Here is a 674,803-nt window from a genome sequence, read left to right as displayed (position 1 = left end):
CCTTGCGGTAGGTCGGGGTATCAACATATCTGGCGTTGACTTTTGGCACGCTGTTGAGTTCTCAAGGAACGGACGCTTCCTTTGTACTCACCCTCGCGGGCTTTCCTCCGGGCTTCCCTTCGGTCTTGCGTTTCCGACTCTATCAGACTCTTTCGTGTCCGATTCCCCGTCGGAGCGGGGTTGCCTTCCGGTTCTTCGCTTTCGCGTTTCCCTTTCCGGCGATTCCGACTCTATCAGATCCTTTCGGGCCTGATTCCCAGTCAGAGTGGGTTGCCGTCCCGGCCCTTCGGCCGTTCCGACGAGTGAGACTTTAGCGGAATCCTCGGCCCCGACGCTAATCGGGGCCGCGTCCCTTCGAACGCGGATTCCTCATTCGCAAAGACACACGCAAAACAATGCGACCAGCAGTCGCTCGCTTGTAGTGGGTCTTGCGGAATGACTGTCCGGGGACCGGCCGGGGCCGGTGCTCACGTCGGACAGCTCGGAGAACATTACGGATCCGTGTTTGGCGTGTCAACTCGGTGGTTCGGCCGCTAGTCTGAGGCCCATGACAACGCATGCGTGCATCCTTCAGTGGTGGGCCGCCTGACGGCGGCCGCCACATACGTATGCACTCAACGGCCGCCGCTTCGGCGGCCGTTCGTGTTTCTCCCCTCGGGAGCCGGCCGCTGGAAGCGGCGGCTCCGATCAGGAGGGTGAGTAGAGATGACACGGATCTTCAGTGGGATCAAGCCGACCGGGCATCTGACGCTGGGCAACTACCTCGGGGCTGTTCGGAGGTGGGCCGAGGTCGATCAGCACCGGGCCGACGCTCTGTTCAGCGTGGTGGATCTGCATGCCCTGACCGTCGAACACGATCCGGCTCGCGTGCGCAGACTCAGTCGGCAGGCCGCCACGCTGATGCTGGCGGCCGGACTCGACCCCGCTCTCTGCACCGTATTCGTACAGAGCCATGTGGATGAACATGCGCGGCTCTCGTATCTGCTGGAGTGCACGGCCACGGACGGGGAACTGCGGCGCATGATCCAGTACAAGGAGAAGAGCGCGCGGGCCCAGCTGTCCGGCGAGAGCGTGCGGTTCTCGCTGCTGTCGTATCCGGTGCTGATGGCCGCGGACATCCTGGCGTACCGCACCGACGAGGTGCCGGTCGGCGACGACCAGACGCAGCATGTGGAGCTGACCAGGGATCTCGCGGTGCGGTTCAACCAGCGCTACGGACACACGTTCACCGTGCCCAGGGCCACCCGCCCGCCGGTGGCCGCACGGGTCATGGATCTTCAGGACCCGACGTCGAAGATGGGGAAGTCGCACGAGGCCGGCGCCGGGATCGTGTATCTGCTGGACGACGCCGATGTGGTGCGGAAAAAGATCATGCGGGCGGTCACCGACAGCGGGCGGGAGGTCGAGTACGACCGTGAGGCGAAGCCGGGGGTGGCGAATCTGCTGGAGATTCTCGCGGCGTGCGGGAACGGGAACCCGGACGAGCTGGCCGGTGTATATGAGTCGTACGGCGCGCTGAAACGGGACACCGCGGAGGCTGTGGTCGAGCTGCTACGGCCCTTGCGGGAGCGGCATGCGGCGTTGGCCGCGGATCCGGGTTATGTGGACGGAGTACTGAAGGAGGGAGCGGAGCGGGCCAGGGGGATGGCCCGGCCGGTGGTCGACGCGGCCTATCGGGCCGTGGGGCTGCTCCCGGCCGGCTGAGCCGCCGGGGCGGAGGCGGCGCAGTGGGTGCTCGGGTTTCCGGCAGCGGCTCCGGGGTCAGCCGTTGCCGGAGGCGAGGGCGCGGCTGCGGTCGCGGGCCGCTTCGATGGCGGCGATGAGGGCGGCTCGTACGCCGTGGTTCTCCAGTTCCCGGATGGCGCTGATGGTGGTGCCGGCCGGGGACGTCACGGCCTCGCGGAGTTTCACCGGGTGTTCGCCGCTGTCGCGCAGCATGACGGCGGCGCCGATGGCGGCCTGGACGATCAGGTCGGCTGCCTGGGCGCGGGGCAGGCCGAGGAGGATGCCGGCGTCGGTCATCGCCTCGACGAGGTAGTAGAAGTACGCCGGGCCCGAGCCGGAGAGCGCGGTGGCCGCGTCCTGCTGGGATTCGGGGACGCGGAGGGTCTTGCCGACGCCGCCGAAGATCTCGTCGGCGTGGGCCAGATGGACAGCGAGGGCATGGCTGCCGGCCGAGATGACGGACATGCCCTCATCGACCAGGACGGGGGTGTTGGGCATGACGCGTACGACCGGGGTGCCGACGGCGAGGCGTTCCTCTATGAAGGCGGTGGTGATACCGGCGGCCGCGCTGATGATCAGGCGGTCCGGGGTGATGTGGGGGTGGAGCTCGTCGAGCAGCTTGCCCATGTCCTGCGGCTTGACGGCGAGGATGAGGATATCGGCGCGCTTGGCGGCGTCGGCGTTGGTGACGGTCTCGACGCCGTAGCGGTTGCGGAGCTCCTCGGCGCGGTCTTCGCGGCGGGTGGTGACCAGGAGGTCGGCGGGGCGCCAGCCGGCCCGGATCATGCCGCTGAGCAGGGCCTCGCCGATCTTGCCGGTGCCGAGGACTGCGACTGTCAGGGTCATTCGGGGTCACCTCGCCGGTGGGTGGTGCAGTTGTCGTCCGTAACCCATCCTCGCACCGGGGGCGGGCGGTGGGCCTGAGGTGTCCGAGGGGCGGGATCCCTGGCCAGAGGTTCAGGCCGTACGGCGGCGGAGGGTCGCTGCGCCCAGGGCGAGGACGAGGACGGCGCAGCCGGCGACGACCAGCGTGTCGCGGATGAAGTCGCCGGTGATGTCCGGGTTGCGCAGGACTTCGTTCATGCCGTCGACGGCGTAGGACATGGGCAGGGCGTTGGAGATCGCCTCCAGGACGGGCTGCATGGTCGGGCGCGGGGCGAACAGTCCGCAGAGGAGGAGCTGGGGGAAGATCACCGCCGGCATGAACTGCACCGCCTGGAACTCGGACGCGGCGAAGGCCGAGACGAAGAGGCCGAGGGCCGTGCCGAGCAGGGCGTCGAGGAGCGCGACCAGCAGGAGCAGCCAGGGCGATCCGACGACATCCAGGCCGAGGGTCCAGACCGCGAGGCCCGTGGCGAGGGCGGATTGGACGATGGCGAGCAGGCCGAACGCCAGGGCGTAGCCGGCGATCAGGTCGGCCTTGCCCAGGGGCATGGCGAGCAGGCGTTCCAGGGTGCCGGAGGTGCGTTCGCGCAGGGTGGCGATCGAGGTGACCAGGAACATCGTGATCAGCGGAAAGATGCCGAGGAGGGAGGCGCCGATGTTGTCGAAGGTGCGTGCGCTGCCGTCGAAGACGTAGCGCAGGAGGACGAGCATCACGCACGGGACCAGGATCATCAGGGCGATGGAGCGCGGGTCGTGGCGCAGTTGGCGGAGCACGCGGGCGGCGGTGGCCAGGGTCCTGGCGGGGGAGACGGGGGCCGTGGTGGTCATCGGGCGCTCTCCTGGAGTGCGTTGGCCTCGTCGACCAGGTGGAGGAAGGCCGCCTCGACGGTTTCCGAGTGGGTGCGGCTGCGGAGGGCGTCCGGGGTGTCGTCGGCGAGGATCTCGCCTTCGCGCATGAGGAGCAGCCGGTGGCAGCGCTCGGCCTCGTCCATGACATGGGAGGAGACGAGGATCGTCGCGGCGCGTTCGGCGGCGATGCGGTGGAAGAGGTTCCACAGGTCGCGGCGCAGGACGGGGTCGAGGCCGACGGTCGGCTCGTCGAGGACGAGGAGTTCGGGGGTGCCGAGGAGGGCTACGGCGAGGGAGACGCGGCCCCGCTGGCCGCCGGAGAGTCTGCCCGCGAGCGAGTCGGCGTGGGAGGTGAGGTCGACGTCGGTGATGGCGCGGTCGACCGTTTCCCGGCGTGCGGCGCGGCGGGACCGGCCCGGGTCGAGCACGGCGGCGAAGTAGTCGAGGTTCTGCCGGACCGTCAGGTCGTCGTAGACGGAGGGCGCCTGGGTGACATAGCCGATGCGGGCGCGCAGGGCGGCGTCGCCGGCGGGCCGGCCGAGGACGTCGAGGGTGCCGGTGACCTTGGCCTGGGTGCCGACGACGGCGCGCATCAGGGTCGACTTGCCGCAGCCCGAGGGGCCGAGGAGGCCGGTGATCCGGCCGGGCGGTACGGCGAAGTCGAGGCCGCGCAGGACGGTGCGGTCACCTCGCAGGACGGTGAGGCCGTGGGCGCGGATGGCGGCCCCGGAGTAATTCATCATGTGATGAATAATGTGTGGCCGCCGATGGCTCCGTCAAGAGGTGGACGGGCCGGGGGCGCGCAGTGTCACCGTCAGCTCGACGACATACGGCTCGTCGACGGTCCCGTCGGGGAAGAGGGTGAGCAGTTCGGTACGTTCCCGCGCGAGAACGGCGGCGGTGGCCTGTTCGTCCAGGGCCCGGAAGACGGAGTGGCTGCCGAGATTGGCGAGGTGGGTGTCGAGGGTGACGCTCCGGGTCCAGGGCACGCGGCGCTCCGTGCGGACCAGTTCCTCCGGCAGCTTGCGGCCGCGGCCGGTGGCGCTGTGGGCACCGCCGGCGAGTTGGCCGCGGAGGCGCTCGTCCTGGGCGGCGACCCAGGGGACGCCGGCATCGGAGACGTTCCACCAGAGGGCGAGCGCGCCGCCGGGCCTGAGCACGCGCAGGGCCTCGGGGACGGAGCGGGCCGGGTCGGTCCAGTGCCAGGCCTGGGCGTAGGTGACGAGGTCGGCGCAGCCGTCGGCCAGCGGCAGGGCGTCGCCGAGGCCCCGGACGAGCGGGATGCCGGGAAGAGAACGACGCAGCCGGGCCGCCATGCCGGGGCCCGGCTCCACGGCGGTGACCCGGGCGCCGCGCTCGCGCAGCAGGCGGGTGGCGATTCCGGTGCCGGCGCCGACGTCGATGACCCGGGAGCCCTTGAGGGGGCGGCCGGTCAGTTCCTCGATGGCGTCGAAGAGGGCGGGCGGATAGCCGGGGCGGGCCGTGTCGTACTGGTCGGCGACGGCATCGAAGGAGAGAGCGCGACGGGTCATGCGTCTCATCCTGACGGCAGAGGTCCGCTCGGGGCCCTCGCCGTCCGGGGTTGCCCCGGCCAGGACCTGGGCGGCTGCCGTCCTACCTGCGCTTGCCCTTGCTGCCACGGCGGGCGGCGGGGTTGCCGGCGCGGGCGCTGCGGCGGCGCTCGTACTGGGTGACGGCCGTCTCGTACTCGCCCCGGCGCAGCCCCTCCCCCGGGGCCTCGACGAGAGAGCGCAGGAAGTAGGCGATCAGCGAGCCGATGAAGCCGATCATCTTGACGGTGCGCAGTGACTCCTCGCGGCCGGGATCGGCCGGGCGGCGGGTGAAGCCGCTCCAGGTGCTGCGGAAGGCCATGGCACCGCAGACCGCGAACATCACGACGATCAGCCCGCCGACGAAGGAGCCCACGTCCGCGATCTCCACGCCCTGATAGGCGAAGCGGAGCAGGAAGCAACTGGCGAAGGCCGTGGCGAGCGAGCCGACGGCGACCGCGACACGCCGCAGTCCGTAACCCCCGTCATGACTGACCCAGGTCGTACCGAAGAACCGGATGGCTTCGGGCTCCGGCCCACCGCGACCACGACCGCTGTCAGCGGTGGCCGTGGTCGCGGCGGAGTGCTCATCGTGTTCAAGGTGCTCGGGGTGCTCGCTCACAGAGTCGATTATCCCCCTGCGCGTACGAGCCTCCCGCTAGGCCCTGTCCGGCGTACGGAGCCGGGTCAGCCGCAGCGCACGGCGACGTACCCGTCACTGCCCGTCTGGACGTACGAGTCCGAGATGAACTGTCCGTTGGCGATGTTGTCCCAGATGTTGGATGTCCCGTAAGGACCGGAGACCGACTCCCCCGGCTTCTGACAGTTGATCGGCACGCTGGCCCCGTACGGGAGCACCCTGACGACCTGGTAGTTCGTACCCGGACCGCTGCGGACATTCACCCGGTAGCCCGGAGCGACCGGGTACACCTTGGCCGCCAGCATCTCGGCAGCGGCCCCCTCCACGACATCCCCCGCGGTGCTCTCAACCTCTTCGATCGACATTCGGTCCTCCCCCATTGAAGGTGCGCACTCTGCGCCGCGCAGGCTAGCAAGCCATGGCTGGATCGCACGCATCATCGACTAGGCTCCGTGCGGCGCGCTCGCGCACGAAGACACGGGGGTGGGCAATGCCACCACTGCGCAATACCGGGCCGGCCCCGGAAGCCGAGCGTCCGGATTACGCCGGTCGTTATCTACTCGAATCAGACCTGGGCTCCGGCGGAATGGGTGTGGTCCATCTGGCCACGTCCGCTTCGGGGTTGCGTCTTGCCGTCAAGGTCATCCATGCCAACCACGCCTCGGATCCGGAGTTCAGGGCCCGGTTCCGGCAGGAGATCGCGGCCGCCCGCCGGGTGAGCGGGGCCTTCACCGCGCCCGTCGTGGATGCCGACCCCGAGGCTGACCGGCCGTGGATGGCCACGCTGTTCATCGACGGTCCCACCCTGTCCGAGCGGGTGAAGCGGAACGGTCCGCTGGGAACCGATGAGTTGATCCAGCTGGGTGCGGGACTGGCCGAGGGGCTGCGGGACATTCACCGGGCCGGGGTGGTGCACCGCGATCTCAAGCCGAGCAATGTCCTGTTGGCGGCGGACGGTCCCAAAGTCATCGACTTCGGCATCTCGCGTCCCACCGACAGCGATCTGCGGACGGAGACGGGCAAGCTGATCGGCACACCGCCGTTCATGGCGCCGGAGCAGTTCCAGCGGCCGCGTGAAGTCGGCCCCGCCGCCGATGTGTTCGCCATGGGCGCGGTGCTGGTCCACGCGGCGACCGGGCGCGGTCCGTTCGACTCGGACAGCCCGTACATCGTCGCGTACCAAGTCGTGCACAACGAGCCGGAATTGGCCGGGGTACCCGAGAAGCTCCTCCCCCTGATCACACGTTGCCTGGCGAAGGAGCCGGCCGACCGACCGACGACGGACGAGCTGATGACCGCGCTGCGCCCGTCGCCGCACGGCGCGAGGTCCCTCGTACCGGCGCAGCGGAAGCCGCCCTCCGCGGCGGCCGGGGATCCGACGCCCACCACCCACCCCCGGGCGGCACGGCTTCACGACGACCCACCGGAGGCCGTCCGGTCCGAGGCCGCCCCGGACCGGCCGGCCCGGCCCCGGACCGGCCGTCGCCGGCAGGTCCGCCGGGCGGCGATGGGCGTGGCGCTGGCGGCCCTGGCCGTGGCCGGATTCGTCGCGATGCGTGCCACGGGGGACGACGGCAGCCCCGGTACGGCGGCCACGAAGGCCGGCTCGGGCAGTCAGGACGAAACGTTCCACCCGTGGCACACCCAGCTGCGGGGCCGTAAGAGCGCGGGCGGTCCTCCCGCCTGTTCGACCGGCGGTTCGGCCGTCTTCTGCAGTGCCCCGGGGGTGGGAACGGCCCGTCTCGACCCGGCCGACGGCGGCATCGACTGGACCGCGAAGGGCGCGAGTGCCTCGAAAACCGTCGAAGAGGGCGCGGCGCCCGTCCCTTCCGGCGGACTGCTGCACGTCGTCGTACCGGGAGAGCGGCTGGAAGCCCTCGACCCGGTGTCGGGTGACCTCCGTTGGGACATCGACATCTCGCCGTACTCCTCCGTCCGCCATGCCGGCGACTCGGTGCTGCTCGTGACCGAGCAGGGGCGGGTGCGATCCGTGGACGGTGCGACAGGGGCGGAGCGCTGGACACGGCAGGAGACCGGGACCGGATCGCAGTGGGCGGCCGCGAGTGGCGAGGACGGCCCGCTGTTCGCCATTACTCCGTCGGAGGACGGCACGGCCACGGAGGTGACCGGGATCGACCCCGGAACCGGAGACCTCCTGTGGAAGAAGCGGGTGACCGGATGGCTGACCCCGGTGCAGGCCACCGACGACGCGCTGTTCCTGCTCTCCCGCAACAACCAGGACGCCATGGACGCTGTCGTACGGATCGATTCCGCGAGCCGGACCGTACGCCGCGTTCCGCTGGCCTTTCCGGTCGATCAGGCACAGGCCACCGTGGCCGGGGACACGGTCTACGTCCTCGGGTACGCCGGATCGCTGCTCGCGATCGACACGCGCGAAAGCGGCACCGCGCAACAGGCCGAGCGCTGGCGGCTGGAGACATCGGTGACCCGGACGTCGAGCCCCGTGGCCGTGGGGGGCCGGATCTACATGAGTGCGGCCGACGGGCGCCTGCTCGCCGTCGACAGTGAGCGCGGAGTGCTCCTGGGGCAGACGAAGCCGCGCATGGCCGAGAGGACCGACACGCTCGTCGCCACGCTGCCCGCCCCCGTCGTCGCCTCCGGCAAGGTCTTCGCCGGCGCGCCCGACGGGTCCGTCTTCGCCGTCGACAGCGAGGACCCTGCCCGCTGGTGACCCGCCGACAGCGCCGGCCCCGTGGTCCCGTTGAGGACCGCGGGGCCGGTGGCCGTACGGATACGGAGGAGCAGAGGCGTCAGCCCAGGCGGGAGATGTCCCGCACCGCGCCCTTGTCCGCGCTCGTCGCCATCGCCGCGTAGGCGCGCAGCGCCACCGAGACCTTGCGTTCGCGGTCGGCGGGGGCGTACACCCCGTTCAGAGCCGCGCGACGGGTCGCCAGCTCCTCGTCGGACACGAGGAGTTCGATCGTACGGGCGGGGATGTCGATCCGGATCCGGTCGCCGTCGTGGACCAGCGCGATCGTGCCGCCCGAGGCCGCTTCCGGCGAGGCGTGGCCGATCGACAGGCCCGACGTACCGCCGGAGAAGCGGCCGTCGGTGATCAGGGCGCAGGACTTACCGAGACCGCGGCCCTTCAAGTACGAGGTGGGGTAGAGCATCTCCTGCATGCCGGGGCCGCCGCGCGGGCCCTCGTAGCGGATGACGATGACATCGCCCTCGGCGATCTCCTTACGGAGGATCTTCTCCACGGCCTGTTCCTGCGATTCGCAGACGACGGCCGGGCCCTCGAAGGTCCAGATCGACTCGTCGACGCCGGCCGTCTTCACCACACAGCCGTCGAGGGCGAGGTTGCCCTTCAGCACCGCCAGGCCGCCGTCCTTGGAGTAGGCGTGGGCGACATCGCGGATGCAGCCGTTCGCGGCGTCCGTGTCGAGCGTCGCCCAGCGCTCGGACTGCGAGAATGCCTCGGCGGAGCGGACGCAGCCGGGGGCCGCGTGCCACAGCTCGACGGCCTCGTCGGACGGTGAGCCGCCGCGCACGTCCCAGGTTTCCAGCCAGGACTTGATGCTCGGCGAGTGGACGGTGTGCACGTCCTCGTTGAGCATCCCGCCGCGGTACAGCTCGCCCAGGATGGCGGGGATGCCGCCGGCCCGGTGGATGTCCTCCATGTAGTACGTGCCGCCTGGGGCGACGTTCGGCGCGACCTTGGCCAGGCAGGGGACACGGCGGGAGACGGCGTCGATGTCGCCGAGGCCGTAGTCCAGCTCGGCTTCCTGGGCGGCGGCCAGCAGATGCAGGATCGTGTTGGTGGAGCCGCCCATGGCGATGTCGAGCGCCATCGCGTTGTCGAAGGACGCGCGGGTGGCGATATTGCGCGGCAGGACACTCTCGTCGTCCTGCTCGTAGTGGCGCTTGGTGATCTCGACGACCGTGCGGCCCGCGTTCTCGTACAGAGCCCTACGAGCGGTGTGCGTGGCCAGCACCGAGCCGTTGCCGGGCAAGGAGAGGCCGATGGCCTCGGTCAGGCAGTTCATCGAGTTGGCCGTGAACATGCCGGAACAGGAGCCGCAGGTCGGACAGGCGTTCTCCTCGATACGGAGGATGTCCTCGTCCGAGACGTTCTCGTTGACCGCGTCCGAGATCGCGTTGATCAGGTCGAGCTTGCGGACCGTGCCGTCCACCAGCGTCGCCTTGCCGGCCTCCATCGGGCCGCCGGAGACGAAGACCGTGGGGATGTTGAGGCGCAGGGCGGCCATCAGCATGCCCGGGGTGATCTTGTCGCAGTTGGAGATGCAGATCAGCGCGTCCGCGCAGTGCGCCTCGACCATGTACTCGACGGAGTCGGCGATCAGATCGCGGGACGGCAGGGAGTACAGCATTCCGCCGTGGCCCATCGCGATGCCGTCGTCGACGGCGATGGTGTTGAACTCGCGCGGCACGGCGCCCGCGGCCTTGATCGCTTCGGAGACGATCCGGCCGACCGGCGCGAGATGGGTGTGACCGGGCACGAACTCGGTGAAGGAGTTGGCCACCGCGATGATCGGCTTGCCGATGTCCTCACTCGCTACGCCCGATGCCCGCATCAGGGCGCGCGCGCCCGCCATATTGCGGCCGTGGGTGACAGTGCGGGACCTCAGCTCGGGCATCGTCGCTCGCTCCTTCAGCAGAAAATGACTGTCTACGAGCGTACGCCCGCACTCCAAGATCTGGACACAACGTCCGGCATACGGGACTGTCGTTCAGCTTTCGGTCAGGTAGCGCTGGAGCGTCGGCGCCACCATCGCGACGATCTCCTCGGTGTCCACGGAGGCCAGCGGTTCCGCCTTGATCACATACCGGAGGAACGCGATCCCGAGCATGTGGGAGGCGGCCAGCTCGGCGCGGAACGTCGGATCCGGTACGTCGAGCTCCTCCGCGATCCGCTCCAGCAGCCGGCGCAGCACGAACGTGCGCAGCACCGCGGCCGCCGCCTCGTGCGTCAGCGCGGAACGGATGACGGCCAGCAGCGGGGCCCGGGTCACCGGGTTCTCCCAGACGCCGATGAAGTAGCGGGCGAGCCGCTCGCCGATGCCGTCGGGACCGCCGGCCAGCAGCCCGGGCACCACCAGCGCCGGTTCGAAGGAGACCTCGATGGCGGCCGCGAAGACCTCGTCCTTCGTACCGAAGTAGTGGTGGACGAGCGCCGGGTCCACGCCGGCGGCCTTGGCGATGCCCCGGACGGACGTCTTGTCGTAGCCGCGCTCGGCGAATTCCGTACGGGCCTCCCGCAGGATCTTCTCCCGGGCGCCGGGGCCCGTGTCCGCGTCCTTGCGGGCGGGGCGGCCGCGGCGGCGCGGAGCCGTGCCGGTCATGACGGACGCGCTCCCGACGAGCCGGAGGAACCGGACGCACCGGACGCTCCAGGGGCTCCTGAGGTACGGCGCGCGCTCCCCGTACGGCCCACGGAGGACGTTCGGGGCGCCCGCGCGGCGGACGGAGGCGCGGGCGGCGCGGAGGCCAGATGCAGCCGTGCGAAGGCCAGCGCCTCCGCCAGATCGGCTTCGCGCTCGGCCGCGGACATCGCGCGCCGGGTGTTGACCTCGATCACGACATGGCCCTCGAACCCGCCGCCGGCCAGCCGTTCCAGCAGCTCGGCGCAGGGCTGCGTGCCCCGTCCCGGCACGAGGTGCTCGTCCTTAGCCGATCCCCTGCCGTCCGCGAGATGGACGTGCCCCAGCCGGTCGCCCATCCGGTCGATCATGGCCATGGCGTCGGTGCGGGCGGTCGCGGTGTGCGAGAGATCGACGGTGAAGTGCCGGTAGTCGTCCTTGGTGACGTCCCAGTCGGGTGCGTACGCGAGCATCTCGCGGTCCCGGTAGCGCCACGGGTACATGTTCTCGACGGCGAACCGTACGTCCGTCTCCCCCGCCATCCGCCAGATGCCGGTGACGAAGTCGCGCGAGTACTGCCGCTGCCAGCGGAACGGCGGGTGCACGACCACGGTGGAGGCGCCGAGCCTCTCGGCCGCGGCCCGTGCCCGCTTGAGCTTCACCCACGGGTCGGTCGACCAGACCCGCTGGGTGATCAGCAGACAGGGCGCGTGGACGGCGAGTATCGGCACCTCGTGATAGTCGGAGAGCCGGCGCAGCGCCTCGATGTCCTGGCTGACGGGATCGGTCCAGACCATGACCTCGACGCCGTCGTACCCCAGGCGCGCGGCGATCTCGAAGGCCGTCGCCGTGGACTCCGGATAGACCGAAGCCGTCGAGAGAGCGACCTTCGCATCCGGGACGCGCACCACTGGTTCTGCCACGGAGACAGCGTACGGGCCGCGCCTACGTGGTCGGGAGCTGGTCGAGGCGGCGCAGGATGACGCCCTCGCGCAGCGCCCAGGGGCAGATCTCCAGCGTCTCGACCCCGAACAGGTCCATCGCCCCCTCCGCGACCAGCGCTCCTGCCAGCAGCTGGGAGGACCGGCCCTCGGAGACACCGGGGAGTCCGGCGCGCTGGAGCGCGTTCATCGCGGCCAGCTTGGGCACCCACTCCTCCAGTGACGTACGACTCAGTTCGCGCTGCACGTACAGGCCCTCGGCGGAGCGCGCGGCCCCGGCGAGCCGCGCCAGCTGCTTGAAGGTCTTGGAGGTCGCCACCACATGGTCCGGGCTGCCGAACCGGGCGAACTCGCCGACCGTACGGGCGATCTGCGCGCGCACATGGCGGCGCAGCGCCTTCACATCGACCGGGTCGGGCGGATCGCCGGGCAGCCAGCCGGCCGTGAGGCGGCCGGCTCCCAGGGGCAGGGACGAGGCGGCGTCCGGCGCCTCGTCGATTCCGTACGCGATCTCCAGCGAGCCGCCGCCGATGTCCAGGACCAGCAGTTTCCCGGCCGACCAGCCGAACCAGCGGCGGGCCGCGAGGAAGGTGAGCCGGGCCTCCTGCTCGCCGGTGAGGACTTCGAGATCGACCCCGGTCTCGCTCTTGACCCGCGCGAGGACCCGGTCGGCGTTGCTGGCTTCCCGTACGGCGGAGGTCGCGAACGGCAGCACGTCCTCGCAGCCCTTGTCCTCGGCGGCCTGGAGCGCGTCGGCGAGGGTCGCCACCAGCCGGTCGACGCCGTCGGATCCGATCGCGCCGTCCTCGTCGAGGAGCTCGGCGAGTCGCAGCTCCGCCTTGTACGAATACGCGGGCAGCGGACGGGCGCCGCGGTGGGCGTCGACCGCCAGCAGATGCACCGTGTTCGAACCGACGTCGAGGACTCCGAGTCTCATGAGCGGAACGCTACTGCGACCGCGCGCATACGCTGGACCCGTGCCAAAGACGAAAAAGGCGAAACCGGGCAAAGCCAAGGGCCCGAATGTGCAGGATCAGGGGCAGGAGGCTCGAACGGCCCCTGACACGGCGCAGGGCAAGGCCCCGCGCAGGACCAAGAGCGCTCCCCGGACGCGTGGCGTTCCTGACGAGAAGGGCCTGGACTTCGCCCGCGCGTGGGTCGAATTCCCCGACCCCGCCGACGACGAGCAGGTCTTCCGCTGCGATCTGACCTGGCTCACCTCACGGTGGGCCTGCATCTTCGGCAGCGGCTGCCAGGGCATCCAGGCGGGCCGCGCCGACGACGGGTGCTGCACGCTGGGCGCGCACTTCTCCGACAAGGACGACGAGAAACGGGTCGCCGGGCATGTCGCACGTCTCACCCCGGAGCTGTGGCAGTTCCACGAGGAGGGGACGGCCACGGGCTGGACGCAGACCGACGAGGACGGCGAGCGGCAGACGCGGCGCTGGGAGGGCTCCTGCATCTTCCAGAACCGCCCCGGCTTCGCGGCGGGCGCCGGCTGCTCGCTCCACATCCTGGCGCTGCGCGAGGGGCGCGAGCCGCTGGAGACGAAGCCGGACGTCTGCTGGCAGCTCCCGGTCAGGCGTACGTACGACTGGATCGAGCGGCCCGACGACACGCGCGTGCTCCAGGTGTCGATCGGGGAGTACGACCGGCGCGGCTGGGGGTCGGGCGGCCACGATCTGCACTGGTGGTGCACCTCGGCGACCTCGGCGCACGGCGCAGGCGACCCGGTGTACAAGACGTACCGGCCGGAGCTGACCGAGCTGATGGGCAAGGAGGGGTACGACCGGCTGGTCGAGCTGTGCGAACAGCGCATGGCGAGCGAGCTTCCGCTGGTGGCCCCGCATCCGGCGGACCCCACCACGGCCTGACGCGCCGGCCGGACGAGACATGGGTCCTGTAGGACCTGGGCCTAGTCCACGGGGGCCGGGTACGACGGCTCGGACGGCTCCGGCACGGAGGGATCCGGGTAGGACGGGTCCGGATCCGGGTCCTCCGGGTCCGGATCACCGGGGCCGGGGCCCGGGTCCGTGGGGCCGGGACCGCTCGGATCCGGTGGTCCCGGCTCGGTGGGTCCTGGTGAGCCGGGGTCCGAGGGGCCCGGCGGCGTCGGGCTGCCGGGGCCCGGGTGTCCGGGATGGCCGGAGTGTCCTGGGTGTCCCGGGCGCGGTGGACGGTCCGGGGACGGCGGCCTGGAGCCGTAGCCGTCGATCTTCACCACCGATCCCGAGGGATACAGCGCGATCCGCGCGCTCCAGGGCCCGGCCGGCTCGTACCGGTGGTCGACGAAGACGCGGATCGTGATCGACTCGCCGGGTTGGAGCGTGCCGTCAGCGCTGCTCAGCAGCAGCCAGCGGGCGCCGGTCCTGGCGGACCAGGAGACCGGCGCTCCGCCGGAGGCCCTGAGCGTGATCATCGTCGTGTCACCGGCGGACCGGGCCTCGACCGTGAGACGGCCGGGGGCCGGCTGCCCCGGGCGTGACGGCGGCGCGGGCGTGCTGTCGCTGATGACCTCGACCGAGACATCGGGCGTGCGGCCGCCCGCGGTGAAGCGGGCGCCGGGCCTGTACTGGGCATTGCCCGCGTTCTCGTAGTGGTCGTAGGGCCGCCCGTCGGCGCCGGGCGGCCCTTGGCCCTCGCCCGCGCTGATCGAGGAGCCGTCGTGGCCCTCCCCGGTCAGCGGTGCGCCCCGGTACGCCGCCCAGAGGGCGAGCACGGGAGCGGCGACGACCGTCGCCACGACGGTCGTCGTCACGGCGCGCGCCCGCAGCCGCCGCCGGCGGGCCGCACGGTCCTTGGGATCCACGGGGAAGCCGTTGCGGCCGAAGCGCGGGGCCGACCCCCGGGCGCGCGGGACCTGGGTCATCGCGGTGTACGCGGCGGCCCTCGGCGCCTCGACGAGCGGCAGGACGTCGAGCGAGGTGCGCGCGACGGACGGCGCGGGCGTGCCGGGCGAGGAGGGCGACCCCGGCCACGGGCCGACCGCCCCCGCGCGCTCGGCGGCGCGGCGGCAGCGGGGGCAGTCGTCGACGTGCCGGACCAGTTCACGCCGGAGCGCGGCCGAGAGCAGTACGTGGCTGTCGCCGGTGAGCCGGGCGACGGACGGGCAGTCGCCGGTCTCGACGACGGCGAGCGCGGCGCGGGTGCGATCCACCTCGCAGGCGGCGGAGGCGAGCAGTTCCCGGGCCGCGGGCAGCTCCATGGACAGCACGGCGGCGACCTCGCGCGGGCCGAGCTGATGGCGTACGGCCAGCTCCAGGATCTCGCGCTGCTCGGGTGTCGTACCGGCGGCCTCGGGCCAGGCCAGCGCGGCGAGTTCCCGCCGGTGGCGCTCAGCGGTCTCCGCCTCTGCGGCGGTCTCCGGCTCGGCGGCGACCGCCGGTGCGGACGCCGTGGCGGCCGCGGGGGCCCGCTCTCGGCGGCCCGAATGCGCCCCCTGTCGCTGCCGGCGCAGTTCGGTGAGCCTGCGCAGACACGCCCAGCGGGCGAGTGCGTACAGCCAGGCCTTCCGCTCCCCGGCGCCCGAGGGACAACGGCCGTACTGGCGCTCGGAGATGGACAGGACGTCACCGAGCACCTCGGTCGCCGCGCCGTGGTCGCACAGCACGGAGAGGCAGTAGGTGAACAGGCCGTCCAGATAGGGCTCGTCACGCGCGGGCGGGCGCTGCGCCGCCGAACGGGGCGCACGGCGGGACGCGCGGTGTGCGCCGGTGGTGTGCGGGGAGGTTTCGGGACTGCTGCTGGTCACCCGGCGACGGTAGACAAGGCACCCCGCGCCCTTCACTCTCCTTGAGCACATTTACTTCTTACGGGTGAAGTTATCCCTCAAAAGGGGACACGAGCGTCCGATTTCCCGGCCGGAGCGACCGTCGCCGTGGTCGGGGCTGTCAGTGGACACCTATACGGTGACGCCATGGCTGCCCGTACGAAATCCGCCAAGGACAGGCCGTCCTACCGCTGCACCGAGTGCGGCTGGACGACCGCCAAGTGGCTCGGCCGCTGCCCCGAGTGCCAGGCATGGGGGACGGTCGAGGAGTACGGCGCCCCCGCGGTGCGGACCACCGCGGCCGGCCGGGTCTCCACCGCCGCGCTCCCCATCGGCCAGGTCGACGTCCGCACGGCCACCGCGCGCTCCACCGGGGTCGACGAGCTGGACCGCGTGCTCGGCGGCGGGCTCGTGCCCGGTGCCGTCGTGCTGATCGCGGGCGAGCCGGGCGTCGGCAAGTCCACGCTGCTGCTCGATGTCGCGGCGAAGGCGGCGAGCGACGAGCACCGCACGCTCTATGTGACGGGCGAGGAGTCCACCAGCCAGGTACGGCTGCGCGCCGACCGGATCAAGGCCATCAACGACCATCTCTATCTCGCCGCCGAGACGGACCTCTCCGCGGTCCTCGGCCATCTCGACGCGGTCAAGCCCTCGCTGCTCATCCTGGACTCCGTACAGACCGTGGCGTCGCCCGAGATCGACGGGGCGCCGGGCGGCATGGCCCAGGTCCGGGAGGTCGCGGGCGCGCTCATCCGGGTCTCCAAGGAGCGGGGCATGTCCACCCTGCTGGTGGGCCATGTCACCAAGGACGGCGCCATCGCGGGCCCCCGGCTGCTCGAACACCTGGTGGATGTCGTGCTGTCCTTCGAGGGCGACCGGCACGCCCGGCTGCGGCTCGTCCGGGGCATCAAGAACCGCTACGGAGCGACCGACGAGGTCGGCTGCTTCGAACTGCACGACGAGGGGATCACGGGGCTGACGGACCCGTCGGGGCTGTTCCTCACCCGCCGTGACGAGCCGGTGCCCGGCACCTGCCTCACCGTCACCCTCGAAGGCCGCCGCCCGCTCGTCGCCGAGGTGCAGGCGCTGACGGTCGACTCGCAGATCCCCTCGCCCCGGCGCACCACCTCCGGTCTGGAGACCTCCCGGGTCTCGATGATGCTGGCCGTGCTGGAGCAGCGCGGCCGGATCAGCTCGCTCGGCAAGCGCGACATCTACAGCGCGACGGTCGGCGGCGTAAAGCTCTCCGAGCCCGCCGCGGATCTGGCCATCGCCCTCGCGCTGGCCTCCGCGGCCAGCGACACCCCGCTGCCGAAGAACCTGGTCGCGATCGGCGAAGTCGGGCTCGCGGGCGAGGTCAGACGGGTCACGGGCGTGCAGCGCAGGCTTGCCGAGGCGCACCGTCTCGGCTTCACCCAGGCCCTTGTCCCGACCGATCCGGGGAAGATCCCCGCCGGTATGAAGGTCACAGAAGTCGCCGATATGGGGGACGCGCTACGTGTGCTGCCACGGCGGGGTCGTGCGGACGCCCCACGGGAGGACAACGCGCGCCGGTAGACTTTGCCCTGGTCTCGCCCATCCGTACGAGCCGGAGGAGTGCAGTGGCAGCCAACGACCGGGCATCAGCGCCCGGAAAGTCCGGCGCGGGCTCCGGCAACGAAGCGCTGATGCGCGCCTCCCTGAGCGCTGTGGCGCCGGGGATGGCACTGCGCGACGGGCTGGAGCGGATCCTGCGCGGCAACACCGGCGGTCTGATCGTCCTCGGCATGGACAAGACCGTCGAATCGATGTGCACGGGCGGCTTCGTGCTGGACGTGGAGTTCACCGCTACCCGGCTGCGCGAGCTGTGCAAGCTGGACGGCGCGCTCATCCTCGACAAGGACATGACCAAGATTCTGCGGGCCGGTGTCCAATTGGTCCCGGAATCCTCCATCCCCACCGAGGAAACCGGCACCCGCCACCGCACGGCGGACCGGGTGTCCAAGCAGTGCGGCTTCCCGGTGGTCTCCGTATCGCAGTCGATGCGGTTGATCGCGCTGTACGTGAACGGGGAGCGCCGGGTCCTGGAGGAGTCGGCGGCGATCCTCTCCCGGGCGAACCAGGCGCTGGCCACGCTCGAGCGGTACAAGCTCCGCCTCGACGAGGTCGCGGGCACCCTGTCCGCCCTGGAGATCGAGGACCTGGTGACGGTCCGGGACGTGTCGGCGGTGGCGCAGCGTCTTGAGATGGTGCGCCGGATCGCCACGGAGATCGCCGAGTACGTGGTCGAGCTGGGCACCGACGGCCGGCTTCTCTCGCTCCAGCTGGACGAGTTGATCGCGGGCGTGGAGCCGGAGCGGGATCTGGTCGCGCGCGACTATGTCCCCGAGCCGACCGCGAAGCGGTCCCGTACGGTCGGCGAGGCGCTCGGCGAGCTGGACTCGCTGAGCCACGCGGAGCTGCTGGAACTGGCCGTGGTGGCACGGGCGCTGGGGTACAGCGGTTCGCCCGAGACGCTCGACTCCGCGGTATCGCCGCGTGGTTACCGGCTGCTGGCCAAGGTGCCGCGGCTGCCGGGCGCCATCATCGAGCGGCTGGTCGAGCACTTCGGCGGGCTGCAGAAGCTGCTGGCGGCGAGCGTCGACGACCTGCAGACGGTGGACGGCGTCGGCGAGGCGCGGGCCCGCAGTGTGCGGGAGGGCCTGTCGCGGCTGGCGGAGTCGTCGATCCTGGAGCGTTACGTCTAGGCCATAGCGGCTGATACGACGACGGAGAACGCCCCGGCCATCAGGCCGGGGCGTTCTCCGTCGTACCGTTCTGCCGACCCGTTGCTCAGTCCTTCTCCAGGCGAATGGACTTCTGGCCCTGCTTCACCGACGCGCCCGACGCCTTGGCCTCCACCAGATACGTACCGGGGCCGACCGGGGCCGCCGGCGGGGTGGCGCACTGCGGCGCGCTCTGCTTGCGGTCCCACGGGATGGTGCGCGTGATGCTCCCGCCCGCCGGGACCTCGAACAGCAGCGCGCCGGTCTTCGGGCAGTCCTGGGAGGACCAGACCTCGTCGTCCTCGGCGTTGGTGACCGTCAGCACCACGGCCTTCGGTCCGAAGTCCGCCTTGCAGGTGGTGTTCGAGGTGTTCGTGGCGATCAGGCGGAACGCGGGCTTCTCGCCCGGGTCGTAGGCGACCTTCGTGGTGTCGAGCCGCAGGGTGAGGGAGTTCGGGGCGCAGTTGGGAAGGGTGGAGCCGGCCGGCACCTGCTGGCCCGAACTGCTGCCGCCACCACTGCCCGTACCACCGATACCGGCGCCACCGCCGCTCGCCGCGCCGCCCGTGCCGCCCGAGCCCGCGCCGCCCACGTCTCCGCTGCCGGCGGTGTCACCGTTCTTTCCGCCGTCGCCGCCGGCGTCCGTACCGCCGTTCCCGCCGTTCGCGCCCGACTCGTCACGGCCGCCCGGCTGTTCGCTGATGGCGGGCCCCGACCCGGAGGGCCCGGGGGTGATGGAGGTCGCGGGATTGGCGCCGTCGGAGGTGTCGCCGCCCTTCTTGCCGCCACCCCCACGGGACGTGACGACCCATACGACCAGCAGCGAGAGCAGCGCGATGAGCGTCGCCGCTACTGCCCTCCGTCGCCAGTAGATGGTGGAGGGAAGCGGCCCGACCGGATTGCGCAAAGATCCCACGGCGCAAACTCTACGAGAGATCGGCGCCAACTCCCGCCCCACATGCCGTCCGTCTCCGCAAGTTTTACGGATCATCATCCTGGGCGGGCGATGACGGCTGCGCCTCTTACCGGCTCACGGGCCTTGGCCCTGGCGGTACTTGCCCCGTTCGCGACCGCCTTCGCCCGGCTCACGACCGCCTTCGCCCAGGTCCGCGGTGAACCGCCGGTGACGCTCCTGAGGGGCGCTCCCCCGGATCTTCATCGTGCGACAACCTCCGCCATGCCCCCGCTCGCTGCACCGTCCGCCCGCCGGAACGTGCCAGGATCGGTGGTGCCATGACTGCTACCTCCGCGAATTCCGCGACTCCAACGTCTGCCGGCGATCCGGCCGCCCTGCACACCCCCGTCATCGCGTGGTTCGAGGCGAACGCCCGCGATCTGCCCTGGCGCCGTCCCGAGGCCGGCGCCTGGGGTGTGATGGTCAGCGAGTTCATGCTCCAGCAGACCCCGGTGAGCCGGGTGCTCCCCGTGTACGAGCAGTGGCTCGCCCGCTGGCCCCGCCCCGCCGATCTGGCCGCCGAGGCGCCCGGCGAGGCGGTCCGCGCCTGGGGCCGGCTCGGCTATCCGCGCCGTGCGCTGCGCCTGCACGGGGCCGCGCAGGCGATAACGGAGCGCTACGGCGGCGACGTACCCCGCGAGCACGCGCAGCTGCTCGCGCTGCCCGGGATCGGCGAGTACACGGCCGCGGCGGTGGCCTCGTTCGCGTACGGACAGCGGCACGCCGTCCTCGACACGAATGTGCGCCGCGTCTTCGCGCGCGCCGTGACCGGCATCCAGTACCCGCCGAACGCGACCACCGCCGCCGAGCGGAAGCTGGCCCGCTCGCTGCTGCCCGCGGACGAGCCGACCGCGGCGCGCTGGGCCGCGTCCTCCATGGAGCTGGGCGCCCTGATCTGCACGGCGAAGAACGAGGGCTGCGCACGCTGTCCGATCGCCACGCGGTGCGCCTGGCGGCTGGCCGGGAAGCCGGCGCACGAAGGTCCGGCGCGGCGCGGCCAGACGTACGCGGGCACCGACCGCCAGGTGCGCGGCAGACTGCTCGCCGTCCTGCGCGAGGCGGTCGGGCCGGTGCCGCAGGCCGTCCTGGACGCGGTGTGGGAGGAGCCGGTGCAGCGGGCCAGAGCGCTGGACGGCCTGGTCGCCGACGGGCTGGTCGAGCCCATGGAGAGCGGGGTCTACCGGCTGCCGCTGAGCTGACCGACGGCTCGCGCCCGCCGCGCGAGCCGTCTCGGCGGCCGTTACACAACCGATGGGCAGCCGTGCGTCCGCCGACGTCTGTCCCGCACACCTCCGTGACAACCGCTCCGTAATTTCAGTGCCGTACACGAACGGCATGGATCATCACGGGGTCGGAGGCGGTTGGCATGGCGCAGGGCGAGGTGCTCGGATTCGAGGAGTACGTGCGTACCCGGCAGGAGGCCCTGCTGCGGAGCGCCCGGCGCCTCGTGCCCGACCCCGTCGACGCGCAGGACCTGCTGCAGACCGCCCTGGCGCGTACGTACCGCCGCTGGGACGGCATCGCGGACAAGTCCCTCGCCGATGCCTATCTGCGCCGCGTCATGATCAACACCCGTACGGAGTGGTGGCGCGCGCGCAAGCTCGAAGAGGTCCCCACCGAGCAGCTGCCCGACGCCAGCGTCGAGGACGGCACGGAGCAGCGCGCCGACCGTGCCCTGCTGATGGACGTGCTCGGGGTGCTGGCTCCCAAGCAGCGCAGTGTCGTCGTGCTGCGACACTGGGAGCAGATGAGTACGGAAGAGACGGCCGCGGCGCTCGGAATGTCGGCGGGTACGGTCAAGAGCACGCTGCACCGCGCGCTGGCCCGGCTCCGTCAGGAGCTGGAGAGCCGGGAGCGGGAAAGCCGGGAACGGGGGCGGGAGAGGTGCGCGGCCTGACAGGCCCTGACCGGCCGGGGGGCAGATCATTCGCGGCGAGCTGTACGGCCTTGGCCGGGCTCGCCGCCTTCTGCGTGCTCGCGGCCGGCTGTTCGACGGGCGGTACGGGGACGAGGGACGAGGGCGCGGCGGTGACCTCGCCGGTCGAGCGGGGCGGGCCCACCGCCAGCGTGTCGGCGCCGCCGCCCGCCACGACGGTGGACGCGGTGTCGTTGCTCAAGCACGACCCCAAGGTCGGCGTGCGGATCAAGGCCGATCTCAAGCCGTGCGCCGAGGACACGTACCCGGTGGACACCTCGTACGGAGAGCTCACCGGCGGCACCGCTCCCGATGTCGTGGTCAACGTGATGACCTGCGGCGATTCGGTCGGCATCGGGACCTACGTGTACCGCGAGACGAACGAGCACTACGAGAACGTCTTCGCGGCCGAGGAGCCGGCGGTCTACGCCACGATCGACCGCGGCGAGCTGGTCGTCACCCAGCAGGTGTACGCGAAGGGCGATCCGGTGTCGTATCCGTCCGGCGAGGACGTGGTGACCTACAGCTGGTCCGGCACCAAGTTCACCGAGCGCTACCGGGTGCGCAACAACTACAGCAAAGCGGTGGGCAACGGAGACGGGTACGCCCCCGAGCCGACCACGCCGAGCGAGAACTGAGAGCCGCGGGATGGCCGAGACCCATGTCCTGTTCGTCGAGGACGACGACGTGATCCGCGAAGCCACCCAGCTCGCGCTGGAGCGCGACGGCTTCGTGGTCACCGCCATGCCGGACGGACTCTCCGGTCTTGAGGCGTTCCGCGCCGACCAGCCGGACATCGCCCTGCTCGATGTGATGGTGCCGGGCCTGGACGGCGTCAGCCTCTGCCGGCGTATCCGGGACGAGTCGACCGTGCCCGTGATCATGCTGTCGGCGCGCGCCGACTCGATCGACGTGGTACTGGGCCTGGAGGCCGGCGCCGACGACTACGTGACCAAGCCCTTCGACGGGGCGGTGCTGGTCGCACGGATCCGGGCCGTCCTGCGCCGCTTCGGGCACGCCGGTGAGCCGGGCGGGCAGGACGGGCCCGACGAGCGCGGTGTGCTGTCCTTCGGCGATCTGGAGATCGACACGGAGGGGATGGAGGTGCGCAGGGGCGGCGCGCCGGTGTCGCTGACGCCGACGGAGATGCGGCTGCTGCTGGAGTTCTCGTCCGCGCCCGGCACCGTGCTCTCCCGCGACAAGCTGCTGGAGCGGGTCTGGGACTACGGCTGGGGCGGTGACACCCGGGTGGTGGACGTCCATGTCCAGCGGCTGCGCACCAAGATCGGACAGGACCGGATCGATACGGTCCGCGGCTTCGGATACAAGCTCAAGGCATGAAGCGGCTCGCTCTGCGCACCGGTGTCCGGTGGAAGATCAGCATCGCCATCGCGGCCGTCGGGGCGCTGGTCGTGGTGGCGCTGAGCCTTGTGGTGCACAACGCGGCCCGGGTCTCGATGCTGGACAACGCGCGCGAGGTGCAGCTGGAGCGGCTGCTGTTCGCGGAGCGGATGTACGAATCGACCAAGGAGCCCAAGTTCGGCACGAAGCTCAATGACCCCTCGCTCCCGCCCGACCTGCGGATCAAGATGAAGCAGGGCCGGCGGGCGACGTATGTGCAGGAGACTTCGCACGGGGTGCCCGATGTCTGGGCGGCCGTCCCGCTGGGCAACGGCACGGTGCTCTCGATGCACAACAAGTTCGCCGACCGCAGCACGACGATCATGAAGGATCTGGACCGTGCCCTGATCATCGGCTCGGTCTCGGTGGTGTTCGGGGGCTGCGCCCTGGGTGTGCTGATCGGCGGGCAGCTCTCGCGTCGGCTGCGCCGGGCCGCGGCGGCCGCGGGCAAGGTCGCGCAGGGCAATACGGAGGTACGGGTCGGGGACGCCATCGGCGGAGTCGTACGCGACGAGACGGATGAGCTGGCCCGCGCCGTGGACGCCCTGACCGACGCGCTGAACGCGCGGATCGAGGCGGAGCGCCGGGTCACCGCGGATATCGCCCATGAGCTGCGTACGCCGGTGACGGGACTGCTCACCGCGGCCGAGCTGCTGCCGCCCGGCCGCCCCACCGAGCTCGTACGGGACCGGGCCCGGGCGATGCGGACGCTGGTCGAGGACGTCCTTGAGGTGGCCAGGCTCGACAGCGCGTCGGAGCGCGCCGAGCTCCAGGAGATCGCGCTCGGCGAATTCGTCGAGCGGCGGGTGGCGGTGCTGAACCCGGCCATCAAGATCCAGGTGGTGCACGAGTCCTGGGTCAGTACGGATCCCCGGCGGCTGGAACGCATCCTGGGCAATCTGCTGGCCAACGCCGCGAAGCACGGCGGGACGCCGGTCGAGGTCACGGTCGAGGGCCGGGTGGTACGGGTACGCGACCACGGGCCCGGCTTCCCCGAGGCGCTGCTGCGTGAGGGCCCGAGCCGGTTCCGTACGGGCGCGAGCGACCGCGCGGGCCAGGGCCACGGCCTGGGCCTGACCATCGCGGCCGGCCAGGCGCGCGTCCTCGGCGCGCGGCTCACCTTCCGGAACGCGATGCCGGAGGGCGCGGCGGACCGAGAGGGCACGGGCGGCGCCATCGCGGTCCTCTGGCTCCCGGAACACGCCCCGACGACCACCGGCAGCTTCCCGATCCTCAGCCTCCCGGACCACGCCTGAGTCCTGTCCGGCACGCACCACTGACAACGGCCCCCAGCGCGCGCCGGGGGCCGTTGTCAGTGGTGCGTGGGCACCAGTCACTCGGTGGGGATCAGGCGGACTGCGGGACCTTGCTGTCGACGTCGGGCGCCGCGTCGGAGGCGGGCGCGGGGCCGCCGCCCCGCAGCGGGACCTCCTTGACGAAGAAGGCCGCGACGAAGCCGAGCACCGCGATGGCCGCGCCCAGCGTGAAGGCCGCGTGCGTACCGGACGACACCGCCTGCTGGTACGCCTCACGCATCGCCTCCGGCAGCTTCGCCAGGCTCGCGGCGTCCAGCTGGGCGGACTGCAGGGGCGCGGCGCCGGACCCGGCCTGAGCGGCCATCTCGTCCTGCACCCGGCTGGTGAACAGCGCACCCATGATCGCGACGCCGAAGGAGCTGCCGAGCGTACGGAAGAGGGTGGCCGAGGACGAGGCGACGCCCATGTCCTTCAGCTCGACGCTGTTCTGCGCGACGAGCATGGTGATCTGCATCAGGAAGCCCATGCCGGCGCCGAGCACCGCCATGTAGATGCCCGAGGTCAGCTGCGACGTGCCGGTGTCCATCTGCGCGAGCAGGAAGAGGCCAACGACCATCAGCCCGCCGCCCATGATCGGGAAGATCTTGTACTTGCCGCTGTTGGTGGTGACGCGGCCCGCGATCAGCGAGACGACCATCATCGACAGCAGCATCGGCAGGAGCAGCAGACCGGAGTTGGTGGCCGAGGCGCCCTGGACGGACTGCTGGTACAGCGGCAGGAAGAGCACGGCGCCGAACATCACGAAGCCGGTCAGGAAGCCGATCACGGACATCAGCGTGAAGTTGCGGTTGCGGAAGATGTGCAGCGGCATGATCGGCTCGGGCGCCTTGGTCTGCACGACGACGAAGCCGACGAGCGCGGCGACACCGATCGCGATGAGCTCCATGATCATCGCGGAGCCCCAGGCGTACTCCGTACCGCCCCAGGTGGTGACCAGCACGATCGAGGTGATGCCGACGGTCAGCAGCGCGGCACCGAGATAGTCGACCTTGGCCTGCGACCGGTCCTTGGCGGGCAGGTGCAGTACGGCCGTGATCATCACCAGCGCCAGCGCGCCCAGCGGCAGGTTGATGTAGAAGCTCCAGCGCCAGCCGAGGTGGTCGGTGATGGTGCCGCCGACCAGCGGTCCGCCGATCATGGCGAGCGCCATGACGCCGGCCATCATGCCCTGGTACCTGCCACGCTCCCGGGGCGGGATGAGGTCACCGATGATCGCCATGACGCCGACCATCAGACCGCCCGCGCCCAGACCCTGGACGGCCCGGAAGCCGATCAGCTGGCTCATGTCCTGGGCCATACCGCTGAGAACCGATCCGATCAGGAAGATCACGATCGAGGTGAGGAAGACGCCCTTGCGGCCGTACAGGTCGCCGAGCTTGCCCCAGATCGGCGTCGAGGCGGCGGTCGCCAGGGTGTACGCGGTCACCACCCAGGACAGATGCGCGAGTCCGCCCAGCTCACCGACGATCGTCGGCATCGCGGTACCGATGATCATGTTGTCCAGCATGGCCAGCAGCATCGCGATCATCAGCGCCAGCAGAACCACGCGCACGCTGCGCGGCTGCGGCTCCGCCTTCTTGACCAGGTCGGGCTTTTCGGCCGTATCGGCTCTCTCGGCCGCCCCGGCCACGTCGCCCTTCCCCGTCTGGTTACCGGTCGGACTCATATTCCCCACTCCCTGCACTCCCCTGGCACTTACTTGCCGCCCGGCAAGTTGACTACACTTGGGGAAGGTAGACCCTCACTTGCCGGGCGTCAAGTAAGTCATTTCTCAGGAGAGCAGCATGGGCAGCACACAGCACCCGCGGCGGGGCGACACCCGCCAGCGCATCCAGGACATCGCCCTGGAGCTCTTCGCCGAACAGGGGTACGAGAAGACCTCACTGCGGGAGATCGCCGAGCGGCTGGACGTCACGAAGGCGGCGCTCTACTACCACTTCAAGACCAAGGAAGACATCCTGATCAGCATCTTCCAGGACCTGACGCGGCCGATCGACGACCTGGTCGCCTGGGGCAGGACACAGCCGCACACCCTGGAGACCAAGACGGAGATCCTGCGCCGCTACAGCGTGGCGCTGGCGAGCGCGGCCCCGCTCTTCCGCTTCATGCAGGAGAACCAGGCGACGGTCCGCGACCTCAGCGTCGGCGAGTCGTTCAAGAGCCGGATGCTGGGGATGCTCGATCTGATCCAGGACCCGGACGCGTCCCTGAAGAACCGGGTCCGCTGCGTCAGCGCGCTCTTCACCATGCACGCCGGTCATTTCGCCCTCAGGGACATAGAAGGAGACCCCGAGGCGAAGCGCGAAGCCATCCTCGAGGTCTCCATCGATCTGATGAGCCAGGCTCATCGGGTCACACCTTGACGCCCTTGGCGTGCAGGAAGGGCACCGGGTTTATCGCCGAACCGTAGTTCGCGGTCGTACGGATCTCGAAGTGCAGGTGCGGGCCGCTCGAGTTTCCGGTGTTACCGGACAGGGCGATCTTCTGGTCCGTCGTGACGTGCTGGCCCACGTGCACCTTGATCTTCGACAGGTGCGCGTACTGCGAGTACGTACCGTTCTGGTGCTTGATCACGATCGCGTTGCCGTACGCGGGTCCGTCACCGGCGCCGTTGGGGCCGGCCTTGACGACGGTGCCGCTGTGGGCGGCGTGGACCGTCGTGCCGACCGGCACCGCGAAGTCCTGGCCGGAATGCTTGTGGGCCCACATGTTGCCGCCGCGGCCGAAGCTCGCGCTCAGCTCGTAGCGGTTGACCGGATCGGTCCAGGAGGCGGCCTTCGTGACGTTCGCCTTGGCCTTCGCCACGGCCTTGGCATGTTTCGCCTTCGCGAGCTTCGCCTTGGCGTCCTGAGCCTTGTCGGCGGCCTTGGCCTGGGCCGTGGCCTGCTTCTGGACGGCACTGGCGGCCGAGGTGGCGGCCGGGCCGGCGGTCACGCCGGCGCCATCGGTCGCGGCGAACGCGGCCCCGGCGCCACACGCCATCGACACTCCCAGGCCGGCGGCCACGATGCCGGCACGGCTGCGCAGGACGGACGGGCGGGACAGACGGAACTGGTTGCGCTGCGACATACGGGACACCTCCGGGCATGAATGGACCCGACACACATGCGCCGGGCTGGCCACACCTTGATAACCCGGACCCCATCCCATACCAAAACGCCCATCTACGACATCACATCGTAGGGATCTTCACACCGAACCATCCCTGGATAGCCCACTAGAGCCCGATATCGACCGAGCGAAATGCACCGATTCCATCCTGTTTAAGGCCACGTGAGGCGGTACGCGAACCCCCAGCCGACCAGGCCGACCGGCTCAGGGGCCCCCGCGGCACCGAAAGCCCCGACGGCGCCCCGGCCGAAGGCCCCCGCCGACGCCCCGCTTTGCCACTATTCCTACTAGTAGGGTCGGAAGCGCCTGTGCGCCTTGTCACGCCCACCGGGCCGGAATGCCTTCCGATTCGGGACCAACGGCCCGATTGACCGACGCGCTCCGATCCAGCGGCGGTCCACGCCCGTCCGACCGTCCTCGCGTGCGCGGCACGCGAAAAGGGGCTGCCCCGGACCGTACGAAACGGTCCGGGGCAGCCCCTTCAGTCACTCAGCCCGGGGGCGTGAGCCTCATACGTCCTTCGTCAGGTTCGGACCGGCGCCGCCGGCCGCCTGCTCGATGGGAGGAGCATCCGGCAGAGCCGACTTCTCCTCGCCGCGGAAGGTGAACTTCTTCTCCTCACCCTCGCCCTCGGCGTCCACGACCACGATGTGACCGGGGCGCAGCTCACCGAAGAGGATCTTCTCGGAGAGGACGTCCTCGATCTCGCGCTGGATCGTCCGGCGCAGCGGCCGGGCGCCCAGGACCGGGTCGTAGCCCTTCTTGGCGAGGAGCGACTTGGCGTTCGGGCTGAGCTCGAGGCCCATGTCCCGGTCCTTCAGCCGCTCGTCCACCTTGTCGACCATGAGGTCGACGATCTGGATGATGTCTTCCTCGGTGAGCTGGTGGAAGACCACCGTGTCGTCGACACGGTTGAGGAACTCGGGCCTGAAGTGCTGCTTGAGCTCTTCGTTGACCTTGTTCTTCATCCGCTCGTAGTTGCTCTTGGTGTCGCCCTGGGCGGCGAAGCCCAGGTTGAACCCCTTGGAGATGTCCCTGGTCCCGAGGTTGGTCGTCATGATGATGACCGTGTTCTTGAAGTCCACGACGCGGCCCTGGGAGTCGGTCAGCCGACCGTCCTCCAGGATCTGCAGCAGGGAATTGAAGATATCGGGGTGGGCCTTCTCGACCTCGTCGAACAGGACGACGGAGAACGGCTTCCTGCGCACCTTCTCGGTGAGCTGGCCGCCCTCTTCGTAACCCACGTATCCGGGGGGAGAACCGAAGAGGCGGGAAACCGTGTGCTTCTCGCTGAACTCCGACATGTCGAGAGCGATCAGCGCGTCCTCGTCACCGAAGAGGAATTCGGCGAGCGTCTTGGAGAGCTCCGTCTTACCGACGCCGGACGGGCCGGCGAAGATGAACGAGCCACCGGGACGCTTGGGGTCCTTCAGACCCGCTCGCGTACGACGGATCGCCTGCGACAGCGCCTTGATGGCGTCCTTCTGGCCGATGACGCGCTTGTGGAGCTCGTCCTCCATGCGGAGCAGCCGCGAGGACTCCTCCTCGGTGAGCTTGAAGACCGGGATGCCCGTGGCGGTCGCCAGGACCTCGGCGATCAGCTCCTCGTCCACCTCGGCGACGACGTCCATGTCGCCGGCCTTCCACTCCTTCTCCCGCTTGGTCTTCGCGGCCAGCAGCTGCTTCTCCTTGTCGCGGAGAGAGGCTGCCTTCTCGAAGTCCTGGGAGTCGATCGCCGACTCCTTGTCGCGGCGGACGCCCGCGATCTTCTCGTCGAACTCACGGAGGTCCGGCGGCGCGGTCATCCGGCGGATGCGCATCCGGGAACCGGCCTCGTCGATCAGGTCGATCGCCTTGTCCGGCAGGAAGCGGTCCGAGATGTAGCGGTCGGCGAGCGTCGCGGCAGCGACCAGCGCGGAGTCCGTGATGGACACGCGGTGGTGCGCCTCGTAACGGTCGCGCAGGCCCTTCAGGATCTCGATCGTGTGCGGCAGCGACGGCTCCGCGACCTGGATGGGCTGGAAGCGGCGCTCAAGGGCCGCGTCCTTCTCCAGGTGCTTGCGGTACTCGTCGAGCGTCGTCGCACCGATGGTCTGCAGCTCGCCACGGGCCAGCATCGGCTTCAGGATGCTCGCCGCGTCGATCGCGCCCTCGGCGGCGCCCGCACCCACGAGGGTGTGGAGCTCGTCGATGAACAGGATGATGTCGCCGCGGGTGCGGATCTCCTTCAGGACCTTCTTCAGACGCTCCTCGAAGTCACCGCGGTAGCGGGAGCCGGCGACGAGCGCACCGAGGTCGAGGGTGTAGAGGTGCTTGTCCTTGAGGGTCTCGGGCACCTCGCCCTTGACGATGGCCTGGGCCAGTCCCTCGACGACCGCCGTCTTGCCGACGCCGGGCTCGCCGATGAGGACCGGGTTGTTCTTCGTACGGCGGGACAGCACCTGCATGACCCGCTCGATCTCCTTCTCGCGCCCGATGACGGGGTCGAGTTTGGATTCACGAGCGGCCTGGGTGAGATTCCGGCCGAACTGGTCGAGGACCAGGGACGTGGAGGGCGTGCCCTCGGCAGGACCGCCCGCTGTGGCGGCCTCCTTGCCCTGGTATCCGGAGAGCAGCTGGATGACCTGCTGCCGCACCCGGTTGAGATCGGCGCCCAGCTTCACGAGGACCTGGGCGGCGACGCCCTCACCCTCGCGGATCAGGCCGAGCAGGATGTGCTCCGTGCCGATGTAGTTGTGGCCCAGCTGAAGGGCCTCGCGGAGCGACAGCTCCAGGACCTTCTTGGCACGGGGGGTGAAGGGGATGTGCCCGGACGGAGCCTGCTGGCCCTGCCCGATGATCTCCTCCACCTGCTGGCGGACCGCCTCGAGCGAAATCCCGAGGCTCTCCAGGGCCTTAGCGGCGACACCCTCACCCTCGTGGATCAGGCCCAGGAGGATGTGCTCGGTGCCGATGTAGTTGTGGTTGAGCATCCGGGCTTCTTCCTGAGCCAGGACGACAACCCGCCGCGCGCGGTCGGTGAACCTCTCGAACATCGTTAATCGCTCCTCAGAGCGGTCAGGCAGTAAAGGGGTCGGTCCCCTCCCTGTCCTTCCGCAGCTTAGTCCCGCAAGCGGGGACCGCTCATTCCAACTGCCGACACAGTCCCAGGCCTCCAGCCCCGAACTCCGACAACAGCTCCAACCCGATGGTGCGAGACGATGTTCCCGCAGGCCAGGCAGATACCCTCACCATCAGTACGCCGATGGCGAACGTGAGACGCCCGAAACCGCGTGTCGCCCCTCCCCACTAGGAATGTCTTACCCGTAAGGAGTGACACTCCATGCGGCGCACCCCGGTTCCCTCCGCTACGGGCGAACACCCTTGCGCTCCCTCACGCGCCCGCACGCCCCCAGGACGGAGACTCTGTGCGATCGGGGGCGGACTCAGCGTAACTCCGCGTGCGGATCGGGAGTTGCTCGGGGCATGGCCTTCACTGTCCCGCTTCCCCGCGTCGCACTCGAAGACGGTTCCGCGCAGTGGTACGAGAGCGAACTCGACTGGGCCACGGCGGCCGGGCCTCCGGTCCAGCTGGTGACCGGGCTCCGCTTCGACGTACTGGAATTGCCGGCGGACGCCGGTGCGGCCGTGCTGCGGCGAATCGGCCCGACGGGGCCGGTGGCGCTCCGCGGGACGCGCATGGGCCTGCTGGTGGCCGCGGGAAGCGCGGACGAGCTGCCGGGGCTGCTCGACTGGCTGGAGTGGGGCGGGATCGCCCTCGGGCTGACCGCCGTCGGTGCGGGCGGGCGGATGACAGCCCCCGCACCACCGCGGTGGCCCCGCGCCGCTGCGCAGGGGGCCGCCGTATGGCTGCGGCCCCCCGAGCCTGGACGCGAGGTGGAGCCGACGCTGCCGGCGCTCGCCCCTTTCGGGCACGGAACGGACAGCGGGGGCAGTGGTGGGGATGCCCCCGATCTCGTACGGCTCGTGGACGCGGCGGCGACTGAGTGCCACCGGGCCCGGTTGCTGCGCAGAAATACGCTCCGTACGAATGCTCAGCCGTTGGCCTTCTCGTAGGCTTCGCGGATCTCGGCGGGAACACGGCCGCGGTCGTTGACGCTGTAGCCGTTCTCCTTCGCCCACTTGCGGATTTCCGCGGTGTCCTTGTTCCCGCCCGCTGCGACACGGCCCTTGCCGCGGCTGCCCGCGCCACGGCCACCGGTACGCCGGCCACTCTTGGCGTACGGATCGAGCAGACCCCGGAGCTTGTCCGCATTGGCGGTAGTGAGGTCGATCTCGTAGGTCTTGCCATCCAGAGCGAACGTCACGGTCTCGTCCGCTTCGCCGCCGTCGAGGTCATCGACAAGAAGGACCTGAACCTTCTGTGCCACCGGATTTCCTTTCATCGAAAATGCAGTACGCGGAAAGGAAACCGCTTTTCTCAGGAAAACACAAACCCCCGGCAGAGGTTCACTGTCGCAAGAACACGGGAAACGTGCGCGATTCGGACATAGGGATCGGGGTGGCTTCCGGCGATCACAGGTGCAGAAGCATCCGGCTGTTGCCCAAGGTGTTCGGCTTCACCCGTTCGAGACCGAGGAACTCCGCAACACCCTCGTCATAGGAACGGAGCAGCTCCCGGTACACATCTCCGTCGACCGGTGTCTCACCGATCTCCACGAAGCCGCGCTTCGTGAAGAACTCGACTTCGAAGGTGAGGCAGAATACGCGGCTCACTCCGAGCCAGCGTGCGGTCTCCAGCAGCTTGGAGAGCAGTTGATGTCCGGCGCCGGCGCCCCTGACCGTGGGATCCACGGCGAGTGTGCGCACTTCGGCGAGGTCTTCCCACATCACGTGCAAGGCGCCGCAGCCGATGACGCTCGCGTCCTCGTCGCGTTCCGCCACCCAGAACTCCTGGATGTCCTCGTAAAGCGTCACCGGCGCTTTGTCGAGCAGGATGCCTTCGCTCACGTAAGGGTCGACGAGACGGCGGATCGCCGCCACATCCCTGGTCCTGGCCCGCCGGACGGTGATGGCATTTGCTGTGGCATTGGGAAGCGGAAGGGCTGAGGACATGACTGGACGCTATCGCCCCGCGTCGCGCCCGCCGTCGGCGCCCTCGGCGGCGTCTTCCGTACGGTCGTCTTCCGGGCGCTCGTCCTGCCCGCGGCCGCCTTCCGGGCGGTCGCCTTCGGACCGTTCATCTTCCGCGGGGTCACCTTCCTGACGGTCCGTTCGAACCATACGGATGGCGTCCTCCAGTGACCGGCGCTGCTCGGCCGACATCATGCCGAAGAAGGCGACAAGTGCGGCCGCCGGGTTGTCACTCTTCGACCACGCTTCGTTCATCAGTGCCGCCGCGTAGGCGGCGCGGGTGGAGACCGCCGTATATCGATAGGCGCGGCCCTCGACTTCCCTGCGCACCCAGCCCTTCTGATGGAGATTGTCCATTACGGTCATGACGGTGGTGTAGGCGATGGACCGTTCCTGCTGAAGGTCTTCGAGGACTTCCCGGACGGTGACCGGACGGTTCCATTGCCAGACGCGTGTCATGACGGCGTCTTCCAGGTCTCCCAATTGACGGGGCACAGCTCCACGATAGTGCGAGATGTCCGAATGGTCGGTTATTGACCGTAACAAAAAGGACGTACGACTGATCAACAGTCGTACGTCCAGGTCATACGCCGGTCATGCGTCGGCGATACGTCAAAGGCGGTACGGGCCTACCGCTGGGCGGATTCCGCGCGGGCGAGCGCCGCGTCGACGGCGGCGTCCTCCTTGGCCTTGTTCGAGCCGCCCTGGCTCTTGACGATCGTCCTGACCAGGCCGATGAAGAAGGCGGCCATCACCACGGGAGGCAGCAGCGCGGATACGTAGTCCATGGCGACCAGAGTAGCTATCCGGCGGCGCGTTCTTCCGGCGGGGGCGCGGGTCGGCGGCGGGGCGGGAAGACCTCGGACGGCTTGGGCATGGGCCGGTCGGTCGCCGGGCGCTGCGGCGGGGCGGGCTTCCTGGGCTCCCGGGGCTCCCGCTCGGGCTTCGGCTTCGGCGGGTCGTCGGCGGCGCGGCCGCCGGGGAGCGCGTGGAGCCGGGTACGGGGGGCGGGGGCCGTAGCGGCCACGCGTCCGGTGAGACGGGCCCGCGCCGACTGCTCGGCGAGCCGCCTGCCGCGGTCGAGCAGGGCCGCCGCGACCGGATTGCCGCGCAGGGCGCCCAGCGCCGCGAGATCGCCGGGCCGCAGGACGTAGCCGGCGGCCAGGGCGTCCTGGAGCAGCTCCAGATAGCCGGTGAGGGAGCCGGGGAGCGCTTCGCGGTACCGCCCGAGGTCGGCCAGCAGAAAGGCCCGCAGCCGCCCGGCTTCCCGTACCGCCTCGTCCACGGACTCGGCGAGCCGCAGGCAGGCCTGGACGTCCTCGTCGGGGAGCGGGGCGGGATGAAGGGCAACAGCGAGGGCACGTCGGAGCACACTCAGCTCGTCAGCGCCGAACGCCATGCCGCCGCGGGATCCGTATGGCGTGGGCATGCGGCGACACTACGCGCCAAAGGGACAAAATCCGCTTAATCCCCCTCCCCGGGCGCGGCCCTCCCGCCCCGCGTCACATACGCGAGACGTTTCGCTCGTACACCAGTCGCAGGCCGATCAAGGTCAGCCAGGGCTCGTGCTCGTCTATGACGGAGGCCTCGCCGAGGACCATGGGGGCGAGACCGCCGGTCGCGATCACCGTCACGTCTTCCGGGTCGTCGGCCAGCTCCCTGGCCATGCGGGCCACCACGCCGTCGACCTGGCCCGCGAAGCCGTACAGGATGCCCGACTGCATCGCCTCGACCGTGTTCTTGCCGATCACGCTGCGCGGGCGGGCCAGTTCGATCTTGCGGAGCTGGGCGCCCTTGATGCCGAGCGCCTCGACCGAGATCTCGATGCCGGGGGCGATGACACCGCCCGCGTACTCACCGCGCGCGCTGACCGCGTCGAAGGTCGTCGCCGTACCGAAGTCGACGACGATCGCCGGGCCGCCGTACAGCTCGACCGCCGCGACCGCGTTGATGATGCGGTCCGCGCCGACCTCCTTCGGGTTGTCCATCAGGATCGGCACGCCCGTCTTGATGCCCGGCTCCACGAGCACAGCGGGGACGTCTCCGTAGTAGCGGCGGGTCACCTCGCGCAGCTCGTGCAGGACGGACGGGACCGTCGAGCAGATCGCGATGCCGTCGATGCCGTCGCCCAGCTCGTCGCCGAGCAGCGGGTGCATCCCCATCAAGCCCTGGAGGAGGACGGCGAGTTCGTCGGCGGTACGGCGGGCGTCGGTGGAGATGCGCCAGTGCTCGACGATCTCCTCACCGTCGAACAGGCCCAGGACGGTCTGGGTGTTGCCGACATCAATGGTGAGCAGCATCAGGCGGCGACCTCTCGCAGATCCAGTCCGATGTCGAGGATCGGGGAGGAGTGGGTGAGCGCCCCGACCGCGAGGAAGTCGACGCCCGTCTCCGCGTACGCGCGTGCGGTGTCGAGGGCGAGCCGGCCGGAGGACTCCAGGACCGCGCGGCCCGCGACGAGGGCCACGGCCTCCGCCGTCTCGCCGGGTGTGAAGTTGTCCAGCAGGATCAGGTCGGCGCCGGCGTCCAGGACTTCGCGTACCTGGTGGAGGGTGTCGACCTCCACCTCGATCGGCAGGTCGGGGAACCGGTCGCGCACGGCCTTGAAGGCCTCGGCCACCCCGCCCGCCGCGACGACGTGGTTGTCCTTCACCAGGGCGGCGTCGGAGAGCGACATCCGGTGGTTGACGCCGCCGCCGCAGCGCACCGCGTACTTCTCCAGGGCGCGCAGCCCCGGCGTGGTCTTGCGGGTGTCGCGGACCTTGGCCCCGGTGCCTTCGAGCAGATCGGCCCAGGCGCGGGTGGCGGTCGCGATGCCGGACAGCCGGCACAGCAGGTTGAGCGCGCTGCGCTCGGCGGTGAGCAGGTCGCGGGTACGGGACGTGACGCTCAGCAGCTTCTGGCCGGCCTCGACGCGGTCGCCGTCCGCGACATGCCGCTCGACCTCGAACTCCTCGGTACAGACGAGGGAGAGGACGGCTTCGGCGATGTGCAGGCCCGCGACCGTGCCGCTCTCGCGGGCGGTGAAGTCGCCGGTGGCGACGGCGTCTTCGGGGACGGTCGCGACGGTCGTCACGTCCACGCCGTGGTCGAGGTCCTCCTCGACGGCGACATGCGCGATGTCCTCGACCTGGACGGGGTCCAGGCCCGCGTCGGCGAGGAGCTGTGCGAGGGCGGGGTCGAGGCCGCACTCCAGGTCGTCGGGGTCGTACCCGTCCGCGCCGCCGGAGCAGCCGCAGCCGTCACCGCAGCCGCCCCCGGCCGGGGCGCCGATCTGGATCAGCGGTACGTCCACGGGTTCGGGGCGCGGATTGTCTTCGGGCGTGCTCACGGTTACGGCTCCCTGGGGGCGTCGGGGTCTGCGGGGACGGATACGAGTACGGGATCCACGGGCGGGAAGTCGGCCGTTTCGGTACGCCGGAGCGCCAGCCCGCGGTCGGGCAGCAGGCGCACGACGAGATGGCGGCGCCAGTCGGTGTCGTCGCGCTCGGGCCGGTCCTCGCGCCAGTGGCAGCCCCGCGTCTCCTCGCGCTCCACCGCGCCGGCCACCAGTACGCGGGCGACACAGAGGAGGTTCGACGTCTCCCAGGAGTCGACGCCGGGCACGGCCGCCTTGCCGGGGCCCTCGTGGTCCAGGGCGGTGGCCCGAAGGGCGTTCAGATGGACGGCCTCCAGCGCCCGGGCCGCTTCCGTCAGGCTCCGGGCCGACCTGAGCACGCCCGCGCCCGCGGACATGATCCGCTGGATCTCGGTCCGCGCGTCGGGTGTTATCAGCGGCAGCGGCGAGGCAGCGGTGGACGCGGCGACCGGGACGGCGGCGGGCGCCTCGGAATCGCCACGCGGCTCCGCCGGGTCCGCCGCGTCCGCCGCGATGTCCGCGGCGATGCGCTCCGCGAAGACCAGGCCCTCCAGCAGGGAGTTGGAGGCCAGCCGGTTCGCGCCGTGGACGCCCGTGCAGGCGACCTCACCGCACGCGTACAGCCCCGGCACGGTCGTCCGGCCGCGCAGGTCCGTACGGACTCCGCCCGACGCGTAGTGGGCGGCGGGGGCCACCGGGATCGGCTCCGTGACCGGGTCGATGCCATGGGCGCGGCAGGCCGCGAGGATCGTCGGGAAACGGCTCTCCCACATCGGGGCGCCGAAGTGCCTGGCGTCCAGATACATGTGCTCGGCGCCCTGTTCCCCCATCCGCCGCATGATCGCCTTGGCGACGATGTCGCGGGGCGCCAGCTCCGCCAGTTCGTGCTGGTCGAGCATGAAGCGGACGCCGTCGGCGTCGACGAGATGGGCGCCCTCGCCCCGTACCGCCTCGGAGACCAGGGGCTGCTGGCCCTCCGCCCCGGCGCCCAGGAAAAGCACTGTCGGGTGGAACTGCACGAACTCCAGGTCCGAGACCTCGGCGCCCGCCCGCAGGGCCAGCGCCACCCCGTCCCCCGTGGAGACCGCGGGGTTGGTCGTCGCGGAGAAGACCTGGCCCATGCCGCCGGTGGCCAGGACCACCGCGGGGGCGTGGACCGCGCCGACGCCGTCGTGCTGGCCCTCGCCCATCACATGGAGGGTGACACCGGACGTACGGCCCTGTTCGTCCGTCAGCAGATCGAGGACCAGCGCGTTCTCGACGGTACGGAGCGCGGCGGCGCGCACCGCTTCGACCAGGGCGCGGGAGATCTCGGCGCCCGTCGCGTCGCCTCCCGCGTGGGCGATACGGCGGCGGTGGTGGCCGCCCTCGCGGGTGAGCTGGAGCTCGCCGCCGGCGGAGGTGTCGAAGTGCGCGCCGGTGTCGATCAGCCGGCGGACGGCCGCGGGGCCCTCGGTGACCAAAACGCGGACCGCGGCCTCGTCGCACAGGCCCGCGCCCGCGACGAGCGTGTCGGCCAGATGCTGTTCGGGGGTGTCGCCCTCGCCGAGCGCCGCGGCGATGCCGCCCTGGGCCCAGCGCGTGGAGCCGTCGTCGAGACGGGCCTTGGTGACGACGACCGTACGGAGCCCGGCGGCCGTGCAGCGCAGGGCCGTGGTGAGGCCGGCGACGCCGGAGCCGACCACGACGACATCGGCGTCGACGGCCCAGCCGGGTGCGGGGGCGGTCAGCCGTATTCCGGTTCCGGTCACTTGGGGGCTCCGAAGGTCAGGGGGATGTTGTCGATCAGCCGGGTGGAGCCGACTCTCGCGGCGACGGCGAGGATCGCTTCGCCGGTGTGGTCGTCGGGGATCTCGGTGAAGTCGGCGGGGTCGACCAGGGCCAGATAGTCGAGGCGGAGGGGCGGCGCGGCCCGGGCGGCCTCGTCGAGGACGGCGCGGGCGGCGGTCCGTACGGCGTCGGCTCCGCAGAGACGCGCGGGCGCGGCGGGTGCCCAGGCGGCCGCCACCGCGTGGGCGTCGGCCGCCGCACGGGTCTCGCCGAGGGCGGAGAGCGCGGCGGCGCGGGTGCCGGTCGCGGGGGCGGACTCGGCGCGGGCGCGCAGGGCGTGCTGGGCGCCGAGGCGGTCGCGGGCGGCGAACAGCGCGCGGGAGAGGACAAGGGCGGTACGGCGCTCGGGCGGGGACAGATAGCGGTTACGGCTGGAGAGCGCGAGGCCGTCCTCCTCGCGGACCGTCGGTACGCCCACGATTTCGGCCCGGAAGTTCAGATCGCGGGCCATCCGGCGGACCAGGGCGAGCTGCTGGGCGTCCTTGCGGCCGAAGAAGGCGGCGTCGGCCCGGGTGAGGTGCAGCAGCTTGGCGACGACGGTGAGCATGCCGTCGAAGTGCCCCGGGCGGGAGGCGCCTTCGAGCCGCTCGCCCATGGGTCCTGCGGCGATCCTGACCTGGGGGGCGCCGCCGGGGTAGACCTCGTCGGCGGCCGGGGCGAAGACGGCGTCGGCGCCCGCCTCCTGCGCGGTCTTCAGGTCGGTGTCGAGCGTGCGGGGATAGCGGGCGAGGTCCTCGCCCACGCCGAACTGGAGCGGGTTGACGAAGACGGTGACCACGACGAAGCCGTCCGGTCCGACCCGGGCGCGGGCGGCGCGTACGAGGCTCGCGTGCCCGTCGTGGAGCGCGCCCATGGTCATCACCACGGCGATACGGCCGCCGGCGGTGCGCCGCTCCAGGAGGCGGTCGAGGTCTGCGCGCGTGGGGGCGAGTTCGAAGCTCATCGGGCGCCCCCGGCGCCGCCCCCGAGGCGGTCCCCGTCTGCGAGGACACCGAGGAGGTCCTCCGCCAGCTCCGGCTTGAGCAGGCCGTGCGCCAGCGCCCGGTCCGCGGTCGTGCGGGCCATCGCGAGGTATCCCGCGACGGCGCCGGGCGCGTGCTTGCGCAACTCCGCGACATGCGCGGCGACCGTGCCGGCGTCGCCGCGTGCCACCGGGCCCGTGAGGGCCGCGTCACCGGAGCGCAGGGCGTTGTCGAGGGCCGCGCCCAGCAGCGGGCCGAGCATCCGGTCGGGGGCGGTGACCCCGGCCGTACGGAGCAGCTCCATCGACTGCGCCACCAGCGTGACCAGGTGGTTCGCGCCCAGCGCCAGGGCCGCGTGGTAGAGCGGACGGGACTCCTCGGCGATCCACTCGGGCTCGCCGCCCATCTCGATGACCAGCGCCTCCGCCGCCAGCCGCAGCTCCTCGGGCGCGGTGACCCCGAAGGAGCAGCCGGCCAGCCGCTGGACGTCCACGGAGGTGCCGGTGAAGGTCATGGCGGGGTGCAGGGCGAGTGGCAGGGCGCCCGCGCGCAGGGCGGGGTCCAGGACCTTGGCGCCGTAACGCCCCGACGTGTGGACGAGCAGCTGTCCCGGCCGTACGGCGCCGGTCTCGGCGAGCCCCTCGACCAGTCCGGGCAGAGCGTCGTCAGGAACGGTCAGCAGCACCAGATCGGCGCGGGCGAGGACCTCGGCGGCGGTGACCAGCGGGACGTCGGGAAGCAGCGCGGCCGCCCTCCGTACGGAGGCGTCCGAGACGCCCGAGACGGCGACCGGACGGTGTCCGGCGAGCTGCAGGGAGGCGGCGAGGGCGGGGCCGACACGGCCGGCCCCGACGACACCGACGGTGAGCCGGGCGGGGCGGTCCCGGGGATCGAAGGGTTCCTGTGCTGCTGGGTTCACGCGAATCGGGGCCTTCCGTTCCAGTCCGCGGGGGGTACCGGACGATTTCTCGCCATGCTACGCCAGCGATTCGCCCGCCCACCTGGTTGTCCACAGGCTGTGGGCGGGGGATGGCGGGTGAGCGATGATCGACGCATGGGAGAGATGAGCGAACAGGTCGACGAGGTGTCCGGCGCGACGACGGCGGAGGTACCGGCGCAGCCCGCCGCGTCGCTGCGGCCGGCCGCACGGGCATCCGCACCGGCAGCCGCATCGGCATCCGCATCGGTGTCGGCGCAGGACGAGCGGCGGCGCCGGCTGGCCGCGTGGCGGGCGTCCGAGCGGGTGCTGTCCCGGACGTCGGCGGACCAGCGCATGGGCGAGCGGCTCGCCGCCCTCGCGGCGGACGCGGGATCGGTCTACGACCTGGACGAATGGACCGATGTGTACGGGGACGGGGTCGTCGCGGAGCTGGAGCGGCGGGTGGCCGCCACGCTCGGTTTCCCGGCCGCGGTCTTCTTCCCCACGGGCACGATGGCCCAGCAGGTGGCGCTGCGCTGCTGGGCGGGGCGCACGGGAAACCGGACGGTGGCCCTCCATCCGCTCGCGCATCCCGTGGTCCACGAGGGCGGCGCGCTGTCGTCCGTCAGCGGGCTGCATACGGTCCATCCGACGACGGAGCCGCGCCTTCCGACCGCCGAGGAGATCCACGAGCTGGCCGAGCCCTTCGGCACGCTGATGCTGGAACTGCCGCTCAGGGACGCGGGCTTCGTCCTGCCGTCCTGGGACGAGCTCACCGCGACCGTGGCCGCGGCGCGTGAACGGGACGCGGTGGTGCACTTCGACGGCGCGCGGCTGTGGGAGTGCGCCCCTCACTTCGGGCGCCCGCTGGCCGAGATCGCGGGTCTCGCGGACAGCGTGTACGTGTCCTTCTACAAGTCGCTCGACGGCCTGTCGGGCGCGGTGCTCGCCGGCTCCCCCGAGCTGGTGGAGGAGGCGCGGATCTGGCGCCACCGGTACGGGGGCCAGCTCTTCCAGCAGTACCCGGCGGCCCTGTCGGCCCTGCTGGGCCTGGAGCGTGAGCTGCCGCGGCTGCCCTCGTACGTGACGCACGCGCGCGTGGTGGCGACGGCGCTCGCCGAGGGGTTCGCGGCGTCCGCGGTCCCGTGGTTCCGCGTCCACCCGGAGCCACCGCACACGCACCAGTTCCAGGTGTGGCTGCCGTACGCACCGCAGGTGCTGAACGAAGCGGCGCTCCGGCAGTCGGAGGAGACGAAGGTGACGCTGTTCCGCCGCTGGTTCGCCTCGGGCTCCGGCCCTCCTGGCGTCTCCCTCACCGAGGTCACGGTGGCGGAATCGGGCCTGGAGTGGACGGCGGACGACGTGCGGGCGGCGGTCGGCGCGTTCGTGGCCCTGCTGGTGGAGTGCCAGGAGCGGGCGGAGTCCGCCTGACGCGCACCGGATCGGGACCGGCCGCGGGGTGTGGCTCTCCCGCGTCAGGCGCCGCCGCCGGCCCGCACCAGCCCCGTCTCGTAGGCGAGGACGACCACCTGCACCCGGTCGCGCAGACCGAGCTTGGTGAGGATCCGGCCGACATGGGTCTTCACGGTCGCCTCGGAGAGCACCAGCCGCCCCGCGATCTCGCCGTTCGACAGACCCTGCGCGACCAGCAGCATCACTTCGCGCTCACGGCCGGTCAGCCGCTCCAGCTCCTTGTTCTGCGGCTTGCCCGCACTCGGCAGCAGCGGGGAGAAGCGGTCGAGCAGCCGTCGCGTCGTGGACGGCGCGACGACGGCGTCCCCGCTGTGGACCGAGCGGATCGCGCTCAGCAGCTCACTCGGCGGCACGTCCTTCAGCATGAAGCCGCTGGCCCCGGCCTTCAGCCCGGAGAAGGCGTACTCGTCCAGGTCGAAGGTGGTCAGGATGAGCACCTTCGGGGCGTCGGGGGCGCCGCAGATCCGGCGGGTCGCCTCGACGCCGTCCAGCCGGGGCATGCGTACGTCCATCAGCACGACGTCCACGGCGGTGGAGCGGAGGTTCTCGATCGCCTCGGCGCCGTCCCCGGCCTCCGCGACGACCTCCATGTCCGGCTGCGCGGCCAGCACCATACGGAAGCCGGTGCGCAGCAGCATCTGATCGTCGACGAGCATGACGCGGATCGACATCTGCGGGTTCCTTGTCCAGTAGGCGGATCGGGCGGGCGGTGGGCCGGAAGGCCGGGCGGGGCGGGCTCCGGTACGTCCTAGTGCGCGGGCTTCAGCGGGAGCAGCGCGCTGATCCGGAAGCCGCCGCCCGGCCGCGGCCCGGCGTCCAGCGTGCCGCCGACCATACCGACCCGCTCCCGCATACCGATGAGCCCATGGCCTCGGCCGTCGGCCCCGCCGTCCTCGTACAGCTCATGGGCGGCGCCCCGGCCGTCGTCCTCGACGAGCAGCCCGAGCCCGTCGTCGAAGTAGACCAGCCGCACGCTGGCGCCGACGTCCGGGCCACCGTGCTTACGGCTGTTGGTGAGGGCCTCCTGCACGATGCGGTACGCGGTGAGCTCCACCCCGCTGGGCAGCGACCGCGGAGTGCCCTCGATCTTGAAGTCCACGGTGATGCCCGCGCGCCGCACCTGCTCGACCAGATCCTCGATCTGGTCGACATCGGGCTGCGGCACGTACTCCCCGGTCTCCTTGGCATCTCCGGTGCGCAGCACCCCGAGCAGCCGGCGCATCTCGGCGAGGGCCTGGCGGCCGGTGCTCGAAATGGTCTCCAGGGCCTGCTTGGCCTGGTCGGGCGCGGCGTCCAGCACATAGGCCGCGCCGTCCGCCTGCACCACCATCACGGAGACGTTGTGCGCGACGACGTCGTGCAGCTCACGGGCGATCCTGGCCCGTTCGGCGGCGACCGCGACCTTGGCCTGTGCCTCGCGCTCCTTCTCCAGCCGGGTGGCGCGCTCCTCCAGCTGGTCGAAGTAGGCGCGGCGGGTGCGCATGGAATCGCCCAGCACCCAGGCGAGGACGAACGGCACGCTCATGACGGCGGTGAAGAAGATCCGGCCCGCGGTGCCGGCTCCCTCCACGTGCCAGCGCACCTGCGATATCGGAGCGGCGAGCAGTCCGCCGACCAGCCCCAGCATGGAGGCCCAGCGCGGGCCGCCCTGCGCGGCGACGGTGTAGATGACGACCAGCATCGCGAAGTCGGCGGGATTGACCTGCACGTCCAGCGCGACCTGGGCGACGCCCAGGGCCACCACGAGCAGCAGCGTCTTCTCGGGTGCGACCCGGCGCAGCGCGACGGAAAGACTGAGCAGCAGGACGACCCCGATGGCCACCAGCCGCGGCACGACGCCGGAGTTCTCCCCGACCGCCCACAACAAGGAGAACCCGAAGAGCAGGACAGCCCAGAAGCTGTCGACGCCCGTCGGGTGTCTGCGGAGAAAGTCGTAGAAGCGCTGCACGTAACCCAGCGTAGGGAGGCGGAAAAGGGAGAGAGGTCAACCGGAGGGTCGATCCGGTCGCCGGAAGCGTACTCCCCAAGGTGGAGACTTGACGCCGTGACGGATGAGACGTGTAAGTCGCAGGGGTCGCGGGGCGGGCGGTGCGAGCCCGGTCCGCAGCGGTGGCGTACGGCCGCGGAGGCCGCGCTGTACGGCCCCGAGGGCTTCTATCTGCGGCCCGAGGGACCTGCCGGGCACTTCCGCACCTCGGTGCACGCCTCCCCCCTGTTCGCCGGCGCCGTCGCCCTGCTGCTGGCCGGCACCGCCCGGGCGCTGGGGACGGACGAGGTGGCGCTCGTCGACATCGGCGCGGGCCGCGGCGAGTTGCTGACCGGCATCCTGGCCGCGGTCCCTGACGGGCTCGCGGTACGGCCGTACGCCGTCGAGCGCGCCCCGCGGCCCGCGGGCCTGGACCCGCGTATCGAGTGGCGCGCGGAGCCGCCGGCCGGGGTCAGCGGGCTGCTCTTCGCGAACGAATGGCTGGACAACGTCCCCGTCGATGTCGCCGAGACCGATCCGGACGGGGTCGTGCGGTATGTCCTCGTACGGCCGGACGGCTCGGAGGAGCTGGGCGAACCGGTCGACGGCCCTGACGCGGAGTGGCTCGCCCGCTGGTGGCCGCCCGCCGGTCCCGGCACCAGGGCGGAGATCGGCCGGCCGCGCGACGAGGCGTGGGCGGCTGCCGTCGGCACGCTGGAGCGGGGGCTCGCGGTCGCCGTCGACTACGCGCATGTACGGGCCGCCCGGCCGCCCTTCGGTACGCTGACCGGCTTCCTGGCCGGCCGGGAGGTGCGTCCCGTACCGGACGGGAGCTGCGATCTCACCGCCCATGTGGCGCTGGACGCCTGCGCGCTGCCGGGCGCGGAGCTGACCGGCCAGCGCGCGGCGCTGCACCGTCTGGGGGTGAGCGGGGAGCGTCCGCCGCTGTCCCTCGCCTCCACCGACCCCGCGGCGTACGTACGGGCGCTCGCGGCCGCCGGGGAGGCGGCGGAGCTGACGGCGCGGGGCGGGCTCGGCGAGTTCGGCTGGCTGACGCAGCCCGTGGGCATCGCGCCGGCGGATCCCTTCACGGCTCCTGACGGCGTGGGCACCGCGCCGGGCGACCCCGGCACCGCTAGTAATGCCCCCGGCATCGCTCTGAGAGACTGTCGCCCATGACGGAGACCACCCGGACGACGGTCGGCATCGGCGGCGCGGCGGAGAGCACCGACATGGTGCTCAACATCGGGCCCCAGCACCCTTCCACGCACGGTGTGCTCCGCCTCCGCCTCGTGCTCGACGGCGAGGTCATCCGGCACGCGGAACCGGTCATCGGCTATATGCACCGCGGCGCCGAGAAGCTCTTCGAGGCGCGCGACTACCGGCAGATCGTGATGCTCGCCAACCGCCACGACTGGCTGTCGGCGTTCTCCAACGAGCTGGGTGTGGTGCTGGCCGTCGAGCGGATGCTCGGCATGGAGGTGCCCGAGCGCGCCGTATGGACCAGGACGCTGCTCGCCGAGCTGAACCGTGTGCTCAACCATCTGATGTTCCTCGGGTCGTACCCCCTCGAACTGGGCGGTATCACCCCGGTGTTCTACGCCTTCCGGGAGCGCGAGGAGCTGCAAGCCGTGATGGAGGAGGTCTCCGGCGGCCGGATGCACTACATGTTCAACCGGGTCGGCGGCCTCAAGGAGGACCTGCCGGCCGGCTGGCAGGGCCGGGCCAGGCACGCGGTCGCCGAGGTCCGCTCGCGGATGGATGTGTACGACCGGCTGGTGCTCGGCAACGAGATCTTCCGGGCCCGAACCCGCGGTGTCGGGGTGCTGTCGCCGGAGGCGGTCCACGCCTACGGGGTGTCGGGGCCGATCGCCCGCGCCTCCGGGGTCGACTTCGACCTGCGCCGCGACGAGCCGTATCTGGCCTACGGCGAACTGCGGGACACGCTGAAGGTCGTCACCCGCGAGGACGGCGACTGTCTGGCGCGTTTCGAATGCCTGCTGGAGCAGACGCACAACGCGCTGGCTCTGGCGGACGCCTGTCTGGACCGGATCGCGGAGCTGCCGCCCGGTCCGATCAACCAGCGGCTGCCGAAGGTGCTGAAGGCGCCCGAGGGGCACACGTACGCCTGGACCGAGAACCCGCTCGGCATCAACGGCTATTACCTGGTCTCGAAGGGCGAGAAGACGCCGTACCGGCTGAAGCTCCGCTCCGCCTCGTTCAACAACATCCAGGCGCTGACCGAATTGCTGCCCGGGACGCAGGTCGCCGACATGGTCGCGATCCTGGGATCACTGTTCTTCGTTGTCGGCGACATCGACAAGTAGCGGGCAGCCGCCGTCACGTCGCGATCAGGAACCGATCGCGTTGCGCAGCCCGCCGAGGTCGAGCTGTTCCGTCTCGTCGTGCGCGGTCAGATCGATGACCTGACCGACGGCGCGGCCCTCGGCCCTCCGCCGCTCGGCGAGGACCTCTTCGCCCACCACATCGGCGAGGTCCTCGCGCTCCACCCGGGCCAGCCGCGCGGCCGGTGCGGGCTCGTCCGCGTCGGCTTCTTCCTTGTGCCGGCTCTGCGCGGCCTCTGCGGCCTGCGCGGCCTGCGCGCCGAAGAAGTCGAATCCGCCTTCGGGCCGCCGCACCGGGCGGCGCAGCGGGGCGTACGGAACGATCGCGGACGCGGCGGGCACCCGGGTGGCGGGGAGAGCGGACGACGGACGGCTGTGCTGCTCTCCTTGGGCGGCCGCCGCGTGCTTCCCCTGCGGCTCGTCCGCCTCCGCCGCCCGCTCGGCCAGATCGCGCCGGCGGGCCGCGTCGACGGTCCGCTTCACCTGCTGGGTCACACCGTTGCGCGGCAGATTCTCCAGGGCGCGGGCGGCACCGGCGTACGCCGACGCCGTGGGCGTGCTGCCCGCGGCGGGCAGGGCCTTGGGTTCTGCGGCCGCCTCCAGGGCGAGCTGACGCCGGCCCTCCAGTGCGGTGGCGCGCTCGGTCTCCGCCGTCGCGTACCGCCGCAGCAGCGCGGCGTGTTCGCCCCGCAGCGCGGCCAGCTCGACCCGCTTCGCGCGCAGCTTGGCGTCGAGCTTGAGGCGCAGCTCGCGCGACTCCTCCACGTCAGCCTCGAGTTCGGCTACGCGTTCCTCGGTCTTCCACTGGTCGCTCTCCCGCCCGCGCGTCAGCTCCGCGACGCGCCGGCCGGCGCTCCGGTCCCAACCGCGCATGAACACAGCGCCGCTCACGGCCGCCGCGGCCGTCACGGCGACCAGACCGCGGAGCATCACCGGTTCCGAGAGAAACCAGGCGCCCGCGGCGCAGAGAACCGCGGCTCCGGCGACCGCCGACGGCGGCAGAAGCTTGTGGAGGGGTGGGGAATGGCGGTGGCGTCCACGTGGCATGGCCTGAAATTTACCGTGCGTGGAGACCGAATGGGGGGCCGGTCGGACAATCTTTCCCGGCCCGTTGCCGACTCCCCTCCCCTTCCTCTCCAGAACTCCGTTTTGCCTGCCGTCACTTACGACCTGGGCGCCGGCTCGCGGCTACTTCTTGACCAGACCTTTGGACTCCAGATACTCCTTCGCGACATCCTCGGGCTTCGCCCGCTCGGCATCGACCTTGAGGTTCAGCTTCGCGAGGTCGTCCGTGGTCAGCGCGTCGGTCAGCTTGCCGAGGACATCGGCTATCTCCTGCGAACCTGCGTCCTTGGCATTGACCACCGGCAGTACGTTGTCGGCGTTCTGGAGTCCCTTGTCGTCCTCCAGCACCACCAGTCCGAAGCTGTCCAGCGTGCCGTCGGTCGTGGTGCTCAGGACCACCTGGTCCACGCCGTCCTTGACAGCCTGCTTGGACTGCGGGGTTCCTACGCCCTTCGGGTCGATGCCCGTCACATTGATGCCGTAGGTCTTCTTCAGACCGGGCAGGCAGAACGGCCGCACCTCGCACTCGTCGCCCGCCGCGATCTTCACTTTGATCTTCGACTTGCCAAGATCGGAAAGCGTCTTGAGCTTGTTCTTCTCGGCGAATTCCTTGGTGACCGCGAAGGCATTCTGGTCGACGGCCTTGCCGACGGGCAGTGCCTTCAGCCCGAGCGGCCCGGCGAGCTTCTCCAGCTCGGCGAAGGTCGCGGCGGCGTCGCCGGAGGCGAGGGGCTTCGCCTCGGCCTCCTTGGCGCCGTTCACCTTGGCGTTCAGGAATTCGGTGATCGTAGCGGCGTATTCCGGTACGACGTCGATCTCGCCCTTCTCCAGGGAGGGTTCGTACAGCTCACGGTTCTTCACCGTGGTGACGGAGGTCGAGTATCCGGCGTCGCCCAGGATCTGGGCGTACAGCTCCGCCAGCACCTTGGACTCCGTGAAGGCCGCCGCGCCGATGACGAGCGTGCCCTTCTTTCCGGTGTCGGAGCCGGACGCGGCGGTGCCGCTCTTGTCCTTCTCCAGACTGTCGCCGCCGCACGCGGCGAGCGACGCGGTCAGAGCCACCGCTCCGAGTACCGCACCCGCGATGCGCGAGGTCTTGCTCATGAGGTTCACCATCTCCAAGAGGGCCAAAAGATCCGTCGTCACACGGTCGTGCGCGAGGGGGTCCTGTCGCGGGGGGAGTTCTTGCCGGCCGAATCGCCGGACGCGTCGGGTACATCGGATGCGTCGGACACGTCGGTGACACCGGAGGCGAGGGACGGAGCCGGGTCGATCACCCGGTCCAGCGCCACGAGCGCGCCTTCGACGAGCAGCGCGAGCAGCGCGACGAGGATGGCGCCCGCGACCACCTGCGCGGTGTCGTACGTGTTGAAACCGGCGGTGATGATCCGGCCGAGGCCGCCCTGTCCCACCATCGCCGCGATGGTGGCCGTGGCCACCACCTGAACGGAGGCCGACCGGAGCCCGGTCATGATCAGCGGGTACGCGAGGGGCAGTTCCACCCGGACGAAGAGCTGGGGCCCGGACATACCCATCCCCCGGGCGGCCTCCACCACCGCGCTGTCGACCTCCCGCATCCCGACATAGGCGTTGGTCAGCAGGGGCGGTACGGCGAAGAGCACCAGGGCGATGATCGTGGGGACGTAGCCCGCGTTGCGCAGCGGCGAGACCATGAACAGGGCGAGGACGGCGAAGACGGGGATCGCCCGGCCCACGTTGGAGATATTGATCGCGAGCGCGCCGCCCTTGCCGATATGTCCCAGCAAGAGGGCGATCGGCAGGGCGATGGCGCAGGCCAGCGCGAGCGCCACCCCGCTGACGTACACATGCTCCCCGAGCCGGTGCCACACACCGCCGTCGCCGGACCAGTTGGCACCGGTCGTCAGCCACGTCCAGGCCTCTCCGAGGACACCCATGGTCAGCTCACCGCCTTCGCCGGGCGGGCCGGGCCGGCCGCCGGGGCTTTACGGCGCGGCTCGCGCGACGTCCGTATCCGGGTCCAGGGCGTCAGCAGTCGCTGCGCCCCGAGGAGCAGCAGATCGGCGACGACCGCCAGCAGCACACACAGCACGGACGCCGTCAGCACCTGCGCCTTGAAGAAGCTCGGCAGCGCGTCCTCGATGAGATTGCCGAGCCCGCCGCGGCCGACGATCGAACCGACCGTCGTCAGGGCGATCGTCGACACCGTCGCTATGCGCAGCCCGGCCATCAGCGCGGGAAGCGCCAGCGGCAGTTCGACCTCCCAGAGCAGCCGCCCCGGTCCGTACCCCATCCCGCGGGCCGCTTCCCTGGCCTCTTCCGGCACCGATTCCAGCCCCGCCATGATGTTCCGCACAAGAATGGTCAGTGAATACAGCACCAGGCCGGTGATCACGAGGCCAGCGGACAGCCCGAAGAGCGGCAGCAGCAGCGAGAACATCGCCAGCGAGGGAATCGTGTAGAGGAGGGTGGTCAGGCCCAGCACGGGTCCGGCGAAAGAAGGCTTGCTCCGCGCCAGCAGCGCCAGCGGAAAGGCCACCACCAGCCCGATGACGACCGAGACCACGGTGATCCACACGTGCTGGACCGTGGCGTCGGTCAACTCCTGGCTACGGGAGCGGAGATATTCCCCGCAGATCCAGTCGTTCGCCGCGAGGCATCCTTGCGTGTTCATCCATCCTCGCCTCCCCCGTCTTCCCGAACGTATGTCTGCCGTATGTCTGAAACCCGATGTTCTGGCGACCCTATCCCCGACCACTGACATTCGCGGAAGTCCGCCACATTCCAGCAACATGGCCTTCACACAACACGCCGCACAATGGGGAACCATGATCCGATTCGAGCACGTCACCAAGCGGTACCCGGACGGCACGACCGCTGTCGACGACCTGTCCTTCGAGGTCTCCCAGGGCGAGCTGGTCACGCTCGTCGGACCCTCCGGCTGCGGCAAGACCACCACCATGAAAATGGTCAACCGCCTCATCGAGCCGACCGAGGGGCGGATATTCCTCGACGGGGACGACATTTCCGCCATCGACCCCGTCGAACTCCGGCGCCGTATCGGCTATGTCATCCAGCAGGTCGGCCTGTTCCCGCACAAAACGGTCCTGGAGAACACCGCGACCGTCCCGCATCTCCTCGGCTGGAAGCGCGCCAAGGGCCGTGAGCGCGCCGCCGAACTCCTCGATCTGGTCGGCCTCGACCCGTCCGTCTACGGCGACCGCTACCCCGAGCAGCTCTCCGGCGGCCAGCGCCAGCGCGTCGGCGTGGCCCGTGCCCTGGCGGCCGACCCGCCGGTCCTGCTGATGGACGAGCCGTTCGGCGCGGTCGACCCCGTGGTACGCGACCACCTGCAGAGCGAGTTCCTCAAGCTCCAGGCGGCGGTCCGCAAGACCGTGCTCTTCGTCACGCACGACATCGAGGAGGCCGTCCGTCTCGGCGACCGTATCGCCGTCTACGGGCAGGGCAGGATCGAGCAGTTCGACGCCCCGGCCGCCGTGCTCGGCACGCCCGCCACCCCGTACGTCGCGGACTTCGTCGGTGCCGACCGCGGTCTCAAGCGCCTCTCCGTCACCCCCATCGAGGAGGGCGATCTGGAGCAGCCGCCCGTCCTCCATCTCGACGACCCGCTGCGCCGCGCCGCGGCGAAGCTCGCCGAGGAGGGCGCGCGCTGGGCCGTCGTCCTGGACTCCGACGACAATCTGCACGGCTGGATCTCCACCGAGCAGACCGGTGCGTCGGGGACGGTGCGGGAGCACGCCCGCCGGATGGAGGCGTGGCTGCCCGTCGGTGCCTCGCTCAAGCAGGCGTTCGCCACGATGCTCCAGCACGACGCGGGCTGGATCGCGGTCATCGACAAGGAGGAGACGGGACGGTTCCTGGGGGTCCTCACCCCCGCCCGGCTGCACGAGGCGCTGCGCCGGTCGATCGACGCGGACGCCCAGGCCATCCCCCGTACCGAAGTGGAGCTGGAGACCATCAGCAAGGTCAGTTAGGGCTGAGCCGTCCGCCCATCCACTCCAGCACCGGCGCGACCTCCCGCCGCCAGGTGTTGAAGTTGTGCCCGCCGCTGTCGAGGATGATCGACGACACCCGTGCGGGCGCCCTGACCTTGCCGATGAACTTCCGCGTGGCCTTCAGGTTCCCCTCGCCCTTCTTGGAGCTGGTCACGAGGAGGGACGACGCGCCCTGGGGCAGGTGGTCCAGGCTCCACAGCAGGTCGGCCCGGTTGCGCAGCTGCTGGTCGCCGTGGAAGAGGTCACCGGTGGTCGGGTCGACGGCCGCCTTGTAGTACGCGGAGAGCCCGGCGCCCGCCGAGAACCGCTCGGGGTGGTGCAGGGCGATCTTCAGCGCGCAGTAACCGCCGGTGGAGTTGCCGATGAAGCCCCAGTTCCGCGGCGCGGTCCCCACCCGGTATGTCTGTGACACCGCCGTGGGCAGATCCTTGGCGAAGAAGGTCTCCGTCTGCGGGCCGTCGGGGATGTCCACGCATTCGGTGTCCCGAGGCGGCGCCACGGTGGGCCGCAGCATCACCAGGATCATCGGCTGCATCTTGCCGTCCCTGGCCAGCTGCCAGGCCGTCTTCGGATACTGCAGTCCGGTGATCAGGTTTTCCGCCGTGCCCGGATAGCCGGTGAGCACCACGGCCGCCGGGAAGGTCTTGCGCGCGTACTGCGGCCGGAAGTACTCGGGCGGCAGATAGACGAGGGCCGAGCTGTCGATCCCCGACTTCTCACCGCCCACCGCGATCTTGTGGATCTGCCCGCCCGCCGTGGGCTGCGAACCGCCCGGCACGGGCGGCGACTGCTTCTCCACCACCGTGAGCTGCCTGCCGCCGGCCGAGTGGTCGAGGACCGCGCCCAGATCCTGCTTCCTGCCGAGGAGGTCCGCCCAGGAACCGTAGAAGAGGAAGGAGTGGTTGGCGGCGAGACCGACCGCGGCGAATACCGCCAGTTGGGTGGCGAACAGCAGCCCGACCCGGCCGAGCACGGCACGCGGGGTGCGCGGCGACAGCCGTGGCCAGAGCCAGACGGTGGCCACGAACAGCAGGACGGCCAGCAGGACGGCCAAGGCCAGGACTTTGCGGCTGGTAAGACCCATGTCGACCGAGCTTTCTCCTATGAGATTTTCCTGAACGCGGAGGAACCCGCTCCCCCAAAGCCCCGTCCTAGAGGTCGCAAAATGTCCGGCGCCGCGGAGAAGAAGCGGGCATGGGCACCACGATCTCTCACAGAGCCACGGGAAGCGATGTCTGTGACGCTAGATGGGGATAAATCGGTATCGGTTCCTGATCGGGCGGGGCGGTCCCCGGGGATACCTCCGATCCGGCTGACACGCCGTCTGCTCCATGGCATCCAGCGTCTGTTCCACGGGCCCCGCCCCGCATCCGTACCCGCGCTGGTCGGTACCGCCTGCTCCCTCATCGGCCTGATCGACATCGCCGCCGGCGTCTTCCCGCGCTTCCGGCACAGCAGGATGCACAGCTTCGCCGAAGTGCTGCCGGGCGCACTCGGCCCCTTCGCCGCCGCGCTCTCACTGAGCGCCGGCGTCCTCCTGCTGCTGCTCGCCCATGGCCTCAAACGTCGTAAGCGCCGGGCCTGGCGCGCCGCCGTCTTCCTGCTGCCCGTGGGCGCGGTGGCGCAGTTCGGTTACCGGCACTCGCTCCTCGGCGCCGTCCTCCCGTTGGCGCTGCTCGCCCTCCTGCTGCGTCACCGCGGGGAGTTCGCGGCCCTGCCCGACCCCCGCAGCCGCTGGAAGGCGCTGGCGAACTTCGTCCTGATGGGCGCGGGGTCCATCGGTCTCGGCCTGATCATCGTGAGCGCCCACCCGCACCGGACCATCGGCAGCCCCGGCCTGACCGACCGGCTCGAACATGTGCTGTACGGACTCTTCGGCTTCGCGGGCCCCGTCAGCTACAGCGGCAGCGTGGCCGGCACCGTCGGCTACTCCCTCGGCGCGCTCGGCCTGCTCACCGCGCTCACCACCAGCTATCTCGCCTTCCGCCCCGAACACCCGGCCGCCCGCCTCACCGAGGAGGACGAGCGACGGCTGCGCGCCCTGCTCGCGCTCCACGGCGGCCGTGACTCCCTCGGGCACTTCGCGCTCCGCCGCGACAAGGGCGTCGTCTTCTCCCCCAGCGGCAAGGCGGCCGTCTGTTACCGCGTCATCTCCGGGGTGATGCTCGCCAGCGGCGACCCCATCGGCGATGTCGAGGCCTGGCCCGGGGCCATCGAACGCTTCATGGACGAGGCCAAGGCCCACTCCTGGACACCCGCCGTGATGGGCTGCAGCGAGACCGGCGGTCAGGTCTGGACCCGCGAGACCGGCCTCGACGCGCTGGAGCTGGGGGACGAAGCGGTGGTGGATGTGCCGGATTTCTCCCTGCACGGACGCGCCATGCGGAACGTACGCCAGATGGTGAAGCGCATCGAGCGCGCCGGCTACGAAACGCGGGTACGGCGCGTCCGTGACCTCTCCGACGGCGAGCTGGAACGGATCCGCCGCGCCGCCGCCGACTGGCGCGGCACCAGCACCGAACGCGGCTTCTCCATGGCCCTCGGCCGGATCGGCGATCCCGCCGACGGCGACTCGGTGATCGCCACCGCCCACAAGCCCGGCGAGGACGCGCCCGGCCCCTACGGCGACCTGAAGGCCGTCCTCCACTTCGTTCCGTGGGGTGCGCATGGCATGTCCCTGGATCTGATGCGCCGCGACCGGTCCGCCGACCCCGGTATGAACGAACTGCTGATCGTCGCCGCGCTGCGGGCCGCGTCCGGGCTGGGGGTGGAGCGGGTCTCCCTCAACTTCGCGATGTTCCGCTCGGCGCTCGCCCGGGGTGAACGACTGGGCGCGGGCCCCGTGCTGCGCGGCTGGCGGGGCCTGCTGGTCTTTCTCTCCCGCTGGTTCCAGATCGAGTCGCTGTACCGCTTCAACGCCAAGTTCCAGCCACGCTGGGAGCCGCGTTACGTGGTCTTCCGCAGCACCGGGGAACTGCCCCGGATCGGCTTCGCCGCGATGCAGGCGGAGGGCTTCGTCACGATGTCCCTGCCCCGCCCCCTGCGCCGCCTGGCCCGGGGCCGCCGCCCCCGCCCGTGCGCGCACGGCGTCCGCGCCACGGCCGACCGCGAGGTCCGCACGGCGTAGGGCTTCCCCGGTCAGGACCTAGGGTGGGACGTATGAGTACGTTGCGCGGACGAGGCACGGTTGAGGGGCTGCCGGAGTGGGACCGCTGTGCGGTCATGGGCGTCATCAATGTGACGCCCGATTCCTTCTCCGACGGCGGCCGCTGGTTCGACACCACCTCCGCCGTCAAGCGCGGCCTCGATCTGGTCACCGCCGGTGCGGACCTGGTCGATGTCGGCGGTGAGTCGACCCGGCCGGGCGCCTCCCGGGTCGATGAGGACGAGGAACTGAGGCGGGTCGTCCCTGTCGTACGCGGCCTGGCGGCCGAAGGCGTCACCGTCTCCGTCGACACCATGCGCGCCTCCGTCGCCGAGCAGGCGGTCGCGGCCGGCGCCGTCCTGGTCAACGACGTCAGCGGCGGCCTCGCCGATCCGGCCATGGTGCCCACCGTCGCCGCCGCCCGGGTGCCCTTCGTGGTGATGCACTGGCGCGGCTTCAGTCAGGAGATGAACAGCCGCGCGGTCTACACGGACGTCGTCGCGGAGGTCGTCGCCGAGCTGCGTGAGCGGATGGAAGCGGTGATCGCGGGCGGAATCACCCCCGACCGCCTGGTCATCGACCCCGGCCTCGGCTTCGCCAAGCAGGCCGAGCACGACCTGAAGCTCCTCGCGCACCTCGCCGAGCTGCGCGCCCTGGGCCGTCCACTGCTGGTCGCCGCCTCCCGCAAGCGGTTCCTCGGCCATGTCCTCTCGAAAGGCGACGGCCCCCCGCCGCCCGCCCGCGAACGCGACGCGGCCAGCGCCGCGGTCTCCGCCATCGCCGCCCACCAGGGCGCCTGGGCGGTCCGGGTCCATGAGGTACGGGCCACGGCGGACGCGGTCCGCGTGGCGCGCGCGGTCGAGGGCGCCCAGTGACCGCGCGTACGGACAATGAGCAGGTCGAGCTGGCCAACACCACGTTCTACGAGGCGATGGAGAGCGGCGACTTCGATTCGCTGTCCGGGCTCTGGCTGGACGGCGACGACGACGGGATCTCCTGCGTCCACCCGGGCTGGCCCGTGCTCACCGGCCGCGGCGAGGTCCTGCGTTCGTACGCCCTGATCATGGCGAACACGGAGTACATCCAGTTCTTCCTCACCGATGTGGTGGTGGCCGTCTCCGCCGACACCGCGCTGGTGACCTGCACCGAGAACATCCTCAGCGGCGGCCCGGCCGAGGAGAGCGGCGAGCTGGGACCGCTCGTCGGCCAGCTCGTCGTCGCCACCAATGTGTTCCGGCGGACCGCCGAGGGCTGGAAGATGTGGTCGCACCACGGTTCACCCGTTCTGGCCGAAACCGATGAGGAACCGGACGACGACACACCCGCATGAGTGGGTAAACCGCCCTTGTGGATTGCTTCGTGGGACCTGCGGGTAGGGGGGGTCACCAGTCGTGCGGCACCCTGTCCACAGGCCCCACAGGAGAGCAGTGTCGGTGCCCGCGGGTAGATTCGAGTGAGGGCACCGTGCCGCCCGCACGCGGCTGGGTGCCCTGACGACCAACGACAGCAGGAGTGATTCGCGTGGATCGTGTCGCGCTGCGCGGCCTCAAGGCCCGTGGGCACCATGGCGTCTTCCCCCGGGAGCGCGAAGAGGGCCAGACCTTCATCGTGGATCTGGTGCTCGGCCTCGATACCCGCCCCGCGGCCGCCGACGACGACCTGGCGAAGACCGTGCACTACGGGATCGTGGCCGAGGAGGTCGTGGAGGTCGTCCAGGGAGAGCCGGTCGACCTGATCGAGACGCTCGCCGAGCGCATCGCCCAGCGGTGCCTGAAGCACGACGGCGTCGAAGAGGTCGAGGTGATCGTCCACAAGCCCGATGCCCCGATCACCGTGCCGTTCGACGACGTGACCATCACCATCACCCGGAGCCGAGTATGACTGTGTTTTCTACAGACGGGCCGCAGAGCGACCCGACCGTACAGCCGGTGCCCGCCTCCGTGGTCGCGCAGGTGGACGCGGCGGATATCACGCTGTCCAACCCGAAACAGGCCGTGGTCTCGCTCGGTTCCAATCTCGGCAACCGGCTGGAGACGATCCAGGGCGCCATCGATGCCCTGGAGGACACCCCGGGCCTGCGCGTCAAAGCGGTCTCTCCGGTGTACGAGACGGAGCCCTGGGGCGTCGAGCCCGGCTCCCAGCCGTCGTACTTCAACGCGGTGGTCGTGATCAAGACAACCCTGCCCCCGTCCTCTCTGCTGGAGCGCGGACAGGCCATCGAGGAGGCCTTCGACCGGGTCCGCGACGAGCGCTGGGGGCCGCGCACCATCGACGTGGACATCCTGGCGTACGCGGACGTCGTCTCGGACGACCCGCTGCTCACCCTTCCTCATCCCCGGGCCCATCAGCGCGCCTTCGTGCTCGCTCCATGGCATGACGTGGAGCCGGAGGCCCAGGTCCCGGGCCACGGCCGCGTCGCCGAGCTGCTGGCGGATGTCGGCCGGAGCGGCGTCCAGCCCCGGGCCGACCTGGAACTCCGCCTGCCCGAGTAGTCGTTAGGCTCTGCGGACCGGCACCGCGTGGATCTGTACGACGCAGGACGGTACGGCGCGGGTGAGTACAGCGAGGCGAAGGGCGGCTTTCTCGGTGAAGCAGTTGCGGATCGGCGTCCTGGCCGGCCTGTTTGTGGTGGCTGGTGTGCTTTCGTGGGCCGGCGCCCGTCTCTGGGACGCGGTGGGCACGCTGCCGAGCGTGCCGCTCGCCGCGCCCATCGTGCTCGTGGTGATCGCCGTCGTGCTCACCGCCACCGCGCTCTCGCTCCGCTCGCGGCTCCGGGCCCAGCGGGAGCGGCGCCGGGACGCGAAGGGCGTGGATCCGCTGATGGCGGCCCGCGCGGTGGTCTTCGGCCAGGCCAGCGCGCTGGTGGCGGCCCTCGTCTCCGGTATGTACGGCGGGACGGGCGTCTTTCTGCTCGGCTCTCTCGACATGCCCGCCCGCCGCGACCAGGCCATCTACGCGGGCTTCTCCGTGCTGGCCGGCATCGCGGTGATCGTCGCGGCCTTCTTCCTGGAGCGGGTGTGCAAGCTCCCGGAGGGCCCGGACGACGACAAGGACGGCACCGCCCCGGCCGGACCCGTCTGACTGACCGCCCGTACCACCACGTTCACGACCTCACAGGCCGGCACCTCATATGCCGCGACGGCCGTCACCTGAGTGACGGCCGTCCGCGTATCCCGCGCGACTAGGTCCTGTCCGGTCGATCTTCGTGGATCAGCCCGCGGCGTCCGGTGCGGTACATCGCAAGGCGGAGGATCGTCCTCGTACTGGACGTACTTGGACGACTCCGACAACGCGGCGAGGTGCCGTGCCGGGCGTCGCGGGCCCGCGAAGATCGACCGGACAGGGCCTACCGAGCCAGTATCAGACTCATCGCCTCGGCGCGGGTCGTGGCGTTGCGCAACTGCCCGCGCACCGCCGAGGTGATCGTCTTCGCCCCCGGCTTGCGCACCCCGCGCATCGACATGCACATGTGCTCGCACTCGATGACGACGATGACACCGCGCGGCTCCAGGATCTCCATCAGGGAGTCGGCGACCTGGGTCGTCAGCCGCTCCTGGACCTGGGGGCGGCGGGCATAGACGTCCACGAGGCGGGCCAGCTTCGACAGTCCGGTGATCTTCCCGTCCGACGACGGGATGTAGCCGACATGCGCCACCCCGACGAACGGCACCAGATGATGTTCACAGGTACTGGTGACTTCGATGTCCTTCACCATGACCATCTCGTCATGGCCGAGATCGAACGTGGTCGTCAGCACGTCCTCGGGGTTCTGCCACAGCCCCGCGAAGATCTCCCTGTACGCACGCGCCACCCGGCCAGGAGTCGCCAGCAGACCTTCGCGGTCCGGGTCCTCCCCGACCGCGATCAGCAGCTCACGCACCGCATTCTCGGCCCGCTTCTCATCGAATTCGCGGACCTGGGTCTCCCCGTCCAGCGTCACCGGGTCGGTCATGTGTGCCTCGTTCCTGTGCCGTCCTTGTGGGCGGGCATACGAATGCCGCGCTCCCACAGGCTAAAACCTGGGAAGCGCGGCATCCATTCCGGGCCGGATGAGGCGCCCGGGATCAGCTCTCGGGACGGTCCTCGGGAACCGCCTCGGTAGGCGTGTCACCGGTCGTCCCGGCGGGCAGCCCGCCGTTGTTCGAACCGATCGCGCCATTGGTCAGCGCCAGTTCCTTGGGCGAGAGCACCGGCGGCCGCGTCGAAGGCGTACGACGCGAGGAGCCGGTCCAGGCCGGACGGGACGGACGCTTGACGATCGTCGAGAAGACCTCGGCGATCTGCTCCTTGTTGAGCGTCTCCTTCTCCAGGAGCGCGAGGACCAGGTTGTCGAGAACGTCACGGTTCTCGACGAGGATCTCCCAGGCCTCGTTGTGCGCGGTCTCGATGAGCTTCTTGACCTCTTCGTCGACCAGCGCGGCGACCTCTTCCGAGTAGTCGCGCTGATGGCCCATCTCACGGCCCACGAACGGCTCGGTGTTGTCCCCGCCGAACTTGATCGCCCCGAGCCGCTCGGTCATGCCGTACTGCGTGACCATCGCCCGGGCCGTGGCCGTGGCCTTCTCGATGTCGTTGGCCGCACCCGTGGTCGGGTCGTGGAAGACCAGCTCCTCGGCCGCGCGCCCGCCCAGCATGTAGGCCAGCTGGTCGAGCATCTCGTTGCGCGTGGTCGAGTACTTGTCCTCGTCGGGCAGGACCATGGTGTAGCCCAGGGCCCGGCCGCGCGACAGGATCGTGATCTTGTGGACCGGGTCGGAGTTCGGAGACGCCGCCGCGACCAGGGCGTGTCCGCCCTCGTGGTACGCGGTGATCTTCTTTTCCTTCTCGGACATGATCCGGGTCCGCTTCTGCGGGCCCGCCACGACGCGGTCGATCGCCTCGTCCAGGGCGTGGTTGTCGACCAGCTTCTTGTCGCCGCGCGCCGTCAGGAGCGCCGCTTCGTTCAGCACGTTCGCCAGATCCGCGCCGGTGAAGCCGGGCGTACGACGGGCGACCGCGCCCAGGTCGACGTCCGGGGCGACCGGCTTGCCCTTCTGGTGGACCTTGAGGATCTCCAGCCGTCCCTGCATGTCCGGGCGGTCGACGGCGATCTGCCGGTCGAAGCGGCCCGGGCGCAGCAGCGCCGGGTCGAGGATGTCGGGCCGGTTCGTGGCGGCGATCAGAATGACGCCGCCCTTCACGTCGAAGCCGTCCATCTCGACGAGCAGCTGATTCAGCGTCTGCTCGCGCTCGTCGTGGCCACCGCCGAGACCCGCACCGCGGTGCCGGCCGACGGCGTCGATCTCGTCGACGAAGACGATCGCCGGGGCGTTCGCCTTGGCCTGCTCGAAGAGGTCACGCACCCGGGAGGCACCGACACCGACGAACATCTCGACGAAGTCGGAACCGGAGATCGAGTAGAACGGGACGCCGGCCTCACCCGCGACAGCGCGGGCGAGCAGGGTCTTGCCCGTACCGGGCGGGCCGTAGAGCAGCACACCCTTCGGGATCTTGGCGCCGACGGCCTGGAACTTCGCCGGCTCCTGGAGGAACTCCTTGATCTCGTGGAGCTCCTCGACCGCCTCGTCGGACCCCGCCACATCGGAGAAGGTCGTCTTGGGGGTGTCCTTGGTGATGAGCTTGGCCTTGGACTTCCCGAACTGCATGACGCGGGAGCCGCCGCCCTGCATCTGATTCATCAGGAACAGGAAGACCACGATGATCAGGACGAAGGGCAGCAGCGAGAGCAGCACCGAGACGAACGGGCTCTGCTTCGACGGCGAGACCGTGTAGCCCTTGGTGATGTCGCCGTTCTGGAACTTGGTCTGCAGCGTCGAGGCCAGGCTGGCGCCTTGGTCACCGATGTAGCTGGCCTGGATCTTGTCACTGCCATTGATCTTCTGGCCGCCCTTGAGGTCGACCTTGATGATCTGTTCGTCGCCGGTGGTCAGCTTGACCTGCTCGGCCTGGTTCTTGTCGATCGCCTGGACAACTTGACCGGTGTCCACCGTCTTGTAGCCGCCCGACGAGCCGACGACCTGCATCAACACGACCACGGCGAGGACGGCCAGCACGATCCACATGACCGGCCCACGGAAGTATCGCTTCACGTCCATCCATACGGAGCGAGTTCGCCCCGTCCCTCCTGCCCGTAGGTAAATGCTGCTGTGAGAAAAGACTGTTCTTCGGACGGTACCCCAGCATTGTCACGTGCGATGGCACGGGACGGGCGGGAACCCGTCTTCCCATGCTCCAACGCCGGAAGTGGGGCGGTGGTTCCCGGCAACGGCGAAGCCTTTCCCGATGCTTCGCCGTCGCGCGGGGCCTCAGCCGCCGTAGACGTGCGGTGCGAGCGTCCCGACAAAAGGCATGTTCCGGTACTTCTCTGAGTAATCCAGGCCATATCCGACGACAAACTCATTGGGAATGTCGAAGCCGATCCATTTGACGTCGATCGCGACCTTTGCGGCATCCGGCTTACGGAGCAGAGTGCAGACCTCGAGCGAGGCCGGCTCCCTCGAACCGAGGTTGGACAGCAGCCACGACAGCGTCAGACCCGAGTCGATGATGTCCTCGACGATCAGGACGTGCTTGCCCTTGATGTCGGTGTCCAGGTCCTTGAGAATCCGGACCACACCGGAGGACTGGGTGCCCGCCCCGTACGAGGAGACGGCCATCCAGTCCATCGTCACGGGGGTGGACAGGGCCCGCGCCAGGTCCGCCATCACCATCACGGCGCCCTTGAGGACCCCGACAAGAAGCAGATCCTTGCCTGCGTACTCCGCGTCGATCTTCGCGGCCAGATCGGCCAGCTTCGCGTCGATCTCTTCCTTGGTAATGAGCACCGACTGAAGGTCGCTGCCCATGTCCTTGTCGTCCACCCGCATCACTTTCGTTGTCGGCCAGGGGTCAGGGGCTTGCGGCCCTGGAGACACAGCCGTAGTGCTTGAGACCAGCGCTTCAGCCCTGCCGGATGACCAGTCTGCCACCCTGCCTCCTGGCCTCCACGCGGCCGGGCAGGTTGATGGCTCCCTGGCCGCGCCAGCCCGTGATCAGGCGGTCGACCTCTTCGATGTGCCGGGCGAACAGCGAACCCGCGGGGGCGCCCGCGGTAATGGCCGCCCGGCGCAGCACCCGGCGGCGGACGGCGGGCGGCAGGGCGTAGAGCTTGGCGCATTCCAGCTGTCCCGCCTCGTCCCGTACGGAGAGCTCCGCGTCGGCGGCCCAGGTGTCCAGGGCGTCGGCGTCGTCACGGGAGAGCTGCGCCGTACGGGCCAGGGCCTCGACGACGCCCTTGCCGAGCGCCTTCTCCAGGGCGGGCAGACCCTCATGACGCAGCCGCGAGCGGGTGTACGCGGGATCGGCGTTGTGGGGGTCGTCCCAGACCGGGATCGACTGGACCAGGCAGGCCTTGCGGGCGGTCTGCCGGTCGAGTTGGAGGAAGGGACGGCGATAACGGCCGGCCGCCCCCGAGACGGCCGCCATTCCGGACAGGGAGCGGGTGCCCGAGCCGCGCGCGAGACCGAGCAGCACCGTCTCGGCCTGGTCGTCCCGGGTATGGCCGAGCAGGACGGCGGCGGCGCGGTGCCGCTCCGCCGCGGAGTCGAGGGCGGCGTAGCGGGCTTCCCGCGCGGCGGCTTCAGGCCCGCCTTCGCGGCCGACGGTCACGGCGACGGATTCGACGGGTTCGAGCCGCATGGCGCCGAGCCGGGCGACGACTTCGGCGGCGCGGATGTCGGAGCCGTCTTGAAGACCGTGATCGACGGTGACGGCACCGGCCCGGACGGAGAGTTTGGGGGCCTCGAAGGCGAGGGCGGACGCGAGCGCCATGGAGTCGGCGCCGCCGGAGCAGGCGACCAGCACGATCGGCCGGCCCCCGGCGCCGGCCGGGGAGGTGTCGGAGCGGTCGGTCAGGACGTCGTGGAGTACGCGGCGGACCGCCAGGCGTATCGCCGCGACCGCAGGATGGGGACCCATATCCGGTGCCCTTCGTGATGTTTTTTTGGGGGGTGCCTCGGTCGGTGTCAGGACGGGGAGTGTCACTCAGAGTGCGTCGATGGTGACAGAACCGAGCCATTAACCGAGCATTGCACGCCTATCCCTTACTCACGGTCCCTCGGATGGGTGATACCTGAGCCGATCTTCTCCGGTGAACCTGATCAAGCTCAGGAATCTGCCTTACGGTGCACCCTCGCGATCCAGTCCGCCGGCTGGGCGATCTCCGCCTTGGTGGGGAGGGTGTTCGGCGAGGTCCAGACCCGGTTGAAGCCGTCCATGCCGACGTCCTGGACCACGGCCCGTACGAACCGCTCCCCGTCCCGGTACTGGCGCAGCTTGGCGTCCAGCCCGAGCAGCTTGCGCAGCGCCTGGTCGAGACGGCTGGCGCCGCGGGCCCTGCGCTGCTGGAACTTCTCCCGGATCTCGGCGACGGTCGGCACGACCTGTGGCCCGACGCCGTCCATCACATAGTCGGCGTGGCCTTCGAGCAGGGACATCACGGCGGTGAGCCGGCTGAGGATCTCGCGCTGGCCGGGGGTCTGCACCAGCTCGACGATGCTCCGGCCGCCGTCGTCCTCCTCGCCCTCGGGGCGGCCGCCCGCGAGGGACTGGGCGGCCTCGCGGAGCCGTTCGAGAACGGTCATCGGGTCGACCTCGGTCTCGTCCAGGAATGACTGGATCTCGCCCTGCAGATGGTCCCGCAGCCAGGGCACGCCGGTGAACTGCGTGCGGTGGGTCTCCTCGTGGAGCGCGACCCAGAGCCTGAAGTCGTGGGGATCGACGTCCAGTTCACGTTCGACATGGACGATGTTGGGGGCGACGAGGAGGAGCCGGCCGCCGCCGGCCGCGGACGCCGGGAGATCGCGGGTGGCGGGAGCGAACGTCTCGTACTGGCCGAGGACCCGGGACGCCATGAAGGACAGCAGCATGCCCAGCTCCACGCCGGTCACCTTGCCGCCGACCGCGCCGAGCACGGCGCCGCCGGGGGTGGCCGAGCGGCGTTCCTGCATCTTCTCGAACAGCGGCTTGAGCAGTTCGCGGAATCCGGCGACATTCGCCTTCACCCAGCCGGCCCGGTCGACGACGAGGACGGGGGTGTCCGGGGGCTCATGGCCCTCGGGGATCAGCCGCGTGTACGCGCGGACGTGCTCCTCCGAGGCCCTGGCATGCCGCCGCAGCTCGGCGACGATCTCGCGCGCCTCGTCGCGGGTCACTTCTGGCCCGGGCCGCACGAGGCGGGTCGCGGTCGCCACCGCGAGATTCCAGTCGACCATCTCGGCACCACCGATGCTCGTCATGCGTCAACCGTACGTGGTCGGACCGGGGTACGGAGAGTTGTCGAGGGGCCGGTTCTTCCCGTATCCCGTCCCCCAGGGGAGGGGATACGGCCCGGAATCAGGCCGCGGGACCGGCCGGGACACCGGTCCCGGATCAGGTTGCGCCGTCAGGGGACCAGGGCGGCGGAAAGCCGGTCCAGGGCGTGCTGAGCGGCTTCGGGGGCCGGGGTGGAGCCCGCCATGAAGGCGAAGGCCAGCAGTCGGCCCTCCGCGTCGACCACCGTGCCGGCCAGCGTGTTCACCCCGGTGAGCGTGCCGGTCTTCGCCCGGACGAGTCCGGCGGCGGGCGCGGCGTCCGCGTACCGGCTCTGGAGGGTGCCGCTGAATCCGGCGACCGGCAGTCCGGTGAGGACGGGGCGCAGCTCCGGGTGGGCCGGGTCGGCGGCGCGGGTCAGCAGGGCGGTGAGCAGGGACGCGCTGACCCTGTCCTGCCGGTTGAGGCCGCTGCCGTCGGCGAAACGCGCCCCGTTGACCGGCAGTTCGAGCTTCTTGAGCTGGGCGCTGACGGCCCGTCCCGCGCCGGCGAAGCTCGCGGGCTCGCCCGCCGCGATAGCCGTCTGGCGGGCCAGGGACTCCGCGATGTCGTTGTCGCTCTCGGTCAGCGCCCGTTCGACCAGGGCGGACAGGGGCTTGGAGAAGGTCCTCGCGAGGGGCTTGGAGCCCTTGGCGGGCTTGCCCGCCGCGGGGGCCGCGGAGGTCTTGATACCGCGGTCCCCCAACAGCGCGACGAAGGCCTGGGCGGCGGCGCCCGCCGGATCGCCGCCGCGCGGCGCGGGCCCGCTGGTGGACTTGTCGAGACGGCTCTGCCCGGCCATCAGGGCGGTGACGGGGGCGATGTTGTCGTTGGCGCCGATGGGGTGGTCACGGGGGCCCGAATAGAGGGAGATGTCGTAGCCGACCGCGACCGTGGTGACCCCGCGGTCGCGCAGCGCGCGGGCGGTGTCGTCGGCCAGGGCCCGCAGCCCCGACCTGTCGAGCGTGGCGTCCCCGCCGCCGACCAGGGTGAGTCTTCGTCCGTCGGGGGTGGCCACGACCGTGGTGGCGATGCGGTGGTCGGGGCCGAGCGCGGACAGCGCGGCGACCATCGTCGCGATCTTGACGGTGGAGGCCGGGGTCATGGCGGTGCCCTCGCCCCTCCCGTACAGCCGCTTGCCGGTCGCGACATCGACGACCGACGCCGTACGCGTCCGTCCGAGCGCGGGGTCGTCCAGCAGCGGTCCGAGCTTCTCCTTGAGGTCCGCGGGGCCGGCGACGGAGGTGCCGAGCGCGGAGAGCACCCCGGCGGCGCTGGGAGCGGGCGCCGGGGTGCGGGATCCGGTCACGCCGTGATCTGCGCCACCCGTACGGCTCTGGGCCACCGCCCACTCCCGCTCGGCCTTACGCTGACCGGAGTCCCAGGGGCCGGCCGCGGCCACCGCGACGGCGGCGAGCGTCAGGCCGACAACGACGGAACCCGCCGTGAGCTGCCACACTTTCGGCTCAAGCACGGCTGACCAGCCCCTTTCGCGATCACACAGCTGCGTGGGGGACACTTAATCACTGCGCCTTGCCGCGAGCATGGCACCCCGGCCACATAGCCGCCTGTCAGGCGGGGTCCGGGAGCCCTCCTCCGTGGGGACGCAGCACCACCGACCTATGTGTTGATCATGGAGGAGCCACCCGTGGAGTTCGACGTCACCATCGAGATCCCTAAGGGTTCGCGGAACAAGTACGAGGTGGACCACGAGACCGGTCGGATCCGACTTGACCGTCGTCTCTTCACCTCGACCAGCTACCCGGCCGACTACGGCTTCGTGGAGAACACCCTGGGCGAGGACGGCGACCCGCTGGACGCGCTGGTCATCCTGGACGAGCCGACCTTCCCGGGCTGCCTCATCAAGTGCCGTGCCATCGGCATGTTCCGGATGACCGACGAGGCCGGCGGCGACGACAAGCTGCTGTGTGTACCGGCGTCCGACCCCCGGGTGGAGCACCTGCGCGACATCCACCACGTCTCGGAGTTCGACCGCCTGGAGATCCAGCACTTCTTCGAGGTCTACAAGGACCTGGAGCCCGGCAAGTCCGTCGAGGGCGCCGACTGGGTCGGCCGCGCCGAGGCCGAGGCCGAGATCGAGGCCTCGTACAAGCGGCTCGAGGCGCAGGGCGGCGCGCACTGACCGCGCACTCCTCCGTGTGACCGGCGGACAGCCGGACGGACGACGGGCGGCGTACCCCTCGGGGTGCGCCGCCCGTTCGCGTGCCGCCGCCCATGTCCGTGCCCATACTGGGCAGACGCGGAGCGGGACGAACATCAGAGGGCCGCGGGACAGCCGGGACGACGGAACGGCGGCGCATACGACAGGGAGTGAGGGCGTGGACAGTGGTGGCCGAGCCGGACGGTCCTGAGGACCGAAAGCCTCCGTCGGACGAGGCGCACAGCGCCTTCACTCCGCCGCACGGGGTGGAGCAGCCGCCGGTTCCCGAAGAAGACCACCCGACGTCGGAGTTCGCGCTTCCCGACGGGCTGAGTACGGAGGCGGCGGCCGAGCCCGAGGGCTCGGCCTTCGATCTGCCGGGGCGCCTTCCCGGCGGTAGGGCGGGATCCTACGGCGGCCGGCACGCGCCGCCGGCCTTCACTCCCGCGCACGGCATCCCCATGGTCAGGCTGAGCAAGGAGGCGCCCTGGCAGGACCGGATGCGCACCCTGCTGCGGATGCCGGCCGCCGAGCGCCCCGTGCCGGAGACGGTGCAGCGCCACGACGACCAAGGGCCCGCCGTGCCCCGCGTGCTGGACCTGACGCTGCGTATCGGTGAGCTGCTGCTGGCCGGCGGCGAGGGCGCGGAGGACGTCGAGGCCGCGATGTTCGCGGTCAGCCGCGCGTACGGACTGGACCGCTGCGAGCCGACCGTGACCTTCACCCTGCTGTCGATCTCCCATCAGCCCTCACTGGTGGACGACCCGGTGACGGCCAGTCGGACGGTACGCAGGCGGGGCACCGACTACACCCGGCTGTCCGCCGTCTACACGCTCATCGACGACATCACCACCGAGGACACGGACGTCACGCTGGAGGAGGCGTACCGGCGGCTCGCCGAGATCCGCCGTAACCGGCACCCGTACCCCGGATGGGCGCTGACCGCGTCGAGCGGGCTGCTGGCCGGCGCCGCGTCCGTACTGGTCGGTGGTGGTCTGCTGGTGTTCGTGGCCGCGGCGCTCGGCGCGATGCTCGGCGACCGGCTGGCCTGGCTGTGCGCGGGCCGCGGCCTGCCGGAGTTCTACCAGTTCGTGGTGGCCGCGATGCCGCCCGCCGGGATGGGGGTGGCGCTGACCCTTCTGAGTTCGTCCGTGGAATGGGAGGGCAGGCCCTCGGCCGTGATCACCGGTGGGCTCTTCGCGCTGCTGCCGGGACGAGCCCTGGTGGCGGGGGTGCAGGACGGTCTGACGGGCTACTACATCACCGCGTCGGCGCGGCTGCTCGAAGTCATGTACTTCTTCATCGCGATCGTCACCGGTGTGCTGATCGTGCTCTATCTGGGGGTTCAGCTGGACGCCCAGCTGAACCCGGACGCGGCGCTGCACACGGCCGAACGGCCGGTGGTGCAGATCCTCGCGTCGGTGGTGCTGAGTTTCTCCTTCGCGATCCTGCTCCAGCAGGAACGTTCGACCGTGCTGATGGTGTCCCTCAACGGCGGCATCGCGTGGGTCGTCTACGCGGCGCTGCACGACACGGGCGACATCTCGCCGGTGGCCGCGACGGCGGTCGCGGCCGGGCTGGTGGGACTGTTCGGGCAGCTCTTCTCCCGCTACCAGTTCGCCTCCGCGCTGCCCTATGTCACCGCGGCGATCGGGCCGCTGCTGCCGGGCTCCGCGACCTACTTCGGACTGCTGGGCATCGCACAGAACAACCTGGACCGCGGGCTCGCGTCGCTCTCCAAGGCGGCGGCGCTGGCGCTGGCCATCGCCGTCGGGGTGAACCTCGGAGGGGAGATCTCCCGGCTGTTCCTGAAGGTGCCCGGGGCGGGACGGGCATCGAGCCGCCGCGCGGCCAAGCGGACGCGCGGCTTCTAGGCCGTGTCCGACCTAGCCCGGCTCAGCGCTTGGCGTGGCGGCCACGCGAGCCGGTACCGGGGGTGCCCGGGTCCTCCGTGGTGGCCGCACCGGAACCGCCGCCGCCCGTCCGCCCGGCCTTCTTGGACTTGGAGCGGGCCCGCATGAACTCGATCACGATCGGCAGCACCGAGAGCACCACGATGGCGATCAGGATCATCTCGATGTTCTTGTGCACGAACTCGATCTTGCCGAGCGCGGCCCCCAGCAGCGTGACACCCGCACCCCAGAGCGTGCCGCCGATGACGTTGAAGATGATGAACGAGCGGTAGTTCATCCGGCTCACACCGGCGATGATCGGCGTGAACGTCCGGACGACGGGCACGAAGCGCGCCAGGACCAGCGACTTGGGGCCGTACTTCTCGAAGAACTCGTGCGCCTTCTCGACATTCTCCTGCTTGAAGAGCTTGGAGTCCGGGCGCTTGAAGAGGGACGGGCCGACCTTCCGGCCGAAGAGATAGCCGACCTGGTCGCCGACGATCGCCGCGATCACCACCAGGGTGCAGACGAGCCACAGCGGGGTGTCCAGGGTGCCGGACGTCACCAGCAGCCCGGTGGTGAAGAGCAGCGAGTCACCCGGCAGGAAGAAGCCGATGAGAAGGCCGGACTCGGCGAAGACGATGACCAGGACACCGATCAGCCCGAAGGTTCCGATCAGATAGTCCGGGTCCAGCCAGCTGGGGCCGAGTGCAAGGGTGGTCACGGGTTCCGGACTCCTGTGTCATTAGTCGGTCGATCGTCGATTCGGCGTGGTCGGCCGCGCACAAGCTATCAACGCCTGCCCGCTCCTCCAGGTTCCACCCGGCCCCCCGAAATGCACATCGGACATAGCGGCATAAAGCTGTGGCCACAAGGGCTTCGAGGAAGGCGGACACAGATGAGCATCGACGATTACGGCGGCGGACAGCGGTCCGGGGCCGACATCCTGGTCGTCACGACGAACGACGTGCCCGGTCATCAGGTGCAGAAAGTGATCGGCGAGGTGTTCGGTCTCACGGTCCGCTCACGGCATCTGGGCAGCCAGATCGGCGCCGGGCTGAAGTCGATGATCGGCGGCGAGCTCAAGGGGCTCACGAAGACACTCGTGGAGACCCGCAACCAGGCGATGGGCCGCCTCGTCGAGCAGGCGCGCTCACGCGGCGCCAACGCCGTGCTGATGATGCGCTTCGATGTCACGGAGGCGGCCGACGTGGGGACGGAAGTGTGCGCGTACGGCACGGCCGTCGTGATCAGCGAGCTGTAGCGCGCCGAGGCGGACGGCGCCGGCCCTGATCACTCCCGGCGGGGGTCCGGCGCCGGACCCCTGTGCCGCTTTTGTACGGTTACGGTGAGTGCGTGGCCACCGACCCTCCGTCCGCCGCTTTCTCCCTCTCGGCGCGCGCACTGCTGCCCCTGGTCGCGCCCTCCCTGGCGGTCGGAGTCGCCGCGGCCCTCGTGCTCGTAGGGGTGAGCACCGTCGCGGACGAGCTCAAGGACGTGCTCTGGAAGACACTGCCCGGCGCCCTCGGCATCGGTGCCTACTCCTCGCTCTGGGTGATCGTCATGCTCACGGCCACCGGGCTGGCGGTCGGGGTCGTCGTACGCCAGGTGCACGGACACGCGGGTCCGGATCCGGCCACCACGGGACTGGTCGACGAGCCGATGCCCGCCGGGGTGGTACCGGGGCTGCTGGTGGTCACCGGACTGGCGCTGGCCGGCGGGGTGAGCCTCGGCCCGGAGAATCCGATCACCGCGTCCAATATCGCGCTCGCCTACTGGCTCGGCCGCAAGGTGGCGCCCACCGTCCCGGCCGCTCTCTGGGTCGCCCTGGCCGCCGCGGGCACGATCGGGGCGCTGTTCGGAACGCCCGTGGCCGCCGCGCTGGTCCTCTCCGAGACCCTTGCCACCAGACCGGGCCCCGGCTCGCTCTGGGACAAGCTGTTCGGCCCGTTGATCGCGGCCGGCGCGGGCGCCCTCACCACGGTGCTGCTCGACCGTCCGACCTTCGATCTCGACCTGCCGCCGTACCCGGGCAACAGCTGGGGCGATCTCCTGGCGGCACTCGTGATCGCCCCGGTCGCGGCGGCCCTGGGCATGGCCGCCGTATACACGCTCCCGTACGCGCACGCCCTCTTCCGGCGCATCGGGCATCCCGTGCCGGCCCTGACCGCGGGCGGGCTGGTGCTCGGCCTGCTGGGGACGCTCGGCGGGCAGCTGACCCTCTTCAAGGGGTTGGACCAGGTGAAGACGCTGGCCGCCGATCCTGACGGCTGGTCGGCCGGGTCGTTCGCGCTGATGACGGTGGTGAAGCTGGCCGCGATGACGACCGCGGCGGCCTGCGGGTTCCGGGGCGGGCGGATCTTCCCGGCCGTCTTCGTCGGGGTCGCCCTCGGACTGTGCGCCCACGCGCTCGTCCCGGCCGTCCAGCCCACCCTGGGGGTGGTCTGCGGGGTGCTAGGCGTCCTGCTCGCCCTCACCCGGCAGGGCTGGCTCAGCCTGTTCACGGCGGCGGTCCTGGCCGCCGACGTGAATGTGCTCCCCCTGCTCTGTGTGGCCGCGCTCCCGGCCTGGCTGATCGTCACCGGCCGCCCCCAGATGCAGCTTCACCAGGACGGCACCTCCCTGCGCTGAAGCCGCGCCGAACAGCCGTCCCACCCGCGCCGGACCGGCACCGCACCGCTTGCTCCCCCTCTCCCGCCCGGCGAGCCGAACGCCGCATTTGTCCGTATCGTCGTCGCCGGAAGACCCGAAGACCCGAAGACCCGTCGCTGACCGAAGACCCGTCACTGAAGGCGGAGCGGGTCGTGTCCGACGCGCACCGACGGAAGACAGGGAAGCCGATGCCACTCCACCGAGGCGGGGACCGCAGAGCGGGCGGGCCGGCCGACGCGTCCCCGAACGACCAGGCCGAGCTGCGCCGACTCTCACTCAACCCCTTCTACGGGGAGGCCGATCCGGTCGGCGAGATGAACTCCGCCCCGCCCACGCAGCGGCTCCCCGACGGCCCGATCCCGCCCGCGACGGCGTATCAGCTGGTCCATGACGAGCTGATGCTCGACGGCAACTCCCGCCTCAACCTCGCCACCTTCGTCACCACCTGGATGGAGCCGCAGGCCGGGGTGCTGATGGGAGAGTGCCGGGACAAGAACATGATCGACAAGGATGAGTACCCGCGCACCGCCGAGCTGGAGCGGCGCTGTGTGGCGATGCTCGCCGACCTCTGGAACGCCCCCGACCCGACGACGACCGTGGGCTGCTCGACCACCGGGTCCAGCGAGGCCTGCATGCTCGCCGGAATGGCGCTCAAGCGCCGCTGGGCCCTGCGCAACGCGTCGCGCTATCCGGCGACCGCCCGGCCGAATCTCGTCATGGGCATCAACGTCCAGGTCTGCTGGGAGAAGTTCTGCGCCTTCTGGGAGGTCGAGGCCCGGACGGTGCCCATGGAGGGCGACCGCTTCCATCTCGACCCGCAGGCCGCCGCCGAACTCTGCGACGAGAACACCATCGGGGTCGTGGCCGTGCTCGGCTCCACCTTCGACGGCTCGTACGAACCGGTCACCGAGCTGTGCGCGGCGCTGGACGCCGTCCAGGAACGCACGGGCCTCGACATCCCCGTCCATGTCGACGGGGCCTCGGGGGCCATGGTCGCTCCCTTCCTCGACGAGGATCTGGTCTGGGACTTCCGGCTCCCGCGCGTCTCCTCCATCAACACCTCCGGGCACAAATACGGGCTGGTCTACCCGGGCGTCGGCTGGGCGCTGTGGCGCTCGCCCGCCGAGCTCCCCGAGGAGCTGGTCTTCCGCGTGAACTACCTGGGCGGCGACATGCCCACCTTCGCGCTGAACTTCTCCCGGCCGGGCGCGCAGGTGGTCGCGCAGTACTACACCTTCCTGCGGCTGGGCAGGGACGGCTACCGGGCCGTCCAGCAGACGGCGCGGGACATCGCCATGAAGCTGGCGGGACGGATCGAGGCGATGGGCGACTTCTGGCTCCTGACCCGGGGCGACGAGCTGCCCGTGTTCGCCTTCACCACCGCCCCCGGCCTGAAGAGCTTCGATGTCTTCGACGTCTCGCGCCGGCTGCGCGAGCACGGCTGGCTGGTGCCCGCGTACACCTTCCCCGCCAACCGCGAGGATCTGTCCGTCCTGCGGGTGGTCTGCCGCAACGGCTTCTCGGCCGACCTGGCCGCGCTGCTGGTGACCGACCTGGAGCTGGTGCTGCCGGAACTGCGCCGCCAGGCCCATCCGCTGGACCGCGACAGGTCGATCGCCACGGCCTTCCACCACTGAGAGCGCCGTCGCGCCCCGCCCGTACCCGTCCCCGTACTCATCCCTGCTCATCCGCTCCCCCGATCCGCGCTCTCCTGCATACGCGCTGTCCTGCATACGCGCTCTCCTGAATACGCGCCGTCCCGTCCGCACCGTCCGACCGGCTGCCCCCCGGCGGCCGGTCGGACGCTGTTGTCTCTGATACACCGCTGCCCCGCCCCGGGTTCCACTCCGGGGCGGGGTTTTTGCGGGCGCACCACTCAGTGGCTGAGCCGGGCGAACCGCCGGACCGCCAACGGGAAGAACACCGCGAGCAGCACCACCGGCCACACCACCGCCAGCAGCCCTGCGTGCTCCGCCGCCCAGGAGCCGCCCACCGCGCCCGGGTTGCCGAACAGGTCACGTACCGCCGTGGCCGTCGCCGACATCGGGTTCCACTCCACGACCGCGCCCAGCCACCCCGGCATGGACTCCGGCGTCGCGAACGCGTTGGAGAGGAAGCCGATCGGCCAGACCAGGATCTGCACCGCCTGCACCATCTCGGGACGGCCCGCCACCATCGCCAGCTGGATGCCGAGCCAGAGCATCGCGAACCGGAACAGGAGCAGCAGTCCGACCGCGCCGAGGAAAGCCGCGGGACCGTCGTGCCACCGCCAGCCGATCGCGTACCCGACGCCGATCAGCACCACCAGGCTCAGCGCCGACTGGAACATGTCCGCGACGCTCCGCCCCACCAGGACCGCGGACGACGCCATGGGCATCGAGCGGAAGCGGTCGACGACGCCCTTGTTCAGGTCCTGGGTGACGGCGAGCATCGTCGACTCGAGACCGAAGGCCATGGTCAGGGCGAGCATGCCAGGGACGAGGAATTCGACGTACTCCCCGGCGATCCCCCGTCCGCCGCCGATCAGATAGCCGAACATCAGCAGCAACATCACCGGGAAGACCAGGCCGACGACGACCTGGACCGGCTGCCGCGCCCAGCGGGCGAGTTCGCGCCGGGTCATGGTCCAGGAGTCGGCGAGCGCCCAGCCGAGGCCGCCGGTGCCGCTGCCGACCGTGGGCCCTGGCGCCGGCGCCGTACCGTTCACGAGCGTCATGCGGACACCCCTCGCCGCTCGTGACGGGCGGAGCCGTCCCGTTCCTCACCGGTGAGCCGGAGGAACACCTCGTCCAGCGTCGGCCCGCGCAGCGCGATGTCCTCCGCCTCGATCCCCTCCGCGTGCAGCGCCCGTACCGTCTCGGTGAGTGCCGCCATCCGGTCCGTCACCGGCGCGCTGAGCAGCCGCCGGTCCATATCCGTGCTGACGGTGTACGGACCGGCCGCTTCCGCCAGCACCCGCGCCCCGTCCGCCAGCCGGTCCGCGTCGCGCAGGACGACATCGATCCGGTCGCCGCCGATCCTGGCCTTGAGTGCGTCCGGCGTGCCCTCCGCGATGACCCGGCCGCTGTCCACCAGCGAGATCCGGCCGGCCAGTTGGTCGGCCTCCTCCAGATACTGCGTCGTCAGCAGTACGGTCGTCCCGCCGCCGACCAGCGAGCGCACCGCGCTCCATACTTCCGCCCGGCCGCGCGGATCGAGCCCGGTCGTGGGCTCGTCCAGGAAGAGCACCTCGGGATCGGTGATCAGGGACGCCGCCAGGTCGAGCCGGCGCCGCATTCCGCCGCTGTACTGCTTCACGGCCTTGCGCCCGGTGTCCAGCAGGCCGAACCGCTCCAGCAGTTCGTCCGCCCGGACCCCCGCGCGCCGCGCGCCGAGGTGGTAGAGCCGTCCGAACATCTCCAGGTTCTGCCGGCCGCTGAGATCCTCGTCGAGCGCCGCGTGCTGGCCCAGCAGCCCGATCCGCCGCCGTACCTCGCCGGCCCGCGTCCGTACGTCGAAGCCGGCCACCCGCACCAGCCCCTCGTCGGGCCGCAGCAGCGTGGTCAGGACCCGTACCGCCGTGGTCTTGCCCGCGCCGTTCGGCCCGAGCACTCCGTGCACCGTGCCGCGTTCCACCGTCAGATCGAACCCGTCCAGGGCCCGCTTCCCGCCGTACCGCTTGCGTACGCCCTCCGCCACGATCGCGTCCGTCGCGTCACTCAATGCCTTCTCCTCCGGCCGCCGACGACCCATGTAGTCAAACTTGACTACATGGCCGGAAGAATAGCCTTGGCCCCGCAATTGGTCAAACTTGATTAGTAGCGATCTCCGTCATCGGGGATCCCTGTCGCGTACGGGTTCTCCTCGCCCTCGGCGAGCACTCCCACGAAGGGCTCGCCCTCCCCGGAGAAGGTGTACGCCCCGCCCTCGATCCGCTTGATCAGGCCCCGCGTCCACTCCGCCCCCGCGTCCGCCGAGTGGACCCACAGGTTCATGATCTCGCCGATGTGGCCGAGCTGCTCCGGGCCCTCTTCCGGTACGTAGTGCTCAGTGACCGAGGCCCGCCAGGCCTCGATCGTGCGCACCCGCTCCTTGAGCAGGTCCACGGCCTCGGCGCGCGGCAGGTCGACGATGAAGCCGAGCGCCGCCGAGAGCACGTCCATCTTCTGGTCGTACGCGGTCAGCGACCCACGCAGCAGTTTGAAGTACTCCTCGCGGCCCGCGTCCGTGATCTCGTACTCGGTCCGCGGCGGCCCGCCCGCCGTGCTCGGCGCGACCTCGTGCGCCAGCAGCACGCCCTGCTTCGCCATCTGCTTCAGGGCGTGATAGATCGAGCCGGGCTTGGCGTGGGACCACTCGTGGGCGCCCCAGTACTCCAGGTCGTTGCGGACCTGGTAGCCGTGGGCCCGCCCGTGCTGGCGGACCGCGCCGAGCACGAGCAAACGGATCGCTGACATTGCTCCAGGTTAGGACCCCCGCAGCGCGGTCTCAGCTCCGGTGTGGTCCCAGGCCCGGTGTGGTCCCAGCCCCGGTCGTCGCCGAATCAGCGGCGACGGGGCCTCAGAAGCGGAACTCCGTACGGCCGTGCTGCACCGAGATCCACTTCTGCGTCGTGAACGCCTCCACCGTCGAGTCGCCGTTGAGCCGGCCGACGCCCGAGAACTTCTCCCCGCCGAAGGCCACCAGCGGCTCGTCCTGCACGGTCGAGTCGTTGACATGCATCATGCCGGTGACGATCTGCTTGGCGAACGCGACGCCCCGCTCCACATTCGACGTGTGCACGGCGCCGCTCAGTCCGTACGGCGTGTTGTTCGTGAGCCGTACCGCCTCGTCCTCCCCGTCGAAGGGGATCAGCAGCACCACCGGCCCGAAGATCTCCTGCTGCATCAGCGGCGAGTCCTCCGACAGCCCCGACAGCACCGTCGGCTCCACGAGATTGCCGCGGGTACGGCCCCGTACGAGCGCGGTCGCGCCCTCCGCGAGCGCCTGGTCCACCAGCGCCGACAGGGCGTCCGCCTGGAAGGTGTTGATGACGGGACCGATCTGGGTCTCCGGATCGCGCGGGTCGCCGGTCCTGAGGGCCGCCACCTTCGCCACGAACTTCTCGGTGAACTCCCGCTCGATGCTGCGGTCCACCAGGATCCGGTTGGCGGCCATACAGACCTGGCCCTGATAGACGAACCGGCTGGCCACCGCCGCGTCCACCGCGTAGTCGATCCCCGCCTCGTCGAGATCGTCGAGGACGACCAGGGCGCTGTTGCCGCTCAGTTCGAGTATGGCCCGCTTGAAATTGCTGCCCGCGACCGCGCCGACATGGCGGCCGACCCGGTCGGAGCCCGCGAACGAGATCACCTTCGGGACGGGGTGCTCGATCAGCGCGTCGCCGATCTCCGCGACGTCCGTCACCAGAACGTTGAGCAGTCCGGCCGGCAGCTCCGCGTCCTCGAAGAGCTTGGCTATGAGCCCGCCGCCGACGACGGGCGCGTTCTGGTTGGGCTTGACCACGACGGCATTGCCGAGCGCCAGCGCGGGCGCCACCGACTTGATCGTCACCAGGAAGGGGTAGTTGAATGGACTGATCACGCCGATGACGCCGACCGGCAGTCGGTAGACGCGGTTCTCCCTGCCATCCACCGGGGAGGGCAGGATCCGGCCTTCGGGGCGCACCGCCAGCTGTATCGCCTCGCGCAGGAACTCCTGCGCGGCCCGGACCTCGTACACCGCCTTGAGCCGCGTACCACCCAGCTCGTCGATGATCGCCTCGACGATGTCGTCCTTGCGCTCCTCGACCAGCCTGAGCACGCGCTCGAAGACCAGCCTGCGGGTGTACGGATTCGTCTCGGCCCAGGTCCGCTGGGCACGCTCCGCCGCGCGGTACGCCTCGTCGACCTCCGCGGCCGTGGCGATCGTGATGGCGGCGAGCTTCTCCCCGTTGTACGGGTTGAAGTCGATGATGTCCCACGAGCCGCTGCCGGTCCGCCACTCGCCATCGATGTACTGGTGGGCCAGGTCGGTGAAGTAGGACATGCGATCCCTTACTGCAGGTGCAAACTCCTGATGTGTTGTCATCGTACTGATGCCTCAGATCAGTTGGAGCAGTCCACGGAGGACATCTCGGCTCTCCTCCGGTCCCGGGCTGTCCTCCTGTAGTCGCGCCATCACCCGTTCGTACTGGGCGACCTCCTCGCGCTTGTCCAGATACAGCGCACTGGTCAGCTGCTCCAGATAGACGACGTCGGAGAGATCCGACTCGGGGAAGCTCAGCATGGTGAAGGCGCCGCTCTCGCCGGCATGGCCGCCGAAGCTGAACGGCATCACCTGGAGGGTGATGTTCGGCTGCTCCGAGATCTCGATCAGATGCCTCAACTGGCCCTGCATCACCGAGCGCTCGCCGTACGGGCGGCGCAGCGCCGCCTCGTCGAGGATCGCGTGGAAGCGGGGCGCCCGCTCGGACACGAGGACCTTCTGCCGCTCCAGCCGGAGGGCGACACGGCGGTCGACCTCGGAGTGGTGCGCGTCCGGAATGCCCCGGGTGACGACGGCGTGCGCGTACGCCTCGGTCTGCAACAGACCGTGCACGAACTGCACTTCGTAGATACGGATCAGCGAGGCGGCACCTTCGAGACCGATGTAGGTCTGGAACCAGCCGGGCAGCACATCGCCGTAGCTGTGCCACCAACCCGCGACATTGGCCTCACGGGCGAGGCCGAGAAGGGCCCCGCGTTCGCCTTCGTCGGCGACACCGTAGAGGGTCAGCAGGTCCTCGATGTCTCTGGCCTTGAAGCTCACCCGTCCCAACTCCATACGGCTGATCTTGGACTCGGATGCGCGGATCGAGTAGCCGGCGGCTTCACGTGTGATGCCGCGCGTCTCGCGCAGCCGCCTCAGCTGTGAGCCCAGCAGGATGCGCCGCACCACGGAACCGCCCGATTCGGCTGCGGTCACGTCTCCAACCCTCCCCATCACATGTGGTTTTCCAGGAGCACCCCCGAACCCCAAGTGCCGGATTCTGCCACCAAAACGCTTCAGCCCGTACTCATTCGATTACGGAAATAAGAAGGCTTTGCGGAGAGGGCGAAACTGGTCACAGGGAGAAATGGGAGGGAACCAGCACGGTACGGGACAGGACTGGCACGTGCACGTGCATCTGCCCTTGCATCTGCCGTACGCATTCGGAACCATGGTCCCCGCGCACCTGCGTGCTCGTTCGTGATTGACGTGTTGTGACGCTGGACCACCGCAGTATCGCTACGGCCGCGAATCCCGGGAGTGCCTCGCATGGGGACGAATGGATCGACCATGCTCGAGCCGTTAAGGCAGGGGCTTCCCCCCATCGATCCCGCAGGGGCCGCCAGCTCGGCGTCGTGCGCGTTGCCTCCCCGCTACGAGGCGGTGCGCGGGGCACGCCAGTTCACCCGGACCACGCTGGGACAATGGGAGCTGAGCGACCGCTTCGACGATGTCGCGCTGGTCGTCTCCGAACTCGTCACCAACGCGCTGCGGCACGCTCTGCCCGGCGACACGCCGCGGGAGCCGCAGGACCATCCCGTACGGCTGCATCTGATGCGGTGGACGTCGCGGCTGGTGTGCGCGGTACGGGATCCCAGCCATGCGAGCCCTGAGGCGCGGGAGAAGGACGAGAACTGCGCGGCGGAGTCCGGCCGCGGGCTGTTCCTGGTGGACTCGTTCAGCGACACCTGGGGCTGGCACCCGCTGGCGGGGTCGCTGAACGGCAAAGTGGTCTGGGCGCTGTTCCAGTTGCCGGGTGACTGAATCTCGCCGTTACCGGTCAGTGCCGAGCGGCGAGGGCGCCGATTGGTGTGTACCTAACCGGCCATGAGCTCGTGGAGATTGGCCGGAACTGATGGGTGCGGTGGGGTCGGTCCGGCGGCCGACCCCCTACTGAGGCCGAGCGAGGCGGCTGAATCTGTTCGCTCGGCGCTCAGCCGCCCGCCGTCAGATGATCGAACTCCCCGTCCTTGACGCCCAGCAGCAGGGCCTCTATCTCGGCGGGGGTGTACACCAGCGCGGGTCCGTCGGGGTGGCGTGAGTTCCGTACCGCCACCTCCCCGCCCGGCAGCTTGGCGAACTCCACGCAGGATCCCTGGGAGTTGCTGTGCCTGCTCTTCTGCCAGACAACTCCGTGAAGCTCTGTGGCCGTTATGCCGTTGTACACGTGGTGCACAGGTCGCTCCCCGAGTTGCAAGGTGCAGGTGTCAACTTTCCCGGATCATAGCTGTGTTTCACGTGCTGATGCATGAGCATATGCACGTGCACGCGGGGTGTTCCCTTGGTTACAGACGCTCAACTGGACCCGGCCGAACGGGTCGGCTCCCCCTCGCTACAGGAAGAGACGCATTCCGCGGCCATCTGGCTCCACAGTGTCCAAGAATTGGTCCAGTCCTCCACAACGGGGGCCTGCTCTTGATCGTCTCAGCCGACGCGGCCGGCTCGGTCTCCGTGGCCGGCGCTCCCCACGGCGGGTGGGCATCAGGCCTCCAGGAGGGAGTCGAAGGCGGGCGGAAGGCGCTTCCATGCCAGGCGGCCCGCGGCGTACTCGGCGTCGGTCAGCAGACAGGAGTCGAGCAGCAGCTCGATCTGCTCCCGGTCGAGGCCCGGCGAGGTGAAGACGAGGTGCTGGCAGCGGTCGCCGTGTTCCGGGTGCCAGTCCAGGGCGACGGCGACCCGGCGCAGCGGCGGGACCGTCTCCCAGGCGGCGTCCGGCAGCGATGCCAGCCACGGTCCCGCGCTCTCCACGCAGAGCGCGCCGCCCGCCGCGTCCCAGGCCAGCAGGGTGTCGGGACGGTCGGCGAGCCAGAATCGGCCTCGGCTGCGGGCCGCGGCGCAGGTCAGGTCCTCCAGCGCCCGATAGAGCCGCTCCGGATGGAAGGGACGGGCGCGGTGCCAGACGTACGTACCGACTCCGCATGCGTCCGCCTCCTGCGGCAGCAGGGCGCAGGCCGGGTGCTGACGGGCGGCGGCCTCGTCGACGTCGAAGCCGGCGAGCGCGGCGGCGGCCAGTTCCCCGGCGGACGCCGCGCCGCCGTCGATCCGTACCTGCCGTGCGGTCGGGTGCAGCTGGGCCAGCAGCGCGCGGTCCTCGTCGTCCGCGAGCGGGCTGTCGGCCACGGCGAGCACCGGCGCGTACTCCAGCTGCCGCGCCCAGGTGTCGGCGATCGTCCGCCGGTCGGAGGCGGCGGCCGCGAGCCCGGCGGCCGACAGATCGTCACCGTTGCCGAGGTACGGCAGCAGCAGCGCCGGGTCGACGGCGGTCAGCACCGACGTGACGACCAGGCGCTCGCCGTGCGCCGCGACGGCCTCGGCCACCGCCCGGGGTTCGACCGAGTCCCACAGCTCGACGATCGCGAGCCGGGTCGGCCCGCCGTCCGCGAGCCGTTCCAGCTCGGGTACGAGGTCTTCGCGCAGCGCGCAGCAGGCGCAGTCGTTGACCAGCGGCGCCTCGCCACGGGAGAGCGGCCCGGTGGCGTCGCGGACCGTGCGTACGACGGTGCCGCGCCCGGCCGTCGACAGGTCGTGGTGGAGCGCGACGCTGCCGGGCACGGTGGCGAGCAGCTGCCGCACGGCAGCCCGGCGGGCGTCGGCGTGCAGCCCGCAGACGATCGCGACGGCGAGCCTGCCGTCGGTGTCGTACGCACGCCCGTCGTACGAGTCCTTGCCGTACGAGTCGTACGAGTCGTACGAGTCGTCCCGGCCGGCCATCAACGGGCCTCGGGCCGGCGGCCGTAGCGGCGCTCGAAGCGCTCCACGCGGCCGGCGGTGTCCAGGACGCGGGCGGTGCCCGTATAGAAGGGGTGACTCGCCGAGGAGATCTCCACGTCGATGACGGGATAGGTGGCGCCGTCCTCCCACTCGATCGTCTTCACGCCGGTGGCGGTCGAGCGAGTCAGGAACGCGAAGCCGGCGGCCTTGTCGCGGAAGACGACGGGCTGGTACGCGGGGTGGATCGAGGGCTTCATCTCGTTCTCTCTGTCCTCTTCTGTTCTGGTCTGCTCTTGTCTGTTCTTCTCTTCCGCCGGTCAGCGCTCTTCGCGGAAGACGACGTGCCGGCCGACGACCGGGTCGTACTTGCGGAGCGTCATGCGGTCGGGGTCGTTCCGGCGGTTCTTGCGGGTCACGTACGTGTAGCCGGTCCCCGCCGTGGACCGGAGCTTGATGATCGGGCGTAGTTCGTTGCGAGCCATGGGGTTAGTATATGGAAATGGTTTCCATTTCCAAAAAGTCCAGCGCAAGCGCTACTGGCTGGCGAGCGAGGGCAGGCATGTCCGGCTCACGCTCAGCGCGAAGGCGATCAAGACCGTCGACACCATCGGCATCGAGGCCGCCGTCGCCCGGATCCGTGCGCGCGGGGTGAAGGTCTGATGGCCAAGAAGAGCAAGATCGTCCGCAATGAGCGGCGCAAGGAGATCGTCGAGTGGTACGCGGTGCGCCGCGCCGAACTGAAGGAGCTCCTGCGCCGCCCCGGCACCCCCGAAGATCAAAGAATCGCGGCGCGGGAGGAGTTGCGACGTCAGCCCCGCGACGCGAGCGCCACGCGCGTGAGGAACCGGGACAGCGTGGACGGACGGCCGCGCGGACACCTCAGGAAGTTCGGGTTGTCGAGGGTCCGGCTGCGCGAGCAGGCCCATGCCGGATTCCTTCCCGGGGTGCGCAAGTCCTCCTGGTAGCTTGGCGCGGTCCGGCAACCGACCAGGGGGACTTGACCGTGCACAAGCTCATACGAACCAGCGTCGCCGCGGCCGGGCTGGCCGCCGCACTCGTCCTCACGGGCTGTGGCGGCGACAGCGACAGCGGTAGCGACTCGGGCAAGGACAAGGGCGGCGCCGCCGCGTCGAGCGGGACGGCCAGCGGTGACGCGGGTTCCGGTTCGGACGCCGGTTCGGACTCGGGCTCCGGCGGAGACGCGTCGGGCGGCAGCATCGAGGGAACGTGGGCCGGGCTGTCCGACGGGAAGGCCGTCGCGCTGTCCGTCAAGGCCGGCAAGGTGGCTCTCGTCGCCGACCAGCATGTCTGCCAGGGCACGGTCGAGGACATGGGCGAGCCGATGCTCTCCCTCAAGTGCGCCGACGGCAACACCGACCGCACCATGGGGACGATCGAGTCGAACGACGGCAAGACCCTGGTGATCTCCTGGGACGCGGGCAAGAAGGACACGTTGGCGAAGGCCGAGGACGGCAAGCTGCCCGGCGGGCTGCCGACGAGCCTTCCGACGTCTTGATGATGTCCCGGTGACGTCCTGACAGGCCGGCGGACGGGCCCGGCCCTGACGTGGGCGGAGCGGGCGGGAGAGCGGGCGGATCCGCCTCGCGCGGGCGCCGCGCTCAGCGCGCGGGGCGGATCCGGCCCCGGCGGTCCCGCGCGCCCCCACCGCCGGGCACGTGCGCCGCGTCCGCCGCCGAGGTGCCATGGGTCCAGCCCTCGGCGTCCGTCACCCCGCGCACTCTTGTCGCCACCGTCTCGGGGAACATCCGGTCCGCACGGTCCGCCACCGCCACGTCCCGCGCCGCGAGGACGGGCAACAGGCCTCCGCCGTTCGCCGCCGCGTCCGCCTGCCCTGTCGCCTGCTCCGTCGCCTGCTCCGTCGCCATCGCCAGGCGTTCGCCGATGCGGTGGGCGTACGCCATCAGGAACGACTGGCGAAACGTCTTCGTCCGCTTGCGCCCCGCCGCTCGCTGCGCGGCCTCCGCGCGCGTCATCGCCGCAGTGCCCTGCACCAGCAGGGAGGTGTGGAGCAGTTCGACCGCCTCCAGATCGGGTTCGAAGCCGACGACCGTCGAGAAGCCGTACGCGCTGTTCCACACCGCGCGGCAGCGGTTCGCGGACGCGACGGCATCGAGCAGCATCGCCTTCGCCGTCTCGTACGGAGCGTCCACCCCGATCCGGCACGCGCCGGGCACATCACCCCGGTGGGTCCGGTCGGCGAGCAGCGCCTCGTCGATGCTGTGCCGCGCCATCAGCTCCTGCGCCTTGGCGGTGAGCGCCTCCGCCTCCTGCGGATAACCGGTCGCTTCCGCCTTGGCGAGGAGCGCCCGGATCCGGGTGAGCATGCGCGGCTCGCCGTCCGCGGGGGGCAGATGTACGGGCGTACCGGGCACCGGCCCCACCGGCTCGATCGCGGGCAGCCGGACGAGGAGCAGATACAGCTCCAGTACGGCGGTGGCGTACGAGAAGCGGTCGGCCCGGTAAGGCTTCAGCTCCGCGTCCGGCTCCGGGTCGAGCTCCGTGAGCTGGGCGGCCCAGCGGGGCGTCAGCCGCTCGTACCGCCGCGCCTCCGCCGTGATCAGCTCAGTGACGAGCCGCACATGCGGCTCGTCGAGGTCCCGGCGGACGAGGCGTACGACATCGGCCGGCTGCCAGCCGCGCTCCCAGGCGAGCCGTACGAACTGTTCACCGCGCCGTCGCAGTTCTCCATCGGCCGTCGGATCGGCGGCGAGCAGGGACGCACCTGTGTCGAGCCCTTCGCTGCTGGTCGTGGAAAGCACGGCGGCGAGGGCCCGCTCGACGGTACGCGCGCCGGAGTCCGTGGCGCCCGCGTCACTCATGCCGCAGCCCGCGTGTGCTCTATGACCATGCCTGTGCCTCCTCGGACCTGCTCCCCGGCGCGTCCTCGATGGTCGCAGGTCCGTACGGGAGGTCCGCACCGTCCCCGAGGGGTGGCCGCCCATTTACTGTCCACAGGGTGTGGACAGTGGACTTACCGTTGCTGTCGTTGGCGGAGGAGACGGAAGGACATCCATGGGCGAGAACAAACGGCGCATGCTGGCCGGGGAGTGGTACCTCCCGGACGACGAGGAACTGGGCACGGACACCGAGCGCCGGATCGCGCTCTGCGCGGCGTACAACGCGGACGGCGGCGCCGCGCCGGCCGACCGCGCCAAGATCCTGGCAGAGCTGCTCGGGTCGGTCGGTGAGGACGTCCGCATCCGCGCGCCGTTCCTCTGCGACTACGGCAGCTACATCAGTATCGGCGCCCGTACCTTCATCAACTTCAACGCGGTCTTCCTCGACGCGGCGCCGATCACCATCGGTTCCGACGTCCAGATCGGCCCGAACGTCCAGCTCCTTACCCCCGCCCACGAACTCGACACGGAACGCCGTCGCGCGGGCTGGGAGAAGGCCCTCCCGGTGACGATCGGCGACAACGTCTGGCTGGGCGGCGGGGTGATCGTCTGCCCCGGAGTGACGATCGGCGAGAACACCGTGGTCGGCGCGGGATCGGTCGTGACGAAGGACCTTCCGGCGGGCGTACTGGCGGTGGGAAATCCCGCGCGGGTGATCCGCGAGCCGGCGGGCTGAGGACGTCACCGCCCCCAGGAGGGCCGTATCAAGGGGTGATCACCACGTCGAGGGGTGATCACCGCATCAAGGGTGACCGCCGTATCAAGGGGTGATCACCAGCTTTCCACTCGCGTGGCCGCCCTCGCTCGCCTCCTGCGCCTTCGCCGCGTCCGCGAGCGGGAACGTCCGCGCGACCCGCAGCCGCAGCGCGCCCTCCCCGGCCAGACGGACGTTCTCGGCCAGGCCGGAGCGCTTCCCGTCCGACGCGCCGCCGCCCGAGAAGGTCACCCCGTACTCCGCGGCCTTCGGGTCGGCGATGGTGACGATCCGGTCCGTCGTACCGCCGCGCAGCTCGATCGAGTCGGGCAGCGCGCCCTTGCCCGCCACGTCGAAGACCGCGTCCACGCCCTGGGGCGCGGCAGCGCGGACGCGTTCGACGAGACCGTCTCCGTACGCCACGGGGATCGCGCCCAGCGAGCGTACGTACTCGTGGTTGGCCGGGGACGCCGTGCCGATCACGGTCGCGCCGCGGGCCACCGCGAGCTGGGTGGCGACCGAACCGACCGCGCCCGCCGCGCCGTGCACCAGCAGGGTCTCGCCGTCCCGCAGACCGAGCAGGTCGAGCACCCGCCGGGACGTCTCTCCCGCGACCGGGATCGCCGCCGCCTCCGCCCACCCCAGGGCGGCCGGCTTGCGTACGAGCGTCTCGGCCAGGGCGTACTGGGCGTAGGCACCGGTCGCGGTCCAGCCCAGAACGTCGTCGCCGACGGAAACGTCCGTGACTCCCTCACCGATCTCGTCGACGACCCCGGCGAACTCCAGACCGGGCACGGCGGGCAGCGGCGTGCGGAACGCCTGCTCCATCCATCCGTGACGGATCTTGTAGTCCACCGGATTGACGCCCGCCGCCCGTACCGCCACCCGGACCTCACCGGGGCCCGCGTGCGGTTCGTCGACGTCCTTGACGTGCAGCACGTCGGCCGCGCCGAACTCCTCGAAAACGATGCCTTGCATGTCAGCCTCCATACGGTGCACAGGTGGACAGGCCGGGGCTCCGGCCGGAACTCCGTTCCTGGCTCTGATTTCGATCCTCCCGGTGCCGGGCCCGGCCCGCCTTTCGAACGCGCCGCCGCCTGTGCTCAGCGGTGGCGAGCGGCGCGTGCCGGGCCGTTGTCAGACCCTCCTGCCAGACTCACCACCATGACCGAACGATGGGCTCTGGCCCCGGCGGACGGCGGCGGCGCGCTGCTGGCTCCGCTGGGCACGGACGGGCACCCGGCCGGGCCCGTGCTGCGGGAGCCCGATCTCGTCGGGGCGGTCAGGGCGCGGCTGCCGGACGTCGCGCGGTGGGTGTGGCGCTCCACCGCCGAGCTGTATCCGCGACTGCTCGCGGCGGGGGTGCGGATCGAGCGGTGCTACGACATCGAGGTCGCGGAGCTGCTGCTGCTCGGCCACGAAGGCCGGCTCGGGGAGCCCCGGTCGGCCGCCGCGGCCCTGGCCCGGCTGCGGAACGCGCCGGTGCCGCCCGATCCGCCGCCACGATCGGCGGCGCCGGGCTCGCAGTCCTCGCTGTTCGAGCCGCAGGCGGGGGCGGACGTGCCGTTCGAAGGGCTGCTGGAGGTGTACGCGCGGCAGCAGCGTCGGCATGCGTCCGCCGAGCACCCCGGACGGATGCGGCTGCTCACCGCGTCCGAATCGGCGGGAATGCTGGTGGCCGCCGAGATGCACCGCGCCGGGCTGCCGTGGCGCGCGGATGTGCACCGGGAGGTGCTGCGTGAACTGCTCGGCGAGCGGTACGCGGGCGGGGGCGAACCACGACGGCTGGCCGAGCTGGCGGACGAGGTGTCGGAGGCGTTCGGGCGACGGGTGCGGCCGGATCTGCCGGCGGATGTGATGAAGGCGTTCGCGCAGGCCGGCATCAAGGTGAAATCGACCCGGCGCTGGGAGCTGGCGGAGATCGGCCATCCGGCGGTGGAGCCGCTGATCGCATACAAGAAGCTGTACCGGATCTGGACGGCGCACGGCTGGAGCTGGCTCCAGGACTGGGTGCGGGAGGGACGGTTCCGGCCGGAGTACCAGCCGGGCGGTACGGTCTCCGGGCGCTGGACGACCAATGGCGGCGGCGCCCTGCAGATCCCCCGGGTGATACGGCGGGCGGTCGTCGCCGACGAGGGCTGGCGGCTGGTGGTGGCGGACGCCGATCAGATGGAGCCACGGGTGCTGGCCGCGATCTCCCGCGACCCCGGGCTGATGGAAGTGGCCGGACACGACGGCGATCTGTACACGGCACTGTCCGACCGGGCGTTCTCCGGTGACCGCGAGCACGCGAAGATCGCACTGCTGGGGGCGATCTACGGTCAGACGTCCGGCGACGGGCTGAAGAATCTGGCGGCGCTGCGCCGGAGATTCCCGCTGGCCGTCGCGTATGTGGACGACGCCGCACGGGCGGGCGAGGAGGGCAGGCTCGTACGGACGTGGCTGGGGCGCACCAGTCCGCGGGCGGCCGAGGACGAGGACGACGGCGAGCCCGGGATTCCGCAGGAGTCGCCGGCCGGGACGGATCAGGCGATGGACGGGTCGTCCACCTCCGGCGGTGAGTTCACCCCTGGCTACGCGTCGTCGAACGACCGAGCCCGCGGCCGTTTCACGCGGAACTTCGTCGTCCAGGGCAGCGCGGCCGACTGGGCCTTGGTGATGCTGGCCGCGCTGCGGCAGGCGACCGCGGGGATGCGGGCGGAGCTGGTCTTCTTCCAGCACGACGAGGTGATCGTGCACTGTCCCGAGCAAGAGACCGGGGACGTGACGAAGGCGATCCGCGCGGCTGGGGAGCTGGCCGGGCGGATCACTTTCGGGGAGACACCGGTGCGGTTTCCTTTCACGACGGCGACGGTGGAGCGGTACTCCGACGCGAAGTGACCACGGCCCCCGCCGGCCGGGCCGGACTACGAGCAGGGCGGCTTCGAGCAGGACGGCCACGAACAGGACGACTACGAGTAGGACAGCCACCGCTCGCTGGTCGCGATCGAGGTGAGCTGCTCCATGGTCAGCGCGGGGGTTTCGCGGGTGGCCGCGCCGTGCTGTGTGCCGGAGTTGAAGGCGGAGATCACGACACGCAGTCCGTCCGGCCGCACGGTGTCGACGGTCCACATCACCACGCCCTTACCGCCCTTCTCGCCCGGCCCCTTCTCCGTTTTCAGCTTCGTACGGTCCGGCAGGGTGGTGGCGTCCTCCCCGAAGATCACATCGGCGGACATACCGGGCTGCACATTGATCTGGACGAGGCTCCGGCCCCGGCCGTCGTCCACCACGACGTACGCGTACTCCTCCTGGTAGCCCTCACCGCTCACCTTCAGTCCGGAGGGAAGCAGGGAGACCAACGCGTTGCGGACATCCCAGCCGCTCACGATGCCCGCACCGCCGCCCTCCTTTCCGGTGCGGTCCTCTCCGGGCCGGGTCGTCGGCAGCTGGCTCAGCGGCCTGCGCCACGCGTCCGATGTCACCAGCTCCTTCAACTGCTGCGGATCCAGCGGCGGATCGGTACGGGACGGCGTGCTGCCCCTCACCATCGGGGCGTTGTACACATGGGCGTCGATCAGAAACCCGTCGGCCGTGGACAGCACGGCCCGCCGGCTCCTGGTGTCCTGGGGTCGGTCCGGGTACGCGTACCCCTGGTAGATCATGAGCCGTGAGCCGTCGGCCAGCGTGGTGCCGGTGCAGCTCTCGTAGGAGACGAGGGCCTTGTCAGGACAGGTCACCTGACCGGTCGCCTCCGCGCCGCTCACGCGGAACAGACCGACCGACACGGCGGCTCTGCCCATTCCGTCGTCGATGACCCCCGACACGCTCGGGCCGCCCCGTTCATGGGTTCCGCGTGCCTGAGTGTCGATCAGCTCTCCGACGGGGACCAACCGCTCCAGAATCCCGATCATGTCCTTGTCCGTGACGACGCCGTCCGCGCCACCGGTAACCGACCATGTGGGCGCGGCCACCGACGATTCGCCGTCGCCCGAAGCACCCAGCAGTCCGCCGCCGTACGCACCGCCGATCCCCACGGCGGCCAGGGCGAGCACGCTCCCCGTCACCGCTGCGGCGCGCCGCCGGGCCAGCCGACGGCGGCCGCGGGCCACCGCGCCGTCCACCAGTTCGCCCCGGTCCATGGGTTCGAAGAAGTCCCCGGCGCGGCGCAGCACCTCGCCGAGTTCGTCCTCGAAGGGCTCTTCGCCTGGCTTGTCCAGGAGCATGTTTACCTCACTTTCTGATCATTTATCGGACAGAATTGATCTGATGGCTCCGCCTCGCGGCCTCAGCGCACGACCTCGACGCACAACCTCAGCCCAGGGCTTCAGCGGCCGGCGAACTCGGCGAACTGGCCGCCCAGTTGCGCGCGCAGCTTCGCGAGCGCCCGCACCGACCTGGTACGTACGGCGGCGGAACTGACGTTCATCGCGTCGGCGGTCTCCTCGATGCTGCGGTCCTCCCAGTACCGCAGCACCACCACCGCCCGGTCCTTGGGCGCCAACTGCCCGAGCGCATCGAGAAGCGCGATGCGCAGGGCGGGATCGTCGCCCGAGTACGGGGCCGAATCGGGAAGTTCCCCGAGGGGCCGTTCGGTGGCGGAGCGCCGCCGCTGATGGGTGAGAAAGGTGCGGACCAGCACGGTCTGGGCGTACCCCGCGGGGTTCCCGATCCGGGAGACGCGTCCCCACAGCGCGTACATCCGGCCGAGCGTCTCCTGCACCAGATCCTCGGCGAGATGGGTATCGCCGCTGGTCAGCAGGCATGCGGAGCGGAAGAGATGGTTCGTACGGCCGACCGCGAACTCCCTGAAGTCATCCGTTCTGGATGCTCGCGACCCCTCCCTGCCCGTACGCCCCATCAGCCCCATGCGCGCCATGGTTTCCCCGTCCGCCCCGCCCCGCCGGCTCCTCACCCCTACACCCCACTGACGCGCTGGGCGGGCGGAAATGTTTCAGTCAGCTTTATTTGATCTTCGAGGCGATGGTCCTGACGAACTCGGGGAGCACGTTGTCCCGCCAGGTCCAGGGGGCCGGCGCCTCCTCACCGTCGAACGCCACGGTGGTCTGCCCGCCCACGGTGAACAACAGCGGCCCCTTGTGGCAGATCCAGCTCCCCTCGGCCGTCCCGGCGACGACACACCGATCCGCTCCCATCGCCCCCTTCCTGGGGTCGCCCCCCGATGCGAAGCGCTCGTAGTAACGGGCGATCAGCTCAGGATCGGCCACGGCCTCGATGCGCAACCAGAACTGGGTGGCGGGGTTCTTCTCGCCCGGCAGCCGCATGCTGTAGAGGCACTGGCCGGCCTCGGATCTGTCGCTCTCCCGCCACGAGGAGTCCGCGCCGAACTCCTTGATCGAAGGGGTGTAGATCCGGCGGCGCTCCTCGGTGATGTCCTTGGCGCCGGGGAAGATCGCCTCGATCTCCTCGCGGCTCACGAGCGAGCACGCGTCCGGCCACCGGTTCGCCGCCAGGACAGCGCCACCCGTGAGCGCGGGAAGCTCGGCGGTCGCACCTTTGGGCACGGCCCTGCCCACCGAGGCATCCCCCTCGGACGAGGCGTGGCTACTGATCAGCACCGTCACCAGGACGACATTGGTGATCAGCAGGATGCCCGCCAGCGTGAGCGCCTTGGATCTGTTCTTCCGCATGGCGGCCAATTCTTCCCGATCACACCCTCCGACCAGGTCCGGCGCGTCGCCGAAGTACCGGGGGCCTCGGTTTTCGACCTTGATCTCCGGGCGGGGAAGTCGGGCGGATGATGTGGCCCATGACCGGCAGACATTGCCGTACCCGTGCCAAACTATGAATGCGACGGGGCAACCACCGGCGGCTCCGGCATTCTCCGCGAACATGGTGTGCCGGGAACGGGTACGGGGGTGCCGTCGTTTTGTCATTGTTTTCGGAGGGGATCTTCACTCCGCACACACTTCTGGACGAACGCGCGATCGATATTCTCTCGGCGGCAACCCAGCGCTGCTCGGGGACGGTCCGCCCGAGTGACATCCTTTACACCGCAATCGACTCCGGTGACCAGGGAGTTCTGTCGGTACTCGCGCTCACGCTCGCCGAAGGTGCCCAGCCACGGCATCTGCTGGAAACCATCGCGGTGTACAACCCGGGGAGCCAGGACGGGCAGTATTTCGATTTCGACGGAAGGCGTGAGCGCTTCACAGCGGAGACACTGGCCGCCCTCGACCGCTTCGCCGCGGAGTTCGCCCAGGACCAGGACCGGCTGCGCCCGGTCTGCCTCGAACTGCTCATCGCCTGTGTCCTGGACCATCCCGACCCCGGTGACCGGCAGTTCCTGCGGATTCTCGACACGGCGGCCGCCGCGCGGACCCTGCGGGACCAGGTACGCGTCAGCACCGAGCCGCCGCCCGCCCTGCTGGACGACACCGGTCGGCTGCGCTCCGAGGAGTTCTCGGCGGACGCCTGGGCGGTTCTGGAGCAGGCGGCGGGGCGCGCGGGTGAGCTGGGGTACGACCGCCTGCTGCCACCGCACTGTTTCCTCGCCCTGCTCGGCGAGACGGAAGGGCTGACCGAGCGGCTCGTCCGCCTCCAGATCCCGCCGCAGCTGGGCCTGGCGAAGGTCGCGGAGATGCTGAGCGGCGCCTTCCGGCTGTCGCAGCAGGGAAAGGACGCGCCGCCGCTGCACCGTGACGGCCTGGGAGAGCCGCTGATCGCCCTGCTCCAGCGGGCCCAGCGGGCCGCCGTGGTCTGGGGTGCCGAGCTGGTCGACACCCCGCATCTGCTCGATGCCCTGCTGGAGGATCCACCGCCGAGGCTGGCGTCGGTGTTCCAGGCGGAGCCGCTCCGGGTGGACCTCGCCCGCATGCGTGAGCTGCTCGCCCAGGCCGTCAGAGAGGCGCGCACCGCGGGACCGCGCGAGGTCTCCTTCCGGTTACCACCGGAATCACCGCCCGCCGAGGACCTCACCTGGCTGGCGCGTACCCAGGGGATCGCGCCCGCCCGGCACCTGGAGCGCTACTTCGACGCCCTGGGCCGGGCCCTGCACCGTACGACCGACAACCATGTGCTGATCACCGGGCCCGCCGGGGTCGGCACCACCAGCCTGGTGCGTGAACTGGCCAGGCGCGCGGCGGCCGGAGAGCTGCCCTTCCTGCGCCGCAAGCGCCTACTGCGCGTCGACTGCCGTGACGTACCGGACTCCGAGAGCGGTGCCAAACTCGCCAGGATCATCGCCCATGTCGCCGGGCGTACCGATCTCATCGTGTGCCTGGACGGGCTCGGAGCCATGCTCCGCGGCCCCCGGGGCACGGACCACGTACAGGCCCTGCGCAGCGCGTTGAAGGAGCGCCGGATCCACCTCATCGGGGTGCTGTCCGACCAGGAGTACGACGACCTGCTGGCCGCCGACCATGCCCTGCGCGAACTCACCACCCGTATCGAGATGACCGAGCCGGACCGGGCCTCCGCGCGGGACATGGTCCGTCAGGCGGCGGACGCGCTGGAAGCGGAGTTCAGGACCGAGGTCGACGACCGGGCCGTCGACCGGGCGGTCGTGATGTCGGGGGACTACATCCTCAACCAGCGGCTGCCGCTCGCCGCCGTCAAGGTGCTCCGCCGGGCCTGCGAGGACCTGGACTACCGCCGTACACAGCTCGGCGACGCCCGAGCCGTCGTGACCACCGAGGACGTGGTGCGGGTCATCGCCGAGGTGTCGGGCGTGCCCGCCGCGCAGATCGCCGGCACGGGCGGCGAGCGGACCGACTACGAACAGGCGCTGGGCGGCTCCGTCTTCGGTCAGGAGGAAGCGGTCGAGGTCGTCGCGAGCGAGCTGCGCCGCATCAAGTCGGGCCTGGCCGGGGCGAGCGGCGGCCCCGCCTCGGTGATGCTCTTCGCCGGGCTGACCGGGACGGGCAAGACCGAGCTGGCGAAGACCGTCGCGGGTTTCTACTCCTCCTCCAAACGCCTGCAGACCTACCCCATGGAGAACTTCTCCGAGGCGCACAGCGTGTCGGGCATCATCGGCTCCCCACCGGGATACATCGGCTTCGAGCGCGGCGGGCGCCTCATCAACGAGCTGAACGCGGACCCGTACTGCGTCTTCCTGCTCGACGAGGCGGAAAAGGCACACCCCGAGGTCTGGCGGCCCTTCCTCAACCTCTTCGACGAGGGCTGGATCGTCGACCAGCGTGGCGTCAAGGCCCACGGCGACCGGGCGATATTCATCCTCACCAGCAACGCGGGCCAGGAGATCATTTCCCGGATGACCCGGGAGGGCCGGTCCGACGAGGCGATCGTCGCCCGGGTGAAAGAGGAATTGCTCCAGATCGGGAACCGTGCGCGGGGCGGGCCTGTCTTCTCTCCCGAGTTCGTGGCGCGCATCCGCCGGATCATCGTGTTCCGCCCGCTGGATCTGGACGCGATGACCGGAATCTGCCGCAAGCTGGTCGACCGGCAGTGCGAATTCTGGCTGGACAAAAGGGAAAAGCAGCTGATCGTCCCCGAGGCGCTGATCCATTACGCCGCCGGGCGCGGACATCTGCTGAACGAGAAGTCGGGCGGCAAAGAGGGCGGTCGCATCATCGCGAAAATCCTGTCGGACCTGATCGAGAATCCCATCCTTCTCGAACAGGAGCGCCGGGAGGAGGAGTTCCGGAAGTGCGCCCGCATCGAACTCAACTTCCACCGCGTCGGGCCCGGCGAACCCCGGACGGACGTCCGCTTCCGCCCCGCTCCTGACACGAGGACGGCAGAGGAGGCAGGACCGGGCCATGAGTGACGACGGAGCCGGGACCGACCTGCGGGCGTTCGAGGGCCGGGTGATCAACGACCGCTATCTGCTCACCAAGTGGATCGGTGGCGGTGCCTTCGGCGCGGTCTTCCTCAGCGAGCAGCGCATCCTCGGCCGCCCCGTCCGGCGGGTCGCCTGCAAGATCTCCAAGGAGACGGGGATGACCGAGGCGGACGCCCAGGAGCGGTTCGCCGACATCCTGCGGCTGGCCGAGGCGATGGACGGGATGACCGACGCCGAGGCACGCCGCCACCTCGTCCATGTGTACGACGGCGGGCTGGCCCAGGACGCCGGCGGCCGGGCCTTCCTGGTGATGGAGTACGTACAGGGCACCACGCTCGCCGCCCAGTTCGAGACCTTGAAGACGGTCCCCGCCAAGCTGCTGTTCGGCTGGGCGCGGCAGATCTGCGTGGCACTGCGCGGACTGCACGCCCTGGACCAGCCGTTGCTGCACCGGGACCTCAAGCCGGACAACGTCCTGCTGGGCTCGGACCTGACCGTACGGCTGATCGACTTCGGCCTCGCCGCCAGGCTGCTGGCGTCCGGGACCGTACCCGGAGTCGCCGGCACTCTGACGTACATGGCCCCCGAGACCTCCCAGGGCCAGAGCATGCCCGCCTCCGATCTGTACTCGCTCGGGGTGCTGATGTACGAGGGGCTGACCGGCCGGCTTCCCTTCGCGCACCTCATACCGCCCCCCGGCCTGCCCGACACGCTGCACGGCGACTGGCTGTACCAGCAGAAGAAGGAGGGCCGCGCGGCCGCCCCGCCGTCACGGCTGAACAACACGGTGACGCGAGAGACCGATGCCGTCGTCCTGCGCTGCCTGGAGTTCGAGCCCGCGAGGCGCTTCCGCAGCGCGGCGGAACTCCTGGACGCGCTGGCCGGGGCCGAGAGCGGGGCCCACCGCCCGCCGCCCGGCGAACGCGCGCTGGAGCAGGCCCGCAAGCAGGCCGCCGCCGGCGATCCGGCCGGCGCGTGCCACACCCTGCGAAAGTGCCTGGACTCCGGCTCGGGGGATCTCCCGGCCGCCGACCGGCTGGCGCTGCTGAACGAACTCGCCCGCCTGCTCGACGCGCAGGGCGACCCGGCCACCTCGGCGCGGCAGCTCGCCGAGGCCTGGCAGCTGGTGCGCAACAGCGCCCTCCTGCGGACCCGGAAGGAGCGTTGCGCCCTGCTGTCGCGTGCGGCCGACGCCTACCGGCGGGCCGGGAACGCCTTCCAGGCAACCCACTTCGAAGACCTCCTGCGCCGCGAGAGGGACAGGGGGTGAGCACCGCGGTATGAGTCCGCCCTCATCCATCGGCGACCTCCTCACCCCCTCGGGGCGGCTGCGCAGGCAGTGGATCGCGGCCGTCGAAGACCCTGACCCGCACAGCGGCCTGGCGCGGCTGCGCGAGGTCTGCGTACGGATGGAGAAGCGCCCCGAGACGACCGCTCCGCTATGGACCGACTTCTTACGGTCCGTGGTCGGCCGGCCGTTCCGGCCGTTGCTCACCGACGCCGATTTCGAAGCGCTGGAGAGGATCGGCCTGCGTGTCGCCGAGACCGGTGACATCCCTCTCGATCAGGCGGTCCGGCCGCTGGTCAAGGCGCGCCTCGGGCGCGGCGAGGGGCAGCAGGCCAACGAGCTGCTGACCCGGCTGTACTGGAAGGTGCCGGAGCAGGATCCGGTCAGGGCCGCACTGGCGGACGACCTGGCCCGGTCCGGCCAGCGGGACGACGCCCGGCTGACCATCTATGCGGACCTTCTGGGCAGGCCCGGGCCACGGCCCCCGGCGGTCGTCGCGCTGGCCGCCGATGTGCTGCGGGTGGACTTCTCCTCGGACCCGGCACAGCTGCGTGCGGCGAACGAGCTGGCGGCGACCGGGCTCCCGGGCGCGGACCGCGCGGCCGGGCTCTACCGGTTGTCGGTCACCGCGGAACTCGACACAGCCCGGGACTGCTTCCGTGCGGCCTGCACGGCGGACCCCCGTGACGGGACCGCACTCCTCGGGTTCCTGGCCACGTATGTACGGGCCGGTCAGGCCGCGAGCATCCCCGAGTGGGCGTTCGACGCGGCCCGTGAAGCGGCGGCCGACGTCGCCGCGATGGGCGAACTCGGCAGGGTGCTGGCCTGGTTCGACTCCGACACCGACACGCCTCCCCCGGCCGCCCACCGGCTGACCGCGGTCGACCTGACCCGTGAGGCGGGCCTCTGGTCCGCCTACGCCCGCGGCCGCCTGCACCTCCTGGACGGTGACGCCGCGCGGGCCCGCGACCTCCTCGTACCCCTGGCGAAGAGCGACTCCTCCTTCCCGCAGTGGCGTTACCACGCCGCCTGGTCGCAGCTGCTCTGCGGCGGCCGCACCAAACTCCGGCTGCGCATCGGCACGATGACCCGGCACTCGGACGACTGGGCGCTCGCCTGCCTCCTGCTGGACGCCGAGCCGGACGCGGTGCCCGGCACCGACGCGGAACACGCGGCAGCGGCGCCCCCGCCCGGCTACGAGCGGATCGCCCAGGTCCGCCGTGACCTGGCTGCGGGCAGGCGGCCGCCCGGCGCCGCGGACCGGCCCCCGCCCGGCCTGCCGGTGGCAGGCGGCGGCGCACCGGAGTGCCTGGAGGGGTTGCGTACGGCGCTGGGCGAAGCGTACGGCCGGGCGAGCGCGGAAGAGATGGCGGCGCTGCTGAGGGAGCCGCTGTACCGGCGGCTGCCGCGGGCCGACCGGTTGTTGTGGTCCGGGCTGCTGGCGCTGCGCGAGGAGCCGGAGGAGGGGCGGCGGCTGCTCGGGGCGGCCCTGGCGCTCGGGCACGAGCGGGCGGCGCTGGTGCTGGCCGCGCACCACCTGGAGGGGCGCCGTCCGGCCAGGGCGCACCGGCTGCTCGCCGGGCGGAGCGGCGCGAAGGCAGAGGTACTGAGCGTGTGGGCCGAGGCGGCCGGGGGCGGGTCGGACGAGGCGATCGAGGACCGGCTGGAGCGGCTGGCGGCCCGCGAACTGCCGCAGGTGCCGTACGTGCTCGGCGCGGTCTGGCTGCACCAACTGGCCGGGGAGGGCGCGACCTTGGATCCCGAGGACGCCCCGTACCACGCGCGGCGGGCGGCCAGGGATCTCCACAGAGCCGTCGCCGCCGGGCCGGGCGCCGTACCCCCGGACGCCCCTGTACTGCTGCGGGCCGCCAAGACGGTCGCCCACGGGACCGCCCCCGGCCCGGGCAACGAGCCGGCCGGGCTGTCGCCCTCCGTACGGGAGCACCCCTGGGCGGAATGGGTCTTGGGACTCGTACTGCTGGCCGAGGATCCGGAAGCCGCCGACCCGGAGCTGTGCGGCCGGCTGGCCGCCCTGGTCGAGGAAGCCGACGAGCCGCCCCCGCACGCCGTGACCGGGCTGGCCGCCGCGCTCGCCCGTGCGGGCATGCTCAGCAAGGACCCCTACCGCCGGGACGCCCTCGCCCGGCTGGTGCGCGGTCTCGCGGACCGGCACGCCTTGCCGGAGGTGCACGCGCTGGCCGGTCGGGTCACGGCTGCGGCGATGGCACTGCCGGCTGTCGGACGCCCACCGGTCCAGGCAGCGCAGCCGTCCGGCGTCATGCAGCCGGTGCCGGCGCTGGCCGCCGCCGTACGTAACCTCTCGCGGGGCGACCGGGTCGCCGCCGTACGGCAGTTGAGGGCCGCCCCGGCGGACAGCGCCGTGTGCGCCGTGCTCGCCGACGTCCTGGACGGCCGCCCGCCGGGAGCGCCTGTGCCCGACGGCACCGGGGAGCAGGCCGCGCTGGTCCGGGTCGTCCATGCGGCGGGGCTCGTCGAGAGCGATCCGCGGCGGTGCCTGGAGCTGCTCTCCGCAGCGGCCGCCGACTGCGATCTGGCCGCCGTCACCGACATCGCCCGGCTGCTTCCCGCGCTTCTCGCGCGCGGCGGCGGCAAGCCCGGCAACAACGGCAGGTCCGCCAACTCCGGTGGCGCCAAACGCCGTCCCGGCGAAGCCCACCCGCTGGCCGTCGTCATCAGGCGGCTGACCGACGACGGTGCGCCCGGATTCGACCCGGCGATCCTGGCTGGCTGCGCGACCGCCGTCGGGGACTACGAGCTGGCGGAAGAGCAGTGGATGCTCGCGTACTACGCGGCGGACCAGGAGGGGCACGACTCCGGCGCCGTCCGTGCGCAGTACGCCCGGTTGCTCTACTACAAGGCCGTGACCGCCCGTAACGCGGAGGATCCGCTGCGGGGCGCGAAGCTGCTGCGCCAGGCCGCCGACCTGCAACCGGCGGCGGGGCCCGCGCTGAAGCGCGTCCCGTCCCGCGGCAGAGCCGAATCGCTCGCGCGCGGCCTGGAACTCGACGTCTACGTCAGCCGCCTGCTGGACCAGCTCTTCCCCGGCGCCGAGCAGGAGCAGGTCCCCTGGGAGCGGCCCGGCCGTTACGCGGCCCTGGAGGCGGCCATCATGGCCGACCGGGGGCTGTTCCGCGTCCTGCGGGCCGACAAGGCCGGCAGGGTCGAACGGAGCTGGGCGGACTGCCTGAAGACCCTGGAGTACGACGTACGGCTCCACCACACCCTGGCCCTGCTGTACCGAAGCATGGCGCTCAGCGGGCCCGCGCCCACCGCGCGAGCGGGCGGGCACCTCGCCCGCGCGACCGTGCTGTGGACCCTTCTGCTGGCCTCAGGGGGATTCTGGGAGCAGCACGGCGAGGTGCCCGCCGGGCCCGACGCGGAGACGCGGCTGCGCGACACCGTCTGCCGGGAACTGTTCGGCATGCACCGCAAGCTCGGCGCCGAGGCCCTTCAGGCAGGTGAGCGGGACACCGCCCGGCTGCACCTGCTGGTGCTGGAGGCGGCCCGTAAAGGGGAGTCCGCCGTCCGCGGCCTCCTGCGGGACTTCGGCATCCCGTGGTCTCCCGCGGTCGACGCGCGGCGCTGGGCCGAGATCTCCGCTCTGGCCGGTTCGGTCACCGACGCGTGGTGCGCCGAGGTCATCGAGACCGCCGAGAAGGCGGTCAAGGACCCGGCCGCCATCGCGAAACTGGCCGAGGGAATCGACAAGGACTACGAATCCGGCATCCGCAAGCTGGAACCGCTGATCGGTCTCGATATTCCGCTGCCCCGCCTTCTGCAGACCGGACTCGATTGGTACAATGGGCTGCAGTCCTGCCTTTACCAAATGCGCAGGACCGAGGAACTGCGGAAAGTGGTCGGAAAAGCGCGCACATTCGCCGACGCGCTCGTCCCGCTCTGCACTCCGGGCAAGGGGCATCTCCCGGGCAACCGCGCGCTCGGCGAGCATTTCGTGGACCGCGGACTGTTCGTCGCGCAGGACAACCGCGCCGCCGTCGTGTTGTACGAGGCGGCGCAGAAGTGGGATCCCGGCAACGTCAACGCCGCCCAACTGCTCGCCCAGACCAGGTACGGCGCCCAGCTGGACCGTGTCGTCGCCGCGCTGGAGGCGAAGGACTATCCCCGCGCGCTGACCGCGGCGAGGGAGGCGTACGAATCGGCCGGCAACGACGCGGACCGTTCGGTGGCCCTGACCTACCAGGCCATGAGTCACAACAGCCCCGAAAAGCTGCCCGAGGCCCTTTCGTTGTTGAAACGGGCCATGACTCTCAATCCCTCCAACGATACGGCCCTCTCGCTCTACAACCTCTTACGCTACAAACAGTGAAAGGAGACTGATGAAGCCAAATCCCTTCCATATCCTCGGGCTTCCCGTGTCGGCGAGCGACGAGGACGTGGCCGAGCGCTTCCAGGAACTCGCCGTGATCGGAACCCAGGACGCGGGCGCGCTCGCCGAATGGGCCAAGGACGAGTTGATGGGCCTCCCGGAGAGGCGGGAGTTGCACGTACTGCTGGAGGCGCCGGGCGCGGAATACCGCGGCGAGCGGTGGGAGGACTTCGCCAGGCAGTACGGGCGCCGTCCCGACGCGTTCGACGGGCCGTCCGGGCGGCCGGAGGCGCCACGGGCGTCGGACTTCGACCTCGCCGCCGTGGCGCGGCTGCTGCTGGACGGGATGCTGACGCCGCCCACCGTCGACGTCCGTCCCGCCCTGGACAACGCGCCGGCGCCGCTGCGCCTGGAGCGGCCGCCGCTGGAGGTGCGTGATGTCCTCTTCGGCTGAGTTCCGCCCGAGCGGGACCGGGACCGGGACCGGGACCGGGACCGACTGGGACGAGTTCGAGGAGCGCCCGGTGCCGGAAGGGCTGGGCGGGCCGGAGCAGCCGGACCCCGTCAGCCCGGGCCGTGAGATGGCCGCCCTGCTCCAGCGGTACTGGTCCGACCTCCAGGACGAGAGCAACAGGGTGCAGAAGGAGACGGCGGCCGCGCGCAAGGTCCTCACCGAACTGGCCGTCCACGTAGCGCGGTTGGACGGCCTGCTGCGGGAGGCGGCCGGTCCGCTGGAGGCGGCGGGCGCCAAGTCGCTGAGCCGCCGTCTGCAGGTGGCCAGAAAACAGGTCCTCGAACCGCTGCACGCGATGGACATCACCACGCAGGACCCCACCGGCAAGCCCTACGAATCGGTCGCGGACGTCGTCGACATCACCGGGTGGCGTTACGGGCCCGAGTTCACCGCCGAGGTGGTCACGGAGACCGTGGAGCCGATCGTGCTCGACGGCGGCACGGTCGTACGGCTGGGACAAGTGATCATGGGCGCCCCGTCGAGCGCCGGACCGGAGGACAACGCATGACGCAGTACGTGAGCAAGGCCGTCGGGATCGACCTGGGGACCACCAACAGCGCCGTGGCGGTGATGAACCCGACGGACACCGACATCGTGATCCACCAGGACGGCATGAACGCCCGCACGACGCCGAGCTGCGTGTGGCGCAACCCGCGCAACGGCGAACTGGTCGTCGGGCGCAAAGCGTTCGCGAGGGTGGGCAGCGAGCCGGAGCCGATCACCTCCGTCAAACGCCTCATGGGATCACGCAGGACGGTGACCCTGGCGGGCGAGGAGCGCACCCCCGTCGAGATCTCGGCCGAGATCCTGCGGGAGATGAAGCGGCAGATCGAGCAGAGCGTGGCGGAATTCGACACCCCGGACGTGCGCTGGGTGGTCGACCGCGCTGTCGTCACCGTACCCGCGTACTTCGACCAGCCGCAGATCGACGCCACCCGCAAGGCCGCGGAGAGCGCCGGCCTGCGGGTGGTGGACCTGCTGCACGAACCGACGGCCGCCGCGAGCTACTACTGCTGGCGGACCGGCACCCGGGACGGCACCTTCCTGGTCTACGACCTCGGCGGCGGTACCTTCGACGTGAGCGTGGTGCGCTGCAAGGCGGCCGACTTCAAGGTGCTCGGGATCAGCGGCAACACCATGCTCGGCGGGGACGACATCGACACCGCGCTCGCCCGCAATCTCCAGCAGCTGATCCAGGACGACGACTGGGCGATGGACCTGGACCTGGAGAACGACGCGGAGGACCGGCTGCGTTTCCGGCGCCTGAAGTCCCTCGCGGAGTCCGTGAAGAAGGGGCTGTCGGACCGTACGGAGTTCATGCTCCGCGACTCCGGAGGGCTGACCGACAAGGACGGGCAGCGGGTCGTCATCGACACCGTGATGGAGCGCGCGCAGCTGGAGAAGATCGCCCGGCCCATTCTGGAGCGCACCTTCCAGTACTGCGACGAGGCGCTCGAACAGGCGACCGCGGAGGCCGGGGTCACCCTGGCCGACGTGGACCAGATCATCCTGGCCGGCGGGTCCACCCACCTGCCGCTGGTCCAGGAGATGGTGAAGAGCCGGTTCTGCTCGCCCGCCCTCGGCTCCCCCGACCCCGGCTCGCCGCGCGCCAAGTGCACCGAACCGGTGTACGAGCAGGTGGACACGGTCGTCGCGCTGGGCGCCGCCGTGCGTGCGTCGGCGGTGGGCGGCCTGGACATCTTCAACGAGGAGCGGACGGTCCGGGTGGGCTTCCGCGGCACCGTGGTCACGGCCTCGGACCGTACGGTGGTCGGCGGGACGGTCGAGGCGCTCGACCCCGACCTCGATCTCACCGGCGGCTCGGTGCGGCTCAGTACGGAGGAGTACGAGGACGAGGCGCAGCTCAAGCCGGGCGGCAGCTTCGCGTTCACCCGCATTCCCGTACAGCCGGACGCGCAGAGCCTGCTCACCGTCGAGGTGCTCGACGCCGACGGGGAGTTGCTGGCGACCGTAGGACGCACGGTCGTCCACGACCGTGCCGCCGCGGACAGGCCGGGACGCAGTACGACCAGCGCGTCCATCAACGCCAAGCCGATCCTGCTGGAGGTGAACCGCGAGGGGCGGACGCAGCGCGACGTGCTGATCCCCGCGCTGCGGCCGCTGCCGTTCAAGGAGCGCTACGACTTCAGCCACCCCGGTGACACCGCCACCGTGGAGTTCCGGCTGTACCAGCAGGCCCGCCAGATCCAGGTCATCAAGGTGCCGGTGCCGTCCTCCACCCCCAGGGGCACGGTCATCGACCTCGATGTGGAGATGGACGTACACGCGCTCATCACGGTGCGCGGCTCCATCGGAGACCATCCGTTCGAGGCACTCGTCGAGGTGCCGCCGGAGGCCGAACTGCCGGGCGAGGCACAGGTGGCCGAGCTGATGCGCCGCTTCGAGCAGGGCGTCGAGTTCCTGCCGGTGGGCGAGCGGAACGTGAAGACGACCAGGATGGAGATGGCGCAGGGGGCCTTCACCGAGGCGCTCGAACGGGGCGAGAAAGCAGTCGCGAGCCACGAGTTCGAGCAGATGCAGGCGATCGTCGACTCCGTCGGCCGGCACCAGCCGGGCGATCTGCAGCCGCCCAGGGCGGACTTCGAGAAGCTCGTCAAGGACTGCGTGGAGCTCAACCGGTACGTGGCCACGTTCAGCGCCGAGGCCGAAGCCCCGCACGACGAACGGGAGATCGCCCAGGCCATCGAAGTCCAGCGGGACCAGGGCGAACGGACCTTGAGCGCCGGTGATCAGCGCTCGTACGCGGAGGTCATCACCCAGCTGCAGCACATCTTCGACCACCTCAGGACCCTGGCGTACCGGCAGCATCAGAAGGACCAGGGGCCGGTCGACGAGACCGAGATGGCCGTATCCCGGCTGCAGAGCGCCCAGGAGATGCTGAGCCAGGTACGTACGCAGGTCCAGGCATCCCGCACCGCCACGTCCGAACACCGCCAGGAGGTGGAGGACATCGGGCAGCGGCTCGCCGGCCTGCAGGTCCTCATCGCCCAGGACCCGCACCGGGTCCAGCAGGAGGCGGGGCAGGAACGCCAGCGTCTGATCCGGCTGAAGAACATCCTGATGGGTTCGCCCGACGACTCGGACGGCCCCGGCATCCCCGTGGCCGTCAAATGACGGCCGCGACGATGCCCGTCCGCTGCCCGGTGGCCCTGTGCCGCAAGGAGAACGCGTACGGGACGGAGGTCTGCGCGAGCTGCCGGACGCCCCTGTCCGGCTATGCGCGGCTGCACACCTACCCCGCGCACCTGTTCAACCAGGGGCTTGCCGCGGCGCGCGAGGGCCGCCTCTCCACCGCACGGGACTGCTTCGCCGCAGTGGTGCACTGGTGCCCCGGCGACACCGAGGCGCGCAACGCGCTGGCCCTGGCCGGCTTCCGGCTCGGTGACCGCGACGAGGCACACCGGCAGTGGACGGAGGTGCTGGACCGCAGACCGGGCGATCCGAAGGCGGCCCGGGGGCTCGCTCGGCTCGCGGAACTCGCAGAGCTCGCGGAACAGGCAGAGCTCGCCGAACCGGATGGGACCAGCGAGGTCAGCGAGCCCGGTGAGCCCGGCGAGCCCGGCCCAGGGCCCTGATGAGCAGTTCGGGGTCGACCCCGAGCTTCCGCATCAGCTCGCGCCCCGACGACTCCTCGTCCTCGAGCAGGGCGAGGAGGATCGCGGTCTCGCCGACCCGACCGGACGAGGTGCGCCCGGCCGCGGTGCGCAGACGGGCCCGGTCCAGTACGTCGTGGACACGAGGGGACAGGTCACGGCGCCGGGGGGTGAGCATCCCGGAGAGCCGCTGGAAGGCGCGCTCCCCGGCCGCCCCCTGCTCGTGCATGCCGCGGCGCAGCACTTCGCTGCCCATCGCGCCGAAGGCGAGCAGGAGCGTATAGGTGCCGATGACCTCGCCGCGCGTTTCGGCCAGCAGATTCGCGAGCCGCACGATGCCCACGGCGCTGCGGCTCAGGTCATCCATCGACAGCCGCTCGTCGCCGTTCAGCGCCGCGGTGTCCGAGGCCGTGATGTCCTGGTCAGAGGAGTCCTGGTCAGAGGCTTCCGTCCCGGTGTCCGGCAGCAGCCGGGCCAGCGGAACCCCGCACAGTTCCAGCAGCCGGGCGGAGACGCCGCCGCCCACGGCGACGAAGGCCGCAGTGATGTCGGCCGTGGTGATGGTGTTCCTGCCGTCCGCGGCGGCGCGGGCGGCCGCGTCCGCGAACACGCGGTTGACGGTGTCGGACAGGACGCTGGCGCGTGCCGTACCAGTGCCGGAACCGCCCCCGTCCGTACCGGAGCCACCGTCTGTGCCGGGACTGCCGCTGAGGACCTGGTGGATCACCTGGTCGAGAGCTTCCATGGCGTCCGCCCCGATGCTCTCCTCGATCCGCTGCCGGATGTCCGCCTCGCCGAGCAGCCCTTGCAGCAGATCGACCGAGGCGACCCCGCCCCGGTCGGCGGCGGATGCGCGCACCCGCCGCATCAGCTTCTGAGCGTCGGGGGCGAGAGCGATCGTCAGGTCGTCGTCGGGCGGTTCAGGCGGCTGAGGGTGCCCCGTTGCCGCGTCCTTGGTGATGCCCGCGGCCGGGTCGCCGTACAGGATGAAGGACGCCCAGGCGGCGTCCGGCCGTTCACGGAGCGCGGTGCGGGCCGCCCGGACCGCGGCGCCGGCCGGCTCGCCCGCGAGCAGCCGTCCGTAGAACTCGGCGGCGAACTGCCAGGCGCCCTCGTCGGCCACATCGGTACGGGTACCGACAACGGTCTTCGCGCCCAGGACCATGAAGGACATGCACATGTTGGCCACTTCGCCCCCACCGGCGGAGGCGCAGCCGTTGATGAAGGCCACCGGCGGCGCGCCACGCGACGAGAGGGTCTGCAGGACGACCTCACCGAGCAGTTGACGGCCGTGCATCATCAGCCCGGTCGTGCCGGAGCCGGTCGCCACATGACCGCAGAAATGGAAGAGATCGTACGGCGTCTCCTCCGAGGCCAGTTCCGTGACGACGTCGAGCAGGGTGGCCTCCTGCCCCAGCAGTACCGTGCACTCGATGCCACGGCCGCGCAGCCACGCCGCGACCTTGGCCACCTCCTCGCGTGCGGAGGCGAGGTCGCCGAGGGTGTCGCCCACGATGAGCGCGCGGCCGACCCGGCTGATGCTGCGCCCGCCGACGACGGGGCGCTTGCCCATCAACCGGCGCCCGAGGTCATGCTTGAGGCCGAGGAAGTCCCCACCGTCGTGCAGCAGTTCCCACGGGACCTCCTGCTCGTTCGTACGCACCAGGATGGGGCCGGCCGACGCGCGCAGCCGGGTCACCAGCTCGGCCACATTGCCCTGTACACGCGGGAACAGATGCTCGTAGAGCAGCTTGCCCCACTTGGCCAGCTCCTTGACCAGGCCAGGGTCCGGGCCCGATTCCCCGGCAGCCGCCTTCGTCAGGGCCTCGTCGATCCGGGTGCGGCAGCCCTTCACCAGTCCCGGGTCGACCTCGACCGTGTACTCCATTTCGAGCGGAGGACTGTCGCCGACGGTGCTGCCGATCCGCAGATCGTATTCATAGCGAACGGTCATGCCTTGTGCGGTGACCCGGACATTCAGCGTGGCCGCCTCGCTCATGACGGCGGACTGTGCCGCCGGACGAACGCCTCGACGAGCCGCTCCTCGGCGGCGGTGGAGGGCTGGATGATCTCCACCTGGTCGTCCCCCATGATCACCGTGATCGAAGTGACACCGCCGGCCCCGTCTGCCGTGCCCGTCCCGCTTCCTGACGGTGCGTTACGTTCCCCGGTCAGCCAGCCCCGGATCGTGTCGATGATCAGGACCAGGGTTCCGGCCGAGGTCACCATGAGGGTGGCCACCTCGACAACACCGCCCGAGCGCCGTCCGGGCGCGGGCCGTGCGGCATAGACCGGCACAACCCGCGCGGCCCCGTCCTCGAACAGCTTCCGGCCCAGAGCGGCAGGCGCATCCGCTCGTACATCCCCGTTGAGGACCAGTTCGCACGCGAACCCTCCGTCGGGCTTCCGCTCCACCACGCACGACCTCCATCTTCTGCCCACAACCCTATGACGCACCGTCGCTGTACGGGAGTTCTTCGCCCACATGCGCCCCAGCCGAAAGAGCAAGCCCGCCCCCCGACCACCGACTCGTACGTCCGCTACAAAAGAGCAGGTCACAGCCGCGTAGCGCACTCCGGCGACACCCAGTCAACCTCAACCTACGCATTGCGACACATAAAGCCCTGGTGTCCGTTCAGCTCGAATCCCAAGGCCAACAAAAAGAAAGAAACCCCAGGTCACGGCGAGTGAGTCCTGGGGTTTCTCTGAGCCGCCTTCGGGATTCGAACCCGAGACCTACGCATTACGAGTGCGTTGCTCTGGCCAACTGAGCTAAGGCGGCGCGCTGTGTGCACCATGGTGCGATCAGCGGCGCGGCCAAGTCTACACAGTTTCCGGGGGTGCTCCGTACACGCCCGGCGTGGGGGGTTTCTCGCAGGTCAGGAGCACTTCTTGCCGTCGGTGGGGGGTGTGCCCCCGAGGAGGTAGGTGTTGATCGCCGTGTCGATGCAGTCGCTGCCGCGGCCGTAGGCCGTGTGGCCGTCGCCGTTGTAGGTGAGGAGCGTGCCGGTGGAGAGCTGGCCGGCCAGGGACCGGGCCCATTTGTAGGGGGTTGCCGGGTCGCGAGTGGTGCCGACCACGACGATCGGGGCCGCGCCCTTCGCCTCGATGCGGTGGGGGGAGCCGGTGGCCTTGGTGGGCCAGTAGGCGCAGTTCAGGGAGGCCCAGGCGAGGCCCTTGCCGAAGACCGGGGATGCCTGCTCGAAGGAGGGGAGCGCGGCGGTGACATCGGAGGTGGTGGTGAAGGCGGGCGGGAGGTCCAGGCAGTTCACGGCGGAGTTGGCGAACATCAGGTTCGCGTACGAGCCGTCACTCTCGCGTTCGTAGTACGAGTCGGCGAGGGCGAGGAGGCCGGCGCCGTCGCCGTCCATCGCGCTGGTGAGGGCCTCGCGGAGCTGGGACCAGGCGGACTCGTCGTACATCGCGGCGATCACGCCGGTCGTGGCGAGGGACTCGCCCAGTGGGCGGGTCTCGCCGGTCGGGACGGGCTGGGCGTCCAGGTCCGTGAAGAAGGCCTTCATACGGGTGGAGATGTCGGCGGGGGATTTCGTGCCGAGGGGGCAGTCGGCGCGCTTGACGCAGTCCGCGGCGAAGGACTGGAAGGCGGTCTCGAAGCCGGCGGTCTGGTCGCGGTTCAGTTCGCGCGCCGGGAGGGAGGGGTCCATCGCGCCGTCGAGGACGAGGCGGCCGGTGCGCTTGGGGAACAGCTCGGCGTATGTGGCGCCGAGGAAGGTGCCGTACGACGCACCGACGTACGACAGCTTCTTGTCGCCCAGCACGGCGCGGAAGATGTCCATGTCGCGGGCCGTGTCGACCGTGGAGACATGTGGAAGGATCACGCCGGACCGCTTCTGGCAGCCCTGGGCGAACTTCTTGAAGGACGCCGCCAGCCGCGAGGTCTCGGCTTGGTCGTCGGGTGTCTGGTCGACCTGGGTGTAGGCGTCCATGTCCTTGCCGCTGAGGCACTCGACCGGCTCACTGCGGGCCACGCCGCGCGGGTCGATGGCCGCCATGTCGTACTGGGCGCGGACCGGGGCCGGGTAACCGATGGCCGCGTACCCCTGGAGGTAGCCGATGGCCGAGCCGCCGGGGCCGCCCGGGTTGACGAGGAGGGAGCCGAGGCGCTTGCCCGGGCCGGTGGCCTTCTTGCGGGCGACGGCCAGTTCGATCTCCGTCCCGTCAGGCTTCGCGTAGTCGAGCGGGGCCTTCATCGTGGCGCACTGGAAGTCGGGGCCTCCGCACGCGCGCCATCTGAGCTTTTGGCCGTAGTACTTCTTCAGGGCGGCCGGATCCGCAGACACCGAGTCCGAAGCCGACGCGTCGGACGACGAACCGCCTGAGCTGCAGCCGGAGATCATCAGACCGGCCGCCACGAACGCGGTGGCGGAGATACGGAACAGGCGCCTGGTGTCCATTCAGGGAGCGTAGCCGCCGGATTGCGTGTGCCGCCCGTCCGTACTCGTATGGGTGAGTCAGCGCCGGATCAGCCCGCCCGCAGCGACACCGCCATCGACTCCACCGCCAGCAGCGGCGCCACATTGCGGTCCAGCGCCTGGCGGCAGGCGACGATCGCCTCTATCCGGCGCAGCGTCCGCTCCGGCGTCGAGGCACCGGCGATCCGGTCGAGCGCGTCCCGTACGTCCCCATTGGCGAGCGCGACCCGCGAGCCCAGCTGGAGGGCCAGTACGTCGCGGTAGAAGCCGGTCAGATCGGTCAGGGCGAGATCGAGGCTGTCCCGCTGCGTACGGGTGGAGCGGCGCTTCTGACGGTCGGCCAGCTCCTTCATCACACCCGCTGTGCCGCGCGGCATCCGGCCGCCGGCCGACGCGCCGAGGGCGGCCTTCATGTCCTCGGTCTCCTTGACGTCGACGTCCTCGGCGACCTGCTTGGCGTCTTCCGTCGCGGCGTCGATCAGCTCCTGCGCCGCCTTGAGACAGCCGCCGATGTCGTCCACCCGCAGCGGCATCTTGAGAACGGTGGCACGGCGGGCCCGGGCCCGTTCGTCGGTGGCGAGGCGGCGGGCCCGGCCGATGTGTCCCTGGGTGGCGCGGGCGGCGGCGTGGGCCGCGTCGGGCTCGATGCCGTCACGCCGGATCAGGACGTCGGCCACGGCCTCCATGGACGGAGTGCTCAGGACGAGATGGCGGCATCGGGAGCGGATCGTGGGCAGGACGTCCTCCAGAGAGGGCGCGCAGAGCAGCCAGACCGTACGGGGCGCGGGCTCCTCCACCGCCTTCAGCAGGACATTCCCGGCGCCCTCGGTGAGGCGGTCGGCATCCTCCAGCACGATGACCTGCCACCGGCCGACGGCCGGGGAGAGCTGGGCGCGGCGGACCAGCTCACGGGTCTCCTTGACGCCGATGGAGAGCAGATCCGTGCGGATCACGTCGACGTCGGCATGCGTACCGATCAGGCTCGTGTGGCAGCCGTCACAGAATCCGCAGCCCGGCTCGCCGCCGAGCGCGCGGTCCGGGCTGGTGCACTGCAGGGCGGCGGCGAAGGCGCGGGCCGCGGTGGAACGGCCGGAGCCCGGCGGGCCGGTGAACAGCCAGGCGTGCGTCATCTTCGACGCCTCGGGCGGGGCGGTACCCGAGGACGTGGCCGTCACGAGCGCGTCGGCGTCACGGGCGGCGGCGGAGAGCGTCAGCTGAATACGATCCTGTCCGACCAGGTCGTCCCATACGGTCATGCGCCGTCACCGCCTCCGTGCTCAGTTGATCCCCTGTGTGCGGATCCCGCCCGTGGATCCCATTGTGGGGCCGGGGTCTGACAGTCCGGCCCCACCGGCGCACACACGCCACACCGGACGGATCTAGCGACGGCGCCTCGCGTTGCCGTTGCCGTTGTCGTCGCCGTCGTCGTGCGGTCCCAGCAGTTCGTCCGCCAGGCTCGGGAGGTCGTCCAGCGGAGTCTCCTCGGCCCAGTCAGAGCGGCGGCGCGGGCGCTCCTGTTCACGCTCCGGCTCACGCTCGGGGTTGACCTGCGGCATCTCCCGGGTGCGGTCGTTGCCGCCACCCGCGGGCGGGGCCTGGGGAGCCTGGGCGTCCTCGCGGAAGAAACCCGGAGGCACACGGTCGGCCGGATCGGCGTTCCGTACGGGCGGGAGTACGGCGGTCTCGTCGGCCGCGCGTGTGTCCTTGGGATTCCCGCCACCGGAACCGGCGCCGGAACCGCCGCCGGAACGGTCGTCGTGCCGGTCCTCGTCCCGTACCGGCCGAAGCACCGTCGTCTCGTCGGTCGCGCGGTCGGGCACCTGCGGAATGACCGCCGTCCTGTCCGCCTCGGATTCCTCGCTCGGCCGCCGCTCGTCGGGGCGTACCGCGGGAACCTCCTGCGTCACATCGTCCGGAACAGCCGTCGGCTGCTGGACCGGCGTGGCGACCGTGATCTCGTTCGGCGAGAACGCCGGAGCAGCGGAAGCGCCCGCCGACTCCTCCGCGAGACGACGCGCCTCCTCGGCGCGGACCAGCGCCGCCTCCGCCTTGCGCTGCTTCTCGCGCCGCCGCTCCTCCGCCTCGGCGCGGAGCCTGGCCTCTTCCTGGGCCTGCCGCCTGAGGCGTGCCTGCTCCGCCTCGTGCGCCTGGTCCTCGGCCTCGCGCCGCCTGCGCTCCTCCTCGGCCAGCCGGCGTGCTTCCTCGGCCCGCTGCCTGGCCTCTTCCGCCTGCCGGTCGGCCTCGCGCTGCTGCGCCTCCTCCAGCTCGCGGCGCTTGCGGTCCTCCTCCTCGGCGCGGAGCTTGGCGAGCTGCGCCTCACGCTCGCGCTCCAGCCGCTCCTCCTCCGCCTTGCGCGCGGCCTCTTCCTCAGCCTTGCGGCGCGCTTCCTCGATGGCGGCCTTCCGCGCCTCTTCCTGGGCCCTCACTTCGTTTTCGGAGAGCGGCAGCAGCTGGTCGAGCCGGTGCCGTACGACCGTTGTGACCGCCTCCGGCTCCTGTCCGGCGTCCACGACGAGGTAGCGGGCGGGGTCGCCGGCGGCGAGGGTGAGGAAGCCGGACCGTACCCGCTGATGGAATTCCGCGGGCTCGGACTCCAGCCGGTCCGGAGCCTCGGTGAAGCGCTCGCGCGCCGTCTCCGGGGAGACGTCCAGCAGCACGGTGAGGTGCGGTACGAGACCGTCCGTCGCCCAGCGCGAGATACGGGCGATCTCGGTCGGCGAGAGATCGCGGCCCGCACCCTGGTACGCCACGGACGAGTCGATGTAGCGGTCGGAGATGACGATCGCGCCGCGCTCCAGCGCCGGACGTACCACCGAGTCGACGTGCTCGGCGCGGTCCGCGGCGTACAGCAGGGCCTCGGCGCGGTTCGACAGACCCGCACTCGACACATCCAGCAGGATCGAACGGAGCCGCTTGCCGACCGGGGTGGCGCCCGGCTCGCGGGTGACAACGACTTCGTGGCCTTTGGCACGAATCCAGTCCGCCAGGGCCTCGACCTGGGTGGACTTGCCGGCGCCGTCGCCGCCTTCTATCGCGAGGAAGAAGCCGGTGCCGGCCGGGGCCTGCGCCGGGTCGGCTCCGCCGCGCAGGGCGTCGCGCAGGTCGCGGCGCAGCGGTACGCCGGAACGGTCGTCCGTCTTGGCGAGGACGACCGCCGCGACCGGCAGCAACAGCGCGCCGACCAGCATCAGCGTGAAGGCCGCGCCGTCGTGCGCGAAGACGAAGTCCCCGTTGGCGAGGCGGTGCGGGCCGATGGCCGCGGCGACGAGGGGGGCGACGACGGCACCGAGGGCGACAAAGACCGTGACAACCGCGTGGAGGTGTTCCGTGACTCGGTCACGACGGTACTCCTCGGTCTCCAGGTCGATAAGAGAGTGTCCGGTACTCGCCGCGACCCCGGCCGTGAAGCCGGCGAACAGCGCGAGGAACAGTACGGTCGCCGTGTCCGGTACGAGGCCCATGGCGAGCAGCGCGATGCCGGTGACCGCGATGGCCAGCGCGAGCAGGCGTCGGCGGGACAGGGCGGGCAGCACCTTCGCGGCGCGGCGGATGCCGAGTCCCGTGCCCCCGGTCAGGGCGAGGACGAGCAGGGCGAAGGCGACGGGGCCGCCGCCGAGGTCCTTGGCCTGGAGTACGGAGACGGCCACGGCGGACGTGATCGCCGCGGCGATGGCGGCGCAGGCGAGGACGAGCAGCGGCACCGCGCCCGTACGGCCCTTGTCGCGGCCACCACTGCCGCCGCTGTCGGCGGACGGCCGGCGCAGGCCCGCGAGCGGTGAACGCGGACGGGGCGTGTGACCGTCGGGCAGTTCGAGGAAGTACAGGGTGGAGACGGACGCGGCGAACAGCCCGGCCGCGACGTACGAGCCGAGGGCGGCCTGGTGCAGCGAGAACCACGGGATGCCCGTACCGAGCAGGTTCCCGATCAGGGTGGCCACGAGCAGGACCGCGGCCGCGGCGGGTACGGCGACGAAGGCCGTACGCAGCGAGAGGCGGCGCAGCGCGTCCAGGTGGTCGGGCAGCGGGCGTACCGCCGCGCCTTCCAGCGGCGGGGGCGGGAGCAGGGCCGGAGCGGCGCTCTCCCTCGCGACCGTCCAGAAGCGCTCGGCGACGCCGACGACGAAGACCGTGCTGAGGAGGATCGGGAGGGCGCGGTCAGGGGTCCAGTCGAGCCACAGCGGCGCGACGATGAGGAGCGCGAGGCGGAGTACGTCCGCGACGATCATCGTCCAGCGGCGGTCCAGGGGACCGCCGTCCTTGCCCGGCTTCTTGGACGCTTTGGCCGTCTTGGACGCGTTGGCCGTCGTGGCGCCCGCGGCGTCGGCGTCGCTCGTCGTTTCCCCGGCCGCCCCGGCTCCGGCACCGGCCCCGGTGCCTGCACGCCTGCTACTCCCGGCGCTGGGCGCCATCAGCGCCGACAGCGGGCCGAGAAGTACGGCTCCGAACAGCAGCCCGGCAAGAATCCGGGCGCCGAACACCGCGGCGACGGCGAACGCCACTCCCCGGTATCCAGCACCGAATGAGCCCTCGGCAATCGCAGCCTGCAACGAAAGGAGCAGAAGCACGAGAACGGCGAGTACATCGCCGATGCCGCCGACGAGCTGGGCTCCCCACAACCGCCGCAGCGGAGGGAGGCGCAACAGAGATCGTACGGCGCGCTCTCGTGAGTCTGCGGCAAGTGCGTCGGAGTCGGAGGTGGCGCTCACGACCGTTGGCTGCTCGGCTCGCGTCATTCGCCCAGCCTATCCGGAGCTGTTGGCTCCCTGGAGGCCCCGTCCGAACATACGGGCGCATGACGCCTGCGGCGGATGGGGCGGGGTTCGAACGGAGTGATGGACGCGTCGGTCCAGCACCACGTCAGGACCACCGCACCCACACTCCCTGAGGAAGGTCGGGCTGGTCAGCACCGCGTTCGGCGGTGCCTTCCACGGGGGCGCGTTCCCCGCCCCTACTCGTCTACTCGTCCGACTTCGCCGACGCCGCCGACTTCTTCGCGGTCGTCTTCTTGGCCGTCGTCGACTTGGCCGCCGTCTTCTTCGCCGTCGTCGTCTTCTTGGCCGTCGTCTTCTTCGCGACGGCCTTCTTCGCCGTCGTCGCCTTCTTCGCCGGGGCCTTCTTCGCCGTCTTCTTGGCCGGGGCCTTGGCGCGCTTCTCCGCGAGCAGCTCGTAACCCCGCTCCGGCGTGATCTCCTCGACGCTGTCGTCCGTCCGCAGTGTCGCGTTCGTCTCGCCGTCCGTGACATACGGACCGAAACGGCCGTCCTTCACCACGACCGGGCGCTCGCTCACCGGGTCCGTGCCCAGTTCCTTCAGCGGCGGCTTGGCCGCGGCCCGGCCACGCTGCTTGGGCTGGGCGTAGATCGCCAGCGCCTCGTCCAGCGTGATGTTGAAGAGCTGGTCCTCGGTCTCCAGCGACCGCGAGTCCGTGCCCTTCTTCAGATACGGGCCGTACCGGCCGTTCTGCGCGGTGATCTCCACGCCTTCGGCGTCCGCGCCGACCACACGCGGCAGTGACATCAGCTTGAGTGCGTCCGCGAGGGTGACCGTGTCCAGGGACATGGACTTGAAGAGGGAGGCGGTACGCGGCTTGACCGCGTTCTTGCCGGTCTTCGGGGTGCCGTCCGGGAGGATCTCGGTGACGTACGGTCCGTAGCGGCCGTCCTTCGCCACGATCTGGTTGCCGCTCTCCGGATCCGCGCCGAGCTCGAAGTCGCCGCTCGGCTTGGCCAGCAGCTCCTCCGCGTACTCGACGGTCAGCTCGTCGGGCGCCAGGTCCTCCGGCACATCGGCGCGCTGGTGGCCCTCTTCGTCCTTCTCACCGCGCTCGACGTACGGCCCGTACCGGCCGACGCGCAGCATGATGCCGTCCCCGACGGGGAACGAGGAGATCTCGCGCGCGTCGATCGCGCCGAGGTCCGTGACCAGTTCCTTGAGGCCCCCGAGGTGGTCGCCGTCGCCGTTCCCCGCGCCCGACGCGGCGCCCGCGTTGTCGTCGCCCTCGCCGAAGTAGAAACGCCTCAGCCACGGCACGGCCTTGGCCTCGCCCCGCGCGATGCGGTCGAGGTCGTCCTCCATCCTGGCCGTGAAGTCGTAGTCGACCAGTCGGCCGAAGTGCGTCTCCAGCAGATTGACCACGGCGAAGGAGAGGAAGGACGGCACGAGCGCCGTGCCCTTCTTGAAGACATAGCCGCGGTCGAGGATGGTGCCGATGATCGAGGCGTACGTCGACGGACGGCCGATCTCGCGCTCTTCCAGCTCCTTGACCAGCGAGGCTTCGGTGTAGCGAGCGGGCGGCTTGGTGGCGTGGCCGTCGACCGAGAGCTCCTCGGCGGAGAGCGCGTCGCCCTCGGCGACCTGCGGCAGCCGGCGCTCGCGGTCGTCCAGCTCCGCGTTCGGGTCGTCCGCGCCTTCGACGTACGCCTTCATGAAGCCGTGGAAGGTGATCGTCTTGCCGGAGGCGGAGAATTCCGCGTCCCGCCCGTCGGCGGAGCGGCCGCCGATCTTGACGGTGACGCTGTTGCCGACCGCGTCCTTCATCTGGGAGGCGACGGTCCGCTTCCAGATCAGCTCGTAGAGCCTGAACTGGTCGCCGGTCAGACCGGTCTCCGCCGGAGTGCGGAAACGATCGCCCGAGGGACGGATCGCCTCGTGCGCCTCCTGCGCGTTCTTGACCTTGCCGGCGTACGTGCGCGGCTTGTCCGGCAGATAGCTCGCGCCGTACAACTGCGTGACCTGCGCCCGGGCCGCCGAGACCGCGGTGTCCGAGAGGGTGGTCGAGTCCGTACGCATGTAGGTGATGAAGCCGTTCTCGTACAGCTTCTGCGCGACCTGCATCGTGGACTTCGCCCCGAAGCCCAGCTTGCGCGCGGCCTCCTGCTGGAGGGTCGTCGTACGGAAGGGGGCGTACGGGGAGCGGCGGTACGGCTTGGACTCGACCGAGCGTACGGAGAAGGAAGCGTTCTCCAGAGCGGCGGCGAGGGCCCGTGCGGCGGCTTCGTCCAGGTGCAGCACCTGGTCGGACTTGAGCCGGCCGTCGGAGCCGAAGTCGCGGCCCTGGGCGACACGGCGGCCGTCGACCGAGTTCAGCCGGGCGACCAGCGAGGACGGGTCGGAGGCGTCACCGGCGCGGCCGGTGGAGAACGTGCCGGTCAGGTCCCAGTACTCGGCGGAGCGGAAGGCGATGCGCTCGCGCTCCCGCTCGACGACGAGACGGGTGGCGACGGACTGGACGCGGCCGGCGGAGAGGCCACGCATGACCTTCTTCCACAGGACCGGCGAGACCTCGTAGCCGTACAGGCGGTCGAGGATACGGCGGGTTTCCTGGGCGTCGACCATGCGCGTGTTGAGCTCGCGCGGGTTGGCGACGGCGGCCCGGATCGCGTCCTTGGTGATCTCGTGGAAGACCATCCGGTGGACCGGGACCTTGGGCTTGAGGACTTCCTGCAGATGCCACGCGATGGCTTCGCCCTCGCGGTCCTCATCGGTGGCGAGGTAGAGCTCGTCGGATTCGGCCAGCAGCTCCTTGAGCTTTCTGACCTGGGCCTTCTTATCGGCGTTGACGACATAGATCGGCTGGAAGTCGTGTTCGACATCCACACCCAGGCGACGGACCTCGCCGGTGTACTTCTCGGGCACCTCGGCGGCGCCGTTCGGGAGGTCGCGGATGTGCCCGACGCTCGCCTCGACGACGTAACCAGGGCCGAGATAGCCCTTGATCGTCTTCGCCTTGGCGGGCGACTCGACGATGACGAGTCGGCGGCCGCCGTGTGCGGTCTCGCTGGTCGGGGACAACTTCGCTCTTCTCTCCGGTCGACGCTCGGTGGGCCCGTACGGCAGTACGGCACGGCACGGCGGGGCGCGGTACGGCCCAGCGGTGACGCTGCTTCGCTGCGGAGTGTGACGGTACAACCCGCCCCCGTGTCAAACGGCAAAAGCCCGCAACGGCCACTCGAACGGTAACCCGACTCCAGGCATTCCTGCCGCCCGGACCCCTGTGCCCGCCGCGTCGGACCGGGCCCGCGGTGATTCCGCCAGGGGCGCGGAGATGGCCGGGCGGCGGGGCCCCTCGACGCGTCCGCCGCAGGTCCCGGCGGGTGTGGGGCGCCGTGCGGAGGCCCGGTCGATCATGGCCCGGGGTTCCGGTCCGGCCTCGGGAAGCGCGAATCAGATACGACCGAAGCACCAGATGCCGAGAGCGAGAAAGACCACGCCCGAGAGTGTCGCGAGCGTGATGGACGCCGCGGGCCGCACTCCGTGGGCCACCGGGGCGCGGTGCAGGACACGCGCTCCCGTCCACAGCAGCAGCCCGGCACCGAACAGCGCGAACGCCGTGCCCGCGAAGATCGCTGGTCCGCTCTCCATGCCCGTACCTCGTCCATTCCGTGGCACCCGTTCCGGGGCGCCGAGAATTCAGGAGGCCGAGGCTGGCACCTCGGGGCGTCACCAGCGCGAATTCCGGGTTAACGCCGCGCACGGGTTCACCCGCGCACCTTCGCCCGCGCACCGAACCGGAGCAACGTCCCGCCGGCCGCTCCGATGCCCGCGGTCACCGCGCGGCGGGCACCGGTTCCAGGAAGCCCTCCTCCACCAGCAGCCGGATCGCCTGCGGCGTGCGGTCGCGGAGCAGCACCGGGTCCTCCCCCATCAGTTGGCCGATCGCGTCCAGGATCCGCCCGGCGCTCAGCGTCCCGTCGCAGACCCCCGCGAACCCCGCGCCGACCGTGTCGACCTTCGTGGCCCGCCGCATGCCGCGGTTCTGACGGAGCACCACATGCTCCGGGTCCTCCGCGCCCGGCAGTCCGACCTGCTCCTGGACGACCTCCGGAGCCAGGACGAAATGGTCGGCGAGGAGCGCCGCGTCGTCGTGCGTGCGCAGATAGTCCTGCCGGTCGAAGTGGGCCCGTACGGTCTCGCCGAGCGGCTGTTCCACCGGATGCGGCCACTCCTCCACGACGATCGACGGCTGTCCGGCGGCCGACTTCCTGAGCGTGATCCAGCCAAAGCCGACCGCCTTGGTCTTACGGGCCTCGAACTCGTCCAGCCATGCTTCGTACCGCGCGGCGTACGTCTCCGGGTCGGTCCGGTGGTCACCGCTGTCCCGCAGCCACAGCTCGGCGTACTGCGTCACGTCCTGGACCTCACGCTGCACGATCCAGGCGTCGCACCCCTGCGGCACCCACGAGCGCAGCCGCTCCTGCCACTCCTCCCCCTCCACGTGCTGCCAGTTGGCGAGGAAATGCGCGAACCCGCCCTCGTTGAGCCGCTGCCCCGCCTGCTGGACGAGCGTGCGGCACAGATCGTCGCCGCCCATCCCGCCGTCCCGGTAGGTGAGCCGGGCAGTGGGCGAGATGACGAACGGCGGGTTGGAGACGATCAGGTCGTACGTCTCGTCCCCCACCGGCTCGAAGAGCGAGCCCTCGTGCAGCTCGGCCGCGGGCACATCGGAGAGGGCCAGGGTCAGCCGGGTGAAGTCGAGCGCCCGCGGATTCAGATCGGTGGCGGTGACCCGCGTGGCGTTCTCGGCGGCGTGCAGCGCCTGGATGCCGGAACCGGTGCCGAGATCGAGCGCCGTCCCGACGGGCGTACGTACGGTGATCCCGGCCAGGGTCATCGAGGCCCCGCCGATGCCGAGCACCACCCCCTCGTCATGGCCGCTCGCGCCTCCGGCACCGCCGACGGCGCAGCCCAGGTCGGAGACGATGAACCAGTCCTGCCCCTCGGGGCCCCCGAACGGCCGTACATCCACCGTCGCGCGGACCTCCTCGCCGTCCCGCTCGACCCAGCCGTCGGCCAGCGCCTCGTCCAGCGGCAGGGCTGTTCCCGCCCGCTCGTGCGGGACCGGCCGCTGGAGCAGGAAGAGCCGTACGAGCGTTTCGAGCGGGGTGTCGCCGCGGGTGGCGCGCAGGGCGGGCACGGTCTCGCTGCGGGCCAGCGCGGCGTAGGCGGGTGCGCCGAGCAGGTCGAGCAGGCCGTCGGCGGTGAAGTCCGCGGCGAGCAGGGCCGCACGGAGTCGGGGCGAGTGGTCGGGCGCGGGAAGGCTGGTCGTACTCACCTGCCCATTGTGGGGGCTCCCACTGACAACGGCCTGCGGCCCGGTACCCGTTTCGGGGTATCGGGCCGCAGTACCGCGTTCGAGAGCGTCCGAGAGCGGATGCCGTGGATCGCCACGCCGGGCGACGGCAACGGTTACGGCACAGAGCCGTCGGGTGCTGCCGGACCCGTCACGATCAGCTGCCGGCCGACGGGGTAGCGGCCGCGCCGCCCGCCGACTGCGGCGGCTTCTGGCAGCCGGTCTGCTTCGCCATCGCCTTGCCGACGTCCCCTGACTGGAGCTTCTGGAGTGCCTGGTCACCGCTCTTGCTGAGCTTGTCCAGCTCGTCCGCGACGCCCTTGAGTCCGTCGGCGAACTTCGCCTGGTCCTTGGTGTCGAGCGCGTCCACCTTCGACTTGAGGTCCGCGTACGACGCCGCCGTGGAGTTGAGCTCCTTGACCGCCTCCTGCTGGGTCTTCTCGCCCTCAGTGACGGGCGGCGCCCCCGCGCTGTCCACGGCGGAACCCAGCGCCTTGTAGGCGCCGGAAATGGACTGGAAGGCCGCGGAGTCGGTCTCCTGGACCGCAGCGGGCTTGCTGCTGTCCGAGGTCGCCTGCTGGATGGAGGTATTGGCGCCCGCGATCTTCGTCAGCTCGGGCTGGACCTGGTCACAGACCTTCTTGGCCCAGTCGTTCACTCGGCTGTTGCTGTCATCGCCGCTGCAGCCAGACAGCGCCATGAGCAGTACGGCACCGCCGGACAGCGCGGCCACAAGCTTCTTGTTCACCGGATTGGTCCCTTCCAAGGCTCTCGGCCCCGGAACATACACGCCAAGTGGGCGACAACCGTGCGCGGGACGTCCGGTTCATGGGCTATTGAAGCCATTTGCACCAAGGGAGAGACACCTCACGCTCGCCTCGCGACGCCTTGAGCCCGCCGCGCGACCCCTGGAGCACCGGCGAGCGGGCGGCGCGTCGATCCACGCCGCCCACCCCCGCTGTCACGGATTCCGGCCTGCCGTCAGGAAGCCACCACCGGGTCGGGCGACTCCTTGGTCCCGCCGCCGGAATCGTCTCCTCCGTCGTCGCCTCCGCCGTCCACGGTGACCGAGCGCCGTTTGGAGACGTACACCGCGCCGATGATGACGACCAGGGCGAGCACCGCCACCAGCGCGCGGAGGCCGGCGCTGGCGTCCCTCCCGTAGCTGAACTGCACGACCGCCGGGGCGATGAGCAGCGCGACCAGGTTCATCACCTTCAGCAGCGGGTTGATGGCGGGGCCCGCCGTGTCCTTGAACGGGTCGCCGACGGTGTCGCCGATGATCGTGGCGGCATGGGCCTCGCTGCCCTTGCCGCCGTGGTGACCGTCCTCGACCAGCTTCTTGGCGTTGTCCCAGGCGCCTCCGGAGTTGGCGAGGAAGACCGCCATCAGAGTCCCGGTGGCGATGGCTCCGGCGAGGAACGAACCGAGCGCTCCGACACCGAGCGCGAAGCCCACCGCGATCGGCGTGAGAACGGCGAGCAGACCCGGGGTGGCCAGCTCACGCAGCGCGTCCTTGGTACAGATGTCGACGACACGGCCGTACTCCGGCTTCTCGGTGTAGTCCATGATCCCGGGGTGCTCGCGGAACTGCCGCCGCACCTCGTAGACCACAGCGCCTGCCGACCGCGAGACCGCGTTGATCGCCAGCCCCGAGAAGAGGAAGACGACCGCGGAGCCGAGGATCAGCCCCACCAGATTGTTGGGCTGGGAGATGTCCAGACTGAGCGTCAGCCCGTTGGCCCTGGTTCCCACGTCCGCGACGGCCGTGGCGATGGCGTCGCGGTACGAGCCGAAGAGCGCCGCCGCGGCGAGTACGGCCGTAGCGATGGCGATGCCCTTGGTGATGGCTTTCGTCGTGTTGCCGACGGCGTCGAGGTCGGTGAGCACCTGGGCGCCCGCGCCCTGGACGTCGCCGGACATCTCGGCGATGCCCTGGGCGTTGTCGGAGACCGGGCCGAAGGTGTCCATGGCAACGATGACGCCGACAGTGGTCAGCAGGCCGGTACCCGCCAGGGCCACCGCGAAGAGGGCGAGCATGATCGACGTACCGCCGAGCAGGAACGCCCCGTACACCGCGAGGCCGATCAGCAGCGCGGTGTAGACCGCGGACTCCAGACCGATGGCGACGCCCGCGAGGACGACGGTGGCGGGGCCGGTCAGGGCGGACTTGCCGATGTCCCTGACCGGGCGCCGGGTGGTCTCGGTGAAGTAGCCGGTGAGCTGCTGGATCAGGGCCGCGAGCACGATCCCGATGGCGACCGCGAGCAGCGCGAGCACCCTCGGGTCACCGCCGTGCGTGAGGATCGACTCCTCGGTGACCCCGTCCAGCTCGGCGTACGAGGACGGCAGGTAGACGAAGGCCGCCACGGCCACCAGGGCGAGCGAGATCACCGCGGAGATGAAGAATCCGCGGTTGATGGCGCTCATCCCGCTGCGGTCGGCGCGTCGCGGGGCGACCGCGAAGATGCCGATCATCGCGGTGACCACACCGATCGCGGGAACGATCAGCGGGAACGCGAGTCCGAAGTCCCCGAACGCCGCCTTGCCGAGGATCAGCGCGGCGACGAGCGTCACGGCGTACGACTCGAAGAGGTCGGCCGCCATGCCCGCGCAGTCGCCGACGTTGTCGCCCACGTTGTCGGCGATGGTCGCGGCGTTGCGCGGGTCGTCCTCGGGGATGCCCTTCTCCACCTTGCCGACCAGGTCGGCGCCGACGTCGGCGGCCTTGGTGAAGATGCCGCCGCCGACACGCATGAACATGGCGATCAGCGCGGCGCCGAGCCCGAAGCCCTCCAGGACCTTGGGGGCGTCGGCGGCGTAGACGAGGACCACACAGGAGGCACCGAGCAGGCCGAGGCCCACCGTGAACATGCCGACCACGCCACCCGTACGGAATGCGATCTTCATGGCCTTGTGCGCGGCGAGCATTGAGCCGGCCCGGCCGTCGGGGGCCGTCAGATCCTTTTCCTGGCCGCCTTCCGCCGACGTCGCCTCGCGCGCGGCCGCGGCCACTCGCACATTGCTGCGTACGGCCAGACGCATGCCGATGTAACCGGTGGCCGCCGAGAAAAGCGCACCCACCAGGAAAAACAGCGAACGTCCGGCGCGCTGCGACCAGTTGTCGGCCGGAAGCAGCATCAGCAGGAAGAACACCACGACGGCAAAGACGCCGAGGGTGCGCAACTGCCTGGCCAGATAGGCATTCGCCCCTTCCTGTACGGCTGCCGCGATCTCCTTCATGGAATCGGTGCCCTCGTCGGCCGCCAGTACCTGACGCACCAGCAGCTGGGCGACGAGCAGCGCCGCCAGCGCGACGACCGCGATGACGATCACGATCAGCCGGTTGCCGTCCGTGAGTATCGCGGCCGCGAGAGAAGTGGGGTGCTCGGACAGTTGTGGATGGAAGTATCCCGCCATTCGTCCTCCTTGACGCTCAGCGCTCAAGATGGACGGATTGTAGGGAGCGAAACCTGATCAAAACAGAGCACGCCACATGTAATTGACCTTGACTTATTGGTCAGCAAATGATCGCACCCTGAAAATCATTCCGGAAATGACCTCGGAATGAGTAATGGGATAAACACATTGATAGGTGATCGACGATCTACGGAAATAAGAAAGGCCCTGCTCAGCAGGGCCTTTCTTAAAAATTGATCACCCGTTTACGGGCCACCGGCCGAGGGGGGCCGATCGACGCGGGTCAGGGCAGCGCGACGGCCTGCGCCGTCGGCCAGCTCATGCGGATAACGCCACCGTCGTCGCCCGAGGTGACTTGGACATCGTCGACGAGCCCGCTGATGACCGCGAGACCCATTTCGTCCTCACCCTCGGGGTCGCTGTCGTAGAGATCGCCCGTGGGCGCTCCCTCGCGCTCCGGGGTGCCGGCACCACTGCCCGCACCCGGCACTCCGTCGCCGACCTCGATGGAGAAGTTCTTCTCCTCCTCGGTCAGCACGACTCTCACCGGGGCGGTGATGCCATGACTGCGGTGCAGCCCGACGGCTCGGCTGCATGCTTCACCGACCGCGAGTCTGACCTCGTCCAACACAGCTTCATCGACGCCGGCCCGGCGTGCCACGGCGGCCGCCACCAGACGGGCCGTCCTGACATGTTCGGGCTGGGCGCTGAAGCGGAGTTCAACGGTGGCCATGCGATCCCCCTCGAACGAACGTACGAGCGTGCATACTCACGGACCCGAGCACCCGGGCATGACGCCCGGTGCCCCTGCCCTTTCCTCCGGAAGGCTGCGGGCCGACCTCAGTCGGTGGCCGCCACGGCCTCGTCGACCGTGGTGTGGATCGGGAACACCTTGGTCAGACCGGTGATCCGGAAGATCTTGAGAATGCGCTCCTGGTTGCAGACGAGACGCAGCGAACCCTCATGGGCGCGCACACGCTTCAGGCCGCCCACAAGCACGCCGAGGCCGGTCGAGTCCAGGAAGTCCACGCCTTCCATGTCGACAACCAGGTGGTAGCTGCCGTCATTCACCAACTCGACCAACTGCTCGCGCAGCTTGGGCGCGGTATAAACATCAATCTCGCCACCGACCTCGACGACCGTACGGTCGCCACCAGGGCCGGACACATTGCGAGTCGACAGGGACAGGTCCACGGATCCTCCAGCACCTTGCTATCGAGCGGTCGCCCCTCGGGTCTCCCCGACGGAGCCAGGGGACGTATCGCCAGCCGCGATGGCATTCAATCACTTACCGACGGCCGTGCACGACGCCTTGGGACCATTGTCCGTCACGCCAGTGACAGACTCGATGCCGATGGCCCGGAATCACCGCCCCAGTGGACCCCCCGACATCGGGGGCGACCGCCCCTCTCCCGGCACGGTCCTCGACCGGCTCGCCGCAGGGGCGGGCCGTGCTGCGCGCATCACCCATACGGAGCACCTGCCCCCGCGTGCGGGCCGTCATGCGGTCTGGCCCGATCGCATTCGCGGAGAAGTGATCAATGCCATTCAGCAGGCCGGGATCGACCATCCGTGGGCCCACCAGGCAGCCGCCGCCGAGCACGCCCTGGACGGCGAGTCGGTCGTCATCGCCACCGGCACCGCCTCCGGCAAGTCCCTCGCCTACCTCGCTCCCGTACTGTCCACGCTCCTCGACGGCTCCGAGGCACCCAACGGCCGGGGCACGACCGCGCTCTACCTCGCCCCGACGAAGGCCCTCGCCGCCGACCAGCGCCGCGCCGTCAAGGCGCTCGCCGCCCCGCTCGGCACCCGGGTACGCCCCGCGGTCTACGACGGCGACACCCCCGTCGAAGAGCGTGAATGGGTCCGCCAGTACGCCAACTACGTGCTGACCAACCCGGACATGCTGCACCGGGGCATACTCCCGTCCCACCCCCGCTGGGCCTCCTTCCTGCGCTCCCTGCGCTATGTCGTCATCGACGAGTGCCACACCTACCGCGGCGTCTTCGGCTCGCATGTGGCCCAGGTACTGCGCCGGCTCCGCCGCGTATGCGCCCGCTACGGTGCGAATCCGGTCTTCCTGCTCGCCTCCGCCACCGCCGCGGAACCCGCGCTGGCCGCCGGCCGGCTCACCGGTCTGCCCGTCCACGAGGTCGCCGACGACGCCTCCCCGCGCGGCGAACTGGTCTTCGCCCTCTGGGAGCCCCCGCTCACCGACCTCCATGCCGAGAAGGGCGCGCCCGTGCGCCGTACCGCCACCGCCGAGACCGCCGATCTCCTCACCGACCTGACCCTCCAGGGTGTCCGCACGGTCGCCTTCGTACGCTCCCGTCGCGGCGCCGAACTCGTCTCCGTCATCGCCCAGGAACGCCTGGCCGAGGTGGACCGCTCCCTGGCCCGCCGGGTCGCCGCCTACCGCGGCGGCTACCTCCCCGAGGAACGCCGCGCCCTGGAGAACGCCCTGCACTCCGGCGAGCTTCTCGGCCTCGCCGCCACCACCGCCCTGGAACTCGGCATCGATGTCTCCGGCCTGGACGCCGTCGTGATCGCCGGCTACCCGGGCACCCGCGCCTCCCTGTGGCAGCAGGCGGGCCGGGCCGGCCGCTCCGGGCAGGGAGCCCTGGCCGTCCTGGTCGCCAGGGACGACCCGCTGGACACCTTCCTGGTCCACCACCCCGAGGCGCTGTTCCAGCAGCCCGTCGAGTCCACCGTGCTCGACCCGGACAACCCGTACGTCCTCGCCCCCCATCTGTGCGCGGCCGCCGCCGAACTCCCGCTCACCGAAGCCGATCTGACGCTCTTCGGCCCGGCCGCTCCCGACCTGCTCCCGCAGCTGGAGACCGCGGGGCTGCTGCGGCGCCGCGCCTCCGGCTGGTACTGGACCCGCCGCGAACGGGCCGCCGACCTCACCGACATCCGGGGCGAGGGCGGCCGTCCCGTCCAGATCGTCGAGGCGGCGACCGGCCGGCTGCTGGGCACCGTCGACGAACCGGCCGCCCACACCGCCGTCCACGACGGAGCCGTCCATCTGCACCAGGGCCGCACCTATCTGGTGAAGCGGCTGGATCTCGCGGACTCGGTCGCTCTCGTCGAGGAGGCCAATCCGCCGTACTCCACCACCGCCCGCGACACCACCGCCATCTCCGTCCTCGAAACCGACACCGAAATCCCCTGGGGCGACGGACGCCTCTGCTACGGCTCCGTCGAAGTCACCAACCAGGTCGTCTCCTTCCTGCGTCGCAGACTCATCACCGGCGAGGTGCTCGGCGAGAGCAAACTCGATCTGCCACCGCGGACACTCCGCACCCGGGCCGTGTGGTGGACGGTCACCGAGGACCAGCTGGACGCCGCCCGCGTCAACCCTGAGCAGCTGGCGGGCGCGCTGCACGCCGCCGAGCACGCCTCCATCGGGATGCTCCCGCTCTTCGCCACCTGCGACCGCTGGGACATCGGCGGCGTGTCCGTGCCGCTCCACCCGGACACCCTGCTGCCGACCGTCTTCGTGTACGACGGCCATCCCGGCGGCGCGGGATTCGCCGAGCGGGCCTTCCACACGGCCCGCGAGTGGCTCACGGCCACCCGCGAGGCCATCGCCTCCTGCGAGTGCGACGCCGGCTGCCCGTCCTGCATCCAGTCCCCCAAGTGCGGCAACGGGAACGATCCCCTGCACAAGCGAGGCGCCGTACGGCTCCTGGCCGAGCTGCTCAGATGCGCGCCGGACCCGGCGCAAACGCCGGTCGCACCCCCGGTGGGCTAGGCCCTGTCCGGTCGATCTTCGCGGGCCCGCGACGCCCGGCACGGCACCTCGCCGCGTTGTCGGAGTCGTCCAAGTACGTCCAGTACGAGGACGATCCTCCGCCTTGCGATCCACCGCACCGGACGCCGCGGGCTGATCCACGAAGATCGACCGGACAGGACCTAGGCATCGTCACTTCATGGCGCGGCCTCCACTTCACGGCATGGCCTCCGTCGGCGCCGGGCCGGGCGGCGGGAGCGGCGGCCCCGCCCGTGCCCTGACCGTGGGGGCGTACGGTCCGAAGCGGGCCCGCGCCGTCACATCCGCCATCTCCCCGCTCAGCGCGCACCGCACCACCTCCGCCCCCTGCGCCGCCGCCACCTCGGCCGCTCCGCGGCAGGCCTCCGCCGGGCCCCGGAGCGCATGGTCCGCCGCGGCGAGGGCCGCCAGGTCCGCGGCCGCGCCCGCCCGGTGACGGGCGACGACCGCCTGGCCCATGGCGAGCACCACCGCGAACACCACACATATCGTCGTCGCCGCCATGGCCACCCATACCGTCGCCGAGCCCCGGTCCCTGGTCATGGCGCCGCCTGGGCCGGGCCCGGCCCTCCGGCGGCGTCCGCCACCGGGGCATCCTCCGCCGAGGCGGCCGCCTCGGCGGTGAGCGTCAGGGCCAGCCCGCCCGGCCCCGGTGTAGGGGCCTCCACCCGCACACGCCACAGATCGTCCGTACGCCCCAGCGTGACCCTGGCCCCCTTCGGAGCGGCCGAGCGGGCGGCGTCCAGCGCCGCGGCCCGTGGCTCGGACCTGGCGGCCGCCCGCGCCCCCGCACGCGCCGCGTCCACGCACTGGATCTGGGCGGAGGCCGCTGTCAGAGCCCAGACCAGGGCCAGGGCGAATACCACCAGCGCCGGCACCGCCACAGCCGCCTCCGCCGTCACGGACCCACGATCGCGCCCGTGGCCCCTGCTGCCTCGGTCTCCCCGCTCAGTGCAGCCGGGGGCCGCGCCGACGGCCTCAGAACTGCGCATTGAGTGCCTTCGCGATCAGCGATTCCAACGCGTCCGACACGGGACCGCTCGTAACCACCTTGTAGAGCACCGCCGCGAACGCGCAGGCCGCGATCGTCCCCACCGCGTACTCGGACGTCGTCATCCCCGAATCCGTACGCATCCGACGCAGCCATACCCGCCGGATTTTTCGCATTTGTCGCATCATTTTCCACATGCTTGTCTCCCCGTAGAAATCATTGGAAATCAAGAGCAATCGCTCGGCGAAAACGATCTGCCGACCGACGTCAGTTGCCGCTCAGCAGCCCGCTCGCCAGGCCGATGACCACCGGCGCCACCCCGACCGCCAGAAAGGCGGGCAGAAAGCACAGCCCGACCGGCGCGGTGATCAGCACCTGGGCCCGCTGCGCCTTGGCCACGGCGACTCGGGACCGCTCCGCCCTGAAGCCGTCGGCCAGCCGGGACACCGGCTCCGCCGCGGGCGCTCCCGTGGCCCCGGCCCGTTCCAGACAGCGGGCCAGTCCCGCCGCGCCCGGTATCGCCCCGAACCGCCCCCACGCCTCGGCCGGTTCGCCGCCGAGCCGGATCTCTGCCGCCGTCCGGGCCAGCCGGTCGCCGACGGGCCCGCCCAGCGACTCACCGACCGCCTCGGCCGCGTCACGCGGTCCTGCTCCGGCGGCGACGCAGGCGGCCAGCAGGTCGGCGGCGAGCGGAAGCTGACGCGCCGTCTCCTCGGTCCGGACACGGCCGTCCGGCTTCCTGGTACGCAGCCACCTCCGGACGCCGTACGCCACGGCGAACCCCACCGCCCAGCCGGCTACCCCGCCGACCAGGACATAGCCGGTGACGAGCGCGCCGAGCGGCGGGCCCCACCGCCGCGCCCACGCCGTGGCCTCCGGCCTCTGACGCCGTCGGCCGCGGTCGACCACCAGCAGGGCCGCGAGCCGCCCCCGCACTCGCCGTTCACGCCGCCCCGCCGCCACCGCGAAGGCCAGGCACCCGACGGCGGCGAGCACCGCCACCGTCACCCACAGCCCGTGAGCGAACTCCCCGGTCATGACGCCTCCCCCGCCCGTACGATCCGGGCGGCCCACCACAGGCCCGCGCCCTCCAGAAGTGCGCCCGCCGCAAGACATCCCAGGCCGGCCGGGGTGTGCAGCAGCACGCGCAACGGGTCGGCGCCGAGCGCCCAGCCCATCACCAGACCCACCACCGGAAGCAGCGCGAGCACCACGACCGTCGACCAGGCCCCCGCCAACTGGGCTCGCAGTCCTTCCCGCTGATCCCTCTCCGCCCGCAGCGCTGCCTCCAGGCGGTCCAGCCCGGCGGCAAGGCCCGCTCCACCGTCCACGGCGACCCGCCAGCAGGCCGCGAGCCCCGCCAGGCCGTCCGCCCCCGGCTCACGCGCCGCCCGCCGGAGCGCATCGGGTACATCGCCGCCGAACCGCGCAGCGGCCAGCACAGCGGCCTCCGCGCCTCCCAGGCCACCGGTGGGCCCTGCGGCGGCCAGCAGCGCCTGCAGCGGCTGCTGACCGGCTCGCAGCTCGCCCGCCGCCGCGCCGCACAGCGCGACGACTCCATCGGCCCGCCGCTCCTGTGCCCTCCTCCGCTCCCTGGACCGCAGTCGCCGTCCCACCAGCGGCACCGCCAGCGCACCCCCGATCAGCGGCAACACGGACTCGCCCAGCACGGCGAGCACCACCGCCACCGGCAGACAGAGCCACTCCCCGCGCAGCCCCCTCGCCCACCCGCGAGCCCGCGGCAGCCATCGCTCCCACGGCGGCGCCCCCGGTACCTCGCCGTCCGCCCGGCCGAGATCCGTGAGCAGCAGCCTGGCCCTTCGCAGCCCACGTTCATGACCGACTGTCAGCCAGGCCGCCGTCCCCGCGCACACCGCCGCCGCACACGCGACGAACGACATGAAGGCCGTCGTCACAGCGCACCCCCGATCAGCGACCGCAGCCGCGGCCAGCCCTGCTCGTACGCAAACGCCTCCACGCCCCAGCGCAGCGCGGGCACCGGCACCACCAGCCCCGCGGCGTCCCGCTCCAGCACATGCACCTCGGCGATCCGTCGCCGCCCGCTCCGGTCCCGTACGAGATGGATCACGACCGACAGGGCGGCGGCCAGCTGACTGTGCAGCGCCGCCCGGTCGAGACCCGCCGCCGTCCCGAGGGCCTCCAGGCGCGCGGGGACGTCCGCCGCCGTATTGGCGTGCACGGTCCCGCAGCCGCCTTCGTGCCCCGTGTTCAGAGCGGCGAGCAGTTCGGTGACCTCGGAACCGCGCACCTCTCCGACGACCAGCCGGTCCGGCCGCATCCGCAGCGCCTGCCGGACCAGGTCCCGCAGGGTCACCAGGCCCGCTCCCTCCTGGTTCGCCGGCCGTCCTTCCAGCCGCACCACATGCGGGTGGTCGGGCCTCAACTCCGCCGAATCCTCGGCCAGTACGATCCGTTCGCGCTTCCCGACCAGCCCGAGGAGGGTGGACAGGAGCGTTGTCTTCCCGGTGCCCGTACCTCCACTGATCAGGAACGACAGCCGGGCCTCGATCAGCGCTCGCAGCACCCGTTCCCCGCCCGGCGGTACTGTCCCGGCCGCGGTCAGCTCCGCCGGTGAGAACGCCTTCGTACGCACCACCCGCAGCGACAGACAGGTCGAGCCGACCGCCACCGGCGGCAGCACGGCGTGCATCCGCGTCCCGTCGGGCAGCCGGGCGTCCACCCAGGGTCTGGCGTCGTCCAGCCGCCGCCCGGCCACGGCGGCGAGTCGCTGCGCCAGCCTCCGTACGGACGCGGCGTCGGCGAACGACACAGTGGTGAGCTCAAGGCCGCCGCCTCGGTCCACCCACACCCGGTCGGGTGCGGAGACCAGCACATCCGTCACCGACGGGTCGGCGAGCAATGGCTCCAGCGGCCCCGTCCCCACCAGCTCACACCGCAACTCCTCGGCGGCGCCGAGCACTTCCGTGTCGCCGAGCAGCCGCCCCTGAGCCCGTAACGCCGCCGCCACGCGCGCCGGTGTCGGATCCGCCCCGCTCTCCGCGAGCCGCTGCCGTACGGCATCGAGCAGCCCGCCGGCAGCCGTCGCGGCGGTCATGACGTCACGCTCCCGTCGCCGGCCAACGCCCGCTCCCAGAAGGCCGTACAGAACGCGGCCAGCGGTCCGCGCGAACGGGATCCCGGCGGCGCCCCGCCGTCCTGAGCCTCCGAGAGGCCCGCCTCCAGGGGAAGTTCGCCGGCCAGCGGGAGCCCGAGCGCAGCGGCGATCCACTGCTCGTCCAGCCCGGCCGCATACGGACCGCGGACCACCGCCCGCAGATCCCGCAGCACCATGCCCACCATCGAGGCCACCCGTCCGGCCGCCGCGACGGCCCGCAGCTCGGCGGGGACCACCAACAGCCCCATATCCAGCTGTGCCAGGGCCTCCGCCACGGCCTCGTCGACCCGACGGGGAAGATCCACGACCACAACGCCACCGCGTCTGCGGGCGGCGGCGAGCACCGACCGCATCGCTTCCGGCTGGACCACCACCGAATCTCCACGATCCCAGCTGAGCACCCGCAGCTCATGCAGCCGGGGCAGCGACTCCTCCAGCGCACCGCCCGCGACCCGCCCCTTGGAAGCTGCGAAATCCGGCCACCGTCTGCCCTCCGCCTGCTCTCCCCCGAGCAGCACATCGAGCCCGCCACCGAGCGGATCGCCGTCAATGAGCATCGTGCGCCGACCGGCACGCGCCGCGGTGACGGCCAGGGCACAGGCCAGCGTCGAGGCCCCTGCGCCGCCCCGCCCGCCGATCACGCCGACGGTGAGCGCCGGCCGGCCCACGCCCTCGGCGGCATCCGCGATCCGGTCGACGAGCCAGCTCTCCGCGTCGGGCAGCCGCAGCACACAGTCGGCGCCGATCTCCACCGCCCGCCGCCACACGCCCGGGTCGTCCTGGTCCCGCCCGACGAGCATCACGCCCCGCCTTCGGGTGGCGCCACGGCAGCGAGCCGCCGCGTCGTCCCCGACGAGGACCATCGGCGCGTCCTCCCAGCTCCCCTTCCGCTCCGGCACCGAGTGGTGCACTTCCGGCTCGGCGCCCGCCGCGGCACACAGCCGCAGCAGATCGTCGAGCAGCTCCACATCCTCCGTGAGGATCAGCGGTCCCGCCCGGCGTCCTTCGGCGACCCGCGACCGATCGGATGTCATGGATCCAGCCACGATCTCCGCCCCCTATCCCTGCTTCGATCCGTGATCTGCGAGCGCTTCTCTGCGCGATCTCGCACTGATCCGGTATCTGCGATTCCGGCTTCCGCGAACTTCGCGGCTGGAATCACCGTGCAGTGGAACGGGAAATCGTGTGGATCTTGCTTGAAAACTGTGGACAACTCAGCGGTTGTGGATATCCGGCTCGCTCATACCAGTGACTTCCGGAGAGCGGCGCGTCCGCCACGCACGGTGACGGGTATCAATGGTGCGAGGCCCTCGCACACGGGGCCGTCAGGGGGGAGCACACCTTGATTCAAGACCGAAAACGCGTCCGGACATGCGACGACCCCCGCCGGGGGGGAGAGCGGGGGTCGTCCCCACGGCCGACTCGGGGGGGGAGGAGCCGGACCGGGTTAGCACGGTCGCGAACGATCCGTGACTTCCATGGTGTACCCGAGAGCCTTCTCAGGCAAACCCACGCGCCCGAGCTTACGCCGAATGGTGGGCGCATATGCTCGACCTCGTGGAAAACCACTCCTTGCCGCGTGCAGCAGCCTTCTTCGACCTGGACAAGACGGTCATTGCGAAGTCATCGACGTTGACCTTCAGCAAGTCCTTCTACCAAGGCGGCCTGATCAACCGCCGTGCCGTACTGCGCACCGCATACGTGCAGTTCGTCTTCCTCGCCGGAGGTGCCGATCACGACCAGATGGAGCGAATGCGGGAGTACCTCTCCGCACTCTGCAAGGGCTGGAACGTCCAACAGGTCAAAGAGATCGTCGCCGAGACACTGCACGACCTGATCGACCCGATCATCTACGACGAGGCCGCGTCCCTCATCGAGGATCACCACACCGCAGGACGCGATGTGGTGATCGTCTCCACCTCGGGCGCGGAGGTCGTCGAACCGATCGGCGAGCTGCTCGGCGCCGACCGGGTGGTGGCCACCCGGATGGCCGTCGGCGCCGACGGCTGCTTCACGGGCGAGGTCGAGTACTACGCGTACGGGCCGACCAAGGCCGAGGCGGTCAAGGCACTCGCCGAGTCCGAGGGATACGACCTGTCCCGCTGCTACGCCTACAGCGACTCCATCACCGATGTGCCGATGCTCCAGTCGGTCGGCCACCCCTACGCGGTCAACCCGGACCGTGGGCTGCGGCGCGAGGCGACGGCGCGCGGATGGCCGATTCTCGTCTTCAACCGGCCCGTCCGGCTCAAGCGGCGCCTGCCCGCCTTCTCCATGCCGCCCCGCCCGGCACTGGTCGCGGCAGCAGCGGTGGGCGCGGCGGCCGCGACGGCCGGACTGGTCTGGTACGCCAGCCGACGCCGGCAGACCACACCGGTCTGACCGGCACCCGCCGCTCCCCGGCCCCAACCGTCAACAAGTGACCGTTTCACCCCTATTTGAACCTGAAAGTAAAGAAGTGCAGCCAGGGGTTCCGCATCCCTGTGGACAGGAGTACAAAGGATTCAACGGCCCGCGAGACCAAGGACGTCCGAGAGGACTACCTGTTAACGCATCAGGCCCCACGGACCGAGCATGGACACGGAGCACCCACGCGACGTCGACCCGTCGAATACGGGCCAGCCGCACCAGGTGACGGGCAAAGCACCCGACCTGATGGGCAACATTACGAGGACGCTTGGTAACCCCGTGGACATGCCAGCGGCGGCACCCAACAAGGTGCCGCCGCAACCCTGTTCAGGCCGCGCCGCGCTGAAGCGCCTCGCAGACGGCCGTTGATTCCCTCACACCCAGCTCGACCGCGCGTCCGCAGTGGGTGATCCACGCCGCCATACCGTCCGGGGTTCCCGACAGATAGCCGTCGAACGCCGCCGCGTACGCCGCGCGCCCCAGCTCCGCATGGCCGACCTCCGCCGGGCAGACCGACTTGGGGTCGAGGCCGCTGCCGATCAGCACGACGCGTTCCGCCGCCCGTGCCACCAAGCCGTTGTACGAGCCGAAGGGGCGCAGCGCCAGCAGTTCACCGTGCACCACCGCCGCAGTCACCAGCGCCGGCGCCACACTCGCCGCGATCACCAGCCCCGACAGTCCGTCCAGCCGTCCCGCCACCTCGTCCGCACCCGGCAGCGGAGCCTCGATCAGCGGTCCGGCCACGTCGGCCCCCGGCACCTCGGTGACCGGTTCGCCCGCCAGCCGGGGCCGCCCCACCGTCTCGTCAGGGACACCCGCGCCACCCGCGGCCACCAGATGCAGCCTGGCCAGTACACGCACCGGCGACTGCCCCCAGATGGACAGGAGTTGACCGGCCTCGGCGGTCAGCCTCAACGCCGCGCCGACCGTTCGGGCCTCCGCCTCCGAACCGAAGTCGCTGCGCCGGCGCACCTCTTCGAGTGCCCAGTCGGCGCCGGACAGCGCCGCGGAGCCGCGCGCGGCGCGCAAGGCCGCTTCCGAAGTGACCTCGTTGCTGCGCCGCCTCATCACGCGGTGGCCGTAGACGCGGTCGACGGCCTTACGTACGGAATCCACCGCGTCGGGGACGCCCGGCAGGGAGGCCAGCGCGGCCAAGGGGTCCTCGGGCCGAGGCGCGAAGGAGCCGTCAGAGACAGTCGTACTCATAAGTAGGGAGGCTACGCGCCCACGGCGCGCGCCCCACCTTGGAGTGGTCTTCCTCACGCAATCCCATCACTTTGAGCAAGTATTCCACTACCCTATGTGAACATGAAGATCGCTTTCGTGGGCAAGGGCGGTAGCGGCAAAACGACGCTGTCCTCGCTCTTCATCCGCCATCTGACCGCCAATGAGGCCCCCGTCATCGCGGTGGACGCCGACATCAACCAGCATCTGGGCGCCGCGCTCGGCCTCGACGAGGCGCAGGCCGCCGCGCTGCCGGCGATGGGTGCGCACCTCCCGCTGATCAAGGACTACCTGCGGGGCAACAACCCGCGGATCGCCTCCGCCGAGGCGATGATCAAGACCACTCCGCCGGGCGAGGGATCCCGGCTGCTCCGGGTCCGCGAGGACAATCCGGTGTACGAGGCCTGCGCCCGCCCCCTCCAGCTCGACGACGGTGAGATCCGGCTGATGGCCACCGGTCCCTTCACCGAGTCCGATCTCGGGGTGGCCTGCTACCACTCCAAGGTGGGCGCGGTCGAGCTGTGCCTCAACCATCTGGTCGACGGCCCCGACGAGTATGTGGTCGTCGATATGACGGCGGGCTCGGATTCCTTCGCCTCGGGGATGTTCACCCGGTTCGACATGACGTTCCTGGTGGCCGAGCCCACTCGCAAGGGCGTGTCCGTCTACCGCCAGTACAAGGAGTACGCACGGGACTTCGGCGTCTCGCTGAAGGTCGTCGGCAACAAGGTCCAGGGCCAGGACGACCTGGACTTCCTCCGCGAGGAGGTGGGTGACGACCTGCTCGTCACCGTGGGCCACTCGGACTGGGTCCGCAGGATGGAGAAGGGCCGTCCGTCCCGCTTCGAACTCCTGGAGGCGGACAACCGCTGCGCGCTGCAGACGCTCCAGGACGCGGCGGAGGACTCGTACGAGCGCCGCGACTGGGAGCGGTACATGCAGCAGATGGTCCACTTCCATCTCCGGAACGCGGAGAGCTGGGGCAATGCGAAGACGGGCGTCGACCTGGCGGCGCAGATCGACCCCGCCTTCGTCCTCAGCGAAGAACTCGCCGTACCGCAACCGTCCTGACGTAAGGCCCCGGCCTCGCCGTCGGGCAGCGGGAATCCGCCTCAGCTGACCGGCCTCAGCCTCGCCCCCGCGAGGCCGCGGCCGGTGCTGTCAGTGCTTTTCGGGGTGGGCCGCCGGGTGGCCCGACGGGCTCGCGGAAGAGTTCGGGCCGGCTTGCGCGGTGCCCGTGTACTGCGCCCAGCCGCCCTTGGGCGCCTGGCCGATGTCGAGTCCACGCAGCTTTTCCAGCATCACCGGGTCCTGCACGTCCAGCCAGTCGGCGAGCTGACGGAACGACACGCACCGCACCTCCTTCTGGACGCAGACCCTCTTGATCGTCTCCTCGATGGCGCGCATGTACGTGCCGCCGTTCCAGGATTCGAAGTGGTTGCCGATGATCAGCGGGGCGCGGTTCTTCTTGTACGAGCGGTCGAAGGCCTGGAGCAGGCCGTCACGCATCTGATTGCCCCAGAACGTGTGCTGGGACGGATCACCCTTGACTGTTCCCGACTGGTTGAACATGAAGTTGTAGTCCATCGAGAGCGTCTCGAAATCGCGGCCCGGCACCGGCACCAGCTGCAGCGGGAGGTCCCACAGGCCCTCCTTCTTCTTCGGCCAGACCTGGTCGCCGACGCCGCTGGAGTCGTAGCGGAACCCCATCGTCCGCGCGGCCAGCATCATGTTCTTCTGCCCTTCCAGGCAGGGCGTGCGGGCGCCGATCATTTCCTTGTCGTAGTCGAACGGCAGCGGGGCCTCGTTCTTCAGCCCGGCATTCGTCTTCCAGCCCTTCACAAAGGACTTGGCCTGGTTGATCTCGCTCTTCCACTCGTCGACGGACCAGGTACCGACGCCCCCGTCCGCGCCGCAGAAGTGGCCGTTGAAGTGGGTGCCGATCTCATTGCCCTCATTCCAGGCGCCACGCAGTTCCCGCAGCGTGTCCTTGATTCCCTGGGTGTCGTTGAAGCCGATGTCCGAGCTGCCGGCCTCGTGCTGGGGCGGGTCGTACAGCGCCGCCTTCTCCTCGGGAAGCAGATATACGCCGCTCAGGAAGTACGTCATGGTCGTCTTGTACTTCTTGGCCACGCCGCGGAAGTGGGAGAAGAGCTTCTGGCTGTCCTCGCCGGCGCCGTCCCAGGAGAACACCACGAACTGCGGGGGCCGCTGACCCGGCTTCAGGCGCTGCGGCCTGGCCAAATTGGGCTGGGCGCCGGTGAACGCGGTCGAGCCGTCGCCGATGAGCCGCATGACGCTCTTGGGGGCTCCGGGCCCCTTCTTGGCTCCGGGGTCGCCCTTCTGGACGCCCCCCTTGCCTCCTGACGCACCGGAACATCCGGCAAGACCGACGGCAAACGCCATGACGGCGGCACCGAAGGCGACTCTCTTTGTGGCGGCCAGCATCCGCCCACCTCTTCCTTCAGGTTTCAGTACCGGGGTGCCGAGCGGCGACGTACCGGCACGGCGCCGAGCGCCGACAACGTCGCACTGCGAAGGAAGAGGAGGAGAGGCGACAAGCCGTACAAAATCACTATTCACCAGACCGAGTGAAGCTCTGCCCCATATGCCCGGAAAATCACATCCTGGCCTTTACTCTCCATTACGATCTGTTTACCGAGAGTTGAGTTACGCATCCCGCCGCTGCATGCCGTCCCACGGCCGCGACCCCACGTTCCGCGACCGCGCTGCCCCGGAAAAGACGGGAAAAAAAATATGCCTGCCTGCGTCCCCACTCACACCGATCACACTTCTCACACCACCCGCGCCAAAGCCGCATCCCGCTTCTCACGCTTCCGGCGGCCACACAGCCCACCTCCGGGCGGCAGCGGGTTCCGGATCGCGGGAGCCGATCTGTCCGCTTCGATCTCCGTCTTCCTGATCGCGCTGCCTCTTTCCCTGGGCATCGCGCTCGCCACCGGCGCACCGCTCCAGGCGGGCCTGGTGGCCGCCGCGGTCGGCGGCCTGGTCGTCGGCCGACTGGGCGGGGCGCCGCTCCAGGTCAGTGGCCCCGCGGCCGGTCTCACCGTCGTCACGGCCGACCTCATCCAGCTGTACGGCTGGCGCACCACCTGCGCCCTCACCATCTGCGCCGGCCTCGCTCAACTCGCACTCGCGGCGTTGCGAGTGGCCCGCTCGGCGCTCGCCGTCAGCCCGGCGATCGTGCACGGCATGCTCGCCGGCATCGGCGTCACGATCGCCCTCGCCCAACTCCATATCGTTCTCGGCGGCACGCCGCAGAGCTCTGCCGTCAACAATGTGCGCGGCCTGCCCGCCCAGTTGGCCAACCTGCACCCGGGCGCTCTCACGGTGAGCGCCGTGACGATCGCGGTGCTGCTCGCCTGGCCACGGATTCCCGGCCGCGCGGGCCGGATCGTACGCAAACTCCCGGCCACGCTGGCCGGGGTGGCCGTCGCGACCGCCGTGGCGGTCGTCGCCGGAATGAATCCCGCGCGGGTCGACCTGCCCTCCTGGCGCAGCCATGCGATGCCCGAGCTGCCCGAAGGACCGATGCTCGGACTGCTCGCCGCCGTGCTCACCGTCACCCTGGTCGCCAGCGTCGAATCGCTGCTCTCCGCCGTCGCGGTGGACAAGCTGGTGGCCGCGAGGAAGGAGCCTCGCGTCCAGATCCCACGGGCCCGTCTCGACCGGGAACTGGCGGGGCAGGGCGCGGGGAATGTCGTCTCCGGTGCGCTCGGGGGGCTGCCCATCACCGGGGTCGCCGTACGCAGCGCCGCCAATGTGTCCGCGGGCGGCGTGAGCCGGCACTCGACGATGCTGCACGGTCTGTGGGTCGCAATCGCGGCCCTGCTGCTGGTGCCCGTGCTCGATCTGATCCCCCTGGCGGCCCTGGCCGCGCTGGTGATGGTCGTCGGCGTCCAGATGGTGAACCTCGTGCATCTGCGCAGCGTGCAGCGGAACCGCGAAATGCTGGTGTACGCGGTGACGGTCACCGCCGTGGTGTTCACCGGCGTGCTGGAAGGTGTCGTCCTCGGGATCGCGATGGCGGTCGCGGTCGCGCTGCACCGGCTGACCAGGACGCGCATCACCGTGGAGGAGGAGGACGGGGTCCATCGTGTCCGGGCCCGCGGTCAGTTGACGTTCCTCGCCGTGCCGAGGCTCAGCCGGATACTGCATCAGGTGCCGCAGGACGCCGACTGTGTCGTCGAGCTGGACGGGTCCTTCATGGATCACGCGGCGTACGAGGCCCTGCACGACTGGCAGATCGCGCATATCGCCCAGGGCGGTACGGCCGAGTTCACCGGCCGGGCGGGCGGCCGGATCGCCGAGCCTGCCGACGAGTCGCATGCCTGCTGCCGGCCCTGGACGCCGTGGCGTAACCACCACTGCGGCGAACACCCCGCCGCGGAGTATGCGGACCGCGGTCGGTCCGGAGCCATGGAGTCCGGATCCGGACCACCAGGATCCCGGCCGTCAGGCCCGGGATCATCGGGCGCCGGATCTTCGGGCACGGGGCAGCCAGGCACAGGGCCGTCAGGCGCCGGCCCGACCGACGGCGCGCACGCCCACGGCACGCACCCCGACGGCTGGGAGTCCTGCGGCTGGGAGTCGGGTGGCTCGCAGTCGGACGGCGGTCAGCCGGGCTCAGGACCGGGGGCCGGCGGAGCGGGCCGTACGTCGAGCAGTCGCCAACTGGCCAGCGGGCTCAGCTCTTTCCAGCGCAACACGGCTCCGCTGGTGCGCGGTGAGCTGGCGCGGCTGGCCCGCGAAGGTCAGCGGCCCTCGCAGCTCTTCCTCACCTGCGCCGACTCCCGGCTGGTCACGAGCATGATCACATCCAGCGGACCGGGCGATCTCTTCACCGTACGCAATGTCGGCAATCTGGTGCCGCTGCCGGAAGCGGACGGCGCGGACGACTCGGTGGCCGCGGCGATCGAGTACGCCGTCGAGGTCCTTCAGGTGGAGTCCATCACCATCTGCGGGCATTCGGGATGCGGGGCGATGCAGGCCCTGCTGAACACACCCGCCCTCCTGAACACACCCGCCGATCCGGACGAGCCCCAGACACCGTTGCGGCGCTGGCTGCGGCACGGGCTGCCCAGCCTGGAGCGGATGAGGAGCAGGCACCACTCCTGGGCCAGGATCGCCGGGCGGCTACCCGCCGACGCGGTGGAGCAGCTCTGTCTGACCAATGTGGTCCAGCAGTTGGAGCATCTGCGGGCCCACGACGCGGTGGCACGCGGGCTCGCCGAGGGCCGGCTCGAACTGCACGGGATGTACTTCCATGTCGGCGAGGCCCAGGCGTATCTGCTGGCGGGCGGCGTCGCGCCCGGCCACGGGGGCGGCGACGAGGAGGTGTTCAACCGGGTGGCCCCGACCTCGCTCGCGGCGTCGCGTGCCTGAACCATCCCCGTACCGCATCCGTGAGAGTGTGTGGCCCCCTTCCCCACTGCCCCGGGGAGGAGGGCCATTTCTCCGGAGCGCACGGATCACTCCGTCCGGAGCATGCCCGCACAGGTCTAAACCAATTTCCGGCTGGCCCTTGTCACCCGGGCATCCGCCTGATGAGCTAGGCCCGGGACACATAGGACGCCCCTGGGAAAGGGAGATGTCGTGAGCAACGAAAGCCTGGCCAACCTGCTCAAGGAGGAGCGGCGGTTCGCACCGCCGGTCGAGCTGGCCGCGCACGCCAATGTGACGGCGGAGGCGTACGAGCGGGCCGAGGCGGACAGGCTTGGCTTCTGGGCCGAGCAGGCGAGGCGACTCACCTGGGTCACCGAGCCGACCGAGACACTGGACTGGTCGAACCCACCCTTCGCGAAGTGGTTCGCGGACGGTGAGCTGAATGTCGCCTACAACTGTGTCGACCGTCATGTGGAGGCCGGCCACGGCGACCGCGTGGCGATCCACTTCGAGGGCGAGCCCGGCGACAGCCGTGCGATCACCTACGCGGAGCTGAAGGACGAGGTCTCCCGCGCCGCGAACGCGCTGACCGAACTGGGCGTGCGCAAGGGCGACCGGGTCGCCGTATACCTGCCGATGATCCCCGAGGCCGCGGTCGCCATGCTGGCCTGCGCCCGGATCGGAGCCGCGCACTCCGTGGTGTTCGGCGGCTTCTCCGCCGACGCGGTCGCCTCCCGTATCCAGGACGCGGACGCCAAGCTGGTCATCACCTCGGACGGCGGCTACCGCCGTGGCAAGCCGTCCGCGCTCAAGCCGGCGATCGACGAGGCCGTGGCCAAGTGCCCGCAGGTCGAGCACGTGCTGGTGGTCCGCCGTACCGGCCAGGACACCGCCTTCGACGACTCCCGGGACGTCTGGTGGCACGACATCGTGGGCCGGCAGTCGCCGGAGCACACCCCCGAGGCGTTCGACGCCGAGCACCCGCTCTTCATCCTCTACACCTCGGGGACCACGGGTAAGCCGAAGGGCATCCTGCACACCTCGGGCGGCTATCTCACCCAGACGGCCTACACCCATCACGCCGTCTTCGACCTCAAGCCCGAGTCGGACGTGTACTGGTGCACGGCCGACATCGGCTGGGTGACCGGCCACTCGTACATCGTGTACGGGCCGCTGGCCAACGGCGCCACCCAGGTCATGTACGAGGGCACCCCCGACACGCCCCATCAGGGCCGCTTCTGGGAGATCATCCAGAAATACGGGGTGACGATCCTCTACACCGCGCCCACCGCGATCCGTACGTTCATGAAGTGGGGGGACGACATCCCCGCCAAGTTCGACCTGAGCTCATTGCGTGTGCTGGGCTCGGTCGGCGAGCCGATCAACCCCGAAGCCTGGATCTGGTACCGCGAGCACATCGGCGCGGGCAAGACACCCATCGTGGACACCTGGTGGCAGACCGAGACCGGCGCCATGATGATCTCCCCGCTGCCGGGCGTCACCGAGACCAAGCCGGGCTCCGCCCAGCGGGCCCTGCCCGGAATCTCCGCGACCGTCGTCGACGACGAGGCCCGCGAGGTCCCCAACGGGGGCGGCGGCTATCTCGTCCTGACCGCGCCGTGGCCATCGATGCTGCGCACCATCTGGGGCGATGACCAGCGGTTCATCGACACCTACTGGTCACGCTTCGAAGGCAAGTACTTCGCCGGCGACGGCGCCAAGAAGGACGACGACGGGGACATCTGGCTGCTGGGCCGGGTGGACGACGTCATGCTGGTCTCCGGCCACAACATCTCCACCACCGAGGTCGAATCCGCCCTCGTCTCGCACCCCAAGGTGGCGGAGGCGGCCGTCGTCGGCGCCGCCGACGAGACCACCGGCCAGGCCATCGTCGCCTTCGTCATCCTGCGTGGCACCGCCACCGAGGACGCGGGCCTCGTGGCCGAGCTGCGCAACCACGTGGGCACCACGCTCGGCCCGATCGCCAAGCCCAAGCGGGTCCTCCCGGTCGCGGAGCTGCCGAAGACCCGTTCCGGCAAGATCATGCGGCGCCTTCTGCGCGACATCGCGGAAAACCGTCAGCTCGGTGACGTCACGACGCTCACGGACTCCTCCGTCATGGACCTCATCCAGAGCCAGCTTCCCGCAGCCGCCTCCGAGGACTGAGCGGCACCCGCACACCCACAGCGGGACGCTCGGAAGTGTGTGCCGGGCGTCCCGCTCTGCGTTGCCCCGCGCGCCCCGGGTAAAGTAGGCGCCCCGTCAACAACACAACAAGGGATTCTGGGTGCGCCGGGAAGTCTGGTCGGCATGTGCTTCGTCATGTCCGCCGAACCGACCCGGAGGTCCCACCCGTGGCCGCGCCCAGCCCCACCCCTCGTAAGTTCCTCGGACGCCTCCCGCTGCCCGAGCGGAACTACCTCGCGGACGCGCTGCGCACCGAGACCGTCGGCGGCGTACTGCTGCTCGTCGCCGCCGTCGCCGCACTGATCTGGGCGAACACCCCGCTGAGCGGCGGCTACGACTCCGTACGCGCATTCCACTTCGGACCCGCCGCCGTCGGCCTCGATCTCTCCGTCGAGCACTGGGCGGCCGAGGGCCTGCTCGCCGTCTTCTTCTTCGTCGCCGGCGTCGAACTCAAGCGCGAGCTGGTGGCGGGGGAGCTGCGTGACCCCAGGGCCGCCGCGCTTCCCGTCATCGCCGCGCTCTCCGGCATGATCATGCCCGCGCTGGTATATGTGCTGGTCAACGGGGTCAGCGGCGGTTCGCTCAGCGGTTGGGCCGTCCCCACCGCCACCGATATCGCGTTCGCGCTCGCCGTCCTCGCGGTCATCGGCACCTCGCTGCCCTCCGCGCTTCGCGCCTTCCTCCTGACCCTCGCCGTGGTCGACGACCTCTTCGCGATCCTGATCATCGCCGTCTTCTTCACCAGCGAACTGAACTTCGCGGCGCTCGGCGGTGCGGTCGTCGGTCTCGTCGTCTTCTGGGTGCTGCTGAGGAAGGGCGTACACGGCTGGTACGTGTACGTCCCGCTGGCCCTGGTCATCTGGGGCCTGATGTACAACAGCGGCGTCCACGCCACCATCGCCGGAGTCGCGATGGGCCTGATGCTGCGCTGCACCCGGCGCGAGGGCGAGGAGCACTCCCCCGGCGAGCACATCGAGCATCTGGTGCGCCCGCTCTCGGCCGGTCTGGCCGTGCCACTGTTCGCGCTGTTCTCGGCCGGCGTCTCGCTGTCCGGAGGCGCGCTCCGCGATGTCTTCACCCAGCCCGAGACCCTGGGGGTCGTCCTGGGGCTGGTGGTCGGCAAGGCGGTCGGCATCTTCGGCGGTACGTGGCTGGCCGCACGCTTCACCAAGGCCGAGCTGAACGAGGACCTGGCCTGGCCCGATGTCTTCGCAGTCGCCGCACTCGCCGGAATCGGCTTCACGGTCTCGCTGCTCATCGGCGAGCTGGCGTTCTCGACGGACCCGGTCCTCACCGACGAGGTGAAGGCCGCGGTGCTGACGGGCTCCGTGATCGCCGCCGTGATCGCCGGCATTCTGCTGAAGCTGCGGGTCCGCACCTACCGCGCGCTGTACGAGGCCGAGGAGCGCGACGAGGACCAGGACGGCATCCCTGACATCTATGAACAGGACGATCCGGGGTATCACCTGCGCATGGCCGCGCTCTACGAGGCGAAGGCCGAGGAACACCGTCGGCTGGCGGAACACGCGGGGGCAACGCGCGAGGACGGCGACAGTCCGGCATGATCTGACAACGGATCCGTATCTGGCAACGGATTCGTGGACGAGAAGAGCGAGAAGAGGGAGTCACCGATGAGCGACCCCGGCAAGCAAGTCGCCGACACTGTCCGGACCGGCACCGTGATCGAAGTCGTCAGCGCCGACCGCAGCATCGGTCAGCTGGTCGCCTCGGCGACCGCCGAGATGTCCGCGCTGATGCACGACGAGATCGCCCTGGCCAAGGCCGAGATCCGACAGGACGTCAAGCGCGGGGCGATCGGCGGCGGCGCCATCACCATCGCGGGAGTGTTCGCCCTGTTCTCCCTGCCGGTGCTGAGCTTCGCCGCCGCGTACGGGATCCACAATCTGGGCCTCGCCCTCGTCTGGTCGTTCCTGATCGTGGGCGGAGCGTTTCTGGTGCTCGCCGGGCTGCTCGCCGGGCTCGCCATACTGAAGTTCAAGAAGGTCAAGCCACCGGAGAAGTCCATCGCCTCGGCCAAGGAGACGGCAGCCGTACTGCAGAACGTGAAGCCCCACCCCCGCGAGGTCGGGGCGCGCAACAAGTCTGTGGCACGCTCGTCTGCATGACCGCCCCTGATTCCGACCCCGGCAAGACCGCTGGCAAGACCTCTGGTTCGACCCCCGGCAGGACCCCTGGCAGGACCCCCGGCTCGACTCCTGGTGCGCCGCCGTCCTCCGCCGTACGTCTTGATGGTCCCTGGACCCACCGCGACGTGGCGGCCAATGGTGCGCGCTTCCATATCGCCGAGATGGGCGACGGACCGCTGGTGTTGCTGCTCCATGGCTTCCCGCAGTTCTGGTGGACCTGGCGGCATCAGCTGACGGCCCTCGCGGACGCCGGTTACCGCGCCGTGGCCATGGATCTCCGGGGTGTGGGCGGCAGCGACCGTACGCCGCGGGGTTACGACCCCGCCAACCTGGCCCTCGACATCACCGGGGTGGTTCGCTCCCTCGGTGAGCCCGACGCCGCGCTCGTCGGCCATGACCTGGGCGGCTACCTCGCCTGGACCGCGGCGGTGATGCGGCCCAAGCTGGTGCGCCGGCTCGCGGTGTCCTCCATGCCGCACCCGCGCCGCTGGCGCTCGGCGATGCTCTCCGACTTCGCGCAGAGCCGGGCCGGCTCGTACATCTGGGGCTTTCAGCGGCCGTGGCTGCCGGAACGTCAACTCGTGGCGGACGACGCGGCGCTGGTGGGGCAGCTGATCCGGGACTGGTCCGGGCCGCGCCCGCCCGACGACGAGGCGATCGAGATCTACCGGCGTGCGATGACGATCCCGTCGACGGCGCACTGCTCGATCGAGCCGTACCGCTGGATGGTGCGGTCGATGGCGCGTCCTGACGGCATCCAGTTCAACCGGCGGATGAAGCGGCCGGTGCGGGTGCCGACGCTGCAGCTGCACGGCTCGCTCGATCCGGCGATGCGGACGCGCAGCACGGCGGGGTCCGCCGAGTATGTGGAAGCGCCCTACCGTTGGCGGCTGTTCGATGGTCTGGGGCACTTCCCGCACGAGGAGGACCCGGCGGCGTTCTCCGCGGAGCTCATCAACTGGCTCAAGGACCCGGAGCCCGACCGCTGACCGCTGAGCGTGACCACGCCCTGAACGCACCCCGCTTGGATCGCTGACCGCACCCGGTAGAACCGCTGCCCCGATCGGCTGATCCCGACCGCTGTCACCGGCACGCGTGGCCGCCCCGTGAACGCTTGTCCTACGAACAGCCAATTGCCTGCCGCATAGGCCAATTGGCCGTCTTCCGCGCGATTACCGACCATGGGGCACGGGCAGACGTCGGGGTATGGGCTGGACGCACGACTACGGTGACGCACCACGCAACCGCCGCTCGGCCTCTGTGCCGATCACCCACGAGAGGGGTGGACCGGAACATCAGGGCCATGATCCCCGGCTCGGTATTTCCCTCATTCTCCGCCGCAGGGCCCGCTGGGTCTCGGCCCGGCTGCGCCATCAACGCACCTAGAAGCTAGGGCCTGCCCGGTCGGACAAGACCCGGTCGGACAAGCTGGTCGGACAAGACCGGGTTGGACAGGACGCGAGGCCAGGGTCGAAACCCCTGGCCTCGGCCCTCGCTTCCCGTCATTCCCCGGCCCCCGTTCCGTGGCCGGAAACACCCGCTTACAGCGCGCACTGCTGGCTGTCGACCTCCTGGTTGGCGGTCCGGCCGAGCGCGATGTCGTCGCGAATCTCGTCGGCCGTCAGGGCATAACCGGTCTGCTGGTCGTCGAGCGACCTGGCGAAGATGACTCCGTACACCTTGCCCTCGGGAGTGAGGAGCGGGCCTCCGGAGTTGCCCTGCCGTACGGTCGCGAAGAGCGAGTACACATCGCGCTGGACCTCGCCGCGGCGGTAGATGTCGGGGCCGTTGGCGTCGATACGGCCCCGGACCCGCGCGGAGCGTACGTCGTACGCGCCGTTCTCCGGGAAGCCCGCGACGATCGCGCTGTCGCCGCTCTCGGCGTCCGACTCGGTGAACTGGAGCGGGGTCGCCCGAAGGTCCGGCACGTCCAGTACGGCGATGTCGCGCCGCCAGTCGTAGAGGACGACCTTGGCGTCGTACAGCCGCCCCTTGCCGCCTATCTGGACCGTGGGCTCCTCCACGCCGCCGACCACATGCGCGTTGGTCATCACCCGGCGGTCGTCGAAGACGAAACCGGACCCTTCGAGGACCTTGCCACAGCTGGGGGCCGTACCGACCACCTTGACGATGGACTGCTGGGCACGGGCCGCGACCGGACTGCCCGCGAGCGCCGGGTCGGGCGGCTGGACATCGGTGATCGGCTCATTGGCGAACGGGCTGAAGACTTGCGGGAGACCGTTCTGGGCGAGCACGGACGAGAAGTCCGTGAACCATGACGACGCCTGAGTGGGCAGCACCCGGGAGACCCCGAGCAGCACCTTGGAGCTGCGGACCTCCTTGCCGAGCGTCGGCAGCGAGGTCCCGGCGAGCGCGGAGCCGATCAGCCAGGCCACCAGCAGCATGGCCACGACATTGACCAGCGCCCCGCCGGTGGCGTCCAGGGCGCGGGCGGGCGACCACGTGATGTAGCGGCGGAGCTTACTGCCGAGGTGGGTGGTGAAGGCCTGGCCGACCGAGGCGCAGACGATCACTATGACGACCGCGACGACAGCGGCCGTGGTGGAGACCTCCGAGCCGCGGGTGAGCTTGGCCCACACCACGGGAAGCAGATAGACCGCGACGAGACCGCCGCCGAGGAAGCCGATCACCGACAGGATGCCGACGACGAAACCCTGGCGGTAACCGATGATCGCGAACCACACGGCGGCGACCAGCAGCAGGATGTCCAGCACGTTCACCGTCAGTAGCCTCGCTCGCCTCGCAGATCCGGCCGCCCCGCCTGGCCGGCGGCACGGGGGCTCCAGGGGCACGGGAGCCCCCGCGACCCGCGGCGGAGCCGCAATTGTCACAGCCCCCGCAAGGGCACAGCACTGGGTCAGCCTGTCATGCGCGCCAGTCGAGCGGGACCTGCTTGGAGCGGTCCCACGGCAGCTCCCAGCCCGCGAAATGCAAGATCCGGTCGATCACTCCGGCGGTAAAACCCCAGACCAGGGCAGATGCGACAAGAAAGGCCGGCCCGTGATGACCGCTGGGGTGCATGGCGGTCGCACGGTTGGCCGGATCCGTGAGATCCGCCACGGGCGCGGTGAAGACCCGGGCCGTCTCCGCGGGGTCGACGACCCCGACGGGGGTGGGTCTGCGCCACCAGCCGAGGACGGGCGTCACCACGAAGCCGCTCACCGGGATGTAGAGCTTGGGGAGCACGCCGAAGAGCTGGACCCCCGAGGGATCGAGACCGGTCTCCTCCTCGGCCTCGCGCAGCGCCGCCCGCAGCGGTCCCGTGGTGGCCGGATCCCCGTCCGCGGGATCGAGGGCGCCGCCGGGGAACGAGGGCTGTCCCGGATGCGAGCGCAGGCTGCTGGCCCGCTCCATGAGCAGTAGCTCCGGCCCCTGATCGCCTTCGCCGAAGAGGACGAGCACGGCCGACTGCCGCCCGCTGCCGCTCTTCGGCGGCAGAAAGCGGCTGAGCTGCTCGGGCGCCACGGTCTGTGCGGCGCGCGCGACGGGCGCGAGCCAGTCCGGCAGCCCGTCGGTGGTGACGGCGATCCCGGTCATCGGGTCGTCGCAGGTCTCTTCCGTACGTGTCATAGGCACCCCTGTCGTTGCTACGCCGGCCGCCGGCCGGATCGTTCCGCCCTGCTGTCTCATACGGGGCCCGGTGCGGCGCCCAGCAGCGGGGCCGGCTTGCCCGGGTAGTCGGCGGGCGGGTTCAGCCGCTGGCCCGGATAGCCGCCCAGCTCGTACTTGAGGAGCTTCTTCGCCTTCTCGGGGTCCGTCTCACCCTCGCCGTACGAGGGGCAGAGGTGCGCGATCTGACAGGCGCCGCAGGCCGGCTTGCGGGAGTGGCACACCCGGCGGCCGTGGAAGATCACGCGGTGCGACAGCATCGTCCACTCGCTCTTGGGGAAGATCGCGGCGATCTCCGCCTCGATCTTCTCGGGGTCCTCCTGCTCGGTCCACTTCCAGCGACGGACCAGCCGGCCGAAGTGCGTGTCGACCGTCAGACCGGGGACACCGAAGGCATTGCCGAGGACCACGTTCGCCGTCTTGCGGCCCACGCCGGGCAGCGTCACCAGATCCTCCAGCCGGCCGGGGACCTCGCCGCCGAAGCGATCACGGAGGGCGATGGACAGGCCGATGAGGGACCGCGTCTTGGCGCGGAAGAAACCGGTGGGCCGGATCACTTCCTCCAGCTCCTCCGGCACGGCCGCGGCCATGTCCTCGGGCGTGGGGTACTTCGCGAAGAGAGCCGGCGTGGTCTGGTTGACCCGGAGATCGGTCGTCTGGGCGGACAGGACCGTGGCGACCAGCAGCTCGAACGGGTTCCGGAAATCCAGCTCGGGATGGGCGTACGGATAGAGGTCGGCCAGCTCGCGGTTTATCCGGCGGGCGCGGCGGACCATCGCCAGTCTCGATTCCGGTTTGGGGCCGGATTTGCGCGCGCCCTTGCTGTCGGCCCCGGACGCGGACGTGCCGTCGCCCTGGGACGCGGATGTGCTGTCAGCCTCGGGCTTCACCTTCGACGCTGACCCTTTTGCGGCTTTTTTCGGTTTCGCCGAAGGCTGTTCGCCCACAGCGGAATTACGCTCCGCGGACACTCTTCCAGCCCCCTTGGCCTGTGCTGTCACCGGCGAGTTGGACACCCAGCCAGCCTAAAGCCCTGCAGTGACATCCGCCCCGGCCACGGCCGATCACCACCCGAATCGGCCCCCTGGGCACGGTGGGGTACACCCGTACGTCAAACTTGTGACTGATCGCACGGTTTCGAACAAGCGGAATTCGGCACAGGGCGTAAAAGCCCAGGATGCCGAGCCACCCGAGAAGAAGCAGCACGTACGGCATCATGGGGACCACGGTCCCGGGCAGGTGGGGACCACGGTTCCCTGAGCAGGTCGACAAGGAGAGAACACGTGGACGACGTTCTGCGGCGTGCCCCGCTCTTCGCGGCGCTCGATGACGAGCAGGCAGCGGAGCTCCGCGCCTCGATGAGTGAAGCGACGCTCGCCCGCGGCGATGCGCTTTTCCACGAGGGCGACCCCGGCGACCGCCTCTACGTGGTCACGGAGGGCAAGGTCAAGCTTCACCGCACCTCCCCCGACGGCCGCGAGAACATGCTGGCCGTGCTCGGCCCCGGCGAGCTGATCGGCGAGCTGTCCCTCTTCGACCCGGGCCCGCGCACCGCCACCGCGAGCGCGCTCACCGAGGTCAAGCTCCTCGGTTTGGGCCACGGCGACCTTCAGCCCTGGCTGAACGCCCGCCCGGAAGTGGCCACGGCTCTGCTGCGCGCCGTCGCCCGACGGCTGCGCAAGACCAATGACCAGATGTCCGACCTGGTCTTCTCCGATGTCCCCGGCCGCGTGGCCCGTGCGCTCCTCGACCTGTCGCGCCGGTTCGGCGTGCAGTCGGAGGAGGGCATCCATGTCGTCCACGACCTGACCCAGGAAGAGCTGGCCCAGCTGGTCGGCGCCTCCCGCGAGACGGTCAACAAGGCGCTCGCCGACTTCGCGCAGCGCGGCTGGCTGCGGCTTGAGGCGCGTGCGGTGATCCTGCTGGACGTGGAGCGCCTCGCGAAGCGCTCGCGCTGACCGTCCGGTCGTCCGACCGACCGGACGGCCGGACGCCCCTCACCGATGACGGGCCGGCCCGAGGACCGGCCGGCCCGGTCCGGCGAGCAATGCCGGTCGGGAGAGTAATGCCGGCCCGGTGACCGATGGAGGCCCGGTGACCGATGCTGTCGCCGGGCCGGGGTGCCCGCCCGGCGTCCCGGGCACTCAGATCAGGCCGTGTTCCCTCAGGTATTCGAGCTGGGCGCGTACCGACAGCTCGGCCGCCGGCCACAGCGACCTGTCCACGCCCGCGTACACCCGAGCCACCACCTCGGACGGCGTGCGGAAGCCGTTCTCGACCGCCGTCTCGACCTGGGCGAGCCGACTGGCGCGATGGGCAAGATAGAACTCGACCGCGCCTTGGGCGTCGTCCAGTACGGGACCGTGGCCCGGCAGCACCGTATCGACACCGTCATCGACCGTGAGCGAGCGCAGTCGGCGGAGCGAGTCGAGGTAGTCGCCGAGCCGGCCGTCCGGGTGCGCGACGAGCGTCGTACCGCGGCCGAGGATCGTATCGCCGGTCAGCACCGCGCGGTCGGCGGGCAGATGGAAGCAGAGCGAGTCCGCGGTGTGGCCCGGGGTGGGCACGACGCGCATCTCGAGACCGCCGGTGGTGATGACGTTCCCGGCCGCCAGCCCCTCGTCCCCGAGGCGCAGCGCCGGGTCCAGGGCCCGGACAGGGGTGCGGGTCAGCGCGGCGAAGCGCGCCGCGCCCTCCGCGTGGTCCGGATGGCCATGGGTGAGGAGGGTCAGCGCGACCCGCTTCCCCGCCTTCTCCGCGGTGGTGATGACGGCCTTGAGGTGCATGTCGTCGAGCGGGCCCGGGTCGATGACGACCGCCAGCTCCGAGTCCGGCTCCGAGACGATCCACGTGTTGGTGCCGTCAAGGGTCATCGCGGACGCGTTCGGGGCCAGGACATTGATGGCGCGTGCGGTGGCGGGGCCGGACAGCGCCCCGCCGCGCGGCTGGCCGGGAAGAGCGGCGGCGTCGGTCATCGGGGCCCCTTCTCGACACGGCCCACGCGGCTCACGGGGTCGGCAGGGTCGACGGGGTCGGCAGGGTCGACGGGGTCGACGCGCTTGGTGAACTCGTCATGCCCCGGCCAGCTGAGCACCAGTTCCCCGCCCTCCAGCCGGGCAGTGGCCAGGACGGGCGTCAGATCGCAGCCGCCCGCGCCGGCGAGCGCCTCGGCGGCCGTCCCGTACGAACGGAGCTGACGCAGGGTCGAGACGGTCGGCGGCATCATCAGCAGCTCACCCCTGTCGTACGCCTCCGTCGCCTCGGCCGGGCTGATCCACACCGTACGGTCGGCCTCGGTCGAAGCGTTCCTGGTGCGCTGGCCGGTCGGCAGCGCGGCCACGAAGAACCAGGTGTCGTAGCGGCGCGGTTCGAACTCCGGGGTGATCCAGCGGGCCCACGCACCGAGCAGATCGCTGCGCAGCACCAGCCCGCGCCGGTCCAGGAAGTCCGCGAAGGACAGCTCGCGGTCGACGAGAGCGGCGCGGTCGGCCTCCCATTCGTCGCCTGTGGTGTCACCGACGACGGTGTCCGCGGTCTCCCCGGCGAGCAGGACCCCGGCCTCCTCGTACGTCTCCCGGACGGCGGCGCAGACGATGGCCTGCGCGGACGCCGCGTCCACGCCGAGCCGCCGCGCCCATACGTCCCGTCCCGGCCCGGCCCAGCCGACGAGCCGGTCGTCGTCCCGCGGGTCGACGCCGCCGCCGGGGTACGCGTACGCGCCGGCCGCGAAGGCCATGGAGGTCCGGCGCCGCAGCATGTGCACGGCCGGTCCGCCGGGATCGTCGCGCAGGAGCATCACGGTCGCGGCCCGCCGCGGAGTCACCGCCGTGATCTCACCGGCGGCGAGGGAACGAATCCGCTCGGGCCATTCGGGCGGGTACCACTGACCATTGGGCATGGCCGGATGCTATGCGCTGGCGCGGGGATGTTCGAGGGGCATTCGAGGGAGCATGTGGTCCAGCCCCATAGACAGAAAGACCCCGCCCGGTGCGCACACATATCCGCACCAAGCAGGATCTTCGGCGTACCACCGGCCCTCAGGCCGCTACCCTCAGGCCGCTGCGGAGGCCGCTCAGACCTCGGTCAGCTCGACCTGGATCTCGACCTCGACCGGTGCGTCCAGCGGCAGCACCGCCACGCCCACCGCGCTGCGCGCGTGCACGCCCTTGTCACCGAGGACCTGGCCGAGCAGTTCGCTGGCGCCGTTGAGGACGGCCGGCTGACCCGTGAAGTCCGTAGCCGAGGCGACAAATCCGACGACCTTCACGACGCGCGCGATGCGGTCCAGGTCGCCGGTGACCGACTTCACAGCGGCCAGCGCGTTCAGCGCACAGATACGGGCGAGCTCCTTGGCCTCCTCCGGGGTGACCTCGGCGCCGACCTTGCCGGTGACCGGAAGCTTGCCCTCCACCATCGGGAGCTGGCCCGCGGTGTAGACGTACGCACCCGACCGCACGGCCGGCTGGTACGCGGCCAGCGGCGGTACGACCTCGGGCAGGCTCAGGCCCAGCTCGGCGAGGGCAGCCTCGACTGCTCCGCTCATGCGGATTTCTCCCGCTTCAGATAAGCCACCAGCTGCTCGGGGTTGTTCGGCCCGGGAACGACCTGGACGAGCTCCCAGCCGTCCTCGCCCCAGGTGTCCAGAATCTGCTTGGTCGCGTGCACGAGAAGGGGCACGGTCGCGTATTCCCACTTGGTCATGGAGGCGACTGTAGTCGTACCGCAGGGAAGCCTCGTGCGTAGCCTGCGGCCTTACTGGTTAGGCTCGAATATGTGAGCAGGCTCCAGGTCGTCAGCGGCAAGGGCGGTACCGGTAAGACCACGGTCGCCGCCGCACTCGCGCTCGCCCTCGCGACCGAGGGCAAACGCACTCTCCTCGTCGAGGTCGAGGGCAGACAGGGCATCGCACAGCTTTTCGAGACGGAAGCCCTTCCGTACGAAGAGCGGAAGATCGCCGTCGCCTCGGGCGGCGGCGAGGTGTACGCGCTGGCCATAGACGCCGAGCGCGCCCTCCTCGACTACCTCCAGATGTTCTACAAACTCGGCAGCGCGGGCCGGGCACTCAAGAAGATCGGCGCGATCGACTTCGCGACGACGATCGCGCCCGGGGTCAGGGACGTACTGCTGACGGGCAAGGCGTGCGAGGCCGTGCGCCGACGGGACAAGCAGGGCCGGTTCGCCTACGACTACGTGGTGATGGACGCCCCGCCCACCGGCCGCATCACCCGCTTCCTGAATGTGAACGACGAGGTGGCGGGGCTGGCGAAGATCGGGCCGATACACAATCAGGCGCAGGCCGTGATGCGTGTCCTGAAGTCGCCGGAGACGGCCGTGCACCTGGTGACGCTGCTGGAGGAGATGCCGGTCCAGGAGACCGCGGACGGCATCTCCGAGCTGAGGGGCGCCGACCTGCAGGTCGGCAAGGTGATCGTGAACATGGTGCGGCCGCACCTCCTCGACGAGGCGGCCGTCCGCGCCGCGGCCGGCGACCGCCGCAAGGAGGTCGCCAAGGCGCTCGCCATGGCCGGCGTGAGCGCGCCCACGAAGCTGGTCGGGCCGCTCCTCGAACAGGCCGCGGAGCACGCCCAGCGCGTCGAGCTGGAGCGCGAGCAGCGGGCCGTCCTGGCGAAGCTGGGGCTGCCCACGTACGAACTTCCCCTGATCGGCGAGGGAATGGACCTCGCCGGTCTCTACCGGCTGGCAGGGGAGCTACGGCAACTAGGGGAGGTCTTCTCATGACCCTGAACCCGGCGGCTGCCCCGCTCGAGGTCGATCCGCTGCTCGACGACCCGGCCACCCGCATCATCGTGTGCTGCGGCTCGGGCGGGGTCGGCAAGACGACGACCGCGGCGGCTCTCGGCGTACGGGCGGCGGAGCGCGGCAGGAAGGTGGTCGTCCTCACCATCGATCCGGCCCGCCGGCTGGCCCAGTCCATGGGGATCGACTCGCTCGACAACACGCCACGGCAGGTGAAGGGCGTCGAGGGCCCCGGCGAACTGCACGCCATGATGCTCGACATGAAGCGGACCTTCGACGAGATCGTCGAGGCGCACGCGGACGGCGACCGGTCCCGCGCCATCCTGGAGAATCCCTTCTACCAGTCTCTGTCGGCCGGCTTCGCGGGCACGCAGGAGTACATGGCGATGGAGAAGCTGGGCCAGCTGCGGGCCCGCGACGAATGGGATCTGATCGTCGTCGACACGCCGCCGTCGCGATCCGCTCTGGACTTCCTGGACGCGCCGAAGCGGCTCGGGTCCTTCCTCGACGGAAAGTTCATCAGGCTGCTGATGGCCCCGGCGAAGATGGGCGGCCGGGCGGGAATGAAGTTCCTGAACGCGGGGATGTCGATGATGACGGGCACGCTCGGGAAGCTGCTCGGCGGTCAACTCCTGCGTGATGTGCAGACGTTCGTGGCGGCGATGGACACGATGTTCGGCGGGTTCCGTACCCGAGCGGATGCGACGTACCGACTGCTGCAGGCGCCGGGGACGGCCTTTCTGGTGGTCGCGGCGCCCGAGCGGGACGCGCTGCGGGAGGCGGCGTACTTCGTAGAGCGGCTGGCCGCCGAGGAGATGCCGCTGGCCGGCCTGGTCCTCAACCGGGTCCATGGCAGCGGCGCCGCCCGGCTGTCGGCCGAGCGGGCGCGGGCCGCCGCAGAAAATCTTGAAGAGGGCCGCATTGTGGATCAGGAGCGCGGGAAGGCTGATGGTCGTGGCACTGCTGCCCCGGAAGGCTCTTCTCCCGAAGCCTCCGAGGCGCATGAGGCCCCCGACGCCGTAGTTCCGCAGAGCCGCCCCACCTCGACCCTGTCCGACCCCCCACCTCCGGCTGACTCCTCGCCCCTGTCCGAGTCCTCACCCCTGCCCGGGTCGTCCACATCTGCGCCCGCGTCAGATTCCATGTCCGCGTCCGCTTCTGTCACAACTGTGGAACAGCTGACGGCGGGTCTGCTGCGTCTGCACGCCGAGCGAATGCAGGTGCTCGCGCGTGAACAGCGCACGCGGGATCGCTTCACCGCGCTGCACCCCGAAGTGGCGGTGACGGAGGTGGGCGCCCTGCCCGGCGATGTTCATGACCTCGCTGGACTCAGGGCCATCGGTGAACGCCTCGCGGCGGGTGACGCCACGGCCTGAGCCGCGAAGAGGCGGGTGGTGGGTGGCGGTACGGCAACGCGAGCTGCGGAGACAGTGGTGGCCGCAGGCGGTGGTGGCGGTGGTGGCCGCGGACAGTGGTAGCCGCGGACAGTGGTGGCCGCAGGCAGCAAGACATAGCCGCGCGCCCCGGCCGGGGCGGAGAAACGCTTCGACCTGCGCCGACGCGCTGCGCTCCCACCCCATCGCCGAGTCGCGGCCGACCTGCCGCCCGAGGGCTGACGGCCCCCGGGGCACGGCCCGAGGGCTACCCGACCGCCGCGTACGTCTCGTACGTCTCGTCGTCCTCCAAGCCCACGGGCAGAAGGCCCGCGCTGCGCTCGTATTCCGTGCGCGCGGTCTCGAGCAGCCGCCGCCACGAGGTGACGGTCGGGCGCCTGCGCAGCAGTGCGCGGCGCTCCCGCTCGGTCATTCCCCCCCACACGCCGAATTCGACGCGGTTGTCCAGCGCGTCCGCCAGGCATTCGGTCCGCACCGGGCATCCGGTGCACACCGCCTTGGCCCTGTTCTGCGCTGCACCCTGCACGAACAGTTCATCCGGATCGGTAGTGCGGCAAGCTGCCTGCGCACTCCAGTCGGTTACCCAGCCCATCCCGGCGCCGTCCTCTCCCGAATCGAGGCTCCCCCACGGCGACAGCGGCATATTCACCGCTGCCAGTTGAGGACGTTACGGAAGGTGGGCACAGCGCAACACCCCCTTCGGGCCCAATCTTGAATGGCCCGAACGGACTATGCGTACGCGGCAGATCACCCAGGGGAGTGACCCAAGGGCATAACCGACCAACCCGGCAAAGTCGGGCATTTCAGTTGAGTCACAACGGACACCGCATACCTGATGGGGCGTATTCGGACACGGTTTCCCGCGTTTCGGGTTCACGGGAAGTTCATGTCGGAGGCTTGATGCACGACCACACTGCTGTGACAGTTGAGGACAGCTTAGGCCAGAGCCTTGACGCGTGTCCGGCGATTGAGAACGTAGGCTGCCCTCATGCCAAAGAAGCGCTCGGGCGGGGGTCTGACCCGGACCCAGCAGGCCGCCAAGTTCCTCGGTGTCAGCGTGCTCGCGGGAGCGGTGCTGGCCGGAATCGCTCTGCCGGCCTTCGGCGCGCTGGGGCTCGCGGCCAAGGGGACGGTCGAGGGATTCGACGAGATCCCCGCCAACCTCAAGACGCCGCCGCTGAGTCAGCGCACCACGATCCTGGACTCCCAGGGCGGCCGCATCGCCACGGTCTACTCCCGTGACCGCACCGTCGTAGAGCTCAAGGACATCTCCCCGTACATGCAGAAGGCGATCGTCGCGATCGAGGACTCGCGCTTCTACGAGCACGGGGCGATCGACCTCAAGGGTGTGCTGCGCGCGGTCAACCGCAACGCGCAGTCGGGCGGCGTCGCCCAGGGGGCCTCGACCCTGACCCAGCAGTACGTGAAGAACGTGTTCGTCGAGGAAGCCGGCGACGACGCCGAGAAGGTCGCCCAGGCCACCCAGCAGACCCTGGGCCGCAAAATCCAGGAGCTGAAGTACGCGATCCAGGTCGAGGAGGAGCTGGGCAAGAAGAAGATCCTCGAGAACTATCTGAACATCACCTTCTTCGGGCAGCAGGCGTACGGCATCGAGGCGGCCGCGCACCGCTACTTCTCCAAGCCCGCCAAGGACCTGAAGGTGCAGGAGGCGGCGATGCTCGCGGGCATCGTCCAGTCGCCGAGCCGGTACGACCCCGTCAACGACGAGGAGGAGGCCACCAAGCGGCGCAACACCGTGCTGCAGCGGATGGCCGACGTCCGCGACATCTCCCAGTCGGAGGCCGACCGCGCCAAGGCCACGCCGATCGAGCTCAAGGTGAGCCGTCCCAAGAACGGCTGCATCACGGCCGCCAGCGGAGCCGGCTTCTTCTGTGACTACGTACGCGAGGTCTTCCTCACCGACCCGGTCTTCGGCAAGAGCCGCGAGGAGCGGGCCAAGGTCTGGAACCAGGGCGGCCTGACGATCCGTACGACACTCGACCCGCAGGCTCAGGACTCGGCGCAGGAGTCGATCAAGGACCACGTCTTCCAGAGCGACCCGGTCGCGACGGCGATGACCGTCGTCGAGCCGGGGACCGGCAAGATCCTGGCGATGGGGCAGTCGAGGCCGTACGGCTTCGGGAAGAACGAGACCCAGATCAATCTGTCCGTCGACCAGAAGATGGGCGGCGGCGCGGGCTACCAGCCGGGGTCGACCTTCAAGCCCATCGTCGCGGCGGCCGCGCTGGAGCGGGGCATTCCGGCGACGCAGTCGTTCCCGTCCCCGTACAAGATGACGTACCCGACCCCGGTGCAGACCTGCGACGGTCCCTGGGCCGACGAGAACGTCCCGGTCGAGAACGAGAACGAGACCGAGGTCGGTCCGTACGGGATGAAGGAAGCGACCGCCAAGTCGGTCAACACCTACTACGTCCAGCTGATCAGCCAGATCGGCGTCTGCCCGGTGACCGACCTGGCCGGGAAGATGGGCGTCAAGCGGGCCGACGGGAAGAAGATCCAGCAGGTCCCGTCGATCACGCTGGGCACCCAGGAGGTGTCGCCGCTCACCATGGCCTCGGCGTACGCGACCTTCGCCAGCCGTGGCACGTACTGCGCGCCGATCGCCATCGCGGCGATCACCGGCCCCGACAAGAAGCCGATGACGGTGCCGAAGTCGAAGTGCGAGCGCGCGATGTCCGAGACGACCGCCGACACCATAAACACACTGCTCAAGGGCGTGGTGGAGGACGGTACGGGTCAGGAAGCGGGCCTCGGTCCCAACCGGCCGAGCGCGGGCAAGACCGGTACGACCGACTTCCGTTACGCGGCCTGGTTCGTGGGCTACACGCCCAACATGTCGGGCGCGGTGTGGGTCGGTGACCCGCGGCACGCCAAGAAGATGGTCGACATCACCATCGGCGGCGAGTACAACGAAAAGGTCTTCGGTGGCGAGGTCCCCGGGCCGATCTGGAAGGACGCCATGTCCGGCGCGCTGGAAGGCAAGCCGGCCCCGGGCTTCAACGAGGTCAGCATCCCGGACGCGCCGAAGGGCAGGGACGGGGATCCGAACAAGCCGGGTGGCGACACCGGCCAGCCCGACGGGAAGCCCGGTGACACCGCCGGGAACGCGAACGGCGGGACCGCCGACGGCGGCCAGGGTCCGTTCCCCGGCCTGATCGGCGGCGGGACCGACGGCGGAACCGGGAACGGCGGAAACGGGAACGGCGCGAACGGCGGCGGGACCGACGGCGGCCAGGACGGCGGCGGGAACTTCCCGTAGTCCCGGTCCGCGCGATCAGCTCGCGAGAACGACGAAGGGGTGCTCCGTACGGAGCACCCCTTCGATCTTTTGGTCCTGGACCTGGTCACCTGTTTCCAAGCGACCGGCACCTGTTTCCAAGCGATCCGGCGTTTGTTTCCAAGAGGCCCGGCGTTACGTGATCAACCGGCGAGCGACTGCTTCACCAGGGCAGCGACCCGGCCGCCCTCGGCGCGGCCGGCCACCTTCGGGTTCACGATCTTCATCACGGCGCCCATGGCGCGCGGACCCTCGGCTCCGGCCGCCTTCGCCTCCCCGACGGCCTGCGCGACGATCTCGCCGAGCTCCTCGTCGGTCAGCTGCTTCGGCAGATACGCGTCGAGGAGCACGCCCTCGGCCTTCTCCCGCTCGGCCTGCTCGGCGCGGCCGCCCTGTGCGAAGGCCTCCGCCGCCTCACGGCGCTTCTTCGCCTCCTTGGCGATCACCTTCTGCACTTCGTCGTCGGAGAGCTCGCGCGCCGACGTGCCCGAGACCTCCTCCTTGGTGATCGCGGTGAGGGTCAGCCGGAGCGTGGCGGAGCGCAGCTCGTCGCGCGCCCTGATGGCCGCGGTGAGGTCTTCCTTCAGCTTGGACTTGAGGCTGGTCATGCGGCCAGTGTGGCAGGTGCCGCGCGGTGCCCGCCCGCGATTTCACACCCGTACGGTGTCTGCGACCATGGGCGCATGCGCGCACGCTACGGAGTACCCCTGGGAATCACGGCAGTCGGCGCCGCCGGCCTTGTCTATGCCGTTGGCTTCGAACCCCGCTCGTTCCGGCTGCGGAGGATCTCCGTACCGGTGCTGCCGCCCGGGATGCGTGATCTTCGTGTGCTCCAGGTCTCCGACATCCACATGGTGAGCGGACAGCGCAAGAAGCAGCGCTGGCTCCAGTCGCTGGCCGGGCTGCGCCCCGATTTCGTCGTCAACACCGGCGACAACCTCTCCGACCCGGAGGGCGTTCCCGAGGTGCTCGACGCGCTGGGCCCGCTGATGGAGTTCCCGGGCGTCTATGTCTTCGGTTCGAACGACTATTACGGCCCGAAGCTCCGCAACCCGGCCCGTTACCTCTTCGAGAAGGCCCAGGGGCGCCACGGCCTGAACGGCAACGCCCCGGCCGTCGCCGCGGTGCACAACCCCTGGGAGCCGATGCGCGACGCCTTCGACGCGGCGGGCTGGGTGAACCTCACCAACACCCGCGGCCGGCTCAAGATCGACGGCCACGAGATCGCCTTCACCGGCCTCGACGACCCCCACATCAAGCGGGACAGGTACGAGCGGGTCGCGGGCGGTCCCGAGGCCGACGCGGACCTCTCGCTCGGCGTGGTCCACGCCCCCTACCTGCGCTCCCTCGACGCCTTCACCGCCGACGGCTACCCCCTGGTCCTGGCCGGTCACACCCACGGCGGCCAGCTCTGTATCCCCTTCTACGGAGCACTGGTCACCAACTGCGACCTGGACACGGACCGCGTCAAGGGCCTCTCCACCCACAGCTCCGCCGGCCACACCTCCTACCTCCACGTCTCCGCCGGCTGCGGCACCAACCGCTACACCCCCGTCCGCTTCGCCTGCCCCCCCGAGGCCACCCTGCTGACCCTGACGTCCCGCCCCTGAGACCACGAAACCGGATTTCGTCTCCGGCCAGCGGTGGGCTAAAGTAAGCGATGTCGCCGCGACACGGGCGACATCGGGGTGTAGCGCAGCTTGGCAGCGCGCTTCGTTCGGGACGAAGAGGTCGTGGGTTCAAATCCCGCCACCCCGACAGCAAAACGCCAGGTCAGGGCCGGTTTCCTTCACAGGAAACCGGCCCTGACGGCATTCGGAGACGAATTTGCTGCCAAACCGGACATTGCGATTCTCTGGCCTGCCCCGACATTCGGCAAAGCACCGGGTCAAAACGCCTAAGGCGGGTGGGGTGCGCGGGTGTCGCGTCGCTCGGGACACCTTTCATACACGTCTCCAGACTTCTCCGTCCTTCAAGATCACACCCGGTTCACACCCAGATTCCGCATAAGTACGTGAGAAGTCTGCCCAGGTCAGGGGGTGTGCAACGCGACCGCCCACCCCCGGAACTGGGTGCCACACCCGGACTCCGGCGCCCCTGGGGACCGTACGCAAAGGCGCGGCCACCCCCCGGGGGGGTGGCCGCGCCGGTCCAGCAGCAGGCAGCTAGGCGACCGTCTCCTCCGCCGACGAGGGACGGCGAGCCACCTCAGAGGGACGGCCTCTCCGGATCACCGCGGCGGCCGGGGAGACCGTGAGCCGGAGGGCCCCGGACACGGGATCATCACAAGATCCGAACTCATGCGCTCTTGCGTACAACCGTTCACCCCCACCATCAGTCATGTCATCGCCGAACGCGGCGGCGTCACCCAGGCAAACTCCCGGTGTACGCCAGCGTTCCGCGAACCCATTGACTGGGGGCGCCCCTTCGCGGGCGCCCCCGCATGCCGCAGGAGAATCCCGCATGCGTATGCACCTTCGTACGGCCCTGGCCACCGCTGTGGCCGCCACGCTGACCGGTGGGCTGCTGGTCGCCGGTCAGGGCATGGCCACCGCCGCGCCCTCCGGGCTCCAGGGCGACTTCAACGGCGACGGCTACCGCGACCTCGCCATCAGCGCCGCGCGCGCCACCGTGAACGGAAAGGCCGAGGCGGGCGCGGTCAGCGTTTTCTACGGATCGGCCTCCGGCGCGGGCGCGGCCAGAATCCAGACGATCACCCAGGAGACCGCCGGTATCCCCGGCAGCGCCGAGAAGGGTGACGTCTTTGGCGGGCACACCGCCGTGGGTGACTTCAACGACGACGGTTACGCCGACCTCGCGATCGGTGTGGCGAGCGAGGACGTCGGCACGGACGTGGACGGTGGCACCGCCATCGTCGTCTTCGGCGCCGCGGGCGGCCTGTCCGGCGCCGCGACGGTCTCCGACCCGTCCCCTTCCAGCCACGACAAATTCGGCCGTGCCCTGGCCGCCGGCGACTTCAACGGCGACGGCAAGGACGACCTGGCCGTCGCCTCCGACATCAACAAGATTGACATCTTCAAGGGCGGCTTCACCAAGACCGGCGGAAACGGAGGCCGTTACACGGTGACCCCGGCCATCCTCGCCGTTCCGGGACCGGACATCTTCAACCTCACCGCCGGCAACGTCAACGGTGACGCCCGTACGGACCTGATCGTCGACGGGTACGAGGGCGACAGCAGCGGCGACTACTCCTGGAACGCCAACTACTACCTGCCGGGCAGCGCCTCCGGCATCACCACCACCGGCTCCCTCAAGCTGCCCGCCGGCATCATCACCGACATCGGTGACACCAACGGCGACGGCTACGGCGACATCGTCGTCGGCAACAGCTGGGACGTGTCCGCCGACAGCCCCGGCCGTTCCAAGGGCGGCGCGGTCGACGTCGTCTACGGCACGCCCAGCGGCCCCACCGGGGGCGTGTTCACCATCGACCAGAATTCCCCGGGCGTCCCCGGCAGCAACGAGACGGGTGACAGCTTCGGCCACGAGCTGTCGCTGGGCGACATCAACGGCGACGGTCTCCAGGACCTCGCCATCGGCTCGCCCGGCGAGGACATCGGCGCCGTCAAGGACGCCGGCATGGTCTCGGTGCTCTACGGCACTCCGAACGGGTTCTTCTCGGCGACCGGGCTGGCGATCGAGCAGGAGACCACGGGTGTACCCGGTAGCGGCGAGACCGGCGACGGGTTCGGCGGCGAGGTGTTCCTGTCCGACGTGACCGGCGACGGCAGGGCCGACCTCACCGTCGGCGTCCCGGGCGAGAACGCCTTCGACGGCAACGTGGTCGCGTTCCGCTCGAACGGCTCCACCATGTCCACCACCGGTATCGCATACGGCCTCACCGCCACGAAGATCTCCTCGGCGGGCCAGCCGATGCTGGGCATCAACATCTCGGGCTGATCCCCCTCCGGCGGGCGAAGCCCCGCCGGACACCCGCCCAAGCCCCGTCCGGGCCCACGAGGATCGCCCGGACGGGGCACGAGCGGGGATACAGTCCACGAGCTGCTTGAGCCGCTTGCCGAACTCCTCCTCGCCATCCGGGGTGAACCTCGCGAGCGCGACGAACGGTCACGGGCTGGCAGGATTGGTCCTTTCGCCGCGTGTCGCGCAGTGCCTGCTGAGGAACGCTAGTTCCATCTCCGCGTCGCTCAGCGGAAGGTCGAACTGCTCGCCGCAGTCGGCCTCGGCGAACACAGCGCGAAGGCCGGGCTCCGCGGCCCCTGGCTGAGGTCACGCTGGGAGCCATCTGGGAGCCAACCCGCTCCCCAACGCCCTTCGAGACCACCCGAGACCACGGCAGCCCGACGCTGTGACCAGGTCAAACGTCATCGGCGCTGGCAAGATCAGCGACCGAACCTCACTCGGGACGAAGAGGTCGTGGGTTCAAATCCCGCCACCCCGACAGTGAAGTACCAGGTCAGGGCCACCTACTCACGTGAGTAGGTGGCCCTGATTCGTTGTGCGTGACTATCTGTGTGACTATCGGTCCGGATCGGCCTTGAAGATGCCGTCCATCGCGACCGCGCCGGTCTGGATCACGGGGCGGATCTGCTTCCGGTAGACCTCCTCCGTGACGGCCGTCCCGGAGTGCCCGACCAACCGGGAGATCTCTTCGAGCGGGACACCGCTATCGGAGAACAGCGAGACGAAGCTGTGCCGCAGCTCACGCGGCGTCCACTCGGCCGCGTTCACCCCCTCTGCCTTGTCGATGGCCGCGCGGAAGGCTCGCCGCACGTTGGTGGAGTCCAGCTCCTTGCCGACAGCAGAGGGGAACACCAGGCCGTGTTCCTCCCAGTCGTCGCCAGCGGTAAGCCGGTCCCAGCCCTGGTCTTCCCACTGCTGCCAGAGCACTTCAACGCACCGGGCAGGCAGGGCGAGCGTGCGCCTGGACTTCCGGGTCTTGGTGTCCCCGCCGGAACGGACCGACCGCCACACCGCGACGTACGGCGGGATAGGCGGACTCGCGTCCGGCTCGCCCTTCAAGAAGACGTGGGTTCCACGTGAGCGCCCGCAGTTCCTCCGTGCGTGCAACGGTGAGTAGAGCCAGCACGATGTACGCGTGCATGGATGCGCCGGCCGCAACTTCGAGGACAGCCTCGGCCTGAGCGAACGTCAACGCCTTTGACGGCCGCCCTGGTTGACCCTTGTGGATGGAGCACAGTTCCACCACGTTGCGCTTGACCTTGTCGCGGGCCATGGCCCGCTTGACCGCCCGGTTCAAGCACGAATGGATGCCCTGCAAGGTGCGGGTACTGAGCGACTTGGCCTTAGCCGCGAGCCACTTATCCACGTCCTCAGCACTCAGATCGCGGAGCTTCCGAGCTCCGATCGCCGGGATCACGTGCGTGCGGCTGAGGATGGTGCAGGCATCCAAGGTGACCTTGTCCCGACCAGCCAGCCCGTACGTGCCCCAGTCGTTCACCGGGTTCTCCACCGTGTAGCCCGTGGGCGCGATGGCAAGCCCGTCCTCGTGATCCCGCAGAACCTCCTTGAGCTTGTTCTTGGCCTCAGTCTTGGTCGTGCGCCGCTGCCGCGCTTCACGATGCGCTTGCCGCTCGGGTAGTAACCCAGGCCGGCCGTCGCACCAGACGAAATGACGTGGCAGAGCCTGCTCGCCCGCCTGGTGGTGATGGTGCGGGATGTGAGGGCCTGGGCCGCTCGCGCGGCGGGTCCACCAGCAAGCTCCACCTGAGCGCGGACGGCCGAAGATCCGCGTCCCACGGCCCGGCCGGGGACGCCCTCGCAGCAGACCCGGCAGCCTCACGGCCGACAGGGCATACAGGGCATACAGCAACGGGTCTTGCCGTGAGTACCCGCGACGTCGAGGCATCCAGCACGTCATCCCGGAGAAGGCCGGCAGCCAGGCCGCCCACCCGCGCAAAGGCGCACAAGGCGGACGGCCACCCGGCTTCGGCGAAGAGCGGTACAAGGAACGCAACACCGTCGAGCGAGCCATCAACCGGCTCAAGCACGCACGAGCCGTCGCCACTCGCTATGACAAGCGCGGATACGTCTTCCTCGGCACCGTCACCGCCGACACCCTCGTCATCCGGCTCCGGACATGATCGGCCGGACAAGTCCTCACCGGGCCTCGGATAACCGAGCCTTGGACCGGATCTACATTCAGCTGGTGATCTTGAATGTGTCCGGTGAATCGTTCCGCTGCGCCACCTGCCCCGGGAGCAGGTTCTGGATCTTGTTGCCCGTGAACTTCCCCGTGCCGGTGACTCCCGAATTGATCCAGATTCCCTGCTTCGCCGGACGGTCGATCGTATTGTTCGTCAACGTTACATTGACGCGCGTGCGATCGATGCTGAGTCCTGCGGTGAGGGATCCGCGGATGATGTTGTCGCTCATGGTGACGTTCGTGAAAGCGTTCGGGAACTGCGAGGTGGCCCCTGGCGAACCAATGTGGACACCGTGCCGGACGCCGTTCCAGCCGCCGCCGCCCTGGAGGACGTTTCCGGTCACCGTGGCGGACTCCAGGGGGTGCCCCGAATCGCCGAACACGCTGATATCCATGGCATTGTTGGATGACACGCTGTTCACCACATTGTCCCGGACTTCAACGTTCCTTCCGCCGGCGATCCGGATTCCGTTGGCCCACCAGGGTGCGATCGCCGTGTTGTTCAGGATCTTCGCCCCGGACACCTGGCCGTTGTTTCCGGCGGGGCCGGCGTCCGAGTACGTCGCGAAGGAATCGTCACCGGTGTTCCGGGCGAAGTTGTTCCGAACCGTGATGTTGAGGCCGAGCTTCTCTGCGTTCGGCGAATTGCCGTTGTTGATGTTGTAGCCGTCGCCGTAGCTGTCGGCGGTCCGGCTGTTCTGAACGACACCGTTGGTGCCCGACAGCCAGTTGGCGTCGATGTGCCGCGTCCAGAGCCGGTCGATCACCCAGCCCGTACCGCCCGCGTTGACTCCGTAGTCCGAACCGCCGGTGCCACCGACCCCCCGCCACCTGGCGTTGGTGTCGATCTGAAGGTCTGTCACCGTGGTATTCGCGCCCACCGTGATCTGCGAGCGCCATGAGTTGGCCGGGATCGGAACCTTGCGGTACAGGGTGGTGTACCACATGCCGGCGCCCTGCACCTTCACGCCGCTGAAGTCCAGCCCCCTGGAGACCAGGCTGTTCGTCAGGTACTTGCCCTGCGGGATCCACACCGACTTGCCCTGCGAGCGGGCGGCGTTGACCGTGTTCTGGATGGCTACGGTCGAATCGTTCTGGAAGTTCGGGTCCGCGCCGTTGCTGACTACCGAGATCGAGTTCGCCGGCTGAGCCAGTGCGGCACCGACGTTCTCCAGGTCGACGGAGTCGATGTCGTAGACGGCGGCCGTGTTGCCGGCGTCCTTCTTGAGCTGGATGGTGCTACCCGGGACGATCGCCGCACCCGTCACCCGCAGGGGGAATTCGTTGTAGAAGCGGTAGGCCTCGCCTCCGGCGCCGGGGTCGTCCGGATTGGTGGTCGCACCGCGGTAGTTCCACGCCTGCTGAGAGCTGAGGGAGATCGCCTGGCGGAAGGTGCCGTTCACGTACAGGTTCAGCGTCGCGTTGATCCCGCCGCCCCCGGCCGAATCCGGAATCGAGGCGCGGACCACGAGGCTATTGGCGTTCTTCCCCGTGTTGTTCGTCAACGTCACGGAATCGCCATTGGCCTTCAATTCGACCAGCGAATAGCCCGAGGCTTCGCCCTCCAGGGTGGCCTTGGTCGGGGGCGTCGTGCCCGGGCTGATGGAGCGGACACGGGCGCCGCCGCCGAGCGTCCCGGATTCGGCTTCGACCGTCACGAAGGGAGTGGTGGCCCCGGCCGCGGCGACGATCTGAGCTTCGGACTTGGCAGCCGGCTGGGCAGCGGCGGCCACGGCAACGTTGTCAGGGCGCGCGTCGCTGCTCTGGACGGACACCGCGCCCGCAGCAAGCAACGCGACGCCGCATAGGCCGGGCATGATTCTGCGGTACATGTTTCACCCCTTGATGGGATTGGCAATTGTGCGGGAACCGCCAAACCGCGAGCGGCTACTTGCCCGAGGATGCTCGGACGCCAGGGAGGTCGGGACGTTCCGCCTTCTGCGCCGGCAGTTTGACCATACGGGCGAGATTGAACTGCCGAACTCACGACTCGTCAACGGTCCTAGCTCCCATTTCCGATACATCACGCTATGGAAAATTTGCAGTGCGATGTGTAGTGCGGGAGGGTAAGATCTCGCCATATGCATTGGATGGTCGCTGATATCACGTGGCGTATCAGAGATTTCGCGCCATAAAAAGGCGCAAACTTCACGGCACGACGGGCGCCGGGACTCGTGGGGCCGATGTGAGCCGCCCATGGTCGCATACCACCCCCTCGGGGCAGATGGCACACACCGTCAGCTGTGGTTCGCACCTGTGCGCCGAGCGGCGGCAAACCGCCTTCGGCGTTGAGCCGGTTACGGATGCGCTCCAGGGCGGTCCAGAGCCGCTGCGGTCCGCCCTGATGGACTTCCGGCGGGCCCCAGAACGGCGGGCGCAAACCGACGGTCGAGACGATGCGTTCGTACGTGCCCGGTACATGCTCGGTGGTTATGCAGCTGCGCGTGAGGGCTTACCTTGCCTGAAGGCGCTATCAAGCTGATGTGATCGGCTGGACGTGCCCTATAGACACCCGTGCCAGGTTTTGGTGATCATGTCATGCCCGAATCTATCCGCTTCCAGGCGAGCGCGGCCAGTCCCGTAGACGACATCTTGGTCGTCGGTAGCACCGCGAACGGGTCCACGCACCGTCTGTCCATTGGTGTGCGCCGCCGCCCGAAGCTCGTGGTGAGCGAGGAATCCTCGAGAATCCTCGATCCAACTTCTCGATTCCAATGTCACTACTGCTGTGGACAAATGGCCTCAGCTGAAGTGTCGCCGCTGGGGTCTGGCGCCAGCGGTCTTTCCCTCGTGCGTTCCAGCACACGAGCTCGGGCGCCCGGCCATCATGGCCCACTCCGTAGACTCACTGCTCAAGTGCCCGAGTCGCGGATCCGGCCATGCCGCACCGAGAGCGACTCCTCACGGTTGGGGATGCGGGCCGGAAGCGAAGCCACTGAAAACGGCCGTCTCCCGCGAAGCTCTTGACGGGCTTCGGTGGATTCTTGTTTTCCCCTACGCCACTACGGCGTGTCGATGGCGTCGAGGTGGTGGCGCAGGACGGCCCTGATCTCTTCGGTGCCGCCTGTAGAAGGCAAGGGCGACGGGGTGTCTTCGCCATTTGCCATGGCGAGGCTACTGGCGAAGCGGACGAGGTGCGGGGCGGGGGCGAAGGAGTCGCGGAGCCATATGGCGAAGACGGCGGCTTCGTCGGCGGTCACATCGGTGAGGGTGATGTAGGAGTAGTCGGATCTGGGCATCGCCGCCGTTCCGTCCACCCATACGTCCGGAGCCAACTCGACCTCGAAATCGAGCACTGTCATGTGGTGGATTCCGGATTTCCGGTATTCCACGGTGGGTTCGGGAAACCCCTGCCTCAAGGCCCTCTCCAGGGATTCGAGGGTGGCGTGCCAGGCTCCGCCCTCCTCGGGCGGGTAGAAGGCGAAGTTGGTCCGGAGGTTCCGCTCAGCGGTCACTGTCTTCCTCGGTCTCAGGGTACGTATCGCGTCGAGCCGGGCGTACCCGTCATCGCCATCATGGACTGCCAGTACGCGGCGTTGTCCCGCCCATTCGTGACGATCTCCAGGCCCCGGATCTCACCGTTCGCGGGATTGGCCATGGCCTGTTTGTAGCGGACGAGTTCCTTCTCGTCGCCCCCGTACATGGCGTCGACGACCGGATCCCACGCGATCTCTCCCTTGTTGTTCACTTTGACAGGCTTGGCCAGTGTGCCTTCGACACGGTCGAGGGAGCGGAAACTCTTCTTCTTGCAGTCCGGATCCCGCACATGCTTCGCCTCGACAAGGTATCCATCGGCGGGGCGTATGCCGTCCACCATCAATCCTCTCTTCTTCCCTGCCAGTGGCACCTCCCGCTCCGGATAGCCTGCGATGCGGAGTTGGTACGCGTTGTCCGGGTCACTCGGGCCGCCGCTGCCCGCCAGCCCTCCCCGGTTGAGCGAGTTCATTCAGGTGCGGAACTGTTGCTGTTCGGCAGCGGTGAGCAGGCGGGCCCGGCGCCGGCGGAATGGGGTCCGCGACGGGAATGCCTGGATCCACGGGATTGGCCAAGGGCAGAAGAGCCGGTGTCTGTCCTCGGTATGACGCGAGCGCGAACGGCACCGGGACGGGCACGCGGATCAGAGGAGGCAGAAACGGCATTCCGGGGCTCCGCGGGTCGTCCGAACCGTGCGGAAGTTTTACGCGTGCCTCCGACGCGTCCGTATCCGTTCCCGCCGAACATCGGCTGATCCCAGGGCATGTCCATCTCGAACAGATCCATCTGCTGCTGAAGGATCTTCTCCTTGGCGGCTTCGACGTGGTCGGCGTACCGGTCGCACGCCTTGGCGAGTTGAGTACAGGCCGCCACCAGGTTCACCACGAGAGGCTCATCCTGCTGGGCCCGATCCGAAGGGCACGTCGTGCCCACGCAGTTCTTGAAGTACGTCCGGAAGGAATCCGCTGCCTCGCCCGAGTGGGCCTTATCCGCCGTCGACGCGTAGGTCTGGGCATCTTCGAGGCGCATTGGCCTTCGTCCGCATTGCGGGTCGGGCCCCTGAGTCGTTTCCGGTGATCGTTGGAGAGAAATCAGGGGGAAGATCTTGGTCATGGTGCTGACAAGATCCCCAGATGCAGACGGATGCGTGGCTCAACCAGGACGACCACTTCGCGCCGGGCCGGGTGTTGTTCCGCTCTGATCGGGCGTTCAAGGTCTGGGCCTATTCACTCAGTCACAGCCAGCTCCTGCTGCGCAGCGCGCCCGTCGACGGTGGGCCGAGGATCGATGTGCTCTTCAAGCCCGTCGAGGCGATACGAACAGGGATGGTCTACGACGGCCTCGTCATCCGGTGCGCCACGGACGAGGAGCGCGCCCGCATCGTGGCGGATACCGGCAAGTCCGGCCGCAACAAGCGCGTCCACTTTCTGGAGACCTCGGACGGCCGCACGGACTATGTGATCTCCGGCGCCGTCGGCTGGGCCACCGACAACGAAGACCCTCGCGCCCCGAGCCGCCTCGCCTCCTTTGCCCCAGCCACCGATCCGGCGCGCATCCTGCCGACGGACGCGTCGTGACCGATCTCCCTCAGGCGCTGACCGCCTGGTTCGCCGAGCACGCGGCGGATCTCAAGGCGGAGGAAGGGATCAGCTGCGACCTCGGCAGGTCCCCGGAGGACGGCCGCAACAAGGCCAGCGTCTGGCTGACCCTGGAGTCCGAGACCCGCCAGGCCGCGATCACGGTCTGGGACAGCGGCGAAGCGGAAGTGGACTATGCCGACGTCGCAAGTGGTCAGGTCCACCCTGAGCACCGCGACCTACGTACCCACGCAGATCTCGCCGACGCGATGGCAGCGCTCGTGGACTGGATGCGACCGCCGAAGTCCGTGTGACTCGCCGCATCGCGCCCACGCCCGCCGGCCAGTTCAGGGGGTGGGGTGGCGTTGGGTGCGTAGGGTTTCCAGGAGGCGGAGCCAGGTCTCGCTTGCGGTGGGGTAGCTGGGGACGACGTGCCAGAGCGTGGGCACCGGGATGCGCGCGACGATGGCCATCGTCGCGGAGTGGACGAGCTCCGCGATGCCGGCTCCGGCGAATGTCGCTCCCACGATGGTGTCCGTCGCCCGGTCGACGACCAGCTTGGCGCGGCCGGTGTAGTCGTCGCTCAGTACGTACGTGCCGGCGAGCGCGGCCATGTCGTACTCGACCGTCTCGACGTCGATACCCGCGGCGCGCGCTTGCGCCTCGGTCAGGCCTGCCGAGCCGACCTCCGGATCCGTGAAGGTCACCTGCGGCAGACCGCGGTGCCCGTCCGCGGCGTTCAGCCAGCTCTCGTCCCCGCCGGGCGGCGGCAGTCCCGTGGCGTGCGCCGCGATCACCTCGCCCGCCACCCGCGCCTGGTACTTGCCCATGTGGGTCAGCAGCGCCCGCCCGCAGACGTCGCCGACGGCGTAGAGCCACTGCCCGTCCACGCCGCGCACGCACTGCTGGTCGTCGACCTCTACGTACCCGCCGTCGGGACAGCCCACGGAGGACAGGCCGATGTTCTCGGTGTGCGGCTTACGCCCGGTGGCCACGACCAACTCGTCGGCGAGCAGGGTGGTGCCGTCGTCCAGCAGCGCGGTGATCTCTCCGCCGTGCGGCAGCCCGACCCCCGTCTCCCGAGGGTCGTTCCGTTGTACGCGGGTGATCGTCCTGCCCGCGAACAGGCGTACGCCCGCGGCCTGGAGGCGGTCGCCGACCAGCTGTCCGGCGAACGGTTCGGAATGGGGCAGCAGTTGCTCGCGCCGGTACACCAGGTCCACTTCCTCGACGCCCAGTCCGCGGAGCCAGGTCGCCGACTCGCAGGCGACCACTCCCCCGCCCAGGATGATCACGCGTCGTGGCACCTGATGCAGGTTGGTGACGTCGCGGGAGGTCCAGGGGAGTGCATCGGCCAGACCCTGGATCGGCGGAATCATGGTGGAGGACCCGGTGTCGATCACCACCGCCTGCCCGGCCGTCAGGGTCCGCGTACGGCCCTCGGCCGTGGCCACCTCCACGGTCCGCTCGCCCGCGAGCCGCCCGTACCCACGCACCACGTCGATCCCCGTGTCGAGCGCCCACCGCATCTGCGAGGTGTCGTCCAGGCCGTTCACGACGACGTCCCGCCTGGCCAGCGCGGCCGGTACGTCGAGTCCCGCGCCCTCGACCAGGGAGGCCACCCCGGGCGCGTGACGTGCGCTGCCGAGGACTTCGACGGGGCGCAGCAGAGCCTTGCTGGGCATACAGGCCCAGTACGAGCATTCGCCGCCCAGCAATTGCGCCTCGACCAGGACCGCGTCCAGCCCTGAGAACTGTGTCGCGTACTGGGCCACATTCTCGCCCGCCGCGGCGCCGCCCAGGACAATGACGTCCCATTCCGAGCGGTCGGGATCAACAGACGCCGTCATCAGCCCCAGCCCTTTCCGTCAGCGAGCCTTGGGGAAGGCGGTCAGCGCACCCGGCCCATGAAGTCGCGGATGTAGTCGCTGATTTCTTCCCCGTGGGTCTCCAGCGCGAAATGCCCGGTGTCGAGCAGGTGGAATTCGCCTTCCGGCAGGTCACGTCGGTACGCCTCGGCCCCTGCCGCGCTGAATATTTCGTCGTTCTTGCCCCAGGTGACGAGCAGCGGAGGCTGGTGCTTCCTGAAGTACTCCTGGAATACGGGGTAACCGTCCAGATTGAACTGGTAGTCCCAGAAGAGCTGCAGTTGGATCGCGTCGTTGCCCGGCCTGTCCAAGCCCGCCTGGTCCATGAGCCACGCATCGGGTGCGATCCGGTCGAGCCGGTCTGCGGGCACGCCGTGGGTGTACTGCCAGCGCGTCGTATCGAGCGTGAAGACCTTACGGACTGCCTCTTCGTTCGCCGCACGGTCCTTGGCGTGCGCGAACAGGAGATCCCAGAAGGGAGTGAAGCCCTCCATGTAGGCGTTTCCGCTCTGGGTTATCAGTGCGGTCACGCGTTCGGGATGACGGCTGGCGATGCGCAGACCGATCGGGGCCCCGTAGTCGTGGATATAGAGAGCAAAATGATCGATCCCGAGCTGGTCTATGAGTCCTTCGGTGATCTGCGTCAGCCTGTCGAAGCTGTATTCGAACTCAGTGACCGAGGGCATGGCCGACAGACCGAAACCGATGTGATCCGGCGCTATCAGGTGATACCGGTCCCCCAAGGAGGCCAGCAGCTGACGGAACATGTGCGAACTGGAAGGAAATCCGTGCAGCAGCAGGATGGTCGGGGCGGACGGGTCGCCGGCTTCGCGGTAGAAGACTTCCAGGCCTTCGACGGTCGCCGTCCTGTAGTGAGTGACGGAATTACTCATGGTGCCTCACCTTGCGAGAACGTCGCGGGCGGATCGCCGGGGAATACCCCTCTGAGCAGGCACAACCGGCTCATGTACAGCGCAATTCCAACGGCATTCCAGCCTGCGCCTCAATCTCGCGGGCCGCAAGCCGACCCTGTTCAGTCCTGGAGCGCGGCGAAGAGGAGATTGAGCCCCTCGCTCATGGTGGGGTGCGTGATGATCATGTCTCGTAGCGCCGTGTAGGGCAGATCCGCGAGCATGGCGGTCTGTACGGTGGTCAGCGTCTCGCCCGCCTCGGCCCCGAGGAGCGCCACGCCGAGGATCCGCTCGGTGTCCCGGTCGACGACCGCCTTCCAGATCCCCTCCGTCTCCAGCGTCGTGCGGGCCCGCGGAATGGCGGCCACAGGCAGCTTGGCGACGCGCACGTCGTATCCCGCCGCCCTCGCCTCCGTCTCCGTCATACCGACCCGGGCGAGTTCAGGGCTGAGGAACGTGGTGTGCGGGATGAGCCGGTCCCTGGTGGAGCGGAAATCCCCGGCGAGATTGGCCTTGAGGATCCGGTAGTCGTCCAGGGAGACATGCGTGAACTGCGGACTTCCCGCGACATCGCCCGCCGCCCAGGTGTGCGGGACTCCCGTGGAGAGGTGTTCGTCGACCAGGATGAATCCCGTTTCGGTCGTACGGACACCTGCGGCGGCGAGATTCAGGCCGGCGGTCACAGGGTGACGGCCCACCGCCACCAGCACGTCGTCGCCCATCAGCGCGGTGCCGTCGGACAGCATGACGGCAGCCCGCCCGTCCGCGTCACGCTCGACGGAGGCGACGTGCCGGCCGGTATGGACTTCGACGCCTGAGGCGGTCAGCTGGGCGGTGACCGCCTCGGCGATGTCCTCGTCCTCGGCGGGCAGCAGCCGCGGCCCCGGTACGGTCACGCTGACCCGGCTGCCGAACGCCGCGAACATGTCGGCGAACTCCAGACCGACCGGGCCTCCCCCGATCACGACCAGACTCTCCGGCAGCCGGTCGAGACGCAGCAGGGTGTCACTGGTGAGCGCGCCGGCGTCGGCCAGGCCGGGGATGGCCGGTACGAGCGGCCGGGTACCGGTGTCGATGACCGTCTCGTCGCCGCGCAGCGTGCGGGAGCCGCCGTCGTCCAGCGTCACCTCGACCGTACGGTGCGCGGTGAACCGGGCTTCTCCGAGGACCAGTTCCATTCCGGAGTCGCGGAACTGCTTCCGGTTGGTCTTGACCATGCCGTCGACCACGCCGGTCTCGTGCTCCCGCAGCAACTCGACGTCGGCCCGGGGGACTTCGGCCAGCCCGAGCCGATGCGCACGACGCAGCGTGCGCAGCGCCCGGGCACTGGCCACCAGTGCTTTGGTCGGGATGCAGGCGACGTTGACGCACGAGCCGCCGATCATGCCGCGTTCGACCATGGCCACCCGCTTGCCCGACGTCGCCCAGTCCATGGCGAGCGTCTTGCCCGCCTTGCCCCCGCCCACCACAAGCAGGTCGAAGTCCTCCACCGATCGTCCTCCCCTGATCCGTGGGTGGATGCTGACACCGAGCGATCACACTCTCAAGCCGACCCACCGGCGGCCGGTCATAAGCCACCACCACGAGCCGTACGAAGATCCCAACGGCCCGATCGGAGTCGGGCTCCGAACGCCCCGATCGGAGTCGGCCCTGCCCGGACCAGTCGAATTCAGCTTCCCTCCCCCTTTACGTGAGCCGGCGGCGTGGTCAGTCTGGACATCCGAGTACATCGGGGGGAGTTGGATTGAATCTCAGCAGGGGTGACCGGGTTCTCCAAAAGCGCTACGAGCTAATCGAACGCGCTTTCCGGGATCGCGAAAGCGAAGACAGGGAACAAAGCGAGGACAGGGAACTGGGGGGCGCGCAGACCTGGCTGGCGCTCGGGGAGTATCAGCAGGAGTATCTGCTGAAGGTCTGGCCGCACAGCAAGGACGACCCCGACGCCTCGGACATGAACCGGGCCCTCTGGGACGCCGAGCTGCGGACGCTGTACCGGGCGTGCAGTTCACCGGGGGCCGAGCGGTCCCTGATGGTGCTCAGAGAGGCCGGCGTGGACAAGGAGGCCGGACTGCTGGTGATGGCTCTGGAGGCGCCGGGCTACTCCTGTCTGGCCGTCGAGCTGGCAGAGCGTCGCAGTTCCTATCACTGGCTCACCAACGAGAACGCGGAGTCGCGGCGCACTCTGTGGAACGGCCTCAAGGGTCTGGCGGACGGCCTCCATCTCCTCCACGAGCAGCAGGTGCTGCACACGGGAGTGGCTGCGGAGAGTGTCTTCCTGGACCCGTCCCAAGGAGCGGAATCACTGCGTCTTGGCGGATTCGAATGGAGCATGCGGGTCGGGTCGGGCTCCGTTCGCCCGATCTCCGCGCACTGGGGGACTCCGCCGGAGACCACGGGCGGTCCCCATCAGGTATTCGGACCGGACGGGGACTGGTTCGGATTCGGCATCCTGGCCGCGCGCTGCCTGCTCCCCATTGAACACTTGGGCAACAACTCCCCCACTCCGCAGGCGCGCTATCGACAGGTCCTCAACAAGATCGAGAAATCGAAGAATCTGCTGACCGATATCGAAAGGGAATTCCTGCTGCGGCTGGTGGCCGAATCCCCTCTCGAACGGATGACGCGCCACGAGGACATCGCGGCGGGCATCGAGGACATCGTGAGCAGGCTCAGCCGGTCCTCGGTGCCCAGCGAATGGGACGACCGGTATGTCCTCATGATCGACCCGAAGAACACCCAGGTGGTCGAGGCGGCGATGGCCGCGGGGCTCCGTAAGACGCTCGAACTCGGCCCCACCACGATGTTCAACCCGCGCGACAACAGGCATGTGGCCGCGCTGACCGGCTTCGTACAGCAGGACCTCAACAGCCAGGGCGCGCGGCTGTATCCGGTGCGCAATCAGCAGTTCCTCCTGTTGCTCGGCGACCAGCTCCAGTTACGCATCGGCCAGTACCGGGACCGCGGTGCGGGCGAGACGGAACCGACCTGGCGGCACGCCAAGGTCATGGGTACGGGCGAACTGCGCGGGGCGTCGGACGATGCCATCACCACGTTCCCGACCGGCAGCATCACCGTCCTGAACATCCTTCAGAACCTCCGCAGGACCGAGCCCACCCTCCTCCAGAACGCCTCCAGCTGGGAGCGCCGGCTGCCCAAGGTCGACAAGGCCGCGGAGCAGCGCGCGGAGCTGGAGAAGTTCTGCGCCTTCGTACGCGTAACGAACCAGATCGAACTGCTCTTCAGGGACGCCGAGCTGTTCGCCTATCGGGTGGTGGAGCGCACCGGCACCGACGGGGGCAAGGAAGAGATCACCATCGAGGAGCTGGAGCGCGAACGGGAGGTGCTCGGCTTCCTGCGGGTCGACGGCGGGCTGGTGGAGTTCCTCCAGCGGGAGCGGGAGAACTCCCTCAAGACCGACGCCGGACTCGTCGTACTGACCGGCCTGGGGCAGGAGTCGCTGAGCTCGCCGCCGGAGGAGCTCGCCTCCACCTGGTCGGTGACCCAGGTGGACGTCGCCCGCCGGCAGGCCAGGCTGACCCGGACGGACGTGGCGGCGCGGGTCACCACGGCGCCCGACCACGGCATCCTGCGCAGCCACGGCATGGACGGGCAGATCAAGCTGATCAGGCGGCGCAAGGAGGCGATCGACAGGCTGCGGAGTCACACCTACCTGCTGCGCAGTCTGGCCAATCCCGGCGAGGTCTACATGGATACGGGGAAGGTCGATCTGCCGGTCCACCTCGACCCCAAGAAGGTCGACGGTTCCAAACGGGCCGTCATCCAGGACGTGCTGCGCGTCCGTCCGATCTACGCGCTCCAGGGCCCGCCGGGTACGGGGAAGACCACCATGGTCGCCTGGCTGCTGCGGCAGATCCTCGCCGAGGACCCGGTGGCACAGATCCTGATCACGGCTCAGGCGCACGGCGCGGTCGACGTGCTGTGGTCCAAGGTCAAGGAAGAGGCGTTCAACGGCGTTCCCGAGGACCGCAGGCCGCTCGCGGTCCGGCTGGGGCGGAGGTCCGCCGAGGGGAACGCGCACCAGGAAGGGTCGGTCGACGAGGTCGTCGCCCAGATCCTCGGCAGCGCGATGGGCCGGCTGGAGTCACAGCCGGCGCGCAGTGACCTCCAGGATGCCTGGCTCGACGCGTGCCGTGTGATGAACGCGGAGCGGACGTCCCTGGACCAGGGGGCCCTTCTTCCGGACTTCCGGCAGCTGGTCAAGCGCGGGGCCAATCTGACGTTCTGCACCACCAGCGCCGGCGAGCTGGAGGGGCTCTCCTCCGAGTTGAGCTTCGACTGGTCGATCGTCGAGGAGTCCGGGAAGGTGCACGGCTTCGATCTGGCCCTGCCGCTCCAGGCGGGTCACCGGTGGCTCCTGATCGGTGACCAGAAGCAGCTTCCGCCGTACCGCGACAAGGACTACCTCGACGCGGTCAACAGTCTCGACCAGGTCGTCGAAGCGCTCGACTCGCTCCCCGACGGAGCCGCGCGGCTGCTGGACCGGGACTTCATACGAATGTGGCGGGACTGGGACGAGAGCGAGCGCAAGGAGTTCATCGACTACTCCAAGCACTGGCTCAAGGTGTTCGAGAGGATCTTCGAGAACTGCGGTTACGCGCTGGGGGGACGCAGCGAGAACGAGCTCGTGCTGACCGGGATGTCGCAGCGGGATCCCGAGGGTGTCGCCGACAGGTCGGAGCAGGGCTCCATGGCCGGCATGCTCGCGGTGCAGCACCGGATGCACCCGGACATCGGCACGCTGATCTCCGAGGCCTACTACGGCGGCAACCTCACCAACTCCACCCGGACGGAGTCGCCGCTCGCGGAGATCCCGGCGCGTCTCACCCATCCCTTCGTGTCGCCCGAAGACATCCGCGGCAAGGCCATCGTCTGGATCGACACCCCGTGGAGCACGGCCGGCGAGAAAGCCGGCGAATGGGGGGCGCCCACGAGCGGGAAGCAGGTGCCGCGGTACATCAACCCGGCCGAAGCGCACGCGTTGTTCCGCTTCGTCGAGCAGTTGCGGATCGACCCGGCCGCGGGACACGGGGATCTGAAACTGACCGTGCTGTCTCCCTACAGTCAGCAGGTCGGCTATCTGGAGCGGAACCTCTCCACCTGCCGGCTCCCGACGGGCATCCGATTCGCGGAGCGAGCACGGCAGCGGGCCGATCAGCGGCCCCGCTCCGGAGCGTTCACGGTGGATTCGTTCCAGGGCGACCAGTCGGACATCATCGCGGTCAGTCTGGTACGCAACAACCAGGCGCCCGGCCATCTGCGCGGTCAGGGCATGGGCTTTCTCCAGGACGCCCCGCGGCTGAACGTGCTGCTGTCGAGAGCGGAGCGACTGCTCGTGCTCGTCGGGTCCTGGGACTTCTTCCAGCACCACACCGAACTGGTCGATCTGGAGCGGCCCGAGAAGGAGCTCTGGCACTGGAAGAAGGTGTTGACCATGCTCGACGCCTGGGAAAAGGCGGGGCGGATACTGCGGCTGCCCGCCGATCTCACCACCTACCGCGAGCCGACCGTACGGGAAGTCCTCGGCAGCCGCCGCCACGGAGGTGCGCGATGATCCTGCTTCTGCCGGTGAGCCGGTTCCGTGTCACGTACGAGGTGGGAGCGGGACGGCCCTATTCGCGGCTGGAGGAGCTGGTCTGCCGCATGATCGCGGAGGCCGCGCAGCCCGTGACTCTCGCACAGCTGCGCGAGACCTTCCGGGTGCACGACCGGCTGCTGATCGAAAGTGTGGTCACCCTGGTCCGGGCGGGCTGGGCGGCCATGAACCTGGGCGAGGGCCTCGCCATCACGGAACAGGGCAGGCAGACGCTGAGTACGGGCAAGAGGCCGCAGGCCACCGTCGTCCACAAGGTGCACACCAGCCTCTATATGGAGCGCGTGGGCGGACTCCTGGAGCGGGAGACACAGTCCGGACTGAACGTGCGGACACTCAGGGAGCTCAAGGATCTCAAAATGAGCCCCGCCGATCTGGAGCGGTCGACCTTGGCCGTGCGCAACCCGCGTAACAGCCTGTCCATCGGTCAGGCCCAGGGGTTACTGCCGCACAGGGCGGGCGAATGGATCCGCTGGGTCGGGGAACCCCGCATGCACACCAAGGCCAGCGAGTTCGTGCCCGTGCACGTGGACCTCGAGTCCCGCACGGTGACCGGCCTCCCCCGTACCTGGGAACCGCTGCTCACCGAGGTCCTGCTCGGGGCGGCGCGGGAACGGGAGGAGGAGATGCGGCAGTTCACGGAGGAGGAGATCGGCCGGCTGATCACCCGCCGCCCCGGGGCCAGGGCTGTGACGTCCCGGGCCGACCGCATGGCGGCTGTACCGCTGCTTCCCGGAAGCGCCCTCCTCGTCCCCGGTGAGGCGGAGTTCCGGTCGGTGGCGCGGCGGACCATCGAGGACGCGGAGACGTCTGTGCTCCTCATGGTCTCCGCGATCGACGCGGTCTCGGTGAAATCCTGGGAGCCTCAACTGAAGGGCGCGCTCAGCCGCGGCGTGCGGGTCGATGTGCTGTGGGGCGAGGCGAACGCGGACGGCGACGGGGTCGCCGAACTGAAGCGAATCGCCTCCCAGAGCGCGGCCGGCTCGGTCCGCTCCCTGCGGTTCAACGCCCGCCCGGCCGGCACGGTCAGCCAGATCGTGGTCGCGGACCGCCGAGCCGACGGCGGCGCCGGCACGGCGACGGCGGTCCTGGGTGGCGCTCCGCTGATGCACGCGGATACCGGACCCGGCCGGGCTCTTCCCGCGCTGGTCGTCTCCGACGCCTTCGTGGTCGCGCAGATCGCGCGGGCTGCCGCCGGATGGTGGGCGGAGACGGCCGGCGAGGACTTCTCCGCCGCGGTCGACCGGTGGCGGCGCCTGGCATCGGGGTGGGAGGAGAGCATCCAGTCGTCCGGGGTTCCGCGGCCCGCCCCCGCACTTCCCGGGGCCGGTAGCCCGGATACGGCGCTGGTCGTCCTGGATGCCGACTGCGCCCTTCTGGAGTCGGCGGCGGATCAGGTCGACGGTTTGATCGTGCGCGCGTACCGGACCCAGGCGGTGGAAAACGGCGGGCCTGTGGTGCGCGGAGCCGTGGCCGTACATCTGCGCGGGCCGTCGTGGGCGGGCCGCTCCGACCCGATCACCGAGGCAACGGCGGGCGCGGACTGAGGGAGCGCGGGGGCCGGGCGGGGGCGGGGCGGGAGATGTGGGGGGGGGTCAGAGGCGTGTGGGCGTGGAGACTCCGAGTGCCTTCTTGATGGAGCGGTAGCGCGCCAGCAGCACCGGCCTCGTCCAGCGCAGGGCCGCGGGGAAGTGGCTCACCATCTCCGCGTACGCCGGCGTGCGGTCCGGGTCCTCCAGGAGGCCGAGCACCAGGTGGGGGCTCGTACGCGTGACTCCCTGGACGATCGACTTCCGCAGCCGCAGGATGTCGCGGTCCGGCACGCGCGGGAACAGCTCCAGCAGCACCGGCTCCTCCTCGTCGAACTGCTTGATCAGGATGGCCTGGACCCGCTGCGCCGACGGCAGCCCGTACAGGGCCGCCTGGCCGACGATCACCAGGGACGCGGGGTGCGGCCCCACGCCCTCCGGGGTGGCTATCGCATCGAGCGCCCTGGCCAGAGCGTGCAACTCGGCGTCGAGTGCCTGATGCTCGATGGTCAGCTCGTCGATTTCAGCGACCGAGTCGGGAAACAGGTCGCGCAGCACCGGCCAGAAGAGCACGTCCTCACCCGCGTGATGGCGGTGAACGAACTCGATCAGCCAGCGGGACGTGGCCACCAGCGCCCTGGCGTCGACGGGCTCACCGTCGACCAGGCGCGCGAACGACTCGCAGACCAGGGCGGCGCCCCGGCGCATGACCGTGTGAACGGCCAGCAACTCCTCGTACATGCGTGCACCCTCGGCCCGAAGCGTGGGTGAAGCAGTCATCATCTATCCCTCGAATTCGGGTAATACCATGAGCAACGAAATCAAGTTTACTGCGCCCAATGTCTGTCATAAAATGCCCTTATGTCCGGTGTCCGGCCATACCACTCCCCGCGCCGCGCCCTCACTGCGGCAGCGACCCGGCGCGACATCATGGACGCTGCGCGACGGCTCTTCCTGAAGCGCGGCTACGCGCGAGTGACCGTCGCCGATATCGCCCGCGAGGCCGGGACCGCGGTCAAGACGGTCTATGTGAGCGCCGGCGGCAGGCTGGAAATCCTGCGGGAGACCGTGCACCGAGCCGTCAAGAACTCGGGCGCTCAGGAGACCGTGAAACAGGTACGGCGCACGACGGACGCCGTCGACGCCATCGCCTTGCTGGCACACCGCACGCGCCTCGACAACGAGGAACACCGCGAGTCCATTGCCATCCTCTACAGTGCTCTACCCGTCCATGAGGCTGCGGAAGCACTCTGGGACGAGGGCACTGCCTTGTATAACTCCGCCCTGCGCGAAATCGCAGCACATCTGGACAATCTCGACGCACTCAGGCCCGGCACGACCGTCGACCGGTGCGCGGATGTGCTGTGGTTCTGCTTCGGCCTGGGCGCGTGGCGCACTCTTATCGACGACTGCGGCTGGAGCTGGGACCAGGCCGAGGCGGAGCTTGCCTCCATGGCCACGAAGATGCTGATCGAGGACCGATAGCGGACCGAGCTTCCGGAGTTGTCCACAGGCTGAGGGGGACGCCGACGGAATGTCAGGGGCCGGGCGCAGAATGGGGTCATGACTGAGATCACCGGTTCGACGCCGGACTCCATGCCGGAGTGGGAGAAGCGCTTCCGGGCGCCGCGGGTTTCGCTGCCCGACTGGGCGGAGGACGCGCCCGACCGGGCGCTGTTCGTGTCCAACGCGACAGGGACGTACGAGCTGTACGCGTGGGATCGCGCGACCGGCGAGCAGCGCCAGGCGACCGACCGGCCGAACGGGACGACGGACGGGGTGCTCTCGCTCGACGGCGAGTGGATCTGGTGGTTCTCGGACACGGACGGGGACGAATTCGGGGTCTGGATGCGGCAGCCGTTCACCCCTGGAGCGGACAAGCCCGCCGGACCGGACCAGCAGGGCGGTCCGGACCAGCAGGGCGGACGGGACGGCGCCGGTGCCCCCGGCCTCGACGAGCCCGCGGCGCCGGGGCTCGATCCCTCCTATCCGGCCGGGCTCGCGCTCGGGCGGGACGGCACGGCGGTCGTCGGGCGGTCGACCGACGACGACGGATCGACGGTCCATGTCGTACGGCCGGGGGAGGCGCCCGTCGAGATCTACCGGCACCGGGAGTCGGCCGGCGTCGGAGATCTGTCGTACGACGGCGAGCTGCTCGCCATCGAGCACACCGAGCACGGGGACGCGATGCACTCGGCGGTCCGGGTGCTGCGGCTGGACGGCTCGTTGGTGGCCAACCTGGACGACACCGAGGGCGGCACGCGCGAGCTGGGCCTTGAGGTGCTGGGCTTCGCGCCGGTGGACGGGGACAGCCGGCTGCTCATCGGCCATCAGCGGCGGGGCCGTTGGGAGCCGATGATCTGGGATCCGCTGACCGGCAAGGAAACCGATCTCGCGATCGAGCTGCCCGGTGATGTCAACGCCGAGTGGTATCCGGACGGCTCGGGGCTGCTGGTCGCTCACAGCTTCGAGGCCCGTAGCGAGCTCTGGCGGTACGACTTCGCCAAGGGCGCGCTGATCGCGGTGGACACCCCGGCCGGGACGGTATCGGGGGCGACGGCCAGGCCGGACGGGAGCGTGGAGTATCTGTGGTCGTCGGCCGCGCGGCCGCCGGTGGTGCGTTCCACGGCCGGCCGGGTGGTGCTCGACCCGCCGGGGCCGAAGGCGCCCGCCTCGGTGCCGGTGGAGGACGCGTGGGTCGAGGGCCCGGGCGGCCGTGTCCACGCGCTGGTGCAGCGGCCCGCGGGTGAAGGCCCGTTCCCGACGGTCTTCGAGATCCACGGCGGGCCGACGTGGCACGACAGCGACGCGTTCGCGGCGGGCCCTGCCGCGTGGGTCGACCACGGGTACGCGGTCGTACGGGTCAACTACCGCGGCTCCACCGGGTACGGACGGGAGTGGACGGACGCGCTCAAGCACCGGGTCGGGCTGATCGAGCTGGAGGACATCGCGGCGGTCCGCGAGTGGGCGGTGACCTCCGGGCTGGCCGACCCGGCGAAGCTGGTCCTCGCGGGCGGGTCCTGGGGCGGCTATCTGACCCTGCTCGGCCTCGGCACCCAGCCGGAGGCCTGGGCCCTGGGGCTCGCGGCGGTGCCGGTCGCCGACTACGTGACGGCGTACCACGACGAGATGGAAGCCCTCAAGGCGATGGACCGCACCCTGCTGGGCGGCACACCGGAGGAGGTGCCCGAGCGCTTCGAGGCGTCGTCCCCCCTGACGTACGTCGACGCGGTGCGGGCCCCGGTCTATATCTCGGCCGGTGTGAACGACCCCCGTTGCCCGATCCGCCAGGTGGAGAACTACGTGGAGCGCCTGACGGCCCGGGGCGCGACGCACGAGGTGTACAGGTACGACGCGGGCCACGGCTCGCTGGTGGTGGAGGAGCGCATCAAGCAGGTCCGGCTGGAGCTGGACTTCGCGACGAGACACCTGGGCTGAACGAGGCACCTGGGTCAGACCGGGCGTCTGACCCAGGGCGGCAGCTGAGGGAGGAGGGGCGGGCCGGGGCCCCGCGGCCGAGTCGCGGGGCCGCGTTCCGTACCGTGGAGGGGTGTACCGGTTCCTGGTGACTCCACGCTGGTGGGGGATCAATGTCTTCGTCGTGCTGGCGATTCCCTTTTGCATCTTGATGGGGACGTGGCAGCTCGGGCGCTTCGAGGACCGTGTCGACTCGCACAAGGCCGCCGAGGAGCGGCCGGATCCGGGGAAGCGGGCCGCGGTGGCGGTGGAGACCCTGCTCCCGGTCGATCAGGAGACATCCGGGCGGCACGCGACGGCGAGCGGCCGGTACGGCGATCAGTTTCTGGTGCCCGACCGGGAGCTGGACGGCAAGAACGGCTCGTATGTCCTGACCATGCTGCGTACCGACGGCGGCCAGGCGCTGCCGGTGGTGCGCGGATGGCTGGCCCCCGGCAAGAAGGTACCCGCGCCGCCCACGGGCGAGGTCACCGTGACCGGATCCCTTCAGGCGTCCGAGTCCACCGGGTCCGACGGGGTGCGGGCGGGCGGCGGGCTGCCGCAGGGGCAGCTGGGCATGATCAGCGCGGCGTCGCTGGTCAACCTCGTGCCGTACGGGGTGTACGACGCCTGGATCACCGTCAGCGAGGCGTCGGACGGGCTGCGCGCCGTGCCCGCGGCCGCGCCGCAGAACACCGGGCTCGACCTCAAGGCGTTCCAGAACCTCGGTTACACCGGTGAGTGGTTCGTCTTCGCCGGCTTCGTGGTCTTCATGTGGTTCCGGCTGTACCGGCGCGAGGCCGAAGCGGTCAAGGACCGGGCACTGGGACTGGAGACCGCCGCCTAGGCCCGGTCCATACCCTGGGGCGGGCACCTTCGGCCCCCGCCCCGCCCCGCTACAGCGCCTCGCTACGACGCGCTGAGGACGCCCGTCCGGTAGATCGTTCCCGCGCAGGCGTTGGGGATCGTGGCCTGTGCGTTCGGCGCGCCCGGCTCCGCCGTGTGCGACACCGAGACGCTGCCGTCGGCCGTGCCTCCGTCATTCACGAGCTGGGTTTCCGCGTTCGACGCGCCGGAGCCGGAGCCCGAGCCGGAGCCCGCGCCCGCATCCGGGCCGGACCCGCCGCCGCTCACACCCGACGAGCCGTCGTCGGTGGCCGTGGGGTCGGGCGAGGGGCCCACCGACGGACAGCTGTCCGTCGGCACCCAGGCGAACTGCACCTCGTACGCACTGTTCGGCCCCAGGACCACCGCGTTGGTCTCCAGCGACGGATCGGGCAGCCCGCTCGCCGCGTCACCCGCCGTGTGCGCCACGACGCTGATCTTGGTGGCGTCGGCCGCGCCCGCCGCCTGGAAGTTGATCGAACCGCTGCCGTTGACCGAGCAGTCGGCGCCCGAGACATTGGCGACGCGGAAGGTGCCGTACACCTTGCCGTCGGAGCCGGGTGAACCCGCCTCGGCCGTGGTGACCTGCAGCTGGCTCGCGTCGCAGGTGGGCGACGAGGCGGTGTAGGTGTCACCAGGGCTGGCCGTGCCGCCCGGGACACCGTTCGGCGACCCCGACGCGTCCGCACCGGGCTCGCCGGTCTTACCGGGGTCGCCCTCGTCGGCGGACACCTTGTCGGACGGCAGGCCCGAGTCCTGCTCGGTGCCGTCGCCGCCCTTGCCGCCGCCGCCCTTGCCGCCCTGCTGCTGGCCATGACCGGCGTTGACGGGGTTCCCGTCGGACAGACCGCCGGAGTTGGCGACATGGACGAAGGCGGGGACCGCCGTGCCGAACAGGAGCGCCGCGGCCGCCATCCCGACGATCGCCTGCCGCTTTCTGGCCCGCCGGGTCGGCACCGCCTTGCGCAGATGGTCGAGTACGCCGTCGGCCGGCTCCAAGTCCTGCACGGCGTTGTGCAGCATCCGGCGCAGCGCCAGCTCGTCCCCGCCGAAGCTCCCGCTCAGGTCGCCGCCGAAGCTCCCGCTCAGATCACCGCTCAGGCCGCCGCGCAGGTCACCTTGCAGGTCGCCCAGCCAGTCACCGCCCGGGTCGCCGCTCGGGCCGCCGCCCGGGTCGCCGCCCGGGTCGCCGCCCGAACCGCTCGCCCTTCCGCTGTCGCTTCCCTTGCCGCTTCCGCTGCCGGCACCCGTACCGCCGAGGCCGCTCAGCTCGTTATCCGGCCCGTTCTTCACAATTCCGTTTCCAGTCAGGTCGTCCATCGGCGCGTCCGGACCGGTCTGCTCGTTCTCACGGCCTTCTGCCCGGCCGAATCCACGCCGGTCCTTCCACCCACTCATGACGTGGCCTCCATCGCGACGCGCAGCGCCGCGATGCCCCGCGAGCCGTACGCCTTCACCGAGCCCAGGGAGACCCCCAGCGTCTCGGCGACCTGCGCCTCGGTCATGTCCGCGAAGTAGCGCAGGACCAGCACCTCGCGCTGCCGGCGCTGCAACCCTCGCATCGCCTTGATCAGCGCGTCCCGCTCCAGCAGGTCGTACGCACCCTCCTCGGCACTCGCCATGTCGGGCATCGGCTTCGAGAGGAGCTTGAGGCCGAGGATGCGCCGGCGCAGCGCGGACCGGGAAAGGTTCACGACAGTCTGCCGCAGGTACGCGAGCGTCTTCTCCGGCTCACGTACGCGATTGCGCGCGGAGTGCACGCGGATGAAGGCTTCCTGGACGACGTCCTCGCAGGAGGCGGTGTCGTCCAGCAGAAGGGCCGCGAGACCGAGCAGCGACCGGTAATGGGCGCGATAGGTCTCGGTGAGGTGGTCGACGGTGGTACCCGCTGTCATCGTGTCGTCAGCGCCGTCGCGCTGGGACGGGATGCGGGTCGGCCGCGCAGCGGGCATGGGAGCGATCACCGGCATGCCGCCGGCCGTGCGCGGTCGCCGGAGGGGGCGCACTGCAACGCCGCGCACCGGGACAATCCCTGTGATGTCGAGAACCTCTGCCACGCCTGTTGGACACGCTTCCCCCCGTCAGGGTTGTACGCGCACGCCAGCCCATTTGACGGTGCACCAATTGCCCTCATACGTACCGAATCTCCCCCAATGCCCCAATTTTTTGCGACGCACAGGGGCGACCGCAGAGACGCTTTCCGGTCGGCCGGCGGTTGCAGTGCCTCCGCAGAAAGACGGATCCACATCGTCGGACATGACAACGCCCAGCTCAAGCGGTACAGACCTTCGACTTGATCACAGGACGTTCACAGACCCTACAAAGATTTAAGGATCGGGGGCGCCTGGTTTTCCGCCGACTGCCTCCGCACAGCCCGGAGTTAGGGCCGCGCGCGGCCGGGCACGACACCGCCCGTCACCGCTTCGACAGCTCCACCGCGATGGCCTCGGCGATCTGCGCGGTGTTCAGCGCGGCGCCCTTACGGAGGTTGTCGCCGCAGACGAACAGCTCCAGCGCCCTGGGATCGTCCAGCGAGCGCCGTACGCGCCCCACCCAGGTGGGGTCCGTGCCCACCACATCCGCCGGCGTCGGGAAGTCACCCATCGCCGGATTGTCGAAGAGCACCACCCCCGGCGAGGTCGCCAGGATCTCGTGCGCCCGGTCGACCGTGATCTCGTGCTCGAAGCGCGCGTGCACGGCCAGCGAGTGCGTGGTGATCACGGGGACATGGACACACGTCGCCGTCACCCGCAGCGTGGGCAGATCCAGGATCTTCCTGGTCTCCTCACGGATCGCCATCTCCTCCGAGGACCAGCCGCCCTCCCGGAGCGAACCGGACCACGGCACGACGTTGAGCGCCAGCGGGGCGGCGAAGGGCCCGGTGGTGTCGCCCACGGCGCGGCGCACATCGCCCGGATGCGTGCCCAGTTCCGTACCGGCGACCATGGAGAGCTGATCGCGCAGAGCGCTGACGCCGTCCTGGCCGGCGGCGCTGACCGCCTGGTACGAGGAGACCACCAGCTCCCGCACGCCGAACTCGGCATGCAGCGCGCCCACCGCGACGATCATCGACAGCGTGGCACAGCCCGGACTCGCGACAATGCCGCGCGGACGGGCCCGTACGGCATGGGGATTCAGCTCGGGAACGACCAGCGGGACATCGGGATCCATCCGGAAAGCGGCCGAATTGTCCACGACCACCGCGCCCTTGGCCGCGGCGATCGGTGCCCACTGGGCGGACACCTCGTCCGGTACGAGGAACAGCGCGACGTCCACGCCGTCGAGGGCCTCCTCGGAGAGCCCGACGACCTCGGTCTCCTCGCCGCGTACGGACAGCTTGCGGCCGTCCGTACGGGGCGAGGCGATCAGCCGGATCTCGCCCCAGACGTCGGCGTGCTGCGACAGGATCTGGAGCATGACGGCGCCGACGGCCCCGGTCGCACCCACGACCGCGAGCGTCGGCCTGCCGTTCATCGTGCGCTGCTTCCGCTTCTACGCCCGGCGTACGCGCGCCCGAAGCCCGCGTACGCACCGGCCCGGGTCATCGTCCCGTGCCCCCGTAGACCACGGCCTCGTCGGAGTCGCTGTCGAGCCCGAAGGCGGTGTGCACGGCGCGCACGGCCTCGTTGACCTCGTCCGAACGGGTGACCACCGAGATACGGATCTCACTGGTCGAGATCAGCTCGATGTTCACGCCCGCGTCCGACAGCGCCTCGAAGAAGCTGGCCGTGACCCCCGGGTTGGTCTTCATACCCGCGCCGACCAGCGAGATCTTGGCGATCTGGTCGTCGTAGCGCAGCGACTCGAACCCGATCGTCGACTTCGTCTTCTCCAGTGCGTCTATGGCCTTGCGGCCCTCGGTCTTCGGCAGCGTGAAGGAGATGTCGGTCAGACCGGTCGACGCGGCGGAGACGTTCTGCACCACCATGTCGATGTTGATCTGGTTGTCGGCGATGGCCCGGAAGATCGTGGCGGCCTCACCGGGCTTGTCGGGGACACCGACGACCGTGATCTTCGCCTCGGAGGTGTCATGGGCGACACCGGAGATGATGGCCTGCTCCACCTTGCGTGCCCCTTGTGGCTCGTTGCTGACCCATGTGCCCTGCAGCCCCGAGAAGGACGAGCGGACATGGATCGGAATGTTGTAGCGGCGTGCGTACTCCACGCAGCGGTGCAGCAGCACCTTGGAGCCGGAGCTGGCGAGCTCCAGCATGTCCTCGAAGGAGATCCAGTCGATCTTCTGGGCCTTCTTCACGACCCGCGGGTCAGCGGTGAAGACACCGTCCACATCGGTGTAGATCTCACACACCTCGGCCTCCAGCGCGGCCGCGAGCGCGACAGCGGTGGTGTCCGAGCCGCCACGCCCCAGGGTAGTGATGTCCTTCTTGTCCTGGGACACCCCCTGGAAACCGGCGACGATGGCGATATTGCCCTCGTCCAGCGCGGTACGGATCCGGCCCGGCGTGACATCGATGATGCGCGCTTTGTTGTGGACCGAGTCGGTGATGACGCCCGCCTGGCTACCGGTGAACGACTGGGCCTCGTGGCCCAGGTTTTTGATCGCCATCGCCAGCAGGGCCATGGAGATCCGCTCTCCGGCGGTCAGCAGCATGTCGAACTCACGCCCGGCAGGGATCGGGGATACCTGTCCGGCGAGATCGATCAACTCGTCCGTCGTGTCGCCCATCGCCGAAACCACGACGACCACCTGGTGGCCGTTCTTCTTGGCATCGACGATTCGCTTGGCGACCCGCTTGATGCCCTCGGCATCGGCTACGGAGGAGCCTCCGTACTTCTGCACGACAAGGCCCACGTGCGCTCCTCGCTCAGTCCATTACTACTGTCGGCTCAGTTTAACGAGCGGCCGCGCGATGCCTGGGCTATACCACATCGTGAGATGTCCCGCTCACTTCATGATTACCAGGAGACGTAGCCGCCCGCTCGGTGAGAATGCATGCCCCCGATGACTGACGACACGCAGAAACGTGGGGTGCGTCACACGAGCGGGACTCAGGTCGCTGGGTGCTGGGTGCGTCCGAGGGCGCCGTGTAGGGGCTGGGGGATCGTCCGTGCCTTCAGGCCGGCCGCGGCGCGGGCCTCTGATGCCCGGCGGGCGACGTCCACCTGGGCGGGGACGGCGCGGAAGGTGTCGGGGATCGCGTCGATGACCACCCCGGCCTCCTCCGCCACGTCGTAGGCCGTCATCTCCTCGCGACAGTCGACGCATACGCCCCTGATCAGCAACGTTGTCGTCTCGGGTACGTCGCAGGTCATGCAGACCGTCACGGCACGGGTGATGTACGAGGGCTCGCTGACCGGTTCGGGCGGCATCTTGTTCTCCAGTCGGGTACGGGCAATCGCACCGGGACTGTGCAGCGGATGCGGCAGCCCGGCGGTCAGGGAACGGGTGAGGTGATCCGGCGTCGCACCACGCGCCAGCCACGTCGCGGCCAGCCCTTCGAGCGCGGCGCACTCGGCGGCGGACAGCGTCATACGGGGCTCGGTACGGCCGAGACGGGCGAGGACGCGGTACGCGTCGGAGGGTGCGGGGGCCGCCGGGGCGGGCCGCGGCTCGGGTTGCGGTCGCGGTTGCGGTTCCGGTTGCGGTTCCGGCTCGGCGGCGGGCTCGGGTGCGGGCCCGGGGTTCGACTCGGCGGCCGCCTTGGCCCGCCTTTCCGCCTCGGTGAGGTCGACCCCGCGAAGGCCGCCCACGAACGCCTTCCACCAGTCGTCGTCCCTGGCCGTACGGGAGAAGTACGTACGCGTCACCCAGCGGAAGCTGCTGTCCTCCAGCGCCAGGTGTTCCTTCACCCGGCGCAGGTGGCCGGCGTCCGAGAGGAAGTTCAGCGCCTTGCCGCACGCCTGCTGTCCGTAGTCGGCGACGTTCGCGGCGAGGGCCTTGTAGCCGATCGCCGTGCCCTCGGGCAGGCGATCGATGTACGCGGCGATGGCCGCTTCCCTCGTGCGCAGATGTGCGAAGTCGGCTTTGCCGCGCGGGCATTGGTCGGGCGCACAGCGCTTGCCGTAGCCGGGATTGGCCAGGGGATGTGCGGGCGCGGGCAGGGCAGCACTAAGGTCTTGGGAAACCACGATCGATCCGTTTCGATCCGTCGGTCAGGCCCCGGACTCGGTGTTGGCGCACCGACCGGGGCTGCTTAATGCTGCGAACGCTAAACGGTCACCACGCTGTGGCGCAAGCCGACCACGGAAAGTCATCTCCGCTAGTCAGGCAGGGACTTGGGTGGGAGGTTGGTTTCCCTCAACCGCCCACTCCATTGGGAAGAGCTCGGAACCCGAGGCCCGGAGCCCGAGGCTTGAGCTCCGGAACGACCTGCGGTTTCTCAGGCGCGACGGCTCGCGTACGAGACGAACGCGCCCCACGCATCGGCGGGCACGGCCAGCTCGGGACCGGCGGTGAACTTGGAGTCCCGAATGTGGACGGCGGCGGGGCAGGCGGCAACCTCGACGCAGTTGCCACCTTCGGCGTCGCTGTACGTGGACTTGCTCCAGGACAGGGCGACTTCGACGCAGGCGCCGCCCTCAGAATCGCTGTAGCTGGACTTGAACCACTGTCGCTGATCGCTCACAGCTCACCCACTATCCGCTCGATGGAACAGGCAGACTCCTCAACGCTGAGGGCCTGCATGCGAATCATGCTATGACGCTCAGTCAGCGAACTCACCACGTCCGGATCGGGCGTCAGCTCCGTTGCGGGTTGGCCTTCCGCGTATGCGAGTCGGTCGTGGTCGCGTGTTTCCATCAGCACCATCTGCCCCATGAGTGCGGCAGGGATGGCGCGGTCGAATGGCATGACCTGGAGCGATACGTGGCGCAGCCGACCCATCTCCAGCAAATGGAGCAGCTGACGTCGGTGGACTTCGAGGCCCCCTACCGGGGTGCGCAGCACGGCCTCGAAAAGCACAAAACTGAAGACCACTGGGGGCTTGCGAGCAAAGATCGACTGACGCTCAATACGAGCGGTGACGCGCTCCTCAACTGTCTCGTCGTCGAATGGCGGACAGTGGTTGCCGATCAGGGCTCGGGCGTAGTCCTCTGTCTGCAAAAGCCCCGGCACCAGGGCAAGTTCGTACCACCACAGACTGATCGCCTCACGCTCGTGGAGCATGTAGTCGTGTGCTCGCACGGGAAACCGCTCCCGCCGCAAATACTGCTTCGCGGCGCTCAGTAACCCCTCCGCCCGCAGCAAGTCGTCCGCCGCGTCCAGCAGCTTCGGCGTCGGCATCCGTACGCCCTGTTCCATCGACTTGATCGTGTCCGGAGCGTAGTTCGACGCCGTGCCCAACTCCTCACGGCTCACCCCCGCCTTTGTCCGCCACCTCTTCAACTGGTCGCCGGCGTAACGCCACGCGACCGGTGGCTGCGGGTCCTGGAGTGACACAGCTCGCACCTCCGATTGATACGCCAAGCCGCGTATCTACTCAGTCACTTCCGAGCGTAGCCAGTCCTGACCAGCCTGTGAGCATGAACAACGCAATCCGACCCGACCGGGTCGAGGGGTGACCACGACCATGCTCACCACATCGATGCGGTTCGACCGCTCGGCCGCGTCCGTCCCCGCTGCCCGCGCCTTCACCCGAGACGTTCTGGGCGAGGCCCGCGCCTACGCCCACGCGCTCGACGACGTCCTTCTCTGCGTCTCGGAACTGGCGACCAATGCCGTTCGGCACGGCGTGCCCGTCGGCGGGGCGCTCCTGCTCAAGGTCGACGCCGACGATCAGCGCGTACGCGTCGAATGCCACGATGCCAACCGCCGCCGCCCCCGCTTACGCCACCCCGCAGCGGACGACCAGAGCGGCCGCGGCCTGCTGCTCGTAGAGGCCATCGCGTCCCGCTGGGGCGTGGGCGAGCGCCCGTTCGGCAAGTTCGTCTGGTTCGAACTCGACCTAAAACCCGAAGACGCCGACCTGCACTGACCCTCAACGCCGCGAGCCGTCAGACCTTTTTCACGAGGACCGTGGGCGGGAGGAGCTTCTCCATATCGTCCAGGTCCGAGGTGAACACCGTGACGTCGCCGGGCTGTTGGCACGCGACGAAGACGCGGACGCGCGCTTGAGACTGCTGTTGCTTTCGCTTGCCTTGGCCGGCTTGTCACCCTTGGTCACGCTGCTGCCGCCGGGCCACCCTGCCCAGCCGGGAGTCCGCACGACGGCGGTCGAACTCGGCGTCCAGCCCGTCCAGCTCGGCGCGCGCAGTGGCCAGCTCCTCTTCGGTGGAGGGCCCGTACTCCTCGTCCAGCCAGCTCACAAGCCCCAGGAGCTTGTCACGGCCCCGCTGCGCCCGCAGCGCTTCCGTGACGGAGGCAGAAATACCGCGCTCCGCGACGTCCTCGCGGATCTCCTCCAGGAGATCCTCCGGAATGGTGAGAGTCACCTTCTTGGCAGCCACACTTCGGACCACACCCCCCATATAGAAGCGCATATAAGTTGTAGCGTTGGCGGGATATAGCGTCGCAATCATGAGACCGCTGACTGACACCACCACCGACCAGGCGCCCGCTGATCCGGCCGCCACCGACGACATGCTGGCCACCCAGCCCGTCGGCTACTGGAGTGGCCTCGCCCACGCGGCCGTCACCCGGCATCTGCGTGACGCCATGGCCAGGATCGACGTCACGCAGCCGCAGTACTGGGTGCTCAACCGGGTGAACGGGCCTGCGGCGCCGAGCCGCGAGGAGGTCGTCATCCAGCTGACGCCCCTCGCGGACGGGCCGCACGAGATCGCTCGCGTCATCGACCAGCTGTTCCACCGCGGCTGGCTCCAGGTCGACGCCGGGCAGCGCCTGCAGCTCACCGACGCCGGGGAGGCTGCCAGGGTGCGGCTGCGCGAGCTGGTGACCGAGCTGCGCGCCGTGGTCCACGAGGGCATCAGCGACGAAGAGTATGTGGCCGCGCTCAAGGTGCTGCGCAGGATGGTCGCCAACGTCGAAGAAGACGGGGACTCCTAGGTTCTGCGGGGTTGTTGTCTGCGGGTCGGGACCAAGGCGTACCCGAGGCGGGCCGGGTTGTGTGGTGTCGGGTGGGGCCGCCCCTTTCTGTGTGAGTGTCGCGGCTCCGGGCCGGGCGTCAAGGGCGCTCCTGCGTCGCGTCGGCTACGCCGATTCCGCTGCGCTCCACCCTTGACCCCCGTCCCTCCACCGCAAGTGACTCTTTGAGGGGGCGGCCGGGGGGAGGGTTCCCCGGGAAGCCAGGATCTTGGCGGTTGTCCTTTGCCGTCCTCGGGTCTGTGGGTGGATTGCGCGGCAGTGGAATGGGGTGGCCGGGCTCGGCTTAGCGACCAGCGACCGTCCCTGGCCGAGGCACAAGCTGGTGCCTGAGCTTGGTGGGTGGTGGGGTGCGTGTGACGTATGGGACGGAAGTGGGCCGGTAGAGGGCTCGCATGTGCCCGGGGACACGCTTAACGCGCTCTCTGACGCATAGCCGATCAGCGAGGGGCCCGAAAGGCCGGGCAAATATGGGCATATGGGGCGTCATGCCGACTCGTCGCGCTCAACCTCGCCTGCGCGCCCGCCACCTCCCGGCCCGGTGGGCGAGAGCGGGCCGCATGTGCGTGGAAATTTGACTGGGGCGGCGAGCCTCCTTCAGTCATCCGATATGCCACCATATGCCCGGCCGTTTGGGGTCTCAGGAGGGCTGTCATGCGTCAGGGGTTGCGTTAAGCGGATCTTCGGGCACAAACGGGGCCTCTACCAACCCACTTCCGTCTCCCAGGTCACACCCACCCCACCACCCACCAAGCTCAGGCACCAGCTTGTGCCTCGGCCAGGGACGGTCGCTGGTCGCTAAGCCGAGCCCGGCCACCCCATTCCACTGCCGCGCAATCCACCCACAGACCCGAGGACGGCAAAGGACAACCGCCGCGATCCTGGCTTCCCGGGGAACCCCTCCCCCCGGCCGCCCCCCACTGCCTTCACTTGCGGTGGAGGGACGGGGGTCAAGGGTGGAGCGAAGCGGAATCGGCGTAGCCGACGCGACGGAGGAGCGCCCTTGACGCCCGGCCCGTAACCGCGACACTCACACAGAAAGGGGCGGCCCCACCCGTCATCAAACGACCCGGCCCGCCCCGGGTACCTCTCGGTTCTGACCCGCAGTCGGCAATCTCAGCTCAGACAGCTGATGACGGTCCGACGCTTAGCCGAGCCGGGCCGCCCCATTCCACTGCCGCGCTGGGATCCGCTCCCGGCGGCACGGGCCGCTGCCGGCACTCCGGTGCTCGAAGCGGTGCCCAACCTGGTCCGGCGCCGCCTTACCCCGAGACGTACCTGACGGGTCGTTGGGCAGAACGAAACTGGCGCACCGACACCGTCACCGGTTGAGGGCGACCGCGAACAGGGCGAAGGCGAGCACGATCACGCCCACCCGGACGTAGTGGTAGCGGTCCCAGCGACCCGCCTGCTGCCTCCAGTCGGCGGGCCTGCCCTCCGCGGTCCAGGTCTTGGCCCGGTTGTTGATCGGCACCAGCAGCAGCAACGACATCACCACGCTCACCGCCAGCAGCGCGGTGGCCGCCGTGACCAGCGAGGCGCCCGCGCCTCCCCAGGCCACGGCGGCCCAGACCGCGCCGAGCACCATCGAGCCGATGTACCAGACCGGCATGACCCGGCCGAGCACCCGGGCCCCGTCGCTGCGGGCGGCGATGCAGCTGTCGTCGGGGAGCCGGTCCAGGATCGGGTTGACGAACACCGCCACCGCGAACTCCACGCCCACCATCATTCCGACCACGACGACCGTGACGACTGCCAATGCGTTCTGCATGACCCCTCCCCAGGGCTCGTTCTAGCGTCGCTAGATTCTGATGCGATGCTAGACATGTCGTCGCTCGTTTGTCTAGCGATGCTAGAATCGGGCCATGTCTGCACAGGAACGCAAGGAACGAGAGCGGGCCAACCGCCATCAGCTGATCGTCTCCACGGCCCGGGAGCTCGCCGAGGCCCAGGGCTGGGACGCGGTCACCACGCGCAAGCTCGCCGAGCGGATCGAGTACAGCCAGCCTGTCCTCTACAGCCACTTCCGGGGCAAGCGCGAGATCCTCGGGGCGGTCGCCCTGGAGGGCATGGCCGAGCTGACCGCTGCCCTGCGCGCGGCGGTGGCCGAGCAGCCCGCCGGACGGCCGGCTGTGGCCGCGCTGGCCCACGCCTACACCGACTTCGCCACCGGCAGCCCAGCTCTGTACGACGCGATGTTCAGCCTCGACAACGGCCTCCCCTTCGCCGCCGAGACCACCCCCGCGCCCCTGCGCGAGGCCTTCCAGGCCCTGCTGGACCCGCTGGTGGCGCACGCGGGCCCGGACGAGGAGCCCGGCCTCTTCGTCGAGACCTTCTGGGCCGCGCTGCACGGCCTGATCACCCTCACCCGCGTCGGCCGGCTTCCCGCCGACCGGATTCCCAGCCGTATCACGCTCCTGGTCAACCGCTTCGTCGGCACCGAGGAGCTCGTCGGCACCGAGGAGCAGCCCCCCGTGCAGTAGTCCCTGGGGGCTGCTGCACGGGGGGCCGGCGGACCTGCACCGTCGTCAGGCGAGCGGGCTTGCCACCTGTGTCCGTAGGCCCAGCGGGGCCGCGATCTCCTCCACCATTACCTTGCCCGCCTCCTCAGCCAGCGCGTCCTCGCTCAGGTCCTGGTCCGTGTCCAGGCCGTCGAGGGCCGGGAGGGGCTGGTCGAGGCGGACGTGCGCGACCAGGGACTGGAGGGCGCGGAGGGTGGCTGAGGCGGTGGAGCCCCAGCTGGAGAAGTACGAGAACTGCCACCACCACAGCGCCTCGGTCGTCCGGCCCGCGCTGTAGTGGGCCAGGCCGTGGCGGAGGTCCGTGACCACACCGGCGATGTCGTCGGAGATACGGGACGCGACGGGCGCCTTGCGGGGCTCGTACGGGTCGAAGACCTCGGAGTAGACATCGATCGGCTCAAGGATCACCGCGAAGCGCTCGCGCAGATCGTCGACATCCGGCTCCGGGCCGAGATCGGGCTCGTACCGCTCGTCGGGAAGGATGTCCTCGTGCGCGCCCAGTCGGCCGCCGGCCAGCATGAGCTGGGAGAACTCCAGCAGCAGAAACGGTACGGCGCTGTCGGGTTCGTCGCCCTTCGCCACTTCCGTGACCGCGACGATGAAGCTTTCGATCTGGTCGGCGATCTGGACCGCGAAGTCGTCCGGATCCTGATTGACGGCGTGCAGCGTTGCGTCAGACATCGAGAAGTCGTCTCCCCTCGAAGGCACGCCCGAGCGTGACCTCGTCAGCGTATTCCAGGTCGCCCCCCACGGGCAGACCGCTGGCCAGGCGTGTGACCTTCAGACCCATCGGCTTGATCATGCGTGCGAGGTAGGTGGCAGTGGCCTCGCCCTCCAGGTTGGGGTCGGTCGCCAGGATCAGTTCGGTGACCGTGCCATCCGCCAGACGGGTCAGCAGCTCGCGGATCCGCAGGTCGTCGGGGCCCATGCCCTCGATGGGGCTGATCGCGCCGCCGAGCACGTGGTACTTCCCGCGGAACTCGCGGGTGCGCTCGATGGCGACGATGTCCTTCGGCTCCTCGACGACACAGATCACCGTCACATCGCGCCGCGCGTCACGGCAGATGCCGCACCGCTCCTCCTGGGCGATATTGCCGCACACGGCGCAGAACCGGACCTTGTCCTTGACCTCGAGGAGGGCATGGGCGAGGCGGCGGACGTCGGTCGGTTCGGTCTGGAGGATGTGGAAGGCGATCCGCTGCGCGCTCTTGGGACCGACGCCGGGCAGCCTGCCCAGTTCGTCGATGAGGTCCTGAACCACGCCTTCGTACAACGGATTGCCTTCCCTGCTGCTGAGCGGTTGTGGTGCCGCGCTCCGTACGTGGTACGTACGCTAGTTGGTGTCGCGGGCTGTTAGAAGGGGAGACCCGGCATACCGCCGAGACCCTGGGCGAGCGGGCCCAGCTTCTCCTGCTGGAGCTGCTGCGCGTTCTCGTTAGCCGCGTGGACGGCGGCGACGACGAGGTCCGCGAGGGTCTCCGTGTCCTCCGGGTCGACGGCCTTCGGGTCGATGACAAGGGCACGCAGCTCGCCGGAGCCGTTGACGGTGGCCTTCACAAGCCCACCGCCCGCCTGGCCCTCGACCTCGGTCGCCGCCAGCTCCTCCTGCGCCTGTGCGAGGTCCTGCTGCATCTTCTGGGCCTGCTGGAGCAGCTGCTGCATATCGGGCTGACCACCACCGGGAATCACGGTCACTCCTGGCATTCGACGACGATGTACCTGTAAGCCGAGCCTACGTGGTCACCGAGCACCTCGCCCCACCCGAGGGTGCCAACTCTTTCGAGTGAAGCCTCCCGGCTCCTCCACCTGATCAAGACCCTCGCGTAGGGGTAAATACCGGGATTTCGGGCACACGGCCCGCCATTCGGCGGTAGGAATGTATGCGCGTCACCAGGCGCGTCACCATGCGCCTCGCCGCGTGCCTCACTACGTGCCACCACGTGCGTCACCACGCGTCGTGCGATGGCCACCGAGCCCTTCCCGTCACCCAGAGTCACAGCAGACCCCAGAGGAGCGCCCAGGTGAGCCAGCCGGAGATGCAGCCCGGAGGCACCGCCCGGGAAGACCGGGACACCCCGTCCGACGCCCCCTCCGAGGCCACGCACGGTGACGCCACGTACGGAGAAGGAGCCGGCGACGGCGGCCCGCCGCACGGCGATCTGACCGGCGGCCCGTTCCCGCTCGGGGACTGGGGGGAGCCGGCGGAACAGCTCGACGAGCTGTACCAGTGGGTGGAGCTGGGGGCGCTGCACACAGTCGAGTGGTATCTGTCCGACCGGTTACGCAAACGGCGCGTCGCGCGCGTCCTGCGCGTCGCCACGGCCCTCGGGGTGACCGCGGGCGCCGCGCTGCCGCTGCTCGATCTGACCGGGGCGCTGCCCGGCGCGGCGGGCTGGGGATATCTCTCGCTGCTGCTGGGCGCGGCGTGTCTGGGGTGCGACCGGTACCTCGGGCTGACGTCCGGGTGGATGCGCGCGGTCGCGACGGCGCAGGCGGTGCAGCGCAGATTGCAGACGCTGCAGTTCGACTGGGCGTCGGAGTGTGTACGGGAGGTCCTCGGCCCGACCGAGGGCACGGCGAGCGAGGCGGCGGAGCGGTGCCTCGGGGTGCTGCGGAGGTTCACGGAGGACGTGACGGAGCTGGTACGGGCGGAGACGGCGGACTGGATGGTCGAGTTCCGCTCCGGCCCGGCGCCCCTGGTGATGCAGTCGATGCCGATGGGCGGGGCGCGGGGTGACGGTTCCCTGCCGGCCCCTGGCCGCTTCCCCCTCCCCCCGGGCTCCCGCCCGAACATGCCCAGGCAACGACCGCCGGAGCAGCCGCGCTGATACTTGAGCCCTCCTGCGCAGAAAGGGGCCGGCGCGGATCGCGCCGGCCCCTTCCTTCTCAGCTGCCGACCGCTTCGGTCAGCTGAAGACGATCATCGAGCCCTGGCCGAGGCTCCTCGTGGCCGCCGCGTGCAGGCCCAGCCAGACGTGGCGTTCCCTGGCGAACGGGCTGTCGTCGTACGGGATCGAGGTCGCCGGTTCCTCCAGGGACGTGGGGCGCTCGGGCGGGGTCGGGGCGGCCGGGGGGTTGGCCGCGTCGATGCCGATCGACGCGGCGACGAATTCCAGCTCACGCAGCAGGCCCTGCGTGGAGCCCAACGGGCCACCGCCCGCGAGGAGTTCCTCGTTCGAGAGGGGCGCGGCGAAGTCCACCGGGACGTACGCGCCCGCGTGGTCGTAGTGCCAGACCAGATGCGACTGCTGGGCCGTCGACTCGAACATCTCCAGCAACTGTTCGTAGTCACCGCCCAGTTCGCCGACCGGCGTCACCGCCAGGCCGCAGAGCTGGAGCAGATACACGCGCCGCAGGAAGTGGAGCGCGTCGTAGTCGAAGCCGGCGACCGGGGCGACATCCCCCGAAAGGCCTGGCATATAGGCGAAGACAGGAACGGACGGCAGCCCGGCGTCGCCGAGCGCCTTGTCATAAACGGCGATCTCTTCGGCGAAGGGATTGTCGGGGCTGTGGCACAGCACATCGACGAGGGGGACCAACCACAGGTCACAGGCCAAGGGAGGCTCGCTCTCCAACGGGGTTCGTACGCGTGCGCGCGATGGTCGCGATGGTCGGGACAGCGTAGTGCGGCGGGCACGTTCAGCGAAGAGCCCGGTCAACCACCACCGGCGAGTCCCGTCGTCCGGCATCGGCGAGTCCGGTCATCCGGCAGTGGCCGATCGAGTCGTACGGCACCGGCGCATCGAGTCATCCGGGACCTCCCGCGGCAGGCGGCAAGTCCCAGATCCATACCCCGCCGATCCGCTTCCCCGGGCGCCCGAGCAGCTTCTCCAGCGTCTCGTACAGCGCCGCGTCATTGGCCTGCGGCGCGAGCACCACCACACCCGCCTTCCAGAAGGCGAGGTCGTAGCTCGCCTGCGCCTTCCAGTCGTCGCCGAGCGTCGGGACCTGGCCGCTGTAGCGGACATCGCGCAGGAGGTTCGAGGTGTAGCGGGCCGGGGCGCCGTAGATGCCTCTGCGGTCCTCGCCCCACGGCCCGTTGAAATAGCCGCCGGGCACGGAGAAGCCGAGGCCGGTCGCGGACTGCCAGTGCAGTGCCTCCGCGCCGCCCGGGTCGGGCAGCGGTACGGGCACGAGGGTCTCGCCCTCGGAGACGTACGAGCGGTACATCCCCTCGGCGATGAACGGCGGTACGTCCACGCGGTCCCGTACCGGCAGCGGGGTCGGCAGGATCGGGAGCAGGGCCGCGGCCACCGCCGCGAGTCCGACGATCCGGTGCGTGCGCCGCGATACGTCCCCGAGCCGGTCGCCGAGCCGGTCCACCGCCAGCGCCACCAGCGCGCCCAGCGCCGGCGCGCAGATCATCGCGACCCGGGACTCGATGACCGACTCGAAGAGCGGCTGATGGGCGAGCGCCCGCCAAGGGCCGGGCAGCACCACGTCCGTGAACGGGATACGGACCTTCGGACCCAGCGACAGCAGCGCCGCCGCGACCGCCGTGAACGCCAGCGCCCTGACCACGGCGAGCCGCCACAGCCACACCACGATCCCGAAGGCGAGGGCGATCAACGGCCAGCCGTAGAAGGCGTTCTGCTCGGTGCGGTTCATCGCGAGCGCGTCGGCCGTCGTCTCGTCGCCGAGGAGCGCGCGCCCGGAGAACTCCAGGAAGGCGAGCGGGCTGTTCCCGGCGTTGTCGCCGTGCAGCACGCTGTGGTAGCTCTGCGGGCCGAAGAACTGCCAGTACAGCGGGAACGCCAGCAGCGGCAGACAGACCTGCACCGCGAATCCGAGCCCGCGCAGCAGCGGCCCCAGCGCCGCCCGCGCCACATCGCGGCGCACGACCGCGTACGCGAGCGCGAAGAGCAGCATCCCCATCGCGGCGAGCAGCAGCGGCTCCTCGCCCAGGAAGATCTGGTACGTCGCGAAGAGGCCGAGCAACACGCCGTCCCGTGCGACCCGGCGCCCCTGGTCCGTCTCCTTTTCCACCACCGCAACCGCGCTCTCGCACAGCCTCAGCGCCCGGTCGATGATCACCGGAATCATGAAGAGGACAAGGAAGTTGGGGTGCGCGTTGGCGTGCGACATCATCGGCGGCGCGAACGCGGCGAGGGCCGCGCCGAGGGCGGCCGCCCAGCGGTTCCTGACGAGCCGGCGCGCGAACAGCCAGTACCAGGCGACCGCCGTCGCCGTCAGACCGAGGGTGAGGACGAGCGCCCAGGTGACGGTCGGACCGAAGGCGAGCGTGACGGGCGTGAGGGGTACGGAGAGCCCGAGCATGACGGTGTTCGCCATCAGGTTCACGCCGTCGGGGAAGTTCTGGAGGGTGGTGAAGAGCGGATTGCGCAGATGCACGACGTTGTCGGCGGTGACCCTGAAGAACCACTCCCACTGGTTCTGGTCCGACCCCGCGTCGGCGAGATACGTGTGGTCGAGGTCCGCCCACAGGCCCTTGTAGAGGAAGAACGAGGCGAGGAGGAAGAGCCCGGCCACCGCGAGATCCGTACGCCGGCCCCGGTGGAGCCGCTGCGCCCACTGAGCTCCCCGCGTCCCCCGCGTCCGCCGCGCCCTGAGCCGTACCAGCTCCAGCAGCACCTTGCCGTAATCCAGCGGCCGTACCTTCGACCCCGGCTGGTGCGACCAGCGCACCGGGACTTCCGTCACCGGCCAGCCCGACCGCCGGAAGAACCGCAGTATCTCGACGTCGATGCCCCAGCCGTCCAGCCGGGAGTCGGCGAAGGCGGCCCGCGCCTGCTCGCCGTCGAACAGCTTGAAGCCGCACTGGGTGTCGCTGATGCCGTGGACCGCGACGAGCTGTATCAGCCGGTTGCCGAGGCGGCCGAGCCACTCGCGCAGCGCCAGCTGCCGCACCTCGATCCGCGCGTCGGGATGGGCGCGGGAGCCGATCGCCGCGCCGCCGCCGTCGGCCGTGAGCTGCTTGTCGAGCCGGTCCAGCTCGTCGATCGGTGTCGCGAGGTCGGCGTCCGTCACCAGCACGCGCCGGCCGTACGAGGCCAGGACGCCCTGGCGCAGCGCATGTCCCTTGCCGCGGTTGCCCTTGCTCGTCACCACGTGGATACGCGGCTCGTCGGCCGCGGCCGCCGCGGCGATCCCCGCTGTGCCGTCCGACGAACCGTCGTCGACGACGATCAGCTCCCAGTCGCCCCAGCGGTCCGGATCCGCGCGCAGATGGGCGCAGATGGCGTCCAGGGTGGGGCGCAGTCGCCGCTCCTCGTTGTACGCCGGTACGACGACGGTCAGATCGACGCTCACCGTGTCCTCGCCCAGGTCCGCTCTCGCCGCGTCCGTCCTCACCGCTGCGAACGCTCCAGCCTGTCCGCCCACTCCAGCGAATGGTCGTCGTACTCCCCGATCACGGCACGCGCCGCCGCCGCGTCGCCGAGGGTGAGGGCGTCGACCACGCGCTCATGTCCGCTCCACAGCCACTTCCCGCCCTCGGTGTCCTCGCGCAGGAAAGGTACGGAGAACACCCAGGCCTGGACGCGCAGCCGGTGCAGGAAGTCCGCGACGTAGCGGTTGGCCACCAGGGCGCCGAACTCGCGCCAGAACCGCAGGTCGTAGCCGATGAGTACGTTCAGATCCCCGCCCCTGGCGGCGCGCGCGGACTCCTCGGCCCTGCGGCGTACGGACACCAGCGCCGCGCCGTGCGCCCGGCCCGCGAGGTGCTCGCCCTCCAGCTTGCGGAAGACGCTGTCCACGATCAACGAGCGTGCCTCGACCATGTCGCGGAAGTCGGCGATGGAGAACTGGTGGACCCGGAAGCCGCGGTGCTGGTCGGAGTCGAGCAGGTCCTGTGCGGAGAGGTCGACCAGCGCCTCCCTGACGGGGGTCGCGGAGACTCCGTACTGCTCGGCGATCTGTTTGACCGTGAACTCCTGCCCCGGCAGTAAACGCCCTGCGAGCACTTCGTCACGGAGCGCGTCCGCGATCTGCTGCCGCAGAGTATTGCGGGTCACGGCTCCGCTGGCGGGCATGGTCTTCGGTCCCCTCGTCAGGCTTCCGACACCTTAAGGCAGCGGATGGGACGAGGTGGGACGGACCGGGCCGGGTGGCACCGGGCCCGGTCCGCGAACTCCGCCCTACGCGGTGTGCTCGTCCGCGACCGACAGCGCCGCGTCCAGGATCGCCAGCCCCTCCTTCGCCTCCGCCTCGGTGATGTTGCAGGCCGGGACCGCGTGCGTACGGTTCATGTTCACGAAGGGCCAGAGCCCGTTCTTCTTGCAGGCGGCGGCGAAGGCGGCCATGGGGGCGTTCGCCTCACCCGACGCGTTGTACGGCACCAGCGGCTCGCGGGTCTCCTGGTCCCGGACCAGGTCGAGGGCCCAGAACACGCCCGTACCGCGGACCTCGCCCACCGACCGGTGACGGGCCGCCAGCTCGCGCAGCCCCGGGCCGAGGACCGTCTCGCCGATGTGCGCGGCGTTCTCGACGACCTTCTCGTCCGCCATCACCTGGAGCGTGGCGATGGCCGCCGCACAGGCCAACGGGTGGCCGGAATAGGTGAGTCCGCCGGGGTAGGGGCGGGTGGCGAAGGTGTCGGCGATGGCCGCGGAGATGGCGACGCCACCGAGCGGGACATAACCGGAGTTGACGCCCTTGGCGAAGGTCAGCAGGTCGGGGACGACATCGAAGTGTTCCGCCGCGAACCACTTGCCCGTACGGCCGAAGCCCGCCATCACCTCGTCGAGGACGAAGACGATGCCGTGCCGGTCGCAGATCTCCCGTACGCCCGCGAGATAACCGGGCGGCGGGGTCATGATGCCGGCCGTGCCCGGGATCGTCTCCAGGATGATCGCGGCGATGGTCGCAGGGCCCTCGAAGGCGATGGTCGCTTCGAGGTGCTCCAGCGCGCGGGCGCACTCCTCCGCCTCCGTGGAGGCGTAGAACGGCGAGCGGTAGAGGAACGGCGCCCAGAAGTGCACGACCCCGGCCGATCCGTTGTCGGAGGCCCAGCGGCGCGGGTCACCGGTCAGATTGATCGCGGTGGAGGTGCCTCCGTGGTACGAGCGGTACGCGGAGAGCACCTTGGGGCGGCCGGTGTGCAGACGGGCCATGCGGATGGCGTTCTCGACGGCCTCGGCGCCACCGTTGGTGAAGAAGATCTTGTCGAGGTCGCCGGGGGTGCGCTCGGCGATGAGGCGCGCGGCCTCGGACCGCACATCGATGGCGAAGGCGGGCGCGAAGGTGGTGAGGCGGCCGGCCTGCTCCTGGATGGCGGCGACGACGGTGGGGTGCTGGTAGCCGATGTTGGTGAAGACGAGACCGCTGGTGAAGTCGAGGTAGCGGTTGCCGTCGTAGTCCCAGAAGTACGCACCCTCGGCGCCGGCGACGGCGAGCGGATCGATCAGGCCCTGGGCGGACCAGGAGTGGAACACGTGCGCGCGGTCTGCGGCCTTCACGGCTGCGCCGGCCTGCGGGTCGACAAGAGGGTTCATGCGGCCCAGGGTAGGAGGCGCAGGTGGGGGGCGGTATGGCCACGCTGTATGGAGTGAGGCACTTTGCTGGGCATGGTGTCGACGCGAGGGTGTCGACGCGCCGGTGTCAACGCGCCGGTGTCGACGCCCACGTATGTCCGGGAGGGCGCCGGACGGCTCAGGACGCCGGGGCCGTCGTACGGAACCTTGCCCGGTACGTCGAAGGCGTCACGCCCAGCCGCCGCAGGAACACCCGCCGCAGCGACTCGTCACTGCCCAGACCGCTGCGCCGGGCCGCGCCCGTCACGCTCTCCCCCGCCTCCAGCAGCGCCTGCGCCGCCTCCAGCCGTACGGACTCGACGTACGCCGCCGGGGTGCTGCCGACCTGTTCGTTGAAGAGGCGGGTCAGATGGCGCGCGCTCAGCCCGCCGCGCCGGGCCAGCGCGGGCAGTGAGTGGTCGGCGGCCGGATCCGCCGTGACCTCCCGCAGCAGTCCGCGCAGCGCGTCGTGCTGTGGGCTCGGGGTGCGCGCGGCGACCGAGAACTGCGACTGACCGCCCGGCCGTTGCAGGAAGACCACCAGGTCACGGGCGACCTCACGCGCCAGATCCGCGCCCTCGTCGTCCTCGACCAGGGCGAGCGCGAGATCGATGCCCGCGGTGACTCCGGCCGAGGTGTACGTACGACCGTCCCGTACGAAGATCGCGTCCGGGTCGACGGTCAGCGCCGGAAAGCGCCGCGCCAGGACGGCCGCGTGCCGCCAGTGCGTGGTGGCGCGCCTGCCGTCCAGCAGCCCGGCGGCGGCCAGCGCGAAGGCCCCGGTGCAGACGGACGCGACGCGGGCGGACCGGCCGGCCAGACCCGTCACCGCGTCGAGCAGCCCGGCCGGCGGCGGGTGGTGCGGCAGGTCCTCTGAGCCCGGGACGACGAGCGTGTGCGTCCTGCCGACCTCGGCCACCGCCGCGTCGGCGTGCAGCCGCGTGCCGGTGGAGGTGATGACGGGACCGCCGTCCGCCGAGCAGACCGTCTGGGCGTACGCGCCGCCGAGCCCCGCGGCCGTACCGAACACTTCCAGCGGAGCGGCGACATCCATCAGCCGAACGCCGTCGTACACGAGCACGGTGATGTCCTTGCGCTCTCTTCCCTGCATACGGCCACGCTAGCCCGGATCCATGGCCGTATGTGTGGGATGTACGTCCGGATGGACATGGCGGGGGCGGGGCGGCCGGGCGGAGAGTGGAGACACGCCCCTCGCGAAAGGAATCCCGCCATGCCCGAGCGCATCGCCGGTATCGAGATCCCCGACAGCAGCCTCGCCAAGGAAGCCACCGAGCTGGTGTGGGACACCACCGGGTCGCTGCTGTACGACCACTCCCGCCGGGTCTTCCTCTTCGGCTCGCTCCAGGGGCAGCGGCGCGGGCTGTCGTACGACCCCGAGCTGCTCTACATCGGCGCGATGTTCCACGACCTCGGCCTGACCGAGGACTACCGCGGCTCCCAGCAGCGCTTCGAGCTCGACGGCGCCGACGCGGCGAGGGATTTCCTGCTGCGCCACGGCCTGTCCCAGGAGAGCGCGCGCATCGTCTGGACCGCCATCGCGCTGCACACGACGCCAGAGATTCCGGCCCATATGGAGCCCGAGGTCGCGCTCGTCACGGCCGGGGTCGAGTTCGACGTCCTGGGGATGGGGCTGAACGACGTCCCGGCGAAGACCAGGGAAGAGGTCGTCGCGGCCCATCCGCGGCCGGACTTCAAGCGGCGCATCCTGCAGGCGTTCACGGAGGGGATCGAGCACCGTCCTGACACGGCCTTCGGGAATGTGAAGGCGGATGTACTGGCGCGCTTCTCCCCGGGTTTCGTACGGACGGACTTCGTCGACGTGATCGAGAACTCGGCCTGGCCGGAGTGAGCTACGACGCCGTCGGTTTGCGGAGCAGGAGGCAGGCCTGCGGAGCGCGCATACTCTCCGGCTCGCTGACCAGCGTGGCGTGCACCACGAACCCGGCTCGCGTTGCCAGTTCGGCGATGCGGCCGGGCGGGAGCAGGTAGACATCGAGGGACATCTCATTGTCGCCGTATCCCTTCTCCTTGCGCCGCCGCTCGTCGCCGACGTGGAAGCCGAGAAGCAGGTGGCCTCCGGGAGCCAGCACCCGGTGGAACTCGGCGAACACCGCCGGCAGTACGTCCAGGGGCGTGTGAATGATGGAGTACCAGGCGACGATGCCCCCGAGTTCGCCGTCCGCCGGCCCCAGGGCCGTCATCGTCCCGATGTCGAACCGCAGGCCCGGGTGGTCCCGCCGGGCCACTTCGACCATCCTCGGCGACAGATCGACGCCGAACGCGGTCAGCCCGAGCGAGTGCAGATACGCCGTCACATGGCCGGGGCCGCACCCCACATCGGCGACCGTGCCGCTGCCGGCGGCCCGCACGAGCTCGGCCAGCGCGCCCAGCATCGCGCGTCCCAGAACGTCGGCCTCGAACGCGGGGGGCACGAGTTTGGCGTAGTCGACAGCGACCGTGTCGTACGACGCCCGGGTCTCGCGCAGGTAGGACGGCTCAGTCACGCGGCAGACCCTACTCCCGGGAGCGCTCGGACCGCAGGCCTCCCAACAGCCCGGAAGGCCGGGGCGCGGCCGGCCGGGTCATGCGAGATGATCCAGGGCGTCACAGTGGTGTAGCCCCTCGGGAACCGGTTTGACGGACATGGCTGGCGGTTCCTTGGGCACTTCGGGTACGAGGAGAGGCCGCGCGGCCATGGAAAAGCTGGCAGCAGGAGATCCCCAACGCATCGGCACCTACCAGCTGCTCGCGCGCCTCGGCGCGGGAGGAATGGGCCGGGTCTATCTGGCGCGCTCCGACCGGGGCCGTACGGTCGCGGTCAAGCTCGTACGCCAGGAACTGGCCGAACAGGAGCAGTTCCGCAGCCGCTTCCGGCAGGAGGTCGCCGCCGCGCGACGGGTCGGCGGCTCGTGGACGGCGCCCGTCCTGGACGCCGACACGGAGGCGGCGGTGCCCTGGCTGGCGACGGGCTATGTGGCCGGGCCCTCCCTGCAGTCGGTCGTCTCGGGCGGCCACGGTCCGCTCCCGGAACGTTCCGTACGGATCCTCGCGTCCGGTCTCGCGCACGCGCTCCAGGACATCCACGCGGCCGGCCTCATCCACCGCGATCTCAAGCCGTCCAATGTGCTGGTGACGATCGACGGGCCACGCGTCATCGACTTCGGCATAGCCCGCGCGCTGGAGACGGTCACCGACGGAGGTCTGACGCGGACCGGCGCGCTGGTCGGCTCGCCCGGCTTCATGGCGCCGGAACAGGTGCGCGGGGACCGGGTGACGGCCGCGTGCGACGTGTTCTGCCTGGGCTCGGTCCTGGCGTACGCGGCGACGGGCCGGCTGCCGTTCGGCGCGGCGGACACCGGGGCGCACGCGCTGATATTCCGTATCGCCCAGGAGGAACCGGACCTGTCCGAACTCCCCGAAGGGCTGGCGGAGTTGGTGCGGTGCTGTCTCCTCAAGGATCCGGCGGCGCGGCCGACCACGAAGGACATCCTGGCCCGGGTGGGCGAGGCGTCGGACTCGGGGGCGGGTCCTGGCGGGGAGCCCTGGCTGCCGGGCGGACTGCTGGCACAACTGGGCCAGCACGCGGTGCGGTTGCTGGAACACGAGGACCCGACGGGGCAGCTGAGAACGGCGGGGGTGGCGGCGATCGAGCCGGCCCCGGCGGTGGCGGGCCCGGCGGGGCCAACCCCTGAGGCGGCGGGCCCGGCAGTCGCGGGCCCGGTCGGGTCGGCCCCTGAGGCGGCGGGCCCGGCGTTGCCCGCGCCGACGAAGGACCAGACCCCGGCCGCGACCCCGGCTCCTACCCCTGCCGCTGCCTCTGCCCCAACCCCGGCCCCGGCCCCTGCTGCGGCTCCCGCTCCCCTGCCGGGGCCGGCGCCCTTTCCGGTTCCCCTCCAGACTCCGGCGCTGCCCCCGGCATACAGCCAGGCACCGGTACCGCAGCCGTACGGCTATCCCCCGGCCGGATACGGCCCGACGCCGCCACCCGGCGCGTCCCCGCAGTACGGACCGTCCCCGCAGTACAACGCGCCCTTCGGCCCCACTCCCCCGTACGGCCCGGCGCCGGTCCCCCCGCCCCCGCAGCGCAACGCCCGCGGCACCATCGCCCTGATCGCCGTGGCGGTGATCGTCGCGATAGGCGCGGGCGGTTCGGTGTACGCCTTCATGGGCAGCGACGGCACGAAGGACGACAAGGGGACGGGGGTGACCGACACGACGACCCCGAAGCCCCCGGTCGACGCCCCGTCCGCCTCAACCACGCCGTCCGGCGCCCCATCCACGGCCGAAAAGGGCGACGTGCCCACGAAGTACCTGGGCACATGGACGGGCGGTGTCGACACCAGCTCGGGTTACAGCACCCGTCGACTCGTCATCGAGCAGGGCGAGGTGGGCGATACGGTCCTCTCCCTGACGGCGGACGGACCGGCCGGGGGCGGCGGCAGCTACCACTGTGTCTTCGAGGCCCCGTTGGCGTCCTCTCCCGCCTCCGACGCCCCGCTCAGCATCGGCCCCTCCGAGGTCACCACGGGCGAGCCCATGTCCTCCTGCACCCCGGGCACCCCGACGGAGCTGACGATCCTGTCCGACGGCAGCCTGCGCCGAGTGACCACCAACGGTGAGTCTTTGACGTACACAAAGGAAGACTGACGCGACCGCGCCCCGGCTGCCGTCAAGGCCGCCGGGGCGCGGTACCGCCGTTCATCCGTTCCCGGCTACAGGAACGAGTTGATCTCGATCGTCTCCGTACGGCCGGGACCGACGCCGATCGCCGAGATCGGGGCCCCCGACATCTCCTCCAGTGCCCTGACATACGCCTGCGCGTTCTGAGGCAGGTCGGCGAAGGTCTTCGCCTTCGTGATGTCCTCCGACCAGCCGGGCAGGTACTCGTACACCGGCTTCGCGTGGTGGAAGTCCGTCTGGCTGTACGGGAGTTCCTCGACGCGCCGGCCGTCGATCTCGTACGCCACACACACCGGGATCTGCTCCCAGCCGGTCAGCACGTCCAGCTTGGTGAGGAAGAAGTCCGTCAGACCGTTGACCCGCGTCGCGTAGCGCGCGATCACCGCGTCGAACCAGCCGCAGCGGCGGTCGCGGCCCGTCGTGACTCCGCGCTCGGCGCCGATGCGGCGCAGCGCCTCGCCGTCCTCGTCGAACAGCTCCGTCGGGAACGGCCCCGCGCCCACCCGCGTCGTGTACGCCTTGAGGATGCCGATGACCCGGCTGATCTTCGTCGGCCCCACACCCGCGCCCGTGCAGGCGCCGCCCGCCGTCGGGTTGGACGAGGTGACGAAGGGATACGTACCGTGGTCGACGTCGAGCAGCGTGCCCTGGCCGCCCTCGAAGAGGACGACCTTGCCCTCGTCGATGGCGTTGTTCAGCACCAGGGTCGTGTCGGAGACGTACGGCTTCAGCTGCTCCGCGTACGTGAGCAGCTCCTCGACGATCTTGCCGGACTCTATGGCACGCCGGTTGTAGAGCTTGGCGAGGATCTGATTCTTGAAGTCGAGAGCGGCGTCGACCTTCTGGATCAGGATCGACTCGTCGTACAGGTCCTGGACCCGGATACCGACGCGGTTGATCTTGTCGGCGTAGGTCGGACCGATGCCACGGCCCGTCGTGCCGATCTTCCTCGAACCGAGGAACCGTTCCGTCACCTTGTCCATCGTGGTGTGATACGAGGTAATCAGATGGGCGTTACCGCTGATCAACAGCTTGGACGTGTCCACACCGCGGTCATTGAGCCCGCTCAGCTCGGAGAGCAGGACGGCCGGGTCGACGACCACTCCATTGCCGATCACCGGGACACATCCCGGGGAGAGGATTCCGGAAGGGAGGAGATGCAGTGCGTACTTCTGGTCGCCCACGACGACCGTATGGCCGGCGTTGTTGCCACCCTGATAGCGCACGACATAATCCACAGACCCACCGAGCAGGTCGGTGGCCTTTCCCTTGCCTTCGTCACCCCACTGAGCACCGAGCAGCACAAGTGCGGGCACAGGCGTACACCCCTTCCGGGCGGGGCATGTCCAAGGTCAGGGGGCGCACTAACGCCGTCCATACGGCGCGCGTACGCCGTATGTCATCGCACAACGCTGTACGACACAGCCCGAACCGTCGAACCGGTTGCCCCGGAATAGACGAAGCCCCTGGCGCAATAGCGCAAGGGGCTCTTGCACAAAGATGCTACCCGAGGAAGGACCGAGGTGTCGGCTCCCGAGCCCGCCGAGAACGGTGCGCAGCAGCTTCTGGTGGTCATCGACCCGGTCGCCCGCCGGACCGACGGCGAATCCGTGTTGATCGCGAAGGACGTGCTGAGCGCGGGGGCCTCAGTGAAGATCTGCCTGCCGGACGGGCCGGAGGCCTTCGCCCGGGCGCTGGCCCGGCGGGGCAGCCGGCGGCCCGTGGTGATCGGCGACGACCGGGCGCTGCTGCGGATGGTGGCCCTGCTCCACCGGGACCGGGAGCTGGGCTCCGGGGCGCTCTCGGTGGTGCCGGTGGGAGCCTCCGTGGAGCTGGCCCGTTCGCTGGGCGTGCCGACGGGCGCGGTCGCCGCGGCGCGCGCGGTGCTGGACGGGGTGGTGCGCCGGCTGGACCTGCTGGTCGATGACAGCGACGGCGTGGTGCTGGGCGGGCTACGCATCCCGGCCCTCCCGACGCGGGGCGGGGCGCCGGCCGCGCCGTCCGTCTGGGACACCTGCCGTTCCCTGGTCCGCACGCTGGTGCGACCGCCGCCAGGGGCGGCGCGTACGCACCGGCTGCGGGTCGAGGCGGACGGCGTGCTGCTGAGCGATCTGGACGAGCCGGTCGAGGTCGTGACGGTGCGCTCGTACGGAGGCCGCGCCGAAGTCGTGATCCGTACGCACGCGTCGGCCGAGCCGCGCCGGGCCAGCGCGCTGTCCGTGACGGTCTCGGGCGCGGACTTCCGCTACCGGGCGGACGCCCGGATCACCGGCCCGGTACGGACCAGGACCTGGACACTGCGCCCGGGGGCGTGGGGGCTGACGCTGCCCGCGGAGGCAGGCGCGTACGCGGGCCCCGGCGGGGGATAACGGCCGGATCGAGCCGTAGAGCACCTCTACTGCGGGGTCGGGGCGCCGGGTAGCCTCGGCCTTCGACACGACGCCCGGGGGGGCCGCATCGATGCCAGAGACGGGATCGCAGGGCACGGCTCTGGCTGTCGCCGACACGGCGAAGGCGTTGGCCCGCTACCGGGCACGCGCGGGCATATGGGTGCGGGCCGGCCTGACGGTGCTGGCAGGCTCGGTGATCATCGCCTTGACCGGCGGGGGTCCTGGGTGGGTGAGGGGGGCGCTGCCCGCGCTGATCGGCGTGTCCCTGTTCTGCTCGGGGCTCGGTCTGCTGACGCTGCGGCTCTCCCGCCGGATGCGGGACCGGCTGGCCGCGGGCCCCTGGATGGCCTACGCCGCCGAGGCCGTACCGCGCGGGATACACGCCGCGGCGGTGGTCCTGCGGGATCCGGCGACCGGTGAGCTGTGGCCGTTGACCGTGATAGCGATCCAGCAGCGCTACCACCTGGCGCAGCCCGGTCCCGACGGGTCGCTGTGGTGGTGCGGTGACCCACGGACCGGCGGGGTGATCGCGCCGCCCGGCGGGGCGGACCTGATCTGGACGCAACCGGTACGGGGGCGCTGGTCGCGGCAGCGCGTCGTACGGGCGGCACAGCGGCAAGGGCTGCTGGACCGGCAGGCGTCACCTCAGCCCGCATCGCCGCACCAGCCCCCACCACCTCCGCCGCCACCGGTGTCCGAGCTTTTGGAGCGGGACCTTCGGTGGGAGCGGAAGACCGCCCGCCGCTGGGGCGTCTACCGGTGGGTGCTGCTGGCGGGAGTGGTCCTGCTGGGGCCGGGCCTCGCCGGTTCCCTGGCCTCGGAGAAGGATCCGCAGATCGACCTCACCGTGATCGCGCAGGAGCCGGACGGCACCTGCGAGGTGCGGTGGACCGACCCCTGGAGCGGCGAACGGCGCGAGGGCCCCTTCCACTGCGATCCGGACCGTGATCCGCTGCTGGACTACTGGTGGACCGGCTGGGTGGTCTCGTACGGACCGTGGAAGGGGGAGCTCTACGACTCCGACCTGCGCGGCACCGTCGCCGACGAGGTGAACGCCGCGCTGAGCGTGGCCGGCGGGGCTCTCACGCTGACCGGGCTGGTCGGCGGGTTCAAGGGCCGACAGCGACGGAACACGCCCGCCGAACCGCCCGTCGAACCAGCCGTCGAGCCCGCTGAACAGGACCGCTGAAGCGCGTCAGCCCTCGTCGTGGCGGAGGGTTGCCTGATGCTCGCGCCAGCGGTCCAGGAGGGCCACCAGTTCCTTCTGCAGGAATTCGAAGAACGCCACCGTCTCCGCGACCCGCGCGCCGGCCGGGGTGTCTCTGCCAAGGGAGTCGACGCCTTGACGCAAGGTGTGCTCCCAGCGGCTCAGGACCGTGTCCCGCTGGGCGAAGGTGGCGTACCAGAGCTGGTTGTGCAGCCGGTAGCGGTCACGGCGCGATCCTGGGTCGCGCTCCCTGCCGACCATGCTGACCTGGACGAGATAGCGGATCGCCCCTGATACGGCGGCGGGGCTGATGCCGAGCTGTTCGCTCAGCTCGGCGGAGGTCATGCTCGCGTCGTCCGAGGCGAGCAGGGCCGCGAAGACCCTGGACGCCGTCCGCTGCATTCCGGCCTCGGTCATATCGGCGGCGAAACGCTCCACGAAGCGCGCTACGGCCTCCTCGTCCCGCTGCGGGTCACCCGTCTCATCCGTCCCGCCCGCCGCGTCCGCCGCGCCCGTCTCATCCGTATCGCCGGTCCTGCTGCTCATCGCCCCATCGTCTCCCCTGCTCGCGGTCCGCCTTCGATCTTAACGTGCGCGTTTTTACGCTTCCTTAACTTCACAAGTTTGTGAAAGTAGCGTACGTTCCGAAACATGACCAAGGCAATCACCGTGTCCGGACTGCACAAGTCGTTCGGCCGGACGCACGCGCTGGACGGCCTTGACCTCGCCGTCGAGACCGGCGAGGTCCATGGCTTCCTCGGCCCCAACGGAGCCGGCAAGTCCACCGCCATCCGGGTCCTCCTCGGGCTGCTGCGCGCCGACTCCGGCGCGGCCCAGCTCCTCGGCCGGGATCCCTGGCGGGACGCGGTCGAGCTGCACCGGCGCGTGGCCTACGTACCCGGGGACGTGACGCTGTGGCGGAACCTCTCCGGCGGCGAGGTCATCGACCTGTACGGGCGGCTGCGCGGCGGGCTCGACACGGCGCGGCGGGCCGCTCTCGTCGAACGCTTCGAACTCGACCCCACCAAGAAGGGGCGTACGTACTCCAAGGGCAACCGCCAGAAGGTCGCGCTGGTCGCCGCGTTCGCCTCAGACGTCGATCTGCTCATCCTCGACGAGCCGACCTCGGGACTCGACCCGCTGATGGAAGAGGTCTTCCAGCAGTGCGTCACGGAGGAGCGCGACCGCGGCAGGACCGTCCTGCTCTCCAGCCATGTGCTGAGCGAGGTCGAGGCGCTGTGCGACCGGGTGAGCATCATCCGCAAGGGCGTGACCGTCGAGTCGGGTTCGCTCACCGAGCTGCGCCATCTGACCCGTACGAGCGTCAGCGCGGAGCTCTCGGGGCCGCCCGCCGGACTGGCCGAGCTGCCCGGGGTGCACAACCTGGCCGACCAGTCCGTCGCCGGGGGCCCGGGCCGACGGGTCCGGCTCCAGGTCGACACCGACCAGCTGGACGCGGTGCTCCGCTCGCTCTCCGCGTCCGGCATCCGCTCGCTGACCAGTACCCCGCCCACCCTGGAGGAGCTGTTCCTCCGCCACTACGCGCCGGACGAGCAGACGACCGGCGCGCCCGCGACCCACGTGCCCCCGTCCGCGACCGCGACCGACGCGTCCACGACCGACGAGGCGGTGTCGCGATGACCGCCGCCGCCGTAGCCGTCCCGGCGGCCCGCACCGCCGGCTCCCGCCATCTGGCCGGCACCCGCCCGCTGTTGCGGCTCGCCCTGCGCCGCGACCGGATCATGATCCCGGTCTGGGTGCTGGTCCTCGGCGGTTCCTTCGCGTCCGTCGCCCAGTCCTACTCCGCGCTGTACGACACCGCCGCCGCGCGGGCGGACCTCGCGCGGTCGATGTCCGCGAACAGCTCGCTGCGCGCCCTGTACGGACCGGTCTTCACCGACTCCATCGGCGGGCTCACCGCCGTGCGCATGGTCGGCTTCGGTGCCGCGCTCGCCGCCGTGATGAGCCTGGTCATCGTCGTACGGCACACCCGGGAGGAAGAGGAGACGGGCCGTCAGGAACTGCTCTCCTCGGCCATGGTCGGGCGCCGGGCGCCGCTGACCGCCGCGCTGCTCACGGCGCTGATCGCCAACGCCGCACTGGCCCTGGTGATCGTGGCCGGGCTCGCCGGATACGTCGGGGACACGGCCGGCGCACTGGCTCTCGGCCTCGCCGTCGCCGGGGTCGGCATGCTCTTCGCCTGCACCGCCGCCATCGCCGCGCAGATCACCGAGAACGCACGCCTCGCCAAGGGCCTCTCCGGCGCCGTCGTCGGCGCCGCGTTCGTACTCAAGGCGGCCGGTGACGCCGCGTCGGACGACGGCTCCTCCGTGCTGACCTGGCTCTCCCCGCTCGGCTGGGCGGAGAACGTCCGCGCCTTCGCCGGGGAGCGCTGGTGGGTGCTGCTGATGCTGCCGGCCGCCATCGCCGTCCAGGCCGTCCTCGCGTACACACTCGCTGGCCGGCGCGACATCGGGATGAGCTTCCTGCCCGCGCGCCCAGGACCGGCGCGGGGCAGGCTGCGCACGGCGGGCGGGCTCGCCTGGCGGCTCCAGCGCGGCAGCCTGTTCGGCTGGGGAACCGGCTTCCTGCTCGCCGGGATCGTCTTCGGCGGCATCACCGACGGAGCGGCGGACCTGGTCGGCGGCAACCAGCAGACCAGGGAGATCATCGAGCGGATGGGCGGCCGGCAGGGCCTGACCGACGCCTTCCTCGCCGCGATGGTCGGCGTGCTCGCCATGGTCGCGGCGCTCTATGTGGTCGCCTCCGTGCTGCGGCTGTACGGCGAGGAGACCGGCGGGCGCGCCGAACCGGTGCTGGCAGGGGGAGTCGGACGGCTGCGGTGGGCCGCGGGCCATCTGATGATCGCCTTCGGCGGCGGCGCCCTGGTCATGCTGCTCGGCGGGGTGGGGCTGGCCATCGGATACGGCCGGGCCCTGCCCGCCCTCCTGGGCGCCGCGCTGGTGCAGCTGCCCGCGATCTGGGTGCTGGGCGCGCTGGCGGTGGCGCTGTACGGCCTCGTCCCGAAGGCGGCCGTCGCCGGCTGGGCGGTCGCGGGCCTCGCCCTGGCCCTGGGCTGGATCGGCCCGGCGCTGGGCTTCCCGCAGTCGGTGCTGAACCTGTCGCCGTTCGGGCACCTGCCCAAGCTGCCGGGCACGGAGATGGCCTGGACGCCGGTGCTGGCGCTGACCGCGCTCGCGGCGGCGCTGGTGGCGGCGGGGCTGGCGGGACTGCGACGCAGGGACATGCTGAGCTGACCGGAGATGCACGTCGGCCGCTTTGTCCACAGGCTGTGGACAAAGCGGCCGACGTGCGTCAGCGCACGTACTTCTTCAGGGCCTCGGTGTCGAGTTCGATGCCGACAGGGTCCGGGAGAGTGAGCTTCGCGCCGAAGTCCGCCGTCTGACGAAAGCGGTAGCCGTCCGCCCCCGGGTCACTGTGCACGGTGACCCTGCCATGGTCACGGTCGATCAGCAGATAGAGCGGGATCCCGGCCGCAGCGTAGGCGGCGGGCTTCTCCTTACGGTCCCGCCGGTCGGTGTCGGAGTCGTACGAGGTGACTTCGACGGTCATGACCACATGTTCGGGGCTGGCCCAATCGCCCTGTCCGGCGAAGGTGTCCTCCGGGGCGAGGACGGCATCCGGCTTGGCCCGGCCTTTGCGGTACGCCTCGACCTGAAGCCCGAGTTCACCGCCGGCGTACAGCCACAGATCGGTACGGACCTGCATGCACCGCTTCTGAAGCCACCGGATGATCTCGCTGTGGTCGCCGTCCGTCATGCCCCTGATCCCGATCCGTCCGTGGATGAACTCCAGCCTGACGGCGTCGGATTCCCTCTCGACGAGCTCGGCGAGCTTCTCGAACTCCTCGACGGACATCTGAACCACGCGCTCTGCCATAACTGTCATCGTGCACCTCCTGTCAGGCGGATGCCAGTGTGTCGCGCCCTGCGGGCAGACGGGTCGGCTTTCCCGGTGTGATCACTCGTGCGAGTGATCAGCTGTCCGGTGCTCGCCGCCTCACCCCGGTGTGACCAGCCGCGCCTCGTACGCGAACACCGCCGCCTGCGTGCGGTCCCGCAGCCCCAGCTTCACCAGGATGCGGCTCACATGCGTCTTGATCGTGGACTCGGCGACCACCAGATGCTCGGCGATCTCGGCGTTGGACAGGCCCTGGGCGATCAGGACCAGGACCTCCGTCTCGCGCTCCGTGAGATCGCCGATCCGGGCCATCGCCGGGGCGCGCGGGGCCTCCGAGAGCTTAGAGAACTCCGTGATCAGGCGTTTGGTGACGGTGGGCGCCAGCAGCGCCTCGCCGGACGCCACCACCCGCACGCCGTCCGCCAGCTGCCGCGCCGAGGCGTCCTTCAGGAGGAAGCCCGAGGCTCCGGCGCGCAGCGCCTGGTACACGTACTCGTCGAGGTCGAAGGTGGTCAGTACCAGCACCTTCGCGTCGGCGTCGGCCGCGACGATCTCGCGGGTCGCCTCGATGCCGTTCAGCTCCGGCATCCGGATGTCCATCAGCACCACATCGGGGCGGTGCACGGCGACCTGGCTGACGGCCTCGCGGCCGTTCACCGCCTCGCCGACGACCTCGATGTCCGGCATCGCGTTCAGCAGGACCGAGAAGCCCTCGCGGACCATCACCTGGTCGTCGACGATCAGCACCCGGATCGTCATGACGCGTCCCCGTCCTGCACGGCGGTCACCGGGATGAACGCCGCGACCTCGTAGCCACCGTCCTCCAGGAGGTCCGCGGTCATCTCGCCGCTCAGCATCGAGACACGCTCCCGCATCCCGGTGATGCCGTGCCCTGCCCCCGGCGACGGTTTGACCAGGCCCTGCGGCGCGCTGTTGACGATCCGCAGGCCGAGCCCGCCCAGGACGTACGAGATCTCGACCTTCGCCGTCGATCCCGGTGCGTGCCGCAGCGCGTTGCTGAGGGCCTCCTGAACGATGCGGTACGCCGACAGCTCCACGCCCTGCGGCAGCTCGCGGACCGCGCCGGTGACTGTCTTCTCCACGGTCAGGCCGGCGTCCCGGACGTTGCCGAGCAGCCCTTCCAGCTCGGCGAGCGTGGGCTGCGGGGCATCGGGGGCCTGGTAGTCCTCCGCCCGTACGACACCGAGGACCCGGCGCAGCTCGGTCAGCGCCGCCACCGCGTTCTCCCGGATCGTGACGAACGCCTGCTCCAGCTCGGGCGGTGGGTTCTCCACCCGGTACGGGGCGGCCTCGGCCTGGATCGCGACGACCGACATGTGGTGCGCGACCACATCGTGCAGCTCGCGGGCGATGGTGGTGCGCTCTTCGAGCAGCGTGCGCCGGTCGCGTTCGACGGCGGTGACGCTCTGCTGGGCGGCTACCTCCTGCCGTGCGTCGCGGCGGACGTGGAGCACGGTCACCGTCAGCAGCACCAGCGCGGAGACAAAGAGCAGCGGAGGGGTGGTGGGGAAGTAGCCGCGGTTGAGGACGGCCTCGGCGAACAGCCCGTACAGGGCGGTGAGCACCCACATCCAGGCGGCGGTGCGCGGCCTGGTGCGGATCGCCGTCACCGTCATCACGAAGAGAGCCGCGGCGAAGGCGCTCGGCGTCCAGGGCCAGCCGCCGTAGCCGCCGGAGACGAGACCCAGAAAGCCGCTGCCGATCATGAGCAGCCACCAGGCGCCGACCGGCCTGACCAGTGTGAGCAGCACCGGCACCGCCGGGAGGATGTCGAGCAGGCCGCTGTTGTAGCCGATGAGGACCACGATCAGCGCGCATCCCACGATCACGGCGTGCGGGGTCCAGGCCGCGCGCTCCCGTATCCGGCGCGGCAGCCGGCGGGTGATCGGGCCGTCCGTCCGCATGGGCTTCAGCGGGCGATAGGCGAAGGCGTCGTGGAAGAGGTCCTGGCGCAGGCCGCCGATCGCGTTCATGGCCAGCCGGAACTCGGGGCTCCGGGTCTTCCCGGTATGTGTCTGGGTCACGTTGCCACGGTAGGGGGCGTGCCGGGCGGGGTCGTCACCAGCGAAGCGGATCCTTCCCCGTCCCTCCCAGGTACTACACGCTCCCACCAGGCACGGAGCGCGGCACTCACCAGGCGAGCTGGGCGATCTCCTCCGCGACCACCGCGCACGCGTCCGCCGCCGGGTCGATGAGCGGGAAGTGGCCCACGTCCTCCAGCAGGGTCAGGCCGACCATCTCGCCCGCCCGGGCCGCCGCGTCCACGTACGCCTCGGGGACGGCGTACGGCACGGTGAGGTCCGTACGGCCCTGCACCACGGCGGTCGCGATGCCCGTCGGCAGCAGGGCGGCCGGGTCGGCGCTCTCCCTGCGCTTCTTGAATTCCTCCTCGCCGCCCAGCAGCTGGAGGATGGCCCCGCCGCACACGTCCAGCTCGACGGCGCGTACGAGATCCGCGATCGGCGCGAGCGCGACCACTCCGCGGAACTGCGGTGGGTGCGGCAGCCGCCAGGGCGAGCCCTCGGGCAGCACATGCCGGGCCGCCGCCCACAGCGCGAGATGGCCGCCGGCGGAGTGCCCGGTCACCACGATCCGCCGCGCGTCGGCCTGCGGCAGCGCGTCCGCGACCAGCGCGGGCAGCGCGTCCATCGCGGCGGCCACATCGTCGAACGTCTCCGGCCAGCGCCCCGCCACCGGAGCGCCGCCGCCCTGCTGCGGGATGGCGGAACCCCGCCGGTACTCCACATTGGCGACGGCGAACCCCCGGCGGGCCAGGAAATCCGCGAACGGGGTGAGGTGTCCCCGGTCGTACGGCGCCCGCCACGCCCCGCCGTGCAGCACGACGACGAGAGGCACCCGCTCCTGGTTGCCCCGGGGGGCATAGAAGTCGATCACCTGATCAGGGTGTTCGCCGTACGCCGCGGTGGCATCGGGCAGGACGCCCGGATGGGCGAAGACCGATTCGGCCTCTGCGGCGTCACGAGCAACGGCATCGTGCGCGGCGGGGTCCGGCATGTTGCTCCAACCTCTCGGTACGGGGGCCGAATTGACCTGATCAGCGGGGACGGTATCAGCCCCGGCGGGCGTTGATCACACCCCTCGGCCCCCCGGCCGGACACGGGTCAGGCGGGCGGGCCCGCCGGGACCTCCGTCAGGACCTCCGCGAGCACTCTCGCCGCCCGTTCCGCGTCGGCGAAGCCCACATAGAGCGGGGTGAATCCGAACCGCAGAAGGTCCGGCCTGCGGAGGTCGCCGATCACTCCCCGGGCGATGAGCGTCTCCATGACGGCGGGCGCCTCGACGCATCGCAGGGCGACCTGGCTGCCGCGTTCCGCGTGCGCGGCGGGGGTCACCGACCTGACCCGCCCCGGCGGCGCGTATGCCTCCACGCACTCCAGGAAGAAGTCCGTGAGCGCCAGGCTCTTCGCTCGTACGGCCTCCACCCGCACCCCCTCCCAGACGTCGAGGGACGCCTCCAGCGCCAGCATGGAGAGGATGTCGGGGGTGCCGACCCGGCCACGGACCGCGCCGTCCGCCGGCGCGAAGTCCTGGGCCATCGCGAACGGATCGGTGTGCGCGTTCCAGCCGGGCAACGGGGAGTCGAAGCGGGCCTGGTGGCGCTCCGCGACGTACAGGAAGGCGGGCGAACCCGGCCCGCCGTTCAGGTACTTGTACGTGCAGCCCACCGCGAGGTCCACGCCGTGCGCGTCCAGGCCGACCGGCAGGGCACCCGCGCTGTGGCACAGGTCCCAGACGACCAGAGCCCCGGCCTCGTGCGCGGCGGCGGTGATGCCGGGGAGGTCGTGGAGGCGGCCCGTACGGAAGTCGACATGGTTGACGAGCACCACAGCGGTCCGCGGTCCGAGGGCCCCGAGCAGGTTCTCCGGGTCGAGGGGGACGATCGGCCTGCCGGTCATCCGGGCCGCGGACCGGGCGATGTAGCCGTCCGTGGGGAAGGTCGTGGCGTCGACCAGGATCTCGTCCCTGGCCGGCTCCGCGGGGTCCAGGAGACGTACCGCCGCCACCACGGCCTTGAAGACGTTGACGCTGGTGGAGTCGCCGACGACGATCTGCCCAGGGCCCGCGCCGACGAGCGGCGCGATCCGGTCGCCGATCCGCTCGGGCGCGGTCCACCAGCCGCCCTCGGTCCAGGAGCGGATGCGCAGCTCGCCCCACTGGCGGCTGATGACGTCCTGGATCCGCTCGGGGACATGGCGGGGCAGCGCGCCCAGCGAGTTGCCGTCGAGATAGACGGAGTCGTCGTCGAGGGTGAACAGCTTGCGCCGCTCGGCCAGTTCGTCGGCGGCGTCCAGCTCGGCGGCGCGCTCGGCCAGGGATTCGGCGGCGCCGGTGCGGTCGGTGAGGTGGGGGACGTCGGTGACGTCGGTGCGGGACTCAGACATGGCTGCGCGCCGTCCAGAGCTCGGGGAAGACGTTCTTGGTGGCCCGCTTCTCCAGCCAGGCGACGCCCGCGGAGCCGCCCGTGCCGGTCTTGGAGCCCATCGCCCGCCGGGTCGCCACCAGATGGTCGTTGCGCCAGCGCCACACCAGCTCGCCCACGTCCGTCAGCGCCTCGCCGAGCCGGATGAGCTCGGTGTGCTGGTCGGGGTCGCGGTAGATGCCGGCCCAGATCTCCTCGATCGCGGCCGACGGCTCGTACCGCTTCGAGAGATCGCGGTCGAGCACCGCCGGCGGCACCGGCAGTCCGCGCCGCGCGAGGAGCCGCAGCACCTCGTCGTACAGGCTCGGCTCCTGGAGCGCCTTCTCCAGCTCGGCGTGGACGCGCGGCGCGCCCCGGTGCGGGACGAGCATGGAGGCGGACTTGTCGCCGAGCAGGAACTCCAGCCGCCGGTACATCGCCGACTGGAAGCCGGAGCCCTCGCCGAGCGCGCTGCGGTACGAGTTGAACTGCGCGGGAGTCAGCTGTCCGAGTGGCTTCCAGGAGGCGTTGAGCGCGTCCAGCTCGCGTACGGACCGCTTGAGCGCGTCGACCGCCACCTGCGTCCGGTCCTCGCGCAGCGCGCGGGACGCCGTCTCCCACTCATGGACGATGACCGTGAACCACAGCTCCATGACCTGGGTGGTGACGAGGAAGACCATCTCGCCGGGGTCGTCGGAGAGGGGGTGCTGCAAGTGGGTGAGGACGTCCGCCTGGACATAGTCCTCGTACGGGGTCGTCCCCGCGAAGTCGAGATTCGGGGTGTCCGAACCGGCGGTGCCGGCTCCGGAGGCATCGGGGTCGTGTGACATCTCTGTCTCCTCGAATTGCTACCGGGTAGCGGTCCGCCCCTTCCGTGTTGGTTACGGAGCCCCGGTCCCCTCCGCGCATCATAATCCTGGGTCCGGATCCGGGCTCCATATGCGGGCTCGATATGCCACGTCCGCTCCGGGGTCCAGGCTCCGGGCTGCGGGGTCCGAGTTCCGAGTTCTGTCAGAGGGTCGGGCCGGTGATGTACGTCCCGTGCTCGTTGTACGGCCAGGCATTGGACCGGCAGCCGTTGAGGCCCTTGATCTGCTGCATCATCACCGGCGCGAGCTTGCCGGGGCCGCGGCAGCCCATGTGCTGCCGGATACCGATCTCATGGCCGACCTCGTGGTTGATGATCAGGTGCCGGTACTCCGCGGCGGACCCGCGGAACGTCGGCGATCCCAGCACCCAGCGCCGCAGATTGACCACGACGCCGTCGACGGTCTCGCAGTTCAGTTCGCCGCGGGTGTTGAGCCCCTGGGCGAGGCAGAGCCGGTCGGCGGTGGCCGGGGTGGCGATACGGATGACGAAGTCGGCGTCCGAGGAGACCAGCTGGAAGGTGCCCCGGCCGTGCGCGGCCCAGCTGCGCGGGTGGGCGAGGATCCGCTGGATCTCGGCGGCCGCCCCCGTGGCGGAGATGTCGATGCCGTTCTCGACCTGCACGCGGTAGCGGCGCAACGGTCCTGAGCCGACCCGGTCGCCGTCGGCCCGCGCGGTGGTGAAGGTGCCGGGGCCCGAGGCGGGGACGCGGGGCGGCGCGGGCGGGCGGCGCGAGGAGGCGGAGGAGCCCGGCTCGACGGAAGCGCTGGGACTCGCGGGCGGAGAGGGCGGAGAGGGCAAGGAGGGCGGGCGCTTCGAGGACGCCGACGCGGAGGGGGTGGGCTCCGGCGAGCGGAGGGGGTCCGTGACCTCGCGGGCCGTGGCGGGACCGGTCCCCGCCTCGTCACCCTGCCAGGAGGCGACGGCGGCACCGCCGCCGACGATCACGGCGGCCAGGACGAGTCCTGCCAGGACTATGTGGGCCGGCGAGCGGCGGCCGCGGTTGCTCCTGCGACCGCGCCCGCGGGCAGGCCCACGACGGCGTCCTCGGCGGCCGACGGCACGCTTGCCCACGACAGACTTCTCCCCTGGTGAGGCCGGCGGCGGGGGGAGAGGTGGGGTGCTGTGGGGCCTCTGTGCCGGAAGTGACTGGTGATGCGACAACGCGTGCGATCGTACAGACCGAAGGCCCGCGCCCTGGGAGACGGGCCGGGCCTTCGAAAGGTTGCTTCTTCAACCGGACAACTCAGCCGAGGGTGTCAGCCGCCAGCGGCGAGGAGTCCCGCAGGAACGTCGCGCAGCGCTCGTACTCCTCCTGCTCACCGATCGCCTGCGCGGCGCGGGCGAGCGCGTGCAGGGCCCGCAGGAAGCCGCGGTTCGGCTCGTGCTCCCACGGCACCGGGCCGTGCCCCTTCCACCCGCTGCGCCGCAGGGAGTCGAGTCCGCGGTGGTAGCCGGTCCTGGCGTACGCGTACGACTCGACGACCCGGCCGTTCTCGAACGCGACGTCGGCGAGCTGCGCCCAGGCCAGCGAGGAGGTCGGGTACTTCGCGGCGACATCGGTGGGCGGCGTGCCGTTCGCGAGCAGCTCGCGCGGCTCGGGATCGTCGGGCAGGTGGGTGGGGGGCGGTCCCCCCAGGAGGTTTTCATGGATGGCCATGTCTACAGTCTGCCTTGCCCGCTCCGGCGACTCTCGCCATCGGCCCCCGGGCCCGGTCTCACCGGACCTACGAGGCGGTCGCGGGCCGGTCCGTAGGTCCCTCGGCCGTCACCGGTTCCAGCGGCGGCGCCGTCAGACCGCAGTGGATCCTGCACTCCGGCCGGCTCGCCGCGTCCTTCGGCGTACGGATCCGCCAGAAAGCGATCACCGCGCCCAGCACCAGCACCCCCGCGCACAGCGGCATCGCGCGGCGGAAGGTCTCGCCGAACTGCGTAGCCGAGCGGTACGACTCCGGGCCCATACCCGTGAGCAGCGGCAGCGCGGCCACCGCCAGGAGTCCGGCCGCGCGGGCCGCCGCGTTGTTGATGCCGCTGGCCAGGCCCGCCCGCGCGGTGTCCACGGAGGCCAGGACCGTCGCCGTCAGCGGCGCGACCAGCGTCACCATGCCCGCCCCCATCACCACGAGCGCGGGCAGCACATCCGCCAGATACGAGGCGTGCTGCCCCACCCGCAGCATCAGCAGCAGCCCCGCCGCGCACAGCAGCGGCCCCACCGTGAGCGGAATGCGCGGGCCGATCTTCGCCCCCAGCGCACCGGACCGCGCGGAGAACAGCAGCATCAGCACGGTCGTCGGCAGCAGGGCCGCCCCCGCGCCCAGCGCCGAGTACCCCACGACGACCTGGAGCTGGAGCGCGGTGAGGAAGAAGAAGCCGCCGAACGCCGCGTACACGCACAGCGTCACCAGGTTGACCGAGGTGAACAGCCGGGACGCGAAGATCGACGGCGGCAGCATGGGGTCCGCCCTGCGCCGCTCGACCAGCACGAAGACGACGGCGACCAGCACACCCGCGACCCCCGCCCACAGCGCCTTGGCGATCAGCGAGTACGTCACGAGCGCGAGCGCCCCCGCGCCGAGCACCGCGCCCAGTACGTCGAACCGGCCGTGCGCCGCCGGATCCCTGGACTCCGGTACATGCCGCAGCGCCACCGGCACACAGATCGCGGCCAGCGGCAGGTTGATGAAGAACACCCAGCGCCAGCCGGCCCCGTCGACCAGCCAGCCGCCCAGGAACGGGCCGACCGCCGCGCCGACCCCGCCGAGCCCCGACCACACCCCGACGGCCCGCGCCCGGTCGTCCGGATGGAAGCTCGCCTGGATGATCGCGAGCGATCCCGGTACGAGCAGCGCCCCGCCCACGCCCTGCAACGCCCGCGCGATGATCAGCACGATCGCGCTGGGCGCGAGCCCGCACAGCAGCGAGCCGAGCGCGAACCAGACGGTGCCGAGAACGAAGATCTTCCGCCGCCCGAACCGGTCGCCGAGCGACCCGCCGAGCAGGATCAGCCCGGCCAGCGTGAGCGTGTAGGCGTTGACGGTCCACTGAAGATCCGCCAGGTCCGCGTTGAGGCTGTCCCCGATATGGGGGAGCGCGACATTGACGACGGTGGAGTCCAGCAGGGCCATGCTGGAACCGAGCACCGTCGTCAGAATGACCCAGCGGCCCTTGGCCGAGGACAGCCTGATGTCCATACCGGGATCATCCCCGCCCCCGGGCTAGGGGGCGAGCCGGCGCAGCACCCGGATCAGGGCGTCGGTGCCCTGTTCCACCTTGGTGCGGGGGCACCCCACATTGAGTCGTACGAAACCGGCGCTCCCATAGGTGGCGCCCGGCATGATCGCGACCTTCTCGCGCTCGATCAGATCCCGCTGGACCGCGTCGTCATCGACCCCGAGGGCCCGGAGATCGATCCAGGCGAGATAGCCGGCCTGCGGGGGCCGCCAGTCCAGCTGCGGGAAGGCCGAGTCGAGCCGGTCGGCGACGCTGCGCAGATTCCCCTCCACATACGTGTTGAGGGCGTCCAGCCAGGGGCCGCCCTCGCGGTACGCCGCGATATGCGCGGTCAGGGTCAGCACGGCGGGCGAGGCGAGGCCTTCGCCGGTCTCCATCCGGCGCAGGAAGGCCGCGTGGTCGTCCGGGTCACCGATGATTCCGTACGAGCCGCTCAGCGCGGGGAAGTTGAAGGCCTTCGACGCGGAGGTGATGAGCGCCCACCGGCCGGCACCGAACCGGGTCCAGGGCAGATGGCGGTACCCCTCGGGCACGGAGTCCGCATGGACGAAGTCGGCATGGATCTCGTCGCTGATGACGGCGACACCGTATGCCTCGGCGAGCCGGGCGAACTCCGTCAGCTCGTCCTCCGTCCACACCCGTCCGGTGGGGTTGTGGGGCGAGCAGAGCAGCAGCACCTTGCTGCCGGGCCGGGCGAGCTGCCGCTCCAGCGCCGCCGTATCGCCGATCGGCGCCCCGCGCAGGTCGCGTCCGAGCCCGGAGATCGACTTGAGGAAGCCGTCGTACGTAGGGGTGTGGACGACGACGCCGTCCCCCGGCTCGGTCCACATGCGCAGCAGCTGGGAGAGCTGATTGAGCACGGACGGCCCGTACACCACGCGCTCGGTGTCGATATCGGTGTCGTACCGCGACGCGAACCAGTGGCGTATCGCGGACAGGAAATCCTCGTTGCGCCAGTCGGTATAGCCGAGGACGCCATGGGCGATGCGCCGCTGAAGCGCGTCGAGCACCTCGGGCGGCGAGGCGAAGTCCATGTCGGAGATGGTGAAGGGGAGCAGTCCATCGACGCCGAAGCGGTCCGCGACGCCGTCCCACTGCACGCACCAGGTGCCGTAGCGGTCGATGGGGGTGTCGAAGTCGTAGCCCACGGTGATTCTCCTCCGGGCATGACGGGGGCCCGGTACCGACAGCGATACCGGGCCCGACGTGCACAGGCTGTTGCTCGGTTCTACTTGATCTTGGTGCCCGTGGAGCGCAGCGCGGCGCAGGCCTCGGTGACCCGCTTGGCCATGCCGGCCTCGGCCAGCTTGCCCCAGGTGCGCGGGTCGTACGTCTTCTTGGAGCCGACCTCGCCGTCGACCTTCAGCACACCGTCGTAGTTCCGCAGCACATGGTCGGCGACGGGGCGCGTGAACGCGTACTGGGTGTCGGTGTCGAGGTTCATCTTCACGACGCCGTTCTCCAGCGCGGTGGCGATCTCCTCGGCCGTGGAGCCGGAGCCGCCGTGGAAGACGAAGTCGAAGGGCTGGCTGCCGGCGGGCTTGCCGTACTTGGCGCCGACGCCCGCCTGCAGGTCCTTGAGCAGCTCGGGGCGGAGCACGACATTGCCCGGCTTGTAGACGCCGTGGACATTGCCGAAGGACGCGGCCAGCAGGTAGCGGCCCTTCTCGCCCAGGCCGAGGGCCTCGGCGGTGCGCAGCGCGTCATCGACGGTGGTGTACAGCTCGTCGTTGATCTCGTGGGTGACGCCGTCCTCCTCGCCGCCGGTCGGAGTGATCTCGACCTCAAGGATGATCTTGGCGGCGGCGGCCTTGGCGAGCAGCTCCTCGGCGATGGACAGGTTGTCCGCGAGGGTCTCGGCGGAGCCGTCCCACATGTGCGACTGGAAGAGCGGGTTACGACCGGCCTGGACGCGCTCGGCGGAGATGTCGAGCAGCGGACGGACATAGTCGTCCAGCTTGTCCTTGGGGCAGTGGTCGGTGTGCAGCGCGACCGTGATGTCGTACTTGGCGGCGACGATGTGCGCGAACTCGGCGAGCGCGACGGCGCCGGTCACCATGTCCTTGTTGTACTGACCGCCCAGGAACTCGGCACCACCGGTGGACATCTGGATGATGCCGTCGCTCTCGGCCTCCGCGAAGCCGCGCAGCGCAGCGTGCAGGGTCTGCGACGAGGTCACATTGATGGCCGGGTAGGCGAACTTGCCTGCCTTCGCCCGGTCGAGCATCTCGTTGTAGACCTCGGGGGTTGCGATGGGCATCGGGCCGCTCCTTGTGATGTGCGGGTGTGAGGTGCTTGTCCCTGACCTGGGGGCGACGTCATCGTCGCCCCCATCTTTCCAGACTCCTGTCCGGGCTCCACCTGGAGCACGGCAGATACGGCGATGCGGGCTGGGCCGTTTCACGTGAAACGGCCCAGCCCGCATCGAAGAACCAGGTCAGGCGAGGCCGAGCTCGTCCAGCGCATAGACATTGAGGTACGGGAGCCCCGCCTCCGCGATGGCGGGGGCCGCACCGCGCTCCACGATGACCGCGACCGCCACCACCTCACCACCGGCCTCGCGGACCGCCTCGACGGCGGTCAGCGGCGAACCGCCGGTGGTCGAGGTGTCCTCGACCACCAGGCAGCGCCGGCCCTTGACGTCCGTGCCCTCGATCCGGCGCTGGAGGCCGTGCGCCTTCTGCGCCTTGCGGACGACAAACGCGTCGAGGCGCTTCCCGCGCGCGGCGGAGGCGTGCAGCATCGAGGTCGCCACGGGGTCGGCGCCGAGCGTCAGCCCGCCCACACAGTCGAAGTCCAGCTCGGCGGTGGCATCGAGCATGACCTGACCGACCAGCGGCGCGGCATGTCCGTCCAGCGTGATCCGGCGCAGGTCGATGTACCAGTCGGCCTCGAGACCCGACGAAAGGGTCACCTTGCCGTGCACCACGGCCTTGTCCTTGATCAGCTGAAGCAGCTCAGCCCGTACGTCAGTCATGCCCATCAGCTTAGGTCCCGCCAGCTCCACGTCGTCGCGATCTCCAGCGGGTCCACGGGGGTGACCAGCCGGGGCAGGGTGTTGAGGCCGTTCGGCGGGCCCGACTGCGGCTCCACACAGACCGCCTCGGCCTGCTCGTCGTAGATCACGACCCACTCGGCGCGGCTGGCGACCTTGAGCTCCAGCCGGCCGGGCCAGGTGAGGGTGACATCGACACCGTCCGGCATCCCGAAGCAGTCGTCCCACGGACTGAAGCGCGGCGGGATACGGCGGCCGGTGGGCAGATGATCCTCGCCGCGCTCCTCCTGCCACGCGGCGGTGAAGTCGACGCGCACATCAGCGCCCTCGCCGCCGAGGTTGCGCAGGAACCAGGGGTGCCAGCCCGCCTGGGCGGGAAAAGAGGTGTCGTACGTCTCCACCCCCAGCACCAGGGTCAACGAGTCCTCGGTCAGCTCGAACGTCTGGGTGACCAGCCCGCTGTACGGCCAGGGGTCGACGAGCTCGTACGTGAACGACGCCTTGTTCTCGCCGATCCGGGCGGTGTGCCAGGCCGTGTCCCTGCCGGTGCCGTGAATCGCGTGCGGCGGGGAGTTGAGCGGCATCTGCCGGACCACCTCGCCGTTGCGGAACTGCCCGTGCTCGATTCGCCCGCACCACGGCACCATCGGGAAGCAGCCGTACCGCTCGCCTTGGCGCAACAGCTCGGTCCCGCCGATGCGCAGACTGCCGATCCGGCAGCCGTTCGCCGGGCTGATGGTCAACTCGGCGTCGCCCGCCGCCAGTCGGATGCTCTCTTCGCTGCTACTCACGCTCCGACATTACTTGCGACGCCGCAGAACGCGTCCGACCACCACGGCGGAGGCGAGCGCGAGGGCGGCGGCCGGCGCGACCCACCGGAGCGTGGCCCCCGCGCTGGCGGACTCGGGCGCGGGCACGGGTGCGTACCGTCCACGCGGCGGCGCGTGATCGACCTCCTCGGCGCTCCGCCCGATCATGGTGCGCCGGGCGTGGGCGGCCTCGGCGGGGGGCTCGTCGGGAATGAGGAAGTCCCCTTCCCCGGACGCGGTCTCGCCGTCCAGAGCGGCCGGCGTCACGTCCACGTCGAACGCGGGCACGTCGTCGACGTCTGGCTCCACGGGGGCCGCGGTGTCCGCGGCCGCGTCTGCGTCTGCGTCTGCGGGGGCCGGGGTGTCCGTGGTGTGCGCCTGCGGGTCCGCGGGGGCCGGGGGTTCGGGCACCTCCGACGGCTCCGGCGGGGCCGACTCCTCGCCCAGCCGCGCGGCCAGGCGGTCCAGCAGGCGGTGCGCAGCGGCCACGGTCGCTTCGTCGGGCAGTTCCGCGAGCCGGCCCTCGGAGCGCGACCCACCCGTGAAGGCGAGCGTCGTGCCGCCCGTGGCTTCCGTCAGCCGGACCGTGAGCGTCAGCTTGGCGGAGCCCGTGCCACGGACCTCCGCGCCGTCGCCCTCCACCTCGAACACACCGTCCCGCTCGGCGAGGGTCAGCGCGCCGCGGTAGGTGATCGTATGGCCGCCGATACGCACCTTCAGACGACCCGAGAGCGGGCCGGCCGACTCCTCGGCGTCCTGTTGGAGCCCCGGCACGCAGCGGGCGACCCGGGCGGGGTCGCGCAGCGTCTGCCGGAGAGCCTCTACCGTAACCGGAACGAACACCTCATGCTCCATGCCCCCGAGCCTACTCAGCCCGGCCCCGGTCCGGCGGTGGAACGGCTCGTCTGGGCGGGGGCGCCGTCCGGCGGGGTGCGGTGGTCTTGGCCGGGTGCGGGTCGCCGTCCGGCGGGGTGCGGGTTGTCTTGGGCGGGGGCCGGTTTTCGGGTGCGGGTTGTCGCCGGGTGCCGGGCAGGGGTGGTGTCCTGGACTGCATGATTTACGGCGCGTGCGGACCGGATCCCGGGTGCGGGTTTGTCGAGCGCCACAAATCACGCTCTACGTCCTGGACACCACCCCTACCCGTCCCCCTCCACCACCCGCACAGACCCCCCACCCCACCCCTCCCCAAGCCGGGCGGGGGCCACCGGCGGGAGGGGGTCGGGGGTGCAGGAGGTGCGTGTCCGGACGTAAAGCGTGATTTGTGGCGCTCGACAACCGGTCACGTGACTTCCGGTCCGCAGGGCGCCGTAAATCATGCAGTCCGGACACGCGCCTCCGGAACCCCCGGCACCCGCACCCCAACGAACGGCCCGCACCCCCACCCCCCGCCGGACGGCGAAACGCCCCCCTACCCCCCGTACCGCGGATGCACCAGCGTTGACGGCGGCAGATCCCGCGTCCCCGCCCCCAGCGCCACCACCCCCCGCGACCGCAGCCTCGGCGCATCCGCCGCCAGCCCCAGCCGCGGCCGCCCGCCCACCTCCGCCAGCTCGAACCCCCAGTCGCTCGCCGCCGACCTGCCGCCCCGCCCCCGGTCGGGCCCCGCCGCGAAGCGCGACAGCCGTCCCGTCGCGCGGTACGGGCTCGTGCTGAACCCGGACGCGCGCAGCGTCGCGTCGACCGTCCAGTACGTGCGCGGCTGGGCCGTGGGCGACCCCGCGTGCACAGCCAGCCGCCCGCCGTCCGCGAGCACGCGCGCGGTGAGGCCGTAGAACTCCTCTGAGTACAGCTTCGTGCTGGACGTGATGCCCGGGTTCGGCAGATCCGAGATGACCACGTCGTACGTCTCCCGCCGCACCTCCCGCAGCCAGGTGAACGCGTCCCCGTACACCGCCCGCAGCCGCGGATCCCGGTACGCGTGCCCGTTCAGCGCCGCCAGCGCGGGGTCCGTACGGGCCAGCCCGACGACCCCCGGGTCCAGCTCGACCACGGTGACCTCGCGGACGTCCCCGTACCGCAGGACCTCCCGCGCCGCGAGCCCGTCGCCCCCGCCCAGGATCAGGACGCGCGCGTGCGGCCCGCGCATCGCGGGGTGCACCAGCGCCTCGTGGTAGCGGTATTCGTCCCGCCCGCTGACCCGTAGCCGCCCGTCCAGATAGAGGTCCAGCGGCCCCGAGCGCCCGCCGGTGAGCACGACTTCCTGCACATCCGTGTGGACGGCGACCCGCACCCGGTCCCCGTACACCGCCCGCCGCGCCGCCCGCTCGAAGTCGTCGACCAGGACCGCCGCGGTGGCCAATATCGCCAGCACCAGGACATTGACGGTCACCAGCAGCCGGCGCGAACGCGGTGTCAGATCGCGCCCGAAGACCCAGAGGACCAGCGCGCCGCCCGCCACCGCGTTGACCGCGCCCGTCAGCAGCGCGCCCGTCAGCTGTCCGAGCCAGGGCAGCAGCAGGAACGGGAAGGCGAGCCCGCCGACGAGCGCGCCCACATAGTCGGCGGCGAAGAGATCCGCGACGGTCCCGCCGGCGTCCTGCCGGGAGACCCGTTGTATGAGCGTCATCAGCAGCGGGATCTCGGCGCCGATGAGGATGCCGATGCCGAGCGAGAAGCCGACCAGCGCGTAACGGGACTCACCCATCCACGCGAAGCTCGCGTACAGCACGAGCGCCGAACAGCCGCCGAGCAGCGCGAGCGCCGCCTCCAGCAGCCCGAACCCGACGACCGCCCGGCAGCGCAGCCGCTTGGCGACCAGCGAGCCGATGCCCATCGCGAAGACCATCACGGACAACACGACGGACGCCTGGGTGACGGAGTCCCCGATCAGATACGAGGCGAGCGCGACCAGCTCCAGCTCGTACACCAGTCCGCACGCGGCGCAGACGAAGACCACGGCGAGGACCAGAAAACGCCTCGCGTCCCCGCGCAGGGGCAGCCGCGTCTCACCCTGGGGCGGCGAAGACACTGACTGGTCGATCATGCCCGTAACGCTACGTTACGAATTCATTGCGTTTTGTCACCCACACGGGTGCAATTACAACGAGGCAGGTGTACGGACGCAGACGCGCGTACGCGTCGCGACGAGCTGCCCCTCCTGGGGGTACGCGTGCCACGTACGCCAGCGCACCTGGCCCTCGTCGTGCTGCGCGAGCATCGCGGTGAAGGCGTACGGGGAGCCGGGGAAGGTGCCGGCCAGCCCGTTCGGGTGGTCGCTGACCAGGGCGAGCAGTTCCTGCGCGCGCCCGGCGAACGAGCTGTGCGAGAGGGTCTCGACGCGCGCGGCGAATTGGTACTCCCACTCGCCCAGCGGTCTGGAGACGCCGAGTGGCAGCGGCGTGCTGCTGCCCGCGATACAGGCGACGGTCTCGGAGCAGGTGCCCCCCTCCTCCTCCAGAAGCACCTGATGGGAGGCGCCGAGCAGCCTCAGTTGCAGGAGAGCGCCGGCGAGGTCGAGGTTGAGGACGGCCAGGGCGGGAAGCGGCTCCCGCCCCAACGCCCAGGCCAGGTCGGCGGCGCGGGTGTCGGTGTAGGCGGTCTCTAGGGTCGTGAGCATGGGTCGGCTCCGCAAAAACGCTTGACGGGAGAACCGGGGACGTCCCGGACGATGAGCGACGGAACTGTGGGGGGAGATCGCCCGCTCGGGGTCCATATGAGGTCCGAGGGCTGGAAGCTCTCAACAGCGAGGGAATCACGAACTACCCAGCGTTCACAGTACTTTTAACCAACTTGGCCCTGTTTCCATCCCCTCGGGGGCCTTACTGGTCAAATGTTCAATCCAAACAGCCAAAAGGGTCAACCAACCGGTCAACACGACGATGTCCGGTGGGAGTTCGTTCCCCACCGGACATCGACTACCGCGGACCAGCTGCCCCGTGTCAGCTGCCTCCGCCGCCGCATCCCCCGCCGCCGCACGACGAGCCGCCCCCGCAGGAGGAGCCGCTGCTGCCGCAGGTGGATGAGCTGCCCCCGCAACTGGTCCCCCCACTGCCACTGCCGCCGCCGCTACCGCTGCCGCCGCCGGCCCACCAGCTGCCGCCGGCGGCGCGCTTCGCGCCCTTCTTCTTCAGAGAGGGGCCCGAGGTCGCGCCGCTCCTGGACGCCCCACGGCGCTTCGGGCGTGCCTTCTCCCGGCTGCCCACACTCACCACGAGCCCGATGAACGCGACCGCGATCAGAACGACCGCCACTCCCAGACCAGTCATGGTCCTCACCGTCCTTCTGTTCCCCCGAAGCGAGACCCCCCGCGCCCGTCGCGTGGCGGGCCTCGCACTGACCGGTGTTGCGTGACCTTCTTGTATGAACGTGTTGCGTGACTGGGGTGTCCCCTCGGCGCCGGCGGCCCAAAGCTGACTTGAGCAACTCCAGAGGTTCGGCACAGGATGGCCGGCATGACCGCACGCGAACCGGGATCACGCCCGCTGCTCAACCGCCGCCTCGCCGAGTTCGGCACGACGATCTTCGCGGAAATGTCGGCACTGGCCGTACGGACCGGGGCGATCAACCTCGGTCAGGGCTTCCCCGACACCGACGGCCCCGAGGAGGTCAGGGAAGCGGCCGTACGCGCGCTGCGCGACGGCCGCGGCAATCAGTACCCGCCCGGCCCCGGCGTCCCCGAGCTGCGCACCGCGATCAGCGAGCACCAGCTCAAGCGGTACGGCCTGACGTACGACCCCGACACCGAGGTCCTCGTCACGGCGGGCGCCACCGAAGCCATCGCCGCCGCGCTGCTCGCCCTGGTCGAGCCGGGTGACGAGGTGATCGCGCTGGAGCCGTACTACGACTCGTACGCGGCGTGCATCGGTATGGCGGGCGGCACCCGCGTCCCCGTCACCCTGCGGCCCAGGGACGGCGCGTACCACCTGGATCTGGACGAGCTGCGGGACGCCGTCACCCCCCGCACCCGGCTGATCCTGCTCAACACCCCGCACAACCCCACCGGCACGGTGCTCAGCCGCGAGGAGCTGGCGGCCGTCGCGGAACTCGCCGTCGAGCGCGATCTGCTGGTCGTCACCGACGAGGTGTACGAGCATCTGGTCTTCGAGGGCGAGCATCTCCCGATCGCGGACTTCCCGGGGATGCGCGAGCGGACCGTGACGATCAGCTCCGCCGGCAAGACCTTCTCCTTCACCGGCTGGAAGGTCGGCTGGGTGACCGGGACGCCCGCACTGGTGACGGCGGTGCGCTCCGCCAAGCAGTATCTGACCTATGTGTCGTCGGGCCCGTTCCAGTACGCGGTCGCGGAGGCCCTGCGCCTGCCGGACCGCTACTTCGACGACCTGCGCGCCGACCTGCGGGCCAAGCGCGACGTGCTGTCCGCGGGCCTGACGGCGGCCGGCTTCGAGGTCTACCGCCCGGCCGGCACCTACTTCGTGACGACTGACATCCGCCCGCTCGGTGAGAGCGACGGCTTCGCGTTCTGCCGCGCCCTGCCGGAGCGGTGCGGTGTCGTGGCCGTACCGAACGCCGTCTTCTACGACCACCGCGAGGAGGGCGCGCCCTTCGTACGCTTCGCCTTCTGCAAGCGCACGGACGTCCTGGCGGAGGCGGCGGCCCGGCTCAAGACCCTCGCGTAGTCCTGTTCCACGCGGCGAAAAGCCCGGCCGGGGGCCGCGATCGTGGTGATCACAGCCCCTGCCGGGCTCTTGGTTCCGCTGCGGGGCGTCTCAGGCCTCGTCGTCGGGCTTCTCGTCCGCCGGCGCCAGGCCGAACTGCTCCACGAGCCACTTGTCGAACTCGATCGAGGCGCGCACCCAGCTGACCGTCGACGACACGAAGTGCTCCAGGCTGACACCCATGCCGATCAGCATCTGGGCCTCGCCGATGAGCCGGACGGTGGGAGGACCGTCGCCCTCCTCGTGGATGTGGCTGTAGACCTTGGGCCACAGCGTGCGGCGGTTCCAGTCGTCGATCGCGTCGAGGATCTTGGACTTGTCCGCGATGGGGTGCGGGCGGTCGTAGAACGTCCGCACCGAGAAGACCTGCTGGTCCTCCTCGCCGCGGAACATGAAGTACGTACGGAATTCCTCCCACGGCGCCGCGAGGTCACCCTCGTCGTCGACGACGTACTTCAGCTCCATCTGTTCGAGGAGCTGCTTGACCAGATCCTGGTCGGGGACGACGGGGCCCGCCGGTCCTGCACCCTGCGGTTGGGGCTGGCCCCCGAAATTCGGAATCGAGGACGGGTCGATGCTCACCGTGTATTTCCCTTCGTACGGTTCCTCCCATCCTCCCCCATGCCAACCGGGGCATGGCAAGCCCGGCCCGCCCCGATCCGCTGCGAGCTGACTCGAACGGCGGCAGGCGGGCCGGCGCCCCACCCCTTACAGCGTCTTGGCGGGTGGCTTTGTCGGTTCTGGGGTTGCCGCGCTCACGGTCAGGCCGTCCTCGGAGCGGTCGACGCGGACCGTGTCGCCGTCCGTGACCTCGCCGGCGAGGATCTCCTTCGCCAGCTGGTCGCCGATCGCGGTCTGGACGAGGCGGCGCAGCGGGCGGGCTCCGTAGGCCGGGTCGTTGCCCTCGTCGGCCAGCCATTCCAGCGCCGCCGGGGTGACCTTCAGGGTGAGCCGGCGCTCCGCGAGGCGCTTGGCGAGGCGGGCGATCTGGAGGCGGGCGATGTGCGCGAGTTCGTCGCGCGACAGGGCGGTGAAGACCACCAGATCGTCCAGCCGGTTGAGGAACTCCGGCTTGAAGGAGGCCCGTACGACCCCCAGGACCTGCCGCTTCTTCTGCTCGTCGCTGGTCAGCGGCTCAGCGAGATACTGACTGCCGAGGTTGGACGTCAGGATCAGGATGGTGTTGCGGAAGTCCACCGTCCGGCCCTGGCCGTCGGTGAGCCGGCCGTCGTCGAGGACCTGGAGCAGGATGTCGAAGACCTCGGGGTGGGCCTTCTCCACCTCGTCCAGCAGCACCACGCTGTACGGGCGGCGCCGCACGGCCTCCGTGAGCTGGCCGCCCTCCTCGTAGCCGACATAGCCGGGAGGGGCGCCGACGAGCCGCGCCACGGAGTGCTTCTCACCGTACTCGCTCATGTCGATACGGACCATGGCCCGCTCGTCGTCGAAGAGGAAGTCCGCGAGGGCCTTGGCCAGCTCGGTCTTGCCGACACCGGTCGGGCCGAGGAAGAGGAACGAGCCGGTGGGCCGGTCGGGGTCGGCGATCCCGGCGCGGGTACGGCGTACCGCGTCGGACACGGCCTGGACCGCCTCGGTCTGGCCGATCAGCCGCCTGCCGAGCTCCTGCTCCATGCGCAGCAGCTTCTGCGTCTCGCCCTCCAGCAGCCGGCCGGCCGGGATCCCGGTCCAGGAGCCGACCACATCGGCGATGTCGTCCGGGCCGACCTCCTCCTTGACCATGGTGTCCTTGGCCGCCTCCTGCTCGGCCTCGGCGGCCTCCTCCAGCTCGCGTTCCAGGCCGGGGATCTCCCCGTACAGCAGCTTGGACGCGGTGTCGAAGTCGCCGTCGCGCTGGGCGCGCTCGGCCTGGCCGCGCAGGTCGTCCAGCCGCTCCTTGAGCTCACCGACGCGGTTGAGGCCCTGCTTCTCCTTCTCCCAACGGGCGTTGAGCCCGCGCAGCTCCTCCTCCCGGTCGGCGAGGTCGCGGCGCAGCTTCTCCAGCCGCTGCTTGGACGCGGGGTCCGACTCGTTCTTCAGCGCCAGCTCCTCCATACGGAGGCGGTCGACCGCGCGCTGGAGTTCGTCGATCTCGACCGGCGAGGAGTCGATCTCCATACGGAGGCGGGAGGCGGCCTCGTCGACGAGGTCGATGGCCTTGTCGGGGAGGAAGCGCGAGGTGATGTACCGGTCGGAGAGGGTGGCGGCGGCGACCAGCGCCGCGTCCGCGATCTGCACCTTGTGGTGGGCCTCGTAGCGGCCCTTGAGCCCGCGCAGGATCGCGATCGTGTCCTCGACGGTCGGCTCGGCGACCAGCACCTGCTGGAAGCGCCGCTCCAGGGCGGCGTCCTTCTCGATCCGCTCGCGGTACTCGTCCAGCGTGGTCGCGCCGACCATGCGCAGTTCACCGCGGGCGAGCATCGGCTTGAGCATGTTGCCGGCGTCCATGGCGGAGTCGCCGCCTGCGCCCGCGCCCACGACCGTGTGCAGTTCGTCGATGAAGGTGATGATCTGCCCGTCGCTCCCCTTGATCTCGGAGAGGACGGTCTTCAGCCGCTCCTCGAACTCGCCGCGGTACTTGGCGCCCGCGACCATCGCGCCGAGGTCCAGCGAAACCAGCCGCTTGTTCTTGAGCGACTCGGGCACGTCGCCCTTGACGATGCGCTGCGCGAGCCCCTCCACGACGGCGGTCTTGCCGACGCCCGGCTCACCGATCAGCACCGGATTGTTCTTCGTACGGCGTGACAGCACCTGCACCACGCGCCGGATCTCCTGGTCCCGGCCGATGACCGGGTCGAGCTTGCCCTCGCGGGCCGCGGCGGTGAAATCGGTGCCGAACTTCTCCAGGGCCTTGTACTGACCCTCCGGGTCGGGTGTGGTCACCCGGCGCCCTCCCCTTGCCTTTTCAAACGCGTCCAGCAACTTCTTGGCGCCGGCCCCCTGCTGGTCCAGCACCTCCCCCGCCTTGCCGCCCTTGGCGGCGGTACCGATGAGCAGATGCTCGGTGGAGAGATAGTCGTCCCCCAGCTCCTTGGCCCGCTGAGCGGCGTCGGCGATGACGGCGAGCAGCTCACGGTTGGGCTGCGGGGGTGCGACGGTGGACCCGGTGACGCTGGGCTGTGCGGCCAGCAGCCGCTCCGCTCCGGACCGTACCGCAGCCCGGTCCGCCTCGACCGCGGTCAGCAGGTCGATGACGTTCTCGTTGTCCTGGCCTTCGAGCAGCGCGAGCAGCAGATGTGCGGGGGTCAGATCGGGGTGCCCGGCCGCTACGGCCCGGCTGGTGGCGGCGTTGATCGCATCCCGGCTCTTGTTGGTCAGCTCGGCGTCCACGTGCGCTCTCTCCTCCTTGCGCGGATCCTTGCGCGGATCTCAACTCTGACTGTGGCGACATGCGCAAAGTTGAGTCTATTCCACTCAAGCCGAAAACCGGGAGCCCGGCGCCTACGGGTTTCACCCCCGGCCGGGCCCTACTCTTCCGGTATGTCCCATGCCGTACGCAATCTCAGCCCCGATTTTCTCGCGTTCTGGCGGGAGTACCACTTGTGCACGCTGACCACCCTGCGCCCCGACGGCAGTCCGCATGTGGTCCCGGTGGGCGCGATATACGACCCGGAGGCAGGGCTCGCGCGCGTCATCACCAACAAGAACAGCAGGAAGGTGGCCAACATCCTGGCGGCGGGCGCGGGCGTCCGCGACGGCGCGGACCCGGGCGGGGCGCGGGTCGCGGTCTGCCAGGTCCACCGGGGCCGCTGGGCGACGCTGGAGGGCCGCGCCACGGTCCGTACGGAGCCGGAGCTGATCGCGGACGCGGTGAGCCGCTACGCGGAGCGGTACGAGCGCACCCCGGCGCCAAATCCGGACCGGGTCCTCATCGAGATCACCGTGGAGCGGGCGCTCGGCCGCGGCTGACCTCCGTACGGAGCAGTCCGCTGACGGGTCGACTGAACGAGTCCGCTGAACGAGTCCGCCGAACGCGGACAGCACAGCGGCGCCATCGTGTTTCAGGTCCACGATGGCGCCGCTGTGTGGGGGAAGCGCCTGAGCGATTTGGAACGACGGGGGAATCGCTCAGGCACTGCGGGGGGTGGCGATGATGGCTTGCGCTTCGACCAGCTGGTGGTCCCGCTGGTCGAGGTTAACGAAGATCATGTCGTATCGGATGGCACACCGGACCGGCTTCGGAGCCCCCCGCGGCCTCCGAAGGCAGCGGTAGGCACGGACGTCCTCGTCCTCCTCGCGTACGACGACAATCGGCTCTCCGAACAGAGTGACCATCAACGAGTCGCCACGGTGAGGAATAGCCGTGACCAGATCGATGAAGTGCCACCCCGACCGGTAGGCCGTGGCCATCTCGCGCCGGAAGACCCGATCGTCCGGCGGGACAGTCATGCGCCTGTGTCGGCCGGCGTGCTTCCCCAGCCGCTGTCGGCCGGTCCGCTACCCCAGCCACTGTCCGGCGGCGTGCCGGCGGCCTGGGCGATGCCCCAACCGCTGTCGCCCGGTGTATAGCCCCAGCCGCTGTCGGCCTGAGCGCCGCCCCACCCGCTCTCCGTTGTGGAGGTCTCGGGGGCGATGCCCCAGTCGGTGTCCGCGCCGCCCAGAACCCCGTAAGCCACGACTGCGGAGAAAGCAGCGGCAAGCACCGAGCGAAGCAATCTCTTGTACATAGTCGGCTTCGTCCTCACTTGATGGATTCCTCTCCCCCGCGTCACAAGACGATGGCTCATTCAGGCACGTCAATGCCACAGGGGCGATGCATCATGTTCCTGTACGTTCAGGACCCTGGGGGGTGGAGATTTGCCAGTAATCAACTCAAAACCGACACATCCCCATGCGGTGACCGATCTGTGCGACGAGGGGGCGCATCTTTACGCCAGCGCTCTGAGCGCCGGACGGATCTCCCGGGTGGAGGCCGAGGAGGCTCCATGCCTTCTCGAATTCGCTCTTTTGCACCCTGATCCGGACGACCCGAACTGGCTTCGTCCGGTCCCCCCGTCCGTCGCGCTCGCCCAGCGGCTCCATCCCATCGAACGGGAGATCCAGGACCGAAGACGGCACTCCATCAACCTGACAGAATCCTTTGAGCCATTCATGGCCATCAGCGCCCTGAATCCGGCTCCTACCCATGCGATCACCGTCCTGGAGGGGTTCAACCGGATCAACGCCGCGCTCAACCTGGCCACGGCCGAGTGCCACACCGAGATGCTGACGATTCAGCCCGGCGGCGGCCGGCGCGAGCACATTCTCAGCCAAGCACTGGAACGGGACCGGCCACTGATCGACCGCGGCGTCAGCATGCGCACGCTCTACCAGCACACGGTCAGGCACTCCATGGGGACCATGGCCTACGTGGACCGCATAGCCAGCGGCAAGGTCGAGATCCGGACCTTGGAGGAGCTGATCGAGCGGCTCATCATCTGCGACCAGACGGTCGCGTTCATCCCCGCGCGGGACGACCAGCAAGTGGCACTGGAGCTGCGCCACCCCGGTCTTGTCACCTATCTGGTCAAGGTCTTCGAGCAGCTCTGGCGCCGCGCCACGCCGCTCACCGAGCAGGTTTCGTACGAGCCGACCCCTGACGGCATCTCGGGCGTCCAGCGGACCATCGCCAAGCTTCTCGTCGAGGGGTACGTGGACGAGGCCATAGCCCGCCGCCTCGGGATGAACGTACGGACCTGCCGCGCGCACATCGCCAAGCTCGCCACCGTCCTCGGCAGCGGCAGCCGCGCGCAACTCGGCTATCTGGTCGCGCAGTCGGGAATCCTGGAGCAGGACCGCTGACCGGACCGCCGACCTGCCCGAGAGAGCCCCGCGCACCGGGCACACGGAAAGGGCCCCCACCCGGCACGGTGGGAGCCCTTCCTGCGGCCTCTGAACGCGCTCTCAGTCCGCCGGCCGGTTGGGCCGCCACACGACCAGCGCGCTCGTCTGCTGCACATCCTGATACGGCACCAGATCCCGGCGGTACGAGGCATGCACCTGCGCCTCGCGCTGCCGCATCGCCGCCGCCGCTCCCTCCACCGCCGCCGACAGCTCGGCGACCCGGGCCTGGAGCGCGGCGACCTGGTTCTCCAGCTCGATGATCCGCTTGATACCGGCCAGATTGATGCCCTCGTCCTGCGACAGCTGCTGCACCTGACGGAGCAGCTCGATGTCACGGGCCGAGTAGCGGCGTCCACGGCCCGCCGTGCGGTCCGGCGAGACCAGGCCGAGACGGTCGTACTGCCTGAGGGTCTGCGGGTGCAGCCCCGAGAGCTGGGCAGCCACCGAGATGACGTACACCGGCGTCTCTTCGGTCAGTTGATACGGATTGCGCCGCCGCCCGTCCCTGTCCATCGGGTCATGCTCCCTTCGCGGCCTGGAACAGCTCCGCCCGCGGGTCCTCGTCCGCGGTCGCCTTCCGGTAGGCCTCCAGCGCGTCCCTCGCGGGCGCGTCGAGGTCCTTGGGAACGACGACCTCGACGGTGACCAGCAGGTCTCCGCGAGTGCCGTCCTTACGTACGGCGCCCTTGCCGCGGGCGCGCATCGTACGGCCGTTCGGCGTCCCGGCCGGCAGCTTCAGCGTGACCGGCGGGCCGCCCAGGGTCGGCACCTTCACCTCGCCGCCGAGCGCCGCCTCCGCGAAGGTGACGGGCACGGTGACCGTGAGGTTGTCGTCCTTGCGGCCGAAGACCGGATGGGCGTCGACATGGACGACCACGAACAGATCGCCTCCGGGGCCGCCGCGCTCACCGGGAGCGCCCTTGCCCCGCAGCCTGATCCGCTGGCCGTCGCTGACGCCCGCCGGGATACGGACCTGCATGGTCCGCGAGGACCTGGCGCGCCCGCTGCCCTTGCAGACCTCGCAGGGGTCCTGAGCGATCAGCCCACGGCCCTTGCAGTCCACGCACGGGTCGGTGAGCGAGAAGCCGCCGCCGGAGCCGCGCGAGACCTGACCGGTGCCCACGCAGGTCGGGCAGACCCGCGGTGTGCCGTTCTTGTCGCCCGTACCCGAACAGGCCTTGCAGGGCGCCTGGCTGGACATCCGCAGCGGGACCGTGGCCCCGTCGACCGCCTCGGTGAAGCTGAGCGTCACCTCGGACTCGATGTCCTGGCCCCGGCGCGGCTGAGTACGGGTGCCCGCGCCGCCCCGGTTGAAGAGCCCTCCGAAGACGTCCCCGAGCCCGCCGCCGAAACCGCCGGCGCCCTGGCCCGTCTGCGTCCCGCCCTGGGCGCCGCCACCGAAGAGGTCGCCCAGGTCGAAGTTGAAGGAACCGCCGCCCCCGGCACCGGGACCGGGCCGGAACCCGCCGTTGCCGAAGAGCGCGCGGGCCTCGTCGTACTCCTTGCGCCGCTTGGCGTCACCAAGGATGTCATTCGCCTCGGAGATCTGCTTGAAGCGCTCCTCGGCCTTGGTGTCGCCCTTGTTGGCGTCCGGGTGGAACTCGCGGGCGAGCTTCCGGTACGCCTTCTTGATCTCGGCCTCGGTGGCGTCCTTGGGGACGCCGAGAACCTTGTAGTAGTCCTTCTCCACGAAGTCCTTGGTGCTCATTCCCGACGTCCCTCCTCTCCGCCCTCACTGCCTGTCCCCACGTCAGCCCTCGTCCGGGCCACCGCTCTCCTCGTCCTTGGCCTGCTCGTCCGCTGCCCTGGGCTGGGCCCCGGGCTGGGGCTCGGCCACCGCGACGCGGGCGGGCCTGATCGTCCGCTCGCCGAAGCGGTACCCAGGCTGCAGGATCGCGACGCACGTAGTTTCGGTGACATCCGGCGCGTACGAGTGCATCAGGGCCTCGTGGATCGTCGGGTCGAAGGGCTCGCCCTCCTTGCCGAACTGCTGGAGGCCCAGCTTCGCGGCGACCGTCTCCAGCGATTCGGCCACCGACTTGAAGCCGCCGACCAGCTCGTCGTGGTCCCGCGCGCGGCCGATGTCGTCCAGCACGGGCAGCAGTTCGGTCAGCAGACTCGCGACAGCGATCTCCTTGACCGTGACCCGGTCCCGCTCCACCCGCCGGCGGTAGTTCTGATACTCCGCCTGGAGCCGCTGGAGGTCTGCCGTGCGCTCATTGAGCGCCGTACGGACCTGGTCCAGCTGCGCCGTCAGGGCTACCTGCTCTACGTCCCCGGCCGGGGCCGCCGGGCCCGGCTCCTTCACGGAGCCGGACTCGGCAGCCTTCGACGCGGCGTCTTCGGGGGTGGCGCCGGAGGGGACGTCGGGCTTCTCCTCGAAGCCCGGAGTCTCCTCGGTCACGCCGCACCGTCCTTCTTCGGCTTCTCGTCGTCCACGATCTCGGCGTCGACGACGTCGTCCTCGGGCTGGGCCTGGCCGGCGCCCGCCGCACCCTCGCCGCCACCGGCGGCCTGGGCGTCCGCGTACATCGCCTGGCCGAGCTTCTGGGAGACGGCCGCGACCTTCTCCGTGGAGGTACGGATCTCGGCGGTGTCCTCGCCCTTGAGCTTCTCCTTCAGCTCGGCGATGGAGGTCTCGACCTCGGTCTTGACGTCGCCGGGGACCTTGTCCTCGTTGTCCTTGAGGAACTTCTCCGTCTGGTAGACGAGCTGCTCGGCCTGGTTGCGGGTCTCGGCGGCCTCGCGACGGCGGTGGTCCTCGTCCGCGTACTGCTCGGCCTCTTCACGCATCCGGTTGACCTCGTCCCGCGGCAGCGAGGAGCCACCGGTGACGGTCATCTTCTGCTCCTTGCCGGTGCCGAGGTCCTTCGCGGCCACGTGCATGATGCCGTTGGCGTCGATGTCGAAGGCGACCTCGATCTGCGGCACACCGCGCGGGGCGGGCGGCAGACCGGTCAGCTCGAACATGCCGAGCTTCTTGTTGTACGCCGCAATCTCGCGCTCGCCCTGGTAGACCTGGATCTGCACGGACGGCTGGTTGTCCTCGGCCGTCGTGAAGATCTCCGAGCGCTTCGTCGGGATCGTCGTGTTGCGCTCGATGAGCTTGGTCATGATGCCGCCCTTGGTTTCGATACCGAGGGACAGCGGGGTCACGTCGAGGAGCAGGACGTCCTTGACCTCACCCTTGAGGACACCGGCCTGGAGCGCGGCGCCGATGGCGACGACCTCGTCCGGGTTCACGCCCTTGTTGGCGTCCCGGCCACCGGTGAGCTCCTTGACGAGCTCCGCGACGGCGGGCATACGGGTCGAACCGCCGACGAGCACCACGTGGTCGATCTCGGACAGCTGGATGCCGGCGTCCTTGATGACGTTGTGGAACGGGGTCTTGCAGCGGTCCAGCAGGTCGGAGGTCAGCTGCTGGAACTGGGACCGAGTGATCTTCTCGTCCAGGTGCAGCGGGCCCTCGGCGGACGCCGTGATGTAGGGCAGGTTGATCGTCGTCTCCGAGGAGGACGACAGCTCGATCTTCGCCTTCTCCGCGGCCTCGCGGAGACGCTGGAGAGCCATCTTGTCCTTGCCCAGGTCCACGCCGTGACCGTTGGCGAACTGCTTCACCAGGAAGTCGACGACCCGCTGGTCCCAGTCGTCACCACCGAGGTGGTTGTCACCGTTGGTGGCCTTCACCTCGACGACGCCGTCACCGATCTCCAGCAGCGAGACGTCGAAGGTGCCGCCACCGAGGTCGAAGACCAGGATGGTCTGGTCGTCCTTGTCGAGACCGTAGGCGAGGGCGGCCGCCGTCGGCTCGTTGACGATACGCAGCACGTTGAGGCCCGCGATCTCGCCGGCCTCCTTGGTGGCCTGGCGCTCCGAGTCGTTGAAGTACGCGGGAACGGTGATCACCGCGTCGGTGACCTTCTCGCCCAGGTACGACTCCGCGTCCCGCTTCAGCTTCTGCAGCACGAAGGCCGAGATCTGCTGCGGGTTGAAGTCCTTGCCGTCCAGGTTGATCTTCCAGTCGGTGCCCATGTGGCGCTTGACCGACCGGATGGTCCTGTCGACGTTCGTGACCGCCTGGCGCTTCGCGACCTCGCCGACGAGCACCTCGCCGTTCTTGGCGAAGGCGACGACGGACGGCGTGGTCCTGGCGCCTTCGGCGTTGGTGATGACGGTGGGCTCGCCGCCTTCGAGAACGCTGACGACGGAGTTAGTCGTGCCCAGGTCGATGCCGACCGCACGTGCCATTTCGATTCCTCCAACTGACTTGAGTGGAACAGGCTCAAGGATGCATCACAGATCCCAAGGAGTCAAAGGACCTGAGTCGATGAGACTCAACTATTGTGCGGACCCTGTGCGCCCGGGGGCCATCGGACCGGCGTGAACGCGCCTGGCGGGGGCGCCTACCCGATCCGCGCCACCTCATCATGCGATCGTTCTGTGACAAAAGACCTGAAAGCCTCGAAAGATCCGAAAGCTCTTTTGAACGTAACAGAACGCACAGGACGGTCAGGTGTGGCCATGAAGCGACGCATGAAGCAGCTCTTTGAACCCAAGCGGCTCCCGGAACCCAAGCGGCTGCTGGATCTGGCGCTCGGCTCGGCCCTGCTGGTTCTGGCCGCGCCCGTACTCATGGCCGCCACGCTCACCGTCGCGCTGACGCGGCCGGCCGGCGGCGTTTTCGTACGCGAGTACCGCACAGGACTGAACGGACGGCCCTTCGTCCTGAGTTCCCTGCGCACCCGGCTGTTCCGGCTGGACCTGCTCTCCCGACTGCCCCATGTCGTACGCGGCGAACTGTCGCTGGTCGGGCCCGCGCCCCTGAAGGTCGGATCCCCCGCGGCCGCGGCGCCCTGGCGGCGGCTCGTACGGCCGGGCCTGACCGGCCTCGCGCAGGTACGGCGGCACTCACCGCTGCCGTGGGACGAGGCCCCGCTGCTCGACCAGCACTATGTCGAGCAGCACTGGATCGGCCTCGACCTGGCGATCCTCGCCCGTACGCTCCCCGCGCTGTGCGCCGCGCACGCCCGCTCGCGCGCCCGCTCGGAAACCCAGCCGCGCGCCTGGCTGTTCGCCCAGCCGTTCGCCCGGTCCTACGCCCAGTCGTACGCTCGACCCTGCCTGCCCGCGCACCCCCGCGCGCTCCCGCGCGCACGCGCCCGCGCCTTCACCCCGCGCGGTGAGGGCGCCCTGAGCGACACAGATCACCGGCTCCGCCGCTACATTGCGGCGAGATAAGTGGGTAACCTCAGCACGGACTGATTAAGTTACCGCTTAGTAAGAGTGGCGGACTTTCCACCCTCGCAGGCCCGAGGAGCCCCCAATGCAACTCGCCGCGATCATCGTGTCGCTGGTACTCGGCGTCGTCGGCGTCGCGCTGTTCGGCCGAGCCATCGCGCAGATCTACCGCTTCGTGAAGCTCGGCCAGGACGTCCCCGCGGGTACGCGGACCGACGAACCCGCCCAGCGCACCCTGACGGTGGCCAAGGAGTTCCTCGGCCACACCCGGATGAACCGGTGGGGTGTCGTCGGCGTCGCGCACTGGTTCGTGGCGGTCGGCTTCTTCACGCTCGTACTGACCCTGGTGAACGCCTTCGGGCAGCTCTTCAAGGCGGACTGGCTGCTGCCGGTCATCGGTAACTGGACGCCGTACGAAGTCTTCGTCGAGCTGATCGGCCTGCTGACCACGCTCGGCATCCTGACGCTGATCGTCATCCGCCAGCTGTCGCTGCCCAGCCGCGCCGGCCGCAAGTCCCGCTTCGCGGGCTCCAACTTCGGCCAGGCGTATTTCGTCGAGGCCGTCATCCTCATCATCGGGCTGGCGATCCTGGTGCTCCGCGGCCTGGAGGGCGCGCTGCACCACGCAGACTCGTACCAGGCCGCCTATCTGGTCTCGTATCCGCTGGTCGCGGCGTTCAAGGGGCTCAGCCTCGGCACCCTGCAGAACCTGGTCTACCTGATCGCGATGATCAAGATCGGGACGTCCTTCATCTGGATGATCACGGTCGCGCTCAAGACCGACATGGGCGTCGCCTGGCACCGGTTCCTCGCCTTCCCGAACATCTGGTTCAAGCGCGAGGCGGACGGCGGCACGGCCCTCGGCGCGCTCCAGCCGATGACGAGCGGCGGCAAGGAGATCGACTTCGAGGACCCGGGCGACGACGACGTCTTCGGTGTCTCCCAGGTGGAGCACTTCTCCTGGAAGGGCATCCTCGACTTCTCCACGTGTACGGAGTGCGGCCGCTGCCAGTCGCAGTGCCCGGCCTGGAACACGGGCAAGCCGCTCTCCCCGAAGCTGCTGATCATGTCGCTGCGCGACCACGCGCACGCCAAGGCGCCGTATCTGCTGGCCGGCGGCGGCAAGACCATGGAGGGCGAGGAGAAGGCGTCCGAGGAGCAGCTGGCCGGTGTGCCGGCCGCGGCCCTCGCCGAGGCCGAGCGCCCGCTGATCGGGACGCTCGAAGAGAACGGCGTCATCGACCCGGATGTGCTGTGGTCCTGCACCACCTGCGGTGCGTGTGTGGAGCAGTGCCCGGTCGACATCGAGCACATCGACCACATCGTGGACATGCGCCGCTACCAGGTGATGATCGAGAGCTCCTTCCCGAGCGAGGCCGGGACGATGCTCAAGAACCTGGAGAAGAAGGGCAATCCCTGGGGCCTGGCCAAGAAGCAGCGCCTGGAGTGGACGAAGGAGGTCGACTTCGAGGTGCCGGTCGTCGGCCGGGACATCGAGGACCTGTCGGAGGTCGACTACCTCTACTGGGTCGGCTGCGCGGGCGCGCTGGAGGACCGGGCCAAGAAGACCACGAAGGCCTTCGCGGAGCTGCTGCACATCGCGGGCGTCACGTTCGCGATCATGGGCGGCGACGAGAAGTGCACGGGTGACTCGGCCCGCCGGCTGGGCAACGAGCCGCTGTTCCAGCAGCTCGGCCAGGAGAACGTGGCGATGCTGAACATGGCGTACGGGGAGGACGACGAGGACGAGGCGACGAAGAAGCCGAAGTCGTCGAAGAAGATCGTCGCGACCTGCCCGCACTGCTTCAACACGATCGCGAACGAGTACCCGCAGCTCGGCGGCGAGTACGAGGTCATCCACCACACGCAGCTGCTCCAGCATCTGGTGGACGAGGAGAAGCTGATCCCGGTGACGCCGGTCGAGGGTCTGATCACGTACCACGACCCCTGCTACCTGGGCCGCCACAACAAGGTCTACACACCGCCGCGCGAGATCATCGCGAAGGTGCCGGGCCTGCGGAACGAGGAGATGCACCGCCACAAGGAGCGCGGCTTCTGCTGTGGCGCGGGCGGCGCGCGGATGTGGATGGAGGAGCGGATCGGCAAGCGCATCAACAACGAGCGCGTGGACGAGGCCCTTTCGCTGAACCCGGACATCGTCTCGACGGCCTGCCCGTTCTGCCTGGTGATGCTGACCGACTCGGTCAACGGCAAGAAGAACGACGGTCAGGCGAAGGAGTCCCTCCAGGTCGTGGACGTGGCGCAGCTGCTGCTCGACTCGGTACGTACGCCGGCGGACCCGGCAGACGCCGAGGAGCAGGAGAACGCGCCGGACCCGAAGCCGGAGCCGGTGACGTAGCCCCGCCTGCGGGACGCCTGCGGGACTCACGCCTGCGGGACATGACAGCAGCGGCCGGATACGCCTCGGGGCGGGTCCGGCCGCTGCTGCTTTCCGTATGTCTCCCCTTCCGTATGTCCCCCTTCCGTATCTCTCCCGCACAACCATCCGCGGACCGCATGGGTCCAACCCCCATGCGGAAGAAGCGTCTTGTCAGCAGCATCGCCCTCGCCGCCACAGCCGCCTGCGGGGCTCCGGGAACCCCGTCCGACTCCGGCGCCGGCTCCGGCTCCCATTCCGGCTCCGGCCCGCGCGCCGACCTACGCTCCGGCCCGCGCTCCGACTTCGACGGTGACGGGATGGGTGACCTCGTCATCACCGACACCTCGGCCACGGTCAACGGCACGTACGCCGCCGGGTACGCGGCGGTGGTGCGCGGCTCGGCCGACGGCCCGGTTCCCGCGCGCCACCACGTGATCACTCAGGACAGCCTGGGCCTCGGCAACGCGGGCACGGGCGGGCGCTTAGGCCGGCACGCCACCTCAGGTGATCTCGACGGCGACGGCCGCAGCGATCTCATCACCCAGGCGGGCAGCCGCACCGTCTTCATCGTCTGGGCCGACCGCGAGACGCTCGCAGGAGCGGTCCGGCTGACCGGCGCGGCGCCCCACGTCGGCGATTTCGACGGTGATGGCCACACCGACCTCGTCACCAGCGAGGGGCCGTCGACAGCGACCATCCGGTTCGGCCCGTTCAACCGGGTCGGCAAACCCAGCCGGGTGAAGTCCGTCGACCTCACGACGGACGACCCGGCGTACTACACCGCCTCACTCGTCGGCGTCGGGGACGTGACCGGCGACGGCAGGGACGATCTGGTGGTCACCTGGTCCCATGTGTACGCGGACGAGATGCCCACGCCTCGCGCCACCGTGGTGTACCGCGGCACCGCCGACGGCGGGCTGACCAAGGGCTCCCGCCTCAAGGACGCGCGGGGCAAGGACATGTTCGGCAGCTCCGTCACCACGGCCGACGTGAACAAGGACGGCTTCGCCGATGTGGTCGTCGGCCTCCCCTGCGAGATCGTGGGCGAGGAGACCAGGCCTGCCGGCGGCAGCCGGCTGATGGTCGCGTACGGCGGTGCGGCCGGCCAGAGCAGCGGCCTGAAAGCCACGACGATCAACGACAGCACGCCGGGACTGCCCGGCTCGCCCGTCTCCACGTCCTGCGGCTTCGGGGACTCGGTAACGGCCGGGGACGTCAACGGAGACGGTTACGCCGACATCGCCTTCACCGCCCCGACCGAGGACGGCGAAGGCGCCGTTCTCGTCCTGCGAGGGCCCGGGGGGTCTGACCGGTCAGGGGGCCCAGCAGGCCGCGAGCTTCCCCGGTACGCCCCGCCTTGCGCTGCTGGACATGAACGGGGACCAGGCGGCGGACCTGGCGATCGGCACGCTCTTCCCGGGTGTGGGCGACGGCAAGGTGCGGATCCTGCGCGGCGGTCCTTCCGGCGTCGACCCCGCCGGGCCGACTCTCATCGACCCCGCGGACCTGGGTCTGACGCCCCGGCCGGGCGACGAGTTCGGCTCGGACTTCGGCCACTGAGCACGGAAGCGGGGAGCTCTGGAGCATCATGTGGCGACAGTGAGCTGACGGTGGCCCCGCTCCCATGGCCTCCACCGCGGCGAGCGCTACGGACGGGATGGGGTGGGTGGGGCGTGCGCATACGCGTCGCGGCGAGAGCGATGAACAGCGCCGGTGCATGCGTCGGCGTCGGCGTCCGCGTCGGTGCCGGCATCGTCGTCTCCACGGCGTTGCTGCTGACGGGCTGTACGGCCGCCCCCGGCCCGGCCACCGGTACGGCCCGGGGCTCCGCGGAGGCCAAGAACGGCGACACCGCCCCCCTCTCCGGCAACGGTGCCGTCGCCCGCCGCCCCGTTCCACGCGGCGAGGGCAGCCGTCTCCCCGACGACTTCAACGGGGACGGCCACCGCGATCTCGTACTCAACGACCTGGTCAAAGACCCGGACGACAGCTTCGGCGACGACGCGGGCATCGGGATCGTGTACGGCACCGCCGCCGCCCGTGGTCTCGACCCGGCCGTACGCCAGACCCTCAGCCCCCGTACCCACGGCGCCCGCGTCGACGGCACACTCCCCGCCGCGTTCGACGCCGAGGCCGCGTGCGACCTCGACCAGGACGGCTTCGGCGATCTGATCATCACCACGGATCCGCCGTACGACGGCACCGGCATGCCGCCCGTACCCGTGCAGATCCTCTTCGGCGGCCCCACCGGCCTGGCCGGCAAGGCAGTGGTCCTCCGGATCCCCGCCAAGGCCCGCTTCGGCAACGAGTGGCCCGACCACCCCGTCTGCGGCGACTTCGACGGCGACGGTACGGAGGACCTCGCGGTCACCGCGAGCGCCGGCCAGGTCAGCTACCTCCGCGGCCCCTTCACCCGGGCCGGCGCTCCGCGCTCCGCCTCGGCGCCGGTCCCGGGCGGCGGCCCGGTCCTGGCGGCGCCGGATCCCAAGGCCGACGTCAACGGCGACGGCTACGACGACCTCGTCCACGCCACCCGCGCCCACGCGCCCGGCACGGCAGGCCGGGGCGGGCTGCTGCTCGGCGGGCCGGACGGACCGGGCCGCCCGGGAGGCACGTACACCTTCAGGGCCGTACGGCTCCCGCCGGCGCCGAGGCTGCCGTCCGGGACCTCGTCGGGCCAGGACAAGCCCGTGACCGAACTCCTCCGGTCGGCCGACTTCGACGGGGACAAGCGCCCGGACCTGGTGACTCGTACCCACCAGGGGGAGAAGACCGATCTGATCGCGCTGTACGAGCCCGCGGTCGCCGGGGAACGGCCGGTGATCACCTTCAGTACGTCGATCTTCCTCGGGTAGACCCCCCAGGGTTCCCCTAAGGGATGTCACAGCTCGGCCGCAAAGGCCCGCCCGTTCCCCCACCTCAGCCGCTACACCCTTACGGAGCGGGTACGTTCGATTGTGTGGCTGGATTCAGGATCGGACGCGGCCGGGACAACCGCACCCCGCAACAACAACCGCAGCGGCAGCGGCAGCAACCGCCGCAGCAGCCGTACGGACGGCAGGCGCCGCCCCCGGGATACGGAGGCGGGCAGCAAGCCGCGCCTCCGTACGGGCAGCAGCAGTGGCCTCCGACGGGCACCGGACAGTACGGCGGGCCCAGTGGGCCGGGCAGACCGGGAGGGCCGGGCGGACGCACCGCGCACGGCGGGCAGCAGGGCGGCGGGCAGTACGGCGGCCAGCAGGGCGGCGGACAGCATGGCGAGCCGGAGTACTTCGGCGACCCGTACCAGCAGCCGCAGCAGGGCCCGCACGGTGACCCGTACGCCAACAACCCTGGTCACACCCAGGCGTTCAGCATCGACGAGGAACGGTACGGCGACGGCGCCACCTACAGCGCCGGCGCGGACCCGGTCCCCACGGGCCCCCGGCTGCGCTGGAAGGAACTGCTGACCGGCATCGTGCTGCGCCCCGGCCAGACCTTCCTGCAGATGCGCGACTACCCGGTCTGGGGCCCCGCCCTGACCGTGATGTTCATCTACGGACTGCTGGCGCTCTTCGGCTTCGACACGGCCCGTGAGGACGCGATCAACGCGACGCTCTCCACGGCCATCCCGGCCGCGCTCACCACGGGCGTCGCCTTTGTCATCGGCAGTCTGATCCTGGGCGCGGTAACCCACACCCTCGCCCGCCAGCTCGGCGGCGACGGCGCCTGGCAGCCGACGGTCGGCCTCTCCATGCTGATCATGTCGATATCGGACGCGCCGCGTCTGCTCTTCGCCCTCTTCCTGGGCGGCGAGAACTCCCTGGTCCAGGTCCTCGGCTGGGTCACCTGGATCGCGGCAGGCGCGCTCTTCACCGTCATGGTGGGCAAGTCGCACGACCTGCCGTGGCCGAAGGCGCTGGGCGCGTCGGCGATCCAGCTGATCGCGCTGCTCTCGCTGATCAAGCTGGGCACGATCTGATACCGCTGTACCGCGCGTGAGAAGGGCCTCCGGAAGGGGGCCCTTCTTTCACATGCCTCGTCGTACGCGTACGACGGGCTGCTCCACGCTCCAGGGGAAGTTGATCCAGTCCTCCGTGCGCTTCCAGACGTACTCGCACTTCACCAGGGACTGCGACTTCTCGTAGATCACCGCGCTGCGCACCTCGGCGACATGGTCGACGCAGAAGTCGTGCACCAGCTTCAGTGTCTTGCCGGTGTCGGCGACGTCGTCCGCGATGAGGACCTTCTTGTGGGAGAAGTCGATGACGTTCGGCACCGGCGCCAGCATGACCGGCATGGCCAGGGTGGTGCCGACTCCGGTGTAGAACTCCACATTGACCAGGTGGATGTTCTTGCAGTCCAGGGCGTAGGCGAGGCCGCCGGCGACAAAGACGCCACCCCGCGCGATGCTCAGGACGACATCGGGCTCGAACCCGTCGTCGGCGATGCTCTGCGCGAGTTCGCGGACGGCGCGGCCGAACGTCTCGTACGTCAGGTTCTCCCGCGCGTCCGTCATGCGGGCCTCACACCTGCGTCCGGTGGAAATTGAGATACGACCGCGAGGCCGTCGGCCCCCGCTGCCCCTGATAGCGCGAGCCGTACCGCTCGGAGCCGTACGGGAACTCCGCCGGCGAGCTGAGCCGGAACAGACACAGCTGCCCGATCTTCATCCCGGGCCAGAGCTTGATCGGCAGCGTCGCCATGTTCGACAGTTCCAGCGTGACGTGCCCGGAGAACCCTGGGTCGATGAACCCGGCGGTCGAGTGCGTCACCAGCCCGAGCCGCCCGAGACTGGACTTCCCCTCCAGCCGGGAGGCGATGTCGTCGGGCAGCGAGATGACCTCGTACGTCGACGCGAGGACGAACTCCCCGGGATGGAGGATGAACGGATCGTCCCCCTCCGGCTCGACCTTGCGCGTCAGATCGACCTGCTCGACGGCGGGGTCGATATGCGGATACCGGTGGTTCTCGAACACCCGGAAGAACCGGTCGAGCCGCACATCGATGCTGGAGGGCTGCACCATCGATTCGTCATACGGATCGAGGCGTACGCGTCCGGAATCGAGCTCGGCCCGGATGTCCTTGTCTGAGAGAAGCACGCCCCGAGGATACGCAGAGCGCGCGAGCCCACCCCCATCGGGCAGCCCCGCGCGCCCCGGCCGACCTCGGTCAGCGCCGCTCCAACTCCACCGGCACGGCATGCCGCAACCGCGCACAACGCGGACACCGAATAAGCCGCCCGGGCCCGATCCGCCCGGTGTCGAGCTGCTGCATCGGGAACGTCGTAGTACTGAACACATGCCCCTCGGCACAGCGGACGACGGTGCGTTCCATCAAGTCCATCAGGTCCTTTCCCCAACAAACGCGGACGAACGCCCACACTAGGGGATCAACAGGACACGCCCCGCACCGGCACCCCGCCCCGCGACCCTACGCCCCAACTCCCGCCCCCACCCCCACTTCCACCCACCCCACCCACCCCCCGAACACACCAAAGGCCCCGAGCCACAAAACGCCCGGGGCCTGCAATGAGGTAGAGTGTCCGACGACGCGACGCCAACCACGACCGCGCCGCGCGGGTGTAGTTTAATGGTAGAACATGAGCTTCCCAAGCTCAGAGCGCGAGTTCGATTCTCGTCACCCGCTCCAAACAAAAGCCCCAGGCCATCGGCCCGGGGCTTCATTGTTGTCTAGACCATTTCTCGCCCCGCCAGCCCTCCACCAGCCCTTTCTGCTGGCAGAAGCGCGGCTTCGGCGTCCTTCCGTGCGATGCACGAGCCATTCCGCGCCGGACCACTCGAATAGCGAGACGTATTTCCTGTGAACTGGGTCACAGGAGCGTGAGGCGTTGCGGCATTGCGAAGGCAATGCGCTTCCCGCGAACTCCGGCCGGGGGCATGGAGCGGAGACAGAACCGCTGTTGCTGAACGGTCCCGCCTCCGCCACGCCGCGACGGCGAGGCCACCACGACCTCAGCCGGAGTGCTTCCGCTTCTCCGCCTGGGCCTGCTCGGCGGCTTCGCCGCGCTGCTGCCGGACTTCGGCGTCGATGCTCTTCGCGAGCTTGCGCTGGTGCTTCTTCTTGGAGTGCTGGTAGATCAGCTGTGCCTTGGGGCTCGACTGGCCCGCCCGGACCATGAGGTCCTTGAGCTTCGCGCCTGAGTCCGCCGCCAGGGTGTTGCCGGTGTGGCGGAGATCGTAGAAGCGGAAGCTGTCCGGCAGGCCGGCCGCGGTCCGCGCGTTGCGCCACTTGCGCCCGAAGGAAGACCGTCGCAAGGCGGCTCCGCGCTCTCCGACGATGAGCAGTCCGTCCGGTTCCTTCTCGGCGAACCACTGAAGGTGGCGACGCAGCTCGGGCACCACGAAGTCGGGCAGGTAGATCGCCCGCTTCCCTGCGCGCGACTTCGGTGCTCCCACGACCTTCTGGCCGTTGGTCAGCTCCGGTGCGGCTCGTCTGATCCACACGACGCCTTCATCGAGGTCGATATCACCGCGCCGCAGCTCCGCGAGTTCTTCGGGGCGGAGGGACGCGAAGGCGCCCAGGAAGATCATGATGCGCCAGCGCGGTCCGATCGCCTCGGCCAGCGCGTAGACCTGCTGGATCTCGGCGACATCACGTTCGTCCGCCTCCTCCTTGCCGGCGCCCTTGATGCGGCACGGGTTGCTCTTGAGGAGTTCGTCGTCGACGGCGGTCTGGAGCACCGCCTTCAGCAGACGATAGGACTTGGCCACTGTGGTCTTGGCGCCGTTGGTCACCTTGAGCCGCTCCGCTCGCCACACACGCACATCCGCCGGCTGAATCTCGTCCAGGTCCCACGCGCCGAACCCGGGCAGGATGTGGAGCCTGAGCAAGCGGGTGTACAGATCCTCGGTGGTCGCCGCGAGGCCGCGCTCCCGAACCCACCTGTTGGCGAAGTCCCCGAAGTTGACCGCTCCGGCGTCGGGGTCGGTCCAGTGCTTGCGCTCTATGTCCGCCTGGGTCAGCGTGAGCCAGGTCGTCGCCTCCGTCTTGGTCTCGAAGGTGTGTGGCGCGTAGCGCCGCACACCGTCCGGAGCCCAATAGCGGGCCTGGAAGCGTCCCGACTCGGTCTTGCGCACACTGCCGAACTCGCGCCGCCGCTGCGGCTTGCGCGGCATCAGGCGGCCCTGTCGTAGCTCGGCCGACCCCGTCGTGCGGGCTGAACGGTGTGGGCTTCGATGTACGCGGTGAGAGCACTGTCGGCGATGCGGACGTGGCGTCCGACCTTGACGAAGACGATGCGGCGTTCGGCCACGAGGCGGCGGACGAAGCGCGCGCCTGTGCCGAGTCGTTCGGCAGCCTCGTCCACGGTGAGGAGGCGGTCAGCCATGAAGCGTCACCCCCTTCGCGGCGCGCGTGGTCCGAGCGGAGTCATGGGGTATCGCCGGCCGGAGCAAGGCGGGGTCCTCTCTTCGCAGGCATATGGCACGGCAATGCCGGCCTGCGTGGTCGATCGCTTGGGATGGCGGTTGTTGGCGGGCGCCCGCCCCTGCGAGGGGAGCCGGGGCGGCAGTTGAGCTACGCGTCGCTGCTGGGGCCGTTCTCACTGGCCGAGCCGCTTGGGGACACGGTGGTGTTGGTCATCGGACTGCCCAAAGCGGCTCCTCGGCGGCCGAGTTGGCGCTGGCCGATGCCTTGTTGAGCGCGGGGGAATTCAACGGTGCTGCGACCCTGAGTTCCTTCTGGGCATATTGCGAGCGGTCTGTTTTCCATGACCAAATGTGTACCTCGCGTTCGCCGGTTTGGTTAACCGGCGTTCTGCGGCTATGTTGCGCTCCGCTTCACCGTGAAAGGGAGTTGAGCTGGACTCCTGAGGGCGCGGCCATGAGTGGTGGATTCGGTCACCGAGGCGTGTTCTGGCGTGGGGTTGTGTGTTGTAGCTCGGGTCACGACGGCTGCGCAAGATATCTGCGGTGTGATGCTTCTGGCTTTGCCGTTGCTCGGGCTTTTTTGTCAACCGGCGTTTCGGGTCTACCGTTATACGCAAGCCCCGCAGCAGGTGTTCGCCGACAGCTGTCTGCATTCCCAGGCGAATGCTGGACTTGTGCGGGGTGGTTATGGCTGTCTTGGATTCGCCCGCCCCGTCGCCCCAACCCACCTCAGCGACCTGCCTCTTGACCCGCCGGCGCCACTACCGCTCCACGCATGAGTGAAGCCCCCGGCAAGGCCGGGGGCTTCAACCACAACCTCTCAACCGCCATCCCTAGCGATCAACCTGCGGAAACCGGGATTGCCGTCCCATAAGGCCCGCGAGCAGAGGAGCTGATGTCCAGTATGACCGAACCCCAGCCGAAGACCCCGTCCCACCGTGACGCGACGCCATCGTGGCCTCCGGTCGCCGTACCCGGCCAAGCCGCCAACTCCCCGGTGCCTCCCACGGAGGAGGACCGCGACGACGAGCCTCCAGCGACGCCGCTGCCCGAGGGGGCACAGGTGCTGGCCGATCTGCAGGCGCAGATCACGCGGTACGTGATCCTGCCTTCGGCGGAGGCCCTGACAGCGGTGACGTTGTGGGTGGCGGCGACGCATCTGCAGCCGGCGTGGCAGCACGCGCCGCGTCTGGCCGTGGTCGCTCCGGAGAAGCGGTGCGGCAAGTCACGGCTGCTGGACGTGCTGACCGAGACGGTGCACAACTGCCTGATCACGGTCAACGCCAGCCCTGCCGCGATCTTCCGGTCGATCACCGACGACAACCCGCCCACGCTCCTGGTCGACGAGGCCGACACCCTCTTCGGCACCGTGAAGGCGGCGGAGCGCAACGAGGATCTCCGGGGCCTGCTGAACGCCGGGCACCAGCGGAACCGGCCCACGCTGCGAGTCTCGGGGCCCGAGCACAAGCCGACCCCGTTCGCCATGGCAGCGCTCGCCGGGATCGACGACCTGCCGGACACGATCATGGACCGGTCGGTCGTCATCCGGATGCGCCGCCGGGCACCGGGCGAGAAGGTCGCGGCCTTCCGCACCCACCGCGACACCCCCGCGCTGCACGCGCTGCGCGACCGCCTCACCTCCTGGCTCCAACCACTCGGCACGCTGGCAGCGAACCGGGAACCTGTGATGCCGGTGGAGGACCGCGCGGCCGACACGTGGGAGCCGCTGGTGACTGTCGCCGACCTCGCCGGGGGTGACTGGCCCGCGCTCGTGCGCACGGCCTGTCGGATCATGAGCGACTACGAGGCGGGGCAGGACGAGGAGGGCGGTCTGCGTACCCGTCTGCTGGTCGGTATCCGCCGGGCTTTCGGTGCCGAGTGCGATCCGGCGGTGCTGGCCACCAAGCGGCTGCTGGAGGCTCTGAACGCGGACAGGGAAGCGCCGTGGGCGGAGTACGGTGCCGGCGGTCTGACGCCGCGCGGCCTGCAACTGCTCCTGAAGCCCTACGGCATCAGCTCGGCCAACCGGCGCTTCCCCGACGGCACCCAGGCCAAAGGCTTCGCGCGCAACCAGTTCCTCGACGCCTGGGCCCGCTACTGCCCCGAACCGGCACCCCCGGCTCCGGTCACGGCGCAACGGCTGCCGGGCACCGCGCCCTGACCCGGAACGTCCCGTCGCACCCGTCCCCGCCCAGGTCAGCACGGGGACGAGTGAAGGCCCCGCAACGAGTCGAGTCGACATCACCACTCCACCCGTACCTGTCCTGACCAGGCACGCAACGAGTGGTACGACTCCCACCCCCACGGCGGCCCGGCTCACACCGGGCAGTGCTCCACCCCCAGTTGTGCCGTCCCGAGCGTCCCCGCCATGTCACCCCCCGGCCCGCCAGGACGAACCACCGCGACCGCAGGAGAAACCCGCTTGCCCCACCCCACCACCACCCGGAGCCAGACCACCGTCACCACGAACCATGGCCGACGGGTGACGAAGCACACCGCCGAGCGGTACGCGCTCGTGGCCGCCGGTGCCGTCATCGTGGCCCTGACCGCCGGAGCGTTCTGGCTCTCCTACGCCCACCTTGCCGAAGTCGCAGGAAAGCACGGGCTGGGCGGCACGCCCGTCCGCCAATGGGCCTGGCCGGCAACCCTGGACGCGTTCATCGTCGCGGGCGAACTCCTCATGCTCCGCGCCGGTCTGCGCCGGGTCACCGACGGATGGGCCATCACCCTGACCGCCACCGGATCGGTCGGCTCCATCGCCCTCAACGTCGCAGGCGTCAGCGGCACCGCAGGCACCGGCACCGTGCCGCTGCTCGACTATGTGGTCGCCGCAGTCCCACCCACCGCAGCCCTGCTCGCCTTCGGTGTCCTGATGCGGCAGATCCACCAACTCGTCGACCAACCCGCAGGCCATCCGGCACCGGTTTCCGAACGGCCCGCCGGCATGCCGACCACGGTGTCCGCCGAGCAGCCGGAGTCTCCGGCCCTGGTTGCGGAGAGCAAGCAGCGCGGTGGCCGTCCGGCAAAAGCCCCGGTCGAGGAACTTGTGGAGATCGGCCGGACCGCTCTCGCTGACCACGGCAAGCTCAGCCGCTCCCTTCTCCGGAAGGCCGTCAAGGACAGGGACTTGACGATCGGCAGTGCCCGGCAGACCGAGGTGATGGACATCCTCCGGCCCGAGATCGAAGCCGGCGCCGGGGCCGGTCCGGAGAGCGCCTGACCGGAATCCCGACGGGGTGACCGGAACCCCTTCCGGTCACCCCGGCCAGCGGCCACACCCGTACTCGTTGCCCCCGTCCACAGCTGTGGATGGGGCGCTGACTACAGCAGCCGCCAGCCCGTCCCCGTGGACCTGCCCGCCCTGCCCCGCCCACTTTCGCACCCCCGACGAGCCGACGACACCGACGAAGTCGCCTGGGCAGACGGAACGTTCGCAGCAGGAGATGACAGCCACCAGCACCAGCGGAGCAAGGTATGGCGTTGGACCGTCCAAGGGCCGGTCCAACGGGGATGTCTCCGCCCCGGGGGTGGCGGAGGGGCTCGGGCACCAGGGGGAGCCCGAGCGGGAGACACCTGCCGGCGTCGCCGTCTCTGCCGTTGTGCCGTCGCCGTTGCCTCGTGCTGCTGACGAAGCTGCGCTGCACCGTGTCGCCCGACGCCGCGAGCGCCAGGACGAGCAGCGCAAAGAGCGTGTCGACGTCCGCTACAGCGTCGATGAGAAGACCGGCATCCTCGGCATGGCCCAGTCCTTGAACATCGCCGCCGCCCACTACGTCGGCGCCGTCGTCATGGCCCACGTGCACGGTGAGCTCGCCCTGCCCGGCCAGCGCACCCCGCTCGATGACTACATCGACGAACTCAACGCGCTGCGCGCCCAGGTCGCGCACATCGGCCGCAACGTCAACCAGATCGCGAAGAAGCTCAACTCCGGCGGCCACCCACACCCTGAGGACGTGGCGGTCCTGGCCGAGACCGGCCGCACGCTGGCCTCGGTCGCCACCGCCGTCGGCCACATCGCACAGGCTGCGAACCAGGCCGTGACACGGAAGACGGCCCGTTGATCGCGAAGATCAGCAGCGGCAAGAGCACCATCGGCCTGGTCCGCTACCTCTTCGACACGAAGAAGGCCAAGAGCCACACGGACCCGCACCTGGTCGCGTCCTTCGACGGCTTCGCGCCCGACCCTGGCCGCGCCGACGACAGCGCAACCGCCAGGAAGCTCCTGGTCGCGGATCTGGACCTGCACGTCAGGCAGGCCGAGCGGCTGGGACGCGCCCCGGAGAAGCATGTGTGGCACTGCTCGCTCCGCGCCGCCGGAAGTGACCGCATCCTCACGGACGAGGAATGGGCCGACATCGCCCGCCGCATCGTTCACGCCACCGGTATCGCCCCCGAGGGCGACCCGGACGGCTGCCGGTGGGCCGCCGTCCGGCACGCACCCGACCACATCCACATCACAGCCACCACCGTCCGGGCGGACCTGCGGACCGCCCGCCACTGGAACGACTACCTCACCGCCGACCGTGAACTCGCCGCCGTCGAGAAGCACTACGGCCTGCACCAGGTCGTACGCGGCGACCGCACCGCCGCCAAACGCCCCACCCGCGCCGAACAGGAGAAAGCCAAGCGCACCGGCCACCACCAAACGCCTCGTGAGCATCTGCGTGCCGCAGCCCGCACGGCGGTAGCAGCCGCGACGAGCACGGAGGAGTTCCTCACCCTGTTGGAACACACCGACGGAGTGCTCGTCGACGTCAAACGCTTCCCCTCCGGCGACATCCGCGGCTACACCCTCGCCCTGAAGGGCGACACCAACAGCGAGGCGGAGCCGATCTGGTACTCCGGGTCGAAGCTCTCTCCCGACCTGTCGTGGCCCAGGATCAGCGAACGACTGACCGGCACAGCCGCCACCACCCACCCCTGGCAGGACGCGATCACCGCCATCGAATACATCCCCCACGCCCTCGCCCACGACGCGGCCCCGGCCGCGCAGGCCCACATCACCGCACTCGGCGAAACCCTCGGCGCCCTTCCCCTCCTCACCCCCGCCCCCTACTGGCAGGAACTCCGCCAGGCAGCAGCCGCCTTCGAACGCGCCTCCCGCTCCCGCATCCACGCCGAGAACCACCACGCCGCCCGCCTGCGCGCAGCCACCAGGGCCATGCTCCGCACACCACCCCCGAACAGCCCCGACGGCACACTCCTGGCCCTGCTCCTCGACACGCTCCTCCTCGCCACCGCCGCCACCCTCCGATGGCACGACCTCCACCACCACGACCAGCAGGTCACCGCCACCCGCAACGCCCTCACCCACCTCCACACCGCCGCAGACCAGGCCACCACCACCGCCCTCGCCACCGCCAAACAAGCACAACCCACCAGCCCCACGGTCCGCCTCCGGTACGAACACACCGTCCGCACCGTGCTGCCCGAACACGCCGACACGATCCTCAACACCCCCGACTGGGGTGCGCTCGCCACCACCCTCGCCCGCGCCGCCACCAACGGCCTCGACCCCGTCGAAACCCTCCGCGCCGCCGCCCAGCGCCCCCTCAACGACGCCCGCTACCCCGCACGCCTCCTCGCCTGGCGCATCCAACAAACCACCCACACCGCACAGACACCCCGCACCACGCCGCCGGCACCACAGCCCACACCAGGCCCGACACCCCAGCCCGGCGGGCCGCGCACCCGCCACTGACCGCCCGTACCCGAAGCCCCTGTCCAGCGAGTCATGGAGGTACCCCATGCCCCGCGCACCACCCAGCTCCAACGCCCGCCCACCATCCCAGACCCCATCCACACGACAGCAAGAGGAACCGCCCATGCCCCAGCCCCACATCCGCCCCGACGTCGTCGCGCTCTTCGCCGACGTGGACTGGCACGGCCACCGAGATGAACCCCCGTACCACCGCGACGGACGTCCCTTCACCCTCACCGAGCAGCGCCTGATCAGCACCATCACCCCGGAAGAAGGGGCCGCCGCACGCCAGCAGATACGGCGCGAGAACGAGTGGCTGGACGAAGTCGACGCGATGAGGGACGACTTCGTCGCCCTCGTCAGGAAGTACCTCGACCAGCTCCCCAAAAACGCCGTGGTCGCCGACGCCATCAGCATCATGACCGACGAGGACTACGCCGAGTACGAACGCCTCGTCCCGATCGTCACCGCACAGGACACCCTCGAATACCGCGCCACCCACGGAAACTCGACCAAACACCTCACCGGACAACCGGGCTCTGAGTCTTGAGAAGTGTCGTACCGGCTACCAGGTTCACGGCGGCCCGCTGTGTGGCAGAACCACCCGTAGCTCTTGAGGCCAGGTGGGGCTCTCTGTCGTTGTTGGTGCGGCTAGCCGCATACACATACAGCCGCCGTCGTGGAGGCCGTGGGCGATTGGCAACCGACGACAGCTCGATCAATGAGGCTCGGGGAAACCGGGGAGATTGAGCGGAGAGGGGAGGAGAGGCCGTCCGTCATCGGGCGAGTCTTCGAGGAAAAGCCGGTAGCGCTCTCCCTCCTGGGGTTCGACAGTGACCATAGCGCCGGCGCCATCGCCGTTGTTGAGGGCGGCGAGGGCTTGGGCGGTGTCGACAGCGACGGCACGGGTGTGGAAGAGGCGGATGGGACCGAGGTCAAGTTCGTGTCCTGCTACCGATATTGGGAATGTGGGCATGCGTGCGATGAAGGAGTGGGGATCCCCGTTCAGCATCATGCGGAGCACGGAGCTATCGGTGCCGTTGAGGGTGAGTGTGAGGCTCCGAGTGAAAGGGGTGATGACGCATCGGCCCCCGATCAGCAGCCGCGCTATGCGCAGGGTGATGCGCTCCGTACTGGTGATGTCGTCGGGAAGAGGGAAGTGACGCTCACAGTGCCGCTGGACGACGTCGAGGTCTTCGACGTACAGCTGCAGGTCTTTGATCTGGCGCAGTTGATCGGGAGTGGAGGTGTCCGGAAGCTGCCCGGCGCCGGCGGTACGGTCACTGACCCTGATCTGGAAGGCGCCTCCGATGAGGAGCCGCCGCTGTAGAGCGAGGAGTTTCAGGGCGGTAGCAGTGTCCTTTTCGCCGAGGCGGAAGGAGAACGTCAGTTGGGCGGCGGTTGCGGTGTTGTGAGGGATTAGCAGTCGTAGCGTCGAACCCAAGACGTTCATGTCGACCGATCGTCCCAGGCTCGCCGCCCCCACTGAGTTCATTTTGCCACTGTAGGAGGCGATTACGGCGTCGTCGGCGTCGAGGAACACCAGCTCAGCCGCCTCCCCTTCGAGAGGGGCCGGGCCAGCGGGCTGCCAGGACACGCTCACGTCGGAGAGGTCCTGAGCGAGCCAGTCCGGCCCTTGGACCGTCAAACGCTCCACCGCTTCCGGGGGCAGCGTAATTTCCTCCCGGATTCCGAACCCGATCGTACGACGTACAGCAGCAGCGATGTCGGTGCTCATGCCGCCGTTCCGGCCGGTGATCTTGAGTGTAATCGGGCTGGTCTCGTGAGCGCGGGGATGCTTGGCGCGCAATGTGTGCACGATCTCGTCGCCCTGGCGAGAGAAGTCGAGTGCCCAGTCACAGTCAAGGTGTCTGTCCATGACCTGCCCCAGTTCCCTGACGCGCATATTCACATCCGGGAGGCCGCCCATGAGAATGGCGCGCTCCTGACCATAGATCTTCGCATCCTCTTTCAAGTTGTCTCGGGTCAGGTATGACTCCAGATCCCGATGCGCGGCGAAGCGGTCGTCCAACTCCGCCCGGTTCATTACGTGCACCTTCACGCTGCGCCCGTCCGCGAGACCGTGGACAAACTCGTTCTCCGGCGTGGTCAAAGTGCAGGGCACCACCAGGACCCATTCATAAGGGTCGTGGGCCATGGCGCGGTCGAAGGACACCTTGACCGAGTTTCTGCGGCCCCGGCCGGTCAGTCCGTCGGGGTAGTACTTCAGCTGGTAGATCCGCAGTCGACTGCCTTGGCGAACCTCGATGTCGATGCCTCTATCGCCGCCGCGTCCGTTTACGGCGCGCACCGTCGCGGTTGCGTCGTACAGCCGGTGGACGAGGGCCTCGACGAATCGGTCGAACTCGGGCTGACCGATGTGATCCCACTTGATGGACAAGCGCCCTACCCCCTCACTGGAACGACTCCAGCAAGCTTCTCACCAACCACCGACAGCGGGCTGTCGGTACTGCTGCGAGACGGGTAACGGTCACCTCCCGGTGACGCCTGCAGTAAACCAGGGCCAGACCCGTTCAGGCCCTCGGAGGGGTGGGCCGGTGGGCAACGTGCAGGCCCCGTTCTCTATTTCCTAGGGTGCAGTAGTGACATCGCGCGTCAGGCAGGGGCACGTAGGAGCCGGCCCTTGGTGTTTTCGGGCAACACCCGTCGCAGCACCAGTGCAGTGCTGCTGGGGGATGCGGCGAAGGCTGCGGCGAGGTAGTGCGGCACGTTGGCGGAGAACGATGTGGCCCACAAGTACGTTGCGCCGAGGGCAGGTTCGGCCCATACCTGCCATCCGGCCGGGCCTGTCTCGTCGGCGGCGAGGAGCAGGGCGCGGGTCACACCCTGGATGAGCAGTGGCACCTCACCGAGACTGAGGCAGGTAGTGAACATCGGGTCCGTCGCCCCCTTACGAGGATGGTCGATGTCCCGGAGCCCAGCCCTGCGTGGCGGCGCCGTCAAGGACCAGCTCGGGGCCGCCGAGCGGCACGGCGGGCTGATCGCGCGCGTCGAGTGCGACGAAGAAGTCCGCCACGGCTTCCCCGGGGACCTCCGGAGTGAAGTAGACCGACCACGCCGCGAGCGGACTGTTGGTGTCCTTACGGGCGGAGATCTGCCAGGCGATCGGCAGTTCGCCCAGGAGGAACAGCTCGTCCGCCAGGATCCACTGAGCCTAGTAGCGGCCCTGCACGGCGCGCGTTCACGGCAGGAAGACCGCCACCGGAGGAGGCTTCGGGCCTAACTCAGCCGCCATTCTGGAGGTGTGCGGGACCACGGCCCGCCCGTGTCGACCGCGTCAGCCCGCGACTGCCTTCACCGCGTCCAGCGCCGCAGCCCACGGATACGGCTTCTTCTCGCCGGGCTGGTTCGGCTCGAACCCCCCGGGGCCGTACAACACCCGTACCCCGGCACCGCGGAGCGTCTCCAACGACCGGTGGAACGCCGGATGCTGCACATACGCCGCGTTGACGCACGGCATCGTCACCAGCGGAATGCCCTTCCCGATACCCTCAGCGACCACCCCGACGACGAAACTCGAAGTGATCCCCAGCGCCCACGAGTTGATCGTGTTGAAGGTGGCCGGCGCGACGAGGATCGCATCCGCTTTCGGCCAGACGTCCGGCTGGCCCGGCAGCTTGTACTCGGACCGGACCGGGCCGCCCGTCCCCTCCTCCAGCGCGGGCAACTGATCACCGAGCCAACGGGCCGCCGTCGGTGTCAACCCGAGACGCACATCCCAACCACGCTCCTGCGCGTCACCCACCACGTGTCCGATGTCGAACACCGGGGGCGCCGCGCTGCCGAACAGGTACAAGGTCCTCGTCATGCCGTCCAGTCGACCACATGCGAAAGCCGGGAACCGGTCGGCTCAAGTGCCGGCGCGAGTACCGTTCCAGATGACGAGTCAGGAACGGAGACCCGTATGCGCAAGGACGAGCACACAGGCACCCGCATCGCCGACCAGAGGAAACTCGCCGGGCTGACACAACGCGGCCTCGCCGGGCGCATTCCCTACTCATACAGCCTGCTCCATCAGGTCGAAGCGGGACACAAGAACGCGAGCCCGGACCTCGTGTCGGCCGTCGCCAGGGCACTTCGTATCGACGTCACCGCCCTGACAGGACAGCCCTACGTGACGGAACTCCAGCAGGACCGGCTCACCGAACTCATCCGCCCCATCCGCGAATCCCTCGATCTCTACGACCTCGGCGCCGACCCCGATCTCCGCCCCAGAAGCGTTCCGGAGTTGATCACTGCGGCGGACGACCTCTGCCGCCAGGTCCGCGCCACCCAGCTCAACAAGGCGGCCACCGCACTGCCTGCGGTTGTCGCGGAACTCACGACCGCCGCGCACCGGAACCCCACGACGGAACTGTGGCGTTCCCTCGCGTCCACCTACCGCACCGCCCACGACATCACGGTCAAGCTCGGCTACTTCGACCTGTCGAGCATCGCCCTCGCTCGAATGGACTGGGCAGCGCAACGCGCCTCCGATCCCCTCCTCGCCGCGGTGCGCCAGTACATGAGGGCCTTGGTCTACTTCCGCGAGGGCGAACACACCATCGGACTCCGACTCATTGCCGCCGGCCAGAGTCTCATCGGCGACGCCGACGAGACCGTGGAGTCTCTTGCCGTCGCCGGGCAACTTCATCTCGGAGCCACCGTGATCGCCGCACGGGCCCAGGACAAGACGACAGTCAAGACGCACTTGGCGGAAGCGCGGCGCCTGGCCGGCCACACGGGCGAGGCGGGTCACGTTCACTGGCTCAGCTTCGGCCCGACGAATGTGCAACTGCACGAAGTGTCGGCGGATGTAGAACTGCGCCACTATGGCAAAGCGGTCACCGACGCGGCGGCGGTGACGATGCCGAACTCGTGGCCCCTGTCCCGCCGGGCTCACTTCTACGTCGACAAGGCACGCGCGGAGATGGAGATCGGGCGTACCGAGTCCGCGCTGGAAGACCTGGTGACGGCGCGGAAAATGGCCCCGCAGCAGACCCGCTATCACCCTGGGGCGCGCGAGACCATCAAGGGTCTGGTGCACAAGCGCCGCACAACCCCGGACACGTTGGACAGCATGGCCGCGTGGATCGGTCTCTGACGAGTGTCACGCCCGCCCCGGCGGGTGTCACTGAAGAGTGACAGTTAGCCCCCTCCCCGCGCCCCACGCTGGTGACACCTCATCACCGACGAGCCGGGGAGCACGGCATGGACGAGACCACTTTTCCGGCGACGCAGAGTACGTTCCCGCTCGACGTCTCCACGATGACCAACACGGCAGCCGCCCTGCTCGACGATGTCGCCGAGCCTCCCGTCGGCGAAGCATTGGTCCTGCTCACTCTCCAACTTCGCGGGCACCTCAACCTGCTCATCCCGGAGTTGGAACAGCGATGCGATGTAGCCACGCCACGGGATGTGGCATGCGCTCAAGCAGGAATAGGCGAAGCGCGACGTCGCCTGGCGGCCGACCCCAGCTCGCTCGGCCCTCTACGCCACGCCACACTCCTCGCCCGCTCCGTCATAGCGCTGTGCCGCCACTTTCAACGCCTGGCAGCACCCGGATGAAGACCGTGAGGCGCTCGGCGCAGCGATCGGTCGCTTCGGCAATCCAGTTTTCGGGCTGACGGTGTTCGTCGTGCTTGTGGCCGTGGTGACCACTCGCCGTCTCCCAGCTTCGTACTCGGAAGCCGACAGGGGCGGGTACGACGTCGTCCCTGACGAAGACCGCGCCGCCCCGGTAACCGTGCGGGGACTGCTCGGCGAGCTGATCGAGCAGGCGCTGAGCCCAGGCCCGGCGGACTGGCCGGCCAGCGCCGAGGCGTGGAAGGCGCTCAGCTGAGGCAGCGAGCGACGAACAGCTCAGTGCTCCCGCCCTGCATGGCTCTAGGTGGAACCGACGCAGCGCTGCCGCAGCCAACAGCGGCACGAGAAGAATGCGAAGTGCCGTCTCGGTCAGGGCTTGCTCTTCCACGATCTTGGAGGGAATCCCCGTGCTCATTACGCCACTGGCACATCGCGCTCCGGCCCTCTCCTCCGGTCGCTTACCGGCTCCTGCCGACAACACCAGTCAGGCGGTAGACGAGACGGCGACTTGGAGTGGGCCGATGAGAGCTGCGCACGCCTTGATGTCCTTCGATGCCGACCCACGGCACGTGGAGAACGTGCGCCGCGTGACGAAGGCCGTGCTCGGCAAGGCCGACATCAGGGATCGCGACACGGTCGGGACGGCGCAGCTGCTGGTCAGCGAGATCGTGACCAACGCGATCGTCCACGGCAACGCCAACACCGTCTCGTTCCAGCCCACCTGCGACACCGACGGCAGAGTGCTGATCGAGGTGGACGACCACTCCTCCGGCAGTCCGGAGGTGCGGGAGGCGGAGCCGGATGACGAGGGCGGACGCGGCATGCAGCTCGTCACCTTCCTCGCTGACGACTGAGGCCGCAAGGGCACCTGCACCTGGTGCACACTCCCCACCGGAACCCGCTGATGCACTCACCCGCCATCGCCGACAAGCACCGCTCCGAAGCACACCTCACCCAGGAGTGGACACCGGTCCTGGACGCCAGGGGTCTGGCCCGCATCGCCAAGCTGCTGCGTGACGTGAAGCCGCTGGACGAGATCCTCGACGACATCGGTGACGTCCTTGCCGACCAGGACCCGCCCGAGGCCGAGTTCGAAGAGATCGTCGAGCGTCTGCGCGAGGGCCTGGCGAGACTCGTCACGATCGCCGGCGCAGCGAGGAACGACGACGCCCAGGTGCTCTGGCTCATCGAGCGGGCCCACACCCTGAACTTCGAGCAGTTGCCAGCCAACCACCGCCAGGCTCTGGGCTACCTGCGGCGGACGGCCGTAGTCGCCAACGACCTCCTGGAACGTCTCGCAGTGACCAACACCGTCAGACACGTCGCGTGACCGCAGCCCCCATCGCCTGCCGTAGACGGCCTCCTGCTGATCCGGCGGGGGCACCCCCAACACCGACTTCCCACCTCCCTTGCTCGAAAGGCATCTCGTGATCACCGATCAATCCGACCTCTCTTCGCTGGAGAGCGTCCTCGCCCAGGCGGTGCGCCGTGCCGGCGTCACGGGACGAGTCGAACTGCGTGAAACCAGCGACGGCGAGACCCTGCTGGAGCTGACGCCGCTCAGCAGGACGCGAGTGCCGTTCTCCCCGAACCCCGAGGAAGCCACGGCCTGGCTGCAGTCGGAGGGTGTCGACGCGGCGGCCTGTTACGACGACGACGGGTATCTGGTGATCTCGCCGCGCTCGAAGGCCGGCGTCCACCGGCTGGTGGAGCGGTGGCTCGGGCCTTTCATCTACGCGGAGTCGGTGGGTGAGCAGCTACGCGGCGCTCTCGCGCAACACGAGTTGAACGGGGAAGTGGCGGTCCTGGACGCATGCTCGGTTGATCTGGTGATCCAAGACTCCGACAACCTCGCGACGGCCGTACAGCTGGGCGCAGTCCTGGGCGCCGACGACATCGCCAAAGGTCTCAAGCTGCACCACCCCAGGGGCATGTCCAAACTGGCGGGCAGGATGCGGTTGCTGCTGACCGGGGTGGTGGGCCCCGGAGTTGGCGTACTGGCCGAACCCGGCTGCGCGCACGCCGAGGACGAACTGCGCCTTCGCCTCACCGTCGACCAGACCCTCCGCCTTGCCGGACGGATCGCCGCCGAGCCCACCGCAGACAGTCGCGAGACCTCGCCTCCCAACATGCCTCTGGCGTAGCCCTCGCACAGGCGAATCTCAACCATTCTCCCGCCCCGTGAACGAGTGCTCGCAGGGTCGCGGCCCCTCGATCTCACCTACAGCGCCCAGGCCGTTGCCGGCCTGCTCTGAGTCCCCGGCTGCCTCCGCCTGGAGGAACTCCGGCCGGGGCAGCCGGGGCGGACTCAACCAAGAAGAAAGCCAACCACTCATGCCTGACTTGCCGTCCCCGAGTAGGTCCCGTACAACCCGCAAGGACTACGAGCCGTACACCGTCCTCGACGCCGCCAATAACGAAGCCGTTGGCGGGCCCGTCAGCAGGTCATCGGCGGAAATTTCCGTGATCGGCGTGCGGGTGCGGTCCGAGGGCAAGACCGGTTTGGCCGCGCTCAGGGCCATGCGCCGCGGGCACCCCGTCCTGCTCCACGGCCTCTACACCTACCTCAGCGTCATGGGGCTCCTCCTCGCCCTCACCGCCGCCACCGCGGTCCGGGCGTGAGCGGCGTGCGCCACCGCCCTCGTGGACACGACGGCGTAAGGAACCTCTCAGCAACTACGAGCGCAATGTGCGACGCATCCTCAACCCACCCCCACCCACCCTGGCCGACCGCCTCCACCTCCTCCTGGGCAGAGCGGAGAACGCCTGGTGCTGGCACATCACCCAGCGCGAACTCTTCCGGCAATTCGACGCCCTGCGAGATGCCATGAATCACGCCGCACTTCGCGAGCCCCTGACACCGGTGACCGATGCGGAAGTGCGGGCACGCCTCGCGCGCCTGGCCGCCGACCAGCACGAGGCCACCGGCCGTCGCCCAGATCCGCAGCGGGGCAGTGGTCGACGTGGAGTGTGACGCGGACGTTCTTAAGCGCGCGACGCCTGGGCGGCTGCACCTGGCTGATGCAGTGCGATTGGCGCACCCCTCAGTGGTCGTCGGCCGTCGTGTCGGGGTGGGCCAGGCGTTTTGCGGTGTGTTCCAGTTCGACGCTGTGGGAGCCCTTGACCAGGACGATGTCTCCGGGCTGGATCAGGTCGTTGGCCAGGGTCAGGGCGTGGTTGCGGTCGCGGGCGGCCACTACGTCCAGTTGCGGGTTGGCCTGCTGGGCGGCGGCGGCCATGGTCGGGGCGTCGTCGTCACCGACCGCGATGAGCACGTGGATGCCTGCGGCGGCGGCGAGCTGGCCGACGTGGCGGTGTTCGTCGCCGGCGTCGGCGCCGAGTTCCTTCATCTCTCCCAGGACCGCGATGGTCCGGCGCCCGCCGGACATGGCCTGGAGGGCCGTGAACGCGGCCTTCATCGAGTCGGGGTTCGCGTTGAACGCGTCGTTGATGATCCGTACACCGTCGGGCCGGTCGGTGACCTCCATGCGCCCCGACGCCACCAGGACCGCGCGGGACAGCGCCGCCGCCGTCTTCTCCACGCCGGCGCCCAGTCCGATCGCGACGGCGGCAGCGGCCAGGGCGTTCGCCACGTGGTGGGCGCCGTGAAGGGACAGATCGACCCTCGCTTGGGCGTCGGCAGCGGTGAGGGTGAACGAGGCCCGGCCCGAGGTGTCGAGGGCGACGTCCACGGCCCTCACGTCGGCCTGGTTGCCGGTACCGAACGTCAGCACCCTGGCGCGGGTTCGCGATGCCATTGGGGCGACGAACGGGTCGTCGGCGTTGAGGACTGCCAGTCCGTCCGCCGGGAGTGCTTCGACGAGTTCGCCCTTGGCCTGGGCGATCTGCTCCCGGCCGCCGAACTCGCCGACGTGGGCGGTGCCGACGTTGAGGACCAGGCCGACCGTGGGCGGGGCGATACGTGTCAGGTGGGTGATGTGGCCGATGCCGCGGGCGCCCATCTCCAGCACGAGGTAGCGAACGCCCTGGTTGAGGTGAGTCACCGTCAGCGGCATCCCGATCTCGCCGTTGAACGACTTCACCGTGGCGATCGTCTCCCCGAGCTCGGGAAGCACCTGGGCGATCAGGTCCTTGGTGCTGGTCTTGCCCGCCGAGCCGGTCAGCCCGATCACGGTGACCTCCGGCACGGCGGCCAGCACGGTACGGGCCAGGGCCGCGAGCGCGTCCAGCACGTCCTCCACGACCACGGCCGGGACACCGACCGGACGGGTCGCGAGGACCGCCACCGCACCGGCCTTCACCGCGGTCGCCGCGAAGGCGTGCCCGTCCGTGTGCTCACCGGGCAGCGCCGCGAACAGACCGCCGAGCTCGACCGTACGCGAGTCGACGACCGCGGGCGCCGTCATCAGCACGGAGGAATCCGGTACGTCGCACAGACGGCCGCCGACGGCGGTTGCAACGGATTCGAGCGAAAGGGGGATCACGTAACGCACTCCGCATCAGCAGGGCTTGCCCGGCACGGCAGACAGCCGCTCGGTTCAGTCCTGCGACCGTAGCGCCTTCACCGGCCGGCACCTCCGAGACCGGCCAGAACATCCAGAAAACAGAAACAGGAGCACCAACTGATGACGATGCAGTCTCTCGAAACCGGTACCCGTATCGCCGTCGTGTCCGGCGGGAGGTCCACCGAACGGGAGCGGTCCCTGATGTCCGGCCGCGCCGCCCAGGAATCCCTCACCCGGCAGGGCTACAGCACCGTGCTGCTCGACGCCGCCGACACCTCCTTCGCCAACCAGATCCGCAGCGCCGACGTCGCGTTCCTGGCCATCGCCGGGCAGTACGCCGAGGACGGCAAGCTCCAGGGATTACTGGAGTCTCTCAACATCCCTTACACGGGTTCGGGCGTGACGGCGTCCGCCATCGGCATGCACAAGGCTCTCGCCAAGACCGTCGCGGTTGCCGCCGGCATCACGGTTCTGCCGTCCGTCGTCCTCCCGCCCCGCGACCGCGACACGATCACGCAGGCCATCACCAGCAGGATCGCCTTCCCGCTGATCCTCAAGCCGCTCTCCGAGGGCGGCAGCATCGGCATGACGGTCTGCCATGACACCGCTGAACTCGCCGCAGCCCTGTCCGGGGTGAAGGCCACCGACGGCTGGTTCGCCGAGCCGTTCACCACCGGCACGCCGGTGACTTGCGGGATCCTGGAGGTGGACGGCTCTGTGGTGGCCCTGCCGCCGCTGGAGACTCTGCCCATCGACGCCGAGTTCTACGACTACGCCACCAAACGGGACAAGGACAGATACCGCTACCGGTGCCCGGCCGAACTCCCCACCGCCACCCTGGACGCGATCACCGACGCCGCGCTCACCGCACACAGAGCCATCGCCTGCACCGGATACTCCCGTTCCGACTTCATCGTCACCCCCGCCGGTCCGATCTGGCTGGAGATCAACACCCTGCCCGGCCTCTCCCGCACCGGGAACCTCGCCACCATGGCGGACACAGCGGGCATCGACTACGACCAGCTCGTCCGCACCATCCTCGCCACCGCCACCACCCACGCCGGGTACCGGCCGTGACCGAACTGACCGCCCGCGACGTCGAAGACGCCGCCGCCAACCTCGCCCCGGTCGCCGCCCGCACCCCGGCCCTCTCCGCGCTCTCCCTCAACCAGGCCGCAGGCTGGCCGGTCGTGTGCAAGGCCGAAAGCCTCCAGCGCACCGGCAGCTTCAAGTTCCGCGGCGCCTACCACCACGCCTCATCCCTCACCCCAGCCGAACGCGCCGGGGGCCTGATCGGCGCCTCCTCCGGGAACCACGCCCAGGCCCTCGCCCTGGCCGGCCAGCTCCTCGAAGTACCGGCCACGGTCGTCATCCCCGCCGACGCCCCGACCCCGAAAGTCGAAGGCATCCGCGCACTGGGCGGCAGAGTCGTCACCTACCGCCGGGACTCCGAGAACCGCGACGCCCTCGTCGCCGAGATCGCCGCCCGCGACGGCCTGGCCGTCGTCCCCTCCGCGAACTCCCGCCACATCATGGCCGGCGCCGGGACCGCCGCCCTCGAACTCCTCACCGACCATCCCGAGATCGAGACTCTCGTCGTCCCCGTCGGCGGCGGGGGCCTCGCCGCCGGCACCGCCACTATCGCCAAACACCTCCACCCCGGCATCAAAGTCATCGGCGTCGAACCGCAGGAAGGCGCCGACACCCTGCTGTCGCTGCGCTGCGGCCAGCGCATCGCCCTGCCCGACGTACCCGCCACCATCGCCGACGGCCTCGGACACAGCAGCCCCTCACCCCTGACCTGGGCCGTCAACTCCCGCCTCCTCGACACGGTCGTGACCGTGACCGACAACGACATCACCACTGCGATGGCGTTCGCCTTCCGGCACCTGAAAGTCGTAGCCAAACCGAGTGGCGCCTGCGCCCTCGCCGCCGTCCTTGCCGGCCTCGTCCCCCACGAGTCAGGAATGATCGGCGTGATGATCTCCGGCGGCGGCGTGGACTGGCCCACCTTCCACCGCCTGATCAGCCAGAGCGCCTACCGGAAGGAACCCTCACATGCCCGATGACCACACGTTCCCCAGCATCACCCAGTACGCCAGCCCGGACCTCATCACCGCCTTCGCCTACGAAGGCCGCGCCCACGACGCGGACCCCCGCTGGGCCGAAACCGGCGCCCCCGACCTCGACACCTACGGCCGGTGGTGCGGCCACATGTGCGGCATCGCCTGCCTGCGCATGGCACTCCTCGCCCGCACCGGCAACGCACCCACCCTCTTCGAACTCCTCGACGGCGCCCGCAAATACGGCGCCTACACCGAAAACCCGGACACCGGAGAAATCCACGGCCTCATCTACGCCCCGTTCGCGCAGTACGTCCAGGACGTCCACCCGCTGCACGCAGAGGTACACCCGACTCTGACCGTGCCCGACCTGCTCACCCTGCTCGATGACGGACGCCTCGTGATGGCCTCCGTCCACAAAGAGATCCGCCGCCCCGACAACCCAGCCCCCGGCAAGGGCGGCCACCTCGTCCTCATCACCGGCCGCCAAGACAACACCGTGCACTTCCGAAACCCCTCCGGCCACACCAACCAAACCCGCACTGCGACCCTGCCCGTGACCCAGTTCGCCGAATTCTTCGGCAACCGCGGAATCTCCCTGACCTGACACCACCGGCACCGGCACCGGCAACCACCCTTGCGGCGCCAGCACGGCGGGAAGCCACTCTCACCACCAGAGGCAGATCGTCACCATCCGAACTGGTGTGAGTCCATCCGGGACATCCTCGCCGATCACGCGGCCTGGGCTCCGTCTGCTACTTCGACGCCGCCCAGGAGTGGCGGGAGACCCATGGCCGTCTAAACGAGAACGACTTCTCGTCTCCGCCCCCGCTGGGAGTGCCTTGCCAGAGACTGATCGAAAAACCTGCACATCGCGACGCACAAGCCGCAAGACTGGCACCATGCAGAAGCCGAAGCCTTCCTCCGCAACACAGGCACTCATCAAGGTCGTTGGGGCTCGCGACGAGCAGCTCCTGACAGCGATCGTGGAACTCGGCGACCGCTTCAACAAGACCCTCGGATTCATGCCGCCTGCCGCCTACGCGCAGGCGGCTGAGGAGAACCGACTACTCGCCGCGATGGCAGGTCGAAAGCTCGTCGGCTACACCCTCTTCTCACTACCGCGCCAGCAGATCCGACTCACTCATCTGTGCGTGGACCCTGATTCCCGGGGACAGGGCATCGGTCGCCTTCTCGTGGACGAGATTTCCGCTCGCCACCACGACCGGTCCGGCATCGTGCTCAAGTGCCGCAAGGACTACGGCTACGACGCGATGTGGCGGCGATTGGGCTTCGAGGCCCGCAACGAGGTCGACGGCCGCGGCAAGGACCGTAAACCCCTCGTCATCTGGTCACGCGATCACGACCACCCCCATCTGTTCTCCGACCTTGAGTCGACCGCGCTCCTGTCCGTGGCGATGGACTGCAACGTCTTCGCAGACTTGCATTCCTCCGGAGAGCGGCACGGAGCCGAGGAGTCCCGGACGCTCACCTCGGACTGGCTTGCCGGCCTGGTGGACCTCGCCGTTCTGCCCCAGCTCAAGGCGGAGATCGGCAAGATCACCAACTCCGCAGAGCGGCGTCGTCAACTCCAGGCGACCCACGGCTACACCGAGCCCAGTGTGAGTCGGGCCGACGCGGACCGCCTGCTCGGCGCCCTTCAATCCGCAGTCGAGACTCACATCGGCGACAAACGGCAGCTCTCCCAAAATGATCTCCGCGACCTGCGCTACGTCGCGGAGAGCAGTGCCAGCGGCATCCTGTTCCTGGTGACAAGGGACGAGTTTCTCGCTTCCCTGTCTGACATCGCCGTGTCAGTTTGTCAGGTACGAATCCTCAGGCCCTCCGATATCGTCCTGCACGTCGACGAGCTCACCAGAGCCCAGGTCTACCAGCCTGGCGATCTCCTCGGCACGTCACTCACAGTCCAGGCCATCCCTGCCGGCCAGGAGCAAGGGCAACTCGTCTTTCTCAACAAGGCGGCCGGGGAGCGCCGGACCGGCTTCGTCGCAGAACTCCGCCGACTAGCCACGCATCCGGCCCGGTGGGTGCGCCAGCAGGTGGTTGACGCCGAGGGCACCGTCGCCGCCATTTACGGCTACGGCGTACGCGACGGCCAGTTGGTCGTACCACTGCTTCGGGTACTCGACGGCCACCCCATGCACCAAACACTGGCCCGTCAGATCCTTTTTCGATTGCGTGATCACTGCCGCCGATCGGGCGTTCGCCTGCTTACTCTCACGGACAGCAGCCTCCAGCCGTCCGTAAGGATCGCAGCTGGCGAGGACGGCTTTCGCGAGCACGGCAAGACACTGGTCACACTCGTCCTCGACGTCTGCGCGGATGCCCAGACCGTGGACGAGCAAGCGCAGTCGGCAGCCTCGCTCGTCGGCCTCCAGGTGCCGGCCGTACCGGCCGCCATGCCCGCAGCGGCAGCTGCGGCACTTGAGCGCGCCTGGTGGCCCGCGAAGATCACTGATTCACAGCTGCCGTGCTTCCTCGTTCCCATCCGGCCCATGTGGTCCAGCGACCTCTTCGGCGTCCCCAGTGCGCTCATTCCCAGGGACGATCACCTGGGCATCAGCCGCGAGCACGTCTACTACCGCGCCGCGCGCTCCAGCGGAGAGAAAGTCCCGGCCCGGATCCTCTGGTACGCCAGCTCGGACAAGAACCAGACCGTTTCCGCCGTGATCGCCTGCTCCCGCTTCGACGCCACAGTCGTCGACGCCGGACACTCGTTGTACAACCGCTTCAGGCACCTGGGAGTGTGGGGATTGGATGACATCCTGCGTGCGTGCGGTGATCAAGGCAAGGCACGGGCTCTACTGTTTTCTGACACGGAGATCTTCCACCGGCCGGTGGGACTGCACAAAATGCAGTCGCTGGCTGCGCAACGAGAGCACCCGCTCGGCGTGCAGTCGGTCTTTAAGATCACTCCCGACCTGTTCAGCGCCATCTATCAGGAAGGCCAACCAGCCCAGTGAACGAACGCGAACGCTCACTCCTGATGTCCCTCCACCCCCGCTACGCCACGGCCATCTTGGACGGCAGAAAGTCCGTCGAACTTCGGCGCCAACGCGTGGCCGTGCCGCCGGGAACGAAGGTCATCCTGTACGCCACGTCCCCCGTGATGGCCTTGGTGGGCACCGCAACCGTCACCGCCGTACAGGTCGGCACACCGTCCGAGATCTGGAAGACACACAAAGAACATGGCGCCATCAGCCGCCGCGACTACCTCGCCTACATGAAAGGCGCAAAGCAGGCGTCGGCCCTACTCCTTGATCACGCCAGAACCCTCTCCGATCCAGTTCCGCTAGCCCACCTCCGTGCTGGAGGCTCGTTCCACCCGCCCCAGAGCTACCGCTACGTCGACCCCGACTCGCTGCGCAGGTGGCTCCGGGGGCACCCGGCAGCGGACGAAGTACTCCGAGAAACCAGCACTCAGCCAGCAGCCAGCGACACCAAGGCCACCAGTAAGAGCCAGGCGACACGAGGCACTGGTTCACCACTCGGCGGCAACATGATCCTTGCGCAGCACGTAGCCGCCTAAGGCTGGCCCAGCCCCCAAACAGCACGAGGTCCTCTGCCCGCTCGCCACCTGGCCCACCGAGATGCTGCTGCGCCTGCCACCACGTACTGGCACCACCAGTCCAAGGATGGGCCACGCTGAACGGCGACGGCGCCATTCACGCTTACCTCCTGTCCCCGCCAGGCGCAGGCCACCTCACCAACCGAGCCCGCCACCTGTATCGGCATGCTCGGCGACAACTACTGCCCGCCCGAAGAAATGACTTCGGCGAACAGGTCGACACCCGTCGACAGCTCTCGATCCCCCACGACAAGGCAGCCTTCTGCGTTGAACGATGCCGCTAGGTTCTGTCTGCTAAATGATCACGGTTGCCGCAGCCAGAGGATGAGTGAAGCGAGGCGGAGTCCTGCGAGGTAGCGTCCGACGACGTTGCGGGCCCTGTAGCTTTCGGTGTCGAAAGCGGGTGGCCGTCCGCCGGCCGACCCCGCGCCACATCCGTCAACTCACCTCGACCAGCCGCAAGATCATTATTAGACAGAACCTAGTCCAGCTGGAAACGAAGGCGAACGTCGTCTGCCCATTGCCCTGTGTCGGCGTCGCCCTCCTCCCACCGCCCTGCGTCATAGATCAGCGTCCGCGACCCGAGCAGGACTTGTGGGAACAGGGACCGGCTCGGCACCCGGGGAAGCACCTCGACGGTGTCCAAACGGAAGGCGGGCACCTTAAATCCGCTCGGATCACCATCATGGAACAGCACGGATCCGTGGCCGGAGAACCAGGCGACGAGGCTGGAGTGGGCCAGGTTGCAGACAACCGGGACGTTAATGGTCCCAGACGCGGTGTCGCAGTCCTTCTCCTCCACCTCGGGCGCCGCCAGGAGGAGTCCCCGGGGGATCGGCTGGGTCTGCGGGTCGGCTGCCGAGCCGAGGAACATCAGAGAGTTCCGGGATTCCGGGCTGGCCATGTCTTTGACCATGACAGGCACCGCGTCCCAGCCGTCCAGGCTCTGGGCATCGCGGTAGGCCGCCGCGCACCGGGCCAGATCGCCCAAGCTATCGAAGTACGTCACATCGAGAGGAGGTCCGTCGCCGTCGTCGAAACTGAAGACCGACTCCGGGTGGCAGGTGGTGAGGAAGTCAAGCAGGATCGGATGGTCGCCAAGGAGAGCGTCGCTGTCCGGGTCGGCCAGCGCCCGCATCAGGTGCACGTACTGACCGTCCTGCTCGACCCGGGCGGAAACGGTCAGGGCGAAGCCCGCAGGGTAGACGTAACCGAAGTGGTGCTCGTTGGCGGTACGCAGCACCGGCAGTTCCGCGGACACGGGAGTGGTCTGGACGCACACCCTGGTGGGATGGTCCATGACGAAACCGGCCAGCACATACGGCTGGGGCAGGTGCGCCAGGCCCCCCATGACCTTGCCGCTCAGCGCGAGTTCGCGCATCCGCTGGTCACGTCGCACCGGTTCACCAAAGGTGGCCAGGTAGAGCGCCTCCTGCTCAGCGGGTGTTCCTTGCTCGAACCACGCGTACAGGTCCAGGGATGCAATGAGGGTTGCCTGGCTGTCGGCATCGCGGTGGATCTGGATCTGGACTGGTCCAGTGATCGGTTCGGCAATCCTGCGGGCGGCGTCGGCACGCACCTGCTCAAGGTAGCCGGGGGCGCTGACCTCCCCGATCGCGTCCCGGATCTCCGTCACGGGCCGCATGTCCTTGGGGGTGAAGTGCTTGGACTTCTTGGCGGACGCCAGAAAATGGGAGAGCTCCACGATGAAGGCGGCGTCCATCATCCGGAAATAGACGGTCGCGGACTTCGGCCCGTTCAGCTTCACCAAGGCGAGACCGGTCGGGAACTGGGCTGCCAGCAGGCACTCGGCATCTGCCTGGTTCAGCCTGATCCGCCCGTCGTCCCGATCCGTCGCGCGGACGCTGAAGCCGACGAAAACTCCGGATACCGGTCCGGTCCGGCCGAAGCCCGCGGCCAGGTCCGGCTGGCACAGGAAGTCGAACCCGAAGTCGTGTTCAACCTTGTTGGGGATGATGAAGTTCTCCTGGCAGGAGAGCCGGAACCGGTCCTCTCCGATCGCCCCGATGCGCTGGGCGGCGTTGCGCTTCTTCGGCACGGTCCCCCGGATCGCATGTTCCTGTCAGGCGGGCCGGATGTGCCTGCTGCTCCCACGGCCGCATCTGCTGCTCGTTCCTCATTATCGCAGCCGCACCGGATCCCCGCACGGATATCTGGTCACCGCTCAGTGGCACTCGCGGAAATCCTCATCCAGGCCAGCGGCAGGCTCGTTCCGGTCAGGGCGCTGTTGGAATGGTGGGGCGAGAGTCCTGGGCCCGGCTGCTGGGGCACGTCCAGGTCCGCGACGACGCCGTCGGCGCGGTGGAGTGGACCTCTCGGTCGACTCCACCATCAACCGGGCGCACCAGCATGCCGCCGACGCCCGCAAAGGGGGGCGAATACCGGGGGACGGACTGGAAGGTCCGGAACGCCCGCAGAGTCGCCAGGCGCTGGGGCGGTCCCGCAGGGGTCTGACCACTAAGGTCCATCTCGCCGCCGAGGGCCGCAGACCGCCCCTGGCCATCGTCCTGACGCCCGGGAACATCAACGACTCCACTGTCTTCGAGTCCGTGATGAACGCAGTCCGCGTTCCCCGGACGGTTCCCGGGCGGCCCAGGACCCGGCCCGACCAGGCGTACTCCAGCCGCGCGATCCGCACCGGACTGCGCGGGCTGGGAATCCGGGCCGTCATCCCCGAACGCGCCGACCAGATCGCCAACCGGAAGCGGCGCGGTTCCGCCGGCGGACGGCCACCCGCTTTCGACACCGAAAGCTACAGGGCCCGCAGCGTCGTCGAACGCTGCTTCTGCCGCCCTCAAGCACTTCCGTGCCGTCGCCACCCGGTTCGACAAACTCGCCGACCGCTACCTCACCGGACTCTGCCTCGCTTCACTCATCCTCTGGCTGCGGCAACCGTGATCATTCAGCAGACAGAACCTGGGTGCAACCGAGGCATCGATCCGTTCCGGGGTGCTAAGGACCGGCGGGGGCTCAGCTTGGGATCAGCGAATCAACGAACGCAGTGTCGGCACGCTGAAGCCCCCGGCTCCCAACCCCGCAAGAACCGCCCCGGGGGAGGATAGGTCCGAGAGGTAAGTCAGCCCGCCGACTACCAGTCCGATGAAGATCGCCGCCAATAGAACGATGGCGGTGTGCATGCTGATAAACGGCGGCTCTGGCGGCGAACTCACTTGCTATCCCGGGGTGGTTGGTGACGATGACGTCCCCTCATACGTCGTCGCCCGCCCGACACCCCACGGCCGATTTCCATGCCGCGACCCGTCAGAAGAATCTTGCAGGAGTCCGTGGGGTGTTCATCGGCGGGCCACTTACAAGGGGGCGTCCCCGTGTTGTTCGGGGACGACGGCAACGGGAGGGACGGTAATGAGGGGCGGCGACGACGCGGCGGGGCACAGGTCCGCAGCCGAGCGCGCCCGGCGCCTACAACCTGTTTTAGATGCGCAGGGGCGGACTCTCGGTGCGCCCGTCCCACTCGAAGCTCACTGTGAAGTGAGCGACGCTCACGCACGCCAGGCCCGGAAGCTTCAGGAGAGCGTGGATCGGCGGATGGCCGATCATCAGATGGTTCGACTGCTGTCCGAAAGCGGCTTCGCCGCAGTCCGCTACGACCGCTTCGCGGATGCGCTCGCCCGGTACGGGATCTCGGTACTGCGTGGCTGGTTGTACTCCGGCTACATGTTCACGTTGGTTGCCTCGCGAGGCTTCGACCTCAATCCACACGAGCAGGAGCTTGAGGCACTGGTCCGTGAGAGCGAGCTGCGAGATGAGCTGGCAACGATGACCGTGGCCCGGGCCCTTCCGTCCTTCCGGCGACGAGCCCTGATCGGGGCCGGCTGGCGGGCCGACGGCGGTGCCAGCGTCACCACGTACTTCATGGGGGCGTGCGTCTACGAGTTTCCCAACGAGTACCGGCGCCACCGCGTTCAGCAGACTCGGTGGCACCGTAGCCGGATCATCGGGGAGAACTTCCATGAGCACCGGCTCGCGGAACGGGGCGTCGCGGAAGGGGTGGTGGGCAACCAGCGTGTACTCGAAGACCTTCGGGGCATCGACGACTTACGGACCCGGGCCGCCGTCGCCTTGACGATCGACGGCTACACCCAGGAGGAGATCCAGCAGCTCCTGGATGCCGTGTCTACCCGCGCGATCGAAGCGCTGTTGTACCGGTGGCGGACGAAAGCGAAGCAGCGTACAGAGAGAGGATTCCATGGCTTTGCTGAATGACGATTCGTTCGACGCGCTGCTTGAGGGAACGTCCCTTGGAGCGCAGGGGGCACGTCAACTCCGCGCCCGAACACCAGCGTTCCGCGCTCGCGCGGCGCGAGAGATGCCCAGCTGGTGGCACCGATACTCGGACATGCCGCCCAACATATTCACGATGTACTTCGTTTTGGAGAGCGCAGCCTCGCGGATCCGCGTTTACGAGCCTCATTGCATGCCCGGTTTGCTGCAGACGGAAGCACATGCTCGCGCGGTGATCGGGCTCGGCCCGAGGAACGTGAGCGAGCGCGTCATCGACCAGCAGGTCGCACTACGCATGGAGCGACAGAAGCGCTTCTTCTCAGGAAATGTCCAGAAACTCGGCATCGTCTTTGACGAGGTCGCCGTGTGGCGCCCGTACGGCAGCCGAGAGGTGATGCGCGGCCAGATCCACCATCTGATCGACATGTCAGAGTGGGAAAACGTGGAATTGCAGATCCGCCCATTCGCCACCGATCGTCACGCCAGAGGATCGCGCGCATTCGCCATCCTCAGCTTCCCGGAGGCCGACCAGTCGGACCTGGTCTACCGGGAAGACTTCGCCGACGCCCTCTACACGGATAGGCGCTCGGATGTCGCCCAGTACGAGCTGGCGATGATCAAGATGCGCAGGGACAGCCTGGGCCCAGACGGGAGCCGCGAACTATTGCGGGATCTGCTGCAGCGGATGTGAGCCCAAAGAGCTCGATACTCCTTCTCCGGAGGGTGCCGAGGGGCAGTCGAGGGCGCTGCTTACGCGTCGCTCCACGCCTTAAGGAATCGCTTGCGGTCGTCCTCTGTCTCGTACGTCCGACGGCCAGCAAGCAGGACGTGCCAAGCGGACGTCTCGGCGTCACGCAACCACAGCTTTCCGAGGTTCCGACCCCCCGCTACAAAGGTGTCGTGGCCTAGCGCGCTCCCGAGCACATCAGCCACGGCGTCGCGCTGGTGATCGTCGAGCTTTTCGAAGAAGCTGAGCACGCGGCCGGCGATGCCCCCTTCATTCCCGTTGAGCAGGTAGTTGAAGAAGGGGCCACCCGCATTAGCGGGATCAATGTACAGGGCGGCATCACCCCCGGCGCTCGTCAACGCATCCCAGAAATCCGCCCCTTCAGAGGTACCTGGCAGCGGGAGCGCGGCAAGGAGGTCGACCAGATGGCCGTTAGCCGCTTCGTTGTACGAGATGTCACAAGCTGCCGCAACCGCGATCTTCGCAACGTGCTCGGTGTTGAGCCCCGCGTCCCCAGGCCAGTCCAGCGGAGTGTTGAGCTGGTGCGTTAGATGCCTAGCTAGTTCGTCATCCCCGCCTAGATGATGTCGGACGATCACAAGTTCCCCCAGTTCAGAGCCAGATGGCGCTCAAGACGGTTTCTTCTCATCCGTCAGTCTGCCCAACCACGCGGCGATCCACTGAGGCATGTGAACAACGTCCGGAAAGGGCCCATGCCCGTTGACCCAACGCAGGTGTCTGCGCAGCCGGGTTCCGATGCCTGCGCCCTACTCAGTGCCTCCTCGCATCCGAGAGGGAAGCCGCAGCACTCCGGATTTTGTCGGCCGCGTTGTTGAGGGATGTCGGCAGGTCCGCCACATGCGCCAAAGCCTGAGCGGCGGAGGCCAGCAAGGGAACGTTGTCCTGCAGATGCGCGAGGTCGGTGCCCGCACTCCTCAGCAGAGGCGCGTTATCCTGGAGATGCGCCAAGTCTCGGCTGGCCTGGTAAACCATCCAGGCTGTGTCCTCAGAAATGCCAGGCGTCCGCCCCAGCGAGCGCTCAAGATCTGACTTGAGAACCTTGAGGAGAGACGACAGCTTCGGCACTCGGTCCGCGAGAGCGCCCAGGATCGGAGCCAGCCGATCGACGTACTGTTCCTGTGCTTCTTGGATCATCGTGACCAGTCGGGCTTCGGTCAGTCCGCTCAGCCCTGCGAGGGCGTCCTGTCCATCGGCTTCGCGAGCACGCTTCCATCCTTCAAGGATGTCCACCGTGTACTTCTCGCCGTCCACGCCGTCGACGCGCTTGTGGTGCACATTGCACAGCAACAGGAGGTTGGCGAAGCTATTCCTGTCGTCCAGGCTCCACGAGGGGTCGTACCGCTTCCCGCCCGATTTCAGAGCACGAATGTGGGCGATATCCAGGTTGAGAACGGGTTTTCCGTCGATGATGCGCACCGTCGGTGCGCCACAGCGGGGGCGTAGCAGCCGCCCCTCGCTAATGTCATGAGCGCGGCAATGGTGGTGTTGTCGTACTTCCTGTGAAGTTCCTCGGCCATGGGTCCTCCTCGACTCGGCACGCCACCTAGGAACCATAGAGGCGGGCACTGACAACGGGCCTAGCATGCCGCGCAGTTGGAGGAATCCAGCCGCTAAGGCTGGAATCAGACTGATCTCGCTTACGTCCGCTGCTCGCAGGCAGGGGCCTTTGGGTGTGCAATTTCGCCCTGGCTTGCGGGCGTTCAAGGCTCCGAGCATCTGGATAGAAGGGCCGCCTCCAACTCGACAACGCTGCGCCGCCGTTGCCTCTGTCTCACTGCTCCTCCCGCGTGCCAAGCTCGCGGGCAACGCCGGACGAGAACAACGATGACGCCCACGCACCTGCGATCACACGCCGGGTCTGGCCTACGTTCGGCCTGGCCACGGCTCAGCATGCCTCGGCCACCCACGCTCCGTGGTTGCAGTCCTGGTTGCGTTCGCCCTCGTACGGCACCGTTCAGGGGCCCCATCCACACCGGTCATACCGCAGGTCGGGACGTTCCCGGACCCCGCAGGACGCCCAGACGAACATTTGGAAAGCGTGTTGGCGGTGCAGAGCCTCAGCAGGTGTCTGGTCGTGGTGTGCCCGGTTGGGGTTGTCGGACTCCGGTGCACGCGACCAGCGTGCTGCCGTCCTCATCGAGGAACAGCATGAAGACCCAAGATCTGTCGGTAGTCGTGATCTGGCCCAGTCGAACCGGGCGGCCGTGCAGGTAAAGGCGTTGCACAGCCCGCGCCAAGCCGGAGGTGTCGATGCCTCTCCGAATAGTGTGACGGAGTCGGCGCCCGTAGATCGCCGCGAGCGATGCGGCCGACGTCGTTCCGTCCCAGACAACGTGAGAAGCGCCAGCGCGGAGAGCAGACAGAGCGGCCAACGACGTGTCGTCGCCATCGCTCAACAGCCGTTCGAGCTGTTCCCACTCCATGACCTAACCCCCCAGTCGGAATCCTGCTGTACAGCAGCGAAGTACAGCAACCACAGCAACCGACCACATCCCATGGCGCCCCTCAGAACCCCAGCAGCAGCCTGTATGGACGTCGTTGACCGAGCTGGCTAGAGCTACGGATCAGAGGTTGCCGCCGTAGGTGTCGAAACACGTCTCCACTTGCAACAAGGCTCCTGTCTCCGCCCCGCTCCAGCCCGGCCGGCGCCCGTACCGCGCTCACAGCTATCAGCCGCCTGATCTCAGAGAAGGGGTGCGTCGTGGCTGGGGCGGTCGGCTCCACGGCTTTAGGCAGCCACTTTGGCGCGAGCCTCGAATATCATGGCCCCAACGTCATGCCTCACCGGGCAGGTCCACAGACTGCCCGACGCGCCGGAAGCTTACGGGGCCATGACCACCCGCGCCAAAGCAGCTCCAGCCCAAAGCCGTTCCGCCGACCTCGTACTACTGGCAGAATCATCGACACTGGCTAAACCATGAGGTACACAAAAGCATGAGCAGAAAGCGCGAAAGTCGATTCATTGGGAATTACCGGCAAAGCTAATGAAAGCGAGAGAGCTTCACCGGATGAACACCGCAGAATTTGCCGATCTGATTGATTACTACCTGAGCCAGCTAGCGTCACGAAATGAACACCATCGATTTGAGCGACTGTGTACCGAAATTGCTCGACGCCGCATAGCTACGAATTTACTGGTACCCACTGGACCGGTGAGCGCAGGTGGCGACGGGGGAAGGGATGCGGAAAGTTTCGAAAGCGCACTTCCATACGAAGTCTCCACCTGGTTTTCCCTTCGGGCTACCACCGCGACCGTGGCCGTAGCTTGCAGCCTCGAAAAAGAGTATGCCAAGAAGATAAGAAACGATGTGGCAAGAATCACTGCATCTTCGGACCGCAAATTCAACCGAATCATATTCTTCTCCAATCAGCCTATCCCGTCCGGCAAGAGAATGAAACTCACCAAAGAACTATCCCTCAATGAGTGCACGCTAGCCATTTGGGATCGCGCCGCAATATCTCATGCCCTATCGGAGCCGGACATGCACTGGGTAGCCCACCATTATCTAGACATTCCGGCAGAGTTGGTGGAAAGCGTACAACCGACAGAAGACCCAGAAGGCGTCCCAATGGAAGAAATATATTATATGCCGGGACAAGCTCTTGTAGATGTAATCCATTCCGCCCTGACGATACCGAAAAATCATAGCTGCTCCACTTCCATCGAACTAATGGAGCTACAGCGTCGATATGTGGCTCTGCACCTTTCCTTAGATGGACTTCCTCTTACCAGGCAGCACGCTTATGAATTGAGTCGAAAATCCGACGAGGCGGCGAAGAATCTGCGTGATATGGGAAGCTCCGGCGCGGAAGCGCTTAGGGCGATGGGACTACTTGACTAAATTGCTTCGAGTCAAAGACGGGTCGCCGCGGCCGAGATGCGCTGATGACCTGAGCGGCTCCTGTCGCCTGGTTGTGACCTGCCCACTCTCCCTGCCCAACACGTCCGCCCTTGAGCGATAGCCGTGAGTGTCTAACTGCGTGACGACGCCCTAGGACGGCGGACAACGGCGCACACCTGCGGACTATCACAGCAGGCGAGAGCCACACCGGCCCAAAGCCGAGCCCCGGCCCAAGTTGCCTCGGGACGAAGCGGTCGTCGCCCGACCTCGTGCCCGATCCGTGCCCGAAGGAGCGGTAAACCGCAGTCAACAGCGGGCGCCGGACCGAGCGCTGCGGTTCGCATGAGCGCCCGTTGACGCTGGTCAGAGGGTCACCCGTGCCCGAAGGAGTGGTGATTCCCAAGCTCAGAGCTCAAGTTCGGTTCTCGTCCCCCTCGGCGGACCGCTTCGCCGAGCGCGACGCGGATGGTGCGGTGGGCTTGGTGGGCGGTGGCGGGCTTGCTGCGGCCGTCCTGCATCATCTTGCAAAGAGCGCTCCAGGCGCTCCCGACTCCAGCTTGATGAGCCGATGGGCGCCCAGCCGGTATGAGGTGCACGCGGACCGCGACCTCATAGTGAGGCCGAACGGCAAAGGTCGTATGCCCCAATGAGCCACTCCTCGGATGCAGCTTGTGGTTTCCTGTCACCCGGTCGCGAAGATCCGAGCGCGGGGGTGGAGCCGATGTCGTTGACATCCCAACTACAGGACGGGGAGATCGGCCGCTGGTGCACGCGCCGGTTGACCGGTACGGCGGAGGTCGCCGCGCTGCTGCCGAAAGCGGTGCGAGGGCGGCGGACGGTGTTCCCCCGCGGTCAGGTCGACGGCCGGCACTGGGCAGCGGTCGGCGGCGCGTTCGGCGCCCGCTTGGCCGCTCTGGTGCAGCCCGCTCCGCCGTACTACGCACTGCACGGACTCGTAGCGGCAGGACTGGCCCGCCGGGAGTGGGCGGACGAGCAGGCGGCCCACTATCCGACGCACGCCGGGCTCGGCGCGGCGCAGCGAGGGAAGGCGCTGGACGTGCGGCCGACCGTCACGGGCTGGCTGGACCTGGTGCCCGGGGCGGGACCCTCGGCGCAACGCAGCGAACTGCAAGCAATCGTCAGCAACACCCTGGGCACCAGGTCCGGGCCGGACCTCGCTCTGCCCGCCGAACCGGTACTGGCCGACTTCCTGGAGCGCACCCGGACCTACGCCGAGCGGCACGCCCCACTCGGTCAGCTCGGCACCCCGGGCGCCGAGGCCGGACTCGCCAGGAGCTACTGGCTGTTGGAGATGTTCGAGAGCGTCTACCGCTCCGGGGCAGTGGACGAGTCGATGCACCAGGTCTTCCGGCCCGGTGTCCCAACGGTCGAGGTGATGCGGGCGGCCGCAAGTGAGCCGGTGGTCGAGGAGCTGGCGCGGCTGGCAGAGCAGACACAAAGTTACGGCGCCCTGGCCGAGTTACGCCGGCTCGCCGGAAACCCCGCCCCTGGCCAGCCGTTGGGCATAGCGGGCCCGGTCCTCGTCAACCACTGGGCCGATGGCGACCTGCTGATATCCGGCCCCGAAGGTGCCACTCTGATCGACGTCAAGACAGTGGTCAAGACCGACCGACCGGACCGCTCCTCCCGCTGGCTGTGGCAACTCCTGTGCTATGCCTGGCTCGACACCACCGACCGCTACCGCATCCGCAACGTGGCCTTCTACTTCGCCCGCCACGGCGCCCTCGTCACCTGGCCGCTTACCGAATTCACCAATCTGCTCCTGGGCGGCACAGACCCCCACGAAGCCCGCGCAGAGTTCCTTACAGCGGCAACGAGAGCCATAACGAGCGAAGGAGCACGACTGCCGACTCCGCAGGCTGACCTGCCGCCGACGTGAACCTCGTGCGAGATGCAGTTCAGCCGTACGACCCTCACCCGTATCACCAAGCCGTAGCTTCGAGGACGTCAGGATCGCCAGGGCTCGTGCAACGAGGTATTCGCGCTGGGGCAGCGTCGCGCTTCGCACCACGGGATGCTTCGCTCGAGCACACCGCTTCGTGGCCCCGAACGCGACGCTCCCCGCCGTACCGGCCAAGGTCGCCCGAGCCGTCTTCGTATGCGCCCAGTCGCAGGCCAGCCCTATCCCAGCCCTTCAGCGGAGTACACCAAGGTCAGAAGCGGTCGATTCAGCAGGTCGCAGCGCAGGCCGAGGACCCTGGTTATCCCTGGTCAGAGCCCTGATGCGCTCCTGGGCGCCGTTGATTCCCAAGCTCAGAGCGCGAGTTCGATTCTCGTCACCCGCTCCACGACAAACCCCCAGGTCAATGACCCGGGGGTTGCTTTTTGTCTAGACCTCTCTAGGCGTCTCGTGCCCGATCCGTGCTCGATGCGCCATCGTCTGACCTGCTCTTCTGTTTCTGCCGCTCGGCCTGTACCCGGGCATCGATGCCGTCCGCGACTTCCTTCTGACGCTCACGGTTGGAGTTCTGATAGATCAGCGCCGCCCGCTCGGAGGACTGCCCCGCGCGCACCATCGTGTCTTTGAGCGTGGCGCCGGACTGCGTCGAAAGGGTGTGCCCGGTGCGACGAAGAACGTAGAAGCGGAAGTTGTCGGGCGGCCCCACCGCGGTACGCGCCTTCCGCCACTTTCGCCCAAAGCTGGACCGGCGGAACGGAGCGCCCTTACCCGGATCCCCGCTGCGGCCTGAAAAGCGAAGGCCACAGCCTTCACGGGTGTCTCCTGCGGGCCTGTTCGTGTAGGCCCGCAGGACACCCGTCCGGTGCGCAAGCCCGGCCTCTCCCGCCCGAGGGTTGGCCGGGCTGCCCTGACGTCTGAACCACCGGCACGAAAAGGCGAGGTGATCGTCATGCGGGCGGCGGCAAGCGGAGCACCTCTCGCCGTCAGGTCGAGGCCGGCTGTTCGCCGGCCGGTCGCAATGTCTCCTGCTTCCGCTGCCGGGCCCTGGCCAGCAGCCCGTGCCGGGGTGCCAGGCACCATGTCGTGGCGAACAGTGCGGTCAGTACGCAGACGATGGAGCCACCTGCCGCGAGGTCGTACGCGTACGAGACGTACAGGCCGGCGAGCGCACCCGTGCCGCCGATCATCGAGGCCAGCAGGGTCATCGCCCACAGGCGCTCGGTGAGCATCCGTGCCGCGGCCGCAGGCGTGATGAGCAGCGAGAGGACGAGGATGTTGCCGACAGCCTCCAGGGAAATCACGATCGTGGCGGTCACGACGGTGTAGAGGATCAGGTCGAGCCGCATGACCGGCAGCCCGGCGGCCCGCGCGGTCTCGCGGTCCAGGCTGACCGCCACCAGCTCCTTGCTCAGCAGCAGGACGACCGTCACAATCACCGCGCCGACGCCCGCCGCCGTCCACACGTCCTCCGGGCCGACCGCGAGCACCTGCCCGAACAGGAACGAGGACAGGTCCGTCGACCAGCTGTCCTGCGTGGAGACGAGGACGATGCCGACGCCGAACGCGCAGGAGAAGAACACCCCGATGACGGTGTCCTCCTTCAGCCGGCGGTTCTGCGACACCAGCGCGATCAGCAAGGAGGTGGTGAGCCCGGCGAGCGCGCCGCCGAGTAGCAGGTTGCCCTGGAAGGCGTACGCGAGTGCGACCCCCGGGAACGCCGAGTGCGAGACCGCCTCGCCGATGAACGCCATCCCGCGTAGCACGACGTACACGCCCACGACCCCGCACACCAGCCCCGTGATGACAGCGACTGCGAACGCCCGCTGCATGAAGGGCAGTTGCCAGGGGTCTGCGAAGAACTCCACCAGGCTCACGCCGCCGCCCCGATCGCCGTGTCCAGGCCGAAGGCGCGCAGCATCTGATCCGGGTCGGCCAGTAGCTCGGGGCCGCCCTCGGCCACGACCGTTCGGTTGAGTAGCGCCACGCGTGTGCAGGTACGGGCGGCGGCTGCCAGGTCGTGGGTGGTCATCAGCAGGCCCCGGCCCTCAGCGGCGAGCCGGTGGAAGAGCTGGTTCAGCAGCTCCTGCGTGGGGATGTCCACACCGGTGAACGGCTCGTCCAGGAGCAGCAGTCGGGGCTCGCTCGCGAGCCCACGGGCCACCAGCACCCGCTGCCGCTGGCCGCCCGACAGCTCGCCGATCGGACGCCGCCGCAAGTCGCCGAGGCCGACCATGTCCAGCGCCTCGTCGACGGCTGCCCGGTCGGCGGGCCGGACCCGGCGCAGCCAGCCGATCGAACGGGTACGTCCGGACAGCACGGCACCCGCGACGTCGATGGGGAAGTCCCAGGCGAACTCGTGGCGCTGCGGTACGTATCCGACGAGGTGCCGGGTGCGTTCCGGCGGCAGGCCCTCGATCAGCACCTGGCCGCCGGAGAGCGGGACCAGTCCGAGCACGGCGCGCAGCAGGGTGGTCTTGCCCGCGCCGTTCGGTCCGAGCAGCCCCAGCAAGTCGCCTGCGTTCAGGGATAGTTGGGCGTGTTCGACGGCGGTACGGCCGCCGAGTGCCACGCCCACCTCCCGGACCTGGAGCAGCGGTGGCTCCTCGGCGCGGGTCACGCGGAGTTCCTTCCGGCGGTACGGCGCCGGCGCGTGGCAACGACGAAACCCGCGCCGAGCGCGGCCAGGGCGGCCGCGGCCCCGCCCACCAGAGCCGTGTTCCCGGCGCCGGTGGAGGCCATGGAGCCGCCGTCGTCCGAGGTGCCGTCGCCCGAACCGGACCCGGCGGCCGACGAGGTGTCCGGCGAGGTGTCGCCGGTGCCGGGCGAGGTGTCGCTGCCGGATCCGTCACCGGGCTTCACCCCGGACGGGCTCCCGTCGCCCACCACGAACGCCACGGTCTCCGTGTCGCTGACTGCCGTCCCGTCGGCGAGCTGTCCGCTCATCTTGAACGTCAGCCGGTACGTGCCGTCCTTGGTGAAGGCCCACCCGCCGTGCGCGTGCGTGTTCGCGGCCACGTCGAAGGAGTCCGGCACTCCGTCCTTGCTGTTGAACAGCACGTCCGCGCCCGACATGGCGTCATAGGTGTAGAGCGCGTACGCGCCGGGCCCCTCGACGCCGGTGAGCGAGAACTTCACCCCACCCTTGGTGGCCCCCGCCGTGATGTTGTCCGTCGACCAACCGGGCCACAGCAGCCCCTGCTGCTGCACCTGGTCGAGCAGCCACACCGGATCGCCGCCCTTCCCCAGGAACGAGAAGTCCTCGCTGTCCGGAAGGGTCTTCCTGGCCTCGGACTTGACGTGCAACACCACGGACGAAGGCTCTCGCCAGGTGGTCTTCCCGGAGACCGTGCCGTCCTTGACGTGGATCTGCAGCTTGCCTCCCACGACCCGCGCGGCGAAATCGATGTGCCCCTCGTCGAGAACCTTCGTCGTCGAGACGACGTCGGCGGCCGTGGGCGTGGGGGCGGCGGTGACGGAGGTGGCTCTGCGGGCCGACTCCAACGGGGTAGCGGTCAGCGCCCTGGGGGGCGCCTCCGCCGGCAAAGCTTCCTCGACCACGGGCTTCTCCGGCGCAGGCGCCTTCCCGTTCGTCGCTGCCTCCGCGATCGACTCGTTCCCGACCAACACGGTGTACACGGCCCCCACGGACAGCGCCCGCCCGTCGAGGCTCGTGGCCTCGGCGGAGAAGATGGCCTGGTACGTCCCTTCGGCGGCGAACTCCCACCGGGTGGCGCCCTCTTCACCCACCGGCACCTCGTACGCGTCGGGCAGTCCGTCCGCGCTGTCGAACAGCAGCGTGTCCTCGACGTCGTCGCCCTCTTCCCCGTACACCTTCAACTCGCCCGGCCCGTCGAGTCCGGTCAGCGACCATCGCACGGTGTCCCCGGAGACAGCTCCCCGCGCCACGCCGGTCGTGTCCCACCCGGGTGCCGGAGCGTCTGCCAGGTGGTCGTCATCGATCGCGATCACATGGGCGTCCGCGCCGACAGCGGCATCTCCGGCGTCGAGGCTCAACCCCCCGTCCGTATAAGCGATGCGGCCGAACTCGGTGCGCGTCCCGCCGCTCCCGTCGTCCGCGACGGCGGCGCCTCCCCCCGACAGTGTGACCGCGAGCGCCACTGCCACGGCGATCCGCTCCCTGCGGACCCGCCGCGTACCCGTCGTGACCCTCGAACTCGTTGTGTCTCTTATGCCTGTCATCAGGCGTCCCCCCCAAGGCACTTCGCGAGCTCGGTCGCGTTGTGCCGCATCATCGATACGTAGTCATGGATCTCGTCGTTGAACGAGTCGCCGTAGATCGTGCAGACCCCGACTCCCTGGTCCTTGGCGACCCGTTTCAGGACGTCCGAGCGGGCCGCGAGGTTGGGCTCCAGGAACACGGACGGGACCTTCTTCTCGCGGATGGTGTCGCCGAGTTCCTCGACCTCGGCCGCGCTCGGCTCCTGGTTGGGCACCGGCACGACGAACCCGGCCACCTCCATGCCGTACGCCTTGGCGAGATAGCCGAAGGCGTCATGCGTCGTGATCAGCTTCCGGTTCCGCTCCGGGACGGTGGCGAGCTTCTTCGCGACCTCCGCGTCGAGCTGCCCGAGTGTCCCCAGATATGCCTCGGCGTTCTTCTCGTACGTGGCCTTCCCGTCCGGGTCGGCCTTGATCAGCTCGTCCTCGATCCGACGGACGTACGCCTCCGCGTTGGCGACGTCCTCCCACGCGTGCGGGTCCATGTCGCCGTGCACGTGCTTGCCGATGACGGCCTGGGGGAGCACCCAGACGTCGTCGCCCGCCTCGCCGAGGAAGCCGTACGCCTTCTCTTTCGGCACGGACTCCTTCGCTCGGGCGGGGACGTTGAGCACGACCTCGTCGGCCGGGTGGTGGGTGCGGGCGCCGGTCTTCTGCTCGTCGGCGCGTACGTAGACCTTCCCGGTCTCGGCGTTGAGCGCGACGTCGGCGTGCCCGCCGTCGAGCACCGCCGCGCCCTTCGGAGCCTCGGCCGCACCGCCGACGGTGAAGGTGAAGGTGCCGCTGCCGATCGGTGAGGTCTTCCCGTCCAGGGTCTCTGTGCGGCCCTCGACGGTGAGCTTGTACGTCCCCGGCTCGCTGAACGCCCAGTTGACGTGGGTGTGCGCCTCGGGCGGCAGTGTGAAGGAGTCCGTGTCGTCGAAGCCGTCGGCCGAGTTGACGTATACCTTCGGCCTGCCGAGTGTGTCCGTGAGGTACACACGCAGCTCGCCAGGACCTTCCAGCTTCGTGGCTGTCGTCCGTACCTGGGAGCCGTCGCCGTCGACCTCGCCTTCCACGGCCCAGCCGAGCCAGAGGACGTCGAGGCCGAGGTCCTCCTCCAGCTTCATGACCGTGCCGCCGTACTGCTCCAGCTTCTCGGCGATCCCGATCTTCGGCGCCGACTTGGGCGCGTTGTTGTGGACCATCTTCATGATCCCGGGCTCTTCGAGCAGCAGCCCGTTGCTGAACACGACGTCCGCCTCGGTGACTTTGGCCGCGTCACCCGGGCTCGGCTCGTAGGAGTGCGGGTCGCCGTGAAGCGGCACGACCGATGTGACGTCCACGCGGTCACCTCCGACCCGGCCGACGAGGTCGGCGATGATCGCGGTGGTCGTCGACACCGTCAGCTCGGCGTCGGACGTGCCTGACTGGAGCCCACTGCACCCGGTGGCCCCGGCTCCGGTGAGCAGCGCGCAGACCGTGGCGAGCGCGGCGGTGGTGGTGTGCCTGGGATGGCCCCCCATGGGGCTCCTCCTTCTCTCGAACATGACGGTGCCGCGTACGGGGACCGGGTGGGCCGCCAGGCGCCGGTCCTCCGCACGCGGAGCTTTCACTGGGCGGTGCGACGCCGTCGTACGGCGAACACCGCGCCGGCGCCCAGGAGCAGGGCAACCGTGGCGATCACCGCGATCACCGCCACACCCGCACCGGTGGAGGCGAGCCCGCCGGTGGTGACGGTGTCGTCGGCCGACGAACCGCCAACCGTGTCCGCGGAGTTGGACACCGGGCCGGTGTCCGTCGCGGTGGCATTGGCGGGCGCGGACGCGGTTGCCGAGGCAGACGGGGTTGCCGGCGCGGACGGCGTGTCCGAGGCCGAAGCGGTGGCCGTCGGCGTCGCGGTCGGTTCGTCCCCGGCCCCCGGCGTCACGGTCGACGGATCCGTGTCGTCGCCGACCACCCAGGCGATCGTCCCGGTGTCACTGACCTTCGTGCCGTCGGCGAGCGTGGCGCTCACGGTGAAGGCGGTCCGGTAGACACCCTCGGCGGTAAAGGTCCAGTTCCAGTGGCTGTGGGAATTCACGGAGTGCGCGAGGCGGTCCGGCAGCCCGTCACCGCTGTTGAGCGCGACATCGGCGGAACCGAGCGACCCCGCGTTGAACACGGCCACCGAGCCCGGTCCCCGCACCGCGTCGAGCCGGTAGGTGATGTCTCCGTCGATGTCGCTCCCGGCGTACTCCTCTGTGCTCCACCCGGGCCAGACCAGACCGTCGATCTGCTGCATGGGAAGCCACCACACCGGATCACCGACCGTGCCCAGGAACTCGTACCCTTCCGTGATCTTCCGCCTGGCCGCGGGCTTCACGTGGAGGACCACCTCGCCGGGCTCGTACCACTCGTACGTCTGCGAGTTGCCTTCCTTGATCTGGAACTGGAGTGCATCGTCCACCGGCCGCGCCGCGAGGTCGAGGTGACCGTTGTCGATGACGTGCGCGGTCGGAGGCGGGGAGGTCGGCGTCGCGCTGCCGGACGGCGGGCCCGGGGCCGATGTGGTGGGTGTCGGCGTGGAGCCGTCGCCGGGCAGCACCTCGGACGGGTCGACGTCGTCCCCGACCACGACGGCCAGGGTCTCGGTGTCGGTGGAGCCGCCGCCGGTCACGGTGAAGGTGAGCCGGTAGACCCCCTCCTTGGTGAACTGCCAGGTGGGCAGCAGCCGTTGCTCATCGCCGGACAGCGTGAAGGAGCGCGGTGTGGGCTCCACGCTGCCCAGATGCACGATCGGGGCGGCGTCCACGTTGTCCATCGCGCGGGTGTACGTGGCCAGTCCGAAGTCCCCGGGCCCCTCGTACGCCGACAGCTCCACTTCGGTGTCGCCGCCTGCCGCGGAGCCGTTCCAGCCGGGCTCGGGCGCGAAGATGTTCGCCGCATCCCAGTGGTTGAGCTGCCAGGTGTCGAGATCGGTCGTGCCGAGCGCGGAGGAGAGCGGGGACGGAGTGAAATGGAGGGACGACTGTACGGCGTGCAGGACAACCTCGGACGGCTCCCGCACGGCCGTCGCGGCACCGCTGCGGTCGTCGATCCGCAACTCCACTTTCCCGTCGACCAGTCGGGGCGTGAAGTCCATCTCGCCCTCGTCAAGGACAACGGCACCGCCGGCGGCGCGGGCCTGCCCGCTGCCGCCGGCGACCAGCCCTGCCGCGCCCACGAGCATCGCGGTCGCCGCGGTCAACGCCGCGGCGGTCACTGCGCGTCCGCCACGCGTCAGGGCTCTCATCACGAGCTGACGACCACGGTGTACACCTCAGTGACCGACTCGGTGGCGCCACTGACCGTGCCCTGCACCTTGAACGTCAGCTGGTAGGTACCGGCCTCCTCGAAGGCCCAGTTGGCGTGGTTGTGCGTGGCCACGCCGAAGGACTTGGACTTGTAGGTGGTGATGCTGGTGTTGCTGTCGAACCAGCGGCTGCCGCTGCCCGCGTAGACGCTGAAGTCCTCGGTCGTGGCACCGTTGCGGGTGGCACTGACGAGGCTGTACGTCACCGCGTTGCCCGAGAAGACGCCGGTGGTGAGGTGCTCGGTTGAGATGCCCGGGAACAGCACGCCCCGGGAATTGGCAAGGGCTTCATCCTCGGGCAGCAGCCACACCTGGCTGCCCGAACCGAGGAAGCTGTAACCGGGGTTGGTGACCTTGGCGGCCGCCGGCACGGAGAACGTGACATCCGCCGGCTCGTACTCGACATCGTTCACTTCGTCGTGGACGTGCAGGTGCAGATCGGCGCCGTCCCACTCGGCGTCGAGCACGTCCACGTGACCACTGCCGAGCGTCGTCGCGGCGGTAGCCGGGGTAGCGGCGAGGCCCGCCACGGCGAGAGCCGCGGCCAGCGAGCCGGAGACGGTCAGAGTGCGCCCAAAGGTACGCATGATGGATCCCCCTATGTCAGAAAGTGCACGAACTTGAACGTGCACGAGCAAGCAACACGATAATCATTTTCATGAAGGGTTGGCAATGGTTCCGTGTGATCCACGCCCAGAAGCTCGCCTCGACGCCCCCGCCTCAGTCGCCCAACGAGATGAGCGCCGCGAGCCACCGGCCTCTGAGTGAGCCGGTTCTCGACGCGCCGCCGGTAGAGCCGAGTTGGCGACCCCCGAACCCTCCGACACGGCATGGGGGCTGGGCCCGTCCGCCGACGGGCCCAGCCCCCACGAGGCGTTCAGCAGTCGCGGAACTCGGACGACTGATTGAGAATCTGCGAGCGCGACGAGGTGGCCCGCGACGAGCGTGTAGGCGTACGGCAGAGAAGTACGCACGGTTTCCACGAAGTCCTCGTCGCGGACCTCACCGTGTTCGGCTTCGGAGAGACGTCGAGCGACATGGTGCCAAGCGTCCCGTCGTTCGGTGATTCATGACGGTACGAAGGGAAGCGGGTCGGGCGTTCACATCGCGGGCGTCAGCGCGGCAGGGCCATGCCGGAATCCGATATCGACCTGCGCGGCGAGGTCGATACCGGTGGCCTGGTTGGCCCAGGCGGTGGCGTTGCGCAGATGGAATTCGACTGCCTGCCGCCGGCAGTAGGCCAGCAGGTCGTCGCCGACGTGTTCCCGCAGGAAGAGCAGGTCGTCCTCGCCGGTGACCTTGTTGCCGACGGCGACCATCAGACCCGGCCCACACCCTCGCTGAGAACCCCACGGGCGGTCAGGTGCTGGACCTGCCGCGAGAGACCGTCCGCGCGCGCCAGGGCGTCATGGTCACCACCGGATGCCTGGGCGGCCTCCCGCACCGCCACCGCACCGTCGGCCCGCGCCCTTGGGGCATGCGGGCCGAGGTGCCGCTGTCAGTGGACGCCGGTCACCAGGACGACTTGGTCACTCCGGGCAGAAACCCGGCGTGCGCCTGTGCCCGCATCCGGACGCGGGAGAGCCCGAACTTCCGCAGGTGACCGCGCGGACGGCCATCCACACTGTCACGGTTTCGCACTCGGGTCGCGCTCGCGTCGCGGGGCTGACGCCGCAACTCGTCCACGGCTGCGCGCCGTTCCACCTCCGTGGCGGTCGGCTTGCGCAGGATCTCCTTCAACTCGGCTCGCCTGACCGCATACCGCTCGACGGTCGCCTTGCGCTTCTCGTTCTGCGCGATCTTGCTCTTCTTCGCCATCAGACCTTCACTCCTCGGGCCCTGACGCGGGCCACGGCGGCTCCGACGCCGATCACGTCGATCGTCTTGATCCCCTTGGCGCTGAGGGTCAGACGGATGTACCGGCCCTCGCTCGGCAGCCAGTACCGCTTGCGCTGGATGTTCGGGTCGAAGCGGCGAGAAGTGCGCCGGTGCGAGTGGGAGATGTTGTTGCCGAAGCCCGGCTTGGCGCCGGTCAGCTGGCAGTGGGCGGACACGGAAGTCACCTGCTCTCTCTGGACGGGTATCTATTGGAAATGGAAATCATTGCCATATACTAGCCTCATGGCTCGCAACGAACTGCGCCCGATCATCAAGCTGCGCTCCACCGCGGGGACCGGCTTCACCTACGTCACCCGCAAGAACCGCCGTAACGATCCCGACCGCATGGTGCTGCGCAAGTACGACCCGGTCGCACGCCGGCACGTCGACTTCCGCGAAGAGCGCTGACCCCCGAACCCGCCCTGAAGGACACCGTCATGAAGCCCGGAATCCACCCCGCCTACGGCCCCGTCGTATTCCGCGACAAGGCGGCCGACTTCGCGTTCCTCACTCGGTCGACCGCCACCAGCGACAAAACGGTCGAGTGGGAGGACGGCAACACCTACCCCGTTGTCGACGTCGAGATCTCCTCCATGAGCCATCCCTTCTACACCGGCACCGCACGCGTCCTGGACACCGCGGGACGCGTAGAGCGATTCGAACGCCGCTACGCCCGCCACGAGGCGCGGTAATGGCGGACACGCGCAAGCTGCCCGTCGTCATCGTCGGTGGGCTCCACTCCGGCGCCCGCGAACACGTCGTCGACCGCCTTCTGCACGCCGTGCCCGGGAGCGTCGCCCTCCACCACGATCTCGCCACGGCAGCCGGCGGCACGGTGCGTCGCAGCATCCGGGATGCCTCGGGCGAGCTGTCCCGCGGCGATGCCCCCCTCGTCAATGACTGCGCCTGCTGCGCGCTGCGCGAAGACCTGGTCCCCGAGCTCGAGCGACTGGCCGACGGCGGTCTGACCCCACTCGCGATCGTCGAGCTCTGGGATTCCGTCGAGCCCAAGGCGATGGCCGAAGTCGTCGTCACTCACGGAGCCGGCACCCTCGACCTCACCAACGTCATCACCGCCGTCGATTCCGCTCTCGTGCTGCCCTACCTGGCAAACGGGGACGACCTGGCCGAGGTGGGCCTGGCAGCCGCCGCCACCGACCAGCGAACCGTCGGTGACACCTGGGCCCGGCAATTGGAGTACGCGCCCGTACTCGCTCTCGTCGACAGCGAAGAAGCCGACGACGAGGACCGCGCTCTCCTCGCCCAGCTCCACCCCACCGCACGCCAGGCGTCCGCCGGATCAGGCGAACTCGCCCAACTGGCCTTCGCCGGCTTCGACGTGGAAACGGCAGCTGCCGCCCAACACCCGGCCTGCGCCCTGCTCCCCCAGGAAGCAGACGAAGCGGGAGTCGCCACCCTCGTCTGGCACCGCCGCCGTCCCTTCCACCCCGAGCGCCTCTATCAGGCGCTGGAAGACCTGTGCTGCGCGGCCGCACGCAGCCGCGGCCGGTTCTGGCTCGCCGACCGCCCCGACACCCTGCTGGCCTGGGGCGCCGCCGGCGGCGCCCTGTGCGTGGAAAGCGCAGGCCCGTGGCTGGCCTCTCTGCCCGATGCCGCTTGGGAGATGGTGCCGCCGATACGCCGGGCCGCTGCCGCACTGGACTGGCACCCCGAACATGGCGACCGCTGCCAGCATCTCGTCTTCACCTCCCCCGGGCTCGACCGGGAGGGGCTGGAACGACTTCTCGAATCCTGCCTTCTGACCGACGCCGAGTACGCCTCGGGCCGCGAGGCGTGGCAGCGGCTCCCTGCCGCCTTCGACTCACTCCTCGACCCCGTCTCCTGAAGACCCGGAACCGAGAACCCGCTCCTACTCGATCATCTGCAAGGAACCCTCATGGCTACTCGTCAGAACCCTGGCAAGCCCCTGAAATCCCGCCCCAATCCCCTGTACGCGGCAGGGATCACATACATCGACTACAAGAACACCGACCTGCTGCGGAAGTTCATCTCCGACCGGGGAAAGATCCGTAGCCGCCGCGTCACCCGGGTCACAGCCCAGCAGCAGCGACAGATCGCCGCCGCGATCAAGAACGCCCGGGAAATGGCGCTCCTGCCGTACTCCAGTCGTTGAGCCCGGCACGCTCCTCCCTTGAAACCACGCCACGCACGCCCCACCTCGACCAAGTTGAGAATGGGATCCATTTCCATATACCGTCTGCTGCTCACCCACCGAGGAGATACGTCATGGCTGTTCCGAAGCGGAAGATGTCCCGCAGCAACACCCGCCACCGCCGCGCGCAGTGGAAGGCCACAACGCCCCAACTGGTACCCGTCACCATTGACGGCGCGGTGTACCGAGTGCCCCAGCGACTGGCCAAGGCGTACGAACGCGGCCTCCTGCGTCCCGAGGGCTGAAGGCCATGACGCACGGCCGACTGCCCGTCACTGTCCTGTCCGGGTTTCTCGGCGCGGGCAAGACCACTCTGCTGAACCATGTGCTGAGCAACCGTGAGGGCCTGCGCGTCGCGGTGATCGTCAACGACATGAGCGAGATCAATATCGATGCCGCGTTGGTACGGGGCGGTGAGGCCGCCCTGTCGCGCACCGAGGAACGGCTGGTCGAGATGACCAACGGGTGCATCTGCTGCACCCTGCGGGACGACTTGCTGGAGGAGGTCGACCGGCTGGCCCGCGAGGACCGGTTCGACTATCTCCTCATCGAGTCCAGTGGCATCTCCGAGCCCATGCCGGTCGCGGCCACCTTCGCCTTTCCCCGTGACGACGGCGCGACACTCGGCGATCTCGCGCGACTCGACACCATGGTCACCGTTGTCGACGCCGCGAACTTTCTCCCGGAGCTCGTGGGCGGAGACGGTTTGGCCGAACGTGGCCTCGACCAGTACGAAGACGACGAGCGCACGGTCAGCGACCTGTTGATGGACCAGGTCGAGTTCGCGGATGTCATCGTGCTCAACAAGCTCGACCTCATCGACGCGGAGCACGCCGATCGGCTCCGGGCGGCCCTTTCCCGCCTCAACCCGGTCGCCAGAATCGTGCCCGCGACCCGTGGCCGCGTCGAGCCGCGCGAGGTCCTCGGCACGTTCCTGTTCGACCTGGAACGCGCCGAACAGGCGCCGGGGTGGGTCATGGAGCTCAACGGCGACCATGTCCCGGAGACCGAGGAGTACGGCATCTCTTCCATGGTCTTCCGATCCGAACTTCCCTTCCACTCGGGCCGGTTGTGGACTTTCGTCACCGAGGGCCTCGACAGCGGAGAATTCGGACAGATCCTGCGCTCCAAAGGTTTCTTCTGGCTGGCCGGTCGCCCCAACGTGACCGGCCTGTGGTCGCAGGCCGGCACCGTCGCCCGCTTCGAACCCTCCGGTGCCCGCGACGCGGACAACGCTCAGGGCCAGGAGCTGGTCTTCATCGGCACCGGACTGCGCGGCGACGCTCTGCGCGCCGCCCTGGCCGACTGCCTCATGGCTGAAGAGGAGACCGCACCGGGCGACGACCCGTTTCCGGTCTGGGACACGTTCGGCATCGACGATGCCTGTGAGCAGGAACATCCCACGTCGGTGCCAGTGCACCGGGTCTGACGGCGCATGGAGCAAGGAGCCCCTACCGGGACCGAGCGCCCTCTCTCAGCCGGGGCCGAACTGCACGTCGGCACCTGCGTGCCGTGCGTCACCGCCGTACATACGACTCAGAAGCCCGGGGAAGGTATGCGTCCGAACAGTCACGAGCAGGTGGTCACCATGGCCGACCGAGGAGACTGGTTGAGCCCCTTACCCTTGTACCTCGAACCGCGTGTCGAGCCGCGCATGGTCGACCTGTTACAGGAGGAGGGTTTCCTTCGCACGCTGGTGGACGCGCTCGGTTCGCCGTTGAACGTGCTGCTGCCCGATCAGGTCGCGGACAACGTTGCCAGGTTCCGTTCCGTATACCGCAAGCACCGTCTGAGCGGCGCGATCTTCTTCGCCCACAAGGCCAACCGTTCGAGCGCTCTGCTGCGCAGGCTCGCCGCCACGGAGGCGTCGGCCGACGTCGCGTCGCTGGGAGAGTTGCAGCACGCCCTCGGTGCCGGCTTCACACCGGACCGGATCATGGCGACCGGTCCCAAGGATCTGCCTTTTCTCTGGCTTGCCGCCCGGACGGGAGTGGCCGTTCATGTCGACAGCCGGGCGGAGTTGGAGCGGCTGGCCTCCGTTGTCCGTTCGTCCTCACTCCCGCCGGTTCGGATCGTGCTGCGGCTGTCCGCGTTCGACACCTATGGCGCGAAGGTACTGAGCCGGACCAGCCGTTTCGGCTCGCCTGTGAGCGAGCTCGACAGCGTCCTCGGAGCGGTCGTCGAGTGCGGCTCGGCGGTGAAGCTGGCCGGGGTGGGTTTTCATCTGGACACAACCAATGTCGCGGAAAAAGCTCTCGCGCTGGAAGGCAGCCTCACAGCGATGGACGTGCTGCGCGAGCGCGGATTCCGACCTCGGACCGTGGACATCGGCGGCGGGTTCGGCGTCAACTACCTGGCGCACCACGAGCAGTGGGAGCGATACACCACCGAACTGACCATGGCGGTCCTGGGCCGGCGGTCTGCCTTGTCCTGGCGCGGCCACGGCTACGGCTTGCGCAACGAGAACGGCACACTGCGCGGTGCACTCGGCCTCTACCCGGCCTACCGCCCCGTTGCGGGCGAACAGTACCTGGACGAGATCCTTTCGAGCCCCGCCGGCTCGGATGCCGGAAGCACGCTGTCCTCCTCGCTCCTGGAGAATCTGTACGACCTCAGCACTGAGCCCGGCAGGGCCCTCGTCGACCAGTGCGGAGTGGTCGTGGCGCGCGTACTGGAAGTACGGCGTACCGACGACGGGCCGCCTCTCGTCCGGCTGGCGGCCAAAGCGGACGACATCGGTCTGGAGGATCACGGGATATTCATGGATCCGGTGATCCTCGGCCATGACACGGCTCGTGACAGCGAGGGCGTAGGGGTGTTCCTGTCCGGCAGCCTTTGCCTGGAAGGGGATCTCATCTCACGCAGGCTGATGTTTCTTCCCCGTCTGCCGAGACCCGGCGATCTGCTCGCCTTCGTGAACACCGCGGGATACTGCATGGATTTTCAGACCAGCCGGGCTCAGCACCTGCCCGCCGCGGAGAAGGTGGCCGTCTGGCAGGACGACGGTTCCTGGCGATGGAGCCTGGATGAACAGTACTGGCCGACGGCAGGTCTGGGGGGAACGCAGTGAGGTACGACGGCATCACCGCGGCGATCGGGGACACCCCGCTGGTCCGCATAGAACCCGCGGTCCATGGGCTGCATCACATCGATGTGTACGCCAAGTTGGAGATGCTGAACCCCTTCGGGTCGGTGAAGGACCGGGCGGCGTGGAACATGGTGCAGCCCGGGCTGGAGTCCGCGGTCGAACAGCGCAGTCAGATCGTGGAGCTCTCCAGCGGGAACACGGCCAAGGCGCTGTCGGTGATCGCCGGCATGTACGGGCTGTCCTTCAAGAGCGTCACAAACCGTATGCGGGTTCCGGAGGTGAGGGACCTGCTCCTCCTGCTGGGGGCCGAGATCGAAGAGCTCCCGGGCCGCAGCGAGTGCCTCGACCCCACCGACACCGAGGATCCGTTGACCCTCTTCCACCGTGCCCTGTCCGACCCGGACAGCACGTACCTGCACACGGACCAGTACTACAACGAGAGCAACACGCTGGCACATGAGCTGGGCACCGGCCCGGAGATCCTGGCCGACCTCGACGGCCGGGCACCGGACTGGTTCATCGCCTGTGTGGGCACGGCCGGCTCTTCCACCGGGATAGCCAGGGCGTTGCGTGCAGCTGATCCCAAGGTCCACGTCGCGGGGCTGGTCGCGCACAAATCGGATTTCATTCCGGGCATCCGGACCATCGACGAGGTGCACGAGGTGGGACTCTTCGACCCCGCCACGTACGACAGCATGGCGTCCGTCTCCGCCGACGAGGCCATCGAGGGGATGCTCACCCTGAACCGCCGGTGCGGCATCCTCGCGGGCCCTACTGGAGGCGCCGCCTTCCACGGCGCGGTCCGTCATCTCCAGACGGTCGACACTCCGACGGCGGACGGCGAGCGGCGGACCGCGGTGTTCATCGTCTGCGACCGGGTCGAGAGCTACCTCAGCTACGTCAAACAGCGCCGGCCGGACCTGTTCGGTCTGAAGGAACGCAAGAACTCCCTGCGGGACGTCTCCGAGGCGGAGCTGGGCGCGGTCGTTTCTGTTCCGGCCCACGAGGCCGAGGCATGGATCCGCGCGTCACAGCCGCTCATCATCGACCTGCGGAGCGCGTCCGCGTACACCGCGCTGCACATCGAGGACTCGATCAACATCGCTGACGAACTGTTCGGGGAACTCGTCCGCGGCGGCCTCCCGTTCAGCCGGCGCCGGCCTGTGCTGCTGGCCTGCCCGGTCGGCGACCGGTCCGCACGATTCGCGGCTCTGCTGACCCGGATGGGACATTCCGAAGTTCGGAGTCTGGACGGCGGCATCATCGCCTGGCGTGACGCCGGCGCACCGCTGGTGAGGGACTGACGCCGATGCCCTCAGCCATACCACCCACCCACGCTGCCGACTTCCCCGAGGCGTTACGCGACTGGCAGCGCTCCCTGCGGGAGCAATTCCCGATCCTCACCGGCCACCCCGGCCTGGTCTATCTCGACAGTGCGGCGACGGCACAGAAGCCGCAGGCCGTGCTCGACGCCGTCCACACGTATCTGACGACGGCGAACGCCAACGCCGGGCGTGGCACCTACCCCTGGGCGAACGCCTCGACCACCCTGGTCGAACGGACCAAGGAACAGGTCAAAACCTTCTTCGACGACCCTGCGCCCGATCGGTCCACCGTCCACTTCACCAGCGGTACCACCGAGGGGCTGCGCACCGTCGCGCGCGACTGGCTCGTCGGAGCGCTGCGGGAGGGGGACGAGATCATCGTGCCGTTCGCCGACCACCAGGCCAACGTCGCCCCCTGGACGGAGGCCGCAGATCTCCTGCTCTCCCGAGGAGTGCGGGTCACGGTACGCGGTATGCCGTACCAGGCGTCGTCGGGTGACTACGACATGCGGGCACTCGCCTCCATGGTCGGCCCGCAGACGCGCTTCGTCGCGGCGACCCATGTCCATCACGTCTACGGCGCGGACATGAACGTCCCTCGCATCCGTGCGGCGGTCGGGCCGGACATCCCCATCTGTCTCGACGCGGCCCAGAGTGTCGGACATCTCCCGGTGTCCGTCCGAGACCTCGATGTCGACTTCGTGGCCTTCTCCGGCCACAAGGCCATGGCACTACCGGGGTCCGGCGCCGTGTGGGCCCGTCAGAGCCGGGGCCCGCGGTTTTCTCCGGGAGGGTGGATCGGAACGCCCAACACCACCGGCATAGTCAGCCTGTCAGCTGCCCTGGACTGGCTCGACGAGGCGGGCACGGATCGTATCGAGCGATGGACAACAGCCCTCGCGCTCCGGCTGACCGACGGACTGCGACACCTGCCCGCCTATCAAGTGCTGGGCTGCCAGACCAGCCTGGCCCTGAACTCCCGGGTTCAGCACCGCTGCGGCATCGTGACGATCCGTCATCACGGGATCGAGGCGGCCGACTTGGGGTTCATCCTCTACAGTCACGGGTTCATGGTGCGTACGGACGGACACTGCCAGGGCGAGGCAGGCGAGCGCACGAGTTCCCTACGGGTCAGCACCCACCTCTACAACACTCCCGACGAGATCGACCGACTGCTCGCCGTGCTCGGTTCCCTGGAGTGAACAGCACCGGCCCCGGTCACTCCTGAGCGTGCCGGATGGCGTCCAGGACGAGATGGGCCACATGGTCGTCAGTCAGTGAGTACTCGACCTCCCGGGCCTGGCGGCGGGCCGAGACAATGCGGGTGGCACGCAGCACCCGCAGGTGCTGAGAGACAAGTGGCTGACTCACGCCGAGCGCGGCGACAAGTTCGTGAACGGGCTTGCTGCCGCCGGCCAGTTCCCTGACTATCCCGAGCCGCACCGGCGAGGCCAGGGCCCGCAACAGCTCACTGGCCGCGTGCAGGCCCTGGTCCCGCTCGCCGCCAGAGTCGCTACTGGGATTCATTACCACATGCTGACATTAGCATGTCAGCATTCACCCTCGCCCGGGCCGACGTTCAGTGATCGTCCCAGTGACCTTCATGCGCCGCGTGCCGGTGGCCGTCATGCACGTAATCGGTGTGATCGCCGTGCGGCACGGCCACATGACCACAGTCGACACCGTGCGCGTGCGCGTGCCCCTCGTGCATGGCGTGCCCACCCGTGGAGCACTCGTCCGCGTGCCCTTCGTGCAGGGTGTGGATGTGCCCGTCATGGGCGTAGTCGACGTGGTCACGGTGCGGCAGCGCCACGTGTCCGCAACCCTCCCCGTGCACGTGGGGGTGGTCTTCGTGGATGCGGTGACTGGCGCCAGCCGTCATAGGTCTCTCCCGATCGATCGGTGCGGGCCGGGCCGTCAGGTCGACAGCGCGAGTTGTTACATTGCAATATCAGCATATGCGAACTTCGCTATATAACTACTCTCACACGGCTGCGCCGCCGCACGCACATGCACTCCGCCATACAAGACGGCGCTTAATGGATATGATTTCCAAGAACTGCGGATCCGGTGGCCGCCGGAGCATCCTGCCGCAGGTGGGAGCCGTATCGCCCAGGGGGACGCGGCAACCGGGCAAGCACATCAGGAAGCTGAGGAATCGGGATCACATGGGCATGAGTCTGCCAACGGCCGCACGGTGGGTTGACCGCTGGGAACAGCAGCAGCAGCGGTACGCGGTAGACCGCGAGGAACGCTTCACCGTCATCGCCGACGTCGTCGAGCACGTGACCACCGGCCGCCTCAACCCTCGCATTCTGGACCTCGGCTGCGGCCCCGGATCGCTGCCCGCACGGCTGTCGAAACGGCTGCCGCACGCGGAAATCGTCGCCGTGGACATGGATCCCCTCCTCCTCGAACTGGCCCGCACCCGCCACCCCGACGCCGCCCGCTACATCGAGACGACCATCGGCACCACAGGATGGATCGCCGGTCTCCAACTCTCGGGCCCGCTGGACGCCGTGGTCTCCACCACGGCGCTCCACTACCTGCCGGAAGACATCCTGCGGCGCACCTACGCGGAACTCACTCCGCTGCTGCGCGACGGGGGCGTCCTCATCAACGCCGACCACCTCTCCCAGGACGGCGGCGCCACCACCGCCGAGATCACCGCCCACGTCGGACACCGGCGCGCCGAACGACAGCAGGCGTACGCACATGAGGACTGGGAATCCTGGTGGACCGCCATCGAGCAGGAACCCGAACTGGCCGAGCTGCTGGCCGTACGACGTCAACGCGGCGTGGCACACGCCAACGGCTGCGCACTCACCGTCACCCGTCACCTCCAGCTCCTCCGAGAGGCGGGCTTCGCCCAGGCCGGCTCCGTCTGGCAGATCGGCAACAGCTGCGTCATCGTCGCCATCCAGGAGCGGCCGACCAACGGACAGGCACAGCCGACAGCACGCCGTACGAGGCGTTCCGCGACAGGACAACCCGGCAACGGGAGGCCATGAGCGCCGGCGCTGAACGCCGCGCACCACAAGTAGGGTCACCGAGGGTGGGTTCGGCCCAAGCCCGCCATCCGACGGGCGCGGGGCGTGCGTCGGCGTCCTGAACGAGTGGCGGCAACATCATCGAGACCGGCACCGACTCCTACCGTCTGGCCGTCTGGCTGCCACCCGCGCCCGCGCGTCTCCAGTTCATTCTTGAGGAGCAGCACCCCGGTGCCGACGCTCATCGCCGCGGCCCCCGCCGCCACACCGGCCGGTCGACCGGTGGCGAACGCGGCCATGCCAACGGCCATACAGGAGAAGCCGATCTCCATCGCCACCGAGTGCGACCTCCGTCCGACCCATCGCGCCGCGAGGGGCTGCCGCCCAGGCGCACCTCGCGGCCTTCGGTGATGTCCTCTACGACACGGCCCTGGCTCTCTACCGAGCAGCAGCCGGGAAGACCTCCACGCAGCGGCGCGGGCGTACAACCGGGCCAGGCGCTCCGCGATCCGCGCCGACCACCAGCGGGCTGCCGCCCTGCGCTCGGCGGCCCGAGAGCTTCTCAGCAGCAATACCAGCACCGACGGAGCCGTGGTAATCGACCTGCTCGTCGCCGCGATCTACTTCACCGTGGAGGCAGGGCGCTGGCACGAGAAACGAGTCCACGAGCAGCAAGCCGCAGCCGCAGCCGCCGAGCAAACGCTGGTGCACCTCCGCGTCGCCTACGCCGCCACGGCCCAGCCGGCGCTCACCGACCTCGCCCGGCGGGCCCCGCGCCAGCAGAACAGCGACCGGTACGCAGCGGCTGTACGACAGGCCCTCCCCGAACACGCCGAGCGCATGCTCACTGCCCCCGCCCGGCCCGCCCTCACCACCGTCCTCGCCCAGGCCGAAACCGCTGGGCACCGCCCACTCGGCAGCCGAAGTCCTCACATGGCGTATCGCCAACCAGCCGGACAAGCGATCAAGCGCCGCTCCGGCCCGGAGCGGAAACGCCAACCGAGCCACCACACCCGCTGCAGCCACGGCGCCCCGCGTGGACGAAGTGAACCGTCGCCATCGCCGATAGCACCACAAGCCGGCGGGCCCACACCGAGGAACGCGGTCTCAACGGGGAGTCCGAGCCAAGGCGGCTTCGGCCGGATCACGCGAGTACCGGCCGGAAGTCATCGACAGGGCAGACGACTTCTCGTCCAAGTGACATTCTGGGAGCTGCACAGAGGCGAAAGGGAGTTGGCTCATGCGGTGGACGGTTCATGGCGAGCGCCAGATTTACAACAACCCGTGGGTCAATCTCTGGCTCGTGGATGTCCAGCAGCCGGACGGCCGGCGGTGGGAGCATCATGTGGTCCGGATGCGGCATCTCGCCGTCGCCGCCGTGGTGGACGAGCGGAAGCGGGTGCTGATGATGTGGCGCCACCGGTTCATCACGGACACCTGGGGCTGGGAACTGCCGATGGGCCTGATCGAGGCCGACGAGACCCCGGAGCAGGCGGCGGCTCGTGAGGTGGAGGAGGAGACCGGCTGGCGGGTGGAGGGCCTGAAGCCCCTGGTGTACGCGCAGCCGGCCAATGGCATCACCGACTCGGAACATCACGTCTTCCGCGCTGAGGCTGCCACCTATGCGGGCCCGCCGACGGAACTGAACGAGTCGGACCGCATCGAGTGGATCCCGATGTCCGAGATTCGCGGCATGATCGACCGTCGCGAGGTGGTCAGCAGCGGCAGCCTGGTCGGCCTGCTGTACCTCCTGCTGGACGAGGCCACCAGCGCCACCAGCTAGGACTTGTCCGGCCGAGCATGTGACGTCTGGCTTTGCTTGGTCACGCGCTCGGAGCGGTGGTCGCGCTGGCGGTCAGTCGAAGATGGTCAATGTCTCCAGAGTGCACCACTTCGACCTCGGTAGCAGAGTCGTCTTCGAAGCGCAGAGTGAAGTACGGACTGGCCTCGATGAGCAGTTGTACGTCTTCACGCGCGTCGCGGTCGAGGGGCGGTGATGCGGCGGCGTCCCATGTGCCGCTGCCGACCGTGGGGACGATCCTGACAGAGATGTGCGCCAGGCAGGTTGAACGGTTGGCCCACCACTCCAAACGCGCTGTGCCCTCGTAACGGTCCATTCTGCGAGGGTACGCAGAGTGGTTGTCTCTCCGGCCGAGCGTCTCGTTGGGCAGGGCATCACGAGCGGGCTGACGACAAATACCGCAGTCCCGTGCGCTTCACCACGTGCGTGGGGCGGCCACTTCCGGCCAGGAGAATCGGTATTCCGCTACGGTGAACTCCCTCTTCGCAAGGGCGAGTTCCTAAGGAAAGAAACCCGATGCCCACTCTGCTCTACTACCCGCTGGTCAGTCCTCCGCAGGAGATTCTCCACCAGGCGCTGTTGTACTGGGACGGCATCGCGTCCGTGGTGCCGGAGTCTCGTGATGTATACGAGGACGCGGTCTCGGACGAGTTGAAGGACCTCAGGGATCGAGGGCTCTATCACCCCGTCACCCTGGGCCCTCAGCACACTCGCCTCCTGGGTGGGCCTGGACACCGACCGAGAGGTGAGTCGTATGAAGTCTTGATTGAGGAGCTCCGCGAGTTGGCCGCTGGGGCACAACGCCCGCGGCTTTCCTTCCTGGACGCCGCCTTCCTCTACCGCTCGAAGGTCGGATACCTCCTGGAGGACGAGATTGTCCGTCTCGGCCTGGGGCAGCGCCTGGACGGAGCGGGCCGCAGAAGTATGGCTGTGCCCAAGGAAGTGCAATTGCTGCTGATCGGCGCTCTGGCACGGGAACTGGCTGCAGAAACCACAGCTCGCGCATACACGCCCTACACCGATCAAAGATTCGCCCACGAGACGTCGCTACGGCTGCCAGCCCTCGGCGACGGCACAGCGGCATGGCGAGTCGAACTCGGCCGGCTTCTGCCCGTCCCTGCGCCAGGTACCCCGACCTCGGAGGTCCTGGAGTTCCGTAACCGGTATGACGGCGAGCGGCAACGACTGATAGACGCCACTCAGACCATGCTCGTCGACCTGCGCCGCAACTGGGAGCACCCTGCCGATGTCCTGCAACGGATGCGGGTGGAGTTGACGCAGGCACACAAGGACTACGAGTCCGTGACGAGGAGCAGCCGCATGGCGTGGGTAAGCAGATCCATCTCGGTCACCGTGGGAGTGGCCGCGGCCGCCGCAGGGGCCCTGATCGTTCCCCATCTGGGCTGGCTTGCCGGGGTAGCCGGCAGTATCGCGTTCAATGTCGCCACCCGTGAAGTCCGCCCGCTGTCCCAGGCGAAGAAGGAGCACCCGTTCAGCTACCTTCACCACGTTGATCGAGAGCTGGCGTAACAAGGTTCAGAGGGTGGGCAGCGTCAGAGCAGCCTGAGGCGTTCGGTGAACTTGCCGGCTGGCGGCGGTAGCTGGTCCGAGACCGCTGAACGAGAGATGCGACAAGCTCACGAACGAGCCGTGAGCGCGTACGTCTTAGGAGGCAGACTCCTACAGCAAACGCGGTTACGTCTTCGAGCTCGGCAGCCGACGGAGGCCCCCCGCTCCGCACCCACCGACCGTGACCCCGGCCACGCGGTCCGCCCTGGCAGCAGCACGGGACGCGCCATGCGCGCCGCGTACCGCGATCCGCTTCACGAGACCTGAGTCGTGCGTGTTCCTCGAGGCGGTGCCGTTCCTCGCGTACTCCACTGCCACGGACTCACCGAACAAGGGAGTCGCGCAGCACATCAAGGACGCGTTCGCCAGCCCGAACAGCACCTATCCCAGCAGCGGCACCCTCAAGAAGTTCCCGGGGGAGTACGACGGAACGTGGGGGAACGAAGGTCTGCACCGGCTGACCGAGAGCCTCCACCTGTCCGTCATGAACACGAACACCGCGCACAAGGATGCGGCCTGCAGCAGTACGGGCGAGTACGCGACCACGGGTCTTCCGTCAATTCTGCGGCCCACCCTGGGACAGGACTGCGATGAGTACCCGTTCCGCTCCACCCTCGAGGGAGCTGCCAGCCCGAACTGGGACTTCTCCGTCCGCGCTGTCGACACCACGCAAAACCAGTCCGCCGGCGGTAGCCTCTCGGGCTTCTACGGAACTGACCGCGTTCTGGCCTGGGATCCCACGCTCCCGTTCCCGGACGACTCGAACGACACCTTCTACGTGCGCGTCACCTAGCCCCGACGCGCCAGGTAGACAAGCTGAAGAGCCGCGCCAACCCTGGCGCGGCTCTTCTGTATCCTGAGGACAGGCACCGTGGACGTACAGTTCATCTACCGCGAATTCGGCATGGCAGCGTTCACCCTCGCCCCCACCACGCCGGAAGATCTCCTCCACCATCTCGGCGTCGCCCAGGCTGCTGCCGTCAGCAACATTCTCTCCGATCTTCACGACGAAGAAGCAGGATTCCTCGCCGCCCGCGCCGTCTCCCCCGATTGGTCCATCGCCATCGAGACCAACGGCGAAACCGGATGGATCGGCTGCACATCACACCTGATGCAGGCACTTTCCGAACGATGCGGAACCGTCTACAGCACCTGCTTCACCGACGAAGACGCACGCCTGCTCATCGCCCGCGACGGCGGCATCCTCTTCGGACTCGACATCCACACGGGCAACCGCTGGGGACATAGCGATGACGAAGCAATCGATGAGCAGCTCGCCCGGGTGGGATTCCACCTGGGCAGCCTCCGCGCCATGGACCCGCGCCTGAAAGACATGAGGACCATCGACAGGACCGACGTAGCTTTCGCCGCGGTATCTGGTCACACGTTGAACAGCTGCCTCGGAGTCACGGGTTGGATCGGCGGCGTCGCCCAACGATAGAAAGCCGGCCTGCTTGTCGCCAGAGAAAATGGTCGGGCCGAGTCATTCGTTGTTGCACGACACGCTACCCGAGCAGCTGATCGCGCCTGGCACCATTTCAAGAATGGGCCTGTCCTATTTAGACCGTGTCCTATGTGGAGACGGCTCGTTGGGCTATGCATGGGGCGGGGTACGTGGAGTTGGTGCCCGGGCCGGTCGCTGCGGGCACAACCTCGCCGGCCGGTATGCGGCCTGCTCACAGGTGGGCGTCCAGGAACTCCCCGAGCGCTGTCCTGGACATCGGACCGCTCCTGTCCGCCATCGGCTCGCCCCGATCGATCAGCACGAAGGAGGGCGCGCCGGTGACGCCGTACCGCCGTACGGGGCCGGGGCACCTTGCGATGTCGGCCCGCACGACGATCAGTCGGCCCTCGTAGGCGTCGGCCACCTCCCGCACCAGGGGATCCATTTCCTTGCATGCTGCCGCGGCCTTGGGCCACACCCCGTGGAAGTACGCGAGCACCGGCACGTCCGCCCTCGCCAGGATGAACTCGAACTCGGCGTCCTCATGTGGTTGATGGACCCTGTTCGCCATCGGCACTCCTTGACGCTCCACTCGATGCGAGGCAGTGGGTGCCTCCTTGTGTCTCCCGACCGCGACGGCCGTACCGCCCGTCAGTGGGCCCTGCGCGCTCGGGCGGCTTTGCGGGCCTCCGCCATCGTGCGCGCCTCCGCGGCCTTGCGGGATTCCTTCGGCGGGCGGCCCGCGCGGGTACCCAGACCCCGGAACGCCGCGTTGCCGGTCTTCGCCCCGTCCTGCACCGGCGGGCGCTTCGCGCCTGTGATGCTGGTCAGCCTCTCCTCGCCGGAGCGAACCTGAGCGACCGTGGGCCGGATCCCGGCATCCGACATCATCCGGTTCACGTCCCGGCGCTGGCCGGGCGTGACCAGCGTGACCACGCTGCCGGACTCCCCGGCACGCGCGGTGCGCCCGCCGCGGTGGAGGTAGTCCTTGGGGTCGGAGGGCGGATCCACGTTGACGACGAGGTCCAGGTTCTCGACGTGGATGCCACGGGCAGCGACGTTGGTGGCCACCAGCACCGTGATCTCCCCGTCCTTGAACTGGGCCAGCGTGTGCGTGCGCTGCGGCTGCGACTTCCCGCTGTGCAGAGCACCCGCCTTTATGCCGCTGCTCCGCAAGTGGCGGGTGAACTGGTCCACACCGTGCTTGGTGTCCAGGAACATCAGCACCCGCCCGTCCCGAGCCGCGATCTCGGTGGCTGTCACGTACTTGTCGGCGGGATGGACGTTCAGTACGTGGTGCTCCATCGTCGCGACCGAGCCCTCCGCCCGGTCGACCGCGGCGAACACCGGCTCACTCAGATATTGCCTGACCAGTTGATCGACGTTGCGGTCGAGCGTCGCGGAGAACAGCATCCGCTGCCCGCCGGGGGGCGTCCGGTCCAGGGTCTCCGAGACCTGCGGCAGGAAACCCATGTCGCACATCTGGTCCGCCTCGTCCAGCACCGCGATCCGCACCCGGTCCAGGTGACAGTCCCGCCGGGCGACGAGATCGGCCAGCCGTCCCGGTGTCGCCACCACGACCTCGGCACCCGCCCGGAGCGCCGCCACCTGCCGGCCGATCGCCAGCCCGCCGACCACAGTCACCGAGCGTAGCCCGAGCGCCTCCGCGTAGGGAGCCAGTGCCTCGCTCACCTGCTGCGCAAGTTCCCTTGTCGGCACCAGGACCAGCGCGAGAGGGCGCTTCGGTTCGGCGCGCCGGCCCGCCGTACGTGCGAGGAGCGCAAGCCCGAAGGCGAGGGTCTTTCCCGAGCCGGTCCGCGCGCGGCCGAGGACATCCCGGCCGGCCAGCGCGCTCGGCAGGGTGGCCGCCTGGATCGGGAATGGCTCCCGTATCCCGAGCCCCGCCAGCACCCCCATCAGCTCGACCGGCAGTTCCAGCTCCGCGAAGGAGCCGGCCGGCGGGAGGCCAGGCGCCAGTGTCCCCGGCACCGAGAGCTCGCCCCGCGGGGCCCTCCCCTCGTCGGACCTGCCGGGTCCGGAGCGACCGGAGGCCGACTGCTTCGCCTTCATTGGGGGTTCCTCGTTTCGGCGCCCTGAACGGACCTGGGCCCGTACCTTGTCCGGCACGGGCCCAGGCTCTCTGCAAGCGTGACCCAACCTTACCAGCGCGGGCCTCGCGCCGGCCGTCCCGCGGCCCGGCCGGGCACCCGCCCCGGGGATCGTCACGCGCTGAAGGCCGGTAAGCCCCTCGACATCCGGGATGCTCTTGCCGAGCGGTACAAGGGTTCCTGCCGTAGGTGGCCGGGCGCTGGACGCGATTGCCCCGCAGCTGGAGACCATGGCGGCACGGTCGGGGCGCGGGCGATCGGGGAGTGCGGGATCGATGTCTCGCGCTTGCACTGATGCATGTCCAGCACGTCCGTGCACGGCGCATACTCGACCGAAGGCCAGGAGGCCGATTTACGAGTGAGAGCGTGATGGGGCCCTGCTGACGTCCCTCGACGTCGCCGCGCCCGTCCCCCACCGATGAATCCGTAGATCACTTCACATCATTCCGGGAGAACCCATGACCGTGAGCAAGAACATCAACAACCCCGTGGGCATGGGCGGCGGCCAGCGCAAGAGGCTGTCCCGCGCCGAACGGCAGAACAACGGTCCGCACCGCAACCTCGACCGCAAGGGTGCCGCCGACCAGAAGGCGGAGCTGGTGCGCAAGATGCGCGAGAAGGCAGGCGCAGCCGAGGGCGCCGGGCAGACGGGCGACGACACCGCACAGAGCTGACGCACCGCTGTCGCAGGGCGGCACCGTACGGGGCAGGGCCAGGGCCTCGACGCACGGTCCGGGCCCCGCTGCCGTACCGGGGTCTGCGGCCGTACCGCACGCGGCCGCTCCCGCTCAGCTCTCGGCCGACCACCAGCGTCTCAGCCGACCACCCGGGGATGGGCGTGCCACTACGTGCCAGTCAGGACGGTGAACAGCGGTCAGCTGGGGCCCGAACGAAGCCACTGCGGCACGCTCCCAGGGACGCGTTTCCCCAGGTCAGAGGCGGGCAGTCCTACGCAGTACTGGGTGATTCCCAAACTCAGAGCGCGAGTTCGATTCCCGTCACCCGCTCCACACAAAAGCCCCAGGTAAGAGACCTGGGCCAACTTTCTCGTCTAGACCTCTCAAAACCCGCGCGCCGTTTCGCGTGTCAGCGGCGAGGGTGTTGCCGGTGTGCCGCAGGTCGTAGAAGCGAAGCTCCTTCGGCATGGCGACCGCGTCACGGGCCGTGGGCCCTTTCCGGCCGAAGGTGGTGCCCGGAGGGCCGCACCCCGCTCCCCCACGAAGACGAGGGCGTCGGGCCCGCCCTGCATGGCCAGTCCTTCGTGGACCCTTCCTGTCTGCCCCAGGCGAAATGGGCCCCGGGACCGCCGTAGGGTTTCAAATTTCGTGTCGGAATCTCACGGCTGGTGCCGGATGGAGGTCGGATCCGACGTGGCGCTGAGACGTGCAGGTCGCGCCCGTACCTCGTTAGCGTTGAAACGCCGACGCCTGGAAGGCCAAGCGGCCACGCCGGGAACAGCCGGTCCGGCCGGCACGGTTGCAACCGAGGAACCGACGCCGCACGGGCGGGGACACGGAGACCACGAGGTCGTCCGCCCCACCAGGATCCGGGCCCCCGGATCGCGGTACGCCCGCCGCGTACTCGGACCAAGACGTAGTTCTGCAGGAGGACTGTTTTTCATGACTGACCGGCCCTTGACGCTCATGGCAGTACACGCCCACCCCGACGACGAAGCCACCGGAACCGGAGGGGTCCTCGCGCGGTACGCGGCGGAAGGCATCCGCACGGTTCTCGTGACGTGTACCGACGGCGGTTGCGGTGACGGACCGGGGGGCGTCAAGCCGGGCGATCCCGGCCACGATCCGGCGGCCGTCGCCTCGATGCGCCGTCAAGAACTCAAGGCGAGCTGTGACGTCCTGAAGGTTAGCGATCTGGAGATGCTGGACTATGCCGACTCCGGGATGACGGGCTGGCCGAGCAACGACGCCCCCGGATCCTTCTGGCAGACCCCCGTGGAGGAAGGCGCAGCCCGACTTGCGGAACTCATGCGGCGCTACCGACCCGATGTGGTCGTCACCTACGACGAGAATGGCTTCTACGGCCACCCCGACCACATCCAGGCCCACCGCATCACGATGGCGGCGCTGGAGATGACCGCGCTGACACCGAAGGTGTACTGGACGACGATGCCCCGATCGATGATGCAGCGGTTCGGGGAGACCATGCTTGAGTTTCAGGAGGACATGCCGGAGCCGGATCCTGCCGAGGCCGCCGCGATGGCCGAGATCGGCCTCCCCGACGACGAGATCACCACGTGGGTGGACACCACCGTGTTCAGCGGTCAGAAGTTCGATGCGCTGGCCGCGCACGCCAGTCAGGGCGAGAACATCTTCTTCCTCAAGATGGGCAGGGAGAGGTTCGGCGAGTTGATGGGCATGGAGACCTTCGTACGTGTCAAGGACGCCACCGGCGCGACCGTACCCGAGAACGATCTCTTCGCCGGACTGCGCTGACCGAAGCCTTGAGCGACCGGCCGCAAACGACCATCACTCCAGGTCAGAGGCCATTATCTGGCCGAAGTTCGGGGTGATTCCCAAGCTCAGAGCGCGAGTTCGATTCTCGTCACTGCTCTATAACGAGGGCCCAGGTCACCGACCCGGGCCCTGTTTGTTGTCTAGACCAGCCGGAGGCCGCCGTGCCCTCCGCGTGCCCTAACTCGAGGGGATCCGCAGGCGGAACGGCCGTCGCCGCACCATCAAGGCGGCGCAGCGACGGCGAATCTCGCATAGCGAGATCCAATTGGTGTGTCCTGTGTCACTTCAGAGCCTGTAGTCGACGGAGCTCTGTGTCATCGAACTACAGACAACTGCGGTCGCTGCACAGCCTTGGAGCTGGCGTCGCTACGTCCGCCGTCCTGAGCCGTCACCACCAGGCCAAAGATGAGATCACTGAGATCAGCGGGCCTCAGCTGGAGGTCACGAGCGACATCGGCCGGCGGTGTGCTTTCAGCCCGTAGAGCGGTGAAGACCTTTCCCAGCACCTGGGACGTCTCGCGGGCCAGTCCGCTCTGCGGTTCCGCCTTGCGGTATCCCAGACGCCCAAGCTCCACGCAGTGCGTGCGGTACTGCCACTCCGTGGTGAGGTTCAACTCACGCAGGCGGTGCGCCAGCGCCATGGCCGCAACCTTCCAACGCCGCTTCGCCTGCAGGATCCAACTGGTGCTCGGGTTGCGGGGGACTCGTGCGAGGACGTCTGCTGCCGGCATCAGCAGAGCCGCCGCAAAGCGATGGGCCTCGCCTTCGGCATGAGGGCCATGGGGTACCTGTTCCTCACCGTGCAGAACGAGGTGGCCCAGCTCGTGGGCTGCATCGAAGCGACCCCGTTCAGCTGTCTTACCCGTGCTCAACAGCACGAAAGGGATACCCCGGTCCCAGAAGGAAAAGGCGTCGACCTCGGGACAGTCGCGCGACAGCGAAAACACACGCACTCCGTGTGCCTCCAAGAGATGGACCACGTTGGCAATGGGAACGACACCCAATCCCCAACGTGCACGGACGAGTTCGGCTGCGCGTTCGGCCGGGCAATCCGCAGAGGTCGCCTCTCCTGGAAATGGAGCCTGCTCGCCGTCACTGAGACGACTGAAGGAAGTCAAAGAAGGCAGGGCTGGGGTTGGCAGCCGGAAGCGGTCCGCGATCCAGTCCTGCAGGATCCGGGCCAGACGCCCACCGCTGAGCGCGATGTCCCTCTGCGAGGCGGTCATCTTGCTCAATGCTCTGAAGCTCGCCGACTCCACAGGCAGGTCTGCGACCTCCTCGGCGCTGAAGAACGACTCCGGAAAATCGAGGGCCTCGGCCAGGGACGTCAGGCTGGGCGGGCTGGGGTGCGCACGGCCGTTCTCGAAGTCCGAGAGCCGCCGGGCGGTGAGTCCAGCCATCTGGGCAAGCCTGGTGACGGTGAGCCCGCGACGCTTGCGCGCCAGAACGAGCCGGGATGCGGTGGTCATGAGAGTGCCAATGGGTTGGGAGTGGGACGTTTCAGCCCAGGCGTTCGATGGGGATATCGATGTCGCCCTCGCCGTCGTCGTCTTGCGGGAAGGGGTTGAAGCCCTCGAAGTCGAGGTAAGGAAAGATGATCCGCTCGTGCCAGCTGTCGATCTTGCCACGGCTGCCAGCGTTGTTCGGCAGCGACAGCTCGTAGTACAGCCTCGTCCCAGTCTGGGTGTTCACATGCTGGTAGAGGAGGAACCAGGTGGGAATGCCACCACCCACATCGTGCTGATCAGGCTCAGCCTCATAGTCTGAGAGCATCAGCTGCCGATTAGTCTCCACCCTGCGGATGACGGCGGAGCCTTTGGCGTAACGCGTGGACGGAATGAGCGCGGCATAGCCAGCACCCTTACTGCCGCTGGAGGCCGTGATGGCGAAGTCGTCTGCAGGCGAGAGGAGAAGCGACACGTTGTTGGGGCTCGCGCTGCGCCATCCTTGGGGGATATACGCCTCACGCAGGAAGCGAATCGTCCGCCCCCAGAAGATGTTGCCCGGCAGCGACACGGGGTCGAGCGGAGTGCAGAAGTTCCGCTCCGCTTCGGCACGCCTCAGCACGTCCTCGATCGTCTCGACCGACAGGCCCAACCCAGTGAGCCTGTCCCGACGGCGAGATTCCCCAACGTGCACGACTGCCATACCCAGCCCCTGACCTCAGAGAGCGATTTCCGGAAATTCTCCCTCACATGAGGGTGGAAATCAAGAAGTATCGCAGGTCAGTGGTCTGTCCAGCGCGCCTGCGACCTGGTTGGAACGGGCACGAGCCCCGCTCCGACCAGCGTGGTCGTGCCTGGCGAGAGACCGCATCCGCTTCGGCTCGTCGCCGCAGCTCGCAGACCCTCGCCTCAACGGCGACAGCGGTTCCTGCTGCCAGCGCCGTCGGAGTGCTGGTAGATCAGCGTTGCCTTCTCCGAGGAGTGACCACCGCGGACCAGCCTCGATCGCCAGGCTCCCGGGTTTCGTGCATCCATCCCCTCGCTGCCAAATCGGCTCTCATCGCAGACGATGCACGTCAGCGCGACTATGTTTGCCAGTCTGCGTTCTGGCTCGCTTTCCGTGACGCGCCCACGCTGTCTGGGCGACTGGCCCCACCCTCTGTTCGATGGATGGGCCGGGTCAAAGCTCCGGCTTCAGGCCGAGTCAAGGGCTGTGAGAGGGTCTCCTCCACTCGTCCGGCTAAGGGGGTGGCGATGAGCAGTCGGCTGACTGTCGATGACCGTGAGATGGGAGCGGCGCTGGTTGTCCGGACGGACTTCAGCAACGCCGCTGCCTGGCAGGAGGTTGCTGTCCAGCTGACGCGACCGTGGGGCAAGCACCGAGACCACGAAGCAGCAGTGCACCTGGTGAACGATCCCGCTTGGGCCGGTGTGACATCGGACGAAGTCCAGTCGGCAGCCAGTGCCGACGCTGAACTCAGCGTCGTCTTCCTCGCTGACGAGACCACGATGCGAGAAGCATGCCGACCGCTGCTGGCCGTCGAAATCCGCGCTGGCGAGCAGTGCGGCGACCGGGATTCCGAGGAGAAGCCGGCCGCTTCCAGCCGCCCGTTCCGGACGGAGCCGACGGCGATCCACGACGTCCACATCAACTTGAGCATCGGGAACATGGACTTTGAAGACTTCGCCGAGGCCGCACGTGAAGACATGCACGGTGTGTTGCGCCCTCTGTAGGCCGGGCTGTCCGGCGAATAGGCCGCGGACCGTTCGAAGCTGTTGGACGGCGCGGTGCTTTCGCAACTGAGACTCCAGCACACATTCTGTGAAGGATCTTGAAGTCTCGCTACTGAGCGGCTGCCGCCCGCCACATGACCAGCATCAACACCACGCAGCTGGAGCTGGTCCGGATGCCGGCCTCGCCCCGCGCACGCACGACCTCCACCTTCCCCCGAACATTTTTTCGATATGCCACGCTCTCCAGCCAGACCCGGACGCCCGGGTCCATCCCCGCTCGTGCGGGGAGCAGGCTCAGCTTCCGTTGACTCCAATTTGGAGCGAGGGTCCATCCCCGCTCGTGCGGGGAGCAGACTCCGTGACCTGCAGGTTTCCCAGTGGGCAAGGCCACTTTGAACCCGCTGCCAAGAAAGCACCAAATGCAACTGCGGCCCACGACGTTGCACGGAACCCCTCAGCCAACACAGCACGGCTACCGAGAGAACACGACGGCAACAGGTCGGTACATCACGGCGATGAAGCCCAAGCACGCCGAACAGGTCCTGGCGACCTAGCAGCTGGGCATCAACGAGGGCAACGCCACCTTCGAGTTCGACGCGGCCGAGCGGCCCGAGCACCGACTGGTTGCTCTCGACGAGGGCGAGCGCGTGCTGGGCTGAGCTGGGCCGGCGACGGGGCGGTGTCCGACCGATGCGCGTACGCCGGTGTGATCGAACACTCCGTCTACATCGCCCCGGAAGCTCGCGGTCGCGGCGTCGGACTCATCCTCTTGACCGCCCTGTTCGCCTCTGGCGAGGCCGCCGGGGTCTGGACAGGCGCAGTTCAGCATCTTCCTCGAGAACACCGCCAACCTGGCCCTGTCCCAGAGGGCGGGCTTCCCTGGCATCCGCACTCGTGATCGCATCGGCCTCCACCACGGCCAGTGGCGCGCGACGTCGTCCTCCTGGAACGCCGCAACCTGAGCATCAGTTGAACGCGACCACATGCCGCCGAACGGGCCGCCACCGAGGAGCCAGCGGAGGACACCGAACTCGCAGTCGGTGACTGCTTCCGCTACAAGGATGTCGTCAAGATCACCATCGCGAAGGTCGGTGAGCTGACGGCGGCCGACTTCGGTGAGTACAACACCAAGCCCGAGGCTGACCAGACCGGCCTCCGCGTCTCATGGGACATCGCCAACCGGTCCAAGAAGCCCGTGGACCCCGACGCGTTGGGCTATGACGCGCAAGGCGCCTCCACCGGCGGCACGACGGAATCGATCTCCACCGAGAATGGGGCCCGGATGATGGCCGGCCGGCTCGCCCCGGGCAAGACCGGCAAGGTCACCGCCGCGTACGCGCTGGCCGAGAGCGACGGTCTCGGCATCGTGTTCACCAGGTCCCGCATGGACGAGAACACGGACATCCTCGCCGAGGAGCCGCCCTGGACCGGCTCCATCAAGTAGCGGCCACAGCGATGTCGGCTGCCCGGCAGAACGCTGCAAGGTTCTCGCAAGGGTCCGTCGAGCCTTCCGTCCCCCCTGCCGGGCATCCCTCGACAGAAGCAGTTCGTGGCACTCGGAGAGAAGTCAACAGGGGGGACGCCATGTCGGCGTTGAGTACAACCGGATCGAGTACGACCGAGGCGAGCAGGTTCGAAACGGGCACCATCGAGGCGAACGTGGCTGAGTCACGGCAGTGGCTGACCCTGGTGGGGCGCAAGAAGGTACTCGCGGTGATCCACACCGTGACGTACGGGAAACGACTGCTCGACGTCCTTTCCCTGCTGGAAGCCGACTTCCGGCTCCAGGTCGTCTTCACGGCACCGCCGCACGCCTTCGGCGACGACGTGCCCGCCTTCCTCGCGAGGCTGGGAAGCATGGTGCTGCCGTGGGACCAGGCGACCCGGATGACCTTCGATCTCGCCCTCGCCGCCGGGCCGCGCGGCGTGCAGTACATAGACGCGCCGCTGATCACGCTGCCGCACGGGGCCAACTACCTGAAGCGGGTGATCGGGGGAGCGAACGCGGGCGTGGCAGGGCTGCGCAGGCAGGACCTCCTGCCCGGTGGGCGGCTGCCGGCCGCCGTGGTCGTGCCGCACCACGCCGAGCTGCGCGAGCTCGCGCGCGACTGCCCGGAGGCGCTCCCGCTGGCACACGTGACAGGCGATCCCGTACACGACCGGATCACCGCCAGCCTGCCACTGCGCGCCGCGTACCGCCGCGCGCTCGGGCTCGCCGAAGGACAGAAACTCGTCGTCGCGGTCTCGACCTGGGGAGCGCACTCGTCCTTCGGCAGGTTCGACGCGCTGCTGCCGCGGCTGATCGGCGAGCTGCCAGCGGCGCGCTACCGTACGGCCCTGCTCATCCACCCCAATGTGTGGGCCGGGCACGGCGCTTATCAAGTCAGGTCGTGGCTGGCACGGTGCGGTCAACTGGGAATCGGGGTCGTGCCGCCTGAGGCGGACTGGCGCAGTGTCCTGATCGCGGCGGACTGGATCATCGGCGATCATGGCTCGGTCACTCTCTACGGGACGCTCACCGGAGCGCCGATGCTGCTGGCCACCTCGTCGGAGCGGGAGATCAATCCGTCGTCGCCCGCCGCGGCTCTCGCCGCCCACGCGCCGACGCTGTCCCCCACCCACCCGCTGGTGGACCAACTCGACTACGCGGCAAGGGAGTACCGGCCCGAAGAGTACGCCGCGATCAGGTCGCGCATCACGTCGGAGCCCGGCCGGTTCAACCGCAACATGCGCAGGCTGATGTATGGGCTCCTGGGGATGGGCCAGCCCGCGCACGAGCCGGTGACCGTCCCGCTGCCGGAGCCGCCGCCGCTGCCGCTAGCCGCGTGGGTGCCGGGACACGGGGAGGCGTCGGCGTGAAGCGCTTCGTCGTGGTCGAGGCGAGCCCCTTTCCGGATGTGCTGCACGCGCGTTGCACCGACGCGTCGTTCGACGTGCGGCTGAGCCTTGCGGACCGTGTCCACGGCACATCGGTCGTCGACGAGCACCTCGTCGTGGACGTGGACGCCTGCCGGGACGGCTCCCTGCTGGACTGCGCGGATGTACTCCAGGGAAGCAGGGCACACTCCGTCGTCGACGCACTGCACCGGTTGGCGGAGCTCACTTCGGCCCACCCGGCTTGCGGCATCGCCGCGGTGCCCCTGGCAGGTGCCGGAGGCGCAAGCGGCTGGGCCGTGGCCGGCGGCTCCGACCGGTCTGTGGTCCTCGTACCGGACGGCCCCTACCGGCCGTATCAAGCCTCCGCAGAGCAGTCGTTGCTGCCGTCGTGCCTGCACGCCTGGCTGGTGGCGGGGCGCTCGCTGCGGGAATGGCCGTACGCCCACGACGCACCGTCCAGCTGAGCGGCACAAGCCCAACCACACACCGGGACCGGGCCGTCGACCACGGCCCGGTCCCACCTTGCCGGATCACCCGCCCCCGCCGAGCCGACGCGCGTCGGCGGGGCTCGTGGTCGCGTACAGAGCGAGGGCCCGCGCGAGGAAATCCTCCGCGGCCGTCGCGTCACCGTGCTCCGCGGCACTCTCACCCAGCATCTCCAGGGTGCGCGCCTGCCAGAAAGTCGCTCCGGACCCGGTGAAGACCGCCAGCGCCTCGTTCATCCTCGCCACGCCCTCCGCGTACGTGCCCGCCCGGACACCGGCGCGCCCCAGGAAGGCGAGGGCCCGCGCGGCGTCGTGCGGGTCGTTCACCGCCACCATCGCGGCATGGGCCCGGGTGAAGCAGTCGACCGCCTCGTCCGGGGCGCCCGCCGCGAGTGCGATCTCGCCGAGAGTGGTACGGGCGAGAGCCGCGCCTCGCGGGTAACCGCAGCCCTCCCACACGGAGATCGCCCGGTTCAGGTATGTCACGGCATCGGCAGGCCGCCCGGCCTCGCGATGGCACGCGCCGAGGCCCAGCAGCGCCTGGCCCTCGTCCCGTACGTCACCGGCTTCGCGCGCGGCCTGGAGGGAGTCCCGATACCAGGCAGCGGCCTCCTCGGTACGGCCGGCGGCCCCCAGGCCGATGGCCCCGGAGTTGAGCATCTGGCGCTCGGCCGCCCCGTTCCCGGCCCGTCGGGCAGCCTCCAGGCCGATCTCGTGCGCCTCGATCCAGTCGGCGTAATGGCGCAATCGTAAGAAAAGGGGCCATAGAGCGTCCACGAGCATCCAACTCGTGTCGTACCAGCCGCTGTTCGCCGCGAGCCGTACGGCACCCAGCAGTTGACTCCGATGGGAGTCGAGCCAGCCGAGCGCAGCGACGTCGTCGGCGAACGGCAGCGGAAGATCCGGCCGGTAAACGTAAGTCCTGGAGAGCGTGAACTGCACCGGCGTCAGACGCTCCTGAGCCGCCGTCGCCGTGTGCAGGCACCAGTCGCAGAATCGCCGCAGCGCCTCCTCGCGGGCGGCGCTCGTGTCGTCCTCCCGGGCGCGGTCGTGCGCGTGGATCCGTACGAGATCATGGAAGCGGCAGCTCTCCGGGCCGACGTCCTCCACGAGATTCGCCTCGACCAGCTCGTCCAGTCGGCGCTCCACCCACTCCGACGACTCACCGCAGGACGCCGCGGCGATCATCGCGTCGAAGGTACGCACAGGGAGCAGACCGAGCGTCCTGTACAGGCGCGCAGTCCCCTCGCTCAGCACCGCGTACGACGCGTCCAGGGCCTTGTGCACCGAGGCCGCCCCTTCCACTTCGAGTGCGGCCAGCCGGCCACCGCCCGCGTTCCGGGCGAGGGCGTCGGCAAGGGCCGCCACCGACTGTCTCGGCCGTGTCGCGAGCCGGGCAGACGCCAGGCAGACCGCGAGCGGAAGGCCCGCGCAGAGGGCCACCAGGCGGCGGACCGCCGGGAGTTCACCCGCGACGCGGTCCGCGCCGATCCCACGGGTGAGCAGTTCGACACCGGCGGCCGGACCGAGCGCGTCGAGCTGATGAAAGCCCGCTCCCTCCATACGCAGGCCGGTCAGCCTGCGGCGGCTGGTGACGACCACGAGGCCGCCCGGGCCGCCGAGCAGCAACGGCCGGACCTGGGCGGCTGTGAACGAGTTGTCCAGCATGACCGCGATCCGCCGGTCGGCGGTGAAGGACCGCCACAGGGAGGCCAGTTCGACCGCGTCCGTGGACGGTGGCCCGGCACCCAGCGCCCGGAGGAACTGGCCAAGGATCTCCGCGGGCCCCGCCGGCCCACCTGCCGAGTGCCCACGCAGGTCCGCGTACAGCTGCCCGTCGGGGAATTCGGTGCTCAGCGAACGCAGCCATTTAGACACCAGGGTCGTCTTGCCGATTCCGGCCGGACCGCTGACGACGATCAGCGGCAGTCCCGTGTCGCGAAGACCGTTCAACGACGCGAGATCCCCTTCCCGGTTGGTGAAGTGGGCCGGGACAGGGAGTAGTTGGCGCGGTGACGCGGGCCGCGCGGGCGCGGCCGGCGCGGGGTGGAGATGAATGCCGCCGTGCACCTCACGGGCCTGGACGGTGGGACCGTACAGTCTCGCCTCGCCACTGATCTCATTCCCGTGAGGCCCTTGCGAGGCCGTACTCGAATCACTCATCCATCCGCCCCCGCAGATCGATTGCCAATTACACGGATCCTTTCGGGTCCTACCCCGGCGTGGCTTGGAATGACCATCAGGAATAAGAACGGATCGCGCCAAGTATGGCAACAGTGTATGGCGGGATTCGCCGCGTGATGTCATGCTCGTGAGCCATCCGACGGACCAGCGGGGGCGCTGGTGGAATTCCAGATTCTCGGACCGGTGGGGCTTCGGCTGAACGGGCACTGGCTGACGCTCGGATCGGACAAAGAACGGGTGTTACTGGCCGCGCTCGCTCTTGATGTGGGCCGTCCTGTCGCGATCAGCGAGCTGATGGAAAGGCTCTGGGACGGCGACCCTCCCGCACGCGCTCGCGAAAACGCGCACACCTATGTCTCGCGTATCCGCCGACGGCTGCGGGCGGCCGGTACGGGGCCGGGCGCACCCACCATCGTCGGTAGGGCGCACACCTACACCCTGCGGACCGCGCGTGACTCCGTGGACCGGCAGCGCTTCCAGCACTTCGTCGACACGGCGTTCACCAGTGACGGTGACGCGCGGGCGGTGGAACTACTGCTCCGCGCGGAGGAGTTGTGGCAGGGCGAGGCACTGGCGGGTCTGCCCGGGTTCTGGGCGGCGACCGTACGGCGGACGCTCGCGGAGACGCGACTGAGCGCCAGCACGTCACGCATCGCAGCCGGACTGCGGCTGGGGCGCTTCGCCGAACAGGTCGGCGAGCTGTCCACGTTGGTCGAGCGCTATCCCGGGGACGAGACCCTGCTCGGGCAGTTGATGCTCGCGTACTACGGCAGCGGACGGTACGCGGACGCGCTCCGGGTCCATCAGCGGGCCCGGCAGTCGCTGATGGCGGAGTACGGGGCACTCCCCGGCGTCGAGTTGAACACGATCCACCAGGGTGTGCTGGCCCGCGTACCGGCACGTGAGCTGGCGCACGGGGGTGGTACGGAGCGAACGGCCAGTTCACTCGCGGCTGTTGCCGGCGATCCTCCGACGCCCGTACCTGAGGCGCCCGTGCCTGCTGGGCTCGCGCCCGATGTGCCGCCGCCCCGGAATCTGCCCCAGCAACCGTCGCTCGTGGGGCGCCGGTCGGAGTTACAGGCCCTGAGCTCGATGATCGCCGACAAGGGCGCGCACGGCGGATCGGTCGTCACCGTGGAAGCGGTCAGCGGCATGGCTGGTGTTGGCAAGACGGCCCTGGTCGTCGCCGCTGCCCACCTGCTCGCCGAGAGGTACCCAGATGGTCAACTATATATCGATTTACGCGGGCATTCACCCGCCCAGGAACCGCTCACCGCGAGGGCGGCGCTGGCGACTCTGCTGAGGCTGCTCGGAGCGCCGGCCTTCGCCATTCCGGCCGAGCTGGAAGGACGTACGGCCCTGTGGCGGACCATGCTGGCCGAGCGCCGAGTGGTCATCATCTTGGACGACGCGACCGGACCCGAACAACTCGGCCCGCTGCTGCCAAGCGGGTCACCGTCCCTGACGATCATCGCCAGCCGGCGACATCTGACCGGCATCCCACAGGCGTTGTCGGTCCCGCTCGACGTCCTGTCGAAGGAGGACGCCATCACGCTCTTCCGCGGCTTCGCGGGAGAGGAACGCACCCGCGACATCGCGGAGACCGCGCGGATCGTGAGATTGTGCGCATATCTCCCCCTCGCGATCGAATTGGTGGCGCATCGATTCCGGGCCCGGACCTCCTGGACGCTGGGCGTCCTCGCCGAACGTCTCGCCCGAAGTCCCGGCAGGCTGGCGGAAATTCGCACCGCGGATCAAGAACAGGAGATGACGCGGGCGTTCGCTCTCTCCTATCGGACTCTCACCGCGCAGCAACGGACCGCGTTTCGCCGTCTTGGGCTGTATCCCGGACCCGATTTCACCGCCGACGCGGCAGCCGCCCTGCTGGGTCTGCCGCGGGATACGACGGAGCGATTACTCGAAGGTCTGCTGGCGTGTCACCTGCTCAGGGAGCCCATACCGGACCGCTATCGCTACCACGATCTACTTCGCGAATATGCCTATGGTCTATCCAATGCGGAGGACAGTGAGCAGGAACGTCGGCAGGCCGTCGCCCGCCTGACGGATTTCTACCTCACGACAGCCGGCCTCGCGGACCGCATGGCATATCCCCGGCGCGTACAGCTGGACGCACCGACGCCGCTCCTGTCGACACCTCCGCCGCCCTTTCCGGACTCCGCCGCCGCGCGGTCCTGGCTCGCCGCAGAGCGCGGCAACCTCCTGGCCGTCGAAGACCACGTCCGGCGCAACGGCGGCCCCGAGCGGGCGGCCCAACTCGCCTGCGCCCTGGCGGGGTTCCTGCAGGCGGAGTGCTACTGGCAGGACGCCAAGAAGCTCCTGCGGCATGCCGTCGTCCACTGGGACCGAACGAACGACAACGAGCCGGCGCTCTGCCGTGCCCTGATCGACCTTTGTGCGGCGGACGCGAGCATCGGGGGCTACGCGGAGGCCGCGGAGGCGGGGGGGCGGGCGCTGGAGCTCGCGCGTGCGCTGGGCGACGGACCTGCCGAGGCCGAGGCGCTACGAGTCCTTGGCACGCTGAACTGGCATCTCGGCGAGAATCGCAAGGCTCTCGTCCTGCTCCAGAAATCCCTCGCCCTCAAGTCGCTCTCGGGTGATATCTGGGACAAGGCGCGCAGCCGAAACAATATAGCGGTGACTATGCTGTTCCTCGGGGAACGGGGTCGGGCACTCGTGCATTTCCGCAGTGCTCTCGCAGGTTTCCGGAAAGCGGGCGATAAGACCGCATCTGCCCAGACGCTCAACAATATGGGGGAATTACAGATGCAGGCCGGTGAATTGGTGTCGGCCCGTCGTTCGTTCGAGGAATCCCTATCTTTTCTGGAAGCCGACGGAAGCCGATACGACCGTGCGACCGTACGCAGGAATCTGGCCGAAGCCCTCACGGAGTCGGGTGAGTCCGCGGCGGCTCTTGTACTGTTCGGTGAGACGCTTTCAGAGTTCCGGTCGCTCGGTGACCGGAAGAGCCAGGCCGAGGCTCTGGTCGGGATCGGCGAGGCGTACTGGCGGCTGGGGAGCGTCAAGGAATCCGTCCGGCATCTCCTCGAAGCACTGAAGATCGCGCAGGACATAGGAACGGCCCACCACGAGGCCCAGGCCCTGCGCTGCCTCGGTCGCGCGGACTTGGCCGACGGCCGCTTGGCCGCCGCGACGGCCCGGCTGCGAGCAGCGGTGGCTGTTGCCGCCCGCACCCATGACGTCGACGAGGAAACCGCCGCGCGGACGCTGCTGGCGGAGGCGCGACTCGCGGCGGGAGATGTCGATGAAGCGCGCATGACATTGCGTCAAGCATTCGAATTGGTTCGACACCGAGACAATGTTGATGCGCGTAGAATTAGCCGCCGCCTGAATGAAATCGAACGCATAGGCGACGACAGATCGGATGCCCGTTCCGTGGCGCACGACGAATAGGACGAAAACTCGAACGCAGATCCGCCAATGTGCCGTGTGTTCGATATTTTGGTACCCTTCCGGCTCCATGATCAACCCGGAAGGAACCTCGCACGTGCTCAAAATCCTGGCGGTCACCACCTTCGTTTTCCTGACCGTCTTGGTAACAGGGGCGACGACAGATGTCGCAGCAGCAGCCCCGAGAAACACCCAGCAGAGCGGCTGCATCATGATATGAGGCCCCCCGTTCGGGCGTGACGTAGCGGCCGGGCGTCACCGGAGCGTACGGATGGATCAGCAGCAGACCCGCCTCCGTGGCATGCAGGACGGGCATCCGTCGTACTCGGTGCAGGGGCCCGCAATACAGCGATTTCTCGTTTCGCCGCGCCGTGGTGGCTGGCGGGCTCCTGGTCCTCGTCGTGGTGGTGCCACGTCACGCGCTGGTGCCGGGCACGTTCCGCAACAGTGCGGCGGTCATCGCCAACAGGGTCTCCGGCTTCGACCCGGTCGTCATTGAAGTCCCTGGTGACCCCGTGGTTGTGCAGGGCGTCGCATGTCTGGCCGTACAGGGCGTCCTGGATCCGCCACCACGGCTCGGTCTGGCTGCACTGGTTGCCGAGCTTCTTCGACCCGGGGTTGTCCCAGTCCACGTTCTGCTGGAGCCACTCCAGCGCCCGCCTGACCTCCAGGATTGACGCCCGGATCTCCCTCACGGCCAGCTACAACACCCCGCGCGCCGGATGGGAACCCGAGCTGCTGTGTGCCCTGGACCGCGCCGCCCGCCTCGCACCGCTGTAGACCTGTTGGGCCGAGGGCTCGCAACGGGGCGGTACCGGTGTCGAGTTGAAGTAGGTGATCGTCATCAGCCCAGAAGGTTCGTAACCCGCATCGCCAAGTCGTCTTGTACCGGCCGCGCCCCCAGGGGCCTTCCATGGTGCGGCGTCCGGGGCGTGGTTCGGTAGCGAACAGCGTTAAAACTGCAAGGACGAGCATGGCCTAGGCAATGACACTGTGACGGTGCTTCGCCTCTTCGCAGGTCGCCACCACACGGACGCGGCAAGAGTACGGGTGCAAAGCTCAACCAGGACGAAGCTTTGGTCGCCGAGTTGCCCGGACGCGGGCGTGCCCGAGTCCTGTCCCGCCGCCAGCGTGCCAGTACGTGCCACTCACAAAGGAAAATTGCAGTCGTTCAGGGTGACTCCGATGCAGGACGGAAGAGCCTCGAAGCGAGATTCCCACAGGTCAGAGCCTGGACAGCTGTCCCAGTGCTGGTTGATTCCCAAGCTCAGAGCGCGGGTTCGATTCCCGTCACCCGCCTGGTCGAAGCGGTCGGTGAGTAGCGGCTACGCCGAAGGCGTGCTGCCCAGGGAAGGCTCGGCGTTGTCGACCAGCTCCTTGTAGGTGAGCACCTCAACTCGATTCACGTGGGTATTGAGGGTGCGAAGTGCCTCGCTGATCGACTCCTCCGGTACCGAGGGTTGTTGTCTGCTGGTGCCGGGGGGCCGGGTCTGGATGTCGTTGCGGGCGAGCCTCACTCACCGCACGGGGAAGCCGAAGACGTACCCCTGCTGCCTCAGCCAGGGCAGCACCTCGCGCAGAGCGGCCACGGTCTGGGAGCGATCCCCGCCCGCGTCGTGGAAGAGGACGGTCGGCCCGTCGGAGATCTCCCTCTTGACGGTGGCGACCATGGTGTCCACGCCGGGACGCTCGAAGTCCCTGGAGTCGACGTTCCAGCCCAGCGGCCGCATCCCCCGGGACGCGGCGAGCTGCCGGCTGTACGGGGTGAAAGCACCGCCCGGCGCCCGGTAGTACTGCGGCCGGACGCCTCCGGACGCCTCGGTGATCATGCGTTCGGCATCCAGGATCTGCTGGGACTGGTAGGCCTCGGACTTGGTGTCCATGGTGGTGTCGTGCGAGACCGTGTGGTTGCACAGCCGGTGCCCGGCCGCCACGACCTCCTTGACCAGATCCGGGTACGCCTGGGCCTGCGTACCCACCATGCAGAACGTAGCCTTCACACCGCTGTCCTTCAGCAGTTGCAGCACCTGCGGCGTCCAGACCGGGTCCGGCCCGTCGTCGATGGTGATGTTGACGCCCCGGGGTCCGCGGTCCGAGGCGTGCGCGATGTCCGCCGCCACCTTGGCCACTGTCCGGTCCTGGGGCCGGGCGTCCGGCGCTGAGACACGCGCTTGCGGCTGCCGCACTCCGACGGGGTTGGCCTGCGCGGTCCACACCGAGGTGGCAGCGGCCAGCGCTGTCACTCCGAGCGCCGCCGCGAGAAGCCGGCCGTGCCATCCCCTTCCCTTATGTCTTGCCATGTCCGCCCGCCCCTTTGCTGTCTCCGCCGATGCCGTGCACCCATGAAGACATACGAACGCCCGTACAAGATCCCCCTGTTACCGATCACAGACGAATCCGCAGGGGGCCGGCGACAAACGCGGGAGTTCCGCGACAGACGAGGAGCGCAACGGCCTCCCGCCCTCCGCCTGGACCCCCGCTGTCGGACCCGGCGGCGAGCTCCGCGTCGGCGTCTGAGTCGCCGAGCTCGACGGAGACGGCGCGCCGCACGCAGCGGAGCACCAGGCGTGGGCGTCGCCGCAGGGCAGGTGAGCCAAGGGCCGGGCTTGGCAACAGCACGACGAGCGACGCCTCTGGCGCCGATTCGGCTGCTACCGCGCGGACCGCTGCACGATGACGCAGCGCGCCAGGCTGCGCTGCCGCGGTCGCTACGCGCGTACCGGGAGGAAGGGCATCGGGTCCTGGCCTGTCCGCGGGGTGTAGCCAGTGCCACCCTCCGGCCGGGCCGTATGTCCAGTGTGCCGGGCCCTTGCCGTCCGTAGCGTCATGGACATGGCGCAGAGAGCGCCTCAGCGGAGAGGGCAGCGGACATGTTCCAGCGGAAGAGCGGGACCGGACCCACCGAGAGCGGCGAAGCGCTGCGGCAGGTCGAGGTCGGCAACACCTACGGCCGGCACAGCGGCCTCGCTCTCTTTTTCGCTGTCACATTCACGACGACCTGGTTCTTCTGGCTGATCGCTATCGCACTCGGCGGATCGCCGACGAGCTCCCCCACCGCCGTTCCCTATCTGCTCGGTGGCTTCGGCCCGGTGTTCGGCGCGATCGTGGTCCGCGTTCGCCGCGCCCGCCGCCGGGAACCCGTACCCGCTCGTACGGTGCGATTCCGGCAGGGCATACGGCTGTTCTGGGCACCGCCCCTGCTGGTGCTGGCATCGGCGACCGTGGTGGCGGGCGCACTGCTCGCGGACTTCCTGGGTGGTATCGGGGTGAGTTTGACCGAGGGCAAGGAACTGATCTCGACCGTCGGCGGAATCGTCCCCTTCTTCGTCAGCATGCTGATCGCCGGTCCGTTGGCCGAGGAGCCCGGCTGGCGAGGCACGGCATACCCGCGCCTGCGCGCGTCCATGAGCCGTCTTCAGGCCGGCCTCCTGCTGGGTGCCGTCTGGGCGGTATGGCATCTGCCGCTGTTCTTCATCGAAGGAACTGTCCAGGCCGAATTCGGTCTGATCAGTTGGAGGGGCCTGATGTTCTCACTCAGCGTCATCCCGGTGGCGTTGCTGACCGGTTACGCCTACGAGCGTGCCGGAGTCGCGGCAGCCATCGCGGTTCATCTCGGCTTCAACGCGACCATGGCCGTGTTGACCGTCGACTCGCCCGTAACCCAGGCATTCGTCCTGGCGGTACAGGTCGTCCTCGCGATCACGCTGCTCGCCACGCAGCGCGGTCGCCGGACGGACCCGCCCGTTCAGGCGGCCCCTCACCCGCACCAGGTCGTCACTGACGCGTCGCGTCAGGTCAGTCCGACCCGGGGCTGATCAGTTCGGGCGGCGCACCTGAGCCGCCCGGTGGCAACGCCGCGGGTGGTGCGTTCGCTCCAGCACCGGGTCCGGGCGACCGCGCGGCTGTGAGGCCCGCCGCCAGGAGCATCATCCAGGCCAGAACCGACGCCGAGGGCGAGATCAGCCCGGCCCAGATATTCGACGCGGCGAACCTTTCCCATTAAGCCGGGCTCCATGCCGGAAAAAATGTCGCAGGCTTGGCACACGGTGCGTGAGAAAGGCTCCCGTCGAGTGCTGATCCTGGCCCGAGCGTCGGGCTCCAGTCATCCCTGCCCGGCGTCGAGCCTTCGAGCCGCCGAGTCGTCGAGCCTTCGAGCGCCACCTCACGGAATATCAATTGCCCGTCAGTCCACAGCACGCTGTACAGACGGGCCAAGTTCGAACCCGGGTGGATGCGAAGCGCGGTCGGAGAAATCGCCGCCTTTCGGCTTCGACGGCAACTGTTCTCCACACCGGTGAAGGGTCGGACCTCAACCAGCAGCTTCGAGCAATGGACTTCTGAGCAGGCAAAATGGCGGCGCCCGGCGCTATGCGTCCTCGGCGAACCGGCGGTGTTCGGCTTGATCGCCGTCCAGAGCGGGAGCTTCTGCCGCCCATCAAACGTGCGTTGGAAGGCCGTGGAACGGTGCGGGTGACACATCAGCTGTCACCTACGATCTCGTTCGGTCAAGAAGCCTCACCGAAGGCTTCCTCTCCTCCCCTCTGACAAACACCGTCAGGACCGAACTCACCACGCTCAATCGGAGTCAATGCGGCGATGGAAGACTCGGAAAGCATCGACCGACCTCGCGACTACACGTCACCCTGTGTTCATGGGCGGTTGGAGTTCTCGACCGGCAATGAAAAGCCGGAATTCGCAGCGTTCCGATCGACCGCGCACGGCGGTACGAGAGCGTGAAAACCAAAATAGATCCGCTGTCCGTGGCGGCGATGGTGGTCACCGTTGTCTGCATCTCGGCCACCGCCCCACTGACCGCCGCCGGCTCCGCCTCGCCGCTCGCCATGGCGTTCTGGCGCAACTGCCTGGGCTTCGCCGTACTCGGGCCTTTCCTCCTGTTGCTGCGCCGTCGCGAGGTGGGGCGTGTCGCGCGCGGCGAGCGCGCGCTCCTGCGCAGGGAACAGTGGCGGCCCTTGGTCTTCGGCTTCCTCGCGGCCACGGCGCTGGCTCTCCACTTCGCGGCGTTCATGACGAGCACCCGGCTGACCTCGGTCGCCATGTCCACCGCCCTCGTCGCCACCCAGCCCGTCTGGCAGGCCCTCATCGCTGCGGGTCAGGGCGCCAAGACGTCTCGCAGAACATGGGCGGGTCTCACGCTCTCCGTCGTCGGAGCGGCCGCGGCCGCCGGTCTCGACATCGAGTCCGGCGGTACGGCGCTGCTGGGCGACCTGCTCGCCCTTGCCGGGGCCCTCGCTCAGGCCGGGTACACCGCGTTGAGCGAACGGTCGCGCGCGGATGTGAGCACACCGCTGTATTCGACGTTCACTTCGCTGGTCTGCGGTATGGAACTCCTCGTGGTCTGCTGGCTGGCCGACATCCCACTGACGGGTTTCGACAGAGCCACGCAATGGTCGCTGCTCGGGCTGCTCGTCCTCCCGCAGCTTCTGGGGCTCGGCGCACTGAACTTCGCCCTCGGCAGGACATCGGCGACGACCATGAGCATCCTGCTCCTGCTGGAGACCCCCGTGGCCGCGCTCACCGCGTGGTGGCTCATGGGACAGAACATCAAGCCCGCGACCATACCGGGACTCCTGCTGATCATCGTCGGCGTCACCATCGTGTTGATGAGCGGCAACGAGGAAAGGGCCCCAGGACAGCCAGGCACATACCGCCCAGAAATACCGCCGTACCCGGCCTATGCCCCGTACACCCCCCAACCACTTCCCACACCGGGGCACCTGACGGTCCGGCACGATGCCGAACGCCGGCACGATGCCGGACGCGACCCCAGAGTGGACTGGGCCAGCTACCACGAAAGTCCGACGGTCAGGTTCACGTATCACGGTGCGGGAGCCTTCGACACCGTGCACTTGCGCAGGCCGCGCTCTGCCAAGGACGAGTCCGAGCTGTGACTGCCCCACTGATGCATGGGCGGACCACGGCCGGCGTTGACCGGTCCGGCGACCACGGAACGACAGATCCCGCCTGCCGGTTCAACGCCCGCGCCGTCCGCGACTCAGCCGGTCGGGAGCACCGTCCCGTCCCCGCCGTGCCGGCGCGGCCCGGTATCGGGCACCAGCCCCTGCCGGGCGAGGCTGCCGTCCAGCCAGGCCGCGGCCAGCTCCACCCGGGAACGGCACCCGGTCCGCCGGAACAGCCGAGTGAGCCGCTGCTCCACCGTCTTCTCGCTGCACGCCAGCCGGGCAGCGATCTGCCGGTTGGTGGACCCCTCGCTCACCATGGCGATCAGCCGCGCGTCCCGCTCGCTCCGCCCTTCCCGGGCCGCCCGGCGCCTGGGGAGCGAAACGTTCCGCCGGCGCGCCGCCGCGCCGAGCCGACTACGGATGGGCCGCCCCATGCCCAGCGCGTGCCCGCTCCGCGTTGCCTCGGCCAGCCACCGCTGGGGGTCGTCGCCGACTTCCGCCAAGCACCCACAGCAGTCCACCCGCAAGGGCACGTCGACTCGCTGCCGCGCCAACCGGTACGCGGCCAGCGCGCTGTCCGCGTCGCCGTGCACCATGCCGCGTCCGAGGAGCACCACCTCGCGCGTCATGGGCGAGGCCGACTCTTCGTGCAGGGTCTCCATTTCCTCCAGGGTCCGTCGCATCGCCCCTGGGTTGTTCCCCTCAAGTGCGATCGACAGAATCCGCAGCAACACTCTGTCGACGCCCGCGAGCAGTCCGCTCTCACGCGCCCGCCGGACATCGCGCCATGCCTCTTCCAAAGCCTCGTCCCCCTGCCCCGACCAGTACCGGACACCCAGTCGCGCCCGGGCCACCAGCGGATGGCTGACGGAGTCCGGGATCAGGTCCAGCCACTCGCGGGCGCGTCCGAACTCTCCGCGTACGAGCTGGATCTCGGCTGCCAGCGCCCGGGCCAGCTGTCCGACGCCGGCCGCGCCGTCGGCTCGGCCCCGCGTCTCGATCCGACGGGCGCCTGACAGCGCACTGTCCCAGTGCCCCGCCAGGTACTCGCGCACCATGGCGTGGTACTGGACGGCGGTGCTCTGCCCCGCCCCGGCGTAACGCTCACCGAGCACGGCCTCAAGAGCACCCGCCAGGTCCCCGTACGCGGCGGCGTTCCGCAGCCGGTCCAGGGCCGCCTCGCCCAGGGCATCCCGCGGCAGCCCCCGCCGGGCACGCTCGAACTCGGCGCCGCCGCCCACGGCGGCTGCCAGCAGCCGCACTTCCGCAGGCGACGGGACCGCCCCGGAGCCGGACTCCTGGTCAGCGTCCGGGACGTGGTCGGCCGTCGGCCCCGGCCGGAGTGTCATCGGCGTGATCGGGCCGATCCCGTACAGTCCGCCGAGCCCCGCCAGCGCGGCAGCGGCGGGCATCCGCCCGAGCGCCGCGCCGTATCGGGGGTCGGCGTCGTCGGTGTGCGGGGACCGATGATCGTCGGTGTACGGGGACCGATGCTCGTGCAGCGCCGACAGAGTCCATGCCCGGGTGACCCATTCCAGGGCGCCCCGGTCCCCGCCGTGCGGCCCGTCGAGGCAGGCGAGCAGCGGCTCGCCGAGCGCGAGTACGCCGATATGGTCGGCGTACCGCAGGCCCCGGGCCGCGGCCTCGCGCAGCACGCCGGTCGTTCTGGTGTCGTGCGGCGGCAGGTGCCGCAACGCCGAGTGGTAGCTGCGGGCCCCCCAGGAACGGTCGAGCTTCGCGCTGTTACGGGCCGCGGCCAGCAGCAGCGGCACCGCGAGCGCGGCGCCGAGCGTTGGCCCCGCCGCCGCCACGTGGTCGGCCAGCCGCGGGTGGGCGGCGCCCGTCGCGGCGGCGCCCAGCCGATCGGTCACCGATCTGGTGATCGTGGCGTGCAGCGACCGTACGTCTCGGCAGGCGGGCAGTGTCAGCAGCGCCGCCGCGAGTGCCGGAACAGCGAACGCTATCCCGCCATCCCGGTCGACGGTCACCACCCGGTCCCTGACCAGGTCGTCCAGCGCACGGCCGACGGCTTCGGGCAGCCCGCCCAGCGGCCGCACCCGGTGCAGGTCGTCAAGCCGCAGTTCGGCCCCCTCGGCCAGCCGGGCGAGCGCGGCCGCCATCCCGACCGTGCCGGCATCCGGTGACGCGTCCGGCCAGCCGAGCCGGCCCAGGTCCGTGGCGTCCGCGGTGAGGCGCAGCCCACCCTCCGGCACGGTCAGGCATATCCGGCCGTCGAGTTCGAGCAGGCCGCCGCGCTCCTCCAGCGAGGCGAGCACCGACAGCACGGCCGCCGGGCTCCCCGCCAGCGGGCCCAGCGAACGCAGCACCGCCGTCACCAGGTCGGGCTCGACGGGGCGGCCCAGCCGCTGCACGATGAGCTCGCCGGCCTCGGCCGACGACAGCGGCGGCAGTTCGAGCACCCGGTCGGCCGCCGCGGGCAGCCGCGCACCGCTGACCTGCCCCGGGCCCGTCGGCCGGCCGGCCATCACCACCGGCACACCCGCCGGGCGGAACGCGCGCAGCAGCAGCCCCAGAGCGGAGGCCGTGGGATCCGGCATCCGATGGGTGTCGTCGACGATCAGGGCGAACGGGACGTACTGAGCCGTGTCCGCCAGCACCTCGCCCAAGGTGGAGAGGAGGGCCACCTCGCTGCCCCGGCCGACGGTCTGCGATTGCGCCCGGCGCACCACCGTGACGCGTGCCAGGTGACGGCTGTCGTGGATCGTGGCGAGTACGCCGCAGACGGCGTCCGCGAGGGCGGCCGTACCGGCCGGGCCCTGCGCGCCTTCCCAGCCGAGCCGCAGGACCTTGGCGCCCTCCTTGGCCGCCGCCCGCCGCGCCTCGCCAAGCACTGCCGTCTTACCGGTTCCGGCCCCGCCGGTGACCAGCAAGGTCCGCGCCGCGGCGCCGGCGGAACGTAGCACTCCCGCCACGTCCTCGACTTCGCCGTGCCTGCCGACCAGAGGGGAACGGTACTGCTGCACGACGACTCCTCGTTTGCCCCTATTCTTCACGTCGAACGGCTCGGTGAGACTGCGGGTTCGCATGAACTTCCCGGACGAGCTGCCATCTTTTCCGGGAAGTTGGTCATGATGGCAAGGCCCTGGACCGGGGCCGGTCGGCCTGCTCGGCCCGAAGCGGGCGCCCGCCCGCCAGGTACGTGTGATCAAGGATACGGTGGAGTCAGTGGCTGCTCGGAGAGACACCGAGTTGGTCTTCGGCGGCACGTCCGCACGGTTCCACGGAACGGGCGAGGACCTGCTCGGCCGGGAGAGCGAGTCGGAGGAAGTCGACGTCGGCCTCCGCGATCCGACCGGGCCGGGCCTGGTGCTTGTCCGCGGGGAACGGGGCGTCGGGCGCAGCGCGTTCGTGCGCGCCGCCGCCGAGCGGCTGCGTGCCGAAGGGGTCGCGGTCCTGCCGGTGGCCTGCGTTCCCGATGACGGTGAGCGTCCTCTGCTCCTGGCTCTGCGACTGGTCATGGCCCTGGAGGAACACCGGCCCGCCGCGGCGAGGTCCCGGCCGACACATGGGCCGGCGGTGGCGGCGCTGACCGCGGTGAAGGAGGGCGACAGCACAGCGATGGCGGAAGCGCTCGCCGCCGCTCTGGTGCAGCCGGCGCCCACGGCCGTGGTCGTCGACGACGCTCAGTATGCCGACGCCGAATCCCTCGCCCTGCTCGGCAGAGTCGACTTCGAGCGGGTTCTGCCCGGCACCCGGCTGATGGTCACGGCGGTGCGGCACACCGGGTCGGACCGTACGTCCCGACGCCCCCGGTCCTCCCGGGCCGGCCGGGCCGTGGAACGGCTGGCCGGCAACCGGGCGGCGCGCACGATCGTTCTGCCGCGCCTCGGACCGGAGGATGTCACCGCCTTGGTGGCGCGGCGGTTGCGGGCGGTGCCCGATGTCAGCCTGGTACGGCGGGTCCACCGACTGAGCCGTGGGATTCCCGGGGCAGTCGACGCCCTGCTCGTCGAATGGACGGGACGGGACGCGATACGCATGGCCGACGGCCACGCCTTCCTGGGCGTCGGAACACCGGCGCCGGTGCTGCCGGACGGCGACAGGTACGTCGTGGCCCTGCGGTCGCTGGGCGAGCCCTGCTGGACGGTGGCCTCGGCGCTGAGCGTCCTGTGGCCGCTCGGCCGGCCGGCCGCGGCGCTGCTCACGGCGTCAACCGGGCTGTCCGACGCGGCTGTCGGCCACAGCATCCGCAGTCTGGTGGACGAGGGCATCGTGGACGAACTGCCCGGGCGGGACGAAGCCGCGTTCCGGGGGTGGACGTTCCGCGTACCGCTGATGGCACACGCCGTCCGGGAGCGGCTGGGGCCGCTGGAGCGCGGCCGTCTGTCCGCCGCCGCGGTGGGAGCGCTGTGGGCGGGCGGGGGAGCGGCAGCCGCCGGGGCCCCGCACGACACACCGGCAGCAGCGATCCTCGACGAGGCGGACGCGGAGACCTATCTTCCGGACCGGATCGCCGAAGCGGGAATCCTGGTCGACCCCGAACGCGCGGTGGCGGAACTGACAGCAGCCGCGAGGGCGTTGTACCCCGACCTCGACCGCCGGGGGATGCTGCGGTGGTACCTGGGGGCCGTGCGCCTCATCGAGGAGCCGTCCGCCCGCGACCTGTCGGTACTGCGGTGCGGTCAGGCCGCCCACGGTTGCGGTGACTACCCCACAGCCCGGGCAGCAGCCGAGGGGATCGTGTCCGCCCCGGCCGAGGGCCTCGACCCGCTGAACCTCTACGAAGCAGCGACCCTGCTGGTGGCGTCGGCAAGCGCCGAGAAGGACTGGCCGGCGCTGTCCCGGATGGGCGCCGCGTCCTGGTGGGACGGACTGCCGCTGCCCGCGGTGGCCACCGTGTCCGGCCGTGTCCAGGCACTGTGGCAGTTGGAGAAATGGCAGGAAGCACTGACCCTGCTCTCGCAGACCGAGCCGATATGGCAGACCACCCCTGACAGCCACGCGTTGCTGGAACTGTTCGGCGTAGTCGCGGAGTTCGTGCTGGGCCGACCGGATCGGTTCATGCGCGTACTGACCATGCCGGAGGCGCCGGAGCTGGCGCGCAGCAAGGCGTTCGCGATGGTCATCGCCCAACTCGACGTGCTGCTCGGCGCCGGTGACCTGCAGCGGGCGACGGCCCTGCTGGCCGCACGAGGGCTGGCAGCGGAACTGCTCCCTGCCTGTAGCCAGTTCCTCTTGCGGCACCTTGAGGGCCGGTGGGACGAGGCGCTCCCGCTGGCACGTCGGCTCCTGGTCAACGGCGGGGCGCTGAACGTGGTCCCCGGGCACCATCTGATCCCCGCCCGAACGGCGGCCGTTCTCCTCGCGAGGGGTCGCATCACCAGCGCCGGCCGCCTGATCAGCAGCGTGCGCGGAGAGGTGAACGGGGAGGGGAACGGCGAGGTGAACGGGCCTCTCGAACACGTCCTGGATCACACCGACGCCGAGGTGCTGCGGACCGTCGGCGACCTCGGCCGAGCCGAGGAGATTTTGCGGCGCGGGCTGAGCGCGGCGGATGACCGCGGATCCGTCTACGGCACCGACGAGCTGTGGGCCTCCCTCGCCGAGGTGCACGCGGAAGCGGGACACACCCGTGAGGCGGTGGCCTGCCTGGAGCGCCTTGAGCGGCTGGCCGAGCGGATGGACAGCGGACGGACACGGCTGCTGTACCTGCTGACGTCCGTCCGAGTCCTGCGGCCGGACCTCCCGGACTCCCGCAGGCATCTGCTCGAAGCGGTCGAACTGGCCCGCGAACGCGGCCAGATGTTCGAAACGGCGGTGACGCTCACAGCCGCCGCGCGCGCGAACGCGGGCCCGGCGGCGCTGCTGCACGAGGCGTACGAACTGTTCGGCGAGACCGGTGCCGCGCTGTGGCGCTTCCACACCAGGGCCGCGATGCGCGAGAGCGGGCTGGTCGTGCCCGGTCGCAAGCAGGCCACGGCGGAGAACGAGCACCTGCTGGCCACCCTGCTCGCCGAGGGCCTCACCAACCGCCAGATCGCCAACGTACTGCGGCTCAGTGAGGACGCGGTCGCGAACCGCCTGTCCCGGTTGTTCGCACGCACCGGTATGCGATCCCGCACCGAGGTCGTGACAGCCGTGCTCGCCGGCGGTCCGCTGACCTCGGATGACCGACGGATGGCCGCTGACGGCTACTGACGGCTGCTGACGGCCCTGCGGCCCAACGGAGCCGACGAACCCAAGAACCCGGCTGGGGCCCGGCCCCCTGGTGACAGGTTTCCCTGTCCTTAACGGACGAGGGCCCATGGGAGCGGATCAGCGCGACCACACATGACAGCATCAGCCTCCTGAAGCGCACGGACCACTTGAGCCCCGGACGGAGAGGGCAAATGCCTCAACAGGTACTCACGGATACGGTGCGCGTGGCGATTCACTCACCTGACGCCATCGTCCGCGCGGGGCTGGTCAGCTACCTTCAGAACGACCGCCGCACCCGCGAGGTCCCGCCGGGCAAGGCCCAGGAGGCCGACGTCATCGTGGTCGCCGTGGACATCGCCGGCGCCTCCTCCCTGGACCTGCTGGGCACCCTGTGCGACAAGCCCGACGCACGCTTCGCCCTGGTGGTGGGAAAGGAATGGCAGGCCGACGTCTCGGCCGCGGTCGACCGCGGGGTCCGCGCCGTGCTGTGGCGCGACTCCTTCAGCCCGGCGACCTTCATCCAAACCCTGCTGACCATCGCGGACGGCGGCGGGAGCCTCCCGCCCACTCTCCAGGGCACCCTGATGGAGCAAGTCCGGTGGACCCAACGGGAGGTCCTCGCTCCACGGGGCCTGACGGCATCCGGAGTCAGCCCTCGCGAGGTGGACGTGCTGCGCCTGGTCGCCGAGGGCAAGGAGCTCTACGAGATCGCGACGAAGCTCTCCTACTCCGAACGCACCGTCAAGTACATCCTCTACGGACTGATGAAGCGCTTGCAGCTGCGCAACCGCGCCCACGCCGTCTCCTACGCCATACGCGCCGGCCTCATCTGACCCCCGCCAACCGACCACGACCCGGACTCCGTGCACCGGGCTGCTTTTCACCGGTTGGCCCGGCGGCCCGGCAGCGATTGTCAGGGATTCCAGAACACCGTGACTCGTACCTGGCCGAAGCGTCGTGCGGCCAGATCATCCCGCCGGATCACCCAGTGGACGGTGGCGCCCTCCCTGCCACTGATGCCGGGATGCCATTCGGCGAGCAACACCCAATCCTCGGCGGCGTGCGCCGTCCCGGCGCCGGCCCGTTCGCCCGCCTGCTCCACGGCGAGCGACGCAGCCTCCGCGACCGGGTCCAGCTCGTTGCGCTCGTCCGAGGCGTATCCGCCGACCCGCAGCGGCCCGCGTGCGGCGATGTCCTTCTCCTTGTCCAGCCACACGTCGCGCAGTTGCTCGGAGTAGGGGTGCCCGGGGAGCGGGGCGTGCCAGGGCTCGTCGAGGATCTCTGTCCAACAGTGGTAGGGCAGGGAAACATTGGCCGTCATGCGCAGCGGGCCTTGCGGAAAAGCGCGGCAGATCTCCCAATACTCGGGAATTTCGGCGAAGAAATGGGAATCTTTTGCCCGCTCTTCGACGATCGTACCGGCAGGTACATAGAGCACCTCTCCCATAGAGACATTGTGCTCGTTGTCGGGAAAGGCGAACAACAACAGCTGGCCGTCGGGGGGCAACAGGAGATCCGTCGCGCCCTCGGGAAGGGCCGCACAGTCGATAGAGGCAACGAATGGGAACCGAGGAGCCGGGGCATCGACGGGAAGCATCAGGGGGCCGCCGAACTGGGCCACGACCGGCCCGTTTTCGACCGCAGACAGTGTCGCGCATGGACGAGCGATGCCGATCCACCGTTCCACATCGTCGGATGGAATGTCCCGCGCGAGCGCCTCTTCACGGAACGGGCCGAGTTTTTCCAACATCTCTGAATTCATGCGAGAAACGTACAGCCCTTACGAGGCCGGCCCGCTGCCGCCCGAGGCCCTGCGGTCCTCGATGTCCTCGACGTGGGTCAGCAGATAGCGGGGCCCGTCCACCGTGTCCGCGACAACGGAGTTACGCATGGACACCCAGACGAACGAGCCGTCGCGCCGCCCGAGGCGCAACTCGGCGCGGCCACCCTCGGCCGAGGTGCGGAGCAGGATCCCGATGTCCTCGGCGTGCACGAGATCGGAGAATGAGTACCGGCGCATCGCGGACGCGGGCCGGCCGAGCAGTCGACACAACGCGTCATTGGCCCGCACGATCCGGCCGTGCTGATCGCCCCCCATCTCGGCGATGGCCATGCCGCTGGGCGCGTACTCGAACGCCTGCCGGAACGACTCCTCACTCGCGCGCAGCGCCTGCTGCTCCCGCTCCACGCGCACCAAGGCCCGCTGCATGTTCCCACGCAGTCGGGCGTTGCTGATGGCGACTGCGGCGTGGGCCGCGTAGACCTGAAGTGCCTCCCGGCCCCATGGGCCAGGGAGCCGCCCGTTGCGCGGCCGGTCGACCGATATGACGCCGAGGAGTTCCCCCTCACCCTCTCTCGGCAGGTACATCGGTGCGAACAGCCGGTCGGCGGGGTGCCATTCGTCCTCGAACTTGGGTGTGGGTCCTTCGGTGAACCACTGCGGTACGTCGTCGTTGTCAAGGACCCAGCCCTCGATGTGCGGGATGAAGCGGAGGGAGCCCCACGACTCACCAATGGTGAGGCGTCGGTCCCAGGAGGCACGGGAGCCCACTCTGCCGGTGATCAGGGCATCTGCGGCAGGGTTGCCGGAGAAGGCGGCGACCACAAGGTCACCGTCCGGGCGCACCAGATTGACGGCGGCGAGTTCGTATCCGAGTCCCGCGACGACGCCATCGGCAACGGACTGAAGGGTGTCGGCGAGGCTCCGCGCGGGCGACACCTGGGTGATGAGCTGGTCGAGCAGGCTCCGGAGGGTGGCGAGCCGGACATACGGCTCCGACTCGGTGGCGGTCGGCTCGGCGTAGTACCCGGCGCTCGCCTGTGCCGCGGACCAGTTGTCCCAGCCGCCCTGCGAGGTCGCGGCCACGGGCCGGAAAGCCGTGTTGCGCAGGAAGGGTGCCTTGCCCAGGCTGTCACGGCAGAGCCGGTGCGGCTCGGGCAGGGCCTTCAGACCGAGTTCCACCCGCAGCCGCTGGTAGATCGTGTCCAGATCGAGGAATTCGCCGCCCTCCAGGACACCGTCCTTGATCAGTCTGATCAGTTCGCCCGTGAACGCGGTGAACCGCTCGCCGGGCGGGGACACCGCGACCGCGTTCTCAGCGGCGGCGGCGAGCAGATAGGTGCCCTCGACCTCCAGTTCGGCGCCGGCGGACTGGGTGCCGAAGGTGCGCGCGCTGTAACAGCAGTCGGCGATGAGGATCCGCCGGGTGGCGGGGCTGTGCTCGATCGACCGGCGGATCCATTCGTAGGGGACGGCCGTGTCGTGCACGGACATCCGGTCGCTGTCCCCGACGGCCAGGTGCAGTTGGCCCGTCCTCGGTTCGATCAGCCCGTGCCCCGCGTAGTACACCAGCAGGGTGTCCTTGGCGGCTTCCGCCGCCTCCGCCACGAACTTGGACAGCTGACGCGGCGTCTGTGGATCGAGCACCAGATGGCAGTTCTCCTGGGGCAGCCCCCAGATGTTCTGCTGCGCGAAGAGATCCGCGAGGGTCTTCACCCCGCTCTCGACGGCGGGCAGATCGTGGAGCGTGTTGAAGGCACCGACTCCTATGAGCACCGCGCGCGAGGTCGCGGGGTCAGGTGGGTTCGCCACGCCCGTCCCCTTGCCCGTCGGTCCGGTCGTCCTGACTACCGGTCCGGTCGTCTCGACCGTCGGTCCCGCCGCCGGTCCCGCCGCCGGTCAGGGACTCCAGCAGACGCCGCATTTCCTCGGGCGAGGAGTCGGCGATGGTGACCCTGACGCCGTCGGGGCGTTCCACCGTGATGACCGGCTGCCCTGGCCGTGTCGTGCGCCAAGCAGCCATGGACAAGGCGAGCGAGGCGGCGCTGAAGCCGCTGCTCACCACCAGCGAGATCAGGTCGATCGTGTCGCCCTGGGCTCCCGCCCGGGGCGACCGTGCCGTGTCGAGTACGGGGCGCGCGTGGCGACGGGCCGCAGGCTCCGCGAGCAGCCAGGCGTGCAGCGACCGCAGCTCGCCCTCCGCCGTGTCCTCGTCCCCCAAGCCGACGCTTAACCTCACCCCGGTAACCCCTTCGTTTCCGACCCGCCCACGACGGCGGGTGGGACAGCTTAGGGCCCATGGCGCGGAGCATGACATTCCGGTGATCAAGGGCACGGAAATCACGGGGAACGCGTCGACTGCCGGTCCGGCACCGGTCGGAGTCATGCCTGGCGATCAAGCCCGTGGGCCGGGCCTAGACCTTGTCGAGCCAGATCACGATCCCGGTCAGGTCGTTGAGCACGGCCGCGACGCCGGCCCTGATGGCGGCCGCGCAGCGCTCGGGGGTGAACGAGTCGGGGTCGTACGTCGAGGACGCGCCGAGCCCTTCGCCACGGAACGACGCGCCGGACCAGTCGACCGCCGTGACGTTGTCGGTGGGCTCGGCCAGCTCCGCCCCCACGACGAGGAACGGCTGTGACAGGTGGTTGGGGGTGACCATCGCGAGGGGGTCGATGAGGTCGTTGCCCGCGCTGACGATGAGGTCGGGGCGCATGTCCATGGCCTTGCTGATGCTGGGTATGAAGTCGTGAGGCGTGTCGGCGACCACCGTTCTGAGGTCGACGTGCTCCTCCTCGGCCCAGTCCTTGACCGCCGTCACGAGGGCCTTGGTAGGACGGTCGTCACCCGTGGTGAGCAGCACCACGCGGTAGTCCTTGGACGGGTGGACCCCGGTCCAGGAGCCGGGCCGCGGCGTCGCGGTCGCCTCCGGAGCGAGCGAGGCGGAGGGGTCGACGAACCCCCGGCCGAGAGTGCCGACGGCGGTGGGCTCAGGATGCGGCCGTGACCAGTCGTCGCCGGAGCTGCATCCGGTGACCAGCGCGGCGGCCGCGGCCAGCGTGGCGACGGCCCGAAGCGGGGAGCGCAAGGCGATCTTCCTCCGAGTGGTGGTGGATAGTGCGCCTACATCCTCCTATCCCGGCTTCTTACTCCTTCATCCTCAGGTGTCGTCATAGAGCTTGTTTTTCCGCTCTTCGCCGATTGGCCGGGACGTGTTCACCCGTGACATGCACCGTGCACTGGCAACCTGAAGGAGCCAGTCACATGTCACGACACCTCCGCCGCGCCCTGGTCGGGGTCACCGCCGCGGTGATCGCTCTCCTGAGCCTCGGCCCGTCGGCGCAGGCCCACGGATTCACCTCGTCCGTATACGCCGACGTCACCTCGGGCGAAGCGGGTCATATACGGACGAAACTAAAACTTGAGTACGACCTCTTCGTCGTATCCGCCGCCGACTCCGAGGGCGACGATCCTCTCTTCCGGACGGGAAACGCCGCGTTCGAGGACGGTGACACCGGCGCACAGGCCGCGGCGCTCAACGCCCACGCCGATTCGGCCGTCTCGTACGTCACCAAGCGCTTCTCGGTCTCCTCGGACGGCGCGGCCTGCACACCGACTCAGGTGGGCGACTTCACGATGGGCCGGCGGGAGGGCGTGCCGTACGCCGATCTGCTGCTCGACTGGGCCTGTCCCGAGGGGGGCGGCGACCGCGAGGTGCGCAGCGAGCTGTTCCCCGACGCCGAGACCTATGTCACCGGCACCAAGACGATCGTCACCTACGAGATCGACGGCCGCTCGGGCAGCGCCGCGCTCGACGCCGGCCATCCGTCCTTCTCGATGGAGCAGTCGTGGTACGAGCGGTTCTGGGAGTTCTTCCGCCTGGGCGCCGAGCATCTGCTGAGCGGGATCGACCACATCCTGTTCCTGCTGGCGCTCATCGCCGGGTCACGGCGGCTGCGCGAGATCGTGCTCGCGGCCACCAGTTTCACCCTGGCGCACTCGGTGACGTTCATGCTCGCCGCCCTCGGTCTGGTCGACGTGCCGTCGAGCGTCGTGGAGCCCGTCATCGCGCTGTCGATCGCCGTGGTGGCCGGCTGGTACCTCTGGCAGATCCGGCGACGCGGCGGCCACGCCGCCGACCTCGGCCCCGCCCCTGACCTCGACCCCGACCTCGACGGGACGCCGGGACGCGGTCACTTCGGCCTGGACCGTGCGGGCCGGCTCCGCCTCGGCGTCGTGTTCTGCTTCGGCCTCGTGCACGGCCTGGGCTTCGCGGGCGCGCTGGGCATCGACGAGGCGTTCTCGTGGACCCTGCTGTGGTCGCTCCTGGTGTTCAACGTCGGTATCGAGGCTGTGCAGTTGGCGATCATCGCCCTTGTCTTCCCGCTGCTGACCGTGGTGCGCCGCCGTACGCCGAGGGCCGGCCTCTGGGCGACCGGTGTGATCTCCGCGGGTGTGTCCGCCATGGGGCTGGTGTGGTTCACGCAACGGCTGTTCGGACTGTGAGACCGGCGCGGGTCTCCGGGGAAGTCCAGAAGTTCAGCTGGCCCGAAGGTCGCATTCGCCTCCGATTCACCAACAGCCGAGAAGTTGTGGATTCCCAATACATCCACCCACGTGGGTAAAAGGAACGTAAAATAATGACATTCAGACCTTCGGCGCAGGCTTCCGGGCCTGCGCGACGCCGTGTGGCCACAGGGGCCGCGGCGGCAATCCTGGGCTTGGCCGTGGCCTTCGGCGGCGGCATGACGTCCCCCGCCGGCGCCGCCGAGCCCGCCACGCTCACCGGCATCATCCTCGGTGTAGGCGCCAACGAGTCCCAGCGCACGGTGACGTGGTACTCCTCGGCCGACACCGCGCAGAAGCTCCAGGTCGCCCCGACCGCGGAGCTCGCCGACGGCGAGTTCCCGGCCGGCGCCGCCACCTTCGACGCCATCGGCGCGGCGAACATCGCCACAAGCGGCGGCTTCAACCGCCACGCCACGATCACCGGCCTCAAGGAGCACACGCAGTACTCCTACCGCGTCGGCACCGAGGGCAACTGGTCCTCGGCGTACGCCTTCAAGACGCAGGACTTCGAGGGCGACTACGACTTCCTGTTCTACGGCGACCCGCAGATCGGCTCGTCCGGCGATCTGGCGAAGGACCAGGCCGGCTGGCAGGACACCGTGGACGTCTCTCTGGCGGCCAACCCGAACGCCGAACTCCTGGTGTCGGGCGGTGACCAGGTCGAGACCGCCAACAACGAATCACAGTGGAACTCCTTCCTGGCACCCGACCAGCTGCGTCAGTACCCGTGGGCCGCCACCATCGGCAACCACGACGTCGGCGGCAAGGCCTACGAGCAGCACTTCTCCACCCCGAACACGGACCGCTCGGCCCCGCTGTACTCCAACGGGAACCCGGCGTCCAACACCTCCGGCGGTGACTACTGGTACATCTACAAGGATGTGCTGTTCATCGACCTCAACAGCAACAGCTACGCCACCTCCCAGGGTGGCGGCGGCGACGCGGCGCACCTCGCCTACGTCACCGACGTCATCAACAAGCACGGTGCCGAGGCCAAGTGGAAGGTGCTCACCTACCACCACGCGATCTACTCGCCGGCCGACCACGCCAAGGACTCCGACAACAAGGTCCGCCGTGTCGACTTCCCGACCACCTTCTCCAAGCTCGGCGTCGACCTGGTGCTCCAGGGCCACGACCACAGCTACTCCCGCAGCTACCTGATCAAGAACGGCGAGAAGGCGAACCCGGCCGAGCAGCCCGGCGCCTCCGACGTGTACGCCGGTCCCGGCGGTGTCCTCTACGTGACGGGGAACTCCGCCTCGGGCTCGAAGTACTACGACATCACCAAGCCGGACAGCAGCGGCACGAGCGGCGCCGGCAACGGTGCGGACCCGCTGAACCCGGACAGCTACTGGTACAACTCGGTCCAGAACCAGGAGCACGTCCGCACCTACGTCAAGGTCCAGGTGCGCAACGACAAGCTCGTCGTCGAGAACGTCCGCAGCGGTACCTGCGCTGCTCCGAACGCCCAGGTGGAGAAGGGCAGCTGGTGCAACAACACCCCTGAGGGCCAGCCGGTCGGCTCGCTCGTCGACAAGGTCACGGTGCACCCGTACCACGGCGACAGCCAGGACCTCCAGGTCAACGTGCCGAACGCCGCTCCGGGCGAGTTCGGCTGGACGATCGACGGCTACAACGGCCTGGTGGACCTCGGCACCGCCGAGGAGACCAACGGCACCCACTTCGAGGCGCGCGGCAAGATCAACCCCATCCTCGTCTCGGACAGCCGCCGCTCGCTCGCTCCTTGGTCGATCTCGGCCAACGTGAGTGACTTCAAGGACGCCGGCAAGACGTTCTCCGGCTCCTACCTCGGTTGGACGCCGCGCGTGCTCGTGAACGGCGCGGGGTCCAAGGCCGGCGTCTCGGTTGCCTCCGGCTACGACGACCAGGGCAAGGGTCTGTCCGTCTCGCGCAGCCTCGGTTCGGCCGAGCAGGGCCACGCCCGGGGTACGGCCAAGCTGGGCGCTGACCTGGGCCTGAAGATCCCGGACAGCGTCGAGAAGGGCGGCTACCGCGCCACTCTCACGATCACTGCGCTGAGCAGCTGATCCGACTCCATCTGATCCGATCTGACCTGATCCGATCCGATCCGATCTGACCCGTTCCACCTGGCGGGGCAGGCGCCTTCGGGTGACCTGCCCCGCCTCCCGTTCCAGGAGAACCCCACCATGCTCACGCCCGTAACGCGCCGGAAGACCGGCGTCACCGCCTTCGTCCGTACCGTCGCCCTGCCCCTGCTCATGGCCCTCGCAATCGCCGGCCTGTGCGCCGGCCCCGCTCAGGCGGCCGACGGCGACGTCACCTGGACGGTCAGGACGGCCGCGAACGGGTACGGCGACGACCGGTCCAGCTACAGCTATGCCGTCAACCCCGGTGGCCAGGTCAAGGACGCCATGGTCGTCGCCAACCGCAGCACGTCCCCGCTCGAACTCACGGTCTACGCCGCCGACGGCTTCACGACCGACACGGGCCAACTCGATCTGCTCACCAAGGACAAGAAGTCCGTCGGCCTCGGCGCCTGGGCCCACGCCGCCCGCGACAGCGTCGTGATCAAGCCCGGCAAGTCCGCCGAAGTCCCCTTCACGGTCAGCGTTCCGGGCAATGCCACGCCCGGCGACTACGTGGGCGGCATCCTCACCTCCCTGAAGCAGGCCGACGAAGCCGAGGGCATCAATGTCGACCGGCGCCTCGGTATCCGGGTCAAGCTGCGGGTCAGTGGCGAGCTCAAGCCGAAGCTCACGATCGAGGACCTCCAGGTGGACTACGCCAGCTCCTTCAACCCGTTCGCCAAGGGTGACGCCACCGTCACCTACACGATCCACAACACGGGCAACGCCCTCCTGTCGGCCCGGCAGACGGTGTCGGTCTCGGGTCCGTTCGGGTGGCTGCGAGCCGAAGCGGGCGACATCGCCCCGCCGCCGGAGCTGCTTCCAGGTGAGAGCTGGAAGACGAAGGTGCCCGTTCACGGCGTGACGCCCGGAGTCAGCCTGGCCGCGACCGCGACCCTCACGCCCCTGCTCACCGACGCGTCGGGCTCCACCACCTCACTCAAGCCGGTCGAGGCCACGGCGCACGGCTGGGCCGTCCCCTGGACGCTGTTGCTGCTGATCGTCGTCCTGCTCGCGGCCGTCGTCGGTACGTTCATCCTCACCCGCCGCACCCGCGCACGTCGCAAGGTGCGTGAGGACGCCCGCGTACACAACGCCGTCGAGCAGGCGCTCCGCGACACGGAGCGGGACCGGCAGAGCTGACCGGCGCGGACCGGACGGGCGGACCGGACAGCTCGCCGAATCCGCCGTTGGGAGAGCGGCCGACCGCCACGGCCCAGGCGGCTGGCCCCGCCGGGGCCTGCGGACCCGGCCGCCTTTGTTGCCTTGGCAGCGGCAGTGAGGTGATCTCACCTACTTCAGGTGAGTCGGCCGTGTTCGAAATGGGTGAGAACGAGTGGGGCTTTGACGATGTCGCCGATCTTGCGGGGGCTGGCGGCGATGTGGTGGAGGGTGCGCCAGCGGCCGGTGAGTAGTGCGAAGCCGCGTTCACCCAGGCAGCGCAGTCCGCGTAGGAGCGCGTTGTAGGTGCGGTTGTCCACGTCGAGTACTTGGTCACCGGCAGGTTGCTTGAGTGGGGTGTGCACGCCGATGCCCGCGCCTTCGTAGCCGCCGTCGGACAGAGTCGGTAGTTCGAGTTGGGACGCTGCCCAGTACAGGGCGCCGAGCACGTGCTCGCGGGCCACGGTGAGGTCGTGCACCGAGCCGGGTTCGACATCGGCTACCCACAGCGGAAAGCCGTCCGGTTCCATGACTGCCTGGATGTCGCCGCCGTGCTCGTGGGCTTTCCCGGAGCACCACAGGTCAACCTGTTTCCCTTTCACGCTCGTGGTTTTCTCGTCACAGCGATCAGTGCAGAAGATCTTCCCGTCCAGGACCACATACGCCAGCCCGTCGGCCTTGGCCTTCTGCAGAGCTTCGTGCAGATCGGGCGCCTGGTTGGCGAGCACCTCGATGACCTCGTCGAGGTACCGGTACCCAGTCGCGCGGGAGATCCCGTGATCCCGCGCCAACGCGGTGACCTCAACATTCTGGCGGAACCACCGCAAGCCCAGTACCGCTTGGCGGAAGCAGGTCAATGCCCTGCTGTTCTTGCGGGTACTGCGCCGACGACGTTCGATGTGGCGCAGTCGGCTGAGGTACTGGGCGAGTTCGCGTGGCACGTCAAGCATGGCTTGATAGGTGATCACGTGGGGTCCCTAACGGTGAAGATGATCTTTGGCGAGACTTCTTCTACCAGGGACTCCACGCCCACCTTCAGGCCCACCCCACGGCCATCCTTGGCTATGACGGTCTGATTTGGCCCCACCCTGGGCTTGCTGGGCCTCGTGGCGGGAGCGGGTCTGGGCGAGGCGGTAGGAGTGTGTGCCGATCTCGATGATGTTGCCGCCGTAGGTGAGCCGGTCGACGATGGCCCGCGCACAAGCGCGGGTTGGTGAAGGTCTTGGTCCATCCGGAGAAGGATTCGTTGGAGGCAATCGCGACGCTGTCGCGTTCTTCGCGCTCGGTCAGGACCTGGAAGAGGCCAAATCAAGCCGGGGATGCTGGCTTGTCGGTGCTCGGACCTAGTATGCGGAGCATGACGCGGTATGTTGACGAGGATCTGCACGGTGCGGAGTTCCGCGAGTGCGATCTGACCGGGGCACGCCTGATCGGCGTCGTCATGCAGGATGCCGTGATCGACGGGCTCATCACCAACCTCGTGGTGAACGGTGTCGAGGTCACCGAGTACGTCGAGGCAGAGCTCGACCGGCGTCATCCGGTGCGGGTGCTGATCCGCTCCGAGGACCCTGCCGAGCTGCGCGAGGCATCGCGTCAGCTCCATGTCGGCTGGGCCGCCACGATCGAGCGAATCCGCCGTACGCCCGGCATCGAGCGCCGCAGCGTGAACGACGAGTGGTCGGCGGTGCAGACGATGCGCCACCTGGTCTTCGTCCACGACTCGTGGTTCCGCCGCTGCTGCCTGGGCTCGACGGAGCTGTTCACGCCGATGGGCATCGGGACGACCGTTGAGCCCTACCGTGGAGCGCACGGGCTTGACCTCTCGCTCGATCCGGCCCTCGACGAGATCGTGAGCGTGCGTGACGCACAGGTCGCCGAGCTCGAGGCCTGGCTCGACGAGGTCACCGCTGTGCAGCTCGCAGCGCGAGCGCCGGTGCCCGACGACGATGTCTGGCCGCCCTACGCCCGGGGCCGCTTGGTGCGGCAGTGCCTCGGCACGGTGCTCAACGAGACCTTCGAGCACCACGGCTTCTGCGTCCGCGACCTCGACCTGATCGAGGCACAGGACGCTGAGTAGGGCCGGCTACGGACTCAGCATCTTGCGGATACGGGCAGCGCTGACCGTCTGCGCGGTGCCGAGCTGCTGGGCCCAGAGCTGGACGCGGTACTTCTCGAGCATCCGTCGGGCCTGACCTAGGTGCTGGCCGGGCGGGCGGCCGTCGGGAGCACCGCGAGCTGGTGGAGGTGCGCCACCTGGAGGTCGGCGATGCGGTCCATCAGTGCGCGATCGGCGGCGATGGTCGTGTCCAGCTCGCGGCGCCGCTCGACGACGCCCTGAGGTAGACCGGGAAGCGCTCCTGTCAAGCCTCCAGGTGGGGCCAAATCAAGCCGCTAAACCCAGCTATTGCCACAGACACAGGCAGAACCGCTTACATCAAGCCGATCTTGCTGAGATCACCTCAGTCGGTCCGACCGTATCCGGTTCGGGAATAGTGGAAACGGCCCTGCAAACTTCCGATGGAAATGGGCGGCCAACTGCGGTGTTGAATTCCCGCAGTTCTTCTACGATGCCTCGCCCCCTTCTGCCACGTCGAAGCACGGAAGCGAAACCGGCCGACGAATGGCGAGAGGGAGCGGCGGACATCGCCGGGCACCGCCGGCCGGGTACGGGCCGCTCTGTCCATCCGTAAATGCCTTGATGTGATTGGCGCCCGGATGGACACACAGAGTAACCAACCGCGCGACCAGGCCGAAGTCGCTCAGCCACCGTCGCACTGGTCTTCCAGGCCGAAGTGCCGTGCCGCCAGGGGACTTTCGTACGGCTGTGCGTCGATTCCTGCTTCCAGTGGGCGCAGAGGGTAGTTGGGCGTGTCAAGCCGTCAACCTCCCTACTCTCTCCATAGATCGCCCCGCTCAAGTAATTCCCATGACCAAGGGATTCCGTTTCGGAGCCCCTGAGGGGAAGAACGCATGCAGAATTCGCGAGGTACTGTCCGACCATCAATCGGAGCCCGGCTCGACCGACTTCCGGTGACAGCACGCCACAAGCGCTTCATCAATGTCATGGCGCTCGGCAACTTCTTCGAGATCTACGAACTCTTCCTGACGGCCGTCCTGCTGAGCACTCTCAAGAAGACCTTCTCTCTGAGCGGCTTATCTCTGTCGCTGTTCCTCGCGTCGACCGTCGTCGGAGGCTTCCTCGGCGCGGTCGTGGTGGGGCGGGTGGCGGACCGGATCGGGCGACGGGGCGCCTACATGATCACGCTCAGCCTGTACTCGGCGGGTACGATCGCCTGCGCCTGCGCGCCGAACATCTGGACTTTGATCGCCTGCCGTTTCGTCATCGGCATCGGACTCGGCGGCGAACTTCCGGTAACGGATTCCTATCTGGCCGACATTCTGCCGCCGGCCCGACGCGGTTACTACGCGGCAAGGGCCTACACGTGCGCCCATGTCGCCGTACCCGTTGTCGGCGTTCTGGGACTGCTGCTCGTCGACAAAGCCCCGTTCGGTGTCGCGGGATGGCGGTGGATGTTCGCGATCGGATCCCTCGGCGCACTCCTGACCTTCTTCGTCCGCAGAGGTCTGCCCGAGTCACCCCGGTGGCTGGAGACGGTCGGACGGTCGGCGGAAGCGGACAAGGTAACCGCCGTCTTCGAGAAGGCCGCGGAGGCGGAGGGGTGGCGGCCGCCACCCGCGGCCATGAAGGAAGAGGCGCTCCCACCGCCCGTGGAAAAGAGCCTGCCCGTCCGCGCGCTCTTTCGGGCGCCCCTGTCCCGCCGTACAGCGCTGATGGCCTTTCTGTTTGCTCTCGGGCCGATCGGCTACTACGGCTTCAGCAGCCTCGCCACGCTCGCGCTGGAGGCGAAGGGCTTCAATATCGGCAGCTCGCTGACATTTATGACGCTGTCGTTCCTCGGATCGCCGATCGGCTCGTACCTGTCCATGCACATCGTGGAGAGGGCCGAGCGGAAGTGGATCCTGTGTGTGGCGCTGATGGCCATGGCGGCGATCGGACTCGCTTACGGATACGCGCAGTCGGCGGTAATGATCACAGCTCTCGGTTTCTGCTTCACCGTGGTGGCCAACATCAAGATCAATGCCACCCACATCTACCAGTTGGAACAGTTCCCGACGAGCCTGCGCACCACGGCCAACGGCTGGATGTTCTCGCTGAACCGGCTGTCCACCGCAGTAGCGCCCTTCTATATGATCCCGCTCTTCTACGGCGCCGGAGTGGGTGCCGTATTCCTCGTGGGGGCGGCGGCAATACTACTGGCCGCGACCGCTGTCGCTTTCGGTGTGCGGACCAGAGGGCTCTCGCTGGAAAACATCAATATGGTGTCTCGGCCCGAGGGTCCACCGACGGCTATTATCCCTTCGCCCCACACTCGCGCCACGACCAGGAAGCCGTAAGTCTCCGTCGTAGGCACCAGGGCCCCGGGCCGCACACCGGGGCTGTCGGCTGACGCCGTGCCCGATTCGCTGCAGAACCCCATGCCCGCCCACGCAAAACGCTCGGCTGGGAGAACCCAGCCGAGCGTCTGGTTGAGCCGCTGACAACAGCCGGTCGACCCAGCAGGTCGCTACGCCCCCTCGAATTCAACGGGGAGGGTTTTGCGCCGCCGGCGTGGCTCTAGGCTGCCATCAGGTCAGATCGTCGGTGTCTCATCGACGACCTCCTTGTGCGGTTCGACGACGAACTTCCAGCCATCGCTGGGCTCCAGGAACCGCACTCGGGTCGGGTAGATGTCCAAGGCACGGCGGTCGCGGTTCTGGCCGCTCGTGTTCTTCCGCCCCCGGGTCGGCTCCTCGAACAGGTCGACCTTGACGTCCGGCACCGCGACGACTTCCTCGCTCCAGCGCTGAACGATCCCCACGCCGAACGCGTCCCGCGCGGCGGAGTAGAGCGACTCCAGAGATTCCTTGTTCCCGTTGGGCACGAAGAGGGCGAGGTTCAGGAGGACGCCAGCACTCTGGAGAACCTCGATTTCTTCCCCCGCCTTGTCGGCAACCCAGATCCCGCGCTCTTCGGAATCATCCGGGAGAACATGGATTTCCTCGCCGAAGATCGTCCTCGCGGTGAAGGACCCTCCCTCAAAATTCTTGCCCGGCTCCGTAAGGAAAGCCGGGGCGTAGCAGTCGAGAGGAAGGCCATCCATCCCTGCCGAGACGAAGATGCCGTCCTGGAGGCCCAACTCCGAAACATCCCCGGCCGTAAGACGTCGAGCCGTAACCTTCTCGGTATTCACGCCATACCCCTTTTTTCGCGGCGTCCTGTGAATTCATTAAGACTCTACCACGAAAACGACCGGCCAGTTTCCGTCACGCATTTCTTCGCGCTCCAAATCAGTCGTCAAGTGGAATGCGAGCGGACATCTTGGGCGATCACTTCTGGCGGATAAATGAAACGGTCATATCGAATCGCGACCCGGCCGCGGATAGCCGATCGCATCGATTTCCTCAGCCACGTCGGACAGATCGGTCTCAGCGTTCAACAACGACACTATTTCCGGCGTCAGCGGTCGCCACGCATACACATGACGCACGGCTTCCAGGTTCACGAGAACCTCGTAGTAGTCCTCAGCGAACCGCTGGTATGCCTCCGGCGAACGATCCACCAGCAGGTGGAACAGCCCCTCCGCCCCATCAGGATCGTCACGGCCCTCGGGAAAATCGATCGTTCCGCACCTCCACTGGCTGTCCGCCACCTCGCGCCACAGGCAGGCGGTCACAACGGGCATGTTGCCCTCGTCGGTGAACGCGGGCTCCTCGACCCACGGCCGGAAGACCGAGGGAACACCGTCGATCACCCCCGGCCAGGGCTCGCCATCATGGGCGTACGGGCTCATCGGTGACTCGTGGTCGAATCCGCGGACATAGGCACCTACCGCCGAGAAGACGATGGAGTACTCGTCCCCGGAGCCGTTGCGCATCGAGGCCATCTCATTGCCATCGGTCCAGGCAGAGTTGAAGGAGTAGTACCGGTACTCCCAGTCAGGGCTGAGGATCATATCGAGCACCGCCAAGGAACGGCACAGGTTCCGCAGGTCACCGATGGCGGGAAGTCGTCGAGCGACGTCATACACAGTCACGCGCTCATCCAACCGCACGCCTCTGACACCGGGACGGCTCGACCGAATGAGTCAGAAGGTGCCGAAGAAGCGATGCCACCAGGTGGGCCGCTGAACGTGCCGGGGCAGCCGGCTCGGCTCGTCGTAGTCGAGCTCCAGCAGTTCTTCGGGAACCACCGCATACCCGAGGTCGACCAGCGCTCGATCGACCTTGGCGAGATCGGCGGCGTCCAACGCCCCCTCGGCCTGAGCGTCGTCCGTACCGAAGAAGGCTCCTGGGTTATCGGTACAGACGAGAGCCAAGGAGCCGAACTTACTCACGCAGACAACGATCCGGGTTCCACACACCGTTGCTTCCGCGGGTACGACGACACGTCCGTACTCGCTGGAGTCCTGGGCGTCCTGCTCAGCCGTGCAGCGAGCCGCGAAGCTGTCTTCGAGCCGCGCCACCAAGCTTCCGAACAGAACGGCGGTCTCACCGCGGTCGTAATACCCCGGCCATTCCAGCCACTCCGGGTCATCGAGGTCACGCAGCAGCGTCAGCAGATCCACTTCGTTCACCGTCACCCGCCCACCCTGACGTGGGGCTGCCCCCGGAGCTACACGAAGTGCCGCCCAGCACGCCCTTCCGGCCTCTGAACTCCCGACGACACAGTGGCGCGGGCCTGGCCATGCGAGACGACGGCCGCCCGCCGCACCGGGAGCATCTCTTGTCCGTACCTGTGGTGGGCATGGACGGGAAGCGCGCTACGCGACACAGGAGCGGTCAGCACGGCGCCGCACCGCGCACACGCGAACACATCGGCCATCGATCCTCCCCCGCCTCACAGGACACACAGATCGTCCCGAACCGGCGGGCCGACGAGGCCGCCGACCCCACCGGCATGCCTCGCGCGCCCCATCTACCAGGGCGGCCGTGCACCGCAGGGGCTTCGACCGGTCCGGCCGGCACCTCCATCACCGCCTCACGGGCGATGAACAGCCGCTCAAGGGGCCCGTTCCGCCTCGTCGAGCTCGGCCGCGGTGCTGGCCTGCACAGCCGGAAAGGGCGCCCCCGGGGAAGGGGGCGCCCTTTCTCATGGCGCAGCTGGATGAGGCCGCGTCAGAAGGTCGTCACGGGTGGTCAGGAGGCAGAGTCGGCCTTCTGGCGGCGGCCGACGAAGACCACGACGGCGCCTAGGGCCACCGCCGCGCCGGCCGCCGCAGCGAGCTGCGGGAGGGCCGAGGGGGTGCCGGTGCTGGCGAGGGAGCCGGTGCCGACGGGGTTGGAGTCCACCGGGGTGGTGGACGTGACGCCCTGCGGCGTGTTGTCCGGGGTTTGCGGCGTGGTCTTGCCGGGCTTGGCGTCGTCGGCGACGCTGCCGGCGGCGAGGAGCTCGAAGGCGTACTCGCTGGAGCGGTTGACGCCACAGGACTCGTCGTCGTTGATGTAGTCACCGGCGACGAAGGCGAGGCCGTCCCCGGCCGGGGTCTTGGCGTCGACCTTCAGGCGAAGCTTCACGTCGGCGTGGGCGCCGGCCTTCAGCGGACTGATGGAGCCGGCGTTGCCGTCCTCCTCCACGTTCTTCCAGGTCGAGGACGCGGTGGTCGACCACTGCAGCTGGAAGGCGTCGTCGATGACGTGGTAGCCGGTCTTGTCCGTCGCGTGGAAGTAGACGTACGGGGAGACCTCGTCCAGCGTCTTGTCCGTGCCGTTGGTCACGCGGAGGGAGAAGTCGGTCGTCGAGCCCGCGACGATCTTGGACGGCAGGCCGGTGACGACCGTGCTGAGCTTGCTCTCGAAGACGCACTCCGGCTCGTCCTGCTCCGCCTCCTCCTTGGCGTCGGCGAGCGCCTTGTCGGCGGCCTCCTTCGCCTTGAGGGCCTCTTTCGTCGCGTTCTGGACCGTGGAGTACTCCCGAGCGGCGGCGACGCGGGCGTCGTCGGCGACCCGGCCGGCCGTCGCGGCCTTCTCGTCGGCGGTGGCTTTGGCGTCCTCTGCGGACAGGGCAGCGGCCTCGGCGTCGGCAACGGCCTTCTCCGCGGCCGCCTTCTCCTCGGCGGTGGCGGTCTCGGACAGCGCGGCGAGTGCGGCCTTGGCGTCGGCGAGCGCCTTGTCGGCGTTCGCCTTGGCGGTGGCGGCGTCGGCCGCCTCCTTCCTGGCATTCACCGCGGCGACGGTGAGGGGCGCGTCATCGGAGAGGGCGGCTTCGAGGACGACCCGCGCGGCCTTGCCCGCGGCCACGGCGTCGTCGTACGCCTTCTGCGCCTTCTCGGCGGCCTTCTCGAGTTCCTCGATGGAGGGCTTGTCCTGCTCGCCCTGCTGCTGCGCCTGCGAGGCGGCGGACGGCTTGGCGTCGGCGAGCGCGGGGGTGACGGAGAACAGGATGACGGGGGTGGTCACGGCGGCGGCGACGGCCGTGGCAAGAATGCGGCGAATCTTCAACGGAGTCCTTCGCGGGTCCGAAAAGCGGGTTCGGAAAAGTGTTGAGGCAGCGGCTGCGGCAGCACCACGCAGGGCTTCATTGATGATCGTATGACCGGAAACACCGTCGTCGGAAGCACGTGAGGAAGGCGCCGAGTGCGGCACACCGCGCTCACACGGCGGGCAATCGCCTCATAAGGGGATAGTTGCTTCCCCTGCACGGATCACCTTAGTGATCCATGTCATTTTGTGGGACTGTCCGGCAGACCGGCGGACAGGACCCAGCAGCGACACTGACGTGCGGCTGGAGCGGCAATAGGGTGACCCCCATGTCTGCCAGGTTGAGTTCCACAAAATCCGCCGCCGCGCTTCGCACATCGGCGCGTGTCTCCGCTGAGTCGCTGCTGGTCCTCGTGATGGCCGCGGTGGCCCTGTGGCTGCTGGGCCGGATGTGGTCGGTCGTGTGGCCGCTCATAGTGGGCCTATTCCTCACCACGCTGACCTGGCCCCTGACTCGATTCCTGCGTCGGCGCGGGTGGCGCCCCGCCCTGGCCGCGTCGGCTGTGACCGTGTTGTTCCTCCTGGTCGCGACGGGCATCGTGGCACTGATCGCGGTGCCGGTGGCGTCCCAGTCCGGTGAGCTGACCGACGGGGTGGTCGAAGGCATCCAGAAGCTGCGCGAGTGGGCCGCCGGGCCGCCGTTGAACATCGGCGACGACCAGATCATGGGTGCCTCCGACGCCGCGATCACCCGCATTCAAGACAGCGTCGGCAGCATGGTCGGCGCTGTGGTCACGGGAGTGGGCACCGTGTTCAACGGCGTGGTCACTGCTGTCCTGGCGCTCTTCCTGATGTTCTTCTTCCTCAAGGACGGCCCGCGGTTCCTGCCGTGGCTCACCCGTCAGCTCCCCGGCCGGCTCGCCACCGACATCCCGATCCTGGCCGCGCGCGGTTGGGACACCCTGGGCGCGTTCGTGCGGTCCCAGGCATTCGTCGGCTTGCTCGACGCCGTCTTCATCGGCCTCGGCCTGTGGATATTGGGGGTACCGCTGGTGCTCCCGCTGGCGGTGCTGACCTTCGTATCCGCGTTCGTACCGATCGTGGGCGCCCTGTTCGCCGGTTTGGTCGCGGTGCTCATCGCGTTGGTGTCGAACGGCCTGACAGACGCGTTGATCGTGCTGGCGATCATCGTCGTGGTGCAGCAGTTGGAGGGCAACGTGTTCCAGCCCATGATCCAAAGTCGGGGGCTCGGCCTTCATGCGGCGGTGGTCCTGCTGGCGGTGACATTGGGCGGCAGTCTGGCCGGCGTCGTGGGCAGCCTGCTCGCAGTACCGGCAGCCGCGCTGATAGCGGTGGTCTGGAACTATCTGCGCGAGCAGCTCAGCGACCCCCCGCACGAGCCGGAGACCGACGAGGCGCACACCGGTACCGCCGTCCCGTCATAGCCATCTCGCCCCAGCCACGACGCGGCCGAGCGGGATGCCGTAACCGTCGTTCATCCCTGGGCTCAGGCGATGCTTGCCCCGATCGACAGGCCAAGGCTCAGGGGGCGACCGTCGGGCGCCGATAACGCGCGTGGATCCAATTCCGCGAGGCCGGTTAAGTGATCCGGCCTCGCGGGAGCGGGTGCTCAGAAGATGCCTCGGTAACCTTGCCAGCCCGTGGCGATCTGGGTACGGGAGCCGAACGACCCCTTGCCGTCGCCGTTGTTCCTGTAGAGCCGGCCCGCGCTGTCGCGTTCGATCAGATCCACTTTGCCGTCGCCGGTGAGGTCGCCGGCCCCGACGATGGTGTTGTACGAGGAACCCCAGTCCTTGAAGACCAGGACGCGCTCCTTGAACTGGCCGCCGGCGGTGCCGTTGTAGCGCCACAGTTCGTTGGAGGAATCCTTGGCGAGGAGGTCCCCGTATCCGTCGCCGTTCAGATCGCCGACGCCCATAACCTTGGTGTAGGTCCAGTGGGTCCGGATCTTCTTCCCCGCTGACAGCGTTCCGTTACTCGTCGACGCGAAGAGGTAGATGTCTCCCGTCGAGGTCTTCCAACCGAGCAGATCCGCGCGGCCGTCGCCGGTGAGGTCGCCGGGCGATGTAAGGGTCTTGTACGCCTCGAAGCCCGTGCCGAGTTTCGTGTACGGCGATGCGGGTGTCAGCGCGGCGCCGCAGCCGGGGCGGTATCCCCGCAGCGATCCGTCCGGCATGCGCACCAGGACGTCGTTGCAGAGATCGCCGTCCAGATCCCCGAACGGTACCGCGACCGAGGAAGTGGACCAGCCCCCACCGGACGTCTTGCCCGACAGGACTCCCGTTCCGGTGCCGTGCTGGAAGGTGAACTCGCCCTTGGCGTTGAGGGTCAGCACATCGCCGATGCCGTCGCCGGTGTGGTCACGGCGAACCGGCTGTGCCGGTACACCCGCGTCCACCAGGTGGATCCGCTGTTCGGCATCGACGAAGACGACATGGCGTCCGTGCGGGTCCAGGTTCCACAGGCTGCGGCGTGCCGACCCATTCGCTGCGAGAGCGAGGTTCTGCGCGAGGGGGAGGGATGCGAGGTCGCTGCTCACTGCCTTGCCGGAGGTGATGACGGTACGCACGAGCTTGCCACGAGTGGTGTCGTGGCGGACGAGATATCCGTCGGCGAGAAGCGCGTCGCCGGCCGGCACCGCGATCGAGATCCCCTTCGAGCGGTCGAACACCCCGGCCTTGTTCGCGGTGACGCAGGATCAGTAGACCCAGCGGCCGACCGCTTGCAGTTCGTTCGGCAGGCAACCGGAACCGGTGTTGACGCTCACAGAAGCGGCGTCACTGCCCAGAGTGCTCACAGAGAGGACGCCCGCGGTTGACGCAGTGGTCCACAGTCGGCCGTCGGCGACGGTGGCAGCCGACGCGGTACGGGTGAGGACCACCTTGGACTGGTTCCAGTCGATGACGTACTGGCGGCTCTCCGTTCCGGAGAAGACCGCGTAGCGGCCCGCCGCCGAGGTGAGGTCCCCGGACGACTCCGGGTGAGCGATGGTCTGACGCTGCCCGGCGGCGGTGCGCCGCACCAGCTCTCTCCCGTAACCGCTGTCATAGACCACGGAGCCGTCGCCGGTGCCGAAGAAGCGGGCGCAGACCTCGTACACGCCGCACTGCTTGTTGTATCCCTCGCCGGGCAGTACCTGTCCGACGACAGGCACTGCCGCCGGTGAAATGGTGCGGGTGTTGAACCTGACGTCGTAGCCGGGGTCGTCAGACGTCTGATCCAGATAGGTCAGCTGCCCGCCGGACAAGGCGATTCCGTCGACCGGCGCCGCGAGAGGCGGGAGGTGGCGCAGCTTCTTGCCGCTGACGCCGCTGGTTCCGGCGGCGGAGAACCGCCAGGAGTCCCAGTCCTCAGGGCCGCCGCCCCCGACGGCGAGAAGGGATCCGTCGGGGGCCTGGTTCACAAAGCCGTTCGTCCTGGGCAGCAACTGGCGCTTGGTGCCTCCGGACAGCGGAAGGGTGTACAGCCCTTCCGTGTCGGCGTAGCCAGCCACGATGTTGTCACCGACGAGATTGAACGTCGTCATGCCCTTGGTGACCTCGGCCGGCACGATCACCGGCGGAGCCTCCAGGTCGTCCCTGAGCAACAGCCGCGCACTCGCACCGGGATACCACACACCGACGTACTTGTCGCTCATCACAGCCAAGCTGCCCGAGCTGGTGGGGAAAGAGCCCAGGATGTTGGTGAAGGTGCCGCTCCGGCTATCGACGAGCCCCCATTGGTAGAGAAACTTCTTCGGGTCGTCGGTGGGCACGCGGTAGCGCATCATCAGTGAGTCCGCGTCCTTGGGACCGCTCGAGGACCACTGGGCGTTCTGGGGAAAGCCTGTGACCGTCACGTTCTCGGTTCCCCCACCCGTCACAGGCTTGAAGAGATGCACGACGCGCTCTCCACTCGGCCCTGGTGTGTAGGCGACCACGGACTCTCCCGCGGTCCCCCACCAGCCGTAGCCCTTCGGGATGGTGACCATGCCCCTGTCCGCGCCCGAAGGGTAGGACAGGAACCGGACATCGAAGGGAGCAGTCAAGTCCTGCCGCACGGCCACCGTGTCCGACTGGGCGAACAACACGTAGTCCGCCGCCGTGACGAACGCGGCGGCGTCCTGCGTCTCCCCCGTGGCGTACGAAGTCCACAGGTAGTGGTCGGAACCTTCCGGCCACGACAGGTAGCCCGATGCGCCGGGGCTGACAGAGCCCTCGCTACGCGGCCAGTTACGCACCGCCGCCGGCACGACCACCTCACCGCCCGCCGCCGCCCGCGCCGGCACCGCGCCGCCGAGCAGACTCCCACCGAAGGCGAGCGCCGACACAGCCGCGAGAAGCCCGCGCCACGGAGCACATCTGAACATGACGGAATGACGGACCAAGAGAACCATCCCCAGAAAGCGGCCACATTGGCCAATTCATATGAACGACCGTGTTCAACTGTCTCGCTCGATCAGATTCTGAACGAGTTCCGGCTCAGAGCCAGGAGTCCCAGATTCCGAACGCCGCTGTTGGTCCCTCCAGTTCGGTCCCCGAGGAGTCCACGAACACCACGCGGTAGTAGTACAGCCCCCGCCGGTCCTCGTACACCGTGGTATCCAGGTACCGGGTGGCGCTGCCGAACTCGCCCGTGGTCAGGGTGGTGTAGGAACTTGTGGTGGGATCCCACCGCTCCACCCGGTAGCCGGTCAGCCGGGAGCAGTCCAGGCCCGAGCTCGCGGAGCAGCCGAGGTACAGCGAGGGGTACTGGCCCTCGGAGACCGTGGTTCCGCTCCAGCCGGGCGGCCGGGTGTCGGGCAGGGTGACGGTGATCTCGGCGGTCTGGAAGAAGTCGGGGTCCTCGTCGGAGTACTGGGCGTCCGTGGCGGCCACCCGGTAGACGTGGTCACCGCCGTCGGGCAGCGTCGGGCAGAGAATCTCCGTCTCGGCCAGGGAACTCCCGGTCCAGCAGTTCTTCTGCCATACCGTCCGGCCGGTGTCCGGGTCGGTCGTGCTCTGCCACACGTAGTAGCCCATGACGTCGTCGTCGGCCGGCGGAGTCCACGTGAGACGGACGCCGAGCGGCACGGTCTCGGCCGTCAGGCCGAGGACCGGGGCAGGGCGCTGGGTGTCCCGGGTGGTGGCGGTGACGGGCTCGCTCGGCCGGGAGCGGTGCCCGTACCGGTCGACCGCGACGATTCGGTACTCGTACGTGGTCTCGGAGGCGCCGGAACTCTCCAGACAGTACGAGTAGATGACCTGGGTACGGCCGGCATGGGCGGGGTCGGCCGCGTCCAGGACACCGGGCGGGTAACTCGTGGGCGGCACCCGCGGACCGTCGGAGTCGTACGGCGAGCACTGCTCCACGGTCGCGCTCTCCCCCGTCGCGGGGTCCGTGCGGACGATCTGATAGGCGGGGATGTTGTCGTCGTCGAAGGCCCAGGGGTCGGCGCTTCGCCAGGACAGCGACACACCGTCGCTCCTCGCCTGCGCGGTGAGCAGGTACGGCGAGGTGGCTTCGGGCCGCTCCGTCATGGGCAGGGTGACCTCGGCGGGGGCGGAGGCATTGCCCTTGGCATCCACCGCGCGTACCGCGTACCTGTATTCGTCCGCGAGGGCCAGCTGTTGAAGCGGCACCACGTCGGTCTTCGTGGTGGTGTCGTTGTCGCCGAAGCCCTTCAGGTAGGCGCCGGTGGCGGGGTCGTACTGGAGCACCTGGTACGAGGCCGCGTCCGCGTCGGGCGTCCACACCAGATGCGGGACACCGGACCGGTAGTCGACGCGAACGTCGGCGGGGGCCGGCGGTGGGATCCGGTCGGAGAGGGTGAACGTCGCGGCGGTGGAGTACGCGGACCAGTTGCCGGCCGCGTCCCGCGCCCGCCCCCGGTAGGTGGCCTTCGTGCCGTCGGTGGCTCTTCCGGTGTCGCAGAACGCGCCCTTCGGGCCCGAGTGCACCGTGATCCAGTCGCCGGTGGCAGGGTTCAGACGCTGCGCCTGGTAGAGGGCGATGTCGGCCCCGTTCTCGGCGGTCGTGACGAGTTCCGGGCCCGCCACCTTCTCGTTGTCCGGGCAGCTGTCCATCTCGACGAACGGGGCGGCGGGCGGGGTCTTGTCAACCGTGGTGACGAGCTGGTCGGCGGTGCCTGAGGACTCGCGGCCGGCCTTGTCGTAGGCGCGGACCTCGTAGTAGTACGTCGCGCCCGTCTTCGGGAGGGCGGAGTCCGTGTACGACGTCGACGTGGTCGTCGCAAGGGGCTTGCTGCCGAAGGACGTTCCCTTGAGGCGCCGGTGGACGCGGTAGCCGGCGAGGTCCATCTCCTTGTTCTTCGCCCACTTGACGGTGGCCTTGCCGGTGGTCGCGTCGTACGTCACCGAGGGACCTGTCGGGGCGAGCGGCTTGACCGTGTCGACGGTGGCGGAGGTGCGGGGGGCGTACGCGAACGTGACGTTGGCGGAGCCGGTCCAGTTGACGTAGTCGACGCGGAGGGTGTGTATGCCGGACGGAATGGTGAGGTTCAGACTCTTCTTCTGGGTGGAGGAGACGTTTTTCCAGAGGTCGATCTTGCGTGTGCCGTCGAGGTAGACGCGTATGCCGTCCTGGGTTTCGGCAGCGAGGGAGAAGGGTCCGCCGGAGCCGAAGTCGCGGGTCACGGACCAGCGGACCGAGAAGTTGTTGGACGGCAGTCCGGAGGTGGGGGCGCCGGCGCCCCAGCTCTGGTCGACGGCGGAGTCGCAGTCGGTCTTCTTCGGGGTGCCGGACAGCGTGGTGTTCGCGAAGAACTGGCGCTTGTACACCGGGGAGGCGCAGGTGACGGCGGCGGATGCCGTCGCGGTGGCGGTGAGCAGGCCACCCGCGGTCGCGGCGACGACGGCGGCGGACACGGCGGGTCTCAGCCGGTTACGAGTGATCACAGGGTGGAGGACCTTTCAAGCCCGTCACGGGGGGGTTCCTGAAAGACCGTCGAGGTGGGGCATTGGTTGTATGGGGTACGGATGTGAGCCGTGGGCCACAGGAGGCGAGACGCCCGGCCGGCGCCGCCACCGGGCCGCGTCCTACGGCGTCAGGTCGTGGGACGTACCGTCGATGGCAGGCCCGCTGCCCTCGGGGAGGTTCGCCGCGATCAGGTCCATCGCTTCCTGCACCGTCTCCGTCACGCCGAGCACCGTGTTGTCGGACGCGCGGCGTACGCGGTAACCGCCCTCGGTCTGGGTGAACATCGTGCCGACGTCTTGGCTCCACGGCGACTGGATGCACCGGCTGAAGTACAAGGTCCCGTGGCTGACGATGGGGTAGAGCTCTCGCAGCCGGGGATGCGCGTACGCGGTGCGAGGCACGACGGGATTGATCAGGTCAGGGTCCATCTCCAGGAGGGACTGCCACTTCGCAGCCACGATCTCCGCAGCGTCCCGGGAGGTCTCATCATTCGTCATGTGGTGGCGTCACTTCGGCTTGGGCGGGGATGAATTCTGGGACATCCGGCTTGGGACTCCGATTTTCTCTTTGTTCAAGTACCAGTTGATCTCCTCCCACGACGGGCGAGTGCCGGCATGGGTCGGAGAACGACCCGGTCGGTCGGATCAGGCAGGGCTCATTCGCGGGAGCAAGTGAGCTCAGGTGCCGCCTCCGGCCGCCGCGGTACGGGGATCAGGGATGCAGGAGCTGTCCGCGGAGTGCCGCCACCAGGTCGTCGTCGACACCGAGCTGCTCGGCGGCGTAGCCGTGCACCGATCCGTACCGCGTGATCAGGTCGGCCATGAAGAGCCGCATGATCTCGGCGGGGGCGCGGCCGTAGGCGGGCCAGCTGAGGGTGAGGTCGGGGTAACTGGCGTGCCAGTCGGCGACCAGGCGTTCGGTGGCCAGCTCGGTCAGGGCGAAGTCGGCGACGATGTCGTCCTCGTGCACCCCGGCCAGGGCAAGGACCAGCATGGCCAGCAGGCCGGTGCGGTCCTTGCCGGAGTGGCAGTGGAAGACCAGCGGACCGGTGTCCTCGGCGATGATCTCCAGCGCCTGCCGGATCTCCTTGGCGCCGTCGTGGGCGACCTCGGTGTACTTGTCGGCCAGGAAGCGCGCGGGCTCGACCTCCGTAGCCAGGCCCGCCTGGTCGTACGGCCGGTGCTCGATGCTCAGGTTGTGGTACGCCAGCCCCTGGTGGTGCGGGACGCGTCCGCTGCGTTCGACCTCGAAGGGATACCGGAGGTCGATCACGGTGCGGATGCCCAGGGCGACGAAGCGGTCCCGGTCCTCGCCCCGCAGCTTGCCCAGCGAGTCGGAGCGAAACAACCGGCCCCAGCGGACTGTGCGGCCGTCGGCGGCCTGATAGCCGCCCAGATCACGGAAGTTGTGCAGAGCCTCGAACGCGATATGTCTCTTCACGCGGCTCACCCTACGATGTCGCCTCCAGCGTCGCGTAGACGATGAGGTTGTTCACCGGGTGGCCCTGGGCGTCGAAGTCGCCGTCGCAGGTGATCAGCCGCAGGGCGCGGTCCTCGGTCGGGCCGTAGACCTTCTCGGTGGGGAAGGAGTCCTTGCTGACGCTCTCGGTGCTCGTGACCGTGAAGTCCGCCGACTTTCCCAGGCCGTTGGTGACGGTGATGTCCGCGCCCTTGGCGATCTTCTTGAGGTCGTGGAAGACGGCCTTGCCGAAGCGGGTGCTGTTGTGGCCGATGAGGACGGCGGCGCCGGCTTCGCCGGGCACGGCACCGCCGGTGTACCAGCCGGCGGTCATGCCCTTCTCGGCGGGCGGGACCTCGACGGTTCTGTCCGCGTTGAGACCGAGCTCCATCAGGGAACTGGTCACCCCGATCGAGGGAATGGCGACCTGGGTGGGAGCCGCGGGCTTCTTGGCCTCCGGAGCGCCGGGCGCAGGCGCTGCGGTGCCGGGCGCGGCACGGGTGGCCGGGGCGGCCGGGGCGGGGGCGGACGAGCAGCCGGTGAGCAGGGTGAGGACCGCGGGGACCACGAGGGCGAGGCGGGCAAGGGCCGGCGGGGTGCCGAAGCGCCGTACCGGATGCGGAGGGTGCGCAGAGGACACAACGGGCTCCAGAGCAGGACCGGGTGAAGACGCGGTGGCGCCGCCCGGCGAAGGGCGGCGCCACCGTGGTGCTGGGGGTCAGATGTGGTGCGTGTGATGCGTATGGGCGCCGGGTCAGCCGTCGCGTCGCTCGGCGGAGCGGCGGCGCAGTACGAAGGTGCCGGCGCCCGCGAGCAGCAGAGCGCCGGTGGCCGACCCCGCGAGGGTGGTGATGCCGGTATTTCCGGCCGGGGCTTCGCCCGCGGCGACACCGCCCCGCGGGGCCGCGCTCGCGGCTGCGGCCCTCTGGGCAGCCGCGGCCTTCTCGGCTTCGGCCTTCCTGATCTCCTCGGGCGTGGAGTCCTTCGAGACCCCGGCCCTCTGGGCAGCCGCGGCCTTCGCGGCCTCGGCCTTCCTCTGGGCGGCGGCCTTGTCGGCCGCGGCCGGCCGTTCGGTCGCCGTTACGGACGGCGCCGGGGTCTGGTCGGCGGCGAGGGCCGCGGCGGCCGGGGCGAGCAGCGCGCCGGCCGCGACGGCGGTCAGGACGGCGAAACGCAGGCGGTGGTGGCGGGACATGTATGGCTCCAGTTCCGGCCCGGCCTTGGTGGTACCTGGATGCCGATTCGCACCAGGTTCCGGGCAGGACTCAAGACTGGCGACCTCTTATGAAGAAGCTGTCAGGACGTCATGGTCATCGCATCAGGGCCGAGCAGGGGTCTCTTCGCCACCGCCCGCCTCCCGCTCGGCGCCACCGCCCGCCTCCCGTTCCGCGCCGCCGCCCGGCGCGGCCGGCAGCCACAAGGTGAAGACCGAGCCCTGCCCCTCCGTACTCACCACGCTCGCCGTCCCCCCGTGGGCCTCGGCAAGCTTGAGGACGATCGCCAGCCCGAGGCCGCTGCCGCCGGTGCTCCGGCTGCGGGACTTCTCCGCCCGCCAGAAGCGGTCGAATACGTGGGGGATGTCGTCCGCCGGGATACCGCTGCCGGTGTCGGACACCTCCACGGCGACCTCGTCCCCGGAATCGGTGACGTACGAGCGCAGCGTCACCCGGCCACCGGGGGGTGTGTGGCGTACCGCGTTGGAGACCAGGTTGCTGACGGCCTGCCGTAGCCTGACCGGGTCGGCGTCGAGCGGCGCCGGGCCCTGTCCGGGACCTGGGCAAGAGGTGCCCGGCACCGGCTCGGAGACCGCCAGCGTGACGCCCGCGGTCTCGGCCAGGCCCTGGTGTGCCGCGGCGACCTGGCCGAGCAGGTCGTCCACACGTACCGGCTCCAGGTGCAGGCGCAGCGCGCCCACGTCGGCCGCCCCCAGGTCCTGCAGATCGTCGATAATGTGCTGAAGCTGCACCGCCTCCTCCAGGAGCGAGGAGACGAACGCCGGATCCGGATCGGCCAGACCGTCCTGTGCCGCCTCCAGCCAGCCACGGATATTGCTCAGCGGGGTACGCAGCTCGTGGGCGACATCGCTGACCATCACCTTCCGCTGCTCCTCCAGCCGGGCGCGGTGTGTGGCCATGTCGTTGAAGGTCGCCGCCAGCCGTCCGATCTCGTTGTCCGAGCCGACCGGCACGGGCGCCGAGTCCAAGCCGTCCCGCATCCGCTGCGCGGCGCCGGTGAGCGCGTGCAACGGGCGTACGAGCCGGGCTCCGGCGATCACCGAGGCGCCGACGGTGAGGGCGAGGACGAGGGCCGTGACCCCGACGATGCGTGCGGTGTTCGCCGGTGAGAGATCGAACCCGGGCACGCTGACGGCGCCGGGGTCGTCGATGAACAGCAGGGCGGGCGCGGCGACATAGTCCGTGAGCTGTTCGCGGCGGGCGCTGCCGACGCAGGAGGCGATGGCCCGGTCGTACCCGCTGCCGCGCGCTTCGGGCAGGCGGCCGGCCGCGGCCGCCGCCTGCTGTTCGGCCGCCTTCGCCTTCCTGACGGCCGCCTCGGACGCGGGGCGCGCGGCCGGTGCGCCCATGTCCGCGGCTTCCTGCCCGTATCCACGGTCCCAGGACAGGTCCAGGTTCAGTTTCACGCCCGTACGTCCCTGGCGTTTCAGGCAGGCATCGGCCAGTTGATTGAGGGCGCGCAGGGCCTTCTTCTCGGTCGCGGTCGGAGCGCCCGACTCGTCCGGAAGGCACGTGCGTTCCATGGAGCGGTCGGTGTCGTTGCTCACGAACTGGATACGGGGCCGTCCGCTCGGGCTCTGGACGACATCGGCGGCGATGCCGACCCTGTTGAGGCACTCCACGCTTCTGGCGGTGGCCTGCCGCAGGTACGTACGTTCCTTCGCGGGCAGCAGGAACGGTCCTACGGCACGCGGATCGACACGGTCCGCGCCGGCCAGGGCGGCATCGGGCACCAGTACGGTGTCGACGGACAGCGGGTCGACGACCGCCGAGGCCTGCGGTGGCAGCGGGGCGGCGGCAGGGGTGCCGGCGGAGGAGTCGAAGATCGGCCGCCGGTCCTGGGTGGTCAGCGCGATCCGGCGCTGGGACTGGCGGGCCAGTTCCCGCACGGTGTCCTCGACGCCCTCCCAACCGGGGTGGGTGGCCGCGTACCCCTGCAGGGTGTTGTAGATCTTGGCGTCGGAGCTGAGGTTCTGCCCCTGCTCCTGGCGGATCGCGCCGGAGGTCGTCTGCACGGCGAGCCAGGCGGTGGCGGCGACCGAGCACGAGGCCACCAGCACCGATACGGTCAGCAGCCGGCCGAGCAGGCTCTTGCGGAGCGGCAGCCGCGCCCGTTCGTCAGAGCGACGCACGGCGCGCTTTCTTCGCGGGATCCGTCAGCTTGTAGCCGACACCGAAAACGGTGAGCAGCCGGGCCGGTCGCCGTGGGGCGGGCTCTATCTTCTTGCGCAGATGCATGATGTGCACGTCGACGGTGCGGTCGCTGATGTACTTGTCGAAGCCGTGCAGCTCCTCCAGGAGCCGCTGCCTGGTGAAGACCCTGTCCGGCTCCGTCGCCATCGCGGCGAGGATACGGAACTCACCGGGCGTGCACTCGACCGGCGTCCCCCCGACCGACACCTCGTGCCGGGCCGGATCGACCCTGAGCGTGCCCACCGACAGCACCTCGTCGTCGGCGGCGGGCGCAGGGCCGGGGGCGGGGCCGGCGGAACGCCGGTTGCGGCGCAGCAGCGTACGGACGCGGGCCACCAGCTCACGAGGGCTGAACGGCTTGGTCATATAGTCGTCGGCGCCGAGATCCAGGCCGAGCAGCAGATCGTCCTCGGTACTGCGGGCCGTCAGCATCAGCACCGGCAGCTCCCGGGACTCGGCGCGCAGGATCCGCACCACGTCGAGGCCGTCGGCCCGGGGCATCATCACATCGAGGACGAGCAGGTCGGGTTCGCTGTGCCGGACCTCCTCAAGAGCCGTACGGCCGTCCTCGACGACCGTGACCGCGTGCCCCTCGTGCTCCAGATAGCGGCGCACCAGCTCAGCCTGTTTCGCGTCGTCTTCGGCGACCATGATGTTTGCGCACACGCCGACGATCGTAGCGAGCGCGAAATCGGGGGCGGTGGTAACCGCCCTTTCCACGAGCGGAGTTCGGCGTCGCGACGTGTGCACGCTCGGGGCACCGTTCGAGGGAAGACCGAAACACACATGCTTAGCCCATTTAGGCATATTTGATGATGCTATTTCCTTCTTCATATGATTTCTCATGGTTACATCTCGCCATGGAGGCGATCAGGTGATGACCGGAGACCGACAGCAGGACACGGATACACCGGCGGCCACGTCGCGGCGGCGCGTGCTGGTGGCAGCCGCGATGGCACCGGTGCTGGCCGGGGCAGGGCTGGCCGGCGCTCGCGCGCTGCCCACCGGGGCGCCCGAGCCGCAGAGCCACACGCCGGTCAAACCGGTACACACCAGCGAAGCGGACTGGTCGGAGGTGGCAAAGGCGCTCGGCCGCGGCGGCAACATGCTGCGGGGAACGACCTATCACACCGGCTTCCCGCGCCGGGATCTTCATGTGGTCTCCGACGGAATCACCGTCACCCCGGGGCTCGCGCTCGGTACGCACGTGGCCTTCGTCCGCTACGCCGACGGCAGCACGATGGTGATGGGCGATGTCGTGGTGACCGAGGACGAACTGCAGCAGGTGACCGACGCCTGGCAGGCGAACGGAATCGCGCAGACCGCGCTCCACAAGCATCTGCTCGCCCAGCGCCCCGACATCTGGTGGACCCATGTCCACGGGCACGGCCACGACGCGGTGGCCCTGGCCCGCGGCCTGCGCGCGGGATTCGACCGCACCAAGACTCCGCCGGCGGCGCCGCCGGGGCCGGACCGCCCCATCGACCTGGACATCGCCGGAATGGAAGCCGCGCTGGGCGTCAAGGGTTCCAGCGAGGACGGGCTCTACAAGTGCCTCTTCGTCCGCCGCGAGACCATCCTCGACGGCCATCTGGTACTGCCTCCCGGCCTGGGGTCGACCAGCGCGTTCAACTTCCAGCCGCTGGGCGGCGGCCGGGCCGCGCTCAGCGGCGACTGCGCCATGCTCGCCAAGGAGGTCCAGCCCGTGCTGGGAGCCCTGCGGCGCGGCGGGATCAAGCTCGTCGAGGTGCACAACCACCACCTGACGGACGACCCGCGCCTGTTCTTCACGCATTTCTGGGCCGTGGGCGACGGAGTCGAGCTCGCCCGTGCCCTGCGCCCCGCCGTGGACGCCACCAACGTCGCCCCGCCCAGCTGAAAGAGGCGCTGAAAGAGGCGGTGGCCCGCGGGGTGCGGCACCACGGGGGCGGCTCACTACATATGGACCAATTGCCCCGGAGCACCGCGTGCCTCCACAGGCGATCGGGTACCCATGCCCCGTCCAGCCAGAAAGTTACCGAATCGCCCTTCAGATCCCCTATCGGAGCTCCGTATGGAACCAGTATCCATTCCGCGTGATTGTCCGTTCGACTATGCCGAGGCCCTCGAATTCGACCCGGTGCTCAAGCAGCTGCAGACCGACGAACCCGTCGCCCGTATCCGGCTGCCGCACGGCGACGGGGAAGCATGGCTCGTCACCGGCTACGACGACGTGCGTACGGTGACCACGGACCGGCGGTTCAGCCGCAGCGCCATCATCGGCCGGAACTTCCCGCGCATGACCCCTGAACCCATCGTTCAGGACGAAGCGATCAACGTGATGGACCCGCCGACCAGCAGCCGCCTGCGCAGCCTGGTCTCCAAAGGCTTCACACCGCGCCACATGGAACGCATGCGGGTCCGTACCCAGCATGTCGTGGACGAGCTGCTGGACAAGATGGCGGAGTACGGCTCCCCCGCCGACCTCTTCGAACACCTGGCCGCCCCGCTGCCCCTGACCACCATCTGCGAGGTCCTCGACATCCCCGAGGCCGACCGTTCGCAGCTGCGCGCCCACGCGCGGACCATGATGGACACCGGCATCGACAACCGGGACGACGCCGTACGGGCCAAGGCCGATCTCCGCGCCTACTTCGCGACGCTGACGGCGCACCGTCGCCGGCACCCGGGCGACGACCTGATCAGCTCGCTGGCCACCGCACGCGACGGGGACGAGCTCCTCAACGATCAGGAACTGACCGTGATGGCCATGGTCCTGCTCATCACCGGCCAGGACACCACCACGTACCAGATCGGGAACATCGCCTACGCCCTGCTCACCCGGCCCCAGGAGCTCGCCATGCTGCGGGCCCGCCCGGAGATGCTCCCGCAGGCCATCGAGGAGCTGTTGCGGTTCATCCCCTTCCGTAAGGGCGTCGGCATCCCCCGCGTCGCCACCGAGGACGTCGAACTGAGCGGGGTGACGATCCGGGCGGGAGAGGTCGTACACGTCTCCTACCTGACGGCCAACCGGGACGGCCGGAAGTTCGACCGCCCCGACGAGCTGGATCTCGAACGCACCGGTCCGTCGCACATGACCTTCGGCTGGGGCGGCCACCACTGTCTCGGCGCCCCGCTCGCCGCCACGGAGCTGCAGGTCGCGCTCGGAACCCTCCTGCGGCGCTTCCCCGACCTGAAGCTGGCGAAGCCGGCCGAAGAGGTGCGGTGGAACAAGACGTCGATCTGGCGCTATCCGCTGGCCCTGCCCGTCACCTGGTGACGGGCTGCCGGACCGCCGCGCGCAGCGGAGAGCGTCGCGATCGGGTGGAAACACCCTGATGGCGCGTTCTCCGACATGCGGCTTTCATCCGCCTGCCGTAGCGTAATTCCGAGGGCTGACCAAGGTATGGCGGGAATCCATACTGCCCACACGGTTTCAGAACTCAGCCTTTCAACGGGCGGCCCATCCGCTGAACATCGCGGCCCATCCGTTGAACATGCCAGGCGAAAGAACATTCCAGGCGAATCGAACTGGACGGACGCGCTCACCACCACCTCCCTCCCCCGTACAGCGCCGTACAGCGCCGTTCAGCGCCCCAGTGGCTACCGCCGGCCGGTAAAAGCCCCCGCAATCTGGTCAGGGCTTGGCCGTGTGGACCACCGTCCGCTAGGAGGAATTCCATGGCGGTTCTCTGCAAGCCGGCCATCGCGGTGCCCGAGTACGTCATCACCAATGACGAAACACTCGAACTGGCCCGACGCCTGCACGGCGACCACCCGCAGCTCAACCTGGTCCTCCGTCTGATCGAGAACACCGGGGTGCTGAAACGACATCTGATCCAGCCGATCGAAGAGGTGCTGCGGCATCCGGGGTTCGATGCCCGCAGCGCCATCTACGAGGCGCAGACGAAGGATCGCGTGCCGGCTGTGGTGCGCCGGGCACTCGACCACGCCGAACTCGAGCCGGAGCAGATCGACTTGATCATCTACGTCTCCTGCACCGGCTTCATGATGCCTCCGCCGACCGCGTGGCTCATAGGCAAGATGGGCTTCCGGCCGCAGACACGGCAGATGCCGATCGCCCAACTCGGCTGCGCGGCGGGCGGCGCGGCCGTCAACCGGGCCCATGACTTCTGCAGGTCGTACCCCGACGCCAACGTGCTGGTCGTCTCCTGCGAGTTCTGCTCGCTGTGCTATCAGCCCACCGATCTCGGCGTGGGATCCCTCCTGTCGAACGGCCTGTTCGGCGACGGGATCGCCGCCGCCGTGGTACGGGGCAGCGGTGGGACCGGGATGCGCCTGGAGCGCAACGGCTCGTACGTCATCCCGGACACCGAGGACTGGATCTCCTACGCGGTCCGGTCCACCGGCTTCCACTTCCAGCTCGACAAGCGCGTACCCGGGACCATGGAGCCCCTCGCCCCGGCCCTGAGCGCGATGGCGGAACAGCACCAGTGGAACGCCGGCAAGCTGGACTTCTACATCATCCACGCGGGCGGTCCGCGCATCCTGGACGACCTGAGCCACTTCCTCGACGTGCCGCCGGAAGCGTTCCGCTTCAGCCGGGCCACGCTCACCGAGTACGGCAACATCGCCAGCGCGGTGGTACTGGACGCCCTGGCCCGGATGTTCGACGAGGCGTCGGCTCTCGACGGCCACCGCGGCATGATGGCCGGCTTCGGGCCCGGCATCACCGCCGAGATCGCCCTGGGCACCTGGACCACGGAGCCCGCGGCGGAGGCCGCCGCCTGACCCGGCCGCCAAGACGGCCCCCGGCCCCCGGTCCGCAGGCTCCATCCGGAGCCGAAGGACAGGGGGCCGCGCCCATCAGGAAGCAGCCCGCCGGGAAGCAGCCCGTCAGGAAGCTGCCCGTCGGGAGCGGGATCGAGCCCGTAGGGCGTACGTCACCAGAGCGCGAACCGGCGCGGGTGGGCGGCGTACGCGCAGGGCCGCGCTCAGCGGCCGGTCCAGCAGCGACGCGGCCACGGCCGGAGCGAGCGGGGCCAGGGGAGCGGGCAGCCGGGCTGCCAGCAGGCCCTGGCTGGCGGCCTCCCAGAGTGCGCGGCCCGCGTCGCTGGGGGCGAAGTGACGGCTCTCGTAGCCGCGCATCCAGCTCTCCACCCCGGCCAGGTGACCCCCGCCCGGCGGGTCGGACAGACCCAGGGCGTCCGAGAGGCCCAGGTGGAAGGTGTACGCCGCCTCCCGCTCCGCGCCCGTGACCGCCCGGTGTCCGTGCCCGTCGATGAACCGCAGCGGGCACACGGTGAAGCAGGCCAGGACGTAGTGCATCAGCTCGGGTGTGATGCCTGGCCGGTCGTGGACCCGGCGCAGCCCCTCGACGGTCTTCCGTCCTTCCGCGCTGTCCAGCCCCAGTCCGATCAGCGTGAACATGGCCGCCCCGGTCGCCTTGGCCCGGCCGCGCGGCTCGGTGGTCATCCGGCCGGTGCCGTGCAGCACGTGGGCGATGCCGGGAATGCCGAAGGTCCTGACGAAGCCCAGGGTGAGCCCGACCCGGGACTCCTCCGGCATCGTCTCCAGGACGAGCCGCGCGTAGGCGCGGTGCGCGCCGTACGTCCCGGTGGTCATCCGGTCGCGGTGGCGACGGCCAGCGCCTCGCCGGTCAGGGGCGCGTACAAGTAACGGGCGACCCGCACCAGATGGGCCCGTTCCTCGGCCGGTTCCGCGTCCAGACCGGGCAGCGGCGCCTGGTCCTCGCGCGAGCGCGCCGGGATCCCGGTGTCCAGTGCCTCGACGGCGAAGCGCAGCGCGGCGGCCACGATCAGGGCCGCCCGGTCCCGGTCGTCAAGACCGGCCCGCTCGGCGACCCGCGTGGCGGCGGTGACCACCGCGGGGTCGGCCCACGGACGCAGCGTCAGCTGGCCGTCGCGGATCTCCAGTCCCCGCCGGGCGGTGCGCCACTCCAGGTCCCGGAACGCCAGCCGCTCGGTCCAGACCGACGGAGGCGCTTCCAGGGCCAGCCGCCGGTCCGCCCGGTACACCAGGTCCCACAGCGGGCGCAGGGCCTGGTAGTCGCGGCGCCGGCGCGTCCACGCCGCGACGGCCGGTCCGGCGAACCCAGCGGTGATGAGTACGGCTCCGAGCGCGGCGAACCCGGGGCCGACCGCGGTACTCAGCCACTCCGTACCGGTGACCTCGGCGAAGGCCGCTCCGATCGCGATGAGCTTGCACACGACGTAACCGCAGGCGACGAGCCCGCCGAGGGCGATCAGCCGGATGCCCCGGCGCAGCCACCCGGGGGGCAGCCGGGAGGCGTGGCCGCCGCACACCCGGCTGATGTCGATCAGCGCGAAGCCGAACAGCGCCTGGTAGAGGACCAGGAATATCGCGATCTGCGGGATCGTCGCGAAGGTGGTGTCGAACGTGAGGGGTGTCTCCGGGCTGTCGGCTCCCCCGGTGAAGAACAGGACGATCATCGCCGGCACCAGGACGGCGAACACGGCGAGGCGCCGCCGCACTTGGCGCCAGGTGTCGGCGTTGGCCGCGTCCCACATCTGCGGTTCGGGGCCCTCCTTCGGCGGGGCCCACATGCGGGCCAGCACCACGGCGGCGGCGGAGAACCCCGTGATGCCCAGGTAGACCAGCAGGGTCGCCAGGTTGCCGCGGTTCGCGATCCGGTCGATCCCCCGGTACAGCACCGGGGCGGCGATCACGAACGCGGTCGCGGGCGCCGCGATCGTCAGGGCGACGACGAGCAGGCCGGGGGACGGGTCGCGGCGCCACGCCCGGATCTTCAGGCCGGCCACGACCCAGGCCGCCGTCCCGATGCCGAGGTAGACCACGTCGAACGGCGTGTCAGGCAGGTCAGACATGCTGTCCTTTACGGTGTTCCAGCGCGGGCGCCAGTTGGGACGTGGTGCCGGCCCCGGGCGCCAGCACGAGCGTGCGTGTCAGCTCGGCCCCCAGGATCTCCGCTTCCGTCTCCGCCGCACCGTCGTAGTGGGAGCGGCCGAGGACAAGTCGGATCATGTCGGCGTCGAGGGTGGGCAGTTCCACCTGATCCGTCGCCTCGTCCACGGCCGGGGCCTCGGCCAGGTGCCCGCACAGCAGGTGCGCGAGTTCATGGCAGATGATGTGGGCCTGGTGCAGGCCGGAGGTCTCCTGCTCGAAGTAGATCAGGTCGGCGTCCGCGCGGCGTTCGACGAATCCGGACGGCTCACCCAGCCGCATCCGGCGCGGCACCAGCCGGACGGGCCGCCCGGCCCGGTCGGCGACCGCCGCGCACAGCTCCTCCACCGTGCTCATCCGTGGCAGATCCAGCTCTCTGACCATGGCCCGCATCCGGCGGCGGGTACGTCCAAGATCTCGCACGTCATCCCCATCAGCCGGCCGCCAGTACCCCAGCGGCGTGGGCCGGTTGTCGGTCACGTCTCGGGGCGGTCGGGCAGTCCGACTGCCTTTCGGAGTTGTTCCACCACGGTGAGGGCCGCGTCCTGCATCTCAGGGGGCAGGCCCGCCGCCCGCATCGCGATGCGCTCCACCCGGGCGTCCCGTAGCGCTTCGATCTTCCGCAGGTCCCGCTCGACGGCCTGGGCGGTGGCGGAGTCGCTGAAGTAATCCAGCGGAATGCCGAAGAACTTGGCGATCTTCACCGCGTTCTCCAGGCTGGGTTTCTGGCTGCCCTTGCGGAGGTTCCCGATATAGGTGCCGCTCAGACCGGTTCCTTCAGCGATCTCCGAGTCGCGCCAGGGACGGCCCAGGTCCTTCGGGTAGATCACCGAGATCACACGCCGGAAGCGGGCCGCGAAGTCCAGGGAGTCGGTCGGCTCCCCACCGTCACCAGGTCGAAGAGCCGACGCTTCTGAGTGTGGAGAATCGGGGGCCATGGGCCGGATCATAGAACTCTTCGGCCTTCGGCGGGGATCTCGCCACCGCACCGATCTACACGATCGTTGCGAGCAAACGAGCCATAACACGCAACGAGTTGTGAATCGCCGCCGCCCATCCGGCAAGCAATCAACTTTAGTTGACTTACGCCCAACTCGCGTACAGGATCGACCACGCTGGCGGATGCACCCGGCTGCCGTTCCGCAGTGCCGGCCGGCTCCGCGGGCGCTGGGCGCCGCTGCCCCACGGGGGTGGGCAACAGTGCCCGGCGCCAGGGCGTGTCCGCCGCCCCGCGAGGCCGCCACCTCGCGCCGGCCCGCGCGTCCGGCTCGCCCGTCCGGCCCGGACACCTCTGTCGTACCTCGCACACCCCCTGTCGTACCTCGCACACCCCTGTCGTATCGGCGCAAGGCGAGGACCCGAGCCCTCGAAACCGGCAACGTGCCCGGGGATTCCTGCGAGAGTGAGGGGCTCTCGGCGCCGCACCCCTGACAGGGCGTGCCGCCGGAGCAATCCGATGAGGTCTCTTGTAGGAGTATGCGACGTGCCGACCGAGCGCCTGGTGACCTGGATATGCCACCCGGACGACTTTCTGCCGGAGTACGTGGACAAGATCTCCGCACAGATGACCGAGCGCTGGGCGGAGCCATGCGCCCGGCACGGCTTCAGCTTCCGGTTCATCGCCGCCAACGAACTGGTGCCCGCCTGCGCGGATCGTCCGCAGCTGTGGCACGGGGGTGTGGATCTGCTGGAGACCCGGCAGGCGTACATCGTCGACGACGTCAGCGGTGACCCGCAGGCCACCCACTTCCTGCGGGGGATCTACCGCGCGATCGACGCCAGTGACTCCGTCCTGCTCAACCGGTCGCTCGTCGGGCCCGAATGCCTGGAGCGGGACAAGCTGGCCATTCTGGCGCGGGCGGCGACGCTCGGGGTACGGACGCCGCGGACCGTGGCTCTGCCGTTCGGCCGGTACGCGCGCAAGGGCCTGGACGTCATCCGCAAGGAGATCGGCGAGGGCCCGTACATCCTCAAGGCGCGCGAGATGGGGATCGGGTTCGGCGTACTCAAGCTGGACAGTTACGAGCAGCTGCGTGCCGCCGTCGACATCGTTTCGCAGACGGGCCAGAGCTACATCGTGCAGGAGTATCTGCCCAACAAGGGTGATCTGCGGGTGGCGATGGTCGACGGGAAGTTCGCCGCCAGCATGTTGCGCAGGCCGGCGGAGGGTTCGTACCTCTCCAACATCTCCCAGGGCGGCAGCGCGAGTTCCAACCCCGATGTCGCGTCCGTCCTGGGCGAGGTCGAGCGGATCGTGGCGGATCTGCAGGCCGGATATCTCTGTGTCGACTGGCTGCTGACCGACGACGGCCCCGTCCTCGGCGAGTGGGGCACCGCCATGGCCGAGTTCTCCAGCCTGCCCGAACCCGCCAGGTCTCATCTGGCCGACGCCTTCTTCCCCTGGGTCGACCGGCAGTTGTCCGAGGCCGAGGCGGGCGCTGTCACCGACGAAGGACACTGAGCATGACGAAGACCACGGCCGAGGCGGATGCGTCGGAGGCGACCTCGCATCCGCCCGCCGTCGGCGCGGGGCTGGGTTTCACCCTGCTGTCGAACCTCGGTCTGGCGATCGTACTGACGCTGCTGCCGGTGACGGTGCTGCACGGCGGGCGGATCGATCCGGCCGTCTTCTCCTTCGCGCTGTCCATCCATGTCGGCTCGGCGCTGGTGGGCGCGGTGCTCACGCCGATCACGTTCAGCCGGGTCCATCCCGGCTGGATCCTCACGATCGCGTCGTCGCTGAAGGCGGCCGGCTTCGTCACCGTCGCGGTCAGTACCACGGCCCCGGCCCTCTATCTCTTCGCGGTGCTGGCCGGTCTCGGGGTGGGCTTCTCCCGCCCGGCGGTCCGGTCGCTCCTGATGAGCGCGGCGCACGACAGCCGGCGCAGCCAGGTGTTCCAGGTCTTCTTCATCCTGCTGAACGCCGCCTATGTGCTGGCTCCGCTCGCGGCCGGTCCGGTCGGCCGGGCCGGGGCTCCCGCGCTGCTGGCGCTGGCCGCCGTCGAAGTGGGCGTCGGACTCACCGTCGGACTGCTCGCCCGCGGGCTCAGCTTCGCCCTCCCGCCGCGTGGTACGGGAGGGTTCCGGCGGAGGCTCGCGGTCCTCAGGAACCCTGCCGCGACGGTCGTACTGGGCTACACCTTCGCGATCTACTTCGCGATGGGCTTCCTCTACACGATGGTGCTCCTGTACGAGGTGGTCAATCCCGGACTGGCCGAGCACCGCACCCTGTTCCTCAGCTACCAGCCCCTGGCCATCATCGCCATTCAGCTGGCGCTGCTGCCCTTCTTCGCCCGGCTCGGGCGGAGCGCCCTGTATCTGACGGTGGCCGTGGCCGGCGGCACGGGGCTGGTGCTGTCGTTCACCAGCAGCCTGATGCTGGTCCTCGCGGGTCTGACGCTGTTCGCGATCTCGGAGTCCCTGGCCTTCCCCAAGATCCAGGTGGAGGCGGCCGACACGGTCCCCCAAGGGCAGCTGACCGATGTCTTCGCCCTGGTCAGTGTGGTCACCGCGGTCGGTGAGATCACCGGCAACATGGTGGCGGGACTCGCGGTCGGCAGCTCACTGTCCTGGCTCCCGTCGCCCGCGCAGTCCGGCATGGCGGTGGGCCTGCTGGCCGGAGTGGTGCTGCTCGTCGGCGGCATCGCCCTCACCCGGTCCATCACCCCGGCCGCCACGGCCACGGCTGGTGCGCGGGAAGGGCAGGAGTCCTGACATCGCGGGGCGCATCGCGGCGCGGGGCGTGGGACCGTACGGCCCCGGGCCGGGAATCAGCGCAGATCGCCGATCACTCTGCCGAGCAGATATCCGGCGTGGATGCGATTACGGGCGCCGATCCGCGACATGATCTCCGAGATATGGCGCTGGCAGGTCCGCAGCGACATGCCCATCCGGCGGGCGATCACCTTGTCCTCAAGACCCTCGACCAGCAACCGCGAGATGGAGAGCTGGATTTCGACGGACGTTCCCTTCACCTGCCCCCGGTCGTAGGAGACGGGAAACGGGCGGGCCGCCGGCCAGGCCCGTTCGAAGGTATCGACGACGAAATCCACGATGCTCAGTTCACCGACGACCACGGCGCCTTCCCGGTCGCCGCGCAGCGGCAGGACCGCGATCTCACGGTCAAAGATGATCATCCGCATCAGGGCGTCGCCCAGCATGCGGACGTCGACCCCGAGCGGTGTCACGTGTTTCACGTAGTCGACCGTGGCCTTACTGAACTGAGCGGTGTGCTGATAGATCGTGCGCATCGAGATGCCGCGCCGCAGCACCGATTCCGTCCGCTCGAGCGCCTCGTCCAGCACATCGGCCGGCCGTGCGCCGCCCGGCTGTGAGGTGAGGATTTCCTGTCGCGCTCCGGCCGAGAGCTCGGTGAGCACCTTCCGTACGGACGCGACCTCCGGCAGCACCTCGATCTGGGGGCGGCTCCGCCGCTCGGCGGGACTCTGCTCGTAGATCCTGGTGAGCGTGTCCAGCTCCGTCATCAAGTGCATGATCCGCTGCTGACGGTCCTCCAACTGCCGTACGGCCGGGGCGATGAGCCAGGCCCCGGCGATCCGCGGTGAGCCCGGGGCGTAGGTCCCGTCCTCGGCCGGGACCAGCAGATGTAACTCCATCAGGCGATCGGCCAGCCGCGTCGCCTCGCCTTTTCCCACGCCTAATGCGGTGGCGAGTCCCTCCAGGGATGCATTCCCCGAAGCGCATATGTATTCGTACGCCTGGGTGATCATTTCATCAACATGAAACACGGAACGCTCGGCCGGGGGCAGGGGCTCCATCATCTCGCTACCTCACATCCAAAGAATCCGAATCATATCCATTTGGGCGATTGGGTGGACTTTCAGCCCGTCGCATTCACGCCAGGCGGGGATGCGACACGTTGCCTCTCTGGAGGTACCCCGTACCGCATGGCACATTTACGATGCGTAGGCACTGATGAACTCAGGGGGGAAAGTAATCGTGCAGCGCGCGACCAACCATTCAGCGGGAGTTGGAATTTTCGGGTGGGGCGTCCACTCCGACGATCTGGGCTGGGGCTGATGTCCGGGATCCGCTACGGAGAGTACATCGTCGTTCACCGGCTCGACAGTGGCCGAGTGGCGGAGCTGGTACTGGACCGTCCGGGCCGGATGAACGCGGTGTCCGCCGAGCTCGGAGCCTCGCTGGCCGCCGCCACCGCGGACCTCGCGGACGACTCGTCCGTCGGCGTCACCGTGATCACCTCCAGCAGCGAACGCGCCTTCTGTGTGGGCGCCGACCTCAAGGAGCGCAACGGTTTCACCGAGGCCGACCGGAAGGCCGCACGTCCCGTCAGCCGGGCGGCCTACGCGGGTGTGCTGGCCCTGCCGATGCCGGCCATCGCCGCGGTGCGGGGCTATGCGCTGGGCGGCGGCTACGAGATCGCGCTCTCCTGCGATGTCATCGTGGCGGATCCCGGCGCGACCATAGGACTGCCGGAAACCACCGTCGGGGTCATCCCCGGCGGTGGCGGCACCCAGCTGCTGCCACGGAGGGTGGGCGCGGCCGCCGCGGCACATCTGATCTTCAGCGGGCGCCGGGTGCCGGCCGCCGAGGCACGCGACCTGGGACTGGTGGACTTCCTCGCGCCCGCCGGTGAGGCACGTGCCATGGCGCTCGACATCGCCCGCGGCTACGCCGCCAACTCGCCCGTTGCGCTGCGGGCGGCGAAGCGCTCCCTGCGGCTGGGGCACGGCAAGGACCTCGCCGCGGGCCTCGAAGTGGAGGACGCCGCTTGGCATACGGCCGCCCTCTCGGACGACTGGGCGGAAGGCGTCGCGGCGTTCAACGAAAAACGCACACCGGACTGGCCCGCATATCGCTCGACAGTCGACAGCCGATACTGAACGGCGATCTTTTTCCGGACACACTCATCATTGCGGGGGAATTGTGCTGCGAGAAACCAATCCATCACTGAGATATCGCGACGGGGCTTCCGGCGAGCCATCCAGAATCATATTGGCCGAGAATCTCGACACTTTATCGCGGGCCCAGCTGGAAGAAATCCAGCAACGGAATCTCGCCCTGACCGTGAGCGCGCTGCGCGACCATCCGGACGTGGCCGCCAGCTGGCCGGGAGCGCTCGATCTCCGGGTGGCCCGCGATCTGCTGAAGCTGCCCCTGTTCTCGCCCGCCGACCTTCAGCAGACGTGCCCGCCCACCACGGAGAACCTGGTGCTCGGCGACGGCAGCTCGGGCCTCGTCCTGCGCTCCAGCGGCACGTCCGGGCTCCGCAAGATGATCTACCACTCCTGGGAGTTCAGCTGGCGGGTCTCCTACCTCGGTGCCCGCGGCGTCCGCAGCGCGCTCAGGCCGCGTCCCCGGCGCATCGCCAACTTCCTCTACCCCGCCGAGCTGAACGGTGCGTTCGGCTTCGCGCAGGAAGTCGCCCAGCTGCTGCCCGCCATGGCGTTCCCCATGGGCAGCAGCGCCCTCGCCTCCCCGGAGACGCCCGAGGTGCTGCGCGATCACCAGGTGGACACCGTCATCTGCTCCCCCTCCGCGGGCACTCAGCTGCTGACCGGCGACGCCACCCGCGAACTGCTGCGCTGCGTCACCAACTTCCTGTACATCGGCGAAATCATGGGCGAGAGCAGGGAGCGTCAGCTCGCCGAGGCCCGGCCCGATCTCACGGTGCGCTCCTTCTCCTACTCCACCAGCGAGACCGGCCCCATCGGCTACCAGTGCGCCTACCAGAGCGGCTCGACCCACCATCTGCACGAGGACGTACTCGTCGTCGAGGTCATCGACACGGACGCCGAGCGGATCCAGCCGGACGGGCGCGTCGGCGAGGTCGTCGTCACGATGCTCACCGACTCCGGGATGCCGTTGCTGCGCTACCAGGTCGGTGACGAAGGGTTCATCGAGACCGAGCCCTGTCTGTGCGGCAGCGCCGCACGGCAGTTGACCCTCACCGGGCGGGTCGGCCAGTCCATGAACGTGGACAGCACCACCATCTCCCGTGACCTCGTGATGGAACAGCTCGCGACCCTGGGCATCACCGACCCGGCCGACTGCCAGTTCCAGGTGACGCTGCACGATCCCGGCTTCTCGATCAGGCTGCTGCTCTCCGAACGCACCCCGTCCGGGGTCACCGCCGAGGACGCCGTAGCCGCCCTGTACGGCGCCTACCACATGGGAAGGGTCTTCACCGCCCCGTCCTACCGCGGTCTGACGCTGGAGCGGGTCGACAGCTCGGCGTTCCACCACACCGTACGAGGCAAGACACCGTTCTTCGTCGAGCGGACCGCGGGCTGACCGGCCCGCGCCGGCCGCCGCACGCTCCTCGAACCGCACGCTTCCCGAAACATCCCCAGAAACATGCCTGGAGATACTCCGATGCCTCGTACGACCGAACGCAGCAATTGGGTGGCCGCACGCGTCGACAAGACGTCGGACGCGCTGACCCGGGCCATCGCCACCGACCTGACCAGCCATGTCTTCGCCGCGCGCGAGGGAAAGGAAGTGATCCTCGCCGACGGCGGACGCGCGGTCGAGTTCATCTCCTGCTCCTACCTCGGACTGGACACCCACCCGGCCCTGGTGGACGCCGCCGTCGCCACCCTCCGCCGGGTCGGCGTGCAGTTCTCCTCGTCCCGCACCCGGATGCGCTACGAGGATCTGGAGGCGCTCGAAAGCCTGCTCGGCACCATCTACGGCGGCCGGCACGCCACGTGCTTCACCGCCGTCGGCAGCGTCCACCTCGGCGTGCTCCCGCTGCTGGGCAGCGGGGTGCTGCCCAGCTACCCGGTCGCCGCGAACGGAGTCGCGTTCCTCGTCGAACGTACCGCGCACGCCTCCCTCCAGGTGCTGCGCGGCGTGCTGGAACAGATCGGCACCGTGGACCGGTTCGACTGCGAGAACCCGGACGACCTGGCGGCCAAACTGGCGGTGATCCACGGCGCCGGGCGCACGCCGGTCGTCCTCGTCGACGGCGTGGGATCGATGGGCGGTCTGATCGACGTACGCGCGCTGTACGAACTGTGCGCGGCGGCCGACGGATATCTGTACGTGGACGACGCGCACGGGGTGTCGATCACCGGAGCGCAGGGCGCGGGCTTCGCGTACGAGGAGTTCCGCGACCTGCCGGGCGGACTGCCCGACTCGGTGATCATCGTCGGCTCTCTCGCGAAGGCCTTCGGCGGGAGCAACGGCGGCTTCGTCGTGCTGAACAGCGAGGAAGACACCGTACAGCTGCGCAAGTTCGGCAACCCGCTGATCTTCGGCGGCCCCATCGCCCTGCCCGTCGTCAGCGCCTGCCGGGTCTCGGCCGAACTGCATGTCGACGGTACGGTCGCGCGCCTCCAGCAGGACCTGTGGCGCAACACCGAACTCTTCGACTCCCGCACGGGCGGCGCCCTGTTCAACGCGGGCACCCGCTCCCCCATTCGCGGAGCGCTCTTCGACCGCGAGGACGACGCGCTGCTGGCCGCCGGGCGGCTGCGCAAGGCGGGCGTCATCGTCACCCCGGCGTTCTTCCCGACCGTGGCGAAGGGCAGCGGCCTGATCCGGATGGCCGTCTCGGCCGCCCACACCGCCGAGCAGATCGAACTGGCCACCAACGAGCTGGGGGTGGGAGCGTGACCACGGGCGCCACGCGTGCGGCGCGGCCGCACGAGCGGACCGGTGCGGAGCCGAGGACGCCGTACGGCCACCGGCTCAGCACGGCGAACGCCGGACCCCGGCCCGCCGTCGTCGGCTTCGGCACGGCCACCCCGGCCAACTCGTACACACAGCGGGAGATGCTGGAGCTCTTCCGGATCGAGGACCCCCGTATCCGGTCCGTCTTCCTCAACAGCGCCATCGAGCGCCGCTATCTGACGCTGCCGCCGGAACTCGACGACGGCACACGGAAGACCGAGACCCAGGGCGAACTGCTCGCCAAGCACAAGGAGCAGGGCATCAGGACCGGCGCCGAAGCGCTGGAGACGGCGCTCAAGCGCGCCGGGCTCGCCCTCGCCGACGTCGGCTATCTGTGCTGTGTCACCACCACGGGACTGCTCACCCCCGGCTTCTCCGCCCATCTGATCAGGGAGTTGGGGCTGCCGGTCTCGGCCAGCCGGCTCGATGTCGTGGGGATGGGCTGCAATGCCGGGCTCAACGGGCTCAACGCCGTCGCCGCCTGGTCGGCGGCCAACCCCGGACAAGCAGCGGTCATGGTCTGCGCGGAGGTCTGCTCCGCCGCGTACGTCTTCGACGGCACGATGCGCACCTCGGTCGTGAACAGCCTGTTCGGTGACGGCGCCGCGGCGGTCGCGATGGTCACGGACCCGTCCGGGCCGGCGCCGGACGAGGACTCGGCGCCCGCGGGCACCCTGCTGAAGTTCGCCAGCCGCATCATCCCCGACGCGGTGGCGGCCATGCGCTACGACTGGGACGACGACCAGGGCAAGTTCAGCTTCTTCCTCGACCGCGACGTCCCCTATGTGGTCGGCGCGCACGCCGAGGAGGTGGTCGACCGGCTGCTGGCCGGCACCGGCCTGGGGCGCGCGGACATCGACCACTGGCTGGTGCACTCGGGCGGCAAGAAGGTCATCGACTCGGTCAAGGTCAACCTCGGGCTCAGCCCGCACGCCGTACGCCACACCACCGGGGTACTGCGCGACTACGGAAACCTGTCGAGCGGATCCTTCCTGTTCTCCTACGAGCGCCTGATGGAGGAAGGGCGGGTGCGCCGCGGTGACTACGGCGTGCTGATGACGATGGGCCCGGGCTCCACGATCGAGACGGCGCTCGTCCAGTGGTGACCCCCGACGCGAAGGATGAAGGAACCATGACTGTGTCCCGTACCGGCACGACGACGGTGTCCCGTACCGACCCCGCTCTCGCCGGGAAGCTCCGCGAGGGGGCCGCCGCGGTCCTGACCATCGGCGGAGACGAGGAGCTCACCCCCGAACTGGTGGCCCGGGTGAAGACGGCGGCCGAGGACGCGGAGGGCGCCGAGGGCGGAGTCGTCCTGCTCCTGCTGGGCGCGGGAGCCGGTTCCGGGGCGGAGTCCGGGGCGGAGTCCGGAGCGGGGTCCGGAGCGGGGTCCGGAGCGGGGTCCGGAGCGGGGTCCGCAGCGGCGTCCGGCGCCCGGTCCGGCGCCGCGTCCGCCGGTACGGGCATCCATCTCGTCAACACCTGGGAGCGGGCGCTGCGACGGCTGGAGACGGCCGACCGCCCCACGCTCGCCCTCGTGGCGGGCGCGTGCACAGGACCCGCGCTGGAGGCGCTGCTCACCGCCGACTACCGCATCGCCGCCGGTGACGCCCGGCTCCGGCTCGCCGGCGCCGAGGACGGCGCCTGGCCGAGCACCGCCGTGCACCGGCTGGCCCAGCAGATCGGCACGGCCAGGGCCCGCCGGCTGCTGCTGCGCCGTCCCTGGCTGGACTCGGAGCGCGCCGCCGAACTGGACCTGGTGGACGAGACGGTGGCCGGCGCCCGGGAAGCCCTGGAGCGTACGGCGGAGATCGCCGAGGAGTTGTCGGCCGTGCCCGGCCGTGAGTGGTCGATCAGGCGCAGGCTCCTGTTCGACGCCACCCTCAGCTACGAGGAGGCGCTCGGCGCGCACTTGGCCGCCTGCGACCGGAGCCTGCGCCGGCGGATCCCGGCCGCGGCGCCGGCGCGCGCCCGGCCACTCGCCGACGCCCGCTGACCACCCGCGCACCGTCCCCTCCCACCTCCGAAGGAACCGTGTGTCGACGACAGACTCTCCCCCAGGCCCCGCCCCGGCCCCGGATCCCGGGCTCGCCCCGGATCCCAGTTTCGCCCCGGACTCCGGCCTCGCCCCCGGTCCGGTGAGCGACGGTGACCTCACCGCCTCCGCCGCGGCCCTGGCCACGGAGATCCGTACCCACGAAGCCGTACTGTCCGCCCTTCCGCCCCGCGCCGCACGCTCCGAGGAACAGCAGCGCCTGGCCACCGAGCTTCACCGGACCTGCCGTGGCCTGCGCGCCTCCTTCCTCCGTAGCCATGCCGCGCGTGTCTACGACCGGCTGACCGAGGGACGCACCAGGCGGCTCGGGCTCACCGCGCTGGCTGAGGCGGCAGCCGAGGCGTTTCCCCACCTTGTGCCGACCCGAGCCCAGTTGGACGAGGAACTGCGCCACGCGCAGGCGGAGAAGGAAGGCCGGGAGATCGACCAGGGCATCTTCTTCCGGGAGATCCTGCGGCTGCCGGACGCGGGCGGGCATCTGGTCGACGTACTGCGCGACCCGACGCCCGAGGCACGCGCACTGCTGCCGGAGTTCCGGGCCAGCGGCCGGGCCGAACTGGGCAAGGTCACGGTGGAACGGCGCGGCGACGGGGGCCATGTCACCTTCCACAACGAGTCCTGTCTCAACGCCGAGGACAACGAGCTGATCGCCCAGCTCGAAGTGGCCGTCGACCTTGTGCTCCTGGACGACGACATCCGGGTGGGAGTCCTGCGCGGCGGACCCATGACCCATCCGCGCTACCAGGGCCGCCGCGTCTTCAGCGCGGGCGTCAATCTCGCCGAACTGCACCACGGGCGGATCTCGTTCACCGGTTTCCTGTTGCAGCGTGAACTCGGCTACATCAGCAAGATGTACCGGGGCCTGTCCACCGAGGGGCGACCGGACACCTTCCCGGCGCACGGCACGGAGAAGCCCTGGGTGGCGGCGGTGGAGACCTTCGCGATCGGCGGCGGAACCCAGCTTCTGCTGGTGATGGACAAGGTGATCGCCGCCGCCGACTCCTATCTCAGCCTGCCCGCGGCCCAAGAGGGCATCGTGCCCGGCGCCGCGAACTTCCGGCTGGGACGGCTGACCGGCGACCGGGTCGCCCGCCAACTGGTGCTGGGCGGACGGAAGATCTGGGCCGGCGAGCAGGACGCGCGGCTGCTGATCGACGAGGTCGTCGACCCCAGGACGATGGACCGCGCGGTGGATGAGGCAGTGGCCCAGCTGGCCGCGCCCGCCGTGGTCGCGAACCGGCGGATGCTGCATCTCTCGGAGGAGCCCGTCGACGCGTTCCGTTCCTATATGGCGGAGTTCTCGCTCGCCCAGGCACAGCGGCTGTACGGGGAGGACGTGCTGGACAAGGTCGGCCGGTTCGCCACGGGATCGGGGACCGTAGCCGGGACGGGCGGGCCCGGCGGACCCGGTACGGGCGTGCCCGCCGGAGCGGAGACCGTACGGTGAGCGTCCCCGCCGAGACCGTTCTGCACCGCGACGACCTGCACGGCTCACTCGGTTCCCCCGCCATGGGGTCGATCAACTTCCTCAACGAGGTGATGAGCCGCTTCCCGGACGCGATCTCCTTCGCGCCCGGCGCCCCGCACACCAGCTTCTTCGGCGAGATAGACGTAGCCCGTCATACCGCCCGCTACCTGCGCCATCTGGAGGAGGAGCGGGGTCTGAAGCCCGAGCAGGCCGAGCGGCTGCTCTACCAGTACGGGCCGAGCCGGGGCCTGATCAACGATCTGGTGACCCACGCCCTGCGCACCGACCAGGGCATCGATGTGCCGCAGGACTCCGTCGTCATCACGGTGGGCTGCCAGGAGGCGATGCTGCTGACGCTGCGCGCGCTCGTGGCCTCGCCGACGGACCTCGTGGCGGTCGTCAATCCCTGCTTCGTCGGCCTGTCCGGGGCGGCCGCGGTGCTCGGCGTGGACCTGGTCGCGGTCGACGACACCGACGACGGAATCGACTTCGCCCAGCTGGACGAGGTGTGCCGGGCCGCCAGGACGGCGGGCCGGCGCATCCGGGCCCTGTACGTCGCACCCGACTTCTCCAACCCGTCCGGCGGCTTCCTGAGCCTGGAGGCCCGGCACCGGCTGCTCGCCGTCGCCGCACGGGAGGACTTCCTGCTGCTGGAGGACAACGCGTACGCGTTCACGGCCGACCAGCCGGGCGCGCTGCCGCCGCTCAAGGCACTGCCGGGCGGCGAACGGGTCGTCCACCTGGGCACGTTCGCCAAGGTGTGCATGCCGGGCGCCCGGGTCGGGTACGTCGTCGCCGACCAGCGGGTACGCCACGCCTCGGGCCGTACCGGACTCCTCGCCGACGAACTCGCCACCCTCAAGAGCATGGTGACCGTCAACACCTCACCCCTCTCGCAGGCCGTCATCGGCGGCATCCTGCTGGAGCACCAGGGATCGCTGGCCTCGGTCGTCAGCGCCAAGGCCGCGCTGTACCAGCGGAATCTGCGGCTGCTGCTGGACGCGCTGGACCGCTCGCTCGGTCCCGGCACGGGCGCGCCCGCCGGGGTGTCCTGGAACCGGCCCCGGGGAGGGTTCTTCGTACGCGTACGGCTTCCCGTCCCGGCGGACGAGCGGCTGCTCGAACGGTCGGCCCGCGAATTCGGCGTGCTGTGGACGCCGATGTCCCACTTCTATCTGGGCGACGGCGGGGACCGGCAACTCCGGCTCGCGTGCAGCTATCTGGACCCGGACACGATCGAGGAAGGCATCGGCCGGCTGACCCGGTTCCTGCACGCCGTCTGCCCGTAAGTCAGCGAAACCACCAGCCCTTTGCGCCTGTACCTCCCGTATCTTCCGTACCTCCCGTACCTCCCGTACCTCCGAGAAGGAACCAGAAAGACTTCATGGACGACATCAACGCGGACGGCTCCCCGTCCCAGGCCCTGCCCGTCTCCTCCCGCCCGAGCAGGCGCCGCGTCCTGGTGGGGGGCGGGGTCCTGGCCGCCGGAGCACTGGCCACCACGGGGGCCGGCGCGGGCCGGGCGACCGCGGCGGTCCCCGGCCCGTCCGGCGACACGGACGCCCGGGTGACCCGTACGCTCACGCTCTCCGAGGGCACCAATATGGCCGCCGCGCTCTCCCCGGACGGCGCCGGCTACGCCATCGACCTGCTCAGCGCGATCTGGCTGGTCCCCGGCGACCGCGGCGAAGCCGTACGGCTCACCGGCGACCTCCAGGACGCCACCCAGCCGCAGTGGGCCCCGGACGGCAGCCGCATCGTGTTCCAGTCCTTCCGTGACGGGACCTACCAACTGTGGTCGGTGCGGCCCGACGGCACCGGTCTCACCCGGCTGACCGACGACGACTTCGACAACCGCGAACCGCAGTACTCGCCCGACGGCAGCCGCATCGTCTTCACCTCCGACCGCTCCGGCAGCAACGACCTGTGGCTGCTCGACCCGGCCACCGGCGCGCGGACCCAACTGACCTCCGGCGACGACGAAGAGGGAATGCCCGCCTGGTCGCCGGACGGCACCCGCGTCGTCTGTACGGTCAACGACGCGGCCGTGGACTCCGTGGACCTCGCGACCGGAGCACGCACCCGGCTGGTCACCGCGAGCGCCGGCGCCAAGATCTTCGGCCCGGCGCTGAACCCCGACGGCCGCCGCCTCAGCTACGTACAGTTCGTGGGTACCCGCGCCGAGGTCATGGTCGACGGCCGGGCCGTCGTCTCCGGCCAGGACGTCCACACCCTGCGCACCTCCTGGATCTCGGCCGAGGAACTGCTCTACACGGCGAACGGCCGAATACAGCGGCTGCGCCTCGACGGCGCCCCGCGGACGGTGCACTTCACCGCGCCGCTCCCCTTCTCCCGTACTCCCTGGAAACACCGGGTCAGAGACTTCACCTCGACAACTCCGCAGCCGGTCAAGGGAATCGCGGGCCCGGTCGTCTCCCGCGACGGCCGACGCGTCGCGTTCCGGGCCCTGAACGCCCTCTGGGTGATGAAGCTCGGCCAGGCCCCCGTCAAGCTGGTGGACGACGGATTCTTCAACTCCGACCCGGACTGGTCCCCGGACGGCACGGCCGTCGTGTACGCGAGCGACCGGTCGGGAACGGCCGCGCTGTGGCGGCAGGACCTCGCCGGGGGCGAGCCGGTCCGGCTGACCCGGCTGGCGGGCGCCCAGCTGACCCCCCGCTGGTCCCCGGACGGCACGAAGATCGCCTACCAGGACGAGAACGGCGGCACCTGGGTGCTGGAGCTGGACTCCGGGACCGTACGCCAAGTACTGCCCGTCGTCTTCCAGCCCGGCCGGCCTGCCTGGTCACCGGACGGCACGCGGATCGCCGTCGCCGCCAACAAGGCGTACTCCAAGCGGAACCGGGCCGGACTCAGTGAAGTCCTCTCCGTGGACCTGGCCACCGGCGCGACCCGCTCGGAACCCGTCGCCGCGCACCGGTCGATCGCCACCCGCGGCGACGACGGACCCGTATGGACCGCCGACGGCCGGCACCTCGTCTTCGTCATGGAGAGCACGGCCTGGCGCGTGCCGGTCGACTCCACCGGGAAGATCGTCGGCGCGCCCGAGCAGATCACCACCGAGGTCACCGACTCCGTCTCCGTGGACTCACTCGGCCGCCTGTACTACCTGAGCAACGGCGCCCTGCGCACGGTCCCCGTCGCCGGCGGCACCCCGCGGACCGTCGCCGTCCCGCTCACCTTCCGCCGGCCCGCCGCCACCCGCACCGTGGTGCTGCGCACCGGCGCCCTCTGGGACGGCCGCGGCGACCGGCTGCGCGAGAACGTGGACATCGTCGTGAAGGGCGACCGGATCGCCGAGATCCGCCCCGCGGGCCGGGGCCGCGGCGACGAGGTCGTGGACCTCTCGGGACTGACCGCGATGCCGGGGCTGATCGACGCCCATTTGCACTGGCATCTGCGCGGCCGGCAGTGGGGCGACCGCACCGGGCGCCTCCTCCTCTCGTACGGCATCACCACCGTCCTCTCCCCGGGCGATCCCGCCTACCAGATGGTGGAGACGAGGGAGTCCATCGAGTCGGGTGCGCGCCTCGGCCCGCGCTTCTTCGGTACGGGAGACGCCCTGGACGGGGCACGGGTCTTCTACAACTTCGCCCGGCCCGTCGTCAGCGCCGAGCAGCTGGGGCTGGAGATGGACCGCGCCACGGCGCTCTCGTACGACCTCGTCAAGTCCTACATCCGGCTGCCCGCACCCTTGGAGAGGGCCGTCACCCGGGAGGCCCACGACCGCGGTCTGCCGGTCACCTCGCACTACGCCTACCCCCAGGCCGGCTACGGCATGGACGCCATGGAGCACACGGGCGGCGGCAACCGTGTCGGCTACTCGCAGACGCAGACCCGGCTGGGCAGGGCGTACCAGGACGCCGTCGCCGTCCTCACGGCCGCGGGGATGCCCGTCACCTCCACGCTGCTGAACTCCTCCGTACTGCTCGCCGACGACCGGTCACTCGTCACCGACGAACGCACCCGACGGCTCTTTCCGCCGTGGGACTACACCGTCCTGCTGGCCAAGGCCGACGCGGCGGGCGGCCCGACCGCCGAGCTGAACCGGGCCCTGCTGGCGGGCGGCGTCGACATGCTGCTGCGCATCCACCGCGCGGGCGGCACCGTCATCGCCGGTTCCGACGCACCGCTCGACGACCCCGCCATCTCCCTGCACCAGAACCTGCGCGCACTGGTCCAGGGCGGCTTCGCCCCGTACGAGGCACTACGCACCGCCACGGTCCACCCCGCGCGACGGATGGGCGTGGACTCCCTGCTCGGTACGGTCACCCCGGGGCACCTCGCCGACCTGGTATTCGTCGAGGGCGACCCCCTCACGGACATCAACGCGGCGGCGGCGGTCCGAACGGTGGTGACGGGCGGCACGGTACGGACGGTGTCGTCACTGCTGAAGCCTTTCGACCCCGGCTCCCCCTCCACGACATCACGCGCGACCGCCGGCAACCCGACGGCCCGCTCACTGGTATCCCCGGAGACGGAGCACCAATACGGCTGGCACGACCCACGCCCACACGCCACGGGCTGCCTCTGCTGAGCCCCGCCGAACGGGGGGACGGGGTTCAGCGGGTCAGCCCCTCCGCGTCAACCACGGCGGCCCGTGCCCTGGCCACGCCGCAGAGGACGTCCCCCGCCTGGTACTTCTCGCCCGGGGGGCTCAGTTCGCCGGGGAACTCCCTGGTGTGGTCCTCGGTGACGACAGCCACGGCCGGGCGCTGCCGCGTGCGGTGTCGTAGCGACAACGGGTGCGGAGGGCGATGAACTCGGCATCATCGGAGATGGCCGGCGGTCCGGCCACATCGGCTCCTTGGGACGGACTGCGAGGGTGCCACCCTCTATTCGCCGGTGGCCCCGAAAAGTTGCACGCACCGACGAAGCCCCGATCCATACCGCGTGTCAGTCCACGTCACCCCACGTCACGTCGGGTCCGGGGGGCCAAGACTGGGAGAAGTCGAACAGTGTCGGCGCGTCTATCTCACGAACGGCCTTCCTCCAGGAAGGGCGCCCTGAGATGAGAAAGCCTTCCCAGTCACCCGATCTCAGCAGATAGGTAGCTGTCGGATCATTCTCGACTCCATGCCGGGAAGAAATGTCGGCCGCCTCCCCTTCGTCGGCCTTTCGGATCGTCAGCCCATACATCAGGGAATTGACGAACATGCTGTCCACATGGCCGATATAAATTTCGATGCGGGGCGCCGGTGAGAGCTTCACGTCGGTATCGCTGCGAATCAGCATCGTCTTATGCGAAACCGTGTAACTCCAGACCTTAAAAAGGCGACCGGGCTCTTGAAAGATCATCCATTCCCTCTACTTCTGGCCTTATTATCTGTCTGACCGGGGCTCTGTCGATCGGTGAAGAATCAGCGTCTGGAATTCTTGCCCGGGGGCTCAGGCGGCTGAACCGACTTGGGCTCCGGAACGTTTTCTATCTTCTCATTATCGGAGTACCAGGAGATCGAATCCCATGACCTTCCCCCGTAATCTATTCCGTCCTCCTGACCAGCCTTGAAAGCCGCGACATTCCTTGCCACGACACTCATTTCCCAGGCTGTACCATATCCCTCCGGCGGATTCTTCTGCCCTTCACCGGTGCCGTATGGCTTTCCTCTTTCGACTGCCGTATCGAACGCCTTCGCGATTGATTCCGGAGTATTTTCCGCACCCGGCATGCCATCCAGAGTAATGTGAAGGTCCACCCGGGGGTCGGCTACCGCTCCCATCACATTGGTCATCCAAACCGGCGTTCCGGCCTCCACGTTCGCGAATTGCCGACCATTGAACGTGGTGGCCGCCGGATGACCGTGGTCATTCAGGTATTCCATCAGGATACCGGAAGGCGGATTGACCCCCAGGACGACACTGGGATATTCCGGCGGCCTCCCGGCAGGATCTCCTCGCTCCTCGCAGGGAGCGAGTCCGAGCGGATCGACCAAGATATGGGGATTGGTCACGTACGTGTTGGGGTTCGGCGTTGGAACGATCCCGAGCGGATCGGACGTCAAATATCGAGCGGTCCCGGGATCGTAGTATCGGTGGACGTTGTAATGAAGCCCACTTTCCGCATCAAAATACTGGCCCGGGAAACGCAGTGGAGTGCACGCGGTCGCATCCGCGTTCCAGGCGGTGATGCCCCAGAGAGTTCCGCGCGCCCGCCACGCAATGGTTCCATCCTCACCGACGAGTTCGGTCGGCGTACCCACCAGATCGGTGACGACGGCGAAGAAGCGACGGTCGATTTCCTCCTGCGGCGCGCCGACCAGGCACTTGCGCTCGGTCTGGGCGATGGGGTGGAAACCCCGGTAGTCCCAGGTGATCGAAGTCTGCGTACTGTTCGCAGGACCGCACGACACCTGTTCGACGAGTGTGTCACCGTCCCAGGTGAAGTCCGTCTGTTCCAGGATCCGGTCACCGTCCGCGGCGAGACCCCGCTTGGACACACGGCGGCCGAGCGGATCGTAGCGGTATTGCCACCGGCTTCCGTCGGGTGTGACGGCGACGGTCAGCCGGTCTTCGGCGTCCCACTCATAACGCCAGACATCACCGCCGGGCTCGGCCGTGCGGCTCAGCCGCCGCAGAACTGTGCGCCCCTGCGCGTCGTACTCGTAGTGGACGTCGCCGGCTCGGTCGACGCGCGTACCGTCGTACCGACGCGCCCCGGAGACCTCTCTCCCCGGGTGCCTCGCGGGCCAGGATGCCTCCGTCAGATTGCCGGATTCATCGTAGGTGTACCGCTCGGTCCAGCCCCGCGCGTGTACGGCGGTGACCCGGCCGACCGGATCCAGATCGAACCATCGAGTGCCGGAGAACTGGTCTTCGACGGAGGTGACGCCTCCGCCCGCCCGGTAGCCGTACCTGCGGGACTGAACGGTTCCGGCACGGGTGACCGCCCGTTGCCCGAGCAGACGGTCGGCCGCGTCCCAGACATGGTCGAGGGTGGCTACGCCCTCGATGTGACGCGAAGTTTCGCGCCCGGCCGTGTCGTGCTCAAAGACGACGCTGTGGCCGGAGGCGGCTGTGAGCCTGCTCCAGCCGGCTGGTCCGTGTTCCCACGTACTGGTCATGCCGGTGGGAGTGGTCCGCTGGGTGGGGCGCCCCAACTCGTCGTAACCGAATGTGAGAGTCCGGCCGTTGCACGTCTCCGCGAGGACCCGTCCCATCACATCACGGCGATAGCTGAGTTCGGCGCCGGGACCAGCGGCACGGGTGAGGCGGCCGGCAAGATCGTAGGAGAAGCGAGTGACAGCTCCCTCGACGTCCTTACCGACCACACGGCCGAGGAGGTCACGGTCGAAGCGGATGGTCTGTCCAGCACCGTTCGTGCGACTGGACAGCCGCCCCGCCTTGTCATACGTGTATCCGATGCTCCGCGCGTCGAAGTCCGTCTCGGAAATGAGACGACCCGCCGCATCGTGCTCATACGCCCACGAGCGCCCCTGCGGGTTGTCGACGCGGACAAGCCGACGTTCAGTGTCGTAGTGGAACTCGTAACGGGCACCGTCCGGCTCGACGCGGACCGCCGGCAGGTCGAAGTGGGTGTACTCGAAACGGGAGACGGCGCCTGACGCGTCCCTGTGAGACGTGCAATTGCCTTCGCCGTCGTAGACCCAGGCCTCCTCGGCGCCATCCGGCCCGATACGGCCAGCGAGCTTCCCTTCGGTCGTCCACCGCAGGCGTGTAGTACGGCCCTGCTCATCGGTCACGACTACCGGACGGCCGAATGCATCGCGTTCGTTGCGGGAGACGACGCCCGACGGCTGGGTGAGCGCGACGGGCAGACCCGCCGGATTGCACTCGACATGCATGGTCCGGCCCAGTCCGTCGGTGACGGCCGTGAGCCCGCCTCCGGCGTCGTACGTGTATGAAGTGACCACGCCGGCAGGGTCTGCGACCGAGGTGCGATTACCGCACTCGTCGTGGGCCAGACGCCAAACAGCCCCTTCATGGCCGGTCACTGTGATCGGCAGACCGGCGTCGTCGTACTGGACGAGGGAGCGGTGTCCGTCGGGCAGGCTGATCGCGGTCCGATTCCCCGACGTGCCGTATTCATACATCGTCGTATGACCGAGAGGGTCGGTGCGCGACAGGAGACGGTCGTGGGTGTCCCACGTTTGACGGGTGGTACTGCCGAGAGGATCTGTTTTAGAGGTGACCTGAAGGTGGTTGTTGAGGTGGTAGACGGTGGTGGCGCCCAGGGAGTTGGTGTAGCGGGTGATGCGGTCGCCGGTCTCGGCGTGGACGTCGTAGGCGAAGCTGGACGACAGGTAGCCGTCGGGGCCGATGGTGCGGACGACGCGTCCGGCCGCGTCGTAGACGTATCGGAAATTGGAGTCGTTGCGGTCGGTCCAGGAGGTGATGCGGCCGTCGGGGTCGTAGGTGAACCGCAGTGGCATGCCTGAGGAGTTGGTGACCGCGTCCAGATCGCCCTGGTCGTCGTAGCCGTAGGTGAGGACGGTGACCGGGCCTTCGGGGGTACGGAGGACGAGCGCGGTGACCCGGGAGACATCGGCGGTCAGCTGGACGGTGTACCCGCCGCTGTGCGTCACCGTCGTCGGTGCGCCGTCGGGACGGCGGGCGAAGCTGACGCGGTTGTCGTTGCGGTCGCTCAACCCGCTCAGCCAGAAGGCGGGAGAGGAGCGGTACGGACTGCCGGTGAACGAGCGGGTCAGGCCGCTGTGCGGGTCCAGGACGAGATAGGTCGTCTCGTCCCCGTCCTGTCCGCCGTGGACGAGCGGCAGGCGGTCGCCCTCCAGCGGGAGAACCGTTTCACCGTCCGGAAGCGGCAGCCGCGGGTAGACCAGGAGCGAACCGTCCTCGCGCGCCCAGACCGCACCGCCCGCTACGGGGTCCAGCTCGATGCGCTCGTCGAGGGTCGAGGCCCAACTGCGGCCGAACCAGTGGCCGTAGCGGTACTCGGACGCGTGGGTGCGGCGCAGGACGAGCGGAAGTACCCCGGGCAGGGCCAGATCGGTCAGCGGCAGCAGCATCTCGCCGGTGGCGATGTCGACCGGGTCGCCCTCGCAGACCGTCTTGTCGAGAGAGACACCATGACGGCGGGGCTCGTCCTTCGCGTCCTGTGCGGAGTTCGGCTTGGTCCGGGTGTCCTGCTCGGGACGACGCTTGCCGTTCGGCCCCCCGCCCTTGTCCTGGCCGCCGTCGCTCACCTGGCCCCGCTCCTTGGCGAGGCGCGCGCGGATGTCGTCGTCGTTGCTCTTGTGATCGGTGGATATCTGCTTGACGGCCTTGGGGAGCGTCTGGCCGACGTGGTCGCCCATCGTCTTGACGGCCTTCTCCAGCGCGTCCATCGCCTTGTCCGCGACCGGGTCGATCACCTCGGCGATGGAGTCCCGGCCACGGGTGCGGCCGTGCGCCGTCTTCGCCTTGGACAGCTTGCCCGCGGTCTTGCCGCGCATGTTGACGCTGACACCGTTGAGCTGGGTGGAGGCGAAGTCGTGCTCGCCGTGCTCGATATGGAAGCCCTTGCCCGGCCCACCCTTGCCGCCCGCGCCACCGCCTCCGCCGCCACCCGCTGAGGCCAGGTTCATGGCGTCCTTGGAGCCCTGCACGCCTTCCTTGAAGCCGTCCGTACCAGCCTGTTTGGCCTGATTGAGGTCGACCCCGTCCTGCACCCCCAGCGCGGTCGCGCCGAGTTGGACCACAAGGTCCGCCGCGAGGCTTTCGAGAGCGGCGACGGCCGGCTCGGTCATCGCCGAGACGATGTACCCCACCGCCTCCTCCGCGCCCTCCTTGATCAACCGCTTGACGACCTCCTGCGTCGCCCGCATCGCCGCGGCACCGAACAACATCGACAGACCGCCGGTCACCGGAATCAACGACAGCGCGATACCGGCCTCACCCGCCAGATAGCCCAACTGGACGATCGCGGCCAGCTTCATGCCCTCGATCGCGGTCGCCGCCGTGTCCAACGCCCCGGCGATCGTCCGCGCCGCCGACGCGATGTCCTTGATGTGCTTGTCCTTGACCTTGCCCCAATGCCCGTTCAGCGCATCAAGAGCCTCGCCATACCCGGACGAGATCAGCCGCTGGACATGGTTATTGGCGAGCTGCCCGTCATCCTCCAGATCCTCCGCGAACTCCCGCAGAGCATCCGCCATATCCCGATAGGCATCCTCATCCACGTTCGGCCAGGACACCCCGATCAGATCCAACAGAACGTCGGCCCACTCCGGCACCGTGACAGCCACGAACCCCAACCCCCCGTACCCGCGGACATATTTACAGAATGCTTGTGCGAACAGAGTCTGACAGAAGCGCGGCGGACAGCGCGGATGGTTAAACCGATCGGGCTTACTTCGAGATGTCTGAGCCGTTTCAGTCGCCGGGCCTCGCCGTGACAAGCCCCCGATTTATCTGATTGCTCCTGCAAGCGACGCAAGTGGGCAGCGAACAAGGACCGTGCTGTCGGGGACGGCGTCCACGTCAGCACGGGATGCCGCAGAGCCCAATGTCCGGGCTGGCACTACCCGACACCGTCCGCGCGCCGGCCTGTGGGTGGGAACGGGCCAAAGTGGGGGGGTCGCGGGGGTTGCTGGGGTGTAAAGGTGCTTGTGGGGTGGGGTGGGTGAAGGGGGGTTGGGGGGTTGGGGGGTGGTTGGGTTTCGGACAATGATCATCCGCTTTGATGACAATGGCATATTCCGCTGGAACGATCTACGTACCGCACGGGCGTCACATCCGGTTTCCATGCCCACCGGCCGTCATCACGCGGCCGGACAGAAGGAGCTGCAGGAGTGACGGACAACTTCCCTACGAATAAGACAACGTTGCCATACGTGGCGGCGGTCGCGGCCGGCACCATGGCCGCGCTCCTCGTTTCGGTTCTCCCCGCCGTGGGCGCGGTCCCCGACGCCGTCCGCGCGGATCGAGCGCCGCGGCAGATAGCGGCGGAGGCCAGACCCGGTGCCGAGGCCGTCGAACTCACCCCCGCGCAGCGGGAGAAGAGGCTCAAGGCCGCGGCCGGGGCGGGTGCCGCCACCGCTCGGTCGCTGAAGCTGGGTACCCGGGAGAAGCTCATTCCCAAGGACGTCATCGAGGACGCCGACGGTACCGTCCACACCCGTTACGAGCGTACGTACGCCGGGCTTCCCGTCCGCGGCGGCGATCTGGTGGTCCACGAGCGGGCCGGTGCCCGTACCGTCACCAAGGCGTCGGACGCGGCGATCTCGGTACCGACGACCGAGGCGCGGGTCACGGCCGCGACGGCGAAGAAGTCGGCCCTGGCCGTCGCGGAGACCGAGAGGACCGAGGAGGCCGCACCGGACGGAGCGCCGCGGCTGGTGGTCTCGATCGAGGCCGGTGAACCCACTCTGGCCTGGGAAACCGTCGTCGCCGGTGTGCAGGAGGACGGGACTCCGAGCAGCCTGCGCGTCCTGACCGACGCCGGCAGCGGTGAGCGGCTCGGGAATGTCGAGCAGATCCACGCGGGCGTGGGCCGGAGCCAGTACAGCGGCCAGGTCCAGATCGGATCCGTGCGCGAGGGCGGCACCTTCGAACTGACCGATCCTCAGCGCGGTGGCCACTCCACGTACGACCTGACCCTGGGCGGGTCCGGCACACTCCTGACGGACGATGACGACGTCTGGGGTGACGGAACGCCGGCCGACCGCCAGACGGCTGCCGTGGACGCCGCCTACGGCGCGCAGAAGACCTGGGACTTCTACCACGACAGGTTCGGCCGCAACGGCATAGCCAACGACGGCGTCGGCGCGTACTCGCGCGTGCACTTCGGCGACGGATACGCCAACGCCTTCTGGGACGACAACTGCTTCTGCATGACCTACGGCGACGGGATCGAGAACGCCAGACCGCTGACAGCGCTCGACATCGCCGCCCACGAGATGACCCACGGCGTCACCTACGCCACCGCCGACCTGGAGTACGAAGGTGAGTCCGGCGGCCTGAACGAGGCCACCAGCGACATCATGGCCGCCGCCGCGGAGTTCTTCGCGGACAACCCGGACGACGTACCCGACTACTGGATGGGCGAACTGGTCGACGTCCGCGGCACCGGCAAGCCGCTGCGCTACCTGGACCACCCCTCCCGGGACGCCTCCGCGAAGGGCACCTCCCAGGACTACTGGACCTCGGAAACCGAGTCGCTCGACCCGCACTTCAGCTCCGGCGTGGCGAACCACTTCTTCTATCTGCTCGCCGAGGGCAGTGGGAAGAAGACCATCAAGGGCGTCGACTACGACAGCCCCACCCAGGACGGCAAGCCGGTCTCCGGTCTCGGCCTGCACAACGCCACCAACGTCTGGTACCGCGCGCTGACCGTCTACATGACCAGCACCACCGACTACGCGGGCGCCCGCACCGCCACCCTCCAGGCAGCGGCCGATCTGTTCGGCAGGTCCAGCGACGCGTACGAAGCCGTCGGCAACGCCTGGGCGGCTGTCAACGTCGGTGCCGCCTACGTCAACCACATCGCCGCGCAGACACCGTCCCCCCGGGACGCGGCGGTCGGCCAGCCGACCAGTCTGCGCATCGAGGCGGCGACCTCCCGTCCTGGCAGCCTCACGTACTCCGCCACCGGTCTGCCCGACGGTCTGTCACTCGACGCCGCCACCGGCCTGATCACCGGCAGCCCGACGGCGGCCGGCGACTTCACGGCAAGGATCACCCTCAGAAACTCGGCGGCGGAAACGCTCACCGTGCCCTTCGTCTGGACCGTCCTCGCCTCCGGCGGCGACTTCTTCGTCAACCCCGCCAAATACGTGATCCCTACCTGGAGCAGCGTCGAATCCCCGCTCATCGTCGCCGGCCGGGAAGGCAACGCCTCCGGCGACCTCAAGGTGACGGTCGATCTCTTCCACGGCTTCGCCGGTGGCCAGGTGATCGACCTGATCAGCGAGGACGGCACGGTGATCCGGGTGAAGGACTTCGTCTACGCCCCGGGCCCGGAGCTGCACGCGACGTACACCGTCGACGCCTCGGCGGTACCCGCCAACGGCACCTGGAAGCTGAGGGTCCAGGACAACACCCCGGGCATCTTCACCTTTGACCCCGGCTACCTGGACCGCTGGAGCCTGACCTTCTGACCGCACCTTCCACACACCACGGGTGCGGTGGAGGGCCTCTCCGGCCCCTCCACCGCACCCTTTCAGCGCGCGAGCGTCAGGTGAGCTTCACCTGCTTGCGCGCTGCGGTACTGGGGAGGAAGTTCCCGTTCCCCGAGTAGACAGCCGTGACCGTCGCCGTGCCCTTCACCTTCGGCAGGGTGATGGAGAAGCTGATCACGCCCTTCTTGGCCGCCGGCAGGCTGACCTTGGTGGTCGTGGTCTTGCCGCCCACCTTGGCCGTGACCGTGACCGTGCCGGTCGGATAGTCCGCGGCGCTGTGGCCGCCGACCGCGATCTTGACGGTCTCGGACTTTCCTCGGGCCAGCGTGGTCTTGGAGAGCGTGAGAGACGTGGTCGTCTTCGCCTTCGCGACCGTGAGCTTCTGCGACACGACGCCGCTGGGGGCCACGAAATCGGTGCCCTCGTACCGTACGGACACCGTGTGCGTACCGACGGAGAGCGACGCGGGCAGCTTGAACTCGCCCGCTCCCGTGGCACCGACCTTCGCCGTCAGCGACCCGGTCCCGTACGTGACGGTCACCGTGCCGTTCTTCGCTCCGGCCACCGAGAAGACGCCGGAGACCGCGTGGCCGTAGGTGGTCGACTTCGTCAGCAGCGCCATGGCGATGGAGCTCTGGCCCTTCGTCAGCACCAGCTGCACCGGGTCCGAGGCCGAGGTGTCCGCGGACGCGGTGCCGCCGAAGGCCGCGGTGAAGGTGTGCGTACCGGCCTTGAAGCCGGCCGGAATCTTCAGCGAAGCCGTTCCGCCGGCTGCCACGGCCGTGCCGAGGACGGTGCTTCCGTTCCGGAAGGTCACCGTTCCGCCGTCCGTCCCCCCGCCTGTGACCGCCGCCTTCAGCGTGACCGACTGGCTGATCTGCGGCGCGGCCGGAGTGAGGGTGAGTGCCGTCGCGGTGGTCGCGAGGACGTCGATACCCGCCGTACTCGTATAGCCGGAGCCCGCGCCGACCGCGCTGAGTGCCACGCTGCCGTACGGCTGGTCCGCGGGTACGACGGCCTGGAAGGACACCGTCCCGTCGCTGCCGGCGACGGCGCTGCCGAGCGCCGTCGAACCGAGCGTGAACGCCACGCTCTCCCCGTCGCGGTAGCCGGACCCGCCGACCGTGACGGTGGCTCCCGGTTCGGGCCGTACGTCACCGACGGTCAGCGCGCCGGGCCGGGAGAGCGCCTCGTACTCGGCGCAGACGTCGCCCTGGACGCCGACCGACGGTGCGGCGGTCACCGTCCCGGTCACGCCGTCGTCCTCGCGCACCTTGATGGTGCCGAAGTCCTGGCTGCCCAGGACCGCCTGGGTGGAGTTGGACACCCCGAGCTTGTAGGACGTGGTGGCGGCCGCTCCCGCGACGGTGTCGCCCACCACCGGGATGTCGACCACCTGGCAGGTGGTGTCCGGGGCGAAGGTGACCTTCTGCATGGCGAGGCCGACCTTGCCGGTCGCCGAACCGACCACCGTGAGATACGCGGTGACCGGGGACGAGCTCGGCTTCGACAGATAGACGGCGGTCTGGGCCGCGCCGGGACCGTTGCCCTCCTCGGTGGCGGTCGACGCCACGTTGACGGTGGTCCGGGTCCGCGCGTTCGGCGTGCCCATGCTCTTGTCGGCGAAGACGAGGTCGGAGAGGTACACGCCGCCGGTCGTCACCCCGTCGGCCCCGACCGCCGCGGTGAAGGCGACCTTGGTGAGGTGCGTCAGATCGAGCCCCGCCTCGGCCAGCGTCGCGGTGGGCACCCGCACCTGCTGGAGCACGATCTTGCCCAGGGTCGTCGATCCGCTGGCCGGCATCCTGGTCACGCCCCATGGATTGAGGCTCGACACCAGGCTGCTCCAGGTGCGCCCGGAGGAGTCCGTCACGCTCAGCGTCATGTCGGTGCCGGTGGTGACGCTCTCGTCCGGCGAGAGGCTGACCGTCATCTCGTCGTACCGCGACACGTTCTGCTGGGCGGACGGGAGCGTCACGCCGAGGGCGCCGGTCGTGGCCGTCCAGGTCAGGTGGGTCATGATGTTCAGCGGTACGTTCGGCGCGAAGGAGGCCGGAGTCCAGTACGGCACCTGCTGGTTGGTGAGCGTGCTCCCCGGGTTGGTGCAGACCGGGTACGGCTCAGGAACGGTACGCCCGTACTTGTTGGCGCAGACCGTGGCCGTCGCCGTCGTGGACGTACCGATCAGCGGGCCGGTGGTCTTGAACGAGGCGATGTCCCGCCGCGTCGAGGACGGCTGCTGCGCCACCGTACGGACATCGGCGAAGCCGGAGACCGACGGCGGTGTCACCTGCGAGCCGTCGAAGAGGCCCTGGAACTGGGTACGGCCGCCGAGGGTCGCCTCGAAGAACCCGGAGATGTACGCGGCGCCCACCTGGTACTGCTGCTCCGCGGTGAGCCGGATGTTCTTGCCGGAGGCCAGCGCCGCGGCGCTCGTACCGCACACGGCGTCGCCGGTGTTCGACCAGTCGTCGGAGCCGCCCGGGAAGGGCGGAGTCCACCGCGAGTTGAAGAAGTTGTGGTCGGCGCCCATGATCCAGAGATCGGAGCGCAGTACGTCGTCGGAGAACGCGTCCCGCGAGTCCGCGTAGAAGTGCTGGCCCTGCTGGTCGGACACGTCACCGTCGCAGTACGGCAGCATCGTGGTGGTGACCACGTCGGGCAGCGTGGTGCGGGTGAAGTCGACCGGGGCCAGCGGCAGGACGGACTTGATGTTCCACGGCTGGGGCAGGGCCGCGTTGAGGACACCGGACGCCACGACACCTTCGCCGCCGCGCGAGTGGCCCATCAGCCCGATCGAGCCGAAGTCCATGGAGCCGACCAGCTGCGACGGAGTCACCGTGCCGCCGGGGTAGGTGGCGTCACCGGCGGTCAGCGCCTGCTCCAGCGTGACGTCCCGGCCGGCCGCCGCGTCGTGGTACGCGACGGACTCGCCCGCGTTGGCCTTCTTCAGCATGGTCAGCGTGTCGAGGACGAGCTGACCGCGGGCGATGGCGCCGTTGTCCGGCGCGAGCTGGTTGTCGTTGGCGTTGATCGCGTTCGCCGAGATCGACACCACTGTGTTGCCGTCCGCCGCCAGCGCCTCGGCGGCGCCGTCGTATCCGGCGTAGCTGATGATCGGCGCCGTACCCGCCGCGCAGGGCCAACCGCTCGCGCCCCGCAGGGTCGTGGTGTTGTAGCACGAGCTGTGCCGGCCGTGCAGGAAGATCACCACCGGGTGCGCCTTGCCGTCGGTGGGCAGGTAGATACGGCCCTGGGCCTCGCCCCGGATGCCGCCGATGGCGCTGAGCGGAATCGACTGCGGGCCGAAGTCGTAGTCCGCGACCGTGTAGGAGCCCTTGCCGACAGTCGTCGGGTCGTCGGGTGTCGTTCCCGAGCCGCCGATCTCGGTCGGGACGTCGTTGGCCTCGGTCAGCTTCCGCGCCTTGGCCTGAGCGGATCCCGACAGCAGGGAGGTCGGCCCGGTGGCGGTGCTGTTGCCGCCGGTGGACCACTGCCAGCTGATGTTCTTGGCCGTGGCCACCGAGGCGTCGGCCGTGGTGACCGTCAGGGTGCGCCCGTCGGCGGACTCCGTGGCGGGGCCGAGGTCCGTGCCGTCGGCGACCAGTTCGGGCAGGTCGCTCTTGACGGGGAGGGCCGTGTCCAGGTCCAGCGACACGACGTAACCGCCGGCGGCCTGGGTCACCGTCCATCCGTCGCCGGAACGGACCACCGGGGAATCAGCCTCCGCCGCGGCGGAAGCCACCGGAGCCCCGGCCAGCGACAGCGCGCTCAGCGCCATCAGCCCCGCGACTCCTCCAGCAAGCGGACGCAGCCGCGCCCGCATGGGTCTTGATATGTCCACGTGTGCCTGGCCTCACTTTCGAGCGCACGAGCGACAACCGCCCGGGCGCGACGCGTCCGAGGACGCGGCGGCAGCAATTGATCGACAGCCGGACGAACGTTCACATCTCAACTAACCCTGTGGGGCGTGGAAACCCAGAAGTTTCCTATTTTTGACGCCGACGTCATGTAAACCAGACTGAACAACTACTTGTCAGATATGTCGCCCATAGCGTCTGACCTGGCCCTTCGCGAAACGCGTTACATAGGGAAAAACCGTGCCGCCGCCGGACACGGCGGCGGCACGGGCGAGGTCGCGCGGGCGAGGTCGCGCGGGCGAGGTCGCGCGGGCGAGGGGCGCGCGAGCGGGGGTCGCGCGGGCGAGGTCGCGCATCGGTTCAGTCCGCGCAGTACGTGTCCTGCTTCGGGCGGTGGCCCGTGGTGAGGAAGTCGGTGACCGTGCGGTCGCCGCAGGCGTTGCCGTTGGCCAGGTAGGCGCCGTGGCCGCCGTGGCCGGTCGCGACGAGCCGGGCTCGGCCGCCGAGGGCCTGGCGCATCTTCTGGGCGCCGAAGTACGGGGTGGAGGGGTCGCGGAGGTTCTGGATCATCAGGATGTTGGACGGGCCCTCGGCGGTGATCCGGGTGGGCTTCTCCACCGGGGCGTCCTTCCAGAACGCACAGGGGAAGATGTTCGCCGGCATTCCGGCCGTGAGCGGGTGACGGACCCGGTCGGCGGCGACCGCGCGTTCGAACGCGGGAATCGACGCCGGCCAGCGCACGTCGTTGCAGATGACCCCGGCTATCACCGCCGCGTCCTGGTCCGGCACGGGCTGGGCGAGGTCGGCGGGCAGGGCGGGCGTCTCGGCCGGGTTCCGGGCCGTCCGGATGAGCCGGGCCAGCTGGGGGAAGGAGGCGTCGCTGTACAGGGCGTTCTGGAGCGCCTGCCGCAGCCGGTTGCCGGTCAGCGGGACGCCCGGCGTGGTCGACTCCTTCGGCCGGCGGTCCAGCCCCGACGCCAGCGCGAGGAACAACGGCCTGATGTCCTCGGGCCGTTCCCCGAGCCGCAGGCCCTCGCTCTCCCTGGCCGGGTCCGCCGCCCAGGCGGCGAAGTCGGGGAACCTGTCGTCCGCGGCCGCCGCCATGTTCGCCTGCCAGCCCCGCGCGACGCGGGCCGGGTCGGGGTCGCCGCTGCTGTCGAGCACCCAACGGTCCGTGTGCTGCGGGTACTTCTGCGCGTATACGGCCCCCACGTAGGTCCCGTACGAGATCCCCCAGGCGGACAGCTTCTCCTCGCCCAGCGCCTGCCGGAAGCGGTCGATGTCACGCACCTCGTTGGCGGTGGTGAAGCTGCGCAGCACGGCGCCCCCCTGACGATCGCACGCGTCGGCGATACGCCGGGACCGGGCGACGTTCTCCGCGATCTCGCCGTTCGGCCCCGGCCAGGACCGGAGGTTCACCAGGTGGCGGTCGTCCTCGCTGAGCCCGCAACTCGCCCTCGTACTGCCGCCCACCCCGCGCGGATCGAGGCTGACGATGTCGTACGCACCGGCCATCTCCTTGCGCAGCGCGACCCCCTTCTGCCCCAGCCGCTGCACCCCGGACCCGCCAGGACCCCCGGGGATCAGCAGCAGCGTCCCGCGCCGCGCCTCGGGCCGCTCGCTGCGGAGGCGGGACACGGCGAGGGTGAGCCACGGGCCGTCCGGGTCGCGGTAGTCGAGCGGTACGGGCAACTCGGCGCACTCCTGCTCGGCGGGCCCGCCGGGCTGGACGCAGGACCGCCAGGTGAGGCCGGGGGCGGGGGTGGTGGCGGTGCTGGCGGTAGCGGTGGCGGTCAGGGTCGAGGCGACGACTGTGGTGGAGAGTGCGAGAAGGAGGGCCCTGCGGGCGTAAGTAGGCATGGAACAAGGGTTGTTGAGCGCGCCCCTCCCGCCCATCCGGCAGCCATGACGCCCGTGGTGGGGCTAGCGGGTGTCCGCAACGTCATGGAAGCCAGAGTTTTAGGCAGGCGAGGGTGACCATGGCTTGGTAGTGAATGGCTCGTTCGTCGTAGCGGGTGGCGAGCGCTCCGTTTTGTTTGAGGCGGCCGAAGCAGCGTTCGACGACGGCCCTCGTTCCGGGCCGGAGTCTCAGGTGTTGGCCAGGGTGCGGTCGAGGAGGGGCAGCAGGCGGTCCCAGTGGCGCTGCAGTGCGGCAGGGTTGAAGGCGTCGGTGTCGGACATGGTGAAGCCGTGGAGGGTGCCGGGGTAGATCTCGGAGGTGTAGCTGACCCCTGCGGTGTCCAGGGCCTGGTTGAGCTCACCGAGCGCCTCGGGCGTCATGTCGGTTTCGGCGTGGCCGAGGTGGACCTCGCCGTTGAGGCGGTGCAGGCTGTCGGGCCCGTCGGCGCCCACGGGGCCGTGGAATCCGGCGACCGCGGCCACCTGGCCGGGGTGGGCCGCGGCGGTGCGCATCGCCAGGAGGCCGCCTATGCAGTAGCCGGTCACCGCGACCGGTCCGGCGCCGACCTCGGGCTGGGTGGTGAGGAACCTGAGGTAGGCGTCGGCGTCGCTCAGGACACGTTCGGCGGTGTGCGCCTTGATCAAGGGCATCAGCTGGGCGACGGCCGCGGACCGGACCTCTTCTCCGATGTGCTCGGGAAGTTCGATCAGCGGTGCCGGGCCGTGCCGGTAGAAGAAGTTGGGGACGAGCACGTAGTACCCGTGCCCCGCCAGTTCGCGGGCCATCTCCCGCAGCACGGGCCGGATACCGAAGGCGTCCGCGTACATCAGCACACCTGGGTGCCGCTCGCCGTGGTCGGGGAAGGCGGCGAAGGCGTCGGCCTGGCCGTCCGTGGTGGGAATCTGCAACAGCTTGGTGGGCATGAGTTCTCCTGTCGTGGTTGACGTGTCGAGCTGTGATCAACACGACAGGAGGCGGAGCCCGCGCAGCAGCGCCAGATCCTCGGTCCAACAGCGGGCCGGCACCGGCCCGTACGGCGCTCAGAGGAGCGCCGGGTCATCAATCCGTGTGTGGTGCGATGCCGTCCCGGTAGTCATCGCCGCATAACGTAGCCCAACGGACAGGATCGATGCCAGCCCTCCCCCAGGCCACAGTGCTGTTCGCGAGAATGATGAGGCTTGCCGGGTTTCGGTGCACTGGTGGGCTGGGCGGCAGCCGGGCGGATGTGCGATCCCAACTGCTGGCGGTGGCGGTGCCGTGGCGGGCGGGGCCGGTTGGGACAATCCTTAGCGGGCTTGTGTGGTGCGCGTCTTGGTGGTGGTTTCCTTCTTCTTCGCGGCCCTCTCCTTCTCCGCGGCGGCCTGGTCGCGGAGCTTCTTCACGCGTTCGGTGACGCAGGTGTCGTAGCCACCACACTCCGTACGGGCCTGCTGGTACAGCGGGTCCGCATTCGACTGAGCCGCCTTCTTCGTCGACTCGGCAACCGCCTTGGCGTTCTTCTCCTTGGCAGATTCCTTCTGGGCGCCGGGAGTTTCCGCTGTCCCCTTCTTCGCGTCCGCGGTCTTGGTCGATTGGACCGGGCCGGCCTTCTGCGAGTCCTGTTTCCGGGGCTGCTCCTCTCGCGTGGTGCGCGTCTTGGTGGTGGTTTCCTTCTTCTTCGCGGCCCTCTCCTTCTCCGCGGCGGCCTGGTCGCGGAGCTTCTTCACGCGTTCGGTGACACAGGTGTCGTAGCCACCACACTCCGTACGGGCCTGCTGGTAAAGCGGGTCCGCATTCGACTCAGCCGCCTTCTTCGTCGACGCGGCAACCGCCTTGGCGTTCTCGCCCCGGAGCTTGCCCACGCGCTCAGTGACGCAGGTGTCGTAGCCACCACACTCCGTACGGGCCTGCTGGTAAAGCGGGTCCGCATTCGACTGAGCCGCCTTCTTCGTCGACGCGGCAACCGCCTTGGCGTTCTCGTCCCGGAGCTTGCCCACGCGTTCAGTGACGCAGGTGTCGTAGCCACCACAGTCCGTACGGGCCTGCTGGTAGAGCGGGTCCGCGTTCGACTGAGCCGCCTTTGCCTCGGTGGTATCGAGTGTCTTCTGTAGCTCGGTCAGGGCCGGGCCGATATCGCGCAGGGTGCCGGGTGTGAACTCCGGTCCGGTGAAGGGACGCACGAGGTCCTCAAACGGGCTGTTGTCGGTGTACGTGCGGTTTTCGTTGAGGATGCGCGCCCGCAGGTCGGGGTCCTGGAGTGCCTCCTGCAGCAGCTCCTGGTGTTCGTGCTCGCGGTTCGTCTGTTCCGCGTCCGCGTAAGCCTGGCCGAGCAGTTCTCCAACGGCCGCCCAGGCGGCAGCCTGGCCGCCGCCACGCGGCAGCTTCGCCCCGGGCTCAACAGGTCCGGTCAAGCGGGGCCTGACAGGCGCCGGTCCCGTGGTGGAGGTTTTGGTGCCGCTGGTCACCGGTCCGGCCGGGAGGGGTTTGGCAGCGCCGGTCCCGGGGCCGGCCGGAGGGTTCTTCGGGCCGGACTTCGCCGGACGTGTTCCGCCAGTGCCGTCGCTGCCGTCGTCCGGTCCTCCCCTGAGCTCGTCCCGTTCGGCCCGGGCCTGTTCGAGCTCGTCGCGAAGCGTGGGGATCTGGGCCAGTACCTGCTGGCGGCCGCTGGGCAGCGGGTGCTTGTCCGCCTTCTGTTCGAGATCGCGGATCTTGTTCTGGAGCTTGTCAATATCGGCGTCAAGCTGCTTGATCTGAGTTTTGGTGTCGGCCGGTCGGCTCTCCTTGAGTTTCCGGAGCTCGCGGGCCACCTGTTGGTACTCCCGCCGTGCCGTCTTCAGCTTCTCCTCGGCGCGCATCCGCTCGGCCGGTGTCACGGCGTCGCCCTGCTCCCGCTTCAGCGCACTGATCTTGTCCCCGGCTTTGGCGACCTGCTTCTTCATTCCGTCGAGGGTCTGCTGCGAACGCCGGTGTATCTCCACGGCGTCCTCGACGAAATCCGGCACCGTCCCCCATGAGACGCTGCCGCCCTTTCCCGCCAGCTTGATGAGCCGTTTGACGACGACCTGTGCAGCGGTCTTCGTCTTGTACTGCGGGTCATGAGGATCGAGCGTCTCGGCGGCCAGGCTCTCAAGAAGCCTCCACTGCGCCCTGCTCACGATGCCGGGGCGGGCAGGGCCCTCGTCGGAAGCGCCCGCCGTGGGGCTCGGCGGCGGTGGCGCGGCCGAGGCTTCCGTGAGAGGCCCGGCCAGGATGAAGCCGACTGCCGCGAACAGTGCCACGAGCGCCATCCGCAGAAGCGTGGGCCAGTGGCTGGATACGCGTCCCGCCGACGAGGCGGTGTCGCCGTGCTGGGGGGAACTGGGTTCGTGCCAGGCAACGTTCACGATGATTCTCCTGACGTCTGCTGGGTGTGTTCCGCAGCCCGGGCATCGGCGGGGATACCGGCGCATCAGAGCGTCGGCGGCCGGCACGGGGCGGTGGCAGAAGCCTCGTGGGCTGTCGATCCTGCGGGCAACGGATTCCGGCGGCCGGGACAGTCCGGGACTGTCCGAACAGGCCAAACGCCCTGTTCGGACGGGCTCACCAGCAGAAGCACCCGCAAGCCGATTTCCCGCGAGAGGGTTTTCGCCAGGGCACGAACGGTGAGAGCCGGCCGTACTTCCAGCCGGGCCGTGCGGTCGAGCCCGGTCGGGCGGCTTCGACTCCGCCGGCCCCCGTCCCGCGTCCGAGGATCAGCGGTGCCGGAGCGTGTCTGCGGGTGCTCTGAGCTGCTAGGACGCATCCGGACTGTCCCGGACGGCGAAGGCGTTGCCGGACATCTCCACGCCGCAAGAGTCTCGTTCTCGTGCCCCACATCGGAGGGGTCGTAGAGGGGGATGTGATGAGAAAGCACCTGCGGGTCGTCGGGAGCCGTACCGGAACCCGGTCCGCGCCGCGCGGACTTCACCGCGAGCGGCCGACCAGCCGGAGGCGGGGGGCTCTGGCCCGGGCGGCATTCGGCACCTGTGCCTTGGCCGTGCTGGGCGTGTTGGCCATCCTGGCGGGCGCGGTGCTGGCCGTCCACGGCCCGTCCGCGGCCGGCCCTGCCTCCTCCCCGTCCCGGCCGGTCGTTCTCGAACCGTCATACGGGCCCACGGTCCCCGCACCGGCCAAGAGCAAGGGCGACGGCGAGGCGGAACGCCCGAACTCACAGCAGCGCGACGCCAGTGCCCGGGCGCAGGACAAGGGCGGCCGTATCGCCCCGTCCGAGGGGAAGGGCAGCCGCGCCGTCCGGCCGAAGACAGTTCGGCTGGTCCCCGGCGACACCCTGTACGGCCTCTCCGAGAAGTACGGCACCACGGTGCCCGCCCTGCAACGCCTCAACAGCCTGGGTGACTCCACCCTCATCTACGCGGGCGACACCTTGCGCCTGGCCGACGGCGCGGAAAGCCACGCGCCCAAAGCCCGCACCGGCTCCGGCACCAAGCACGGGACGACCGGCCCGTCGGCTCCGAAGCGGACCGCTCCCGCACCGACGGCAGAGGTCCCGGGCCGCACAGGGGCCGCCGAGGCCATCGGCTACGCCAGAGCGCAGATAGGCAAGCCGTACGTGTGGGGCGGCGCCGGCCCACGCGGTTACGACTGCTCCGGACTGGTCATGCGGGCCTGGGCGAAAGCCGGAGTGAAACTCCCGCGCACCACCTGGGACCAGAAGCACGCGGGGAAGGCCACCACCCGCGCCTCGCTCGTCCCGGGCGACCTGGTCCTGTCCTACGGTGACGGCCACATCGCCCTCTACATCGGTCACGGCAAGGTCATCCACGCCCCCCGGCCCGGCACCACCGTCACCGTCGCGCCCCTGCCTCCGTTGTCCCACACCACCGGCTATCGCCACATCACCTCCTGAGGCCACCCCATGCACAGGCTTCGACAAGGCCGTTGCCCGGGACGCCCAGCGCCCCGCGCTCCCTCCCACCGCGTCCCTGACAAGGGCATCGGCTGCCGGGCCGTCGACGGCCCGGCCGAGGGCTATCTCCTCCCCCCCGCACCTGCGCCGACGTCGCCACCGATCACGGCGACCGTTGCGGTGGCCCAACCGACCGTTTCCATGCGGACCGATCCGCCTTCCAGCTCTGCAACGACCACTAGAACGCAAGGTCGGCCCGGGGCTCTTGGGTCGAAGACCCCGTGGGTCAGTCGTCCGCCGCGGCGTCGGAGTCCGCCGCGTTCGCCGCGGACTCGGCGGCGTCCGCCAGCCCGGTGAGCCGGTTGATCTCGGCGGACGACGAGGCCGGGGCCGTAGCCGCGGGCGGGGTGGCGGCGGGTGGTTCAGTGGTGCCGGCCGTCTTGTCGGAACCGGCGCAGCCGGTGACCGACGCGGCGCAGATCAACGACACGACGACCAGGGCCAGGGCGCGGGTTCCGCGGGTCACGCCGAGGCTCCGTTGTCGTGAGCCGCGCACCACTTCTTGACCTCGGCCAGGTCCGTCTTGCGCTGCTCGAGCGTGGGGGCGAGGGTCTTGCGGAAGGTGAGCTTGTTGGTGAGGTAGGTCTCGATCGTGTCGTGGCCGGCGGTCCTGGCCGCGGCGACCCGCTGTTCGAGGCGGGCGACGGAGCCGCGCGTCTTGTTCGTGCCGTTCAGCCGCTTCAGTGCGCGGTCGATCCGCTTGTCGATCTTCGGAACCCGCTTGCACAGCGCCTGGGCGCCGTCACCCGGCGCGCTCGCGCTCGCGCTCGGCGCCGGTGTGGAGCCGTCCGCGGCAGCGGTCCCCGATGCCGTGAGCAGGGCGGCTGCGGCGGCGAGTGCCGCAACGACGGTCTTCGTACGGTGCATGGCGTGTTTCCTTCCGATGCGGCGCGATGCCTGTCGGTGAGAAACCTAGGAGCCGTCTTTGTGGAATTCTTGTGGCTTCCCCGCCCCGGCCAGCCAGTCCCTGCGCAGCAGCGGCAGCGTGGCGTCGGCCCCGGTGCTGTCGGCCCCCGTACCCCCTGCCACCGGCAGGCGTATCTCGAAGCGTGCGCCGGGGTGCCCGTCGGGTCGGTCCAGTACGGCCAGAGCGCCGCGGTGCAGGGCGATCTGCTGGGCGACGAGGGTGAGGCCGAGGCCCGACCCGGGGCTGTCCTGACGTCGATGGAACCGCTGGAAGACGGCCTGCCGCTGGGCGGGCGGTACACCCGGCCCCCGGTCGTCCACGGTGAGCACCGCGACCGGCCCGCCACCCGGCGACCGGTCGGCGCGCAACGTCACTTCGACGCGGACCGGTTCACCGTCGGAGGTGGAGCGGCCGTGCGCCCACGCGTTGCTCAGGAGGTTGTCCACCACCAGACGCAGCCCGTGTCCCCATCCGTACACCCGCAGGCCCGGGACGCCCCGGACCACCACCGCCGCGCCGGGGTGCCTGCGGCGCAGGTCGGCGACCGACGCGTCCACCACCTCCGCGAGCTCGACGGGTCCGAACGCGTCCGCCTCGACCAGGTCACCCTGGGCCAGGGCCCTGAGCATGACCAGCAGTCCCAGCAGCCTGCCGTGCTCGTGCCGCAGGTCCGCCAGCACCTCCGCCCGGTCGGCGCCCGCCAGGGTGGGGTGTTCGGTGAGGATGTCCAGATTGGTCCGCATGCTCATCAGCGGAGTACGCAGCTCGTGCGAGGCGGCCGCCGAGAAGGAGCGGGCGGTCTCCAGCGCTTCCGCGGTACGCGCCGCCTGCTGGTCGTACCGGGCGAGCACGGTCTGCAGCGTGCCGGTCAGGTCGTCGATCTCGGCGATCCCGGTCGGCGCGTGGTCCAGGCGGGCGGTGCTCGTCCGGGGGTCGAGGCCGCTGGTACGGCGCTGGAGTCGCCGGAGCGGCCGCGCGGCGCCGGCCGCCGCCGCCCAGGCGACGGCTCCGGCGAGCGGGGCGCCGAAGAGCGCCACGCTCACCACCCGCCTGCGGACGAGCTTGAGCTGAGCCTGGCTCGCGCTGTCCGGATAGAACAGCCACAGGGTGGCGTCACCGGCCGGCCGTTTCACCGACACCGGTACGGAGAGCACCCGCCAGCTCGCCCCGTCGGCGCGCACGGTGACGGGTACGTCCGCGACGGCCGGCAGCGGCGCCGACGGATCGGGCTGAGGCCCGCCGGTGAACGTACCGCCGGGGCCGGTCAGCCGGATGCCCACGTCCAGCGCGGAGGTGAACAGCCGCCGTTCACGGGCCTGTTCGACGGCGTCCGGCCGGTCGGCCCCGGTCGCCCGCAACAGCGCCTTGGCGTCCTGGGCCACCGCTGTGGCGCGCTCCCGCAGATGGGTGTCCTGTTCCCGGTGCAGGTCGTTCTCCACCAGCCGGAGCAGGAGTCCGCCCGAGGCGAGCACCAGGACCGGGACGGTCGCGCCCACCGCGAGGGCGATCCGGGTGGAGAGCCTCACGACGCGCCCCTGTCCCGGCGGCCCCGGCGGCCGACGCCTCCGCCGTCCCGACGGCCGGCGTCCCCGCCATCCGCGTCCTGGCCGTCCCGGAGGACGAAGCCGATTCCGCGTACGGTGTGCAGGATCCTGGGCCGCCCTCGCGCCTCCAGCTTGCGCCGCAGATAGCTGACGAAGGTGTCCACCGCGTCGGTGCGTACCTCGAAGTCGTACCCCCACACCCGGTCCAGCAGCTGATCGCGGCTGAGGACGATCCCCGCGTTGCGCGCCAGCACCTCCAGCAGCTCGAACTCACGCCGGGTGAGCGTCAGCGCCTCGCCGTCGAGCCGGGCCTCGCGGGCCGCCGGACTGATCACCAGGCCGCCGACCCGCACCCGGTCGGTGGCGGCGGGCGGGCGGCGGCGCAGCAGGGCGTGCAGCCGCAGGACCAGTTCCTGCAGGGCGAAGGGTTTGACGAGGTAGTCGTCGCCGCCGGCCTGGAGTCCGGCGACCCGGTCCGACACCTCGTCCAGAGCCGAGAGCATCAGGACGGGCACGTCGTTCCCGTCCGCCCGCAGCGCCCGGCAGACCTCGATGCCGCTCAGATCCGGCATGGAGATGTCCAGCACCACCACGTCCGGCGACCGGTCACGCACCGAGGCGAGAGCCGCTAGGCCGCCGTCCGCCAGGGCCACGGAGAAGCCGTTGAGCCGCAGCCCGCGCTCCAGCGAACGCCGGATGGCCGCGTCGTCGTCGACCACCAGCGCCCGCCCGCCCGCACCGTCCATCCGCGCCTCCGCCTCCCCGCCGCCGGCACCGCCGTGGACAGGCCGGTGCACGGCCGCGATGGTACGGGACGTCCGCACGCGGCGGACCTGCCGTTCCTACGGCGTCCCCGCCGGAGAAGCCGGAGCCGCCGGAGCCGCCGGGGTCTCCTGAGTCCGCTGCTCCGGCAGTTCACGCCGCGTACGGACCGGGGAGAGGAAGACCGGCAGGAAGGCGGTCGACAGGAAAGCGCCGCCCACCCAGAGCGCGGTGTGGACGGTCGTCAGCTCACCGATCACCCCGGACACCGCCGCGCCGATGGCGAGCGCGCCGGTGAGCAGGAAACGGAAGGTGGCGTTCATACGGCCCAGGAGGGAGTGCGCCGTCATCCGCTGCCGCAGGCTGACGCCGAGCACGTTGTCCATGCCCACCTTGAACATGGCCACCAGCCAGCCGGCCCCGGCCAGGACGAGCCAGGGGCCCCGGTCGACGAGCGGCACGAGCAGCCCGGCAGGCGCCAGGCACAGGCCGGCCAGACCGAGGGTGCGTCCATAGCCCAGACGTACGGCCACGGGCCGGGCGCAGCGCGCTCCGAGCAGCAGGCCCGCGCCGCCGACCGCCCAGAACAGCCCCAACGCGCCGCCGGAGAAACCGAGTTCGCGGACAAACACCACCGGGAGCATGGTGTTGATGATCTGGGAGCCGAAATTCCCGAGGGCCGCGGTGAGCGCGAGCGCCCTCAGTTCGTTGTTGCCGAGGACATGCCGCACCCCTTCCGCGATCCGCGCCCCCATCCCGGTGGCCCGGCCGGGGGGCGGCGCGGGCGGCGCCGGGGTGGCGCGCATGCCGGTGAGCCTGAGGGCCGAGCCCAGAAAGGTCAGGGCGGTGAAGAGCACGGCCACCGGCGCCGTGAGCAGCGCGACGAGCCCGCCGCCCGCGCCGCGCCCGGCGACATTGCCCGCGGCCATGAGCGTATTCACATCGGCGTTGGCCTGGACGAGGCTGTCGCGCGCGACCAGTTGGGGCAGCACGCTCTGCGCGCCGACATCGGAGAACACGGTGGCGCAGCCGTTCAGCAGGACGACCGCGTACAACTGCCCGAGCGTGAGGCCGTCCAGCCACCAGGCCACCGGGACGGTGGCGAAGAGCAGTGCCCGCGTCAGGTCCGCGAGGATCAGGACCCGCCGATGGCGCATCCGGTCCACCCACGCCCCCGCGGGCAGCCCGATGAGCAGAAAGGCCACCGTGCTCAGGGTGGCGAGCGCACCGACCTGGCCGGGACTCGCGTCGAGTGCGGATACGGCGATGAGCGGCACCGCGACGTAACTGACGTTGGTGCCGAGCTGACTGAGGGCCGACGCGGTGAACAGGATGCGGAAGTCGGCTATCCGCCAAGGGGAGTTGGGCTGCATGGTCCGTTCATCCGGTGGTTGATCCGAAGCGCCGACGTGGTGCGGCTGTGAGCGTGGCTACGGCAAGGCTGCGGCTACGGCTCCGTCGGTCGGGGTGCCAGCACGGCCGGTGTCGGGCCCTCGGCAGCCAACGGCGTCGGTGTCCGCTTCCGCCACTGCGTCATCCCCACACCGACCAGCACCACAACCATCCCCGCGACAACGCGGAGGCCGACCTTCTTGCCGAGCACGAGCGCGCCCAGCGCCACCGAGACCACCGGCAGCAGGTATCCGACGGTGGCGGCGTTGGTCGGCCCTTCGTCCGCGATGAGCCGGTAGTTGAGGTAGAAGGTGAATCCGGTGCAGAAGATCCCCAGGACGGCGACGGCGACCACCGCCGTCACGGTGAGAGGTACCAGCAACGGGCCGCCGGCGGGCAGGGCCAGCGCGCTCAATCCCGTCGCGGTGACGAGCTGGGCCGCGGAGAGTGCGAGGGGGGCCGTGCTCTTCCCCGTGAGCGTACGTCCCATATAGGCGAAGGCCACGGCGTAGCTCGCCGCCGCCCCGAGGAGCGCGAGGGCACCCCAGCTCAGCAGTACGGTCCGCTGCCACGGCGCGAAGATCAGCAACGTACCCGCGAATCCGAGCAGGAGTCCGGCCGCCCGGACCGGACGAAGCCCGCGTTCCGTGCCGATCGCGACGCCGATCATCAGCGACCACAGAGGAGTTGTGGCGTTCAGGGCGCCGGCCACTCCGGAGTCGACGGTCCGCTGGCCGACGCTGAACAGGAAGAACGGCAGGGCATTGCAGAAGAAAGCGGCCACGACGAGCTGGAGCCAGGTCGTACGGTCGCGCGGGAGGCGCTTACGCGCGGCGTAACTCAGGGCCAGCAGTACACCCGCGCCCAGCGCGCAGCGGATGACGGTGATGTGCAGCGGTGACAGGCCGTGGTTGAGGGCCAGTTTGATCCACAGAAAGGTCGATCCCCACAGCAGGGCGAGGACGCCCATGCGTAGCAAAGACCCACGTCCGCCACCGATCACTCCGCGCCTCCCTCTTCGCCGTCCGGTATGAACAGTGCCGGGCAACGAACTGACAGGACAAGCGAAAAGTGCTGCACATACCTTTAACCGCAGCTACAGGATTGATCGGGTGCTACAGACTCATGACTGATCGTCCAGTTCGATGATCGGCCGGTCGCCGGCGACGGCGGTCAGGATCATCGGGGCGTCGCCGTCGCTCTGGTTGACGGAGACCGCGACCCACCGGCCGCCGTCTGCCACCGGGCCCCACACCGCCAGATCGCCGTAGCAGTCCTCGTCGCACAGCGCCTGGAACAGCGGCGGCATGGACTCGCCCGCCAGTTTCCGGAAGAGCGGCACCCGCATGGACACCTGCCGGTGGGCACCCCACCGGCGGTCCAATTCCTTGACGAGAGCGGCGAGATGGCCGTCGGCGGCTTCCTCCGCCGCCTCCCACTCGGGCCCGTACACCCCTACGAGGCCGTCGTTCTCCCAGAGCGGGATGATCCGGAAGCCCTCGCCGCTGGTCGCGGTCCACTCGCCCGTGTCCGGCTCCCCCTCGCCGACCGTCGGCCCGGTCACCGGCAGGGGCCCGGCGAGCAGCGCCTCGATGTCGGATACGGCCCGGCCGGTCTCGAAGGTCTCCCCGGCCCTGGCGGTCACAGCGTCGCCCGGTCCATCGGGCGCGGCAGCGGCCGCAGCGCCCCGGCCTCCCGCAGCCGCAGATATGCCTGGACCACGCCGTCGACGTCGCCGCGGCGCGCGATGTCGAGGAGTACGCCGCCGCCGCGCAGCTCCTTGCAGGCCGCCGTCATGCCGTCGGGCAGCAGCGCCGCGCGCGCCGGGGAGAGATAGCCGACCCAGCCGACGGAGGGCTCGCCGACGACGAACCCGGCGTCGTCCTCCAGGGCGTCGAGCACGTCGTCGTCGGTCACGCCGCCGAAGTCGGGCTCCCACACGTCGGCGAGGACGGTGAGGAGTTCGGCGTCGGGGATCTCGGCTCCGTCCGGCGAGCTGATGCCGATCACCATCGACTGGAGCAGGATCTCCGGGGTGCCGCCAGCCCGGCCGCTGACCTCGATCTTCCAGCCAGGCGCGCCCGCGGCGACGAGCCGCAGTCCGCAGCCGGTACGGTCCGACCAGTCGTCGGCCGCCTGCGCGGCGCGGAGGGCGGCGAGGAGCGATGCCTCGTCCGTCCGCAGATCGGCGGCGGGCCCGGGCGCGGGTACGTTCCGCCACGTCCAGGCCTCGCCCGCGCCGGCCCGGGAGCCGGAACCGGAAGCCGCACCGGAGCCGGCCGCCGGGAGAAGCTCGGCGAGCTGGTCCAGAGTCAGCTTCCAGCGTCCGGCCAGCGCCTCGACCGACTCCTGCCGGGGGCCCCAGAAGCCCCGCACCACACGTCGCATGTCCTGCCTCCGTAGCCTCTCGTCCTCCGGTACGGCCCGGCCCGCTGTCACCCTAGTCCAGCCACTACCGGGCCCAGGTGTGCCCGGCGGACACGCCCGAGTCACACGCTTTAGTCGAACGCCTCGGGCTTCCTGGGACCGCCGGCCGGCTTCTGCTGGGTTTCGACCACCTTGATCGGCAGCTCCTTCTCGCGGAACGCCTTGCGGGCGGCCTTGGCCACCTCCGGGTTGGAGAAGTGCCATTCGATGGCACGGCCGCCGGAGGCCTCGACCTGCCGCGTCGCCTCGTCGATGAACTTCTGCTTGCCGGAGTCGGTGAGCGCGCCCTTTTCCGTCTTGGAGAGGTAGCTCTCGTAGCCGTTCTTGGCTTCCAGGAACGTCTGCCGGTTCGAGTCCCAGCCGTCGTACTCCACGGCCGGCTTGCCCTCCTTCGGGTGCGGGACGACGTACTCCTTGCCGCGCACGGTGCCCGTGACCTGCTCCTGGTAGCGGAGCCAGGACTCGTTCTTCCAGTTGGGCTTGGGGTTACGGTCGCGGCCGGCCCAGAAGCCGTCGCCCTTGTCGGCGGAGCCGAGCTCCGGGGAGTTCAGGTCGTCGGCCCAGTCGGGGGCGTTGTAGTTGCGCGGGTCGGAGGTGTCGCCGTGCTCGGGCGTGGGCCACTTCTTCTTCTCCAGCTCGGCCTTGGCCGCGCGATCGGGCTCCTCGGCCCGCTTCTGCTCCAGATGGGCGGCCCGTTCCTGCTCGCGGGCCTCCTTCGCCTTGGCCGCGGCCTCCGTGTCGCAGCCGTCCTCGGCGAGGATCACCCGGCCGGGGGATCCTCCGGCGAGCACCCCGGTCCCCGATCCGCCGACGCCGGTGAACCCATGGCGCGGGACCGGTCCCGAGGCGATGGCGCAGCCGGTCTTACGGGCCTGATCCTCGGCCTTGTCCGCCGCCTCGTCGGCCTCCTTCGCCGCCTTCCTGGCGCCGTCCACGTCGCCGGCTTCCGCGGCCTTACGGGCCCGGCGCGCGGCGTCGCCCGCGTCCGCCGCGGCTTCGGCCACCTCTTCGGCGATCTTGCCCAGCTTGCCGAGTTTGCCGACCTTGCCGACGACCTTCGCGACGTCGTAGCCGGGGATGAAGAGGGATCCGATGTTCCAGACGACGTCGGTGGCGGCGCGGGTCTTCTCCCCGTTGTCCCAGCGTTCGCGCACCTCGTCACCGACGAACACGTCGTCGCCGACCTTCACCACGGTGTTGACCGAGGCGCCGCCCCAGTCGCCGAGGGCGCCGAGGTAGTCGCCGTCCTTGAACTTGTCGACGGCGCCCTTGGAGTCCTCCATCCACTGGTCGCCGAGCTGGCCGCCGTAGTCGGCCATGCCGGACCAGGTCTCGGGCTTGACGAGGTCGACGATCCCGGTGACATCACCCCAGATGCCGTCGACGAAGACGCCCTTGACGACCTGAGTGCCGCGGTCCCAGGCACAGCCGACGAAGCCCCAGCCGCCGCAGTCCTCCTTGTCGGCCTTCTCTCCCCCGCCGCCGCCCTCGGTCCCGCCGTCACCGCCGCCGGACTCGCCGGACTCTTCCTCGGTCGCCGAGGGGGTGTCGTCGTACTCGGCCTCGGGCTCGACGCCGGTCTCGGGGTAGGTGTCGCTCCCGCCGGTGGAACCACCCGTGGTGGAGTCACCGGGTCCGCCGACGGAGCCGCCCGCCCCGGTCGTGTCGCCGTCGCCGTCGCCGGTGCCGGTGCCGGTGCCGGTGGAATCGCCCGTATCCGTGGTGTCGCCGGAGCCGTTAGTACCGCCGCTGCCGGTCGCGCCGCCGATGCTGGCGGTACCGCCGTTGGTCCCGCCGGTGGTGTCGCCGTCCGTACCGCCGGATCCGTCCGTGCCGCCCGTCTCGCTGGAGCCCGCGTCCGTACCACCCGCGTCCGCGCCACCCGCGTCCGCCTCGCCCGGGTCCTGGTCCCCGCCCGCCTCGACCGTTCCGCTGTCGTCACCGGGCGACGGGCAGGCCGTGCCCGTGGCGGAGCAGATCGCGGAGCGGATGCCGTCCCCGATACGACCACCGATGCCGCCCGCGACCAGCGCCACGATGATCGCCGCGACGATCGTGATCATCCCCACGTACTCGACGGCGGTCTGTCCCCGGTCGCGCCGCCAGGTGATCATGTGAGGAAGGGAGAAGGCGGGCTTCTCCTCCCGCTCGCCGCGCGGCAGCCGGAACCACTCGCGGCTCGCCGCCCGGGTGAGGAACAGCAGGATCAGCACCGGCAGGAACAGCTGGGTGAAGCCGTGCCCGGACCCGTCACCGATGTTGGACAGACCACCGAGGATCAGCCATACCTGTACGGCGATCAGGCTCCACCAGACGCCCGTGCCACCGGTCCATACACGGCGCGCGAGCAGCCAGGCCACGACTCCGGGCGCGGCGGCGTACAGCGCGAGGCCGAGGAGCCGGCCACCCATCGCACCCGCGGCGAGCGCGGAGCCGAACAGGCCGAGCCCGCCCACCACCGTGACCCCGAACAGGACATGCAGCAATACCCGGGCCACGGCGAGCGGACGCGGCAACGGCCGCCGCCCGCCACCCTGCGCCGGAACGGCGCCTCCGTAAGCGGATATCCCACCGAACGCAGACATGCGGTCCCCCAACCAGCCTTGCCGGTAAGCAAAGTGAAAGCCATTCACTCTAGGGCTGGGCCCCATGCGGCGTCGTGGGCTCCAGGGCCCAACTTTGGGCCCAATGGCGGCTTGTGGGGCGAGGGCTGCGGATCGGTGGGGGCGGCGGAAGCGTCGTCGAGGTACGGGAAGTTACTTGCTCAGTACGTTCGCTCCGACGATGAACAGCCCGAGCAGCACGTCCACGCCACCGGCCCGGCACGCCGCCGGCCAGCGCCGTCCCGCCACCCGCGCCGCCCACAGCCCCCAGCCGAACAGCGCCACGGTGTTGATGGTCAGGGCGACGTTGATCGCGCCGGTCTCCCCCCACCACCCCGCGTACGCGCCGAGCAGCGCCGCCACCGTCGGCAGCACCGCGGCCACCAGGGGCCATTCGGTCAGCACCGACCGCGCGGTGCCGGCGGTGACCGTCGCCTCGCCGGCCGTACGGTGGGCGATGGCATGGGCGTAGCCGTGTGCCGCCGCCGACGCCAGCGCCGTGACCAGCACCCACACCGCGTCGTAGCCGGGATCCGGCCGCCCGCTGTTGTGATCCAGGGCGGCCGCCAGCCCACTGGCGAGCACCGTTCCGTACACACCGCCGAACAGCAGCCGCTGCAAGGGCTCGTCGCGTCGGCCGGGAGGAGGCGCGGGAACGCCGGGGCTGTCGGGCAAGGCGCCACCTCCCAAGGGGAAGAAATCATTCCGCTTCGAGAGATGTAACAGCACGCCGGGCGGATCCCTTCGTACCTGCGCCGGTCAGTTGGCGGTGCCTTCGGCCGGGGCGTCCAGCCATCGTTGTCCCACGGCCAGGTGGCTGAGGATCAGCGGGCGGCCGGGCAGCAGCTCGGAGAGGGTTTCCAGCACCGTGCGGAGGCGCTCGGGGTCCACGGAGCGGGCGGCGAGGAAGTCGACGCAGAAGGAGAGGTAGCCGGTAAGGACGCGCGGGTCGTCGACAAAGACACCCGCGGCCAGGGAGTCCAGGAGATGGCCGAGGGTCTCGGTGGTGGCCTCGTACTGCTGGTCGGTGGGATGGCGCATGGCGGGGAAGCGGTCGTGCAGGCGGGCCACCACGTGTCCGAGCAGTTCGGAGCGGCGTCGGGCGAGTTCCGCGTACGCCTCGGTGGAGCGGGCGTCGACGGACGGCTCGCCGGTCAGGGGTGGCGGCCAGCGGTGGCGCAGCAGCGTGTCGGCGCCGGCGGCGTCGGCCGCGTAGAGGTCCGCGCCCAGGGCGCGGGCCCACACGCCGTCCGGGCCGAAGCCCGAGCCGCCGCAGAGGACGGGGACGCCGGCCCGGTGGCACACCTGGATGAGGCGGTACGCGAGCGGCAGCCGCACCGGCAGGGTGCACGAGAGCGCGACCACGTCAGGACCGTGCTGGTGGAGGTCGGAGACGAGCTGGGCGGCGGGGACGTGGCCGCCGAGGAATCGCACGCGGTAGCCGCGCAGCCGCAGCACCTCGGAGAGGATGCGGGCGGGCAGGGTGTGCCATTCGCCGTCGCTGCAGGTCACCACCACGTCGCCGGCGCTCGCGGCGCCGCTCGAAGCCGCCGGGGCCGGGAGGTGGGTCGCGGCGGCGAGGGCGGCGACGGCCCGCTCGCTGATGTGGGTGGCCGCGTGCTCCTGCGCGACGCTCCATTCATCACACGCCCACCGGACACCGACCGCCACCTGAGCGGGGGCCACCAACCCGAGCAGTATCTCCTCCGGGCTCACGCCCTCCCGCAGCAGGCGCAGGGTCAGGGCGACGGCGGCCTCCTCGTCGGCGTGGCCGAGGTGAGCGTCGAAGACGGCGCGGACGTCGTCGGTGATCGCGGTGCGTGCCTCACTCATGGGGCGTCCTCCCGGCGGCGCGGGCACGGCGGGGCCTGGAGTACCAGTACGGCGATGTCGTCGTGCGGGCGGCCGCCCAGCCACTGGGTGGTGAGGAGTTCCACGCGCTCGGCGACCGCGCCGGCCGGCATACCCCACCAGGTGGCCAGTGTGCGGGCCAGGCGTTCGTCGCCGTACCACTCGTACCCGGTCGGACCGCCGCGCGCCTCGGTGACCCCGTCGCTGTAGAGCAGCATCAGCTCTCCGTGGGCGAGGTGGGACTCGGTCCGGTCGAAGACCGGCTCCGGCAGGACGCCGACCAGCGTGCCGTCGATCGTGACCTCTTCGACCCGGCCGTCGTGGCGCAGGATCAGCGGGGGAAGGTGGCCGCCGCCCGCGGTCACCACGGTCAGTCCGCCGTCGGGGGCCGGCCGGGCGGAGCCGGTCACCAGGGTCGTGAAGCGGCTTTCCTCGCCGAGCAGCAGCTGATTGAGCAGCCTCAGGTCGCGTACGGGTTCGGAGTCCGTCAGCGCCAGGGTGCGCAAGGTCTGCTGCACCAGCCCGGCCAGCACCGCCGCCTCGGCGCCCTTCCCGCACACGTCTCCGAAGAAGAACGACACGCCGTCATCAGGGCGGGCGGCGACGTGGTAGAAGTCGCCGCTGATGCGGGGCGCGTGTGCGGCGGGCCGGTAGGCGCCTCCGAGCCTGACGCCGTCGACGGCGGGCAGCGGCGCGGGCGCCAGGTTCGCCTGGAGGACGGCGGTGGTCTCCGCCTGCTGGGAGTAGAGGGCGGCGGTGGCGAGCGCGAGGCCGGCCCGGGCGGCGTACTGCCGCGCCAGCTCGATGTCGGGATCACGGAAGCCGGGCCGCTCAGGCCCGCGGACCAGGATCAGCGCACCCGACGACACTCCGTTGCCGGAGAGCTGGACCACCAGCGCCTGCGCGCCCGGGTCCAGGTCCGGTGGCAGGGCGCCGTCGAGCCCGTCCAGTTCGCGCGCGGGCAGGACGGCCGCGCGCGCCTGTACGCCGGAGACCGCGTCCGCGACCCGCGGCGCACGCTCCAGCGCTTCCGCCGGCACCTGCCCCGACTCCTCCGTGTCGCCGGGCCCGGCCCGGTGCCAGGACGTACGCCGGCCACGCACCGGCAGGACGACGACGGCCAGGTCCGCCAGGAGCGGCAGCACGAGCCACGCCACGGTGCGCAGCGTCCGGCCGTGGTGGAGGGACGCCCCCAGCCGCCGGCCCGCCTGCTCCAGGAAGGCCGACCGGTCAGGGACCGGGGCCTCTTCACGGTCGCCTTCGCGGTCGTCTTCGCGGTCGCCGCCCGTCATCGGCGGCGGCTCGCGTCCTCGCCGGGCAGCGCCGTTCCACGGGGGCGCCGCGCGGCCGTGCGCACCAGGATGTCCATCGCCGACCGCCGCTTCTCCCGCCCCTGTGCTGCCGAAGGCCTCCTCCCTCGCACGCTACGCTCCGCCGCCCGATCCCGCAGGGGTCATAATGTGGGGGTAGCCCTTCGCGCATCCCCCGTCGCGAAGGGCTACTCCTCCAGGCGGCACTGATCACTTCCCACACGGGCAGGGGACTCCCCTCGTGGCCCCCTGCCCGTGTTTTTTCGAGTTAACAGTGACGTAGAGTGTTTACGCAAGCCCAATCCTGACCTCGCAGCAGGATGATCCGTTTCGGGGCCGGCACCGGGGCTTCCGCGTCAGGGCCGGTTACAGTACGGGTCCGTTGACCTAGTCGAACACCGCGCAGCTCGGACGAGTACGCCTGCGGCGGACGTGAACGTGGGGGCCTGGATGGACAACGGCGAAGAGCGCACGCCAGAGCTGAAGACCTTGCAGCAGAAGGTCGAGTACATGGTGGAGAAGACCTTCCCCGGCCAGAAGATCTCGGGACGGGTCTTCGCCGACCTGGTCAAGGAGCGGGGCGGCTCCCTCTCGCACAGCTACTTCTCGAACATCCTCGCCGGGAAGGTCACCCATCCGTCGGAGGACATCCTCCGCGCCCTCGGCCTGGGCTTCGGCGTGGACTGGCGCTTCTTCAAGGAGGAGTCCGAGGTCGTCGACGATGTCGTCGCCGGCCTTCAGTTCCTCGCGAAGCGGCGTACGGGAGAGATCAGCGGCGTGGCCGGCCGTGGCCTCGACGACAAAGGACTCCCGCCGGAGCTGCTGAAGTTCGCGCTCTCCCTGCTGGAGGACGCCAAGGCCGGGAAGAACGCCGGGAAGAGCGCCGACGGCGGGGAGCCGGAATCCGAGGCGGAACCGGAACCGGGACCGTAACGAACGCGTGTTCGTCACTGTTGGGTAGAATCCACTGACGGCATGTCACCGCACGCATCACCGCACGCATGACGACGATCTAGACGATCAAGAGGTCTCCATGTCCCTGCGCGAGCTGCGGAGAGAGTGCGAAGCCGGACTGGCCGACCTGCCCATCCCCGCCCCGTTCGACATCGCGGGGCTGGTGGCGAACATGGAAGCGGCCCGCGGCAGGACCATCGTGCTGCATGAGCTGCCCGACGAACTGGCCCGCGTCAACGCCGCCTGCGGCCTGCGCCTCGCGTCCGGTGACACCAGCATCGTCCTCTACCGCCGGCGCCCGACCGCCTATCAGACCCAGCACGTCATCCTGCACGAGCTGTGCCACGAGTGGTTCGACCACGGCACCACCCTCGACGGGGACCAGCTCCGGCGCCTGCTGCCCGTCTTCGACACCTCGCTGATCACCCGGGTGCTCACGTCCGGCGGCACGATCCAGGCCCGCGCGCAGTACGACACCCACGACGAGCGGGTGGCCGAGTTCGGCGCCTCGCTCATCCCCCGTATGGCCAGGGACATGACCAGCGACGACATGGTCGGACGCCTGGTCAACTCCCTCTCCCGCCCCGTCGCTCACCGGCGTCGCGGCTTCTTCCGCCGTTCGTAGCCCACAAGAAATTCCCCCAGAGATCCCCCACGACATTCCGCAAGGAATCCCCCCACCGCAAGGAATCTCCCCGTGACCCCCCTCGACCTCGCCGGCTACCTCATAGCCGCCCTGATGACCGCTGTCGCCCTGTGGCGGATGCCGGACGCGCTCTGGGGCGATGAAGAAGACAAGCGTCGCCGAGCCCTGTGGGGCTGCTACGCGGGATTCGCCGTCGCCCTGTGGACGAAGACCCGAATCGTACGGACAGGGCTCAACAACAGCCCCGTCACCGACCTCTCCGTGCTGATCAAGCACTACACGGCGACCATCGCGATCCTGGCGATCCTCAGCTACATCGTCGCCATCTACGGCCAGTACCCCGACGACGGGAACGTGCCCCGGCACGTCCGGTTCGCCCGCGTGATCCAGCAGGTGGCGGCCAAGGCGTCCGTCGCCACGCTGATCCTGCTGACCGTGCTCTTCTTCACCGTGGTCGACCGCTCCGTCCCCTCGGACCGCTTCGTCTCCGACCACGCGGGTCAATGGGGCGCCACCCTCTACATGAGCGTGTTCTACCTCTACTTGGGCGCCGCCTCCGCCGTCTGCGCCTACCAGTGGGCCCTGGCCACCGCCGACGCCGAACTCCGTCATCTGCGCGTGGGCCTCGGCATGATGACGTTCGCCATGTTCATCGGCGTCGGCTACACCGTCAGCCGGACCCTGTTCATGTGGGTCAGCGTCGCCGACCAGCCCAGCAGGGCCTTCGCGCTCACCTTCGACGAGATCACCGAGGTCGCGCAGCTCGTGCTGTTCGCCTTCTTCGCGGTCGGCGCGTCCATCCCCGCCTTCCAGAAGGGCTGGCGCCGCGCGAAACTGTGGCGGGCTCAGGCGGAACTGCACCACCTGTGGCGCGAGTTGATGACGGCCTTCCCCGACCAGCCCTTCGAACCGCCGGCTTCGCTGCCCCGCGAACTGACCCGCTTCGACACCCCCGCCGACCTCGCCGTCGACCGGTGGACCGCCGATATCGCCGACGCGGTCGAGAAACTGCGGCACTACGTGCCCGACAGCCTGCTCACAGCCGCCAAGAAAGCCGCGGCGGCGGACTCCGGCGATCCCGCGGAGGCGGGACCGCTTGCCGACGCCTACTGGATCAAGGCCGCCCTCACCGCCAAGGCCGACGGCACGCCCGCAGGCAAGGCCGCGGCCATCGAGCCGCAGCACGCCACCGACCAGGACGACGAGGTCGCCTGGCTGGTACGGGTGGCGGCCGCGTACAAGACGATCACCGACGACCGGACCCGGCATGTCCTGGACGTCCTGAAGTCCATGGAGAAGACAGCGTGAGCACCACCAACCCCACCCCCACCGACTCCACCGGCGCGCCGGCCCGCGCCACCACGGCGGCCCGCGTCACCACCGACGTCCTCCAGCCCCGCAACGTCCTGCTGCTCGGCATGCTCGGCATCGGCCTGGCCGCCGCGGGTGACTGGACCGGTCTGCCGTGGGGCCTTCTCGCCGCCCTGTGCGCCGGGATCATCCCCGCCGGCTACATCGAATGGGAGCGCAAGCGCGGAACGTGGGGCGACCGGCACGTCGTCGACCGCGCCAAGCGGGCACCGATCTTCTTCGTCATCCTCGGTTCCATCGGCGCCGGCTCCGTCATCATGGTCCTCGGCCACGCCCCCACAGGCATCCTCGTCACGATGCTCGCCCTCTGGGCGATGACCGTCCTCCTCCTGACCGTCAACACCGTCTGGAAGATCTCGGTCGACGCCGCGGTCGCCTCGGCCGTCGTGGCACAGCTCGCCGCGGTGCACTCCCCCTGGTGGCTGCTCGCCTACGCCCTGACCGCCGCGGTCTGCTGGTCCCGCGTCGCGCTGACGTACCACACCGTCGCCCAGACCATCGCCGGAGCCACCCTCGGCGCCGCCACCGCGACGGCGTTCCTGTTCGTCTGATGCGTCCGACCCGACGCGCGTACGAGGGCTCCGCGTCGCGTACGAGGGCTCCGCGTCGCGTACGAGGGCTCCGCGTAAGGAGGACCGCCGGTATCCGGTTCCGTAACGGGAATTCATGAGGCGTCGGGCGGGGCAATGCGAGCGGTATCAGGGAACTTTTTGCTCCGCTTTCCCTGCTCAGTACTTCAAAAGTGACCTGCGCCACATTCCGTTCAAATCTCCCCCGCTTCTTCACTTCCTCATAGCATGGTTGGTTCTGATCACGCGATGAAGTGTTGACCACTCAGCGCAGGGGGAAAAGATGAACAAGTTTCACATGGGGCCACTGACCGTCCGGCCGGCCGCGAATTCAGGGGAGCGGTCCGCCACCGGCGCGTGTTGTTTTCAGGAGTAGTCCGGGGCGGGGCAAGGCGGCTCAGCGGGCGGCGGGGGCCGGGCGTTGAGTTCCTCGGCTTGAAGCCGGGTGCGGAGAGTCCCGTTGTCAGGACGGGACGGACCGCGAGACGGGTGGCACGACCGGTCATCCGCTGCGCGAACGCTCATAATCGGCCACCGGCGGGCGAGTTGGCCTTTACTGCACGGTAGCGCTCGCTGCCGCCGTATCGTGCGATTCATGACGGACATCGGGGATGTCGACCGGTTCGCGATGTCTTTTCCTGCACTGCCCTTCAGCGATCCCCCGGGAGATCATTCCCGGTCGGGAGCGCTCAGCGGACGGCGGGGACGATGCCCCAGGCATACGGAATAACGATCAATCGCTTCACCGACGGGGGATCAAGGGGGGATATGGAGAAGCGGTTGAGCTTCCGGATTTTAGGACCCCTGGCCGTGTCCTCCGGAACCGAGGAGGCTCATATCGGGGGGCCTCGGCACCGGACCATCCTGGTGTTATTGCTGCTCAACCCGGGCCGGATCGTCTCGGTCAACACGCTTATCGACGCGGTGTGGGACGGGCGTCCACCCGCCACGGCGCGCACGCAGGTGTCGATCTGTATCGCGGCCCTGCGCAAGACATTCAAGGCCGCGGGAATCACCGAGGAAGTCATCGCGACGGCGCATCCGGGTTATCTGCTCAACATCGGCGCACACCGGCTCGATTCGGCGGAGTTCGCGGAGCTCGTCTCCGCGGCCGAGTCCGCCGTCCAGCACAACAGGTACACCGAAGCGGCCCGTTGCTACACGGAGGCGCTGCGGCTGTGGACGGGACCGCCGCTGGCGGGGGTGACCGGCCAGTCGGTGGAGGACGAGGCCCGCCGGCTGGAGGAGCTGAGGCTCAACACGTACGAGGACGCGACCTCCGTGCAGCTGGAGCTCGGCAACCACCAGAAGATCCTTCCCGACCTGGCCGCGATGGTCCGCGACCATCCGCTGCGCGAGCGGGCACGCCATCACCTGATCACGGCCCAGTACCGGTCCGGGCGGCGGGCCGAGGCGCTGGAGACGTTCCGGGAGGGGCGCCGGTGGTTCATCGACGAGCTCGGTCTGGAGCCGGGCCCCGCGCTGTGCGAGCTGCACAACGCGATCCTCCAGGACGAACCGTCGCTGGCCCGGGGCGAGCAGGAGGGCGCGGGCGCCGCCGCGCGGCTGCTCGCGAAGCCCGTGGGAGAGCCCTTCGAACTGCCCCCGGACGTGCCGGGACTGGCCGGCCGTACGGAGGAACTCGCGCAGCTCGGCGCGCTGCTGGGGCTGAGTTCCGAGCTGCGCGGCCCGGCGACGGGGCTGATCACCGGAGTGGCGGGGGTCGGCAAGACATGCCTGGCCATCCGCTGGGCGCACAGCGTCGCAGAGCGGTTCCCCGACGGTCAGCTCTTCGCGGATCTCCGCGGCTACGACGAACATCTCGAGCCGACCACCGCGGATGAGATCCTCGGCCGCTTCCTGCGCTCGCTCTCTGTACCCACCGGGCAGATACCCGCCGAGCCGGAGGAGCGGGCCGCCCTCTACCGGAGCATGCTCGCCGACCGGCGGGTGCTGATCGTGCTGGACAATGTGCGTACGTACGCCCAGGTCCGGCCGTTACTGCCGAGCAGCGAAGGCTGTTGTGTGCTGGTCACCAGCCGGGAGCAGCTGTCCGAACTGGTCGCCTGGCCGCCGCGGGCCCGGGTGCGCCTGGGGCGGCTGCCCGCGGCCGAGGCGGTGGAGCTGCTCGGCCGGATCGTCGGCGAACAGCGCATCGCCGCCGACCCGCCCTCCGTGGCCCGGCTCGTGGAGCTGTGCGATCTGCTGCCGCTCGCCCTGCGGATCGCCGGGGCGCGGCTCGCCGCCAAGCCGCACTGGACGGTGGCCCATCTGGTGCGGCGGCTGAGCGACGAGAGGCTGCGGCTGGACGAGCTCAGCCAGGGCGAGTCGCAGGTACGGGCCAGCTTCGCGCTGAGTTACCGCTGCCTCTCGCCGGACACGGCGCGGCTGTACCGGCGGCTGGGGCTGCTCGACGTACCGGACTTCTCCGCGTGGATCGGCGCCGCGCTGCTGGACACCGATCTGCTCGACGCGGAGCGGCTCATCGAGCAGTTGGTCGACGCCCAGTTCCTGGATGTGGTCGGACTGGACGCGACCGGGCACCCCCGCTACCGGTTCCAGAATCTGCTGCGGCTGTTCGCCCGTGAGCGCGCCGAGGAGGAGGAGACCGCCGCCGACCGGCGGGCCGCGTGCGAACGCGCCTTCCGGGCCTACCTCGGTCTGGCGGAGCTGGCCCACCAGCGCGCCTACGGCGGTGACTTCAGCATCATCCACAGCGCGGTCCCCCGCCATGTCCTGCCCGCGGAGCTCAGCACCGGGCTGCTGGCCGGCCCGCTGGACTGGCTGGAGACCGAGCGGCTCTCGCTGGTCGCGGTGGTCGACCAGGCGGCCGAGCTGGGCATGGACGATCTCGCCTGGGATCTCACCACGTCCGTCGTGGTGCTCTTCGAGACCCGCAACTACCTGGCCGACTGGCGGGAGTGCTGCGAGCGGGCGCTCGCCGCGACCCGGGCGGCGGGCAACGCCCGCGGCCAGGCCGCCATGCTGCACAATCTGGGCGCGCTGGAGATGCGGCTGCGCAGCTTCTCGGCGGCCTACGACCTCTTCGCGGCGGCGCTCGCGCTCCACGAACAGGCCGGCGAGGAGCATGGCCGCGCCCTGGTGCTGCGCAACATGGCGATGCTCGACGAGATGCGCGGTGAGCTCACGACCGCCACCGAACGCAGTGCCGAGGCCCTGGAGATCTTCCGCGCCGTGGGTGATCTCTCCTCGGAGGCCCATGTGCTGAACAACATGGCGCAGATCGAGCTGGACCGCGGCAGTACGGACACGGCACGGAAGCTGAGCGAGGAGTCGATCCGGGTCTCCGAGGCCATCGGCGAAGGCGGCGCCCGCAGCGTCGCCCTGGGCACACACCGGCTGGGCCGGGTGTATCTCGCGCAGGACCGGCACGACCTGGCCGAGGAGGCGTTCCTGCGGATGATCCGGATCGTCCGCGCCAAGTCGGACATGATCGGGCTGGCCCACGGCCTCCTCGGTCTCGGCGAGGCCCAGCTCGGCGCGGGCACCTGGGGACTGGCCCGGGCCACGCTCGTACGCGCGCTCGACGTCGCCGCGCTGGTCAACAGCCCGCTGGTGGAAGGAAAGATCAAACTGGCCCTCGGGGAGGCCCGCAGGCAGTGCGGCGAGCACTCCCTCGCCCGGCAGCATCTTCACGACGCCCAGGGGGACTTCACCCGGATCGGTGTACAGAAATGGGTGGAGCGGGCGGCCGTGGCGCTCTCGCTGCTGAACGGGGAGGAGGGCCCGTCAGGGGGCCCGGTCGACGGCGGGCCGTGCGATAGCAACGGAAAATGACCGGATGACGATCCCCGCGCTGCCCCACCTGTATCGCGGATATCACCATCTCAGCGAAGCGAAAACGGATCGATAATGAGCCGAAGCCCCCACGGCCTAGTTTCAATCGCGAACACTTCACCACCATGGGGGCCGCAATGCTGAACGTCCGCAACACCGTCGCGCTTCATACCGTCACCGTCCGCCGCGTCGGACTCACCGTATTAGGTGCCAGTGACGAGGGCTGGCACTGACCACCGGCGCCGAAAAATAGAACCGCGATATGGGGAAGCGGTACGGTCCGCGCCACGCAGCCTGCCGTCCGGAGGACAGAGAGGGCACATGGCGCCGCCATACAACTTGTCCCGAAACGCCCGCGGCCGCGGGGCTGAGCACAGCCCCGCGGCCGCGTTCCGCGCGCTCCGCTCCTGCGGCGAGACGAATATCTGGTGGTGGCGGCCGCCGCTGCGCACCGACCCCGCCGATCTCCCGCTGCTGAACACCGAGGAGTTCCGGCAGGCCCTGTGTCTGCGCTCCGAGCTGGACGCGGCGGCCTATGTGCACGCCAGGGCGGCGGCCCGCAGAGCGGTGGGCAAGCTCCTCGGCGTCGGGCCCGAGGAGATCGATCTCGACCAGCGCACCTGTCCGGCCTGCGGCGACCCCGGCCACGGTCCGCCCCGGCTGGGCCGGCCCGATCTGCCGCTGGCGATCAGCCTGGCGCGTACCGCGGGCCATGGAGTCTTCGCCGCCGGCACCGGCTCCGCGATCGGCGTGGACGCGGAGGTGCTGCGTCCCGTACGCCGGGATGTGCTGAGCGAATCATGGCTCACCGCGGACGAGGGCCTCCATCTGCTGACCCTCCCCCGCGGCCCCGCCCGCGACGCGGTGTTCTACCGCTGCTGGACCCGGAAGGAAGCGGTCGTGAAGGCCAGGGGGCGCGGGCTCAAGGGCATCCAGCTGGACCGGATCGAGTCCTATCCGGCCACGTCCGGCACGGTACGGATGCACTGTCCCGATCAGCCGGGCCCCGCCCCCGGCCTGGGCGCCGCCGACCGGGACACCGCCGAGCGGCACGGCCCCGGGACGACGGATACGGACGCGAGCCGTACGGACACCTGGATCGTGCGGGACCTGGAGCTGTCCGACCGTATGGCGGCGGCCGTCGCCCAGCCCGAGGACACCGCGGCGGCGTACGGTCCCGTGCGGCTGCACCTCCCCGCCGGCTCCACCGCGCGCCGGAACTCTCCCGGCGCGCGGTGACCCATGATCCTGCGGATTCGTTCGGCGGATTCGTCCGGCGGATTCGTCCGGCGGATTCACCGAGCGGCCGACGGCTCCGCCCGCTCGCACTGCGCGCGCGCCAGTGACGCGCCGAAGAGCAGCACCAGTTCATGGAAGCGGTAGAGCGGACGCCCCTGCCGGTCCACGCCGCAGATGTCGAGCAGCGCCCCGTCCACCAGCTGTTCGAGGCGCTGTTCCGCCGCCGCCTCCGGCATACCGAGATACCGCGCGGCGCGCTGCGCCGGGAAGGCGGCCGAGCCGATCCCGGCCAGCCGGATCAGCGTGGTCCCCGTGTGCTCCGGCAGCTGTCGCAGCGACGGCAGCAGCGACCCGAGCAGTTCCAGCCCGCCGAAGGACAGCTCCGACAGCCGGGTCTCCGGGTCGGCCAGCCTGGCCGCCAGCCGCGCCACCGGCCAGTAGGGGCGAGCCGCGAGCCTGCTGCCCGTGATCCGCAGCGCGAGCGGCAGTCCCGCGCAGTACGCGAGCAGGTCGTCCGTCGCGTCGGGCTCGGCCAGCAGCCGCGCGCCGCCGGCGAAGGAGGCCAGCAGGTCGAACGCCTGACTGTCCCCGAGCGGGGCGAGTGCGGTGGTCCGCGCCCCCGTCACCCGGGTCAGCCGCGCGCGGCTGGTGATCAGCACGACGGCCTCGGGCGATCCCGGCAGCAGCGGGTCCAGCTGCCGGCTGGTGACCGCTCCGTCCAGCACGACCAGCAGCCGCTTGCCCGCGGTCCGCGCGCGGTAGAGACGGACCAGTTCGTCCAGGTCCTTGCGGTCGTACGCCGCGCTCCCGGTGGCGTCGGCGCCGAGGGCGCCCAGACCGCGCAGCAGCCCGATGAGGACCTCGCGAGGGCCCTTCGGCGCCCCGTCGGGCCGCGCCAGCTCGGCGAAGAGCTGACCGTCGGGGAAGTGCACGGCGCTCGTGTGCGCGGCGTGCACCGCCAGGGCGGTCTTGCCCACCCCCGTCATTCCCGTGACCAGCAGATAGCGCGGCCCTCGCCCGGTCCCGGCGGGGGCCAGCTGGGTGCGCAGAGCCGTCAGTTCGCCCTGGCGTCCGATGAAGTCGTCGGTGTCCGGCGGCAGCATCATGGGCGGGCCGCCGCCGTCGTACTCCGTCGGCTCGCCCTGCCGGACCTCGCCCCCCGGCCCCGGTCCGAGACTGCCGACCAGCACCGCCTGGTACGTCGAGCCCAGCGCCTCGCCCGGGTCGATGCCCAGCTGGTCGGCGAGCACGCCGCGGCCGTCGTAGTAGCTCTGCAGCGCGTCGCCCTGCCGCCCGCAGCGGTAGAACGCCGTCATCAGCTGGGCCCGCAGCTTCTCCCGCAGCGGGAACTGCGCGACCAGACCGGTGAGTTCGGCGGTCAGCTGCTCGTGTCTGCCGAGCGCCAGGTCCGCGTCGATACGGCTCTCCAGCGCGTGCATCCGCGCCTCTTCCAGCTGCGGCAGCTCGGCGTCGGCCAGATGTTCTGTGACATTGGCGAGCGCGGGCCCGCGCCACTGGCCGAGCGCCTCGGTGAGGAGGGCGCCCGCCTCGCGGTACCGATGTCTGCGCAGCGCCTCACGGCCCAGCTTGTCCAGCCGCTCGAACTCCAGGAAGTCGACGCTGCTGTCCGGCGCCTGGAGCAGATAGCCGGGCTGGCGGCGCTCGATGCTCACCTCGTCGCCGAGGAGCTTGCGCAGCCTCGACATGTACGTATAGATCTGCGCGCCGGACGTGGCCGGCGGCTCCCACCCCCACAGCAGTGAATTCAACCGCGCGTCGGACACCACGCGTCCCCTGGCGAGCAGCAGGGTCGCGAGGACTGTGTGCACCTTGGAGCCGGACAGCGCGACCCTTGCGCCACCCTTGTGAACTTCAACCGGGCCGAGGACTCGGAAGTCCATTCGGCACCCCCCGTCTGGCGTATACGAACGTTCGCTCGCTCCAGAAACTATGCAGGGGCTCTATTCGTGGGTTATTCGTTCGGTAACGGCATCGAAATGGCCTATGCCTGGAGACGCAACAGAAGGTGCCCCGCCCCGGCCGAAGAAGCCGGCCACGGCCACGCGACGGAGCTCCGGCCGAACAGGGCGCCTGCGCCGACGCCTGTCCGACCGGAGCTCCGTCGTGGATCAGTCCGCGGCCACTTCGAGGTCGCGGCCGAGCAGCGCGGCGACCGCCTTGTGGACCTGTTTGCCGTTGTCCGAGTTGGTCATCACCACACAGCCCGTACCGGACCGCAGCCGCGTCGAGGTCAGCGCGCGGAAGCCCGCGGTCTGCCCGCCGTGCCCGAACTCGGGGTCGGCCAGCGAGCCGTCGATCACCGTACCCAGACCGTAGAAGCTGCCGGGGAACGCCTCCTTGAGCATGAAACCGGCCGCCCGCGCCGACAGCAGGTCCGAGAAGCCCAGGTGGGCCCGGCGGATCTCGCCGGCCAGCTGCGCCAGGTCGGCGGGCGTGGACCACAGTCCGCTGCCCGCCCGCACCGGCCGCACCCGGTGGCCGCCGAACAGCGCGTGCCCGTACGGGTCATGGCCGACCGCCACGTCCTCGTCGGGACCGGCCGTCTCCCCGGGCGACAGGAAGGAGCTGTCCCGCATGCCCAGCGGACGGAACACCAGCTCCTCGGCCAGTTCCTCGAATTCCTGCCCGGTCACATCGAGGAGCAGTTGTTCGGTCATGGCCCACTGGCTGCCCGCCTTGCGGAACAGCGCTCCGGGCTCGTGCTCGGCCCCCACGTCGTCCAGTACGGCGGACAGCTTCGGCATGGCCTCTCCGGGCCGCCACCAGGTGCTGGGGGTCTGCGAGAGACCGGAGGTGTTGGACAGGCAGTGCCGCAGGGTGAGCGGGTGCCCGCCGGCCGCCCTCGGCGCCTTGCGGCCGGTGAGGAAGAGATCGAGGTCCGCGTCCAGATCGAGCACGCCCCGGTCGGCCAGCCGCAGCGCGGCGAACGCGGTGACATGCTTGCTGATCGATCCGGCCTGGAAGCGGGTCCGCAGGGTCACCGGCGCACCGGACTCCGCGGACCGTACGCCATAGGCGTGCACGCCGACCAGCAGGCCGTCCCTGAGCACGGCGACCGCCGCGCCGGGCACCCGGTGGTTCTCCATCGCCTCTGACACCTCGGGCGTCGTCAGCGAGCCCCGCGTCGCACCGGGCACCGTCATGGCCTTGTCCGCTCCCCCATCGGTCCCTCCGCCGCTCTCACCGCCGGCCTCTCCACCGCTCTGTCCGCCGTCGAGCGCTACCGCGAGGTCCTCGATGGTCTCGCTGTCCAGCAGCATCCGCAGCGTGAGGTCGAGTCCGGCCCGCCGGGCGGCCGCCATCACATGGACGATGCGCATGGAGTCGGCGCCGAGGTCCAGCAGCCGGTCCCGTACGCCCACGTCGGGTACGCCGAGCACCTCGACGCAGGTCTCCACCAACAGCCGCTCGGTCCTGTTCCGTGGCGCCGTGTACTCCCGGTCGGCGACCAGGGCCGTACGACCGGGCGCGGGCAGGGCCCTGCGGTCGACCTTGCCGGAGGCGTTCAGCGGCATGGCGGCCAGCGTCACGAACGCCGCGGGCACCATGTACGAGGGCAGCGACGCCGCCAGGTGCGTACGCAACTCGCCCTGGTCCGGGTCCTGTTCGCCGTCCCCCCGGTCCGCGACCAGATAGGCGGCGAGCCACTTCTCGCCCGCACCGTCCTCCCGGGCGATGACCACCGCGTCCCGTACCGCCGGATGCTTCAGCAGCACTTCCTCGATCTCGCCCAGCTCGATCCGGTAACCGCGGATCTTCACCTGGTGGTCGATCCGGCCGAGGAACTCCAGCTCTCCGTCCGCCCGGAAGCGGGCCAGATCACCCGTGCGGTACATCCGTGAGCCCGACGGACCGCCGAACGGCTCCGGGACGAACCGCTCGCCGGTCAGCCCCGGCCGGCCCACATAACCGCGCGCCACCCCGGCACCCGCGAGGTGCAACTCGCCCGCCACGCCCACCGGAACGGGCTGCCCCCCGGCGTCGAGCACATAGACGCGGTAGTTGTGGATCGGCCGCCCGAGCAGCACCGTGCGGGTGTCCGGCAGCACCTCCGAGGCGGTGGCCCAGACCGTGGTCTCGGTCGGCCCGTACTGGTTGAACAGCCGGTCGAGCCGGCCGCGCAGCTCCCGGGCCAGCGCCGGCGGGCACTCCTCGCCACCGGTCACGCCGATGACAGGGCAGCGGCCGAGCCCGGCGGCGACCAGCAGCTTCCAGCCCGCGGGAGTGGCCTGGGCATGGGTCACCCCGGCCCCCTCGATCAGCCGCAGCAGGGCGGCGGGATCGCCCGCCTCGTCGTCGTCCGCGAGCACCACGCGGCCACCGCTGATCAGCGGCAGATACAGCTCGGACATCGAGATGTCGAAGGACAGCGACGTCGCGGCGAGCCAGGCGTGCCCCGGCACGGAGCCGAAGCGCTCACGCATCGAGAACAACATGTTCAGCAGCGCGTACTGGCCGATCTGCACCCCCTTGGGGCGTCCGGTCGAGCCGGAGGTGAAGAGGGTGTACGCGAGACGGTGCCGGCGCGAGGCGTCCTTCAGGTCAGGTAGGGACGCGGCGTCGGGGGCGGTGTCCGGCCGCCCCGCCAGCTCCGCGCGGACCCGGTCGAGATGGATGAACTCACCGTCGTAGCCACCGCCCAGCGGGTTGGCCAACGCCCCCTCGGTCACGACCAGCCGGGCGCCGGCCGCGCCGAGTATGTAGGTCAGCCGGTCCACGGGCAGTGAGGCGTCCAGCGGGAGGTGCGAGCCGCCCGCCTTCCAGATGCCGAGCAGCCAGGGCAGCATCTCGGGGCCACGGCGCAGCAGCACACCGACCACCGACTCGGGCCCCACACCGGACGCGCGCAGCTGGTGCGCGATCCGGTTGGCCCGTACGTCCAGCTCACGGTAGGTGAGGGTCTGACGGCCCACCTGTACGGCGACGGCGTCGGGGGTGGCGGCGGCCGCCGCCTCGATCACCTCGTGCACATACCTGCTCATCCCCACTCCACCTCGGTGTCGTTCCAGTCCTCGAGGACCTGGGTGAGTTCGGTCGCCGAGAGCAGCGGCGCGTTCACATCGCCGTCCGGATCGGCGGCCATGGCCTTCAGCACCGCCCGGTACATGGCGGCCAGGCGCTCGGCGTTCGCCCGGTTCAGTCCGGTGCTCACGGCCCGCAGGACCAGCCGTCCCGGCACATTGGCGATCGACATCGTGAACTCGTTGGAGCTGTCGCCGGCCCCGGCCCGTACGTCCACCGTCCCGGTGTCAACCTGATGGAAGTCCTGGTAGCGGTACATGATGTCGAACAGCCGTCGCCCGCCCGCCAGCCGCTGTACGGCGGGAAGCGGATAGCGGCGGTGGCTGTACACCTCCGCCTCGCGGTCGAAGACCTGGCGGACCAGCTCGCTCCAGGTCCTGGCACCGCGATCGTGCGCGAACGGAAGGGTGTTGAGGTACATGCCGTACACCCGCTCGGCGCCCGGCTCCTCCGGACGCGCGCTGTACAGCACGCCGGTGTGGAAGGCCGGTTCGCTGGTCACGGTGGAGAGCACCTTCAGATGCGTGGCCAGCAGGACGGCCTTGAAGGAGGTACGGGTGGCCTTGGCCAGCGCACGCAGGGCGGGCTCGATGTCGCGGAACTCCACGGAGAGCTTGAAGTCCTCGCGGGGCGCGCCCGTGCCGTCGCCCCAGTCGGGCGGGAGCACGCACATGGCGTGCGCGTCGACGATCCGCTGCCAGTAGCCGCGGTCCTCCTCGGACTCCAGGGACTCCAGTTCCGCCGCGATGAAATCGGCGTAGCGCACGGTCGTCGGCTCCGGCTGCTCCGGCTCCTCGCCGGAGGCGTAGGCGCGGTAGAGGCCGAGCACCTCCATCAGCAGCGACTGCTGGCTCCAGCCCTCCGTGATGGCATGGCAGTGCGTGAAGCCCAGATGCCACGCCTCGTCGGACTCGACGAGTGCGGAGATACGGAGCAGCGGGGGCCGGGAGATGTCGAACAGCTCGGCCCGCTCCCGGGCGATGTGCGCCCGGCGCGCCTCGTCCTGCGCCTCGGCGTCCTGGCCCCGCAGATCGTGCACGGTGACCGGGATGTCGGCGGTGGCGTGGACCAGTTGGAGCGGAAGGTCGAACTCTTCGAGCGCGATGGACGTACGCAGCATCTCGTGGCGTTCCACCACGGCCCGCCCGGCCCGGCGCAGGGCGTCGGCGTCGAACGGCCGGCCGTCCTTGATCCGGAACGTCGACGTGTTGTGGTACTTGTTCAGCCCGTCGTCCGCGAGCATCTCGACCAGCATGCCGAGCTGCACCTTGGAGAGCGGATACGCGTCGACCAGCCCTGCGGGCAGCGCCTCCCGGGTCGGCTCGGAGAGCAGGGCGAACGGTGCGACGGCGGTGGACGTGGACTCGGCGACCGGTTCCGCACTGCTCAGTTCGGCGGCCAGTCCGGCGACCGTACGGTGCTGGAACACATCGCGGACCCCGGCCTCGAAGCCCTCGGCGCGCAGGGCACCGACCAGCGCGATGGCCTTGATGGAGTGACCGCCGAGATCGAAGAAGTTGTCCTCGACACCGACCTTCTCCAGCCCCAGCACCCGGCCCCAGACCGCCGCGATGCGCTCCTCGGTGGGGTTGCGGGGCGCCACGAAGGTGTCCGCGGCCGACTCGTCCGGGGCGGGCAGAGCACGCCGGTCGAGCTTCCCGTTGGCGGTCAGCGGAATGGTGTCGAGCGGCACGAATGCCGACGGAACCATGTACTCCGGCAGCGTCGCCGCGAGCCGTTCGGCCACGGTGTCGGCCTCGCCGACGACGTACGCGATCAGGCGCTGGTCGTCGGAGACCACGACGGCGGCGTCCGTCACCTGCGGGTGGGCGATGAGCGCGGCGCGGATCTCACCGAGCTCGATGCGGTAGCCGCGGATCTTCACCTGGTCGTCGATGCGACCGATGAACTCCACCGCGCCGTCTCCGCGCCAGCGCACCAGGTCACCGGTGCGATAGAGCCGGGCGCCCGCCGGGCCGTAGGGATCGGGCAGGAACTTCTCCGCCGTGGCCGCCGGACGGTAGGCGTAGCCACGAGCCACACCGACACCGCCGACGAACAGCTCACCCACGGCACCGACCGGCACAGGCTGAAGCTCGGCGTCCAGGACGCGCATAGTCATGTTGGGGAGGGGGCGCCCGATCGGGACCACACCCTCGAAGGCTTCGTCCAGTGGGAAGACGCAGGTGCCGACGGTCGCCTCGGTCGGACCGTACTCATTCATCACGCGACCGGCGCCGAGCAGCGCGCGCCAGCGCTCGACCAGCCCACCGGGAAGGGCCTCGCCGGCCACGACGACGCGTGTCGTCAGGTCCTGGATCTGTACGTCGGACAGCTGGCCGGAGAGCACCTCCAGATGGCCCGGGGTGAGCTTCATGAAGGAGAACGGACCTGCCTGAACCAGGTTTTCGCCCAGCTCGGTCAGTTCGCCGTCCCACAGCCATGTCCGCTGCCCGGCGGCGAGCGGCGCCCATACGTTGGGCACCACCAGGTCGAAGGCCACCGACGAGAACACCGGCGCACCACCCTGCCCGGAGCTGGCCAACTCCCTTACAGCCCAGTCGATGTGATTCACCAGACTGCGGTGCGAAACCTGCACACCCTTCGGCCGACCCGTCGAACCCGACGTGAAGATCGTGTACGCCACCGAGTCCAAGTCGATCGAACCAGCGGGCGCACCCGCCGGGAACGACGACAGATCCTCCCCGACCAGCACTTTCTCCACCTCAGGGAAACGATCCGCGTAGGCGGAGGACGTCACCACGACCGTCACCCTGGCATCGGCAACCATCCCCGCGATCCGACCCGCCGGCAGCACCGGATCCATCGGAACGAAGCCCGCACCCGCACGCCACACCCCCAGCAACGCCGCCACCAGATCAACCGAACGATCCAGCAACACCGCCACCGTCGAACCAGCACCCACCCCCGCCTCACGCAGCCGATGCGCCAGCCGATTCGCCCGCACATCCAACTCCGCGAACGACAACCGCTCCTCGCCGCACTCCACCGCCACCGCACCCGGCGACTCAGCGACCCGACGCGCCACCAACTCCGGCACCGACACCTCCGGCACCAACACCGCAGAGTCGTTCCACGCGGTCAGCACACGCTCACGCTCACCACCCGGCAGGAACACCGCACGAGCGTCCCCGTCCACATCCCCCGCCATCGACTCCAGCACCGACCGGTACATCCCCGCCAGACGATCCACCCCCACCCGGCCGAGCACCTGGGGGTCCGTCGTGAGCAGCAGACCGCTGCCCCGTGCGGCCACGGCGAGGCCGAACTCCGTCGCGCCCTCGCCCAGCCCGGAATCGGTGTCGACGATGTCGCTCTCCGCCTGGGCGTCCTGCAAGTCGAGATAGCTGAAGCGCACGTCGAGCAGGCGTGTTCCGTCGCTCAACTCCCGCTGCATCACCGGCATCGGGAAGCGGCGGTGCGGCCAGAGGGTGCCCTCCTGGTCGAAGACCTGGCGGATCAGCTCGCGCCAGGTCCGCGCGCCGCGCTCGTACGCGAACGGCACGGTGTTCAGGTACATGCCGTACACCCGCTCGGCGCCCACGACCTCGGGGCGGCCACTGGACACCAGCCCCGTGCAGAAGGACTCCTCCGGGGTGAGCTGGCCCATCACCTTCAGATGCGCCGCGTGCAGCACGGCCTTGAGTGAGGTGCCGGTCTCGCTCGCGGCGGCGCGCAGAGCCGGGGTCAGATCGGTGAGCGGTACGCGCACGGTGTTCGCGCGCCCGGGCTCGCCGTCACCCCAGCCGGCGGGCAGCTCGAACGTGGCATGCGTCCCGAGGACGCCCCGCCAGTAGTCGCGGTCCTCGTCCGAGGCCAGTGACGCCAACTCGGCGGCGATGAAGTCCGCGTAGCGGACGTCGGGGATGTCCACCACGGGCAGCTGCTCACCGCCGCGGACCCGCAGGTAGCCCTCGACCATCTCGCTGAGCAGTGAGCGATGGCTCCAGCCCTCGGTGATGGGGTGGCAGACACTGACCGACAGCCACCACGCCTCGTCGGACTCCACAAGCGCGGAGATACGCAGCAGCGGTGCCCGGTCGAGGTCGAACGCCTGGGCCCGCTCGCTGATGATGTGCGCCCGGCGTGCCGCCTCCTGCTGCTCGGCGTCCTGCCCCCGCAGATCGTGCACGGTGACGGGGATGTCGGCGGTGGCGTGGATGAGCTGGAGCGGTACCGAGTAGCCCTCCAGGTCGAACGAAGCACGCAGCATCTCGTGGCGGTTCACCACGTTCCGCGCGGCGCTCCGCAGAGCCTCGGTATCGAAGGGCCGGCCGTCCTTGATCCGGAACGTGGTGGTGTTGTGGTATTTGTTCAGGCCGTCGTCCGCGAGCATCTCGACCAGCATGCCGAGCTGTACCTGAGCCAGCGGGAAGGCATCGACGAGGCCCTCGGGCAGCGTGGCCCGGTCCTCCGCTTCGAGCAGGGCGAACGGTGCGACGACCGTGGCCTCGGTGACCGGTTCGGCTCCGCCGAGTTCGGCGGCCAGTCCGGCGACCGTACGGTGCTGGAACACATCGCGGACCCCGGCTTCGAAGCCCTCGGCACGTAGTGCGCCGACCAGCGCGATGGCCTTGATGGAGTGACCGCCCAGGTCGAAGAAGTTGTCCTCGACGCCGACCTTCTCCAGCCCCAGGACCCGGCCCCAGACCGCCGCGATGCGCTCCTCGGTGGGGTTGCGGGGCGCCACAAAGGTGTCGGTCGCGGACTCGTCCGGAGCGGGCAGAGCACGCCGGTCGAGCTTCCCGTTCGCCGTCAGGGGAATCGTGTCGAGCGGTACGAACACCGACGGGACCATGTACTCCGGCAGCGAACCGGCCAGCCACCCCGCCAGATCCTCCGCGGCGCCGACGACGTACGCGACCAGGCGCTGATCGTCCGCGACCACCACCGCCGCGTCCGTCACCTGCGGATGAGCGATGAGCGCGGCGCGGATCTCACCGAGCTCGATCCGATAGCCGCGGATTTTCACCTGGTCGTCTATACGGCCGAGGAACTCCACCGCGCCGTCGCCGCGCCAGCGCACCAGGTCGCCCGTGCGATACAACCGCGCGCCCGCCGGGCCGTACGGGTCGGGCAGGAACTTCTCCGCCGTCGCGCCCGGACGGTAGGCGTACCCCTGAGCGACTCCGGTGCCACCGACATAGAGCTCGCCGACCGCACCCACCGGCGCGGGCTGAAGCTCGGCATCCAGGACGCGCATGGTCATGTTCGGCAGCGGGCGCCCGATCGGCACCACACCCTCGAACGCTTCCTCCAGCGGGAAGACGCAGGTCCCCACGGTCGCCTCGGTCGGACCGTACTCATTCATCACCCGACCGACGCCGAGCAGAGCGCGCCAGCGCTCCACCAGACCGCCCGGAAGCGCCTCACCGGCCACCACCACACGCGACGTCAGTCCCTGGATCTGCGCGTCGGACAACTGCCCCGACAGCACCTCCAGATGCCCAGGAGTGAGCTTCATGAAGGAGAACGGACCTGCCTGGACCAGGCTTTCGCCCAGCTCGGTCAGCTCTCCGTCCCACAGCCATGTCCGCTGCCCAGCCGCCAGCGGTGCCCACACATTGGGCACCACCAGGTCGAAGGCCACCGACGAGAACACCGGCGCACCACCCACACCCGAGCCGGCCAACTCCCGCACCGCCCAGTCGATGTGATTCACCAGACTGCGATGCGAGACCTGCACACCCTTCGGCCGACCCGTCGAACCCGACGTGAAGATCGTGTACGCCACCGAATCCAGATCCGTCACCACATCCGGAGCCGACTCCGGGTAGCCGTCGACGCGCGTGTCATCGACCCGCACCACCTCCACGTCGAACCGGTCCGCGTACGCGGAGGAGGTCAGTGCGACACCCACCCGGGCGTCGGCGACCATCCCCGCGATCCGGTTGGCCGGCAGCACCGGATCCATCGGAACGAAGCCCGCACCCGCACGCCACACCCCGAGCAGCGCCGCCACCAAATCGACCGAACGATCCAGCAGCACCGCCACCGTCGAACCAGGACCCACCCCCGCCTCACGCAGCCGATGCGCCAGCCGGTTCGCCCGCACATCCAACTCCGCGAACGACAGCGTCCGTCCACCGCTTTCCACCGCCACCGCACCCGGCGACTCCACGACCCGACGCGCCACCAACTCCGGCACCGACACCTCCGGCACCAACACCCCGGAGTCGTTCCACGCGGTCAGCACACGCTCACGCTCACCACCCGGCAGGAACACCGCACGAGCGTCCCCGTCCACATCCCCCGCCATCGACTCCAGCACCGACCGGTACATCGCCGCCAGACGATCCACCCCCACCCGGCCGATGACATGCCGGTTCGCCGTGATCACCATGAACCCGGCGCGGGTGGAGACACCCAGCGGGAATTCGGTGGGGCTGTCGTCGAGGGTGGCGGGGTAGTCGACCACGTCCTGGTCGACCTGCCGGAAGTTCTGATAGCTGAAGCGCACGTTCACCAGGCGCTCGGAGCCGCTGAGTTCGCGCTGCATCGCACCGAGCGGATAGCGGCGGTGCGGCCAGACCTCGATCTCCTGGGCGAAGACCTCCGCCACCAGCTCACGCCAGGTCGCGGCGCCCCGCGTGAAGGCGAACGGCAGCGGGTTGAGGTAGACCCCGTACACCCGCTCGGCGCCCACGGCCTCCGGCCGGGCGTTGGTCACCAGACCGGTGCAGAAGGACTCCTCCGCGGTGAGCTGGCTCATCACCTTCAGATGCGCCGCGTGCAGCACGCTCTTGATCGGCACCTTGGCCTGGCTGGCCAGCGCGCGCAGGCCCGCGTCCAGGTCGTGGTACGGCACCCAGGCGCGGTGCAGTCCGCGCGGTGTCTCCGCCGGGTCGTCGCCCCACCCGGCGGGCAGCTCGAAGGGCGCGTGGCCGTCGAGGATTCCCCGCCAGTAGTCACGGTCGTCGTCCGAGGCCAGGGACACCAGCTCGGCGGCGATGAAGTCCGCGTACCGTACGGCCGCCGGCTCGGGCTCCTGCGGGGGACGGCCGTCCCGTATCGCCCGGTAGGTGGTCGCCAGCTCCATCAGCAGCGAGTGGTGGCTCCAGCCTTCCAGCACGGCGTGGCACTCGGTCAGGGTGAGCCACCAGCTGCCGTCGTCGCAGGCGTGTCCGGTGAACCGGATCAGCGGCGGCCTGGCCAGATCGAAGAGACGCGTGCGCTCGTCGGCCATGAAGGCCCGCAGCGACCGCTCGACGGCGGCGCCGTCGAGGCCGGTGAGGTCGCGTGCGCCGACCGGCGATTCGACCTCGGACGGATCGTGGACGAACTGGAGCGGCACCGAGTAGCCCTCGAGGGCGAAGGAGGTGCGCAGGACCTCGTGCCGGCCGATGACGAGGTCCACGGCCTGTTGCAGCGCCGCCAGTTCGAAGGGCTGGTCGTCCAGGATCCGGAAGCAGGTGGAGTTGTGGTAGTGGTTGCGGCCGTCGTCGGCGAGCATTTCGACGACCATGCCCAGCTGGACCTGGGCCAGCGGATAGGCGTCCACAACGCCCTGCGGCAGCCGGGCGCGGTCCTCGTCCGCGAGCAGGGCGAAGGGCTCGACGCCCGGTTCGACCTTGGCGGGGGCGGGCCGGCCGGTGAGGAATTCGACCAGCTCGGCGGGGGTGCGGTAGGCGAAGACATCGCGGACCGTCACGTCGTACTCGGCCTCGCGCAGGGCGCCGACCAGTGCCACCGCGCGCAGCGAGTCGCCGCCCAGGTCGAAGAAGTTGTCCTCGACGCCGACCTGCTCGACGCCGAGTACCTCGCGCCAGATCGTGGTCATTTCCTCTTCGGCCGCGGTACGCGGCGCGACATGGGTCGTCTCGATGCCGAGCGCGCCCCGGTCGGGGGCGGGCAGCGCGGCCTGGTCGAGCTTGCCGTTCACGGTCAGCGGGATCCTGCCGACGATCAGGAAGGCCGTCGGGATCATGTACTCGGGCAGCGATCCGGCCAGCAGTGTCCGCAGTTCGCTGGGCGCGGCGACCGCCTCGCTGGTGGGCACGATGTACGCCACCAGCCTGCGGTCACCGGGGGTGTCCTCGCGGGCCACGACGACCGCGTCCCGCACCCGGGGGTGCGTGGTCAACGCGGCCTTGATCTCGCCGAGTTCGATGCGATGGCCGCGGATCTTCACCTGGTGGTCGATCCGGCCGAGGTAGTCCAGGGTGCCGTCGGGCCGTCTGCTCGCGAGGTCACCGCTGCGGTAGAGCCGGGAGCCCGGCGCGCCGTACGGGTCGGGTATGAACCGTTCGGCGGTCAGCCGCGGGCGGTGGAGGTACATCAGGGCGACGCCGGGACCGCCGACATGGATCTCGCCGGGCACCCCGATGGGCACCAGCTCGCCGTGGGCGCCGAGCAGATGGACCCGGAGGTCGCGCAGCGGCGTGCCGATCGCGTTCCCGGTCTCCGCGTCGAGGTCGGCCTCGGTGAGCCGGTGGTAGGTGGTGTGCACGGTGGTCTCGGTGATGCCGTACATGTTGACCAGGGCCGTACGGTCCAGGCCACGGCGTGCGGCCCAGGGCTTCAGCCCGGGAATGTCCAGCCGCTCACCGCCGAACGTCACGCAACGCAGGGCCAGTTCGTCGATCAGCGGGTCGCCGTCGGCCGCCAGCGCGACCAGGCTGCGGAAGGCGGACGGGGTCTGGTTGAGCACCGTGACGCGCTGCTCGACGAGCAGCCGCAGGAAGTCCTCGGGCTGGCGCGCGGTGTCCGGCGCGACGACGACCAGCCGGCCGCCGTAGGCCAGGGCGCCCCACATCTCCCAGACCGACATGTCGAAGGCGTACGAATGGAACAGCGTCCAGACGTCCTGCTCGTCGAAGCCGAAGTGCTCCTCGGTCGTGGTGAGCAGCCGGAGCACATTCGCGTGGGTCAGGGCCACGCCCTTGGGGCGGCCGGTGGAGCCCGAGGTGTAGATGGTGTAGATCAGGTCGCCGGGCACCGCGCCGGACTCCGGGTTGGTGTCGGGCGCCGCGGCCAGCGCCGCCGCGTCGGACTCGCCGTCCGCGACCACGAGCCGGCCCTCGACCACGCCGGCCAGGTGTTCCACGTGCGCGGTGGAGGTGACCACGAGCCGGGCGCCGGCGTCCTTCAGCGTGTAGCCGATCCGGTCGGCCGGGTGCTCCGGGTCCAGGGGCAGATAGCCCGCTCCGGACTTGAGCACGCCCAGCAGGGTGGGTACGAGGCCGAGATCGCGGTCCATGCTGACGCCGACCAGTTCGCCGGGGCCCGCGCCGAGTGCGCGCAGATGGTGGGCGAGCCGGTTGGCGCGGGCGTTGAGCTCGGCGTAGCTGAGCCGCTGGTCGCCGAAGACCAGGGCTGTCGCGTCGGGGGTGGCCGCGGCCCGGTCCTCGAAGACCTCGTGGAGGCAGCGGCCGGGGGCCAGGGACGTACGGCCCTCGGGCGCCGCGGCGGCCTCGGCCGGCGCGGGCAGGAGCACGGCCAGATCGGCGTCGTCCAGCAGGTCCAGCCGGGAGAGCGGCAGGTCCGGGGCTGCCACGGCGGATTCGAGGAGCCGTACGAAGTGCCGGACCAGCCGCTCCACCGTCGTCCGGTCGTAGAGCGCGGTGCTGAACTCCAGCGCGCCCCGCACCGCACCGTCGCCGTACTCACCGAGCTGGAGGGTGAGATCGAAGCGGGAGACCCTGGAGGTCGCGCGGAGGGCTTCGGCGGCCACACCGGGCAGCCGGAAGTCGCTGGTGCGCTCCTGGTGCATGGTGAAAGCCACCTGGCACAGCGGGGTACGGGACATGTCCCGCTCCGGCTGGAGTTCGTCCACGATCCTGGCGAACGGGAACTCCTGGTGGTCGAAGGCGTCCAGGACGGTCTCACGGGCGCCGGTGAGCAGCGTGCGGAACGACGGATCGCCGTCCCAGCGGCCGCGCATCACCAGGGTGTTGATGCCGTAGCCGATGAGCTGTTCCAGCTCGGGGCGGCCGCGCCCCGACACCACGGTGCCGACCGAGATGTCGCTGCGCCCGGTGTAGCGGGCGAGCAGCGCCTGATAGCCGGCCAGCAGGGTCTGGAACGGGGTGGCGCCGTGCTCGGCGCCGAGGGCGCGCAGCCGCTCGGCCAGCGGGGCGGGCAGGTCGACCGGCACCGCGTCGCCGGCCCAGCTGCGGGTGGCGGGACGGCGCCGGTCGGTGGGCACCTCAAGGGGGGTGCTGCCGCCCAGCCGGTCACGCCAGTAGTCGAGTTGTCCGGCCAGCGCGTCACCGGAGAGCCGCTCGCGCTGCCAGGCCGCGTAGTCGGCGTACTGCACCGGCAGCGGAGCGAGCGGCGACGGCTCGCCGTCGAGGAAGGCACCGTACACAGCGGAGAGTTCGGACAGGAACAGTCCGACGGACCATTCGTCACAGGCCACATGGTGGAAGACCACGGCCAGCAGATGGTGGTCGTCGGCGATCCGGATCAGCCGGGCGCGCAGCGGCAGCCCGTTCTCCAGATCGAAGGGGCGGCCGGGCTCGGCCTCGGCCAGCGCGGTGGCACGCCGCTCCCGCTCGGCGGCGTCCGCCACCCCGGTGAGATCGTCCACGGGCAGCGCGAACGGGCCGGGAGGGTCGATCAGCTGGACCGGCTCGGCGCCGTCGAGGCGGTAGCGGGTACGCAGGATCTCGTGCCGGGCCACCAGCTCCTCGAAGCCACGGCGCAGCGCGTCCGCGTCGAGCGCCCCGCGCAGCCGGAGCACGACCGGGACGCTGTACTCCCAGCTCTCCGGGTCCAGCCTGCTCAGGAACCACATCTGCTGCTGGCCGTGGGAGAGCGCCTGCGGGCCGTCCCGGTCCACCGGCACCACCGCGGCACGCCGCCCGCCGCGGCCCCCGGCGAGTCGGGCGCGCACCAGTTCCTCGCGGCTCTCCTCGGCCTGCCGGTTCGTCCGAACTCCGCCAGTGCTCATGCTGAGCGCTCCTCCCGACCCTGTGTTTCCGTACGTCGACCGCATGTCCCGCGCTTGTCCCTACCGCCGATCCGGGCCGCCGGCCGGCGGCCGGTGCTCAGGCGCTCGTCTGCTCCATACGGCGGCGCAGGCTCGCCGGCCGCATGTCCGTCCACACCTCGTCGATCCGGTCGAGGCACGCCTGCCGGGCGCCTTCGGTGCCCTCGGCGCGCCAGCCCGCAGGCAGCTCCCGGTCCGCGTCCCAGATCGAGTACTGCTCCTCGTCGTTGAGGACGACCCGGTAGACGCGGTTGTCGGTCTGCTCGTCAGCCATGTCGGTATCCCTTCGGTGATCGGATTCGCACTCAGCTTCGGGCGGGCGTCTATACCGGCCCTCTACCAGGGCCCTTTTGGCACAACGCAGCACGCGGCCCGGTCCCGACGGGGGGCGGGACCGGACCGCGTGGGTCTCAGTGGTGTTGCTGTGGAGCTGTGTTGCTGCGGAGCTGTGTCGCTGTGGAGCCGCGGCTCTGCCGCCGGCGCGCTATTCGCGGGCGCCGACGAGCTGCACCGTCCTGGCGCGCAGCGCCGCGCCGACGGGCAGCACGGTGCCGATCACGGCGAGCAGCGTGGAGACGACCGCGACGACGACCACCACCGCGTACGGCACCACGATGGGCGTCGCACCGAACAGCTGGAGCAGCGCGCCCCACAGGCCGGCCAGATTGACCGCGGTCGCCACCAGCGCCAGTACCACCCCGATGGCGGCCACCAGCACCGATTCCGCGACGAAGAACCGCACGACCTGTCTCGGCGTGGCCCCGGCCATCCGGAGCACCGCCAGATCGCGCTTCCGGTCGGAGGTCGCCATGAGCAGGGTGTTGAGGATCGCGATGAAGCAGAACAGCAGGATGATCACGGCGGTGGAGCGCTGCCGCACCTCGATGAGATGACGGGCGTACGCGCTCTCCGAGGCGACCAGTTGATCCCTCGTCATGAAGTTCGCGCCGGTGCCGGCGACCGCCTCGCGGATCGCCGCGGTGGCGGCGGCCCGGTCGGTGCCGGGGTCCAGCGAGATATACGCCCGCCGCGCCAGTCCGTCGCGGGCGTAGCCGGCGGTCTTGGCGAACCGCGGGGGCAGATAGGCGACGTCCTCGCCGCGCATCGCCTTGTAGGTCGCCGCGATCCGCAGCTCGACTTCCTGGCCGTCGGCCATCAGCACCTTGAGCGTCGAGCCCACGTCCATGCCCCACAGATCGGCCACAGCGGTGCTGTTGTCGTCCAGGTCGTCCAGTGAGCCGTCGAGCACCTTCAGGTCCATCGTCCGCTTCAGCGCGGCGGGGTCCACCACGAGCCCGTCGTTCTCTTCGAGACGGTCCTCGTCATGGGTGTAGATGGTGGTGAGGATGGGCGCCGCGATCTGGACTCCGTCGATACGGGCGACCCGGTCGATCACCTGCGGGCTGATCCCGGGGGTGCCGTCGGGGGCGAGCGCGTACTCCGACCGCACCTGGTTCTGCAGCCCGTTGTCGCGTGCGGCACCGAGCGAGTCGGTGGCGGCGAGCAGCGAGAACGCGAGACCGACGGTGAGCAGGACCGGCGCCGCGGTGGCGGCCGTGCGCCGCCGCGAGGTCAGCACGCTCTCCCGTACGAGCATGGCGGTGGGCCCCGACGAGCGGCTGAACGGCGCCATCAGCAGCTTGGCGAGCGGTCCCACGGCGAGCGGTGCGAGCACCGCGGCGGCCAGCACGGGAACCATCAGCGAGAGGACATAGGTGTTGGGCGAGAGGACACTGGCCGGGGAACCGACGGCGATCCAGGCGGTCCATCCGACACCGCCGACCAGCCCGGCCGCGCCGAGCCAGAACCGGCCGCGCGTCATGCCGGTGTCGTCGACCGCCGCCTCGCGCAGCGCCTCGATGGGGCGGATGTTCCCTGCGCGCCGTGCGGCGGCGGCCGCGCCCGCGAGCGCCACCAGGATGCCGACCAGGAAGGCACCGGCGAGCGGGGCGAGCACCGTCCAGTGCAGCGAGGGCTCGACCGTGAACCAGGGCGGTGAGATGTCCATGGCGATGAGCATGTCGGCGAGGAGCTGCGCGCCGAGCAGGCCGAGCACCGTGCCGACGGCCGACGCGAAGATCCCGACGAGCAGTGCCTCGTTCCGTACCATCTTGCGCGCCTGCTTGGGCGTGGCGCCCACGGCACGGAGCAGGGCGACCTCGCGGCGGCGCTGGATCACCGCGAACGCGAAGGTGGAGGCCACCACGAAGATCGCGGTGGTGCCCGCCACGCCGGCCATCACCGGCACCAGCGTGATGGTGTTGTCCAGCGTCTCGCGGTCCTGGTCCTCGCTGGCGTCCGCCTGGTGGCGGTCCTTGCCGGTGAGCACCTCGGCGTCCTTGCCGACGGCCTCGCGCACCGTGCCGGCCGGGCCGAGGGCCACCAGGGCCTCGACGCGCGGGGACAGCCGGGCCGCTTCCGTATCGCTGAAGAAGACCGCGTCCTCCCAGCCGACCGGCGGGACGGTGCCGCTCACGGTGTACCGCGCGACGCCGGCGGCGGTCAGCACGGTCACCTCGTCGCCGGTGCGCGCCTGGTCGGAGGGGACGACGATCTCCTTGTCGGAGGACGGCTGCTTGCCGTCCGCCAACGCATAGCCGCCGAACCGCGCCACCGGCCAGGGATGGCCCACCTGGTCCTTGGAGCCGCCTTCGAGCTGGGCGTAGAAGGACCGGTCCACCACGGTCCCGCCGGTGGCTTCGACCTTCTGCCGCAGCTCCGGGGAGACGCCCTTGGCCTCCGCCAGCGAACGGATTCCGAGGTCGTGGTGGGCAGGATCCCAGGTCGGGTCGGAGGGCAGCACCACCACCGGCGCCCGCGCGAACCGCTCCGCGGGCCGGTCGGGCAGATCGAGCATGGTCATCAGCAGTACGCCCATGGCCGCGACCTGCGCGACCCCGAGCACCAGCGCCACCACCGTGCCGAGGAACGACACCCAACGCGCCCGCAGGGTCTGGAAAGCCACCCTGATCACCGGGACACCGCCAGGTCCGTCATCCGCGCGGCGACCGCTTCTGGCGTGGGCGAGACCAGCTCGCCGACGAGACTGCCGTCGGCGAGGAACAGCACGCGGTCCGCGTACGAGGCCACGTTCGGATCGTGCGTGACCATCACGATCGTGGTCGGCGGGGCCGCACCCTCCACGGGGGCGGCGGCGGGCGTCTCGTACGGATCCGTCCCGGGGCCGCCGCCGGCCAGCTGCCGCAGGGTCTCGAGGAGCTCCCGGCCGGTGCTGAGGTCGAGCGCGCCGGTGGGTTCGTCGGCGAAGAGCACGGCGGGGCGGGTCACCAGCGCGCGGGCGATGGCGACGCGCTGCTGCTGGCCCCCGGAGAGCTGGCTCGGACGGCTACCGGCCTTGTTCTCAAGGCCCACCTGGGCGAGTGCCTGCTGTACGGTTCGCCGGTCGGGCTTGCGCCCGGCCAGCCGCATCGGCAGCGCCACGTTCTGCTCGGCGGTCAGCGACGGCAGCAGATTGAACGACTGAAAGATGAAGCCGGTCGACTCACGGCGTAATTCGGTGAGTTGGGTCTCGCTCAGCCCGACGATGTCCGTACCGTCGATGAAGACCCGGCCCGACGTGGGCCGGTCGAGGCCCGCGGCGCACTGGAGCAGAGTCGACTTCCCGGAGCCCGAAGGCCCCATGATCGCCGTGAAGCTCCCCCTGGGTAAGGACAGCTCGATCTCGCGCAGAGCGACCGTCACACTGTCGCCGGAGCCATAGGTCTTGGTCAGCGACTCGAGCCGCACCGCGTCATCCATCGATTCTCCGCAATCTCATGGTCGTAAGGGAGTCGCCGGGCGACCCGTTGTCCGCCGCTAGTGGCACTGGCTTCGCGGGAGGCTCGTTGTCCTGCTGGTCCTCTAGCGCTGCCCCGCGACGGGTGAAGACAACCGCCGCCACGACGGCGAGTACGGCCATCACCCCCGACACGACCATCAGCGCCTGTCGGGTGCCGACCGCCTCCAGCAGATATCCGGTACCGAGCGCGCCGAGCGAACTCGCACCCGACACCAGGAGCATGACGACACTGCCGACCCGCCCCTGCATGTTGTTGGGTGTAATACGCACCTGGTAGGACATGCCTGAGACGGTAACAGCGGCTCCTATATGAGACGTTATAAGGAAGAGCGCCCCAAGCGCCAAAGGATGTCTGAAAAAGACTGTTGCGGGCATGACCAAGGCCCATGCCGTGTGCGCGAGAATCATGACGTGGCGCATCGCCAGCCGCTTGTTCAGCCAGCCGCCGGTGAACGCGCCCAGCAGTCCGCCCAGACCGCCGGCCGCCATGATCAGGCCCACGGTCCCCGCCGCTCCGCCGTCCTCCCTGACCACCACGGCCACGGTGAGGATGAGCCCCTGGAAGACCAGGTTGCTGCCCGCGATGATCAGCAGCGCCGTACGGAAGAAGGCCCGGTCCCACACCCAGCGCAGCCCGACGGCGATATCGGCGCGCATCGAGCGGCGCTTCTTGTCCTTCCGGGGCGGCGGCTCCTTCTCCCCCCGCAGCCGTACGAGCGTGATCAGGGAGAGCAGATAGAGCCCGACGCTGGACAGAAAGGGCACCCACGCCGAGAGTCCGAACAGCGCCCCGCTCACCGGATGTCCGACGAAGTTGACCCCTCGGGAGCGGGCCTCGTTCGACGCCATCGCGGCGCCCAGCTGTCTGGACGGCACCACGTTGCGGACCATGGCGCGCTCGGACAGCTGGTAGAAGACGGTCATGCTGCTCTGGATGAAGGCGACCGCGGCGATGTGCGCGACCCTCACCTCGTCCCCCAGGAGCGAGACGACGACCGTGGCGACAGCCAGCATGCGGACGATCAGACACGTCATCATCACCCGCCGCCGGTTCAGGCGGTCGACCAGCACCCCCGCCGGCAGCTGCACCAGCAGCGCCGGCAGCAGTGAGGCGAAGCCCACCAGGCCGGCGGCGCTCTTCGATCCGGTGTGCCACAGCACGAGCAGCGTGAAGGCCATGCCGGAGCAGCGCTCCGCCATGACCGACATCGCCGAACCGGTCCACAGCAGCCGGAAGTCGCGGTAGCTGCGGAGCGTCGGCAGCGCATGCCTCGGCCCGTCGGTCCTCATGGGCGGTCGGCCCAGCACCATTCCAGGACGGCCATCGCGCTGTGCAGCTTGTGCGTGGCCTGGGTGAACGCGATGCTCGCCGGGCCGTCGAGCACCTCGGCCGTGACCTCCTCCCCGCGGTGCGCGGGCAGGTCGTGCAGGAAGACGGCCTTCGGGCTGTCCTGCCACAGCCGCTCGGTGACCTGGAACGGCGCGAAGACGTCCCGCCAGTCGGCGGTCGGCTTACTGGTTCCGGTGGTCTGCCAGCGGGTGGTGTAGATGGCGTCGAGCCCGGTGGGCAGTACGGCCATGTCGTGCCGCTCGGTCAGCTTCGATCCGCTGCGCGCGGCCTGTTCCGCCGCGGTGGCGAGGATGGCAGGTGCCAGCCCGTAGCCGGCCGGCGTACGCAGCTCCAGCTCGGTCCCGGGGAACCGGGTCAGGGCCAGGGCCAGCGCGGCCGCGCTGTTGTTGCCCTCGCCGACGTACATCAGACGGAGACCTTCGAGCCGGCCGAAGTGGCTGTACAGCGTGGTGAGATCGGTCAGCCCCTGTGTCGGGTGTTCCTCGGCGCTCATCGCGTTGACGACGGACATCTGTCCGCCGGCCGCCCAGGTCCGCAGCTCCGCGGTGGCATCCGCGGTACGGGCCACCAGCACGTCCAGCATCCCGGCCAGCACCCTGCCGGTGTCCTCGGTGGTCTCCCCCGTGTTCAGCTGGAGGTCGTCGGGCCCGAAGGTGACGGTCTGCGCGCCGAGCCGCAGCGCGCCGGCGGTGAAGGCGGTACGGGTACGGGTGGACGTACGGCGGAAGTAGACGCCGACGACCGCGTCCCGCAGGGGCTTCTCCCGCGCCCCCGCGGCGAACTCGGCCCCTCGTACGACGATGCCGCGCAGGTCGTCGTCGGTCAGGTCATTGATGGAGATGAGGTGTCGCATGGGCTTGTCCTTCCTGTCGTCGGTGAGGGTCAGTACGCGTCGTTGAGCAGCGCGTCGACCTCGGCCCGTACCCGGTCCTCGATCTCCACGGCGAGCTGCGCGATCGTCGGGCTCTCGAAGGCGATCCGCATCGGCAGGTCGAGGTCGAACTCGTTCTGCAGCCGGGAGATCAGCCGGACGGCGAGGATCGAGTGGCCACCGAGCTCGAAGAAGCTGTCCTGCATGCTCGCCTCCTTGCCCAGCAGCTCCTGCCAGACGGCGGCGATGCGCTCCTCGGTGGGATTGCGCGGCGCTACGAAGGTGTCCGCGGCGGACTCGTCCGGGTCGGGCAGAGCGCGGTGGTCGAGCTTTCCGTTCGCCGTCAGCGGGACCTTGTCGATCCGCACGAACACCGAAGGCACCATGTACGCGGGCAGTGAACCGGCCAGCCGCTCCGCCAGATCCTCCGCGTCACCGACGACATAGGCCACCAGCCGCTGGTCGTCGGAGACCACGACGGCGGCGTCCGTCACCTGCGGATGGGCGATGAGCGCGGCGCGGATCTCACCGAGCTCGATGCGGTAGCCGCGGATCTTCACCTGGTCGTCGCTACGGCCCACGAACTCCACCGCGCCGTCTCCGCGCCAGCGCACCAGGTCACCGGTGCGATAGAGCCGGGCGCCCGCCGGGCCGTACGGGTCGGGCAGGAACCTCTCCGCCGTGGCGGCCGGACGGTACGCATAACCTCGCGCGACGCCCGTGCCCCCTACGAACAGCTCACCCACCACGCCCACCGGAGCCGGCCGCATCCCCGCGTCCAGGACGCGCATGGTCATGTTCGGCAGGGGGCGCCCGATCGGCACCACGCCCTCGAATGCCTCGTCCAGCGGGAAGACGCAGGTGCCGACGGTCGCCTCGGTCGGCCCGTACTCATTCATCACCCGACCGGCGCCCAGCAGCGCGCGCCAGCGCTCCACCAGCCCGCCCGGAAGCGCCTCACCGGCCACCACCACGCGCGAGGTGAGCGCCTGGATCTGCGCGTCGGACAACTGGCCGGAGAGCACCTCCAGATGACCTGGGGTGAGCTTCATGAAGGAGAACGGACCTGCCGCGGCAAGGCTTTCGCCCAGCTCGGTCAGCTCTCCGTCCCACAGCCATGTCCGCTGCCCAGCCGCCAGCGGCGCCCATACGTTCGGCACCACCAGGTCGAAGGCCACCGACGAGAACACCGGCGCACCACCCTGACCCGAACCGGCCAACTCCCGCACCGCCCAGTCGATGTGATTCACCAGACTGCGATGCGAGACCTGCACGCCCTTCGGCCGACCCGTCGAACCCGACGTGAAGATCGTGTACGCCACCGAGTCCAGATCCACCGAACCAGCGGGCGCACCCGCCGGGAACGACGACAGATCCTCCCCGACCAGCACCTTCGCCACCTCAGGGAAACGCTCCACATAAGCAGACGACGTCACTGCGACCGTCACCCGGGCATCAGCGACCATCCCCGCGATCCGACCCTCCGGCAGTACCGGATCCATCGGAACGAAGCCCGCACCCGCACGCCACACACCCAGCAGCGCCGCCACCAGATCAACCGAACGATCCAGCAGCACCGCCACCGTCGAACCAGGACCCACCCCCGCCTCACGCAGCCGATGCGCCAGCCGATTCGCCCGCACATCCAACTCCGCGAACGACAACCGCTCCTCACCGCACTCCACCGCCACCGCACCCGGCGACTCCGTCATCCGACGCGCCACCAACTCCGGCACCGACACCTCCGGCACCAACACCCCGGAGTCGTTCCAGACCCGCAGCAGCCGGCGCTCGTGAACCGAGGAGATGTCGATGGCCGACAGCGGGACGTCCGGCTCGGCCGCGACGCCTTCCAGCAGCCGTACGAAGTGGTCCGCCAGCCGCTCCACGGTGGCCTGGTCGAACAGCGACGTCGCGTACTCCAGCGCACCGACCAGCGAGCCGTCCGCCTGGCGCCAGATGAACAGCGTCAGGTCGGTCTTGGCCACCCGCCAGGCGCCCTGGAAGGCGTCCATCAGCACACCGTCGGCGGCCACCGCCGTCGTTCCCTCGTCCTGGAGGTCGAAGGCCACCTGGTACAGCGGGGTACGCGACAGGTCGCGGACCGGCTGTAGCTCGTCCACCAGCCGCTCGAACGGCAGCTCCTGGTGCCCGAAGCCGGCCATCGCCGTGTTCTTGGTGCGCTTCAGCAGCTCCGCGAACGTGGGGTCACCGGTCAGATCGCACCGCATGACGAGCGAGTTGAGGAAGAAGCCGACCGTGTTCCGGGTCTCCGGCCTGAGCCGGCCGGTCACCGGGCTGCCGATGCCGAAGTCGTCCTGGCCGCTGTGGCGCGAGAGCAGCGCCGCGAGCCCCGCCAGCAGCGTGACGTACGGCGTCGCCCCGTGCTGCCGCCCGATGCCGCTGAGGGCGTCGGCGAGACCGGCCGGCACGGAGAACCGCACGCCCGCGCCTCGCCCGTCACGCTGGGCGGGGCGGGTGCGGTCCGTGTGCAGCCGCAGCTCGGGCAGTCCGTCCAGCGTGGCCTTCCAGTAGTCGAGTTCGCGGTCGAGAACGGTGTCGTCCGAGCGGGCCGCCTGCCAGGCGGCGTAGTCCGCGTACTGCACCGGCAGCGGTTCGAGCTCCGGCGCGCGGTCCTCCAGGGCCGCCGCGCACAGCTCGCGCAGCTCCCGCTCCAGCAGCACGGTCGACCAGCCGTCGGTGGCGATGTGATGCGTCGTCACGAGCAGTACGGGGCCGCCCTTCGGCACCCGCACCAGCAGGGCCCGCCACAGCGGTCCCCCTGCCAGGTCGAATCCCCGGCCGAACTGCTCGCCGAACAGCTCCTCCAAGTCCGCCTCGCTCGCGTCCTCCACCCGCAGCTCCACCGGCCGCGGCTCGGCGATCAGCTGCCGGGGCTCGTCCCCTTCCAGTACGTACCGGGTGCGCAGCGCCTCGTGCCGGGCCTCCAGCGTGTCCAGCGCCGACTGCACGGCGGCGCCGGTCGTGCCGGCGGGCAGCCGCAGGAAGAGCGGCGCCACCCATTCCGCGCTGCCCGGGTGCATCCGGTCGAGGAACCACAGCCGGTGCTGTCCGAAGGAGAGCGGCAGCGCTCCTTCGCGCCGTACGGGCACCACCTCGGGAACGGCGGGCCTGGCCTCCTCCAGCAGCCGCGCCTGGGCCTCGACGGTGGACGCGCCGAAGAGGCCGCGCAGCTGGATGTCGTCCCCGGACGCCTTGCGCAGCGCGTCCGCGAGGCGGGTGAGGACCAGCGAGGAGCCGCCAAGGGCGAAGAAGTCGTCGTGGGCGCCGACCCGCTCCACCTGGAGCAGTTGCTCCCACACCTGCGCGACCAGCCGCTCGGCGGGGGTACGGGGCTCGATGTGCGCGGGCCCCTCGCCGGTCGCCGCTTCCGCCGAGCCGGGCGCGACCGGTTCCGGCAGCGCGTTGCGGTCCACCTTTCCGCTGCTGGTCAGCGGGAAGGCGTCCAGCGGTACGAAGAGGGCCGGGATCATCGGCTCCGGGAGCCGCTTGCGCAGGAAGCTGCGCAGCTCGTCCCTGGGGATGCGCCTGGCGGCCGTCAGATGGGCCACCAGCCGCTTCCCGCCTCCGATGGCGCGCGCGGCGGTGACCACGGCGCCCCGGACATCGGGGTGCGCGGTCAACGCGGCTTCCACCTCGGCCGGTTCGATCCGTACGCCGTTCACCTTGACCTGGTGGTCCACCCGGCCGAGGAAGCCCAGCGTGCCGTCGGAGCGCCAGCGGGCGAGGTCGCCCGTCCGGTACATCCGGCTGCCCGCGGGGCCGTGCGGGTCCGGTATGAAGCGCTCGGCGGTCTGGCCCGGCTTGCCGACATAGCCGCGCGCGGTGCCGATGCCCGCCGCGTACAGCTCGCCCACCACGCCGATCGGCACCGGGTCGAGCTCCTCGTCCAGCACGTACACCCGCATGTGGTCGATCGGCCGGCCGATCGGCACCGCCTCGGTGTGCCGCTCCGGGTCGAACTCCTGGCCGGCGACGTCGATGGAGCACTCGGTGGGACCGTAGGTGTTCCACACCGTGGCGCCGGTGGGCTCGCTGAGCCGGCGGCACAGCTCGGCGTCCAGCGCCTCACCGGCGGAGAAGACCAGCCGCAGCCCGGTGCACTCGGCCCAGCCCGGCTCGTCGACGAGCAGCCGCAGTACGGACGGCACGCCCTGAAGTACGGAGACGCGCTGTTCGGCCACGGTCCGCACCAGCAGTGCGGGGTCCGACTCGGCGCCCTCGGGGGCCATCACCACGGTGCCGCCGGCGGCCAGCGGTGCGAAGATCTCCAGCGCCGCCGCGTCGAAGGTGAGCACGGTCTTCTGCAACACCCGGTCGTCCGCGGTCAGTTCCTGGCGGTTCAGCGTCCAGGCCACCCGGTTGGCTATTCCGCCGTGCTGGACGAGCACGCCCTTGGGGCGGCCCGTCGAGCCGGAGGTGTAGGCGAGATACGCGGCGTGGTCCTGGCCGATACCGCTCGGCTCCGGCGCGCTCTCCGGCATGGTGTCGAGCCCGCTGTCGGGACTGTCCAGCAGGACGACCCCGCCCGGCAGCGCGCCGTTGCCCGGCACGGCGCTGTCGAACTCCGCGGCCGTGGCGGCGACGGTCAGCACGGTCTGCGCGCCGCTGTCCGCGAGCACCCAGGCGATGCGCTCGGCGGGGTGTCCCGCGTCCAGAGGCACATAGGCCGCTCCGGCCCGCCACACCCCCAGCAGCGCCGCGACGAGCTCGCGCCCACGCGGCAGGCACACGGCCACCCGTGACTCCGGGCCGGCGCCGCGGGCCAGGAGCAGTCTCGCGATCTGGTTCGCGCGCCGGTCGAGCCGCGCGTACGTCATCGCCCCCTGGGAGTCGTCGACCGCGGTGGCTTCGGGGGTACGGACGGCCTGACGGGCGATCAGTTCGGGCAGCGGGACAGACATCTCTTCTCCAGAGTGGTGAACTTCGCAGGCTGTGAGGGGTGGTGGCCCGGCGTGCTCGGCTACGGAGCGGGCGCCGGCAGGAATCCGTCGATCAAGGTGCCCATGCCGCTGCGCCGTGCCTCGTCCCGGGCGAAGCGGGCCAGTGCCAGGTCGAGGACGCCGAGGCCGAACGGCGAGAACACCAGCGGCTTGCCGGGCTCCGGGTTCAGCCGCGCGGTGCCGCGCAGCAGCGCGCCGATACCGGCGTCGATGAAGTCGCGCCCGCCCGTCTCCCGCTCGGCGAGATGCAGTGAGGTGTTCTCACGGCAGACATGGCCGGGGTCGTCGACGACGTTGTGCTGGCTGAGGACCGCCGGCACGGTGAGGTCGCGCAGCGAGATGTGCAGCACGACCGCGCCGGGCGGACAGGCCCCGAGACCGGTGTACGGAGTGGCGGCCGTGGTCGCGAAGGACACCAGGTCGTGGGCGCCGAGCGCCTCGTCGAGGGAGGCGCAGTGGCGTACCTCCGCGTTCGGCAGCAGCCGCGCGTTCTCGGCGGTGAAGCGCCTGGCGCGCTCCGGGTCGGTGTCGTACACCGCGAGGGAACCGAGCTCGGGCCGCTCCGCGGCGAGGAAGCGCAGGATCTCGCGGTTGATGACGCCGCAGCCGATGAGCGTGACCCCGGACGGCCTGCGGCCGCCGAGGAGCAGCCGGGCGCCGAGCGCGGCCGAGGCGGCGGTGCGCTGCGCCGAGATCAGCGAGCCCTCGATGAGCGCCTCGGGATGCCCGTTCTCCAGCGAGTTCAGCAGGATGGCGGCGCTGGCGCGCTGGCTGCCGGCCGCGACATTGCCGGGGAACGAGGAGATCCATTTCATGCCGGCGACCTCGTCGGGGCTGTCGTCGGTCTTTCCGCCGAGATAGCCGGGCAGCCCGATGATCCGGTCCCTCGGCCGGCCGGGGAAGCGCAGGAAGACGGAGTGCGGAAGGCTGGTGCGTCCCTCGTCGTGCCGCTGGTAGGCGTCGGCGACGAGATCGATGACCTCCTTCTCGCGTCCGGCCAGCACTCCGGCCACCTCACGGTGCCTGATGATCAGCATGCCCCCACCGCCCCTGTGTGTTCGGGTTCTTTCCAAAGGTGCGAAACCTCGCCGAACTGGGCGCGGACCCAGTCGTCGGAGTAGATCGTGTCGAGATAGCGGTCACCGCGGTCGGGGAAGATCAGCACGCAGTTGCTCCCGGCCGGGATACGGTCGGCGAGCTTCCCGAGGGCGGCGGTCACGGCGCCGGACGAGCCGCCGGCGAGGATGGCCTCGCGCTGCGTCAGCGTCCGGCAGCCCACGACGCAGTCGAGGTCGGAGACGAGCACGACCTCGTCGGCCAGCGTCGGGTCGAACAACTCGGGGCGTACGGCCGCGCCGTGCCCCGGGAGCAGCCGTGGTCCCGAAGGGCCGCCGAACAGCACACTGCCCATCGCGTCGACCCCCACCAGCGTGGTGGAGAGCCCGCGCTCACGGATGTACCGGGCGCAGCCGGTCATGGTGCCGCCGGTGCCGGTGGAGCAGAAGAGATAGTCCACCCGGCCGTCCAGCGCCTGGTCGATCTCCCGCATGGTCTGTACGTGCGCCTGCGGATTGAGCGGGTTCGCGTACTGGTTGGGCCAGTACGCGCCGGGTGTGGAGTCCACCAGCTCGCGCACCCGCTTGACCCGCGTGGGCAGATACGCGCCGGTGTCCGGGTCGAGTGCGGTCACCATGTCGACCGTGACCTGGTAGGCCCGCAGGATGGCCAGGTTCTGCTGGGTGGTCTTGGGGTCCACCACACAGATGAAGTCCAGCCCGAAGTAGCGGCAGATCTGCGCGATTCCGATGGCCAGGTTGCCGGAGCTGGACTCCACCACCGTGGACCGGCCGGGCACCAGCTCGCCGTTACGGATCTTGCCGAGGAGCATCGACAGCGCCGATCTGTCCTTGACACTGCCGCCGGGGTTGAAGGCCTCCAGCTTGGCGAACACCCGCGAGGGGAAGCGGGGCAGCAGCCCGCTCAGCTCCACCAGATGGGTGTGGCCGACGGCGTCGAGAATCCCCGGGAGCACCGGCCGCGTCATGAGCCGTCGCCGGTACTGCCGCTGAGGGCCAGCAGCGAACGCTTCTCCGCGTCGTCCGTCAGCGGGATCCGGGCGATCCGGCGGTGCGGTGCGTCGGCGGCGGCCTCCAGGAAGCGGATGAACTGGTCGAACAGCCGCTCCACGGTGTCCCGTTCGAAGAGCGCCGTGTCGTAGCGCAGGGCCACGGTCAGCCCGTACACATCGCGGGTGACCTCCAGCGCCACATCGCACTGCCCCTCGAGGTGCGGGATCTCCAGATAGGTGGTGGTCAGACCGGCCACCTCGATCGGCTCGCCGGAGACCATCCCCTCCAGGCCGGGACCGAAGCGGTCCGTGGTCACCATGGTCATGGAGATCCGGAACAGCGGCCCCGCGACCGGTGCGTCCTGCGCGACCAGCGGGAACGGGTACGTGGCCCGTGCCGTCGCCTGCCGGATCCGCTCGTTGGCCGCCTTCATCGCGTCGCTGAGGGTGGTGTCCCGGTCGAACCGGCCCCGGATGATGAGCGGGTTGACGAAATATCCGACGACATCGGCGGCCGCGGACCGGCGGACCGAGGCCGGGCAGGCGATCAGGAAGTCGGTCTGGCCGGTGCAGCGGTTCAGCAGCGCCTGGAGGGCGCCGAGCGCCAGGGCGAACTGGGACACGCCCTGTTCGGCCGCGGTGCGCCTGACCCGTTCCGAGAGCTGATCGGGCAGCCGGCGCAGCAGGCTGGCGCCGGTGTTCGCCGGTGTGAGCGGCCGGGGCCGGTCGGTGGGCAGTTCGGCGGGTACGGAACCCGCGCACTGCTCACGCCAGTACTCCGCCTGCCGCTCTCCCCGGGGCGAGTCGAGCAGCGCCCGCTCCGTCTCGACGAAGGTCTCGTACGAGGCGGTGACCGGCCACCACCCGGGCTCCTTGCCGTCGGCGTACGCCTGGTACGCGGTCAGCAGGTCACGCCAGAGCAGCCACTGCGAGATGGCGTCGGTGGCGATGTGGTGGGTGATGACCACCACCACCGCGTCGGTACGGCGGCGCAGCATCACCGCGCGGAACGGTCCGTCCTCCGAGAGCCGGAAGGGCTTGCCGGCCTCCGCCTCGGTGAGCCGCTCCAGCTCCTCGTCGTCCACGTCCGGTACGTCCCGTACGGTCAGCTCGCCGATCTCCCCCGGCTTCCGGAGCAGCCTCCGGGGGTGACCGTCGGCCTCGACGTAGACCGAGCGCAGCATGGGGTGCCGTCCGGTGAGCGCACGTACCGCCCGCGCCAGGACCTCGGGATCCGGCGCGGGCTCCATGCGGACACCGCCCGCGAGGTTGTACGTCGCGCTGTCGGGGGCCAGTTTGTGGAGCAGCCAGAGCCCCTCCTGGCCCACTGACAGGGGCATCGCCCCGCTTCCGGGATCCGTGTGGTCCATGGGTCAGACTCCTGCCTTGCTCGCGGTCAGGAAGTCGACGACGTCGGTGACGCGGAGCAGGTCGCCGACCTTCTCGTCGGGCACCGACTGGCCGAAGTTCTTCTCCACGGCGGCCAGCAGGTCGATCCGGGTGAGGGAGTCCATGCCGAGCTCCTCGAAGCTCGACTCGGCGGTGACCTCGGCCTCCAGATCCGGCGCGGTGCGGACGGTCAGGCTGATGATCTCGGCGGTCAGTTCGTCTCTGGTCATGACGTTCCGTTTCTGCTGAAGGAAGGTGCGCGGGTGCGCGGACGAGCGGGTGTATCGGGGTGCGGCTGTGCGGTCGAGAGGCTGTGCGGCGGCCGGGCTACGGCATACGGACGACCTGGCCGGCGTACGTCAGGCCGGCGCCGAATCCGAGGAGCAGCACCTTCTCGCCGGGCGTGCTGCGGCCGCTCTCGCGGAGCCGGCTCAGTGCCAGAGGGACGGACGCCGCCGAGGTGTTGCCGGTGTCGACGACGTCGTTGACCACGCGCTCCGGCGGGAGTCCCAGGTTCTCGGTGAGCGTCTTGATGATGCGGTTGTTGGCCTGGTGCGGAACGAACCAGTCGATCTCCCGCAGGCTGATCCCGGCGGCCGCGCAGGCGCGGTGGGCGACGTCCGGCATGGTGGCCGTCGACCACTTGTAGACGAGCGGGCCGTTCATCGCGACGTACTCCCGGCCGTCCGCCTTCTCGGTGATGCCGAGGACGTTGTGCCGCGCGCCGTCGCTGCCCCAGACCGCCGGGCCGATGCCCGGCTCCTGCGAGCGGGAGACCACGGCGGCGCCGGCGCCGTCACCGAAGATGACGAAGGTGTCGGGGTCCTCGGGGTCGATCCAGTCACTGGTGCGCTCGGCGCCGACGACGAGCACATGGCGTGCCTCGCCGAGCCGGACGGCGTTGGAGGCCATCGCCAGCGAGTAGGTGAAGCCGGCACAGACCGCGTTCAGGTCGTACGCACCGGAGTTGGGCAGTCCGATACGGCTGGCCACCTCCGGGGCGATGCCGGGCATCCTGCGGCGGCGGGTGGCGGTGGCGACGATCGTCAGGTCCAGCTCGGCCGGGTCGACATCGGCCGTCACGAGGGCCTTCTCGCCCGCGGCCACCGACATGGTGACCAGGTCCTCCTGGTCGTTCGCGTGGTGCCGGGTCTTGATGCCGGTCCGCCCCTCGATCCACTTCGGGGAGACCGTCGTCAGCGGCGACAGCTCCTCGTTGGACACCAGCCGGCTCGGCCGGTAGGCGGCGATTCCGGAGATACGTGATCCGTAGATCTCGGTCATGTCTCCCTCAACTTCCCTGAGCCGTCAGACCTCCGACGGCTCCGCCATGGCCACGGCGATCCGCCGCGGCCCGGTGTACGGCTCGCGCGCGTGCGCGGCCAGCATGTTGTCGACGACCAGCACGTCGTCGCGCTGCCAGTCGAAGCGGACGGCCGCCGACCGGTAGGTGGCGCGCAGATGGTCCGTCACCTCGTCCGGGATGGCCGCGCCGTCGCCGTAGAAGGTGTTCGTGGGCAGGTCCTCATCGGCGAAGATCGCGCGCAGCCCGGCACCCACCTCCGGGGCGAGCGTGCTGACGTGGAAGAAGGTGGCGTGGTTGAACCACACCTCTTCGCCGCTGACGGGGTGGCGGTGCACCGCCTGCCGGACCGCGGTGGTGCGCAGACCGCCGTCGGGCCGCCATTCGGCCTCGATCCTGCGCTCCTTGCAGTACGCCACCACGGCGTCCTTGTCGGAGGTGTCGAACGCCTCCTGCCAGGGCACTCCGAACCCGGCGTGGAAGTTCCGTACGACCTGCCAGCCGCGCCGCTCGAACTCCTCGCGCACCTGCGGGTCGATCGCCCCGAGCACCTGCCGGATGTCGGCGAGCGGAGTGGCGCCCCGGGTGGCCGGCGGCTCGACGCAGTAGAAGTACAGCGTCCGCGGCCAGACCGCCTGGTAGGAGTTCTCGTTGTGGAGGAAGATCTCCTCGTTCTGCGGATAGTCGGTCGAGGTGTAGACCTGTCCCTTGATGGTGCTGCGGGGCGACGAGCGCTCCGCGTAGGCCAGCGGGGGCGTACCGGAGTAGGCCCGGACGACTCCGTCGAAGCCGTCCACGCCGCCGACCCCGAACCCGCGCAGCAGCAGCGCGCCGCGTGCGGCGAGCAGCTCGCGCAGCTCGGCGCGGTGCTCGGCGATGTAGCCGTGGATCCCGGTGCCGGGGGCGTCGGGCCGGCGCACTCCCGGTACGGTGCCGCTCCCCGCCCAGCCGGCGGGTACCTCTTCCGAGGTGATGGTCATGATCAACTCGCTCTGTCGTCGGGGAGTCTCGGGGAGTCGGCGCAGCGGGCGGGTCTCAGTCGGACATCGCCACCAGGACGCGGCGGTCGCCGGTGAAGGGCCGGCGGCCGTGCGCCAGCAGCACGTTGTCGATGAGCAGCAGATCGCCGGCTCGCCAGTCGACGTCGACAGCGGCCTCCAGGCCCCGGTCGCGGATCTGAGCGACGTACTCGGCGGGGATCGCGCTGCCGTCGGCGAAGGTCACCGACTGCGGCAGCTCGTCCTCGGACAGGATCGTGGCGAGCTCGGCCGCGGTCTCGTCGCCGAGCCCCGCCGGGTGCCACTGGTCGGCCTGGTTGAACCAGACCTCGGTGCCGGTGACCGGGTGCCTGGTGGTGGAGGGACGGTGGGACTCGACGCGCAGACTGCCGTCGCGCCGCCAGGCCCACTCCGCGCCGGCGTTCTTCAGGAAGGCCTCGACCTCCGCGCGCTCCGAGGTCTCGAAGGTGTCCTGCCAGCTCTTGCCGAGGCCGTAGCCGTCGTGCAGGTTCTGTACGTAGCGGACGCCGTCGGCGAAGGCGTCGCGCACCTCCTGGTCCAGTACGGCCAGCCAGCGGGCGGCGTCCAGCACGGGGGTGGCGCCGCCGCCACCGGGCTGCGTCTGGCAGAAGAACGCCAGCCGGGCCGGCCAGGCGTGCGCGTAGCTCATCTCGTTGTGCATGGAGATGGTGAACTCGCGCGGGTACTCCGTCGACGTGTAGACGTTGCCGCCGACCTTGGTACGCGGGGAGTTTCCGTGCACATAGGCGAGCCGGTTCGGCAGCAGCCGGTCCAGCGCCGCGTCCAGGGTGTCCGGGGTGATGCCGAACCCGCGGAAGACGAGCCCCTTCTCCTTCACCAGAGTCCCGGACAGGCCGAGCTCCAGTTCCGCCAGCCGGGTCAGCAGCCCGGCTGTCCCGCCTTCGCCCTTCGCCTCGATCTCCAGTGGCGCCCATGTCTCGGAAGTCGTCACGGGGCTGCTCCTCTCGGTCGTGCCGTCAGTGGTCAGATCGTCAGTCCGGACGGGATGTCCGCCAGCCGCCCGGCGATGTCGGCGGTCAGCTCCGCCTCCCGGGGGACGAGATAGAAGTGGTCTCCCGGGAAGGACCGCAGGGCGAAGCCGCCCGTGGTCAGCTCCCGCCAGGCCAGCACCTGTTCGCGGGAGCAGCCGTAATCCCGGTCCCCCTGGTACGCGATGACCGGAGCGCGCAGCCGCACCGGGTTCTCCGGGTGGTACGTCTCGATCAGCCGGTAGTCGGAACGCAGCACCGGCAGCAGCAGCTCGCGGAGTTCGGGGACGGCGTACGGGTCGCCGCCCAGGGTGCCCAGCCGGGACACCCCGGCGACCAGCACCTCGTCGGCGGCCCGGTGCAGGGCCGTACGGGGCGTGCGGTGCGGTGCGTTGCGGCCGGAGAGCATGACCAGGACCGGGCCCGCGCCCGCCTCCAGCCGCGCCACCTCGCCCGCTTCCAGCCACCCCGCCACCTCGTAGGCCACCGCGGCGCCCATGCTGTGCCCGAAGAACACCAGCGGCAGATCGCGGTACGGGGTGAGTGCCTCGGAGATCCGGCCGGCCAGTTCGTCCATCGACTCGACGCACGGCTCGGACAGCCGCTCCTGCCGGCCCGGGTAGCGGACGGCGAGCACCTCGATGTCCGCGGGCAGCCGCGCGGGCCAGCCGTGGAAGAGCTGGGCGTTGCCGCCGGCGTGCGGGAAGCAGACCAGCCGCAGCCGCGGCCGGTCCGTCCGCGCGTACCTGCGGAACCAGATCTCCGGAGCACTCACAGCGCCATGCCTCCGTCGATACGGAAGACCTGGCCGGTGATGTACTCGGCCTGCGGGGAGGCCAGGTAGGACACGAGCGCGGCCACCTCGCCGGGCGTACCGAACCGCCCGAGCGGGATCCGGGTCAGGGCCTCCTTCGCCACCGCCTCCGGCACGCCCGCCACCATCTCGGTGTCGATGAACCCGGGCGCCACCGCGTTGGCCCGCACGCCGAACCGGCCGAACTCCTTGGCCAGCGCCTGGGTCAGGCCGATGATCCCGGCCTTGGAGGCGGAGTAGTTGGTCTGTCCCGCGTTCCCGACGACCCCGGCCACGGACGAGAGGGTGACCACCGTTCCCGACCGGCGCCGGATCATCGCGCGGACCACGGAGCGGAGCACGTTGTACGTACCGTCGAGATTGGTACGCAGCACCGAGTCCCAGTCGTCGTCCGACATCAGTGCCAGCGGCCGGTCACGGGTGATACCGGCGGAGGTCACCACCGCCGACACCGGGCCGAGCTCCGACTCGGTGTCGGCCACGAAGCCCCTGACCTCGGTCCGGTCGCCGACATCGACGCGGCGGATCAGCGCCCGCCGCCCCACGGCCCTGATCTCCTTCTCCACCATCTCCGCGGCGGCTTCGTCCGACCGGTAGCAGATCGCCACGTCGAAACCGTCCCGCGCGAGCCGGGTCGCCACCGCCCGGCCGATGCCGCGCGAGCCGCCGGTCACCAGTGCGACCTGTGCCTCTTGGTCGGACATGCCGCCCTCCATTCGTTCGAATGGGTCGAGCGTGCGTTTGGCGGCTATACGTGGCCTATACGGTCTCCAGCAAGGCCGTCGCGGAGCCCCTCACCGCCGGTACGGTGAGCGGTCATGACCTCGCTTCCCCCACCTGCTCCGGTCGGCGCGGGCCTGCTGGCACCGCTGCTCCCCGCGCGGGTCACCGTCGTCGACACCTTCCACGACAGCACCGGGGCCGTCCTGTTCCCGGCGGAGGAGGCCCTGCTGACCAGGGCCGTACCCAAGCGCCGGCAGGAGTTCACCACCGCGCGGCACTGCGCCCGCGCCGCGCTGGCCCGGCTGGGCATACCGCCCGCGCCGATCCTGCCCGACCCGCGCGGCGCGCCGGGGTGGCCCGAAGGCATCGTCGGCAGCCTCACGCACTGCGTCGGCTACCGCGCGGCGGCGGTGGCCGAAACCAGCGCGGTGGCGGCCCTCGGAATCGACGCCGAACCGGCCGAACCGCTGCGCGATCCCGATGTGCTGGCGATGATCGCCGACGCGGGCGAACGCGCCGCACTCGACGAGCTGGCGGCCGGGCATCCTGACATCCCCTGGGACCGGCTGCTGTTCAGCGCCAAGGAGTCCGTCTACAAGACCTGGTATCCGCTCACCCGGCAGTGGCTGGGTTTCCATGAGGCCCGGGTCGTCCTGGACCCCGACGGCACCTTCACCGCCGCCCTGCTGGTCCCAGGACCCACCCTGGCCGGAATCCCGCTCACCGGTTTCACCGGCCGCTGGCGGGTCGGCGACGGCCTCGCCGTCACCGCCGTCGCGGTGCCCGCCGTACCCCCCGCACCCCCCGGGCCCGCCTGAGGACAGTCGCGCGCACGCCATACGTTAGAAATGAGCCATCGGTTCGGCGGCAATCCGGGGGCGGGTATGACGGGGCACGGGCACGGGCACGGGCACGGCATACCCGACGACTATCTGTCGGGGTACGCGCACCTCCTCGAAGCCGTCGCCACCACCGGCCGCCGGCTCACCCGGGACGAGATCCAGGACCGCAGGACGCTCGGCGAGCAGGCCGCGGAAGCCGGCTACGGACTGCGCGCCCTGGTCGGCGCGCATCTCGCCGCGGCCCGCGCCCACTGGCCCGGCACGGACTCGGCCGACAGCGTGCTCGCCGCCATGGAACAGGCCGTCGACGCGTTCGCCGAAGGGTACGAGCGGGCGCAGCGGCTGGCCGTACGCCAGGAGGCGGCCGCGCGCCGGGAGTTCATCGACGACCTGCTGTACGGGCGCAGTGATCTGGGACGGCTGGCGGAGCGTGCCGAGCGGTTCGGGCTGCGGCTCGCCCACACGCATGCGGTGGCGGTCGCCGAGGGCGCGGCGGCGTACGACGAGGGGGACGCCGTACCGCGCGCCGTGGAACGGGCCCTGATCAGCAGGTTCGGCGACCGCAGCATTCTGCTCACCACCAAGACCGGCCGGCTGGTGTGCGTCGTGCCGGGGGACCAGGACGACGAGGTGCTCGGCTACTTCGCCAAGCAGGCGTTCGCCGCCACCGACGGCGGCCGGGTCGCCATCGGCCGCCCGCGGCCCGGGGTGGGCGGCGTCGTCCAGTCGTACGAAGAGGCGCTCAACGTCCTCGACCTCGCCGAGCGGCTGGACCTGGACGATCCCGTACTGCGCGCCTCCGACCTGCTCGTCTACCCGGTCCTCACCCGCGACCGGCAGGCCATGACGGAGCTGGTTCTCAGCGCGCTCGGCCCGCTGGAGGCGGCGCGCGGCGGCGCCCAGCCGCTCATCGACACACTCACCACCTACTTCGACGCGGGGTGTGTGGCCGCGGAGGCCGCGCGGCGGCTGTCCTTGAGCGTACGGGCCCTGACGTACCGCCTGGAGAGAATCCACCGGCTCACCGGCGCCGACCCCGCCGATCCCGTACACCGCTACACCCTGCAGACGGCGGTGATCGGGGCCAGGCTGCTGGGCTGGCCCGCCACCACGTTCTGACCTGCCCGCTGCCGTGCCGGCGGCCGACAACGGGTCGGCATTAAGAACGCGTTAAGACTGCCGGAAACCGGCAATGCGCGATGACGCATATGGGTGGGATCATCACCTTGGCCGAGGGGATCGGCCGCAGCGGGGGAGGGGGATCCGATGACCTTGTTTCTCGGTCTCGGCATCGCGGGCATCGTCTTGCTCGCCCTGTCGCTGGTCTTCGACGGGATACTCGAAGGGCTTTTCGACGGGGTAGGGGCGCTGGACGGGCTCTTCGACGGTCTGCTGTCACTGCCGGTGATCGCCGGTTTTGTCTCGATGCTCGGTTTCGGCGGAGCGATCGTGCTGGGTACGACGGATCTCGGCGCCGGACCGGCCGCCGTCACGGGGGCGGCGGCCGGTGTCGGGGCCGCGTGGCTGACCTGGAAGTTCAGCCGGGCACTGATGCGCGACCAGACCGTGGCGACACCGCGGGGCGACGACCTCGTGGGCACCGCGGGCACCGTGGTCACCGCGATACCGGCCGTCGGGTACGGCGAAGTGCTGCTGCGACTCGGCGGCCAGCCGGTGAAGTTCGCCGCCAAGTGCGCACAGCCTGTGGAGTACGGCGCCGAGATCTGGGTGGAAGCCACGCTGTCGGCGACCTCCGTCTCGGTGCGCCCCGTCCAGCGCTGAACCATTTGATCCGCCGTCCCCCGGAAGGCATTCGGCCATCCGCCGGAAGGCAAGGGAGAGAGCCCATGAGTCCAGTCGTCATAGCCGTGCTGGGGGTCGTCGTACTCGTCGTCCTGCTGGCACTCGTCGTCATCACGCGCTACAAGGTCGCCGGGCCCAGCGAGGCGTTCATCGTCACCGGCCGGCGCGGCAAGCAGTCGACCGACCCGACCACGGGCCGGGTGTCCATGGACACCAGCGGCCAGAAGGTCGTGGTGGGCGGCGGAGTCTTCGTCGTGCCGTTCGTCCAGCAGAAGTTCACGCTCGACCTGTCCAGCCGGCACATTCCGGTCGCCGTGCGCGGCGCGGTCACGCTGCGCGGGGTGAAGGCCAATCTCGAAGGCGTCGCCATCGTCAAGGTCGGCGGCACGGAGGACTCCATCAGGGCCGCGGCCCAGCGGTTCCTCCAGCAGCAGGGCGGCATCGTCGGCTTCACCCAGGAAGTGCTGTCGGGCGCGCTGCGCTCCATCGTCGGCCGTATGTCGGTCGAGGACATCATCCGCGACCGGGCGGCCTTCGCCGGGCAGGTCGCGGAGGAGGCCGAGGCGAGCCTGTCCGGGCAGGGGCTGGTGCTGGACGCCTTCCAGATCCAGGACATCACCACCGAGGGCTCGTACCTGGAGGACCTCGGCCGTCCCGAGGCCGCGCGGGCCAAGCAGGAAGCCGATATCGCCGAGGCGGTGGCGCGCCGCGCCGCCGAGCAGGCCCGGCTGAAGGCCGAGGAAGAGATCGCCATCGCCCAGCGGACCTTCTATCTGAAGCAGGCCGAGATCAAGGCCGAGACCGACGAGGCCGCGGCGCGTGCGGCCGCCGCGGGGCCGCTGGCCCAGGCGGCGCGCGAGCAGGACGTGCTCATGGAGCAGGAGAAGGTCGCCCAGCGCCAGGCCGCGCTGACCGACCGCGAGCTCGACACCAAGGTCCGTAAGCCCGCCGACGCGGCGCGCTACCAGGCCGAGCAGGAGGCAGAGGCCCGGCGTATCGCGCTGGTCAAGCAGGCCGAGGCCGACGCGGAACGGTCCCGGCTGACCGGTGAGGGCGAGAAGGCGCACCGCGCGGCGCTCGCCGAGGCGGTACGGATCGAGGGCGAGGCGGAGGCCGACGCCATCGCCGCGAGGGGTGCGGCCGAGGCGGACGCGATGCACAAGAAGGCCGACGCGTTCGCGCGGTACGGCGACGCGGCCGTGCTGCAGATGCTGGTCGAGGTGCTGCCGCAGGTGGTGGCCAAGGCGTCCGAGCCGCTGAGCGCGGTGGACAAGATGACGGTGATCTCCACGGACGGCGCCGGGCAGCTGGCCCGTACCGTCGCGGACAATGTCGCCCAGGGCGTCGAACTCCTCAGCTCCACCACGGGAGTCGACCTCGCGGCGCTGCTGAAGGGCATGACGGCGAGCAGGACGGCCGTACCCGCGGCGGCGGCCGTGGCGGCCCCGGAGCCCAAGGGCGGCGTGGGCAACGGCCGGGTCGAGGTCACGGACTGACGGCCTGACGCGCTGACGCTCTGACGCGCGGGGACGTAGAGGTATACGGCACGGAGGGGGCCCGTCGGCGAAAAGCCGGCCGGGCCCCCTCCGTGCTGTCGGGCCCCTCCGTGCTGTCGGGCCCCTCCGTGCTGTCGGGCCCCTCCGTGCTGTCGCCCGGGTCGCCCTTCGAGGAGCGCGCGTGGAAGGTCAACTTCCCGCTCCCACGCCCACCCGATCGGGCGGTGTGAGCCGTCGGGCCGGGCGTGTCATCGGTGCGGACCGTGAGGATCACCAGCAGCGGCGCTTCGACCAGCGGAATCGGTCTGCCGCTGCCCGCACACGGCTGCAACTGATCAAGGGGAGTATCGATGGCCAATGAGCTGAAGTACGGCGACCGGATCCACCTGCAGAACGCGTACAACAACTGGGCAGGCGGCTATCTGGATACCAACGGGCACAGCAGCGACTCCGGCGGCAAGTACGCGGTCTCCACCGCGGACTCACCCACCCGCGGGGCCGGCACCGGCACCTGGGAGGTCCTCTCCGCCACCGACAAGGCCGCCGGCACCCCCGTGGCGAGCGGGGACCTGATCCAGCTGCGCAACCTCTACGGCGGCGACGGCGGGTACCTCGACACCAACGGGCACGCGGGCGCCGACCAGAAGACCGCGGGCGCCAAGTACAACGTCTCCACCTCCAAGGACAGGGACCGCGCCCCCGGCAGCGGCACCGGCCGCTGGCGGGTCTTCGCCCAGACCTCCAGCCCCGGCGACCAGAACGTCCGCATCGGCGACGTGATCCACCTGTGGAACACGTACGCCGACAACGGCGGCTTCCTGGAGACCAACGGGCACGGCCCGGCCGGCGGCAAGTACGACGTGTGCACCAACGCGTACTACAACCGCGCGGAGAACGTGGCGGACTGGAAGCTCCACCGGGCGTAACGCCCGTACCCGCGCCGCACGGCGAAGCGGCCCACCCGGGCACGGGCCGGGCGGGCCGCTTCGTCACGCCGGAGATCACGGAAAGCGTTTACGATCCCGCCCGGCGGTAACCCGCTGTAGCAGACAGAAGCCTCGCGTGAGGCCGTGTGAGCGCGCGTGAGGAAGGCACTGCGAAAGGCGGGACCATGTCCGTGACCACCCTCGCCATCCTGGGAGTGGCGGTGGCAATCGTCATCGCGCTGCTGCTCGCCCGACCGGTGAAGGAGGCCGGAACCCGCGACGTACGCCGCCGCTTCGGATCCGAGTTCGACCGCGTCACCGCCCGGCACGGCGGGAACAGCAAGGCGGCCGGGCGGGAGCTGAGCCGGCGCCTGCGGCGCTTCCGCGGGCTGCGCGTCAAGAGCCTGTCCGTACAGGAGCGTGAGCAGTACGCGGCCCAGTGGGACGGCCTCCAGGAGCAGTTCATCGACTGCCCCGGCGCGGTCGCGGCCAAGGCGAATCAGCTGCTGAGCCATCTGGCGACCGGCCGCGGTTTCCCGGCCGAGTCCCGTGACCTCCAGTTCGAGGCCCTGTCCGTGCACCACCCGGAGCAGGTGGAGGGCGGCCGCAGCCTGCACGAGGCGGCCCAGCAGGCCGCGTCGGGCACGGCCGACGCCGAGACCATGCGGAGCGCCATGGTCGCCGGCCGCGCACTCTTCGACGCACTGGTCAAGGAGCGGCCGCAGGACCACACCGCCCTCGACCCCGCGCGCACCGCTCCGGGCGGCCGGGACCGGTCTCAGCGGACGCGGCCCACTCCCACGTAGAAGGAGCTGTGCTCGTTCGCGGGAGCCGGGGACTCCTTGTACCACCGCGGGGCCGTCACCAGCCCGGGGTCCACCATGTCCAGGCCCTCGAAGAACCGCTGGACCTCGGCGCGGGTACGGAGCCGCAGCGATATGCCGCCCTTTCCGTACGCGCCGGTGACCCGGCCCACCAGGTTCTCCGGCTGGAAGTCGGCGGTCCCGTGCGAGAACACCAGACAGCTGCCGGACGGCAGCGCGTCCACCAGGGTGCGGGTGATCGTGTACGGGTCGTCGTCGTCGGGGAGGAAGTGCATGAGGGCGATCAGGGACAGCGCGATGGGCCGGTCGAAGTCCAGCAGGCCGCGGGCGTGGTCGAGGATCTCCTGCGGCGCGCGTACATCCGCCTCGATGTAGTCGGTGACGCCCTCCGGCGTGCTGATCAGCAGGGCTTCCGCGTGGCGCAGGACGATGGGGTCGTTGTCCGTGTAGACCACGCGGGACGCGGGGGCGATGCCCTGGACGATCTGGTGCAGATTCGGCTCGGTGGGGATTCCCGTACCGATGTCGAGGTACTGGTCGATGCCGCTGCGCGCCACCCAGGCGACCGCGCGGTGCATGAAGGCCCGGTTCAGCCGGGCGTCCATCTTGGAGGCCTCGGGCAGCTTCAGCGCCACCTCGTGGTCGACCGGGTAGTTGTCCTTGCCGCCGAGGAGATAGTCGTACACCCGCGCCGGGTGCGGCTTGCTGGTGTCGACCTGGGGCTTGGGGCTGGCTGCCGTCATGGGGAACTCCGTTGCGTGTCCGAACAAGTGGGGCACCGCCGTAAGCGGCCGTGGGCGAGTACTCACAGCTCTTTACGGAAGTCGATGAGGATCTCTCGGGTGCGGCGTGCGGTCTCCGCGTGGGCCACCATGCGGTCCATCGCCTCCATGTGCTCCCATACCTCGCGCGTGTTGTCGAGGTAGAGCGCGCCCGTCAGGTATTCGACATAGACCATGTCGGGCAGTTCGGGGACGGCGAAGCGGAACAGGACGAACGGGCTGTAGGTGCCCGGGTGATGGCCGGAGGCGAACTCGGCGATCTGAAGCGTCACGTTCGGCAGTTCGGTCATGTTCAGCAGATGATCGATCTGCTCCCGCATGATGGCGGTCGAGCCGGCCTGGCGGCGCAGCACGGTTTCGTCGATCACGGCCCAGAAGGCCGGAGGTCTGGAGCGGACGAGCAGCGCCTGACGCTCCATGCGCAGCGCGACCAGACGGTCGATCCGGGCGGGATCGTGCCGTCCGACCTCGCCGAAGGTGAGGATCGCGTGGGCGTAGTCCTCGGTCTGGAGCAGTCCCGGCACGAAGTGCGGCTCGTAGGCCCGGATGGTCTTGGCGGCCTGTTCGAGGCTGACATGGCCGCCGAACCAGTCCGGCAGAACGTCGTGATAGCTCTGCCACCAGCCGGGCTTGCGGGCCTCGTCGGCCATGGCGAGGAAGGTGGCGGCCTCGTCCTCGGGTAAGCCGTACGCCGGCAGCAGTATCTGTATGTACGGGATCTTCAGCCCGACCTCGGCCATCTCCATCCGGCGGACGGTCGCGGCGGCCACCCGGAGCAGCTTCCCCGCCTGCTCACGACTGAGGCCCGCGCGCTCGCGAAGGGCCTGGAGCTGTCTGCTGAGGACGAGTTGACCGATCGTCGGAGCAGAACGCGGCTCACTCACGCGCCACCTCCGAGCACCACCATCCGGGCAGTGTGCCACAAGCGCTGTGACACGTGTACGCCGCAGCCGGTAGTTCTGGATCACACGATGCGTTCCGGCCACGCGCCGTACGGGAGCGCTCCCGCACCACGCTCCCGCGCACGACGGCCCCCGGGGTCGCGCCACTACGGAGCGTAAAGGTGAACCCATGGCATCTATAGGGATACCTTCCAGTGACCGGCGGATGGCGACCGCCGGTTAGCATCGATCATCCGCCGCCGATGAGAGCTGGAGTGTTCTGGACGTGTCCCGACCGCGTGTGGGTGTGGCCGTGCTGACCATGGGAACCCGGCCCGTCGAGCTGCGAGCCCTGCTCGACTCCGTGGCCGGGCAGCAGGAGGCCGCCGCGCGCGTCGTGGTGGTCGGCAACGGCTCGCCGCTGCCCGGTCTGCCCGACGGGGTCATCGGGGTGGAGCTGGAGAAGAACCTCGGGGTCTCCGGCGGACGCAATGTCGCCATGGAGAAGCTCCGCGAGTACGGCGACGTGGACATCCTCGTGGACCTGGACGACGACGGCCTGCTCATCGAGTCCGACGTCATCGGCCGGATCGCCGATCTGTACGAGGCCGACCCCGGGCTCGGCATCGTCAGCTTCCGCATCGCCGACGAGACCGGCTTCACCCAGCGGCGGCACGTACCCCGGCTGCGCGTCGACGACCCGATGCGCGGCGGGGAAGTGACCACCTTCCTCGGCGGCGGACACGCGCTGTCCATGCCGATGCTGGAGGAGACCGGCGGCTGGCCCGACGCGTTCTTCTTCACGCACGAGGAAACCGACCTCGCGTGGCGTGCGCTGGACGCGGGCTGGAAGATCCGTTACGAGCCGGAGCTCGTGCTCCAGCACCCCAGGACCTCCCCCGCCCGGCACGCCGAGTTCTACCGGATGACCGCCCGCAACCGAGTCTGGCTGGCCCGCCGCCACCTCCCCGCGCTCCTCGTGCCGGTCTACCTCGGCACCTGGATCCTGCTCACGGTGGCCCGCACGCGCTCGGCGAGCGGACTGCGGGCCTGGTTCGGCGGATTCTTCGAGGGCGTAAGAACAGCCTGCGGCTCCCGCCGCCCCATGCGCTGGCGCACAGTCCGCCGCATGACAGCCCTGGGCCGCCCCCCGGTCATCTAGGCCCTGCGCCTGCGGTTCAGGACCGAGAGGTATTCGGGGCGAGCCGGGTCCTTCGATGTCGGGTGGGACACCGGCTCAGATGCTGGACAGCGTCGTCGCCAGCGACTGGAACCAGGCGCCGTAGGAGAACGGCTCGGGCGGGCTGACCTCCATGCCGAGTTCAGCGGCTGCCAGGGCGTAGTCCCCCTCGTCCAGGGGCAGCGCGAGCAACTCGTGGAGTTCGCCCACGAGGCGCGCGACCAGCTGGGGGTCGGTGGTGGCGGCATAGTCGGCGACGGCGGCGTCGTGGTCGGGGAACTCGTCGACGATGTCCTGCGAGAACCAGCCGCCGAGCAGTTGCGCTGTCTCCGGGAAGCGTGCGTGCCACTCCCAGTGCGTTTGCGGGGACGACGGTTCCGGGACGTCGCCTTCCTCGATGCTCTTCTTCAGGTGGTCGGCCAGCACCATCAGCCAGTCGCCGATCTCCGACTGGGGCATCCCGGTGTCCGGGATCGCATAGAACTCGCCCAGGCCGCGCCGGATGCGGCCCGGAGGGGTGCGGCTGTACTCGCGCAACTGGCGCTCCGCCTCAGCGATGGCCGAGGGGCGGGTGTGCCAGGTATGACGGAGGTACGCCTCCAGCGCGCGGCTGTGCCTCTCCGGGGTGTCGTCGGCCGGCTGACCCAGGTACGCGCGCATCACCTGGTCCAACTCGCCATACCGGCGGTCGTGTTCGAGGGGCTTCATGGACATGTGCGTACGGCCCCTACAGGTAGAACGGGATGGTCGTGTGGACGACGAAGCCGTGCGAGCTCGACGGCTCGCGGCGCAGCACCACGCGCGCCGCGCGGACGTCGACGGGCCCGCGGCCCGCCAGCAGCTCGGCTTCCAGCTGAACCCGGCCCACGGGCTCCTCGCGGGACGGCCAGGAGGCCTCGATCGTCAGCCGTGCCCGGGTGTGCTGGGCGAGCCAACGGTGGATGACCTGCTCGTTGGCGGTCACCACCTGCTGGGTGGCCCATTGGGCGGTCTCCCGGTCGGGATAGGAAGCGGAACGGGTCAGCATGGTCACCTTCCTCCAAGACACCGGGAACGATTGATTCCCGGTCCCTGTGCGTGCTCTCAGTTCGCGTTGAACGACCAGAAGACCCCGACCTCGTCCGCGCTCACGGCGATCAGTCCGAGATCCATCACGTGGTCGGTGAAGGACCGGCCGCCGGCGAGTTCGCTGGCGAGGAAGTCCGGCGAGGCGAAGGTCCGGGCCAGGTCGGAGGAGGTACGGAGGACGGCGTCGGCACCGAACCGGCCGAGCACCGTCCGCGCGTCGGCCAGCACATCGTCCCGGTCGGCGCGCGTCCGGACGGGGCGGCCCTCGAAGAACCACTCCTGGGACAGGGAGGCGAGCAGCTCAGTGGCAGCACAGAGCGTGACGGGATACGTCCACGCGTGCACCTGCTCGGCCGTGAGCGGCAGGAACGGATAGGAAGGACGAACGTTCTCGCGCCCCTCCTTGTCGATCTGCCATTCGAGTGTCCGCCAGCTCCGGGGGTCGGTGACCGACCGGTCCATCACCGCCAGGACGTCCCGTCCCCAGTCCTCGTGCCGTCGGGGCCCGGTCATCGCAAAGGTGTACACGTCGTCTAGGAGCCGCTCCAGCGCGGCGTCCCAGGCAGTGCTGTCGAGGGAGTTCATTCGGCTTCCGGTCGGTCGGTCATGGGGCGGGCATGGACGTGTAGATGATGTAGGGCGGATCGAGCCTGGAATCGTACTTCAGGATCGTCTTCACGTTCTTGACGTCGATCGCCTTCGCATTGAGCCCGTGGTCCTTGTACCCGGTCCCCGGGATGGTGTTGCCCGACCCGTCCGGATCGGGAGTGGGCTGCTTGGATACGTACCGGCCGCTGGCCTCGCCGTCTGGGGCCGGGCTCGTGAACGCCTGCGTCTTCCCCTCCGGAGGATTGGTGGCCAGCCACGCGTCGATCTCGGACTGCCTCGCCCGCAGGTTGTGTTCCGTCAGCCGTTGCGCGCCGGCCATGTCCTTGAAGGACGACGAGCCGCCGATCGAGGGCTTGCGCTGCTCCGGCCAGTTGTTGTTGTCATCGGCCTGGTCGCGCAAGCGTTGGGCGAGCTGCTCGTCGGTCTTGCCGACGTGCTTGTCCAGAGTGTGGCCGCCCCCCAGGTACTCATTGCCGGCCAGGTCGAAGGTGTGATTGCCGTTGGAGCCCGCTTCGGTCCACTGCTGCTTGTGCTTGAACTCCTCCAGAGCACGGACGCCGAAGCCGTGTGCGCGCGCAACGCCGGCCTCGAACTTGGGGGCGCTCAGGTACGCCTCGTCCAGCGGCCCCTTCAGCGCCTCCATGCGGGTGGTCAGACCCCCCAGGATGCCGGTGTACGTGTCGACGATCCGGTTCAGCTTGGCCGTGTCGATGTTCAGCACGGTCTTGACGTCGAACGACAGGATCAGCCCCGCGCCCTTGCCGATCACGGACGTGACCGTGCCGAGGAGGCTCTTGGGATCCTTGGGCTTGGCAAGGTCCTCGATGATCTCCTTGGCGGCCTTCCACATGGCGCGCTGAAGCTCGTCCGCGACATCGCGGTTCAGGTCGACGGCGGCTTCCGCGTACTCGCGCAGGATGGTGGCGATGTCGTCGGCCGTGTCCTTCAGCACGGCCATCACCGGTTCGCTGCCCGAGGGAACCCGCGGCTGGCCCTGGCCGGCGCCGACCGTCTGACCCCACTGGTAGCCGTGGAGCGACCGTCCCCAGGCCGTCCCTCCCCACAGAGCGCTGCAGAAGGTCCGCATGGCGGCTTCCCATTCGGCCTGCTGGTGGTTGGTGATGGCGCCGACGGCCTGGGTGAGCTGGTCTGCCACTGTCGTCGCCGTGATGGAGACGTTCATCCAGCTGTGACACAGAGAGTTGAGATAGTGCTGCTGCGGGAAGGGGTGGACGTCCGCCACCCTTCCCACCCGGAACACGTGCTTGCACAGCGGCTGGAGGACGTCCCTGACGATTTCGGGGATGCCCTCCATCAGACCGCGCAGGAGGTCGTCGCCGCCGTCGTCGTCGCCCCACTTGATGTCGGGTATCGAGTCGAACTTCGGGGCCTTGTCGATGACCGCCGGCCTGGGGCGCTGCTCGGCCGTCTTGCCGGGCTTGGGGTGGGCCGCCGCGTCCGCCTTGCTGTAGGCGTTGGCCGTCTCGGTGAAGCCGACGGCGACACCGCCGACACTCAGCACGGACCGGCCCCAGACCTCCAGCCAGCGGTTGCCGATCTTCTTGTAAGCCTGGGCGAAGTTCTGGGCCTCGGTGCCCGCGCCTCCGGCGTCGGGGTACTTGCCCAGCTCGTCCAGGAGTTTGTTGGCGCCCCGCACCAGGAAGTCCTGCTGCCCGGCGACCCGGCCGGAGACCGACCACAGGTCGCTCGGCTTGACGTCGATCGTGCCGCTGCCGCCCGGCGACTGGGCAGGGGCGGACGGTCCTGCCATCAGGCACCGCCTCCCCAGCCCTCAAGTACGGACCTGTTGGCCGCGGCGTAGTTGAGGTGCCCCTTGACCACGACCTCGTGGAGCCAGGCCTGGGCGGCCTTGAGGTCGTCGGCAGACCGGCTCCACTTGTCCAGCTCGTCGATGAATGCCTCGCGGGCCTCGCCGTCCCAGCTCAGTACGACCTTGGTGGCCCGTCCGTACAGCGTGTCCAGTTTCTCGTTAAGGGCGCGGAGGATCTCTTCCAGGTCCCCGGAAAGGCGCAGCAGAGTGGCGAAGTTGACGGTGATCCGGTCTTCGTCCGGCATGGTGCTGATCCCCCGTGGTTCAGACGTCCAGAATGCTGCTCTTCGACTGGCCGGCGTCCGGCGCAGGCGCCGGTTCGGGCACCGTGAGGGCGCGGGCGGCGGCGGACACATCCTCGCTCTCCTGTATCCGCCGGACCCGGGCCAGGGTGTCGAGCTCCTGCTCGGTGAAGCCGTCGCGCGAGGCGCGCATGGCCGCCTCAAGGAGGATCATCACCTGGCGGATGCGTACGGCGTCCTCGGCGACGCCGCGGTGCAGGGAGCGATACGCGGTGGCGGTGGGGCCCTGCCAGCCCGCGGCGACCTTGTCGACGACCTCGTCCATGCTGCGGGTCTGCTGTTCCAGATAGCGCTGCATCTCGTCGAGGTCGTTCACAAGCTTGGTGAGGTCGTCCCCCGACACATCCAGATCGGCATTGCGCATCCCGTGGCCCCCGCCCGTCACGCCTTTTCGTGCACTGTGCTCTGCGTATCGGTGGCCACTCTAGTTCCGTATGTCGCGGGTGGCTGAGTCAGATGGATTTATTGCCCGGCCGTGTCTGGTCTGGGGGTGGTGGTGTGGCCGGGGTGTGACGAAGTCTTCCCGGTCCCCGCAGCTGGGGACGGTGCGCCCGCGTATGGAATGTGTGGTCACCTCTGTGGTGGAGAAGCGTCTGGGCGCTCCGCCTGTCGCTGCCGAGTTTCTGCGCCGGCTTGATGTGGCCGGGACCGTCGACCGGCTGTGCCCGGGCCGGGACATCGCCCATGCGACGCAGGGCCAGTTCATCGAGGTGGTGGTGGCCACCCGGCTGACCGCGCCCGCACCTTTGTGGCGGGTGGACCGCTGGGCCCGTGAGTGGGCGGTGGACCAAGTCTCCAGGATCGAGCCGGAGCTGCTCACGACGACCGTCCGGGCCGGGCCCGCCCTGGACGCTATCGCCGCGCACATAAGGGAACTCGCAGACAGCGTCGGGGCCCGGACGATCGGCGAGTTCGGCATTGATGTGTCGACGTTCCACTGGGCCATGACAACTAGGCCCTGGCGGGTCTGAGCTGCGGCGCCCGCTTGCGGATGTGTGGGCGGTGCGGTTCGAGGATGCCGCCTCGGGAAATCCGCTCGGCAGCGCGCAGCAGCACACGGCACAGTGACCCCATGAACGGGCAAGGGCTGGACGACGACGGAACGATCACTCGCGAAGGCGCACTGGACCGTGTCCCGGCAGCATTCGCCCCCGTCGTCGATGCCACCCGCGCTCAAATCACCGGGACTTTCGGCAGCGCGCGGCTGCACAGTGCCTACCTCTACGGCAGCATCCCCCGCGGCACCGCCACTCCCGGCATCTCCGACCTCGACCTGCTGCTCGCCCTCCACGACGAGCCCACCGAAGCCGACCGCACCGACGCCAAGACGATCGAGACGACGCTCGACCACTCATTCCCCCAGATCGACGGCGTCGGCATCCTGCTGGTCGGCACGCGCACTGTGCTCAGCGACCTCGAACGCCACGATCTCGGCTTCTTCCTTGCCAGCCTCTGCACACCCCTGCTCGGCACCGACCTCGCGGAACAACTACCCCGCTACCGCCCAACAGCCTTGCTCGCCCGCGAAACGAACGGCGATCTCGCCCTCGCCCTCCCGCGCTGGCGCACCCGAGCCGCCGAAGCCGTCACGGACGCCGACCACAAGAACCTCAGCCGCGTCGTCGCCCGCCGTATCGTGCGCACAGGATTCACCCTGGTCATGCCCCGATGGGGCGGCTGGACCAGCGACCTCAACGAGTGCGCCGAACTCTTCGGCCGCTACTACCCCGAGCGCATTGGGCAGATGCGCATCGCCGCGACCACCGGCCGCGCACCCTCGGCCGATCCGACCGTACTCGGGATGCTCATCGACGACCTCGGTCCTTGGCTCGCGGCCGAATACACAGCCGTGCACGGCGATAAGGCACCGCGCCCCTGACGGGCGCCCCGCCCACGACCGAGAGGTATTCGGGGTGGGCCGGGTCGTGTTGAGCACCGTGGGGCCGCCCCTCCCGACACCACACAACCCGACCCACCCCGGGTACCTCTCGGTCCTGACCCGCAGACGACAACCCCGGAGCAGGTCGGCTTCGGCGTCCGAATAGGTTTGCCTTACTTATGTCCGGGAAGACCCCGGGCTGCCGTCAGGGAGGCCTCCCCACCGTGACCAGAACCTTCACTCGCCGTATCACCGTGGCTGCCGCCGCCACCGCGTTCGCCGTCTCGCTCACGGCGTGCGGCAGCGGTAACGACGAGCCCGTGGACAAGGCGTCCGACGGGGGTGCCTCGACGCACACGGTCACGACGGTCATGGGTGATGTGAAGGTCACGCACGCCCCCAAGCGGGTCGTCGTGCTGGACACCGACTCGCTCGACTCGGCCGTCACCCTCGGGATAACCCCGGTCGGCGCCACCACCGTTGTCGACAAGGCGCCCTTCTCCACCTACCTGCCCGAGGACAAGCTCAAGGGCATCGAGCCCGTCGGCCTGATCGCCGAGCCCAACCTCGAAGCCATCGCCGCGCTCAAGCCCGACCTGATCCTGAGCAGCAAGGTCCGCGACGAGAAGAACTACAAGGCGCTCTCCCAGATCGCCCCGACCGTGTTCTCCGACACCACCGGGCCGACCTGGCGCAAGAACTTCGGCCTGCACGCCGACGCCCTCGGCAAGGCGGACGAGGCGAAGAAGGTCGTCGCCGACTACGACGCACACGTGAACCGGCTGACCGAGGCGCTGGGCGGGGCCGAGGCTGCGAAGAAGACCAAGGTCGGCTTCGTACGGTTCGTGGAGGGCGCGGACACCCGGCTCTACCTGAACGACACGTTCGTCGGGTCCATCTTCACGGACCTCAAGGTCGGCCGGCCCGCCAACCAGGACACCACCGGCTTCTCCCTCGACGTCAGCCCGGAGCAGATCGACAAGGCCGACGCGGACGTCATCTTCTACTCCACCTACGGAGACCCGAAGAAGGCCAAGGAGACCGGCACCACCGGCGGTCCGCTGTGGAAGAACCTCGCCGCGGTGAAGAAGGGCATGACCTTCAAGGTCGACGACAACCTGTGGATGCTCGGCATCGGCTACACCGGTGCGGGCCAGGTGCTGGACGCGATGGAGAAGAGCTACTCCTCCGCCCCCCGGTAGGACCCCGTACGGCACAGCGACCTACGGCACAACGACCGGGCCCCGCACGGATATCCGTGCGGGGCCCGGTCGTGCGGCAGGCTCGAAGCCGTACGCCCCGTCACAAGCGCCCAGCGCGTCACCCCTTGTCACGGGTGCACGACCGCCGGGACGGCGTCCGTCATGCCCGCCGCCGTGACCCCCGGCGCCCCGAACGTCGTCCAGGCCGCGCGCTCCGGCACCCGCAGCACCGTCCGCCCCGCGACCGCGTTGAGAATCGTCGCCGCGCGCCACGCGCCGAGCGTGAGGTCGGGTGCGCCGATACCGTGCGTGTGCAGCTCGGCGTTCTGGACGTACAGCGCGCCGGACACCCGAGGATCGAGGGCGACCCGGTAGTCCCCGTCGATCTGGTAGCGGCCCTTGTCGTCCCAGTCCACGAGCTCCGCCATGGTGTCCAGGAAGGCCGGACGCGCCGCCGCGTACCCGGTGGCCGACACGATCGCCGACGTACGCACCTCGAACAGCTCGTCCTGCTCCGTGTGCCGGCACGTCAGCAGATAGCCGTCACCCTCGGACTCCGCGCCCACGATCGCCACCCCCGGGTGAAGCGCGGCGCGTGGTTCCGTGCCACCTATCGTCCGCTCGTACAGCTCGTCGTGGATCTCCCCGAGCGTCTCCTCGCTCACGCCCTTGTACAGCTGCCACTGCTCCCGTACGAGCCGCTCGCGCCGCTCCTCGGGCAGGGCGCGGAAGTAGCGGATGTAGTCGGGCGTGAAGTGCTCCAGGCCGATCTTGGAGTACTCCATCGGCGCGAAGGCGGGGGTACGGGCCAGCCAGCGGACGTACGGGCCGCCCGCGCCGTCGCCGTCCTGGTGGCGCAGCAGGTCGAGGGCGACCTCGGCTCCGGACTGGCCGGCCCCGACCACCGTGACATCGTCGAGCCCGGCCAGCCGCGCCCGGTGCGTGCGGTAGTCGGCGCTGTGCAGGACGCGCCCCGAGTGCGCGGGGGTGAACAGCGGGCGCAGCGGCTCCGGGACGACCGGGAGCGTGCCGACACCCAGCACGATCCGCCGCGCCAGCACGCGCGACACCGCGCCGCCCGCCGAGCGGTGGGTGACGGCGAACGCGTCGGCGCTCTCGTCCCACTCCAACTCCGTGACGCGCGCGTCGAAGCGGCACGACGGCAGGTGTTCGGCGACCCAGCGGCAGTAGTGGTCGTACTCACGGCGCGGGATGTGGAAGCGCTCCGAGAAGAAGAACGGGAACATCCGGTCGTGCTCCCGCAGATAGTTCAGGTACGACCAGGGGCTGGTCGGGTCCGCCATCGTCACCAGGTCGGCGAGGAAGGGGACTTGGAGGGCGGTCCCTTCCAGCAGCAGCCCCGGGTGCCAGGAGAAGGCGGGCTTGGCGTCGAGGAAGAGCGTGCGCAGGCCGGGAGCGCCGTCGGAGAGCGCCGCAAGCGAGAGGTTGAACGGGCCGATGCCGACGCCGACCAGGTCGTACACCCCAGCGGACCCCGTGGCCCCCGTGGACCCACTGGACCCGGTGGAGTCGTGACGTTCGTCGGGCTTGCTGTGCTCGGTCACCGCTGGGCCTCCGCGAGGGGATGGGGAAGGTCGATGTAGACGGGGTGGCACGCAGCCGCTCCAGACGGGCGCGCGGGACGCGCAGCGGCTCACCCTCGTCGGCGAGGCCGAGCGCGCCGAACGTGCCGAACGCGCCCACCAGGCCGAGAAGGCTGTCGATGCCCAGGTAGTACCCGACCCGGGCGGCGCGCACGCCGAGACGCGCGTCCGGCGGGTCGGGCGATTCAGGGATCGGTACGTGCCGCGTCTCAGGGACCGATACGGGCCGCGTCACAGCGCGTCCTCCTCCGCGCGCCCCGCCGCCACGACGGCGTGCAGCAGCCGCTCCACCTCGGCGGGCGTGGTGTGCGGGTTGAGCAGGGTGAGCTTGAGCCGTACGCGCCCCGGGCCCTCGCCGGGGAGTTCCGTACGCCCGACCACGGCCCGGCCCTCGCGCAGCAGCCTGCGCCGCAGCGCGGCGTTGATCTCGTCGCTGCGCGCCGCGTCGGCCGGCAGATAGCGGAACAGAAAGGCCGTCAGCACCGGTTCGGAGTGCAGCTCCAGCCCCGGATGGTCCCGTACGGTCCGCGCCCCCGACTCCGCCAGCTCACGGCAGGCGTCGACGAGCCGGCCCAGGCCCTCCCGGCCCAGCGTCCGCAGCGTGACCGCGATCTTGAAGGCGTCGGCGCGTCGCGTCGTACGCAGCGACAGCCCGAGCAGGCTCGGGTAACCGGCCTCCTCGTCGTCGGCGGGGTTGAGATAGACCGCCCGCCGCGCGAGCGAGGCGTACGTCTCCGAGTGCCGCACCAGGAAGATGCCTGCGGCGGCCGGCTGCCAGCCGAGCTTGTGCCAGTCGAGGGAGACGGAGTCGGCGAGTCCGAGGCCGTCGAGCAGCGGCGCGAGCCGGTCGGACAGCAGGGCGCCGCCGCCGTACGCGGCGTCCACATGCAGCCAGGCGCCGTGCTCGGCGGCCAGCGCCGCGCACGCGCGCAGCGGGTCGATCGCACCGGTGTCGGTGTTTCCTGCCGTGGCCACGATGGCGAGCGGCAGTTCCCCGCGCTCGGCGCAGCCGTCGAGCGCGGCCGCCAACGCCTCTGGATCCATGCGCAGTTGGTGGTCGACGGGGACCGGCAGCACCGCGTCCTCGCCGAGCCCGAGGAGCGCGGCCGCGCGCTGTACGGAGAAGTGCGCGGCGGCGGACGCGAGGATGCGCGGCCGAGCCGCGCGGCCGGTGCCCGTGCCCCTGCCCGCACCGGAACCCGCGCACGGTACGCCCGCCAGCTCGATCTGCCGCCCGGCCGCCGCGCCGAGCACGCGGTCCCTCGCCAGCATCAGGCCCATCAGATTGGACTCCGTACCACCGGAGGTGAGCACCCCCGCGGCCCGCTCGGAGTCGTACCCGACGAGCCGCGCCAGCTCCTGGAGCAGCAGGGTCTCCAGGGCGGTCGCGGCGGGAGCCTGGTCCCAGGAGTCCTGGGAGGGGTTGAGGGCGGAGACGGCGAGATCGGCCGCGACCGCGACGGCGAGGGGCGGGCAGTGCAGATGGGCCGCGCAGGACGCGTCGGCCGGATCGGCGCTGCCCTGGGCGAGCAGGACGGTGAGCCGGTCGAGCGCGGCGGCGCCGGTGACGGCGCTCGCGCCGCCGAACACCTCGGCGACCGCCGCCGCCGTCTCCCCCGGCCGCCCGGCGGCGATGGGCCCGCCACGCCGCCCGGCGCCCTCGGCGAGCGCGCCCAGGACGGTCGCCACCAGCGGCTCCAGGGCCTGCGGCCCGTCGACCCCGCCGGACAGCGCGGTCCCGGTATCGATCCCGCGTGGAGCGGCCCCGCCCAGCGCCTCGTCCACCGCCGTGACCAGCGCTTCCGCTTCCGTCGTCATGAGCGCCGTCCGGCCGTCGCGGCCTCGACGATCGCGTCCGTCAGGCGGTCCAGGACCGCTTCCGCCTCTTCGTCCGTGATGACCAGCGGCGGAAGGAGGCGCAGCGTGGAGCCGAAGCGGCCGCCCAGTTCGACGATCAGGCCGCGGTCGAGGCACGCCGAGCGGACCCGGTCCGCCAGTTCCGGCGCGACCGGGTGGGCGCCGCAGGAGTCCAAAGGCCCCTCCGGGTCGACCAGTTCGACGCCGATCATCAGGCCGCGGCCCCGTACGTCACCGATCACCGGCAGTTCGGAGCGCAGCCCCTCCAGCCGGGCGGTCATCCGCGCACCGACGATCGCGGCGCGCTCGACCAGGCCCTCACCCGCCACGTACCGCAGCGTCGCCGCACCCGTGGCCATCGCCAGGGTGTTGCCGCGGAACGTGCCCGTGTGGGCGCCGGGCAGCCAGCCGTCGTAGTCCTGGTCGTACACGATCACGGCCAGCGGCAGGCTGCCGCCGATCGCCTTCGACATCACGATCGCGTCCGGCACGATACCGCTGTGCTCGATGGCCCAGAACGCACCGGTGCGCCCGACACCCGTCTGCACCTCGTCCACGATCAGCGGGATCTCCCGCTCACGGGTGATCCGCCGCATCGCACGCAGCCAGCCGTCCGGCGCGGGCACCGCGCCGCCCTCGCCCTGCACCGCTTCGAGGATCATCGCGGCGGGCCGTACGACGCCGCCCGACGGATCGTCGAGCAGCCGCTCGGTGTACGTCGCGGACAGCTCGGCGCCCCGCTCGCCGCCGACCCCGAACGGGCAGCGGTACGCGTACGGATAGGGCAGCCGGGTCACCTCGGACCCGCTCCCCGCGACCTGCTCCCTGATCGCGACACTGCCGGTCGCCGCCAGCGCGCCCGCGGTCATGCCGTGGTACGCGCCGGTGAACGCGAGCGTGCCGCGCCGCCCGGTCGCGGTCTGCATCAGCTTCAGCGCCGCCTCCACCGCGTCCGTGCCCGCGGGACCGCAGAAGTGGATCCTGGCGCGGTCGGCGAAGGGCTTCGGGAGCGTCGCGAAGAGCGCGTCGGTGAAGTCGTCCTTCTCCGGCGTCGCCAGGTCGAGGACATGCAGCGGCGCCCCGCTGTCCATCGTGCGGCGCATGGCCTCCAGCACGACGGGGTGGTTGTGCCCGAGCGCCAGCGTCCCGGCCCCGGAGAGGCAGTCGAGGTAGCGGCGGCCGTCCGTCCCCTCGATCGTCATGCCCTTGGCGCGGGCCGGGACGATCGGGAACGAACGGGCGTACGTGCGCGCCGAGGACTCCCTGGCGCGCTGCCGGCGCAGGATGCCTTCGGCGTCGGCGGTCGCGTCCACGGCGGACCGCGCGTTCGCGGGCAGGGTGATGGGGGGCACGGTCATGAAGCGGCTCCGGAGTATGAGGGAGGGAGGCTCAGAGCAGAGGGCGCTCGGCGACGGGGTGGCCGAGAAAGGCGTGGTCCGCGACAAGGAACCGGCCGGGTTCGAGGACGGCCTTCCCCCCGGCCGGCGGCTGTATCTCCGCGGCCAGTTCACCGGACCGCGGCGCGGCGGAGGGCGGCGCGGCGGAAGGCGGGAACCGGACGGACACGGCTACTCCGGTCCCCGGTCGGGCGTCAGGCCGTCCCACCACAGGGAGTCCTCGGGCAGCGTGCAGCCGTAGCGGAAGCCGGCCACCTCGTCCCCCTCCAGTGCGGCGGTGAGGACGGCGTTGGGTGTCGGCATGGTCCCCCCTGAATGGATAGAGCGGTCGACAACCTCATCGGATCCGGCCAGATACTTAGGTGAGCCTAACCAAATGATTTCCGGTGCGAACGCCAAACGCGCCAGAACGGCCGCGGAACATTTCCTGCCACCGCCCCTCTCTACAACGACCATGGGGCCATTACGTGTTCACGGACGCGGGTGCCACTTCGCCCGCCGTTCCGCGCGCTCGGGGTTGATGCCGGTGTCGATGAGGATCTGTCGCGCTTCCGTGCTGTTGCCCGCGAGTACCGCCTTCGCCATCGCCTCACGTGCGGCGTCCCGGGTCGCCCGGGGCGGCACGACGAGCAGCGCGAAGTGATCGTTCTCACCACGGGTGACGAGCACCGTGTCGTCGCCGGTCGGCGACCAGTCGATACGGACCGCACGGCCGTCGATGATCAGCCGTCCCGGGGCTTCGTCCCAGGCGACCGTGTCGAGGCCGATCCGGGTCAGCGGACCGAGATGCTCCGTCAGGGCCGTTACCAGGGCGGGGAGTTCGATCTCCGTCTCCCGGGAGTGCGGCCACCAGGCGCCGTCGAGCGGGCCGTCACGGGCCGAGGTGGTCCGTAGCCGCAGCAGCACCGTCCCCGGCGCCACCCGGCGGTGCAGGGTGTCCGGGAGCAGCCCCGCGGGATGCGCGGTGAGTACGGAAAACGGATGGGTGGAAGAGGAGTCGGCCGTCATGACGTGCCGCCCGTCCGCGGACGTCCTGTGAAAGCGGAGCCCGCTGATCGTCCGGGGCGACGTCGATGCGACTACCGGCGTACGAGAGACCTCGGGTGGTGCTCGCGCGAGGAGCGCGAGGAGTTCGGATGGTTATGCGTGGTTCTCGTGCCTCTTCCAGCCTACTGCCGGCACCCGCTCCGTCCACGGCCCGACCGGAGGAGCTTCCGGCCGGCTGCCCGCACTCGGCTTCAGGCCGACTGCTCGTACTCGCGGAGGACCTCGTCGAGGACCCGCTTCGCCGCGGCCGCCTTGCCCGGGTCGCCGTCGAGACCCTCGGCGTAGGTGATGAGGGCCTTCCACAGCGCCCAGCCGCGGCCACGCGCCCAGGTCGCGGGATCGACGGACAGCGCGTCCCGGAACGCCTGCCGGCTCTCGCCCGACAGGAGCGTCCACGCGATGACCGTGTCACAGGCGGGATCGCCGACGCCCGAGCAGCCGAAATCGATGACAGCGGCCAACCGCCCGTCCCTGACCAGCAGGTTCCCGGAGGCGATATCGCCATGGAACCAGACCGGCTTGTCGTTCCAGGTGGCCCGGAGAGCCGTCTCCCACGCCTCGGCCGCCGCCTCGCCCGCGATCCGGTCGCCCAGCGCCTCGATCGTGCGCCGGGTCTCGTCGTCGTACGTCGTCAGCGGCCCGCCACGGAATCCGGCGTGCCGCGCGGGCGGCGGTCCGTCGGCCGGGTCGATCCGCTGCAGGGCTACGAGGAAGCCGGCCAGGTCGGTGGCGAACTCGGTCAGGTCGCCGATGGACTCGTCACTCGCGGTCTCCCCCTTGATCCACCGGTAGACGGACCAGTTGAGGGGGTAGCCCTCGCCGGGCACCCCCTTCGCCACGGGGGCGGGGATGGGGAGCGGCAGATGGGCGGCGAGGGACGGCAGCCACCGCTGTTCCTTGTCGACCTGCCCGTCGTACCCCGGGCCGCTGGGCAGCCGCACCGTCATGGCGTCGCCGAGATGAAAGGTCCGGTTGTCCACCCCGCCGACCGCGACGGATCCCACGGGGAGACCGGCCCACTGCGGGAACTGCGCGTCGATCAATCGTCGGGCCAGTGCCGCGTCAATCGTCGGGAAGGCCGGCGCAGCCGGTTGATCATCGAATCCACGGTGTTCGTCCTCGCTCACCCGACCCAGCCTCCGGGCAACGCCCTCGCGTGGCAACTGGTTTTTTTCCGGCCCGTACACGCGTTTCCTGGCCCGTACACGCCCCTACGCCACCGACAGCTTCGGAGTAGGCTGGAGTAACCGAGGGCATTTCGTACACCCGCTTCCATGCCGGTGTCGTTCCCGGATTCTCACGAAACCCGGGCGGCTGAACACGCGCCCGGAGGCGGGTCAGTCATATGACGACCACTCTCGACCTCGCGGCAGCATCAGAAGCGGGGAAGATCCCGGCACAGCCTGACGAGTCGGCGCGGCCGGTCCGGCTGACGCTGGCGCCGGGAGGCCGGAGCTCGGGGGCGCTGGACGGCGCCTGGTGGCCCAGGTCCCGTGATCTCGCGCTCGAACTTCCCCCGCTGGTGGCGGCCATGGACGACACCTGGGGCCGAATCACCCGGGCCCTGGTGAACCCGGCCCACTGGCCGGTGGTTCCGCGCAAGGTGCAGTTGGCGGCGCGCATGCTGCACGTGGGCTGGTTCGCGGCGGAGCAGGACCCGCACAAGGTGATCCTGCTGTCCTACTCGGTGGGCCGCTGGGATCTGCTGGTGATCCCGCCCGAGACGTCGGCGGCGGCGGCCGCCCGGCTGATGAAGGCGGCGGCCGACCCGAGGAACCTGCTGACCGCGAGCGCTCTGGTGGCAGGGGAAGCTCTGGTGGAGGAAGCCGGCGAGGCCGACGAGACGGGAGAAGCGAAGGAGGCGAACGTGTGATGGGCGGCTGGATCAGCGTAGTGGTGATCCTGGGCATGATCGCGGTGGGAGTCCTGCTGATCCACCTGGTCAACGGACAGCACCGGCGGCGCATGGCCACGTACACCTTCGGCAAGACGCTCTGGGATCCGCGGAACCGCGTGGTCCGTCGCAGCGACCGCGGCGATCCCCATGATCACCGGACCTGGGGACGCGGCCACTTCCGGCAGCATCTGCGGATCCGGGGCCGGGGCAGAGGCCACGGCGGAACGGGAACCGGTACGGGGACCGATACGAGAACCCGGACGGCGGCAGAAGCGGGGACCGGGACCGGTGCGGGGCAGGGCGAGCGCCCATGACGCGCTCGCGCTCCCGCTCGGATCTCCCCTCCGGCGACCGCGCACCGTCGGACCGCGTACCGTCGGCGGACTCGGTGCCGTCGTCCCGCGTGGCGCCGAAGAGGCTGTCCGTACGGACGCTGCCGCCGCCGGATCTCGCGGAGGTACGCGTCATCGCCGCGTCCCCGGACACGGCGCAGCTCGTCGCGGATGTCCTCCGTACCGTCTTCGCCGCCACCGAGCCGCGCAGCTACCCCGCCGACCGGCGGCGGGGCGGGACCAGGCTGCACCTCACCGTGGACATCGGCCACCCGTCCGCGTCGCCGAACCCGAACCGCGGTCTGCGTCAGGGCTCGGCCCTGCTGCACGACGACGAGATCTGACGGACGACGCGAGCAGCGCGGCGTACGGTGACGGCCCCGCACACGTGACGGCCCCGCGCACCTGATGGCCCCGCGCACGGGGACGGCCGGCATACGGTGACCGTCAGGAACCGGCCGTGCACCGCGGGTCGTCCACAATGACCGCGTTGGCCGGGATGATGATCACCTCGTCGTCGGTGCTCTGGTCGGAGCGCGTGGTGGCATAGCCGCGCTTGCCCTTGCCGACGCATTTGGTGGCGAGGTTGCCGAAGCCGTCGGGGAAGTTGTAGACCTCGGCGGCGGTGTCCTCCCCCTTGCGTCCGCTCACCGGTGAGTCGGCCTTGCCCCGCTCCTCGTAGTGCTGCTGCGAGCAGCCGACCGTAAGGGCGAGGCAGAGAAGCACACCGGCGGCGAGGGCCTTCCGCCTCACTCTCCCCCTCCGCAGGTGCTGTCCTGGACTATCTGCACGTTGGACGGGCCGGTGGCGTTCGTCGTGACGTACGCCCGGTTGCCATGGCCGACGCACTTGGTGGCGATGTTGCCGAACCCGTCGGGGAAGTTGAACACCTCGGCGGGAGAGCTGTCGCCCTGCTTGCCCATGACGGGAGCGTCGCCCTTACCGCGCTCGTCGCTGTAGTCCTTCGAACACCCGGACAAGGCCACAAGTGCGGCCGTCATCGCCAGAGCCAGACCTGCCGTAGACCTGAGACGTCGCTGCATGAAGGTTCCCCCCGATCGGAATCGCTATGACCAGGAGACGCCTCGGGCACCGACGGCGGTTCCTCACAAACGTCCCTGGCCCCGGCCTCAGTTGGGACCAGGACACGGGCCTCGGTCAGGTGCCGACGTAGGCCGCGAGGTGCTCGCCGGTGAGGGTGGAGCGGGCGGCGACGAGGTCGGTGGGGGTGCCCTCGAAGACGATCCGGCCGCCGTCGTGGCCGGCCCCGGGGCCGAGGTCGATGATCCAGTCGGCGTGGGCCATGACCGCCTGGTGGTGCTCGATGACGATGACCGACTTGCCGGAGTCGACGAGCCGGTCGAGCAGGCCGAGCAGCTGCTCGACGTCGGCGAGGTGAAGGCCGGTGGTCGGCTCGTCGAGAATGTAGACGCCGCCCTTGTCGGTCATGTGGGTGGCCAGCTTGAGCCGTTGCCGCTCGCCGCCGGACAGCGTATTGAGCGGCTGGCCGAGGCTGAGGTAGCCGAGCCCGACGTCGGCGAGCCGGTCGAGGATGCGGTGCGCGGCCGGCGTGCGTGCCTCGCCCGCGCCGAAGAACTCCTCGGCCTCGGTCACCGACATCGCGAGCACCTCGCTGATGTCGCGGCCGCCGAGGTGATGGTCCAGCACCGCTGCCTGGAACCGCTTCCCCTCGCACTCCTCGCAGACACTGGCGACACCGGCCATCATCGCCAGGTCGGTGAAGATGACACCGGCGCCGTTGCAATTGGGGCAGGCGCCCTCGGAGTTGGCGCTGAACAGCGCCGGCTTCACGCCGTTGACCTTCGCGAACGCCTTGCGGATCGGGTCGAGCAGTCCGGTGTACGTCGCCGGGTTGCTCCGTCGCGAGCCGCGGATCGCACCCTGGTCGATCGACACCACACCCGCGCCGGCGGCCCCCGACCGGTGGGGCAGTGACCCGTGTACGAGCGAGCTCTTGCCGGAGCCGGCGACGCCGGTGACGACGGCCAGCACCCCGAGCGGGATGTCGACGTCGACGTCGCGCAGGTTGTTCGCCGTCGCGCCGCGGATCTCCAGCGTGCCGGTGGGTGTCCGCACCGTCTCCTTGAGGACGGCCCGGTCGTCGAAATGGCGGCCGGTGAGGGTGCCGCCGGCCCGCAGCCCCTCGACGGTGCCCTCGAAGCAGACGGTGCCGCCCGCCGTACCGGCGCCCGGGCCGAGGTCGACGACGTGGTCGGCGATAGCGATCGTCTCCGGCTTGTGCTCCACGACGAGCACCGTGTTGCCCTTGTCCCGCAGCCGCAGCAGCAGCGCGTTCATCCGCTGGATGTCATGGGGGTGCAGGCCCACGGTGGGCTCGTCGAAGACATAGGTGACATCGGTGAGCGAGGAGCCGAGGTGGCGGATCATCTTGACGCGCTGCGCCTCGCCGCCCGACAGCGTGCCCGACGGCCGGTCGAGCGAGAGGTAGCCGAGACCGATCTCCGCGAACGAGTCGAGGGTCTGTCGCAGGGTGGAAAGCAGCGGCGCCACCGACGGCTCGTCGAGGCCGCGGACCCATTCGGCCAGGTCGCTGATCTGCATCGCGCAGGCGTCGGCGATGCTGATCCCGCCGACCCGCGACGACCGGGCCGCCTCGCTGAGCCGGGTGCCGCCGCACTCGGGACAGGCCGTGAAGGTGACCGCCCGGTCCACGAACGCCCGGATATGCGGCTGCAGCGCCTCCCGGTCCTTGGACAGCATCGACTTCTGCACCTTGGGGATCAGCCCCTCGTAGGTGAGGTTGACGCCGTTGACCTTCACCTTGACCGGTTCCTTGTGGAGGAAGTCGTACAGCTCGGTCTCGGTGTAGTCGCGGATCGGCTTGTCCGGGTCGAGGAAGCCCGACTCGATGTAGATCCCCACGGTCCACCAGCCGTCCACCTTGTAGCCGGGGATGGTGATCGCGCCCTCGGCGATCGACTTGGAGTCGTCGAAGAGCTGGGTGAGGTCGATGTCGGAGACCGTGCCCCGGCCTTCGCAGCGCGGACACATGCCGCCGGTGCGGGTGAAGGTCTGTTTCACGGTCTTGCCTGCGCCGCGTTCGATCGTGATCGCACCGCTCGCCCGGACCGAGGGGACATTGAAGGCGAACGCGTTGGGCGAGCCGATGTGCGGCTGCCCGAGCCGGCTGAAGAGGATGCGCAGCATCGCGTTGGCGTCGGTGGCGGTGCCGACCGTGGAGCGGGCGTCGGCGGCCATCCGCTGCTGGTCGACGATGATCGCGGTCGTCAGCCCTTCGAGTACGTCGACCTCGGGCCGCGCCAGCGTCGGCATGAAGCCCTGCACGAAGGCGCTGTACGTCTCGTTGATCAGCCGCTGCGACTCCGCCGCGATCGTGTTGAAGACCAGCGAGCTCTTGCCCGAGCCGGAGACGCCGGTGAACACCGTCAGCCGGCGCTTCGGGATCTCGACGCTGACGTCCTTGAGGTTGTTCACACGCGTGCCGTGCACGCGGATCAGATCGTGACGGTCGGCAGCGTGCGACGCGGGCGACGGCGTGTCCGTCCTCGTGGGCCTGTTCATCGTGTCTCCATCTGAGAGCGCCTGGTCGTGGTCGTCGCCGGCGACGAAGCACTAGCTGTGCACGCGTTTCACGCTACGGGCGGGGGGCAGCTTTCGCTTCTCCATTCCTGACCGATCGCGGAGAGACGCGCTCGATATCGGCTGCGGCGCGGGCAAGACCGCCGTACGCGGCGCGCTGCCGATTCGCGAGGAAGGTGTCCGTCCAGAGCGGACGATGAGGGAAAAGAGGAGTACCCACTCCTTTCCACTCTCAACTTATAGCGCACTGGGGGGCTTGCGGCAAGGCCCTGGTCGTACCGCAGAATCTCCCATCGAGGCCAGAATCTATGGAAATGGGAATCGCGAAATGCGTGTGCTGTTGTCGACGTACGGGTCGCGCGGGGACGTCGAGCCGATGGTGGGACTCGCGGTGCGGTTGCGGCAGCTCGGCGCGGAGGTGCGGATGTGCGCGCCGCCGGACCAGGAGTTCGTGGAGCTGCTGGCCGGTGCCGGTGTGCCGCTGGTGCCGATCGGCCGGCCGATGGGCTCGATGGTGCGACCGTCGTCGGCGGCGGACGCCTCCCGGCGCGTGGCCGAGCTGGCCGCGCAGTTCGACCCCATCACCGCGGCGGCCGAGGGATGTGACGCCCTCGTGGCGACCGGGTTAGCGCTTTTCGCCTCGCGGTCGGCGGCCGAGAAGCTGGGCATTCCTTATGTGTACGCGACCTTCTGCCCGTTCATTCTGCCGTCGCCGCACCACGCGCCGCCGGCGGGGCTGCTGCCGGACGGGCCGTTCCCGCCGGAGGTGACCGACAACCGGGCGCTGTGGGAGCTGAACGCCCAGAGCTTCAACACGCTGCACGGCCCGGCGCTCAACACCCACCGGGCCTCGATCGGTCTGCCGCCGGTGGACGACGTCCGCACCTTCATGCTCACCGACCAGCCGTGGCTGGTGGCGGACCCGACCCTGGGCCCGTGGCCGGAGACCTCGGACCTCGATGTCGTACACACCGGTGCGTGGATCCTGCCGGACGAACGCCCGCTCCCCGACGAGTTGGTGGCGTTCCTGGACGCCAGCGCCCCACCGATGTACGTCGGCTTCGGCAGTATGCGCCTCGTCTCGCAGGAGGTCGCCCGGGTGGCCATCGAGGCGATCCGCGCGCAGGGCCGCCGCGCACTCGTCGGGCGCGGCTGGGCGGGCCTGGCCCTGATCGACAACCAGGACGACTGCTTCGTCGTCGGCGAGGTCAACCAGCAGGCACTGTTCGGCCGGGTCGCCGCCGTCGTGCACCACGGCGGCGCGGGTACGACCACGACGGCTGCCCGGGCCGGCGCTCCTCAGGTGGTGGTACCCCAGGCCGGGGACCAGCTCTACTGGGCGGACCGGGTGGCCGACCTGGGCATCGGCGCGGCACACGACGGTCCGACTCCGACCACCGAGTCCCTGTCAGCCGCGCTCAGAACGATCCTGACCCCGGAAACCCGCGCACGAGCGACCGCCGTGGCCGGCACGATCCGCACCGACGGGGCGGCGGTGGCCGCGAAGCTGCTGCTCGACGCGGTCAATCGGAGCTACGGTCAATCGGAGCTGAGGACATGAACCCCCTGGACATGAACCCCCTGACCACCAGCGCGTTCGACCTTCCCGACCGCCTCTCCCCCAAGGCCGACCCGACACTGATCGCCGGCGATGAGCAGCACTTCGCGGCCATCGCGGAGTGCCTCGAACAGTCGATCGCCGAGCTGTCCGACCGCCTCGACGCCGAGCGCAGGGCGCCCGGCGGCGCAGGCCGGCAGGCGATGGACCGGGACGTGGAGATCCACCGGCTGACCGCCCGCCTGCGCGCCCTGCGTCGCTTCGGTCTGGACCTGTGTCTCGGACACATGGTCGGCGCGGACAGCCCCGAGCCCGTGTACGTCGGACGACTCGGCCTTACGGACAGCGCGGGTCGCCGGCTGCTGCTCGACTGGCGCTCCCCCGCGGCCGAGCCGTTCTTCGGAGCCACCCACGCCAACCCGATGGCTCTGGCGAGCCGCCGCAGGTATCGCTGGACCCGCGGCCGGATCAGCGACTACTGGGACGAGGTGTTCACCTCGGACGGGTTCGCCGGGCACGCCGCGCTCGACGACCAGTCCGCCTTCATCGCCAGCCTGGGCAGCAACCGGTCGCCGCGGATGCGAGACGTGCTCGGCACCATCCAGGCCGACCAGGACGCCATCATCCGCGCGGGATCCCGTGGCACTCTCGTCGTCGACGGCGGTCCTGGTACGGGGAAGACCGTCGTCGCTCTGCACCGCTCCGCCTATCTCCTCTACTCCGACCCCCGTCTCGGTCACCGCCGGGGCGGCGTGCTGTTCGTCGGTCCGCACCAGCCCTACCTGGGCTATGTCGCCGATGTCCTCCCCAGCCTCGGGGAGGAGGGCGTGCAGACCTGCACCCTGCGGGACCTCGTCGCCGAGGGAGCCGCGGCAGCGGTCGAGACCGACCCGGACGTGGCCCGCCTGAAGTCGTCCGCGAACCTGGTGAAGGCGATCGAGACGGCCGTCAGGTTCTACGAGGAGCCGCCCACCAAGGGGATGACGGTCACGACCCACTGGTCCGACATCTGGCTGAGCGCCGACGACTGGGCCGTGGCGTTCGAGGCGGCGGAATCCGGTACTCCGCACAACGAGGCGCGCGACCAGGTCTGGGAGGAGCTGCTCACGATCCTGGTGGACAAGCACGACGACGACGCCTCGGCCGGCCCGCTCCGTAAGTCGCTGCCGCGGAACAGGGAACTGCTCACGGCCTTCAACCACGCGTGGCCGCTGCTCGAAGCGGCCGACCTCGTCGGAGACCTGTGGTCGGTACCCGCCTACCTGCGCAAGTGCGCTCCCTGGCTCGGCCCCGATGACGTAGCGCTGCTGCGGCGCGGGGACGCCCAGGCCTGGACGGTGTCCGACCTGCCGCTCCTGGACGCGGCACGGCAGCGGCTCGGCGACCCGGAGGAGTCACGACGTAAGCGCCGGCATCACGCCTTTGTCGCCGCCGAACGCGAGCAGATGGCCAAGGTCGTCGACGTCCTGCTGCAGTCCGATGACGACGGTGAAGGTGTGCTGACGATGCTGCACGGACAGGACATGAAGGACTCCCTGGTCGACGAGAGCGCATCGCCCAGCGCCGAACCGGACCTGCTCGCCGGCCCGTTCGCGCACATCGTCGTGGACGAGGCCCAGGAACTGACCGACGCGGAGTGGCAGATGCTGCTGCTCCGGTGCCCGTCCCGGAGCTTCACCATCGTCGGGGACCGTGCCCAGGCCAGGCACGGGTTCACGGAGTCGTGGCAGGAACGGCTCGAACGGATCGGGCTCGACCGGATCACCCTGGCCTCCCTGAGCATCAACTACCGGACGCCGGAAGAGATCATGGCGGAGGCCGAGCCGGTCATCCGGGCCGTACTCCCGGACGCCAACGTGCCGACCTCCATCCGCAGCGGCGGCGTCCCCGTCGTCCACGGATCCGCCGCGGATCTGAGCACGGTCCTCGACACCTGGCTCGCCGCACATGCCGACGGGATCGCCTGCGTCATCGGCGATCCCGCCTTCCGGACGACGTCCCGCGTCCGGTCGCTGACCCCGGAGCTGTCGAAGGGGCTCGAGTTCGACCTGGTCGTCCTCATCGACCCGGAGGCGTTCGGCGAGGGCGTCGAAGGAGCGGTCGACCGCTATGTCGCGATGACCCGGGCGACCCAGCAGCTCGTCATCCTCACGAGCCCCTGACGCCGGCCGGACGGGTGCCGGGAGGTCACCTGCCGGCCGGGGCGGCGGCTTCGAGGGCGTCGACGCTGCCGGACATGAGGGTGCGCAGGTGCGTGGTGAGGTGCTCGGCGGGCCAGTCCCACCAGGCCAGGGCGAGCAGGCGGGCGATGTCCTGCTCGCTGTAGCGGGTACGGATGAGCTTGGCCGGGTTGCCGCCGACGATGCCGTAGTCGGGGACGTCGTCGACGACGACCGCGCCGGAGGCGATGATCGCGCCGTGGCCGATGGTGACTCCCGGCATCACCATCGCGCGGTAGCCGAACCAGACGTCGTTGCCGACCACGGTGTCCCCGCGGCCGGGCAGGCCGGTGATGAGGTCGACGTGCTCGGCCCAGGCGCCGCCCATGATGGGGAAGGGGAACGTCGAGGGGCCGTCCATACGGTGGTTGGCGCCGTTCATGAGGAACCGCACCCCGGTGCCCAGCGCGCAGAACTTCCCGATGACCAGCTTTTCCGGACCGTAGTGGTAGAGCACATTGCGGGTCTCGAAAGCCGTCGGCTCATCGGGATCGTCGTAGTAGGAGTACTCACCCACCTCGATCAGCGGGGACGTCACCAGAGGCTTCAGGAGCACCACACGCGACTGTCCGGGTATCGGGTTGAGCACGGAGGGGTCGGGGGGAACGGGGCTCACGGCGGCATCACTCCAGCTGGTCTGTAAGCGTGTTGCCGCTCATGATCTCAGCAGACCGTGCCCGGGCGGGTCGCGGTGGCCCTCAGCAGATCCCGTACCAGATCGAAGTCGATCTTCTCCGGCTTACGGAAACGGAGACAGCCCTTGCCCATGTCCTGCCCGGCGAGCCGCTCGTCGAACGCCTCGCGGACGTCGCTCCTCATGAGGTAGAAGGAGACGTACTGCTTCTGGCTCGCGAAGGCGATCTCGGTGACTCCGTCCCGCTCGTACGCGGGCATCCCGTACGCCATGACCTCGCTGAACCCCTTGAGCTCCGCGCGGCACAGCGCCCGCAGCCCGGCCAGCGCGTCCTTGCGTTCTTCCGGGACCTCGGCCAGGTAACCGTCGACATCTTCTGCCTCGCTCCGCACCATGCGGCGAGCTTATGCCGGACCGGCGGTGGTGGTAGTGGCCGGACGTTCCTGGGTACGACCGTCAATCCGGTCTTCCGCCCCAGGAACGCCGTCGGCTTCAAGCCCGCAGAACCACACAGTCAGCTCGGCAGGCGCTCCAGGATCCAGTTGCCGAGCTCTTCGGTCATCAGGGTGTGCGGGTCATTGGTCGCGGAGAGGACGAACTCGTCCAGCTCGCTCTCCTCCGGCGACAGGCTGTCGATGTCGACGTACAGGTCCTCCTGCCGGTCGAGATCACGCACCGCGACCGCGCTGACGGACGGCACGAAGCACACCGAACGGTAGGGCAGGTCGACCTTCTCCCCGAAGGACTCCAGGGTGTCGCCGAGGATCCCGAAGGACTCCAGCGTGCCGCCCGGCGCACCGTCGAGCTCGGGGAAACCGCTGGTGGTCACCGTGTGCGGGCCGCCCAGCACGCCGGCCAGCTCCCCGACCGTCACCTTGCTGCCACGCGCCTGGGTGATCAGCCGCGTCTGGTCGAAGAACGGCCCGGCGCAGCTGAGCGCGTCCTTTCCGGCCGGGACCTGGTTGCCCTGCCCGTTCCCGGCGCCGTTGGCGATGCCCAGCGTGCGCGGCCTGCGGGGCCATCCGCCGACGTCATGGAGCGCGCGCAGGAATTCGGTGCGCTTCACACTCTCCTGCGGGGTGCCGTCGACCGCGTCCAGATGACGCCACAGCATCTGCTGGGAGGCGTCACTGTTGATCTGCCGGGCGTAGGTGTCGTCGATCGGCGCCACGTACTGCGCGAACGCCTGGAGCCCGATCGGCACCCACGCACCACGGTGCGGGGTGTCGTAGGAGAGGTACACCTGCGTGCGGTGGTCGATTCCGTCGTGCTCCAGCTTGGCGAGCGCGTACCGGGCGACCATGCCGCCCATGCTGAAGCCGCCGACCAGCAGCGGGGTGTCACCGCGCTGCTCGGCGTTGGTGCGCTGGATGGCCGCGATCATGGTCTGGGCGTTGTCCAGGATCGACGCGCTGCGCTCGTCGAACCCCAGGAGGACGACGGTCCGCCCCCGGGCCCGAAGCCGGCTGATGAACGGGAACTGCCCGTTCTCCAGCCCGGCCCACAGCCAGTCGTGGTCGGTCGGCCCCAGGTTGAACCCGTCGGCCAGAAGGACCGGGGCGGAGATCCCGTCACTTCCCTCGCCGTAGTAGACCCTGGCACTGCCGTTCGGCAGCTCCCACTCCTCGTCCGGCGCCGGCGCCCGGGTGGCGGCCGTGGCGCCCACCGGGGTGACGAGGCCGATCGGTCCAACGGCCTGCTTGGCCCGGTCGAGCTGATTGTCCGCCATGGATGTCCCTCTCATACGAATGGCAAGGAATCTCCATGATCAGGCACAAAGCGTTATCAACCATATATTTACGGGTCATAGTCATCCAGTCGGTCGATCACCTGTCAAAACCACCTCCCCGTCGACTGGAAAGAGGCGAACCGGCGGTCTGCCGCCAGTTCGCCTCTGCCACCAGGAACTACACCTCCTCGACGCGCCGCGTCAGCGCGCGGCGATCTGCTGGAGCGCCGCACCCTGGTAGCGGGCACCGGCGTTCCAGAGGATGAAGGAGTTCATCTTGTTGGCCGCCGCGCCCTTGATCTGATCGGCCACCTGGGCCGGCCCGTAGGTGCTGCCCATCGAGAAGTCCTGGAGCCACGGGACGACCTCGGTCTGGGTGCCCTTCGTCTGGCGGGCGAAGTCGGCGAGCGAGCGCTGCACGATCGCGTACGGGGCGGTGTCGGGGTTGGCGACGCCGTACTCCCCCGGCCCCCAGTGGGACGGGTAGACCATCGGTGCGATGTAGTCGCTGACCTTGACCAGGGCCGCGATGTCCTGGGCGATCTCGGTGGGCCGGGTGGCGGCTATGCCGAAGACCGAGACACCGAGGTACTTGGCGTGCGGGCGCATCGCGGTCCGGGTGTCGGCGACGAACGAGGTGATGGACTGCTCGGGCGTGGCGGACCCGATGCCCGGGAAGCGCATCTGCGCCAGCGGGCCGTCGGGGCGGCGCACGTAGTCGTAGAGGATGTCGTCGAAGCCGAGCTGAGACGCTTCGACGGCGAGGTCCTGGTTGTACTTGCGGACCGTGGGGTTGGCGAAGTTGGTGAAGGACAGGGCTCCGTACTGGCCGCCGCCGTAGGGCTCTCCGGCGGGGGTCAGCACGATCTGGTCGCGCTTGCCGGACTTCCAGGCCGCCGCGGCGAGCTTGTGGTCGCGGAAGGCGACGATGCGGCCGATGACCTGGGCGCCGGCCGCGTGGATTTCGGCTATCGCCTTGCGGGCGTCGTAGTAGCCCTTGGCCGCGCCGATCTGACGGGCCAGCGGCACCTGGGAGGCGTAACCGACCTCGCCGTCCTCGTCCTTGACGTCCAGCTGTACGGCGTTGAGCTTGCCGCTGCGGACCAGGGCGAGGATGTTGCCGCGCAGGGTGTCGTTGCCCCAGCCGATGGCGGTGATGTGCGCGGCACGGATCATGGGGCGACGGCCCCGGGCGGACACGGCCTTGGTGGTGGTGTTTCCGGCGCGGTCCACGGCGGTGACCGTCACGAGGGGGGTGCCCTTGGGCACCGTGATCTTGAAGGCCCCGGCCTTGTCGACGGAGACCTTCTTGCCGTCGACGGTCACCTGGGCGTCGGTGGCGGCCTTGCCGGCGATGGTCACGGGGCCGGCGGCGTCCTTGACCTCGGGGTCGGTCACCTTCAGGTCGGGAGCGGTGGCGTCCACGGTGAAGTCCACGACCTCCCGGTAGGAGGCGAAGGGGAGGCTGCTGTCGCCCTCCACCACCAGGGAGTGCTTGCCCTCGGCCAGGCGCGGGAGGGCGACTTTCAGGCGGGCGCCCTCCGCTGTGACGGGAACCCGCGCGCCGTTGAAGGTGGCGCGCACCTTGTCCGGACTGCCGGCGTCCTTGGCGTTGAGGTAGACGCTGACCTGGGCGGCCTTGCGCCCGTCGAGGACGGCGCCGTCGGTGAGACCCTGCACGCCCGGTCCCGGCGCGAGGAAGGTCCAGCCCACTCCGGCCAGTGCGAGCGCGCCGGCCGTGACTATCAGGGCGCGCTGGCGGGAACGACGGCGGGGACGGTAGGAGGAGGCGTAGTTCGATATGTGTCTCGTGGCCATCATGACGTCCTTCGGGCTGTGGCCGGGTGGGTCCTTCCATTGATTGCCGTACGGCGTGCCGGTCCTCCTGTTCTGACCGGATTTCACACGAACGGCCCCGTGCGGCCCCGGCGTGGTGACTGCGCCATCCAGGGGACGGTGCGGTACGGGGGCTCCCGCCGCCGGTAGGGATGGCGCGACACGTTCGCCTTGGAGGTCCCTCATGCGCCACCCGCTCGTCCCGCTCTGCGCCCTGGCAGGCGCCGCCCTGCTCGCCTCGGGCTGTTCCCCGGGGTCGTCACCGTCCGCCGGGGAAGGGCAGGCGGCCGCCTCGGCCGCCGCCAGCCCCGCCGCCGCGAAAGATCCGGCGGAGGTCGGCGCCGACGAGCTCGGCCAGGTGCCGGTGCTGATGTACCACCAGCTCACCGCGAAGCCGGCCAGCGTCTACGACCGCACCCCGGCCGATTTCCGGGCCGAGCTGGAGCGCCTCGCCCGGGAGAAGTACGTACCGGTCACCGCCCGGGACTTCCAGACGGGCCGCATCGACATCCCGGCCGGAACACACCCGGTGGTCCTCACGTTCGACGACTCGACCAACAGTCAGGTGCGCCTCGGCCAGGACGGCACCCCGGCGCCGGACACGGCCATCGCCATCATGACCGAGACGGCGAAGAAGTACCCCGCGTTCAAGCCCGTGGGCACCTTCTTCGTCAACGCGGACGCCTTCTCGGCCACCGGTTCCGCCAAGGCGCTGACCTGGCTGAAGGAGCACGGTTGCGAGATCGGCAACCACACCGACCGCCACCAGAACCTGCGCTCCCTGGACCAGGCGGGCGCCACGCAGGCCATCGCCGCCGGACAGCAGGCGATCCTGAAGTCCGCGCCCGGAAACCAGGTCACGTCCCTCGCCCTGCCCTTCGGGGCCATGCCCCAGCCGGCCGAGGTCGCCGCGCGGGGAACGGGCTACCGCTACGACGGGGTGTATCTCGTGGGGGCCAACCCCTCGGTCTCGCCGTTCGCCAAGGCCTTCACGCCCGACGCGATCCCGCGGATCCGCTCGGCGGGGCCGAAGGACGCGGACGCCGAGTTCGGTTCTTCCCGGTGGCTGGACAAGCTCGCCGCCGCAAAGAGCTGGTACGTCTCGGACGGGGATCCGAACACGGTCGCCTTCCCCCGCGCCTCGCAGGACAATGTGGCGCCGGCCTTCGCGAAGCGGGCCAAGCCGTACTAGGCCCCCGTCCCGGGCCCCAGGCCCCTGTCCCGGGCTTCGAGCCCTGTCAGATTCCGATATCGCGGCACTACCTCGTTCAGCGCCTCCATGAACCACTGGCGCGAGGTAGTGCCGCTTCGCCGTTTCCCCGTACGCCCCACGCCCCGGGGCCCGTGCCCCGCGCCCGGGGAATAGCTCTCGGGTCCTTACCGTTGAAGCGGGCAGTTCAAGTTTCAACTATCTGGAATTCGAGGGGTGAGCGCGATGCAGTTCGGGATCTTCACCGTCGGTGATGTCACGGCCGACCCGACCACCGGACGTACGCCGACCGAGCACGAGCGGATCAAGGCGATGGTCGCCATCGCGCGGAAGGCGGAGGAAGTCGGACTGGACGTCTTCGCCACCGGCGAGCACCACAACCCGCCCTTCGTCCCCTCCTCCCCCACCACCATGCTCGGCTACATCGCGGCCACCACCGAGCGGCTGATCCTCTCCACCTCCACCACGCTGATCACCACCAACGACCCGGTGAAGATCGCCGAGGACTTCGCGATGCTCCAGCACCTGGCCGACGGGCGCGTCGACCTGATGATGGGGCGCGGGAACACCGGGCCGGTCTATCCGTGGTTCGGCGAGGACATCCGCCAGGGCATACCGCTCGCCATCGAGAAGTACGCGCTCCTGCACAAGCTGTGGCGCGAGGACGTCGTCGACTGGGAGGGCAAGTTCCGTACGCCGCTCCAGGGCTTCACCTCCACGCCCCGGCCGCTGGACGGCACCCCGCCGTTCGTCTGGCACGGCTCGATCCGCTCGCCCGAGATCGCCGAGCAGGCCGCGTACTACGGCGACGGCTTCTTCGCCAACAACATCTTCTGGCCCAAGGAGCACTTCCAGAAGCTGATCCGCCTCTACCGGAAGCGGTACGCGCACTACGGGCACGGCACGCCCGAGCAGGCGATCGTCGGTCTGGGCGGCCAGGCGTTCATCCGTAAGAACTCGCAGGACGCGGTACGGGAATTCCGTCCGTACTTCGACAACGCGCCGGTGTACGGGCACGGGCCCTCGCTGGAGGAGTTCACCGAGCAGACGCCGCTGGTCGTGGGCAGCCCGCAGGAGGTCATCGAGAAGACCCTGGCCTTCCGTGACTCCTTCGGCGACTACCAGCGCCAGCTGTTCCTGATGGACCACGCGGGGCTGCCGCTGAAGACGGTGCTGGAGCAGCTGGACCTGCTCGGCGAGGAGGTCGTACCGGTGCTGCGCAAGGAGTTCGCGGCGCTGCGGCCGGCCGGAGTCCCGGAAGGACCTGTCCACCCGGCCGCGGTCGCGTCGACGCCGGACATCGTCTCGGAGGAGGTCTGACCATGGAGCCCTTGAAGCTCGTCGCCGTCTCGGCCGGACTGAGCAAGCCGTCGTCGACCAGGCTGCTGGCCGGCCGGCTGGCGGAGGCAACCGTACGGGAGCTGGCCGCCGAGGACCGCAAGGCGGAGGTCACGGTCGTCGAACTGCGCGATCTGGCCGTCGACATAGCGAACAACCTGGTCACCGGCTTCCCGGCGGCCGCGCTGCGCGCGGCGCTGGAGACGGTGACCGGGGCGGACGGACTGATCGTCGTGAGCCCGGTCTTCGCGGCTTCGTACAGCGGACTGTTCAAGTCGTTCTTCGACCTGGTGGAGCCCGACGCGCTGCGCGGTACGCCCGTACTGCTCGCGGCGACCGGCGGCACCGCGCGTCACTCGCTCGCGGTGGAGCACGCGATGCGCCCGCTGTTCTCGTATCTGCACGCGCTGACCCTGCCGACCGCGGTCTTCGCCGCGACCGACGACTGGGGCGCGGGCGCCGACGCGTACGCGGGCGGGCTGCCGGCCAGGATCGACCGGGCCGGCGGCGAGTTCGCCGCGCTCCTGCGGGGGCGGGCGCCTGAGACCGCCCCTACGGGGCAGAAGGGACAGGAGAGCGAAGAGGGGGACGATGTGGTGCCCTTCGAACGGCTCCTCGCGGACCTTGCGTAGGTTTGTCCGCAGTGGCACGAGATGAACGATCAGCAGGAGGAGCGTCATGAGCAGCAGGATCGTGGTCGGCGTCGACGGTTCGGAACCTTCCCTGAAGGCGCTGCGCTGGGCCGTACGGCAGGCGAGGCTGACCGGCGACCAGGTGAGCGCCGTGATCGGCTGGGAGTACCCGGCGACCGGCTGGGCGGCGATGATGCCGGGCACCCCGCCGGAGTTCGACCCGGAGCAGCTGGCCCGGCAGATCCTGGACGAGGCGCTGGAAAAGACCCTGGCCCCGGACGTCGCGGCGGCGGTCGAGCGCCACGTCGTCGGCGGCCCCGCCGCCCAGGCCCTGCTGGAAACCGCCGAGGAAGCGGCCCTCCTGGTGGTCGGCGACCGCGGCTACAGCGGCTTCCGCGCGGCCCTACTGGGCTCGGTCAGCCTCCACGTCACCCAGCACGCGACCTGCCCGGTGGTCGTGGTCCGCGGAGAAGTCACCGAAGACTGACACCGGCCGAACCGGAGGAGCGGCCCGCGGGATACGATCCGGCGGGCCGCACGGTGGGGGGCGGGGGGCGTCTGGTCAGGTGTCTCTCGTGTAGAAGACGTAGAACGTCACGATGATGGCGCCGGCGCCGATGGCCAGGCCGATTCCCGACGACAGCAGCACGCTGTGTCCGGTGAGGCTGTAGAGGAAGCCCATCGACCCGCCGACCAGGAGCCCCCAGGCTCCGGCGCGCAGTTCCCGGGGCAGCATGCGGCCCATCTGGACGAGACCGCAGATCAGTACGGCCATCGCCGCCGCGGAGATCAGTCCCAGGGCGAGCTGTCCGTACGTGGCCGCTCCGCCGCCGCGGGCGATGAAGGCCGCGTACGCGCCGTAGATGAGGCCCAGCAGGACAGCCATCCCCAAGGTGAGTGGAGAAACGCGCCGTGAGACGGGCCGTGAGGCGCGTGGACGGATGCGTGGAGGGGCGTGGTGCCGCGCGGGCATCGGCGCATGTGTGGCCATGGCGGGGAACTCCTTCCCTCACATCCCCCTCTTCTCCAGGGCACACCCGCCCGTCGCGCGCGGCAACCCGTGGCCCCTCACCGGGTCGGCGGCGCACCGCTCGCGCCCACCGCCCGCTCCGCGTTCCCTTGAGACGTGCGGACCTTTCTTTCCACGGCGCTGATCGCCCTGCTGGCGGTCCTCACTCCGTTGAGCGCCATCGCGGCCTGGGCCGATCTGGAGATCAACAACGCCGACCGCTTCGTCTCCGCCATGGCGCCGCTCGCCTCCGACACCGACGTACAGACCGCCGTCGCCAAGCGGATCACCGACGGGGTCATGACGCAGATCGACCTGGGGCCGCTCCAGGACCAGGTCCGTACTCTGCTGCACGAGGCCGTGCTGTCCTTCTCCACCACCGAGGCCTTCAAGTCCGCGTGGAAGACCGCGAGCCGCGCCGCGCACACCGCCGCCGAGCAGGTTCTGACCAACGGCGGCGGCAGCAGGGTGACCATCGATCTGGCGCCCATCACCGAACAGGTGAAGGCGCAGCTGATCAAGGACTCGGTGCCGTTCGCCAACCGGATCCCCGTGCGGCACAGCACCATCACGGTCCTGGAGGCCAACGGGCTCGGGGTCTGGCGCGATGTCATCCAGGGGCTCCGCGCGGCCGGAATCTGGCTGGCCGTGGGGACGGTGGCGCTCACGGCCCTCGCCGTGCTGCTCGCGGTGCGCCGGCGCCGGGCGCTGATCGGCGTCGGACTCGCGCTCGCGGTCGGTGCGGTTCTGCTGGCCGCCGTCGTCATGGTGGCGCGCGGGACCATCCTCGAAGAACTGCCGGACAACGGTGACCGGTCGGCGGCCGCCGCGATCTACAACGCGCTGACCGACTCGCTCCGCGCGACGGCGTGGATCGTCCTCGCCGTCGGACTCGTCCTCGCTCTGGCCGCCGGACTCACGGGCCTGCTGCGGCGAGGCCGGCCGGCTCCCCCGGGGCGTACCCCGGTGTCCGCGGGGGCGGGTGCGCCGGACCGGTCCTGACGGCGGCCCAGCTGCCGCGCCTGGAACGTCCGGACCGGTTCAACGCGGCGCCGCAGGACACCCCTCACCGGACTTTACTGAATCTTTATACCGATCCCACCCGGTCGAATGTCCCTTTTGTGTCATTTGGAGCACCATGGGGTTATGAGCCAGAACACAACACATCGGCCCCCCGGAACGGGCATGGGCACAGGCGCAGGAACCGGCGGTACCGGACAAGGAGCCGGCGCAGGCATGAACATGGGCACCGGCACTGGCGCAGGCACCGGAGCTCACATGGGAAAGAAGGCAGCCTGGGCCACAGGCGGAGCGTTCTTCGCCGGTGTCCTCATGCTGGTCTCTGGGGTCACGAACATCCTTCAGGGCATAGTCGCCATCAGCCATGACGCCTTCCTCAACCGCGTCACCGGCTACGCCTACACCTTCAACCTGACGTCGTGGGGCTGGATCCATCTGGCGATAGGCGTCCTGGTCGCCGTCACCGGTCTGGCCATTCTCATGCGCGTCCCCTGGGCACGGTACGCAGGTATCGCATTCGCGGCGCTGAACCTCGTGGCTCAGTTCCTCTACCTGCCCTACCAGCCCGTCTGGGCGGTCGTCGGCATGGCCCTCTCGGCGTTCGTGATCTGGGCGCTGACCACCGACCGCGTAACGTCCCATACAGCCCGAACCTAGACGTCCCGAACCGCAATCCGCATCCGAACGGGTTCAACCCGACGACACGCTATGGGCCTTTGGGGACAGCAGCCACCGCTGCTGTCCCCAAAGGCCCATACCGTCGCAAGGGAGGCCGAGCAGTCATGAACGCCACCGGCAACAACGACGAGATCCTCGACGACATCGGCGCCCTCGTCGCCGAAGAACGCCATCTGCGCGAACGCTCGACCCAGCATCTCGGCCTCGCGGACGAGGAGCAGGCGCGGCTGCGCTCCGTCGAAGTCCGGCTCGACCAGTGCTGGGACCTGCTGCGGCAGCGCCGCGCCAAGTCGGAGTTCGGCGAGAACCCGGACGAGGCGGCGGTCCGCCCGCCGAGCGAGGTCGAGGGATACCAAGGCTGAGCCGCCCGGTCACCCACGGCGGACAGACCCGGTCACCCACGGCGGACAGAGCTGACGTTTCTCCACCCCATACGTCAGTGTGTCGCCCATGGGAGAACCTGAGGACCCGCGCGACGGCGACCGATCGCCGCGCGACAAAGGCCGGCGCGACGCCGCACGCCGGCGCCGGCAGGCGGGCCGGCTGTCCCCGCCCGAGTGGCTGCTCGCGAGTCTGCGCCCGAAGCCCGCCCCCATCCCCTGGGCCGCCGCCGCCCGCGCCTCCGTCGCCCTGGCCGTACCCCTCGCGGTCGGCCTCGCCGTCGACCGGCCCGCCTACGGCGCACTCGTGTCGATGGGCGCGCTGTACGGCGTCATAAGCGACACCGCCGACGCGTACCGGATGCGGCTCCTCACCATCGCCGTCTCCCAGTTCTTCGGCGCCCTCGGCATCACACTCGGCACGCTCGTCTTCGGGCAGGGCTGGCTGACCGTGGCGGTACTGACCCTGATCGCGCTCATCTCCGGGATGATCTCCTCGATCGGCGCGGTGGCCTCGTCCTCCGGTCTGCTGCTCCTGCTCACCGCCGTACTGGGCGCGGGACTTCCGTTGCCGAAGCCGTGGTGGACGGCCCCGCTGCTGCTCGGCGTCGGCGGGCTGTTCGTCCTCGTCATGACGCTGCTGGCCTGGCCGGTGCGCGGCCGGATGCAGGAACGGGCCGCCGTCGCCGGGACGTACCGCGCGCTGGCCGATCTGCTGGAGGCCGCCGGCGGTCCGGACTACGACACCGGACGGCAGGCCGTCACCCTCTCCCTCAACGAGGCGTACGACGTCGTCCTCGCCCGGCGCGCCCGCGACCACGGCCGGCGCAGTTCTCTCGTACGGCTGCTCACCCAGCTGAATGTGATCATCCCGCTGGTCGAGGCAGCACCCGCCGCCCATCTGCGCGGCCGCCCGCTGCCCGCCGCGGTCCCGGCCGCCGTACGGGAGTTGGCGGACGCGGTCGCCGAGGGCCGTACGGGCGATCCCGCGCTGGACCTGCCCGCGCCCGGCACCCCTTCCGAACGCGCCGTCGACAGCGCGATCCGGCACGCCGCGTCCGTCGTGTACCAGGCCGAACCCGACCCCACCAACGTCGACGACCGGCTCGGCCGCCCCGCCGCCCTGCGGATCCGCGCCCGCCGCGCGGCGCGCAATGTCCTGCTCTCCGAGGCTTCCTGGCGGTACGGGCTGCGCCTCGCGCTCTGCATCGGACTGGCGCAGGCGCTGGTGTCGCTGGTGCCGGTGCCACGCTCGTACTGGATCACCCTCACGGTCACCTTCGTCCTCAAACCGGACTTCGGTTCGGTCTTCTCGCGCGCCGTACTGCGTGCGGTGGGCACGGTGGCGGGGCTCGTCGTCGCCGCAGCGGTCCTGGCGGAAGTACCGCTCGGCTGGTGGGACGTGCCGGTCATGCTCGTCCTCGCCGCGCTCGTCCCCGCGGTGTCCGCGAAGGGGTACGCCTTCCAGACGGCGGCCGTCACACCGGTCATCCTGCTGCTCTCCGATTTCCTCAGCCACCAGGGCGTCGGCCTGATCCTCACCCGGTTCATCGACAGCATGATCGGCTGCGGGATCGCGCTGATCGCGGGCTATCTGCTCTGGCCGGAGAGCTGGCACACCCGGATCGGGGACCGGCTCGCTGACGCGGTCGAGGACGCGGCGGAGTACGCGCGGTACGCGTTCGGCACCACGGGTGACGGCGCCACGAGCGGGCGGGCAGGCCGGGCCGAACGGGCGGACCAGGCCGAACGGGTGCGCAGGCGCCGCCGTATCTACCGCGATCTGTCGGTCGTACGCACCGAATTCCAGCGGGCCCTGACCGAGCCGCCGCCCACGGGAGCGCGGGCGGCGGCCTGGTGGCCGCTGGTCGTCGCGGTGGAACGCATCGTCGACACGACGACGGCGGCCCGCGTCCGCGTCAACCACGGAGCCCCGCCGCCCGCCCCGGCGGAGATCGCCGACATCGAACGCCAACTGCGCGACATGGCCGCCGCGCTGCGGTCGAGCGAGGTCCTGGTCGAGGTACGGACGGAGCTGACGGGCGACGAGAAGGGCGTACTCGCTCCGCTGCGCCAGGAGGTGAAAGCGGCGCGGGCCATCGCGTCCCCGCAACGGCGCACCGGCCTCACCGGGCCCACCGGACTCACCGGCCAAACACCTTGAGCGTCACCCAGACCCGCTTCCCCGGCCCCTGACGCGGCGCCACCCCCCAGTCGTCGGCGAGCGCCGAGACAAGAGCGAGGCCCCGCCCGCACTCCTCGTCCAGACCGGAGGTCCGCGGCCGCGGCAGATAGTCCCCGGCGTCCTCGACCTCCAGCCGGAGGAGCCCGTCGGCACGGTGCAGGCTGACGGCGATCTCCCGGCCGGGCGGACTGCCGTGGCGCAGGGCGTTGGTGACGAGCTCCGACAGAAGAAGAGCGGCGGTCGCGCCGGAGTCCCCGGGCAGGTCCATGTCCCGGCAGAGGACCTCACGCGCCCGTCCCACGCTACGGGGGTGACTGGGCAGCCGGAATGTCACATGCCGAGCGTCCTGGTCACGCTGCTGGTGCTGCTGGTGCTGTTCGCGCTGTTGCCGCTGGTCATACTGGTCGTACCGGTCGCGCTGTTCACCATCGTGGCTCATGGGACTGACCTTCCCTGCCGCACAGACTTTTACTGTCCGTACAGCAGAGATGACTGTGAGCGATTTAAGAGCACCCCTCAGTCGGACCGTCAGCCGGGCCGTCAGTCGGACCGCCCCAGCAGGCGATCCTGCAATCGGTCCAGGTCCCTGCGGTCGCGCTTCGTCGGGCGGCCGGCCCCTCGGTCGCGCAGGGCGATGGGGGTCACCAGTTCGCGCGGCGGGGGCGGGGGACTGTTGTCCACGTAGCACTCCACCGCCACCGGCGGGCCCACCCGCTTCCGTACGATGCGCGAGACCACCACGATCCTGTCCCGGCCCGCGTGCCGCAGGCGCACCTCGTCCCCGGACTTGAGCGTGTGCGCGGGCTTGACCCGGTCACCGTTGACGCGGACGTGGCCCGCGCGGCAGGCGGCGGCCGCCTGGGAGCGTGTCTTGGTGAGCCGTACGGACCAGATCCAGCTGTCGACCCGTACCGTCCCACTGCCCTGAACCTCAGCCTCAGAAGCCATGTATCGAGGGTAAACGCGAATCGGCCGGAGGAACGGGGTGACGCCCGCCCGAGTCGGAGGAACGGGGGTGACACCCGTCGGAGGAACGGAGGGGTGACGCCGGTCCGAGTCGGCGCCACCCCGCGGCCATCGCGCGTCAGACGCCGATGTCGCTGCCGTCCTTGCGCCAGACCGCGACCACCGACGGGCGGACGATCTTCCCCGGTCCGTCCGGCCACGCGCTCGCCGGCTTCTCGACGGTCGCGCCGTCGATCTCGCCCGGGTGCTGCACGGCGACCAGGACCCGGCGGTCCTGGACGATCGGCCCGCAGGTCTCCGCACCGTTCGGCATGGTCAGGAACTGCTTGAGCTCACCGCGCCGGTCACCCTGCGTCGCGACGCCGAACAGGCCGTCGTGCGTGCCGAGCGCGTTGCCGTCCGTCGAGATCCACAGGTTGCCGTGCGGGTCGAAGGCGACGTTGTCGGGGCAGGAGATCGGGCTGACCTTCTCCTTGGGGAAGCCCGCGAAGTAGGTGGCGGGGTCCTTCGGGTCGCCCGCGACCAGGAAGAGCCGCCAGGCGAAGCCGTCGCCGGCCGGGTCGTCCCAGTTCTCGGCGAGCTCCAGGATGTGGCCGTGCTTGTTGGCGTTACGGGGGTTGGCCTCGTCGGCGCCCGCCTTGCCCGCCTTGCCGCGGTCGGTGTTGTTCGTCAGCGCGACGTAGACCCGGCCGGTGCGCGGCGACGGCTCGACGTCCTCGGGACGGTCCATCTTGGTGGCGCCGACCTTGTCGCCCGCGAGGCGCGTGAAGACGTACACCTCGTCGGCGGTCATGCCGGGAACGTGCGACACATCGCCGGTGGCGAGCGGGATCCAGACGCCGGAACCGTCGAACTCGCCGTCGTTCGGGAGCTTGCCGGTGCCGTCGAACTCGCCGGCCGGGCTGTCACCGGTGAGCTTGGCGACGTACAGCGTGCCCTCGTCGAGCAGCGTGAGGTTGTGCTCGTGGGCGGCGCGGCCGCTGCCCTTCTTCATCTGCTTCGACGAGACGAACTTGTACAGGTAGTCGAAGCGCTCGTCGTCACCCATGTACACGACGGGGCGGCCGTCGGCGGTGAGACGCGGCTGCGCGGCCTCGTGCTTGAAGCGGCCGAGAGCGGTGCGCTTCTTGGGCGTGGAGTCCGGGTCGTACGGGTCCAGTTCGACGACCCAGCCGAAGCGGTGGGCCTCGTTGGGCTCCTGCTTGAGGTCGAAACGCTTGTCGAACAGCTCCCACTTGCGCTCGGTGGCGGCGGTGCCGATGCCGTACCGCAGGTCCGTCGCGCTCGATCCGTTGGCGAAGTACTGGTTGAAGTTCTCCTCGCCGTGCAGCGTGGTGCCCCAGGGGGTCGTACCGCCGGCGCAGTTGTTGAGCGTGCCGCGGACCCTGCTGCCCGTACGGTCCGCCGAGGTGCGCAGCAGGTCGCTGCCCGCGGCCGGTCCGGTGAGAACGAACTCACTGGTGGCCGTCAGACGGCGGTTGAGCTGGTGGCGGGTGACGGCGGTGAGCTTGCCGCTCTTGCGGTCCTCCTCGACCACGACGACGGAGAGGCCGTGGGCGGCCCAGGCGATCTCCGCCTGCTCGCGGGTCGGCTTCGCGGGGTCGTACCCCTTGAACATGAGGATTTCGTCGGTGTACTCGTGGTTGGCCACGAGGACCTGGCGGCCGCGCTCGCCCGTGAGGGGGAGCAGGCTCAGGAAGTCGTTGTTGTAGCCGAACTGGCCGGCCTGCGCCTTGGCGGTCTGCTTGTCCGGGTTGAAGTCCGGCGCGCCGCGCAGGATGGGGTCGCCCCAGCGGATGACGACGTTCTGGCTGTAGCCGGAGGGGATGGTCACCTTGTCGGCGGTGTTGGGGGCGACGGGGGTGAAGCGGAGGCCGCGGGCGCCGTCCACCGTGGGGGTCTTGCCCTTGGCGTTGGCGTCCGTGCCGAGCGGGGCGGCGACGGCCGGGGAGTCACCGGGGCCACCGATGACGGCGGTGCCCGCGGCGGCGGCGACCGTCACGACGGCGGCGGCTCGCATCATGGAACGGCGGGACAGCGCACCGGCGATGACGTCGCCGACGTACTCGTTGTCACTCTTGTTGGGTACTTCGTGGAAACAGGCGTCGCCGCAGCGGTAGCGGCAGGTCAGAGCGGAGCGTCCGCCTGGGTGAGAGTTGAGCAGCGGCAGCAGTTTGCGCACTTTCGCCTCCGAGAATGGGGTGGTTTCGGCGCGCGCCCCGCGCCGACACAGCCGACAGGGCGTCGGGATGTCTCGGCGGTGACGCTAGGTGGAGATCCCAGCACGGCGGAGGCGTCCGGGTGAACGGGTGATGAATGTGGGGCGACCGGGGAGCGGGGCTCGTACGGCGGCCGGCGCGGGGCTCGTACGACGGCGGGGCAGGGCTCGTGCGGCGGCGGGGCAGGGCTCGTGCGGCGGCGGGGCGGTCGTCGGCCCTTGACCTGCCCGGGTGCGCGTTGGCCGCCCCTGCCGGAGATCACTCCGAGCGGCCGCTAACCTTACGTATCCGCCCTGGCCAGGGATGCCGCGTTTTTCGTGACTCTCCGGCGGCGGGGCGGACACCGCACCCAACTCATCTGAAAGGCCTCGCATATGGGCATTCGGAGCTTGCTGCGCAAGGTGTTCGGACGCGACCGTGCGGAGGACCGCAACGAGTCGGTGGCAGCCTCCGTACCGCCCCAGGCCGACCGTACGGAGTCGGCGAAGCCGGCGCCCAAGGACCCGGAGACGGGTACGGGCACGGAGACGGCCGCGGCCACGGAGACGACGACGGAGACAACGACGGGCACCGCTACGGCGACGGCTACGGGTACGGCTGCGGCCGACCCGGGTGTGACCGTGCCGGCGCCGGCCCGCGCGTCGTCCTCGGCGGAGGGGGCCGCGGACCTGGTGGCCGCGGCGTTCGACAACCCCCGTCCGGCCGCGCAGGACGGAACCGTCCCGGCGCAGACGACGCGCTCGACCGACGACGCACCGTCAGCGACGGTCCCGGCACAGACGACGGCGGAGCCGGAACCGGCCGCTGCCGCAGACGCAGACGCTGCTGCCGCCGCCGCCGCAGACACTGCCGCTGACACGACGGAGACTGACGCCGAGCCGGAGGCAACGCCCGTACCGCCGGTGGACGTTACGGCCCCGAGGAACAACCCGCAGGCGGAGGCCGACCCGGTCGTCCCGGCGGACGCCGAGGACCCGGTCGCCCCGGCGCCGGAGAGCGAGCCGGAGAACGAGCCGGAGAGCACGCCGGAGCCAACCACCACGTCAGAGGCGGCCGTTCCGGCCCCCACGACGCCGGAGGCCGAGACCGAGCCTGAGGTCGCGGCTGAGGTCGCGGCCGAGACCGAGCCTGAGGTCGTGGCTGCTGACACGGACGAGGCTGCGCCTGAGGCCGAGACCGCGGCTGAGACCGCGGCTGAGGCCGACAACGCAGCGGCTCGGGAGATCGTGCCCGAGCCCGTGGCCACGCCGGCACCCGAGCCCGTACCCGCGCCCCAGGCGCAGGACGAGACCGACGTGCCGACGGCCGAGCCGGTCATCGCGGACGACACCACGGAGGCGGCCGAGCCCGAGCCGGTACCCACGCCCGAGCCCGTACCCGTACCCGAGCCCGTAGCGGCGACCGCCGCCGCCGCGACCGCGCCCCTGTCCACCCCGAGCCCGGAGGCCATCGCCCCCGGGCTCGTCGAGCACTACGCGGCCGCCGGGGACGCGCTCAAGGGCCGGGGGATCGACGGGCAGCGCGCCAGCGTGTATCTCGTTCTCGACCGGTCGGGGTCCATGCGGCCGTACTACAAGGACGGCAGCGCCCAGCACCTCGCCGAGCAGACACTCGCCCTCGCCGCCCACCTCGACGAGAAGGCCGTCGTCCACACGGTGTTCTTCTCCACCGACATCGACGGCACGGCCGACCTCGCTCTCACCGCGTACGAGAGCGTCGTGGACACGGCGCACGCCGGCTTCGGGCGCATGGGCCGTACCAGCTACCACCGGGCCGTCGAAGAGGTCGTCGAGCACCACGAGAAGTCGGGGGCCGAAGGGCCGGTGCTCGTCGTCTTCCAGACGGACGGGGCGCCCGACGCCAAGCAGCCCGCGAAGCAGGCGCTCGTCGATGTGGCGGGCAAGCCGTTCTACTGGTCGTTCGTGGCGTTCGGGGAGCACGACTCCAAGGCGTTCGACTTCCTGCGCAAGCTGGGGATGGACAACGTCGGGTTCACCCACGCAGGACCGGCGCCCCGCGAGGTCGCGGACGCCGACCTCTACCGCGAGCTGCTCGCCGGCTGGAAGCCGTAACGCACCGAACGACAAGCACCGAGATGAACCGACCGCTGCCGTCGGCCCGCGTCAGTCACGCGCGGCCGGCGGCAGCGTCACTGTCACCGTCAGACCCCCGCCGGGCCCGCCCGGCGCCGCCGTGACCGTCCCCCCGTGCGCCACCGCGATCGAGCGCACGATGGAGAGACCGAGCCCCGCCCCCGGGCCCATCCGATCGCGGCCCTCACCCCGTCTGAACGGTTCGAACAGCGCGGGAATGTCCGCCTCGGCCACCTCGGGACCGTTGTTACGCACCACGAGCACGCACCCGCGGACGCAGATCTCCACCGCCCCGCCGGGCACGTTGTACGAGACCGCGTTGGCCAGCAGGTTTCCCACCAACTGACCGATTAACAGCCGGTTCCCCCGCACCACGCAACCACCGGCACCGGAATCGGCACCCGCGTCCGCGTCCGCATCCGCGTCCCCGTACACGCCGGACGCGGACAGGCCGTACCGAGCCGCCTCCTCCGCCACCGTCTCGCCCAGATCGACCAGCTCCTGGTCCTCGACCTCGCGCTCGCTGCGCGCCAGCACGAGCAGTCCCTCGATGAGCTGCTCACTGCGCCGGTTGTTGTCGAGCAGGGTCTGCTTCGTACGGGCCAGCTCCTCCGGTGAGCCGAGGTCCTCCAGACCGACCTGGATCGCGGCGCGCTGCGTCGCCAGCGGGGTCCGCAGCTCGTGCGAGGCGTTCGCGATGAACCTGCGCTGGCTGTCGAAGGCCTTCTGCAGCCGCGCCAGCAGCGCGTCCAGCGTGTCGCCCAGTTCCTTCAGCTCGTCGTCGGGACCGCTCGCCCCGATCCGTTCATGGAGATTGCGCTCGGAGAGCCGACGGGCCTTGGCCGTCATCGCGTGCACCGGCCGCAGCACCCGCCCTGCTGTCCACCAGCCGACCCCCACCGCGCACGCCGCCATCACCAGCAGCGCGGCGATCGACCAGAACAGCATCTCGTGGGAGGCGGCCTCGCTGACGTTGTCGGTGACCTGGTAGACGGTGACCGGCGCGATCTGCCGCCCGGTGATCAGCCCGCGCACCGATGCGGCGGGCAGCGCGGGCGCCACCGGGACCGGCGCCACCCGGGCGGCGATGGCCGCGGCCTCGTTCTCCGTACCCGCGTTGGAGAGCAGATTGACCACGGTCAGCAGACAGCCGCCGAGCACGACGAAGACCCCGCCGTAGATGAGCGCGATGCGGGTACGGATGGTGGAGCCGGCGATCGGCGCGGGCCACGTGCCCGCGCGTATCGCGCCTATCGGCCGCATCACAGGGCGTATCCCACGCCCTGCACCGTACGGATCAGCGGCGGATCGCCGAGCTTGCCCCGCAGCTTGCTCAGACAGACCCGGACGGCGCCCGTGAACGGATCCGCGTGCGCGTCCCAGGCCCGCTCCAGCAGCTCTTCCGCCGAAACCGGCGCCCCGTCCGCCTCCAGCAGGATCTGCAGGACGGAGAACTCCTTGGGCGAGAGATCCAGCGGCTGCCCGTCCCGCGAAGCCGTCCGCCGTACGGAATCGAGCCGCACCCCGTGCCGCTCCAGCTGCGGCGGTACGGGCCTGGCGCTGCGCCGCCGCAGGGCGCGCACCCGGGAGACCAGCTCGGGGAACTCGAAGGGCTTGCCCAGATAGTCGTCGGCGCCCAGGTCGAGGCCCGCGACCCGCTCCTCCATGGACGCGGACGCGGTGAGCATCAGAATGCGCGTACGGGACGACTCGGCGACCAGCTTGCGCGCGACGTCGTCGCCGTGGACGCGTGGCAGATCGCGGTCGAGGACGACCACGTCGTAATCGTGCAGTCCCAGATAGGCGAGGGCCGCGTCACCGCTGTACACCGTGTCGACGGCGAATCCCGCCCGCCGCAGCCCGGTGGCCACCAGCTCGGCCAGGACCTCCTCGTCCTCGGCGACCAGTACCCGCATACCCTCGTCCCCCGCCTCGTGCCCCGCCCGGCGCTCGACCGTGAGCCCCTGTCCCTCTTCGTTCATGATGCCCTTCTCCTCCCAGGATGGGCCTGTCTACGGCAAAGGGTGTTTCGCAAAGCTCTCCAGCACCGCGCCCCACCGCCGGCCCCGCCGCTGTCGAAGGCTGCCCACCGCCGTCCACCACCCTTTATCGATGTGAAGGGACCATCGCCGGGCCTATACCATTTCGACCATGGCGGCCACTGGATCCGAAGAGCAGGGTGGGAAGGCGTACTACGTCACCACCCCCATTTACTACGTCAACGACGCTCCTCACCTGGGCCACGCCTACACGACCGTCGCAGGCGACGTGCTCTCCCGCTGGCATCGCCAGCGCGGCGAGAAGGTGTGGTACCTCACCGGCACGGACGAGCACGGTCAGAAGATCATGCGCACCGCGGAAGCGAACGGGGTCACCCCGCAGGAGTGGTGCGACAAGCTCGTCGAGGAGTCCTGGAAGCCCCTCTGGGAGCACCTGAACATCGCGAACGACGACTTCATCCGGACGACGGAGAAGCGGCACACCGACCGTGTGCAGGAGTTCGTGCAGGACCTGTACGACAAGGACGAGATCTACAAGGGCGGCTACGAAGGCCCGTACTGCGTGGGCTGCGAGGAGTACAAACTCCCCGGCGAGCTGATCGAGGACGACAACGGCGTCAAGCTGTGCGCGATCCACAAGACGCCGGTGGAGATCCTCAAGGAGGAGAACTACTTCTTCAAGCTCAGCGCGTACGCCACGAAGCTGCTGGAGCACTACGAGGCCAACCCCGGCTTCATCCAGCCCGAGTCCGCCCGCAACGAGGTCGTGAACTTCGTCAAGCAGGGCCTCCAGGACCTGTCGATCTCGCGCTCGACCTTCGACTGGGGCGTCCCGGTGCCGTGGGACGAGAAGCACGTCATCTACGTGTGGATCGACGCGCTGCTCAACTACGCGACGGCCGTCGGCTACGGCGCCAACCAGGCGAAGTTCGACTCGACCTTCCCCGCGGACGTCCACCTCATCGGCAAGGACATCCTGCGCTTCCACACGATCATCTGGCCCGCCATGCTGATGGCGCAGGGTCTGCCCGTGCCCGGCAGGGTCGCCGCCAACGGCTGGCTGATGGTCGGCGGCGAGAAGATGTCGAAGTCGAATCTGACCGGCATCAAGCCGCAGGACCTGACCTCGCACTTCGGCGTCGACGCGTACCGCTGGTACTTCCTGCGGGCCATCGCCTTCGGGCAGGACGGCTCGTTCTCGTGGGAGGACTTCAGCGCCCGCTACACCTCCGAGCTGGCCAACGACTTCGGCAACCTCGCCTCGCGCGTCGCGGCCATGGTCGGCAAGTACTTCGGCGGCGCGCTGCCCGCGGACACGGCGGCGGGCGACGCCGAGCAGGCCGTACGGGACGCACTGGCCGCGGCGGTCGCCGAGGCCGACCGGAAGATCGGCGAGGAGCTGGACTTCGCGGGCGGTATCGCGGCGGTCTTCGACTTCGTGAAGCGGGTCAACGGCTATCTGACCGAGCAGGAGCCCTGGAAGGTCGCGAAGGACGAGTCGGCCGAGGGCCAGGCACGGCTGGCGACGATCCTCTACACGGCCTCCGAGTCGCTGCGCGCGGTCGCCGTCCTGCTCAACGCGGTGATGCCGGAGACCTCGCAGAAGCTGTGGGACTCACTGGGCGCGGCGGAGTCGCTGGGCGCACTCGCGGACCAGAAGGTCCAGAACGCGGGCGTCTGGGGCCAGCTCCCCGCGGGCGCGACGGTAACGAAGGGCGCGGTGCTGTTCCCCCGCCTGGAGGAAAAGCCCACCGCATAGGCGCGAGCACACGAAGCAACACGGAAAGGGCCCGGACCCAGCCACACACCACGGCTCCGGGCCCTTAGGCCCTGTCCGGTCGATCTTCGCGGGCCCGCGACGCCGCAGTGACATCAGCCGCTGCCGCGGCGGGCGGCACCTCGCTGCGTTGTCGGAGTCGTCCAAGTACGTCCAGTACGAGGACGATCCTCCGCCTTGCGATGCACCGCACCAGACGCCGCGGGCGACAGATAGAACGCTGAGCTGATTCAGCCGCGCCGCACGAGAAGAGGCCCGGAACCTTTTGGTTGCGGGCCTCTTGTCGGTTACGGGCCCTCTTGGGGGCTCGAAGGGCGTCGTTATTCGCCGGACTTGGCTACCGGCTTGCGGAGGGCGATGTTCAGTTCGCGCAGGCGGGTCTCGTCCAGTTCGGTCGGCGCGCCCATCATCAGGTCCTGCGCGTTGCCGTTGAGCGGGAAGGCGATCGTCTCGCGGATGTTCGGCTCGTCGGCCAGCAGCATCACGATGCGGTCGACGCCCGGGGCGATACCGCCGTGCGGCGGGGCGCCGAGGCGGAACGCGCGGAGCATGCCCGCGAATTCGTGCTCGACGGTCTCGCGGTCGTATCCGGCGATCTCGAACGCCTTGAGCATCAGCTCGGGCTCGTGGTTACGGATCGCGCCGGAGGACAGCTCGATGCCGTTGCAGACGATGTCGTACTGCCAGGCGAGGATGTCCAGCGGGTCCTTGGTCTCCAGGTCGTCAAGGCCGCCCTGGGGCATCGAGAACGGGTTGTGCGAGAAGTCGATCTTCCCGGTCTCCTCGTCCTTCTCGTACATCGGGAAGTCGACGATCCAGCAGAACCGGAAGACGCCTTCCTCGAAGTGCCCCGCGCGCTTGGCGGTTTCGACGCGGACCGCGCTCATGATCTTGGAGACCTCGTCGAACTCGCCCGCGCCGAAGAAGATCGCGTGGCCGGGGGCGAGTGCGAGACGCCCGGTGAGGTCCTTGACGTTCTCCTCGGTGAGGAACTTGGCGATCGGGCCGCTCAGCGTCCCGTCCTCGCCGACTCGCACCCAGGCCAGGCCCTTCGCGCCGTGCTCGACGGCGAAGTCACCGAGCCCGTCGAAGAACTTGCGCGACTGTCCCGCGGTGTCGGGCACCGGCAGGGCGCGGACGTGCTTGCCGGCGAACGCCTTGAACTCGGAGTCCGCGAAGACGTCCGAGATGTCGACCAGTTCCAGCTTGGCCCGCAGGTCCGGCTTGTCGTTGCCGTACTTCAGCATCGACTCGCGGAACGGGATGCGCGGGAAGGGGGAGGTGACATGGCGGCCGTTGCCGAACTCCTCGAAGAGCTCGGTCATCAGCTTCTCGATCGGCCGGAAGACGTCCTCCTGCTCGACGAAGCTCATCTCGACGTCGAGCTGGTAGAACTCGCCCGGCGAGCGGTCGGCGCGGGCGTCCTCGTCGCGGAAGCACGGCGCGATCTGGAAGTAGCGGTCGAAGCCCGAGATCATCAGCAACTGCTTGAACTGCTGCGGGGCCTGCGGCAGCGCGTAGAACTTGCCGGGGTTCAGCCGGGAGGGGACCACGAAGTCACGGGCGCCCTCGGGAGAGGTCGCGGTGAGGATCGGGGTGGCCATCTCGTTGAAGCCGAGCGCGGTCATCTTGTGCCGGATGGCGGAGATGACGGCCGTACGCAGCATGATGTTGCGGTGCATGCGCTCACGGCGCAGGTCGAGGAAGCGGTACTCCAGGCGCCGTTCCTCGTTGACGCCGTCCTCGGCGTTGATCGTGAACGGCAGCGGGCCGGCCGCGCCGAGGATCTCGACCTCGGAGACCTCGATCTCGATCTCGCCGGTCGGCAGCTCCGGGTTGACGTTCTCCGCACCGCGCGCGGAGACCGTGCCGTCGATACGGACGACGGTCTCCTTCGTGAGCTTCGAGAGCGCCTCGTTGGCGGCGGTGCCGGGGCGGGCGACGAGCTGGACCAGACCGTAGTGGTCGCGCAGATCGATGAAGAGGATGCCGCCCAGGTCCCTGCGATTGTGCAGCCAGCCGCTCAGTCGGACGTCGGTGCCGACGTCAGAGGCGCGGAGCTCGCCGCAGGTGTGAGACCTGTACCGATGCATCGTCGTTCATCCAGTCTTAGCAAGTCGGGGTTATGTCGTCCGGCCTAAGGCTACCGTCCGGCCGTGGCCGGGTTCTCGGTGGCGATTGGTCCTCGTCTATCCATAAGGTGGGGAAATGCGCACCGAGGATGTCCTGGCCGCACTCGCGACCGGGCTGTGGCGCTGGGACAGCGTGTCCGGAACGGTCACCCTCGACACGGAGGCGGCCCGGCTCCTCGGGCTGCCCGCCGGATCCGTGAACGTCACCGAGGCCGCGGCGCGGGCCCGTTTCCACCCCGTCGACCGGAACGAGATCGACGGCATCGTGCGGCTCGCGCTCACCGACGACACCCTCGCCGAGGCACGGCTGCGGATCGTGGACGAGGACGGCCGCGTGCTCCGTACCGTACGGGCCCGAGCCAAGCCGGTCATCACGTCCCGGCCCGGCGGGCACCGGGAGTACGAGCTGTTCGGCACGCTCCAGGAAGTCACCGAACCGCCCCCCGGGACCGTGGTCGAGGGGACCTCGATCACCGGGGACTGGCGCCGCTCCCGCGAGGCCTTCCTGCTCGACGCGGGCCGGGCGCTGGCCGAGGCCCGCTCCACCGCCGAGGTGCTGCGGGTCGCCGCGTCCCTGTCCATGCCCGGCTTCTCGCCCGACGGACTCGCGGTCTTCAGCCTCACCGGCGAGCGGCTCAGGATCATCGGGCACCACGGGCACGACGCCGGGGACGTGGGTCCGTTCGAGGACATGGCGGTCGAGACGGACTATCCGGCGGCCGAGGTCGTACGGACCGGCCGGGCCGTCTATCTGCCGACGCCGGAGTCCTACCACGCCCGCTACCCCGCCACCTGGCAGTACGTCCAGCGCTTCGACCGCCACTCCTGGGCCTTTCTCCCGCTGACCGTGTCGGGCCGCACGCTGGGCACCTGGATGGCCGCCTTCAAGCACCGCGTCGCGTTCTCCCCCGACGAGCGGTCGGTGCTGACGACGGTGGCGCGCATGCTGGCGCAGGCGCTGGACCGCGCCGAGGTCGCCGAGTCCGAGCGGGAACTGTCCCTCGGTCCGCGGCGCGGGATGATGCCCAAGCTCGGGAACGGGATCCCGGGGATGACGGTGGCGGCGCGGTACGTGCCGACCGGCGGCGGACTCCAGGTCGGCGGCGACTGGTACGACATGATCCCGCTGCCGGGCGGCGCGGCCCGGGCGGACGGCACCGGGGGCGGACGGTTCGCGCTGGTCATCGGGGACGTCCAGGGGCATGACGTACGGGCGGCCGGCCTGATGGGGCAGCTGCGGATCGCCTTGCGCGCGTACGCCTCCGAGGGGCACCGGCCGGACGCGGTGCTCTCGCGGGCCTCGCGCTTCCTGGCCGGGCTCCAGCACTACCCGGGGCGGGACGGCGGGGACGGCTCCGCGGCGGGCGCGGGCGCGGTGGGCGGGGTGGTCACGGGCTCCCCGAGCGGGGCCGCGGCGCGGGCGGGCTGGGCCGTCGACGATTTCATCGTGTCCGGTCCGCGCTTCGCGACCTGCCTCTATCTGGAGGTCGACCCGGAGAGCGGAACCCTCGACATGGCCCGCGCGGGCCACCCCAACCCGGTGATCCGTACGGCCGACGGGACGGCGATGATCCGGCAGACCCCGGGCGGGCTGCCGCTCGGTGTCGAGGCCGACTCCGACTATCCGACGACCCGGCTGGAGCTGGGGCCCGGCGAGACGCTGATGCTGTTCACGGACGGGCTGCTCGAGACCGGCGGGCACGATCTCATGTCCGGCTGGAAGCGGCTGCGGCCCGTCCTGGAGCAGGAGGGCGGCGCATCCCTGGAGAAGCTCGCCGACGCCCTGGTGCAGGCCGTGCACGGGCCCTCCTCGTACTACACGACAGGACCGCTCGCGGACCGCCGCGAGGACGACATCGCGCTTCTGCTGCTCGCCCGGGACAGCGCGCTCGCCCGTACGGACCGCCGCACGACGCGGCGCACCGCGGTGACCGTCGCCCAGGCCGAGCCGGAGCGGATCGCGGGCGCCCGGCAGCAGCTGCGCGATCTGCTGCACGACTGGTCGGACGCGGAGCAGATCGACTCCGCGGAGCTGATGGTCTCGGAGATGGTCACCAATGTGCTGGTCCACACGGACGGCGACGCGCTGCTGGTCGCCGAGGCGGGCGGCGAGCGCGGGAACCGGCGGCTGCGGGTCGAGGTCACGGACACCAGCGACGACCTGCCGCACCGCCGCAGCCCGGGCGAGCTGGCGTCCAGCGGGCGCGGGCTGGTGCTGATGGAGGTACTGGCTGATGCGTGGGGGGTGAACCCCCGGGGCGACGGCAAGTCGATCTGGTTCGAGCTCTACGAGTGCGGGAGGCCGGGACCGGAGCCGGACGCGTCGTCGTCGTGACCGTAGCGGCGCCGCAGCTCGGAGAGCACGCCGAACGCGGCGGCCGTCAGCGGTACGGCGAGCAGCATGCCCAGGATCCCGGCGACGCTGGCCCCCGCCGTGATCGCCAGTATCACCACGGCCGGGTGCATCTGGACCGTACGGCTCTGGATCACCGGCTGGAGCACATGCCCCTCCAGTACCTGCACAGCAAGGACGACCCCGAGCGCCCACAGCCCGATCACCCAGCCCCGGTCGGCGAGCGCGACGAGCACGGCGACCGCGCCGGAGATGAACGCGCCGAGGTATGGGATGTACGCGCCGACAAAGACCAGCGCGCCGAGCCCGACGGCGCCGGGCACCCGCAGGATCAGCAGGCCGACGGTGATGCAGACCGCGTCGATGAAGGCGATGACCGTGGTGCCGCGCATGAAGCCCTCGACGGCCCCGAAGGCGCGGCGCGCCATCGCCTCGACGATCTCCCCGGTCGCGTGCGGCGCGAGCGACCTGAGCCCGCCGGCCACCCTGTTCGAGTCGCGCAGGAAGAAGAACATCAGCAGCAGCGCGAGCACGGCGGTGGCGATCAGCTCGCCGACGACGCTCAGCCCGGTGATCACCCCGGACGCGGCGGTGGCGCCGAACTTCCCGATCAGCGACCTGGCGTTCTTCGCCAGATCGTCCAGCGAGGTCCCGGCGGCGCCGAAGTGCTCGGTCAGGTCCTTCGCCGCCTGCCGCAGCGAGGACAGGATCTGGTCCCCGGAGTCGACCAGCGCGTTGACCACGATGTATCCCGCGCCGCCGACCACGGCCACGACGGCGACGCAGGTCAGCGCGGCGGCGAGCGACCGGTTGAGCTTCATCGCGACGAGCCGCCGGTGCAGGGGGCCGAGCAGGGCGGTGCCGAGGATGGCGAGCAGTACGGGGGTGACGGCGGGCTTGAAGGTGACGCAGAGCCAGATCGCGACGGCGCCGACGCCGGAGATGAGCAGCACCACCACGCACCAGGCGGCGAGGCGCCGAGCGCTCTCGGGAAGAAGGACGGTCGACGGCACGCTCTTACCCGACCACGCGGCGGAACGCTTGTCTTGCGCGCGTGGTCTGTTCGCGCGGTCGCCGTCCGGCGGGGGGTACGGCTTGTCTTGGGCGGGGGCCGGTGTTCGGGTGCGGGTTGTCGCCGGGTGCGGGTCGCCGTCCGGCGGGGGTACGGCTTGTCTTGGGCGGGGGCCGGTGCTTGCGTGCGGGTTGTCGCCGGGGGCCGGGCAGGGGTGGTGTCCTGGACTGCATGATTTACGGCGCGTGCGGACCGGAAGTCACGTGACCGGTTGTCGTGCGCCACAAATCACGCTCTACGTCCTGGACACCACCCCTACCCGTCCCCCTTCGCCTCCCGCCACAGACCCCCCGGGCCCCAGGCCCACGAGCCGCCTGGCGCGGGACCACCGGCGGGAGGGGGTCGGGGGTGCAGGAGGTGCGTGTCCGGACGTAAAGCGTGATTTGTGGCGCACGACTACCAGTCAGCCGAGAACCGGTCCGCAGGGCGCCGTAAATCATGCAGTCCGGACATGCACCTCCGGAACCCCCGGCACCCGCACCACGACAAACGACCCCGCACCCCCCGCCGGACGGCGACCCGCACCCGCACCCCGACGACTGGCCCACGCCCACACCGGACGACAAAACAACGGCTACGCCGGCACCGTGCCCAGGCGGCCCGCCTGGAAGTCGTCGAACGCCTGCTGAAGCTCCGCGTGGCTGTTCATCACGAACGGACCGTAGTGCGCCATCGGCTCACGGATCGGACGCCCGCCCAGCAGCACGACCTCCAGGTCCGGCGTGTGCGAGTCCTGGGACTCGTCCGCCCGTACGGTCATCGTGCCGCCCGCGCCGAACACCGCCGTCTGCCCCATGCGCACCGGCCGCCGCTCCGCACCGACCGAGCCGCGGCCCGCCAGGACGTACGCGAGGCCGTTGAAGTCCTCGCGCCACGGCAGCGTGATCTCGGCCCCCGGCCGCAGCGTCGCGTGGATCATCGTGATCGGGGTGTGCGTGACGCCAGGACCCTCGTGCCCGTCCAGCTCGCCCGCGATCACCCGCAGCAGCGCCCCGCCGTCCGGCGACGTCAGCAGCTGCACCTGGCCGCCGCGGATGTCCTGGTACCGGGGGTCCATCATCTTGTCGGACGCCGGCAGGTTCACCCACAGCTGCAGGCCGTGGAACAGCCCGCCGGACGTGACCAGCGACTCCGGCGGAGCCTCGATGTGCAGCAGGCCGGAGCCGGCCGTCATCCACTGGGTGTCACCGTTCTGGATGGTCCCGCCGCCACCGTTGCTGTCCTGGTGGATGAAGGTCCCGTCGATCAGGTACGTGACGGTCTCGAAGCCGCGGTGCGGGTGCCACGGCGTGCCCTTGGGCTCGCCCGGCGCGTACTCCACCTCACCCATCTGGTCCATCATGATGAACGGGTCGAGGTGCTGGTAGTTGATCCCCGCGAACGCGCGGCGTACCGGGAAGCCCTCGCCCTCGAACCCGCTGGGCGCGGTCGTCACGGTGAGCACGGGACGGGCCACGGCGTCGGCCGGAGCCACCACCCGGGGCAGGGTCAGCGGGTTTTCGACGGTCACTGCGGGCATGAGGGCCTCCTCGGATTGTTCTGCTCTCAATTTAGTTGAACAGTGAACATCCTGCAAGGCGGCATCCATTCCCGTGCCCGAAACCCCGCCGGTTCCGGGCACGCGGGAGAGCGCCACCAGCGGTGACGCCCCGGATAGCGGGCAATCGCGGGCATCCGGTTTTGTCATGCTCGTTTCGAGCAGGCGAGTCGCGATCAACTACCTTTCCCGGAAGTGGAGTTGCGCATGGCTGCAAGAACCGCCCGCACCAGCGGGATCCTCACAGCGGCACTGCTACTGGCCGGCGCCGTGGCCGCACCCTCGGCCGGTGCCACCGAAGACAGGGAGGCCGCCGCCGCGGACCTCCCGCACTGCGTCATGGACACCCGCACCGGCACCGAGAGCTGCTTCGCGAGCTTCCCCCAGGCCATCGCGGCAGCCACCGGCGGCCAGGTCACCGACGCGCCGTCCTCCCCACGGACGGCCGCCCAGGGCGACCGGGGCAGGGCCTTCCGTACGGAGATGAAGGCCCTCCAGGCCGATGAGGTCGTCCAGGGCACCTTCTTCGAGGACGGCCAGTACGGCGGGTCCTCACTGACCATCTACGGCGCCGAGCCGTGCAAGAAGGACGGCTGGGTGAACTACCAGTACGACCTTCCCGACGACTGGAAGAACCGGGTCTCCTCCGTACAGCCGTGGGCCGACTGCTGGCTCTGGCTCTACCCGGAGCCCGGCCTCGGCGGCGACAGGGACGGCCCGTTCAAGGAGAACAGCCCGGACGTCGGCTCGTTCATGAACGACCGCGCCCAGTCCATCGGCTTCAGCTGACCGCCGGCCCCGGCCGGCTTCCCCCCACAAGAATCCCCCCACACCCCTCGGAGGTCACCATGACCACAAGAGTCCGGCTCCCCGTCTTCCTGGCAGCCCTCGTCACCGCGGGAAGCGCCGTCCTCATGGCCCCCACCGCCGCACAGGCGGAGGAGCAGCCCACCATCCGCGAGCTGCTCGACAAGTGCGACAACGGCACCGACGTGTGCGTCTTCCATCCCGACGGGCCGCCCCAGGTGTCCATGGGTGAGGCCCACCAGGTCGGCGACAGCGCCTTCAACTGCACCGCGGACCTCCAGCGCTCCACCGTCGGCTGGTCCGACACCACCGGCGAGTCGAACAGCGTCGGGGTCTCACTGAGCGCGGAGTACGGCTTCTCGCTCGTCTTCAAGATGACCATCGAGACCAGCTACCAGCACACGTGGGAGAGCTCACACACCGAGTCGGAGCAGACGAACGTCGACGTGCGCCCCGGTGAGGTCGGCTGGGTGACCCGCGAGGCCCAGATGCAGCGCGTCAGCGGTACGTACGAGCTGCACTTCCCGGACCGCTTCTACGGCCACTACTACTGGTACGTGCCGTTCGACGCGACCGGTCCGCTGCCCGACGCGCCGAGCACCAAGACGCAGCACACCCGGGCGATGACCGATCAGGAGAAGGCCGAGCACTGCGCCTGAGACCCGCCCGCCGGCACAGCTCCGGGGCCCGTACCGATACGACAGGTACGGGCCCCAGCTGTGAGAAAACGGTCAGCCGTACAGGTCAGCCGTACATACGGCGCATCGCGAAGTCCACCATCTGCTCGACCGCCTTCGCGTCGAACACCATCCGGTGGTCGCCCTCCATGTCGAGCACGAAGCCGTACCCCGTCGGCAGCAGGTCGATCACCTCCGCGCCCGTGATCACGAAGTACTTCGACTCCTTGCCCGCGTACCGCCGCAGCTCCTTGAGCGTGCTGAACATCGGGATCACCGGCTGCTGGGTGTTGTGCAGCGCCAGGAATCCGGGGTTGTCGCCCCGCGGGCAGTAGACCTTCGACGTCGCGAAGATCTGCTGGAAGTCCTCGGCCGCCAGCGACCCCGTCGTGAACGCCCGCACGGCGTCCCCGAGCGACGGAGGCGACGGCTCCGGGTACAGCGGCTGCTCTCCGTACCCGCCCGCGCCGACGCCGCCCATCGGCTGCTGCGGCTGCTGCTGGGGGTGCGGGTACTGCTGCTGAGCGCCCGGGTTCTGGTCGTAGCCGTACATGAGCGCAAGAGTACTGAGGAATGCCGCCGGGGGGAGCCTCGTCACAGATGCCCGGAAGGGGTTGCATCTTATTACCCATGGGTAGCATCATCGGAGCTACTTACCGGTAAATGGATGAGGAATCTGCCTCCCCGATCCTTACGGAGTCGTCGCCATGGGGCACTACAAGTCGAATCTCCGCGACATCGAGTTCAACCTCTTCGAGGTCCTCGGGCGCGACAAGCTCTACGGCACGGGTCCGTTCGCGGAGATGGACGTGGAGACCGCCAAGAGCATCCTCGAAGAGGTCGTCCGCCTCGCGGAGACCGACCTCGCCGAGTCGTTCACGGAAGCCGACCGCACCCCGCCGGTGTTCGACCCCGAGACCAACACCGCGCCGGTGCCCGCGGCCTTCAAGAAGAGCTTCCAGGCCTACATGGACTCCGAGTACTGGCGTCTGGGCCTGCCCGAGGAGATCGGCGGCACGACCTCGCCCCGCTCCCTGATCTGGGCCTACGCGGAGCTGCTCCTCGGCGCCAACCCCGCCGTGTGGATGTATGCCTCGGGCCCGGCCTTCGCCGGCATCCTCTACGAGGAGGGCAACGAGGCGCAGAAGAAGGCCGCCGCGATAGCCGTCGAGAAGCGCTGGGGCTCCACGATGGTCCTCACCGAGCCGGACGCCGGCTCGGACGTCGGCGCGGGCCGCACGAAGGCGGTCGAGCAGCCCGACGGCACCTGGCACATCGAGGGCGTGAAGCGCTTCATCACCTCCGGTGAGCACGACATGTCGGAGAACATCCTTCACTACGTCCTCGCCCGCCCCGAGGGCGCGGGACCGGGCACGAAGGGCCTGTCCCTGTTCCTCGTGCCGAAGTACGAGTTCGACTGGGAGACCGGCGAGCTGGGCGCGCGCAACGGCGTCTACGCGACGAACGTCGAGCACAAGATGGGCCTCAAGGCGTCCAACACCTGCGAGATGACCTTCGGCGACCGCCACCCCGCCAAGGGCTGGCTGATCGGCGACAAGCACGAGGGCATCCGCCAGATGTTCCGCATCATCGAGTTCGCCCGGATGATGGTCGGCACGAAGGCCATCGCCACCCTCTCCACCGGCTATCTGAACGCGCTGGAGTACGCCAAGGAGCGCGTCCAGGGCCCCGACCTGGCGCAGTTCATGGACAAGGCCGCGCCCAAGGTCACCATCACGCACCACCCCGACGTGCGCCGCTCGCTGATGACGCAGAAGGCGTACGCGGAGGGCATGCGCGCCCTCGTCATGTACACCGCCTCGGTCCAGGACGAGATCGCCGTCAAGGAGGCCGGGGGCGAGGACGTCAAGGCGCTCAACGGGCTGAACGACCTGCTGCTGCCGATAGTGAAGGGTTACGGCTCCGAGCGGTCGTACGAGCAGCTGGCGCAGGCGCTCCAGATCCTCGGCGGCTCCGGCTATCTGCAGGAGTACCCGATCGAGCAGTACATCAGGGACGCCAAGATCGACACCCTCTACGAGGGCACCACGGCCATCCAGGGTCAGGACTACTTCTTCCGGAAGATCGTCCGCGACCAGGGCCAGGCGCTGAACACCCTCGCCGAGGAGATCAAGCAGTTCCTCGCGGTCGGCACCGGCGGTACGGAGCTGGCCCCGGCCCGCGACGCGCTCGCCAAGGCCGCCGTCGACCTGGAGGCGATCGTCGGCCGGATGCTGACCGACCTCACCGCCACCGGCGAGGACGTCAAGAACATCTACAAGGTCGGCCTCAACACCACGCGCCTGCTGATGGCGTCGGGCGATGTGGTCGTCGGCTACCTGCTGCTGCGCGGCGCCGCCGTGGCCACCGAGAAGCTGGAGACGGCCGCCGCGAAGGACGTCGCGTTCTACCAGGGCAAGATCGCGGCCGCGAAGTTCTTCGCGGCGAACGTGCTGCCGGACGTCTCGGCGCAGCGCGCGCTCGCCGAGTCCGTCGACAACTCCCTCATGGAGCTGGACGAGGCCGCGTTCTAGGACAGGACCTGGCCCGCGGCACTCGCGTCACGGCTTCCGCATCGGCAGGGCATCTCTCGGGGAGAGGTGTCCTGCCGCTTGTCCGCCCGCCGTCCGACCGCCGTCCCTCCGCCTTCCGACCGCCGTTCCCTCGCCTTCCGCCCCGCCGCCCGTGCCTGATCTACCCATGTGCGGAGCTTGTCCCGACCCGGCCCATGCCGTTGCAACCGGTGACGGGACCGGTGTCCTGCCCCGTCGTTATGGTGAACCCCATGAGCACTTCCGCCCGCTTCGACCGCGGCCACACCGACGACCTCATGTCCTTCCTCGCGGCCAGCCCATCGCCGTACCACGCGGTGGCAAATGCCGCGGAGCGCCTGGAGAAGGCCGGCTTCCGGCAGGTGCTGGAGACGGACGCCTGGGACGGTTCGGCGGGTGGGCGGTTCGTGCTGCGCGGCGGGGCGATCATCGCCTGGTACGTACCTGAGGGCGCCGAGCCGCATACCCCGTTCCGGATCATCGGCGCGCACACGGACTCCCCCAATCTGCGGGTGAAGCCGCTGCCGGACACCGGCTCGTACGGCTGGCGGCAGATCGCCGTCGAGATCTACGGCGGGACGCTGCTCAACACCTGGCTCGACCGCGATCTGGGGCTCGCGGGCCGCATCACCCTGCGCGACGGCTCGAACCGGCTGGTCAACATCGACCGCGCGCTGCTGCGCGTCCCGCAGCTGGCCGTACATCTGGACCGCTCGGTCAACACCGACGGCCTCAAGCTGGACCGGCAGCGGCACATGCAGCCGATCTGGGGCCTCGGGGAGCCCGAGGAGGGCGATCTGATCCGCTTCGTGGCCGAGGAGGCGGGCGTCGAGGCCGAGGACGTCACCGGCTGGGACCTGATGCCGCACGCCATCGAGGCGCCCTCCTACCTGGGCCGGGACCGCGAGCTGCTGGCCGGGCCCCGGATGGACAACCTGCTGTCGGTGCACGCGGGCACGGCCGCGCTGGCCGCGGTCGCCGGCGGACCCCTCCCGTACATCCCGGTGCTCGCCGCCTTCGACCACGAGGAGAACGGCTCGCAGTCGGACACCGGCGCGGACGGACCGCTGCTCGGCACGGTGCTGGAGCGCTCGGTGCTCTCCCGTGGCGGTACGTACGAGGACCGGGCGCGGGCCTTCGCGGGCACGGTCTGTCTGTCGTCGGACACCGGCCACGCCGTGCACCCGAACTACGGCGACCGCCATGACCCGACGCACCACCCGCGCGCCAACGGCGGCCCGATCCTCAAGGTCAACGTCAATATGCGGTACGCGACGGACGGCAGCGGCCGGGCCGTCTTCGCCGCGGCCTGCGAGAAGGCCGGCGTGCCCTGGCAGTCGTTCGTCTCCAACAACTCGATGCCCTGCGGCACGACGATCGGCCCGATCACCGCAGCGCGGCACGGCATCCAGACCGTCGACATCGGCGTGGCGATCCTTTCGATGCACAGTGCGCGGGAGCTGTGCGGCGCGGACGACCCGTACCTGCTGGCGAACTCCCTGGTGGCGTTCCTGGAGGGCTGAGGAGCCCGACCCGCCTCGGCGGGCCCAGGTCCGCCGAACCTCCGCCGCCCGCATGGCTGTTCCGGACCGGGGTACCCGACCCAATGGCCCGGAACGGCCACCACTCGTATCAGGAGGCGGGATTCATGGGCATAGGCGGATGCATCGCTCTTATCGCGGTGGGGGCGATCCTCACCTTCGCGACCGACTGGGAAGTCGACAGCGTCAACCTCGACCTGGTCGGTCTGATCATGATGGCGGTCGGCATCATCGGCATCGCCACCTTCACCAGCATCGCCCGTCGCCGGCGAGCGATCGTCACCCCGGTCGCCCCGACCGTCGTGGACAGGAACGACCGGGGCACGGGCTTCTGATCAGCGCGCGTCGGCAACGGTGTTTGTCAGCTGCGCGTCGTCACACGTCTACGCGTCGAGCCCGGCGAGTACGAGCCCGAGCCGGGGCGTTCCCGCCTCTGTGACACGGACGGGGACGCCCCAGTCCTGCTGATGCACATGGCAGGCCGGGTACTCGTTCGCCGGGTCGTCGTCGCAGGAGGCCGCCATCGCGGAGACATGCAGCACGCCCTCCGTGACACCGTCGGCCAGCACCAGTTCACGGCTCAGGTCCGAGCCGGCGCCGCCGCCGTCCGCCAGCAGTTCCGGCGGGGTGGCGGAGACCAGCAGCCGGGTCGAGGGGCCGTAGCGGGTGTCGAGCTTCTGCCCGGTCGGCGCGGTGAAGACAATGTCCAGCCGGAGCGCGCCGGGGGCGACCTCGGTCGCGGCCCGCTGGGTGCGGTGGGCGACGGCCTCGACGCGCACGGCCTCGTCGGGCAGCCGCAGCCGGGTCAGCCGGTGGCGCGCGGACTCGACGACGACGATGTCCTCACCGACGAGCACGGCGTCGCTCGGCTCCCGCAGATCCGTGGCCAGGGTGGTCACCTCACCGGTCGCGCCCTCGTGCGTCGGAGGCGTGTAGCGGCGCAGCGCGTGGTTGTACGTGTCCGAGACGGCGACGGACCCGTCGGGCAGCGCGGTGACACCCAGCGGATGCTGGAGCAGGGCCTGTCCGGCGGCGCCGTCGCGGTGCCCGAAGTCGAAGAGCCCGGTGCCGACGGCCGTACGGACGACAAAACGATCGCCGTCCTGCTGGGCGCCGTCCCTCGCGTCCCTCTCGACGTAACGCAGCGAACTGGTCTCCGAGTCGGCGACCCAGAGCCGGTCCCCGGCCGCGGCGAGCCCCGACGGCTGCGCGAACCACGCCTCCGCGGCGGGCCCGTCCACCAGACCCTCGTTGGTCGTGCCGGCCGCGGCCTCGACGGTGCCGGTGGCCGGGTCGTACGTCCAGAGCTGGTGGACACCGGCCATCGCGATCCACACCCGGTCGGCCCACCACGCCACGTCCCACGGCGAGGAGAGATCCACTTCGAGGGCGGGCCCCGAGGCCGGTGAGCCCTGCCACCACTGCCTGCCGGTCCCGGCGACGGTCTCGATCGCGCCGCTGACCGGGTCGTACGTCCGCAGCGCGTGGTTCACGGTGTCCGCGACGATCACCTTGCCGTCGGGCAGCAGCGCCAGCCCCTGCGGCTCGCTGAAGGAGTCCCGGCCGAAGCCGCGCTCGCCGGAGCCGATCCGCCGGACGACCGTCTCCCCGTCCGCCGCCAGCTCGACCAGCTGATGGCGGGTGGAGTCCGAGACGAGGAAGTGCCCGTTCTCCAGCACCAGCGCCTTGCCGGGGAACCGCAGATCGGTCGCGACCGGCTCCGGCGGCACGTACGGCCCGTCCCCGCGCCGCAGCGTGCCCTTCGCGGCGTGCTCGGCCTCCAGCTCCTCGACCAGCTTCTCGATGGCGTGCGCATGCCCCTCGCCCGCGTGCTGGGCGACGACATATCCCTCGGGGTCGATCACGACGAGCGTGGGCCAGGCCCGTACGGCGTACTGCTTCCAGGTCGCCAGCTCGGGGTCGTCCAGGACGGGGTGATGCACCTCGTACCGCTCGACGGCGTCGACGACGGACTGGTGCTCGGCCTCGTGCACGAACTTCGGCGAGTGGACGCCGATGATCACCACGGTGTCGCGGTGCTTCTCCTCCAGCTCCCGCAACTCGTCCAGCACATGCAGGCAGTTCACACAGCAAAAGGTCCAGAAATCGACAATTGCGATACTGCCGCGCAGATCCGCGAGGCTCAGTTCCTTGCCGCCTGTGTTGATCCAGCCACCCTTGCCGACGAGCTCAGGGGCGCGGACGCGGGCGCGGCGGGACGCGGGAGAAGCATCGTTCATGAAACAAGGGTGCCACCAGCGGGATCGTCCCCATCGACCGGGATGGCCGGTGGAGGGGTAGCGGGGTGGGCGGCGGCTCGGGTCGGCACCGGCCGGCCGGGCATCGGCCGAAAAGCGCCACCCGTACGCGTGCACCTACGTCCGGACCGCCGGCCCGCCGGAGCGCCGGGGTACCCGTTTTCCATGAAATATCTCGTGCGCGACAAGATCTTCGCGATCGGCGACGACTACTGGATCGAGGACGAGCACCGCAAGAAGGCCTTCCTCGTCGACGGCAAGGCGCTGCGCCTGCGCGACACCCTGGAGCTGAAGGATCCCACCGGGCAGGTGCTGATCACGCTCCGCCAGAAGCTGCTCAGCCTGCGCGGCGCGATGACCATCGAGCGCGGCGACCAGCCGCTGGCGACCATTCGCAAGAAGCGGCTCTCGCTGCTGCGCAATCACTACCGGGTGACCCTGGTCGACGGCACCGAACTGGATGTGAGCGGGCGGATCCTGGACCGCGAGTTCGCGATCGAGTACGACGGCGAGCTGCTCGCGCACATCTCACGGCGCTGGCTGCGGGTACGGGAGACGTACGGCGTGGATGTCGTACGGGAGGACACGGACCACGCGCTGCTCATCGCCGTGGCGGTGTGCGTGATCCGGATGGCGGAGAAGGAGCGCGACCACGACTGAGGGCGCCGGGGACACTGGTCGCGCGAGGGATGGGCACCCGGCACCAGGCGCTCGGCCGCGACGCGCACGTTCAGCGGCATCGGCGTCAGCGGCAGCGGCAGCGGCAGCGGCAGCGGCAGCGGCACCAGCGTCAGCGGCGCGGCGGCGTCTCCAGCCCCAGCAGCCGGTCCTTCAGCGCCGGGAACTGCTCACGCGTCGCCGCGACCTTCCCCGGGTCGAGATCGACCGTCAGGACCTCCTCGGCCATCCCCGCCTCGGCGAGCACCTCGCCCCACGGGTCCACGACGATGCTGTGGCCCGACTGCTCCACCCCGGCGTGGGTGCCCGCGGTGGAGCACGCCAGGACGAACGCCTGGTTCTCCACCGCGCGGGCCTGGGCGAGCAGCGTCCAGTGCGCGCGCCGGCGGGCCGGCCAGCCGGCCGGGACGACGAGCAGCTCCGCGCCCGCGTCGATCAGCCCCCGGAACAGCTCGGGAAAGCGCAGGTCGTAGCAGGTGGCGAGACCGAGGGTGGTCCCGGGGAGCGCGACCGTGACGAGTTCGTCGCCCGCGCCCATCAGCGTCGCCTCGCCCCGGTCGAAGCCGAAGCGGTGGATCTTGCGGTACGTACGGACCAGCTCACCGGCGGGGGAGAGGACGAGCGAGGTGTTGTAGAGCGTCCCGTCCGCGTCGCGCTCCACGATGGAGCCGGCGTGCAGCCAGACCCCGGCGTCGCTCGCCGCCCCCGACATCGCTTCGAAGGTCGGGCCGTCGGTCGTCTCCGCCTCGGCGGCGAAGGATTCGTACGCGAATGCCCCGACCGGCCACAGCTCCGGCAGGACCACCAGATCGGCGCCCCGCTGCTCCCGTACCAGCGCGGCGGCACGCCCCCTGCGAGCTTCGACCGATTCATCCGGTTCTACTGCGATCTGGATCAGAGAGGCGCGCACAGTACCACCGTCCTGGCATTCGAGCCGTCAACACGGGCCTACGATCGTCACACGAAAGCACTGCCGGGGTGCCACCGGGCAGCGTAACTTAGCTGCCGAACCTCCCACGCAGCCCGCAGCCAGCCAGCAAGCCAGCCCGCGTACCGCAGAACCGCCGAGGGGTCCCGTGACCGTCCATCCCAGCCTTCAAAACTACGCCGATGCCTGGACCCACTCCGTCGAGGCCATAGCCGAGCTGGTGCAGCCACTCGTCGAAGGTGAGTGGAGTTGGCGCACGCCGTGTCCAGGCTGGTCCGTACGAGACATCGTCTCGCATGTCATCGGCATGGAATGCGAGATGCTCGGGGATCCACGTCCGATCCACTCACTGCCGCGTGATCTCTACCACGTGCAGAGCGAGATCGCCCGCTACATGGAGATGCAGGTCGATGTACGGCGGCACCACACCGCGCCGGAGATGACCTCCGAGCTGGAGTACACGATCATCCGCCGCAACCGTCAGCTGCGGAACGAGAACCGCTCCCCCGACACCATGGTCCGTGCCCCCCTCGGCACCGAGCAGACCCTCGAAGCCGCCATGCGGGCGCGCGCGTTCGACATATGGGTGCACGAGCAGGATCTGCGCACGACGCTGAACAAGCCCGGCAATCTCGACTCCCCCGGCGCCCTGATCACCCGCGACGCGCTGCTGGCCGCCCTGCCGAAGGTCGTCGCCAAGGACGCGGGCGCCCCGCCGAACTCGGCGATCGTCATCGATGTGCACGGCCCCGTGGAGTTCCTCCGTACGGTCCGCGTGAACGCGGACGGCCGCGGCTCGGTCGACGGCTCACCCTCGCTCGGCCCCCTGCTGACGCTCGCGATGGACTGGGAGACGTACTTCAGGCTGGCCTGCGGCCGGGTGCGGCCCGCGGCGGTCGCGGACCGGATCAAGCTCGACGGCGATCAGGAGCTGGGGACGGCGATCCTGCGCGAGTTCGCGGTAACGCCGTGACGCGTCGGGCGCGTTAGGCGCCAGGGCGCTCCGGGGCCGGCCGCACACCCGCACAGGCCGGACCTCGTTACGCCGCCCCGCCCCGCCAGGCTCCACGGCCTCGATCCGTACGCTGCCGCCCTCACGTCCGTACGCCCCCGGCTCTCATGCCGGTACGTGCACGGCCTCCACCCGGCTCGCCACCAGCCGCTCCCGCTCCCGCCGCGCCGTGCGCGCCCGCAGCCGCAGGATCTGCACGGTCCCGACCACTTGGAGGACGAAGAGCGAGGAGAAGGCGATCCGGTAGTTGTCGCCGGTCATGTCCAGCAGGACGCCGACCGCGAGCAGTGTCGTCATCGAGGCCGTGAAACCGCCCATGTTGACGATTCCGGAGGCCGTGCCCTGACGCTCGGGCGGGTTCGCCGGCCTGGCGAAGTCGAAGCCGATCATCGACGCGGGTCCGCAGGCGCCCAGAACCGCGCAGAGCGTGATCAGCAGCCACATCGGGGCACGGTCGCCGGGGTACGCCAGCGTCGCCGCCCAGACCAGCGCCGTCGCGCCGACCGTGCCGAGGGCCAGCGGGGCCCTGGCCGCGTGATGACGGCCGATGACCTGTCCGTACACCAGCCCGATGGCCATGTTGGAGAGCACGACGAGGGTGAGCAGCTCGCCCGCGACGGCCCGGGACAGGCCCTGCGCCTCGACGAGGAACGGCAGCCCCCACAGCAGCAGGAAGAACATCGCGGGGAACTGCGTGGTGAAGTGCACCCACAGACCGAGCTTGGTGCCTGGTTCCCGCCAGGACGCGGCGAGCTGCTTCCGTACGTAGGCGGCGCCCGCGTGCTCGGCGGGCGGCGGCTCATGGCCTTCCGGGTGGTCCTTGAGGAAGAGCAGCATCAGTACGAGTACGAGGACGCCGGCCATGGCGCTGCCCGCGAACGTCGCGGTCCAGCCGAGGCTGTGCAGGGTGCGGGAGATGAAGATGGTGGAGACGAGATTGCCCGCCATCCCGAAGAGCGCGGCGATCTGCGCGATCATCGGCCCGCGCCGGGCCGGGAACCAGCGGGTGCCGAGCCGCAGCACGCTGATGAACGTCATCGCGTCGCCGCAGCCGAGCAGGGCACGGGAGGCGAGGGCCGCGCCGTACGAAGGGGAGAACGCGAAGCCCAGCTGCCCGACGGTGAACAGCACCACGCCGAAGGTGAGGACCTTCTTCGTGCCGAGCCGGTCGACCATCAGGCCGACGGGTATCTGCATGCCCGCGTAGACCAGCAGCTGGAGTATCGAGAACGTCGACAGGGCCGAGGCGTTGACGCCGAAGCGGTCGGCGGCGTCGAGACCGGCCACGCCCAGGCTCGTACGGAAGATGACGGCCACGAAGTACACGGCGACGCCGATGCCCCAGACCCAGGTGGCCCGGCGGCCGCCGGGTGGATCACCGGGCAGCGTGATCGAGACAGCGCTCACCGGTCCTCACCCCTGACCAGCACTTTGACGCGGCTGACATGCCGGCGGACGCACGCGGCCGCGCCGTCGGCGTCGCCCGTCCTGATGGCTTCGAGCAGTTCGCCGTGCTCGGTGATGTTCGCGGCGATCCGGTCGGGGTGCGCCTCCATCACGGCGACCCCCATCCGCAGCTGCCGGTCCCTGAGCTGGTCGTACAGCTTGGCGAGGATCTCGTTGCCCGCGCTGCGCACGATCTCGGCGTGGAAGCAGCGGTCGGTCGCCGCGACCGCGGCCAGATCCCCGTCCCCGGCCCGCCGCCGCTGCTCCTCCAGCAGCTCTTCCAGCCGCTCTATCATCCGCCCGGACGCCGGTATGACCTTCCGTACGGCGAACTCCTCGATCAGCAGCCGGGTTTCGACGACATCCGCGATCTCCTGCGCGGAGACGGCGAGCACGAGCGCGCCCTTCTTCGGATAGAGCTTGACGAGCCCCTCGACCTCCAGCTTGAGCAACGCCTCCCGCACGGGCGTACGTGACACCCCTACGGCCTCCGCCAACTCCCCTTCGGTGAGGAGGGTGCCGCCCTCGTAGTCACGGTCGAGCACGGCCTTCTTGATATGGCGGTACACGCGGTCAGCGGCGGGCGGTTGCTTCATGGCGGGGGCGGGGGCGGGGGCGGAAGGCATGCGCACAGCTTAGATACAACAGAGGTACAACAGCATCCCGGGTCCGCATCCCGGACAGGGCCTAGGTTGTGGGGCGTGACCGGCCACGCAATCGCAGAGGTACGTCTCACCGCGTTCAAGAGCTTTCGCGACGCGGCACTCAGCCTGGCCCCGCTGACGGTGCTGATCGGACGCAACAGCAGCGGCAAGTCCGACGCCCTGGACGGACTGGAAGTCCTCTCCCGGCTGGCTCGCGGAGACGACATCGGTGAAGCTGTCGAGAGTCGGCGCAGCGCCTCGGGACCGGTGCGGGGCGGACTGATCGGATGCGTGCCGCACGGCTCCGACCGATTCTCACTGGGCTGTACGGTCAACACCGAGCACGGCCCCGTCGACCTCGATGTGACCATCCTGGTGGAACCCGAACTGCGGATCATCGATGAGCGCCTGACCGGCCCCACGGCGGGCGGCCACAAGCCGCTTCTGACCAGCGGTGAGGCCAGCCCGCACGTCGGAGACATCACCGCGACGTGGCACAACGGCAGACCGGGCCGCAATCCCAGTGGCCCGTTCCGCAATACCCGACTGCTCACCTCGCAGGTGCCACTACGGCTCACCAGTGCGACCGGCGGCGAGGAAGACACCCTGTGGGCGGCAGAAGCCATGCTCTCCGCCCTCACCGGTTCATTCCACCTCGATCCTGTTCCGCATCTGATGCGGCAGTACGTGCCCGCACGCGACGACCGTCTCCGGCGTACGGCGGAGAACCTCTCGGCCGCCATTGGCGGGATCCAGCGAAGCAACGAAGACCTTTTTCACCACCTTGTCTCGCTGCTGCGTGGTCTGGCCGACCATGACATCGAGCGGCTCGCCGTCACCAAGTCGGAGCTGGGCGATGTGATGCTCGCCCTCGATGAAGGCCGGCTGGGACTCACACCCGCCCGCGAGATGAGTGATGGAATGCTCCGCTTCCTCGCCATCACCACATCACTGCTCACCGGAGACGAGGGGCTGGATCTGGGGCGCGTCGGCTGGGGCACTCCCAACGGCTCGCTGATGCTGGTCATCGAGGAACTGGAGAACGGCCTGCACCCCTCACAGGCATCGGAAGTCCTGCGGCTCGTCCGGCAGTCGGCCGCCGAGAACAGCACCCAGGTGCTGATCACCACACACAGCCCGGCCCTGCTCTCCGCACTCAGCGGCGACGACCACAGGGGCGTGATCGTCTGCTCGCGCGACCGCGAGACCGGCGCGAGCAGGCTGACTCGTCTCACCGAGCTGGACGGCTACGCCACAGCCATGAGCGCCGGGCCACTGGGCGATGTGGTCACCAACGGCCGTCTGATGGATTCACGTCCGGGTAAGCAGGACTACTCGGAGTTCGATCGCCTTCTCGGGATCGGGTGAAGCGGTGGCGCGTGGGGTGGAGTTCGTCGACACGTCAATCCTGTGCAACCTTCTGGAGGTCCCCGGAAAATCCCAGGACCGCGAGAAGGCAATCGCGGAGTTGAAGCGCAAGCGGGAGCTTCGGGAGGCCGATCTGCTGCTGCCTGTCACCGCGATCATCGAAACGGGAAACCACATCGCCCAGCTCTCTGACGGCTACTACCGGCGGTTATGCGCTGAACGCCTGTCCGGGGTACTGGTCACCGTGATCGAGGGAACCGCGCCCTGGGCCCTCAACGAGGTCGAGTGGAACGCGGCCCATCTGCGTGCGCTGGTGGACGGCGGGAGCACCGGCGCCAGCCTGATCGAGCACGCGTGCAACAGACTCGGCTGCGGCGACCTGAACATCCTGGTCGAACGCGACCGCTACCTGGCGCGGACCTCCGGCGTGACCGCGGCCATCTGGACCCTCGATGAACTGCTCGCGTCCTACGCCTGAGCACCGTCGGACGAGATCCCCTCCCAAGCCGCGCGTCGCGCGTCGAAGGCGGCGCTGCTTCCCGTACGCCCCTTAACTCCTCGTACATCCCTTGGGTATGCTCGCGCGTCCTATATGGAGACCCCTTTCCCGACGTGGTCTCATTTAGGCGCATCGCAACACAAACCAATGCATTCGCCGAATCGGAGCGTTTCCCTTGACACTTACCCTCCCGGGCGCGCGAAGAGCGGCTGTGGTCGCCCTCACCACCGCCGGCACCCTGCTGACCGCCTCCGCCCTGGCCGCTCCCGCCCAGGCGGCCGCCGCTCCGTCCGTCAGCGGCAAGGGCGCGTTCCTGCTGAACTACGCGTCCGGCGCCACGGTCTACAGCAAGTCCGCTGACACCAGGCGCCAGATGGCCAGCACGACGAAGATCATGACGGCCGCCGTGGTCCTCAGCACCAAGGGCGTGAACCTCGACCGCAAGGTCACCGTCAAGCGGGCCTACCGCGACTACGTCGCCAAGCAGGGCGCGAGCACCGCCGATCTGCGCACCGGCGACAAGGTAACCGTCCGCCAACTGCTGTACGGGACGATGCTGCCCTCGGGCTGCGACGCGGCGTACGCCCTGGCCGACACGTTCGGCACCGGCTCCACCGCCGCCGCCCGCACCAAGTCGTTCATCTCGAAGATGAACGCGAAGGCCGCCGAACTCAAGCTCAAGAACACCAAGTTCGACTCCTTCGACGGTATATCGAAGGCGGGCAACAACTACACGACCCCGCGCGACCTGGCGAAGATCGCCCAGTACGCCATGAAGAACACGAGCTTCCGCACGGTCGTCAAGGCCACGAGCTACAAGGGCACGGCGCCGACCAGCAAGGGCGGGAAGCGCACGTACACCTGGTACAACACGAACAAGCTGCTCGGCTCCTACAAGGGCGCCATCGGCATCAAGACCGGCACGGGTACGTCGGCCGGGCCTTGCCTGGTCTTCGCCGCCACCCGCGGCAGCAAGACTCTCGTGGGCGTCATCCTGAACGGCTCCGACCGCTACAAGGACGCGGCGAAGGTGCTGGACTACGGCTTCGGCTCGACGTCGGCGAAAACGATGCAACTGCGCCCGCTCCCGGCGGACGCGCAGCGCGACTGATCGCGTCGGGTACGGGCGCGGGTACGAGCGGGGAGCGGGGGTACGGCCACAAGTGGTGGCCGTACCCCCCCTTTTTCGCTTTTACGGTCGCCGCAGACCGGCCTGGAAGGCACCCCAGGCGGCGGGGGCGACGCGCAGGACGGGGCCGGTCAGGTTCTTGGAGTCGCGTATAGCAACGGTGCGAGGCACGTTGACGGCAACCTCCACGCACTCACCACCGGACCCGCTGTAGCTGGACTTCACGAAGACGAAATCGATCACGGATACATCCCCTTGCAGATGCTGTCGATCAGGGTTACCGAATCCTTGGGGGCGAGACTCAGCCGGGCCGTTCGGTCGAAGAACGAGCTGTACACAGCACCCTCTTCGTCGTTCTCCACCCACACAGTAGAGACGATCGTGTCGGTATGAACCACGTCCACCGCCTCGGTCTCTGCGAACGAGACGATGTTGAAGGAGCCGACCACGCACGGGTGCCCTCCGGACTGGAACGGCATCACCTGGAGCCGTACGTTCGGCAGCTGAGCCACCTCCAGCAGATGCTCCAGCTGGTTTCGCATCACCCTTGGGCCGCCCACCTGCTGGCGAAGCGCGGCTTCCCAGACCACCGCGTACACCTCCAGCGGATTGTCCCCGACAAGCCGGGCCTGTCGCTTCATCCGCACTTCCACGATCCGCTCGATATCGTCCGGGTCCTCCCAGACCCCATCGCTGACGGCGAGTGATCGCGCATACTCCGACGTCTGGAACAGGCCCGGGATCAGGGAGAGTTGCCACGTCCGCAGGCGGCGGGCCACATCCTCCATGGCGATGTACTCCGCCAGAGCTCCCGCCTGTGGCGAGTGCTGCCACCACCCCTTCGCCTTGCGGCGCTCCCGGTCCAACCGCGCCAGCTCCAGGAGACGCCCCAGCACCTTCGGGTCGTGCACACCGTAGAACTCGCACATCGCCCGAATATCCGGATCCCTCATTGGAACCCAGCCGCGCTCCATCTTCGCGATCTTCGAGTTGGTCGCGCTGATCACTCGAGCGACCTGTTGCTGGGTCTTGTCCGCCGTTTCGCGCAGGCGTAGCAGCTCACGTCCGAGCCTGCGCCCCAGAACGGTTGACGCCCGATTCCCTTGTTGAGCCGATCCATTCACGGCCCAAGTGTCGCCCCGATGGCGCCGACCAGTCGACTGCCTTCACCCGTTGGGGACAATTGGCTCCGTTTCACTTGCACCCAAGAAACTGTCTCACTACGGTCGGCATTCAACCGCTCGCACAGCGGCGCCAGTTGGCGGAAGTGCGCCGCCCCGCCCTGCGCCGAAACAGGCGCGGCCGCGGCATGCCCCCGCCAACGCCAAGCGCACGCCGCACGGGCATCCCGACCGCACACGGAGGTGCGCGTCCATGACCGCAGCCCAAGAGGCATCCACGTCCGAGCCCGTCATCCGGGAGGACCGCCTCGACTACACCCCCACCGCCGGCAGCGTCACCCTCGCCCGTCACCGCACCGGCCGGCTCGTCACCCAGTGGGGGCATCCCGAACTCGCCTGGTCGGCGACCCTCCTGGTCAGCGAGCTCGCGACGAACGCGCTGCTGCACGGCTGTCTGCGGGATCGGCTCTTCCGGGTACGGATCGTCCTCACCGCCACCGTGCTCCGTATCGAGGTGACGGATCCGCGCGGGGAACGGCTGCCCGCCATGCGCGTCGCCGATGACGACGAGTGCTTCGGGCGCGGCCTGCTCATCGTCACGCAACTGGCGGACCGGTGGGGCATCGAGCCCCGGACCGTCGGCAAGACGGTGTTCGCCGAGATCGCCGTACGACCGCACGGCGGGCCCGTCCGAGCTGAGATTGCCGACTGCGGGTCAGAAGCGGGTACCCGGGGCGGACCAGGTCGTTCGGTGCTGGTGGGGCCGCCCCTTGCTGTTTGAGTGTCGCGGTTCCGGGCCGGGCGTCAAGGGCGCTCCTTCGTCGCGTCGCGAGCGATGGGCTGCGCCCACCCTTGACTCCCGTCCCTCCACCGCAAGTGACTCTTTGAGGGGGGCGGCCGGGGGGAGGGGTTCCCGGGAAGATCCGCTGTTTCCTGGGGTCTGTTCCCGGCCGCCAGGCCGGTGGGCGGTGTGCGCGGCAGTGGAATGGGGCGGCCCGGCACCGGCTCAGCGTCGGACTGCGGTGGGGGCCGAGGCACAAGCAGGTGTCTGAGCTCCGTGGCCGCATGGCACCTCAGAAGCGGGTACGAGAGGCGCTCGACGACCTGATATGTACCTATTTGCCCGGCTGATTGGAGTCCTCACCGGCCGATCGTGCGTCAGGGGGCGCGTTAAGCAGGCATCGGGACGGGTGAGCTGACCGTTGCTGCGGTCCGGCTCCGGTCGTAACCCGTCGGGCGGTCCTAGGCCTTCGGCTGGGTGAAGCGGATGCTGTTGCCGAAGGGGTCGCGGAGGCCGCAGTCGATGCCGTACGGACGATCGGTGGGTTCCTCGGTGAACTCGACGCCCCGGGCCAGCAGCGTCTCGTACGTCTGGCGGCAGTTGTCCGTACTGAAGATGACCGAGCCGCCCATCGCGCCCTTGGTCACCAGCTCGCGGACCTGCTGCGCCGTCTCCTCGGACATCTGCGGACCGCCCGGCTTTTCCAGCAGGATCTGGCGCTCCGGGTGGCCGGGGAGGCTGACGGTCAGCCAGCGCATGAAGCCCATGTCGACGTCGGCGTTGACCTCCAGGCCGAGCTTGCCTACGTAGAAGTCGAGGGCTTCGTCCTGGTCGAGGACGTACATCTGTGAGTGCGTGATGGCGTTGAACATGTGCGTCACGCTACTGGGCAAGCCGGACGAAAACTTGTCCAAAACTGCTCAGTCGACGGACGGTGCGGACGGTCAGGCGTTCGGCCGCAGCCACGCCATCGCGAAGCAGGACGGTACGTCCATGGCCGGGGCTACCTTGCGGTACGTCCTCGGCGACCGGCCGACGATCTCGCGGAACGTGCGGCTGAAGGTTCCGGGACTTCCGAAGCCGACCTGGAAGCAGATGTCCGTCACGCTGTGGTCAGTCTCGCGCAGCAGGAACATCGCGCGCTCGACACGGCGGCGCTGCAGGTAGCGGTGCGGCGTCTCGCCGAACGTGGCCCGGAAGGTGCGCGTGAAGTGCGCCTGCGACACATGGGCGATCCGGGCCAGGGCGGGGACGTCCAGCGGCTGCGCGTAGGCGCGGTCCATCGCGTCCCGTGCCCGAAGCATGCGGCGGTTGGTGTCTTCTGCGGCGCGGCTCACGGCGCCATGACACCACGGTTCTCCGCCGTCCGGCCGACCGGGGGCCGAGGTGGCACGACGTACGGCGGCCGACCGCCGGCCCGGGGTGGTTCTACTTCAGCTTCAGCCAGTCGGTGTAGCGGGTGGGGGCGATGAGGGCGCCGTTCTTGGCGGTGAGGACGTCTCCGGGGACGACGGCGAACATTCCGGCGGTGTCGTCGGTGGTCACCGAGCGCTTGTCGCCCTGGGAGGCGAGGGTGATCCGGCCCAGTTCGTCCAGCGGATACGTGTCGGGCCCGGCGAGGTCGATCGTGCCGCCCAGGGGCGATCCGGCCGCGACGTCGGCGACGGTGGCGGCGACGTCCGCCGCGGCGACCGGCTGGAGGGGGGTGCGGGGCAGGCGGACGGTGTCGCTGTCGGCGGTCAAGGACAGGACGGCGTCCATGAACTCCATGAACTGGGTGGCTCGGACGATGGAGTAGGGGACGGAGCCGGCCTTGAGGATGTCTTCCTGGAGGGTCTTGGCGCGGTAGTAGTCGAGCTCGGGTACGTGGTCGACGCCGACGATGGACAGGATGACGAAGTGCCCGGCGCCTGCCTGCTGGGCCGCGGCCAGGAGGTGGTCCATCGAGGTCTGGAAGAACGCGGGGGAGGCGTCGTCGAAGGTCGGGGAGTTGGTCAGGTTGACGACCACGTCGGCGCCGGCCAGCGCCGCGTCCAGGCCCTGACCGGTGAGGACGTCGACCCCGGTGGACAGCGAGTGCGGCACCGCCTCATGCCCGGCCGCGGCCAGGTTCTGGACGACCTGTGACCCGATCAGCCCGGTTCCGCCGATGACTGCGAACTTCATGGCACGTCCTGCCCTTCCTCGACGACTCGTCCGCCGAGGATTTTATGTGCCTTTTCACCGTGACTCGGACATTCGACGCGCTGATCATGGCGGGGAGGGCCGGGGCAGGCGCGTCAGGTCACCGCGAACTTGGCGACGTACTCGTCGAAGGGCTCAATGCCGACTTCCACGCGCAGTTCGTCCATCCGCTCCGGTTCTTCACAGGGCCACGGGATGGGCGAACCGTCCTTCACGCCGGCGATCTGCGTGCCGTACACCTGCTTGCGTCCTTCGTTGACCAGCGTCCACCGTCGGCCAGCCGAACGCATCCATGATCTCGTTCAGCCGGTCACCGTGCTGTGCGGTCAGCCGGCGCCATGCCAACTGCGCGGTCGGGTCATCGCTGTTCGCGTGCACCGAGGTCTGCTGATCCGCCGCAGCCATGCCCAATAGCTCCGCCGCCAGTGCGGCAACATCGTGCGCCACTCTCAACTCCCAGGCCAGATCGGGCTGTCGTGCTGGTCGTACGCAACCCTAAAGGGGCATACAGCACACAAAGATCATTCCGGAGAATGGCGACAGGCACGTCCGTGCGCTGGGACACTGGATCTACCGGTGAGGCCGGAGCCGAATCTCCCGCGGCACCGGTCCCGGCTGGACCCGTCGCGAAAGCCCCTCAGGTGCCCGGGCGCCAAGCCCGTGCGCGAGCAGACGACGGGCCGCAGCAGGAAGTCCGCGACCGGCGACAGCCGCGCGGGTCAGGTCAGCTGGACGCCGCCGTCGACGTCGACCACGGATCCGGTGGCGTAGCCGTTGGTCATCAGGAACACGGCGGTCGAAGCGATGTCCTCGGGCAGGCCGACGCGTCCGACGGGCACGCTGGCGACGTACTGGGTCAGCAAGCGCGTCCGCACATCCACCGGGACGTCGTCGAAGGCGGGAGTCTCGACCAGGCCGGGGGCGATGACATTGACCCGCACCGGGGCCAGGTCGACGGCGTTGGCCTTGCCGAAGGCCTCCAGGGCAGCATTGATCGCGGCCATCGTCGGGCGCCCGGGGCCGTGCTTGCGGCTCGCGATGCCTCCGATCAGGACGATCGAGCCGTCCTTCGCAATGCGGTCGGCCGCGGCCCGCACCCCGTCGTAAGCGCCCCAGAACTTGGTGTCCATGAACCCTCGGGCAGCGTTGGAGTCCAGTTCCCGCACAGTGCCGAGGGCGGTGGCACCCGCCGATATTGCCAGGTGGTCGAAGGAGCCGACGCGGTCGAGCATGGCCTCGATCGAGGCCGGGGAGGTGATGTCGACCTGCTCGGTCGCTATACCGGCGGGCACGTTGCCCGCGTGACGCGCGGGATTGCGACTGGCTGCCGTGACCCGCGCCCCGGCGGCCATGGCGTGCTCGGCGATGGCGAGGCCGATACCGGAGGTGCCGCCAATCACGACAACGTGCTTACCAACCAGGGAGTCGGCGGTGCTCATAAGCGATGTCCTGTTCTCGGGTGGGGGATCATCCGGAGGGACGGTAGCCGCCACCGCCTGCGGATCGGTTTAGCAGCGCGCAGCGCCTCCCTGACAGGCAGCCAGACCAGCCACTCAACCCGCCAAGAGCGGGGCCCAGTGGAGGCGGCGTCCCTGGTCGGGTGGTTGTGCGAACCAGCCGCCTGAGCCGAGAGAAAGCCTGCTAATGTGACCGGCCATGCACACTTGGTGCCAGTGGCGTGAAGTCCGCCTATATTGGCATCTCAGCCACAGGAGTCGGCTTGGCACCTCGTGCGGGAACCGGCCGTTGTACCGCGCTGCTGCTGACGGTTGCATTAGCGACCGGAGCTCTCACCGGATGCCAGTCCTTTCTGGACGCCGCGCCCGCCCAAGGCTGCGAGAACACCGAGAGCCGGGTCAAGGAGCTGGAGTCGTACGACATCCTCGACTCTCGGCCCGAAGGAACCGTCGTACCTCAGGGCTTCAAGGATCTCGAGTCCGGCTGCTGGGAGGACAGTGGCGAGGCGTGGGTATACGCCGAGCGGACCTACGTATTCCGCGGCGACAAAGCCGAAGTGACCCAGTACTACCGGGCGGCAGCGGAGCACGACGGCTGGGAGCTGTCTCAGACCTCCGGGAAGGCGTCGAAAGCAGAGCGGCCTGCGAATCTGTGCTTCACCCTCGGCACGGGGGACGGCACGACGATGCTGGACGTCTACTTCCTGACCGAGGAGATCCTCGATGCGGAAGAGCGCAAGCCCGGGCCCGAATTCAGCTCTGGATCCGGCTACCGTGTGGCCGTCACCTCCACGGCAGACGGTTCTACGACCAGCTGCTCGGCCTGAAGCCGGCCCCTGGTTACCTGCTGCGGCCTGTTCAACCCAGCGCCGGCCACCTACCGGCTCGACCCACACCGACCCCGACCAGCTCACCCGCGCCTTGGGGCCATCCCTTCACCGTGGCGAGCCGGGAACTCCTGCACCAGCTCACGACGGGGACCTGGCGTCCGCCCGTGCCGTCCACGTGAAAGGCCCCGTACGCACCTGAGCACGCCGGTCAGGGGGTGAACGCGCGGCGTACGACCTCGGCCAGGGCCTCGCGGCGCCGGGTGTGCTCGGTTTCGGGGTCGTCCTTGGCGGCGGCGATGGTGGCGCTCGCCGGTGACCAGGTCATGGACATCGCGGTGACGAGCGACAGCACGTCGTCGGGGGCGAACGCGGGGTTGATGTGCCCGCCGCGCTGCGCCTCCGCGATGGCCTGGAGCTTGAGCGCGTCGTGCCCCGGAAGGTCGGTGATCAGGTCACCGGCAGGGACGCGCTCGAGCCGGGACCAGGTCGCGAGTCGGACCAGTTCCGGGTGTACGAGATACGCGTCGTACAGACCGACGGCGTAGCCGGGAAGATCGCGGGCATCCAGCGGCACCGTATTGACGATCATGTCGAGGTGCTCGCCGAAGACCGCGTCGAAGAGCCCCTCCTTGCTCTTGAAGTACGCGTAGAGCTGCGCCTTGTTCGCCCGGGCCGCGGCCGAGATCCGGTCCACGCGCGCCCCGGCGATCCCGTAGGTGGCGAACTCAGCGGTGGCGGCGTCCAGCAAACGGCGCTTCGTAGCCTCTCCAGCATTCATGCCCTCACTATAACCAACTAGTTTGTTTGACAGCCACCGACGGAGGGCTTACGTTCGTGACACAGGAACAAACAAACTAGTTTGTTCTCCCACGGAGGTTCATCGTGTCTTCTCTTCTCCTGCTCGACCCGGCCTCGCGCCCCGCCCCGGCCTTCCTCCAGGGCGGTCCGAAGAAGCTGCTGATCGACGGCGCCTGGGTGCCCGCGCAGTCCGGCAAGACCCTCGAAACGGTCGACCCGACCACGGAGCAGGTGCTGACCAGCGTCGCCCTGGCCGGCTACGAGGACGTCGATCTCGCGGTCGCCGCAGCGCGGCGAGCGTTCGAGGACCCGTCCTGGTCCGCCATCACGCCCCACCGGCGCAGTCGCATCCTGCTCCAGATCGCCGACGTCATGGAGGCGAACGCCCAGGAGCTGGCGACGCTGGACTCCCTCGACATGGGCGGCACGATCGGGCTCACCCGCTGGATGATCGACCACTCCGTCGACGTCATCCGCCACTACGCCGGCTGGCCCACCAAGCACTACGGCCGGACCGCCCCGTCGGACCCCTCGCAGTTCAGCTACACGCTGCGCCAGCCGCTGGGTGTCGTCGCGGGGATCACCGCCTGGAACGGCCCGCTGCTGCAGGCCGCCTGGAAGCTCGGTCCTGCCCTCGCCACCGGCAACACGCTGATCCTCAAGCCCGCCCAGACGTCGCCCCTCAGCGTCCTGCGGCTGGGAGAACTCCTGGAGGAGACGGACCTCCCGCGCGGCGTCGTCAACATCATCACCGGCGACGGCCGCACCGCGGGTGAGGCGGTCATCACCCACCCGGGCGTCAACAAGGTGAGCTTCACCGGCTCGACCGCCGTGGGCAAGCACATCCTGGAATCGTCCACCGGCAACCTCAAGCGCGTCACGCTGGAGCTCGGTGGCAAGTCCCCGAACATCATCTTCGCCGACGCCGACCTGAAGGCCGCCGCCGTCGCCTCCGCGACCGGCTTCCTCGCGGGCGCCGGTCAGGGCTGCGTCGCGGGCACCCGCATCTTCGTCGAGGAGTCCGTCCGCGAGGAGTTCGCCGGACTGCTCCGCGAGGAGATGGCGACGTGGACCGTCGGCGACCCGTTCCACCCCGACACCCGGATGGGCCCGCTCGCCTCCCGTCAGCACTTCGAGCGTGTCTCCTCGTACTTCGACATCGCCCGCGAAGAGGGTGCCACCGTGCGTGTCGGCGGTGAGCTGGAGGGCAACACCGGGCTGTTCGTGTCACCGACGCTCATCGACGACGTCACCAATGACATGCGCGTCGCCCAGGAGGAGATCTTCGGACCGGTCGCGGCCCTGATGTCCTTCAGCGACGAGGCCGAGGTCATTCGCGCGGCCAACGACACCGAGTACGGCCTCGCGTCCGCGGTATGGACCAAGGACCTCGCCCGCGCCCACCGGGTCGCCGCCGCGCTGGAGGCCGGCACCGTCTGGGTCAACACCTACGGCGACATGTCCGCGGGCATCCTCCCCTTCGGCGGATTCAAGCAGTCGGGCATCGGCCGCGAGCACGGCATGGACGGACTCGACGCCTTCACGGAGACCAAGACCGTCATGGTCCAGTTCTGAAGGACCGGACCGCACCCAGAAAAGCAATGAACGAGAGGGACAAGACCATGCGGAATGTCAGTGGATGGGCGGCCACCGAACCGGGAGGCCCCCTGAAGCCCTGGGACTTCCAGCGGCGCGACGTGCTCAGCGAGGACGTGGCCATCCGGATCGAGTACTGCGGTGTCTGCTCCAGCGACATTTCCGCGATCCGCCACGGCGGCGACTTCCCGCTGGTGCCCGGCCACGAGATAACCGGGGAGGTCACGGCGGTCGGCGACCGGGTTTCCCGCTTCGCCGTCGGCGACAAGGTCGCGGTGGGCAACATCATCGACTCCTGCCGGGAGTGTCCGGCCTGTCTGGCCGGCCGCGAGAACTGGTGCTTCGCGTACCCGACCCTCACCTACGGCGGCGCCGACCGGAAGGACGGCAACCCCACCCGTGGCGGCTTCTCCTCGGAGTACGTCCTCGACCAGCGCTTCGTCTACGCCCTGCCGGAAGGGCTCGACCCGGCCGGGGCCGCGCCGTTGATGTGCGCCGGCATCACGACGTACGCGCCGCTCCGCCGCTGGGGAGCAGGCCCCGGCAAAACGGTCGGCATCGTCGGACTCGGCGGGCTGGGCCACATCGCGCTGAAGATCGCCCACGCGCTGGGGGCCGAGGTCGTCCAGTTCACCCGGACGATGGACAAGGCGGCGGAGGCGCGGGCGCTGGGCGCCGACGACGTCGTCCTGTCCACGGACGAGAAGCAGATGGCCGCTCAGGCCGGCCGGTTCGACCTCATCCTCGACACGGTCGGCGCACCGCACGCGTTGGAGCCCTACCTCGCCGCGCTCGCCATCGACGGAACGCTCTGCATGGTGGGCATCCCCGAAGGCAACTGGACGGTCGACCCCCTCAGCCTGATCGTGGGGGCGAAGAACCTGGCGGGCGCCGGCAGCGGCGGGACGCTGGAGACCCGGGACATGCTCGACTTCTGCGCCGAGCACGGCATCACCGCCGATGTCGAACACATGCGGCCCGACCAGGTCAACGAGGCCCTCGACCGGCTCGCACGCAACGACGTCCGCTACCGGTTCGTCCTCGACATGGCCGAGCAGTCCTAAGTCCCCTCCGGCCCAGGCTTCTCGGCAAGGAACAGATGAAGGCATGAACACCGCCATATCCCCGCGGCCGCGCAGCGGTCCCCTCACGGGTGTGCTGGCAGCCGCCGGGATCATGGTGGCGGTGATGCAGACACTGGTCGTGCCGCTGATACCCGACCTGCCACGGCTGCTGAACACCTCCGCGTCCAACGCCTCATGGGCCGTCACCGCCACCCTGCTCGGCGCCTCCGTCGCCGTACCGGTCATCGGACGGCTCGGCGACCTCTACGGAAAGCGCCGCCTGCTGCTGGTCAGCACCGCACTGCTGGTCCTCGGCTCGCTCGTGTGCGCACCCGCCGACTCACTCATTCCCCTGGTGATCGGCCGGGCGCTCCAGGGCTTCGGCATGGGAGTGATCCCGCTCGGCATCAGCATCATGCGTGACGTGCTGCCGCCCGAGCGGCTCGGCTCGGGCGTGGCCATGATGAGTTCCTCGCTCGGCGTGGGCGGCGCGGTCGGCCTGCCCCTGTCCGCCGCGGTGGCGCAAAGCACCGACTGGCACGTGCTGTTCTGGGGCTCGGCGGGCATGGGACTCCTGCTCGGTGGGCTCATCCTGCGGTACGTCCCCGAGCCGTCAGCCGGCTCGGGCGGCCGGTTCGACGCCGTCGGTGCGCTCGGCCTGTCCGCCGGTCTGATCACCCTGCTGCTGCCCGTCTCGAAGGGCGGCGACTGGGGCTGGGGAAGCGGGACCACGCTCGGCCTGCTCACCGCGGCCGCCGTGATCCTGCTGCTGTGGGGCGGCTGGGAACTGCGGCACCCCTCCCCCCTGGTCGACCTGCGCGCCGGCTCCCGCCGGCCGGTCCTGATGACCAACCTCGCGTCCGTCGTGATCGGTTTCGCGATGTACGCGGTGTCCCTGGTCGCCCCGCAGCTGCTCCAGTCGCCCGCGACCACTGGTTACGGACTGGGGCAGTCGATGCTCGCGGCCGGGCTGTGGATGGTCCCCGCCGGGCTGGTGATGATGGCCGTCTCGCCCTTCGCGGCCAAACTCTCCGCCGCCCATGGCCCCCGAACCTCCCTGCTGGTGGGCGCGCTCGTCATCGCGTGCGGGTACGGGGCGGCGCTCGCGCTGATGGGCAGTGTCTGGGGGGTGCTGGTCTTCGCGGCGGTCATCAGCACGGGCGTCGGTTTCGCGTACGCCGCCATGCCCGCGCTGATCATGGGCGCGGTACCCGCCTCGGAAAGCGCCGCGGCCAACGGTCTCAACAGCCTGTCGCGTTCGCTCGGTACCGCCACCGCCAGCGCGGTCGTGGGACTGGTCCTGGCGCGTATGACCACCGATCTGGGCGCGGTCACGGTCCCCTCCGAAGCGGGTTTCCGGGCCACCTTCGTGATCGGCGCGGGGGTGGCGATCCTGGCGGCCCTGGTGGTGCTCGCCATCCCGGCGCGGCCCGAAGCCGTCCCGTCCGTACCGCTCGCACTCGCTCATGAGTGAGCCCCGCGACCGTCCACACGGTCGCGGGGCTCACTCGTCAGGCTGTTAGGCCCAGGTGACGTCAGGCTGTTACGCCCAGGTGATCAGGCGCTTCGGCTGTTCCAGGACCGCGGCGATGTCCGCCAGGACCTTGGAGCCCAGCGCGCCGTCGACCAGCCGGTGGTCGAAGGAGAGCGCCAGGGTGGTGACCTGACGCGGCTTGACCTTGCCCTTGTGGACCCAGGGCTGGAGCTTGATCGCGCCGACCGCCAGGATCGCGGACTCGCCCGGGTTGAGGATCGGCGTACCGGTGTCGACGCCGAAGACGCCGACGTTGGTGATGGTCACCGTGCCGCCCTGCATGGCCGTCGGCGTCGTCCTGCCCTCGCGGGCCGTGGACACCAGCTCCCCCAGCGCTCCCGCCAGTTGGGGCAGGGTCTTGTCGTGCGCGTCCTTGATGTTCGGGACGATCAGTCCGCGCGGGGTCGCGGCCGCGATGCCCAGGTTGACGTAGTGCTTGAGCACGATCTCCTGGTTGGCCTCGTCCCAGGTCGCGTTGACCTCGGGGTTGCGTTTGATGGCGACCAGCAGTGCCTTGGCGATGAGGAGCAGCGGGTTGACCCGCTGGCCCGCCATGTCCTTGTCGGACTTGAGCTCCTCGACCAGCTTCATCGTGCGCGTCACGTCGACGGTGATGAACTCCGTGACATGCGGCGCGGTGAAGGCGCTGCCCACCATCGCGGCCGCCGTCGCCTTCCGTACGCCCTTGACGGGGATACGGGTCTCCCGGCCGTCGCCCTGGACCGCCACCGGTGCGACGGCGGCAGGAGCGGCCGCGGCCGGCGCCGGAGCCCCGGCCTCAGCGGAAGCGGAGGCAGCAACGGCGGCAGGAGCCGGGGCCGTCGCCGCGTGGACGTCCTCGCGGGTGATGATCCCGTCGGGGCCGGTCGGGGTGATCGTCGTCAGATCCACCCCGAGGTCCTTGGCGAGCTTCCGTACCGGCGGCTTGGCCAGCGGCCGGGACAGCGCGGACTGCCCGGACTGCCCGGAGGGCTGGGACTGCGCGGCGGGCTGGGACTGCGGGAGCGGGCCCGGCTGCCCGTTCATCTCACCCTGGAGCGCGGCGGCCACCTGCGCCGTCGCCTGCTCGGGTACCGAAGCACCCCTGCGCGGGCGGCGCTTCGTGGACGCCTCGGCCACTCCGTACCCGACGAGAACCGGCGTACGGGTCGCCGGTTCCGAGGGTCCGGAGGGTTCGGTCGGTTCGGAAGGTCCGGCAGCGGGGGCGACCGGCGCGGCCGCAGCCGGCGGCTCCGGCTCCGCGCTGCCCGGCGCCACATCCACCGTGATGATGGACACGCCGACATCGACCGTCGTGCCCTCCTCGAAGCGCAGCTCGTGCACCACCCCGTCGTACGGAATGGGCAGCTCGACGGCCGCCTTCGCGGTCTCGACCTCGCACACGACCTGGCCGTCGGTGACGGAATCGCCCGGCTTTACGTACCACTTGAGGATCTCGGCCTCGGTGAGTCCCTCGCCCACATCGGGCATCTTGAACTCTCGATAGCGAGTGGAAGTGTCAGCAGTCATGGTCACGGCACTCCTCAGTACGCGAGCGAGCGGTCGACGGCGTCGAGCACTCGGTCCAGGCCCGGGAGGTATTCGTCCTCCAGGCGGGCCGGCGGATACGGCGCGTGGTAGCCGCCAACCCGGAGCACCGGGGCCTCCAGATGATAGAAGCACCGCTCCGTGACGCGCGCGGCGATCTCCGCGCCGGAGCCGAAGAAGACCGGCGCCTCGTGCACGACGACCAGCCGGCGCGTCTTCTCCACCGACGTCTGGATCGTGTCGAAGTCGATCGGGGACATCGAGCGGAGATCGACGACCTCCAGCGACTTGCCCTCCTCGGCGGCCGCCGCGGCGGCCTCCAGACAGACCTTCACCATCGGGCCGTACGCGGCGAGCGTGAGGTCGGAGCCCTCCCGGGCGACCCGCGCCTTGTGCAGCGGTCCCGGGATGGCCTCGTCGTTGACCTCGCCCTTGTCCCAGTAGCGCCGCTTGGGCTCGAAGAAGATCACCGGGTCGTCGCTCTGGATGGCCTGCTGCATCATCCAGTACGCGTCCGCCGGCGTGGACGGCGAGACGATCTTGAGGCCCGCGACATGCGCGAAGAGCGCCTCCGGGGACTCGCTGTGGTGCTCGACCGCGCCGATGCCGCCGCCGTACGGGATACGGATCACGACGGGCATCTTGATCTTGCCGAGCGCACGGGCGTGCATCTTCGCGAGCTGCGTGACGATCTGGTCGTACGCGGGGAAGACGAACCCGTCGAACTGGATCTCCACGACCGGCCGGTAGCCGCGCAGCGCGAGACCGATGGCCGTGCCGACGATGCCTGACTCGGCGAGCGGGGTGTCGATGACCCGGTCCTCGCCGAAGTCCTTCTGGAGTCCGTCCGTGACGCGGAAGACGCCGCCGAGCTTGCCGACGTCCTCGCCCATGATCAGGACCTTGGGGTCGGTCTCCAGGGCCTTGCGGAGCGATTCGTTGATCGCCTTCGCGAGCGGGAGCTTCTGTACGGCCATGGCTACTTGCCCTCCGCGGTCTGAGCGTCCGCGTCGGCGAACGACGCCTGGTACGCGGCGAACTGCGCGCGCTCCTCGTCGACGAGCGCGTGCCCGTCCGCGTAGACATGGTCGAAGATCGCCATGTGGTCCGGGTCGGGCATGGCCCGTACCGCCTCGCGCACCCGCTTGCCGAGCGTCTCGCTCTCCTCGTCCAGGGCCGTGAAGTACGCCTCGTCGGCCTGGCCCTCGCTCTCCAGATACCTGCGCAACCGCAGGATCGGGTCCTTGGCCTCCCAGGCCTCCCGCTCCTCGTCGGCGCGGTACTTGGTCGGGTCGTCGGAGGTGGTGTGCGCGCCCATCCGGTACGTGAACGCCTCGACCAGCGTCGGTCCCTCGCCCCGGCGGGCCCGCTCCAGCGCGGAGCGGGTCACGGCCAGGCAGGCCAGGACGTCGTTGCCGTCGACCCGGACGCCCGGGAAGCCGAAGCCCTGGGCGCGCTGGTAGAGCGGCACCCGGGTCTGCTTCTCGGTCGGCTCGGAGATCGCCCACTGGTTGTTCTGGCAGAAGAAGACCACCGGCGCGTTGTAGACCGCGGAGAAGGTGAACGACTCGGCGACATCGCCCTGGCTGGAGGCGCCGTCCCCGAAGTACGCGATCACGGCGGAGTCCGCGCCGTCCTTGGCCACGCCCATGGCGTAGCCGGTGGCGTGCAGCGTCTGCGAGCCGATGACGATCGTGTACAGATGGAAATTGTTGCTGTTGGGATCCCAGCCACCGTGGTTCACACCGCGGAACATGCCCAGCAGGTTGGTCGGGTCGACCCCGCGGCACCAGGCGACGCCGTGCTCCCGGTAGGTCGGGAAGACATAGTCGTCGTCGCGCAGCGCGCGGCCCGACCCGATCTGGGCGGCCTCCTGGCCCAGCAGTGATGCCCACAGCCCGAGCTCGCCCTGGCGCTGGAGCGCCGTGGCCTCGGCGTCGAAGCGGCGGGTCAGGACCATGTCCCGGTACAGCCCGCGCAGTTCCTCCGGGGTCAGGTCGATCGAGTAGTCCGGGTGCTCGACGCGCTCGCCCTCAGGGCTGAGCAGTTGTACGAGCGGGGGCTCGGAACTCTGCGGCTGCGGCGTCCTCTTCGCGCTGGCGCGCTTGGCGCCGCTGCTGCGTCGCGGTTTGCGCGCTGCAGTGCTCTCCACGGTCACGTGCGTGCTCCTCCGTCTGTCCGGCCCCCGGGATCCGCCGGGAACCAGTGCGGCTCGCCTGTTACCGCCGCGTGCACGGGGTGGGTGCGACACGGTCGGGACAGGCGTGACAGGTGCCCCGGCGAGCGCCCTGTCACAGGCACGTTACCCAGTGCACCGCATTACTGCGAAACCCCACTTGACCTGCAATTTTGCTTGGATTTCCAAGTAAATCGGCAAAGTCGGGAACAACCACTGGTCACAGCCTTGCAGGCCGCCGGAACAACGGCACGTTATCCCGCTGACCTGCGACAGGGAAGGGGTGAGTGTGTGAGACTGAATTCTGTGCGTGAAGAGGGAAAAATCACGGTATTTCTGGTTGATGACCATGAAGTCGTCCGCCGGGGCGTGTACGAACTGCTCTCTGTCGAGGATGACATCGAAGTCGTCGGAGAGGCGGGCACGGCCGGGGACGCGATGGCCAGGATCCCCGCGACGCACCCCGATGTGGCCGTGCTCGACGTCCGGCTGCCGGACGGCAGCGGGGTCGAGGTGTGCCGGGAGATCCGTTCGCGGGACGAGAGCATCAAGTGCCTGATGCTCACCTCGTTCGCCGACGACGAAGCGCTTTTCGACGCGATCATGGCTGGGGCCTCCGGGTATGTGCTCAAAGCGATCCGCGGCAATGAGCTGCTGACGGCGGTACGGGACGTGGCGGCCGGCCGGTCGCTGCTCGACCCGGTGGCGACGGCCCGGGTGCTGGAGCGGCTGCGCGACGGGGCCGGCCCCAAGGCCGACGACAAGTTGGCGGGCCTCACCGACCAGGAGCGCAGGATCCTGGATCTGATCGGCGAGGGCATGACCAACCGCGCCATCGGCGAGCGGCTGCATCTCGCCGAGAAGACGATCAAGAACTATGTCTCCAGCCTGCTCTCCAAGCTGGGGATGGAGCGCCGGTCGCAGGCGGCCGCGTATGTGGCACGGCGCCAGGCCGAGAAGCGCTGAGGCCGCATACGTACCGTGATGGGCCCGGTTCTAATCGGGACCAACGTCCCCCGATTCCGGGGCCGCCTCCTCTGGTGGCGGGCGGCAGCGCTGACGGAGAGTGGACGCATGTTCTCCGAGGAACGCCGCGCGATCGAACTGCTCGCCCACGTGTCATACGGCCGGGTGGCGACCACCATGCGCGCGATGCCGTTCGTCGTACCCGCCTGCCATGTCGTGACGGACGGCCACGTGCTGCTGCGGATGCACGCGGGTCTCGGCTACCACCGCGCATGCGGCGGCGGGGTCGTGGCGTACGGCGCGGACAACTTCAGCAGCGGTGCGGACGACCTCTGGTCCGTCCAGTGCACCGGCACGGCCGAGATCGTCGAGCCGACGCCGTTCGAACGGGATCTGTTCGGTCGCAGCCCCCGCCACGTGGACGGAAAACCGTTCGATCCTGTCTATATGCGGCTTGTGCCGCAGTTCGTCACCGTACACATGCTCGACCACTCCTCAGAGCGACAAAGCCAACACGTTGCGTGATCTAACATCTGGCAGGTGCCGCGCTCATCTGAACTCGCTGCGCCTGCCGCGACTGCCCTGATCCCCCTGCCCACCTCCCCTTCGCACGCCTCGCGTGCCGCTTCGCCGTCCGCTTCTCTGTCCGCTTCGGCTTCTCTGCCTGCTTCGGCTTCACTGCCTGCTTCGGCTTCACTGTCCGCTCCACCCGTCCGCACGCTGCTCCGCCGCTACCGGAACGCGGGCGAGCCGCTGTCCTGCGAGCCCGTCGCCCAAGGACTGCTCAACCGCGGCTACCGGCTTGCCACCACCCGCGGTTCATATTTCCTCAAGCACCATCTCGACGGCGACCATCTGGCGATCTCTCGCCAGCACCGGGCCACCCAGCGGCTCCAGGCGCTCGGTCTGCCCGTCGCCCCGCCCGTCGAGAACACCGCGGGCGACACCGTCGCCGTCATCGGCGGCCGTTGCTACGCCCTGCACCCCTGGGTCGAGGGGCGCCACCGCGACGGCGCCCAGCTGACCACCCTCGAATCCCGGCGTCTCGGGGGGCTCCTCGGGCTCGTGCACGTCTGTCTGGACCGCGTGATGGCGCCGGACCCCGCGGGCCTCGCGTACGACAGTCCCGACCCCGCGGACACCTTCGCGCTCATCGACGAACTGCTGGCCCTGGCCCGCGCCCACACCCCCCGGGCCACCTTCGACGCGCTGGCCGAGCACCGTCTCGTGGAACGCCGTGTCCTGCTGGAGCGCCATGCCCACCGCCGTCCGCCCCGGGGCGCCGAGCCCGCCACCGGCTGGGTGCACGGCGACTTCCACCCGTTGAATCTGCTCTACCGGGGCGCGGAGCCGGCCGCCATCGTCGACTGGGACCGGCTCGCCGTACAGCCGCGCGCGGAGGAGGCGGTACGGGCCGCGGCGATCTTCTTCGTCCGGCCGACCGGCGAACTGGAGCTGGCGAAGGTACGGGCGTACGCCCGCGCCTACCGCCGCGCGGCCGGCGCGGAGCCCTCGGAACTGGCCGCGGCGGTGCACCGGGTGTGGTGGGAGCGGCTCAACGACTTCTGGATACTGCGCTGGCGCTACCAGCGGAACGACCGAAGGGCCGACCCGCAGTTCGCTGCGGTGTCGGCCCTGGCGGTGTGGTGGACGCGGGAGTACGAAGCGGTGTGCGAGGCCTTCACGGGGTGATCGCCTTCACGGGGTGATCGCCTTCACGGGGTGATCGCCGTCACGGGGTCATCGCCGTCACCGGCGGGACGCCCGGTACGGGGATTCAGCCGCTGCCGCCGGGAACACCACCGAGCGCGCCCCCGGCGGGTTCCCCGCCGGGTTCGCCGTTGGCACCGCCGTCGGCGGTCCCGCCGGTGGGGTCGCCGTCCCCGCCGCTCGGCGGGGTGGACGGATCGCCCGACGTGTCGCCGTTGCCCCCTCCGTTGTTCGCGCCACCGTCCGTCGTACCCGTGTCGGGGGTGGACGGCGTCTCGGACGGCTCCTCGGAGTGGCTCGGCGTCTCGGACGGTGTCTCGCTGGGCGGGAACTCCGGCTGCTGGTTGCCTCCGGTGGAGGTGTCCGGCTGGTCGTCCTCCGAGGACTGCTCGTCCGAAGGCGTCGCATCGTCGCTCGGCGTCGACACGCTCGGGGACTCGGACTTCTTGTCGTCCGTCGTGCCGCCGCCGGTGCCACCGCCCATGCCCTGCACCGCGTAGGCCACGCCTGCCACTATCGCGATCAGCGCCAGCGCGACGAACAGCCACATCTTGCCGCGGCCGCCCTCGCCGCCGCCCTGATGATGGCCGTCGTAGCCGCCGTCGTCCGGGTTCATCGGCGGCAGGATCGGGCCCTGCGAGGTGTCGCCGTGCGGCGGGTGTCCCAGCGCGGTCGTCGCGGCCATGCCCATCGCCGGGGTGCTGCCCCCGGCGTGCGCCTCGACCGGTCCGGTGTTCCAGACGCCGGTGTGGCTGCCCTGCTGCTGCAGCATCTGCATGCCGTACTGGATCAGCCCGCGCATCTCCTCGGCGCTCTGGAACCGGTCGTCGGGCTCCTTCGCGAGCGAGCGCATGACCAGGCCGTCCAGCTCCGGCGGCGCCGCGTCCGAGACCTCGGACGGCGGGACCGGGATGTCCTGGACATGCTGGTAGACGACGGAGAGCGGGGTCTCGCCGGTGAACGGCGGGCGCAGGGCGAGGAGCTCGTAGAGCAGACAGCCCGTCGCGTACAGGTCGCTGCGGTGGTCGACTGCCTTGCCGAGCGCCTGCTCCGGGGAGAGGTACTGCGGCGTGCCCATGACCATGCCGGTCTGGGTCATCGTCGACTGCGCGCCGTGCAGGGCGCGCGCGATGCCGAAGTCCATCACCTTCACGGCGCCGGCGTCGGTGATGATCACGTTCGCGGGCTTGATGTCACGGTGCACGATGCCGTGCTGGTGCGAGTAGGCGAGCGCCTCCAGCACACCGGAGACGATGATCAGGGCCTGCTCGGGCGGCGGTGCCTCGGCGCTGACCAGCAGGTCGCGGATGGTGCGGCCCTCGACCAGCTCCATGACGATGTACGGCACGGTCCGCCCGTTGACAGTGTCCTCGCCGGAGTCGTACACCGCCACCACCGCGTGGTGGTTGAGTCCGGCGACCGACTGTGCCTCACGGGTGAAGCGGGCCTTGGAGACCGGGTCCTCGGCGAGATCGGCCCGGAGGAGCTTGACGGCGACGGTGCGTCCGAGCCGTACGTCCTCGGCCGCGAACACCTCGGCCATACCGCCGCGGCCGAGACGGTGGGTCATCCGGTAGCGGCCGTCTCCGACCAGCCCGCCGACCAGTCCGTTGTCGCCCCAGGAGTCCGCAGCATCCGACACGCCGCCGGCAGCTTCGGGATCGGGTGCCATCAGTCCTCGCCGTCGTTTCTGTCCGCGTGATGACCGCGGGCGCGGTACGCGGTGTCTCTGTGTGTCTCAGGGGTGGCTATGCCATGTCACGCTACAGGCTTCGTATGACACGCCGGTCCAGGATGGACCGGCCATCAAACCGGCTGCCCCTGGACGCACGCAAATCCCATGGTGTTCCTGTAACGCTTCCGAGACGCTTGTTGTGCTTACGGTCACGGAACGGGCACCCGGCTTGACGTGTCAGTGCCCTGGGGCAGACTTGGCGCGTAAATAAATACGGGATCACTGCGTCAGCGTGACCGCGTCAGCAGCACCGCGTCAGCGCGCCGAGGGGGAAGCACAGTCATGAGCCAGGACGGCGCACAGGGCCGCCATGCGGGCGGTTCGGTCGCGGGCGGCCGGTACCAGCTTCGCGACCTGCTCGGCGAAGGCGGTATGGCGTCCGTATATCTGGCGTACGACGCGGCGCTCGACCGGCAGGTGGCGATCAAGACCCTCCACACGGAGCTGGGGCGCGAGCAGTCGTTCCGCGAGCGGTTCCGGCGCGAGGCCCAAGCCGTCGCCAAACTGTCGCACACGAATATCGTCTCCGTCTTCGACACGGGCGAGGACGAGCTGGACGGCGCGCTGATGCCGTACATCGTCATGGAGTACGTCGAGGGGCAGCCGCTCGGCTCCGTACTGCAGTCGGACATCAGGCAGTACGGCGCGATGCCCGCCGACAAGGCGCTCAAGGTGACGGCCGATGTGCTGGCCGCCCTGGAGACCAGCCATGAAATGGGCCTGGTCCACCGGGACATCAAGCCCGGCAACGTGATGATGACCAAGCGCGGCGTCGTCAAGGTGATGGACTTCGGCATCGCGCGCGCCATGCAGTCGGGCGTCACGTCGATGACGCAGACCGGCATGGTCGTCGGAACGCCGCAGTATCTGTCGCCCGAGCAGGCGCTCGGGCGCGGCGTCGACGCCCGCGCCGACCTGTACTCGGTCGGCATCATGCTCTTCCAGCTGCTGACCGGGCGGCTGCCGTTCCAGGCGGACTCGCCGCTGGCCATCGCGTACGCGCATGTGCAGGAGGAGCCCGTCGCTCCGTCCTCCATCAACCGCTCGATCACCCCGGCGATGGACGCGCTGGTCGCGCGGGCGCTGAAGAAGAACCCGAACGAGCGCTTCCCGAGCGCGGCCGCCATGCGCGACGAATGCGCGCGTGTGATGCCGGCCGGGCAGACGGGCGCTCCGGTGATCGTGCAGGGTGCTCCGCACAGCAGCGGCACGGGCGTGGGCTCGGCGGTCTTCCCACCGGTGGACCAGGCGCACCCTGCGCCGCAGAGCGTACAGACGCCGTACCAGCCGGGACCGTACGGCCCGCCGACGTCCGCCCCGATGCAGACGCCCGGTCCCGGGTACGGCTATCCGCAGACTCCTCCGGGCTACCGGACCCCGGCTCCGATGCCGATGCCGAACGCGTACTCCCTCTCGCCCCAGACGGCGGCCGGTCCCACCCACGGCGGCCATGGTGGCCACGGCGGGCGGGGCAACGGCCGCGGTGGCGGCGGCAGGCGGAACATGCCCGTCATCGTGGGCTCGATCGTGATCGCGATCGTGGCGATCGGCGGTCTGATAACCGCGCTCTCGCTGAGAGACGACGACAGCCCCGGGAACACCGATCCGGGCACCAGCGACTCCCCGGTGGCGGGTCACCGGGCGCCGGAGCGGAACCGCACCATGGAATCCACGGAGTGCTCCGAGGCCTCTGAGGACGCTTCCGACCCGACCAAGGTGGAAGCTCCCGACCTGCGCTACAAGGACGTCCTCTCGGTGAAGAAGTGCCTCAACGCCGCGCAGTGGACCTGGGAGGTGCGGGAAGTGGACAACGGGCAGTACGCGGAGGACACGGTGATCGACCAGTACCCGCGTCAGGGCTCCGGCGTCGTGCCCAAGGACCAGCGGTTCGAGCTGACGATCTCCACGGGTGACCCGGAGTAGGCCCGGTCCTGGTCCTGCTTCCGGTCCTGCTCTGCTGCTCCCGGTCCTGCTCCTGAGGGGCGCGTAGTCCTCAGGTAGGACCCGGTCTGGACCCGGTCTCTTTTTTCGCCTCCCTCGTACGGGTCTCATCCGCGGCATCCGAGATGCCGGAGTCGCCGCCCCATGTGACGCTGAGTCGGTGAGCCCAACGCTCGGCATCCACTGCGCCACCGCGGTCGCGTCCCTGTTGCTGGCCGCGCCTGTCGTCTATGCCGAGGACCCCCCTCCCCCCTCCACCGCTCCGACGGCGTCCCAGGAGCGGGCCCGTGAGTCCGCCCCCCGGCCGGACGCGATGCTCCCGGACGCGATGCTCCCTGACGAGAGCGGCGAGGCGGGGCACCACCCTTCCACGCGTCCCGGCCGGCCGCCCTCGGTCTCCGATGTCCCTTCCTCTTCCGACTCTTCCGACTCCCTTGCGGAGCCGTCCGCGCCCGACTGGTCGCCCGACGACAGCACGGACGAGTGGGACGAGACCGAGGGCACGGGCGAGGGAAGGAGAGACGCGACGAGGCGGGGAACGAAAGACGGCACATCAGAAGGAACGGGAGAAGCAACAGGAGAGGGAACGGGCGAGGGAACGGGCGACGCGGAGAAGGAGCCGGGGAAGCCGGCGTACACCCCGGAAGCGCCCACCGCGCCCGCGGATCAGCCGCCTGACGCCGCCCGCAAACCGGCCGCGCGGGCCCTCTCTGAGGGCGTCACCCGGCCCGTCCCCGTACTGACGCTCGGCGCCGGAATTCTGCTGATCGGCCTCGGGCTGGGGTTCCTCGGAGTGCGGCTCCGGCGCCGCTGACGGCCCCTCTCATCCTTACGGCGTACTTTTCGGGTCAGCCTCAGGTCGCTTGCGGGCCACGACTTACTCGGTATACATACTGAGTATGTCGATTCGCCATGGGCTTCTCGCCCTGCTGGAACGTGGCCCGCGCTACGGCTCTCAGCTCCGTACGGAGTTCGAGTCCCGCACCGGGGCCACCTGGCCACTCAACGTCGGGCAGGTCTATACGACCCTGAGCCGTCTGGAGCGCGACGGCATGGTCGCGCAGGACGGTGAGGACGACGCGGGCCATGCGCTCTACGCGATCACCGAGCCCGGCCGTGCCGAACTGCGGTCCTGGTTCCGTACGCCCGTCGACCGCACCAGCCCGCCCCGGGACGAACTGGCGATCAAGCTCGCCATGGCGGTGGGCGCGCCGGGGGTCGACATCCGGGAGGTCATCCAGTCGCAGCGGCGCCACACCATTCAGGCGATGCAGGACTACACACGGCTCAAGGCCCAGGCTCTCGAAGTCGCCCCGGCCAACCGGGACGAGGTGGCCTGGCTGCTCGTCCTGGAACAGCTCATCTTCCAGACCGAGGCGGAGGCCCGCTGGCTCGACCACTGCGAGTCCCGGCTGATCCGGCTCTCGCTGATGCCGGCGGCGAGCACGGAAGCACCGACCGGCGGCTCGGCCGACGGCCCGACGGCTGGGGGATCGACGGCGGACGGGCCGGGGGCTCCGGCCGCGGTATCGGCACCCGCGTCGGCGCCAGGACCGAGGGGCGGCGCCCGCCGGCCACCACGGCGCTGACCTCGGCGCCTCCCGCCCCACCTCACTCTTCCGCACATCCACTCATGCCTGGGCGCACACCCAAGGGGGACTTCTCATGTCCGATCAGTCACACCAGCCACATCAGTCACACACACCACAGGGGTCACAACTTCAGCCCGTGCTGCAGCTCCAGGAACTCACCCGGGTGCACGGCAGCGGCGCCACCGAGGTGCACGCCCTGCGCGGCATCAATCTCGATGTGTTCCCCGGCGAGCTCGTCGCCGTCATGGGTCCGTCGGGCTCCGGCAAGTCCACGCTGCTCACCATCGCGGGCGGCCTCGACAATCCGACCTCGGGCCGAGTGATCGTCGAAGGCACCGACATGACCACCGCCGACCGCAAGCAGCTCGCGGCCCTGCGCCGCCGCAGCATCGGCTATGTCTTCCAGGACTACAACCTCATCCCCGCCCTCACCGCCGCCGAGAACATCGCCCTCCCCCGCGAGCTGGACGGCACTTCCGCCCGTAAGGCACGCGTCGAGGCCCTGGCCGCGCTGACGGAGATGGGCCTCGATCAGCTCGCCGACCGCTTCCCCGACGAGATGTCCGGCGGCCAGCAGCAGCGCGTGGCCATCGCCCGCGCGCTCATCGGCGACCGGCGCCTGGTGCTCGCGGACGAACCGACCGGCGCCCTCGACTCCGAGACCGGTGAGTCCGTGCTCGCCCTGCTGCGCACCCGCTGCGACGCGGGCGCGGCCGGCATCCTGGTCACCCATGAGCCGCGCTTCGCGGCCTGGGCGGACCGGGTGGTCTTCCTGCGTGACGGCGCGGTCGTCGACCAGACCATCCGCAGCCAGGCGGACTCGCTCCTCACCGGCCAGGCGGCCGAGCTGTGAAGACCTGGTTCCATTCCTGGCGGGCCGCGGTGCGGATCGCCCGCCGCGACGCCTGGCGCTTCAAGGGACGCAGCTTCCTCGTCCTGGCCATGATCGCGCTCCCCATCCTCGGCGTGAGCGCCGCGGATCTGACCGTACGCAGCGCGGACCTCTCCACCGAGGAGAGCCTGGACCGAACCCTCGGGCAGGCCGACGCGCGGCTCACCGATCCCTCGTTGGGCGGTGTGCCCCTCCTCCAGGACCCGCAGGGCGACGGCTACGCACCGGTGGGGAACTTCGACGAGGAGCCCTGGCCCGAGGGGGCCACCGACCTCACGAAGGCCATACCGCCTGGCGCGACCTCCCTGGAAGACACCCTGGGGTCCGGAAAGCTCCGCACCACGCACGGACTGCTGCACACCGAGATCCGCGAGCTGAAGGCCGCTGACCCGATGGCCCGGGGCATCATGAGCCTCGACCGCGGCCGCTTCCCCGAGAAGGCCGGCGAGGTCGCCGCGACCACCCACTTCCTGGAGGCCAGCGGTCTGCGGGTGGGATCGAAGCTCACGGCCCGCGGACTCGACGCCGACTACCGGATCGTCGGTGCGTACGAACTGCCCGACTCGCTCAAGACCGATCAGGTCACCGCGCTTCCCGGCGCGTTTCTGGCCCCGCTCGACAAGGCGCTGAAGGCCGACGGACTGGCCGGCTCCGACGCGACCACCACCCTGCTGTTGAGCGTTCGCGGTGGTTTCACGTGGAACATGGTCCAGCAGGCCAACACCCATGGCGTCACGGTGGCTTCCCGCGCCGTGGCCCTGAACCCGCCTGCCCAGGCCGACATTCCGCTCTACCAGCAGGACGGCTGGGGCGTCTACGAGCAGAGCGCGGCCGGCACGACCGCGGAGCTCGCGGTGGTCGGCACCGTCGTCGGCCTCGCCATGCTGGAGATCTGCCTGCTGGCAGGACCCGCCTTCGCGGTCGGCGCCCGGCGCTCGCGCCGCCAGCTCGGCCTGGTCGGTGCCAATGGCGGCGACCGGCGCCATATCCGGGCCATCGTCCTCGGCGGCGGTCTGGTGATCGGTGTCGCGGCGGCCGTCGTCGGTACGGCTCTTGGCCTCGCTCTCACCTACGCCCTGCGGCCCCTCCTCGAGGACTACATGGGGCAGCGCTTCGGCAGCTTCGACATCCGGCCGCTGGAACTGCTCGGTATCGCGCTGCTCGCCGTGCTCACGGGCCTGCTGGCCGCGATCGTCCCGGCGATCACCGCCTCCCGCCAGACTGTCCTGGCCTCGCTCACCGGCCGCCGCGGGGTGCGCAGGGGCAGCAGGGTGCTGCCGGTCCTGGGGCTGATCGCGTTCGCCCTGGGTGCGGTGATCGCGCTGTACGGCTCGACGCTGACCGATCAGTTCGCGGTCGTCGCGGGCGGCAGCGCCATAGCCGAGCTGGGCGTGGTCGCGCTGACCCCCGCCCTGGTGGGTCTGTTCGGCCGGATCGGCCGCTGGCTGCCGCTCTCCCCCCGGCTCGCGCTGCGCGACGCCGTACGCAACCGGGGGCGCACGGCCCCTGCCGTGGCCGCGGTACTGGCCGCGGTCGCGGGCACGGTGGCGGTGTCCACGTACGCGGCGAGCAGCGACGCCCAGAGCCAGGCCAGTTACGAGCCCCAGCTGCCGCACGGCGCGGTCTCCGTCATGATCGACGAAGAGGGCGGCCGGGCTGTGCCGGCCGTGCGCACGGCGGTCCAGCAGAATCTGCCCGTCGACGTACGGGCCGATGTGGGCCGTATCTCCGTCGGGAAGGCCAGCTGCTCGATGTACGGCGGCGAGGAAGGCTGCGGCCGTTTCGAAGTCGTCGTGCCCAAGGCCAACCGGTGCCCGCTGTGGAGCACAGGCCAGGAAGACCCCTCGGAGAGGTTCAGCAAGGCCGAGCGCCGCAAGCTCGTCAAGGACTGGCGCTGCGAGGAAAAGAACGTCTACAGCGGCGTCGAAAGCGGTGTGCTGATCGGTGACGCCAAGGTCCTGACGGTCCTCGGCATCAAGGATCCGGCGGCCGAGAAGGCGCTGGCGGACGGCCGGATCGTCTCGTTCGACAAGCGCAATCTCGACACGAACGGGAAGATCGGCATCAGGTTGATCACCGACATCGCCAAGGCGGACGAGGCCACGGAGAAGGGCGAGGAGCCGCCGGGCGTCGTCAAGTCGCTCACGGCGCACCAGGTCCCGGGAGAGCAGAACGCCTACGGCCTCTCGATGATCCTGACGCCGGCCGCGGCCAAGGCCGCCGGCATCAGCACCGTCCCGCTCGGCGCGTACTACTCGACCAGCGCCATGCCGAGCAGCGCGCAGCAGCAGAAGCTGGACGCCGAGATCGACAAGACCGGCACCGCCGTCAGCCTTCATATCGAGGAGGGCTATGTCAGCGAGAGCGACATCATGCTGCTGGCGCTGACGATCTTCGCCGGACTGATCACCATCGGCGCGGCCGGTATCGCCACGGGTCTGGCCCAGGCGGACGCGGAGGCCGACCTCAAGACGCTCGCCGCGGTCGGCGCCCCGGAGCGGGTCCGCAGGACCCTCAGCGGATTCCAGTGCGGGGTGGTGGCCGTGATGGGTGTGCTGCTGGGCTCGGCGGCGGGCGTACTCCCCGCGATCGGGCTACGGATGACCCAGCGACGTGAGGAGCTGGCCTGGTACCGCGAGGCGCTCGACGAGGGCCTGGGCGCCGTATCACTGCCGTACGTGCCCATCGTCGTCCCCTGGGGAACGCTGGCCGCCCTGCTGATCGCGGTGCCGGTCGGTGCCGCGGTGCTGGCGGCCCTCGTCACCCGCTCGCACCGGACGCTGGGCCGCCGCGCGGCCACGTAGTCCGCGTCCGCGCCAGGTGTCCTCGGCGGATCCGTGCCCCCGTACGAAGGTGGATCACCTTCGTACGGGGGCACACCACGTGGTGACGTACATGTGCGAGACAATGGGCGCATGGAGATGCCGAGGAACGAACGGTCGCAGGAGAGCCCCCATGTCCTGGTGGTGGGGCAGGACGGGATGGCGCTCGGCGGCGGTGCAGCCGACGACGAGGCGCGGGAGGTCCCGGTGACGGAAATGGTCGAGCAGCCCGCGAAAGTCATGCGCATCGGCAGCATGATCAAGCAACTTCTGGAGGAGGTGCGGGCAGCCCCTCTGGACGAGGCGAGCCGGGTACGGCTCAAGGAGATCCACGCCAGCTCGGTGAAGGAGCTGGAGGACGGGCTCGCTCCCGAGCTGGTCGAGGAGCTGGAGCGGCTCTCGCTCCCCTTCACCGACGAGACGATCCCCTCCGAGGCGGAACTGCGCATCGCGCAGGCCCAGTTGGTGGGCTGGCTGGAGGGCCTCTTCCACGGGATCCAGACGGCGCTGTTCGCGCAGCAGATGGCGGCCAGGGCCCAGCTGGAACAGATGCGCCGCGCGCTCCCGCCGGGCTCGGTCCAGGACGACGAGGGCGACCAGGGGCACGGCGCGATCCGCTCCGGCCCGTACCTGTAGATCCCCGTAGACGCCCTCTGCGGCCCGGCACACCGTGGGGTGTACCGAGCCGCGGGCCTTGAACCGTCCGGTTGTGGTCCGGTTGTGGTCCGGGCCTGGCCCGGTCCTGGTCAGCCGGCTCTTGACCCGCGTCCTGGTCAGCCGGCCGCGGGCGCGAGCAGCAGCAGCTTGCCGACATGAGCGCCCGCTTCCAGGGCGCGGTGCGCCTCGGCCGCCTCCGGCAGCGGCAGCGTCTGGTCCACGATCGGCCGGACCTGGCCGTTGGCGACCAGCGGCCAGACATGTTCCCGTACGGCCGCGACGATCGACGCCTTCTCACTCAGCGGGCGGGCCCGCAGCGAGGTCGCCGTGATGGCGCCGCGCTTGTGCAGCAGGGCGTTCAGATTGAGCTCGGCTTTCACCCCGCCCTGGAGACCGATCACCGCGAGCCGGCCGTTCACGGCCAGGGCCTTCACATTCCGTTCCAGATACTTCGCGCCGACGATGTCGAGGATGACGTCCGCACCGGCGCCGTCGGTGGCCTTACGGATCTCCTCGACGAAGTCCTGCTCGCGGTAGTCGATCAGGATGTCCGCGCCCAGCTCGGCGCAGCGCGCCAGCTTGTCGGGACCGCCCGCCGTGACCGCGACCCGCGCGCCGACCGCCTTGGCGAGCTGGATCGCCATCGTGCCGATACCGCTCGCCCCTCCGTGCACCAGCAGCGTCTCGCCCGGTCGCAGGTGGGAGATCATGAAAACGTTCGACCAGACCGTGCAGGCCACCTCGGGGAGCGCCGCGGCCGCGGCCAGGTCGAGCCCTTCCGGCACGGGCAGCAGTTGCCCCGCCGGTACGGCGACCTTCTCGGCGTACCCCCCGCCGCTCAGCAGCGCACATACCTCGTCGCCGACGGCCCAGCCCGAGACCCCCGGGCCCAGCTCGGTGATCCTGCCCGCGCACTCCAGGCCGGGGTACACGGAGGCGCCGGGCGGCGGATCGTAGAAGCCCTGCCGCTGCAAAAGATCGGCGCGGTTGACGGCGCTCGCCACGACCTCGACGAGCACCTCCCCCTCGCCGGGTACGGGATCGGGCACCTCGGCCCATACAAGCGCCTCGGGGCCACCGGGTTCCGGAATCGTGATCGCATGCATGGCCGCGAGGCTACTCCGCGACGGCCGTCCGGGGCGGCTTCAGCGAGGGTCCGCTGCGGCTTCGGTGAGATGTCCGCAAACCTGATGCCAACAATCCCCGCGTCAGATTGAGTTGGCCGCGTCCGAAGGGCTCTGGGCCCGGATGATGGTGATCAGACGGTCGGTCAGCTGGAGCGGGCTCGCGGCAGGATCGTCGTAACCGAGCAGCCGGTGGCCGCGCAGCACGCTCACCACCAGATCGTCCGTCTCCCGCACATTCCGGCCCACCTCGGCCTTTATGACCGGCCGCTCGATGAGGTCGAGGCCGCTGCCCTGCTGGATCAGGTCCTCCATCACCGTGCCGGCACTCGGGCTGAGTACGGAGAGTCCGAGCAGCCGGCCGGCCGCGCTGGCGCTGGTGATGACCGCGTCGGCTCCGGACTGGCGCAGCAGCGGTGCGTTCTCCTCCTCACGCACCGCGGCGACGATCTTCGCCTTGCGGTTGAGCTGACGCGCGGTCAGCGCTACCAGCACCGCCGTGTCGTCGCGCTGGGTGGCGATAACTATCTGGCGTGCCCGCTGGAGCTCGGCTCGCAGCAGCACATCACTGCGGGTCGCATCGCCGACCACCCCTACGAAGCCTTCCGCGTTGGCCGCTTCGATCACCTTGCTGGACGGGTCGACAATGACGATCTGGTCTTTCCCGAGGCCCGTGGCGCAGAGGGTCTGCATCGCCGATCGCCCCTTGGTGCCGTAGCCGACGATGACGGTGTGGTCGCGCAAGTTGGACCTCCAGCGGTTCAGCCGCCACTCCTCCCGGGTGCGCTCCGTGAGCACCTCGAGAGTGGTACCGACCAGGATGATGAGGAAGAGCACCCGCAGCGGGGTCACCAGCAGCACATTGACGAGCCGTGCGCTGTCGCTGTACGGGACGATGTCGCCGTAGCCCGTCGTGGAGAGCGTGACGGTCGCGTAGTAGACGGCGTCGAGGAGATCGACCGAATTATCCGCGTTGTCGTGATAGCCCTCTCTGTCGATATAGACGATGAACACCGTGAGGGCCAGGACGAACAGGGCCATCAACAGCCGCCTGCTGACCTGGCGCAGTGGCCGTTGGACCTGGCGGCGCGGAAGCTTCACCCGAGCGGTGACCAGATATTCGTCGGCATGTCTCGCCATCGCATCACTACCGGGAAGTTTCACGTGAAACACCCTCCTTCGTCCGAGGCCGTCCACGGCAGGTCGAGAACTTCCAGCTCTTCACCGGAGCGCGCCCCGCCCGGCGGCACGACCGCGAGCCCGTCCGCGGTGGCGATACCGCGCAGCATGGCCGGGCCGTTGAAGTGCAACGGTACGAGCCCCTCGTCGCGGTGGACGACGGGCACCAGACGCGTGTCGTGCGGATGGCCGTGCACGGCGTCGCGCAGGGGCGCGTGATACGGGATCTGGGGCGCCCGCCCCGCCAGCGTACGCAGCAGCGGCTCGGCCAGCGTCAGCAGCCCGGAGACCGCCGCGAGCGGATTGCCGGGCAGCCCCACCAGATGGCGTCCTGACGCCAGCCGGGCCAGCAGCATGGGATGGCCGGGGCGTACGGCGACACCGTCCACCAGCAGTTCGGCACCCAACTTCTGGAGCACCGGATGGACATGGTCGACCGGTCCGGCGGCCGTACCGCCGGTGGTGATCACGAGATCCGCCCGGGACTTGGTGATGGCACGGCACAGGGCGTCGGCGTCGTCGCCGATCCGGCGGGTGGCGATCACCTCGGCGCCGAGGGTACGCAGCCAGGGCGCGAGCATCGGCCCGAGCGCGTCGCGGATCAGCCCGTCGTGGGGAACTCCCTCGACCAGCAGTTCGTCGCCGAGGACAAGCACCTCGACGCGCGGGCGCGGGACGGTGGGCAGCTCGTCGTACCCGGCCGCCGCCGCGAGGCCCAGTACGGCGGGGGTCACGAGCGAACCGGCCGGCAGGAGCCGGTCGCCGGCGCGGCATTCCTGGCCGCGCGGCCTGATGTCCTGTCCGGGGATGACCTCGCGCTCGGCGTGAAGATGGCCGACGCCGTCCGTGCGGGCGTGCTCGCTGCGGATCACCGCGGTCGTGTCGGGCGGGACACGCGCGCCGGTCGCGATCCGGACAGCCACACCGTCGGGGAGCGGGTCGGCCGCGCCGTATCCGGCGAGGATGCCGCTGGCGCCCTGCGGGTGCCGGACGGACCAGGGGCCCGGTCCTGAGACCGCCCAGCCGTCCATGGCGGAGGTGTCGAAGGACGGCAGATCGGTGAGTGCGGCCAGCGGCTCGGCGAGCGCCTGCCCCAAGGCCTTGCCGAGGGGCACGCGGTGGGTCCGGGCAGCCGCCGCCGACGGTGCGGAAGCCGTCGAGCGCGCGGAACCCGCTGAACGTGCGGAAGCCGCCGACCGTGCGGAACCCGCTGAACGTGCCGCGAGGGCCCGGGCGGCTGCCCATGGCTCGGCCCAGTGCCGGTCCTTCTCGGCGGCGCCGGCTCCGTGCCCCTCGCCCGCGTCGTGGCCCCGGCCGGCGCCGCGCTCCCCGCCCGGGTCGTGCGTCGCGGCCGGCGCTCTGGCGACCAGGGCCAGTGCGTCCTCGACTCCGTCGACCTCGCGGTCCTGGGCCGTCATCCGGCGTCGGCCCCCTTGGCCCCGGCTCCGTCGGTGCCCTCCGCCTCCTCCGCCCAGCGCACGGCGAGCGCCGCGGCCTTGCGGGCCGCTTCGGCGACGGCTTCGGGGCCGTCGCCGCCGGCCTTCGCCGCCGCGTAACCGACCAGGAAGGTCGTCAGCGGTGCGGCGGGCCTGGCGACGCCGTGCGCGGCGTCGCGAGCGAGATCGAGGAGGGTGTGGATGTCGACATCCAGCTCGATGCCGAGTTCGTCCTTGACTGCGGTGATCCATTCGTCCAGCACGGTGCCATGCTCTCTGATACGGGCCCGGGCTGTGGAGATGTCTTCCCAGGTGTCGCAGTCGAAGGAGGCGAGGGGATCGGCATCGACCCGGGCGAGGTCGAGTTCATGTGACAGCAGACGCAGCGGCAGACCGGCGAGACTGCCGTACTCGGTGGCGAGAAGGGCGAGTTCGCGGCGCAGCGGCTCGGCGCGATAGGCGGCGACCAGTGGCTGGTCACGGCCGTCCGCGTCGATGAGCAGAGCCGCCTCCCGGCCGGTGTCGGCCAGCGCGTCGACCAGTCTGCGCACCGTCGGCTCCCCCAGGAACGGCAGATCCGCCGAGAGCACGAGCACGGTGCCGGCCTCGACGCACCGCATCCCCGCGCCGAGCGCGGCGAGCGGTCCGCCGCCGGGCGGCTCCTCGCGCGCCCAGTGCACCGGCCGCACCGTGGGCCTTCGGCCGCCCACGACAACGGTGCGGGCGGCCCCTTCGCAGGCCGTCAGCACCCGGTCGATCAGCGCCCGTCCCCCGACGCGCACTCCTGGCTTGTCGGCCCCGCCGAGCCGCTTGGCGGCTCCTCCGGCGAGCACGATGGCGTCATACGCGGTCATGGCTGAAGTATGGTCCGCGATCGGCCGTTCGAAGCACGCCGGGTGCCCGCGCACTTCGAACTCCTCGGCTGTCTCCCGGCTCCCCGGCGCGAGGAACGCCCGCTACAACGTGCGCAGCAGCACCGCCGGCTGTTCGACGCAGTCCGCCACAAATCTCAGGAAGCCGCCCGCCGTACCGCCGTCACAGACCCGGTGGTCGAAGGTCAGCGACAGCTGGACGACCTGCCGGACGGCCAGCTCCCCCTGGTGGACCCATGGCTTGGGAATGATCCGGCCGACGCCGAGCATCGCCGCCTCGGGGTGGTTGATGATCGGCGTGGAACCGTCGACGCCGAACACCCCGTAGTTGTTGAGCGTGAACGTCCCGCCGGTCAGATCGCCCGGCGTCAGCCTCCCGGACCTGCCCGCCTCCGTCAGACGCGCGAGCTCGGCGCTCAGCGACTCCGCGGAGCGGGTGTGCGCGTCCCGTACGACCGGGACGACAAGACCGCGGTCGGTCTGCGCGGCGAATCCCAGATGCACCTCGGGCAGCCGCACGATCTCCCTGGCCGCCATGTCCACCGTGGAGTTCAGCTCCGGATGGCGCGCGAGAGCCGCTGTGCAGATCCGGGCGAGCACGGCGAGAAGCGAGATCTTCGGGCCGCCTGCCGCGTTCATCGCGGTCCGGGCGGCCATGAGTTCCGTCGCGTCCGCGTCGACCCAGCAGGTCGCGTCCGGGATTTCGTGCCGGCTGCGGGCGAGCTTGTCCGCGACCGCGCCCCGTACACCCCGCAGCGGCACCCGCTCGGCGCCGATCCGGGAGGACACGGAGGGAGAAGCGGACGAAGAAGCGGTCGAAGAGGCGGTCGAAGAGGCGGACAGGCCCACCGGAGCGGGGGTCGCGGGCTGCGCCTGCGTGACCCCTTGCCGGATCGCCTGCTCGACATCGGACCGCAGGATCAGGCCGTCCCGTCCCGAGCCGGTCAGCTCCCGCAGATCAAGACCGTTCTCCCGGGCCAGTCTGCGGACCAGCGGCGAGACGACCGGGACCGGCCCGACCGTGCCGTTCACCGGCTGAACGACGGGAGCGGGCACGGAGACCGCACCGACAGCGACGGGATCGGCCACCGATGCCCGGCGGACCCGGCGCCTGCGCGCCGCCGGCGCACCCGTGCCGTATCCGACCAGCACATTGCCCGACGCCTCGTCCGAGGCCGAACTCGCCGACGAACCCGGGGCCGCATCCGGCCCGGCCGGGGAGGACAGGCCGGGCGACGTGCTCGAAGCCGGCAGGTCGGCCGGCTCGGACGCCCCCACCGCGACGGTCAGCAGCGGCGCCCCGACCGGCAGCTCAGTGCCCTCCTCGCCGTAGCGCGCCGTCACCACACCCCCGTAGGGGCAGGGGACTTCGACCAACGCCTTGGCCGTCTCGACCTCGACCACCGGCTGGTCGATGGCGACGACATCCCCCACCGACACCAGCCAGCGGACGATCTCCGCCTCGGTCAGCCCTTCACCGAGGTCGGGCAGTTTGAATTCGAGCACCTGGGCCATCAGCTCTCCGTCTCCCACTGGAGCCGCGCGACCGCGTCCAGCACCCGGTCCACTCCTGGAAGATGGTGCCTCTCCAGCATCGGCGGTGGATACGGAATATCAAATCCCGCTACCCGCAGCACCGGTGCCTCCAGGTGGTGGAAGCAGCGCTCGGTGACCCGGGCGGCGATCTCCCCGCCGGGACCGCCGAAGCCGGTGGACTCATGGACGACGACCGCCCGGCCGGTACGCCGCACGGATGCCGCGACCGTCTCGTCGTCGAACGGCACCAGCGAGCGCAGGTCGACGACCTCCAGGTCCCAGCCCTCGGCACGGGCCGCCTCCGCCGCCTCCATACAGACCGGCACGGAAGGACCGTAGGTGATGAGGGTGGCACTGCTGCCCCGGCGCCGCACGACGGCCCGCCCGATCGGCTCCACGGAGGCCGGCGTGTCGGGCGACCACTGGGCCTTCGACCAGTAGAGCCGCTTCGGCTCCAGGAAGATCACCGGGTCGTCGGAGGCGATGGCGGCCCGCAGCAGCCCGTACGCGTCGTCGACGGTCGCCGGCGTGACGACATGGAGGCCGGGAGTCGCCATGTAGTAGGCCTCGGAGGAGTCGCTGTGATGCTCGACCCCGCCGATCCCGCCGCCGTACGGCACCCGCACGGTGATCGGCAGCGGCATCGCACCGCGCGTGCGGTTCCGCATCTTCGCCACATGGCTGATCAGCTGCTCGAACGACGGGTAGGCGAAGGCGTCGAACTGCATCTCCACGACGGGCCGCAGCCCGTACATCGCCATCCCGACGGCCGCCCCCAGGATGCCCGCCTCGGCGAGCGGGGTGTCCGTACAGCGGTCGTCCCCGAACTCCGCGGCGAGCCCGTCGGTGATCCGGAAGACCCCGCCGAGCGTGCCCACGTCCTCGCCGAGGACATGAACGGTCGGGTCCTCGGCCATCGCGTCGCGCAGGGCACGCTGGAGCGCCTGCGCCATGGTGGCGGGTCTCACCGCGACCGTGGTCATCGCGACTCACCCGGTCCTTCCTCGGCCGACGCCTCCAGCTCGGCACGGAGCTGGGCCGCCTGCTCGCGCAGCTGGGGGGTCTGCTCGGCATAGACATGCGCGAAGAGATCCATGGGTTCGAGCACCGCCTCGGCGTTCATCCGTTCGCGCAGTCGCGCGGCCATCGTCTCGGCGGCCTCGGCGGCGTTCCTGATGCCGTCCTCGTCCAGCACCCCGCGCTCCGTCAGTTCGCGCTCCAGCAGCTTGACCGGGTCGTGCGCACGCCATGCCTCGACCTCGTCCGCGACGCGGTAGCGCGTCGCGTCATCGGCGTTCGTGTGGGCGTCGATGCGGTACGTGACGGCCTCGACCAGCGTCGGCCCCTCGCCGCGCCTGGCCCGTGCCATGGCCTCGCCGAGCACCGAGTGCACGGCCACCGCGTCGTTCCCGTCGACCAGCCGGCCCGGCATGCCGTATCCGACGGCCTTGTGGGCGAGGGAGGGCGCCGCGCTCTGCTTGGCGAGCGGCACGGAGATCGCGAAGCCGTTGTTCTGCACCAGGAAGACGACCGGGGCCCGCCATACGGCGGCGAAGTTCAACGCCTCGTGGAAGTCGCCCTCGCTGGTGCCGCCGTCGCCCACCAGGGCGAGCGCGACCACGTCGTCGCCCTTGAGCCGGGCGGCGTGCGCCAGGCCGACGGCGTGCGGCAGCTGGGTGGCGAGCGGCGTGGACAGCGGCGCGATGCGGTGCTCGTGCGGGTCGTAGCCGGTGTGCCAGTCGCCGCGCAGCAGCGTGAGCGCCTGGACGGGATCGAGCCCGCGCACCACGGCCGCGAGGGTGTCGCGATAGCTGGGGAAGAGCCAGTCCTGCTCCCGCAGGACGAGCGCGGCGGCGACCTCACAGGCCTCCTGACCGGTGCTCGACGGGTAGACGGCGAGCCGGCCCTGCTTGGTGAGTGCCGTGGCCTGCGCGTTGTACCTGCGGCCGCGGACCAGCTCGGCGTACAAACGCAGCAGCAGCGCGGGATCGGCCCCCGCCGCGGCGTCCGTACCCAGCACGCGGTACGGCTCGGGGTCGGGGAGCAACGGTGCGGGGTCGGTACGCGGCTGCCACGCCGGGGGCTGGGTGGGCCGGTAGGCGCCACCAGGCAGCTCCTGGACCGATGTACTGCTCTTCTTCACGCGTGCACCTCCTCGTGGGAGCGGGCAACGGGGTGCCCGGATGTGGCACGCCTCACCTACCGATTGTTCGGTCGCGGCGGCATTTTGGCTACATGCGCCTCCAGCCTGTGGACAAACGGTTCTCCACAGCCTGGGATGGACGCAGGTCGTCCATGGCGGAGAGGCGGGGAGACATGAGAGCTGAACAAATGGCCGATGGAACGGACCGGGGGCCCGAGGAGAGCGGCTGGGCCGGCGGCTTCGGCGGCGGCGGTGCGGAACGGGTTCCTCCGCCGCGTCCACTGGACGCCATCGACCGGGACATCCTCCGCATCCTGCAGACGGACGGCCGCGCCTCGGTACGGTCCGTGGCCGACCGGGTCCATGTCTCGCGGGCCAACGCGTACGCCCGGATCAACCGGCTGATCGACGACGGGGTGATCCGCGGTTTCGGCGCCAGGATCGACCATGAACGCGCAGGTCAGGGCGCATCTGCCTATATCACCCTGAAGATCGTGCAGAACTCCTGGCGCACCGTGCGCGAGCAGCTCCAGGAGCTGCCGGGGGCCACCCATATCGCGCTCGTCAGTGGCGACTTCGATGTCCTGCTGCTGGTGCACGCCCCGGACAACCGCTCCCTGCGCGAACTGGTCCTGACCAGACTTCAGGCCATTCCCGAGGTGCTCTCGACCCGCACGCTGCTGGTGTTCGAGGAGACGGACCTGGCCCCTGGGGCGGCCGCGGGACCGACGGTGGGTCCGACGGTCTAGGGGGTGTCAGGACCTAGCTAGAACGCCTCCGGTTCAAGGTCCTGCCCGGCGTGCCGGGGGTCCGTACGCAGGCCGTCGAAGGCCAGCCGTACGACCGCCTCCGCCACCTGGTCGTGGTCGTAGCCGCCGGGCGCCAGCGGCCGGTACCACTCCACCAGGGAGTTGACCATGCCGAAGAGCAGCCGGGTCGCCAGCCTGATGTCCATGTCGGCCCGCAGATCCCCGTCCGCCGCGGCCGCCTTGAGCAGATCGGCGACCCGCTGGTCGAACTCCCGGCGCCGTTCCATCGCCCAGCGCTCGGTCTGCGTATTGCCCCTGACCCGCAGCAGCAGCGTCACGTACGGCAGCTCGGCCATCAGCACCTCGACCGTACGGCGGGTCACGTGCTCGACCCGCTCGACAGCCCGTCCGCGCGTCGCGCCCTCCTCTTCGAGGATCCCGAACAGGCCGTCCAGGGCGCGGCTGACCGCCCGGCGCAGCAGCTCCTCCTTACCGACGACATGGTGGTATATCGAGGACTTGGAGATCCCGGCGGCCTTGGAGAGATGCTCCATGGACGTGCCGTCGTAGCCGCGTTCGTTGAAGACGCGGACCGCGACGGTCAGCAGGGTCTCGGGCGTGTACGTGTCGCGCTTGGCGGTCGTCATGAACGCACCTGCTTGGCTTCGAGGTCGGCACGGTGTCGCAGCGCCGGGGACGAGGCGTAGCGGCCACCCGGATACGCACCGTCCAGGGTGGACAGGAAGTGGTGCGCCCACCGGGCGCCGAGCCGGCCGCACCACTCGCCGGGGCCGCCGGGGTAGTTCACGCCGAGCGTCATGGCGGTGTCGATGTCCTCGGCGCCCGCCACCCCGCGACCGGCGGCGTCGGCGGCGAAGTCGATCAGCATGGCGACCGTACGCCCGACGATCATGCCGGGCGTCTCGCCGATGACGCTGACCTGCTTGCCGAGCCTTTGGAAGAGGCCGATGGCCGCTCGCACATCGTCCGGGTCCGCGTCCGCTCCGGGCGCGAGCGCGATGCGGGTGCAGGAGCGGTAGTCCAGGGCGAGATCGAAGTGGATGTACGCCCCGGAGGGGTCGCCCGTGGCGGTCGTCCCGTCGGTCAGGCTCAGCCGCGTGCCGGCCGGCAGCCCGATGAAGCCTTCGGAGACGTACGGTGTGCGGTCGCGGGTGACCTTGATCCCCGCTTCCTCGATCATCTCGCGCAGTACGGCCGCCGGCCCGAGGTCCGCGTGCAGGCCGACGGCGTCGGGCGCCTCGCAGGGCTCCGCGGTATGCGCCGAGGGCGCCGCGAGCCCCTCGCCGTACGGGAACCATCCCTGGCCCGACTTGCGGCCCAGGCGCCCCGACTCCACCAGCCTGCGCTGCGCGAGCGACGGCGTGAACTTCGGATCCTGGAAGAAGGACTCCCAGACGGACCGGGTGACGGCCTCGTTGACGTCCTGCCCGATCAGATCGGTCAGCTCGAAGGGGCCCATCCGGAAGCCGCCGCACTCACGCAGGACCGCGTCGATGGTGGCGGGGTCGGCGACCCGCTCCTCGTACACCCGCAGCGCCTCGGCGTAGAAGGGGCGCGCGACGCGGTTGACGACGAAGCCGGGGGTGTCGGCGCAGCGCACCGGTGTCTTGCCCCAGGATCGCGCCGTCCCGTACGCGCGCTCCGCGGCCGCCTCGTCCGTCGCGAAGCCGCTGACGACCTCGACGAGCGGCAGGAGGGGCGCCGGATTGAAGAAGTGGAGTCCGACGAAGCGGCCGGGGCGGCGCAGCGCGCCCGCGACGGCGGTGACGGACAGGGAGGAGGTGTTGGTGGCCAGCAGACAGTCGTCGGCGACGATGTCCTCCAGCGCCGCGAACAGTTCCTGTTTGACGGAGAGCCGCTCCAGAACGGCTTCGACCACGAGCGCCGCGTCGGCCAGCTCGGCGAGTTCCGCCGCCGGGTGCAGCCGGGCCCGCGCGGCGTCGCGCGCCGCCGGGTCGAGCCGGCCCTTCTCGACCAGCCGGTCGAGGCGCCCCCCGATGGACACGGCGGACTGCTCCGCGCGGCCGGGCGCCGCGTCGTAGAGCCGTACGGGATGGCCGGCGACCAGTGCCACCTGGGCTATGCCCTGGCCCATCGTGCCGGTGCCGACGACCGCGACGACGCGGTCCGGCTCGATTGCTGTCATGGACGCAATTCTCCCGTATGAGTTGTCCACAGGTGAGCGTGCACGGGTGAGTTATGCACAGGTTGACCGAGCCCTCTTGTCCCGACCGATCGTTCGGTTACTCTAACTCTGTCTGTCAGTTCATGTCCCTGCCTGTGCCCCCCGATGCTCAGCCCGACCGAGGAGTTGGTCCGTGATGGCCGCCCAGCTCAGCCCCCAGCAGCTCTCCGAGAAGCACCGGCCCACGCTCGACCAGGCCCTCGACGCGATCCGCACCCGCGCCTACTGGTCCCCGCATCCCGAGCACCCCAAGGCGTACGGCGAGAGCGCGCCGGCCGACGGGCTCGGCGCCTTCCAGGCCCTGCGCGGGACGCGCTTCGAGCTGGACCAGCCCGGCGCCGACGGCTGGACGGGCGGCGAGATCTCGCCCTACGGCCCGGCGCTCGACATCGAGTATCCGCACGCGGACATGGACGTCCTGCTGCCCGCCATGCGGGCGGGCATGGGCGCGTGGCGCGAGGCGGGGCCCGAGGCCCGCGCCTTGGTCTGTCTGGAGATCCTGGCGCGGATCAGCGCCCGTACGCACGAGTTCGCGCACGCGGTGATGCACACCAGCGGCCAGGCCTTCATGATGGCGTTCCAGGCGGGCGGGCCGCACGCCCAGGACCGCGGTCTGGAGGCCGTGGCGTACGCGTACCAGGAACAGACCCGTACGCCCGCCGTCGCCGACTGGTCCAAGCCGCAGGGCAAGCGCGACCCTCTTGACCTGCGGAAGTCCTTCACCGCCGCGCCGCGAGGCATCTCGCTGCTGATCGGCTGCAACACCTTCCCGACCTGGAACGGCTACCCGGGCCTGTTCGCCTCCCTGGCCACCGGCAACCCGGTCCTGGTCAAGCCGCACCCGCGCGCGGTCCTGCCGCTCGCCCTGACGGTACGGGTGGCCCGCGAGGTGCTCGCCGAGGCCGGCTTCGACCCGAATCTGGTCGCCCTGGCCGTGGAGCGGCCGGGCGAGGGCATCGCCAAGTCGCTGGCCGTGCGCCCCGAGATCCGGATCATCGACTACACCGGGTCGACCGCCTTCGGCGACTGGCTGGAGACCCACGCCCGCCAGGCCCAGGTGTACACGGAGAAGGCCGGCGTCAACACGGTCGTCATCGACTCCACCGACAACTACAAGGGCATGCTCTCCAACCTGGCCTTCTCGCTCTCGCTGTACAGCGGCCAGATGTGCACCACCCCGCAGAATCTGCTCATCCCCCGGGACGGCATCGCGACGGACGCCGGCGAGAAGTCGTACGACGAGGTGGTCGCCGATCTCGCGGCCTCGGTGGCCGGGCTGCTGGGCGACGACGCCCGCGCCAACGCGCTGCTGGGCGCGCTGGTCAACCCCGATGTGAAGGCCCGCCTGGAGGCGGCCGCCGGGCTCGGGGACGTCGCGCTCCCCTCGCGTGAGGTGGCCAACCCGGACTTCCCGGACGCCGTGGTCCGCACGCCCGCGATCGTGAAGGCCGACGGCGCCCGCAAGGTCTGGGAGAAGGCATGGGAGGGCGGGGCGGCGAGCGACACCGAGGTGCCGTATCTCGCCGAGTGCTTCGGCCCCGTCTCGTTCGCGGTGGCCGTGGACTCGACTCCGGAAGCGCTGGAGCTGCTGCGGCGGACCGTGCGCGACAAGGGCGCGATGACCGTCGGCGCGTACACCACCTCGCAGGAGACGGAGCGCGCGATCGAGGACGTCTGCCTGGAGGAGTCCGCTCAGCTCTCCCTGAATCTCACGGGCGGGGTGTACGTGAACCAGACGGCGGCCTTCTCGGACTTCCACGGCTCAGGGGGCAACCCCGCGGCGAACGCCGCCCTGTGCGACGCGGCGTTCGTGGCGAACCGCTTCCGGGTGGTGGAGGTGCGGCGCCAGGCCTGAGAGCCTGTCGGGACCGAGTCCCCGGCGCCTCTCGTCACAGGGCGGGCGGCGCCGGGATGTCCGCGGACCGGGCGGAGGAGCCGGCCTCGGCCGGCCCGCTCGGGGTTCCGGCCGGCCCGCCCCAGTGGAACAACGTCATGGCCACGCTGGTCGCGAGGTTGTAGCTGGACACCTGGGGACGCATCGGGAGCGACAGCAGCTTGGTGGCCCGGCTCCGTATCTCCGCCGAGAGCCCGTGCCGCTCGGAGCCGAAGGCGAGCAACGCGTCGTCCGGGATGTCCACGGACCTGATGTCGTCCCCCTCCGGGTCCAGCGCGTACAGCGGCCCCGGCGGAAACTCCTCGGGAGACAGCCGCTCGACAGCGGTGGCGAAGTGGAGACCGGCCCCCGAGCGCACGGCGTTCGCGTGCCACGGGTCCATGTCACCGGTAGTGATCACACCGGTCGCCCCGAACCCGGCGGCCAGCCGCACCACAGCCCCGACGTTCCCCAGATTGCGCGGGTTGTCCAGGACCACGACGGGGGACTGACGCGGCTGCGCCGACAGCGCGTCCAGGTTGGTCCGACGGCCGCGCCTGACCGCCAGAGCGGCCATCCGGGTGGCGTGGACTCGCGGCACCAGTGCGCGCAGGACCTCGGCCGGTACCTCAACGACGGATTCCCTGATCGCGTCGGTCACGTCGTCGGCGAGTTCCGCGGCCAGAGCCAGGGCGGAATCCTTGTCGCTCGTGACAGCCGACCGTACGTCCGCGCCGAACCGGAGCGCGTGCTTCAGAGCGTGGAAGCCGTCGAGCACCACCAGGTCGGGGCCGGCCTCGCGCCACTGCCGTACGGCGAGGGTGGCATCAGCGTCGTTCATCGCCTCAGCGTACGGCTTGCCTGCGTTCACCAGGCACTTCGTTCCGAGCCCCCGGTCAGCGGGGGTGGATGGTGGCACAGCGCACGCAGGTCCGCGCCGCCGGCCGCGCCTCCAGACGTTCCGCGGGGATCGGTTCGCCGCACCCCTCGCACCGCCCGTACTCCCCTCGATCCAGCCGTTCGAGTGTCCGGTCCAGCTCGACCAGATGGTCACGTGCCTGTCCGAGCATGGCGGCCACATGGGCCCGCTCGAAGGCGGTGCTCGACCCCTCCGGGTCGTGCTCGTCGTCGACCGCCACCAGAGCGTTCGCCTCGACGATCGCGTCGAAGTCGCGGCTCAGTGCCGCGATCTGCGCGTGCGTGCCGGCACGTTCGGCCGCCAGCCGCTCACGGACGGACTCATGTTCGGCGGACGGAAAAGCGGCGTTCCGTGACGAATCGTTCATGCTGCGACAACGTCGGCATCCAGGTGCGCATTCCGCGCGCCCCGCGCCCTGGGCGCCAGATCCCCGCGTCTCGGCCGAGCCCCGCCGCTCACCCGATGAGGGCAGGGGGCTGCTCCGTACTGTCGCTCCGCTGCTTCGGCACATCCTTCCGGCGACGCGGCTGGAGCCTCTCCCACCGGCGCGTGACCTGGCCGCCGAGCCAGGTCAGGAAGATCGTCGGCAGGAACACCGCGTCGGCGGCGATCATCGCGAGCGAGAAGAACGGCAGCCCGAGCAGCACGGCGATACCGGCGTGCTCCAGGATCATCGCGATCAGCAGCACATTCTTGACGCGCCGGTTGAACAGCGTGAACGGGAAGGCGACCTGCACGATGACCGTGCCGTAGGTCAGCAGCATCACCATGATCGCGCTGGACGCGAGAAGGCCGGAGAGATCCGGCCAGGGGGTGAAGTAGTCCAGCTTGAGCGGGTAGTACAGGGCGGTGCCGTCCTGCCAGCGCGAGCCCTGGATCTTGTACCAGCCGGCGGTGGCGTACACGAGACAGACCTCGGCCATGATGACCGCGAGTCCGGCATTGTGGATGAGGTTGGCGAGAACGTTCAGCAGGGCGCGGGGCTCACCGCCGGGCGCGAAGCGGTTCGCCGCCCACCACAGCCCCTGCCCGATCCACAGCCCCCAGAACAGGACCATCAGCCAGGTCTCGACCTGGACCCGGTCCGTCACCGTACCGATGAGCAGGAAGGCGCCCAGGACGGCCCACAGGACGGGCCCGACCCGGTCCCGCACGACCCCGCCGACGGCATCTGCGGCGTCCGGAGCCCTCTCGCCGTCCGGAGCCCCGGTCTCGTCCCCGGTCCGGGCCGCGGCACGCGCCGCGCGCCTGGCGTCCAGCGACCAGACCTGGCCGCAGCGGGTCAGCACCAGATAGATCGCCATCAGATGGATGACGTTGTCCCCGCCGTCGCCCATGAAGATGCTGCGGTTCTGCAGCGACAGCACACCGAACATGAAGACCACGGACATCGTGCGGGTGCGCCAGCCCAGCAACAGCAAGGCGCTGGACAGTACGGCGACGGCGAACACGATCTCGAACCACACCATGCTGTCCGACCACATCAGTCCGGTGAAGGCACCGTTCTTCGCGATCAGCTGCTGGGCCATGTCCCAGCTCCAGGGGCTCTCGGGCCCGTACAGCTCACGGCGGTGGGGCAGCTCCCACAGCAGGAACAGCAGCCAGGTGCCGGCGAACCCGATCCGGACGACCGCGCTCTGGTACGGGCCGAGGGCCGTGGACGTCACGCGCTCGATGGCCCGTGCCGCCCGCCGGTCCGTGCTCGGCCGCTCGACCGATTGCTCGCTCACTCGCCCGCCTCCGTGCGGCCGTTCCGTACGCCCCGGGGAAGATCCCCGGCGTTCACCGTCCACCAGGGGAAGAGCCGGTAGGCGGGCCGGGTGTTGATCTTCTCCTTGCTCCACACGGGCGCCGCGACCGCGCTGGTGGCGGACCTGATCTGGACGCGCTCCACGGGACCGCCCAGGTCGTGGCGCTCCAGGCGCAGCATCACTATGCGGCGGACATAGCCTTCCGAGAGCTGTCCGCGCAGTCCGTTGGGGCGGTTCTCGCTGTCATGCGAGCCGAGGTAGAAGTCCCAGCCGCGGCGCAGTTCGTTCTGGTCGACATGGCTGGGGAGCGGATTGCCCCGGATCGCTTCGCCGTCCGCGGCGGAGAGATCGATCCAGCCGGTGGTCTTCCGTACGCCGTCGGACGTCTCCACCTGGGCGCGCACCTGAACGGCGGCATTCTGCTGGAGAGGGTTGGGCGCGAAGAGCTTCCAGTTCTGCTCGAACTCGGGATATATCCAGTCGTCGACGGCGTCGCCGTGCAGCTTGGTCAGCGTGTTGGACGGGGCTACATGCAGGAACACCATGGCCACATGACCGCAGGCCAGCAGCCCGATGACGGCGAGGGCGACCGCGGCCACCACCTGATAGGGGAGGGAGAGGCCGGATATCCCGGCGCCGGGTGGCGGCCCGGCTTTCACACCCTTGTCGTCGTACGAATCCATCCCGCCCCGATCCCCGTTGGTGCGCCTCAGTTATCCACAGGGTTGACACCCTACGGGCCGCCGACTCACCATTGAAGTCGATGAACCGAACGATCGGTCGGTAGGGGGCCCGGATGACGGCAGTGACCGCGGGGACAGCTGCGGAGGCGACGATGGAGACCACGGTGGAGGCGTTCGAGGCGGCGTTCGACGCGGTCGTGGCCGCCGACGAGCGCATCGAGCCGCGCGACTGGATGCCGGAGGCGTACCGCGCCTCGCTGGTCCGCCAGATGGCGCAGCACGCCCACTCCGAGATCATCGGCATGCAGCCCGAGGCGAACTGGATCTCGCGCGCGCCGTCGCTGCGCCGCAAGGCGATCCTGATCGCCAAGGTGCAGGACGAAGCCGGCCATGGCCTGTATCTGTACAGCGCGGCCGAGACCCTGGGCACCGGCCGCGACGAGCTGCTGGACAAGCTCCACTCCGGCCGCCAGAAGTATTCGTCGATCTTCAACTATCCGACGCTGACCTGGGCCGATGTCGGCGCGATCGGCTGGCTGGTGGACGGCGCGGCGATCACCAACCAGGTCCCGCTGTGCCGCTGCTCCTACGGCCCGTACGCGCGGGCGATGGTCAGGATCTGCAAGGAGGAGTCCTTCCACCAGCGGCAGGGGTACGAGCTGCTGCTCGCCCTCAGCAACGGGACGCCCGCCCAGCACGACATGGCGCAGGACGCGGTGAACCGCTGGTGGTGGCCGTCGCTGATGATGTTCGGCCCGCCGGACGACGAGTCGGCGCACTCCGCGCAGTCCATGGCCTGGAACATCAAGCGGCATTCCAACGACGAGCTGCGCCAGCGCTTCGTGGACATCTGTGTCCCGCAGGCCGAGGCCCTCGGCCTGGTCCTCCCCGACCCGGACCTCCGGTGGAACGAGGAGCGGGGCCGGCATGACTTCGGAGCCATCGACTGGGCCGAGTTCCGGGATGTGCTGAAGGGCAACGGGCCCTGCAACGAACAGCGGATCACCCAGCGCCGCCGGGCGCACGAAGAAGGAGCCTGGGTGCGGGAGGCGGCCGCCGCGTACGCGACGAAGCACAGCCCCGCCCGGGCACCGCACGACAGCGGGACGCGGGAAGACACGACGCGCAGGAAGGCGACGGCATGAGCAGCTCGACCGACTGGCCGCTGTGGGAGGTGTTCGTGCGCTCCCGCCGTGGGCTGTCCCACACCCACGCGGGCAGCCTGCACGCCCCCGACGCGGAGATGGCGCTCCGCAATGCCCGCGATCTCTACACCCGGCGCAGTGAGGGCGTATCGATCTGGGTGGTGCCGTCCTCGGCGATCACCGCTTCCTCGCCCGACGAGAAGGACCCCTTCTTCGCTTCGGCCGCTGACAAGCCGTACCGCCACCCGACCTTCTACGAGATCCCGGAGGGGGTGAAGCACCTGTGAACGACGTACCGGTGACCCTCTCCGCCCACGCCACCGCCCCCGCCACCGCCGCAGCGCTGGCCCTGGGCGACGACGCCCTGGTGCTCTCGCACCGGCTGGGGGAGTGGGCGGGCCACGCCCCCGTACTGGAGGAAGAGGTCGCGCTCGCCAATATCGCGCTGGATCTGCTGGGACAGGCGCGGATCCTGCTCTCCCTCGTCGGGGACGAGGACGAGCTGGCCTACCTCCGCGAGGAGCGGTCCTTCCGCAATCTCCAGCTGGTCGAGCAGCCGAACGGCGACTTCGCGCACACCATCGCCCGCCAGCTCTACTTCTCCACCTACCAACTGTTCCTGTACCGGCAACTGGCCTCCGGGGACAACGAATTCACCGGGCTCGCGGCCAAGGCGGTCAAGGAGGTCGCGTACCACCAGGACCACGCCGAGCACTGGACACTGCGGCTCGGCGACGGCACGGCCGAGAGCCATGACCGGATGCGGCTGGCCTGCGAGGCGCTCTGGCGCTTCACCGGCGAGATGTTCCAGCCCGTCGAAGGGCTCGACGTCGACTGGCAGGGACTGGAAAGCAGTTGGCTCGACTCCGTCACCTCCGTGCTGGAGAAGGCGACGCTGGCCGTGCCGGACGGACCGCGGTCCGGGGCCTGGGCGGCGGGCGCCGGCCGGCAGGGACTGCACACCGAGCCGTTCGGGCGGATGCTCGCCGAGATGCAGCATCTGCACCGCAGCCACCCAGGAGCGTCATGGTGACCGGCACAGGCGCTCCCGACGCCCCGGCCGCCGCCGCGCCCACGACGGCGCTGGAGTCCGAGCTGCGCGGCCTGGCCGGCGCCGTGCCCGACCCCGAACTGCCGGTGGTGACGCTGGAGGAGCTGGGCGTGCTGCGCACCGTCCGGATGTCGGGCCCCGGCACGGTCCGGGTCGAACTGACCCCCACCTACACCGGCTGTCCGGCGATCGAGGCGATGTCCTCGGACATCGAGCGCGTGCTGCACGAGCGCGGCATCCCGGAGGTCTCGGTCGTCACGGTCCTCTCCCCGGCCTGGTCGACGGACGACATCAGCGCCGAGGGCCGGCGCAAGCTCGCGGAGTTCGGCATAGCCCCGCCCCGCCCGCACCACGCCGACGGGCCGGTGGCGCTCACGCTCGCCATCCGCTGCCCGCACTGCGACTCGACCGACACCGAGCTGCTGAGCAGGTTCTCCTCCACCGCGTGCAAGGCGCTGCGCCGCTGTGCGGCCTGCGGCGAACCGTTCGACCACTTCAAGGAGTTGTAGATGTTCCATCCGCTCCGGGTCAGCGAGGTCGAGCGGCTCACGGACGACGCGGTGGCCGTCACCTTCGCCGTGCCGCCCGAGCTCCGCGAGGCGTTCCGGCACACCCCCGGCCAGCACATCGCCCTGCGCCGCACCGCACAGGGTGAGGAGATCAGGCGTACGTACTCGATCAGCGCTCCCGCCGGCGCCGATCCCGTGCTGCGCGTAGGCATCAGGCTGGTCGAGGGCGGCGAGTTCTCGACGTACGCCCTCAAGGAACTCGCCGTGGGCGACACGGTCGACGTCATGGAACCGACGGGCCGCTTCGTGCTCGAACCGCGCGCGGGACATTTCGCGGCGGTCGTCGGCGGCAGCGGCATCACCCCGGTGCTGTCGATCGCGGCCACCCTGCTCGCGCGGGAGCCGGCCGCCCGGTTCTGTCTGATCCGCAGCGACCGCACCGTGGCCTCGACGATGTTCCTGGAAGAGGTCGCCGACCTCAAGGACCGCTATCCGGACCGCTTTCAGCTGGTCACGGTGGTCTCCCGGGAGGAACAGCAGGCGGGCCTGCCGTCCGGCCGGCTGGACCAGGAGCGGCTGACCGGGCTGCTGCCCGCGCTCCTCCCGGTGGCCGAGGTCGACGGCTGGTTCCTCTGCGGCCCGCTGGGTCTGGTGGTCGGCGCCGACCGGGCGCTGCGCGGCCTCGGGGTGCCCCGTGGCCGTATCCACCAGGAGATCTTCCACGTCGACGACGGAGTGGCCGGCCCCTCGGCCACAGCTGCCTTTGCCACGGCCGCCGCGCGCGCGCCCGCGCACAGCACCCTCACCGCGACCCTCGACGGCCGGTCCGGCAACTGGCCGGTCCAGGAAGGCGAATCGCTGCTGGAGACCGTGCTGCGCAGCCGCTCGGACGCGCCGTACGCGTGCAAGGGCGGGGTGTGCGGGACCTGTCGGGCGTTCCTGGTCTCGGGCGAGGTCAGGATGGACCGCAACTTCGCGCTCGAACCGGAAGAGACGGACGCGGGCTACGTCCTGGCCTGTCAGTCCCACCCGGCCACCGCGGAAGTGGAGTTGGACTTCGACCGCTGAGCCGGTCCCGGATCCGCGCCTCGGACAGAGGCGCGGGCCGGGGCTCAGAGGACGAACGCCGCGGTGCCGTCGCCGGCGACCATCGGCCGCCCGGCACCGTCCCAGGCGAGCATGCCGCCCTCCACGTTCACCGCGTCGACGCCCTGCTGCACCAGATACTGGGTGACCTGTGCGGAGCGGCCGCCGACCCGGCACATCACATAGGCCTTCCGGCCCCCGGCCACCGCCTCGGTCACCTCCGCGAAGCGCGCCACGAAGTCACTCATCGGGACATGCAGCGCGCCCTCGACATGACCGGCCGCCCACTCGTCGTCCTCCCGGACATCCAGCACCAGGCCGTCGGACGGAACCGCCGCGACATCGACCGAGGGCAGCGGGGCGAAGTTCATGGGTGGTGCCTTCTCTCGTACGTGACCGGGCGGACCGGGGGCCGACCGGGACCGGGGCCGGCGCCCTGGCCGGAACCGAAACCGTGACCGGAACCGCGGCAGGACTGCCGGACTGGACTCCGGAAAACCTACTGCACCAGCTTGGCCAGTTCCGTCTCACGCTCGGAGACCTCGGCGAGCAGCTGCTCGGCGATCTCCTCCAGCAGTCGGTCCGGGTCCTCGGGCGCCATCCTGAGCATCGCGCCGATCGCGCTCTCCTCCAGCTCCTGCGCCACCACCGCCAGCATTTCCTTGCGCTGCGACAGCCACTCCAGGCGGGCGTAGAGCTCCTCGCTCTCGCTCAGCCGGGGCGCCTGCGGCGCGGGCCCGGCCGCCCACTCCTCCACCAGCTCCCGCAGCAGCGGCTCGTCCCCCCGCCCGTACGCGGCATTGACGCGCGTGAGGAACTCCTCACGCCGCGCCCGCTCCTTGTCGTCCCGCGCCAGATCCGGATGCGCCTTGCGCACCAGATCGCGGTAGAGCTTGCGGGCCTCGTCACTCGGCCGCACCCGCTTGGGCGGCCGGACCGGCCGATCGGTCAGCATCGCCGCCGCCTCCGGCGACAGGCCCTCGGAGTCGAGCCAGTCGTGGAAGAGCTCCTCCACCCCCGGCATCGGCTGCACCAGCGCGCGGGCCTCGCGCGCCTTGCGCAGATCCTCGGCGTCGCCGGTGCGCGCCGCCCGGGCCTCGGCGATCATCGCGTCCAGCTCGTCCAGCCGGGAGTACATCGGGCCGAGCCGCTGGTGGTGCAGCCGGGAGAAGTTCTCCACCTCGATCCGGAAGGTCTCCAGCGCGATCTCGAACTCGATCAGCGCCTGCTCAGCGGCGCGCACGGCCTTGTCCAGCCGCGCCTCGGGCCGCGGCGCGTCCGCCGCCTCGCCCTCGCCCGACGCCACCGTGGCTTCCGTCGCATCAGGCACGTCTCGTACGTCCTGCTCGTCGTCGTTACGGATCGTCGGCTCCCCGGGGGCGTCGTGCATCACCCGTCCAGCGTACGGGTGATACCGGCGGCCTCCGCCCCGGCCCGGGCCGTCACACCCCGAGCTCGGCCGCTATCCGCCCGCTCCTGACCGCCGCCACCAGCGCGGCGTGGTCCGCCTCCGTACGGTCCGCGTACGCCACGGCGAAGGCCGCCACGGCCACATCCAGCTCCTCGTTCTTGCCGCAGTATCCGGCGATCAGGCGCGGGTCCACGCTGTGCGCGTGGGCCCTGGCCAGCAGCGCGGCGGTCATCCGGCCGTAGTCGTCGATCTGGTCGGCCGGCAGCGCCGCCGGATCCACGCTCCCCTTGCGGTTCCTGAACTGACGCACCTGGTACGGCCTGCCCCGGACCGTCGTCCAGCCCAGCAGGTTGTCGCTCACCACCTGCATCCGCTTCTGCCCGAGCACCACACGGCGCCCCTCGTGCACCACGGCGGGCGCCTCGAAGCCGACGGCCGGCAGATGGGGCAGCAGGGCGGAGGCCCGTGCCTCCTTCACCTGCAGCACCAGTGCCTCGCCCCGGTGATCGAGCAGCAGCACCACATACGAGCGCGTCCCGACGCTGCCGGTGCCGACCACCCGGAACGCCACATCGTGGACCGCGTACCGCGCGAGCAGCGGCAGCCGGTCCTCCGAGAGCGTGCTCAGATACTCCTCGAGCGAGGCGGCCACCGCCGCCGCCTCCTCGTCGGGCACCCGCCGCAGAACGGGCGGCGCGTCGACGAAGCGCCGCTGCGCGGCTCCCCCGCCGGCCCCGCCCTCCTCGGACACCGCCTCGGTCGACCTGGCCGCGAACCGCGCGCTCGTGTTGTTTCGGGCCTTCTCCGAGACGCGCTCCAGCGTGCCGGCCAGATCGCGGGCGTCCGCGTGCGAGACGAGCTCCTCGTCGGCAATCGCGTTCCACGCGTCGAGCGCGGGAAGTTTCGCCAGCAACCGCATCGTGCGCCGGTAGGCGCCCACCGCGTCGCACGCCCCGCGCCGGCAGGTGTCCTCGTCCGCGCCCGCCTCACGGCCGGCCAGCACCAGCGAGGTGGCGAGCCGCTTGACGTCCCACTCCCAGGGGCCGACCACGGTCTCGTCGAAGTCGTTCAGATCGATGACGAGCCGGCCGCGCGCGTCCCCGTACAGGCCGAAGTTCGCCGCGTGCGCGTCCCCGCAGATCTGCGCGCCGACCCCGGTGACCGGGGTGCCCGTCAGGTCCTGGGCCATCAGCCCGGCGGCGCCGCGCAGAAAGGCGAAGGGGGTCGCTGCCATCCGGCCCACCCGGATCGGCGTCAGCTCGGGCACCCGGCCCCGGCTCGACTCCTCGACGGCCCGCACGGCGTCGGGCCGGCTCGCGGCGAGCACCACCGCGTCGTGCGAGGAACGCGGCACCCGGGCCCGCAGCGCCTTCCCCAGCGCCTTGGGCGTCCGCCCCGGAGCGTCCATGGCGGCGCGGGGCGCGAAGCCCGGCACCACCGGAACGCGCTCCGCTCCGGGATCCGTCCGCCGCCCTGCCCCCACCGACCCGACATCGCCCATGGCGTGCTGCCTCCCCCGTACTCGCGCAACATCAACTGCCGACGACGGTACCGCCGGGCCCGGACAGCCGTCTCCCCCTGTGGACAACTGGACAACTGTGAACAACTGGACCACTGGACCACTGCGGATACGCCCTGGCTAGCAGCTGTCTTCCGGCGTCGCCCGCAGATGGGACTCGGCCCACCGGGACAGTTCCTTCAGCGCGGGCTCCATCGCCGTCCCGGCCGCCGTCAGCCGGTACGCGACCCGCAGCGGCGGCCCCTCGTCGACCTCACGGACGACCAGGCCCGCCGCCGCCAGCTCGGTCAGCCGGTCCGAGAGCATGCGCTCGCTGATGCCCGGGATCGCCCGCCGCAGCTCCGCGAAGTAGACCGCCCGTCCCATGAGTACGGAAATGATCAGGCCGGTCCACCGCTTGCCGAGCAGCTCGAAGACGCGCGTGATGCCGATGTCGACCTTCTTGCACACGTGCTCGCCGGGGTCCGCCATATCCACAGAGTACTGGTTTCCGAGGGTGGGATGAAAAAAAGTAAGCGACTATGTTATCTATAGGTACGAACGGAACTTCCGTCCACACGTCGTCCCCGCGTCGTCCTACGTCGCCCCTACGCCGTCCCAGCACCCCCTTATGGAGACCGTCATGGCCACGCTTCTGCACATCGACTCCGCCGTCTTCCCCGAAGGCTCCGCCTCGCGCGACATCACCGCCGCGTTCGTCGAGTCCTGGCTGGAGCAGCACCCGGAGGGCAAGGTCGTCTACCGCGATCTCGCCGCCACCCCGCTGCCGCACCTCGACATCACCGCCGTCGTCGCCGGCCCGGAGAACGCGCTGCGCGCCGAACTCGCGGCCGAGCTGGCGGAGGCGGACGCCGTACTGATCGGCGCCCCGATGTACAACTTCACGATCTCGTCCACCCTGAAGGCATGGCTGGACCAGGTGATCATCGTCGGCCACAACGCGGGCCCCGACAGCACGGTGGGCGCCACCCCGTTCACGATCGTCGCCAGCCGCGGCGGCTCGTACGCTCCCGGCACCCCGCGCGAGGACTTCGAGTTCGTCCAGAACTACCTGGAGAAGGTGCTGACGGGCATGTTCGGCGCCACCGAGATCGACTTCATCGTTCCCGAGCTGACCCTGGCCCATTCCAGGCCGGAGATGGCCGAGTTCATCCCGCTCGCCGAGGCGTCCCGTACCAAGGCCCGCGAAGAGGCCACCCAGAAGGCCAAGGCCCTGGCCGCGCGCCTCGCCGCCTGAGCCTCACACACCCTCGCGAGCTGAGGCATATCTCCCCGCAGGCCCGGCCTCACGGGAGATATGTCTCACATCGCAGCGCTCCGGACAGCAGGGCACAATCAGGACACGATCCGGACGCGAAGACACAACGAAGAAGCCCCGTAGGTCGATGACCTACGGGGCTTCCATCTGTGCGCGAGGGGGGAGTTGAACCCCCACGCCCTTTCGGGCACTGGAACCTGAATCCAGCGCGTCTGCCTATTCCGCCACCCGCGCATTGGGTGTGCCGTTCGGTGCCTCACCTGCTGGTGTGTGCTCCTGGCGACATCGAGAAGATTAGCACGATGGGGAGGGTGGATTCACATCCGTTGTTTGGGCGACCCGACCGCGGAACAGGGAACGAACAACGGCCGCCCCCCACTCCTCCTGAGTGCACCCGGCGTGCGGGACACTGTCATGAGGCCGCCTCTACGATCCCTGTGAGAGGGGACACTCATCGACGGGGCAGACAAGGGGAACCAGCCGATTTCCCGACGCGTGGATACGATCAGTAAGCAGTACCAGGACGGCAACGACGGAGGAGGTGCCCCATGGGAGTCATGAAGCGTTTCGAGCAGCGTCTCGAAGGTCTGGTCAACGGCACCTTCGCGAAGGTGTTCAAGTCCGAGGTCCAGCCCGTCGAGATCGCGGGCGCCCTGCAGCGCGAATGCGACAACAACGCAACGATCTGGAACCGCGAGCGGACCGTCGTCCCCAATGACTTCATCGTGGAGCTGAGCACGCCCGACTACGAGCGCCTCAGCCCGTACTCCGGCCAACTCGGCGACGAACTGTCCGGGCTGGTCCGCGATTACGCGAAGCAGCAGCGCTACACGTTCATGGGCCCGATCAAGGTCCATCTGGAGAAGGCCGAGGACCTCGACACCGGTCTGTACCGGGTGCGCAGCCGCACCCTGGCGTCGAGTTCGTCACAGGCGCCCGAGCGCGGCCCTGTCTCCGCACCCGCTTCCCCCCGGGGCGGTGCCCCCAGCGGCTACGGCTACCCGCCCGCCGCGGTACCCCCCATGCCCGCCGCCCCGCCGCCCGGCGGCCACGGGCCCTCCGCGGGCCACACACCGCCCCCGGGCCACGGCGCCGGCCCGATGACACACGGCCAGGTACGCCGCTGGATCGAGATCAACGGCACCCGCCACCAGATCTCCCGTGCGACGCTGGTCATGGGGCGCAGCACCGACGCCGACGTCCGGATCGACGACCCCGGCGTATCGCGCCGCCACTGCGAGATCCGGACCGGAACGCCCTCGACGATCCAGGACCTCGGGTCCACCAACGGCATCGTGGTAGACGGACAGCACACCACCCGCGCTACGCTCCGCGACGGCTCGCGGATCGTCGTGGGCAATACCACCATCGTTTACAGGCAAGCCGAAGGGTGAAGCGGGGGCAATGTCAGAGCTGACCCTGACGGTCATGCGGCTAGGTTTTCTGGCCGTTCTGTGGCTGTTCGTGATCGTGGCCGTCCAGGTCATCCGCAGCGATCTGTTCGGAACACGCGTCACGCAGCGCGGCTCACGCCGCAGCGGCGAGGCCCGCCCGCAGCAGGCCCGCCAGAACGCGGCACCGCCCGCCCAGCGCCAGCAGCAGGGAAGCCGCCAGCGCCGCGGGGCACCCACCAAGCTGGTCGTCTCCGAGGGCACCCTCACCGGCACCACGGTGGCGCTCCAGGGGCAGACCATCACCCTGGGCCGCGCGCACGATTCAACGATCGTGCTGGACGACGACTACGCGTCCAGCAGGCATGCCAGGATCTACCCGGACCGTGACGGCCAGTGGATCGTCGAGGATCTCGGGTCCACCAACGGCACGTATCTCGACCGGACCCGACTCACCACCCCGACACCGATTCCGCTGGGCTCTCCGATTCGCATCGGCAAGACCGTCATCGAGCTGCGGAAGTAGTACGACAATGAGCGAGCGGAGCGAGCGAGCCGCAGCGGTCCGGACAGCGGACCGGAGCAGGCTCCCGACGGGAGGGTGGGCAGTGTGGCTCGAGACCGGCTGTACCCCGAGCCGACGGGTGAGGTGCGCATGAGTCTGTCTCTGCGTTTCGCCGCCGGATCGCACAAGGGCATGATCCGGGAAGGAAACGAGGACTCCGGCTACGCCGGCCCCCGGCTGCTGGCCATCGCCGACGGCATGGGCGGCCAGGCCGCCGGTGAGGTCGCCTCCTCCGAGGTGATCTCCACCCTCGTGCAGCTCGACGACGACGTGCCGGGATCGGACATCCTCACCTCGCTCGGAACCACCGTCCAGCGCGCCAACGACCAACTGCGGCTGATGGTCGAGGAGGACCCCCAGCTGGAGGGCATGGGCACCACGCTCACCGCCCTTCTCTGGACCGGCCAGCGGCTCGGCCTCGTCCATGTCGGCGACTCCCGCGCCTACTTGCTGCGCGACGGCGTACTGAGCCAGATCACCCAGGACCACACCTGGGTGCAGCGGCTGGTCGACGAGGGCCGGATCACCGAGGAAGAAGCCACCACCCACCCGCAGCGCTCCCTGCTGATGCGCGCGCTGGGCAGCGGCGACCATGTCGAGCCCGACCTCTCCATCCGCGAAGTCCGCGTCGGCGACCGCTACTTGATCTGCTCGGACGGCCTCTCCGGCGTCGTCTCCCACCAGACGATGGAAGAGACGCTCGCCAGCTACCAGGGCCCGCAGGAGACCATCCAGGCGCTCATCCAGCTCGCCCTGCGCGGCGGCGGACCCGACAACATCACCTGCATCGTGGCCGACGTCCTGGACGTCGAGTCCAACGACACCCTCGCCGGGCAGCTCAACGACACCCCGGTCGTCGTCGGCGCGGTCGCCGAGAACCAGCTCCCGCTGAGCTCCGCCGAGAACGCCGCCGCGATGCAGACCCCCGCGGGCCGCGCGGCCGGCCTCGGCCGCGCCGTACCGCAGCAGAGCGCCGGCGGCTTCGGCCCGCCCGGCAGCGGCGGCGACGGCGGCTACGGCGGCATGCCCCCCGAGGGCGGCTTCGGGGCCTACAGCGACGAGGACTTCGTCAAGCCGCGCCCGGGCCGCAAGTGGCTCAAGCGGTCGTTCTACCTCGTCCTCGCGCTGGCCGTCGTCGGCGGCGGTCTGTACGGCGGCTACCGCTGGACCCAGACCCAGTACTACGTGGGCGCCAACGAGAAGCACGTCGCCCTCTACCGGGGCATCAGCCAGGATCTGGCCTGGGTCTCCCTCTCGAAGGTCGAGAAGGACCACCCCGAGATCGAACTCAAGTACCTCCCGCCCTACCAGCGCAAGCAGGTCGAGGCCACCATCGCCGAGGGCAGCCTGGGCAATGGACGCGACAAGATCGAGGAACTCGCCACCCAGGCATCGGCCTGCAAGAAGGACGAGCAGCGCCGCCTGGCCGACCGCGAGGCCAATGTGATCACCGGCGAGGGAGAGGCCGGCGGCACGACCGGTACGAACACCTCTACCGGGACCACCGACATCAAGCCGAAAGCAGCGACTCCCACTCCGGGCCCCAGCCTCTCCGAAGAGGAGCAGAAAGTGGCCTCGAACTGCGGTAAGCAGCAGTAGCCGGCCGTAGGGGGCCTTTCACCACCATGAGCGTTGTCACCAACACGACCACCATCGGCGCGATCGAAGCACCGAGCCGCCGCAACACCGAACTGGGCCTGCTCGCCTTCGCCGTCGTCATCCCGGTCTTCGCGTACCTGAACGTGGGGCTCGCCCTCGACGGCAAGGTACCCACGGGGATGCTGGGCTACGGGCTCGGCCTCGGCCTGCTCGCCGGCGTCGCCCACCTCGTGGTGCGCAAATTCGCCCCCTACGCCGATCCGCTGCTGCTTCCTCTGGCGACGCTGCTCAACGGCCTCGGGCTGGTACTGATCTGGCGCCTCGACCAGTCCCGGCGGCTCATCCGGCTCGCCGAGACCGCCTACGGCGCCTTCAGTCCAGGCGCTCCGAAGCAACTCCTGTACTCGGCGATGGGCATCGCGCTCTTCGCCGCCGTACTGATGCTCCTCAAGGATCACCGCATCCTGCAGCGCTACACGTACATCTCCATGGCGCTGGCACTGGTCCTGCTCATCCTGCCGGTGTTCTTCCCTCCCCGGTTCGGCGCCAGGATCTGGATCACGATCGCCGGATTCTCCATCCAGCCCGGTGAGTTCGCGAAGATCCTCATCGCGATCTTCTTCTCCGGCTACCTCATGGTGAAGCGGGACGCCCTGGCCCTCGCCAGCCGCCGCTTCATGGGGATGTATCTGCCACGCGGCCGTGACCTGGGCCCCATCCTCGCCATCTGGGCGATGTCGATCCTGATCCTGGTCTTCGAGACGGACCTCGGCACGTCGCTGCTCTTCTTCGGCCTCTTCGTGATCATGCTGTACGTGGCGACCGAGCGAACCAGCTGGATCTTCTTCGGCCTGCTGATGTCGGCCGCCGGAGCCGTCGGCGTCGCCTCCTTCGAGTCACACGTCCAGGCCCGCGTCAACGCCTGGAGCGATCCCTTCGCCTGTTACAAGACGGACGGAGCCTGCCAGCAGATCGGTGACGCCCTGCTGTCCTTCGGCTCGGGCGGCACCCTCGGCACCGGACTCGGCCAGGGCAACTCCGACCTGATCGGCTTCGCCGCCAACGCCGACTTCATCCTCTCGACCGTCGGAGAGGAGCTCGGGCTCGCCGGCACGATGGCGTTCCTGCTGCTCTACGCGCTGATCGTGGAGCGAGGCGTACGTACCGCTCTCGCTGCCCGCGACCCATTCGGCAAGCTGCTCGCCATCGGGCTCTCCGGCGCCTTCGCCATCCAGGTGTTCGTTGTCGCGGGCGGCGTCATGGGCCTCATCCCGCTGACCGGTATGACCATGCCGTTCGTCGCGGCGGGTGGCTCCTCGGTCCTCGCCAACTGGGCCCTGATCGGTGTCCTGATCCGTATCAGCGACACCGCGCGCCGGCCCGCACCGGCCCCCGCCCCGTCACCCGACGCCGAGATGACCCAGGTGGTCCGACCGTGAACAAGCCCCTGCGACGCATCGCGATCTTCTGCGGGCTCCTCATGCTCGCCCTGCTGATCCGGGACAACTGGCTCCAGTACGCCCGCGCCGAGGAGCTGAACTCGCACAAGTACAACCGCCGAGTGCTCATCGAGCGGTACAGCAGCGAGCGCGGCAACATCATCGTCGACGGCAAGCCCATCACCGGCTCGACCAAGACGGACGACACCGACTTCGCCTACAAGCGCACCTATACCGACGGCCCCATGTGGGCACCCGTCACCGGCTACGCCTCACAGGCTTTCGACGCCAACCAGATCGAGAAGCTCGAGGACGGCATCCTCACCGGCAACGACGACCGGCTCTTCTTCGACCGCACCATGGGGATGTTCACGGGCAAGGAGAAGAAGGGCGGCAACGTCGTCACCACCCTCAACGGCGCCGCCCAGAAGGCCGCCTTCGAGGGCCTCGGCGACAAGAAGGGCGCCGTCGCCGCCCTTGACCCGCAGACGGGCAAGATCCTCGCCCTGGCCTCCACCCCCAGCTACGACCCCTCTTCCTTCGCGGGAAACAGCGACAAGGACACGAAGGCCTGGGTCGCCCTCGACAAGAAGAACAACCCCGACGACCCGATGCTCAACCGGGCCCTGCGCCAAACCTACCCGCCCGGCTCCACCTTCAAGGTGGTCACCGCGGCCGCCGCCCTGGAGCACGGCAAGGTCACGGACGTCGACGCGCCTACCGAGTCCCCGCTTCCCTGGACCATGCCCGGCACCACGACGCCGCTGCCGAACGAAGGCAACATCCCCTGCAAGAACGCCACGCTCCGTGAAGCGCTGCGCGTCTCCTGCAACACCGTCTTCGGCAAGCTGGGCGCGGACCTCGGCAAGGACAAGATGCTGGAGACCGCGAAGAAGTTCGGCTTCAACCAGGAGCACTTCACCCCGGTCCGCGCCGACGCCTCCATCTTCCCCGAGAAGCTGGACCCCTCACAGACCGCGCTGTCCTCCATCGGCCAGTTCGACACCCGCACCACCCCCCTCCAGATGGCCATGGTCGCCGCCGCCATCGCCAATGACGGCAAGCTGATGAAGCCGTACATGATCGACCAGCTCGGAGCGCCCAACCTGGACGTGCTCAGCAGGACCGAGCCCGAGGAGCTGAGCCGGCCGCTCAGCCAGGAGAACGCGCAGATGCTGCAGAGCATGATGGAGACTGTCGTCAAGACAGGTACGGGTACCAGGGCGCAGATTCCGAACGTGACGGTCGGCGGCAAGACCGGCACCGCCCAGCACGGCGAGAACAACAGCAAGAACCCGTACGCGTGGTTCATCTCGTACGCCAAGACGGACAGCGGCTCCCCGGTCGCCGTCGCGGTGGTCGTCGAGGACAGCAACGCCAGCCGCGACGACATCTCCGGTGGCGGCCTCGCAGCCCCCATCGCCAAGGACGTGATGAAGGCGGTCATCGACAGCAAGAAGTGACGCCGGTCACGGCTCACGTCCATACCCGCACAATGCGATACCGGTCGTATATCAGGTCACCGCTACGGGCGGATCGGATACGGCGTGCCCGGTAGCGTAGGCGCGAACAGCACACCGCCGGACCACACACCGGTGCGGTCAGGACTGACGGAGAGGGCTGGAACAGTTATGGAAGAGCCGCGTCGCCTCGGCGGCCGGTACGAGCTGGGCTCGGTGCTCGGCCGTGGTGGCATGGCGGAGGTCTACCTCGCGCATGACACCCGGCTCGGTCGCACCGTCGCCGTGAAGACGCTGCGGGCCGATCTCGCCCGCGACCCGTCCTTCCAGGCCCGGTTCCGCCGAGAGGCCCAGTCGGCCGCCTCGCTCAACCACCCGGCGATCGTCGCGGTGTACGACACGGGCGAGGACTACCTCGACGGAGTCTCCCTCCCGTACATCGTGATGGAGCACGTCGACGGCTCGACCCTGCGTGAGCTGCTGCACTCCGGGCGCAGACTGCTGCCCGAGCGCACGCTGGAGATGACCGTCGGCATCCTCCAGGCACTGGAGTACTCGCACCGCGCCGGCATCGTCCACCGCGACATCAAGCCGGCCAACGTCATGCTGACGCGCACCGGCCAGGTCAAGGTCATGGACTTCGGCATCGCCCGCGCCATGGGCGACTCCGGCATGACGATGACCCAGACCTCCGCCGTCATCGGCACCGCCCAGTACCTCTCCCCCGAGCAGGCCAAGGGCGAGCAGGTCGACGCGCGCTCCGACCTCTACTCCACCGGTTGCCTGCTCTACGAGCTGCTGACGGTCCGGCCTCCCTTCATCGGGGACTCCCCGGTCGCCGTCGCCTATCAGCATGTACGGGAGGAGCCGCAGCCGCCCAGCGTCTACGACCCCGAGATCACGCCCGAGATGGACGCGATCGTGCTGAAGGCCCTCGTCAAGGATCCGGACTACCGCTACCAGTCCGCCGACGAGATGCGCGCCGACATCGAGGCCTGCCTCGACGGCCAGCCCGTCGCGGCCACCGCGGCCATGGGCGCGGTCGGCTACGGCGGCGGGTACGGAGGCGGCTACGGCGGCCACGACAACCAGCAGACGACGGCGCTGCACCAGAACGACCCGGCGGGCCAGACGTCCATGCTGCCGCCGGTGAACCCGGACGAGGGCGGCTACGGCGGCTACGACGACCGCCCGGGGCGACGTCGGCAGCCCAAGAAGTCCAACACCTCGACGATATTGCTGGTGATCGCCGGCATCCTGGTGCTGGTCGGCGCGATCCTGATCGGCAGATCGGTCTTCAGCTCCAACGAGGGCCCGACTACGGTGACCGCCCCGCAGTTCGTCGGCAAGACGCTCGCCGAGGCCACGAAACTCGCGGGCAACGCGAGCGTGAAGGTCACCGAGTCCGGCTCGGAGCGCTGCGACGTCCCCAAGGGCTCCATCTGCAGCCAGGACCCCACCGAGGGCAGCAAGATGAACGAGGGCGACACCGTCCAGGTCGTCGTCTCCGAGGGCGCTCCCCAGATCAAGGTCCCCGACGTTACCGATAAAAAGGAACAAAAGGCGACAGAGATACTGGAGGACGACAAGTTCGTTGTCGATACCGTCCAGGAAGAGTCGGACGCGGAGCCCGGCACGGTGCTCAAGCAGAGCCCTGAGGGCGGCACGCAGGCCGAGAAGGGCACGACGGTCACGCTGACCATCGCGAAGAACACGCAGACCCCCGTTCCGAACGTGGTCGGGCAGCCGTTCGAGAACGCCAAGAACCAGCTCGAAACGCTGAAGTTCACCGTCGCGAAGACCGACGTGGACAGCGACCAACCCGCAGGCACGGTCGTTAAGCAGAGCCCCGACGGTGACACCAAGGCCGACAGGGGCTCGCAGATCACCCTGGAAGTCTCCAAGGGCCCGCAGCAGCAGATGGCGGCCGTGCCGGATCTGCGCGGAAAGACGCTCGGGGAGGCCAAGCAGCTGCTCGCGCAGGCCGGCCTTTCCATCGGCACCATCCAGGGACCGGGCGACGACAACGCGCGGGTCTTCAACCAGGACCAGCAAGCGGGCCAGCAGGTGCCCACGAGCACGCCCGTCAATGTCAGCACCGTCGGCGGTGGCGGCCCGGGCAACAACGACGGCCAGAACGGCGGAGGCTTCTTCGGCGGCCCGTCGGGCGCCAGCTCCCGCAACGACTGACGCACAGCCCGTACCGAACGGCCCCGGCACTCTCCACGAGTGCCGGGGCCTTTTCGGTCGTGTCTTCATATGTCCTGACTCGTTGGGCCGGATGGGGTGGAGTGTTGGGCTCCCTCCCAGCCCGGCCGGCCACTACGCGAGTAGAGGGACAGAACCATGATCAACGAAGCGATCCTGCTGGAGTCGAGGACGCTGCGCGAAGGCGTCGCGGAGCGGACGGATGTCCTCGACCGGGTCAAGGCACTCTCGCTCCTGCCCGACGGCATGCATGTGACGACGGCGATGGTCGCCGTCTACTTCCAGGTAGGTGTCAAGGCCATCGAGTCCCTGGTCCTGGACCACAGGGAGGAACTAGAAGCCAGCGGCTACCGCGTTTTGACAGGTGCACAACTGACCTCCTTCAAGGAGGTCTGTCAGATCCCGTCCCGCTCCCGTGCGCTCGCTCTGTACGCACGGCGTACCGTCCTGAACGTCGCCATGCTGCTCCGCGACAGCGAAGTCGCACGTCAGGTGCGTACGTACCTCCTGGACATGGAGTACGTCGCCCGGACTCAACCTGTGGATAACTCTGTCCACAGCCCCCTCTCCGACCCCCTCACCGACCTGGACGACCGCATCGACCAGCGCATCACCCACATCCTCGGCAAGGCCGTCGTGCCGATGTTCAACGCCCTCATCGAAACGTCCGGAGACCACCGCAGGGAGCTGATCTCCCTGCGCGACGACGTCCAGCGGGTCAAGCGAAAGCTCTGCCTCCACCACGCCCGGCTCCAACGCCTGGAGGCCCCCCGAGAGGACCGTCCGCTCGCCGGCGTCATGGCTGCCATGGACGCCATGAGCGGGTTCGAGTTCGAAGACCACGTCGCCACGCTGCTTCGCCGCGACGGCTGTACGGACGTCGTGGTCCGAGGCGGTCACGGCGACAGGGGCGTTGACATCACCGGGCGCACCGCCGACGGACGCAGCCTCGTCGTGCAATGCAAACGGCTCTCGCCGTTCCAGTCCATCACCAGTCCTGACGTGCAGAAGTTCCTCGGCTCGGCCAAGGTCCTGCACAAGGCGGAGATCGCCCTCTACGTGGCGACCTGCTCCTTCACCCGGGAGGCCCTGCTCATCGCCGCCGAGGGCGGTGTCACCGCCGTACACCGCGGCCTGCTGGAGGCCTGGAGTGCCGGAACGGAACTGCCCGTTCTGTAGGAGTCCCACAGCCCCGCCCAGGACGACAAAGGCCCGAAGTCGCAAGGATTGGTTGCGGCTTCGGGCCTCACGCATTCTATCGCTCAGCGCAGCTCCGGTGGGAGCGTGCGGTTTTTGTCGACCTTTTCGGTACGCGTCAGCTCCGCCCATACGATGTAGCGATAGTCCGACGTATAGATCGGCGTGCAGGTCGTCAGGGTGAGATAGCGGCCCGGCTTCTTCTTCCCCGACTCCTTCGGCACCGGCTTCAGCACGTCCACGTTGTACTTCGAGGTCTTCGGAAGCTCCTTGTAGACCTTGTAGATGTACCAGGTGTCGCGGGTCTCGAAGACGACCGGATCGCCCTTCTCGAGCTTGTGGATGTTGTGGAACTTCGCCCCGTGGCCGTCGCGGTGCGCGGCCAGCGTGAAGTTGCCCTCCTCGTCCCAGGGGAGCGCCGACTTGATCGGGTCGGTGTAGTAACCGGCGATCCCGTCGTTCAGCGCCGCGGGATCGGTGCCCTTCTTGACCAGCACCTCGCCGTTCTTCATCGCCGGGACGTGCAGAAAGCCGATGCCGTCCTTCGAGTCGAAGGACCGGGGAGTGCCGCCGGTGCCCTGTCGCGCCCAGCCGTGGCGTACGTCGTCGCCCTGCTTGGCGGCCTCGCGGTCGGCCAGGACATTCGTCCACCACAGCGAGTACGCGACAAAAAGGCCCAGCACCACGCCCGCGGTGATGAGCAGCTCGCCGAAGACGCTGATCGCGGCCGCGATACGGCTCCGAGGCCGGCGGGCCGGAGCCGGGACCGGGTCCGACGGTGGCGGCGCGTCAGTCTGCTCGTCGTGTTCGGTCCTCGCTGCCACCGCACCCGTCCCCGTCCCTGTCGTGATTCCGGTCGCCTCAGCCGACGAGAGCGTCGGGCTTGCCCTTGCTGCGTGGCCGTTCGTCCACCATCTTGCCCCACACGATCATGCGATAGGTACTGGTGAACTCCGGGGTACAGGTCGTCAGCGTGATGTAGCGACCGGGCTGCGTGAACCCCGAACCCGGCGGCACCGGACGGATCACACTCACATTCGACGGCGGCGTCTGCGGCAGGATGCTCGCCATGTCGTACGTGTAGTACGCGTCCTGCGTCTCGACGATGATCTCGTCACCGGGCTTCAGCTGGTTGATGTAGCGGAACGGCTCGCCATGGGTGTTGCGGTGCCCGGCCACCGCGAAGTTGCCCTGCTTGTCGGCGGGCATCGCCGTCTTGAGACTGCCCTCCGAGTAGTGCCCGACCATGCCGTGGTCCAGGACCTTCGCCTTGCTGATGCCCTCGGCGATCGGCACCACGACATCCAGCTTGGGAATGTGCAGGATGGCGAAGCCCTGACCGGGCTCGAAGACGCCGGGCTGCCGCCCCTTCGCCCAGCCGTCCTGGATCTTGTTCGTCTCCTGGCCCGCGTACTGACCGGCCCGGATGTTCGTCCACCACAGCTGATAGGTGACGAACAGCAGCATCAGGACACCGAACGTGATGAACAGCTCGCCCACCACCCGGCTGGCGATGACCGCGGGGCTCTCCTTGCTCGCACGCGCCGCACGGCGCGCTTCGACGCGGGAGAGCGGCCGGGAGGGCGCCGGCTCCTCGGAGTCGAGCTCGGGACCGGCCGCCGAGGGGTCGGGGCGCTTACGGCCCCGGCCGCCCTTGGCGGCCTTGCGGCGCTCGGCACGGCCGCCCGTAGGCGGCTCCGCGTCCTCCCACTCGGAACCGGCCCCGGACGCGGACGAGACCTCAGCCCCGGATCCCGCGCCGGACGCGGCCCCGGATCCGGCCTCCGGCTCGGCCGCGCGGCGCGTGTCCACCGTACGGAGACCGACCGTCCGGTCGTCCATCGCAGGCCGGGCCGCCGGCCCAGGCACGGACACCGGCTCGGGCGCGATCTCGGGCCCGGTCTCGGGCTCGGTCTCGGGAACAGGCACCGGCGACGGACCCGGCGCGATCTGCCCCTCCGCGTAGTACGGGGTGCCCGCCGACCACTCCTGCTGCTCGCCCGGGGCCCGCTGCGCCTCCTGGGCCCCCTGACCGCCCTCCGCCGCGTACTGCTGGTAGTAGTCACCGGACCACTCGGGCTCCCGGGCCGGGACCTCCTCGGCGCGGACCCACTGCGCCCCGCCCTGCGGCCCCTGCTGCCCTTGGTGCTCCCCCTGCTGCGGCCCCCGGTGACGCCCCTGGCGCCGCGCCTGCCTGCTTCCGGGAAGCGGATCGTTCAACGGGTCCGCCAGCCCGTCCACCGCCGCCTCGAACGCGCCGGAGTCCCCGTACGCCCCTTCCTCGTACGAGCCTCCGTGTCCTGCGTCGTGTTCGGGGCGGAGTGCCGTCACGCGAGCGCCTTGCCCACCACCGGCGCCAGTCCCGTCGACCGGCCGACCGCGCCCGGATCGCCGCACTGCGCGAGCCAGTTGGCCAGCATCAGATGGCCATGCTCGGTGAGGACCGACTCGGGGTGGAACTGCACACCCTCGACGGGCAGTTCACGGTGGCGTACGCCCATGATGATGCCGTCCGCGGTCCGCGCCGTGACCTCCAGCTCGGCCGGGAGCGCCCCGGGCTCCGCCGCGAGCGAGTGATAGCGGGTCGCGGTGAAGGGCGAAGGCAGCCCGGCGAAAACGCCCTTGCCCTCGTGCGTGACGAGGGACGTCTTGCCGTGCAGCAGCTCGGGCGCGCGGCCGACGACACCGCCGTACGCCACCGCCATCGACTGCATGCCGAGGCAGACACCGAAGACGGGGACGCCGGTCGCGGCGCAGTGACGCACCATCTCGACGCATACACCGGCCTGTTCGGGCGTGCCGGGGCCGGGGGAGAGCAGGACGCCGTCGAAGCCGTCCTGGGCGTGGGAGGTGGCCACCTCGTCGTTGCGCAGCACCTCGCACTCGGCGCCGAGCTGGTAGAGGTACTGGACGAGGTTGAAGACAAAGCTGTCGTAGTTGTCGACGACAAGGATGCGCGCGCTCATCCGGCGGCCCCCGGTCCGTCGACCGTCACATCGTTGAACGGCAGCAGCGGCTCCGCCCACGGGAAGACGTACTGGAAGAGCACATAGACGACGGCCAGCGCCAACACCAGCGAGAGCGCCGCCCGCAGCCACACGTTGCCCGGCAGATGCCGCCAGATCCAGCCGTACATGCTGTCCCTTCCGTTCGGTGCCGCCCCAGGCGGTACGGCACCAGACTAAAGGGCCGCAGGGGCACATGGGCGGCGCATGGGGCAGCTAGCACGGAGGTTCGAGCTTGCTGTTCGTCACAGCCGCCGACCGGTTCGACGTCCAGCCGAACGTCTACTCGAGGTCCACTCGATCTCTACTCGACAGGTTTCGCGTTGTGGAGCTCCACCGCGCCCGAGTACCCGGGGAGCGTCTCCTTGCCGTGCTCGTCGACCTTCCAGCCGAGGCCGTACGCCTTGACGTACAGCTGGTAGTTCTGGATCGCCGGGGAGTCGGTGAGGGCCTGGCGGAGCTTGCCGCGGTCGCCGACAGCGGTGATCTTGTACGGCGGGGAGTAGACCCGGCCCTGCAGGATCAGCGTGTTGCCCACGCACCGCACCGCGCTGGTGGAGATCAGCCGCTGGTCCATGACGCGGATACCCTGCGCGCCGCCCTGCCACAGGGCGTTGACCACGGCCTGCAGATCCTGCTGATGGATGACGAGGTCGTTGGGCTGCGGCTCGGGATATCCGGGATTCGCGGTGGCGTTCTGCGGGGCGTCGTCGAGAGTGACGGTGAGAGCCTGGCCGGTGATCTTTTTGGTGCCCGCGGCGTTCTCCAGGGCGCGCAGCTTGGCGTCCTCGGCCGCGGTGGAGCCGTCGTCGCGCCGGACGAGGGCGTCGATGTCCTGGCGCACCACGGCGGTGGATTCGCCCAGCTCAGCGTTCTTGCGGTCGCGCTCATGGATCAGGTCGGAGAGCTTCAGCAGCGAGGCGTCGGTGCGGATGTTCGTGCCCTTGGCCGTGTTGAAGCTGGTCACGAAGATCAGGCCGGCGAGCGCGAAGACGGCAGCCGTGAGCAGCCGGACCGGCCGCCCGATCGATCGGCGAACCGGCCCTGGGGGAGAGTCGGCAGAATTGCTCAACGTACCCTTATCTCCTTAGGCGCCGCGGAAGCACTACGCTAACGGACGCCCGGGGGCGGTGGTGTTCGCCCTGCTCTCCGCCCCGGAACCCCGTTACAGTTCCCCTGCGCGGTCACGCAGCGCATCGACAGGAGAGTCCCTCGTGCCGAAGTCACGTATCCGCAAGAAGGCCGACTTCACGCCGCCCCCGGCGGCGAAGCAGGCAACGAACATCAGGCTGACCAATCGGAGCTGGGTGGCTCCGGTCATGCTCGCCATGTTCCTGATCGGACTCGCCTGGATCGTCGTCTTTTATGTGACCGAGGGCGATCTCCCGCTGGAGAGCTTCGGAAACTGGAACATCGTGGTCGGGTTCGGCTTCATCGCCGCCGGTTTCGGTGTCTCCACCCAATGGAAGTAGCCGGTCCACCACCCGGCCGTCAAGCTCTCCCCTGACTTATCCACAGCGTTGTCCACAGCCAGGGGAAAAGTTAAGACGATCTGTGGATAACTCCACGGAATGTTGACGCCGGTGTGACTGCGTCCGCCGTTCTGATGACACGGTCGCCCCTTGTCGCTGCTGGTCAAACCCACATTGGCGACAAGGGGCACTGATGTTCCCCACAGGATGCACAAGATCCGGCACACACTGTGGACAACTCATGTGTACGGGCCGTCTTCCCGGCGTCACACTCAGCTGACGGCGCTTAGCTGACGGCGCTCGGTGCTCGGTGCTCGGCGCTCACATCAGCGAAGTCAGCGAGGCCGTTCTGGCCACGACGATCACGATCGTCGCCACCAGCACCAGCGCACAGGTCCCGTACTGCACGAGGGCCCGGTGCTGGCGTGGCGCGTGCACCATGCCGATGGCGACCAGCGTGCCCGCCACCAGGCCGCCGACGTGAGCCTGCCAGGCGATACCGGGCCAGGTGAAGGTGAAGAGCAGGTTCAGCGCCAGCAGGGCGAAGACCGGCCGCATGTCGTAGTTGAGCCGGCGCATCAGTACGGCGGTGGCGCCGAGCAGCCCGAAGATGGCACCGGAGGCGCCCAGCGAGGCCTCGTTCGGCGCGGCGACGAGATAGGTGAGGGCGCTGCCGGCCAGTCCGGAGAGCAGGTAGAGGGCCAGGAAGCGGACGCGGCCGAGCGCCGCCTCCAGCGGCCCGCCGAGCCACCACAGGCCCAGCATGTTGAAGGCGATGTGCCACACCTCTTGGTGCAGGAACATCGCGGTGACCAGCCGGTACCACTCGCCGTCCGCGACGCCGACCTCTTGGCGGAGTTCGGGATTGAAGGCACGACCGACGAGGTCGAGATCGTCAACCAGGCGATAGTGATCGCCCACCACCAGGACGGCGACGAAGACCGCGACATTGATGCCCAGCAGGATCTTGGTGATCAGCCGGGGGTCGGCCGCGATCGTGCCGCCGACGAGGGTGCGCGGCCGGTTGGCGGTGGGCGAGTGTCCCGTACCGGAACCCTGCCGTACGCACTCCGGGCACTGGAACCCCACGGAGGCGCTGACCATGCACTCGGGACAGATGGGGCGCTCGCAGCGGGTGCAGCTTATGCCGGTCTGCCGGCCCGGATGCCGGTAGCAGCTGGGCCGGCCGTCGGTGACGGCGTGCTGATCCTGGCCTCCAGGGCCTCCTGGCGGGTTGTCCATCGGTCCCCTCGGTCCTCGTGACGGCGGACGGCACACAGCGCACCGCCCCGCCCGTCCGGTATGTAACCACTACGGACGGGCAGGGCGGGAAGGTTCCCCGGATCCGGGGAACCGAACAGGCTGTGAGCGGTCAGCGGGTCTCGATGACGACCGACTCGATCACCACGTCCTGCACCGGACGGTCGGTGCGCGGGTTGGTCTGGATGCCGCCGATGGCGTCCACGATCTTCTTGCCGGACTCGTTGCTGACCTCACCGAAGATGGTGTGCTTGCGGGTCAGCCAGGCCGTCGGCGAGACGGTGATGAAGAACTGCGAGCCGTTGGTGCCCGGGCCCGCGTTGGCCATGGCCAGCAGGTACGGCTTGTCGAAGGCGAGGTCCGGGTGGAACTCGTCCTCGAACTCGTAGCCCGGACCGCCGGTGCCGTTGCCCAGCGGATCCCCGCCCTGGATCATGAACCCGCTGATCACACGGTGGAAGATGGTGCCGTCGTACAACCTGCCCGTCGTCTTCTTACCGCTCGCCGGGTCGGTCCACTCCCGCTCGCCCTGGGCGAGCTCGACAAAGTTCTTGACCGTCTTCGGCGCGTGGTTCGGCAGAAGCCGGATCTCGATGTCGCCGTGGTTGGTCTTCAGGGTGGCGTAAAGCTGCTCGGCCACGATCTGCCTTCCGTAAGTCTTCTCTGACTCTCACGATCCTCGCACGGACGGCATGCCTGTTGCCCGGCCGCTGCCCCGGAACGGGCTTTGCGCCCGTCTTGGGGCGGTTTCGGGGCCGGATGGAGGCATGAGCGGATCGGGATCGGATCAGGATCGGAACCGGATCGGACCGGTGCGCAACCGGACCGGGATCGGGGGATCAGGATCGGGATCAGGGCAGGCGTCAGTCAGGCTCGGCGGCGGAATCACGCATGACGGCGGCCCGTGGCGGACAGGCGAAGAAAAGGACGGCCGAATCGCGCCGGGACCGGGGCATGCCGGAGCCGGGCGTGGCAGTGTCGTCCAGGAGCTCCCATTGGGCTCACATTGGGCAGCAATGCCCGAGCATCGCCCTATATCGCCATCCATGACCCGGATGCCCGCACCGCATGCCGAGATCGCGCCCAGCGGGCATGATTTCGAAAAGGGTGGATAGGCGAAATACCGAACGCCACCGAGGAGGATGATCCTGTGACCCGCATGGACAGCGTGCGCGCCGCTACCGGTTCGGCGAAGGAGAGCGTGCAGCACGCCGCGGAAGCGGTGGCCCCCTACGCCGGTACGGCCAAGGAGCAGGCCGCTCTATATGCCAACGAGGCGCGCGTACGGCTCGCCCCGACGATGTCTAAGGCCGCCCAGCAGGCTCGTATTCAGTACGGCGCCCGGGTGGCGCCGCATGTACCCCATGTGCCCCCAAAGATCGATGACGCGGCTCACCGTGCTGCCGTCCGCACCCGCAAGGCCGCCCGTCAGGCGGCGGATTACACGGTGCCGCGGGTCGAGCACGCGGTGGCCACCGCTCAGCCGGTGGCGGAGCAGGCCGCGGCACGTTCCGCGGCCGCCCTGGCCGCTCTGCGCGGACAGGTCACGGCGAAAGAGATCCAGAAGCTGGTGAGGAAGCATGAGCGGCGGGCCAGGGCCGGACGGCTGGCCAAGGGGCTCGCGCTCCTCGGTGTGCTGGCCGGTGGGACCTTCGCCGCGTGGAAGTGGTGGGACAAGCAGGCAAATCCGGACTGGCTGGTGGAACCGCCGGCTGCTACCGAGGTGTCGGATCGTGCTCCGCTGTCGTCCGTCGACGGCAGCCAGGGTGTGATCGATCCGCTCGATCCGGAGGTACAGGCCAAGCAGGATGAGTCGGAGACGGATCGGGACCGGGACGATCGTCCCTGATCACGGACCGCTTTTTCTGGGCGTGGCATGCGTGCGGTCGGTGACATGCGTGGCATGCACTGCGTTCGTGACATTCGTGGCATTCGTGGCACGAGAGGCGTGCCGGGTTCGGTGAGGCGCCGGGAGACCATCGGGGATCCCGGCGCCTTACGCCGCGAGGAGTGCGGCATCCGCCGCGTACGCCGCGTAGGCGGCCTCACGTGCCGCGCCGGCCCGGGCTACGGCGTCATCCAGCATGTCGGCGGGCAGATGACGGACCGAAGGTGACGCACCGTGCGCCTCGGCGTGGATACGCTGCTTGATCGTGGGCGGCAGCGACCGGTCGCGTGGCAGTGACCGTGGCACCCCCGCTCTGGCTGTCATGGCCTCGGCGGCCCGGTGCGGGGCGACAGGCGCCGGCACGGGCTGCTCGGTCGGCTGCTGTGCGGCGGCGCCGGCGGCCGCTGCCGGGGCGGTCAGCCCCAGGGAGGCAAGCACCGCGAAGAACGCGGTGATGAAGACGGTCCACAGTTTCTTGACCTTGAAGGCGGCCATGACCCCTCGCTTTCGGGTTGGGCGATCTGCATACCTTCCTCATGATGTGGACGCATGTCGGGAATCCACGGAGCTACGCCGCCGCCTCACAGTTCTTCGGATGAACACCACTCGTACGGTCCAACCGGCCCCTGAGAGCCGGTCGTCGACCGCCCCGTCGTGCCTCGACTGGCGCTCAGCTCAGCCTGACGTTATGAGCGAGGGATCACCGCGGGGTGAGTGTCTCCGGGCCCGCAGGCTGCCCTGAAACCGCAGGCAGCGGGGATACCGGAGTACGGACGCCACCGCCTGAGGGGAGCGCGGCGCGAGAAAGTGGCGCTGCCGGCCCGGCCGAGTCCGGACTGTTGCACCCGGCTGGAGCAGGGCCGCGAGAAACAGCGCACGCCTTGTCCTGCCGTCATGGACCGGCGCCGTCACCGTGGCCGGCCCGGCAGCGACGGGCTCGCCCTCGGTGTGCGGTTGCCGTGCCGCCGAGGATGTGGTTACGCCCGGCCGCAGGTGCGCAGTAAATTAAGAAAAGCGTTTCATCATGAGTTCAATGAATTCATTGACAATTCCTCGCCGCCCCGAGGAGTATCGAAAGGACCGCACAATTCGACGCACTCATTGAATTCTGGGGGACTTCCGATGAAACGAGCAATGGGAATCACGCTGGCCACCGTCGCCCTCGCGGCCGGGGCCACGGTGGCGGGTGCGACAGCACCCACCGAGGCGGCGGAAGCGGCAGTGGCCTGCGGTTCCGGCATGGTCTGCATCTACCCGCAGACGAACTACGGGGGCGTGCCGTACGTCCGACGCGGATCCGACGGGGGCGCGCGCTTCCACAACCAGCCCATCAACGACAATACTTTTTCGGTTATCAACAATTCCGGCCGTACCGCGCGGATCTACCGGAACAGTTTGTACGGCGGATCGCACACCTGTATCCAGCCCGGCGGCCGTATCGCCGATCTGCAGAGTTACTCCGTCGGCCGCTGGGGATCGTCCATGCGTATCAATGACAACAATTGCGGCTGAGGTCCGGCTCCCGAGCCGCTTCGCTCTCGGACCGCCCGCTACCGACCGCCCGCTCGCTGACGGTGACACTGGCGCCCCACACACGAAGAGCTCCCCTGACCCGCGTTTCCGCAGGCCAGGGGAGCTCTCTCGTACCGTGGAGCCTAGGAGAGTCGAACTCCTGACATCTGCCATGCAAAGACAGCGCTCTACCAACTGAGCTAAGGCCCCGGGAACGGGTGGGTACGGCCGAGCAGTCAGGAACGGCTCGTCCATCACCGGGGACCAGAGTACCGGGTGTACCCCGTGATTCCGCAAAAAGATGGGACTCCCCGTGCGCGACCACGCTCCGTAAGATGCCCCACGAGGTTCGCAGCAGCGAAGCTGCCGCGCTGGGGAAGCGATGGGGAGACGCGCATGGATGTCACACAGCAGGAATCGACTGCGAGAGCGAGAGAGCTCCAGCGGAGCTGGTACGGAGAGCCGTTGGGGGGTTTGTTCCGTCGTCTCATCGATGACCTGGGCCTGAACCAGGCCCGGCTCGCCGCGGTGCTCGGATTGTCCGCCCCGATGCTCTCCCAGCTCATGAGCGGTCAACGCGCGAAGATCGGCAATCCCGCGGTGGTCCAGCGGGTCCAGGCGCTGCAGGATCTGGCGGGCCAGGTGGCCGACGGCAGCGTCAGCGCCGGCGAGGCCACGGACCGGATGGAGGAGATCAAGAAGTCGCAGGGCGGCTCCGTCCTCACCGGCACCAGCCAGACGACGAACAGCTCGGGTGCGCCGACCGTGCGCAGGGTGGTCCGCGAGATCCAGTCCCTGCTGCGGTCGGTCGCGGCGGCCGGCGACATCATCGATGCCGCGGAGTCCCTCGCCCCGACCCAGCCCGAACTGGCAGAGTTCCTCAGGGTCTACGGCGCCGGGCGCACCGCGGAGGCGGTCGCCCACTACGAGGCGCACCAGAGCTAGGACTGGACCTGGGGCAGGGGCGGCAGGCCGCCGGACGAGACGACTGGGAGCGGGCGCGGCGCAATGGGTGAGGTCTTCGCGGGGCGGTACGAGCTGATCGACCCGATCGGACGGGGTGGTGTCGGCGCCGTCTGGCGTGCCTGGGACCACCGTCGCCGACGCTATGTGGCGGCGAAGGTCCTCCAGCAGAGCGACGCGCACACGCTGCTGCGGTTCGTCCGTGAGCAGGCGCTGAGGATCGATCACCCGCATGTCCTCGCCCCGGCCAGCTGGGCCGCGGACGACGACAAGGTGCTGTTCACCATGGATCTGGTGAGCGGCGGGTCGCTGGCGCACGTCATCGGCGACTACGGGCCGCTGCCACCCCGTTTCGTCTGCACCCTGCTCGATCAGCTGCTGTCCGGTCTGGCCGCGGTGCACGCGGAGGGGGTCGTGCACCGCGACATCAAACCGGCCAACATCCTGATGGAGGCCACCGGAACGGCGCGGCCCCATCTGCGCCTGTCCGACTTCGGTATCTCCATGCGCAAGGGCGAGCCGCGCCTGACGGAGACCAACTATGTGGTGGGGACGCCGGGTTACTTCGCACCCGAGCAGATGATGGGCGCGGAGCCCGACTTCCCGGCCGATCTCTTCGCGGTCGGGCTCGTCGCCCTCTATCTGCTGCAGGGTCAGAAGCCCGACTCCCAGGCCCTGGTCGAGTATTTCGCCGCACATGGCACCCCGGGAGCGCCGCAGGGCATCCCCGAGCCGCTGTGGCAGGTCCTGGCGGGCCTGCTGCAGCCCGACCCGAACGCGCGCTTCCGTACAGCCACGGGCGCCCGTAAGGCGCTGACAACGGCCGTGGAGCTGCTTCCCGAGCCCGGCGCCGATGACGAGCCGGTCGAGATCTTCGACCAGATCGGGCCGCTGCCTTCCGCGTTCGGCCCGTCCGGTCCCGTCACGGATCCGCAGCCGGGTGGCCGGCCGGCGGACCCGCACACCGACCCGCGCGCGGCTCAGCGGGCCGACGGCCGGCCGACGGGACAGCGGCCTTCCTCCCCCACAGCCTCCACAGCCGCCTCCATGTCGGAGACGGGCAGCTTTCATCTCCCCCCGCCGCCGGACCGGCAGCAGGTATCCGAGCAACAGCAGCCACACCCGCAGCAGGGGCATGGGCAGCACCAGCCTCCCGCCCTGCCGCACCCGGCGCAGCCGCACTCCTCCCCCACCTCGATGTCGGCGCATCCGGTCTCCCCCCTTCCCTCCACACCCGCCGACCTGTCCCACGCTCAGACGTCGGCGGTACGGCACGATCACGCTCTCACTCGTCCATACACCGCTCAGCGCCCGCAGGTTCCCGCCCAGCAGCCGGTTCCGCGCCCGCAGGCGCCGGCCCGCCACTCCGCGCGAAAGCGACCGGGACCGCCCCCGAAGGTGGCGGTCCCGGTGCTGCTGCTGGCGCTGGCCTGTTTCGCGGTGGGCATCTGGGCGCTGACCCAGACCTGAGCACGACCCCGATCCGGGCCCGCGCGGCATGCCCCGCGGGCTGTGCCCCGCGCTACCAGCCGGAGGGTGGCGGCCCGTACTGGTGCGTCGGCCGAGTCGGTGCGTCGGCCGGCCCCTGCCCGGGTAGCTGCCCCTGGCCCTGATCCGGTCCCTGCGACTGCCCGGTCCCCTGGTCCGCGCGCCGCCGTGCGAGCAGCGTCCATACCCCGAGCCCGAGCACCAGCACCGTGCCCGCGCCGATCCCGGCCGCCGCGACCAGCTGCATCGTGTCGCTCCGCGCCACGTCCGCGCCGCTCTGCCCGTTCGAGGCGTCGTCCAGCTTCTCGGGGGTCACGGTGAAGTCGCCGGCCGGGCCCGCGTACCCGGGCCCGCTCCTGGCCTGGCCCTTGACGTTCACCCGCAGCGTCAGCCCGTACGGCTTCGCACCGAACTTCTCGGCCACCTCGGGATGGAGGCTGACCCGCAGGTAGTACCAGCCCGCGAACCGCATGTCCTTGTCGCCGGTACTGAACCCGAAACGGTTCTCGTACGCCACCGGCGGCAGCGGATCGAGGGCCGTCGTCTTCTGCTTGCCGTCGTACGACACCGAGTCGCTGCTGTCCACGAGCCCCCGGGCCGGGTTGTACAGGGACACGGCGAACGCGCCGCTCACGAACCCCTCCCCGTCGGAGCTGCCCAGGTCGGCACTGGCGTAGAGCTGCTGTCCCCAGTCCACCGGCACCCGGTAGAAGAGCGATGCGCCCGGCTCGATCTTCGCCGTCCACTCGCCCTGCGCCAGCCCCTTGGCGTCGTAGAAGCTGGTGCCGCCCTCGCGCACCCGCGGTGCGCCGCCGACCGGCACGGGGGAGGCGCTGGGCCAAACCGACGGCGCCTGGGTGGGCCCGGCCTCCTTCAGCCCGGGCTCGGAGACATGGCGGATCTCCAGGTCCCACGGGTCGGGGGTCGAGCCGGCCTCACTGGTCCGCTCGATGACGACGAAGTACGGACCTTCCTCCTGGCAGGAGTACGCGCCCTTCTCGATCAGCCGGTAGGCGTAGGCCGCGAGCGGCCGGGGATACTCGCCCGACGTGCCGAACCGCGCGTCGTTGGAGCTGCAGTCGTTGCCCTGGCGGTTCTGCAGCGAGACTTCGATCTTGTCCCCGAAGGCAACCTTCGTGCCCAGCTTCGGCACGGCCACCGCGGACACATAGGCGTTCGTCTTCGCGTCGAGGTCCAGCCGGTAGATGAGCTTGCCGCCAGGACCGATCGAGTCGCGGTAGGTGGAGCCAGGGTCCAGCGGCTTCGCGTCGCTCGTGGTCGTCGCTCCGGTGATCTGCTTCGCCTCGGGCTGGAAGACATAGGGGTTCGGCTCCCCGGCCGCCCATGCCTGCCCCGGCAGGGCCACCATCGCGCACATCGCCGCCGCCCCGGCCAGCGCGACCCGGCCCCTGCTGCGCTGCCTCTTCACGCGCTTCCCCTCGTCGTCTCGGCCGCCCCGCGCCGGTCGTGGCGCCGGTCCATCCTGCCCCGGCGGTCCCGTCGCTGTCTGCGCGCCCATCCGAATAACCCCGCATGTCCGCCTCGCGACATTCACTCATGCAAGCGAATACTTCACACAAGCGAATCAATGGAAGAGGCCGTCACCGTGTCACAAAAACACGGGACGGCACGAAGCCCTCGGACAGCACGAAGCCCCGGCCGCTCGGCGGCCGGGGCTCGCATTCGGACTGCTGCGTCTCACACACCCGTACCTGCGGGCACGGAGTCGGTCGCCTCCGTCCACAGATCCTGCTCGGCGCGATCCGCCTGGATCTGGCGGTACACGAGGAGCCCGCCGATGGCGGCCAGTGCGACCAAGAGAAGCTTCTTCACCGCGCGACCTCGTCTTTCCTTGACGTAGGGGACTTCTGGCGCCCGACTATACACACCGACCGATACCGATCGGTGACCTGCCCGCGACCCAACTCCGGGCTTCACCAGGGCGAAAGAACAGCCGATCTGAAGAACTGCGGAATGCAGTCGGCCCGCACGGATGCTCTCCGTACGGGCCGATTGTCGCGGTGGGGCTAACAGGATTTGAACCTGTGGCCTCATCCTTATCAGGGATGCGCTCTAACCAACTGAGCTATAGCCCCGCGCTGCCCCTGAAGATTAGCGCACTTCAGGGCCAGCCCCAAAATCGATAGCCGACCCTCACTCGTCCTCGGCGAGCGTGAGCTCAACACCGCCCACGAAGCCCGCCGACAGGTTGTAGATGAAGGCTCCGAGCGTCGCCAGCGCGGTGGCCAGCACCACATCGATCACCGCGATGACCGAGGTGAAGATGAGCACCCGCGGCAGCGACAGGAACGACTGCAGATCGAACCCGTTGCTCTCGTTGGAGCCCGTGGCCTCGCTGATCGTCCCGCCGACTGTCGAGAAGACGCCCATCGCGTCCATGACCATCCACAGCACCGCGGACGCGATGACCGTGCACACACCCAGCGCGATGGAGAGCAGGAAACTGACCTTCATCACCGACCACGGATCGGCCTTCGCCACCCGCAGCCGCGCCTTACGGGTACGCGGTGTCGTCCGCGCCCCCGTCCGCGGCCGGCGCACCGCCGAAGCCGCGGCACCCGGGTCAGCCATGGGACCGGCCGGAGCCGCCTGCTGCTGCCCGGCAGTGCGCTGTTGACCCTGCTGGCCGCCCTGCGTCCCCGCGCCCTGCGGCGAGGGATACGCCTGCGGCGGATGGTACGGCTGAGCAGCCTGCTGCGACTGGTCAGATCCGTACGTCTCGTACGGGGGCTTGTGCCCCCGGGTATCGGTCACCGTTACCCCCTGGGAGTCCGTGGCAGGGCCACGAGCACCGTTCCCTCCGGATTCGGCCGATCCGGCGCCCGTGGCTCCACTCACGCTCTACTCCTCGTGCTCCCCGGCCGAGGACTTGCTGCCCTCGGCAACCTCAGCCGTACCGGCCTCTTCGGTCCCCGGGGCATCGGTCCCGTCGACCTCTTCAGCCTCGCGGCCCGCCTCGGCATTGCGTGCGATACCGACGACGGCATCGCGCTTGCCCAGGTTGATCAGTTGGACGCCCATGGTGTCACGGCCCGTCTCCCTGACTTCGTTGACTCGCGTGCGAATCACACCGCCGCCGAGGGTGATGGCCAGAATCTCATCTGTCGCCTCGACCACCAACGCGCCGACGAGAGAACCACGGTCCTCCACAATCTTGGCAGCCTTGATGCCGAGGCCACCACGACCCTGGACGCGATACTCGTCGACGGCGGTCCGCTTCGCATACCCGCCATCGGTAGCAGTGAACACGAACGTACCGGGCCTGACGACATTCATCGAGAGCAGTTCGTCGCCGTCGCGGAAACTCATCCCCTTGACACCCGAGGTGGCACGCCCCATCGGACGCAGCGCGTCGTCCGTTGCGGTGAACCGGATCGACTGGGCCTTCCTGCTGATGAGCAGAAGGTCGTCCTCCGCCGACACCAGCTCGGCGCCGATCAGCTCGTCATCGCCGCCCGCCTCCGTCTCCCGGAGGTTGATCGCGATGACACCGCCCGCGCGGGGGGAGTCGTAATCCTTGAGCGGGGTCTTCTTCACCAGACCCGCCTTGGTGGCCAGGACCAGGTACGGCACGGCCTCGTAGTCGCGGATCGCCAGGATCTGGGCGATCTTCTCGTCCGGCTGGAAGGCCAGCAGGTTGGCGACGTGCTGGCCGCGCGCGTCGCGGCCGGCGTCGGGGAGCTCGTACGCCTTCGCCCGGTACACCCGGCCCTTGTTCGTGAAGAACAGCAGCCAGTGGTGCGTCGTCGAGACGAAGAAGTGGTCGACGATGTCGTCTTCCTTCAGCTTCGTGCCGCGTACGCCCTTGCCGCCGCGCTTCTGCGAGCGGTAGTCGTGCGTCTTCGTACGCTTCACATAGCCGCCACGCGTGATGGTGACGACGATGTCCTCCTCGGCGATCAAGTCCTCCATGGACATGTCACCGTCGAAGGGCACCAGCTTCGAACGCCGGTCGTCACCGAACTTGTCGACGATGACCGTCAGTTCGTCACGGACGATCTGACGCTGCTTCTCCGGCGAGGCCAGGATCGCGTTGTACTGATCGATCTTCTGCTGCAGCTCGTCGTGTTCCGCGACGATCTTCTGCCGCTCCAGAGCCGCCAGCCGGCGCAGCTGCATCTCCAGGATCGCGTTCGCCTGGATCTCGTCGATCGTGAGCAGCCCCATCAGGCCCTCACGCGCGATCTCGACCGTGTCACTGCGCCGGATGAGCGCGATGACGTCGTCGATCGCGTCGAGCGCCTTGAGCAGACCACGCAGGATGTGGGCCCGCTCCTCGGCCTTGCGCAGCCGGAACCTCGTCCGCCGGACGATGACCTCGATCTGGTGCGTCACCCAGTGCCGGATGAACGCGTCCAGGGAGAGCGTGCGCGGCACCCCGTCGACCAGCGCCAGCATGTTCGCGCTGAAGTTGCTCTGCAGATCGGTGTGCTTGTACAGGTTGTTCAGTACGACCTTGGCGACCGCGTCCCGCTTCAGGACGACGACCAGCCGCTGGCCCGTACGCGAGGACGTCTCGTCGCGGACGTCCGCGATACCGCCGACCCTGCCGTCCTTGACCAGGTCCGCAATCTTCTGCGCGAGATTGTCCGGGTTGGTCTGGTACGGAAGCTCCGTGACCACCAGGCACTGGCGGTTCTGGATCTCCTCGACCTCGACCACCGCGCGCATCGTGATCGAGCCACGGCCCGTGCGGTACGCCTCCTCGATGCCCTTACGGCCCACGACCAGCGCACCGCTCGGGAAGTCCGGCCCCTTGATCCGCTCGATCAGCGCGTCGAGCAGCTCCTCGTGACTGGCCTCCGGGTGGTCCAGCGCCCACTGGGCACCCGCCGCCACCTCCCGCAGGTTGTGCGGCGGGATGTTCGTGGCCATACCGACGGCGATACCCGCCGAGCCGTTGATCAGAAGATTCGGGAACCGCGCCGGCAGGACCGTGGGCTCCTGGTTACGGCCGTCGTAGTTGTCCGTGAAGTCGACGGTCTCCTCGTCGATGTCCCGGAGCATCTCCATCGACAGCGGCATCATCTTGCACTCGGTGTACCGCATGGCCGCGGCCGGGTCATTGCCCGGAGAACCGAAGTTGCCGTTGGAGTCCACCAGCGGCATCCGCATCGACCACGGCTGCGCCAGCCGGACCAGGGCGTCGTAGATCGAGGAGTCGCCGTGCGGGTGGTACGTACCCATGACGTCACCGACGACGCGGGCACACTTGTAGAAGCCCTTCTCGGGCCGGTAGCCGCCGTCGTACATCGCGTACAGCACGCGCCGGTGGACGGGCTTGAGACCGTCCCGTACGTCCGGCAGCGCGCGCGACACGATGACGGACATCGCGTAGTCGAGATACGAGCGCTGCATCTCCGTCTCGAGCCCGACCGGCTCCACACGCATCGCCAGACCGTCCACCGCCTCGACGGTGTCCTGGGCGACAGGGGTGCCGGGCGTTCCGGGAGTGCCGGAGGTGTCGGCGTTTTCGGGGGTGTCAGGGGTGTTCTCGTCGGCCATTGCTGGTCAGTTTTCCTTTCGGCCTTTTCGAATCCGTCAGCTGAGACCGACTCAGATGTCGAGGAAGCGGACGTCCTTGGCATTGCGCTGGATGAAGGACCGCCGCGCCTCGACGTCCTCGCCCATCAGCACCGAGAACAGATCGTCGGCCTGGGCCGCGTCGTCCAGAGTGACCTGGCCGAGCACGCGGTGGTCGACGTCCATCGTGGTGACCCGCAGTTCCTCGGCGTTCATCTCGCCCAGGCCCTTGAAGCGCTGGATCGAGTCCTCGCGGATCCGCTTGCCGTTCTGCTTGCCGAGCTCGACCAGGGCGTCGCGCTCCCGGTCGGAGTACGCGTACTCGAAGTCGTCCCGGCCCCACTTGATCTTGTAAAGCGGCGGACGCGAGAGATATACGTGCCCTGCCTCGACCAGCGGCCGCATGAAGCGGAAGAGGAACGTCAGCAGCAGCGTGTTGATGTGCTGGCCGTCGACATCGGCGTCCGCCATCAGGATGATCTTGTGATAGCGGAGCTTCTCGATGTCGAAGTCCTCGTGCACACCGGTGCCGAACGCCGAGATCAGCGCCTGGACCTCGGTGTTCTGCAGGATCTTGTCGATCCGCGCCTTCTCGACGTTCAGGATCTTGCCGCGGATCGGCAGAATCGCCTGATACATCGGATTACGGCCCGACTTCGCCGAACCACCGGCGGAGTCACCCTCGACGATGAAGATCTCGCACTTCGAAGGGTCGTTCGACTGGCAGTCACTCAGCTTGCCCGGCAGCGACGCGCTCTCCAGCAGGCCCTTGCGGCGGGTGAGATCGCGCGCCTTACGGGCCGCGACCCGGGCCGTGGCGGCCTGGATCGACTTACGGATGATGTCCGCGGCCTCGTTCGGATTGCGGTCGAACCAGTCCGTCAGGTGCTCGTGGACGACCTTCTGGACGTAGGTCTTCGCCTCGGTGTTGCCCAGCTTGGTCTTCGTCTGACCCTCGAACTGGGGCTCGCCCAGCTTCACCGAGATGATCGCCGTCAGACCCTCGCGGATGTCCTCGCCGGTGAGATTGTCATCCTTCTCGCGCAGCAGCTTCTTCTCGCGCGCGTACCGGTTGACCAGGCCCGTCAGCGCCGCCCGGAACCCTTCCTCGTGCGTACCGCCCTCATGCGTGTGGATCGTGTTCGCGAACGAGTACACACCCTCGCTGTACTGGGCGTTCCACTGCATCGCGATCTCGACCGAGAGCATCCGGTCCCGGTCCTCGGCCTCCACGTCGATGACCGTCGGATGGATCAGCTCACCCTTGCGCGAGTTGAGGTACTTCACGAAGTCGACAATGCCGCCCTCGTAGTAGTACTTCACCGTACGGACCAGTTCCTCGTCCGCCTGCTCGACCGGGTCCGTGCCCGCGACGTCAGCGCCCACGACGGCCTTCGCCGACTCGCGCTCGTCGGTCAGCGTCAGCGTCAGCCCCTTGTTGAGGAAGGCCATCTCCTGAAAACGCCGCGACAGCGTCTCGAAGGAGTACTCCGTCGTCTCGAAGATGTCCGGGTCGGCCCAGAACGTCACCGTCGTACCCGAGTCGGACGTCTCCTCGTTACGGACCAGCGGCGCCGTCGGCACACCGAGCTTGTAGTCCTGCGTCCAGCGGTAGCCGTCCCGCTTGACCTCGACCGCGACCTTCGACGACAGGGCATTGACGACCGAGACGCCGACGCCGTGCAGACCACCGGAGACGGCATACCCGCCGCCGCCGAACTTGCCGCCCGCGTGCAGCACCGTGAGCACGACCTCGATGGCCGGCTTGTTCTCGGACGGCACGATGTCCACCGGGATACCGCGACCGTTGTCGATCACCCGCACCCCGCCATCGGCGAGGATCGTGACGTCGATGGTGTCCGCGTGCCCGGCCAGGGCCTCGTCGACAGAGTTGTCGACGACCTCGGTCACCAAGTGATGCAGCCCACGCTCACCGGTTGAACCGATGTACATGCCTGGCCGCTTACGGACCGCGTCCAAGCCCTCCAGCACAGTGATGGCACTGCCGTCGTAGGAGGCGGTCACCTCGCCGTGCTCACCAGTGGCAATGGACGGAGTCTTCTCAGGGGGGTTGCCGGAATCGGCCACGAAGCGCCCTTTCTGGCACAGCACAGGCCGTTTCCGAGCAAGCGGGAGCGGCTGCGTCGTTCGGCTTGTGTCGACGTGTCCCGCAAGCACAGCGGGATTTGCAGCCAGTCTACCGGTAGCGCCGACCCGAATGGGGGTTTGCCGGTACCTGAGTCCGCATGTGCCGCCCTGAATGAGCGCCTCCCGACTCCCCATATTCAGGAAGGGGCTCCAGGAGGCTCACACGGGCGTTGAGCGCTTCGTCCTGTCAACCTCCCGCTACGGTGAGGGACGCCTCACTCTCCTCAGCCGCATTCCCCGGTCATCGCGCCGCGCGCGAGAGGACGGACAGAGGGAGGAGACAGGCCCGGAGCAGGCATGGGAGACCCGGCGCACAGGCGGCTCAGGGCCCCCGTCACAGCCGTACGGAACCCAGCGGGGCGCGACGGACAGGCCAGGCGCGAGCCCGCCCTCCGTCAAGGCGAACCCCCCACCATCAGCCGTACGTGTCCCCCGAACCCTTGCTTCCCGGCGCCCGCAGCCGCCCGAACCGCTGCGGCGGCCCCCCGGGCCCCAGCACCTTGATCACCCGTACGGTGCCGTGCCCCAGATCCTCGTTCAGCCGGGCCACCAGCCGCGGCGCCAGCAACCGCAGCTGCGTCGCCCACGCCGTCGAATCGCACTGCACCGTCAGCACCCGCTCGTCGTTGCCGTCGTCGTACCGCTGCGGCACACAGTGCTTCGCCACGTCCTCGCCGACGATCTGCGGCCACCGGCCCATCACACCGCCCACGGCGGCCGGCGTCTCCCAGCCCCGCTCCGTGATCAACCGGTTGATCGCCGCACCCAGCGGCAGCGGATCACGGCCATCGGCCCGCGCCCCGGAACGCAGCCCGCCACCCCGCCTGGCCTGCTTCTTCTGCTGCGCCGCCGCGCCACGCGCCCGCGCCTGCTCCTTCGCCGCACGCAACGCGACCCGCGCCAGATCCACACCCGACGACTCGACAGGCCCCGCCGCCCCGGCCCCTTCGGGCAGCTCGGCGGGCGGCTCCGGCCGGTCTGATCCGCCCAGCCTCCCCAGGCCGCTCATACGCGCTCCACAGCGCCGTCGGCGACCACGCACCGCGCCCCCGCCAGCACACCCGGCACGTCATCGTCCACCGCCGCGGTCACCAGCACCTGCTCACCCGGAACCACCAGCTCCGCGAGCCGCTCCCGCCGCCGCGCGTCCAGCTCGGCGAACACGTCGTCCAGCACCAGCACCGGCTCATTGCCCTCGGCACGCAGCAGGTCGTACGAGGCCAGCCGCAGGGCGAGCGCATAGGACCAGGACTCGCCATGACTGGCGTACCCCTTCGCCGGCAGCTGCCCCAGCTTGAGCACCAGATCGTCGCGGTGCGGACCGACCAGCGTCACCCCCCGCTCGACCTCCTGCTTGCGCACACCCACCAGGGCGGCCAGCAGCTGTTCGTACAGCTCATCGCGCGTATGCGCGGCCTCACCCGAGGCATCCCCGGATGCCTCACCGGCCGAGGAGCGGTACTCCAGCAACACCGGACCGCCCCCGGGCGCCAGCTGCTCGTACGCCTTGTCCGTCAGCGGCTGCAGCGTCGCGATCAGTTCGACCCGCCGCGCCAGCAGCTCCGCCCCCACGCGCGCCAGATGCTGGTCCCACACATCCAGCGTCGAAAGATCCATCCCGCGGCCGCCGTGCCGCCGCGCCATCGCCGCCGACTTCAGCAGCGTGTTCCGCTGTCGGAGGACCCGGTCGTAATCCGACCGCACCCCCGCCATCCGGGGCGACCTCGCCGTGATCAGCTCGTCGAGAAACCTGCGCCGCTCACCCGGATCACCCTTCACCAGCGCCAGATCCTCCGGCGCGAACAGCACGGTCCGTATGATCCCCAGCACATCACGCGGTCTGACCTGCGAGGACCGATTGATACGCGCCCGGTTCGCCCGGCCCGGATTGAGCTCGAGCTCGACCAGCTGCGAACGCTCGCCCTGGGTGACCGCGGCCCGGATCACCGCACGCTCCGCGCCCATCCGCACCAGAGGCGCGTCCGACGACACCCGGTGGCTGCCGAGGGTCGACAGATAGCCGACCGCCTCGACCAGATTGGTCTTCCCCTGCCCGTTCGCCCCGACGAACGCGGTGACGCCCGGATCGAGCGGAACCTCGACCCGGGCGTACGACCGGAAGTCGGCCAGCGACAGATGCGTGACATGCATGGGTGTACGCCGGCCTTCCCCGGTCAAGCGTTACTTCTTCTCAGGCGTTACTTCTTCGACTCGACCGCGTGGCCGCCGAACTGATTGCGCAGCGCCGCGACCATCTTCATCTGCGGCGAATCGTCCTGCCGGGACGCGAACCGCGCGAACAGAGAAGCGGTGATCGCGGGCAGCGGCACCGCGTGGTTGACGGCCGCCTCGACCGTCCACCGGCCCTCGCCGGAGTCCTCCGCGAAGCCCCGCAGCTGCTCCAGGTGCTCGTCCTCGTCCAGGGCGTTGACCGCCAGATCCAGCAGCCAGGAACGGATGACCGTCCCCTCCTGCCAGGAGCGGAAGACCTCACGGACATCAGTGACCGAGTTGACCTTCTCCAGCAGCTCCCAGCCCTCGGCGTAGGCCTGCATCATGGCGTACTCGATGCCGTTGTGAACCATCTTGGCGAAGTGGCCCGCTCCGACCTTGCCGGCGTGCACGGAGCCGAACTCGCCCGCGGGCTTGAGCGCGTCGAAGATCGGCTTCACCTTCGCCACGTCATCCGGAGTGCCGCCGTACATCAGCGCATAGCCGTTGTCCAAGCCCCAGACGCCGCCGGAGACGCCGCAGTCGACAAAGCCGATGCCCTTGATGCCCAGCTCCACCGCGTGCTTCTCGTCGTCCGTCCAACGGGAGTTCCCGCCGTCCACCACGACATCGCCGGGAGACAGCATCGCCGCCAGCTCATCGATCGTCGCCTGGGTCGCGGCCCCGGACGGAACCATCACCCACACCACGCGCGGACCCTTGAGCCGGTCCACCAGCTCCTGGAGGGTGTGCACATCGGCCAGGTCCGGATTGCGGTCGTATCCGATGACGGTGTGGCCCGCGCGGCGAATGCGCTCGCGCATGTTGCCGCCCATCTTGCCGAGACCGATGAGACCGAGCTCCATCAGGCGTTCCTTAAGCGTTGAAGCGATTCGTACCCGGGGCCGAGCCTACGCCCGGACCCGGCTACTCACCTGCGGGGTCAGCCGCTCAGCCGAACCGGCATGATCAGGTACTTGTATGCCTCGTCAGCCTCCGCGTCGACGGCGGGCCTGCCGCTGAGCAGCGCCGGCTTCGTGGACGTCGTGAAGGAGAGCTGGGCGACCGGGGAGTCGATCGCGCTCAGGCCGTCCAGCAGGAAGGTCGGGTTGAAGGCGATCGAGATGTCGTCGCCTTCGAGCTGCGCGTCGACGCGCTCCACAGCCTGTGCGTCGTCGCTGGAACCGGCCTCCAGGATGAGTACACCCTGCTCGAAGCTGAGCCGCACCGGGGTGTTCCGCTCGGCCACCAGAGCCACACGCTTGACGGCCTCGACGAACGGGCCGGTCTCGATCACCGCGACCGAGTTGAACTCGGTCGGGAAGAGCGTGCGGTACTTCGGCAGGTCGCCTTCGAGCAGCCGCGTGGTCGTGCGCCGTCCGGCCCCCTCGAAACCGATCAGCCCCTCGCCGGCGCCCGCCCCGGAGAGCGCCAGGGTGACCGTGTCACCGCTGGTGAGCGCCTTGGCGGTGTCCAGGAGCGTCTTGGCGGGCACCAGAGCGACCGCGGAGATGTCCGGGGACTCCGGCTTCCACAGGAACTCACGGACCGCGAAGCGGTAGCGGTCGGTCGAGGCCAGGGTGACCGTGTCGCCCTCGATCTCGATGCGGACGCCGGTCAGCACGGGCAGCGTGTCGTCCCGGCCCGCGGCGATGGCGACCTGGGAGGCGGCGGAGGCGAAGACCTCACCGGGGACGGTGCCGGTCGCCGTGGGCATCTGCGGCAGCGCCGGGTACTCGTCCACCGGGAGGGTGTGGAGCGTGAAGCGGGAGGAGCCGCAGACCACGGTCGCCCGTACACCGTCTGTGGAGATCTCGACCGGGCGGTTGGGCAGCGCCCGGCAGATGTCGGCGAGCAGTCGGCCGGAGACGAGGACGGTGCCGTCCTCCTCGACCTCCGCGTCGACCGAAACCCGCGCCGAGACCTCGTAGTCGAAGCTGGAGAAGCTGAGAGCGCCTTCCTCCGCCTTCAACAGCAGGCCCGCAAGGACGGGCGCCGGCGGACGGGCCGGAAGGCTGCGGGCCACCCAGGCCACTGCCTCCGCGAGTACATCGCGCTCCACCCGGATCTTCACCGGAACCGCCTCCTGCTGTTGCTCGCTCGCCCTGCTGGCCTTCGTCGTCGGCTGTGATGCCGGGGACCAGTCTGACGTACGGCACCGACAGTCGGCGCGGCCGTGGGTCAAGTCGACGCAACGGGGGCCGGGCGCTCCAGCGGCGAGTTGTGCACAGGCCCTGCTTCGAAGCAGATTCCCCGTTAACTCTGAGTGGTAGTAGTAGTAGGGCCTGTGGAAACCGTGGATAACGCCATCCGCGCAGGTCAGACCCGTTTTTTTGTCCACCGACCCTGTGGGTGAAGCCCGTGGACAACTCGCTCTTTCTGTGGACGGCCGAAAGTTCTGCACAGCCGATGCACAGGACAGGGGTACTTCTCCCCAGACCTGTCCCCAGCTTTACCCAAGTTCCCCACAGCCCAACCGGGGTCCTTGGTGTGACGCCTTTCACTCGACTCAGCGATCCCGCGCGTTTCGTTGCCGAACAGTGGACAGGGTTGTGGACAGCCTGTGGGCAACAGCACCAGGCTTGTGGGCCGTCGGTGGACAACTGACCCGCTGCCCTGTGGAAGACTTTTCCATCCACAGTCTGTGGAGCACCGGGACTCACAATTCCACAGGGTGCTGACCTGGCCTGATGTCATTTTGGCGGGTCTCCCTGTGGACACAGTCTGGACAACTTCGCCATCCCCAGGCTGTGGATAGAAGAGCGCCGGACAATCTGTGGAGAAGTCCTCCGCGCCGCCATGTATTCGAACAGCGATGACGTGGCACCGACCTGCCGACGGGGTCGCCGCGGGGCCCGCGGCATGACGAAGGCGCCCCGGGACCGTCTCGGACGGTGTCCCTGAGCGCCCTCAGCAGGCCAGGCGCCGGCTGTGTCAGCCGTTCTTGATGCGGTTCGTGAGCTCGGTGACCTGGTTGTAGATGGAACGCCGCTCGGCCATCAGCGCGCGGATCTTCCGGTCCGCGTGCATCACGGTCGTATGGTCGCGGCCGCCGAACTGCGCACCGATCTTCGGCAGTGAGAGATCGGTGAGCTCGCGGCAGAGGTACATCGCGATCTGGCGTGCCGTCACCAGCACCCGGCTCCGTGAGGAGCCACAGAGGTCCTCCACCGTCAGACCGAAGTAGTCGGCGGTCGCCGCCATGATGGCGCTCGCGGTGATCTCCGGGGCCGCGTCCTCGCCGCCCGGGATCAGATCCTTGAGCACGATCTCGGTGAGGCCGAGGTCCACCGGCTGCCGGTTGAGCGAGGCGAACGCCGTGACCCGGATGAGCGCGCCCTCCAGCTCGCGGATGTTGCGCGAGATACGGGAGGCGATGAACTCCAGCACCTCGGGCGGGGCGTTGAGCTGTTCCTGAACCGCCTTCTTGCGCAGGATCGCGATGCGCGTCTCCAGCTCCGGCGGCTGTACGTCGGTGGTCAGGCCCCACTCGAAGCGGTTGCGCAGCCGGTCCTCCAGGGTGATCAGCTGCTTGGGCGGCCGGTCCGAGGACAGCACGATCTGCTTGTTGGCGTTGTGGAGCGTATTGAAGGTGTGGAAGAACTCCTCCTGGGTCGACTCCTTGCTCGCCAGGAACTGGATGTCGTCGACCAGGAGGATGTCGACATCGCGGTAGCGCTTGCGGAAGGTGTCGCCCTTGCCGTCACGGATCGAGTTGATGAACTCGTTCGTGAACTCCTCGGAGCTGACGTACCGCACGCGCGTGCCGGGGTAGAGGCTGCGCGCGTAGTGCCCGATGGCATGGAGCAGGTGGGTCTTGCCGAGCCCGGACTCCCCGTAGATGAAGAGCGGGTTGTACGCCTTCGCCGGCGCCTCGGCGACGGCGACCGCCGCCGCGTGCGCGAACCGGTTGGAGGCGCCGATGACAAAGGTGTCGAAGAGGTATTTGGGGTTGAGCCGGGCATGGGGCTCGCCGGGCCCGGGCGCTGGGGCGGGCTGTGCGCCCAGCGGTCCCGTCGCTCCGCCGCGCGGACCGCCGTTGTGCCCGCCGCCGTGATGCGGTGACGGGGGCTCCTGCAGATCATGCCGGTCCTGGTGCTGTTCGTACGGCGAACGCTCGGAGCCCTGGGGCTGCCGGTAGTCGTGCTGCGGCTGCTGCGGGCGGGCGGTGGCGTACGGGTCGCGATCCTGGTAGCCGCCGAGCCTGGGCTGCTGCCAGGACAGGTCTTCCTGGGTACGCGGCCAGGCGCCGGGGTCGGGCCGCTGCTGCTGGTAGTCCGGGTACGCGGGGCGTACCGAGGGCATGCCGTCGTCCGAGGGGCGGTGTCCGTAGCTGTCGTATGTATCGCTCTGCCGCGGCTCGTCGTGCTGCGGGCCCTGGTAGCGGTGCTGCTGGGGCAGCGGAGGGGCCGGCGGGGTGGGCTCGGCGGCGGAGTCGTCGACGGTGATGGCGATCCGGATGGGCCGGCCGCATTCGTGGCTCAGGGTCTCGCTGATGAGGGGGGCCAGGCGGCCTTCGAGGACGCGTTTGCCCCATTCGTTGGGGACGGCGAGGAGCGCGGTGTCGGCGACCAGGGCGAGGGGCTGGCAGCGTTCGATCCACTGCTTGTCCTTGGGCTCGATGCCCTGGTGGCCCTCCCTGAGGAGCTGCTCCAGCACTCGTGGCCACACTGCGGCAAGATCGGCAGGTACATCAGCCACAAGGCACGCTCTCTCGCAGGTCCCACGAATGTGTGGTTCTCGGGACGGGGTGGGAAGACCGGCAGGAAAAGAATCCGGAGTTCAGTCAAGGTAGTCAGGCCGACCCGCGCGGTTCAAGTTGTTGTCCACAGCCTGTGCACAATGGAGCCCGGCGCTGAGCTGGTTTGACCGGATGGCGTAGCCGCGCGTACCGTGACCAGGTCGAGTTGTCGATGGCTGCTGCCGCCTGCCTCCGATGGGCAAAGATCACGAACTGTGATTGTGAAGCGGTGCGCTCGGGCGTACACGCGAGCTACTCGTGGGCGCACGGTGACAGCCAGGCGATGTACCGCCATCTCTCACACACATTTTCTGGAGCCCCCGAGTGAGCAAGCGCACCTTCCAGCCGAACAACCGTCGTCGCGCCAAGACCCACGGGTTCCGGCTGCGGATGCGTACCCGTGCCGGCCGCGCGATTCTCGCGTCCCGCCGTGACAAGGGTCGCGCCCGTCTGTCCGCCTGATCGCCTGACAGCCAACAGGTCATGACGTGCTGCCTACCGAGAATCGGCTGAGGCGGCGCGAGGACTTCGCGGCCGCGGTACGCCGAGGACGCCGGGCCGGACGCCCGCTCCTTGTCGTCCATCTACGCAGCGGTGCAACGGACCCGCACGCGCCTGGGGAGAGCGCTTCCCTGTCGCGTGCGGGTTTCGTCGTGAGCAAAGCCGTGGGTGGAGCTGTCGTGCGTACGCGGGTGAAGCGGAGACTCCGTCATCTGATACGTGACCGACTGCCCGAGCTGCCCCCCGGTAGCCTGGTTGTCGTACGGGCGCTGCCCGGGGCGGGTGACGCCGACTATGCACAACTGGCCCGAGACCTGGATGCCGCTCTTCAGCGGCTGCTGGGAGGGGGCACGCGATGAAGTACCCGCTGCTGGCTCTGATCAAGCTGTACCAGTGGACGATCAGCCCGCTTCTCGGGCCTGTCTGCCGGTACTACCCGTCGTGTTCGCACTACGGATATACGGCCATCGACCGACATGGCGCGGTGAAGGGCACGGCGCTGACCGCCTGGCGCATTCTGCGGTGCAATCCGTGGTCGCCGGGTGGTGTGGACCATGTTCCACCACGTAAACGCCCGCGTTGGCACGAACTGCTGCGCAACGCGTTGCGCAGCAGTAAGGGCGGGCACTCCGCCGCTGGCGTGCCTTCCGGGGGATCGGCCCCCGACACCCCCAGTCCGGCCGCAGAGACCTCGCCCAATGCTCAAGGAGCCTGATTAGTGGACACGATTGCCAGTCTCTTCAGCTTTATCACCACACCTGTTTCATGGGTCATCGTCCAGTTCCACTCGCTGTACGGGACGATCTTCGGCCCGGATACGGGCTGGGCCTGGGGGCTGTCCATCGTGTCCCTGGTGGTACTGATCCGGATCTGTCTGATCCCGCTTTTTGTGAAGCAGATCAAGTCGACCCGGAACATGCAGGTGCTCCAGCCCAAGATGAAGGCGATCCAGGAGCGCTACAAGAACGACAAGCAGCGTCAGTCCGAAGAGATGATGAAGCTGTACAAGGAGACGGGTACCAACCCGCTCTCCTCGTGTCTTCCCATCCTGGCGCAGTCGCCGTTCTTCTTCGCCCTGTACCACGTGCTCTCGAGCATCGCGAGCGGCAAGACGATCGGTGTCATCAACCAGGGGCTGCTGGACAGCGCGCGTCAGGCGCATATCTTCGGTGCCCCGCTGGCCGCCAAGTTCACGGACAGCAGTGACAAGGTGGCGTCCCTGCACGCCACGCTGACCGATGTGCGGGTCGTCACCGCGATCATGATCGTCCTGATGTCGGCGTCGCAGTTCTACACGCAGCGCCAGCTGATGACGAAGAACGTCGACCTGACGGTCAAGACGCCGTACATGCAGCAGCAGAAGATGCTGATGTACATCTTCCCGCTGATCTTCGCCGTCACGGGTATCAACTTCCCCGTCGGTGTGCTCGTCTACTGGCTGACCACCAACGTGTGGACCATGGGCCAGCAGATGTACGTGATCAACCAGAACCCGACTCCGGGCAGCAAGGCTCAGGACGCGTATCTGCAGCGTCTGCTGAAGACCATCTCCTCGCGCGACGAGGTGCGCTCCCGTCGTAAGCGCAACATCGTCCAGGCGATCGTGGCCAAGGGCCCCGACCGCAATGACAATGAGCGCAAGTTCATCACGGGTCTGGCGAAGGTGGGTCTGGCGGCGCAGGCCGACGGCACGGTGGTCAAGAGCGACACGGCCGGTGCCGAGGCCGAGGCCGGCGGCGCGGCGAGGCGGCAGCAGCCGAAGCGCCAGACCAAGGCGAAGCGGCAGGCCGCCGCTGCCCAGCCGGTTACGGACAAGCCGGCACAGGACTCCGAGGCAGCCGGGGATGCGGCCAAGACCTCGCTGGTGAAGAAGGACGAGCCGCAGGACACCACGTCCAAGCCGTCGGGCAAGCCCGCCGCCGGTTCCGCACGCCAAGCCAAGTCGGGGCAGCGTAAGGGCCAGCAGCGGCCCAAGCACCCGTCCAAGAAGTAAGAAGGAGTCCATCCGTGACGGAAGGCACCATTTCCGCCGACGCCGAGTCCGCCGCCGAGGAGGGCGACACCCTGACCCGCCTGGAGCAGGAAGGGGAGATCGCGGCCGACTACCTCGAAGGTCTGCTCGACATCGCTGATCTCGACGGCGATATCGACATGGACGTCGAGGCCGACCGGGCCGCGGTCTCGATCATCAGCGACTCGGGTGGCCGGGATCTGCAGAAGCTTGTGGGACGTGACGGCGAGGTGCTGGAGGCGCTTCAGGAGCTGACGCGGCTCGCCGTGCATCGTGAGACCGGGGACCGCAGTCGGCTGATGCTGGACATCGCGGGCTTCCGGGCCAAGAAGCGCACCGAGCTCGCCGAGCTGGGAGCCAAGGCCGCGGACGAGGTGAAGAGCACCGGTGAGCCGGTGAAGCTGAACCCCATGACGCCCTTCGAGCGGAAGGTCGTGCATGACGCGGTCGCGGCCGCGGGGCTGCGCAGTGAGTCCGAGGGCGAGGAGCCGCAGCGCTTCGTCGTGGTGCTCCCTGCCTGACCGGTCCATCGCTTTTCGGCCCCGTCTGTTTCGCAGGCGGGGCCGAGCTTTGTCAGCCTGATAGTCAGCCACCAGATGGTGGTTCGGTATGGAAGGACGGTTCCCGTGACGGAGACAGCAGAGCTTCCCCCTGCACCGGAAGAGGCACGGACTGTTTTCGGTGAGTTCTTTCCAGAGGCTGTCCGCTACGCGGAGCTGCTGGCGGACGCGGGAGTCAAGCGCGGTCTGATCGGCCCACGTGAGGTGCCGCGGCTGTGGGAGCGGCATCTGCTGAACTGCGCGGTGCTCTCCGAGGTCGTGCCCGAGGGTGTGATGGTCTGCGATGTCGGCTCCGGTGCCGGGCTTCCGGGGATTCCGTTGGCGCTGGTTCGGCCGGACTTGAAGATCACCTTGCTGGAACCGCTGCTGCGGCGGACGAATTTTCTTCAGGAAGTGGTCGAGCTGCTGGGCCTGGACCATGTGACGGTGGTGCGTGGCCGGGCCGAGGAGGTCCTTGGCACATTGCCGCCGGTGCATGTGGTCACGGCGCGTGCGGTGGCTCCGCTGGATCGCCTGGCGGGCTGGGGGGTGCCTCTGCTACGTCCGTACGGCGAGATGCTGGCGCTCAAGGGCGACACGGCCGAGGAAGAGGTCAAGGGGGCTCGCGCCGCACTGAGCAAGCTCGGTGTGGTGGAGGCTTCGGTGCTGCACGTCGGCGAGGGCATCGTCGATCCGCTGGCCACGGTGGTGCGGGTGGAGGTCGGGGAAAGCCCCGGCGGGGTGCGGTTCGCGGCGAAGCGGGCCAAGGCCGCCCGAGTGGGCCGTGCGAGGCGGCGCCGCTGAGCCGTACAGTCCGTACTGCCTATCAATGGTGCTCCATACAAGCAGCCATACCTACGCATTGCGGAGTGTCGTGACGATCTGAGCCTGCGGCGCATGCATCGTGTTTCACGTGAAACGTCGCTCACTGCTGCAGGGAATCATCAGCCGTGGCCGCGCGGCCACACCGCGCGACCGAAAGCCCCTCGTGAGAGGGACGAGGTTGTCCACAGATGTGGATTCCTCCACAGAACCACGGGCCTCGCTGGTTCACGACCCCGAAAGCATGGCAGGCTCTGTCCATTGCGAGTCTGAAGTCGAGGAGAGTGAATCCTTGCGGTCCGACGCCAACATCGCGGGACCGATGACCGATCCGGTCCCCGGTCCCCGTACCGAGTCGGCGGGGGAGGATGTTTCACGTGAAACACCGCCCCCGATGGACGACACCCCCATTGGCCGCGCTGCCCAGCTGGCGGTGGAGGCACTGGGTCGCGCCGGCGAGGGTCTGCCCCGCCCCGAGCAGACGCGTGTCATGGTCGTTGCCAATCAGAAGGGCGGTGTGGGGAAGACCACCACCACGGTCAACCTCGCCGCCTCGCTCGCGCTCCATGGCGCGCGCGTACTGGTGATCGATCTTGATCCACAGGGCAATGCCTCTACGGCGCTCGGGATCGATCACCACGCCGAAGTTCCCTCGATCTATGACGTCCTGGTGGAGAGCAAGCCACTCTCAGAGGTGGTCCAGCCCGTACCGGACGTCGAAGGTCTCTTCTGTGCCCCAGCCACCATCGATCTCGCCGGTGCGGAGATCGAGCTGGTATCGCTGGTGGCACGGGAGAGCCGACTGCAGCGGGCGATCGAGGCGTATGAGCAGCCGTTGGACTACATCCTCATCGACTGCCCGCCCTCGCTCGGCCTGCTGACCGTCAATGCGATGGTCGCCGGCGCAGAGGTGCTGATCCCCATCCAGTGTGAGTACTACGCGCTCGAGGGGCTCGGTCAGCTGCTGCGGAACGTCGATCTGGTGCGTGGGCATCTCAATCCCACGCTGCATGTGTCGACGATCCTGCTCACCATGTACGACGGCAGGACGCGCCTCGCTTCGCAGGTGGCGGACGAGGTGCGGAGTCATTTCGGCAAGGAGGTACTGCGGACGAGCATCCCTAGGTCCGTGCGTATCTCGGAGGCACCGAGCTATGGGCAGACGGTGCTGACCTACGATCCGGGGTCCAGTGGATCCCTTTCGTATCTCGAAGCCGCCCGTGAGATCGCCCTACGAGGGGTCGGGGTGCACTATGACGCCCAGCAGGCCCATGTGGGCAGCCAGAACAGTCAGCAGAGTATGTCGGAGGGGATCCAGTGAGCGAGCGACGTAGAGGATTGGGGCGTGGGCTGGGTGCGCTGATCCCTGCCGCTCCGCAGGAGAAGCAGGTGCCCTCCGCAGGAGCGGCGCCGGCCTCTCCCGGAGCGGGTCCGGTGCTGACCGCGGAGCGGGGTGTGGCCGCTGCGAAGGTGACGTCGCTGCCTCAGGCCGCCACGGCGCCGGACGCGGAGATGGTCGTGCCGGAGCACGAGGCAGTGCCCGAGCCGATGCCGACAGCCGGGGCGCACTTCGCCGAAGTGCCGATTGACTCCATCACGCCGAATCCGCGGCAGCCGCGTGAGGTGTTCGACGAGGACGCACTTGCCGAGCTGATCACCTCCATCAAGGAAGTGGGGCTGCTTCAGCCGGTTGTCGTACGGCAGGTGGGGCCGGAGCGCTATGAGCTCATCATGGGTGAGCGGCGCTGGCGGGCCTGCCGGGAAGCCGGTCTGGAGCGCATCCCGGCGATCGTCCGCGCCACGGACGACGAGAAGCTGCTGCTCGACGCGCTGCTGGAGAACCTGCACCGTGCCCAGCTGAACCCGCTGGAAGAGGCCGCAGCCTACGACCAGCTGCTCAAGGATTTCAGCTGCACGCATGACCAGCTGGCCGACCGGATCGGGCGCTCGCGTCCCCAGGTCTCCAACACGCTGCGATTGCTGCGGCTCTCTCCCCCTGTGCAGCGCAGGGTCGCGGCCGGAGTGCTCTCGGCCGGCCATGCCAGGGCGCTTCTCTCAGTGGATGATTCCGAGGAGCAGGACCGGCTGGCGCATCGCATCGTGGCCGAGGGGCTCTCGGTGCGCGCGGTCGAGGAGATCGTGACCCTGATGGGGTCGCGTCCCCAGAGCAACCCCAAGGCGAAGGGGCCGCGGGCCGGTGGCCGGCTGTCGCCATCGCTGACCGATCTGGCATCGCGTCTCTCGGACCGGTTCGAGACCCGGGTGAAGGTCGACCTGGGACTGAAGAAGGGAAAGATCGTCGTTGAGTTCGCCTCAATAGACGATCTGGACCGGATTCTCGGTGCTCTTGCCCCGGGCGAGAGGCGGGTCCTGGACAGCGACTCCTCCGAGGAGTCCGGGGAGGACGACGAGAGCTGAGGCTCTCGCACTGTCACAGGGCGGGCCGTGTTCCATGCTTACCGGAACACGGCCCGCCCTTTGCTGTCTCCCGGTGTCCGGGGCAGCTCTGGGTGGATACGATGCGTTCTGGTATGGCGCATCCACCTTGATCCACCTCAGAAGGAGAGCGGGCCATGCGATCGGTGAGCCGCAGCCAACTGGTGTCAGCTGGACTGGGTCTTGGAATGCTCGGCGGCTTCGTCGGCAGTCTGCTTCGGGAACGGAGCGTGCTGTCAGCCGCCCGAGGCGCGGCAAGCGAAGGAAGTGAGGAACAGCCTCCATGGGGCGTCGGCTCGTACCGCTCACGCTGGACAACCTTCCGGATCTCCCCAAGCGCTGCCGAGCGTGTGTCTTCTGGGAGCTTGATCCGGTCAGCGGGGAAGCCGCAGTAACAGCGGGCAGGGCCGAGAGGGAGAAGGAAGCCTGGATCTCGGGCGTTCTGCTGGAGTGGGGATCCTGCGGCCGTGTCGTCTATGTCGATGACGTGCCGGTCGGCTTTGTTCTGTACGCGCCTCCGGCGTATGTGCCGCGATCCACGGCCTTCCCGACGAGCCCCGTCTCCCCGGACGCGGTCCAGCTGATGACCGCCTGGATCATGCCGGGCTATCAGGGACAGGGACTCGGCCGGGTGATGGTGCAGACCGTGGCGAAGGATCTGCTGCGGCGGGAGTTCAAGGCCATTGAGGCGTTCGGTGACGCGCGGTGGAAGGAGCCGGCCTGCGTACTGCCCGCCGAGCATCTGCTGGCGGTCGGCTTCAAGACCGTACGTCCGCATCCGAGGTATCCACGGCTGAGACTGGAGCTCCGCACCACGCTCTCCTGGAAGGAAGACGTGGAGCTGGCACTGGACCGGCTGCTGGGCGCCGTGCAGAAGGAACCGGCGCTGCGGCCGCTCTGACACAGTCATCGGGTCTGAAACGGTCATCGGGCCGACGGGACAGGAAAACGGGCCCATCCCCTGGTGGGGGGGATGGGCCCGTTTCACGTGAAACATTGAGGGTCAGCTACCGCTGACTTACTCGCCGATGAAGCTCTCCAGGTCGCGCACGAGCGCGGCCTTGGGCTTGGCGCCGACGATGGTCTTGGCCACCTCGCCGTTCTGGTAGACGTTCAGCGTCGGGATGGACATGACGCCGTACTTGGCTGCGGTGGCCGGGTTCTCGTCAATGTTGAGCTTGACGATCTCGATCTTGTCGCCGTGCTCGGCCGCGATGGCCTCGAGCGACGGCGCGATCTGGCGGCAGGGTCCGCACCAGGCGGCCCAGAAGTCCACCAGTACGGGCTTGTCGCTCTTCAGGACGTCCTCTTCGAACGAGTCGTCGGTCACATGCTTCAGGTCGCCGGCCACGGCGGCCTCCTTAACTTCGTGGGGTGTGGGTGGGTACGGCTGGTCAGACGGTGGCGGTCTTCTCCGGCTCAGCCGTCTTCTCGCTGTCACTCAGCGCGGCGAGGAAGCGCTCGGCGTCGAGAGCGGCGGAGCACCCGGTGCCCGCAGCGGTGATCGCCTGGCGGTAGGTGTGGTCGACGACGTCACCGGCGCCGAAGACGCCGGACAGGTTCGTCCGCGTCGACGGGGCAGCGACGGTGAGGTAACCCTCGTTGTCCAGATCGAGCTGGCCCTTGAAGAGCTCGGTCCGCGGGTCGTGGCCCACCGCGATGAACAGACCGGTCACCGGCAGTGCGGAGGTCTCGCCGGTGGTGGTGTTGCGCAGGGTCAGACCGGAGAGCTTCTGCTCACCGTGGATCTCCGCGACCTCGCTGTCCCAGGCGAACTTGATCTTGGGGTCGGCGAAGGCGCGATCCTGCATGGCCTTGGAGGCGCGCAGGGTGTTCCGGCGGTGAACGATGGTGACGGACTTGGCGAAGCGCGACAGGAAGGTGGCTTCCTCCATCGCGGTGTCGCCACCGCCGACGACGGCGATGTCCTGGTCCTTGAAGAAGAAGCCGTCACACGTGGCACACCAGGAAACGCCGCGTCCGGAGAGCGTGTCCTCGTTGGCCAGGCCGAGCTTGCGGTGCTGGGAGCCGGTCGTGACGATCACGCTCTTGGCGCGGTGCACGGTGCCGGCCGTGTCGGTGACCGTCTTGATGTCACCGGTGAGGTCGACGGCGATGACATCGTCCGGAATGAGCTCGGCGCCAAAACGCTCCGCCTGTCCCCGCATGTTGTCCATCAGGTCCGGGCCCATGATGCCGTCCCGGAAGCCCGGGAAGTTCTCCACATCGGTGGTGTTCATCAGCGCACCACCCGCGGTGACGGCGCCCTCGAAGACCAGCGGCTTCAGCGATGCGCGCGCGGTGTACAGCGCGGCCGTATAGCCGGCGGGCCCGGAGCCGATGATGATCACATTACGGACGTCGCTCACGGGATATTCCTCGTCTCTGCTGACTGCCTACTGGGGCCGGATCAACGACTTCACCCCATCCAACGGATCCTACGGGTCCGGCATTCCCGCGGTGACCCAGCGGCACGGAGGGTGTCGTCAGTGGCGAGTGTAGGAGTGAGTCAGCAGAACTTTTCCCTTGCCCAACGGGGCGCTGTCCACGCATGTCCCGTCGATCACATACGCCTCGACCCGGGTGGCGTCAGCGGAGTCCGGCAGGACGACGAGGTAGGCATCACTGCCCTGGTAGGTGCCCTTCTCGACCGCGAGGACCGGATCGGTGCGGCCGGTGCCCTGTCGAACGCAGGGGGGCACGTCCGGTTCGGGACGGAAGAGCGGGGAGTTCGAGGCACCCCGGTCGGTCGGAGCACCCTGCCGGTCGGTCTTGGGCTCCTTGGATCCCTTGGACGCCGAGCCGGAGGCCAGCAGTGCGTCCACGCGGCCCTGGAGACGGGGCTCCGAGAATTCCTTGCCGTCATTCGCCGTGGCACTGATCCCCGAGCTGGCCTCCGAGCTGTCACTCGAAGATTGCAGTGACTGCAGGGACTGGAGCAGAAGAACGCTGACACCCACGGCGGCTGTTCCGAACACGGTGCCCAGGACGACGTTGCGCCGGCGGCGGCGGGCGTGACTGCTGCGACCGGGGCCGGTGGCGGCCCGTGGACGGCCGGCAGGGCGGTCGGCCGGTACGGCATCTGCCGCTGTCGAGTCCGCGGGCGTGGAGTCCGAGGGCGGGAGGGCTGGGGCGGCGGGCTTCTGGGAGGAGGGCGTTGTTTCACGTGAAACATGCGCAGCCGCGTCATCCGGTGCGGTCGCATCCAGGAGCGCTTCCGCCGCGAGGGCGGCATCGATGCGCCCGGCGACATCGGCAGGCATCCGGGGCGGTCCGGGCAGAGTGCCGAGCAGTCCCCTGATCTCGTCCAGCGAATCACGGACATCGGCGCAGAGCACGCAGCCGACGAGGTGGCTCCGTACGTCAGCGGTACGAGACGGCGAGAGCAGTCCTTCTGCCAGGTCGGAGATCTCCGAGACATCCGGGTGCTGAGTCATGTCGGCCGTAGATGTCATGCGCGCCCACCTCCGCCCTTCGCTGCAGCAGGATCACTTGGTCCTGAATCCCTTGGTCCCGATGCCGGTGGGACGGATGCCCCCGGCGTCCGGTTCCTTCCCCGGCCCATGCCGCTGTTATCCCCGGTGTCCCCCCGCAGATGAGTGAGCATGGGCAGAAGTCTCGCCCGGCCGCGTGCGCAGCGGCTCTTCACCGTGCCGACGGGCACGCCCAGGGCGCGCGCGGCCTCCGCCACGGGATAGCCCTGCATGTCCACGAGCACCAGCGCCGCCCGCTGGTCGATGGGGAGCTTGGCGAGCGCCGCCAGCAGCTGGCGGTGGAGGTCCCGGCGCTCGGCAGGGGCCTCCGCCGACTCATGGGGCTCAAGAAGCTGTTCCAGCCGCTCGGTGTCATCCATGGGGGAGGTCTTGCGAGACGCGGCCTTACGGGCCCGGTCGAGGCAGGCATTGACGGTGATGCGGTGCAGCCAGGTGGTCACGGCGGACTGCCCGCGGAAGGTGTGGGCCGCGCGGAAGGCGGAGACCAGGGCGTCCTGGACCGCGTCAGCCGCTTCTTCGCGGTCGCCCAGGGTCCGGAGGGCGACGGCCCAGAGCCGGTCGCGGTGGCGCCGTACCAGCTCACCGAAGGCATGAGGGTGGCCTGCGACATGAGCGCTCAGAAGGTCCTGATCACTTGTGTCGCCGAGTGCGGCGTCGTCCAACGGTGAGCCCCCTCCCCTGGTCCGGTCAGCTGGTGATCTCGATCTCCGAGACCTTGCCCCGGTAGTTACCGTCGCTGGTCTTCGGAAGATCGGTCAGCCAGATCAGAACGTACCGTGCCTGGAGCGGCTTTCCGGGCTTGAGGGCGACTTTCTCACCGGATCCCTCGGCAACCTTCGTGAAACCGTCCAGTGCGCCCGGCTGAGATGTCGCGTCCGCGGACGCGGCCCTCAGCTCGACGGCGGTGGTCCCTCCGAGGAAGGAGACGTCCACCTGGCCGATCTGCTGAGCCGTGCCGAGATCCAGGATGATGCCGACGCCGGATTTGAGGCGGCCGAAGTCCGAGCTGAAGTAGCCGTCGGTGTTCCAGAACGTGCCCGGGTCGCCGTCATAGCTGTTCTTTATCCCGGCGGGCTTCTCGGACTTGTCCTGGCCGAGCGGGTCGAAATCCCGGGCGCCGACGATGGCGACCGGCTTTCCGGGCTGGATCGCCTTGTCACCGTCTCCGGTGGTCGTCTCGGTGGGAGTGGTGTCGCTCCCCTCCCGTCCCCCGTCGAGGAGCCGGTCGGCCACCTGCCAGCTGCCGAGCCCGAGGGCGGCGATCAGGAGCGCGGCGACGGTCCACTTCAGCGCCTTGCCGGTACGGCCCTGAAGCGGCGGCGGCGGCATCACCGGTGCGGGGGCGGGCGCCCCGGGAACCGACGGCGGCCGCCCGTACGTGCCCTGCTGGTAGGTGGTGCGCTGGTATTCGGGCGGGGCGGTGAAGGTGGGCTCCGGTGGCCGGACACGCGGCATCTCCGCGACTGCCGCGGCCAGCTCGTCCGGGGTGGTGCACGGTGGTTCCTGCCGGGAGGCAGTGGCACCGTCGTTGATGAGGGCCCGCATGGCGAGCTCCGAGAGACCGCGGTGGACGCCGGCGCGTACCTGGTCGGGGGCGATCAGCCCGACACCCTTGGGCAGGCCGGAGAGCCCGTAGGCGTCCGTCTCGTACGGCCAGCGCTGGGTCAGCGCGGCATAGAGGAGCGCGCCGATCGCCTCGGTGTCGGTGCGTTGCGGCCGCTCGGCGCTGATTCCGCGCAGAGCGGCGTTCACGGCGAGGCCACGGATCCGGTACTGGCCGGAGGAGGTCCGCAGTACCGCCCCTGGCGTGAGCCGCAGATGCGCGAGGCCTTCGCGATGAGCGGCGGCCATGGCCTGGGAGATCTGGCTGACCAGCTGGTAGGCGTCGTGGGCGTCCATCGGCCCCGAGGCGAGGAGAGCGGTGAGCTCGACGGCGTCCGGCAGCCACTCATGGACGACGTAGACGAGGTCGTTCTCCTCGACGGCGTCCAGGACCTGCACAAAGCGCGGGTCGCCGAGCAGGGCCGCTGATCTGGCCGCGGCCAGTACGGAACGGGCTCGCGGATGGTCGGCGGGAAGGAGGTGGACGCCTACCGCACGGCGCAATTTCTCGTCGACCGCACGCCAGCTGCTGAAACCGTCCAGACGGGTGACGCACTCCTCCAGACGGTAGCGTCTGGCGAGTTTGTGGCCGCTGTGCAGCTCGGGCGACGCGCCGGCCGGCTCGGTGCTCTGCCGCTCACCGCCCGTGTCCGGCGCGGACTTCTCCGCCGTGTCCTGGGCTTTCGTCAACCCGTCGGTCGTGGCCTTGCCCGCCTTGGCGGTCAGCGGCTCATCACCGCTGTTGTCGGCCACGTCGACGGCAGCCGTGCTACGTTCCGCCACCGTCGCTCCTGCCTCCCCATCCGTTGCGCACTATCCAACAGCCAAGCCAATTGTGCCCACAGTCGGCCCCTATGCACGACACGCGGCGACCGAGGATGGTTGTGCTCGGCGGCGCCGCCTCAGCGTCCGAGGCGTCCGCGCACCATGCCGACCATGGCGTTGAGTTCTTCGATCCGCATCTTCTTCGCCGCGACGAAGAAGAGCCCCAGAAGGACGATCCCGCCGCCGGCCAGCGCCGCCAACGAGGCGAGAGCGCCGCTGCCGAGACTGTGCAGGACGGCGTAGGCGACGCCGCCCGCCGCGAGGGCTCCCGGGACGGATGCCAGGCAGAGCCGGGCGTATGTACGCAGCACGCGGCCGCCGTCCAGATCGCCGCCCAGCCGGTTCCGCAGCCTGCGCCACGCGATACCCACGCCGACCGCGTAGGCCAGTCCGTACGAGGCCGCCATGCCGACCACGGCCCAACGGGGGGGAAGGACGACGTAGCAGAGGGCGGACGCCGCGGCGTTGACCGCGGCGACGATGACGGTGTTGTAGAAGGGCGTCCGGGTGTCCTCGTAGGCGTAGAAACCGCGCAGCACGACGTACTGCACGGAGTACGGAATGAGTCCGAGGGCGAACGCCATGAGGATGAAGCCCATGGACCGTGCGGATTCCAGGCCGCTCGACGAGAACATCAGGATGGAGAGCGGGACACCCAGGGCGAGGAATCCGAAGGCGATCGGGACGATCGCGACCGCGGAATTACGCAGTCCCTGGGAGATGTCGTCGCGTACCGCGCCCGGATCGCCGTCGTGAGCGGCCCGGGAGATCCTGGGCAGCAGCGCGGCCATGACCGAGACGGTGATGATGGCCTGCGGCATGCCCCAGATGAGCTGGGCGTTGCTGTAGGCGAGGATGCCGGTGCCGTCCTTGCCGGAGGCTTCGCCGGCGGCGGTGGCCAGCTGGGTGACGACCAGCACACCCGCCTGGTTGGCGAGGACGAACAGCACGGTCCACTTGGCGAGCTTGACCGTCTTGCCGAGGCCGTGGCCCTTCCAGTCGAACCGCGGGCGGAACCGGAACCCGGTTTCACGGAGGTAAGGGATCATCGCGAGCGCCTGGACGGCGAGGCCGAGCAGCGTACCGATGCCCAGCAGCCGTACGCCGTCCGGCGGGATCGTACGGACGGTCATGCTCGAGTCGGCGGCGGTGCCGTACACCCAGATGAACAGACCGAACGTGGCGATCATGACGATGTTGTTGAGGACCGGGGTCCACATCATCGCGCCGAACTTCCCGCGCGCGTTGAGGATCTGGCCCATCACCACGTGCACGCCCATGAAGAAGATCGTGGGCAGGCAGTAGCGGGCGAAGGTGACGGCGACGTTGTTGGCGGCGGGATCACTGGCGATCGTGTCCGACATCAGCCGGACCAGCAGCGGTGCCCCGAACACGGCGAGGGCCACGATCGCGCCGAGCGCCACCATGACGAGGGTCAGCAGCCGGTTGGCGTAGGCCACCCCGCCGTCGTCGTCGTTCTTCATCGCCCGCACGAGCTGCGGTACGAACACGGAGTTGAGGCCACCGCCGACGGTGAGGATGTAGATCATCGTCGGCAGGGTGTAGGCCACGGTGAAGGAGTCACCGAGCAGCGCCGCGCCCAGGGCGGCGGTGATCACCAGGCTCCGTACGAAGCCGGTGAGCCGGGAGACCAGCGTGCCCGCGGCCATCACCGCACTGGACTTGAGCAGACCCGCGGCCCGGCCGCCCGGCTTCTTGGCCGGGGACGGCGCCGAGGCCGGCGCGGGTGCGGCCGGGCCCGGCACCGTGACCTGCTGGTCGCGGTAGAGGTGCGCGAAGGCGTTCGGCGGCGGCGGCTCGTCTCCGGCCTCGGAGACCAGCTCGTCGACGCCCGTGAACTGAGTGGTTCTCGGGTCGTCCCCGTACGGCAGACGCCGGGAAGGACCGGAGGGCTCGGGCGGCGGCGTCTGGGCCCAGACCCGGGGATCGGGCGCGTGCTGCTGCGCGGGCGGCTGCTGGTACAGCTGCTGGGTCTCCTGGTACGTGCCCGGAGGCGGCGGCGGATGCGAGGCGCGGTCGTACAGCGCCTCGGTCACCGGGTCCTGCGTGGAGAGGTCCTGAGACCAGTAGGGGTCCTGGCTGTAAGCATCCTGGACATAGGGATCCTGGGCAGGCTGCGGAGAAGGCGGAACCTGGCCTGCCGGATCGCCGCCCGCGCCCTGCCCGCGGTCACCGTCGTACGGCGCGTTCATGGTTACCCCACCTCATCGTCCCCGGCCGACCGGCCACGACATCGCTCAACGGTCCACTTTCTCACCCGTACCCGACGGGTCCGCGCTTTGCGGTCCGGTGTCCGGTGTCGGGTCACTCGGCTGCTCGGGTTCTGTGTCCTTCGCGGCCTGCGAGCCGTCCGTGCCGGGCGCGCTCCCGGGGTCGTCGACGCCCTCGTCGTTGTCCGTGAGCTCCGCGTCCGTGAGCTCCGCGGCCGCCCTACGGGCCACCGCGCGCTTGCGCCGGCTGTACATCTTGACCCCGGCGAGGACCAGCAGCAGCACTCCGCCGGCGATGACGAGCATCACAGTGGTCGTGATCTCGGAGACCTTGACCTGGAAGGTCATGGGGTCGCCGTACGGCTTGCCGTCCACCGTGTAGAGCTGGGCGGTCACCTGGACCGGGCCGTTGGCATTGCCCGCGCCGGTGAACTTCACCGACTGGCTGTGTCCGCCGTCGATCTTGATGGGCCGCTCCGCGACAGCCCGGTCGCCGTCGATCTTGAGGCGGGTCGGGTTGTCGGACTTGAGGCGCAGCACCAGCTCCTCGACGCCCTGCAGCAGTTTGTTCTGGACGGTCACCGGGATCGTCGCGCTGCGTCCGGACAGGGTGAGGACGGACTTCGGGATGAGCTGTACCTCGGTGGTCAGGTCCCGCAGATAGCGCTCCACCGTGAAGCGGTACTGCTGGGCCCCGCCCGCCTCGCCGCGCCAGGACGTAGACATCGCCCGGTTGATCGCGTTGCCGAAGGGAGCGGCCACACGGTCGGGTGCGCTGAGGATGGCCTTGAAGTTCTCGAGCCGGTCCTGCGTGTTCTTGATCTCCACGAACGCCTGGGTCGGCAGCTCCTGGCCCCGCAGCTTCTTCGGGTACCGCGAAGAGCCGGGCACCTTGGTGGTGGCGTCCGAGTCGGGCTTGGCCGCGGCCGCCGCGATCAGATCGGCCGGCTCCGTCCACCGCTCGGGGTCCAGACCGTGCAGCGCGCGCGCCATGGACTGCGCCTGGGCGGCCGTCGGCATGCGCTGGGGCGCGACGACGGCGCTGCGCTGATTGTCGGGCTCCTGCAGCGTCAGGGCCAGTGACTGGGCGAGGAACTTCTGGACCGCGAGAGTGGAGCTGCTCGCCGCCGTCATGTCGCCCTGGAAGGCGGTGGAGAGCCGGGTGTCGGCGACGACAGCCGTGGTTCCACCGCCGATCGGCCGTGCGGCGCTGGGGGTGTACGGCAGGTTGTCCTGCAGGCTGTCGCTGCGGGTGATCACCTTGTGGGCGCCCGCCGAGGTCGCGACATCGACGATCGAGGGGTCGATCGCGCCGTCCACGGGCCAGGCGAAGTCGACGGACGGCTTCACATGGAGGATGGTCTCCACGGTCTTCCCGGCCACGTCGGTGGCGGGCTGGAGATGGCTGAGCGCGCCGGAGACTCCCTTGCCGCGGTGTGCCAGCGACGCCAGGTCCGGGTCGGCGAACGGCAGTGCGATGACCTTACGGCCCTGCACCGCCTTCTCAAGGTTGTTGAGCCACTGGTTGGCCACGGCCTGGTTCTTGCCCGGGATGGTGGACTTCCCGTTTCTGATCCGGTAGTTCCGGGTCATCGCATCGGCGGTGGCGAGCAGATCGGGGTCGATCACCCAGGTGACGGGAAGCTCGTTGCCGAGGGAGACCATCTGCTCCAGCCGCCCACCGGGGGCCAGCTCCTTGGCCAGGTCGTCGTTCTCGAAGACCGCGGTCTGCTGATCGTCCGAGCCGGTCTCCGCGGAGAGATGCGGCGTAGAGATCAGCGGCCAGAGGGCGGTGAGCTGGGTCTTCTGGTCCGTCGCCTCGGGCTGCCAGGGGAGGAAAGTGCGCTGGATGCCGAGCACCTGTTCGTACGGTGCGTTGGCTGTCTGCCCGGTCAGTGAGACACCGAGCTGGTAGACGCCGTCCTCGCCGAGTCCGAGCTCGCCGACCGGTACGGAGAGGGTGAAGTCCTGGGGGATGCCGGACGCGAGCTTCGGGAAGGTGACCTTGTACTTGCCACCGACGGGAGCCACATCACCCGAGGCGTTGCCCGAGCGCTTGGAGGCGTCGTCGATCGCGGTCCTGCCGGACAGCCGCGGGCCCACCCGCAGATCCACCTGGGCGCCGGTGATGGTGTTCTTGCCCTCGTTGGTCACCGTGCCGGAGACGGTGAGTGTGTCGCCCTTCACCGGGGCGCTGGGGCTCAGTGTGTCGAGCGCCACATCGACCGTACGGGAGCCACTGGCCGCCGGCGCGGCCTGAGCCGCCGGGGCCGCTGTGCCTGCCAATAGTCCGGCCAGGAGCGGCGCCCCTGCGATCACGGAGGCTGTGCGCCGCAGCCACTGGCGGGCAGGAGAGTGACCCGTCCCCTGGAAGTCTGCCGCCTCCGCCACGCGCTCGCCCGTCCCTCGTCATCGTTGGTTGCCGTTGGTGGTTGTCGATTATTGCGTCCACGCATGGTAACGATGTGCGCTGTGGCGAAGTGCTTGGGACTGCTCCACATGATCTTAAGAATCTCATGCGCCGCCGGAAACCTATGCATCGGAGGCCGGGGAGACCGAAACAGGGGCGCCCGCATGAGCCGCGGCACGTACCCTTTTCTGTTGTGCCGAACGCCAATGAAGACAATCCCAGCGCACTGAGTCAGGTGCAGCGCCGCGCGGTCAGTGAACTGTTGCGGGTGTCCCCCGTCGCCGACGATCTCGCCCGCCGGTTCCAGGAGGCCGGATTCGGTCTCGCCCTGGTCGGCGGCTCGGTCAGGGACGCCCTTCTCGGCCGGCTCGGGAATGACCTGGACTTCACGACCGATGCCCGGCCGGAGGACGTTCTCAAGATCGTCAGGCCGTGGGCGGACGCGGTGTGGGAGGTCGGGATCGCCTTCGGTACGGTCGGCAGCCAGAAGGACGGCTATCTGATCGAGGTGACGACGTACCGCTCGGAAGCCTACGACCGGACGTCACGCAAACCCGAGGTGTCCTACGGCGACTCCATCGAGGAGGACCTCGTACGCCGGGACTTCACGGTGAACGCCATGGCTGTCGCGCTGCCGCAGAAGGAATTCATCGATCCCCACGGCGGGCTTGAGGATCTCTCCGCCCAGGTGCTGCGTACGCCCGGCACCCCTGAGGAGTCCTTCTCCGACGATCCGCTGCGGATGCTCCGGGCCGCGCGTTTCGCCGCGCAACTGGACTTCGAGGTGGCCCCGGAAGTCGTCGCGGCCATGGAAGCCATGTCCGACCGCATCGAGATCGTCTCCGCCGAGCGGGTACGTGACGAACTGAACAAGCTGATCCTCTCCGCTCACCCGCGCAAGGGCCTGGCGCTGCTCGTCGACACCGGGCTCGCCGACCGGGTGCTGCCCGAGCTGCCGGCGCTTCGCTTGGAGAGTGATGAGCACCACCGGCACAAGGATGTCTACGAGCACTCACTGACCGTCCTGGAGCAGGCCATCGACCTGGAGGAGGACGGACCCGACCTGGTGCTGCGGCTGGCCGCGCTCCTGCACGACATCGGCAAGCCCCGGACGCGGCGCTTCGAGCAGGACGGCCGGGTCTCCTTCCACCACCACGAGGTGGTGGGCGCGAAGATGACCAAGAAGCGGATGGCCGCGCTCAAGTACTCCAACGAGTTGGTGAAGGACGTCACGCGGCTGGTGGAGCTGCACCTGCGCTTCCACGGCTACGGGATGGGCGAGTGGACCGACTCCGCGGTGCGGCGATATGTACGCGACGCTGGCCCGCTGCTGCGGCGGCTCCACAAGCTGACCCGCTCGGACTGCACCACACGGAACAAGCGCAAGGCGAACGCGCTCTCCCGGGCGTACGACGGCCTGGAGGAGCGCATCGCCCAACTCCAGGAGCAGGAGGAGCTCGACGCCATCCGGCCCGATCTGAACGGTAACCAGATCATGGAGATCCTGGGCGTGAGCCCCGGTCCGGTGATCGGGGCGGCGTACACGTTCCTGCTGGAGCTGCGACTGGAGAACGGGCCGATGGAGCACGATGCGGCCGTCGCTGCCCTCAAGGAATGGTGGGCCGCGCAGAACTGAAGTCAAGCGGGTCATGTTTCACGTGAAACATGACCGGCGCGCACTACTCCGGAGGCGATGTTTCACGTGAAACATCGCCTCCCGCGTATCAGGGTTACGGCGGTGACGGCGTAGAGGATCGCAACCGTCATCACGAGGGGCGCCGAGCGGCCGTCCGGGGGCAGCATGAGCGCCGCCACAGCGGCAGCGCCGACAAAGGCGACGTTGAAGAGGACGTCGTAGAGGGAGAAGACCCGGCCGCGGAACTCATCGTCCACCGCTGTCTGCACCACGGTGTCCGTGGCTATTTTCGCGCCCTGCGTGATCAGGCCGAGCACGAACGCGGCTATCAGCAGGGGAACGGGTGCGAAGGCCAGCCCCAGGGCCGGTTCGAGGATGGCTGCCGTCCCCGCGCACACCGTCATCCACCCGGACGGACCGAGCCGCCCCACCGCCCATGGCGTGAGCACCGCAGCGGTGAAGAATCCAGCGCCGGAGAGGGCAAGGGCGAACCCGAGCAACGCCAGCCCGTCGGACTCCCGCTCCGTCCAGGCGTACCTGCAGAGCATCAGCACCATCACGGTCAGCGCCCCGTAGCAGAAGCGCATCACCGTCATGGCGGCCAGCGCCCGGGCCGCTGCCCGCTGCTCCGCGAGATGACGTAGTCCGGCCGCGAGTCCCCGCACGGTGGACGTCAGGGCGGCTCCCAATCGCGGCTGGACGAGGGCCGCCGCGGGTCCGAGGAGCTCACGTGCCATCAGGAGCGAGGTGAGTGCCGCACCGAGGTAGAGGACGGCGCCCAGCAGCATGACGACGGCATCGGAGTCCGCGGCCGTCAGCCGTACGAGAAGGGCGAGTCCGCCGCCCGTGGTCGCGGCGAGCGTTCCGGCCGTCGGGGAGAGCGAGTTCGCAAGGACGAGACGGTCGTCGTCGACCACATGAGGCAGAGCGGCCGAGAGCCCGGCGAGAACGAACCGGTTGACGGCGGTCACGGACAACGCTGAGGCATAGAAGAGCCAGTCGGGCCCGGAGGCCAGGATCAGCAGCGCCGTACAGCTCGCCAGAAGGGCCCGCAACAGGTTCCCGTACAGGAACACCTGGCGGCGCTGCCAGCGGTCCAGCAGCACGCCGGCGAACGGGCCGATCACCGAGTAGGGCAACAGCAGGACCGCCATGGCGGAAGCGATGGCGGCGGGCGAGGTCTGCTTCTCGGGGGAGAAGACGACGTAGGCGGCGAGCGCGACTTGGAAGACGCCGTCAGCCGCCTGGGAGAGCAGACGGACCGCCAGCAGCCGGCGAAAATCGCTGAGGCGCAGCAGTACGCGCAGATCATCACGTACAACAGGCATGCGGACCAGCGTCACATACGCGCCGGCAGCACATACGAGAAGGGTCTCGGACAAGCAGCCCGGAGACCCTTCTCGTATGGACGGGGAAAGCCGGGCTCTAGCGCTCGACCTCGCCCCTGATGAACTTCTCGACGTTCTCGCGGGCCTCGTCGTCGAAGAACTGGACCGGCGGGGACTTCATGAAGTACGAGGACGCGGAGAGGATCGGGCCGCCGATGCCGCGGTCCTGGGCGATCTTCGCGGCGCGCACGGCGTCGATGATGACACCCGCGGAGTTCGGGGAGTCCCAGACCTCGAGCTTGTACTCCAGGTTCAGCGGGACGTCGCCGAAGGCGCGGCCCTCAAGACGGACGTACGCCCACTTGCGGTCGTCGAGCCAGGCGACGTAGTCCGACGGGCCGATGTGGACGTTGTCGGCACCCAGGTCGCGGTCGGGGATCTGGGAGGTGACCGCCTGCGTCTTGGAGATCTTCTTGGACTCCAGGCGCTCACGCTCGAGCATGTTCTTGAAGTCCATGTTGCCGCCGACGTTCAGCTGCATCGTGCGGTCCAGGACGACGCCCCGGTCCTCGAAGAGCTTCGCCATGACGCGGTGCGTGATGGTGGCGCCGACCTGGGACTTGATGTCGTCACCGACGATCGGGACACCGGCCTCGGTGAACTTGTCCGCCCACTCCTTCGTGCCGGCGATGAAGACCGGGAGGGCGTTGACGAAGGCGACCTTGGCGTCGATGGCGCACTGCGCGTAGTACTTGGCAGCGGCCTCGGAACCCACGGGCAGGTAGCAGACCAGGACGTCGACCTGCTTGTCCTTGAGGGTCTGGACGATGTCGACCGGCGTCTCGGGGGACTCCTCGATCGTCTGGCGGTAGTACTTGCCCAGACCGTCGAGGGTGTGACCGCGCTGGACGGTGAGGCCCGTGGACGGCACGTCACAGATCTTGATGGTGTTGTTCTCGCTGGCGCCGATGGCATCCGCGAGGTCGAGGCCGACCTTCTTCGCGTCGACGTCGAAGGCGGCCACGAACTCGATGTCCCGTACGTGGTACTCGCCGAACTGGACGTGCATCAGACCCGGTACCTTGCCCGCCGGGTCGGCGTCCTTGTAGTACTCGACGCCCTGCACCAGTGAGGCGGCGCAGTTGCCCACGCCGACGATGGCTACGCGAACCGAACCCATTCCGCTTGCTCCCTGTGTGATCTCAGTGTTCCTGATGAAACCCTGCGGAGATGCAGGGCCTCACGTGGCGGTGTCCGCGGACGGATCCGGCGGTCCGGGACGTCCCGGGGGCATGCCCCCGGAGGACGCGGCATCCCGGTGCCGGGGCAGGCCGTCCGCTTCTCCAGATGTGTCTTCCTGCGCGGCGGGATCCCCGGGGAAGGACCGTCTCTGATCCCGCCCCGCCCGCTCGCTCTCGATGAGCTCGTTCAGCCAGCGCACTTCGCGCTCCACGGACTCCATGCCGTGCCGCTGCAGCTCAAGCGTGTAGTCGTCGAGGCGCTCGCGCGTACGGACCAGGGAGGCGCGCATCTTCTCCAGACGCTCCTCCAGCCTGCTGCGGCGGCCCTCCAGCACCCGCATCCGCACCTCGCGCTCCGTCTGACCGAAGAAGGCGAACCGAGCAGCGAAGTGCTCGTCCTCCCAGGCGTCGGGTCCGGTGTGCGAGAGGAGCTCCTCGAAGTGCTCCTTACCTTCCGCCGTCAACCGATAGACGATCTTGGCGCGGCGCCCGGCGAGGGAAGCGGCGAGCGCGTCTTCCGGAGCGCTGCCCGGCTCTTCGATCAACCAGCCGTTGGCGACCAGCGTCTTGAGACAGGGGTAGAGCGTTCCGTAGCTGAAGGCCCGGAAGATCCCCAGCGAGGTGTTGAGCCGTTTCCGCAGCTCATAGCCGTGCATGGGGGACTCGCGGAGCAGACCGAGGACAGCGAACTCAAGGATGCCCGAGCGTCTGCTCACCCTTCGCCTCCTCCTGTCCGGGACCTTATGCCGTGCTGATGTATCGACTCGATACATCAGCACGATAGAACGAGGATGCTGCCGCGACAAGAGGGGCCATGGTGAACGAGGTCACATTGACAATTCTCATGAAGCAACTTGCCTGATTTGGGGTGAACTTCAGCTCTCGGCGGGTTTTGACCGTGCGTAGTCTGTGCGGCATGCAGACCACCGGGAACCGTGTGGCGCCGATAAGCGTCAAGACTGTCGGCCTACCGGATGCATGCCGGATGAGCCTGATGCCGGGCTGGTCCGTATCCATTTCGGGGGGACCGGAACTCAACTGCCGCTTCCAGGCGTCCGCGCCTGCCCGAGGAGTAGTCGTTCGATGAGCGAGCACCGTCGCAAACCGCCAGAGCCGCAGGGTGGCGGTCGTGCCGCGGCCAGGCGTGCAGCCCAGCAGCCGTCCGGCCGCCGCGCTGCCCCTTCCCGAGAAGCCGCTTCGGCTTCGCCCTCCGGTTCGCACGAGGAGGAGCGTTCCTACGGCGGCCGAGCCGAAGCCAGGCGGGCTGCCCAGAAGGGCGGCCGCAGGCGCGCTCCCGACGGCGGGGGCGCCGGTCATGGCGGATCCGGCGGAGGCCGGCGCGGAGGCGGCGGGCCTGACGGCCCCGGCCGCGGCCGGGGCGGGCAGCCGTCCAAGAAGCGGCTGATCGACTATCCGCGCCATGACAAGTACGGCTGGCATCGGTGGGTGCCCTCCTGGAAGCAGACCACCGGTCTCTGCGTCGCTTTCCTCGGCTCGGTCATGGTCGCGGGAACCATCGCGTACGCCGTGGTCGATGTGCCAAGTGCACAGCTCTCCTCGAAGGCCGAGAACAACGTCTACTACTGGGACGACGGCACCCCGATGGTTTCCACGGGGGGTGAGGTCAACCGGCAGATCGTCGGGATCGAGCAGATCCCCGCGGCGATGCAGAACGCGGTCATCTCCGCGGAGAACAAGTCGTTCAGAGAGGACTCCGGGATCGACCCGATGGGTATCGGCCGGGCCGTCGTCAATATGGCCAAGGGCGGCCAGACCCAGGGTGGATCCACGATCACCCAGCAGTACGTCAAGAACGCCATGCTGGGTGACCAGAGCCAGACCTTGGACCGCAAGTTCAAAGAGCTGTTCATTTCCATGAAGGTCGGCACCCAGAAGACCAAGCCCGAGATCATGCATGGCTATCTGAACACGTCGTACTACGGACGCGGCGCCTACGGCATCCAGGCCGCGGCCCGTACGTACTACGGCAAGGACTCCAAGGACCTCAACCCGAGCGAGTGCGCCTTCCTCGCCACGCTCCTCAAGGGCGCGACGTACTTCGACCCGGCCGGCGCCACCGAGATCGACCCGACAGCCAGCGCCAAGGAAAACACCGTGCGCGCCACGAAGCGCTGGCGGTGGATCCTCGACGAGATGGAGAAGGACGGCCATCTCGACGCCACTGAGCGCGCCAAGTACAAAGAGTTCCCGATGCCGGACCCCCCGAAGAAGAACGCCCAGTTGGGCGGACAGATCGGCTATCTGGTCGACCTGGCCAAGGCGTACTTCATCAACAACAACACTGAGGGCTACACAGCTCTAGCGTTGTCCAAGGGCGGCTTCGAGATCCACACGACCTTCAACAAGAAGAAGGTCGAGCAGCTGCGTAAGGCCGTCACCAAGGTCTACGACGCCAACATCGACCCCAAGAAGCGCCCGAAGACCGACAAGCATGTCCAATTCGGTGGTGCCTCGGTGGACGTCGCGACCGGAAAGATCGTCGCCATCTACGGCGGACAGGACGCCACCAAGCACTTCACCAACAACGCCGACCAGACGGGTGCCCAGGTCGGATCGACCTTCAAGCCGTACGTGCTGGCCGCGGCGATGGAGGACGGTGTACGTGATCCCAAGCTCCCGGAGACACAGAGCAGGGACCAGCGCACGCCCGTATCGCCGGACAAGTCCGTGTACAACGGCGACAACAAGCTGAAGATCAAGAACTACGACGGTTCGACCTGGACCAACAAGGACGACAAGGAGTGGTTGCAGACCAACGACGGCCAGCGGTCGTACGGTCCCATTGATCTGCGTGAGGCCATGAGGGAATCCGCCAACTCCCCGTTCGTCCAGCTGGGCATGGACGTCGGCATCCCTCAGGTGAGGGACGCCGCGATCAGGGCCGGCCTCCGGGATGACGACACGCTCTCCAGGTCCAATGTGCCGTCGTTCTCGATCGGTATCTCCTCTCCGAGCGCCATCCGGATGGCGGGCTCCTACGCCACGTTCGCGTCCAGCGGCAAGCAGCGGGATCCCTACTCCGTCGACGAGGTGCTGAAGGGCGGCGAGGTCGTCTTCAAGCACAAGGACACGACGGAGGACGCGTTCCCCGCGGCGGTCGCGGACAACGTCACGGACGTACTGAAGACCGTGGTGGAGAAGGGCACCGGTACGAACGCGCAGCTCGAGGGGCGCGAGGTGGCCGGGAAGACCGGTACCACCGACGGCAACAAGTCGGCCTGGTTCGTGGGCTACACCGCGCAGCTGTCGACCGCCATCGATATGTACCGGATGGACGACGACGCGACGAACAAGAATCGTGAGTTCCTCGAGATGTACGGCACCGGCGACCAGGAGTCGATCCACGGCGCGTCCTTCCCCTCCGAGATCTGGCACGACTACATGGCAGAGGCGGTCAAGGGCCAGGAGGCCGTGCCCTTCCCCACGCCCGAGCCCATCGGTGAGGCCGTCTACGGCGGCGGCGCCGAGCCGTCCCCGACGCCGAGCCCGACCCCGTCCGAGACGCCTTCGCAGACGCCTTCACAGACCCCGTCCGTGACTCCGTCCGAGTCCGACATCACCCCGAGCGGAAGCTGCGACCAGTGGTTCGGCTGCGGTGACAACGGCGGGGCCGACCAGGGCGCCGACCAGGGTGCTGATCAAGGCGGGGCCAACGGAGGCGGCGACGGGGGAGTCACCAACTCTCCCTCAACGCCGCCCGGAGCCGATCAAGGCGGCCAGAACGGTGGCAACGGAGGGATCTTCGGGGCCCCCGGGGGATAGCGTCCCGGCCCCAGGTAGCCGACACGAGGGCCGTCGCACCGGTGACGTACAGATTCGCTGTACGTACGGTGCGGCGGCCCTCGCCGCGTCCACGGCCGCGTACGGCAGGATGGGCGGCATGCCGAGCGCAGAAGAGACAACCGTGCACCAGGACCGGCCGGTCGTACCGCCCACCCGGCGGGACGAGATCGCCGCGGCCGGCAGCGAGCTGATCGGCGGACCTGTCGGGCGCTGGGCCTGGTACGGCAGCAGCTGGCTCACGCCCGTACGGGTCGTCGCACTGGTGGCGATCGGGATGTTCGCGCTGGGCATGGCGCAGAAGATGCCGTGCTACGACTGGGCGTGGTTCCGGGGCACCAGCTCGCAGTACACCCACGCCTGTTACTCGGACATTCCGCACCTCTTCCTGGGGCGGGGTTTCTCCGACGACCTGGTGCCGTACTTCGACCGGCTGAACGGCGACATGGAGTACCTGGAGTACCCCGTGCTGACGGGCGTCTTCATGGAGGTCGCCTCCTGGCTGACGCCGGGCGGCTCCATCCAGTACCGCGAGCAGATGTACTGGATGGTCAACGCGGGGATGCTGATGATCTGCGCCGCGGTCATCGCGGTCTGCGTCGCCCGCACCCATCGCCGCCGCCCCTGGGACGCCCTGCTGGTCGCTCTGGCGCCCGCTTTCGCGCTCACCGCCACCATCAACTGGGATCTGTTCGCCGTGGCTCTCACGGCCGCCGCGATGCTCATGTGGTCACGCGGCCGGGCCCTGGCCTTCGGTATCCTCATCGGGCTCGCGACAGCCGCCAAGCTCTATCCCGTACTGCTCCTGGGGCCGCTGCTCGTCCTGTGCTGGCGGGCCGGCAAGCTCCGGGAGTTCGGAACGGCGTTGCTGGGAACCGCGGGCGCGTGGCTGGTGGTGAATCTGCCGGTGATGGTGCTCGCGCCCGAGGGGTGGAAGAAGTTCTACACCTTCAGCCAGGAGCGGTCGGTCGACTTCGGCTCCTTCTGGCTGATCATCACACAGCGCACGGGCAAGTCGCTGGATGTCGGAACCGTCAACACCTACGCGATGCTGCTGATGCTGCTGGCATGCGCGGGTATCGGGGCGCTGGCCCTGTCGGCGCCGCGCCGGCCGCGCTTCGCGCAGCTCGCCTTCCTCGTGGTCGCGGCCTTCATCCTCACCAACAAGGTCTATTCGCCGCAGTACGTACTCTGGCTGGTTCCGCTGGCCGCCCTGGCCCGGCCGCGCTGGCGGGACTTCCTGATCTGGCAGGCCTGCGAGGTCATGTACTACCTGGGGATCTGGATGTACCTCGCGTACACGACGAGCGGCGACGACCACCGGGGACTGCCGACCGAGGGCTATCAGCTCGCCATCGCGGTACATCTCCTGGGGACGCTGTATCTGTGCGCGCTGATCGTCCGGGACGTCCTGAAGCCGGAACGGGACGGCGTACGGAGCGACGGCTCGGACGACCCCTCGGGCGGCGTGCTGGACGGCGCGGCGGACGTGTTCGTACTGGGACAGGCGACCCGTCCGGCGCAGCACACGGCCCAGGCGGTGGAGGGACCGCGGGTCGAGTGGGGGGTACGGCCGCCCGGGGCCGCCTGAGCCGTTTCTGAGGCCGCCCGATCGGCCCGCGGGGCTGTCAGTGGCCCTCGCCGGGCCGGCTGGGGGGCTGGGAGCTGGGAGCGTCAGCGGTCGACGAGGCGGTCGAACTGGGTCGTCGTGTGGCGCAGATGGGCCACCAGCTCGTCGCCCACCTTGGGCTCCTGAGCCTCAGCGGGCACGAACAGGATCGACACCTGCATGTGCGGCGGCTCGGCGAACCAGCGCTGCTTGCCGTCCCAGACGAACGGCGAGAGGTTGCGGTTGACCGTGGCCAGGCCGGCCCGGGCGACGCCCTTGGCACGCGGCATCACGCCGTGCAGGGCCTTGGGGGCCTCCAGACCGACGCCGTGGGACGTGCCCCCGGCGACGACCACCAGCCAGCCGTCCGAGGCGGCCTTCTGCTGGCGGTAGCCGAACCGGTCGCCCTTGGTGACCCTGGTGACGTCCAGGACGGAGCCGCGGTACTCGGTCGCCTCATGGTCACCGAGCCACAGCCGCGTACCGATGCGGGCGCGGAAGCGGGTCTGCGGGAACTGCTGCTGCAGCCGGGCCAGCTCCTCGGCGCGCAGATGGCTGACGAACATGGTGTGCAGGGGGAGGCGCGCGGCGCGCAGCCGGTCCATCCAGCTGATGACTTCCTCGACCGCGTCGGAGCCGTCCGTACGGTCGAGCGGGAGGTGCAGGGCGAAGCCTTCGAGCCGTACGTCCTCTATGGCCGCGTGCAGCTGGCCGAGCTCCTCCTCCTTGACGCCATGGCGCTTCATGGAGCTCATGCACTCGATGACGACACGTGCGCCCACCAGCGCGAACACACCGTCGACGGACGAGACGGAACGGATGACGCGGTCGGGCAGCGGTACCGGCTCCTCGCCGCGCCTGAAGGGCGTGAGGACGAGGAGGTCGCCGCTGAACCAGTCCTTGATCCGGGCGGCCTCGTAGATGGTGCCGACGGCGAGCGTGTCGGAGCCGAAACGGGTGGTCTCGTCGGCGAGACGCTCATGACTGAAGCCGTAGCCATTGCCCTTGCAGACCGGGACGAGCCCGGGGAACTGCTCGATGACCGACTTCTGGTGCGCCCGCCAGCGCGCGGTGTCGACGTAGAGGGAGAGCGCCATGCCGGTCCGGAACCTTTCTCGTGGCTGCGGTGTATGAAGGTTATGAGTGGTCTGGGGAAAGTCGCGGGGCTTACGGAAATGTCCGCCGGCCCGTCATCGCGGTCAGCGGCGCGACATGTAGATGTCGAGCGCCTTGTGGAGCAGTTTGTTGAGCGGGAAGTCCCACTCGCCGATGTACTCGACGGCCTCGCCGCCGGTGCCCACCTTGAACTGGATCAGTCCGAAGAGGTGGTCGGTCTCGTCGAGCGAATCGGAGATGCCGCGCAGGTCGTAGACGGTGGCGCCCATCGCGTAGGCGTCGCGCAGCATCCGCCACTGCATCGCGTTCGAGGGCCGGACCTCACGCTTGTGGTTGGCGGAGGCGCCGTAGGAGTACCAGACATGGCCGCCGACGATCAGCATGGTCGCGGCCGCGACGTTCTCGCCCTCGTGACGCGCGAAGTAGAGACGCATGCGGTTGGGGTCCTCGGTGTTCAGGACGGTCCACATGCGCTGGAAGTACGACAGCGGGCGCGGCCGGAAGTGATCGCGCTCGGCGGTGATCTCGTACAGCCGCTGCCACTCGGCCAGATCCTCGTAGCCGCCCTGGACGACGTCGACGCCGGCCTTCTCGGCCTTCTTGATATTGCGCCGCCACAGCTGGTTGAAGCCCTTGAGGACATCGTCGAGCGAGCGGTTCGCCAGGGGCACCTGGAAGACATAGCGCGGCTGTACGTCACCGAAGCCGGCGCCGCCGTCCTCGCCCTGCTGCCAGCCCATCTTGCGCAGCCGGTCGGACACTTCGAAGGCGCGCGGCTCGATGTGCGTGGCCTCGACATCGCGCAGGCGCTTGACGTCCTGGTCCTGGATACCGGATTTGATCGCGGTCGAGTCCCAGCGGCGGATGACGACCGGCGGCCCCATCTTGACCGAGAAGGCGCCCTGGTGCTTGAGATGCGCCAGCATGGGCTGGAGCCAGTCGTCCAGATTGGGGGCGTACCAATTGATCACCGGGCCCTCGGGCAGATACGCCAGATACCGCTTGATCTTGGGCAGCTGCCGGTAGAGCACCAGTCCGGCCCCGACGAGCTGGTCGTTCTTGTCGAACCAGCCCAGGTTCTCGGAGCGCCACTCCGTCTTGACGTCAGCCCATGCCGGGACCTGGCAATGACTCGCCGCGGGCAGGCTCTGGATGTACGCCAGATGCTGCTCGCGGCTGATGGTCCTCAGGGTCAGGCTCATGCGGGGCGCTCCTCGGCAGGTGTGTCCCCATGGATACAGGGGCTCCGGCTCTCGCGCCGAAGCCTACTGCGCCGATGGAGCGCCCCGTCTGCCCGGACGGCCAGGTCCTGACCGGACAGGGGCTAGCCGATGATCCCTCCGAACAGTCCGCCGTGCGCCATTCCGAGGAAGAAGCCGACCGCTGAGGCCCCCAGACCGACGATGGTCAGGAAGCGTTCACGGGTCGTCACGGAGATGAACTGTGCGTACGCGCCGGTCAGGATCCCCACCAGCCCGGCCCACGAGCTGATCAGGTGGAGGTTGTAGAAGCCCGCCGTGATGAGGGCGAGAAGTCCCAGTGCCAGCGTCACCGCCATCAGAGTGTCCTGAAGCGGATGACGCTTGCCGTCCGTGGCGAAGAGAGAGGTCGCGGAGTTCGGTCGCATTGCCTGTGCCATGTGGCACCTCCTGGCTTTGCCGGAAGGCGGCGCATCGTAGCGCCGCACACACCCGATGTGTACAGATTGCGTCCGAGGGCGGCCGGATTTCAAGCGGAAGGCAGTGAGCGGGTAGTCTGTACGGTCTGCACCGGTGTCTGCCCAGGCCAGAACACGATCCCTCGCACGTCGAGCCGGATTGTCAGTGGCGGCCGATACCGTTGCTTACGCATCACGACCCTCCTGCCACGGAACGACCGTGGCCGCTGAGTCCAAAGGAGGTGGGTTCCACATGCGTCACTACGAGGTGATGGTCATCCTCGACCCCGATCTCGAGGAGCGAGCAGTCTCCCCGCTGATCGAGAACTTCCTCTCCGTTGTCCGTGAGGGCAGCGGAAAGGTCGAGAAGGTCGACACCTGGGGCCGTCGTCGTCTCTCTTACGAGATCAAGAAGAAGCCCGAGGGCATCTACTCGGTCATCGACCTGCAGGCCGAGCCTGCGGTCGTCAAGGAGCTCGACCGACAGATGAACCTGAACGAGTCGGTCCTCCGGACCAAGGTCCTCCGTCCCGAGACCCACTGAGCTCCTAGCTCAGAGGTCATCGGGTTCGAGTAGCAGCAAGCAGCCAGAAGCAATCCCCGCCGAGAGGTTCACCCATGGCAGGCGAGACCGTCATCACGGTCGTCGGCAATCTCGTCGACGACCCCGAGCTGCGCTTCACCCCGTCCGGTGCGGCGGTCGCGAAGTTCCGCGTCGCGTCCACTCCCCGCACCTTCGACCGTCAGACCAATGAGTGGAAGGACGGCGACAGCCTGTTCCTCACCTGCTCGGTCTGGCGTCAGGCGGCGGAGAACGTCGCCGAGTCGCTTCAGCGAGGCATGCGCGTTGTCGTGCAGGGCCGGCTGAAGCAGCGGTCCTACGAGGACCGCGAGGGCGTCAAGCGCACGGTCTACGAGCTGGATGTCGAGGAAGTCGGCCCCAGTCTCAAGAACGCCACGGCCAAGGTCACCAAGACCACCGGTCGCAGTGGCCAGGGCGGTTACGGCGGCGGCCAGCAGGGCGGCGGCGGCAGCTGGGGCGGCGGCCCCGGTGGTGGTGGCCAGCAGGGCGGTGGCGGTGCTCCCGCCGACGACCCGTGGGCCACCAGCGCGCCGGCCAGTGGCGGCCAGCAGCAGCCGCAGAGCGGCGGGGGCAATGGAGGCGGCTGGGGCGGAAGCTCCGGCGGCGGCTACTCGGACGAGCCTCCCTTCTAAGGGCGGGCTCGTACCCCACTTCTTGATCACACAGGAGAAACACCATGGCGAAGCCGCCGGTGCGCAAGCCTAAGAAGAAGGTCTGCGCATTCTGCAAGGACAAGACCCAGTACGTGGACTACAAGGACACGAACATGCTGCGGAAGTTCATTTCCGACCGTGGCAAGATCCGTGCCCGCCGCGTTACCGGCAACTGCACGCAGCACCAGCGTGACGTCGCCACGGCTGTCAAGAACAGCCGTGAGATGGCGCTGCTGCCCTACACGTCCACCGCGCGATAAGGGAGGGTGACCGAATCATGAAGATCATCCTCACCCACGAGGTCTCCGGCCTCGGTGCCGCTGGCGACGTCGTTGACGTCAAGGACGGCTACGCTCGCAACTACCTGGTCCCGCGCGGTTTCGCGATCCGCTGGACCAAGGGTGGCGAGAAGGACGTGGCGCAGATCCGCCGCGCCCGCAAGATCCACGAGATCGCGACCATCGAGCAGGCCAATGAGATCAAGGCCCGCCTCGAAGGCGTGAAGGTGCGTCTGGCCGTTCGCTCCGGCGACGCCGGCCGTCTCTTCGGCTCCGTCACCCCGGCCGACCTCGCTTCGGCGATCAAGTCTGCCGGTGGCCCGGACGTCGACAAGCGCCGTATCGAGCTCGGTGCGCCGATCAAGACCCTGGGCTCGCACCAGGTGTCCGTGCGTCTGCACCCCGAGGTCGCCGCGAAGCTCGGCATCGAGGTCATCGCCGCGTAAGCGCTGCGCTCGGCAGAGCATGGAGAGGGCCGCATCCCGCAGGGGGTGCGGCCCTCTCGCCGTTCTGGGTGGGGCCATGTTTCACGTGAAACGGACACTCGGAATGTTTCGCCTGAAACGGCGGTGCCCGCTCCCGGTCAGCGGGTGGCGCCGGTGACCAGCCAGTGGCCGGAGCGGGTGCGCAGCCAGAGGGTGAGCATGCGGACCGCCATCATGAGTCCCATGGCCCACCACAGGGCCGTCAGCCCGCCGCCGAGAGTGGGGACAAGGAGCGCCACCGGTGCGAAGACCGCCAGTGTCGCCAACATGGCTCCCGCGAGATACCGGCCGTCCCCCGCTCCCATCAGCACGCCGTCCAGTACGAAGACGATTCCCGCGATCGGCTGGGAGATGGCCACGACGAGCAGGGCCGGGAGCAGGGTGTCCCGTACCGTCTGGTCACCGGTGAACAGCGGGATGAAGAGCGGGCGCGCGAGCACGATCGCGACGCCGAGCAGCACACCGGACGCCATCCCCCACTCCACCATGCGGCGGCAGGCTTCCCGGGCGCCCTTCGTGTCGCCGGCTCCGAGGTAGCGGCCGATGATCGCCTGTCCTGCGATGGCGATTGCGTCGAGCGCGAAGGCCATCAGGCTCCACAGCGACAGAATGATCTGGTGGGCGGCGACATCCGCGTCACCGAGCCGTGCGGCGACCGCGGTGGCGATCATCAGGACCGCGCGCAGCGAGAGCGTACGGACCAGCAGCGGTACGCCGGCCTGTGCGCTCGCCCGTATCCCCGCGGCATCGGGGCGCAGTGAGGCGCCGTGCCGGCGTGCGCCCCGGACGACGACGACCAGATAGACGGCGGCCATGGCGCACTGGGCGATCACCGTGCCCCAGGCGGAGCCGGCGATGCCGAGTCCGGCGCCGTAGACGAACACGGCATTGAGTGCCGCGTTGGCGCCGAACCCGCCGATGGCGACATACAGCGGTGTCCGGGTGTCCTGGAGCCCGCGCAGGACACCGGTGGCGGCCAGCACGACCAGCATGGCGGGGATTCCGAGGCTGGAGATACGCAGATACGTGATGGCGTACGGGGCCGCGGTGTCCGACGCTCCGAACAGTTCGATGAGCCAGGGTGCGGTAGGGAGCGTGACGGCGATGACGGCGGCACCGAGCAGCAGCGCGAGCCAGATGCCGTCCATGCCCTGACGGATGGCGGCCGGGAGATCGCCCGCGCCGACCCGCCGGGCGACAGCCGCGGTGGTGGCGTAGGCGAGGAAGACGAAGACGCTCACCGCGGTGGTCAGCAGGGCCGCCGCGATCCCCAGCCCGGCGAGTTGCGGGGTGCCGAGATGGCCGACGATCGCACTGTCGACCATCACGAAAAGCGGCTCGGCGACGAGGGCGCCGAAGGCGGGAACGGCGAGGGCGACGATCTCACGATCGTGCCGGCGGCGTCCTGTCCTGGATGGCGCGGGGGCCTGGGTCATGCGCTCAATCTAATCTTCCACAGGTAAGTGACGCAATGCGCCTCTGATCCTTACTTGGCTCTGTGGTGGAGGCTCTGCTGTGCGGTGTTTGTTCTGATCTTGGTCCAGTCGGGAAAGTTTTTCTTCCCCACAGCCAGTGGACGGAAAAAGGCCAGGTCAGAGCGGTCGGCTCGGGGTCGCTATGAGTTTGTCCACAGTGCTGTCCCCCGGTCCGTGCACAGGTTCGTGTGAGTTCTCCACAGCATCTGGTCGGTCGTCCACATGGCCTGTGGATAACCAGATTGGCTGACGGTGCCTACGGGCCTACCGTGGACCGGCGTCCGACGCGCCGGAACCGGAGTCAGCCCTCTCGTTTTGTCAGTGTCGTGCCGTAGAAAGATTGGCACGGCGAGGTCCGCGGAGCGGACGTGAGGAGGTGGCCGGTGAGCATTCCCGAGCCATTGGACGACCCTTGGACCGACACCGGACCCAGTGACCGTCTGCCTGTCTCCCGGCAGCGCCGCGGTGAGGGAAGGGGCCGCGAGGAGCAGCACGACCGCGGCCGTGACAATGGCGCGTGGGACGGCGGATCTTCCGGTTTCGAGCGGGTGCCCCCGCAGGATCTCGATGCCGAGCAGTCGGTCCTCGGCGGCATGCTGCTGTCGAAGGACGCCATCGCCGACGTCGTGGAGATCATCAAGGGCCACGACTTCTACCGCCCGGCGCACGAGACCGTCTTTCAGGCGATTCTCGACCTCTACGCCAAGGGGGAGCCGGCCGACCCGATCACCGTGGCGGCCGAGCTGACCAAGCGCGGGGAGATCACCCGCGTCGGCGGGGCCTCGTATCTGCACACACTCGTCCAGTCGGTACCGACCGCGGCCAACGCGTCGTACTACGCGGAGATCGTCCATGAGCGGGCGGTGCTGCGGCGGCTCGTCGAGGCCGGTACGAAAATCACGCAGATGGGTTATGCGGCGGACGGCGACGTCGACGAGATCGTCAACTCCGCCCAGGCCGAGATCTACGCCGTCACCGAGCAACGGACCAGCGAGGACTATCTGCCGCTCGGCGACATCATGGAGGGCGCGCTCGACGAGATCGAGGCGATCGGTTCGCGCAGCGGCGAGATGACCGGCGTGCCGACCGGCTTCACGGACTTCGACTCCCTCACCAACGGTCTGCACCCCGGCCAGATGATCGTCATCGCGGCCCGCCCCGCCATGGGTAAGTCCACGCTCGCCCTGGACTTCGCCCGTGCCGCGTCCATCAAGAACAATCTGCCCAGCGTGATCTTCTCCCTGGAAATGGGGCGGAACGAGATCGCCATGCGTCTGCTGTCCGCGGAGGCCCGGGTGGCGCTGCACCATATGCGCTCCGGCACGATGACGGACGAGGACTGGACGCGGCTGGCCCGCCGTATGCCGGACGTCTCGCAGGCCCCGCTCTACATCGACGATTCGCCGAATCTCTCGATGATGGAGATCCGGGCGAAGTGCCGCCGCCTCAAGCAGCGGAATGAGCTCAAGCTCGTGATCATCGACTATCTGCAGCTGATGCAGTCCGGTGGCTCGAAGCGGGCCGAGAGCCGCCAGCAGGAGGTCTCGGACATGTCGCGAAACCTCAAGCTCCTGGCCAAGGAGCTGGAGCTGCCGGTCATCGCGCTCTCCCAGCTGAACCGTGGCCCCGAGCAGCGCACGGACAAGAAGCCGATGGTCTCCGACCTGCGTGAGTCGGGTTCCATCGAGCAGGACGCGGACATGGTGATCCTGCTGCACCGCGAGGACGCGTACGAGAAGGAGTCACCCCGCGCCGGCGAAGCCGACCTCATCGTGGCCAAGCACCGTAACGGCCCGACAGCAACGATCACAGTGGCGTTCCAGGGCCACTACTCACGCTTCGTGGACATGGCCCAGACCTGATCCCCCGCCGTGTGTAGGGTCTCGCGGCTGATGTCGTAATCTCACGGGCCGTGTCGTACCGATGTCGTATACGACATCACCGTGAGACCAGCGCGTGGGTGCTGCTGCTCAGCGCCTCGTCTCGTACCTGGTCAGGATCACGCCGCCGGGAAGCGTCCGCGTCTCCACCAGGTTCAGGTTCACCCAGCTGTCCAGCGCGGTGAAGAACGGCGTGCCGCCGCCCACCAGGACCGGCGCGGTGGCCAGCACGTACTCGTCAATCAGCCCGGCCCGCATGGCCGCCCCGGCGAGCGTCGCGCCGCCGATGTCCATCGGGCCGCCGTCCTCGGCCTTGAGCCGGGTGATCTCGGCGACCGCGTCGCCGGTGACCAGGCGGGTGTTCCAGTCGACCTTGTCGATCGTCGAGGAGAACACCACCTTCGACATGTCCCGCCAGCGGCGCGCGAACTCGATCTCCGCCGGGGTGGCGCCCGGCTGCTGGTCGCCGGTCGGCCAGTGGGAGCTCATCGTCTGCCACAGCTTGCGCCCGTACAGCGACAGGTCGGTCGCCTGCAACTGGTCGGACCAAAACTGGAACAGCTCGTCGCTCGGCACGCCCCAGCCGATGTCGTCGCCGGGCGCGGCGATGTAGCCGTCCAGGGTCAGGTTCATGCCGTAGATCAGTTTCCGCATGGCGCCAGCCTTCCGTGAGTCGGTCTCACGCGTACAGACCGGCGCGGCGCGGGAAACTCATCGGTGCGCGATCTGAGCTCGCATGTAGTCCTCGTGCTCGGTGGCTCAGCCGCAGACTCATCGTTCCGCCGAGGAAATGGCATCGATCAATCCAGCTTCGAGGTGCATCATCATCTGCTGGTCGGAAGGCCCAGTAGGCCAGGTTGGAAGAATGCGAGCATTTTCTGGGCGGCGTCCGGCGCCGTCAGCAATTCCTGCATGTCCGCGGACATCCGGGCGGCAGCGCTGGTGCGTTCGAACATCTCGCGTTCGTATTCTTTGACGGCGGCGGGAAAGTCGTCCGGTTGCGCGGCCAGCGCGAGACCGAGCAGGGCGCCGTCGAGCAGCGCCATGTTGGCGCCCTCTCCCACCGGCGGCATCAGGTGCGCGGCATCGCCGAGCAGCGTGACGCCTGGCGTCGACGGCCAGGTCAGGCCGACCGGGAGAGTGGTGATCGACCGCGGCACGACCGTGTCGTCGCAGGCCGCGATCAGCGCGGTGAACCGTGAGTGCCAGCCGGGGAGCAGGTCGATCAGCCGCGCCCGGGCGGCGGCCGGGTCGTCGAACGGGATCCCGCTGGTAGCGAACCAGTCCTCGGCGGTGTTGTAGAAGCTCAGGCCGATGCGAACGCGGCCGTCGCCGTTGCGCTGCGCTGCCAGGGATAGTCCGTTGCCGAGCACCCAGTAGTTGCCGCGCCCGACCATCGCCGCGAGGTCGGGGTGCGTGCGGTCGATGTCGGGAATGCCGACCTCGACGATGTTCTGGCCGATATGCGCCGGGCGGGCGTCGGTGAGCAGCGCGCGGACCCGGGACTGCGCGCCGTCCGCGCCGACCAGCAGGTCATACGTCGCAGTGCTGCCGTCGGCGAAGTGCAGCAGGCCGTTGTCGGCGGATTTGAACGCGCGTCCCCAGCGCACCATGTCTTCGGGGAGGGAATCCAGCAGCAGGTTGCGCAGATCGGCGCGGTCGACCTCGGGTCGATCGAGCGGGGCGTCGTCGGGTGTGTCCTCCTGGAAGAGCAGGGTGCCATCCGGCTCGAGAAGACGCATGTCCTGGCCTTCGCCACGGGCAATCGCGTAGAACTGGTCGATCAGACCGGCCTCGTGCAGCGCCCGCTGGCCGGAGTGGATGTCGAGCATGCCGCCCTGACCGCGCGCACCGCGTGACGATTCACGTTCATACATGACGGCGTCGATGCCGTTCACGTGCAGCACACGGGCGAGAGCCAGGCCGCCGAGGCCGGCTCCGACGATGGCGATGGTCATGGTTGCCTCTCCTCGATACGCCGTACAGATCGATACACTGTATCGTCCGATGCGATGTACTGTAAGCGGCATGTTGGTGTGGGAGAGGCCGGAGCCACCGAATCGACCCGTGCCGGCCGCGTTGAACCGAGAGCGGATCGTGCGAGCGGCGATCCAGTTGGCGGACGCGGACGGCCTGGAGGCGGTGTCGCTGCGCAAGGTCGCCACCGCGCTGGGTGTCGGGCCGATGCGGCTGTACAGCTACATCGCCGGCAAGGAAGAGTTGCTCGACCTGATGGTCGACGCGGTCCACGCCGAGATCCGGCCGGTCGGAGACGACTGGCGGGAGGTGCTGCGGTCTCTTGCCGAAACCACCCGGCGCGCCGCTCACGAGCACGAATGGCTCGCCGATCTGCTCGGTGGGCGACCGCAGCTCGGGCCGCACGCGCTGGCCAGGGGGGAGGCCGTCGTGGCCGCGCTGGGCGGCGTTGATGTGGACGCCATCATGCCGGTGGTCACCGCGGTCGACGCGTACGTGATCGGCGCGGTGCGTCGGGAGATCGCAGAGCGGCGTGCCGAGCGGGCCACCGGGATGGACGAGAAGCGTTGGCAGGCCTCACTCGGGCCCTATCTGGAGCGGACCTTCGCCACCGGCCGGTTCCCCGCGCTGGCCACGGTGGTGCGCGATGCCGCCCACCTGGACGCCGACCACACCTTCCGGATCGGCCTCGACTTCCTGCTTGATGGCATCGAAGCCCGCATCTCCAGGTGACGCGCGGCCGAACGGCCGGACCGGTACCGCCCACGCACCAGGTCGGCGCTGACGCGTTGGGACGACGCAGCCTCACCTAAACGCACGGAAACCGAATAAATGCCACATGTCGTGCGATTTGAGACCCTATATACGCGACGGTCAGCCCTAGCCGACCGCCGCGTTCCGGACGTATCCAAGGTCGATCGGTGTCGTTGGCGGACCGTTTCTCCTCACGCCGGCGAGCAGTTCCGGCAGCTGCGGCGGCCACAACGGCTCCGTATCACCGGACAGTTCGTCCGGCGACCACCACCGCCAATGGAGGATCTTGTCTGCGGCATGCGAGGCAGCAAGGTCACCGACAGGGTCACGATAGGGGCCATACGCGAGGAAAATATGTTCGTGCTGTCGAACTGGGACGCCGGCCCTGGTGAAGTCGTGTTCCCAAAGACACAACACGGTGCGGCCGAGCGCGATGTCGGTCCACCCCGTCTCCTCGCGGAGCTCACGCTCGGCCGCCTGCTGCGGAGTCTCACCTGGGTCCATGCCACCGCCCGGCATCGCCCAGTGGACACCGACTTCCTCGTTGTCATACCGGAGCATGAAGACCGACCCTGCCGGGTCCAGCACCGCGACTCTGGCTGCCTGTCTGGGTATCCGCATCCACTGACCCTGTCAGAGCACGACACCACTGTCGATCAAGAAGCGGCCCAGGCATTCGGCCGGTAACTGGTCGCCGGTGGTGGTGAGCAGGGTGCTGGGCGGCTGGCGAACCTGGGTTACCCGTGGTGGCTCCGTCAGAGGGCACGCACGTATCGGAAGAACGTCCTTACGTCGCCTACCAGCAGGTCCGGCTGCTCCATGGCCGCGAAGTGGCCGCCCCGGTCGTAACTCGTCCATTGCACGATGTTGTTCGTCCGCTCCGCGATGTGCCGCAGCGGAATGAAGTTGTCGTGCGGGAAGTCGGCCAGCGCGGTCGGCGTTGCCGAGGGCTCAGGGGGCGTGCCCCAGTAGTCGGCGTGCGCGCGCTCGTAGTAGATGCGGGCGGACGAGCCGGCCGTGCCGGTCAGCCAGTACAGCATCACGTTGGTGAGCATCTGGTCGCGGTTGACGGCGTCTTCGGGGCGGTCGCGGGAGTCGGTCCACTCCTTGAACTTTTCCGCGATCCAGGCCAGTTGGCCCACTGGCGAGTCGGTGAGGCCGTAGGCCAGGGTCTGCGGCCGGGTGGACTGGATGTCGGCGTAGCCCTGGCGGTCACGGCTCCATTCCTGCATGCGTTCCCAGGAGGCCAGCGTGCGCCGGCGCTCGGCGGGGTCCAGTGCGTCCAGTTCGTCCGCACCGGGGGCCTGTGTCGCGGCTGAGTTCGGCAGCAGGTTCAGGTGTACGCCGATGACCCGGTCGGGCCGGGTCCGGCCGAGCTCGCGGGAAATGCCTGCTCCCCAGTCACCTCCCTGTACTCCGTACCGCTCGTAGCCGAGGCGTTCCATCAGCTCGGCGAACGCGGCGGCGACCCGCTTGAACTCCCAGCCCTTGTCCCTCGTGGGCCCGGACAGCCCGAACCCGGGAATGCTCGGCAGCACCAGGTGGAACGCGTCGGCTGGGTCGCCGCCGTGGGCTCGTGGGTCGGTGAGCGGACCGGCGACCTCGGTGAACTCGACGATCGAGCCCGGCCAGCCGTGTGTCATGACCAGCGGGGTCGCGTCCGGCTCCGGTGACCGGATGTGGGCGAAGTGAATATTCGCCCCGTCGATCGTGGTGGTGAACTGCGGCCACTGGTTCAACCGGGCTTCCGCGGCACGCCAGTCGTACGCGTGCCGCCAGTACCTCACGAGGTCCTTGAGGTAGTCCCGCGGAATGCCGTATGCCCAGCCCGCTCCGGGCAGTTCGTCCGGCCAGCGGGTGCGGTCGAGGCGTTCGTGGAGATCGTCCAGCTCGTCCTGGTGGATATCGATACGGAACGGGTGGATGCTCTCGTCGGAAAACGTCGTCATGCCTGCACACACTGCCCGAGAACCTGCTGGCGGGCACGGCGCCCTGTGCCATGGGTCGCGAGATCAGAGGCGTTCTCGCAGCCAGCGCAGCGAGGCGAGGCCCAACGCGACCAGCATGTTGACGATGTGGGGATCGGCCGCCGGTCCGAAGAACCCGGCGGTTCGGAGGAGGAATCCGGCGTGCATCGCGAGCACCTCATTGATCCGGACCGGGTCGAGGTCGCGGGTCAACGGGTGGCTGTCGGCGATCGGCTGTGGGTCCACGCCGCTGAGTGAGGCGCTCGAGAGCAGCGTCACCACATCGCAGTGAGGGGCTCCGATCCACGCGTGAGGCCAGTCGATGACGAAGACGCGCTCTGCGGTCAGCATGATGTTGAAGGGGTACAGGTCTCCGTGCAGGAGGGTGTCGCCGGTCAGCGAAGCGTTCTCCTCGAGCGAGGCGAGTTCGTCGAAATGGTCAGCCGCCCAAGGCGACAGCGCTTCTGCCTTCTTGACGCCGCCTTCGTTCGCCAGTGCCAGCCAGCCTCCGAGCCGCGGTTTGCCCAGGAACGCCGCGTCGACCGGGGACGGAGTCAGGACCCGCGCCACATCGGTGACTGCCGCGAGCACCCTGTCGAGTTCGTCCCGCTGCCACGGCTGGGCGGGCAGGTGCCCCGGAATCTCCTCAAATACCAGCGCGACCCAGACACCGTCGTCGTACGCCTCCAGCAACCGCGGCGCCGGTACCTCCCGGGGAAGCCGCTGTGAGATCGCGATTTCCCTGCGGTGGTGCTCCGCCACCGCCGGAGCCGTCAGCGAGCTCGCCGTCTTGACGAACGCCCGCCGGCCGTTCGCGAGACGCACGCGCGCGGCGAGGCCTTCGGAGAATCCGCCCGGCTGGCTGATCGCCCTGACCACCTTGCCGCCGAGCAGCCGCTCGATCGGAGCTGTCACCTCGTCAGGAAGTGCCGCCCAGGTGATCCGTCCACTGCCCGTTGCCTGTGGCATGCCGGGACCGGTCCCGTCGCGGTGCTCGGGTGGATCGGGTGCCATCGTGATCTCCTGGGGGGGTACCGGGTGGTTCGGGGTGCGAAAAGCCGGTGCCCGGGGTCCTGGGGACAGGAGGCGGGCACCGGCTTTCCGTGCGTGGGCGGTGTTCTGGTACCAGTAGGTCAGGACACCACCCGGCTGACCAGCTGGCCGCGGACCCTGGCCGGTATGTCCGGGGCGAACCGGCGCAGATAGTGGTCCATGTGCACATCGTCGCCGAGCAGGAACGGCAGGTCGAAGACGAGGAGCTTACGCACCGCCAGCAACGGGAGCGGTGCCCGGAGCGGCCGGAACACGGCGTTCCACAGGCCCGGTTCCTCGCACACCGGATGGAACTGGCCGATCATCAGCCCGTCGGCCACGAACTCGTCCTTGGCCTTGCGCTGGAGCTCGTCCAGTTCGGCCGAGTCCGACCGGTCGAACCGGGGCAGTACCAGCAGCAGCGTCAGCAGCTCCTGGTCCGCCTCGTCCAAGTCGGTCGACAGCTTCTCGTACCAGGCCCGCAGCGAGCCGACGGCCGAGGACAGGTCCGCGTCCTGCGTGTCGGCCGGCACCGCCAGATGGAACAGTTCCTTGCGCAGTGAAGGCTGGGTGTACGGGCACACGGGACCGCTGCGGCCCAGCTCCGGGTGGGCGGACACGAGGAAGTCGCCGCTCCACTCCAGCACCTCGCGCAGATACGGCAGATGCTGCTCCGGTACCTCGCCGCGCGCCACTTCGCCCGCGGACCAGAAGTGGATCTGCTCGTCGCCTCTCACCGTGGATCCCGCCACATCGGCCGGAGCGAAGGACCGCTGTCCGGCAGCACGATGTCTTCGCCCAGCCGGCGGAAGCCCTGGTGCCGGCACAGCGCCGCACCGCCGGGTGAGCTGGCCTCCGCGTACGCGCCGCGGCCTTCACGGTCGGTTCGCTCGATCAGTCCGGCCAGCAGTCCGGTCAACAGGCCTCGGCGTTGATGCGCGGGACTGACCGCGGCGAACGACGCGTAGAAGTGCGCGGGCTCCGTCGGATGGTGCTTGGCCTGGAGGCGGACGATGGTCCCCAGCGCTTCGGCGTGCTCGCCGAGGACAGCGGTGAACCGCTCTTCCAGCTCGTCCCCGCGCCGGTCCACCTCCTCCGAGGCCCCGGGTGGCAGGAACAGTAACACCGCGTTTCCGCAGGGCGAGGTGGCCACCCCGTCGTAGTCGTGGGAGACATCGATGAAGACACGGAACAAACCGGGCAGGAGTTCTGCCCGGCGGCGGCCGTCCGGAATGATCCAGCGGGTCAGCGGATCGTCATGGAAGGCTCCTGCCAGCAGCGCGGCGAGGGCGTCGGTGTCGGACCTGGCAGGACGGCTCAGGACACCACGCGGCGGACGTTCGGTCGTGGACAACGGTTCCCTCCGGAAGGCGGTGCGGGGGCCGTGCGCTACCGCCCCGCGCCGCGGACGGCGAGCTGCTCCACCCGGGCGTGCAGGCGGTCGAGATAGTGCTCGGCCTCCGGCTTGATCAGGACACTGCGCATCACCCGTGCCGCATCGGCGTCGCGGATGATCCGCGGATGCCGGCGTACGAACGCCTCGGCGTCCGTACGCAGCACACTCAGGAAGACCGGCTCCTCGGGAGCGGTCATGCCGCCTTGCAGCAGACGTCCGGACGCCGCGTCGATGGCGGACAGCGAAGCGGGCCGGGTCGTCGGGAAGTAGCTGACGATGTCGAGGTCGGGCCGTTGGTACAGCTCCAGCGCGTCCGATGCCTCGAGCAGATCGGCCCACCGCAGCGCCGCGCGACGGTTGGCCGCGAGGATCGCCCCGAATCCCTGGGGGGTCAGCGGGAGGAGCTGAAGCGTCAGCCACAGGCCCGCGGCCGCGGCGCCCGCCCGTGAGCACTCCAGGCTGATCTCGCCCAGGTGCAGCTCGGCATCGGTGAAGTAGGTGTACGGCGAGTCGTGCGCGAAGTGCCGGCCGGCACGCGGGTCGGGGAACAGGACCGCCCCGCAGCCGTAGGGCTGCAGCCCGTGCTTGTGTGGGTCCACCACGACCGAGTCGCACTCCGCGATGGCCTGCCACGGCCTCGGATCGATCCCCTCGGGCGCGTCGGGCCGGCCGAGCAGCGCGTAGAAGCCGCCGTACGCCGCGTCCACGTGCACCCGTGCTCCGTAACGCCGGGCCAGCGGGACCACCTCGTGCACCGGGTCCACGGCTCCGAGACCCGTGGTGCCCGTTGTCACCACCACCGTGCCGACCCGGCCGGTCTTCAGCAGGTCTTCCAGGGCGTTCAGTTCGATCCGGCCGTGCGCGTCCACCGGCACCCGGTGGCCCTCGACGCCCAGCACCTCGCACATCCGCTCATGCGTGTAGTGGCACTCCGAGCTGTAGGCCACTCCCCGGTCCGGATGCAGCCGGCGGGCCACATAGAGCGCCTCCAGGTTCGCCATCGTCCCGCTGGTCGTCAGATGCCCGACATGCGCGGGGAGGCCGAACATCTCCGCCAGTGCGGCGACGCACTCGCGTTCCATCTCCGTGGTCGCGGGACCACCCTCGGCCGCGTGGTTGTTGGGGTTGAACAGCATCGCCGTGAGATAGCCGACGACCGCTGCCGGATGCGGGGGCTTCACCATCTGCCCCGCGTACCGGGGATGGAAGAACGGGTAGTTGTCCTCCATCCGCTTGGCGAAAAGGCCGAACGCGTCCGCGAACGCCTCGTCGCCGATCCGGTGCGCCGCGTGCGCCTCGAAGGGGCCGAACCGGTCGCCCCATTGCTCGGCGACATCCACCGCGCGCGGCAGCCAGTAGCGAAGATCCACGGTCAGCCTTCCCCGGCATACGACTCGGACGTACGTAGGAGTACGTATACGGGGCGGCCCGCAAGCGTCGCGCAACGCGCGTCGACCTGCCCGGGTACCCGCAGCGGCGCGGGTGAAAAGTAGTCGACTCGGCGGGGCGGCACCGGTAGATCTGGGGGCATGACCTCACGCACGGAAGAACTGCTGCCCGGTACGCAACGCGCCCTGCTCCATCGCATCGCCCGCGCCCAGACGGAGGGACGCGCGCCCTCACTCGTCGCGGCGGTGGCACGCGAGGGGCGGATGGTGTGGACGGGCTCGCGCAGTTGTGTGGACGGGCACGCCCCGGACGCCGACACCCAGTACCGCATCGGCTCGATCACCAAGACCTTCACCGCCGTTCTGGTGCTGCGCCTGCGTGACGAAGGGCTGCTCGATCTCGATGACCCGCTGGAGAAGCACCTTCCGGACACCGGGGTGGGTGAGGTCACCATCGCCCAGCTCCTCGGGCACAGCGCGGGTCTGGCCGCGGAGTCCCCGGCGCCCTGGTGGGAACGGACTCCGGGCACGCTCCGCCCCGAACTCGCCGACGTCCTCGGCGAACGGCCCGTGCTGCACCCTGCCGGGCGGCTGCACCACTACTCCAACCCGGGCTTCACGCTGCTCGGTTCGCTGGTCGAGGCGGTGCGCGGAGCTTCCTGGGAGGAGGTGCTGCGGCGCGAGATCCTTGAGCCGCTGTCCCTGGACCGTACGAGCGCGCGGCCCGTCGCCCCGCATGCCGGCGGCTGGGCCGTGCATCCCTGGGCCGATGCGATGCTGCCCGAACCGGCCGAGGACCTCGGTCTGATGGCCCCGGCCGGCCAGCTCTGGTCGACCGCCGCCGACCTCTGCCGCTTCGCCGTCTTCCTCGCCGAGGGCGACGAGAAGGTCCTGAGCGCGGCGTCCGTACGGGAACTGCGCACGCCGTCCGTGCCGCCCGAGGCCGGCCAGTGGGACGGCGGCTACGGTCTCGGTACGCAGCTGGCCCGCCGGGGCGGCCGGACGCTGGTCGGGCATACGGGTTCGCTGCCGGGCTTTCTCGCCGGTCTGTGGGTGTGCGTGGAGGACGGGGTGGCCGCGGTCGCGCTCGCGAATGTCACCTCGGGGCCACTCGTCGGTGCGGTCGCCGCCGATCTCGTCTCCATCGTGGCGGATGCGGAGCCGAGGATCCCCGAGCCATGGAGGCCGCTCCCCGAGGTCGACCAGGAGCTGCTGGCCCTTACCGGACCGTGGTACTGGGGCGCGAACACCTTCGGACTGAAGCTGGCGGCGGACCGTGGCCTGGAACTGCATCCGTTGCGCGGCAACGGACGGGGTTCCCGCTTCGTCGTACAGCCCGACGGCAGCTGGAAGGGACTCGACGGCTACTACGTAGGGGAGACCTTGCGTGTGATGCGGCGGCCGGACGGCTCCGTGAGCCATCTCGATCTTGGATCGTTTGTCTTTACCCGGGCGCCGTACGACCCCGAGGGGGATGTGCCCGGGGGTGTCGACAAGGAAGGGTGGCGCGGCCTGCCGTCGTGAAACAGGCCGGATGTTTCACGTGAAACGGGCGAGGCCGGATCTCTCAGGCCATCAGTTCCCGCTCCAGCGGGGTGCGGAAGCGGGGTGTGATCCGGGCCTCGCCCACCCAGACCGACAGCCGGGCCGCCTCCGCCTCGATGACGGCGGCGGCGTCGCTGCCGGGGTCGGTCAGCAGGCGCCACACCACCTCGCCGTCCGCGCGCTGCGCCCAGCCGCCGACGATCGAGCCGTTCCACCACACGGTCGGGCCGATGTTCCCCGACCGGTCGAAGAGCGCGAGGCGGTGGTCCTTGTCGAGGTGAAAGTCTCGGTCGGCCCACCCCATGGCGCTCGGATCGAGGCCGGGCAGCAGTGCGGCCCAGGGCTCCACCGGCGATTCGGGAGCCGTGTCGCCGGCGGCCACGAAACCGGTGCCGGTGTCGAGGGCGACCTCCTCGGCACCGACCGCGGCCAGGGCCGTGCGGACCTCGGTCAGGGTCCACCCGGTCCACCACTTCAGATCGGCCTCGGTGCCCGGCCCGTACGAGAGCAGCCAGCGCCGGGCCAGCTCCGCGCGTGAATCGGCGGCCGAGCCGGCGGGCCAGGGTTCGGAGGCGATCCAGCGGAACTGGCTGGAGGTCCACGAGCCGCGCGGCCGGTCCCTGCGAATGCGCCCATCGGCGGCGAGCACTCGGATGACCCGGCTGGCGACACCCTGAACGGCTTCCCACTTCTTGCCGGGGAAGACCGTGATCTTCGTACGCAGGGCAGGAACGGCGGCGGACAGCTCGCTGCCAGTGGCGGAGCCGCGTGCGCCGAGGACGGCCAGGGCCGCCGCCTCGGTCTCGGCGAGCCAGTGCTCGTCCAGCCCGTTGACCGCTTCCGCCAGATGCTTCACCAAGGTCCTGCGTTCCTTGGCGGCGATGGCACGCGCCGTCGAGGCGTCGACATGGGGGGCCAGCTCCGCGGAGACGGCGAACAGGGTGTTGCGCATGGAGAGCAGCCTGACGAGCCCCACCTCTTCGTACAGCGCGCGCTCCACCGCTTCGACGCTCGCATCGGCGAGCCGGGCGCAGGCGGAGAGAAAGACGGTCGCGGCATCGGTGGCGTGCAGTGCGACGAGCGCGTCCGCGACCGCCACCGGTGCCTGCGCCCGTATGGACGGGGCCAGCAGATGGCGCCGGCCGAGTCGGCGGCGTCGCTGTTCGTCGCTGATGCGCTGCACGGCGGACTCCTTGGTTCAGAGCTGCAGTTTGAAGCCCACATGAGAGGAGGTGAAGCCGAGCCGCTCGTAGAAGCGGTGGGCATCGGAGCGGCTGGCGTCAGAGGTCAGCTGGACCAATTGGCAGCCGTGGCTGCGGGATTCGTCGACTGCCCACTCGATGAACCTACTGCCGAGCCCGCTGCCGCGTTCGTCGGCGTGGATACGTACGCCCTCGATGACCGAGCGCGTGGCGCCGCGCCGCGACAGTCCGGGGATGATCGTGAGCTGGAGCGTCCCGACCACCCGGCTGTCGCGTACGGCCACCACCACATGCTGGTTCGGGTCGCGAGCCAGCCGCTCATAGGCCGCGGTGTACGGGGTGAGATCGTCGGGGGACTCGCGCTCCGCGCCCAGCGGATCGTCGGCGAGCATCGCGACGATGGCGGGGATGTCGTCGGGCGCGGCAGGCCGTATCTCCAGATCGCTCATGATCCGCAGACTACGCCGGAGGGCATTAGGCGGGGATC

General features: G+C 69.6%; 578 protein-coding genes, 6 tRNA genes and 13 pseudogenes (1 of these 597 cut by a window edge). 248 read left to right on the top strand and 349 right to left on the bottom strand.

Annotated elements, in window-relative coordinates; genetic code table 11:
- Positions 1–705: 705 nt before the first annotated feature.
- Complete coding sequence (gene trpS, locus ACFVWW_RS12250; RefSeq protein ID WP_384337604.1) at positions 706–1,704, top strand: tryptophan--tRNA ligase; 999 nt, start codon at positions 706–708, stop codon at positions 1,702–1,704.
- A gap of 57 nt (positions 1,705–1,761) precedes the next feature.
- Here trpS and proC read toward each other — a convergent pair whose 3' ends face one another.
- The 6 genes from proC to ACFVWW_RS12220 all read right to left on the bottom strand — a co-directional run bounded on the left by proC (position 1,762) and on the right by ACFVWW_RS12220 (position 6,014).
- Positions 1,762–2,571 carry a pyrroline-5-carboxylate reductase gene (proC, locus tag ACFVWW_RS12245; RefSeq protein ID WP_384179840.1) on the bottom strand — a complete coding sequence of 270 codons (810 nt, stop codon included), beginning with the start codon at positions 2,569–2,571 and terminating at the stop codon, positions 1,762–1,764.
- Positions 2,572–2,682: 111 nt separating this feature from the next.
- On the bottom strand, positions 2,683–3,438 hold the full coding sequence (locus tag ACFVWW_RS12240; protein WP_386877376.1) for an ABC transporter permease: 756 nt from the start codon (positions 3,436–3,438) through the stop codon (positions 2,683–2,685).
- The gene (locus ACFVWW_RS12235) at positions 3,435–4,202 is read right to left on the bottom strand and encodes an ABC transporter ATP-binding protein (RefSeq protein ID WP_386877375.1); all 768 of its coding nucleotides are present in this window, start codon (positions 4,200–4,202) and stop codon (positions 3,435–3,437) included. Before ACFVWW_RS12235 ends, ACFVWW_RS12240 begins: the two co-directional genes overlap by 4 nt.
- Before the next feature lie 33 nt (positions 4,203–4,235).
- Complete coding sequence (locus ACFVWW_RS12230; RefSeq protein WP_386877374.1) at positions 4,236–4,991, bottom strand: class I SAM-dependent methyltransferase; 756 nt, start codon at positions 4,989–4,991, stop codon at positions 4,236–4,238.
- Between the two features lie 82 nt (positions 4,992–5,073).
- Positions 5,074–5,529, bottom strand: a complete 456-nt coding sequence (locus ACFVWW_RS12225) for a hypothetical protein (protein WP_384179855.1) — start codon at positions 5,527–5,529, stop codon at positions 5,074–5,076.
- A gap of 167 nt (positions 5,530–5,696) precedes the next feature.
- Positions 5,697–6,014: a peptidase gene (locus ACFVWW_RS12220; protein WP_384179832.1), complete on the bottom strand. Its 318-nt coding sequence runs from the start codon at positions 6,012–6,014 to the stop codon at positions 5,697–5,699.
- A 125-nt stretch (positions 6,015–6,139) separates the two neighbouring features.
- Here ACFVWW_RS12220 and ACFVWW_RS12215 point away from each other — a divergent pair, with 125 nt between their 5' ends.
- Positions 6,140–8,341, top strand: coding sequence for a PQQ-binding-like beta-propeller repeat protein (locus ACFVWW_RS12215; RefSeq protein ID WP_386877373.1), 2,202 nt, complete (start codon positions 6,140–6,142; stop codon positions 8,339–8,341).
- 79 nt (positions 8,342–8,420) lie between these two features.
- On the opposite strand, the gene ilvD is transcribed toward ACFVWW_RS12215, so the two are convergent.
- The 4 genes from ilvD to ACFVWW_RS12195 form a co-directional block, all read right to left on the bottom strand.
- Positions 8,421–10,271: a dihydroxy-acid dehydratase gene (gene ilvD / locus ACFVWW_RS12210; protein WP_386877372.1), complete on the bottom strand. Its 1,851-nt coding sequence runs from the start codon at positions 10,269–10,271 to the stop codon at positions 8,421–8,423.
- A gap of 93 nt (positions 10,272–10,364) precedes the next feature.
- Positions 10,365–10,976, bottom strand: a complete 612-nt coding sequence (locus tag ACFVWW_RS12205) for a TetR family transcriptional regulator (protein WP_384337618.1) — start codon at positions 10,974–10,976, stop codon at positions 10,365–10,367.
- Positions 10,973–11,917 carry a sugar phosphate isomerase/epimerase family protein gene (locus ACFVWW_RS12200; protein ID WP_384179824.1) on the bottom strand — a complete coding sequence of 315 codons (945 nt, stop codon included), beginning with the start codon at positions 11,915–11,917 and terminating at the stop codon, positions 10,973–10,975. Before ACFVWW_RS12200 ends, ACFVWW_RS12205 begins: the two co-directional genes overlap by 4 nt.
- A 22-nt stretch (positions 11,918–11,939) precedes the next feature.
- Positions 11,940–12,872: a Ppx/GppA family phosphatase gene (locus tag ACFVWW_RS12195; RefSeq protein ID WP_384179823.1), complete on the bottom strand. Its 933-nt coding sequence runs from the start codon at positions 12,870–12,872 to the stop codon at positions 11,940–11,942.
- Positions 12,873–12,912: 40 nt separating this feature from the next.
- Between ACFVWW_RS12195 and ACFVWW_RS12190 the strand changes: the two genes are divergently transcribed.
- Positions 12,913–13,809, top strand: a complete 897-nt coding sequence (locus tag ACFVWW_RS12190; RefSeq protein ID WP_386877371.1) for a hypothetical protein — start codon at positions 12,913–12,915, stop codon at positions 13,807–13,809.
- Positions 13,810–13,850: 41 nt separating this feature from the next.
- Here the strand turns inward: ACFVWW_RS12190 and ACFVWW_RS12185 are convergent, their stop codons facing one another.
- Positions 13,851–15,737 carry a hypothetical protein gene (locus ACFVWW_RS12185; RefSeq protein ID WP_386877370.1) on the bottom strand — a complete coding sequence of 629 codons (1,887 nt, stop codon included), beginning with the start codon at positions 15,735–15,737 and terminating at the stop codon, positions 13,851–13,853.
- A gap of 114 nt (positions 15,738–15,851) precedes the next feature.
- Here ACFVWW_RS12185 and radA point away from each other — a divergent pair, with 114 nt between their 5' ends.
- Both radA and disA read left to right on the top strand, forming a co-directional pair.
- Entirely contained in the window at positions 15,852–17,261 is a 1,410-nt protein-coding gene (gene radA, locus ACFVWW_RS12180) for a DNA repair protein RadA (RefSeq protein ID WP_384179817.1), read from the top strand.
- 44 nt (positions 17,262–17,305) lie between these two features.
- Positions 17,306–18,430, top strand: a complete 1,125-nt coding sequence (gene disA, locus ACFVWW_RS12175) for a DNA integrity scanning diadenylate cyclase DisA (protein WP_384179815.1) — start codon at positions 17,306–17,308, stop codon at positions 18,428–18,430.
- An 85-nt stretch (positions 18,431–18,515) separates the two neighbouring features.
- Here disA and ACFVWW_RS12170 read toward each other — a convergent pair whose 3' ends face one another.
- Entirely contained in the window at positions 18,516–19,364 is an 849-nt protein-coding gene (locus ACFVWW_RS12170) for a hypothetical protein (protein WP_386877369.1), read from the bottom strand.
- 317 nt (positions 19,365–19,681) lie between these two features.
- Between ACFVWW_RS12170 and ACFVWW_RS12165 the strand changes: the two genes are divergently transcribed.
- From ACFVWW_RS12165 to cseC, 5 genes are all read left to right on the top strand, one after another.
- A complete protein-coding gene (locus ACFVWW_RS12165; RefSeq protein WP_384179811.1) occupies positions 19,682–20,602 on the top strand; it encodes an A/G-specific adenine glycosylase in 921 nt (306 codons plus the stop codon).
- Positions 20,603–20,769: 167 nt separating this feature from the next.
- Positions 20,770–21,300, top strand: a complete 531-nt coding sequence (locus ACFVWW_RS12160) for a SigE family RNA polymerase sigma factor (RefSeq protein WP_384179809.1) — start codon at positions 20,770–20,772, stop codon at positions 21,298–21,300.
- Positions 21,301–21,350: 50 nt separating this feature from the next.
- On the top strand, positions 21,351–21,956 hold the full coding sequence (locus ACFVWW_RS12155) for a hypothetical protein (RefSeq protein WP_384179807.1): 606 nt from the start codon (positions 21,351–21,353) through the stop codon (positions 21,954–21,956).
- Between the two features lie 10 nt (positions 21,957–21,966).
- Positions 21,967–22,659, top strand: a complete 693-nt coding sequence (gene cseB / locus ACFVWW_RS12150) for a two-component system response regulator CseB (protein ID WP_384179805.1) — start codon at positions 21,967–21,969, stop codon at positions 22,657–22,659.
- Positions 22,656–23,975 carry a two-component system sensor histidine kinase CseC gene (gene cseC / locus ACFVWW_RS12145; protein ID WP_384179803.1) on the top strand — a complete coding sequence of 440 codons (1,320 nt, stop codon included), beginning with the start codon at positions 22,656–22,658 and terminating at the stop codon, positions 23,973–23,975. The genes cseB and cseC overlap by 4 nt, the downstream gene beginning before the upstream one ends.
- 91 nt (positions 23,976–24,066) lie before the next feature.
- Here the strand turns inward: cseC and ACFVWW_RS12140 are convergent, their stop codons facing one another.
- Positions 24,067–25,701, bottom strand: a complete 1,635-nt coding sequence (locus ACFVWW_RS12140) for an MDR family MFS transporter (protein WP_386877368.1) — start codon at positions 25,699–25,701, stop codon at positions 24,067–24,069.
- A 118-nt stretch (positions 25,702–25,819) separates the two neighbouring features.
- Between ACFVWW_RS12140 and ACFVWW_RS12135 the strand changes: the two genes are divergently transcribed.
- A complete protein-coding gene (locus ACFVWW_RS12135; RefSeq protein ID WP_386877367.1) occupies positions 25,820–26,398 on the top strand; it encodes a TetR/AcrR family transcriptional regulator in 579 nt (192 codons plus the stop codon).
- Here the strand turns inward: ACFVWW_RS12135 and ACFVWW_RS12130 are convergent.
- Together ACFVWW_RS12130 and ACFVWW_RS12125 are read right to left on the bottom strand one after the other, a co-directional pair.
- Complete coding sequence (locus ACFVWW_RS12130) at positions 26,388–27,104, bottom strand: M23 family metallopeptidase (RefSeq protein WP_384179797.1); 717 nt, start codon at positions 27,102–27,104, stop codon at positions 26,388–26,390. The genes ACFVWW_RS12135 and ACFVWW_RS12130 overlap by 11 nt on opposite strands.
- Positions 27,105–27,655: 551 nt before the next feature.
- Positions 27,656–30,181 carry an ATP-dependent Clp protease ATP-binding subunit gene (locus ACFVWW_RS12125; RefSeq protein ID WP_384179795.1) on the bottom strand — a complete coding sequence of 842 codons (2,526 nt, stop codon included), beginning with the start codon at positions 30,179–30,181 and terminating at the stop codon, positions 27,656–27,658.
- A 430-nt stretch (positions 30,182–30,611) separates the two neighbouring features.
- Between ACFVWW_RS12125 and ACFVWW_RS12120 the strand changes: the two genes are divergently transcribed.
- Positions 30,612–31,202 carry an SCO3374 family protein gene (locus ACFVWW_RS12120; protein ID WP_384179793.1) on the top strand — a complete coding sequence of 197 codons (591 nt, stop codon included), beginning with the start codon at positions 30,612–30,614 and terminating at the stop codon, positions 31,200–31,202.
- Here the strand turns inward: ACFVWW_RS12120 and ACFVWW_RS12115 are convergent.
- From ACFVWW_RS12115 to ACFVWW_RS12070, 10 genes are all read right to left on the bottom strand, one after another.
- Positions 31,181–31,516, bottom strand: coding sequence for an Lsr2 family protein (locus tag ACFVWW_RS12115; protein ID WP_384179791.1), 336 nt, complete (start codon positions 31,514–31,516; stop codon positions 31,181–31,183). The two genes, ACFVWW_RS12120 and ACFVWW_RS12115, sit on opposite strands and share 22 nt — an antisense overlap.
- A gap of 145 nt (positions 31,517–31,661) precedes the next feature.
- A complete protein-coding gene (locus ACFVWW_RS12110; protein ID WP_384179789.1) occupies positions 31,662–32,201 on the bottom strand; it encodes an amino-acid N-acetyltransferase in 540 nt (179 codons plus the stop codon).
- Positions 32,202–32,210: 9 nt separating this feature from the next.
- Positions 32,211–32,714: a BlaI/MecI/CopY family transcriptional regulator gene (locus ACFVWW_RS12105; protein WP_384179853.1), complete on the bottom strand. Its 504-nt coding sequence runs from the start codon at positions 32,712–32,714 to the stop codon at positions 32,211–32,213.
- Positions 32,715–32,848: 134 nt separating this feature from the next.
- The gene (locus ACFVWW_RS12100) at positions 32,849–33,007 is read right to left on the bottom strand and encodes a hypothetical protein (RefSeq protein WP_384332361.1); all 159 of its coding nucleotides are present in this window, start codon (positions 33,005–33,007) and stop codon (positions 32,849–32,851) included.
- A gap of 14 nt (positions 33,008–33,021) precedes the next feature.
- Positions 33,022–33,618 (bottom strand): hypothetical protein, encoded by a 597-nt coding sequence (locus ACFVWW_RS12095; protein ID WP_384179851.1) that lies wholly within the window; start codon positions 33,616–33,618, stop codon positions 33,022–33,024.
- Between the two features lie 103 nt (positions 33,619–33,721).
- A complete protein-coding gene (locus tag ACFVWW_RS12090) occupies positions 33,722–34,519 on the bottom strand; it encodes a type III pantothenate kinase (RefSeq protein WP_384179785.1) in 798 nt (265 codons plus the stop codon).
- Positions 34,519–35,550 carry a carboxylating nicotinate-nucleotide diphosphorylase gene (gene nadC / locus ACFVWW_RS12085; protein WP_384179783.1) on the bottom strand — a complete coding sequence of 344 codons (1,032 nt, stop codon included), beginning with the start codon at positions 35,548–35,550 and terminating at the stop codon, positions 34,519–34,521. Before nadC ends, ACFVWW_RS12090 begins: the two co-directional genes overlap by 1 nt.
- A 2-nt stretch (positions 35,551–35,552) precedes the next feature.
- Positions 35,553–37,328 carry an L-aspartate oxidase gene (locus ACFVWW_RS12080; protein WP_386877366.1) on the bottom strand — a complete coding sequence of 592 codons (1,776 nt, stop codon included), beginning with the start codon at positions 37,326–37,328 and terminating at the stop codon, positions 35,553–35,555.
- Positions 37,325–38,350, bottom strand: coding sequence for a pantoate--beta-alanine ligase (panC, locus tag ACFVWW_RS12075; protein WP_386877365.1), 1,026 nt, complete (start codon positions 38,348–38,350; stop codon positions 37,325–37,327). Before panC ends, ACFVWW_RS12080 begins: the two co-directional genes overlap by 4 nt.
- On the bottom strand, positions 38,347–39,288 hold the full coding sequence (locus ACFVWW_RS12070; protein ID WP_384179777.1) for a Rossmann-like and DUF2520 domain-containing protein: 942 nt from the start codon (positions 39,286–39,288) through the stop codon (positions 38,347–38,349). The genes panC and ACFVWW_RS12070 overlap by 4 nt, the downstream gene beginning before the upstream one ends.
- 135 nt (positions 39,289–39,423) lie before the next feature.
- On the opposite strand from ACFVWW_RS12070, the gene ACFVWW_RS12065 reads away from it, so the two are divergent.
- Positions 39,424–40,719 (top strand): threonine aldolase family protein, encoded by a 1,296-nt coding sequence (locus tag ACFVWW_RS12065; RefSeq protein WP_386877364.1) that lies wholly within the window; start codon positions 39,424–39,426, stop codon positions 40,717–40,719.
- 44 nt (positions 40,720–40,763) lie between these two features.
- On the opposite strand, the gene ACFVWW_RS12060 is transcribed toward ACFVWW_RS12065, so the two are convergent.
- Together ACFVWW_RS12060 and ACFVWW_RS12055 are read right to left on the bottom strand one after the other, a co-directional pair.
- Positions 40,764–41,432, bottom strand: a complete 669-nt coding sequence (locus ACFVWW_RS12060; protein WP_384179773.1) for a response regulator — start codon at positions 41,430–41,432, stop codon at positions 40,764–40,766.
- Between the two features lie 77 nt (positions 41,433–41,509).
- Positions 41,510–42,709 (bottom strand): sensor histidine kinase, encoded by a 1,200-nt coding sequence (locus tag ACFVWW_RS12055; RefSeq protein WP_384332373.1) that lies wholly within the window; start codon positions 42,707–42,709, stop codon positions 41,510–41,512.
- 186 nt (positions 42,710–42,895) lie between these two features.
- Between ACFVWW_RS12055 and ACFVWW_RS12050 the strand changes: the two genes are divergently transcribed.
- Positions 42,896–43,906, top strand: coding sequence for an SAM-dependent methyltransferase (locus ACFVWW_RS12050; protein ID WP_386877396.1), 1,011 nt, complete (start codon positions 42,896–42,898; stop codon positions 43,904–43,906).
- On the top strand, positions 43,903–45,054 hold the full coding sequence (locus tag ACFVWW_RS12045; RefSeq protein ID WP_384179769.1) for an NADH-quinone oxidoreductase subunit D: 1,152 nt from the start codon (positions 43,903–43,905) through the stop codon (positions 45,052–45,054). Before ACFVWW_RS12050 ends, ACFVWW_RS12045 begins: the two co-directional genes overlap by 4 nt.
- Before the next feature lie 24 nt (positions 45,055–45,078).
- Here the strand turns inward: ACFVWW_RS12045 and ACFVWW_RS12040 are convergent, their stop codons facing one another.
- The 4 genes from ACFVWW_RS12040 to ACFVWW_RS12025 all read right to left on the bottom strand — a co-directional run bounded on the left by ACFVWW_RS12040 (position 45,079) and on the right by ACFVWW_RS12025 (position 48,790).
- Positions 45,079–46,119 carry a hypothetical protein gene (locus ACFVWW_RS12040; RefSeq protein WP_384179767.1) on the bottom strand — a complete coding sequence of 347 codons (1,041 nt, stop codon included), beginning with the start codon at positions 46,117–46,119 and terminating at the stop codon, positions 45,079–45,081.
- Positions 46,120–46,260: 141 nt separating this feature from the next.
- Positions 46,261–47,241: a glycine betaine ABC transporter substrate-binding protein gene (locus tag ACFVWW_RS12035; protein WP_384179765.1), complete on the bottom strand. Its 981-nt coding sequence runs from the start codon at positions 47,239–47,241 to the stop codon at positions 46,261–46,263.
- Between the two features lie 38 nt (positions 47,242–47,279).
- Positions 47,280–48,053, bottom strand: coding sequence for an ABC transporter permease (locus ACFVWW_RS12030; RefSeq protein WP_384179763.1), 774 nt, complete (start codon positions 48,051–48,053; stop codon positions 47,280–47,282).
- A gap of 2 nt (positions 48,054–48,055) precedes the next feature.
- On the bottom strand, positions 48,056–48,790 hold the full coding sequence (locus ACFVWW_RS12025; RefSeq protein WP_386877363.1) for an ABC transporter permease: 735 nt from the start codon (positions 48,788–48,790) through the stop codon (positions 48,056–48,058).
- A 154-nt stretch (positions 48,791–48,944) separates the two neighbouring features.
- Between ACFVWW_RS12025 and ACFVWW_RS12020 the strand changes: the two genes are divergently transcribed.
- Positions 48,945–50,111, top strand: coding sequence for an ABC transporter ATP-binding protein (locus ACFVWW_RS12020; protein ID WP_384179759.1), 1,167 nt, complete (start codon positions 48,945–48,947; stop codon positions 50,109–50,111).
- Here the strand turns inward: ACFVWW_RS12020 and ACFVWW_RS12015 are convergent.
- On the bottom strand, positions 50,104–51,216 hold the full coding sequence (locus ACFVWW_RS12015) for an alpha/beta hydrolase (protein WP_384332376.1): 1,113 nt from the start codon (positions 51,214–51,216) through the stop codon (positions 50,104–50,106). The two genes, ACFVWW_RS12020 and ACFVWW_RS12015, sit on opposite strands and share 8 nt — an antisense overlap.
- Positions 51,217–51,363: 147 nt before the next feature.
- On the opposite strand from ACFVWW_RS12015, the gene ACFVWW_RS12010 reads away from it, so the two are divergent.
- From ACFVWW_RS12010 to ACFVWW_RS11985, 6 genes are all read left to right on the top strand, one after another.
- The gene (locus tag ACFVWW_RS12010) at positions 51,364–53,259 is read left to right on the top strand and encodes a phosphatidylglycerol lysyltransferase domain-containing protein (protein WP_386877362.1); all 1,896 of its coding nucleotides are present in this window, start codon (positions 51,364–51,366) and stop codon (positions 53,257–53,259) included.
- A 32-nt stretch (positions 53,260–53,291) separates the two neighbouring features.
- A complete protein-coding gene (gene folP / locus ACFVWW_RS12005) occupies positions 53,292–54,152 on the top strand; it encodes a dihydropteroate synthase (RefSeq protein ID WP_384179753.1) in 861 nt (286 codons plus the stop codon).
- Positions 54,149–54,607 carry a nuclear transport factor 2 family protein gene (locus ACFVWW_RS12000; RefSeq protein ID WP_384179751.1) on the top strand — a complete coding sequence of 153 codons (459 nt, stop codon included), beginning with the start codon at positions 54,149–54,151 and terminating at the stop codon, positions 54,605–54,607. The genes folP and ACFVWW_RS12000 overlap by 4 nt, the downstream gene beginning before the upstream one ends.
- A 191-nt stretch (positions 54,608–54,798) precedes the next feature.
- On the top strand, positions 54,799–55,158 hold the full coding sequence (folB, locus tag ACFVWW_RS11995; RefSeq protein WP_383914293.1) for a dihydroneopterin aldolase: 360 nt from the start codon (positions 54,799–54,801) through the stop codon (positions 55,156–55,158).
- Positions 55,155–55,769 (top strand): 2-amino-4-hydroxy-6-hydroxymethyldihydropteridine diphosphokinase, encoded by a 615-nt coding sequence (gene folK, locus ACFVWW_RS11990; RefSeq protein ID WP_386877361.1) that lies wholly within the window; start codon positions 55,155–55,157, stop codon positions 55,767–55,769. The genes folB and folK overlap by 4 nt, the downstream gene beginning before the upstream one ends.
- Positions 55,770–55,863: 94 nt before the next feature.
- Positions 55,864–56,358, top strand: a complete 495-nt coding sequence (locus ACFVWW_RS11985) for a DUF3180 domain-containing protein (protein WP_384179747.1) — start codon at positions 55,864–55,866, stop codon at positions 56,356–56,358.
- A 265-nt stretch (positions 56,359–56,623) separates the two neighbouring features.
- On the opposite strand, the gene folE is transcribed toward ACFVWW_RS11985, so the two are convergent.
- From folE to dacB, 6 genes are all read right to left on the bottom strand, one after another.
- Positions 56,624–57,229: a GTP cyclohydrolase I FolE gene (folE, locus tag ACFVWW_RS11980; RefSeq protein WP_384179745.1), complete on the bottom strand. Its 606-nt coding sequence runs from the start codon at positions 57,227–57,229 to the stop codon at positions 56,624–56,626.
- Between the two features lie 112 nt (positions 57,230–57,341).
- Complete coding sequence (ftsH, locus tag ACFVWW_RS11975) at positions 57,342–59,372, bottom strand: ATP-dependent zinc metalloprotease FtsH (protein ID WP_384179743.1); 2,031 nt, start codon at positions 59,370–59,372, stop codon at positions 57,342–57,344.
- A gap of 210 nt (positions 59,373–59,582) precedes the next feature.
- Positions 59,583–60,143 carry a hypoxanthine phosphoribosyltransferase gene (gene hpt / locus ACFVWW_RS11970; protein WP_384179741.1) on the bottom strand — a complete coding sequence of 187 codons (561 nt, stop codon included), beginning with the start codon at positions 60,141–60,143 and terminating at the stop codon, positions 59,583–59,585.
- A gap of 73 nt (positions 60,144–60,216) precedes the next feature.
- Positions 60,217–61,233, bottom strand: coding sequence for a tRNA lysidine(34) synthetase TilS (gene tilS / locus ACFVWW_RS11965; RefSeq protein WP_384179739.1), 1,017 nt, complete (start codon positions 61,231–61,233; stop codon positions 60,217–60,219).
- 188 nt (positions 61,234–61,421) lie between these two features.
- Entirely contained in the window at positions 61,422–62,552 is a 1,131-nt protein-coding gene (locus ACFVWW_RS11960) for a zinc-dependent metalloprotease (protein ID WP_384179737.1), read from the bottom strand.
- A gap of 146 nt (positions 62,553–62,698) precedes the next feature.
- Positions 62,699–64,078: a D-alanyl-D-alanine carboxypeptidase/D-alanyl-D-alanine-endopeptidase gene (gene dacB / locus ACFVWW_RS11955; protein WP_386877360.1), complete on the bottom strand. Its 1,380-nt coding sequence runs from the start codon at positions 64,076–64,078 to the stop codon at positions 62,699–62,701.
- Between the two features lie 174 nt (positions 64,079–64,252).
- Between dacB and ACFVWW_RS11950 the strand changes: the two genes are divergently transcribed.
- Positions 64,253–64,747 carry an inorganic diphosphatase gene (locus tag ACFVWW_RS11950; protein WP_003968257.1) on the top strand — a complete coding sequence of 165 codons (495 nt, stop codon included), beginning with the start codon at positions 64,253–64,255 and terminating at the stop codon, positions 64,745–64,747.
- 203 nt (positions 64,748–64,950) lie between these two features.
- Positions 64,951–66,639 (top strand): threonine/serine exporter ThrE family protein, encoded by a 1,689-nt coding sequence (locus tag ACFVWW_RS11945; protein ID WP_384332642.1) that lies wholly within the window; start codon positions 64,951–64,953, stop codon positions 66,637–66,639.
- 22 nt (positions 66,640–66,661) lie between these two features.
- Here ACFVWW_RS11945 and ACFVWW_RS11940 read toward each other — a convergent pair whose 3' ends face one another.
- A complete protein-coding gene (locus tag ACFVWW_RS11940) occupies positions 66,662–67,381 on the bottom strand; it encodes a DedA family protein (RefSeq protein WP_386877359.1) in 720 nt (239 codons plus the stop codon).
- Between the two features lie 174 nt (positions 67,382–67,555).
- Here ACFVWW_RS11940 and ACFVWW_RS11935 point away from each other — a divergent pair, with 174 nt between their 5' ends.
- The 3 genes from ACFVWW_RS11935 (at position 67,556) to ACFVWW_RS11925 (ending at position 70,946) form a co-directional block, all read left to right on the top strand.
- Positions 67,556–67,921, top strand: a complete 366-nt coding sequence (locus tag ACFVWW_RS11935; protein WP_384179729.1) for a YbjQ family protein — start codon at positions 67,556–67,558, stop codon at positions 67,919–67,921.
- Positions 67,922–68,013: 92 nt separating this feature from the next.
- Positions 68,014–69,288: an ion channel protein gene (locus ACFVWW_RS11930; protein WP_386877358.1), complete on the top strand. Its 1,275-nt coding sequence runs from the start codon at positions 68,014–68,016 to the stop codon at positions 69,286–69,288.
- Positions 69,289–69,497: 209 nt separating this feature from the next.
- Entirely contained in the window at positions 69,498–70,946 is a 1,449-nt protein-coding gene (locus tag ACFVWW_RS11925) for a glutamate decarboxylase (RefSeq protein ID WP_386877357.1), read from the top strand.
- Positions 70,947–71,185: 239 nt separating this feature from the next.
- On the opposite strand, the gene ACFVWW_RS11920 is transcribed toward ACFVWW_RS11925, so the two are convergent.
- The 5 genes from ACFVWW_RS11920 to ACFVWW_RS11900 all read right to left on the bottom strand — a co-directional run bounded on the left by ACFVWW_RS11920 (position 71,186) and on the right by ACFVWW_RS11900 (position 76,251).
- Positions 71,186–72,025 carry an ABC transporter permease gene (locus ACFVWW_RS11920; RefSeq protein WP_384332394.1) on the bottom strand — a complete coding sequence of 280 codons (840 nt, stop codon included), beginning with the start codon at positions 72,023–72,025 and terminating at the stop codon, positions 71,186–71,188.
- Positions 72,022–73,011 (bottom strand): ATP-binding cassette domain-containing protein, encoded by a 990-nt coding sequence (locus ACFVWW_RS11915; RefSeq protein ID WP_384179721.1) that lies wholly within the window; start codon positions 73,009–73,011, stop codon positions 72,022–72,024. Before ACFVWW_RS11915 ends, ACFVWW_RS11920 begins: the two co-directional genes overlap by 4 nt.
- A 92-nt stretch (positions 73,012–73,103) precedes the next feature.
- The gene (locus ACFVWW_RS11910) at positions 73,104–73,745 is read right to left on the bottom strand and encodes a PadR family transcriptional regulator (RefSeq protein WP_384332397.1); all 642 of its coding nucleotides are present in this window, start codon (positions 73,743–73,745) and stop codon (positions 73,104–73,106) included.
- Between the two features lie 103 nt (positions 73,746–73,848).
- A complete protein-coding gene (locus ACFVWW_RS11905; RefSeq protein WP_384332400.1) occupies positions 73,849–75,315 on the bottom strand; it encodes an aldehyde dehydrogenase family protein in 1,467 nt (488 codons plus the stop codon).
- 54 nt (positions 75,316–75,369) lie between these two features.
- Complete coding sequence (locus tag ACFVWW_RS11900) at positions 75,370–76,251, bottom strand: helix-turn-helix domain-containing protein (RefSeq protein ID WP_384179715.1); 882 nt, start codon at positions 76,249–76,251, stop codon at positions 75,370–75,372.
- A 315-nt stretch (positions 76,252–76,566) separates the two neighbouring features.
- Between ACFVWW_RS11900 and ACFVWW_RS11895 the strand changes: the two genes are divergently transcribed.
- The gene (locus tag ACFVWW_RS11895; protein ID WP_386877356.1) at positions 76,567–77,061 is read left to right on the top strand and encodes an ATP-binding protein; all 495 of its coding nucleotides are present in this window, start codon (positions 76,567–76,569) and stop codon (positions 77,059–77,061) included.
- 169 nt (positions 77,062–77,230) lie between these two features.
- On the opposite strand, the gene ACFVWW_RS11890 is transcribed toward ACFVWW_RS11895, so the two are convergent.
- The 4 genes from ACFVWW_RS11890 to rpmG (ACFVWW_RS11875) form a co-directional block, all read right to left on the bottom strand.
- A complete protein-coding gene (locus ACFVWW_RS11890) occupies positions 77,231–77,473 on the bottom strand; it encodes a DUF397 domain-containing protein (protein ID WP_384179711.1) in 243 nt (80 codons plus the stop codon).
- 305 nt (positions 77,474–77,778) lie between these two features.
- Positions 77,779–79,008: a CobW family GTP-binding protein gene (locus ACFVWW_RS11885; protein WP_384332406.1), complete on the bottom strand. Its 1,230-nt coding sequence runs from the start codon at positions 79,006–79,008 to the stop codon at positions 77,779–77,781.
- Positions 79,008–79,265: a type B 50S ribosomal protein L31 gene (locus ACFVWW_RS11880; RefSeq protein ID WP_384332409.1), complete on the bottom strand. Its 258-nt coding sequence runs from the start codon at positions 79,263–79,265 to the stop codon at positions 79,008–79,010. The genes ACFVWW_RS11885 and ACFVWW_RS11880 overlap by 1 nt, the downstream gene beginning before the upstream one ends.
- 60 nt (positions 79,266–79,325) lie before the next feature.
- Positions 79,326–79,490, bottom strand: coding sequence for a 50S ribosomal protein L33 (gene rpmG, locus ACFVWW_RS11875; RefSeq protein ID WP_384332412.1), 165 nt, complete (start codon positions 79,488–79,490; stop codon positions 79,326–79,328).
- Between rpmG (ACFVWW_RS11875) and ACFVWW_RS11870 the strand changes: the two genes are divergently transcribed.
- Genes ACFVWW_RS11870 through ACFVWW_RS11860 form a run of 3 tightly spaced genes read left to right on the top strand, consistent with a single transcriptional unit; the run spans position 79,489 to position 80,524 of the window.
- A complete protein-coding gene (locus tag ACFVWW_RS11870) occupies positions 79,489–79,668 on the top strand; it encodes a bL28 family ribosomal protein (protein ID WP_384332415.1) in 180 nt (59 codons plus the stop codon). The two genes, rpmG (ACFVWW_RS11875) and ACFVWW_RS11870, sit on opposite strands and share 2 nt — an antisense overlap.
- Entirely contained in the window at positions 79,668–79,973 is a 306-nt protein-coding gene (rpsN, locus tag ACFVWW_RS11865; protein ID WP_386877355.1) for a 30S ribosomal protein S14, read from the top strand. Before ACFVWW_RS11870 ends, rpsN (ACFVWW_RS11865) begins: the two co-directional genes overlap by 1 nt.
- Positions 79,974–80,011: 38 nt before the next feature.
- Positions 80,012–80,524, top strand: coding sequence for a hypothetical protein (locus ACFVWW_RS11860; RefSeq protein ID WP_384179699.1), 513 nt, complete (start codon positions 80,012–80,014; stop codon positions 80,522–80,524).
- A gap of 103 nt (positions 80,525–80,627) precedes the next feature.
- Here ACFVWW_RS11860 and ACFVWW_RS11855 read toward each other — a convergent pair whose 3' ends face one another.
- The gene (locus tag ACFVWW_RS11855; RefSeq protein ID WP_386877354.1) at positions 80,628–81,848 is read right to left on the bottom strand and encodes a DUF2786 domain-containing protein; all 1,221 of its coding nucleotides are present in this window, start codon (positions 81,846–81,848) and stop codon (positions 80,628–80,630) included.
- Positions 81,849–82,041: 193 nt separating this feature from the next.
- Between ACFVWW_RS11855 and ACFVWW_RS11850 the strand changes: the two genes are divergently transcribed.
- Positions 82,042–82,602, top strand: a complete 561-nt coding sequence (locus ACFVWW_RS11850) for a sugar O-acetyltransferase (RefSeq protein ID WP_386877353.1) — start codon at positions 82,042–82,044, stop codon at positions 82,600–82,602.
- Positions 82,603–82,686: 84 nt separating this feature from the next.
- On the opposite strand, the gene ACFVWW_RS11845 is transcribed toward ACFVWW_RS11850, so the two are convergent.
- Positions 82,687–83,598, bottom strand: coding sequence for an NADP-dependent oxidoreductase (locus ACFVWW_RS11845; RefSeq protein WP_384332427.1), 912 nt, complete (start codon positions 83,596–83,598; stop codon positions 82,687–82,689).
- A 186-nt stretch (positions 83,599–83,784) separates the two neighbouring features.
- Here ACFVWW_RS11845 and ACFVWW_RS11840 point away from each other — a divergent pair, with 186 nt between their 5' ends.
- Complete coding sequence (locus ACFVWW_RS11840; protein WP_386877352.1) at positions 83,785–85,500, top strand: bifunctional 3'-5' exonuclease/DNA polymerase; 1,716 nt, start codon at positions 83,785–83,787, stop codon at positions 85,498–85,500.
- 71 nt (positions 85,501–85,571) lie between these two features.
- Here the strand turns inward: ACFVWW_RS11840 and ACFVWW_RS11835 are convergent, their stop codons facing one another.
- From ACFVWW_RS11835 to ACFVWW_RS11825, 3 genes are all read right to left on the bottom strand, one after another.
- Positions 85,572–86,825, bottom strand: a complete 1,254-nt coding sequence (locus ACFVWW_RS11835) for a hypothetical protein (RefSeq protein ID WP_384179690.1) — start codon at positions 86,823–86,825, stop codon at positions 85,572–85,574.
- Between the two features lie 101 nt (positions 86,826–86,926).
- Positions 86,927–87,469 carry a SigE family RNA polymerase sigma factor gene (locus ACFVWW_RS11830; RefSeq protein WP_384179847.1) on the bottom strand — a complete coding sequence of 181 codons (543 nt, stop codon included), beginning with the start codon at positions 87,467–87,469 and terminating at the stop codon, positions 86,927–86,929.
- 94 nt (positions 87,470–87,563) lie between these two features.
- Positions 87,564–88,250, bottom strand: coding sequence for a hypothetical protein (locus ACFVWW_RS11825; RefSeq protein WP_384179688.1), 687 nt, complete (start codon positions 88,248–88,250; stop codon positions 87,564–87,566).
- A 239-nt stretch (positions 88,251–88,489) separates the two neighbouring features.
- Here ACFVWW_RS11825 and ACFVWW_RS11820 point away from each other — a divergent pair, with 239 nt between their 5' ends.
- From ACFVWW_RS11820 to ACFVWW_RS11790, 7 genes are read left to right on the top strand one after another with little or no spacing between them, the layout of a single operon-like run.
- Positions 88,490–91,348, top strand: a complete 2,859-nt coding sequence (locus ACFVWW_RS11820) for an AAA family ATPase (RefSeq protein WP_386877351.1) — start codon at positions 88,490–88,492, stop codon at positions 91,346–91,348.
- Positions 91,341–92,633 (top strand): serine/threonine-protein kinase, encoded by a 1,293-nt coding sequence (locus ACFVWW_RS11815; protein ID WP_386877350.1) that lies wholly within the window; start codon positions 91,341–91,343, stop codon positions 92,631–92,633. Before ACFVWW_RS11820 ends, ACFVWW_RS11815 begins: the two co-directional genes overlap by 8 nt.
- A gap of 10 nt (positions 92,634–92,643) precedes the next feature.
- The gene (locus tag ACFVWW_RS11810; RefSeq protein ID WP_386877349.1) at positions 92,644–96,999 is read left to right on the top strand and encodes a hypothetical protein; all 4,356 of its coding nucleotides are present in this window, start codon (positions 92,644–92,646) and stop codon (positions 96,997–96,999) included.
- Between the two features lie 10 nt (positions 97,000–97,009).
- Positions 97,010–97,453 carry a hypothetical protein gene (locus tag ACFVWW_RS11805; protein WP_386877348.1) on the top strand — a complete coding sequence of 148 codons (444 nt, stop codon included), beginning with the start codon at positions 97,010–97,012 and terminating at the stop codon, positions 97,451–97,453.
- Positions 97,437–98,021, top strand: a complete 585-nt coding sequence (locus ACFVWW_RS11800) for a hypothetical protein (protein WP_386877347.1) — start codon at positions 97,437–97,439, stop codon at positions 98,019–98,021. Before ACFVWW_RS11805 ends, ACFVWW_RS11800 begins: the two co-directional genes overlap by 17 nt.
- On the top strand, positions 98,018–100,648 hold the full coding sequence (locus tag ACFVWW_RS11795; RefSeq protein ID WP_386877346.1) for an Hsp70 family protein: 2,631 nt from the start codon (positions 98,018–98,020) through the stop codon (positions 100,646–100,648). The genes ACFVWW_RS11800 and ACFVWW_RS11795 overlap by 4 nt, the downstream gene beginning before the upstream one ends.
- Positions 100,645–101,109, top strand: coding sequence for a hypothetical protein (locus tag ACFVWW_RS11790; RefSeq protein WP_386877345.1), 465 nt, complete (start codon positions 100,645–100,647; stop codon positions 101,107–101,109). The genes ACFVWW_RS11795 and ACFVWW_RS11790 overlap by 4 nt, the downstream gene beginning before the upstream one ends.
- On the opposite strand, the gene ACFVWW_RS11785 is transcribed toward ACFVWW_RS11790, so the two are convergent.
- From ACFVWW_RS11785 to ACFVWW_RS11725, 13 genes are all read right to left on the bottom strand, one after another.
- Positions 101,066–103,126: a CHAT domain-containing protein gene (locus tag ACFVWW_RS11785; RefSeq protein ID WP_386877344.1), complete on the bottom strand. Its 2,061-nt coding sequence runs from the start codon at positions 103,124–103,126 to the stop codon at positions 101,066–101,068. The two genes, ACFVWW_RS11790 and ACFVWW_RS11785, sit on opposite strands and share 44 nt — an antisense overlap.
- Positions 103,123–103,545 (bottom strand): hypothetical protein, encoded by a 423-nt coding sequence (locus ACFVWW_RS11780; protein WP_384332460.1) that lies wholly within the window; start codon positions 103,543–103,545, stop codon positions 103,123–103,125. The genes ACFVWW_RS11785 and ACFVWW_RS11780 overlap by 4 nt, the downstream gene beginning before the upstream one ends.
- 290 nt (positions 103,546–103,835) lie before the next feature.
- Positions 103,836–103,909: transfer RNA gene (locus ACFVWW_RS11775), tRNA-Thr, on the bottom strand.
- A gap of 97 nt (positions 103,910–104,006) precedes the next feature.
- The gene (locus ACFVWW_RS11770) at positions 104,007–105,542 is read right to left on the bottom strand and encodes an alpha/beta hydrolase (RefSeq protein ID WP_386877343.1); all 1,536 of its coding nucleotides are present in this window, start codon (positions 105,540–105,542) and stop codon (positions 104,007–104,009) included.
- A gap of 68 nt (positions 105,543–105,610) precedes the next feature.
- The gene (locus ACFVWW_RS11765; RefSeq protein ID WP_384332466.1) at positions 105,611–106,816 is read right to left on the bottom strand and encodes a DNA polymerase III subunit delta'; all 1,206 of its coding nucleotides are present in this window, start codon (positions 106,814–106,816) and stop codon (positions 105,611–105,613) included.
- A gap of 123 nt (positions 106,817–106,939) precedes the next feature.
- Positions 106,940–110,293, bottom strand: coding sequence for a dTMP kinase (tmk, locus tag ACFVWW_RS11760; RefSeq protein ID WP_386877342.1), 3,354 nt, complete (start codon positions 110,291–110,293; stop codon positions 106,940–106,942).
- Between the two features lie 223 nt (positions 110,294–110,516).
- Entirely contained in the window at positions 110,517–113,351 is a 2,835-nt protein-coding gene (gene topA / locus ACFVWW_RS11755; protein ID WP_386877341.1) for a type I DNA topoisomerase, read from the bottom strand.
- Positions 113,352–113,723: 372 nt separating this feature from the next.
- Entirely contained in the window at positions 113,724–113,921 is a 198-nt protein-coding gene (locus ACFVWW_RS11750; RefSeq protein ID WP_384179662.1) for a hypothetical protein, read from the bottom strand.
- A 184-nt stretch (positions 113,922–114,105) separates the two neighbouring features.
- Positions 114,106–115,611, bottom strand: a complete 1,506-nt coding sequence (locus ACFVWW_RS11745) for a methyltransferase (protein ID WP_384179660.1) — start codon at positions 115,609–115,611, stop codon at positions 114,106–114,108.
- A gap of 175 nt (positions 115,612–115,786) precedes the next feature.
- Positions 115,787–116,377 carry a small secreted protein gene (locus tag ACFVWW_RS11740; RefSeq protein WP_384179658.1) on the bottom strand — a complete coding sequence of 197 codons (591 nt, stop codon included), beginning with the start codon at positions 116,375–116,377 and terminating at the stop codon, positions 115,787–115,789.
- A 233-nt stretch (positions 116,378–116,610) separates the two neighbouring features.
- A complete protein-coding gene (locus ACFVWW_RS11735) occupies positions 116,611–119,049 on the bottom strand; it encodes a sodium-translocating pyrophosphatase (RefSeq protein ID WP_386877340.1) in 2,439 nt (812 codons plus the stop codon).
- A gap of 283 nt (positions 119,050–119,332) precedes the next feature.
- Positions 119,333–119,782 carry an ATP-binding protein gene (locus tag ACFVWW_RS11730; RefSeq protein ID WP_386877339.1) on the bottom strand — a complete coding sequence of 150 codons (450 nt, stop codon included), beginning with the start codon at positions 119,780–119,782 and terminating at the stop codon, positions 119,333–119,335.
- Positions 119,783–119,889: 107 nt separating this feature from the next.
- Positions 119,890–120,243, bottom strand: a complete 354-nt coding sequence (locus ACFVWW_RS11725; protein WP_003967428.1) for an STAS domain-containing protein — start codon at positions 120,241–120,243, stop codon at positions 119,890–119,892.
- 79 nt (positions 120,244–120,322) lie between these two features.
- Here ACFVWW_RS11725 and ACFVWW_RS11720 point away from each other — a divergent pair, with 79 nt between their 5' ends.
- A complete protein-coding gene (locus tag ACFVWW_RS11720; protein ID WP_386877338.1) occupies positions 120,323–122,806 on the top strand; it encodes a DEAD/DEAH box helicase in 2,484 nt (827 codons plus the stop codon).
- A 195-nt stretch (positions 122,807–123,001) separates the two neighbouring features.
- On the opposite strand, the gene ACFVWW_RS11715 is transcribed toward ACFVWW_RS11720, so the two are convergent.
- The 7 genes from ACFVWW_RS11715 to ssd all read right to left on the bottom strand — a co-directional run bounded on the left by ACFVWW_RS11715 (position 123,002) and on the right by ssd (position 127,985).
- A complete protein-coding gene (locus ACFVWW_RS11715; protein WP_386877337.1) occupies positions 123,002–123,367 on the bottom strand; it encodes an Rv3654c family TadE-like protein in 366 nt (121 codons plus the stop codon).
- Positions 123,364–123,726, bottom strand: a complete 363-nt coding sequence (locus ACFVWW_RS11710) for a TadE family type IV pilus minor pilin (protein ID WP_384179650.1) — start codon at positions 123,724–123,726, stop codon at positions 123,364–123,366. Before ACFVWW_RS11710 ends, ACFVWW_RS11715 begins: the two co-directional genes overlap by 4 nt.
- Positions 123,727–123,802: 76 nt before the next feature.
- Complete coding sequence (locus tag ACFVWW_RS11705; protein WP_386877336.1) at positions 123,803–124,012, bottom strand: DUF4244 domain-containing protein; 210 nt, start codon at positions 124,010–124,012, stop codon at positions 123,803–123,805.
- A 70-nt stretch (positions 124,013–124,082) separates the two neighbouring features.
- On the bottom strand, positions 124,083–124,853 hold the full coding sequence (locus ACFVWW_RS11700; protein WP_386877335.1) for a type II secretion system F family protein: 771 nt from the start codon (positions 124,851–124,853) through the stop codon (positions 124,083–124,085).
- Complete coding sequence (locus tag ACFVWW_RS11695; protein WP_386877334.1) at positions 124,850–125,716, bottom strand: type II secretion system F family protein; 867 nt, start codon at positions 125,714–125,716, stop codon at positions 124,850–124,852. The genes ACFVWW_RS11700 and ACFVWW_RS11695 overlap by 4 nt, the downstream gene beginning before the upstream one ends.
- An 11-nt stretch (positions 125,717–125,727) precedes the next feature.
- Positions 125,728–126,891, bottom strand: a complete 1,164-nt coding sequence (locus ACFVWW_RS11690) for a TadA family conjugal transfer-associated ATPase (RefSeq protein ID WP_384332501.1) — start codon at positions 126,889–126,891, stop codon at positions 125,728–125,730.
- Positions 126,888–127,985 carry a septum site-determining protein Ssd gene (gene ssd, locus ACFVWW_RS11685; protein WP_384332504.1) on the bottom strand — a complete coding sequence of 366 codons (1,098 nt, stop codon included), beginning with the start codon at positions 127,983–127,985 and terminating at the stop codon, positions 126,888–126,890. Before ssd ends, ACFVWW_RS11690 begins: the two co-directional genes overlap by 4 nt.
- Positions 127,986–128,496: 511 nt before the next feature.
- Between ssd and ACFVWW_RS11680 the strand changes: the two genes are divergently transcribed.
- Entirely contained in the window at positions 128,497–129,333 is an 837-nt protein-coding gene (locus ACFVWW_RS11680; protein WP_384179532.1) for an HAD family hydrolase, read from the top strand.
- 354 nt (positions 129,334–129,687) lie between these two features.
- Here the strand turns inward: ACFVWW_RS11680 and ACFVWW_RS11675 are convergent, their stop codons facing one another.
- On the bottom strand, positions 129,688–130,566 hold the full coding sequence (locus ACFVWW_RS11675; RefSeq protein WP_384332507.1) for an oxidoreductase: 879 nt from the start codon (positions 130,564–130,566) through the stop codon (positions 129,688–129,690).
- A 102-nt stretch (positions 130,567–130,668) separates the two neighbouring features.
- On the opposite strand from ACFVWW_RS11675, the gene ACFVWW_RS11670 reads away from it, so the two are divergent.
- Positions 130,669–131,655: an ATP-binding protein gene (locus ACFVWW_RS11670; protein ID WP_386877333.1), complete on the top strand. Its 987-nt coding sequence runs from the start codon at positions 130,669–130,671 to the stop codon at positions 131,653–131,655.
- 90 nt (positions 131,656–131,745) lie between these two features.
- On the opposite strand, the gene ACFVWW_RS11665 is transcribed toward ACFVWW_RS11670, so the two are convergent.
- Complete coding sequence (locus tag ACFVWW_RS11665; RefSeq protein WP_386877332.1) at positions 131,746–133,032, bottom strand: hypothetical protein; 1,287 nt, start codon at positions 133,030–133,032, stop codon at positions 131,746–131,748.
- 309 nt (positions 133,033–133,341) lie between these two features.
- Here ACFVWW_RS11665 and ACFVWW_RS11660 point away from each other — a divergent pair, with 309 nt between their 5' ends.
- From ACFVWW_RS11660 to ACFVWW_RS11635, 6 genes are all read left to right on the top strand, one after another.
- Positions 133,342–135,990, top strand: coding sequence for a bifunctional SulP family inorganic anion transporter/carbonic anhydrase (locus ACFVWW_RS11660; RefSeq protein WP_386877331.1), 2,649 nt, complete (start codon positions 133,342–133,344; stop codon positions 135,988–135,990).
- Between the two features lie 210 nt (positions 135,991–136,200).
- The gene (gene acs / locus ACFVWW_RS11655; protein ID WP_384332516.1) at positions 136,201–138,156 is read left to right on the top strand and encodes an acetate--CoA ligase; all 1,956 of its coding nucleotides are present in this window, start codon (positions 136,201–136,203) and stop codon (positions 138,154–138,156) included.
- Between the two features lie 188 nt (positions 138,157–138,344).
- Positions 138,345–139,742, top strand: coding sequence for a Na+/H+ antiporter NhaA (gene nhaA, locus ACFVWW_RS11650; protein ID WP_384332519.1), 1,398 nt, complete (start codon positions 138,345–138,347; stop codon positions 139,740–139,742).
- A gap of 66 nt (positions 139,743–139,808) precedes the next feature.
- A complete protein-coding gene (locus ACFVWW_RS11645) occupies positions 139,809–140,303 on the top strand; it encodes a phage holin family protein (protein WP_384179518.1) in 495 nt (164 codons plus the stop codon).
- Positions 140,300–141,313 (top strand): alpha/beta fold hydrolase, encoded by a 1,014-nt coding sequence (locus ACFVWW_RS11640; RefSeq protein ID WP_384332522.1) that lies wholly within the window; start codon positions 140,300–140,302, stop codon positions 141,311–141,313. The genes ACFVWW_RS11645 and ACFVWW_RS11640 overlap by 4 nt, the downstream gene beginning before the upstream one ends.
- A gap of 217 nt (positions 141,314–141,530) precedes the next feature.
- Positions 141,531–141,710: a hypothetical protein gene (locus ACFVWW_RS11635; protein ID WP_384179514.1), complete on the top strand. Its 180-nt coding sequence runs from the start codon at positions 141,531–141,533 to the stop codon at positions 141,708–141,710.
- A gap of 155 nt (positions 141,711–141,865) precedes the next feature.
- Here the strand turns inward: ACFVWW_RS11635 and ACFVWW_RS11630 are convergent, their stop codons facing one another.
- From ACFVWW_RS11630 to nth, 3 genes are all read right to left on the bottom strand, one after another.
- Positions 141,866–143,065, bottom strand: coding sequence for a MarP family serine protease (locus ACFVWW_RS11630; protein ID WP_384179512.1), 1,200 nt, complete (start codon positions 143,063–143,065; stop codon positions 141,866–141,868).
- A gap of 145 nt (positions 143,066–143,210) precedes the next feature.
- Positions 143,211–143,915: an NUDIX hydrolase gene (locus ACFVWW_RS11625; protein WP_384179510.1), complete on the bottom strand. Its 705-nt coding sequence runs from the start codon at positions 143,913–143,915 to the stop codon at positions 143,211–143,213.
- A 56-nt stretch (positions 143,916–143,971) separates the two neighbouring features.
- On the bottom strand, positions 143,972–144,925 hold the full coding sequence (gene nth / locus ACFVWW_RS11620; RefSeq protein ID WP_386877330.1) for an endonuclease III: 954 nt from the start codon (positions 144,923–144,925) through the stop codon (positions 143,972–143,974).
- Positions 144,926–145,237: 312 nt separating this feature from the next.
- On the opposite strand from nth, the gene ACFVWW_RS11615 reads away from it, so the two are divergent.
- The gene (locus tag ACFVWW_RS11615) at positions 145,238–145,912 is read left to right on the top strand and encodes a Crp/Fnr family transcriptional regulator (RefSeq protein ID WP_030353254.1); all 675 of its coding nucleotides are present in this window, start codon (positions 145,238–145,240) and stop codon (positions 145,910–145,912) included.
- Positions 145,913–146,098: 186 nt separating this feature from the next.
- Here ACFVWW_RS11615 and ACFVWW_RS11610 read toward each other — a convergent pair whose 3' ends face one another.
- From ACFVWW_RS11610 to ACFVWW_RS11595, 4 genes are all read right to left on the bottom strand, one after another.
- Complete coding sequence (locus tag ACFVWW_RS11610) at positions 146,099–146,929, bottom strand: MBL fold metallo-hydrolase (protein WP_384179505.1); 831 nt, start codon at positions 146,927–146,929, stop codon at positions 146,099–146,101.
- Positions 146,926–147,852 carry an NUDIX hydrolase gene (locus ACFVWW_RS11605; RefSeq protein ID WP_386877329.1) on the bottom strand — a complete coding sequence of 309 codons (927 nt, stop codon included), beginning with the start codon at positions 147,850–147,852 and terminating at the stop codon, positions 146,926–146,928. Before ACFVWW_RS11605 ends, ACFVWW_RS11610 begins: the two co-directional genes overlap by 4 nt.
- Positions 147,853–148,026: 174 nt before the next feature.
- Positions 148,027–148,497, bottom strand: coding sequence for a RidA family protein (locus tag ACFVWW_RS11600; protein WP_384179502.1), 471 nt, complete (start codon positions 148,495–148,497; stop codon positions 148,027–148,029).
- Positions 148,494–148,655, bottom strand: a complete 162-nt coding sequence (locus ACFVWW_RS11595) for a DUF4177 domain-containing protein (protein WP_075033571.1) — start codon at positions 148,653–148,655, stop codon at positions 148,494–148,496. Before ACFVWW_RS11595 ends, ACFVWW_RS11600 begins: the two co-directional genes overlap by 4 nt.
- A gap of 72 nt (positions 148,656–148,727) precedes the next feature.
- On the opposite strand from ACFVWW_RS11595, the gene ACFVWW_RS11590 reads away from it, so the two are divergent.
- Positions 148,728–149,693, top strand: coding sequence for an ArsA family ATPase (locus ACFVWW_RS11590; RefSeq protein WP_386877328.1), 966 nt, complete (start codon positions 148,728–148,730; stop codon positions 149,691–149,693).
- Complete coding sequence (locus tag ACFVWW_RS11585) at positions 149,690–151,087, top strand: ArsA family ATPase (RefSeq protein WP_384332534.1); 1,398 nt, start codon at positions 149,690–149,692, stop codon at positions 151,085–151,087. The genes ACFVWW_RS11590 and ACFVWW_RS11585 overlap by 4 nt, the downstream gene beginning before the upstream one ends.
- Positions 151,088–151,352: 265 nt before the next feature.
- Here ACFVWW_RS11585 and ACFVWW_RS11580 read toward each other — a convergent pair whose 3' ends face one another.
- Positions 151,353–151,697, bottom strand: coding sequence for a WhiB family transcriptional regulator (locus ACFVWW_RS11580; protein ID WP_030353248.1), 345 nt, complete (start codon positions 151,695–151,697; stop codon positions 151,353–151,355).
- Between the two features lie 396 nt (positions 151,698–152,093).
- On the opposite strand from ACFVWW_RS11580, the gene ACFVWW_RS11575 reads away from it, so the two are divergent.
- Complete coding sequence (locus ACFVWW_RS11575) at positions 152,094–154,385, top strand: transglycosylase domain-containing protein (protein ID WP_386877327.1); 2,292 nt, start codon at positions 152,094–152,096, stop codon at positions 154,383–154,385.
- A 161-nt stretch (positions 154,386–154,546) separates the two neighbouring features.
- Here the strand turns inward: ACFVWW_RS11575 and ACFVWW_RS11570 are convergent, their stop codons facing one another.
- Entirely contained in the window at positions 154,547–155,011 is a 465-nt protein-coding gene (locus ACFVWW_RS11570; RefSeq protein ID WP_384179494.1) for a GatB/YqeY domain-containing protein, read from the bottom strand.
- 75 nt (positions 155,012–155,086) lie between these two features.
- Here ACFVWW_RS11570 and ACFVWW_RS11565 point away from each other — a divergent pair, with 75 nt between their 5' ends.
- The 3 genes from ACFVWW_RS11565 to ACFVWW_RS11555 all read left to right on the top strand — a co-directional run bounded on the left by ACFVWW_RS11565 (position 155,087) and on the right by ACFVWW_RS11555 (position 158,324).
- Positions 155,087–156,013 (top strand): metallophosphoesterase, encoded by a 927-nt coding sequence (locus ACFVWW_RS11565; RefSeq protein ID WP_386877326.1) that lies wholly within the window; start codon positions 155,087–155,089, stop codon positions 156,011–156,013.
- A gap of 74 nt (positions 156,014–156,087) precedes the next feature.
- Positions 156,088–156,161, top strand: a tRNA-Pro gene (locus tag ACFVWW_RS11560).
- Between the two features lie 705 nt (positions 156,162–156,866).
- Positions 156,867–158,324, top strand: a complete 1,458-nt coding sequence (locus tag ACFVWW_RS11555) for an FG-GAP-like repeat-containing protein (RefSeq protein ID WP_386877325.1) — start codon at positions 156,867–156,869, stop codon at positions 158,322–158,324.
- A 579-nt stretch (positions 158,325–158,903) separates the two neighbouring features.
- Here ACFVWW_RS11555 and xerC read toward each other — a convergent pair.
- The 5 genes and pseudogenes from xerC to ACFVWW_RS11530 all read right to left on the bottom strand — a co-directional run bounded on the left by xerC (position 158,904) and on the right by ACFVWW_RS11530 (position 165,138).
- A pseudogene (gene xerC / locus ACFVWW_RS11550) lies at positions 158,904–160,055 on the bottom strand (tyrosine recombinase XerC).
- 492 nt (positions 160,056–160,547) lie between these two features.
- A complete protein-coding gene (locus tag ACFVWW_RS11545; protein ID WP_386877324.1) occupies positions 160,548–162,383 on the bottom strand; it encodes a right-handed parallel beta-helix repeat-containing protein in 1,836 nt (611 codons plus the stop codon).
- Positions 162,384–163,553: 1,170 nt separating this feature from the next.
- Positions 163,554–164,006, bottom strand: a complete 453-nt coding sequence (locus ACFVWW_RS11540; RefSeq protein WP_386877323.1) for a hypothetical protein — start codon at positions 164,004–164,006, stop codon at positions 163,554–163,556.
- Positions 164,007–164,020: 14 nt separating this feature from the next.
- On the bottom strand, positions 164,021–164,497 hold the full coding sequence (locus tag ACFVWW_RS11535) for a restriction endonuclease fold toxin-2 domain-containing protein (RefSeq protein ID WP_386877322.1): 477 nt from the start codon (positions 164,495–164,497) through the stop codon (positions 164,021–164,023).
- The gene (locus tag ACFVWW_RS11530) at positions 164,494–165,138 is read right to left on the bottom strand and encodes a hypothetical protein (RefSeq protein WP_386877321.1); all 645 of its coding nucleotides are present in this window, start codon (positions 165,136–165,138) and stop codon (positions 164,494–164,496) included. Before ACFVWW_RS11530 ends, ACFVWW_RS11535 begins: the two co-directional genes overlap by 4 nt.
- A gap of 20 nt (positions 165,139–165,158) precedes the next feature.
- Between ACFVWW_RS11530 and ACFVWW_RS11525 the strand changes: the two genes are divergently transcribed.
- Both ACFVWW_RS11525 and ACFVWW_RS11520 read left to right on the top strand, forming a co-directional pair.
- Positions 165,159–165,602: a hypothetical protein gene (locus ACFVWW_RS11525; RefSeq protein WP_386877320.1), complete on the top strand. Its 444-nt coding sequence runs from the start codon at positions 165,159–165,161 to the stop codon at positions 165,600–165,602.
- Positions 165,599–165,916 (top strand): hypothetical protein, encoded by a 318-nt coding sequence (locus ACFVWW_RS11520; RefSeq protein ID WP_386877319.1) that lies wholly within the window; start codon positions 165,599–165,601, stop codon positions 165,914–165,916. Before ACFVWW_RS11525 ends, ACFVWW_RS11520 begins: the two co-directional genes overlap by 4 nt.
- A gap of 33 nt (positions 165,917–165,949) precedes the next feature.
- Here the strand turns inward: ACFVWW_RS11520 and ACFVWW_RS11515 are convergent, their stop codons facing one another.
- From ACFVWW_RS11515 to ACFVWW_RS11505, 3 genes are all read right to left on the bottom strand, one after another.
- A complete protein-coding gene (locus ACFVWW_RS11515) occupies positions 165,950–167,452 on the bottom strand; it encodes a dihydrolipoyl dehydrogenase family protein (RefSeq protein ID WP_384332561.1) in 1,503 nt (500 codons plus the stop codon).
- Positions 167,453–167,493: 41 nt separating this feature from the next.
- Entirely contained in the window at positions 167,494–168,363 is an 870-nt protein-coding gene (locus tag ACFVWW_RS11510; RefSeq protein ID WP_384179483.1) for an alpha/beta fold hydrolase, read from the bottom strand.
- 140 nt (positions 168,364–168,503) lie between these two features.
- A complete protein-coding gene (locus tag ACFVWW_RS11505) occupies positions 168,504–169,871 on the bottom strand; it encodes a dihydrolipoyl dehydrogenase family protein (RefSeq protein WP_386877318.1) in 1,368 nt (455 codons plus the stop codon).
- 254 nt (positions 169,872–170,125) lie between these two features.
- Here ACFVWW_RS11505 and ACFVWW_RS11500 point away from each other — a divergent pair, with 254 nt between their 5' ends.
- Both ACFVWW_RS11500 and ACFVWW_RS11495 read left to right on the top strand, forming a co-directional pair.
- Positions 170,126–173,953 (top strand): AAA domain-containing protein, encoded by a 3,828-nt coding sequence (locus ACFVWW_RS11500; protein WP_386877317.1) that lies wholly within the window; start codon positions 170,126–170,128, stop codon positions 173,951–173,953.
- Positions 173,950–175,539, top strand: coding sequence for a hypothetical protein (locus tag ACFVWW_RS11495; RefSeq protein WP_386877316.1), 1,590 nt, complete (start codon positions 173,950–173,952; stop codon positions 175,537–175,539). The genes ACFVWW_RS11500 and ACFVWW_RS11495 overlap by 4 nt, the downstream gene beginning before the upstream one ends.
- Before the next feature lie 48 nt (positions 175,540–175,587).
- Here ACFVWW_RS11495 and ACFVWW_RS11490 read toward each other — a convergent pair whose 3' ends face one another.
- Positions 175,588–176,301: a hemerythrin domain-containing protein gene (locus ACFVWW_RS11490; RefSeq protein ID WP_386877315.1), complete on the bottom strand. Its 714-nt coding sequence runs from the start codon at positions 176,299–176,301 to the stop codon at positions 175,588–175,590.
- A gap of 81 nt (positions 176,302–176,382) precedes the next feature.
- Here ACFVWW_RS11490 and ACFVWW_RS11485 point away from each other — a divergent pair, with 81 nt between their 5' ends.
- From ACFVWW_RS11485 to ACFVWW_RS11475, 3 genes are all read left to right on the top strand, one after another.
- The gene (locus ACFVWW_RS11485; RefSeq protein ID WP_386877314.1) at positions 176,383–177,006 is read left to right on the top strand and encodes a TetR/AcrR family transcriptional regulator; all 624 of its coding nucleotides are present in this window, start codon (positions 176,383–176,385) and stop codon (positions 177,004–177,006) included.
- A gap of 78 nt (positions 177,007–177,084) precedes the next feature.
- Complete coding sequence (locus ACFVWW_RS11480; protein WP_384332578.1) at positions 177,085–178,959, top strand: S9 family peptidase; 1,875 nt, start codon at positions 177,085–177,087, stop codon at positions 178,957–178,959.
- 112 nt (positions 178,960–179,071) lie between these two features.
- Positions 179,072–179,824: an SURF1 family protein gene (locus tag ACFVWW_RS11475; RefSeq protein WP_384332581.1), complete on the top strand. Its 753-nt coding sequence runs from the start codon at positions 179,072–179,074 to the stop codon at positions 179,822–179,824.
- Positions 179,825–179,886: 62 nt separating this feature from the next.
- Here ACFVWW_RS11475 and ACFVWW_RS11470 read toward each other — a convergent pair whose 3' ends face one another.
- The 7 genes from ACFVWW_RS11470 to ACFVWW_RS11440 form a co-directional block, all read right to left on the bottom strand.
- Positions 179,887–181,260, bottom strand: a complete 1,374-nt coding sequence (locus ACFVWW_RS11470; protein ID WP_386877313.1) for a hypothetical protein — start codon at positions 181,258–181,260, stop codon at positions 179,887–179,889.
- Positions 181,257–181,919, bottom strand: a complete 663-nt coding sequence (locus ACFVWW_RS11465; RefSeq protein ID WP_384179465.1) for a SigE family RNA polymerase sigma factor — start codon at positions 181,917–181,919, stop codon at positions 181,257–181,259. The genes ACFVWW_RS11470 and ACFVWW_RS11465 overlap by 4 nt, the downstream gene beginning before the upstream one ends.
- Positions 181,920–182,277: 358 nt before the next feature.
- A complete protein-coding gene (locus ACFVWW_RS11460; protein ID WP_384179463.1) occupies positions 182,278–183,336 on the bottom strand; it encodes an aspartate-semialdehyde dehydrogenase in 1,059 nt (352 codons plus the stop codon).
- Between the two features lie 67 nt (positions 183,337–183,403).
- Entirely contained in the window at positions 183,404–184,675 is a 1,272-nt protein-coding gene (locus ACFVWW_RS11455; protein ID WP_384179461.1) for an aspartate kinase, read from the bottom strand.
- Between the two features lie 197 nt (positions 184,676–184,872).
- Positions 184,873–185,952, bottom strand: coding sequence for a hypothetical protein (locus tag ACFVWW_RS11450; RefSeq protein ID WP_386877312.1), 1,080 nt, complete (start codon positions 185,950–185,952; stop codon positions 184,873–184,875).
- 251 nt (positions 185,953–186,203) lie between these two features.
- Positions 186,204–186,449, bottom strand: coding sequence for a DUF397 domain-containing protein (locus ACFVWW_RS11445; RefSeq protein ID WP_386877311.1), 246 nt, complete (start codon positions 186,447–186,449; stop codon positions 186,204–186,206).
- Entirely contained in the window at positions 186,446–187,261 is an 816-nt protein-coding gene (locus ACFVWW_RS11440; RefSeq protein WP_386877310.1) for a helix-turn-helix domain-containing protein, read from the bottom strand. The genes ACFVWW_RS11445 and ACFVWW_RS11440 overlap by 4 nt, the downstream gene beginning before the upstream one ends.
- Before the next feature lie 130 nt (positions 187,262–187,391).
- On the opposite strand from ACFVWW_RS11440, the gene ACFVWW_RS11435 reads away from it, so the two are divergent.
- The gene (locus ACFVWW_RS11435; protein ID WP_384332590.1) at positions 187,392–187,796 is read left to right on the top strand and encodes an ATP-binding protein; all 405 of its coding nucleotides are present in this window, start codon (positions 187,392–187,394) and stop codon (positions 187,794–187,796) included.
- A 175-nt stretch (positions 187,797–187,971) separates the two neighbouring features.
- Here the strand turns inward: ACFVWW_RS11435 and ACFVWW_RS11430 are convergent, their stop codons facing one another.
- Entirely contained in the window at positions 187,972–188,268 is a 297-nt protein-coding gene (locus tag ACFVWW_RS11430) for a CopG family transcriptional regulator (RefSeq protein ID WP_386877309.1), read from the bottom strand.
- A 70-nt stretch (positions 188,269–188,338) separates the two neighbouring features.
- Here ACFVWW_RS11430 and ACFVWW_RS11425 point away from each other — a divergent pair, with 70 nt between their 5' ends.
- Entirely contained in the window at positions 188,339–188,827 is a 489-nt protein-coding gene (locus tag ACFVWW_RS11425) for a MarR family winged helix-turn-helix transcriptional regulator (RefSeq protein ID WP_386877308.1), read from the top strand.
- Between the two features lie 1,357 nt (positions 188,828–190,184).
- Here the strand turns inward: ACFVWW_RS11425 and ACFVWW_RS11420 are convergent.
- Positions 190,185–190,634 carry an anthrone oxygenase family protein gene (locus tag ACFVWW_RS11420; RefSeq protein WP_384191217.1) on the bottom strand — a complete coding sequence of 150 codons (450 nt, stop codon included), beginning with the start codon at positions 190,632–190,634 and terminating at the stop codon, positions 190,185–190,187.
- A gap of 94 nt (positions 190,635–190,728) precedes the next feature.
- Between ACFVWW_RS11420 and ACFVWW_RS11415 the strand changes: the two genes are divergently transcribed.
- The gene (locus tag ACFVWW_RS11415; RefSeq protein ID WP_386877307.1) at positions 190,729–191,346 is read left to right on the top strand and encodes a TetR/AcrR family transcriptional regulator; all 618 of its coding nucleotides are present in this window, start codon (positions 190,729–190,731) and stop codon (positions 191,344–191,346) included.
- A 45-nt stretch (positions 191,347–191,391) separates the two neighbouring features.
- Here the strand turns inward: ACFVWW_RS11415 and ACFVWW_RS11410 are convergent, their stop codons facing one another.
- From ACFVWW_RS11410 to ACFVWW_RS11400, 3 genes are all read right to left on the bottom strand, one after another.
- Positions 191,392–192,066: a DUF5063 domain-containing protein gene (locus tag ACFVWW_RS11410; RefSeq protein WP_386877306.1), complete on the bottom strand. Its 675-nt coding sequence runs from the start codon at positions 192,064–192,066 to the stop codon at positions 191,392–191,394.
- On the bottom strand, positions 192,059–192,658 hold the full coding sequence (recR, locus tag ACFVWW_RS11405) for a recombination mediator RecR (protein WP_384191224.1): 600 nt from the start codon (positions 192,656–192,658) through the stop codon (positions 192,059–192,061). Before recR ends, ACFVWW_RS11410 begins: the two co-directional genes overlap by 8 nt.
- 80 nt (positions 192,659–192,738) lie before the next feature.
- Complete coding sequence (locus tag ACFVWW_RS11400; protein WP_384332645.1) at positions 192,739–193,074, bottom strand: YbaB/EbfC family nucleoid-associated protein; 336 nt, start codon at positions 193,072–193,074, stop codon at positions 192,739–192,741.
- A 332-nt stretch (positions 193,075–193,406) separates the two neighbouring features.
- Here ACFVWW_RS11400 and ACFVWW_RS11395 point away from each other — a divergent pair, with 332 nt between their 5' ends.
- Positions 193,407–194,213 (top strand): SLATT domain-containing protein, encoded by an 807-nt coding sequence (locus ACFVWW_RS11395; protein WP_384332602.1) that lies wholly within the window; start codon positions 193,407–193,409, stop codon positions 194,211–194,213.
- A 78-nt stretch (positions 194,214–194,291) separates the two neighbouring features.
- On the opposite strand, the gene ACFVWW_RS11390 is transcribed toward ACFVWW_RS11395, so the two are convergent.
- The 5 genes from ACFVWW_RS11390 to ACFVWW_RS11370 form a co-directional block, all read right to left on the bottom strand.
- Positions 194,292–194,942: a hypothetical protein gene (locus ACFVWW_RS11390; RefSeq protein ID WP_384191227.1), complete on the bottom strand. Its 651-nt coding sequence runs from the start codon at positions 194,940–194,942 to the stop codon at positions 194,292–194,294.
- A gap of 190 nt (positions 194,943–195,132) precedes the next feature.
- Positions 195,133–197,697 (bottom strand): dolichyl-phosphate beta-glucosyltransferase, encoded by a 2,565-nt coding sequence (locus ACFVWW_RS11385; protein WP_386877305.1) that lies wholly within the window; start codon positions 197,695–197,697, stop codon positions 195,133–195,135.
- Positions 197,694–198,377, bottom strand: coding sequence for a GntR family transcriptional regulator (locus ACFVWW_RS11380; RefSeq protein ID WP_384191232.1), 684 nt, complete (start codon positions 198,375–198,377; stop codon positions 197,694–197,696). The genes ACFVWW_RS11385 and ACFVWW_RS11380 overlap by 4 nt, the downstream gene beginning before the upstream one ends.
- Positions 198,378–198,482: 105 nt before the next feature.
- Positions 198,483–199,838 (bottom strand): aspartate aminotransferase family protein, encoded by a 1,356-nt coding sequence (locus ACFVWW_RS11375; RefSeq protein WP_386877304.1) that lies wholly within the window; start codon positions 199,836–199,838, stop codon positions 198,483–198,485.
- Between the two features lie 157 nt (positions 199,839–199,995).
- Positions 199,996–200,967, bottom strand: a complete 972-nt coding sequence (locus tag ACFVWW_RS11370; RefSeq protein ID WP_384191237.1) for a GlxA family transcriptional regulator — start codon at positions 200,965–200,967, stop codon at positions 199,996–199,998.
- Between the two features lie 120 nt (positions 200,968–201,087).
- Between ACFVWW_RS11370 and ACFVWW_RS11365 the strand changes: the two genes are divergently transcribed.
- Positions 201,088–201,726, top strand: coding sequence for an HD domain-containing protein (locus ACFVWW_RS11365; RefSeq protein WP_384191240.1), 639 nt, complete (start codon positions 201,088–201,090; stop codon positions 201,724–201,726).
- 1 nt (position 201,727) lies between these two features.
- Here ACFVWW_RS11365 and ACFVWW_RS11360 read toward each other — a convergent pair whose 3' ends face one another.
- Positions 201,728–202,381, bottom strand: coding sequence for a class I SAM-dependent DNA methyltransferase (locus ACFVWW_RS11360; RefSeq protein WP_384191242.1), 654 nt, complete (start codon positions 202,379–202,381; stop codon positions 201,728–201,730).
- A 190-nt stretch (positions 202,382–202,571) separates the two neighbouring features.
- Between ACFVWW_RS11360 and ACFVWW_RS11355 the strand changes: the two genes are divergently transcribed.
- Entirely contained in the window at positions 202,572–204,524 is a 1,953-nt protein-coding gene (locus ACFVWW_RS11355) for a protein kinase (RefSeq protein ID WP_386877303.1), read from the top strand.
- Between the two features lie 65 nt (positions 204,525–204,589).
- Here ACFVWW_RS11355 and ACFVWW_RS11350 read toward each other — a convergent pair whose 3' ends face one another.
- Positions 204,590–205,873, bottom strand: a complete 1,284-nt coding sequence (locus ACFVWW_RS11350; protein ID WP_386877302.1) for an adenylosuccinate synthase — start codon at positions 205,871–205,873, stop codon at positions 204,590–204,592.
- Between the two features lie 207 nt (positions 205,874–206,080).
- Between ACFVWW_RS11350 and ACFVWW_RS11345 the strand changes: the two genes are divergently transcribed.
- Both ACFVWW_RS11345 and ACFVWW_RS11340 read left to right on the top strand, forming a co-directional pair.
- Positions 206,081–206,926, top strand: coding sequence for a diacylglycerol kinase (locus ACFVWW_RS11345; protein ID WP_384191250.1), 846 nt, complete (start codon positions 206,081–206,083; stop codon positions 206,924–206,926).
- Between the two features lie 91 nt (positions 206,927–207,017).
- Complete coding sequence (locus ACFVWW_RS11340) at positions 207,018–208,136, top strand: hypothetical protein (RefSeq protein ID WP_386877301.1); 1,119 nt, start codon at positions 207,018–207,020, stop codon at positions 208,134–208,136.
- 6 nt (positions 208,137–208,142) lie between these two features.
- On the opposite strand, the gene ACFVWW_RS11335 is transcribed toward ACFVWW_RS11340, so the two are convergent.
- Positions 208,143–208,700, bottom strand: a complete 558-nt coding sequence (locus tag ACFVWW_RS11335; RefSeq protein WP_386877300.1) for a GbsR/MarR family transcriptional regulator — start codon at positions 208,698–208,700, stop codon at positions 208,143–208,145.
- 105 nt (positions 208,701–208,805) lie between these two features.
- On the opposite strand from ACFVWW_RS11335, the gene ACFVWW_RS11330 reads away from it, so the two are divergent.
- Together ACFVWW_RS11330 and ACFVWW_RS11325 are read left to right on the top strand one after the other, a co-directional pair.
- The gene (locus ACFVWW_RS11330; protein WP_386877299.1) at positions 208,806–209,795 is read left to right on the top strand and encodes an ATP-binding cassette domain-containing protein; all 990 of its coding nucleotides are present in this window, start codon (positions 208,806–208,808) and stop codon (positions 209,793–209,795) included.
- Positions 209,792–211,411: an ABC transporter permease gene (locus tag ACFVWW_RS11325; protein WP_384332627.1), complete on the top strand. Its 1,620-nt coding sequence runs from the start codon at positions 209,792–209,794 to the stop codon at positions 211,409–211,411. Before ACFVWW_RS11330 ends, ACFVWW_RS11325 begins: the two co-directional genes overlap by 4 nt.
- 58 nt (positions 211,412–211,469) lie before the next feature.
- Here ACFVWW_RS11325 and ACFVWW_RS11320 read toward each other — a convergent pair whose 3' ends face one another.
- The 17 genes from ACFVWW_RS11320 to ACFVWW_RS11240 all read right to left on the bottom strand — a co-directional run bounded on the left by ACFVWW_RS11320 (position 211,470) and on the right by ACFVWW_RS11240 (position 228,623).
- On the bottom strand, positions 211,470–212,063 hold the full coding sequence (locus ACFVWW_RS11320; protein ID WP_384332630.1) for a Uma2 family endonuclease: 594 nt from the start codon (positions 212,061–212,063) through the stop codon (positions 211,470–211,472).
- Positions 212,064–212,174: 111 nt separating this feature from the next.
- Complete coding sequence (locus tag ACFVWW_RS11315) at positions 212,175–212,834, bottom strand: response regulator (protein ID WP_384191265.1); 660 nt, start codon at positions 212,832–212,834, stop codon at positions 212,175–212,177.
- Entirely contained in the window at positions 212,831–214,069 is a 1,239-nt protein-coding gene (locus ACFVWW_RS11310) for a sensor histidine kinase (RefSeq protein WP_386877395.1), read from the bottom strand. Before ACFVWW_RS11310 ends, ACFVWW_RS11315 begins: the two co-directional genes overlap by 4 nt.
- Before the next feature lie 157 nt (positions 214,070–214,226).
- Complete coding sequence (locus tag ACFVWW_RS11305) at positions 214,227–215,111, bottom strand: alpha/beta hydrolase family protein (protein ID WP_384191267.1); 885 nt, start codon at positions 215,109–215,111, stop codon at positions 214,227–214,229.
- A gap of 107 nt (positions 215,112–215,218) precedes the next feature.
- On the bottom strand, positions 215,219–216,499 hold the full coding sequence (gene kynU / locus ACFVWW_RS11300; protein WP_386877298.1) for a kynureninase: 1,281 nt from the start codon (positions 216,497–216,499) through the stop codon (positions 215,219–215,221).
- A complete protein-coding gene (locus ACFVWW_RS11295) occupies positions 216,492–217,346 on the bottom strand; it encodes a tryptophan 2,3-dioxygenase (protein WP_384191271.1) in 855 nt (284 codons plus the stop codon). The genes kynU and ACFVWW_RS11295 overlap by 8 nt, the downstream gene beginning before the upstream one ends.
- 181 nt (positions 217,347–217,527) lie before the next feature.
- Positions 217,528–218,457, bottom strand: coding sequence for a DUF3152 domain-containing protein (locus tag ACFVWW_RS11290; protein ID WP_386877297.1), 930 nt, complete (start codon positions 218,455–218,457; stop codon positions 217,528–217,530).
- A gap of 172 nt (positions 218,458–218,629) precedes the next feature.
- Positions 218,630–219,043, bottom strand: coding sequence for a DUF3151 domain-containing protein (locus tag ACFVWW_RS11285; RefSeq protein WP_384191275.1), 414 nt, complete (start codon positions 219,041–219,043; stop codon positions 218,630–218,632).
- 67 nt (positions 219,044–219,110) lie between these two features.
- Positions 219,111–220,574 carry an MFS transporter gene (locus ACFVWW_RS11280; RefSeq protein ID WP_384191278.1) on the bottom strand — a complete coding sequence of 488 codons (1,464 nt, stop codon included), beginning with the start codon at positions 220,572–220,574 and terminating at the stop codon, positions 219,111–219,113.
- A gap of 24 nt (positions 220,575–220,598) precedes the next feature.
- Entirely contained in the window at positions 220,599–221,768 is a 1,170-nt protein-coding gene (locus tag ACFVWW_RS11275) for a MalY/PatB family protein (protein WP_386877394.1), read from the bottom strand.
- A gap of 74 nt (positions 221,769–221,842) precedes the next feature.
- Positions 221,843–222,874: a class II fructose-bisphosphate aldolase gene (gene fbaA / locus ACFVWW_RS11270; RefSeq protein ID WP_384191280.1), complete on the bottom strand. Its 1,032-nt coding sequence runs from the start codon at positions 222,872–222,874 to the stop codon at positions 221,843–221,845.
- A 177-nt stretch (positions 222,875–223,051) separates the two neighbouring features.
- A complete protein-coding gene (gene pyrE, locus ACFVWW_RS11265; RefSeq protein ID WP_384337788.1) occupies positions 223,052–223,591 on the bottom strand; it encodes an orotate phosphoribosyltransferase in 540 nt (179 codons plus the stop codon).
- A 5-nt stretch (positions 223,592–223,596) separates the two neighbouring features.
- Positions 223,597–224,400 (bottom strand): aldose 1-epimerase, encoded by an 804-nt coding sequence (locus ACFVWW_RS11260; RefSeq protein WP_384337786.1) that lies wholly within the window; start codon positions 224,398–224,400, stop codon positions 223,597–223,599.
- Positions 224,401–224,409: 9 nt separating this feature from the next.
- Positions 224,410–225,273, bottom strand: coding sequence for an SRPBCC domain-containing protein (locus tag ACFVWW_RS11255; RefSeq protein WP_386877296.1), 864 nt, complete (start codon positions 225,271–225,273; stop codon positions 224,410–224,412).
- Between the two features lie 553 nt (positions 225,274–225,826).
- Entirely contained in the window at positions 225,827–227,401 is a 1,575-nt protein-coding gene (locus tag ACFVWW_RS11250; RefSeq protein WP_386877295.1) for a polyamine aminopropyltransferase, read from the bottom strand.
- A gap of 54 nt (positions 227,402–227,455) precedes the next feature.
- Positions 227,456–227,974: a DUF2617 family protein gene (locus ACFVWW_RS11245; RefSeq protein ID WP_384179428.1), complete on the bottom strand. Its 519-nt coding sequence runs from the start codon at positions 227,972–227,974 to the stop codon at positions 227,456–227,458.
- Between the two features lie 322 nt (positions 227,975–228,296).
- On the bottom strand, positions 228,297–228,623 hold the full coding sequence (locus ACFVWW_RS11240) for a hypothetical protein (RefSeq protein ID WP_386877294.1): 327 nt from the start codon (positions 228,621–228,623) through the stop codon (positions 228,297–228,299).
- A 186-nt stretch (positions 228,624–228,809) separates the two neighbouring features.
- On the opposite strand from ACFVWW_RS11240, the gene ACFVWW_RS11235 reads away from it, so the two are divergent.
- Positions 228,810–229,994 carry a pyridoxal phosphate-dependent aminotransferase gene (locus tag ACFVWW_RS11235; RefSeq protein WP_384337323.1) on the top strand — a complete coding sequence of 395 codons (1,185 nt, stop codon included), beginning with the start codon at positions 228,810–228,812 and terminating at the stop codon, positions 229,992–229,994.
- Between the two features lie 90 nt (positions 229,995–230,084).
- Here ACFVWW_RS11235 and ACFVWW_RS11230 read toward each other — a convergent pair whose 3' ends face one another.
- Positions 230,085–230,615, bottom strand: a complete 531-nt coding sequence (locus ACFVWW_RS11230; protein ID WP_384337321.1) for a YbjN domain-containing protein — start codon at positions 230,613–230,615, stop codon at positions 230,085–230,087.
- 126 nt (positions 230,616–230,741) lie between these two features.
- Entirely contained in the window at positions 230,742–233,360 is a 2,619-nt protein-coding gene (gene clpB / locus ACFVWW_RS11225) for an ATP-dependent chaperone ClpB (RefSeq protein WP_384337319.1), read from the bottom strand.
- Between the two features lie 150 nt (positions 233,361–233,510).
- On the opposite strand from clpB, the gene ACFVWW_RS11220 reads away from it, so the two are divergent.
- Entirely contained in the window at positions 233,511–233,939 is a 429-nt protein-coding gene (locus ACFVWW_RS11220; protein WP_384337317.1) for a pyridoxamine 5'-phosphate oxidase family protein, read from the top strand.
- A gap of 159 nt (positions 233,940–234,098) precedes the next feature.
- Here the strand turns inward: ACFVWW_RS11220 and ACFVWW_RS11215 are convergent, their stop codons facing one another.
- Both ACFVWW_RS11215 and ACFVWW_RS11210 read right to left on the bottom strand, forming a co-directional pair.
- Positions 234,099–234,419: a (2Fe-2S)-binding protein gene (locus ACFVWW_RS11215; RefSeq protein WP_386877293.1), complete on the bottom strand. Its 321-nt coding sequence runs from the start codon at positions 234,417–234,419 to the stop codon at positions 234,099–234,101.
- The gene (locus ACFVWW_RS11210) at positions 234,416–234,646 is read right to left on the bottom strand and encodes a 5'-nucleotidase (RefSeq protein WP_384179415.1); all 231 of its coding nucleotides are present in this window, start codon (positions 234,644–234,646) and stop codon (positions 234,416–234,418) included. Before ACFVWW_RS11210 ends, ACFVWW_RS11215 begins: the two co-directional genes overlap by 4 nt.
- Before the next feature lie 181 nt (positions 234,647–234,827).
- Between ACFVWW_RS11210 and ACFVWW_RS11205 the strand changes: the two genes are divergently transcribed.
- Positions 234,828–235,811 (top strand): helix-turn-helix transcriptional regulator, encoded by a 984-nt coding sequence (locus ACFVWW_RS11205; protein ID WP_384179414.1) that lies wholly within the window; start codon positions 234,828–234,830, stop codon positions 235,809–235,811.
- Positions 235,812–235,913: 102 nt separating this feature from the next.
- Here ACFVWW_RS11205 and ACFVWW_RS11200 read toward each other — a convergent pair whose 3' ends face one another.
- The 4 genes from ACFVWW_RS11200 to dnaK are packed head-to-tail and all read right to left on the bottom strand — an operon-like array spanning position 235,914 to position 240,101.
- Positions 235,914–236,366 carry a heat shock protein transcriptional repressor HspR gene (locus ACFVWW_RS11200; RefSeq protein ID WP_384179412.1) on the bottom strand — a complete coding sequence of 151 codons (453 nt, stop codon included), beginning with the start codon at positions 236,364–236,366 and terminating at the stop codon, positions 235,914–235,916.
- Positions 236,367–236,370: 4 nt separating this feature from the next.
- Positions 236,371–237,561: a molecular chaperone DnaJ gene (gene dnaJ, locus ACFVWW_RS11195; protein ID WP_384179410.1), complete on the bottom strand. Its 1,191-nt coding sequence runs from the start codon at positions 237,559–237,561 to the stop codon at positions 236,371–236,373.
- Positions 237,562–237,603: 42 nt separating this feature from the next.
- Positions 237,604–238,257, bottom strand: a complete 654-nt coding sequence (grpE, locus tag ACFVWW_RS11190) for a nucleotide exchange factor GrpE (RefSeq protein ID WP_384179408.1) — start codon at positions 238,255–238,257, stop codon at positions 237,604–237,606.
- On the bottom strand, positions 238,254–240,101 hold the full coding sequence (gene dnaK / locus ACFVWW_RS11185) for a molecular chaperone DnaK (RefSeq protein ID WP_384179406.1): 1,848 nt from the start codon (positions 240,099–240,101) through the stop codon (positions 238,254–238,256). The genes grpE and dnaK overlap by 4 nt, the downstream gene beginning before the upstream one ends.
- Positions 240,102–240,386: 285 nt before the next feature.
- Between dnaK and ACFVWW_RS11180 the strand changes: the two genes are divergently transcribed.
- From ACFVWW_RS11180 to ACFVWW_RS11160, 5 genes and pseudogenes are all read left to right on the top strand, one after another.
- Positions 240,387–241,091, top strand: coding sequence for a sugar transferase (locus tag ACFVWW_RS11180; protein ID WP_386877292.1), 705 nt, complete (start codon positions 240,387–240,389; stop codon positions 241,089–241,091).
- A gap of 85 nt (positions 241,092–241,176) precedes the next feature.
- The gene (locus ACFVWW_RS11175; RefSeq protein ID WP_384337313.1) at positions 241,177–243,450 is read left to right on the top strand and encodes a (Fe-S)-binding protein; all 2,274 of its coding nucleotides are present in this window, start codon (positions 241,177–241,179) and stop codon (positions 243,448–243,450) included.
- Between the two features lie 41 nt (positions 243,451–243,491).
- Positions 243,492–244,748: pseudogene (locus ACFVWW_RS11170) on the top strand (FG-GAP and VCBS repeat-containing protein); the annotation flags it as partial.
- Positions 244,749–245,171: 423 nt separating this feature from the next.
- Positions 245,172–246,326: an FG-GAP repeat domain-containing protein gene (locus tag ACFVWW_RS11165; protein WP_386877393.1), complete on the top strand. Its 1,155-nt coding sequence runs from the start codon at positions 245,172–245,174 to the stop codon at positions 246,324–246,326.
- 104 nt (positions 246,327–246,430) lie between these two features.
- Entirely contained in the window at positions 246,431–247,432 is a 1,002-nt protein-coding gene (locus ACFVWW_RS11160) for a Yip1 family protein (protein WP_386877291.1), read from the top strand.
- A gap of 48 nt (positions 247,433–247,480) precedes the next feature.
- Here the strand turns inward: ACFVWW_RS11160 and ACFVWW_RS11155 are convergent, their stop codons facing one another.
- Both ACFVWW_RS11155 and dcd read right to left on the bottom strand, forming a co-directional pair.
- Positions 247,481–247,969: a phosphoribosyltransferase gene (locus ACFVWW_RS11155; protein ID WP_386877290.1), complete on the bottom strand. Its 489-nt coding sequence runs from the start codon at positions 247,967–247,969 to the stop codon at positions 247,481–247,483.
- Positions 247,970–247,976: 7 nt separating this feature from the next.
- Positions 247,977–248,552, bottom strand: coding sequence for a dCTP deaminase (gene dcd, locus ACFVWW_RS11150; protein ID WP_384179393.1), 576 nt, complete (start codon positions 248,550–248,552; stop codon positions 247,977–247,979).
- 476 nt (positions 248,553–249,028) lie between these two features.
- Here dcd and ACFVWW_RS11145 point away from each other — a divergent pair.
- Positions 249,029–249,102, top strand: a tRNA-Gly gene (locus ACFVWW_RS11145).
- Positions 249,103–249,425: 323 nt separating this feature from the next.
- Here ACFVWW_RS11145 and ACFVWW_RS11140 read toward each other — a convergent pair.
- A complete protein-coding gene (locus ACFVWW_RS11140; RefSeq protein ID WP_386877289.1) occupies positions 249,426–250,589 on the bottom strand; it encodes a tyrosine-type recombinase/integrase in 1,164 nt (387 codons plus the stop codon).
- A complete protein-coding gene (locus ACFVWW_RS11135; RefSeq protein ID WP_386877288.1) occupies positions 250,589–250,801 on the bottom strand; it encodes an excisionase family DNA-binding protein in 213 nt (70 codons plus the stop codon). The genes ACFVWW_RS11140 and ACFVWW_RS11135 overlap by 1 nt, the downstream gene beginning before the upstream one ends.
- A gap of 944 nt (positions 250,802–251,745) precedes the next feature.
- On the opposite strand from ACFVWW_RS11135, the gene ACFVWW_RS11130 reads away from it, so the two are divergent.
- The 5 genes from ACFVWW_RS11130 (at position 251,746) to ACFVWW_RS11110 (ending at position 257,092) form a co-directional block, all read left to right on the top strand.
- Positions 251,746–253,002, top strand: a complete 1,257-nt coding sequence (locus ACFVWW_RS11130) for a DUF3631 domain-containing protein (protein WP_386877392.1) — start codon at positions 251,746–251,748, stop codon at positions 253,000–253,002.
- A 261-nt stretch (positions 253,003–253,263) separates the two neighbouring features.
- Entirely contained in the window at positions 253,264–254,061 is a 798-nt protein-coding gene (locus tag ACFVWW_RS11125) for a DUF2637 domain-containing protein (RefSeq protein WP_386877287.1), read from the top strand.
- A gap of 223 nt (positions 254,062–254,284) precedes the next feature.
- Positions 254,285–254,902, top strand: coding sequence for a MobC family plasmid mobilization relaxosome protein (locus ACFVWW_RS11120; RefSeq protein ID WP_386877286.1), 618 nt, complete (start codon positions 254,285–254,287; stop codon positions 254,900–254,902).
- Positions 254,899–256,542: a relaxase/mobilization nuclease domain-containing protein gene (locus ACFVWW_RS11115; protein ID WP_386877285.1), complete on the top strand. Its 1,644-nt coding sequence runs from the start codon at positions 254,899–254,901 to the stop codon at positions 256,540–256,542. The genes ACFVWW_RS11120 and ACFVWW_RS11115 overlap by 4 nt, the downstream gene beginning before the upstream one ends.
- A 124-nt stretch (positions 256,543–256,666) precedes the next feature.
- Entirely contained in the window at positions 256,667–257,092 is a 426-nt protein-coding gene (locus tag ACFVWW_RS11110) for a hypothetical protein (protein WP_386877284.1), read from the top strand.
- Between the two features lie 168 nt (positions 257,093–257,260).
- Here the strand turns inward: ACFVWW_RS11110 and ACFVWW_RS11105 are convergent, their stop codons facing one another.
- The 3 genes and pseudogenes from ACFVWW_RS11105 to ACFVWW_RS11095 all read right to left on the bottom strand — a co-directional run bounded on the left by ACFVWW_RS11105 (position 257,261) and on the right by ACFVWW_RS11095 (position 260,371).
- Entirely contained in the window at positions 257,261–258,943 is a 1,683-nt protein-coding gene (locus ACFVWW_RS11105; protein ID WP_386877283.1) for a hypothetical protein, read from the bottom strand.
- Positions 258,944–259,158: 215 nt separating this feature from the next.
- Positions 259,159–259,717, bottom strand: a pseudogene (locus tag ACFVWW_RS11100) (DUF317 domain-containing protein); the annotation flags it as partial.
- A gap of 123 nt (positions 259,718–259,840) precedes the next feature.
- Positions 259,841–260,371, bottom strand: coding sequence for a flavoprotein (locus tag ACFVWW_RS11095; protein ID WP_386877282.1), 531 nt, complete (start codon positions 260,369–260,371; stop codon positions 259,841–259,843).
- A gap of 96 nt (positions 260,372–260,467) precedes the next feature.
- Between ACFVWW_RS11095 and ACFVWW_RS11090 the strand changes: the two genes are divergently transcribed.
- The 7 genes from ACFVWW_RS11090 to ACFVWW_RS11060 all read left to right on the top strand — a co-directional run bounded on the left by ACFVWW_RS11090 (position 260,468) and on the right by ACFVWW_RS11060 (position 264,750).
- Complete coding sequence (locus ACFVWW_RS11090) at positions 260,468–261,646, top strand: helix-turn-helix domain-containing protein (RefSeq protein ID WP_386877281.1); 1,179 nt, start codon at positions 260,468–260,470, stop codon at positions 261,644–261,646.
- 107 nt (positions 261,647–261,753) lie between these two features.
- Positions 261,754–262,110, top strand: a complete 357-nt coding sequence (locus ACFVWW_RS11085; protein WP_386877280.1) for a DUF6415 family natural product biosynthesis protein — start codon at positions 261,754–261,756, stop codon at positions 262,108–262,110.
- Between the two features lie 70 nt (positions 262,111–262,180).
- Positions 262,181–262,384: a hypothetical protein gene (locus tag ACFVWW_RS11080; RefSeq protein WP_386877279.1), complete on the top strand. Its 204-nt coding sequence runs from the start codon at positions 262,181–262,183 to the stop codon at positions 262,382–262,384.
- 265 nt (positions 262,385–262,649) lie between these two features.
- On the top strand, positions 262,650–262,982 hold the full coding sequence (locus ACFVWW_RS11075) for an ATP-binding protein (RefSeq protein WP_386877278.1): 333 nt from the start codon (positions 262,650–262,652) through the stop codon (positions 262,980–262,982).
- Positions 262,983–263,032: 50 nt separating this feature from the next.
- Positions 263,033–263,458: a DUF6415 family natural product biosynthesis protein gene (locus ACFVWW_RS11070; RefSeq protein WP_386877277.1), complete on the top strand. Its 426-nt coding sequence runs from the start codon at positions 263,033–263,035 to the stop codon at positions 263,456–263,458.
- 97 nt (positions 263,459–263,555) lie between these two features.
- Positions 263,556–264,272 (top strand): hypothetical protein, encoded by a 717-nt coding sequence (locus tag ACFVWW_RS11065; protein ID WP_386877276.1) that lies wholly within the window; start codon positions 263,556–263,558, stop codon positions 264,270–264,272.
- Between the two features lie 190 nt (positions 264,273–264,462).
- A complete protein-coding gene (locus tag ACFVWW_RS11060; RefSeq protein ID WP_386877275.1) occupies positions 264,463–264,750 on the top strand; it encodes a hypothetical protein in 288 nt (95 codons plus the stop codon).
- Positions 264,751–265,172: 422 nt separating this feature from the next.
- On the opposite strand, the gene murF is transcribed toward ACFVWW_RS11060, so the two are convergent.
- Complete coding sequence (gene murF / locus ACFVWW_RS11055) at positions 265,173–266,573, bottom strand: UDP-N-acetylmuramoyl-tripeptide--D-alanyl-D-alanine ligase (RefSeq protein WP_386877274.1); 1,401 nt, start codon at positions 266,571–266,573, stop codon at positions 265,173–265,175.
- Between the two features lie 141 nt (positions 266,574–266,714).
- Between murF and ACFVWW_RS11050 the strand changes: the two genes are divergently transcribed.
- The 5 genes from ACFVWW_RS11050 to ACFVWW_RS11030 all read left to right on the top strand — a co-directional run bounded on the left by ACFVWW_RS11050 (position 266,715) and on the right by ACFVWW_RS11030 (position 272,207).
- Positions 266,715–267,671, top strand: coding sequence for a D-alanine--D-alanine ligase (locus ACFVWW_RS11050; RefSeq protein WP_386877273.1), 957 nt, complete (start codon positions 266,715–266,717; stop codon positions 267,669–267,671).
- Positions 267,668–268,663 (top strand): threonine/serine dehydratase, encoded by a 996-nt coding sequence (locus ACFVWW_RS11045; RefSeq protein WP_386877272.1) that lies wholly within the window; start codon positions 267,668–267,670, stop codon positions 268,661–268,663. The genes ACFVWW_RS11050 and ACFVWW_RS11045 overlap by 4 nt, the downstream gene beginning before the upstream one ends.
- Positions 268,653–269,264, top strand: coding sequence for a C39 family peptidase (locus ACFVWW_RS11040; protein ID WP_386877271.1), 612 nt, complete (start codon positions 268,653–268,655; stop codon positions 269,262–269,264). The genes ACFVWW_RS11045 and ACFVWW_RS11040 overlap by 11 nt, the downstream gene beginning before the upstream one ends.
- Positions 269,265–269,559: 295 nt before the next feature.
- Positions 269,560–271,641 (top strand): GNAT family N-acetyltransferase, encoded by a 2,082-nt coding sequence (locus tag ACFVWW_RS11035; RefSeq protein WP_386877270.1) that lies wholly within the window; start codon positions 269,560–269,562, stop codon positions 271,639–271,641.
- Positions 271,638–272,207, top strand: a complete 570-nt coding sequence (locus ACFVWW_RS11030) for an ASCH domain-containing protein (protein WP_386877269.1) — start codon at positions 271,638–271,640, stop codon at positions 272,205–272,207. The genes ACFVWW_RS11035 and ACFVWW_RS11030 overlap by 4 nt, the downstream gene beginning before the upstream one ends.
- Before the next feature lie 520 nt (positions 272,208–272,727).
- Here ACFVWW_RS11030 and ACFVWW_RS11025 read toward each other — a convergent pair.
- Positions 272,728–274,305, bottom strand: a complete 1,578-nt coding sequence (locus ACFVWW_RS11025) for a hypothetical protein (RefSeq protein WP_386877268.1) — start codon at positions 274,303–274,305, stop codon at positions 272,728–272,730.
- 209 nt (positions 274,306–274,514) lie between these two features.
- Here ACFVWW_RS11025 and ACFVWW_RS11020 point away from each other — a divergent pair.
- The 3 genes and pseudogenes from ACFVWW_RS11020 to ACFVWW_RS11010 all read left to right on the top strand — a co-directional run.
- Positions 274,515–275,165 (top strand): annotated as a pseudogene (locus ACFVWW_RS11020) (IS5 family transposase); the annotation flags it as partial.
- A 648-nt stretch (positions 275,166–275,813) separates the two neighbouring features.
- Positions 275,814–276,491 carry a hypothetical protein gene (locus tag ACFVWW_RS11015; RefSeq protein ID WP_386877267.1) on the top strand — a complete coding sequence of 226 codons (678 nt, stop codon included), beginning with the start codon at positions 275,814–275,816 and terminating at the stop codon, positions 276,489–276,491.
- The gene (locus ACFVWW_RS11010; protein ID WP_386877266.1) at positions 276,475–277,200 is read left to right on the top strand and encodes a DUF5753 domain-containing protein; all 726 of its coding nucleotides are present in this window, start codon (positions 276,475–276,477) and stop codon (positions 277,198–277,200) included. The genes ACFVWW_RS11015 and ACFVWW_RS11010 overlap by 17 nt, the downstream gene beginning before the upstream one ends.
- A gap of 59 nt (positions 277,201–277,259) precedes the next feature.
- On the opposite strand, the gene ACFVWW_RS11005 is transcribed toward ACFVWW_RS11010, so the two are convergent.
- Positions 277,260–277,835, bottom strand: coding sequence for a hypothetical protein (locus ACFVWW_RS11005; protein ID WP_386877265.1), 576 nt, complete (start codon positions 277,833–277,835; stop codon positions 277,260–277,262).
- A 172-nt stretch (positions 277,836–278,007) separates the two neighbouring features.
- Positions 278,008–278,673 carry a hypothetical protein gene (locus ACFVWW_RS11000; RefSeq protein WP_386877264.1) on the bottom strand — a complete coding sequence of 222 codons (666 nt, stop codon included), beginning with the start codon at positions 278,671–278,673 and terminating at the stop codon, positions 278,008–278,010.
- 1,592 nt (positions 278,674–280,265) lie between these two features.
- Between ACFVWW_RS11000 and ACFVWW_RS10995 the strand changes: the two genes are divergently transcribed.
- Positions 280,266–281,099 carry a hypothetical protein gene (locus ACFVWW_RS10995; protein ID WP_386877263.1) on the top strand — a complete coding sequence of 278 codons (834 nt, stop codon included), beginning with the start codon at positions 280,266–280,268 and terminating at the stop codon, positions 281,097–281,099.
- Positions 281,100–281,820: 721 nt separating this feature from the next.
- Positions 281,821–282,999 carry a hypothetical protein gene (locus tag ACFVWW_RS10990; RefSeq protein WP_386877262.1) on the top strand — a complete coding sequence of 393 codons (1,179 nt, stop codon included), beginning with the start codon at positions 281,821–281,823 and terminating at the stop codon, positions 282,997–282,999.
- A gap of 460 nt (positions 283,000–283,459) precedes the next feature.
- On the opposite strand, the pseudogene ACFVWW_RS10985 reads toward ACFVWW_RS10990, so the two are convergent.
- From ACFVWW_RS10985 to rpmB, 11 genes and pseudogenes are all read right to left on the bottom strand, one after another.
- Positions 283,460–283,822 (bottom strand): annotated as a pseudogene (locus ACFVWW_RS10985) (site-specific integrase); the annotation flags it as partial.
- A 181-nt stretch (positions 283,823–284,003) separates the two neighbouring features.
- Positions 284,004–284,885 (bottom strand): anchored repeat-type ABC transporter permease subunit, encoded by an 882-nt coding sequence (locus ACFVWW_RS10980; protein WP_389679494.1) that lies wholly within the window; start codon positions 284,883–284,885, stop codon positions 284,004–284,006.
- 5 nt (positions 284,886–284,890) lie between these two features.
- A complete protein-coding gene (locus ACFVWW_RS10975) occupies positions 284,891–285,637 on the bottom strand; it encodes an anchored repeat-type ABC transporter ATP-binding subunit (protein WP_386877261.1) in 747 nt (248 codons plus the stop codon).
- A complete protein-coding gene (locus tag ACFVWW_RS10970; protein ID WP_386877260.1) occupies positions 285,634–287,145 on the bottom strand; it encodes a TIGR03773 family transporter-associated surface protein in 1,512 nt (503 codons plus the stop codon). The genes ACFVWW_RS10975 and ACFVWW_RS10970 overlap by 4 nt, the downstream gene beginning before the upstream one ends.
- A 74-nt stretch (positions 287,146–287,219) precedes the next feature.
- Complete coding sequence (locus ACFVWW_RS10965) at positions 287,220–288,764, bottom strand: anchored repeat ABC transporter, substrate-binding protein (RefSeq protein WP_384179385.1); 1,545 nt, start codon at positions 288,762–288,764, stop codon at positions 287,220–287,222.
- An 86-nt stretch (positions 288,765–288,850) separates the two neighbouring features.
- Positions 288,851–290,467 (bottom strand): choice-of-anchor M domain-containing protein, encoded by a 1,617-nt coding sequence (locus tag ACFVWW_RS10960; protein WP_389679491.1) that lies wholly within the window; start codon positions 290,465–290,467, stop codon positions 288,851–288,853.
- Positions 290,468–290,511: 44 nt separating this feature from the next.
- Positions 290,512–291,159 carry a choice-of-anchor M domain-containing protein gene (locus ACFVWW_RS10955; protein ID WP_386877258.1) on the bottom strand — a complete coding sequence of 216 codons (648 nt, stop codon included), beginning with the start codon at positions 291,157–291,159 and terminating at the stop codon, positions 290,512–290,514.
- 324 nt (positions 291,160–291,483) lie between these two features.
- A pseudogene (locus ACFVWW_RS10950) lies at positions 291,484–291,639 on the bottom strand (hypothetical protein); the annotation flags it as partial.
- Positions 291,640–291,672: 33 nt separating this feature from the next.
- Positions 291,673–291,891 (bottom strand): annotated as a pseudogene (locus tag ACFVWW_RS10945) (ATP-binding protein); the annotation flags it as partial.
- A gap of 193 nt (positions 291,892–292,084) precedes the next feature.
- Positions 292,085–292,390 carry a 30S ribosomal protein S14 gene (rpsN, locus tag ACFVWW_RS10940; RefSeq protein WP_384179379.1) on the bottom strand — a complete coding sequence of 102 codons (306 nt, stop codon included), beginning with the start codon at positions 292,388–292,390 and terminating at the stop codon, positions 292,085–292,087.
- Positions 292,390–292,626, bottom strand: a complete 237-nt coding sequence (rpmB, locus tag ACFVWW_RS10935) for a 50S ribosomal protein L28 (protein ID WP_386877391.1) — start codon at positions 292,624–292,626, stop codon at positions 292,390–292,392. Before rpmB ends, rpsN (ACFVWW_RS10940) begins: the two co-directional genes overlap by 1 nt.
- 67 nt (positions 292,627–292,693) lie before the next feature.
- On the opposite strand from rpmB, the gene rpmG (ACFVWW_RS10930) reads away from it, so the two are divergent.
- From rpmG (ACFVWW_RS10930) to ACFVWW_RS10890, 9 genes are all read left to right on the top strand, one after another.
- Positions 292,694–292,858 carry a 50S ribosomal protein L33 gene (gene rpmG / locus ACFVWW_RS10930; protein WP_384179376.1) on the top strand — a complete coding sequence of 55 codons (165 nt, stop codon included), beginning with the start codon at positions 292,694–292,696 and terminating at the stop codon, positions 292,856–292,858.
- A gap of 29 nt (positions 292,859–292,887) precedes the next feature.
- On the top strand, positions 292,888–293,142 hold the full coding sequence (locus ACFVWW_RS10925; RefSeq protein ID WP_384179374.1) for a type B 50S ribosomal protein L31: 255 nt from the start codon (positions 292,888–292,890) through the stop codon (positions 293,140–293,142).
- Positions 293,142–294,296, top strand: coding sequence for a CobW family GTP-binding protein (locus ACFVWW_RS10920; RefSeq protein ID WP_386877257.1), 1,155 nt, complete (start codon positions 293,142–293,144; stop codon positions 294,294–294,296). Before ACFVWW_RS10925 ends, ACFVWW_RS10920 begins: the two co-directional genes overlap by 1 nt.
- Before the next feature lie 51 nt (positions 294,297–294,347).
- Positions 294,348–294,584 carry a 30S ribosomal protein S18 gene (rpsR, locus tag ACFVWW_RS10915; RefSeq protein WP_384328327.1) on the top strand — a complete coding sequence of 79 codons (237 nt, stop codon included), beginning with the start codon at positions 294,348–294,350 and terminating at the stop codon, positions 294,582–294,584.
- A 113-nt stretch (positions 294,585–294,697) separates the two neighbouring features.
- Positions 294,698–294,868, top strand: coding sequence for a 50S ribosomal protein L32 (rpmF, locus tag ACFVWW_RS10910; RefSeq protein WP_384328330.1), 171 nt, complete (start codon positions 294,698–294,700; stop codon positions 294,866–294,868).
- 5 nt (positions 294,869–294,873) lie between these two features.
- Positions 294,874–296,052, top strand: a complete 1,179-nt coding sequence (locus ACFVWW_RS10905; protein ID WP_386877256.1) for a GTP-binding protein — start codon at positions 294,874–294,876, stop codon at positions 296,050–296,052.
- A 159-nt stretch (positions 296,053–296,211) separates the two neighbouring features.
- Positions 296,212–297,693, top strand: a complete 1,482-nt coding sequence (locus tag ACFVWW_RS10900; protein WP_386877390.1) for a Y4yA family PLP-dependent enzyme — start codon at positions 296,212–296,214, stop codon at positions 297,691–297,693.
- Complete coding sequence (locus ACFVWW_RS10895) at positions 297,690–299,015, top strand: pyridoxal-phosphate dependent enzyme (protein WP_386877255.1); 1,326 nt, start codon at positions 297,690–297,692, stop codon at positions 299,013–299,015. The genes ACFVWW_RS10900 and ACFVWW_RS10895 overlap by 4 nt, the downstream gene beginning before the upstream one ends.
- Positions 299,016–299,020: 5 nt before the next feature.
- Positions 299,021–300,238 carry an aminotransferase class V-fold PLP-dependent enzyme gene (locus ACFVWW_RS10890; protein ID WP_386877254.1) on the top strand — a complete coding sequence of 406 codons (1,218 nt, stop codon included), beginning with the start codon at positions 299,021–299,023 and terminating at the stop codon, positions 300,236–300,238.
- A 16-nt stretch (positions 300,239–300,254) separates the two neighbouring features.
- On the opposite strand, the gene ACFVWW_RS10885 is transcribed toward ACFVWW_RS10890, so the two are convergent.
- Together ACFVWW_RS10885 and ACFVWW_RS10880 are read right to left on the bottom strand one after the other, a co-directional pair.
- Positions 300,255–300,563 (bottom strand): ArsR/SmtB family transcription factor, encoded by a 309-nt coding sequence (locus ACFVWW_RS10885; RefSeq protein ID WP_384328341.1) that lies wholly within the window; start codon positions 300,561–300,563, stop codon positions 300,255–300,257.
- A 52-nt stretch (positions 300,564–300,615) separates the two neighbouring features.
- Complete coding sequence (locus ACFVWW_RS10880) at positions 300,616–300,918, bottom strand: hypothetical protein (protein WP_384328343.1); 303 nt, start codon at positions 300,916–300,918, stop codon at positions 300,616–300,618.
- A 286-nt stretch (positions 300,919–301,204) separates the two neighbouring features.
- On the opposite strand from ACFVWW_RS10880, the gene ACFVWW_RS10875 reads away from it, so the two are divergent.
- Positions 301,205–302,047, top strand: a complete 843-nt coding sequence (locus ACFVWW_RS10875) for a class I SAM-dependent methyltransferase (RefSeq protein ID WP_384179364.1) — start codon at positions 301,205–301,207, stop codon at positions 302,045–302,047.
- Positions 302,048–302,464: 417 nt separating this feature from the next.
- Here the strand turns inward: ACFVWW_RS10875 and ACFVWW_RS10870 are convergent, their stop codons facing one another.
- Positions 302,465–303,025, bottom strand: a complete 561-nt coding sequence (locus ACFVWW_RS10870; RefSeq protein WP_389679487.1) for a hypothetical protein — start codon at positions 303,023–303,025, stop codon at positions 302,465–302,467.
- A 241-nt stretch (positions 303,026–303,266) separates the two neighbouring features.
- Here ACFVWW_RS10870 and ACFVWW_RS10865 point away from each other — a divergent pair, with 241 nt between their 5' ends.
- The gene (locus tag ACFVWW_RS10865) at positions 303,267–303,809 is read left to right on the top strand and encodes an NUDIX hydrolase (RefSeq protein WP_386877252.1); all 543 of its coding nucleotides are present in this window, start codon (positions 303,267–303,269) and stop codon (positions 303,807–303,809) included.
- A gap of 40 nt (positions 303,810–303,849) precedes the next feature.
- Here ACFVWW_RS10865 and ACFVWW_RS10860 read toward each other — a convergent pair whose 3' ends face one another.
- Entirely contained in the window at positions 303,850–304,143 is a 294-nt protein-coding gene (locus ACFVWW_RS10860) for a hypothetical protein (protein WP_386877251.1), read from the bottom strand.
- Between the two features lie 200 nt (positions 304,144–304,343).
- Here ACFVWW_RS10860 and ACFVWW_RS10855 point away from each other — a divergent pair, with 200 nt between their 5' ends.
- From ACFVWW_RS10855 to ACFVWW_RS10845, 3 genes are all read left to right on the top strand, one after another.
- Entirely contained in the window at positions 304,344–305,357 is a 1,014-nt protein-coding gene (locus tag ACFVWW_RS10855; protein WP_386877250.1) for a DUF6236 family protein, read from the top strand.
- Positions 305,358–305,670: 313 nt separating this feature from the next.
- Positions 305,671–306,189, top strand: coding sequence for a NucA/NucB deoxyribonuclease domain-containing protein (locus tag ACFVWW_RS10850; protein WP_384328352.1), 519 nt, complete (start codon positions 305,671–305,673; stop codon positions 306,187–306,189).
- 78 nt (positions 306,190–306,267) lie between these two features.
- A complete protein-coding gene (locus tag ACFVWW_RS10845) occupies positions 306,268–306,837 on the top strand; it encodes a DUF6461 domain-containing protein (RefSeq protein WP_386877249.1) in 570 nt (189 codons plus the stop codon).
- Between the two features lie 235 nt (positions 306,838–307,072).
- Here ACFVWW_RS10845 and ACFVWW_RS10840 read toward each other — a convergent pair whose 3' ends face one another.
- Both ACFVWW_RS10840 and ACFVWW_RS10835 read right to left on the bottom strand, forming a co-directional pair.
- Positions 307,073–307,411: a thioredoxin family protein gene (locus ACFVWW_RS10840; RefSeq protein WP_386877248.1), complete on the bottom strand. Its 339-nt coding sequence runs from the start codon at positions 307,409–307,411 to the stop codon at positions 307,073–307,075.
- A gap of 80 nt (positions 307,412–307,491) precedes the next feature.
- Positions 307,492–308,910, bottom strand: a complete 1,419-nt coding sequence (locus ACFVWW_RS10835) for a DEAD/DEAH box helicase (RefSeq protein ID WP_386877247.1) — start codon at positions 308,908–308,910, stop codon at positions 307,492–307,494.
- Positions 308,911–309,406: 496 nt separating this feature from the next.
- Between ACFVWW_RS10835 and ACFVWW_RS10830 the strand changes: the two genes are divergently transcribed.
- A complete protein-coding gene (locus tag ACFVWW_RS10830; protein ID WP_383914100.1) occupies positions 309,407–309,622 on the top strand; it encodes a DUF6243 family protein in 216 nt (71 codons plus the stop codon).
- Between the two features lie 945 nt (positions 309,623–310,567).
- Entirely contained in the window at positions 310,568–311,401 is an 834-nt protein-coding gene (locus ACFVWW_RS10825) for a PIG-L family deacetylase (RefSeq protein WP_384179346.1), read from the top strand.
- A gap of 335 nt (positions 311,402–311,736) precedes the next feature.
- On the opposite strand, the gene ACFVWW_RS10820 is transcribed toward ACFVWW_RS10825, so the two are convergent.
- Positions 311,737–312,891 carry a helix-turn-helix domain-containing protein gene (locus ACFVWW_RS10820; RefSeq protein ID WP_386877246.1) on the bottom strand — a complete coding sequence of 385 codons (1,155 nt, stop codon included), beginning with the start codon at positions 312,889–312,891 and terminating at the stop codon, positions 311,737–311,739.
- 31 nt (positions 312,892–312,922) lie between these two features.
- Entirely contained in the window at positions 312,923–313,519 is a 597-nt protein-coding gene (locus ACFVWW_RS10815) for a hypothetical protein (RefSeq protein ID WP_384328363.1), read from the bottom strand.
- 602 nt (positions 313,520–314,121) lie between these two features.
- On the opposite strand from ACFVWW_RS10815, the gene ACFVWW_RS10810 reads away from it, so the two are divergent.
- The 5 genes and pseudogenes from ACFVWW_RS10810 (at position 314,122) to ACFVWW_RS10790 (ending at position 317,942) form a co-directional block, all read left to right on the top strand.
- The gene (locus ACFVWW_RS10810; RefSeq protein WP_384328366.1) at positions 314,122–314,601 is read left to right on the top strand and encodes a DUF6924 domain-containing protein; all 480 of its coding nucleotides are present in this window, start codon (positions 314,122–314,124) and stop codon (positions 314,599–314,601) included.
- A 557-nt stretch (positions 314,602–315,158) separates the two neighbouring features.
- Positions 315,159–315,574: pseudogene (locus tag ACFVWW_RS10805) on the top strand (GNAT family N-acetyltransferase).
- 222 nt (positions 315,575–315,796) lie between these two features.
- Complete coding sequence (locus tag ACFVWW_RS10800) at positions 315,797–316,045, top strand: hypothetical protein (RefSeq protein WP_384328369.1); 249 nt, start codon at positions 315,797–315,799, stop codon at positions 316,043–316,045.
- Between the two features lie 245 nt (positions 316,046–316,290).
- Positions 316,291–317,460 carry a hypothetical protein gene (locus tag ACFVWW_RS10795; RefSeq protein WP_384329048.1) on the top strand — a complete coding sequence of 390 codons (1,170 nt, stop codon included), beginning with the start codon at positions 316,291–316,293 and terminating at the stop codon, positions 317,458–317,460.
- On the top strand, positions 317,457–317,942 hold the full coding sequence (locus tag ACFVWW_RS10790; RefSeq protein WP_384328372.1) for a hypothetical protein: 486 nt from the start codon (positions 317,457–317,459) through the stop codon (positions 317,940–317,942). Before ACFVWW_RS10795 ends, ACFVWW_RS10790 begins: the two co-directional genes overlap by 4 nt.
- A gap of 66 nt (positions 317,943–318,008) precedes the next feature.
- Here ACFVWW_RS10790 and ACFVWW_RS10785 read toward each other — a convergent pair whose 3' ends face one another.
- Positions 318,009–319,916, bottom strand: coding sequence for a tetratricopeptide repeat protein (locus tag ACFVWW_RS10785; protein WP_386877245.1), 1,908 nt, complete (start codon positions 319,914–319,916; stop codon positions 318,009–318,011).
- 390 nt (positions 319,917–320,306) lie between these two features.
- Between ACFVWW_RS10785 and ACFVWW_RS10780 the strand changes: the two genes are divergently transcribed.
- The 3 genes from ACFVWW_RS10780 (at position 320,307) to ACFVWW_RS10770 (ending at position 324,356) form a co-directional block, all read left to right on the top strand.
- Positions 320,307–323,579, top strand: a complete 3,273-nt coding sequence (locus ACFVWW_RS10780) for a BTAD domain-containing putative transcriptional regulator (protein ID WP_384328378.1) — start codon at positions 320,307–320,309, stop codon at positions 323,577–323,579.
- A gap of 67 nt (positions 323,580–323,646) precedes the next feature.
- Positions 323,647–323,796, top strand: a complete 150-nt coding sequence (locus ACFVWW_RS10775; RefSeq protein WP_386877397.1) for a hypothetical protein — start codon at positions 323,647–323,649, stop codon at positions 323,794–323,796.
- Positions 323,797–324,083: 287 nt separating this feature from the next.
- Positions 324,084–324,356 (top strand): hypothetical protein, encoded by a 273-nt coding sequence (locus tag ACFVWW_RS10770; protein WP_386877244.1) that lies wholly within the window; start codon positions 324,084–324,086, stop codon positions 324,354–324,356.
- Between the two features lie 545 nt (positions 324,357–324,901).
- On the opposite strand, the gene ACFVWW_RS10765 is transcribed toward ACFVWW_RS10770, so the two are convergent.
- Both ACFVWW_RS10765 and ACFVWW_RS10760 read right to left on the bottom strand, forming a co-directional pair.
- Positions 324,902–325,093 carry a hypothetical protein gene (locus tag ACFVWW_RS10765; protein ID WP_386877243.1) on the bottom strand — a complete coding sequence of 64 codons (192 nt, stop codon included), beginning with the start codon at positions 325,091–325,093 and terminating at the stop codon, positions 324,902–324,904.
- Complete coding sequence (locus tag ACFVWW_RS10760) at positions 325,094–325,876, bottom strand: polysaccharide deacetylase family protein (RefSeq protein ID WP_386877242.1); 783 nt, start codon at positions 325,874–325,876, stop codon at positions 325,094–325,096. It abuts the gene before it with no gap.
- Positions 325,877–326,446: 570 nt separating this feature from the next.
- On the opposite strand from ACFVWW_RS10760, the gene ACFVWW_RS10755 reads away from it, so the two are divergent.
- Together ACFVWW_RS10755 and ACFVWW_RS10750 are read left to right on the top strand one after the other, a co-directional pair.
- Positions 326,447–327,391, top strand: a complete 945-nt coding sequence (locus tag ACFVWW_RS10755) for a CPBP family intramembrane glutamic endopeptidase (protein ID WP_386877241.1) — start codon at positions 326,447–326,449, stop codon at positions 327,389–327,391.
- Positions 327,392–328,309: 918 nt separating this feature from the next.
- Positions 328,310–329,485, top strand: coding sequence for a DMT family transporter (locus tag ACFVWW_RS10750; protein ID WP_386877240.1), 1,176 nt, complete (start codon positions 328,310–328,312; stop codon positions 329,483–329,485).
- A gap of 104 nt (positions 329,486–329,589) precedes the next feature.
- Here ACFVWW_RS10750 and ACFVWW_RS10745 read toward each other — a convergent pair whose 3' ends face one another.
- Positions 329,590–332,481, bottom strand: a complete 2,892-nt coding sequence (locus ACFVWW_RS10745; RefSeq protein WP_386877239.1) for an AAA family ATPase — start codon at positions 332,479–332,481, stop codon at positions 329,590–329,592.
- Positions 332,482–332,683: 202 nt separating this feature from the next.
- Here ACFVWW_RS10745 and ACFVWW_RS10740 point away from each other — a divergent pair, with 202 nt between their 5' ends.
- Positions 332,684–335,656, top strand: coding sequence for an AAA family ATPase (locus ACFVWW_RS10740; RefSeq protein ID WP_386877238.1), 2,973 nt, complete (start codon positions 332,684–332,686; stop codon positions 335,654–335,656).
- Positions 335,657–335,880: 224 nt separating this feature from the next.
- Entirely contained in the window at positions 335,881–336,489 is a 609-nt protein-coding gene (locus tag ACFVWW_RS10735) for a response regulator transcription factor (RefSeq protein WP_384179333.1), read from the top strand.
- Positions 336,490–336,569: 80 nt separating this feature from the next.
- On the opposite strand, the gene ACFVWW_RS10730 is transcribed toward ACFVWW_RS10735, so the two are convergent.
- The 5 genes and pseudogenes from ACFVWW_RS10730 to ACFVWW_RS10710 form a co-directional block, all read right to left on the bottom strand.
- Positions 336,570–337,418 (bottom strand): DUF1963 domain-containing protein, encoded by an 849-nt coding sequence (locus tag ACFVWW_RS10730; RefSeq protein WP_386877237.1) that lies wholly within the window; start codon positions 337,416–337,418, stop codon positions 336,570–336,572.
- A gap of 48 nt (positions 337,419–337,466) precedes the next feature.
- A pseudogene (cdgB, locus tag ACFVWW_RS10725) lies at positions 337,467–338,399 on the bottom strand (diguanylate cyclase CdgB); the annotation flags it as partial.
- Positions 338,400–338,621: 222 nt separating this feature from the next.
- Positions 338,622–339,212, bottom strand: a pseudogene (locus ACFVWW_RS10720) (caspase family protein); the annotation flags it as partial.
- A gap of 19 nt (positions 339,213–339,231) precedes the next feature.
- Positions 339,232–339,657: a hypothetical protein gene (locus ACFVWW_RS10715; protein ID WP_386877236.1), complete on the bottom strand. Its 426-nt coding sequence runs from the start codon at positions 339,655–339,657 to the stop codon at positions 339,232–339,234.
- Between the two features lie 193 nt (positions 339,658–339,850).
- Positions 339,851–340,522, bottom strand: a complete 672-nt coding sequence (locus ACFVWW_RS10710) for a hypothetical protein (protein ID WP_386877235.1) — start codon at positions 340,520–340,522, stop codon at positions 339,851–339,853.
- 176 nt (positions 340,523–340,698) lie between these two features.
- Between ACFVWW_RS10710 and ACFVWW_RS10705 the strand changes: the two genes are divergently transcribed.
- The 3 genes from ACFVWW_RS10705 (at position 340,699) to ACFVWW_RS10695 (ending at position 345,254) form a co-directional block, all read left to right on the top strand.
- Entirely contained in the window at positions 340,699–341,940 is a 1,242-nt protein-coding gene (locus tag ACFVWW_RS10705; protein ID WP_386877234.1) for a HupE/UreJ family protein, read from the top strand.
- A gap of 134 nt (positions 341,941–342,074) precedes the next feature.
- Entirely contained in the window at positions 342,075–344,051 is a 1,977-nt protein-coding gene (locus ACFVWW_RS10700; RefSeq protein ID WP_386877233.1) for a fibronectin type III domain-containing protein, read from the top strand.
- A 120-nt stretch (positions 344,052–344,171) separates the two neighbouring features.
- Positions 344,172–345,254, top strand: coding sequence for a WxL protein peptidoglycan domain-containing protein (locus ACFVWW_RS10695; RefSeq protein ID WP_386877232.1), 1,083 nt, complete (start codon positions 344,172–344,174; stop codon positions 345,252–345,254).
- A 155-nt stretch (positions 345,255–345,409) separates the two neighbouring features.
- On the opposite strand, the gene ACFVWW_RS10690 is transcribed toward ACFVWW_RS10695, so the two are convergent.
- Both ACFVWW_RS10690 and ACFVWW_RS10685 read right to left on the bottom strand, forming a co-directional pair.
- Entirely contained in the window at positions 345,410–346,240 is an 831-nt protein-coding gene (locus ACFVWW_RS10690) for a transposase family protein (protein ID WP_386877231.1), read from the bottom strand.
- 123 nt (positions 346,241–346,363) lie between these two features.
- Positions 346,364–346,574, bottom strand: a pseudogene (locus ACFVWW_RS10685) (ATP-binding protein); the annotation flags it as partial.
- Positions 346,575–346,629: 55 nt separating this feature from the next.
- On the opposite strand from ACFVWW_RS10685, the gene ACFVWW_RS10680 reads away from it, so the two are divergent.
- Positions 346,630–347,349, top strand: coding sequence for a DinB family protein (locus tag ACFVWW_RS10680; RefSeq protein WP_386877230.1), 720 nt, complete (start codon positions 346,630–346,632; stop codon positions 347,347–347,349).
- A 6-nt stretch (positions 347,350–347,355) separates the two neighbouring features.
- Here the strand turns inward: ACFVWW_RS10680 and ACFVWW_RS10675 are convergent, their stop codons facing one another.
- Both ACFVWW_RS10675 and ACFVWW_RS10670 read right to left on the bottom strand, forming a co-directional pair.
- Entirely contained in the window at positions 347,356–347,451 is a 96-nt protein-coding gene (locus ACFVWW_RS10675; protein WP_383914470.1) for a DUF3418 domain-containing protein, read from the bottom strand.
- Between the two features lie 14 nt (positions 347,452–347,465).
- Positions 347,466–347,636, bottom strand: coding sequence for a hypothetical protein (locus ACFVWW_RS10670; RefSeq protein ID WP_383914468.1), 171 nt, complete (start codon positions 347,634–347,636; stop codon positions 347,466–347,468).
- Positions 347,637–348,302: 666 nt separating this feature from the next.
- On the opposite strand from ACFVWW_RS10670, the gene ACFVWW_RS10665 reads away from it, so the two are divergent.
- Complete coding sequence (locus ACFVWW_RS10665) at positions 348,303–349,688, top strand: MFS transporter (RefSeq protein WP_386877229.1); 1,386 nt, start codon at positions 348,303–348,305, stop codon at positions 349,686–349,688.
- Between the two features lie 236 nt (positions 349,689–349,924).
- On the opposite strand, the gene ACFVWW_RS10660 is transcribed toward ACFVWW_RS10665, so the two are convergent.
- The 4 genes from ACFVWW_RS10660 to ACFVWW_RS10645 all read right to left on the bottom strand — a co-directional run bounded on the left by ACFVWW_RS10660 (position 349,925) and on the right by ACFVWW_RS10645 (position 353,771).
- Positions 349,925–350,524, bottom strand: a complete 600-nt coding sequence (locus ACFVWW_RS10660) for a hypothetical protein (protein ID WP_384328412.1) — start codon at positions 350,522–350,524, stop codon at positions 349,925–349,927.
- Between the two features lie 162 nt (positions 350,525–350,686).
- The gene (locus ACFVWW_RS10655) at positions 350,687–351,367 is read right to left on the bottom strand and encodes a hypothetical protein (RefSeq protein ID WP_386877228.1); all 681 of its coding nucleotides are present in this window, start codon (positions 351,365–351,367) and stop codon (positions 350,687–350,689) included.
- 51 nt (positions 351,368–351,418) lie between these two features.
- Positions 351,419–351,913, bottom strand: a complete 495-nt coding sequence (locus tag ACFVWW_RS10650) for a hypothetical protein (RefSeq protein ID WP_389679475.1) — start codon at positions 351,911–351,913, stop codon at positions 351,419–351,421.
- Between the two features lie 556 nt (positions 351,914–352,469).
- Positions 352,470–353,771: a peptidase gene (locus ACFVWW_RS10645; RefSeq protein ID WP_386877226.1), complete on the bottom strand. Its 1,302-nt coding sequence runs from the start codon at positions 353,769–353,771 to the stop codon at positions 352,470–352,472.
- A 308-nt stretch (positions 353,772–354,079) separates the two neighbouring features.
- On the opposite strand from ACFVWW_RS10645, the gene ACFVWW_RS10640 reads away from it, so the two are divergent.
- On the top strand, positions 354,080–355,195 hold the full coding sequence (locus ACFVWW_RS10640; RefSeq protein WP_386877225.1) for an AI-2E family transporter: 1,116 nt from the start codon (positions 354,080–354,082) through the stop codon (positions 355,193–355,195).
- Positions 355,196–355,201: 6 nt separating this feature from the next.
- Here the strand turns inward: ACFVWW_RS10640 and ACFVWW_RS10635 are convergent.
- The 10 genes and pseudogenes from ACFVWW_RS10635 to ACFVWW_RS10590 all read right to left on the bottom strand — a co-directional run.
- A pseudogene (locus ACFVWW_RS10635) lies at positions 355,202–355,285 on the bottom strand (IS5/IS1182 family transposase); the annotation flags it as partial.
- Between the two features lie 95 nt (positions 355,286–355,380).
- On the bottom strand, positions 355,381–356,442 hold the full coding sequence (locus ACFVWW_RS10630) for an FG-GAP repeat domain-containing protein (protein ID WP_386877224.1): 1,062 nt from the start codon (positions 356,440–356,442) through the stop codon (positions 355,381–355,383).
- Between the two features lie 27 nt (positions 356,443–356,469).
- The gene (locus tag ACFVWW_RS10625) at positions 356,470–358,119 is read right to left on the bottom strand and encodes a hypothetical protein (protein WP_386877223.1); all 1,650 of its coding nucleotides are present in this window, start codon (positions 358,117–358,119) and stop codon (positions 356,470–356,472) included.
- A gap of 112 nt (positions 358,120–358,231) precedes the next feature.
- Positions 358,232–360,646 carry a PA14 domain-containing protein gene (locus ACFVWW_RS10620; RefSeq protein ID WP_386877222.1) on the bottom strand — a complete coding sequence of 805 codons (2,415 nt, stop codon included), beginning with the start codon at positions 360,644–360,646 and terminating at the stop codon, positions 358,232–358,234.
- A 141-nt stretch (positions 360,647–360,787) separates the two neighbouring features.
- Complete coding sequence (locus ACFVWW_RS10615) at positions 360,788–361,165, bottom strand: DUF6193 family natural product biosynthesis protein (RefSeq protein WP_386877221.1); 378 nt, start codon at positions 361,163–361,165, stop codon at positions 360,788–360,790.
- Between the two features lie 214 nt (positions 361,166–361,379).
- Complete coding sequence (locus ACFVWW_RS10610) at positions 361,380–362,108, bottom strand: tyrosine-protein phosphatase (protein ID WP_384179303.1); 729 nt, start codon at positions 362,106–362,108, stop codon at positions 361,380–361,382.
- A gap of 10 nt (positions 362,109–362,118) precedes the next feature.
- Complete coding sequence (locus tag ACFVWW_RS10605; protein WP_384328426.1) at positions 362,119–362,766, bottom strand: class F sortase; 648 nt, start codon at positions 362,764–362,766, stop codon at positions 362,119–362,121.
- Positions 362,767–362,880: 114 nt separating this feature from the next.
- A complete protein-coding gene (locus ACFVWW_RS10600) occupies positions 362,881–363,321 on the bottom strand; it encodes a hypothetical protein (RefSeq protein WP_386877220.1) in 441 nt (146 codons plus the stop codon).
- Between the two features lie 123 nt (positions 363,322–363,444).
- A complete protein-coding gene (locus ACFVWW_RS10595) occupies positions 363,445–365,493 on the bottom strand; it encodes a sensor histidine kinase (RefSeq protein ID WP_386877219.1) in 2,049 nt (682 codons plus the stop codon).
- Positions 365,480–366,220, bottom strand: coding sequence for a response regulator transcription factor (locus ACFVWW_RS10590; protein ID WP_386877218.1), 741 nt, complete (start codon positions 366,218–366,220; stop codon positions 365,480–365,482). The genes ACFVWW_RS10595 and ACFVWW_RS10590 overlap by 14 nt, the downstream gene beginning before the upstream one ends.
- A 211-nt stretch (positions 366,221–366,431) precedes the next feature.
- Between ACFVWW_RS10590 and ACFVWW_RS10585 the strand changes: the two genes are divergently transcribed.
- The 3 genes from ACFVWW_RS10585 (at position 366,432) to ACFVWW_RS10575 (ending at position 370,285) form a co-directional block, all read left to right on the top strand.
- Positions 366,432–367,433, top strand: coding sequence for a DUF1259 domain-containing protein (locus ACFVWW_RS10585; RefSeq protein ID WP_384179294.1), 1,002 nt, complete (start codon positions 366,432–366,434; stop codon positions 367,431–367,433).
- A gap of 174 nt (positions 367,434–367,607) precedes the next feature.
- The gene (locus tag ACFVWW_RS10580; RefSeq protein WP_384179292.1) at positions 367,608–368,813 is read left to right on the top strand and encodes a cytochrome P450; all 1,206 of its coding nucleotides are present in this window, start codon (positions 367,608–367,610) and stop codon (positions 368,811–368,813) included.
- 401 nt (positions 368,814–369,214) lie between these two features.
- Positions 369,215–370,285 (top strand): type III polyketide synthase, encoded by a 1,071-nt coding sequence (locus ACFVWW_RS10575; RefSeq protein ID WP_384328434.1) that lies wholly within the window; start codon positions 369,215–369,217, stop codon positions 370,283–370,285.
- 105 nt (positions 370,286–370,390) lie between these two features.
- On the opposite strand, the gene ACFVWW_RS10570 is transcribed toward ACFVWW_RS10575, so the two are convergent.
- The 4 genes from ACFVWW_RS10570 to ACFVWW_RS10555 are packed head-to-tail and all read right to left on the bottom strand — an operon-like array spanning position 370,391 to position 373,377.
- On the bottom strand, positions 370,391–371,119 hold the full coding sequence (locus tag ACFVWW_RS10570) for an oxygenase MpaB family protein (RefSeq protein ID WP_386877217.1): 729 nt from the start codon (positions 371,117–371,119) through the stop codon (positions 370,391–370,393).
- Positions 371,116–372,363: an MAB_1171c family putative transporter gene (locus tag ACFVWW_RS10565; RefSeq protein ID WP_386877216.1), complete on the bottom strand. Its 1,248-nt coding sequence runs from the start codon at positions 372,361–372,363 to the stop codon at positions 371,116–371,118. The genes ACFVWW_RS10570 and ACFVWW_RS10565 overlap by 4 nt, the downstream gene beginning before the upstream one ends.
- Positions 372,356–372,862, bottom strand: coding sequence for a hypothetical protein (locus ACFVWW_RS10560; RefSeq protein ID WP_384328442.1), 507 nt, complete (start codon positions 372,860–372,862; stop codon positions 372,356–372,358). Before ACFVWW_RS10560 ends, ACFVWW_RS10565 begins: the two co-directional genes overlap by 8 nt.
- Positions 372,863–372,915: 53 nt before the next feature.
- Positions 372,916–373,377, bottom strand: coding sequence for a helix-turn-helix domain-containing protein (locus ACFVWW_RS10555; protein ID WP_384328444.1), 462 nt, complete (start codon positions 373,375–373,377; stop codon positions 372,916–372,918).
- A gap of 545 nt (positions 373,378–373,922) precedes the next feature.
- On the opposite strand from ACFVWW_RS10555, the gene ACFVWW_RS10550 reads away from it, so the two are divergent.
- The gene (locus ACFVWW_RS10550) at positions 373,923–374,900 is read left to right on the top strand and encodes a RimK family alpha-L-glutamate ligase (RefSeq protein WP_384179281.1); all 978 of its coding nucleotides are present in this window, start codon (positions 373,923–373,925) and stop codon (positions 374,898–374,900) included.
- Positions 374,901–374,902: 2 nt separating this feature from the next.
- Positions 374,903–376,153: an MFS transporter gene (locus ACFVWW_RS10545; RefSeq protein ID WP_384328446.1), complete on the top strand. Its 1,251-nt coding sequence runs from the start codon at positions 374,903–374,905 to the stop codon at positions 376,151–376,153.
- Positions 376,154–376,209: 56 nt separating this feature from the next.
- On the opposite strand, the gene ACFVWW_RS10540 is transcribed toward ACFVWW_RS10545, so the two are convergent.
- Positions 376,210–377,055, bottom strand: coding sequence for a LuxR C-terminal-related transcriptional regulator (locus ACFVWW_RS10540; protein WP_384328449.1), 846 nt, complete (start codon positions 377,053–377,055; stop codon positions 376,210–376,212).
- 423 nt (positions 377,056–377,478) lie between these two features.
- Between ACFVWW_RS10540 and ACFVWW_RS10535 the strand changes: the two genes are divergently transcribed.
- The 8 genes from ACFVWW_RS10535 to ACFVWW_RS10500 all read left to right on the top strand — a co-directional run bounded on the left by ACFVWW_RS10535 (position 377,479) and on the right by ACFVWW_RS10500 (position 389,179).
- Positions 377,479–378,303 carry an enoyl-CoA hydratase/isomerase family protein gene (locus tag ACFVWW_RS10535; RefSeq protein ID WP_384328452.1) on the top strand — a complete coding sequence of 275 codons (825 nt, stop codon included), beginning with the start codon at positions 377,479–377,481 and terminating at the stop codon, positions 378,301–378,303.
- 112 nt (positions 378,304–378,415) lie between these two features.
- Positions 378,416–379,714, top strand: coding sequence for a phenylacetate--CoA ligase family protein (locus ACFVWW_RS10530; protein WP_384179273.1), 1,299 nt, complete (start codon positions 378,416–378,418; stop codon positions 379,712–379,714).
- An 81-nt stretch (positions 379,715–379,795) separates the two neighbouring features.
- On the top strand, positions 379,796–381,040 hold the full coding sequence (locus ACFVWW_RS10525; protein ID WP_386877215.1) for an aminotransferase class I/II-fold pyridoxal phosphate-dependent enzyme: 1,245 nt from the start codon (positions 379,796–379,798) through the stop codon (positions 381,038–381,040).
- Positions 381,037–382,203: a 3,5-dihydroxyphenylacetyl-CoA synthase DpgA gene (gene dpgA, locus ACFVWW_RS10520; protein ID WP_386877214.1), complete on the top strand. Its 1,167-nt coding sequence runs from the start codon at positions 381,037–381,039 to the stop codon at positions 382,201–382,203. Before ACFVWW_RS10525 ends, dpgA begins: the two co-directional genes overlap by 4 nt.
- Positions 382,204–382,229: 26 nt before the next feature.
- Positions 382,230–383,093, top strand: a complete 864-nt coding sequence (gene dpgB, locus ACFVWW_RS10515) for an enoyl-CoA-hydratase DpgB (protein ID WP_386877213.1) — start codon at positions 382,230–382,232, stop codon at positions 383,091–383,093.
- A gap of 40 nt (positions 383,094–383,133) precedes the next feature.
- The gene (gene dpgC / locus ACFVWW_RS10510) at positions 383,134–384,600 is read left to right on the top strand and encodes a (3,5-dihydroxyphenyl)acetyl-CoA 1,2-dioxygenase DpgC (RefSeq protein ID WP_386877212.1); all 1,467 of its coding nucleotides are present in this window, start codon (positions 383,134–383,136) and stop codon (positions 384,598–384,600) included.
- Entirely contained in the window at positions 384,597–385,910 is a 1,314-nt protein-coding gene (locus tag ACFVWW_RS10505) for a PLP-dependent aminotransferase family protein (RefSeq protein WP_386877211.1), read from the top strand. Before dpgC ends, ACFVWW_RS10505 begins: the two co-directional genes overlap by 4 nt.
- 95 nt (positions 385,911–386,005) lie before the next feature.
- A complete protein-coding gene (locus ACFVWW_RS10500; protein ID WP_386877210.1) occupies positions 386,006–389,179 on the top strand; it encodes an amidohydrolase family protein in 3,174 nt (1,057 codons plus the stop codon).
- Between the two features lie 25 nt (positions 389,180–389,204).
- Here ACFVWW_RS10500 and ACFVWW_RS10495 read toward each other — a convergent pair whose 3' ends face one another.
- From ACFVWW_RS10495 to ACFVWW_RS10485, 3 genes are all read right to left on the bottom strand, one after another.
- Positions 389,205–389,348 carry a hypothetical protein gene (locus ACFVWW_RS10495; protein ID WP_384179260.1) on the bottom strand — a complete coding sequence of 48 codons (144 nt, stop codon included), beginning with the start codon at positions 389,346–389,348 and terminating at the stop codon, positions 389,205–389,207.
- Between the two features lie 190 nt (positions 389,349–389,538).
- Positions 389,539–389,877: a hypothetical protein gene (locus ACFVWW_RS10490; RefSeq protein WP_384179258.1), complete on the bottom strand. Its 339-nt coding sequence runs from the start codon at positions 389,875–389,877 to the stop codon at positions 389,539–389,541.
- Between the two features lie 125 nt (positions 389,878–390,002).
- A complete protein-coding gene (locus ACFVWW_RS10485; protein WP_386877209.1) occupies positions 390,003–394,844 on the bottom strand; it encodes a DUF6531 domain-containing protein in 4,842 nt (1,613 codons plus the stop codon).
- A gap of 612 nt (positions 394,845–395,456) precedes the next feature.
- Here ACFVWW_RS10485 and ACFVWW_RS10480 point away from each other — a divergent pair.
- Positions 395,457–397,697: a M4 family metallopeptidase gene (locus ACFVWW_RS10480; RefSeq protein WP_386877389.1), complete on the top strand. Its 2,241-nt coding sequence runs from the start codon at positions 395,457–395,459 to the stop codon at positions 397,695–397,697.
- 76 nt (positions 397,698–397,773) lie between these two features.
- On the opposite strand, the gene ACFVWW_RS10475 is transcribed toward ACFVWW_RS10480, so the two are convergent.
- From ACFVWW_RS10475 to ACFVWW_RS10455, 5 genes and pseudogenes are all read right to left on the bottom strand, one after another.
- Complete coding sequence (locus tag ACFVWW_RS10475; protein ID WP_386877208.1) at positions 397,774–401,499, bottom strand: Ig-like domain repeat protein; 3,726 nt, start codon at positions 401,497–401,499, stop codon at positions 397,774–397,776.
- Between the two features lie 439 nt (positions 401,500–401,938).
- Positions 401,939–403,438, bottom strand: a complete 1,500-nt coding sequence (locus ACFVWW_RS10470; protein WP_386877207.1) for an alpha/beta hydrolase — start codon at positions 403,436–403,438, stop codon at positions 401,939–401,941.
- 82 nt (positions 403,439–403,520) lie between these two features.
- Positions 403,521–403,649: pseudogene (locus ACFVWW_RS10465) on the bottom strand (IS5/IS1182 family transposase); the annotation flags it as partial.
- A 17-nt stretch (positions 403,650–403,666) separates the two neighbouring features.
- Positions 403,667–404,401, bottom strand: coding sequence for a dienelactone hydrolase family protein (locus tag ACFVWW_RS10460; protein WP_386877206.1), 735 nt, complete (start codon positions 404,399–404,401; stop codon positions 403,667–403,669).
- 363 nt (positions 404,402–404,764) lie between these two features.
- Positions 404,765–406,840 carry a hypothetical protein gene (locus ACFVWW_RS10455; protein ID WP_389679464.1) on the bottom strand — a complete coding sequence of 692 codons (2,076 nt, stop codon included), beginning with the start codon at positions 406,838–406,840 and terminating at the stop codon, positions 404,765–404,767.
- A gap of 497 nt (positions 406,841–407,337) precedes the next feature.
- Between ACFVWW_RS10455 and ACFVWW_RS10450 the strand changes: the two genes are divergently transcribed.
- Positions 407,338–408,342, top strand: a complete 1,005-nt coding sequence (locus ACFVWW_RS10450) for an NlpC/P60 family protein (RefSeq protein WP_386877205.1) — start codon at positions 407,338–407,340, stop codon at positions 408,340–408,342.
- Between the two features lie 286 nt (positions 408,343–408,628).
- Here the strand turns inward: ACFVWW_RS10450 and ACFVWW_RS10445 are convergent, their stop codons facing one another.
- The 12 genes from ACFVWW_RS10445 to ACFVWW_RS10390 form a co-directional block, all read right to left on the bottom strand.
- Positions 408,629–408,868 (bottom strand): hypothetical protein, encoded by a 240-nt coding sequence (locus ACFVWW_RS10445; protein WP_386877204.1) that lies wholly within the window; start codon positions 408,866–408,868, stop codon positions 408,629–408,631.
- The gene (locus ACFVWW_RS10440) at positions 408,865–409,269 is read right to left on the bottom strand and encodes a hypothetical protein (RefSeq protein WP_386877203.1); all 405 of its coding nucleotides are present in this window, start codon (positions 409,267–409,269) and stop codon (positions 408,865–408,867) included. Before ACFVWW_RS10440 ends, ACFVWW_RS10445 begins: the two co-directional genes overlap by 4 nt.
- Before the next feature lie 45 nt (positions 409,270–409,314).
- Positions 409,315–410,835 (bottom strand): sensor histidine kinase, encoded by a 1,521-nt coding sequence (locus tag ACFVWW_RS10435; RefSeq protein WP_386877202.1) that lies wholly within the window; start codon positions 410,833–410,835, stop codon positions 409,315–409,317.
- Positions 410,832–411,599 (bottom strand): response regulator transcription factor, encoded by a 768-nt coding sequence (locus ACFVWW_RS10430; protein ID WP_386877388.1) that lies wholly within the window; start codon positions 411,597–411,599, stop codon positions 410,832–410,834. The genes ACFVWW_RS10435 and ACFVWW_RS10430 overlap by 4 nt, the downstream gene beginning before the upstream one ends.
- A gap of 96 nt (positions 411,600–411,695) precedes the next feature.
- Positions 411,696–412,988, bottom strand: coding sequence for an MFS transporter (locus tag ACFVWW_RS10425; RefSeq protein ID WP_386877201.1), 1,293 nt, complete (start codon positions 412,986–412,988; stop codon positions 411,696–411,698).
- A gap of 74 nt (positions 412,989–413,062) precedes the next feature.
- The gene (locus ACFVWW_RS10420; RefSeq protein WP_386877200.1) at positions 413,063–413,977 is read right to left on the bottom strand and encodes a DMT family transporter; all 915 of its coding nucleotides are present in this window, start codon (positions 413,975–413,977) and stop codon (positions 413,063–413,065) included.
- A gap of 209 nt (positions 413,978–414,186) precedes the next feature.
- Complete coding sequence (locus ACFVWW_RS10415) at positions 414,187–414,375, bottom strand: hypothetical protein (RefSeq protein WP_384179235.1); 189 nt, start codon at positions 414,373–414,375, stop codon at positions 414,187–414,189.
- A 273-nt stretch (positions 414,376–414,648) separates the two neighbouring features.
- The gene (locus ACFVWW_RS10410; RefSeq protein WP_384179234.1) at positions 414,649–415,395 is read right to left on the bottom strand and encodes a hypothetical protein; all 747 of its coding nucleotides are present in this window, start codon (positions 415,393–415,395) and stop codon (positions 414,649–414,651) included.
- A 110-nt stretch (positions 415,396–415,505) separates the two neighbouring features.
- Positions 415,506–418,019 (bottom strand): Tox-REase-5 domain-containing protein, encoded by a 2,514-nt coding sequence (locus ACFVWW_RS10405; protein ID WP_386877199.1) that lies wholly within the window; start codon positions 418,017–418,019, stop codon positions 415,506–415,508.
- A 171-nt stretch (positions 418,020–418,190) separates the two neighbouring features.
- Complete coding sequence (locus tag ACFVWW_RS10400; RefSeq protein WP_386877197.1) at positions 418,191–418,712, bottom strand: hypothetical protein; 522 nt, start codon at positions 418,710–418,712, stop codon at positions 418,191–418,193.
- Positions 418,713–418,796: 84 nt separating this feature from the next.
- Positions 418,797–419,870, bottom strand: a complete 1,074-nt coding sequence (locus tag ACFVWW_RS10395; protein ID WP_386877195.1) for a B12-binding domain-containing protein — start codon at positions 419,868–419,870, stop codon at positions 418,797–418,799.
- The gene (locus ACFVWW_RS10390; RefSeq protein WP_386877193.1) at positions 419,867–421,180 is read right to left on the bottom strand and encodes a PP2C family protein-serine/threonine phosphatase; all 1,314 of its coding nucleotides are present in this window, start codon (positions 421,178–421,180) and stop codon (positions 419,867–419,869) included. The genes ACFVWW_RS10395 and ACFVWW_RS10390 overlap by 4 nt, the downstream gene beginning before the upstream one ends.
- A gap of 468 nt (positions 421,181–421,648) precedes the next feature.
- Between ACFVWW_RS10390 and ACFVWW_RS10385 the strand changes: the two genes are divergently transcribed.
- The 6 genes from ACFVWW_RS10385 to ACFVWW_RS10360 all read left to right on the top strand — a co-directional run bounded on the left by ACFVWW_RS10385 (position 421,649) and on the right by ACFVWW_RS10360 (position 429,775).
- A complete protein-coding gene (locus ACFVWW_RS10385; RefSeq protein WP_386877191.1) occupies positions 421,649–422,131 on the top strand; it encodes a hypothetical protein in 483 nt (160 codons plus the stop codon).
- A gap of 100 nt (positions 422,132–422,231) precedes the next feature.
- A complete protein-coding gene (locus tag ACFVWW_RS10380; RefSeq protein ID WP_386877189.1) occupies positions 422,232–422,777 on the top strand; it encodes a toxin in 546 nt (181 codons plus the stop codon).
- Between the two features lie 72 nt (positions 422,778–422,849).
- Entirely contained in the window at positions 422,850–424,106 is a 1,257-nt protein-coding gene (locus ACFVWW_RS10375) for an MAB_1171c family putative transporter (protein WP_384179221.1), read from the top strand.
- Complete coding sequence (locus tag ACFVWW_RS10370; RefSeq protein WP_386877187.1) at positions 424,103–424,720, top strand: hypothetical protein; 618 nt, start codon at positions 424,103–424,105, stop codon at positions 424,718–424,720. Before ACFVWW_RS10375 ends, ACFVWW_RS10370 begins: the two co-directional genes overlap by 4 nt.
- An 828-nt stretch (positions 424,721–425,548) precedes the next feature.
- Positions 425,549–428,536 carry a BTAD domain-containing putative transcriptional regulator gene (locus ACFVWW_RS10365; protein ID WP_386877185.1) on the top strand — a complete coding sequence of 996 codons (2,988 nt, stop codon included), beginning with the start codon at positions 425,549–425,551 and terminating at the stop codon, positions 428,534–428,536.
- 321 nt (positions 428,537–428,857) lie between these two features.
- Positions 428,858–429,775, top strand: a complete 918-nt coding sequence (locus ACFVWW_RS10360; protein ID WP_384179215.1) for a 4'-phosphopantetheinyl transferase family protein — start codon at positions 428,858–428,860, stop codon at positions 429,773–429,775.
- A 56-nt stretch (positions 429,776–429,831) separates the two neighbouring features.
- Here the strand turns inward: ACFVWW_RS10360 and ACFVWW_RS10355 are convergent, their stop codons facing one another.
- The 18 genes from ACFVWW_RS10355 to fabG all read right to left on the bottom strand — a co-directional run bounded on the left by ACFVWW_RS10355 (position 429,832) and on the right by fabG (position 465,043).
- Complete coding sequence (locus ACFVWW_RS10355; RefSeq protein WP_386877182.1) at positions 429,832–431,676, bottom strand: BTAD domain-containing putative transcriptional regulator; 1,845 nt, start codon at positions 431,674–431,676, stop codon at positions 429,832–429,834.
- A 228-nt stretch (positions 431,677–431,904) separates the two neighbouring features.
- Positions 431,905–434,778 (bottom strand): amino acid adenylation domain-containing protein, encoded by a 2,874-nt coding sequence (locus tag ACFVWW_RS10350; protein WP_386877180.1) that lies wholly within the window; start codon positions 434,776–434,778, stop codon positions 431,905–431,907.
- The gene (locus ACFVWW_RS10345) at positions 434,775–445,733 is read right to left on the bottom strand and encodes an amino acid adenylation domain-containing protein (RefSeq protein ID WP_386877178.1); all 10,959 of its coding nucleotides are present in this window, start codon (positions 445,731–445,733) and stop codon (positions 434,775–434,777) included. The genes ACFVWW_RS10350 and ACFVWW_RS10345 overlap by 4 nt, the downstream gene beginning before the upstream one ends.
- Positions 445,734–445,830: 97 nt before the next feature.
- Entirely contained in the window at positions 445,831–446,046 is a 216-nt protein-coding gene (locus ACFVWW_RS10340; protein WP_384179207.1) for an MbtH family protein, read from the bottom strand.
- 210 nt (positions 446,047–446,256) lie between these two features.
- Positions 446,257–448,737 (bottom strand): ABC transporter permease, encoded by a 2,481-nt coding sequence (locus ACFVWW_RS10335; protein ID WP_386877176.1) that lies wholly within the window; start codon positions 448,735–448,737, stop codon positions 446,257–446,259.
- Positions 448,738–448,742: 5 nt separating this feature from the next.
- Entirely contained in the window at positions 448,743–449,531 is a 789-nt protein-coding gene (locus ACFVWW_RS10330) for an ABC transporter ATP-binding protein (protein WP_384179205.1), read from the bottom strand.
- Complete coding sequence (locus ACFVWW_RS10325) at positions 449,524–450,861, bottom strand: MFS transporter (RefSeq protein WP_384179203.1); 1,338 nt, start codon at positions 450,859–450,861, stop codon at positions 449,524–449,526. Before ACFVWW_RS10325 ends, ACFVWW_RS10330 begins: the two co-directional genes overlap by 8 nt.
- Positions 450,858–451,775 carry an ornithine carbamoyltransferase gene (locus ACFVWW_RS10320; protein WP_386877173.1) on the bottom strand — a complete coding sequence of 306 codons (918 nt, stop codon included), beginning with the start codon at positions 451,773–451,775 and terminating at the stop codon, positions 450,858–450,860. Before ACFVWW_RS10320 ends, ACFVWW_RS10325 begins: the two co-directional genes overlap by 4 nt.
- 29 nt (positions 451,776–451,804) lie before the next feature.
- On the bottom strand, positions 451,805–456,718 hold the full coding sequence (locus ACFVWW_RS10315) for an amino acid adenylation domain-containing protein (RefSeq protein ID WP_386877171.1): 4,914 nt from the start codon (positions 456,716–456,718) through the stop codon (positions 451,805–451,807).
- 59 nt (positions 456,719–456,777) lie between these two features.
- Positions 456,778–457,794: a 2,3-diaminopropionate biosynthesis protein SbnB gene (sbnB, locus tag ACFVWW_RS10310; RefSeq protein ID WP_386877169.1), complete on the bottom strand. Its 1,017-nt coding sequence runs from the start codon at positions 457,792–457,794 to the stop codon at positions 456,778–456,780.
- On the bottom strand, positions 457,788–458,801 hold the full coding sequence (gene sbnA, locus ACFVWW_RS10305) for a 2,3-diaminopropionate biosynthesis protein SbnA (RefSeq protein ID WP_384179195.1): 1,014 nt from the start codon (positions 458,799–458,801) through the stop codon (positions 457,788–457,790). The genes sbnB and sbnA overlap by 7 nt, the downstream gene beginning before the upstream one ends.
- A complete protein-coding gene (locus ACFVWW_RS10300) occupies positions 458,798–460,195 on the bottom strand; it encodes a condensation domain-containing protein (protein WP_384179193.1) in 1,398 nt (465 codons plus the stop codon). The genes sbnA and ACFVWW_RS10300 overlap by 4 nt, the downstream gene beginning before the upstream one ends.
- A gap of 3 nt (positions 460,196–460,198) precedes the next feature.
- A complete protein-coding gene (locus tag ACFVWW_RS10295) occupies positions 460,199–460,444 on the bottom strand; it encodes an acyl carrier protein (RefSeq protein WP_384179191.1) in 246 nt (81 codons plus the stop codon).
- 97 nt (positions 460,445–460,541) lie between these two features.
- On the bottom strand, positions 460,542–461,498 hold the full coding sequence (locus ACFVWW_RS10290) for a beta-ketoacyl-ACP synthase III (RefSeq protein WP_384179189.1): 957 nt from the start codon (positions 461,496–461,498) through the stop codon (positions 460,542–460,544).
- Between the two features lie 24 nt (positions 461,499–461,522).
- Positions 461,523–462,497 carry a TauD/TfdA family dioxygenase gene (locus ACFVWW_RS10285; protein WP_386877166.1) on the bottom strand — a complete coding sequence of 325 codons (975 nt, stop codon included), beginning with the start codon at positions 462,495–462,497 and terminating at the stop codon, positions 461,523–461,525.
- Between the two features lie 55 nt (positions 462,498–462,552).
- The gene (locus tag ACFVWW_RS10280) at positions 462,553–463,488 is read right to left on the bottom strand and encodes a TauD/TfdA family dioxygenase (protein ID WP_384179186.1); all 936 of its coding nucleotides are present in this window, start codon (positions 463,486–463,488) and stop codon (positions 462,553–462,555) included.
- A gap of 32 nt (positions 463,489–463,520) precedes the next feature.
- Positions 463,521–464,300, bottom strand: a complete 780-nt coding sequence (locus ACFVWW_RS10275; protein ID WP_386877164.1) for a thioesterase II family protein — start codon at positions 464,298–464,300, stop codon at positions 463,521–463,523.
- Positions 464,297–465,043, bottom strand: a complete 747-nt coding sequence (gene fabG / locus ACFVWW_RS10270) for a 3-oxoacyl-[acyl-carrier-protein] reductase (RefSeq protein WP_384179182.1) — start codon at positions 465,041–465,043, stop codon at positions 464,297–464,299. Before fabG ends, ACFVWW_RS10275 begins: the two co-directional genes overlap by 4 nt.
- 114 nt (positions 465,044–465,157) lie before the next feature.
- Between fabG and ACFVWW_RS10265 the strand changes: the two genes are divergently transcribed.
- The 6 genes from ACFVWW_RS10265 to ACFVWW_RS10240 all read left to right on the top strand — a co-directional run bounded on the left by ACFVWW_RS10265 (position 465,158) and on the right by ACFVWW_RS10240 (position 470,935).
- Positions 465,158–465,880, top strand: coding sequence for a 4'-phosphopantetheinyl transferase (locus tag ACFVWW_RS10265; RefSeq protein ID WP_386877162.1), 723 nt, complete (start codon positions 465,158–465,160; stop codon positions 465,878–465,880).
- Positions 465,881–465,946: 66 nt separating this feature from the next.
- Positions 465,947–467,023: a PucR family transcriptional regulator gene (locus ACFVWW_RS10260; RefSeq protein ID WP_386877387.1), complete on the top strand. Its 1,077-nt coding sequence runs from the start codon at positions 465,947–465,949 to the stop codon at positions 467,021–467,023.
- 147 nt (positions 467,024–467,170) lie between these two features.
- Complete coding sequence (locus ACFVWW_RS10255) at positions 467,171–467,686, top strand: hypothetical protein (RefSeq protein ID WP_384179178.1); 516 nt, start codon at positions 467,171–467,173, stop codon at positions 467,684–467,686.
- Positions 467,687–467,751: 65 nt separating this feature from the next.
- Positions 467,752–469,203, top strand: a complete 1,452-nt coding sequence (locus ACFVWW_RS10250) for a flotillin family protein (RefSeq protein ID WP_386877160.1) — start codon at positions 467,752–467,754, stop codon at positions 469,201–469,203.
- Positions 469,204–469,553: 350 nt separating this feature from the next.
- Complete coding sequence (locus tag ACFVWW_RS10245) at positions 469,554–470,129, top strand: hypothetical protein (protein WP_384179174.1); 576 nt, start codon at positions 469,554–469,556, stop codon at positions 470,127–470,129.
- A gap of 185 nt (positions 470,130–470,314) precedes the next feature.
- Complete coding sequence (locus ACFVWW_RS10240) at positions 470,315–470,935, top strand: hypothetical protein (protein ID WP_384328590.1); 621 nt, start codon at positions 470,315–470,317, stop codon at positions 470,933–470,935.
- Here ACFVWW_RS10240 and ACFVWW_RS10235 read toward each other — a convergent pair.
- On the bottom strand, positions 470,908–471,696 hold the full coding sequence (locus ACFVWW_RS10235) for an SAM-dependent methyltransferase (RefSeq protein WP_384179171.1): 789 nt from the start codon (positions 471,694–471,696) through the stop codon (positions 470,908–470,910). The two genes, ACFVWW_RS10240 and ACFVWW_RS10235, sit on opposite strands and share 28 nt — an antisense overlap.
- 62 nt (positions 471,697–471,758) lie before the next feature.
- Entirely contained in the window at positions 471,759–472,619 is an 861-nt protein-coding gene (locus ACFVWW_RS10230) for a helix-turn-helix domain-containing protein (RefSeq protein WP_384179169.1), read from the bottom strand.
- Between the two features lie 283 nt (positions 472,620–472,902).
- Here ACFVWW_RS10230 and ACFVWW_RS10225 point away from each other — a divergent pair, with 283 nt between their 5' ends.
- Positions 472,903–473,778, top strand: a complete 876-nt coding sequence (locus ACFVWW_RS10225) for a glycosyltransferase family 2 protein (RefSeq protein WP_386877157.1) — start codon at positions 472,903–472,905, stop codon at positions 473,776–473,778.
- 75 nt (positions 473,779–473,853) lie between these two features.
- Here the strand turns inward: ACFVWW_RS10225 and ACFVWW_RS10220 are convergent, their stop codons facing one another.
- The 6 genes from ACFVWW_RS10220 to ACFVWW_RS10195 are packed head-to-tail and all read right to left on the bottom strand — an operon-like array spanning position 473,854 to position 477,970.
- On the bottom strand, positions 473,854–474,510 hold the full coding sequence (locus ACFVWW_RS10220) for a contact-dependent growth inhibition system immunity protein (protein WP_386877155.1): 657 nt from the start codon (positions 474,508–474,510) through the stop codon (positions 473,854–473,856).
- Between the two features lie 13 nt (positions 474,511–474,523).
- Complete coding sequence (locus ACFVWW_RS10215; protein ID WP_384328595.1) at positions 474,524–474,823, bottom strand: RNase A-like domain-containing protein; 300 nt, start codon at positions 474,821–474,823, stop codon at positions 474,524–474,526.
- 56 nt (positions 474,824–474,879) lie between these two features.
- Positions 474,880–475,449: a hypothetical protein gene (locus tag ACFVWW_RS10210; RefSeq protein ID WP_386877152.1), complete on the bottom strand. Its 570-nt coding sequence runs from the start codon at positions 475,447–475,449 to the stop codon at positions 474,880–474,882.
- 19 nt (positions 475,450–475,468) lie between these two features.
- On the bottom strand, positions 475,469–477,244 hold the full coding sequence (locus ACFVWW_RS10205; RefSeq protein ID WP_386877150.1) for an RNase A-like domain-containing protein: 1,776 nt from the start codon (positions 477,242–477,244) through the stop codon (positions 475,469–475,471).
- Positions 477,244–477,549, bottom strand: a complete 306-nt coding sequence (locus tag ACFVWW_RS10200; RefSeq protein ID WP_384328603.1) for a WXG100 family type VII secretion target — start codon at positions 477,547–477,549, stop codon at positions 477,244–477,246. The genes ACFVWW_RS10205 and ACFVWW_RS10200 overlap by 1 nt, the downstream gene beginning before the upstream one ends.
- 19 nt (positions 477,550–477,568) lie before the next feature.
- Positions 477,569–477,970, bottom strand: coding sequence for a WXG100 family type VII secretion target (locus ACFVWW_RS10195; RefSeq protein ID WP_384328606.1), 402 nt, complete (start codon positions 477,968–477,970; stop codon positions 477,569–477,571).
- A gap of 193 nt (positions 477,971–478,163) precedes the next feature.
- Between ACFVWW_RS10195 and ACFVWW_RS10190 the strand changes: the two genes are divergently transcribed.
- From ACFVWW_RS10190 to ACFVWW_RS10180, 3 genes are all read left to right on the top strand, one after another.
- A complete protein-coding gene (locus tag ACFVWW_RS10190; protein ID WP_389679452.1) occupies positions 478,164–478,577 on the top strand; it encodes a DUF4277 domain-containing protein in 414 nt (137 codons plus the stop codon).
- A 101-nt stretch (positions 478,578–478,678) separates the two neighbouring features.
- Positions 478,679–479,485 carry a nucleotidyltransferase domain-containing protein gene (locus ACFVWW_RS10185; protein ID WP_386877145.1) on the top strand — a complete coding sequence of 269 codons (807 nt, stop codon included), beginning with the start codon at positions 478,679–478,681 and terminating at the stop codon, positions 479,483–479,485.
- 224 nt (positions 479,486–479,709) lie between these two features.
- Positions 479,710–480,687: an ABC transporter substrate-binding protein gene (locus ACFVWW_RS10180; protein ID WP_386877143.1), complete on the top strand. Its 978-nt coding sequence runs from the start codon at positions 479,710–479,712 to the stop codon at positions 480,685–480,687.
- A 128-nt stretch (positions 480,688–480,815) separates the two neighbouring features.
- On the opposite strand, the gene ACFVWW_RS10175 is transcribed toward ACFVWW_RS10180, so the two are convergent.
- From ACFVWW_RS10175 to ACFVWW_RS10145, 7 genes are all read right to left on the bottom strand, one after another.
- Positions 480,816–482,252: a lysine N(6)-hydroxylase/L-ornithine N(5)-oxygenase family protein gene (locus tag ACFVWW_RS10175; protein ID WP_386877141.1), complete on the bottom strand. Its 1,437-nt coding sequence runs from the start codon at positions 482,250–482,252 to the stop codon at positions 480,816–480,818.
- A gap of 270 nt (positions 482,253–482,522) precedes the next feature.
- Positions 482,523–484,109 (bottom strand): pyridoxal phosphate-dependent decarboxylase family protein, encoded by a 1,587-nt coding sequence (locus tag ACFVWW_RS10170; RefSeq protein ID WP_386877139.1) that lies wholly within the window; start codon positions 484,107–484,109, stop codon positions 482,523–482,525.
- Entirely contained in the window at positions 484,106–485,506 is a 1,401-nt protein-coding gene (locus ACFVWW_RS10165) for a diaminobutyrate--2-oxoglutarate transaminase (RefSeq protein ID WP_386877137.1), read from the bottom strand. The genes ACFVWW_RS10170 and ACFVWW_RS10165 overlap by 4 nt, the downstream gene beginning before the upstream one ends.
- A 31-nt stretch (positions 485,507–485,537) precedes the next feature.
- Positions 485,538–485,714, bottom strand: coding sequence for a hypothetical protein (locus tag ACFVWW_RS10160; protein ID WP_386877135.1), 177 nt, complete (start codon positions 485,712–485,714; stop codon positions 485,538–485,540).
- 2 nt (positions 485,715–485,716) lie between these two features.
- A complete protein-coding gene (locus ACFVWW_RS10155; protein ID WP_384179152.1) occupies positions 485,717–485,848 on the bottom strand; it encodes a hypothetical protein in 132 nt (43 codons plus the stop codon).
- Between the two features lie 168 nt (positions 485,849–486,016).
- Complete coding sequence (locus ACFVWW_RS10150; protein WP_386877133.1) at positions 486,017–486,553, bottom strand: DUF5994 family protein; 537 nt, start codon at positions 486,551–486,553, stop codon at positions 486,017–486,019.
- Positions 486,554–486,783: 230 nt separating this feature from the next.
- The gene (locus ACFVWW_RS10145; RefSeq protein ID WP_386877131.1) at positions 486,784–487,719 is read right to left on the bottom strand and encodes an aminoglycoside phosphotransferase family protein; all 936 of its coding nucleotides are present in this window, start codon (positions 487,717–487,719) and stop codon (positions 486,784–486,786) included.
- A gap of 218 nt (positions 487,720–487,937) precedes the next feature.
- Here ACFVWW_RS10145 and ACFVWW_RS10140 point away from each other — a divergent pair, with 218 nt between their 5' ends.
- Genes ACFVWW_RS10140 through ACFVWW_RS10130 form a run of 3 tightly spaced genes read left to right on the top strand, consistent with a single transcriptional unit; the run spans position 487,938 to position 489,165 of the window.
- The gene (locus ACFVWW_RS10140; protein ID WP_384179146.1) at positions 487,938–488,465 is read left to right on the top strand and encodes a DUF5994 family protein; all 528 of its coding nucleotides are present in this window, start codon (positions 487,938–487,940) and stop codon (positions 488,463–488,465) included.
- Positions 488,465–488,803: a hypothetical protein gene (locus tag ACFVWW_RS10135; protein WP_386877129.1), complete on the top strand. Its 339-nt coding sequence runs from the start codon at positions 488,465–488,467 to the stop codon at positions 488,801–488,803. The genes ACFVWW_RS10140 and ACFVWW_RS10135 overlap by 1 nt, the downstream gene beginning before the upstream one ends.
- Positions 488,800–489,165, top strand: coding sequence for a hypothetical protein (locus ACFVWW_RS10130; protein ID WP_384179142.1), 366 nt, complete (start codon positions 488,800–488,802; stop codon positions 489,163–489,165). Before ACFVWW_RS10135 ends, ACFVWW_RS10130 begins: the two co-directional genes overlap by 4 nt.
- Before the next feature lie 103 nt (positions 489,166–489,268).
- Here ACFVWW_RS10130 and ACFVWW_RS10125 read toward each other — a convergent pair whose 3' ends face one another.
- From ACFVWW_RS10125 to ACFVWW_RS10115, 3 genes are all read right to left on the bottom strand, one after another.
- Positions 489,269–489,574 carry a hypothetical protein gene (locus ACFVWW_RS10125; RefSeq protein ID WP_384328640.1) on the bottom strand — a complete coding sequence of 102 codons (306 nt, stop codon included), beginning with the start codon at positions 489,572–489,574 and terminating at the stop codon, positions 489,269–489,271.
- The gene (locus tag ACFVWW_RS10120) at positions 489,571–489,864 is read right to left on the bottom strand and encodes a hypothetical protein (RefSeq protein ID WP_384179138.1); all 294 of its coding nucleotides are present in this window, start codon (positions 489,862–489,864) and stop codon (positions 489,571–489,573) included. Before ACFVWW_RS10120 ends, ACFVWW_RS10125 begins: the two co-directional genes overlap by 4 nt.
- 115 nt (positions 489,865–489,979) lie before the next feature.
- Positions 489,980–492,385, bottom strand: a complete 2,406-nt coding sequence (locus ACFVWW_RS10115) for an ATP-binding cassette domain-containing protein (protein ID WP_384328643.1) — start codon at positions 492,383–492,385, stop codon at positions 489,980–489,982.
- A gap of 346 nt (positions 492,386–492,731) precedes the next feature.
- On the opposite strand from ACFVWW_RS10115, the gene ACFVWW_RS10110 reads away from it, so the two are divergent.
- A complete protein-coding gene (locus tag ACFVWW_RS10110) occupies positions 492,732–493,964 on the top strand; it encodes a glycosyltransferase (protein ID WP_386877126.1) in 1,233 nt (410 codons plus the stop codon).
- Between the two features lie 11 nt (positions 493,965–493,975).
- Entirely contained in the window at positions 493,976–496,123 is a 2,148-nt protein-coding gene (helR, locus tag ACFVWW_RS10105) for an RNA polymerase recycling motor ATPase HelR (protein WP_386877386.1), read from the top strand.
- Positions 496,124–496,148: 25 nt separating this feature from the next.
- On the opposite strand, the gene ACFVWW_RS10100 is transcribed toward helR, so the two are convergent.
- The 4 genes from ACFVWW_RS10100 to ACFVWW_RS10085 form a co-directional block, all read right to left on the bottom strand.
- On the bottom strand, positions 496,149–496,796 hold the full coding sequence (locus ACFVWW_RS10100; protein ID WP_384179132.1) for a CatB-related O-acetyltransferase: 648 nt from the start codon (positions 496,794–496,796) through the stop codon (positions 496,149–496,151).
- Between the two features lie 47 nt (positions 496,797–496,843).
- Positions 496,844–497,209 (bottom strand): iron chaperone, encoded by a 366-nt coding sequence (locus ACFVWW_RS10095; RefSeq protein ID WP_386877124.1) that lies wholly within the window; start codon positions 497,207–497,209, stop codon positions 496,844–496,846.
- Between the two features lie 119 nt (positions 497,210–497,328).
- On the bottom strand, positions 497,329–498,543 hold the full coding sequence (locus ACFVWW_RS10090; protein ID WP_386877122.1) for an esterase/lipase family protein: 1,215 nt from the start codon (positions 498,541–498,543) through the stop codon (positions 497,329–497,331).
- Positions 498,544–498,744: 201 nt separating this feature from the next.
- Positions 498,745–500,361: a putative glycoside hydrolase gene (locus ACFVWW_RS10085; RefSeq protein WP_384179127.1), complete on the bottom strand. Its 1,617-nt coding sequence runs from the start codon at positions 500,359–500,361 to the stop codon at positions 498,745–498,747.
- Between the two features lie 202 nt (positions 500,362–500,563).
- Between ACFVWW_RS10085 and ACFVWW_RS10080 the strand changes: the two genes are divergently transcribed.
- The 4 genes from ACFVWW_RS10080 to ACFVWW_RS10065 all read left to right on the top strand — a co-directional run bounded on the left by ACFVWW_RS10080 (position 500,564) and on the right by ACFVWW_RS10065 (position 504,046).
- The gene (locus tag ACFVWW_RS10080; RefSeq protein WP_386877120.1) at positions 500,564–501,571 is read left to right on the top strand and encodes a polysaccharide deacetylase family protein; all 1,008 of its coding nucleotides are present in this window, start codon (positions 500,564–500,566) and stop codon (positions 501,569–501,571) included.
- A gap of 243 nt (positions 501,572–501,814) precedes the next feature.
- Entirely contained in the window at positions 501,815–502,909 is a 1,095-nt protein-coding gene (locus ACFVWW_RS10075; protein ID WP_386877385.1) for an LLM class flavin-dependent oxidoreductase, read from the top strand.
- A gap of 2 nt (positions 502,910–502,911) precedes the next feature.
- A complete protein-coding gene (locus tag ACFVWW_RS10070; RefSeq protein WP_384179123.1) occupies positions 502,912–503,559 on the top strand; it encodes an FMN reductase in 648 nt (215 codons plus the stop codon).
- A 46-nt stretch (positions 503,560–503,605) separates the two neighbouring features.
- Complete coding sequence (locus ACFVWW_RS10065) at positions 503,606–504,046, top strand: universal stress protein (RefSeq protein WP_386877118.1); 441 nt, start codon at positions 503,606–503,608, stop codon at positions 504,044–504,046.
- 75 nt (positions 504,047–504,121) lie between these two features.
- Here ACFVWW_RS10065 and ACFVWW_RS10060 read toward each other — a convergent pair whose 3' ends face one another.
- Positions 504,122–504,445 (bottom strand): hypothetical protein, encoded by a 324-nt coding sequence (locus tag ACFVWW_RS10060; protein WP_384328657.1) that lies wholly within the window; start codon positions 504,443–504,445, stop codon positions 504,122–504,124.
- A 240-nt stretch (positions 504,446–504,685) separates the two neighbouring features.
- On the opposite strand from ACFVWW_RS10060, the gene ACFVWW_RS10055 reads away from it, so the two are divergent.
- The 4 genes from ACFVWW_RS10055 (at position 504,686) to ACFVWW_RS10040 (ending at position 508,810) form a co-directional block, all read left to right on the top strand.
- Positions 504,686–505,570, top strand: a complete 885-nt coding sequence (locus ACFVWW_RS10055) for a hypothetical protein (protein ID WP_383913976.1) — start codon at positions 504,686–504,688, stop codon at positions 505,568–505,570.
- A 276-nt stretch (positions 505,571–505,846) separates the two neighbouring features.
- Positions 505,847–506,245, top strand: a complete 399-nt coding sequence (locus tag ACFVWW_RS10050) for a hypothetical protein (RefSeq protein ID WP_384179115.1) — start codon at positions 505,847–505,849, stop codon at positions 506,243–506,245.
- 125 nt (positions 506,246–506,370) lie between these two features.
- Complete coding sequence (locus ACFVWW_RS10045) at positions 506,371–506,628, top strand: DUF2630 family protein (protein ID WP_384179113.1); 258 nt, start codon at positions 506,371–506,373, stop codon at positions 506,626–506,628.
- Between the two features lie 88 nt (positions 506,629–506,716).
- Positions 506,717–508,810, top strand: a complete 2,094-nt coding sequence (locus ACFVWW_RS10040) for an FUSC family protein (protein ID WP_386877115.1) — start codon at positions 506,717–506,719, stop codon at positions 508,808–508,810.
- Here ACFVWW_RS10040 and ACFVWW_RS10035 read toward each other — a convergent pair.
- The 3 genes from ACFVWW_RS10035 to ACFVWW_RS10025 form a co-directional block, all read right to left on the bottom strand.
- On the bottom strand, positions 508,791–509,270 hold the full coding sequence (locus ACFVWW_RS10035) for an ATP-binding protein (RefSeq protein ID WP_384179110.1): 480 nt from the start codon (positions 509,268–509,270) through the stop codon (positions 508,791–508,793). The genes ACFVWW_RS10040 and ACFVWW_RS10035 overlap by 20 nt on opposite strands.
- A gap of 101 nt (positions 509,271–509,371) precedes the next feature.
- Positions 509,372–509,779, bottom strand: coding sequence for an RNA-binding S4 domain-containing protein (locus ACFVWW_RS10030; RefSeq protein ID WP_384179108.1), 408 nt, complete (start codon positions 509,777–509,779; stop codon positions 509,372–509,374).
- A gap of 136 nt (positions 509,780–509,915) precedes the next feature.
- Positions 509,916–511,979: a PhoX family protein gene (locus ACFVWW_RS10025; protein WP_384328668.1), complete on the bottom strand. Its 2,064-nt coding sequence runs from the start codon at positions 511,977–511,979 to the stop codon at positions 509,916–509,918.
- 411 nt (positions 511,980–512,390) lie between these two features.
- Between ACFVWW_RS10025 and ACFVWW_RS10020 the strand changes: the two genes are divergently transcribed.
- The gene (locus tag ACFVWW_RS10020) at positions 512,391–514,088 is read left to right on the top strand and encodes a VWA domain-containing protein (RefSeq protein ID WP_386877112.1); all 1,698 of its coding nucleotides are present in this window, start codon (positions 512,391–512,393) and stop codon (positions 514,086–514,088) included.
- Between the two features lie 51 nt (positions 514,089–514,139).
- On the opposite strand, the gene ACFVWW_RS10015 is transcribed toward ACFVWW_RS10020, so the two are convergent.
- Positions 514,140–515,372: an ATP-binding protein gene (locus ACFVWW_RS10015; RefSeq protein ID WP_386877384.1), complete on the bottom strand. Its 1,233-nt coding sequence runs from the start codon at positions 515,370–515,372 to the stop codon at positions 514,140–514,142.
- Positions 515,372–516,025, bottom strand: a complete 654-nt coding sequence (locus tag ACFVWW_RS10010) for a response regulator transcription factor (protein WP_384179432.1) — start codon at positions 516,023–516,025, stop codon at positions 515,372–515,374. The genes ACFVWW_RS10015 and ACFVWW_RS10010 overlap by 1 nt, the downstream gene beginning before the upstream one ends.
- Positions 516,026–516,260: 235 nt before the next feature.
- Between ACFVWW_RS10010 and metG the strand changes: the two genes are divergently transcribed.
- The gene (gene metG / locus ACFVWW_RS10005) at positions 516,261–517,868 is read left to right on the top strand and encodes a methionine--tRNA ligase (protein ID WP_384179102.1); all 1,608 of its coding nucleotides are present in this window, start codon (positions 516,261–516,263) and stop codon (positions 517,866–517,868) included.
- A gap of 338 nt (positions 517,869–518,206) precedes the next feature.
- On the opposite strand, the gene aspS is transcribed toward metG, so the two are convergent.
- Positions 518,207–519,979 (bottom strand): aspartate--tRNA ligase, encoded by a 1,773-nt coding sequence (gene aspS, locus ACFVWW_RS10000; RefSeq protein WP_386877110.1) that lies wholly within the window; start codon positions 519,977–519,979, stop codon positions 518,207–518,209.
- A 115-nt stretch (positions 519,980–520,094) separates the two neighbouring features.
- Between aspS and ACFVWW_RS09995 the strand changes: the two genes are divergently transcribed.
- Complete coding sequence (locus tag ACFVWW_RS09995) at positions 520,095–522,353, top strand: SpoIIE family protein phosphatase (protein ID WP_386877108.1); 2,259 nt, start codon at positions 520,095–520,097, stop codon at positions 522,351–522,353.
- On the opposite strand, the gene ACFVWW_RS09990 is transcribed toward ACFVWW_RS09995, so the two are convergent.
- Positions 522,305–523,384 carry an AI-2E family transporter gene (locus ACFVWW_RS09990; protein WP_386877106.1) on the bottom strand — a complete coding sequence of 360 codons (1,080 nt, stop codon included), beginning with the start codon at positions 523,382–523,384 and terminating at the stop codon, positions 522,305–522,307. The genes ACFVWW_RS09995 and ACFVWW_RS09990 overlap by 49 nt on opposite strands.
- Positions 523,385–524,017: 633 nt before the next feature.
- Entirely contained in the window at positions 524,018–524,962 is a 945-nt protein-coding gene (locus tag ACFVWW_RS09985; RefSeq protein WP_384178589.1) for a pirin family protein, read from the bottom strand.
- A gap of 225 nt (positions 524,963–525,187) precedes the next feature.
- On the opposite strand from ACFVWW_RS09985, the gene ACFVWW_RS09980 reads away from it, so the two are divergent.
- Together ACFVWW_RS09980 and ACFVWW_RS09975 are read left to right on the top strand one after the other, a co-directional pair.
- Positions 525,188–525,769 carry a hypothetical protein gene (locus ACFVWW_RS09980; RefSeq protein ID WP_386877104.1) on the top strand — a complete coding sequence of 194 codons (582 nt, stop codon included), beginning with the start codon at positions 525,188–525,190 and terminating at the stop codon, positions 525,767–525,769.
- Between the two features lie 59 nt (positions 525,770–525,828).
- Positions 525,829–526,446, top strand: coding sequence for a hypothetical protein (locus ACFVWW_RS09975; protein WP_386877102.1), 618 nt, complete (start codon positions 525,829–525,831; stop codon positions 526,444–526,446).
- A gap of 85 nt (positions 526,447–526,531) precedes the next feature.
- Here ACFVWW_RS09975 and ACFVWW_RS09970 read toward each other — a convergent pair whose 3' ends face one another.
- Positions 526,532–527,017, bottom strand: coding sequence for an SseB family protein (locus ACFVWW_RS09970; protein ID WP_384178580.1), 486 nt, complete (start codon positions 527,015–527,017; stop codon positions 526,532–526,534).
- A 154-nt stretch (positions 527,018–527,171) separates the two neighbouring features.
- On the opposite strand from ACFVWW_RS09970, the gene ACFVWW_RS09965 reads away from it, so the two are divergent.
- The 3 genes from ACFVWW_RS09965 to ACFVWW_RS09955 all read left to right on the top strand — a co-directional run bounded on the left by ACFVWW_RS09965 (position 527,172) and on the right by ACFVWW_RS09955 (position 530,892).
- A complete protein-coding gene (locus ACFVWW_RS09965; protein ID WP_384328704.1) occupies positions 527,172–528,998 on the top strand; it encodes an acyl-CoA dehydrogenase in 1,827 nt (608 codons plus the stop codon).
- Between the two features lie 251 nt (positions 528,999–529,249).
- Entirely contained in the window at positions 529,250–530,539 is a 1,290-nt protein-coding gene (locus tag ACFVWW_RS09960; protein WP_384178574.1) for a M18 family aminopeptidase, read from the top strand.
- Between the two features lie 125 nt (positions 530,540–530,664).
- A complete protein-coding gene (locus ACFVWW_RS09955) occupies positions 530,665–530,892 on the top strand; it encodes a DUF6458 family protein (RefSeq protein WP_384178571.1) in 228 nt (75 codons plus the stop codon).
- Between the two features lie 48 nt (positions 530,893–530,940).
- Here ACFVWW_RS09955 and ACFVWW_RS09950 read toward each other — a convergent pair whose 3' ends face one another.
- Positions 530,941–532,797, bottom strand: coding sequence for an NHL domain-containing thioredoxin family protein (locus ACFVWW_RS09950; protein ID WP_386877099.1), 1,857 nt, complete (start codon positions 532,795–532,797; stop codon positions 530,941–530,943).
- Positions 532,798–532,980: 183 nt separating this feature from the next.
- Here ACFVWW_RS09950 and ACFVWW_RS09945 point away from each other — a divergent pair, with 183 nt between their 5' ends.
- A complete protein-coding gene (locus tag ACFVWW_RS09945) occupies positions 532,981–533,475 on the top strand; it encodes an LURP-one-related/scramblase family protein (RefSeq protein WP_384178565.1) in 495 nt (164 codons plus the stop codon).
- A 130-nt stretch (positions 533,476–533,605) separates the two neighbouring features.
- On the opposite strand, the gene ACFVWW_RS09940 is transcribed toward ACFVWW_RS09945, so the two are convergent.
- Positions 533,606–534,403 carry a carbon-nitrogen family hydrolase gene (locus tag ACFVWW_RS09940; protein ID WP_384328713.1) on the bottom strand — a complete coding sequence of 266 codons (798 nt, stop codon included), beginning with the start codon at positions 534,401–534,403 and terminating at the stop codon, positions 533,606–533,608.
- A gap of 166 nt (positions 534,404–534,569) precedes the next feature.
- On the opposite strand from ACFVWW_RS09940, the gene ACFVWW_RS09935 reads away from it, so the two are divergent.
- Complete coding sequence (locus tag ACFVWW_RS09935) at positions 534,570–535,394, top strand: maleylpyruvate isomerase family mycothiol-dependent enzyme (RefSeq protein WP_384178560.1); 825 nt, start codon at positions 534,570–534,572, stop codon at positions 535,392–535,394.
- A 144-nt stretch (positions 535,395–535,538) separates the two neighbouring features.
- Here ACFVWW_RS09935 and ACFVWW_RS09930 read toward each other — a convergent pair whose 3' ends face one another.
- Together ACFVWW_RS09930 and ACFVWW_RS09925 are read right to left on the bottom strand one after the other, a co-directional pair.
- The gene (locus ACFVWW_RS09930) at positions 535,539–536,840 is read right to left on the bottom strand and encodes a nitrate/nitrite transporter (protein ID WP_384178557.1); all 1,302 of its coding nucleotides are present in this window, start codon (positions 536,838–536,840) and stop codon (positions 535,539–535,541) included.
- A complete protein-coding gene (locus tag ACFVWW_RS09925; protein WP_384328719.1) occupies positions 536,837–537,505 on the bottom strand; it encodes a GntR family transcriptional regulator in 669 nt (222 codons plus the stop codon). The genes ACFVWW_RS09930 and ACFVWW_RS09925 overlap by 4 nt, the downstream gene beginning before the upstream one ends.
- A 75-nt stretch (positions 537,506–537,580) precedes the next feature.
- Here ACFVWW_RS09925 and ACFVWW_RS09920 point away from each other — a divergent pair, with 75 nt between their 5' ends.
- The 3 genes from ACFVWW_RS09920 to ACFVWW_RS09910 all read left to right on the top strand — a co-directional run bounded on the left by ACFVWW_RS09920 (position 537,581) and on the right by ACFVWW_RS09910 (position 540,501).
- Positions 537,581–538,891, top strand: a complete 1,311-nt coding sequence (locus tag ACFVWW_RS09920; protein ID WP_386877096.1) for an AAA family ATPase — start codon at positions 537,581–537,583, stop codon at positions 538,889–538,891.
- A 16-nt stretch (positions 538,892–538,907) separates the two neighbouring features.
- The gene (locus ACFVWW_RS09915) at positions 538,908–539,369 is read left to right on the top strand and encodes a hypothetical protein (protein WP_384328725.1); all 462 of its coding nucleotides are present in this window, start codon (positions 538,908–538,910) and stop codon (positions 539,367–539,369) included.
- A gap of 196 nt (positions 539,370–539,565) precedes the next feature.
- A complete protein-coding gene (locus ACFVWW_RS09910) occupies positions 539,566–540,501 on the top strand; it encodes a D-alanyl-D-alanine carboxypeptidase family protein (RefSeq protein WP_389679440.1) in 936 nt (311 codons plus the stop codon).
- A gap of 81 nt (positions 540,502–540,582) precedes the next feature.
- Here ACFVWW_RS09910 and ACFVWW_RS09905 read toward each other — a convergent pair whose 3' ends face one another.
- Positions 540,583–540,762 (bottom strand): DUF397 domain-containing protein, encoded by a 180-nt coding sequence (locus ACFVWW_RS09905; protein WP_386877092.1) that lies wholly within the window; start codon positions 540,760–540,762, stop codon positions 540,583–540,585.
- Positions 540,759–541,643 (bottom strand): DUF5753 domain-containing protein, encoded by an 885-nt coding sequence (locus tag ACFVWW_RS09900; RefSeq protein ID WP_386877090.1) that lies wholly within the window; start codon positions 541,641–541,643, stop codon positions 540,759–540,761. The genes ACFVWW_RS09905 and ACFVWW_RS09900 overlap by 4 nt, the downstream gene beginning before the upstream one ends.
- Before the next feature lie 250 nt (positions 541,644–541,893).
- On the opposite strand from ACFVWW_RS09900, the gene ACFVWW_RS09895 reads away from it, so the two are divergent.
- Positions 541,894–542,421 carry an ATP-binding protein gene (locus tag ACFVWW_RS09895; protein ID WP_386877088.1) on the top strand — a complete coding sequence of 176 codons (528 nt, stop codon included), beginning with the start codon at positions 541,894–541,896 and terminating at the stop codon, positions 542,419–542,421.
- A gap of 461 nt (positions 542,422–542,882) precedes the next feature.
- Here ACFVWW_RS09895 and ACFVWW_RS09890 read toward each other — a convergent pair whose 3' ends face one another.
- From ACFVWW_RS09890 to ACFVWW_RS09870, 5 genes are all read right to left on the bottom strand, one after another.
- Positions 542,883–543,293, bottom strand: a complete 411-nt coding sequence (locus ACFVWW_RS09890; RefSeq protein WP_384328737.1) for a VOC family protein — start codon at positions 543,291–543,293, stop codon at positions 542,883–542,885.
- A gap of 72 nt (positions 543,294–543,365) precedes the next feature.
- On the bottom strand, positions 543,366–543,758 hold the full coding sequence (locus tag ACFVWW_RS09885) for a helix-turn-helix domain-containing protein (RefSeq protein WP_384328740.1): 393 nt from the start codon (positions 543,756–543,758) through the stop codon (positions 543,366–543,368).
- Between the two features lie 91 nt (positions 543,759–543,849).
- Entirely contained in the window at positions 543,850–544,587 is a 738-nt protein-coding gene (locus ACFVWW_RS09880; RefSeq protein ID WP_386877086.1) for an SDR family oxidoreductase, read from the bottom strand.
- 113 nt (positions 544,588–544,700) lie between these two features.
- Complete coding sequence (locus tag ACFVWW_RS09875) at positions 544,701–544,895, bottom strand: DUF6624 domain-containing protein (protein ID WP_386877084.1); 195 nt, start codon at positions 544,893–544,895, stop codon at positions 544,701–544,703.
- A gap of 429 nt (positions 544,896–545,324) precedes the next feature.
- Positions 545,325–546,044: an SDR family oxidoreductase gene (locus ACFVWW_RS09870; RefSeq protein WP_384178530.1), complete on the bottom strand. Its 720-nt coding sequence runs from the start codon at positions 546,042–546,044 to the stop codon at positions 545,325–545,327.
- A gap of 281 nt (positions 546,045–546,325) precedes the next feature.
- Here ACFVWW_RS09870 and ACFVWW_RS09865 point away from each other — a divergent pair, with 281 nt between their 5' ends.
- The gene (locus ACFVWW_RS09865; RefSeq protein ID WP_384328746.1) at positions 546,326–546,889 is read left to right on the top strand and encodes a hypothetical protein; all 564 of its coding nucleotides are present in this window, start codon (positions 546,326–546,328) and stop codon (positions 546,887–546,889) included.
- A 211-nt stretch (positions 546,890–547,100) separates the two neighbouring features.
- Here ACFVWW_RS09865 and ACFVWW_RS09860 read toward each other — a convergent pair whose 3' ends face one another.
- A complete protein-coding gene (locus ACFVWW_RS09860; protein WP_384178524.1) occupies positions 547,101–547,670 on the bottom strand; it encodes a TetR family transcriptional regulator in 570 nt (189 codons plus the stop codon).
- 104 nt (positions 547,671–547,774) lie between these two features.
- Here ACFVWW_RS09860 and ACFVWW_RS09855 point away from each other — a divergent pair, with 104 nt between their 5' ends.
- From ACFVWW_RS09855 to ACFVWW_RS09845, 3 genes are read left to right on the top strand one after another with little or no spacing between them, the layout of a single operon-like run.
- Positions 547,775–549,265: an aldehyde dehydrogenase family protein gene (locus ACFVWW_RS09855; RefSeq protein WP_386877081.1), complete on the top strand. Its 1,491-nt coding sequence runs from the start codon at positions 547,775–547,777 to the stop codon at positions 549,263–549,265.
- Between the two features lie 26 nt (positions 549,266–549,291).
- Positions 549,292–550,350, top strand: a complete 1,059-nt coding sequence (locus ACFVWW_RS09850) for an NAD(P)-dependent alcohol dehydrogenase (protein WP_386877079.1) — start codon at positions 549,292–549,294, stop codon at positions 550,348–550,350.
- 43 nt (positions 550,351–550,393) lie between these two features.
- On the top strand, positions 550,394–551,824 hold the full coding sequence (locus tag ACFVWW_RS09845) for an MFS transporter (protein WP_386877077.1): 1,431 nt from the start codon (positions 550,394–550,396) through the stop codon (positions 551,822–551,824).
- 69 nt (positions 551,825–551,893) lie between these two features.
- On the opposite strand, the gene ACFVWW_RS09840 is transcribed toward ACFVWW_RS09845, so the two are convergent.
- The 3 genes from ACFVWW_RS09840 to pdhA (ACFVWW_RS09830) are packed head-to-tail and all read right to left on the bottom strand — an operon-like array spanning position 551,894 to position 555,569.
- Positions 551,894–553,393 carry a dihydrolipoamide acetyltransferase family protein gene (locus ACFVWW_RS09840; protein ID WP_386877075.1) on the bottom strand — a complete coding sequence of 500 codons (1,500 nt, stop codon included), beginning with the start codon at positions 553,391–553,393 and terminating at the stop codon, positions 551,894–551,896.
- A 14-nt stretch (positions 553,394–553,407) separates the two neighbouring features.
- Entirely contained in the window at positions 553,408–554,388 is a 981-nt protein-coding gene (locus ACFVWW_RS09835) for an alpha-ketoacid dehydrogenase subunit beta (protein WP_384178509.1), read from the bottom strand.
- A 2-nt stretch (positions 554,389–554,390) separates the two neighbouring features.
- Positions 554,391–555,569, bottom strand: coding sequence for a pyruvate dehydrogenase (acetyl-transferring) E1 component subunit alpha (pdhA, locus tag ACFVWW_RS09830; protein ID WP_384328762.1), 1,179 nt, complete (start codon positions 555,567–555,569; stop codon positions 554,391–554,393).
- 324 nt (positions 555,570–555,893) lie between these two features.
- Between pdhA (ACFVWW_RS09830) and ACFVWW_RS09825 the strand changes: the two genes are divergently transcribed.
- The 3 genes from ACFVWW_RS09825 (at position 555,894) to ACFVWW_RS09815 (ending at position 558,245) form a co-directional block, all read left to right on the top strand.
- Positions 555,894–556,553: a response regulator gene (locus ACFVWW_RS09825; RefSeq protein ID WP_384329070.1), complete on the top strand. Its 660-nt coding sequence runs from the start codon at positions 555,894–555,896 to the stop codon at positions 556,551–556,553.
- Between the two features lie 108 nt (positions 556,554–556,661).
- Entirely contained in the window at positions 556,662–557,078 is a 417-nt protein-coding gene (locus ACFVWW_RS09820; protein ID WP_386877072.1) for a pyridoxamine 5'-phosphate oxidase family protein, read from the top strand.
- Positions 557,079–557,231: 153 nt separating this feature from the next.
- The gene (locus tag ACFVWW_RS09815; RefSeq protein WP_384178617.1) at positions 557,232–558,245 is read left to right on the top strand and encodes a phosphotransferase; all 1,014 of its coding nucleotides are present in this window, start codon (positions 557,232–557,234) and stop codon (positions 558,243–558,245) included.
- Between the two features lie 85 nt (positions 558,246–558,330).
- Here the strand turns inward: ACFVWW_RS09815 and ACFVWW_RS09810 are convergent, their stop codons facing one another.
- Entirely contained in the window at positions 558,331–559,935 is a 1,605-nt protein-coding gene (locus ACFVWW_RS09810; RefSeq protein WP_384328767.1) for a protein kinase, read from the bottom strand.
- 345 nt (positions 559,936–560,280) lie between these two features.
- Here ACFVWW_RS09810 and ACFVWW_RS09805 point away from each other — a divergent pair, with 345 nt between their 5' ends.
- The 6 genes from ACFVWW_RS09805 (at position 560,281) to ACFVWW_RS09780 (ending at position 567,881) form a co-directional block, all read left to right on the top strand.
- Positions 560,281–561,921: a protein kinase gene (locus ACFVWW_RS09805; protein WP_384328770.1), complete on the top strand. Its 1,641-nt coding sequence runs from the start codon at positions 560,281–560,283 to the stop codon at positions 561,919–561,921.
- A gap of 178 nt (positions 561,922–562,099) precedes the next feature.
- Positions 562,100–562,753: a hypothetical protein gene (locus tag ACFVWW_RS09800; RefSeq protein ID WP_384328772.1), complete on the top strand. Its 654-nt coding sequence runs from the start codon at positions 562,100–562,102 to the stop codon at positions 562,751–562,753.
- An 85-nt stretch (positions 562,754–562,838) separates the two neighbouring features.
- The gene (locus tag ACFVWW_RS09795) at positions 562,839–563,528 is read left to right on the top strand and encodes a PadR family transcriptional regulator (protein WP_386877069.1); all 690 of its coding nucleotides are present in this window, start codon (positions 562,839–562,841) and stop codon (positions 563,526–563,528) included.
- A gap of 76 nt (positions 563,529–563,604) precedes the next feature.
- Positions 563,605–564,384 carry an ABC transporter ATP-binding protein gene (locus ACFVWW_RS09790; RefSeq protein WP_384178489.1) on the top strand — a complete coding sequence of 260 codons (780 nt, stop codon included), beginning with the start codon at positions 563,605–563,607 and terminating at the stop codon, positions 564,382–564,384.
- Complete coding sequence (locus ACFVWW_RS09785; protein ID WP_386877067.1) at positions 564,381–567,227, top strand: FtsX-like permease family protein; 2,847 nt, start codon at positions 564,381–564,383, stop codon at positions 567,225–567,227. Before ACFVWW_RS09790 ends, ACFVWW_RS09785 begins: the two co-directional genes overlap by 4 nt.
- A gap of 111 nt (positions 567,228–567,338) precedes the next feature.
- Positions 567,339–567,881: a bacterial proteasome activator family protein gene (locus ACFVWW_RS09780; protein ID WP_384178483.1), complete on the top strand. Its 543-nt coding sequence runs from the start codon at positions 567,339–567,341 to the stop codon at positions 567,879–567,881.
- A gap of 137 nt (positions 567,882–568,018) precedes the next feature.
- Here the strand turns inward: ACFVWW_RS09780 and ACFVWW_RS09775 are convergent, their stop codons facing one another.
- The 7 genes from ACFVWW_RS09775 to pdhA (ACFVWW_RS09745) form a co-directional block, all read right to left on the bottom strand.
- Positions 568,019–569,008, bottom strand: coding sequence for an NAD(P)H-quinone oxidoreductase (locus ACFVWW_RS09775; RefSeq protein ID WP_384328784.1), 990 nt, complete (start codon positions 569,006–569,008; stop codon positions 568,019–568,021).
- A gap of 102 nt (positions 569,009–569,110) precedes the next feature.
- Positions 569,111–570,166: a potassium channel family protein gene (locus ACFVWW_RS09770; protein ID WP_386877383.1), complete on the bottom strand. Its 1,056-nt coding sequence runs from the start codon at positions 570,164–570,166 to the stop codon at positions 569,111–569,113.
- A gap of 20 nt (positions 570,167–570,186) precedes the next feature.
- Positions 570,187–571,623, bottom strand: coding sequence for a molybdopterin molybdotransferase MoeA (locus ACFVWW_RS09765; protein WP_386877065.1), 1,437 nt, complete (start codon positions 571,621–571,623; stop codon positions 570,187–570,189).
- Complete coding sequence (locus ACFVWW_RS09760; RefSeq protein WP_384178474.1) at positions 571,620–572,495, bottom strand: NTP transferase domain-containing protein; 876 nt, start codon at positions 572,493–572,495, stop codon at positions 571,620–571,622. The genes ACFVWW_RS09765 and ACFVWW_RS09760 overlap by 4 nt, the downstream gene beginning before the upstream one ends.
- Before the next feature lie 102 nt (positions 572,496–572,597).
- A complete protein-coding gene (locus ACFVWW_RS09755) occupies positions 572,598–574,028 on the bottom strand; it encodes a dihydrolipoamide acetyltransferase family protein (protein ID WP_386877063.1) in 1,431 nt (476 codons plus the stop codon).
- Positions 574,028–575,032, bottom strand: coding sequence for an alpha-ketoacid dehydrogenase subunit beta (locus tag ACFVWW_RS09750; RefSeq protein WP_386877062.1), 1,005 nt, complete (start codon positions 575,030–575,032; stop codon positions 574,028–574,030). Before ACFVWW_RS09750 ends, ACFVWW_RS09755 begins: the two co-directional genes overlap by 1 nt.
- Positions 575,029–576,192: a pyruvate dehydrogenase (acetyl-transferring) E1 component subunit alpha gene (gene pdhA, locus ACFVWW_RS09745; RefSeq protein WP_384178465.1), complete on the bottom strand. Its 1,164-nt coding sequence runs from the start codon at positions 576,190–576,192 to the stop codon at positions 575,029–575,031. The genes ACFVWW_RS09750 and pdhA (ACFVWW_RS09745) overlap by 4 nt, the downstream gene beginning before the upstream one ends.
- Before the next feature lie 188 nt (positions 576,193–576,380).
- Between pdhA (ACFVWW_RS09745) and ACFVWW_RS09740 the strand changes: the two genes are divergently transcribed.
- Positions 576,381–576,941: an Lrp/AsnC family transcriptional regulator gene (locus ACFVWW_RS09740; protein ID WP_386877059.1), complete on the top strand. Its 561-nt coding sequence runs from the start codon at positions 576,381–576,383 to the stop codon at positions 576,939–576,941.
- A 17-nt stretch (positions 576,942–576,958) separates the two neighbouring features.
- Here the strand turns inward: ACFVWW_RS09740 and ACFVWW_RS09735 are convergent, their stop codons facing one another.
- Positions 576,959–577,588, bottom strand: a complete 630-nt coding sequence (locus ACFVWW_RS09735; RefSeq protein WP_384178458.1) for a TetR/AcrR family transcriptional regulator — start codon at positions 577,586–577,588, stop codon at positions 576,959–576,961.
- Complete coding sequence (locus tag ACFVWW_RS09730; protein WP_386877057.1) at positions 577,585–579,108, bottom strand: 3-hydroxyacyl-CoA dehydrogenase; 1,524 nt, start codon at positions 579,106–579,108, stop codon at positions 577,585–577,587. Before ACFVWW_RS09730 ends, ACFVWW_RS09735 begins: the two co-directional genes overlap by 4 nt.
- A gap of 175 nt (positions 579,109–579,283) precedes the next feature.
- On the opposite strand from ACFVWW_RS09730, the gene paaN reads away from it, so the two are divergent.
- Entirely contained in the window at positions 579,284–581,002 is a 1,719-nt protein-coding gene (paaN, locus tag ACFVWW_RS09725; RefSeq protein ID WP_384328802.1) for a phenylacetic acid degradation protein PaaN, read from the top strand.
- Positions 581,003–581,036: 34 nt separating this feature from the next.
- Here paaN and ACFVWW_RS09720 read toward each other — a convergent pair whose 3' ends face one another.
- The 4 genes from ACFVWW_RS09720 to ACFVWW_RS09705 all read right to left on the bottom strand — a co-directional run bounded on the left by ACFVWW_RS09720 (position 581,037) and on the right by ACFVWW_RS09705 (position 584,373).
- Positions 581,037–581,861: a TrmH family RNA methyltransferase gene (locus tag ACFVWW_RS09720; RefSeq protein ID WP_386877055.1), complete on the bottom strand. Its 825-nt coding sequence runs from the start codon at positions 581,859–581,861 to the stop codon at positions 581,037–581,039.
- A gap of 55 nt (positions 581,862–581,916) precedes the next feature.
- Complete coding sequence (locus tag ACFVWW_RS09715) at positions 581,917–582,306, bottom strand: TraR/DksA family transcriptional regulator (protein WP_386877053.1); 390 nt, start codon at positions 582,304–582,306, stop codon at positions 581,917–581,919.
- An 88-nt stretch (positions 582,307–582,394) separates the two neighbouring features.
- Positions 582,395–583,669, bottom strand: a complete 1,275-nt coding sequence (locus ACFVWW_RS09710) for an HTTM domain-containing protein (protein ID WP_386877051.1) — start codon at positions 583,667–583,669, stop codon at positions 582,395–582,397.
- Positions 583,666–584,373: a DUF5819 family protein gene (locus ACFVWW_RS09705; RefSeq protein WP_386877050.1), complete on the bottom strand. Its 708-nt coding sequence runs from the start codon at positions 584,371–584,373 to the stop codon at positions 583,666–583,668. Before ACFVWW_RS09705 ends, ACFVWW_RS09710 begins: the two co-directional genes overlap by 4 nt.
- Positions 584,374–584,486: 113 nt before the next feature.
- Between ACFVWW_RS09705 and paaA the strand changes: the two genes are divergently transcribed.
- Genes paaA through ACFVWW_RS09680 form a run of 5 tightly spaced genes read left to right on the top strand, consistent with a single transcriptional unit; the run spans position 584,487 to position 588,146 of the window.
- The gene (paaA, locus tag ACFVWW_RS09700) at positions 584,487–585,518 is read left to right on the top strand and encodes a 1,2-phenylacetyl-CoA epoxidase subunit PaaA (RefSeq protein WP_386877048.1); all 1,032 of its coding nucleotides are present in this window, start codon (positions 584,487–584,489) and stop codon (positions 585,516–585,518) included.
- Positions 585,515–585,805: a 1,2-phenylacetyl-CoA epoxidase subunit PaaB gene (paaB, locus tag ACFVWW_RS09695; protein WP_383914018.1), complete on the top strand. Its 291-nt coding sequence runs from the start codon at positions 585,515–585,517 to the stop codon at positions 585,803–585,805. The genes paaA and paaB overlap by 4 nt, the downstream gene beginning before the upstream one ends.
- The gene (gene paaC / locus ACFVWW_RS09690; protein WP_386877046.1) at positions 585,802–586,551 is read left to right on the top strand and encodes a 1,2-phenylacetyl-CoA epoxidase subunit PaaC; all 750 of its coding nucleotides are present in this window, start codon (positions 585,802–585,804) and stop codon (positions 586,549–586,551) included. Before paaB ends, paaC begins: the two co-directional genes overlap by 4 nt.
- Positions 586,545–587,078, top strand: coding sequence for a 1,2-phenylacetyl-CoA epoxidase subunit PaaD (gene paaD, locus ACFVWW_RS09685; protein ID WP_386877044.1), 534 nt, complete (start codon positions 586,545–586,547; stop codon positions 587,076–587,078). Before paaC ends, paaD begins: the two co-directional genes overlap by 7 nt.
- Positions 587,079–588,146, top strand: a complete 1,068-nt coding sequence (locus ACFVWW_RS09680; protein ID WP_384328822.1) for a 2Fe-2S iron-sulfur cluster-binding protein — start codon at positions 587,079–587,081, stop codon at positions 588,144–588,146. It abuts the gene before it with no gap.
- 44 nt (positions 588,147–588,190) lie between these two features.
- Here the strand turns inward: ACFVWW_RS09680 and ACFVWW_RS09675 are convergent, their stop codons facing one another.
- The 4 genes from ACFVWW_RS09675 to ACFVWW_RS09660 form a co-directional block, all read right to left on the bottom strand.
- A complete protein-coding gene (locus ACFVWW_RS09675; RefSeq protein ID WP_384178424.1) occupies positions 588,191–588,535 on the bottom strand; it encodes a rhodanese-like domain-containing protein in 345 nt (114 codons plus the stop codon).
- Positions 588,536–588,663: 128 nt separating this feature from the next.
- Positions 588,664–589,554, bottom strand: coding sequence for a J domain-containing protein (locus ACFVWW_RS09670; protein WP_386877382.1), 891 nt, complete (start codon positions 589,552–589,554; stop codon positions 588,664–588,666).
- A 52-nt stretch (positions 589,555–589,606) separates the two neighbouring features.
- Entirely contained in the window at positions 589,607–591,076 is a 1,470-nt protein-coding gene (locus tag ACFVWW_RS09665; RefSeq protein ID WP_386877042.1) for a DUF2252 domain-containing protein, read from the bottom strand.
- A 138-nt stretch (positions 591,077–591,214) separates the two neighbouring features.
- Entirely contained in the window at positions 591,215–591,565 is a 351-nt protein-coding gene (locus ACFVWW_RS09660; protein ID WP_384178415.1) for a winged helix-turn-helix transcriptional regulator, read from the bottom strand.
- Between the two features lie 151 nt (positions 591,566–591,716).
- Here ACFVWW_RS09660 and ACFVWW_RS09655 point away from each other — a divergent pair, with 151 nt between their 5' ends.
- Positions 591,717–592,331, top strand: a complete 615-nt coding sequence (locus ACFVWW_RS09655) for an FMN-dependent NADH-azoreductase (RefSeq protein ID WP_384178412.1) — start codon at positions 591,717–591,719, stop codon at positions 592,329–592,331.
- Between the two features lie 171 nt (positions 592,332–592,502).
- Here ACFVWW_RS09655 and ACFVWW_RS09650 read toward each other — a convergent pair.
- Positions 592,503–592,586, bottom strand: a tRNA-Leu gene (locus ACFVWW_RS09650).
- A gap of 314 nt (positions 592,587–592,900) precedes the next feature.
- Between ACFVWW_RS09650 and ACFVWW_RS09645 the strand changes: the two genes are divergently transcribed.
- The 7 genes from ACFVWW_RS09645 to ACFVWW_RS09615 all read left to right on the top strand — a co-directional run bounded on the left by ACFVWW_RS09645 (position 592,901) and on the right by ACFVWW_RS09615 (position 602,193).
- Positions 592,901–593,746: an FhaA domain-containing protein gene (locus ACFVWW_RS09645; protein WP_386877039.1), complete on the top strand. Its 846-nt coding sequence runs from the start codon at positions 592,901–592,903 to the stop codon at positions 593,744–593,746.
- A gap of 10 nt (positions 593,747–593,756) precedes the next feature.
- A complete protein-coding gene (locus tag ACFVWW_RS09640; protein ID WP_384328831.1) occupies positions 593,757–594,269 on the top strand; it encodes an FHA domain-containing protein in 513 nt (170 codons plus the stop codon).
- 129 nt (positions 594,270–594,398) lie between these two features.
- On the top strand, positions 594,399–595,907 hold the full coding sequence (locus ACFVWW_RS09635) for a PP2C family protein-serine/threonine phosphatase (protein ID WP_384178404.1): 1,509 nt from the start codon (positions 594,399–594,401) through the stop codon (positions 595,905–595,907).
- A gap of 26 nt (positions 595,908–595,933) precedes the next feature.
- Positions 595,934–597,346, top strand: coding sequence for an FtsW/RodA/SpoVE family cell cycle protein (locus ACFVWW_RS09630; protein WP_384178401.1), 1,413 nt, complete (start codon positions 595,934–595,936; stop codon positions 597,344–597,346).
- Positions 597,343–598,809 (top strand): peptidoglycan D,D-transpeptidase FtsI family protein, encoded by a 1,467-nt coding sequence (locus ACFVWW_RS09625; protein ID WP_384178398.1) that lies wholly within the window; start codon positions 597,343–597,345, stop codon positions 598,807–598,809. Before ACFVWW_RS09630 ends, ACFVWW_RS09625 begins: the two co-directional genes overlap by 4 nt.
- Positions 598,810–598,977: 168 nt before the next feature.
- The gene (pknB, locus tag ACFVWW_RS09620) at positions 598,978–600,996 is read left to right on the top strand and encodes a Stk1 family PASTA domain-containing Ser/Thr kinase (protein WP_384328839.1); all 2,019 of its coding nucleotides are present in this window, start codon (positions 598,978–598,980) and stop codon (positions 600,994–600,996) included.
- 156 nt (positions 600,997–601,152) lie between these two features.
- Positions 601,153–602,193 carry a restriction endonuclease gene (locus ACFVWW_RS09615; RefSeq protein ID WP_384328841.1) on the top strand — a complete coding sequence of 347 codons (1,041 nt, stop codon included), beginning with the start codon at positions 601,153–601,155 and terminating at the stop codon, positions 602,191–602,193.
- An 83-nt stretch (positions 602,194–602,276) separates the two neighbouring features.
- Here ACFVWW_RS09615 and ACFVWW_RS09610 read toward each other — a convergent pair whose 3' ends face one another.
- The 5 genes from ACFVWW_RS09610 to ACFVWW_RS09590 all read right to left on the bottom strand — a co-directional run bounded on the left by ACFVWW_RS09610 (position 602,277) and on the right by ACFVWW_RS09590 (position 606,288).
- A complete protein-coding gene (locus tag ACFVWW_RS09610; RefSeq protein WP_384178389.1) occupies positions 602,277–603,035 on the bottom strand; it encodes a class E sortase in 759 nt (252 codons plus the stop codon).
- A gap of 37 nt (positions 603,036–603,072) precedes the next feature.
- Positions 603,073–604,542, bottom strand: coding sequence for a class E sortase (locus tag ACFVWW_RS09605; RefSeq protein ID WP_384328844.1), 1,470 nt, complete (start codon positions 604,540–604,542; stop codon positions 603,073–603,075).
- Positions 604,539–605,177, bottom strand: coding sequence for an aminodeoxychorismate/anthranilate synthase component II (locus ACFVWW_RS09600; RefSeq protein ID WP_384178383.1), 639 nt, complete (start codon positions 605,175–605,177; stop codon positions 604,539–604,541). Before ACFVWW_RS09600 ends, ACFVWW_RS09605 begins: the two co-directional genes overlap by 4 nt.
- Complete coding sequence (locus tag ACFVWW_RS09595) at positions 605,174–605,347, bottom strand: hypothetical protein (RefSeq protein WP_384178380.1); 174 nt, start codon at positions 605,345–605,347, stop codon at positions 605,174–605,176. Before ACFVWW_RS09595 ends, ACFVWW_RS09600 begins: the two co-directional genes overlap by 4 nt.
- Before the next feature lie 173 nt (positions 605,348–605,520).
- On the bottom strand, positions 605,521–606,288 hold the full coding sequence (locus ACFVWW_RS09590) for a DUF881 domain-containing protein (RefSeq protein WP_384328847.1): 768 nt from the start codon (positions 606,286–606,288) through the stop codon (positions 605,521–605,523).
- Between the two features lie 142 nt (positions 606,289–606,430).
- Here ACFVWW_RS09590 and crgA point away from each other — a divergent pair, with 142 nt between their 5' ends.
- Positions 606,431–606,688: a cell division protein CrgA gene (gene crgA, locus ACFVWW_RS09585; RefSeq protein ID WP_384178374.1), complete on the top strand. Its 258-nt coding sequence runs from the start codon at positions 606,431–606,433 to the stop codon at positions 606,686–606,688.
- A 321-nt stretch (positions 606,689–607,009) separates the two neighbouring features.
- Here the strand turns inward: crgA and ACFVWW_RS09580 are convergent, their stop codons facing one another.
- Together ACFVWW_RS09580 and ACFVWW_RS09575 are read right to left on the bottom strand one after the other, a co-directional pair.
- Positions 607,010–607,930, bottom strand: a complete 921-nt coding sequence (locus ACFVWW_RS09580; protein WP_384328850.1) for a rhomboid family intramembrane serine protease — start codon at positions 607,928–607,930, stop codon at positions 607,010–607,012.
- A gap of 130 nt (positions 607,931–608,060) precedes the next feature.
- Entirely contained in the window at positions 608,061–608,588 is a 528-nt protein-coding gene (locus ACFVWW_RS09575) for a peptidylprolyl isomerase (protein ID WP_384178368.1), read from the bottom strand.
- Positions 608,589–609,098: 510 nt separating this feature from the next.
- Between ACFVWW_RS09575 and ACFVWW_RS09570 the strand changes: the two genes are divergently transcribed.
- Entirely contained in the window at positions 609,099–609,797 is a 699-nt protein-coding gene (locus tag ACFVWW_RS09570) for a DUF5324 family protein (protein WP_384178365.1), read from the top strand.
- 147 nt (positions 609,798–609,944) lie between these two features.
- Here ACFVWW_RS09570 and ACFVWW_RS09565 read toward each other — a convergent pair whose 3' ends face one another.
- Positions 609,945–610,331 (bottom strand): DUF6344 domain-containing protein, encoded by a 387-nt coding sequence (locus ACFVWW_RS09565; RefSeq protein WP_384178362.1) that lies wholly within the window; start codon positions 610,329–610,331, stop codon positions 609,945–609,947.
- Positions 610,332–610,970: 639 nt separating this feature from the next.
- On the opposite strand from ACFVWW_RS09565, the gene ACFVWW_RS09560 reads away from it, so the two are divergent.
- Positions 610,971–611,348, top strand: coding sequence for a peptidase inhibitor family I36 protein (locus tag ACFVWW_RS09560; protein WP_386877033.1), 378 nt, complete (start codon positions 610,971–610,973; stop codon positions 611,346–611,348).
- 137 nt (positions 611,349–611,485) lie between these two features.
- Here ACFVWW_RS09560 and ACFVWW_RS09555 read toward each other — a convergent pair.
- A tRNA-Ala gene (locus ACFVWW_RS09555) sits at positions 611,486–611,558 on the bottom strand.
- Between the two features lie 186 nt (positions 611,559–611,744).
- On the opposite strand from ACFVWW_RS09555, the gene ACFVWW_RS09550 reads away from it, so the two are divergent.
- Positions 611,745–612,293: a DNA-binding protein gene (locus tag ACFVWW_RS09550; protein WP_384178356.1), complete on the top strand. Its 549-nt coding sequence runs from the start codon at positions 611,745–611,747 to the stop codon at positions 612,291–612,293.
- 63 nt (positions 612,294–612,356) lie between these two features.
- On the top strand, positions 612,357–613,781 hold the full coding sequence (locus tag ACFVWW_RS09545) for a protein kinase (RefSeq protein WP_386877031.1): 1,425 nt from the start codon (positions 612,357–612,359) through the stop codon (positions 613,779–613,781).
- 52 nt (positions 613,782–613,833) lie between these two features.
- Here ACFVWW_RS09545 and ACFVWW_RS09540 read toward each other — a convergent pair whose 3' ends face one another.
- From ACFVWW_RS09540 to dnaA, 11 genes are all read right to left on the bottom strand, one after another.
- A complete protein-coding gene (locus ACFVWW_RS09540; protein WP_386877029.1) occupies positions 613,834–615,228 on the bottom strand; it encodes a hypothetical protein in 1,395 nt (464 codons plus the stop codon).
- A 269-nt stretch (positions 615,229–615,497) separates the two neighbouring features.
- The gene (locus ACFVWW_RS09535; protein ID WP_219852833.1) at positions 615,498–615,632 is read right to left on the bottom strand and encodes a DLW-39 family protein; all 135 of its coding nucleotides are present in this window, start codon (positions 615,630–615,632) and stop codon (positions 615,498–615,500) included.
- 189 nt (positions 615,633–615,821) lie between these two features.
- Positions 615,822–615,895, bottom strand: a tRNA-Ile gene (locus tag ACFVWW_RS09530).
- A gap of 58 nt (positions 615,896–615,953) precedes the next feature.
- Entirely contained in the window at positions 615,954–616,658 is a 705-nt protein-coding gene (locus ACFVWW_RS09525; protein WP_384178346.1) for a DUF3566 domain-containing protein, read from the bottom strand.
- 3 nt (positions 616,659–616,661) lie between these two features.
- A complete protein-coding gene (gene gyrA / locus ACFVWW_RS09520; protein ID WP_386877026.1) occupies positions 616,662–619,325 on the bottom strand; it encodes a DNA gyrase subunit A in 2,664 nt (887 codons plus the stop codon).
- Positions 619,326–619,376: 51 nt separating this feature from the next.
- The gene (gyrB, locus tag ACFVWW_RS09515; protein WP_384178339.1) at positions 619,377–621,455 is read right to left on the bottom strand and encodes a DNA topoisomerase (ATP-hydrolyzing) subunit B; all 2,079 of its coding nucleotides are present in this window, start codon (positions 621,453–621,455) and stop codon (positions 619,377–619,379) included.
- Positions 621,456–621,906: 451 nt separating this feature from the next.
- Positions 621,907–622,500 carry a DUF721 domain-containing protein gene (locus ACFVWW_RS09510; RefSeq protein WP_386877024.1) on the bottom strand — a complete coding sequence of 198 codons (594 nt, stop codon included), beginning with the start codon at positions 622,498–622,500 and terminating at the stop codon, positions 621,907–621,909.
- Positions 622,497–623,642, bottom strand: a complete 1,146-nt coding sequence (gene recF, locus ACFVWW_RS09505) for a DNA replication/repair protein RecF (RefSeq protein WP_386877022.1) — start codon at positions 623,640–623,642, stop codon at positions 622,497–622,499. The genes ACFVWW_RS09510 and recF overlap by 4 nt, the downstream gene beginning before the upstream one ends.
- A 47-nt stretch (positions 623,643–623,689) precedes the next feature.
- On the bottom strand, positions 623,690–624,568 hold the full coding sequence (gene gnd / locus ACFVWW_RS09500) for a phosphogluconate dehydrogenase (NAD(+)-dependent, decarboxylating) (RefSeq protein ID WP_384178330.1): 879 nt from the start codon (positions 624,566–624,568) through the stop codon (positions 623,690–623,692).
- A 77-nt stretch (positions 624,569–624,645) separates the two neighbouring features.
- The gene (dnaN, locus tag ACFVWW_RS09495) at positions 624,646–625,776 is read right to left on the bottom strand and encodes a DNA polymerase III subunit beta (protein ID WP_384178327.1); all 1,131 of its coding nucleotides are present in this window, start codon (positions 625,774–625,776) and stop codon (positions 624,646–624,648) included.
- 860 nt (positions 625,777–626,636) lie between these two features.
- On the bottom strand, positions 626,637–628,403 hold the full coding sequence (gene dnaA, locus ACFVWW_RS09490; protein WP_386877019.1) for a chromosomal replication initiator protein DnaA: 1,767 nt from the start codon (positions 628,401–628,403) through the stop codon (positions 626,637–626,639).
- A gap of 364 nt (positions 628,404–628,767) precedes the next feature.
- Between dnaA and rpmH the strand changes: the two genes are divergently transcribed.
- The 9 genes from rpmH to ACFVWW_RS09445 all read left to right on the top strand — a co-directional run bounded on the left by rpmH (position 628,768) and on the right by ACFVWW_RS09445 (position 635,653).
- Complete coding sequence (gene rpmH, locus ACFVWW_RS09485; RefSeq protein WP_073787211.1) at positions 628,768–628,905, top strand: 50S ribosomal protein L34; 138 nt, start codon at positions 628,768–628,770, stop codon at positions 628,903–628,905.
- Positions 628,906–628,931: 26 nt separating this feature from the next.
- Entirely contained in the window at positions 628,932–629,303 is a 372-nt protein-coding gene (gene rnpA / locus ACFVWW_RS09480; protein ID WP_384178321.1) for a ribonuclease P protein component, read from the top strand.
- Positions 629,300–629,659: a membrane protein insertion efficiency factor YidD gene (gene yidD / locus ACFVWW_RS09475; RefSeq protein WP_384178318.1), complete on the top strand. Its 360-nt coding sequence runs from the start codon at positions 629,300–629,302 to the stop codon at positions 629,657–629,659. The genes rnpA and yidD overlap by 4 nt, the downstream gene beginning before the upstream one ends.
- 3 nt (positions 629,660–629,662) lie before the next feature.
- Positions 629,663–630,937, top strand: coding sequence for a membrane protein insertase YidC (gene yidC / locus ACFVWW_RS09470; protein WP_384178316.1), 1,275 nt, complete (start codon positions 629,663–629,665; stop codon positions 630,935–630,937).
- 14 nt (positions 630,938–630,951) lie between these two features.
- On the top strand, positions 630,952–631,476 hold the full coding sequence (locus ACFVWW_RS09465) for a protein jag (protein WP_384178313.1): 525 nt from the start codon (positions 630,952–630,954) through the stop codon (positions 631,474–631,476).
- Positions 631,477–631,581: 105 nt separating this feature from the next.
- Positions 631,582–632,298: a 16S rRNA (guanine(527)-N(7))-methyltransferase RsmG gene (gene rsmG / locus ACFVWW_RS09460; RefSeq protein ID WP_384178310.1), complete on the top strand. Its 717-nt coding sequence runs from the start codon at positions 631,582–631,584 to the stop codon at positions 632,296–632,298.
- 262 nt (positions 632,299–632,560) lie between these two features.
- Positions 632,561–633,637: a ParA family protein gene (locus ACFVWW_RS09455; RefSeq protein WP_384178307.1), complete on the top strand. Its 1,077-nt coding sequence runs from the start codon at positions 632,561–632,563 to the stop codon at positions 633,635–633,637.
- The gene (locus ACFVWW_RS09450; protein WP_384178304.1) at positions 633,634–634,734 is read left to right on the top strand and encodes a ParB/RepB/Spo0J family partition protein; all 1,101 of its coding nucleotides are present in this window, start codon (positions 633,634–633,636) and stop codon (positions 634,732–634,734) included. The genes ACFVWW_RS09455 and ACFVWW_RS09450 overlap by 4 nt, the downstream gene beginning before the upstream one ends.
- Positions 634,735–635,035: 301 nt before the next feature.
- Positions 635,036–635,653 (top strand): GNAT family N-acetyltransferase, encoded by a 618-nt coding sequence (locus tag ACFVWW_RS09445; RefSeq protein WP_384178301.1) that lies wholly within the window; start codon positions 635,036–635,038, stop codon positions 635,651–635,653.
- Between the two features lie 117 nt (positions 635,654–635,770).
- On the opposite strand, the gene trxA is transcribed toward ACFVWW_RS09445, so the two are convergent.
- From trxA to ACFVWW_RS09410, 7 genes are all read right to left on the bottom strand, one after another.
- Positions 635,771–636,103 (bottom strand): thioredoxin, encoded by a 333-nt coding sequence (gene trxA / locus ACFVWW_RS09440; protein ID WP_319681722.1) that lies wholly within the window; start codon positions 636,101–636,103, stop codon positions 635,771–635,773.
- A 43-nt stretch (positions 636,104–636,146) separates the two neighbouring features.
- A complete protein-coding gene (gene trxB / locus ACFVWW_RS09435) occupies positions 636,147–637,121 on the bottom strand; it encodes a thioredoxin-disulfide reductase (RefSeq protein WP_384178297.1) in 975 nt (324 codons plus the stop codon).
- Between the two features lie 117 nt (positions 637,122–637,238).
- Entirely contained in the window at positions 637,239–638,207 is a 969-nt protein-coding gene (locus ACFVWW_RS09430) for a hypothetical protein (protein WP_384328871.1), read from the bottom strand.
- A complete protein-coding gene (gene sigM / locus ACFVWW_RS09425; protein WP_384178292.1) occupies positions 638,204–638,908 on the bottom strand; it encodes an RNA polymerase sigma factor SigM in 705 nt (234 codons plus the stop codon). Before sigM ends, ACFVWW_RS09430 begins: the two co-directional genes overlap by 4 nt.
- Positions 638,909–638,933: 25 nt before the next feature.
- Positions 638,934–640,631, bottom strand: a complete 1,698-nt coding sequence (locus ACFVWW_RS09420) for a protein kinase family protein (RefSeq protein WP_386877013.1) — start codon at positions 640,629–640,631, stop codon at positions 638,934–638,936.
- Positions 640,632–640,750: 119 nt separating this feature from the next.
- On the bottom strand, positions 640,751–642,886 hold the full coding sequence (gene murJ, locus ACFVWW_RS09415; RefSeq protein WP_384178286.1) for a murein biosynthesis integral membrane protein MurJ: 2,136 nt from the start codon (positions 642,884–642,886) through the stop codon (positions 640,751–640,753).
- 45 nt (positions 642,887–642,931) lie between these two features.
- Positions 642,932–645,295: a DUF6049 family protein gene (locus ACFVWW_RS09410; RefSeq protein WP_386877011.1), complete on the bottom strand. Its 2,364-nt coding sequence runs from the start codon at positions 645,293–645,295 to the stop codon at positions 642,932–642,934.
- A 212-nt stretch (positions 645,296–645,507) separates the two neighbouring features.
- Between ACFVWW_RS09410 and ACFVWW_RS09405 the strand changes: the two genes are divergently transcribed.
- Positions 645,508–646,950 (top strand): CCA tRNA nucleotidyltransferase, encoded by a 1,443-nt coding sequence (locus tag ACFVWW_RS09405; protein ID WP_386877009.1) that lies wholly within the window; start codon positions 645,508–645,510, stop codon positions 646,948–646,950.
- A 62-nt stretch (positions 646,951–647,012) separates the two neighbouring features.
- On the opposite strand, the gene ACFVWW_RS09400 is transcribed toward ACFVWW_RS09405, so the two are convergent.
- The 3 genes from ACFVWW_RS09400 to ACFVWW_RS09390 form a co-directional block, all read right to left on the bottom strand.
- Complete coding sequence (locus ACFVWW_RS09400; RefSeq protein WP_386877007.1) at positions 647,013–648,278, bottom strand: MFS transporter; 1,266 nt, start codon at positions 648,276–648,278, stop codon at positions 647,013–647,015.
- A gap of 97 nt (positions 648,279–648,375) precedes the next feature.
- On the bottom strand, positions 648,376–649,458 hold the full coding sequence (locus tag ACFVWW_RS09395; RefSeq protein ID WP_386877005.1) for an inositol-3-phosphate synthase: 1,083 nt from the start codon (positions 649,456–649,458) through the stop codon (positions 648,376–648,378).
- A gap of 60 nt (positions 649,459–649,518) precedes the next feature.
- On the bottom strand, positions 649,519–650,235 hold the full coding sequence (locus tag ACFVWW_RS09390; RefSeq protein WP_384328890.1) for a helix-turn-helix transcriptional regulator: 717 nt from the start codon (positions 650,233–650,235) through the stop codon (positions 649,519–649,521).
- Between the two features lie 367 nt (positions 650,236–650,602).
- On the opposite strand from ACFVWW_RS09390, the gene ACFVWW_RS09385 reads away from it, so the two are divergent.
- Together ACFVWW_RS09385 and ACFVWW_RS09380 are read left to right on the top strand one after the other, a co-directional pair.
- A complete protein-coding gene (locus ACFVWW_RS09385) occupies positions 650,603–653,302 on the top strand; it encodes a transglycosylase domain-containing protein (protein ID WP_386877003.1) in 2,700 nt (899 codons plus the stop codon).
- Between the two features lie 118 nt (positions 653,303–653,420).
- Complete coding sequence (locus ACFVWW_RS09380) at positions 653,421–654,911, top strand: glycosyltransferase family 87 protein (protein ID WP_386877001.1); 1,491 nt, start codon at positions 653,421–653,423, stop codon at positions 654,909–654,911.
- 83 nt (positions 654,912–654,994) lie between these two features.
- On the opposite strand, the gene ACFVWW_RS09375 is transcribed toward ACFVWW_RS09380, so the two are convergent.
- The 3 genes from ACFVWW_RS09375 to ACFVWW_RS09365 all read right to left on the bottom strand — a co-directional run bounded on the left by ACFVWW_RS09375 (position 654,995) and on the right by ACFVWW_RS09365 (position 657,684).
- Positions 654,995–656,026: an alanine racemase gene (locus ACFVWW_RS09375; protein ID WP_384178262.1), complete on the bottom strand. Its 1,032-nt coding sequence runs from the start codon at positions 656,024–656,026 to the stop codon at positions 654,995–654,997.
- Between the two features lie 102 nt (positions 656,027–656,128).
- A complete protein-coding gene (locus tag ACFVWW_RS09370; RefSeq protein ID WP_384178259.1) occupies positions 656,129–657,247 on the bottom strand; it encodes a lipid II:glycine glycyltransferase FemX in 1,119 nt (372 codons plus the stop codon).
- A 122-nt stretch (positions 657,248–657,369) separates the two neighbouring features.
- The gene (locus tag ACFVWW_RS09365) at positions 657,370–657,684 is read right to left on the bottom strand and encodes a hypothetical protein (protein WP_384178256.1); all 315 of its coding nucleotides are present in this window, start codon (positions 657,682–657,684) and stop codon (positions 657,370–657,372) included.
- Between the two features lie 271 nt (positions 657,685–657,955).
- Between ACFVWW_RS09365 and rpsF the strand changes: the two genes are divergently transcribed.
- The 4 genes from rpsF (at position 657,956) to rplI (ending at position 659,662) form a co-directional block, all read left to right on the top strand.
- Positions 657,956–658,246 carry a 30S ribosomal protein S6 gene (rpsF, locus tag ACFVWW_RS09360; RefSeq protein ID WP_280887590.1) on the top strand — a complete coding sequence of 97 codons (291 nt, stop codon included), beginning with the start codon at positions 657,956–657,958 and terminating at the stop codon, positions 658,244–658,246.
- 74 nt (positions 658,247–658,320) lie between these two features.
- Entirely contained in the window at positions 658,321–658,917 is a 597-nt protein-coding gene (locus ACFVWW_RS09355) for a single-stranded DNA-binding protein (protein WP_384178252.1), read from the top strand.
- 44 nt (positions 658,918–658,961) lie between these two features.
- The gene (gene rpsR / locus ACFVWW_RS09350) at positions 658,962–659,198 is read left to right on the top strand and encodes a 30S ribosomal protein S18 (protein WP_003967857.1); all 237 of its coding nucleotides are present in this window, start codon (positions 658,962–658,964) and stop codon (positions 659,196–659,198) included.
- A 17-nt stretch (positions 659,199–659,215) separates the two neighbouring features.
- On the top strand, positions 659,216–659,662 hold the full coding sequence (gene rplI / locus ACFVWW_RS09345; protein ID WP_384178249.1) for a 50S ribosomal protein L9: 447 nt from the start codon (positions 659,216–659,218) through the stop codon (positions 659,660–659,662).
- 137 nt (positions 659,663–659,799) lie between these two features.
- Here rplI and ACFVWW_RS09340 read toward each other — a convergent pair whose 3' ends face one another.
- A complete protein-coding gene (locus ACFVWW_RS09340; protein ID WP_386876997.1) occupies positions 659,800–661,137 on the bottom strand; it encodes an MATE family efflux transporter in 1,338 nt (445 codons plus the stop codon).
- A gap of 440 nt (positions 661,138–661,577) precedes the next feature.
- Between ACFVWW_RS09340 and dnaB the strand changes: the two genes are divergently transcribed.
- Positions 661,578–663,038 (top strand): replicative DNA helicase, encoded by a 1,461-nt coding sequence (gene dnaB, locus ACFVWW_RS09335; RefSeq protein ID WP_384178611.1) that lies wholly within the window; start codon positions 661,578–661,580, stop codon positions 663,036–663,038.
- Between the two features lie 108 nt (positions 663,039–663,146).
- Here dnaB and ACFVWW_RS09330 read toward each other — a convergent pair whose 3' ends face one another.
- A complete protein-coding gene (locus tag ACFVWW_RS09330; RefSeq protein WP_384178243.1) occupies positions 663,147–663,710 on the bottom strand; it encodes a dihydrofolate reductase family protein in 564 nt (187 codons plus the stop codon).
- Positions 663,711–663,880: 170 nt separating this feature from the next.
- Positions 663,881–665,014, bottom strand: coding sequence for an FAD-dependent oxidoreductase (locus tag ACFVWW_RS09325; protein WP_386876995.1), 1,134 nt, complete (start codon positions 665,012–665,014; stop codon positions 663,881–663,883).
- 70 nt (positions 665,015–665,084) lie between these two features.
- Between ACFVWW_RS09325 and ACFVWW_RS09320 the strand changes: the two genes are divergently transcribed.
- Positions 665,085–665,765, top strand: coding sequence for a TetR/AcrR family transcriptional regulator (locus ACFVWW_RS09320; RefSeq protein WP_386876993.1), 681 nt, complete (start codon positions 665,085–665,087; stop codon positions 665,763–665,765).
- Positions 665,766–665,912: 147 nt separating this feature from the next.
- Here the strand turns inward: ACFVWW_RS09320 and ACFVWW_RS09315 are convergent, their stop codons facing one another.
- The 6 genes from ACFVWW_RS09315 to ACFVWW_RS09290 all read right to left on the bottom strand — a co-directional run bounded on the left by ACFVWW_RS09315 (position 665,913) and on the right by ACFVWW_RS09290 (position 671,551).
- Positions 665,913–666,407: an NUDIX hydrolase gene (locus tag ACFVWW_RS09315; RefSeq protein ID WP_386876991.1), complete on the bottom strand. Its 495-nt coding sequence runs from the start codon at positions 666,405–666,407 to the stop codon at positions 665,913–665,915.
- Between the two features lie 134 nt (positions 666,408–666,541).
- Positions 666,542–667,735 carry an epoxide hydrolase family protein gene (locus ACFVWW_RS09310; protein WP_386876989.1) on the bottom strand — a complete coding sequence of 398 codons (1,194 nt, stop codon included), beginning with the start codon at positions 667,733–667,735 and terminating at the stop codon, positions 666,542–666,544.
- A 63-nt stretch (positions 667,736–667,798) separates the two neighbouring features.
- Positions 667,799–668,767, bottom strand: a complete 969-nt coding sequence (locus ACFVWW_RS09305; RefSeq protein ID WP_386876987.1) for an aminoglycoside phosphotransferase family protein — start codon at positions 668,765–668,767, stop codon at positions 667,799–667,801.
- A gap of 119 nt (positions 668,768–668,886) precedes the next feature.
- Positions 668,887–669,522, bottom strand: a complete 636-nt coding sequence (locus ACFVWW_RS09300; protein WP_384178228.1) for a DUF6875 domain-containing protein — start codon at positions 669,520–669,522, stop codon at positions 668,887–668,889.
- Positions 669,519–670,139, bottom strand: a complete 621-nt coding sequence (locus tag ACFVWW_RS09295) for a hypothetical protein (protein WP_386876985.1) — start codon at positions 670,137–670,139, stop codon at positions 669,519–669,521. Before ACFVWW_RS09295 ends, ACFVWW_RS09300 begins: the two co-directional genes overlap by 4 nt.
- Positions 670,140–670,174: 35 nt before the next feature.
- Positions 670,175–671,551 carry a pyridoxal phosphate-dependent decarboxylase family protein gene (locus tag ACFVWW_RS09290; RefSeq protein WP_386876983.1) on the bottom strand — a complete coding sequence of 459 codons (1,377 nt, stop codon included), beginning with the start codon at positions 671,549–671,551 and terminating at the stop codon, positions 670,175–670,177.
- Between the two features lie 159 nt (positions 671,552–671,710).
- Between ACFVWW_RS09290 and ACFVWW_RS09285 the strand changes: the two genes are divergently transcribed.
- A complete protein-coding gene (locus tag ACFVWW_RS09285; RefSeq protein WP_386876981.1) occupies positions 671,711–673,093 on the top strand; it encodes a serine hydrolase domain-containing protein in 1,383 nt (460 codons plus the stop codon).
- A 43-nt stretch (positions 673,094–673,136) separates the two neighbouring features.
- On the opposite strand, the gene ACFVWW_RS09280 is transcribed toward ACFVWW_RS09285, so the two are convergent.
- The 3 genes in view from ACFVWW_RS09280 to ACFVWW_RS09270 are tightly spaced (at most 25 nt apart) and all read right to left on the bottom strand, a layout consistent with a single transcriptional unit that may run on beyond the window.
- Positions 673,137–674,297 (bottom strand): winged helix DNA-binding domain-containing protein, encoded by a 1,161-nt coding sequence (locus ACFVWW_RS09280; protein WP_386876979.1) that lies wholly within the window; start codon positions 674,295–674,297, stop codon positions 673,137–673,139.
- Between the two features lie 15 nt (positions 674,298–674,312).
- Complete coding sequence (locus tag ACFVWW_RS09275; protein WP_386876977.1) at positions 674,313–674,765, bottom strand: GNAT family N-acetyltransferase; 453 nt, start codon at positions 674,763–674,765, stop codon at positions 674,313–674,315.
- A 25-nt stretch (positions 674,766–674,790) separates the two neighbouring features.
- Positions 674,791–674,803, bottom strand: the 3' end of a protein-coding gene (locus tag ACFVWW_RS09270; protein WP_384178209.1) for a MarR family winged helix-turn-helix transcriptional regulator. Its footprint extends 446 nt past the window's final position; 13 of the gene's 459 nt are visible here — the last part of the coding sequence; its start codon lies off the right edge, out of view; the stop codon is at positions 674,791–674,793.

Source organism: Streptomyces sp. NPDC058198 (assembly GCF_042882605.1).
In the GTDB taxonomy this organism is placed as follows: Bacteria; Actinomycetota; Actinomycetes; order Streptomycetales; family Streptomycetaceae; genus Streptomyces.
Note: the sequence above shows the minus strand (reverse complement) of the source record. Positions and strands in the feature narration are given on the sequence as shown.

Excerpts from the sequence above, each read along its gene's own strand:
- ACFVWW_RS11715 (WP_386877337.1), bottom strand. The coding sequence starts at position 123,367 with ATGACCAGGGACCGGGGCTCGGCGACGGTATGGGTGGCCATGGCGGCG.
- ACFVWW_RS10115 (WP_384328643.1), bottom strand. The coding sequence starts at position 492,385 with ATGAACAGGCCCACGAGGACGGACACGCCGTCGCCCGCGTCGCACGCT.
- gnd (WP_384178330.1), bottom strand. The coding sequence starts at position 624,568 with ATGGAGCTCGGTCTCATCGGTCTCGGCAAGATGGGCGGCAACATGCGC.
- yidD (WP_384178318.1), top strand. The coding sequence starts at position 629,300 with ATGAAGTACCCGCTGCTGGCTCTGATCAAGCTGTACCAGTGGACGATC.
- ACFVWW_RS11800 (WP_386877347.1), top strand. The coding sequence starts at position 97,437 with ATGTCCTCTTCGGCTGAGTTCCGCCCGAGCGGGACCGGGACCGGGACC.
- ACFVWW_RS11215 (WP_386877293.1), bottom strand. The coding sequence starts at position 234,419 with ATGACTGTCCCGCCGGACGATCGGGTCTTCCGGCGCGAGATGGCCACG.
- ACFVWW_RS11750 (WP_384179662.1), bottom strand. The coding sequence starts at position 113,921 with ATGGAGAGCGGACCAGCGATCTTCGCGGGCACGGCGTTCGCGCTGTTC.
- ACFVWW_RS10155 (WP_384179152.1), bottom strand. The coding sequence starts at position 485,848 with ATGCCGACACCCAACGCCGTCCTCACCGCCGCACTGGAGGGGGACGAG.
- gyrA (WP_386877026.1), bottom strand. The coding sequence starts at position 619,325 with ATGGCCGACGAGAACACCCCTGACACCCCCGAAAACGCCGACACCTCC.
- ACFVWW_RS09330 (WP_384178243.1), bottom strand. The coding sequence starts at position 663,710 with ATGCGGAAACTGATCTACGGCATGAACCTGACCCTGGACGGCTACATC.
- dpgB (WP_386877213.1), top strand. The coding sequence starts at position 382,230 with ATGACTGTGTCCCGTACCGGCACGACGACGGTGTCCCGTACCGACCCC.
- ACFVWW_RS09755 (WP_386877063.1), bottom strand. The coding sequence starts at position 574,028 with ATGGCCCAGGTGCTCGAATTCAAACTGCCCGACCTCGGTGAAGGGCTG.
- ACFVWW_RS12140 (WP_386877368.1), bottom strand. The coding sequence starts at position 25,701 with ATGAGTCCGACCGGTAACCAGACGGGGAAGGGCGACGTGGCCGGGGCG.
- ACFVWW_RS11700 (WP_386877335.1), bottom strand. The coding sequence starts at position 124,853 with ATGACCGGGGAGTTCGCTCACGGGCTGTGGGTGACGGTGGCGGTGCTC.
- ACFVWW_RS11305 (WP_384191267.1), bottom strand. The coding sequence starts at position 215,111 with ATGCCGGACCCCGCCGCGCACGATGCCGTTGCTCGTGACGCCGCAGAG.
- ACFVWW_RS11595 (WP_075033571.1), bottom strand. The coding sequence starts at position 148,655 with ATGACCAAGTGGGAATACGCGACCGTGCCCCTTCTCGTGCACGCGACC.
- ACFVWW_RS10990 (WP_386877262.1), top strand. The coding sequence starts at position 281,821 with ATGTCGTTGACATCCCAACTACAGGACGGGGAGATCGGCCGCTGGTGC.
- ACFVWW_RS10700 (WP_386877233.1), top strand. The coding sequence starts at position 342,075 with ATGACATTCAGACCTTCGGCGCAGGCTTCCGGGCCTGCGCGACGCCGT.
- ACFVWW_RS12020 (WP_384179759.1), top strand. The coding sequence starts at position 48,945 with ATGATCCGATTCGAGCACGTCACCAAGCGGTACCCGGACGGCACGACC.
- ACFVWW_RS11410 (WP_386877306.1), bottom strand. The coding sequence starts at position 192,066 with ATGTCTGACGCAACGCTGCACGCCGTCAATCAGGATCCGGACGACTTC.
- ACFVWW_RS09890 (WP_384328737.1), bottom strand. The coding sequence starts at position 543,293 with ATGTTCAACGCCATCACGCACTCACAGATGTACGTCCTCGACCAGGAC.
- ACFVWW_RS10875 (WP_384179364.1), top strand. The coding sequence starts at position 301,205 with ATGGGCATGAGTCTGCCAACGGCCGCACGGTGGGTTGACCGCTGGGAA.
- ACFVWW_RS11765 (WP_384332466.1), bottom strand. The coding sequence starts at position 106,816 with ATGACCGTATGGGACGACCTGGTCGGACAGGATCGTATTCAGCTGACG.
- ACFVWW_RS10865 (WP_386877252.1), top strand. The coding sequence starts at position 303,267 with ATGCGGTGGACGGTTCATGGCGAGCGCCAGATTTACAACAACCCGTGG.
- ACFVWW_RS09995 (WP_386877108.1), top strand. The coding sequence starts at position 520,095 with ATGCGCACCGAGGATGTCCTGGCCGCACTCGCGACCGGGCTGTGGCGC.
- ACFVWW_RS09675 (WP_384178424.1), bottom strand. The coding sequence starts at position 588,535 with ATGAACTTCGCCCCGCTGCCCTCGGTCGATGTCGCGGCGGTTCCGTCC.
- ACFVWW_RS09945 (WP_384178565.1), top strand. The coding sequence starts at position 532,981 with ATGAAATATCTCGTGCGCGACAAGATCTTCGCGATCGGCGACGACTAC.
- ACFVWW_RS11565 (WP_386877326.1), top strand. The coding sequence starts at position 155,087 with ATGCGCGCACGCTACGGAGTACCCCTGGGAATCACGGCAGTCGGCGCC.
- ACFVWW_RS12095 (WP_384179851.1), bottom strand. The coding sequence starts at position 33,618 with ATGGCGTTCGGCGCTGACGAGCTGAGTGTGCTCCGACGTGCCCTCGCT.
- folP (WP_384179753.1), top strand. The coding sequence starts at position 53,292 with ATGAGTACGTTGCGCGGACGAGGCACGGTTGAGGGGCTGCCGGAGTGG.
- ACFVWW_RS10240 (WP_384328590.1), top strand. The coding sequence starts at position 470,315 with ATGTCCGTGACCACCCTCGCCATCCTGGGAGTGGCGGTGGCAATCGTC.
- ACFVWW_RS11315 (WP_384191265.1), bottom strand. The coding sequence starts at position 212,834 with ATGACGATCCGGGTGCTGATCGTCGACGACCAGGTGATGGTCCGCGAG.
- ACFVWW_RS10405 (WP_386877199.1), bottom strand. The coding sequence starts at position 418,019 with ATGTCTGCGTTCGGTGGGATATCCGCTTACGGAGGCGCCGTTCCGGCG.
- ACFVWW_RS11635 (WP_384179514.1), top strand. The coding sequence starts at position 141,531 with ATGGGCTGGACGCACGACTACGGTGACGCACCACGCAACCGCCGCTCG.
- ACFVWW_RS09380 (WP_386877001.1), top strand. The coding sequence starts at position 653,421 with ATGCCGAGCGCAGAAGAGACAACCGTGCACCAGGACCGGCCGGTCGTA.
- ACFVWW_RS10195 (WP_384328606.1), bottom strand. The coding sequence starts at position 477,970 with ATGCGCAATGCCGATCTGGATGTGTCGGGGGACGACCTCACCAAGCTT.
- ACFVWW_RS11770 (WP_386877343.1), bottom strand. The coding sequence starts at position 105,542 with ATGGACACCAGGCGCCTGTTCCGTATCTCCGCCACCGCGTTCGTGGCG.
- ACFVWW_RS11910 (WP_384332397.1), bottom strand. The coding sequence starts at position 73,745 with ATGTCAGCGATCCGTTTGCTCGTGCTCGGCGCGGTCCGCCAGCACGGG.
- ACFVWW_RS10260 (WP_386877387.1), top strand. The coding sequence starts at position 465,947 with ATGACGGGGCACGGGCACGGGCACGGGCACGGCATACCCGACGACTAT.
- rpsR (WP_384328327.1), top strand. The coding sequence starts at position 294,348 with ATGGCTACTCGTCAGAACCCTGGCAAGCCCCTGAAATCCCGCCCCAAT.
- ACFVWW_RS12135 (WP_386877367.1), top strand. The coding sequence starts at position 25,820 with ATGGGCAGCACACAGCACCCGCGGCGGGGCGACACCCGCCAGCGCATC.
- ACFVWW_RS11095 (WP_386877282.1), bottom strand. The coding sequence starts at position 260,371 with ATGACGAGGACCTTGTACCTGTTCGGCAGCGCGGCGCCCCCGGTGTTC.
- ACFVWW_RS11050 (WP_386877273.1), top strand. The coding sequence starts at position 266,715 with ATGACGATGCAGTCTCTCGAAACCGGTACCCGTATCGCCGTCGTGTCC.
- ACFVWW_RS10490 (WP_384179258.1), bottom strand. The coding sequence starts at position 389,877 with ATGCTGATTCGCAGCGATACCGACGTGAAGCTCTCACCGGCGCCCCGC.
- ACFVWW_RS09730 (WP_386877057.1), bottom strand. The coding sequence starts at position 579,108 with ATGACAGCAATCGAGCCGGACCGCGTCGTCGCGGTCGTCGGCACCGGC.
- ACFVWW_RS11200 (WP_384179412.1), bottom strand. The coding sequence starts at position 236,366 with ATGGACAGGGACGGGCGGCGGCGCAATCCGTATCAACTGACCGAAGAG.
- ACFVWW_RS10440 (WP_386877203.1), bottom strand. The coding sequence starts at position 409,269 with ATGCACCGTACGAAGACCGTCGTTGCGGCACTCGCCGCCGCAGCCGCC.
- ACFVWW_RS09355 (WP_384178252.1), top strand. The coding sequence starts at position 658,321 with ATGGCAGGCGAGACCGTCATCACGGTCGTCGGCAATCTCGTCGACGAC.
- ACFVWW_RS11250 (WP_386877295.1), bottom strand. The coding sequence starts at position 227,401 with ATGATCGACCAGTCAGTGTCTTCGCCGCCCCAGGGTGAGACGCGGCTG.
- folK (WP_386877361.1), top strand. The coding sequence starts at position 55,155 with ATGACTGTGTTTTCTACAGACGGGCCGCAGAGCGACCCGACCGTACAG.
- ACFVWW_RS10030 (WP_384179108.1), bottom strand. The coding sequence starts at position 509,779 with ATGGCTTCTGAGGCTGAGGTTCAGGGCAGTGGGACGGTACGGGTCGAC.
- ACFVWW_RS11375 (WP_386877304.1), bottom strand. The coding sequence starts at position 199,838 with ATGAACCCTCTTGTCGACCCGCAGGCCGGCGCAGCCGTGAAGGCCGCA.
- ACFVWW_RS12110 (WP_384179789.1), bottom strand. The coding sequence starts at position 32,201 with ATGTCCTCAGCCCTTCCGCTTCCCAATGCCACAGCAAATGCCATCACC.
- ACFVWW_RS11610 (WP_384179505.1), bottom strand. The coding sequence starts at position 146,929 with ATGACCGACGCCGCCGCTCTTCCCGGCCAGCCGCGCGGCGGGGCGCTG.
- ACFVWW_RS09655 (WP_384178412.1), top strand. The coding sequence starts at position 591,717 with ATGGCCACGCTTCTGCACATCGACTCCGCCGTCTTCCCCGAAGGCTCC.
- ACFVWW_RS11605 (WP_386877329.1), bottom strand. The coding sequence starts at position 147,852 with ATGCCCAATGGTCAGTGGTACCCGCCCGAATGGCCCGAGCGGATTCGT.
- ACFVWW_RS12160 (WP_384179809.1), top strand. The coding sequence starts at position 20,770 with ATGGCGCAGGGCGAGGTGCTCGGATTCGAGGAGTACGTGCGTACCCGG.
- ACFVWW_RS10010 (WP_384179432.1), bottom strand. The coding sequence starts at position 516,025 with ATGCGGGTACTGGTCGCCGAGGACGAGGAGGTCCTGGCCGAGCTGGTG.
- panC (WP_386877365.1), bottom strand. The coding sequence starts at position 38,350 with ATGAGCTTCGAACTCGCCCCCACGCGCGCAGACCTCGACCGCCTCCTG.
- ACFVWW_RS11825 (WP_384179688.1), bottom strand. The coding sequence starts at position 88,250 with ATGCGGAAGAACAGATCCAAGGCGCTCACGCTGGCGGGCATCCTGCTG.
- ACFVWW_RS11285 (WP_384191275.1), bottom strand. The coding sequence starts at position 219,043 with ATGGCCATCCATGAAAACCTCCTGGGGGGACCGCCCCCCACCCACCTG.
- ACFVWW_RS10390 (WP_386877193.1), bottom strand. The coding sequence starts at position 421,180 with ATGACGGGCGGCGACCGCGAAGACGACCGCGAAGGCGACCGTGAAGAG.
- ACFVWW_RS10545 (WP_384328446.1), top strand. The coding sequence starts at position 374,903 with ATGACGAAGACCACGGCCGAGGCGGATGCGTCGGAGGCGACCTCGCAT.
- ACFVWW_RS10460 (WP_386877206.1), bottom strand. The coding sequence starts at position 404,401 with ATGCCCACCAAGCTGTTGCAGATTCCCACCACGGACGGCCAGGCCGAC.
- ACFVWW_RS11785 (WP_386877344.1), bottom strand. The coding sequence starts at position 103,126 with ATGAGCGAGGCGGCCACGCTGAATGTCCGGGTCACCGCACAAGGCATG.
- ACFVWW_RS11835 (WP_384179690.1), bottom strand. The coding sequence starts at position 86,825 with ATGCTCCTGGACAAGCCAGGCGAAGAGCCCTTCGAGGACGAACTCGGC.
- ACFVWW_RS10600 (WP_386877220.1), bottom strand. The coding sequence starts at position 363,321 with ATGTCCCGCCACCACCGCCTGCGTTTCGCCGTCCTGACCGCCGTCGCG.
- rpmG (WP_384332412.1), bottom strand. The coding sequence starts at position 79,490 with ATGGCTCGCAACGAACTACGCCCGATCATCAAGCTCCGGTCCACGGCG.
- ACFVWW_RS11420 (WP_384191217.1), bottom strand. The coding sequence starts at position 190,634 with ATGCAGAACGCATTGGCAGTCGTCACGGTCGTCGTGGTCGGAATGATG.
- ACFVWW_RS11680 (WP_384179532.1), top strand. The coding sequence starts at position 128,497 with ATGCTCGACCTCGTGGAAAACCACTCCTTGCCGCGTGCAGCAGCCTTC.
- ACFVWW_RS11935 (WP_384179729.1), top strand. The coding sequence starts at position 67,556 with ATGAGCATCGACGATTACGGCGGCGGACAGCGGTCCGGGGCCGACATC.
- ACFVWW_RS11525 (WP_386877320.1), top strand. The coding sequence starts at position 165,159 with ATGCAGACGGATGCGTGGCTCAACCAGGACGACCACTTCGCGCCGGGC.
- ACFVWW_RS09860 (WP_384178524.1), bottom strand. The coding sequence starts at position 547,670 with ATGAATGCTGGAGAGGCTACGAAGCGCCGTTTGCTGGACGCCGCCACC.
- ACFVWW_RS11010 (WP_386877266.1), top strand. The coding sequence starts at position 276,475 with ATGGCTTTGCTGAATGACGATTCGTTCGACGCGCTGCTTGAGGGAACG.
- ACFVWW_RS11720 (WP_386877338.1), top strand. The coding sequence starts at position 120,323 with ATGGCATTCAATCACTTACCGACGGCCGTGCACGACGCCTTGGGACCA.
- ACFVWW_RS11330 (WP_386877299.1), top strand. The coding sequence starts at position 208,806 with ATGACCAAGGCAATCACCGTGTCCGGACTGCACAAGTCGTTCGGCCGG.
- ACFVWW_RS10855 (WP_386877250.1), top strand. The coding sequence starts at position 304,344 with ATGCCCACTCTGCTCTACTACCCGCTGGTCAGTCCTCCGCAGGAGATT.
- ACFVWW_RS10075 (WP_386877385.1), top strand. The coding sequence starts at position 501,815 with ATGCAGTTCGGGATCTTCACCGTCGGTGATGTCACGGCCGACCCGACC.
- ACFVWW_RS11180 (WP_386877292.1), top strand. The coding sequence starts at position 240,387 with ATGAAGCAGCTCTTTGAACCCAAGCGGCTCCCGGAACCCAAGCGGCTG.
- ACFVWW_RS12040 (WP_384179767.1), bottom strand. The coding sequence starts at position 46,119 with ATGCCACGTGGACGCCACCGCCATTCCCCACCCCTCCACAAGCTTCTG.
- dnaK (WP_384179406.1), bottom strand. The coding sequence starts at position 240,101 with ATGGCACGTGCGGTCGGCATCGACCTGGGCACGACTAACTCCGTCGTC.
- ACFVWW_RS11140 (WP_386877289.1), bottom strand. The coding sequence starts at position 250,589 with ATGCCGCGCAAGCCGCAGCGGCGGCGCGAGTTCGGCAGTGTGCGCAAG.
- ACFVWW_RS10165 (WP_386877137.1), bottom strand. The coding sequence starts at position 485,506 with ATGACCGTGCCCCCCATCACCCTGCCCGCGAACGCGCGGTCCGCCGTG.
- ACFVWW_RS09765 (WP_386877065.1), bottom strand. The coding sequence starts at position 571,623 with ATGACGGCCCAGGACCGCGAGGTCGACGGAGTCGAGGACGCACTGGCC.
- ACFVWW_RS10295 (WP_384179191.1), bottom strand. The coding sequence starts at position 460,444 with ATGACCAGAGACGAACTGACCGCCGAGATCATCAGCCTGACCGTCCGC.
- ACFVWW_RS10250 (WP_386877160.1), top strand. The coding sequence starts at position 467,752 with ATGAGTCCAGTCGTCATAGCCGTGCTGGGGGTCGTCGTACTCGTCGTC.
- ACFVWW_RS09510 (WP_386877024.1), bottom strand. The coding sequence starts at position 622,500 with ATGAGCGGCCTGGGGAGGCTGGGCGGATCAGACCGGCCGGAGCCGCCC.
- ACFVWW_RS12230 (WP_386877374.1), bottom strand. The coding sequence starts at position 4,991 with ATGACCCGTCGCGCTCTCTCCTTCGATGCCGTCGCCGACCAGTACGAC.
- pknB (WP_384328839.1), top strand. The coding sequence starts at position 598,978 with ATGGAAGAGCCGCGTCGCCTCGGCGGCCGGTACGAGCTGGGCTCGGTG.
- ACFVWW_RS12220 (WP_384179832.1), bottom strand. The coding sequence starts at position 6,014 with ATGTCGATCGAAGAGGTTGAGAGCACCGCGGGGGATGTCGTGGAGGGG.
- ACFVWW_RS10825 (WP_384179346.1), top strand. The coding sequence starts at position 310,568 with ATGACTGACCGGCCCTTGACGCTCATGGCAGTACACGCCCACCCCGAC.
- ACFVWW_RS11795 (WP_386877346.1), top strand. The coding sequence starts at position 98,018 with ATGACGCAGTACGTGAGCAAGGCCGTCGGGATCGACCTGGGGACCACC.
- ACFVWW_RS10190 (WP_389679452.1), top strand. The coding sequence starts at position 478,164 with ATGGAATGTGTGGTCACCTCTGTGGTGGAGAAGCGTCTGGGCGCTCCG.
- ACFVWW_RS09845 (WP_386877077.1), top strand. The coding sequence starts at position 550,394 with ATGAACACCGCCATATCCCCGCGGCCGCGCAGCGGTCCCCTCACGGGT.
- ACFVWW_RS11220 (WP_384337317.1), top strand. The coding sequence starts at position 233,511 with ATGTCCCATGCCGTACGCAATCTCAGCCCCGATTTTCTCGCGTTCTGG.
- ACFVWW_RS11960 (WP_384179737.1), bottom strand. The coding sequence starts at position 62,552 with ATGACGAGCATCGGTGGTGCCGAGATGGTCGACTGGAATCTCGCGGTG.
- ACFVWW_RS10730 (WP_386877237.1), bottom strand. The coding sequence starts at position 337,418 with ATGAATTCAGAGATGTTGGAAAAACTCGGCCCGTTCCGTGAAGAGGCG.
- ACFVWW_RS10045 (WP_384179113.1), top strand. The coding sequence starts at position 506,371 with ATGAACGCCACCGGCAACAACGACGAGATCCTCGACGACATCGGCGCC.
- ACFVWW_RS09550 (WP_384178356.1), top strand. The coding sequence starts at position 611,745 with ATGGATGTCACACAGCAGGAATCGACTGCGAGAGCGAGAGAGCTCCAG.
- ACFVWW_RS11435 (WP_384332590.1), top strand. The coding sequence starts at position 187,392 with ATGCTCACCACATCGATGCGGTTCGACCGCTCGGCCGCGTCCGTCCCC.
- ACFVWW_RS10625 (WP_386877223.1), bottom strand. The coding sequence starts at position 358,119 with ATGTTCAGATGTGCTCCGTGGCGCGGGCTTCTCGCGGCTGTGTCGGCG.
- rpmG (WP_384179376.1), top strand. The coding sequence starts at position 292,694 with ATGGCTCGCAACGAACTGCGCCCGATCATCAAGCTGCGCTCCACCGCG.
- ACFVWW_RS11640 (WP_384332522.1), top strand. The coding sequence starts at position 140,300 with ATGACCGCCCCTGATTCCGACCCCGGCAAGACCGCTGGCAAGACCTCT.
- ACFVWW_RS11015 (WP_386877267.1), top strand. The coding sequence starts at position 275,814 with ATGGCCGATCATCAGATGGTTCGACTGCTGTCCGAAAGCGGCTTCGCC.
- ACFVWW_RS11425 (WP_386877308.1), top strand. The coding sequence starts at position 188,339 with ATGAGACCGCTGACTGACACCACCACCGACCAGGCGCCCGCTGATCCG.
- ACFVWW_RS10065 (WP_386877118.1), top strand. The coding sequence starts at position 503,606 with ATGAGCAGCAGGATCGTGGTCGGCGTCGACGGTTCGGAACCTTCCCTG.
- ACFVWW_RS09370 (WP_384178259.1), bottom strand. The coding sequence starts at position 657,247 with ATGAGCCTGACCCTGAGGACCATCAGCCGCGAGCAGCATCTGGCGTAC.
- ACFVWW_RS10255 (WP_384179178.1), top strand. The coding sequence starts at position 467,171 with ATGACCTTGTTTCTCGGTCTCGGCATCGCGGGCATCGTCTTGCTCGCC.
- ACFVWW_RS10640 (WP_386877225.1), top strand. The coding sequence starts at position 354,080 with ATGTCTGCCAGGTTGAGTTCCACAAAATCCGCCGCCGCGCTTCGCACA.
- ACFVWW_RS11665 (WP_386877332.1), bottom strand. The coding sequence starts at position 133,032 with ATGCTGGCCGCCACAAAGAGAGTCGCCTTCGGTGCCGCCGTCATGGCG.
- ACFVWW_RS11600 (WP_384179502.1), bottom strand. The coding sequence starts at position 148,497 with ATGAGCGGAGCAGTCGAGGCTGCCCTCGCCGAGCTGGGCCTGAGCCTG.
- ACFVWW_RS11235 (WP_384337323.1), top strand. The coding sequence starts at position 228,810 with ATGACCGCACGCGAACCGGGATCACGCCCGCTGCTCAACCGCCGCCTC.
- ACFVWW_RS11855 (WP_386877354.1), bottom strand. The coding sequence starts at position 81,848 with ATGAGTGACGCGGGCGCCACGGACTCCGGCGCGCGTACCGTCGAGCGG.
- ACFVWW_RS11880 (WP_384332409.1), bottom strand. The coding sequence starts at position 79,265 with ATGAAGCCCTCGATCCACCCCGCGTACCAGCCCGTCGTCTTCCGCGAC.
- ACFVWW_RS09640 (WP_384328831.1), top strand. The coding sequence starts at position 593,757 with ATGTCAGAGCTGACCCTGACGGTCATGCGGCTAGGTTTTCTGGCCGTT.
- ACFVWW_RS10080 (WP_386877120.1), top strand. The coding sequence starts at position 500,564 with ATGCGCCACCCGCTCGTCCCGCTCTGCGCCCTGGCAGGCGCCGCCCTG.
- ACFVWW_RS10300 (WP_384179193.1), bottom strand. The coding sequence starts at position 460,195 with ATGGACCACACGGATCCCGGAAGCGGGGCGATGCCCCTGTCAGTGGGC.
- ACFVWW_RS10775 (WP_386877397.1), top strand. The coding sequence starts at position 323,647 with ATGATCAACCCGGAAGGAACCTCGCACGTGCTCAAAATCCTGGCGGTC.
- ACFVWW_RS09595 (WP_384178380.1), bottom strand. The coding sequence starts at position 605,347 with ATGTACGGCTGGATCTGGCGGCATCTGCCGGGCAACGTGTGGCTGCGG.
- ACFVWW_RS09835 (WP_384178509.1), bottom strand. The coding sequence starts at position 554,388 with ATGGCCGTACAGAAGCTCCCGCTCGCGAAGGCGATCAACGAATCGCTC.
- ACFVWW_RS09560 (WP_386877033.1), top strand. The coding sequence starts at position 610,971 with ATGGGAATCACGCTGGCCACCGTCGCCCTCGCGGCCGGGGCCACGGTG.
- ACFVWW_RS11510 (WP_384179483.1), bottom strand. The coding sequence starts at position 168,363 with ATGAGTAATTCCGTCACTCACTACAGGACGGCGACCGTCGAAGGCCTG.
- cseB (WP_384179805.1), top strand. The coding sequence starts at position 21,967 with ATGGCCGAGACCCATGTCCTGTTCGTCGAGGACGACGACGTGATCCGC.
- ACFVWW_RS09320 (WP_386876993.1), top strand. The coding sequence starts at position 665,085 with ATGTTGGTGTGGGAGAGGCCGGAGCCACCGAATCGACCCGTGCCGGCC.
- ACFVWW_RS09400 (WP_386877007.1), bottom strand. The coding sequence starts at position 648,278 with ATGCCTGTTGTACGTGATGATCTGCGCGTACTGCTGCGCCTCAGCGAT.
- rpmF (WP_384328330.1), top strand. The coding sequence starts at position 294,698 with ATGGCTGTTCCGAAGCGGAAGATGTCCCGCAGCAACACCCGCCACCGC.
- ACFVWW_RS09430 (WP_384328871.1), bottom strand. The coding sequence starts at position 638,207 with ATGACATCTACGGCCGACATGACTCAGCACCCGGATGTCTCGGAGATC.
- sbnB (WP_386877169.1), bottom strand. The coding sequence starts at position 457,794 with ATGCTGATCATCAGGCACCGTGAGGTGGCCGGAGTGCTGGCCGGACGC.
- ACFVWW_RS12125 (WP_384179795.1), bottom strand. The coding sequence starts at position 30,181 with ATGTTCGAGAGGTTCACCGACCGCGCGCGGCGGGTTGTCGTCCTGGCT.
- ACFVWW_RS11735 (WP_386877340.1), bottom strand. The coding sequence starts at position 119,049 with ATGGCGGGATACTTCCATCCACAACTGTCCGAGCACCCCACTTCTCTC.
- paaB (WP_383914018.1), top strand. The coding sequence starts at position 585,515 with ATGAGCAGCTCGACCGACTGGCCGCTGTGGGAGGTGTTCGTGCGCTCC.
- ACFVWW_RS11485 (WP_386877314.1), top strand. The coding sequence starts at position 176,383 with ATGTCCGGTGTCCGGCCATACCACTCCCCGCGCCGCGCCCTCACTGCG.
- ACFVWW_RS12120 (WP_384179793.1), top strand. The coding sequence starts at position 30,612 with ATGGCCTTCACTGTCCCGCTTCCCCGCGTCGCACTCGAAGACGGTTCC.
- ACFVWW_RS10265 (WP_386877162.1), top strand. The coding sequence starts at position 465,158 with ATGACCTCGCTTCCCCCACCTGCTCCGGTCGGCGCGGGCCTGCTGGCA.
- ACFVWW_RS11370 (WP_384191237.1), bottom strand. The coding sequence starts at position 200,967 with ATGCAGGGAAGAGAGCGCAAGGACATCACCGTGCTCGTGTACGACGGC.
- ACFVWW_RS10060 (WP_384328657.1), bottom strand. The coding sequence starts at position 504,445 with ATGGCTGTCCTGCTGGGCCTCATCTACGGCGCGTACGCGGCCTTCATC.
- ACFVWW_RS10210 (WP_386877152.1), bottom strand. The coding sequence starts at position 475,449 with ATGAACTCCCTCGACAGCACTGCCTGGGACGCCGCGCTGGAGCGGCTC.
- ACFVWW_RS10955 (WP_386877258.1), bottom strand. The coding sequence starts at position 291,159 with ATGCGTACCTTTGGGCGCACTCTGACCGTCTCCGGCTCGCTGGCCGCG.
- ACFVWW_RS12240 (WP_386877376.1), bottom strand. The coding sequence starts at position 3,438 with ATGACCACCACGGCCCCCGTCTCCCCCGCCAGGACCCTGGCCACCGCC.
- recF (WP_386877022.1), bottom strand. The coding sequence starts at position 623,642 with ATGCATGTCACGCATCTGTCGCTGGCCGACTTCCGGTCGTACGCCCGG.
- ACFVWW_RS10340 (WP_384179207.1), bottom strand. The coding sequence starts at position 446,046 with ATGGCTGACGAGCAGACCGACAACCGCGTCTACCGGGTCGTCCTCAAC.
- ACFVWW_RS09840 (WP_386877075.1), bottom strand. The coding sequence starts at position 553,393 with ATGACTGCTGACACTTCCACTCGCTATCGAGAGTTCAAGATGCCCGAT.
- ACFVWW_RS10900 (WP_386877390.1), top strand. The coding sequence starts at position 296,212 with ATGGCCGACCGAGGAGACTGGTTGAGCCCCTTACCCTTGTACCTCGAA.
- ACFVWW_RS10315 (WP_386877171.1), bottom strand. The coding sequence starts at position 456,718 with ATGTCTGTCCCGCTGCCCGAACTGATCGCCCGTCAGGCCGTCCGTACC.
- ACFVWW_RS10320 (WP_386877173.1), bottom strand. The coding sequence starts at position 451,775 with ATGCGACACCTCATCTCCATCAATGACCTGACCGACGACGACCTGCGC.
- ACFVWW_RS11075 (WP_386877278.1), top strand. The coding sequence starts at position 262,650 with ATGAGAGCTGCGCACGCCTTGATGTCCTTCGATGCCGACCCACGGCAC.
- ACFVWW_RS11585 (WP_384332534.1), top strand. The coding sequence starts at position 149,690 with ATGACCCTGAACCCGGCGGCTGCCCCGCTCGAGGTCGATCCGCTGCTC.
- ACFVWW_RS11480 (WP_384332578.1), top strand. The coding sequence starts at position 177,085 with ATGACTGAGATCACCGGTTCGACGCCGGACTCCATGCCGGAGTGGGAG.
- ACFVWW_RS09820 (WP_386877072.1), top strand. The coding sequence starts at position 556,662 with ATGTTCTCCGAGGAACGCCGCGCGATCGAACTGCTCGCCCACGTGTCA.
- ACFVWW_RS12205 (WP_384337618.1), bottom strand. The coding sequence starts at position 10,976 with ATGACCGGCACGGCTCCGCGCCGCCGCGGCCGCCCCGCCCGCAAGGAC.
- ACFVWW_RS10325 (WP_384179203.1), bottom strand. The coding sequence starts at position 450,861 with ATGAGGACCGACGGGCCGAGGCATGCGCTGCCGACGCTCCGCAGCTAC.
- ACFVWW_RS10575 (WP_384328434.1), top strand. The coding sequence starts at position 369,215 with ATGGCGGTTCTCTGCAAGCCGGCCATCGCGGTGCCCGAGTACGTCATC.
- ACFVWW_RS09790 (WP_384178489.1), top strand. The coding sequence starts at position 563,605 with ATGTCCGATCAGTCACACCAGCCACATCAGTCACACACACCACAGGGG.
- ACFVWW_RS09660 (WP_384178415.1), bottom strand. The coding sequence starts at position 591,565 with ATGGCGGACCCCGGCGAGCACGTGTGCAAGAAGGTCGACATCGGCATC.
- ACFVWW_RS10965 (WP_384179385.1), bottom strand. The coding sequence starts at position 288,764 with ATGGGGGGCCATCCCAGGCACACCACCACCGCCGCGCTCGCCACGGTC.
- ACFVWW_RS10130 (WP_384179142.1), top strand. The coding sequence starts at position 488,800 with ATGACGCGCTCGCGCTCCCGCTCGGATCTCCCCTCCGGCGACCGCGCA.
- ACFVWW_RS10395 (WP_386877195.1), bottom strand. The coding sequence starts at position 419,870 with ATGAGTGAGGCACGCACCGCGATCACCGACGACGTCCGCGCCGTCTTC.
- tmk (WP_386877342.1), bottom strand. The coding sequence starts at position 110,293 with ATGACGCGAGCCGAGCAGCCAACGGTCGTGAGCGCCACCTCCGACTCC.
- sbnA (WP_384179195.1), bottom strand. The coding sequence starts at position 458,801 with ATGACGCGGCCGGTGCTCCCGGGGATTCTCGACGCCGTCGGCCACACC.
- ACFVWW_RS11280 (WP_384191278.1), bottom strand. The coding sequence starts at position 220,574 with ATGGACATCAGGCTGTCCTCGGCCAAGGGCCGCTGGGTCATTCTGACG.
- hpt (WP_384179741.1), bottom strand. The coding sequence starts at position 60,143 with ATGCGGGTGGACGACAAGGACATGGGCAGCGACCTTCAGTCGGTGCTC.
- ACFVWW_RS10675 (WP_383914470.1), bottom strand. The coding sequence starts at position 347,451 with ATGCTCGAGAAGTACCGCGTCCAGCTCTGGGCCCAGCAGCTCGGCACC.
- ftsH (WP_384179743.1), bottom strand. The coding sequence starts at position 59,372 with ATGGACGTGAAGCGATACTTCCGTGGGCCGGTCATGTGGATCGTGCTG.
- ACFVWW_RS11870 (WP_384332415.1), top strand. The coding sequence starts at position 79,489 with ATGGGGTTAGTATATGGAAATGGTTTCCATTTCCAAAAAGTCCAGCGC.
- ACFVWW_RS11130 (WP_386877392.1), top strand. The coding sequence starts at position 251,746 with ATGACCGAACCCCAGCCGAAGACCCCGTCCCACCGTGACGCGACGCCA.
- ACFVWW_RS11085 (WP_386877280.1), top strand. The coding sequence starts at position 261,754 with ATGGACGAGACCACTTTTCCGGCGACGCAGAGTACGTTCCCGCTCGAC.
- ACFVWW_RS11900 (WP_384179715.1), bottom strand. The coding sequence starts at position 76,251 with ATGGGGAGGGTTGGAGACGTGACCGCAGCCGAATCGGGCGGTTCCGTG.
- ACFVWW_RS11335 (WP_386877300.1), bottom strand. The coding sequence starts at position 208,700 with ATGAGCAGCAGGACCGGCGATACGGATGAGACGGGCGCGGCGGACGCG.
- ACFVWW_RS12015 (WP_384332376.1), bottom strand. The coding sequence starts at position 51,216 with ATGGGTCTTACCAGCCGCAAAGTCCTGGCCTTGGCCGTCCTGCTGGCC.
- ACFVWW_RS10810 (WP_384328366.1), top strand. The coding sequence starts at position 314,122 with ATGAGCAGTCGGCTGACTGTCGATGACCGTGAGATGGGAGCGGCGCTG.
- ACFVWW_RS09925 (WP_384328719.1), bottom strand. The coding sequence starts at position 537,505 with ATGCCTTCCGCCCCCGCCCCCGCCCCCGCCATGAAGCAACCGCCCGCC.
- ACFVWW_RS09310 (WP_386876989.1), bottom strand. The coding sequence starts at position 667,735 with ATGACGACGTTTTCCGACGAGAGCATCCACCCGTTCCGTATCGATATC.
- ACFVWW_RS11895 (WP_386877356.1), top strand. The coding sequence starts at position 76,567 with ATGGGGACGAATGGATCGACCATGCTCGAGCCGTTAAGGCAGGGGCTT.
- ACFVWW_RS11155 (WP_386877290.1), bottom strand. The coding sequence starts at position 247,969 with ATGACGGACGCGCGGGAGAACCTGACGTACGAGACGTTCGGCCGCGCC.
- ACFVWW_RS11355 (WP_386877303.1), top strand. The coding sequence starts at position 202,572 with ATGGAAAAGCTGGCAGCAGGAGATCCCCAACGCATCGGCACCTACCAG.
- ACFVWW_RS10425 (WP_386877201.1), bottom strand. The coding sequence starts at position 412,988 with ATGCAGCCCAACTCCCCTTGGCGGATAGCCGACTTCCGCATCCTGTTC.
- ACFVWW_RS12045 (WP_384179769.1), top strand. The coding sequence starts at position 43,903 with ATGACGGAGACCACCCGGACGACGGTCGGCATCGGCGGCGCGGCGGAG.
- rpsR (WP_003967857.1), top strand. The coding sequence starts at position 658,962 with ATGGCGAAGCCGCCGGTGCGCAAGCCTAAGAAGAAGGTCTGCGCATTC.
- ACFVWW_RS09285 (WP_386876981.1), top strand. The coding sequence starts at position 671,711 with ATGACCTCACGCACGGAAGAACTGCTGCCCGGTACGCAACGCGCCCTG.
- ACFVWW_RS09615 (WP_384328841.1), top strand. The coding sequence starts at position 601,153 with ATGATCAACGAAGCGATCCTGCTGGAGTCGAGGACGCTGCGCGAAGGC.
- ACFVWW_RS12090 (WP_384179785.1), bottom strand. The coding sequence starts at position 34,519 with ATGCTGCTCACCATTGATGTCGGCAACACCCAGACCGTCCTGGGCCTG.
- ACFVWW_RS10360 (WP_384179215.1), top strand. The coding sequence starts at position 428,858 with ATGGCGCCGCCATACAACTTGTCCCGAAACGCCCGCGGCCGCGGGGCT.
- ACFVWW_RS10050 (WP_384179115.1), top strand. The coding sequence starts at position 505,847 with ATGGGAAAGAAGGCAGCCTGGGCCACAGGCGGAGCGTTCTTCGCCGGT.
- ACFVWW_RS11325 (WP_384332627.1), top strand. The coding sequence starts at position 209,792 with ATGACCGCCGCCGCCGTAGCCGTCCCGGCGGCCCGCACCGCCGGCTCC.
- ACFVWW_RS12035 (WP_384179765.1), bottom strand. The coding sequence starts at position 47,241 with ATGAGCAAGACCTCGCGCATCGCGGGTGCGGTACTCGGAGCGGTGGCT.
- ACFVWW_RS10015 (WP_386877384.1), bottom strand. The coding sequence starts at position 515,372 with ATGCGGCCGATAGGCGCGATACGCGCGGGCACGTGGCCCGCGCCGATC.
- ACFVWW_RS11070 (WP_386877277.1), top strand. The coding sequence starts at position 263,033 with ATGCACTCACCCGCCATCGCCGACAAGCACCGCTCCGAAGCACACCTC.
- ACFVWW_RS11175 (WP_384337313.1), top strand. The coding sequence starts at position 241,177 with ATGCAACTCGCCGCGATCATCGTGTCGCTGGTACTCGGCGTCGTCGGC.
- paaA (WP_386877048.1), top strand. The coding sequence starts at position 584,487 with ATGACGGCAGTGACCGCGGGGACAGCTGCGGAGGCGACGATGGAGACC.
- ACFVWW_RS10285 (WP_386877166.1), bottom strand. The coding sequence starts at position 462,497 with ATGACCATCACCTCGGAAGAGGTACCCGCCGGCTGGGCGGGGAGCGGC.
- ACFVWW_RS10885 (WP_384328341.1), bottom strand. The coding sequence starts at position 300,563 with ATGAATCCCAGTAGCGACTCTGGCGGCGAGCGGGACCAGGGCCTGCAC.
- fbaA (WP_384191280.1), bottom strand. The coding sequence starts at position 222,874 with ATGCCCATCGCAACCCCCGAGGTCTACAACGAGATGCTCGACCGGGCG.
- ACFVWW_RS11295 (WP_384191271.1), bottom strand. The coding sequence starts at position 217,346 with ATGTCACACGACCCCGATGCCTCCGGAGCCGGCACCGCCGGTTCGGAC.
- ACFVWW_RS11705 (WP_386877336.1), bottom strand. The coding sequence starts at position 124,012 with ATGTGGAAAATGATGCGACAAATGCGAAAAATCCGGCGGGTATGGCTG.
- ACFVWW_RS09770 (WP_386877383.1), bottom strand. The coding sequence starts at position 570,166 with ATGGCGAGACATGCCGACGAATATCTGGTCACCGCTCGGGTGAAGCTT.
- ACFVWW_RS09580 (WP_384328850.1), bottom strand. The coding sequence starts at position 607,930 with ATGGACAACCCGCCAGGAGGCCCTGGAGGCCAGGATCAGCACGCCGTC.
- ACFVWW_RS10920 (WP_386877257.1), top strand. The coding sequence starts at position 293,142 with ATGGCGGACACGCGCAAGCTGCCCGTCGTCATCGTCGGTGGGCTCCAC.
- ACFVWW_RS11625 (WP_384179510.1), bottom strand. The coding sequence starts at position 143,915 with ATGACACGTACGGAAGAGACCTGCGACGACCCGATGACCGGGATCGCC.
- ACFVWW_RS09385 (WP_386877003.1), top strand. The coding sequence starts at position 650,603 with ATGAGCGAGCACCGTCGCAAACCGCCAGAGCCGCAGGGTGGCGGTCGT.
- ACFVWW_RS10905 (WP_386877256.1), top strand. The coding sequence starts at position 294,874 with ATGACGCACGGCCGACTGCCCGTCACTGTCCTGTCCGGGTTTCTCGGC.
- aspS (WP_386877110.1), bottom strand. The coding sequence starts at position 519,979 with ATGCATCGGTACAGGTCTCACACCTGCGGCGAGCTCCGCGCCTCTGAC.
- ACFVWW_RS10995 (WP_386877263.1), top strand. The coding sequence starts at position 280,266 with ATGAACACCGCAGAATTTGCCGATCTGATTGATTACTACCTGAGCCAG.
- helR (WP_386877386.1), top strand. The coding sequence starts at position 493,976 with ATGAACCCCCTGACCACCAGCGCGTTCGACCTTCCCGACCGCCTCTCC.
- ACFVWW_RS10200 (WP_384328603.1), bottom strand. The coding sequence starts at position 477,549 with ATGCCGGACGAAGACCGGATCACCGTCAACTTCGCCACTCTGCTGCGC.
- ACFVWW_RS11645 (WP_384179518.1), top strand. The coding sequence starts at position 139,809 with ATGAGCGACCCCGGCAAGCAAGTCGCCGACACTGTCCGGACCGGCACC.
- ACFVWW_RS10860 (WP_386877251.1), bottom strand. The coding sequence starts at position 304,143 with ATGGACCGTTACGAGGGCACAGCGCGTTTGGAGTGGTGGGCCAACCGT.
- ACFVWW_RS10095 (WP_386877124.1), bottom strand. The coding sequence starts at position 497,209 with ATGGTGCGGAGCGAGGCAGAAGATGTCGACGGTTACCTGGCCGAGGTC.
- ilvD (WP_386877372.1), bottom strand. The coding sequence starts at position 10,271 with ATGCCCGAGCTGAGGTCCCGCACTGTCACCCACGGCCGCAATATGGCG.
- ACFVWW_RS10880 (WP_384328343.1), bottom strand. The coding sequence starts at position 300,918 with ATGACGGCTGGCGCCAGTCACCGCATCCACGAAGACCACCCCCACGTG.
- ACFVWW_RS09680 (WP_384328822.1), top strand. The coding sequence starts at position 587,079 with ATGTTCCATCCGCTCCGGGTCAGCGAGGTCGAGCGGCTCACGGACGAC.
- ACFVWW_RS09340 (WP_386876997.1), bottom strand. The coding sequence starts at position 661,137 with ATGACCCAGGCCCCCGCGCCATCCAGGACAGGACGCCGCCGGCACGAT.
- ACFVWW_RS10835 (WP_386877247.1), bottom strand. The coding sequence starts at position 308,910 with ATGAAGGCGAAGCAGTCGGCCTCCGGTCGCTCCGGACCCGGCAGGTCC.
- ACFVWW_RS09315 (WP_386876991.1), bottom strand. The coding sequence starts at position 666,407 with ATGCGGATACCCAGACAGGCAGCCAGAGTCGCGGTGCTGGACCCGGCA.
- ACFVWW_RS09735 (WP_384178458.1), bottom strand. The coding sequence starts at position 577,588 with ATGACGACCGCCAAGCGCGACACGTACACGCCCGAGACCCTGCTGACC.
- ACFVWW_RS10695 (WP_386877232.1), top strand. The coding sequence starts at position 344,172 with ATGCTCACGCCCGTAACGCGCCGGAAGACCGGCGTCACCGCCTTCGTC.
- ACFVWW_RS10345 (WP_386877178.1), bottom strand. The coding sequence starts at position 445,733 with ATGAGCACTGGCGGAGTTCGGACGAACCGGCAGGCCGAGGAGAGCCGC.
- ACFVWW_RS11840 (WP_386877352.1), top strand. The coding sequence starts at position 83,785 with ATGACCGAACGATGGGCTCTGGCCCCGGCGGACGGCGGCGGCGCGCTG.
- ACFVWW_RS09740 (WP_386877059.1), top strand. The coding sequence starts at position 576,381 with ATGGCCGATGGAACGGACCGGGGGCCCGAGGAGAGCGGCTGGGCCGGC.
- ACFVWW_RS09880 (WP_386877086.1), bottom strand. The coding sequence starts at position 544,587 with ATGAAGTTCGCAGTCATCGGCGGAACCGGGCTGATCGGGTCACAGGTC.
- ACFVWW_RS09875 (WP_386877084.1), bottom strand. The coding sequence starts at position 544,895 with ATGCGTTCGGCTGGCCGACGGTGGACGCTGGTCAACGAAGGACGCAAG.
- ACFVWW_RS10830 (WP_383914100.1), top strand. The coding sequence starts at position 309,407 with ATGACCGTGAGCAAGAACATCAACAACCCCGTGGGCATGGGCGGCGGC.
- ACFVWW_RS10580 (WP_384179292.1), top strand. The coding sequence starts at position 367,608 with ATGGAACCAGTATCCATTCCGCGTGATTGTCCGTTCGACTATGCCGAG.
- ACFVWW_RS11545 (WP_386877324.1), bottom strand. The coding sequence starts at position 162,383 with ATGTACCGCAGAATCATGCCCGGCCTATGCGGCGTCGCGTTGCTTGCT.
- ACFVWW_RS09895 (WP_386877088.1), top strand. The coding sequence starts at position 541,894 with ATGACCGCAGCCCAAGAGGCATCCACGTCCGAGCCCGTCATCCGGGAG.
- ACFVWW_RS12100 (WP_384332361.1), bottom strand. The coding sequence starts at position 33,007 with ATGGACTACGTATCCGCGCTGCTGCCTCCCGTGGTGATGGCCGCCTTC.
- ACFVWW_RS09455 (WP_384178307.1), top strand. The coding sequence starts at position 632,561 with ATGGCAGGCTCTGTCCATTGCGAGTCTGAAGTCGAGGAGAGTGAATCC.
- ACFVWW_RS09870 (WP_384178530.1), bottom strand. The coding sequence starts at position 546,044 with ATGAGCACCGCCGACTCCCTGGTTGGTAAGCACGTTGTCGTGATTGGC.
- ACFVWW_RS12215 (WP_386877373.1), top strand. The coding sequence starts at position 6,140 with ATGCCACCACTGCGCAATACCGGGCCGGCCCCGGAAGCCGAGCGTCCG.
- ACFVWW_RS11310 (WP_386877395.1), bottom strand. The coding sequence starts at position 214,069 with ATGAACGCGATCGGCGGCCTGCGCCAGGACCTCTTCCACGACGCCTTC.
- trpS (WP_384337604.1), top strand. The coding sequence starts at position 706 with ATGACACGGATCTTCAGTGGGATCAAGCCGACCGGGCATCTGACGCTG.
- ACFVWW_RS09795 (WP_386877069.1), top strand. The coding sequence starts at position 562,839 with ATGTCGATTCGCCATGGGCTTCTCGCCCTGCTGGAACGTGGCCCGCGC.
- dnaJ (WP_384179410.1), bottom strand. The coding sequence starts at position 237,561 with ATGAGCACCAAGGACTTCGTGGAGAAGGACTACTACAAGGTTCTCGGC.
- ACFVWW_RS10450 (WP_386877205.1), top strand. The coding sequence starts at position 407,338 with ATGAGAAAGCACCTGCGGGTCGTCGGGAGCCGTACCGGAACCCGGTCC.
- ACFVWW_RS10565 (WP_386877216.1), bottom strand. The coding sequence starts at position 372,363 with ATGTCTGACCTGCCTGACACGCCGTTCGACGTGGTCTACCTCGGCATC.
- ACFVWW_RS09635 (WP_384178404.1), top strand. The coding sequence starts at position 594,399 with ATGAGTCTGTCTCTGCGTTTCGCCGCCGGATCGCACAAGGGCATGATC.
- ACFVWW_RS09970 (WP_384178580.1), bottom strand. The coding sequence starts at position 527,017 with ATGTACGGCTACGACCAGAACCCGGGCGCTCAGCAGCAGTACCCGCAC.
- ACFVWW_RS09780 (WP_384178483.1), top strand. The coding sequence starts at position 567,339 with ATGGAGATGCCGAGGAACGAACGGTCGCAGGAGAGCCCCCATGTCCTG.
- ACFVWW_RS09565 (WP_384178362.1), bottom strand. The coding sequence starts at position 610,331 with ATGGCCGCCTTCAAGGTCAAGAAACTGTGGACCGTCTTCATCACCGCG.
- ACFVWW_RS12130 (WP_384179797.1), bottom strand. The coding sequence starts at position 27,104 with ATGTCGCAGCGCAACCAGTTCCGTCTGTCCCGCCCGTCCGTCCTGCGC.
- metG (WP_384179102.1), top strand. The coding sequence starts at position 516,261 with ATGGCGGCCACTGGATCCGAAGAGCAGGGTGGGAAGGCGTACTACGTC.
- ACFVWW_RS11040 (WP_386877271.1), top strand. The coding sequence starts at position 268,653 with ATGCCCGATGACCACACGTTCCCCAGCATCACCCAGTACGCCAGCCCG.
- ACFVWW_RS09670 (WP_386877382.1), bottom strand. The coding sequence starts at position 589,554 with ATGCACGACGCCCCCGGGGAGCCGACGATCCGTAACGACGACGAGCAG.
- ACFVWW_RS10235 (WP_384179171.1), bottom strand. The coding sequence starts at position 471,696 with ATGACGGCAGCCAGCCCCAAGCCCCAGGTCGACACCAGCAAGCCGCAC.
- ACFVWW_RS10570 (WP_386877217.1), bottom strand. The coding sequence starts at position 371,119 with ATGACCACCGGGACGTACGGCGCGCACCGCGCCTACGCGCGGCTCGTC.
- ACFVWW_RS11575 (WP_386877327.1), top strand. The coding sequence starts at position 152,094 with ATGCCAAAGAAGCGCTCGGGCGGGGGTCTGACCCGGACCCAGCAGGCC.
- ACFVWW_RS09600 (WP_384178383.1), bottom strand. The coding sequence starts at position 605,177 with ATGAGCGCGCGCATCCTTGTCGTCGACAACTACGACAGCTTTGTCTTC.
- ACFVWW_RS09630 (WP_384178401.1), top strand. The coding sequence starts at position 595,934 with ATGAGCGTTGTCACCAACACGACCACCATCGGCGCGATCGAAGCACCG.
- ACFVWW_RS11535 (WP_386877322.1), bottom strand. The coding sequence starts at position 164,497 with ATGAACTCGCTCAACCGGGGAGGGCTGGCGGGCAGCGGCGGCCCGAGT.
- murJ (WP_384178286.1), bottom strand. The coding sequence starts at position 642,886 with ATGAACGCGCCGTACGACGGTGACCGCGGGCAGGGCGCGGGCGGCGAT.
- ACFVWW_RS09950 (WP_386877099.1), bottom strand. The coding sequence starts at position 532,797 with ATGAACGATGCTTCTCCCGCGTCCCGCCGCGCCCGCGTCCGCGCCCCT.
- ACFVWW_RS11570 (WP_384179494.1), bottom strand. The coding sequence starts at position 155,011 with ATGACCAGCCTCAAGTCCAAGCTGAAGGAAGACCTCACCGCGGCCATC.
- kynU (WP_386877298.1), bottom strand. The coding sequence starts at position 216,499 with ATGTCTGAGTCCCGCACCGACGTCACCGACGTCCCCCACCTCACCGAC.
- rpsF (WP_280887590.1), top strand. The coding sequence starts at position 657,956 with ATGCGTCACTACGAGGTGATGGTCATCCTCGACCCCGATCTCGAGGAG.
- ACFVWW_RS11365 (WP_384191240.1), top strand. The coding sequence starts at position 201,088 with ATGCCCGAGCGCATCGCCGGTATCGAGATCCCCGACAGCAGCCTCGCC.
- cseC (WP_384179803.1), top strand. The coding sequence starts at position 22,656 with ATGAAGCGGCTCGCTCTGCGCACCGGTGTCCGGTGGAAGATCAGCATC.
- ACFVWW_RS09750 (WP_386877062.1), bottom strand. The coding sequence starts at position 575,032 with ATGACCACGGTCGCGGTGAGACCCGCCACCATGGCGCAGGCGCTCCAG.
- ACFVWW_RS10500 (WP_386877210.1), top strand. The coding sequence starts at position 386,006 with ATGGACGACATCAACGCGGACGGCTCCCCGTCCCAGGCCCTGCCCGTC.
- ACFVWW_RS11920 (WP_384332394.1), bottom strand. The coding sequence starts at position 72,025 with ATGACGCTCGTGAACGGTACGGCGCCGGCGCCAGGGCCCACGGTCGGC.
- ACFVWW_RS11460 (WP_384179463.1), bottom strand. The coding sequence starts at position 183,336 with ATGAACGGCAGGCCGACGCTCGCGGTCGTGGGTGCGACCGGGGCCGTC.
- rpsN (WP_386877355.1), top strand. The coding sequence starts at position 79,668 with ATGGCCAAGAAGAGCAAGATCGTCCGCAATGAGCGGCGCAAGGAGATC.
- ACFVWW_RS10420 (WP_386877200.1), bottom strand. The coding sequence starts at position 413,977 with ATGGGCGTCCTCGCCCTGCTGTGGGGATCGACCTTTCTGTGGATCAAA.
- ACFVWW_RS12060 (WP_384179773.1), bottom strand. The coding sequence starts at position 41,432 with ATGTCGATCCGCGTCATGCTCGTCGACGATCAGATGCTGCTGCGCACC.
- ACFVWW_RS10070 (WP_384179123.1), top strand. The coding sequence starts at position 502,912 with ATGGAGCCCTTGAAGCTCGTCGCCGTCTCGGCCGGACTGAGCAAGCCG.
- ACFVWW_RS09545 (WP_386877031.1), top strand. The coding sequence starts at position 612,357 with ATGGGTGAGGTCTTCGCGGGGCGGTACGAGCTGATCGACCCGATCGGA.
- ACFVWW_RS09720 (WP_386877055.1), bottom strand. The coding sequence starts at position 581,861 with ATGAACGACGCTGATGCCACCCTCGCCGTACGGCAGTGGCGCGAGGCC.
- ACFVWW_RS11660 (WP_386877331.1), top strand. The coding sequence starts at position 133,342 with ATGCCTGCCTGCGTCCCCACTCACACCGATCACACTTCTCACACCACC.
- ACFVWW_RS09275 (WP_386876977.1), bottom strand. The coding sequence starts at position 674,765 with ATGAGCGATCTGGAGATACGGCCTGCCGCGCCCGACGACATCCCCGCC.
- ACFVWW_RS11515 (WP_384332561.1), bottom strand. The coding sequence starts at position 167,452 with ATGACGGCGTCTGTTGATCCCGACCGCTCGGAATGGGACGTCATTGTC.
- ACFVWW_RS09955 (WP_384178571.1), top strand. The coding sequence starts at position 530,665 with ATGGGCATAGGCGGATGCATCGCTCTTATCGCGGTGGGGGCGATCCTC.
- ACFVWW_RS10090 (WP_386877122.1), bottom strand. The coding sequence starts at position 498,543 with ATGGCGGACAATCAGCTCGACCGGGCCAAGCAGGCCGTTGGACCGATC.
- ACFVWW_RS09850 (WP_386877079.1), top strand. The coding sequence starts at position 549,292 with ATGAACGAGAGGGACAAGACCATGCGGAATGTCAGTGGATGGGCGGCC.
- ACFVWW_RS11925 (WP_386877357.1), top strand. The coding sequence starts at position 69,498 with ATGCCACTCCACCGAGGCGGGGACCGCAGAGCGGGCGGGCCGGCCGAC.
- ACFVWW_RS11810 (WP_386877349.1), top strand. The coding sequence starts at position 92,644 with ATGAGTCCGCCCTCATCCATCGGCGACCTCCTCACCCCCTCGGGGCGG.
- ACFVWW_RS11695 (WP_386877334.1), bottom strand. The coding sequence starts at position 125,716 with ATGTCGTTCGTCGCGTGTGCGGCGGCGGTGTGCGCGGGGACGGCGGCC.
- ACFVWW_RS09325 (WP_386876995.1), bottom strand. The coding sequence starts at position 665,014 with ATGACCATCGCCATCGTCGGAGCCGGCCTCGGCGGCCTGGCTCTCGCC.
- ACFVWW_RS11555 (WP_386877325.1), top strand. The coding sequence starts at position 156,867 with ATGCGTATGCACCTTCGTACGGCCCTGGCCACCGCTGTGGCCGCCACG.
- ACFVWW_RS10840 (WP_386877248.1), bottom strand. The coding sequence starts at position 307,411 with ATGGCGAACAGGGTCCATCAACCACATGAGGACGCCGAGTTCGAGTTC.
- ACFVWW_RS10470 (WP_386877207.1), bottom strand. The coding sequence starts at position 403,438 with ATGCCTACTTACGCCCGCAGGGCCCTCCTTCTCGCACTCTCCACCACA.
- folE (WP_384179745.1), bottom strand. The coding sequence starts at position 57,229 with ATGACCGACCCGGTGACGCTGGACGGGGAGACCCAGGTCCGCGAATTC.
- paaD (WP_386877044.1), top strand. The coding sequence starts at position 586,545 with ATGGTGACCGGCACAGGCGCTCCCGACGCCCCGGCCGCCGCCGCGCCC.
- ACFVWW_RS09705 (WP_386877050.1), bottom strand. The coding sequence starts at position 584,373 with ATGGATTCGTACGACGACAAGGGTGTGAAAGCCGGGCCGCCACCCGGC.
- ACFVWW_RS10475 (WP_386877208.1), bottom strand. The coding sequence starts at position 401,499 with ATGGCGCTGAGCGCGCTGTCGCTGGCCGGGGCTCCGGTGGCTTCCGCC.
- ACFVWW_RS10525 (WP_386877215.1), top strand. The coding sequence starts at position 379,796 with ATGCCTCGTACGACCGAACGCAGCAATTGGGTGGCCGCACGCGTCGAC.
- ACFVWW_RS09665 (WP_386877042.1), bottom strand. The coding sequence starts at position 591,076 with ATGGGCGATGTCGGGTCGGTGGGGGCAGGGCGGCGGACGGATCCCGGA.
- ACFVWW_RS09365 (WP_384178256.1), bottom strand. The coding sequence starts at position 657,684 with ATGGCACAGGCAATGCGACCGAACTCCGCGACCTCTCTCTTCGCCACG.
- ACFVWW_RS09980 (WP_386877104.1), top strand. The coding sequence starts at position 525,188 with ATGGCTGCAAGAACCGCCCGCACCAGCGGGATCCTCACAGCGGCACTG.
- ACFVWW_RS09965 (WP_384328704.1), top strand. The coding sequence starts at position 527,172 with ATGGGGCACTACAAGTCGAATCTCCGCGACATCGAGTTCAACCTCTTC.
- proC (WP_384179840.1), bottom strand. The coding sequence starts at position 2,571 with ATGACCCTGACAGTCGCAGTCCTCGGCACCGGCAAGATCGGCGAGGCC.
- ACFVWW_RS12025 (WP_386877363.1), bottom strand. The coding sequence starts at position 48,790 with ATGAACACGCAAGGATGCCTCGCGGCGAACGACTGGATCTGCGGGGAA.
- ACFVWW_RS09985 (WP_384178589.1), bottom strand. The coding sequence starts at position 524,962 with ATGCCCGCAGTGACCGTCGAAAACCCGCTGACCCTGCCCCGGGTGGTG.
- ACFVWW_RS10410 (WP_384179234.1), bottom strand. The coding sequence starts at position 415,395 with ATGCGACGTGTGGTGCGGGGCTTCTGGGGCCCCCGGCAGGAGTCGGTC.
- ACFVWW_RS09805 (WP_384328770.1), top strand. The coding sequence starts at position 560,281 with ATGAGCCAGGACGGCGCACAGGGCCGCCATGCGGGCGGTTCGGTCGCG.
- ACFVWW_RS10760 (WP_386877242.1), bottom strand. The coding sequence starts at position 325,876 with ATGGCAAGACATAAGGGAAGGGGATGGCACGGCCGGCTTCTCGCGGCG.
- ACFVWW_RS10085 (WP_384179127.1), bottom strand. The coding sequence starts at position 500,361 with ATGGCCACGAGACACATATCGAACTACGCCTCCTCCTACCGTCCCCGC.
- ACFVWW_RS11845 (WP_384332427.1), bottom strand. The coding sequence starts at position 83,598 with ATGCAAGGCATCGTTTTCGAGGAGTTCGGCGCGGCCGACGTGCTGCAC.
- ACFVWW_RS10245 (WP_384179174.1), top strand. The coding sequence starts at position 469,554 with ATGGCCAATGAGCTGAAGTACGGCGACCGGATCCACCTGCAGAACGCG.
- ACFVWW_RS10355 (WP_386877182.1), bottom strand. The coding sequence starts at position 431,676 with ATGGACTTCCGAGTCCTCGGCCCGGTTGAAGTTCACAAGGGTGGCGCA.
- ACFVWW_RS10205 (WP_386877150.1), bottom strand. The coding sequence starts at position 477,244 with ATGGCAGGACCGTCCGCCCCTGCCCAGTCGCCGGGCGGCAGCGGCACG.
- ACFVWW_RS11850 (WP_386877353.1), top strand. The coding sequence starts at position 82,042 with ATGGGCGAGAACAAACGGCGCATGCTGGCCGGGGAGTGGTACCTCCCG.
- ACFVWW_RS10215 (WP_384328595.1), bottom strand. The coding sequence starts at position 474,823 with ATGCTGACCCGTTCCGCTTCCTATCCCGACCGGGAGACCGCCCAATGG.
- ACFVWW_RS10615 (WP_386877221.1), bottom strand. The coding sequence starts at position 361,165 with ATGACGAATGATGAGACCTCCCGGGACGCTGCGGAGATCGTGGCTGCG.
- ACFVWW_RS11675 (WP_384332507.1), bottom strand. The coding sequence starts at position 130,566 with ATGAGTACGACTGTCTCTGACGGCTCCTTCGCGCCTCGGCCCGAGGAC.
- ACFVWW_RS10680 (WP_386877230.1), top strand. The coding sequence starts at position 346,630 with ATGACGCGGTATGTTGACGAGGATCTGCACGGTGCGGAGTTCCGCGAG.
- ACFVWW_RS10820 (WP_386877246.1), bottom strand. The coding sequence starts at position 312,891 with ATGACCACCGCATCCCGGCTCGTTCTGGCGCGCAAGCGTCGCGGGCTC.
- ACFVWW_RS10170 (WP_386877139.1), bottom strand. The coding sequence starts at position 484,109 with ATGACGACGGAAGCGGAAGCGCTGGTCACGGCGGTGGACGAGGCGCTG.
- ACFVWW_RS11905 (WP_384332400.1), bottom strand. The coding sequence starts at position 75,315 with ATGTCCTACTTCACCGACCTGGCCCACCAGTACATCGATGGCGAGTGG.
- ACFVWW_RS10705 (WP_386877234.1), top strand. The coding sequence starts at position 340,699 with ATGTCACGACACCTCCGCCGCGCCCTGGTCGGGGTCACCGCCGCGGTG.
- ACFVWW_RS11530 (WP_386877321.1), bottom strand. The coding sequence starts at position 165,138 with ATGACCAAGATCTTCCCCCTGATTTCTCTCCAACGATCACCGGAAACG.
- ACFVWW_RS10020 (WP_386877112.1), top strand. The coding sequence starts at position 512,391 with ATGGGCATTCGGAGCTTGCTGCGCAAGGTGTTCGGACGCGACCGTGCG.
- ACFVWW_RS12065 (WP_386877364.1), top strand. The coding sequence starts at position 39,424 with ATGGGAGAGATGAGCGAACAGGTCGACGAGGTGTCCGGCGCGACGACG.
- ACFVWW_RS11135 (WP_386877288.1), bottom strand. The coding sequence starts at position 250,801 with ATGGCTGACCGCCTCCTCACCGTGGACGAGGCTGCCGAACGACTCGGC.
- ACFVWW_RS10040 (WP_386877115.1), top strand. The coding sequence starts at position 506,717 with ATGGGAGAACCTGAGGACCCGCGCGACGGCGACCGATCGCCGCGCGAC.
- ACFVWW_RS11815 (WP_386877350.1), top strand. The coding sequence starts at position 91,341 with ATGAGTGACGACGGAGCCGGGACCGACCTGCGGGCGTTCGAGGGCCGG.
- ACFVWW_RS11670 (WP_386877333.1), top strand. The coding sequence starts at position 130,669 with ATGAAGATCGCTTTCGTGGGCAAGGGCGGTAGCGGCAAAACGACGCTG.
- rplI (WP_384178249.1), top strand. The coding sequence starts at position 659,216 with ATGAAGATCATCCTCACCCACGAGGTCTCCGGCCTCGGTGCCGCTGGC.
- ACFVWW_RS11805 (WP_386877348.1), top strand. The coding sequence starts at position 97,010 with ATGAAGCCAAATCCCTTCCATATCCTCGGGCTTCCCGTGTCGGCGAGC.
- ACFVWW_RS10185 (WP_386877145.1), top strand. The coding sequence starts at position 478,679 with ATGAACGGGCAAGGGCTGGACGACGACGGAACGATCACTCGCGAAGGC.
- ACFVWW_RS12010 (WP_386877362.1), top strand. The coding sequence starts at position 51,364 with ATGTCTGTGACGCTAGATGGGGATAAATCGGTATCGGTTCCTGATCGG.
- ACFVWW_RS09975 (WP_386877102.1), top strand. The coding sequence starts at position 525,829 with ATGACCACAAGAGTCCGGCTCCCCGTCTTCCTGGCAGCCCTCGTCACC.
- radA (WP_384179817.1), top strand. The coding sequence starts at position 15,852 with ATGGCTGCCCGTACGAAATCCGCCAAGGACAGGCCGTCCTACCGCTGC.
- ACFVWW_RS11730 (WP_386877339.1), bottom strand. The coding sequence starts at position 119,782 with ATGGCCACCGTTGAACTCCGCTTCAGCGCCCAGCCCGAACATGTCAGG.
- ACFVWW_RS10535 (WP_384328452.1), top strand. The coding sequence starts at position 377,479 with ATGTCCGGGATCCGCTACGGAGAGTACATCGTCGTTCACCGGCTCGAC.
- ACFVWW_RS11885 (WP_384332406.1), bottom strand. The coding sequence starts at position 79,008 with ATGGCCGGCCGGGACGACTCGTACGACTCGTACGACTCGTACGGCAAG.
- ACFVWW_RS10890 (WP_386877254.1), top strand. The coding sequence starts at position 299,021 with ATGCCCTCAGCCATACCACCCACCCACGCTGCCGACTTCCCCGAGGCG.
- ACFVWW_RS10925 (WP_384179374.1), top strand. The coding sequence starts at position 292,888 with ATGAAGCCCGGAATCCACCCCGCCTACGGCCCCGTCGTATTCCGCGAC.
- ACFVWW_RS10380 (WP_386877189.1), top strand. The coding sequence starts at position 422,232 with ATGTCCCTGCGCGAGCTGCGGAGAGAGTGCGAAGCCGGACTGGCCGAC.
- ACFVWW_RS11380 (WP_384191232.1), bottom strand. The coding sequence starts at position 198,377 with ATGCCCGCCAGCGGAGCCGTGACCCGCAATACTCTGCGGCAGCAGATC.
- fabG (WP_384179182.1), bottom strand. The coding sequence starts at position 465,043 with ATGTCCGACCAAGAGGCACAGGTCGCACTGGTGACCGGCGGCTCGCGC.
- ACFVWW_RS10540 (WP_384328449.1), bottom strand. The coding sequence starts at position 377,055 with ATGGAGTTACATCTGCTGGTCCCGGCCGAGGACGGGACCTACGCCCCG.
- ACFVWW_RS11320 (WP_384332630.1), bottom strand. The coding sequence starts at position 212,063 with ATGACAGTTATGGCAGAGCGCGTGGTTCAGATGTCCGTCGAGGAGTTC.
- ACFVWW_RS11790 (WP_386877345.1), top strand. The coding sequence starts at position 100,645 with ATGACGGCCGCGACGATGCCCGTCCGCTGCCCGGTGGCCCTGTGCCGC.
- ACFVWW_RS09775 (WP_384328784.1), bottom strand. The coding sequence starts at position 569,008 with ATGCATGCGATCACGATTCCGGAACCCGGTGGCCCCGAGGCGCTTGTA.
- ACFVWW_RS10385 (WP_386877191.1), top strand. The coding sequence starts at position 421,649 with ATGGACAACGGCGAAGAGCGCACGCCAGAGCTGAAGACCTTGCAGCAG.
- pyrE (WP_384337788.1), bottom strand. The coding sequence starts at position 223,591 with ATGACTGACGTACGGGCTGAGCTGCTTCAGCTGATCAAGGACAAGGCC.
- ACFVWW_RS09305 (WP_386876987.1), bottom strand. The coding sequence starts at position 668,767 with ATGGCACCCGATCCACCCGAGCACCGCGACGGGACCGGTCCCGGCATG.
- rpsN (WP_384179379.1), bottom strand. The coding sequence starts at position 292,390 with ATGGCGAAGAAGAGCAAGATCGCGCAGAACGAGAAGCGCAAGGCGACC.
- ACFVWW_RS10120 (WP_384179138.1), bottom strand. The coding sequence starts at position 489,864 with ATGCAGCGACGTCTCAGGTCTACGGCAGGTCTGGCTCTGGCGATGACG.
- ACFVWW_RS11495 (WP_386877316.1), top strand. The coding sequence starts at position 173,950 with ATGATCCTGCTTCTGCCGGTGAGCCGGTTCCGTGTCACGTACGAGGTG.
- ACFVWW_RS11240 (WP_386877294.1), bottom strand. The coding sequence starts at position 228,623 with ATGACTGGTCTGGGAGTGGCGGTCGTTCTGATCGCGGTCGCGTTCATC.
- ACFVWW_RS10220 (WP_386877155.1), bottom strand. The coding sequence starts at position 474,510 with ATGTCCATGAAGCCCCTCGAACACGACCGCCGGTATGGCGAGTTGGAC.
- ACFVWW_RS11490 (WP_386877315.1), bottom strand. The coding sequence starts at position 176,301 with ATGACTGCTTCACCCACGCTTCGGGCCGAGGGTGCACGCATGTACGAG.
- ACFVWW_RS12165 (WP_384179811.1), top strand. The coding sequence starts at position 19,682 with ATGACTGCTACCTCCGCGAATTCCGCGACTCCAACGTCTGCCGGCGAT.
- ACFVWW_RS10110 (WP_386877126.1), top strand. The coding sequence starts at position 492,732 with ATGCGTGTGCTGTTGTCGACGTACGGGTCGCGCGGGGACGTCGAGCCG.
- ACFVWW_RS10140 (WP_384179146.1), top strand. The coding sequence starts at position 487,938 with ATGACGACCACTCTCGACCTCGCGGCAGCATCAGAAGCGGGGAAGATC.
- ACFVWW_RS11165 (WP_386877393.1), top strand. The coding sequence starts at position 245,172 with ATGAACAGCGCCGGTGCATGCGTCGGCGTCGGCGTCCGCGTCGGTGCC.
- ACFVWW_RS11245 (WP_384179428.1), bottom strand. The coding sequence starts at position 227,974 with ATGCTCACGACCCTAGAGACCGCCTACACCGACACCCGCGCCGCCGAC.
- ACFVWW_RS10150 (WP_386877133.1), bottom strand. The coding sequence starts at position 486,553 with ATGACGGCCGACTCCTCTTCCACCCATCCGTTTTCCGTACTCACCGCG.
- ACFVWW_RS11580 (WP_030353248.1), bottom strand. The coding sequence starts at position 151,697 with ATGGGCTGGGTAACCGACTGGAGTGCGCAGGCAGCTTGCCGCACTACC.
- ACFVWW_RS09810 (WP_384328767.1), bottom strand. The coding sequence starts at position 559,935 with ATGGCACCCGATCCCGAAGCTGCCGGCGGCGTGTCGGATGCTGCGGAC.
- ssd (WP_384332504.1), bottom strand. The coding sequence starts at position 127,985 with ATGACATCCGATCGGTCGCGGGTCGCCGAAGGACGCCGGGCGGGACCG.
- ACFVWW_RS09375 (WP_384178262.1), bottom strand. The coding sequence starts at position 656,026 with ATGGCGCTCTCCCTCTACGTCGACACCGCGCGCTGGCGGGCGCACCAG.
- ACFVWW_RS09645 (WP_386877039.1), top strand. The coding sequence starts at position 592,901 with ATGGGAGTCATGAAGCGTTTCGAGCAGCGTCTCGAAGGTCTGGTCAAC.
- ACFVWW_RS09760 (WP_384178474.1), bottom strand. The coding sequence starts at position 572,495 with ATGACCGCGTATGACGCCATCGTGCTCGCCGGAGGAGCCGCCAAGCGG.
- ACFVWW_RS11120 (WP_386877286.1), top strand. The coding sequence starts at position 254,285 with ATGACAGCCACCAGCACCAGCGGAGCAAGGTATGGCGTTGGACCGTCC.
- ACFVWW_RS11255 (WP_386877296.1), bottom strand. The coding sequence starts at position 225,273 with ATGGAGCATGAGGTGTTCGTTCCGGTTACGGTAGAGGCTCTCCGGCAG.
- ACFVWW_RS11035 (WP_386877270.1), top strand. The coding sequence starts at position 269,560 with ATGCAGAAGCCGAAGCCTTCCTCCGCAACACAGGCACTCATCAAGGTC.
- ACFVWW_RS09445 (WP_384178301.1), top strand. The coding sequence starts at position 635,036 with ATGGGGCGTCGGCTCGTACCGCTCACGCTGGACAACCTTCCGGATCTC.
- ACFVWW_RS11090 (WP_386877281.1), top strand. The coding sequence starts at position 260,468 with ATGCGCAAGGACGAGCACACAGGCACCCGCATCGCCGACCAGAGGAAA.
- ACFVWW_RS11470 (WP_386877313.1), bottom strand. The coding sequence starts at position 181,260 with ATGAGTGGGTGGAAGGACCGGCGTGGATTCGGCCGGGCAGAAGGCCGT.
- ACFVWW_RS10035 (WP_384179110.1), bottom strand. The coding sequence starts at position 509,270 with ATGAGCCACGATGGTGAACAGCGCGACCGGTACGACCAGTATGACCAG.
- ACFVWW_RS12195 (WP_384179823.1), bottom strand. The coding sequence starts at position 12,872 with ATGAGACTCGGAGTCCTCGACGTCGGTTCGAACACGGTGCATCTGCTG.
- ACFVWW_RS10480 (WP_386877389.1), top strand. The coding sequence starts at position 395,457 with ATGGCCGCGCTCCTCGTTTCGGTTCTCCCCGCCGTGGGCGCGGTCCCC.
- ACFVWW_RS11415 (WP_386877307.1), top strand. The coding sequence starts at position 190,729 with ATGTCTGCACAGGAACGCAAGGAACGAGAGCGGGCCAACCGCCATCAG.
- ACFVWW_RS11060 (WP_386877275.1), top strand. The coding sequence starts at position 264,463 with ATGCCTGACTTGCCGTCCCCGAGTAGGTCCCGTACAACCCGCAAGGAC.
- ACFVWW_RS11690 (WP_384332501.1), bottom strand. The coding sequence starts at position 126,891 with ATGACCGCCGCGACGGCTGCCGGCGGGCTGCTCGATGCCGTACGGCAG.
- ACFVWW_RS12235 (WP_386877375.1), bottom strand. The coding sequence starts at position 4,202 with ATGATGAATTACTCCGGGGCCGCCATCCGCGCCCACGGCCTCACCGTC.
- ACFVWW_RS10585 (WP_384179294.1), top strand. The coding sequence starts at position 366,432 with ATGACCGGAGACCGACAGCAGGACACGGATACACCGGCGGCCACGTCG.
- ACFVWW_RS10555 (WP_384328444.1), bottom strand. The coding sequence starts at position 373,377 with ATGGCCCCCGATTCTCCACACTCAGAAGCGTCGGCTCTTCGACCTGGT.
- ACFVWW_RS10350 (WP_386877180.1), bottom strand. The coding sequence starts at position 434,778 with ATGAGCAGGTATGTGCACGAGGTGATCGAGGCGGCGGCCGCCGCCACC.
- ACFVWW_RS10290 (WP_384179189.1), bottom strand. The coding sequence starts at position 461,498 with ATGACCGAGATCTACGGATCACGTATCTCCGGAATCGCCGCCTACCGG.
- ACFVWW_RS12030 (WP_384179763.1), bottom strand. The coding sequence starts at position 48,053 with ATGGGTGTCCTCGGAGAGGCCTGGACGTGGCTGACGACCGGTGCCAAC.
- ACFVWW_RS10430 (WP_386877388.1), bottom strand. The coding sequence starts at position 411,599 with ATGGACGGTGCGGGCGGGCGGGCGCTGGTGGTCGACGACGACGCGGCC.
- tilS (WP_384179739.1), bottom strand. The coding sequence starts at position 61,233 with ATGGGTCCCCATCCTGCGGTCGCGGCGATACGCCTGGCGGTCCGCCGC.
- ACFVWW_RS09395 (WP_386877005.1), bottom strand. The coding sequence starts at position 649,458 with ATGGGTTCGGTTCGCGTAGCCATCGTCGGCGTGGGCAACTGCGCCGCC.
- ACFVWW_RS11830 (WP_384179847.1), bottom strand. The coding sequence starts at position 87,469 with ATGGGGCTGATGGGGCGTACGGGCAGGGAGGGGTCGCGAGCATCCAGA.
- ACFVWW_RS09715 (WP_386877053.1), bottom strand. The coding sequence starts at position 582,306 with ATGAACGATTCGTCACGGAACGCCGCTTTTCCGTCCGCCGAACATGAG.
- ACFVWW_RS09960 (WP_384178574.1), top strand. The coding sequence starts at position 529,250 with ATGAGCACTTCCGCCCGCTTCGACCGCGGCCACACCGACGACCTCATG.
- ACFVWW_RS11110 (WP_386877284.1), top strand. The coding sequence starts at position 256,667 with ATGCCCCAGCCCCACATCCGCCCCGACGTCGTCGCGCTCTTCGCCGAC.
- ACFVWW_RS10755 (WP_386877241.1), top strand. The coding sequence starts at position 326,447 with ATGTTCCAGCGGAAGAGCGGGACCGGACCCACCGAGAGCGGCGAAGCG.
- ACFVWW_RS10135 (WP_386877129.1), top strand. The coding sequence starts at position 488,465 with ATGGGCGGCTGGATCAGCGTAGTGGTGATCCTGGGCATGATCGCGGTG.
- paaN (WP_384328802.1), top strand. The coding sequence starts at position 579,284 with ATGGCCGCCCAGCTCAGCCCCCAGCAGCTCTCCGAGAAGCACCGGCCC.
- ACFVWW_RS12185 (WP_386877370.1), bottom strand. The coding sequence starts at position 15,737 with ATGTGCTCAAGGAGAGTGAAGGGCGCGGGGTGCCTTGTCTACCGTCGC.
- ACFVWW_RS10330 (WP_384179205.1), bottom strand. The coding sequence starts at position 449,531 with ATGGATGACGCGGTGCGGCTCGAGTCGCTGACCAAGACCTATGGCTCC.
- ACFVWW_RS11340 (WP_386877301.1), top strand. The coding sequence starts at position 207,018 with ATGCCAGAGACGGGATCGCAGGGCACGGCTCTGGCTGTCGCCGACACG.